The sequence below is a fragment of the Curtobacterium sp. MCPF17_002 genome, from assembly GCF_003234115.2.
In the GTDB taxonomy this organism is placed as follows: domain Bacteria; phylum Actinomycetota; class Actinomycetes; order Actinomycetales; family Microbacteriaceae; genus Curtobacterium.
The window spans coordinates 1,296,723-2,219,468 of the sequence record NZ_CP126251.1 but is presented as its reverse complement, the minus strand read 5'-3'; the positions used below and the strand labels follow the sequence as shown (position 1 = coordinate 2,219,468).

The window sequence follows — 922,746 nt, the reverse complement described above, 5'->3', positions numbered from 1 at the left end:
CCACGCGGCGACGGTGAAGATCCTCGAGACGGCGTCCGCGCCGTCGAGTTCGGTCCCGCTGGCGAGCGTGGTGCCCGCCGCGACGATCACCGAGATGGCCGCGATCGCCCGGACGGTGCACGTCGACCCGGTGATCGCCGACTACGTCGCGCGGCTGGTCGACGGCACGCGTTCGGCGAGCGAGGTCCGCCTCGGCGTCAGCGTCCGTGGCGCGATGGGTCTCATGCGCGCCTCGCGGGTGTACGCCGCCCTGAACAACCGTCACTACGTCACCCCCGACGACGTGAAGGCCCTGGCGGTGCCGATCCTCTCCCACCGCCTGGTGCTCGACGCCGAGGCGGAGTTCGACGGCGTCAGCGCCCCGAGCGTCATCGCGCAGCTGCTGGTCGAGACCCCGCCACCGGCGGACCGGTCCGCCTCGTGACCGATCGCCGGCCCGTCTCCACGCGGTCGCGCCGCCCGTCCTCGACGCGGTCGCGTCGCGGGACGACGGCGTACGAGCGCACGGGGACGGTCGCCGGCCTGACGAACGTCCGGACGCGCCTGGTCGGTGACCGCGAGGGCGTGGCAGCGGAAGCAGTCGTCGGTCTCGCCAGGGCCTGGGCCACGGCCTGGAGGCTCGTCAAGCGCGGGTGGGCAGAGGTCTCGTCCGTGGTCACCGGCCTGGGTTGGACTGTTGCCGCGCTCACGCTCGTCGCGTTCGTCCTGGGGTACCGCTTCGGACTGCGCGAGGTCGTCGTCGTCGGCTTCGCGGGCGCGGTGCTCGTGGTCGTGGCCGCGATCGCGCTGATCGGGCGCTCGCGACTCCTCATCCGCATGCGGCTTCCCCAGCACCGCGTCGCCGTCGGCGACGCCGCGGGCGTGGTGGTCACCGCCGAGAACCCGGCGCGGCTGCCGTCGGTCCCGACGACGGTGGAGGTGCCGGTCGGCTCGGGTCTGGTCGACGTCGCGATCCCGTCGATCGGCCCGCACGGCACGTTCGAGCGCGAGGTGCCGGTCCCGACCGTGCGCCGCGGGGTGCTCGACGTCGGGCCGGTGACGGGCGTCCGCGCGGACCCGGTCGGCCTCGTCCGCCGTGAGGTCGTCTGGACCGCCCGCGAGCAGGTCATCGTGCACCCGCGGACGATCGCGATCCCGTCGACGAGCACCGGTCTCGTGCGCGATCTCGAGGGGCAGGCGACGACCGACCTGTCGCCGTCGGACATCGCCTTCCACGCCATCCGCGAGTACATGCCGGGCGACGACCCCCGCACGATCCACTGGAAGTCGACGGCGAAGTCCGGCGCGCTGATGGTCCGGCAGTTCGAGGACACCCGCCGGTCCCACCTCGTGATCGCGCTCGGGATATCCCGTGCCGAGTTCGCCGACGACGAGGAGTTCGAGCTCGCTGTGAGCGCTGCGGCATCGCTCGGCACGCGGGCGATCCGCGACGGCCGCGAGGTCACCGTCGTCGTGTCCGAGCGAACGCCGGAGTTCGCCAAGCGCGCCGTGTACGCCGTGCACCCGCTGCCGACGGTCACCCCGACGCGGTTGCTCGACGACTTCGCGTCGGTCGGGCTCGCGGACGCCTGCCTGCCGATCGCCGAGGTCTCGAGCATCGTCGGCAACGACACCGTCGGGATCTCGGTCGCGTTCCTCGTCGTCGGGTCCACCGTCGAGCTGCCGGCACTGCGGCTGGCCGCGACCAGGTTCCCCGTCGGGGTCGAGGTCGTCGCCGTGATCTGCGAGCCGTCGGCCCAGCCGCGGTTCCTCCGCGTCGCGGGACTCACCGTGATGACCATCGGCTACCTCGACGACCTCCGCCACGCGCTGCACCGATCGGCGACGGCAGCGTGAGCGTCGCAGCGGACCCGGCCACCCGGGCGAGGAAGACCGTGCGTCGGGACGCCCGCCGCGAGGCCCGTCGTCTCACGCCGACCCGGCTCGTCGGCGGCACCCTCGCGGTGTGGCTCCTCCTCGCGGTCGCCAGCACGGCCTGGTGGCCCGTCTACCGCGACGACGCGATGATCGTCGCCGCGGTGACCGCCGTGGTCTTCGGCACACTCGTCGCCCTCCTCGGCGCGGTGTTCCGGCTGCCGACGGCGGTGATCGCGGTCGCGACGATCGCGGCGTTCGCACTCACCGGCGTCCCCGCGGCCGTGCCGGGCCAGGCCAACGGCATCCTGCCGACCGGGCAGGGACTCGTCGACCTGTTCGCCGGCGTCGCCCTCGGCTGGAAGCGGCTGGTGACCATCAGCCTGCCGGTCGGGTCCTACGAATCGCTCCTCGTGCCGTACTTCGTGACGCTCCTCATCGCGACGGTGACGGCCGTGAGCGTGGCGACCCGCGCCTCCAGGCAGGAACTCGCCAGCATCCCGGCGCTCGTGCTCTTCGCAGCCGGTGTCGTGATCGGGCCGAGCCGTCTCGACACGTCGATCGCGACCGCCGTCACGCTCACCGGGATCGCGCTCGTCTGGGCGCTCACCGTGCGGCACGCGCGACGCGCGACCGCGGTGGCGACCACCATCGGGTCCCGCGTGCCGATCGCGCGCTCGGTCCTGCGACCGGCGCTCGTCGGCACCGGGACCATCGTCGCGGCCGCCGTCGTCGCGACCGGACTCGGACTCGTCGCACCGCCCACGGTGGGCCGGACCGTCGCGCGCACCGACGTCGTGAAGCCGTTCGACCCGCGGGACTACGTCAGCCCGCTGAGCGGCTTCCGCGCCTACGAGGAGCAGACCGAGGCCGACACCGCACAGCTGCGGGTCACCGGTCTGCCCGCGGACGGGTTCGTGCGGATCGCGACGCTCGACACCTACGACGGCGTGGTCTACCGCGTCGGCGGGTCGGACGGATCGACGGCGTCCGGCACCTTCGAGCGGGTGCCGACCTCGGTCGACGTCCGCGGTGTCCGCGGCACCACCGTCCGGGTCGGTGTGACCGTGCAGGGCTACAGCGGGGTGTGGCTGCCGACGGTCGGAGACCTCGAGCGGGTCGAGTTCACCGGTTCGGGCGCGGACCAGGAGCGCGGAGCGTTCTTCTACAACGGCTCGACCGGCACCGGCGCGGTCCTCGGCGGCGTCGCCGACGGGACCCGGTACGACCTGACGGCGGTGCTGCCGGACCAGCCGACCGACGACGAGCTGGCGTCCGCACGTCCGGGCAGCGCCTCCGTCCCGACGCCCCGTTCCGTGCCGGACGCCGTCCGCGACACGGTCGACGCGTACAGCGGCAACGCCGAGACCGACGGCGCCAAGCTCGTCGCGATGGTGCAGGAGCTCAAGCGGAACGGCTACGTGAGCCACGGGGTCGGCGACGACCGGGCGAGCCGATCCGGGCACGGTGCCGACCGCATCCAGGAGCTCCTGACGTCCCCGATCATGATCGGGGACCAGGAGCAGTACGCGGCGGCCGTCGCGCTCATGGCGAACCAGCTCGGGTTCCCGGCGCGCGTGGTGATGGGGTTCTCGGCCGGCGGTGACGCCGGGGGAGACTCCGGCGCGGGCTCGACCACGGGCGGGACCACGACCTTCCGGGGTTCCGACGTGACCGCCCGCGTCGAGGTCGACACCGCCCAGTGGGGGTGGGTCATGATCGACCCGAACCCGACCGTGCGCGAGATCCCCGACGAGCAGCAGCAGACGCCGCAGCCCGTCACCCGGCCGGAGACCGTCGTGCCGCCGCCCCCCGCCGAGCAGCAGGACCAGTCGCAGCAGGCACCGCCGCAGAGCGACCGGGACACCCCGCCCGTGCAACCGCTCTGGTTGCAGATCCTGCTCGCGGCGCTGCCGTGGGTGCTCGCGACGCTCGGCTTCGTCGCGCTCGTCCTGCTGCCGTTCGGCGTCATCGTGCTGCTCAAGCGGATCCGGCGACGACGGCGACGACGCGCTCCGACGCCGCGGGGCCGCATCGTGGGCGCCTGGGACGAGTACCGCGACGCGCTCGTCGACCGCGGGCACGACGTGGACCGCTCGGCGACCCGTCGCGAGACCGTCGTCGGTGCCCCCGGCGAGGGCGGCAGCGGTCTCGCCGCGCTCGCGGACCGGTCCGTGTTCGGGCCGAACGACGCCGACGTCACGACCGCGGACCGGATGTGGTCCGCCGCGGACGACGCCATCTCGAGCCTCCGCTCCGGACGCACCCGCAAGGAGCGGGTGCGCGCGGCGGTCTCCCTCCGGTCGCTGCGCATCGCCGACACGTCGCGGACGGCAGGCGCCTCGGTGGCCGCCGTGGTGGGTGGCAGGGGGCGTCGACCGTCCCGCGGCCAGGGACCGGCCGGTGCTCGTGACTACGATGGCTTGCAGGCCGGCGAGCGTCGTGGACGGCCGAGTGAGGACAGAGGACACCCGTGATCAGATGCGAACACTGCGGATCGACGCTCCCGGACGGAGCGATCTTCTGCGGTGAGTGCGGGCGTGCGGTGACCGCTGGGGCGAACCGTCGACCGGTCGCGCGGACGCCCGTCGAGCAGGCTCCGCCGCCGCCGCTCCAGCAGCCGGACCTGCACGGTCGCCGACTCGACCCCGCCGCCGACGCGTGGCTGCCCGAGGCGACCCTCGACCCGGCGACGCGTGCCTGGCTCACAGGAGCCGACCGTCGCGACGACCAGCCGCCCGCACCGGTGCCGGTACAGCGTCCCGACGACCACGCGCCGCGATCCGCGCCCACCCACGTGCACGGTGCCGGTTCCGGCCTGCGGGACTGGACCGGGCAGCAGTCGGCCCCTGTCGCTCCCGCCGGTCCGGATGCGCGCTCTGACGACGAGGACCCGTCGGCGCCCGCCAAACGGCCGCTCGACGCCGACGCCTACCCGTCCGAAGCCGAGGACCCGTCAGTGGCCCGCCTCGTCGAGCAGTCGACGGAGCCCGGGGCAGCTGACGCTGCACCGAGTGCTCAGCAGGGCGACGCCGATCCGGACCAGGCGTCGCCGGACGCAGAACCGAGCACGGCCGTACTCGGCGCGGACGTGCCGGACTCGGACGTGCCGGACAAGACCCTGCCGGTCTGGAGTCCGCCGCAGGAGCAGGCGCCCCCGGCTGCGCCCGCCGGGCCGTCGTGGTGGGTCGGACGTCCGAACACCGCCGGCACGAACGGCACCGACGACTCCGGCCGAGACGCCTCGACCGCATCGAACGATGCCCCGGGTGTCGTCTCCCCGCCGCAACCAGGTGACACCGCCGTGGTCGAGCCCCTCGTCGATCGGCGTCCGCCTCGGCCGATGCCGCTCGTGACGCCGGGGTCGCAGGCGTCCATCTGCCACGTGTGCGGTCACCGCCTCGAGCCCGACGACATCTTCTGCGGTGAGTGCGGCGCGGTCCGGCCCGCCGTCACCGCGGCGTTCACCGGGCAGATCGTGCCGCTGCCGATGGACCGACCCGACTGGGCTGCCGACGATTCCGTCCCGGCTGAAGCTGAAGCTGAAGCTGAGGCTGACGCTGAAGCGGAGATCGACGAGGTGGACGAGGCCGACGAGGTCGACGAGGCCGACGAAGCGGACGACACGGACGCCGCCGCCGCTCCCCGCGAGGACGACCCTGCGGTCGACGACGACACCCCACGCGTGCCGCTGCGTCCCCGTGGCGTGCACGCTGCGCCGGTGGACGACGTCCTCCCGCTCGACGCGCCGCAGACGCCGCACACGCCGGCCTCTGCGACCCTGCCGTCCTCTGCCCCGACCGCCGAGGACACCGCCGCCGTCAGCATCCCGTCGGCCGCGCCGCTCCCACCGGTCCCGGGCGTCAGCGGTCCGGCGCAGCCCTCCGGTGCTGCGGACGGGTCGCCGACCAGCGCCGACGGTGACCTCGAGGACGACGTCGAGGAGACCCGGATCGTCTCGCAGACCCCGACGCACGCCCCCTTCGTGCTGCACTTCAGCACCGGTGAGCGGTTCGGCGTCCACGGCACCGGACTCGTCGGGCGGCTCCCGCGCCCGCAGCCCGGCGAACGCTTCGACGACCTGCTCACCGTCCACGACCCGGGCAAGTCGGTGTCGAAGACCCACATCGAGCTCGGCCGCGACGGGGACGACCTCTGGGTCTCCGACCGGTTCTCGGGCAACGGCACGGTGGTGCGGCACATCGACGGGTCGATCCGTCGGTGTGAGCCCGGCCGTCGGTACCGCGTCGAGCGCGGTGCCCGGGTGGACATCGGGGAGCAGTTCTTCCTCGTGCAGTGAGCACGGCCCGGTGCGCCGGTTCCTCCACAGGAGCCGGCGCACCGCTGTTCGTCCCCAGCTCGCCGGGTGATTCCTGGCAACGGTGACGATCGATGGTGGGCTGTCGGTCATGAGCCCGTTCGTCGCCCGCTGCCTCCTCGTCGGAGCCGCGATGGTGCTCGCGGTGGTCGGTGTCGTGGTGCCGTTGAGCGGTGTCCCGCGCGCGACCGTCCTCGTCGCCGCAGCATGGTGTGCGGCGCTCGACGTCGTGCTCGTCCGATCCTCCCGCGGTGCAGGCTCCGCGGGTTCTGCGGGCGACGCGGTCGTCCTCGGCCCACCCGCCCCGTCACCCGGCGCCCACGGGTCGACCACGGCGCAACGGTCGCCGCCGGTGCCGCTCGTCCGGCGCTCGGTGACGCTGGGGACCGGCCGGGACGGTCGCACCGTGGACGTGGTGATCGACGGCCGTCCCATGCACCTCGTCGTCGTCGGTGTCGGGGTGCTCGCCCACGCGGTGTTCCGAGCCCTCGCCGTGCAGGTGTCCGAGGTCTCGGCCGATGCCGATGCCGATGCCGGTGTCGTTGCCCGATGTGCCGCGGCGCTGGACCTCCGTGACCTCGTCACCTGGCACCCCTCGGGTGCGGAGCCCGTCCGCTGCCCGCGTCTGCCGGACGACACCGCCGCCCTCGTGGTGGACCCGGCTGGCCGGGCCCCGCTGACGCTCGTCCTGGTGCCCGGCCTCCGGCAGCTGCCACGCCGATGGGACGTGGCGGTCGAGGTCACCCGGTACGGGTGCACGACCCGTCGACACCACGAGTCCCGCGGCACCGCGATCGCGCCGGCGCTCCCGCAGCTCGAGCCGCCGGCGACAGCGCCGGCGACAGCGACAGCGACAGCGCCAGCGCCAGCTCCAGCGACAGCGACAGCGACAGCGCCGTCGACCCTCCTGGCATGACCTCAGCGAAGCCCGTCACCCACGCGCAGGGCACCCACCGGGACACCCCCGCCGAGGACCTTCTCGCCCGTCGCCTCCATGACGTCCGCGACGCCCGCCGCGTCGACGAGACCGTTCCGCTCGAGCAGCGTCAGCGCCGCGAGGGTGCCCGCGCGCTGAGCCCCGTCCAGGGTCTTCACCGCGACGGCGGCACCGCCGGGCAGTCCCATCACCATGACGCCCTCGGCACCGAGCTTGGCGAGCACCCGGAGCCGCTCGATCGTGACCGTGTTCGCCCGGCCGATGCCGTCGAGCGCCCACGGGTGGTCGAGCACCGCGTCGGTCAGAGCCGCGGTGTCGGCCTCGGCGCGGGCGACGACCCCCGCGAATCCCCGTGCGAGACCGGCCAGGGTCAGCGGGAAGACCGGGGCGCCGCACCCGTCGGTGCCGACGACGTCGACCGTCTCGTGGGTGAACTCCTCGACGGTCGACCGGATGCGCTGCTGCAGCGGGTGCGTGATGTCGAGGTAGGTGGCCTCGTCCCAGCCGTTCACGCGGCAGGCGGCGAGCATGCCGGCGTGCTTGCCGGAGCAGTTCATCGCCAGGCGGCGCGGTCCGTCCATCGTGCGTGCGGTGGCCCGGTCGAAGGGCAGGTCCGGCGGGCACCCGAGGTCGGCCTCGACGTGGTCGAACGACTCGAGCATGTGCCGTGCGATCGCCTGGTGCGCGATCGTGCCGGCGTGGCTGGCGGTGCTGAGGACGAGCTCCTCGTCGGAGAACACCGCCCCGGCGCGGCGGATGCCGAGCGCCTGGAACGGCTTCATCGTCGAGCGGGGGTAGACGCTCGCGTGCACGTCGCCGACCGCGTCGAGCACGGTGCCGTCGGCGGAGACGACCACCCCGGCGCCGATGTGCCGACTCTCGTCGAAGCCGTTGCGGTCGAGGACCGCCAGTTCGACCGACCCGTCGGCGGTGAGAGGATGGCGATCAGTGCGGACATCGGAGCTCACCGTCATGCCGCCATCGTACCGAGGCGGCACCGGCCGCCGAACCCCGCACCCCGCACCCCACCGAAGGGCCCCACCGTTACCGATCACTCCTACGAGGTCTCCGTCCGCTGGACCGGCGACCGCGGCACCGGCACGAGCGGCTACCGCGACTACGGCCGCGACCACGACGTCACGGCCGCGGGCAAGCACGACATCGCGGGCTCGGCCGACCCCACCTTCCGTGGTGACCGCGACCGCTGGAACCCGGAGGAGATGGTCCTGGCCTCGCTCGCTCAGTGCCACATGCTGAGCTACCTCCACGTCGCGGTGACGCAGGGGTTCACCGTGGTGGACTACGAGGACCGGGCCACCGCGAGCCTCAACCTCAACCGCGACGGCTCCGGCGAGCTGACGGAGGCGACGCTGCACCCCGTCGTCACGATCCTCGAGGCGGACCGCGTCGCCGACGCCGAAGCGGCCCACGCGACGGCGAACAGCCTGTGCTTCATCGCTCGCTCGGTGGCCTTTCCTGTGCACCACGCCCCGCACACCAAGGTCCGTGCGGCACACTAGGTCCTCGTGAAGCGTCTGCGTCTCCTCCCGATCGCCCTCGTCCCCGCCGTCGTGCTGGGACTCGCCGCATGCTCCGGCTCCGGATCGGGCGGCGCGTCGGCCAGCCCGACACCGTCCGGCAGCGCGACCGCCGCGGCGATCACGTCCTGCCCGAAGCCGGGCACGTCGTCGAAGGCGATCACCGTCTCCGGCGCGTTCGGCGGCAAGACCGCCCCGACGGTGAAGTTCGACAAGGGTCTCTCGGCGTCGAAGCCGCAGGCGACCACGGTCGTCCAGGGCAAGGGTTCCGCGCTGAAGGACGGCCAGTACGCGCAGGTCTCGTACAGCGTCTACCAGGCGTCGGACGCCAAGAAGCTCGGCACGGTCGGGTTCGACCAGGGCAACCCGCAGGTCCTCTCGGTCGGCGGCTCCGGCTTCGGCGCGCTGCTGGCCTGCGCGAACGTGGGGGACCGCGTCGCGGCGGTCGGCCAGTCGTCGGCGCTCGGCTTCAACACCGGCGGCGAGATCGTCGTGGTCGCCGACGTCGTCGCGCAGACCCCGACCAAGTCCACCGGCACGCCGCAGACGCAGGACCCGAAGCTCCCCACCGTGAAGGACAAGGCGGACGGCGAGCCGGAGATCACCGTCCCGAAGGGCGTCGCCGCGCCGACGAAGACCACGCCCGAGGTCATCAAGCAGGGCAAGGGCGACACGATCGCCGACGGTGACACCGCCCTCGTGCAGTACAAGGGCGTCGTCTACGACACCGGCAAGGAGTTCGACTCCTCGTGGTCGAAGGGCGCCCCGACGACCTTCACGATCTCCGAGGGTTCGCTCATCAAGGGCTTCGTGACGGGGCTCGTGGGCCAGAAGGTCGGCTCGCAGGTCCTCATCGTCGTCACCCCGGAGGACGGCTACGGCGCGACCCCGCAGGAGGGCTCGGGCATCCCGAAGAACGCGACCCTCGTGTTCGTCGTCGACATCCTCGCCAAGGGCTGAGCATGACGGCGACGGGCACGGCCCGGGCCGGGGACACCGGCGTCCCGGCGAAGCGCCGCATCGTCATCCTCGGCAGCACCGGGTCGATCGGCACGCAGGCCCTCGACGTCGTCGCCCGGAACCCGGACCGCTTCGAGGTGGTCGGCCTCACCGCCGGCAGCAACCGCGCCCTCGTCGCCGAGCAGGCCGCCCGCTTCGGCGTCCGTGACACGGCGTTCGGCGCGGCCGACGCCGAACGGCTGGTCCGCACGGTCGAGGCGGACGTCGTCCTGAACGGCATCACCGGTTCGGTGGGACTCGGCCCGACCCTCGCGGCGCTCGAGTCCGGCGCGACGCTGGCCCTCGCGAACAAGGAGAGCCTCATCGTCGGCGGCTCCCTCGTGCAGGCCGCCGCGGCACCGGGGCAGATCGTGCCGGTCGACAGCGAGCACTCCGCGATCGCGCAGGCGCTCCGCTCGGGCACGGCGGACGAGGTCCGTCGGCTCGTGCTCACGGCCAGCGGTGGTCCGTTCCGCGGCCGGTCCCGCGCCGAGCTGCGCGACGTGACCCCGGCGCAGGCGCTCGCCCACCCGACGTGGGACATGGGTCTCGTGGTGACGACGAACTCGGCGACGCTCGTCAACAAGGGACTCGAGGTCATCGAGGCCCACCTGCTCTTCGGCGTCCCCTACGACCACATCGACGTGACCGTGCACGCGCAGTCGATCGTGCACTCGATGGTCGAGTTCACGGACGGGTCGACGATCGCGCAGGCGTCGCCGCCGGACATGCGGCTGCCGATCGCGCTCGGGCTGGCGTGGCCGGACCGCGTCCCGCACGTCGGGGTGCCCCTCGACTGGACGACGGCGAGCACGTGGACGTTCGAGCCCCTCGACGACGCCGCGTTCGGCGCGGTCGCGCTCGCGAAGCGGGTCGGGCAGCTCGGCGGGACGTTCCCCGCGGTCTTCAACGCGGCGAACGAGCAGGCCGTCGCCGCCTTCCACGCGGGGGCGATCGGGTTCCTCGACATCGTCGACACGGTCGAGCGCGTCGTCGAGGAGCACACCGCGGGGGAGCCCTCGCTCGAGGGCGTCCTGGCAGCGGAGCGCTGGGCGCGCATCGCGGCGGACCGCACGCTGTCCCGCTGACGCGGGTCGCGCCTCCAGGCCGGTACGACCGCGGCAGTCCGCCGGACGGAACGGACAGGACTGCCTGGAGGCGCGGCGCACCTCCCAGACGGCGCTCGGCTCCGTCATGGGAACCGTCCCGTACCCTTTCCCGGTGACCGTCGAATCCGTCCTGCTCTTCATCCTCGGCGTGGTCGTCTTCATCATCGGCCTGCTGGTCTCGATCGGACTCCACGAGCTGGGACACCTGTCCTTCGCGAAGCTCTTCAACGTCAAGGTGACGCAGTACTCGCTGGGCTTCGGCAAGGCGATGTGGTCGTTCCGGCGCGGTGAGACCGAGTACGGCATCCGCCCGATCCTGCTCGGCGGCTACATCTCGATGGTCGGCATGCTCCGGCCACGTGCGTCGGGCCGGCCGGCCGCGATCACGAACACCGGGATGTACGGCGCGTTCGTGCAGGACGCCCGGCAGGCGAGTGCCGAGCAGATCGCGGACTCGGGCGGTGACGACGCGCGGGCGTTCTACCGGTTGACGCCGTGGAAGCGGATCATCGTGATGGTCGCCGGTCCGGCCATGAACCTCGTGATCGGCATCTTCCTGTTCGGGGTGCTCCTCGTCGGGTTCGGGGCGCCCACCACGACGTTCACCTCGAGTGTCGACTGCGTGCTGCCGACGAGCCAGGCGACGACGTGCACCTCCGGCGACGCGGTGTCCCCGGCGAAGCAGGCGGGCATCCGCTCGGGCGACGTCGTGCTGTCGGTCGGGGGGAAGCAGGACCCGACCATCACCGAGGTGTCCGAGGTCTTCCAGCGCTCCGCGGGTGAGGACGTCACCGTGGTCGTCGAGCGGGACGGCGCCGAGAAGACGCTGCACATCACGCCGACGACCGCGACCCGTGACGTGTACACGGCCGACGGCACCGTCGCGAAGAACGACGACGGCTCGACGAAGACGCAGCAGGTCGGCGTGGTCGGGGTGAGCATCGGGCAGTCGCTCGTCCGGCAGTCGCCCGCCACCGTCCTGCCCGCGACGGGCGCCCAGATCGCGGCCTCCGCGCACCTCATCATCGACCTGCCGCAGCGACTCGTCGCGGTGTGGAACGCGGCGTTCGGTGCCCAGGAGCGGTCGCAGGACAGCCCGGTGTCGGTCGTCGGTGTCGGACGTGCCATCGGTGAGGTGTCGTCGATGAGCGGTGTCCCCGTCGTCGACAAGGCGTACACGATCCTCGGGCTGCTGGCCTCGCTGAACATCGGCCTGTTCGTGCTGAACATGGTGCCGCTGCTGCCGCTCGACGGCGGACACATCGCGGGTGCGCTCTGGGAGGCGATCAAGCGACGGTCGTTCAAGCTCGTCGGCAAGGCGGACCCGGGGCCGATCGACCTGGCGAAGACGATGCCGCTGACGATGGTGGTCGTGGTCCTGCTCGCGGGCATGAGCGCGTTGCTCATCTACGCGGACATCGTGCGACCCGTGAACCTGTTCGGGTAGACGCCGCGACGCTACGCTCAGCGGATGAGCACAGCGCCCACGAACCCTCCCGAGGTTCGCACCGTCGAGCGCCAGGGCCTCGACGTCATCGCCGAGTCCGACCGGAAGGGCACGCCCAGGGGCTTGTTCTGGCCGTGGTTCGCGGCGAACATCTCCGTCCTCGGCATCGCCTACGGTTCGTTCGTCGTCGGCTTCGGCATCTCGTTCTGGCAGGCCACGGTCGTCTCGGTGATCGGGGTGGCGTTCTCGTTCCTACTCTGCGGCATCGTCGCGATCGCGGGCAAGCGCGGGTCGGCCCCGACGATGGTGCTGAGCCGTGCGGCCTTCGGCGTGCGCGGCAACCGGGTGCCCTCGTTCCTGAGCTGGATCCTCACCGTCGGGTGGGAGACGGCCCTCGCCGCGTTGGCGGTCCTGGCGACGTCGACGGTGTTCGAGGAACTCGGCTGGGACGGCGGGGTCCTGACGAAGGTCGTCGCGCTCGTGGTCGTCGCCGCGCTCGTGGTCGGGGCGGGCATCGCGGGCTTCGACGTGATCATGCGCCTGCAGACCTGGATCACGGTGGTCACGGGTGTGCTCACGATCGTCTACGTGGTGCTCGCGGCGCCGTCCATCGACCTGGGGGCGATCGCTGCGATGCCCTCCGGCAGCGCCCAGCAGGTCATCGGGGCGCTCGTGCTCGTGATGACCGGCTTCGGTCTCGGCTGGGTCAACGCCGCCGCCGACTACTCGCGGTACCTGCCGCGGTCCGCCTCGACCGGCGGTGTGGTCTGGTGGACGACCTTCGGTGGGGCGCTGGCACCGGCGGTCCTGGTGGTCTTCGGCGTGCTGCTCGCCGGTTCGTCGCCGGACCTCAGCGCGGCGATCGTTGCCGACCCGATCGGTGCCTTGACGACGATCCTGCCGGTGTGGTTCCTCATCCCGTTCGCGCTCGTCGCGATCCTCGGGCTGGTCGGCGGTGCGGTGCTCGACATCTACTCGTCGGGGCTGGCGCTCCTCAGCGTCGGCGTGAAGATCCCCCGGCCGGTCGCCGCCGGGGTCGACGGGGTGTTCATGGTCGCCGGTGCGGTCTACATCGCCTTCTTCGCGAAGGACTTCATCGGACCGTTCCAGGCCTTCCTCATCACCCTCGGTGTCCCGATCGCAGCCTGGGCCGGCGTCTTCGTGGCCGACGTGGTGCTCCGACGCACGGCGTACGCCGAGGACGAGCTCGACGATCGTCGCGGCCGCTACGGCGACGTCCGGTGGGGAGCCATCGCACTCGTCGCCCTCGGTACCGCGCTCGGCTGGGGACTGGTGACGCTGGCGTCGCCGGCCTGGCTGTCCTGGCAGGGCTACCTGCTGGAGCCGTTCGGCCTCGGGGGCCGTGACGGCGCGTGGGCGTACGCGAACCTCGGCGTCCTGGTGGCGCTCGTCGTCGGCTTCGCCGGCACGCTGCTGACCGGGCGCGGGTCGGTCCGCCGCCAGGAGGCGCTCCGGTGAGCACTGCCGTCACCGGCACCGGCACCACCGTCGTGCTGTCGGAGGACGCCTGGCTCGTCGTCATCGACATGCAGCAGGTGTTCACGGGGGAGAGCCCGTGGGCGACGCCGCGCTACGACCACGCCACCGCCGGGATCGAACGGCTGCTGCCCCGCTTCACCGGACGCACGGTCTTCACCCGCTTCGTCGCTCCCGAACGCCCGGTCGGTTCCTGGGTGCCGTACTACCGCGAGTGGTCCTTCGCCCGGCGCCCCGCGCACGACCCGATCTGGGACCTCACCGAACCCTTCGCGTCGGCGGCGGCGGACCGACGTGACCCCGTCGTCACGGCACCGCGCTTCGGCAAGTGGGGGACGAGCCTCCAGGAGATCGTCGGCAGCCTTCCGCACCTCGTCCTGGCGGGCGTCTCGACCGACTGCTGCGTGCTGTCGACGGCGCTGGCGGCGGCGGACGCCGGCGCGACGGTGACGGTCGTCGCCGAGGCCTGCGCCGGAGCGAGCGACGAGGACCACGAGCGTGCCCTCGCGGCGATGCGTCTGTACGCCCCGCTCATCACCGTCGTCGACTCGGTCGCGGACCTGTCAGCACGCACGGAGCCGGCCGACCCGAGCGCGTAGAGTGCACCTCGTGCCTGCAGTGAACCTCGGTCTGCCGAAAGTCCCCGAAACCCTCGCCCCGCGCCGCAAGTCCCGGCAGATCCGGGTCGGCAAGGTCCTCGTGGGCGGCGACGCGCCGGTGTCCGTCCAGTCGATGACCACGACCCCGACGACGAACATCAACGCCACGCTGCAGCAGATCGCCGAGCTGACCGCTTCGGGCTGCGACATCGTCCGGGTCGCCGTGCCGACGCAGGACGACGCCGACGCACTGGCGATCATCGCGAAGAAGTCGCAGATCCCGGTCATCGCCGACATCCACTTCCAGCCGAAGTACGTCTTCCAGGCGATCGACGCCGGGTGCGCCGCGGTCCGCGTGAACCCGGGCAACATCCGCAAGTTCGACGACCAGGTCGGCGCGATCGCCCGTGCCGCGAAGGACGCCGGTGTCTCGCTGCGCATCGGGGTCAATGCCGGGTCGCTCGAGCCGAGCCTGCTGCAGAAGTACGGCAAGGCCACGCCCGAGGCGCTCGTCGAGTCCGCGGTGTGGGAAGCCTCCCTCTTCGAGGAGCACGACTTCCACGACTTCAAGATCTCGGTCAAGCACAACGACCCGATCATCATGGTGAAGGCCTACCGCCAGCTCGCTGCCGCCGGCGACTGGCCGCTGCACCTCGGTGTGACCGAGGCCGGCCCGGAGTTCCAGGGCACGATCAAGAGCGCCACGGCGTTCGGCATCCTGCTGGCCGAGGGCATCGGCGACACCATCCGCGTCTCCCTCTCCGCCCCGCCCGCGCAGGAGGTGAAGGTCGGCCTGCAGATCCTGCAGTCGCTCAACCTGCGGGAGCGGAAGCTCGAGATCGTCTCCTGCCCGAGCTGCGGTCGCGCCCAGGTGGACGTCTACCAGCTCGCCAACGACGTCACGAAGGGGCTCGAGGGCATGACCGTCCCGCTCCGCGTCGCCGTCATGGGCTGCGTCGTGAACGGTCCGGGCGAGGCGCGGGAGGCCGACCTCGGCGTCGCCTCGGGCAACGGCAAGGGCCAGATCTTCGTCAAGGGCAAGGTCGTCAAGACCGTGCCGGAGGCCGAGATCGTGCAGACCCTGATCACCGAGGCGAACCGCATCGCCGACGAGATGGGCCCGGCGGCCGCGACCGGCAAGCCCGAGGTCGTCACGACGGTCTAGTCGTCGTCACGGCCCAGCACGCCGCTAGGCTTGGCCCGTGGTCACACGGCTTTCGCATCTGTTCCTCCGTACGCTCCGCGACGACCCCTCCGACGCCGAGGTGACGAGCGCGAAGCTGCTCGTCCGCGCCGGGTACGTCCGTCGCCAGGCCCCGGGCATCTTCGCCTGGCTGCCGCTCGGACTCCGCGTCCGTTCCAAGATCGAGGCCATCATCCGCGAGGAGATGGTGGCGGCCGGTGCGCAGGAGGTCCTGCTGCCGGCGCTCCTGCCGCGCGACCCGTACGAGGCGACGAACCGGTGGACCGAGTACGGCGACGGCATGTTCCGCCTGCAGGACCGCAAGGGCGCCGACTACCTGCTCGCACCCACGCACGAGGAGATGTTCGCGCTCCTCGTGAAGGACCTGTACTCGTCGTACAAGGACCTCCCGGTCACGCTCTTCCAGATCCAGGACAAGTACCGCGACGAGGCCCGCCCCCGCGCCGGACTCCTGCGCGGCCGCGAGTTCACCATGAAGGACGCGTACTCCTTCGACCTCACCGACGAGGGCCTCGACCGCAGCTACCAGGTCATGCGCGACGCGTACGAGCAGGTCTTCGCGCGCCTCGGCCTCGAGTACGTCATCGTGAAGGCCGACGCCGGCGCGATGGGCGGCTCGAAGTCGGAAGAGTTCCTGCACCCGATCGGCGTCGGTGAGGACACCTTCGTCGGGAGCGCCGGCGGGTACGCGGCCAACGTCGAGGCGTACGTCACGCCGGTGCCCGACGCGCTGCCGATCGACGGCCAGCCCGAGCCGGTGCTCCTGCCCGCGTCCGACACCCCGACGATCGACACGCTCGTCACCCACGCGAACGCGGTCGCCCCGCGTGACGGCGCGCCGTGGACCGCTGCCGACACGCTGAAGAACGTCGTGCTCGCCCTGACCCACCTCGACGGCACCCGCGAGGTCGTCGTCGTCGGGCTCCCCGGCGACCGCGACGTCGACCTCAAGCGCGCCGAGGTGGCCTTCGGCCCCGCCGAGGTCGAAGCCGCCGGTGACGACGACTTCCGGAAGCACAAGGGCCTGGTGAAGGGCTACATCGGCCCGCAGGTCCTCGGTGCTGACAGCGCGACCGGCATCCGCTACTTCGTCGACCCGCGCGTGGTCGACGGCACCGCCTGGATCACCGGCGCGAACGAGCGCGGCGTGCACGTGTCCGGCCTCGTCGCCGGGCGCGACTTCGTGGCCGACGGCGTCGCCGAGGTCTCCGACGTCCGCGCCGGCGACCCGGCCCCGGACGGCTCCGGGCCGCTCGAGACCGCCCGCGGCATGGAGATCGGCCACGTGTTCCAGCTCGGCCGCAAGTACGCCGAGGCCCTGGGCCTCAAGGTGCAGGACGAGAACGGCAAGCTCGTCACCGTCACGATGGGCTCGTACGGCATCGGCGTGACGCGCATCCTCGCGATCCTCGCCGAGGCGCACAACGACGAGAAGGGCCTGGCCTGGCCGAAGAACGTCGCACCGTTCGACGTGCACGTCGTCGCGACCGGCCGGGACGAACTCGCCTACGACCTGGCGACGGACGTCGTCGCGCAGCTCGAGGGCGAGCGGTTCGAGGTCCTCTACGACGACCGTCCGAAGGTCTCGCCCGGGGTGAAGCTCCGCGACGCCGAACTGCTCGGCATGCCGATCGTCGTCGTCGCGGGCCGCGGAGCGGCCGACGGCGTCGTCGAGCTGTGGAACCGCGCGAGCGGCGAGCGTCGCGACCTGCCGGTCGCCGACCTGCTCGACGCGGTGCGCGCGATCTAGACGCACCACCTCTGGCGACCGGAGGCCCGTGGCGACCCCGCCACGGGCCTCCAGTCCGTTGCACCGCCGGGTCCGCGAGCCGCAGTGCGGTAGTCTGGTCGCCGACTTCCGCGCAGTTCCATCCGCGGGAGCGACTCATCTGAATACGGAGGCCCTCGGTGAAGATCGATCTCGCAGTCCTGCGACTCATGGAGCGTGAGCGGGAGATCCCGTTCGACGAACTCGTCCAGATCATCGAACAGGCCATCCTCACGGCGTACCAGAAGCACCGCACCGAGAACGAGGAGCCCGTCGACGCGCAGGTGCGCGTCGAACTCGACCGCAAGTCGGGCGAGGTCTCGGTCTTCGTGCCCGAGCGTGACGAAGAGGGCACCGTCGTCGGCGAGGCCGTCGACCAGCCGAACGACTTCGGCCGCATCGCTGCGTTCGCCGCGAAGCAGGTCATCAACCAGCGTCTGCGCGACATCGGCGACGACAAGATCCTCGGCGAGTTCCGCGGCAAGGAAGGCGACATCGTCGCGGGCGTGGTCCAGCAGGGCCCGAACCCGAAGATGGTGCACGTCGACCTCGGCACGGTCGAGGCGATCCTGCCGCCGGAAGAGCAGGTGCCGGGCGAGGAGTACAAGCACGGCTCCCGTCTGCGCGTCTACGTGACGAGCGTCGGCCGCGGTGCCAAGGGCCCGCAGATCACCGTGTCGCGCACGCACCCGGGCCTGGTCCGGAAGCTGTTCGCGCTCGAGGTGCCGGAGATCGCGTCCGGCGTCGTCGAGATCACCTCGCTCGCCCGCGAAGCCGGTCACCGCACGAAGATCGCGGTGAAGGCGAACGAGCCTGGCGTGAACGCGAAGGGTGCCTGCATCGGCGAACTCGGAGCCCGCGTGCGCGCGGTGACGACGGAGCTCGGCGCCGAGAAGATCGACATCGTCGACTACTCGTCCGACCTGGCGTCGTTCGTCGCGAGCGCCCTGTCGCCGGCGAAGGTGACGAGCGCGTTCGTGCTCGACGCCTCGACCAAGGCCGTCCGCGCCCTCGTGCCGGACTACCAGCTGTCCCTCGCGATCGGCAAGGAAGGGCAGAACGCCCGTCTCGCCGCGAAGCTCACGGGCGCCCGGATCGACATCCAGCCGGACTCGATCCTGGACGGCGAGGACTGAGGACACCGTGACGCGGACCGCGTCGGCGCGGCCGGTTTCGCTCGTGGCATGTCCGGTCCGGGCGTGCCGGATCGCGGTCGTCGGAGCGGAGGAGTAAGGTGGTTCCCGTCAGAACATGCATCGGCAGTCGCCGTCGTGCTCCCCGGTCCTCTCTTCTCCGTGTCGTCGCCCTGAGCGACGGCCGCGTCGTGGCGGACCCGAAGGCAGTCATGCCGGGTCGGGGAGCGTGGCTCACACCGACCGTCGAAGCACATGATCAGGCCGCCAAGCGCAGGGCTTTCCGCCGGGCGCTGCGGCTGGACCATGAACCGGACACGTCCGCGGTGCGTGACTACCTCGAAGCGCTCCAGCGCTCCGGGCAGGCGCGTCACCAGGACATGACAGAACAGGCTGAACGGCTTATGGACAACTGATGAGCGGCTCGAAATGAGACCCGTCATCCATTGAGTCCTGCCCCTTCACGGGGTGGGACCCGTGAAGGAGAACAGTGGCAAAACCACGCGTACACGAGATCGCATCCGAACTCGGTGTCGACAGCAAGACCGCAATGGAGAAGCTCAAGGAACTCGGCGAATTCGTCAAGGGCCCGAGCTCCAGCGTCGAACCCCCCGTCGCACGGAAGCTCCGTGCCGCGCTGCAGGCTGATGGCGTCCCGACGTCGAAGCCCGCCGCAGCACCCGCGTCCGGTTCCGCGTCGCCGAAGCCCGCTGGCGCGGGTACCGGCGGTGCGGGCAGTGCAGGTACCGGCAGTGCCGGTTCCGGCAGTGCAGCGTCCGGCAAGGCCGCTTCCGGCAGTGCGGCTCCGGCCGGTGCTGCTGCAGGCGCGCCGAAGCCCGGCGGCATGAAGCCCGGCCCCGCCCGTCCCGCGCCCGCTCCGGCGGCGCCCGAGGCAGCGCCGGCCGACGAGACCCCGGCCGACCCGAACGCAGCCGTCCCGGCCGCGCCGAAGTCGGTCGCACAGCGTCAGGCCGAGGCCGAGGCAGCTCAGAAGGCCGCCGCAGCCGAGAAGGCCGCAGCTGCGGCCGACAAGGCCGCCGGCAAGCAGCCCGAGCCGAAGGACGACGCCGTCAAGCCCGGCGGCGCCGCGAAGCCGGGCTCCGCAGCCGGCCCCAAGCCGGGTGGCCCGAAGCCGGGCGCACGTCCCGGCAACAACCCGTACGCGTCGAGCCAGGGCATGGGCTCGCGCCCGCCGCGTCCGGGCAACAACCCGTACTCCTCGAACCAGGGCATGGGGCAGCGCCCCGCCGGCGGCGCCGGTGGCGGCAACGGCATCCCCCGTCCCGCTCCGCCGCGTCCGGGCGTCCCGCGTCCGGGTGCTCCGCGACCCGGTGGTCCCGGTCAGGGCAACCGTCCGAACGGCTTCGGGCAGCGCCCGGGCCAGGGTGGCGGCGGTCGTGGCGGCCCCGGTGGTCGTCCCGGTGGTGCCGGTGCAGGTGCCGGTGGCGGCTTCCCGCGTCCGGCCTTCAGCGGCCCGCGTCCCGCCGGTGGCGGTGGCCGCGGTCGTGGCCCCGGCGGCGGTACCGCTGGTGCGTTCGGTCGCGGTGGCGGCAAGAGCCGTGCCCGCAAGTCGAAGCGGACGAAGCGCGCCGAGTACGAGATGCGGCAGGCCCCGTCGCTCGGCGGTGTGCAGGTCCCTCGTGGCGACGGCAACACGGTCGTCCGTCTGCGTCGCGGTGCGAGCATCTCGGACTTCGCGGACAAGATCGACGCGAGCCCCGGCAACCTGGTGACGGTGCTGTTCCACCTCGGTGAGATGGCGACCGCGACCGAGTCGCTGGACGAGGCCACGTTCGAGGTCCTCGGTGAGGAACTGGGCTACAAGATCCAGATCGTCTCGCCCGAGGACGAGGACAAGGAGCTCCTCGAGGGCTTCGACATCGACCTCGAGGCAGAGCTCGACGACGAGGACGACTCGGTGCTGCAGCAGCGGCCCCCGGTGGTCACCGTCATGGGTCACGTCGACCACGGCAAGACCCGCCTGCTCGACGCCATCCGCAACTCGAAGGTCGTGGAGGGCGAAGCCGGCGGCATCACCCAGCACATCGGTGCGTACCAGATCGTCGCGCAGCACGAGGGCATCGACCGTCCGATCACGTTCATCGACACCCCGGGTCACGAGGCCTTCACCGCCATGCGTGCCCGTGGTGCGCAGGTGACGGACATCGCGATCCTGGTGGTCGCGGCGGACGACGGCATCATGCCCCAGACGATCGAGGCCTTGAACCACGCGCAGTCGGCGAACGTGCCGATCGTCGTGGCGGTCAACAAGATCGACAAGGAGGGTGCGAACCCGGCAAAGGTCCGGCAGCAGCTCACCGAGTACAACCTGGTGGCCGAGGAGTACGGCGGCGACGTCATGTTCGTCGACGTCTCCGCGCGGCAGAACATCGGTATCCAGGACCTCCTGGACGCCGTGCTGCTCACCGCGGACGCCGGTCTCGACCTGCGTGCGAACCCCGACAAGGACGCACGTGGTGTGGCGATCGAAGCGCGTCTGGACAAGGGCCGCGGTGCAGTCGCCACGGTGCTCATCCAGTCGGGCACGCTGCACGTCGGTGACGCGATCGTGGCGGGGACGGCCTACGGCCGCGTCCGTGCGATGGCGGACGAGGACGGCAACCCGGTGACCGCCGCGACGCCCAGCCGTCCGGTCCAGGTGCAGGGTCTGTCCTCGGTGCCCCGCGCCGGTGACACGTTCCTCGTCACCGAAGAGGACCGCACGGCACGTCAGATCGCTGAGAAGCGTGAAGCCGCCGAGCGCAACGCCCAGCTGGCCAAGGCCCGCAAGCGCATCTCGCTCGAGGACTTCACCCGTGCTCTCGAAGAGGGCAAGGTCGACTCGCTCAACCTCATCATCAAGGGTGACGTCTCCGGTGCCGTCGAGGCACTCGAGCAGTCGCTCCTGGACATCGAGGTCGACGACAGCGTCCAGCTCCGCATCCTGCACCGCGGTGTGGGTGCGATCACGGAGTCGGACATCGACCTGGCCACGATCGACAACGCGATCGTCATCGGCTTCAACGTCCGTCCGGACGTCAAGGCCCGTGAGCGTGCAGCGCGCGAGGGCATCGACGTGCGCTTCTACTCGGTCATCTACAACGCACTCGAGGACATCGAGCAGTCCCTCAAGGGCATGCTCAAGCCCGAGTACGAAGAGGTCCAGTCGGGCGTCGCCGAGATCCGCGAGGTGTTCCGTTCCTCCAAGTTCGGCAACATCGCGGGTGTCATCGTCCGCTCCGGCACGATCACGCGCAACGCCAAGGCGCGCGTCATCCGAGACGGCGTGGTGCTCGCCGATGGCCTGGCCATCGAGTCGCTCCGTCGCTTCAAGGACGACGTCACCGAGGTCCGCACGGACTTCGAAGCCGGTATCGGTCTGGGCAAGTACAACGACATCCAGATCGGCGACGAGATCGAGACCACCGAGCTCGTCGAGAAGCCGCGCGACTAGTCGCGTGAGTACCCTGGGCCCCGGTCTCCCCACGTGGGAGGCCGGGGCCCGACCCCGTTCCATCAGGACCACCGGCGGGAAGCGTCCCGCCACTGCCTCAGGAGGCACCCATGGCCGATCCGCAGCGCGCACGCAAGATGGCGGACCGCATCAAGGAAGTCGTTGCACGTCGACTCGACAAGGGCCTCCGGGACCCGCGACTCGGGTTCGTCACGATCACCGACGTCCGCGTGACCGGTGACCTGCAGCACGCGTCGATCTTCTACACGGTGTACGGCACCGACGAGGAGCGCGCCGACTCCGGCGCAGCGCTCAAGGCCGCCACCGGTCTGCTCCGCACCGAGGTCGGGAAGAACATCACGGCACGGCTCACGCCGTCGCTCGAGTTCATCGCCGACGCCCTGCCCGACACCTCCGCGCACCTCGAGGACCTCCTCGTGCAGGCGCAGGTGCGGGACGAGCAGGTCCGAGCGGCCGCCGTCGGCGCGACCTACGCCGGCGATGCCGACCCGTACAAGCGCGACGAGGACGACGAAGCCGAGACCGACGAGGGCGACGAGGGCGAGACCCGGGCCTAGCCCGCGGTCACGCCGCGTCAGTCTTCGTTCACGCCTCGGGCAGCCGGTAGCCGCTCGCGTCGTCCCCGACGGCCAGTCCGTCACGGAGGAGCGACGCGAGCGCCCGGTCGCGCTGCTCGGCGTCCGGCCACACCGGCTCGATCTCGTCGCGCGTCACCGGGACGTCGCTGGCCCGCAGCTCGGCCATGATGAGCCCGCGCACCTGCCGGTCGCTGCCGGCGAACTTCGACTGCTTCGGCGCACGGGGTCCGTCGTGCTCCGGGTACCCCGCCGCCCGCCAGGCGCACCGGTCCGCGATCGGGCAGGCGTCGCACGCGGGGGAGCGGGCCACGCAGACGAGCGCCCCGAGCTCCATCACGGCGGCGTTGGTGGCGGCCGCGTCGTCGCGGTCGGCCGGCAGCACGGACTCCATCAGCGGGAGGTCCTGCTTCGCCTTCGCCGGACCGGGCTCGCCCTGGCCGAGCACCGCCCGCGCGAGGACCCGGCGGACGTTCACGTCCACCACCGGGTGACGGTCGCCGTAGGCGAAGACCGCGACGGCGCGCGCGGTGTAGTCGCCGATCCCGGGCAGTGCCAAGAGCGCGTCCACGTCGCGCGGCACCACGTTGTCGTGTTGTTCGGCGATGGCCGTGGCCGCCGCGTGCAGCGCGAGCGCGCGTCTCGGGTAGCCGAGCCGGTCCCAGGCGCGCACCGCGTCCGCCGGGGGCGAGGCCGCGAGGTCCGCAGGTGTCGGCCACCGGGTGAGCCATGCCTCCAGGCGGGGGATGACGCGCGCGACCTGCGTCTGTTGCAGCATGATCTCGCTGACCAGCGTGCCCCAGGCCGGGAAGCCGGGGCGGCGCCAGGGCAGGTCGCGGGCGTCCTGTCGGAACCAGGCGACGAGCGGGGTCGCGATGTCGGGTCGTCCGGGTGTGGCCGAGTCCTCCACACCGTCTCGCGTCGTCGGGTTGTCCACATTCTCCCTGGAGGCCCGACTCGCGTTCACCACGACAGCCTACGGTGGGTGCATGGCACGTTGGGCACCCCAGGAGATCGACACGATGGCCGCGATCGCGACCGAGGTGATCGCGCAGGTCGGCACGAACCGCACCGTCATCGGCGTGGACGGACAGGACGGCACGGACCTCGAGCGGGTCGCCGCCGGACTCGTCGCCGGCTTCGAACAGCACGGGGTCTCGGCGATGGCCGCGGCGGCACCGTCGAGTGACGTCGATGCGCTGCGCTCGGACCTCGTCGCACCGTTCCGGTCGACCGGGGCGGGGGACGGCGTCCTCGTCGTGCACGGTCACGGGGTGCTCGGTCACGGCGCCCGTGGACTCTGGCGCTGGTCGCTCTGGGTGGAGCAGGAGGACGGGCGTCTCGAGCGTCGTGCGGACGTGAAGATCGCCGCCTCCGCGGTGCTCGACGTGACCGATCCGGAGCACCCTCGTCGTGAGTGGAACGATGCCTGCTGAGGCTCGCCGCCGCTGGTAATCTCCTACGGTGCTCGAAACCGCGCCCGATGGCATCCTCCTCGTCGACAAGCCGCAGGGGATCTCCAGTCACCGGGTCGTCTCGATCGCCCGTCGGCGACTGGACCTGAAGAAGGTCGGCCACGCCGGCACCCTCGACCCGATGGCGACCGGCCTGCTGCTCCTCGGCATCGGTCCCTCCACACGGCTCCTGACCCACCTGGTCGGCCTCGACAAGACGTACACGGCGACGATCCGCCTCGGTGTCTCGACCGACTCCGACGACGCCGACGGTTCTCCCACGGCTGCCGTCGGCACCGGGTCGGCCGACGTGTCCGACGCCGCGATCGAGGCTGCGGTGGCCGTGCAGCGCGGCGAGATCTCGCAGGTCCCGTCGACCGTCAGCGCGATCAAGGTGGACGGCCGCCGCGCCTACGACCTCGCCCGGAAGGGCGAGGAGGTCGTGCTCAAGTCGCGAACCGTCACGGTGTCGCGCTTCGACGTGACCGGCCGGAACGAGCGGGTCGTCACGGTGGACGGCACGGACGTCCACGTGGTGGACCTCGACGTCGTCGTCAGCTGCTCGTCGGGCACCTACGTCCGCGCGCTCGCCCGTGACGTCGGTGCTGCGCTCGGCACCGGGGCGCACCTCACCGCCCTCCGCCGCACGCGGATCGGACCGTTCGACGTCGAGGACGCCATCGACCTCGAGGACGACGACGTCGACGTCCGTGCCGCACTGCAGCGACCGGCCGACGTCGCCAGACGGCTGTTCCCGGCCGTCCCGCTGGACGCCGCGGCCGCGAAGGACCTCGGTGACGGCAAGCGCGTCGCCGCAGACCACCCGGACACCGACGGACCCGTCGCAGCCGTCGCCACCGACGGGGACCGGCTCGTCGGCCTCGTCTCGGTCCGGCGAGGACTGCTCCGGGTCATCACCAACTTCCCGACGGCGGCCCGGCCGACGTCGGCCGGACGAGGAGCGAACGCGTGATCGAGTGGTTCATGTGGGTCCAGCTCGTCATCGCCGTCGTCGCGGGGCTGTTCGCGGTGGTCGTCGGGTTCATCGGGTGGAAGCCGAACGACTACACGGTCGGCTCGCTCGTCCTCGTCGAGCTGCTCCTCGTCGCGCAGGGCGTGATCGCGATCGTGCTCCCCGTCGTCGGCAGCCCGCCGGAGGGCAACGCACTGGAGTTCGGCGTGTACGCGGTGTCCGTGCTGCTCGTCCCGCCGGCCACCATCGTGTGGGCCCTCATCGACCGGACGAAGTGGAGCACCGTCGTCCTCGGTGCCGGCGCGTTCACCGTCGCCGTGATGGTCTACCGGATGTACCAGATCTGGTTCGCGCTGAACTGACGCGCGGCGTGGTCCGCACTGACGCGCTGCGTCATCGTGCACCCGCTCCGTCGGTAGACTCGGTCCAATGGCGACCAGATCCTCTCTCGCGACCGGCATCGGCCGAGTCCTCATCGCCGTCTACGGCGTCCTCGCGTTGGCGGCGACCGGTCGGAGCGTCGTCCAGATCATCGAGAAGTTCGACTTCGCGCCGTTCGCCTACACGCTGAGCGCCGTCGCGGCGGTCGTCTACATCGTCGCGATCATCGCCCTCATCGCACCGGGCCGGTTCTGGTACCGCGTGGCCTGCGTCACGATCGGCTTCGAGATGACCGGCGTGCTCGTCGTCGGCACGCTCTCGCTCTTCGACCGCGCGCTCTTCCCCGACGACACCATCTGGTCGTACTACGGCCTGGGGTACGCGTTCGCCCCGCTCGTGCTGCCCGTCGCGGGTCTCTGGTGGCTCCGCAAGCACCACCGCACGGCGGTCGGCACCGATCCCGCTGCGTCCACCGCCGTACCGGCCGGCGAGTAGGGGAGTGACGGTGCAGTACTACGACGACATCGCCGACGTGGCCCAGGGCTTCGGTCCGAGTGCGGTCACGATCGGCAAGTTCGACGGGGTCCACGTCGGCCACCGTGCCGTGATCGCCCACCTCGAGCGTGCGGCACAGGAACACGGCCTGGTGTCCACCGTCGTCACGTTCGACCGGCACCCGCTCAACGTCATCGACCCGGTGAAGGTCCCGCCGGCGCTGACGAGCACGGCGCAGCGACGGGAGCTCCTCGACCAGGTCGGGGTCGACGCGACGCTGCTCCTCCGGTTCGACCACGACCTGCAGTCGAAGTCGCCCGAGGCGTTCGTGTCCGAGATCCTCGTGGACACCCTGCACGCCCGCCTGGTCTTCGTCGGCAGTGACTTCCGCTTCGGCGCGAAGGGCGCCGGCGACGTCACGCTCCTCCGCACCCTCGGCGAGCGGCACGGGTTCACCGTCGAGCTCATCGACGACGTCGACCTGGTGGACGACGTCCGCCCGGACGGCGAACGACGGGTGTCCTCGACGTGGATCCGCGAGCTGCTGGGCGACGGTCGCGTGGCCGAGGCCGCACGGCTGCTCGGCCGCGAGCACGCCGTCCGCAGCGTCGTCGTCCACGGGAACCAGCGCGGCCGCGCCATGGGCTACCCGACGGCGAACCTCGACCCTGCCTGCGAGGGGTTCGTCCCCGCCGACGGCGTCTACGCGGCTCGGGTCCTGCACGACGGCACCGTGTACCCCGCGGCGGTCTCGGTCGGGAACAACCCGACGTTCGAGGGCGTCCCCGCGAAGCAGATCGAGGCGCACCTGCTCGACGTCGACATCGACCTCTACGGCGAGACGATCTCGGTGCTGTTCGTCTCGTACGTCCGCGGCATGGTGAAGTTCTCGTCGATGGACGAGCTCGCCGAGCAGATGCGCCAGGACGACCGCGACATCCGATTGCTGCTGGGGCTGCCCGCGCCCGTGTGACGGGTGCGCGGCGGGTGCACGCTTCCCCGTCGCGTGTGGTGCGAGGTTCCGTCCTCCGTGCGGGACCCGCACGGTCCCACGGAGGACGCAACCTCGCACCAAGCCGTCGCACGAGCGCCCGGCGCCCCACGCCGTCGCACGAGCGCCCGGCGCCCGGCGCCCGGCGCCGCACACGACGGAGCCCCCGCGACCTCAGGGTCGCGGGGGCTCCGTCGTGTGGTGGGAGGTGTCAGCCGCCGAGTGCGTCGAGCCAGATCTTGCGGGCGTCGAGCGCTTCCTGGGCGTCCTTGATCTTGCGTGCGTTGCCGGAGGCCTGCGCGTCGGCGAGCTCGGCCTCGAGCTTGCCGATGGCGTCCTCGAGCTGGCTCGCCAGGCCGGTCTGACGGGCCTTGCGCTCCGGGTCGGACGACTTCCAGTGCTGGTCCTCGAGGCTCCGCACGTGGTCCTCGATCGCACGGAGTCGGTCCTCGACGCGGCGGACGTCCGCGCGGGGGACCTTGCCGACCTCGTCCCAGCGGCGCTGGATGCCGGTGAGGGTCCGGCGTGCAGACACGCGGTCGGTCGCGGTGAGGAGCGGCTCGGCCTCGGTGAGGAGCGCCTGCTTCGCCACGAGGTTCTCCGAGTACTCCTCGTTCTCAGCGGCGCTCTCGGCGTGTCGCTGCTCGAACAGCACGTCGCCGGCGGCCTTGAAGCGAGCCCAGAGCGCGTCGTCGTGCCGCTTGCCGGCACGGCCCGCGGCCTTCCAGTCGTCGAGCAGTTCGCGGTACGCCGAGATCGCGTCGGAGCCGCGCGGTGCGAGGGCCTCGGCCTGCTGCACGAGCTCCTGCTTGCGGTTGCGGGCGTCGCGGTGCTGCGAGTCGAGCTCCGAGTAGAAGGCACGACGGTGCTGGTCCACGGTCGAACGCGCCGCGCGGAACCGCTTCCAGAGCTCGTTCGCCTCGTTCTTGGGGATGCGCGGGCCGTCGTGCTGGTGCTGCTGCCACCGCGCGAAGACGTCGTCGAGCTGCGCGGTGATCTGCTTCCACTGCGCTCGGGCGGGATCGACGGCGGCCAGCGCCTCGGCTTCCTCGACCAGTGCGGTGCGGTGTGCCAGCGCATCGGCGAGGGCCTGCTGGGCCTGCTCCGCCTGCTCCTTGGTGAGCGAGCCGAGCTGCTCGGTCAGTGCGCCGACGCGGGTCTCGAGCGCCTTGAGGTCACCGACGACGCGGGCCTCGGCCACCAGGGCCTGCAGGTGCTCCACGGTGCGGGCGACGTCGTTCGCCGAGGCTCCGCGCTGGACGCGCTGCTCGGCGATCTTCACCTGCCCCTCGAGGTCGGCGTACTTCCGCGCGAAGTAGGCGAGGGCCTCGTCCGGGGTCGCGTCGGGGTACTCACCGACCGCCTTCTCGGTGTCGTCGTACCGGACGTAGACCGTCCCGTTCTCGTCGACCCGGCCCCAGGTCGTTGCTTCGTCAGATCCCACAGGTCTCGCCTCGATCGTGGTCGTGCATCACCGACGTCGCCGTCGGCACGGTCAGGTCGTCAGCCTATTGCACGGACGGCGTCTGCGACCCGCCCGGTCGGCGCGCCTGTGGACTACTTCTCCCGCGCGATCGTCGCGCCGGTGATCTTGGTCGTGACCTTGGGCTCGCCGGTGCCGTCGTCACCGGCCGACGAGATCCCCTTCGAGGTGATGTCCGACTCGAGGTCGTCGAGGCCGCTCGTGACCTTCCCGACGACGGTGTAGCCGCCGGTCGAGCCGTCGAGCGTGGTGTCGCCGTAGACGATGAAGAACTGCGTCGTCTGCGAGTACGCCGACGAGCCACGGGCGATCGCGATCGTGCCCTTCTCGTAGACGCCGTCGCTCGGCACGTTCTCGAGCGGGCCGTACTCGAAGCCGGCGTCGCCGGTGCCGTCCCCGTTCGCGGAGCCGCACTGCAGGAACTGGAAGCCCTTGCTGTCGGCGAGCCGGTGACAGGTCGTGCCGTTGTAGAACTGGTCCTGGATGAGCTTGATCTCGACGCTCGCGGCCTGCGGGGCCTTTCCCCCGTCGAGCTCGATGCCGAGCTCGACGTCCTTGTTGATCGTGAGCGACCCGGTCCAGGTGGAGTCCTTCGCGATCGACTTGGCCGGCACGTCGCCGGTGTTCGCGGCGGTCGCACTGGCCGACGGGGTCGGGGTGGCCGTGGCGGTCGCGCTGGCGCTGGCGTCGGCCTGCTTCCCGGAGTCCTGCGAGCCGGCGAACGCGAGCTGTGACCCGGTCGCGAGCGCCGCGACGAGCACCAGGACGCCCGCACCGACGAGGTTGTCGCGCAGCCGACGGCGTCGCTGCCGGTCGTGGAGGCCCTGTCGCGCCTTGTAGAGGCGGAGGCGCTCGCGCGCCTCGCGGTTGTCACGCGCCTGGTTCTTCGGTGCCACGGTGCTCTTCTGACCTCTCGTCGAGTGTGCGACGAGCGTAGCGGAACCGGCCATCAGGACCGACTGGAGGCGCGCCCCTGTCGGTGGGGCGGCTTACCATTGGGAGCATGGCAGCGGACCGTTCGGGCATGCGTGCGCCCACGACGGGCGGTCACGCCGGGCTCGCGCAGGGTTCCGTCCCGCTGGCGGTCCGGATGCGCCCCACCAGCCTCGCGGAAGTCGCCGGCCAGCAGCACCTGCTCGGCCGCGGCAGTCCGCTCGTGCAGCTCGCCACCGGCACGCGCGAGAACCCGGGGGGCGTCTCCGTGATCCTCTGGGGTCCGCCCGGCACCGGCAAGACGACCCTGGCGCAGGCGATCGCCCGGCAGTCCGGCCGCGAGTTCGTCGAGCTCTCCGCGGTCACCGCCGGCGTGAAGGACGTGCGCGAGGTGATGGAGAAGGCACTCACGCACCGTGACCTCTACGGCGCCACGACGGTGCTGTTTCTCGACGAGATCCACCGCTTCAGCAAGGCGCAGCAGGACGCCCTGCTGCCGGGGGTCGAGAACGGCTGGGTCATCCTCATCGCCGCGACCACCGAGAACCCGTCGTTCTCGGTCATCTCCCCGCTGCTGTCACGCTCCCTGCTCCTCACGCTGAAGCCCCTCACCGACGAAGACCTCGGCACGCTCGTCGACCGTGCGGTGGAGGACCCGCGCGGGCTCGGCGGCTCGGTCGTCCTCGGTGACGAGGCCCGCAGCGCCATCGTCCGGCTGTCCTCCGGGGACGCCCGTCGTGCGCTCACCGCGCTCGAGGCCGCCGCGGCCTCGGCGGTGGCCGCACAGGCCGACGACGCCGACGAAGCGCTCGACGGTGTCGACACGGTCCCGGTGGTCGACGCGGACACCGTCGCTGCGGCCGTCGACCGTGCACTGCTGCGGTACGACCGGCAGGGCGACGAGCACTACGACGTCATCAGCGCGTTCATCAAGTCGGTGCGGGGGAGCGACGTCGACGCGGCGCTCCACTACCTCGCGCGCATGATCGAGGCGGGCGAGGACCCCCGGTTCATCGCACGGCGGATCATCATCTCCGCGTCCGAGGACATCGGCATGGCGGACCCGCAGGCGCTGCCGATCGCCGTCGCCGCCGCGCAGGCCGTGCAGCTCATCGGCATGCCGGAGGGCCGCATCCCGTTGGCCGAGGCCGTCGTCTACCTGGCGACCGCGCCGAAGTCGAACGCCGCGTACAACGGGGTGAACGCCGCCGCTGCGGACGTCAAGGCCGGTCGTCTCGGGGTCGTCCCGATGCACCTCCGCGACGCGCACTACCCGGGGGCGAAGCGGCTCGGGCACGGCAAGGGGTACGTCTACTCCCACGACGCCGAGCACGGGGTCGCGGAGCAGCAGTACCTGCCGGATGCGCTCGAGGGCACCGAGTACTACACGCCGACCGCCAACGGCTACGAGCGCGAGGTCGGCCCGCGGCTCGAACGGCTCCGGAAGATCACCCGCGGCGAGTAGCCCGGCGTCCACGAGCCGTCCGTCGTCGGTACCGGTGCTTCACCCCGGGTCCGGATGCTGCTATCGTTGACGGGCCTACGTCCTGGTCCTCGCGTGCGGCTGCGCCGAGGACAGAGTGCCGTCAGGAACGAGAACCGGTCAGACCGGACCTCGATCCCGACGCCACGGGGGCAGAGGTTCGGACTGTAGCCGTCCGATCCCACAGGCTCATCCCTCTGGATCCCTCCGTCGGGTTCGATCACACGTGCGCGTGCGGTGGCCGACGGTCAGTTCAGTTCAGTACAGAGAAAAGGACCCTGTGTCTACCAAGTCACGCACCCGCAGCAAGACCCGCCTCTCGCGCGCGCTCGGCATCCCGCTGACGCCGAAGGCGGCCCGTTACCTCGAGAAGCGCCCCTACGGCCCCGGTGAGCACGGCCGCACCCGCCGTCGTGCGGACAGCGACTACGCCGTCCGCCTCCGTGAGAAGCAGCGTCTGCGCGCCCAGTACGGCATCCGCGAGAAGCAGCTCCGCATCGTCTTCGAAGAGGCCCGCAAGACGAAGGGCCTGACCGGTGAGAACCTGGTCGAGCTCCTCGAGCAGCGCCTCGACGCCCTCGTGCTCCGTGCCGGCTTCGCCCGCACGACCGCACAGGCCCGTCAGCTGATCGTGCACCGCCACATCCTCGTGGACGGCAAGCTCGTCGACCGCCCCTCCTTCCGCGTCAAGGAGGGCCAGCTCATCCACGTGAAGCAGCGCTCCGAGTCGCTCGAGCCGCTCCAGGTCGCCGCCGCCGGTGGGCACCAGGAAGTCCTGCCGAAGGTCCCGGGCTACCTCGAGGTCGAGATCGAGAAGCTCCACGCTCGCCTGGTCCGTCGTCCGAAGCGCGCCGAGGTCCCCGTGACCTGTGAAGTGCAGCTCGTCGTCGAGTACTACGCAGCTCGCTGATCTCCTGATCACACCCGAACGGCGGGTCGTCCTCTCCAGAGGTCGGCCCGCCGTTCGGCGTTCCCGCCCGGCACCTTCAGTAAGATCGTCTGGGCACGCACCGCTCGCGTGTGGAAGAGGGAGAGGCACCGTGAAGCAGCTGTTCTTCGTCGCCGTCGGCGTCGTCATCGGGTTCGCCGTCGCGCACAAGGTCGCGAACACTCCCGCTGGCGCACGGTTCTTCGCCGATGTGAACGACCGCACGAAGGCCTTCACGGGTGCCGTCGCCGACGGCTACCGCTCCCGCGAGGCCGAGCTCCGCACCGACGTCTGAGGTCCTCCTCGCCGTTCCCTCCCGCCGAACCTGAATCAGGAAGCACCATGCAGACCGCAGAGATCCGCCGCCGTTGGCTCCAGTTCTTCGGTGACCGCGGCCACACCGTCGTCCCGTCCGCCTCACTCGTCTCGGACGATCCCTCGCTCCTCTTCACGGTCGCTGGCATGGTCCCCTTCATCCCGTACCTGACGGGGTTGGTCCCGGCGCCGTACCCGCGCGCCACCAGCGTGCAGAAGTGCATCCGCACGAACGACATCGAAGAGGTCGGCAAGACCCCGCGGCACGGCACGTTCTTCCAGATGAACGGCAACTTCTCCTTCGGCGACTACTTCAAGGAGCAGGCGATCCAGTACGCCTGGGAGTTCCTGACCCAGCCGGAGAGCGACGGCGGCCTCGGCTTCTCGCCCGACGACCTGTGGGTGACCGTCTACGAAGAGGACGACGAGGCGATCGCGTTCTGGAAGCAGCACTCGTCCCTGCCCGAGGAGCGCATCCAGCGGCTCGGCAAGGACACCAACTACTGGTCGACCGGTCAGCCCGGCCCAGCGGGCCCGTGCTCGGAGATCTTCTTCGACCGCGGCCCCGCGTACGGCATCGACGGCGGTCCCGCGACCGACGACGACCGCTACGTCGAGATCTGGAACCTCGTCTTCATGCAGTACCAGATCGCCGACGTCCGGTCGAAGTACGACTTCGAGATCACCGGCGAGCTGCCGAACAAGAACATCGACACCGGCATGGGCCTCGAGCGCGTCGCCTTCATCAAGCAGGGCGTCGACAACATGTACGAGATCGACCAGGTCCGCCCGGTCCTCGACAAGGCCGCCGAGATCTCCGGCCGACGCTACGGCGCCGTGCACGAGGACGACGTCCGCATGCGCGTCATCGCGGACCACGTCCGGTCGGCGCTCATGCTCATCACCGACGGCGTCAGCCCGTCGAACGAGGGGCGCGGCTACATCCTCCGGCGTCTGCTCCGCCGGACGGTTCGTGCCATGCGCCTGCTCGGCGTCGAGGGTGCGACCTTCCCGGACCTCTTCCCGGCGTCGCGCGACGCCATGCAGGACGCCTACCCCGAGGTCGGCTCCGACTTCGACCGCATCGCACGCATCGCCTACGCGGAAGAGGAGACCTTCCTCCGCACCCTCGCGCAGGGCACGACGATCCTCGACGTCGCGGTCGAGCGCGCCAAGCAGGACGGCGCACCGTCGATCGGCGGCGACACGGCGTTCCTGCTCCACGACACCTTCGGCTTCCCGATCGACCTGACGATGGAGATGGCCGAGGAAGCCGGCGTGCACGTCGACCGCTCGGCCTTCGAGACCCTGATGTCCGAGCAGCGGGCGCGGGCCAAGGCGGACGCGAAGAGCAAGAAGACCGCCCTCGCCGACCTCAGCGTCTACAGTGCGTTCCGCGCCAAGGGCGAGACGGTCTTCCTCGGCTACGACGCGCTCGAGGCGGAGACGAACGTCCTCGGGATCATCGTCGGCGGCGTCAGCGTCGACCGTGCCGTCGCAGGCGACATCGCCGAGGTCATCCTCGGCGAGACCTCGCTCTACGCCGAGTCCGGCGGGCAGGACGCCGACCAGGGCTCGATCGTCGGCAACGGCTTCGACCTCGAGGTGCTCGACGTGCAGCGCCCGGTGGCGGGTCTCTGGAGCCACACCGTGCAGGTCCGCTCCGGCGAGGTCGGGGTCGGTGCGCCGGCGACGACGGTCGTCGACTCCGAGTACCGCCGCGGCGCCACCCAGGCCCACTCCGCGACGCACCTCGTGAACGCGGCGCTCCGTGACATCCTCGGCCCGGAGGCACTGCAGGCCGGTTCGTACAACAAGTCCGGCTACATGCGCCTCGACTTCTCGTGGTCGCAGCCGGTGTCGTTCGAGACCCGCTCCGAGATCGAGGAGGTCGTGAACACCGCGATCCGCTCCGACCTCGAGGTCTCCACGCGCGTGCTCCCGATCGACGAGGCGAAGTCGCTCGGCGCGCAGGCGCTCTTCGGTGAGAAGTACGGTTCCGAGGTCCGCATGGTCGACATCGGTGGCCCGTGGTCCCGTGAGCTCTGCGGTGGCACCCACGTGGCGTCGAGCGCCCAGGTCGGCCTCGTCAACCTGGTGGGGGAGTCGAGCGTCGGTTCGACCAACCGTCGTGTCGAGGCGCTCGTCGGGCTCGAGGGCTTCCGCGACCTCGCGGTCGAGCGCACGATCGTCTCCCAGCTGTCGAGTGCGCTGAAGGCTCCGCGCGAGGACCTCCCGACCCGCGTGCAGTCCCTCATGGAGGACCTGCGCACCGCCCAGAAGCGGGTCGCCGAGTTCGAGTCGGCGAACCTGCAGCAGCGTGTGCCGTCGCTCGCACGGCAGGCGACGACCGTCGGTGCGACGACCGTCGTGGCCGAGTCCGTCGACGGCCTGCAGTCCGGGGACGACCTCCGCGCCCTCGCGACCGGGGTCCGCGCACAGCTCGGGGACGGCGCGGCCGTCGTCGTGCTCGGCGCCGTCGTGGGCGGCAAGCCCGTGGTCATCGTCGCCACCAACGACGCAGCGCGCGCCGCCGGCGTCCAGGCGGGTCCGCTCGCCAAGGAAGCCGCCGGTGTGCTCGGTGGCGGTGGTGGCGGCAAGCCGGACCTGGCGCAGGGCGGTGGCACGGACGCGTCCGCGCTCCCGGCAGCGCTGCGTGCGGTGACCCAGCGGCTCACGGCCTGATCGTGGCGATCCGTTCCGGGCGGCGACTCGGCATCGACGTCGGTCGCGCCCGGATCGGGGTGGCCGTGTGCGACCGTGACGGGCTCCTCGCGACGCCGGTGGAGACGGTCAAGCGCCACGACGCGACGGACGTCCGCCGGATCGCCGAGATCGCGGACGAGTACGACGTGCTCGAGATCGTCGTCGGGCTGCCGCTGTCGATGTCGGGCGGGGACACCGCGTCGACCACCGACGCCCGCGAGTTCGCCGCCCGGCTCGCCGAGCACCGGCCGGTGCGACTCGTGGACGAACGCCTGTCGACGGTGACCGCCCAGCGCGGGCTCCACCAGGCCGGCAAGAACACGAAGAAGTCGCGTGCCGTGATCGACCAAGCGGCCGCTGTTATCATTCTGCAACACGCGCTCGACCACGAGCGTGCGTCCAGTGCCCCACCGGGGGCCACGCTCCCCTGAACCGGGCTCCCTGCCGTCGACCGAGACGACGATGCCCAGGCGGAGTTCCCGACCGAGAGACCGAGGACCGTTGGCAGACGACCTGGACTGGAACGCGATCATCGCGCCCGGCAACGACGCCGAGCGGCGGAAGACCACTTCCGACCGTGCGGCCACCACCGATGCGCGTGACGGCGTCGTCGAACCCACCCCCGGTACCCCGGCGCCCACCCGGCACCTCTCGCGACGCGAGGCCCGCGCAGCGGAGGCAGCTCGCGCAGCCGAGGCGGAGCGCGCAGCAGCCGATCGCTCGGCAGCGGGTCAGCGCCCGGCAGCCGCCGAGCCCGAGGCGCCCGCCGCGCCCGCTCGACGGTCGACCTACCGCGACCACCCGGTGTCCCCGGCCGATGCGCCCGTAGCACGACGCGCGGCGGACCTGCACCCCGAGGTCCACGCACTCCTCACCGGCGAGGTGCACGTGGGCGACGCGGACCGGCCAGCCGACCGTGCCGCAGGCGACCGTGCTCTGGCCGACGACGCCGCATCCCCCGACAGGGGAACGGACGCGGGCGCGACAGCGTCCGGCGCGAGCGGTCCTGCCCAGGGCGACGACGGCTCTGGAGGCGCGGGAGACGACGGACGCGGCGGTCGCGGTGGACGCGGGGGAGCCTCCAGGGCGCCACGCGAGCCGCGTGGGCCGCACCGCAGGCGACGTCGCGGACCGCTGATCGCGGGGATCGTCATCGTGGCGGTCGTCCTCGCCGGCGGGGTGTCGGCGTACGCGTTCGCCGCTCCGAAGATCCAGCAGGTCGTCGCGGCGCTCAGCGGCAACAAGGAGCCCGACGACTACACCGGCGACGGCACCACCAAGGTGACCATCACCATCAAGCAGGGCGACATCGGTGAGGACGTCGCGAAGACGCTGCAGCGCAGCGGCGTCGTGAAGGACTCGAAGGTCTTCTACAAGCTGCTGCTCGCGTCGCCTGACGTCCAGTTCCAGCCCGGGTCGTACTCGCTCAAGAAGGAGATGAGCTCGAAGACGGCCCTCGCGGCGCTGCAGGACACGAAGAACCGGGTGCAGGCGTCGATCGTCATCCCCGAGGGCACCGCGCTGCAGGACATCGAGGCCGGCATGGTCTCGAAGGCGGGGCTCTCCCAGGCCGAGGTCTCCGCTGCGGCGAAGGACCTCGCGGCGTACGGTCTGCCGGCGAACGTCACCACGCTCGAGGGCTGGCTGTTCCCGGCCACGTACCCGATCAACCCCGGGTGGACGGCCACGCAGTACTTCAAGTCGATGGTCGACACGATGAAGGAGCACCTCGCCGCGGCGGGTGTCGCCGAGGCCGACCAGGAGCACGTGATCGTCTTCGCGTCGCTCGTGCAGAAGGAAGCCGGCCTCGCCGCCGACTACCCGAAGGTCGCGCGGGTCTTCCAGAACCGCCTCGACCAGGGCATGAAGCTGCAGTCCGACGCAACGGTCGCGTACGGCACGGGCAACACGCACACGGTGACCACGACCGACGCCGAGCGCGCCGACGCGGGGAACGAGTACAACACCTACGTGCACGACGGCCTGCCGCCTGCGCCGATCTCGAACCCGGGCGACATCGCCATCAAGGCGGTCACGCAGGAAGCGTCGGGCAACTGGTTGTACTTCGTGACGGTGAACCTCGAGACGGGGGAGACGGTGTTCTCGGACACCTACGACCAGCACCTCGTCGCCGTGAAGCAGTTCCAGGCCTGGCTGCGCGCGCACCCCGACTACCAGTAGGCGGGGTGCGCGACCCCGACTCCTGGTAGTCGGGGTCGCGTCGCACGGGTGTGCGCTGTGGGAAGATGGGCACCATGCTTCGTTGGTTGACCGCTGGTGAGTCCCACGGACCCGAACTGATCGCGATGCTCGAGGGCCTGCCCGCGGGTGTCCCGGTCTCGTTCGAGTCCATCCGTACCGACCTCGCGCGACGCAAGCTCGGCTACGGCCGCGGCTCCCGCATGAAGTTCGAGCAGGACGAACTGCACGTGTCCGGTGGTGTCCGGCACGGGTACTCCCTCGGCAGCCCGATCGCGATCCGGATCGGCAACACCGAGTGGCCGAAGTGGGTCGAGGTCATGAACCCCGAACCCGTCGAGCAGACCGAGCTCTCCCGTGGCCGCAGCGCCCCGTTGACGCGACCGCGTCCGGGTCACGCCGACCTGGTCGGCATGCAGAAGTACGGCTTCGACGAGGCCCGACCGATCCTCGAGCGCGCCTCGGCCCGCGAGACCGCGGCCCGGGTGGCGCTCGGCGCCGTCGCGAAGTCCTTCCTGGCCGAGCTCGGCATCCGTTCGGTCGCGCACACGCTGCAGGTCGGCACGGTCCGCGTGCCCGACGGCACCGCACTGCCGCTCCCCGACGACGTCGACCGTCTCGACGAGGACCAGCTGCGCTGCTTCGACGCCGAGACCTCCGCCCGGATGGTCACCGAGGTCGAGGCGGCGAAGAAGGACGGCGACACCCTCGGCGGTGTCGTCGAGGTGCTGTTCTACGGCGTCCCGCCGGGGCTCGGCTCGCACGTGCAGTGGGACCGCCGGCTCGACGCCCGGCTGGCCGCGGCGATCATGGGCATCCAGGCGATCAAGGGCGTCGAGGTCGGCGACGGCTTCGCCACCGCTGCGCGCCGCGGTTCCGAGGCGCACGACGAGCTGTACCGCGAGGACGGCGAGATCATCCGCACCACCGACCGCGCCGGCGGCACCGAGGGCGGCATGTCCACCGGCACCGTGTTGCGCGTCCGCGCCGGCATGAAGCCGATCGCGACCGTCCCGCACGCCCTGCACACCATCGACGTCACCACGGGTGAGGACGCCTCGGCGCACCACCAGCGCTCCGACGTCTGCGCCGTGCCGGCCGCGGGTGTCGTGGCCGAGGCCATGGTCGCGCTCGTCCTCGCCGACGCCGTACTCGAGAAGTTCGGCGGCGACAACGTCGTCGAGACGAAGCGGAACCTCGACGCCTACCTGGCATCGATCCCGGAGACCCTCCGCAGCCGACGCACCGAGGCCGCCGAGCACTCCACCGCCTGGTGAGCACGCCCGCACCCGCGGCCCCCGTCGTCGTCATCGGCCCGATGGGCGCTGGGAAGTCGAGCGTCGGCAAGCGCGTCGCGAAGGCGCTCGGCGTCCCCTTCACCGACACCGACCGGGCGATCGTGCGTGAGCACGGGCCGATCCCGGGGATCTTCGCGGACCGCGGCGAATCGGCCTTCCGCGAGCTCGAGGCGGCTGCGGTTCGTGACGCCGTGGCCACCGGCGGCGTGATCGCCGTCGGGGGCGGCGCAGTCACGCACGCGGCGACACGCGAGGCCCTGGCGGGTGCCCGCGTGGTCCTGCTCACCGTCTCACCGGAGGCCGTCGCCGATCGGATCGCCGGCAGTGACCGACCGCTGCTGGCCGACGGCGGGATCGACGCCTGGCAGACCATCATGGACGCGCGGGCGGCGACCTACGCCGAGCTCGCCCACGCTGTGTTCGACACCTCCCGTCGGCCGATGTCGCACGTCGTCGACGACGTCGTCGCATGGCTGCGGTCCGCCGACGGCAGCGCCACGGCCGACGGCAGCAGCACGATCGACGGCAGCGCCGCCGACGGCAGCGCCACCGACGGCACAGCCGGTGACGCACCCGGAACCACCAACGAAGGAGCACCGTGACCGACTCGGCCCAGATCCTGCCGGAGGGCACCACCGAGATCCGCGTGGGCGGCGACGACGGCTACGTCGTGGCCGTGGGGAACGACCTGCTCGGCTCGGTGCCGGCGCTCCTCGGACCGCGGGTCGCCAAGGTCCTCATCGTGCACGCACCGACGCTCGGTGCCCGGGCGAACGGCCTGCGCGACCTGCTCGCGGCCGCCGGACTCGAGGCCCTCATCGCCGAGGTGCCCGACGCCGAGGGCGCCAAACGCGTCGAGGTGGCCGCGTTCTGCTGGCAGATCCTGGGGCAGTCCGACTTCACCCGCACCGACGCGGTGATCGGCCTCGGCGGCGGCGCCGTGACCGACCTGGCCGGCTTCGTCGCCGCCACGTGGCTGCGCGGCGTGCCGTACATCGCGATCCCGACGAGCGTGCTCGGCATGGTGGACGCGAGCGTCGGCGGCAAGACCGGCATCAACACGAACGAGGGCAAGAACCTCGTCGGCGCGTTTTACCCGCCGCGCGCGGTCGTGGCGGACCTCGACCTGGTCCGGACCCTGCCGCGCAACGAGATCCTCACCGGCTTCGCCGAGATCGTGAAGGCCGGCTTCATCGCCGTGCCGGAGATCCTCGACATCGTCGAGGCCGACGTCGCGCGGGTCACCGACCCGACCACGCCCGAGTTCCGGCGGGTCGTCGAACTCGCGATCCAGCTCAAGGCCGAGGTCGTCTCGGACGACTTCACCGAGCAGGGCCGCCGGGAGGTCCTCAACTACGGCCACACCCTCGGGCACGCCATCGAGCACGCCGAGCGCTACCAGTGGCGCCACGGTGCGGCGGTGTCGGTCGGCATGGTCTTCGCGGCCGAGCTCGCCCGTCTGACCGGACACCTCGACGACGCCACGGTCGACCGGCACCGGGCGATCCTCGAGTCGCTCGAGCTCCCGACGACGTACGGAGCCGGTCGCTGGGAGGGCCTCCTCGCCACGATGCGCCGTGACAAGAAGGCCCGCGCCGGCATGCTCCGGTTCATCATCCTCGACGGGGTCGGCAAGCCGGTGACGCTCGAGGGACCCGAGGACCACCTGCTGTTCACCGCCTACCAAGAGGTGGGCGTCTAGGCGTACCGCCTGACGCCGAGGTGGTCGCGGAGGTGCCGGCCCGTGTACTCGGTCCGGTGCAGCCCGCGGCGCTGCAGCTCGGGAACGACCTTCCGGGTGAAGGCCTCGACCCCGGTCGGGAAGTGCGTCGGCACCGCGAGGAACCCGTCGCAGGCTCCGGCCTCGGACCACTCCTGCATGGTGTCGGCGATCGTCGCGGGTGACCCGATCACCTTCCGGTAGCTGCCCTCGGCGAAGTACCGGGCGGTCTCGATCGTCGAGAGTCCCTGGTCGCGCGACACCGACATGATCGCTTCGCGGTGGGACTTGCCCGCGTTCGACTCGGGCAGCTCGGGGACGGGCGCATCCGGGTCGAACTGCCGGAAGTCGACCCCGCCGGCGAGCGGCCCGAGGTTGGCCAACGCGAGGTCGTCGGGGATGAGCGCCATCATCTCGTCGGCGAGGTCGTGAGCGAGCTCGTCGGTGTCGCCCACGATCGGCGTCATCCCGACCAGCACCTTCACGTGCTCCGGGTCGCGCCCGAACCGTTCGGCGCGAGCACGGATGTCGTCGCGGAAGGCACGGCTCGCAGTCGGGTCGGACTGCAGCGTGAAGACGACGTCCGCCGTCCGTGCCGCGAGTTCGCGCCCGGGCTCGGACGCGCCCGCCTGGAACACCACCGGCCGCCCCTGTGGGCTCCGGCCGGTGGTGAGCGGTCCGCGGACCCGGAAGTGCTCGCCCTCGTGCTGCAGGAACCGCATCTTCTCGACGTCGAAGTAGGTGCCGGACTCCTTGTCGCGGACGATCGCGTCGGGGTCCCACCCGTCCCAGAGCCCGGTCACGACGTCGACGAACTCGCTCGCCCGTTCGTACCGGGCCGCGTGCTGCACGTGCGCGTCGAGCCCGAAGTTCTGCGCCTCGTCCTCGTTGAACGACGTCACGAGGTTCCACCCAGCTCGGCCGTTGCTGATGTGGTCGAGCGTCGAGAACCGCCGGGCCAGGTTGAACGGGTCGTTGAAGGTCGTGGTCGACGTCGCCGCGAGCCCGAGCCGCGAGGTCCGCATCGCGAGGGCGGGGAGCAGCATCGTCGGGTCGAAGTGGATCGACCGCGGGTTGGCGGCGCCGTACGTGTCGCCGGCGAGGATGTCGTTGCTCCGGCGGACGGCGGCCTGGTCCTCGAAGAACAGCGCGTCGAGCTTCGCCTCCTCGGCGAGCTCGGCGGCGCGGACGTAGTGCTCGATGCCGAGGTCCAGTTCGGGCACGGCGTCGGGCAGGCGCCACGCGCCGAGGTGGTAGCCGGGGAACAGGAACAGGGCGAGGTGGATCTGCTGCACGGTGGTGTCCTCTCAGGGGACGACGAACGGGGCGGCGCGCGTCCGACACGACGGACGGGAGGCGCGGCACGGCGGGTGGGTCGGCGCAGGTGACCGACGGGGGGACGTTGCGGCGGGGCCGACGCGTGGTGCGCCGGCCGGTCGGGTCCGGTCCGCTTCAGTGCCCGTGCGCGATCGCGCCACGCGGCCAGCGGCGCGGTGCGTACTCGGAGTCGTGTGCCGTCATCGCTGCCACCTCCTGCGTCCGGCCGGTCGTGCAGGACCGGTGCGAGCGACGCTACGGGCGAGGTGTTTCCGCCGCGTTTCGACCGGGAAACACCCTCGAAACCATCCGCGGCTAGCGTCCTCGCCATGTCCGGACCAGTTCTCGCCCCGTTCCCCACCGAGCTCCGTGTCGGCGTTCCCGACTGGCTGCGGGGCGCCCAGGCCGCGGCTCCCGCGCACCTGCCGACCCGGGCGGGTCGGTTCGCCCTCGTGACCGAGTTGGCCACCCGGAACGTCGAGGAGGGCACCGGCGGTCCGTTCGCGGCGGTGGTCGTCGACGAGGAGTCCGCCGAGGTGGTGTCGATCGGCACGAACCTCGTCCTGCACTCGAACGTCGCGTCGATGCACGCCGAGGTCGTCACCCTCGGTCTGGCGCACGCGAGGACCGGCGCCTGGAACCTCGGGCGTGACGTCGGGCGGCGCCGGACCCTCGTGGTGAACGCGCAGCCGTGCGTGATGTGCCTGGGTGCGCTCCTCTGGTCGGGGGTGTCCGCGGTGGAGTTCGGCGCCGACTGCGCCACGGTCGAGCGCATCACCGGGTTCGACGAGGGGCCCGTGCCCGGCGACTGGCAGGAGCAGCTCCGCGCACGGGGCATCGACGTCCACCAGGAGCACGACGTGGGTGCGGAGCACGCCCTGCACCGTTTCCGTGAGCTCGTCGAGGCCGGGACCACCGCGCGCTACAACGGCGACGGCGCCTGACGCGCGCGTCGCTCAGCGCAGGACACGGCGGGTCCGCCGCCACCACCACTTCACGTGCATGGACAGTGTCGTCACCCCGGTGCGCTCGGCCTCGAGCCATTCTTCGACCGTGGCGCCCTCGACCCACGCGATGATGACGGCGTCATCGTGGTCGTCGCCGTCGATCACGAACTGTGGTCGGTCCGGCAGCGGTGCGAACAGTGGCATCAGGCATCCTCGGGGTCGGGGTCGCGGTCGGGGTCGGGGTCGCGATCGGGCGGAGCGTGGCGGCGGAGCGCCCGGACCGCCAGGTTCTGGTCCGCTTTCGAGGCCCACCGTACGGTCATCATCCGCTCGAGCACAGTTCTCGAGATGTCGTATTCCGCTTGGGATCGGCGAGCACGTATCGCCCAGGTCAAGCGCTTCCACGCCTGATCACGATCGGCAGTCCGGCGGTTCTGGAAGGCGCCGAACCAGCTGACGACCGCGGCGGCGATCGCCGCGGCAGCGGCGATGAGGGCCGTGATCAGTGCTGTCTCCATCACCCCACCCTGACGCCGTGGACGCGGCCCGACGACGGCGTCGGCCGATCTGTGGACGGCGACCCGCGCCTCCAGGCTGGGGAGGAACCGACCACGCAGGACGGGGGAGCAGACTGGCACCGTGCCCAACCCGCCCCGCCTGAGCGACCTCGCCGGCTCCCCGGCCGTCGAGGCCGGAACCCTCCGATCGCGCGGCCGGCGCTTCGCCGAGCTCCTCGCGATCGCCCGCCGCCACGAGCTGCTGCCGTTCCGTCGGCTCGACTTCTCGCACGACCCGGAGCGGTCCGCACTCCGCACCCGGCAGGCGGACCACCTCCGACGGGCGCTCGAGGAGGCCGGCGGCGGGTTCGTGAAGATGGGCCAGTTGCTCTCGACCCGTGACGACCTGCTGCCCGAGGAGTGGACCGAGGGGCTCGCGCACCTGCAGCGGAGCGTCCGTCCGGCGCCGCCGGACGAGGTCGCAGCGCTCCTCGAGCGGGAGCTCGGCGCTCCTGTCGACGAGGTCTTCCGGACGTTCGACCCCGTGCCCGTGGCGGCCGCCTCGATCGCCCAGGTCCACCGCGCACGCCTGCAGGACGGCACCGAGGTGGCGGTGAAGGTGCAGCGCCCCGGCATCGACCAGGCGGTGCGCCGTGACGTCGACATCGCGCTCCGGGTGGTCCGGTTCATGGCGCGGTGGTCGGCCGAGGCACGGCAGGTCGGGGTGCAGGACGTCGCCGCGCAGTACGCGGCGGACCTCGTCCGCCAGGTGGACTTCAACTCGGAGATGCGGAACCTGGCGGCGCTCCGCGCGGCCCAGGCTCGGAGCGCCAGCCCGGACGAGGTCGTCTTCCCGACGCCGCACGAGGAGCTCTCCGGGCGCCGGGTCATGGTGATGGAGTTCCTCGAGGGCGACACCCTGAGCGCCCTGCGCGCCGAGCGGTCCGACCGCGACCTCGACGAGCCGATGCGGGCGATCCTGCGGACGTTCCTCCGCCAGGTGGTCTTCGACGGGATCTACCACGCCGACCTGCACCCGGGGAACGTGATCCTGCTGCCGGACGGCCGACCGGCGCTCATCGACTTCGGGTCCGTCGGCCGGCTCGACCCCGGGCTGCGGGACATCGTGCAGGAGCTCCTGGCGGCGTACCTGCAGGACGACACCGCGCGGATCGCCGACGCCGTGCTGCGGATGGCACCGGTGCGCGACCCGCAGGACGAACCGGACTTCCGCCGGGACATCGCACGGTTCGTCGCGGACGAGCTCGGGCCGGGCGCGCGCATCGGCGTCGAGACCGTGGACGATGCCGTCGAGGTCTTCGGGCGCTACCGGCTCAAGGCGCCGCCGGACTTCGTCGCCGCGGCCCGGGCCCTCGCGATCTTCGAGGGCACGCTCCGCACGCTCGCACCGTCCTTCGACCTGCTCGAGGAGTCCCGCGGACTCGCACGCGACCAGATCCGAGACCAGCTGCGTCCGGGGAAGATCCGGGACGTCGCGGTCCGTGAGCTCCTCGGCGTGGTGTCAGCGGCCCGGCGGCTCCCGCGGCGCGTCGACCGCATCGGCGAGGCGATCGAGACCGGCAGGCTGTCGGTGAACATCCGGCTCTTCGCCGACCGGCGGGACCGCCGCACGCTCGACGCGGTCATCCGCCGCGTGCTGCTGGTCCTGCTCGGCTCCGGGGCCGGCATCCTCTCGATCGTCTACCTGGCGCTGCCGGCCCGTCCCACCGCCGTCCTCTCCACCGGGGTCGCCGGGGCGCTCCTCGGGGGAGCGGCCGTCGTGCTGCTCGGGTGGGCGGCGATCGAAGCGGCACTCGCGCGGAGGCGTGGATGAGCGGTCCGCTACACTCGTCCGGGGCGTTCACGCCCGCAGACCTTCACAACACACGACCGAACGGGACACCGAAGACTCATGGCCAGTACCACTGACATCAAGAACGGCGCCGTTCTCATCATCGACGGGCAGCTCTGGTCGGTCGTCGAGTTCCAGCACGTCAAGCCGGGCAAGGGCGGCGCGTTCGTCCGCACCAAGCTCAAGAACGTCGTGTCGGGCAAGGTCGTCGACCGCACCTTCAACGCCGGTGCGAAGATCGAGACCGCGACCGTCGACCGCCGCGACTACCAGTACCTCTACGAGGACGGCGACTCGTACGTGTTCATGGACACCGACACCTACGACCAGATCCCGGTCCCCGCGACGGTCGTCGGCGACGCGAAGAACTTCCTCCTCGAGTCGGCGATGGTCACCATCGCGATCAACGAGGGCACGCCGCTCTACATCGAGCTCCCGACGTCGATCGTCACCGAGATCGAAACCGAGCCCGGCCTGCAGGGCGACCGCTCCTCGGGCGGCACCAAGCCCGCGACGATCAAGGCGACCGGTTACCAGATCCAGGTGCCGCTGTACCTCGAGACCGACACGCTGGTGAAGATCGACACGCGCGACGGCAACTTCCTCGGCCGCGTCAACTCCTAGGCGCTGACCGGATGAGTGCTCGTTCCAAGGCCCGCAAGCGCGCCCTCGACATGTTGTACGTGGCCGAGGTGCGGGAACTCCCGATCTCGGACGTCCTCGCCACCGAGACCGTCCGCCACCTGGACCAGCCGGAGCGCGCCTCCAGCTGGGACTACGCGCGGCAGATCGTGAACGGCGTCGACGAGGACCGTGCGGAGATCGACAAGGTCATCGTCGAGCACGCGCAGGGCTGGTCCATCGCCCGCATGCCCGTGCTCGACCGGTGCATCCTCCGCATGGGTGTCTGGGAACTGCGGTTCAACGCCGAGGTGCCGGACGCCGTCGCCATCGCCGAGGCCGTCGAGCTCGCGCAGTCGCTCTCGACCGAGGAATCGGCCGGGTTCGTCAACGGCGTGCTCGGTGCGGTCGCCGGCGGACGCGGCCCGGGCCAGAAGGCCGGCAGCGCCGACCGTGCCGGCAGCGCCGACCGGGCCGACAGCGCCGAACCGTCCGGTCGGACGGTCGCAGGGGACCAGGAGTCCCGGTAGGGTTGACCACGTCAGCATCCTTTAAGTCCGTCCGGTGAGGCGGGGAAGGAGGTCGGCGTGGGTACCAGAACGGTCCTGCAGCACTCCGACATCACGCGTGCTCTGACACGCATCGCGCACGAGATCCTCGAGGCCAACCACGGTTCCTCGGACCTCGTGCTCCTGGGCATCCCGACACGGGGTGCCGTCCTGGCCGAGCGGCTCGACCGCGTCCTGGCCGACATCGAGCCCGAGTGGACGACCGACGGCGCGCGGCGGGTCGGCACGCTCGACGTCACGATGCACCGCGACGACCTCGGTCACGGCATCGGCCGGGCACCGCAGCGGACGACGATCCCGGCGGGCGGCATCGACGGCAAGGTCGTCGTGCTCGTCGACGACGTCCTGTACTCCGGCCGCACCGTCCGGGCAGCGCTCGACGCGCTGCAGGGCATCGGCCGGCCGCGTGCGGTCCGCCTCGCGGTCCTCGTCGACCGGGGCCACCGCGAGCTCCCGATCCGCGCGGACCACGTCGGCAAGAACCTGCCGACGGCGTCCGACGAGCGGGTCACGCTGCGCCTGACCGAGACCGACGGCGTCGACGAGGTCGTCATCGAGCAGAGCGAGACGCAGGGGGTCGCGTCGTGAAGCACCTGCTCTCCACCGCCGACCTCTCCCGAGACGAGGCGATCCACATCCTCGACGTCGCGGAGGAGATGGCCGAGGTGAACACGCGAGAGGTCCGGAAGCTCCCGGCGCTCCGCGGCAAGACCGTCGTGAACCTCTTCTTCGAGGACTCCACCCGCACCCGGATCTCGTTCGAGGCCGCCGCGAAGCGCCTCTCGGCCGACGTCCTCAACTTCGCCGCGAAGGGCTCGAGCGTCTCCAAGGGCGAGTCCCTCAAGGACACCGTGCAGACCCTCGGCGCGATGGGCATCGACGGCATCGTGATGCGCCACGGCGCGTCGGGTGCCCCGCGGGTCCTCGCCGACGCGGACTGGATCGACGTGCCCGTGGTGAACGCGGGCGACGGCACGCACGAGCACCCCACGCAGGCGCTCCTCGACGCGTTCACGATGCGCCGGCGGCTGCACGGTGCGGGGAGCCGCGGGCAGGCGCTCGACGGCGTCCGCGTGCTCATCGTCGGCGACGTCCTGCACAGCCGCGTCGCACGCAGCAACGCCTGGCTCCTCCGGACCCTCGGCGCGAGCGTCACCTTCGCCGCCCCGCCGACGCTGCTGCCCGCCACGGCCTCGCCGTTCGGTGCCGCGGTGCACCACGACCTCGACGCCGCGCTGGCCGAGGACCCGGACGTCGTGATGACCCTCCGGATCCAGCAGGAGCGCATGAACGACGCGTTCTTCCCCAACCCCCGCGAGTACACCCGGCACTGGGGGCTCACCGCGAGCCGGTTCGCCCGGCTGTCGGAGCGGACGCTGATCATGCACCCCGGTCCGATGAACCGCGGGCTCGAGATCGCCGGCGTCGCCGCCGACGACCCCCGTTCGACGGTGGTCGAGCAGGTCGAGAACGGCGTCTCGGTCCGGATGGCGGTCCTCTACCTCGCCCTGACGGGCAGCGAGGCCACCCACCCACACGCAGCAGGAACAGCCGCAGCCGGCGCCGCCCCGGCGGCAGCCGCAGCAGCAGCACCGAAGGAGACCGTCGCATGACCGCCCACCTCATCCGCGGCGCGCAGCTGATCGACGGCACGCGTGCCGACATCCTCCTGGAGGGACGGCGCGTCTCCGCGGTCGGGTCCAGTCTCGACGCGGCCGGCGCCACGGTCGTCGACGCCGACGGACTCATCGCCCTCCCTGGCCTCGTGGACCTCCACACCCACCTGCGCGAGCCCGGTCACGAGGAGTCGGAGACCGTCCTCACCGGCTCGCGTGCCGCGGCCGCCGGCGGCTTCACCGCCGTGAACGCGATGGCGAACTCCAGCCCGGTCGCGGACACCGCGGGCGTCGTCGAGCAGGTGCAGGCGCTCGGCGACGACGCCGGCTACGTCACGGTGCGCCCGATCGGCGCGGTCTCGCAGGGGCTGCAGGGCACGCACCTGTCCGAGATCGGTGCGATGGCGACCTCGCGCGCGAAGGTCCGGGTGTTCTCGGACGACGGCTCGTGCGTGTCGGACCCGCTCCTCATGCGCCGGGCGCTCGAGTACATCAAGGGCTTCGGCGGGGTGCTCGCGCAGCACGCGCAGGAGCCCCGGCTGACGATCGGCGCGCAGATGAACGAGGGCCGGCTGTCGTCGGAACTCGGACTCGCGGGCTGGCCGGCCGTCGCCGAAGAGGCGATCATCGCCCGCGACGTCCTGCTCGCCGACCACGTCGGGGCCCGGCTGCACGTCTGCCACGTCTCGACCGCCGGCAGCGTCGAGGTGATCCGCTGGGCGAAGTCCCGCGGCATCGACGTCACGGCCGAGGTCACGCCGCACCACCTGATCCTCACCGAGGACCTCATCGCCGGTCACGAGGGCGCCGCGGGGTACGACGCCCGGTACAAGGTGAACCCGCCGCTCCGCTCCCGCGAGGACGTCGACGCGCTCCGCGGTGCGCTGGCCGACGGGACGATCGACATCGTCGCGACCGACCACGCCCCGCACACCGCCGAGGCGAAGTGCTGCGAGTGGCCCGCGGCCGCGAACGGCATGGTCGGCCTCGAGTCGGCGCTCAGCGTCGTGCAGGCCGCCGTGGTCGAGAGCGGGCAGCTCGACTGGGCCGACGTCGCCCGGGTGCTCTCCGAGGCGCCGGCGACGATCGGGCAGGTCGAGGGCCACGGCCAGCGGATCGCCGAGGGCGCACCGGCCGAGATCACCCTGTACGACCCGTCAGCGAGCCGTGAGTACGCGGTCACCGACCTCGCCGGGCAGTCGCAGAACTCGCCGTACCTCGGCATGCGGCTCCCCGGACGCGTCGTCGCGACGTTCCACCACGGGTACCCGACGCTCCTCGACGGACGGCTCGTCGATGCCGACGCCGTGGCGGCGCACGCCCGTGCGACCCGGATCGGGGCCACGGCATGAGCGGTGACGGGCTGCGCTGGCTCGAGGGCGGGATCATCCTCGCCCTCGTCGTCGCCCTGTTCGTCGCCATGGTGCGCACCTGGCGGACGCGGGCCGGCAAGCAGGCGGAAGCCGTGCCTCCAGTCAGTGTGCCGACCGACCTGTCACCGTCGGCCGGTTCCTGGGACGGGTTCACCGTCGCGACGACCCGCGCTGACCAGCCGCTCGAGCGGATCACGGCGGGCGGTCTCGGGTTCCGGGGCCGCGGCGGCGTGACCGTCCACGAGACCGGCGTGGTCCTGCACCACGCGGGGACCGCCGACCGGTGGATCGCCGCCGACGACGTCCGCGGCGCCGACCGCGCCACGTGGGCCATCGACCGTGTGGTCGAGCCCGGGGGACTGGTCCGACTGCGATGGACGGCGACCGGCGCCGCAGGAGCGACGGAACTCGACACCTACTTCCGGTTCCCGGAGGGCGACGCAGCAGCGCTCGTCGCCCTGCAGGGACTGTCGACGAAGCACGAACACCCGCACACCGCGGGCGAAGGGACGAACTGATGACACGCGAACGGGCCGTACTGGTCCTCGAGGACGGCACCCGGTACGACGGCTGGGCCTACGGCGCCCGCGGGCGCACGCTCGGCGAGGTGGTCTTCGCGACCGGCATGACCGGGTACCAGGAGACACTGACCGACCCGTCCTACGCCGGACAGATCGTGGTGCAGACCGCGCCGCACATCGGCAACACGGGTGTGAACGACGAGGACCCCGAGTCCCGTCGCATCTGGGTCGCCGGGTACGTCGTGCGCGACCCCAGCCGCGTGGTGTCGAACCACCGCGCGAACGCCTCGCTCGACGAGCACCTCGTCCGCGACGGCATCGTCGGCATCTCCGGCATCGACACCCGTGCGCTCACCCGCCGGATCCGCGACGCCGGTGCGATGAAGGGCGGCGTGTTCAGCGGCGCGGACGCCGCGCTCCCCGCCGAGTCGCAGCTGGACGCGGTCGTGTCGCAGGCGACGATGGCCGGCGCGAGCTTCTCGGCGGTCGTGTCCACCCCGGAGACCTACGTCGTCCCCGCCGTCGGCGAGCAGATCGGCACCCTGGCCGTGCTCGACCTCGGCGTGAAGGCCTCGACCACCCGGTACCTCGCCGCCCGCGGCTTCGAGGTGCACGTGGTGCCGCAGGACATCTCCGCCCCGGAGCTGGAAGCCCTCGCACCGGACGCCCTGTTCTACTCGAACGGCCCCGGCGACCCCGCCGCGTCGGACGCGCAGGTCGAACTGCTGCAGGACAGCCTGCGCACCGGCCGGCCGTTCTTCGGGATCTGCTTCGGCAACCAGCTGCTCGGTCGCGCGCTCGGCTTCGGCACCTACAAGCTGCCGTTCGGCCACCGCGGCATCAACCAGCCGGTGCTCGACACCACCACGGGCAAGGTCGAGATCACGAGCCAGAACCACGGCTTCGCGGTCGACGCGCCGCTCGGCGAGGTCCTCGAGTCCCCGGCCGGCTTCGGTCGCGTCGAGGTCTCGCACTACTCGCTCAACGACAACGTGGTGGAGGGCCTCCGCGCCCTCGACGTGCCCGCCTTCAGCGTGCAGTACCACCCCGAGGCCGCTGCGGGTCCGCACGACAGCATGTACCTCTTCGACCGGTTCGCGGACCTTGTGCGCGCGCGACGTGACGGGACGCCGCTCGACGCGGCCACCGCCGACGCCACCACCCCGGCAGCCGACATCACCAAGGAAGCGAACTGATGCCCAAGCGCGCAGACATCAACTCCGTCCTCGTCATCGGCTCCGGCCCGATCGTCATCGGGCAGGCCGCCGAGTTCGACTACTCCGGCACCCAGGCGTGCCGCGTCCTCCGTGCCGAGGGCGTCCGCGTGATCCTCGTCAACCCGAACCCGGCGACGATCATGACCGACCCGGACTTCGCCGACGCGACCTACATCGAGCCGATCACGAGCGCGTCGCTCGAGGAGATCATCAAGATCGAGCAGCCGGACGCCGTGCTGCCGACGCTCGGTGGCCAGACCGCGCTGAACGCCGCCATCAAGCTCGACGCCGAGGGGATCCTCGACAAGTACGGCGTGGAGCTCATCGGCGCGAAGGTCGACGCGATCCAGCGCGGCGAGGACCGCCAGCTCTTCAAGGAGCTCGTGCTCGAGTCCGGCGCCGACGTCGCGCGGAGCCACATCGCGCACACGCTGGAAGAGGCGAAGACGTACGCCGAGGACCTCGGCTACCCGCTCGTCGTCCGCCCGTCCTTCACCATGGGCGGTCTCGGCTCCGGCTTCGCGTACAACGAGGAAGAACTCATCCGCTTCGTCGGCGACGGGCTGCAGTCGAGCCCGACGACGGAGGTCCTGCTCGAGGAGTCGATCCTCGGCTGGAAGGAGTACGAGCTCGAGCTCATGCGGGACAACTACGACAACACCGTCGTGATCTGCTCCATCGAGAACGTCGACCCGGTCGGCGTGCACACCGGCGACTCGATCACGGTGGCACCCGCACTGACGCTGACCGACCGCGAGTACCAGAACATGCGGAACATCGGCATCGACATCATCCGTCGCGTCGGTGTCGACACCGGCGGCTGCAACATCCAGTTCGCCGTCGACCCGGCGAACGGCCGCCTCATCGTCATCGAGATGAACCCGCGGGTGTCCCGCTCGTCGGCCCTCGCGTCGAAGGCGACCGGCTTCCCGATCGCCAAGATCGCCGCGAAGCTCGCGATCGGCTACCGCCTCGACGAGATCGAGAACGACATCACCCGCGTCACCCCGGCGAGCTTCGAGCCGACGCTCGACTACGTCGTCGTGAAGACCCCGCGGTTCGCGTTCGAGAAGTTCCCCGCCGCGGACGCCACCCTCACCACCACCATGAAGAGCGTCGGTGAGGCGATGGCGATCGGCCGCAACTACGCCACCGCCCTGCAGAAGTCCCTGCGTTCGCTCGAGAAGCGCGGGTCGAGCTTCCACTGGGACGTCCCGGCGGACGAGCTCGACAAGGACGCCCTGCTCGCGAAGTCCGCGATCCCGACCGACGGCCGCATCGTCACCGTGCAGCAGGCGCTCGTCGCCGGCGCCACCGCTGCCGAGGTGTTCGAGGCCACGAAGATCGACCCGTGGTTCATCGACCAGATCGTCCTCATCAACGAGGTCGCGGCCGAGGTCCGCGCGGCGGAGACGCTCGACGCGGACACCCTGCGCTGGGCGAAGGAGCACGGCTTCAGCGACATCCAGATCGCCGCGCTGCGGGGGATCGGCGAGCAGGACGCCCGTGACGCCCGGCACGCGCTCGGCATCCGCCCGGTGTTCAAGACCGTCGACACCTGCGCCGGCGAGTTCCCGGCCCTGACGCCGTACCACTACTCGTCGTACGACGCCGAGACCGAGGTCGCCCCGAGCGACCGCAAGAAGGTCGTCATCCTCGGCTCCGGCCCGAACCGCATCGGGCAGGGCGTCGAGTTCGACTACTCCTGCGTGCACGCGTCCTTCGCGCTGAGCGACGCCGGGTTCGAGACGATCATGATCAACTGCAACCCCGAGACGGTCTCCACCGACTACGACACCTCGGACCGCCTGTACTTCGAGCCGCTCACCACCGAGGACGTCCTCGAGGTCATCGAGGCCGAAGCGGCGTCCGGCGAGCTCGTCGGCGTCGTCGTGCAGCTCGGCGGCCAGACCGCCCTCGGGCTCGCGAAGCCGCTCGAGGCCGCGGGCATCCCGATCCTCGGCACCTCGCCGGCAGCGATCGACTCGGCCGAGGAGCGCGGGCAGTTCTCCGCCATCCTCGACCAGGCCGGGCTGCTCGCGCCCCGGAACGGCACCGCGCACGACCTCGCCAGCGCGACCGCCGTCGCCGAGGAGATCGGCTACCCGGTCCTCGTCCGCCCGTCGTTCGTGCTCGGCGGCCGCGGCATGGAGATCGTCTACGACACCGCGACGCTCGTCGACTACTTCGACCGGATGGCCGACCAGGCGATCATCGGCCCGGAGCTCCCGCTGCTGGTCGACCGCTTCCTCGACGACGCGGTGGAGATCGACGTCGACGCGCTCTTCGACGGCGAGCGGCTCTACATCGGCGGCATCATGGAGCACTTGGAAGAGGCGGGCATCCACTCCGGCGACTCGGCCTGCACCCTGCCGCCGGTCGGTCTCGGCCGCGCCGAGATCCAGGGCGTCGTCGACGCGACCGAGAAGATCGCCCGCGGCATCGGCGTGCGCGGCCTGCTCAACGTGCAGTTCGCCATCGGCGCCGGTGTGCTCTACGTCCTCGAGGCGAACCCGCGCGCCAGCCGCACGGTCCCGTTCGTCTCGAAGGCGCTCGGCATCCCGCTCGCGAAGGCCGCGTCCCGCATCATGACCGGCACCACCGTCGACGCACTCGTCGCCGAGGGGCTCCTGCCGGCCCGCGACGGCGCGTTCGTCCCGATGCAGTCGCCCATCGCCGTGAAGGAAGCGGTCCTGCCCTTCCGCCGGTTCCGCACCCGCGAGGGCCAGGTGGTCGACTCGGTGCTCAGCCCCGAGATGCGCTCCACCGGCGAGGTCATGGGCATCGACCGCGACTTCCCCCGCGCGTTCCTCAAGTCTCAGGAGGCCGCGTACGGCGGCCTGCCGACGAGCGGCACCGTGTTCGTGAGCGTCGCCGACACCGACAAGCGCGCCATCGTGCTGCCGGTGCACCGCCTGCAGCAGCTCGGCTTCACGATCACCGCGACCGAGGGCACCGCCGAGGTGCTCCGCCGCAACGGCATCGACGTCACGCTCGTCGGGAAGTACAGCGAGGGTGGCGAGAGCGTCGTCGACCTGCTGACGCGCAACGAGGTCGACATCGTCATCAACACGCCGTCGGGCGCCGCCGGTCGTGCGGACGGGTACGAGATCCGTGCGGCCACGGTCGCGGCGGACAAGCCGCTCTTCACGACCATCGCGCAGCTCGGGGCAGCGGTCGCGGCGATCGAGACGATCGGTTCGCCGCGCAGCGTCCGGAGCCTGCAGGACTACGCGTTGGAGCGTGCGACCTGGTGACGGCCGCTGACGTGCAGACGGTCCGGACTGGAGGCACGGCCTCCTTCGGCGTCCGGCTCGCATCCGCCATCGGGTCGCGTTCCGCCCTCTGCGTCGGCATCGACCCCCACGCCGCCACCCTGGCGGCGTGGGGGCTCGGCCGCGACGAGGCCGGCCTGACGGCCTTCGGAGCGACTCTGGTGGACGCGGCCGCGGGCCGCGCCGCGATCGTGAAGCCGCAGGTCGCCTTCTTCGAGGCCGCGGGGGTCGCGGGCTACCGTGCACTCGACGCGACCATCCGTCGGGCACGTGATGCGGGCCTCCTGGTCGTCGCCGACGTCAAGCGGGGCGACATCGGGACGACGGGGGACGACTACGCGCTCGCGTGGCTGGACCGTGACGGGCCGTTCGCGGCCGACGCGATGACGGTCTCGCCGTACCTCGGGTACGGGTCGCTCGCCGGGACGGTCGCGCTCGCGCGCCGGAATGGTGCCGGTGTCTTCGTGCTGGCAGCGACGAGCAACCCGGAGGCCCGCGTGCTGCAGACCGCGGTCCTCGCCGAGGGCCCGTGGGCCGGACGGTCCGTGGCTGCCGGTATCGTCTTGGACGTGGCAGACGACAACCGGGACCAGTCCCTCGGGGACGTCGGGCTCGTGCTCGGCGCGACCCTCGACCTCGCCGACTTCGGCATCGACGCGGACACGATCGGCTCGGCGCCGGTCCTCGCCCCGGGCTTCGGTGCCCAGGGTGCCCGCATCGAGGACCTCCGTGCGCTGTACGGCGCCCGCGCCGAGCAGGTGCTCGTGAGCGAGTCGCGGGGCCTCCTCGCCGACGGACCCGACGGTGTCGCGGCGCTCGTCGCCGACCGTGCCGAGCGGATCCGGGCCGCGCTGGGGGCCGCCGCGTGAGCGACGACCGCGACGCCCTGCCCGCACACCGCAACCCGCCCGAGGTCGACCGGGTCGCCGCGGCACAGGCCGCCGTGGCAGCACGTCGTGCCCGCGCAGCGGTCAAGGCCGCCGTCGCGTCGGGGGAGCGGTCCGCGCTCGAGGTCGCCCGCACCGCGTGGTCGGACGACGACGCCCCCGCCGAGAAGTCGCTGCGCGTGCGGGACCTGCTCACGAGCCTGCCCGGCATCGGCCCGGCCCGCGCCGAGAGCATCATGGGAGACCTGCGCATCGCACCGTCCAAGCGCCTCGGCGGCCTCGGCACCCGACAGCGCTCGGAGCTCGCCGACTGGCTCGCCGCCAGGGGCCGCAAGCGCGGCACCTCGAAGCTCGTCGTCCTCGCCGGACCCACGGCCGTCGGCAAGGGCACCGTGAGCGCCCACATCCGCGAGCAGTACCCGGACGTCAACCTCAGCGTCTCGGCGACGACCCGGAAGCCCCGCCCCGGCGAGGTCGACGGCGTGCACTACTACTTCGTCGACGACGCCGAGTTCGACCGGATGATCCGTGACCGCGAGCTCCTCGAGTGGGCGACCGTGCACAACTCGTACCGGTACGGCACCCCGCGCCCCCCGATCGACCGCGCGCTCGACGCCGGCGACAAGGTGATGCTCGAGATCGACCTGCAGGGTGCTCGGCAGGTCCGCGACGCGATGCCCGAGGCCGTCCTGGTGTTCCTGCTGCCGCCCTCGTGGGAGGAACTCGTCCGCCGGCTGATCGGCCGCGGCACCGAGTCCGCCGAGGAACAGGCCCGCCGACTCGACACCGCGAAGGTCGAACTCGCCGCCCAGGACGAGTTCGACGTGCGCATCGTGAACTCAGATGTCGGCACGGCGGCACGCGAGGTCGTAGACTTGTTCACTGCGCCCTGACGGGTGCACTGACTTCGAGGAGACACCATGGCCAACCCCCAGGGCATCATCGACCCGCCCATCGACGACCTGCTCAGCAAGGTCGAGTCGAAGTACGCGCTCGTCATCTTCGCGTCGAAGCGTGCGCGCCAGATCAACGACTACTACGCCGACCTGCACGAGGGCTCGCTCTTCGACAACGTCGGTCCGCTCGTCGACTCGACGATCGACGACAAGCCGCTCTCCGTGGCTCTGCACGAGATCAACGAGGACAAGCTCACCGTCACCAAGCAGCAGCAGCCCGCCGACTGACCGCGGTGACTGCAGCTGCTCTGCGCCTCTTCACGTCCGAGTCGGTGACGGAGGGGCACCCCGACAAGATCTGTGACCAGATCTCGGACACGATCCTCGACGCGCTGCTCACGGTCGACCCGCACGCGCGCGTCGCCGTCGAGACGATGGTCACCACGGGGCTCGTCCACGTCGCCGGCGAGGTCACCACCTCCGGCTACGTCGAGATCCCGAAGCTCGTCCGTGACGTCATCACCGGCATCGGCTACAACTCGTCCGAGGTCTCCTTCGACGGCCACACCTGCGGCGTCGAGGTCTCCATCGGCGCGCAGTCGCCCGACATCGCCCAGGGCGTCGACGAGTCCCTCGACGCGCGCTCCGGTGCCGGCGTCGACCCGCTCGACCGTCAGGGTGCGGGCGACCAGGGCATCATGTTCGGCTTCGCGACGAACGAGACCCCCGAGTACATGCCGGTCGCGATCTGGCTGGCGCACCGCCTCGCCGAGCGCCTGGCCGAGGTCCGCAAGACCGGCCTGCTGACGTTCCTCCGTCCCGACGGCAAGACCCAGGTCACCGTCGGGTACGACGGCGTCGTGCCGAAGACCGTCGAGACCGTCGTCCTCTCCACGCAGCACTCACCGTCCGTGACGCTCGACGAGCTCACCGCGGCGATCACCGAGCACGTGATCCGTCCGGTGCTCGACCTGGTCGACCTCGACTCGTCGCACGTCGACGTCATCGTGAACCCGACCGGCCGCTTCGAGATCGGCGGCCCGCAGGGCGACGCCGGCCTCACCGGTCGCAAGGTCATCGTCGACACCTACGGCGGGGCCTCCCGTCACGGTGGCGGCGCGTTCAGCGGCAAGGACCCGTCGAAGGTGGACCGTTCGGCCGCCTACGCGCTCCGCTGGGTCGCGAAGAACGCCGTCGCGGCCGGGCTCGCCGACCGGCTCGAGGTGCAGGTCGCGTACGCGATCGGCCGTGCGAAGCCGGTGGGGCTGTACGTGGAGACGTTCGGCACCGGCCACGTCGACGACGCCGTGATCGAGTCCGCGATCCGCCAGGTGTTCGACCTGCGGCCGGCCGCGATCATCCGCGACCTCGACCTGCTCCGCCCGATCTACGCCAAGACCGCGACGTACGGGCACTTCGGCCGCGAGCTCCCCGGGTTCACCTGGGAGCAGCTCGACCGTGTCGAGGAACTCCGCGCTGCCGCAGGGCTCGTCACCGCAGCCGTCTGAGGCCACGGCGTGACCACCGTCGCGCGCGTCGTCCTCGACTCGCCGCTCCCGCAGTTGGACCGTCTGTTCGACTACCGGGTGCCGGCCGGGCTCGAGGACGACTGCGTGCCCGGGGTCCGCGTGAAGGTCCCGCTCCGCACGGGTGCACGGATGTCCGACGCGTACGTCGTCGAGATCGTCACCGAAGGAACGTACCCGGGGGAGCTCAGCCAGATCGAGACCGTGCTGTCGCCGGTGCCGGTCCTCGCGCCGGAGATCTGGACGCTCGCGCGCGCGGTCGCCGACCGAGCGGCGGGGGTCGCGTCCGACGTGCTGCGCCTGGCGGTGCCCACCCGGCAGGTCCGCGCCGAGAAGGCCTGGTTGGCCCGTGACACGGCGTGGTCGCCTCCCGCGGTCACCGCTCCGCCCGTCACCGGCTTCGCCGACGGCGTCCTGGAGGCACTGGTCGCCGACCACGGTCGGGCTGCGGTCGCCGCCGTCCCCCACCCCGTCGACCTGGGTGACGACGACGCGCCCGTGTGGGTTCCGGGGTGGGCCGCGACGCTCGCGCAGGCGGCAGCGCGGACCGTCGCCGCCGAGCAGTCTGCGGTGGTCGCCGTGCCCGACTTCCGCGACGTCATGGACCTCGAGCGGGCACTCCTCGCCCTGCTGCCGCCGGAACGGGTCGTCCGCTTCGACGCCAAGCAGACGAACGGGCAGCGGGCGAAGGCACTCCTGCAGGCTCGGACCCACCCGGTCGTCGCGATCGGGAACCGCACGGCGATGTACGCACCCGCGACCGAGCTCGGGCTCATCGCGATGTGGGACGACGGGGATGCCTCGTTCATCGAGCCCCGCGCCCCGTACGTGCACACCCGCGACGTGGCCCTGGTCCGGGCTGCGCAGTCCGGCGCCGCCCTGCTCTTCGTCTCGCACGCGCGGAGCACCGACGTGCAGCGACTCGTCGAGCTGCACTGGCTGCGGGAGGTCACCCCGTACCGGGCGAAGACCCCGAAGGTCATCCCGACGATCCAGCAGACCGGCGCCGAGGGCTACGCCGCGCAGGCCCGGATCCCGAGCTCGGCGTGGCGGGCTGCCCGTGAAGCAAGTCAGCACGGCGCCGTCCTGGTGCAGGTCGCGAGCCCGGGCTTCGGCACCGGGTTGGTCTGCGCCGAGTGCGGCGAGCGGGCGCACTGCCGGATCTGCGGCGGCCCGCTCGGCAGTCCGCACCGAGGCGCGACCCCGCAGTGCCGGTTCTGCGGCGCCCTCGCGGTCGGGTTCCGCTGCCCGACGTGCGGCAACGGCACCGTGAAGCCGGTCGGGCAGGGTGCGCAACGCACCGCAGACGAACTCGGTCGGGCCTTCCCTGGCACCCGGATCGTCGTCGCCGACGGCTCCCGGCCGCTCGACGAAGTGCCGGCGCGACCGTCCGTCGTCGTCGCCACCCGTAGTGCCGAGCCGTCGGTCCCGGGCGGGTACGCCTGCGTGCTGCTCCTCGACGGGGAGCGCATGCTCGCCCGCGAGGGACTCCGCGTGCAGGAGGACGTCCTCCGCTTCTGGACGAACGCCGCCGCGAAGGGTGCGCCGGGCGCGGAGACCTACCTCGTCGGCATCGGCGGGAAGCTGGCGACGGCGATGGCACTGTGGCGGCTCGACGGCCCCGCGCACGACGAACTCGCGGACCGGCGCGAGCTGCACTTCCCGCCGGCGGTGCGGGTGGCGACGCTCACCGGCACCGACGAAGCGGTGACCGCGGCGGTCGAGGCCCTCGAGGGTGCGACGGCAGGTCCCGTGCTCGGACCCGTGCCTGCCCTGGACGACGCGCTCCCGGGGACGGTCCGCGCCATCGTGCGTTTCCCCTACGCGCACGGGGCCGAGGTCGCAGCGACGCTCAAGGCCGAGGTGATCCGGCGGTCCTCGACCCGGCGCGTGCTCCCCGGCGGCAACCGGCGTCGGGCGGCGCCGTCGCTCCGGGTGCGCCTCGACGACGCCGAGCCTTTCAGCGAGGTCTGACCAGCGCGCTCGTCCCCGCGTACCTCGCACCGTGCGAGGTGTGGCCGTGCGGCGTCGGGCCCCGCACGGTGCGAGGTGCCGTGCGAGGTGCCCTGCGCACCGGACGCACCCCGCGCCTCCAGGCTGGGTGTCGGCGTGCGCATGTTCCGACGATCCACGCGTCGTTCGTCACGTGTGATGTCGCAACATGCGCGCGCACCCTCTGCTTGCGCATGTTCCGACGATCCACGCGTCGATCGTCGCGTGTGATGTCGCAACATGCGCGACTCCGCGCGACAACCGGCCGCGCGGGCCGCGTGCGGTCAGGCGACCGGGCCCACCGGGCGGCGGCGCTCCCGCGGCAGCACGACGCCGAGGGCGACCATGCCGACGGCCAGCACGAGGTGCAGCCAGTTGTCCGCGTTGTTGAGCGGCACGAAGTTCGCGCCGGAGCTGTGGCCCGCGGTGAACAGGCCGTAGATCCAGAGCACGAAGTAGACGATCCCGCCGATCACGAGGAACATCCGCGATCCCGTGGCACGTCGCGCCGCGAGCAGCCCGACGACGCCGAACAGCAGGTGCACGATGTTGTGCAGCACCGAGACCTGGAAGACCCCGAGCAGCATGGCCATCGACTCGTGCCCGGCGCCGGCGAGGTCGCCGGTCGTCAGGCCCGGGATGAACCCGGCGATCCCGACGAGCAGGAACACGATGCCCACGACCAGGGTGACCTTCTGGATCGCGGATCCCGCGTAGCGGTTGGTGGAGGTGGTGACGTCGCTCATGGTGTCTCCTGTGGTTCAGCGGCGCGGTTGCGCGGGGTTGGTGGGCACGCCCTGCGAGGGCGGGTTGATCTTCGGTCCGGCGGTCGCGGGCGAGACCTCGGCGGGAGCCGGGGTGCCGCCGGACACCTCGGGCAGGTCGGCGGGCACGGAGCCCTTGGGTTCCGCACCGGCGTCGAGTGCCTCGATCCGGTGCCGGAGGAGCTCCAGCACGGGGAGACGACCGCCGTGCGCCGTCTCGTGCTCGAGCAGGACGCCGAGCTGGTCGCGGTCGAGCGGGACCAGGTGCTCCGCCAGGTTGCCGAGCGGGACGTGGTCGAAGTCCGGGATGGGGAGTTCTCGGTCGGTCATGGTGCTCCTTCCGTCGGTGTCGCCAGACGCTACGCAGGCCGCTCTCCGGAGTTGCACAGGGAACGGGCACGCCCGCGCGCTCGGGACAGCCGGCGGCACGACCGACCGGCACGACCGCCCGGCACGACCGGCGGGCGCGGACGTGGGAGGATCGAACCCATGCGTCTCGTCGTCGCCGGCAGCCCCGCTGCGGCCGTCCCCACCCTCCGCCGGCTGGCGGCGTCCGAGCACGAGATCGCCGCGGTGCTCACCCGTCCGGCGACCCCGCAGGGCCGCAAGCGCGTGCTCACGCCCACCCCGGTCGCGCAGGTCGCCGCGGAACTCGGGATCCCCGTCATCGAGGCGTCCCGGGTCGACGACGAGGTCACCGCGCGCATCGCGGAGTTCGACGTCGACCTCGGCGTCATCGTCGCCTACGGCGCGCTCCTCCGCCGTGCGGCGCTCGACACGCCCCGCCACGGCTGGATCAACCTGCACTTCTCCGACCTGCCCGCGTACCGCGGCGCCGCTCCGGTGCAGCGTGCCGTGATGGCCGGCGACACCCGCACCGCCGCGACGGTGTTCCAGCTCGTCGCCGCGCTCGACGCCGGCCCCGTCTACGCGAGCGAGCCGTTCGACATCGACCCCGAGGCGACCGCCGGCGAGGTCCTCGCCGCGATGGCCGAGGTCGGTTCGGACGTGGTCGCGCGGGTCGTCGACGACATCGCCGCCGGGACGGCCGTCGCCACCGAGCAGTCCGGTGAGCCCACGCTCGCCCCGAAGCTGACGATCGAGGACGGCCGGATCGACTTCGCCGCGCCCGCGGCCGTCGTGCACGCCCGCCTCCGCGGGGTGACCCCCGAGCCCGGCGCGTACGCCCACCTCGGCGAGACCCGCGTGAAGCTGCTCCGCAGCACGAGCGGGACTGGAGGCACCCCCGCCCCCGCCCCGTCCCTCGCCCCGGGTGCACTGGCACTCGCCGACGGCCGTCTCCTGGTGGGCACCGCCGACGTGCCGCTCACGCTGGTCGAGGTGCAGCCGGCCGGCAAGAAGGCGATGGACGCCGCCGCCTGGGCCCGTGGTCTCGGCGAACTCGACGGGAAGGTCCTCGCATGAGCAGCTCCAACACCGCGCAGCGCCGGAACCACGGGCCGCGCCAGACGAGCGCACGCCGGGTCGCCTTCGACGTGCTCCGCGCCGTGCAGGTCGACGACGCCTACGCGAACCTGCTGCTGCCGACGCGGATCCGGCGTGCCGGGCTCACCGCCCGCGACGCCGCCTTCGCGACGGAGCTGACCTACGGCACGATCCGGATGCTCGGCCGCTACGACGCCATCGTGGCCCTCGCCTCGGGCCGCCGCATCGACAACATCGAGTCCGACGTGCTCGACGTCATGCGGCTCGGCGCGCACCAGCTCCTCGGCATGCGCACCCCGGTCCACGCCGCCGTGTCCGCCACCGTCGAGCTCGCCCGCGAGGTCGGCGCCCACCGTGCCACCGGGTTCGTCAACGCGGTCCTCCGCAAGGTCGGCGCCCGCACCGACGACGAGTGGGACGCGCTCATCACCGAGGGCCGCGGCGGGGACGCCCTGCTCGCCGCGCGCTGGTCGCACCCGGTCTGGGTCGTGTCCGCGCTCCGGGACGCCCTCGCCGCCGAGCGCTCCCGGGACGAACTCGCCGCGCTGCTCGCCGCCGACAACGTCGCGCCGCGCGTGCAGCTCGCGGCGCTCCCGGGCATCGCGACCGCCGAGGACATCGAGGCCGCGGCCGCTCGTGCCGCCGCTCCCGACGACGCGTCCTCGTCCGACGACGACTCCTCGTCCCCCGTCGTGGACCTGACCGATGTCGTGGACGGGCCGACCGCCGAGCCGGCGCCGACCGACCCGGGAGCCGAGACCGACGTCGACACGGAGGCCGCGCCTCCCGTCCGAGGGGGCGACCACGTCCCGGACCCGCCCGTCTCGCCCGTCGGGATCCGCGGCATCACCGGCGACCCGGCACGGGTGCCGGGTGTCGCGGCCGGACGGCTGCGTGTGCAGGACGAGGGGTCGCAGCTGGCGGCACTCGCGCTGAGCCGTTCGTCCGAGGTCCGCGCGGGGGAGCGGTGGCTCGACCTCTGCGCCGGACCCGGTGGCAAGGCCGCGCTCCTCGCCGCCGAGGCCGCGCGGTCCGGCGCCACCCTCGTCGCGAACGAACTCGTGCACGCGCGGGTCGGCCTCGTCCGGAAGGCCCTCGCCGGCTTCGACGACACGGTGACCGTGGTCGAGGGCGACGGGCGCCGGTACGGCCGTGACGGCTCCGGTGTCACGTTCGACCGCGTCCTCCTCGACGCCCCGTGCACCGGGCTCGGCGCGCTCCGTCGTCGTCCCGAGGCCCGCTGGCGGAAGCAGCCCGAGGACATCCCCGAGCTCGTCGCGCTGCAGGCCGAGCTGCTCGACGCCGCGGTGCGCGTGCTCGCGCCGGGCGGGACGCTCGCGTACGTGACGTGCTCGCCGCACCTCGCGGAGACGCGGGGGCAGGTCGACGCGTTGATGGCGCGGCACGGCGGGGTGCTCGAGCAGGTCGACACCGCGTCGGTGGTGCGCTCGGTCGCCGCCCGCGACCCGCAGGTGGCGGACGGCAACACCGCGCAGCTCTGGCCGCACCGGGTCGGGACGGACGCGATGTTCATCGCGCTGTTCCGTCGTGTCGCCTGACGGGTCGGTCTGGTCCGGCCTGGTCCGGTGCGGTGCGGTGCGGTGCGGTGCGGTGCGGCCTGGTCCGGTGCGGTGCGAGGTTCCGGACTCGGTGCGGGCGACCGAGACCTGCACGGTGAACGCAACCCCGCACCACGCGTTGGCCGAGGTGCGCGCCGGTAGGCTTGTGCGGTGACGATCCGTATCTCGCCGAGCATCCTGTCCGCCGACTTCGCGAACCTCGAGCGCGAGCTCCACCGCATCGAGACCGCCGACCTGGTGCACGTCGACGTGATGGACAACCACTTCGTGCCGAACCTCACGCTCGGGCTCCCGATCGTGCAGCGCCTGCAGCAGGTGTCGCCGGTGCCGCTCGACGTCCACCTGATGATCACGGACGCCGACACCGAGGCCCCGAAGTACGCCGAGACCGGTGCGTCGAGCGTCACCTTCCACTTCGAGGCGGCGGTGGACCCGGTGGCGACGGCCGCGGCGATCCGGTCGAACGGTGCCCGCGCGGCCGTGGCCGTGAAGCCCGGCACCCCGATCACGCAGGTCCTGCACCACCTCGACGCGTACGACATGATCCTGCTCATGACGGTGGAGCCCGGGTTCGGCGGCCAGTCCTTCATGCCGTCGGTGATGCCGAAGCTCGCCGACGCCCGCGCGGCCGTGGACGCCTCGGGCCTCGACGTGTGGCTCGAGGTCGACGGCGGCATCGCGGTGGACACGGTGCCCGAGGCCGTGCGGAGCGGCGCTGACACCCTCGTGGCGGGGTCGGCCGTGTACGGCGGTGAGCCGGCGGCCCGGATCGCGGACCTCCGCGAGGCGGCGGCAGCGGCCGCGCGGTCGTGACGGACGATGCGGTCGACGTGACCGGCGTCGCGGAGGCGAGCCGCGCCTCCCGTCCGGACGGTACGTCGGCGGAGTCGGCCGGTGACGGTAGCCTGGTCGGCGTGAAGACGTTCGACGACCTGTTCCAGGAGCTCACCGAGAAGGCGCGCACGCGCCCCGAGGGCTCCGGCACCGTCGCCGAACTGGACGCCGGCGTGCACCAGATCGGCAAGAAGATCGTCGAAGAGGCAGCCGAGGTCTGGATGGCGGCCGAGTACGAGGGCGACGAGCGCACCTCCGAGGAGATCTCGCAGCTCGTGTACCACCTGCAGGTCCTCATGATCGCGAAGGGCCTGACCCCGGCGGACGTCTGGCGACATCTGTAGGACGGCGCGTCCCGCGCCGGCCCCGACCGTCCCGGACCTCTCCCACAGAAAGCAGACCCCCTGATGCTCCGCATCGCCGTGCCCAACAAGGGCTCCCTCTCCGAGACCGCTTCCGAGATGCTGCGTGAGGCCGGGTACGCCGGTCGTCGCGACCCGAAGGCCCTCCACCTCCTCGACGAGCGCAACGGGGTGGAGTTCTTCTTCCTCCGGCCGCGCGACATCGCCACGTACGTCGGCTCCGGCGCGCTCGACGTCGGCATCACCGGCCGCGACCTGCTCCTCGACTCCGGGTCGGCGGCGCACGAGGTCGACGCGCTCGGGTTCGCCGACTCGACGTTCCGGTTCGCCGGTACCCCCGGGCGCTACAGCTCGCTGCAGGACCTCGACGGGGTGCGGGTGGCGACGAGCTACCCGGGGCTCGTCGGTGCCTTCCTCGCGGACCACGGCGTGACCGCGACGCTCGTCAAGCTCGACGGCGCGGTGGAGAGCGCCGTGCGACTCGGCGTCGCCGACGCCGTCGCCGACGTCGTCTCGACGGGCAGCACCCTCCGTGCCGCCGGGCTCGAGATCTTCGGCCCGGTGATCCTCGAGTCGACCGCGCTCCTCATCTCGACCGACGAGTCGATCCCGGGCATCGACGTCCTCCGTCGCCGGCTGCAGGGCGTCCTCGTGGCGCGCGGCTACGTGATGCTCGACTACGACATCCCGACGGCGCTCCTCGAACAGGCCACCGCGGTCGCGTCGGGCATCGAGTCGCCGACGGTGTCGCCGTTGCACGGCCGCGACTGGTCCGCGGTGCGCGTGATGATCCCGCGCGACGACGCCAACCTCATCATGGACGCGCTGTACGACCTCGGCGCCCGCGCCATCCTCGTCAGCCCGATCCACGCCGCACGTCTGTGACGACGCCCGTGACCAACGACGGCGTCGCGGTCCGGGTCATCCCGTGCCTCGACGTGCAGGGCGGCCGGGTCGTGAAGGGCGTGAACTTCCTCGACCTGCAGGACGCCGGTGACCCGGTGGAGCTCGCGGCGCGCTACTACGAGCAGGGCGCGGACGAGCTGACGTTCCTCGACGTCGGCGCCACGGTCGAGAACCGCTCGACGATGTACGACACCGTGACCCGCACCGCCGAGCAGGTCTTCATCCCGCTCACCGTGGGTGGTGGGGTCCGGAGCGTCGACGACGTCTCCCGGCTGCAGCAGTGCGGCGCGGACAAGATCGGCGTGAACAGCGCCGCGATCGCCCGCCCCGACCTGGTCGGCGAGATCGCGGACCGGTTCGGTGCGCAGGCCGTCGTGCTGTCCCTCGACATCAAGCGCTCGGAACGGATGCCGTCCGGCTTCGTGGTGACGACGCACGGCGGTCGGACCGAGTCCGACCTCGACGCCGTCGCGTGGGCACGCGAGGCCGTCGAGCGCGGGGCGGGGGAGCTGCTGGTCAACTCCATCGACGCGGACGGCACGAAGAACGGGTTCGACCTCGAGCTCGTCGCCGCCGTCCGTGCGGTGTCCTCGGTGCCGGTCATCGCGTCCGGAGGCGCGGGTCGGCTCGAGCACTTCGCCCCCGCCGTCGAGGCGGGCGCGGATGCGGTCCTCGCCGCGAGCGTCTTCCACCGGGGCGAGCTGACGATCGGCGACGTGAAGACCGCGCTCCGCGCGGCCGGCCAGCCCGTACGCTAGGAGTCTCATGACCGACAGCACCAGTACCAGCACGGACGCGGTCCTCGACCGCGCGCGGTTCGGTGCGGACGGGCTGCTCCCCGCGATCGTGCAGGAGGAATCGTCGAAGGACGTCCTCATGCTCGGCTACATGGACCGGGAAGCCCTCCGCCGCACCCTCACCGAGGGGCGCGTGACCTTCTGGTCCCGCTCACGGAACGAGTACTGGCGGAAGGGCGACACCTCGGGTCACGCCCAGTACGTCCGGGGCGCCGCGCTGGACTGCGACGCGGACACGCTCCTCGTCACCGTGCACCAGGTCGGTGCGGCCTGCCACACCGGTGCACACCGGTGCTTCGACGTCGACCCCCTCGATCCCGTGACCGCGTCTGCCCCGGCCGGTGTGGCAGTGGAGCCGACCCGATGACCACCGCGACGCTCTCGGACCAGCCGCACACCACCTCCAGGCCGGAGTTCGACAGCCTGCTCGGCGACCACCGCGTCGTGCCGGTGGTGCGCGCCCTCTACGCGGACAGCGAGACGCCGGTCGGTGTCTACCGGAAGCTCGCGGACGGCCGTCCCGGTTCGTTCCTGCTCGAGTCGGCGGGGCAGGGCGGCCTCTGGTCGCGCTGGTCGTTCGTCGGCGTGCGGAGCTTCGGCGTGCTCACCCAGGACGGCGACCGCGCCGCGTGGATCGACACCGGCATCCCCGCGTCGCGCGCCGTGGACTCGCTCGACGGCGAGCCGCTCGAGGTCCTCGCGCGCCTGCACGAGCGCTGGGCGACCCCGCGGATCCCCGGCACCCCGCCGCTCGTCGGCGGCACCGTCGGGTTCATCGGATGGGAAGCAGTGCGCCAGCTCGAGCACCTGCCGAACGTGCCCCCGGCGGACTTCGACGTCCCCGGGCAGTCGCTCGCGTTCGTGTCCGAGATGGCCGCGCTCGACCACCGCACGGGGCTCGTGCTCCTCGTCGCGAGCGTCCTCAACGACGGCACCGACGACGCCGAGGTGCTCTGGGCGGATGCGCAGGCCCGGCTCGACCGGATGCAGGGCGACCTCGTCGTGCCGAGCATCGCGACCGTGGCCGAGGCGTTCGACATCGCCGAGCCGACGCCGACGCACCGCTCCACCCCGGCCGAGTACATGGCCGCCGTGGAACGCTCGAAGGGCTTCATCCGCGACGGCGACGTCTTCCAGGTCGTCATCTCGCAGCGGTTCGACCACGAGGTGACCGCCGAACCGCTCGACGTCTACCGGGTGCTCCGGACGCTCAACCCGAGCCCGTACATGTACTTCCTGTCGCTGGCCGACACCGCCGACGAGCGCTTCTGGATCGTCGGCGCCTCGCCCGAGGCCCTCGTGAAGGTGCAGGCCGGCCGGGCCATCACGCACCCGATCGCCGGGTCACGTCCGCGTGGGGCGACCCCGGAGGAGGACGTCCGCTTCGGCGAGGACCTCCTCGAGGACCCGAAGGAGCGCGCCGAGCACCTCATGCTCGTCGACCTCGCCCGCAACGACCTGCAGAAGGTGTGCGAGCCGGGCACCGTCGCCGTGACCGAGTTCATGACGGTGGAGCGGTTCAGCCACATCATGCACCTCGTGTCGAGCGTCGAGGGTGCGATCCGACCGGACGCGTCGGCGATCGACGTGTTCCGGGCGACGTTCCCCGCGGGGACCCTGTCCGGTGCGCCGAAGCCCCGCGCGCTCGAGATCATCGACGAGCTGGAGCCCGCCAAGCGTGGTGCGTACGCCGGTGTCGTCGGCTACTTCGACTTCGCCGGTGACGCCGACCTCGCGATCGCGATCCGGACCGCCCTCATCAAGGACGGCGTCGCCCGCGTGCAGGCCGGGGCCGGACTCGTCGCTGACTCCGACCCGGAGACCGAGCACGTCGAAGCCGTGAACAAGGCCGCAGCGCCGCTCCGTGCCGTGGCGACCGCCAACCGGATGCGCGAGGTGCGCTCGTGAACGCCCGTCGCTCCCGCCCGCTCGTCGTCGTCGCGGGGCTCGCCGTCGCGGGCATCATCATGCTCGCGTGGACGCAGACCTGGTTCACGGTGCACCTGCACGCCGGTGCCGCCGTGACCGCACGGGTCGACGCCGACGGGGCGGCGGTCGTGCCGCAGTACACCGCCCTGGCCATCGCCAGCCTGGCCCTGTTCCTCGCGATGACCATCGCCGGACGGGTCGTCCGGATCGTGCTCGCGAGCGTCGAGGTCCTGCTCGGCCTGGGCGTCGTCGTGTCGGGCATCTCGGCGCTTCGCGACCCGATCGCGGCCGCGAAGGGTGCCGTCGGCGAGGTCGCCGGCGTGAGTGACCTGACCGCGGTCCGCCGGGTCGTCGACACCGTCGACGTGTCCGCGTGGCCCGCGGTGGGCATCGCCGGGGGCGTGCTCGCCGTGCTCCTGGGCGTCGTCGTGCTCGTCGTGCAACGCTCGTGGCCGGGGCCGAGCCGGAAGTACGGCGCGGCCACCGGCGGCGCCGCCGCCCAGGCCCGCGCCGCGGCACCCGTCGAGCGGGATGCCGTCGTCGACTGGGACGACCTCAGCGCCGGGGTCGACCCCACCGAGCGCGCTGCGGTGGACGCCGGGGACGGGGTCGAACCCGTCGTCGAGGACGAGGCCGCGAACGGCGGCGAGGCCGCCGTGGCACCCGGGGAGGACCCGGTAGGATCGAAGGGGCGCCGGTCGAACGACGGCGCCGAAGCAGAACGAGGAGCACCGTGAGCAACACTGAGCCCGCAGAACTCGGCGAAGGCCACTCGCCGGCAGCCTGGACCGCCGTCGTGATCATGTTGATCGGATTCGCGGCCGGCACGCTGTTCTTCTGGTTCGACCAGCCGTGGGGCGTCTGGGTCTCCGCCGGCGTGGTGCTCATCGGCCTCATCGCCGGTGCCGTCATGAAGAAGGCGGGCTACGGCGTCGACGGTCCGAAGTTCGTCCCCAAGCACCACTCCGAGTAGGTCCGGCATGCCGAACGTGCTCGAGACCCTCGTCGCGGGCGCGCTCGAGGACGCCGCGGCCCGCAAGATCGACCGTCCGTACTCGGACGTCGAACGCGACCTCGACCGTGTGTCGTCCCCGCTCGACGCCCTGGCGTTCCTCGCGCCGGGCGAACGGGTGAAGATCCTCGCCGAGGTCAAGCGTGCGAGCCCGTCCCGCGGGCCGCTGGCGACCATCGCGGACCCCGCGTCCCTCGCCGCCGACTACGAGCGCGGTGGGGCATCGACGATCAGCGTGCTCACCGAGGGGCGCAAGTTCCTCGGCAGTCTCGCCGACCTCGAAGCCGTGAAGGCACGGGTCGGGGTACCCGTCCTCCGCAAGGACTTCATCGCCGACCCGTACCAGGTGATCGAGGCACGGGCGTCGGGAGCCGACCTCGTGCTCCTCATCGTGGCCGCGCTCGAGCAGCAGCAGCTCGTCGAACTCCACACCCTGGCCGAGGAGCTCGGCATGCGGGTGCTGGTGGAGGCGCACTCCGCCGACGAGGTGACGCGCGGGCTCGACGCCGGCGCGCGCATCCTCGGTGTGAACGCCCGCGACCTCACCGACTTCTCGCTCGACCGTGACCTGTTCGGATCGCTCGCTGACCGCATCCCCGACGGGGTCGTCCGTGTCGCCGAGTCCGCCGTCGCCGTCCCCGCCGACGTCGCGTACTACCGCTCCGCGGGCGCCGACGTCGTCCTGGTGGGGGAGGCGCTCGTCACGGGCGACGACCCCGCCGCCACACTCGCGTCCTTCATCGCAGCCGCCGACCGCGGCTGAGCCAGAGGCCCGTTCCAGTCGACGCCCATCCCAGCCGACGCCCATTCCAGCCGACGCCCATCCCAGCCCGGTCCGCCGGGCTCGTCCCGGGAGACCCATCGTGACCTCACTCCGTGACCTGCACGGGCCGTACTTCGGCGACTTCGGCGGACGCTTCGTCCCCGAGTCGCTCGTCCTCGCGCTCGACGAACTCGAAGCCGCCTTCCGCGAAGCGTGGGCCGACCCGGCGTTCCGCGAAGAACTCGACACGCTCCAGCGCGACTACACCGGGCGTCCGTCGATCATCACCGAGGCGCCGCGGTTCGCCAAGCACGCCGGCGGTGCGCGGATCATCCTCAAGCGCGAGGACCTCAACCACACCGGCTCGCACAAGATCAACAACGTGCTCGGTCAGGCGCTGGTGGCGCGGCGGCTCGGCAAGACCCGTCTCATCGCCGAGACCGGTGCCGGTCAGCACGGCGTCGCCACGGCGACCGCTGCGGCGCTGTTCGGCATGGACTGCGTCGTGTACATGGGCGCCGTCGACACCGAACGCCAGGCCCTCAACGTCGCGCGGATGCGGCTGCTCGGCGCCGAGGTGATCCCGGTGGAGACCGGGTCGCGCACCCTCAAGGACGCCATCAACGACGCGCTCCGCGACTGGGTCGCGAACGTCGACTCGACGCACTACCTGCTCGGCACGGTGGCGGGTCCGCACCCGTTCCCCGAGATGGTGCGCGAGTTCCACAAGGTCATCGGTGAAGAGGCCCGTCAGCAGGTCCTCGACAAGGTCGGCCGGCTGCCGGACGCGGTCGCCGCCTGCGTCGGTGGGGGCTCGAACGCGATGGGCATCTTCGAGGCGTTCCTCGACGACGAGTCGGTTGCGCTGCACGGCTTCGAGGCCGGGGGCGACGGTGTCGAGACCGGCCGTCACGCCGCGAGCATCACGCTCGGGCGCGAGGGCGTGCTGCAGGGCACCAAGTCCTACCTGATGCAGGACGAGGACGGCCAGACGATCGAGAGCCACAGCATCTCCGCTGGGCTCGACTACCCGAGCGTCGGGCCGGAGCACGCCTACCTCGCGTCGATCGGCCGTGCGAAGTACGAGCCGATCACCGACAGCGAGGCGATGGAGGCGTTCCGCCTGCTCAGCCGCACCGAGGGGATCCTGCCGGCCATCGAGTCGTCGCACGCCCTCGCCGGCGCGATGAAGCTCGGCAAGCAGCTCGGCCCCGAGGGCGTCATCCTCGTGTCCCTGTCCGGCCGGGGCGACAAGGACGTCGCGTCCGCCAGTCGCTACTTCGGCATCCTCGACGAGAACGCGGTGCAACTGTGAGCACGGACAAGACGAGCACGGACAAGACGAGCACGGACAAGACGAGCGCGAGCCGGACCGTCGCGAGCGCCATCGACACCGCCAACGCCGAGCGCGCGGGCGCCGTCGTCGGCTACCTGCCCGCCGGCTACCCGGACGTGCAGACGAGCATCGACGCCGCGGTGGCACTCGCCGAGAACGGCGTGGACGTCATCGAACTCGGCCTGCCGTACTCCGACCCCGTGATGGACGGCCCCGTCATCCAGCGTGCGGCGGAGGAGAGCCTGGCGAACGGCTTCCGGGTCGCGCAGGTGTTCGACGCCGTGCACCAGATCACCGAGCGGGCGAACGTCCCCGTGCTGGTGATGACGTACTGGAACCCGGTGCTCCGCTACGGCGTGGAGCGGTTCGCCGACGACCTCGTCGCCGCCGGCGCCGCCGGGCTCATCACGCCGGACCTCGTGCCCGACGAGGGCGCGGAGTGGATCGCCGCCTCCGAGCGAACCGGCCTCGACCGGGTCTTCCTCGCGGCTCCGTCGTCGACCGATGCGCGGATGCGCCAGGCGGTGCAGTCGAGCCGCGGGTTCGTCTACGCAGTGTCGACGATGGGCGTGACCGGTGCCCGTGTGGGCGTCGACGTCGCAGCGAAGACCGTCGTGTCCCGTCTGCGTGACGCGGGTGTCGACCGCACCTGTGTCGGACTCGGCATCTCGACGGCCGAACAGGTCGGCGAGGTCCTCGCCTACGCGGACGGCGCGATCGTCGGCTCCGCGTTCGTGCGTGCGCTGGCCGACCTCGGCGTCCAGGGCGTCGCCGACCGGGCGGCCGACCTCACCACCGGCGCCCAGCGCCGCTGACCCGTCGGCCGACGCTCGGCGCCGCTCGGCCGTCGGCCGACGCCCAGCGCCGCTCGGCCGTCGGTCACAGTTTCCACAGGACCGGTCCCTCGGTTCCAGACCAGGTCGTGTCCCGCGCTACAGTGAGCGGGTCCGACGACACGTCGGCACGCCCAGCCAGCACCGAAAGGCGACAGCACCTCCATGCCCCTCCTGAGCATCCCGAGCCCGAGCACGGCCTGGCAGTACTTCGACCTCACGGCCTGGCTGCGCGACGTGTTCGGCTGGTCGCTGCCGCTCGACTTCCGCATCCACGCCTACGCGATCTGCATCCTCCTCGGGATCGTCGCCGCCGTCGTCCTCGCGAACCGCCGCCTCAACGCGCGCGGTGTCGAGCGCTGGATCATCATCGACATCGCGATCTGGGCGGTGCCCGCCGGCATCATCGGCGGTCGGCTGTTCCACGTGTTCACGCACGTCAGCGACTACTTCGGCCCCGGCCGTGACCCGCTGTCCTTCCTCTACATCTGGGAAGGCGGGCTCGCGATCTTCGGCGCCCTCATCCTGGGTTCGGTCGGCGCCTGGATCGGCTGCCGCCAGGTGGGTCTGCGGTTCAGCGCGTTCATCGACGCGGTCGCCCCGGGTGTCCTGCTCGCGCAGGCCTTCGGCCGTCTCGGCAACTACTTCAACCACGAGCTCTTCGGCATGCCGACCAGCCTGCCCTGGGGTCTGCAGATCGAGTCCTCGAACGCGGCGTACCCGAAGGGCCTGCCCGAGGGCACGCTGTTCCACCCGACGTTCCTCTACGAGATCATCTGGAACGTCCTCGGCGTCGTCGTGATCCTGCTGCTCGACCGCAAGTTCCGGCTGCAGTGGGGCCGCGTGATGGCGCTGTACCTCGTCTGGTACGGCACCGGCCGTGCGTTCCTCGAGTCGATCCGCGTGGACACGAGCGAGACGTTCTTCGGCATCCGGACGAACGTCTGGGTCGCCTTCGCCGCGATCCTGCTCGGGATCATCATCTTCCTCGTGCAGTCGAAGCGGCACCTCGGCAAGGAGCCGAGTCCGTACCTGCCCGGTCGCGAGCCGCGCTCGAAGTCCGATGTAGACTCGGACGACACCTGGTCGGAGAACGACGACGACGCTCCGGCGGCCGTCACCGACTCCGATCCGGTCACCACGACCGCGACCGGCCGCGTCTAGGAAGCACCCCTCCCGCGGCAGCAGCACCTCCTCTGGACCCGCCACAAGCGAGTCCGACACCTCGCACGCCGCCAGGCCAACGCACTGACGGCGGGCACGGGCACCAGTCCCGCCCGTTCGGGCGGAACGCACCACCGGGCCACCGCTGTCCCTGTTCCACTTCCTCGTGAGGACGGTTCCCCATGGCGCTCCAGCCACCCCAGTCCGCAGCTCTCGTGCCGCCGCACCGGCGGTTCTCCGCGATCCCGGACGCCGCCGGCATGTACGACCCGGCGAACGAGAAGGACGCGTGCGGCCTCGCCATGGTCGCGACGCTCCGCGGCACGGCGGGTCACGACATCGTCGACGCCGCGCTCGGCGCCCTGCGCAACCTCGAGCACCGCGGTGCCGTCGGTTCGGACGCGGGCACCGGTGACGGTGCCGGCATCCTCTGTCAGGTGCCGGACGAGTTCTTCCGGTCCGAGGTCGCGTTCGACCTGCCGGCCGCGGGGGAGTACGCCGTCGGCACGGCCTACCTGCCCGTCGACGAAGACGACCGGCACGCGGTGAAGGGCGCCGTCGAGCGGCTCGCCCACGAAGAGGGCCTGCGGGTCCTCGGCTGGCGTGAGGTCCCGGTCCGTCCCGAGGTGCTGGGCACGCTCGCGCGCGCGGCGATGCCGGCGTTCGAGCAGCTGTTCGTCGCCTCCACCCGGCACGACGTGCACGGCGCCTCGTGGAGCGGCATCGCCCTCGACCGTCAGGCCTTCCGCCTCCGCAAGCGTGCCGAGCACGACAGCGAGGTCTACTTCATGTCGCTGTCGAGCCGGACCATGGTCTACAAGGGCATGGTCACGACGCTGCAGCTCGAGCCGTTCTACCCGGACCTCAGCGACGAGCGGTTCGCGTCGAAGCTCGCGATCGTGCACTCCCGCTACTCCACGAACACCTTCCCGTCGTGGCCGCTCGCCCAGCCGTTCCGCACGCTGGCCCACAACGGCGAGATCAACACCGTCCGTGGCAACCGCAACTGGATGCGCGCGCGGCAGTCGCAGCTGCAGAGCGAACTGCTCGGCGACATGGCGCCGCTGCTGCCGATCGTCAGCCCGGGCGCGAGTGACTCCGCGTCCTTCGACGAGGTCCTCGAGCTCCTCACCCTGACCGGCCGGTCGTTGCCGCACGCGGTGTCGATGATGGTGCCGGAGGCGTGGGAGAACCAGGTCGGGATGGACCCCGAGCTCCGGGCGTTCTACGAGTACCACTCGATGCTCATGGAGCCGTGGGACGGTCCCGCCGCGATCACCTTCACCGACGGTTCCGTCGTCGGTGCGACGCTCGACCGCAACGGTCTCCGTCCCGGCCGCTTCCTCGTCACCGACGACGGGCTCATCGTGATGGGGTCCGAGACGGGCGTCATCGACGTGCCGGCGGGCAAGGTCGTCCGCAAGGGGCGTCTCCGCCCGGGCCGGATGTTCCTGGTCGACACCGAGGCCGGCCGCATCATCGAGGACGACGAGGTCAAGCGCGAGCTGTCCGCGTCGGGCCCGTGGGGCGAATGGCTCGAGCAGGGCCGCATCAACCTCGGCGACCTGCCCGACCGTGAGCACATCGTGCACACCCCCGCCTCCGTCACCCGCCGCCAGCGTGCCTTCGGCTACACCGAGGAAGAAGTCCGCATCCTGCTGCGTCCGATGGCGCAGACCGGTGCGGAACCGCTCGGGGCGATGGGGTCGGACACCCCGATCGCCGTGCTGTCCCAGCGACCGCGGTTGCTGTTCGACTACTTCACGCAGCAGTTCGCCCAGGTGACGAACCCGCCGCTCGACTCGATCCGCGAGCAGGTCATCACGTCGATGGGGATGGGTCTCGGCCCGGAGCGCAACCTGCTCGTCGCCGGCCCGGAGCACGCGAAGCAGATCACGCTCGACTTCCCGGTGATCGACAACGACGAGCTCGCGAAGATCCAGCACTTCGAGACGGAGTCCGGCCGCAACCTCACGGTCACGATCAAGGGCCTGTACCGCGTCGACGCCGGCAAGAAGGCGATGCAGAAGCGCATCGCTGCCGTCTGCGACGAGGTCGACGCCGCGATCGAGTCCGGCAAGCAGTTCATCGTCCTGTCCGACCGCGACGGCAACGCCGAGCAGGCTCCCGTCCCGAGCCTCCTGCTGCTCGCGGCGGTGCACCACCACCTGATCCGCACCGAGCAGCGCATGAAGGTCGGCCTGATCGTCGAGGCTGGCGACGTGCGCGAGGTCCACCACGTGGCGACCCTCATCGGGTACGGCGCGTCGGCGATCAACCCGTACCTCGCCATGGAGACGTGCGAGATCCTCGTGCGCCAGGGCATGATCTCGGGCATCACGCCGGAGCAGGCCGTCAAGAACGTGATCAAGGCGCTCGGCAAGGGCGTCCTCAAGATCATGTCGAAGATGGGCATCTCCACGGTGTCGAGCTACGCGGGCGCGCAGGCGTTCGAGGCCGTCGGGCTCAACCAGGAGTTCGTCGACCGCTACTTCACCGGCACGTCGTCGATCCTCGGCGGTGTCGGCATCGAGGTGATCGCGAAGGAGAACGCCGAGCGGCACGCCCAGGCGTACCCGCAGGACGGCGCGGTGCTCTCGCACGAGCGTCTGCAGACCGGCGGCGAGTACCAGTGGCGCCGCGAGGGACCGCCGCACCTGTTCAACCCGGACACCGTGTTCCGGCTGCAGCACGCGACCCGCTCGCGCCGGTACGACATCTTCCGCGAGTACTCGAAGGCGGTCGACGACCAGTCCGAGCAGCTCATGACGCTCCGCGGGCTGTTCCGCTTCAAGAGCGACGCCCGGAAGCCGGTCCCGCTCGACGAGGTCGAGCCGATCGAGTCCATCGTCAAGCGGTTCAACACCGGCGCGATGTCCTACGGGTCCATCTCGAAGGAAGCGCACGAGACGCTCGCGATCGCGATGAACCGTCTCGGTGGCCGCTCGAACACGGGTGAGGGCGGGGAGGACGTCGACCGTCTCCTCGACCCGGAGCGTCGCAGCGCGATCAAGCAGGTCGCGTCCGGACGCTTCGGCGTGACGAGCATGTACCTGACCCACGCGACGGACATCCAGCTGAAGATGGCGCAGGGCGCGAAGCCGGGCGAGGGTGGCCAGCTGCCCCCGACGAAGGTGTACCCCTGGATCGCCCGTACCCGTCACGCGACGGCTGGTGTCGGCCTCATCTCGCCGCCCCCGCACCACGACATCTACTCGATCGAGGACCTCAAGCAGCTCATCTTCGACGTGAAGCGGGCGAACCCGTCTGCTCGCGTGCACGTGAAGCTCGTGAGCCAGTCGGGCATCGGGGCCGTGGCCGCCGGTGTGACGAAGGCCCTCGCCGACGTGGTGCTCGTCTCCGGGCACGACGGCGGGACGGGTGCGTCGCCGCTGAACTCGCTCAAGCACGCGGGCACCCCGTGGGAGATCGGCCTCGCCGAGACGCAGCAGACCCTCATGCTCAACGGCATGCGCGACCGCGTGGTCGTCCAGGTCGACGGGCAGATGAAGACCGGCCGTGACGTCGTCGTGGCCGCGTTGCTCGGCGCCGAGGAGTACGGGTTCGCGACCGCACCGTTGGTGGTCGAGGGCTGCATCCTCATGCGCGTCTGCCACCTGGACACCTGCCCGGTGGGCGTCGCGACGCAGAACCCGGAGCTCCGCAAGCGCTTCACGGGCAAGCCCGAGTTCGTCGTGAACTTCTTCGAGTTCATCGCGCAGGAGGTCCGCGAGCTCCTCGCCGAGCTCGGCTTCCGCACCCTGGAAGAGGCGATCGGTCAGGCGGACACCCTCGACGTCGACCGTGCCGTCCAGCACTGGAAGGCGTCGGGGCTCGACCTCGAGCCGGTGCTGAACGGTCCGCGCTTCGAGGCCGACGAGCCGCGTCGGCACCACCGCGACCAGGACCACGAGCTCGAGCAGCACTTCGACGTGCAGCTCATTCAGCAGACCGCGGACGTGCTCGAGCACGGCGGGACGATCGCGCTCGACCTGCCGATCCGGAACACGGAGCGCGCGGTCGGCACGATGCTCGGGCACGAGGTGACCCTCCGCCACGGCGAACACGGGCTGCCGTCGGGCTCGATCGACGTGACCCTCCGCGGTTCGGCCGGGCAGTCGCTCGGCGCGTTCCTGCCGGCGGGCATCACGCTGCGCCTCATCGGTGACAGCAACGACTACGTCGGCAAGGGCCTCTCCGGCGGCGAGATCATCGTGCGTCCGGACGCCGGGTCCGGGTTCGACCCGGCGGAGAACGTCATCGCCGGCAACGTGATCGGCTACGGCGCGACCCAGGGGAGCATGTTCATCCGCGGGATCGTGGGCGAGCGGTTCCTGGTGCGCAACTCCGGCGCCACCGCGGTCGTCGAGGGTGTCGGCGACCACGCGCTCGAGTACATGACCGGTGGTCTCGCGCTCATCCTCGGCGAGACGGGCCGCAACCTCGGCGCCGGCATGTCCGGTGGCACGGCGTACGTCCGCGGGCTGCGTGAGGAACACGTGAACACCGACTCGCTGGCGTCCGGCGAACTGCGGCTCGAGGCGCTCGACAGCGCCGACGTCGAGATCGTCACCGACCTGCTCGCCCGTCACGCGGCGGAGACCGGGTCGGCGCTCGCGACCGAACTGCTCGAGTCCGGTGACCTGAGCGACTTCGTCAAGGTGCTGCCGCGTGACTACGCGGCGGTGCTCGAGACACGACAGCGGGCCGTCGACGAGGGCCTCGACCCGGACGGCGACGTCGTCTGGAACCGCATCCTGGAGGTGACCGGTGGCTGACCCCTCGAGCCTGGAACCGGCAGTGCGCATCGACATCCCCTCGGGCCGGGAACCGGCAGTACGCATCAACATCGCGGAGGTAACTGGTGGCTGACCCCAAGGGCTTCTTGAAGGTGCAGGAGCGCGAGCTCCCGCCCCGCCGACCCGTTCCCGTGCGGCTCATGGACTGGAAAGAGGTCTACGAGCAGCAGGAGTCCGGCGCGCTCAAGCGGCAGGCCGGCCGCTGCATGGACTGCGGCGTCCCGTTCTGCCACCAGGGCTGCCCGCTCGGGAACCTCATCCCGGAGTGGAACGACCTGATGTGGCGCGGCGAGGGCCGCCAGGCGATCGAGCGACTGCACGCGACGAACAACTTCCCGGAGTTCACGGGGCGGCTCTGCCCGGCACCGTGCGAGTCGTCGTGCGTGCTCGGCATCAACCAGCCCCCGGTGACGATCAAGCAGGTCGAGGTCTCGATCATCGACGAGGCGTTCCAGAACGGGTGGGTCACCCCGCACCCGCCCGAGCGTCTGACCGGCAAGACCGTCGCCGTGGTCGGTTCCGGCCCGGCCGGCCTCGCCGCCGCCCAGCAGCTCACCCGTGCCGGCCACACCGTCGCGGTCTACGAGCGCGACGACCGCATCGGCGGTCTGCTCCGCTACGGCATCCCGGACTTCAAGATGGAGAAGCGCCAGATCGACGCGCGTCTCGCGCAGATGCAGGCCGAGGGCACCCGCTTCCGTGCGGGCGTCGAGATCGGTCGCGACATCACCTGGGACGACCTGAAGTCGCGGTACGACGCGGTCGTCGTCGCGACCGGTGCCACGGTGCCCCGCGACCTGCCGATCCCGGGGCGCGACCTCGAGGGCGTGCACTTCGCGATGGACTACCTCGTCCAGCAGAACAAGGCGAACGCCGGCACGAAGGTCGACAACCAGGTCACGGCCGAGGGCAAGCACGTCATCGTCATCGGCGGCGGCGACACCGGTGCGGACTGCATCGGCACCGCGCACCGGCAGGGCGCGCTCAGCGTGACGAACCTGGCGATCGGCAAGCAGCCGCCGCTGGAGCGTCCGTCCGAGCAGCCGTGGCCGATGTTCCCGACCGTGTTCGAGGTCACGAGCGCCCACGAGGAGGGCGGCGAGCGGCACTACCTGGCGTCGACCGTCGAGTTCCTCGGGAACGCCGCCGGCGAGGTCCGGGCACTCCGCGTCGCGGAGACCGAGTACCTCGACGGCCGTCGTGTCCCGAAGGCCGGCACCGAGCGCGAGATCCCCGCGGACCTCATCCTCATCGCGATGGGCTTCACCGGGCCGGAGACCGACACGCTCGAGCCGCAGCTCGGCCTGCCGTCCACCGTCTCGGGTGCCGTGTCCCGTCAGGCCGACTACACGACCAACGAGCCGGGCGTGTTCGTCGCCGGTGATGCCGGCCGTGGGCAGTCGCTCATCGTCTGGGCGATCGCCGAGGGCCGTGCCGCTGCCGCGAAGGTCGACGAGTACCTCGAGGGCTCGACGATCCTGCCCGCGCCGGTCAAGGCGACCGACCACGCCATCTCGATCTGATGACCGATCGTCACCACCAGATGCTCACCGTCCCGTGAGTGCGAGGCCACCAGCACTCGATAGGGTGCTGGTGGCCTCGTTCCGTTCCGCGCGGCCCCACAGCGCGGAAACCCCAGCACCATCCACCACCACGAAGGAATCCATTGAGACGCGCAAAGATCGTTTCGACGCTCGGACCGGCAACGTCGGAGTACGAGACCGTCAAGGAGATCATCGAGGCAGGCGTCGACGTCGCCCGCCTCAACCTCAGCCACGGCGACTACAGCGTCCACGAGGCCAACTACCGCAACGTCCGTCGCGCCGCCGAGGAGCTCGGCAAGCCCGTCGCGATCCTCGTCGACCTGCAGGGTCCGAAGATCCGCCTCGCGAAGTTCGCCGACGGCCCGCACGAGCTCGCGGTCGGTGACGTCTTCACGATCACCACCGAGGACGTCCCCGGCTCGAAGGAGATCTGCGGCACGACGTTCAAGGGCCTCCCGCAGGACGTCAAGCCGGGCGACCCGCTGCTCATCGACGACGGCCGTGTCCGGCTCCGCGTGCTCGACACCGACGGCGTCCGCGTCCGCACCGAGGTCGTCGTCGGCGGCACCGTCTCGAACAACAAGGGCATCAACCTGCCCGGCGTCGCCGTGAACGTCCCCGCGCTGAGCGAGAAGGACGAGGCGGACCTCCGCTGGGGGATCCGCATCGGCGCGGACCTCATCGCGCTGTCGTTCGTCCGGAACGCCTCGGACGTCGTGCGGGCCCACGAGATCATGGACGAGGAAGGCAAGCGCCTCCCGGTCATCGCGAAGGTCGAGAAGCCGCAGGCGGTCGACGCGCTCGAGGAGATCATCGACGCCTTCGACAGCATCATGGTCGCCCGTGGTGACCTCGGCGTGGAGCTCCCGCTCGAAGCCGTCCCGATCGTGCAGAAGCGTGCGGTCGAGCTCGCTCGCCGGATGGCCAAGCCGGTCATCGTCGCGACGCAGATGCTCGAGTCGATGATCTCGTCGCCGATCCCGACCCGTGCCGAGACCTCCGACGTCGCGAACGCCGTCCTCGACGGCGCCGACGCCGTCATGCTCTCGGGTGAGACGAGCGTCGGTGAGTACCCGGTGCAGACCGTCCGCACGATGGCCCGCATCGTCGAGTCCACCGAGGACCACGGCCTCGAGCGCATCGCCCCGCTCGGCACCAAGCCGCGCACCCTCGGCGGAGCCATCACGCTCGCCGCCGTCGAGATCGCGGAGTTCACCGAGGCCTCGTACCTCTGCGTGTTCACCGAGTCCGGCGACTCCGCCCGCCGCATGTCCCGGCTCCGTCACGGCCTGCCGATCATCGCGTTCACCCCGAACGAGGCGACCCGTCGCCGGATGGCGCTCACGTGGGGTGTCCGCTCGTTCCTCGTGGAGCGGAAGACCCACACCGACGAGCTGTTCTCGCAGGTCGACGACGTCCTGCTGGGCAACGGCCTCGCCGCTCCCGGCGACCGCGTGATCGTGACGGCCGGGTCCCCTCCCGGCATCGAGGGATCGACGAACGACCTCCGCGTGCACCGCGTCGGTGACGCCCACGCCGAGGCCGCGCCGGCCTACGTGCGCGACTGACCGCAGCGTCCGACGTCCGACAGGGCGCGGACTGGAGGCACGGCGCGCCACGCGCACGTCGCCTCCGGTCCGCGCCCTGTCGCGTTCTCCCTCCACAGGTCGCGACCCGACGTCGGTGGTCCACAGGCGGCTCCGGCGGTGACCCGCTGTCGTCCGGAGACGGCAGGATGGGTGCTGTGAGCCTCCAGACCGGATCCCCGACCCGACGCGCCGACGTGCGCCGATGGCGGCGGTACCTCGCCGACGAACGCGCCGAGGCCGCCGTCTACCGGAACCTCGCCGCCCGACGCGACGGCGAGGAGCGCGAGATCCTCTCCGCCCTGGCCGACGCCGAGGGGCGGCACGAACAGCACTGGCTCGAACTGCTGGGCGACGATGCCGGGCGTCCGCAGCGGGGCAGCCTCCGCACCCGTGTGCTCGCCGTCCTGGCGAAGCGGTTCGGGTCGGTGTTCGTGCTCGCGCTCATGCAGCGTGCCGAGGACCGCTCGCCGTACGCCGACGACGAGGACGCGACCGCGCGGATGGCGGCCGACGAGCGGATCCACGGCGAGGTGGTCCGCGGCCTCGCGAACCGCGGCCGGATGCGGCTGTCCGGCACGTTCCGCGCGGCGGTGTTCGGCGCGAACGACGGGCTCGTGTCGAACCTCGCGCTCATCATCGGCATCAGCGCATCGGGCGCGGACCGGCACTTCGTCCTGCTGAGCGGCATCGCCGGGCTCCTGGCCGGTGCGCTGTCGATGGGGGCGGGGGAGTACGTGTCGGTGCGGTCGCAGCGCGAGCTCCTGACCGCCTCGGCGCCGCACCCGGAAGCCGGCAGCGCCGTGGCCGACCTCGACGTCGACGCCAACGAGCTCGCACTGGTCTACCGGGCGCGGGGCATGAGCGAGTGGGAGGCGCAGGCGCACGCGGCCGAGGTCCTCGGCGGCACCGTGACGACGAGCACGGCACCGGTCGACGAGCACGAGGCGATCGGCAACGGCATGAGCGCGGCGATCTCGAGCTTCTGCTTCTTCGCCTCCGGGGCGATCATCCCGGTGCTGCCGTACCTGTTGGGGCTCGAGGGCTGGCCCGCGATCACGGTCGCGGCGGTCCTCGTCGGGATCGCGCTCCTCGGCACCGGCGCCGTGGTCGGGGTGCTCAGCGGCGCCTCGCCGCTCCGCCGTGCGCTCCGGCAGCTCGCGATCGGGTTCGGTGCGGCCGCGGTCACCTACGGGCTCGGGCTGCTGTTCGGGACGGGGAACGCCTAGCGGCGGACCGCTGCCCGGGGCGGCAGGAGCAGGAGCGCCGCGGCTCCGACGACGATGAGCGCGATGCCCGAGAACACCATGAAGACCGTCAGCGCGAGACCCGGCGCGACGAGGACGACCACCCCGCCGAGGATCGACAGCACGCCGCTCACGACCGTCGGGATGCGCGACGAACCCGGGTGTCCGACGAACCCGCCGACGAGCGACGCGATGCCCTCGACGATGAAGCCGATGCCGGCGAGGACGGCGTAGAACACGAGCGGCACGGCCGGGTCCAGCAGGGTCACGAGTCCGGCCACCCCGACGAGGGCTCCGACCACGCCGGAGGTCCATCGCCAGGCCGGCGGCGTGCCGTGCCCGCGGACGGCGGCGAACACGCGCAGGGCACCGGCGACGACGAGGTAGACGCCGAAGAGCAGCGCGACGACGACGAGCGACGGGCGCGGCCAGCAGATGGCGACGACTCCGAGGGCGATGGCCACGACGGCGGTGACGACGACGAACACCCGGAAGGTCCGGACGGCACGAGAATCCACGAGCACCCCTCCCTGTCGGAACTGCTCGTCTCGACGGTACCGCGCAACCGGATGCAACGTCCGCCGACGTAGCGTGCGGGCAGGCGCGGATCCAGCGCCCCGACAGAGTCGTCGAAAGGTGTCCACCATGACCATCGCACCGTCGCCCACCAGCTACGCCGCACCCGGCGAGGAGGGCTCGCTCGTCTCGTTCCGATCGCGGTACGACCACTTCATCGGCGGCGAGTACGTCCCGCCGACCGGTGGCCAGTACTTCGAGAACCCGACGCCCGTCACCGGCAAGACCTTCACCGAGGTCGCCCGTGGTGACTCCACCGACGTCGACCGTGCGGTCGCGGCGGCGTGGAAGGCGTTCCCGGCCTGGGGCCGGACGAGCGTCGCCGAACGAGCCGGCATCCTCAACAAGATCGCCGACCGGATGGAGGCGAACCTCGAGATGCTCGCCGTCGCCGAGACGTGGGAGAACGGCAAGCCGATCCGCGAGACGATCGGCGCGGACATCCCGCTCGCGATCGACCACTTCCGCTACTTCGCCGGCGCGATCCGCGCGCAGGAGGGCTCGACGGGGGAGATCGACCACGACACCGTGGCGTACCACTTCCACGAGCCGCTCGGCGTCGTCGCGCAGATCATCCCGTGGAACTTCCCGATCCTGATGGCGGTGTGGAAGCTCGCACCGGCCCTGGCCGCCGGCAACTGCGTCGTCCTGAAGCCGGCCGAGCAGACGCCCGCGTCGATCCACGTCCTCATCGAGCTCATCCAGGACCTCATCCCGGCCGGCGTGCTCAACGTCGTGAACGGGTTCGGGTTCGAGGTCGGAGCGCCCCTCGCGCAGCACCCCGAGGTCCGGAAGGTCGCGTTCACCGGCGAGACCACCACGGGCCGGCTCATCATGCAGTACGCGTCGCAGAACCTCATCCCGGTGACGCTCGAACTCGGCGGCAAGAGCCCGAACCTGTTCTTCGCCGACGTGGCGCAGGAGAAGGACGCCTTCTACGACAAGGCGCTCGAGGGGTTCGCGTTCTTCAACCTCAACCAGGGCGAGGTGTGCACGTGCCCGTCGCGGGCGCTCGTCGCGAAGGAGATCTACGACGGGTTCGTCGCGGACGGCCTCGACCGCGTGCGCGCGGTGAAGCAGGGGCACCCGCTCGACCTGTCGACGATGATCGGGGCGCAGGCGTCGAACGACCAGCTCGAGAAGATCCTGAGCTACATCGACATCGGGAAGCAGGAGGGCGCGAAGCTCCTCACCGGCGGTGAGCGGGCCGACCTCGGCGGCGACCTGTCCGGCGGGTACTACGTCACCCCGACGGTGTTCGAGGGCGACAACTCGATGCGGATCTTCCAGGAGGAGATCTTCGGGCCCGTCCTCGCGCTGACGTCCTTCAGCGGCTACGACGACGCGATATCGATCGCGAACGACACGCTCTACGGCCTCGGTGCCGGGGTGTGGAGCCGGGAGGCCACCACGCTCTACCGCGCCGGTCGGGACATCCAGGCCGGTCGCGTGTGGGAGAACACCTACCACCAGTACCCGGCGGGTGCGGCGTTCGGCGGGTACAAGCAGTCCGGCGTCGGGCGCGAGAACCACAAGATGATGCTCGACCACTACCAGCAGACGAAGAACCTCCTCGTGTCCTACGCCGAGGGCCCGATGGGTTTCTTCTGATGACGACCGACCGGGTCACCGTCACGCCGGCGGCGGGGGAGCTCCTGCGCTCCCTCGCCGCACGGCACGGGCCGTTGATGTTCCACCAATCGGGCGGCTGCTGCGACGGCTCGAGTCCGATGTGCTACCCCGTCGGGATGTTCCTGACCGGCCCCGGCGACGTGCTCCTCGGGGCGCTCGAGGTCGACGGGATCGCCCCCGTCGAGGTCTACATGTCGAAGTCGCAGTTCGAGTACTGGAAGTACACGGCGCTGACGATCGACGTCGTCGACGGTCGCGGCGGCGGCTTCTCGCTCGAGGTCCCGGAGGGCAAGCGGTTCCTCACCCGCTCGCGGATGTTCGACGACGCCGAGCTCGCCGATCTCGGTCTGGTCCCGGCCGTGCGCCGGACGTAGGCTGACCGCGACGACCGCGACGACGCGGCCGACCACCCCGACGCGACGGTGCGGCGGGCGACGCGGACGGAGGACGCATGCGCGCTCCCGGGTCGCTCCGTCCGCTCGTCGCCGCGTCCTGGGAACGGTCGGCCCGCGTCGACCCGGACGGTGTCCCGACGCTCGCACTCGACCACGACCAGCTCGACGCCGCACGGCGCGATGGTCCGCTCGCGGTGCTGCTGCCCGTCGTCAGCCGGCTCCTCCTCGACGAGACCCGGTCGGCGGACTGCGTCGTGGCCGTCGGTGACGCCGGTGGCCGGCTCGTCTGGGTCGACGGCGCCCGCGGAGCGCGTCGTGCCGCCGAGGACATGGGCTTCGTGCCGGGGGCCGACTGGGCCGAGGAGCACGTCGGCACGAGCGCCCCGGGCACCGCGCTCCGGATCGACCGCCCGGTGCAGATCCGGTCGGAGGAGCACTACGCGAACGCGGTGAAGCGCTGGTCCTGCAGCGCCGTCCCCGTGCACGACCGAGCCGGCACGGTGGTCGGAGTGCTCGACGTCACCGGCGACGACCGCGCGGTGGACCGGCACACCCTGCCGCTCCTCACCGCCACGGTCGCCGCGGCCGAGGCGGAGATCGCCCTCGCCGCGCTCCGTCCGCCCGGGGCGCACCCGCACGCGGGCCAGCGGCTGGACAACGCGGTCGCCGAGCTGCGACTGCTCGGCACCGACGTCGCCACCCTCCGCACCGAGTACCGGACCGTCCAGCTCTCGGCCCGCCACTCGGAGGTCCTCGCGGTCCTCGCGGCGCACCCGGACGGCCTCGCCGCCGAGGACCTCGCCCTCGCGGTCTGGGGCGACCCCGGTGCGCTGGTCACGCTCCGCGCGGAGGTCGTCCGCCTGCGTCGGGTCCTCGCCGCGGCCGCGCCGGGCGTGACCCTGACCTCGCGCCCGTACCGGGTGTCCGGTCTCCGCACCGACGTCGACGGCGTGCTGTCCGCGCTCGACCGCGGGGCGCGCCTCCAGGCCGTCGACCGGTACGCCGGTCCGGTGCTGCCGGGGTCGGCGGCACCGGGAGTGGACGCACTCCGCGACCGGGTGCGCGGCCGGTTCCGCGAGGCCGTCGTCGCCGACGGCGGCGTCGACGCGCTCCTGGCGTGGTCCCGGACGGCGGACGGCTCCACGGATGCGCGCGTGCTGCGCGCGCTGCTGGCGGCGTTGCCGCGGCGGTCGCCGCGACGGGCCGGTCTCGTGGCGGCGATCGAGGTGCTCGAAGGTCGCTGAGCGGGTCGGTGACGGCCTGGAGGCGCGGGTCGGGCTGGTACTGTTGGCCTCCTCGCGAGTGTGGTGGAATCGGCAGACACGGGGCACTCAAAATGCTCTGCCTCACGGCGTGCGGGTTCAAGTCCCGCCACTCGTACAACAGATGCTCACGGCGTTCGGGGCAGTACCGGCACCCGCCGTCCCGCCACTCGTACAACAGATGCTCACGGAACATCGCAAGCCAGTCCCGTTCAGGACAAACGGCTGTCGTCTAGTAGGCTGCATCCTGTGAGTGACACAGAAGCAACTGCAACAGCACCCCGTCGCGTCGTCGTCGCCGAGGACGAGTCGCTCATCCGCCTCGACATCGTGGAGATCCTCCGCGACAACGGGTTCGACGTGGTCGGCGAAGCGGGTGACGGCGAGACCGCCGTGCAGCTCGCGACCGACCTCCGTCCCGACCTCGTCGTGATGGACGTCAAGATGCCCCAGCTCGACGGCATCTCCGCAGCCGAGAAGCTGTCGAAGAACCACATCGCTCCGGTGGTCCTCCTCACGGCCTTCAGCCAGAAGGACCTCGTCGAGCGCGCGACCGAGGCCGGCGCCCTCGCCTACGTCGTCAAGCCGTTCACGCCGAACGACCTGCTCCCCGCGATCGAGATCGCCCTCTCGCGGCACCAGCAGATCATCACGCTCGAGGCCGAGGTCGCCGACCTCGTCGAGCGCTTCGAGACCCGCAAGCTCGTCGACCGGGCCAAGGGCCTGCTCAACGAGAAGATGGGCCTCACCGAGCCCGAGGCGTTCCGCTGGATCCAGAAGGCCTCGATGGACCGCCGCCTCACCATGCACGACGTCGCCAAGGCGATCATCGAGCAGCTCAGCGCCAAGAAGTAGTCGCTCACCGACGCTCCGCCGAACGCCGTCTTCCCTCGGGGAGGCGGCGTTCGTCGCTGCCAGACCGACAGTCCAGCGCGTGCATCGACCGACACTGCACGCGTCGATCGACAGGTGCGATGTCGAAGCATGCGCACGCATCTCATGCGGGCGCATCAGCCGACGACTCACGCGTCGATCGACTGGTGGGACGTCGCACGAAGCGCTCGACCGGGCTGACCAGGCCGGCCGTCTGGCAGGCTGACGGCATGGACGATGTGGTGATCCGTGCCTCCAGGCCGGACGACATGCCCGCGGTGGCCGACCTGCGGTGGCGGTGGAGCGTCGACGAGGGCGGCGCGACGCCGGGGGCGACGCAGGACGCCTACCGCGACGCGATGACGGCCTTCGCCGCGGCGCACCCCGAGACCCACCGGTGCGTCGTCGCCGAACGCGACGGGCGGGTGCTCGGGGTGGCGTGGCTCGGGCTGGTCCCGCGGCCGCCGACGCCGGACCGGCCGCGGGGGCGGCTGACGGCCGACGTGCAGACCGTCTACGTGCACCCCGAACTGCGCGGCCGTGGGGTCGCGAAGCGGCTCGTCACCGCACTGCTCGACGTCGCCGACGAGCTCGGCGTCGAGCGGACGTCGGTGCACTCGAGCAGCGAGGGCGAGACGCTCTACCGGCGGCTCGGGTTCGGCGATGTGCGCCTGCTCCTCCAGCGACCGCCGGAGGACTGAGCCGGCGCTTCAGCCGCGCTTCGGGAGCTCTTGCAGTGTCCAGGCGTTCTGGTCCGGATCCGTGAAGAAGACGAACCGGCCCCACGCCAGCTCGTCCACACCGACCGCGTCGACGCCGAGGCCCTGCAGGTGCGCGAGTGCCTCGTCGGCGTCCGGCACGACGACCTGGACGGACTTCAGGGAACCCGGTACGACGTCCGGGGACATGATCCCCTCGCCGAACGCGATCGAGCAGGCGGACCCGGGCGGGGTCGCCTGGACGAACCGGAGCTCGTCGGAGACGCGCTGGTCGTGGTCGATCGAGAAGCCGATGCGCTCGTAGAAGTCGCGGGCTCGGTCGACGTCGCTGACCGGCACCATGATGAGCTCGATCTTCCAGTCGCTGATGGGCATGGTCACTCCTTCGTGACGGCCCGGTGCGCAGTGGCTCGGTGGAGCGCTCGCGTCAGCGGGCTTCGCGGATCATGTTGGTGATGCGCACGGTGGAGCAGCGCCGCCCCTGGTCGTCGGTGAGGACGATCTCGTGCGTGGTGAGCGTGTTGCCGAGGTGGAGTGCCGTGCAGGTACCGGTCACCAGGCCGCTCGTGGCGCTCCGTGAGTGGGAGGCGTTCAGTTCGATGCCGACCGCGTACCGGCCGGGACCGGCGTGGACCGTGGCCGCCATCGACCCCAGGCTCTCGGCGAGGACGACGAACGCGCCGCCGTGCAGGAGGCCGACCGGCTGGCGGTTGCCCTCGACGGGGATGGTGCCGACCGCCCGCTCGGCGGACAGCTCGGTGATGACCATGCCCATCTTCTCGGCGAGTTCGCCCATGCCGCGTTCGGCGAGCTTCGCGACGCCCTCGGGGGAGCCGGTCAGGGTCTGCTCGTCGGTCACTGCGTGGGCCCTTCGCTGGGTGCGCGGCCCTGTCGGGGGCGCTCGGTAGGCTGTCCGGGTGTCGGACTCCGCAAAGCCTACCCTCATGGTCATCGACGGCCACTCGCTCGCCTTCCGGGCCTTCTACGCGCTGCCGGTCGACAGTTTCGTGAACCGTGACGGGCAGCACACGAACGCCATCCACGGCTTCATCTCGATGCTGCTCATGCTCCTCCAGCGCGAGAAGCCGACCCACCTGGCGGTCGCGTTCGACATCTCCCGGTTCTCGTTCCGCACCCGTGAGTACGAGGACTACAAGGGCACCCGCTCCGAGACCCCGGCCGAGTTCAAGGGCCAGATCCCGCTCCTCCAGCAGGCGCTCGAGGCGATGGGCATCACCACCGTCACGAAAGAGGACTACGAGGCCGACGACATCCTCGCCACCTTCGCGCGGCAGGGCTCCGAGCAGGGTTACCAGGTGTACGTCGTCTCGGGCGACCGCGACGCCATCCAGCTCGTGAACGACGACGTCACGCTGCTCTACCCGTCGGTCCGCGGCGTCTCCGAGCTCACCCGCTACGACCGCGACAAGGTCTACGAGCGGTACGGCATCGAACCGCACCAGTACCCCGACATCGCGGCACTCGTCGGCGAGACCAGCGACAACCTCATCGGCATCGACAAGGTCGGCGAGAAGACCGCGGTGAAGTGGGTCACGGCGTACGGCTCGCTCGACGCCGTGCTCGAGCACGCCGACGAGATCAAGGGCGTCGTCGGCAACAACCTGCGCGAGCAGAAGGACCGGGCGATCCGGAACCGCAAGCTGAACCGACTCGTCAACGACGTCGAGCTGCCGGTCGGCCCCGCCGACGTGGCGCTCCGTCCCCTCGACGAAGACGCCGTGCGCGAGCTCTTCGCGAAGCTGCAGTTCCGCACGCTGCTCGACCGCGTCTTCAAGGTCGCCGGCACCGGCGAGCCGTCCGAGGCGTCCGCGGTCGAGGGCACGGTCGACAACGGTGCGCCGACCCCGCCGCCCGTCAAGACCCTCATCGACGAAGAGCTCGGCTACTGGCTCGAGCGTCGCAACGCGTCCGACGCGGCGAACGGCTACGGCGTCGCGGTCGAGGTCATCGACGGGCGGCTCAGCGCCATCGGCATCGCCACCCACGACGACGCCGTGATGGTGCCGGGCGGAAGCGGCGCGAAGGACTACGAGCAGCTGGCGGCGTGGTTCGCCTCCGATGCCCCGAAGCACTTCCACGACGCCAAGGCCGCGATCAAGGCGCTGGCGACGGTCGGCCTGCAGGTGAACGGCGTCGCCGGCGACGCGCGGATCATGGGCTGGCTCGCGCAGCCCGGCAAGCAGGGCCAGCCGCTCGCCGACCTCGTCTACCAGGAGCTCAGCGAAGAGCTGCCCACCGGCGACCCGAACCAGCTCGTCCCCGAGACCGACCCGGTGAACGTCGGCGTGCACGCCTGGTTCGTGCTCCGCGTCACGACGGCCCTGCGGGCGCGGATGGACGAGTCGTCGCTCACCGTCCTCGACGACATCGAGCTGCCGCTCGTGCCGGTCCTCGCGGGCATGGAGACGATCGGCGTCGGCATCGACCGGCCCGTGCTCACCGGGCTCTCGCACGACCTGGGAGAGCGCGCCGCCGAGCTGGCACAGCAGGCCTTCGCCGAGATCGGGCACGAGGTGAACCTCGGCTCCCCGAAGCAGCTGCAGGAAGTCCTCTTCACCGAACTCGCGATGCCGAAGACCCGCAAGACGAAGACCGGGTTCTCGACCGACGCCGCGAGCCTCGCCGACCTGCAGGACCAGCACCCGCACCCGTTCCTCGGCCTGCTCCTGCAGCACCGCGACGCCACGAAGCTCCGCCAGATCGTCGACACCCTCGACGCCGCGGTCGTCGACGGACGCATCCACACGCGGTACGAGCAGACCGGCACGAGCACCGGCCGCGTCTCGTCGACCGACCCGAACCTGCAGAACATCCCGGTGAAGACCGCCGTCGGGCGTCGGATCCGGTCGGCGTTCGCCGTGGCCGAGCCGTACACCACCCTCGTGACCGCCGACTACTCGCAGATCGAGATGCGGATCATGGCGCACCTGTCCGGCGACCCGGGGCTCATCCAGGCCTTCAACGAGGGCGAGGACCTGCACCGTTTCGTCGGCGCCCGGGTGTTCTCGGTCGAGCCGGCCGAGGTCACGCCGGAGATGCGCACCAAGGTCAAGGCGATGTCGTACGGCCTGGCGTACGGCCTCAGCCCGTTCGGCCTGTCGAAGCAGCTCCGGATCGAGCAGTCCGAGGCGCGCACCCTGATGAACGAGTACTTCGCGCGGTTCGGCGCGGTCCGCGACTACCTCCGCGGCGTCGTCGAGCAGGCGCGCGAGGACGGCTACACCGAGACGATCTTCGGTCGTCGTCGCCCGTTCCCGGACCTCAAGAGCCCGAACCGGGTCCTGCGCGAGAACGCCGAGCGTGCCGCGCTCAACGCGCCCATCCAGGGCTCCGCCGCGGACATCATGAAGATCGCGATGCTCGGCGTCGCCGAGGACCTGCGCGAGGGCGACCTCGCGTCGCACCTGCTGCTGCAGGTCCACGACGAGCTCATCCTCGAGGTCGCGCCCGGCGAGCAGGACCGGGTCGAGGACATCCTCCGCACCAGGATGGGCGCCGCAGCCGAGCTGAGCGTCCCGCTGGACGTGTCCGTCGGCGTCGGCCCGAACTGGGAAGTCGCGGCGCACTGAGCGCACGGTGGCTCGGTAGGGTCGAGAGCATGACCGAAGACCGTCCTGTCCGCCAGCCCTCCGCCGTCGACCGGGTCGCCGAGGACTGGGTGACCACCCTCGTCGACCTCGACCCCACCGTCGCCACGTACATCGGCGTGCCGGGACGAACGGGGGAGTACGGCGACACCTCGCCGGCCGGTGCCGCCGCGACGGCAGACGCCGCCCGTGCCGCGAAGCGCGCGCTCGACGCCGCCGAGCCGCTGGACGCCGTCGACCGTGTCACGAAGACCGACCTCGGTGCCGAGCTCGACCTCGTGCAGGAGTCGTACGACCGGAAGCTCCACCTGCGTGACCTCAACGTGATCGCGAGCCCCGCGCAGGCCGTCCGCGAGGTCCTCGACCTCATGCCGACGGGGAACGAGTCTGACTGGCACGACATCGCCAGCCGCCTCAACGCCCTGCCGGACGCGCTCGAGGGGATCCGCGAGACCCTGCTCGAGGGCACCCGCGAGGACGTCACCCCGGCGAAGCGCCAGGTCGCCCTCATCGCCGAGCAGGCCGCGCGCAACGGCGCTGAGGACGGCGTGTTCCGGCAGCTCGTCGACGCTGCCGCGTTCGACGACGGCGGGCAGGTGCCGGACGCGCTCCGCGCCGAGCTCGCCCGCGGGGCCGAGGTCGCGGCCGCGGCGTACCGGTCGTTCGGCCAGTTCCTGGAGCACGAGCTGCTCCCGCTCGCCACCCCGGTCGACGCCGTCGGCCGCGAGGCGTACGAGCTGCACTCCCGCCGGTTCCTCGGCGCCGTCGTCGACCTCGACGAGACGTACGCGTGGGGCATCGAGGAGCTCGCCCGGATGCGCGACGAGCAGGAGCGCATCGCCGACCGGATCGAGTCCGGTGCGAGCGTCGCCCGCGCCATCGAGGTGCTCGACACCGACCCGGCGCGGGTGCTGCACGGCACCGACGCCCTCCAGCGGTGGATGCAGGAGACGAGCGACGAGTCGATCCGCGAGATGGACGGCAAGTACTTCGACATCGCCGACCCGATCAAGCGCCTCGAGTGCCGGATCGCCCCCACGCAGGAGGGTGGCATCTACTACACGGGTCCGTCCGACGACTTCTCGCGTGCCGGCCGGATGTGGTGGTCCGTGCCGCAGGGCGTCACCGAGTTCGGCACCTGGCGCGAGAAGACGACGGTCTACCACGAGGGCGTCCCGGGACACCACCTGCAGATCAGCCAGGGCGTCTACAACCGCGGCGAGCTGAACACCTGGCGGCGCCAGCTGTCCGGGTCCTCCGGACACGTCGAGGGCTGGGCGCTCTACGCCGAGCGCCTCATGGAGCAGCTCGGGTTCCTGGACGACGACGGCGACCGCCTCGGCATGCTCGACGGGCAGCGGATGCGTGCCGCCCGCGTGGTGCTCGACATCGGCGTGCACCTGCAGAAGACCAACCCCGACGGCGGCGCGTGGACGTGGGAGTACGCGCTCGACTTCATGCGGCAGAACGTCAACATGTCCGACGCGTTCGTGCAGTTCGAGGTGGCCCGCTACTTCGGGTGGCCGGGACAGGCGCCGTCGTACAAGGTCGGCCAGCGCGTCTGGGAGTCGATCCGCGACGAGGTCGCCGCACGCGAGGGCTCGTCGTTCGACCTCAAGGCGTTCCACCACCGTGCGCTCGCGCTCGGCAGCATCGGGCTCGACACGCTGCGGAGCGCCCTCCTCGACTGAGCGCGACACGCCCGACGCACCCGGTTGTGGGCCCTCGCTCACTCCGGTTAGACTTGTGCGGCGCAATCCGCGCCACCCAATCAATCGCCACGGCGGCGATCCCCGGGGCTCGAACCCCTTGCCGCCACGGCCCGACTCATGTCCGTTCGGAGCAATCTCTACATGACAACCACTACGACCAAGGCTCCTAAGCAGGTCGCCATCAACGACATCGGTTCGGCTGATGACTTCCTGGCCGAGGTCGAGAAGACCCTGAAGTTCTTCAACGACGGTGATCTCATCTCCGGCACCGTCGTGAAGATCGACCGCGACGAGGTCCTCCTCGACGTCGGTTACAAGACCGAGGGTGTCATCCCCTCGCGCGAGCTCTCGATCAAGCACGACGTCGACCCCAACGAGGTCGTCGAGGTCGGCGACGAGGTCGAGGCCCTGGTTCTCCAGAAGGAGGACAAGGAAGGCCGCCTCATCCTGTCGAAGAAGCGCGCGCAGTACGAGCGTGCGTGGGGCGACGTCGAGAAGATCAAGGAGTCCGACGGCGTCGTGACCGGCACGGTCATCGAGGTCGTCAAGGGCGGTCTGATCGTCGACATCGGCCTCCGTGGCTTCCTCCCGGCTTCGCTCATCGAGCTGCGCCGCGTCCGCGACCTCACGCCGTACCTCGGCCAGGAGCTCGAGGCGAAGATCCTGGAGCTCGACAAGAACCGCAACAACGTGGTCCTCTCGCGCCGCGCCCTGCTCGAGCAGACGCAGTCCGAGTCGCGCACCACCTTCCTCAACAACCTCCACAAGGGCCAGGTCCGCAAGGGCATCGTGTCGTCGATCGTCAACTTCGGTGCGTTCGTCGACCTGGGTGGCGTCGACGGTCTCGTCCACGTCTCCGAGCTCAGCTGGAAGCACATCGAGCACGCCAGCGAGGTCGTCGAGGTCGGTCAGGAAGTCACCGTCGAGATCCTCGAGGTGGACCTGGACCGCGAGCGCGTGTCGCTCTCGCTCAAGGCCACGCAGGAAGACCCGTGGCAGGTCTTCGCCCGCACCCACGCGATCGGCCAGATCGCACCGGGCAAGGTCACGAAGCTCGTGCCGTTCGGTGCGTTCGTCCGTGTCGCCGACGGCATCGAGGGCCTCGTGCACATCTCGGAGCTCTCGAACAAGCACGTCGAGCTCGCTGAGCAGGTCGTCTCGGTCAACGACGAGGTCTTCGTCAAGATCATCGACATCGACCTCGACCGTCGCCGCATCTCGCTCAGCCTCAAGCAGGCGAACGAGGGCGTCGACCCGGAGAGCACCGAGTTCGACCCGGCGCTCTACGGCATGCCGACCGAGTACGACGACAAGGGTGACTACAAGTACCCCGAGGGCTTCGACCCGGAGACGAACGAGTGGCTCGAGGGCTACGACACCCAGCGCACCGAGTGGGAGGGCCAGTACGCGGCCGCCCAGGGTCGTTGGGAAGCCCACAAGGCGCAGGTCGCGAAGACCATCGCCGACGAGGCGCAGGGTGGCTTCGACCTCCCGGCCAGCGCTTCGACGTCGCCGTCGTTCCAGAGCGAGGCGAACGGCCCGGGCACCCTGGCCGACGACGCGTCGCTCGCGGCGCTCCGCGAGAAGCTCAGCTCGACCAACTGATCGAGCGGCTCGTCCGTTCCGGAAGCCCGGCATCCCTGAGAAGGGGTGCCGGGCTTCCGGCCGTTCGGGCAGGTGCGCTCGCTACGCTGGACGCCGTGCGCATCATCGGTCTCACGGGCGGCATCGCCGCGGGCAAGTCGACGGTCTCCGCTCGATGGGCAGAGCACGGCGCCGTCGTGGTGGACGCCGACCGGCTCGCCCGCGACGCCGTCGCCCCCGGCAGCCCCGGTCTCGCACAGGTGGCGGAGCGGTTCGGCCCCGGCGTGATCGCGGCCGACGGATCGCTCGACCGGCCGGCCCTCGGCACGATCGTGTTCGCCGACCCGGCCGCACGCAAGGACCTCGAAGCCATCACCCACCCCGAGGTCTGGCGACTCGCCCAGCTGGCGTTCGACGCCGCCTCGGCAGCCGACCCCGAGGCCGTCGTCGTGTACGACGTCCCGCTCCTCGCCGAGGCACGGGGGAGCCGGCCGCTCCGTTTCGACTCGGTCGTCGTGGTGGACGCCCCCGCCGCGCAGCGGATCGAGCGGCTCGTGGAACACCGCGGCATGGCCCGCGACGAGGCCGAACGCCGGGTGTCGTCCCAGGCGAGCGACGCCGAACGGCTCGCGCTGGCCGACCACGTCGTCGACGCCACCGGCAGTCTCGAGGAGACGATCCGTTCGGCCGACGCCGTCTGGCAGCGCATCACTCGATGAAGCACCGGGTCCTTCTCGTCCTCGCCGCCGTCCTGCTGGTCGCGATCGGTGCAGCGACCCTCGTCGCGGCGAACGTGCTCGGTGGACAGCGCGTCGAGCAGCACGGTCGGGTGGCCGCCGCCGACCGTCCACACGGCGATCAGCACGGACCCGAGGGCGAGTTCCACCGGTTCCGACTCGGCACGATCAACGGCCAGCGGCTCGAACCCAACCGTGACGACTTCGCCGCGCGGACCGACGCCGAGGGACCGCTGCTGCTCTTCCTGCCGGCCACCCGCGCGCGGCCGGCCGACTACCAGCTGTTCCTCAACACGGCGCTGCAGGACGGGTACCACGTGCTCGGCCTCGACTACTGGAACCTCGGCAAGACCCTCTCGGGCACCTGCGAAGCCGACCCGCACTGCTACGGCCAGGTCCAGCGGAACCGTTTCGACGGCAGCCGACCGTCGGCGTTCAGCTCGGTGCGGCCGTCCGGGTCGATCGTGTCCCGCTTCCGCGACAGCATCGGCTACCTCGAGGACCACGACCCCGACGGCGGCTGGGGGCGGTTCGTCCGGGACGACCAGGACATCGCCTGGAGCGACATCGTCGTCGCCGGGCACTCCCAGGGCGGCGGGGAAGCGGCGTACATCGCGCACATCCGGTCGGTGCACGGAGCGCTGATGTTCTCCTCGCCGGTGGAGTCCCTCGGTGCCGAGCACGCGGCGTGGATGGACAAGCCCGGCCGGACCCCGGTCGACCGCATGTACGCGATCGACGACGTCCGTGACGTGTTCGGCCCGCGGATCCGGGGGTCGTGGCGGGTGCTCGGACTCGACGGCGAGAACGGTCCCTTCCGCACGGACACCGCGCCACCGGGCACCGAGGGCGATCCGCACGCCATCCTCACCGACATCCGGGTCGGGACGCCAGCGGAGTCGCACTCACGGATCATCAAGGACTCGACGCCGCTCGGCCCGGACGGCACGCCCCGGATGCTCCCGCTCTGGCAGTGGCTGCTCCACCGGTTCCCCTCCGAACGGACATAGGAAAGCGCAATACCCTGAGTTCGTGCAGCAAGCAGGCGAAGCAGGAACCGACCTGCGCTCGATCATCAGCGCCCGGGCGGCGCAGGACGACGGGCGTGGCTACCTCGAGGACGCGCGCAGTGGCCGCGTCCTCACCTACCGTGCGCTCGACGACGCGGTGACCGCGTGGGCGGCCACGTTCGACGCGATCGGCGTCGCCCCGTCCGGTGCGGTCCTCGTCGACCTCGGCGACCCGCTCTCGTTCGCCGTCGTGCACCTCGCCGCGATCGCGTCCGGTCGACGAGCCGTCCCCGTCGACACCGGACAGCCGACCACCGAGCCGGGCCGGCTCGCCGACCTGCTCGGCGGTGCCTCCATCGTGGTGTCGGACCGTGCCGTGGACGCGACCATCCCCGGAGCGCCCGCGAGCGGGATCGACGCGGCCACGTTCCTCCCGGCCGGCGTCCGTGACGGTGACCTGCCGTCGGAGAGCCCGGACGCACCGGGCGAAGGGTCCGTGGTGCTCTTCACCTCCGGGTCGACCGGCACGCCGAAGGGCGTCGAGCTGCCGGAGTCGCAGCTGCTCTTCGTCGCCCGTGCCGTCGCGCGGCACAACGCCCTGACGCCGGAGGACCGCGGCTTCAACTCGCTGCCGCTCTTCCACGTGAACGCCGAGGTCGTCGGACTGCTGGCGACCCTCGTCGCCGGCGCGACCCTCGTGCTCGACCGCCGCTTCAGCCGGACCGGGTTCTGGGAGCTGCTGGCCGAACGCCGCATCACCTGGCTGAACGCCGTGCCCGCGATCCTGGCCGTCCTCGCGAAGACCGGTCCGCTCGACTTCCCGCCGGGGCTCCGGTTCGTCCGGAGTGCCTCGGCGCCGCTGCCCGACCCGGTCCGCGCCGCGCTCGGCGACGTGCCGCTCGTGGTGAGCTGGGGGATGACCGAGGGTGCCTCGCAGATCACCGCGACGCCGCTCGGTGCGCCCGCACGCGTCGGCACGGTCGGTGTCCCCGTCGGCTCCGAGGTGCAGGTCCGCGGTGAGGACGGCTCCGTCCTGCCCGCCGGCGAGGTCGGCGCACTGTGGGTGCGCGGCGACGGCATCGTGCACAGCTACCTCTTCGGCCGCGCCTCCGAACGCTTCGACGCCGACGGCTGGCTCAGCACCGGCGACGTCGGTTCCGTGTCCGAGGACGGCTGGGTGTCGCTCGCCGGCCGCTCCGACGACGTCATCAACCGTGGCGGCGAGAAGGTCTACCCGTCCGAGGTCGAGGACGTCCTGCTCGGCGACGACCGGGTGCTCGAAGCCGTCGTGGTCGGCCGCCCGCACGACGTCCTCGGCGCCGTGCCGATCGCGTACGTCATCGCGCAGCCGACCGAACCGGGCGAGACGATCGACGCCGACGCACTCGTCTCCGACCTCACTGCGCGCGCCGAGGCCCGGCTCACCCGCTTCCGCCGACCGGTCGAGATCGTCGTCGTCCCCGACCTGCCCCGCGCGCCCACCGGGAAGGTCCAGCGGGCGAAGGTGCGCACCATGGCGGAGCACGCGTGAGCACGAGCACGGCCGCCGGCGAGCAGACGCCGACCCGCACGGCTGCCGGGAAGCCCCGGCACCTGTACGAGGTCGACGTCCTCCGCATCCTCACGTTCGCGTGCGTCATCGGCGTGCACACCACGAGCCACACCGTCGCCACGGACGACGTCCCGCTCAACGCGCTGCTCGGGCTGCTGCACTTCACGCGCCTGGTGTTCTTCTCACTGACCGCGTTCGTCCTCGTCTACAGCTACACGCTCCGGCCCCGCCCGATGGCGCAGTTCTGGCCGAAGCGCTTCCTGCTCGTCGGGGTGCCGTACCTGGCGTGGTCCTTCGTCTACGTCCTGTCGTCGTGGCTCCTCGACAGCACCCGCCGCGGTGACGTGCCCGACCTCGTCCGCACCTTCGCCGAAGGCGTCGTCACCGGGACCTCGTGGTACCACCTCTACTTCCTGCTCGTCACGATGCAGGTGTACCTGCTGCTGCCGGTCATCACGTGGCTCGTCCGGAAGACGCGTCGGCACCACGTGACGCTCCTGGTCGTGACGCTCGTCGTGCAGCTCGTGGTGTTCGCCGGCTACAAGTACTACCCCGCGAGCGACGCGTGGCTGCAGGGGTACCAGAAGCAGTTCTTCTTCTCGTACGTGTTCTTCATCGTGTCCGGAGCGGTCGCGGCCGACCACGCGGACGGGTTCCTCCGCTTCATCCGGGTGCACCGCGCCGCCGTCCTGTGGGGCTTCGCCGGCGTCGGCGTGCTCACCCTCGGCGTGTGGGCACTGCAGGTCGGCCTCGGCCAGTCGCTGTACGCCGCCGGCACGCCCCTGCAACCCGACCAGGTGATCTGGAGCAGCGCGGTCTTCGTCGGCTTCCTCGCTATCGGGGCCCGGTGGGCGGACCGTCGTCGCCCGGGGAGCCCCCTCGCCCGCTTCATCGACTACGGCTCGGACCGCTCGTTCGGCATCTTCCTGAGCCACCCGTTCATGATCTGGATCCTGCTGTACGGCGACAGCTGGCTCGAGCAGGTCGTGCCGAAGCCGTGGCTCACGCTCGTGACGTACGTGCTCGTGCTCGGCCTGTCCGTCGCGGCGACGGAGCTCTTCCGCTGGACCCCGCTGAGCGTGCCGCTCACCGGTCGGCCGTCGCTCGCCTCGCGCGGGCAGCGTGAGGCGCGTGCGCGGAAGCGTGCGTCTGCCGCGCCGGTGCCGCAGCGGTCGCCGGAACCGGTGGAGCCGGACGACGCGCTGGTCGGCGAGACGGACGACGTGGGGCGGCGCGCCGGGCGTTGAGGCCGTGTGCGCACGGTGCGAGGGGCGCACGGTGCGTGGGCCGCCGTCCGGTGCGAGGTTCCGTTGGTGGTGCGGGGGTGGTGGCCGCGCACGGAGCACGCAACCTCGCACCAGGTGGCGGGGTGCGCACGGTGCGCGTGCCGGGTCGCGGGTTCTGGACGGCTGGGGTGGCGGACGGGAGGCGCGGGGCGGTCTGGCACCGTGCCTCCAGTCCGCACGGTGCGTGCCTCGCACCGTGCGAGGGGCGTCGTGCGGTGCGAGGTTCCGTTCGTGGTGCGGGGGTTGTGGCCGCGCACGGAGCACGCAACCTCGCACCAGGTGGCGGGGTGCGCACGGTGCGCGCGCCGGGTCACGCGTTCTGGACGGCCGGGGTGGCGGACGGGAGGCGCGGGGCGGCCTGGCACCGTGCCTTCAGTCCGCCCGGTGCGTGCCTCGCACGGTGCGAGGGGCGTCGTCCGGTGCGGGGTTCCGTTCGTGGTGCGGGGGGTGTGGCCGCGCACGGAGCACGCAACCTCGCACCAGGTGACGGCGTGCGCACGGTGCGCGCGCCGGGCCACGCGCACGAACGGCCCGCCCCAGGAGGGGCGGGCCGTTCGCAGTCGGACCGCTCAGGCGGGCTGCTGCTCCGCCTTCGGCGTGCCGATCTCGAGGACGCCGTTCGTCATCGTGAGCCGTTTCGGCTTCATGAACCACGCGACCACCGCGGCGGCGCCGAGCAGGACGCAGGAGAGCGCGAACGGGATCTGCCAGCCGGTCGTGTCGATCAGGACACCGAAGACGATCGGCGAGACGACCCCGGCGATGCCGAACCCGGTGTTCATGAAGCCGGACGCGGTGCCGGACCACTGCGGGGCGACGTCCATCGGGATCGCCCAGAGGTTGGCGTTGCAGAGCTCCAGGAAGAAGAACGACAGCGCGAGCGAGATCGTCGCGACGACGAGTCCCTGGCCGATGACGAGGGGGATGAGGCACACGAGCGAGCCGCCGAGACCGATGACGAGGATGATCCGCCGGGCGTTGCGGGTGTTCCCGCCGCGGTGGATGAGCCGGTCGCTGAGCATGCCGCCCACGGTGTCGCCGACGACGCCTGCGAGCAGGACCAGCGTCGTGAAGAGCGCGAACTGGCTGATCGGCAGGCCGTAGGTCGAGCTGAGGAAGGTCGGGATCCAGGTGAGGAACACCCACAGGACCCAGCCGTAGCCGAAGTCGACGAACGTGACCGGCAGGATCTGGCGCGCGAGCGTGCGCCAGGGCACGGGCGGGCGCGTCGCACGGGTCTCGACCGGCGGGAGCTCGGCGAGCTCGACCTGCTTGATGCCGGCGGTGTCCTCGGGCTTGTCGCGGAACCAGACGAACCAGACGATCGCCCACGCGATGGAGAGCACGGCGGTCGCGAAGAACGCCCAGCGCCAGCTGCCGGTCGCGCCGATGACCCACGCGACCAGGAGCGGTGCGAGGGCGTTGCCGAGGCGTGCCGCCGAGTGCACGACGCCCTGGGCGAAGCCGTTCCGGTCCCGCGGGATCCAGCGGCTCATCGCCTGCGTGGCCGCCGGGAACGCCGCCGCCTCGCTGAGGCCGAGGAGCGCCCGCGCCGCGAACAGGGTCCAGAAGCCGACCGAGAACCCCGTCCAGAGGGTGGCCACGCCCCAGACGACCGTGATGACGAACAACGCCTTCCGCGGACCGAACTTCTCCGCGATGGTGCCGCCGAAGACCTGGAGCAGGGCGTACGGGAGCGCGAAGGCCGAGACGATGAGTCCCGCCGTGGTCTCGTTGAAGCCGAAGTCCTCGGTGATGTGCGGGAGCGCGGTGGAGATGTTGGTGCGGTCGATGTACGAGATCGCGTACATGAAGCACAGCAGGATGAGCACCCGGCCGCGGATGCGTCCGCGGATCGGGGTGCCCTTCGTGGGTGCGGCGGGGGTCGCCGTCGTCATGGGGCCTCTTCGGGGAGTGAGAACGATTCGGTTTGCTGAACGGATCGGAGGCTATTCCGGGTCGCTATCAGGCGACTTGGAAGCAGCTTGCCGTGGACGATACGCCGAGGGCGAGCAGAGGGCTGCTGTGTCAGGGGTCCCGGCTACCGTTGAGGACATGGCAGTGTCAATCGAGCCCACCCGGGCTGTCCGGCCGTTCGAGGTCATCAGCGAGTACTCGCCGAGCGGTGACCAGCCCGCGGCGATCGCCGAACTCGCGGGCCGGATCAACGCCGGTGAGACCGACGTCGTGCTGCTCGGTGCCACCGGTACGGGCAAGTCGGCGACCACGGCATGGCTCATCGAGCAGGTGCAGCGCCCGACGCTCGTGCTCGCGCACAACAAGACCCTCGCGGCGCAGCTCGCGAACGAGTTCCGCAGTCTGCTGCCGGAGAACGCCGTCGAGTACTTCGTCTCCTACTACGACTACTACCAGCCCGAGGCGTACGTCCCGCAGACGGACACCTTCATCGAGAAGGACTCCTCGGTCAACGCCGAGGTCGAGCGGCTCCGGCACTCCACGACGAACTCGCTGCTCAGTCGGCGCGACGTCGTCGTCGTCTCGACGGTGTCCTGCATCTACGGCCTCGGGACGCCGGAGCAGTACATGAACGCTTCGGTGGCGCTGCACGTCGGGCAGACGATCACCCGCGACCAGCTCGTCCGCAAGTTCGTCGCGATGCAGTACCAGCGCAACGACGTCGACTTCGCACGTGGCACCTTCCGGGTCCGTGGCGACACCCTCGAGATCATCCCGATGTACGAGGAGCACGCGATCCGCATCGAGATGTTCGGTGACGAGGTCGAGGCGCTGTCGTCACTGCACCCGCTGACCGGCAACGTCATCGAGGACCTGCCCGCGGTGTCGATCTTCCCCGCCTCGCACTACGTCGCCGACACCGACGTCATGCACCGCGCCATCGGGACGATCAAGGAAGAGCTCGCCGAGCGCCTCGCCGAGCTCGAGGGCCAGGGCAAGCTGCTCGAGGCCCAGCGCCTCCGCATGCGCACCACGTTCGACATCGAGATGATGGAGCAGATCGGCTTCTGCTCGGGCATCGAGAACTACTCGCGGCACATGGACGGTCGTGTCGCGGGCGAGGCGCCGCACTGCCTCATCGACTACTTCCCGGACGACTTCCTCATCGTCATCGACGAGTCGCACGTCACGGTGCCGCAGATCGGTGCGATGTACGAGGGTGACGCGTCGCGCAAGCGCACCCTGGTCGAGCACGGCTTCCGCCTGCCGAGCGCGCTCGACAACCGCCCGCTGACGTTCGCGGAGTTCCTCGACCGCGTCGGGCAGAAGGTCTACCTGTCGGCGACCCCCGGCCGGTACGAGCTCGGTGTCACGGACAGCGTCGTCGAGCAGATCATCCGTCCGACCGGCCTCGTCGACCCGGAGATCGTCGTGAAGCCGAGCGACGGCCAGATCGACGACCTGCTCGAGGAGATCAAGCAGCGCGTCGACAAGAACGAACGCGTGCTCGTGACGACCCTGACGAAGCGCATGGCTGAGGAGCTCACCGACTTCCTCGGCAACGCCGGCGTGCGGGTGCGCTACCTGCACTCCGACGTCGACACCCTCAAGCGGGTCGAACTGCTCACGGAGCTCCGCCAGGGCGTCTACGACGTGCTGGTCGGCATCAACCTGCTGCGCGAGGGCCTCGACCTGCCGGAGGTCTCGCTCGTCGCGATCCTCGACGCCGACAAGGAGGGCTTCCTCCGTTCGTCGACGTCGCTCATCCAGACGATCGGTCGTGCCGCCCGCAACGTGTCGGGCCAGGTGCTCATGTACGCCGACAAGATGACCGACTCGATGAAGACCGCGATCGAGGAGACCGACCGTCGTCGCGAGAAGCAGGTCGCGTACAACACCGAGCGCGGCATCGACCCGCAGCCGCTCCGCAAGAAGATCGCCGACATCACGGAGATCCTCGCGCGGGAGAGCGACGACACGAAGGCGCTCCTCGAGGGACGCCCCGGGGCCGACGGCCGTCGCTCGCCGACGCCGAACCTCAAGCGCGGCGGCATCGCGGGCGAGGGAGCGACCCAGCTCGAGGCCACCATCGGGGACCTCAACGACCAGATGCTGCAGGCCGCAGCGGAGCTGAAGTTCGAGCTCGCGGCCCGGCTGCGCGACGAGGTGCAGGACCTCAAGAAGGCGCTCCGGCAGATGGAGTCCGCCGGGCATGTCCGCTGACGCCGGGGCCGGGGCCGGGGCCGAGGGCGGTGCCGGTGTCCGTCGGACCGTCGTCCTCACGGGGGCGAGTGCTGGTCTCGGGTACCACGCGGCCGAGCAGCTCGCGGCGGCCGGCCACCGCGTCGTGCTCGCCACGCGTGACACCACCCGGGCCGCGGCGGCCGAGCGCAGCATCCGCCGGTCCGTGCACGACGCCGACCTTGCCTTCCTGCACCTCGACCTGGCCGACCTCGACAGCGTGCGGACGGCGGCGGACGAACTCGCGCAGCTCGAACCCGACGGTGTCGACGCGATCGTCAACAACGCCGGTGTGGTGGGGGCGGCTGAGCAGCGGACAACCCGCCAGGGGACCGAGCTGCAGATCGGCACGAACCACCTCGGCCACTTCGCGTGGACCGCGCTGACCCTGCCCGTGCTCGAACAGCGGGCCGGACGGGTCGTGCACCTCGGGTCGATCGCGCACCGGTGGGCACGGCTGGACCGGAGCGACCCCCTCGGTGCGGGGCGCTACTCCAGCCACCGGCAGTACGGCCGGAGCAAGCTCGCCGTGATGCTCTTCGGCTTCGAGCTCGCCGAACGCCTCGCCGATGCCGGGTCGCCGGTGTCGAGCGTCGTCGCGCACCCCGGTCTCTCGCTCGACATGCTCGGACCCGAGCGGCCGGACATCGCCCCCTCGCGCTCCGAGCCCGCCTGGACCCGAGCAGGGCAGCGGCTGTACGCCCAGGGGAAGGACGCCGGTGCCGAGCCGCTCGTGCACGCCGCGGTCGCCCCCGGTGTCCGGTCGGGGGAGTACTGGGGCCCGTCGGGGTGGATGCAGCTGCGGGGCCGCGCGGCGGTCGTCCGTGCTGAGCCGAGGGCGCACGACCGGACCGAGGCCGCCCGGCTCTGGACCGCCAGCGAGCGGGCCTCCGGGGTCGCGTTCGCTCTCGACGCACTCGTCTGACCGTCCATCGCAGGCGAATGTCGGTGCCGCTTCGTAGAATCGACGACGATGACCATCACCTCTGACCGCGGAACCTCGACGTCGGGCCGGAACGCCTTCGGTGAGCCCGCAGACCTCCACATCCCCGGCGGCACGGCACCGCACAGCACCTCCACGCTCAGCGTGCGCGGCGCCCGTGTGCACAACCTCCGGGACGTCGATCTCGAGATCCCGCGCGACTCGCTCGTCGTGTTCACCGGCCTGTCCGGCTCGGGCAAGTCCTCGCTGGCGTTCGACACGATCTTCGCCGAGGGGCAGCGCCGCTACGTCGAGTCGCTCTCCGCGTACGCGCGCCAGTTCCTCGGGCAGGTCGACCGTCCGGACGTCGACTTCATCGAGGGGCTGTCGCCCGCGGTGTCGATCGACCAGAAGTCGACGAACCGGAACCCGCGCTCGACCGTCGGCACCATCACCGAGGTCTACGACTACATGCGCCTGCTCTGGGCGCGCATCGGTGTGCCGCACTGCCCCGTCTGCGGCGAGGTGATCAGCAAGCAGAGCGTGCAGCAGATCGCGGACCAGCTCATGGAGTTCGAGTCGGGCACGCGCTTCCAGGTGCTCGCGCCGGTGATCTCGAAGAAGAAGGGCGAGTTCGTCGACCTCTTCCAGGAACTCGCGGCGTCCGGCTACGCCCGCGCGATCGTCGACGGGGAGCGCATCCAGCTCAGCGACCCGCCGAAGCTGAAGAAGCAGGTCAAGCACGACATCTCGGTGATCGTGGACCGCCTGGTGGCGAACGACGACATCCTCGGCCGCCTCACCGACTCGCTCGAGACGGCACTGCGCCTGACCGACGGCACGGTCGCGATCGACCTCGTCGACGCCGAGGGCCCCGGCGCCGTCCGGGTCTACTCCGAGAACCTCTCCTGCCCGAACAACCACCCGCTGGCGCTGACCGAGATCGAGCCCCGCACGTTCTCGTTCAACGCGCCGTTCGGTGCCTGCCCGGAGTGCTCGGGTCTCGGCACACGCATGTCCGTCGACCCGGACCTCGTGCTCGGTGACCCCGAGGCGTCCCTCCGCAACGGCGTGCTGCTGCCGTGGACGGGCACGAGCGGCCTGTACTCGTACTTCGAGAAGCTGCTGGCCGGGCTCGGGAAGGACCTCGGGTTCGACCTGGACACCCCGTGGAGCCGGCTCGACCCGTCGGTGCAGGCGGCGATCCTCACCGGCAAGGACTTCCAGGTGTCGGTGTCCTGGCGCAACCGGTTCGGCCGTGAGATGCGGTACACGAGCGGGTTCGAGGGCGTCATGCCCTACATCGAGCGCAAGTTCGCCGAGGCCGAGTCGGACTCGCAGCGGCAGCGCTTCCAGGGCTACCTGCGCGAGGTCCCGTGCCCGGTGTGCGACGGCACGCGTCTGAAGCCCGAGGTCCTCGGGGTCACGGTCGCCGACCGCAGCATCGCCGATGTCACGAACCTCTCGCTCGACGACGCCTACGCCTTCATGGACACCCTCTCCTTGACGGACCGCGAAGCGCACATCGCCGCGGCCGTCCTGCGCGAGATCCGGGCGCGTCTCGAGTTCCTGCTCGAGGTCGGCCTCAACTACCTGACGCTCGCGCGCGGTGCTGGCGGCCTCTCCGGTGGCGAGGCGCAGCGCATCCGCCTGGCGACCCAGATCGGTTCCGGGCTGACCGGCGTGCTGTACGTCCTCGACGAGCCGAGCATCGGCCTGCACCAGCGCGACAACCGCCGGCTCATCGACACCCTGGTGAAGCTCAAGGACCTCGGCAACACGCTCATCGTCGTCGAGCACGACGAGGACACGATCCGCACGGCGGACTGGGTGGTCGACATCGGCCCCGGTGCCGGTGTCAACGGCGGCAACGTCGTGCACTCCGGTTCGTACGAGGGCATCATCGAGAACCGTGCATCGATCACCGGCGACTACCTCGCGGGCCGTCGGGCGATCGAGGTCCCCGCCGAGCGCCGGAAGGTGAACCTCAAGCGCACGATCAGCGTGCAGGGCGCCCGCGCGAACAACCTCAAGTCGATCGACGCGGACTTCCCGCTCGGTGTCTTCACGGCGGTCACCGGCGTGAGCGGATCGGGCAAGTCGACGCTCGTCAACGACATCCTCTACAAGGTGCTCGCCAACCAGCTCAACGGTGCGCGGCACATTGCCGGCAAGCACACCCGCGTCAAGGGGCTCGACCAGCTCGACAAGGTCGTGCACGTCGACCAGGCGCCGATCGGCCGCACGCCGCGGTCGAACCCGGCGACCTACACGGGCGTGTTCGACCGCATCCGTCAGCTCTTCGCCGAGACCACCGAGGCGAAGGCCCGTGGCTACCAGCCCGGCCGCTTCAGCTTCAACGTCAAGGGCGGCCGGTGCGAGAACTGCTCGGGTGACGGCACGATCAAGATCGAGATGAACTTCCTCCCCGACGTCTACGTCGCGTGCGAGGTCTGTGGCGGTGCGCGGTACAACCGCGAGACGCTGCAGGTGCACTACAAGGGCAAGAACATCTCCGAGGTCCTCGACATGCCGATCAGCGAAGCGGCCGAGTTCTTCGAGCCGATCTCCGCGATCCACCGGTACATGGCGACCCTGGTCGACGTGGGCCTCGGCTACGTCCGGCTCGGACAGAGCGCGACGACCCTCTCCGGCGGCGAGGCGCAGCGCGTCAAGCTCGCGACCGAGCTGCAGCGTCGGTCGAACGGCCGCACCGTGTACGTGCTCGACGAGCCGACGACGGGGCTCCACTTCGAGGACGTCCGCAAGCTGCTCCTCGTGCTGCAGAGCCTCGTCGACAAGGGCAACACGGTCATCACGATCGAGCACAACCTCGACGTCATCAAGTCGGCCGACTGGCTCATCGACATGGGACCGGAGGGCGGTTCCGGCGGCGGCACGATCCTCGCGACGGGCACCCCGGAGCACGTGGCGAACGTCCCCGAGAGCCACACGGGTGTCTTCCTCAAGGAGATCTTCGACGCGCAGGACGCCCGGGTCGGCAAGGAGCAGGCCGTCGGTGCCCGCAAGGTGACGTCCGGCAAGCAGGCGAAGCAGTCGACCGGCAAGCAGAAGGCGGGTGCTCGGTAGGTGGCGGACACCGTCTCGTGGCGACCGAAGGCGGGGGAGATCCCGACCGACCCCGGCGTCTACCGGTGGCGTGACGAGGCCGGGCGGGTGCTCTACGTCGGCAAGGCGAAGAACCTCCGCGCACGGCTGAGCAACTACTTCGCCCCGCTGCCGACGCTGCACGAGCGCACCCGGCGGATGGTCCTGACGGCACGAAGCGTCGAGTGGACCACCGTCGGCTCGGAGATCGAGGCGCTGCAGCTCGAGTACACGTGGATCAAGGAGTTCGATCCGCCGTTCAACGTCAAGTTCCGCGACGACAAGTCGTACCCGTACATGGCGATCACCCTGGGCGAGGAATCCCCCCGGGTGATGGTCACGCGGAACCGGAAGATCAAGGGAGCGAAGTACTTCGGTCCGTACCCGAAGATCTGGGCGGTGCACGACACCATCGACCTGATGATCAAGGTGTTCCCGATCCGCACCTGTTCCGACTCGTCGTACAAGAAGGCGATGCAGACGGGCAAGCCGTGCTTCCCGGGGCAGATCGGCAAGTGCGGTGGCCCGTGCTCGCAGAAGGTCACGATCGCCGAGCACCGTGCCCTGGTCGAGGAGTTCGTCCGGTTCATGGCGAGCTACGACCGCCGGGTGATCACACAGCTCAAGCAGCGGATGGCGGCCTCCGCCGACGCGATGCAGTACGAGCGGGCGGCGAAGTACCGCGACCAGGTCGGCGCGCTCGAAGCGGTGCTGGAGAAGTCCGCCGTGGTGCTCCGCGACTCCGTCGACCTCGACCTGTTCGGCATCGCCGAGGACGAGCTCGCCGCCGCCGTGCAGCTGTTCTCCGTGCGCGGCGGTCGCATCCGCGGTGTCCGCGGTTGGGTGGTCGACAAGGAGCTCGACATCTCGACGGGCGACCTCGTCGAGCAGATCGTCCAGGGCCAGTACGCGACGACGGAGGAACCCCCGCGCGAGGTCGTCGTGCCGGAACTCCCCGAGGACGCCGAGGCGCTGCAGCAGTGGCTCAGCGAGCGTCGGGGCGGCCGCGGCACGAAGCTCAGCACCGCGCAGCGCGGGGACCGGGCCGGGCTCGCCCGCACCGCCGCGCAGAACGCGGCGCAGGCGCTGATGCTCTACAAGACGAAGCGCTCGGCCGACTACACCACCCGCTCGGCAGCACTGGCCGACATCCAGGACGCCCTCGGCATGACCGAGGCTCCGTTGCGGATGGAGTGCTACGACATCTCGCACCTGCAGGGCACGAACGTCGTCGCGTCGATGGTCGTCTTCGAGGACGGCCTGCCCCGCAAGGACCAGTACCGCCGGTACACGATCGCCGAGACCACCGACGACACCGACAGCATGTACCAGGTGCTCTCGCGGCGCCTGGCGCGCCTCGACGAGGACGCCACGGCTCCGGACGTCCCCGACGTCACGAGCGACGAGGTCGTCGAGGGCTCGAAGCCGACGAAGCGCTTCGCGTACCGCCCACAGCTGCTCATCGTCGACGGTGGGCAGCCCCAGGTGCAGGCGGCGAAGCGTGCGATGGACGAGGCCGGGGTGCACGACATCGCGCTCGTCGGCATCGCCAAGCGGCTCGAGGAGCTCTGGCTGCCGGACGACGACTTCCCGGTGATCCTGCCCCGCAACTCCGAGGCGCTGTTCCTCATCCAGCGGATCCGCGACGAGGCGCACCGGTTCGCCATCACGCACCAGCGGACCCGTCGGAAGCGCGACGTGCGCTCCCAGCTGTCCGAGATCCCCGGACTCGGCCCGACGCGGGTGAGCGCGCTGCTCAAGCACTTCGGGTCGGTCGCACGGTTGCGCGAGGCGACGGCGGAGGCCATCGGCGAGGTGCCCGGCGTCGGGCCCGCGACCGCGGCCGCGGTGGTCACGAAACTCGCCCAGACGCCCCTGAGCGCACCCGCAGGGCCGACTCCGGCCAGCCCGCAGGACCAGCCCGACGACGCGCCGCAGGACCAGCCCGACGACGCCCCGCAGGACCAGCCCGACGCCCTTCAGGACACCACCCTGCAGGACACCACCCTGCTGGACACCACCCTGCAGGACACCGCCCTGCAGGGTGCCGGGGCGATCCCTGGAGGCGCGGTGCGGCTCCCACAGGTGACCCCGGACGGGCCGCAGCTCCCGTCGTGACGGAACCCGTGCCTCCCGTCCGCCCCTGGGCGATACCCTTGTCCCGCAACCGAGACTGTCCCGCAGCCGAGACCTCCCCCGGGCGACGCGCCCGGGCCGCCACGACGGAGCCCACTCCCAGATGACCGACGGTGCCCGATGAACGACAGCCCGATGGACGACGGCCCGATGAACGACGGCCCGAAGAACGATCGCGACCAGGCATCGACCCGATCGCCGCAGCAGCACGACATCCTCATCGTCACCGGCATGTCCGGCGCCGGACGCTCGACCGTCGGCAAGGCGCTGGAGGACCTCGGGTGGTACGTCGTCGACAACCTGCCGACCCAGATGCTCGCGCCGCTCACCGAGCTCGCCGACCGCGCGGGGGAGAAGATCCCGAAGATCGCGACCGTCGTCGACGTCCGCGGTGGCCGGTTCTTCACGAACCCGGAGCAGGCGGTCGAGCAGGTCCGCTCGACGACGTCGGCCCGGGTCCGCGTGCTCTTCCTCGAGGCGACCGACGCCGTCCTCGTCCGACGGTTCGAACAGGTCCGCCGACCGCACCCGCTGCAGGGCGAGGACACGCTGCTCGACGGCATCGCCCGAGAGCGTGCCCGGCTGTCCGCGCTCCGCGAGGCCTCGGACCTCGTGATCGACACCTCGGACCTCAACATCCACCAGCTCGCGAACGCCGTCACCGAGCGCTTCGCCGACGACCACTTCGTGGGGGTCCAGGTGACGCTGATGAGCTTCGGGTTCAAGTACGGGCTGCCCGCCGATGCCGACATGGTGGCGGATGTCCGGTTCCTCCCGAACCCGTACTGGGTGCCGGAACTCCGCCCGCACACGGGGCTCGACCGGCCCGTCTCGGACTACGTTCTCGCACAGCCGGGGGCCCGTCCGTTCGTGGACCGCTACGCCTCCGTGCTCGAGCCGGTGTTCGAGGGGTACCAGCGCGAGAACAAAAGACACGCTACGATCGCCATCGGCTGTACCGGCGGGAAGCACCGCTCGGTCGCCATCGTCGCCGAGTTGGCGAACATCCTCCGCGGGATGCCAGGCGTCGCCGTGCGTGTGAAGAACCGAGATCTCGGCCGGGAGTGACCGTCCCTCCGGCCGCTCCACACGCCGTGCGCCGGGCACGCGGACCCCACCAGAAGAAACGTTAGGAATGATGCTGTGCCGTTGACTGCCGAGGTCAAGGACGAACTGGCCCGGGTCGTCGTGAACCGCAACACGGTCCGCGCCGCCGAACTCGCGACCATCCTGCGGTTCGCTGGCGGCCTGCACGTCATCTCGGGCCGGATCGCGGTCGAGGTCGAACTCGACACCCGGATCATCGTGCACCGTGTGCGCAAGGACCTCGCCGAGCTGTACGGCGTGCGGAGCGAGGCGTCGGTGGGGTCGTCCGCGTCCGCCCGTCGTGGCACCCGGTACCTGGTGCGTGTGCTCGAGGCGGGGGAGACCCTCGCCCGGCAGACCGGCCTCATGGACGCCCGTCGCCGTCCGGTCCGCGGGCTGCCGAACCGCCTCACCACGGGCAACCGCGAGGACCTCGCTGCGATCTGGCGCGGTGCGTTCCTCGCCTCCGGCACGCTGACCGATCCCGGTCGTGCCGCCGCGCTCGAGGTCACCTGCCCCGGCAACGAGGCCGCGATGGCGCTCGTCGGTGCCGCGTCGCGTCTCGGCGTCGCCGCGAAGGGCCGCGAGGTCCGTGGGGTGCACCGGGTCGTCATCCGCGACGGCGAGGCCATCGGCCAGATGCTCACCGTGATGGGTGCCGCCCGCACCACCGCCGACTGGGAGGAGATGCGCCAGCGCCGCGAGGTCCGTGCCACCGCCAACCGCTTGGTGAACTTCGACGACGCGAACCTCCGTCGCTCCGCGCAGGCCGCGGTCGCCGCGTGCGCGCGGGTCGAGCGTGCGCTCGAGATCCTCGGCGACGAGGTCCCCGACCACCTGCAGTACGCCGGCTCGCTCCGGCTGCAGCACCGTGATGCGTCGCTCGACGAGCTCGGCCAGCACGCCGAGCCGCCGATGACGAAGGACGCCATCGCCGGCCGCATCCGCCGCCTGCTCGCGATGGCGGACAAGCGCGCGTCGGACCTCGGGATCCCGGGCACCGAGGCGAGCGTCCCCGAGGAACTCGAGGGCGTCTGATCGCGGTCGGTCGACCCTTCTGACGGGAGGCGCGGTGCCAGCTGGCACCGCGCCTCCCGTCCGTCTGCGGTCGCGTCCAGAGCCGCGACGCGCGTCGCGACGGGGCGTCCAGCGGGACCGTCCGGACGGACCGTCATCCGCGCCGGTCACGCAGTGTCCGACTGCTAGGGTCGTTACGGCGACGTTACGGGGCGTATCGTCCACCACACGCGGGCCCGCAGGGCCTGCGACTCCGAAAGCAGCGCCCCCGGGCGCTCCACACCCACCAGGAGATCCATTGACCGTCAAGATCGGTATCAACGGCTTCGGCCGCATCGGCCGTAACTTCTTCCGGGCCGCTCTGGCCAAGGGCAGCGACCTCGAGATCGTGGCGGTGAACGACCTCACCGACAACGCGTCGCTCGCGAACCTGCTGAAGTTCGACTCCATCACCGGCAAGCTCCCGGCAACGGTCGAGCTCGACGGCGACAACATCGTCGTCGACGGCAAGCCGATCAAGGTCCTCGCGGAGCGCGACCCCGCCAACCTCCCCTGGGGCGAGCTGGGCGTCGACATCGTCATCGAGTCGACCGGGTTCTTCACCAAGGCAGCCGACGCGCAGAAGCACATCGACGCCGGCGCCAAGAAGGTCATCATCTCCGCCCCGGCCTCGGGTGACGACGTCACCATCGTGCTCGGCGTGAACGAGGGTCAGTACGACCCCGCGAACCACCACATCATCTCGAACGCGTCCTGCACCACGAACAGCCTCGCGCCGCTCGCCAAGGTGTTCCACGACAAGTTCGGCATCGAGCGCGGTCTCATGACGACGGTGCACGCGTACACCGCCGACCAGAACCTGCAGGACGGCCCGCACAAGGACCCGCGTCGTGCCCGCGCCGCCGCACTCAACATCGTGCCGACCTCCACCGGTGCGGCGAAGGCCATCGGCCTCGTCCTCCCGGAGCTCGCCGGCAAGCTCGACGGCTTCGCGCTCCGCGTGCCGGTCCCGACCGGGTCGATCACCGACCTCACGCTCGAGACCAAGTCCGAGGTCACGGTCGACGAGATCAACGCCGCCTACAAGGAAGCCGCAGAAGGCCCCCTCAAGGGCATCCTGCTCTACAGCGAGGACCCGCTGGTGTCGACCGACATCACCACGGACCCGCACTCCTCGATCTACGACTCCGGCCTGACCAAGGTCATCGGCGGTCTCGTCAAGATCACCTCGTGGTACGACAACGAGTGGGGCTACTCGAACCGCCTCGTCGACCTCACCGAGTACGTCGGCGAGCGTCTGTAACACATGGCCCTCCGAACGCTTGGCGACCTCGGCGACCTCGCCGGCAAGCGCGTCGTCGTCCGCTGTGACCTGAACGTCCCGCTCAAGGACGGCCAGATCACGGACGACGGCCGCGTCCGCGCGTCGCTGACCACCCTGAACACCCTCATCAACGCCGGCGCGCGCGTCATCGTGATCTCCCACCTGGGCCGCCCCGACGGCGAGCCCAAGCCGGAGTTCTCGCTCGCACCGGTCGCGCAGCGGCTCTCCGAGCTGCTGGGGAAAGAGGTCACGTTCGTCGGTGAGACCGTCGGCGACGAGGCCACCGAGGCCGCCAGCGCTCTCGGCGACGGCGACGTCCTGCTGCTCGAGAACCTCCGCTTCAACCCGGAGGAGACCTCGAAGGACGCCGCCGTGCGCGGTGACTTCGCGAGCCGCATCGCGGCCCTCGGTGACGCGTTCGTCTCCGACGGGTTCGGTGTCGTGCACCGCAAGCAGGCCTCGGTGTACGAACTCGCCTCGGCCCTGCCGAGCGCAGCCGGTTCGCTCATCGAGACCGAACTCCGCGTGCTCGAGCGACTGACGAAGGAACCGGCGCGCCCCTACACGGTGGTGCTCGGCGGCTCGAAGGTCAGCGACAAGCTCGGCGTCATCGACCACCTGCTCCCGCAGGTGGACACGCTGTGCATCGGCGGCGGCATGCTCTTCACGTTCCTCGCGGCCCAGGGCCACGGCGTCGCGAAGTCGCTGCTCGAGGCGGACCAGCTCGACGTCGTCCGCGAGTACCTCTCGCGGGCGAAGGAGCTCGGCGTCACCATCGACCTGCCGACCGACGTCGTCGTGGCGTCCGGCTTCGCGGCCGACGCCGACCACGAGACGGTCCTGGCCGAGGCGATCGAGTCGTCCTCGTTCGGCACCGACGGCATCGGCCTCGACATCGGCCCGGAGACGGCGGCGCGGTTCGCGTCGGCGGTGTCCGGCTCGAAGACGGTCTTCTGGAACGGCCCGATGGGCGTGTTCGAGTTCCCCGCCTTCGCCGCGGGCACGAAGACGGTCGCCCAGGCGCTCACCGAGGTCGACGGCCTCGGGGTCGTCGGCGGTGGCGACTCCGCGGCGGCGGTCCGTTCGCTCGGCTTCTCGGACGACCAGTTCGGGCACATCTCGACCGGTGGCGGTGCGAGCCTCGAGTTCCTCGAGGGCAAGTCGCTCCCCGGTCTCGAAGCACTCGGTTGGTCCGCATGAGCCGCACGCCGTTCATCGCCGGTAACTGGAAGATGAACCTGGACCACCTCCAGGCCATCGCCACGGTGCAGAAGCTCGCCTGGACGCTGAAGGACGCGCGCCACGACTTCGACGACGTCGAGGTCGCGGTGTTCCCGCCCTTCACCGACCTCCGGAGCGTGCAGACGCTCATCTCGGCGGACAAGCTGCCGATCCGGTTCGGCGCGCAGGACCTGTCCCAGTACGACTCCGGTGCCTACACCGGCGACGTGTCCGGGGCGTTCCTGGCCGCACTCGACGCGCAGTACGTCATCGTCGGCCACTCCGAGCGGCGCACGCTGCACGGTGAGACCGACGAGGTCGTGGCCGCGAAGACCGCCGCGGCCGTCGGGCACGGTCTCGTGCCGGTGGTCTGCGTCGGCGAGACCGGTGCGCAGCGCGAGGAGCGCGGCGCCGGCGTCGTGCCCGTCGAGCAGCTGCGCGTCGTCCTCGACGCCGTGAAGCCGTCCGAGATCGTCGTGGCGTACGAGCCGGTCTGGGCCATCGGCTCGGGTCAGGCCGCCACCGCGGAGCAGGCCCAGGAGGACTGCGCCGCCCTGCGTCGCGGGATCGCTGCGGCCTGGGGCGACGAAGCGGCAGTCGCGACACGTGTGCTCTACGGCGGCTCGGTGAAGTCCGGCAACATCGCCGGGTTCCTCCGCGAGCCCGACATCGACGGCGCGCTCGTCGGTGGCGCCTCGCTCGACGTGCAGGAGTTCGCGGCCATCGCGCGCTTCCGGCAGCACGTCGGACTCTGATCCACCGGTCACAGGCCGGTCGCTCCGTGCGGCCGGCCTGTGCCACGCCCAGCCCGAGGACCTCGACCGACCACCTGGCCGGTATACTCGGATGGCTGACTGACATGAAAGGTACGTCGTGGCGATTCTCTCCGTCGTGCTGCAGGTCCTGCTCGCAATCACGAGCCTCCTGCTCACGCTCCTCATCCTGCTGCACAAGGGCCGCGGTGGCGGCCTCTCCGACATGTTCGGCGGCGGCGTGACGAGCAACCTCGGGGCGTCCGGCGTCGCCGAGCGAAATCTCAACCGCATCACGGTGATCCTCGGTCTGGTCTGGATCGTCTCGATCATCGTGCTCGGTCTCATCAACAAGTTCACGGCGGGGAGCTAGTCCATGGCAAGCGGAGGCAGTGCAATCCGGGGCTCGCGCGTCGGCGCGGGTCCGATGGGGGAGCAGGACCGCGGGGTCCAGGCCGAACGGGTGGCGATCTCCTACTGGGACGCCCACGGCAACGAGGTCGTGCGGTACTTCGCCGCCGGCCTTCCCGACGAAGAGATCCCGGAGACGGTGGACTCGCCGACGAGCGGCCTGCCGGCCGGTCGCGACAAGGAGAACCCTCCGCAGGTCGCGAAGACCGAGCCCTACAAGACGCACCTCGCGTACGTGAAGGAGCGCCGCACCGAGGAAGAGGCAGCGCAGCTCCTCGAGGACGCGCTGCAGCAGCTCCGGCAGCGACGCGGGACCGCGAAGTAGTCCTCCCGAGCATCACACGAAGGCCCCCGCACCGTCAGGTGTGGGGGCCTTCTTCGTGCGGGCGCGTGTTGTCGAGATCGCACTTCGTGCGCCGACTCGGCGGACCGTGGCAGCCGGAGTGCGATCTCGACGGCGGCGCGGCCTGAGGACGCGACCAACAGAAGGACGGGAGGCACGGTGCCAGCTGGCACCGTGCCTCCCGTCCGTGGCAGCCTCGTCTAGTAGGTCGAGGCGATGAGGTTCTCGGGGACGTCGCGCGCGGCGTCCTGGTCGACGAAGAACACGGTGCGCTTGCGGCCCTGGACGCCACCGACGGGGACCTCGTCGACGGCCGCACCCGCGAGGGCGAGCCCGAGGACGGAGGCCTTCTCGGCACCCGACAGGATGACCCAGACCCGCTGCGACGCGTTGATCACCGGGAAGGTGAGCGTGAGACGCTGCGGCGGCGGCTTGGGGGAGTCGTCGACGGACAGGACGGCTCGGTCGGTCACGGCGAGCTGCGGGAACTCGGGGAACAGCGAGGCGGTGTGCCCGTCGGGGCCGACGCCGAGCAGCGTGATGTCGAACCTCGGCGCGACCGCGTCACCGGGGGCGGCGGCGAGCAGTTCGCGCTCGTACTGCTCGGCGGCCTCGTCGATGGTGATCCCCGCGTCGGACGCGGCGATGGGGTGGATGTTCGACTCCGGGATGTCGACGTGGTCGAAGAAGTCGGTCTGCGTGCCGGTGATGTTGCGATCGGCGTCACCCGACGGCACCCAGCGCTCGTCGACCCACCACACGTGCACCTTCGACCAGTCGACGCTCTCACGCGCCTGGGACTGGCCGATCGCGGCGAGGACCAGCGACGACACCGAGCCACCGCTGATCGCGATGTCCGCGCGCTCCTGCTCGTCGAGCACGTCGATGATCTTCGTGATGAAGCGTGCGGCGACCGAAGCGCCGAGGGCCTGCTTGTCCGGGTGCACCAGCACCCGCCGTTCGTTGGTCACGTGACTCCCGTGTTCGTGGCGGTCGATCGGTGCACCGACCGCCGTCGGTCCGACCGACCGGCCGGTCCTGGTGCTCGGGCGAGCGGGACCGGCCGGTCGTGTGGGGCTCTGTCAGTCCGCGATCGACTCGCGCAGCTGTCGCACCCCGTGCTTGACGACGTCTCCGAAGAGGACGTCCGGGTCGAGTCTACGGAGTTCCTCGGCCAGGCAGTCGCGCAGGTTGCGGCGCGGCAGCGACAGGTCGTGCGTCGGCTGTCCGGGCATCGAGAGCGTCGCGACGTCCACCAGGGAACGCTCGAGCTCGATGACGCCCGACTCGCGGACGAGCTTGACGCCGTGGATGCCGCTGGACCCGGTCGCACGAGGTGAGGTGACGACGGACACCGGCACCTCGAGCTGCAGCTGCAGCCACGCGGCGAGGAGGATCGTTGACGGGCTGTCGTACGCGCCCGAGACCTCGACCGCGGTGACCGGCTCGTACGGCGGCTGGTCGAGCGCCGCGGCGAGCTGGTTCCGCCACAGGGTGAGCCGGGTCCACGCGAAGTCCGTGTCGCCCGGCACGTACGAGGCACCGAGGGCCTCGATCGCACCGTTCGGGTCCTTCTGCGCGGCGGCGTCGGTGATCCGGCGCTGGGCGATGCGGCCGAGCGCCGAGGCCGCGGGCTGCTCCGGCGCGGTCTGCGGCCACCAGGCCACGACGGGAGCGTCCGGCAGCAGGAGGCCCGTGACCAGGCTCTCCTCGTCCGTCGCGGTCTCGCCGTAGGCACGGAGGACGATGACCTCGCTCGCACCCGCGTCGCTGCCGACCCGGATCTGCGCGTCGAGGCGACCGGGGGACTTCGTGTCACCGCTGTTCTTCGACACGATGATGACCCGCATCGGGTGCTCGCGCGAGGCCTCGTTCGCCGCGTCGATCGCCTCTTCCTCGTGGCCGAGGGCCGTCGAGATGATGAGGGTCAGGACGCGACCCAGTGCGACGGCGCCGCCCTCCTCGCGGATGTGGACGAGCTTCTTCTGGATCTTCGAGACCGTGGTGTTCGGCATGTCGATCTTCATGGACGCCTCCAGGTCCGGCCGTCGCGGGCGAGCAGGGCGTCGGCGGACGCCGGACCCCACGTGCCGGGACGGTACTGCTCGGGCTGGCCCTGCGTGGCCCAGAACTCCTCGATCGGGTCGAGGATCTTCCAGGAGAGCTCGACCTCCTGGTGCCGGGGGAACAGGGGCGGGTCGCCGAGGAGCACGTCGAGGATGAGTCGCTCGTACGCCTCGGGCGAGGCCTCGGTGAACGCGTGGCCGTAGCCGAAGTCCATCGTCACGTCACGCACCTGGGTGCCGACGCCGGGGACCTTCGAGCCGAAGCGGAGCGTGACGCCCTCGTCCGGCTGGACGCGGATCACGAGTGCGTTCTGGCCGAGCGGGGACTGCGTGTTGCCGTAGACGTCCTCGGGGACGCGCTTGAACACGATCGCGATCTCGGTCACACGACGGCCGAGGCGCTTGCCCGCGCGCAGGTAGAACGGGACGCCCTGCCAGCGACGCGTCGCGATGTCGAGCTTGATCGCCGCGTACGTCTCGGTGCCGGACTCCGGGTTCATGCCCGCCTCGTCGAGGAAACCGAGCACCTTCTCGCCGCCCTGCCAGCCGCCGGCGTACTGCCCGCGGGCGGTGGCCGTCGACAGGTCGTCGGGCAGCCGCACGGCGGAGAGCACCTTCTCCTTCTCGGCGCGGAGGTCCGCGGCCTTGAACGAGACGGGCTCCTCCATCGCGGTGAGCGCGAGGAGCTGCAGCAGGTGGTTCTGGATGACGTCGCGCGCCGCACCGATACCGTCGTAGTACGCGGCACGTCCGGCGACGCCGATGTCCTCCGCCATCGTGATCTGCACGTGGTCGACGTAGTTCGAGTTCCAGATGGGTTCGTACATCTGGTTCGCGAACCGGAGCGTCAGGAGGTTCTGGACGGTCTCCTTGCCGAGGTAGTGGTCGATGCGGAACACGTCGTCGGGCGCGAAGACGCTCTCGACGATGGCGTTCAGCTCGCGCGCGGTGCGGAGGTCGGAGCCGAACGGCTTCTCGACGACCACGCGGCTCCACGAGCCCTCGCGCTTCTCGGTCAGGCCGGACAGCTTGAGCTGTTCGGTGACGACCGGGAACATCTTCGGCGGGATGGACAGGTAGAACGCGTGGTTGCCCAGCGTCCCGCGCTCGGCGTCGAGGTCGTCGACCGTGCGCTTGAGTTCGCGGAACGCCTCGGGGTCGTCGAACGAGCCCTGCACGAAGCGGATGCCCTGTTCGAGCTGACGCCAGACGTCCTCGTCGAACGGGGTGCGCGAGTGCTCCTTGACGGCGTCGTGCACGAGCTGGGAGAAGTCTTGGTCCTCCCAGTCGCGACGCGCGAACCCGACGAGCGCGAACCCCGGGGGCAGGAGCCCCCGGTTGGCCAGGTCGTAGACCGCGGGCATCAGCTTCTTGCGTGACAGGTCGCCCGTCACGCCGAAGATGATGAGCGTGCTCGGTCCCGCGATCCGGTTCAGTCGACGATCCGTCGGCAGCCGGAGCGGGTTGTGCTCCGGGGTGATTGCCACCGGTGACATGAGTCGGTGAACTCCTTACGAGTCAGTGGGAGACGGCGGACGTGATCGCCGCGGTGGCGGCGTGGACGTCCGACGTCGTGAGGGTGAGGACCGGTCGGCCGTGCTCGGCGAGGACACTCGCGTCGCCGGCTGCCTGAGCCTGGAGGAGCTGCCCGAACGTGAACGGCCGGCCCGGGATCGCCAGGTCGTCCGTTTCGTCCGCCACGATCTGCAGGAACACTCCCGTGGCGGGGCCGCCCTTGTGGTACTGGCCGGTCGAGTGCAGGAACCGCGGTCCGTACCCGAAGGTGACGGGGCGCTCCGTGCGCGCCGCGATCGCGTCGCGCAGCGACTCGAGGTCACCGTTCGCGGTGCGGTCGACGTACGCCTGGACCGACACGTAGCCGGTTGCGTCGAGTGCGGACAGGAGGCCCGACACGGCGCCGGCGAGTGTCGTCCCGACCGCGAGTCCAGGCGTCGCGCGGACGGCGACGCCGTCCTCGGTGAACGCCGGCTCGGCCGGAGCGGGGCGGTCGTCGAGCAGTGCCCGGGTCGCGACCTTGGCGGCCTCGACGTCCGGCTGGTCGAACGGGTTGATCCCGAGCAGCCGACCGGCGACCGCGACCGCGTACTCCCAGACCAGGATCTGTCCACCGAGCGTGCCGGTGATCTCGACCTCGCCCTCGGCGACGTGGCGCTCGTCCTCGCGCGAACCGACCAGGCGGATGACCTGGACGTCCGGCAGGGCGGCGGTGATCTCGGGGGAGTCCGTGTGCAGCACGACGGGCAGCAGACCGCGGCCGTCCTTGCCGGTGGACTCGGCGATCAGCTGCTCCACCCAGTCGCCGAAGCCGACGATGTGGGTGCCGTCCGGCACGATGGCGATCTTGTCGCGCAGCGGCTGGGTACCGGCGAGGACCGCGCCGAGCACGAGCCCGGGGTTCTCGTCCAGGTCGACGGAGAGCAGCGCGGAGATCGCGTCGGCCTCGTCGAGGAGCTCGGCGATGTCCGCACCCGCGAGGCCGGACGGCACGAGGCCGAAGGCGGTGAGTGCGGAGTACCGGCCGCCGACCGTCGGGTCAGCGGTGAAGACGCGGTAGCCGGCGTCCGTCGCGGCGGCCTCGAGCGCGGAGCCCGGGTCGGTGACGACGACGATGCGGCGGGCCGGGTCGATGCCGGCGTCGCGGAAGGCCTGCTCGTACACACGGCGCTGCGAGTCGGTCTCGAGGGTCGAGCCGGACTTTGACGACACGACGAGCACGGTGCGCTCGAGGTGGGTCGACACGGCGGCACGGACCTGCGCGGGGTCGGTCGAGTCGAGCACGGTGAGGGGCACGCCGGCGGTGCGCGTGATGACCTCGGGCGCGAGGGACGAGCCGCCCATGCCGGCGAGGACGACGTGGTCGACCCCTTCGGCACGGAGCGACTCGCGCAGCGCGGTCACCTCGGCGACGAGCGGGCGGGAGACCGAGACGGCCTCCACCCAGCCGAGGCGCTTCGACGCCTCGGCCTCGGCGCCGGGTCCCCACAGGTCGGCGTCCTGGGCGGTGATGCCCGAGGCCACCAGGTCAGCGACGAGCCGCGGGACCACCTGTTCGATGGCCCGCGCGGCGTCGCCGCTGGCTGCGATGGAAACCGTCACTACTTGGCGCCCTCGAGCGCTGCCTTGACGGTGTCGACGAGCTCGCCCCAGGAGACGTTGAACTTGTCCACGCCCTCCTTCTCGAGCAGCGCGACGACCTCGTCGTAGTCGACGCCCTGCGCGGCGAGCTGGTCGAGGACCTGCTGGGCCTGGTCGAACGTGCCGGCGATCGCGTCGCCGTGGATCTCACCGTGGTCGAACGTGGCGTCGAGCGTCTTGCCCGGCATCGTGTTGACCGTGTTCGGCGCGGCGAGCTCCGTCACGTAGAGCGTGTCGGGCAGCGACGGGTCCTTGACGCCGGTCGAGGCCCAGAGCGGACGCTGGGTGTTCGCACCGGACTCGAGCAGGCCGAGGGCGCGCTCGGAGGCGAACGCCTCGGTCCAGACCTGGTAGGCGAGCTGCGCGTTCGCGATGCCGGCCTTCGACTTGAGGGCCTTCGCCTCGTCCGTGCCGACGGAGTCGAGGCGCTTGTCGATCTCGGAGTCGACGCGCGACACGAAGAACGACGCGACCGAGTGGATCTTCGAGAGGTCGTGGCCGGCGGCCTTGGCCTTCTCGAGACCGCCGAGGTAGGCGTCGATGACGGCGCGGTAGCGCTCGAGCGAGAAGATCAGGGTGACGTTCACCGAGATGCCGGCGCCGATGACCTCGGTGATCGCCTCGAGGCCCTCGAGCGTCGCGGGGATCTTGATGAGGACGTTCTCGCGGCCGACCTTCTCGAACAGGAACTTCGCCTGCTCGATCGTCTTCGCGGTCTCGTGGGCGAGGCCCGGCTCGACCTCGATCGAGACACGGCCGTCGAAGCCCTTGGTCTCGTCGTAGATCGGCTTGAAGACGTCGGAGGCGTTCGCGACGTCCTGCGTGGTGATCTCGAAGATCGCGTCGGTGACCTCGGTGCCGGCGGCGGCCAGCTCCTTGACCTGCGCGTCGTAGCGCTCGCCCTTGGCGAGGGCCGAGGCGAAGATCGTCGGGTTCGTGGTGACGCCGACGACGTTCTTCTGCTCGATGAGCTCGGTGAGCTTGCCGGTCTCGAGGAGCTCGCGGGAGAGGTCGTCGAGCCAGATGCTCACGCCGACCGCGGAGAGGGCGGCGGTGGGGGTGTTCTCAGCCATGTGTGTCTCTTCTTCTTTCATCGACTGGCCGGTGTCGTGGATGCGACGGGGGCCGTGGAGTCGGGGTACGGGGGACCGGGAGGCGCGTGGCGGGGCCGAGCCGCGCCTCCCGGAAGAAGGGCCGGATCCGGCGAACCGGACCCGGCCCCTGCGGGTCAGGAAGCCGCGATCGATTCCTTCGCGGCGGCCACGACGTGCTCCGTCGTGAAGCCGAACTCCTTGAACAGCGTCTGGTAGTCGGCCGAGGCACCGAAGTGCTCGATCGAGACGCTGCGGCCCTTGTCGCCGACGATGTCGCGCCAGCTCATCGCGATGCCGGCCTCGACCGACACGCGAGCGGTGACGTTCTTCGGCAGGACCTGGTCGCGGTAGTTCTCCGACTGCTCGAAGAACCACTCGAGCGACGGGGCGCTCACGACGCGGGCGTTGATGCCCTCGGCCTTGAGCTGCTCACGTGCGTCGATCGCGATCTGCACCTCGGAGCCGGAGCCGATGAGGATGACGTCCGGGGTGCCGTTCGGCGCCTCGGCCAGGATGTACGCACCCTTGGCGACGTTCTTCGCCGAGGCGAAGACCTCGCCGGATGCCTCGCCCTCGCCGCGCTCGAACACGGGGAGGTTCTGGCGGCTCAGCGCGATGCCGGCCGGGCGGTCCTGGTGCTTGAGCATCTCGAGCCACGCGTACGCGACCTCGTTGGCGTCGGCCGGGCGGACGACGTCGAGACCCGGGATCGCACGCAGCGCGGTGAGCTGCTCGATCGGCTGGTGCGTCGGGCCGTCCTCGCCGAGGGCGATGGAGTCGTGCGTCCAGACGTAGATCGCCGGCGCCTTCATGAGCGCGGCGAGACGGACTGCCGGGCGCATGTAGTCGCTGAAGATGAGGAACGTGCCACCGAAGGGGCGGGTGTTCCCGTGCAGGACGATGCCGGAGAGGATCGAGCCCATGGCGTGCTCGCGGATGCCGAAGTGCAGCACGCGGCCGTAGGGGTCGGTCGACCACACCTTCGTCGAGGCCTCGGCCGGACCGAAGGACTTGGCGTCCTCGATCGTGGTGAGGTTCGACTCGGCCAGGTCGGCCGAGCCGCCCCAGAACTCGGGCATGAGCGGCGCGATGGCGTTGATGACCTTGCCGGAGGCGGCACGCGTCGAGACGTCCTTGCCGGTCGGGAAGACCGGGAGGGCGGCTTCGAGGTCCGCCGGGAGCTCCTTGGCCTGGACGCGGTCGAACAGCGCCTTCTTCTCCGGGTTGGCCGCGGCCCACGCGTCGAAGGTCTGCTGCCACTCGGCGTGCTGCGCCTGGCCCTTGGCGATCGCACCGCGGGTGTACTCGAGGACCTCGGGGTCGACGTGGAACGTCTGCTCCGGGTCGAAGCCGAGGATCTCCTTGAGGCCGGTGATCTCGTCCTTGCCGAGCGCCGAACCGTGGATCTTGCCGGTGTTCTGCTTGGTCGGCGACGGCCAGCCGATGATCGTCTTGAGGACGATGAGCGACGGCTTGTCGGTGACGGCCTTGGCGGCCTCGATCGCGGCGTGGAGGGACTCGGCGTCTTCGGAGTACTCGCCGGTCTTCTTCCAGTCGACGACCTGCACGTGCCAGCCGAGCGCCTCGTAGCGGTCGGGGACGCTCTCCGAGAAGGAGATGTCGGTGTCGTCCTCGATCGAGATCTGGTTCGAGTCGTAGAAGACGACCAGGCGACCGAGCTGCTGGCGGCCTGCGAGGCTCGCGGCCTCGTTCGTGACGCCTTCCTGCATGTCACCGTCTCCGGCGATCACGTAGGTGAAGTGGTCGAACGGCGACTCGCCGTCGGCGGTCTCCGGGTCGAAGAGGCCACGCTCGTAGCGCTGCGCGTAGCCGAAGCCCACGGCGGAGGCGAGGCCCTGGCCGAGCGGGCCGGTCGTGATCTCGACGCCGTCGGTGTGGCCGTACTCCGGGTGACCCGGCGTGCGCGAGCCCCACTTGCGGAGGTGCTCGAGGTCGTCGAGCTCGAGCCCGTAGCCGTGCAGGTAGAACTGCACGTACTGCAGGATCGACGCGTGGCCGGCGGAGAGGATGAAGCGGTCGCGACCGATCCAGGTGGAGTCGCTGGGGTCGCGACGCATCACCTTCTGGAAGAGGAGGTGCGCGAGCGGCGCGAGGCTCATCGCGGTGCCGGGGTGACCGTTGCCGGCGGCCTCGACCGAATCGGCGGCGAGTACGCGGGCCGTGTCGACGGCCTTCCTGTCGATGGCGTCCCAGGTGAATTCAGCCACTTGGATGTTGACCCTTCTTGATGCGACATGTGCGAGGGCTCGTGCCATCGCACGGACATGATCGCCATCCCGGGGCCTTCGTCGAGTCGCCGTCTCGCGGCCACCGACCGGCTCTTCGCGGCCGACGTCATCGGGGCACGCACTGCGGGAGGGCGACTCCAGCATAGTGACCGCGTACTCAGAAGGTGTTCAGGTGACGCGAGTTGTCCTCGCGGCTGCACGCCGGCCCGGTCCCGCCGGGCGTGTCGGTCGCGCCCGCCGGTGCTGGCGGTCGCGCCCGTCGGTGCTGTCGGTCGCGCCCGTCGGTGTCCACTTCGATCCGGATGGCGGGGCGGGCATCGTCGCGGCGCCTCGATCACGTAAACTGTCGGGGACCCGTGGTCATTCCGGGTCGACGCACGCCCCGACGACGACGAAGCCGACCACCGAGCGTGCGAGCTGACGCGAACAGACTGAGGTTCCCTTGCCGACTGCCACCGTGACCCGGCCCGACACCGATCGACCCCGATCGACGCTGTCCCGCAAGGTCCGAGCGTACGTCTCGCTGACGAAGCCGCGGGTGATGGAGCTGCTGCTCGTCACCACGGCCCCGACGATGTTCCTCGCCGAACGCGGTGTCCCCGACCTCTGGCTCGTGTTCTGGACGATGCTCGGCGGCGCGATGTCCGCCGGTTCGGCCTCGGCCTTCAACTGCTACATCGACCGCGACATCGACCGCCTCATGAAGCGGACCAGCACGCGGCCGCTCGTCACCGGTGAGCTCACCGACCGCCAGGCACTCGTGTTCTCGTGGATCCTCGGGGTCCTGTCGACCGCGGTGCTCGGCTTCCTCGTGAACTGGCTCGCCGCCGCCCTCAGCGTCATCGCGATCCTCATCTACGTGTTCGTCTACACGCTGTGGCTGAAGCGCCGCACCCCGCAGAACATCGTCTGGGGCGGCTCCGCGGGCTGCATGCCGGTGCTCATCGGCTGGGCGGGCGTCACCGGGTCGCTGACCTGGGCGCCGGTCATCCTCTTCATGGTGATCTTCCTCTGGACGCCGCCGCACTACTGGCCGCTGTCGATGAAGTACCGCGACGACTACGACGCCGCCGACGTGCCGATGCTCGCCGTCGTCCGGGGCCGCACTGTCGTCGGGCTGCAGGTCGTCCTGTACGCCTGGGCGACGCTGGTCTGCTCGCTCCTGCTCATCCCGGTCGCACACATGGGGCCGCTCTACACGGTCGTCGCGCTGGCCGGCGGCATCTGGTTCGTCGTCGAGTCGCACCGCCTCTACTCGCGGGCGATCCAGCACGTCGAGCACGTGCAGCCGATGCGGGTCTTCCACAGCTCGATCACGTACCTGACGCTGCTCTTCATCGCCGTGGGCATCGACCCGCTGCTGCCGCAGGTCTTCACCTTCTAGGGCGCGCGCGGCGCCGCCGTGGCGCCGCTGCCAACGCGAGACACCGCCTCCGTCACGAGACGCCGCCGGGAACGGCGGCGTCTCGTGCGTTGCGCGGTGTTTCGCGCGCTGCGTGTCGGACGCGCGTGGGGCGGTGGGCGTGCCCACAGCGGCCTGGAGGCGCGTGGCGGAGCTGGACCGCGCCTCCAGGCTGGCTGCTGGTCGCCTCCGCACCCCGGGGGATGCGTGTGGATGAGGCGACGTCCCGCGCACGGACCATCCGGGCACGACGCGCGACACCCCACGAGTCGAGCGATTCGCGGGATGTCGGAACGTGCGTGTGGACCGTGTCAGACGGTGGTGAGGGCCTCGCGGTCGGTGGGCTCGCGCACGGCGCCACGCCCGGCACTGCCCCGCGTGGAGAGGACCACGACGGTGACGGTGCCGACGAGCAGCCCGGCGAGGACCATGTGCGTGCCGACCAGGCCGACGGGCAGGTGCATGCGCGCCTGGGTCAGCCCGACGGCGATCTGCACGAACTCGACGACGAGCAGGACGAGCGCCCACCTGCTCGAGAGGCGCAGGCGGACGGCGCCGACGACGAGCACCAGCGTCAGCGCGAAGAGGGCGTACGCGGGGACCGCGTGCACGTGCTGCAGGATCGCCGGGTCGAAGCCGGTGCGGTGCAGACGGCCGCCGTCCACGGCCTCGGAGGCGCCCGCGTGCGGGCCGCTGCCCGTGGTGAGGATGCCGAGCAGGACGGTGACCGCGGCGGCCACGACCGTGCCGCGGACGACACCCGTGTACCAGCGGGGGACGAGGCGGAGGCCGGTCCGCGGGCCGTTCACCGAGCGGTAGACGAGCGTGGCGGTGATGCTCGTGAGGAGCGTCGACACGACGAAGTGCAGTCCGACGACGTACGGGTTGAGGTTGGTCAACACGCTGAGGCCACCGATGACGGCCTGCACCGGGATCGCTGCGCCCTGGGCGAACGCGAGCCAGAACAGTTCGGGGCGGGTGCGGCGCATCCGGACGACCAGCAGGAACATCGCGATGGCCACGACGACGAGCACGAAGGTGAGCAGGCGGTTGCCGAACTCGATGATGCCGTGCACGCCCATCTCCGGCGTGGACACCAGCGAATCCGCGGTGCACTTGGGCCAGGTGGGGCATCCGAGGCCCGACGCGGTGAGGCGGACGAGGCCGCCGGTGCCGATCAGGACGACCTCGACGATGAACGACGCCCAGGCGAGGACGACGACGCGTTGGTCGACCACGCGGGGGAGGGACCACCACCGTGCAGGGCGGACGTCCTGGTCGACGGGGGATCCGACGCGAGTCACGAGGGTGGTGCCTTCCTGTTGTTCCGTGCAGTGAACCTGTAGGATTGGAGGGTTCAGCAGCAGTCGATTCTAGGCAGGCGCCGGCTCCGAATGGGCCGAGATCGCCGCTGGAACCCAGTACTGCGTGGAACCATCGACGTTGCGAGGGAGCAACACCGTGTCCGCCGTGCACAGAACACCGTGTCGGCGGTCTGCGGTGGAATGGCGTCCAGACGCCACGGGTTCACCCCCACAGAAGCTGCCACGCGAGAAGGAAACGAGGAGACCATGTCCGACGTGCTCATCGACCGTCCCGAGCTCGAAGGGCTCGGCCAATACGAGTTCGGCTGGTCCGACTCCGACAAGGCCGGGGCCTCTGCCCGTCGTGGCATCTCGGAAGAGGTCGTCACCGACATCTCGAACCTCAAGAACGAGCCCGAGTGGATGCTCAAGAACCGTCTGAAGGGGCTGTCGCTCTTCGGGCGCAAGCCCATGCCGACGTGGGGTGCCGACCTGACGGGCATCGACTTCGACAACATCAAGTACTTCGTGCGCTCCACCGAGAAGCAGGCGCAGTCGTGGGAGGACCTCCCCGAGGACATCCGCTCGACCTACGAGAAGCTCGGCATTCCCGAGGCCGAGCGCCAGCGTCTCGTCGCCGGCGTCGCCGCGCAGTACGAGTCCGAGGTCGTGTACCACCAGATCCGCGAGGACCTGGAGCAGCAGGGTGTCATCTTCATGGACACCGACACCGCGCTCCGTGAGCACCCCGAGATCTTCGAGGAGTACTTCGGCACCGTGATCCCGGCCGGCGACAACAAGTTCGCCGCGCTCAACACGGCCGTCTGGTCCGGTGGATCGTTCGTCTACGTCCCGAAGGGCGTGCACGTCGAGATCCCGCTGCAGGCCTACTTCCGGATCAACACCGAGAACATGGGCCAGTTCGAGCGGACGCTGATCATCGCGGACGAGGACTCCTACGTCCACTACATCGAGGGCTGCACCGCCCCGATCTACAAGTCGGACTCGCTCCACTCGGCCGTCGTCGAGATCATCGTGAAGAAGAACGCCCGCGTTCGCTACACGACGATCCAGAACTGGTCGAACAACGTCTACAACCTCGTCACCAAGCGTGCGATCGCACACGAGGGCGCGACGATGGAGTGGATCGACGGCAACATCGGGTCCAAGGTCACGATGAAGTACCCGTCGATCTACCTCGCCGGTGAGCACGCCAAGGGCGAGACCCTGTCCGTCGCGTTCGCCGGCCCCGGCCAGCACCAGGACGCCGGCGCGAAGATGATCCACATGGCGCCGTACACGACCTCCTCGATCGTCTCGAAGTCGATCGCCCGTGGCGGTGGCCGTGCGGGCTACCGCGGCGAGGTCCGGGTCGACCCGAGCGCACACCACGCCGCGAACACGGTTCGTTGCGACGCCCTGCTCGTCGACACGATCTCGCGGTCGGACACGTACCCCGCGATCGACATCCGCGTCGACGACGTCCAGCTCGGGCACGAGGCAACGGTCTCCCGCGTGAGCGAGGAGCAGCTGTTCTACCTCATGTCGCGTGGCATGGCAGAGGACGAGGCGATGGCGATGATCGTCCGTGGCTTCATCGAGCCGATCGCCCGGGAGCTCCCGATGGAGTACGCACTCGAACTCAACAAGCTCATCGAGATGAGCATGGAAGGATCCGTCGGCTAGATGTCCAGCTCCACCCCTCCCCACATCGACCAGCCGATCGAGCCCGCGGCACCCGCCCAGGGTGCCGAACAGCACGGCGCCGGAGCCCACTCCGACGGCGGCTGGGACGCCCCGGACAAGAAGATCCCGGTCCAGACCCGTTCGGAGCGCCCGCAGTCGGGCGACATCGACGCGTTCCCGACGGTCACCGGGCGTGAGGTGAACTGGAAGTTCGCACCGCTCGCGAAGCTCCAGCCGCTGCTCGCCGGCGGTCTCGACGGATCCGCGTACCCCTTCCTCGCTCGGCAGTCCGACGGCGCCGACGTCGAGTGGGGTCGGAGCGACGATCCCCGCGTCGGGACCGCCGGCCTCCCCGAGGACCGTGCGGCCGCGGCGGCCTGGACCGCCCGCGATGCCGTGCTCGCGATCACCGTCAAGGCGACCGAGGCGCACGAGTTCATCACGCTGACCCGGTCCGACTTCGGCACGCAGCCCCGCGCCGCGCACACGGTCATCACGGCCGAGGCGCACGCCCAGGGCATCGTGGTGCTCGACAACCGCGGCAAGGCGCTCCTCAGCGAGAACGTCGAGATCGTCGCCCACCAGGGCTCCCGCCTGACCGTGGTCAGCCTGCAGGACTGGGACGACGACGCCGTGCACGTGTCGACCCACTTCGCCGAGGTCGGCCGAGACGCCTTCCTCAAGCACGTCGTGGTCTCGCTCGGCGGCGACGTCGTGCGGGTCAACCCGTCGACGCACCTCGGCGCCCAGGGTGCCGAGACCGAGATGTACGGCGTGTACTTCGCCGACGCCGGTCAGTACATCGAGCAGCAGGTCTACGTGAACCACGACGCGCCGAACACGCGCGGTCGGGTCAACTACAAGGGCGCGCTGCAGGGCCAGGGCGCGCACACGGTGTGGATCGGCGACGTGCTGATCGGTCGCGCCGGTGACGGCACCGACTCGTACGAGCAGAACCGCAACCTGGTGCTGACCGACGGCACGCGTGCGGACAGCATCCCGAACCTCGAGATCGAGACGGGCAACATCGAGGGCGCCGGCCACGCAAGTGCGACCGGTCGTTTCGACGACGAGCAGCTGTTCTACCTGCAGTCCCGCGGCATCCCCGAGGAAGAGGCACGTCGACTCGTCGTGCTCGGCTTCCTCGTCGAGGTCATCCAGAAGATCGGCGCGCCTGAGCTCGAGGAACGCCTCATCGCCGCGGTCGAGCAGGAGCTCGTCGAAGGGCGCACGGTCCTCGCCGCGCCCGAGACGGAAGCAGCCACGGCCTGATGTCGACGAAGGTCTGCGCCGAAGCGGACATCGCGGTGGACAGCCCGATGCGTGCCGTGGTCGACGGCACCGCGGTCGCCATCGTGAAGGACTCCGCGGGCTCGGTGCACGCCATCGGCGACACGTGCACCCACGGCGACATCTCCCTGGCGGAGGGGTTCGTCGAGGGCGACACGCTCGAGTGCTGGGCCCACGGGTCCCGGTTCTCGCTGGCGACCGGCAAGCCGCTGAACTTCCCGGCCTACGAGCCCGTCCCGGTGTTCCGGGTCGAGGTCCGTGACGGCGACGTCTACGTCGACGTACACGACCCGGTCCCGGTCGACTGACCGTCCCGACGGCGGTCGACCGACCGCCGTCGCCCCACACTTCCCGCGGCTGACGCCGCACCACAGCTGCAACCGAAGGAACGCAATGTCCACTCTGGAAATCCGCGACCTCCAGGTCTCGATCGACACCGATCAGGGCACCAAGGAGATCCTCAAGGGCGTCGACCTCACGATCAACGAGGGCGAGATCCACGCGATCATGGGGCCGAACGGCTCCGGCAAGTCCACGCTCGCCTACACGATCGCCGGTCACCCGCGCTACCACGTCGTGGGCGGCTCGATCACCCTCGACGGTGAGGACGTCCTCGCGATGAGCGTCGACCAGCGTGCCCGTGCCGGCATGTTCCTCGCGATGCAGTACCCGGTCGAGATCCCCGGCGTCACGGTGTCGAACTTCCTCCGCACCGCGAAGACCGCGATCGACGGCGAGGCGCCCGCGCTCCGCAGCTGGGTGAAGGACCTCCGCAAGTCGATGGCCGACCTCAAGATGGACTCGGCCTTCGCCGAGCGCAACGTCAACGAGGGCTTCTCCGGCGGCGAGAAGAAGCGTCACGAGATCATGCAGCTCGAGCTCCTCAAGCCGAAGTTCGCCGTGCTCGACGAGACCGACTCCGGCCTCGACGTCGACGCGCTGAAGATCGTCTCCGAGGGCGTCAACCGTGCCAAGGCGGCAACCGGCCTCGGTGTGCTGCTCATCACGCACTACACGCGCATCCTCCGCTACATCAAGCCGGACTTCGTGCACGTGTTCGTCGCCGGCCGTGTCGCCGAGCAGGGTGGCCCGGAGCTCGCCGAGCGCCTCGAGAACGAGGGCTACGACCGGTACGTGCAGGCCGCAGCGGCGGGCAACTGATGATCGCCGCACTCGCACCGGAGAAGTTCGACGAGGTCGTCGAGGGCCTCAAGGAGGTCCAGGACCCGGAACTCGGCGTGAACATCGTCGACCTCGGGCTCATCTACGACCTCGCCTGGGACGACGAGGCGACCGCGCTCGTGATCAGCATGACGCTGACCAGCGCGGGCTGCCCGCTGACGGACGTCATCGAGGGGGACACCGCGAACGCGCTCGACGGCATCGTCGACGCGTTCCGGATCAACTGGGTCTGGATGCCGCCGTGGGGTCCGGAGCGGATCACCGACGACGGGCGCGAGATGATGCGCGCGCTCGGGTTCTCGATCTAGTCGCGACCACCTCTGACGGGAGGCGCGGTGCCAGCTGGCACCGCGCCTCCCGTCCGTCTGTGCGGACGCCGCGCCGGTGGCGACGCGCGGGGACGTCGGTGCGCGTCTCGCCTCCGAGCGTGCGCGTGGGGACTCGCTGAGATCGCATTCCGGCGGTGTTGCACACGGTCCGCGGGCGCCGAAGTGCGATCTCGGCGGACAACGGGCGGCGGACGGCCAGACACCCGGACACGCCGACACGCAGCAGGGCCCCGCACCGGACGGTGCGGGGCCCTGCTGCGTGTGCCGTGCGTGTCAGCGGCGGCCGACGGCCTTCCACGCCAGCGGGACGATGCCCGCGGCGATGAGCGCCTTCGCGACGCCGCCCACGATGAACGGGTACAGGCCCGCCGCGAGGACCGACTGCAGGTCGTTCGGCGCGCCGAGCTGCCCGAGCACGACGGCCAGGTACGGCAGGCCGGTCACGAACGGGATCGCACTCGCGAGCGTGAACGCCACGGCGGCGCGCCCGACATGGCGGTCCCAGTTGCGACGGGCGAGCCAGCCGACGACGCCCGCGGCCGGGATGAAGCCGATGACGTAGCCGAAGCTCGGCACGGCGAGGGCCTGCAGGCCGCCGGTCATCTCGGCGAAGAACGGCGCACCCGCGAGTCCGGCGACGGCGTAGACGAGCAGCGAGAGCATGCCGCGGCGGGCACCCAGGGTCGCGCCGACGAGCACGACGGCCAGGGTCTGCCCCGTGATCGGCACCGGCCACATCGGGACCTGGACCTGCGCCATGACGGCGGTGAACAGTGCTCCGCCGGCGATCAGGGCGGCATCGGTGGCCAGGCCGTGGGTGCGCAGACGGTCGGCGAGGACTGCGCGGGGAGCGAACCCGGTGGCGTTCGTCATGGATTCTCCTAGAATGGACTGCTGGTCCCGTTTCGAGACCATCGGTCCCGTCAGCGTAGCGGTGCACCTCCCGCACACACCGTTGTGCACATCCACCAACTGATTGGACGTCCTCTGTGCTTGCCGTGCACGAACTCGAGATCCGCGTCGGAGCTCGCCTCCTCATGGAGGACGTGTCCTTCCGTGTCGAGAAGGGCGACAAGATCGGACTCGTCGGCCGCAACGGCGCGGGGAAGACGACGATGACGAAGGCCCTCGCGGGTGAGACCCAGCCGAACGGCGGGACGATCGACCGCGGTGGCGAGATCGGCTACCTGCCGCAGGACCCGCGCTCCGGCGACCCGGAGGAGACCGCGCGGAAGCGCATCCTCGACGCCCGCGGGCTGGGCGAACTCGTGGAGGGCATCCGCCTCGCGACGCTCGACATGGCCCACGAGGACCCGGCCGTCGCCGAGAAGGCGATGCGTCGCTACAGCCGGCTCGACGACCAGTTCAACGCGCTCGGCGGCTACGCGGCCGAGGCCGAGGCGGCGTCCATCGCGTCGAACCTCAAGCTGCCGGACCGCATCCTCGACCAGCAGCTCAAGACGCTCTCCGGTGGGCAGCGTCGACGCATCGAGCTCGCGCGCATCCTGTTCTCGGACGCCGAGACGATGATCCTCGACGAGCCGACGAACCACCTCGACGCCGACTCGGTCGTCTGGCTCCGCGAGCACCTGAAGACCTACCCGGGCGGCGTCATCATCATCTCCCACGACGTGGAGCTCGTCGACGAGGTCGTCAACCGCGTGTTCTACCTCGACGCGAACCGTCAGACCATCGACATCTACAACATGGGCTGGAAGCTGTACCAGCGGCAGCGCGTCGCCGACGAGGAGCGCCGCCGCAAGGAGCGGGCCGGCGCCGAGAAGAAGGCCGCCACGCTCAAGGACCAGGCCGCTCGGTTCGGTGCGAAGGCGTCGAAGGCGGCTGCGGCCCACCAGATGGTCGCGCGCGCCGACAAGCTGCTCGCGGGTCTCGAGGACGAACGCGTCGCCGACCGGGTCGCGAAGATCCGCTTCCCCACCCCGGCCCCGTGCGGCCGCACGCCGCTGATGGCCGAGGGGCTGTCGAAGTCCTACGGGTCGCTCGAGATCTTCGCCGGCGTCGACCTGGCGATCGACCGCGGCTCGCGCGTGGTCATCCTCGGCTTCAACGGTGCCGGCAAGACGACGCTGCTCCGCATCCTGGCGGGAGCCGACCAGCCCGACACCGGCGAGATCCAGCCCGGGCACGGACTGCGCATCGGGTACTACGCGCAGGAGCACGAGAACATCGACATCAACCGCACGGTGATCGAGAACATGGTGTCGGCGTCGACCGACCTCAACGAGACCGAGGCCCGCCGTGTCCTCGGGTCGTTCCTGTTCACCGGCGACGACGGCTACAAGAAGGCCGGCGTGCTCTCCGGCGGTGAGAAGACCCGGCTGTCACTCGCGATGATCGTCGTCTCGGGCGCCAACGTCCTGCTGCTCGACGAGCCGACGAACAACCTGGACCCGGCGTCGCGCGAGGAGATCCTGGGTGCCCTCGCCGGCTTCGAGGGCGCGGTCGTCCTGGTGTCCCACGACGCCGGTGCGGTCGAGGCGCTCAACCCCGAGCGGGTGCTGCTGCTGCCGGACGGCACCGAGGACCACTGGAACAAGGACTACGCGGAGCTCATCGAGCTCGCGTGACGCAGATGGTGCGGTGAGACGGACTGGAGGCACGTGGCGGGTCCGCCACGTGCCTCTAGTCGGTCAAGGGCGCAGCGTCATGGGTCCAGCGTCAGCGGCGCGCCTGGATGAGCTCGTCCTCGATCTCGGCGTCCGTCTTCGGCTTGGCGTCCTTGCGGCGCTGCCGCTCGAGGGCGCGTTCGCGTTCCTCCGGGTCGTCCTGGTTGAGGTTCCGGTACTCCTGCACCATCAGGTACGCGAGGAACCCGAACCCGCCGGCGGCGAACATGAACCACTGGATGAAGTAGCTGAGGTGCAGGCCGGTGTCCGCGGTCGGACGGTCCCAGCCGAGCGGACGCGCCTCGGCCGGCGCCGGCGACTCGGACGCGAGCTGGCCGTAGCCGCCGGTCCAGATCGGCGTGTCGACCTTCTTCGCGACGTCGGACAGCGTGACCGACTGCACCTGGTCGGTGTGGGCGGGGTCGGTACGGCCCGGGATGCGCGGCTCGCTCTGCTGCAGGCGGACGATCGCGGTGACCTCGCCGGACGGCGGCGCGGGCACGTGGTCAGGGGCGTCCTGCGCGTTGCCGGTGGGCACCCAGCCGCGGTCGACGACGAACGCCCGGCCGTCGGCGGTGACGAGCGGCGTGAGGACCTCGAACCCGGGCTGGCCGTTGTGCACGCGGTTGCGGACGAGCAGCTGGTCGTCGACGTCGTAGCGGCCGGTGACCTCGACGCGGAGCCACGTGAGCGACTCGTCCCAGCTCGCGGCCCGGGGGAGCGCCCGGTCGAGCGGGACCGGGGTGTGTTCGTAGTTCAGCGCGACCTGGTCGTTCTGCCGGACGGCCTCGTTCCGGCGGTCCCACTGCCACATGCCGAACAGGGTGCACACGATGGCGAAGGCGACCGCGATGGCGAAGTAGCCGAGCCAGCGCCGGCTCTGCACGAACCGCCAGCCGACGAACGGTTCGTCCGGGTCACGCTCGGGTACACCGGGGTCGTCGGCGGTGCCGCGGGTCCGCGCGCGGTCGGCCGAGGCTGCCCGCTCGAGCTTCTGCGCGTGCCGCCGGCCGTACCGGGAGCCGGGGTCGAACGGGTCCGTCACCGACGCTCACCGGCCGCACGCGCACCGACGTCGTTCTTCGGGGCGTCGGCCGGGTCGCGCTCGTCGTCGAGACGGTCCACGTCCTCGTGCATGCCGGTCACCCGGACGGGGAAGGAGCGGGAGCGCAGGTAGTCGGCGAGGAAGTCGCGGTGCTCTTCGCACGCGGCCCAGATCTTCACGCGGTCGATGGCGTGGATCCGCGGGTTGCGCCAGTTCACGCGCCAGGCCGCCGCCTCGACGCAGCCGGCGCGCGAGCACACGGGAGCGGTGCCCGGCTCGGTGAAGAGGTCGAAGGTGGCGCCCATCAGCGACGACCCCACACCCGGGACCGGTCGCCGTTCCGCTGCCACTCTTCCTGCGCGTGCTGCGCGGCTTCGCGGAGGCGGTCCTGCTCGGCGCGGTAGGCCTCGGCGCGGGCGTCCTCCTGCTGTTCGCGGAGGCGCGGGTCGACGGCGTCGTAGAGCTCGATGGCACCGGCGGGGGAGACGATGTCGCTCTCGGTGTGGTTGCCGGCGTTCGCGATGACCACGGCGACCCAGGGGATCACACCGGCCAGGACGATCGGGATCACGGCGAGCCAGGTGTGCCACACGGACCACACCAACACGGCACCGACGAAACAGATCACACGGAATGCCATCTGCCAGACGTAGCGGGACAGGCGGTGCGCCCGATCCTGCTCCGGTGAGTCCGGGAGGGACGTGATGCTGTTCGTCGTCTTCATCCGATGTTCTTTCCTCTGCCCTGCTCCAGCCTAAGCCCGACCACTGACAGTTGTGGGCAGCACGCGGGGGACAGGTGCGGGTATCGGCTCGGGTACGCTCGTCCGGGCGTGTCCGACCGGCTCCCGGTCCGGCGCGCCGAGCACCCCCACCCCCGAACGGAGCGACCATGAGCACCCCCCGTACCGTCCTCGTCACCGGCGGCAACCGCGGCATCGGCCACGCCCTCGCCGCGCGGTTCGTCGCCGCCGGACACCGCGTCGCCGTGACGTCCCGGAGCGGCCAGGGCGGCCCCGAGGGTGCGCTCACGGTGCAGGCCGACATCACCGACACCGCCTCGGTCGACGCCGCGTTCACGCAGGTCGAGGCGGCGCTCGGCCCGATCGAGGTCCTCGTCGCCAACGCCGGGATCACGAACGACCAGCTCCTGCTCCGGATGTCCGAGGACGACTTCACGAGCGTCATCGACACGAACCTCACCGGCACCTTCCGCGTCGTCAAGCGCGTCACGAAGGGCATGATGAAGGCGAAGTTCGGACGCATCGTGCTCATGTCGAGCGTCGTCGGCGCCTACGGCCAGGTCGGCCAGGTGAACTACGCTTCGTCGAAGGCCGCCCTCGTCGGCATGGCCCGCTCGATCACCCGCGAGCTCGGGTCGCGCGGCATCACCGCCAACGTCGTCGCGCCCGGGTTCATCCAGACCGACATGACGGCGGCCCTGCCCGAGGAGCTCCAGGCGGAGTTCAAGAAGCAGATCCCCGCGGCGCGCTACGGCTCGGTCGACGACGTCGCCGACGCCACGCTGTTCCTCGCCGGGGACGGCGCCGGGTACATCTCGGGTGCGGTCATCCCGGTCGACGGCGGCCTCGGCATGGGTCACTGACCCTGCTGGATCGCTCGCCGCGCGGGCGGCCGGCGCGGCTGGATCGCTCGCCGCGCCGGCGGCCGGCGCGGCTGGATCGCTAGCCGCGGAGGCCGAGCGTCGCGAGCACGCTCGACAGGTCGCGGTCCACGACCGCCACGTCGGCCTGCTCGCGCACCCGCGGCTTTGCGTCGAACGCCACCGACAGCGCCGCGACGCGCATCATCTCGAGGTCGTTCGCCCCGTCGCCGATCGCGACGGTCCTGGTGGTGTCCACGCCGTCCTCGGCGGCCCACTCCCGCAGGGCGACCGCCTTCGCGTGCGCGTCCACCACGTCCCCGAGGACGCGTCCGGTGAGCACGCCGTCGGTCACCTCGAGCCGGTTCGCCCGGCAGTGGTCGAGGCCGAGGCGCGCGGCGAACGGGTCGAGGACCTCGTGGAAGCCCCCCGAGACCACACCCACGGTGCCGCCGGCGGCGTGCACGCCGCGGACGAGTTCGTCAGCGCCGCGCGTCACACGGACCGCGTCCTGTGCACGACGGAAGACGTCGGCCTGGAGGCCCGCCAGGGTTCCGACACGCTCCCGGAGGCTCGCCGCGAAGTCGATCTCCCCGCGCATTGCGCGCTCCGTGATCGCGGCGACCTGTGGCCGGGTCCCGGCGGTGTCCGCCAGCAGTTCGATGACCTCGTCCTCGAGGAGCGTGGAATCGGCATCGAGGACGACGAGGAAGCGGGGCACGGACCAACGGTACCGACTGACGGAGGCGCGGCGCGTCGTGTGACGTGCGCCGCGCCTCCAGGCAGACCTGGTGGTCCGCGTCTCGTCTACGCGTCGACGCGGACGCCCTTGCCGACCACGGTGATGCCGGACTCGGTGACGGTGAAACCGCGTGCCTCGTCCGCCTCGCGGTCGACGCCCACCTGCGCGCCGGGGGCGATGACGACGTCCTTGTCGAGGATCGCGCGGTTCACGATCGCACCGGCGCCGATCGACGCCCGTTCGAACACGATCGAGTCGAGCACCTTCGCGCCCGAGTCGATGCCGCACCACGGCCCGATCATGCTGCGCTCGACCTGCGCACCGGAGACGAGGCAGCCGAGCGACACGAGGGAGTCGACGGTCGACCCGGTGTTGCCGTTGGCGTCCCGCACGAACTTCGCCGGGGGCAGGTTCGTCTGCTGGTTGAAGATCGGCCAGTCCCGGTTGTACAGGTTGAAGACCGGCACGGGGGCGATGAGGTCCATGTGGGCGTCGTAGAACGAGTCGATCGTCCCCACGTCGCGCCAGTAGTACCGGTCGCGCTCGTTCGAGCCGGGCACGTCGTTGCGCTTGAGGTCGTACACGCCGGCGTCGCCGCGGTTCACGAAGTCCGGGACGATGTCGCCGCCCATGTCGTGGTCCGACGTCTCGATCTGACCGTCGCGGAGCACCGCGTCGACGAGGGCGTCGGCGTTGAAGACGTAGTTGCCCATCGAGGCGAGGATCTCGCCGGGGGAGTCGGCCAGCCCGACGGCGTCCTTCGGCTTCTCGAGGAAGGCCTCGATCTTCGTCGGGTCGTCGGCGGCCACCTGGATGACGCCGAACTGGTCGGCGAGTCCGATCGGCTGACGGATCGCTGCGACCGTGGCACTGCGACCGGACGCGATGTGCGCCTCGACCATCTGGTGGAAGTCCATCCGGTACACGTGGTCCGCGCCGACCACGACGACGATGTCGGGTCGTTCGTCACGGAGCAGGTTGAGCGACTGCAGGATCGCGTCGGCCGAGCCGGCGAACCAGCGCTTGCCGAGTCGCTGCTGCGCCGGCACCGATGCGACGTACGAGCCGAGGAGGCCCTCCATGCGCCAGGTCTCCGCGACGTGGCGGTCCAGGCTGTGCGACTTGTACTGCGTCAGGACGACGATCTTCTGCAGCCCGGAGTTCACCAGGTTCGAGAGCGCGAAGTCGATGAGTCGGAAGTTCCCGCCGAACGGGACTGCGGGCTTCGCGCGGTCGGCCGTGAGCGGCATGAGCCGTTTTCCCTCGCCTCCGGCGAGCACGATGCCGAATACCTTCTTTGGTGCCATGCCGCTCACAGTAGGCGTCAGCACTGGGAACCGGTTACGTTGAACGCGTGCGAGTCGATCTGCTGACCAGGGAGTATCCGCCGGAGGTCTACGGCGGTGCGGGTGTCCACGTGGCCGAACTGACCGCGGCGCTGCGGTCCGGAACGGACACCGAAGTACGTGTCCGCGCCTTCGGGGCGTTCCGCGACGAGGCCGACGTGTGGGCCTACCGCACGCCCGACGGCCTCGAGCAGGCGAACGGCGCACTGCAGGCGCTCGGCACCGACGTCGCGATCGCCGCGGACGTCGAGGGCGCCGACGTCGTGCACTCGCACACCTGGTACGCGAACTCCGCGGGCCGGATCGCGCAGCTGACCTACGGCATCCCGCACGTCGTCACCGCCCACAGCCTCGAGCCGCTCCGCCCGTGGAAGGCCGAGCAGCTCGGCGGCGGGTACCGCCTGTCGAGCTGGATGGAGCGCGAGGCGTTCGAGCAGGCCGACGGCGTCATCGCGGTGTCGAAGGCCATGCGTGCCGACATCCTCCGCTCGTACCCGTCGATCGACCCCGCGAAGGTCCACGTCGTCTACAACGGCATCGACATCGAGGAGTGGAAGCCGACCGTCGACGAGGACGCCGTGCGCGCGCTCGGGATCGACCCGTCGAAGCGCTCCGTCGTGTTCGTCGGCCGCATCACCCGGCAGAAGGGCCTGCCCTACCTGCTCCGTGCCGTGGCGTCGCTCCCCGAGGACGTCCAGATCGTGCTCTGCGCCGGTGCCCCGGACACACCGGAGATCATGGCCGAGGTCACCGGCCTCGTCGAGTCGCTCCGCGAACAGCGCGAGGGCGTCGTCTGGATCGACCGGATGCTCTCCCACCAGGAGATCGTGAACGTGCTGTCGTCGGGCACCGTGTTCGTGTGCCCCTCGATCTACGAGCCGCTCGGCATCGTCAACCTCGAGGCCATGGCATGTGGCATCCCCGTGGTCGGCACCGGCACCGGCGGCATCCCCGAGGTCGTCGCCGACGGGCTCACCGGCCGCATCGTCCCGATCGACCAGGCGCAGGACGGCACCGGCACGCCGACCGACCCCGACCGCTACGTGGCCGACCTCGCCGCGACCCTCGAGGAGGTCCTCGCCGACGAGGGGCTCGCGAAGCTCATGGGCCGCGCCGGGCGCCTCCGCGTCGAGACCGAGTTCACCTGGGACGCGATCGCCCAGCGGACACGGCAGGTCTACGACGAGGTGCTCGGCCGGAACCCGTAGGCTTGACGCATGCCCTCGGTCGTGCGCTTGTCAGACGTCTCCGTGGTCCGCAACGGGGCCACCATCCTCGACGAGATCTCGTGGGAGGTGCAGGACGACGAACGCTGGGTCGTGCTCGGGGCCAACGGTGCCGGCAAGACCACGCTGCTGCAGGTCGCCGGTGCGCAGACCTTCCCCACCTCGGGTGAGGTCGAGGTCCTCGGCACCGAGCTCGGCGGCGCCGACCTGTTCGAGCTCCGGCCCCGGATCGGCTTCGCGTCGACCGCGCTCGCCCGCCGGATCCCGGTGACCGAGAAGGTCATCGACGTCGTGCTCACCGCGGCGTACTCGGTGACCGGCCGCTGGAACGAGGAGTACGAGGAGCTCGACGTCCGTCGTGCCCAGCGTGTGCTCGACGAGTGGGGCCTCGGCGCCTTCACGGACCGCACCTTCGGCGAGCTGAGCGACGGCGAGCAGAAGCGCGTCCAGATCGCCCGCGCCGTGATGACCGACCCGGAGATCCTGTTCCTCGACGAACCGGCCGCGTCGCTCGACCTCGGCGCACGCGAGAGCCTCGTCCGGACCCTCAGCGGCTACGCGCAGAGCGAGGACTCGCCGGCGATCGTCATCGTCACCCACCACGTCGAGGAGATCCCCGCGGGGTTCACCCACGCGCTGGTGCTCGCCGAGGGGCACGTGCAGGCCGCCGGCCCGATCGACGAGGTCCTCACCGCCGAGACGCTCACCACCGCGTTCGGCGTCGAACTGACCGTGACGAAGGACGCCGGCCGGTACACCGCGCGCGCGGCCTGACCCGCACGCGCTCCCCTTCCCGTGTCGGCTCCCGCGGGGGCCTGCCGTCTGGTAACGTAGACGGCTGGCGCAAGCCGACGACTTCCGGCGCAATCGCGCCTTCCATCACCGCTATCCGAGGAATCTCCATGAAGACCGACACCCACCCCGAGTACCGCGCCATCGTCTTCCGCGACCTGGCTTCCGGTGAGACGTTCCTGACGCGTTCGACCGCGAACAGCGACAAGACCATCGAGCTCGACGGTGCGACCTACCCGGTCATCGACGTCGAGATCTCCTCCGCGTCGCACCCGTTCTACACGGGCAAGCAGCGCATCCTCGACTCGGCCGGTCGCGTCGAGAAGTTCAACCAGCGCTTCAAGAGCTTCGGCAAGTAAGCAGCCGACACTCCGCGTTCCGCCGAGACGGGCGGTCCTCCTCCGGGAGGGCCGCCCGTTTCGTCGTGCCGCGGTCCCGTCAGGGCGTCGGCGAGGCGCTTCGCGCAACCGAAGTGCGTCCGAACCACGGCGACGCACGGTTCGGGAGGACTTCGGTTGTGCGCGGTGCGCGGTGCGCGGTGCGCGGTGCGCGGTGCGCGGTGGCGGGCGCGGTGCGCGGCGGCGGGGCGGCTGCGGGGCGGCTGCGGGCAGCGGCCGGCGGGGCGAGGGCGCGCTGGGGGCGCGTCAGCGATGGCACCCTCGTGCGGACGTTGCACCCCGGTGTGACGGGGCGCGATGTTCGTGCGGGGGTGCGACCTGGCGTCGACACGCCGGCGCGGGGCGCGGGCAGGCGCGGGCGCGGGCGCGGGCACCCGTCCGGGCGCGGGCGGCGCGGGCGCGGGCGGGCGCGCACGACCGGCACACGGCGGGGGCGCGGGCGGCGCGGGCGCGGGCTCGGGTAGGCGTGGGCGCGGGCAGGCAGGCGTGGGCGTGGGTGCGACCTGGCGCGGGCGGGCGCGGGTGCGGGCGCGCGGCGCGTCAGCCGTCGTTGCGGTGGGGCCAGCGACCGTCGGCGGTGAAGGACGGGTCGCGCTGCTTCCGCATGTAGTCCTGGAACGAGACGGCCTGGTCGGCGCACCAGCCGACCTGCTTGCGGTGGAGCTCCTCGGCGGAGACACCGAGTTCTTCGGGGTACTTCACCGCGATGGCCTGCGCGACACGCCCGGCAGCGATGGCGTCGGCCGCAGCGTCGTGCGCGTCCGACAGGGTCACGCCGTAGGTCTCCGACGCTGCCTCGAGCGTGCGCTTGCCTTTGCGGTAGGTGTCGAGCGCCTTGTCGATCACGAGCGGGTCGACGACGTTGCCGATGACCGGGGAGGCGATGCCGTGTCGCTTCGCCTCGCGGTCGAGGACCGTCAGGTCGTACGGGGCGTTGTAGATCACGAGCGGGATGCCCCGGGCGAACACCGCTTCGACCGCGGCGATGATCTCGGCGACGACCTCGCCCGCGGGACGACCGTCGGCGCGGGCACGCTCGGTGGTGATGCCGTGGACGGCGGCGGCGCCCTCGGGGATCTCCACGCCGGGGTCGGCCAGCCAGGCCCCCTCGACGATGGAACGCCCTGTCATGTCGATGAGGCCGACGTGCGCCGTGACGATCCGTGCGGTCTCGACGTCGACACCGGTGGTCTCGAGGTCGAACACGCCGAGCGCGTGCCACCAGGGGCGTCCGGCGAGGTCCTGCGCCGGCGTGGGCGTGTCGAGCTGTGCTGTCGGGTCCAGCTGCGCTGTGGAGAACGTCACGCGGTCAGGCTAACGGGACGCACCGACATGACCGGCGCGACCCGCCTGCCGGGGTCGAGCCGCGCCTCCAGGCCGTCAGACGCACCGACACCACCGACGTGACCCGACCTGCGGGGTCGGGCCGCGCCTCCAGGCCGCGCCGCCCAGTCGTCAGCCGACCGGAGCGCCCACGTGCAGCCAGTAGAACGACTGCGTGCCCATGGTGAGCGTCACGTTGCCCTCGTCGTCGAACGACGGGAAGGACCCGCCGCCGAACAGGTCGTACAGCGGCCGCCCGGCGAACTCCGGCGCCGAGACGGTGACCGACGTCGGGTTCGTGGCGAACGAGAAGACGCAGAGGACGTCCTCGGCGGAGGGGCCGAACTGCTGCCCGGAACCCTCCCACGAGCGGACGAACGCCAGGACCGAGTCGTTCGTGGTCTCCTGCACCTGCAGCGTCCCGAGGCCGAACACCGGGTGGGCCTTCCGCACGTGGATGACGTTCCGGACCCAGTGCAGCAGGGACCGCGACTGGGCGAGCTGCGCCTCGACGTTGACCTGCGCGTAGTTGTACACGAGGGACTGCACGACGGGCAGGTACAGCTTCCCCGGGTCGGCGGTGGAGAAGCCGGCGTTCCGGTCCGGCGTCCACTGCATCGGCGTGCGGGAGGAGTCGCGGTCCGGGAGCCAGATGTTGTCGCCCATCCCGATCTCGTCCCCGTAGTAGAGGAACGGCGAACCGGGCAGCGAGAACAGCAGCGCGTGGATGAGCTCGAGCTCGGCGCGCGAGTTGTCGAGCAGGGGTGCGAGGCGACGGCGGATACCGATGTTCGAGCGCATCCGCGGGTCGTACCCGTACCAGCCGTACATGGCCTGCCGGTACTCCTCGCTGACCATCTCGAGCGTGAGCTCGTCGTGATTCCGGAGGAAGACGCCCCACGCCGCGCTGGCGGGCACGTCGAGGGTCTCGGAGAGGATCGCCTTCAGCTCGGCGGCGTGCTGGGCCCGGAGCGAGTAGAAGATGCGGGGCATCACCGGGAAGTCGAACGCCATGTGGCACTCGGGCTCCTCGTCGGTGCCGAAGAACGCGGCGGTCTCGCGCGGCCACTGGTTCGCCTCGGCGAGGAGGACGCGCCCGGGGTACTCGTCGTCGACCATCGCGCGCATCTTCTTGATGAACTCATGCGTCTCCGGCTCGCCCTCACCGTTGCCGTCCTCGGACTCGAACAGGTACGGGATCGCGTCGAGCCGGAGGCCGTCCACGCCGAGGTCGAGCCAGTGCCGGACGACGTCGTACACGGCCTCGACCACGGCCGGGTTCTCGAAGTTGAGGTCGGGCTGGTGCGAGAAGAAGCGGTGGAAGAAGAACTGCCGACGGACCGGGTCGAAGGTCCAGTTCGACTCCTCGGTGTCGACGAAGATGATGCGGATGTTCGGGTAGTCCTCGTCGGTGTCCCGCCACACGTAGAAGTCGCCGTACGGGCCGTCCGGGTCCTCGCGGGACTGCTGGAACCACTCGTGCTGGTCGCTCGTGTGGTTGATCACCATGTCGATCACGATGCGCATGTTGCGCTCGTGCGACTTCGTCACGAGTTCGCGGAAGTCGTCGAGCGTGCCGAACTCCGGCAGGATCGCGCGGTAGTCGGCGATGTCGTACCCGCCGTCGCGCATCGGCGACTTGAAGAACGGCGGCAGCCAGAGTGCGTCGACGCCGAGCCACTGCAGGTAGTCGAGCTTCCCGATGACGCCCTGCAGGTCACCGATCCCGTCGCCGTTGGAGTCCACGAACGAGCGGATCATGCACTCGTAGAAGACCGAGCGCTTGTACCACTGCGGGTCCAGTGTCAGGCCTGGGAGCTGGATCGGGGCGGTGAACGTCACCCTGGACACGCTAGGCCGCCGCGGGTCCGGTTGTCCGCAGAAAGACCGGACAGGACGACGGACTGGAGGCGCGGCTCGCCCTCCACAGGCGGGTCACCGCTGGGAGTCATCCACGATTCGCCGTGGGGCGACGCGGACACGTCCGCCTGCGTTCGTAGACTGACCGGGATGCAACCGCCCGTGCTCTCCCCGTACCAGTCGCTGATGGCCGCCACCCCGGTCGTGCACCGCTCCGTGCAGGTCGACGGCCGCACGACCCACTACTGGGTCTACGGCCCGGAAGACGCCGACCGCACCGTGCTCGCCGTGCACGGGTTCCGCGGTGACCACCACGGCCTCGAGACGATCGCCGCGCACCTGCAGGGCGTCCGGGTGATCGTGCCCGACCTGCCCGGCTTCGGCGTGTCGGATCCGCTTCCGGTGTCCGACATCGACCCGTACGTCGGGTGGCTGACCGGTTTCCACGCGGCGCTCGGACTCGGGCGCGACACCGTCGTCCTCGGCCACTCGTTCGGCTCGATCGTCGTCGCCGCCACCGTCGCAGCAGGCCTCGACACGCGGCTGCTCGTCCTGGTGAACCCGATCGCCGCCCCCGCGCTGCAGGGCCCCCGTGCCGTCGGGACCGGCATCGCGATCGGCTACTACCGCGCCGGGGCCGTGCTGCCGAAGCCGGTCGGGCTCGGGCTGCTCCGGAACCCCGCGATCGTCCGGGTGATGAGCATCGCGATGCTCAAGTCGCACGACCGTGACCTCCGGCGCTGGGTGCACGACCAGCACGACCGGTACTTCTCGGCGTTCGCGAACCGGAACAGCGTGCTCGAGGCGTTCCGCACCTCGGTCTCGCACGACGTGTCCGAGTACGCCGACCGGATCACGGTGCCGGTGCTCATGATCGCCGCCGAACACGACGACATCACCGCGGTCCCCGAGCAGCAGGCGCTGGCCGCGCGGCTGCGCGACGCCGAACTCGTCGTGATCCCGCGGGTGGGGCACCTCGTGCACTACGAGACACCGGACGTGGCGGCCGAGGCGGTGCTGCGCCGGATGTCGGACGCGACCGGGCGCCCGAAGCAGGACAAGCGGGCCAAGGCGAGCCGCGCCTCCAGGCAGTCGACGGCGACCACCGACGGAGCCGGGTCGTGACGCGCCTGCGCATCGGCATCGACTGCCGCTACGTCCGCATCGGACGCCACGACGGCATCAGCCGGTTCACCGCAGGTGTCGTCGCGCACCTGCCGGACCGGCACGACTACACGCTGCTCGTGCACGACGAACGGCAGCTCGAGTCGCTGCCCGCGGGGCTGCCGTGGGAGCGCATCCCCGCACCGACCGAGGCGGGGGAGCCGCTCGTCGCGCGGAAGGTGAACCGGCTCGGGCTCGACGCCGTGTTCTCGCCGATGCAGACGATGGGGTCACGCGGCCGTGACTACGCCCTCGTGCTCACCCTGCACGACCTCATCTACTACCGGAACCGGACGCCTCCGCGGGAGTTCTCGTGGCCGATCCGGCTCGGCTGGCGCGCGTTCCACCTCAGCTGGGCGCCGCAGCGGCTGCTGTTGAACGGTGCCGACGGCATCGTGACCGTGTCCGAGACGACCGCGGGGCTGATCGCGGCGCACCGGCTCACGAAGCGGCCGGTGACGGTCGCGTACAACGCCGCCGATCCGGCCTCGCCCCGGGCGGTCGGTGGTGGGCGGGAGAAGACCCTCGTGTACATGGGGTCGTTCATGCCGTACAAGAACGTGGAGACGCTGGCGGCGGCGCTCCCGCTGCTCGGTGCCGACTGGACGCTGCACTGCATGTCGCGGGTCTCGGACGCGGACCGCGCGCGACTGAACGCGCTCGCGCCGGCCGGTTCGATCGTGTTCCACGACGGCGCCACCGACGACGAGTACCTGTCGGTGCTGCGATCCGCCACGGCGCTCGCCACCGCCTCCCACGACGAGGGCTTCGGCATCCCCCTGGTCGAGGCGATGGGCGTCGGCACGCCGGTCGTCGTCAGCGACATCCCGATCTTCCGCGAGATCGGCGGCGCGGCCGCCGAGTACTTCGACCCGTCGTCACCGTCCGCCGTCGCTGCCGCGGTGCGCCGCCTGGAGGCGCGGTGGGACGCCGCCTCGGAGGCCTCGGTCGCGCGGGCGGCCCGGTTCCGGTGGGACGACTCGGCCGAGCAGGTCGTGCGTGCGGTCGAGCGGGCGGTCGCGGGGCGCGTGACGCGCTGACGCGCGTGCGGCGCGCTGTGGTCGGGCGGCCGAGTCTCGGCTGGGCGGACATTTCGCGCCCCGTTCAGTCGCAAAAGTGTCCGCGGGGCCGAGTCTCGGGGCGCGCCGGTGCCAGCGGCGGGGCGGCGGCGCGTGGCGGCGTTCCGGAGTTTTGCGCGGAGCGACACTTCGCGGGCGGCGCGCCGCGTGAGGTGTCGGTGAGCGCGAAACGGCGGCGGGGCCCGCCGGCTGGGCGCGGCGCGGGGCCCCGCGGGGCGCGGGCGGCCGAGTCTCGGCTGGGCGGACATTACGCGCCCCGTTTAGTCGCGAAAGTGTCCGCGGGGCCGAGTCTCGGGGCGCCGGCGGCGGTGCGTGGCGGGCGTCCCGGAGTTTTTCGCTGGGCGACACTTCGCGGGCGGCGCGCCGCGTGAGGTGTCGGTGAGCGCGAAACGTTGGCGCGGCGGGGGCGGCGCCGCGGGCGCGGGCGGCCGAGTCTCGGCTGGGCGGACATTACGCGCCCCGTTCGGTCGCGAAAGTGTCCGCGGGGCCGAGTCTCGGGGCGCGCCGGTGCCGGCGGCGGGGCTGCGGTGCGGGGCGGGCGTTCCGGAGTCTTGCGCTGAGCGACACTTCGCGGGCGGGGCGCCGCGTGAGGTGTCGGTGGGCGCGAAACGGTGGTCGGGCGGCGCGGCGCGGCGGGGCGGCGGGCGCGCCCGCGCGTCAGGACGCCGGCTCGGCGGACTCCACCGTCGCGCCGGGGAACACGGCGTGGGCCTCCTGCGTGGCCTTCGCCACGATGGCGCCGAGGGCGTTCCCGGTGCCGCGCGTCTCGACGGTGATCGTCTGCGCCGCCGGGTCGTCCGAGGGTGCGTCATCGCTCCAGGAGCAGCGCACGCCCGACACCCCGCCGATCGCATCGAGCTGCCGTGCGAGCGCCAGGCGCTTGCCGGTGGCTTCACCGTCGCCGGAGACGCCGACCTCGAGCGCGCCGAGGTCCGCGACCGCGAACACCCGCACCCCGTTGCCGCTGGCGTCGTCCGCGGCGTCGCTGAGGGCGTCCACGACGGCGGTACGCTCGGCCTCGGACAGGGTGGGCGACACCGCGACGGTGGACTCGACGTCGTAGCTCGCGAACGAGGTCTTCGTGGGCTCGCCGTCCCGCACGCGTTGGACGCCCTCGACGGCGCCCGCGACGGAACTGAACCGTTCGGCCGCGGCCTGCGGGCGGGGGAACACCCCGCCGACGCCGTTCTGCACGCTGCCGATGATGGTGACGAGCACAACGGCGATGACCCCGACGGTCACGATGACCCCGACGCCGATCACGGCGCTACGGCCGACGCGCTGTCGCGTCGTCCGGGCGGTGACCGAGGCGGTGTCGGGCCCGAACGCACGGTCGAGGTCGTCCGCCTCGGTGGACTGTGTCCAGCCTTGCCGGGCCCCACCGGAGCCGGGTTCGTCGACGGTCATGTCAGCCCCCTCACGCGCACGGGTCTGCGAGTGCCTCGGAGCCTAGTACGACGGGTCCGACAACGGTGCGACGCCGGCCGCGCCGCGACCACGGCGCGCTAGCTGCGACGCTCGAGCGGGTTCTGGTACTCGAAGGCGTACCGGCCCGGGCCGTCGGAGACGTCGTCGATGGGGTCGTCGAACCGGACGAGCTCGGCGTGGAAGCGTTCGGGGTCCCAGCGGAACGAGTGCACGGACCCGTTCCGGATCGGGGTGTGCTGTCGGTCGGCGGTGCCCGGTGCCGCGGCGTTCACGATGCTGCGGATCACGGCTCCGTGCGTGGCGACGACCACGGACCCGGCGTCGTAGCGCACCGCGATCTCACCGAGGGTCTCGGTCACCCGGGCGAGCAGCGCGCTCCGGGACTCGCGCCCCGGGATGTCGTCGTGCGGGTACCGCTCGAGGACCTCGTCGTTGGTGAGCCCCTCGGCGTCGCCGTACGAGCGCTCCGCGAGCCCCGCGTACGTCGCAGGGGCACCGAGTCCGAGGTGGGCGGCGATGATCGACCCCGTCTCGAACGCCCTGGACAGGGGCGAGGCCACGACCGCGTCGAAGCGCCGGCGTTCCAGCAGCACCGCCGTGGACGCAGCCTGTCGGCGGCCGGTGTCGTTGAGCGGGATGTCCGTCGAGCCCTGGATGCGTCGCTGCGCGTTCCAGTCGGTCTCGCCGTGCCGGACCAGGTAGAGGAGCGTCGTCACCGCTCGATCATCGCAGACGGGTCGAGCCTGGCTGCCAGGGCCTCGAGCGTCTCGGTCGTACCGGCGTCGAGCTTCACCGCCGCACGACGGTCGCTCCGGGTCTCGCCGCGGTTCACGATGACGACGGGGTGCTTGCGCCGGGTGGCGTGGTCGACCAGCCGGACGCCGGAGTTCACGGTGAGCGAGGAGCCGACGACGAGGAGCGCCTCGGCCTCGGCGACGATGGAGACGGCCTCGCGGAACTTCTCGGCCGGCACGAACTCGCCGAAGAACACCACGTCGGGCTTCAGCACACCGCCGCACACCGAGCAGTCCGGCACCCGGAAGCGTTCGACGTCGGTGATCTCGACGTCGCCGTCGGGCTGGAGCTGCACGGAACCGGGTTCGTCGATCCAGGGGTTCTCGCGGTCGAGCACCGTCGCGAGGTCGGCGCGGGAGAACACCTGCCCGCAGGTGAGGCACACCGCGCGGTCCATCGAGCCGTGGACCTCGACGACCCGCCGAGAACCGGCGCGGAGGTGCAGTCCGTCGACGTTCTGCGTGATGACCCCGGTGACGATGCCGTCACGTTCGAGTCCGGCGAGCGCACGGTGGCCGGCGTTCGGTCGGGCGGAGGCGAAGGTGCGCCAGCCGAGGTGCGAGCCGGCCCAGTACCGCTGGCGCTTCGCCGGATCGGCGCGGAACTCCTGGAACGTCATCGGTTTCCGGACCACCCGGCCGGCGCCGCGGTAGTCGGGGATGCCGGAGTCGGTGCTGAGGCCGGCGCCGGAGAGCACGGCGATCCGCTTGCCGGCGAGCAGCTCGACCGCACGGTCCAGGTCGGCAGCGGCCGATGCGGCCGATCCCGCCGACGCGGCCGCGGCCGACGCGGCCGACGCAGACGCGGCCGCGGCCGACGCGACCGATCCGGCGGCGTCCGCGGTGCTGGGCTGTTCGCTCGTGGCCATCGTGTTCACGGTACCCTCAACAGCCGACCGACCCAGTCACTTCCCAGCACGCACCACACCGAAACGAGCCCCGTGCACGCCGTCCGCATCGACTCCCTCGACGACCCCCGCCTCGACGACTTCGCCCGGCTGACGGACGTCGCACTCCGTCGGGTGAGCGAGCCCGAGGGCGGCCTGTACATCGCGGAGTCGAACACCGTCATCGAGCGGGCGATCCGGGCCGGGCACACCCCGCGGAGCGTGCTCGTGCAGGAGAAGTGGCTCGACAGCGTCCTGCCGCTCGTCGCCGAGCACGACGGCCCGGTGTTCGTCGGTCCCGACGCCCTGCTCGAGGAGCTCACCGGCTTCCGCATGCACCGCGGTGCGCTGGCGGCGGTGCAGCGTCCGGAGCTGCCGGACGTGGCCGACGTGGTGCGGGACGCGAAGCTCGTCGTCGTGCTCGAGGACATCGTCGACCACACGAACGTCGGCGCGGTGTTCCGGAGCGTCGCCGGGCTCGGTGCGGACGCCGTCCTGGTGAGTCCGCGCTGCGCGGACCCGCTCTACCGCCGCAGCGTCCGGGTCAGCATGGGCACCGTCCTGCAGGTCCCGTGGACGCGCATCGGCGACTGGCCGGCCGCCGGCGAGGAACTCCGCGCGCAGGGCTTCCACCTCGCGGCGATGGCGCTCACCGACCGCTCGATCGACCTCGAGACGTTCGTCGCGGACGTCCCGGAGAAGGTCGCGCTGGTGATGGGCACCGAGGGGCAGGGACTCACCGACGCGGCCGTGGCCGCCGCGGACACGACGGTCCGCATCCCGATGGCGCACGGCGTCGACTCGCTCAACGTGGCCGCGGCGAGCGCCGTGGGTCTGTGGGCGGTCGCCCACGCGCAGCGCTCGCGTTAGTCCGCTGCGGCTGCCGGGAGGCGCGGCTCGGCTCCGTCGCGCAGCGCTCGTCCCGCGGTGCGCACGATGGTGCGGTCCGTTCCCGGTGACCCGACGAGGCAGATGCCGACGGGGGCGCCGTCGACGGTGAGGACGGGAGCGCTGACGGCGGGGAGGCCTCCGACGCTCGCGAGGCTCGTCATCGCCGTGGTCGCGGTGCGGGTGCGTTCGAGCGTGGCGGTGTCGGCACGCAGTGACGGTGCCGGTCCCGGCGCGGTCGGGAACAGCAGGACGCGGCCCCGGACGGCGTTCCGGATCGCGGCGCGCAGGGCACCGAGTCGGGCGACGGCCTCCGCGACCTGCTCGGGTGGGTTCGCGGCCGCGGCGGCGAACCGGTCGCCGACGACGGCGCTGAGCGCTCCCGGGTGCGCGGCGATCCACGGGCCGTGGGCGGCGGTCGCCTCGGCGGCCTGCACGAGGCGCATCGTCTCGCGGAGTTCCTCGAGCGGCGGGATGCCGAGCTCGGCGAGCGTGACCTCGTCGACGCCGACCTCGCCGATGCTGTCTCCGATGCGGTCGCGGAACGCGCGCTGCACGGCCGGTTCGGCGGCGTCCACCAGGTCCGTGACGATGGTGAGCACTCCCGGGTCGGGGGTCCCCGTCGTCGCCAGGCCGGGCAGCGAGGCGTCGAGCGCGAGCAGGAGGAGCTCGGGGTCGCGCGTGAGCCAGCCGACGGTGTCGAACGAGGGCGCGAGCGGCAGCAGGCCCTCGCGGGACACCGCACCGTGCGTTGTCCGGAGGCCCCAGAGCCCCTGGTACGAGGCGGGGATCCGCACCGATCCCGCGGTGTCCGTGCCGAGTCCGATGTCGGCCATCCCGAGGCAGACGGCCGATGCGGAGCCGCTGGACGAGCCTCCAGGCAGTGCCGTCGGGACCATCCCGTTGGGCGGGGTGCCGTGGTGGTCGTTCCGTCCTGTCAGGTTGTAGGCGAACTCGTCGGTGCGCGCGATCCCGCGGACCGACGCGCCCTGGTCGAGGAGCGCGGCGACGGCCGCGGCCGGGGCTGACTGCGGGGCGGACTCGAGCAGGTACGTGGGGTTGCCGGCGCCGACGGGGTGGCCGGGGACGGCGTAGAGGTCCTTCACCGCGACGGTCCTGCCGTCGAGCGTGCCGCTGCCGGTCGCGGCGACCAGCGGGTCGCCGACCGCACGCCAGATCGTGGTGTCGAACGCCTTCGGACGGCCGGTGACCTGGGCCGCCTCGATGCGCCACGTGTCGTCGGTGCGGCGCCAGAGCTGGGTCTGCAGCCCGTTCCCGCCCGCGGCGAAGGCGGACACCGAGACGACGAGGGCGAGGTCGTCGGTGAGGGGCCGGACCTCGACCCGCGTGCGGCGACGGGCGGGGACGCCGCCGCGGGCGCCGCGGAAGGCGCTGATCGCGTCGTGGCCGACGAGCAGGCCGCGATCGTCGCCGCGCATCGTGTCCGGGGACCTGACGAAGGCGTCGTCGAGGGTGTCGAGGTCGTTCGCCATCAGGGCTGCCTCGTAGGCGTCGAGGGCGGCGAGGAGCCCGTCGGGTGCGTGCTCGCCAGTCGGTTCGGCGGTCATCGTGCTCCCTCGAAGTCGGCCTTGCGGATGCGGGCGTGGGCGCCGGTCACGAGGTCGACCACCTGCGAGATGTTGAAGTCGGTGGCGGCGCTGAGGTAGGCGTACGCCAGGTGCGGTTCCATGCCGTAGCGCGCGCCGAGGATCGCGACGGCGTGCCGGACGCAGGCGCGGACGGCCTCGTCGAGGTCCGGGTCGAGGCCGGTCGGCACGAGGAAGTCGTGCGTCTCGACGAGTGGCCAGACGAGGTCCCCGAAACGGTCGGCCGCGTCGGTCGCCGTGGTGAGGTCGAACCGGATGGTCGCGCGGAGCGACGCCTCCATCGCGGTGAGCGCCACCTCGCCGTCGCCCTGCGCGAAGTGCGGGTCACCGACGGTCGCGAGGGCTCCCGGCACGAGGACCGGCAGGTGCAGCTGCGCGCCGACCTGCAGGAGGTTCACGTCGAGGTTGCCACCGTGGCGTCCGGGCGGGACCGAGTGCAGGCGTTCGCCCGGGGTCGCGACGCCCATGATCCCGAGGAACGGGGTGAGCGGGAAGCGGGCGAACCGGCGCCGGGCCGCGGTGAGGGGGATCCGGCCCCACTCGCCGTCGTCGTCGGTGACCACGTCGGCGAAGACGCTCACGGTGCGGCCGTCGACGGGGTACTCGCCGTGCAGGGCGCCGCGGCCGTGACGGTTCGACACCACGCCGTATGGCACCCGGGGGAGCGTCTCCACCACGGTCATGGTGAGGACGTCGCCCGGCTCGGCACCCTCGACGGCGATCGGACCGGAGACGACGTGCGGGCCGTCGTGCTCGGGGTCGCGGCGGCCGGACCGGGCGATCGCGACGGCGTCCTCGAGGACGGACTCGGGGGCGACGCCGTGCCGCGCGAAGAACGTCAGCGGGTCGCTGCCCTGGTCGGGGAGGATGCCCTCGTGGCTGACGGTGTCGATCGTCACCTCGGTGCCCGCCGGCACGGTGAGCGCCGGTCGGTCGTCACCGTTCGGGAGCCGGCCCCACGCGACCCGTTCGGCGTCGACGGGCAGGTAGTGGGCGGCGCGGATGGGTCCGACGCCGGGTTGCAGGATCTCGCTCACGGGTGCTGTTTCCTTCCGTCCGGGTGGTGCTTGTCCTCGACGAGGTGACGGTTGCTCTCGACCAGGTGTGCCACGTCGGCCAGGTGGTCGGCCATCGCGCGGCGGGCGTCCGCTTCGTCGTGGCGACCGATCGCGTCGTGGATCCGTCGGTGCCACTCGAACGACGAACGGCGCCCCTCGCTCGTGCAGTGCGACTCCGCCCGGACGTCCCGCACCCAGCCGCTGCTGACCTCGCACAGCGACACGAACAGCGGGTTGCCGGAAGCGCGGGCCACCTGCACGTGGAAGGCGACGTCCTGCTCGAGCGACTCGGCGGGGCTGAGGCCCGCATGCGTCGACGCGAGGACGCGCTCGAGCTGTACGAGGTCCGACTCGTCGGCACGGAGCGCGGCGAGCCCGGCGATCTGCGGTTCGACGAGCGCGCGGAACTCCGACACGTGCTCGGTCTCGATCGTGGTCTCGATCGGGTCGTGTGCGAACCGGTCGAGCATCTCGGCGGCCTCGGCCGAGCGGGGCAGCACGACGGTGCCGCGGCCGGGGGTGCGCGAGACGAGCCGGCGGCGTTCGAGCTCCTGCAGGGCCTCGCGGATGGTCGTCCGTGAGACGGCGAGGTCCTCGGCGAGCGTGCGCTCGGGCGGCAGCTTGTCGCCGGGTGCCAGGTCCTCGAGCACCAGGCGTGCGAGGTGTGCGGCGGTCGTCGCGCCCAGGGTGCGCCCCCGGTGGAGGCTCTGTCCGCGTTCCATGAGCAGAACGATAGGGGGCGTTGGTCCGTTTGGTTCATTGGTACGACCATCTTTTACACGGCCGTCACATGGCGGGTGCGGGGCGGGCGTCGGTGGTGGCGGTGGCGGTGGCGGTGGCGTCGGTGGCGCTGGCGCCGCGCCGAGCCCGAACGACAAGGCCGACGTCGTACGACAACGACGAAGTCGCTCCTTGCACACGCAACGATCGACACCGCACCGGTCGATCGACGAGTGGAACGTCGGAACATGCGCGGACCGCGCACCGCGTACCGCGTGCCGCATGCCCGGTCCACACGCGGACGGCCCTCGCGACCCGCGGGTCCTCGCAGCCTCACCAGCCCCGGCCCCGCTACGCTCGGTTCCCGTGTCACGAGTCGTCCGCCGCCCCCGCTCCGCCGTCCGGAGGCCGGTGACGATCACGATCCTGGCGGTGCTCGTGCTGGCGGTCGGGTACCTCGTCGCAGCCGCGGTCGTGCCGTTCGCCCCGGCGAGCGCCTCGACCACCACCTACTCGGCACCGACCTCATCGGTGCCCGACCTGAGCTTCCCCGGCTACGGCGCGACCGCGGTCGAGGCCACCGACTTCCCGGAGAGCCTGCGGACCAGCGGGGACGCGAAGCCCCGGTCGATCGCGAGCATCTCGAAGGTCGTCACGGCGCTCGTCGTGCTCGATGCGAAGCCGCTGCAGCCGGGTGAATCCGGGCCGTCGATCGCGTTCAACGCCGAGATGCAGGGGCTCTACGCCAAGTACCTCGCGGTGAACGGTGAGGTCGCGCCGATGCCGTCGGGCCTCAAGCTCTCCGAGTACCAGACGCTCCAGGTCATGCTCATGAAGTCGGCGAACAACTATGCGGGGTCGCTCGCGATCTGGGCGTTCGGCTCCCTGGACGCGTACGACCACGCAGCGGACTCGTGGCTCGACCAGCAGGGACTCGACGACACGACGATCGACGAACCGACGGGACTCGATGCGGACAACGAGTCGACTGCGACCGACCTCGTGCGGCTCGGCCAGCTCGCACTCGCGAACCCCGTCATCAAGGAGGTCGTCGGCACCAAGAAGGTGACCGTGCCCGGTGCGGGCGAGATCGAGAACTCGAACAAGCTCCTCGGGCTCGACGGCGTCGAGGGCATCAAGACCGGCACGCTCGACGAGGCCGGCGCCTGCCTCTTGTTCGCCGCGACGTACGAGCGCGGCGGCAAGGAGGTCACGGTGGTCGGCGCGATGCTCGGCGGCGTCGACCACGACTCGCTCGACGTCGACGTGCAGCGGCTGCTCCGGTCCGTGGCGGACAACTTCCACGTCGTCACCCTGACGCACGCGGGGCAGACGTTCGGCACGTTCTCCACCCCGTGGCAGGACGAGGCTGATGCCGTGTCGAAGACGGCGTCCGAGGTGCTGGTCTGGGGAAAGACGACGGTGTCGGCCAAGGCCCACCTCGACCGGATCACGCTCGGGACGAAGGGGGAGCGCGTGGGGAAGGTGCGCTTCACGGTCTCGGACCACGACCCCGTGACGGTGCCGCTCGTGCTCGAGCGGTCGATCGACGACCCGGGCGTGTGGTGGCGGTGGACGAACCCCTTCCGGGCAGCGTGACCCCCGCGCCCGACGCGTCGGTCCCGCGGCCACCGGACGGGTCGGTCCCGCGACCAACCGACGCGCACCTCCGCCCCTGGGCGGCGGCGGATGTGCCGGCGCTCCGGGCAGCCTCCACGGACCCGGAACTCGCACGGCAGCTCGCCGGATCGCCCTTCGACGACGACGCTGCGGTTGCGGCGTTCATCGCCACGCGGTACCGGCACGACGGCCACGCCCGCAACTGGGCCGTCGTCGACGGGTCGGGCGCCGTCGTGGGCAACGTCGGCGCCACCGCCCTCGAGTACGTCCACGGCACGGCGTGGATCTCCTACTGGCTCGTCCCCGCGGCCCGCGGCACGGGGCTGGCGACCCGGGCCCTGCTCGCCGCGGCCGACGACGCCTTCGCGCTCGGCCTGCACCGTCTCGAGCTCGGACACCGCACGGACAACCCGGCGTCGGGGCGGGTCGCCGCCCGCGCGGGCTTCATCCCCGAAGGCATCGAACGGGAGCGGCTCCGGTACGGCGGCGAGCGGTTCGACGTCGAGACCCACGCCCGGCTCGCCACCGATCCCGTCCCCGACATCCGGCCCCTGCCGATCCGCGATCCGGCTCCCGACGTCGACACCCTGCCGGTCGAGCGCCCGCCGTCGTAGTCTCGGACACGTGACGACGACGTTCCCCCGCACTGCCCCGTCCACCCTCGGCATCGACGCACGCGGCATCGCGGCGTTCCTCGACGCCCTCGAGTCCACTCCGGGCGTCGAACCGCACGGTCTCGTGCTGCTCCGCCACGGCCAGGTCGCCGCGGAGGGCTGGTGGGCCCCGTACGGCAGGGACCGCGTCCACCTGCTCTACTCGCTGAGCAAGAGCTTCACCGCCGCCGCCGTCGGGATCGCCGTCCGCGAGGGCCTGATCGACCTGGACGCCACCGCGCTCTCGTACTTCCCCGAACTCGACGCCGAGGTCACCGACGAGCGCAGCCGCCGCATCCGCGTGCGGCACCTCCTCGCGATGGCGAGCGGTCACCGTGAGGAGACCATCGACCGTGCGCACGCGATCGACCCGGAGAACACCGTCCGCGGCTTCCTGCTCCTGCCGCCCGACGAGGAGCCCGGCACCGTCTTCGCCTACAACCAGCCCTGCACGTACACCCTCGGCGCGATCGTCCGCCGGGTGAGCGGGGTGTCGCTCGTGGAGTACCTGCGGCCGCGCCTCCTCGACCCGCTCGGCATCGAGGACCTCGCCTGGCGCCGCGACGACTCCGGTGCCGAACTCGGGTACAGCGGCTGCTACGCCACCACGGAGTCGGTCGCGAAGCTCGGCCAGCTGTACCTGCAGCGGGGCGTGTGGGCCGGCGAACGGATCCTCGACGAGGACTGGGTCGCCGCCGCGACGAGCACGCAGGTCGAGAACCCCGCCGAGGAGAACCCGGACTGGCGGCAGGGCTACGGCTTCCAGTTCTGGATGGCGCGCCACGGCTTCCGCGGCGACGGGGCCTACGGCCAGTTCAGCGTCGTCCTGCCGGACCAGGACGTCGTCCTCGCGATCACCGGCCAGAGCCTCGACATGCAGGCGGTCCTCGACGCGGCCTGGCAACACCTCCTGCCCGCCGTCGACGCTGCGGGCGCCGACACGGACGGGGACACCGGCCTGGAGGCGCGACTCGCCTCACTGGGGCTGCCCCCGCTCACGGGTGGCCGGCTTCCCGACCTCGCTGCCGCCGGCTCGTTCCGGGGAGACGGGCTGGACGGCCTCGTGTTCACGCCGGACGGCGACGGCTGGCGGGTGTCGATCGACGTCGACGGCGACACGCTCTCCGTGCCGGTCGGCCAGGGGGAGTGGGCGGTCGACGGGGCCCTGGCCGCGAGCGGCGCGCTCGAGCCGGACGGCACGGTGCTCGTCGACGTCCGTTTCGTCGAGACCCCGCACCTCCTGCACCTGCGGGTCGATCCCGACGCGCAGACGGTCACGGCGTCGTGGGAGACGGAGCCGCTCCACGACGGGCCGCTGACGCTGCACCGTCCCGCCGACTGACCGAGCGCCGACCCGGATCGCACCCCGTCGCGGACGTTGCACCCCCGCACACCGGGGCGCGATGTCCGTGGCGGGGTGCGGGGTGCGGGCCCCCCGGCCGGGGTCAGGGGCTCGCGGAGAGCGGGAGCTCGACGTCGACGTCCGGCGTGTCGTCGAACCGGAGCGAGACGACGACGGGGCCCTCGCCGCGGAACCGGCCCGGCAGGTCGAGCGCGTAGGAGGCCGGACCGAGGTCCGCTGTGCATGCGTTGCCCCCGGTCCTCGACATCGTCACGATCGGACCCCGGACACCGGTCTCGACAGCCGTCGGTGCGGTCGGGCAGCTCGACGACCCGTACGTCGTGACGAAGAAGCGTTCGCCCACCGTCACCCAGCCGGCGGCAGGGCCGGTGTCGGCGCTGTGGGTGGCGAGCACCCCGGGACCGGCCCCGTCGTAGGGCTCGCCGATGACCTCCGGGCCGCTGCACCCGGTCGCGGCGAGCGCCAGCACGGACGCCAGCAGCACACTGCCGACCCCGGTGGTCACGCTCCTGCGCCGACGTCCCACGGCATCACGGGGTGTCGGACTTGTGCTCGACGACGTCCTGCAGCTCCGGACGTTTCGGGACCACGCCGTCGCCGGAGGACGTGTGCTTGATGCGCCGGACGACCCACGGCACCAGGTACTCGCGTGCCCAGCCGAGGTCCTCCGCCCGGGCCTCGCGCCAGGGCCGGGCCTCGAGGGGCTCGGGGTTGAACGGAGCGAGCCCGTGCTCGACGCCGAGCGCGTCCAGGACGGCGGCGGCGACGGTCGCGTGCCCCATCGGGGAATGGTGCAGCCGGTCGGGTGCCCACATCCGCGGGTCGCGGAGGACCCGGAGCGCCCACATGTTCGCGACGAGGGCACCGTGCTTCAGGGCGATGGCGTGCAGGTTCTCGTTGTACATCGCCGTCTTGCCCCGCACCATGCCGAGCACCGGGGTCATCCCGACGTCCGGACCGGTGAAGAGGACGACCGTGGCGCCGTCGCTGCGGAGTCGCTCGACCATCCGGTCCACCCGTTCGGCGAGTTCGTCGGGGTCGGAGCCCGGCCGGATGATGTCGTTGCCGCCGGCGGACACCGTCACGAGGTCGGGGCGGAGCGCCAGGGCCGGTTCGACCTGCTCGTCGATGATCTGCCCGAGCAGACGACCGCGGATCGCCAGGTTGGCGTACGCGAAGTCCTCGGTCTGGTTCGCCAGCACCTCGGCCACGCGGTCGGCCCAGCCGCGGTTGCCCCCGGGGACAGTGGGGTCGGGGTCACCGATCCCCTCGGTGAACGAGTCACCGATCGCGACGTACCTGGACCACGGATGACGATCTGACACGACTCGGACCATAGTCTCGTGCCATGACGAAGGCCAACACGGGAACGCCCGGCTGGACCGTGCCGGAGGACCTGCTCGCCCGGATCGCCGAGCGGGCACCCCGCTACGACGCCGAGAACGCGTTCTGCGCCGAGGACCTCGACGAGCTCCGCGCAGCGGGCTACCTGCGGCTCGGCGTGCCGGTCCCGCAGGGGGGATCCGGCTTCGGCCTCGCCGCGACGAGCGACGTCCAGCGGCAGCTCGCCCAGGCCGCACCGGCGACGGCGCTCGGTCTCGGCATGCACCAGGTGTGGGTGCAGGCGGCGCGAGCGGTGACCGCGCGAGGTGAGTCGTTCCTCCAGGCCGTCACCGAGCACGCGGCGGACGACCAGCTGCTCGCGTTCGGCGTGAGCGAGCCGGGCAACGACGCCGTCCTCTTCGACTCGTCGGCGACGGCGGAGCCGGACGGCGACGGCGGCTACCGCTTCACCGGGACGAAGGTCTTCACCTCCCTCGCACCGGCGTGGGACGTGCTGAGCGTGTTCGGCAAGGACGGGACGGGCCCGGAGCCGCGGCTCGTGCACGGGTTCGTGCTGCGGTCCGACGGCGACGTCGAGCACCTCGACGACTGGGACACGCTCGGGATGCGGGCGACGCAGAGCCGTACGACGAAACTGCACGGCGTGCACGTGCCGGCGGACCGGATCGTGCGGTCCCTGCCCGTGGGGCCGAACCAGGACCCGCTCGTGTTCGGTGTCTTCGCGTCGTTCGAGCTGCTGATCGCCTCGGTGTACGTCGGGGTCGCTGAGCGCGCGCTGTCCCTCGCCGCCGCGGCGATCGGCGAGCGGAAGTCGCTCGACGGGACGCCGCGGTCCGAGGACCCCGACGTGCGTCGGGCCGTCGCGGACATGCGCGGCGCCGTCGACGCGATCGAGCTGCAGGTGTCGTCGCTCGCGCGGTCGGTGGACGAGCTGGACGACCTCGGGGCGCGGTGGTTCCCGCTCCTCGTGGGGACGAAGGCGCGGGCGGTCGACACGGCGCAGCACGTCGTGGACGAGGCGATGCGCGTCGTGGGCGGCAGTGCGTACCGGGCGGGCGGCGAGCTGGCGCGGCTGGCGCGGGACGTGCGGGCGGGGCAGTACCACCCGTCGTCGCGGGACTCTGCGGCGCGGACGATCGCGGCGTCGGTGCTCGGGCCGCTCGGCTGAGCCACTCCGCGCCTGCCGCCGCGCCTGCCGCCGCGCCTGCCTCCGCGCCCGCCCCCTCGCCGGCCAACTAGTTTGCCTGCGGTACTATTGCCTCCCGAGCGCACAGGAGGCGGCTGGAGCGTGCCGAGGACCGAGACCACGAACAGGACCGCCCCGCGACGACGGACCCGCACCCGTCGACTGACCGACCGTGCCCTCGCGCTCGACCCCGGCCTCGTGAAGACCGACGGGGCACTCCGGACCCTCGTCGCCGTCCCAGCGGGCATGGCCGTCGGGTACGCCGTCGCGGCGGTGTTCGGCCTGCCGGCGATCCTCGGCGTGATGATCGGCGCGATGCCGGCCTTCATCACCTGCCTGGTCATCGTCGACCCGAGCACCGGCCGGACCGCGGCGCGCACCGGGGCGACCCTCGTACCCTTCGTCGTCGCCCTGGCGGGGAGCATCGCCCTGCAGCCGTTCCGGCTCCTCGAACTCGTCCTGATCGTGGTGCTGCTGTTCCTGCAGTTCGCGGCTGCGTCATGGGGAGCGTGGGCGGCGGACGCGGCCGTCGTCGGGTTCGCCGGGTACCTGTGCGGCCTCCTGCTGCCGCTGCCCGAGACGAGCGTCGTCCCGATCGGGCTCGTCGTCGCGGCGTCCCTCGCGGCGACGATCGTGGTCCGGCTCCTGCTCCGGCCGAACCCGCACCGTGCGCTGCTCCGGACCCGTCGCGGGTTCGTCGCCCGCGGGTCGGACGTCCTCGAGGCCTCCGCAGCGGTCCTGGCCGCGACAGCCGCTGCGGACGTCCCGCGCGCCCGTCGCCGTGCCCTCCGCCGGCTCCGACGAGCCCGTGATCGGTACCACGAGATCGCGCTGACCGTGGACGGCATGCTCGCCGCGAGCGGGGTCGACGCCGACGCCGCCACCGAGGAGCTGCACCGCCTGGTGTTCGACACGCACTTCGCGATCGACGAGCTCGCGCGCGGGGCCGGCGCTCTCGTCGAGCAGGACGCGCCGTCGGACACCCGGCATGCTGCGCTCCGGGCCTTCACGGTCGTCCTCCGGCACGGTGGAAGCCACGGTCAGGATGCGGCGCAGATCCTGCTCGACCGCTCCGGCACAGGGGCATCGGCGGCCGACGAGGGGACCGGGACGACGGCGATCGTGCGGCGCCTTGCCGCCGAGTTCTCCGACCTGCGGTCCGCCGGACTCCGCTGGCGCGAGCTCCGCGACGAGCTGCCCCGACGGGGTGCCGGCGTGCCGTTCGCCACGCCCGTCGTCCTGGTCGGCGGGCGACCGGCCGGAGCCGTCCCGGTCGTCGCGGACGCCGTCGCCGAGGGACCGTGGCGACGCTGGCACCTGACGGCGTCGCTCCGGACCGCCGCGCACGCCGCCATCGCCGTCGCGATCGTCGAGCCGCTGGCCCTGATGCTCGACGGCAGCCGGTTCTACTGGGGCGTCATCGGCGTGATGATCGTCCTCGCCGGCACGAACACCACGCACGAGCGGATCCGGAAGGCGCTCCACCGCGCTGTCGGGACGGTCATCGGGGGAGCGGTCGGGATCGCCCTCGTGCACCTGCTCGGCACCACGCACCCGTGGGTGACGATCGTGCTCGTCTGCGTCCTCCTCGCCGTCGGCACGTACGGGTTCGGCGGCGTGTACTCGGTCTGGGCCGCGTGCCTCGTGGTCGTGCTCTGCCAGGTGTACGCGTTCTCCGGCACCCTCACCGGCGCCCTCATCCCGATGCGCCTCGCCGAGAACCTGCTCGGCGCCGCGGTCGCGGTGCTCGTCAGCGCGGTCGTCTTCCCGATCGCCACCCGCGCCGTCATCCGGCGGGCGGTGCGGCGGCAGCTGGTCACGGTCCGCGCGTTCGTACTCGCGCTCGTGGGGCTCGATGCCGAGGCGGAGGCGGAGGCGGGCGACACGGCGGAGGCGGACCGTGCCTCCAGTCCGACCGACGACGGCCCGGTGACCGGCCTGCGTTCCCGGTCTCGTGCCGTGGACGCCGCCACGTACCAGCTGGACGCGGTCCTGCGACCGATGGTCCGGTTCCCGACCGGTGGGCCGGCGCGCGCCGACGCCAGGACGCGCGCCTCGCTGCAGGCGGCTGCGGCCTTCGCGCGTGAGGCGGCCGGGAGGCTCGGCGCGGCTCCGCAGGACCCGCCCGCCGCCCTGCGCGGTGCAGCCGAGAGCCTCGCCTCCTCGATCTCGCAGCTCGCCGACGGCATCGTGGCCGGGCCCCGGTCCGCGACGCCGGCTTCGGTGTGGGTGCGGGTGGGCGACCAGCTCGACGAGGCGGTGGCCGCAGCGTCCGGACGGCCGGACGAGCGGGCGATCGAGACGGCCGTGCACGCGCTCGGCCGGATCGACGAGGCGCTCGCGTTGCTCGCGGACCGGCACCACGCCACGGTCGTCGCGGCGATGTCGGCGGGGGCTGGCATCATCTCCGTGTGAGCAAGCAGGACGGACGCAACCGGCTGGTCTCCGACGCGCCCGTCGACGACCTGACCGCCAGCGTGCTCCACGTCGACATGGACGCCTTCTTCGCCTCGGTGGAACTCCTCGACCGCCCGGATCTCGTCGGGCTGCCGGTCATCGTCGGGCACGACTCGGACCGGTCCGTCGTCACCGCCGCCACGTACGAGGCCCGGAAGTACGGGGTGAACTCCGCGATGCCGATGGCCGTCGCGAAGCGCCGCTGCCCGGCCGCGATCATCGTCGAGCCGCACTTCGAGAAGTACCGCGCGAAGTCCGCCGCCGTGATGGCCGTCTTCGACCGCTTCACACCGCGGGTCGAGCAGCTCGGCATCGACGAGGCCTTCCTCGACGTCGCCGGGGCCATGCGGCTCTACGGCACCCCGTGGGAGATCGGCCGGGCGATCCGTGCGGCCGTGTTCGAGGAGACGGGCCTGCACTGCTCCGTCGGCGCCGCGTCGACCAAGTTCGTCGCGAAGCTCGCGTCCAGTCGCTCGAAGCCGGACGGTCTCCTCGTGGTGCCCGCGGCCGACACCGTGGCGTTCCTGCACCCGCAACCCGTCTCCGCGCTCTGGGGCGTCGGCGGCAAGACGCAGGAGACCCTCGAACGCCGGGGGATCCGGACCGTCGGTGACCTCGCGACGACGCCGCTCGGGTCCCTCGTCTCCGCACTCGGCCCCGCCGGCGGCCAACGGCTGCACGACCTCTCGTGGGGGCGGGACCCCCGCACGGTCGAGAGCGGTGTCGGGGAGAAGTCGATCGGGCACGAGGTCACCTTCGGCCACGACCTCACCGAACGCGACGACGTCGCACGCGAACTCCTCCGGCTGGCCGACAAGGTCGCCGTCCGGCTCCGCCGCGCCGAGGTGCAGGCCCGCACGGTGGCGCTCAAGGTCCGCTACACCGACTTCACCACCCTCACCCGCTCCCGGACCCTCGCCGAACCCACCGACGTCGCGAAGCGCCTGCACCGCGAAGCCGTCGAGCTGTACGACGTGCTGCACCAGCCCGGCAACCTGATCCGGCTCATCGGTGTCCGCGCCGAGAACCTCGTGCCGGCCGCCGCGAGCAACGCGCTCTGGGACGACGACGCGCCGTGGCGTGAGACCGAGACCACGGTCGACGCCGTCGCCGCGCGCTTCGGCGCCGGCGTGCTGCGACCGGCATCGCTCGTCCGCGGCACGCCCGAGGGGCACGTCCCGCACGCTCGGCAGGACCGAGGGTGACGGTAGAATCTCCAGCAGTGAGCGCAGCCGAGTACACCGATCAGCCAGGGGCCGACAACGAGTCCGCGGCGCTGTGGGACGACTCCCCGGCGGCCGCGCACGACAGCACCCCGGCGGCCGCACACCAGGACGCCGCGGCCGCGGCCGAAGCCGCCGGCAACTCGGCCGTCCAGCACCTCTCTCCGGCGTTCCCCGACCGCGCTGCCTGGGGCACCGCGTCGAAGCTGCGCGCCTGGCAGGTCGAGGCGCTGACGAAGTACTTCGAGAAGGAACCGCGCGACTTCCTCGCCGCGGCGACACCCGGCGCCGGCAAGACCACCTTCGCCCTCCGCCTCGCGACCGAGCTCCTCGCCCGCGGCACCGTCGACCGGATCGTGGTCGTCGCCCCGACCGAGCACCTCAAGCGGCAGTGGGCGGACTCGGCGGACCGCGTCGGCATCCGCCTCGACCCGATGTTCAAGAACGGTGACGGCATGTTCGGCCGGCACTACCAGGGCGTGGCGATCACGTACGCCCAGGTCGGCATGAACCCCGAGGTCCACCAGAAGATCACCGAGGGCGGGCGCACCCTGGTCGTCCTCGACGAGGTCCACCACGGTGGCGACGCCCTGACGTGGGGCGACGGCATCAGGGAGGCCTTCTCGAAGGCCACACGACGGCTCTCGCTCTCGGGCACCCCGTTCCGTTCGGACACCGCACCGATCCCGTTCGTGCAGTACGCCCCCGACGAGCAGGGCATCCGCACCTCGATCTCGGACTACAACTACGGGTACGGCCGGGCGCTGAAGGACGGCGTCGTCCGTCCCGTGCTGTTCATGGCCTACGCCGGGCAGATGCGCTGGAAGACGCGCATGGGCGACGAGATGTCGGCGTCGCTCGGCGAGCCGGTGACGAAGGACATCACCGCCCAGGCATGGCGTACTGCCCTCTCGCCGGAGGGCGAGTGGATGCCCGCGGTCCTCTCCGCCGCCGACAAGCGCCTGACCGAGGTCCGGCGCGGCGTCCCGGACGCCGGTGGCCTCGTCATCGCCACGGACACCACCACGGCCCGTGCCTACGCCCGGATCCTGCAGCAGATCACCGGCGAACGACCCACCGTCGTGCTCTCCGACGAGGTCGCGGCGTCGAGCCGGATCCAGGCGTTCGGTGAGGACACGTCCCGCTGGATGGTCGCCGTCCGCATGGTGTCCGAGGGCGTCGACGTCCCGCGCCTCTGCGTCGGCGTCTACGCCACGAGCGCCAGCACCCCGCTGTTCTTCGCCCAGGTCATCGGTCGCTTCGTGCGCGCCCGCCGTCGTGGTGAGACCGCGTCGGTGTTCCTGCCGAGCGTGCCCGGCCTGATGGCGCTGGCCGCGTCGCTCGAGCTCGAACGCGACCACGCGCTGGACCGCCCGAAGGACGCCGACGACGGGATGTACAACCCCGAGGACGCGATGGTCGCCGAGGCCAACAAGGAGGACCGCGCGTCCGAGAGCCTGCTCGAGGTGCAGCCGTTCGAGGCGCTCGACTCGCAGGCCTCGTTCGACCGGGTGCTCTACGACGGCGGCGAGTTCGGCACCGGGGGAGAGGTCGGCTCACTCGAAGAGCTCGACTTCATCGGCATCCCGGGGCTCCTCGAACCCGACCAGGTGCGCGACCTGCTCCGCGCTCGGCAGGCGACGCAGGCCAAGCGCGCCAAGGGTCGCCTGCCCAAGGACGGCATGCCCACGGCGAAGGAACCCGAGAACCGGCCGATGTACCAGACGATCAAGGAGCAGCGGTCCGAGCTGCACCGTCTCGTCTCCATCTGGTCGCGGCACTCGAACGAGCCGCACGGCGCGATCCACGCCGAACTCCGGCGGATCAGCGGCGGCCCGGCCGTGGCGCAGGCGAGCATCGAGCAGATCCAGAAGCGCATCGACCTGCTGCGGTCCCGGATCGGCGGCCGCCGGTGACCGCGGCGTGATCGAGCCGGTCGACGACCGCACCTGGTACGTCAAGCGCGACGCCGAATCGTCCCCCGAAGCGATCATCGACCGCTTCGGCGGTGGCTACCGGCTCCGTCGGTTCTCGTTGACCGAGTCCCGACGCACCCCGCACGGCGTCTACACAGGCCTCGAACTCGCCGAAACGGCGTGGTGGCGCGTGCGGGATCACCGCCGCGGCGGCGCGGCCTCATGACACACCAAGGCATTCTCGGGGTTGGATCCGCCGAGTACCGGGGTGACGACGGCGCGGCCTCATGACACACCAAGGCATTCTCCGGTAGACCGGGGGAATGGCAGACTCGATCCCTCACGTCCTCGTCCTCGGCGGCGGCTCCGCTGGCTACACCACCGTCAAGCAGCTGCAGAAGCACGCTGCGACCGTGCCGATGCGCATCACGCTGGTGGACCAGAACACGTACTACACGTACCTGCCCTTCCTGCCGGAGGTCGCCGGCGGCCACATCGCCCCGAAGGACGTCACGGTGGAGCTCCGTCGTGCGCTCCGGAAGACCCGTGTGATCCAGGGCAAGGTCACCGGCATCACGTCGGCCGACAAGACCGTCACGATCGCCACGGCCGGCGGCGACGACCGCACGCTCGGCTACGACCAGCTGGTCGTCGCGCTCGGCTCGGTCACCCGCACGTTCCCGACGCCCGGTCTCGAGGAGTACGGCATCGGCTTCAAGAGCGTCGAGGAGGCCGCCTACGTCCGCGCGAAGCTCCTCGACAACATCGCGAAGGCCGCTGCCACCCGCGACGAGGACGAGCGTCGCCGTCTGCTCACGAGCATCTTCGTCGGCGGTGGCTACACCGGCGTCGAGGCGATCGGTGAGCTCTTCGACGTGTCGCAGGCCGCCATCAAGACGTACCCGTCGCTCGCCGGCGAGCACCCGCGCTGGGTCCTCATCGACGCACTCGACCGTGTCGCGCCCGAGGTCGGCCCGGAACTGTCGAAGTGGACGCTCGAGTCGCTTCGCGCCCGCGGCATCGACGTCCGTCTGAAGACCACGATGCCCAGCTGTGAGGGCGGCGTGGTGAAGCTCTCCGACGGTGACGAGTTCGCCACCGGGCTCCTCGTCTGGACGGCCGGCGTGAAGCCGAACCCGCTCCTCGACGCGTCCGACCTGCCGCGCGGGCCGAAGGGCCACCTCGCGGCGAACGCGAAGCTGCAGGTCGAGGCAGAGGACACCCACGAGGTCGTCCCGGGCGTCTGGGGCCTCGGCGACGTCGCGCAGGTGCCCGACCTGACGGCCGACAAGCAGCCGGCGTACTACCCGCCGAACGCGCAGAACGCCGTCCGTCAGGCCGTCGTGGCCGCGGACAACGTGGTGGCGACGATCACCGGCAAGCCCCTCGAGGAGTACCGCCACCCGTCGATCGGCACGGTCGCCTCGTACGGCGTCGCCAAGGGCGCGGCGAACATCAAGGGCATCAAGATGACCAACCTGCTGGCGTGGCTCGCGCACCGCGCGTACCACGTGTACGCGATGCCGACCCTCAACCGGAAGGCCCGCATCGTCATCGGCTGGGTCACCGGTGCCGTGTCGGGTCGCGATGCGACCTCCCTCATCAAGGAGACCGACCCGCGCCGCACGTTCGTCGAGGCGTCGAAGAGCTAGACGCACCCACAGATCGGACGGGAGGCGCGGTGCCAGCTGGCACCGCGCCTCCCGTCCGTCTGTGCGGACGCCCACCGCCTGTCCGCCATCTGCGGTCCTGTGTCCGTTCCAACGTGGCGCGCGCCAGCGTGGACGGACGAGTGAGAGGAGCGTCCATGCGCGCCATGACGTACCGCGGCCCCTACCGGGTCCGCGTCGAGGAGAAGCCGGACCCGCGGATCGAACACCCGAACGACGCCGTGGTCCGCGTCGAGCGGGCGGCGATCTGCGGCTCGGACCTGCACCTGTACCACGGCATGATGCCCGACACCCGGGTCGGGCACACGTTCGGCCACGAGTTCATCGGGGTCGTCGAGCAGGTCGGTTCGTCCGTCGAGACCCTGTCGGTCGGGGACCGCGTGATGGTCCCCTTCAACATCTTCTGCGGGACGTGCTGGTTCTGTGCCCGCGGACTCTTCGCGAACTGCCACAACGTGAACCCGAACGCGACCGCGGTCGGCGGGATCTACGGGTACTCGCACACCACCGGCGGGTACGACGGCGGGCAGGCGGAGCGCGTGCGGGTGCCGTTCGCCGACGTCGGACCGCAGGTGATCCCGGACTGGCTCGACGACGACGACGCCCTGATGATGACGGACGCACTGAGCACCGGGTACTTCGGGGCACAGCTGGCGTCGATCCGCGAGGGCGACACCGTCGTGGTGCTCGGTGCCGGGCCGGTCGGGCTCTACGCCGCCAGGTCGGCGTGGTTCATGGGAGCCGGCCGGGTGATCGTCGTCGACCAGCTCGAGTACCGGCTCGAGAAGGCCCGGAGCTTCGCGCACGCCGAGACGATCAACTTCGCCGAGGTCGACGACGTCGTGCTCGAGATGAAGAAGCAGACCGACTTCCTGGGGGCGGACAGCGTGATCGACGCTGTCGGAGCCGAGGCGGACGGCAACTTCACCCAGCAGGTCACCGCCTCGAAGCTGAAGCTGCAGGGCGGGTCCCCGACGGCGCTCAACTGGGCGATCGACGGCGTCCGCAAGGGCGGCACGGTCTCGGCGGTCGGTGCGTACGGGCCGATCCCGAGCGCGGTGAAGTTCGGGGACGCGATGAACAAGGGCGTCACGATCCACACGAACCAGGCGCACGTGAAGCGCCAGTGGCCGCGGTTGCTCGAGCACATCCAGGCCGGGCACTTCAAGCCCAGCGACATCATCACGCACCGCATCCCCCTCGAGCACATCGCCGAGGGCTACCACCTGTTCTCGTCCAAGCTCGACGGTTGCATCAAGACCGTCGTCGTGCCGTGAGGAGGCCCGACATGTCCGACCACACCCCGTACATCGCCGATCCACCCCGACGGGTGCCGTCCGCCGAGGAGCTCCGTGCCCGCATCCCCGGGTGGGGGAGCGACCTCGACCCGGCGGACCGCCCCTCGGTCCCGAAGCTGTCACGCGCGGCAGGCGCCGCGACCGGTGCGCACTGGGACGTGCCGCCGCAGCAGGACGGAGCCTCCGGACGGGAGCGGTCGATCGAGCACGCGCACGTCACGCCGGTGTTCGGCACGGCGCAGCCGTTGCACGGACTCGCCGGAGCGGTCCGGCGGTACGCCTACCGCCGCTTCAGCGAGGGGCGGCTGGCGCACTGGATGCTCCTCGTCGTGGGCGACCGCATCGACGTCGCCACGCACCGGGTGACGGACGCGTTGCACGGGCGGCCGGACCGGGTGATCCGTGAGACCGGTGTGCGCGTCGAGGCCGGAACCCATCCGGTGGCGTCGCGGCTCGGGTCGTCGCGTCGGGACTGGAGGCACGGCCTCCTCGACCCGCTGGTGGCGAACTGGGGATGGCTGGCCGCGCTCGGCGGGGTCGTCCTGCTCGTGCGGCGCCTGCGTCGCGTGCGGCGTCACTGACCACGGCCTGGAGGCGCGGGGCGGCGCGCGCATGTTCCGACGTCCCACACGTCGTTCGACGAGTGGGATGTCGCTCCATGCGCGCGCAACCGTTGCGTGTGCATGTTGCGACATCCCACGTGTCGCTCGACTCGTGCAGTGTCGCTCCATGCGCCCGCACCCACCTCGCCGGGAAGCACAAACACGAAATGCCCCCGGCCGACGGGCCAGGGGCATTCCATTTCGTGTGTCCGAAGGGGGACTTGAACCCCCACGCCCTAATACGGGCACTAGCACCTCAAGCTAGCGCGTCTACCAATTCCGCCATCCGGACTGGATGTGTGGCGATCGAACCGGGTTTTCCCCGGCGTTCCTGCCGAGAGAAGACACTAGCACGGGTCCGAACGGTCGATGAACACGGCTGCGTATCCCGGGCGCGTCCCGTGGGGTCACGGGATGCGGCGGGGTCGGCGGTGACCGATACCGTGGGGGCATGACGAACCCGGAGGCGACGCTGACCGACCTCGAGGCCACGGCGGCGATCGCGCGTGACCTCATCCGCATCGACACGACGAACTGGGGCGAGGGCAAGTCCCGCGGCGAGACCGAGGCGGCGCACTACGTCGAGGCGAAGCTCCGCGGGCTCGGGCTGGAACCGCAGCTGTTCGAGTCGGAGCCGGACCGGGTGAGCGTCGTCGCACGGGTCCCCGGACGGAACCGCGACAAGCCCGCGCTGGTCGTGCACGGGCACCTCGACGTCGTGCCGGCCGACCCGGCGAACTGGTCGGTCGACCCGTTCGGCGGCGAGGTGAAGGACGGCATGCTCTGGGGCCGCGGCGCGGTCGACATGAAGAACATGGACGCCATGATGCTGACGTCCCTCGCCGACGTCATCGAGCGCCAGGGTGCTCCCGAGCGGGATCTCGTGATCGCCTACTTCGCCGACGAAGAGGCCGGCGGCGTGCTCGGCTCCCACCACGTGGTGGAGAACCACCCGGAGGTCTTCGCCGGGGCGAGCGCGGCGATCAGCGAGGTCGGCGGCTACTCGATCACGCTCGGCGACCGGCGCGCGTACCTGCTGCAGACGGGTGAGAAGGCCCTGATGTGGATCAAGCTCGTCGCGACGGGCACCGCGGCCCACGGTTCGCACGTGATCCGCGACAACGCCGTCACGAAGCTCGCGGCCGCGGTCGCACGCATCGGCAGCGAGGAGTGGCCCGTCCGGCTGTCGGCGACGACGGACGCGATGGTGGCCGAGGTGGCTCGGTTCCTCGGGGTGGACCCGGCGGTGACCGGCCCGGACGAGGTCGCACTGGCGACGGGGTCGGCGTCGCGGTTCATCCACGCGGCGCTCCACACGACGACGAACCCGACCGTGCTGACCGCCGGGTACAAGCACAACGTGATCCCGGACCACGCCGAGGCGCTCATCGACATCCGGTGCCTCCCCGGCGACGAGGAAACGGTGCTCGAGCGCGTGCGGGAGCTCGCCGGTGACGACGTCGAGGTCGTGATGTCGTTCCGCGACATCGGGCTGGAGCAGGACTTCGGCGGCCCGCTGGTCGACGCCGTGCGCGACGTCCTCGGCCGCCACGACCCGGGCGCCCCGGTGCTGCCGTACCTGCTCTCCGGCGGGACGGACAACAAGGCGCTCTCGACGCTCGGCATCGCCGGCTACGGCTTCGTGCCGCTGCAGCTGCCGGCCGGCATCGACTTCCCCGCGATGTTCCACGGCGTCGACGAGCGGGTGCCGCTCGACTCGCTGGCGTTCGGTCGGCGCGTCCTCGGCGACCTCCTCGGAACGTACTGATATTGTTGATGGTCGCCTTCGTGGCGGTGTCCTGACCGACTGTGTCCTGACCGACCTCCCGAAAGGCCAGCCCGATGCACATCCTCGAGGCGATCTTCCTCGGCTTCGTCCAGGGGCTCACCGAGTTCCTGCCCGTCTCGTCGAGCGCCCACCTCCGCATCGTCGGGCTGTTCCTGCCCGACGCGAAGGACCCCGGCGCGGCCTTCACCGCGGTGACGCAGCTCGGCACCGAGACCGCCGTGCTCATCTACTTCTGGCGGGACATCACCCGGATCATCGGGCGCTGGTTCCGGTCGCTCTCGGGGAAGACGGTGCCGCGGAACGACCCGGACGCCCGACTCGGCTGGCTCGTGATCCTCGGCACGATCCCGATCGGCATCGCGGGGCTCCTGCTGAAGGACTCGATCGAGACGACGTTCCGGTCGCTGTGGATCGTCGCGATCGTCCTCGTGGCGTTCGGCATCGTGCTCGGCGTGGTCGACGTCCTCGGGCGCAAGGTCCGGCGCATCGAGCACATGACGTTCGGCGGCGGCATCCTCATCGGTCTCGCGCAGGTGCTGGCCCTCGTGCCCGGTGTCTCGCGGTCCGGGGCGACGGTGTCGATGGGCCTCGCGCTCGGGTACACCCGTCCGGCCGCCGCGCGGTTCGCGTTCCTGCTCGCCGTGCCCGCGGTGTTCCTGTCCGGGCTGTACGAGGCCGCGACGAGTCTCGGCGACTCCGGGGCGCCGTTCGGTCTCGCCGACACGCTCATCGCGACGGTGGTGGCCTTCCTCGTCGGCTTCGTGGTCATCGCGGCGTTCATGAACTACATCAGCAAGCGCAGCTTCATGCCCTTCGTGGTCTACCGGATCGCACTCGGTATCGTTCTCCTCGTGTTGTTGTCGCTCGGAGTGATCCAGCCGTGAGGGCCTGGCAGGTCCCGTCCGTCCCCGAAGTCCCCGGTTCCGCCCCACGCCCCGTCGTGCACGACACGGCGAGCGGGAAGCCCGTCGACCCCACCGGTGGTGAGGAGCGAGCCGCGCTGTACGTGTGCGGCATCACCCCGTACGACGCAACCCACCTCGGCCACGCGGCCACCTACCTGGCGTTCGACACGCTCGGACGGGTCTGGCGTGATGCCGGGCTCGAGGTCGAGTACGCGCAGAACACAACCGACGTCGACGACCCGCTGCTCGAGCGCGCTGCTCGGGACGGTGTCGACTGGCGTGAGCTCGCCGCCTCGCAGATCGAGCTCTTCCGCCGTGACATGGAGGCGCTCCGCGTCCTCCCGCCGGACGACTTCGTGGCGGTCACCGACGAGGTCGAGCGGATCGCCGAAGCGGTCGCGTTCCTGCAGGAGACCGGGTACGCCTACGCGGTCCCGACGCCCGAGTCCGACGGCGACGACCTGTACTTCGACGTGAACCGTCCGACCGAGGCCTGGGCGCTCGGCGACGAGAGCGGCCTGGACCGCGAGACGATGCTCGCGCTGTCGGCCGAGCGCGGCGGGGACCCCGACCGTGCCGGCAAGCGCGACCCCCTCGACCCGCTGCTCTGGCGTGCGGCCCGTACGGGGGAGCCGGCCTGGGAGAGCGCGGTCGGCCCCGGCCGCCCCGGCTGGCACATCGAGTGCAGCGTCATCGCCGGCGACCGACTCGGTCTGCCGATCAGCGTCCAGGGCGGTGGCAGCGACCTGGTCTTCCCGCACCACGAGATGAGCGCCGGGCACGCCGCCGCGCTCGCGCACCAGCCCCTCGCGGCCGCGTTCGTGCACACCGGGATGATCGCCTACCAGGGCGAGAAGATCTCGAAGTCGCTCGGCAACCTCGTCACGGTGCGAGGGCTGCTCGACGACGGCGCCGACCCCCGGGCGATCCGGCTCGCGCTGCTGTCGCACAAGTACTCCGACGACTGGGAGTGGTTCGACGCCGAGCTCACGAGCGCCACGACGCGGCTCGCGACCTGGGATGCGTGGGCATCCGGGGCCGACGCCGGTCACGTCGACGACGCGGCCGAGGTCGCGACGCGCATCCGTGCCCGGGTGTCGGACGACCTCGACACGCCCGGTGCCGTCGCCGCGGTCGACACGGCCGTCGCCGGCGGGACCGCGGTCACGCCGGAGCTCGTCGACCTCGTCGACGCCCTGCTCGGCATCCGACTCGCCTGACGCGCCGGTCGCAGACTCCGCGACCATGCGGGGCGCCCTGCGCCCGACGTGACCCACCAACGGACTGGAGGCGCGGTGCCAGCCGGCACCGCGCCTCCAGTCCGTCGACCTGTCGCGTCTACTGCGGTGGCTGCGGGGGCCGCCACGGCCCCTCACCGCCGGCGGACCCGCCGGCTGCGCCGCCGTCCTTGCCGTCCTTGCGCTCCCGACGGCGGAGGTACTGCTCGAACTCCTGCGCGATCGCGTCACCCGAGGCCTCGGGCGAGTCGACCGTGTCCCGGGCCTGCTCGAGCTGCCCGATGTAGGACGCCATGTCCTCGTCGTCGGCCGCGAGGGCGTCGATCCCGTCCTCCCACTCGGTCGCGTCGTCGAGCAGGGTGCCCCGCGGGACGGTCACGTCCGTGAGCTCCTCGATCTTGTCGAGCAGCGAGAGTGTGGCCTTCGGGGACGGCGAGTTGTGCACGTAGTGCGGCACCGAGGCCCAGAGGGACAGCGTGGTGAGACCGGCCTTGTCCATCGCGTCGGCGAGGACCCCGAGGATGCCGGTCGGCCCTTCGTAGGTCGAACGGTCGACGTCGAACGCGGCGCGTACCCCGGCGTTCTCGCTCGAGACGAAGACCGAGATCGGGCGGGTGTGCGGCACGTCGGCGAGCATCGCCCCGACGAACACGACCGCGTCGATCGAGTACACGTCGGCGAGGTCGATGATCTCGGCGCAGAAGCCGCGCCAGGTGCGGGAGGGCTCGGGGCCGACGAGCACGAACACGTCGCGCTCGGTGGGGGAGCCGGTGGCGCCGATCACGGGACGGCCCTCGGCACCGGGGCCGTACAGGACGATGCGCGGCCACTGCACGCCGCGGGCGCCGCTCTCGTCGGAGCCGACGTTCGGGCGGTTGAACTGGTAGTCGACGTACCGCTCACCGTCGAGCTCGCGGAGCTCGTCGAGTTCGAGCGACTCGACGATGCGCCTGGCGAGACCGCTCGCCGCTTCTCCGGCGTCGTTCCAGCCCTCGAACGCGACGACGAGCAGTCGTCCGTCGCTGAAGGGGGAGTGCTGTGGCACGGACGGGACCTCCTGGTGGTGGAGCGGGGCGGGAGCGGCGGAGGCCGCGCACGGCCGGACACGATTCAGGCAACAAGGATAGGGCCGGGAGGAGTCCGCGCGACCGCCCGTCCGCGGTGAGCGGAACCGCCCCGGTAGACTCGTCGCCCGTGACCGCGCATCCCTCCGCCCTCGTCCCGCCCGCAGCCGTGCTGTGGGACATGGACGGCACGATCATCGACACCGAGCCGATCTGGCAGCAGTCCCAGGTCGAACTGACGGAGCGCTACGGCGTCGTCTGGACGCACGAGGACGGTCTGGCGCTCGTCGGCAGCGGCCTCGAGCGGTCGGGGGAGATCCTCCGCGACAAGGGCGTCGACATGGAGGTCGAGGAGATCATCCAGTGGATGACCGAGTACGTCATGGTGCGACTCCGTGACGCCGAGCTGCCCTGGCGTCCGGGTGCGCGTGAACTCATCGAGGAACTGCACGCCCGCGGCATCCCCACCGCCCTCGTGACGATGTCCCGGCGCAAGATGGCGCTCGTCGCCGCCGAGGCCCTGGGCGAGCGCGGCTTCCGGACCGTGGTCGCCGGTGACGACGTCGAGCGCCCGAAGCCGTTCCCCGACGCCTACCTCGCCGCGGCCGCGCAGCTCGGGGTCGAGGCGACCGCGTGCGTCGCGATCGAGGACTCCGCGACCGGGGTGGCCTCCGCCGTCGCCTCCGGTGCCGTCACGGTCGCCGTCGAGCACATCGTGCCGCTGTCGGACATCACGGGCGGCGACGTGCACCTGACCACCCTCGCCGACGTCGACGTCGACCGTCTCATCGAGCTGACCGGCCCGGCCCTCGCGGCCCGCACCCAGGAGGTCGCACGATGACCGACGCCCTGTCCGACCCCACCGACGCCCTGCCGCACACCGTCGGTGGCGCCCCGCACACGCCGCCGCGGGGGCCGTTCCGAGCGGGCGACCGCGTGCAGCTGACCGGCCCGAAGGGCAAGCTGACCACCCTGTCGCTCGAGGTCTCCGGCGAGTACCACACCCACCGCGGCGTGCTCCGGCACGACGACGTGATCGGCCAGCCGGACGGCTCCGTGATCCGGGCGAGCACCGGCGACGAGTACCTCGCGCTCCGCCCGCTCCTCAACGACTACGTCATGTCGATGCCCCGCGGCGCCGCCATCGTCTACCCGAAGGACGCGGCCCAGATCGTCGCCTTCGCGGACGTCTTCCCCGGAGCCCGCGTGGTCGAAGCCGGTGTCGGCTCGGGTGCGCTCTCGCTGTTCCTGCTCCGTGCGATCGGCCCGACCGGCCGCCTGCAGTCGTTCGAGCGCCGCGAGGAGTTCGCCGCCATCGCGCGCGGCAACGTCGGCACCTTCCTCGGCGCCGTCCCGGACAACTGGTCCGTGACGGTCGGCGACCTCGTCGAGGAACTGCCGGACGCCACCAAGCCGCAGAGCGTCGACCGCGTCGTACTCGACATGCTCGCCCCGTGGGAGTGCGTCGACGCCGCGGCGGACGCCCTCGTGCCGGGCGGGCTCATCGTCTGCTACGTCGCGACGGTCACGCAGCTGTCCCGCACGGCCGAGGCGCTCCGGGACACCGGCCGCTTCACCGACCCGCACTCGAGCGAGACCCTGGTGCGGACCTGGCACGTCGAGGGGCTCGCGGTCCGCCCTGACCACCGGATGGTCGGGCACACCGGGTTCCTCGTCACGGCACGCCGGCTCGCCGACGGCGTCGTGCTCCCCAACCTGAAGCGTCGCGCAGGCAAGGCGGAGTTCTCCGACGAGGACGTCGAGGCATGGACCCCCGGCGCCGTCGGTGAGCGTTCCGCCAGTGACAAGAAGCTCCGCAAGGTCGCGCGCCAGGCGGCCGCGCAGGCCCGGAAGGTCGCCGCCGCCGAGGCGTCGGGGACGGACGCCGCGGTGGAGCCGGACGGTCCCGTCGCCGCGGACGGGACTGCTGACCGTGACCGCTAGGCTACGCACCGTGCCCGTCCTGCATCGAACGGAAAGAGGGTCCGTGCGCACCATCCCCGCACTCCTGGTCACCATCGGCCTCGCCGCAGCACTCACCGGGTGCGCGGCCAGCGGGGCCGGCACCACGCCGTCGAGCTGCGCCGCTCCCGGTGCCGCCTCCCAGGCCGTGACCGCCACCGGCGCGTTCGGCAAGGAGCCGAAGGTCTCCGTCCCGAGCGGCCTCACCACGAAGGGCACGCAGGTCTCCGTCCTGACGAAGGGCGACGGGCGCGCGGTCGAGGACGGCACCCCCGTCCTCATCGAGTACACGCTGGTCGACGGTGCCACCGGCGAGGTCGCACAGACGAGCGGCTACTCGGGTGCGACCGCCCCGATCACCGCCGGTGCGAGCAACTACGGCGCCCTCGGTGCCGCGGTCGAGTGCGCGCACGTCGGCGACCGCCTGGCCGTCGCGCTGCCGAAGAGCGCGCTCAGCTCCTCCGCCACGGGCGACACCGGGACCACGTCGAAGAAGACCGAGGACGCCGTCGTCGCCGTGATCGACGTCAAGCGCGCCTTCGACTCCCGTGCGACCGGCACGCCCCAGCTCGCCGGCGACAAGATGCCCGCCGTGGTCCTGGCGCCCTCCGGTGCTCCCGGCATCACCATCCCGTCCTGGAACGCCCCGTCCTCCGACGAGATGCACCTGCTCCGCAAGGGCTCCGGCGCGGCACTCACCGCGAAGGACACCGCGGTCATCAAGTACACCGCCGTCACCTGGGGCACCGAGGGTTCCGACGCCTCCGTCGCGGGTTCCAGCTGGACCGACGGGTCGGGCGCGCAGACCGTGCCGCTCGCCAAGGGTCAGGTGCAGGAGGGCGTCCGGAACGCCATCCTCGGACACCGCGTCGGTGACCAGGTCCTCGCGATCGTGCACCAGCAGGGCACCGCGTACGCGTACGTGATCGACGTCCTCGGCAAGGTCGCGAGCTGACCTCGTCCGACCGTCCACGGACCGCGGCGCGGGTGCACTCCGGTGCACCCGCGCTGCCGTAGGATCGGCTCGTGCCAGCGACCCGTGTGCCCCGTGTGCCTGCCGAGGAACGGCTGTTCAGCCTGGTCCTCGCGCTGCTCTCCACGGAGTCCGGGCTGACCAAGTCCGAGATCCTCGCGAACGTGCAGGGCTACCGCCAGCGGTTCAGCACCGGCGGTGACAACGCCTCGCTCGAGCGGCAGTTCGAGCGCGACAAGGACGACGTCCGCGAACTCGGCATCCCGCTCGAGACGATCGAGACGCCCGGTGCCGCCGGCAACAACCAGACGCTCCGGTACCGGATCCCGAAGGGCGAGTACGACCTGCCCGACGACGTCCGGTTCACGCCGGACGAGTCCGCGCTGCTGTCGCTCGCGGCGATGGCCTGGCGTGAGGGCGCACTGTCCGCCGACTCCCGCCGCGGTCTGCTCAAGGTCCGCTCGGCCGGCTCCGAAGACGACGACGGCGAGGGTGCCGGTGGTGGTGCCGGCGCGATCGGCGCCTACGCCCCGCGACTCCGTGCCCGCGACGTCGCCTTCGAGCCGCTGCGCTCGGCACTCGACCGTGGTGCAGCCGTCCGGTTCGACTACATCACGCCCGGCCAGCACGACGCCCGTCGGCGCGAGGTCGCCCCGGTCGCGCTCGTGCAGCACGGCGGCCGGTGGATGCTCGCCGCCCACGAGTTCTCGACCGGCGGCACGAAGAACTACCTGCTGTCCCGGATCGTCGGGCCCGTCGCCCAGTACGAGGTCGGGCAGCACCCGGCCCCCGCGGGCGCCGGGGAGCGCGCGCTCGCCGAGCTCGACCGGATCTGGGCCGCCCGCACCGCACGGATCCGGGTCGCACCAGGATCCGACGCCGAACGGCGGCTCGCCCGACGCCGCGACACCGAGACGGACGAAGCCGGCGTGCTCGTCCTGCACCACGTCGACCCGCAGATCCTCGCCGAGGAACTCGCCGCGTTCGGGCCGGAGGTGCAGGTCCTCGAGCCCGCGGACCTCCGCGACCGCGTGACCGCGCGCCTCCGTGCGCTTGTCGCCGACCACAGCGACGACGGGGACCAGCGTGGCTGAGCAGCAACCGCTCCAGGCGCAGGACAAGCTCGCGTTCCTGCTCGCCCTCGTGCCCTACCTCATCGACCGCGAACGTGTCTCCGTGGCCGAGGCCGCCCGGCACTTCGGCGTGCCCGAGGCCCGGATCCGCCGCGCCGTCGAGCTCATCGCGGTGTCGGGCGTACCCGGCGAGACCATGCAGTACCAGCACGGCGACCTGTTCGACATCGCCTGGGACGACTTCGACCAGAACGACATGATCGTCCTGACGAACCTCGTCGCGATCGACGACTCCCCGCGGCTCTCCGCCCGCGAGGCCTCGGCGCTCATCGCCGGCCTGCAGTACCTGTCGGCGCTGCCCGAGGCCGCTGACCGCGACGCCATCCGCGCGCTCATGGCGAAGCTGTCCCGCGGAGCCGGGGGAGCGGCAGCGAACGTCGCCGTCGGCCAGGACCTCCACGACGTCGCCCTCGCGACGATCCGCCGGGCCATGTCCGACGGGCGGGGTCTCGCGTTCGAGTACGCCGGCCCCCGGACCCAGGGCGGTCCGCGCCGTGTCGACCCGCTCCGCGTGGAGTCGATCGACACCGACTGGTACCTGCGCGCCTGGGACCTCGACCGCCAGGCGCTCCGCACGTTCCGGCTCGACCGGATGTCCGGCGTCCGGGTCGACGACCGCCCGGTGGAGAAGTCCATCGACGACGTCGTGATCCCGGACACCCTGTTCCAGCAGGCCGCGTCGGACGTCATCGTCACGGTCGAGCTCGACTCGTCCTCGTTGCCCCTCGTCGCCGACTTCCTGGCGGACACCGCCGACGCGCCCGACGGGGTCGGCCGCGTGCGCATCCGGCTCGCGGCGTCGAACGGGTTCGACGGTGTCGTGCGGCTCGTCGCCGGCCTGCCGGGGCGCGCCGTCGTGATCGACCCGCCGGCCGCGCGTGCCGCGGTCCGCGACTTCGCCGCCGCTGCCCTCGCCGCCGGCTGACGCTCGGCGCGCGCGGGTCCGCGCGGCGCACGGTGCGCGTCGCGCTCGCGAGGCGTCGCACGGTGCGCACGCGAGGCGTCGCGCGGCGCGCTCACGAGGCGTCGCACCCCCGCACGAACACCGCGCCCCGGTGTGACGGGGCGCAACGTCCGCACCGGGGCGCGACCCACAGGGGTGGACCCGACCACAGCAGGCCTGGAGGCGCGTGGCGGCCCCGCCCCGCGCCTCCAGGCCGTCCCGCACCCGCCACCACAAGCGGGCAGATCCGCGCGTGGGAGGCAGATCCGCGCGTGGGTGGCGGAATCGCGCGTGGGAGGCGGAATCGCTCGTAGGGTGCAGGAATTTCCGACCTCCTACGAGCGATTCGACACCCTACGCGCGGTTCGGCCCCCGGCCGGCGACGTGCGGAAGGCGAGCGAATCAGCACCCGACGCGCGGTTCTGCCCACAGGCGGCAGACTGTCGGCCCCGGTCCCGTAGGATCGGGGCATGGCTTCGACGACCGCGCGCGGGCGAGCGAGGCGGACCGGCAGTCCGACGACGGACACCGAGGGCCGCATGTCGCTCGGGCAGCACCTCATCGAGCTGCGCAACCGCCTGTTCCGGGCCGTCATCGCGGTGGCGATCTGCGCGGTCGGCGGGTGGTTCATCACCCCGTTCGTGCTCGATTCGCTGCGATCCCCGGTGGCCGAACTCGCGAAGGTCGGCGGGCACACGGCCGAACTGAACTTCCCGATGATCACGGGGGCGTTCGACCTCAAGCTGCAGATCGCGATCACGATCGGCGTCATCATCTCGAGCCCGGTGTGGCTGTACCAGATCTGGGCGTTCATCGTGCCGGCGCTGGTGCGGCGCGAGAAGCAGTACGTGTTCGGGTTCCTCGGCACCGCGATCCCGCTGTTCTTCGCCGGCTGCTACTTCGGCTGGTACATCCTGCCGCACGTGGTCGGCATCCTCGGCAGCTTCGTGTCGAGTCAGGACACCTCGATCGTCGATGCGAAGGCGTACTACGACTTCGTCATCAAGCTCATCGTCGCGGTCGGCATCGCGTTCGTGCTGCCGGTGTTCCTCGTGCTGCTCAACTTCGTCGGCGTGCTGTCGGCGTCGTCGATCATCAAGTCGTGGCGCATCGCGATCCTCTGCATCCTGGTGTTCTGCGCGATCGTCACGCCGAGCGCCGACGTCATCTCGATGTTCCTGCTCGCCGTGCCGATGATCGTGCTCTACATCGCCGCGTGTGCAGTGACGTGGCTGCACGACCGGCGGCTGGCGAAGCGCCAGGCGAAACTCGACGAAGAGTACGGCCTGTGACCTCAGTACCCAGCCCTGCCGAGCGGTTCGCCGCGGCGAAGGCGCGCAACCGTTCCCGCAACCTCGAGTTGTTCCGGACGGACCTGCGCTTCGACCTCGACCCGTTCCAGCTCGCCGCGTGCGACTCGCTCGACCAGGGGCGCAGCGTGCTCGTCGCCGCCCCGACCGGTGCCGGCAAGACGATCGTGGCGGAGTTCGCGATCTGGCTGGCGATGCGGCAGCCGACGGCGAAGGTGTTCTACACGACGCCGATGAAGGCCCTGAGCAACCAGAAGTACTCCGAGCTCGTGAGCGTCTACGGCGAGTCCGAGGTCGGCCTGCTCACGGGCGACACGAACGTGAACCCGCGGGCCCGGGTGGTCGTGATGACCACCGAGGTGCTCCGCAACATGATCTACGCGGACTCCGACCTGCTCGACGACCTCGCGTGGGTGGTCCTCGACGAGGTCCACTACCTCGCCGACCGGTTCCGCGGGGCGGTGTGGGAAGAGGTGATCCTGCACCTCCCGACCGAGGTCCGTCTGGTGTCCCTGAGTGCCACGGTGTCGAACGCCGAGGAGTTCGGCGACTGGCTGCAGACGGTCCGCGGCGACACCGACGTCATCGTCTCCGAGGACCGTCCGGTGCCGCTCGAGCAGCACGTGCTCGTCGGCTCGAAGATGGTCGACCTCTTCGACTCCAGTGGTGCGGCGGCGACGAACCGTGTGAACCCGGAGCTGCTGCGGCTCGTCGGTGGTGCCTCGCGCAGCGAACGGAACGGCGGCGGACACCGCGGCAGCCGGGGTCGCGGCGGGTACCACGACCGTCGCGGACCCCGCACCGAGAAGCTGCACCGCGAGCGGATCGCGCACATGCTCGACGAGCGGATGCTGCTGCCGGCCATCTTCTTCGTGTTCAGCCGCAACGGCTGCGACCAGGGCGTCCGCAACGTGCTCCGCTCCGGCCTGTCGCTGACGACCGTGCAGGAGCGCAACGAGATCCGCGAGACGGCGGAGTACCACTGCCGCACCCTCCTCGACGAGGACCTCGCCGTCCTCGGGTACTGGGAGTGGCTCGAAGGACTCGAACGGGGCGTCGCCGCGCACCACGCCGGTCTGCTGCCCGCCTTCAAGGAAGTCGTCGAGGACCTCTTCCAGCGCAAGCTCCTCAAGGTCGTGTTCGCGACGGAGACCCTGGCGCTCGGCGTGAACATGCCGGCGCGCACGGTGGTGCTCGAGAAGCTGGAGAAGTTCAACGGCGAGGCCCGCGTGCCGATCACGCCGGGGGAGTACACGCAGCTCACCGGTCGTGCCGGCCGTCGCGGCATCGACATCGAGGGCCACTCGGTGATCCAGTGGTCGGACGGGCTCGACCCGCAGGCGGTGGCGTCGCTCGCCAGTCGTCGCACCTACCCGCTGAACTCCTCGTTCAAGCCGACCTACAACATGGCCGTGAACCTCATCGACCAGTTCGGGCGGCAGCGGACGCGCGAAGTCCTCGAGACCTCGTTCGCGCAGTTCCAGGCAGACCGTTCCGTCGTCGACCTCGCGCGGAAGGTCCGGTCGCAGCAGGAGTCCCTCGACGGCTACCAGCAGGCGATGCAGTGCCACCTCGGCGACTTCACCGAGTACGCCGCGCTCCGCCGTGAGCTCTCCGACCTCGAACGGACGAGCGTCCCCGGTGGTCGCGAGGCCTCGCACGGTGCCCGCGCCGAACGGCAGGCGGCCATCACCGAGGTCCGGCGCCAGATGCAGCGCCACCCCTGCCACGCCTGCCCCGACCGTGAAGCGCACGCGCGCTGGTCGGAGCGCTGGTACAAGCTCAAGCGCGCCAACGACAAGCTCGTGCAGCAGATCCGCTCCCGCACGGGTGCCGTCGCGACGACCTTCGACCGGGTCACGGACGTGCTGCTCCAGCTCGGCTACCTCGTGGACACCGGCAACGGCGAAGCGACGGTCGCCGCGGGTGGTCGACGCCTGCAGCGCATCTACGGCGAGCGGGACCTGCTCGTCGCCGAGTGCCTCGAGGCCGGCGTCTGGAAGGACCTCACACCCGCGCAGCTCGCGGCGATGGCCGCCACGATCGTGTACCAGCCCCGACGCGAGGACGCTCCGGGGACCGAGCACGCCCTGCCCCGCGGCGCCTTCCGGCCCGCGCTCGACGAGACCCTGAACATCTGGTCCCGCCTCGACGACATCGAGCGCGAGGCGCGGCTCGCCGGCTCGCAGCCGCCCACCCCGGCGGCCGCGGTGGGCATGTTCCGGTGGGCGTCCGGCTCCGCGCTCGACGACGTCCTCCGGACGCTCGACCTGCCCGCTGGCGACTTCGTGCGCTGGTCGAAGCAGGTCATCGACCTGCTCGACCAGCTCCGGAACGCCGGCGACGACGACCTCGCCCAGACCGCCCGCCGGGCAACGGACGCGGTTCGCCGCGGCATCGTCGCCTACGCGGCGGTCTGACGGGAGGCACGGTGCGCGTCCCCGAGACCGACGTGCGTCCGCGTGACGCCGGCTCCACCCCGAGACGCCTCCTCCCCGACGAGACGCCGCCGATCCGCGCGGTGTCCCGCCCGCCGGGCGGTGTCTCGCGGCCGGGACGGAACCCGTTCGCCGCCCTCCCGCTCGCGCAGGCCTTCCCGCTCGCGGTGATCGGCGGCGTGCTGTTCGCCCTGTCGTTCCCGTCGCCTGGTTGGTGGTTCCTCGCCTACCCCGCGCTCGCCTGCATGCTGCTCGCGGCGATGGGGCAGCGCGTGCGGCGCGCAGCGTGGCTCGGGTACGTCGCCGGTGCGGCGTTCTACATCCCGGCGATCTCCTGGGCCGGTCGCTACCTCGGGCCGGTCCCGTGGTTCGCCCTCGCGCTCTTCGAAGCCGTGTTCTTCGCACTCGGCAGCGTCGCGATCGCGCTCGCGTACCGATGGGTGACGCGGGTGCTGCCCTCGACGGCCGGACGCGTGTGGGGCCTCCCGGCGGTCGTGGCCGCACTGTGGACCGGACGCGAGTGGTTCTCCGGCAGTTGGCCCTACGGCGGGTTCGCCTGGGGTCGGGTCGGGCTGTCGCAGTCCGAGAGTCCGTTCGCGCACCTCGCCGCGTACGTCGGTGTCCTCGGGGTGACCTTCGTCGTCGTGTACTGCACCGCGGTCGTGCTGTCCCTCGCGCTCGTCGTGCCCCGCGGCCCCGGGGTCGTCCTCCGGCTGCCGATGCGGGTCGCGACCGCCGGGCTCCTCGTCGCCGCGGTGCTCGCCGTGCCCGCGTGGCCGACCGCCACCGACGGCTCGATCCGCATCGAGTCGGTGCAGGGCAACGGCCCGGCCGGGTACTTCGACCGGGCGACGCCGGGCGAGGTGCTGAACGCCCAGGTCGCCGCGACCGACGTCGACGCGAAGGGTGTCGACCTGGTGGTGTGGCCCGAGGGCTCGGCGGAGTTCGACCCCCGTCAGCAGCCCGTCATCGCGTCGGCCCTGGACTCGGTCGTCGACGCCGTCGGAGCCCCCATCGTCGCCGGCGCCATCACGCAGACCCCGTCGGGCGTGCTCCACAACACGTCGTTCGTCTGGACGGCGAACGGATGGCAGTCGTCCTACGACAAGAAGCGTCCCGTGCCGTTCGGCGAGTACGTGCCGGACCGCTGGTTCTTCTCGAAGATCGCACCGTCGCTCATCGGACTGCTCCAGCGCGACTACACGCCCGGCACCAAACCGAACGTGTTGTCCGTCGCCGGGGTGAAGGCCGGCATCGCGATCTGCTTCGACATCGTCGACGACGGGTTGACCAGGGACATGGCCCGTGGGGGAGCGCAGGTGATCCTCGCGCAGACGAACAACGCCGACTTCTCCGGCACCGACGAGAACCTGCAGCAGCTCGAGATCGCCCGGATGCGCGCGATCGAGACCGGGCGCTCCCTCGTGAACATCTCGACCGTCGGGGCCTCGCAGGTCATCGACCCGAGCGGTCGCACCATCGACCGGGTGCCGGAGTACACCGCGACCTCGATGATCACCGACGTCCCGCTCGGGACGAGCACCACGCCGGCCACGGTCGCGTCCGGCCTGGTCGCGCTCCTGCTCTCGCTCGGCGGGCTGCTCACCCTGCTCGCCTGCGCACCGTGGTCCCGCTCGGCGCGAACCGCTCGGGCTTCCTCTCTCAGTAGCGCCCGTTCCTGACCGCCGGTCCCCGCCACTGGGAACGGACTGTGAATGCGCCGGGCCGGGATTGATCGTCCGTGGGACAGTGTTGGGGAGGACAGGCGAGCGAGAGGAGCACACACATGGCTGATCGGAGTCTCCGCGGCATGCGGCTCGGGAGTCAGAGTCTCCAGAGCGAGGAGGGCGTCGAGCTCTCCGACCGCAAGCGCGCGGTCTACCAGACCGAATCGGGGGAGACGTTCGACATCGTCTTCTCCGCTGATGCAGACGTCCCCCAGACCTGGTCGGAGCCCCGCTCCGGTCGTGAAGGTCGCCTGCTCGGCGACGACGGCATCCCCGTCGAGGTCGCCGCAGAGGACGTGAAGGCACCCAGGACCCACTGGGACATGTTGCTCGAACGGCGCTCACGTGAAGAGCTCGAGGAACTCCTGCAGGAACGCCTGCAGTTCCTGCGAGCCCGCCGCGGCGCCTGACGAACGGCGCCCGAAGCAGAACCGCACACGACGACGCCCGCCCCGGTGCAACCGGGGCGGGCGTCGTCGTGTGCGGTGCGGTGTCCGCTACCGGCGACCGGAGCCGTCGGTGAACCGGTGGCCAGATGCGTCGTCGGGCTTCGTGGCGTCCTCGGCCTTCGTCGCGTCGGGCGTCGCCGATGCGCCGCCACCGAGCTGCTGCTCGGTCTCGTCGTCGGCCGCCGCGAGGTGCGCGTCGACGCTGCGGTTCGACTCGGCCAGACGCTGGTCGAGCTCGGACTCGGGGACGATGTCCGCCGCGGTGGCGTCGGCACGCGGGGCCGAAGCCGCGGCCGCATCCGCTGAAACGGTGTTCGCCAGGCTCTCGTTCGCGAGCTTCGAGATCTTCGAGAGGAAGTCGCCACCGGTCCCGCCGCCGACGGGTCCGCTGCCGGTCCGTCCGCCCGAGAAGCCCTTCGCGATGCCGGAGAGCGCTTCGGTGAACTCGCTCGGGATCATCCAGAGCTTGTTCGCGCTGCCCTCGGCGATCTTCGGGAGCATCTGCAGGTACTGGTACGAGAGCAGCTTGCTGTCCGGGTCGCCGGTGTGGATCGCCTCGAACACGGTCGCGATGGCGGAGGCTTCACCCTCGGCCCGGAGGACCTGGGCCTTCGCATCGCCCTCGGCCGCGAGGATGGCGGCCTGCCGCTGTCCCTCGGCCTCGAGGATCTGGGACTGCTTCGTGCCCTCGGCCTGCAGGATCGCGGCACGACGGCTCCGCTCGGCACGGAGCTGCTGCTCCATGGCGTCCTGGATGGACACGGGCGGCTCGATCGCCTTGAGCTCGACACGACCGACGCGGATGCCCCACTTGCCGGTCGCCTCGTCGAGCACCACGCGGAGCTGGCCGTTGATGTTGTCGCGGCTGGTCAGGGCCTCTTCGAGGTTGAGGCCACCGACGACGTTGCGGAGCGTGGTCGTGGTGAGCTGCTCGACGGCACCGAGGTAGTTCGCGATCTCGTAGGTCGCGGCGCGGGCGTCGGTGACCTGGAAGTACACGACCGTGTCGATGGACACCACGAGGTTGTCCTCGGTGATCACCGGCTGCGGCGGGAACGAGACGACCTGCTCGCGCATGTCGAGGAGGGGGCGGAGTCGGTCGATGAACGGGACCAGAAGATTCAACCCAGGGTTGAGGGTCTTGTGGTACTTCCCGAGTCGTTCGACGATGCCCGCGGTCGCCTGCGGCACGATGCGGATCGCGCGGGACAAGACGACGATCACGAAGATCACGACGATCAGGATGAGGACGAGCAGAGCGATCGTCCCGGCTGAGATGGTCACGAGGTGGCCCTTTCTCCGAGGCGGACGACGGCTGTCGACCCCTCGATGGACTCGACGACCACGGGGGTGCCGAGCGGCGGTGTTCGGTCTGTGGAGTCGGATGCGATGCGGGCGCTCCAGGTCTCGCCGTTCGCCAGGCGCACCTGCCCGGGCGCGGACGACGTGAACGCCACGGCGACGGTGCCGCGGAGCCCGATCAGCCCTTCGACGTTGGTGCGGTGCGGGTCGGCGTTCCGTCCGAGCGCCGTGATGAGGCGCGGACGGACGAGCGACAACAGCACCAGGGCGAGGGCGGCGGCGATGACGGCGGAGAGCCACCACGGAGCACCGAGGAGCCCGGCGATCAGCCCACCGGCGGCGCCTGCCGCGAGCATGATGAAGATGAAGTCGAGGGTGAAGATCTCCACCACCCCGAGCACGAGCACCAGTCCGATCCAGACGACGGTCTGGATCCAATCGATCGAGTTCACGCGATCTCCCTCCCTCGGTCGCGCGCGGCGGGTCGCTGCGTCGCGACGGCCGGTCCAACTCCGTTCAACATATCAGCAACGAGTGTCGGTCGCCCAGGCGATTGGTAGGCTCGACGGCGGCCGAACCGCCGGAACGAACCTGGAGAACACGACTGTGAGCAACCCCCTCGCCCCCGGATCCCTCGCCGACACGCGCGCCCTCGTCACGGGGTCCTCCCGCGGCATCGGTGCGGACACCGTCGGGTACCTGGCCGAGGCCGGTGCCAAGGTCGTCGTGAACTACCGCAACAAGGCCAAGCGCGCCGAGCAGATCGCCGAGAAGATCGTCGCCGCGGGCGGCTCGGCGCTGGCCGTCGGTGCCGACCTGACCGAGCACGACTCGGTGCAGGCCATGGTGGACGCCGTCGTCGCTGAGTGGGGCGGCATCGACCTGCTCGTCCTCAACGCCTCGGGCGGCATGGAGTCCGGCCTCGGCGAGGACTACGCCCTCCGCCTCAACCGCGACGCCCAGGTCGACATGCTCCAGACTGCCGTGCCGCACATGCCGGCCGGTTCCCGCGTCGTGTTCGTCACGAGCCACCAGGCCCACTTCGTCGAGACCGCCGAGACGATGGACGAGTACGTCCCCGTCGCGAAGAGCAAGCGCGCCGGGGAGCTCGCCCTCCGCGAGCTCGTCCCGCAGCTCGAGGCCGCGGGCATCGGGTTCGTCGTGGTCTCCGGCGACATGATCGAGGGCACGATCACCGCCACGCTCCTCAACCGACTCAACCCGGGCGCGATCGAGGGACGTCGACAGGAGGTCGGCAAGCTCTACAGCGTGTCCGAGTTCGCGGCCGAGATCGCCCTCGCGGCCGTGGAGCCGATCCCGGCGGACCACACGAAGCTCGTCGGGGACGTCAGCGGCTTCGTCGGCTAGCGTCGATCGGGTGACTGCGAAGCCCGGCCTCCGACTGACCTCCCGGATCATCCTGCTCGACCCCGACGGACGCGTGTTCCTGATGGACACGAAGTCGCCGTCGTCGGACGGCGCCCACCGCTGGATCACCCCCGGCGGCGGTGTCGACCCGGGGGAGGACCACCGCGACGCCGCGATCCGTGAACTCCGCGAGGAGACCGGCATCGTCATCGACGAACCGGGCGAGTCGGTCTGGTCGTGGGACTTCGACGTCGAGTGGGACCTCGCCGACCACGACCGCGGCCACGCCGAGTTCTACGTCGTCCGCACCCCCGGGTTCGTGCTGTCGGACGCCGGCTGGACCGACGACGAACAGGTCGACATCCTGCAGTCGCGGTGGTGGACGGCCGACGAGCTCGACGCGACCGACGAGGTCTTCGAACCGACCGAGCTCCCCGAACTCGTCCGGCGGCACGCACAGCCGTGACGCGGCCGGGGCCGTTCCACGCCGGAACCGTCCTGTAGAACGTCACACGCCACCGGTAGGCTGATCGGTATGGAACCCAGCGCCGACCACGCCGCCGACCGTCACGACCGCATCCGGGTCCGTGGCGCGCGCGAGAACAACCTGCGCGACGTCGACGTCGACCTCCCGAAGCGCCGCCTGACGGTCTTCACCGGGGTGTCCGGCTCGGGCAAGAGCTCGCTGGTGTTCGCGACCGTCGCCGCCGAGTCGCAGCGGATGATCAACGAGACGTACAGCGCCTTCGTGCAGGGCTTCATGCCGTCGCTCGCACGCCCCGACGTCGACGTCCTCGACGGGCTGACCACCGCGATCGTGGTCGACCAGGAACGCATCGGCGCGGACCCACGATCGACCGTGGGCACCGTGACGGACGCGAACGCGATGCTCCGGGTGCTCTTCAGCCGACTGGGCACCCCGCACGTCGGGGGACCGAACGCCTTCTCCTTCAACCTCGCAACGGTCACGGCGGGTGGGGCCATCACGGTGCAGAAGGGCAAGGACGCCAAGGCCGAGAAGGTCTCGTTCTCGCGGCTCGGCGGGATGTGCGCCGACTGCGAGGGCAGGGGCTCGGTGACCGACATCGACCTCACGCAGCTGTTCGACGACACGAAGTCGCTGGCGGACGGCGCCATCACCATCCCGGGCTACGGCACCGACGGGTGGAACGTCCGGATGTTCGCCGAGTCCGGGTACGTCGACAAGGACAAGCCGATCCGCGACTTCACGGCGCAGGAGCGCGAGGACTTCCTCCACCGCGAGCCGACGAAGCAGAAGATCGCCGGGATCAACATGACGTACGAGGGCCTGGTCCTCCGGGTCCGCCGCTCGTTCCTGCAGAAGGACCGAGACGCGATGCAGCCGCACATCCGGGCCTTCGTCGACCGGGCGGTGACCTTCACCACGTGCCCCGCGTGCGCCGGCACGCGACTGAACGACATCGCGCGGTCGTCGAAGATCGCCGGCAAGAGCATCGCCGACGTCTGCGCGATGCAGATCACCGACCTCGCGGCGTGGTTGCACGGACTCGACGAGCCGAGCGTCGGGCCGCTCCTCGACGGACTCCGTGACGCCGTCGACTCCTTCGTCGAGATCGGCCTCGGGTACCTGTCGCTGGACCGGCCGACGGGGACGTTGTCCGGGGGAGAGGGACAGCGCGTGAAGATGGTGAAGCACCTGGGATCGTCCCTCAGCGACGTCACCTACGTCTTCGACGAGCCGAGCACAGGGCTGCACCCGCACGACATCGAGCGGATGAACCAGCTGCTGCTCCGACTGCGCGACAAGGGCAACACGGTGCTGGTCGTCGAGCACAAGCCGGAGGTCATCGCGATCGCGGACCACGTGGTCGACCTCGGTCCGGGGGCCGGCACGTACGGCGGGACCCTCTGCTACGAGGGGCCGGTCAACGGTCTGCGGGGGAGCGGCACCGTGACGGGCAAGCACCTCGACGACCGGGTGACGCTCAGGCCCGAGGTCCGGCAGCGCACCGGCGTCATCGAGATCCGCGGGGCCGACGCCCACAACCTCCAGGGGGTCGACGTCGACGTCCCGACGGGCGTCCTCACCGTCGTCACCGGCGTGGCCGGTTCCGGCAAGAGCACGCTCATCCACGGCTCGCTGTCGCCGCGTGACGACGTCGTCGCGATCGACCAGGGCGCCATCCGTGGCTCCCGGCGCAGCAACCCGGCGACCTACACCGGGCTGCTCGAACCGATCCGGAAAGCGTTCGCGAAGGCCAACGGCGTGAAGCCCGCGCTCTTCAGCGCGAACTCCGAGGGCGCCTGCCCGGCGTGCAACGGCGCCGGGGTGATCTACACCGACCTCGGCATGATGGCGGGCATCGCGACCCCGTGCTCCGAGTGCGGCGGCAAGCGGTTCGACCAGTCCGTGCTCGAGTACCGGCTCGGCGGCAAGGTGCTCGCGATGCCCGTCGCCGAGGCCGAGCAGTTCTTCGCCACCGGCGAGGCGACGATCCCGGCGGCCCACGCGATCCTCGCCCGGCTCGTGGACGTCGGACTCGGTTACCTGACGATCGGGCAGCCGCTCACGACGCTCTCCGGCGGGGAACGCCAGCGACTGAAGCTCGCGACGCACCTCGGTGACGCCGGCGGCATCGTCGTGCTCGACGAACCGACCACCGGTCTGCACCTGGCGGACGTCGATCAGTTGCTCGGGCTGCTCGACCGCCTGGTGGACTCGGGGAAGACCGTCGTCGTGATCGAGCACCACCAGGCCGCGATGGCGCATGCCGACTGGCTCATCGACCTCGGTCCGGGTGCCGGGCACGACGGCGGACGGGTGGTGTTCGAGGGGACACCGGCGGAACTCGTGCGGGACCGGTCGACACTGACGGGGGAGCACCTGGCGGCGTACGTCGGCGCCTGAGGGCGGGCCCCTGCAGTCGGCGCCTGAGCCGAAGGACAGATGCCGGCCGCCGACCTGAACACGAGCCGTACGTTCGGGCTACGGTTTCGAGTGACGCTCACGCATGGCTACCCGGCCTGCGGCTGCCCGGCCGCTCGGCGAGCGTCCGGACCGAAGGAGCCCCCATGTCCAACCAGCCCGGTGGACCGAACTACCCCGCAGCAGGCAACCCCGGCACCGCGCCCACGAGCTCGAGCAACGGCATGGCGATCGCCAGCCTCGTGCTCGGGATCATCGGTACCGTCGTCGGACTCTTCATCCCGATCGTCGGTGTCATCGCCGGTGTCGTCGGCCTCATCCTCGGGATCCTCGCCCGCCGTCGCAGCCTGAGCCGCGGCATCGTCCTCGGCGGGATCATCCTGTCCGTGATCGCCATCGTCGTGGGGATCATCGGCTTCATCATCAACGCGATCGCGCTCGCCAACCTCGTGAACTGAGGCTCGAGACGCACGACCGGAGGCGCGTGGCGGCATCGCCACGCGCCTCCAGTCCGTCTCCGGTGCGTCCCACCGGGCCGCCGGATGCCCGCCCAGGTCCCACGCGTAGCGTCCCCGGCATGAGCTACAGCCAGCCGGACCCCGCCGAAGAGACCACCCAGGCCGAAGCGCCCGAGCAGCCCGACACGGACCGCGAGGACCTCGAGGAGCGCGACGACGAACAGGCCGCGCTCGAGATCGACGCGGACGACGTGCCGACCGACGGCGAAGACCCCGCGGGCGACCAGCAGTCCTGAGCGGCGCACCCCTGACAGTCGGGACGAAGGCGAGGCGCAGCCTCAGGGCGTGAGCGTGACCGCCGCGTCGAGGAGCTCTCGGACGAGCGCGACGTAGGGGAGCCCGACCGCCGCGAACATCTGCGGCACCTGCGACTGCTTGGTGAAGCCCGGGCAGGTGTTCACCTCGTTGAGCACCACGCCGTCCGCGGTCACGAAGAAGTCGAACCGGGCCACGCCGGCGCACCCGAGGGTGTCGTAGAGCGTCCGCGCGGCGCGTTCGACGGCGGCGTGCTCGTCATCCGTCAGTCGTGCGGGCAGCACGAACTCCGCGGTCCCGTCGTACTTCTGCTCCCGGCCGAACAGTGCACCGTCCGCCACCCCGATCTCGAGCGTCGAGCCCGTCCGCAGCGCTCCGGAACGGTCGCGGAAGACGGCGATGTCGATCTCCCTCCCGGTGACGAACGACTCGACCAGGACCTCGGGACCGGCGGCCCGCGCGGAGGCGATCGCGGCGGGGTACTCGCCGGTGTGCCGCACGACCGAGACGCCGTTGCTCGAGCCGCCCGTGGTCGGCTTCACGACGAGGGGCGGCGCGAACGGCAGGGCACCCGCAGTGGCTCCGGCGCGGATGAGCGCGGCCGGCGCCGTGCTGATCCCCAGGGACTCGGCGATCGTCTTCGTCACCCACTTGTCCATCCCGAGTGCACCGGCGCGGACGGGGGAGCCGACGACGGGCACCCCGATCAGGTCGAGGAACCCGGCGACGGTGCCGTCCTCGCCGTGGACGCCGTGCAGCGCCGGGAACGCGGCGTCGCAGGTGGTCAGGAGTGCCACGGCCTCCGCGGGGCACAACGCCGCGCCGTCGGTGTGCCGCCAGGAGCCGTCCCGGTCGATCGTGAGCGGGACCACGTCGAGACCGAGTTCGTGGACGGCCCGGGCGACGGCGGCGGCGGAGGCCAGCGAGACCTCGTGCTCGTCGTTCACACCGCCGCCGATGACGGCGACGCGGCGCAGATCAGTGTGGCGGAGCTCAGCACCGCCCAGGTCAGCGCGGGGCAGCTCAGCGCGGCCCAGGTCGGGGGAGTCGTGGTCAGGCATGCGCGGCCTCCAGGGTGTCGGTGCTGCGGTGGACCCGGGCGACACGGGAGCCGATCCGGGTGACGATCTCGTGCTCGATGGTGTCGGCCCACCGCGCCCAGTCGGCGACCGTGGGATCGCCGTCGGTGCCGCGGCCGAAGAGCGTCACCGTCTCGCCGAGGTGCAGCCGGTCGTCGCCGGTGTCCACGACCACCATGTCCATCGAGAACCGCCCGACGAGCGGACGACGACGTCCGCGGACGTGCACCTCGGCGCGTTCGGAGGCGCTCCGGGGGAGTCCGTCGCCGTAGCCGAGGGGGAGCAGCGCCAGGTTCGTCCGACCCGCCGCCACGTGGTCGAGCCCGTACCCGATGCCGACGCCGGCCCCGATCTCGCGGGTCCCCACCACCGGGGCGGTCAGGGACAGCGTCGGTCGGAGGTCCGTCGAGGTCGCCGACGGGTCGATGCCGAACAAGCCGGCGCCGATCCGGTGCACGTCGTGGGTGCCGCCGGCGCCGGTGATCGTCGCGGCGGTGGCGGCGAGGTGCGTGACGAAGCCCGCGAGACCACGGCGTCGCGCGGTCCGGACGGCGTTCGCGAACAGGAGTCGTTCGCGGTCGTTCTGCGGGTCCTCGGGGCGGTCGGCGCAGGACATGTGTCCCATCACGCCGACGACCCGGACCGTGCCGAGCAGCTGGAGTTCGCGCGCCGCGGTGCAGAGCGCCGACCAGGTCTCCGGAGCGGCACCGTCGCGGGACATGCCGACGTCGACGTGCAGGTGGACACGAGCGCGACGCCGGGTCCGGAGCGCCGCCCGGCTCACGGCGCTGAGGAGTTCGACGCCGGACACCGCGATGTCGACGTCGGCGAGGAGCGCCGCCTCGAAGTCCGCGTCGACGGGGTTCAGCCAGCTGAGCACGGGAACGTCGGCACCGTCGCGACGGATCGCGAGCGCTTCGTCGATCGTCGTCACGCCGATGGAGGTCGCGCCGGCGTCGATGACGGAGCGGGCGATGGCGCCGTGGCCGAAGCCGTCGGCCTTGAGCACGGCCATCAGCCGGCCGTCGGTACGGTCGGCGAACCGGGACGTGTTCGCGCGGATGGCGTCGTCGTGGACGACGAGCTGCGGGGCCGACGTCGTCATCCGGACCTCGTCGGCTCGCCGGTGCTGGTGCTGGTGGTCATGTTCCGATGGTCCCGTCGGCGGAGGTCGCGGCCATCGGCCGCGCGGATGACGCGGCGCCGCCGCTCGACCGAAGTCGGTCACGTCGGCCGGATGACGACCGTCCGTCGGATGGGCGGCGCCGGCCTGGAGGCGCGGATCACCCGAGCCGGTCTGCTCACCTGGTCCGCGCCTCCAGGCCGCAACCCAGGGGATGTTTGACTTTCGTCAAACAAGTGGGATCATTGATCTTGGTCAAGTAAACGGGTGCAGCGTGGCACGCCGGTCGTCCCCACGAGGAGCACAGATGTCAGAACCCAGGTCCGAGGTCGCACACGAGCGATCAGCAGACGCACCCGCCATGTCGCAGCGTCAGGTGCTCGAGGCGCTCTCGGGACTGCTGCTCGGCATGTTCGTGGCGATCCTCGCGTCCACCGTGGTCAGCACGTCGCTCCCACGGATCATCGGGGACCTCGGCGGCGGCGAGAGCGCCTACACCTGGGTCGTGACGTCGACGCTCCTGGCGACGACGGTCTCCACGCCGGTCTGGGGCAAGCTCGCCGACCTCTTCAACCGGAAGCTCCTCATCCAGCTCTCCCTGGTGATCTTCGTGCTCGGTTCGGCGCTGGCCGGGTTCTCGCAGAACCCCGGCACGCTGATCACGTTCCGCGTGGTGCAGGGCCTCGGCGCCGGCGGTCTGACCGCCCTCAGCCAGATCATCCTGGCCGACATCATCAGCCCGCGTGAGCGCGGGCGCTACGGCGGGTACTTCGGCGCCGTCATGGCCGTCGGTACCGTCGGTGGGCCGCTGTTCGGCGGGCTCCTCACGGACAGCCTCGGCTGGCGCTGGAACTTCTTCGTCGGCGTCCCGTTCGCCGTCGCCGCGATCATCCTGCTGCAGGTCACGCTGAAGCTCCGGACCATGCCGAAGCGGAAGGTCTCGATCGACTACCTCGGCATCGCGACCATCGCCGGCGGCGTCTCGCTCCTGCTCATCTGGGTCACCCTGGCCGGCAAGAACTTCGACTGGGTCTCGCCGACCTCGTTCGTGATGGTGATCGGTGCGGTCGTCCTGCTCGTCGCCACGGTGTTCGTCGAGCTCCGCGCGAAGGAACCCGTCATCCCGATGTCGCTGTTCAAGAACCGGACGTTCTCGATGGCCGTCATCGGCTCCATCGCCGTCGGCATCGCGATGTTCGGCGCGACGGTGTACCTGGCGCAGTACATGCAGCTCGCCCGTGGCGCCACCCCGACCCAGTCCGGTCTGCTGACCATCCCGATGATCGGCGGCCTGCTGATCGCGTCGACCGTCGGCGGCATGCTCGTCACCAAGACGGGCAAGTGGAAGCCGATCATGCTCATCGGCTCGATCGCGCTCGTCGTCGGTCTCGCCCTGATGGGCACGATCCAGTACGACACCCCGTACATCGTCGTCGCGGTCTACATGTTCATCATGGGATCCGGCGTCGGCTCGGTCATGCAGAACCTCGTGCTCGTGGTGCAGAACACCACCGAGCCGCGGAACATCGGTGCCGCCTCCGCCGGTGTCGCGTTCTTCCGGTCGCTGGGCGGCGCGCTCGGCGTCTCCGTCCTCGGCACCGTCCTCGGCACCCGCGTCTCCGATCTGCTCGGCGACAAGCAGGTGGCGATCGGCAAGGCCATCGCCGCGCTCGGCGAGAAGGGCGCTGCCGTGGCGAAGGAGCTCGCCTCCGGCAGCATCCCGGCCGTCAGCCAGCTGCCCGACGGTGTCCGTCAGATCATCGAGTCCGCCTACGGTCAGGCCGTCGCGAACATCTTCCTCATCGCGGCTCCGATCTCGGTCCTGCTCGTGCTGGCGATCATCTTCATGCCGAACAAGCCCCTCACCACCAAGACCGTCGCCGAGCGCTCCACCGACGCGGGGCCGCTCGCCGGTGCCGCCGAGGACTTCGCCGGCGTCGGGACCGTGACGGGCTCGAACCCTGTCGTCACGGACAGTGGTTCCCAGGCGGGCGACAAGGCGCATGGCCGACACTCGTGAGATGACGTCGCCCGAGACCCCGACCGCCGCAGAACCCAGCGCGGTCGGGGGAGGCGTGGAGAGCCGGATCGACGCGCTCGAGCGGCAGTTCGCGATGCTGTTCAGCGCGTACCGCACACGGCTTCGGCAGCAGGCGACCGACGTCGATCCGGCGCTCAAGCCCTCGGGGTTCCGCGCGCTGCAGGAACTCGTCGCCGGTGGGCCGATGGGGGCAGGAGTCCTGGCGGAGTCGCTGGGGTTCGACAAGAGCGTCCTCAGCAGGTTGTTGCACGAGCTCGAGTCGCTCGGCCTCGTGTCACGCGGTCAGGACCCTGCCGACCGGCGCGCGGTCATCATCAGCCCGACCGACCGTGCCGTCGAGCGGATGGAAGCGATCCGGAACGGCGCGCGGGACGAGTTCCGCAGCAACCTCGCGGAGTGGCCGGATCACGACCTCGACGAACTCGCGCGGTTGCTGGTGAACCTGTGGCCGCGGTGAGGCGTCGCGGCGGCCGCCGGGGCGTGCGCCGATAATGCATATTATGTCAACTCAGGTCGACCGCACCCCACGTCTGGTGCTCCGTTCCGCTCCCCTCTAGCATCGCGATCATGCGGAAGCTCGTCCTGAAGATGTCGATGTCCCTCGACGGGTTCGTCGCCGGGACCCGTGCGGACTCCGACTGGATGTTCCGCGCCGCCGGCCCGGACTCGGCCGCCTGGGTGCTCGACACCCTCGCCGGCGCCGGCGTCCACGCCTTCGGTCGCACGACCTTCGAGTCGATCGCGGGGTTCTGGGCGAACGCGACGACGCCGATGGCCGCGCCGATGAACAGCATCCCGAAGGTGGTCTTCACCCGTCGGTCCGACTTCGACCCGGCGCTGGTGGCGGGAACCGCGGGTGACTCCCCCGCAGCGGCCTCGTGGGCCGGTGCCCGAGTGGCGAGCGGTGACCTGGCGGCCGAGGTGGACCGGTTGCGCAGCGAGGACGGCGGGTACGTCCTCGCGCAGGGCGGCACGGACTTCTGCCGCAGCCTGGTGCGCGCCGGCCTCGTCGACGAGTACCGCCTGGCGATCCTCCCCGTCGTGCTCGGCTCGGGTGCCGGCGTCTTCGACGGACTGCCGGACGAGCTGGACCTCGAACTCGTCAGCTCGACGGTGTTCGACGGCGGGGCGAAGGGCGATGTCTACCGACCGAGCGGAACCGCGCCACGATGACCGAGCCCACGACGACCGAGCCCACGTCAACCACGGTCCCCACGATCCTGTTCGTTTGCGTCCACAACGCCGGCCGGTCCCAGATGGCAGCGGGCTACGCGCAGGCGTTCGGCGGCGACCGCGTCGAGGTCCGCAGCGCCGGTTCCGAACCGAAGGACGAGATCAACCCCGTCGCGATCCAGGCGATGGCCGAGGACGGCATCGACATCGCGTCGAACCAGCCGAAGGTCCTCACCACCGAGCAGGTGCGCGACTCCGACGCCGTCATCACGATGGGGTGCGGCGACGCCTGCCCCGTGTTCCCGGGCAAGCGCTACGAGGACTGGGAGCTGACGGACCCCGCGGGCAAGGGCATCGAGGACGTGCGACCGATCCGCGACGAGATCAGGCAGCGGGTGCAGGTGCTGCTCGCATCGCTGCTCCCCACCGCGGCATGACGTCGGGCCAGCCGGTGGCGACGGGGCCGCGGACTGCGACGGTGCGGCGGCGGATCGTGGTCGGGTCGCTCGTGCTCGCGGCCGTGGTGTCCCTCACCGGCTGCGTGAGCGGCAGTGCGTCCGGCTCCTGCGCCGGGCCGGAACTCGAACTCGGGGACTCGTCACTCCAGCCGGGCGGCGTCGTCCGGCTCAGCGTCGACTGGATGTGGCAGACCTGCGAGGACACCGGTGGAACGCCCCGCGCCGCGGATGACGTCGACGTGACGATCACCCCCTCGGTCACCGGCGAGGCGGTCGTCCTCGGACACCCGGAGCCGACCGGCGAACGGTTCACCGTGAGCGGGTCGTTCGCGCTGCCCGACGACCTGCCGAGCGGCGATGCGGTCCTCGCGGTCACCTCGCACGGTGGCGACCAGACGCGTGCTGCGCTGCCGGTGTCCGTCGAACCGGCACCCGGCGGCTGAGACGCGGGTCAGAACACCGCGACGGTCATGCCGGCCGATCCGGCGGGGCCGTCCATCGCCACGAGCGCGTCGGGCAGGTCGTCGAAGCCGATCGTCCGACCGAGGGACTCCGCCGGACGGAGCCTCCCCGCGACGATGTCGTCGAGCATCGCGGCGTACTCCCCAACGGCGATCCCGTGGCTGCCGAGCAGCTCGAGCTCCTCGGCGATCACGCGCCCCATCGCGATCGCGGGCGCGGCGTCGTCGTCGAGCAGCAGCCCGACCTGCACGTGCCGCCCGCGCGGGCGCAGGGACGCCACGGCGGCGACCGAGGTGGCCCGGCTGCCGAACGCGTCGACCGAGACCTGCGCTCCGCCGTCCGTGATCGACCGGACGGTGCCGACGACGCCGTCGTCCATCGGGACGGGCACGGCCCCGAGCGCCTCGGCCCGCGCGAGCGCGGCCGGCGACACGTCGACCGCGACGACCCGTGCCCCGGCTGCGACCGCGACGATCACGGTCGACAGGCCCACGCCGCCGCAGCCGTACACCGCGACCCACTCCCCCTCCGCCACCCGGCCTCGGGCGTGCAGGGCGTGGTAGGCGGTCCCGAAGCGGCAACCGAGCCCGGCGGCCTCGGCGAACCCCACGGCATCGGGCAGCGCGACGAGGTTGACGTCGGCGTGCGGCACCACCACGGACTCGGCGTAGGACCCCGGCAGCGTGAAGCCGGGCTGCTGCTGCCGCGTGCAGACCTGGGTGGCGCCGGCGAGGCACTCGCCACACGAACCGCACGCGAACACGAACGGCGCCGTCACCCGCTCCCCCACGGCGAAGCGCGTCACCGCCGACCCGACGGACGCCACGACGCCGGCGAACTCGTGCCCGGGCACGTGCGGCAGGCGGACCGAGTCGTCGTGCCCCTTCCATGCATGCCAGTCGCTCCGGCAGACCCCGGTGGCGGCGACCCGGACGACGACGCCGTCCTCCGGGGCCACCGGCTCCGGCAGGTCGACGATCGAGGGGACGGAGCCGAACCGGTCGTACTGCACTGCGCGCATCCGGCCATCCTGACAGACGTGCCCACGGCCGTGACGGGCGACCACGACGCGGACGGGCGGTGGCCCTGCGGGCGCACCACGGGCCTCCAGGCCGCACTGCGGTGACGGCGCCCGACCGACAGCCGTCGCTTTGTCCCCGGAGCGCGGGTCCTGTCCAGCACACGCGAAGCCCGGTAGAAGAAGAAGCAGGGGTCGCGCCCAACGGCGGGTGCGGGGATGGAGGAACGGTGTCCGGACGCAGCAGGACGACGAGGGCCACCGGACTCGGTTCCCTCGTGGTGATCGGCCTCGTCCTCTCCGGGTGCGCCTCCGGCATCCAACCCCGCGACGACCGCCACGTCGACTACTCGCTGGACGCCCACCTGTCCGGCACCCTCGACGTGATGGGCTTCGGCCTCGGGGACGACGTCGCGACGGTCCGCGACGGCGTGGCCCGGAAGGCCCTCGGCCCGGACGTCCGCGTCTCGATGGCCGAAGGTGCCCTGGACACCCAGACGTTCCTGTCCGCGGTGGCCGCGGGCGATCCCCCCGACCTCGTGTACGCGTCCCGCGACGACATCGGGTCCCTCGCCACGCAGGGTGCGCTGCTCCCCCTCGACCGCTGCCTCGCCGGGTCGGACACGAAGACCTCCGGGTTCCGCGACACCGCGGTGGCGCAGGTGTCGCACGGCGGCCACGTGTACGGGGTGCCGGAGTTCAACCAGCTGCAGATCGCGATGGCCTCGACGGACCTGCTCGATCGCTCGGATCTGACGATGGCCGACGTGAACGGTTCGGACTGGGCCGCGATGACGGCGGCGAACGAGGCGATGACGCGGACGAGCGGCAAACGGCTCGACGTGATGGGCGTCGACGCGAAGCTGCCGGACTTCTTCTGGCTCTGGAGCCTGGCCAACGGTGCTCGGCCCATCTCGGAGGACGGCCGTACGGCGCAGCTCGACGACCCGGCGGTGGTCGAGGCGCTGCGGTACGCCGTGTCGCTGACCGGACCCGAGGGCGGGTTCGACCGGGTGAAGGCGGTGCGCGACGCGGCCGACCTGTTCGGCGAGGACAACCCGTTCGCGTCGGGCGGTCTCGGTGCGGAGCCGATGGACAACTGGTACGTCAACGTGCTCGAGGACGTCAGCCCCGACGTGCGCCTGCAGTTCGACGCGTTCCGCGACCGGCAGGGCGACCCGATCGCGTTCGCCGGCGGCAGCGCGTGGGGTGTGCCGGTGAACGCACGGGACCCGCAGCTCGCCTGCCGGTACGCCGTGACGATGACCGGTGTCGACGCGTGGATCGCGGCCGCGAAGGCCCGCATCAGCGCGGGGACCAAGACCCACAAGCAGTTCACCGGGCTCCTCACCGCGAACCGTGCGGCGGACGCGCGGATCGAACGCATGGCGCTCGACCAGGCGGCGGAGCAGGGCCGGTCGTCGGACGACCAGTGGGTGCAGGCGGTCCGTGCGATCTACACGGCGAACGACCACGCCGTGTCGGCACCGGCGAACCCCGCAGCCGCCGAGTTCGCGAAGGCGTGGCAGGACGGGGTGAACAGCGTGCTCAACGGGCAGGCCACGCCGGAGCAGGCGATGGCACGCGCGCAGGAGGTGGCCCAGCAGGCGCTCGACGCGGCCTGGGCCGAGGAAGGACGACGATGACGACCATCCGGACCGGCGTGCGCCGCCGCCGACGCCGCGAAGCGACGAGCGCACTCCTCTTCATCAGCCCGTGGATCATCGGGTTCCTGGTGTTCACCCTGTGGCCGATCCTGCAGAGCGCCTGGCTGTCGATGACCGACTACGACGTCCTGCACGCGGCCCGCTGGGTCGGCTGGGACAACTACGTCCAGCTCTTCCAGGACCCGAAGGTCGCGCTCTCGCTCGGCAACACAGTGCTCTTCACGGTCCTCGAGGTCCCCGCCCACGTCCTCGTGTCCCTCGCGCTCGCCCTGCTGCTGGCACGGGCCGGCCGGGCGTCCGGGTTCTTCCGCACGGTGTTCTTCCTGCCCAAGATGACACCGGCGGTGGCGGTGGGCGCCCTGTTCCTGCTCGTGTTCAACGGGCAGGACGGCCTGGTGAACCGCGCGCTGGCGCTCGTCGGCATCGACGGGCCGGCGTGGACGACGGACCCCGCGTGGGTGAAGCCGGGCCTCGTCATCATGAGCCTCTGGACCGTCGGCGCGAGCGTGGTGATCTTCCTCGCCGCGCTCCGCGCCGTGCCGACCGACCTCCTCGAGGCCGCCACGCTCGACGGCGCCGGCCCCTGGCAGCGGACGCTCCGGGTGACACTCCCCCTCATCAGTCCGACCGTCTTCTTCGTCACGGTGGTCACCACGATCGCGTCGTTCCAGACGTTCACGGAGTCGTACACCGCGTTCTTCGGGGCGTCGAGTTCCGCCTACGGCAACGACGCGGCCCTGTTCTACGTGATCTACCTCTTCCAGCAGGGCTTCGAGTACCTCCACATGGGCTTCGCGTCGGCGATGGCCTGGGTGCTCTTCGTCATCATCCTCGCCGTCACGATCGTCCAGATCCGTGTCTCGCGACGGCTCGTCCACTACGAAGGGGGCGACGCATGAGCGCCGAGACGCTGCCTGGAGGCACGACCTCCCCCGACACGACGGCCGCCGTCGGTCCGGGGCCGGTCCCACCCCGCTCGGTGCGGGCCGGTGCCACCGGTGCGGTCCGCCCGGAACACGGGTCAGGGCGCGGCTGGCGCCGCGGCCTGACGATCGCGGCGCTCGTCGTCTGCGCCGTGGTGTTCCTGTACCCGTTCCTCTGGTTGGTGAGCGCCTCGTTCAAGCCCCGCAGCCAGGTGTTCGACAACGCGCTCATCCCGCGCACCTTCACCCTCGACAACTACGTCACGATCTGGCAGTCGGCGCCGATGGCCCTGTGGATCGGGAACACCCTCGTCGTCACCCTGCTCGCGACGGTCGCGGTGACGTTCACGTCGGCGATGGTCGCCTGGGGGTTCGCGTACTTCCGGTTCCGCGGCCGGAACCTGCTGTTCGGGCTGGTGCTCGCGACGATGATGCTGCCCGGCGCGGTCACGATGATCCCCACGTTCATGATCTGGAACACGCTGGGGCAGTCGGGCACGCTCACACCGCTCTGGGCCGGGAACCTGTTCGGCTCGGCGTTCTACGTGTTCCTGCTCCGGCAGTTCTTCCTCGGACTCCCCCGCGACACGTTCGACGCGGCGACGGTCGACGGCGCCGGGAACTTCCGGGTGTTCTGGTCGGTGGCGCTGCCGCTCTGCAAGCCGGCGCTCGTCGTCACGGCCCTGTTCGAGGCGCAGGCGAGCTGGACCGACCTGATGAAGCCGCTCATCTACCTGCGGGACTCGGCGACGTTCACCGTGCCGCGCGGGCTCAAGGCGATGGTCGACCAGTTCGGGTTCGGCGGCGAGTTCCACTGGGAGCTCATCGTGACGGCTTCGGTGATCACCACGGTGCCGATGATCATCCTGTTCTTCATCGGGCAGCGGCAGTTCGTCGAGGGGATCGCCACGACCGGCGCGAAGGGGTAGGGCGCGCCGCCCCGTGCCGCGCCGCGCCGGTGCCGGGCCGTCCCGACCCGCCCCGTGCGAGGTTCCGTACTCGGTGCCACTCATCGAGCGGCGCACGGAGTACGGAACCTCGCACCGGAGTCCGTCGCGGGCGTGCGGGCGGGCGGGCCTCAGTACTCGACGCGGCCCTCGCGGTCGTGGAACTCGCCGGTCGGGCCGTAGGTCCCGAGCGTCGCCAGCGCCACCGTGGCGTCGGTCCCCTCGCTCACGGTCTGGTGGCCACCGAACCCGTTGAACTCCGTCGCCGTGTACCCGGGGTCGCTCGCGTTCACCCGGAAGGTCGGCAGGTTCTTGGCGTACTGCACCGTCAGCGCGATGAGGGCCGCCTTCGACGCGGCGTACGGGATCGCCGGCACCGGGAACTCGTCCCGCCCGGGCGTCGACAGCCACCGCGGGAACCCGACGCCGGACGCCACGTTCACGATGACCGGGTTCGCCGACTCACGGAGGAGCGGGAGCGCCGCCTGGGTGACCCGCACCACCCCGGTGACGTTCGTGTCGAGCACGGCGGCGATGGCCGCGGCGTCGAGGTCGTCCACGCCGAACGAGGTGCCGAGCACCCCGGCGTTGTTCACGAGCACGTCGAGCTCGGGGATCGTCGCGACCGCCCGCTCGATGCTCTGCTGGTCGGTCACGTCGAGCTGGACGACGTGGGCGCCGAGCGCACGGGCGTCGTCACCGCGGGACGGGTCGCGCATGCCGGCGTACACGGTGTGCCCGGCCTCGACGAGGCGGCGGACGGTCTCGAGGCCCAGGCTGCGGTTGGCTCCGGTGATGAGTGTCGTTGTCATGCCACCGATCCTCGGCCCGCTCGGACGGATCCCCCAGGCACCGGACGACGGTGGGACCACCAGTACCAGGGAGGACGCCGTGCCCGGGGCGATGATGGACCCATGAGCGAGTTCGCGAACGTCCTGCGGTCCTGGCGCGACCGGGTCCGCCCGGAGGAGGTCGGCCTGCCCGCCGGTGCCGGTCGACGGACATCCGGGCTCCGCCGCGAGGAGCTCGCGGCGCTCGCCGGGGTGAGCGTCGACTACGTCGTCCGCCTCGAGCAGGGCCGTGCGACGAACCCGTCGCCGCAGATGCTCGGTGCGCTCGCCACGGCGCTCCGCCTCACGACCGACGAGCGCGACCACCTGTTCCGCGTCGCCGGGGCCGCGGCGCCGTCGCGTCAGGTGGTCCCCCGCCACGTGACCCCGGGCGTCCAGCGGATCGTCGACCGGCTCGGCGACGTGCCGCTCGCGGTGTTCACGGCCGCCCACGACATCGTGCTCTGGAACGACCTCTGGGCCGCGCTGTCCGGCGACCCGACCCGCTACACCGGCATCGAGCGGAACCTGGTCTGGCGGCACTTCATGCACGGCCACGACGGCGTCGCGTGGGACGACACCCACCAGGAGGACTTCTCGAGCGACCTCGCCGCCGACCTCCGTGCCGCCGTCGGACGCTACCCGGCCGACCGTGACCTCGCCGAACTCGTCGCCCGGCTCCGCCGCGGGTCGCCCGAGTTCGAGCGGCGCTGGGACACCGGCCGGATCGCCGAGCACCGTGCCAGCCGGAAGACCGTCGAGACCCCGGTCGGTCCGATCGAGATCGACTGCGACGTGCTCAGCGTGCCCGCCGGCGACCTGCGGATCGTCGTCTACACCGCGGTCCCGGGCACCGAGGACGCCGCCAAGCTCGACCTGCTCCGGGTCACCGGCCTGCAGGAGCTCACGCCGCGGTGAACACCAGCGACGCGTTCTGACCGCCGAACCCGAACGAGTTGTTGAGCGCCGTCCGGAGCGGTGCGCGGCGCGCGACCCCGGCCACCACGTCGAGCTCGACCGCCGGGTCCAGGTGCTCCAGGTTCAGCGTCGGCGGCACGAGTCCGGTCTCGATCGCCCGCACGGCGAGGATCGACTCGACCGCGCCCGCCGCACCGAACATGTGCCCGATCGCGCTCTTCGGCGCAGTCACGAGCGCACCGGTGCCGACCGCCCGCGTGATCGCTGCGGCCTCACCGACGTCGCCGACGGGCGTGCCGGTCGCGTGCGCGTTGACGTGGTCGATCTCCGCGCCGGTGAGTCCGGCCATCCGGATCGCCGCCGTCATCGCGCGCTCCTGCTCGCTGCCGTCGGCGAGCGGCGCGGTGATGTGGAAGGCGTCCGAGGTGATGCCCCACCCGGCGAGCGTGCCGTGCGACCGCTGCGCCCGGGCCACGGCGTGCGACGCGCGCTCGAGGACGACGAACCCGGCGCCCTCGCCCAGGACGAACCCGCGGCGGTCGGCGTCGAACGGGCGCGAGAGCATGGTCGGGTCGTCGTCGAGGGGCTTCGCGAGCGCCTGGGACTGGGCGAAGGACGCCATCGTGACCGGGGTGACCGCGGCCTCGGTCCCGCCGGCGACCACGACGTCGGCCTCGCCCGTGACGATCAGCCGCGCGGCCATCGCGATCGCCTCGGCCCCGGAGGCGCAGGCGGACACCGTCGTGTAGGCCCCCGCGCGGGCGCCGAACGCGATGCTGATCTGCGCGGCCGCGCCGTTGGCCATGAGCATCGGCACCGTGCGCGGGGACACGCGCCGTGCTCCGGACTCGCCGAGCACGTCGTGGGCGTCGAGGAGCGTCTCCACTCCCCCGATGCCCGTGCCGACCACCACGGCGAGTCGGTCGCCCTCCACCGTCGGCGCCCCGGCGTCCGCCCAGGCCTCCTCGGCGGCGACGAGGGCGAGCTGTTGGCTCCGGTCGAGGCGGTTCGCCCGGACCCGTCCGAGCGCGCCGTCGGCGTCGAGCGCCGCGTCGGCCCCGACCCGGATCGGCAGTCGGTCCCACAGCGCGCCGGACCGGTCGAGGACGCGCACGCCGGACCGGCCGGCGACGAGCGCGTCCCAGAGTGCGTCGACGCCGTGGCCGAACGGGGAGACCGCGCCGTAGCCGGTGATCGAGATGTCCACTGGAGACTCCTTCTTGTACGTTGAACAAGTTGAGTTGTACCACGTACAATTCCGGAATGGCAACCACGACCGACGGACCCGGCACCTCCCGCGGCGCAGCGACCCGCGCGCGGATCCTCGCGGCGACCGCCGGACTGCTCAGCACCAGCGGCAGCGGCAGCGTCGGCGGCAGCGGCAGCAGCGGCGGCGGCGGCGGCGCCCGGCGCTCGGTCACGGTCAGCGAGATCGCCCGTGCGGCCGGCGTGTACCCGAACCAGATCACGCACCACTACGGGTCGAAGGACCGCCTCGTCCTCGACGCCGCGTTCGCGCTGTTCCTCCGCGACACCACGCGGCTGCAGGCGGCGGGGCGGCGGGCATCCTCGGCCGAGGCGTTCCGGCACGTGCTCGCCCGGACCGCCCTCGCGATGCCCTCGACCCCGCTCGTCGTCCGGGCCCTCGCGGCAGCCGGTGACGACGCCGGACAGCGCGAACGGGTCCGGCTGCTGCTGGCGGTGCTGTTCCGCCAGTCCGAGCGCTACCTCGAGCGGGTCGTCGCCGAGCACGGGTGGACGAGCGGCAGCGGCGTCGGTCGCGATGCCCGGACCTTCTGGAGCGCGGTGTTCGGCGCGACGCTCCTGGCCGACGCCGGGGTCACCGGCGGCCCATCGGACCTCGACCTCGCCGGCACGGTCTCGATCCGCTGACGACGCCGGGAAGCGGCCCGGTGGCGATTCGGGGGCGGCCGGAACGGCGCGGTCTACTCGCCGAAGCCGGACCGCACGAGTGCGACGAGCGCCGCGACGGCGTCCTGTGCGTCCGGCCCGGTGCCCTCGATGGTGACCGCCGCCCCCTTCGGGAGCGCCAGCGCCATGATCGCGAGCAGGCTCTTCGCGTCCACACCGTTCACCCGGACCGTCGCCTCGTACTTCGCGGCGGTCTTCACGAACTCCGCCGCGGGGCGGGCGTGCAGCCCGGTCTCGTTGACGAGCGCGACGGTCTCGGACACGGCCACGTCGTCGACGGAACCGGTCCCGGAGACCGTCTCCGCGCCTCCAGGCTGGTGACCGGACGGACTGGAGGCGCGACCCGCGTCCGTCTCGGAGGCTGCGGCGGACGCGGCGGCGGCCAGGACGGCGTCGACGTCCCCGCCCGTCTGCGCGGCGACGGCCGCTGCGACCGCGCCCTCCACCAGCGGTGCCTGCGAGACGTGCACCCGCGCACGGGCGTCGTCGTCGAGGAAGTCGAGCGCCGTGTCGGTGGTGAGGTAGGCCGAGCCGAGGTCGCACAGGACGACCACGGCGTCCGCGTCGGCGAGCTCCTCGATGCCGGCCGTGATCGCGTCGAACGAGGTGCCGATCCCGCCGTCGTCGGTGCCGCCGGCGGCCACGAGCGGGACGTCGGCGGCCATCTGCCGGGCGAGTTCGACGGTGCCCGTCGCGATCGCCGCGCTGTGCGAGACGATCAGGATGCCGACGGTCACGCTGCGCTCCGGACGGCGTCGACCGCGGCACGGAGGATGTACACCGTCGACTGGGCACCCGGGTCCCGGTGTCCGACGGCGCGCTCCCCGAGGTAGCTCGCGCGGCCCTTGTGGGCGACGAGCGCGTCGGTCGACTCGGCACCGGTGACGGCGGCGTCCGCGGCGGCCGCGAGCACCTGCTCGGGGCTGTCGCCCGCGGTCGCGGCGGTCGCGGCGGCGTCGACGGCGGGCGACCAGGCGTCCACCATCGTCTTGTCGCCGACCGCGGCCTTGCCGCGCGAGACGATGCCGTCGCGCGCCGCGGTCAGCACGGCGACGAGGCCGTCCGGGTCGAGCTCGGTGGCGTCGCCGGCTGCCTGGGCCGCCTTGAGGTACGCGGTCCCGAAGAGCGGGCCGGCAGCGCCGCCGACCGTCGAGATGAGCTTCGTCGCGACGACCTTGAGCACGGCTCCCGGGGTGTCGAACGAACCGGTGTCGACGGCCTCGAGCACGGCACGGAAGCCCCGGTCGAGGTTCTCACCGTGGTCGCCGTCGCCGATCTCCCGGTCGAGCGTGACGAGCTCGGCCCGGTGCTCGTCGATCGTCGCGGCGGTGCGTCGGACCCATTCGATGGCCCATGCGGTGTCGAGCGCCAATTCGTGTTCCTTCCTGGAGGGTGGACGGTGGTTCAGCGTCCCCAGCGCAGTGCCGGGGTCTCCACCGGTGCGTCCCAGAGGGCGGTGAGGTCGTCGTCGAGCACCGTCACGGTGAGCGAGAACCCCTGCATCTCGAGGGATGTCACGTAGTCGCCGACCAGGCTACGCGCGACCTCGTACCCGCGGTCGGTGAGGACCTCGGCGGCGCGTCGGTAGACGATGTAGAGCTCCGAGAGCGGGGTCCCGCCCATGCCGTTCACGAGCAGCAGGAGCTGCGAACCGGCCGGGGCGGACAGGTCGGTGAGGATCGGCTCGAGGACCCGGTCGACGAGCTCGTCCGCCGGGGCCATGGCGATGCGCTCACGGCCGGGCTCGCCGTGGATGCCGATGCCGAGTTCGACCTCGTCGTCGGCCAGGGTGAACGACGGTTCGCCGGCGTGCGGGACGGTCCCGGAGGACAGCGCCAGGCCCATCGACCGGGTGACGTCGTTGACGTGCCGGGCGACGGCGGCGACGGCGTCGAGGTCGTCCCCGCGCTCGGCGGCGGCACCGGCGCACTTCTCGACGACGACGGTGCCGGCGACTCCGCGTCGGCCCGCCGTGTAGAGCGAGTCCTGCACGGCCACGTCGTCGTCGACCACGATCGCCTCGACACGGATGTCCTCCATGCCGGCGAGCTCGGCGGCCGTCTCGAAGTTGAGGACGTCGCCGGTGTAGTTCTTCACGATGTGGAGCACGCCCGCTCCCCCGTCGACGGCCTTCGTGGCGGCGACGATCGGGTCGGGCGTGGGGCTCGTGAACACCGGACCGGGGACCGCGGCGTCGAGCATCCCGTAGCCGACGAACCCGGCGTGGAGGGGCTCGTGCCCGCTGCCGCCACCGCTGACGATCCCGACCTTGCCGGTCACCGGAGCGTCCGCGCGGTGCAGGTGGATCGGGTCCTCGACCAGGACGACGTGTCCGGCGTGGGCACGGGCGAACCCGCGGACGGTCTCGTCGACCACGGCCTGCGGATCGTTGATGAGCTTCTTCATGCTGACCTCCACGGGTGAGGGGGTCGCGAGGGCAGCACACCGCCGTCGTCGACCGGAGTTGCCTCAATGTACATCGTCGTGGCGCTCACCCGTTCGGGTCCGGTGCACGTTCGTGCACAGCCGGTTCGGCAACGGCGGGGCCGCGGACGCTCCTGCGCACACCCGCCCTGCACGTTCGTGCACTTTTCCGCAGTTCCCTCACGAACTCATCGCCCGGCGGGAAGCAGCGTCACTATGCTCGGCCTCAATCACTCAACGGGGAGTGCCGGCGCAGCACCACCGGTCCCCCACCCTCACGCACTGGAGGCCACCGATGGACGGCATCGGCGTCAATTTCCTGTCTGAGCTCGTCGGTACGGCGATGCTCATCATCCTCGGTGGTGGCGTCGTCGCCGCCGTCTCCCTGACGAAGTCGAAGGGCTTCGGCGCCGGGTTCCTCATGGTCACGATCGGCTGGGGCTTCGCGGTCTTCGCCGGTGTCACCGTGGCGTACAAGTCCGGCGGCCAGCTCAACCCGGCGGTGAGCCTCGCGCAGGCCATCCTCGGCAACATCACCGTCGGCGAGATGTTCCTCTACTGGCTCGCCCAGCTGATCGGCGCGATCATCGGTGCCGTCATCGTCTGGCTCGCCTACAAGCAGCACTTCGACGAGGAGCCCGACGCGGCCGCCAAGCTCGGCGTCTTCTCGACCGGCCCGGCGATCCGCTCGTACGGCTGGAACCTCGTCACCGAGATCATCGGCACCTTCGTGCTCGTGTTCGTCGTCATCGCGTTCACCAACGGCAAGACCCCGGCCGAGCTCGGCGCCATCCCCGTCGCCTTCCTCGTGATCGCGATCGGTGTCAGCCTCGGTGGCCCGACCGGCTACGCCATCAACCCGGCACGTGACCTCGGTCCGCGCATCGCGCACGCCTTCCTGCCGATCGCGGGCAAGGGCTCGAGCGACTGGGCCTACGCCTGGGTGCCGGTCGTCGGCCCCCTCGTCGGCGGTGCCCTCGCGGCCGGCCTGTCCTACGCTCTCCTCCCCCTCGCCTGACCCACCGAACGAACCCGTAAGGAGCACCAATGGCCGACTACATCGTCGCCATCGACCAGGGAACGACCAGCACGCGAGCGATCGTCTTCGACCACTCCGGCTCGATCATCTCCGTCGGACAAAAGGAACACGAGCAGATCTTCCCGCGTGCCGGGTGGGTCGAGCACGACCCGTCGGAGATCTGGGACAACACCCGTGAGGTCATCGGCCAGGCACTGTCCCGCGCCGACATCACCCGCCACGACGTCGCGGCGGTCGGCATCACGAACCAGCGCGAGACCGCGGTGGTCTGGGACAAGACCACCGGCAAGCCCGTCTACAACGCCATCGTCTGGCAGGACACCCGCACGCAGGCGATCGTCGACAAGCTCGCCGACGGGGACACCGACCGCTACAAGGCGATCGTCGGCCTGCCGCTCGCGACCTACTTCGCCGGCACCAAGATCATGTGGATCCTCGAGAACGTCGAGGGTGCACGTGAGAAGGCCGAGGCCGGCGACCTGCTGTTCGGCACCACCGACACCTGGGTCCTCTGGAACCTGACCGGTGGCGTCGACGGCGGCGTGCACAAGACCGACGTCACGAACGCGTCCCGCACCCTGTTCATGGACCTCGAGACGCTCCAGTGGCGCGACGACATCCTCGCCGACTTCGGTGTGCCGAAGGCGATGCTCCCCGAGATCGTCAGCTCCTCCGAGGTCTACGGCCACGTCGAGTCGTCGAACCTGCTCCGCGAGGTGCCCATCGCGGGCATCCTCGGCGACCAGCAGGCCGCGACGTTCGGCCAGGCGGCGTTCGACCAGGGCGAGTCGAAGAACACCTACGGCACCGGCAACTTCCTGATCTTCAACACGGGCACGGACATCGTCCGCTCGGAGAACGGGCTGCTCACCACCGTCGGCTACAAGCTCGGCGACCAGGAGACGCACTACGCGCTGGAGGGATCGATCGCCGTCACCGGTTCGCTCATCCAGTGGCTCCGCGACAACCTCGGTCTCATCGGCAGCGCCCCGGAGGTCGAGGCCCTCGCCAAGACCGTCGAGGACAACGGCGGCGTGTACTTCGTGCCGGCGTTCTCGGGGCTCTTCGCGCCGTACTGGCGTCCCGATGCCCGTGGTGCGATCGTCGGCCTCACCCGCTACGTCAACAAGGGTCACATCGCCCGTGCCGCCCTCGAGGCGACGGCGCTGCAGACCCGCGAGGTCCTCGACGCCGTCAACGCCGACTCCGGCGTGGACCTGACGGAGCTCAAGGTCGACGGCGGCATGACCGCCAACAACGAGCTCATGCAGTTCCAGGCCGACATCCTCAACGTGCCGGTGGTCCGTCCGGTCGTCGCCGAGACGACGGCGCTCGGCGCCGCCTACGCGGCCGGCCTCGCGGTCGGCTTCTGGGCGAACCTCGACGAGCTCCGTGCCAACTGGCAGGAGGACCAGCGCTGGGAGCCGCAGCTCGACGCCGCGGAGCGCGACCGCACGCTCCGTCTCTGGAAGAAGGCCGTCACGAAGACCTTCGACTGGGTCGACGAGGACGTGCAGTAGTCCTGCCCTGAGCTGACGCTCTGCACAGCGCAACGCACTGGAGGCCCGGTGCCGGTCCCATGGACCGGCACCGGGCCTCCAGTGCGTACGTCCAGTGCGTCTTGTCCAGTGCGTCTTGTCCAGTGCGTCTTGTCCGGTGCGTCTTGTCCGGTGCGTCGCGTCGCGTCGCCTCTGGTGAGGGGGCTGGCGGCTACGCGGCGGGGGCCGCGCCGACCCAATCAGCCAGTTTGCGCGCTGCGGCACCGGAGTCGATCGCCTCGGCCGCGACGAGCATCTGCTCGCGGAAGCGCTGCAGGATCGGGCGGTCGACCTCGGCCGGGTCCTGCGCGAGCCGGAACGCGACCAGGCCGGCGGCGGCGTTGAGCAGGACGATGTCGCGGACCGCGCCGACCGCTCCCGCGAGGAGCCGGTGCACCACGGCGGCGTTGTGCTCCGGGTCGCCGCCGAGCAGGTCCTCGACGCGGGCGCGTGCGATCCCGAGGTCCCGCGGGTCGATGTCGTGCTCGGTCACCCGGCCGCCGGTGACCTCCCAGATGTGGCTGTGCCCGGTGGTGGTGAGCTCGTCGAGGCCGTCGTCGCCACGGAACACGAGTGCCGTCGCCCCGCGCGTCTGGAACACGCCCGTGATGATCGGCACGAGCTCGAGCTGCGCGACCCCGACCGCGTTGGCCTCGCACCGTGCGGGGTTGACGAGTGGTCCGAGGAAGTTGAAGACCGTCGGGACGCCGATCTCCCGGCGCACCTTGCCCGCGTGGGCGAATCCGGGGTGGAAGGCACTGGCGAACGCGAAGGTCAGTCCGACACGCCGGAACGTGTCCGCGACACGCGCGGCGTCCATCGTCAGGTCGAGGCCGAGTGCGGCGAGCACGTCGCTCGAGCCGGACTTCGAGGAGCTGGCACGGTTGCCGTGCTTGACGACCGGCACCCCCGCTGCGGCGATGACGATGGCGGACATGGTCGACACGTTCACCGTCCCGACGACGTCGCCGCCGGTGCCGACGATGTCGAGCGCCATCGGGTCGACGTCGAGCGGGACCGCGGCTTCGAGGATCGCGTCGCGGAAGCCGACGACCTCGTCGACGGTCTCGCCCTTGGCGCGGAGGGCGACGACGAAGGCCGCGATCTGCGCCTCGGTCGCCCGCCCCTGCACGATCTCCTGCATGGCCCATGTGGACTGGCTGATCGTGAGGTCCTCGCGCGCCATGAGCGCGCTGATCACCGAAGGCCATGTGAGGAGGTCGAACATGTCTCGATCGTAGTGAATTTGAGAGACCCGCCAGTCTCCTGCGAAAACACTGTCGGTGTCTTCGGCCATAATGGAGGACGTGACTAGCACCCCTCTCTCCAGATCCGCCAGCGGTCCGGTCCTGAACAGGCCGAACGCCGTTGCCGTGGGGACGATCGTGTGGCTGGGCAGCGAGGTCATGTTCTTCGCCGGCCTGTTCGCGATCTACTTCACGCTGCGCAGCACTTCGCCCGAGCTCTGGGCGACCGAGACCTCCAAGCTCGAGGTCCCGTTCGCTTCGGTGAACACGATCATCCTGGTGCTGTCCAGCTTCGCGTGTCAGTTCGCGGTCTTCGCCGCCGAGCGGTTCCAGGTGCACCGCACCAGCTGGAACCCGAAGGACTGGGGCATGACGGAGTGGTTCTTCGTCACGTACTGCATGGGCGCGGTCTTCGTCTGCGGCCAGATCTTCGAGTACGCGAACCTGTGGCACGAGGGCATCACGCTCTCGTCGAGCGCCTACGGCTCCGCGTTCTACATGACCACCGGCTTCCACGGCCTCCACGTCACCGGTGGCCTCATCGCCTTCCTGCTGACGCTCGGTCGCGGCTTCGCCGCCAAGAACTTCGGTCACAAGGAAGCGACCACCGCGATCGTCGTGTCGTACTACTGGCACTTCGTCGACGTCGTCTGGATCGGCCTCTTCGCCGTCATCTACCTTCTCAAGTAGGAACTGGATAGCCCCCACCGCATGTTCAACAGAACCAAGTCCAAGAAGGGCCGCCGTTCACCGATGGCGACCGTGTCGCTCATCGTCGTCGGTCTCATGACCACCGGCGGTGCGTACGCGCTGTTCAGCTCCTCGGCGAACGCCGACGACAGCACGAGCACCGTGGCGGCCTCGAGCCAGTCGCAGGTGAACGAGGGCCAGAAGCTCTTCGCCTCCAACTGCGCCACCTGCCACGGCCTCTCCGCGCAGGGCACCAGCGAGGGTCCGTCCCTCATCGGTGTCGGCGCCGCGTCGGTCGACTTCCAGGTCGGCACCGGCCGCATGCCGATGGCAGCGCAGGGTCCGCAGGCGGAAGAGAAGCCCGCGCAGTTCACGGACGAGCAGGTCGACGCCCTCGCCCAGTACGTCGCGTCGCTCGGCCCGGGCCCGTCGGTCCCCTCCACCGAACTCACCAACGGTGAGAAGGGCGACGCCGCAGAAGGCGCCGAGCTCTTCCGCATCAACTGCGCCATGTGCCACAACGTGGCCGGCGCCGGTGGTGCGCTGACCGAGGGCAAGTACGCGCCGAACCTGCAGTCGGTGTCGGGCAAGCACATCTACGAGGCCATGGTCACGGGCCCGCAGAACATGCCGGTCTTCAACGACCTCAACCTGACGCCCCAGCAGAAGGCCGACATCATCACGTACCTCAAGTACGTGCAGGACAACAAGTCCCCCGGCGGGTTCGCCCTCGGCTCCCTCGGCCCGGTGGCAGAGGGTCTGTTCATCTGGATCTTCGGACTCGGTGCGGTCGTCGCGATGACGGTCTGGCTGACCGCGAAGTCCAACTGATCGTCCGTGTCGAACGACACTGAAGGGAACACCATGGCAGAGCACGACGACGAGGCACTGAACTCGTCCTCGGCTGTCGAGAAGCACGGCGCGACCACGTCGTCGCCCGGAATCGCGGTCCTCCCCGCGGATCCGTTCGAGAACCCGGGCGAGCCGCCGCACCGCGCGCGCCGCACCGACGTCGACCCGAAGAAGCAGCGTCTCGCCGAGCGTCAGGTCGCCACGTACTTCTACCTGTCGATCGTGGGCAGCGTCCTCTCGATCGCGGCCTACGTCGCCTTCCCGATCGACTCGGACGACTTCGGCACGGTCCGCACCGCGAACCTCTTCCTCGGTCTGTCGATCGCCCTGGCCCTGCTCGCGCTCGGTCTCGGTGCCGTGTACTGGTCGAAGTCGCTCGTCGTCGACCGCGAGATCTCGGAGCTCCGCCACACCACCCGTGGCACGGACGCGACCCGCGCGAAGGCCGTCGAGGCCTTCCAGCTCGCCGACAAGGAGTCCGGCTTCAGCCGTCGCAAGCTGATCCGCAACTCGATGATCGGTGCCCTCGCGGCGTTCCCGCTCCCCGGCATCGTCCTCGTCCGCGACCTCGCGCCGGCGGCCGACCCGAACGAGCTGCTCCGTCACACGTTCTGGAAGTCGGGCATGCGCCTGACGAAGGACCCGACGGGTCTGCCGATCAAGGCGTCCGACATCACGATCGGCTCCGTCTTCCACGTGATCCCGGACGGCATGCTCGACTCGGACCACATGCTCGAGGAGAAGGCCAAGGCGGCCGTCCTCCTCATGCGCCTCGACCCGAAGGACCTGAACCCCGCCAAGGGACGCGAGAACTGGGGCTACGACGGCATCGTCGCGTACTCCAAGATCTGCACCCACGTCGGGTGCCCGGTCGCGCTCTACGAGCAGCAGACGCACCACCTGCTGTGCCCGTGCCACCAGTCCACGTTCGACGTGTCGAACAACTGCGACGTCATCTTCGGCCCGGCCGCACGCCCTCTCCCCCAACTTCCTATCGCGATCGACGACGACGGCTACCTGGTTGCCCAGAGCGACTTCCACGAGCCCGTCGGACCGTCCTTCTGGGAGCGTGAACGCTGATGAGCACCACCACCACCAAGGCACCCGTGTCCGGCACCAAGCCGACGCCGGAGCGTGGATCCCGCATCATCGGCGGGGTGTCCAACTACATCGACGAGCGCACGAGCATCTCGGGCCTCGTGAAGGAGGTCGGGCGCAAGATCTTCCCCGACCACTGGAGCTTCATGCTCGGCGAGGTGGCGCTGTACAGCTTCGTCGTCGTCCTGCTCTCCGGCACCTTCCTGACGTTCTTCTTCCAGGCGTCGATGGCCGAGGTCGTCTACAACGGCACCTACGTCCCGCTCAAGGGCGTCGAGATGTCGACCGCGCTGCAGTCGACGCTCAACATCTCGTTCGAGATCCGTGGCGGGCTCTTCGTCCGGCAGATCCACCACTGGGCGGCCCTGCTGTTCGTGGCCTCGATCATGCTGCACATGGCCCGCGTGTTCTTCACCGGTGCGTTCCGCAAGCCGCGTGAGCTCAACTGGGTGTTCGGCTTCCTGCTCTGGGTGCTCGCCATGGCCGAGGGCTTCACGGGCTACTCGCTCCCCGACGACCTGCTCTCCGGCAACGGTCTGCGCATCATCGTCGGCATGATCGAGGGCGTCCCGGTGATCGGCGTCTGGATCGCCTACCTGCTGTTCGGCGGCGAGTTCCCGGGCACCGACATCGTCGGCCGCCTCTACACGCTGCACATCCTGCTGCTGCCGGCGATCCTCGTCGCGGTGCTCGGTGTCCACCTCGTGCTGGTCGTCATCAACAAGCACACGCAGTTCGCGGGCCCCGGCAAGACGAACGAGAACGTGGTCGGCGTGCCGATCCTCCCCGCGTTCGCCGCCAAGGCCGGTGGGTTCTTCTTCATCGTCGCCGGCATCCTCGCCCTCATCGCGTCGCTGTTCACGATCAACCCGATCTGGAACTACGGCCCGTACGACCCCTCCCCCGTGTCCGCCGGTACCCAGCCCGACTGGTACATCGGCTTCGCGGACGGCGCGCTCCGTCTGGTGCCGCCGCACTGGGAGGTCGTGTGGTTCGGCTACACGGTGTCGTTCAACATCCTCGCGCCGATCGCGGTGCTGGTCGTGCTCATCCTCGCGATCCTGCTCTACCCCTTCATCGAGGGCTGGATCACCGGTGACAAGCGCGAGCACCACATCCTCGACCGTCCGCGCAACGCCCCGACCCGCACGGCGTTCGGTGCCGCCGGTATCACGCTCTACGCGAGCCTCTGGGCCGCAGCGTCGTCGGACATCATCGCGACCCACTTCCTGGTGTCGATCGAACACGTGATCCACGTGATCCAGGCCACGACGGTCCTCGGCCCGTTCGTCGCCTTCTGGATCACGAAGCGTGTCTGCCTCGCGCTGCAGAAGAAGGACCGCGAGATCGTGCTCCACGGGTACGAGTCCGGTCGCATCGTCCGGCTCCCCCACGGCGAGTACATCGAGGTGCACGAGCAGCTCGACGAGTACGAGCGGTGGAAGCTCCTGCAGTTCAACGAGTACAAGCCGCTCATGATCCGCCCGAACGCCAAGGGCAAGATCTCCAGCGTGCAGAAGCTCCGTGCCGGTGTCTCCCGCTTCTTCTTCGAGGACCGCATCACGCCGGTCTCGAAGGCCGAGCTCGAGGCCGCACACGCTGCGCACCACGGTCCGGAGCTGGAAGGCGGCGACCACCCGGCTGCCGCAGTCGGCGCCGGCAACCACTGAGTTTCTCGGCAAGAACGCGAGAACCCCTCGTCCACTTCGTGGTCGGGGGGTTTTCGCGTTCGCGGGGTGTTCGCGTTCGCCTCACGGACACGCCGCATCCGGTTCACGTCCAGTACACCGAGACGTGCTGGACTCGTCCAGGACGGTGTGGCACTGTGTTGCACCACGCACCCGCCAACGGAATGAGACCCCGATGGACAGCCGGACGGCCGAACACCCCAGGCCGAACCACTTCCTCCTCCACCTCAGCGACACCCACCTCGTGGCGGGAGACGGTGACCTCTACGGCGACGTGGACTCCGCCGCGCGCCTGACCGAGATCGTCGCCGACATCGAAGCGTCGGGCACCCGCCCCGAAGCGATCGTCGTCACCGGCGACGTGGCCGACAAGGGCGAGCCGGGGGCCTACGCCCGCATCCGCGACATCGTGGAGCCCGCCGCCGAGCGCATCGGCGCCCAGGTCATCTGGGCGATGGGCAACCACGACGAGCGCGGGGCGTTCCGTCAGGAGCTCTTCGGTCTGCAACCGACCGACCGCCCCGTCGACTTCGTCTACGACGTGAACGGCCTGCGCGTTATCACGCTCGACACCAGCGTCCCCGGCAAGCACCACGGCGAGGTCTCCCCCGAGCAGCTCGACTGGCTCGCCGAGGTCCTCTCCGAAGCTGCCCCGCACGGAACCATCCTCGCGATGCACCACCCGCCGGTGCCGAGCGTGCAGGACCTCGCCGTGCTCGTGGAGCTCCGCGACCAGGACGCCCTCGCCGAGGTGGTCGAGGGCAGCGACGTCATCGCGATCATCGCCGGGCACCTGCACTACTCGACGAGCGCCGTCTTCGCGGGCATCCCCGTCTCGGTCGCCAGTGCCACGTGCTACACGCAGGACCTCACGGAGTTCCAGGGCGGCACCCGCGGCCGGGACGGCGCGCAGTCGTTCAACCTCGTGCACGTGTACGGCCACAACGTCGTGCACTCGGTCGTGCCGATCGGGCACTACTCGACCGTCGGGCAGCCCGTCACGGCCGTCGAGACCGAGGCACGCCTCGCCGCCGCCGGGGTCGCGATCCCCGCCGCGGTCGAGCCGGCTCCCGTCACGTCGAGCATCCCCGTGTTCACGCTCGACTCGGTGCCCGTCTCCCCCGTCCACCGCTGAGATCGCAGTTCGGCGCGCTGCCCGGGGTGGCGTGCGCGCGGAAGTGCGATCTCACCGCCTCGGGGTGGTCGCGACTGCCCACGGCCTGGAGGCGCGGTACTGGCCCGCCACGCGCCTCCCGACGGTGGGTGAGGCGCCTCCTGCCGGCGCTGAGATCGCACTTCGGCGCGCGGCCCGGGGTGGCGTGCGCGCGGAAGTGCGATCTCACCACGTCGGGGTGGTCGCGACCGCCCATGGCCTGGAGGCGCGGCGCCGGCCCGCCACGCGCCTCCCGACGGTGGGTGTGACGCCCACGGCCGGTGCTGAAATCGCACTTCGGCGCGCGGCCCGGCGCCTTGTGCGCGCGGAAGTGCGATCTCACCAGGTCGGGGTGGTCGCGGCCGCCCACGGCCTGGAGGCGCGGCGCCGGCCCGCCACGCGCCTCCCGACGGTGGGTGTGACGCGAATGCCCGCGCTGAGATCGCAGTTCGGCGCGCTGCCCGGTGCGGTGTGCGCGCGGAAGTGCGATCTCACCACGCGAAGCGATGGGCGGGACCGCGTTCTACGCGCTGGGCCGCTCCCACGGCGCGGGGAACGGGAAGTACTTCTCGAGGAAGTCCGTGACGCGCTGCGTCCGCTCCTCGTCGCTGACCTCCGGGAAGCTGCCGTCGTTGAGGCAGAAGAAGTCGACGTTCCGCTTCTTGAGCAGGTCCTCGAGCGCCCGCAGGCCGGACAGCATCGTGGTGTCGATGTACCGCACCGGAGCGTTCTCCTGCACGATCGCCCGACCCGTGAGCAGCGAGTAGTAGTGGTACAGCGAATTCGTCACCGAGATGTTGTCGGCAGCACGGAACCGGGAGCCCGCGGTCGAGGCGAACTCGTCCGCGAACTCGTGCTCCATCTCGGTCATGATCGACTTCCGGAGGGGCGTCGGGGCGTGCTCGAGGTGCCGCGTGGTGACGGCACCGAAGCGCTGCTGCAGCAGGCGGCGGTTGACCCGCGCGGAGTTCTCGAACCCGCTGCGTGCCGCGTTGTTCGAGCCGAGGCCGATCCGGGTCGTCGCGAGGATGAACTTCGTCACCGAGCCCGGGCTGAAGAACACCGACGGGTCGACCATGCGCCCGAAGAACATGTCGTCGTTCGAGTAGATGAAGTGCTCGCTGATGCCCGGGATGTGGTGCAGCTGCGACTCGACGGCCTGCGAGTTGTGCGTCGGCAGGACCGACGGGTCGGCGAAGAACTCCTCGCTCCGCACGATCCGGACCTTCGGGTGGTCGGCGAGCCAGGCCGGCGCCGGGGAGTCGGTGGCGATGTAGATCTGCCGGATCCAGGGTGCGAACGTGTGCACCGACCGGAGGGCGTACTTCAGCTCGTCGATCTGACGGAAGCGGGCGGGGGCGTCGTCGCCCTCGCCGAGCACGGCACCGGACTGCGCGGCCTGGCGGGCGCGCTGGTACTCGATGGCGTTGCCGTCGACCCACGAGAACACGATGTCGATCGGGAAGCGGATGTCCGAGACGTGGTCGTCGAACATGTGCTCGACGGTGCGCCACGTCCGGCCGTACCGTTCGATGTCGACGAGGACGAACTCGTCGATCGGCAGGCTGCGGCGCATCAGGGCGTTCTCGACGGGTGCGAGGACCTCGATGTCGGTGACGCGCCAGAACTCGACCTGCACGCTCGTCTCGGCGCCGTAGCGGAGCCGTCCGAGCGGCTCGACGCGGGGGCGGAACACGCGGAGGACGGGTTCGTCGACGGAGCCGAGGCCGTCGTCGATGACGAGCACGGCGGGCTGTCCCGGGGGCTTGGCGTAGAACGGCTCGTTCGCGGCGGCGGCCATCACAGCACTCTCCGCACGCTGCCGGTCGCGCTCGTCGAGGGCGATCACCGGCCGCTGGTCGTTGCCGCGGATGAGCAGGTGGTCGACGTCACCGGCGGTGAGTGCGTCGTCGAGGAACAGGAGGTCCTCGATCATCGACTGCTGCGGGGTGAGGTGTCCGTTGACGAGGGTGAGACGGCCCTTGCGGACGACGACGTCGGGCCGGTCGAGACCGCCGGAGGACGGTCGAGGGTTCAGCAGAGGACTCTCGGTCACCGGCTCGGTCTCGCTGCTCATCCATGCCCTTCGGGTCGATCGGCCGGGTCCTGCACCCGGCCATTGCGATCCTACCGTCCGCGCGGACGCTCGGCCCGCGAGCGTTCGTTCAGGGCCTGGAGGCGCGGGTCGTCTCCGTCTCGCGCGGCACCTTCACGACGATGCCGACCACGATGAACAGCGCCGCCGCGACGAGCTGGAGCGCCGCCCAGAGCTCCCCGGGGATCGACACGACCGCGAGCGGGTTCCAGCAGACCGCGACGGCGGCCATGAGCACGGTGACCCACCAGGTCCGGCCGCGGACGGCGAAGACGAGCACGATGAGCGCGAGGACGGTCACGCCCCAGCGGGCGAACACGAACGCGGACGAGTCCACGATCGCGACGCAGGCGAGCAGGACGATCGCCGCGATGAGCGACGGGGCGAGGGCCGGCCGGGTGAACGGGGGCAGCTCGCCCTTCGCGCGGGCACCCGAGCGGCTGCCTGACCCGCCCCTCGCGGCCTGGCGCCCAGCGGCCGAACGCGCCGAGGTCGTGCGCGCAGGGGTCGTGCGCGCAGGGACCCCGGGCACGCCGTCCTGGGACGACCCCACCGGGGGCCGTCCCTTCCGAGCGGCCATCAGGCCGAGGCGCCGTCGAGGTCGATCGCCTGGATCGAGCGGGACATCGGCGGGAGCTCACGGACCCGCTCGAGTGCCGGTACGAGCTCCGCGACGTACGCCCGGTAGCCCTCCTCGGTCAGGTGCAGACCGTCGTCGGTGAAGCGGTCGTCGAGGTGGTCGCCGTCGGCGAGGGCGGGCCAGGCGTCGAGGTACTGCGCGTGGCACGTTGCGACGAACTGCCGGAGGTGCCGGTTCGCCTCCTCGATCTTGGTCGAGAAGTCGGCCTGACGCGGCAGGATCGACACGAGCAGGAGCCGGACGCCCGGGAGCTCGCGGCGGAGGGTGACGAGCACGGACTCCACCCCGCGGACCACGTGCTCGACGCTCGCCCGGTGGTTGCCGAAGTCGTTCGTGCCGACGAGCAGCACGATGACCTCCGGCTGCTGGGCGATCACGTCGTCCAGACGGGCGAGCACCCCGTCGGTGGTGTCGCCGCCGACACCCTGGTTCACGGTGCGCTCGTCGGGCAGCCAGGTGTCCCACGACCCCTGCGCCGTGATGCTGTCGCCGAGGAACAGGACGGCGCCGTGGTCCTCGGTGCTCGCTGCGTCGTCGGGCTGGACTGCGTCCGCGGTCATGCTGCCTCCTCGTGTTCCGGTGCCGGATCCGGACCCGATGTGGGATCCCCATCCGGCCCTGGTGCCGGATCTGGAACCGGTGCCGGCTTCCCATTCTGCTGGGTCCAGTTCCGTCCCGTCGACTCGGTGTGCTCGGACTCCCGTTCGGCGGCTGCGGTGATGCGCTCCACCATGCCGGGGAAGATCACGCCGTGGAACGGCAGGATCGAGTACCAGTACAGCCGTCCGGAGAGCCCCTGGGGGAAGTAGATCGCCCGCTGGCGGTAGTCGCTGCCGCCGTCCGCGGCCGGGGTGACCGTCATCTCGAGCCAGGCTCGGCCCGGTGACTTGAACTCGGCGCGGAGGCGCAGGTACCGCCCGCGGTCGAGACGTTCCACACGCCACCAGTCGAGCGCGTCGCCCTGCTCGAGGCGCTTCGGGTCGCGGCGGCCCCGGCTGAGCCCGACTCCCCCGGCGATCTTGTCCATCCAGCCGCGGGCGACCCAGGCGAGGGGGAACGAGTACCAGCCGTTCTCGCCGCCGATCGACTCGACGACGCGCCACACGTCCTCGGCGGAGGCGGACGAGTGCCGCTTCCGGTCGTCGACGTACACGGTGTGGCCGGCCCAGTCGGGGTCGCTCGGCAGCGGGTCGGCCGGGGTCGCGGAGAGCGTGGCGTTCCGCCAGCTCGTCTCGACCTCGCCGGTGCGCATCCGGCTGAGTGCGAGTCGTACGGCACGGCGGTAGGTCGTCAGGCCGCCGGCCGGACGCGGCACGACGTCGTCGATGTCGTGCTCGCGCTGGACGCACTCGAACTGGAGCGACTCGATGATCGGCGTCGCGAGCTTCCGCGGGATCGGCGTGACCACGTTGAACCAGTGCGCGGCGAGGCGCGGGGTGAGGACGGGCAGCACCGAGATCGGGCGCTGCGGCAGCTTCGCCTCGACCGCGTATCCGTTGAGCATCTGGCCGTAGCGGAGCACGTCCGGCCCACCGATGTCGAACGTGCGGTTGACGTCGGCGGGGATCTCGAGCGCCTGCACGAGGTAGTAGAGGACGTCGCGGACGGCGATCGGCTGGATCCGGTTCCGCACCCAGCGCGGCGCCGGCATCCACGGCAGCACGTCGGTCACGTGGCGGATCATCTCGAACGAGGTGCTCCCGGACCCGATGACGACGCCCGCCTGGTAGGCGACGGTCGGCACGCCGGACCGCAGCAGGAGGTCCCCGACCTCCTTCCGGCTGCGGAGGTGCTTCGACAGCTCGCCGTCGGGGTGCAAGCCGCCCAGGTACACGAACCGGCGGACGCCGGCGGCCTTCGCCTCGTGCGCCATGGTCTCGGCGGCCTGCCGCTCGGCGTGTTCGAAGTCGCCCTCCGCGCCCATCGCGTGGGCGAGGTAGTAGACGGCCCCGATCCCCTCGACGGCGGCGCGCACCGCGGTGGCGTCCTGGAGGTCGCCCTCGACGATCTCGACGTCGTCGTGCCAGGGGACGTCCTGGAGCTTCCGAGGGGTGCGGACGAAGACGCGGACGCTGTGGCCGGCTTCGAGGAGACGTGGGACGAGGCGACCGCCGATGTACCCGGTGGCCCCGGTGACGAGGACGTGCATGCGGGGCACGGTACGCGGCCCGGCTCCGGGTAGGCTTGCCGGGTGGACAATGCAGCGTTCTCCGTCGATCCCGAACAGATCAGTGCCGATGTCGTCCGTGGTCTCATCGACCACGCGATCCTGAAGCCCGAACTGACCCGTGCGGACGTCGACGCGCAGCTCGACGAAGCCGCCGCGTACCGCGTGTTCAGCGTGTGCGTCCGCCCGAGCGACGTCGCCCACGCGGTCGAGCGTCTCCAGGGCACCGGGGTCGGCGTCGGGACGGTCATCGGCTTCCCGCACGGCACCACGTCCACCGGGGCCAAGGTCGCCGAGTCGCTGCAGGCCCTCGCCGACGGGGCGTTCGAGCTCGACATGGTGCAGAACATCGGCGCGGCGAAGTCCGGCGACTGGGAGCGCGTCGAGGCCGACGTCCGCGCCGTGGTCGACGCCGCGGGCAGCACCGTCGTGAAGGTCATCCTCGAGACCGCGTTCCTCACCGACGACGAGATCGTCGCCGCCTCCCGCGCCGCGCAGTCCGCCGGGGCCGCCTTCGTGAAGACCTCCACCGGGTTCGCCGGCGGCGGTGCGACCGCCGAGCACATCCGCCTCATGCGCCAGACCGTCGGGGCCGACACGGGCGTCAAGGCGTCCGGCGGCGTCCGCGGCCTCGACACCCTGCTCGAGATGGTCACGGCGGGCGCCGACCGCATCGGCACGAGCGCCTCCGCACGCATCCTCGACGAGGTCGCGCACCGTGCCGAGAGCGGCACCGCGTCGGCGCTCGGCGACGACACCTCCTCCTACTGACCCGGACCACCCCACCAGAGCCGGTGCCCACCGGACGCGACGCCGCGTCCCGGAGCCGCACCGTGCCTCCAGACCGCCGCATCGGAGCGAGCATGTCCACCACAGCACCGCAGACCACCCCGCTCGCCCTCGCCGTCGACCTCGGCGGCACCAAGGTCGAGGCGGCGCTCGTCACCGACGAGGGCGTCATCCTGCCGGCCACCCGCTTCCGCAGCCCCACCGGGCCGCAGCGCACGTCCGAGGAACTGCAGGCGGCCGTCGACGAGGTCGTCACCGCCGCGATCGCCGCGCTGCCCGCCGACGCCACGCTGATCGGCGTCGGCATCGGGTCCGCCGGGCCCGTCGACGAGGAGCACGGCCTCGTGTCCCCGCTCAACATGCCGGTCTGGCGCGGCTACCCGCTGCGCGACCGTGTCGCCGCGCACGTCCCCGACGGCGTCCCGGTCACGCTCCGCATGGACGGCCTGGCGATCACGCTCGCCGAGCACTGGATCGGTGCCGCACAGGGCCACGACCACGTGATGGGCATGATCGTCTCGACCGGCGTCGGCGGCGGCCTGATCCTGCACGGCCGCACCGTGAGCGGCCCGACCGGCAACGCGGGGCACATCGGCCACGTCGAGTGCGGTGGCTTCGACGACCACTGCGCCTGCGGCGGCACCGGCTGCCTCGAGGCGATCGCCAGCGGCCCGAAGACCGTCGCCTGGGCGCAGCGGCAGGGCTTCACCGGCACCACCGGTGAGGAACTGTCGGCGGCCTACGCAGCCGGCGACGAGATCGCGGTCGCGGCCGTCCAGCGGAGCGGTCGCGCGCTCGGGCAGGCGATCGCCGCCGCGACGAGCCTCGTCGACCTCGAGGTCGTGGCCATCGGCGGCGGCTTCTCGCACGTCACGCCCGACCTGTTCGAGTACGCGCGGCAGGCGGTCGCCGAGCGCGTCGAGTTCGGGTTCGTCACCAAGGTGCGCATCGTGCCGACGGGGCTCTCGCAGGACGGCCCGCTCATCGGCGCCGCTGCGCTCGTGCACCGCGCCGACGTCCTGCGCTGACGTTCCGCGCTGCGCGCGCTGCGCGCTCGGCCGGCCGAGTCTCGCCTGGGCGGACAGTTCGCGGGTCCGGCGACGCGCGTTTCGTCCGCATGGCCGAGTCTCGGACGCGGCCGGCGGCGGTGGACGTGACCACTGACGGCCTGGAGGCGCGGTGCGGGCCCGCACCGCGCCTCCAGGCCCGTCGGTCGGTACCGTCCACCGGACCGCGCCACGCGCTCTCCACAGGCGGTGCGGTGCGCGGAGGAGCGTGGGGCAGGATGTGCGGGTGGCCCGCTCGCGACTCCTGACCAGCGACGACTGGCCGGAGTCCGAACTGCGGAGCGCGGTGCTCGCCGGCGAGCTCGTGGCCGTCGGGCCGTGCTGGGCCTCGCCCGCAGAGCCGCAGACGCCCGAGCTGCGGGCCGCCGCGGCGGCCTGGGTCCTGCGGGACGCTCGGCTCATCGCGAGCACACTGACGGCGGCGTGGATCTGGGGCGCCGCCTCACGCCTCCCGGCACCGGTCGAAGCGTGCATCCCGCTGCAGGTGCGCGTGCACGTCGAGGCCGACGTCCGACTGCGCGCGGTCCGGATCGACGACGACGACATCGCCCGCCTCGGAGCGCTCCGCGTGACGGTCCCGGCGCGGACCGCCGTCGACCTGCTGCGGTCCCCCGGCGCGACGGCGGGGGCCTTCGGCGGCGCCGAGGCATCCGCGGTGCACGGGCTCCTGGCCATCGGCGCGGTCAGCAGCGCAGAGATCGTGGAGCGCCTCAGGAGCCTCGGGACGGTGCCGATGGTCCGGCAGGCCGAGCGGCGGCTGCGCGCCCTGCAGCAACCCGCTCGGGCCGCGGCGGTGCCCGCTCCGGTCAGCCGGCGCTGACGCGGTACACGTCGTACACCGCGTCGATGCGACGGACGGCGTTCAGCACGCGGTCGAGGTGCGTGGTGTCGCCCATCTCGAACACGAAGCGGCTGAGCGCCAGACGGTCGGACGACGTCGACACCGTCGCCGACAGGATGTTCACGTGGTGGTCGGTGAGGACCCGTGTGACGTCGCTGAGGAGGCCCGACCGATCGAGCGCCTCGATCTGGATCTGGACCAGGAACACCGACTTCGACGACGGGGCCCACTCGACCTCGATCATCCGGTCGGGCTCGTTCATGAGCGACTTCACGTTCGTGCAGGACGCCTGGTGCACCGAGACGCCCTGGCCGCGGGTGATGAACCCGACGATCTGGTCGCCCGGCACCGGCGTGCAGCACTTCGCGAGCTTGACGAGGATGTCCGGAGCGCCACGGACCAGCACGCCGCTGTCGCTGTTGCGCAGCTGCCGGCTGGTGACCTGCCGCGGGAACGCGAGCTCGGGTTCGTCCGTCTCGGTGTCGGTCTGGACGTTGCCGAGGACCTTCTCGATCACGGACTGGGTCGACACGTGGCCCTCGCCGATGGCGGCGTACAGGGCGGACACGTCGTCGTACCGCATCGAGGACGCCACTTCGGAGATGGAGTCCTGGCTCATGATGCGCTGGAGCGGCAGGTTCTGCTTGCGCATCGCCCGGGCGATGGCGTCGCGGCCCTGCTCGATCGCCTCTTCGCGGCGCTCCTTGGTGAACCACTGCTTGATCTTGTTGCGGGCCCGGGGGCTGCGGACGAAGGTCAGCCAGTCCTGGCTGGGGCCGGAGTCGGGGTTCTTCGACGTGAAGATCTCGACGACGTCACCGCTCGACAGCGCGCTCTCGAGCGGGACCAGTCGACCGTTGACCTTGGCGCCCATCGTGCGGTGCCCGATCTCGGTGTGCACGGCGTACGCGAAGTCGACCGGGGTCGCACCGGAGGGCAGGCCGATGACCTTGCCCTGCGGCGTGAAGACGTAGGTCTCCTTCGCGCCGATCTCGTACCGCAGGGAGTCGAGGAACTCGCCCGGGTCGCTCGTCTCCGCCTGCCAGTCCGTGATGTGCGCGAGCCACGCCATGTCCTGGTCGGTCGCCGAGGAAGCGTCGACGTCGCGTCCGGCCGCGCGCTGCTTGTACTTCCAGTGCGCGGCGACACCGAACTCGGCACGCTGGTGCATCTCGTGCGTGCGGATCTGGATCTCGACGGCACGCCCCTGCGGCCCGAGGACCGTGGTGTGCAGCGACTGGTACAGGTTGAACTTCGGGGTCGCGATGTAGTCCTTGAAGCGACCCGGCAGCGGGGTCCACCGCGCGTGCACCGAACCGAGCATCGCGTAGCAGTCGCGCACGGTCGGCACGAGGACGCGGATGCCGACGAGGTCGTAGATCTCGTCGAACTCGCGGCCGCGGACGATCATCTTCTGGTAGATCGAGTAGTACTGCTTCGGCCGGCCCATCACGTCGCCGCGGACCTTCGCTGCCTTGAGGTCCTTCTTGAGGGTGCCGATGACGTTCTGCACGAACTGCTCGCGCTTCGGCTGCCGTTCCTTGACGAGGCTGTCGATCTCGACGTAGAGCTTCGGGTGGAGCACCGCGAACGAGAGGTCCTCGAGCTCCAGCTTGATCATCTGGATGCCGAGACGGTGCGCGAGCGGCGCGTAGATCTCGAGCGTCTCCTTCGCCTTCCGCGTCGCGGAGGTGGACTCGACGAAGCCCCACGTGCGGGCGTTGTGCAGTCGGTCGGCCAGCTTGATGACGAGCACCCGGATGTCCTTCGACATCGCGATGACCATCTTGCGGACGGTCTCCGCCTGCGCGCTGTCGCCGTACTTGACCTTGTCGAGCTTGGTGACGCCGTCGACGAGCATGGCGATCTCGTCGCCGAAGTCCGCGCGCAGCTGGTCGAGCTGGTAGTCGGTGTCCTCCACCGTGTCGTGCAGCAGGGCCGCGGCGATCGTGATCGTGCCGATGCCGAGGTCGGCGAGGATCTGCGCGACCGCGACCGGGTGCGTGATGTACGGCTCGCCGGACTTCCGCTTCTGCCCGTCGTGGGCACGCTCGGCGACCGAGTAGGCACGCTCGATGAGGGTGACGTCGGCCTTCGGGTGGTGCGAACGGACCGTGCGGATCAGGGTGTCGACGGCACCGGCTGGCTGGGCACGCGAGAAGAGCCGGGGCAGCAGCGACCGGAGGGAACCGAGGTTGCCGGTGGTGTTCGGGCCGAGGGGGCTGGAGGGCCGCGGCGCGGAACCCGGGCGGCTCGCGACCTGGTCGGACCGGGAGGCGGCCGCGTCGCGCGCGGAGTCCTGGGGCGTGGATTCACGGGTGTCCGTCATGATGCGCCTCCCAGGGACTCGGTCCGGCCTCGATCCGACAAGACTACGCGCGCCGGGTCAGTGCTCGTGACGGGGTTCGCCGTGGGCGTCGGCACCGGCATCGGCGTGGGCGTCGGCGCCGGGCCGGACCACCGGTGCGCCCGTCTGCTCCCACGCGACCATGCCGCCGGCGAGGTTGACCGCCGGCACCCCCGACTGCTCGAGGGCGGCCACGACGCGGGCCGAACGAGCGCCGGAGTGGCAGACGATGATCGCCGGCTCGTCCCCGCCGTCGATCTCCTTCCACCGGGCGACCAGCTCGGACATCGGCACGAGGGTGGCCTGGGGAGCGTGGACCTCGTCCCACTCCCCCGGCTCGCGCACGTCGAACAGGCGCGAACCGGACTCGAGACGGCGGAGCGCCTCGGCGACGTCGATCTCGTCGATCTGGATCGGCATCAGACCTCCGCCGTCGCGTCGACCTCGCGCCGGCGCTTCGCCGCGGCCTGCTGCTTCTTGGCGTCAGCCTGCTTGACCTTCGGCTCGTTCTCGCGCAGGTGGGCGTACATCGGCGACGCGATGAAGATCGTCGAGTAGGTGCCGACGATGATGCCGATGAAGAGCGCGAGCGAGATGTCGCGGAGCGTGCCGGCGCCGAGGATGTACGACCCGATGAAGAGGATCGCCGCGACCGGAAGCAGGGCCACGACCGAGGTGTTGATCGACCGGACGAGGGTCTGGTTGACCGCGAGGTTCACCGACTGCACGAAGGTGCGGTGCGATTCCTGACTCGTGTTCTCGCGCACCTTGTCGAACACCACCACGGTGTCGTACAGCGAGTACCCGAGGATCGTGAGGAAGCCGATCACCGCCGCCGGGGTGACCTCGAGCCCCACGATGCCGTACACGCCGGCGGTGATGAGGAGGTCGTGGAGGAGCGCCACCATCGCGGAGACCGACATCTTCCACGTGCGGAAGTAGACGGCCATGAACACGGCGGCCAGGGCGAGGAAGATCACGAGGCCGCGGATGGCCTGGTTGAGCACGTCGGCACCCCAGGTCGCACCGATGAACGTCGCCGCGACCCGGTCCTCGGGGACGTCGTACGCCTTCGCGAGGGCGTCCTGCACCTCGGTCGTCTCACGGTCGGTGAGCTGCCCGGTCTGCACGCGGATGCCGTGCTGGCCGAGCTGCGAGACGCGCGGGACACCGTCGGGGACGATCGACTCGACGGTCTCGGTCGCGAGGTTCTGGTCGAGGGTCTTCACGTCGGAGAGGGTGAACTCCGACCCGCCGGTGAACTCGATGCCGAGCTGGTACCCGCCGCGGAGCCACGGCACCGCGAGCGCGATCACGATGGCGATGACCGCGATGAGGTACCAGGTCTTGCGCCGGCCGACGATGTCGTACGAACGCTTCCCCGTGTAGAGGTCGCTGCCGAACTGGCTGAAGCTGGCCATCAGTCGTCCTTCCCGTCCGGCGTGGTGCCGTTGTCGACGGAGCCCTGCTGGGCCTTCCGCTCCGCGATCGTCTGTCGACGCTGGGCCTCACCGGCACTGCGCTGGCGCTTGCCGTCGACCACGGGGGCGCGGAACTGCGCTCTCCCCCGGTAGACGGCGCCGAGTGCTGCCGGATCGAGCCCGCTGAACTTGTGCCCCTCGCCGAAGAAGCGGCTGCGGGCGATGATCTGCATCATCGGGTGCGTGAACATCACGACCACGACGACGTCGATGAGGGTCGTGAGGAGCAGCGTGAACGCGAAGCCCTTCACGTCGCTCACCGCGAGGATGTACAGCACGATGGCGGCGAGGAAGTTGATCGAGTCGGACGCCAGGATCGTGCGGAGTGCGCGCTTCCACCCGGACTCCACGGCGCTCTCGAGGCCACGGCCGTCCCGCAGTTCGTCGCGGATGCGCTCGAAGTAGACGATGAACGAGTCCGCCGTGATGCCGATCGCCACGATCAACCCCGCGACCCCGGCGAGCGAGAGGCGGTAGTCGACGCGCCAGGACATGATCGCGATCACCAGGTACGTGAGCACACCGGCGACCCCGAGCGAGAGCACCGTGACGAACGCGAGTGCCCGGTACTGGATCACCGAGTAGATGATGACCAGGATGAGGCCGATCAGTCCGGCGACGAGACCGCCGACGAGCTGGGCGGTGCCGAGCGTCGCGGAGATGTTCTCGTTCGACTGCACCTGGAAGTTGATCGGCAGGGCGCCGTACTTCAGCTGGTCGGCGAGGGTCTTCGCGGAGTCGGCGGTGAAGCTGCCGGTGATCTGCGCCTTGCCGTTGGTGATCGCCGAGTTCGTCGACGGTGCGGTGATCACGGACCCGTCGAGGACGATCGCGAACTGGTTCTGCGGAGCCGCCAGCGAGACGAGACGGTTGGTGACCTCGCGGAAGTCCTTCGTGCCGTCGCCGTTGAAGCTCAGGTTGACGGCCCACTGGCCCGTCGACGTGCCCTGCGAGTCGGTGGCGAGACCGGACGTGGCGTTGCTGATGTTCGACCCGGAGACCTCGACCGGACCGAGGATGTACTTCGCGGCACCGTCCTGGTCGCAGGTGACGAGGGGCTCGTCATCGGGTGCCGTCGTGACGTCGTCCGGCGCCTTGCAGTCGTAGTTCGTGTACAGGTCCTGCAGCTTCGGCGTGACCCAGTTCAGGTCGCTCGCGTTCGACGGCTTCGCGCTCGGCGTCGCGGCGAGCGACGCGGGCGGCGAGTACGGCGTCGGGGACGCGGAGGAGCTGCTGTCGCCGCCGACCGAGGAGCTCGTCGCTGCCTCGGTGTAGAGCACCGGGCGGAACGTCAGCTTCGCGGCGGCCTCGATGCGGTCGATCGTCGCCTTGTCGGGCTTGCCCGGGATGGAGACGACGATGTTGTTCGTCCCCTGGGTGTTGATCTGCGACTCGGAGACACCCGTGGCGTTGATGCGCTGCCGGATGATGTTCACGGCCTGGTCGAGCTGCTGGTTCGTCACCGAGCCGCCCTCGGTGTTCTGGGCCGCGAGGGTCAGCTGCGTACCGCCCTGCAGGTCGAGGGCGAGTTCCGGGACCCAGCTGGCCCCTTCGAACCACTTGCCGCTGTCGTCCTTCGTGGACCCGGCGAGGATCGACGCGGCGGTGTTCAACCCAGCGAGGACCGCCATCAGGATCACCAACCAGGTGAGCGAGCGGATCGCCTTCTTGACGGGTGTCGATCGTGCCACCGGTCGTCTCGTCTTTCTGTCAGGACCGACGGGGGTGACCGGCGGCAGGTGTCGCCGCCGGATCGGTGGACCCGGCGGCCGAGGGGTCAGTCTTCGGTCTTGCGCTTCGCCGCGTCGGCGTCGGTCTCGGTCGGGTCGATGCGCTCACCGTAGACCGGCTCGCCGTTCAGCTCGGCGACGGGCTTCGGCTCGTCCTCCGGCGTGGCGGTGGTCTCGATGTCCGACGCGCTGTCGTCGACGACGCGCGACAGGGTCTGACGGTGGACGGTGACGACCGTGCCCGGAGCGATCTCGACGTCGGCGGTGACCTTCTCGTCGTCGACCGACAGGAGCGTGCCGTACAGGCCGAAGGACAGCATGACCCGGGCACCCGGCACCATCTTGGTGGCGAGCTCGCCCTGCTGCTTCTTGCGCTTGCGGCTGTTGTAGAACATGAAGGCCGCGAACGCCACGACGATGACGATGAGGATGACTTCTTGACCCATGATGCGATGCCTTCTCTGGTTGCTCGGTTTCGGGCCGTAGCAGTCTAGGGCACACGTCTGTGCGTGCGATGCCGCCCGGGCTGCTCGGTCCGGTCAGTCGGTGTCGTCGTCGTACAGGCCGGGTTGGGCGGTCGTCGCCTGCCCCGGCGTCATGCCGAAGTGCCGCCACGCCTGCGGGGTCGCGATCCGGCCGCGCGGGCTCCGGGTGACCAGGCCGACCCGGACGAGGAACGGCTCGACGACCGACTCGATGGTCTCGGATTCCTCGCCGACGGAGACCGCCAGCGTGTTGAGCCCGACCGGTCCCCCGTCGAAGCGGGTCAGCATCGTCTCGACGACGGCGCGGTCGAGCCGGTCGAGCCCGAGCTCGTCGACGTCGTAGAGGTCGAGGGCACCCTGCACGGCCGCCATGCCGTCGGTGGTGCGGTGCACGAGCGCGTAGTCGCGCACACGGCGCAGCAGACGGTTCGCGATGCGGGGCGTGCCGCGCGACCGACCGGCGATCTCACGGAGCGCCGACCGGTCGATGTCGAGCTCGAGCAGGTGCGCCGCACGGATGAGGACCTGTTCGAGCTCGTCCTTCTCGTAGAACTCGAGGTGGGCGGTGAACCCGAAGCGGTCGCGGAGCGGGTTCGGCAGCAGGCCCGCGCGGGTGGTCGCACCGACGAGGGTGAACGGCGCGAGGTCGAGCGGGATGCTCGTCGCGCCGGCGCCCTTGCCGACCATCACGTCGATGCGGAAGTCCTCCATCGCCAGGTAGAGCATCTCCTCCGCCGAGCGCGCCATGCGGTGGATCTCGTCGATGAAGAGGACCTCGCCGGGGACGAGGGACGAGAGCACCGCGGCGAGGTCGCCCGCGTGCTGGATCGCCGGTCCGCTCGACATCCGCAGGGGCCGGGCGGACTCGTACGCCACGATCATCGCGAGCGTGGTCTTGCCGAGTCCGGGTGGGCCCGCCATCAGGATGTGGTCGGGTGTGCGCTCCTGCATCGCGGCGGCCTTGAGGAGCAGGTCGAGCTGCCCGCGGACCTTGCGCTGTCCCACGAACTCGTCGAGGGACTTCGGGCGGAGCGCGCCCTCGAACGCGAGTTCCTCCTGCGACTCGGCGCTGGCGGCGGTGATGCCGCTCACCGGCCGGCCCCGGCGGGACGCAGGGCACCGAGCGCCGCGCGGAGCAGCGACTGCGTGCCCATCGTGGCCGCACCGGGCTCGGTCGCGATGGTGTCGTCGACGGCGCGCTGAGCGGCGTCCTCACGCCAGCCCAGACCGATGAGGGCCGCGACGACGTCGACCGCGGCCGGGTGGGCCGCGGCACCACGTCGGGCGGCGACGACCGGGGCCTGCTCGAACGCGGCGAGCTTGCCGGAGAGCGCGACGATGATGAGCTTGGCCGTCTTCGGCCCGATGCCCGACACCTTGCGGAACGCGCCGTCGTCGTCGTTCGCGACGGCGTTCGCGACCTGTGCGGGCTCCATGTGGGCGAGGACGCCCATCGCCGACTTGGGGCCGACGCCGGAGACGCTCCGCAGCAGGTCGAACACCTGGAGCGCGTCGGTGGACGCGAAGCCGAAGAGGAGGTGCTCGTCCTCGCGCACGATCATCGCCGTGCGGAGGAAGACCTCGGAGCCGTGTCGCATCGTCAGGGCGTGGGCGGGCGTGACCGTCACGGCGTACCCGACTCCCCCGACCTCGACCACGACGGCCGATCCGGCGACGTCGATGCAGGTGCCCCGGAGACTCGCGATCATGCCCCGAGCCTACGGCCGCCCACCGACGATGCCGACCTGCCACGCTGCGGCCGTGCCGCAGCGGCGGCCGCCCGCGCGAGCGGCGAGTCCACGGTGCCGCCCTGCGCGTCCCGCCAGGCACGCTGTGCCGGGGTGAGGTTCGACGGACGTGAGCCGGCGGCGTCAGGTGCTCCGAGCCTCCAGGCATGGCACACGGCCAACGCGAGCGCGTCGGCGGCGTCGGCCGGTTTCGGGGCCTCGTCGAGTCCGAGGACCCGGGCGATCATCGTCTGGACCTGTCGCTTGTCGGCGTTGCCGTACCCGGTCACCGCCGCCTTCACCTCGGACGGGGTGTGCAGGCCCACCGGCAACCCGCGGGCCGCGGCCGCGTGCAGCGCGAGGCCGGCGGCCTGGGCGGTGCCCATCACGGTGCGGACGTTCGCCTGCGCGAACACCCGCTCCACCGCGACGGCGTCCGGGCGGTGCTCGTCGATCTCGGCGGCGATGCCGTCGGCGATGAGCAGGAGGCGCTGTTCGAGCGCCATGTCCGCCGGCGTGCGCACGACCGTCACGTGGACGAGCCGGGCACGCCGGTTCGGTGCGACCTCGACCACGCCGACGCCGCACCGCGTGAGCCCGGGGTCGACCCCGAGCACGCGCAGCATCGGCTAGTCCTCGTCCTCGTCGAGCTCGGCCTGGACGTCGGCGGGGATGTCGAAGTTCGAGTAGACGTTCTGCACGTCGTCGCTGTCCTCGAGCGCGTCGATGAGGCGGAACACCTTGCGGGCCGTCTCGGCGTCCACCGGGACCTTGAGGCCGGGGACGAACTCGGCGTCGGCCGAGTCGTAGTCGATGCCGGCCTCTTGCAGCGCGGTGCGGGCCGCGACGAGGTCGCTCGCCTCGGTGATGACCTCGAAGCCGCCGCCCTGGTCGATGACGTCCTCGGCGCCGGCGTCGAGCACGGCGCTCATCACGGTGTCCTCGTCGAGGCCGTCCGTCTTCGTCACCGAGATGACGCCCTTGCGCGAGAAGTTGTACGCCACGCTGCCGGGGTCGGCCATGGTGCCGCCGTTCCGCGACATCGTCGTGCGGACCTCGGCCGCGGCGCGGTTCTTGTTGTCGGTCAGACACTCGATGAGCATCGCGACGCCGTTCGGGCCGTAGCCCTCGTACATGATCGTCGTGTACTCGATCGTCTCGCCGGTCAGACCGGCACCGCGCTTGACGGCGCGGTCGATGTTGTCGTTCGGCACCGAGGTCTTCTTGGCCTTCTGCACGGCGTCGACGAGCGTCGGGTTGCCCGACATGTCGGCCCCGCCCATCTTCGCGGCGACCTCGATGTTCTTGATGAGCTTCGCGAAGGACTTCGCACGGCGACCGTCGATGACGGCCTTCTTGTGCTTGGTCGTCGCCCACTTGGAATGCCCGGACACGGTTGCTCCTTGCGTCTTGCGGAAAATCTGCCTCATCTTACCGGCCTGGAGGCGCGGCTCGCCTCCGCCGCGCTGGCTCGCTACCGCAAAACGCAACGTGGGCGACAGCCCGCAGCGGCACAACGCTGCGCGCAACCGCCACGGTTGCGTGTTGCGAGGGCGGGGCGGGACGCTAGGCGGTGCGGACGAGGTCGAGGAACCGGCGGTGGAAGCGGTCTTCGCCCGCCACCTCGGGGTGGAAGGCGCTCGCGATGACGTTGCCCTGCTGCACCGCCACGGCCTGGCCGTCCGGCAGGGTGCCGAGGACCTCGACGCCCGCGCCGTGCTGCTCCACCACGGGTGCTCGGATGAACACCGCGTGGACCGGGGCGGCTCCGAGCGCCGGCATCGGGATGTCGATCTCGAACGAGTCGTTCTGGTTGCCGAACGCGTTGCGGCGCACCGTCGTGTCGAGGACGTCGAGGGTGTGCTGCCCCGCGATGCCGTCGGTGATCCGGGAGGACAGCATGATCATGCCCGCGCAGGTGCCGTACGTCGGCAGCCCGGACCGGATCGCCGCCCCGAGGGGCTCGGCGAGGCCGAACGCGCGGGACAGCTTGTCCATCACGCTCGACTCGCCACCCGGGATCACGACGCCGTCGAGGGCGTCGATCTCCTCCGGGCGACGGAGCGGCACCACGTCGGCGCCGAGCTCCGTCAGCGAGGCGATGTGCTCACGGAAGTCACCCTGCAGCGCGAGGACCCCGATGCGGGGCCGCGCGCTGCCCGACGTGCTACCAGCCACGCTCGGCGAGGCGGTGCGGTGCGGGGACGTCGGCGACGTTGATGCCGACCATCGCCTCACCCAGGCCGCGGGAGGCCTCGGCGATGACCTTGGGGTCGTCGTGGAAGGTGGTGGCCTTGACGATCGCGGCGGCGCGCTTGGCCGGGTCGCCGGACTTGAAGATGCCCGAGCCGACGAACACGCCGTCGGCACCGAGCTGCATCATCATCGCGGCGTCAGCCGGGGTGGCGACGCCACCGGCGGTGAAGAGCACGACGGGCAGCGTGCCGGTCTGGGCCACTTCCTTGACGATGTCGAACGGCGCCTGCAGTTCCTTCGCGGCGACGTAGAGCTCGTCTTCCTTGAGGTGACGCAGCGCCGCGATCTCCTTGTTGATCGTCCGGATGTGCTTGGTCGCCTCGGACACGTCGCCCGTGCCGGCTTCGCCCTTGGAACGGATCATCGCCGCGCCCTCGGTGATGCGACGGAGTGCCTCGCCGAGGTTGGTGGCACCGCAGACGAACGGGGTGGTGAAGTTCCACTTGTCGATGTGGTTCACGTAGTCGGCGGGCGAGAGGACCTCGGACTCGTCGATGTAGTCGACGCCGAGCTCCTGCAGGATCTGCGCCTCGACGAAGTGGCCGATGCGGGCCTTCGCCATGACCGGGATCGACACCGCCGCGATGATCTCCTCGATCATCGACGGGTCGGACATGCGGGCGACGCCGCCCTGTGCGCGGATGTCGGCGGGGACGCGCTCGAGGGCCATGACGGCCGTGGCGCCGGCCTCTTCCGCGATGCGGGCCTGCTCGGCGTCGACGACGTCCATGATCACGCCGCCCTTGAGCATCTCGGCGAGGCCGCGCTTGACGCGGTCGGAGCCGGTGATCGAGGTGCCAGGGGTGCCGGAGGTGCTGGTGCTGTCGCTCATGATGCCGACCAGTCTAGTGCGCCGCAGGCCATCCCTCGGCGACCAGTCGACGGGTCTCACCGAGCAGCTGGGACATCGACTTCGTCCGCGCGATGATCGGGAAGAAGTTCGCGTCCGACTGCCACCGCGGCACAATGTGCTGGTGCAGGTGGCCCGCGACCCCGGCACCGGCGACCTCGCCCTGGTTCATGCCGATGTTGAAGCCGTCGCAGTGCGACACCGATCGCAGCACCCGCATCGCGGTCTGGGTCAGCTCGCTGATCTCGCGGACCTCGTCCGGCGTGGCCTCGTCGTAGAGCGGCACGTGCCGGTAGGGGCACACGAGCAGGTGCCCGTTGTTGTACGGGAACAGGTTGAGCAGGACGTACGCGTGCTCGCCCCTGGCGACGATGAGGGCGTCCTCGTCGGACTTCCGCGGTGCCTCGCAGAACGGGCAGTCGTCGTCGTGCCCGCGGCCCCGGCCGTCACGCCCGGCGTCGATGTACGCCATCCGGTGCGGGTTCCAGAGCCGCTGGAACGCGTCCGGCACGGCAGCGCCGGTCGCGGCGTCCCGGATGACCAGCGGGTCCCCGTCGGCCGTGGGACCGGCCACGTCGTCGACGTGACCGGTCCCCGGGCCGTGATCCGTGCCTCCTGGCTGGGTCATCAGACCTGCGCGCGCTCGCGGATCGCGGTGAGGATGCGCTCCACGGCCTCGTCGACCGGCACCGCGTTGTCCTGTCGGCCGTCGCGGAAGCGGAAGCTGACCGCACCGGCGTCGCGGTCGTCGCCGCCCGCGATGAGCTGGAACGGCACCTTCTGCTTCGTGTGGTTGCGGATCTTCTTCTGCATCCGGTCGTCGGAGTGGTCCACCTCGGCGCGGACGCCGTGGCTGCGGAGCTTCGCGACGACCTCGTCGAGGTAGTCGCCGTACTCCGCCGCGACCGGGATGCCGACGACCTGCACGGGGGCGAGCCAGGCCGGGAACGCTCCCGCGTAGTGCTCGGTGAGGACGCCGAAGAAGCGCTCGATGGAGCCGAACAGCGCGCGGTGGATCATCACCGGACGCTGCCGGGTGCCGTCCGCCGCCGCGTACTCGAGCTCGAAGCGCTCCGGCAGGTTGAAGTCGAGCTGGACGGTCGACATCTGCCAGGTGCGACCGATGGCGTCACGGGCCTGCACCGAGATCTTCGGGCCGTAGAACGCTGCACCGGCGGGGTCGGGCACGAGTTCGAGACCCGATTCCTCGGCGACCTCGCGCAGGGTGTTCGTCGCCTCGTCCCAGGTGTCGTCGTCGCCGACGTACTTCTCCGGGTCCTTCGTCGAGAGCTCGAGGTAGAAGTCGTCGAGACCGTAGTCACGGAGGAGCGAGAGCACGAACTGGAGGGTCGTGGTGAGCTCCTCCTTCATGCGCTCCTTCGTGGTGAAGATGTGCGCGTCGTCCTGGGTCATGCCCCGGACGCGGGTGAGCCCGTGGATGACGCCGGACTTCTCGTTGCGGTAGACCGTGCCGAACTCGAACATCCGGAGCGGGAGGTCGCGGTAGGACCGTGCCTGCGACCGGTACGCGAGGATGTGCATCGGGCAGTTCATCGGCTTGAGGTAGTAGTCCGCCCCCTGCCGCGTGACGTTGCCGTCCTCGTCGCGGGCCTCGTCCATGTGCATGGGCGGGAACATGCCGTCCTTGTACCAGCCGAGGTGCCCGGACTGCTCGAACAGGTCGCCCTTGGTGATGTGCGGCGTGTAGACGAAGGAGTAGCCCTCTTGCTCGTGCCGGCGGCGCGAGTAGTCCTCCATCTCGCGGCGGATGATGCCGCCCTTCGGGTGGAAGATCGCCAGGCCGGACCCGATCTCGTCCGGGAACGAGAACAGGTCGAGTTCGGCACCGAGCTTGCGGTGGTCGCGCTTGGCCGCTTCCTCGAGGCGGACGAGGTACGCCTTGAGCTGGTCCTTGTCGGGCCACGCGGTGCCGTAGATGCGCTGCAGCTGCGGGTTCTTCTCCGAGCCGCGCCAGTACGCCGCGGCGACCCGCATGAGCTTCGACGCGTTGCCGATGATGCGGGTGTGCGGCAGGTGCGGGCCGCGGCAGAGGTCCTGCCAGACGACCTCGCCGGTCTTCGGGTCGACGTTCTCGTAGACCGTCAGCTCGCCGGCACCGACCTCGACGCTCTCGCCCGAGTCACCGGCGTCGGCGGCACCCTTGAGGCCGATGAGCTCCTGCTTGTAGGGCTCCCCCGCCATGCGCGCACGGGCCTCGTCGTCGGTGACGACGACGCGGCGGAAGCGCTGGGCCTGACGGATGATCCGGTCCATGTTCTTCTCGATGGCCTTGAGCGCTTCGGGCGTGAAGGGCTCGGCGACGTCGAAGTCGTAGTAGTAGCCGTCGGTGACGGGCGGACCGATCCCGAGCTTGGCGTCGGGGTTGATCTGCTGCACGGCCTGCGCGAGCACGTGCGCGGCCGAGTGCCGGAGGATGTCCAGGCCGTCCTGCTCGTCGAGCGTCACCGGCTCGGCGGTCTCCCCCGCCTGCACGTCGGCGGCGAGGTCCCTGAGGACCCCGGCTACGCGGATCGCGATGACACCGCGGACGCCGTCGAACAGCTCGGTGCCGGTCGTGCTCGTCGTCGCGGTGCGGGGCTCGGGTGCCTGGGGAAGGTCTGCGGGCTCGGCGTTCTCCGCCGGAGCGGCGACTGACTCGGTCACGATGGTGCGACTCCTCGGTTCGGTGGGGTGGATCAAGACTAGTGCGCGCGGGCCCCGCGGCGGCTCACGCCGGGACGCTGCCGAGGGTCTCGACGGGCAGGCGCGGTTCGAGGCGTTCGCGACCGTTCAGACCGTCGAGTTCGAGCAGCGCGGCGAAGCCGATCGCCTCGTACCCGGCGCGCTCGAGCAGGGTGATGGTCGCGGCGCCGGTGCCGCCGGTCGCGAGGACGTCGTCGACGACGAGCACCCGGGTTCCGGCCGGCAGCTGACCCGGGCGCAGCTCGAGCTCGGCCTCGCCGTACTCGAGCGCGTACTGCTCGCTGAGGACCTCGCCGGGGAGCTTGCCCGCCTTCCGCACCGTGAGGACGCCGACCTGGTGCTGCGCGGCGATCCCGCCGGCCAGGGCGAACCCGCGCGCCTCGATGCCGGCGACCGCGGCGAACCCCTGCCCGATCGCGAACGGCGCGGCGAGTGCCTCGCACACGCGGCCGAACGCCACCGGGTCGGAGAACACCGGCGTGACGTCGCGGAACAGGACCCCGGGCTTGGGGAAGTCCGGGACGATGGCGGTCAGGCGTTCGACGAGTGCAGCTGCGGTTTCGGTCACCCGACAACGGTACGGGAGGCGCGGGGTGCGTCGTGCGCGGGGGCCTCGCACCGTGCGAGGCGCGCGGAACCTCGCACGGTGCGAGGCGCGCGGAACCTCGCACGGTGCGAGGCGCGCGGCGTGGTGCGAGGTTCCGTGCCCGGTGCGAGGCGCTGGGCCGGGCACGGAGTACGCAACCTCGCACGGGAAGGAACACCCGCGACGGCACGGCACGCGACGGGACCTCGCACGGTGCGAGGGGCGCGACGTGGTGCGAGGTTCCGTACCCGGTGCGAGGCGCAGGGCCGGGCACGGAGTAGGGAACCTCGCACGGGACGGCCGCGACGGGACCTCGCACGGTGCGAGGCGCGCGGAACGCGGACGTCGCACGGTGCGAGGCGCGCGCGTCAGTGCCAGAGGTGCATCGACGCGCTGCGCAGGAGCCACTCGGCCTCGCGCTGCTGACGCTCCCGCTCGAGGCGGTTCCGCGTCGCGATGTCGACCGACGGACGCACGTGGTGGGTGCGCCGGCTCCAGATGATGAGCGACATCCCGATGCGGAGTGCGATGCGGTCGGAGAGCGAGACCCGACGGCGCACCGCGCGGGTGTCGGGAGGGCGGATGGTGGTGGTCTTCGTTGACACGGTGGTGTCCCCTTCAGGGCATGACGGAACTGCCCGGCACACGGGCAGGAGGAGGAAGGCGCACGCACGGACGCGCGCGGCGCTGAATGCGCACATCCGAGTGGATGAATGCGCGCGAATGCATTCCGTGGCACGTCCGGCAAATGCGGTCGGACGTGCTCGTGCATTGCTACCGATACGGAGAAGCGTCGCACCCGCCACCGACATTCACGACGGCTCGGCCGCGCATTCGGAATGCAGCTCCGGCGCACACGTGAACCGTGCGCAGCGGTGCCGAACCGAGTCCGGCCGACACTCGTCTCAGACGAATGCGTCGGTCATCGCAGGTCATCCGGCGAGACGTGCTCTCGAGCGAGAGCCTCGGCGTGGACGAGCCTGGACACAGGTGTCGCGTGGTGCGGGACGCTCCGAGTCAGCGGACCCGGATCGGGGTGCCGCCGGACGTACGGATGCCGTGGAACGGAGTCGTTGCGGTGATCATCATGGTCAGGCCCCCTTTCGGTCTCGTGCTGACGCAGCTCTGATTGCTCGTGAACACTATCTACACCCGCATTCCCCGCGCAAGCCCTTTCGGCGATTCGTCCAGAATTGCATTCCTGAACACACAGAACGACCCCGGCGCCCTGTGGGCACCGGGGTCGAATCCGTCTGACGAGACGCTGACTACACCGCGGCGGGAACCGCCACGGTCGCCGTCAGCACACCGTCGACCGCGTCGATCCGGACGGTGTCGCCGCCGGCCACGGCCTGGTCCACGACGAGGTTCGCGATCCGGTCGTCGACCTCGCGCTGGATGAGACGACGGAGCGGACGGGCGCCGTACTCCGGCTCGTAGCCGTGCTCGGCGAGCCAGTCCACCGCGGCCTCGGACACGGACAGCGCCATGCCCTGCGCGAGCAGTCGGAGCGAGGTGTCCTGCAGCAGCAGTCCGACGATCGAGCGCAGCTGCTCCTGGTCGAGCTTGCGGAACAGCACGATCTCGTCGATGCGGTTGATGAACTCCGGCCGCATGGACTCGCGGAGCTTGCCCATCACCCGCGCTCGCAGGTCCTCCTCCGAGTAGCCACCGTCCGCCGAGGCGGAGAACCCGAGCGCACCGGAGCGCGACGCGAGGAACTCGGACCCGATGTTCGACGTCATGATGACCACCGTGTTCCGGAAGTCCACCGTGCGGCCCTGGCCGTCCGTCAGCCGACCGTCGTCCAGCACCTGCAGCAGCAGGTTGAACACGTCGGGGTGCGCCTTCTCGACCTCGTCGAGCAGGATCACCGAGTACGGGTTGCGGCGGACGCGCTCGGTGAGCTGCCCGGCCTCGTCGTAGCCGACGTACCCGGGAGGGGCGCCGACCAGGCGCGACACGGTGTGCCGCTCGCCGAACTCGCTCATGTCGAAGCGGAGCATCGCCGACTCGTCCCCGAACAGCGATCCGGCCAGCGCCTTGGCCAGCTCGGTCTTGCCGACACCGGTGGGGCCGAGGAACAGGAAGCTGCCGACCGGACGACGGGGGTCGCCCATCCCGGTCCGGCTGCGCCGAACCGCGGTCGCGATGGCGCGCACGGCGTCGTCCTGGCCGACGACACGCTCGTGGAGTTCGTCCTCGAGCGCGGCGAGCCGGGTCCGGTCGCCCTGCGTGAGCCGGGTTGCGGGGATGCCGGTGGCGCGGGACACGACGGCTGCGATGTCGGCCTCCGTGATCGAGGTGCCCATGGTCTCGAGACTGGAGGCCCGTCCAGCGTCCGCCGACGAGGCGGCGGTGATCCGCGCCTCCAGGCCCTCGATCTCGTCGCGCAGGCGCGACGCCTCTTCGTAGCGTTCCTCGGTGACCGCGCGGTCCTTGTCGGCGAGCAGCTCGGCGACCTGGTCGCGGAGTGCCTCGACGTCGACGTCGCCCGATCGGGCGAGGCGACGGCGTGCGCCGGCCTGGTCGATGAGGTCGATCGCCTTGTCCGGCAGGTGCCGGTCGGTGACGTACCGGTGCGACAGCTCGACCGCGGCGCGCAGGGCGTCGTCGGTGTAGGTCACGTCGTGGTGCGCGGCGTAGCGGGGTGCGAGGCCGGTGAGGATCGCGACGGCGTCCTCGACGCTCGGCTCCCCCACCGTGACCGGCTGGAAGCGGCGCTCGAGCGCGGCGTCCTTCTCGATCCGGCGGTACTCGTTCAGCGTGGTCGCGCCGACCATGTGCAGGTCGCCGCGCGCCAGACGGGGCTTCAGGATGTTGCCCGCGTCCATCGAACCGCCCTCGCCACCGCCACCGGCGCCGACGACGGTGTGGAGCTCGTCGACGAACACGATGAGCTCGTCGGCGTGCGCCGAGATCTCGTCCATCGCCTTGGTCAGTCGCTCCTCGAAGTCGCCGCGGTACCGGGTGCCGGCCAGCATGCCGGGCAGGTCGAGCGACACGACGCGCTTGCCCTGGAGCAGCACGGGGACGTCGCCGTCCGCGATGCGCTGGGCGAGGCCCTCGACGATCGCGGTCTTCCCGACGCCGGGTTCGCCGATGAGGACGGGGTTGTTCTTGGTGCGACGGAGCAGGATCTCGACGGTCTGCTCGATCTCGTCGGCGCGGCCGATCACCGGGTCGATGCGTCCGTCACGGGCGCGCTCGGTGAGGTCGGTGCCGAACTGGTCGAGGGTCGGGGTGTCGGAGTCCGACTGGGTGGTGTCGGTGGTGGCATCGGTTCCGGGCACGGGGCGCCCCTCTCGTGCTGCTGCCGCGGCCTGCTGGGCGTAGTCCTGCATGACCTGCGGGGTGACACCGGCGCTCGCGAGCAGCTGCCCGGTGACGGTGTCCTGGTCCATGACGAGCGCGAAGAAGACGTGCTCGGGGTCGGTGTACGTGCTGCCGAAGCCGCGGGCGGCCTGGGTGGCCTCGAGGAGGATGCGCTGGGCGGTGCCGGTCAGTGCCGGGCGTCCTTCGTCCTCGCGGGGCTCGCGCGCCATCGGGAGCCGCTGCTCGACCTCATCGGCCAGCTGGTCGGGGTCGACCCCGGCCTGGCGGATCACCGCGGTGAAGGGGTCGGTGCGGACGAGCACGTGCAGGATGTGCAGTGCGTCGACCTCGTGCTGGCCCTGTTCGACGGCGTACTCCGCCGTGCGCTGGAGCATCTCGTGGGTGCGACGGCTGAGCAGCCGCGTGATGTCGACCGGGCGTCCCAGCGGTACGGATCGCTGGGCGCCGGAGTTCTGTGCCGCGAGCAGACGTGCGAGGAACTCGTCGAACGAGTCGTTGCCGCCGGTCGGACCGAACGTTGCTGGCAAAGGGACCTCCTGGGAACTTGAGTGCCTTCGACTCAATGCAACGCAGGGGCCCCGGTGTCATTCCCGGTGCGGGAAAAAAGTTGCGGCGACCTGACTCAGGTCCGTGCGATCGCCGCCGAGGTGGCCTCGGTGACGCGGACGAGGTCCGCGGGTGCCACCTCGATGTCGAAACCGCGCCGGCCACCGGACACGAAGATGCTCGGGTACGTCAGGGCCGACTCGTCGACGACGGTGCGGAGCTGCGTCTTCTGCCCCACCGGGCTGATCCCGCCGACGACGTAGCCGGTGCGCTTCTCGGCGATGGTCGGATCGGCGAGGACCGCCTTCTTCCCGCCGACCGCCGCCGCGATCGCCTTGAGGTCGAGCCGGTTCGCCACCGGGACGATCGCCACCGCCAGACTGCCGTCGACGGAGACCACGAGGGTCTTGAAGACCTGCTCCTCACGGAGTCCGAGGGCGGCCGCAGCCTCTTCCCCGAAGTTCGTGGCGGTCTCGTGGTGCTCGTACACGTGTGGCGTGTACGGGATCCCGGCCCGCTCGAGGGCCACGGTCGCTGGGGTGCTCGGCGAACCTGCGGTCATGGCTCGATCCTGCCCTGACCAGCCACTTCCCCGTGGACGGCGCGCGGGCGTTAGCCTGAACGGACCATGACCGTCGTCGAACTGTTCCTGCGCGTCACCGCCGCGCTGGTCCTCGGCGACCCCGCGGTCGGGGTGTTCCCGCTCCTCGCGGTCGCGGCGCTCGGACTGACCGCCGTCGCGGTCGCCGTCGTGGTCGCGCAGGTGCTCGCGCTCGTGCTCGGCGTCGACACCGGCCGTGGGGCGGCGTCGACGCGTGCTCCGGCGGACCTCGTCACGCGGATCGCGTGGAGTCACCCCGACGCCGACGGGCACGCCCGACCGCGTGCTCCGGGAGCCGCCACCCCGGCCTGACCACCGACCGGTGGCCGGGCCGCACACGCGACCCCTCCCGCCGAACCGATCGGAACGTCATGGACATCACCACCCTGCCCGTCGTCGGGCCGCTGCTGCACAGCGGCGCCGACCTCCTCGCCGCGACCACCGCGGCCCTCTCCCCCGTCGCCGGCGGGCTCGCCGCGGCGATCGCCGTCGTGCTGCTCACCCTGGCCGTCCGCGCCGTGCTCGTCCCGCTCGCGGTGCTGCAGGTCCGGGCCGAGCGGGACCGTCGACGGCTCGCACCCCGCGTCGCCGCGCTCGGGAAGCGCTACGGCACGGACTCCGAGCGACTGCGACGCGCACTGCAGGAGCTCTACACGAACGAGAAGGTCTCACCGCTCGCCGGGTGCCTGCCGGTGCTGGCGCAGGCCCCGGTGCTCTCGCTCGTCTACACGCTCTTCACGCACGGCTCCATCGGCGGGGTGACGAACACCCTGCTCGAGGCGACGCTCGCGGGCGTCCCGCTCGGCCACTCCCTCATCGTCACCGTCACGTCGCCTCTCTGGGTGCACGCGTGGGTCGTCGTCGTGCTGCTCGCGGTGCTGGTGGTGGTCGTCGAGGCCTCCCGGCGGGCGAACCTGCGGTGGAGCCCGGTGGCCGCGTCCGACACCGGAACGCCCGTCCCCGGTGCTGCGGCCACGGCCGCCATCGGTCGGTACGCCCCGTTCATCACCGTCGTGTTCGCCGCGATCGCACCGCTCGCCGCCGCGCTGTACGTCGTCACGAGTGCGGCGTGGACGCTCGGCGAACGAGCCGTCCTCCGCCGCGTGCTCGCCTAGCTGTACTGCCCAGGGACGTTGGTCAATCGTGTGATGGGTGACCGGTTCCCGATGGCGGTGTGGGGCCGGTGGTGATTGTAGTGATGCAGCCATCCCGGGAGCGCGTTCCTGCGTGCAGCTTCGGTCGGGTAGTGGCGTGAGAATGCCCATCCGTCGGCGAGTGTGCGGTGGAATCGCTCGATCTTGCCGTTCGTTTGTGGCCGGTATGGGCGGGTCTTTTTCGGAGTGATCCCGAGCTCGGTGCAAGCATCACGCCAGGCGTGGGATTTGTAAGCCGACCCGTTGTCGGAGAGAACGCGTTCGACTCGGACGCCGCGAGCTGCGAACCACGACACCGCGCGGCGGAGCACCCCGATCGCGGTGACCGCTTTCTCGTCTTCGTGGATCTCGGCGTAGGCGACGCGGGAGTGGTCGTCGATGACGGTGTGCACGAACGCAGTTCCGACGAGGACTCCGCGGTACTTGCTGCGGCCTGTCCCTGGAGTCGCTGCTCGGTTCTTCCCGCCCTGGGCTCGGCCGACGAAGCGCCATCCGCCGCCGTCAGGGATGTTGCCGAGCTTCTTCACGTCGACGTGGATCATCGAGCCGGGATACTCGTGCTCGTATCGGCGCACCTGCTCCCCGGTCCGGACGTCGATGTGGTGCAGCCGGTTGACCCGGCACCGTGTCAGCACGGCATGCACCGTGGACGCCGGCATGCCCAGGCGTCCGCCGATAGCGACAGGCCCCAGCCGTTTGCGCCAGCGGAGTCCGACGATCTGTTTCACGAGCGCTTGTTGGGTGCGGTTCGGCGATCGGTGTGGTCGAGAGGACCGGTCCTGCATGCCGGCCTCGCCCATTGCCGCGTACCGATCGGCCCACCGCTTCGCCGTCGGCCAGGACACGTGGAAGAACACGGCTGCGTGTCGGATGGGCCAGCCATCCTCGACGATGAGGCGCGCGAGCCGGAGACGCGCGCGCGGTGTCAGCGCAGCGTTAGCGTGGGACATGAGGACCTCCTGCGGAGAGTGCGTGAACTAAGCAGCTCCACTCCACCGCAGGAGGTCCTTCTCACGCTGCTATGACAACCGCGAGTCCCCGCAGATCAACCAACGTCCCTGGGCAGTACACCTAGCCGCCCTGCCCCTCCTGCTGCGGACCCTGGTCGACCGGGTCGTACTCGGTCCCACGCCCCTGCTCCTCCTCGGGCAGCGGGACGTGCCGTTCGGTGCCGGCACCGTTCGGACTCGTCGCGACGTAGTCGGCCTCGCCGGACTGCGTGTCGTGGCTCAGCGGCTCGAGGGTCTCGGGGTCGGGATCGCGCTTGTCGGTCATCGCCCCCGTCTACGCCCCCGAACTGGGCGAACACGCACGGGAGGCCGGTGGGACGATGAGCGCATGGCCGACGACGACGTGGCAGCGGAACGAGCACGGCTCGAGACGCTCGCATGGGGCGGGGCAGCCCCGGAGGACGAGGCTGCCGCGGCCCGCCTCGCGCTGCAGGAGCTGGGCCGTCGTCCGCGGCGGTCGCCTTCCGCCGCGGCGCACCGGCCTGGAGGCACGCCACCCGTCACCCCGCAGGCCGCGTCCACGACACGGTCGGCTCCCACCCCGCGCCCCGCGGGTTCCGAGTCTGCCGCTGTCGGGTCTGTCGCAGTCGGGTCTCCCGCAGCCGGGTCTGTCACGGCCGGGGCTGTCACTGCCGGTTCTGCGGCGCGCGCCGGGTCTGCCGCACCCTGGCCGGCTGGACCCGACGAGTTCGACGACGACGGCGGGGCGGACCCCGCCCGGACCGACCACGTCGACGACGGGACGGTGTCCGACGGGGACGACCCGCGCCTCCAGGCCGGTGCTCCGTCGTGGCGGACGCGGGCCGCACGGATCCTGTGGACCACCCGGCCGCGCGTGTGGATCGCGCTCGGCGCGGCGGCCGCGGTCGGCGTCGCGTTCGCGGCCGGCACGGTGGTGGGGACCGCGCACCAGGAGAGCGCGTCGGCGCCGAGCGTGACGCCGACGGCGGGGGCGGTGACGCTCGAGGAGCTCCTCGACAAGCCGCAGACGTACGCGGACCAGCTGCCCGGACCGGTCGAGGCGTCGGTCAGCCTGCACACCACCCGGCTCATCTTCACGAACCGGGCGCTCGACGGCGGCTCGTTCCGGACGCCGTGGGGCGTCTGGGCGGCGGTCGGCACCGACCGCTCGACGATCTGCCTCGTGGCGACGGCGAACCGCATCGAGTCGACGTCCGCCTGCTACCCCCGGGAGGACGCGCTGCACGGATCGGTCTCGCTGTCCGCGCAGTCGATGAGCGGCACCCTGACGCTGACCCTGCGGGGCGGTGCCGTGCAGGGCACGGTGACGAACGAGCAGTGATCGGGAATGCCCAGGGGCGCCCCGCGTTGACGCCCTGACAGGAGCGTGTTGGAGCGCTCCGAGGGGATTCACGGCGGAGGCTCTCGCATCACGCCGACACCCCGTGCAACACTGGTTGAGCGCACTCGCCGTGGAGTCGTACCCACATCATCCACAGCACCCACACCAGCGAGCGCGCATCGCCGACCGGCCCCGTCCGGTCTCCGTCGTCGTGACGTCGACACCGACGCGTGCTCCGCCGTTCCCCGGAGGAGGTCAGCAGCGTGTCCACCAACACCACCACCACCTCGGCCGTGTCGACGAACACGCGGCCGATCACCGTCACCAGCCAGTCCGTCGTCGGCATCGCCGTGCTCGGACTCGCCACGTTCTTCGCCATCACGACCGAGCTCATGCCGGTCGGGCTGCTCGGCACCATGAGCGCCGACCTCGGTGTCACCGAGTCGACCATGGGCATCGTCATCACCGTGTACGCGGCGGCGGTCGCGATCCTCGCCCTGCCGCTCACGTCGTTCACCGCCCGGCTCCCCCGGAAGACCGTGCTCGTCGCGACCCTCGTCGGCTACACCGTGTCGAACGTGATGATCGCGCTCGCCCCGTCGTTCGCCGTCGTCTGCGCCGGCCGGGTCGTCGGCGGGATCGCGCACGCCCTGTTCTTCTCGGTCGCCTCGGCGTACGCCACCCGGATCGTGCCGCCGCGCCTCGCCGGCCGTGCGATCGCGTTCGTGTACTCGGGCAGCTCGCTCGGCTTCGTGATCGGCGTGCCCGTGGCGACCTGGGTCGGGCAGTCGATCGGGTGGCGCCCCGCGGTCGGTGCCGTCGCCGTCGCGGCCGCCGTCCTCGCGGTCGTCGCGCTACTGTTCCTGCCGAGCGTCCGCGGCAGTTCGTCGCCGCACATCGGCTCGCCCAAGGCGTGGGCCCGCACCGGGCTGCTGTCCGTCGTGATCGCCGACCTGCTGCTCTTCGCCGGGCACTACGTCGTCTACACGTACATCGGGCCGTACGCGATCGACGCCGGACTCGACACGCACATGGTCAGCGGGGCGCTGCTCGTCCTCGGCGGCACCGGCGTCGTCGGGCTCTGGCTCGCCGGCATGTTCGTCGACAAGGCGCCCCGGCAGACCCTCGTCGTGTCCGTCGCCGTGATGGCCGCAGCGTTCGCCGCGCTGCCGTTCGTGCACGGCTCGCTGATCGGCACCATGGTCGTCGCCGGCGTCTGGATGGCGGCGAACGGCACCACCGGCACGCTCTTCATGGCTGCCGCGATCCGCACCGGCGGAGTCTCCCCCGACATCGCGGGGGCGCTCATCAACGGGGCGTCGAACATCGGCATCGCGGGCGGCGCGGCGATCGGTGGGCAAGCGCTCGGTGTCGTCGGGCTGCAGTTCATGCCGTTCGCCGGAGCCGTGATCCTCGTCGGGTCGCTCGGCGTGGTGCTGGCTGCGCGTCGGGGCTTCCCGGTGCACTCGCACACGCAGGAGCACCTGTCGACGTCGTCGATCGAGGCGATCACGTCGTCGTTGGCGGTCGTCACGACCTCCATCCCCGTCGTCAGTCGGGCGATCCAGACCCTGACCGGGTCGGTGGCCGTGGCCACGGGTTCGGTGCCGACGCGCCGGCGGGGCTGAGCGCGGGCGGCGGGCGCGTCGCGGGCGTCGTTCGGTGAGATCGCAGTTCGGCGCGGTTGTCTTTCGGTGAGATCGCAGTTCGGCGCGGTTCCGCGCGCGACGAGGCCGCCGAAGTGCGATCTCGGCGGCGTGGTGCGCGCACGCCGGCGCGCTGACGGTGGCTCGTGACGCATCGGTCTCGCGAGCGTGTGGCGGGCGGCGTCTTTCGGTGAGATCGCAGTTCGGCGCGGTTCCGCCGGGAGCGAGGCCGCCGAAGTGCGATCTCGGCGGGGGTCGTCGGCGGGCGCGGACGACGAGAGGGGCGGGACCGGCAGCGCCGATCCCGCCCCTCTCGTCGTGGGTCAGTCCTGCAGGTGGGTCGTTCGGCGTCGGTTGCGCACGGCGCGGAACGTCAGCAGGCCGGCGCCGAGGAGCACGAGGACACCCGCGGCGATGAGGCCCGGCGTGAGGTCGGCACCGGTGTAGGCGAGGTCGCCGCCCGTGGAGGAGCCGCCGTCCGACGACACCGGGGTGATCCCACCGCCGCCGGGCGACGGGGAGGGCGTCGGCGTGGGGGTGGGTGTCGGCGTGGGGGTCGGGGTCGGCGGGACCACGACGGCCGGGACCGTGATGGCGAGGGCCGGCGCAGCACCCGTCTCGGGCGTGGTGATCGTCACCGGGTCCGCGCCGTCGACCACGATCGTGTACTCGGTGGTCGGGGCGAGGCCGGGGAGCGTGAAGGACCCGTCGGTGCCCGTGGTGGTGGTCACCGGATCGCCCGCGTCGGGGTCGGTCGGGGTCGCCACGACCTGGACGCCGGCGACCGGGTCACCGTTCGTGTCGGTCACGGTGCCGGGCTGCTCGGTGGTGATCACGGCAGGGGCAGCTGGTGTGGCGAAGCGCAGGTTGGACTCGACGCTCTCGCCCGCGAGGGCTGCGATGCCCGTGTTGACGGTCGCACCCGTCGCTCCCGGGACCGGCGTGGTGGTCCGCACGCTGTACGTGCCGGGGACCGTCACGAAGGTGTACTGGCCGTCAGCGCCCGTCGTGGTCGATCCGACGACGGCGCCGTTCCCGTCGAGGAGCTCGACGGTCTGTCCCGCCGGCACGGCTGCGCCGTCGAGGGTGACCTGCCCGGTGACCGTGGCGATGAGCGCCGCCGGGACGACCGAGTTCGGTGCGAGGGGTGGGGCGTCCGGGAGACCGGTGTGGATCGTGACCGGGTCCTGGTCGGCGATCGAGACGGCGAGGTCGGTGTCGGCGGGCAGGTCGGACCCCGTGTAGACGCCGTCGCTGTTCGTGGTGGTGTCCACGAGGGTGGTGCCGTCGGCCGGGTCGATGATGACGACGGGGACGTTCGCGACGGGGTTGTCGTCCGCATCGACCACGGTGCCGATCACCGCGGTCGTGCCCGTCGGTGATTCGAACGCGAAGTCGACGTCGTTGCGGTCGTTGCCCGCGAGCGTCGTGTTGAGCGACACCCCGGTCACCGTGGGCGATCCCGTGGCGCCGTCCGGCGCGGTGATCCGGGCGACGTAGTCGTTGATCTGCGGCAGCGCGGGGAACGTGTAGCGGCCGTCGGCGTCGGTCGTCGTGGTGTAGTCCACGCCGCGCGGTGCGGTCACGGTGACGGTGGCCCCGGGGATCGCGACGCCGTCGAGGGTCGCGACGCCGCTGATCTGCGCGGTCTTCACCGCGAACCAGGTCTGGTAGACGGGGAACCCGCTGCGCTGCTGGTAGCTGATCGTGAGGGTCTTCAGCGCCACGGTCGGGCTGAACCACGCCGACGCACCCGCCGTGTCCGACGCCGAGGCGTTCCCGACGAGCGTGCCACCGGTCGCGCTCGGGGTCCAGATCGGCTTGTCGGTGCCCGGCGTCGGGTCGTCGGCGGTCCCGCGACCGCAGGACCAGCCACCGGCGGAGGCCGTCGAGCAGGAGTTGTACGCACCGGTCGCCGGGTCCGGTCCGCCGAAGCCGAGGTCGGCGCCGGAGACCGGGTTGCCGCCCGCGTCGGTCGCGCTGATCGTCGCCTGGTCGGCGTCGATGTCGCCGAGCACGAAGGCCCAGGACTGTCCTCCCGGTGCCAGGTCGGCGAAGGTGTAGGTCGTGGTCGACGGCGAGGTCGCGTTGTCCGCGTTCGGCCGCTGGTTCATGTACGTCTGGTTGCGGCTCGTGCCGAAGCCGGCGAGGCCGACCGGGGTGTTCTCGGACTGCCAGGTCGAGGCACCGCTGATGACGGTCGACTGCCGCGAGTTCGAGGTGAACGTCGTCGCGGGGAAGCCGTCCATGGTCACGGTGCCGGTGTAGGCCTTGCTCGACCCGCTGACCGTGAAGGTCCCCCAGCTGCTCGCCGGCGCAGCGGATGCGCTCGTCGCGCCCCCGATCGCCAGCCCAGCCCCGAGGACGAGCCCCGTCAGTCCTGCCGTGACCGCGCGCCAACGCCGCATGTACCGCTCCCCTGTTCGGCATCGCCGAGCGCGACGCTCGGTCAGGCTATCCACGTACCGCGGAGCCCGTCCAGACCGAGATGCGTTCGTGACTCGGGCACGGCCGGCACCGGGTCATCGCGACAGGTGCTGCAGCAGGGCGTCGAGCGCGGTGACCTGCCCTGCGACGAGGAGCTCGCGGGCCTCGTCGAGCGGGACCCAGCGGGCATCGTCGACCTCCGGGACCTCGACGAACCGACCGGAGCCGCGCGGGAGTTCGAGCTGCACCGTGTTCGAGCGGACGGCGTCGACGGTGAAGTCGGACGCCTCGAGCGCGAACACCCGGACGCGCTTGCCCGATGCCTGCCGGTGCTCCCCCAGGTCGGTCGTCGGGCCGGACGGGGCCGGGACGCCGATCTCCTCGGCGAACTCGCGGCGCGCCGTCGCGAGCGGGTCCTCGTCGTGCTCGACGAGTCCCTTCGGGATCGACCAGGCCCGCGGCCGTCGCTTCCAGAACGGGCCGCCCATGTGCGCGATCCAGACATGCACGGAGACGTCGTCGACCCGGTACAGCAGGAGTCCCGCGCTCAGCACCACACGGCGAGGCTACCCACCACGCGCGCGGCGGCACCAACGGCGACGCCCACGTCCGCACCCATGTGTCCGCCGGCACGTCGGGGAGCGCCGCAGCGGAGTAGTTTTCGGCGCAAGGAGCGCCATGGCGACGCCCCCGGAGGACCTGGGACGAGGAGGTCGATCGGGATGGACGAACGATGGACGACGGTCACGCTGGCAGCCGACGCCGCGAAGCCGCACGACGAGGCACTGCAGTGGGTCGCGGCCCGGGCGGGTGCCGGCATCCAACGCATCCGGGTGATCGGCGTCGACCCGGCGATCGAGGCACGGCTCGGACCGGACGGCAAGCGCGTCGCGGACGCCATCGCCGATGCCGCACGAGCGGCGTTGCCGGACGCCGAGGTCGTGATCCGACGGCACGCCGGCCCGTTCGCCGCCGCGCTCGTCGACGAGTCCGACGACGGTGACCTCCTGGTGATCGGCACCTTCCGGAACCGCCGCGGGTCCACGGCCGGCGGCGATCCCGCTCGCGTCGCCTCGCGGGCCGCCGTCCCGACGGTCGTCGTACCGGAGGGGCCGCACCCGATCGCCGGTGACGTCGTGCTGGCGGTCGAGGAGCCGATCGACGAACGAGCAGTCGCGATCGCCTGTGACGAAGCACACCGGTTGAACCGCCGGGTGACGCTGCTGCGGGCCTGGGAGATGCCGGTGCTGACCCGTACCGGACTCACCGACTTCGCCGAGGAGCCACTGCGCTGGCGCACCCGGAACGCCGAGCTCCTGCAGCGTGTGACGGCCGAGCTCACCGCGCGGCACCCCGACGTCCGCTTCCACCCGCTGCTGGTCGAGGGACACCCCGGCCAAGCGATCGCCTCGCACACCCGGAGGGCGTCACTCGTGGTGCTCGGACTGGGGCACGTGCGTGCCCTGTCCGGGTCGGTACTGCACGACGTCCTGCGGGAGACGGTGTCGCCGGTGTGCGTGGTCCCCGCTGCCGCCCACAGCGAGCCGGTCGGCGTCAGCGCCTGACGACCGACGCGACGACCGACGCGACGACCGACGACCTGACAAGCGACGCGATGACCGACGACCTGTCGAGCGGCGCGACGGGCGAAGCAGCGGTCAGCCGGCCAGCGAACGGGTCGCCGCGGCCACGCGCTTCGTGAGGTACGCCACACCGCGGAGGTTCGGGTGCAGCGCTCCCGGCTCGAGGTCGATGCGTCGGAGGTCCCCCGTGCCGCCGAGGGTCACACCGGACACGTAGGGCTTCGCCGTCGCGCACGCCGAGTGCGCCTGCGTGGTCGAGAACACGTCGACGAAGCGGACGGCGGCGGCGCGTGCCGCGGTCGCCGACACGTCGTTCAGGCGCTCCTGCACGCTGTGCAGGTACCGGACGTCCGTGTTGGTGAACGGGTAGGAGTTCGACGGGAACGACCCGGTCAGGGTGCCGAGGTCGAGCGCGGACCGGAAGCAGCCGCCCTTCGGGGTGTGGTCGGCGTCCGGGAAGATCGCGGGGTACCCGAGGAAGACGATCACCGCGTTCGGTGCTGCGGCCTTCACCGCGGCGAGGGTGTCCGCGATGCCGAGGGCGACGCGCGACTCGATCTTCACACCGAGCTGGTCCTCGCCGTCCTGCACCAGGCTGCTCCGGCACGACGGGGCGTCGCGACCGGAGAACACCGGGCCCTTCGCGGAGATCGCGAGGCACGACGCGGCGGTGCCGAACAGGTCGGCGTCGTTCCCGCCGATGGTCAGGGTCACGAGCCGGGTGCGCGCGGACAGCGAGCGGATCTGCGGCGGGACGCCCCTGAACTGGAAGCCGGTCGTGACGTCCTTGCTCGTGGCGCCGCCGCAGGTCACGTCGGTGAGGGCGAGTCCGAACCGCGCCGCGATCCGGTGCGGGTAGTCCTGGCCGGACTGCCCGCACGCACCGGTCGGCAGCCGGGTCGGGTCGGAGAGCCCGTACCCGGCGGAGTACGAGTCGCCGAGCGCCACGTACTCGCTGCCGACCGGGATCCCGGCGAGGGACTCCTCCGGCACGCTCGTCGACGGGTACGGCGCCGGGACGGGCCACATCGGTGCGGCCACAGCAGCCCCGCCTCCAGCGAACCCGGCAGCGCCGCCGAGGGATCCGGCGAGCACGACGAACGTCGTGACTGCGGCGAGCAGCGTCGAGCGGACGGAGCGGAGCAGGTTCGGCCTCCAGGAACGGGTCGGACCAACCAGGCTAACGCCTCGAACCGAGCGAGGACTGCCGGCACTCAGCGTCGACCAAGCCGACGCTCTCCGCCGCTGCCGGTCCGGTACTCGATGCCGTAGTGCTGGAAGACGCCGGGCTCGAGCGAGGCGTCGAGCTCCCCGTCGGTGGGGATGGTCGGCGCGTCCTTCACGAGCTTCTTCGGGTACGCCACCCGGAGGTGCTTCGGCGCCACGACGGCACCGGCCAAGGGCACGAACAGGAGCTTCTGGAACCCGACCATCCCGGTCGTCACCGCACCGAAGGCCGGATCCGAGGTGGCCGTGTCGTAGTAGATGCTCTCGAGCGTGCCGACCTTGTCGTCGGCCTCGTCGACGACCGGCAGGCCGATCCAGTCCCGGATGTTCGCGGCTTCGAACACGTGTGCCTCCTCGTGGGCTCCCGGCAGATCCGGGCCACCCGGACCCGACGCTACCGAACGACGATGACCGCGGTCACACCGCGGCGGCACCCCGGGGCCCGACCCGGTGCCGGCACCCCCGGCGCCCGCGCCCGCCCCCGCCCCGACGCCGAGCCCGTCCACCGCAGCGAGGACGTCGTCCGGCCCGATCGCCAGGAGCGCCGGGTCCGGGTCCTCCGCGAAGACGTCGCCACGGCGGACCGACGCGTCCGTCAGCACCACGTGCGGACCGGACGCCGGCGGACCCCAGGCCTCCGGCGGTGCCGGACCGAACACGACGACCGACGGGATCCCGTAGGCGGAGGCCAGGTGCGCGGCGCCGGTGTCGACCGTGACCACGAGCCGCGCGGCCGCGATGACGCCCGCGAATGCCTGCAGGTCCAGGGTGCCCGCGAGGACCGCCCCCGGCGGCAGGCCGGCCGCCTCGGCGACGGCGGCTGCGCGGACGACGTCGTCCGCGCCTCCCGTCAGGACCACGTCCAGGCCGCGCTCGCGGAGTCCGCGCACCACCTCGGAGAACCGGTCCGTCGGCCAGTGCCGCGCACCGTGGAACGCGCCGACGTGCACGACGGCCGCACCGTCGACGGCCGGCGGCGTCGCCGGCCGGGCGATGCCGACGTCGTCCGGGTCGGCGGGGATGCCGTGCCACACGAGCAGTCGTGCCCACCGCTCCCGCTCGTGCACGTCGTCCGGCCACGTGGGGCCGTCGTACCCGTGTGCGGGGTCGGCGTGACCGATCACGCGTTGGGCACCGAGGGCCGCGACGAGGTCGGACGACTCCGGCCCGACGCCGTGCAGGTTCACGGCGACGTCCACGACGCCGGCCGGGGCGCCGATCGAGTGGTCGAGGCCGTGCTGGGCGAGGTGCACGTCCACCTCCGGCAGCAGCTCGACGACCGGGGCGAGCCACGCCGTGGTCGCCAGGGAGATGCGGTGGTCGGGGAAGGCCCGTCGCAGCGCGTGCAGGGCCGGCACGGCGACGAGGAGGTCGCCGAGCTTGATGGCGCGGAGCACGAGCAGCTCGGGCCGCCCGTCGGACGGGGGCAGGGTGTCGACGGCGGTCACCGCGCCGAGGGTAGGCGTGGCGGGCCGACCCGGCTCGGAGGAACGCGCTCCACGACGCGTTCCGCGGCTCTTCCTGAGGCTGCGCGCGGGGACGGACCGGTAGTCGAGGAGCATGGCTCTCGCTCCCGACCGCACCGTCCGCGGTCTCCTCTTCGACCGTGACGACACCCTCGTCATCGACGTCCCGTACAACGCCGACCCGCACCGCGTGGTGCCGGTCCCCGGGGCGCACCGTGCGGTCGAACGGGCGCGGGCGGCGGGACTCCTCCTCGGCGTGGTGACGAACCAGTCCGTCATCGGGAAGGGCATGGCGACCCGCGAACAGGTCGACGCCACGAACGCGCGGGTCGACGAGCTCGTCGGTCCGTTCGACGTCTGGTGCGTCTGCCCGCACGACGCCGACGACGGCTGCGACTGCCGGAAGCCCCGGCCCGGCATGGTGCTCGAGGCGGCGGAGCGGCTCGGGCTGTCCCCGGAGGAGCTCGTCGTGATCGGGGACATCGGGACCGACGTCGATGCTGCGCTCGCCGCGGGCGCGCAGGGGGTCCTCGTGCCGACCCCGCGCACCCGACCCGAGGAGGTCGAGGCCGCCCCGACGGTCGCCGGGTCGCTCGACGAGGCGGTCGGGCTCGTGCTGGAGCACACCGCCGCGGTGCGGTCGTGACGGCGGCACCCGCGGGCGCTGACGGCCCCGGCGTCGGCGCGGCGCCGGGTGCCGCTGCGGCACCCGCGGCGCCCGGTGCCGCTGCGGCACCCGCGGCGCCCGCCCGCCCCCGCGTCCTCGTCGTCCGGCTCGACTCGTTCGGCGACGTCCTCGTCACCGGCCCCGCCGTCCGCGCGGTCGCCGCCGGCGCCTCGCACGTCACGATGCTGTGCGGGCCGCAGGGCTCCCCCGCCGCCGACCTCCTGCCCGGCGTCGACCGCGTCCGGGTCTGGGCCGCGCCGTGGGTCACGGAGACCGCCCGACCCGTCGACGACGCCCTGCTCGCCGAGTTCCGGGCGCTCGTCGCCGAGGAGCGCCCCGACGAGGCCGTCGTGCTCACCTCGTTCCACCAGTCACCGCTGCCGGTCGCGCTGCTCCTGCGCCTCGCCGGCGTCGCCCGGGTGTCCGGTGCGAGCGTCGACCACCCGGGCTCCCTGCTCGACGTCCGGTTGCGCCCCGGCGAGGACCTGCCGGAGGACATCCCCGAACCCGAGCGCGCGCTGCGGATCGTCGAGGCGGCCGGGTTCCGGCTGCCGCCGGAGGATGCCGGGAGGCTCGTGGTGCGTCACGACGCCGTCCTGCCTCCGGCCGTGGCCGCCCTCACCGCCCCGAACGGTCCGGGCGGGGCTGCCGGTCCGGGCGGGACAGCCGGCCGGTACGTGGTCGTGCACCCCGGCGCGAGCGTCCCGGCACGGTCCTGGCCGGAGTCGCACCACCGCGCGCTGGTCGCCGCCTACGCCGAGCGCGGGATCCCGGTGGTCGTCACCGGCTCGCCCGGCGAAGCGGCGCTGACGGCGGCGGTCGCGGGCAACACCGGCATCGACCTCGGCGGACGCACCACACCCGCCGAGCTCGCCGCCGTGCTGGCGGGCGCCGAGGTGGTCGTGGTCGGCAACACCGGTCCGGCGCACCTCGCGGCCGCGGTGGGTGCGTCGATCGTCAGCCTGTTCTCCCCCGTCGTCCCCGCCGTGAAGTGGGCGCCGTACGCCCCGGACCCGGAGCGGCCGCCGCTCGTCGAGGTGCTCGGCGACCAGTGGGCCCCGTGCCGGTCGAGCCGTGCCCGCGAGTGCCCGGTGCCTGGGCACCCGTGCCTGTCCACCGTGCGCGTCGAGGACGTCCTCGCGGCCCACGAACGGCTGCTCGACCGCGCATCCCGGATGGAACGGAGAAGTCTGCGGAGCACCCCAGAAGGCGCTGCGTAGCGTGCGCCACTGCTTCTCCTTCTCCTGCTCCTCCTGCTTCTCCTCCTGCTCCACCTCCCCCTGACCGATCGACCGAAGGGCACTGCATGCGGATCCTCGTGTGGCACGTGCACGGCGGCTGGATGGACGCCTTCGTCCGCGGCCCGCACGAGTACCTCATCCCGACGACCCCGGCGCGCGACGCCTGGGGGCTCGGCCGCGGCGGCCGGGCCTGGCCGGACACGGCGATCGAGATCGCCCCGGCCGACGTGGCCGACGCCGAGGTCGATGTCGTCGTGCTCCAGCGCACCGAGGAACTCGAGGAGGCCCGCCGTCTGCTCGGCGGTCGCGACGTCCCGATGGTCTTCGTCGAGCACAACGCGCCGCGGGTCGACGTGCCGAACAGCCTGCACCCGCTCCGCGACCGCGACGACCTGCTGATCGCGCACGTCACGCACTGGAACGCCCTGATGTGGGACTGCGGCTCCACCCGGACCACGGTGGTCGAGCACGGCGTGGTCGATCCCGGTCCGCTGTACACGGGAACGCTCGAGCGCCTCGGTGTGGTGATCAACGAGCCCGTCCGCCGGAACCGCGTCGTCGGGACGGACCTGCTCCCCCGCTTCGCCGAGGTCGCACCCGTCGACGTCTGGGGCATGGGCACCGAGCACCTGCCGGAGCTCGGCTTCGGCGACCGGGTCGCCGCCCTCGGTGACGTCCCCGCGGACCCGATGCACGCCGCACTCGCCGAACGGCGGGCGTACGTGCACCCGAACCGGTGGACCTCGCTCGGCCTCTCGCTCATCGAGGCGATGCACATGGCGATGCCGGTGCTCGTCCTCGCGACGACCGACGCCGCCCGCACCGTGCCGGACGGTGCCGGCGCGATCGCGACGGACGTCGAGGACCTGATCCGCGCCTCCAGGACGCTGCTGGAGGACCCCGAGGAGGCGAGACGACGGGGTGCCGTGGCCCGGGAGGCCGCGCTCGCGCGGCACGCGCTCGGTCGGTTCACGGCCGACTGGGACGACCTGCTCGACGACGCCGTCTCGCGTGGTGCGCGAGCGAACCGTGCGGCGACAGCCGCACTGGAAGGGAGCCTGCGATGAGGATCGCGATGGTCTCAGAACACGCGAGCCCGCTCGCCGTCCTGGGTGGAGTGGACGCCGGCGGACAGAACGTGCACGTGGCGGAGCTGTCCGGTGCGCTCGCGGACCGCGGCCACCAGGTCACGGTGTACACGCGGCGTGACGACGCGGCGCAGCCGGTCCGTGTGCTGCTCCGACCGGGCGTCGAGGTCGTGCACGTGGACGCCGGACCGGCCCGTGCGGTGCCGAAGGACGAACTGTTCCCGTACATGGGGACGTTCGCGTCGGTGCTCGCGGCGGAGTGGTTCGTCGATCGTCCCGACGTCGTGCACGCGCACTTCTGGATGTCGGGTCACGCCGCCCTCGAGGCCGTGGCGCAGGTCCAGGCCCGCACCGGCGGCGTCCGGATCCCGGTCGTGCAGACCTTCCACGCGCTCGGCGTCGTGAAGCGCCGACACCAGGGCGCGGCCGACACCAGCCCCGCCGAACGCGAGTGGGTCGAGCCCGCCGTGGGGCGGAGCGTCGACCAGGTCGTCGCGACCTGCTCCGACGAGGCGTTCGAGCTGAAGGCCCTCGGTGTGCCGCTGCACCGCATCTCGGTGGTGCCCTGCGGCGTCGACGTGTCGCTGTTCCAGCCGGCCGGTGACGGCCGTCCGGTCGAGGAGCGCGGGCGCTCCGCGCGGATCCTCACCGCGTCGCGCCTGGTGCGCCGGAAGGGTGTCGGCACCACGATCGCTGCCCTCGCCGCACTCGTCCACGAGGGACGCGACGTGGAGCTCGTCGTCGTGGGCGGAGCCGGCGTCGCCGGGGCCGACCTGGCGGACGACCCGGAGTACCAGCGGCTCGACGAGCTCGCCCGGTCGCTCGGCGTCCGGGACCACGTGACCTTCCGCGGGCAGCTCGGCCAGCACGACATGCCCGCCGTCTACCGCAGCGCCGACGTCGTCGTCTGCGCCCCCTGGTACGAGCCGTTCGGCATCGTCCCGCTCGAGGCCATGGCCTGCGGGCGTCCCGTCGTCGCGTCGAGCGTCGGTGGGCTCATCGACACGGTCGTGGAGGACTCCACCGGCCTGCACGTGACCCCGCGCGACGAGGAGGCCGTCGCGGCCGCCGTCGCCGCGCTGCTCGACGACCCGGAGCGCCGCGAAGCCTACGGCCGGGCCGGTCGGAAGCGGGCCGAGCGCCGCTACACGTGGCAGAAGGTCGCCGCCGACAGCGAGCGCGTGTACGAGCGGCTCATCGCGGGCAGCGCCGGGAGCGGGCACGGGGGTGGGCTCGGAACCGGTCTCGGTCTCGCGGCCAACGGCGCCGGCACCGCTGACGGCCGCGCCCGGACCACCCGATCGGGACGGACCGTCCGTTCCGCCCACTCGACGGAGAGGACCGCACGATGACCATCGAGCAGCAGACCGGCACCGTCGGCGACCACACCACGACCGAGAGCGCGCGGGTCGTGCTCGACCACGTCGCGGCCTCCGTCCCGGTCATCGCGTCCCTCGTCGACCACAAGGACCACATCGGGGACTGGGCGGACGACATCGCCGCACGGCTCGTCGCCGGCCGACGCCTGCTCGCCGCGGGCAACGGCGGGTCGGCAGCCGAGGCCCAGCACCTCACGTCGGAGCTCACCGGCCGCTTCGACGGTGACCGCCCCGCGTACTCGGCCATCTCGTTGCACGCCGAGTCCTCCGCGGTCACGGCGATCGGGAACGACTACGGCTACGAGGAGGTCTTCGCCCGCCAGGTGTCGGCCCACGCCCGCGCCGGGGACGTGGTCGTCCTGCTCAGCACGAGCGGGAAGAGCCCGAACCTGCTCCGCGCGGCCCAAGCCGCACGTGCCGTCGGTGCCCGGGCCATCGCGATGACCGGACCGCGACCGAACCCCCTGGCCGAGGCGGTCGACGACGCGATCTGCATCGAGGGTCCGTCCGCGAACGTGCAGGAGGCGCAGCTCGTCCTCGTGCACGCGCTCTGTCGGGCGATGGAGCCGGCGCTCCGCCGAGGGGGTCGCCGATGACGCGCGACAGCACCCGCACCGGCGCCGCTGGCAGCGCCAGCGGTGCCCGCGACAGCACCCGCACCGGCGCCGCTGGCAGCGCCAGCGGTGCCCGAGACAGCACCCGTCGTCTTCGCATCGCCGTCGTCGGCGACACCCTGCTCGACATCGACGTCTCCGGCACGAGCGAGCGGCTCAGCCCGGACGCCCCCGTGCCCGTCGTCGACGTCCGCACCGACGACCGCCGTGCCGGTGGTGCCGGCCTCGTCGCCACCATGCTCACCCGCGACGGGCACGACGTGACCCTCGTGACGGTGCTCGGCGACGACGCCCGTTCCGCGGAGATCCGCGACCTGCTGCCCGGGGTCACCGTCGTGGCCGGCCCGTCCGGGGCACCGACGCCCGTGAAGACCCGGGTCCGCGTCGCCGACCACGCCCTCGTCCGGATCGACGAGGGGTGCGGCACGCCGCCCGTGCCTGATGTCACCGACGCCATGCTCGCCGCGCTCGAGGACGTCGACGCGGTCGTCGTCGCCGACTACGGCCGCGGCGTCGCCGCCGCCGACGCGCTCCGGGACGCCCTCGGGCAGGCGTCCCGCCGGGTGCCCGTCGTCTGGGACCCGCACCCGAAGGGCGCCGTGCCCGTGCGCGGCACGACCGTCGCCACGCCGAACTCGGCCGAGGCGCGTCGCTTCACGGACCTGCCCGGCGACGGCGTGCCCTTCGCGACCGAGGCCGCCGCAGCACTCGTCGAGACCTGGGGTGTCGACGCCGTCGCCGTGACGCTCGGCGACCGCGGTGCCCTCGTCGCGAGCGCCACGGAGGGCAACCGCTTCGTGCCGGCGCCGTCCGTGACCGCCGGCGACCCGTGTGGTGCCGGTGACCGGCTCGCCGCCGGGGTCGCCGTCGCCCTCGCGCGCGGCGCCGACGTCGCCGAGGCCGTGACCGCCGGGGTGAGCGCCGCGTCGGAGTACCTCGCCGCCGGTGGCGTCACCGCGCTCTTCGCCGACGACGGTCCCGCTCCGGTGCGGGTCCCCGGTGCCGATCGTGACGCGATGCGCGTCGTGCACGACGTCCGGAGCGCCGGCGGCACGGTCGTCGCGACCGGCGGGTGCTTCGACCTGCTGCACGCCGGGCACGCCCGCACCCTGTCGGCCGCGCGGGCACTCGGTGACTGCCTGGTCGTGTGTCTCAACTCCGACGACTCGGTCCGCGCGCTGAAGGGCCCGGACCGGCCGATCATGAGCCAGGACGACCGCGTCGAGCTGCTCCTCGCGCTCGACTGCGTCGACGCCGTCGTGGTGTTCGACGAGCACACGCCTGACGAGGCCCTCCGCCGCTTCCGCCCGGACGTCTGGGCGAAGGGCGGCGACTACACCGCGAGCGAGCTGCCCGAGACCGCGACCCTCGCGGAGTGGGGCGGCCGTGTCGTCACGGTCCCGTTCCACCCGGGCCGGTCCACGACCCGCCTGGCTGCGGCGCTTGAGCACGTCGGCTGACCGAGCGACGGCGGACCGGCTGCGACCGGTCCGCCCGCGCCCGTCCACATCTGTCCCCTACGGAAGGAAGTCCATGCCCGTCCCCACCACCCCCATCGGCCGCGTCCTCGTCACCGGCGGCGCCTCCGGACTCGGAGCCGCGGTCGTCGCGGCCGTGACCGAGGCCGGCGGCACCCCGATCGTCCTCGACCTCCGGGTCGACGCGGTCCCCGACGGGTGCGACGCCGTCGCGGTCGACGTGACCGACACCGCGGCGACGGAGCAGGCGGTCCGCGAGGCGGCCGAACGGCACGGCGGCCTCGACGCCGTCGTCACCGCGGCGGGGATCGACAAGCCGGCACCGATCGGCGGGATCTCCTCGGGCGACTGGGAACGGATCGTGAGCGTCAACCTGCTCGGCACCGCCGCCGTGGTCCGCGCCGCGCTGCCCGCACTCGAGGCCACCCACGGGCGCGTCGTGACGATCTCCTCGTCGCTGGCACTGCGCGGCGTCGGCGACGGCACCGCGTACTCGGCGTCGAAGTTCGGCGTCCGCGGCTTCTCGCAGGCCCTCGCCGCCGAGACCGGTGGGCGCGTCGGCGTCACGAACGTCATCCCGGCGGGCATGCGGACGAACTTCTTCGCCGACCGCACGGAGCAGTACAAGCCGGGGCCGGACGCACAGCTCATCGAGCCGGAGTACGTCGCGAACGCGATCCTGTTCGCGCTGTCGCAGCCGGCAGGCTGCGAGATCCGCGAACTCTCGATCATGCCGGCGACGGAACCCAGCTGGCCGTAGACGCGACCCGTCGACGGACTGGAGGCGCGGTGCCAGCCGGCAGCGCGCCTCCAGTCCGTCGCGGGTCGCGCCCACCTCGCACGGTGCGAGGTGGGCGCCCGTCTCGCCGAACGGTGCGAGGTTCCACACTCCGTGCGGGAGGCCGCGCCCTGCACCACGTCCGCAACCTCGCACCGGTCGCGGGCCTCGCACGGTGCGAGCCTCGCACGGTGCGCGGACCTCGCACCGATCGTGACCCTCGCACCGTTGGCGCCCCTCGCACGGTGCGAACCTCGCACCGTGCGAGGGCGGGAGCGAACTCAGGTGGTGCGGAGCAGGTCCGCGACGTCGTCGATGACCGCCTCGGCCGTCACCTGGTCGACGTAGGAGGGGTCGTGTGCGCAGCGCTCGGCGGACCAGCCGACCTGCGTGACGTCGATCCCGCAGACCGGGCAGTGCGTCACGAACGACAGGTGCACGCGGTGCCGGCCACGGTCGAACGGGCCGGCGTTGACGACGTTCCCGAACCAGAAGACGCCCACCGTCGGCGTCCCGACCGCGACGGCGAGGTGCCGCGGACCGGAGTCGTCGCCGACCATGACGTCCGCGGCGGCGAGGGCCGCGGGGAGTTCAGCGAGCGTGAGCGCGTCGGTGCGGTCGTGCAGGCGGTCCCGGAGCTGCTCCGGCACCGAGGCGACGATCGCGGCGGCAGCGGGGACGTCCGTCGCGTCGCCGACGAGCAGCACGTCGTCGCCGGCCTCGAGGCGTGCACGGGCCACGGCGGCGAACCGCTCCGGGCTCCAGCGTCGACGCGGGTCCGTCGCCCCGGGGTGCATCGCGACGAGCCGGGCGCTCACGGGCCGTCCGCCGACACCGAGCCGCTCTCGCATCGCGGCCCGTTCACCGTCGTCGACGTGCACGCGCGGGTCGAGGGTGACCGGGGCGGCGCCGGCGAGCGAGACGACCTCGAGCGCGCGGACGACCTCGTGCTGGTAGTAGACGTAGCGGACCCAGCGCTCCAGCACCTCGGCGTCCTCGGTCGCGGTGCCGACGGTGTGCCGCGCGCCGAGGCGGAGCAGGAACGGGTTCGAGTTCCGGCCGCCGCCGTGCAGCTGCACGGCGAGGTCGAAGCGTCCGTGCAGGCGGTCCACGAAGTCGTCGAGGGACGGCGCGTCGTCGCCCGCGTCCCGCACGCCCGGCGTGACCGGGAGCTCCTCGAACGCGTGGACGGCCTCGGTCCGGCCCTGCAGGATCGCTGGCGCGAGGGGGATGCCGAGGAGGGTGATCCGCGCCTCGGGGTACGCGGCGGCCATGGCCTCGATCGCCGGGACCGCGAAGAGCAGGTCCCCCAGCCCACCACCGCGGAGCACCGCGATCTCCCGGACGTCGTCGAAGCGTTCTCCACCGTTGCCGATCAGTTGCACTCCTCTCGTCTACCGGTCCGAGCCCGCCGGGGTGTCCAGCAGTGGCGTCCGATGGACGAGAAGCGCGAGTCCGAGTCCGTACCCAGGGTCGCCGGAGAAGCGTTCGACTCCCGCCTGCATGGAAGGACCCCATGACGATCGCACCCCCCTCCACCGACGCCGCACGCTCGGACGCCGACACCCTGGTCGTGACCGATCCGGTGAACGGATCGACCGCGTCGACGGTGCCGCGCGCGACCGAGGACGACGTCCGGAACGCGGTCGCCCGCGCGCGCGCCGCGGCGGGTGCCTGGGGGCGCACTGCCCCGGCGGAGCGCGGTGCCCTGCTGCACCGCGCCGCGGAGCACGTCCGCGCGCACGCCGAGGAACTGGCCGCCCTGAACACCCGCGAGACCGGCAAGGTCCCGGGCGACGCTCTCGGTGGCGTCGAGGCCGGGGTCGGCACGCTCGTGCAGTACGCCGAGCTCGGGCCGCTGCACCGCGGCGAGGCGCTCCGCGGCCAGTTCGGGGCCGCCGACTGGTCGGTCCCGCACCCCCGCGGTGTCGTCCTCGCGCTGACGCCGTGGAACGACCCCGTCGCCGTCGCCTGCGGGATCCTCGGCGCCGCGATCGTCAGCGGCAACACCGTGGTGCACAAGGGCAGCGAGCGGTGCCCGGCCACGATCGCCCGACTGAACGCGCTCCTCGCCGAGGTCCTGCCGGACGGTGTCCTCGTCGGCGTCGACGGCGACGCGACGACCGGTGAGCTGCTGCTCGAGCAGGACGGCATCGACGTCTACGCCCACGTCGGCTCCACGGCGACGGGCGACCGGCTGACCGAGGTCGCCGCACGCACCCGCGCGCACGTCATCCGCGAGAACGGCGGGAACGACCCCGTCATCGTGGACGCGGACGTCGACCCGGCGTGGGCCGCGTCGCAGGTGGCCCTCGGGGCCTTCGCGAACACCGGCCAGATCTGCACGAGCGTCGAGCGCGTGTACGTGCACCGCGCAGTCGCCGAGCCCTTCGTCGCCGCGCTCGTGGCCGAGGCCGAGCGCCGCACGGCCTCCCCGGCCGCCGAGTTCGGACCGCTGGTCGACGACCGACTCCGGCGCACCGTGCAGGCGCACGTCGACGACGCCCTGCAGCGTGGGGCGTCGGCGCGGACCGGCGGTGTGACCCCCGGGGGCCTCGGCGCGTTCTACCCCGCCACCGTCCTCACCGGGTGCACCGACGACATGCTCGTGATGACCGAGGAGACCTTCGGACCGATCGCTCCGGTGCGGATCGTCGAGGACTTCGACGAGGCACTCCGACTCGCCGCCGACGACCGGTACGGCCTCGCCGCGACGGTGCTGACGAACGACACGGGACACGCGCTCCGCGCCGCGGCCGAGCTGCCGGTCGGGACCGTGAAGGTGAACGCCGTCTTCGGCGGAGCACCCGGCGGGAGCGCCGAGCCCCGCGGTGCGTCCGGAGCCGGGTTCGGGTACGGGCCACACCTGCTGGACGAGATGACGACGACGACCGTGGTGCACCTCGAACCGGCACCCACGGCCGGTGCCGCCGGCACGACCGACACGACCGACACGACCCACACGACCGGCACCACCGCGAACGCCGGCAGCGCAGACACCACCGGGGGCACCCCGTGACCGCCGACGTCCGGCTCGTCCGGGACCTCGTCGCCACCGTCGACGACCGCGAGCCGCTCGTCGTCGTGATCGGCGACTGCATCCTCGACCGCTGGACCGTCGGCGAGGCGGAGCGGGTCTCCCGCGAGGCCCCCGCCCCGGTCGTCCGCGTCACCGAGACCGTCGCCGTCCCCGGTGGCGCCGCGAACACCGCGGTGAACGCCCGTGCGCTCGGCGCCCGGGTCCGCATGGTCGGACTCATCGGGGACGACGAGGCCGGCCGTGTCCTCCGCGAGCGTCTCGACGCCGCCGGCGTGGACACGACCCACCTCGTCGAGATCGCCGGAGCGCGCACGACCACGAAGTCCCGCGTCGTCGGCGGTGACCGGGTCGTCGTCCGCGTCGACGAACTCGCCGCGACCCCCACCGCCGAGCACGGCGTCCGTCTCGCCGAGGCCGTCGCCCGCGCGATCCGATGCGCCGACGCCGCGGTGGTCTGCGACTACGGCCTCGGCGTGCAGGCCTCGGACGTCGTCCCGATGCTCGACCGTGACCGGCCCGGTGCCGTCGTGGTCGACGCGCACGACCTCACCCGGTGGGCCGCGCTCGCTCCGGACCTCGTCACGCCGAACGCCGGCGAGGCCGCCGCGCTCCTCGGCCGCGAACTCGGTGTGGGCGCCGAACGGGCCGCCGCCGTCGTCGAGGCCCGCCGCGACGTGCTCGACCGGACCCGCGCCCGCGCGGCCGTCGTGACGCTCGACCGCGACGGCACCGTCCTGCTGGTGCGGGACGCCGAGCGGGACGCCGAGCAGGACGCCGACCAGCGCGCCGATCAGGACGCCGAGCGAGACGCCCGACCGGGCGCCGAGCAGGACGCCGACCAGGGCTTCCGCACCCGGGCCACCCCGGCGTCCGAGCAGCAGGCCTCCGGCGCAGGCGACACCTTCTGCGCCGCCGCGACGGTCGCGCTCGCCGTGCGCGCTCCGCTCCGGGACGCCGTCTCCGTCGCGCAGGCCGCCGCCGACGTCGTCGTCCGCGAGGCCGGCACCTCCGTCTGCACCGCGGCCGCGCTCCTCGACTCGGTGACCGCACCGGCCGCAGCCGTCGTCGACCACGACGAGCTCGCCGACGCGGTGCACCGGGCTCGGCAGGCCGGGCGCCGGGTCGTGTTCACGAACGGCTGCTTCGACGTCGTCCACCGCGGGCACACCACCTACCTGCGGCAGGCGCGGGACCTCGGTGACCTGCTCGTGGTCGCGCTCAACGACGACGACTCGGTGCGCCGGCTGAAGGGTCCGGAGCGGCCGATCAACCCCGCCGAGGACCGTGCCGGCGTGCTGGCCGCACTCGCCTGCGTCGACCTGGTCACGGTCTTCGCGACGGACACCCCGATCCCCCTCATCGAGCGGCTCCGCCCCGAGGTCTACGTCAAGGGCGGCGACTACTCGCCGGAGATGCTCCGCGAGACCGAGGTGGTGCGCGGCTACGGCGGCGAGGTCGTGATGGTCGACTACGTGCCGGAGCACTCCACGACGGCCGTCGTCCGGCGTATCCGCGAAGCCGCGCAGCGCCCCGAGCCCGACCCGGCCCCTTGACGGCCCGCTGGTCCGGATCCTGGGGAACGGCCCCCGAACCGGCGGACTCCCCCGACACCGTGCAGGTCGACGTCCTCATCCCGACGGTCGGCCGTCCGGCGGAGCTCGCGACCACCCTCGCGGGTCTCGCCGCCCAGACCGACGTCGACTTCCGGCTCGTGCTCAGCGACCAGTCCGCGAGCGGGGACGCCGCCACCGCGCCGGCGGTCGCCGCGATGGTCCGCGTCCTGGAGGCGCAGGGCCGGCCCGTCACGCTCGTCACGCACCCGGAACGGCGTGGCCTGGCCGAGCACCGGCAGTTCCTGCTCGAGCACGCCACGGCACCAGCGGTCCTCTTCCTCGACGACGACGTCTGGCTCGAACCGGGCACGGTCACCCGCATGGCCGACGCGCTCCGCTCCCTGCACTGCGGGTTCGTGGGCAGTCCCGTGCAGGGGCTGTCGTACCTGGGCGACCGACGGCCGCACGAGACGTCGGTGTTCGAGCGGTGGGACGGACCCGTCGTCCCCGAGGTGGTCCGCCGCGGCACCCCGGCCTTCGACCGGTGGTCGCTCCACAACGCCGCGAACCCGACGCACCTCGCCGCGGACCTCGACGTCGAGCCCGGCGGGTGGGTGCCGTACCGCGTCGCCTGGGTCGGTGCGTGCGTGCTCTACGACCGCGAGGCGCTCCTCGCCGTCGGTGGCTTCGGGTTCTGGGACGCGCTGCCGCCCGAGCACGCCGGCGAGGACGTGGTGGCGCAGTGGCGGGTGATGGAGCGCTTCGGCGGCGTCGGGATCCTGCCGTCGGGCGCTGTCCACCTGGAGGCTCCGACGACCGTGACCGACCGCCGGGTGGACGCCCCGGACGTGCTGTTCGGTCAGGGAGAAGTCATACCGCGGTAGGGGGTGGTCGAGACCCCGGCGGGATGGCACCGACCGGGCGCTTCCGTAGCGTCGTCACCGTCGACGAGGTCCGTCGGCGGAGGGAGCCACCCGTGTTCGACCAGATCACCCCGCTCGTCGTCGAGCTGGCCGCGAGCCCGCTCGTCTTCCTCGTCCTCTTCGCCCTGTGCTTCGTCGACGGGTTCTTCCCGCCGGTCCCGAGCGAGTCCGCCCTGGTGGCCATCGCCGCGATCGCCGCGACGTCCGGTCAGCCGGTGCTCGCCGGTGTCCTCGTCGCCGCCGCCCTCGGCGCGATCGCGGGCGACTCGGTCGCGTACTGGATCGGACGCCGGTTCGGTCTCACCCGGCTGGCGCACTCGAAGCGGCCCCGGATCGCCGCGGCGTTCGCGTTCGCCGAACGGCAGATGCGCCGCCGGTCCGCGAGCCTCATCCTCATCGGCCGGTACATCCCGGTCGGCCGCGTCGCGGTGAACATGACGGCCGGTGCGACCCGCCTGCCCTACCGGCGGTTCCTCGCGATCAGCACGATCGCCGGGCTGGCCTGGTCGGCGACGTCGATCGGCATCGCCCTCGCCGCGTCGAGCGTGTTGCACGAGCCGATCGTCGCCGCGCTCGTGTCGATGGTGGTCGCGGCCGGGCTCGGGATCGCGGTCGACCGGGTCCTGGGTAGCATCACCAGGAGGCGGGACGCGCGCGCGGCCGCCGCAGCAGCCGAAGCGGTTGCCGCGCCTGCCCCGGCCGACACGCTGCCGGAACCGGCCCTCGCCGCCGCCGGCCCCGCACCCCGCACCACCCGCACCGGAGAGATCGCCCGACCGTGACCACAGCGCCGAAGCAGCCCCGGCGATCGTGGCGACCCCGGCTCCCCCGGGGACCGCGAGCACTGCGGCAGCGCCGAGCACCGCGGCCACCGCGGCCACCCCGGCCCTCCTGGGTGCTCCTCGCCGTCCGGATCGGGCTCGTCGCCGTCGCGGTGTCGCTCTTCGCCGTCGCGGCCCCCGTCACCGCCGTGTTCTACGGGGTCCCGGTGCCGCTCGCCATGCTCGTGTCCGCGGTGCTCGCCCTGAGCGTCGGGCTCGCCCCGCTCGTCCCGCGGACCGCCGCCGTCGCCCACCTCGCCGGGCTCGCCGCCCTCGGGCTGCTCACGGCGCCGAGCACGGTCGGTACCTGGCCCGTCCCCGTCACGGAGATCATCGGCCTGAGCGTGCTGCTCGTCGTCCTCGGCGTCCGCACCACCTGGCGACTCACCGCGACGGTCTGGGCGGCGGCCGCCGTCATCGTCCTCGCCCTGGTCGCCGTGACGCCGGATCGATGGGCGCCGGCGGAGGTCTGGGCGACGAGCTTCGTGGTCACCGCCGGCAACACCCTCGTCCTCGCCGCCGCCGCGATCGTCATCGGGCAGCGCCGCTCCATCCGCGAGGAACTCACCGCCGCCCGCCGCGACGCCGAACTCGAGCAGGCCCGTCGCCGCACCGTGGAGGAACGCTCCCGGATCGCCCGCGAGCTCCACGACGTCGTCGCCCACAGCATGTCCGTCGTGCACATGCAGGCCGAGTCCGCGCCGTACCGGGTCACCGACCTGCCGCCGGCGGCCCGTGCCGAGTTCGCCGCGATCGCCGAGACGTCGCGCACCGCGCTCCGCGAGATGCGCCAGCTGCTCGGGACCCTCCGCGGCGACGCCGGCGCGGAGCGGGCACCGCAGCCGCACCTCGCCGACCTCCCCGCCCTGGTGCAGGCCACGCGCGCCGCCGGGATCCCGGTCGAACTCCGCCTCGGGGTCGACGTGGGCACCGACGACCACAGCACGGACGACGGCGTCGACCGGCTCACGCAGCTCACCGTCTACCGGGTCGTCCAGGAAGCGCTCGGCAACGTCGCCCGGCACGCGCCCGGCGCGTCCACCGTCGTGACGGTCGGGAGGCACGGCTCGGCGCTCCGGGTCGAGGTCACCAACCACGCACCCTCCGCCGGCACCGTGCCTGCCGCTCCCCCGGACGACGGTGGGTTCGGCCTCGCGGGGATGCGCGAGCGGGTGACCGCCCTCGGCGGCACGATCGACCACGGACCGGACCCGGACGGCGGCTTCCACGTCGACGTCCACCTGCCCACCCACCCGGCCGGACCCACCCGGCCGACCACGGCCACCCGCGGACCGGCGGCCGACGGAGGAACTCGATGACGCGTGTGATGGTGGTCGACGACCAGCAGATGTTCCGCATGGGACTGCGGGCGATCCTCCAGGCCCAGGACGACGTCGAGGTCGTGGGTGAGGCCGTGAACGGAGCCGACGCGGTCGCCATGGCGATCCGTCTGCAGCCGGACGTGATCCTGATGGACGTGCGGATGCCGGAGCTCGACGGGATCGAGGCGACCCGACGGATCACCGCAGCACCCGCGGAACGGCCCGTGCGCGTCGTGATGCTGACGACCTTCGACATCGACGACTACGTGTTCGACGCGCTGCGGGCCGGGGCGAGCGGGTTCCTGCTCAAGGACGCCAGCGCGGCGGAACTCGTGCAGGCCGTCCGGACCGTCGCGGAGGGCGACTCGCTGCTCGCGCCGCGGGTGACCCGGCACCTCGTCGAGGCGTTCGTGGCCGGACCGCCGCCCGCCGCCCCGCGCACCGAGGTCATCGACGTGCTCACCGACCGGGAGCGCGACGTGTTCCTGCTCATGGCGCGGGGGCGGTCGAACGGCGAGATCGCCGCGGAGCTCTTCATCGCGGAGCAGACCGTGAAGACGCACGTCGGGCGGGTCCTCGCGAAGTTGCAGCTGCGGGACCGCGTGCACGCCGTGGTGCTGGCGTACGAGACCGGCCTGGTCACCCCCTCCTGAGGCGGGGCGACCAGGCCGGTGCGAGCGGTCGGGACTAGCGGACCCGGACCTGCTTCGCCGCCTGCTTGCCGGACTGCACACCCGTGAAGGTCACCGTGGCCTTGCCGGCGACGGCCTTCCACCGCACCGATGCCGTGCCGTCGATGACGTCCACCGTGCCGAGGTCGGTCGAACCCACCGTGACCCGGACCTGACGGTCACCGGCGAACTCCGACCCGGTCAGGGTCACCCGCTGCCCCGGACGCGGGGCCCCGACCGACAGGTCGACGCGGGCGCCGCGGCTCAGCGCGGCGAGGTCGCCGCCGAGGCGCAGTGCCTCGGACATCGTGGAGAAGGTGTCCGTCTGGTCGGTCAGGCCGACGACGTTCGCGGCGCCGGGACCGTACCCGGCGATCCGCACCTGGGTGCCGGTGTGCTGCTGCGAGGCGCCGGCGGCGGCGGTGCCGTACGAGACCTTCATCGTGGTGCCGTCGGCCGTGAGGAGTGCCGTGGAGAGCGAGGCCGGCGGCGTGTTGTCGACGATCTGGCTCGAGTGGGCGTGGTCGGCGGTCGCGATGACGAGCGTGTTGCCGTCCTGCTTCGCGAACGCGAGTGCGGACTGCACGGCCTCGTCGAAGTCGATCGTCTCACCGATCTGCCCGCAGGCGTCGGCGGCGTGGTCCTGCTTGTCGATGCTCGCGCCCTCGACCTGGAGGAAGAAGCCCTTGCCGTTCTTCCCGTTCTTGCTGTTCCCGCCGTTCTTGCTGTTCTCGCCGTTCTTGCCGTTCTTGCCGCGGTCGAGCAGGTTGATCGACTTGTTCGTCAGCGAGGCCAGCGAGAGCCCGGTGTCGAGCCGCGCCGGGTTCGGCGTGCAGGTCACGGGTGCCTGGTCGGCTCCGCCCACGGTCGCGGTGGTGGGCGCGTACCGGGTCGGGAAGTTCCCCGGCGTGAAGAGCCCGAGGAGCGGCTGCCGCTGGTCGGCCTTGCGGACGTCCTCGAGGCCGGCCGCGTCGGACACGACCTGGTACCCGCGCTGCGAGGCCTGGTCGAAGAGCGTGTCGCCCTGCCACTGGCCGGCCTTGGCGGTCTGCTGGAAGCTCGCCGAGCCGCCGCCGAGGGTGACGTCCGGTCGGGCGTCGAGCAGCTGCTCGCTGATCGAGCCGAGACCGCCGTTCTGCAGCGCGTCGGTGCCGCACGCGGCGGTGTCCGGGCCGTAGCAGGAGCGGGAGCCGACGTGCGCGACCTGCACAGCCGGGGTGGCGTCCTGGATCTCGGCCGTCGAGACGTCGCCGGTGCGGAGGCCGTTCGCCTTCGCCAGCTCGAGGAGCGTCTGCTGGGGCTTGCCGTCGATGTCGACCGAGATCGCGCCGTCGTACGTCTTCGTGCCGGTCGCCCAGGCGCTGCCCGATGCCGCGGAGTCGGTGACGAAGTCCGGCTTGCCCTTGTTCGTGCCGTCCTTGTAGAGCGAGTACGTCGTGTACGAGCCGGTCAGCGGCAGGGCGTCGAGGCCCGGCAGCCGTCCCTCGGCCCCGTACTGGTAGTTCCGCGCGATGGTGATCTCGGAGTCGCCCATCCCGTCGCCGATGAGCAGGATGACGTTCTTCGCGTTGGCGTTCTTGATCGCCTTGCGGACGGCCTGCGTCTGGTCGCCGGCCGCACGCTGCGCGCCGCCGTGCTGGTGCAGCGCGAGCTGCCCGACGGCCGCGGCGGCTCCCGGCAGTGCGATGGCGCCGGCGATGAGCGCGGCGCCGAGTGCGAGCGCTGCACGGCGGCGCTTGGGAGTGTGCTGCATTACGTGGTTCCCCTCGTCTGTGCCCCCGAACGGGTGCCATCCGAGGATGGCTGTGCGGGGGTACAGGCTGGTGAACCGGTGGCGTCGGTCAGGTGAACGTGGTGCGAGCGGGCGTCAGCGGGGCTGTCGCGCGATGCACACGCATCAGGTGCGTGCGCATGCTCCGACGATCCACGGGTCGATCGACGAGTGCGGTGTCGCAAGATGCACACGCATCACGTGCGTGCGCATGCTCCGACGATCCACGCGTCGATCGACGAGTGCGGTGTCGCAAGATGCGTGTCCATGTTTCGACCGCGGACGGACGGACGGACGGCCGGCAGACAGACGGGAGGCGCGGTGCCGGCTGGCACCGCGCCTCCCGTCGAGGTGTGGTCGCGTCTCAGGCGGCGAGGTGCGCCTGCAGGAACCAGCGGTCCTTGGTGAGACCGCGCTCGATCTCGATGACGACGTCCTGACTGTTGAGGTCGACCTCGTCGAGACCCTCGACGGCGCGTCGGACCTGCAGGAGCGCGGCGTCGATCTCGGCGATCACCTCGGTGATGGTGACGTCGGAGTTCTGGAAGCCCTCGGACAGCGGCGGGATGGTGGTGTTCGCCGCGACGGTGGCGACGCGCGAGTCGACCGGCAGGCCGAGGGCGACGATGCGCTCCGCGGCGAGGTCGGCCCAGTCCTGGGCGTGCTCGACGATGGTGTCGAGGAGTTCGTGCACGCCGACGAAGTTGCGGCCGCGGACGTGCCAGTGCGCCTGCTTGCCGTTGACGACGAGCGCCTCGAGGTCGATGACGACGGGGGCGAGGAACTGCGCCACCCCGGCCGCGAGCTCCGGCGTCGTCGAGAACGGCGACGTGGTGGTCGTGGTGCCGGACTGCGTCGAGCCCTGCGTGGTGGTGCCCTCGGTGGTGGTGCCCTGGGTGGTGGTGCTCTGCGTGGTCATGTGCTTCCTCCTACCTCGTGGCTACACCGATCCGCCTGACCTGTCCTGGCCTGCGGAGTGCAACCGATGGTGACAACAGTGCCCGGTTCTTTTGTATGCCGCAAGGAAGCAGAGGCTGACCTTACCCAGCCCAGCGCGTCCGGAGTTCAGCCGACGAGGGTGTCGAAGCCCGCGCCCGAGAGCTCGATCTGCACGATGGACCGCGCACGCTCGACCCAGGGGTTCTCGGCGAGCCCGATCCACACGGTCGTGCGCGGCTCACAGTCGGCGACGCACCACTCGGAGGCCCAGCCGGTGACGGCGGCGGCGAGTGCTTCACCGTGGTCGGCGAAGACCAGCGGCGCGACGACTGATGCACGAGCGCTGCGGACGAGCCAGCTGACGGTCACTCGCGGTGGTGCGGGCAGCGAACGGACCTGCTCCTGCAGGGCGACCTCGACGAAGACCTGGCCGTACGCGTTCGCGGGGAGGTCCTCGAGCATGCGGGAGATCTCCGGCAGGTCGTCGACGCCGCCGGCGAGGAGGATGCGTTCGCTGGGCTGTCGCCGGGTCCGTGCCATACGGCAACGGTAAGGGAAGCCTTACCTCATCACAAGGGGTCGGGGCCCGTTCCCCCGATACGCGCAGCCGGCACACCGAGTTCGTGCGCGAGGAACGTCCACATCCAGGTCAGCGCGACGGTGTTCGTCAGCGCGGGCACACCCTGCGCGATCTGCGTCGCCACACCGTCGCTGTACGCCGCGAGCTTGAGCGCCACGACCTCGGGGGGCTCCGCCGGCGTGAACTCGCCGGATGCCGTGCCGCGCCGGACCACCCGGACGAGGCAGGCCTCCCAGACTCGGATCCGCTCGGCGTACTCGGCGGCGACCTCCGGCCGTCGCACCACCGCGGTCCAGTAGTCCGACCAGATCCGCCAGTGCTGCCGGACCTGTTCGGTGTCGCCGAAGAGCGGGGCGACGAGCATCCGGAGCGCCGCGACGGGGTCGGGCTCGGCGTCGACGGTGGCGACGATCGCCCCGTAGAAGCGTTCGGTCTCGAGGACCACGACCTCGTTGAGGATCTCCGCGACGCTGCCGAAGTGGTACGTCACCGTGCCGACGGAGACGTCCGCCGCCGCGGCGATGTCCCGGAGGCCGGTCGCCCCGACGCCCTGCCGGACGATGACGGCACGGGCGGCGTCGACGATCATCGCGCGCCGGACCTCCGGACGCTGCCGGACACGGCTCGCACCGGCCGTCGGCCCGGCCCCGGCTGCGCCGCGACCGCTCACGCCGAGGTCCTCGGCACGTCGTCGACGAAGGTGTGCTCGGCGACGAGGGTCTCCGGCGTCTCCGGTCCGCCGTCGCGTGCCCAGGCACGCACGGTGTTCACGAGGTGGAAGGTCTCGGCGTCGGCGGTGACCTCGGACTCGGTCTCGACCCGGGCACGCCACGAGGGCTGCTCGAGGCCGATCGACCAGCGCGACGACGCCCGCGCGGAGGTCGGGTCGTCCTGCCGGATGCGGTAGGTCTCGCGGGCGTCCTCGGTGAACACGAGCCCGTCCGGGTACACCCGTCCGCCGCCGTACCCGGGGTCGACGTCGAGCGTCCACTCCCCCGTCTCGACGTCGTGCGTGACGGTCCGCTGCGGGAGCACCTCGGCCGGGGCCACGCGCTCGACGGCCAGCGGCGTGGACCGTTCCGGCTCGTCGAAGCGCACGCCGTCGTCGGTGTCACGGGTCCACACGGGTAGGGAGACCGACGACGCGGCAGGGTCGATCGTCACCGTCGCCGCGGTGCCGTGCGGCCAGACCCACGGCCAGTACGACGACGACACGGCGATGCGCAGCCGGTGTCCGGCGGCGAACCGGTGACCGGTCGAGACGAGCCGGACCGACAGCACGGTGGGGACCCCGGGCTCGAGCGGGTCGTTCCGGTCCATCCCGTCGCGCTTCGCGGCGTTCAGCACACCCCGGGTGACGAGGGTCGAGGACCCGTCGGGTGCGACGTCGCAGAGCCGCACGGTGACGGTGGCCCGGGGCTGGTCGCTCGTCACGGCGAGCCGCACGAGCACGTTGCCGAGCACGTCCAGCGCCCCGTCGACCGGCAGGTCGAAGCACACCGACCGCCCGTCCTCCGCCCGCTGGTCCGGCGGCAGGTCGGTGGCGTTGCCGAACGGGAAGAAGCGTCCGGCGTCGGCACCGGTGTGCTGCGGCGACCGGACGACGACGTTCCCGTCCGCCCCACCCCGGAGCGTGTCCAGTGCGAGCGTGCGATCGGCGGTGGCGGTCGACGGCCACGCCTCGGCACCGACCCACCGACCCCGGCGCGACTCGTAGTGGGTGGCGGGCGGCTCGCCCTCGTTGATCCAGGCCCGGAGCGCCGGTTCACGCTCCACGCCGGTGTCCTCGCCGCGCAGCCACCGGTCCCACCACCGCAGCGTCTCCTGCAGGAACCCGATCGACGGCCCCGGGGCGAGCCCGCGGTCCGGGTACTGGTGCGACCACGGCCCGACGATGCCCTTGACGGGTGCCGGCACGTTGGAGACGAGCCGGAGCACGGCGTCGCGGTAGGGGTCGGCCCACCCGCCGACGGCGAGCACCGCCGCGCTGATGTTCTCGGAGTCCTCGGCGGCGCTGCCGTGCCGCCAGTAGTCGTCGCGCTCCTGGTGCGACAGCCACACGGGGGTCATCGGGCGGTTCGACTCCAGGCGGGAGCGCCACTGCGACACCCACGCCGGCCCGACGACCTCGGGCCGCGGTGGCCGCGAGTTGAACGCGAACATCGTCGCGCCCCACGCCGCCATGTCGATCCCGAGGACCGCGCCGCCGACGTAGTGCACGTCGTTGTCGTACCGGTCGTCGGTGGAGCACACCGTGACGATGGCCTTGAGTGCCGCCGGGGCCCGCGCCGCGAGCTGCAGCGCGTTGAAGCCGCCCCACGAGATGCCGAACATCCCGACGTTCCCGGTCGACCACTCCTGCGCCGCCAGCCAGGCGATCACGGCCTCGCCGTCGCGGAGTTCCTGCTCGCTGTACTCGTCGTCGAAGGACCCGTCCGAGGACCCGGTCCCGCGGATGTCCACCCGGACCGAGGCGTACCCGTGCGCGGCGTACCAGGGATGCCGTTCGGAGTCGCGTGGCGCCGTCCAGTCGTCGAGCCGGTACGGCAGGTACTCGAGCAGGACGGGGACGGGCGCGGTCGGGGACGCCGTCACGGGCGACCAGATCCGGGTGTGCAGCCGGACGCCGTCGGGCATCGGGATCCACTCGTCGCGGACGTGCACACCGGCAGGCAGCGAATCGGTGGGTCCGATCCCCGTCAGGCGGTCCGAACTCATGCGTCCTCCCAGTTCCGGGTGTGGTGTCCGTCGCCGCGGTCGGTCCAGCCCTCGGCGTGCCGCCAGCGCGGGACGCCGTCGCCGACGTCGGGCAGCACGGTGCTGCCGGGTTCGAGCGTCGCGGCGAGCAGCGTCGACGTGTACGGGTGGTTCGGCCCGCCGAAGACGCGTTCCGTCGGGCCGATCTCGACGATCCGCCCGCCGGTCATCACGGCGACGCGGTCGGCGACGCCACGGACCACGGCGAGGTCGTGGCTGATGAACAGGCAGCTCAGCCCGCGCTCCCGCTGCAGCGAGGCGAGGAGCGACAGGATGCCGGCCTGCACCTGCACGTCGAGCGCCGTGGTGATCTCGTCGGCGACGACCAGGCGGGGCTCCGCGGCCAGGGCCCGGGCGATGCCGACGCGCTGCCGCTGCCCGCCGGAGAGCTGTGCCGGCAGCCGACCCGCGAACTCCGGGCCGAGGCCGACCTGGGTGAGGAGCTCGTCGACGCGCTCGCGCGACGTGCTGCCGGTGAAGAGCTTGAGCGGCCGCGCGATCGCCGCACCGACCGTGCGGCGTGGGTTCAGCGACGTGTCCGCGTTCTGGAACACCAGCTGCACCGCACGACGGAGGTCGGGCGAACGCGCCCCGATCGGCTCGCGCAGGTCGCCGCTCGTGGTGCCGTCGTCGAACGTGAACGTGCCCGACTCCGCCGTCACCAGGCCGGCCAGGGCCGTCGCGAGCGTCGACTTGCCGCTGCCCGACTCGCCGACGACGGCGAGCGTCTCGCGCGGCGCGATCGTGAAGGAGACGCCGTCGACGGCGGCCGGCAGCCCGCGTCCGTAGCGGATCACCAGGTCCTGGGCGGTCACCACGGGACGGAGGTGCGGGACGGGAGGCGCGGTGCCGGTCGATCTGGAGGCGAGCGTCTCGGAGACGGTCACCGTCTCGGACCGGTGATCCGGGCCTCCATGCCGTCGTCCGTCCGGCACCGCGGCCAGCAGCGCACGCGTGTACTCGTGCTGCGGGGCGGCGAAGAGCGCCGCCGTGGCGGCGTGCTCGACGACCGCGCCGTCGCGCATGACCGCGATCTCGTCGGCCATCGCGGACACCACGCCGAGGTCGTGGCTGACGAGGAGCACGGCCATCTCGAGCTCGCGGCCGAGGTCGGCGATGAGGTCGAGGACGGCCGCCTGCGTGACGACGTCGAGCGCGGTGGTGGGCTCGTCGAGGACGAGCACGCGCGGGCGTGCAGCCACGGCCATCGCGATCGCGATGCGCTGCTGCTGTCCGCCGGAGAGCTGGTGCGGGTACCGGCGCACGATCGCCTCGGGGTCGGGCAGCCGGACGAGCCGGACGAGTTCGGCCACCCGGTCGGGTCCGTCGGGTTCACCGTGGGCGCGGAGGGCCTCGCGGATCTGCTCGCCGACCCGCATCGAGGGCGTCAGCGCCTGCCCGGCGTTCTGCGCGACCACGGAGGCGGTGCCCCCGCGGAGGGCGCGGCGACCGGCCGGCGAGAGCGCGAAGACGTCGGTGCCGTCGACGCGGACCGAGCCGCGTTCGATGGTGGAGCCGGCGCGCAGGTGCGCGAGGAGCGTGCGGGCCACGGTGGACTTGCCGCTGCCGGACTCCCCGACGAGGCCGAGGGTCCGGCCGGCGTCGATGGCGAAGGACACGCCGCGGACGACGGGGACCGAGCGGCGACCGGCGGCGTACGAGATGGCGAGGTCGTCGACCTGGACGGTGCTCATGCGGAGACTCCCTGCTTGGCCCGGTCGACGCCGAGCGACTTGGACAGGCCGTCCGCGGCCAGGTTGAGACCGACGACGAGGGTCGCGAGCGCCACGATCGGCGCGAGCGTCCCGAGCGGCACGACGGTCAGGGCGGTGCGGTTCTCCTGCACCATCAGGCCCCAGTCCGGCGTCGGCGGGTTCGCGCCGAAGCCGAGGAACGACAGCGAGGCGACGAGCAGCACGATCCACGACGCCCGCATCGCGTACTCGACGAGGACGACGTCGAGCACGTTCGGCAGGATCTCGCGGAACACGATCGACAGGCCGCGCTCGCCCCGGGCACGCGCCGCGGTGACGTAGTCCTGGGTGATCACGCTCCGGGCGGCACCGCGGAAGACCCGGGTCACCGCGGGGGCGTAGACGATCGTGACGGCGAGGACGATCACCCAGAGGCCGGCGTCGAACACGGTCACGACGACGAGCAGGGCGAGGATCGACGGTACGCTGAGCAGGGCGTCGACGACGCGCATGACGACCTCGTCGAACCAGTTGTCGGCGTACGCCGTGATGCACCCGAGGACCGTTCCGACGGCGACCGCGATGGTGGTCGCGAGGAAGGTCACGAGCAGGGCGTACCGGCCGCCGTTGAGGGTCCGGGACAGGATGTCGCGGCCGTACTGGTCGGTGCCGAGCCAGTGCGTCCACGTCGGTCCGGCGAGGACGTCGGTGGCGTTCGTCGCGACGGGGTCGTGGCCGGCGATCACCGGGGCGAGCACCGCGAGGACCAGGTGCAGGGCGATGAGGCCGAGCCCGATGCTCAGGGCGGTGGAGCTCCGGAGCGGTGCGACGGCGGCGCCGACGACGTTCCGTGAGCGTGGGGCGACGGCGGTCATGCGCGGGCCTTCCGGGTCGGGGCGGTCGCGGTCCCGGCGGCGCGGGTGCGCGGTGTGCGTCCCGGGGCCCGCGTGCGACGCTGCCGGGTGCGGAGCTTCGGGTCGAGCGCGAGCGCGACGAGGTCGGCCGCCAGGTTGCACACGACGTAGACGACGGCACTGAGGAGCGCGATGGCCTCGATGGTGGGGAGGTCGCGGTTGAAGACCGACTCGAGCATGAGCTTGCCCATCCCCGGGTAGTTGAAGACGTTCTCGACGACGACCACGCCGCCGAGCAGCCAGGCGACGTTGAGCGCGACGACGTTGAGCGTCGGCAGCAGGGCGCTCGGCACCGCGTGCTTCCACACCACCCGGCGCATCGTCAGGCCCTTCAGCTCCGCGGTGGTGACGAACTCCGACGCCATCACGTCGATCGTCGAGGACCGTGCGGTGCGGACGATGTAGGCGGCCATGGCGAGCGTCAGCACGATGATGGGCAGCCAGATCGTCGGCAGGAGCTCCGCGACGGTGGCGTCGCTCCCCCGCAGGACGACGGCGGGGAACAGCGGCAGGCCGATCGCGAAGAGCAGCACGAGCACGGTCGCGACCATGAACTCCGGCACGCTCATCACGACGAGGCTGACGATCGAGATCACCCGGTCGGACGCACGGCCGCGGCGGACGCCGGCGATGACGCCGAGGGTGAGCGACACCGTCACGCCGACGACCATCGCGGGGACGGCGATGAGCATGCTGTTCCGGAACGCGGTGAAGAGCGTCGGGCCGACCGGCTCCCCGCTGACGAGCGAGGTGCCGAAGTCGCCGTGCACGGCGCCGCCGAGCCACTGCAGGTAGCGGAGCCACACGTTCTGGTCGAGCCCGAGCGACTCCCGGAGCTGCTTCACGGCGTCGGGCGTGGCGTTCTGGCCGAGGAGCTGCTGCGCGACGTCGCCGGGCAGGGCCTGCACGGCGAGGAACACGAACAGCGAGGCGAGCACCACCGTGAGGACGGCGATGCCGACGCGGCGGAGGACGGGGACGAGGACGTTCATCGGCGGAGTCCGATCCGGAGGTAGTCGAACTCGAAGCCGAACTCCGAGTAGTTCACGACGTCGCGGGAGAGCCCGACGAGCCGGTCCCCGAACATCGGGGTCATGTCGGCGCCGTCCTCGACGATGAGCCGCTGCGCGTCCTGGTACAGCGTCAGGCGTTTCGCGCCGTCCATCTCGGCCCGTGCGTCGTCGAGCAGCCCGTCGAAGGTCTCGTTCGACCAGGCGCTCTCGTTGTACGACGAGCCGGATCGGAAGATCTGGTTGAGGAGCTGATCGATGGGACGGCCGGTGAACCAGTAGCTCACCATGAGCGGCTTCTGCATCCAGATCTGCGTGTAGTACGAGTCGGAGCTCGCGTTCTTCACCGTCAGCCGGATCCCCGCGTCGGCGACGGCGTCGCGGTAGGCGACGGCCATCGGGGTGAACACCGACTCGTACGACGACGTGTAGATCGCGGTGCGGAAGTCCTCGCGCCCGGCGGCCTTGAGGAGCGCCTTCGCCTTGTCCGGGTCGTGTTCGCGGCGGTCGTCGACGAAGGCCGCGAGCTGCGGCGGCACGGGGTTGTCCCACCCGGCCGACCCGGTCCCCTGCAGGGCGGTGTCGACGATCGTCCGTGGGTCGTACGCCAGCTTCATGGCCTGCCGGACGCGGGGGTCGCGGAACTCCTCCGACGTCGCGAGCATCGGGATCGTGTACCACTGCGCGTTCTTCGAGCGGGCGATGGTGGCGCGGTCCGACGCCGCGACGACCCGCGCCGTGGCGAAGTCGAGGTTCGTCTGCGAGATGAGGTCGATCTGCCCGGCGAGCAGGGCGTTCACGCGGGCCGTGGTGTCCTGGACCGAGTAGAAGTCGATGCCGTCGAGCACGGGGCGACCGGCGAAGTGGTCGTCGAACGCCTCAACGCTGCCGGCCCCGGCGGGGGTGAAGGACGAGAGCTTGAACGGGCCGGTGCCGATGCCGGTCCGGCCGATGTCGGCGATCGCCCCGGCGGGCACGATGTAGCACTGGTACGCGGTGAGGAGCGACGGGAACTCGGCGTTCGGCTTCGTCAGGGCGAACCGCAGCGTGTACGGATCCGCCGCGGTCATCGACTGCGCGTCCATGACCTCGCCGAGGACGCCGGCCTGGGGGCTGCCGGTCTTCTCGTCGAGGATGTGCCGGATGCTCGCGATCGCGTCGTCGGCCGTGAACCGGGAGCCGTCGTGGAACCGCACCCCACGACGGAGGTGGAACGTCCACTCGGTGCCGTCGTCGTTCGCGGACCACTCCTCGGCCAGATCGGGGACCGTCTTCCCCTGCTCGTCGAGCTTCACGAGCCGGTTGTAGAGCGCGCCGAGGTACTCGTAGGCGGACAGCGAGCTGGCGGAGTCGAGCGTCTCGGCAGCCGAGGCAGCCGGTCGAGCGATGCGGAGCCGACCGCCGCGGCGGGCCACGCCGGTGGCCGCCGCCTCGGGCAGGGACGTGGTGCCGGCGGACGCGCCGGAGCTGCACCCGGTCAGGGTGAGCAGGCCGAGGCCGGCGAGTCCGGCGGCGCCGGTGAGGAGCGCTCGGCGGCTCGGGCCGCGGGCGTTCCGGGGTTCGGGGACGATGGGTTGCATTCGGGGTGACCCCTCCTGTAATCGTTCCGGTGAACGATAGAGGGCTTCTGCTCCGGTCCCAAGTCCGGTGACGGACCTCACGCACCCGTCAGGGCAGGCCGATCCGCGGCCCGCTCCCGATCCGTCGGCTCCGGCGACCCGCGCCAACGTTTACCAACCCGTTACATCGCGAGCGCTCGAGGCACCGGGCGGGCACGGCATGATCGGACCACGGCCCGGGCACCCCGCCCGGCACCGCGGCCCGGGCACCCCGCCCGAAGCCGCGGCCCGGGCACCCCGCCCGGCGTCACGGCCGGCACCAGTCCGGCCGCCCGGCCCGAAGGAGCACCGATGGCCACGTTCACCCGAGGGTTCGGCGGCCGCCGCGACGACCGCGACGACGCCCGCATCCCACCGGGGCAGACGCTCGTGCGCGACTGGCCGGTGCTGTCCGCCGGTGCGACGCCCGAGATCGAGCCCACCGACTGGGCGTTCTCGATCCGCACCGAGTCGGGGCTCCACCAGTGGACGTGGGACGAGGTGCACGCCCTCGGGGTCGAGGACGTCACCGTCGACATCCACTGCGTCACCCACTGGACGAAGCTCGACATGCCGTGGCGCGGCGTCCCCCTGGACCGCCTGTTCGAGGACGTCGAGACCTCGCTCGACTACTGCATGGTGCACAGCTACGGCGGCTACACGACGAACGTGCCCCTCGACGAGCTGCTCGACGGGAAGTCCTGGATCGCGTTCGAGGCCGACGGCGAACCCCTCACCCCCGAGCACGGCGGCCCGGCCCGGCTGCTGGTCCCCCACCTGTACTTCTGGAAGAGCGCCAAGTGGGTGCGCGGCATCGTCATGCAGTCCGACGACGAGCCCGGCTTCTGGGAGAACGCGGGCTACAACCTGCACGGCGACCCGTGGAAGGAAGAGCGGTACTGGTGAGCCTCCCCCACACCGGCCTGGAGGCACGGATCACCCCGTCCGCACCGGCTCCGTCCCGCAGGCGGCCGGCCTGGCACGCCGCGACGGTCGCCTCCGTCGCGCCGGAGACCCCGGAGGCGCGCCGGATCGTCCTCGACGTCCCGACCTGGCCGGGCAACGACCCCGGGCAGCACCTCGACCTGCGGCTCACGGCCGAGGACGGCTACCAGGCGTCGCGGTCGTACTCGATCGCCTCGTCCGGCGACGGCACCTCGGTCCTGCTCGCCGTCGATCGCGCGGTGGGTGGTGAGGTCTCACCGTTCCTCGTCGACGCGGTCGAGGTCGGCGACGCCCTCGAGGTGCACGGACCCCTCGGCGGCTGGTTCGTCTGGCACCCCGGCGCCGCCGAGCGTCCGGTGCAGCTCATCGCCGGTGGATCGGGCATCGTGCCGCTCGCCGCGATCGCCGGCGCGCACGCCGAAGCCGGTGACGCCACCCCGTTCCGCCTGCTCTACGCCGTCCGCACCCCTGCGGACGTCTTCTTCCGCCCGGAGCTCGCCCGCGCCGAGGCCGCCGGGGTCGAGGTCACGCACGTGTACAGCCGGACCGCTCCGGCCGGATCGTCGGTGCCGGCGGGACGCCTCACCCGGGAGACGCTCGCCGCCGCGGTGTTCCCGCCGGACGCCGGGGCCCTGGTGTACGTGTGCGGGTCGACGCCGTTCGTCGAACAGGTCCTGCGGTGGCTCGGCGAGCTCGGGCACGACACCACCGACGTCCGCGCCGAACGCTTCGGAGGCAGCTGATGTCCGTGCTCGACGGGAACGCCCTGGCCGGTCCGCTCACCGAGGTCCTCGGCCCGGACCCGACCCTGGCGGTCCTGCGCTGCTCGGGCTGCGGGTCGCTCGGTGTCCTTGCCGTGACCCGGGTGTACTCGACCCCGATGGGGGCGGTCGCCCGGTGCCGTGACTGCGACACCGTGCTCGTGACCCTGGTCGACACCCCGGACCGCCGGTGGATCGGGATGCCCGGCGCACGCGCCGTGGCCGCACCACCGGCCTGACCCGCACCCACCTGGCGCCTGCAGATCTCCGGCCCGGCCGCAACGGTCGGAGGAGATCATGCGGGAAGTCTGCGGTTTCCCGCACGCGACCAGATCGGACCCGTCCGATCCCCCCGTGGCTCCGGATGGTCATCCGGGGATCACGTCGGGCCACCCACCCGGCGCCCCGAGTGGGCACGGCCGCCCGCGCGCTCGGTGGGCGCGGGTACCCGAAGCCTGCGCCCGCCGGGCCTCCACGACCTCGCGCACCGCGAACGACGAAGGCCCCGGTCGCGTGACCGGGGCCTTCTGTCCGTACGTACTGCCGAACCGTACGGACCACCTGAGCGGATGACGAGATTCGAACTCGCGACCCTCACCTTGGCAAGGTGATGCGCTACCACTGCGCCACATCCGCGTACGTGGACACTCTACCCGCAACCGCACGCCCGAGCGTGATCCGGCCGGAACCGGGCGTGTCCCCGATCGTCGGAGTTCGATCGGACCATGAGCTACGTGCACGACAACCCCGGCGGAACCGAAGCGCACGGCGTGGACCTGGTCGACGGCGACGACCCGGCGGTCCGCATCCTCGTGCACGGCGACCTGCCGACGACGATCGAGCACGAGGGCCGGACCTGGCTGGCGAGCGGCGAGAGCCACGACGACGGTGACGACCAGGCGCCCCCGATCGCCGTCTACCGACCGGTGGACACGCCGTGAACGCGGTCGAGGACGTCGCTGGCCTCCTGGAGTACGCGTCCACGCGCCTCCAGGACCGCATGGCTGGACTCACCGATGCGGAGTGGGCCTGGCAACCGGTCGCCGGTGACGCACTCGTGACCATCTGCTGGCGGCTCGACCACATCGCCGAGGCACTCGGCGAGGGCCGCAACTGGGAGTGGCTCGGTGCGGACCCGTCGGACGCTCCGACGCTCGCCCCGGCGGCGTCCGCGGACGCGGCGGTGGCCACCGTCGCGGACGCCACGGCGCGGTTCGCCGCGCTGGCGCGCGGGCTCGGGGCCGACTCGGCCGAGCCGCTCGGTGCCGTCGCCGGACCGTACGGCGAGGACTCCCGGCTGTCGTTCGTCCTGCACGTGGTCGACGAAGTCGTCCACCACGCCGCCGAGGCCGCGCTCATCCGGGACCTGTACGCCGCGGACCCTCGGAACGGGTTCGACGCCTAAGGTGGGCGGACCATGGCAGCGACACGGGAACGCCGACTCATCGAGACGTTCGTCGCGCTGACGGACACCCTCGTCGACGACTACGACGTCGTCGAGGTCCTGCAGCACCTCGTGGACAGCATGGTCGAGCTCTTCGACGCCGCGGCTGCGGGCATCCTGCTCGTGAACGCCGACCAGGAGCTCGAGGTGCTCGCGTCGACCAGCGAGCGGTCGGAGCTCCTGGGGCTCCTGCAGCTGAACGCCGGCGAGGGGCCGTGCGTGACGTGCGTGACCACCGGCCGGACCGTGTCCGTCCGCGATCCCGACGAGATGGCCCGGCGGTGGCCCGCGTTCGCGGCGGCTTCGGCGGCCTCCGGGTACGCGTCGGTGCACGCGATCCCGATGCGGCTGCGTGACACGACCCTCGGGTCGCTCAACCTGTTCCGCGAGACCGAGGGCGCGCTCAACCGGCAGGACGCGGTGGCGGCGCAGGCGCTCACGGACGTGGCGACGATCAGCATCCTGCAGCAGCGCACGCTCGAGCACGCGACGACGACGCAGCTGCAGCTCCAGCGGGCGCTCGACAGCCGTGTCGTGATCGAGCAGGCGAAGGGCTTCGTCGCCCACACCCACCAGGTCGACACCGACGAGGCGTTCGGCATGCTCCGACGCCACGCGCGCGCGAACCGGCTGCTCCTCGCGGACGTCGCCCGCGGTGTCATCGCGCGTCGGATCACCATTTCCTGAACGACGCCGCCTCGCACGGGTAACGTGCAACCATGAGCGACGACGTCATCGTGCCGACCGGCTACCGGAAGACCGCACCGCGTTCCGGCCGGAGTGACACGACCTCGACCTACTCGGCCCTGATGGTGCAGGTCCGTGACGCCGGGCTCCTCCGGCCCCGCACCGGCTGGTACTGGGGACTCATCGCCGTCCTGTTCGCCCTGCTCGCGCTCACGGTCGGCGCGTTCACGGTGCTCGGCGGCTCGTGGTGGCAACTGGTGGTCGCCGGGGTGCTCGGCATGATCTTCACGCAGTTCGCCTTCCTCGCGCACGAGGCCGCCCACCGGCAGGTGTTCTCGTCCCACCACTGGAACGACCGCGCCGCGCGCTACGTCGGCACCTTCCTGACCGGCGTCAGCTACGCCTGGTGGACGAACAAGCACACCCGGCACCACGCGAACCCGAACACCGTCGGCAAGGACCCGGACATCTCGTTCGACGCGATCTCGTTCCGCCCCGAGGACGCCGCGAGCCGCACCGGGTTCCTGCGCGTGCTCGTCCGGGTGCAGGGCTACGCCTTCTTCCCGCTGCTCCTCGTCGAGGGGGTGAACCTGCACTGGCAGTCGATCCGCACGTACACGAGCCGCGGCACGGTGAAGCGCCGCTGGGCCGAGGGGTCGGTGTTCGCCGCCCGGTTCGTGCTGTACCTGGGCGTCGTGTTCTGGTTCCTGCCCGTGGGGATGGCGTTCGCGTTCCTCGGCGTGCAGCTCGCGGTGTTCGGCTTCTGCATGGGCATCGCCTTCGCGCCGAACCACAAGGGCATGCCGATCATCGAACCCGGACAACGGGTCGACTTCTTCTCGCGGCAGGTGCTGACCTCCCGTGACATCAGTGGCGGCCGCTGGGTGGAGTTCTTCATGGGCGGCCTCAACCACCAGGTCGAGCACCACCTGTTCCCGAGCATGGCACGACCGAACCTCCGGGCTGCACGCGCGATGGTCCGGCGGTACTGCGAGGCGCAGGGCGTCCCGTACACGGAGACGACCATGGTGCGCTCGTACGCGATCGTCGTGCGCTACCTCAACGAGGTCGGGCTCGCGGCGCGGGATCCGTTCGCGTGCCCGATGGTCGAGCGGTACCGCTGACGGCTGCCGGCGCGGCTCCGGCCGCCGGCGGTGAGCACGGCCAGCACACTCGCGGTGAGGACCGACCGGTCCCCGCCGGCGGCCCACTCGGTGCCGTCCGCGCCGCGGTACTCGACGAGGGTCAGCGCGCCGCTGCCGCTGCCCGCGGTGCGTGAGGCCTGGTGCAGTGAGACGACGTCGACGGTGATCCCCTGGTCGCCGAGGAGTTCGGTCACCGCCTCGACCGGTCCGACACCGCGGAAGGTCCCGGACCGTTCGGTGCCGTCCACCCGGATCGTCAGCCGCGTGGTGTCCTGGCCGTCGTGGCGCTCCACGGCGAGGTCCACGAGCTCGGGCGTCGCGTCCGCGGGTGCCAGGTAGCACCGTTCGAACAGGGCGAGCAGCTCCTGGCCACCGATCTCGGTGCCGGAGCCGTCGGTGTGCTGCTGGACCCGCCGGGCGAAGTCGATCTGGAGTCGTCGCGGCAGCTCGATCCCGGACGCTGCTTCCAGCAGGTGGGCGATGCCGCCCTTGCCGGACTGGGAGTTGACGCGGATGACGGCGTCGTAGCTCCGGCCGAGGTCCGCCGGGTCGACGGGCAGGTAGGGCACGCGCCAGGCGGTCTCGCGCTCCGGACGCCCCTCGGCGGCAGCCCGGTCGCGGTGCTCGGCGAAGCCCTTCCGGATGGCGTCCTGGTGCGTCCCGCTGAAGGCCGTGTGCACGAGGTCGCCGACGTAGGGGTGGCGCGGGTGCAGTTCGATGCGGGTGGCGTCCTCGACGGTCCGCCGGATCGCGTCGATGTCCGAGAAGTCGATCATCGGGTCGACGCCCTGCGCGTGCAGGTTGAGGGCCAGGGTCGCGATGTCGACGTTGCCGGTCCGTTCGCCGTTGCCGAAGATGCACCCCTCGACGCGCTGCGCCCCGGCGAGCACCGCGAGTTCCGCGCAGGCGATGCCGGTCCCCCGGTCGTTGTGCGGGTGCACGGACAGGATCACCGCGTCGCGCCGCGCGAGGTTGCGGTGCATGTACTCGATCTGGTCGGCGTAGACGTTCGGCGTCGCGATCTCGACCGTGGCCGGGAGGTTGAGGACCACGGGCCGTTCCGGTGTGGCGTCCCACAGCTCCGTCACGGCGTTGCACAGGTCGAGCACGAAGTCCGGCTCGGTCAGGTTGAACACCTCCGGCGAGAACTCGAACCGGACGTTCTCCATCGCCCCGGCGAGTTCGAGGACGTCACGCGCGCCGCTGAGGACCATCTCCCGGAGTCCGTCGCGGTCCTTGCCGAGCACGACCTCCCGCCAGACCGGCGCGGTCGCCGCGTACATGTGGATGACGACGGGGTTCCGGATGCCCGCGATCGACGCGACGGTCCGTTCGATGAGGTCGCGCCGCGCCGGGGTGAAGACGACGATCGTGACGTCGTCGGGGGCGAGGTCGGACTCCGCGATCAGGCGGACGAACGCGTGGTCGGTCTCCGACGCAGACGGGTAGCCCACCTCGATCTCCTTGTAGCCCATCCGCACCATCAGCTCGAAGAACCGTCGCTTGCGGGCGGGGTCCATCGGCTCCGCGAGCGCCTGGTTGCCGTCGCGCAGGTCGACCGGCACCCAGAGCGGGGCGCTGGAGAGGTGTCGGTCCGGCCAGGTGCGGTCGGTGAGCGGGACATCGACCCGCGCGGTCACGTCGCGGTACCGGTGCGACGGCATCTGCGACCGCCGCTGTCGGTTCCAGTGGGGTGCGTGGTCGGGAACGGGACCAGCGGGCGTGGCGATGCCGTCGTTGCTCATGAGCGAGGACGCTAGCACAACTCCTCAGACAAGTAGCGGACCCGTGGCGCGCGTCCCGGCCGGTGCGGCATGATGGCCGCATGACCCCCGTCCGTCGCGAGCCCCTCGCCGAGCAGGCCGCTGCCGCGCTCCTCGACCGCATCCGTGCCGGCGAGTGGGCGCTCGGCGCTCGGCTCCCGGGCGAGACCACCCTCGCGCCGCAGCTCGGGGTCGGTCGGTCGACCATCCGTGAGGCGGTCAGCCAGCTCGCCGGCCGCGGCGTGCTCACCTCGCGGCAGGGCGCCGGCGTCTTCGTCACCGCGCTCGACGTCACCGACGACTGGGACCAGGTCCTCCGGCGTGCGGACATCACGGCGGTGGTCGAGGCGCGCATCGCCATCGAGGTGGAGGCCTCGTCGCTCGCCGCCACCCGACGGACGCCGGCCGAACTCCGGGCGCTCCGCCGTGCGGTCGAGCACCGGGCCGGACGCCGGGCGACGGTCGAGGAGCACGTCGACGCGGACACCGCCCTGCACCGGGCGATCGTGAGCGCCGCGCACAACCCGATCCTCACCGAACTGTTCGACGGCTTCACGCCGCGGAGTCGTCAGGCGATGGTCGAACTGCTCCGCATCGGCGGGGCGTACGGTTCCGACGCCGACCAGGACGTGCACGCCCGCATCGTCGACGCGATCGCCGACCGCGACGCCGCCACCGCAGCGGCCCGGACACGCGATCACCTCGGCACCCTCACCGCCCGGCTGGGCACGACCGCCTGAGCGGGCGCACGTCGCGACCTGGGCGGGTGAGCGCGACCAGCTGGGCGGATGGGCGCGACCAGCTGGGCGGGTGAACGCGACCAGCTGGGCGGGTGGGCCGGTCCGGCGGGCGTGCGCCGCGCCTCCAGGCGGTCACCCACACGGCGGCCTGGAGGCGCGACCCGCCACCGCGACCACCCTGCGGACCGCGACGGGTCACCAGGGCAGCGTGCCCTCCTCGTCCGTGAACGTGCCGGTCGGTCCGTCCGGACCGGTCGTCGCCAGCGCGACGACGACCCGTGCGCTCTCCGCGACGGAACGGCCGATGCCGAACGCCGCCGTCATGTCCGTCGCGGTCGGACCCGGCTCGACGGCGTTGAAGCGGATCCCCGGGTGGGCCTTCGCGTACTGCACGGTGAGCATCGTCGCGGCCGCCTTCGACGCGGCGTAGAGGGCGAGCGGCAACTGCGACTCGGGACGGTCGGGGTTCGTGACCGCCCAGAAGGACCCCGCGCTGCTCGACACCGTGACGACGTTCGCCGAGCCCGACGCCCGCAGCAGCGGGAGGGCCGCCTCGGTGACGCGGACGATCCCGACGGCGTTCGTGTCGAACGAGCGGAGCGCCGCCGGACCGTCGAGGTCCGTCGTGAGCACGCCGGCGTTGTGGACGAGGACGTCGAGTCCCGTCCCGGCAGCGGCGATCGTCGCGAGTGCCGCACGCACCGAGTCGTCGTCGGTGACGTCGAGCTGCATCGCACGCGCGCCGATGGTCGCGGCGGCGACCTCGCCGCGGGAGCGGTCGCGGGAGCCGATCCAGACCTCGTGGCCGACCGCGACGAGCTGGCGGGCGGTCTCGAGGCCGATGCCCTTGTTGGCGCCGGTGATGAGCGAGACGGTCATGGGGGTTCCTCCGGGACGGATGCGAAATGGACGGGGCGATCACCCCGTTCGAGACCGTATGCACGATCTCGTCGCTGACCCAGAGCCCCCTCGTGACCAGGTCCTGGCAGGACCCCCGCAGCGGGCCGCCCGCTCGCGCAACGAACCCGGCGCCTACCTGCGGGCACGGCGCGCCCTCGTGTCGCCCGAGCAGGCCGGGGTGGCGGTGACCGATCGTCGTCGCGTCGCCGGGCTCCGTCGCGAGGAGGTCGCCATGCTCGCCGGGATCAGCGCCGACTACTACCTCCGCCTCGAGCGCGGTCGGGACCGGAACCCGTCCGTGCAGGTGCTCGAGGCGCTGGGGCGGGTGCTGCGGCTCGACGACGAACACCTCGACCACATGCGGGCGATCGTCGAGCAGCCGCGACGTCGGGCCGGTGCCCGGTCTGCCCGGTCTGCCGGGTCCGCCGGGTCTGCTGGGTCCGCTGGGTCCGCGGGGTCTCCTGGGCCTTCTTGGTCTCCTGGGTCCGCGGGGCTCGCCGTCTCGGCTCCGGTGGTCCCGGCGGGTGCGCTCCGGCTGCTCGACGGCCTCGTCCAGCCGGCGTTCATCGAGACGACCGCGTTCGACGTGCTCGCCGCGAACGCCGGTGCGCGACGCCTCTCCCCCAGGCTCGTGCCGGGGCGCAACCAGTTGCGCGACCTGCTCACCGACGCCGACGACCGGGCGCTGTACCCGGACCACGACCAGATGACGCAGTGCCTGGTGGGGAACCTCCGTCGCACCGCCGCGGCGAGCGACGACGGGCGACCGTCCGACCTCGCGGACGAACTCAGCCGTGTGAGCGACCGGTTCCGGATGCTGTGGGACCGCCACGACGTGCAGGGCCAGTACGGCGGAACCGTCCGGCTGCACCACCCGGAGGTCGGCCCGCTGACCCTCGAGCGTGAGCGTCTCGCGCTCGACGGCGTGGACGGTATCCGGCTCGTGGTGCTGCACGCGGCCCCCGGGTCGGCAGCGGCCGGGAAGCTCGCGCGGCTCGGGATCTGACGGGGGTCGTGGCGGTGGTGTCCGTACCCAGCCGGACCGGACTAGCGTCTGCGACAGGTGACCCCAGCCCCCGGCCGCCGGAACGATCTCATCGTCCGAAGCCGACCGGAAGTCCCCATGACATCCCTCCCCAGTACGTCTCCGCCCGAGACCGCGCTGCGGTGGGTCGAGGTGGATCCGTGGACCTGGCAGGCGCTCGCCGGCTCGTCGGTGATGGGGAGTGTGACGTACGAGTCCCGGTACTTGCTCCGCTTCGGCCAGGGCGCCGTCGCCGGTGTCCACACGAGCCTGGAGAGTGCGAAGTCCCAGCTCGACGCGTGGATCCGGTGGGAGGTCGAACAGGCGCGCGACGACTGACCGTTCCGGTCGCCGCCCTTCCGGTCACCGCCCTTCCGCTCGCCGCCCTTCCGCTCGCGGCCCTTCCGGTCCCGCCCTTCCGCTCGCGGCGGGATGAGAGGAACATGACCGGCGAAGACGGGCACCGCGAGGGGCTCGTACGGTCGACGCCAACCCGACGTGGCCCGCCCCTCTGCCCGCGCGAGGAGTGTGCACCATGATCGACACCCAGAACGCCTTCAGCGGGTTCTCCGTCCGCGACGTCGCCGAGGCGCGCCGGTTCTACGAGGACGTCCTCGGACTCGAGACGTCCGAGGACCACGGCATGCTCGAGCTGCACGTCGGCGGCGGGCGCCCCGTGCTCGTGTACCCGAAGGGCGACGCCCACGAAGCGGCCTCGTTCACCGTGCTCAACCTCCCGGTCGCCGACGTCGAGGCCGCGGTCGACGAGCTCGCCGGACGCGGGGTCGCCTTCGAGCACTACGAGGGGATGACGGACGAGCGCGGCATCAACCGGCAGGGCGGGCCGCTCATCGCCTGGTTCAAGGACCCCTCGGGGAACGTGCTCAGCATCATCAGCGGTCTGGAGGAGGCGCGGACCGCGTAGCCTCCGTCGGGCCGCGGGGGCCCGCCGTGCACCGCGGGCCGTCGGCGGTCGACCATGATGGACCCGTGTCGAGTGATCAGGTCGGGCTGCCGTGGTTCGACGACGTCCTGCGGTCGGTCGGTGCCTCGGCATCCCGTGCGGAGCCGCTCCCGGGCGGTGCGGTCAACCACACCTACCGTGCGTCGCGAGACGACGCCGGTACCGGTGCCGTCGTCCTGCGCTTCCCCGTCGACCCGCTCCGGGAGGACGAGTTCCCCGTCGAGGCCTGGGCCGCCCGCCAGGCAGGACGCGCCGCCGGGATCCCGGTGGCGACGCCCCTCGTGCACGGCGTCGAGCGCGGCGTGCCGTTCTCGGTGTCGGAGTACGTGCCGCACGATCCGCGACCCGTCGAGCACCCGTGGACCTGGCTCGGTACCGTCGCCCGCACCGTCGGCACGGTCCCCCTCGACGAGGCCCCGTCGTCGCTGTTCTCCCGGTTCGGGACAGACCTCGCCCAGGCGTGGTCCGCACACGTGGCCTACAACGCCGCGGCGCTCGGACCGGGCGATCGACTCCGCCGCGACGGGGCGTACGGAGCGGACGGGTCGGCCGAGGCGATCCGCGGTCTCCTCGACGGGCTGGCGGCCCAGCGGTTCGACTTCGGGCTGGCGCACGGCGACCTCGCACCCCGGAACCTCGTCTCACGAGGACCGGACCGCCCGCCGGTGCTCATCGACTGGGGAGCGGCCGAGACCGGTCCGACGCCCTGGACGGACGCACGGCGGGTGTTCGAGTGGGCGTTCGTCGACGGGTCGATCACCCGCCAGGAGTACGACGAGTTCGCCGTCGCTGCGGGCCTCGCATCGGACGCCGATCGCCGGACACTGGCGTCCATGACGACGCTGCACCTGCTCGATGTCACCCGGTGGGCGCTCGCCAACCGACCGGATCTGTACGACGAGTACGTCGAGCGCTGTCGGGCCGGACTGGAGCGCCTCCGGGGGCGGTGATCACCGTGTGGTGATCACCGCTCCGCCGGGTCGGTGCTCGGCCGGGTCGTGCTCGGTCCTGTCAGTGCTCGGCCGGGTCAGTGCTCGGCCGTGTCAGCGCGTGCGGCCGGCGAGGCGCCGGCGTCGTGCGATGACCGTGAGCGCGATCCCGGCCGCCAGCAGGCCACCCGCGATGCCGAGCGGGACCGTCGGGTCGGAGCCCGTGAACGCCAGTTCACCGGTGGGCCGGTCCGCCGACCCCACGGCCACGGTGGTCGGCGACCCGTTCGGAGCCGTCGGGTTCGTCGTGGGCGCGGTCGGCGTCGGGCTCGCAGTGGCTGCGGCCGGACGGACCGTGATGGTCACCGTCGTCGTCGCGTTCGGTGCGGTGCCGTTCGACGCGGTGATCGTCACCGTGGACGACCCCGGCGTGGTCGGGGTCCCGGTGATCGCGCCGGTGGCGCCGTTCAGGGTCAGGCCCGCGGGCAGCCCGGTCGCGGTGTAGGTCGGCTTCGGTGTGCCGCTCGCGGTCACCGTGTACGAGTACGGCTGCCCGGCGGTCGCCGTCGTCGGTGCACCCGAGGTGATCGTCGGGGCGGTCGTCTCGGACGGTGTCCCCGGGGTCGGGCAGTCCGACGACGCCGTGATCGTGTTCGTGTCGAGCGTGACCGCGCCGGTGCGGGCGAGGAGTCGTCCGACCACCGTCGCGCTCGTCGTCGCGGTCACCGAGTCCTGCGCGAGGACGGTGCCCCGGAACTGTGCGCCCGTGCCGATCGTGGCCGAGCTCCCGACCTGCCAGAACACGTTGCACGAGCTCGCGCCACCGGTGATCGTGATCCTGGTGCCGGACCCGATGGTCAGGGTCGATGCGGCCTGGAACACCCAGACCGAGTCCGCGCTGCCGGCGAGGGTCAGCGCACCGGTGTTCGCGAGCGACAGCGCCCCGCCCGAGTACACCCCGGGTGAGAGCGACAGCCCGTTCAGCTCGGTGAGGCCGGTACGGGTCGGGGTGAGCGACGCCGCGACGCCGTAGGCAGTGGTGGTGTCCCGCTGTGCCTGAGCCGCGGCGGCGTCGGTCTGGTGCACCCTGCCGTTCACGACACCGTCCGGTGCCTCGCCGAACCCGGTGATCGACGTCCCGGGCGAAAGGCCGAGGTCACCGTTCACCACCGTCGGTCCGGTGTTCGTGACGGTGCTCGCCCCGAGGACGCCGTACGTCGCCGCGGTACCGAGGTTCACCGGCCCGTCGATCACGGTCGCTGCGGAGGCGCCCGAGGTGGAGAGGAGCACCAGTGACGCGGCGAGGCCGAGCCCGGCACATCCCGTCATCACCGTGCGGAGGAAGGGGGACGTGGCCATGGCGGCACCTGTCTGAGTGGGAGAGGCACAACGCATGCGTCGACGACGCCGACATGATCTCCGGTCTCCGCAGTATGCGCCCTCGGGGACGTCAGCGAGGGAAACGGCGCAGATCGCCGCGAACTGGGGGTCCCGGCTCGTTCCGCGCTCGGATCACGGAGCAGTCGGCACGATGACGGAACCAGGGTCTGCCGCTGCCTGCGGCGCGACGGGAGCCCGGAACGACGGGAGCCCGGAACGACGAGAGCCCCGGCCGGACCTGGTGCTGGTTCGCAGGGCAGCGTCACCGCGAGAGTCGGCCGCCGGCCCGAGCGCAGCCGCAGCCGCAGCAGCCCGAGAGAACAGACCCAACTCGTCATCCGACGTCGGCCTCCCCGTCTCCCGGCAACAGCCTGCCACCGTGACCACAGCGTCGCGGCGAGCAACGACTCACGGAGGTGCCGCCCACGAAGCATGCGGGGCGTTCTTCACACCCCCCCGGACCACGTCCGGGAGATGCTCGTCGCCAGTGATGACGAACGGCGCCGACGGGATACGTTCCGGATCCCAAAGCAGCACCGACGATGTCTGGTACCCCTGATTCGTCACCGCACCACCCGTGGCTTGAACTCCCGCAGCCGGTCAAGCTGCTTGAGCATGTCCGACGGGTTGTAGACGGCGAACTTCCACATCTCGCCCAACGCGTGGACGAACACCGCATTCTGTCCATCGTCACCGACTTCCTCACCCCAGTGCAATGCGCGAAGGTGCCGTGGTCATCCGCTTTCTCCAGGGCGATGTTTCCCGTCGAAGTGAACCGACGATCCGACTTCACCTCCACGTACTGGCCCACAAACGGGTATCGGTCCGCATAAGCCTTCCGACAATGGAAACAGGACGATGCAGAAGCACTACCCCAAGAACAACGACGTCAGGACTCAGCGCCCGCGTCGTCACCACCGACGGCACTGCCTACACCCGCTTCGCATCCCGCGGTGAAGCCGATTTGATCACCCCGAGCGGCGGGCAGTACCAGCACCTCCCCGTGGCCGACTACAAGTCCGGCTTACCGGACACTGACCGGGCAGAAGCGGAAGCCTACTGGAACGACATGGAGCAAGCTTTCGTCAACGTCGGCCCGGGCGAGTACCTCGGGAACACTCCCGAGTGGTAGCGCTTCAGCGCTGAGCCGGGCCGCTACTCGTCGCCTCGGCTGGTCACCCACCCGTAGAACGGCTTCGCCACGGTGCGCCCGTCGTGGGCGTGTTCGAGTCCGCCCAGCAGTTCTTGCCCTTCCTGGCCGGCGCGGTGTCCGTCCGCTGCGCGGTGGGCGTCGATGAGGAATCCGGGAACGGCGTCGGGGCCGGCGATGGTGAGGTAGAAGAGGATCTGCCGCCATGCGTATGCGGCGTTCTTCCGGTGGCGGAGGCTGCGGGGCTGCTGCGCGGCGTATAGCTCGGGGAGCACGGTGCGACGCCAAGCGGCGATGGCTGCTGCTTCCCAGTCGATGGTGGAGCCGGCGTGGACGACCGCGGCGAGGTTGTGGGTGGTGAGCACCTGGCCTTGTTCGATGATGCTGCCAGCGACCGCGACGGATCCCCACCGGGTGAACGCGGTGACACCAGCGCGACGGTGCGCTTCGTCGTTGAACTGGTCCTGCGTCTTCGGTGTTTCACCGAGGCTGTAGTACCGGCCGTAGAGACCTGTTTCGACGTACTCGCCGGCGATGCGTCCGGCTTCGACGAATGCGGCGGAGAACCCGCCCATGAAGATGTCGGCGGCGAGTTCGTAGGTGACGGGGATGGGCAGGTCCGCCTGCTTGTACAGCTCGGCGAGGACGCGGAGGAACGAGTTCGGCAGGACGGTGCCTGGGAAGTGCTGCAGCGCCAGTTCGGTGAGGTGCGCAGCTTGCTCGGCGGACGGGGCACGGCCGGTTCGAGTTCCGCACCCTTCCAACGCGGTGAACCACGGCAGCGCGGACACGTCCACCTGCTTCTGGTAGTTCAAGAGCAGCACGGAGCGTCGGTTCCGGAACGCTTGGAACACCCGGCCGGCGAGAGCACCTGCGGTGTCATCGTCGAACCGGTCGGCGATTGTGTCGGCTGCGAGTTGTGGGGCGAGGTCCGCGAGCCCTTCCGCGGAGGTGACGTAGCCACGGCGCAGCAGTACCGGGAGGGGCGCGTGCGTGGCCTGCTCGACCACGCGGCGGACGTACTCGAGGTGCTCCCCCGGCAGGCCGGTGAGCAGCCGTTCCGGGTTGTCCGTGTACGTGTCTGCGTACGGTTTCAACGCGTCGGCGGTGTCCTTAGCGAGGGCTGCGTGTGACGGACGGGCGGCGTCTTCCTGCTGGGCGCGGCGGAGGATCCGGAGGCGTTCCGAGTCGGGGGCGCCGCGTTTCGCGACGACGTCGTTGACGACTTCCCGTGCCCGGCTGACGTGGTTCCGGTTCCCGACGATGGTGTTCCGGGTCGCATCGAGAAGAATCTGGATGGTGGAGCCGGGCCGGGCATGCTTCTTCGTCAGCGTGTGCTCTTCGGCGAGCACCGGGTACACGTCGACGAGGGCGCGTGCACGGGGGAACCAGTCGTCGGTGAACACGCGGCCGATGGTGCCGGCGTCGTCGCGGGTCTCCCACCACAGTTCGACGAGCGTGTCAGTGAACGGGGCCCAGATGGTGTTCGACTTCCGCTGCGCTTCCACCTGCGGGGAGAGCTTCTTCTCCTCAAGGCGGCGGAGGGCGTCACGCATCGTGGTGACATGCACGCCGGCGGGCTCCGGCTCATCAAGCGGGACTGGCAGGTACCGGAGACGGTCCGCCCACGGCCACACCTCGTCGATGAGCGTGGCGGCGGCGTCACTGCGGTCGGTGCGGAGGAGGTACGCGACGGTGAGAAGCACCCCGTGTTCCGGGAGGTCTAGCCGGTACGCCTTCGAGTCGAGGAGCTTCCCGAGCCACGTGAGCCCGGCGTCGGAGAGCGCCCAAGCGAACAGGCGTGCACGGGTCGGGATGACGTTCCGCTCCGCAGCGAGAGCAACTTCATCGTCGTCGAGCGGTCCGGATGCTGCCGCCATGCCGGTGGCGAACCCGCCATGGACAACCTCCGGGGTCACCCATGCCGGCATGCCCTTCGTCGGGACAGGTTCCCCGACGGTGACGCCGCCGCCGTCGATTGCGGCGATCGCCTGCAGCACCTTCGCGATGCGACGGTCGGACCCGGCAGTGAACGCACGGGACAGCTGCCCCCACAGGTAGCTCGGTGCCGACAACGCCGTTCCCCCTTCGGTGATGCTTGGCCGACGCGGCAGGTGCTGCCCCTGCGCCCTCTGGATCCAAGTCCGGTGCTCTGCTGCTGAGCTACACGCCGGTGGTGTTCATCGTGCCAGACGCGTTGCCTGACGCAACCTCTATGCGCGGGCGAGCGTCACCGTCGCCGGGCCCCGACGCTGGCCGCCTACTTGCCGCAGAGGGAGATGCCGGTGTCACCATCTGCTCACAGCGCTTGAGCGCCGACAGTCAGCGGCGTCGACCGAGGCTGGGGAGGCCGGCGTTCACTGCCCAGACGCTGCCTCGTCCCTTCGCCTTCGGCTTCCCCTCGCAGGTTCCGCTTCTGTGGGCGCGCGTCCGGCGGGGCACCATCCCCGTCGAGACGGACGGTCCGCTTCGGCCCGTCGGCGACGCGCCCACGCTGCGGCGCGCTGCCCGTCGGGCGCCGCCGTCTACCTGGCGGTGGAGGACGGCGTCACCGGCGGTCTGCGTGTGTCCGCGAACCCAGTGAATGACGGTCTCCGCGGTGCGGGCGCGGGCGGCCGCGACCCCCGGTCCGCGGGTCGTGCCGGTCGAGTGTTACGGCGCCGGACACCTACGGCCGCCATCCGCAGTCGTTCGAGCGACGCCTGCGAGTCGGTGACGATGTGAAAGGGCACGTCAGCCGGTGCTGCTTCGACGACGGTGGCGAGTGTCTCCGACTCCGGGACCGTGATGTTCTCCGACGGCGGCCACGCACATGCGGTTCGCCACGAGCGGTGGTGTCGCTCACGCGAACCCGGCGACACCAGTCGTCGCGTTCAACGACCCGTCGGTCGCAGCGAGGATGAGAGTGCCGGGCATGGTGGGTCTATGCGCGGGAGGAACCTGTCGATGGGGGCCGGTTACCGCGTCACACGGTGGGCGGTCGCTGCGGTAACGATGAGGCCCCGTCCGGTGGCCCATCTGGCGTCGATGCGCACTCCTGCTGGACCCGGTGTGGTCTGTATTGTGCCGTCTGCATCTACCTCGGTGATCTCGATGCGGGGTGTTGGTCCGAGCTGGGTCTGCAGCTTGAAGATGGCTTCTTTAGCGCTGAAGAGCAGTCGATCCCAGTTGGCGCCGGCCGGCAGTCCACGGGTTGCTGCGGTCTCCCCTGCAGTGAAGGTTGCTTCTGCGATGCCGGGTGGGAGGGGTGCGTCGGGTTCAGCGTCCACGCCGACGGCGAGCACGTGTTCGCCCTTTGCGACTACCGCGGCCCGGTACCCGACGCAGTGGGTGATGCTTCCGACGATTCCTGCCGGCCAGACGGGTGCGCGGTCTGCGCCGACGGGGATGCTGGTCTTGGGTTCGCCGAGTATCCGGAGGGCTTCCCGGGCGCAGGACCGTGCTGTGCGGAACTCCGCGAGGCGATCCGGCGCTGCCTGCGCGAGCGTCATCTCTTCCTGTTCGAAGAGTTCGAGGTCAGTTCGGTCGCCGAAGGATTCGTCGGTGACGGTGTGGCTTCCGAAGACGGTGGCGAAAAGGGAGCCTGGCCCGTTCACGCTTGCCGACGCTCCTGGCCGTTACATGGAGTAGCCCGGTTTGCGGACGAGATCTTCGTGGCGTGGCACGATCTCGACGTCGAACACGGTGGCTTTCCAGGCGTCCCCCGGCACGGCGATTCCCTCGACGGACACCGCGCTCGGCGAAGTTCCGAGGATGTCCACCGCGACGGTTTCGAGGGCTGCTGCAAGACGCAGCCGTTGGTCATCGGTGAGCTCTGGGGCGAAGTGCCAGATCTTAAAGTGGGGCATCAGCCCTCCTGCAATTGTCGTTCGCCGAGCAGTTCGACGATGGTCGCTGCCGTTGGGTCGCGGAGGATCGTGTAGTGGTCGACGGGGACGTGGCAGAGCCGGCCAGCGTCTTCGAGGGTCGTCTCCGCTGCTCGGAGGAACGACGGGCTGTCCCCGCTAGCGGTGAACACTTCCATGCTGTCCAGCAGCCCCGCGACGTCCGGAGCGGGCGCTGCCCGGAACTGGAACGTGGTCGATGCGACGCGGAGGATCCTCGTTGCGAGTTCGGTGTCGAGGCCGGGCCGCCATGCCTTCAACTCGGTAAGGAAGTCGCCCTCATCGGTGACTGTGTCCAGGCGTGCTGACGCGTCAGCGTTGGGGAGCCGGCCGAGGAACACGGAGTACGCCATCCTGAGGAAGTACGGGTCAGTGAACCGGTCGCCGGGGGTGACTTGAAGGCCCGGAACGAACGGTGAGCCCGGAGCGACGAGAATGAGCCGACAGACGGTGCGTTCTTCCCGCTGCAAGCCAGCGGCAACGGAGGTCGCGACTCGAGCGCCGAACGAGTAGCCGGCGAGGGTCAGCTCCTGGTCGGGGAACGCTATGCGCAAGAGCGCAACGTCCCGGTCCACCATCTCCTGCAGCGTCGGGTACGGGATCTCTCCGACGTTCAACCCATGGGTTTGGACAGCGTAGACGGTGAACTCCGAAGACAGGTGGTTCGCCAGCGTGCGGAGGTTCATCGGGTAGCCGCCGAGGCCCGGCCAGATGATGCAAGGCTGCCCTGGGCCGTCGGCGAGTTTGACCAGCCTTGACGTGGGCGAGTCTGCGCTCAGAGCAGCGGCAAGGGCGCGGACGGTGGGCTGTTCGAAGACGGTCTGCACCGGGAGTGCCCCTCCGAGTTCCCGGTTGATGCGGTTGATCAGTTGCACCGCGTCGAGGGAGTTCCCGCCGACATCGAAGAAGTCCGCTGTGACGGACTGCTGCTCTGCGCGGAGTACCTCGTTCCAGAGGGTGAGGATGCGCCCCTCGACGTCGTTTGCTGGTGGCACCCTTTCCGCTGCGGGTGCAACGGTCGTTTCCATCGTGGTGATGAGCGCGGACCGGTCGTGTTTTCCGCTGTTGGACACGGGGATGCTGTCGGTGACGGTGACCCGTGACGGCACCATGTAGTACGGGAGGGTCTTCCGGAGGTCGTCGCGGAGAATCTCCTCTGGACCGCGCGTGTGGACCGAGTCCTCGCGCATGCCGACCGACTCGATCTGCTCGTCGGATACCGCCCCGGCGACAGCGAAGTACATGAGGGGGTCACCTCCGACGATGCTCCGGTAGCGGACAGCGGATGGCAGGTCACGTCCCGTCAGCGATGAGTACCCGGCCGACATCAGTCCGATGTTGGACGAGTTCATCTGCAGCCGTTGGAGGGTTCGACCAAGTTCCACGAAACCGCGCCAGCGTGCTCCCGCAGGCACTGACATCGCCACTCCGAAGCTGGACCGGTCGTACGTCTCCTGGTTGATGGCAATGACATGCCGTCGCTCGATGACGTCTGCGCTGACACGTTCCAGGCCGTTCGGCCCGACGTAGTAGGTTCCGGCGCGGCCGTCGGTGACGTTGCTGTGGAGCTGCACCATCGTCCGCACCGGGAAGTCGTCCGGAGCCGGCCGGTCTGTGTGCAGGTCGATGACGGCGGTGCAGACCCGGTGGGTATCGGAGATCCGCGGATCCTGCGCCGGGGTGCGGTGGTGGGTGAAGTAGCCGACCTCGGCGGAGGCGTGGTCGAGGAGGCCAGCGATGTGCCCTGCTTCGAAATGAAGCACTTCGTCGACGTTCGTGGCGTACACCGCTTCGATTGCGTCGCGGTCACCGACGAGGTGCACGCGGACGAATCCCGATGCGGTCTCGGCGGGCGCCGTTCCGACCTGCTGGAGCGCGTGCGTGTCGGGGCGGTACTCGTGGAGTCCGTCGTCGATGCCGTCGACGCCGGCGACCTCGAGGTAGATGGTGGTGGCGTTGAGGGCGCCGGGGGAGGCGTACGCGTACTTGGGAAGGAGCCGTTCACTGCTGCTGAACGGCCCGAACCAGCGGAGCACGTGCCCGATGCGTTCGACGTTCATCGGCGCGGGCGGCACGGCCGGTTCCGGTTGCCGGGCGTCGGAGATGAACGCGGTGATGTCGTCCTTGGTCAGGTCGCCGCCGTCGTAAAAGCGGTACGTCTTCCGGGCGAACGCCGTCTTCCACTGCTCGGGGGTACCGTCCGCGTTGGGAAGGGCGGTTTCGTCCGATGGTGATCGGGCGCTGTCGCGCTTGAGCGCAGCAAGTTGCGCCCGGACTTGCTCGTGACCCTTCTTCGACCGGTGATGCTGTCCAGCACGGTCGGCGTCCATGACCGCGGCCTCTTCTGGGTCGAGCTCCACGAACGCGGCAAGGCGCGCGAGGCCGTCGCGTGGGTCAGTCCAGGGGACGACCGCGGCGGAACGCACCCAGTGGTGCTGTTCGATGGCGAGGCGGACTTCTTCGGTCTCCACACGGTGGCCGTTGATTTTCACCTGGTCGTCCACTCGGCCGTGGAAGTGCAGGTCTCCGTTCGGGTGCTGAGAGACGAGGTCCCCGGTGACGTACACGCGTGCAGGTACCCCGTCGACGTCAACGTGCATGAACCGTTCCGCTGTTCGCTCCGGGTCGTTCTTGTACCCGGATGCGACCTGGGGGCCTCCGATGGCAAGCTCGCCGACGTCTCCGGTGGCGACGGGTCGGCGTGCGTCGTCCAGGATGTGGATGGTGCAGCCCGGTACCGGCTGTCCGATGGTGATCACCGTCTGGACGTCGTCGACGTCGTCTGCGCTCACCCGGTGGAAGGTGGCGTTGATGGTCGTCTCAGTCGGGCCGTAGAGGTTGATGAGCGCCGCGCGCGGCACCGCGTCCATGATTTCTCGCGCGTCGGTGGTCGTCAACGCCTCGCCGCCGCTGAACACGTGGGTGAGTGTGTCGTTGGTGGTGAACGACGGCTCTCGGACGAGTGCACGCCACAGAGTGGGAACGCATTGCAGATGCGTGACCCGCTGCGAGTGAACGAACTGCGCGATCCGCGCCGGGTCCCTGTGGATGCCGACAGGACCGACGATGATGGTTCCGCCGGCGGCGTTGGCGAGGAGTTCCCACTGCGCGGCGTCGAAACTCGTCGGCGTTTTGAGGAGCATGCGGGAGCTGCTGAGGGCCATTTCCCGGGCAAGCCACCGCATCTGGTGGCTGATTGCCCGATGCGGGACCACGACACCCTTCGGCTTCCCGGTTGAGCCGGAGGTGAAAATGACGTACGCGGGTCCGGCAGGATTCGAGATGTGCTGGTCTGCCGTCCGATTGGCGGGTGACTCAGCGTGATCACCCGCCTGATGCACCCGCACGGTGTCCGGCGTCAGCTGCCGGACGAACGCGCCGGACCGCTCATCGGTGATGATGCTCTCGAGCTTCGAGTGGTTGATCATGTAACGGATGCGTTCAGCCGGGTAGTCCACGGCCAACGGCACGTACGCGGCGCCGGCGAGGAGGACACCCCAGACTGCGCTGATGAGTTCGGCCCCGGGCTCCAGGAAGAGCCCTACGGCGTCGCCGGGCCGGACACCGGAGTTCGTGAGATGCGCCGCCTGTGCGTGCGCATGTGTCCACAGGTCCGCGAATGTGACGGTGGTGTCACCGTCGATGACTGCAGCCTTCCGAGGGTTCTCCTCGACTGCGGCTCGCAACAGTGCGGACAGTGTCGCCGCGTCCCCAGATGCAGCGACCGATGTGAGTTGTGCCATCAGATTCCCCTTCCTGACGGTGATGCTTACGAGATGGCTTGGCGCAGAGCGGCGCGCGACCTGTATGCCGGTGTCAGCTGCCCGCCGAGCGAGCCGCCGAGCGCGACCACGAACCCGATGATCTGCACGAGTGTGAGTGCCTGCCCGAGGACGACCCAGCCGAGAACCGCCGCAGTGACCGGGCTGAGGACACCGAGAAGTGCGATGCCGGTGGGAGCGAGTGTGCGTGCGCCTTGGAACCACAGGCTGTACGCGAGAGCCCCGCCGATGAAGGTCAGCCAGGCGTATCCCGCGAGGCCGCCTGCTGTTGGGTCCCACGGCCCCCGATCGAAGACAGGGATGAGCGGGACAATGGCGGCCCCACCGACGATGAGCTGCCACGCGGTCGAGTTCAGCGGGTGCGTGTTCGGTGGGGTGCCCCACCGGCGGGTGAGGAGGATCCCGGACGCCATCGACACGGTACCGAGAACGGACGCGCCGAACCCGAGCAGGTCGAAGGACGCTCCCCCGGTCACGGACACCAGCGATACTCCGATGAGGGCGACGATGCCCCACAGCAGGTGCGCCAGCGACGGTCTCCCCCATCGAAGCATCAGCGTCAACGCGATGATGATGAGGGGCTGCAGTGCGCCGACGACTGACGCGAGTCCGCCGGGAAGTCGGTACGCGGCGATGAACAGCAGCGGGAAGAAGCAGCCGATGTTCAACATTCCGAGCACCGCGGTCCGGAGACGCCATCCCCGAGGAGGGATCCCGGGCCGCATTGCCAGCAGCAGCAGACCCGCCGGCAGGGCGCGGAGGACACTGGCGGTCATCGGGTGGGCGGCGGGCAGCAGCTGGGTGGTCACGACGTAGGTTGTCCCCCAGACGATGGGGGCCACTGCGGCTGCTGCGGTGATACCAGCGACGCCGACGGCCGGCATGTTCGCGGGCGCGGTCATCGGTACGTTCCGTAGTACCTGTCCCCGAAATCACCGATGCCGGGGTGCATGAACGCCTGTTCGGTGAGTCCCTCGTCGATGAAGCTCGTGACGACGCGGATCTCCGGGTACTCATCGAAGAGCTTCTCGAGCGCTTCGGGGCAGGTGAGGAAGTTGACGAGGACGATGTCCGCTGGTCGAACGCCAGCGCCGGCGAGGATGCTGACTGCCATTTTCACTGTGCCCGCGGTCGCCATCATCGGGTCGAGGAGGAGCACCTCTTTGCCGGCGAGGCCGTCGGGCAGCTTGCTCCAGTGGAAGACAGGGACCTTCCGGACGGGGTCCCGCTGGATGAGGATCTTCCCCAGCCGTGCATCCTGGACAATCGCCCGCAGCTCCGCTTCGAGGGCGTCGCCTGCGCGTGGCACGGACACGGCGAACGTTTCCTGCTGAACGCGGCGGCGTCCGGGGAACGTAGCGCCGATGGGAGTAGTCGGGGTGCTGTCCTTGTGTTGCAGCCTGCCGAGTGCGTCCTCGAGGAGGAGCCGCATGATGCGTTGCGTTGCGAGGACGAACTCCAGTTGGGTGGCGTCGGCGCTCCGCGCTGCCGCGTGCAGGGCCAAGAGGGCGTCAGTGCGGGCGAGTTCGTGGACCTGACGGACAGCTTCCGTCGGCCGGTCGAGCGTTTCGGTGCTGTGGTTGCTCACGAGTGGACCGCATCCTTCGCAGTGGAGTCGATGGCGAGCGCGGATGCGACCGCCGGGAAGTTGTTCGCGATGAAGGTGGGCTGCAGGGCTGCCATCGCTGCTGCGCTGGTCGCCCCGTAGGTCACCCCGATGGACCGCATGGGGACCGCGTCGGCCATGTGGATGTCGTCCGCGCTGTCCCCCACCATCACTGCTGATGCCGGCGCCGCGGCGAGCAGCTGCAAGGCGTGGTGGCCAGCGTCGGCTGCGGGTTTCGGGGTTCCGACGTCGTCAGCGCCGACGATCACGTCGAAGAACGGCAGGAGGCCGGCCGAGCCGAGGATCAGTTCCGCGGCATGGTGGTTCTTGCTGGTGACGATGGCGAGCTGCTTCCCGTCCGCTGCGAGGGCGGCGACGCCGGCGGCAACGTCGGGGAACAGCAGATTCTTCGCGTTCGGGACGATGTCCCTCCGGTAGTGGTCCTGGTACGCGGCGGTGACAGCGGTCGTCACCGGGTCGTCTTCGTCCCGGTTGACGAGCTCCCCGCACAACACCGGCAACGGTCTGCCGATGAGCGGGATGATGCTCGCCAGGTTCAGTTCCTCACCGGTCGTGTCGGCGACCGCCGCGCGAAGCGCGACCGCGATGGCAGGAGGGGTGTTGATGAGGGTGCCGTCCAGGTCGAACAGAACCGCTTCGACGCCGTTCACGACCGCGTCTCCCGCGTTGCTTCGGCGTATGCGACCGCGGTCTCCGCGCCGATCACGGTGGTGCTGATGAGGACGGCCGCGTTCGCTGCGCTCGCCCGCCCCTGTGTCGCCTCGTTCACCGCGTCGAGGAGGTACCGGGTGACGCGTTGCCCGCTGATGTGTCCCGATGCCACTCGGAGGAGCGCATCGTCGATGGCTGCGTCGACCTCGGCGGATGGGAGTGCGTGCGCTTCGGGGATTGGGTGGGTGACGAGGACAGCTCCGCTGTCCCGCATCGACCAGTGGCTGAGCGCTGTTCGCACGATCTCTGACATGTCGTCGGCTCGATGCGGCACCGGCAGTCCGCTGGAAACGCAGTAGAACGCTGGGAAGTCATCTGACCGGTAGCCGACGACGGGGACGCCTGCTGTTTCGAGGTACTCCAACGTGGCCGGCAGGTCGAGGATCTTCTTCGCTCCGGCGGACACGACGATGACTTTGGAGCGCACGAGTTGTGGGAGGTCGGCGGAGATGTCGAAGCTCTCGCTCGCGCCGCGATGCACGCCGCCGAGCCCGGCAGATGAGACGACGGCGATGCCGGCGAGATCCGCGATGGCCATGGTCGCAGCTATTGTCGTCACTCCGGTGCCGCCGTTAGCCAGGCACGCGCCGACGTCTCGGGTGGAGAGTTTCGGCAGTGTCGGTGACGACGCGATCCGTTCGAGTTCCTCCTCGGTGAGGCCGACGTGGAGGACACCGTCGAGAACCGCAGTAGTCGCTGGGACGGCGCCGGCGTTCCGCGCGGTTTCCTCCACCTGCAGCGCGGTGTCGAGGTTCCTCGGGTACGGCAGCCCCTGGGCGACGACGTTCGATTCGAGCGCCAGCACGGCAGCGCCCTCAGTGAGTGCGTCGGCGACCTGGTCGCCGAGTAGCAGCTCTATCGCGCCTCGCGTGATGCCTCTCGCGTGGTTGCTCATCCCGCCAGTCCCCCCAAATATCGCTTAACGTCATACTGTTGAACGTTAACAAGTGTAGGGGGCGTAGGGTCGATGTCAAACAGTTCAACGTGAAGGAGTGTGGATGACCGACGCCGTCGACCGCGTGCTCGCACAGTGGGCGAAGGAACGTCCGGAACTCGATGTGAGCCCGATGGCTTTGATCGGACGCATAAGCCGCGCGGAAGCGATCCTTGACAGGCGCATCGCCGCGGTCCTCGCCGAACACGAACTCCTGCCGGGTGAGTTCGACCTTCTCGCAGCGCTCCGTCGCGCCGGCGCACCGCACCGGCTGACCGTCGGAGAGATGCTCGCCAGCACGATGGTCACCTCCGGCGCCATCACGAACCGCCTCAACCGGCTGGTCGCGAAAGGGTTCGTCACCCGAGAGACCGACCCCGAGAACCGCCGCAGCGTCATCGTGACCCTCACAGCACAAGGGCTGGCAACCGTCAATGTTGCGCTCGTCAGGCACGTTGAGAACGAGCGGACTCTCCTCGCAGCGCTCAATGACGACGAGCAGTCGCAGATGATTGGCCTCCTCAGAAAGTTCCTCGAGGGCCTCGGCGACGGCGGCGACCGCCAGCCGGGCTGAGCTCGCGCGGCGCTGCCGATTCGAACGCCTGCGCGGGATGGCCTAGCCCGGTCGGTCGACGGTGCGCTCGGGGTGAGTAGAGCAGTTCGTCGGGGTCGTTGACGGTGCCGGCGGAGCCCATCACGCCGTCGATGAGCTGGACGGGGACGAGGATGGCGGGGCGTTGTCGTATCGACCGGTGAGTTGGTTGTTGGTGGCTGCGAGTTGCGGGTTTCCGCACCGCTAGTTCCAGAGCGGTACAGCAGGAGTACCGTCTGCGACGTCGTCCCGGGGTGGGACTGACGCGGGGACCAGAACGGACGGCACATGCAGCGCTTCACACGCGCGGCAGCGATGACAGCTGCCACGTTCCTCACCGCCAGCGCGCTCGGATTCACCGGGCTCGAAGCAGCATCCGCCGCAACGCCGACACCGACCGGCGGCGTGCTGCAGATACTCTCCCCGCTCTACTCCGAGCGTGGCCTGCCACAGTTCGCCGACGGAGCGAACGTGCAGCGGTACATCGCAGACACCACACGCGGCATCGACGCCCGAATGACGGTATCGAGCACCAGCAGTGCGACGTTCACCCTGACCCCGCCGGACGGGAAGCCGTTGACGACCGGCACCTACCGCCTCGTCGGGACGCAGGCCTACGGGGCGAAGGTGCCGACGTTGCAGCTCAACGGTGAGTACATCTACGGCGACTTCCACATCCTTGACCTCGCATCCGACCCCACCAACGGCGTCATCACCCGCTTCGACGCGGTCGTGCCCGGCATCGGAGAGTTCCGGTTCGGGGAGGACGCCTCCGGCTCCGTCGTTCTCGGCTCTCGGAACATCGTGTTCGCGAAGACGTTCATCGGACTGCCGAAGACCATGCAGGTGGAGACGCTCCACAACACCGGGACGGCCGCGGTCGCCCTCGGAGCTCCATCGGTCGCTGGTGTGAACGCGACGTCGTTCTCCGTCAGCAACAGCACCTGCAAGGCGACCCTCGCCGCCGGCGCCACCTGTACGTTCAACGTCGGCTTCGCACCGAAGACTGCCGGGCCCGTGTCCGCAGCCCTGAACATGAAGGTCGGCACGGCAACCAAGACGATTCCGCTCGCCGGGTCCGCGTACCTCGGCACGACCGGCATCACCTCATCCGGGAAAGACATCGTCGACAAGGGCGTCACGACGAAGGTGTCCAGCGCGAACACGGCGATGACCGTCGGATCAGGTGCCGGAGGTTGGACGTTCAACGCCGACAACCTCGACGGCAGCGGAAGCGTCCTCAGAGTGTTCGTCGAGGGGCCCGGCGATGGTGCCATCCCCGTCGGTACGCGGAAGACCTACATCAGCGGGCAGGGGAACGGGTATTCCCTGCTCACAACAGTGCGCTCCTCGGGCTGTGACACCACCGGCACAGAGACCGTGAAGCAGTTCACCCTCGACCCGGCCACCGGCCTCCCCGACACCGTGGACTTGTCGTTCACCCAGTACTGCATCGACAAGAACGCGCAGACCGGCACGCTGCAGTGGCAAGCCCGCGCCGACCTGACCGCACCGGCAGCGCCGACCGCCGTCACCGTGTCGGCGACCTCCCCGCGGAAGGTCACCTGGAAGGCGTCCACCTCGAAGGACGCACAGTCCGTCGTCGCACGGCTCGTGCAAGGCACCGGCGCCGGCGCAACACCGCAGAGCGGAACACCGCTCATCGTGTCCGGCACCTCGGCGACGGTGCCAGCCGTTCCGTCCGGTCAGCAGTACACGGTGGCGCTTTTCGCGGTGGACGCCACCGGAAACGTGAGCAAGCCGGCAGCCGCTCGGTTCGGCACTCCCCCGGTGACCGTGACAGCTCCCGGGCGACCGACCATCACCAGCACGACCAGCGGCACCGGGTCTGTGACGGTCTCGTTCACCGCGCCGGCGAACGATGGCGGGCTGCCCATCACCAGCTACGTCCTGTCCACCCTGTACGGCTCCCGCCAGGTCACTGGACCGTCGAGTCCGCTCACCCTCACGGGCCTACCCGCCGGGAACAACATGGTTCGCGTCATCCCGGTCAACGCGGCCGGGCAGGGGCAAGTGTCCTACGCCGTCACCGTCACCGTCAGCTGACCGCGGGGTACTCGAACACCCCGCCCACTTCGCGTGTTCGGGGTGTTCGAGTAGTGCAGGTGGCTCACGCGGCTCTGCTGTCGCAGTTCTACCGGAACGTGAACTTCCCGGAGGCCGGTCTCGCTGATCCAGGAGTTGCGACTTCCCGGGCGCTTCTTCAGTTGGACGTTCCTGCCTGCGCCCCGAGCGGTTTCCTTGACCTGGTAGCGGGACTGTGAGGGTTCGCGTCGCCACATCTGCCCGACCTCTGTGGGCCGCTTCTCCACCGTGGTTCCTATGCGCGGACGGCGTTACGAAGTCGCCGCGGCTCCGAATAGGGGACGGCTTCGTTGCGCCACATCGCGCCGAGGTGGAGGGTCTCATCCCAGGAGGGTTCCCCCGCTTTGGTGTGTTCCCGGACGGCCTGGGAGGCGGCGACCTTCACCTCGACGCCGCGGGTCGGCTGGTAGGGGGTGCGCAGCTCGACAGCCTCGGCGGCGGGCGTGTTCGCGGTGACAGCGTACTGCCGCCGTTGCAGGGGACGCCGTCGTCCTTGTCGCGGGTGGGGTTGCTCAAGGCTGTCGTGCGCGCGGCGGCCGGCCCTCGAACCAGGCGATGGCGAGCAGTGTTGCGCCGACGAGGGCGAACGGTGCTCCGCCGAACACCATGAATGCTGCGCCGAACGGGAAGCTGCCACCCACGGCGGCGGAGATGGTGAGGATGAGGTAGCCGGAGCCGGAGAGGGCACCGCCGAACGCAGCGAAGATGCCGCCGACGAGGGCGAGTGTCCGGTTGGTGGTCAAAGGATCTCTTCCGTCACAGGCGTCGATGCAGATGCTGGGGTGTCTTCCGTCCGGAGGCCGACGTGTTTCGCGGACGCGTGGACGATGACGGCCACCCAACCGATGACGGAGAGCAGCATCGTGATGCCGGTCCACGGGATGTCAGCCTGCCATGCCGGGCGGATGCTCGTCATCCCCGTGTCCGTGAACGCTTGCAGCGCCGGCGCGGCGACCAGCGGCACGGTCAGCGCGACAACGGTGGTGGCGAGGATGAACCCAGAATGCGTCAGCAGCGACCAAAGAACCGCACAGAGCCCGAACCTCGCCGACAAGTCGGCACGCCCGACCGCAGACACGACCGTCGAGGCGATCGCAGAACTCGAGAAGGATGCGGCCCGGGCGGAGGACCAGCAAGAGTCCGATTCGACGGGCTAGCAGAACGTGCCAGATCCGTGCCAAGCGTCCTGTGTCAACTCCGGGACGTGGCCGCAGAAACACGAAAACCCCCGGATTTCCGGGGGTTTTCGTTTCGTGGTGGGCGATACTGGGATCGAACCAGTGACCTCTTCCGTGTCAGGGAAGCGCGCTACCGCTGCGCCAATCGCCCAGAGCGTCCCTGCCCGGACCGAAGTCCTTGCAGAGTCTTGAGGTGGGGACGGGATTCGAACCCGCGTGGACGGCTTTGCAGGCCGCTGCCTAGCCTCTCGGCCACCCCACCATCGAGGATCACGTCTCCGTGAGTACCCGAACGGTGGGATACCCTCTGGTGAGTCGTGGAGCTCCGAGGAGACCCACACTCGAGCGGATGACGAGATTCGAACTCGCGACCCTCACCTTGGCAAGGTGATGCGCTACCACTGCGCCACATCCGCAAGACATGATCGAGACCATGTCCGTTCGTCGCCCCGCTCTCGCGGCGACGTCGTAAACTCTATACGAACCGCTGCCGTTCCACCAAAACCGATCCCGTTCACCGGGCGTGTCCCCCGTGTTCATGCGGATCGGGCCACATCGTGCGGGTCGCGAACCCGGCGTTCCGTGCGAGGTTGCGTTCCCGGTGCAAGGGCGAACGGGTCGCACCGACACCGGAACCTCGCACCGAACCCCCGAATGCCGAACGCCGGGCGCCCACGCCCGAGCCCGCCGGCGCGCGCCACACCCGGGCGCACCGCCGTGTTCAGCACAGCGCCCCACATCCGCTAGTATCGACTGGCACCCACAGTGCAGGGGGCGATTGGCGCAGTTGGTAGCGCGCTTCGTTCACACCGAAGAGGTCATCAGTTCGAGTCTGGTATCGCCCACGTGCCCATTCAGGGCCTGAAGAACAAACAGAGCCCCATACAGGGCCTGAAGAACAACCAGAAGAGCCCGACGCAGCAGCGTCGGGCTCTTCTCATCTCACGATCAGACACCGACCCGACCGGACGAAGGGGCCCATGACCGACGTCGACCTCGAGTTCGCCCGGGTCCGAGCGGTCCTCGACCGTCCGACCCTGCGGCTGATGTCCCGCCCGACGAGCGCCACGGTCCTCGCGGTGTTCCGCACGGTGTTCGACCGCGACGTCCAGTACGTCCCCGCGGACCGCATGCACCTGCAGGTCGAGGAGCACGTCGCGCGTCTGCAGGCGACGGGCGCCCGTGTCCCCGCGAGCGAGCACGTCGACACCGCAGCGACCGACGGTGCGACCGATCCGACGACCCGCCCCAACGGCCGCGCCCTCAGCCGTGAGTGGGTCGCCGCGCAGTGGCTCGTCCGCTCCAACTCCCCCGACGGCGACGAGCAGTACTCCCTGACGAGCCACGCCCTCGAGGCCCTGAGCCTCGTCGACGCCCTGTCCTCCGACCGTGCGCTCATCAGCGAGAGCCGCCTCGCGATGATCGTCGACGCGGTGCACCAGTGGGCCGCCCGCGCCGAACCCGACCCGGACGTGCAGGTCCGTCGCATCGACGCGCAGATCGCCGAGCTGCAGGCGGAGCGGGAACGGCTCGAGCGCGGTGACGTCGCCACGGTCGACGACGCCCGGATGCGCGACGGCTACACGAACATCTCCGACCTGATCCGCCAGCTGCCGAGCGACTTCAAGCGCGTCGAGGAAGCGGTGGCGACGATGCACCGCTCGATCGTCGAGGACTTCCGGCAAGAGGTCCGACCGATCGGCGAGATCCTCGATGACTACCTCGCCCGCACGGACACCCTCATGGAGGCGACGCCCGAGGGTCGCGCGTTCGAGGGGGCGTTCGAGCTCCTCCGCGACGACGCGCTCCTGCTGCGCCTCCGCGAGGACATCGCGACGATCCTCGCGCACCCCTTCGCCGACTCCCTCGGAGCGGCGGAGCGTCGGGCGTTCCGGAACACGGTGGGCATCCTCCGCCAGGGCATCGAGGACGTCCTCGCCCAGCGCCGGCAGCTCACCGCGACGCTCCGCGACCAGATCGTCGCGCACGACGTCGTCCGCGACCGTGAGCTCGACGCGGTGCTCCGCTCGGTCAACCGCGGCCTGGCACGGTGGATGGACCAGGGGTCCGCACGCGACCGGGTGCCGATCGGGCTGCTCCCCGCGACGGCCGAGGTGGGGACGCTCCGCGAGCGCTTCTACGACCCGGACGCCGAGTCGGTCCCGCCGCCCATCGAGGCGCCGGACGACGACGTCTTCGAGGACCTCGACGTCGAGATGCTCCGCCGACACGGCGGTCCGCTCCTCACCGAGCTCCGCGCGGCGCTCCGGTTCGCAGAGGCGGACACGAGCGTGGACGCGTTCCACGGTCTGCCACCCGAGCAGCGCCGGCCCGTCGAGCTCTTCGGGCTGGCGCACCTGCTGACCGGGCACGAGGACTTCGAGTCCGCCGCGCACGTCGCCCTGCACCGCACGGTGCGGCCGGACGGCAGCCCGGTCGCCTTCACCATGCCGACGGCCGCGCTCGACGACGACCGAGCAGGCCAGAACAAGCAGAACAACCAGAACCACCAGAACGGACAGGAGGCACGGTGAGCGACACGACGCCGGCACCGGTGGACGAGACCGTCCCCTTCGACGACCCCACGAGCGTCCTGCAGGACGACGAACGCGACGAACGCGACGAGACGAGCTTCGCCCTCTTCGAGGGCGACGAGGGCCGCCTCGACGACCGCCAGCGCCGCGCGCTCGTCGCGCTGCTCCGCAACTCGTACGTGAGCGCCCGCACGCACGCCGACGAGTGGCGCGCCGTGCTCGACGCCGAGCACCAGTTGCGCTCGCGCCTCAACGACCTGTTCCTCGAGCTGCACGTCGACCGCGACCGCGAGGTCGCCTGGAAGCGCCAGGCCCGCTCGGAGAGCCAGCGTCAGGCGTTCCCGACCCTGCTCCGCGACCTGCCGTACACCCGCGAGGAGACGATCGTCCTCGTCTACCTGCGGATGCGTTTGCGTGCCGACACCCGTCCGGGTCCGGACCAGGTCGTCGTCGACCGCTCCGAGATCCTCGGGCACGTCGCCGGCTTCCGTCCCGCGACCGCGACCGACCGCACCCGTGACGAGGGGCGCGTCGCGAAGGCCGTCGAGCGGCTCGTGACGGCGCGCATCCTCCTCCGGACCACCGACCCGGACCGCTTTCGGGTGGCGAGCGTGGTCGAGGTGCTGCTCCCGCTGGAGCGACTGCTCGAACTCGACCGGTGGGTGCAGTCCACCGAGGCGAGCACCGTCCCCGGGAACCCGGCGGAGTCCGAGAACCCGGCGGGTTCCGATAACCCGGCGGGGTCCGAGGACGCGACCACCCCTGATGGTGCGCCGACCGACGGGGGCGAGCCGCGCCTCCAGGCCGACGAACTCGACGAAGAAGGCGAGACCGGAGCATGACGGACACCGCGACGGATGCCTTCGGCCAGAGCGCGTACGGGATCCCGGCGCTGTTCGACACGGTCGCGCAGTGGCGCGCCGAATCGATGCAGGTCGTCAACTGGGGCGGCTTCCACGGCCACCGCCAGGTCGAGCTGTCCGGCACCGCGACGCTCATCTCCGGCGCGTCCGGAACGGGCAAGTCGACGCTGATGGACGCCTACCTGGCCGTGATGATGCCGTCCGACGTGCCGTTCAACGGCGCCTCGAACGACGCCACGACCGGGCGCGCCCGCAGTGCCGACCAGCGCAACCTGCTGACGTACCTGCGCGGCAAGGTGGACACCCGCCGTGACCCGGAGACCGGCAGTCTCCGCGACGTGAACCTGCGCGGCGACGACCAGACGACGTGGGGCGCCGCCGCGGTGACGTTCCGGAACGACGACGAGCGTCGCTTCACGGTGCTCCGCGCGTACATCGTGCCGAAGCGTGCACGTGGCGTCGGCGACATCCAGATGACCATGGCCACGGTCGACGACACCTTCGACCTGCGACGGCTCGAGGAGTTCGTGCCGAGCCGCTTCCACCACCTCGAGCTGACCGGCCGCGTGCCGGGGCTCGTCATCCGCGACACCTACCAGGAGCTCGCGTACACGCTGCAGACGCGGCTCGGCATCGGCGACTCCGGCGGCGGCAACCGGGCGATGCGCCTGCTCGCCCGCATCCAGGCCGGCCAGCACCTGCCGACCGTCGACGCCCTGTACAAGTCGCTCGTGCTGGAGACCCCCGGCACGTACGAGGCCGCCGACCGTGCCCTCGCCCACTTCTCCGCCCTCGACGAGGCGTACGAGGCGATGGACACCGAGGAGCGCAAGGTCCGCATCCTCTCCCCCATCGTCGAGCTGCACGAGGAGATCTCGCGAGCGACCGCCGCAGCCCAGGCGCTGGACGGCATCGCCACCGGTGCCGAGGTGTCGCCGTTCGCGCACTGGACCGCGTCGCGGAAGCGTGAACTGCTCGACGCCGAGGTCTCGCGCAACGCTCGCGAGCGGACGGCCGCACGGGCCGAGGTCGCTGCGGCCGAGGCTCGGCACGCCGCCGTCGAGATCGAACTACGGGACGCCGAGGCCCGGCTCCGCGACCAGGGCGGCAACGCGCTCGCCCAGCTCGAGGACCGCATCGAACGGCTGACCCGGGAGCGCGACGCGGTCGTCCGCACCCGGACCGTCTTCGAGGAGCGCACCGCGGTCCTCGGGTCGCCCGTCTCCTCGGAGCAGTCGTTCACCGCGATCCAACGCGCCGCGCACGAGTTCCTCGGGACCTACGCCGCTTCGCGTTCGGACCTGGACGACCGACGCGACGCCCTGACGCGCGAGGAGTACCCGCTCCTCGACCGCGAACGCTCCCTCCGCCAGGAACGGCAGTCGCTCGAACACCGGCAGGGCGCCATGCCGCTGCCGATGCACGAGGCCCGCGTCCAGATGGCCCGCGCCGCCGGCATCGATCCCGCCGACCTGCCGTTCGCCGCCGAGCTCCTCGACGTGCTGCCCGGCGAGGAGCGCTGGCGCACCGCGATCGAGTCCGTCCTCGCGCCCGTCGCCCGCACGCTCCTGGTCGACCAGGACAAGCTGACGTCGTTCAGCGCGGCGATCGACGCGCTCCGGCTGCCGGTCCGCGTCCAGTTCGAAGGCGTGCCGACCGGTCCGCACCTCGACCTCGAGGGCGACCCCTCGATGGTCTCCGGCAAGCTCGCGATCAAGGCGTCCCCGTTCAGCACCTGGGTGCGGGAGCGCATCGAGTCCGACCGCACCGACGCCCGGTGCGTGTCGTCCGCGTCCGAGCTCGGTGGCGGCGGCCGTCGGGTCACCGAGTCCGGGCAGCTCCGCGACGGCCGTCGTGGTGCCCACGGTGACCGTCGGCAGGCGAACGTCATCGGCTTCACGAACGAGGCCCGCGTGGCGTCGGTCGAGCAGGAGCTGGCGTCGATCGCCGAGGACCTCGCCACGCTCGAGGCACGGCGCACCGACGTCGCACAGGACCTCACCGCGCTCGACACGCTGCGTGCCGCGCACCAGCACGTGGTCGACGTCACCTGGCAGGCGATCGACGTGCTCGGGGTGGAGGACTCGCTCGCCCGGCTCGACGAACAGCGGCACGCGCTCCTCGCCGCCGACGACGGCCTCCGCACGCTGCGCGAGTCCGTCGCACGGCTGCGGAAGGCGCTCGACGAGGCCGCCGACCGTCGCTCCGCCGCGCGGCTGTCCGTCACCCGGCTCGAGGAGCGCCACGCGGTGCTCGTCGACGGCCAGGACGCCGCGGCCGAGATCCTGTCGCGCTTCGACGACACCCCGGCATCGCTGCCGGACGCTGCGCAGGAGCAGCTGCTCGCCGAGACCTTCGAGGAGGTCGGCGCCCCGGACGGCATCGACGGCTTCGACGACGCCGCGCGACGGCTCCGACGACGGCTCGAGGAGCGGCTCTCGCAGGCGCTCGACGGTGCCGCGTCCGCGTCGACCGCGCTGACTCTGACCTTCCAGCGGTACCAGGACGCCTGGCCGGACCCGAACCTCGGCACCGGCGTCGCCTCGTACCCGGATTACTTTCGCGTCCTCGACCAGATCGTGGCGACCGGCCTGCACGCCCGCCGCACCGAATGGCGCCGACGGCTGTCGCAGTGGAGCGGCGAGGACCTCGTCCCCCTCGCCGGGGCGTTCGACCGCGCCGTCGTCGAGATCGAGGAGCGACTCGAACCCGTCAACGAGATCCTCCGCGAACTGCCATTCGGCGCGAACCGCGACCGGCTGAAGATCCAGATCCGCCGGGTCACCCGCGAGGACGTCACCCAGTTCCGTCGGGAGCTCCGCGCCCTGTCCGCCTCGACCTCGACCGAGCTGACCGACGACGTGCTCGAGACCCGGTTCCGCCGGCTCCGTCGCTTCATGGCCGTCATCCGCCCGGACACCGACTCGCCGCGCGGCCGGACCACGCAGCGCGACGCCGTGCTCGACGTCCGCCGGCACATGGAGATCACCGCCGTCCGGTACGACACCGACGGCAACGACCTCGGCGTGTACTCGTCGCTCGGCGACAAGTCCGGCGGTGAGACGCAGGAGCTCGTCGCGTTCATCGTCGGTGCCGCGCTCCGCTACCAGCTCGGCGACGAGACCCGGCCCCGGCCGCGGTTCGCGCCGGTGTTCCTCGACGAGGCGTTCATCAAGGCGGACTCCGAGTTCGCCGGGCGTGCGGTGACCGCGTGGCTCCGGCTCGGCTTCCAGCTCGTGGTGAGTGCGCCGCTCGACAAGGTCACCGCGCTCGAGCCGTCGATGGAGCGCCTGCTGTCGATGCGGAAGCACCCGGAGACCGGGTACTCGTCGATCACCGAGATCGCGCGCGTCGCCGACTGAGGGGGCGCGGGGCGGCGGGCGCGGGGGCCGCGGGGGCTCTTGGCGCCGAGATCGCACTTCGCGCGGTCTGGCGCCGCCGCCGGCGCCACTTTCTGCGATCTCGGCGGCGCGCACGCGGCGCGTCGTGTGATCTGGACGTGGCCGACCGACGGCCTGGAGGCACGGTGCGAGGCCGCCCCGCGCCTCCAGTCCGGTCGTGGTCAGGTCTGACCTCCGCGCCGGCCGGGCAAGCCGGTGAGATCGCACTTCGTGCGCCCGGGCGCCGCCCTCGGCGTCACGAAGTGCGATCTCGGCGGCGTGCACGCGGCGTAACTGTGGTGGCCTGCGGCCGCCCGGCAGGTGAGATCGCACTTCGTGCGGCCCGGCGCCGCCGCCGGCGCCACTTTCTGCGATCTCGGCGAAACACACGCGGCGCGTCCTGCGATCTGGACGTGACCGACCGACGGCCTGGAGGCACGGTGCCAGGCCGCCCCGCGCCTCCAGTCCGGATGTGGTCGGGTTTGACCCCCGCCGCCCGCCCGGCCAGTGAGATCGCACTTCGTGCGGCCGGGCGCCGCCCTCGGCGTCACGAAGTGCGATCTCGGCGAAACACACGCGGCACGAAGTGCGATCTCGGCGAAACGTACGCGGCGCACGCGGCGCGCACCGCGACCTCAGTGGCGGGCACGCTACGGTGAGGGCGTGTTCGGACGCCGCCGCTCCCCCAGCTCCCAGCCCGACGACCGACCGGGTCTCGGCATCGGGGCCCTCGTGCAGGTCATCGACACCGAGCGCGGCGGCGAACGCTGGGCCGGTGAACCGATCGGCGTGATCGTGGCTCCCGGCGGGAACCAGCTCGTCGGGTACCCCGGCGTCGGCGAACCGCTGTCGTGGACGGTCGCGTTCGAGGACCCCGTGTACACGAAGGACGGCCGCGGCCCCTTCGAGCGCGCGACCGTCCTGAGTCGTCAGTTGGTGCCGGTCGAACCGACGACGGCCGAGTAGCGACCGTGCAGCGGCGAACGGCGGCCTAGTACTCCTCGGAGCCGCTCTTCATCATGGCGGCGACGGCCATGCACATGCCGACACCACCGAGCACGCCGATACCGATGATGACGGCTGCGATGAGTTCGAGCATTGGTGACTCCTTGGTTGCGGGGCCGGTGTGGCTGCCCTCAGGCTACCGGATGCCGCGCATGAGCTTCAGCACCGGCTTGACGAGCGCGAGCAGGACGACACCCACGGCCACGGCGACGAGGCCGAGCACCGCGAAGTAGGGCGCCTCGTTCGCCGGGTCGTAGTACCGCGACAGCACGCCGGTCACCGCGGTGCCGAGCGACACCGACAGGAAGAACAGGGCGACCATCTGCGTCTGGAACTTCGGCGGGGCGAGCTTCGTGGCGACGGACTGGCCGACGGGAGAGAGCAGGAGCTCCGCGATGGTGAAGACGAGCAGGATCCCGACCAGGGCGAGGAGCGGTGTGCCGTTCTTGCCCGAGCCGACGAACGGCAGGAACAGCAGGAACGCGATGCCCATGATCCCGGTGCCGAAGGCGAACTTCGTCGGGGTGGACGGCTGGCGCGTCCCGAGCTTGGTCCAGATCGCGGCGAAGACACCGGACAGCACGATGATGAAGACCGGGTTGATCGACTGCACCCACGAGACCGGCATGTCCCAGCCGAACAGGGACCGGTTGAGGCGCTCGTCGGAGTAGACGGTCACGACGGTGAACTGCTGCTGGTAGAGGGACCAGAAGACGGCGCTGCCGATGAAGAGCGGGATGAACGCGAGCACCCGGGAGCGTTCCTGTGCCGTGATGCCGCTCGTCAGGATCACCACGAAGTAGCCGATGGTCGCGAGGATCACGATCGAGACCACCACGGTCGGCAGGTTGCCCACGTTGAGGAGCCCGGTCAGCACGGCGACGAGGATGACCACGAGGGCGACCACGACGAGCACGCCGATGAGGGGCAGGCGACGACGGTCGATCGGGTTCGCGACGTGGCGCACCGACTCCGGGAGCTTGCGGCGGCGGATCGCGTACTGCACGAGGCCGGCGGCCATGCCCACGGCGGCGAGGCCGAACCCGTAGTGGAAGCCGAGCGAGGTCTGCAGGAGTCCGGTGAGGAGGGGGCCGAAGAACGCGCCGAGGTTCACGCCGAGGTAGTACAGCGAGAAGCCGGCGTCGCGACGCGGGTCGTCGCGGCTGTAGAGACCGCCGACGATCGTGGTGGCGGTCGCCTTGAGCCCGCCGGAGCCGAGCGCGATGAGGACCAGGCCGACGCCGACGCCGGCGACGCCCGGGATGAGCGCGAGCGCGATGTGCCCGAGCATCACGACGACCGCGCTGCCGAACAGGGTGCGGTCGGCACCGATCAGCCGGTCGGCGATCCACGCACCGATGATCGTGAAGAGGTACACCGCGCCGCCGTACGCGCCCATGATGCCGCTGGCGATGCCCTTGTCGATCCCCAGGCCGCCCTGGGAGAGCGTGTAGTACATGTAGATGAGGACGATGCCCTGCATCCCGTAGAACGAGAACCGCTCCCAGAGTTCGACCGCGAACGGCGTGGACAGTTCGAACGGCTGCCCGAAGAAGGTGCGCTTGCGTTCCGGTGGTGCGGTGGTGCCTGACATGCCCGACAGTCTGCCCCTCGACGGAGAGCCCCGCCCAATCGCTGATGTTGCCTCATGAACGTTCGGCGGGCGCCTTTGGAGGGTTCCCACCACCTGGCGAGGCAGGAGACCCCGGCACGTTGTGCGGGCCGGACGGCGTTCGGGCGGCTCGCGGCTGACGTCAATAGCGTGGCTTCTGCAACACCGGACACCGCAGTTCAGGAAGGCTCCGACCATGGTCGACACCGCACCCGTCCCCAGCACGAACACCCCGAAGGCCGACGCCGCGGGCGACCCTGCCGCCGGCACGCCGACGGGCGGCACGGACACCGACGTCCGCATCGACGTCGACCTGCTCGGGGAACTGCTGCTCGGACGCTGGGCCGAGGACCGTCGCATCTCGCGCCGCCTCGCGCTCGACCCCGCGCTCCACAAGATCGAGGGCCAGCCCGTCCCCGAGCACCGTGCGCGCGCCCTCGACCAGCTCCGGATCCTCGTCGACGCCGGTGCGATCCAACGCCCGTACCCGGCGGAGTTCGGCGGCCAGAGCAACCACGGCGGCAACCTCGCCGCGTTCGAGGAGCTCGTCACCGCCGACCCCTCCATGCAGATCAAGGCCGGCGTGCAGTGGGGACTCTTCGGGTCCGCGGTGCACCACCTCGGCACGGAGCGGAACCACCGCGAGTTCCTGCCGGGCATCGTCTCGTTCGACGTCCCCGGCTGCTTCGCGATGACCGAGACCGGGCACGGCTCCGACGTGCAGAGCATCGCGACCACGGCGACGTACGACCCGTCCTCGCAGGAGTTCGTCGTGCACACCCCGTTCCGTGGCGCGTGGAAGGACTACATCGGCAACGCGGCCCTGCACGGCAAGGCGGCCGTCGTGTTCGCGAAGCTCGTCACCGCGGGTGTCGACCACGGCGTGCACGCCTTCTACGTGCCGCTCCGCGACGCCGAGGGCGCCTTCCTGCCCGGGGTCAGCGGCGAGGACGACGGGGTCAAGGGCGGCCTGAACGGCATCGACAACGGCCGGCTGTCCTTCGACCACGTCCGGGTCCCCCGCACGAACCTGCTCAACCGCTACGGCGACGTCGCCGAGGACGGCACGTACTCCTCGCCGATCGCGTCCCCCGGGCGACGCTTCTTCACGATGCTCGGCACCCTCGTGCAGGGCCGCGTCTCGCTCGACGGCGCGGCGGTCGTGGCGCAGAAGATCGGGCTGCAGATCGCCCTCACCTACGCCGCGCAGCGCCGCCAGTTCCCGACCGGGGACGGCACCGAGGGGGTCCTGCTCGACTACGGCCGTCACCAGCGCCGGCTCATCCCCCGGCTCGCCACCGTGTTCGCGCAGTCGTTCGCGCACGAGAAGCTCCTCCGCACCTTCGACGACGTGTTCAGCGGGCGCGAGGACACCCCGCAGCGCCGCGAGGACCTCGAGACCCAGGCCGCGGCGTTCAAGTCGATGTCGACCTGGTCGGCGCTCGACACCCTGCAGGAGGCACGCGAGGCCTGCGGAGGCGCGGGCTTCCTCGCCGAGAACCGGCTCACCGGGCTCCGCGCCGACCTCGACGTCTACGTGACGTTCGAGGGCGACAACACGGTCCTGCTCCAGCTCGTCGGCAAGCGCCTGCTCACGGACTTCCGTGCGAAGGCGCCGAAGGACCCGGCGTCGACGGCGAAGTTCGTGGCGGCGCAGGCGGCCACCCGGCTCGCCGACGCGACCGGCCTCCGACGCATCGGGCAGACCGTCGCGGACCGCGGGTCGCTCGCGGCGTCCGTGACGGACCTGCAGGACGCCCGCACCCAGCGCGACCTGCTCGCCGGCCGGGTGGACACGATGGTGACCGAGATCGGCATGCGCCTCGCCGCGGCGGGCAAGGACCGTGCACGCGGTGCACTGCTGCTCAACCGGTCACAGCACGAACTCATCGAGGCCGCCAAGGCGCACGCCGAGCTCATGCAGTGGGACGCGTTCACCGAGGCGATCGAGGAGGTCCCCGAGGGCGACACCCGACGCGTGCTCGTCTGGCTCCGCGACCTCTTCGCGCTCGGCCTGCTCGAGCAGCACCTCGACTGGTACCTCATGCACGGCCGCATCACGGCGCAGCGCGGCCGGGCGGTGTCCGCCTACATCGACCGCCTCGTCGCCCGGGTGCGGCCGGTCATCCCACAGCTGCTCGATTCGTTCGGCTACGAGCCCGGGCACGTCCGCGCGCCGATCGCCCTCGGTGCGGAGCAGGCGCGGCAGGACGAGGCGCGCGCGTGGTTCGCCGCCGAAGCAGCGGCGGGTCGGCTCCCCGAGCAGGAGAAGAAGCCCCGCCCCTGATCGACCCCAGGGGTCACACCGCACCCCCGTACGGACATCGCGCCCCTGCACACCGGGGCGCGGTGCTCCTGCGGGGGTGCGACAGCGAGACCTGGGCTCAGGCGTCCCGCGGCGGCTCGGTCCCGAGCTCTCCGAGGGTCCCGAGCTCCCCGAGCGCCTTGCGCAGCCGCGCCTCGGCATCGTCGGCGGAACCGCCGGAACCGCCGGAATCGCCAGGACCGCCAGGACCGCCAGACCCGCCGGAACCACCAGCCGACGCGGCAGCAGCCGCCTCGGCGTTCGCCGCGATGACCGCCTGCACGACCTCTTCGCGCTGGATCTTCACCCCGCGCGGGGCGTCGATGCCGATGCGGACGCCGTCCCCGCGGCTGTCGAGCACCGTGATGACGATGTCGTCACCGACGAGGATCCGCTCGCCGACCTTCCGCGTGAGTACCAGCACCCGTTCAGCCTAGCGACAGGACGGGCACCCCCAGCAGGTGGACGGACTCCGGCGTGGCGGTCTCCCCCGCACCGATCGCCACGACCCCGGCGACGACGGCCCGCCCGGCGACCGCGGACAGCATGGCCGCAGAGTCCGACGGCTTCCGTCCGACGTCGACGACGACCCACACCTGGTCGGGTGCGAGGCCCGAGACGGTCGCCGCGTCGTCCCACGCGGCGACGGTGAGCAGGGCGTACCCGTCGCGGACCCCTTCGGCTCGGGCGAGGATGCCGCTCCGCCGGTCGGCCGCGTCGGTGGGCCGGAGGACGTACCGCGCCGCGAAGATGCCCGCGGCCGCGTCGACGTCGTTGGGTCGTCCGACGAGCAGCACGAGGTCGCCGTCGGCGGACCGCACCGACGGCACGACGGGACGGGATGCGGGAAGCGCCGCCACGCGCGCGTGGGGACGGACGTCGACGAGGCGATCCGCGCCTCCAGGCAGGAGAGTGTCCGCAGACCGCGGCGCGTCCGCAGACCGCAGCGCGTCTGCAGACCGCAGCGCGTCTGCAGACCGCAGCGCGTCAGCAGGCAACAGTGCGTCCGGGAGGCGCGACCCGGCCTCCACGGACCCGCCCACCTCGGCGACGGGTCCGGTCGGGCGCGGGGCGCTCCCCGTGATCCCGTCCGCGACGAACCCGTCCAGGACCGACGCGAACGCGTCGGCTCGCGTGGCGGAGGTGCCGTCGCCGGCGGCGATGCGCGCCTCGGCGGCGTCGGCGTCGGCGAGGAGCGCCGCGATGCCCACCCGCTTGACGACGCCGTCCGCGATCGCGACGCGGGCCGTCGGGACCTCGTCGGGTGCGGGGACCTCGACGGTCGCCTCGACGTGCGCCTTCCGGAACAGACCACCGATGCCGGGCGTGGTGACGCGTTCGGCGGCGACGATCCGGGCGCCCGCGCCGAACTCGGCCCGGACGGCGTCCCGGACCTCGTCGAGGGTGGCGCCGTTACGCTGCAATCGGGTCGGCGGCACGGACCACTCCCACGGTCTCGATGGTGGAGCCCGCGGCGGTGGCCTCCTGGTAGGAGAGCACGGGCAGGCCGTTCGACTGCGCGGAGACCATGCGGTGCACGGCCGGCCGGAGCTGCGGTGCGCAGACGAGGACGGCGGAGATGCCCTGGTCCTCGACGGCACGCACGGCGTCGCGCAGGGACCCGAGGACCTGCTCGATGCGGTGCGCGTCGAGCACGATCTGGCTGCCCTGCTCGGAGGGCCGGAGCCCCTCGAGCATCGACTGCTCGAGCAGCGGGTCGATCATGATGACCCGGAGCACGCCGTTGTCGAGGTGACGGGCGGGCAGCGCGGGGCCGAGCGCGGCGCGGGCGGCCTCGACGAGCCCCTCGGGGTCGGTGGAGACCTTCGCGCGGAGGGTGAGCGCCTCGCAGATCCGGCCGAGGTCGTTGATCGGCACCCGCTCGACGAGGAGCCCCTGCAGCACGCGCTGGAGCTCGGCGAGGGAGAGCATGCCGGGGACGAGCTCCTCGACCGCGGCGGGGTTGACCTGCTTGACGCCCTCGGTGAGGACCTTGACGTCCTCGCGGGTGAGGAGGCGCGCGGCGTTGTCGCCGATGATCGCCTGCAGGTGGGTGACGAGCACGGAGACGCGGTCGATGACGGTGGCGCCGGTCATCTCGGCGGCGTGCCGGAGCTCGGCGGGCACCCACTTGCCGGCGAGGCCGAACACCGGCTCGACGGTCGTCTCCCCCGGCAGGCCCTCGAGGTGGTCGCCGAGCGCGAGGACGCTGCGCGACGGCGCGGTGCCGCGGCCCGCCTCGACGCCGGCGATCCGGATGGCGTAGGTCGACGGCGGCAGCTCGATGCTGTCCCGGGTGCGGACCGGGGGCACCACGACGCCCATGTCGATCGCGATCTTGCGGCGGAGGGCACGGACGCGGCCGAGCAGGTCGTCGGAGGAGCCGGAGACCATGTCGACGAGGTCGGGCGCGAGCAGGATCTCGAGCGCGTGCACCCGCATCTGCTCGATGAGGTCCTCGGGGGTGTCGGCGCTCGGCGCGGCTGCGGCCAGTGCGTCCTGCTCGGCTGCGGTCTTCTCGGCGCGGGCGGCGTTCTGCCCGATGCGCCAGCCGGTGAACAGCAGCGTGGCGCCGACGAGCAGGAACGGCAGGATCGGCATGCCGGGGATGAATCCCATCGCGATCGCGGCGACACCGGCGATGGTGAGGGCGTTCCGGGACTGCCCGAGCTGGTTGGCCGCCGACGAGCCCATCTCGGACTCGGCGCCCGAGCGGGTCACGATCATGCCCGTGGACACCGCCATGAGGAGCGCCGGGATCTGCGTGACGAGGCCGTCGCCGATCGTCAGGATGCCGTACTTCGACAGCGCGTCCGTGACCGAGAGGCCGTTCTGCAGCATCCCGATAGCGATGCCGCCGATGAGGTTGATGACGATGATGAGGATGCCCGCGATCGCGTCGCCCTTGACGAACTTCGACGCGCCGTCCATCGCACCGTAGAAGTCGGCCTCGGCGGAGACGGACGCACGGCGTTCCTTCGCCTGCTCGTCGGTGATGAGCCCGGCGTTGAGGTCCGCGTCGATGGCCATCTGCTTGCCGGGCATCGCGTCGAGGGTGAAGCGCGCACCGACCTCGGCGACGCGCTCGGCGCCCTTCGTCACGACGACGAACTGGATGACGATGAGGATGAGGAAGATCACCGCGCCGATGATGATCGAGCCCGAGACGGCGACGTGGCCGAACGCCTGGATGACGTCCCCGGCGAAGCCCTCGCCGAGCACCAGGCGGGTCGACGCGACGTTGAGGCCGAGGCGGAACAGCGTCGCGACGAGGAGCAGCGACGGGAACACCGAGAAGTCGAGCGGCTTCTTCACGAACAGCGTCGTGAGGAGGATCACGAGCGCCAGCAGGATGTTGCAGATGATGAGGAAGTCGAGCAGGAACGACGGCACCGGCAGGATCAGCAGCAGGATGATGCCGACGATGAAGACCGGGACGACGAGCTTCGGCAGGTCCTTGCGGTTCATGCGGGCACCCCTTCAGGAGACGTGGTCGGGCGGAGCTTGCGAGGTCGGAGGTCGCCGGTGAGCGTCGCCGGGTCGATGACCGCGGCCACCTCGTCCGGCGTGGTGGGCCGGGGCGGTCTGTGCGTGCCGGCGGCGGCGCCGCGGGTCTTGAGCGCCATCACGAACGACAGCACCCGGGCGACGGGCGTGTAGAGGTCGACGGGGACCTCCTGCCCGAGCTCGCACGCCGCGTGCAGTGCTCGGGTGAGCGGGACGTCCTGCACGATCGGCACGCGTTCCTGCTCGGCTCGTTCGCGGATCATCGTCGCGACCGGACCGGCGCCCTTCGCGACGACCTTCGGTGCGGACTTGCCCGGCTCGTAGCGGAGCGCGACCGCGTAGTGGGTCGGGTTCGTCATGACGACGTCGGCGGTCCCGATCGCCTGGACCATGCGGTTCCGGCTCATCGCGATCTGCCGGGACCGGCGCTGCGACTTCACGAGGGGGTCGCCCTCGCTGTGCTTGTTCTCGTCCTTGACCTCGCGCTTGGTCATCATCGTGCGCTTGCGGTTCCGCCGGATGACGACGAACACGTCGAGCGCGGCGAGGACGAGCCCGGCGGCGATCGCGGCCCGCATCAGCGTGCCGGTGCCGGCGGCCGCGGCGTCGAGCACGGCGGACAGCGGCAACGACCCACTGGTCATGAGGACGGGGACGAGCGCCTGCACCGCGAACCAGAGGACGAGTCCGACGACCCCGGTCTTGAGGAGTGCCTTGAGGCCGTTCCACATCGCCTGGGTACCGAACACGCGCTTGAGGCCAGCGATCGGATCGAAGTGGTCCGGCTGCGGCGTGAGCTTCCGGAAGTGCACGCCGCCCTGCGCCACCGCGGCGGCGACGACGGCGACGAGGACGACGCCGAGCATCGGGCCGAGGGTGGCACCGACGGACCCGAGGGCGTCGTGGAACACCCCGTTCATCGTGCCGATCGAGGGATCGGCGATGACCCGCTGCACGGCGCGCAGCTGGTCGGAACCGGCCGCGGCGGCGTTTCCGATCGCAGCGGGCATCATGACCGCGGCCGCGCCGATGCCGATCCACGCCCCGAGGTCCTGCGAACGACCGATCTGGCCCTTCTGGTGGACCTCGCGCATCCGCTTCTGTGTGGCCTGTTCGGACCGTTCTCCGCTGTCGGACACTCAGATCACCCCTGTCCCGTGATCGCGGCCACCGCGTCGCCGGTGAGGGACGACACGACGGACGGCAGGGCCATGAAGAGCGCGCCCGCGAAGACGACGGTGAGCCCGATCTTGATCGGGAAGCCCATCTGGAACGCGTTGAGGGCGGGCGCGACACGCGTGAGGAGCCCGAGACCGACGTCGGCGAGGAAGAGGACGACGACGAGCGGCCCGGCGATCTGCAGCGTCGCGAGGAACATCTGGGACAGCGCGGTGACGAGGAGCGACGCCATCCCGCCGAGTTCGAAGGTCCCGGTGAGCGGGACGGCGTCGAACGACCGGACGAGACCGCCGACGATGAGCTGGTACCCGCCCGAGGCGAAGAGCAGCGCGAGCGACGCCATCTGGAACAACCGCGTGAACTGGGCGCCGTTCACCTGCGACTGCGGGTCGAACGCCTGCGCCAGGGTGAACCCGCCGAACAGGTCGATGAGGGCGCCGGCGGACTGCACGGCGGCGAACACCAGGTACACGAGGAACCCGAGGGCGAGCCCCACGACGAGCTGCGTGACGAGGGCGAGCAGGAACGGGCCGGTGTCGAGCGAGTGGTACCCCTCGGCGACCTTCGGGGCGACGCCGATCGCCAGACCGATGCCGAGGATGACCTTCACGGTGCCCGGGAACGCGCGGTACGAGAACGGCGGCGCGATGACGAAGAACGCGACGAGCCGGACGCCGGCGAGCATCGTCGCCTCGAGGCGGTCGCCGTTGATCACGAGCTCCATCAGCCGGCCCCGAGCAGTTTCGGGATCATGTCGAACGCGACGTGGGTGAACCCGACCATCTCCGAGATCATCCAGTTGCCGCAGACGACCAGCGCGATCGCGACCGCGACGGCCTTCGGGACGAACGAGAGCGTGACCTCCTGGATCTGCGTGACCGACTGGAAGAGCGAGATCGCGAAGCCCACGACGAGCGAGGTCACCAGGACGGGGGCCGCGAGCTTGCCGGCGACGAGGAGCGCCTGCAGCACGAGGTCGATGACGGCCTGCTGGTTCATGCGTGCCCCCCTGACGAAACGGCGCTAGACAACGTGGTAGCTCTCGATGAGCGACTTGATGATGAGTCCCCAGCCGTCCACGAGGACGAACAGCAGGATCTTGAACGGCAGCGAGATCATGACCGGCGGCAGCATCATCATGCCCATCGACATGAGCGCGGCGGAGACGACGAGGTCGATGACGAGGAACGGGATGAAGATGACGAACCCGATGATGAACGCGCTCCGCAGCTCGGAGATCACGAACGCCGGGATCACGGTCGTCATCGGGACGTCGGCCATCGACTTCGGGTTGTCCTGCCCGGCGGCACGCGTGATGAGGGCGACGTCCTCCTCGCGGGTCTGGTGCAGCATGAAGGTCCGGAGCGGCTTGGTGCCGACCTCGACCGCCTTCGCGAAGTCGATGTGCCCGGCGAGGTAGGGCTGCAGGGCGTCGTCGTTGATGTGCCCGAGGACCGGGGCCATCACGAACAGCGACAGGAACAGCGCGAGGCCGGCGATGACCTGGTTCGGCGGGATGGACTGCAGGCCGAGCGCGTTCCGCGTCATCGCGAGCACCACGAAGATCTTCGTGAACGACGTCATCATGAGCAGCAGCGCGGGCGCGACGCTGAGGAGCGTGATGCCGATGAGCGTCACGACGGCGGACGACGGCGTGCCGTCCGGCCCGTTCACGCTGACGCTGAAGTCGCCGTTCGCCGGTGCCGTCGGCGTGGCCGGCGCGGTCGGCTGGACCACGCCCGCGGCGTGGGCGCCGGTCGCGGTGAGCATGAGGAACCCGGCGACGACCGCGAGTCCGAGGACGACGAGGGCGACGACGCGCCCGCTCAGGGCCAGACGGTGACCCCGGACCGCGGTCACCCGGCCCGCCGGTTCCGGAGCGCTGCGGCGGCCTGGCGCCAGGTGTCCGCGGACAGGATCGAACCCTGCAGCTGCGCGGGGGTCGGCACGACGGTGCGCTGCGAGCGGCGGTTCCGGGGGCGCATCGGGAGCGGTTCCGCCACGGTGGACGGCTCCGACACGGCGGACGGCTCCGTCACGGCAGCCGGCTCGGCCTGGAGGCGCGGCTCGGCCGCCGTCTGCTGCGCGAGTTCCCGACGGAACTGCTCGGCCGACGGGGTCGGACGCACGGGCAGCTGGACGGGACCCGTCACGATGGTCAGTTCGGGCGCGGGCGCCTGCCCGCTGGTGAGCAGGGCCACGCCGTGCTCGGTGACGCCGAGCACGAGGCGCTCGCCCTCGACGTCGACCACGACCACGCTCGCCTTGCCGCCGATGCCCTGACGGGCGACGACCTCGACCGAGGCCGAACGACGGCCCTTGGCCTTGCCCGCGCCGAACGGGCCCTTCGCCATGCGTCGGTGCAGCACCCACATGAGGGCGAGCACGACGCCGAGCGAGAGCGCGACGCGGAGGGCGATGACGAGCGTGTCCACGGCGGGGCTCAGACGGATTCGGCGACGTCGAGGATCTTCGTGATCCGGACGGCGTAGTCCTGGTCGACGACCACGACCTCGCCGTGCGCGATGAGCCGCCCGTTGAGCAGGACGTCCGCGGGGGCGCCGGCGCTGCGGTCGAGTTCGACGACCGCTCCGGGCTCCATGCCGAGCACGTCGCGGACGGACATCCGGGTGCGGCCGATCTCGACCGTGAGGGTCATCTCGACGTTGTTGATGCGGCCGAGGTTGCCGGACGGGATCGTCGTCGCGGGGGCCGCCGGCGCGGACACGGTGCCGTTCTCGCGCACCCGCAGCGCGAACCAGCCACCGGGGACGCCACCGGCCGTGAGCTCGAACACCACGGCGTCCGGGTCGGCCAGGAGCGCGGACGCCGACTCGCGCCGGGCGTCACCGAGGACCCCGACGCCGAGCACGGACGCGGCGGCCTCGAGCGACGGACGGAGGACGTCCGTGACGTCGACGATCCCGTGCTCGGTCCCGCCGGCTGCCGCGACGGCCTCCAGGTCGGTGAGCACGAGCACGACGTCGGCCGACAGGCCGCCGACGAACGACGCGACCACGGCGTCACGGGCCGCTTCGAGGGCGACGGGTGTCGCGCCTCCAGGCTGGAGCACCGCTGCCAGCGGGGCCGCCGTCGGGAGCTGCGCGACGAGGGCGTCGGCAGCCTGCGTGTGGAGGGTCGTGGTGGTCATGCGGGCTGCTCCGTGCTCGTTGCGGCGGGTGTGGTGGTGACGACGATGCCGGCGAGGCGCGAGCCGTTCGCGCCGACCGCGGCGGTGCCGACGGGCTCGCCGTCGACCGTGATGGTGAGGGGGCGGTGCTGCGGGTGCGGCAGCGGCAGGACGTCTCCGACGGCGAGCCGGAGCACCTGGGAGGGCAGGACCGTCGCCGGGGCGAAGCGCAGGCTGACGCCGACCGGCACGCCCGCGAGTTGCGCGTCGAGCAGGGCGCGGGCGTCGGCCGGCGACACGTGCGCGGCGGCCTCGCCGAGCTGCGGCAGGACGGCGTCCGCCGGGAGCGCGAGCGTCCCCGGGGCGACACGGTCGCCGACGCGGATCGTGAACGAGGCGACGATCATGAGGTCGCCCTTCTGGGCGGCCTGGGCGAACTGCGAGTTGAACTGGAACCCGCCGGCCGTGACGTCGTGCGCGAGGAGTCCGCCGAACGAGTAGCGGAGGTCGTCGAGGGCGTCCTCGACGATCCGGCGGACCAGGGCCTGCTCGATCGGCGTGAAGGTGCGGTCCGGGGTCGGCAGCGGCTTCGAGGCGCCGAGCGCGTGCGAGACCCACGTCAGCGCGGCGTCGAGCGGGACCTGCAGCACGCCCTTCGGGACGACGTCCGCGATCGGCAGCAGGACCATCCCGGTGAGCGCGGGCAGCGAGGCGGCGTACTCGTCGTACGTCGTCATCTCCACCTGCTCGCAGGTGACCTGGCTCACCGCGCGGACCTTCGCGGTCAGCTGGGTGCCCCACTGGCGCGCGAAGGTCTCGAAGGCGAGCTCGAGGACCCGTGCGTGCTCACGGGCGAGCGTCGACGGGCGCGCGAAGTCGTACACCTCGGGCGCTGGCAGGGTCTTGGTCACGGGTGCGTCTATCGGTCCGCCGTGCGGCACCCGTCAGTGCTGTCCCCCGGCTGTGCCCACTTCTGGGGCCGGGGCGCCGTGCGACCGTCGCGTCGGCGTCATGGCTGGTGTCGGCCCCGGCTGGTGTCGGCCCCGGTCGGCTGGGTCAGCCCTGGTGCGCTCCGTCCTGTGCCTTCGCCAGGGCGGGCATGAGCGCGCTGACGTCCTGGTCCTGGTTCGACAGCACCACGATGTCGACCCGCCGGTTCAGGGTGAGGTCGGCATCGGTGCCGCCCTTCGCGAGCGGCCGGCTCGACCCGAACCCGACGCTCTGGATGTGCTCCGCCGGCATGCCGCCCCGCTCCACGAGGTCCCGCAGCACCCCGGTCGCGCGCGAGGCGCTGAGCTCCCAGTTCGTCGCGTACGGCGCCGTCGAGTTCCGCTGGTCGGCGTGACCCTCGACGCTGACGTCGTGATCCGCGGTCTTCAGCACCGGCGAGATCGCGTCCATGATCCGCCGTGCCTGGTCGGACAGGTCGGCGCTGTTCGTCGTGAAGTACGTCTCGCTGCCGACGAGCCGCACGGTCAACCCGCGGGCGTCCACCGTGAACTGCACGTTCGACGTCTGACCGGCCTTGTCGAGGTTGCCCTTGATGGCCGCCTCGATCGCCTTGAGGTCGTCGAGCTCCTTCTGGGCCGCGGCGACGTCGGCCTTCGTCGCCGTGGTCGGCACGACGGTGGACGCGGGGTCGACGTTCGTGTCCTTCGCGCCGGACGAGGCGGTGGAGTGGTCCGCCTGCGACTTGTCCTCGGAGTAGCCGGAGCCGTCCTTCACCTGGTCCTTCGTGACGACGGTGCCGGAGGCGGTGTCGATCTTCTGCGACTTCACCTCGCCGAAGCCCGTCGCGAGCGAGTTCTTCAGCTGGATGTACTTCTGCTGGTCGACCGTCGACATCGCGAAGAGCACGAGGAACATGCACATCAGCACCGTGATCATGTCCATGTAGGACGCCATCCAGCGCTCGTCGGGGTGCTCGGCGTCGTCGTGGCCGCCCTTCTTCCGGCCGCCGCGACCGCGCCCGTGCCCACGGGGGTTCGCGCTCATCGTCAGGCCGCCAGCTGCTGGTCGTCGGCGCCTGCGTCGCCGCCCTTGCCCTTGCCCGCCTTGCCCTTGCCACCGGCCGCGTCGTTGCGGGCGGCGGGCGGGACCATGGCCTTGAGGCGCTCACCGAGCAGCCGGGGCTGGCTGCCGGCCTGCACGGCGAGGAGGCCCTCCATCAGCAGGGTCTGCCGGTCGGACTCCAGCTGCGCGAGCTTCCGGAGCTTGCCGCCGATGGGCAGCCAGAGGAAGTTCGCGGTGAGGAGGCCCCACAGCGTCGCGACGAACGCGCTCGCGATGAGCGGGCCGAGCTCGTCCGGCTTGCCGAGGTTGGCCAGCACGTGCGTCAGCGAGACCACGGTGCCGATGATGCCGACCGTCGGGGCGAACCCGCCGAGGCCCATGAAGAACGCGCTCGCGCTCCGCACCGGGGCGGCGTTCGACTCGATCTCGTCCTCGAGCAGGATCCGCAGCTCGTCGCCGTCGGTGCCGTCCGCGATGTTCTGCAGCGCCTTCTTCATGAACGGGTCGTCGTGCTTGTCGGCCTCCTGCTCGAGCGCGAGCAGACCGTTCGACCGTGCCGTCTCGGCGAGCCCGACCACGTCCTCGATGACCGAGGCCGGCGGGGTGACCTTGCCGGTGAACGCCTTCGGGACCGACTTGAAGCTGGCGATCGCGTCCTTCAGCGTGGTGCTCGCGATGCCGCAGCCGATGGTGGCGCCGAACACGAGGAGCATCGGGGCGGGGAGGAACAGCCCGGCGAGCTCGACGTGTTCCATCTCGACCATGCCGAAGAGCGCACCGAAGGCGAGGAGGATGCCGACGATCGTCGCGATGTCCATCAGCGGCCCCCGTCCTGCGTGCGAGGTGCGCGGTCGGTCCCGGCGCCGTGGATCGGGGCCACGGCCGCGAGCGTCGGCTGCGGGCCGGTGGCGTTCCGCGCTTCCGTGCCGTACGCCATGGTGACGATCCGGGCGCGGTACGCGGCGATCCGGTCGATGACCTCGGCCATGGACTCGCGCACGATGTACTTCGCGCCGTCGACCATGATGAGCGTCGTGTCCGGCGTCTCCTGGATGCGCTCCACGAGGTCGGGGTTGACAGCGAATCCGCTGCCGTTGAGTCGTGTGACGACGATCATGGCCCGTCCTGGTTCTCGATCGTCCCGCCGCCGTCCGTGGGGCGGGATGCGGGCCCGTCCGTGGGCCTGCACGGAGGTCTATCGGCGGCCACCGTCGGCGCGTTAGCCCGTGTCGGCAACACGGGGGACGAACTCGTCGGCCGGTGGTGCATCCGATCGGGGGTCCCGGCCGGTAGTGGGAGTACGACGTCGACGATGACGTCGTCCGCACCGGCCCGGACGTGCCCGAAGGAGACCTCCATGCGCAAGACACTCGCCACCGGCCTGAGCGCCGGTGTCCTGCTCGCCGCCGCCGCTGCCGTCATGCCCGCGACCGCGGCGACCGCAGCCACCGGCGACGCCACGCTCTCCGTCCTCCACGCCGTGCCGGCCGTCACCGTCGACGTCTACCTCGACGGCAAGCGCGCGCTGGACGACTTCAAGCCGGGCACCCTCGCCGGACCGATGATGGTCCCCGCCGGCGCGCACCAGATCGCGATCACCGCTTCGGACGCCGCCGACGCGTCCAAGCCGATCATCGGGCCGGTCGACGTCACCCTCGCCGCCGGCTCGAACTCCACCGCGGTCGCCCACGACAAGACGGACGGCTCCCCCACGGCGACGCTCTTCACGAACGACACCTCCGCGGTCGCGGCCGGGCAGGGACGGCTCATCGTCCGGCACGTCGCGGCAGCACCGGCCGTGGACGTCCTGGCGGGCGGCAAGGCCGTCGTCTCGAACCTCGCCAACCCGGACGAGCAGGCGCTCGAGCTGCCGGCCGGCACCGTCTCGGCGTCCGTCGCCGCGACCGGGACGACCGACCCGGTGATCGGCCCGGCCGACGTCGCGGTGACGGCGGGTTCGGACACGATCGTGTACGCCTGGGGCAGCCTGGACGACAAGAACCTGGCGCTCGCGACGCAGACGATCGCCGACCTCGGCGGCACGCCGAACGGTGTCCCCGCCGGCAACGCCGGCCTGGTCGCCACCAACGCCCCGGACGTCGCACCGCTCGTGGGTGGTGCCGCTGCGATCGCGGCCGCGGTGGCCATCGGTGCCGTCGTGCTCCGTCGTCGCCACCTGGCCGTGGCCACGAAGCGACCGGACTCGGGACGCTGAACACCCTCCGTACCGTGCGGTCCGCCGCGACGACGCTCGTCGTCGCCGCGGCGGCCCTCACCGTCATGACCGGGTGCTCGCCGGCCGAGGCTCCCACCCCCGGCGGGCACCCTTCATCCGCCCCGACGGCGACGCCCACGCCGGTGCCGTCGGCGTTCTCGGCCGCGGTCCCGCAGTCCGCGGCGACGCTCCCTCCGGTCCGGCAGGCCGTGGCGCCGACCAGGATCGACGTCGACTGGGCCGGCGTCACCGCGACCGTCCGGCCCGAGGGCGTCGACGACCAGGGAGCGATGGCCCTGCCGCCCGATCCCAGCGTCGCCGGGTGGTACCGGTTCGGCGCGGCGCCGTCCTCCTCCGAGGGCGCCGTGGTCATCGCGGCGCACGTGGACGCGGTCGGCTACGGCGTCGGACCGTTCGCCCACCTTCGGGACGTCCCCGCCGGCACGACCGTCTCCGTCACCGACGCCGCCGGTGCCGAGACCCGGTGGCGGATCGCTTCCGTCGACATGCTGGAGAAGCAGGGACTGCCGTGGGGCTCCGTCTTCCGCGTCGACGGGCCGCGGCAGCTGGTCCTCGTCACCTGCGGCGGCGCGTTCGACACCACCACCCACCACTACGAGAGCAACCTCGTGATCACCGCGGACCCGGCGTAGGACACCGGGACGACCATGGGCGAGATGCCGGACCGGGCCGTACGATCAGGACGTGGTCGACGAGGACCGCAGCAGCGACAGGACGACGTGACGACCACCCTCCCGGACGACGGCGAACTCTCCGACGCGTTCAGCGCCGGGAGCGAGCACGCCCTGCGAGCGGTCTACGACCGGTGGTCGTCGCTGGTCTACTCGCTCGCCCTCCGGGCCCTGTCCGACCCGAGCGCGGCCGAGGACGTCACCCAGCAGGTCTTCGTGAAGGCCTGGCAGCGGAGCGCGTCGTACGACCCGACCCGCGCTCCCCTCGGCGCCTGGCTCGTCGGGATCACCCGGAACTGCATCGCCGACGCCCTCACCGATCGGCGTCGACACGCGAGCGCCGCCGACCCGGACGTCGTCGAGGAGACCACCGCCGCCCCGGAACCGGCCTTCGACCTGGCCGAGCGTGCACTCGTCGCCGGCGAACTCGACCGGCTCGGCGAGGTCCCGCGGCGCGTCATGCGACTGGCGTTCTACGACGACCTCAGCCATCGTGAGATCGCCGAACGGCTCGACCTGCCCCTGGGGACGGTGAAGAGCCACATCCACCGAAGTCTGGCTCGGCTCCGAACACGTCTGGAGGTGATCGAATGAAGCACGTCGACGACGAGACCCTGGCGATGCTCGCGGTCTCCGACGAAGTGGCGGACAACGAGGTCGCCGCGCACCTGGCGTCCTGCCAGCGCTGCCGTGACGAGGTCGCGGCGTTGCAGCGCGTCGCCGCGGTCACCCGGTCCACGGCGGACATCGGTCTGACCGCGCCGCCGGAGCGGGTCTGGGACCGGATCGCCGCCGAGATCGCCGACGCCGAAGGCGCGACGACGCCGCCGTCGCCGTCGCCGTCGACGCCGACGTCGACGCCGACGTCGACGTCGACGCCGAGGTCACCGCTGGAACCGACGCAGGAGCCAGGACCCGCGCCCACACCCGCGACGACACCGGGGCCGACACCGGCACCGGGGCGCACCGACTCGCACACCGCCGACCGCCGTCGCCGCCCTCGTCCTGTCGGGCGTCGGCGTCCTCGCCGTCCTGGCCGGCATCGGGGTGGTGACGGGGGTGGTGCCCGGACTCCCCCGCGGCGCTTCCGAGACGGTCCTCGCGAGCGCCGCCCTCGACCCCCTGCCCGCGTGGAAGGGATCGCGCGGCACCGCCGAACTCGAACGCGACCGTGACGGCAGACTGACCCTCGTCGTCGACCTCCGCGGCGCGAGCGACGACGCCGACGCCGGCGCCGACCCCGACGCTGACGCCGGGGCCAGCGCCGACGACGAGCCCGCCGGTGGCCTCCGCGAGGTCTGGATGATGCGCTCGGACCTCAAGGGCCTGGTGAGCGTCGGCTTCCTCGACGGCGATCGTGGTCGCTTCACCGTCCCGGCGGCGATGGACACCTCGGAGTTCCCGGTGGTCGACGTGTCGGCGGAGGCGGACGACGGCGACCCGACGCACTCCGGCGACTCGATCGTGCGCGGCACGCTGGCGCCGTCCTGACACGAGCGTGATGGCCGTGGCGTCCCCCGAATTCTCAGATACGACGTCACCAGCCTGAAGAACACGTGAATCGGGGTGTCAACACCCCTGCTTTATCTCACGACCGTGTTAGCGTGACGCCATGTCCGACACCACCACCGTCGAAACGCCGGCCACCACCGCCACGCCGGCACCCCTCCGCGAGGTCGGCGCCCTCATCCGTGGGGCCCGCAAGGGCCGCAGCATGACGCAGGCGCAGCTCGCCGAACGCGTCGGCACCAGCCAGAGCGCGATCAACCGCATCGAGCAGGGCGGGCAGAACCTGTCCCTCGAGATGCTCACCCGCATCAGCGACGCCCTCGACCAGCAGATCGTCTCGATCGGCGGCGCTCCCCAGCGCGCACACCTCCGCGTGCAGGGCGGCCGGAAGCTCAGCGGCTCGATCGCCGTGAACTCGAGCAAGAACGCCGCCGTGGCGCTCCTCTGCGCCTCACTGCTCAACCGCGGCGTCACCCGGCTGCACCGGGTCGCGCGCATCGTCGAGGTCGACCGCATCATCGACGTGCTCCGCAGCCTGGGCGCGACCGTCACCTGGTCCGCCGACGGCGAGACCCTCGAGATCGTCGCCCCGTCCGACCTCCGCCTCGACGCGATCGACGCCGACGCCGCCCGCCGCACCCGCAGCGTCCTCATGTTCCTCGGCCCGCTCAGCGGCCGGTACGAGTCCTTCCGCCTGCCCTACGCCGGCGGCTGCGACCTCGGCACCCGCACGGTCGAACCGCACCTCATCGCGCTCCGCCCCTTCGGCGTCGACGTCGAGGCGACCTCCGGCTGGTACGAGGTCGGCGTGGCGAACACCGCCGTCCCGACGAAGTCCGTCGTCCTCACCGAGCGCGGCGACACCGTCACCGAGAACGCGATCCTCGCCGCGGCCGCCCGCGACGGCGAGACCGTGATCCGGAACGCCAGCCCCAACTACATGGTGCAGGACCTCTGCTTCTTCCTCGAGCTGCTCGGGGTGGAGATCGAGGGCATCGGCACGACCACGCTCCGCATCACCGGCAAGAGCCGCATCGACGAGGTCGTGGACTACTGGCCGAGCGAGGACCCGGTCGAGGCGATGAGCCTCCTCACCGCCGGCATCGTCACCGCCTCGACCCTCACGGTGACCCGCGCGCCGATCGAGTTCCTCGAGATCGAGCTCGCCACCCTCGCCGAGATGGGCCTGCGGTTCGACGTCTCCGACGAGTACGCCGCCGCGAACGGCCGTACCCGGCTGGTCGACATCACGGTGCACCCGTCCGAGCTGCACGCGCCGATCGACAAGATCCACGCGATGCCGTTCCCGGGCCTCAACATCGACAACCTGCCGTTCTTCGTCGTCATCGCCGCGATGGCCGAGGGCACCACGCTCGTCCACGACTGGGTGTACGAGGGCCGCGCGATCCACCTGCTCGACCTCACCCGGCTCGGCGCGAGCGTGACCCTGCGCGACCCGCACCGTCTCGACGTGACCGGCCCGACGCACTTCTCCGGTGCCGAGGTCAGCTGCCCGCCGGCGCTCCGTCCCGCGGTCGTCATCCTGCTCGCGATGCTCGCGGCGAAGGGCGAGAGCGTCCTCCGCAACGTGGGCATCATCGCCCGCGGCTACGAGCAGCTGCAGGAGCGTCTCAACTCGCTCGGCGCGTCCATCGAGACCTTCCACGACTGAGTCGCCCCTCCCCGCGATCCGCGGGGTGCGTCCCTGACGGCCTGGAGGCGCGTGGCGGCACCGCCACGCGCCTCCAGGCCGTCGTCACGCCGTCGAGAGCCGCCCCGTCAGCCCGGCACGTCGTCGCAGGTCGAACGCCGCCTCGACGAGTGCCCGCGTGCGCGGGTGGGTCCCGTCGTCGAAGACCCGCTCGGCAGGGGCGAGGTCCACGATGCGGCCGGCCTCGAACACCGCGATCCGGTCGGCCACCCGGCGGACCACCGCCAGGTCGTGGGAGATGAACACGCACGTCGTGCCGGTGGTGCGCTGCAGGTCGAGCACGAGGTCGAGGATCCGCGCCTGGACCGACACGTCGAGCGCGGACGTCGGCTCGTCGCACACCACGAGCGGGACCGGTCCCGCGAAGGCCCGCGCGATGGCGACGCGTTGCTTCTGCCCGCCGGAGAGCTGCGCGGGCCGGCGGTCGAGGACGTCGGCGGCCAGCCCGACCCGCGCTGCGAGCTCCTCGGCGGAGCCCTCACCGTGGAGCAGGCGGATCGCGCGGCCGAGCACCTGCCGGACCGTGCGGCGCGGGTTGAGGGAGGCGTCCGCGTTCTGGAAGACCACCTGGACCGGCGGGGTCCGCCGCGGGTTGCGGCCGACCCGGTCGCCGTGGTCGCCGTGGCCGTCGCCGTCGCCGGCCAGGTCGATCGAGCCGTCGTACCCGACGAGCCCTGCGAGCGCGCGGCCGAACGTCGTCTTCCCGGACCCGGACTCGCCGACGACGCCGAGGACCTCGCCGCGGTGCAGGTCGAGGTCGACGCCGTCCAGGGCTGCCTGACCCTCGTACTCCTTGCGCAGGCCACGCACCGTGACGAGGACGTCCGGGGCTCGCTGTGCGGCGGGTTCGTCAGCGGCGGGTTCGTCAGCGGCCGGTTCGTCAGCGGCTGGCCGGGCAGCCGGCTTGCCGGCGGTGATGTCCGGAAGCGCCTCGACGAGCTGCACCGTGTACGGATCGCTCGGAGCGAGGAGCACCCGGGTCGCGGAGCCCTCCTCGACGAGGACACCCCGCCGGAGGACACCGACGCGGTCGCAGTGCGCCGCGACGAGCGGCAGGTTGTGGCTGATGAGGAGGGTGGCGAACCCGAGCTCGGTCCGGAGCTCGTCGATGAGCGCCATGATCCCCGCCTCGACCGTGCTGTCGAGCCCCGTGGTCGGTTCGTCGAGGACGAGCAGGCGGGGTCGGGCGACGAGCGCCATCGCGATGGCGACGCGCTGCTGCTGCCCACCGGACAGCTCGTGCGGGTACCGGACGCCCACGATCTCCGGTGCCGGCAGCCCCACCCGGGTGAACGCCTGCACGGTGGCGGCCTCGGCGTCGGCGCGTCCGGAACCGCGGGCGCGGAGGACCTCGGCGACCTGCCGTCCCACCGTCATCGTCGGGTTGAGCGCGAGACCGGGTTCCTGGTGCACGACCGCGACGACGTCCCGCCGGAAGCGCCGGAGACCCTCGCGGCGGAGCGCGACGACGTCCGACCCGTCCACCGTGATCGTCGTCGCCGAGACGGTGGCATCCGGGTCGAGCGACGCCGTCAGCGTCCCGGCGACCGTGCTCTTGCCGGAGCCGGACTCGCCGACGAGGCCGTACGAGCCGCCGGGTTCGATCGTGAACGAGACGTCGTCGACGACGCGTACGCCGCGGTACGCGACGGTGAGCCCCTCGACCCGGACCAGTGGCTCGGTCATCCGGTGACCTCCTTGAGGTTGTCCGCGATGAGGTTCGCGGAGACGACGATCGAGGCGACGGCCACGCCGGGGAACACGACGGTCCACCAGGCGGCCTGCAGGTACGCGCGGTTCGCGTTGATGTCGAGGCCCCAGTCGGCGGCCGGTGGTTGCGATCCGAGTCCGAGGAACGAGAGCGACGCGGTGATGAAGATCGCGGCACCGAGGCTCAGGACGGCCTGGATGACGAACACCCCGACCACGTTCGGCAGGAGTTCGGTCAGCATCGCCCGGAACGCGCTCTCCCCCTGCAGCCGGGCCGCCTGCACGTACGACTTCCCCATCTCGACGAGCACCGCCGCACGGACGATGCGGGCGATGCCGGGCGCGAACAGCACCCCGACGATGAGGATCAGCGCCGGCGTCGACACCCCGAAGGCCCCGACGAGGACGACCAGGAAGATGAGGCTCGGCAGGGCGAGGAGGACGTCGAAGAACCGCATGAGCGCGGTGTCCACCCAGCCGCGGTGGTAGCCGGCCAGCAGGCCGAGCGTGCCGCCGAGCACGGTGGCGAGGGCGGCCCCGAACGGACCGATCAGGAGCGCCGGCCGCGCACCGGCCGCGACCCGGGCGAACACGTCGCGTCCGAGCGAGTCGGTGCCGAACCAGTGCGCACCGCTCGGTGCCTGGAGGAGTCCGCCGGTCTTCGCGAACGGCTGCAGGCCGAACGCGTGCCAGCCGACCGCGAGGGCGACCCACCACAGCAGGATCGCGACCGAGACGAGGAAGGTCGGGCGCCGGAGGAGCGCGCGCCCACCGCGACGAGCGGCGCGGACGGTGGGCGCCCCGACGGCGTCCGGGGCGAGGCGGGTGTCGGTGTCGGTGCCCACGGCACCGGGGACGACTGCGGTCATGCGGTGGCCCTCCGTTCGAAGCGGATCCGCGGGTCGACGACGACGAACAGCAGGTCGGTGAGCAGCAGCGCGCCGAGCGACATCGCGCCGGCGAGCATCACGCCGCTCTCCAGCAGCAGGGCGTCCTTGCGCTCGGCGGCGGACACGAGCAGCGCACCGAGCCCCGGGTACGAGAACAGGGTCTCGACGATGACGCTGCCGCCGAGGAGCGTGCCGAGGTAGATGCCGAGCACCGAGAACGTCGGGATCAGCGCGTTCCGGATCACGTGGCGCCGGACGATCTGCCCGTTCGTGAGTCCCTTCAGCACGGCGGTCCGGTGGAACTGCGAGCGGATGGTGTCGATCGTGCCGGCGCGCACCATCCGGGTGAGCACCGCGAGGTACGCCAGCGCGAGGACCACGGCGGGCAACGTGAGGACGCGGAGCCGTTCCCCGAACCCGGCGTCGAGCGCCCCGGAGGCCTGCACGGGCACGACCCGCAGCCAGACGGCGAACACGAGGAGCAGCACGATCCCGACGACGAACTCGGGGACCGCGGACACGGTGAGGAGTCCCACCGTGATGGCGCGGTCGGACCGACGCCCCTGCCGGTAGGCCTGGACGGCGCCGAGCGCGATCGCCACCGGCACCATGATCACGAACGCGTAGGCACCGAGCAGGAGCGAGTTGCCGAGCCGCCCGAGCACGAGGTCCCGGACCGGCTCGGAGTACACGAAGCTGGTGCCCCAGTCGCCCGTCACGAAGCCGCCGATCCAGTGCAGGTAGCGCGAGACGAGCGACCCGTCGAGTCCGTGCTGGACGTTCCAGGCGTGCACCTGCGCCGCCGTCGCGTACTGACCCAGGGCGTTCCGACCGGGGTCGCCGGGCACGACCTGGACGAGCCAGAACGTCAGCACGGAGACCACGACGAGGACGAGCGGGATCTGGACGACCCGACGCCCGACGAGGGCCAGCAGACGACGGCGGCGCGCGGTGCTCATGACGAGCTGACCCCGATCCCGCGGAAGTCGAAGCCGCCGGGGAAGTCCTGGCCGGACCGGAACGTCCCGGTGACGTGCTGCTGCAGGACGATCTTGCTCGACGCGAACGCGGGGACGATGACCGGCAGGTCCGTCCACTCGATCTCGGCGATCTGGTCGGCGAGGTCCTGGCGCTCGGATGCGGAGGTGGTGGACTCGTACTCGTCGGTGAGCGTCTCGAGCGTCGTGTTCGAGTACTTCGAGGCGTTCCAGGCCGCGCCCGAGCGGTAGATGAGGTCGACGTACTGGGCCGGCAGTCGCTGCGCCCAGTTGGTGATCGTCACCGGGGCGTTGAGCCACGGGGTGTCGTCACCGTCGGCGTAGTACTGCGCGCTCGTGAGCACCTTGAGGGTGACGTCGAACCCGCCGACCGCTTCGAGCTGCTGCTGGACGACCTGCGCGAGGGTCTTCTCGGAGTCGAGGGTCGTGATCGCGAACGAGACCGTCTTCCCACCGAGGAGCTGCTTGACCTTCGCGGTGTCCTGCTCCCGCTGGTCGAGGCCCTTCGGCTGGATCGCCGAGCCCGGGAAGAAGGTGGTGTCGTTGCCGACGGACGCGTCGCCGCCGTAGACCGTCTTGACGATCTCCTTGCGGTCGAGGGCCAACGCGAACGCCTCGCGCACCTTCGGGTCGTCGAACGGCGCCTTCGTGACGTCGAGGAAGATGCCGTCGAACTTGTTGTAGTAGGGCTCGGTCTCCTTGTGGTCGGAGCCCTTCAGCGTCGAGGTCACCGTGGGGCTCGACGCGATCTGGTCGATCTCGCCGCTCTGGAACGCGAGGAGCTGCGCCTGGTCGTCGGCGTAGAACTTCACGTCGAGCTCGGACAGGTCGACGTCCTTCGCATCCCAGTACTTCGGGTTCTTCGTGAACGTCACGCCCTGGCCGGCGGAGTACTTCGACAGCACGAACTGGCCGGCGCCGACCGGCTTCTTGGCCCAGTTGGTCGACGCGGAGAAGCCGGCGGGCTGGATCGTCGTGTTCGAGCCGGTGAGCAGGTACGGGAAGTCGGCGTAGGGCTTCGCCAGCGCGAAGGTCACCGCGGAGTCGCCGTCGGCGGTGACCGACGCCAGGATGCCGTCGAAGCTCGACTTGCCGGGCGACTGGCTGTCCCCGCCGATGATCGAGTCGAACGTCGACACGACGTCCTTGCTCGTCAGCGCGGAGCCGTCGGAGAACTCCAGCCCGTCGCGGAGCGTCACGGTCCAGGTGCGGCCGTCGGACGAGGCTTTCCACGACTTCGCGAGACGCCCCTCGAGCTTCCCCTTCGCGTCCTGGCTGAGCAGCCCCTCGGACGCCAGCCCGACCAGGAACATCGCGTTGTAGTCGGACGTGGTGAGCGGGTTGATGGTGCTGTCGGGCTCCTGCAGTCCGAGCTTGTAGACGCCGACGTCGGACGAGGTGCCGGAACCGCCGGCGGCGGCGCCCCCGGACGAGCAGGCCGCCAGTGTGAGGGCGAGTGCGGATGCTGCGGCGGCGAGGGCGAGGCGCTTGAGGCGCCGCCGTCGCGACGTGAGGTCGACGGTCACGATGGACTCCTGTGGGTTCGGGTGGTTCGAGGTGGTGTGCGGTCAGCGGTGCGCGCGGTCCGGCACACGGGGGTGTCCGAACCGTTCGCGCAGGGTGAGGTCGTCGTACGTCGTGGCGGTCCGGCCACGGCGCTGCAGTTCCGGGACGACGTGGTCGACGAAGCGGTCGATGCCACCGGGCAGGTACGGGAACTGCACGATGAAGCCGTCCGCGCCGCCGTCGTCGCTGAGTTCCTCGAGCCGGTCGGCGATCTCCGGTCCGGTCCCGGTCAGCAGCTGGCGGCGGTAGGACCACGAGTAGACGTCCCGCGGTGTGGCGGGGCCGTCCGCGATGAGGCGCTCGACCGCGGGCTTCGGCGATCGGGTCTCGTTCGAGGTGTCGAACTCCGCCGCGTAGTCGAAGGGTGCGTCGACGTCGCGGCCGGAGAGGTCCTGCCCGATCTGGTGCGACACGTCCTCGAGGATGAGGGCGTCCGGCGTGAGGGCCAGGATCGCGTCCGCTTCGGCACGGGCGTCGGCAGCGGTCTCCCCCACGACCGGCATCACCGACGGCATGACCTTCACCGCGTCGGCGGCCCGGCCGTGCCGGACCGCTCGGGCGCGGAGGTCGTCGACGAACCGGCGCACCTCGCTCGCGGATCCCCCGCGGGTGAACACCGCGTCGGCGGTGTCCGCCGCGAGTTCGAGTCCGGACTCCGAGCCGCCGGCCTGGAACAGCAGCGGGTGGCCCTGGGGCGGTCGGGCGATGTTGAGCGGCCCGCGCACGCGGAAGAACTCGCCGTCGTGGTCGAGCCGGTGCAGCTTGTCGCGGTCGGCGAAGACCCCGGACGCTGCGTCGGCACGGATGGCGTCGTCGTCCCAGCTGTCCAGCAGCCCGTGCACGACGTCGACGAACTCGCGGCCCCGCTCGTACCGGCGGGAGTGGTCGATGTGGGTGTCGCCGCCGAAGTTGCGCGCCTCTTCGTCGTAGCGGCTCGTCACGAGGTTCCACGCGGCCCGGCCCCGGCTGAGGTGGTCGAGCGAGGCGATCGTGCGGGCGACGTGGTACGGCTCGTTGTACGTGGTCGAGACGGTGGCGGCGAGGCCGATCCGCGACGTGACCTGCGAGAGCGCGGCGAGCAGCGTGAACGGTTCCGGACGGAGCGCGCCGTAGTGGTCGACGCCGGACGGGTAGCGGTCCCAGAAGTACAGGCCGTCGGCGAGGAACAGCGTGTCGAAGAACCCGCGCTCGGCGGTCTGCGCGATGTGCCGGTGGTGCCCGATGGTGAGGTGCTCGGCGGGACGGGACGACGGGTGCCGCCAGCCCGTGACGTGCGCGCCGCCGGGGTGGAAGGCGAAGGCGCCGAGCAGGATGCGGTCACTCATGCGGACACCTCCGTCGCCGCGGTGTCGGCGAACCGGCTCGCCGGACGGTCCAGCCCGAGGTGCTCACGGAGCGTCGTGCCCCGGTACGCGCGGTCGTACACGCCGCGACGCTCGAGCTCCGGCACGACCTGGTCGACGAACCGGTCGACGCTCACCGGGATCGACGAGAACGCCAGCATGAAGCCGTCGGCGGCGTCCTGCTCGTACCGTTCCGTCAGGTGGTCCGCGATCTGCTCAGGCGTGCCCGGCAGGAACCGTCGACGGAGGATCGTCCGGTAGACCTCGCGGAGCGTCGTGGCCTCCGACGCGATCCGGCGGATGGACTCGTACACCGACTTCGACTGGGTGACCGACGACTCGTCGAACGCGTGCTCGAACGGTGCGTCGAGCGGTCGGTCGGACAGGTCGGTCTGCAGGTAGTGGGACAGCAGGTCGAGCGAGACGCGGTCCGGGGTGAGCTCCTCGATCTCGTCGAGCTGGCGGAGCGCATCGGCCTCGGTGTCGCCGATCACCGGCGAGACCGCGGGCAGGACGAGGATCGACGACGGGTCGCGACCGTGCTCGGCGGCCCGGCGCTTGTAGTCCGCGTAGAGCGTCTGCGCCTCGGCGAGGCCGTCCTGCCAGAGGGTGAAGACGCCCTCGGCGGCGGCACCGGCGAGGGCCCGACCCGCCTCGGACGCGCCGGCCTGGAACAGCACGGGGTGCGCCTGCGGCGGTCGGGCGATGTTGAGGGGACCACGGACCCGGAAGAACTCGCCCTCGTGGTCGAGCACGTGCAGACCCTCGCGCTTCGCGAAGTACCCGGACGACTGGTCGTACAGGAACGCGTCGTCGTCCCAGCTGTCCCAGAGTCCCTGCACGACGTCGACGAACTCGGCGCCCCGGCGGTAGCGGACGGCGTGGTCGAGGTTCGCGTCGCGGCCGAAGTTCCAGGCTTCCTCGTCGGAGGCGCTCGTGACGAGGTTCCACGCCGCGCGGCCCTCGCTGAGGTGGTCGAGCGAGGCCAGCTTCCGGGCGACGTGGTAGGGCTCGTTGTAGGTCGTCGAGATCGTCGCGGCGAGTCCGATGTGCTCGGTCCGCTGCGACAGGGCACCGAGCAGGGTGAACGGCTCCGTCCGGATGTTGACGACGTGGTCGATGCCGGACTCGAACCGGTCCCACACGTACAGCTCGTCGGCGATGAAGAGCGTGGCGAACCCGCCGCGCTCGAGCGTCTGGGCGAACCGGGCGTAGTACTCGATGTCGAGGTAGGCGTCGGGCTCGCTGCCGGGCAGACGCCAGCTCGTGACGTGCTCGCCGCCGGGGTAGAAGACCATGCCACCGAGGACGAGGCCACCGTCGCGGGTCATGCGGACACCGCCGACAGCCCGGACACCGAGGACCCGACGGTCGCCCCGATCAGCGGTGCCACGTCCTCGGCGAACAGCGCCAACGCCTCGCGCCGTCGCCCGTAGTCCGGGTAGCCGTGCTCGACCTGCACGTTGAGCTGCGTCGCGAACCGGGTCGACGGTGCCGCCGCGATCGACGCGGCGATGTCCTCGGCGGTGCCGTAGTGCAACTGCAGCGAGGCGGCCTTCTCGGCGAGCGTCGTCGCGGGCGGCAGGAAGGACTCCCCCCACGCGTACTTCGCCTCGATGCCGTCGCGTGCTTCACGCAGAGCGGTGTCCCGGTCCCGCGCCGGGTAGATCGCGGTGGACAGCGCCACCCGGGGCGTCGCACCGTCCGGCAGTGCTTCGTGGTACGCCGCCGCCGTGACCTCGGCCGGCACGGTCTGCGTGGTGCCGACGAGCACACCGTGCCCGCGGGCCGCGGCGATCGCGGCGCTCTCCGCGGTGAGCGTGGCGTCCCAGATGCGGTCGAGCAGTGCACTGCCGTCCGGGTTGAGCCGTGCGGTTCCGGTGCCGAGTGTCTCGCCGCGGAGCGCCCCGAGCAGTCGTGCGAGCTGCTCGTCGAACGCCGAGCGACGCGTGTCGTGGTCGGCCCCGACGAGTGCCGGCGCGAAGACGTCGAGGGTCTCCGGACCGCCACCGTTCGCGACGCCGAGTTCGACCCGTCCGTCGCTCAGCGCGTCGAGCACGGCGGCGTCCTCGGCGACGCGGACCGGGTCCTCGTGCGGCAGGGTCACCGCGCCGAGCCCGAGGCGGAGGGTGGACGTCCGTTCGGCGAGGGCCGCGAAGAACACGAACGGTGCCGGCAGTCCCCCGCGCCGCGGGTCGTCGTCGTGCCGGAAGTGGAACTGGCGCACCCAGGCGCCGTCGTAGCCGAGGCGTTCCGCGGCGACGAACAGCTCGAGCTCGTCGCGGTACGCACGGCCGGCGGGCGGTGCTTCCGTGCCGTGCGAGAACACCGCGATCCGCAGCGGCACCGAGGCCGCGCGGGCGATCCGGTCGACGTGTGTCATGGAGCACTCCCTCGTCAGTGGAGTGATCGAAACACGCACCGCCGACAGCGCACGAGTGTCCGTGTAACGCGACGCCGCGGTTCGTCACGGAACGTCAAGAACGGCACGATCGCCGTCCGGGGAGCATCATCACCCCCGTGTCGCACCCCGTCGAATCAGCCACGCTCCGTCGCCGCCACCCACCCCTGCCCGACCACGTCACCTGGGAACCGAGCAGCCGCCGGGTCCGCGCGGTCACCGACGAGGTCACGGTCGTGGACACCGTCGCCCCGATCCTCGTGTGGGAGGCGGCGCAGAAGGTCCCGGAGTACGGGATCCCCGTCGCCGACGTCCGCACCGACCTGCTCCGCGTCGCCGAGGACGCTCCGGCACCCGGCCGGTCGTGGCGACCGGTCCGTCCGGCCCGCCGGTGGTACGACCTCGTGCTGCCGGGTCGCGTCGTCCGTCACGTCGCGTGGGCCTGGGACGACGACGGACTCGACGGGTACCTCGGCGTCACCTGGACCCCGGGCGTCCTCGACGCCTGGTACGAGGAGGACGAGCCGGTCATCACGCACCCCCGCGACCCGCACAACCGGGTGGACGCCCTGCGGAGCAGCCGCCACGTCGTCGTCCGCGACGGTGACCGGGTGCTCGCCGACACGACGGCCCCGGTCGCCGTGTACGAGACCGGCCTGCCGACCCGCTGGTACGTGCCGCGCGCCGACGTCCGGTTCGACACGCTCGTCGCGACCGACACCGTCAGCGAGTGCCCGTACAAGGGACACGCCACGGAGTACTGGGCCGTCCGCCGCGCCGACGGCTCCGTCGAGGACGTCGCCTGGTCGTACCCCGCGCCGTTCGCGGCGGTCGCCGCGGTGCGCGGCCTCGTCGCGTTCTGGGGTGAGCGCGTCGCCGTCGAGGTCGACGGTGTCGCGGAGGTCGCGGTCGCCGACCTGCGGGTCTGACCGGGCCACCCCGCCGCCCCGCGGCCCGACGTGGGCACGACATCGGACTGGAGGCGCGGTGCGGCGCCGCACCGCGCCTCCAGTCCGTCGTCGTCACCGTCCTCGGGCCGTCGCCGGTCTCCGCGGTCGGCCGACGCCGGTCCGCTGGGCGCGTCCGGACGGGCGCGCACAGCGCGCAGCGCGTTGACTGGAGCGTCGGTCGAACGAGGAGTGCGTGTGCTGGGACCTGAACTGGTGGTCGTGCTCGGCCTCGCCATCGCCGTGACGGCCGGTGTCGCCGACCGGATCCGGGTCGCGCCACCGGTGCTGCTGCTCGTGTTCGGGGCCGGCCTCGCCCTCGTCCCGCAGTTCTCGGAGGTGCAGCTGCCGGCGGACGCCGTCCTGCTGCTGTTCCTGCCCGCGCTCCTCTACTGGGAGAGCCTCACGACGTCGCTGCGCGAGATCCGGAAGAACCTGCGCGGCATCGTCCTGATGGGCACCCTGCTCGTCGTGGTCACCGCCGGTGCCGTCGCGGTGCTGCTCCACCTGCTCGGCATGCCGTGGGGTCCGGCCTGGGTGCTCGGCGCCGCGGTGGCACCCACCGACGCGACCGCGGTCGGCGTCCTCACGAAGATGCTCCCGCGCCGGAACGTCACCGTGCTCCGCGCCGAGAGCCTCGTCAACGACGGCACGACGCTCGTCGTCTACGGGATCGCCGTCGCGGTCACCGTCGGCACGCAGGAACTCACGTTCTGGAGCGTCTCCGGGATGCTCGTCCTGTCCTACCTCGGCGGCGTCGCGGCCGGTCTCGCGGCCGCCTGGGTCGGCACGCTCGTCCTCCGGCGGGTCGACACCGTGGTGCTCGAGAACCTCGTGACGTTGCTCGTGCCGTTCGCCGCGTTCCTCGCGGCCGAGGCGATCGGGGCGTCCGGGGTGCTCGCGGTCGTCGCTGCCGGCATCGTGGTGAGCCAGGTGGGACCGAAGCTCGACCGCGCCGAGACCCGGCAGCAGGTGCGCGCGTTCTGGTCCTTCCTGACGTTCCTGCTCAACGGCGCACTGTTCGTGCTCGTCGGCATCGAGGCGATGGTGGCGGCGCGCGCACTCGACCCGTCCGAACTCCTCCGCGCGACCGGGATCATCGCCGCCGTGGCGGTCACGCTCGTGCTCGTCCGGTTCGCGTTCCTCAACGCCGCAGGCGGCACGATCTGGGTCGTCACCCGGCGGACCGGCGGGGCACCGCGCGAGGGGCACCGGGACCGCCTGGTGAGCGGGTTCGCCGGGTTCCGGGGCGCCGTGTCGCTCGCGATGGCGGTCGCTGTGCCGCGCGCGCTCGAGTCCGGTGCGGCGTTCCCCGACCGCGACCTCATCGTCTTCGTCACCGCCGGGGTCGTCGTCGTCACGATCGTCGGTCAGGCCCTCGTGCTGCCGGCCGTGCTCCGACGTGCAGCACTGCCCGAGGACGAGTCCGTCGGCGAGGAACGGCGGTACGCCGAGCGCACCGCGATCCAGGAGGCGCTCGACGCCCTCCCCCGGCTCGCCCGGTCGACCGGTGCCGACCGCGCCACCGTCGAGCGCGTGCGGAAGGACTACGAGGCGCACCTCGACGTGATCCAGGCGCGCGCGGAGGAGGACGACGACCACCCGGCGCTGCAGCGGCACGACAGCGCCGTCGCCCTCGAACTCGCGCTCGTGCAGCACAAGGCCGCGACGCTGCTGCGGCTCCGGGACGCCGACGAGATCGACGACCTGGTGCTGCGGCAGGTGCGGGCGGGCTACGACGCCGAAGAAGCACGGTTGGACGGGTCGACGCCGGTGTGAGCAGGGGCGTGCGGCTCGCGCTCAGAGTCCTGCTGGGTCCTCGTCGGGGTCTGCGCCGTCGAGCGGGTCTGCCTCGTCGCGCGGGTCTGCTTCGTCGAGCGGGACCGGCCGGTCGTCGTCCGGCACCAGCTCGTCGTCGCCGCCGTCGGCCACGGGCAGGTCGTCGGGATCGTGGACCGTGGGGTCCGGTGTGTAGTCGGTGTCCTGGGCCTCGCGGAAGTCGCCGAGGTCGTCGTCGTCTCTCGGATCGCTCATGGCCGTGACGGTACGCCCGGTGCCGGGGCGTGTCCGGGCGGTCCGGTTCACCCGACCGGGGTGACGCGCACCGAGTCCGGCAGCGGTGCACTGTGCACATGACGATCGAACTGCCGCCGCGCGGGACGCTCCCCGAGGTCTTCGACGAACTCGACCACCAGCTCGCCTGCATCGCCTACCTGTGGGCGCTGCCGATCGTGTCCTACGCGCAGTGGCGGACCCAGCACGCGCAGGTGTTCGGCGCCACCGACCACGACCTCGTGCACTACGTCTCCTACCGTGACCGACTCGGCTTGATCACCGCGAACGCGACGACGCCGTACATCCTCAACTTCTTCGACCTGCGCAGCACGGGGCCGATCGTGATCGAACTCCCGCCCGGGCCCACCGCCGGGGGCGTCTCGGACTTCTGGCAGCGCGAGGTCGGTGTGCTCGGCGAGATGGGGGCGGACGCCGGTCGCGGTGGGACGACCCTCGTCGTCGGACCGGGCCAGGAGGTCCCCGAGCACGACCCCGCCTGGTCGGTCCTGCAGTCGACCGGGATGAACATCATGTTCGGGTTCCGAACCCTCGACCCCGACCCGGCTGCGAGTCTCGCCCTCGCCGAGGGGGTGCGGGTCCACCCGTTCGCGCTGCACGACGACCCACCCGCCACCCGCCTGGTCTCGCCCGACGGTCGACCGTGGACCGGTGACCAGCCGTCCGGGATCGCGTACTGGTCGCTGCTGCACGGGATCTACCAGAACGAGGTCGTCGACGAGCGCGACCGGTTCTTCCTCGCGATGCTCCGCCAGCTCGGCATCGAGCCGGGTCGGCCGTTCCAGCCGGACGCGCGGCTCACACGGATCCTCGAGCGGGCGTCCGAGCAGGGCGAGCGGATGGCGCAGGCGAACTCGTTCGCGAAGCGGTTCCCCGGCGTCCGGTACTGGCCGGACCGTCGGTGGGACCTGACGGTCGTCCTGTCCGAGTCGTCGCAGCGGGGCCCGTGGTACGACGAGTTCCTCGAGCGTGCCTCGTGGTTCTACGAGGCGGTCAGCTTCTCCGAGGCCATGAAGAGCCAGGTCCCCGGCAAGGGCCAGGCGTACCTCAGCGCCACGGTCGATGCCGACGACGAGTGGCTCGACGGCGGTGCGTCGTACACGCTCGTCGTCCCGCCGGACGTGCCGGCCGCCCTCTTCTGGTCGGTGACCGTGTACGACGCCGCGACACGGTGCCTCGTCGACAACGACCAGCAGCGCGGCGACCGCGGGAGCCGCTCCGCGGACCTCCGGTACGAGGACGACGGGTCGGTGGTCCTCCGGTTCGGTCCGACGGCGCCGACCGAGGGCGACACGAACTGGGTCCAGACGATCCCGGGTCGGCACTGGTTCTCGTACATGCGGTTCTACGGTCCGCTCGAGCCGTACTTCGACCGCACGTGGAAGGCCGGCGACTTCACGCGGGACGGGTCCTGAGCCGGGAGCCGAGGGCCGAGGGCCGAGGGGCGTTCTCGCAGAACCCGTTCCGGCAACCCCTCGCGCCGTCCGGCGGCGCCGGGTTCGATGGCACCATGACCGAGCCCAAGACCTTCTTCATCACCGGGACCAGCCGCGGCATGGGCGTCGAGTTCGCCCGTGCCGCGCTCGACGCCGGGCACACCGTCGTCGCCACCGGACGGAACCCCGACCGTGTCCTCGCGGCCGTCGGCGACCACGACGCCCTGCTCGCCCTCGCACTCGACGTCACCGACGAGGGCGCCGCCCAGGCCGCGGTCGACGCCGCGGTCGACCGCTTCGGACGGATCGACGTCCTCGTCAACAACGCCGGCAGCTTCCACGCCGGGTTCTTCGAGCAGCTCTCCTCGTCGCAGTTCCGCGCGCAGTTCGAGACCAACTTCTTCGGGGCGCTCGCCGTCACGCGCGCCGTCCTGCCGGTGATGCGGCGCCAGCGCTCCGGCCACGTCATCAGCATCAGCTCGACCGCCGGCATCGTCGGGTCGGCGGGCGGCAGCGCCTACGCGGCGTCGAAGTTCGCGCTCGAGGGGTGGATGGAGTCGCTGCACGGCGAGATCGCTCCGCTCGGCCTGCACGCCACCGTGGTCGAGCCCGGGTTCTTCCGGACGGACCTGCTCGCCGAGGGCGACTCGACCTTCTGGGGCGACGTCGAGGTCCCCGACTACACCGCTGCCGCCGCCGAGACGCGGACGTTCTTCGAGGGCATGGAGGGCCAGCAGGTGGGCGACCCGGCGAAGCTCGCGCGGGTGCTCCTCACCCTCACCGAGTTGCGCGAGCCGCCGCTGCGGTTCGTCGCCGGTGCCGACAGCGTCGAGGGCGTGGTCCGCAAGGCCGAGCAGCTCGTCGAGCAGGCGCGTGCGTACCCGGAGCTCTCCGACCACCTCGACCTCGACGAGCGGGAGGGCTGAGCCCCGCCGCTCGTGCTCGTGCTCGTGTTCGTGCTCGTCACCGTGGTGCGACCGGTTCGAAGGGCTGCTCGTCGACCCCGCTGCCGGCCGACATCCGCAGCACCGAGCCGGCGGGGACCTCGCGCCAGACCCCGGGCAGGGCGACCAACGGCTCGGAGAGGACGACGCGCGCGTTCTCGGGCAGGTGCGCGAGGCGCTCGATCTCCGGGTAGAGCTGCCGAACGGCCCCGACGTCGGAGCTGACGAACAGCGAGTTCGCGGTCCCCGCGCTCGCGTACCGCACGGCGATCAGGTCGTGTCCGTCGCTGAGCCCGATCGTCATCTGCAGGGCGTCGTGGATGCCGGCCTCCGCGGCGACCGACTCGACGAACCCGGCCATCCGTCGGAGGCCGCCGACCGGGTCCTCCTCGAGCCCGAAGGTCAGCGCGAGGAAGAACATCAGCTCCGAGTCGGTGGACCCGAGGATGCAGGGGAACAGCTCCTCGCGGACCGCCGTGAGGAGCTGCCGCCGGAGCCTGCTGTAGCCCGAGATGAACCCGTTGTGCGCGAACAACCATTTCCCGTACCGGAACGGGTGGCTGTTCGTCTCCTGGACGGGCGTGCCGGTCGCAGCGCGGACGTGTGCCAGGAAGAGCCCGCTCGCCACCTCGGAAGCGAGCTCGCGGAAGTTCTCGTCACCCCACGCCGGCGTCGTGCTGCGGTACCGAGCGGGCCGCTCGTGTCGCCCGTACCAGCCGAGACCGGTGCCGTCGCCGTTCGGGGCCGGCGACTCGGCCGAGTGGAAGCGGCTCTGCTCGATCAGCGAGCGCTCCGTGTCGTAGAGGAGCTCCCGTGGCTCGATCGGATCCCCGACGTACCCCAACCAACGACACATGAGCTTCTCCCTGCTGATCAACCGTGGACGTGCGCGAAGGGTTCGAGGACGAACATCGCCGGCGGCATCGCTTCGTCGAGCACCGGCGAGAGCGTGAGCCCGTCCATCGAGATGTCCCACCGGACCCGGAACGTCCTGCTCCCGGAGCGGATCGTCAGGGTCGACCCGTTGACGGCGAACGCCATCTGCTCGCCGGTGGACCGGCTGGAGCCGTGACCGGCGACCACGGTGAGGCGGAGGCGGTGGAAGACGAGCATGCGCCACTCCGGTCCCTCGCTGAGGCCACTCGTGTTGGGCGTCGGGCCGCCCGACGGGGCGAACCCGAGATCCTGGCGGGAGAAGTCGGCGCGCCACACGCCCTCGAGCGCCCCGGCTCGGTGCCCCGGGTCAGGATCGTGTCGGTGTGCAGGGGCCCGCGACCCGGGTGATGCTGCCGGTGGCACCGGACGATCGGTCTGCTGCGGCATCGACGGCTCGTGGGTCGGCATCGTGCACCCCGAGCCGACGGACGCCACGGTGAGGGCGAGCGCGGTCGCGCCGAACAGGTGCGATGTGGTGGACAGGTGGTGCATGGCGGGTCCTTGGGTCGTGCAGGACGCCCGGACGGAACGGAGGGGGTGTCGGTCGGGAACGAGCAGGGGCGCCCGCAGAGCGGCACCACCGGGAGAGAGCCGGCCAGTCCTGACGAGAGCGAGGTCCGGGCCGTTGCGGCTGAGGGTACGCCGTGACCGCGGACGCCGCCCGGTGCGCCCGGCGCACCGCCGTTGCCGCTGGACGGGTCGGTTCCGTCAGCGCCGGATGAGGAGCGACCGCTCCCCGTCGACGGCGGCACGGACTGCGGTGACCGTCTCCGACGGCGCCTGTGCGGTCGTGTCGATCACGTTGCCCTCGAGCTCGCCCAGGTCGGCGAACTGGTCCCACATCGAGAGGATCGGCTCTCGGTCGACGAGGGCACCGGACGCACTCCTGCCCTGCGCCCGGCGGAGCGCTTCGTCGCGAGACGGGCGGAGGACCACGTAGTGCAGGTGCGGCAGGCCCCGGTCCTGTTCGGGGTCGCGGAAGTGCTGCAGCATCCACGGCCCGATGATCCCGTCGACCACGACCACGAAACCGCCCGCGGCGTACGTGGATGCCGCGCCGCGGATGACCTTCATGACCGTCTGGTTCTGCTCGTCGGACTCCGGCGAGTACGGCGGGATCGCACCCGACACGATGGCGTGCCAGAAGTCGTCCGTGTGCAGGTGCACCGACCGCGGGAAGGAAGCCGCGAGGGCTCGAGCCGTCGTCGTCTTGCCTGCACCGGGTGGACCGGTGACGATGACGACCGCAGCAGCGTCCATGCCCTCGGAGGGTAGCCCTCGGTGCCGACGACGGTGATCGAGGGCCGGGACTGCGCCGCAACGGGTGTGCGGGGAACCGCACGGATCGGACGAATGCGGCTCGGCTCGGGCCATGATGGGGCAGCTCAGACGACACGAAGGAGTATCGATGCGAGTGCTGATGTACGTGCTGATGATCGTGGTGGCGACGGTGCTCTCCCTGGGTGCCGGGCTGCTCGTCGGCATCGCGTTCCAGGACGCGGCGAACGGCCTCCTCATCGCGACGGCCTGCACGTCGCCGTTCCTCGTCATGGGTCCGGTCGTGATCGGGACGATCGCGGGGTACTGGGACCACCGGTCATCGGCGGAGAGCCGTCGCTTCCTGGGCTGGTGGTTCATCGGCGTGGCCGCGATCGACGTGGTCGCCGCCGTGTTCGTCGTGCTGGCGACGCTGTCGGCACGGGCCCCGGTCTGGGTGCCCGTGGTGCTCCTCCTCGGCGCAGCGGTCCTCCTCGCCGTCGCACGGCCCCTCGGTGCCGTGTTCCGTCGAACCGAGCCGCCGATCTCGGAGCACCCGGACGGCTCCGTACCCGACGCACGTGCCATCCGCAGCAAGGTCCGGACCATCGCCGTCACCTTCGTCGTCTCGGCGGCCCTCGCGAGCGTCGGGGCCGCCCTCCTGACCACCCTCGGCCGAGATGACGGCGAGGACGTCGTCGTGTTCGCGCTCCTCGCCGGCCAGCTGACGTTCACCGCGACCGCGATGGCGACCGTCATCGTCTCGCTCCCCTTGAGCCGAGCCCTCCGGGACGCAGGCGGCCGCGACATCGCGCGACTCCGCCGCTTCGCGAAGGTCGTGCTGCGCCGCAAGGAGCTTCCGCTCGACGATGCCGACGAGCGCGGCGCCGTCCGGTACGCCCGCCTCGTCCCGCTCGCCCTGCAGTTCCAGATCGCCTTCGTCGGCCTCCTCTACGTCGCACTCGCCTTCCAGTTCGTGTCACAGGCGATCGAAGGCGATCTCGGCGTCATGCCGGAGTACTTCCTGGCCGCGCTGGTCGTCGTCCTGATCGTCGTCGTTCCGTTGACGGCACGGAGGATCCGCCGCGCACGCTCGTACGTCGACGACCACGCGCAGGCGGCCGACGACCCGTCCTCCCCGTCGACTGCGGGAACCCTCCGGTGATCGATTCCCCCCGCGAACAACGGGCCCGCACCTTCGTCGTCGCCGAAGACAGCAGCGGCGAGACCTCCCCTGGAGCGGCGCGGTCGACGCACATCACGTTCACACGGGCCACGAGCGCTGCCGAGTGGGACCCGCTCGTCGCCGCGAGCCCAGGGGCCACCGGCTTCCACGACTGGTCGTGGCTCCGGCTGATGGCAGACGTCTTCGGGTGGACGTTCCACCCACTCGTCGTCCACGAGAACGGTCGGTCGGTCGGCGTCTTCCCGGTGCTGATGCGGCCCTCGCTCCTGCCGCGACCGGCGGAACCCCCGTTCCCGTACGTGGGCCCGCTCGTCCCCGATGCGCTCCTCGGCGCCACGATCGGAGCGTTCCGGAGGTGGCAGATCCGGCACGGGCGCCCCTTCGTGCGCTTCGAGTTCGGCCCCGGTTCCGCCGAGGCCGCGCGGAGGACGTTCACCGGCACACGCGCCGATTGGAAGCCAGACCGCACGATCATCGTGGACCTCGCCGGCTGCACGCCGGAGACACTGACCGCCGGCATGAAGAAGGGCGCCCGCCACGCACTCCGGACGGCCGAGCGGAACGACGTGCGGATCAGGCCGTCCCTCCCCGGGGAACTCACGGAGCTCCTGCCGGACGTGCTCGGCGAGGCCTACACGAGTCGCGGCGTCCCCTCGCCGTACCCCGACGACATCGGCGCACGGATCGAGGCATGGGCCGTCGGCCGTGACGACGTCTACATCGCCACCGCCATCGTCGGCGACGAATCCGTCGGCGCACTCGTCGCCCTGGCAGGCCATCCCGTCGTCACCGGATGGGCCGGTGGATCACTCCGCGCACACCGGGCGGCCAATCCGAGCACCGCCCTCTACCACGACATGCTGCAGTGGGCACTGCGCCGAGGCCACACCTCCGTGGACCTCGTCGGGTACGTCGACGAGGGCATCAGCCGGTTCAAGAAGTCCTTCGGCGGCGTCGAACAGCCATACCTCACCGTGATCTCGTCCCTCGTCCCGGATGCTGTCCTGTCGGCCGGCGCGACCGTGCGGCGGTCGACCCGATCCGGTTAGGGTCGCGTCTGTGACCTTCACCGAAGTGCGTGTGCGCAGCGGCGTGCTCGACGTCTCGATCGCGACCGCGGGTCCGGACGATGGCTGGCCGGTGGTGCTGTTGCACGGGTTCCCGTACGACCCTCGCTGCTTCCGCGACGTCGCGCAGGGGCTCGCTGCCGCCGGCGCCCGTGTCCTCGCTCCGTACCTCCGTGGGTTCGGCGGGACGCGGTTCCTCTCCGACGAGACTCCTCGGGTGGGTCAGCAAGCCGCCATCGGCCGCGACGTGCTCGACCTGATCGACGCTGCCGGGTTGCAGGGGCCGATCCTGGTCGGCTTCGACTGGGGTGGCCGGGCCGCCTGTGTCGCCGCAGCGCTCCGGCGGTCGGCGGTCGGCGGGCTGGTCGCGCTCGGCGGCTACTCCGTCCAGGACATCGCGGCTGCCGCAGAGCCGACCGATCCGCTCGACGAGAGCCGGGACTGGTACCAGTACTACTTCCACGGGGAACGCGGCCGCAGGGGGTTGACCCGACACCGCCGGGAGATCGCCGAGCAGCTCTGGCGGGAATGGTCGCCGACACGACCGGTCGACGAGCGAGCCTTCGCACTGACTGCGCCGTCCTTCGAGAACCCGGACTTCGTCGAGGTCGTGATCCACTCCTACCGACACCGCTTCGGTCTCGCGCCGGGCGCGGCGGTGTACGAGGCGGACGAGCGGCTCCTCGCGGGGCTCCCCGCTGTCGACGTCCCGACGATCGTGCTCGACCCGACCGAGGACCCGGCCCTGCACCCGCGGACGCGACAGCGCCACGAGCAGCACTTCACGCAGCTCCTGGACCACCGACTCGTCGCGAGCGGGCACAACCAACCAGCGGATGCCCCCGCCGAGGTCGTCCGCGCTGTGCGGGACGTGCACGCGCGCCTCGTCGGGTGACCTCCGGGGTCTCTCGCCGAGCGATCCCCGATGGAGACGTCGTCGGGGTCGACTCCGTGGCCCGTCGCAGGCAGGATGCAGGTGTGAGTTCGGCACGGATCGCATGTCTGGTCGGCGGCATCCTGCTCGCCGTGGGCGGGCTCCTTTGCGGGGGCGCGTTCGTCGCCGAGGTGACGGCCGATCCGGAGGGTAACGCGAACATCGGTGCCGGCGCCCTGCTGTTCCTCGGACGACCCGTTGCGTACGTCGGCGTCGTACTGCTCTTCGTCAGCCTGGCGCTGTACGCCCGGTCGACTCGCCCGGGAAGCTGACCACGAGGGACCGGCGGATCGCCGCTCGCTCCGTCAGCATCGCGGACCAGGGACCGGGGACCGGCCGGCACTCTGACAGGATGCCTCCATGGGGCAACGACGGACGACGGTGTCGATGGCCGGGGCGCTCGTTGCGCTGACCCTGCTGACGGGCTGCGCGACGGAGCACAGCGGAGCGTCGGCCGGCCCGTCGTCGGGGAGCACGCAGGTCGGCACCGCGCCTGGAGCGCCCACAGGCGCCGTGACGGACGCGGCCTCCGGCGACGGCGCCGGTGCCGGACCGGACGGTGACAGCCCTCCGCAGTACGGACTCAACAAGCGGCACCACGAACGAACCGAGCTGACTGCTGCTGCGGCGGCGGAACTCGACGCCGCACGCGCCGAGGTGGAACGGGAGATCGCCGAGCTGCCGACCCCGGTCCTCGAGCCGGCCGTCGCCACGGTGCTCGACGGTGTCGGCGCGCCGTCGCCCTGGATCGTCACGACGGTGACGGGCGAGAAGGTGCTGTTCGAGGCACAGGTCGAGATGACCGGATGCCTGATCGGCGAGGTGCAGCAGGACGGGACCGCCGCGGTCGCGGCCGCCGGGTGGGTCCTCGACGGCGGGTGCCACGCACTCGACGGGCACTGAACGGCGTCCGACCTCCGAGACGCGCCGGACTAGGGTCGTTCGTCGACGAGGGCGACGAAGCGGCTGCCCACGCCCTCGACCTCGCGCCGGGTGAGCCCCGCGGTGGGTTCTGGCGCCTGGTAGGGCGCGTGGTAGTCGCACATCAGGTAGTCCCAGTCGGGCCACCACTTCTTGGGGCGCGCTTCTTCGGAGAAGCCGCAGACCACGCACTCGAGGTGCGCCCAGACCTTCTTCGTCCCTGTGCGGTTGGCCCGGGACTGCGCGAGCCAGGCAGGCGGATCCTGCTCGATCGCCTCGAGCTCGGCTTCGCTCAGGCGCGAGGGGATCCCGTGGTGGGTCGCCATCTCGAGGGGGATGTCGAGCCGAACGGCGGCGTCTCGTCGGGAAAGCATCCGACCAGGGTAGGTCCTGCAGCTGCAGGCAGTCGCCCGAACGCATCGTCTGCCCTCACTGCAGTGCGGACGTGAGGCGAGCGAGGTTGTCGAGCATCCGGACTGCCACCGGTCGACGGGACCACGCGTCGAGCGTGAGTTCGTCACTCGCGGCCCGGTACCCGTCCTCGACGATCCGCATCCGGTCGACGAGCGTCCGGCCGTGCAGCAGGACCGACACCTCCATGTTGAGGGTGAAGGAGCGGATGTCGAGGTTGCTGGACCCGATCACGGTGACGTCGTCGTCGACGCTGAAGTGCTTCGCGTGCAGGATGGTCGGCGCTCGGTGGAGCCAGATGCGCACGCCGGCACGCAGGAGCGGTTCGTAGTAGGACCGCTGGGCGTGGTGGATGAGGAACTGGTCGGACTGCGCCGACACGAAGAGCTCCACGTCGACGCCCCGGGACGCTGCCGTGACGAGGGCGAGCATCACTGATTCGTCGGGGACGAAGTACGGACTGGTGATGCTGATCCGGTGCTCCGCGTGGTGCAGCAGGAACGTGAAGAGCTTGAGGTTGTTGTCGTTCTCGAAACTCGGTCCGCTCGGCACGACCTGCGCGTCGACGGTCGACGGTCGCGCGGACAACTCGACCGGGCTGACGTCGAGCGGCAGGAACTCGTCGGTCTCGCCGTACCAGTCGGTGACGAACACGGCGTCGAGCTCCCGGACCGCCGGCCCGTCCAGACGGATCATCACCTCGCGCCACCGCCGACCGAGCTCCTGGTTCCGGCGTTTCAGGTACGAGGCGTCGATGAGGTTCTGCGAACCGGTGAAACCCACCACGCCGTCGATCGTCACGAGCTTGCGGTGGTTCCGGAGGTCCGGCCGCTGCCAGTGTCCTCGCCAGGGACGGAGCGGCAGCATCGGGTGCCACTCGGCACCGATCGCGTGGAGTCGTTCCCGGGTCGGTCGAGCGCGCGGTGCGAGGACGCTGCCGAGGTGGTCGGACAGGACCCGCACCGCGACGCCGCGCTGCACGGCTCGCGCGAGGGCGTCGAAGAAGCCCTCGGTCGACGGGTCGAGGACGAGGATGTAGAACTCGACGTGCACCGACGCACGCGCGGCGTCGACGGCCGAGGTCATCGCCGCGAAGGACTCCTCGTACCCGTCGATCACCTCGACCTCGTTCCCGCCCACCATCGGGAGGGACCCGAGGTTCCGGGAGAGCTCGACCGCGCTCGGCAACCACGACGGCCACTCCGCTCGGTGCGACACCCGGTCCAGACCCGGGACACGGGCCGAGACCGCGGCGTTCACCTCCCGCTGCTGCTCCCGTCGGCGGCGGGGCAACCGACCGCTGCCGATGACGAGGAACGCGAGGATGCCCAGCGCCGGCACGATCACGATGGCGAGGATCCACGCGATCGCGGACGACGGGTGCCGGTTCCGGGGCACGACGACGGCTGCGACGAGGACGACGACGACGTGGAGTGCCACCCCGAGCGTCGCGACGAGCTCGTCACCCGTCATGACCACCACTCCTCGGCTGCGGTTCGTCGATGACTTCAGTCGGGGAGGTCGGTCGGGTCGGTCACCGGACGGAGCGATCCGTCGCCGTTCGCGGCGCTCTCCGGGATCGTGCCCGGGAGCAGCTTCGGCAACCGGTTCGTGGGGAGGATCGCGACGGCGCTGAGTGCGGCGAGGACGAGGAACCCGATCCGGAGTGTGCGGAGCCGGGCGTCCGTGTTCACCTGGACCGCCGCGTCGACCTGTGCCGGGGTCGCGTCGGTCTTCGCCAGTGCTGCACGGAGGTCGTCGTTGCTGACGAAGTTGATGCTGTCCAGGTCGACCTGCGACTGCAGTTCCGGGGTGAGCGCATCGCTGCGGGCGATCGCCTGGTTCACGCCGGTGCTGAGCAGGGTGACCAGGATCACGCCGATCAGTGCCGTCCCGACCGCGGACGCCAGGTTCTGCGCGGTCCCGCGGATCGAGCCGACGTCACCGGCCAGTTCCTTCGGCGACGAGGTGACGAGGACGTTGAACAGGACGGTGACGAGTGCGCCCTGGCCGACACCGAACACGATCAGGCCGATGATCGTGGGAACGGTCTCCCAGTCGTTCGTGACGACGAACGCGAGCCAGAGCAGGGCCACGGTGGTCAGGATGAAGCCCGTGCGGGCGATCGTCCTGGCGCTGAACCGCGAGTAGAACCGCACCACCACGAGCGCTGAGACGAACACCGTGAGGTTGAACGGCAGCATCGCGAGGGACGTGTCGAGCGGCGTGCGGCCCTGCACGATCTGGATGTAGAGGGGAACGCTGAAGTTCACCGCCGCCTCGGTCGCGACGATCACGAACAGGGCCGCGATCGCGGAGCGTTCCCGCGGGGATCCGATCACGGACAGGTTGATCAGCGGCACCTTGCCGGCACGGCCACGCCGCCGGGTCCAGACGAAGAACGCCTGCCCGAGGACGACACCGAGCACCACCACCAGCGGCGCGGGCGAGACCCCGACGACGTCGAACGGGGCGCCGGCCTCGGCGCGGAAGAACCCCCACCCGTTCATGTTGTTGAACCCGAGCGTGATGCACACCACCGCAGCGCCGATGAGCACGGCACCGACGAGGTCGATCTTCACGCGCGGGTTCCCGGCGTCGGACCGCAGCCGGAAGCTCAGGACGAACACGACGACGGCGAGGGCGATGAGGATCGCGAACACCGGTCGCCAGCCGATGAACGTCCCGAGCAGACCGCCGATCACGAACGCGCTCACCCCGGACGCGGCGCGTGCGGAGCCGAGGGAACCGACCGCCGTCGCCTGCTGGTCTCCCTCGTAGTTCTCGGCGATGAGCGCGACGAGGCTCGGCACGATGATCGCCGCCGACGCGCCCGCGAGTGCCTGCGCCGTGATCATCACGCCGACGTTCGGCGCGATCGTCATGAGCACCATGGCGAGGAGGAAGACGCCGATCACCGCCCGGAACACGAGCACCCACCCGAAGCGTTGTCCGAGCTTGGCGCCGGTCATCACGAGTGCCGCCACGACGAGGCCGTACGTGACGATCCCGGTGCTCACCGTGGTCGGCGGTACTCCGAAGTCCTGCACCATGCCCCCGAGCGAGACCGGCAGGGCGGCGACGTTGAACGACATCAGGACCTGGGCGAGGGCCAGCGCCACCATCGGGGCCCAGGAAGCACGGGGTGGAGCAGCGGTCGTGCCCGGCGTGGTGGCGGTCATGGTGTCTCCGTTCGGTGGACGTCCGCGGACGCGAACAGGTTGAGGCCGAGGGTGCGGGACAGCCAGGTCGTGGCGAGGACGCCGCGCACGCTGTTGCCGGCGGGATCGAGCGGTGGGGAGAACGTCGCCAGGCCGCCCTTGCCGGGGGCGATGGTGAGGATCCCGCCGCTGACTCCGCTCTTCCCGGGCAGACCGATGTCGTAGAGCCACTCGCCGGACCGTTCGTAGAGCCCGGACGCCGCCATCGCCGCGAGGACGTGCTGGCAGACCTCGGCGTCGACGACCCGGACCCCGGTGACCGGGTTCACTCCCCCGTCGGCGAGGGTGGCTCCCATCACCGCGAGGTCCTCCGTCGTCACGTTCAGCGAACACTGCTTCGTGTAGACGTCGGTCGTCTGCAGCGGATCGAACGCGAGCCGACCGTAGCTCTCGAGGAGTCGCGCGATGCTCTTGTTCCGCAGGTTCGTCGCCGCCTCGGACTCGTACACGGCGATGTCGAGTTCCAGCCGTCGGCCGGCGAACGCCGACAGGCCGTCCTGCACGGCGTTCCACTTCGCACCCGGTGTGGCCCCTGGCATCAACGCCGTCGTGGCGAGGGCGCCCGCGTTCACCATCGGGTTCATCGGATGGCCGTCGTTGAGTTCGATCGCGGTCACCGAGTTGAACGGCAACCCAGTGTTGTTCACCCCGACGAGTTCCGCCGCGCGACGGTGCCCGATCTGCTGACAGACGAGTGCGAACACGAACGCCTTCGAGATCGACTGGATCGAGAACTCCACGAGCGCGTCCCCGACCGAGTGCCTGGCACCGTTCGCCTCGGCGACACTCAGTGCGGACCACGTGGGATCGGCCGCCGCGAGTGCCGGGATGTAGTCCGCGACGATCCCGGACGTCTCCCCGGCGAAGAGGCCGTGGGCCTCCGCGAGCAGCGCGTCGATGCGGCGCCCGTCCGGCAGCCGCCCCGTGGACACGAGCTGCGCGGTGTCACGGACGGCGGCCGACCGGTTGCCGGTCATGCGCCGACCGCCGGATGCGTGGCGGCGACGGCCACTGCCTCCCGGCCGATGTCCTGGGCATCCTGCTCCGGCGACCATCCGTCGCCCGTCGTCGCGGGGTGCGATCCGGTGTCCATGACGAGCCCTTCCTGCTGGATCAGTTCCCGGAGACCGCGCGGAGCGTGACACGAACGTCGTCCGGCTCGCCGTCCCGGAGGTACGTGAGCTGCACGCGGTGGCCCGACGGTTCCGTGGCCTCGAGGTGCGAGATCGTGTCCGGGTGCAGCGTGTCCACACCGTCGATCGCGACGACCACGTCACCGGCGCGGAGACCGGCAGCGCCTGCGGGTCCCCCGTCGGTGACCGCGGTCAGTTGCAGCCCGATCGAGAGCGCTCCGGACGAGTCACGGACGGACACGGGGTTGGTCTGCGCGCCGAAGGTGGGGTGATTCACCGATCCGTCGGCGCGGAGCGCTGCGGCGACCGGCCGGGCGACGGCGGCCGGCACCGCGAAACCGATCCCGACACTTCCGCTGCTCGCCGTGCCGTCCGAACCGGGGACCGTCGCGATCGCGGTGTTGATGCCGACGAGGCGACCGGCGCAGTCCACCAGGGCGCCGCCCGAGTTCCCGGGGTTGATCGAGGCGTCGGTCTGGACCGCGCCGGTGAGGATCGTGCTGCCGGTCTCCGTCGGCACCGGCACGTTGCGGCCGAGGGCGCTGACGACGCCGGTCGTGACGGTCCCGGACAGCCCGAGTGGTGCACCGAGGGCCACGACCGGCTGCCCGACGGACAGGTCGTCGGAGTCGCCCCACCCGAGCGCGGGCAACCGCCGGTCGCTGTCCGCGCGGAGGACCGCGAGGTCCGTCCTTGGGTCGCGGCCGGACACCGTGGCGTCGATCGTCGTCCCGTCGTCGAGCTGCACGGTCACCGTGCCGCCGTCACCGGCCGCGGCGATGACGTGGTCGTTCGTCAGGATGATCCCGCTCGGGTCGATGACCTCACCGCTGCCGGTCCCGCCCCCGTCGCTCGCGGCCACTGCGATGGTGACGACGCTCGGGAGCACCGAACGCGCCACCTCCTCGGCGTCGCACGTCCCGGCGGAGCCGTCGGCCGTTGCCGGTGCGCCAGAGGACGCGGCCCGGCTCGAGATGAGCCCTGCTGCCGCTCCCGCGACGACGACGGCGACGACGCACGCCACGAAGGCGACGGACGTCCGGGCGGTCCACCGGCCACCGCTCGTCGGGCCGCCGGCGTCCGCTCCGTTCCCCGACATGATCCCCCCGTTCCTGGCGTTCAGGCCTCGGACGGCCGCGCAGCAGCACGCCCGGCGTCGATCGCGAGGACGATCTGCGCGATGCCGAAGACGATGAGCACGGCCGCGACCGCCGCCACCGTGAGCACGGCACCGAGGTACGGCAGGTTGATGACGAGGATGCCGCTGAGGATGCTGAGGATCGCCGAGGTGATCGTGAGGCCGCGGTTGCCCGTCGTCGGCGCGTAGAGCAGCGTGACCCCCTCGAGGAGCCACGCGAAGCCGATGAACAGCGCGATCCACCGAACGCCCACGGGCGGGTGGACGATCGCGACGATCCCGCCGGCGAACACCAGGACGCCGAGGACCACCATGCCGATCCGCCGAGCGACCCCGTGGTGTTCGGTGAACGCCCGGACGACCATGACCAGACCAGACACGAGCAGGTAGACGCCGAACACCCACGCGACCGCGAACAGGGTCGCGTGGGGCACGACGAGCGCCACCACCCCGGTGAGGATCGCCACGACGCCGATGATCGTCAGCGGGGTCCGGAGGCGTCGGTCGGTGTGCTCCGGGGAGGCAGCCACGGTGTCGTCAACCATCGTCTTCCGACCTTCCTGACAAGAATTCGGAGTGATTGGTGCGGTCTGGGGATAGTGAACACCCCGATTCAGCTTCTGTCCAGGAACGCATCCGGAAAAACTCCGACGCGGAAGGGTTGCGAAAGGAGTAGACCTCGGGGAACGGCCGGCTCAGCTCCACCAGACCGATCAGGAGGTCGCACCATGGACGACGAGGTCGCTCCGAACTCCCGGACCAGGCGCCCCCGCCCTGCTCCACGTCGAGCACAGCAGGCCACCAGCCTGCTCATCACGGGTGCCGTCGGGTTCGTCGTCGCGATCGTCATCCTCACCCGGCCACCCGCAGCCCTGGACGCCGAGGTCCACCTGCTCGGGTCGTACCTGATCCTGTCGGGCCTCCTCCGGCTCGGTCGCGCAGGGATCGGCGACGGCATGGCGCTGACCAGACGGATCGTCCACGGCGCCCTCGGGACGCTCGTGCTCGTCGCCGGAGTGATCTCGGTGGTCCACCCGCCCGGAGAACTCAGCGCCTGGGTCGCCGTCATCGCGATCGCCTGGGTACTCGAGGCCGCGGTGATCCTCACCGGGTCGATGTTCTCGACCGTCCGGCCACTGACCCTGATCGCGGTCGTCCTCTGCCTCTGCATCGCGGTGGCGCTCGTGCTCTACCCCGTGATCGGCGTCCGGGCCGCGACCGCGGCCAGTGCGGTCTTCCTGGTCCTGTTCTCCGCCGCCCAGCTGTTCGAGGGCGTCCTGGTCTGGGTACCGCCGCGGTACGAGACCATCACGACGGATGTGCCCCACCGCACGACACACGGATGACGGCACCGAACGAGGGAAGTGGCTGCCGTGAAGGACAGGCACATGGTCGTCTCGGCCCTGGCGGTCGCCTGCACGGTCGGGGTCCTCGCCGGGTGCACGCTCGTCCGTCCGACCCAGGACGACGCCCGGAAGGAGGAGGTCACCGGGACGTGGGTCCTCGACCAGCAGTTCGACACCCCCGAGGTGCCCTTCGTCTCGTTCGGGAGGTCCAACGTCTTCAGCGCGTCCGACGGGTGTGACCGGATCTCCGGGACCTGGCGCATCACCGCTGCCCGGGACCTCACCGTCGTCGTCGGCCCGCACGCCGAGTCGACGTGCGCGGGGAAGGCGCTCCCGATCGCGGCGATGCAGGCCGACACCGCACGTGTCCAACACGGCGACCTTCGGCTGCGGGGGCCTGACGGAACGACCACGTTGGCGAGGACGACCGCCGACGGCGTGGGGAAGCAGGCCCGACCGATCGGGTACTGGGTGCAGGACCACTCCAGCGACTCCGCGTACCTCTCGCTGCGCGCGGACGACTCGTACCGCCTCTACGACGGGTGCGTCACCCGCGAGGGCACGTGGCGGTTCTCGCACACGGAACACGTTCGGCTCACGCCCGGGGACGCGGTCGTCGGGACCTGCCCCGACGGCGCGGAGGACCTCTCCGCCAGCACCCGGGCCCGGGTGGCCGACGACGTGATGACCCTCTCGACGACGGGCGGCAACAGGACGGGCGAGCTCCACCGGTACCGACTGTGATCCGGGCCGTGCTCCTCGGCTCGCTGCCGATCGGGTGCGCGGGTGCGCGGGTGCGCGGGTGCGCGCTCAGCCTCGGATCGTGTCGCGGACCGCTTCGGCGATCGGGGTCTCCCCCGCGGTGACCTCGAGGATCCGCCTGGCGATGCTGCGCTCGTGCAGCAGCTCGGCGAGGGTGCTGGCGACGTCCCGTGCCAGTGTTTTTCTGCTGCACGGCCGAACGGGGTACGCGACGGCGAACACCACCGTCGGGATCACCGGGTCGCCGGCACGGTCAGGCGCATCACGGTCTTGCTCTTCCCGATGTGGCGTTCGAACGTGAAGCCCGCCTGCGCGAACATCGCCCGGGTGCAGTTGTGGAGGAACGACGACGACGTCCGCTTCCCCGGGGTGAGCTCGTTCGGGAACGAGACGACCTCGCCGCCGCCGGCTGCTGCGATCAGCGCGAGCGCGCCATCCAGCGCCTCTCGAGCGACTCCGGAGCGCCGGTGGTCGCGGTCGACGAAGAAGCACGTGATCCGCCAGGGCGACGGCGTGGGTTCGCCGGCGTCGTACTGCTTGCGGTGGTAGATGTTCGGCAGTTCGACCGGGCTGCCGTACTGGCACCAGGCGATCGCATCGTCGCCGTCGAACACGAGCGCGGCGTGTGCGACTCCTTCGCCGACGAGCCGCTCCTTGAACGTCACCCGGTCGTGTTCGCTCTTCACGGTCTGGTCGGTGTCGCCGTGGAAGTACGAGCAGTAGCACCCGCCCCACACCCCGTTGTGCTTCGCTGCGAGCGCCTTCCACGCGGGGAAGGTCTCCGCCGTGAGGGGCTTGATCACGTGTGAGGTCGCCATGCGCCGTGATCATGCCACCTGCACCGGCCGAAGTCACGCGCCTGGGACCACGTGCCACCGGACGGTGTCAGGGTGACGCTGTCCCCCGGCGGCGCGTCGTACACCGGCTGAGCACCTCGGCTCAGGGCGCCGGGCGCCGGGCGCCGTGGTCGGTGACCCGACCTGGTCGCGGGTCCACTCATCTCACGGTTCCGCGCGGACCTGACCGACGACCGGATGGTCACCACCTGACTGCCGGGAGGCGCGGTGCGGGCCGGCACCGCGCCTCCCGTCCGCCCTGTGGCCGGCTCGGGCACCGTCGGTCGGGCGAGCCGAGCGCGGCGCCGACCCGACGGACCTCGCGCGTTCCGCGGAGGTCTTGCGGCTCGTGACAGGGGAAACGTGACTAGTCGAGCAGTTTTGCCAGCAGTCGTTGCAGTTCTGCTTGCTCGTCCGTGTCGAGGCGCACGAGCCATTCGTCGAACTTCGCGGAGAGGATCCCGAGCGCCTCGTCGAGGGTCTGCGCGCCTTCTGGGGTGACAGCCAGGCGGTGTCGTCGAAGGTCGGCGGGATCGATCTCCCGGCGGACGAAGCCCTTGGCTTCGAGGTGCTTCAGGTACACGGTCACGCTCGGTTTGGGCAGGACGAGACGAGCAGCCAGCTCCGCGGGGTACGGGCAGTCGTCGACTTCTCCGAGCACGAAGAACTCCTTCGCCTCCAGCCCGAGAGCCTCGATGTCCGGGGCGCAGTCGTTCATGACGCGGGTGAGCACCTGGTGGTTGAGCGACCAGATCCGCGCGGCGTTCGACGTGAGCAAAGCGGCTTCCTTCCCGAAGTGGTACAGTTTCGTACTAGTTCCGATCGGAACAAACTTGCTTGCTGTACTTACTAGGTCTGGAACAAGCCTAGTGGCACACCGCGTTCCTCCTGGAAGGGCCCCATCACCGTGTCATCAACGCACGACGTGACGTTCACCAACGACACCTTCGACCTCGCCGGCCAGTTGCACCTCCCGGATGGCTTCCGCGAGGACCGCGCACATCCCGCGGTCGTCATCTCCACCCCGGGCAGCAGCGTCAAGGAGCAGATCGGTGCCAACTACGGCCGAGCCCTCGCTGACCGCGGCTACGTGGTGCTCGCCTTCGATCCGGGTTTCCAGGGCCAGAGCGGTGGCCACCCGCGCGACCTCGAGAACCCGGCCGCACGGGTCGACGACATCCGGTTCGCCGTCGACTACCTCACGACGCTCCCGTCCGTCGACAACTCCCGGATCGGAGCCCTCGGCATCTGTGCCGGTGGTGGCTACGCGGTCAGCGCGACCATGACCGACCATCGGATCAAGGCGCTCGGAACGGTCGTGCCCGTCAACGTCGGGCGAGCATTCCGCCAGGCCGACACCTCCTCGAAGGCCTCGGCGATCGCGATGCTCGACGCCGTGGGCGCCAAGCGCACCGCGGCAGCCGCCGGTGAGGACGTCGACCGCAACATGTGGATCCCCGACACCGAGGACCAGGCGGCGGCCTTCGGCATCACCGACGTCGACACGCTCCAGGCGGTGCGGTTCTACCGGACCCCGCGCGGCCACAACGAGAACTCCACCAACCGCCGCCACTTCACGAGCGACGCGATGATGCTCGGCTACGACGCCTTCAACCTGGTCGACGAACTCCTCACCCAGCCACTCCAAGTCATCGTCGGCGGTCGGCTCGGCACCACCTTCTCCTACTCCGACGGGCTCGCACTCTGGGAGAAGGCGCCCAACGCCAAGGGCTTCCACGTCGTCGAGGGCGCCGGCCACTACGAGATGTACGACGAGCCGGAGTACGTCGGCGAAGCAGTCGAGACCCTGGACGCCTTCTACCGGGAGCACCTCGCCGGCTGAACCGCTCGACCGCGTCTGCTGCGGACGTCGAGGGACACCGCCACTGGGAGCGGTGTCCCCTACCGCCACCGAACGGAAGCCAGCGCGTGCGCCGGCACGCGGATGGTGACCGTCCGAGCGCCGACGCGCAGGACGAGCCGATGGGGCTGGTCGTCGTGGTTCCACGCCACGACGACGCCGCTGCCGTTCGGGTTCCGGAACGCGACGGGCAGGATCGGACCGCCGGGTGGCGCGTCTGCAGCGACCTCGACCGCGCCACGCTGGAGGTACCGGCCGGCATGAGCGAGGAGGTAGTACTCGGCGTTCCGCGTGATCGCCCCGTCGCTGCCGATCGTGACGACACCCGTGCAGGTGTCGCAACCGCCGACGTGCGGTCCCCCGTCCGGATCGAGGGCGAGGTTGAACGTGAGGACCGTGGTCGCGCGGTTGCGGAGCGCGGGGATGAGCAGGTTCGTGGCCTGCCAGGTGAGCGTGTCGGAGAACACCGTCGCGGCGTCGGCGTCCGGGCTGTGCGACCCGGAGCACTCCGTGACCCAGATGCTCCGGGTGGGGAACCGGACGGCGAGGTACGTCTGCGCCGACGCGTCACCGTTGTAGCAGTGGAAGGCGGTTCCTGAGATCCAGGGTGCAGCGGCAGTGCCGAGCAGGTCGGAGGGGTACTCCCGCTCCGCGTCACGGCCGCTCGGGGTGGTCGCGGCGTCTCCCGGCGCGAGGGTCCAGTTGTGGTCGTAGCCCAGGATGTCGGTGTCGAGCTCCGCCTTCCGTAGCGCCGGTCCGAGGGTCTCGATGAGCCGTGCCTCCTGCGCCACGGGCATGTCGGTCCCGGGGTACCCGTCCGGGGTGCGGAGCTGGGGTTCGTTCTGGACCGTGACGGCCGTGATCGGGATGCCTGCCTCCTGGTAATCACGGATGAAGCGGGTGAAGTAGTCGGCGTACGTGTCGTACGCGCGTTGCTCATCGAGCAGCTGCCCGCCTTCCAGGGACCCGGAGGTCTTGAGCCAGGCCGGTGGGCTCCACGGCGACGCGATCACGACCAGGTGCGGGTTCACCGCCAGTGCTTGCCGCAGCAGGGGTTGCAGCGTCTTCCGGTCGGGAGCGGTACTGAAGTGGTCGAGGTTCCAGTCGGTGACTCCCGGGGGACGGTCGTCCAGGGTGAACGCGCGGTCGGGGACGAAGTCGGACGCTCCGATCGGGATCCGCAGGACGGACAGGCGGACCGGTCCGGTCGGGTCGAACAGTTCGCGCATGAGTGATCCGCGACGCCCAGCAGGGAGCGTGTCGAGGACGGCAGCGGATGCATGCGTGAGGGCGGCGCCGAAGCCGGTGATGCGCTGCCCGGGTCTCGACGGTGCCACCCGGATCAGGACGTCGTCGGTCTGGTTCGTGCTCGCCGGGCTCGTCGCAGCCCCGACGGAGACGGGCAGGTCCGCGAGGCGTGCCGTTCCGTCAGCCGTCGTCACGACCGCTGCGGGCTGCGGCGCGGCGGTCGATTCGGTCCCGCTCGGTGCAGGCTCGCCGCCACCGGTGCATCCGGTGAGGGCGACGAGGACAGCGACGATGAACACGGCGACCACCCCGGCGCCGGCGGGGTGCCGGTGCACGGGGCGGGCCCTTGGTCGTCGGCTCACGTCGAGGTCATTGCCGTTCGAGGCGGAACTGCTGGGCGGTGCTCGTGCGGTCACAGGTCTGCTGCACGACGCGGGCGCCGTTGGCCGATGATCCCCCGGCAACGCCGAGACACTTGCCGCTGTGCAGGGCGACGAACTGGTAGGCACCGTCGCCGACGCGGATCGGACGGAACTGCTGGTTCTCACCCCCGCCGTACCGGTACAGCTGGACCGCAGCTCCGTCTGCGGTGGATCCACCGGAGACATCGAGGACCTGACGTCGTGCTTCCTGGGACGCGATCCGGTAGTAGCCGCCGCTCGTGGCGGTGAACCGCCACTGCTGGTTCGTCCCGGGGGCGGGGCAGTCGTACGACTGCACCGGGGTGCCGTTCGTGGTCACACGTCCAGTCGCGTCGATGCAGTTCGACGACGCGACGTTGGAGATGCTGTACCGGGCCGACGGCGTGATGGCGCCGCCGCCCTCGGTGTCGTTCGACCGGACCTGGACCGACTTCGCGAGCGGGAGGTCGAGCGAGGAGCTGCCCGCGAGGACCCGCAGGGACCCGGACGGCATGATCCACTTCCCCGCGTAGGAATCCCAGTACGACATCGACTGGCGGTTGAGCGTCATGGACACCACCCGGCTCTGTCCCGGTCGGAGCGTCACGCGATCCCAACCCGCCAGCTGCCGCGCCGGTGTGTCCGCCACACGGGTCGGGAGCTGCCCGACGTACACCTGCGGGACGACGGAACCGGCGCGGTCTCCGGTGTTCGTCACCCGGACGGATGCTCGGACCTGCCCGCCGTTGCCGGTGGCGACGTTCAGGTCGCTGTACCGGAACGACGTGTAGGAGAGCCCGTACCCGAACGGGTACTGCGGAGCTGCGGTGCCGCGTGCGTACCCGCGGTACCCGACGTTGACACCTTCGCTGAACACCTCCGTCCCCACGTCCGGGGTCGGTACCTGAGCCTCACTGGTGGGAACCGTCGCGGGCAGCTTGCCCGACGGGTTCACGTCACCGAAGAGGACGTCGGCGATCGCGCTGCCCTGCTCCTGGCCGGGGTACCAGGCCTGCACGATGCCGGCGACACGTCGCTGCCACGGAGCGGTGACCGTCGGGGCACCGGTCTCGATCACCACGACGGTCCGGGGATTGACCGCGGCGACCTGACGGATCAGCTGCTCCTGTTCGTTGGGGAGACCCAGGTCCGGTCGGTCCGCTCCCTCGGTCTCGTAGTCACGGACGACCACCACGGCCTGGTCCGCGGACCGTGCCCGGTCCACTGCCTCCCGCATGGTGGGGCTGAGCACGTTCTCGGGGTGCTGCCAGAACATGCGCACCTGCCCGCCCTGGTACTGGTTCGGCGCAGCGGCGCTGTAGCTCACGGTGACCTGGTGTGGTTCCCCCGCGGTGAGCTGGATGGTGCGGCTCACCGGGGACAGGTCACCGGAGTGGGTGACGAACGGCTGACCGTCGATCGTCATGGCGGCATCGCCACGAGCGGTCAGACCCAGTTCGTACGAGCCGGTCGTCGGCGCGGTGAGGGTTCCGGACCATCGCGCCGACAAGTCGCCGAGCAACCCGAAGTCCTGGATCGTCGGCGCCTTCGGTGAGGCGGTGTTGAACCCGGGGTAGTTCTGGAAGCCCAGGTCCACGTTGACGTTCAGGTCGGTCTGACTCAGTTGCGGTTCCCCGGAGAACGAGTCGTTCGACCAGTACTGCGCCGCGAGACCGTGGGCTCCTGGTGCTCCACCGGTCGGCGTGAGCACGGACGAGGGGATCGGCTCCGGACCGGGCAGCAACGCACCCTCCGTGACCGGATCGACACCCGGCGAGTAGGACACGTCCGTGCCGTTCCCGGCGCGCGCCCGGATGCCCTCGAGTGGACTGACACCGGCCGTGGGCTTCGTCACCGCGGAGGACCCGCCGCCCTGCGCCGAGGTGTTGTCCGCGTCGGGACCGATCACGGCGATCGAACCCGCTGCCGCCGGTGCAGTCGGCGTCGGTGTCGGCGTCGGAGTCGGTGTCGGTGTGGCCGTCGCCGACGGAGACGCGGTGGCAGACGGAGACGCGGTCGCTGACGGAGACGCGGTCGCTGACGGAGACGCGGTCGCTGACGGAGACGCCGTCGCTGACGGAGACGCCGTCGCCGACGGAGACGCGGTCGGTGCTGGAGTGGGAGACGCCGTCGGGGCGCTTTCCCCGGCGGTGTTCAGCGGGAGCACGCCGTTCCGGTTCTCGAGCAGGACCATGCCGTCTGCGGCGACTTGACGGGCCAGGGCGCGGCCCTTGGCGATGTCGAGCGCGCGGACGACGGGCTGCGTGTCGAGCATCCCGAGTCCGATCATCGGCCTGAGGATCCGGAGTGCCATGTCGTCGACCCGCGATTGGGGCACCTGACCGGCGCGGACCGCGGCGACGAGCCGGTCACCGAAGTTCGCCGATCCCGGGCCCTGATCGCCGGGCTGTTCCTGGTCGAGTCCGGACAGGGCCGCGTTCACCGTGTCCGGCGTCGCGTTGTAGTCGCTCATCACCCAGCCGCGGAAGTGGTCGATGTCCTTCAGCATCGTGGTCATGAGCCGGCTCGCGCAGGCGGGCTCCCCGTTCACACGGTTGAACGAACACATCGCGGCGGCCGGCTTGCCGATCTGGACCCCGAGCTGGAAGGACCGGTTGTAGATCTCGTGCAGGGCGCGGTCGCTGACGACGGCGTTCACGGTGAATCGATCGGTCTCCTGGTTGTAGGCGACGAAGTGCTTGATCGTCGCGCCGACGCCGGGATTGCTCTGCACGCCGCGGATGTACGTCCCGCTCAACGTGCCGTTGAGGAGCGGGTCTTCGCCGAAGCCCTCGAACGCGCGACCCCACAGCGGCGTCCGCGCGATGTCCGCGCTCGGGGCGAGCGACATGTTGTTGCCGGTTCGGGACGCCTCATCCCCGATGAGTGCGCCGTACTGCTGGGCAAGGCCCTCGTCGAACGTCGCTGCCAGCGACGTGGCTGAGGGCAGCTGTGTGGTGCGGCCGCCGTTCGTCGCGTTCGGGTTGGCGCTGCGGACACCGACCGGCCCGTCCGCCATCGTCTGAGCCGGTATCCCGAGCTCGGGGATGGGGTCGTTGTAGAAGCCGAAGAAGTTGTTGAGTTCGCCGGCGGCGAGGTCGGCCTTCTGCTCCAGCGTCATCCGGGACAGGAGCTGTCTCGCCTGCGCGTCGACAGCCGGGGACGTGTCCCAGGTCAGTTGCGTTGCCGGCGCGGCTGTTGCGGTGACGGGGCCGACGATGGCCATCGAGATGGCGGCCACCCCAGCGACGACGGTGGTGGCGATACGGGATCCGAAACGGATCGGGGCGTTCGGCATGACGTGCTCCCTTGCACGGCGGGACGATGAGCGGGCGGAGCCCGCGGTGGAACCAGGTGCTCGATCGCCCTGGTTCGCGCCCCATGGTCGGCGAGGCGCACGGAGGAACTGCGGATTCGCTCATAGCGACTGCACAGGCGCCTCATGTGTGCGGCACAGCCTCGCACCCGGGCGGAGAGGCGTCAAGACGATGCGTCCCACCCGCGTACGGGGGACACCTCCGGACATCCCAGAGGGGCCCACGCACACGCCAGACACAACGACACAACGACACAACGACACAACGACACAACGACACAACGACACCACCGCACACCCCACAGACAAGGGCGCCCCCGCACGGATGCGAGAGCGCCCCAGAACCGCAGACAGCCTTCCTAGCGCTTGAGGTTCGTCAGCTCCTGCAGCACCTCGTCCGAGGTCGTGATGATGCGCGCGTTCGCCTGGAACCCGCGCTGCGCCACGATGAGGTTCGTGAACTCCTGCGACAGGTCGACGTTCGACATCTCGAGCGTGCCCGAGGCGAGCTGTCCGACGCCGGGCGACCCGGGGGCGCCGACGGTCGCGTTGCCGGAGTTCGCGGTGATGCGGTAGCCGGACGCACCGGTCTTCTCGAGGCCCGCCGGGTTCGCGAAGGTCGCGAGTGCGATCCGGCCGATGGCGAGCGACGCCCCGTTCGAGAAGGTACCGACGACGGTGCCGTCCTTCGAGATCGAGTAGCCCTGCAGCGACCCGGCCTGCGAGCCGTTCTGCGACGCGATCGACGCGGTGTTGAGCGACGCGAAGCCGGTGAGCTCCGTCATGTCGACGGTGATGCCGCCGACCGCGATCGTCCCGCCGGCCGTGAGGGCGCCGTTCGCGCCGAACGTGAGCGTCGACGTGGCCTTCGTGCCCTGCCCGTCGGACGCCTCGACGTCCCAGCCCGCGGCGGTGCGCGTGTAGGCGAGCGACATGGTGTGCTTCGCGCCGGACGCGTCGTAGACGGTGGCGTCGCGGGTGATCACGGCGCCGACGGCGGTCTCGGACGGCAGGTTGCCGGTGACGCCCGCGGTGGTGGTGCGGACGGCGGGGGCCGCGGCGTCGAGCGGCAGGACGATGTCGCCGAGCTGCCCGTTCTCGTTGACGGTGCCGTTCGTGGCCGGGTAGCCCTGCACGATCTTGCCGTCGGCGCTGACGAGGCGGCCGTCGGCGTCGAAGTCGAACGCACCCGCACGGGTGTACACGGTGTCGTTGCCGAGGCGGGTGACGAAGAAGCCGTCGCCCGAGATCATCAGGTCGGTGGCCTTGCCGGTGGCCTGGGCGGACCCCTGCGCGAAGTTCGTCGAGACGCCGGCGACCTGCACGCCGAGGCCGATCTGCGCCGGGTTCGTGCCGCCGATGCCGGTCTGCGGTCCACCGGCGCCCTGGGTCATCTGCGACAGGGTGTCCTGGAAGACCGTCGACGACGACTTGAAGCCGACCGTGTTGACGTTGGCGATGTTGTTGCCGGTGACGTCGAGCATCTGCTGGTGCGAGCGGAGGCCGGAGATCCCGGAGTAGAGCGAGCGGAGCATGGTGCGTCCTTTCGAGAGAACGGAGCGGAGGAGAAGGAGGAGGGGGGAACCGATCAGGAGGTGGTCTTGATGCCGGAGATCACGTCGAGAGCGACCTCCTTCCCGTTCACGGTGACCGTGGGGACGCTGTTCGCGTACGACACGGCCGAGGCGGTGCCGGTGACGGCGGTCCCGCTGACGGCGTCGGTGTAGCTGACCTGCTTGCCGACGAGGTTCGCTGCGGCGATCCGCATCTGCAGCGAGAAGTTCTCGTTGCCCGTCGTGGTCTGGTTGGTGATCTGCTCCATCATCGCGAGCTGCGTCTGCTGGCTGATCATCTGGTTGGTGTCCATCGGGGAGGACGGGTCCTGGTTCTGCAGCTGCGTGACGAGCAGCTTCATGAAGACCTCGGAGTCCATCGTCTGCGAGGGGCTCTTGGTCTGGTTCGCAGCGAGGGCCGCGGCCTGTGCGGCCTGGTCCACGGAGCCGGTGATGCCGTCGATCGGCATGGTCGTTCCCTTCGGTGATCGCCTGTGCGAGGTGTCGTCGCTCAGGCGAGGACGTCGAGTCCGACGGTGCGGACGGTGGGCGTGTGGGCGGTGCCGGGTGCACGCGGGGTGAGCCGCGCCTCCAGGCCGGGGTCGACGCGTGGGACCGCCGGAGCGGGCCGGTCGTCGGGACCGGAGCGGGTGTCCGGCTGGTTCTGCGAGGACAGGTCGAGGGTGGTCGACAGGCCCGTGCCGGCCGCGTCGCGGCGGAGGTCCGGCAGCACCTGCCGGACCGCGTCCCGCCCGGCGTCGGATGCTGCGAACAGCTCGACGTGCATCCCGTGCGCGGTGACGTGCGCACGCACGGTGACGGGTCCGAGCGCGTCCGGCGCGAGCTGGACGGTGACGACGTGCTCCCCCGGGCCGGCCTGCGCGAGCGTGAACACGGGGCGGCTCAGCTGCTGCGCGAGGGGGGCGGGGGCGTTCGCGGTGACCGCGCCCGAGGCGGGTGCGGTCGCGGTCGTCGCGGATGTGGTCGGGACCGCGAACGGCGTCTCGCCGCCACGGGGTGCGCTGACGGCCTGGAGGCCCGGATCACCCTGCCCGGATCGGCCGCCGTCGGTGCCGTGGCCGGTCTGGGCGCTGCTCCCCCGGGCCGCGCCCGCCCCGTCGGTCGCCCCGCCCACGGTCGCGGTGGCGGCCGTGGCCGTCGTGGTCGTCGTGGTGGTCGTCGTCGCGTCGGCGGCCGTCGCGGTGGTTCGGTTCGTCGCCGGGGCTGCGGCCGATGCGGTGACGACGACGGGTGCCGTGGCGGTGGCCGCCGCGGCCGTCGTCGTCGCGGTGACCGTCGTGGCGGTGGCGGTGGCGGTGGCGGTGGCGGCTGTGGCCGAGGTTGCGGTTGCGGCTGCGGCTGCGGTTGCGGCGCTCGGGGCGAGCGTGCTGCCGGCCGCGGCCCTGCCGGTGGTGGCGGTCGCCGACGTCGACACCGCGTCGAGCGAGGCCGTCGCGAGCGTCGCGTTCGGTGCGGTCTGCGCGGGGACCGACCCCGCCGGACTCGCGCCATCTGTCCGCGAGGTTCCCGGGGTCGTCGAGCGTGCCGGAGCCGCGCCGGTCCCACCGGGCAGATCGGCGCCGACTCGGGCCGGCTCCGGAGCGGTGGTCGGCGTGGGGTCCGCGGGTCCGGCGGTCGTCGTCACCGGCGTCGCTTCGAGCGCGGCGGACAGCGACGCGTTGCCGACGCCCGCGCCGATCGCGGGCGTGGTCGTGGTCGCGGTGGCGGAATCGGTGGTCGCGGCCGTCGCTGTGGCGGCACCCGGTGTCTCGTCCGCTCCCGGAGCGGTGGCCCCGGGCAGGACCGACACCGTGACCGGAGCCGACGGCGTCACCGGCAGGAGTTCGGCGGCGACGGGCGTCGGCGCTCCCCCGTCCTCCGACGCGGCGGCGTCCGCGGTGGTGTCGGCATCCCCGGCACCTCGGTGAGATCGCACTTCGGCGGCCCGGCCCCGGCCCGTTCCGGCACCGATTGCGATCTCGGCGGCCCGGCCCCGGCCCGTTCCGGCACCGACTGCGATCTCGGCGGCCCGGCGGTCGTCGGCGGCAGCCCGGCGGTCGTCGGCGGCAGGCCGGCGCGCCGTGTCCGGGGCCCCGGCGGCGGCCATCGCGGCGCCGAACGAGTCCCCGGAGCCGGAGCCGGTGCCGGAACCCCGCGCAGCCGATCCGCTCGCGGCCTTCTGCACGAGGGACGCCGGCGTCGGCGTCGGCGTCGGAGTGGCGATCGTCACGCTCATGCGGCGCTCCCGGAGTTCATCAGCGACATGAGTGCCGCGGTCTGCAGGTCGGTGGAGCCGGCGGCGGTCGCAGCCGTCGCGGCAGTGGGCGCTGCCTGCGCCGGGACGATGCGCCGGATGGTGGCGATGTCCGAGTCCTTGTACCAGTTGTCGACGATCCGGACGTCCTTGCCCGGCCGGGGCGCGTGCAGCACCTTGCCGTCGCCGACGTAGATGACGACGTGCCCCTCGCCCTTGGGGATGATGAGGTCGCCCGGCTGCGCGTCCTTCAGCGAGCCGACCTCGACGCCCATCTTCGCCTGGTCCGGGACGACCCGGGGCATGGTCACGCCGAGGTCCTTGAACACGGTCTGCACGAGTCCGGAGCAGTCCATCCCCGAGGTCGTGGTGCCGCCGAACACGTACGGCACACCGAGGTACTTCTTCGCGTCCGCGACGACGTCCGAGCCGGTCGCGCCGCTGCCCGTCGCGATGGTGCCGGCACCGGCGTCGACCGAGGTCGCCGTCGACACGGCGCTGCCAGCCGTGGTCGTCCCGGCGGTGTTCCCGGTGGCGGTCGCCAGCGCGTCGGCGAACGCGCTCGAGGTGGCGCTTCCGGCGGCGGCGGCCGACGCCGTGGCCGTGGTGGTCGTCCCGGTGCGCAGGGAGTCGATCTGGGTCCGGATCTCGGAGATCCGCGAGAACACGGCGTCCACGCTCATCGGGCACCACCTTCCGCGCGGCGTCGGGCCGCGATCTCGTCGAGGGCGTTCTGTTCGGTGCGGAGGTCCTCGGCGGTCTGCTGCTCCACGTGCTGCACCTCGAGCTTCTCGAGGCCGAGGGCGGAGCGGCGCGCGCCGTTGTACTCGTCCTGCGCCTGGTCGGCGTCGGAGCGGCGGGAGCGGACCACGGCGTCGAGTTCCTCGAGCATGCCGCGGGTGGCGGCCCGGGCCGCGGCGACGGCGCTGAGGGTCGCGGCGTCCTGGATCGGCTGCGCGCCGTCGGCGTCGGCGAGGCTGCGACGGGCGGCGATCCGCGCGTCGGCGGCGTCGCGGACCCGCTCGTTCGCGGTCGCGAGGGCGGCGGCGGCACGGTCCTGTTCGGCGTGCCGCAGACGGAGGAGCCCGGCGAGCGGGAACCGGCGGGCCATCAGGCAGCACCTCCGAGAGTCGTCACGAGGGACTCGAGCGCACGCCACGAGGCCGGCGCGGTCGCCCGCTCGTCCATGCCCTGGCGGAGGAAGCGGTCGATCGCGTCCTGGTGGTCGACGGCGGCGTCGACGAGCGGGTTCGTGCCGCGCTGGTAGGCGCCGACGTCGAGCAGGTCCTGCGCAGCCTTCCGTGCGGCCATCACCTTCCGCAGGGTCGTCGCGGCACCGCGCTGCCCGTGGGTGGTGACCTTCGACGCGACGCGGGAGATCGACCCGAGGGCGTCGACGGACGGGAAGTGCCCGGTGATCGCGAGCTTCCGGTCGAGCACGACGTGGCCGTCCAGGATGCTGCGGGCGGCGTCGGCGATCGGTTCGTTGTGGTCGTCACCGTCGACGAGCACCGTGTAGAGGCCCGTGGTGCTGCCGACACGATCGGTCCCGGCGCGCTCGAGCAGGCCGGCGAGCACCGAGAACGTCGACGGCGGGTAGCCCCGGGTGGCCGGCGGCTCACCGACGGACAGCCCGATCTCCCGCTGTGCCATCGCGACGCGGGTGAGGGAGTCCATCATGAGCACGACGTCCTGGCCGGCGTCGCGGAACGACTCGGCGATGCGGGTCGCGACGAACGCGGCGCGCAGGCGCATCAGGGCCGGCTCGTCCGAGGTGGACACGACGACGATCGAGCGGGCGAGCCCCTCGGGTCCGAGGTCGTCCTCGAGGAACTCCCGGACCTCGCGGCCGCGCTCGCCGACCAGGGCGATGACGTTCACGGCGGCGTCGCTCCCCCGCGCGATCATCGACAGCAGCGAGGACTTGCCGACGCCGGAGCCCGCGAACAGGCCCATGCGCTGCCCCCGGCCGACGGTGGTCAGGGTGTCGAGCACCCGGACGCCGAGCTGCATCGGGGTGTCGATGCGGGTCCGCGCCATCGCGTTCGGCGTCGCGTGGTCGAGCGGCACCCAGTGGTCGGCGTCGAGCGGGCCCCGGTCGTCGATCGGCCGTCCGAGCCCGTCCAGCACCCGCCCGAAGAGTCCGGTGCCGGTCGGGACGAGCACGGGCCGTCCGGTCGGCCGTGCGGGGGTGCCGGCGGTCACCCCGGTGAGGCGGCCGAGCGGCATGCAGCGGACACCGGTGGCGTCGGTCGCGACGACCTCGACGGCGGTCTGCGGTCCGCCCTCGTCGCCGACGGTGACGACCTCGCCGACACGCGCGTCGAGGCCGGCGATGGTGAGGCCGAGGCCGACGGCGCTCGTCACGACGCCGACGCGCTGCGGAGCGGCCTGTCGGAGCGCCTCGTCGAGACCACGCGGCCGGAGCAGGGTGGCCGGCCGGAGCACGGTGGCAGGCCGGACCAGGGTGGCAGGCCCGAGCACGGTGGTCGTCACGAGGCGACCCCCAGCGCGGTGCGGGCACGGTCGAGCGCGGTCGCGATGCGTGCGTCGAGCAGGCCGTCCGGCAGGTCGACGACGGCGTCGCCGTCCGACAGCGTCGGGTCCGCGACCACCGGGACGGGCAGGTCGAGACCGGACACACGGGCCGCGTCGCCGACGCTCAGCCGGACCGCGACGGGGACCACACGATCGATGGAGGCGAGCGCCCGCAGGACGGTGGCCTCCGCGCCGGACGCGTCACGCGCCTCCAGGCCCGCCGATGCGTCCGACGGATCCGCTGCCGCCGTTCCGGACTGCCTGGAGGAACGGATCGCGTACCCGACGACGGCTTCGGCCAGGTCGACGGCGGCAGCCGCGACGGACTGCTCCGCGGCTTCCAGGACCGGCGTCACCTGCGACAGCATCGCGGTCGTGGCCGCGTCGAGCACCGCGATGCGACGCGCGGTGTCCGCCTGCATCGACGCGAGGCGGGCGGCGTGCTCGGCCGCGAGCTGGACGCGCAGGGCGTCGGTCTCGGCCTGCGCGGCGCGGAGGCCGGCGGCGTACCCGGCCGCGTGCCCGCGGACGTCGGCGCTGGCGGCACGCTCGCGCCCGGCCGCGTCCCCGAGCACGGGGAACGCGACGCGCTGCACGGTGCCGGCGGCGAGGGTGGTGTCAGTCAACGAGCTCGTCCTCCTCGGCGCGGTGGACCGTGATGACGCCCTGCGCCTCGAGCTCGCGCACGGAGCGGACGACCTCGGCGCGGGCCTCCTCGACCTGCGAGACCCGGACCGGGCCCATGGCCTGCAGCTCGTCGTCGAGGAGCTCGCGGTTCCGCTCGGAGACGTTCGCGCGGATGGTCTCGACGACCGGGCCGGCCGCGCCCTTCATAGCGGTCGCGAGGAGCTTCGAGTCGATGCCGCGGAGGACCTGCTGGATGTCGCGGGCCTCGAGCTTGACGATGTCCTCGAAGGTGAGCATCCGTGAGCGGATGTCCTCGGCGAGCTCGGGGTCGCGCGCCTCGAGACCGTCGAGGACGGCCTTCTCGGTGGCGACGTCCGAGCGGTTGATGATCTCGACCAGGGGTGCGATGCCGCCGACGACCTCGAGGCTCTCGCGCGGGGACACCACCGCGCCGGCCCGCTGCCGGAGCACGCCGGCGACGATCCCGACCGCCTCCGGGGTCGCGCTGCCCATCGTGGCGAACGCCTGCGCGACGTCGGTCCGGACGCGCTCGTCGACGCCCGCGAGCACGGCGCTGGCCTGTGCCGGCCCCAGGTGCGCGAGGACGAGCGCGATGGTCTGTGGCAGCTCCCCCTCGAGCAGGGTGATGACCTGGCCGGGCTCGGCGTCGTCGAGGAAGTCGAACGACTGCCCGGCGAGGTTCGACGCGAGACGGTCCATCACGCCCGCGGCACGCTCGGCGCCGAACGACGCCTCGAGCAGGCCGAGCGCGGTCTCCTTGCCGCCGCGCTTCTGCAGGCGGCCGCTCAGGGTCATCCGGTGGAACTCGGTGAGGGTGCGGTCGACGACGGTGTCCTCGACGCGGCGCATCCGGACGATCTCGGCGGAGATCTCCTCGGCCTCGAGCTCGGTGAACTGCTTCATCACCTCGGCGGCGCGCTCGGTCTCCATCTGCATGAGGATGAGTGCGACCTTCTGGGCGCCGCTCAGCGCACGGTCGGGGGCGCCCCCGCGGTTGCTGCCCGTGCTGCCGGAGCTGCCGGATCCGGCCGCCGCGTGGCCGATGCCGTTGGGCTCGGCCGTGCCGCCGGGCCCGCTCGTCAGCGCGCTCACACCGGTGCCCGGTCGTCGAGGAGCCCGCGGAGGAGCTCGGCCGTGCGCTTCGGGTCACGCTCGGCCAGGGCGGAAATGTCCTGGCGTCGGCGCTCGGCCGTGATCTCCTCGGTGGTGAGGATCTCGGTGGGCGCGTCGTCGTGCGGGATGGCCGGCAGCGCCACGGTCGGGGCGTCCCCGGCGCGGAGCGCGCTCCGGTCGTCGGCGCCGTCGACGGCGAGCGGCAGCTGGAACGTCTCGCCGCCGAAGGCGTCGAGCTCGCCGAGGTCGACGGCCTCCCGCTCCTGCTTGCGGCTGCGGCGGACCAGGAAGACCATGATCGCGATGAGCGCCAGCAGGCTGCCGAGGACGATGCCCGCGGTGCGGATCGCCGACCACAGCGACTGCTGCTGGTCGGCCTTCTGCTGTTCCTCGAGCGCCTTCGTCGCACGGTCGGCGGCGCTCGTGTCGAAGTCCATCATCGCGACGCGGACCTGGTCGCCGCGGGCGGTGTCGACACCGGCAGCCGCTGCCACCAGGTCGTTGATGCTCTGCAGGTTCGCGTTCTGCACAGCACCTGCCTTGGAGTTGAGGGCGACGGAGATCGTCTGCCGGTCGAGACCACCGGCCGGCAGCTGCGTCGTCTCGGTGGTGTGGTCGACCGCGTTGTTCTTCGTCGCGGACTCGTTCGTGTAGCCGTCGTCGCCGGAGGCGCTGCCGCTCGCGGTCCCGTTCGGCACCGCGATGTTGTCCGGGCCGAGCACGCCGGTCGCACCCGAGCCCGCGGCGCCGGAACCCGAGCCGTACTGCTCCGTCGACGACGACTCGTTGAGCGCCACCGGGCCGGTCGTCGGGGTCGTGTACGACTCCGACGTGCGCGTGCCCGAGTTCTGGTTCATCGTGCCGGACACCACGACCGTGGCGTTCCCGACGCCGAGCGTGGTGTCGAGGAGGTCCTGCACCTTCTTGCTCGTCGCGGCGTCGTAGTCGGCAGCCTGGTCGGCGCCGCTGCCGGTCGCGCCGGTGCCGACGGCGGAGAGCGTCTGGCCCTTCGAGTCGACCACGGAGACGTCGGTGGGCTGCATGCCCTCGACCGCCGCGCTCGTGAGGTGCACGATCGCCTGGACCTGGTCGGTGCTCAGCTCGGAGCCGTTCTTCGTCGCGATGAAGACCGACGCGGTCGGGTCCTTCTCCTTCGACACGAACACGGTCTTCTCCGGGATCGCGAGCTGCACGGTGGCGGTCTGCACGCCGTCCATCGCGCCGATGGTCTTGGCGAGCTCGCCCTCCATCGCCCGCTTGTACGTGACGTCCTGCTGGAACTCGGAGCTCGTCACGCCCATCTTGTCGAGCAGCGAGTAGCCGCCCTCGTTCGACGACGGCAGGCCGTTCGACGCGGCCTTGAGACGCTCCGAGTACACCTGCGCCTGCGGTACGAGGATCGTCGCGCCGCCGTCGGTGAGCTGGAAGGGCACACCGTCGGTCTGCAGCTGGTCGGTGATGGAGCTCGCGTCCGTGGCGGCCAGGCCGGTGAACAGCGGCGCGTACGACGCCTTGCCGAGCCAGCTCGCGAGGGCGATGCCGCCGAGCACGAGCGCGGCGATGACGAGGATCGCGATGGTCCGCTGGGCGGCGCTGAAGCCCTTGACGTAGGCGGCGAGACGACCGAAGAGGTCCTTGACGGCGACGGGCATCAGGCCTGCATCCTCATGATCTCGTTGAAGGCGTCGACGCCCTTGTTGCGGACGGCGGCGACGAGCTCGAGGGTGACCTGCGCACGGGTGGAGGCGATGGTCGCGTCGTGGATGTCGTCGAGGTTGCCGGTGACGGCCTTGAGCGCGAGGGTCTTCGAGTCGCTCTGCAGCTGCTGCAGCCCGTCGACGGCGTTGCCGAGGGAGGCGGCGAACCCGCTGCCGTCCGTGGCGCTCGTCGCGCTCGTCCCGCTCGTGCCGACGTCGCTCGACGTGCCGGACACGTTCGTGAGCGCGTTCGTCATCGCGTTGGTGGTCACACCGTTGACGGCGTCGATGGGCATCAGTTCTTCCCGATCTGCAGTGCCGCCTCGTAGGCGGTCTTCGCACGGTCCACCACGGCGGCGTTCGCCTGGTAGCCGCGCTGGGCCATGATGAGGTCCGCCATCTGCGTGCCGAGGTCGATGTCCGGCATGCGGACGTACCCTTCCTCGTTCGCGAGCGGGTTGTCCGGGTCGTAGGTCACCCGGCCGGCGGCGCTGCCGAACGCGGCGCCCTTGACGTAGGCGCCGGAGACGCCGTTGCCCTCCTGGACCTCGACGTAGCGGGCCTGGAAGGCGGTGTCGTCCATCGACTTCACCGTGTTGACGTTCGCGATGTTGTCCGACACCGCGTCGAGCCACTTGCGGTGCACGGTCATGCCGGTGCTCGCGATGCCGATCGCGTCGAAGGTCGTCACGAGTTCGTCCGCATCGCCGCACGGACGCTGGTGAGCTCGGAGTTCATCGCCTGCGTCGCGAACTGGTAGCGGAGCACGGTGTCGACGTTGGAGAGCGTCTCCTCGTCGAGGTTGACGTTGTTCCCGTTCGTGTTCGTCGGCTCGAGGCTCCGTGCGACGGTCGGCGTGGTGCTGCCGCTGCCGTCGACGATCGACTTCGCGAGGGCGTCCTCGAACTGGACCTTCTCGGCGTGGTAGTTCGGCGTGTTGATGTTCGCGACGTTGTTCGCGATCACGCGCTGGCGCATGGAGAGCCCGTCGAGCGCACTCTGCAGTGCTGCTGACGTCACGGAATCGAACACGGCGGACCGTCCCCTCGGTGTGCGACATCCCCTGTCGATGTCGCCGATTGGCGGTGGCCGATCCGTGGCCGAACTGGTGAGCGATCCGTGCTCGTGGGGCGCTGTCGGCCGGGCCGTGGGGGTCGTTAGCGCTCGCCCCGAACGGGGGGGCGGTGCGTCGTGCCACTCCGCTCGCTGCGTGCGCCGGGGCGTCGTCGTGGGGCGCGCGGGCGTCGTCGTGCGGCTCCGCTCGCTGCGTGCGCATGTTCCGACATCCCACCCGTCGATCACCGAGTGGAACGTCGAAACATGCACATGCATCGCGTGCGTGCGCATCGAGCGACGAAACACCCGTCGATCACCAGGTGCTGTGTCGCCTCATGCGTGTGCATGTTGCGACCGGGGCGGCGGCAGCGCCCGCGCGTCAGGCCGACGCGTCGAGGTACACGGACCCGCGCGGCTCCCGAGTCGCGTCCACCGCCCGGAGCGCACCCATGTGGCCGGCCGCCACACGACGGCCCGTCTCCAGGTCCGCGATCCGGTCCCGCTGCGCGGCGAGCAGCCTGGAGGCACGCCCCACCAGCTCGCGCGGCATCGGCCCCAGCCCGGTCGGCTCCGACCACTCCGAACCCGTCACGGGACCGGCCGTCGGTGCGGCGTCGCGCTCCAACTGGTCGAGCACCGCCACCCAGCCAGTGTCGTCCGTGTCGTTCGACGCGGAGGTCTCAGGCGACACCGAGCGCACCGCCAGCCGGACGCTGCGTCGACGTGACCGCCGGCAGCGACGCCGCGGCCTCGTGCCACGACTGACGGAGCGGCTCGAGGATCCGGATGCAGTCCCGGGTGGCCTGCACGTCGCGGTGCACGTTCGCGGTGATGAGCGACGTCGAGGCGTAGTTGTAGATCGCCATGAGGCCCTCGCCGCCGTCCCACGCGTCGATGCGCAGGGTGGAGGACAGCTCGCCGACGATCGCCTGGGCGTGCAGGAGCTGCTCGCGGGCGGCCTCCCAGTCGGCGGTGTTCTGGGCGGCCTCGGCGCGGTGCAGGTCGAGCAGCAACCGGTCGTAGAGCATCGTGACGAGCTGCGCCGGCGTCGCGGAGAGCACGGCCTCGTTGGTGTACTGGGCGCGCCGCTGGTCGGTGACGCTGCGGGGCTGCGCGGCCTGCCGGAAGGCGGCGGCCTGGAAGTCGAAGGCGTTCACGGTCGTTCCCGTCAGCTCGTGGTGGTCGCGAGCTGGCTGGCGAGCCAGCTCGACTGGGACTGGAGTTTGCTGAGGCTCGTCTCGAGCGACGCGTAGAGCGTCTGCAGGGACGCGCGACGAGCGGTGAGCCGGTCGGTCCAGCTGTCGATCTGGGTGTTGAGGTCCTTCGCGACGGACTGCTGCCCGGTGATCGACGTCGTGATCGAGCCGTCGTACTTGTCGGACGCCGCGGTGGCGGTGGCGCCGACGTTGGCGGCGACGCCTGCGAGCATGGCCTGGGTCCCCTGCGGGTCGGTCGCGAGGGCCTTCTGGAACACGTCGGCGTCGAAGGTGAAGTCGCCGTCCTTCGTGATGACGATGCCGATGCTCGACGGCGACTTGCCGCCCACCGGTGCGGACATCGTGCTGGAGAGGCGTTGGACGACGTCGCGGGTGGTCCCGTCGCCCATGAGCACACCGGCGGTCGTGGTGGTGGTGCCGCTCGTCGCACTCGTCGTGCTCGTCACCGCGGTGTTCGTCTTGTAGTAGGCGCTGATCGCGTTCATCGCGTCGACCAGTCCGGACGCCACGGCCTGGGCCTTGGTGGTGTCCTGTGCGACCCCGACGGTCACCGCGTCGGCGGATGCCTTCGACACCGTGACGCTGAGTCCCGGCACGAGGTCGGTGAACGTGTTCGTGGTGCTCGTCACGGTCTGTTCGGCGGCGGTGCCGGCCCAGAGGGTGACGCTGGCGTCCTTCGCCTGTGCGACCGTGGCCGCGCCGATCTCGGTGAGGACGTTCGTCGCCGTGCCCGCGGTGACCTGGTCGGCGGTGCCCCGGTAGACCTCGAAGGCGCCCGCTGCTCCGGTCTTCGCCGAGGTGAGCTGCAGGCGGTAGAGCTTCGTGCCGTCGGTGTCGGTGCCGGCGGCGACCTTCGTCGCGGTGACGCCGGCGCCGGACTTGTTGATCGCGGACACCGTGTCATCGAGCGAGCCGGACGCGGGTGTGACGGTCGTCTTGGTGCCGTCGGCTCCGACGAGCGTGATCGGCTGCGCGTCGGCGGCCCATGTGGCCATCGCGGCGGTGACGCCGACCTGTGCCGAGGCGGTGGAGCCGACCGTGAAGGTGATCGACCCGGCGCTGGCGTTCGCCCCGGTGACGGCGGTGACGCCGGACGACGAGCTGGTGGGGGTGAACACGTCGAGCGAGGTCGCCTTCGCGGCGTCCTTCGCCTTCGAGGCGAGGGTCTGCACCAGGCTGTTGATCGTCTGCAGTGACGAGATGAACGAGTTGGTGCTCGTGAGCTTGTTCTTGAGCAGCGTCTGCGGCACGCCCTCGACGCTCATCAGCGAGTTGATGAGGTCGGTGGTCTTGAGACCGCTGACGAGGCCGTCGATCGCGAGGCTGCTGGCCGATGACACGGACGACATCGAGGGCTCCCTGCCGTCGGTGGTGGAGGTCGGATGCGGACGACGCCGCTGCCCGGGGTACCTGAACGATCCCGGACAGCGGCGTCAGGACTGCTAGCGCAGGAGCGAGAGCACGCCCTGCGTGCTCTGGTTCGCCTGCGCGAGCATCGACGTGCCGGCCTGGCTGAGGATGTTGTCGCGCGTGTACTTGACCATCTCCTCCGCCATGTCGACGTCGGTGATCCGCGAACCGGCAGCGGTGAGGTTCTCCTTGGCCACGTTCGTCACGTTGATGGCGTGGTCGAAGCGGTTCTGGACAGCACCGATGTTCGAACGAGCGGTCGAGACGTTCTTGATCTGCGCGTCGATCGCGGTGATCGCGGCCTGCGCGTCCGTGGCGTTGTCGAAGGTCAGCGCGCTGACAGCCGTCGCCACGGTCGCGACGTTCGCGCCCGAGAGGTCCACGTCGATCTGGCTCGAGGCACCCGCGTTCGCGCCGACCTGGAACACCAGCTTGCCGTCGCCCGCTGCGCCGGCGGAGCCGTCGAGCAGGTTGATGCCGTTGAAGTTCGTGGACTGCGAGATGCGGGTGAGCTCCTTGGAGAGCTCGCCGACCTCGGTGGTGATCGCGGTACGCGAGTCGGCGTTGTTCGAGTCGTTACCGGCCTGGACGGCCAGGTCGCGCATGCGCTGGAGGATCGAGTGGGTCTCGGTGAGGCCACCTTCAGCGGTCTGCACGACGGAGATGCCGTCCTGTGCGTTGCGGGCGGCGACCGTGAGGCCACCGACCTGGGACTTCAGCCCCTCGGAGATCGACAGACCGGCCGCGTCGTCGGCAGCACGGTTGATGCGGAGACCCGACGAGAGCTTCTCGAGGGACTTCGACAGGTCGTTCTGCGTCGAGTTGAGGTTCCGGTACGTGTTGAGTGCCGAGAGGTTGGTGTTGATGGACATACCCATGGTGGTTTCCTCCGTGAAATCTGGGTCTTGCGTCGGCCCGTCCGTGGGCTGACATGGGTGACTCTCGACCGGTTGGCCGGAGCCGTTAGGGGTTCGACGAAAAATCTTCGCCGCGGCTCAGCTCGCCGCGACCACGGGGGTGGCGACGTCGTGCACGGCCCGCGCGACGCCGGCTGCGGCGTTCGCGGCGACCCGTGCGAGGTAGGCGCTCCGTCGTGCTGCGGTGGTGCGCGATGCGGGTTCGACGGCCACGCCCTCGTCGCCGTAGTGCGCTGCGAGTCCGTCGCGGAGCAGGCGCATCGCCTCGGAGCGCTGCTGCGACACCGCGGAGTGCGTGATCCCGAGTTCGGCGGCGACCTCGGTCACGGACCGGTCACCGAAGTAGACGTTCTCGACGATGAACCGCATCCGGTCCGGCAGCGCGTGCACGGCGGCGCGCAGGTACCGGCGCTTTTCCGCCTCGAGCAGGTCCTCGCCCGGCAGGGGCATGTCGGCGGCGAGCGTGTCGTGCACGGTCTCGTCGATGGGGCTGACGGTGCGGGCGGCGTCGCTCATCGCACCGGCGGCGGTCTGTCGGTCGACGCCCATCGCGTCGGCGATCTCCTCGACGCGGACGCTGCGGCCGAGTCGGGCGGACAGCGCCTCCTGCGTGGCGAGGGTCTCGCGGATCCGCTTCCGGGTCCCGCGGGAGGCCCAGTCGGCCGAGCGCATGTCGTCGGCGATGGCTCCGTTGATCCGGGTGCGGGCGTAGGCGCCGAACGGGACGCCGAGGTCGGGGTCGAACGCGTCCGCCGCGGCGACGAGTGCGAGGGACCCGACGGCGGCGAGGTCGTCGCGGTCGAGGTGCGTGGCGCGTGCTCGGACGTCGGCGACGATGTACCCCACGAGCGGCAGGTGCTCGACGATCATCGCGTTGCGTTCGTTGCGGTCCATGTTGTTCCCCTGGTCATCCCGACATGACTGACCCGTCCGTGGGCACGGCTGACGCCGGCCTCGGATGGCCGGTGTGTACGCCGAAGAACCACCCGGGTCCCTCCGGATGGTGCGTTCCGCGCCCCTGTGACGCGGTTGCGGGGCCGGTCGTGACCAGTCCCGCGGTGCGCTTCGAATGTATCGGCTGGCAAAGCCCTGAACGGGTGTACATCCGTCCCCAGTGCGGGGGTGCAGGGGCGCTTTCCCGGTCGTCATTTTGGGGGACACCGGGAGGGGAACGAGCGTTCTTGACCCCCGTCCTGGAGGCGCGGCTCGTCCCCGTCCCGTCGGTCCGGCGTCTGCGTGCTTACGGCCGGTGGTGACCTACCGATAGGTCCCGGTGTCCACAGGATGACCGACACACCCCCACGGGAGGAGCTGATGAGCGTGAACGAACTGTCCGCCGTGCTCTGGCGCGAACGCGAACTGCTCGAGCTGCTCACCTTCAAGCTCGAGGAGGAGCAGCTGCTGCTCGCCGCGGGCCGCTCCCGCTGGGTCTCGCACGCCAGCCGCGAGGTCGAGCAGGTCCTCGAGCGCCTCCGCAGCGCCGGCCTCGAGCGCGCCGCGTCGAGCGCCGAGGTCGCCGAGGAGTGGGGCGTCCCCGCCGACGCTCCCCTGCGCGAGGTCGTCGCCGCCGCACCCAACGGCCCCTGGGGCGAGATCCTCGCCGCGCACCTCACCGCCATGGTCGAGCTGACCACGCAGATCGGCTCGCTCCGCGACGAGAACGACCGCTTCCTCCGCACCGCCGCGCAGGCGACCGAGGAGACCCTCGCGGGTTCGGTCACGAACGCCTCCACCTACGACGCCACCGGCAGCTCCGGCTCCGGCTCGGACGGCGCCCGACTCTTCGAGGGGACCCTGTAACCGTGGTCAGCACCTTCGGCTCCCTCGCCACCGCGTACTCCGGTCTCGCCGCAGCCCGCGCCGGCATCGAGGTCACCGGCCAGAACATCGCCAACGCCGGAACCGCCGGGTACACCCGGCAGCGCGTGACGCAGTCGTCGATCCCGGCGGCGCAGACCGGCTTCATGCGCGGCACCGCGGCCCTCGCCGGCCAGGGTGTCTCGGTCGACGGGATCGCCCGTCTCGGTTCCCTCACCCTCGACGCCGGCGTCCGAGTGGCCTCCGGGTCCTCGTCGTACGCCGATGCCCGTGCCGCGGCGCTCTCCGCGCTCGAGACCGGTCTCAACGAGCCCGGTGACGACGGCCTCTCCGCGAAGCTCGACGCGTTCTGGTCGTCGTGGAGCGAACTGTCCACGCACCCCGACGACCCGGGAGCCGCGAGCGCGGTGATCGGTGCCGCGAAGACCGTCGCCGGTGCACTCGCGAGCGGCTCGAAGGCGGTCGATGCGCAGTGGTCCTCGGTCCACGCGACCGTGCAGGGTCAGGTGCAGCAGCTCAACGCCGCCGCCACGCAGGTCGCCGACCTCAACGGCCGGATCCGCACCGCGCTGGCGTCCGGCGGGAACGCGAACGAGCTCGTCGACCAGCGGGACCAGCTCACCGAGCAGATCGCCTCGCTCGCCGGCGGCACGGTCCGCGCGAACACCGACGGCACGGTCGACGTCCTCATCGGCGGCAACGCCATCGTGCAGGGCTCCGACGCGCGTTCCGTCGCGCTCGGTGGCGGCGCGCGGCTCGCCGACGGCGCGCCCGTCACGCTGAAGTGGACCTCCGGGACCGCCGGCGCGGTGTCGATGTCCGGCGGGTCGATCGGCGGCAACCTGTCGCTCCTGGCACCGGCGACCGCGAACGGCACCGGCGGCGCACTCGCCGAGGCCTCGGTCTCCTACGACCAGGTCGCGACGAAGCTCGCGACCGCGGTCAACGCGGTGCACGCCACCGGCACCACCCCCTCCGGCACCACGGGGAACCCGTTCTTCGCACTCACCGCCGGCGTCCCGGCGGCGCAGGCGCTGACGGTCGTCCCGACGGACGGCAGCGGTCTGGCGACGCGGAACGCGTCGGGCCAGCTCGACGACTCGTTCACGGACGCGCTCTCGCGACTCGGCACGGCGTCCGACGGTGCCGACCGGTCCTGGGCGACGTTCGTGGCGGGGGTGGGCACTGCCTCCAGGTCCGCTGCGTCGGAATCGACGCTCACCGGACTCGCCCTGACCAACGCGCGGTCGCAGCAGCAGTCCAGTGCCGGGGTCGACCTCGACGAGGAGAACGTGAACCTGCTGAGCTACCAGCACGCGTACCAGGGCGCGGCGCGCGTCCTGACCGCGGTCGACGAGATGCTCGACACACTCATCAACCGCGTCGGACTCGTCGGGAGGGGCTGACCGTGATCACCCGTGTGACCACCCAGATGTCGATGACAGCCGCCACGGCGCGGCTGCAGGCCGGCGCCGCGAAGCTCGCCCAGCTCACCGAGCAGGCCACCACGCTCAAGAACATCCAGCGCCCCTCCGACGACCCCGTCGGCACGGTGTCGTCGATGCAGGTCCGCAAGGAGCAGGCGGCCGCCGCGCAGTACACGCGGAACGCGAACGACGCCGTCGGCTGGCTCGCCACGACCGACAGCGCCCTGTCGAGCGTGTACTCGGTGCTCGGCAGCGTGCGCGACCTCGCCGTCCAGGCCGCGAACACCGGCACGATGAGCGACACCGACCGTGACGCGTTCATCACGCAGTTCCAGGCGCTGAAGACCGACCTCGAGTCTCGCGCGAACAGCACCTACGGCACCCGCTCGGTGTTCGCCGGTTCCTCGACCTCGGCCACCCCCTACGACCCGGCGACCGGCTGGGCACCGTCGGGCACGGACGTCACCCGCCGCATCGGCGACGGCACCACCGTCCGGGTGGACACCTCCGGCGCCGACGTCTTCGGCTCGGGCGGCTCGTCGGTCTTCTCGATGATCGACTCCATCGTCAGCGACCTGCAGAACGGGGTGAACGTGAACGCCAAGATCACCGACGTCGACGCCGCGATCGACACCGTCCGCGGCGCCCAGGCCGACGTCGGCGTCCGCCACGCGACCGCCCTGGCCGCCCAGGACTCGCTGAAGACCGCCACCGTCTCGCTCGAGAACCGACGCGCCGGCATCGAGGACAAGGACCTCGCGAAGGCCGTCCTCGACCTGCAGGTGCAGCAGACCAACTACCAGGCAGCCCTCGCCGTCACCGCGAAGGTCCTGCAGCCGACCCTGATGGACTACCTCCGATGAGCATCGACCTGACCTTCGCCGTCCCGCCCTTCGGCCTCTCCCCCGCCCCCGTCTTCACACTGACCCCGGTCGACGGTGCCGACGGCCTGTTCACGCTGGTCGGCGACGACGCACGGCTGTACGTGCTCGACGCGTCGGTGCACCTGCCCTCGTACGCGCCCGAGCTGACCGACGAGCAGGCCGCCGGACTGGCGCTGACCGACCCCGCGGACGCGATGCTCCTCGTCGTCGCCAACCCCGGGGCGTCCGGCACGACGGTGAACCTGCTCGCGCCGATCGTCGTGAACGCCCGGACCGCCGTCGGTGCCCAGCTCATCCTGGAGGACCAGGACCTGCCGCTGCGCGCGGAGCTCGCCCGGCGCTGAGCGCGCGCCGGGCGGCCGCGGTCGACGCGGTCGACGCGGCGTGCGCGGCGGGGCGATGTCGCCGGTCGCGCCGGCGGTCCCCGTCCCTGCCGCCCGTCCCCGCCCGTGCCGCCCGTCGAAACTTGCACACGCATACTTCGACGTCCCACGCGTCGTTCGACGGGTGGAACGTCGAACCATGCACACGCAGAAGTTCCACGGACATCGATCGACATCCCACCTGACGTTCGACGGGTGCTTTGTCGCAAGTGGCACGTGCATCGAGCGACACGCTTCCTCCACAGGACAGACGCCGACGCGAGTTGTGCACTGATCAGCTGTCGGAGCGTCGCCAACGAGTCCGCTCCACGACGCTGAGGCCGTGACCAGAGCAGAAGACATCCGTCTCATCCGAACAACGGGACTCCCCGGTGCCGAGCGGCGAGCACTCGAGCGCGCGGCCCGTCGTGGTCAGCTCGAACGGATCCGGCCCGGCGTACTCGTCGAACCCGGGTCGTTGGACGGTCTCCACCCGAACGAGCGCCATGCCGTTCTCGTCCGAGCGTCGGCAACCCGGATGCGCCCTCAAGACGTCCTCTGTCACGAGTCCGCGTGTGCGGTGCTCGGGCTGCCCTTCGTCGGGACCTGGCCGTCGAAGGTGCACGTCGCCGATCCGACGACCACGCACACGAGGGTCACCGCGTGGTTCGTCCGTCACGGAGTCGGAAATCGACCACCGACCGCCGTACTCCGCCATCGAGGGACCGCAACCACGACCCCTGGCCGGACCGTCGTCGACGTCGCAGCGAGTCGGCCGCTGCTCGGTGCGCTGCCCGTGGTCGACGACGTCCTCCGAGCGGGGTCGGCCACGGTGCGAGAGCTCGAACTCGAGACCGGGCGTCTCGACAAGGGACGGGCGAAGGCCGCGCTGGCGATCGGGATGGGGTCGGCGTCGTCCGGGTCGCCGGCGGAGTCGGTGTGCCGGGTGCGCTTCCGGCAGATCGGGGCGCCGGAACCCGAACAGCAGCACGTCTTCGCCCGGCCCGGGGAACGCACTGCCACCGTGGACTTCTGGTTCCCGGAGCACGGCGTCGTGGTCGAGGTCGACGGCCGCGCGAAGTACAGCGAGGCCACGATGCTCGACGGCCGCTCCACCGCGGATGCGCACTGGCAGGAGAAGCGACGAGAGGACTTCATCCGCTCGTTCCCCGATGTCCGCTTCGTCGTCCGCCTGAGCTGGGCCGACCTGATGGACCCGGATCGTGTCCGGGCAGCGCTCGTGCGCGCGGGTGTGCCGTGCCGGTGAGCGACGCGGAAGATCGCTGGGGGACGCGACCCGACGGCACTCCCATGCTGGCGGCGTACCGTCGACCGCATGGCCCGAGAGCAGAAGGACCAGGCGATCGTGCCCTTGCCGGTCTCACCTGTCACGTCCCGATCCGACGACTCCGACGCACGAGTCCCCGTCCCCGAGCGGTCCGCCGGCTGGGTGAAGATGCTCGACCGCGTGCTCAGCGTGCAGCGCCCGGTCGTGGTCGCGCACGTCCGCAGTCTCCGGCGACGGCACCCCGATTCGTCCCCGGCGGAGATCATCCAGATCCTCGAGCGGCAGTACCTCACCGCCGTGACGACGGGTGGTGCCGCGGTCGGGGCGAGTGCCGTGATCCCCGGTGTCGGGATGGCAGCGGCGCTCGGACTCAGCGGCGCGGAGACCGTCGGGTTCCTCGAGACGACCGCGCTCTTCGCGCAGTCGGTGACCGAGGTGCACGGCATCGCGCTGGAGGACCCGGAGCGCGCCCGCATGCTCGTCATGGCGATGATCCTCGGGACGCCGGGAACGCAGCTCATCAACCAGCTCGCCGGTCAGGTCGCCGGCGGTCAGGTACGGACGGCCTTCTGGGGCGAGATGGTGACGTCCTCGCTGCCGAAGCAGGTGGTCACCGGCATCGGCGGCCAGGTCCGCGACCAGTTCATCAAGCGCTTCGCCGCCCGGCAGGGCACGACGATCGTGGGGCGTGCCCTCCCGTTCGGCATCGGTGCGGCGGTCGGTGGCCTCGGCAACCACGCGCTCGGTCGGAAGGTGATCCAGGCCTCGCGGACCGGGTTCGGGCTGCCCCCGGTCCAGTTCCCGATCGTCCTCGAGCCGAAGCAGCCGAAGCAGCCGAAGGAACTCAAGCCGTCCAAGCAGCCCAAGGAACCCAAGCAGTCTGGGGAGCGTCGCGCGCTCCCCTGGCGGAAGAGCGGTCGCGAAGACCTCTGGACCCAGACGGACCAGACGGATCAGACGGATCAGACCGACAAGACCGACCAGACCGACCGGCCCGGCACGACGGACCAGACCGACCACTGACGGACTGGAGGCGCGGTGCCAGCCCGCCCCGCGCCTCCAGTCAGACAGCCGATCGCGTCAGCGAGCCCGCACCGGCGTCGTCACCACCTGCCCGGCATGGGCGAACCCTCCGCCGAAGCCGAACAGCAGCGCCGGGACTCCTTCGGGCAGGTCGCCGCGCGCCCAGGCCTTCGACAACCCGAGCGGCACGCTCGCCGCCGAGGTGTTCCCGGACTCGACGACGTCGCGCACGACGTACTTCGACTCGCCTCCGAGCGCGGTGACGAGCGGCTCGATGATCCGCAGGTTCGCCTGGTGGAACGCGAACACCTGGATGTCGTCGAGGGTCAGGCCCGCGGCGGCGACGGCTGCCCGGGCATGGTCGGCGGCTTCGGTGATGGCCCAGCGGTAGATGGAGCGACCCTCCTGGCTGAAGCGCTCGGGGTCCCCGGAGACGAGGACGGCTTCTTCCAGGTGCGGCACGCTCCCCCACGAGACCGGCCCGATCATCGCGGTGTCGGAGACACCGAGGACGGCGGCGCCCGCACCGTCACCGACGAGCACACACGTCGACCGGTCCGACCAGTCGACGATGCCGGAGAGGATCTCGGAACCGATCACGAGCGCGACGTCGGTCGACCCGACCCGGATCGCCTGGTCGGCCAGGGCGACGCCGTACTCGAACCCGCTGCACGCGGTGTTGATGTCGATGGGAGCGGCGGACGGTGAGAAGCCGAGGGCGGCGGCGACCCTCCCGGCGGTGTACGGCGCACGGTCCCGGTGCGTGGTCGACGCCACGATGACGAGACCGACCTCGGACGGCGCCACACCGGCGTCGGCGAGGGCGTTCCGTGCCGCTTCGATCGCCATCGACGTGACCGTGTCGTCGGGTCCGGCGATGTGGCGGGTCTCGATCCCGGTTCGGGTGCGGATCCACTCGTCGGTCGTGTCGACCATGGTCGAGAGTTCGTCGTTGGTGAGGACCTTGGCGGGCTGGTGGTGCCCGAACCCGAGGATCCGGCTGCCTCGGAGTGCTGCGGTGTTCATCCTCGGCACGCTACTCCGCCTCGCAACGCTGTCATGCGCGGCGCGGAATACATCACCCGCGGGCAGCCGCCGTCGACCGGTCGTTCGCCTTCTTGATCGCGTCGACCAACTCGCCCTTGTTCATCTTCGACCGGCCGCTGACGTCGAGCCGCTTCGCGACGTCCATGAGGTGCGCCTTCGATGCGTTCGCGTCGACCCCGCCTTCGGTCTTCCCGGAGCCGCGCGACCCCGCCGCGCCGGAGTCCGACGGCCCGGAGGACTCCTTCTCCTCCCAGTGGTCGCCGACCTTCTCGTACTCGTGCTTCACGGCAGCGAACGCCGTGCGGTGCGCACGCTCACCGGGGCCGTACGACTCGTTCGCCGAGTCGAGCGCCTTCTCGAAGATCTCCTGCGCGTGCGCCGGAGACCGCTGCAGGGTGCTGGGGATCTCGTCCTTCGCGGGCATGGCTCGTTCCTCTCGTTCGACCCAACCTGACTACTCCCCTCTCCCCGACCGGTACTCCCAGTGCCTGCCACGCACGACCCCGATCGCGTAGACCAGACCCATGGAATACACACACCTCGGTCGTACTGGGCTGTCGGTCTCGCGCGCAGTGCTCGGCACGATGAACTTCGGACCGGAGACCAGCGAGGACGACTCGCACGCGATCATGGACCGGGCGCACGAGCTCGGCGTGAACTTCTTCGACACCGCCAACGGCTACGGCGGCTCGGTGGGCAAGGGTGCCACCGAGGAGATCATCGGGCGCTGGTTCGCCAAGGGTGGCGGGCGTCGCGAGAAGACGGTCCTCGCGACGAAGGTCTACGGCGACATGATCGACTGGCCGAACGGCGGCAAGCTCAGCGCCTTCAACATCCGCCAGGCGCTCGACGCCAGCCTGCAGCGTCTGCAGACGGACCACATCGACCTGTACCAGTTCCACCACGTCGACCGTGCGACGCCTTGGGACGAGATCTGGCAGGCCATCGACGTCGCCGTGCAGCAGGGCAAGGTGCTCTACGTCGGTTCGTCGAACTTCGCCGGCTGGCACATCGCGCAGGCCCAGGAGGCCGCCAAGCGCCGCCACACCCTCGGCCTCGTCAGCGAGCAGTCGATCTACAACCTCGTCGTCCGCGACATCGAGCGCGAAGTCCTGCCCGCCGCCCGCGAGTACGGTCTCGGCGTGATCCCGTGGTCGCCGCTGCAGGGTGGCCTCCTCGGCGGCGTCATCGAGAAGACCGAGAACGGCTCGCGTCGTCTCTCGGGCCGCAGCGCCGAGTACGTCGACTCGCACCGTGACCAGCTCACCGCCTACGAGTCCTTCGCGAAGGAGCTCGGCCACACCCCCGGCGAGCTCGCCCTCGCGTGGCTGCTGCACCAGCCCGGCGTCACCGCGCCGATCACCGGCCCGCGCACGATGGAGCAGTGGGAGTCCGCGGTCCGCGCCGTCGACATCCGCCTCGACCAGCGTGCGCTGGACCGGCTCGACGAGATCTTCCCGGGGCACAAGACCTCGCCGGAGGACTACGCCTGGTGACGTCCCCGACGGAACCAGCGGGTCGCTGACGCGACCATCTGCCTGGAGGCGCGGTGCGGGTCGGACCCGCACCGCGCCTCCAGTCCGTGGTCACGTCCAGAACGCGACCAGCGTCGCGATCAGAGGCGCGCGATCTCGTCGTCCTGCAGGCCGATCGCGCGCAGGTACGCGTCGACCGAGCCCCAGCGGCGCTCGACGTGGTCGATGACCGTCGTCATGATCTCCGGCACGCACCGTTGCGCGATCGCGGTGGCCTCGGGGTCGACGCTGGCCGCGCGTTCCCGTGCGAAGCGGTCGACGAGACCGACAGCACTCGCGGCGTAGTCCTCGCCGACCGCGTCGATGCTGTCGCCCCAGTGCCGTGCGAGCAGCGCGCTGACGATCCCCGTGCGGTCCTTCCCGGCCGAGCAGCACACCAGCACGTCGCCGTCGGTGGCCGCGACGGCGCGGAGCGCTTCGGCGATCCCGCTGCGGTGCCGGTCGAGCCAGTCGATGTACTGGTCCTCGAGGGCGATCGCCCCGGCGGCCGACTCGAGGCCCGATGACGGATCGAACATCGGGACACCTCGGTAGCCGGGGGTCGTGGCGAGGGGATGCGGCACGGCGGCGGTCTCGTCGACCCGGCGGAGGTCGATCACCGCGGCGAGACCGGGCGGGTACGCCTCGGGTCCGACGAGCTGGGTGTTCGCCCGGTACACCGTGCGGGGCCGGCCGGCCTGCAGATCGTCGCCGCCGACGGGGCGGAGGTTGGTGAGGGCGCTCGACACCATCCAGTCGAAGACCTTTGGAACCGCGCCGTCGGCGAGCTCCTCTACTCGCTTGCCAACCTCGCACAACAACGCCCGACCTGACCCGGAACCAAGGCGGTAGTTCGCGTTCATCCGACGAAGAAATGCGTCTACCTCCCGGTCCTCGGCGCCATCAGCACCCAACGAGACGAACTCCTTCGACATTCCAGCAAGCTCTTCGCGGCTGAACCCGTCGATGTAGAAGTCGACGTAGTCGCCAACGGACGAGTAGTCATCCCACCAGTATTGGTAGAGGTTCTCCAGGAAGCCCCCGAGGAGAGGAATAGGCTCGGAGTAGTTCTCGTACCCGATCTCGGCCAATCCAGTCATGTCACCCTCCGAGCCGGGTCGGGTACGCGGTCCGGACCACGAAACCGCCTGGACTGTTCTTGTCCCACAACAACTGCATCCACATCTGCTTCCGTCTGTGAGGACCCCATCACTGAACCGCCGTCCGATCACCCGATCGAACGTCGCGGTGATCGTGAAGATCCTGGGTTTGGGCTTGCGCTCCGTGTTCAACCAGTTCGAGATCTCGTCGGCTCGGCTGTCCAGGGTGCGGCGATCGATCATCGCTTCACAACGACCCGGGCGGCACCGTCTCCTTCAGTCGAACTCGACGCGGAGATCCGAGGCATCCCAGATGTCCTTGATCCTCAAGCCAAGGTCTCGGAACCGTTCGTCCGCGGGGGTCGGCAGATCGATTTCTACCGCCTCACCGAAGCGGCGAGCACGAAAGTCCACAACGAACTCGTTCGGTTTGTTGATGATGGTCTGGAACGCCGCACCAGCCGTGACCGATGCATGCAGCATTGACCCACCAGGAATCGCTGAAGCCAATGAAAGCGTGAATCCCCGAGCCGGTTCCGCGACGCCCTCGACTTTGTACGGCGACGAAGCGACGAGTCCCGACCACGACCTCTCATCTGCACTGTCGACGTTCCGATCGTGGACCGTCCATATTCCATCGAACACAGGCAGCGCAACTTTGATCGCGGCGGAAGTCTCAACCAGACGCGCAGCGATCACGTCCGCAGACTCGGGCCTTGCATCCCAGTCTGCCACGAGGTACCAGTCGGTGACATTGGTCTGCACGCTTACCATCCCTTGAAATCGCGAGGCATCTCGATGTATTCTACCGATACATTCCTCAGTCGTCGAATCGCGTGGGCGAATTCTGCTGCGATATCCGGGTCCCGTGTGAATACCCATCGCAACTGCACGTTTGGGTCCTCAAGCGCGTTGAGTTTTGCCATGGCCGACTTGGCCCATCCCTCGATCATCTCTGCCTTCCGGGCCGGCGACAGGCTTTGCAACCAGCCGTAGTTGCCCTTCACCTCGGTGACAGTCGGGCGCCCATCGACAATGCTGAAGTCATCGAGCTTCAGCGGGTGAGTCGGATGTGCTTGATTCGGCACCTCGTACTCGGGGATCCGGCCGTCGGGCAGCGATTTGATCCCCGTCACCCACTCCTGGTCGAGCATCCCCTTGCCACCCTCGATGCGCTCGCTTGCGATCCAATGTCCAACGTGGCCATGCTCGGCCGCTCCGATGGTGGGCTGCAGGTCCCGTGCGGTGTCCGGCGGACGGAAACCAGTTCGAGATTCCATCTGTGCGTGCTCGAGTTCCCGCGGAGAGTCAGCGACGTGTCCGCGCACCCCATCTGACGGATCAAGGGCACCGGCACCATCGCCGTGAGCGCTTCCGGGAGACGCAGCGGGGTCGACCCCTGATTCCGTCCCAGCGTGAGGCATCGATTCCTGGCCTACCGCCGGACGCGGGGTCGTCCCACCCTCCACCCGATCCGCCACCGAGTGCAACCAGTGCGACCCCGGCTCCGGATGCCCCACCTCGATGTGCGGCCGCCCGACCCCGACGCCGAAGCCGTCCGGCGTCGCCTGGGCGTGCTCGACGCTGACCTTCACGGTGGGGATCTTGTCCCCGAGCCCTCGGAGCGCATCCGCGAACCCGCCACGCCCCCGCGCCAACAGGTCCGAAACCCCCGACAACGCCTTGCCCGGCAGGCTCGACAGCGCATCCCCGACCCGCACGATCGTGGTGCCGGCGGCCGCGACCTTCGACCCGATGACCGCGAGCTTGCTGCCGTCCGCACCGAGCACCGCGAGCCGCGACCCGAGCGCCGCGACCTTCGCGCCCGCGCCGATCTCGCCCGCGCCGGGGATGAACAGCGTGCCGATGTTGAACGTGGCACCACCGGCCGCGTGGGCGGGGTCGTCCCGCCAGTCCTCCGGCGACCCGACGAAGCCCTCGACGAGGGTCTTCTGCTGGTCCATGATGCTGCGGGCGGTGTCACCGACGACGTCGGGCAGGACGCCCTTCGGCAGCGCCGCGGCGATGAGGAGCGGCGGGCTGCCCATCAGGACGATCAGCCCGAGGGACTCCGCGAAGCCCTTCCACGACTGCGCCGCCCAGTCGCCGTCGCCCCACTCGCCGGTCTGCGAGTTGTAGCCGACGAGGCCGCCGAGTCCGTCGATGGTGCCGGTCAGGGCGTCGTCCATGCCGGAGTTGAACGACTCCGAGCAGGACTGGTCACCGCGGCCGGTGCTCCCCCACGGCATCGGTTCGTTCGCCTTGACGGCAGCGTTGTAGTCGACGGCCTGCACCTGGGGCAGACACATGTCGGTGCGCAATCCGTTGATCGCGTTGACGCACTCGGCGGAGGCGGCGGAGAGCTTCGTCTCCTGCGCGGCGACCTTGGTGAGCAGCTCGTTGTTCTCGTCGACGTACGGCGTGTACTGGTCCCACGGCAGGTGCACGTCGTCGAACTGCTGGCCGAAGTTCTCGACGAGCCCGACGATGCCCTGGTTCGCGGGGTGCTCCGGGTCCCACGGGCCGACGGTCTTGCCCTTGAGGGCCTTCTCGACGAACGTCGCGGCCTCGGCCTTCAGCTCGACGAGCCGCTTCGCGATCGGTGCGACGGCGGTCGCGTAGTCGCCGATGGACTTCGACGCCTTCTGCAGGGTCGCGGCGAGTGCGGCGGTGTCGGTCTCGACGCCGTCCATCACGGCGAGCAGGTCGGCCGAGTCCGGCGTCGTGTAGCTGCTGCCGAGCTTCGCCCACGCCGTCTTCACCTCGCCGCCGCGGGTCTCGACGTCGGTGGCGGAGGTCGAGAACGCCGTGCCCGCCGTGTCGACCTTCGCAGCGTCGATGTTGGCGCCGGGGATCGAGTCCGGATCGATGAGCCCGTCGGCGCGGCACTGGCTGGTCACTGGTCACCATCCAGGTCGAAGGCCGAGAAATCACCGTCACGGGAGGCACGGATCGCGTTGGTCTGCGCCGTCGCGGCCATCTCATCGTCACCGTGGTAGTAGGCGAGGGTCGCCGTGGCAGCACCGGCGAGACCGGCCGTGATGTGGTTGCCGACGCGCTCGAGCAACGTCGAGTGCGACTCGATGAGCGCGGCGACCGCACCCGCGACCGCCTGGTCATCGCCGACGGCGGTCGTGAGCGCGGCGTGGGCATCGGCGAGACCGTCGAACGCGGTCGAGAGGTTGGTCGCCGCGGTCTCGGTGTCGGTGAGCGTCGTCTGCACGCCCGCGGGCTCGATCTGCCAGCCGTTCCCCATGACTCCCCCTGGTCGTCGTCCCGTTCGGTCAGTGTGATCGCGTCGTCACTGCACGGTTCGGGACTCCGCCGTTCCCCCGGCGGCGTCCGCGATGCTGCGCACGATCCGCTCGGCCGTCCCCCGGAACGGGGGTTGCGCGGCCGCGTGGACCTCGGTCCACCATAGCCGATCACCCGCCACCGACAACGGTCTGGTGAGCAGCCGCTCCGCGTCCGTGACGCTGTCGAGCCGGCGCGACTGGAAGAGCGTGAGGAGCACCACGCCACCGTCCGAGACGAGCTGCAGCGCATCGCCCGCCCAGAGTTGGCGGATGCCGATCCCCGGGTCGACCGCGGCGGCCCCGGCCAGCACGGCAGCAGCGTCGACGTGGTCGGTGGTCAGGATGGTCCACTCGACGCTCATCGGTCCGCCCCGAATCCCAGGAGCTCGACGGCACGCGGGCCGAGCGCGGTCCCGAGCTCGGCGAGCCGTCGCCAGCGGGCCTCCACCTCGGCGCCGCCGGTCAACCCGACGGTCGACGGCGAGAAGTCGAGCAGCAGCGACGGCACCCGCGGCGGCCCGACCGGGCTGGCACCGATCGGCAACGCACCGGCGTCCACGCCGAGGTCCCGCACGGCCGCGGCGCCCACGACCGCTCCGAGGGGGACGGGCATGCCACGCTGCCGAGCGGCGAGGGTCGCGTCCGGGTGCCCGCCGGACCGCCACGCGGTGCCGAGCAGCACCCGTTGCCGCCGTGCGAGGCCGGCCAGGACGTCGACGACCGGACCGTCCACCGGAGGCGACGTGTCCCCGGGGGCCGGCACCGTGCCTCCCGGCCGTGGCAGTGCCAACCGTGTCTCCTCGGTGACGCCCGTCGCGGACCGTTCGATGCGGAGTTGCACCGCGGCGACGCCGCCGTCGATCGGGGCGACGGCGACCAGCCGGGTCGGACGGGGCGCGCGGCCACGCGCGAAGTCGGTGACGGCGCCGACGCTCCACGCGAGCGTGGCGGGTTCCACCGTTCCCCAGCCGGACGGGGCTGTGCCGGCGAGTCCCCCGAGCAGGAGCTCGGCGGTGCGGCCGATGCCCGCCTGCTCCGTGGCGGGGTGGTGGACGGAGACGATCAGCTCGACCCACGGGACCTCGTCGGCACCGAGCCGGGTGGTCCGCGGCGACGCCTGCGGGGCGAGCATCGCGGTCGCGACGTCGTCGGCGACCTCGGAGGAGCCGGCGGCGCGGTAGCGGTCGCCCTCGCGGACGACCCACGCGCTGCCCGTGCGCCGGAGCATCGCGGCCATCGCCGGCGTGAGGCGGCTGGTGGGCGGCGTGAGCAGCACGAACGCGAGGTCGGCGGCCCGTGTCTCGAGCACCAGGCCCATGCGGGCGGAGGAGAGCGACACGATCGCGGCGTCGGTCTCGGAGACGACGAAGCCGGGCCCGACGGCGTCGACGAGCGGGTGCGCGAGGGTGACGTCGTCCACGCGCCCACCCTAGCCAGCACGAGCGGGACCCAGCACGACCCGACCCGGCACGACGACGGGCCCCGCGCTGCTGTGTGCGCGGGGCCCGTCGGACGGGTGGTGCTGGTGACTAGCGGACGGAGACCGGGGTCTCGTCGCGGTCCTCGTAGAGGACGTAGCCCTCTTCACCGTGGACGGCGGTGTCGATCCCGGCGACCTCGTCCTCGGTCTTGACGCGGAAGCCCATGGTCTTCTCGATGATCCAGCCGATGAGGAAGGCGAGGATGAACGAGTAGGCACCGACGGCACCGGCAGCAGCGGCCTGCTTGCCGAGCTGGGCGAACGAACCGGAGTAGATCAGGCCGGTGTCGTTGGCGAAGAAGCCGAGGTACAGCGTGCCGACGATGCCGCCGACCAGGTGGACGCCGACGACGTCGAGCGAGTCGTCGAAGCCGAGGCGGTACTTCCAGTCGATCGCGAAGCAGCAGATGATGCCCGCGAGGAAGCCGAGCAGGATGCCCCAGCCCGGGGTGAGCGCGGCGCACGCCGGGGTGATCGCGACGAGGCCGGTGACGGCACCCGAAGCGGCACCGATCGAGGTGGCCTTGCCGTCCTTGAGCTTCTCGACGAGCAGCCAGCCGAGGATCGCGGCGGCCGGGGCGGCGAGCGTGTTCACCCAGGCGATCGAGGCGATGCCGTCAGCAGCACCCTCGGAGCCGGCGTTGAAGCCGAACCAGCCGAACCAGAGGATCGCCGCACCGAGGAGGACGAAGGGCGGGTTGTGCGGCTTGTGCGCACCCTTGGCGAAGCCGACGCGCTTGCCGAGGACGATCGCCAGGGCGAGACCCGCGGCACCGGCGTTGATGTGCACCGCGGTGCCACCGGCGAAGTCGATGACGCCCCACGTCGCGGCCCAGCCGGAGGTGAGGTTGAACACCCACGAGGCGACCGGGAAGTAGACGACCGTGACCCAGATGCCGGCGAAGACCATCCACGCGCCGAACTTGGCGCGGTCGGCGATGGCACCGGAGATGAGCGCGACCGTGATGATCGCGAAGGTGGCCTGGAAGCCGACGAACGCCATCTGCGGGTAGGCGACGTCGTTGGCGCTGGAGCGCGCCGCCTCGAACGCCTGACCGAGACCGATCTGGTTCCAGTCGATGCTGAAGAACCCGACGGCACCGGAGACCGCCGTGCCGTCGCCGTGGTTGGCGAACGCGATCGCGTAGCCGTAGAGCACCCAGAGGACCGCCACCAGGGCGATCGCTCCGAAGGACATCATCATCATGCTGATGACGGACTTGGCCTTCACCAGACCGCCGTAGAAGAACGCCAGGCCTGGCGTCATGAACAGCACGAGTGCCGCCATGATCAGCAGGAAGCCTGTCTGGCCCTGATCAAGCATCATTCACCTCTCGATTGCACCAACGGCTCTTGGACCGCTTCGGGTGTGACGAGTCTGGCGACGTGAGGTTTCACGGGGGAGCACGAAGTGTTTCGCGGGTGTAACGCGACGGCGCTCTGTGTAAACGTCGTGTTTCGTGCCACGGGCAGTCCCCTGAACGAGGGACCTGCGGGCGATCAGACGAGGGACCTCGGGCGATGAGGCGCGGATCAGGCGCGGCTGAGCGCGACCACGCGGCTCGCGGCGCGGAGGTACTTCTTCCGGTACCCGCCGCCCAGCATCGTCTCCGGGTACACCTGGTCGAGCGGGGTGCCGGACGCGACGATCTTGACCTGCGCGTCGTAGAGCCGGTCGACGAGCGCCACCCAGCGGAGCGCGTCGGTCTGGTCGGTGAAGGGCTGCACGTCGGTGAGCCCGACGGCGTCGAGCCCCTCGACGATGGCGACGTACCGCGACGGGTGCACGGAACCGAGGTGCTCGACGACGGCGCGGAAGTCGTCGAGCGTGACCTCGCCGTCCGGCAGCGAGCCCGGCACGTCGGCGACGACGCGTGCGGACTCGTCGACCGCGCGGCGGCGGTAGTCGAGACCGTCGATGCGGAGGGTGTCGAAGCGGTCGGACATCGCCTGGATCTCGCGGAGGAAGTCCTGCGCGGCGAACCGGCCCTCGCCGAGCGCACCCGGCGGGGTGTTCGACGTCGCCGCGAACCGGGTGCCGGACTCGGAGAGCTCCTTGATGAGCCGGGTCATCACCATCGTGTCGCCCGGGTCGTCGAGCTCGAACTCGTCGATGCAGACGAGCGCGGTGCCGCGGAGCAGGTCGACGGTGCCCTGGAACCCGAGGGCCCCGACGAGCGCCGTGTACTCGATGAAGGTGCCGAACGTCTTGCGCCCGTCGGCCGCGTGGTACGCCGCGGCGAGCAGGTGGGTCTTGCCGACGCCGAACCCGCCGTCGAGGTACACGCCGGTCTTCGCCGCCTGCTCGGGCTCGCGGCGACGCCGACCGAACAGTCCGCGACGGGGTGCCTCCGGCTGCGCGGCGACGAACGACTCGACGGCGTCCCGCACCGAGGCCTGGGACGGGTAGTCGGCATCCGGCCGGTACGAGGCGAACGACGCGTCCGTGAACTGGGGCGGCGGGACCAGCGACGCCGCCATCTGCTGCGGGGTGACCTGCGGGTCACGGTCGACGAGGTGTGCGGGCGCGGTGTTCGCGGACAATCGAGGGGGCCCTTTCGGGAAGCATGTCGTGCGGTGTCACGTTGCAGGAGGCGACGGCACCTCCGCGTACCGTTGCCCGGGGCACCGACGACCGATCCTAGTCCGGTGCCCGCACGACGAGCCGTCGCCGGACGGACCCGTCGCCAGGACACAACCGCACAGCACCCGCCAGCACCCCCCCAGCACCAGGAGGAACCCCGATGACCGCACCGGTCGACCCGTCCGAGAAGTTCGCCGCCTACGCGCACCCCGAGCGCCTCGTCTCCACCGAGTGGCTGCAGGAACAGCTGGACGCGGGCGCCGGTTCCCCGGACCTCGTGGTGGTCGAGTCCGACGAGGACGTCCTCCTCTACGAGACCGGACACGTCCCCGGCTCGGTGAAGATCGACTGGCACACGGACCTCAACGACCCGGTGCAGCGCGACTACATCGACGGCGAGGCCTTCGCCGCACTGGTCGGCGGCAAGGGCATCGGCCGTGACACCACCGTCGTCATCCACGGCGACAAGAACAACTGGTGGGCCGCGTACGCCCTCTGGGTGTTCACGCTCTTCGGCCACGAGGACGTCCGCCTGCTCGACGGCGGCCGCGCGAAGTGGATCGCCGAGGACCGCGCGCTCACCACCGACCGCACCGACGTGACCCCCGTCGAGTACCCCGTCGTCGAGCGCAGCGACGCTCCGGTCCGCGCCTTCAAGGAGGACGTCCTCGCCCACCTCGGCAAGCCCCTCATCGACGTCCGCAGCGCACCGGAGTACTCCGGCGAGCGGACCACCGCGCCGGACTACCCGGAGGAGGGCGCCCTCCGAGCCGGCCACGTCCCGACCGCCGTGAACATCCCGTGGGCGACCGCCGCCGCACCCGACGGCACCTTCAAGTCCCGCGAGGAGCTCGACGCGATCTACCGCGAGGGCGCCGGCATCGGCGACGCGGACGAGGTCATCGCCTACTGCCGCATCGGCGAGCGGTCGAGCCACACCTGGTTCGTCCTGCAGCACCTGCTCGGCTACGAGAACGTCCGCAACTACGACGGTTCGTGGACGGAGTGGGGCAGCGCGGTCCGCGTCCCGATCGCGCTGGGAGCGGAGCCGGGTACAGTCCCGAACCGATGAGCGACACCACCACGACGAACGACGACATGACCGACGCACTCCCCCGGGCACTCGCCGAGATCCGCGAGGACTTCCTCGAGCTGTCCCAGCAGGACCGCCTGCAGCTGCTCCTCGAGTTCTCGAACGAGCTCCCGGCGCTGCCCGCGCGGCTGCAGGGCCACGAGGACGAGCTCGAGCGCGTCGAGGAGTGCCAGTCCCCCGTCTTCATCACGGTGACGGTGGGCGAGGACGGCGACGCCCCCGGCATCGTCCGCATGCACGCCACCGCACCGCGTGAGGCGCCGACGACGCGCGGTTTCGCGTCGATCCTGGCGCAGGGTCTCTCCGGGCTCACGGTCGAGCAGGTGCTCGCCGTGCCGGCCGACTACCCGCTGACGCTCGGGCTGTCCGAGGCGGTCAGCCCACTGCGGATCCGCGGCATGGTGGGGATGCTCGGCCGGGTGCAGCGGCAGGTGCGGGCCGCGGCCTCGTAGACGCGACCCGATGACGGCCTGGAGGCGCGGTGCCAGCTGGCACCGCGCCTCCAGGCCGCGTCGGTCGCCTCTACCGCGCGCTGGTCGCGTCGTCCCGCTGGACCACCTCGGTGAGCCACGCGAGGATGCGGGCGTCGAACCAGTCGGCGTCGTAGTTCCAGAGCTTCGTGTGCCGCGCGGTCGTCTGGACCTCGAGCCGGACGATGTCCGGCCGGGCCGCGGCCAACCGGTGCGACGCCGAGGACGGGACGAACCCGTCGTCGTCGCTGTGCAGCAGCAGGATCGGCACCGTGAGTTCGTCGGCCCGGGCGACCATGTCGAGCTCGCGGAGGTCGACGGGGTGGTGCAGGCCGGTCGCACGGTGCAGGACCGGCGTGCGGAGCAACCGCTGGGCGACCTTGCGGACCGGCCGGGGCAGGCGGAGGAGCTGGCTCTGCGACTTGAGGACCGCGTGCCAGTCGACGACGGGCGACTCGAGGACGATGCCGTCGACGAGGTGTGCGAAGCGGGAGCGGAGGAGCGTCTGCAACACGACGGCTCCGCCCATCGACCACCCCATCAGCACGACGCTCGTCGCACCGCGGCCGGCGACCCAGCGGAGGACGGCGTCGACGTCCTCCCACTCGGTGCTGCCGAGACCGTAGCGGCCGTCGACGCTGCGCGGGGCCACACCGTCGTTCCGCCACGAGGCGAGGACGACCGAGTAGCCGGCGGCGCGGAAGACCGGGAGGGCGCGGATCGTCTCGGCACGCGTCACGCCGCGGCCGTGCACGAGGACGGCCCACGGCGCGTCCGGGTCGTCGGCGCGGACCACCCACGCCGGAGCGGGGCCGTTCGGGGTCGGGACGTCGACGTCCTCCACCGGCACGTCCAGCTCGCCGGGGGTGAGGTAGAACCAGCCACCCCAGCGACCGCGGCGCGCGGCGGTCGGGTCGCCGGCGTCGACCGCGATGATCCGCCGGGTGACGGTGGTCTCCGTCGTGCCGAGGACCTCGCCGACCCGCATGTGGCCGGTGCCGCCGCCGAACCAGAGGCTGTACCGCCCCTGCAGCTCGGTGTCCGCCGTGCGCTCGATCGTGACCGTCTTCCGGACCGGGTCGACGGCGTGGATCGGTACCCGTTCGGTGCGCTTCCGGTCCGGCGTGACGACCGCACGGGCGACCGCTGCGACGAAGCCGCCGATGACGGCGGTGGTGACCGCGGCTGCCGCGACCCCCGCTCCGAGGGCGATCAACCCGGCCGATCGTGCGGACCCCTGGACGACGTCCTCGGCGGGTCGCGCTGATCGGGACATGGTCCGGAGCCTAGTCTGCATTCGTGTCCGAAACCCGAGAGCCCGACGCCTTCGCGCGGCTCCGTGCGTTCGTGGCGTCGGGCGGCACCCGCGCCGAGACGACGATCACCGAGATCCCCTCGCCGTCCCGCATCGCCCCCTTCTCGATCGCCCTCGCGGCGGACGTGTCGGGCGCCGTGCACGGCATCGACTCCGACCTCGGGACGGGCCGCTTCATCGCGCTGCACGACCCGTCGGAACCGGAGGGGTGGGGCGGGGCCTACCGCATCGTGACCTTCGCCCAGGCACCCCTGGAACCGGAGATCGGCGTCGACGAGTTCGTCGCCGACGTCACCTGGAGCTGGCTCGTGGACGCCCTCGCGGCGCACGGGGCCGCGTACGACCACGCCTCCGGCACGGCGACCAAGATCATCTCCCGCGGCTACGGGGACCTCTCTGCGCAGGGTGACGGCGCGCAGCTCGAACTGCGTGCATCGTGGACTCCGCGGGGGGACGACCTCACCGCACACGTCGCAGCGTGGGAGGAGATCGTGGCGATGCTCGCCGGTCTGCCGCCCGCGTCGGACGGCGTGACCCTGTTGGCCCCGAGGAGGCTTGCACGTGACTGACCCCGCTGCTCCGGCTGCGTCCCCCGCTGCTTCGGCTGCGTCGCCGGCCGCTTCGGCTGCGTCGCCGGCCGCTTCGGCTGCGTCGCCGGCCTTCGAGGCGTCGCACGAGGCCGTCAAGGTCATCGAGACCCGCGAGGACTACCTCGAGGCCGTCGCGGCGATCGCCGCCGGCCACGGACCGGTCGCGGTCGACGCCGAACGCGCCAGCGGCTACCGGTACTCGCAGCGCGCCTACCTCATCCAGGTGTTCCGACGCGGCGCCGGCGCCTTCCTGTTCGACCCGATCCCGATCGGCGACTTCGCCGAGCTGCAGGACGCCATCGTCGACGAGGAGTGGTTGTTCCACGCCGCCTCGCAGGACCTGCCGTGCCTGCAGGAGGTCGGCCTCGTCCCGACCCGCATCTTCGACACCGAGCTCGGTGCCCGCATCGCCGGGTTCCCGCGCGTCGGCCTCGGTGCGGTCGTCGAGCAGCTGCTCGGCATCACGCTCGCCAAGGCCCACTCGGCTGCCGACTGGTCGACCCGCCCACTGCCGCAGTCCTGGCTCGTGTACGCCTCGCTCGACGTCGAGCTGCTCCCCGACCTGCGCGACGCCCTCGCCGCGCAGCTCGAGACCGCCGGCAAGACCCGGATCGCCGAGGAGGAGTTCGCCGCGGTGCTCGGCCGCGCGCCGAAGCCCCCGCGTGCGGAACCCTGGCGTCGGCTGTCCGGCATGCACGCGCTCCGCGGCGCCCGTGCCCTCGCGATCGCTCGAGCACTCTGGACCGCTCGTGACGAGTACGCCCGGCAGGCCGACATCGCCCCCGGCCGGACGATCCCCGACTCCGCCATCGTCGCCGCGGCCGCCGCCAACCCGACGACCAAGGGCGAACTCAGCGGCGTCAAGGCCTTCACCGGCCGCGCCAGCCGCTCCGAGCTCGACCGGTGGTGGGCCGCCGTCGAGGAGGGCCGGACCACCGAGGACCTGCCGAAGCTCCGCGGGACCGGCGACGCGACACTCCCACCGCCCCGCGCCTGGGCGGACCGGAACCCCGCCGCCGACCGGCGGTACAAGGCCGCGCGCGCCGCGGTCATCGCCCGCGCCGAGGAGCTCGACCTGCCCGTCGAGAACCTCCTCACGCCGGAGACCCTCCGCCTCGTGTCGTGGGAGCCGCCGTCGCCGGTCGCGACCGAGACCGTCGGTGCCGTGCTCGCCTCGCACGACGCCCGGCCGTGGCAGGTCGAGGAGACCGCGTCGATCATCGCGCACGCCTTTGTCGCTGCTGCACAGGCGCCTGCTGCCGAGAGCAACACCGAGTCGTAGGAACGCCCCAACGGGCATGCGTCCGCCCAGCCTCTGGGCATAGCGTCGACCCTGCATGCCGGGTGTGACCCGGCCGGTCGGGGCGGAACGTGCCCCGGCGTGATCGATGAGGATCTGGAGGCCCAGATTGCCAAAGGCAGCAGAAGTCGTCTTCGTGGACGGCGTTCGGACACCGTTCGGACGAGCCGGGGAGAAGGGGGTGTTCTGGAAGACCCGTGCCGACGACCTCGCGGTGCACGCCATGCGCGGGCTCCTCGACCGGAACGCCTCGCTGGACGGCGCGGCCGTCGACGACGTCGCCGTCGCGGCCACCACGCAGCAGGGCGACCAGGGGCTGACGCTCGGCCGGACCGTGGGGATGCTCGCAGGGCTCCCGAAGACCGTCCCGGGCTACGCGATCGACCGGATGTGCGCCGGTGCCATGACGAGCGTCACGACGCTCGCCGGCGCCATCGCCTTCGGCGCCGCCGACGTCGCGATCGCCGGTGGTGTCGAGCACATGGGCCGGCACCCGATGGGCTTCAACGCCGACCCGAACCCGCGCTTCGTCGCGGAGCGCCTGGTGAACGGCGACGCGCTCGTGATGGGCAAGACCGCGGAGCGGCTGCACGACCGCTTCCCCGCGATCACGAAGGACCGCACGGACGCCTACGCCGTCCAGTCGCAGCAGCGCTACGCCGCCGCGTGGGCCGCGGGCAAGCTGCAGCCGGACCTGGTGCCGGTCGAGGTCAACAAGGGTGACGGCTGGGACATCGTGTCCAGCGACGAGCCGCCCCGGCCCGAGACCACCCTGGAGGCGCTGGCCGCCCTGAAGACGCCGTTCCGGTCCCACGGACGGATCACCGCCGGCAACGCGGCCGGCCTGAACGACGGCGCGACGATGAGCCTCCTGGCGTCCTCCGACGCCGCGAAGCAGCACGGACTGCCGACCAAGATGCGGATGGTCTCGTTCGCGTTCGCGGGCGTCGACCCCGAGGTGATGGGCATCGGTCCCGTCCCCGCGACCGACAAGGCACTGGCCAAGGCCGGGCTGACGATCGACGACATCGGTCTGTTCGAGATCAACGAGGCGTTCGCCGTCCAGGTGCTCGCCTTCCTCGACAACTACGGCATCGCCCAGGACTCCCCCGACGTCAACGGCTGGGGCGGCGCCATCGCCGTCGGGCACCCGCTCGCCTCGAGCGGCGTCCGCCTGATGACGCAGCTCGCCGCGCAGTTCGCCGAGCGTCCCGACGTCAAGTACGGCATCACCACGATGTGCATCGGCCTCGGTCAGGGCGGCACCGTGATCTGGGAGAACCCCTCGTTCAGCCGGTCCGCGGCGCGAAAGGCGGCATGAGCATGACCATCGTCGACAACGACAAGCTCCTCGAACTCAGCGAGGACGAGGTCGTCACGCACTCGTACGTCAAGCACGTCGCGCTCCCCTCGGGTGGCACGCTCGCGCTCATCACGCTCGACAACGGCAAGGACTACAAGCGGCCGAGCACCCTCGGACCGCGCACCCTGCACGAGCTCTCCGGGGTGCTCGACACGCTCCGCACCGAGGCGTCGGCCGGCACGGTCCAGGCCGTGGCCATCACCGGCAAGGAGTACTGCTTCGCCGCCGGTGCCGACCTGTCGCAGGCGGCCTCGGTCCCCTCCCGGGACGTCGCACACGACCTGGCCGCACTCGGCCACGCCACGCTCCGGAAGCTCTCGGACCTCGGCGTTCCCTCGTTCGCGTTCATCAACGGCATCGCGCTCGGCGGCGGGCTGGAGATCGGCCTGCACTGCACCTACCGCGTGTTCTCGTCGGCGGCGCAGGGCATCGGCCTGCCCGAGGTCTTCCTCGGCATCATCCCCGGCTGGGGCGGCGCGACGCTGCTCCCCCGCCTGATCGGCCCCGAGAAGGCGCTCCGCGTCATCGTCGAGAACCCGCTCAAGAACAACCGTCTGCTCGACGGCCCGGCGGCGGTCGAGCTCGGCATCGGCGACGCGCTCATCCCGTCGGTCACGTTCCTGCCCTCCGCCGTGGCGTGGGTCGACGGCGTGGTCAGCGGCCGCACCAAGGTCGTCCGGAAGAACGAGCCCGGCATCATCGAGAAGGCGGCGTGGGGCACCGTCGTCAAGGTCGCCCGCGGGCAGGTCGCCGCGAAGATCGGCACCGTTCCGAAGTCGCCGTTCCGCGCGCTCGACCTCGTCGCCGCCGCTCGCGGTGGATCGTTGGACGAGCGGTTCGCCGATGAGGACGACGCCCTCGCCGACCTCATCTCGGGTGACCAGTTCGCCGCGTCGATGTACGCGTTCGACCTCGTGCAGAAGCGTGCCAAGCGTCCCGTCGGTGCCCCCGAGGGCGTCGAGCCGAAGAAGATCACGAAGGTCGGTGTCCTCGGTGCCGGGCTCATGGCGTCGCAGTTCGCGCTGCTGTTCGCCCGACGCCTGGGCGTCCCCGTCGTCATCACCGACGTCGACCAGTCCCGCGTGGACGCCGGCGTCGAACGGATCCGCGGCGAGGTCGCGAAGCTGCTCGAGAAGGGCCGGGTCTCCCCCGACGACGCGAACCGCATCACGGCGCTCGTCAGCGGGTCGGTGTCCTACGACGCCTTCGCAGACGCCGACTGGGTGATCGAGGCCGTCTTCGAGGAGATGTCGGTCAAGCAGGAGGTCCTCCGGAAGATCGAGCAGGTCATCGCGCCGGACGCCATCCTCGCGACGAACACCTCGTCGCTGTCGGTGTCGGAGATGGGATCGGTCCTGTCCGACCCGTCCCGCCTCGTCGGCTTCCACTTCTTCAACCCGGTGGCCGTGATGCCGCTGCTCGAGGTCGTCCGGACGGCCCAGACCTCGGACGAGACGCTCGTCACGGCGCTCGCGGTGGCGAAGACGCTCAAGAAGACGGCCATCATCACGGCCGACCAGCCGGGCTTCGTCGTGAACCGGGTGCTCGCGCGGGTGCTTGGCGAGGCGATGCGCGGCGTCGAGGGCGGCACGTCGTTCGACGTCGTCGCCCAGGGTGCCGCTCCGCTCGGCCTGCCGATGTCCCCGTTCGAGCTCCTCGAACTCGTCGGGCTGCCGGTCGGCGCGCACGTGCTCGACTCGCACCACGCCGCATGGCCGGAGCGCTTCTACCCCGGCGACGGGCTGAAGAAGATCGCCGAGTACGGCCACATCCTGACCCGCGACAAGAAGGGCAACGCGACCGGGTACGACCCCGCCGCCGTGAAGCTCGTCGCGCCGTCGAAGCAGGAGGCCGCGCCCGTCGACGCTGCCGAGATGCAGCGACGCTTCGAGGACGCCCTCGCCGACGAGCTGCACCGCATGCTCGCCGACGGCGTCGTCCAGCACGTCGAGGAGATCGACCTCGGGCTCATCCTCGGCGCCGGCTACCCGTTCCAGGCCGGTGGGATCAGCCCCTACCTCGACCGCTCCGGTGCGTCCGAGCGGGTCTTCGGCGGCACGTTCCACGATCCCGCGATCGTCGGCCCCGCCTCCCGCTAGGCAGCCCGCGCGCTCCGGCGCCCCGTCGCACAACCAAAGTCACCCCGAGCCCCGCCGTCGCGCGGTTCGGGGTGACTTTCGTTGTGCGCAGCGCGCACCGTGCCCGATCGCACCCCGCCACGAACATCGCGCCCCCGCACACCGGGGCGCGATGTTCGTCAGGGGGTGCGACGACCGGCGCGAGCGGCGCGACCGGCGCGACCGGCGCGGCCGGCGCGAGCGGCGCGGCCGGCGCGTCAGCGCTCGGCGGCCCCGGCCCCGGAGCGCGACCGCGCCGGCTTCGCCTGCGGCAGCTTCGTCCCGACGACCTGGTCGATGACGTCGCGGGCGATCGCCTGCGCCGTGAGCCCGACGTCGGCGAGGATCTGCGACCGCGACGCGTGGTCGATGAACGCGTCCGGCAGCCCGAGCTCGTTCACGCCGGTGTCGACGCCGGCGGCCCGGAGGTCCTGGCGCAGCCGCGTCCCGACGCCGCCGACCCGCACGCCGTCCTCGATCGTGATGACGAGGCGGTGGTCGCGGGACAGGTCGATGAGCGAAGACGGGATCGGCACGACCCACCGCGGGTCCACGACGGTGACGCCGATCCCCTGCGCCTCGAGCAACGATGCGGCTTCGAGCGCGACCGGGACCATCGAGCCGACCGCCACGAACAGCACGTCCTCTTCCGCACCCGACTCGGGCGCGTGCAGCACGTCGACGCCGTCGGGCAGTCGCCGGACCGCGGGGATGTCGGGTCCGACCTGCCCCTTCGACCAGCGCAGCACCGTGGGTGCGTCGTCGACGGCGACGGCCTCGCGGAACTCCTCGCGCAGCGTCACGGCGTCGCGGGGCGCAGCGATCCGGATGCCGGGCACGACCTGCAGCAGCGCGAGGTCCCACATGCCGTGGTGCGAGGGCCCGTCCGGCCCGGTGATGCCCGCACGGTCGAGGACGAACGTCACGCCGGCCTTGTGCAGGGCGACGTCCATGAGCACCTGGTCGAACGCCCGGTTGAGGAACGTCGCGTACAGGGCGACCACCGGGTGCAGACCGCCGTACGCCAGCCCGGCTGCGGTGGTCACGGCGTGCTGCTCGGCGATGCCGACGTCGTACACGCGGTCCGGGTGCCGCTGCTGGAACAGGTGCAACCCCGTCGGGCGGAGCATCGCCGCCGTGATCGCGACGAGACGCGGGTCGTCGTCGCCGGCGGACGCCAGCTCGGTCGCGAACACCGAGGTCCACGACGGGCCCGACGAGACGTCGAGCGACTCGCCCGTCTCGGGGTCGATGTGCCCGACGGCGTGGAACTGGTCGGCCTGGTCGCGGAGCGCCGGTTCGAAGCCGTGGCCCTTCTCGGTGATGACGTGCACGATCGTCGGCGCGCCGTACTCCTTGGCCTGCCGGAGCGCTGCCTCCATCGCCCGCTGGTCGTGGCCGTTGACCGGTCCGATGTACTTGATGTCGAGGTTCGAGTAGAGCGCCTCGTTGTTGGTGAACCGCGACAGGAAGCCGTGCAGCCCGCCGCGCATACCGCGGTAGATCGCCCGCCCGGGAGCGCCGAACCGGTTCGCGACCGCACGGGACGTCTCGTACAGCGCGCGGTACTCGCGGCGCGTCCGCACCGAGCTGAGGAAGCGGGCCATGCCGCCGATCGTCGGCGCGTACGAGCGCCCGTTGTCGTTCACGACGATCACGAGCCGGCGGTCGTTGCCGTCCGAGATGTTGTTGAGCGCCTCCCAGGTCATGCCACCGGTGAGGGCTCCGTCGCCGACGACCGCCACCACCGTGCGGTCCGCCTGGCCCGTCTGCACGAACGCGCGGGAGATCCCGTCCGCCCACGAGAGCGACGAGGACGCGTGCGAGGACTCGACGATGTCGTGCTCCGACTCGCTCCGCTGCGGGTAGCCGGCGAGACCGCCGCGCTCGCGCAGCCGCGAGAAGTCCTGCCGCCCCGTGACGAGCTTGTGCACGTACGACTGGTGCCCGGTGTCGAACACGAACGGGTCGTGCGGCGAGTCGAACACCCGGTGCATCGCGAGCGTCAGCTCGACCACGCCGAGGTTCGGACCGAGGTGCCCACCGGTCTTCGCCACCTCGGCGACGAGGAAGCGCCGGATCTCCGCGGCGAGATCGGTCATCTGCGCGTCCGACAGACGCTTCAGGTCGCGCGGGGACGTGATGCTGGGGAGCAGACTCACGGGCGCTCCTTTCGTGGGGCTGGTCCCCCACCATATCCGCGTGACCGGCGGACGGACTGGAGGCCCGTGGCGGTGTCGCCACGGGCCTCCAGTCCGTCGTGTGGTCGCGTCAGCGACCCGTGCTCACGCTGGTCAGACCAGCGAACGGAGCACGTACTGCAGGATGCCGCCGTTGCGGTAGTAGTCCGCCTCGCCGGGGGTGTCGATGCGGACGACCGCGTCGAACTCGATCGTCTGCTTGCCCGCGGGCGAGTGCTCGCTCGGCTCGGCCGTGACGTGCACGGTCTTCGGGGTGCGGCCCTCGTTGAGCTCGGTCAGGCCCGAGATCGAGACGACCTCGGTGCCGTCGAGCCCGAGGGTCTCGATCGACTCGCCCACCGGGAACTGCAGCGGGACGACGCCCATGCCGATGAGGTTCGAGCGGTGGATCCGCTCGAAGCTCTCGGTGATGACGGCCTTCACGCCGAGCAGGTTCGTTCCCTTCGCCGCCCAGTCGCGGGACGACCCGGAGCCGTACTCCTTGCCGCCGAAGATGACGAGCGGGATCTCCTGCTCCTGGTAGTGCTGCGAGGCGTCGTAGATGAACGACTGCGCACCGTCCGGCGTCGTGAAGTCGCGGGTGTACCCGCCCTCCACGCCGTCGAGGAGCTGGTTCCGGAGGCGGATGTTCGCGAACGTGCCGCGGATCATGACCTCGTGGTTGCCGCGACGCGAGCCGTAGGAGTTGAAGTCCTTGCGGTCGACGCCGTGCTCGGCGAGGTACTGGCCCGCCGGGCTGTCCGCCTTGATCGAACCGGCCGGCGAGATGTGGTCGGTGGTGACCGAGTCGCCGAGCTTCGCGAGCACCCGGGCGCCGGAGATGTCCGACACCGCGTCGGGCTGCATCGTCATGCCCTCGAAGTACGGGGGCTTCCGGACGTAGGTGGACTGCTGGTCCCACTCGAAGGTGTCGCCCGTCGGGGTCGGCAGGTTCTTCCAGCGGTCGTCGCCCTCGAACACGGAGCCGTACTCGTGGGTGAACATCTCGGTGTCGATCGACGCGTCGATGACCTGCTGGACCTCGACCGCGTCGGGCCAGATGTCCTGCAGGAAGACGTCGTTGCCGTCCTGGTCCTTGCCGAGGGAGTCCTTGTCGAAGTCGAAGTGCATCGACCCGGCGAGGGCGTACGCGATGACGAGCGGCGGGGACGCCAGGTAGTTCATCTTCACGTCGGGGTTGATGCGACCCTCGAAGTTGCGGTTGCCCGAGAGCACCGCGGTCACGGCGAGGTCGTTGTCCTGCACGGCCTGCGAGATCTCCTCGGGCAGCGGGCCCGAGTTGCCGATGCAGGTGGTGCAGCCGTAGCCGACCGTGTAGAAGCCGAGGTCCTCGAGGTAGGTGGTGAGACCGGCCTTCTCGTAGTAGTCGGTGACGACCTTCGACCCCGGCGCGAGCGTGGTCTTGACCCACGGCTTCGCCTTGAGGCCCTTCTGCGCGGCGTTCCGGGCGAGGATGCCGGCGGCCATCATGACCGAGGGGTTCGACGTGTTCGTGCACGAGGTGATCGCCGCGATCGCGACGGCGCCGTGGTCGATCGTGAACGGGTCGGCCCCGTCCATGTTGACCTTCGTCGGGGCCGAGGCCGTCGACGGTGCGCTCGACACGAAGTCGTGGTGGTGCGTGGTGACGTCGCCCGTGGTCGAACCGGCGGCGATCGGGTCGGAGGCGGGGAACGTCTCCTCCACCGCGTCGTCGAGGTCGGTCTGCCCGGCCGGCTCGGTGTAGTTGGCGAGGTCGACCTCGAACTGGGTCTTCGCCTTCGAGAGCTCGATGCGGTCCTGCGGACGCTTCGGGCCGGAGATCGACGGCACGACCGTGGAGAGGTCGAGCTCCATGTACTCGGAGAAGGCCGGCTCGACGGACGGGTCGTGCCAGAGACCCTGGGTCTTGGCGTAGGCCTCGACGAGGGCGATCTGGGCGTCGTCACGGCCGGTCAGGCGCAGGTAGTCGAGCGTGACGTCGTCGACCGGGAACATCGCCGCGGTGGAGCCGAACTCCGGCGACATGTTGCCGATGGTCGCGCGGTTCGCGAGCGGGACCTCGCCGACGCCCTCGCCGTAGAACTCGACGAACTTGCCGACGACACCGTGCTTGCGGAGCTCCTGCGTGATGGTGAGCACCACGTCGGTCGCGGTCACACCGGCCGGGATCGACCCGGAGAGCTTGAAGCCGACGACCTTCGGGATGAGCATCGACACCGGCTGGCCGAGCATCGCTGCCTCGGCCTCGATGCCGCCGACGCCCCAGCCGAGGACGCCGAGACCGTTCACCATCGTGGTGTGTGAGTCGGTGCCGACGAGGGTGTCCGGGTAGGCGTAGGTCTCGCCGTCGAAGTCACGCGTGTAGGTGACCTTCGCCAGGTACTCGATGTTGACCTGGTGCACGATGCCGGTGCCCGGCGGGACGACCTTGAAGTCCTCGAACGCGGTCTGGCCCCAGCGGAGGAACTGGTAGCGCTCGCCGTTCCGCTCGTACTCGAGGTCGGTGTTGCGCTGGAGGGCGTCCTCGCGACCGAAGAGGTCGGCGATGACGGAGTGGTCGATGACCATCTCTGCCGGCGACAGCGGGTTGATCTTGTTCGGGTCGCCGCCGATCTCGGCCATCGCCTCGCGCATGGTGGCGAGGTCGACGATGCACGGCACACCGGTGAAGTCCTGCATGACGACGCGCGCCGGGGAGAACTGGATCTCGGTGTCCGGCTCGGCGTCGGGACGCCACGAGCCGAGCGCACGGATCTGGTCCGCGGTGACGTTCTTGCCGTCCTCGGTGCGGAGGAGGTTCTCGAGCAGCACCTTCAGGCTGTACGGGAGCTTCTCGTGCCCTGGCACGGCGTCGATCCGGTGGATCGCGTAGTCGACACCCCCAACCGAGAGTGTGTCCTTCGAGCCGAAGCTGTTGACTGCAGCCACTGTGCCGCCTCCCTACTGATCGGAATGCCCACATCCTGCCGGGGCGCGGAACGTCCCACCAGCAAGGCAAACCTAATCCCGTGGACGGCGGAGCGCCCGCGAGAAACTGTCTCGATGTCGAGACAACTCTACACCGCGGCGGCGTCGCCCTCGCGCCGGAACACGGTGCGGACCAACAACCACGTCACCCAGAGCAGCGCCGCGTAGAGCGGGACGCCGGTGATGAGCTTGATGCCGGCGAGCAGTTCCACCTGCGCGGTCAGGTACAGCGGGATCTCGATCACGAGGCGGAGCGCGAAGAGCCCGACCCACAGCCAGGTCGCGACGGTGAGCACACGCCGCTTCGCCGGGTCCGCACGCCAGTCCTGGTGACTGCCGTCCTCGTTCGGCGGCAGCAGGAAACCGACGATCAGTCCGATGAGGGGCTGCCGGATCGCCAGGGTCACGAGGAGCCCGATGAGCCAGACGATGTTGATGACGATCCCGGGGATGAAGTTGCTCTCCGCGCGGCCCGTGATGAGCGCGAGGCCCGCCGAGATCGCCACGCCGAGGATCCCGGCGAGGGACATCACGAGCGACTGCCGCTGCAGCAGGCGGAGCACCACGAACACGGCGCCGATCACCACCGGGATGACGACGCTCGGGACGAGTTCCTTCGTGATCGCGTAGACGACGAGGAACGCCAGACCCGGGAGCACCGACTCGGCGAGGCCGCGCACGCCACCGATCGCCGCGACGAGGGCCTGCCCGGAGGGCGCCTCGCCCGGGGCGACCTTGCCGAAGCCGGTGTTCTGCACGGCCGCACGGAACTGCTCGTTGAACGACGGCAGCGCCTCGTCGTCGCCGGCCGCGCCCGGTTGGACGCTGCCTGCCGGGGCGTTGCCTGCCGGGCCGGCCGGGTCGGGTCGGGAACCAGCCCCGTCGGGACGGGTGGTGTCGTCGTGTTCCGGCACCGTGCCTCCAGGCCTGTTCTGGTCGGTCAGATCGTAGTGCCGGTCAGATCGCGGTCTGCGTCGACTTCGGCATGTGGAGCCGGATGAGGTCGCGCGGCGGCATCGGGGTGGTCCCGCGGACCACGACGACACTGCGGAACAGGTCCTCGATGTCGGCGGCGTCGTCGGGCTGCTCGGCGGCCTTGCCGGCGATCACGCCGCGCAGGAACCAGCGCGGGCCGTCGACGCCGATGAAGCGGGCCGGACGTGCGCCGTCGGTGACGCCGGAGCCGTCGGAGACGACCGGCACCTGCGCGCGGAGCTCCGGGCCGAACGGGCCGTCGACCTCGGTCACGACACCGCCCTGGCGCTCGATCTGCTCGGCGATCTGTGCGCGGATCTCGTGCCAGAGCCCGGTGGAACGGGGCGCGGCGAACGGCTGGACCTGCAGCGTGGACTCGTCGTAGTCGAGACCGACGGCGACGACGCGCTGCGAGCCCTCCTCGACCTCGAGTCGCAGGTGCAGGCCTTCACGCGGGAGGACCTTCACGCCGCCGAGGTCGACGTACGGGCGGACCAGGTTCGCCTCGGTCTCGTCGTGCGGGCCGTTGTCGGACCGGTCCTCGGGGGCGGACTTGTCCGTCGGTGCGACGGCGTCCACCTCGTCGAGGTCCGCATCCGCATCGGTCGCGATGTCGACCTCGGGGGTCGTCTCGGCGACCTCGACACCGTCGACGACGGCTTCCGCCACCTCGACCTCGTCACGCTTGCGTCGACCGAACTTCATGCGCGCGTTCCTTCCTGAACGTTGTCGGCGGTGTCGCTGGGGACGCCGCTCCGGTCACCGTAGCCCGACGAGCCGAAGCCGCCCTGGCCGCGGACGCTGTCGGGCAGCTCGTCGACGCGGGTGAACGACACGCGCGGGACCGGCATGACGATCAGCTGGGCGATGCGATCGCCGACGTGGACCTCGTAGGGCTCGGCCTCGTCGGTGTTGAGCAGGGAGACCTTGATCTCGCCCCGGTACCCCGAGTCGACGGTGCCGGGCGAGTTCACGATCGTGATCCCGTGCTTCGCGGCGAGACCGCTGCGCGGCACGACGAACGCGGCGAACCCCTCGGGGAGGGCGATCCGGAGCCCCGTGCCGACCAGGCGCCGCTCGCCCGGGCGGAGCACGAACGCCTCGGTGGAGACGAGATCGGCACCGGCGTCACCGGGATGGGCGTAGCCGGGAGCGTTCTCCCCGGTCCAGAGCACGTCGACTGGTTCGGTCACGTGTCGAGGGTAGTGCAGACCGTGACCGTTCCGTGACCTGGTCCGACTCGTGGTCGAATGGACCCGTGACCGTGTACCGCGAACGACTGTGGGCCCCGCCCGTCCTCTACCTGGCGACCGCCCTCGTCATCCCCGCCAGCCTCCTCGTGTTCCTGCCGATCAGCGTGCTCACGGGGGTGCTCGTCGCCATCGGGATGTACCTCGGGGTGCTCGTGCTGCTCTGGGCCCTCGCTCCGACGATCGAGGTCACGGACACCGAGTTCCGCGCTGGCCGTGCACACCTCCCCCGCACGCTCGTCGGCGACGTCCAGGGGTTCGAGGGCGCCGAGGCCACGACACAGCGCGGGCCGAAGCTCGACGCCCGCGCGTGGACGCTCTTCCGTGGGTACGTGCGCGGCGTGGTCCGTGTCGAGGTGCTCGACCCCGCCGACCCGACGCCGTACTGGCTCGTGAGTGTGCGGAACCCGTCGGCCGTCGTGGCCGCGCTCCGGAAGCCCGGTACGGGTATCTGATACATGACATGATGGCGCCGTGAGAGCCAGCACCGCGCCGTCGACCGTCCGCCTCGATGTCGAGGTCCTCCGCGGGGTGGCGGTCGCCCTGGTGATCGCCGACCACGCGTTCGGCCTGCCGTCAGGCGGGTACCTCGGAGTCGACGTCTTCTTCGTCCTCTCCGGCTTCGTGATCACCCGCAGCCTCCTCGCGGAGCACCGCCGTGCCGGCCGGATCGACCTCGTCGCCTTCGCGGCCCGTCGGGTGCGACGGCTCCTGCCGGCGGCGTTGCTCGTGGTGCTCGTGACCGCGGCGGTCTCCGCTGCGCTCTGGTACCGGCCGCGGACGCTCTCGGTGCTCGGGGACGCGGTCGCCGCCGTGCTCGGCACCACCAACTGGCACCTCGCGCGCGCCGGTACCGACTACTTCGGCGAGACCGCTCCGTCGCCGTTCCGGCACTTCTGGTCCCTGGCGGTCGAGGAGCAGTTCTACGCGTTGTGGCCCGTCGTCCTCTGGGTCCTGCTCGCCGTCGTCCGACACCGCATCGGCATCCTGCTCGTGGTCAGCGCCCTGGTGGCGACCGGAGCCGTGGCCGCGGTGGTGCACGGTCCGCTCGCGGGTGCCGACTACTTCAACACCATCCTCCGCTCGTGGGAGCTCCTCATCGGGGCCGTGGTGGCCCTGGCCCCGCGACTCCCGCTCGGGTCACGGGCCGCGATCGCGACCCGCACCATCGCCGTGGCCGCGGTCGGTGCCGGCGTGCTCGTCGCGGACCCGCGGTGGGCGGCGACGGTCCCGGTCGTGGTCGGCACGGCGCTCCTCGTCGCGAGCGGTGACCTCCGCTCGGCCGTCGCGGTCCGACTCGCCAGGCCGCTGATCGCTCTCGGCCGTGTCTCGTACTCGGCCTACCTGTGGCACTGGCCGGCACTGGTCGTCGCCGCGGTCGTGGCTCCAGGACCCCTCGGCGCCGGGTGCGCCGTCGTCGTCGCGCTCGTGCTGGCGGCGCTGTCCACCCGGTTCGTCGAGGAGCCGCTCCGCACGGCCGGCCGCTCCGCCCGTCGTGGTCGGCGGCGGCGCGGGCCCGGGTCGAGCCGTGCACGTCTGGTGGCGGTCGCCGCCCCCGTCACGGTGCTCGTCATGTCGGTCTCGACGGTCGTCGCCGTGGACCCGGCGTCCGTGGCGGCGGCACTCGACCGTCCGGTCGCGCCGCCGGGACCGACCGCGCCCTTCCGGGACGCCGACGCCCTCGCCGACGCCGTGTCACGCGCAGCCGACGCTCGGTCGTCCGACGACCGGGCCCCCGACGCCCGGTCGTCCGACGACCGGGCCGACGCGTGGTCGTCCGACGCCCGGTTGGCCGACGCCGCCCAGCAGACGTCCCTGCCCCGGTCCATGCAGGACGGTGGGTGCCTGGTCACGCCGGGTGCACCGCTCCGGACCTGTGGCGACCCGGGAACGGTGGACGTGCTCGTCCTGGGCGACTCCACCACCGTGGCGTGGTCACCCGCCGTCATCGGCGCCCTGCCGGACGGTGCCACGCACGCCGTCGTCGGCGTCTCCAGCTGCAGCGCGGTGCTGCCGACCGCAAAGGTCGCACACCGGTGGGATCGCGCCTGCCGGGCCTCGAAGCGCGCGATGCTCCGTGCCGTCGAGGAGAAGGACCCGTCGATCGTCGTCATCAGTGCGGTCGCCGGTGACTTCCGGGAACACCTCCTCGACATCGCGCCGGACGGAGCTGAGGAACTCTGGCGGCGGTCGATGGCCGAGACGATCGCTGCCCTCGCCGTCGACGGGCGGAAGGTGGTCGTCCTCAGCGCGCCCCAGTACGGCCCGGACGTCCGGTCATGCCCGGACCGGCTGCACGGCTTCGCAGCATGCGCGGCGTCCGTCACGCCCGACGCGGCCGCGAAACGGACAGCCGAGGCAGCGGCGGTCGCATCGAGTCCCTCCCGAGCGGTCTGGCTCGACGCAGGTTCCTGGCTCTGCACGCCCACGTCGCACTCGTGCCCGCCTGTCATCGACGGGACCCTCGTACGTGTCGACGAGGTGCACCTCACGGAGGCGTTCAGTCGCCGCCTGGTCCCGCTCGTGCGCGACGCCGTGGACTGGGACGGCCTGCTCCGTCGCTGACGAGCATCACGCACGGTGCGAGGGGGCCGAATCGCTCGTAGGAGGTCGATCCGCGCGTAGGAAGTCAGAAGTTCCTGCTCCCTATGCGCGATTCGGCCTCCCTCGCGCGGAACGGCCCCCTACGCGCGATTCAGCCTCCCTCGCGCGGAACGGCTCACCACGAGCGATTCAGCCCCCCACGCGCGATTCGGCCCACCACGCGCGGAACGGCCCACCGCTCCGGAGAGCCGTGGGCCGTTCGTTCGTGTGCGTTCCCTAGAGCGCTGCGCACTCCGCGCAGACCGGACCGAGCTTCGACTCGTGGTCGAGCTGCGAGCGGTGCTTCACCAGGAAGCACTCGACGCAGGTGAACTCGTCGACCTGGGGCGGGAGCACGACGACATCGAGGTCGACGTCGCTGAGGTCCTGCCCGGCGAGCTCGAAGCTGCCGGGGTTGTCGGAATCATCATCGACGACCCCCGACATCTTGTCGGGAACGCGCTCCTTGAGGGCCTCGATCGACTCCGAGTCAGAGTTGTCGTCGGTCTTCCGGGGGGCGTCGTAATCGGTGGCCATGCCCATCCATTTCTCGTATCGAGAGGTCGTCGCCGGTGATCGGCGGCGACAGTTTGCACCACGGCTCGCCAGAGCGCAAACCGAGATCTCCGGCGGGTCGTTCTGGCGCTGCAACCCGACACCCGTCGTGGCTATTCCCGGCGTCCGGAAACGTGGTGACGAGAGTCCGCGGCACGCCCGTGCGCCTCCGCGGGATCGGCCCACGGCGGCTGCATACTCCTGGGGTACGACGCACGACCGTACGCGACGCTCGGAAGGCGGAACCATGCAAGACGTGAGAGTCATCGGTGTGGAGTCCGGGGCGATCCTCCTCGCGACCGACGGCGGGACCGAGTTCCGGTTGCCCGTGACCTCGTCGCTCCCGGGTCAGGTCCGGCAGGCGAACCCCGATGCGGGACCGCAGAAGCGCGTGTCCCCGAAGGACGTGCAGGCCCGCATCCGCAGCGGTTCCGACGCCGCCGAGGTCGCACTGGCGCTCGACGTCGACGTCGAGTACGTCCGGCGCTTCGAGGGTCCGGTGCTCGCCGAGCGTGCGTTCATCCTCGACGCCGCGCACCGCGTCCCGGTGACCCCGGTCGACGACGAGGCCCCCGACACGTTCGGCGAGGCCATCACGACGAAGCTCGAGGCCGGCGAGGCCACCGCGGTCTCCTGGGCCTCGTGGAAGAACGTCGACAGCGGCTGGCAGGTGCGCGTGCACTACACGGCCGGCGAGGTCGAGCACGACGCACAGTGGCTCTTCGACCCGAAGACGTCGACGCTGACGCCCGACAACGGCGACGCGCACCGGCTCTCGCACTCGGACGACGAGGGAATCGCGCCCCGCCTCCGTGCCGTCGAGACCGATCACCACGACACCGACGGCACCCGGTTCGACTCGGGCGCGTTCCGCGTCGACGAGCCGGACGAGGACGTCACGAACCCCGACGTGCAGGACCGCCCGCTCCGCGCGCCGCTCCCCCGCATCGGCGTCGCGGCGGTCGAGGAACGCGCACCGGGCAACGAGACCGCCGACCTGCTCGAGGCCCTCCGCCGTCGCCGTGGTGAGCGCGAGTCCGCCGCGTTCGGCGAGCAGCAGGACGAGCCCCGCGGTACCTCGATCAGTGTCGTGGACATCCCCCTGCAGGGCTTCGAGGACGAGCCGACGAACGCCCAGCAGGACGCCCGTCCGGCTTCCGCCCCCGAGGCCGAGGGTGGTCGTCAGGAGCGCAAGAAGCGGAACCGCCGCTCGATGCCGAGCTGGGACGAGATCGTCTTCGGCACGCGTCCGGACGACGACCCCGCCTGATCACCGGGTCGCCGTCGCCCCGACCGGGCCGGCGGCGCTACTGCGCGAACGCGCCGGCCAGTCGGAGCGGGACGATGACCTCGTCGTCGGTCATCGCACCGTGCTGGCCGATCATCCGCTTCGGCTCCTCACCGTCGCGCAGCTGCCGGTCGTCGTTGAAGGCCCACGACCCGCGCGCCACGACGATGACGTCGCCGATCCGGTCGACGACCTCGTCCGACACCGCACCGAACCAGCCGGCGGCGATCGCCTCGTCACGGCTCGCGACGTACGCCTTCTTGCCGTAGCGCGCCCGGAAGGACCCGACGAGTCCGCGGACGTCCGTCCCGGGCGCGACGGTCAGCTGCCGGCAGCGCGGATCGCCGGCCACCCCGACGACGTCCGTCAGCAGGAGCGGGTCGATGGCGATGTTCGCGTGGTCGGGCACGTCGAGCACCCCGTGGTCCGCCGTCACGACGATCCCCACGTCGGCACCCACGCGGGCGTCGAGCCGGGCGAGTTCCGCGTCGAGCAGCTCGAGGGACGCCGTCCAGCGGTCCGACTGCCAGCCGTGCTTGTGCCCGATGGAGTCGAGCTCCGGCACGTAGAGGTACACGAGGGACCGACCGGACGCCGTCTCGGCCAGGGCCGCGTCGACGCGCTGCGCGATCGTGTCCGCGGAGACGTACCGCGCCCCGCCGAGCACGTTGGCCGTCATGCCCGAGGAACGGTAGCGGCCAGGGCCGACCACCACCGGGTCCACGTCGAGCCCCTGCGCCTCGGTGAAGAGCGTCGGCGTGCGCAACCAGCCGGCGGGCACCTCGTCGTCCCAGCCGCTCAGCAGGTTCATCACCGCGCCGGTGTCCGGGTTCCAGCCGCTGTACCCCACCACGCCGTGCGTGCCGGGCGACCGGCCGGTCGTGAGGGTGCTCAGCGCCGCGGCGGTGGTCGTCGGGAAGCCGCTCCGCAGCCGCTTCGCGGTGCCGGTGCCCTTGGCACCGGCGAGCCAGCGTGCGTGGCCCGCCCGGGCGGCCAGTGCGCCGGCCCCCAGGCCGTCGACCAGCACGACGATCGCGGAACGGGCGGGACGGAGGGTGATCCGTGCCTCCAGTCCGGTGGTGCGCAACCACGCGTCGTCCGCAACCCCGAGTGCCACGAGGCAACTCGGGAAGACGTCGGCGAGGTTCGCGGTGGCGTCGGGGGCCGTCGGTACGCTTGTTCCCATCTCCCCCAGTGTCCCAGAAAGGTGCCATGGCACGCACGGAAGCAGTCGGCCTGCCCGACGGTGAACGCATCGAGGACGTCGACGTCTCCGAGGAGATGCAGGGCTCCTTCCTCGAGTACGCGTACTCCGTCATCTACTCACGGGCGCTCCCCGACGCACGCGACGGCCTCAAGCCGGTGCAACGGCGCATCCTCTACCAGATGTCCGAGATGGGCCTGCGGCCCGACCGCGGGCACGTCAAGAGCGCCCGCGTCACCGGCGAGGTGATGGGCAAGCTGCACCCGCACGGCGACGGCGCGATCTACGACGCGCTGGTGCGGATGGCGCAGCCGTTCACCATGCGCGTGCCGCTCGTCGACGGGCACGGCAACTTCGGGTCGCTCGACGACGGTCCCGCCGCGGCGCGGTACACCGAAGCACGACTGGCCGAACCGTCGATGGCGATGACGGAGGGCCTCGGCGAGGACGTGGTCGACTTCGTCCCGAACTACGACAACCAGATCATGCAGCCCGGGGTGCTGCCGGCGGCGTTCCCGAACCTGCTCGTCAACGGCGCGTCGGGCATCGCGGTCGGCATGGCCACGAACATGGCGCCGCACAACCTCGGCGAGGTCGTCGAGGCCGCGAAGCACCTGCTCATGAACCCTGGCGCCTCCCTCGAGGAGCTCATGGAGTTCGTGCCGGGGCCCGACCTGCCCTCCGGTGGCACCATCGTCGGCCTGTCCGGGGTGCGCGACGCCTACGCCAGTGGCCGTGGCTCGTTCCGCACGCGGGCGAAGGTGTCCGTCGAGAACCTCACGCCCCGGAAGGCCGGCCTCGTCGTCACCGAGCTGCCGTACCTGGTCGGCCCCGAGCGCGTCATCGAGAAGATCAAGGACGGCGTCCAGGCGAAGAAGCTCGTCGGCATCTCCGACGTCAACGACCTGACCGACCGCAACCACGGGCTCCGGCTCGTGATCGGCATCAAGTCCGGCTTCAACCCGACCGCGGTGCTCGAGCAGCTCTACAAGCACACCCCGCTCGAGGACGGCTTCGGCATCAACAACGTCGCGCTCGTCGGCGGGTCGCCGCGCACGCTCGGCCTCCGCGAACTGCTCGACGTCTACGTCCAGCACCGGCTGTCCGTCGTCACGCGGCGATCGCAGTACCGGCTGGCACGCCGGAAGGAGCGACTGCACCTCGTCGAGGGGCTGCTCGTCGCGATCCTCGACATCGACGAGGTCATCGAGGTCATCCGCTCGTCGGACGACTCCGAGGCCGCACGCTCAAAGCTGCAGGACGTCTTCGACCTGTCCGAGGTGCAGGCCGAGTACATCCTCGAGCTCCGACTCCGTCGCCTGACGAAGTTCTCCCGCCTCGAACTCGAGGGCGAGCGTGACCAGCTCCTCAAGGAGATCGCCGCGCTCGAGGAACTCCTGGCCTCCGACGAGCGGCTCCGTGCCCAGGTGGCGCTCGAGCTCACCGAGGTGTCGGACAAGTTCGCCACGCCGCGGCGGACGCTCCTCACCGAGGCCGACGCTCCGGTCCGCGGCGGTCGCAAGGCCGCCGTCGACCCGGAGTCGCTCCAGATCGCCGACGCCCCGTGCCGCGTGCTGCTCTCCACCACGGGCCGACTGGTGCGGGTCGACATCCCCACCTCGGACCTCGGGATCGTCCGGGTGCCGAAGCGGTCGAAGCACGACGCGGTCCGGTCCTCCGTGGTCTCGACGGTGCGCGGGCAGGTCGGCGCGCTCACCTCGACCGGGCGGGTGCTCCGGTTCTCGCCGGTCGACGTCCCCGCCGTGCCACCCGCCTCGGTCCGGCTCGACGCCGGGGTCCGGGTGACGGAGTACCTCGGCACGCCCCGTACGGAGACGGTCGTCGCCCTCGTCGACCTGTCGCCCGGAGCCCCCGACTCGCTCGCGATCGGCACCGCGCAGGGCATCGTGAAGCGCGTCACGGCTGGTGCCTGGCAGGACAAGGACGAAGTCGTCGCGATCGGGCTGAAGCCCGGTGACTCGGTCGTCGGCGGCACACAGGCGCCGGAGTCCGACGACCTGGTGTTCATCACCTCGAACGCGCAGCTCCTGCGGTTCCCCGCCTCGGCCGTCCGGCCGCAGGGGCTCCCCGCGGGTGGTGTCGCCGGCGTGGCACTGGCCTCGGACGCATCCGTGGTCTGGTTCGGGTCCGTGGCTCGCTCCGACGACGCCGTGGTCGCCACCGTGTCGACCTCCTCGTCCGCGCTCCCCGGCACCGACACCGGCCGTGCGAAGGTGTCGGCGCTCACGGAGTTCCCGGCGAAGGGCCGCGCGACGCAGGGCGTCCGGGCGCACGCGTTCCTGAAGGGCGAGGACGGCATCACCGTGGCGTGGGCGGGCATCGCTCCCCCGCACGCCGTCGGGACGGACGGCGCCGCTCGCACCCTGCCGGACTGGTTGTCGAAGCGCGACGGGTCGGGTGCGCCGCTCGACGCGGTCATCGGCACGATCGGCGGGAGTGCGGCGGCGCTCGACGGGACAGCGGGCGACGCGTAGCGGTCGCGCTGCGCGCTGCGCGCTGGTGCGCTGAGGCGCTCCTGCGGCGGTGTCTCGCTCCGGCGAGGCACCGCCATCGTCGTGTGGCCGTCGAGCAGCGGACTGGAGGCGCGGGGCGGACCCGTCGCGTGCCTCCCGTCCGCCGTGCGAACGCGTCAGACGACCGCGTTCGGTCGGCCGCGATCGCTCGCCTGCACGAGATGGACGGCGCCGGTTCACGGCAGTCGGGCGCATTTCGCGCGCAGCGACAGTTCACGCGGCAACGCGCCCGTGAACTGTCGCTCAGCGCGAAACCAGGACTGCCGACGGCGCGCCGCGACCGGCCGACCGACCGCCCCGCCCCGCCCCGCCCTGCCCCTACGCGTCGATACGGTCGCGGTCGAGACCCTCGCCCGCGAGGATGAACTCCTTGCGGGGAGCCACGTCGTTGCCCATCAACAGCTCGAACACCTTCGCAGCACCCTCGGCATCGGTGATCTTCACCCGCCGCAGCGTGCGGTGCGTCCGGTCCATCGTCGTCTCGGCCAGCTGGTCGGCGTCCATCTCACCGAGGCCCTTGTACCGCTGGATCGGCTCCTGGTACTTCTTGCCCGACTTCTCGAGCTTCTTCAGCACCGCCTGCAGTTCCTGCTCGGAGTAGGTGTACAGCGTGTCGTTCGGCTTGCCGCGGTTCACCACGACGACCCGGTGCAGCGGCGGGACGGCGGCGAACACCCGTCCCTGCTCGATCATCGGCCGCATGTACCGGAAGAACAGCGTCAGCAGCAGGGTGCGGATGTGGGCACCGTCGACGTCGGCGTCGGACATGATGATGACCTTGCCGTAGCGGGCCTGGTCGATCTCGAACGTGCGGCCGGAGCCGGCGCCGATCACCTGGATGATCGAGGCACACTCGGCGTTGGAGAGCATGTCCGACACGGACGCCTTCTGCACGTTGAGGATCTTGCCGCGGATCGGCAGCAAGGCCTGGTACTCACTGTTGCGCGCGAGCTTCGCGGTGCCGAGGGCGGAGTCGCCCTCGACGATGAAGAGCTCGGTGCCCTCGGTGTCCTGGGAGCGGCAGTCGGCGAGCTTCGTCGGCAGCGAGGAGTTCTCGAGCGCGTTCTTCCGGCGCTGGGTCTCCTTGTGGGCCCGCGCGGAGATGCGGGTCTTCATCTCGGCGACGACCTTCTCGAGCAGGGTCGCCGCGTGGGCCTTCTCGGTGCGCTGCGTCGAGGTGAGGATCTCGGTGAGCCGCGTCGACACGACCTGGTCGACGATCTTCCGGACCGCGGGCGTGCCGAGGACCTCCTTCGTCTGCCCTTCGAACTGCGGCTCGGGCAGCCGGACGGTCAGCACGGCGGTGAGGCCGGCGAGCACGTCGTCCTTCTCGAGCTTGTCCTGCCCGACCTTGAGCTTGCGGGCGTTCGCCTCGACCTGGGCGCGGACGGCCTTGACCACGCCGGACTCGAAGCCGGCCTGGTGGGTGCCGCCCTTCGGCGTCGCGATGATGTTCACGAAGCTGCGGAACACCGTCTCGTAGCCGGTGCCCCAGCGGAGCGCGAGGTCCACCTCGCACTCGCGGTCGACCGACGTGGACACCATGTGCCCCTTGTCGTCGAGCATCGGCACGGTCTCGGTGAAGGTACCGATGCCCTGGATGCGCCAGACGTCGGTGACGGCGGTGTCGACGGCGAGGTGCTCGACGAACTCGCCGATCCCGCCCTCGTACCGGAAGCGCTCGACCACGGGGCCGGCGGCGACCGCGGTGCCCGTCGCCTCGGCACGGGCGGCTGCCGACGCGATCGACTCCGGCCGCGAATCGGTGATGGTGATGCCGAGGCCCGGGACGAGGAAGGCCGTCTGCCGCGCGCGGCTGACGAGGTCGCTGGTGCTGAACTTCGCGTCGGCGGTGAAGATCTGCCGGTCGGCCCAGTAGCGGATGCGTGAGCCGGTCACGCCCTTCTTCACCTTGCCGATGACGCGCAGTTCGCTGCCGGAGGTGAACGGCGAGAACGGTGCGTCCGGGCCGATGCCCTTCGTGTCGTCGAAGATGCCCGGCTCGCCGCGGTGGAACGACATCGCGTAGGTCTTGCCGCCACGGTCCACCTCGACGTCGAGGCGCTCCGACAGCGCGTTCACGACGGAGGCACCGACACCGTGCAGCCCGCCGGAGGCGGCGTACGACCCGGAGCCGAACTTGCCGCCGGCGTGCAGCTTGGTGAACACCACCTCGACCCCGGTGAGACCCGTCTTCGGCTCGACGTCGACGGGGATGCCGCGCGCGGTGTCGCGGACCTCGACCGAACCGTCGGCGTGGAGCACGACACCGATCTCGTCGCCGTGCCCGGCGAGGGCTTCGTCGACGGAGTTGTCGATGATCTCCCACACGCAGTGCATGAGGCCGCGGGAGTCCGTCGAGCCGATGTACATGCCCGGTCGCTTCCGGACCGCCTCGAGCCCTTCGAGGACGGAGAGATGGCGTGCGGAGTAGTCGGAGCTCACCTTCCGATGCTAGCGAGGAGCACCGACACCACCCGCCGGACACTCGGACTGGGGCCAGTCGATCCGCGGTGAGCGAAATGGGACCATCACAATGCATGACTCTCAGGCATCACGTGTTGAAATAGGTGGACCAACCCGCACCACCTGCGATCCGTGAGGAGCACAGCAATGACCCAGACCGTGCAGGACCTCTCCATCGACCAACTCGGCAGCAACCAGCTCACCGCTGCTGACCGCTGCGACAGCTGCGGGGCGCAGGCCTACATCCGGGCCACCATGGCCAGCGGCGAGCTGTTCTTCTGCGCGCACCACGGCGCAGAGTTCAAGGACAAGCTCGCGGCGACCGCCATCGAGTGGCACGACGAGAGCAGCCGACTCTACGAGTCGAAGTAGGCGCGACCAGAAGCGCTCGACCAACAGCAGACGGGAGGCGCGGTGCCAGCTGGCACCGCGCCTCCCGTCTCTGCGTGATCCGGTCTGACCACCGGCCGATCCGGTCTGACCACCGCGGTCCGGACAGACAGCGTCAAGCGATCCGCTTGAACGCCTTGTCGACGTAGCGGTCCACGGTGGCGCGCGCCTCGCGCGCGTACCGGTCGATCGTCGCGGTGCGTTCCGCGTCCGGCGCGTACTCGCGCCCGAGCCGTGCCGTGGCCGCCGCGAGGACGCCGTCGGTCAGCTGCGGGTTGAGCGGCAGGATCGGACCCTGCGTGTGCGTGCCGAACGCGTTCCCGGCGATCGCTCCCTCGACCGGCGCACCGGCCTGGTTGCCCCCGCCAGAGACGACGTCGGCGAACGGCTGGACGCCGGCGCCGAGCTCGATCGTGGTGGCGTGGTCCTCGAAGCCCGCGAGGCGCGTCGGGGCGCCGGGCAGCAGCGGGTACCGCGTGTCGAGGACGAAGTAGTTCACGCGGCGCTCGGCGCCACGGACGGCACGGGCGTCGAACACACCGAAACCGGTGACGACCGAGCCGTCGGTGGGGACGACCTCGTTCGTGGCGAGGTCGAAACCGCCGCCGACCGCGACGACGGGCACGCCTGCGGCGGCGAACTCGCGGAGGGGCGCGCCGATCCGGGCGATGTCGTCACCGAGCGAACGCATCGCGCTGAGCGGTCCGTTGCCGATCACGACGACGTCGGCCGCGGCGGGCAGCGCATCGCCCGGGGCGTACTCGAGCACCTCGGTCTCGATGTCCGCTGCAGCCGCACGACGCACGAGCGCCATCACGTTGCCGCGGTCGCCCGAGACGCCCATCTGCCGGGGGTAGACGTGCAGGATGGTCAGCCGTTCGGCCGTCATGCGGTCTTCTCCATGTCCGGGTGGCCGAGGGCCTTGCGGGCGATCATCATGATCTCGTAGTTGACGATGAAGTTCTTCGTGCCACTGGTCGTGGCGCCGAGCTGCTCCATGCGCTTGATCGCCGTCTCGACGTCGGGCTCGACGAGGCCGATGCGGACGCCGGCGTGCTCGAGGGCGATCGCGATCTGCCACGCCTTGTCGCCCGAGACGACGTCCACGTGGTCGAGCTTCGAGAAGTCGATGTCGTAGATCCACGAGATGTCCGGCGTGCCCTCGTCGATCGCCATGAGGACCTGTTCGGGGTGGTCCGGCAGCGCGTCGAGGTTGAGCTGGAGGCTCGCGGCGTTCTTGAACATCGTGAACTCGGCGGACTCGCCCGCGATCGGCAGGCGCTCCCCGCGGCCGTACGCCGGCTTCATGGTGCCGAAGGCGCGCGTGACGGCCTCGGCGCGGAACTGCGTGCCGAGCGCGGCACTGGCCGTCGCCGTGGCCGCAGCCGCGTCGACCGCGTAGTGCAGGCCGCGTGCCGGCAGGCGGACCGGGATCTCGGCGCCGTCGAAGCGGATCGTCGCACCGTCACCGGTGTGGGCGATCACCTCGGCATCGGCGGCGGTCTGTGCACGCTCACCGGCGTCGAACGAGTCGGCGTTCTGCAGACCGTTCGGTGCCGCGGCCACGATCTCGTCGCTCGCACCGAAGCGGAGCACGCGCTGCCCGGGGGCGCCGGTGTACGCGTCGAGGAACTGGTCGTCGTGGTTCGTGATGACGTTCGCCGTCGATAGGGCCGCCGTGTCGAGCATCATCGTCGCCACGCGCTCGGTCTCGAAGAAGCGGTAGAGCTGGTCGACCTGCACGTTGAGCATCGTCACCGTGGACGGGGACAGGATGCCGGCGAGCTCGACCGCGAAGGCCTCGTCGACCTCCAAGATGCCGATGTCCGCCTTGAGGCGACCGGTCAGCGACACCTCGGAGAGGAGCGCGGACGCGATGCCCTGTGGCAGGTTCGCGCCGGACGGGTTCGTGAACACCCGAAGCCCGTGCGCGCGCACGATGTCGGAGATCATGTGCGTCGTCGTCGACTTGCCGTTCGAGCCGAGCACGAACACGACGCCGTTCGGGAACTGCTTCGTGACGTGCTGGAGGAAGTCCGGCACGAGCTTCAGGACGATGTACCCCGGGTAGGCGGATCCCCCACCGCGGGCCCTGGCGAGGGCACGGAGGATCCGCCCGACGAGGATCGGGATGAAGAAGCGCATCGGCCTACTCGAGGTAGTCGCGCAGCGACTGCGACCGCGACGGGTGGCGGAGCTTCGCCATCGTCTTGGACTCGATCTGACGGATGCGCTCACGCGTCACGCCGAACGTGTCACCGATCTGGTCGAGGGTCTTCGGCTGGCCGTCGCCCAGGCCGAAGCGCATGCGGATGACGCCCGCCTCGCGCTCGGACAGGGAGTCGAGCAGGCTCTCGAGCTGCTTCTGCAGCATCGTGAACCCGACCGCGTCGGCCGGCACGACCGCTTCGGTGTCCTCGATCAGGTCGCCGAACTCCGAGTCGCCGTCCTCGCCCAGCGGGGTGTGGAGCGAGATCGGCTCGCGACCGTACTTCTGCACCTCGACGACCTTCTCCGGGGTCATGTCGAGCTCGCGGGCGAGCTCTTCCGGAGTGGGCTCGCGACCGAGGTCCTGCAGCATCTGGCGCTGCACGCGGGCGAGCTTGTTGATGACCTCGACCATGTGCACCGGGATGCGGATGGTGCGGGCCTGGTCGGCCATGGCGCGGGTGATGGCCTGACGGATCCACCACGTCGCGTACGTCGAGAACTTGAAGCCCTTGGTGTAGTCGAACTTCTCGACCGCACGGATGAGACCGAGGTTGCCCTCCTGGATGAGGTCCAGGAACTGCATGCCGCGACCGGTGTAGCGCTTCGCGAGCGACACGACCAGTCGGAGGTTCGCGCCGAGCAGGTGCGACTTCGCACGCTGTCCGTCGCGGGCCACCCAGCGGAGCTCGCGCTCCTGGGGCTTCGACAGGCCGGTCGAGTGCTGGAGCTTGTCCTCGGCGAACAGGCCGGCCTCGATGCGCATCGCGAGCTCGACCTCCTGCTCGGCGTTGAGGAGGGCGACCTTGCCGATCTGCTTGAGGTAGTCCTTCACCGGGTCGGCGGTCGCACCCGTGATGGTGGTCGAGTAGACCGGTGCCTCGTCGTCGTCGGACTGGGAGATGACGAGCGCCCCGGCAGCCACCGCGGCGGCGGCGTCCGGCTTGACGGCGTCCTTCTCGTCGGTGTCGCCCTCGGTGTCGTCCGTCGCCTCGGCGACGGGGGTCTCCTCGTCGAGGTCCTCGTCGTCGGCCTTCTTCTTCGCCTTCGGGGCCGCCTTCTTGGCGGGGGCCTTCTTGGCGGGGGCCTTCTTCGCGGTGGTCGATGCGGCGCGCTTCTTCGGCGCGTCGGTCCCCTCGGTCACTGCGGCGTCTGCAGCCGTGGTGCCCTCGGGCGCGTCCGTCGTGGGCGCGGTGTCCTTGGTGGGATCGATCGTCGTGCTCCGGGCAGCCATGCGATCACCTCTCTCGTCGTGCCACGTTCGTGGGGTCGTGGCCTCCCTCGCCGCCCAGGGCCTCCGCCGCGGTCTCCCGTGTCGTCAGGTCCTACCTTTCCGGGCAGCACTAGGACCCATGTCAAGTCCCCCGGTTCCTGCGGCGCACTGGAGTGCTCCGAGGTACTGGAGGCCCGAACGGGTCCGCGATCATTATTGCACGCTCCGCTTCCGTAGGCGCGCAACCAGTGCAACCCAGAGCGGCCCCACCCGTATTCCGTCCTGGTCGTGCAGCACACGGCGTGTCCGGCGACGTGCGTGCAGCAGCATCACCACGCCGATCCCGACCACCACGTACTGCACGGTGAGGGCCAGCCGGAAGTTCGCCCACGCGAACACGGTCTGCCCGGTGGCGCCGGACGCGATGTCGAGGATCGTGCCGATGAGGAACATCATCACGAAGGCCGCGAGGAAGCCGCCGACGTTCACCACGCCGTTCGCCGACCCGAGCGAGCCGAGCGGGTTGAACGACCGGGCGAAGTCGAACCCGATGAGGGAACCGGGGCCGCCGATGCCCATCACGACGACGAGCACGACGAGCAGCCAGGTCGGCGGGTGGTCCGGCCAGAGCAGGATCGCCGTCCACACCACGGCCAGGGCGAGCACGATCCCGAGCACGATGTTCGACCGACGCAGCGGGAACCGTGCGCAGAGCACGCCGAGGACCGGCCCGACCACGAAGCCGGTGACCACGATCACGGTGAGGAAGCCCGCCGCCTCGGACGGCGAGTAACCGAGCCCCCGCAGCATCGGGACGCCCCAGAGCAGGGAGAACACGGTGCCGGAGGACTGGGTCACGTAGTGCGACCAGAAGCCCAGCTGCGTGCCGGGGCGACGGAGCGCGTGCCCGAAGGTGTGGAAGGCGCCACGCCACGTGTGCGGCAGCGGGATCGTGTCCGTGCGCACCGGCACCGGCCCGTTGTGCACGAAGACGAACGCGAGCACGAGTCCGACGGCGCTGGCGGCCGCGGCGACCCCGAACGCCGGGGTCCAGCCCGCGCTGTGCAGCAGGACCGCGAACGGGAACGCCGACAGGATCTGGCCGACCTGCCCGAGGTTGCCGGTCCACTGCGAGATCTGGGGCAGGATCCGGCCGCTGAACCACATCGGCACGAGCCGGATCACCGAGATGAAGGTCATCGCGTCGCCCGCGCCGACAAGCACCCGTCCCGCGATCGCCGGACCGATCGTCGGCGACACCGCGACGACTGCCTGCCCGACCACGAGCAGCACGGCACCGAGCAGCACGAGTCTGCGGGGTCCGACCCGGTCGAGTGCGATGCCCACCGGGATCTGCAGGCCCGCGTAGACGGCGATCTGCACCACCGCGAGCGTCGACAGGACGGCGGCCGAGACCGCGAAGCGGTCCTGTGCGTCGACACCCGAGACGCCCAGCGACGAGCGCTGGACGACCGCCAGGACGTACGCGAGCACCGCGATGCCCCAGACGAGGAAGGCACGCCGCGAGTTCACCCGACAAGGCTAGCGGGGACGGCCCCGCCGCCGGATCAGGCTGTGGAGAACGCGACGGGCGCGCACAGGCGGGTCGCGCCTCCAGGCTGTCGACCCGGACTGGAGGCGCGACTCGCGTCCGCCTCGTCCGCTGCGGTCAGTCCGTGCTCGCGTCACCGTCGGACCGGCGGTCCGCCAGGAACCGCTCGAGTTCCGCGGCGATCGAGTCCGCTGTCGGGACCTGCCCGTCCACGCCCGTCAGGGGCGAGGCGATCGGGTTGCCCTCCATGTAGGTGTCGTGCCGCTCCTCGAGCATCCCGACGAGCCGCTGCAGTTCCTCGTTGCCGGCGACCTGCTCGTCCACGCGCGTGCGGAACTCGCGCCCTTCCTCGCGGAGCGCGTCCGACGGGAAGATGAGGCCCGTGGCCGAGGAGATGCCCGAGAACGCCGCGACGGCGGCGTCCGGGAACTCCGTGTCGGACAGGTAGTGCGGGACGAGCAGGACGAGCCCGGTGACCTGCTTGCCGAGTTCCGACAGCCGGTGCTCGACGAGGTGCAGCACGTTCGCCGGAGCCTGCGTCTCGGGCTTCCAGACGCTCATCTGCTCGACGAGGTCGGCGCGTGTCCCGGACACGGTGAGGCTGATCGGACGCGTGTGCGGCACCGGCATCGGGATCGACTGCACCCACGTGGTGTCCACGACCCCGAGCTGCGCGGCGAGGTCCGTGACGGCGGCGACGAACCGGTTCCACTGGAAGTCCGGCTCGTAGCCGGACAGGAAGAGGAAGGGCTGCCCGAGCTCGTCGCGCACCAGGTGCAGCGCGAGCCGGGGCGGTTCGACGGCGGCGATGTGGTCGTGCTCGAACGTGATCACGGGACGGCGGGCACGCCAGTCGAGCAGCACGTCCGGGTCGAACTCCGCGACGAGCTCGCTGTCGAGGTCCTCGAGCACGGCCGACGTCACCTGCGCGACCGCCGATCCGGCGTCGGCGAATCCGGTCAGACCGGCGACCAGGTGCAGCCCCGTGGGTACGGCCGGCGCGTCCTCGGCGAAGGTGTAGAGCTCCTCGGGGTGGTTCACCGTCCCCATGCTAGGCGGGGCGCCACGATCCCCCGTGCGCGGTGACGACGCCGACAGCGAACACCTGCTGGATAGGGTTGGCGCATGGTCCGACCGACGCTCTCCACCGACTCCTCCGCCCCCTCCTCGATCGCTGCCGACGTCCTCGTGCTCGGTGTCCGGCCGGGCACGGACGGCGGGCCCGCGACCATCGCCACACCCGCCACGACACCGTTCTCCGCGCTCGACGACCTCGACCTCGCGTCGATCGGGGCGACCGGCGCGAAGGACCAGCTCGTGCGTCTGCCCGGCACGGGGGTCGCCGCGACCGGCATCGCGCTCATCGGCCTCGGCAGCGCCACCGGTGTCACCGCGATCCGCTCCGCCGCGGGCAGCGCCGTTCGCCAGCTGCCCAACGCGACCTCGATTGCCCTCGCGCTGCCGACCGACTCGACCGAACTCGTCGACGCCGCGCTCGAGGGCGCCGCACTCGGTGCCTACTCGTTCACCCGGCACAAGGGCACCGGCACCACCGGCCCGACCCGTGGCGACCAGGCCGTCTCGGTGATCGCGCCCGCCGACGTCGCCGCCGACGTGACCGTCCGCCCGGCGATCGTCGCCGACGCCGCCACCCTCGTGCGGGACCTCGTGAACACCGCAGCGGGCGACCTCGGCCCGGCCGACGTCGCAACCGTCGCGTCGTCGTTCGCCGACGACCTGCCGCTCACCGTCGAGGTCCTCGACGAGACCGCGCTCGAGGAGCAGGGCTTCGGGGGCATCCTCGGGGTCGGCCGCGGGTCCGAGCGTCCGCCGCGGCTCGTCGTCGTGCGCTACGCACCGGAGTCCGCGACGAAGCACCTCGCGCTCGTGGGCAAGGGCATCACGTTCGACTCGGGCGGCCTCTCGCTGAAGCCCGCCGGCTCGATGCTCGGCATGAAGACCGACATGACGGGCGCCGCCACGGTCCTCGCCGCGACGGTCGCCGCGGCACGGCTCGGCCTCGACGTCCGGGTGACCGCGTGGTTGTGCCTCGCCGAGAACATGCCGTCCGGTTCCGCCACGCGTCCCGGCGACGTGCTCACCCTGAAGAACGGCAAGACCGTCGAGGTCACCAACACCGACGCCGAGGGCCGGCTGGTGCTCGGCGACGGGATGGCCGCCGCCTCGCTCGAACAGCCCGACGCGATCGTCGACGTCGCCACGCTCACCGGAGCGCAGGTCGTCGCACTCGGCGACCGCACCACCGGCCTGATGGGGAGCGACGACCTCGTCGCACAGGTCCGCGCCGTCGCCGAGTCGGTCGCGGAGCCGATCTGGCCGATGCCCCTCCCCGAGGAGCTCGACGCCCGGCTCGCCAGCGAGATCGCCGACATGGTGAACGCCACGGTCGGCAACCCGGCGGGCGGCATGCTGCTGGCGGGCAAGTTCCTCGAGCGCTTCGTCGGCGAGGGCATCCCGTGGGCGCACCTCGACATCGCGGGCCCGTCCGAGAACAAGGGCGGCGGCTACGGCTGGCTCGGCAAGGGCGCCACCGGCGTCATGGTCCGGACGCTCATCTCGCTCGCAGAAGAGCTCCAGGCCAAGTAGTAGGTTTGGTACCGGTGGGGCAGCGCGCCATGCGTGCCCCCACCGGAACCAGCGGGACGGGACCGGAACCATGCGGTCCGACCGTCGGACGCCGCCGCTCGCGGTGTCCACAGGGGCCCGATCGGCCCCGACACGCACGAGGGAGTTGCACCAGGTGACGGAACAGACTTACGACGTCGTGGTCCTCGGTGGCGGCAGTGGTGGCTACGCCGCTGCGCTCCGGGCCGCCGAGCTCGGGATGAGCGTCGCGCTCATCGAGGGAGACAAGCTCGGGGGGACGTGCCTGCACCGCGGCTGCATCCCGACGAAGGCGCTCCTGCACGCGGCCGAGATCGCTGACGGCACCCGTGACGCCGAGAAGTACGGCGTCATCGCCGAGTTCGCCGGTGTCGACGTCCCGAAGGTCATCGAGTACCAGCAGGGCGTCATCAACTCCAAGTACAAGGGCCTGCAGGGGCTCATCAAGGCCCGCGGCATCACCGTCGTCCAGGGCTGGGGCCGCCTCACCTCGCCGAACACCGTGCAGGTGGGCGACCAGACCGTGACCGGCAAGAACGTCGTCCTCGCCACCGGTTCCTACTCGAAGTCCCTCCCCGGGCTCGAGATCGGTGGCCGCGTGATCACCTCCGAGACCGCCCTGCGCATGGACTACGTGCCGAACAAGGTCGTCATCCTCGGCGGCGGCGTCATCGGCGTCGAGTTCGCCAGCGTGTGGAAGTCCTTCGGTGCCGAGGTCACGATCGTCGAGGCGCTCCCCCACCTCGTCCCCGCCGAGGACGAGTCGATGTCGAAGCAGCTCGAGCGCGCGTTCCGCAAGCGCGGCATCGAGTTCTCGCTCGGTGTCCGGTTCCAGGGCGTCGAGCAGCACGAGAACGGCGTCGTCGTGACGCTCGAGGACGGCAAGACCTTCGACGGCGACATCCTCCTCGTCGCGGTCGGCCGCGGCCCCGTCACCCAGAACGTCGGCTTCGACGAGGTCGGCGTCGCGATGGACCGCGGGTTCGTCACCACGACCGAGCGCCTCGCCACGAACGTCCCGAACGTGTACGCCGTCGGCGACATCGTCCCCGGCCTGCAGCTCGCCCACCGCGGCTTCCAGCAGGGCATCTTCGTCGCCGAGGAGATCGCCGGCCTGAACCCGGTGGTCATCGAGGACAAGAACATCCCCAAGATCACGTACTCCGATCCCGAGGTCGCGTCCGTCGGGCTCTCCCAGTCCAAGGCCGAAGAGCAGTACGGCGCCGACAAGGTGGACTCGTACGAGTACAACCTCGCCGGCAACGGCAAGAGCCACATCATCGGCACCGCCGGTTCGGTCAAGGTCGTCCGCGTGGTCGACGGCCCCGTCGTCGGCGTCAGCATGATCGGCGCGCGTGTCGGCGAGCTCATCGGCGAAGCACAGCTCGCCGTGAACTGGGAGGCGTACCCGGAGGACATCGCTCCGCTCATCCACGCGCACCCGACGCAGAACGAGGCACTCGGCGAGGCCTTCCTGCACCTCGCCGGCAAGCCGCTGCACGCCCTGTGAACACCATGACCACCACCACGAACCACCCCTGCGAAGAGGAGTCCACCCGATGAGCGAATCCGTCAACCTCCCGGCGCTCGGCGAGAGCGTCACCGAGGGCACGGTGACCCGATGGCTGAAGAACGTCGGTGACCGGGTCGAGGTCGACGAGCCGCTGCTCGAGGTCTCGACCGACAAGGTCGACACCGAGATCCCGTCGCCGATCGCCGGTGTCGTGGAGGAGATCCTCGTGCAGGAGGACGAGACCGTCGAGGTCGGCACCGCCCTCGTGAAGATCGGTGACGGCTCGTCCGACGGCGGTTCGGCGGACTCGTCGGACTCGCAGTCGTCGGAGTCCTCGAACGAGGCCGCCGCCGACGCCGAGGAGCCCGAGGCCGCGCCGAGCACCGAGCAGGAGTCCGAGACCCCCGCGCCGGAGCCCACCGAGCCCGAGCCCGCCCCCGCCGGCCAGACCCAGCCCGCCGCGCCGCAGGCCCCTGCAGCACCGCCGGCCGCCGCTCCGGTCCCCCAGGCCGCACCGGTCCCGCCGCCCGCCGCAGCACCGCCGGCAGCCGTCCCGGCCCCCGCACCGGCTGCAGCACCGGCCGCAGCACCCGCCGCCGCCTCGGCACCGAGCGCAGCCGCTTCGGTACCGAACCCGACGCAGGACGCCTCGGCCTCCGGCTACGTCACCCCGCTCGTGCGCAAGCTCGCGAACGAGCAGGGCGTCGACCTGTCGACCGTCACCGGCTCCGGTGTCGGCGGACGCATCCGCAAGGAAGACGTCCTCGCCGCCGCCGAGGCAGCAGCGAAGGCCCCGGCCGCCGGTGGTTCCGCCCCCGCAGCAGCCCCGGCCGGACCGTTCGTCGCCGAGGTCTCGCCCCTCCGTGGCACCCGCGAGAAGATGACCCGCCTCCGCAAGGTCGTCGCCGAGCGGGCCGTGCAGTCGATGACCTCGACCGCGCAGCTCACCAGTGTCGTCGAGGTCGACGTGACGAAGGTCGCGCAGTTCCGTGACGCCCACAAGGCGGAGTTCCTCGAGAAGACCGGCGCGAAGCTCTCCTTCATGCCGTTCTTCGCCCTCGCGGCGTCCGAGGCGCTCAAGGCCCACCCGAAGATCAACTCGACGGTGGAGGGCGAGGAGATCGTCTACCCGGAGACCGAGAACGTCTCGATCGCGGTCGACACCGAGCGCGGCCTGCTCACCCCGGTGATCAAGGACGCGGCGTCGCTCGACCTGGCGCAGTTCTCGAAGTCCATCGCGGACCTCGCGGACCGCACCCGCAACAACCAGCTGAAGCCCGACGAGCTCGCGGGCGGCACGTTCACGCTGACCAACACCGGTTCGCGTGGCGCGCTGTTCGACACCCCCGTGGTGTTCCTGCCGCAGTCGGCGATCCTCGGCACGGGCATCGTGACGAAGCGTCCGGCGGTCGTGAAGGTCGACGGACAGGAAGCCATCGCGATCCGTTCGTTCGTCTACCTCGCGCTGTCGTACGACCACCGGATCATCGACGGTGCCGACGCGTCGCGCTACCTCGTCGCGGTGAAGAACCGCCTCGAGGAGGGCAACTTCGGCCCGAACCTCGGGTACTGATCGTCGTACCCGCTGCACGCTGAACGGCCCCGGTCCCCTGTGGACCGGGGCCGTTCGGCGTCCGGCGTCCGGCTCATGCGGCGTCGGGCGGCGTTCGGGTGTTCACTGCAACGCCAAGACCGCGGCGGCCGCGCACCCCGTCGCGACCACGGCGCCGACCAGGGCACGGCGGAGCGGGAGCCGTCGACCGCCGCCGAGCGGCACGCCGTGCTCGACGACGTCCTGCACCGTGTCGAGGAGGGTGTGCGTGCCGGACGCCGCCGGAGCGGGATCGCCGTAGAGCAGGTCGAGTGGCAGCGGCTCCCAGCGGACCGGCCGGGGCGCCGCGGCCGCGCGGATGCACGAGAGCGCGGTCCGGACGGCCTCGACGTCGCCGTCGATCGCTTCGGCGAGGGCGGCGTCGACCTCGGGACGTGCGGGGTCGCGCTCGTCCGTGCGTTCCCACACCACTCGCGCCGCGAGGAGCAGGACGCGGGATCCGTCCTGGTCGGAGCGTCGGTGCCCCGTCGGTGTCGTCGCTGCTGCTCCGTTGTGCAGCGCCGCCGCGGTTCCGTTCGGCAGCGCCGCCGCGGTTCCGTTGGGCAGTGCCGCCGATGTTCTGTTCGGCGGCGCTGCCGCGGTTCCGTTGGGCAGCGCCGCCGCGGTTCCGTTGGGCAGCGCCGCCGTGGTTCCGTTGGGCGGCGCCGCCGTCGCTCCGGGTGGCCGGTCGCAGAGCAGCACCGCGCCGGCGTCGTCGACGAGGACGTCGTCCAGCCCGGCTGTGCCGATGCGCACGGCACCGGATCGCTCGGCGGCCGCGAGCTCGAGGAGCGGCACGGTGAGCGTCACCGCCACACCGGTCGTCGGCGTGCCCATCGCGTCGAGGGCGACTGCCAGCGGGGTGCCCGACGGCCGGAGGACCTCGACCACGAGACGGCCGTCGGGGTGCCTGCCGACCGCCGCGATCGGCGCGAGGTGCCGACCGGCCGCGCTCGCGCGGTCGGCCGTCCACGCGAGGAGCGACCGTTCGTCGTCGGCCGCGCACCAGCGGATCCGTTCGGTCTCCATCTGCATGCCGGACAGCGTCTCGTGGGGTGGGGCGCGCCTCCAGGCCGGTGCAGTGGACTGTGGAGAACGCTGTTCGCCCACAGCCTGATCGGGGCGGGTTCGACGTCGTCGGCTCAGGCCGTATCCTGGGTGCATGGCACGCAGCAGTTCACAAGGTACGACGGCGAAGGAGCCGGGTCGTCTCAAGCAGATGTACCAGGTCTTCACCATGACCCGGCGCGCGGACCCGAGCTCCGTCTGGTGGTTCGCGTTGGCGTTCGTGGTCCCCGTGGCCCTCGGCGTGCTCCTCGCGCTGCTGCTCCCGGGGCAGAACTGGCTCGCGGTGATCCTCTGGATCGTCGCCGGTGTCCTGCTCGGCGTGCTGCTGTTCCTGATCGTCCTCGGGCGACTCGCTGAACGCGCCGCCTACTCACAGATCGAGGGCCAGCCCGGTGCCGTCGGCGCCGTGCTGTCGAACTCGCTCCGTCGTCAGTGGCGCTCGAGCGAGATGCCCGTCGCCGTCCACGGCCGTTCGCAGGCTGCTGTGTACCGTGCGGTCGGCACCCCTGGCGTCGTCCTCATCACCGAGGGGCAGCGTGGCAACCTCAACCGTCAGGTAGACGAAGAGCGCCGCAAGGTGCAGCGCATCGTCCCGAACGTGCCGGTGCACGTGGTGCACGTCGCCTCCGACAAGGACAGCGACGGCGTGACGCTCCACAAGCTCCCCCGTGCCATGAACAAGTTCAAGAAGGCGCTCAACCGCAACGAGGTCCTGGCGGTCGCGAACCGCCTCGACTCGCTGACGCAGAGCCCGGCCGCGTCAATCCCGAAGGGGATGGACCCGATGCGGGCGCGCGCGGGCCGTCCGCGCTGACGCCTCGACGCAGGATCTCGAACGCCCCCGACCGTGCCAGGTCGGGGGCGTTCTGCGTGCGGGGGGGGGGGGGGGGGCTGGCTCGCACCGTGCGAGGTTGCGTAGCTCCCGGGCGGGCGGGGTCGGCCGGGCTCGGGCCGGGCTCGCACCGTGCGAGGTTGCGTAGCTCCGGCGCGGGCGGGGGCGCATCGTGCGAGGTTCCGTATCCCGTGCGAGGCGGGGCGCGTGGCACGGAGTACGGAACCTCGCACCACGCGCGGCGCGACGCGACGCAGCGCGGCGCCGTGCCCTGCCGTGCCGCGCCCCGCACCACGCGCGGCGCGCCCGCCTCAGCGCCGGACGAGCACCGTTCCGGCGATCCGGTCGTGCGCCCCGCGGCTGTCCCGGTCGATGATGAGGGCCGGAACGATCAGGCACAGCAGGACCGTGCGGACCACCGGGCGCCAGATGCCGACGTAGCCACCCCGCATCGGCACGACACGGAGTCCGACGCAGATGTGCCCGAACGACCCGGACAGCAGGCAGATGAAGAGGATCTGCAGCGCAGCGAAGATCGCGATCTGGATCCACGAGTGGGCGATGTCCCCGGAACCGTTCACGGGCGACCACACCCCGGTGACGTAGGCCACGAGGTCCGCCAGCGCCCCATCGATGAGCAGCGCGACGATCCGGCGACCGATCCGTGCGACGCTGCGCGGTCCCTCCTCCGGGAGCCCGAGGTCCTTGCCGGGCCAGCCGTCCGGGTGGGCGGAGGACGCGGGGGACGGAGTGGTGCTGCGGGCCATGCACCAAGCGTAGGCGAGACCGGCGACGGTCCCACACGCCACCGGCGACCGTTCCACGCGAGACCGGCGACGGTCCCACACGCCACCGGCGACCGTTCCACGCGAGACCACTGACGGCACCGGCCAGGCCCGACGTAACACGCACGAAACAAAGCAGTCACGTCCGGGAAACCCGGTGTCAATAGCCTCGTCGGAGGGTGCACCCCGCGGCACCTCCACATCACCCAACCCCCAGGAGATCGACACACATGTTCAGCGATTCCTCCGAGGTCCTGGCCTTCATCAAGGACACGGACGTCAAGTTCCTCGACATCCGATTCACCGACCTGCCCGGTGTGCAGCAGCACTTCAACATCCCGGCATCCACGGTCGACGAGGACTTCTTCTCGGTCGGTCAGCTCTTCGACGGCTCCTCGATCCGCGGTTTCGCGTCGATCCACGAGTCGGACATGCAGCTCATCCCTGACGTGACGACGGCGTACATCGACCAGTTCCGCGCCGAGCGCACGCTGATCATGATCTTCGACATCTACAACCCGCGGAACGGCGAGATCTACGGCCGCGACCCGCGCCAGGTCGCCAAGAAGGCGGAGAAGTACCTCGCATCGACGGGCATCGCGGACACCGCGTTCTTCGCCCCCGAGGCCGAGTTCTACATCTTCGACGACGTCCGCTACTCGGTCACCCAGAACCAGTCGTTCTACTCGGTCGACTCCGAAGAGGGCGCCTGGAACACCGGCCGCGAGGAAGAGGGCGGCAACCTCGCCAACAAGACCCCGTACAAGGGCGGCTACTTCCCCGTGTCGCCGGTCGACAAGACGGCTGACCTCCGCGATGACATCACCCTCAAGCTGATCGAGGCCGGCTTCGAGCTCGAGCGCTCGCACCACGAGGTGGGCACCGGCGGCCAGCAGGAGATCAACTACAAGTTCGACACGATGGTCCACGCCGCGGACGACATCCTCAAGTTCAAGTACATCGTCAAGAACACGGCGGACCAGTGGGGCAAGGTCGCCACGTTCATGCCGAAGCCGCTCTTCGGTGACAACGGGTCGGGCATGCACACCCACCAGTCGCTCTGGTCGGACGGCAAGCCGCTCTTCTACGACGAGAACGGCTACGGCGGCCTGTCGGACCTCGCCCGCTGGTACATCGGCGGGATCCTCAAGCACGCGTCGGCGCTGCTCGCCTTCACGAACCCGTCGATCAACTCGTACCACCGCCTGGTGAAGGGCTTCGAGGCCCCGGTCAACCTGGTCTACTCGGCCGGCAACCGTTCGGCCGCGATCCGCATCCCGATCACGGGCACCAACCCCAAGGCCAAGCGCATCGAGTTCCGCGCGCCGGACGCCTCGGGGAACCCGTACCTCGCGTTCGCCGCGCAGCTGATGGCGGGCCTCGACGGCATCCAGAACCGCATCGAGCCGCACGAGCCGGTCGACAAGGACCTCTACGAGCTCCCCCCGGAGGAGGCCAAGGGCATCCCCCAGGTCCCGGGATCGCTCGACGAGGCGCTCGACGCGCTCGAGGCGGACCACGAGTTCCTCACGAAGGGCAACGTCTTCACCGAGGACCTCATCCAGACCTGGATCGACTACAAGCGCGAGAACGAGATTCTGCCGCTGGCCCAGCGCCCGCACCCGTTCGAGTACGAACTGTACTTCGGGGTCTGAGTCCGCTCGCTCCTCGAAGGGCCCCGCACCGGTTTCCGGTGCGGGGCCCTTCCGCGTGTGCGGTCGCGACCCGGCCTGCGAACGGCGGTCGACGGAGTGGACGTGACTGCCTGGAGGCGCGGTGCCGGTCCGACGGGGACGCGCCGCGCCTCCAGGCGGTCACCGCGCACGTTCCTGCCCATCGCGCCCGCAATGGAAGGCAGAATCGCGCGTGGGAGGCAGGAACTTCCTGCTCCCCATGCGCGATTCCGCTTCCGACGAGCGGAACGGCACCCTACGCGCGGAACGGCACGGTGCACGTGACTGCCTGGAGGCGCGGTGCCGGTCCGACGGGGACGCGCCGCGCCTCCAGGCGGTCACCGCGCACGTTCCTGCCCATCGCACCCGCAATGGAAGGCGGAATCGCGCGTAGGAGGCAGGAACTTCCTGCTCCCCATGCGCGATTCCGCTTCCGACGAGCGAAACGGCACCCTACGAGCGGAACGGCACCCTACGCGCGGAACGGCACGGCAGGCAGGGCAGGGCGGCGGGCGCGAGAAAGCGGGGTCCGCACCGCCCCCGGCACGGACCCCGCATCGCGGACGGCGACTACCGCGCGGTGGCCACCGCGTCGTTCGTCCCCGCGGCGACGCTCACGGGTGCACCCGTGACCGGAGTGGGCCGTCCCAGGGAACGGACGTTCCAACCCGACTTGACCCAGTTCTGCACCGGGAGGCAGTTGCGCGCGTCGATCACGACGCGCCGGCCGACGAGCTCGCCGAGCGCGGTGGGGTCGGCCTCGACGATGTCGTCCCACTCGGTGAGGACGAGCACCACGTCGGCACCCTCGATCGCGTTCTCCATCGACGACGCGTAGGTGAGCGTCGGGAAGGAGCGGCGGGCGGTCTCCATCGCCTCCGGGTCCCAGAGGGTGACCTGGGCGCCGCGGAGGTGCAGCGCGGCGGCGACGTTGAGCGCCGGGGAGTCGCGGACGTCGTCGGTGAGGGGCTTGAACGCCGCCCCGACCACGGCCACACGGCGGTTCAGCACGGAGCCGTCGAGCGCGTCGATCGTCATGTCGATGACGCGTTCGCGCTGCCCCATGTTGATCTCGTCGACCTGCTGCATGAGTCCGACGACGCGGCCGGCGCCGAGCTCGTTCGCACGGTGCATGAGCGCCCGGATGTCCTTCGGCAGGCAACCGCCGCCGAAGCCGAGACCGGCGTTGAGGAACTTCCGGCCGATGCGGGCGTCGTGCCCGAGGGCGTCCGCCAGGGTCGACACGTCGGCACCGGTGATGGCGCACATCTCGGAGATCGCGTTGATGAACGAGATCTTCGTCGCGAGGAACGCGTTCGCGCTGACCTTCACGAGCTCAGCGGTGGCGAGGTCGGTCGTGATGACCGGGGTGCCCTCGCTGATCGGTGCGGCGTAGACCTCGCGGATGACGGCATCGGCGGCAGCGGACGCTCCGCCCCAGACCAGGCGGTCCGGGTGCAGCGTGTCGTCGACGGCCTTGCCCTCGCGGAGGAACTCCGGGTTCCAGATGAGCTCGGCGTCGATCCCGGCCGGCGTGAACTCGCGGACGATGCCGCGGAGCCGTGCGGCGGTGCCGACCGGGACGGTCGACTTGCCGACGATGAGACCCGGATGGGTCAGGTTCTCGGCGACGCCGCGGGTGGCGCTCTCGACGTACGTCAGGTTCGCGGCGTGCGACCCGGCGCGCTGCGGGGTGCCGACGCAGACGAAGTGGACGTCGGCGGCGGCGACGGCCTCGGCGATGTCCGCGGTGAAGCGGAGCTTGCCGCTCGCCACGTGCTTCGTGATGAGCTCGGGCAGCCCGGGCTCGTAGAACGGGACCTCGCCGGCGGACAGCGCGGCGAGCTTCGCCGGGTCGACGTCCACGCCGATGGTCTCGAAGCCCATCTCGGCCATGGCGGCCGCGTGGGTGGCGCCGAGGTAGCCGGTGCCGATGACGCTGATGACGGGAGCGGGACGGGTGTCCGCGGTCTTCTTCTGAGCGGTCATTGCTTGACCTCCTGCAGGTCGTAGTCGATGTCGGTGCGCTGCATGCCGTCGACGAACGCCTGGAGGCTGTCCGCGCGGGAATCGAGGCGCCAGTCGTTGGTGGTGCGTGTGCCGTCGACGATCGTGGTCGCGGTCTCGCTGAAGTACGCGAAGCCGATGATGTCCGAGTTGGCGGGGTCCGCGAGGGCGTCGAACAGCGAGTTGATCCACTGCGACTTCTGCGGGTTCGAGACGCTGCCCCCGGTCTCGGTGGCCCCGATCTCGTTGAGGACGATGCCCTTGCCGGGTGCGACCTGCCGGATCTGCGCGAGCGTCGCGCCGAAGGTGTTCTCGAACGTCGGCGCCTCGGTGGCGTCACGGTAGTAGCCGCTCATGCCGACCCAGTCCACGTACTGCGAGCCCGGGTAGTAGTTCTGCATGTAGTCGAGCGTCTGGTACTTCGTGTTGCCGAGCTTGTCGATGCGCGACGGCGACCAGTCCCAGATGGCGTACTGGTTCGCGCCGTTGTCCTGGAAGACCTGCCAGACGTGCTTCCACATCGCCGTGTAGGAGCCCGCGGCGTTCTCCTGCTTCGAGGCTTCGGACCAGTTGTACCACTGGCCGTTCATCTCGTGGTCGAAGCGGATGACGAGCGGCATCCCGTTCGCCTTGAGCGCCTGGGCGTACTTCGTGAGGTATGCGTCGAACTTGCCGGAGATGACGTCCTGGTTCGTGTAGCCCTCGACGTACGGCTGGTCGTTCCCGGTCTGCGCGGGGACGGACTCCCACGTCATCATCGGCAGTCGGCCGTTCGCCCACGAGCGCTGGACGGCGTTCTGGTTGAAGTCCTGGTCGAAGCCCTGGAAGAAGCCGACCATGTTCGTGGCCTTGCCGACCTCCTGGGAGACCTGGTCGTACTCGGACCAGTTGAAGGGCGACTGCGCCGTGTAGAGCCCGTACCAGCGGGACTGCTGCGCGAGGATCTGCGCCTTCGTCGGGGTGCTGATCGGGTCGGTGCCGACGGGGTCCTTCGACGGGCCCGTGTTCGGGTTCGTCACCGAGCCGCCGGAGCCGCCGTTGCCGGACCCCGATCCCGAGCCCGAGCCGTTGCCGGACCCGTTGCCCGAACCGTTGCCCGAGCCGGACCCGTTGCCGGAACCGGAGCCCTTGGAGCCGGCCGCGTTCACACCGGAACCCGATCCGTCGGAGGAGGCCGCGCCTCCCGACCCGCCCGATGCTGCACCGAGCTGGGACTGGAGCGACGCGATCTGCGCCTTGAGCTGCGTGATCTGGTCGCCACGCGACCCGGCCTGGGCGGACGAGGAGTCGAGCTTGCCCTCGAGCGACCAGATCTCCTTCTGGGCGGCCGTGAGCTTCGCCTGGAGCTCGGCGGCCGAGATCTTCTTCTTCGGCGGGGTGACGCCGAGGGCCTGGTGGACCGCGGTCGACACGGACCCCGACGGGGAGACCCAGACGTTCCAGGTGATGAGCCCGAGGACGAGCACGATCGCGGTGGTGCCGATCGCGGTGAGTCGGGCGTGCCGGCTGGACTGGGCCCACCAGGCACCTGAGGAGCGGATGAGGTCAGACAATGAGGAAGGCCTCCAGGACGAAGATCGCGATGCCGATGCAGTACGGGATCGCTGCGTACGGGTTGTACCGGCGGACGCGGGCGGGGGCGGACGACTGCTGCGGGCCCGCCGACGCGGCGGTGACCGGCGCTGCCTGCGCCGCGGACCGGCGGGTCGCGAGCACCGTGGCGGTGGAGTTGGTGGTGGCGTCCGGGCCGAAGAGCTCGTCGAACGCGCGGTCGACGGAGCGCTGGTCACCGGACGCACCGACCGGAGCCGTGCCGACGTGACCCGTCGGCGCTGCGTCGATGGGGCCCGTCGGCGCTGCGTCGATGGGGCTCACCGGCGTCCGGGTGCCGAAGGCCGCCGGCTGGACGGCGTCGGACGGGTCCTCCTCCATCGGCCCGCCGGCGTAGGCACCGGCACGGGTCCCCCAGCCGGACGCGTGCGCCAGGCGGAAGAAGCCGAGGAGACGGATCGGCATGAGGAAGAACGTCGACACGATGATGAACATCGGCAACCGGAAGAAGTCGCTCGGCTTCTCGGCGAGGTGACGCATCTGACGGATCGCCATGCTGAGCACCGACGAGACCACCATGAGCGCGGCCACGTAGATGAAGCCGGTCGAGAAGCCGTACTGCTGCAGGATCCCCTCGTAGAGGTTCTCGCCCTGCCCGGTGAGGCCGCGGTAGATCCATCCCGCGATCACGCCGAAGAGCATGAACGGCAGGATGATGTCGGTGAGGAAGAACAGCGCCAGGATCGGCGCGTGGCCGATCATCCACGGGAGCATGCGGAGCGTGTTGTACTGCGATCCACGGGCCCAGCGGAGCTGCTGCTTGAAGAGCTTCTTCACCTGGAGCGGAGCGTCCGTGTAGACCAGCGACGTGTACTGGTAGACGGTGCGGTACCCCTCCTTGAGCGTGAGGTTCGTGAGCGTCCGGTCGTCGGACACCTCGAGGAACACGCCCATGAACTTCTCGTGCATGAAGCGGTCCATGACCCGCACGAGGATGTCGCGGCGGAAGGCGATCGTGCGCCCGGGCAGGCAGCCGATCTGACCGAGGACGCTCTGCGCGGGCATCGAGTAGAGCGCGCGGGAGTTCTCCAGCCAGTCCGCCCAGCGGGTGATCCAGCTGCGCTCGGGCTCGAGGATGCGCTGACGGGTGGTGACACCACCGACGGAGGCGTCGGCGAACGGCTTGAGGAGCTCCTCGAGCGCGCCGGGCGTCCACACCGTGTCGGAGTCGACGAGCACGGTGATGTCCCCGTTGGACATCTCGGTGCCGACCTTGACGGCGTTGCGCTTGCCCGGGATGGGCGTGTGGGTCCAGCGGACGAGGGGGGCGAACTCGTCACAGACCTTCTCGAGCGCGGCGTTCTTCGCGCCGTTGATGACGACGATGATCTCGCCGGGACCCTGCTCGACCATGCGGCCGATCACGTCGCGGAAGAGGTCGATCGGTTCGTCCACGACGGGGACGACGACGCTCGTGGTCCCGGTGTAGGTGCCGGTGTAGGGGCGGTAGCGGGCGGACAGGACGACCTTGAGCAACCAGAGCAACCAGATGACCGCGGAGTACACGGCGAAGAGGTAGAACTCGGGGTGCCCGTCGACCATCTGCCTGATCTGCAGAATGAAGGTGAACACTGATCCCTGCTTCAACGTTCGAGGTGGAGATTCCGCTTCATCGGGGAACCAGGGGCGTTCGGGTGAGGCCATTGAGACAGAAACGTGATGCCCCGCGCAACATGGCCCCCGTGCGGGGGCGTTACGGGCACGTTACGGGGTACATCGCGGTCCCCCTCTCGGGGCGGCCTGCTTGTCCGCACTGCTGCTGACAGCACTCCGGTGGACCGGATGGACCGCTCCGTCGCGCACGTGGAGGGTTCGGGAAGGCCTGGAGGCGCGGCTCGGCTCGACTCGAAAGCCCTGTTCAGGGCGCTGCCGTCGGGCGTGGCGCGGGTCCGCAGGGGCGCTCGGTCCGGTAGGGCGGACGCGGTCGGTCACGCTCCGGTAACGACCGTGTTCGCGACACTTGTCGGGGTACACCGGTTTCGGAACGGGGGACGGGATCCGTCACGGGGAATTCACCCGCGGGGACGTGTCCACGACGCGCGAGACACGTCGTCCCGGGCGTGTCGCGGGGCTGGCGGCGGCACCGATCGGGGGCCAGTCGGCGCGCCGGTCGGGCGCAGGTCCGCCCTGCTGCGGCGCCGGTCAGGCGCCGTAGAACTCGCGCTCGAACACTTGGCGGGCGCGGCGCGTGACGCCGAGGTAGTCGTCCTCGAGCTCCGACGCGGACCCCGGCGGGTACTCCATCAACCGTGCGATCCCTTCCAGCTGGACGCGGTCCACCGGGAGCACGTCGGTGGTCTTGCCCGACCACAGCACGAGCGCGCTCCGCGTCCGGGAGGCGAACCGCCACGCCGCCCCGAGCCGCTCGGCGTCCTCGGCGCCGACGAGGCCGGCCTCCGTCGCCGCGTCGAGCGCCTCGAGCGTCGAGGTCGTCCGGAGCCCCGGGATCGTCAGCGCGTGCTGGAGCTGCAGGAGCTGCACGAACCACTCCACGTCACTGAGGGACCCGCGGCCGAGCTTGAGGTGCCGCGCCGGATCGGCCCCGCGGGGCAGCCGCTCCGACTCGACCCGGGCCTTGATCCGTCGGACCTCGCGCACCTGCAGGTCGTCGATCTGCTCCGGGTACCTGGTGCGGTCGGCGAGGTGCTCGAAGTCACGGAGGAGCTGCTGGTCCCCCACGGCGCCACGGGCCCGGAGGAGCGCCTGGGCCTCCCACGTCAGCGACCAGCGCGCGTAGTACGCCCCGTACGAGTCGAGGGTGCGGACCACCGGGCCGTTCTTCCCCTCGGGCCGGAGGTCGATGTCGAGGTCGAGCGGGTGGATCGTGTCGTCGGTCAACCGGGTCAGTTCGCGCACGATGGTCTGTGCCGCTCGCGAGGCGTCCTCGGAGGGGATGTCGCCCCCGGCGCGGTAGACGTAGAGGACGTCGGCGTCGGAACCGAAACCGAGCTCGCGCCCGCCGTAACGTCCCATCGCGATGACGCCGAACTCCAGGCCGGCCGGGGCGTCCCGTCGTGCGAGGGCCAGCACGCCGGTGAGCGTCGCCTCGGTGACGTCGCTCAGCGCCGGGCCCAGCGCGTCGACGTCGAGGTTCCCGAGGACCGCGGCCATGCCGAGCCGGAGCGTCTCACGGCGCCGGGCGGACCGGACGAGCGCAGCCGCCCCGGCGACGTCGTCCCCGTGCCGACCGGTGACGGCCGTGACCTCGGCGAGCAGGGACTCGATCGGGCGTGGGCGGAGCAGGGTCTCGGGCTCGTCGAGCCACGCCACTGCCTCGGGGAAGCGCTCGAGCAGCCCGGACAGGAACGCCGACTCGGACAGCACCGTGGTGAGCGAGTGCGCCGCCCCCGACGAGTCGCGGAGCATCCGGAGGAACCAGCTCGACTCCCCCAGGGTGTCGCTCAGCCGGCGGAAGGCGAGGAGTGCGCGGTCCGGTGCGGGTCCCTCGGCCATCCAGCGCAGCAGCACCGGCAGCAGGTTCCGCTGGATCGCCGCACGACGACTCGTGCCCTGGGTCAGCGCGCGGATGTGGCTCAGCGCGCCGGCCGGGTCCGCGAAGCCGATGGCCCCGAGGCGGTCGACGGCCTGGTCGCTGGTGAGGACGATCTCGCCGTCGCTCGCGGCCACCGCGGACAGCAGCGGCCGGTAGAAGAGGCGCTCGTGCAGGCCCCGGACCTCGAGCTTCACGGCGCGCCAGCGGGTCTCCAGGGCCGCCGCCGACTTCGCGAGACCGCTCGAGCGCGCGAGCACCCGCAGCTCTTCCTCGTCGGAGGGCATGCGGTGCGTGCGCTGCAGCCGGCGGAGCTGGATACGGTGCTCCAACACCCGGAGGAGCGCGTAGTCGGGGCCGAAGCGTGCGGCCTCGGGTCGGCCGACGTACCCGGCGTCCGTCAGGGCGTCCATCGCCTCGAGCGTCGACCGCACCCGCACCGACTCGTCGTCGCGGCCGTGCACGAGCTGGAGCAGCTGGACGGTGAACTCGACGTCCCGCAGACCACCGGGGCCGAGCTTCAGCTGCCGGTCGACCTCGCCGTCGGGGATGTGCTCGGTCACCCGCTCGCGCATCCGCTGCACGGACTCGACGAACCCCGGACGCGTCGCCGAGTTCCAGACGAACGGAGCGACCGCGGCCGCGTAGCGCTCCCCCAGGTCGGCCGAGCCCGCGATCGGACGGGCCTTGAGGAGGGCCTGGAACTCCCACGCCTTCGCCCAGCGCTCGTAGTACGCGACGTGCGAGTCGAGCGTCCGGACGAGCGCACCGTCCTTGCCCTCCGGTCGGAGGGCCGCGTCGACCTCCCACAGCGCGGGTTCGGCGGCGAGGTCGGTGATGGCGTGCGTCGCCGCGATCGCCAGACGGGTCGAGATGAGCACGGCACGGTCGGTGCCGACGTCCGCCGTCGGTTCGGTCACGAAGATGACGTCGACGTCGCTGACGTAGTTGAGCTCCCGCGCGCCCGCCTTGCCCATCGCGATGACGGCGAGCGGTGTCGCGGCGACGTCGGCCGCCGGGAAGGGGACCTCGCGTCGGGCGACGTCGACGGCCGCCTCGAGCGCCGCCCCGGCGAGATCGGCGAGGCCGGCGGCGACGGCCGGGAAGGCCTCGGTCGGCGAGACGCCGAGCACGTCGAACAGGGCGATCTGCGCGAGGTGTCGCCGGTACCGGACCCGCAGTCGGAGCCGCGCGTCCTCGCCCGTGGCGCCGTCGATCGCGGCGAGCAGGGACTCGGTGTACCGGTCCTGCGACCACGGCTCGGTGACCGGTTCGAGGAGCAGCGCGATCTCGGCCGGCCGTCGGTGCAGGAACTCGCCCAACCCGACGGACGCGCCGAGCAGGCGCACCAGACGCTCGGTGGCGGCGCCGTCCGCGAGCACCGGACGGAGCTCGTCCGGCGCGCGCTCGAGCAGCCGCTCGAGCGCGCGGAGTGCGCCGTCGGGATCGGCCGTGGACTCCCACAAGGCCGGGAGATCGCTGACCGGCACCCGCAGGTCGGGGCCGAACCGCGCCTCCAGGTCGGCGATCCGTTGCAGGCTCTCCGACAGCTCCGCGAAGCCCAACCGGGCCAACTCGGAACGCGACGTCGTCGTCCTGCTCGTCATGCCGTGGTGCTCGCCGTGGGACCTACAGGGCGCCGAGGTTCGTGTCGAGCTCGAACGGCGTGACCTGGTCGCGGTACCGCTTCCACTCCTGGCGCTTGTTGAGCAGCACGAAGTTGAAGACCTGTTCGCCGAGCGTCTCCGCCACGAGCTCCGAGTCCTCCATCAGGCTCAGGGCGTGGTCGAGGCTCGCCGGCAGCTGGCTGTACCCCAGGGCGCGACGTTCGGCGTCCGTGAGGCTCCAGACGTTGTCCTCGGCCTCGGGCGGGAGCTCGTAGCCCTCCTCGATGCCCTTCAGCCCAGCGGCGAGGAGCAACGAGTACGCCAGGTACGGGTTCGCCGCCGAGTCGATGCCGCGGTACTCGATGCGCGAGGACTGGCCCTTGTTCGGCTTGTACAGCGGCACGCGGACGAGTGCCGAGCGGTTGTTGTGGCCCCACGTCACGAAGGACGGGGCCTCGTCGCCACCCCAGAGACGCTTGTACGAGTTCACGAACTGGTTCGTGACCGCCGTGATCTCCGGAGCGTGCTTGAGGACGCCCGCGATGAAGTGCTTCGCGGTGTCGGAGAGCTGGTACTGGCCGCCGGCCTCGTAGAAGGCGTTCTGGTCGCCCTCGAACAGCGACACGTGCGTGTGCATGCCGGAGCCCGGCTGGCCGGAGATCGGCTTCGGCATGAACGTCGCGTAGACGCCCTGCTCGATCGCGACTTCCTTCACGACCGTGCGGAAGGTCATGATGTTGTCCGCCATCGTCAGCGCGTCGGCGTAGCGGAGGTCGATCTCGTTCTGGCCGGGACCTGCCTCGTGGTGGCTGAACTCCACCGAGATGCCGAGGTCCTCGAGCATGCGGACCGACCGGCGACGGAAGTCGTGCGCGCTGCCGCCGGGGACGTTGTCGAAGTAGCCGGCACGGTCGACGGGCTGCGGGCCGCCGTCCTTCCAGTCACGGCTCTTCAGCAGGTAGAACTCGATCTCGGGGTGCGTGTAGAACGTGAAGCCGCGCTCGCTCGCCCGGGCCAGCGTGCGCTTCAGCACGTTCCGCGGGTCGGCGACGGCGGGCTGGCCGTCCGGGGTCGTGATGTCGCAGAACATCCGCGCGGTGGGGTCGATCTCCCCACGCCACGGCAGGATCTGGAACGTCGAGGGGTCCGGGTGCGCCAGGACGTCCGCCTCGTACGAGCGGGTGAGTCCCTCGATCGCGGAGCCGTCGAACCCGATGCCCTCGGCGAAGGCACCCTCGACCTCGGCCGGGGCGATCGCCACCGACTTCAGTGTCCCGATGACGTCCGTGAACCAGAGTCGGATGAACTTGATGCCCCGCTCCTCGATGGTGCGGAGCACGAAGTCCGTCTGCTTGTCCATGCACGCCCTTTCCGTGTGCTTCCGGCCGGTCGACGGCCGTCCGTACAGCCTATTGGTCCTCGCCGTCCCAACGCTCGTTGTTCGCCTTGATCCGGTCCAGGGCGTGTTGCGCGTCCTCGCGGGTGTCGAACGGGCCGATGCGGTCGCGCTGCGGGGACTGCGGGCCCTGCTCGACGGCCTGGGTCTTCTCGTTGAACCACCACTGGGACTCGATGCGTTCGTCGCTCATGCCGCCAAACGTACCCGTGGGGGCGGACGGGGTCCGGTGGCGTGCGGCGGGGTGGCCACCGCCGCGTCCGCTCGTGCCTGCTCTCCTGACTAGAGTGGTCCGCATGCCCCGGGACGAACACGGACACCTGACCGCCGGCCGCATCTCCCCGCAGCGCACCGTCCCGAAGGACATCGAGCGTCCGGAGTACGTCGGTCGGGCCGAGCCGGACGAACTCGGCCACGGCGACACGTACACCCCGGACGAGGTCGAGCGGATCCGGACGTCGGGCCGCATCGCCTCGCAGGCCATCGACGCCGTCGGCGAGGCCATCCGGCCGGGCGTCACCACCGACGAGCTCGACCGCATCGGCCACGAGTTCATCGTCTCGCACGGCGCCTACCCCTCGACGCTCGGCTACCGCGGCTACCCCAAGTCGCTCTGCTCCAGCCTCAACGAGGTCATCTGCCACGGCATCCCCGACGACACCGTCCTGCAGGCGGGCGACCTCGTCAACATCGACATCACCGCCTACAAGGACGGGATGCACGGGGACACGAACCGCACGTTCATCGTCGGCCAGGCGTCCCCCGAGGTCGCCGACCTGGTGACGCGGACCGAAGAAGCGCTGCGCCGCGGCATCCGCGCCGTCGCCCCCGGCCGCCAGGTGAACGTCATCGGCCGGGCCATCGAGGCGTACGCGAAGCGCTTCGGCTACGGGGTCGTCCGCGACTACACCGGGCACGGCGTCGGCCGCGCGTTCCACTCCGGGCTGATCATCCCGCACTACGACGCGCCACGCTTCGACGACGTCATCGAGCCCGGGATGGTGTTCACCATCGAGCCGATGCTGACCCTCGGTGGGATCGAGGCCGACATCTGGTCCGACGACTGGACCGTGTCCACCCGCGACAAGTCCTGGACCGCGCAGTTCGAACACACCCTCGTCGTCACCGAGCGCGGCGCGGAACTCCTCACCGTCTCCTGATCCCACCCCCGAAAGGCACACACATGACCTCCCTCGCAGTCGGCGTCGACATCGGCGGTACGGGCATCAAGGGCGCGATCGTCGACGTCACCACCGGTGAACTCACGACCGACCGGATCAAGAAGGCCACCCCGGAGGGCGGGAAGCCGCAGGACATCGTGGCCGTGACCGCGTCCATCCTCGAGGAGCTCGCCCCCGCGGCGGACGTCCCCGTCGGCGTGTGCTTCCCCGCCATCGTCCGTGACGGCAAGACCATGTCCGCGGCGAACGTGTCGAAGAAGTGGATCGGCTTCGAGGCCGAGGCGCTGTTCGAGAAGGAGCTCGGCCGCTCCATCCACTTCGTCAACGACGCCGACGCCGCCGGGTTCGCCGAGCAGCAGTTCGGCGCGGCGAAGGGCAAGGACGGGCTGGTCATCGTCACCACCCTGGGCACCGGGATCGGCACCGCGCTCATCAACGACGGTGTGCTCATCGTCAACTCCGAGCTCGGGCACCTCGAGATCGAGGGCCACGACGCCGAGTCCCGCGCCTCGTTCGCCGCGAAGGAGCGTGACGACCTGTCGTGGAAGCACTGGGCGAAGCGGCTGCAGAAGTACTACTCCACGCTCGAGGCGCTGCTCTCCCCCGAGCTCTTCGTCGTCGGCGGCGGCGTGTCGAAGCAGTACGAGGAGTTCCTTCCCCTGCTCGACCTCCAGGCGGGCATCATTCCGGCGACGCTCCGCAACAACGCGGGCATCATCGGCGCCGCGGTCTTGGCCGCGCGCAGCGCCTGACGCAGGTCGCCGGCGCCGACCGGCCCGGCCCGGCCCGGCCCGGTTTCCGCCGAGATCGCACTTCGGCGCGTTCCGCCGGCACGCTCGACCGCGCAAGTGCGATCTCGGCGGCGTCCTGGACCCATCGACGACGCGCACGACCCGCCCGCCGCGCACGACGCGCACGACCCGCCCGCCGCGCACACCGCTAGACTCGGGGACGCGAATGGGTCGGTGAGACGGTCGCGTCACTCCCCCGGGAGTGCCGAGGAACGTCCGGGCTCCACAGAGCAGGGCGGTGGGTAACACCCACCCGGAGCAATCCGCGAGACAGTGCCACAGAAAGCAGACCGCCGGCGGCAACGTCGGTAAGGGTGAAACGGTGGTGTAAGAGACCACCAGGGGTCCGGGTGACCGGATCCGCTCGGTAAACCTCGCCCGGAGCAAGGTCAGACAGAGGACGTCGAGGCTGCTCGCCGAGTCCTCGGGTAGACCGCTGGAGGCCGACGGCAACGTCGGTCCGAGAGAGATGGCCGTCACCGCCGCGCAAGTGGCGGGACAGAACCCGGCGTACGGCCGGCCCATTCGCACACACGCCCGACGCGGCGCCGCGCGTCCGGCACCCGCGTCGCCGCGTTCCCGTGCGAGGTTCCGTACTCGGTGCGGCGGCACGCACCTCGCACCGGACACGGAACCTCGCACCAGAGGGTCGCTCCGCCGGGTTGCGTCAGAGCGTCGCGCCGCCGAGTCGCGCCGCCGGGTCGCGCCCCGCGCGCAGGCGCGACCACAGACGGCCTGGAGGCGCGGTGCCAGCTGGCACCGCGCCTCCAGGCCGTGTGGTGGTGCGTCTAGAGCCCGGACTCCGCCGTGCGCACCAGGATCGCGTCGCTGTCGGGGCAGAGCACGACGTCGTCCGGCGCTGCGCGCCGGATGGTCTGCAGGTCCGAGTTGGTGAGGGTCACACCGGACGCGGTGGACACCCCGCCCTGCAGGAGCGACGCCCCGAAGCCGTACCGGGCACGCTGCCGGTCGTAGAGGTCGAGGAGGTCCGCGGGCACCTTCGCCGCGACGCTCGCTCGGCTCTGCACCGCCGACTCGCGGTCGGCCTCGAGGCGTGCGATCTCGGCGTCCCGCTCGGCGACTAGCCCGGAGCGGGCGGCTTCGACGTCGGCGAGCTGGGCCTCGATGTCGCCGACCCGTGCGCGGAAGACGTCGAGCTGCTCCATCACCTCGAGCTCGCCGGTCTCGAGGTCCCCGATGCGGCGCTGCAGCGACTCGAGCTCGCTCTGGAGGCCCGCCGCGTCCTTGGCGCTCGAGACGTGCTGGAGCATCGTGGTGTCCCGCTCGACGCGTGCCTGTGCGGTCGAGGTGTCGGATTCGAGCCGTGCGAGCTCGCGCTCGGCGTCCTCGACGTTGCCGGTCGCCGCCGCGAGCGAGGCGCGCAGTCCGGCGGCCTTCGTGCTCAGCTCGGTGAGCCGGTCGCCCTTCTGCAGGGACGTGATCCGGTGGGCAATCCGGGTGACGTCGTTGTCGAGTCGCTGGACGTCGAGGAGGATGACCTGGTCCTCGGGTGCTGCCTTCATGGTCAGGCTCCTTCAGTGGTGGTGGGGACGGCGTCGTCGGACGCGGCGTCGGGATCGGATTCGGCGGCGTCGGGTTCGGCCGCGTGGGGTTCGGCGTCGGGTTCTGCCGAGCGGGGTGCGGCGGAATGGGGTTCGGCTGCCGGCAGGACGGCGAAGTCCCACGGGTCGGTCCGGAGGTCGCTGACGGTCACGCGCACCCCGGTCGTCCGGCGCAACTGCTCGGCGGCGACGTCGAGCCAGAGCCACTCGGTCGCCCAGTGCGACGTGTCGATGAGGGCCGGGCCGCCGCCGAGGAGCGCCTGCTCGCGGAACTCCGACGCCGGGTGGTGGCGGAGGTCGCTCGTGACGTAGACGTCGGCGCTCAGGACGGCCGGGTGCCGGAGGTACGCGTCGCCGGCGCCGGCGCAGAGCGCGACGGTCCGGATCGGCTGGTCGAAGTCGCCCGACACGCGGACACCTGTGGCGGTGCCCGGCAGCAGGTCGACGAGTGCGCGGGCGAGGGCGCCGAGGGTCGTCGGCTCGGCGAGGGTGCCGACCCGCCCGATGCCGGTCGACGGGTCGGCGCCGGGCTCGATCGGCTGCTGGTCGGTGAGGCCGAGCCGGTCGGCGAGCACTGCCGAGGTGCCGGTCGTCACGACGTCGGCGTTGGTGTGCGCCGCGACGAGCGCGGTCCCGCCGCGGACGAGCGTGGTGAGCACGCTGCCCTTGTACGTCGACTCGGCGATGGTCGTGACGCCGCGGAGGAGCAGCGGGTGGTGCGTCAGGAGCAGGTCCGCGCCGAGGTCGACGGCTTCGCGGGCGGTCGAGGGGACGGCGTCGACGGCGAGGTGCATGTGCTCGACGGCCTGGTCGGGATCGCCGGCGACGAGCCCGACGGCGTCCCACGACTCGGCCCCGGCAGCGGGCCACAGGTCTTCGATCACGGCCTGGATTTCGCGGAGCGTCGGCATCCCGTCAGTCTACCGAGACCACTGCGGCCCGAGCGGCCCCTGTGGACGGAACCGCGCCGGACACGAGCCTGTGGAGAGCGATCAGCGACGACCGAACGCCTGCAGCATGCGGGCGATGAACCGCGACCACCAGCCGGCAGTGGGCTGCTCGGCGGGCTCGACCGGCTCGGTAGCGACGGTGCCGTCGTCCGTCCGGTCCGACGTGCTCGCAGCCGCGGGGACCGACACGGCCTCGGGCAGGACCACGGGGGTGCTCGCGGTGGCACCGTCGTGCGCGGTGAGCGCCGCGGCGAACGCGGCACGGTCGATGACCGTCGGTCCGGTGGCGGGCTGGATGAGCGGGGTGGGTCGCGTGTTCGCGGACACCGGTGAGACGACCGGGAGGGACAGCACCGGACGGACGGGCACGTCACGCTCCGGCGTGGTCGCCGTTCCGGGCGCGTCGCTCGCGTCGACGAGGTCGGTCACCTCGACCACGGTGGGCTCCACGAGGACCGGTGCGGCAGGCGTGGGCTGGACGACGGGGGTGGCAGCGGGGCGGACGATCGAGTCGGCAGCGGGCGGGAGGACGACGGCGACGCTCCCGGTGGCGGCACGGCGAGCAGCGGCCCGCTCGCGTCGATCGGCCTCGAGGGCGGCGTCGGCGAGCAGGTCGGCGAAGACGGTGTGGGCGAAACCGCGGGCGGCCTCGAGCTCGGGGTCGCTGATGCCGGCGACGGTGGCCTCCCACGCGGCGAGGCGTGCGAGGTCCTCGTCGCGGCGACGCACCTCGTCCTCGAGCAGCACGATGCGCTCGATGGTGGTGCGGCCGGTGGATGCTGAGACCTCGACGGCGAGGTCCTCGAGACGGAGGGCGATGCGCTCCGGCGGTTCCGGGAACGAGGGCGCGCAGACGGCGGCGTGCCGGGCGCGGTCGCGGGGTCGACGGAACGCTGACTCGTCGGACGGAGTGGAGGTGGGCGCGGTGACGGCGGCGACGACGCTCGGCTCGGCGACGGAGGGCTCGGCGACTGCCGTGGCGCTCTCGACTGCGGCGTCCGACGCTGCGGCGTCCGACGCTGCGTCCGGTCGCTGCACGGGGCCGGTGACCGGCGGGACCACGAGGTCCGCCAAGTACGGAGCGCGCGTCGCCGGGGCGTCCCGGAGCCACTCCTCGACCTCGCGACCGAACGGGTCGACGAGGGGTGTGCGTGCACCGGACTGCGTTTCCATGTCCGAAGGATAAATATCGCAACGCTCATCTCCGCGGACATCCGCGGTGTGTCGCAGCAGTCGCTGGTGTATCGCCCCGAACGTGAACGGCGTGTCGAGCCCGGTGCGCCCCGGTCAGAGCCCGCGCTCGAACTCCTCGAGCAGCGCCCGTCCCGCGGCCCACGCTCCGACGCCGCTGTCGACGTTGACGTGCCCGAGCGCACCGACGCGCAGGACGCTCGATCCGAGCGTCCGGGCGAACCCGATCGCGCGGTCCGCCGAGCAGTACGGGTCGTCGTCGCTGACGACCATCCGTGTGGGGAGGCTCGTGCGGGTGTCCGGTGCGGCGAAGCCCGCGGCAGCCGCCGGGAACCCGGGCCCGGCGGGGTCCGGTGGGGCGACGAGGAAGGCGCCGGCGGCCGACGGCCCAACGGTGGTTTCACCCTCGACTGACGGGTGCGCAGCCTCCCGGAGCCAGCTGGCGACCGCCAGGACCCCGAGGCTGTGCGCGACGAGCACCGGGGGTTCGTCGCAGGAGGCCACCGCGCGGGAGATCGCCGCGCTCCAGTCCGCGGGGTCCGGGTCGCTCCACGACGCCGGGCCGATCCGGACGACCTGGTCGGTGCCCGCGGTTTCCCGCTCGGCCTGCCAACGGGACTGCCAGTGGTCGGGGCCGGAGTTCCAGATCCCGGGGACGATCACCCACGGTCGAGGTCTGCGCACGATCGAAGCGTAGCGGGGCGCTTGCACGGTGCGCCGCGGCGTCAGCTGTCGCCGCGCACGCAACTTGTCTCCTTTTCGTCGAAATTGTCGCCGGCTATCACGAGCTTGGGGCGCGTCGGTCCGCCACTCAACGCGAACGTCGGTCAACTCGTGGGACGCGTCCGCATGACGTGCCCCGGATTCAATTGATCGACGCAACACCTTCCTCCGAGGTGTTCCGCGTGCACCTGTCCCTGTCGTCACCACAAGCTGTCCGGTTCCTCGCCCTGATCCGGGAGGGACGAGGTCTCAAACCCTCCGCCGAATCGCCGGTCTCAGTAAGGAGACCGGGTATCGGTTCCTGCGCGAGCGGTATCTGCAGCTCCGCCGTTCCGGTTCCGACCCTGCGGCGGCGCTGGAGATCATCGGTGTGAGCAGCAGTCGTGTGGCCTCCTGGGAAGCACGCCTGAACCTCACCAATCGACACCATCTGCGTGTCGAGCGGAGCGTCGAGGACCGGTTCTGGTCGGCGTTCCACGCGGGCGCATCCGTCGAAGGTGCCGCGGTGGAATCCGGGCTGGGCCGCGCGACCGGCTACCGGCTCCTGCGGCTTCGATTCGACGAGCTCCGGGAGGGAAGCTCCGTCGCGTCTGTCGCCGTCACGCGTCGGCTGAGCGTCAAGCGTGCTGACCTGCTCGAACGGGAACGGCAGAGCCGGATCCGCCCTGACCACAGCGCTGCCACGGCGGCGCTGCGGAAGGCGCTGGCAGCGTCGGCGCGGGTTGCTGACCTCGCCCTGACGACGACGCGGCGAGGCCGGAAGGTCCGTGACGTTGAGGACGAGTACTGGCAGCTGATGCGTCAGGGCATGAGCAATACCGACGCCTGCAAACTGCTTCGCAGGACCCGACGCTCCGGCACCCGGATACGACAACGAGCCGGCTACCGCATCCCATCGCTCACACCGACCGCAACGGCAGCGGTCGGACGCTACCTCGAGCTGCGGGAACGACTCCAGATCGCCGACCTCCACCGACTGGGACTCTCGATCCGCCAGATCAGCGTCCGTCTGGGCCGGCACCCGTCAACGATCAGCCGCGAGCTCCGACGGCACCGGACGGGAAGCGGGGACTACTTGCCGCATCTTGCTGACGACGACACCAAGCGCCAACGCGCCCGACGGCAGCGCGGGGCCAGCTGAGACGCCTTCCCCGAAGGAGGAGAACCAACTGGACGACGAAGACGACGACACCGACAGCAAAAGCGACGGGCAGGGCCGGAACCTCGCCGAACGGGTTGGGAGACATCCGTTGGAGCCTAGCGACGACGAGGAGCTCCCCAGGACCGGAAGCAACGCGAGATGCCTCGACAGCCGATCCGTTTTCGGACGGGCTGACCGCCTCTAGCGGTAGACCCCATGGCTCGGAGTCGCCGGTACCGCACGGGCTTGGTCAGCGGCCCATGCCGAGCGCGGACTCGATCCGGCTGATCGTCCGGCGCATCGCGTACTCGTCCTGCGCCGGCTGGTCGTCGGCCACCCACAGGTGGACCGCTCCGGGACCCAACGTCCTGGGTGCGAGGCGGACCACGATCCCCCATCGATATGCGACACCGCGCGGCGTGGGCTCCCTGAACACGTCGAAGCCGAGTACCTCTGAACGGAGGGCGATCGGTGTTCCCTGCCCGTCGTTGCGCGTCGACCAGCTCGTGATGCCCGTCCGGTCGAAGCCGAGGTCGCACGGGAACCAGACGCGCAGTCTGGGGCACCAGGCCGTGAGGTCGGCGGCCGTCGATTCTGTCGCGTGTGCGGTGACGAACACGGTGCCGGGATGGGTCTCGGCCTTCTGCTGTAAGCGCGCCCGCCGGCGGTGGTTGACCTCGGTGGTGACGCAGGCGACGCCGAACCCGAACGTGATGAGAATGCCGAGACGGAGCTCGGTGGACAGGGCCCGTCCCTCGTCGGTGCCGATCAAGACCGCGAGGACGATCGTCGCGGCGCCGAAGACGACTGTGATGGCGGCGAGGAGGATCGTCGACGGGCGCACGGCTCGACAATGCCAGAACCCGAGGTGCGGTGGAATGCTCGCACCGTCACAGTTCGCACTGCGTCAGCGGACTGCGAACCGTCCGGTAGCCGATCGTTTACCGGACGGGAGTAGCGGTTCTGCTCTGACCCGTGAGGCAGACTGATCGCATGAGGATGCAGGGTGTGACGGCGGGCTGGCGAGCATCGGATGGTAGGGCTGCCCGAACCGGGCTCCGAACTGCAGGGGGAGGGCACCGTGATTTACTCGCGCATAGTTGAAGCGAAGGTTCGGTCGGTCTTCGACCAAATCAACGCCGGCGACTATATGGAGATGGTAAACGGGCTGGGCGACCCTTTTATTTATCACTTCCACGGCGAGCACGCTCTCGGTGGACGGCGAACGTCTCGGGACGCGATGGTCCGGTGGTGGGAGAGGCTGGGTGATCTGCTTCCGGGAGCCCAGTTCACCATCCACGAGGTGATCGTGCATGGCGGCCCATGGCGCACGCGCATAGCGGTGCGCTCGGGCGTTCGCGGCCCACTCCCCGGCGGCGAGGTCTACAGCAATACGGTCTTCCAGTTCATGACACTGAAGTGGGGCAAGGTGACCGACGTTGAAACGATCGAGGATCTTCAGGTACTCACTCACGCACTCGACATCGTCGCTGCCAGTGGGAAGTTCGAGGCGTCGGCCGCCCCGATCACGGATTAGATGTGCTGGTTCGACGGTGTAGGCGCCGAGATCGCGCTCTCCCCCACCTCGCCTCGTCCCTCCGCGGCTGTCCGGTAGCCCATCCCTCAACGGGCGTGAGCGAGTTAGCTCGTGGTTATGAGCGACACGCAGCGACGAGCCGGACGAAGTACTCGCATCGCGCTGGTTGCTGCACTCGTCGCGGGCATCGCCTGCTTAGTCGTCGGGTTCGCCGAAATCCTGTCGCCGACCGGTTCGACTTGGCTTGCCGTTCTGATGTTCGTCCTGGCAGCTTCGGCTGGATGGCGCGTGACGATCTACTTGCGGCTGCTCAGGCGGTCTCAGTAGGGGATCGTCAAGCGAGACGGCGACGGGTTCCCTGACCGCGTCCGCCGGCCTCTTGTAAGGCGGTCGGTGACCGACCCCTCAGCGCATCGGCTTCGCTCCTCGAACGAGTCCCAGAACCGATCCGATCACCATCAACGCTCCGCCCAAGATCATGACAACGCCAACTATCACGAGGGCTAGTGTTTGGGTCACTAGGGCGACGAGACCTAGGGCAAGAGCCGCGATGCCGACGAACAACGCGCGTACTCGCCATCGCCGCTGGTCTGCTGATGGATCGGACATGGGCGGGACGATACTCGAGGAAGCCTTCTTCTGCGAGTGCTTGGTTGTCCCGGTAGCCGAGCCTTCACCGAGAGAGCTGCAGGATAGCGGCGCCCATCACCATTGCTAACACTGCGAGTCCGACGATGGTCAGGCGTTGATTAGGGCTCGGCGCGGGGCGGGTTCGGGCCCGCTTGACGACCGCGGGCACACATGCCAGCCCACCAACGACCATGACAAGGCCGAGGATGAGAGGGATGTCGGCTGCACGCACTCCTGCAGCCTAAGCCTGCTGAATGCTGTCACGGTCGTCCCAAGGTGTCCGGATGGCGCCCGCGGACCGTTCCCCACCCCTTGCCCCGGAGGGCTGCTGGGCTGATCTGGGCGCTGCAGCTCGAATCTTCCTGGATGCTCACCATTGCTCCGTCGACGAAACCCTGGATCCCCCAGCCAAGTGTCGCAGTAGCCGATCGGTGATCGGACGACTGCGCTGATCACGGCGCCTAGGCTCTGCCCGTGGAGCAAACGGAGACACCGGTCCTGCGCAGCCGCGTGACGTTGGCGTGGATCCTGCCGACCCTCGCTCTTGTCCTCCTGGCCGCACAGATGCTCGCGTGCGTCCTTACCTACGTCCACACCGCCCCGATTGATGGTGCGTACGACGTCGGCGCTGAGCGTGGCCGGGGCCTCCTCCACGCTCGTTCCGCCGACGTCACCGCAGCCGGGTTGAGTCTCGGCCTCACATGGATCGCCACGGTCCCCGTGGCGCTGGCAGCGACACTGCTGGCAGCATCAGCCATCGACCGCTTCCGTGCGGAGGGGAAAGTTCGCGTGTACGCGCAGTCGGTGACGCTGGTCGGGATCCTCGGGTGCATCGCCGGCGTCGTTCTCGCCGTACTTGGCGTCCTCGAGCTCCTGCGGGGCTGATGGCTGACATCTCCGGCACGAGCCGCCGTCGTTCGTTCCGGGGCGCTGCGTTGCCCGTTTGACGATCGGGAATCGAGACGCGCAGGACGGCTGGTCTGCAGAGCTCCACCGGCGACAGGCGGAAGCACGCACCCGGTCCGCAGACGGCACCGATCTGCAAAGCACGCAGAACAGCGCTGCGAGCCGGCTGGCGACGAAGGCCAGCTAGATCCGGTCCAGACCTGCCACCGCGACGACTGTTGGCCACTCCTCACCCTCGAACTGCACGAACCGCAGCCCTGGCGGGAGAGCTTGCCCGTCGTCAGACGCGACGACGACACCCTCCAGCCCGACGAGATACCCGGAACCGCGGCAGTAGTGCACACAATCGCCGACGATGGGCATGATGATGGTGTCTGCCGCCTGCTCCTCTGAGGCCGGTTCGGCAACGGTAGGCCGGGACGTCGTAAGCACCCAGGCGGCCTGCCTCTTGGACCCGCCGCGCTCGTCGAGCTCTGGGTCGCGGACGTCACGATTGCCCAACCTCACGGCCGTCATGGATTGCGGGCCGATCGTGCGCGCGACTTCGCAGCCGATCCGGACTCCCCAGCCAGCAAGGGACAGCACCATGCTCGCCATCCCGATCTTGACCAGGACTGGCTCAGCACCGACTTGCCCGGGTCCGCCGTTCACTATCGAGCCGCCAGCGACGTGCGCGCGCTTGGCACTCGCCTCCGCCGCGCCGTGGAGCTGTGCGATCGGGGTGCTGGTGCCAGACCGTCCCCGGCTCGATTCCGCCGACGTCGCTTCTTGCGCACCGAGGCACGCAGCGGCGGGAGCGTCGCGGTTCGGGCAGAACTCGGACAGCGGCGCTGCCTGGGTCGGCCTGGTCGGCCAGGAAGAAGCGCTGAACTGTTTCTTGAACGCGGAGTCGCGACGCCGTCGCTTGTCGTAGTTGTCCATGGAGTCACCTTCGGGTCGGCTTCTCGCAGCCTCGAGTCAGGCTGTTCCCGGACCGTACTGCCGGACAGTCACCGGACACGATGGTTCCTCAGTGACTTTGCGGTAATCAGCAACGCCGATTCCTTGTTCGCGCCGGCACTGCCGACGTCGGCTCGCGCCGAACGAACTCGCGCCCGGCCGGCGCCGCCAGTGTGGGTTGCGCGGTACCGCCTCTGCTCTGAGAAAGTCGATTTGATGCGCCCACTGGGTCGTACGCTCGACGCGTGAGCGACCCGAGAGAATCTCTCCTCCCCGAGGGGCAATCCAATGTGCATTGGGTCGCTGCCACGCAGCAGGCCAGGGTACTTGTAGAACGAGGGCCGATCGTTGTCCGTGCGTCAGTGCAGGCCGCACTGACCGGACTGACCCTCGTCTTCTTCGCGCTCGGCACGACCCTGGCCGCGCTCGAGCCGTCGCCGTGGAAGGCAATCGTCAGCGGTGCTGGGTTCACCGTCGCGCTGTTCGGGTGGCTGTGGGCACGTCGGCACGACGGCTTGGAGCCCTTCCTCGCTAGCGGCGAACAAACCCCCATCTCACTCCTCGATCGCGATCAACGGCGGGCCCTCCGGTCTCAAATGCGCGGGAAGACGCCGCCCACTCCATCCTCGGAGGAACTCGTCGACCTCCTCACACGTCGGCAGCAAGCATCGGCGCGGAACATCTGGCCGACGCTCATCGGGTTCGGAGTCGCCTTCGTCGGCGTGAACCTCACGTCAGGGATCCTTTTGCTCGGCTTCCTGGCGGTCAGCGTCTTCATCGCAGTCGCCAGCTGGATCGAACGGCGTCGGTGGCAGCGAGTGCGTGCACTCATCGCTGGCCATCAACGTCAGTAGTTGAGATCTTGATGTTCCTGGTCCACCCGAGGGATTGCGCCTACGACGAGCAACCTCGCGCCCTCACGACAACTGGCTGCAACCGACGCAACGGACTTCGACGCCGACGACGGGCGGTAGCCCATCGGCTCCCGAGACCGCCGTCGAGCCGTCGAAACCACGACAAGATGTTCGGTCAGATCGAGAGAAATGGGCGGTGTCGCCGAGACTCGTGAGCCGAGTTGGCGACAGGTAGTGAGTCCGTCGACATCAGCGCTGCAGCGTGTCCCGCGGGTACTCGCCGAACCGCATCGCGTACGCGCCCGAGAACCGCCCGAGGTGCGCGAAGCCCCAACGCACCGCCACCGCGGCGACGGTGAGCTGCCCCGGCGCCGCCCGCTGGAGTTCCTCGTGCACGCGGTCGAGCCGGATGCCACGCAGCATCGCGTTCGGAGCCGAACCGACCTGCCGCTGGAACGCCTGCTGGAGCCCCCGGATGCTCAACCCCACGCGCTCGGCGACGTCGGTGGTCGAGATCGCGGTGTGCGCGTAGGCGTGCATGTACTCGACGGCCTCACGGACCCGGCCCGTCGCCCCCTGCGGCAGCGTGACGTCCGGTCCGAGGACGGTGTGCGGGAACGTCCGGAGCAGCGCACGGGCGGTCTCCTGGGCGGCCTCAGCGAGCACGAGCGGTGACACCGGGGCGTTCCCGAGCACCGTCGTCGCGGCCCGCTGCACCTGGGCGTTCCACCGGCGGAGGTCGTCCGGCCGCGGCGCCTGCGTGTGGTCGAACACGAGGGGCGCGGGAGCGGAGCCGTGCTCTTCGGCCGCGATGCCCTCGAGGTACGTCCGTTCGAACTGCACCAGGCTCTGCCGCACGTCGTGCAGGTCGAAGGCGAAGGGGCGCCCGGTCGGGAACATCACGGGGGTGCCGGGGGCGATGGGGACCTCGTCCCGGCCGACGTCCACCGTCCCACCGCCGTCGGCGAGCCACATCACGACGTACTCGTCGCGGGTCTCGACCTCGCCCTCCATGCGGGCGTCGAAGCGCGTGGACCGGAAGGACATCGTGTCGTCGCCGACGACGCGGAACCGGTAGCTGAAGGGGCGTTCGGTCGCGCTCGCGCGGAACCCGGCGCCCTCGTAGGCGTCCTGGTACATGTGGATCGCCGCCTCGAGGTCGACCCCGGACGTCTCGAAGCGGATCCTGGGGTCGGGCTCGACGTTCATCGACTGGATCGTCACACGGTGGTACGGAAACCCCGGCCTCGCACCGGTTGCCTTGCGGGTAACGGCTCGGTCACTGCGGGATGCGGATGACCAGGACGACCCAGATGACCCGGATGACCCGGATGACCCGGACGACCGATGACCTGGACGACCGATGACCAGGACGACCCGGACGACGCCGATGACCCGGAGGACTACCGCCGTCCTCGCCGCACCGTCCACCGGTTGTGGTCGTCGACCCGCTCGTAGCGGAGGTCGTCCACGACCATCTGCACGAGCGCCAGCCCGCGCCCGCTCTCAGCGAGGGCGTCGGGCAGCCGTGCGGCCGAGGGGTCGACCGGCACCGGGACCCCGTCGTCCGTCAGGTGTGCCTCGACGGCGTCCTGCCCGACGTCGATCCGGAGCGAGCACGCGACCCCGGACGGACGCGCGGCGTGCTCGATGACGTTCGAGGCGAGTTCGACGAGCGCGAGTTCGAGCGCCATCCGGTCCTCGTCGGACAGGGACGGCTCGGTCGCCCACACGGACGCGAGGAACGTGTGCACCGCCGTGACGTCGTCCGGCGGACACGCCAGGTCGATGCTGTGCCCGCTCACCGCGGTGCTCATCCCCAGTCGGTGACCGCGGCGTCCCCGTCCGGGTACGTGCGGAGGATCTTGTCCATGTTGGAGAGCTTGAGCACCATCTCGACCTGGTCCGACGGTGCTGCGATGCGCAGGTCGCCGCCGGCCTGCCGGGCGGTCTTCAGGCAACCGACGAGTGCGCCGAGCCCGGACGAGTCCATGAACTCGACGCGCGAGAGCTCGACGACGACGCGGGGACGGCCACCGTTGACGATCTGGGCCACGGTCTCGCGGAAGGTGGGTGCGGAGACCATGTTGAGCCGGCCGCTGCACTCCAGCACCGCGGCGTCGGGGTCCGCCTCGTGTACGACGATGTCCATGTCGGTGCCTCCTGGGGTCGGTGCGGGTGCACCAAGCAACCTACCGGGTCCGGGTCAGGAGCGTGTCCCACCCCGCCGCGTCGCGACGAGCTGCACCACGACCGCGGCCGCCATGAGCACCGCCATCACCGACCCCATCGCCGTCGCCGTGCCACCGAGCGCACCCGCCAACGGGGTGCCCAGGCCGCCGAGCCCGAAGGTCAGACCGCCCTGCAGCGCCGCGGCCGTCCCCGGGTGCGCAGCGCCGACGTGCTGCGTCCGGGTCATGGCTGCCGGCAGCACGAAGCCCCACGCGGCGGTGACGACGGCGAGCGAGCACCAGACCGGCACGGCACCGAGTCCGAGGAGCGCGGAACCGAGCACCCCGACCGCGCCGAGGGTCCCGACGGTGAGGCCGAACGAGAGCAGCGCGTCCTCGGAGAACCGTCCGACCACCCGCCGGAACACGAGCGTCGTGACGATCATCATCGAGGCGTTCGTGGCGAACACGATCGTGTACATCCCCTCGGAGAACCCGAACTCGGACTGGAACACGAACGAGCTGGTGGCGATGTAGGCGAAGAACCCGATCGTCGAGAGCACGCCGGTGAGCACGTACGCGCGGAACCGCCCGATCGCCATGAGCTGCCGGATGCGGCCCCAGTTCGCCCCGAAGCCGACCCCGCCGCGGCGCTCCCGGGGCAGGGTCTCGTGGAACCGCACCACGACGGCCGCGAAGAACACGGCGCCGAGCACGGCGAGCACCACGAACATGAGACGCCACGTGCCGATCGTCAGCACCGCTCCCCCGGCCAGCGGCGCGACGACCGGTCCGATCGCGTTGATGGCGGCGAGCGTGCCGAACACCTTGGCCATCCGTGGGCCGGTGATCACGTCGGACACCATCGCGCGCCCGGCGACCGCCCCGGCGGCACCGGCGAGGCCCTGGAACACCCGGGCCACGATGAGCGTCACGACGTCCGGTGCGAGGGCGCACCCGACCGACGCCAGCGCGAACACGGCGGTGCCGACGAGCATGAGCGGCCGACGTCCGATGCCGTCGCTGACCGGGCCGGCCAGGAGCTGCCCGACGGCGAACGCGACGAGGAAGGCGGTCAACGACAGCTGGACGACGCTCGGTGCGGTGCCGAGGTCGCGGGCGATCGCCGGCAGCGCCGGGATGTACATGTCCGTCGCGAACGGGGAGACCCCGACGATGAGCGCGAGCGGCACGATCGGGGGCAGCATGCCCGCGGTCGTCGAGTTCCTGGTGCGCTCCGTCGTCACGTCCGCAACGCTACGCCCGCCCGAATCGATTCGACAAGGTCGCGAACGCGACCGCGGACGGACTGGAGGCGCGGTGCGGGCCCGCACCGCGCCTCCGGTCAGAGGGACCGTGGGCCGGTCGACGGCCCTGGACGGTCCCGATGGATCAGCCCGTGTTCTGCAGGCCGGCCGCGATCCCGTTGACGGTGAGGAGCAGCAGACGGTGGTCGCCGTCCGCCGGGTCCGTGCTGCCCGACGTGCGGATCGCGCGGAGCGCGCGCAGCTGCAGGTGCGACAACGCGTCGACGTACGGGCTGCGGAGACGGACCGCGCGGGCGAGGACCGGCCGGTCCTCGAGCACGTCGCTGCCGCCGGAGACCCGCAGGACCCAGTCGCGGGTGCGGAGCATCTCGTCGAGCACCTTCGCGGCGAGGTCGTCACGGTCGGCGAGCTCGAGGTAGCGACGGGCGATGTGCTCGTCGGTCTTCGCGAGCGACATCTCGACGTTCTTGATCATCGCGCCGAAGAGCGGCCACTCGGCGTACGCGGTGCGGAGGAGCTCCACGTCGCCCACGGCCTCGAGGGCCGAGCCGAGGCCGTACCAGCCGGCGAGGTTGATGCGCGCCTGGGTCCAGGAGAACACCCACGGGATCGCTCGGAGGTCCTCGAGGGACTCCACGGAGAGACCACGACGTGCCGGGCGGGAACCGAGCGGGAGGAGACCGATCTCCTCCATCGGGGTGACCCGGGCGAACCACGGCGCGAAGCCGTCGGCCTTCACGAGGTCGTAGAACGCCTGACGGGACTCGTCGTCGAGCTGCTGCGCGAGGTCGGCGAACCGGGCTGCGGCGACGGCCGTGCGCTCCTCGTTCGAGGGCGACGAGGCGAACAGCGTGGCCGAGGCCATCTGCTCGAGGTGGCGCGCGGCGATGTCCTTGTCGCCGTACTGGGCGAAGATGACCTCGCCCTGCTCGGTGAGCTTGAGGCGTCCGTCGATCGAGCCCCGGGGCTGCGCGAGGACGGCTTCGTTCGCCGGTCCCCCGCCACGGCCGAGCGAGCCGCCACGCCCGTGAAACAGGGTGAGCTCGACGTCGTGCGCCTTCGCCCAGTCGGCGATGCGCGCCTGCGCGTCGTACAGCGCGAGGTTCGCCGACACCGGGCCGACGTCCTTCGACGAGTCCGAGTAGCCGAGCATGACCTCGAGCCGACGGCCGGTCGCGGCGAGACGGCGCTGGAAGGGCTCGGTGCGGACGGCCTCGTCGAGGATGTCGACGCTGGCGTGCAGGTCGGCGAAGGTCTCGAACAGCGGGATGACGTCGAGCACCGGCGCGGCCTCGACGGATCCGAGGGCGGCGACGGCGAGCTCGTGGACGTTCGCCAGGTCGGCGGCGGACTGGGTGAACGAGACGATGTACCGGCTGGCCGAGCGCACGCCGTAGCGGGCCTGCAGCGCGGCGATGGTCCGGAAGACCGACAGGACCTCTTCCGTCATCTCGCTGCGGGCACCGCCGGCGCGGATCTCCGCGAGGGCGTTCCGGTGCACCTGCGAGTGCTGCCGGACCTCGAGCTCGGCGAGGTGGAACCCGAAGGTCTCGACCTGCCAGATGAGGTTCTGCAGCTCGCCGTTGGCGGGACGCGTGGCACCGGCCGCGACGAGCGAGGTCTGGATGGTGCGGAGGTCCGTCAGGAGTTCTTCGGGGTTGCCGTACGCGAGTGCGGACCGGCCATCCCTTGCGGTGTCGGCGCTTGCGGCGTCGGCGCTGGCGGTGCCGGCGCTGGCGGTGCCGGTGCTCGTGGCTCCGGTGCGGGTCGCGTCGATGCGGGCTGCGACGAACATCAGCGCACGTCGGTGCGTCTCGTTCGGCGCACGGACGCCGATGCGCTCGGCGATGCCGGCGTCGAGGGCCTCCTGCGTGGCGACGAGCGCGGTGAGGCCGGCGTCCGCCGGGGTCTCGCTCGCGTCGAGCGTCAGGGTGCTGCCGATCCGGGTCGCCGCGCGGGAGAGCCCGAGCAGGATGTGCTCCGCCGCGATCTCGGCGGCCTGCCGGGTGACGTCGGCGGTCACGTGCGGGTTGCCGTCGCGGTCGCCACCGATCCAGGTGCCGAAGCGCACGAACGCGGGGGCCGTGACCGAGGCGCGTCCGGCGTCGTCACCGAGCAGCCGGTCGTCGAGCAGGCGGTAGACCTGCGGCACGATCTCGAACAGCGTCTGGTCGAACACGCTCATCGCCGTGCGGACCTCGTCGAGCGGGGTCGGCCGGGTCGTACGGAGCGGCGAGGTGCGGAGGAGGGTGGTGATCTCCTCGAGCAGCCGGCGCTCGTTCTCGGCACGGGCGGTGGTGTTCGTCGTCCGGTCGCGCTCGTCGATGAGGTCGGTGATGCGACGCACCGCCGTGGTCACCGCGCGACGGCGGGCCTCGGTCGGGTGCGCGGTGAGGACCGGGTGGAACCGCAGCTCACGGAGTCGGGCGGCGGCTTCGTCCTCGCCGACCTGCTCGACGAGCGAGGCGTAGGTCGCCGGGAACGAGTCGCCCGCGACACCGCCGTCGTCGCCGCGGAACCGCAGCACGCGCACGCGGTGGTGCTCCTCGGCGAGGTTCGTCAGGTGGAAGTACGTCGTGAACGCCTGCGCGACGGCCTCGGCGCGCTCGGCCGACATTGCCGCCACGATCGCCTCGGCGCGGGCGGCGCCCTCGGCCTCGCCGCCCTCGAACGCGTCGATGACCGCGGCACGGAGGCTCTCCACGTCGTGCAGCAGGTCCTCGCCGCCGGTCTCTCGCAGCACCCGCCCGAGCAGGTTGCCGAGGTACCGGACGTCCGAGCGCAGGTCGCTGTCGACCGCTCCGCTGACGTCGTCCCGCGCGCGTCCGTGGCGCGTGTGACCGTCGATCGTCATGAGGTCCTTTCCGGGTCGTCCGGGAGGCTCGTCCCGGTCCCCAGCAGCGTATCGGCCCGCCGAGACGGGTGACGACAACCGTCCGGACGGACCGCCCTCCGGCGTCATCGCCCCCGGGTCACCGTCGCCCGGGTTCCCGTCCCACCCGGGTTCCCATCGCACCCGGGCGGACTTCGGTGCACGTTCGTACACTCCAGCCAGGGGTGCGCAGCGCCCGGGTGGAGGGACCGCATGAGCGAGACGGCTGAACCAGCTGTGCCCACGTCGAACCGCAGCGCGGCACCAGACCGGCAGCCGCCGGTGGAGCGCTGGGTGTTCTGGCCGGCGGCCGGCCTGGTCCTGGCGTTCGTGGCGGTCGCGCTCATCGCCCCGCGCGCCACAGAGGACGCCTTCGCCACCGTGCAGGGAGCGATCGTCCGCGACTTCGGCTGGTACTACGTCATCGTCGCCGCCGCCTTCGTCGTCTTCGCCGTGTGGATCGGGTTCAGCCGGTTCGGCGACATCGTGCTCGGGCAGGACGACGAACGGCCGGAGTTCTCGACGACGTCCTGGCTCGCGCTGCTGTTCGCGGCCGGCATGGGCATCGGGCTCGTCTTCTACGGTGTCGCCGAACCGCTCAGCCACTTCGCGTCACCGCGGCCCGGGGTCACCGGCGACGACGACGAGCTCGCGCAGCAGGCACTGACCCAGACGTTCCTGCACTGGGGCCTGCACGCCTGGGCGATCTACGTCGTGGTCGGGCTCGCGCTCGCCTACGCGATCCACCGGCGCTCCCGTCCGGTGTCGATCCGGTGGGCGCTCGAACCGCTCCTCGGCAAGCGGGTGGTCGGCGGGTGGGGCAACCTCATCGACGTCCTCGCCCTGATCGGCACGCTGTTCGGCGTCGCCACCTCGCTCGGGCTCGGCGTCCTGCAGATCGGGTCCGGCCTCGAGTACACCGGCATCGCGGACAACACCCGAGGCCTGCAGATCGGGCTCATCATCGTCGTCACCCTCATCGCGATCGGCTCGCTGCTGAGCGGCGTCGGCAAGGGCATGAAGATCCTGTCGAACATCAACCTCGCGCTCGCCGCGGTGCTGCTGGTGTTCGTGCTCTTCGTCGGGCCGACGCAGTTCCTGCTCGGCGAGTTCGTGCAGTCGATCGGGCAGTACGTGCAGGGCTTCGTCGGGCTCGCCTTCGACACGAGCGCGTTCGCCGGCCGGGCCGGGCAGGAGTGGCAGGGCGCGTGGACGACCTTCTACTGGGGCTGGTGGATGTCGTGGGCACCGTTCGTCGGCATCTTCATCGCACGGATCTCACGCGGACGCACCGTGCGGCAGTTCGTGCTCGGCGTCCTCTTCGTGCCGACGCTCCTCACCTTCCTCTGGTTCGCGATCATGGGCGGCACGGCGCTGTACGACCAGCTGCACGGTCACGGCGACCTCATCGGGGCGGACGGCGGCGTCGCGGTCGAACAGGTCCTCTTCCAGCTGCTCGGGGGCATGCCGGCCGGGTCGGTGCTCGTCGTCGGGGCGATCATCCTCATCGGGGTGTTCTTCGTGACCTCGGCGGACTCCGGCGCGCTGGTGATGGGCATGATCGCGACGGGCGGCCAGCTCGAGCCGAAGAACTGGATCCGGGTGTTCTTCGCCGGGGTCACGGCGCTCGTCGCGGTCGCACTGCTGCTCGCCGGCGGCCTGAACGCGCTGAAGACGGCGGCGATCACGACGGCGCTGCCGTTCAGCGTCGTGATGGTGCTGATGTGCTGGTCGACGGTCATCGCCTTCACGCGGGAGCGGCGGGCGTACGCACGGGCGGAGCGACGGGCGCTGATGGTGGACCTGGCGGAGGCCTACCAGCAAGAGGTCGTCGAGCCGGCCGAGCGGGCGCCGGGGACCGGCCCGATCAAGAGGCTCACCCGCCGGATGCGCCACTGACGGACGGCGCAACCGCGCTTCCCCAGGCGCGGGGCGCGCGGCACACCCGAGCGCGCTCGCGTCAGCTCCGGTCGGCCAGACGCGCCTGGGCAGCAGCGTGCGCCTCGACGATCCGCACGCGGTCCGACCGACGATCGGTCAGCGGCGCGGTCCACGGCACGATGACCTGCTCCTCGCCGCCGTCGTCGAGCTGGGCGATCCACACCCCGGCGATCGCGTCGATCTCGGTCATGGTCGCCGCCACCGCGGTCGCGGCACCGTTCGCCCGGACGATGACGAGGTTGTCGCCGCCGTGGTCGCCGTTCATGTGCCGGAGGACGGCACGTCGGGCCTCGTCGTCGAACGGCGTCGTCACGCGGTCACCGCCGACGTCCCGCTGCCGCCACGCCGGGCGTCGAGACCCTCGAGCAGGCCGCTGTTGAGCTCGTACGCGAGGTCCACCTCGGCGATGACCCGCTCCTGCTCCTCGGCCGACCACGGTGCGGCGTCGAGCTGCGCACGGTAGGTGTCGCGGAAGGCGCTCGGGTCGGCGACCTGGTCGAAGATGTAGAAGAGGATGCCGTTCGTCTCGAAACCGAACTGCTCACCGACCAGTCGGCCGATCGCCTGCCCGCCGGACAGGTCGCCGAGGTACCGCGTGTAGTGGTGCGCGACGAACCCGCCGGGCCACGTGGCGGCGACCTCGTTGAGGCGTCGCACGTACGCCGTCGTCGCCGGCAACGGGCAGACGAGCTCCGACCAGTCCGGCCCGACGAGGTACTCGAGGTCGGCGCGGATCGCCGGCATCCGGGTGAGCTGCGAGGTCACGAACGGGGCGGCGACGGGGTGGTCGGCCATCCGCTCGGCGGCGCGCTCGAGGGCGTCGTACACGAACGAGTACTGTCCGAGCAGGGCCGCGTAGTCGGCGACGTCGCACTCGCCGGCGAGCAGGTCGTGCATGAAGCCGGTCCCCGCCGAGGAGCCGTGCGAGCGCCGCGTCCGCTTCCGCAGCAGCTCGGAGAACGGGATGACCGTCGTGTCCATGAGGTAAGGCTAACCTTAGTGACCGATCCGTCAAGCACAGCGGGTCCAGAAGTCGAGAGAGGAAGCTCGCCCCCGATGAGCTCGAAACCCAAACGCCCCCAGCACGTCTTCGTCGTCCACCACACGGAGCACCTCTCCCCCCACATGGTCCGGGTGCACCTCGGCGGTCCCGCCTTCGACGACTTCGTCGCCGCAGCCGACCACGAGCGGCTGCAGGCCACGGACAAGTACGTGAAGCTCCTGCTCGCGAAGCCGTCGCTCGGCCTGACGCCCCCGTACGACCTCGAGGCACTCCGCGACACCCTGCCGAAGGACGACCGGCCCGCCCGACGCACGTACACGGTGCGCGCCGTCGACCACACCGCGAAGACCATCGCCGTCGACTTCGTCGTGCACGGCGACGAGGGCCTCGCCGGCCCGTGGGCATCCGCCGCGCAGCCCGGCGACCTCCTCGCGCTCTCCGGCCCCGGCGGCGGCTACACGCCGTCGACCGATCCCGCCGTCACGCACGTGCTGCTCGGCGACGACAGCGCCCTGCCCGCGATCTCCTCCGCCCTGGAGGCACTGCCCGACTCCGCCACGGGCGTCGCCCTGGTCGAGGTGGCCGGCGCCGCCGACGAACAGCCGATCGCCCACCCGGCGGGGGTCGACCTGCGGTGGCTGCACCGCGACGCCACCGGCGCCGAGCCGGGCACGCTCCTGCTGGAGACGACCCGGGCACTGGAGCGCGCCTCCCGGCCCGTCCAGGTCTTCGCGCACGGCGAGCGGACCGCGATGAAGGCGATCCGTCGGCTGCTGCAGGACGACTGGGGACTCGAGAAGTCCGAGATGTCACTGTCGGCCTACTGGGCGCTCGGGCGCGCCGAGGACCGCTTCCAGGAGGAGAAGCGCGAACCGATCGGCGTCATCTTCACCGAGTGAGCGCGGCTCGCGTGACCGGTCGGACGTGGCTCGCGTGATCGGCCGGACGCTGGGCGGGCCGGGAGGCGCGGTCCGCGTCGGTGGGTCGGGCTAGCGTTCCGGGCATGGTCGCCCTCTCGTGCTGCGTGCCCGGTTGCGACACCGCCTCCGTCGACGGGGCGCCGCTGCCGCTGTGCGCGGGGCACGTCGCGCTGGTCGCGGAGTTCGGCGCGGAACACGTCGGCGTCGAGGACGCGCTTCCGGGGCCGTGCCCGGTGTGTGGGTCGCGGATCGGTGTCCGGTACCCGTCCGCGGCCGTGTGCGCGACCTGCGAGTGGCGGTACGGCGAGGTCCCCGACGGCGACCTCGCTCCCCCGCGCGTCGACGTCGTCTACTACCTGCGGATGCGGGACGACTTCGGCGACCGGATCAAGATCGGGACGACGACGAACCCGCGGCAGCGACTCGCGGCGATCCCGCACCAGGACCTGCTCGGGTTCGAGCGCGGCGACCGGAGGCTCGAGCGGCGGCGGCACGCGCAGTTCGCGGCGACGCGCTACCCGGGGACGGAATGGTTCCGGGTGACGCCGGAGTTGCTCGAGCACGTCGCCGTCGTGGCTCGGGGCGTGAGCGACCCGTGGGAGTTGCACGCGCGGTGGACGAGCGAGGCGCTGGCGCTCCGCGGGTGACGCGGCGGCGGGCGCGGGCCGGCGGGCGCGTTGTCCGTTCGGTGCGAGGTTCCGTACTCGGTGCCACGTCGCGGGGGTCGCACGCAGAACGGAACCTCGCACGGGCCGGCGGCGACCTCGCACGGTGCGAGGTCTCGGTCAGCGAGCGTAGGCGTCGACGAACAGGGCGCCGCGGATCTCGCGCAGGGTGTCGGTCAGGCGCTCGATCGTCCGGCCGGAGATCCCGGAGACCTCGAGGTCGTACGGGCCGAGCGCCGGCAGCCGCCCGGTGCGGATGCGGACGACTTCCCACCCGACACCCCGCACGGCCCGGTCCTTCCGGCGGTCCGTCTCCTGCCGGGGCCCGACGTGCTCGAGCCCGTGCCGACCGGTGGAGTCGTACTCGATCGCGACGCGGAGCTCGGGCAGGATGATGTCAGGCCAGGCCTCGACGTGGTCGAAGAACGGCCGGTCGAGGCGGATCGCGGAGTGGTCGAACGTGAACTCGAACCGCTCGGACAGGGCGGCGCGGAGCTCGGCCTCGACCGCCGAGGCCGTCGCCGGGGCGCACACGCTCGTGAACGACTCACCCGAGGGCAGCCGCGGCGTCTTCGCGCAGATCGTCCGCGGCACGGGCTGCGTCGGACGTCGGGGCGCTCCGGCGTCGGGCCGTCGGGATCGCGCGCGCGATGACGCGACCGCTCCCGCCGGGACCCCACGGGCCGGCGCTGCGGGCAGGGTCTGCCGACCCGCGACCCGCACGACCCGCTGCGGGACCGGCACACCCTCGGGCCAGTCCTCGGGCAGGACGGGCCAGCGCTGTGGCTGCGCCTGCACCGCGCACTCGGGGCACCAGACCGATCGGCGACGCTCGCGGCCGGGGCGGGAGCGCTGCTCGGCCGGCGTCGCGACGAAGACGTGGCCGACGTCGCACTCCCACGTGAGGAGGACCTCGGCGACGGGCGGCACCTGGGTCAGCACGACCCCGTGGTTCCACTCCGGGTGGTACTGCCGGATGAGCACGGGGTACGAGGCCCAGTCGGCGCGGAACTCCCCCACGGCGTACGGCACCGCGACGCCGCGCGACCACTGCCGGCGGCGCCACCACGCATCGACGGGTTCAGCCACGATCTCACGCTAGGCACGACCACCGACAAGCCCGAGCAGGACCACCGACAAGCCCGAACAGGACCACCGACGACCCGGGCTGGCGTGCCCGCGTCAGTCCGCCGGCGGCGTGGCGAACGTGAAGCGCTCCGGCCCGGCGTCGGAGCCGTCGTCGAGCACCCGGATCCCGGACTCGCGGCACGCGGTCACACCGTCGCGGTGGACACGCTCGGGCCGCGGGCGCTTCGGCACCCCGGCCGCGCCGAACACCGCCCACGCGTTCGCCGCCGCGGCACTCGTGAACCGGGTGCTGTACCGGACCCCGGCGAACCCCGCGGCGTCGAAGGCACGTGCCCATGACTGCGGCACGCGGTAGTCGCCCATCGTCTGGAGCTCGGCGCCGACCCCGGACCGCACGGCTGCGGGGTGCGTGACGTCGGCGAACCGGCGCCCGCGGGAGGCCCGGGCCGCGACGACGACCATCTCCCGCGCGCGGGACGTGAACACCGTGTTCGTCGTGAGGACGTGCGCCGCCAGCCGCTCCCGCACGGCGACCTCGACCGCGTCGGCCCAGTAGCAGGTGCCCCGCGGGAGCGCGAGGTCGAACCGGCCGCCGTCCACACCGTCGGCGTCCGGCTCGGTGCTGGCGAACCACCACGCGCCGCGATCGTGCCGCTTCGCCCGGTAGAAGGTGGTGCCGCGGGATTCCTCGACGGGGAAGTCCGTGAGGTCGAGCTCGTCCCGTGGCGGACGCTGGGCGACCTCGTTCCGGCTGGGGGTCACGCGTCCGCTGCCCACGCGTGGGCGGCACGGCGTGCGGCGGCGAGGACCTGCTCGTCGCGGCCGTCCCGGAGGGCCTGGGCCGCGGTGGTGCCGCCGAACTCGTCCGCCTCGGTGTTGAGCCAGAGCGCGCTGCCCCACGGGTCGATGCGGTCGGGGTCGATGAGCGCGAGCACCTGGCGCAGGTTCGGGAGCGGCGTGCCGGAGACGCCGAACTGGAACGACGGGAACACCAGGCTGCCGTCGCCGATCTTCAGACCGATGAGGTCGCGCTTCGCGGTCGCTTTGCTGAGCGCCTGCCGGGTCACCCCGCGCCATGCCGCCAGGGTCGGGGTGTCGTAGAACGGACCGATGAGGGCGTCCGCCTCGTGCTTGACGGTGGGCAGCGCGGCCACCATGCGGTCGGCGAGCAGCTCGACGTCGGCGCCGTGTTCGAGCGCCCCGTCGGCACGCCCGCCGAGGATCCGCCCGCGCAGTGCCTCGAGCAGGGCCTGCTCGGTGCGACTGAGGTCGGTGCGGCTGAGGTCCGTGCGGCTGCGCGCCGTGCGGCCGTGGCCGGCGCCGCTCCGGTCCCCCGCGCCATGCTCGGCACGAACTCGCTCCGTCGTCGCCATGTTCGGCCTCCTGTCAACCGTGTCAACCCATTCTCGCGCAGGGGTGACAACCGTGTCAACCGATCAGGAAGCCAGGGCGTTCCGCACGTAGGCCACCAGTGCGTTCGCGTGGCCGTGCCCGAGACCGTGCTCGGACTTCAGCCAGCCGACGACCTCCATGTGCTGGTGGCCGTCCAGGCGCTCCGCAACGAGGTCGAGCCACTCCTGCACCGGGCGCCCGTACGTCTTCTCGATGCTCGGGAAGTACGAGGCCGGCCCCTTCGGCTTCGTGCCGTCGGCGGGCGGCTCCGGTGCGGTCACGCGATGAGCGGTCATGCGCGTCACGATAGCGCTCCGCGGGCGTCACGGAACGTCATCCCCGGCGGGCGCGTGACGTCGTGTTCCGCCCCGTGCAGGAGTGTTGCGCACGGCGTTGTCGGCAGCGCCGCCCCCTCCTACGGTCGCGACATGACCGAGATCACCGAGGCACGCGGACGCAGCGCGACCAGCGTCGGAACCCGAGCGGACGCGGACGACGCGCACCGCGCCTCCAGGCCGGAGGACGCGACCATCGACGCGGCCGGACGCGCCGCGCTCACCCGCCCCGTCGTCCCGCTGCGCCACCCGCTGCGGTGGATCGCCGCGGCGATCGTGCTGGTCGTCCTGCTGAACTTCGTCGAAACGCTCTTCACGAACGAGCAGTGGGGCTGGCCCGCCGTCGGGAAGTGGCTGTTCAGCCCGGCGATCCTCACCGGGCTGCAGCTGACGCTCGTCGCGACCGCGCTGAGCGCCGTGATCAGCTTCGCCGGCGGCATCGTCGTCGCGATCGCCCGGCTCTCGCGGAACCCCGTGCTGTCCGGACTCGCGTGGGGGTACGTGTGGCTGTTCCGCTCGGTGCCGCTCATCCTCGTGCTCGTCTTCCTCTACAACCTCGGGTCGCTGTACCCGACCATCGGCGTCGGCATCCCGTTCGGCCCGCAGGTGGAGGTGCCGACCGCGAACGTGCTCGGTGACCTGGCGATCGGCGTGATCGGGCTGAGCCTCAGCGAGATCGCCTACGCCTCCGAGATCGTCCGGGCCGGCGTCCTCGCCGTCGACCACGGGCAGCACGAGGCCGCGCAGGCGCTCGGTCTCCCCCGCCGCCGCCAGTTCCTGCGGGTGATCCTGCCGCAGGCGCTCCGGTCGATCGTGCCCGCGTTCGTCAACCAGATCGTCGGGCTGCTCAAGGCGTCCTCGCTGCTCTTCTACGTCTCGCTGCTCGACCTGTTCGGCGTGGTGCAGAACCTGTCCAGCACCTACCCGACGGACATCATCCCGCTGCTCGTCGTCGCGACGATCTGGTACCTCGCGCTCACCAGTGCGGTGTCCGTCGCCCAGTACTACGTGGAGCGGTGGACGGCGCGGGGCTCCGTGCGGTCACTTCCGCCGACGCCGTGGCAGCGGGTACGGGCCGCGGTGCGGCGGGGCGGGCCTGGAGGCGCGGGTCGTCTCCCCGGGGCAGGCTCGGCACCCCGGGCAGTCCCCTCGAAGGGAGACCTCCGATGAGCGCCGCAATCGGCATCCACGGCGCGGTGAAGGCGTTCGGAGCGAACACCGTCATCGACGGCATCGACCTGTCGCTCGCGGCCGGGAGCGTCACCGCGATCCTCGGCCCGTCCGGGTCCGGCAAGTCCACCCTGCTCCGAGCGATCAACCACCTCGAGCCCCTCGACCGCGGCGTCGTGACCGTCGGCGGCGAGACCATCGGCGTCCGTGTCCGCACCGGCCGCGACGGCGTCCCCCGCTACAAGGAACTGCCCGAGCGGCTCATCCTGCGGCAGCGCTCCCGGATCGGGTTCGTGTTCCAGCACTTCAACCTGTTCCCGCACCTCACCGCGCTGGAGAACGTCGCCGAGGGTCCCATCGCCGCCGGCGTCGACCGGGCCGCTGCGCGTGAGCGTGCCCGGGAGCTGCTCGACCGCGTCGGGCTCGGCGACCGCGCCGACACCCGACCCCGGCAGCTTTCCGGCGGCCAGCAGCAGCGCGTGGCGATCGCCCGGGCGCTGGCGCTCGAGCCGTCGGTGGTGCTGCTCGACGAGCCGACCTCGGCGCTCGACCCCGAACTCGTCGGCGAGGTGCTCGGGGTCATCCGGTCGCTCGCCGACTCCGGCACGACCCTCGTCATCGTCACCCACGAGGTGGCCTTCGCCCGCGAGGTCGCCGACCACGTCGTGTTCCTCGACCACGGCCGCGTCGTCGAGCAGGGCCCACCCGCGCAGCTCATCGACGACCCGCAGCACCCCCGCACGCGCGACTTCCTGTCCCGCGTCCGCTGATCTCCCCACCCCGCACAGCACCCGACCCCTGGAGAACCATGCCCACGACCACTTCCCCGCGCGCTCGTCGCCGCGCCGGAGCCCTCGTCCCCGCCGCCGGCATCGCCGTCGCCCTGAGCCTGGCCCTGGCCGGGTGCGCCACGTCGGCGACGGCCGGCTCCGGCTCCGGCTCCGGCTCGTCCGACGGCTCCGTCACGATCGGCGCGGCGTCGAACGGTGCCGCCACCGAGACGAAGGTCACCGTCAAGGAGGATTCGAAGCTCCACGACGAGCTCCCCGCCGACGTCAAGCAGTCCGGCAAGCTCGTCATCGGGATCGGCGCGCTGCCCTCCGGCTACCCGCCGCTGGCCTTCACCGGCGACGACCAGAAGACCCTCACCGGCTCGGAGCCCGACCTCGGCCGTCTCGTCGCCGCGAAGCTCGGCCTCGAGCCGCAGGTGAAGAACGCCACGTGGGACAACCTGTTCGTCGGCATCGACGGCGGCTCGACCGACGTCGGCCTTTCCAACATCACCGTGACCGAGCAGCGCAAGGAGAAGTACGACTTCGCCTCCTACCGCCAGGACAACCTCGCGCTGCAGGTGAAGAAGGGCAGCACGTTGCGGTTCGACGGCGACCCCTCGGTGCTCGCGGGCAAGACGATCGCGACCGACTCCGGCACGAACCAGGAGAAGATCCTGCTCGGCTGGAAGTCCGATCTCGAGAAGAAGGGGAAGACGATCACCGTGAAGTACTACCCGGATGCCAACTCGAAGCTCCTCGCCGTGCAGTCCGGGAAGGTCGACGGCTACCTCGGCCCGAACCCGACCATCGCGTACCAGAACAAGCAGAACGCGGGCACGGCCAAGGCGACCGAGACCGCCGGCACGTACTCCGGTGCGGGTGGGACGCTGCAGGGGCTCATCGCGGCCACGACGAAGAAGGGCAACGGGCTCGCCGAACCCGTGCAGGCCGCGATCAACGAGCTCATCGACGACGGCACCTACGCCACGTGGCTGAAGGCGTACAACCTGTCGAACGAGGCCGTGACGAAGTCGGAGCTCAACCCGGAGGGCCTGCCGCTCGACGCCAGCTGACGCCGGGCTCCCTGTCGACACCCCCGTGGCCGTTCCGGTCGCGGGGGTGTCGCGCGTGCGGGGGCGGGCGTTGTTTGCGCGCGCGGACTCTTGCCGACGCCCGGCAGCGACACCGCGACGTCGTACGACAACGGGCGTGTCGCACCTTGCACGCGCAACGAACGACACCGCACGAGTCGATCGACGGGTGGGACGTCGCAACATGCACACGCACCTGATGCGTGCGCAACGAACGACACCGCACCGGTCGATCGACGGGTGGGACGTCGCAACATGCACACGCAACCGATGCGTGCGCAACGAACGACACCGCACCAGTCGATCGACGGGTGGGACGTCGCAACATGCACACGCACCGGCCCGGTCCGGGACGACAACACCGATGTCGTACGACAACGGACAAGACGCATCCGCGCGCGGACTGTTGCGGACGCGCAGCAGCGACACCGTCGATGTCGCACGACAACGGGCACGTCGCACCTTGCGCGCGCAACGAACGACACCGCACCAGTCGATCGACGGGTGGGACGTCGCAACATGCACACACACCGGATGCGTGCGCAACGAGCGACACCGCACGAGTCGATCAACCGGTGGGACGTCGCAACATGCACACGCACCGAACCGACCTCGCACGACGACGCCCACGTCGTACGACAACGGGCTTGTCGCAGCGCGTCGGCACCAACGCGGGGACCGGCGACGACGAGAGGCACGGTGCGAGGGTCGCACCGTGCCTCCTGGCCGCAGCCGCAGCCGCAACCGCAACCGTCAGACGGCGGCGGCCACCTCCGCGACCGGCGATCCGGCGCGCGCCGCCCACTCCGCGGCGAGCAACTCGTAGGAACGCACCCGCGCCTCGTGGTCGTGCGTGATCGTGGTGACGAGCAGCTCGTCGGCACCGGTCACCCGCCGCAGGGTCTCGAGCCGGTCGGCCCCGTGCACGGCGTCCCCGACGAACCGTGTCGCGAGCCGGTCGGCGACCGCGGCGGCAGCGTCGTCGTCGAGCGGGTGTTCGCGCGCCCAGGCCGGCGTCGGGTACTCGATCGCGCCCGCTCCCGAGCGGATCGAGTGCACCCACTGCCCGTACCCGAGCGCGAGTTCGTCGGCCTCCGAGGCGCTGCGCCCGACGACCACGTCCGCGGAGACGATCACGTGCGGGGCGTCGAGGACTCCGGGGCGGAAGGCCTCGCGGTACGCCTGCACCGACGCCAGCACGGTGCCGGGCGACGTGTGGTAGTTCGCGCCGTAGGGCAGCCCGAGTGCTCCGGCGGCCCGGGCACTCGCGCCCCCGGTGGAGCCGTGGATCCACAGCTCGACGGACGCCCCGGCGGCGGGGGTCGCGTCGACGACGGATCCGTCCCGCGCCCAGGTGCCGGCGAAGAACGCGCGGATGAGTTCGAGATCGCCGTCGAAGCGCTCGACGTCGCCGGGCACCCGACCGAGGAGCTCCCCCTGCAGGGCGAACCGGCTGCCGGGTGCGACGCGGAAGTCGAACGGCGCCGGGACGAGCAGGCCGTCGACGACCTCGTCCTCACGCGGAGCGAGCGACGCCGCCTTCGGTGCACCAGGCGCGGGCGCCCCGGACCGGCCGAGCCCGAGGTCGATGCGCGGTCCGTACAGGGCGGCCAGCGTGCCGAAGGCCTCGGCGATCTGCAGCCCCCGGACGTTCCCGACGAGGGTCGCCGCGCTCCCGACCCGGATGGTCGAGGTGGCGGCGGCCACGGCACCGATCACGATGTTCGGCGCGCTGCCGGCGACGCCGGGATTGAGGTGGTGCTCGGCCAGCCAGTACCGGGCGTAGCCGGCACGCTCGACGCGCTGCGCGAGGTCGACGGTGTTGTGCAGCGCCTCCGCGGCGGTGGAGCCTGCCGAGACGGGCACGAGGTCGAGGACCGAGAGCGGAGCGATCGTCATGCCTTGTCCTTCCACGCGCCGGTGAGCTGGTCGAGCCGGGTGTCGGCACCGAACGCGATGCCGTGCACGTCCTTCGCGGCGGCGATGATGCTCGTCAGCTCGTGGACGGGGACGAAGTCGACCTGGGACGCGATGCGCTGCTGGATCGCGGCGAAGGTGGCCGAGCGCTCCGAGACGGACGACTGCGACAGCTCCTTCGTGAAGAGCCCGTCGAGGGTGCTGTCGGCGGCGCCGATGGACTGCGCGCCGTCGCTGGAGAACTTCGAGCGGAGGACGTCACCGTCGGCACGCGAGCTGTTGTCCCACGCCAGGTCCCAGTCGCCGCTGGTGGTGTTCGCGAGGTACTGCGGCACGGTCCCGCTCTCGAGGGTGAGGCCGACGCCGACCTTCTTGAGCTCCTGCTGGATGAGTTCGAGCGAGGTCTGGTTCGGTCCGAAGTTCGTGATCCAGATGAGCTTGAGCTGCAGCTCCTCGCCGTCCTTCGTGCGGATGCCGTCGGCGCCCTTCTTCCACCCGGCGTCCTGCAGCGCCGCAGCCGCGGCCGTCGGGTCGTACGAGATCGCGGAGGACGTGTCCGTGTACCCGGGCGTGGTCGAGCCGAGCACCGAGGTCCCGACCTTGAACAGGTCGTTCAGCGAGGTGTCCCGCACCGTCTTCGGGTCGACGGCCTGGGCGATCGCCTTCCGCACGACGAGGTCGGACACGAGCGGCCGCTTCTGGTTGAACGTCAGTCCGAACACCTGTCCGGGGTTGGCCCGGGTGACGAGGTCGTACTGCGCCTGCAGGGTGTCGACGTCGCTCGGCTGCACGCTGCTGATCGCGTCGAGCTGCCCGGACTGCAGGCTGCCGGTGCGGACGCTGGCCTCGGGCACCACCTGGAAGGTCACCTTCGACAGGTGCGCCGCGCCCGAGCCGCCCCGGGCTGCCGGTCCCCAGTCGTAGCCCTTCCGCTTCGTCAGGACGGTCGAGGTGTTCTTCGTGTACGAGGAGAGCGTGAAGGGTCCGGTGCCGATGACGGCCTTCCCGTCCGCGCGGTCCTCGAACGGTGTCTCGGTGGTCTTCGGCGCGAGGATGCCGAGCGCGACGGAGGCGGTGGCGTTCGGGAACGCGGCGTTCGGGGTGGTGAAGTCGACCTCGACGGTGTCCTCGTCGACGACCTTCGTCTCGCGGTAGCCGGAGAAGTACGCGGCGGCGGTGCTCGAGGCTCCGGCCTTCGCGATGTCGTCGAAGGTGTCCTTGACGGCGGTCGCGTCGAACTCCGTGCCGTCGGAGAACGTCACCCCGGAGCGCAGGTCGAACGTGAACGCGGTGGCGTCGGCGTTGGCGGTGTACTTCGTCGCGAGCCAGGGCTTGAGCGACCCGTCGGTGGGGTCCTGCCAGAGCAGCGAGTCGACGAGCTGGCGCGTGATCGCCAGGGTGTCGTTGCCCGCGCCGGTGCCCGTCGGGTTGAGGGTGATCGGGTCGTTCGCGATCGCGTAGGTCAGCGATCCGCCGTCGACGGGCTTCGAGGACGCCGACGACGACGCGGTGCTGCCCGACGAGCAGCCGGCCATCACCAGGGCAACCGCGGCGCCGGCCGCGATCGCGGCCACCAGACGGTACGGGGTGCGGTGGACGGTCATGATGCTCCTTCAGGGGCGATGAGGGGTGAAACGGCGGGTGAACCGACGGGTGAAACGGCGGGTGAACCGACGGGTGAACCGACGGGTGAGCCGAGCGGTACAGAAAGGGGTGCACGGGATGCAGGGGATGCAGCAGCGAGCCCGCCGCGCCGGGACCGCCCCGGGATCGCGTCGAGCAGCGCCCGCGTGTACTCGTGCTGCGGGTCGTGCAGGACCTGGGCGACGTCCCCGTGCTCCACGACGCGCCCGCCCCGGAGGACGGACACCTCGTGCGCGATGCGCCGCACCACGGCCAGGTCGTGCGAGATGAACAGGTAGGAGACCCCGAGCGTCGACTGCAGCGACGCGAGCAGGTCGAGGATCTGCGCCTGCACGGACACGTCGAGCGCCGACACCGGCTCGTCGAGCACGACGAACGACGGGTCGAGGGCGAGCGCCCGCGCGATCGCGACGCGCTGCCGCTGCCCGCCGGAGAGCTCCGCGGGACGACGTCCCAGTGCCGACGCGGGCAACGCGACGAGGTCGAGGAGCTCTGCGGCCCGGGCGGCCCGTGACCGCCGGGTGCCGATGCCGAACGCCGCGAGCGGGTCGGCGATGATCGACCCGACCGACAGCCGCGGGTGCAGCGCCGCGTACGGGTTCTGCTGCACGATCTGCGCGCGCCGCCGGTAGGCCCGCAGCGCCGCCCCGCGGGCACCCGCCACGTCGACACCGTCGAACCGCACGGCGCCCTCGTCGGGTCGCTCCAGTCCGAGGACGAGCCGAGCGGTCGTCGACTTCCCGGACCCGGACTCCCCCACGAGCGCGAGCGTGCGGCCGCGCGGGACGGTCACGTCGACCCCGTCGACGGCGGTCACGCGGTCGAAGGACTTGCGCAGTCCGGTCGCGACGACGAGGGGGTCACCGGTGACTGCCGGGAGGCGCGTGGCGGCTCCCACGGACCCGGTCACGTCGTCGAGACTGGGCGCCGCTCGGATGAGCGCGCGGGTGTACGGCTCACGGGGTGCGTCGAGCACCTCGGCGGGGGTGCCCTGCTCGACGATCCGACCCTCGGACATCACGACGATCCGGTCGGCCCGGTCCGCGGCGACGCCGAGGTCGTGCGTGATGAAGAGGACGCTCGTGCCCCGTTCGGCGACGAGCCGGTCGAGGTGGTCGAGGATCGTCCGCTGCACCGTGACGTCGAGCGCGCTGGTCGGTTCGTCCGCGACGAGGAGCTCCGGGTCACCGATGAGCGCGATGGCGATGAGGACCCGCTGGCGCATGCCGCCGGAGAGCTCGTGCGGGTACTGCCGCGCGCGGAGCTCGGGGCGGTCGATGCCGGCGCGTCGGAGTTCCTCGACGGCGCGGTCGTGCGCCTCGGGACCCGTCGCGAGTCCGTGGATCCGGAGCACCTCGGCCACCTGCGCCCCGATGCGGGTCACCGGGTTGAGCGAGACGGTGGGGTCCTGCGGCACGAAGCCGATCCGCAGCCCACGGACGGAACGCACCTCGGCGTCGGAGGCGGTGACCAGGTCGAGGTCTGCGGAACCGGCGGCGGTTCCGGAGAGCCGCACCGTGCCTCCAGTCAGGGCCGCCGCTGCGGGCAGGAGCCGGAGGACCGCGTGCGCCGTCGTGGACTTGCCCGAACCGGACTCGCCCACGATGGCGACGCGCTCCCCGCGACCGACGTCGAGGGAGACACCGTGCAGGGCGGTGCGCGCAGCGCGGCCGCGACCGTAGGCGACGGTGAGGTCGCGGATGCTGAGGAGGCTCATCGGACGGCCCGCCGTTCGGTGTCGAGGGCCCGGGCGACGCGGTTGCCGGCGAGGACCGTCACCGCGATGACGAGACCCGGGATGGTGGTGAGCCACCACGAGGTGGCGATGAAGTCGCGGCCGGTCGACACGAGCGAGCCCCACTCCGGCTGCGGCGGCTGGGCGCCGTAGCCGAGGAAGCTCAGGCTCGAGACGGCGAGGATCGCGGTGCCGAACTCGAGCGCGGCGAGGACGAGGACGGGGCCGGCGGCGTTCGGCAGGACGTGCACGAGCAGCACGCGCCACCAGCGGTTCCCGTTCGCGGCGGCCGCCTCGACGTACGCGGCGGTGCGGACGCGGACGACCTCGGAGCGCATGATCCGGGCGACGGTGGCGATGCTCGCGACGCCGACGGCCACCGCGACGTTCACGGTGCCGAAGCCGAGCACGGTGACGATCGTCAGGCTGAGCAGCAGGCTCGGGATGGCGAGGAGGACGTCGGCGACGCGCATGAGCACGGCGTCGACGGCGCCTCCGACGAAGCCGGCGACCAGGCCGACGAGCGATCCGCCGACGAGTCCGATGAGGATCGCGAGCACCGCGGCCTGCAGGGTGAGGGCGGTGCCGTGCACGACACGGGCGTACAGGTCGCGGCCGAGCTGGTCGGTGCCGAACCAGTGTGCGGCGTCCGGGGCGGTGAGCTTCGCGGCGGGGTCGGCGGCGAGCGGGTCGTGGTGGGTGAGGACTGCCGGCACGAGGGCGGCGACGAGCACCAGGGCGAGCCAGACCACGGCGACGGTGAGGGTGGGGCGGGCGACGAGGGCACGGAGTGCGGTGGTGGCGCCGCCGCGGCCGCCCGGGACGGCGTGCACGCCGTCGGCGCCGAGCGCTGTGGGGCGGCCGATGGCGAGCTGGGTCTCGGTCATGCGGGGACCACTTTCGAGTCGGTGCGGATGGTGTCCGACGCCGTGTCCGCGCCGTCCGGCGTGGCGCCGGGGCCCGCGCCGTCCTGCTCGCGGAGCTTGCGGCGGCTGCCGGCCAGGACGACGCGCGGGTCGAACAGCGGGTACACCAGGTCGACGACGAGGTTCGCGACGACGAAGACCACCGCGGCGACGAGCACGATGCCCTGCACGACGGGGATGTCCTGCCCCTGCACGGCCGTCGCGGTCACGCGGCCGAGGCCCGGGCGCGAGAACACGGTCTCGGTCACGACGGTGCCGGAGAAGAGCTGCCCGACGATGAGCCCCGTCACGGTGAGCGCCGGCAGTGCCGCGTTCCGCAGCGCGTGCCGCAGCTGCACGCGCCAGCGCCCGGCGCCCTTCGCGTACGCCGTGTCGATGTACGGCTCGCGGAGCGTCGCGACGAGCGACTTCGAGAGCAGCTGCGCGATCGTCGCACCGGTCGGCAGCGCGAGCGTGATCGCCGGCAGGACGACGGAGGCGGGACCCTCGCCGCCGAACGCCGGGAAGACGTGCAGACCGAACGAGAACCACTGCACCAGCAGCAACGCGAACCAGAAGCCCGGCACGGCGACGCCGACCGGGGGCAGCTGGAGCAGGAACTGGCCGAGCGCGCGGTTCCTGGTCCAGGTCGCGAGGACCGCCAGCCCGCCGCCGAAGACGATCGCGAGCAGCAGACCGGCCACAGCGATCTGCGCGGTCGGGCCGACGGCCTCGCCGATGACCTCGGTGACGGGTCGGCCGATGCCGATCGAGCGGCCGAGGTCCCCGCTGAGGAGGGCGCCGAGGTGCTGGACGTACTGCACGAGCACCGGCTGGTCGAGGCCGTACTGGTGGCGGAGCGCGTCGAGCTGCGCCTGGGTGACGTCGGTGGCGTCCGGGCCGAGCATGATCCGGGCGGGGTCGCTCGGCAGCACGTAGAGGACGAAGAACGAGATCGTCCACGCCGCCCAGAGCACGAGCACCGCCTGCCCGATGCGCGAGAGCACGTAGCGGGTCATGCTGCGACCACCGCCGGTGTCGCCGTCGTCGCGGGCGTGGCCGTCGTCGCGGGCGCGCCTGCTGTCCACCCGAGCGCCGGCGCGACCTTCGCCACCACGTCGGACACGATCTGCTCGTACTCGTCACCGGCGAACTCGTAGGGCAGCTCGACACGGAACTCGTCGACCTCGGCGAGCGTGGGGTCCTGCAGGAGCTGCTCGACGATCTGGTCAGCCGGACCGACGAGGTCCGCCGAGAACAGCGTGCGGCGCGGACCCTGCGGCGCGGTCTGGCGTGCGAGCCGCGACTCGTACCAGGCCCGGTACCGCTCGGTGGAGACCCGGTCGGCCGAGTCGGTCGGCACCAGGCAGCGGCCCCACGCGACGCGCGGCCGACGCCCCGAGGGCAGTGCGGCACGGTACGCGGCGAGCTGGTTCCGCTGCGCGGTGCCGTAGTCGTCGGTGCCCTCGCCCGAGGTGAGGTTGCCGATGAGCAGGTTGAGCCCGGCGGACCCGGCGAAGGCCGCCGAGCGGAGCGATCCCCCGCCGTACCAGACCCGGTCGACCAGACCGGGGGCGTACGGCTGCAGGCGCGGTCGCTGCACGTTGCCCGGGCTCTGGATCACGGTGTCCTCCGCGCCGAGGAAGTGACCGCGCAGGTTCTCGACGAACCGGGACACCCGGCCGTACCCGCGGTCGAACGAGCGCCAGTCGCCGTCGAACACCAGGTCGCCGAGGACGTCCTCGTGCGGGGAGCTCGTCGACAGCCCGACCTGGATGCGGCCGTGCGACAGGACGTCGGCGAGCGAGAAGTCCTCGGCGAGGCGGAACGGGCTCTCCCACCCGATCGGCACGACCGCGACGCCGAGCTCGATCGCGCTCGTCCGTTGCGAGGCCGCGGCGAGGAACACCGCGGCGGACCCGATGCCGTGCTCGAGGTGGCGGTGCCGGACCCAGGCGCCGTCGACGCCGAGGCGTTCGGCGGTCGCGAAGAGGTCGAGCGTCGCCTCGAGCCCGACGGCGGGTGCGTCGTCGTCGAAGTTCCCCGGCACGAGGATCGCCAGGCTGCTGATCGTCACGCGAGCACCCCGGCACGTGCGGCGGTGCGGATCGTCCCGGGCAGGTCGAGCGTCTCGCGGAGGGTCGCGCCCTCGACGTAGGACTCCCGGTAGACGCCGCGCTCCTGCAGCAGGGGCACGACCGTGTCGACGAACTCGTCGAGCCCGTACGGGTTGGTGTGCGGGACGACCACGAACCCGTCCGTCGCCCGCTCCTGCACGTACCGGTCGATCTCGGCGGCGATGTGCGACGGCGTGCCGACGAACCCGCCACGCGTCGAGACCTTGATCACGAGGTCGCGGATCGACAGGTGTTCGGCTGCGGCCAGGTCGCGCCAGGACTGCACGAGCGCCGGCACGTCCCGCGTGTGCCGGGCACGGCCACGGGTGATCGCGGCGCCGTCGAGGTCCGGTTCGATCGTGGGCAGCGGACCGTCCACGTCGTACCCGGACAGGTCGCGGTTCCACACCTGCTCGAGGAACGCGATCGCGGTCGCCGGGCTGACCTGGGCACGCTGGATCGCGCGGGCCTTCTCGGCGGCGTCGTCCGGGGTGTCGCCGAGCACGAAGGTCGACGCGGGCAGGATGTGCAGCTCGTCCTTCGACCGGCCGAACCGCTCGAGCCGAGCGGTGATGTCGTCGTAGTAGGCCTTGGCGTCCTCGAACTCGGTGTGCAGCGAGAAGATCACCTCGGCGTGCGCGGCGGCGAGGTCGCGGCCCTCGTCGGAGTCGCCGGCCTGCACCACGACCGGGTGGCCCTGCGGGCTCCTCGGGACCGGGAACGTGCCGGTGACGTCGAACTGCGGACCGTGGTGGTCGACGTCGTGGATGCGGGACCGGTCCGCGAAGACCCCGGACGCGACGACTGCGTCCTCCTCCCACGAGTCCCACAGCTCCCGCGCGAGCTCGATGAACTCGGCGGCGCGCGAGTACCGGTCGGCGTGCTCGAGGAAGCCCCCTCGCCGGAAGTTCGCGCCGTGGAACGCGTCCGAGCTCGTCACCACGTTCCACCCGGCGCGACCGTCGGTGAGGTGGTCGAGCGTGGCGAGCTGCTTCGCGAGCTCGACCGGTTCGTTGAAGGTCGTCTGCAGCGTGCCGACGAGCCCGATGTGGTCGGTGACACCGGCGAGTGCGGCGAGGATCGCGAGCGTGTTCGGACGACCCACGACGTCGAGGTCGTGCACCCGCCCCTTCTGCTCACGCAGCCGCAGCCCCTCGGCGAGGAAGAGGTAGTCGAACAGGCCGCGCTCGGCGTTCCGGGCGAAGTGCTCGAACGACGAGAACGCGATCTGGCTCTCGGCCCGGTCGTCGCTCCACACGGTGGTGTTGTTGACGCCGGGGAAGTGCGCGGCGAGGTGGACCTGACGCTTCGTGCTCATGCTGGGACTCCCTGGGTGGACGGTGCGTACCGGCTCACGGCCGGGGCGATGCCGAGCCGCGTGCGCAGGTCGGCGGTCGGGCGGGACGCCACGTCGGCCCGGAGCCCCGCCGTGACAAGCGCGGGGACGAGCTGCCGGGCGATGGCGGTCGAGTCGACCGGGATCCGCAGCGGTCGGAGCCGGACACCGGCGTACCCGAGGTCACGGAGCGCCGCGATCCGGTCGACGAGCTCCGGCACGGTCGTCGCGAGGACGGCCGTGTCCGAGCCGGAACCGACCGCGTACGGCGTGCCGGCGGCGGTGTCGAGCGCGGCGAGCTCGTCGGCGGCGGCAGCCGACGACGACCCGATGAGCACCGCGAGGTCCGCGAGGACCGGACGACGGACGTCAGACCCGGCCACCTCCTCGAGGTGACGGATCTCCGTCAGCAGGTCCCGTGCCTCCCGGCCCGCGTACCCGGGCGTGACGAGCACCACGTCGGCCGCGTCCACCGCGAACCGGGCCGCGTCGGACCGGTGCGCCAACGCGAAGACGGGTGGCCGGCCCTGCGGCGACCGCGGCACGATGGAGGCGCCGTGCACGGAGACGAAGCGGCCCTCGAAGGCGGCGTTGTGGATCCGGTCGCGGTCGATGAAGCGACCGCTCGCGACGTCGCGGATGATCGCGTCGTCGTCCCAGCTGTCCCAGAGACGCGAGACGACCTCGGCGACCTCGCGCGCCTCGTCGAAGAACGGCGCGGTGGCCGCGGCGTCCGGCACGCCGGTCCAGGCCGGCACCTCGCGGCGGCCGAAGAGGGCCGCCTCGCGGGCCGTCGGACTCACCTGGATCCGCCACCCGGCCCGCCCGAGCGAGACGTGGTCGAGGGTCTGGAGGCCCGTGGCCACGTGGAACGGTTCGGTGTGCGTGACCGAGACGGTCGGCACCAGACCGATCGCGCGGGTCGCGGGGGCGACCGCGTTCGCGACGAGGAGGGCGTCCAGGCGGCCGACGACGGTGCGGGTGTCGAGGTCACCGGTGGCGTCGACGGGGCCGGCGGTGAAGGAGTCCTCCAGGGTGACGGCGTCGACGCCGAGGCGGTCCTGCTCGACGACGACGTCGCGCCAGTGCCGGAGGCTCGTGAGGCGCGTGGCGGCCGGGCCGGCGGTACGCCAGGCGGCGGGGTGCCAGCCGGCGCCCTGCAGGGCGGTGACGAGGGTGATGCGGTCGGGCACGGGGCTCCTCCTAGTGCGTGTGCGCTGCAGGCGCGGCGGCGGGGGTGGGGGCGGTTGCTGCTGCGTCGGCGGCTGCGGGGGCGGCTGCTGCGGGCGCGGGGGGCGCGGCGTCGGCCGGCGCGGGTGCTGCGTCGGCGCCGAACTTGAAGCCGAGGCGTCCGTGGGCGAACCCACCGCCGGCGCGGATGGCCGTCGCGACCCAGGCGGCCTCCGCGAGCTCGGCCTCGTCCGCGCCGGCCTTGACCGCGCGCTGGCTGTGCCCGTCGATGCAGTAGACGCACTGCGTGGTGATGCCGACCGCGAGGGCGATGAGCTCCCGGTACTTCAGCGGGATCGCGCGGCCCTCGGCCTGGAACACCGACTCGTCGAACTGCACGAAGGCCTTGAGGATGTCCGGGGTCTGCTGCTTGTAGACCTTCGTGAAGGTCTTGTCGTGCTCGCGGTCGAGGTAGTCGGTCATGAGGGCGACGCTATGACCGGACGCCCCCTCCGGCGACGGGTGTTGCGGACCGTGAACCGCGGTTGCCTCGTGTGACGGCGGGTGCCGGCCGGCGCCGTCACACGGCGTCACGCGCACGGTGCGAGGGGGCGCCGCGCGCTCCCTCGCACCGTGCGAGGCGCGGGCCGTGGCGCGCGCGTGGTGCGAGGTTCCGTACTCGGTGGGAGCCCGCGCGACTCGCACCGGGACCGGAACGCCGCACCGTTCGGACGGGAGGCGTGTGGCGGGGCCGCGCCGTGCCTCCAGTCCGACCGTTCGTGCCGCGGAGGCCCCGCGCGGGCCACGCTGCGCGTGGTGCGAGGTTCCGTACTCGGTGGCAGCCCGCGCGACTCGCACCGGGACCGGAACGCCGCACCATTCGGGCCGCGGCTCGCACGGTGCGAGGCTCGCACGGTGCGAAGCTCGCACGGTGCGAGGGGGCGCGCCTACCCCGCGCGCCGCCGCGCGGCCAACCGCCCACGCAGCGTGACGTCCTCGTAGGAGCGGTGGAACACCCCGCGCCGCTGCAGCACCGGCACGAGCTCGTCGACCACCGTCTCGAGGCCCCGCGGGAACTCGTCGATCATGAGGTTGAAGCCGTCCGCCGCACCCGTCCGGTACCACTCCTCGATGGTGTCGGCGGCCTGCTCCGGCGTGCCGACGACGATCCGTGCCCCGTACCCGCCGAAGCCGCGGAGCACCTGCCGGAGCGAGGTGTTGTTCGCCCGCACCCATCGGACGACGGTCTCGTGGTAGCCGAGGGAGGGGCCGTAGGTGACGGGGTCGACCTCGCGGTCGAGGATCGCCGCCGGGATCGGTGCCGACGGGTCGAGCCCGGTCAGGTCGGCGTCGAGGTGGGTCCCGAGCGCCCGCAGCGAGTACCCGTCGGGCGCGAGGGACTCGAGCTCGTCGAAGCGTCGCTGCGCCTCCTCCTCGGTGCTGCCGAGCACGAGCGACAGCCCGGGGACGATCGCCACGTCGGCAGGGTCTCGGCCGTACGTCGCCGCGGCTTGTTTCACGGCGCGGTAGTGCTCGCGGGCGGGCTCCGGCGTGAGCTCGACGGCGAAGACGCCCTCGGCGACCCGTGCCGCGAGGTCACGGCCGTGCGGCGACCCGCCCGCCTGGAACACCACCGGGTGCCCCTGCGCCGACGGCGGCACCGCGATCGCGCCCTCGTACGAGACGAACTCGCCGTGGTGGACCACCGGCACGCCCGTCGCCGCGGAGCGCCACAGCGCCTGCACGAGGTCGACGAAGTCACCGGCTCGCGCGTACCGTTCCGGCCGGTCGGGGTTCGTCGCGACGCCGAAGTTCGCGGACACCGAGCGGTCGTAGGTCGTCACGGCGTTCCAGGCGAGCCGGCCGCCGGCCACCGTGTCGAGGGACAGCAGCCGTTCCGCGAGGTCGACCGGGTCGTTGTACGTCGTCGACGCCGTCCCGACCAGCCCGAGGTGCGACGTCGCGTCCGCGATCACCCCGAGGGCGACGAACGGTTCGAGCAGCCCGTTCGCCCGGTCGTTCGGGTCGCCGTACGCCGGGTGGTCGGCGAGGAACACCATGTCGAGCAGGCCTCGCTCCGCGGTCCGTCCGAGGTCGGCCCAGAAGCCCGCGGTGAGCAGGTCGGTCGGTTCGACGTCCTGCGTCCGCCACGCGGCCGGCCGCTGGCCGAAGCCCTGCAGGTTCACGCCGAGGATGAGTCCGGTATCGGGGTCGGCGCTGCTCGTCATGCGTGCACCGGCGCGGGGACGGGCAGACCGAGCAGGTCGCGCAGCGTCGGACGTCCGCCGGTGGTCCCGTCGGTCGGCCTGGAGGCGCGGCTCGGCTCCGGCACGTCGGCCGCGGCGGGCAGCGGGGCCAGCGGGTGCGCGTCACCGCCGAGCACGAGGTCGGTTGCGTCCGCCCAGGCGGCTGGGTCCGCGGCGCTGCGGCCGCCGGCTCTGCCGGGGTGGACCACGTCGTGCCAGACCGCGAGGACGGGTTCGCCCTGCCGACTCGACGGCGTGGTGAGCGGTCCGCGCACGCGGTACCCGTCCGGCCCGCCGTCGTGGTCGAGCGTCCGGATCCGGTCGGTGTCCGCGAACCGGCCGGTCTCGCGGTCGCCCACGATGCTGTCGAGCGGCCACGTCCGCCAGAGCCCGCGGACGACCTGGGCGAACTCGGCCGGGTCGTGCTGCTCCCCCGTCGCCGGGAGCCCGTGGTCGTGTGCGCCGACGACGAGGCCGACGCGGGCGTCGAGCACGTGGTCGAGCGAGAGCACCCGCCGGGCGACGTTGTACGGGTGTTCCCGTGTCGGGGCGGCGGCCACGAGCAGCCCGTGCGAGGGCAGTGCCCGCCCGAGCGCGAGCGCCGCGGTCGTCGGGTCGAGCCGGTGTCCCCGTCCGCGTTCCGGGTCGAAGCGGTCGGTGCCGATCGCGACGACGGTGGCGCCGGAGGCCACGATCCGTGCCGCGAGGCCGGCGATGCCCCTCGGTCGCGCGACGGCCTCGGCGAGTTCGGCGTCGGGCACGGCCACGATCGTCGAACGGGGTGTGCTGGTCACGGCGGTCCCTCCCGGAGCGCCTGCTCCGTACGTGCATGAGCGGCCCGCCACCATCGCCTCCCCTGCGTCCGTGGCGGGCCGTTGCGACGACCGTACGGGTCCTCGCGGCGCCGACGGGCTGAGGTGTCTCCGGGTTGCGCCTCGTGACGGCCGGTTACGCGCGGTGGAGCGGACTGGTGCCGTTCACGAGCAGGTCGCCGACCATGCGGCGCTTGTGCACGCGGGGGTTGTGCGACGACAGGGTCCGGGCGTTCCGCCAGTGCCGGTCGAGGCCGAGGGACCGGAACGTGCCGGAGGAACCGAGGGCGTCGAACACCAGGGTCGTCGCGTCGAGCACGCCGTCAGTGACGATCGTCTGCGCCTGCGCGACCGCGATCCAGCTCCGCTCGAGGGCGGCGTGGAGTGCGGCGTCCCCGGACGGATCGACGCCGGCAGCCCGGAGCTCGGCGTGCCGGTCCACGGCGGCGTCGACCAGTGCGAGGCTCGCCACGAACGCGGCATCGGCGGCGTGGACCCGTGCGGCGACCGTGCCGATCGTGCCGAGCAGCTCCGGGTCCCGCGTGGGATCCGCCGTCGTGCCGTTGTGGTGCCCACGGGCCCGTGCCCGGAGGGCCTCGACGCCTTCGCGGAGCGCCCCACGGCCGATGCCGACGAGGATCGCGTGCATCACGGACTGGTAGTACTGCTCCTGGTACGGGTACCGGGTGGCGTACGGCAGCACCCGCTCGTCGGGCACGGCCACGTCGGTGTACGTCACGCTCCCGCTGCCGGTCACCCGCTGTCCGAAGCCGTCCCAGTCGTCCCCGACCAGCACCCCGGGGTCGCGGGCGTCGACGAGCGCGACGAACCGGTCGCCGGTGTCGTCGAGCGCCAGCACCGTGATCCACCGCGCGTAGACGCTGCCCGTCGAGTAGAACTTCCGTCCGGTGACCCGCCACACTCCGTCCCGGTCGCGGGTGATCCGCGTCGTGATGTCCGCGCCGGAGACGTTCGGCGACTCGCTCCACCCGCCGCCGACGAACTCACCGTTGCCGAGTCGGCCGACGATCTCGCGGTCGAACGCGCTGCCCTCGGCGTGCACGCGGTCCTCGACGAACGAGAAGTGGTTCCGCCAGACGTGCGCCAGGTTCGGGTCGACCTCGGCGATCTCGGCGATCGCTCGGAGGACGTCCGACAGTCGGGCACCGACGCCGCCCCACGCGACCGGGGTCCGCCAGCGCGCGAAGCCGGCCTCGACGAGCCAGCCGAGCTGCTCGGTGGCGAGTCGCTCGTCGCGCTCACGCTCCCGGGCGTCGACGGCGATCCGCTCGATGACGGGGCGGAGCGGCGCGATCAGGTCGTCGTAGCGGTCGTCGGCCGGGATCTCGCTCGGGCACATGTCCGCACGCTACCGGCGCCGTCGGACCCCGGCGAGGGCGGACGCAACCCCGCGTCACACGCACCGTGCGAGGGGGCGCCGCGCGTGGTGCGTGGTGCACCTCGCACGGTGCGAGGGGGCCGCGCGTGGCGCACCTCGCACCGTGCGAGGGGGGCACGGTGCACCTCGCACGGTGCGAGGGGGGCGTGGTGCGAGGATGCGGACCCGGTGGCAGTCTGCGCGACCCGCACGGGGACCGGAACGCCGCACCGTTCAGGACGGGAGGCGCGTGGCGGGGTCGCACCGTGCCTCCAGGCCGGCCGTGCGCACCACGGGACGGAGCGCCACCGACGTCACCAGGCGATGCGCGCGAACTCCTCCCGCAGCCGCCTCGCCCGCCCCGGGTGCACCTGCTCGACCCAGCCGATCCGTCCGAGCAGGTGCGCCCGGAAGTCCGGGTGACCGGCGTGGTTCTGCGACGCCGGTCCGTGCTCGGCAGCGTTGTGCAGGACGGCGTGGAGCCGGTCGACCTCGCGTCTGCCGGATGCCGTGCGCTCGTTGACGACCACGCCCGTGACCGACTGCCGGACGCCGCGCCGGCGGACCCGCGTCTTGCCGGGGTTGAGCCGGTACCCCTGGTCGGCGACGATGCGGTCGACTCCGCGCAGGAAGGCCTCAGCCCGGCCCGCGAGCCGGTCGCCGCCGCTGAACGTCAGGTCGTCGGCGTAGCGCGTGTAGACCGCGTCGGCGGAGTCGGCCCACCCGGCGAGCCTCGCGTCGAGGTGCCGGAGCGCCGTGTTCGCCAGCGCCGGCGAGGTCGGCGCACCCTGCGGCAGGTGGGCGTCCGCCAGGGCTCGGCGGAGTGCCGCGCGTTCCTCGGGCCTCCCGCCGGCGGGCATCGCGGTGAGCACGTGCGGCGGGACCCGGTGCGTGCAGATCCCGGTGAGGACGTGGGCGAGCGGCTCGGCGAACCCGGCGGACCGGAACACGCCGTAGACCGTCGGCGCGGTGACGTTCGCGAAGAACGAGGTCAGGTCGGCGGACAGCACGACCTGCTGCCCGGTGTGCACGGCGGCACCGGTGACCACACTGCGGCCGGCGACGAACCCGTGCGCGGCATCGTGCACCGGCAGCACCGTCAGGAGCTCGTCGAGGATCGTCCGCTGCGTCCGCCGGAGCATGTCCATCGGCTTCTCGAGCAGCCGCGGCGTCCGACCGGGGCGGCGCACCCACTCGTGGCGGTGGTGGTGCAGCGGGCTCGACGGTCCGGGTCGGCGGTTCCACGCGCGGGTGTCCGCCAGCCAGAGCAGCCGACCGACCGTGAGGTCGAGTCCGCGGGCGAGCTCCGGCAGCGTGTCGACGAGGAGACGGCTCGCGGTCTCGGGGCGGGAACGGACGGCGGTGGCCCGGCGCGCGAGGACCCGGACCGGGCGACGGTCCTCGCGGGAACGGTGCAGTGCCACGAGCCGCGGCGCGGAGGCGAGGACCGCCGCGAGCTGTCGGGGCGCGTCGATCGGTGGCCTCGGGTACGTCTCGAGCGCGGTGGCGACGGCGAGTCCGACGTACGCCCGCTCGACCCCGAGCACCACGTACCCGGCCGCCGTCAGGTCGTCCGCCGACCAGTGCTCGGCCGTCAGGAACGCGTCGGCGAGGGCTCCCGCGACGACGGCGAGTGGCGTGGGGTTCCCGGAGGACCTGTCGGTGCCTCCGTGCGGCGTCGCGCGCGGAGCGCGCCGTCCCGCTCGGGGCGTGTCGTCCTGCTGGTACTGCGTGCCCCGGGGTGACCCCGGGGAGGTCGGCGCGTCTCGCGCGCCGTCCGCCTCCCCCGGGAACTCCACGGGCTCACCCTACGGTGGACCGCCGACCTCCGCCCCTCGGGCCCTCGGGCCGGCGGGCCGGCGGTCTGACAGGATCGCCAGATGGTCTCGTTCTTCCTGACCCACGCCGAGGTCGTCGTGGCGCCCACCGAACCGATCGAGTCGTGGGGCCTGTCGGTCGACGGCCGAGCCCGGGCAGCGCAGGCCGTCGACGTCGCCTGGCATCCGGGAGTCCGGCGGATCGTGTCGAGCACGGAGCGGAAGGCGATCGACACCGCCGAGGTCCTGGCGTCGGCGGTCGGCATCGCACCGGAGACCGACGAGGCCCTCGGGGAGATCGACCGCAGCGCGACGGGCTACCTGCCGCTCGACGAGTTCGAGGGGGTCGTCGACGCGTTCTTCGCCGCACCCGAGACGTCGGTGCGCGGGTGGGAGCGGGCCGTCGACGCGCGGGATCGCATCGTCCGTGCGGTGCGGCGGCTCACCGCGGGCGGCGACGTGACGATCGTGTCGCACGGGGCGGTCGGTGCGCTCCTGCTCGCTGACCTGCGCGGCGAGGCGGTCTCGCGGACGCTCGACCAGCCGGGCATGGGCAGCGTGTTCACCTTCGACGCGGTGGCGTGGTGCGCCACGAGCGGCTGGGTGCGGGTGCCCGCGCTCTGACCGGGCCGGTTGCGGCACGGCGAGGGCGTGCGACATCGGCGTTGTCGTTCCGAGTCGGTAGAGCCCCGCAGCCCGTTCCGAGTTGGAGGAGCCGGCGAGCCCCCACCCACCTCAGCCCGGCAGCCGCTCCCCCGCCTCGACCGCCACCTCGAGCCGGTTCTCCGCCGGCGGCAGCGGGCACGTCGCGTGCTCGGTGTACGCGCACGGCAGGTTCGTCGCCCGGTTGAAGTCGATCGTCGTCGCACCGGAGGCGTCCGGCGCCGCGATGTCGAGGCTCCGGTTCGCCGCGTACGTCGTCACCCCGCTCGTCCGGTCGGTGAACAGCACGTGCAGCCCGTCGCCGTGCCCGTTGAACGCCAGCAGCGACCGCGGCCCGTCGAGGTCGAAGGTCAGCACGCCCGGCGCCGCGTACACGTGCTGGAGCCCGTCGACGACGGAGCCCACGGTCACCTCGCGCGGGGTGTCGAACGGCTCGAAGTGGGCGTCGACGACGAACGCCGGGTCCGGCGCGTACGACGGCGTGCCGGTGTAGGACGTCCGCGTCGGGTTCGAGGGGTGCCGCGGCCGGATGACGTCGCTGCCGCCGCGTCGGGCGACCTCGACGACGACGGACTCGTCCCCGTCCTGCCACAGGACCGCGGTGCTCGACCGCTCCGGCAGCGGCCCGAAGCGGTGCGTACCGGTGACGCGCAGGCCGTCGACCTCGATCGACTCCCCCTCGTCGAGCTGCACGACGGGGCCGTCCTCGGAGGTCGACCACGCCCCGGGAACGTCGTCGAACCGCTCGGACGTGCCGGTCAACCACCGGATGCTCGTGATCGCGAGGAAGCCGTGCTCACTCGCCCGGGCCCGCTCGTGCGCGTCGTGCCACGCGGTCCAGTCGGCTTCGAAGGACGGTGCGGTCGGCGTCGTCGTGCTCATGTGACGACGGTACGTCGTCGGGCGGCGCCGCCGCGACGGTCACCGTCTCGGGACGTCACGCGACAGGGCGGACGCGACCGTGTCCCGTCGAGGCGCGTCCCGCGACACGGGCGGACGCGACCGGGTCCCGTCGCCGCGCGTCACGGGGTGGACCGGACCCCGGCCTGGAGGCGCGGTGCGGGTCGGACGCGCACCGCGCCTCCAGGCCGGTGTCGGACCACTGCGTCACTCACCACGGGTGGGCGATGCTGCGGGCACGCGGGCTGCGTCCCGCGACCGCGCGGACGGGTTCCGGGCGCGACGCCGGCGCCGCGTCGAGGGCGGACGCGAGGACGGCGCAGGCGGCCCCTCGGGCCACGGCGGCCTCGCCGTACGCCGTCCCGCTGACAGCGGTGCGCGACGGTCCCGGGAGCCGATCGGCGAGGCCGGCCCGGACCGCGTCGAGGAACACCGCGCCGCCGGCGATCGCCGAACTGCCGCCGACGACGACGTCCGTGACGTCGAGGAGTTCGACGACGTGGGCGAGCGCCGAACCGAGGGCGGTGCCGCCGGCCTCGACGAGCGGCGCTCCCTCGGGCATGGCGCAGAGGGCCTCGTAGGCCGTCCGGACGTCAGCGGGGCAACCGGTGGGGGTGGCGGCCGGCAGGACGCCCGCGGCGATCGCCCGCTCGACCTGCTGCAGGGGCTGGCACGCCTCCCACACGGCGGTCCAGCGGCCGTGCGCCTGCACCGGCATCCCGCCGAACTCGCCCGCGTTGCCGGTGGCACCGCGGACCACCCGCCCCTCGGCGATGACCGCCGCGCTGATGCCGTGTCCGAGCGTGACCGTGATGATGCCGGTCGTGTTCGTGGTCGTCCACGCCTCGCCGAGGCCGGCCGCGACGCCGTCCTTCTCGAGCACGACGGCGAGGCCCGTGCGTCGGCCGAGCTCGTCCGCGACGGGCATCCCCGCCCACCCCGGCAGCTGCACGGGGGCGGCGAGCACCGCGTGCGCGGGGTCGAGCGGCCCGGGGGCGGCGACCCCGATGCCGAGGAGCCGGTCGCGCACCTCCGCCGGACGCGCCGCGAGGAGCCGTTCGGTCATCGCGGCCATGGCATCGAGGACCTCGTCCGGACCCTGCAGTGCACCGGCGTCGAGCGACTCCGACGCGAGGACCGTCCCGGCCAGGTCGACGAGCACGGCGACGACGCGAGCGGGGTCGAGGTGGAGGCCCACCGCGTACCGCGCGTCCGGGGCGATGCCGAGGAGCCGTTGCGGTTCGTGCGCGGGTCCGCGGGCTTCGCGGAGCAGCCCCTCCTGCAGCAACCGCGCCGCGATGTTGGAGACCGTCTGCGCGGTGAGCCCGGTGGTGGTGGCGATGGTGGTCCGGGCGACCGGGCCGTGCCGTCGGACGACGTCGAGGACGAGCGCGCGGTTGAGCGTCCCGACCCGTGCGCTGTTCGTTCCGCGCTGCGGGCTGGCCGTTCCGCGGTGCAACACGGGGTGCGCTGGTGGTTGACGCGACTCGTCCATGCTCCTTAGCATCGCACCACCTCGGTTTTCATCAATCAATTTGATTGAATCGATCTCGGCCACATCGGGGTGGCCACGACCCGAAGGGACGCTCGTGACGACGACGACACGATCCGGAACCGCAGCAGCACCGACCGTCCACGAGCACGGAGCGACGCTCCCCGCACGGAGACGCCGCCCACGCGAGAAGCATCCGTGGACCATCGCCGAGAAGCGCCGGCTGCGGGTCGGCCTCGCGTTCATCTCGCCCTGGATCATCGGCGCGCTCGTCTTCATCGGGTACCCGCTCGTGTACTCGTTCGCGATCAGCCTCACCCGCTACTCCGGGATGAACGCGGCCACCTGGGTCGGCCTCGGCAACTACGTCGCCGCGTTCATCGACCCGCTCGTGCACACCGCGGTCGGCAACACGCTGTTCTTCGCGGCGATCGCCGTGCCGGTCGGGATCGTCGTCGCCATCGTCATCGCCATCGCGATGAACCAGGACGTCCGTGAGATCGGCTGGTACCGGACGGCGCTGTACATCCCGTCGCTCATCCCGACGTTCGCCCTCGCGTTCATCTTCGTGGTGCTCGTCAACCCCCAGACCGGCATCGTGAACCAGGTCATGAAGCTCGTCGGCATCCCGGCGACGAACCTGCTCGGCGACCCGACCACGGCGAAGCTCGTCATCGTCGCGCTGGCGCAGATGGGTGCGGGCAACGCGGCGCTGATCTTCCTCGCCGGACTGCGCGGGATCCCGAAGACCCTGTACGAAGCCGCCCGCGTCGACGGGGCCGGGCCGGTCCGGCAGTTCTTCGCCCTGACCCTCCCGCTGCTGTCCCCGGTGATCCTGTTCAACCTCATCACCGGCATCAGCAACGGCCTGCAGGTCTTCACCGAGGCGTACGTCATCTCGTCCGGCACCGGCGGCCTCGGCAGCCCGGACAACGGGACGTTGTTCTACATGCTCTACCTCTACAAGAACGCCTTCAGCTACGCCCAACTGGGGTTCGCGAGCGCGATGGCGGTGCTGCTGTTCCTCGCCGGCATGCTCCTCTCGGGGCTCGTGTACTGGCTGTCCAAGCGGTTCGTGAACTACGACGTGACCGGAGAGTGACCCGATGAGCCTGCACACGAAGTCCGCCCCCACCGTCACCGCCTCCGTCGAGACCGTCCGGCCGAGCCGTCGTCGCGACCGACGCGGCGAGCGCTCCCGCAACGCCGACGGGTCCATCCGTTCGCCGTGGTCGTCCGTGATCGCCCGCGTGGTGCTCATCGCGATGTGCCTGCTGTTCCTCGTGCCCATCTACTGGATGGTCATCTCGGCGCTGAAGGGCAACTCGGAGCTCGGCGCCTTCCCGCCCACGTGGTTCCCGCACTGGCTGGACTGGTCGAACTTCGGCCAGGCGGTGAACGCGATGCCGTTCTTCACGTTCTTCCGGAACACGCTGATCATCACCGTCTGCGTGACCGTGTTCTCGATGGTGTCGAACCTCGTCATCGCGTACGGGTTCGCGTGCCTCGAGTGGCGCGGGCGGGATCGCCTGTTCTACGTGGTCCTGGCGACGCTGTTCATCCCGTTCCCGGTGACCCTCATCCCGATGTTCGACCTGTACGCGCGCCTCGGGTGGATCAACACGTTCCTGCCCCTCATCGTCCCGAGCCTGTTCGGGTCGGCGTTCTACGTGTTCCTGTTGCGGCAGTTCCTGTTGCAGGTCCCGAAGGACCTGCTCAACGCGGCGCGGATGGACGGTGCGTCCGAGTGGGGGATCCTCTGGCGGATCGTGTTCCCGCAGGCGCGGGCGGCACTCGTCACGGTGGGGATCTTCGCGGCGGTGGGCGCGTGGAACGACTTCCTGGGGCCCCTCATCTACCTGCAGGACCAGAACGTGCAGACGCTGTCGATCGGTCTGCAGGTGTTCCGCCTCAGCAACTCGCAGGACTTCCAGTTCAACCAGCTGATGGCGGCGTCGGTGCTCATCATCCTGCCGCTGGTCGTCCTGTTCTTCGTGTTCCAGCGGACGTTCATCAAGGGCGTCCAGATCGGGAGCTTCAAATGAGCAGCGCATTCGACCGTCGCACGTTCCTCCGCGGTGCCGCGGCGACCGGTGGGGCGGGAGCGCTCGCGTTGCTCGCGGCCTCCTGCGCCTCGGGTTCCCGTGCCGGCGGCGGTGACCCGAACCAGGTCACGCTGTGGGGCGTCACGGGGACGTTCGTGCCCTTCCAGACGAAGGTGATCAAGCAGTTCACGGCGCTCCACCCGGACATCGACGTGAAGGTGAACGTGGTGCCGTCGCAGGGTACGGGCGACGCGACGAGCATCATCACGGCGGTGCGGGGTGGCACGGCTCCAGACCTCTGGCTCCTCGACCGGTTCAGTGCCGCCCAGTACGCGGCCATCGGGCTGATCGAGCCGATCGACGACCTCATCGAGGAGTTCGAGGACCAGTCGAAGGAGGAGTTCCTCGCGCAGTGGCTCGGCTTCACGATCGGTGAGGTCACCTACGAGGGGAAGACGTACGGGCTCCCCCACGACACCGACGCCCGCGGCATGTTCGTGAACCGGAAGATGCTGCAGGGTGCCGGGGTAGACCCGGACGAGTTCGACTGGGAGCACAACGGGCCGGCGACCTTCGACCGGGTGTGGGAGGTCAGCGAGCGCATCACGAAGAAGTCCGGCGGGGACTACACGCACATGGGGCTCCTGCCCTGGTACGGCGAGGGGTGGCCGTTCACCTGGGGCCTCGGGCTCGGGGCGTCGTACTTCGACCAGCAGGACTCCCGGATGACGATGGACTCGAAGAGCGTCCGCAGCGTCTTCGAGTTCTACGAGGACTGGGCGGGCCGGTACGGCTACAAGGCGGCGGACACGTTCATCGCGACGTACGAGCCGACGGGACACCCGCCGGGGCAGACCGCGTTCATGGCGGACCGGATGGCGTTCATGGTGAGCGTGCCGTCGACCATCCAGACGTTCGACAACTTCGGACCGAAGGACCTCGACTGGGGCACCGCGTACCTGCCGACGCAGCACGAGGGCGACGACAAGTACACGTGGTCGGGTGGCTTCGCGCTGTGCATGCCGAAGGGTTCGAAGAAGAACCGTGCGGTGTGGGAGGTCATGAAGTACTTCACGAGCAAGCGCGGCCAGGAGACCTACATGGTGCCGGCGACCAGCGTGCCGTCGAACATCTCCGCCCTGAAGGACCCGAAGGGGTCCGCGAAGTCGATCCGCTTCTTCGTCGAGTCAATGGCGGCGTCGACCTGCCGTCCGCCGCTGCCGGTCGGTGGCGCGTGGTGGGACTCCCTCGCCGATGCACGGTCCAGCGTGCTGCTCGGGACCGCGAGCCCGCAGGAGGCGGTCGAGCGGGCGCAGAACCGCGTCGACCCGATGATGCAGACGTACTCCCGTTCAAGCTGCCGAAGGACTACGACAAGGTCCAGATCTGACCGGCAGGCCTGCTGACCGGCAGGCCTGCTGACCAGCCGGCCTGCTGACCAGTCGGCCGTCGCCCGCCCACACTCCGTCCCCCACCAGGAAGGTCCCCATGTCCACCACCCCCCTCCGCGTCGCGGTCCTCGGCTTCTGGCACGTCCACGCCGGCGACTACGCGCAGCAGACCGTCGACCACCCGGGCACCGAGCTCGTGGCGGTCTGGGACGACGACGAGCAGCGCGGCCGCGAGGGCGCCGAGCGCTTCGGCGTCCCGTACACCGACGACCTCGACGCCCTGCTCGCCCGTGACGACGTCGACGCGGTGACGATCACCACCTCGACCGACGTGCACCGCGACGTCATCGTCCGTGCGGCGAAGGCCGGCAAGCACGTGTTCACCGAGAAGCTCCTCGCCCCCACGGTCGAGGAGTGCGACGAGGTCATCGCGGCCTGCGACGCAGCGGGTGTCGCGCTGATCGTCTCGCTCCCCCGGCTCTACCACGGGTACACCGCCGCGATCCGGCGCGAGCTCGACGCCGGACGGCTCGGCGACGTCACGTACTCCCGTGTCCGGCTGTCGCACGACGGCGCCGTCGCACCGTGGCTGCCGGAGCGGTTCTTCGACCCGGAGACCGCGATCGGCGGCGCACTCACCGACCTCGGTTGCCACCCCGTCTACCTGACCCAGTTGTTCCTCGGCGCCCACCCCGACACCGTCGGGGCCGTGTACCGCTCGCTCACCGGGCGCGCGGTCGAGGACCACGCGGTCGTCACCGTCGGCTACCCCTCGCAGGCCATCGGGGTCATCGAGGCCGGGTTCGTCGCGGGGACCCCCTTCACGATCGACATCGCCGGGACCGGCGGATGGCTCGCCTACTCCGACCTGGAGGCGCGGCTCACCGCCGGCGGACCGGCCTACGGCGACGAGACGGTCGAGCTGCAGGTCCCGGAGGACTCCCAGGACGCGTTCGGTCAGTGGGTGGACCACATCACCGCCGGCACGCGCGCCGACGACAACCTCGCCCGGGCCGTCGAGCTCACCCGACTCGTGGTCGCCGCGAACGACGCGGCACGCGAGCCCGTCCGGGCCTGAACACCACAGACACACGACCATCCGCAGGACCACACCAGCAGGAGTACGCACCATGCCCACTGACACCATCCGCGTCGGCCTCATCGGCGGCGGCGGGATCGCGACCGTCCACATCGCCGGCTACGCGCAGCACGCCGACCTCATCCGCATCAGCGCCGTGGCCGACGCCGTCCCGGCGACCGCCGAGGCCCGCGGCGCCGAGCTCGGCGTGCCGTCATTCACGGACTACCGCGAGCTGCTCGAGCGCGACGACGTCGACGCCGTCGACATCTGCCTACCGCACCACCTGCACCGGGACGCGATCGTCGCGGCGGCCCGCGCCGGCAAGCACGTCCTGTGCGAGAAGCCGCTCTGCCTGAGCCCGGACGAGGCCCGCGACGTCCAGGCCGCCGTCGCCGAGGCCGGCATCACCCTGATGTGCGCCCACAACCAGCTGTTCATGCCGGCGGTCGCGAAGGCGAAGGAGCTCATCGACTCCGGAGCGCTCGGCACCGTGTACGAGGTCCGCACGACGGACAGCTTCCGGAACGAGTTCGACCCGTCGAACATGGGGTGGCGCGCACACGCGTCGCAGAGCGGCGGCGGGGAGCTCATCGACACCGGCTACCACCCGAGCTACCTCCTCATGCACCTCGCCGGCGGGGTCCCGGTGCAGGCGACGGCGATGCTGTCCACCCACCGACTGCACTTCATGGAGGGCGAGGACTCGGCGCAGGCCCTCTTCCGGTTCGACAACGGTGCCGTGGGGCAGCTCGTCACCAGCTGGGCGTACGAGCCCGCGGCCGGGACGGAGCGGTTCAGCGCGGTCGGCGAGCTCGGTGCACTGACGAGCGACGGCACGACGCTCCGGTGGGACCTCCGGGACGGCACCAGCGAGACCGTCACCTTCGCCGAGGTGGACACGTTCGCCGCCGAGATCGAGGCGTTCGGCGTGTGCCTCCGCGACGGCACGCGCCCGATCCACACCGAGCGGGAGGGCATCGCCGTGCTCGGCATGATCCTGGCGGCGTACGAGGGTGCCCGCACGGGCACCATCGCCCCGGTGCTCCGGGTCGACGAGACGGTGTCGGCGGCGTAGACGGCTGCGGCTGCGCGCCGCTGCCGCTGACCCCGAACGACATCCCCGTCGTCGTCCGACGACGGGGATGTCGTTCTGCGTCGAGGATCCCCGCCCCGTGGCAGCATGGCGATGGTGGCGGTCCGCCCCGCCTCCCGACGGCCCCGAGGAAAGGCAGCCGCATGTCCTTCGAGAACACCGACCGCGTCCAGGCCACCACGGCCGGGTCGCTCCCCCGAACCCCCGAGCTCATCGCCGCGAACGCCGCGCGCCGCGTCGCCGCGGACGGCTTCACGCTCGAGACCACCGACGAGGTCCGTGCCCGCACGAGCACGGCGGTCGACGACGTCGTCGCCCGCCAGACCGCCCTCGGCATCACACAGCCCGGCGACGGCGAGTTCGGCAAGGCGATGTCGAACTCGGTCGACTACGGCGCGTGGTGGGGCTACTCGTTCCAGCGCGTCAGCGGCCTCAGCCTGACCGACGAGGACATCTTCTCGCAGGAGCCGGTCCGCTCGAGCCCCGGCAACGTGCAGCTCACGAGCTTCCCGGACCGCCGCGACTGGACCACCTTCCGCGACGCGTACACCGACCCGGAGTCCGGCATCGGCACCGGCAAGAACGCCACCGCCTTCCCGACCACCACCGGTCCGATCGTCTACACCGGCCACGACGCCGCCGTCACCGATGCCGCCAACCTCAAGCACGCGGTCGAGGCCGCCGGCGCCGACAACGGCTTCATCACGGCGCTCTCCCCCGGTTCCGCCGCCCGCATCGCGAACGAGTACTACGCGAGCGACGAGGAGCACATCTGGGCGTGGGCCGACGCCCTCCGTGAGGAGTACCGCACCATCCTCGACGCCGGCCTCGTGCTGCAGATCGACGACCCCTCGATCGCCGAGAACTGGGACCAGATCAACCCCGAGCCGAGCATCGAGGACTACCGAGCCTTCACGCGGATCCGTGTCGAGGCCCTGAACCACGCGCTCGAGGGCCTCGACACCAGCCGCGTCCGCTTCCACCTCTGCTGGGGATCGTGGCACGGTCCGCACACCACCGACATCGAGCTCCGCCACATCGTCGACCTCATGCTCGACATCGACGCCGGCGCGTACTCGTTCGAGGCCGCGAACGCCCGCCACGAGCACGAGTGGACGGTCTGGCAGGACGTCGCGCTCCCCGACGGCAAGGTCATCGTGCCCGGCGTCGTCGGCCACGCCACGAACGTGGTCGAGCACCCCGACCTCGTCGCCCAGCGCATCGAACGGTTCGCCTCGGTCGTCGGCCGGGAGCGCGTCATCGCCGGCACGGACTGCGGCCTCGGCGGGCGCATCCACCCGCACATCGCCGCGGCGAAGCTCGAGTCGCTCGGCGAGGGCGCGCGGCGAGCGAGCGCGAAGCTCTTCTGAGCCCGCTCAGCGGCGTCGGTTCAGGACGACGGCCGCGACCGCGGCGAGGGCACCGGCCCACACCAGGGGCCGCGTGACGCGCCGTCGCTTCGCGACCCAGCCGCCGTTCGTGGCGTTCGCAGCGTCCGCCGGAGCGTAGAGGTTCCCGTCGTTCGGCGCCTGCTTCCCCCGCAGGGCGAACGTCTCCACCATCGGCTTCGTGATCTTGTGGAACAGGCCGGGGAACACGTACTGCAGCGGCACGAGGGACGCCTGGATGCGTCCGACGAACCGGTAGCGCTTCGGGTGCAGCGCGGCCTGCACGACCGCTCGACCGGCACGCTCGACCGACACCGTCGGCGGCAGCGGGTGCGAGCCCTTGCCGGTGTAGTTGGCGCCGTTCTGGTAGATCGGGGTGTCGATCGTCGACGGCAGCAGGGCGGTGAAGCGGATGCCGGTGCCGGCGAACTCGTCGCCGAGGACGTCGACCAGGCCGAGGGCGGCGTGCTTGCTCGTCACGTACGCCGACTGGTACGGCGCCGAGAGCAGGGACTGGATCGAGCCGACGAGCACGTAGGTGCCCGTCCCGCGCTGCTTCCAGTGCGGCAGCAGGTGCGTGATCGCGTTGAGGTGCCCGTACAGGTTGGTGTCGACGACGCGCTTGAACGCCTCGGTGGGGGTCTGCTCGAACAACCCGTAGACGAAGAGGGCGGCGTTCCCGACGAAGACGTCGATGCGGCCGAAGCGGCTCGTCGTGGTGGCGATGAGGTCCTTCACCTGGTGCTCGTCGGAGACGTCCGTGGGGATCGCGATCGCCTCGGCGCCGAGCTTCCGGCACTCGGCGGCGGCGGCCTCGAGGCTGTCGTGACTGCGTGCGGCCAGCACGAGCGTCGCGCCCTGTCGGGCGAACTCGTGCGCGGCGGCCCTCCCGATGCCGCTCGATGCTCCGGTGACGACGACGATCTTCCCGCGGAACCGATGTGCCATGTCCTCATCGGTACGCGCTGCGCCTCCGTCGCCGTCCAGGTCGGCGTACCCCGCAGGACCTGTCCGCGCCGGGCTCCGCGTGGGAGCATGGGTGCATGCGCAAGGACGACCTCACCGTGGACGAGGCAACGGTCATCGCCGAGCACGCCCGGGCCGGGGTGCTCGAGCTCGACGACCCCGAGGTCCGGAAGGTCGTCGAGCAGGCGAACCGCGTGCTCGTGCGGGCGCAGATGTGGGGCGAGGAGCGGAGCCCGAAGCTCCGTCGCCGCCGGCGCATCATCGCGGCCGGGGCGCTCCTCATGGTGCTCGTCTGGGTGGCGGGACTGCTCGTGCCGCTCGCCGTCCGGTTCGCCGAGTAGCGACTTCCGCGCGACGACGCGCGACGACGCGCGACGACGCGCGATCACTCGCGATCACTCGCGACGACTCGCGACCCGGAGTTGCCCTGGCACCGCTGACCCGGTTGACTCAACCTGATGACGAGCGCCGCCGGCCAGACCACGAGGACCGCGTCCTGGACGGTGAGCGTCCGGGACGACACCGGACCCATCGTGCTCGCCCGGCTCCGGACCTCGTGGGCACCGCTCGCGAAGCAGTCGGTGGTGGCCGCGCTGGTCGTCGCGGCGGCACTGTGCAGCACCCTGCTCCCCTGGCTCGTCGTCAGCGACCCCGTCGCCATGTGGACCGGTGTCGGACTGGCCGTCGCCGGACTCCTCGTCGCCGCCGTGATGGCACGGTGGCCCGCGGTGGCCCGCGCCGAGCTGCTCGTCCCCGCGGTCGACTTCCTGGCCGTCGGTCTGCTCCGGTTCGGCACCGGCGACGAGCGCTCGGTCTTCCTGGCGATCGTCGTGCTGCCGGTCATCTGGATCGCCGCGTGGCCTGGGCGACGGCACATCGTGTACCCGCTCATCGGCACGTGCGCCACCCTGCTCCTCCCGTACGTCCTCGCGCCCACCGAGCCCCGTCCGACCGAACTGATCCGGCTGGCCTTCGCGGTGACCGTGTACGCCGCGACCGCCGCCGTCACCAACGAGCTCGCGCGACAGGCCGGACTCCGTCTCGACGACGCGCAACGACGGCGCCGGGTCGCCGAAGGTGAGATCGACCGTGCCGTCCTCGTGCAGCAGTCGCTCCTCCCGACGACCACCGCCGGGCTCCCCGACGAGCTCCGCGCGCTCGGCGTGTGCATCCCGGCACGTGCCGTCGGTGGCGACTTCTACGACTGGTTCCCGACTCCCGGCGGGGCGGCCTTCACCCTCGGCGACGTGATGGGCAAGGGCGTCGGCGCCGGGATGATCGCCGCGGCCGTCCGGTCCGTCATCCGCAGCACCGTGGACGAACCGGACCCCGCCGTCGCGATCCGACGTGCCGCGGCCGGGCTGGCGACCGGGTCGTCCGACCTCACGAGCGGCCAGTTCACGACGTGCTTCCACGTCCGGGTGGACGCCGACGGGCATGCCCGGTGGGTGGACGCCGGCCACGGCCTCACCCTCCTGCGGACCGCGGACGGATCGGTCCGTTCGCTGCGCTCCGGTCACCTGCCGATCGGGGTCGGGTCGAGCTGGACGAGCGAGACCACCGACCTGGCGCCCGGCGACGTCATCGTCAGTGTGAGCGACGGGGTGCTCGACCTGTTCGGTGGCGACCTCGACTCCCTCGACCGCTTCGAGGCGTGGGTCGCGGCCCGGACCGACCCACATCAGCTCGTCGACGGCATCGCCGAACTCGCCGGGCGGGGCGAGCACCCGGACGACGTGACGGTGCTCTGCATCGCGTACCGACCCTGACGACGCAGAAGCCGGTCGAGCGAGCGAGCCGCGACCGCGCGGCGGCCGGTCAGGACCTGCCGCGGCCGGTGCGGTTGACGAGCCAGAGGTAGGTGCTGTGCCCGACGAGCGCGAGCCCGAAGAACACGGCGGCGACGGCGTAGACGCGGTCGAGCTTGCCCTGCCCGATCACGAGCATCACGATGCAGAACCCGACGGCGACGGCGAGGACGCCCACCTGCACGGTGGACCAGATCCGTCGGAAGCGCGGCATGCCCGTTTCGTTCACGGACCCATTCTGCCCGACCCGGTCAGTGCTTCTCCGGGTCGTGCCCCCAGTTCATGAGGGACCACCGCCACGGGGTGTCGTGCACGTCCCCCTTCGGCCGCTGCTTCGAGTGCCGCGCGACGTACCCGACGACCTTCCGCATGTGCGCGTAGTCGGCGTCGGTGTGATCGCCCTGCTTCTCCTCGAGGATCCGGATGATGTGCCGGCCGCTCTCGTGTCCGGTCGACTCCCCGCCGCCGGACGGCTTCTGCCCGACCTCCTTCGACTCGTCCGTGTCGAGCCAGTGCCGGAGCTCCGAGGCGGTCATGTTCACCGCGTCGGCGAAGTCGTCGCGGGTCTGCTTCTCGTCGTCGCTCATGCCCACGAGCGAACTACCGGCACCTGGACGAGGGCGCAGGGCGCGTCGGCGGGACGCTGACGTCGTGATCCGCCGCGCCGTGTGGGAATGGAACGGGCCCGCTCGGTGTCGAACTGTGCACCGAATGCGAAGGAGCACACCATGAGCCTCGACCTCCACAAGAGCGCCGGCATCGACGACGACCGCACCTGCCTGCCGGCACCGGTCCTCACGAGCCTGCACGACGACGTCACACCGTCCTTCGGACGCTGGCTGGGCCAGATCAACAGTCACTAGTCGATCTGGACGTTCCCTTCTTCACTGCCTGGAGGCGCGGTGCCAGCTGGCACCGCGCCTCCAGGCATGCAGGGGGTCGCGTCACGCACTGCTAGCGTGCACGCGTGTCCTGGGGTCGGCTCTCCTTCGCGGTGCAGGCCCTCGGCGGAGCGGCCTGGTGGGTCGCGGTGTTCACGGTCCCGGGGGTGCGGACCGCGACCCTCGGGTCGCTGGACGCCGTCCTGGTCGCCGCGTTCGACGTGCCGCTGTTCGTGCTCGCGTCCGCCCTCGCCGCCGCCGGTCTGCGGAGCGCAGCCGTGGTGACGACGGTCTGGACCGCACTCGTCATGACGGGCCTGGCCGTCTGGGCGACCGTCACGACCGAAGCCGGCGCCGGGGTCCTCGTGATGATCGGCGCGGCCGTGGGGTCGTCACTCGCGCTGGCGCTCGTGCTGCTCGGAAGGCTGCCGACCGAGTGGGTGACGTCGGGTCCGCTGCGGTTCCGGACCGCCGATCCGTCCGCGACCCGACGACGGCACGTGCGCGCCACCGTCGTGCAGATCGTCGTCTTCTGGGGGCTGCTGCTCGGCGTGGTCCCGCTCGTCATCGCGTTCGCCGAACACCGGTGGGAGCTGCACCCGCCGTGGCCCAAGGCCGTCGTGCTCGCCGCCGTCATCGTCGGGGCGGTCGTCCTCGTCACGGCGAGCGCCCTCGGGATCGCGGCCGCGGCGACCATGTCGACACAGGGCGCCGGCACACCGCTGCCGTCGGCGATGACGAACCGGCTCGTCGTCGCCGGCCCCTACCGTTCCGTGCGGAACCCGATGGCCCTCGCCGGGATCGCGCAGGGCGTGGCGGTCGGACTCCTGTTCTCGTCGTGGATGGTGGTCGTCTACGCGCTCGCCGGTTCGATCGTCTGGAACTGCGTCGTGCGCCCACTCGAGGAGGCCGACCTGGAACACCGGTTCGGCGACGACTTCCGCCGGTACGCCGCCCGGGTCCGGTGCTGGGTGCCGCGGTGGCCCGTGCCGGCGAGTGCGCCGGTGGACGCGATCAGCCCGCCGCGCCGCTGACGTCGCCGGTGACGTTGCCACTGGCGTCGCCCGTGACGTCACCACTGGTGTCACCGGTGATGTTCACCAGCCAGGTGACGCCGAGCCGGTCGGTGAGCATGCCGAAGGTGTCGCCCCACGGCGCCTTCGTCAGGGGTTCGATGATCGATGCCCCCTCGGCGAGGCCGTTCCAGTAGCGGGTGAGCGCGTCCTCGTCGTCCCCGCTCAGGGAGATCGAGATGTTGCTCACCTCGGGCGACTCCATGCCGGTGGGGGCGTCCGACACCATCAGCAGCAGCCCGTTCTCGCCCTCGAGCTGACCGTGCATGACCTTCTCGGCGTCGACGGGGTCCTGCGCCATGCCGGCCTCACCGAAGGTGCTGAGGGTGACCTCGCCGTGGAAGACCGACTGGTAGAAGCCGAGGGCTTCGCGGGCCCGGTCACGGAAACCGATGTAGGGGTTGAGGCGGACGGACATGGTGGTCTCCTCGCGGTGGTGCACGGGCGCCGTCGTCCGTGTCGCGCCCATCGTCCCAGACCCGCGCGGTGACGGGAAGTGCTCGGTGCGTCGCGGTCGGACGAGCAGGATGGATGCATGGAACCCGAGGACGCGTTCGACGAGCACCTGACGGCGGAGATGCCGTGGACGGCGGTCCTGGCCACCCTCGAACGTCTGGGCTGGACGCCGTGCGGCACCGGCGACTGGGCCTCGGCGCTGCGCTCCCCCTCGGGCACCGTCGCGGCTCGGATCAGTCCGTTCGACCCTGCCGGCCCGTACTCGGCGACGCTCTACCGCGAGGCCGCGCACACACGCCAGGTCCCGGCACTCATCGACCACCGTGTGCTGGCGGGCGGGGCGGACCTCACGGTGATGGAGTTCCTCTCCCCCGTCTCCGAGGAGGAGGGCATCGCGTTCCAACGATCGATCCGCCGACGGGATCCGTCGGTCGCCGAACTCGCGGACCACATCGCGGTGGTGCACGCGCGCGGCGCCCGGGAACAACCGTGGTGGGGACCCCTCGACGACAACCCGGCGAACGTCATGCGGGGGTCCGACGGGCGGCTCGTCGTCGCCGATCTCTTCTACGCCGACGGGCCCGCGCTCTACGCCGCGGTGAAGAGCGATCCGGACCGGATCGTCCACGACTACCCGGAGCACCTCCGCCGGCACATGACCGAGTTGCCGCTCGCCAGTTCGGGAGGCTGGTCGGAGGGCGAGGCGGCACGGATGCGTGCGGGTCTCGCGGCGGCGGACGCGAGGCGAGCCGCGGGCTGATCTCCGTGATCGACCACCGGGGGTACCACAATTGTTCACCAACGCGTATTATTGTGGTACGCGGAAGGAACGAGAACACATGAGCGAGATGAGCACCGCCGAGTACGCCGCGAAACACGGCATCTCGCAGCGTCGCGTGCAAGCCGCAGCCGTGGCCGGATCGATCCCCGCACGACGCGTCGGTGGGCGTTGGCTCGTGATCGAGTCATCCGTCTCCCGACGTCGACCCGGCCGCCCGCTCTCCCCTCGTTCCGTCCGAGCGGTCGAATGCGTCCTCTCCGGCGCTCACGACTGGGACGCGGGACTCTCACGGAGTGAACGAGCACGGGCGCAGCGTCGGCTCGCCGAGCTCCGGGCCGACCCTGTCCCGTGGAGCACGGTGGCGTACTGGACCCGTGCGGAGTACCGAGAGCCCGTCTGCTACCGGGCAGCAGATGCCGATCTCGAAGACCTCCGAGACGATGGCCGACTCGTCCCGAGCGGTGTGAGCGATCATCGGTCGGGGCTGAGCGACGCCGGGTTCCTCGAAGGGCACGTGGCGGGCACCGACCTCGACGCGCTCGAAGCAGAGTTCCTGCTGGTGCGCACTGATGACCGCCCGAACGTGCTCCTCCACGTTGATGACGCGCGATCTGGCGGCCCCGTCCCGCTCGGACGCTTGATCATCGAACTCGCGCATCACGACGGCGCGCGGGAGCGAACTGCGGTCTCCGAGCTCGTTCGTCGAGCCGGCTGATGTTCGCCGCACCCCCGCTCAGGCCGGCGCAGGCCGACGCATGGCACGCACTGTTCGATCTGCACGAGCGATTGCCGGACGGATGGGCACTCGTCGGCGGTCAGATGGTGCAATCGCTCTGCTGGGAACGAGGAGCAACACCCAACCGCCCGACGACAGACGCTGACACCGCCCTCGACGTCCGCGCCCGTCCGAGGATGCTGCTGACCTTCACCAGGGCCCTCCGCGACATGGGCTTCCTTCCGGACGGTGAGAGCTTCGAAGGACATCAGCACCGTTGGATCCGAGGCGAAGCGCAGATCGACGTCCTCATTCCACGCTTCCTCGGCGAGCGTGCAGAACGCCGACGTGGCGCGACCGGCGGAACGACCATCGCGGCTCCGGGCACGCAAGGAGCACTCCGACGAGCCGAACCCGTAACGGTCGAGGTCAACGGTCGGAGGGGAACTGTCCTCCGCCCCACCCTCAAAGGTGCTCTGCTGTCGAAAGCTGCTGCGGTCGAGATCGTCGGGGCTGATCCGACACGGCACCTGATGGACATCGCAACACTCGCTGCACTCGTCACTCGGCGTGATCGGATCGCTGACGCCATCACACCGACCGAGCGTCGGCGCGTCATGGCGGCGACGGCGATGCTGGAACGCAGTCCTTCGATCGCCCGCGCCGCACGCGTCGATGAGACGGCCGTCAAGCGACTCAGGCTGGCGATGGCTGGAGCTCCCTCGGAAGCGGGCTCCGGGGTGAGGGCTCGCTAACCTGCACCCCATGGGCATCACACTGGAGAACGTCGGCATCGCCGTCCGAGACCTCGACGCGACGATCGCGTTCTTCACGGACCTCGGACTCACCCTCGTGGGGCGCGACACGGTCAGTGGCGAGTGGGCGGACACCGCAGTCGGCCTGGACGGCAACCACGCGAAGATCGCGATGCTCCAGACTCCGGACGGGCACGGGCGCCTCGAGCTGTTCGAGTACATCCACCCCGACGCGATCGAGACGGAACCGACCCTGCCGAACGAGATCGGGATGCACCGCGTCGCGTTCTCGGTGGACGACCTCGACGACGCCCTGGCGATCGCCGAGCGACACGGCTGCCGCCCGCTCCGTGGAGTGGCGACGTACGGGGACGTCTACCGACTGACCTACCTCCGCGGCCCGAGCGGCATCCTCGTGATGCTGGCCCAGGACCTCCGGAAGTCCCGGGCCGACAGCGCGCAGGCGGAAGCGTCCGGTCCCGCCTGACACTCGCGGCTCGTGAGAGTCAGCCCGTGAACTCCGGACGTGCCGTGCTCGCCGTGTCGACCGCCCTCGCGATCGTGGCCGGAGCGGGGGTCGCGGTCGTCTCGTGGCCGTCGGTGCCGCTCCGCTTGGTGGACCTCGCCGGTGGTGCTTGCGCCGGCTACCAGCCACCGGACCGGACGAAGTCGATGAGTGTCTCGCTGCCGGTCCGGAACGACTCCGGCGAGGACGTCACCGTCCTCGGCGCTCATCCGTTCGGCACCGTCCACGCCGAGCGGGTCCGCCTGCGCGTCCTCCCCGGACACGACGAGCACCCGAACTCGTTCGGGCCGTTCTCCTCGCTGGTGGACGGGCGACCGGTGGAACCGCTCATCGGAGCAGTGCTCCCGGCCCACCGGACGTCCACCGTGATCGTCACGATCACCCGGCAGGACGACGCGGCGTTCGCCGCCATCGACGGTGTCACGATCGCGCAGCGTGGCACCTTCGGCACGGTCCGGACGACGTCGTTGCCGGCATGGCTCGGCGTCGCAGCGGCCGGGCGCATCGACGAGTGCCGGGGCGACGCACCGGAGGAGAACCGGACCTGACAGCAGGCGCACTGGTCGCGACCACCACCGGACTGGAGGCGCGTGGCGGGCCCGCACCGTGCCTCCCGTCCGATGGTGCGGACGCGACGACCGTCGACTGGCAGTCGACCGACTGTCACTTTTCATCCGTTCGGAGGATGCGACCCGTCGACGGCAGGAGCATCGTGGTCTGCGTGCGGGGAGTCCGGTCGTTCGCGGCCGCGGTCGTGGGGGCCGCGGTCGCGACGAGCCGCCCTGAACCGGAGCGGCCCACCCGCCAGCGGTCGTGGCCACTTCGGCGGTGCCGCCGTCCATCGGCGCGAACACCGTCGCGCCTGCCTGCTGCCTCCAGGACGACGTGTCGTAGTCGATCGGCGGTGCTTCGACACCGAGGTGGTCGGCGTACCAACGCGACAACGCTCCCGGGTCACGGGCGGCGAAGAAGAACCCGCCGACACCGGTGACCCGCTCCATGACGGCATGGTGCCACGACGAGGCGCCCGGCAACAGGTGCGACGGAAACGTTCGGGCGGAGGCGCTCAGCCGCCCGGCCTAGCATCGTGAGGATGCCCTCCTCCGCGCAGCACTCGCCGACCACGACCACCACCGGCACCGAGCGCGACGGCTTCATCAGCGTCCGGGGTGCACGCGAGAACAACCTGCGCGGGGTCGACGTGGACGTCCCCCGCGACCGCATCGTCGCGTTCACCGGGGTCTCCGGGTCGGGCAAGACCTCGCTCGCGTTCGGCACCGTGTTCGCCGAGGCACAGCGCCGCTTCCTCGAGTCCGTCGCGCCGTACGCCCGACGGCTCATCGCGCAGGGCTCCACCCCGCACGTCGACTCGATCACGGGTCTGCCGCCCGCGGTCGCGCTCCAGCAACGACGCGGTGCGTCCAGCACCCGCTCGACCGTCGGCACGCTGACGACCCTGTCGAACTCGATGCGCATGCTGTTCTCCCGCGCCGGCACCTACCCGGATGGAGCCGACCGGCTGGAGTCCGACTCGTTCTCCCCGAACACCGCTGCCGGGGCGTGCCCCCGCTGCCACGGACTCGGCACGGCGCACGAAGTCACCGAAGCCTCCGCGGTGCACGACGACTCGCTGAGCATCCGGGACGGCGCGATCACCGCGTGGCCGGGCGCGTGGCAGGGGAAGAACCTCCGCGACGTGACGGCGGTGCTCGGGTACGACATCGAGCGCCCGTGGCGCGAGCTCTCCCGCGAGGACCGCGACTGGCTCCTCTTCACGGAGGAACAGCCGGTCGTCGAGGTGCACCCGAAACGCGACCGCGTGGCGAAGCCGTACAAGGGGCGGTTCTGGAGCGCGCGGCAGTTCGTGCTGCACACGCTCGCCGATTCCCAGAGCGAGACCCAGCGCACGAAGGCACTCCGCTTCGTCGAGTCCGGCCCCTGCGGACTCTGCGGTGGGACCGGGTTGACCCGGGCGGCGCTCGCCGTGACGGTCGGCGGGCACTCGATCGCCGCGCTGAACGGACTCGCGCTGACGGCGCTCGCCGACGTCCTCCGCCCGATCGCGACGATGACCGACGCCGGCCCCGCGACCTCGCGCGCATCGTCGGGCGAACACACCGAGGTCGCCGTCGCGATCTCCCGCGACCTGCTCACCCGCGTCGAGGTCCTCTCCGGCCTCGGGCTCGGGTACCTCTCCCTCGACCGGGCGACCCCGACGCTCTCCCCCGGCGAGACGCAACGGCTGCGCATCGCGACGCAGCTCCGTTCCGGGCTGTTCGGCGTCGTCTACGTCCTCGACGAACCGAGCGCCGGCCTGCACCCGGCGGACGCCGAGTCGCTGATGGAGGTCCTGCAGGACCTCCGCGCCGGCGGGAACAGCGTGTTCGTCGTCGAGCACGACATGCGCATCGTGCGTCGGGCGGACTGGATCGTCGACGTCGGCCCCGGAGCAGGCGCGGGTGGTGGCACCGTCCTCTACAGCGGTCCCGTCGACGGCCTCGCCGACGTCGAGGAGTCGGTCACCCGCCGGTTCCTCGACCCCGGCACACGTCCCGTCGAGGCACGCCGGGGTCGGGTGCCGGTCGGGACGCTGGAGCTCCGCGACGTGACCCGGCACAACCTCCGCGGACTCGACGTCGACGTGCCGCTCGGTGTCCTCACCGCGGTGACCGGGGTGAGCGGGTCGGGAAAGTCCTCCCTGGTCGGCGGTGTCCTGCCCGCCGTGGCGTCCGAGCACCCGCTCGTCGACCGCGTCGTGCAGGTCGACCAGAAGCCGATCGGTCGGACGCCCCGCTCGAACCTCGCCACGTACACCGGGCTCTTCGACGCCGTCCGGGCAGCGTTCGCGGCGACCGACGAGGCGAAGGCCCGAGGCTGGACGGCGGGACGGTTCTCGTTCAACGTCGCCGGCGGTCGGTGCGAGGTCTGCCAGGGCGAGGGGTCCGTCTCGGTCGAACTCCTGTTCCTGCCGGGGAGCTGGGCCGCGTGCCCGGAGTGCCACGGGACCCGCTACACGGCGGAGACGCTCGAGGTCCGCTGGAACGGCGCGACGATCGCCGACGTCCTCGGGATGACCGTCGACCAGGCGGCACCGTTCCTCGCCGCGGTCCCGTCAGCAGCCCGCGCGCTCGAGGTCCTGCGCCAGGTCGGCCTCGGGTACCTCCGGCTCGGTCAGCCCGCACCGGAGCTCTCCGGCGGCGAAGCACAGCGCATCAAGCTCGCGACCGAGCTGCAGCGGGCACGCTCCGGCCACACGCTCTACCTGCTCGACGAGCCGACGACCGGCCTGCACCCCGCCGACGTCGAGCTCCTCACCGAACAGCTCGCGCGCCTGACCGACGCCGGCAACACCGTCGTCGTCGTCGAGCACGCGATGGACGTCGTCGCGAAGGCCGACCACGTCATCGACATGGGTCCGGGCGGCGGCGATGCCGGCGGCCAGGTCGTCGCCGCCGGCACGCCCGACGACGTGGCTGCGTCGACGGCGAGCCGGACCGCGCCGTTCCTGCGCGACGAGTTGGGCCGGACCGCGCTCCAGCGCTGAACGGCACTCGCTGAGCGACGCCCACCTGAGCGGCGACGACCCGACCGCGACCAGCTGAGCGCAGACGCGACCACCTGCAGGAGGATGGCGACGGCGACGACGCACACCGCGCCTCCCGTCCGCTCGTGACCTGAAGGAACACCCATGCACTCCACGCCCCTGACCGGATCCGTCGCCCTGGTGACCGCTGCCTCCCGCGGCATCGGGCGGGCGATCGCCCTCGACCTGGCCGACCACGGCGCCGACATCGCGCTCGGGGTGCGCGACCCGGAGGGCGCATCGGCGCTCGCCGACGAGATCCGCGCACGAGGACGCCGGGTGACCGCGGTCCGGATGGACGCGACGGACCTGGCGGGCTGCCGGCAGGCGATCGACGCCGTCGTCGAGGAGCTCGGGACCATCGGCGTCCTCGTGAACAACGCCGGCGGCGGCATCGTCGAGGACGCGATCGACGTGACGGAGGAGCACTTCGACGCGGTCTGGGCGCTCAACACGAAGTCGACGTTCTTCATCTCGCAGCACGTCGCGAAGCACATGCGCACCGCGGGCGGCGGGTCGATCGTGAACATCGCGTCGCAGGCCGGTCTCGTCGCCCTGCCGGGCGAGTCGTCGTACTGCACGAGCAAGGCAGCCGTGATCCACCTCACCAAGTGCCTCGCGGTCGAGTGGGGGCAGTACGGGATCCGGGTGAACGCCGTCGCACCGACCTTCATCGAGACGGACGGCACCGAGCCGGCGCTCTCGGACGAGGCCTTCCGCGCCGACACGGTGGAGCGGATCGCGGCCCTGCACCGCATCGGGCAGCCGCAGGAGGTCGCCGCCGCCGTGACGTTCCTGGCTGGCGAGGGCGCCTCGCTCATCACGGGGACGGCACTGCCGATCGACGGCGGGTGGACGGCGCGCTGACGCCACGCGGCCCAGTCGACGTCGAGACTCCCAGGACGCACGCGGCCGTCCCCCTGTCGGGTCGCATCGCCGAACAGCGCCGGGACGTACGATCGAGGAGACCTCACTCGTCACTGGAGACGGAGACCGGCATGACCCGCACCACCCCCACCGCAGGCGACGAAGCCAGCGCTGCTCGCACGACCCGGGCCACCGCGTCCGTCGCCGCGATCCTGGCCGAGTCCGCTGCGCGGTACCCGGACGACGTCGCCGTCATCGTCGGCGACCAGCGCACCACCTACGCCGAACTCTGGGCCGAGACCCTCGCCTACGCCGGCGCACTCCGCGAGAAGGGCATCACCGTCGGGTCCCGCGTGGCGATGCTCGTGCCGAACGTCGCCGACTTCCCGCGCGTCTACTACGCCGTCCTCGCACTCGGCGGGGTCGCCGTCCCCGTGCACGCGCTCCTCAAACGGCGCGAGATCGAGTACGTCCTCCGGGACAGCGGCGCCGCGCTCCTCGTCTGCGCGGCCCCGCTCCTCGCCGAGGGTGCCGCCGGCGCGGCACTCGCCGACGTCGAGGCCGTGACCGTCCTCGCACCGCCGACGTCCGTCGACCACGACCGGCTCGAGGCGCTCGCCGAGTCGGCCGAACCCCTCGACACCTACGTGCCGCGTGATCCGTTCGACACCGCGACGATCCTCTACACGAGCGGCACCACGGGCCAGCCCAAGGGCGCCGAAGGGTCCCACTTCGCCCTGCTCGAACAGGCGAACACGAACCTCATGTCCACCTTCGACATGCGACGCGGGGACGTCCTGCTCGGCGCACTCCCCTTGTTCCACACCTTCGGGCAGACCTGCACGATGAACACCGGCTTCCGGGCCGGCGCGACCATCGTGATGCTGCCGAAGTTCGACGGCGACGCGGCCCTCGCCGCGATGGTCGAGCACGGCTGCGGGATCTTCATGGGCGTCCCCACGATGTACATGGGGCTCCTCGACGCCGCCACCCGCACCGACGTCCGCCCGACCCTGCGCTACGCGATCTCCGGCGGAGCCTCGTTGCCCCTGGCCGTGCTGGAGCGGTTCCAGACCGTGTTCGACGCTCCCATCCACGAGGGCTACGGCCTGACCGAGACCTCACCCGTGGCGACCTTCAACCACGTCGGACGGCCGCCGCACCCCGGCACGATCGGCACGCCGATCTGGGGCGTCGACGTCGAGATCGCCGACTCGTCGGTGCACGACTCGATCGAGCTGCTGCCGCACGGCGAGATCGGCGAGCTCGTGATCCGCGGCCACAACCTCATGAACGGGTACCTCGACCGACCCGAGGACACCGCGGCCGCGATCGTCGACGGGTGGTTCCGGACGGGCGACCTCGGCACGAAGGACGACGACGGCTACCTCACGATCGTCGACCGCACGAAGGACATGATCATCCGCAACGGCTACAACGTGTACCCGCGGCAGGTCGAAGAGGTCCTCGCGACCCATCCCGACGTGGCCATGGCCGCCGTCTTCGGGGTCCCCCACGAGGTGCACGGCCAGGAGATCGAGGCGGCGGTCGTCCTGCACGCCGGGGCCACCGTCACCGCGCAGGAGCTGGTCACGTACGTGTCGGACGAGATCGCCGCGTACAAGTACCCGCGGGTCGTGCACCTGCTCGACGCCCTGCCGCTGGGGCCGAGCGGCAAGGTGCTGAAGCGGGACCTCGTCGAGCGGTTCAGCGTGCCCGAGGTGCCCGCGGTGCCGGCTACTGCTTCGTGACGGGCGGTTGCTGCTGCACGCACCGCGGCGGCTCCTGATCGACGGGGCTGCGTTCGCCAGGCACACACGCCACGAGCGCAGCGCCGACGGTGATCGTCACGGCACCCACCACTCCCCACACGCCCGCGCCGCTCGACGTTCCGGCGGTGACGCTCGCGACGCCGACGATCCCGACCCCGGCGAAGGTCGCCGCGGCGAGCCGTGCAGGGAGGGGTGCCGTCAACCAGGTCCGCCCGGGGCGGATCGCCCTCGGCACGGACACGATGACGAGGAGGGCGACGACGAACCCGAGGCCCATCACGGGGCCGACGAGCGCCTCGATGGCCGGGAGCGCTGTCGACGCGGCCAGGACGGCGAACCCGGCGCAGCTGAGCAGGAGCCCCGCACGGGTGCGGGGTGCGTACCGGTTCTGTCGCGCACCGGGCATCGCCTTCCTCGTCGTCACGGGCGCCCACTCTGCACCTGGAATACCACACACTGCAAGCCCTGCGGCCCCTCGGGCGTGGCGAGATGCAACCCTCGGGTGCTCCTGATCTGAAAGAGCCTTGCAGGTCCGCCCCGAGCGCTCCTATGATCTGAAAACGCCTTTCAGATCCAGGAGCCCTCGTGCAGGAACGCCGCGTCACCCTCACCGACCCCGCCGTCGTCGATGCCCTCGCGCACCCGGTGCGTCTCGACGTCCTCGGGTACCTGATGTCGTCCGGCCCCGCCACCGCCTCGCAGTGCGCCCGCGCGGTCGGTGACACCCCGTCGAACTGCAGCTACCACCTGCGGGTCCTCGCCGCACTCGGCCTGGTCGAGCCCGACGACTCCGGCGACGGGCGCTCCCGGCCGTGGCGCGCGACGATCACCGGGTTCACGGTGGAGTCCGACGGCCCCGGCGAGGTCCCCGGCACCGCCGAGATGCTGGCGGCCTCGGTGGAACTCGACCACCACCTCGTCCGCGAGTACCTCCGCGGCCGCGAGTCGGTGCCCGACGAGTGGCGCCGAGCGGACATGCACGGCACGTACGGCCTCGCACTCTCCCCCGCCGAGCTCATCGAGGTCGAACGGCAGCTCGACGCCGTGCTGCGCCCCTACCTCCGCCCGACCCGCACGGACGCACCGGACGACGCGGAGTACGTGCACGTCTCGATCAACGCCTTCCCCCGCGCCGAGTTCTCGGGCCCGCGATGAGCACGCCGACGACGGCACCACCACGGGTCCCGGTGCGGAGCGCCCTGACCGTCCCGGCGTTCCGTCGGCTCTGGGTGGCCGGGATCGTCTCGGACGCCGGCGACTGGCTGATGTTCATCGCGCTGCCGCTCGTGGTGCTGCAGCTGTCCGGCTCCGCGCTCGGCACGTCGCTGGCGTTCCTGCTCGAGCTCATCCCACCCGTCGTGCTGTCACCCCTGATCGCCCGCGTCGTCGACCGGCTCCCGCGCAAGCACGTGATGGCCGTGGCGATGGCCGCCCAGGCGGTGGCGCTCCTGCCGCTGCTCGCCGTCCGCGACGGGTCGGACGTCCACCTCGTCTACGCGGTCATCGTCGCCCACGCGACGTGCGCGGCGTTCTTCGAGCCGGCGAAGAACTCGCTCCTCCCGACGCTCGTCGCGCCGGAGCAGGTGACGTCCGCGAACGCGCTGGTCGGTCTGAACAACGACCTCGGACGACTCATCGGCGGCCCGATCGGCGGCGTCCTGCTCGCCGTCAGCGGGATCGGCGTCGTCGCGCTCGTCGACATCGGGACCTACGTCGTCGCCGTCGCGCTCGTCCTGACGCTGCCCGCACCACCGAAGCGCCAGCACACACGCAGGAACCGTCGCGACACGCGGCACGCCACGCGACGCGGCATCGCGTCCGCCCTCGCCGACCCTGCGATCCGTGGCCCGGTCGTCGTGGTCCTCGCCGCCGCCGTCGCGCAGGGTCTCTTCGTCGTGCTGTTCGTCTTCTTCGTCACCGACGTCGTCCGCGGCAGCTCGACGGACGTCGGTCTCCTGCGCGGGGTCCAGGCGATCGGGGCGATCCTCGCCGGCACCGTGCTCGGCGTCCTCGGCGCTCGGCTCGACGTCCTGCGGTTGACCCTGGTCGGCGCCGTCACGTTCACCGTGCTCACCGCCGTGACCTGGAACCTCGCCTTCGTCACCCACGCGGTGCCGGTGTACGCGGTGCTCTTCGCGGCGATGGGAGCACCGGCCGTCCTCATGGGCGCCGGGCTCACGAGCCTGCTGCAGCGCGCCGCCCGCGACGACACCCGTGGCAGCGCCTTCGCGGCGCTCGGGTTGGCGCAGGCCGTCGGGCAGGCGATCGGCCTCGTCGCGGCCGGGCTGCTGCAGGACCACGTCGGGACACTGCCGCTCCTGGAGGTCCAGGCGGGCGCCTACGCGCTGGCGGCCGTGCTCGCCGTCGTCATCCTGCCGAGGTGGTCGCGCCCCGCTCTCCCGCGGTGAGCACCCCGAGCAACTGCATCAGCTCATCCCGCTGCCCCTCGTCCAGCGGCGCGAAGAGGTCCTGGAGGACCCGGGCCGCCACGTCCTGACCCTCCGCCAGCGCAGCACGGCCGGCGTCGGTCAGGGCGTGCTCGATCCGGCGCCCCCGGCCGGCGGACCGCTCGATGAGCCCGCGCTCGACGAGCCGCGTCGCGAGCGTCCCGAACGACTGGTCGCTCTGGAAGGTGGCCGTTGCGAGGTCGTGCCCCGAAGCCCCCGGCGTGCGGTCGATCGCGCGCAGGGCGTCCCACTGCACGAGGGTCACCCCGGCATCCCGCAGTGCGGCGTCCATCGTCCGGTGGTTCCGGTACTGCGCCCGCTTGATCGCCTGCCCCAGTGCTTCGAGATCCGTCGTCATGGTGCTACCGTATCAACACCCGTATATAAACATGTTGAGAAAGAGTGGCCATGAACTCCCTCCTCCCCCACGACCTCCCCGTCATCCAGGCCGGCGACCCCGGTACGCGACCGGCACTCGTCCTGCACGGCGGTGGCGGACCCCGCACCGTCGCGCCGATCGTCGGTCACCTCGCCCCCTCGATGTTCGCCACGGCACCGACCCACCCGGGCTGGGACGGCACGGACCGTCCGGAGTCGATCGCCTCCGTCGCCGACCTCGCGCACGCCTACCTCGAGGGCCTCGTCGAGCACGACGAGCGGGACGTGGTCGTCGTCGGCTCGTCGATCGGCGGCTGGATCGCGCTCGAGATGGCCGTCCAGGCCGCGGCCGACGACCGGTACGCGGCCCGGATCGGTGCCGTCGTCGTCGTCGACGGGGTCGGCGCCGTCGTCGAGGGTGAGCCGATCACGGACTTCTTCTCCCTCGACGCCCGCGGGCTCGCCGAGGCCGCCTGGCACGACCCGGAGCGCGGGTACCAGGACCCGGCCGGCTTCACCGACGAGCAGCGCGCCGTCCAGCAGTCGAACGGCCGGACCATGGCCGCCGTCGCCGGCACCATGAGCGACCCGACCCTCCTCGGTCGCCTCGGCACCGTCCAGGTCCCGACCCTCCTGGTCTGGGGTGCGAGCGACCACATCGTCACCCCCGCCTACGGGCGCGCCGTCGCCGCAGCCGTGCCCGGTGCGGAGTTCGCCGAGGTCGCCGCCGCCGGACACCTCCCGCACCTCGAAGCGCCCGACGCGACCTGGGCGGCGATCGACCCGTTCCTCGCGCGGCACTGAGCCGGAACGGCTGGGCACGGGGCCGAGCGCCGTAGGCTCACCGGATGGGAACCGCCGCATGGGTCTGCTCCGCCATCACCATCGTGAGCGCGCTCGTGAGCCTCGGCTTCAGCGTTGCCGGTCTGCGCGCAGCCGCGGCTGCGGGCCGCGTCGCGTCGGAGTACGCGCTCGCGAGGAGCATCGCCCTGGCCCTCGTCGCGGTCATCGCGCCGATCACCGGCGACACCGGCTTCATCGCCGCGGCCGCGGTGGCCATGATCGCCGTCCAGGGGCTCGACGCCGTCGTGGGCGCCAGGGTGGCCGACCGGGTCAGGACGTTCGGGCCCGTCGTCACGGCGGCGGTCAACGCCGTCGCGCTCGTCTGGCTCGTGAGCGCCGCGTAGGTCCCGCATCGGGACCGGCCCCGGCCCGACGCGCGCCGCCTTCCTGACCGGACGGACCGACGTGACCCCATGACGGACTGGAGGCGCGGTGCCAGCTGGCACCGCGCCTCCAGTCCGTCATGGTGTGCGGTTCAGAACTGTCCGGCCGCCACGTCCGCGCGGTGCGTGTACGCACCGGACTCGGGCCCGAAGCGCCAGGACTCGGCCAGGGAACCGGCGTCGACCGGGTCGAACCCGAGCGCGTGATCGACCGGAGGGATACCGCTGACCTCCTGGCGTGGTGACGGCCGGTACGGTCGTGGAACGAGCTTCCACGCATCGGTGGCGGCCAGGACGGACGGGAGCGGGAGCGCGATGGGTGCGGCGACGAAGGTGGGTGTCGTTGGTGTCGGGGCGATGGGCTCGGAAGTCGTCCGCGGCCTCACCGCCGCGGGCTTCGAGGTCACCTGTCACGACCGGGACCCGGGGCGGGCTGAGGTCGCGACCGCGGCAGGCGCGCGGTGGGCAGGCGAACTCGAGGACTGCATCGATGGGGCCGACGTCCTCGTGACCGTGCTGCCGAACGCGGCCGCGACCGCGTCGGTGTGCTCCGCCGCGCTGGAGCACATGCCGGCCGGGACGTGTTGGCTCGATCTCGGATCAGGGGATCCGCGGGTCACTGCCGACTTGGCTGCTTCGGCCGCCGAGCGCGGGATCGGATCAGTGGCGGCCCCGATGGGCGGGTCGGTCCCCGAAGCACACCAGCGGACGCTCCACTTCTTCGTGGGCGGAAGTGCGGCCGATGTCGAACGGGTGCTCCCCCTGCTCGCTGCCCTCGGAGAGCAGCGTGGCGTGCAGCATGCCGGCACTTCCCCCTCGGATGCGCAGGTGGCGAAGTTGCTCGCGAACGCGCTCTGGTTCGCGCATGCGGCTGCGGGCACCGAAGCGCTCCTCCTGGGTCAGGCCCTCGGCCTGGCCCCCGATGCGCTCCGCCAGCTCCTCAGCGACAGTGCCGGTGGGAGCTCGTTCATGGAACGGCACGTTGGCCGGCTGCTCGACGGCGACTACCTCGAGGAGTTCCCGATCGACCGCGTCGTCGAGGAGCTGCGAACGGTGCACTCGCTCGCCGCGGACGCTGGAACACCGACACCGGTCCTCAGCGCATCCGCGGACCTGCACGAGCAGTCCCTGGAGCGCTTCGGCCCGGCCATGGGCGAACTGCTCGGTGCCCGGTTGCTCGAGGAGCGCGCGGGGACGACACTCCGGCGGCGCGCCCAGCCCTCGGGTCCGCAGGACTGACAGTGAAGCGGTTCGTCGGTCGATTCGCCTGACCCATCTGAGGAGTGATTTCGCTAGCTAGGCTAGTGAATTCCGGAGGCCTCACATGGTGGAGAAGGGTCATGGCAATCGATCGCGACCGTCCTGCGCACCACGATCCCACCGGTCGCTGTACGAGCAGCCTCAGCATCTGGCGGTGTGAGCAGCCTCCACGCCACCCCGGATTGCACGAGTCGCGGACACGCGGCGGTGTCGCCAAGTGGAACGACGCCGGCGCATCGCTCGCGGCGCCAGGAGCGGGGTGCCGCACATCCGTCGCCGCACCGACCGCGGAAGTTGCATGAAGCGATCACACGGCGCCTCGCACTTCAGTCGGCGGGAGACGCCTCCACCGCAGCGAGTTCTGCGCGAAGGGCGTCGGCGAGACGGGATGCGAACACTCGCACCGCTGTGGCTTCTTCGGCGCTGAGCGCGTCGATGGTGGCGATCAACGGCGCACGAACGTGTCCGTAGGCCCGTGCGAGGTCCGCTTCCGCGGTCTGCGCTGGAAGCAGCACGATGCCGCGGCGGTCCTTCGGGTTCGGGTGCCGTTCCGCCCGGCCGTCACGCACGAGCCGGTCGACGAGCTTCGTGATGCCGGCGGTGGAGAGGCGAAGGGCTCGCGCGAGTTGCGTGGCGTTGACCGTTCGACCGTCTCGGTGCTCCTGCACGAGATGCCGGAGCGCGAGTGCGTCGATGGGGAGCATCCGCAACGCCCGCAAGGCCTGCTCGTCCGCGTCGTGGACGCTGTCGCTGAGCGCCTGCAGACTCGCGATCGCAGCAGCCCCCTCACCGGTTCGCGGCTGCTGTTCGACGAAGTCGGACGCGCCGGGAGGCATGTCTTCGGTGCTCATACGCCCGCTCCTGTCGCTTCCTGGACAAAACCATTGTCGTCGATGGCCCTGGGAAGTCCAACTGGGAAAGTAATCAGCCGAGCGAGACAAACGTCATCGTCAGGACGCCATCGAACTCCGGTGGCGGAGATCAGAAGGAGTGGCCATGTCGAACACGGCAGGAAGTCCCGCACGGCACGACTCAGTCGTCCGTCACACCTGGAACGAGACGAAGTCCGCGCTGAAGACCACGGAGTTCTACGTCTGGCTGGTGGTGTCGATCGCGATCCTCATCGCTGCCGCGGTGACGGATGACGGTGACGACGGACAGCGGTTCGGTGCGGACCACGCCTGGCTGTACGTGGCGATCGTGACCGGCGCCTACATCGTCAGTCGTGGCATCGCGAAGGCCGGCGTGCGCAAGCCCGAGCACGACGAGGACCACCGCGACGCCAACGGACGCTCGGTCTGACACCCGGTTTCGCCAGCACGGCAGTGGGCCGTTCCGTTCGCACGGAACGGCCCACTGCCGTTCCGTGGATCACCAGGGGACGGTGCCACCGCGGTCGTCGGGCGGTCGGTCACGTCCCGGGCACCGACACCCGCACCGCGCTGATCCGACCGTCATGGGTCCGGGCGGTGGTGGCCGGGTCGTAGCTGTCCGCAGTCGCGAGGTAGAGGGTCCGCCCGTCCGCGCCGCCGAGGGCACAGTCGATCGCGCAGCGGCCAGGAGCATCGATGCGGTCCGTCACCGTTCCGCCCTCGAGGACCCGGAGGAACTCGCCTGAGTCGACCGAGCACACCCAGATCGCGCCCTCGCTGTCGACGGTGCTGCCGTCCGGCGTCACGCCTTCCGGCAGCGCTGCCCATTCGCGCCGTCCGGTCAGCGAGCCGTCCGCTTCGATGTCGAACGCGGTCAACCGTCCGCCCCAGGTCTCGCTGACGACCAGGGTCCGCGTCCCGGGCAGCACGTTGGCGCTGTTCGGGAACACGAGGCCGTCGGCAGCGAGACGGAAGGAGCCGTCCGGCTCGATGACGTAGAGCGGCCCGGGCCGCAGCTCCTCGCCGCCGTACAGGTCGTACCCGAACGCGCCGACGTACGTCCGACCGGACACGGCGTCGACGACCAGGTCGTTGAGGAGCGACGACTCGACCGTCGACAGATCGGCGAAGACCCCTGACGTGCCGTCCGCATCGACCGACACGAGCGTGCGCGACTCCATCGCGCTGATGATCAGCCGACCGTCCTCCAGCCAGCCGAGTCCCGACGACTGCCCGGGGACCGTGGCCTCGAGACGGGGTGCGCCGTTCGAGTCCGGGTCGATCGAGAAGACCTCGCCCGTGTGCATGTCCGAGTACCAGAGTCGTCCGCCGTACCAGCGGTTGCCCTCGGGGAAGCGGATGCCGCTGACGACGTCGGTCGAGGAGTCCAGGGTTGTGTGCACGGACCCAGACTGCCAGCAGACCGGTCAAGGAGCCCCGAGGCGTCGATCAGAAGGCGAACTCCTCTTGGTGCAGGTGACGTTTCGGCAGCCCTGCGGCGAGGAGCCCGGCACGTACTGCCGCTGACAGGCCGGGAGCTGCGCAGACGTACACGTCGCGGAACCGGAGGTCGGGGACCAGACGGGTGAGGTTCTCGGCGGTCATCGCGTTCCGCGGATCCGATGACCGACCGACCATGTAGACGATGCGGGCGCGCCGGCTGGCGGCGATCGCCTCGAGTTCCTCTCGGAACAGCAGGTCGGCGGGCGTCGACGCCCGGTAGATCAGCGTCACCGCGACCTCGCCCTCTCCGAGTGTCTCGAAGAGGGTGCGCATCGGGGTGATCCCGACGCCGCCGGCGATCAACAGGACCCCGTGCCTGCTGCGCCGACGCTCGGTCATCGCACCGTACGGGCCTCCGGCGAGCACGACGGTCCCCGGGCGGAGCTGCTGCACCAGGCGGGTGCCGTCGCCGACCGCCTTCACCGTGAGCCGGAGGTGCTCGTCGGACGGCGGCGCGGAGAGCGAGAACGGGTGTGACGACCGCCACGTCGACCTGGCGACGAACCGCCAGCGGAAGAACTGGCCGGGGGCCGCCCGGAGCTCGTCGAGGTGCCGCCCGCGGACGATGACACTGACGGTGTCAGGTCCCTCGGGGAACACCCACTGCACCCGCAGACGGTGCCGGAAGGCCTGGAGGACCGGGGCGATGAGCCGGTAACGGACCACCAGGCCGATGACGACGGTGTAGAGGACGCTCCAGGTGACCTGGACCGCGGGGCGACCGGCGAGGTCCGGGCCGGCGAGTTCGTGGGAGAACGACAACGCGATCGCCAGGTAGGTCAGCAGGTGGATCGCATGCCAGGTCTCGTACCGGAGACGGCGTCGGGCAGCGCGAGCGGAGAGCGCCCCGATGGCGACGAACAAGACCGTTGCAACGGTCGCCGCGACGAGCCCGGGCATGTCGAGGACACCCTCGGTCGCGGCGATGACGGAGAGGCCCTGCGCCGCGGCCCAACTGAGGGTCGCGGCCACGCCGTGGACGACGATCAGGATGAGGGTGGCGCGGCCCACTCGTCCGTGCCACCGGGCCGTCCGGTCAGCACCGACGCCGCGTTCGAGCGCCGGCGCCCGTGACATCAAGAGCAGCAGGACGGTGACCGCGTACCCGGCCAGCAAGCCTGCCGCATGCGCGACGAGCGGGAGGTCCACCCGGATCGGTCGTGGAGCGTCGATGACGGCGAGTGTCGTGACTGCGACCGCCCCGGAGGCCACGAGCACGAGTGCGACCGACGCGGGAACAGCGGCACCGACGGGGGCGATCCATCGACGACGATCGTCAGCGCCCACGTCCGCCACCGTCTACGTCGTCCCGGCTCCGCTGGCCCGCCCCGAACTGCTCGTCCGTTCCCCGGCCCTGGCCGGTCCCGTCGGCAGCCGTTCCGTCGGTGGTCGCTGTCGTGTCGCTCCCGGCAGCTGGCGCCGGTTGCACGGGGGACGTCGCCGGACCGCTCGTGCCCATCTGGACACCGATGACCACGGCTGCTCCGAGGACCACCGCGGTGATCGAACCGGAAAGGAACCTCCAGCCGCGCCCTGATCGGGCTGGCGAGGCGGCAGAACGAGGTGGCGGTGTCCGCCGCGACGGAGGTGGGCCGGCGATGCCGGTGTCGGACGGTCGAGTCCGGTGGAGGGTGCTGGTCACGGTGTCGCTTTCGGATCGAGCGGGTGTGCGGGTCGACCAGCATCGATCGCGGAACGGGAAGCGGTCTGTCCGTGGCCGATGAGTTCGGTAAGGCACGAGCGCGAGCTCGTCAGGACGTGGCCGTGACCGGGCTCGCTTCGACGAGGTCGCCGGTGTCGGTGACGGCGATGACGTCCACCTGCCACCGGTCCACGGCCTGGTGCAGGACGTCGCGGCCACCGGCGAGGACGGCGGTGGCGAGCACGTCGGCGGTGATGATGTCGGTTCCGACCACGGTGACCTGCCGGTACTCGCCCGCAGTGTCGGTCCGCCAGACGTGTTCGCCACGTTGACTGGTTCCCGAAGTGGCAACGGCTCGACGATCACCGAGGAGCGCGACGGTGCTGAGGAGCCGTCCGGCGTCCTCCGGATGACTGATGCCGACGGTCCACGGTGTCCCCGGAGCGCCGCCACCGGTGAGGACGTCCCCGCCGGCGTTGCAGCACCACCGTGCGATGCCGGCTCCTTCCAGCGCGGAACCGGCAGCCTGGATCGCTGCGGCCTTGATGATCCCGGCGAGGTCCACCGTCCCGTCCCGGCGGTGCGGATCGAACGCGCCACCCGTCGCGTTGCGCCATCCGACCGCCTCGGCGTACCAGCGCTTGTGCTCGTCGGACGCGCCGGTCAGGGACAGCCTTCCGTCTGCGATGCGGGCTGCCGGGGAGTCGGGGCGGTACCGGCTGAACTCACGGTCGAACGCCGCGAACCGCGCCTCCACGTCCGCGAGCAGGCCGGCATCGACGCCGGGGTCGTCGATGCGCAGCGACACGACCGTGCCCATGGTGGAGAAGACGTGCTGCACGGCGTCACTGCGCCTGGTCGAGCGCGGACTGGAGCGATTGGATGTACCCCTCGGAGGTGTACGTCGCCCCGGAGACCGTGTCGATCGTGGCGGACTGCGCGGTCAACGCCTCCTGCTGGAGGAGCGGCGCGGCCTGCGCGCTGATCTGCACGGATCGGCCGTCCTGGTCGGTGAGTTGCAGTGCGGTGACGTCGGTGATCTTCCCGCCCGCGATGGTCACCTGCACCTGCACGTTCCCGAACCTGGTGACCGCCGTCGTCCCGGTGTAGGTGCCGTCCTTGAGGCTGGTGCTCGTCGAGCCTGAGCCCGTACCGGTCGAGGGCGTGGTCGCGGTTCCACCCGACGATGTCCCTGCGCTTCCTGAGGTTCCGGCGTCGGAGGTGCCAGCGTCGGACGTGCTCGTTCCGCCCGCGGCGGTGAGTGCCTGTTGTTGGACGATGGTGGACTCGACACCGGCGCTGAGGATGCCGATCGAGACCAGTACGCCGCCGATGATGATGCGTGTCCTCACCAGTCGAACCTCTCTCGGTGGAGCTGTGCCACGGGGAGTCCGGCCCGGAGCGCGTCCTGTTCGACCAGGTCGCTCCATCGGCCGGGTCCGCAGATGTAGAAGTCGGAACGGGACAGGTCGGGGAACACCGACGCCGCCGACGCCCCGCGGGCAGTGTCCGCGACGGAGAGCCAGCCGCTGACGCCGTTCCCCCGGGATCCGATGCTCGTGAACACGCGGTGCCCGTGCTGGTGCGCCCAGTCGATCACCTCCTGCCACAGGAACGCGTCGCGCGGCGACCGTCCGCGCAGCAGGATGGTGACCGCGCCGGCGGGAGCATCGAGCCGCTCGAGGAATGCCCGGACCGGAGTGATCCCGATCCCGGAAGCGGCCACGGCGACACGGGTCGAGGTCCTGGCCTGGTCGGTGAACACCCCGTAGGGACCGGCGAACGACACCGGCGTCCCCGGGCGCAGCGACCCGAGCTGGGCGGTGCCGCGACCGAGAGCGCGGACCGTGATCCGCATGCCCTCGTCGGTCGGTACGGCCGAGAGCGAGATGGGGTGCGCATGCCACCAGGTCGTGCGCGTCCAGAACCGCCACATGAAGAACTGACCGCCTCGTGCGTTCAGACGCGTCAGGGCACGGCCGCGCAGGTGCACCGACACCACGTCCGCAGCGATCTGCTCGACGCGGTCAACGACGACGCGGTGCCGGAGCGACCGGACCATCGGCACCGCGAACCGGAACACGGCGATCGATCCGAGGGCCACGACGTACAGCGCCACCCAGTACACGCGCTCCCAGCTCCCCTGTGCGAGGACCTGTCCCTCGGAGAGTTGATGCGGGATCGCGATGCCCACCGCGACGTAGGAGAGCAGGTGGATGCCGTGCCAGACCTCGTACGGGAGCACCTTCCGGACGGCGACGATCGATGTCCACACGACGGCGACGAGGGCGAACAGGCCGAGGAACGACAGCAGCACGTCCGCCGTGTTCCACAGTGCGACGGTCTCAGCGATGAGGTTCGCGTTCGATTCGGCTGCGTACCCGCCGATGAGCAGGGCGGCGTGGGCGAGGAGCAGGTACAGGGCCGGCTTGCCGAGCTTGCCGTGCTGCACCATCGCGGCGTCGTGTCCGACCAGGTGGTCGATGAACGGGATCCGCGCGGCCAGGACGAGCATGACGAGGATCAGGTCGGTCCCGATCATCCCCGCGACGATGCCCGCAGCGACGAGGACCTGCCCGAACCCGGAGAGGTCGACCGGTCCGGAGCACAGCCAGAGCGTGACCGCCGCCGCTGCGGACGCCCAGGCCACCACGCCGAGCAGGTCGACGGCACCGCGCCGACGCCGTGCTCGGCCGCGGAGGTCGGAGTCGGTGCGTCGCCGCTCCGGCGGACGGGCTGTCGGCGCGCCGGGCGGAGCGACCACCGGGTGTCTGTTCGTCGTCATGCTCATCGGTCAGTCCTGAAGGAGTGCGGCGGGGCCGGCCGTCGGGTCACACACGTCCTGTGACGCTCCTATTGACCGGCCTGGATCTATGCGCCGACTGTGGTTTACCGATGCGCTGGCCGTTCTCGTACTGAACCCTCAGCTGGGTCGTCAAGTCACGCCGGAGCCGGTCGTCTGTTGCGATCGCGTGCAAAGGTGAGGCATGCCCTCCCCCCAATCCCTGAGCGAGAACGACCGCCGTGTCGTCGCCGCCTGGGCAGCCGACTGCACGGAACGCGTTCTCGCCCTGTTCGAGGCAGAAGCGCCCGGCGACGATCGCGTGCGGGACGCGGTCGAGCGCGCCCGCTCCTTCGCCCGCGGAGAACTCGACGCCGCGGGCCAGATCCGTCTCCGCTTCGTTGCCGGTCGCGCCGCTCAGGCCGCCACCTCCCGCGCCGGGAGAGCGGCGGCACGATCAGCCGCCCAGGCGGCAGCCGTCGCGCACATGGGTGCGCACGCCCTGGGTGCCGCTGCCTACGCGACGCAGGCCGCCGAGTCGGCTGATCCTGGCCGTGGAGGTGGAGCCGAGCTCGCGTGGCAGGTGGCGAGCATGAGCGAGCCGGTGAAGACCGCGCTCCGGCGGTTGCCGATGCTCGGGGAGGATCCGTCAGGACCACTCGGCGCGGGGCTCCTCGCCTCGGGTGCTCTCGGAGCGAACATCCGAGCCCTTCAGTCAGCACTCGACGCGACTGCTGATGTGCCGAGCGGTCGGTCCGACACCCGATCGTCTACCGATCCGCCCTGAGCAGCCGCTCGCTCACGTCCCAGAGGCGTCGTGCATCGTCGGGGTCGGTCATGCCGGAGTTGGCGTCCGAGGGAAGACTGTCAGCAGTCATGGGGCGTTCCTCATCGTCGAGTACTGCGACGTCGCTGTCCTTGAGGTAGACGCCCCCGACGCCGTCGAGGAGGGGGCTGGCCGCCCCGAAGACGATCGTGGCGGCACCCTGTTCGACGGTCTTCTTCCCTGCCGCCGGATCGATCACCGTGGCACCGGTTGCGTCGACGAGACCCTGTGCTCGGTACGACGGAAGCCGCCCGGGAGCAAACGGGCCAGGACCGATGACGACGCCGGGATGGGCCGCGGTCGCCCTGATGCCCTCGGCGCCGTAGCGCCGGTCCAGCTCGGCCGTGAAGAGGGTGTTGGCTCGCTTGGACTGCGCGTACGCGGCGGCCGACTGGTACCCGGTCCCGAACGCCAAGTCGTCCCAACGGATGTGGCCGAAGCGGGCTGCTCCTGATGTGACGTTGACCACCCTTGCACCGTTCGCGGCCCGGAGCGCCGGGATGAGCGCGAGCGTGAGTTGGAAGTGGCCGAGGTGCGACGTCGAGAATGCGAGTTCGTTCCCTCGGGCATCGAGTCGCAGCTCCGGCCCGAACAAGACCGCGGCGTTGTTGACGAGCATGTCCAGGGACTTCCCGGTGGCGATCCACCTCTCGGCGAAGGCGTCGACGGAATCCGGGTCCGTGAGGTCCAGCTGCTCGACCCGGATCCCGGGGATGCCGTCGACGGTCGCCCTGGCGCGGGCGACGTCCCGAGAAGCAACGGTGACCGTCGCTCCCGCTTCGGCGAGGGCCCGGGACACCTCTCGACCGAGCCGGCTGTGACCACCGGTGACGACTGCCGCCTTCCCCCTGAGATCAACACCCTCGAGGACGTCTGAAGCCGTGGAAGCAGGTGTGAACGGCGTGCCCAGTGGACCTTGTTCTGAAGTCATGCGTCCAGCGTGGTCCGGATGCGACGTACTCGGAATCACCATCCGTCCGTTTTTCATGTGCCAGAGTACGGACATGTCTGAACCTGTTCGAGGCGACGCCTTGTCCGACGTGTTCGAGCAGGTCGAGGTCCAGGGCCTCATGACGGGCGGATTCGCCGTTCGCGGACCGTGGGTCTCGAGCGCTGCCGTTTCCCGGCCGTTCAAACTGGTGGCGTTGGTCGCCGGCGCGACCACGCTCACCGTGGACGGGCCTGGTGGGCAGGAAGGACCGTTCGAGCTGAGCCCGGGCGACGTCGTGCTGCTCAACCACCGGACGCACCTGGATGCCCGAGGTCGGCACCCTCAACAACCTCCGCGAGAACTCATGCCGGACACCAGTTTCGACTCGATAGCGCTGTCCGCGGCCGATCTGGCAATCGATGACGTGCTCGTCGGCGGGTGGATCCAGGCGAGTCCGGCCGGAGCAGCACTCCTCAGAGCAGCGCTCCCGGGCGTCGTGCACGTCAGAGCAGCGTCCCCGTCAGCATCACGTCTGGCACGTCTGGTCACGCAGCTGTTCGAGGAGGCATCCGGCGGGAGGCTCGGGTCGGCATTCGCCATCCGCCAGACAGGTCAGCTGATCCTCCTCGAAGTGCTGCGCGCCTACCTGGAGCAGGAACGACCGCCCGTCGGATGGCTTCGGCTCCTCGCAGACGAGCAACTTGCGCCGGCACTCCGGCTTCTCCACGACGAACCGGGCAGGACGTGGCAGCTCGTCGAACTCGCCCGAGCAGCCGGGATGTCACGCACGACCTTCGCCGAGCGGTTCCGGGCGGTCGCCGGCACCTCGCCGCTCGCGTACCTGTCGCGCTGGCGAATGCTGCTGGCACAACACGCCCTCCGGGACCCGGAGGTCCGCGTCGGCAGTCTTGCCGCTGAACTCGGCTACAGCTCGGAGAGTGCCTTCAGTACCGCCTTCAAGCGTGAGGTCGGCGAAGCCCCCCTGCACTACCGGCTCCGGCTCCGCGAAGCGATGGACGGATAGGCGTCCCGAGCGGGCGTCCACCCGCCGACCGGAGCATCTCGAGCACCCCTTCGGGGAACACCGGAACGAGAGTGTCCAGAGGAGCCCACCGCACCGGGCTCCCCTCGTCCAGCACGACGAGCTCGGCGTCGAGCGGAACGTCGTCCAGTTCGTCCGAGTGCACCGCGAAGACGTGCGCGTACTCGTGACCGGGCTGCCCCTCGAACTCGAAGATGTTCTCGATCACGCCGAGGAGCTCGACGTGGTCGAGTGCGACGTCCAGTTCCTCTCGGAACTCCCGTCGCAGCGCTTCGTCGGCGCGCTCGCCGAACTCGATGCCCCCACCGACCGCCCGGTAGAAGTCCAGATCCCGCTGACGGTCGGACGATGCGGACACCAGGACGTGACCGTCCTTGACGGGCAGCCCGATCGCGATGTTCCTGATGCTCGGCATCGCTCCACCCTGCCACCACCTGGCGGGGCGTCGCGGTGCAGCGGCTGCTGGGAACCCCGACACAGGCCGTCGCTTACCGTGACGGCATGCGAGGCGACGTGGAGACCTACCACCAGGACGGTTCCTGGCACAACAAGATCGAGGGCACTGACGAGGTCTTCGGCGAGGCCGCGACGAAGGCGGAAGCACAGTCGCTCGGCCGGGCGCGTGCGGTGGCCGACAAGGTCGAGCACTTCATCCGCAACGAGAACGGTCGGATCTCGGAGCGCAGCACCTACGGTCACGACCCGCGCAACATCCGCGGCTGACGGGACGCAACCGTCCCTGACCGCAGACGCGGGCGACGCAGCCGTTGCGCGCAGCTCCTGCACGTGCCCGGAGGTGCCGGTCCGCACCCTGGAGACATGTCGGGTCACGCTGCCGTTCGTCGCGTCACCTGGGAGAACGCGCGGGCGGCCCTGTGGTTCTGGCCCAGCGTGTGGGCGTCGACCGCGCTCGTCGTGACCGCGCTGCTGCTGGCCGTTCATCCCGGATCCGGCGGGTGGCGGTGGCCGGGTGGGGCCACGTCTGCGGCCGTGCTGTTGCAGGTGGTGGCGTCCAGCGTGATGGCCGCAGCGACGGTGACGTTCTCGTTGACCGTCGTCGCGTTGCAGCTCTCGTCGCAGCAGTTCTCCCCGCGGTTGCTCCGCGAGTTCGCGCGCGACCGGGTCACCCAGGCCGTGCTCGCGGTCCTGCTGGCCACTTTCGTGTCGGCTGTGACCTGCGTCCTCGGGATCGGTGACACGCCGCTCCCGCTGTTCGCCCTCGCCCTGGTCTTCGCCCTCGGGCTCGCGTCGGCGGGGGCGATCATCGCGTTCGTGGGGCACATCGTCCGATCCCTGCGGGTCGACTCGCTCATGCGGTCCGTCCACACCGAGACCGTGGCGATGATCGGCTCCATCTACGGGACTGCGCCAGCCGTGGACGAGCCGCTCGACGACGACGCCCGATCGCTGATGCTGCCGGATCGGCCACCGGACATCGACGTCCGGGCGACGCGGAGCGGCTTCGTCCGCCGGGTCCACATCGACGCGTTCGTCCGACATGCCCAGCGCCACGACGTCGTCGTCGAACTCCGGGTGATGCCCGGCGACCACGTCACGATGGGCACGCCGATCGCCCGGGCCTGGACCGGAGGGCGCACAGCAGGCCCGCCAGACCTGGTCGAGCGGGCGATCGAGGTCGGTTACGAGCGCACCATGGAGCAGGACATCGCGTACGGGTTCCGTCAGCTCACCGACATCGCCGTGAAGGCCGTGTCCCCGGCCATCAACGACCCGGTCACCGCCGTGCACGCGATCGGGTACTGCGGGGACCTCCTCGTGCGGTTGGAACAGGTCGACGTACGGCCGTGTGGAGTGCGCGACCGGACCGGTGCCGTGCGCGTCGTGGTCCCGGACCGGGATCTCCGCTACTGGCTCGACCTGGTCTGCGGTCCGGTCCGGCGGTACGGGGCATCGGAACCGATCGTCCTGGGCGGGCTCCTCCGCATGCTGCGGGACTGCGCAGCAGCGCCGGTGTCACCCCATCAAGGTGCGGAGCTCCTCCGACAGGCCGACCTCGTGCTCGAACAGGCGACGCTGGGGAGTGTCGATCTCGAGGAGGTGCGGGATCGGCACGCGCGGGTCGGCGCCGCGGTGCGGGGCGATCTGGACGCCGCGTTCGACGACCGGGCCGGCGAGACGAGATCGGTGTGAGCAACACAAGCTGAGCGCAGTCCCGGGTCATCGCGACGAGCGTTGAGCTGCACACCGACCCGGGAGGTCCCCATGGACACTGGACAGTTCGTCGATCTCGTCGCACAACGCGCGGACATCACGCACGTGCGGACCCGCGCACGTCCGATCACGGACGCGACGCTCCGCACGCTGGCCGAGCGTCTCAGCGGCGGCGAGGCCCAGGCCGTCGCCGCGGAGCTGCCGGATGACCTGCGCACTTCCCTGACGGAGACGCGCGAGGAACCGGAGTCGTTCGCCGCCGACGAGTTCGTCCGACGGGTCGCCGAGCGTGCCGACGTCGACGAGCCCACCGCCCGCGAAGGGGCACGCGCCGTGTTCGCGGTGGTACACGAAGCCGTGCCGAAGGGGACGTGGGAGAACCTGACGACGCAGCTGCCGAACGACCACCTGACGACGTTCGGCCTCCCGACCTGAGAGGCCCGAGCTGAGGGACCCGACCTGAGGGGCCCGACCTGAGTGAGACACACGAAGGCGCGGTCGCAGGCGACGACAGCACGCCCGCGACCTCCCGGCCGAGGGTCGCTGGCCGGGTGCGTCGGATCGGGCGATTCCGCTTGTCAGTAGGACGGGCGGAGCCAATCCGTGAGCGGCTCGAACGTCGCTCGGGCCAAGACCTCGTCCACCGCCACAGGTCGCGCCCGAGTCACGAATGTCACCTCGCCGAGCTCCATTCGACGTCGCGCGATTCCGTCGTACTCGTCCACCACGAGTGTCGTGCGGAACGCCGGGTCCTCTCGGTGCTCGAACGTCACGAGGATCGAGCGCGCTCCGACATGCTGCACGAGCACGGGGGAAAGGCTCTCCGAGCCGCGGCCCCACCAGAGCAGTTGGGTCGGTGACGCCATGCGAACGACTCCGCCAGCCGCCGTGCTGTGTTCGAACGACTCGTCGAAGTCGCCGTCTCCGTCGTGCAGCACACCGTCGCTGTACGAGCTGACCGACCCGTCCGAGAGTTCGAGCGTCCAGGCTTGCCGAACGTCGTCGATGTCAAGGCGAAATTGCCAGTGTTCGCGCACCGACACCTGGTGCACTCCATCGAGCACGTAACGGCCAGGAGTGCGGAACGAGGCGAGTTCCTCGGCGATCGCTGGGCCGTCGGACCGGGAGAGAACCTCGTCGAAGCGCATCCCACCATCCTGCACGGCGAAGTGGCCCGTGAACGTCCCGAAGCCGGTCCTCGAGCGAGACGGGCCGCGTGGTTCCACTCGGCTCAGCCCGGTAGCAGGTCGATCACCGGACGATCGTCGTCGGCTTCCCAGCGAGACATTCCCCTACCGGCCCAGGACATCAGCGTCGGTTGCAAGAACGTCGAGGGAGGCACCCGGTCGCTGAGGCTGCGCCAACCGGCCGAGCCAGCGGTCAGAACAGGTGGCCGCTGGAAGCGACGTGCGTCACGAACTCGGCTGCGACGAACGCCCCCAGGACGCTGCCGAGCGTGGCCAGGCCGACGAACCACGTTGGTCGATGTCTCCGGCGACGGACGGCAGACCAGCACGTCCCGATGACGGCGACGGTGGCCGTGACGATCGGATGCCCGATGACGACCACAGTGCCCACGTCGAAGCTGCAACGCACGATCCGGCCAGAGCAGCCGTCGAAGGCCATCTGGCTGAGCACGACCCAGAACCAGGCAACGGGAGCGGCGACGTAGGCCGCAGCCAACGAGACGCTCGTGACCACGAGGTCGACCACGCCCGGCGTCCTCGACCTGCGCGATCCCCGAGGCTGCACCCTCGCCGGGTACGGTTCCGCGTCGTCACCAGGACCACGCCACCAGTCGAGCTGCTCCCCCACGCGATCACGATAGAGGATCACCGAGGATCGTCGTCCACCCGGCAACGACGGCTTTCCACCCGAGCCGGGGAGCAGCACGTTCAGACCTCAGCGCGGTGCCGTCGCCGGCGTGGTCAGCGAGGAGCGGTACCGATCCCGTCGAGGTCTCGCAGGTCGCGCTCGTCGAGCACGACCGCAGCCCCTGCCAGGTTCTCGCGCAGGTGGTCCACCGATGACGTCCCTGCGATCACCAGCACGTTCGGCGATCGGTGGAGCAGCCAGGCCAACGCCACTGCGGTGGCGCCGACCCCGAGCCGGGTCGCGACCGACGTGACCGTCTGGGACTGCGCGGCGTTGAAACCGCCGAGCGGGAAGAACGGCACGTACGCGATCCCGTCGGCGGCAAGGCTGTCGATGAGCGCGTCATCAGAGCGGTGCGCCAGGTTGTACCCGTTCTGCACGCAGACGATCGGGGCGATCGTCCGCGCCGCAGCGATCTGGTCGGCCGTCGCGTTGCTGACGCCGAGGTGGCGGATGAGCCCCTGCTGCTGGAGGTCGGCGAGCGTCTGGAACGCATCGTCGATCCGCTCGGGCGCCGGACCGAACGCGTTGCCGAGACGGAGGTTGACCAGGTCGAGCGTGTCGACTCCGAGCGTGCGGAGGTTCTCGTCGACCTGCCGCCGGAGCTGGTCAGGAGTCCGGGCAGGGGGCCACCCGCCCTCGGGGGTGCGTTCCGCGCCGACCTTCGTCGCCACGTGCACGGCGGACGGGAACGGCGACAGGGTGTCGCGGATGAGTTCGTTCACCAGCTCGGGGCCGTAGGTCAGCGCCGTGTCGATGTGGGTGATGCCCGACGCGATCGCTTCGTGGAGCACCGCGACCGCGGCGGTCGGGTCGACGGGAGGACCCATCACGCCCGGCCCCGCGAGCTGCATCGCGCCGTAGCCGAAGCGCGAGACGGTGAGGTCGCCGAGCTGCCAGGTGCCGCCGGGGAGTGTGGGTGCAGGAGTGTTCACGAGGAGCCTTTCGAGGAGATCGCCGCTTGTGCGGATGGCTTCCACGATGGACGATGGGACTACCCGGGCGGAAGGAGTTACCCACGAGTGCGTAGGTACCCGTCAGGTGGTGCGGAGGACGACGACTGATGGCCACGATGACCGCTGCGGCGAAGCGTGCGGCCGAGAAGGTGCGCTACGACGCGTTCCTGGCGGTGTGCCCGAGTCAACGACTGCTCGACCGGATCGCTGACAAGTGGGTGACCCTGGTCCTGACCGCACTCGGCAGCGGTCCGGACTGCCACGGCGAACCTCGGGCGATGCGGTACAGCGAACTCGCGCGGGTCCTCGCCGGGGTGAGTCCGAAGATGCTCTCGCAGACACTCCGCGCGCTCGAACGCGACGGCCTGCTCACGCGGACCGCCATGGCGACCGTTCCCGTGACCGTCTCCTACGAGCTCACGCCGCTCGGGTTGTCGCTGCAGCAGACAGTGCGACACCTCAAGCTCTGGGCGGAAGCGCACATGGACGAGGTGTCCGAGCACCGTGAGCGGTACGACGACGTTGCCGAGGACCGTGCGGCGGGAGTCACCTCAGGCTGACCGCGGCCGGGCCGGCGCCCCTAGGCTCGACTGATGCTCGAGAATCGTCGCCTCCCGCTGTGGGCGGGGCGCACGGCCGCGCTGCTGGGCATCCTGCTCGTGGCGTTCACCCTCCGACAGGCGGTCGCGGCGATCTCGCCGATCATCGATGCCGTCCGGATCGACATCCCCGTCTCGGACCTCGACGTCGGGCTCCTCGGAACGTTGCCCCCACTGCTGTTCGCGGTGTCCGGGTTCACGGCGCCGCGCGTCGCACGACACCTCGGGATCGAGGGCGGGATCGTCCTCGCGCTGGTCCTGATGACGGCCGGGCACCTCGTCCGTGCCGTCGCTCCGGGCATCACGGTGCTGCTCGTGGGCAGCGTCCTCGCGTTCGCGGGCACCGGGATCGGCAACGTCTTGCTGCCCTCCGTCGTTCGGCGGTACTTCCCGGACAGGGTCGCCCTGCTGACCGCGGTGTACGCCTGCATCGTCGGGGTGAGCACCGCGGTGCCCGCCGCCCTCGCCGCGCCGATCGCGGAGCACTCCGGGTGGCGTGCCTCGCTCGCCGTCTGGGCCGTGACCTCGGCGGCAGCGCTCGTTCCGTGGCTGATCGTCCTCGCGCAGCATCGCCGGTCCCGGCTCTCGGGTCCCGAGCCCGTCGAACCGCAGCCAGCCGCCACCGCCACGAAGCTGTGGCGATCAGGGGTTGCGCTGTCGGTCACCGCGCTCTTCTCGTCGAGTGCGATCTGCACCTACGCGGCCTTCGCCTGGCTGCCGGAGATCCTGCAGGACGTCGCCGGCGCGACGCCGACCGAAGCGGGGGCGCTCCTCGCGGTCACCGGGCTGGTCAGCGTGCCCGGGTCACTCCTCGCGCCCTTGCTCGTGCCTCGGCTGCGCAACGTCGGCTGGCTCATCGCCGCCGGTGTCGTGGCCTTCGCAGTCGGGTACCTCGGCCTGCTGCTCGCACCGGCGGGACTGACCCTGGTGTGGGTGCTCCTGATCGGTTGCGGATCGATCCTGTTCCCGGTGTGTCTCGTGCTCATCAACGTCCGCACGCGGACAGCCGGCGGGACGGTCGCGCTGAGCGGCTTCGCGCAGGGCACCGCGTACGCCCTGGGTGCGCTCGGTCCCCTGCTGGTCGGGCTGCTCCACGACGTGAGTGGCGGCTGGACCCTGCCGCTGCTCTTCCTCCTCGGGGTCGCGCTCTCGGCAGCGATCCCGGCTCTCACGCTCGGACGGCCGACGTTCGTCGAGGACGAACTCGAACGCTAGCGGGCCACCGGGCTCCCACGTGGGCCCTGCCGGGATCGAACCGACGACATCCACGGTGTAAACGTGGCGCTCTACCAGCTGAGCTAAAGGCCCTCTGCCGCGATCCTACGGGGTCCGAACGCCCTGGACCGGACCGACACCGGACTGGAGGCGCGTGGCGGCCCCGCACCGCGCCTCCAGTCCGACGTCCACGCACCACCCACCCCACGCGGGTAGCGTCCTGCAGGTGAACGGTCCGCGAGCGTGAACGGTGTCGGCGTCATCGACGAGGCCGGTCGGCTGCGCCTCCTCGGCAACGGCGCGGCCGGCGCCGCCTTCGGCGTCGTCCTCGTGGTGCTCGTGGCCTCGTCGTGGACGGAGGCGACCCCGGCCGTCCTGGTGACGGCGGGCGTCCCGTCCGCTGCCGTGGGGGCCGCGATCGCCGTCGTGCTGCAGCTCCGGTCGTGGCGGACCGAGGGCGGCTACGCGGAGTCGGTGGTCGTCCGCGACTGGATCGTGGACGGGCAGGTCCCGCCGGAGGTCCCCGCCGAACGGTGGATCCCGCTCGTGCAGGCGCAGGCCGAGCGCGAGGGGGCGGGCTGGGGGAAGATCGTCCTCAGCACGCTCTGGATCGCGATGACCTGGTCGATGCGGGACCAGCACGGGCCGGTCATCACGACGATGCTCATCCTGCTGTGGCTCGGGCTCGGGCTGTGGAGCGCCTGCTGGGTGATCCCCCGGGCGCGGGCGGCGCGTGCGGTCCTCCGGCGCGGGGTGTCGACGCCGGGCTGAGGACGGAACGCAGCGCGCGATGGGTACGCTCGCCACATGCAGAGTCGCACCCTCGGCCGTACCGGCCGCCCCGTGTCCGTCGTCGGTCTCGGTACCTGGCAGTTCGGCGGTGACTGGGGTCCCGTCTCCGAAGCCGACGCGAACGCCGTCATGGACGCCTCGGTCGAGTCCGGCGTCACCCTCTTCGACACCGCCGACGTGTACGGCGACGGCCGCAGCGAGCAGCTCATCGGCTCCTGGCGCGCCGCGAACCCCGACGTCCCCCTGACGATCACCACGAAGATGGGTCGCCGCGCCGAGCAGGTCCCGTCGAGCTACGTCGCCGCGAACTTCCGCGAGTGGGTCGACCGGTCGCGCCGCAACCTCGGCCAGGACACCCTCGACCTGGTGCAGCTGCACTGCCCGCCGACCCCGGTCTACGAGGACGACGCGGTCTACGACGCCCTCGACGCGCTGGTCGCCGACGGCTCCGTCGCCGCCTACGGCGTCAGCGTCGAGACCACCGACCAGGCGCTCACCGCGATCGCCCGGCCCGGCGTCGCGACCGTCCAGATCATCCTCAACGCGTTCCGCCTCAAACCGCTCGACCGCGTGCTGCCGGCGGCCCTGGAGGCAGAGGTCGGCATCCTCGCGCGCGTCCCGTTGGCATCGGGGTTGCTGTCCGGCAAGTACCGTCCGGACACCGTGTTCGCGCCGGAGGACCACCGCAGCTACAACCGGCACGGCGAGGCCTTCGACCAGGGCGAGACGTTCAGCGGCGTCGACTTCGAGGACGGCGTCCAGGCGGCGCAGACGTTCGCCGCGTCCCTGCCGGACGCGGTCTCGGTCCCGCAGGCGGCGATCGCCTGGATCGTCGCGCAGGAGGGTGTGACCGCGGCGATCCCGGGCGCCCGCAACCCCGAGCAGGCGCGGTCGAACGCCGGCGCCGGCGACCTGCCGGAGGTGCCGGGCCTCGACGAGACGGTCCGCGAGCTCTACGACGAGTGGTTCCGGGCGAGCGTGCACGACAAGTGGTGAGGTCGTCCGTCGTCGGGCTGGCGTTGGCGGTGCTGACCGTCCTGGCGCTCCTCGTCGGCGGTACGGCTCCGGCCGAAGGCAGGACGGCAGCCGCGGGCAGCACGGCAGGGATCGGCGCGCCGGCGGACGGCCGCTCGGCGCGGTCCGCGGTGTCCTGGCCCGCCCCGACCGCACTGTCCGAGCGAGCCGACGCGGCCGCGCTCCGGAACGTCTGGGGCGAACGCCTCGCGGAGCACGTGCACACCCACCTGACGGTCCTCGACGGCGCGACACCGGTGACGGTGCCGGCGAACGTCGGCCACTCGGACCGACTGCGGTTCGCCGCGCAGCTCCACACGCACGACACCTCCGGGATCCTGCACGTCGAGTCACCGACGCGCAGGGCCTTCACGCTCGGGCAGTTCTTCGACGAGTGGGGTGTGCCGCTCAGCGCCTGGCGGGTGGGCGGGCTGCGCGGCGAGTTGACGGTCTGGGTCGACGGGCACCGGTTCATCGGGAACCCGCGGACGATCGAGCTGACGAACCGTCGGGAGATCGTGCTCGCGGTGACGTCGATCGGCGAGGTCCCGCGCCTGCCCCCGGCGTTCGACTGGCCGCCGCAGTACCGCTGAGCGCACGGCGCACGCCGCTGACCGTCCCGCGCGGCGCGGACCCGCCGTAGCCTGCTCCCATGACCACCATCCGGACCGGCACCGACCTCGCCGCCGTCGAGGACGTCATCGCCGGCATCGACACCCACGGCGACCGGTACCTGACCCGGGTGTTCACCGCGCAGGAGCGTGCTGACACCGGTGACGACCCGGAGCGTCTGGCCGCCCGGTTCGCCGGGAAGGAAGCGGTGGTGAAGCTCCTCCGCCCCGAGCGGTCGGACGCGATCCCGCTGACCGACGTCGCGATCCTGCTCGACGCGGCCGGTGCCCCGATCGTCGAGCTGCACGGCCGGGCCGCGGCACTCGCGGAGTCGATCGGGTGCGACGCGATCGCCGTCTCGCTGTCCCATGAGCGCGGTCTGGCGGTCGCGACCGCGGTGGCGTTGACCGCGCGCTGACCCGCTCCGGGGCCGTGTCGGCACCGTCGAGGCCAGTCCCCGTCCGGGTCCTGCGAGCGTTGCTGCGGGGCCGCTCAGCAACTGCGAACCGTGTGCGGTTTCGCGCACCCGCACGGCGGTTTTCCGGGCCGCCGTGCTCCTTATCGTTGCGGGCATGGACCAGGACCCGACCACAGCAGCGACCTCCGTCGCACTCGCAACCCCGACGGCGGAACTCGCCGTCCGACGGGCACTCGCCGACCACGGGCGCCTCAGCGTCGACGCCATGGACGTGGCGTCGATCGCCGATCTCTACGCGCTCGGTCTCACCTCGCACGCGACCGTGAACGTCATGCTCGCCGTGGAGAACGAACTCGACGTGGAGTTCCCCGACGCCGTGCTCAACCGCTCGACCTTCGCCACCATCGAGTCGATCACCGCTGCGGCGGAGCTGAGCTCGTGATCTCGCCGGTCCTCGACCGGGCGACACAGGACACCACGCACGAGACCGCGTCCGAGGCCCAGGCCCAGGCCGAGGCCCAGGCTCCGGCTCCGGCAGCGTCGCCGGACCGTTTCGCCGCCCGGACCGCCCTCGTCGCCGACATCGCCGCGCACTTCGCCGACGAGGTCGACCGCGACGCCCGGCCCCCGCGTGAGGCGATCGCCGCGATGAAGGAACACGGGCTCCTCGCCGCAGCGGTGCCGGTGGCCCTCGGCGGTGAGGGCGCGACCCTCGCCGAACTCTCCGTGATCGCGACCGAGCTCGGCCGGGCCTGCGGTGCCACGGCGATGGTCTTCGCGATGCACCAGGGCCAGGCGATGGCGCTCTGGCGGCACGGCGGCCGGTCCGCCGGTGTGGCGACGATGATCCGTGCGGTCGCCTCCGGCGCGCTGCTGGCGTCCTCGACGACGGAGAAGGGCATCGGCGGCGACACCCGTCGGAGCACCTGCGCGATCGAGGTCGACGCCGCGGGACGGATCCGGCTCCGCAAGGACGCCCCGGTGATCTCCTACGCGACCGAGGCGGACGCGATCCTCGTCACCGCCCGCCGCGACCTCGACGCCGCGGCCTCCGATCAGCGCCTCGTCGTCTGCCTGCCGTCCGAGACGACCCTGACGCAGACCTCGACGTGGGACACGCTCGGACTCCGCGGCACCTGCAGCAACGGCTGGGTGCTCGACACCGAGACCCACGAGGACCGCGTCCTCCGCGACGACTACGCCACGATCTCGGCCCGCACGGTCCTGCCGGTGTCGCACGTCCTCTGGGCATCGGTGTGGCTGGGCTTCGCCGCCGAGGCCGCCGACCGTGCCCGTCGAGCCGTCCGCGGGCGGGCCCGTGCCACCGTGGGGCAGACCCCGCCCGGGGCGCTCCGGCTCGCCGAGGTCCTCGTCGACCTACAGGCGCTCGCGGACACGGTCCGGCACGCAGCCGACCGCTTCGACGCCGTCGAGGGCGACCCGGCCGTACTCGAGTCGACGGCGTACGTCCTCGCCGCGAACGCGCTGAAGGTCAACGCGTCCGAGCGGGTGACCGAGATCGTCACCCGGGCCATGCGCATCGTCGGCATCGCCGGCTTCGCCGCCACCGGGCCGCTCAGCACGGCCCGACTCCTCCGAGACGCCCACGGTGCCGCCGTCATGGTGAGCAACGACCGTCTCCTCCAGAACGACGCCAGCCTGGCACTCATGAGCGGAGCAATCCTGTGACCACGACAGCACCCACCCCCATCACCACCACCGCACCGACCAGCACAGCAACGACCAGCACCGCCGCCGCTGCGGCGCGCGCGACGCACCCGGCCGACATCGACGTCGCCCGTGCCGAGCTCCGCGCGCGCCTCCTGGACGACGGCGTCCTCATCGACCTCGGCTCCCCCGGACTGTACGGCCGCTCCGGCGTCTTCGAGCGGGTCTACCAGGCCGTCGACGCCGCCGTGGTGCGGAACCAGGCGGACCTGGACGCCGACGTCCTCCGCTTCCCGCCCGTCGAGCCGCTCGCCGCGTTCGAGCGCACCGACTACATCGCGTCGTTCCCGGACCTCGCCGCGTCCGTCTCGGCCTTCACCGGCGACGACCGCACCCACCGCGCCCTGCTCGCGGCCCGGGAGCGCGGCGAACGCTGGGAGTCCTTCCTCGAGCCCGCCGACCTCATGCTCACACCCGCCGTGTGCCACCCGGTCTACGGCCTCGTCTCGGGGACGCTGCCGGAGCGCGGCCGGATGTTCGACATCGTGGGCGACTCGTTCCGCCGTGAGCCGTCGCTCGACCCGATGCGGCTGCAGGCGTTCCACATGCACGAGTTCGTGCACATCGGCACCCCGGAGACCGCGAAGGAACACCGCGACGGGCGGATCGCGGTGATGCGCACCCTGCTCGAGTCGTTCGGCCTCGAGATCGACGTCGTCCCCGCGAACGACCCGTTCTTCGGCCGGGTCGGGCAGATGCTCGCCCGGAACCAGGTGGAGCAGTCGCTCAAGTTCGAGTTCGTCACCCCGGTGTACGGCCAGGACCACCCCTGGACGGCGATCAGCTCGGCGAACCTGCACGAGGACCACTTCGGCACCTCGTTCGACATCCGCACCGCCGACGGCGAGGTCGCGCACAGCGCCTGCATCGCCTTCGGTCTCGAACGCATCACCATCGCCCTGTTCGCCGCCCACGGCACGGACCCCGAGACCTGGCCGGCGGAGGTCCGCACGGCCCTCGCGCTGTGAGCACCCACCACGGCTGGTCGGGTCACCCCGCGCTCCGGGTGGCCCTCCAGCTGCCACCGGCGGCGCGCGCCGGCGTCGTGATCTGCCCGCCGCTCGGGCAGGAGGGCGTCATCGCGTACCGCACGCTCCGTCTGCTGGCCGACGGCCTGGAGGCGCGTGGCGTGGCCTCGGTGCGCTACGACCCGTCCGGACGTGGCGACGCCGCGCCCGACGGTGCTCCGGACGCACAGGTCAGGTCCGCCCGGCACGCCGCAGCGCTGCTGCGGTCCAGCGGTGTGGACCAGATCACCTTCGTCGGGCTCGCGTCGGCAGCGCTCGTCGCCGCCGCGGCCGCCGACGACAGCGACGGCCTGGTCGTCTGGGACGCCCCCGCCTCGGGTCGTGCCTGGCTGCGCGGGCAGCGTGCCCTCGCCGCGATCACGATCGGTGCCGACCGGGTCGTCGACGGCGTGGAGAGCCTCGTCGGGATCGACGTCGAACCGGCCGAGGCCGCGGTCCTCGCCGCGCTGACCTTCGTTCCCCGGTCGGGCCCGACCCACGCACTCGTCCGACCCGGGACCACCGCGCCCCGGGGCCTCGGAACCGTCCCGACGACCGAGGTCGCCGGGAGCGCCGAACTCCTCGACGGCACGAGCATCGTCGCGGTGATCCCGGGCTCCGCGGTCGACGCCGTCGTCGACCGGGTGGACTCGTGGGCTCCCGAGGCATCGGTGCCGACGGTGCTCCCGGCCCTCACCGAGGTGCTCGACGTCGACGCCCGGGTGTCGGAACGCATCCTCGCGCTCGGTCCCGAGGGGCTGTTCGCCATCGAGACCGTGGCGTCCGGGCAGTCCGAGCACGCGCCCGTCGTGGTGCTGCACAGCGGCGGCGCAGAGCACCGCGTCGGCGCGTCCGACTACCAGGTCACCCTCGCCCGTTCCCTCGCCAGGGACGGCGCCCGTGTGGTGCGGGTCGACCGGCGTGGGACCGGTGAGAGCACCCCGGTCCGCGGCGACGAGCGCTCGTTCTTCTACACGCAGGAGTGGCTCGACGACCAGGCCGCCGTCCTGGCGTCCCTCGCGGTGCCGTCCGAACGGCTCGTCCTCGTCGGCATGTGCGCCGGCGCGTGGCTCGCCGGCCGTGCGACCGAGGAGTCCCCGCGCCTCGTCGTGGAGATCAGCCCGAACGACTACCGGCGGCACCTGACCACCGCCGGTGCCTTCGCGGACGCCGCGCGGACCGTCGCCCAGCCGTCGCCCGCACGGCTCCGGATCCGGGGCTGGTGGAACGCCGTGGTGCCGAAGGCCGTCCGCGACCGCGTGGCTCGCCGCGACCGGATGGGCGGTGTCGCCGGGCACGTGCGCCCCCTCGTGGAGCACGGCACCGAGGTCCTCCTCATCACCGCCCCCGAGGACGCCGAGCTGTTCGACCGGCTCGGCGGACAGCGGGCGGAGCGACGGTGGCCCGGACGGCTGGAGGTCGTCCGGGTGACCGGCGGCGACCACGCGCTGTTCTCCCCGGTCATGCGCGAGGCCGTCCTCACCGAGGTCCGCACACACGTCGCCGCGGCGTTCCCCGTGCACACCTGAGCGATCAGGCGAGGCCGAGCACCCGGGCGACGGCGTCCGGGTGCTCGACGTGTGCGAAGTGCCCGCAGTCGTCGAGCAGCACGGTGCGCACCCGGGGCAGGAGCGCACCGAGGGCGTCGAGGTCCGAGACACGTGCGAACACGTCGTCGCGCCCCGCGATCGCGGTGACCGGGCAGGTGACGGCGCCCCAGCCGTCGAGGTCGTAGCGCGCCGCCGACCGCGCGGCGCCGGTGAAGCCGGTCGGCCGGAGCTCGTCGACGAAGGCGTCGAGGACGCTCGGGTGGAGCCGTCGCACGTGCGTGAAGACCGGCGACGCCACCAGTGGCAGGAGTCCGACCCGGGCGATCCCCCGCAGCACCGGGCGTGCGGCCTCGCCCACGATCGCGAGCCCGGCGCGCAGCAGCGTGAACGCCGGCAGCGTCCGGAGGCCGCGCAGCGGGTGCCGAGCGGCGTCCGCGGTGGCGACGGTGGTGCCGGAGACGAGGGCGACGGAGCGCACCCGGGCCGGCTCCGTCACGGCCAGGTGCATCGCGACGAAGGCGCCCATCGAGTGCCCCACCACGTCGACGGAGACGATCCCGAGACCGTCGAGGACGGCGGTGAGCACGCGTGCCGAGGCGTCGACGTCGAGCGGTGCGGGCGGCGCAGCGGACGATCCCCACCCGGGCAGGTCGACGAGCACCAGTCCGCGGTCGGCGACGCCGTCGGCGGCGCGCAGCAGCGGCGTCCAGGTCGTCCACGACCCGGCGACACCGTGCAGCAGCAGGAGCGGGTCGGGGCCCGGGCGGTGGTGCACGACCGCGGCACCGTCCGAGGTCGACACGACGGCGTGCGTGAGGCCCCACGCGCCGGGGTCGGCGGTCACCGGGAACGGCGCGTACGGATCGGCGTGCGCAGCGGGGTTCGAGCCGACCACCTGCTCACGGGGAGCCGAGTCGATGGCGTGCACCCTCCTCCTTCGCAAGCTCAGTCGGCGCGCCCCGCGCAACGCTTCGCGTTGCCGCTGAGCGATGCGCGCCAATCCGACGCGACAGCGTCTTCCTGGGGATTCGGAACGCTAGCCGACGGCGACGGGTGTGCTGCAGGCGGCGAGGCGGTCGAGGGCCGCCTTGTACTCCGTGACGTCGCGGGCGACGCCGGGCTCGGAGATGATCGAGGCCTTGATGCGGCCCTGCACGTCGATCACGAAGGTCGCGCGGTTCGCGAAGCCCTTCTGCTCGAGGAAGACGCCGTACTCCTTCGAGACGGCACCGTGCGGCCAGAAGTCCGCGAGGAGTTCGAAGTCGTAGCCGTTCGACTCGGCGAACGAGCGGAGCGTGGCCTTCGAGTCGACCGAGATGCCGACGAGCTCGACACGCTGGTCCTGGAACATCGCGATGTTGTCCTGCAGGGCGCAGAGCTCGTTCGTGCACGTGGACGAGAACGCGAGCGGGAAGAAGACGAGTGCGACCGGGCGGACACCGCGGAAGTCGCTGAGGCGGACGTGCTCCCCGAACTGGTTGGGGAGTTCGAAGTCCGGCGCGAGTGAGCCGATCTCCAGAGCCATCAGTGCGTTGCTTCTTCCTCGGGCGTGGGGTGTGCCCGGTGTCGTCGTGCACGCAGGATCGCGGGTGCACGATCGGCAATCGTACGCCGACCGCACCCGAATGCAAGCACCTGTCCACGTGCACGTCACCATCAGGCTGCGCGTCGGCGGTGGGGCCTAGAGTGGACGAGGCCCCACCGCCGGTCGCGACCCGATCGATCGGTGGACCACCTATGTCCACCACCACGAGAACGAACGAGGTCAAGGGTGACGGTGAACGACCAGGACCCGTACAGCCACGGCAGCAGCGACCAGGACCCGGAGGAGACCGCCGAGTGGCGTGAGTCCCTCGACGGGCTGGTGCAGACCCACGGCCACCAGCGTGGCCGCGAGATCATGCTGAGCCTGCTCAAGCGGTCCAAGGAACTGCACCTCGGTGTGCCGATGGTCCCGACCACGGACTACGTGAACACCATCGCGCCGGAGAACGAACCGGAGTTCCCGGGCGACGAGGAGCTCGAGCGCCGGTACCGCCGGTGGATCCGGTGGAACGCCGCGATCACCGTGCACCGTGCGCAGCGCCCCGGCATCGCCGTCGGCGGCCACATCTCGACCTACGCGTCGAGCGCCGCCATGTACGAGGTCGGCTACAACCACTTCTTCCGTGCGCAGGACCACCCGTCCGGCGGCGACCAGGTCTTCTTCCAGGGCCACGCCTCCCCCGGCATGTACGCCCGCGCGTACATGGAAGGGCGTCTCGGCGAGGACCAGCTCGACGGCTTCCGCCAAGAGAAGTCGCACGCCGGTGGCGGTCTCTCGTCGTACCCGCACCCGCGCCTCATGCCGCACTTCTGGCAGTTCCCGACCGTGTCGATGGGCATCGGCCCGATCAACGCGATCTACCAGGCGCAGCAGGCCAAGTACCTCACCAACCGCGGCATCAAGGACGCCTCCGACCAGCAGGTCTGGGCGTTCCTCGGCGACGGCGAGATGGACGAGGTCGAGTCGCGCGGTCAGCTGCAGGTCGCCGCGAACGACGGCCTCGACAACCTGAACTTCGTGATCAACTGCAACCTGCAGCGGCTCGACGGTCCGGTGCGCGGCAACGGCAAGATCATCCAGGAGCTCGAGGCGTTCTTCCGCGGTGCGGGCTGGAACGTCATCAAGGTCGTCTGGGGCCGCGAGTGGGACGACCTGCTCGCCCGCGACACCGAGGGCGCGCTCCTCAACCTGATGAACCAGACGCCCGACGGCGACTACCAGACGTACAAGGCCGAGAACGGCGCGTACGTCCGCGAGAACTTCTTCGGGCGCGACCCGAAGGCGCTCGAGCTGGTCAAGGACTACACCGACGACCAGATCTGGAACCTCAAGCGCGGTGGCCACGACTACCGCAAGGTCTACGCCGCGTTCAAGGCCGCGACCGAGCACAAGGGCCAGCCGACCGTCATCCTCGCGAAGACGGTCAAGGGCTACGGCCTCGGCCCCAGCTTCGAGGGCCGCAACGCGACCCACCAGATGAAGAAGCTCACGCTCGACAACCTCAAGCAGTTCCGCGACGAGATGCGCATCCCGATCTCCGACGCGCAGCTCGAGGAGAACCCGTACACGCCGCCGTACTACCACCCCGGTCACGACGACGAGGCGATCCAGTACATGCACGAGCGTCGGCGCGAGCTCGGCGGGTACGTGCCGGAGCGTCGGACGAAGTACACGTCGATCACCCTCCCCGAGGACGCGAAGTACCAGGTCGTGAAGAAGGGCTCCGGCAAGCAGGAGATCGCCACCACCATGGCCTTCGCCCGTCTGCTGAAGGACCTGCTCCGCTCCCCCGACTTCGGCGACCGCGTGGTGCCGATCATCCCGGACGAGGCACGCACGTTCGGCATGGACGCGTACTTCCCGACGGCGAAGATCTACAACCCGAACGGCCAGCACTACACGTCGGTCGACCGTGAGCTCCTCCTGGCCTACAAGGAGAGCCCGCAGGGCCAGATCATCCACGTCGGCATCAACGAGGCGGGCGCCCTCGCGGCGTTCACCGCGGTCGGCACCTCGTACTCGACGCAGGGCGAGCCGCTCATCCCGGTCTACGTCTTCTACTCGATGTTCGGGTTCCAGCGCACCGGCGACGCCATCTGGGCCGCCGGCGACCAGATGACCCGTGGCTTCATGATCGGCGCAACGGCCGGTCGCACCACGCTGACCGGCGAAGGCCTGCAGCACGCCGACGGTCACTCGCCGCTCCTCGCGACGACGAACCCGGCCGTGGTGGCCTACGACCCCGCCTACGGGTACGAGATCGGTCACATCGTCCAGGCCGGCCTCGACCGGATGTACGGCACGAACGAGGACGGCTCGCCGAAGCACGCCGACCCGAACGTCATGTTCTACCTGACGGTCTACAACGAGCCGATCGTCCAGCCGGCCGAGCCCGAGGGCATCGACGTCGAGGGCATCGTCAAGGGCATGTACCTGCTCAAGCCGAGCGAGCATGACGGTCCGAAGGCCCAGCTGCTCGCGTCCGGTGTCGCCGTGCCGTGGATCCTCGAGGCGCAGCAGCTCCTCGCCGAGGACTGGGGCGTCGCCGCCGACGTCTGGAGCGTCACGAGCTGGGGTGAGCTGTACCGCGACGGTCTCGACGCGGAGCAGCACGCGTTCCTCAACCCGAACGAGGCCCCGCGCACGCCGTACGTCACCGAGCGCCTGCTCGGCACCGAGGGGCCCGTCGTCGCCGTGAGCGACTTCATGCACCAGGTGCAGGAGCAGATCCGCCCGTTCGTCCCGACCGACTACGCCACGCTCGGCGCCGACGGCTTCGGCTTCTCGGACACCCGTCCGGCCGCGCGCCGCTTCTTCCACATCGACGGCCCCTCGGTCGTCGTGCGGACGCTGCAGCAGCTCGCGCGCCAGGGCAAGGTGGACGGCGCGCTGGTCCAGCAGGCGATCGACAAGTACCGCCTGCACGACGTGACCGCCGGCACCACCGGCAGCGCGGGTGGCGAGAGCTGATCAGCGAGTGACGACGGTCCGACCGGACTCCGAGAGCCAGGAGAGCGCGCGCGAGCGGGCGCTCTCCTGGCTCCGTCAGGTGTCCGGGGAACTCTCCACCGCCACCATCAAGCGCCTCGAGGACACGCTCCCCTGGTACAGCGAGATGCCCCCGGGCCGACGCTCCGCCGTGGGGCTCGTGGCGCAGGCCGGCATCACGTCGTTCATCAGCTGGCTCGAGGGCACCGCGTCGACGCCGTGGATCGCCGCGGCCGACGTCTTCGGTTCCGCACCCCGCGAGCTCCTCCGCTCGGTGAGCCTGCAGCAGACGCTCCAGCTCATCCGGGTGGTCGTCACCGTGGTCGAGGAACGCGCCAAGGACGACGAGATGCTGCAGGAGGCGATCCTCAAGTACTCGCGGGACATCGCCTTCGCGGCGGCCGACGTCTACGCCCGTGCGGCCGAGGCCCGCGGGCTCTGGGACGCCCGGCTCGAAGCACTCGTGGTCGACTCGATCCTCTCCGGCGAGTACGACGACGAACTCCCCTCCCGCATCGCCGCGCTCGGCTGGCACGGCCACGGCGAGGTCTCCGTGCTCGTGGGCAACGCCCCGAAGCAGCTCGAGGTCGACCAGATCCGCCGCACGGCCCGGCACATGGACGCGGACGTGCTCATCGGGGTGCAGGGGTCCCGGCTCGTCGTGGTGATCGGCCGCGCCACCCCGCGCGACGACGTCCCCGAGGGCGAAGAGCCGGTGTCCTTCACGGCCATCGCGCAGGCCCTCGAACCGTCCTTCGGCGAAGGACACCTGGTGCTCGGCAACGAGGTCCTCGGAGTCGTCGACGCGTCGACCAGCGCGAAGGGCGCCCTCGCGGGGTTCGCCGTCGCACGGGCATGGCGCGGCGCTCCCCGTCCGGCCCTCGCCGACGACCTGCTGCCCGAGCGCGCACTGGCGGGCGATCCCCTCGCCCGTTCGGCCCTCGTGCAGCGCATCTACGTGCCGCTGAAGGACCAGTCCACCGAACTCCTGCAGACGCTCTGGTGCTACCTCGACACCGGCCGGTCGCTCGAGGCCACGGCGCGCGAGCTCTTCGTGCACCCGAACACCGTCCGCTACCGGCTCCGACGCGTCGCGGACATCATCGGGTGGGACGCCACGCACGCCCGCGACGCCCTCATCGTGCAGTCGGCACTCATCCTCGGGGCGATGTCGGAGTCGACCGTCGGGCGCCGCCGTCTCCCCCGTCGTCGGTGAACGCGGCCGTGCGCGCCACTCCCGGCGCTAGGACATACACAATGTTCTGTCGCGTTTCGTGTGGGAAGCCCACACGGGGCGCGTTGGTCCCGACGTGCAGGATTGACCGGTGATCGTCGTCGTCGCGCCCGGACAGGGCTCCCAGACCCCCGGCTTCCTCGCCCCCTGGCTCGAGGACGCCGCCGTCCGTGACCGTGTCGGGGCGTGGTCCGAGGCCATCGGCGTCGACCTGGCCGTGCACGGCACCGAGTCGGACGCGGACACGATCAAGGACACCGCGCTCGCGCAGCCGCTCATCGTCGCCGCCGGCCTCATCACGGCCGACGCGCTCCTCGCCGACGGCCGCCGTGCCCTCGTCGGCGGCGTCGCCGGACACTCCGTCGGTGAGTTCACCGCTGCCGGCGTCGCGGGGATCCTCGAGCCGACGGACGCCGTCGCCCTCGTCGCCGAGCGCGGCCGGGCCATGGCCGACGCCGCCGCCCTCGAGCCGACCTCGATGGCCGCCGTCCTCGGTGGCGACGCCGACGAGGTCGCCGCAGCACTCGCAGCCCACGGACTCGTCCCCGCGAACCACAACGGGGGCGGCCAGACGGTCGTCGCCGGTGCCGCCGACGCCATCGCGGCGCTCGTCGCCGAGCCGCCGGCGAAGGCGCGGGTCATCCCGCTCGCCGTGGCCGGTGCGTTCCACACGCGGTACATGGCCCCGGCCGTCGAGCGCGTCGCGCCGGTGGCCGCCGCCGCCGCGGTGCAGGACCCCACGCTCCCGATCTGGACGAACGCCGACGGCTCCCGCGTCGACGACGGCCGCCACTTCGTCGACCTCATGGTGCAGCAGATCGCGAGCCCCGTGCACTGGGACGCCGTGATGGAGTCCTTCGCTGGCGCCGGGGTCACGGGCATCATCGAGCTCGCACCCGCCGGTGCCCTCGTCGGTCTGGCGAAGCGCGGCCTCCGCGGCACGCCGACCGTCGCGATCAAGACCCCCGACGACCTGCCCGCAGCGATCGACCTGCTGCAGAGCGCGGGCCAGGAAGCAGACGCAACCGCATGACCGGCAACGACACGACCGCGCGCCCCATCCTCGCGCAGCGACGCGGCCACGAGTTCACCCGCATCCTCGCCTTCGGCGCCGCCCGTGGTGAGCACGTCGTGCCGAACGACGACCTGGTCGGTCCGATCGACTCGTCCGACGAGTGGATCCGCCAGCGCACCGGGATCATCACCCGCAAGCGCGCCGGCAAGGACGTCGAAGCCGTCGACCTCGCCGAGGCCGCAGCGCGCGAAGCGATCGCCAAGGCCGGGATCGAGCCCTCGCAGATCGGTGTCGTCCTCGTCAGCACCGTCACGCACACCGTCGCCACACCGTCGATGGCCTCGCTGCTCGCCGAGCGGATCGGTGCGACCCCGGCCGCCGCGTACGACATCAGCGCCGCCTGCGCCGGGTACGCCTACGGCATCGCCCAGGCCGACTCGTTCATCAAGTCCGGCCTCGCCGACCACGTGCTCGTCGTCGGAGCCGAGAAGCTCAGCGACGTCGTCGACCCGACGGACCGTTCGATCTCGTTCCTGCTCGGTGACGGCGCCGGCGCTGCCGTCGTCGGCCCGAGCGACTTCCCCGGCATCGCCCCGACCATCTGGGGCTCGGACGGGTCGAAGTGGGACGCCATCGGCATGACCGCGACCTACAACGAGTGGGCCGACGGCGCGCCGCGTCCGACCATGCGGCAGGCCGGTCAGACCGTGTTCCGCTGGGCCGTCTGGGAGATGGTCAAGGTCGCCCGCGAAGCGCTCGAGACCGCCGGCGTCGCCCCGTCGGACCTGGCCGCGTTCGTCCCGCACCAGGCGAACATCCGCATCATCGACGAGTTCGCCAAGCAGCTCGGCCTCCCCGAGTCCGTGGTGATCGCCCGCGACATCACCACCACCGGCAACACCTCCGCCGCGAGCATCCCGCTCGCCACGCACCGCCTGCTCGACGAGCACCCCGAACTGTCGGGCGGCCTCGCCCTGCAGATCGGGTTCGGCGCCGGACTCGTGTTCGGCGCGCAGGTGGTCGTCCTCCCCTAGCCCATCCCGATCGCGCTCCGGCACGATCACCCGACGAGCCTCCGGGCACGCGCACCGCTCGTGCCCTAGGCTGGTCCACGGTCAAACGACACCCCCCTCAAGGAGAATCCCCATGGCCCTGTCCAACGAAGAAGTCCTCGCCGGCCTGGCCGAGCTGATCAACGACGAGACCGGCATCGCGACCGACACCGTCGCCGCCGACAAGTCGTTCACCGACGACCTCGACATCGACTCCATCTCGATGATGACGATCGTCGTGAACGCCGAAGAGAAGTTCGACGTCAAGATCCCCGACGAAGAGGTCAAGAACCTCAAGACCGTGGGCGACGCCGTCGACTACATCGTCAAGGCGCAGGCCTGACGCGAGCTTTCCTGAGCGCCGCGGCCCCGGCGAATCGCGGGCCGCGGCGCTCTTCTCGTTCCACCCACACGAAAGAACACGTCGTTCCATGACCAACAAGACCGTCGTCGTCACCGGGATCGGTGCCATCACGCCCCTCGCCGCGACCGCCCCGGAGACGTGGGAGGCGCTGCTCGCCGGCAAGTCCGGCATCACCCGCATCGAGGACCCGCGCTACGCCGAGCTGGAGCTCCCCGTCGAGTTCGCCGGCCAGGCGCGCCGGTTCCTCACCGACCAGCTCACCCGCCCGGAGACGAAGCGCCTCGACCCGTCGTCGCAGCTGTCGCTCGTCGCGGCGCGCGAGGCCTGGGCCGACGCCGGCATCGACGCCGAGTCCGTCGTCCCCGAGCGCCTCATCGTCGACTGGGCGACCGGCATCGGCGGCGTCAACACGCTGCTCGACGCCTGGGACACCCTGCGCGAGAAGGGTCCCCGTCGCGTCATGCCGATGACGGTCCCGATGCTCATGGCGAACGGCCCGGCCGCCGCCATCGAGATGGAGTTCGGTGCCCGCGGCGGTGCCCGCACCTACCTGTCGGCGTGCGCGTCCTCCACCGAGTCCCTCGCCGAGGCCTACCGGCACGTCGCGACCGGCGAGGCGGACATCGTCATCACCGGTGGTGCCGAGGCCGCCCTGCACCCGCTGCCCCTCGCGGCCTTCGCGGCGATGCAGGCGCTCTCCCGCCGGAACGACTCCCCCGAGACCGCCTCGCGTCCGTACGACGTCACGCGCGACGGCTTCGTGCTCGGTGACGGCGCCGCGGCGCTCATCCTCGAGACCAAGGAGCACGCCGAGGCCCGCGGCGCGCGGATCTACGCCGAGGTGGCCGGTGCCGGCATCACCTCGGACGCCTTCCACATCACCGCTCCGGACCCCGAGGGCAGCGCCGCCGCCCGCGCGGTCCTGCAGGCGCTCGAGCACGCTGGCGCTTCGCGTGAGGACGTCGTCCACGTCAACGCGCACGCCACCTCGACGCCGGTGGGCGACATCGCCGAGTACCACGCCATGCGCCGGGTCTTCGGCGACCACCTCGACTCCATCGTGGTCTCCGCCACCAAGGCGTCGACCGGGCACCTCCTCGGTGGTGCCGGTGCGATCGAGGCCGCCTTCACGGCTCTCGCGCTGCACAACCGGGTCGCGCCGCCGACGATCAACCTCACGCAGCAGGACCCGGAGATCGTGATGGACGTCGCGACGGCGCCGCGCGAGCTGCCGCAGGGCGACCTGCTCGCGGTGAGCAACTCGTTCGGCTTCGGCGGCCACAACGCGGTCGTCGCCTTCCGCAGCGTCTGACCCGCGTCGGCGCGTTCCCCGAGACTCGGCCCCGCGGACAGAACTCGGGTCGCGGGAGCGCGAAAGTGTCCGCCCAGCCGAGTCTCGGGTGCCGGGACGGGGACGGGCGCCGCGGCGCGGCTCAGCCGACGCGGTGCAGCCAGACCACGGGGTTGCCCTCGGCGGCGTGCCGGAAGGGCTCGAGCTCGTCGTCCCAGGCCTGCCCGAGCGCGAGACGGAGTTCGCGGTGGAGCTCGAGGGCGTTACTGCCCGCGACCTCCATCGCGTAGCGCACCCGGTCCTCGGGCACGACCATGTTGCCCGTGACGTCGGTCTGCGCGTAGAAGACGCCGAGGTCCGGCGTGTGCATCCAGCGGCCGCCGTCCGAGGCGTCGGTGGGCCCTTCGGTGACCTCGTAGCGGAGGTGCTCCCAGCCACGCAGGGCAGAGGCGATCGCTGCACCGGTGCCGACCGCGCCGGTCCAGGTGAACTCGGTCCGTCGTGCGCCGTCCTGCGCCGGCTGGTCGAGCCACGAGAAGTTCACGGCACGGCTCATGGCGCGACCGGCTGCCCACTCGATGTGCGGGCAGAGCGCGCGTGGCGCGGAGTGCACGTAGAGCACCCCGGTGGTCGTTCCGTTCACGGTTCCTCCGATTCGTCAGGTGCGACTTCCCCATCGACCTGAACTGGAGGCTCTCGTTCGGAACCATCGATATGCGATTGTGATGTCCTCGCGGACACGCCCATTATGCAGGCTGCAGCCCGGGAATGCCACACACCGCGGCGATCGGGCCGCGAACCGGTTCCGCGCACGGGCTCCGCACACGCCTTCCGGTCAGTGCAGGACGGCACCCGTGGTGTCGACGGGGTGGCGCTCCCCCGCGGTGATCGGCACCGGGATGCGGTTGTCCTCCGGTGGGATCGGGCAGGCGAACTGGTACGAGAACGCGCACGGCGGCAGGACCGCCAGGTTCCAGTCGAGCTCGACGTCGGCGGCTTCGCCGGGGTCGTCGAGGTACAGGAACCGGCCCATCGAGTACGTGCTGCCGGGATCGTCCTCAGGCAGGGCGGCCGTGGCGTCCTGGACGATGAGCTGCAGCCGCGCCGAACCCCGGAACACCGCGGACCGCACGGCGACGAGCCGCACCGTCGTGCTGCCGAAGGCCGTCTCGATGTGCCCGGCGACCTCGAGCGGATCGCCGGCGGCGTCGACGACGTCCGCACGCGCCTCCAGGCCCGCGACGGGTGTGTACCTGCCGGACGTGACCCAGGCGTCGGACCGGTCGAAGCGCGCGATCCGGGCGAAGCGGGCGATCGGCTCGGACGCCGGGTCCCACACCCGCAGGGTGCCGCGGGAGACCGTGCCGGCGAACCCGTCCGGGAAGGCGACGGTCGAGGGAACCACGGCGTCGTCGCCGGCGACGAGCACCGTCCCGTCGACCGGGACGCCGTCGACGACGACGCCGTCGTCGGCCGCGGCGGTGACCGTGAGGCCGCCGACGGCCGGGGCCCAGCGCCCGGGAACCGGCCACACCGGCTGCTCGTGGTCGACGCGCTGCGCGTTCACGAGCGCCAGCGGACCACGGGGACTCGTCGCCCAGCGGTCACGGTCGGCGACGTGGTCCTGGTGGCCGGTCATGCCTGCTCTTGCCGCGGGTAGATGACCTTCTGGACGATGATGATCACCGACGCGGCGACCGGCAGCGCGACCAGGGCGCCGAGGACCCCGCCGATCGTGCCACCCGCGACGGCCGCGATGACGACGAGGGCGCCGGGCACCGAGACCGCCCGCGACATGATGCGCGGCGAGATGACGTAGGCCTCGACCTGCATGTACACGAGGTAGTAGACCGCGGCCGCGAGGGCGGTCGCCGGCGAGGCGAAGAGGCACAGCAGCGAGATGACGATCGCGGCTGCCAGGGTGCCGACGAGCGGGATGAGCGACCCGAGGAAGGCGAACGACGCCAGCAGCACCGGCAGGGGCGCGCCGATGATGAGCAGGAACACCAGGCTGAGGATGCCGTTGATGAGCGCCTGCGAGATCTGCCCCACCACGTAGCGCCCCACCGCCTGGGTGATCTGCTCACTCACGTCGATGAAGTTCTGCCGCCGCGACGCCGGGACGAAGCGGTAGGTCATCGACTTCATGCCGCGCATCGAGGCGAGGAAGTACAGCATCAGGATGATGACGATGACGGCGCCGGTGAGCCCGGACAGGATCCCGCTGCCCACCGCCAGGATGCCGCCGCCGAGGCTCAGCAGGTTGCCGGGGTTCTCGACGAAGGTCTGCAGCGACTGCAGCGCGTGGTCGATGTCGAACGAGCCGTTGAACTGCTTCGACAGGTCCTGCACCCACTGCTGCCCCGAGATGTCCTGCACGACGTCCGGGAAGTTCTGGATGAGGTTCGTCGCCTGTTGCACGAGGATCGGGACGACCGCGAACACCACGCCCGCGAACGCCGCGAGCACGCCGACGACGACGACCGTGATCGCCACCCACCGCGGCACGAGCCGCTCGAGGAACGACACGAGCGGGTCGACGCCGAGCGCGAGGAACAGGGCGACTCCGATGTAGACGAGGACGGTGCTCAGCTGCTGGATGATCGACCCGGCGACCAGCGCGACGAGCACCCCGATCGCGCCCATGAACCCGATGCGGAACGCGTTGACGCGCACGCCCGTGCCGCCCCTGGTCACCTCGAACGTCACGTTCGGTGTGGGGCTGTGGTCTTCCTGCTGCGGGTCGCGCTTCTTGGGCAAGTGCACGTAGGGCGGGCGGGACTTGAACCCGCGAATCGTTCGGTTATGAGCCGACTGCCTTGACCAGCTTGGCTACCGCCCCTCGCCGGGGACCGTCAGGCCACCGGCTCCCCACGATACAGCGCCTCGAACGTCGCGAGCGTGCGGTTGATGTCGTGTGCCTCGATCATGGTCAGACTGCGTTCCCGCATGGCCACGTAGTCGTCGTCGGACGCCGTGAGCACCGCCGTGAGCTTCGCCGCCAGGTCGTCCACGTCGCCCGGCACGAACAGGTACCCGTTGCCGTCGATCAGGTGCGGGAGCGCCATCGAGTCGGCCGCGACGACCGGCAGCCCGGAGGCCATCCCCTCGAGCGACGAGATGCTCTGCAGCTCGGCCGTCGACGGCATCGCGAACACCGTGGCGTTCGTGAGCGCCTGCTGCTTGACCTCGTCGGACACGAACCCGAGGAAGCGGACACGGTCCTCGAGCCCGAGTTCCTTCGCCTCCGCCTGCAGCTTCGGGATCATCTCGCCGTCGCCGACGATGGTCAGCGTCGCGTTCAGCTCGGCGGGCAGGATCGCCAGCGCCCGCACGAGGACGTCGAGGTTCTTCTCCGGCGCGACCCGGCCGACGAACACGATGTCGTTGTTCGCGGGACGGCCCGCACGGGCGACGTACCGCGAGGCGTCGATGCCGCACGAGATCGCCAGGACGCGCTGCCCCGCGATCGCGCGACGGAGGTAGTCCGCGGCCAGGTTCGTCGGCGTCGTGATCGCGTCGGCGAGCCGGTAGGTCTTCGCGGCGTCGTTCCACGCGATCTTCAGCGCGATGGGCAGCGTCCACTTGCCGAACGGGGTGTACTCGAGGAGGTTCTCCGGCATGAAGTGGTTCGTCGCGATCACCCGGATGCCGCGGGCGTTCGCCTCGTGCACGATGCCCCGGCCGATCACCACGTGCGACTGGATGTGCAGGACGTCGGGCTTGACCGCGTCGAGGATCGGGGCGGTCCACTTGCGGACGCTCCACGGCCACACGAAGCGCAGCCACGGGTGCAGCGGCCACTTGTACGACTTGAGGCGGTGCACGACGAGCGTGACGCCGTGCAGTTCCTCGTCGAAGGTGCCGTAGTGGCGGCTCGACGCGGGGGCGACGACGTGGACCTCGTGTCCACGCTCGGTGAGTCCGACGGCGAGCTGCTCGGCGAAGGTGGCGGCCCCGTTGACGTCGGGGGCGAAGGTGTCCGCGGCGATCAGCACGCGCAGCGGTCGGTGACCGGCCGTCGCACCCGTCGGCTCGGCGGTGGCGGTGGTGGCGTCCTCTGACACGGCTGGCGTCGTCCTCTCGTGGGCGAATGCGGGTCGGTCTGCGACGCTACCGCACCGGCCGCGGGGTGCGCCTCCGCCTCGCGGCGGACCCTGTCATACCCCGGTGTGACACGGGGCACGGGACGGCACGGGAGGGCACGGATCCGCTCGGCGTCAGCTCCGCGTCGGCTCCGCGTCCGCTCCCCGTCAGCTCCGCGTCTGCGGGTGGTACTTGGCCAACATGAACACACCGGTGATCGCGATCCCCGCGGCCACCACGAACCCGGCGACCGCGATCCAGGGAGCGCCCGACGCCTCGCCGAGGACGATCACGCCGATGCCGACGGCCACGATCGGGTCGATCACGGTCAGGCCGGCGATGACGAGGTCGGCCGAACCGCTCGAGTACGCGTTCTGCACGAAGTACCCGCCGAGCGACGCGGCGACGACGACCCCGATGATCGCGAGGACGGTCAGCCAGTCGAAGGTGTGGTTGACGAAGCGGTTGAGCGTCACCTTCGCGAGCGTCGCCACGAAGCCGTAGAGGATGCCCGCGCCGACGATGTAGTAGAGCGCGCTCTTGTGCTTCGCCACGAGGCGGAACGAGATGAGCACGAGCACGAGGACGACCGCCAGGATCACGAGCACGGTGACGAGCTGCTGGCGGGTGATGGCGCTCTCGTGCCCGACGAACGCCGCGATCCCGACGAAGATGCCGACGCCGACGATGCACGTCCACACCGCCCGACGCGCACGGCGGCCGAGGGGCACACCGGACGACCGCGACGAGAACCACGTCGTGATGACCAGCGCCACGGCGCCGAGCGGCTGCACCACGATGAGCGGCGCGAAGGTGATGCTGATGAGCTGCAGGACGACGGCGATGCCGAGCATGAGCGTGCCGAGCACCCAGTAGCCGCTCGAGACCAGGCCGACGACGTGCCGGACACTGAGTCCCGTCGACTGCCGACCGAGCCGTGCCTCGACCCGCTGGACGCCCCGGCTCTGGAACTGCGCGCCGAGCGACAGGAAGACCGCACCGACGAGCGCGACGGGGATCATCAGCGCCTGGAACGGCGTGAGGTTGCTCACCGCATCCGGCAGCTGCAGGTCCGTCGTCACGCGTCGAGGCTATCGGTCTCCGCCGGATAACCTGGGTGAATGGCCGTTCTCCCGATCCGCATCACCGGCGAACCCGTCCTGCACGAGCGTGCAGCCGAGGTCACCGAGTTCGATGACGACCTCCGTTCGCTCGTCGCCGACATGTTCGAGACCATGGACCTGGCGCCCGGGGTCGGTCTCGCCGGCCCCCAGGTGGGTGTCGGCAAGCGGCTCTTCGTGTTCTCGTTCACCGATGATGACGGACTCGTGCACCGCGGCGCGGCCGTGAACCCCGTCCTGTGGACCACTCCCCCGGTACCCGAGGCTGTGGAGGAACTCGACGACGACGAGGAGTCCGAGGGCTGCCTCTCGGTGCCGGGCGAACGCTTCCCGCTCCGTCGCTCCGAGGCCGCGCTGCTCCGCGCCCAGGACGAACACGGCGAACCGTTCGAGGTCGAGGCGCACGGCTGGCTCGCCCGGATCTTCCAGCACGAGTACGACCACCTCGACGGCCTCCTCTACGCCGACCGTCTCGGGCACCCCTACGGCAAGCAGGTCGCGAAGGCGATCCGCAAGAACAGCTGGGGCGGCCCCGGCAAGTCCTGGCTGCCCGGTCGCGACCACCCCGAGGGCTGACGACGGGTCGCGTTCCGGCGGCCTGGAGGCGCGGCTCAGCTCCGCCAGGCAGCGACCGCGTCGCGCAGGTGGTCGGTCTCCGGGTGTCCGGGGCAGTACTCGAGGAGCCCTGCGGCCACGTGCGCCTCGGTCACCGAGCCGACGGCGCGGGTCCACGGCCCGGTCCGGCGGACGGCACACCCCGCGGCGAGTTCCTCGAGCGTCGCGTCACCCGCGGCCGCCTGCACTGCGGCGCGCTGCTGTGAGGACATCTCGGTGCCGGTGATCCGCTGCGCCTGGCAGTCGGTGCGCTCGTCCTCCCACACCGCCGAGTAGGTGGTGTACGTCTCGGTGTCGTCCGAGGAGCCGACGGCGCAGACGAACGCGAACACGATCGGCGCGGTGCCGGAGGCCGAGACGCCCGCCGTGGCCGAGGTGTCGATCGAGTCCTCGGGATCGGACTCCGCCTCGGCCGTGCAGCCCACGAGACCGATCGCCACGGCGACGAGGGCGCCCGCGGCGAGGGCTCGGCGCACGGTGTTCACCTGTGAACTCTAACAGCTTCCGCCCATGCGCCGACTGCGAGCGCACACCACGGGCCGTTTCGCGCTCACCGACAGATTTCGCGCCTGCGAGTCCGTGAGGTGTCGCTCAGCGCGAAACGCCGCACACCGGAACCCGCACCCAGCGCGAACCGCCGCGCACGCAAAAGGCCCCCACCCGAAGGTGAGGGCCGTCCGCTCCCCGAGTTGGACTCGAACCAACAACCTGCCGGTTAACAGCCGGCTGCTCTGCCAATTGAGCTATCGAGGATCACTGTCCGCTGGCGAATGACGTGCGAACAACGGGTAACAGCATAGCAGCACCCTGGAGCGACCCCGCGCATCGGCGTCGCATCCCGGGCGCGCCGCGCTCAGTACCCCGCGACCGGGTCGACGACGCCGACGAACCCGTCCCCGGAACCACCGAGGAACGCCGTGGTGTTCAGCCGCACGCGCTCGGCGAGGAGCGGCGCCACCATCTCCGGCGTGTCCGCCTGGTGCGGCGTGATGACGGCTCCGGGCTCGTCCCACAGCGGGTGCCCGTCGGGCAGCGGCTCGGGGTCGGTGACGTCGAGCCCCGCGGCCGCGATCGCACCGGACCGCAGGGCGTCCACGAGGGCGTCGGTGTCGACGAGGCCGCCGCGGGCGATGTTCACGAGCCGCGCCGAGGGCTTCATGAGGCCGAACTGACGCGCGCCGAACAGCTTCGCGGTGCCGGAGGTCATCGCCGCGGCGATCATCACCACGTCCGCGTCCGGCAGGACCTCGTCGAGCTGGTCCGTCGTCACGGTGCGGTCGGCGCCGTCCACGGGCGACGACGAGCGGCGCACCACGGTGACGGAGACCTCGAACGGGGCGAGCAACCGGATGTACTCGAGCGCGATGCCGCCGGCGCCGATGACGACCACGTTCCGGCCGTACAGCGAGACACCCTCGGGCTCGGTCGCCCACGAACGGGCACGCGCCCGCTTCTGCAGCACGCGCAACGTGCCGAGCGTCAGCGCGAGCGCGTGCTCGGCGACGGGCTCGGCGTAGGCGCCCTTCGCAGAGGTGAACAGCACGCGGTCACCGTGCTCGGCGATGAGGTGCGAGAACGCGTCGACACCGGCGAACGGCAGCTGCACCCAGCCCACGCCGGGAGCGGCGTCGAGCGCCGTGGCCAGGCCCTCCGGGTCGCGCGGGTCGAGCCAGACGAGCCCGCGGGTGTCGCCGTCGAGCGCGGCGACGGTGCCACCGGCCTCGGTGACCGCGGCCACGTGCAGGTCGGTCGGCTTCGGCAGGATCGCGACCGGTCCGGCCGCCGGCGGGGCGATCGGCAGCGCCGCCCCCGCATCGGTCACGACCGCGCGGTGCCCACGCACGCCCGACGAGGTCGGCCCGGCACCAGCGCCAGCAGGAGACGATGAAGAGGACAGAGCAGAGGTGGTCACGCGTTCTCCTGGCGTTCCGATCGGGGGCCGGTCCCGGCGGACACCGGGCGGCGGGGCGCCGACGAGCGGCGCGGAGCGGCGGCGGTCGCCGGGCGGCGCTTCACCGGACGTGCCGCGGTCGCGGCGAGCGTCTTCACGTAGGGGTCGACGGGGTTGTCGAGGACCTCGTCGAAGGTGCCGAGACCGACGAGGCGGCTCTCGGCCATGATCGCCACGCGGTCGGCCAGGGCCCGGGCCTCGCGCAGGTCGCTCGACACGACGACGGCGGAGAACTGGCGGTTCCGCTGCAGGGTCGCGAGCGCCTCGAGCACCGACTGGCGGACGAGCACGTCGACGCCGCGCGCCGGTTCGTCGGCGACGAGCAGCTGCGGCTCGAGCACGAGTGCACGAGCGAGGGCGACCCGCTGCCGCTGGCCGCTGGAGAGTTCCCACGTGTTGAGCCGCATCACCCCGAGCGGCAGGTGCACCGCGTCGACCAGGCGCGCGACGATGAGGCCCGCTTCCTTCCGGTCGAACCGGCGGTCACGCATGTAGATCGGTTCGGCGATGGCCTCGCCGACGGTGAGGTCGGGACTGAGCCGGTCGGCACCGTCCTGCGGCAGGTACCCGATCCGCCCGCTGAGGCGCTCGGCCTTCCGCGACGTCGTGCGCAGCCCGCGGGTCTTCTGTCCGAGCACGGTGAGCTCGCCGCCGACGATGTGCCGTCGGTGGGCGCCCTCGCCCTCGCCGGTCGCGCCGAGCTGTCCCGCGATGGCGGCGGCGAAGGTCGACTTGCCGGACCCGGACTCGCCGAGCACGGCGAGGATCTCCCCCTGGCGGACCGTCAGGCTCACGCCGTCGACGGCGCGGATCGCGTCCGTCCCCCGTCCGCTCCGGTACTCGATCGACACGTCGTCTGCGACGACCGCCGGTCCGTTCACCGCGATCATGGGTCCCCTTCCACGCCGCCCCCTGGCGGCGGTTCGCGACGGGCCGGAGCGCACCGGCCGTCGTGCGTGGTGCGGTGGAGGCGACACCCTGGAGGCGCGGCGTGCGTCGACGACGCCAGCCGCGCCTCCAGGGTGGTCACGTCGGGTCAGGACCCGGCGTTCTCCAGTGCCACAAGCGTACGCCGTCGCTCCGCCTGTTCCGCCGGGTCCGGGACCGGGAGGGACGCGAGGAGACGCTGCGTGTAGGGGTGCTGCGGTGCGCCGAGGACCTCGGCGGTCGTGCCCGTCTCCACCAGGTCACCGCGGTAGAGCACGGCGATCCGGTCGGACAGCGCACCCACCACGGCGAGGTCGTGGCTGATGAACAGCGCCGCGAACCCGAGGTCCTGCTGCAGCTCGAGGAACAGCTCGAGCACCCGCGCCTGCACGGAGACGTCGAGCGCGCTCGTCGGCTCGTCCGCGATGAGGAGCTTCGGCCGGAGCGCGAGCGACCGCGCCAGCGAGGCGCGCTGGCGCTGCCCGCCGGAGAGCTCGTGCGGGTACCGGTCGCCGTACGCGGCCGGCAGCTGCACGGCTTCGAGGAGCTCGGCGACCTGCTTCCGCGCGGCCCGCGGACTCGAGGCCGCACCGTGCACGACGAGGGGCTCGGCGACGCACTCGGCGATGGTGAGCAGCGGGTTGAACGAGGTCGCCGGGTCCTGGAAGACGAACCCGATGTCCTTGCGGTGCCGCTTGAAGTCACGCTCCCGGTAGCCGAGCATCTCGGTGCCGAGCACGTTGAGCGATCCCCCGGTGATCTTCGTCAGCCCGGCGATCGCGCGGCCGATGGTGGTCTTGCCGGAGCCGGACTCCCCCACCAGGCCGAGGACCTCGCCCGGACGGATCGCCAGGTCGACGCCCTTCACGGCCTTGAACGCGTGCGATCCGAGGCGACCGGGGTACTCGATCTCGAGCCCCTTCGCCTCGACGAGGGGCGCGACGTCCTCGGTGATCGCGGCGCGCCGGGCGACGCCCGTGGAGGCCTCGAGCCGGGGCACCGCGGCGAGCAGGCGCTTCGTGTAGTCGGCCTGCGGCGACGCGAAGAGCTGGTCGACCGGGGCTTCTTCGACGACCTCGCCCTGGTACATCACGGCGACGCGGTCGGCCAGGTCGGCGACGACGCCCATGTTGTGCGTGATGATCACGATCGCGGTGCCGAACTCGTCGCGGCACCGACGGAGCAGGTCGAGGATCTCCGCCTGCACCGTCACGTCGAGCGCGGTCGTCGGCTCGTCGGCGATGATGACGCTCGGTTCGAGCGACAGCGCACTCGCGATGACGACGCGCTGCTTCTGCCCGCCCGAGAACTGGTGCGGGTAGTGGTCGACGCGGGTCTCGGGGTCGGGGATGCCGACACGGCGGAGGTAGTCGATGGCCTTCGCCCTCGCCTCCTTCTTGGAGACCCCGCCGTGCGCCCGCAGGCCCTCGGCGATCTGCCACCCGACCGTGAAGACCGGGTTGAGGGCCGTCGACGGCTCCTGGAAGACCATCGCGCCCGCCGTCCCGCGGAGCCCGCGGAGCTTCTGCGCGCCGACGCTCACCACGTCGGTGCCGTCGAGGTACACGGCGCCGCCGAGCGTCGCCGTCTCCGGCATCAGCCGGAGGATGCTCCGCGCGGTCACGGACTTGCCGGAACCGGACTCGCCGACGAGGGCGAGGACCTCACCCGGCCGGACGTCGAGACTGACGCCCTTCACGGCGTCGACGGCGCCGCCGTCGGTCGCGAAGGTGACGGTCAGGTCGTCGACGACGACGACGGGTTCCGTGGTGGTGTCGCCTGCCTGGAGGCGCGTGGTGGCGCCCGGCTGGCCGGTTGCGTCCGTCATGCGGTCGCCCCTTCCGTGCTGCTGGCCTGCTTGCGGGACACCAGCTGCTTGAGCCGTCGGCGCGCACGCAGACGAGGATCGGAGATGTCGTTGAGGCTCTCGCCGATGAACGTGACGCCGAGGACGAGCACCACGATCGCGACACCCGGGAAGACACCGGTCCACCAGACGCCCGACGCCACGTCGGACAGCGCACGGCTGAGGTCGTAGCCCCACTCCGCGCCGCTCGTCGGGCCGATGCCGAACCCGAGGAAGCCGAGGCCCGCCAGGGTCAGGATCGCGTCGCTCGCGTTGAGCGTCAGGATCAGCGGCAGGGAGCGCGTCGAGTTCCGGAGCACGTGCCGCGTCATGATGCGCCACGGGTTCGTGCCGAGCACCCGCGCGGACTCGACGAACGCCTCGTTCTTCAGGCGCACCGCCTCGGCGCGGACGACCCGGAAGTACTGCGGGACGTACACGACGGTGATCGAGATGGCCGCGGCGATGATGCCACCCGAGTAGCTCGAGTTGCCGCCCGAGACGACGATCGAGACGACGATCGCGAGCAGCAGCGACGGGAAGGCGTAGATCGCGTCCGCGACCACGACGAGGACCCGGTCGAGCCAGCCGCCGAGGTACCCGGAGACCATGCCGAGCAGGACGCCGATGATGATCGACACGACGACGGCCACGACGACCACGAGGACCGCGGTACGCGCGCCGTAGACGACACGGCTGAACACGTCGAACCCACCGACGGTCGTGCCCCAGATGTGCGTGGCGCTCGGCTCGCCGGTGCGCGGGAAACTGACGCCGTCCGCACCCTGCAGCTGGCCGAAGCCGTACGGGGCGATGAGCGGCGCGGCGACTGCGACGATGATGTACAGGGCGCAGATGACCACGCCCGTGATGAGCATGGCGCGCTGCCAGCCGGTGCTCCGGCGGAGTTGGACCACCACGGGGAGACGCTTCCAGAGCGGCTCGTGGCGGTCGACGAGGGAGGTGTCAGCCATCTCTAGAACCTCACTCTCGGGTCGATGAGCGCGGCGACGACGTCGACGACGAAGTTCGTCACCGCGACGATGACCGCGAGGATCGCGACGATGCCCTGGACCGCGACGAAGTCGCGGGCCGACAGGTACTGGTTGAGTTCGAAACCGAGCCCGCGCCACCCGAAGGTGGTCTCGGTGAGCACCGACCCACCCAGCAGCATGGCGATCTGCAGGCCCATCACGGTGATGATCGGGACCAGCGCCGGACGGAACGCGTGCGTCCGGACGAGCCGCGCCTCCCGGACGCCGCGCGAGCGTGCCGCGTCGACGTACTCGGAACCGAGCGAACCGATCATGTTGGCGCGCACCAGCCGCAGGAAGATGCCGGCGGTGAGCAGACCGAGCGTCAGCGCGGGCAGGACCGCGTGCGACAGCACGTCGCCGATGATCTGCGCGTTGCCGGTCCGGAGCGCGTCGATGATGTAGATCCCGGTCGGGTTCTCGATCCGGTCGAGGATCAGCTGGGCGCGCGTCGAGGCCCGGTCGCCGAGCGGGAGCCACCCGAGCCAGACCGAGAAGACGAGCTTGAGCAGCAGACCGCCGAAGAACACCGGGGTGGCGTACGTCAGGATCGCGAGCGCACGGAGCAGGACGTCCGGCCACTTGTCGCGCATGTACGCGGCGAGCATGCCGAGCGGGATGCCGAGCACCAGGGCCACGACGAGCGCGTAGAACACGAGCTCCGCGGTGGCGCCGCCGTACTGCAGGATGATCTCGGTCACCGGACGGTTGTCGGTCACCGACGATCCGAAGTCACCGCGGACGATCTGTCCGAGGTACTCGATGTACTGCACGATGACGGGACGGTCGTAGCCCGCCGCGTGCAGGCGTTCCTGCAGCTGGGACGGGGTGAGACGACCGCCGACCGAGGCGGTGATCGGGTTCCCGATGACGCGCATCAGGAAGAACACGAGCGTCACCAGGATGAAGATCGTCGGGAAGATGAGGAGGAAGCGGACGAGGACGTACCGACCGAGTCCGCCGCCGCCGCTGGCACGTCGCTGTGCCTGCGGCTTCGTGGGCTCCGTGTCGATCGCCTCGGGGTTCGTGAGGGTCACGGGGTGGGGTGCCTTTCGCGTGACGCGGACAAGGGGCGCCCCTCGTGGGAGCGCCCCCTGTCGTGCGACTGGTTACTTGCTGATCGTCCCGTAGCGGAACTTGAACGAAGCGTCGAGCTCGACGCCCTTGACGTCCTTGCCGGCCACCGCGACCGACTTGCCCTGCAGGAGCGGCAGGGTCGAGATCTGCTCGGCCTGACGCTGCTGGGCCTGCTCGATGAGGTCGGCGCGCTTGGACTCGTCGGACTCTTCCTGCTCGTCGGCGATCAGACCCTGCAGGGTCGGGTCGTCGTAGTGGTTCTGCACGAAGTTGTCCTTCGTGAAGAACGGCGAGAGGTAGTTGTCGGCGTCCGAGAAGTCCGGGAACCAGCCGAGCTGGTACTCCGGGTACGCGTCCTTCGTGCGGTCCACGGCGTAGGTCGTGTAGACCGTCGACTGGATGTTGACGGTGAACAGGCCCGACGACTCGAGCTGCGACTTCAGCAGTGCGTACTCGTCGTCCGAGGCCGAACCGTAGTGGTCCGGCGAGTACTGGATGTTCAGCTCGATCTTGCCGCTGACTCCCGCGTCCGACAGGGTCTTCTTCGCCTTGTCGAGGTCCGGGGCACCCTGGCCGTCGCCGTAGAGCGACTTGAACGGCGTCGCCGCACCGGTCAGTCCGTCCGGCACCATCGAGTAGACCGGCGTGTAGGTGTCGTTGTAGACCTCCTTCGCCAGGGCGGCACGGTCGACGACGTCGGCCACCGCCTTGCGGACCGCGAGGGCCTTCGACGCGTCGGCGCCGCTCTGGCCGGTGCCGAAGGGCTGGGTCTTGAAGTTGAAGACCACGTAGCGGATCTCGCCGCCGGGGCCGTCGATGACCTGGAGGTCCTTGTCCTTGCGGAGCGAGGTGATGTCCGTCGGCGTCAGGGAGCGGTACGCCACGTCGACGTCGCCCTTCTGGACGGCGAGCTTGAGGTCGGTTTCCTTGGTGAAGTACTGGGCGGTGACGTCCTTGGTCTTCGCCTTGTCGAGCACGCCGTCGTACTTGGGGTTCGCCTCGTACGCGATGAGGTCGTTCTCCTTGTAGGACTTGATCGTGTACTGGCCCGCGAACGCGTTGCCCTTCACGATGTCCGCGGCGCTCGTCAGCTTGGTCGCCGAGAAGACGTCCTCGTCGACGATCGGGCCGGCGGGGCTCGAGAGCACCTGCGGCCAGGTCTGGTCGGCGTGGTCGAGGTGGAAGACGACGGTGGTGGCGTCCGGGGTGTCGATGCTCTTGAGGTTCGCGAGCAGCGACCACGGGCCGTTGTCGTTCTTGATCTTCAGGTCGCGGTCGAACGAGAACTTCACGTCGCTCGAGGTGAGCTTGTTGCCGTTCGCGAACTCGAGACCCTTCTTGAGGGTGACCGTGTACGTCGTCGGGTCGGTGAACTCCGCCTTCGTGGCGATGTCCGGCTTGACGTCCGGGCTGCCCGTCGGGGTGTTCAGCAGGAAGGGGAAGACCTGGTTCTGCACGGCGAAGGAGCCGTTGTCGTAGGAGCCCGCCGGGTCGAGCGACGTGATCTTGTCGGTCGTGCCGATGATCAGGCCGTTCAGGTCGTCGGAGCCGCCGCTGCCGCCGCCCGCGCAGCCGGTCAGCACCAGCGCCGTTGCTGCTGCGCCGGCGCCGAGCGCGATGGTGCGCTTGCCCCACTTGGCTGTGCGCTTCTTGAACACGGATGCCATGTCCGATGCCTCTCTTGGTGATGAATGCAAGGGCCCCGGCCGGCGGGTGGTACGTCTGTGTGCCCGGCCAGGAACGCTCATTGCTATCACCCTGTCACGGAATGCAACGAACTCAGAGCGATTTGTTTACACCGCTGTAATGCAGGAGTGCGTCGCGTGGCGCACAATCCGTGCGGTGGTGAGCGGCGCGTCGCGCACGAATGTTGCGTCGTGCAACCTGTGCGTTCGGTGGCGCGAGATCGCACTTTCGCGCGCACGGCCGGTGCCGAGATCGCACTTTCGCGCGCATCGACGTCGGCCGAGGCCGCCGAAGTGCGATCTCGGCGGAACGGGCGCGGGCGCAGGCGCGGGCACGTCGTGCGGCCTCGTCGCAATCGACCAGCGCGGCACGGCCGGTGCCGAGATCGCACTTTCGCGGGCATCGACTTCGGCCGAGGCCGCCGAAGTGCGATCTCAGCGGCGCTTGCGCGGGCGCGGGCGGGTGCGAGGGCACGTGCACGCGGCCGCGGGCGGGTGCGCGGGAGCGCGCACGTGGGCACGGAACGGGCTAGGAGGCCTCGGTGTCGGCGCGCAGCCGCATCCGCTGGGCGTCGATCTCGACGAGCTGCCGTTGGATCTCGGCCCGCCGGTCGGCCTGGTCGTTCGGGTCCGCGCGCTGCAACTGCCCGAGGAGCGACGCCTTCCGCGCGAGCAGGTCCCGCTCCACCAGCGCGACGACGATGCTCCGCGCGTAGAGCGCGAGGGCTTCGTCGGTGCGGGCCGGGATCGGTGCGAGTGCGAGTTCCTGCACGAGGCCGCGGAACGGAGCCGGCACGTCCTGCAGCAGCCGGTCGAGCCAGTCCACCGAACCGACGGCATCGACGTTCGCCACGACGGCGTCCCGCACGACCGAGAGCATCGGCGCCGAGAACGTCGCCGATGCGGCGAGTCCGAGCAACGGCGCTCCGACGTGCCCGGGCTGCTGCACCATCGCCATCACGGCGTCGCGTTCCATCCGCGTGATGGGGTCGTTCGGCAGGAGACGGAGTCCGGCGATCGGTTCGTCCGGCAGAGCCGCCGTGTCGCCGCCGGAGCCGGAGCCGGAGCCGGACGCGGCGTGCGCGGTCCGGTGGTCGTCCTGCCGTGGCCCGGCGGCGCCCGCGCGCTGCCGGGCGTTCTCGACGGCACGACGGACCTCGGGGATGTCCATGCCGAGCCACTTCGCGGTCTCTCGCGTGTACGCCGTCGCCAGCGTGCGGTCACGGATCCCGGCGACGACGGGAGCAGCATCGCGGAGCCCGGCGACGCGTCCCTCGGCCGTCTCGATGTCGTGCGTGGCCAACCGGCGCCGGATCATGAACTCGAACATCGGGCGCTTCGTCTCGATCAGACGCGTGACGGCGGAGTCACCGCGGGCCAGCCGGAGGTCGCACGGGTCGAGTCCCTCGGGTGCGACGGCGACGTAGGTCTGGGACGCGAACCGGCTCTCCTCGGCGAAGGCGCGGGAGGCGGCGCGCTGTCCGGCCTCGTCCGGGTCGAACGTGAAGACGATGTTCCCGAGCTGCGAGAGGTGGGCGCCGGCCGAGTCGCCGAGCATCGGGCGCAGCACCTTGATGTGGTCGACGCCGAACGACGTGCCGCACGTGGCCACGGCGGTGGTGATGCCGGCGAGGTGGCACGCCATCACGTCGGTGTAGCCCTCGACGATCACGACCTGCTTCTGCTTCGAGATGTCGCGTCGGGCGAGGTCGAGCCCGTAGAGCACCTGGCTCTTGTGGTAGATCGGGGTCTCCGGCGTGTTGAGGTACTTCGGGCCCTTGTCGTCGTCGAGCAGCCGGCGCGCGCCGAACCCGATCGTCGCCCCGGTCACGTCGCGGATCGGCCACATCAGGCGGCCGCGGAACCGGTCGTACGGCGAGCGGTCGCCCTGGCTGACGAGGCCGGCCGAGATGATCTCCTCGATCGTGAAGCCGCGCCCCCGCAGGTGGTCCTTCAGCGCGTCGTACGACTTCGGGGCGAACCCGACGCCGAAGTGCTGCGCCGCCGAGGGGTCGAAGCCGCGCTCCCCCAGGAAGTGGCGGGCCGGCTCGGCTGCGGCCGTGGTGAGCTGCGCGACGTAGAACTGCTGCGCCGCCTCGTTCGCGGCGATGAGACGCGCACGCGTGTTGTAGTCGGTGCGGGGACCGTCGCCCTCGTCGTAGTGGAGCGTGAAGCCGATCTTGGCGGCCATCCGCTCGACGGCTTCCTGGAAGGTGGTGTGGTCCTGCTTGATGACGAACTCGAAGACGTCGCCGTCCTCGCCGCAGCCGAAGCAGTGGTACCGACCGACCTGTGGACGCACGTGGAACGACGGTGATCGCTCGTCGTGGAAGGGGCAGAGGCCCTTGAGCGAACCGACCCCGGCGGACTTCAGGGTGACGTAGTCGCCGACGACGTCAGCGATGTTGACGCGCGCGCGGACCTCGTCGATGTCGTTCCGCGCGATCCTGCCAGCCACGTCTCGATCCTAGTTCGTGCGAGTGACACCCCCCGACCGAGCGGCGTGGGTGCGCCCGGTCAGACGGGGATGTGGACGGCCTCGTGCTCGCCGACGACGAGCCGCTTGTGCCAGGCGAGCGCCCCCTGGTCGGTGAGGCTCGCGACCTGGTCCACCACGGCACGCAGCCGACCGTCGTCATCGCTCGCGGCACGCCAGTCAGCGGCGAACCCCGGCTCGAGGTCGGCGCTGCCGCTCGCCGCGAGTGCGTCGAGCAGTTCGGTCAGGATCCGACGTTGTTCCTCGTACACGGGCTGCCGGTCGCCGTGCGTCATGACGAACGCCGCGACGATCCCCTTGAGCACGGCGATCTCCCCGATGATCTCCGGCGGCGTCACGACCGAGGCCGCGAACCGGACGAGGGACCCGGACGCGTAAGACTCGCGCGTCGCGGTGGTCGCCGTGCGCGCGAAGCGCCCGATGAGCTGCGAGGTGAGGTTCTTCAGCCGTGCCGCGTCCTGCCGGGAGCCGTCGTAGGACGTCATCCACAGCGGCAGCGACCGCAGCCGGTCGAACGCCTCGAGCAGTTCGTCACGACTGAGGTCCGACCCGACCCAGGCGTGCATCGCCGACACGATGTCGTTCTCGCCGACACGATCACCCAGCGCCGCGACGTCGATGAAGCCCGCGACGACGGCGTCCTCGAAGTCGTGCACGGAGTACGCGATGTCGTCGGAGAGGTCCATCACCTGCGCTTCGATGCAGCGCTGGCGACGGGGAGCACCCGCGCGCAGCCACTCGAAGGCGTCGTGGTCGTCGTCGTAGAAGCCGAACTTGGTGCGGCCGGACGATGCCTCGGACACGCCCTGCGCGGCCGGCCACGGGTACTTGCAGCTGGCGTCCAACGATGCTCGGGTCAGGTTGAGCCCGTACGGACGGTCGCCGGTCGCGCCGGAGCGCGGCCCGTAGACCTTCGGCTCGAGCCGGGTGAGGAGCCGGAGCGTCTGCGCGTTCCCCTCGAACCCGCCGATGCCCGTGGCCCAGGCGTTCACGGCCGTCTCGCCGTTGTGCCCGAACGGCGGGTGCCCGATGTCGTGCGCGAGGCAGGCGGTGTCCACCACGTCGGGGTCGAGCCCGAGCTGGTCGGCGAGCTCACGGCCGACCTGCGCGACCTCGAGCGAGTGCGTCAGACGGTTCCGCGCGAAGTCGAGCCCCGTCGTCGGGCTGAGGACCTGGGTCTTCGCGGCGAGGCGTCGGAGTGCGCTGGAGTGCAGCAGCCGGGCGCGGTCGCGCGCGAAGTCGGACCGGCGGTTGCCGTGCGTCTCGGGCAGCCAGCGCTCGGCGTCGGCGGGCCCGTACGAGGACGTGGCGCTCATCCGCCGCTGTGGTGCAGCTCGGCGGCGGCGAGGACCTGGCGGAAGGCAGCGTCGACGTCGCGCGACTCGAGCCAGCGGTCGGGCAGGGCGGTGCGCTTCGGGTGACCGGCACGACCGCGCGGCCCCTCGGCGTCGGCGCCCGGGTACGGTGCGTCGTGGTCGAGCTGCGCGAGCAGGTCGTCGATCTCCTGCAGGCTCGACACCATCGCGAGCCCGGACCGGACGTCGCTGCCGATCGGGTACCCCTTGAAGTACCAGGCCACGTGCTTCCGGATGTCGCGGCAGCCGTGCTCTTCCGAACCGAAGAACTCGACGAGCAGTTCGGCGTGCCGGCGGAACCCGTCGGCCACTTCGCCGAGGGACGGCATGTACCGGAGGCCCTCGCCGCGGAACGCCGCCGCGAGGTCGCCGAACAGCCACGGCCGGCCGAGGCACCCGCGCCCGACGACGACGCCGTCGGCTCCGGTCTCGTCGACCATGCGGAGGGCGTCGGCCGCGGACCAGATGTCGCCGTTGCCGAGGATCGGGATGTCGGTGACGGTCTCCTTGAGGGTGGCGATCGCCGACCAGTCGGCGTGCCCGGAGTAGTGCTCGTTCGCGGTGCGGGCGTGCAGCGAGACGGCCGCGACGCCGGCGTCACGCGCGATGCGGGCGGCGTCGAGGTAGGTCAGGTGGTCGCTGTCGATGCCCTTGCGCATCTTCACCGTGACGGGGACGTCCCCGGCGGCGCGCACGGTCTTCGTGACGAGTTCGCGGAAGAGCTCGAGCTTCCACGGCAGTGCCGCTCCGCCGCCCTTCCGCGTGACCTTCGGCACCGGGCACCCGAAGTTGAGGTCGATGTGGTCCGCGCGGTCCTCGCCGACCAGGATCGACGCTGCCTCGGCGACGGTGTTCGGCTCGACCCCGTACAGCTGGATCGACCGCGGGGTCTCGGACTCGTGGTGCTGGATGAGCTGCATCGACACGGGGGTCCGCTCGACGAGCGCACGCGAGGTGATCATCTCGCACACGTACAGCCCGGCGCCGTACTCGCGGCAGAGCCGGCGGTACGCCATGTTCGTGATGCCCGCCATCGGCGCGAGCACGACCGGCACGTCGACCTCGATGGGGCCGATGCGCAAGGGCTTCCGGGGGGCTTGTGTGATCGTCATACCTGTCCCATTCTCCCACGTCGGTGCTCGCCGGTAGCGTTCTCCCCATGACGACCGACGCCACCACCAGGTTCGACGCCGACGCGACCGCCCGCGGCCTCCGGGTCGAGGTCACCGAGCGGCCCGCGGCGGACTCCCTGCACGAGGCCGCTGCCCTGCTCGGGATCGAACCGGGCGACATCGTCAAGACCCTGGTCGTCAAGCGCCACGACGGCGGCTTCCTGCTCGCCCTGGTGCCCGGCGGTCGCGCCATCGCGTGGAAGAAGCTCCGCACCGTCGTCGGCGTGAACAAGCTGTCGATGCCCGACGCCGCCACGGCGCTCGAGGCCTCCGGCTACGAGCGCGGCACGATCACGCCGATCGGCGCGACGGGCGACCTGCCGGTCTACGCCGACGAGCGCATCACCGGTCGCCGTGTCGCGCTCGGTGCCGGTCGACACGGCGCGAGCGCCTTCGTCGACGCCGATGACCTCATCACGGCGTACGGCGCGACGGTCGCCGACATCACCGACGAAGAACCGCAGCGCGCCTGATCGGCGGGTCAGTCCGGCACCTCGGCCCAGGCGCCCTCGGCGCCGGGGACGAAGCACGAGTCGCCTTCACAGACCGGCGCACCGCCGGACGTGACGAGTGTGAGCAAGGCGGGGCGCGCCTCCAGGCCGGTTCCTGCGTTCTGGCCCGACAGTGCGTCCTGGCCCGACAGCGCGTCCTGGCCCGACAGCGCGTTCTGGCCCGACAGCGTGTCCAGACCGGTCAGGGCGTCCGGTACCGACGGGACCCACGAGACGGACTGGAGGCGCGCAGCACCCTGGTCGGAGATCGTCAGGTCCGTCATCGGGTCGTCTCCCGCAACGCGACCACCTGGGTGAGCACCTGCTCGAACGCGGACGGGTCCTGCGCGCCGGAGACGCCGTACTTGCCGTCGATGACGAAGAACGGGACGCCGTTGATGCCGAACGCCTGCGCCTGCTCCTGGTCGGCGCGCACCGCCGCGAGCTGCGAGTCGTCGCGGAGGGTGGCGAGGACCTCGTCGGGGTCGAGTCCGACCTCGGCGGCGAGGGACGCGAGCGACGCGTCGTGCCCGACGTGCTCACCGCGCTCGAAGTAGGCGGCGAAGAGCCGCTCGACCATCTCGAGCTGCTTGCCCTGCTGCTTGGCGAGGTGGATGACCTGGTGCGCCTTCACCGTGTTGGTGTGGTGCATCGCCTCGAAGTCGTAGGCGAGGCCGACCGAGGCGGCGATGCCCGTGACCTGGTCGAGCATCTGCTGCGCCTGGTCGACGGGCATGCCCTTGTGGCGGGAGAGGAACTCGGCCTCGGTGCCCTCGAAGTCGAGGGGGGTGTCGGGGCTCAGCTCGAAGGAGTGGTACTCGACCTCGACGGGACGGGCATCGGGCGAGGACGCGAAGGCGGCGACGCCGGCCTCGAACTTCCGCTTGCCGATGTAGCACCAGGGGCAGGCGATGTCGGACCAGACATCGACCTTCACGGAGTCGTTCACGCTCGAGTCGTTCATGCTGGTTCCAACGCGGGGGTGCCGGGGCCATTCCCGGCGGGGGTACCGGGGCCGTTCCCGGCGCAACCGGGGTCGGTCCCGGCGCACAACCAAGGACGTCCCCGCGCCTACGCGCCGAGCAGTCGTGCCGCCAGGTACCCCTGCAGCTGGTCGAGCGCCACACGCTCCTGCGACATCGTGTCGCGCTCGCGCACCGTGACGGCCTTGTCCTCGAGCGTGTCGAAGTCGACCGTGATGCAGAACGGCGTGCCGATCTCGTCGTGGCGACGGTAGCGGCGACCGATCGCACCGGCGTCGTCGAAGTCGACGTTCCAGTACTTGCGGAGGTCGTCGGCGAGGCCGCGGGCGACCGGCGAGAGCTGCTCGTTCCGGGACAGCGGCAGGACCGCGGCCTTGACCGGCGCCAGACGCGGGTCGAGCCGGAGGACCGTGCGCTTGTCGACGCCGCCCTTCGCGTTCGGGGCCTCGTCCTCGTGGTAGGCGTCGAGCAGGAACGCCATGAGCGCACGCGTGAGACCGAACGACGGCTCGATGACGTACGGCACGTACTTCTCGTTGGCGGCCTGGTCGAAGTAGCGGAGGTCCTTGCCGGACGACTCGATGTGGTTGTTGAGGTCGAAGTCGGTGCGGTTCGCGACCCCCATGAGCTCGCCCCACTCGGTGCCCGCGAAGCCGAAGCGGTACTCGATGTCGGCCGTGGCGTCGGAGTAGTGCGCGCGCTCCCCGTCCGGCACGTCGAAGCGACGGAGGTTCTCCGGGTCGATGCCGAGGTCGGTGAAGAACACGACCGAGTCGGCGATCCACTGCTCGTAGTGCTCCTCGGCGGAAGCCGGCGGCACGAAGTACTCGATCTCCATCTGCTCGAACTCGCGCGTCCGGAAGATGAAGTTCCCCGGTGTGATCTCGTTCCGGAACGCCTTGCCGACCTGGCCGATGCCGAACGGGGGCTTCATGCGGCTGGTCGTGACGACCTGCGCGAAGTCGACGAAGATGCCCTGCGCGGTCTCGGGGCGGAGGAAGTTCAGGCCCTCCTCGGACTCCACCGGGCCGAGGTAGGTCTTGAGCATGCCGGAGAACTCACGCGGCTCGGTCCACTGGCCGCGGGTCCCGCAGTTCGGGCACGCGATCTCGGCCATGCCGCCCTCGGGAGCGCGGTTCTTCTTCGCCTCGAACGCCTCGATGAGGTGGTCCTCGCGGAAGCGGTGGTGGCAGTGCAGGCACTCGACGAGCGGGTCGGTGAACGTCGCGACGTGCCCGGAGGCCTCCCACACCTTGCGGGGCAGGATGACGGCCGAGTCGAGGCCGACCATGTCGCCGCGACCGCGGACGAACCGCTGCCACCACTGGCGCTTGATGTTCTCCTTCAGCTCGACGCCGAGGGGCCCGTAGTCCCATGCGGAGCGCGATCCGCCGTAGATCTCCCCCGACTGGAAGACGAACCCTCGGCCTTTCGCGAGGGCGATGACCGAGTCGAGACGGGAGGGCTGAGCCAAGGAGAACTCCATCAGTGTCGCCGAGCTGGGTGCCCGGTGCGGAAACGTACCCGGCAAGACTAACGGGCCTCGGCCTGGAGGCGCGGCTCGGCTCCGCCCGTCGGCCCGCCTCAGGCGGTGGGCGTGTCGACCGCGCCACCGAAGCGCCGGTCGCGCCGCGCGTACTGCTCCACCGCGCCCCAGAGGTCGCTCCGCCGGAAGTCCGGCCAGAGCCGGTCGAGGAACACCATCTCGGCGTAGGCGGACTGCCACAACAGGAAGTTGCTCGTGCGCTGCTCCCCCGAACTCCGGAGGAAGAGGTCGACGTCGGGCATCTCCGGCACGTACAGCCGCTTCGCGAGGGCCTTCTCGGTGACCTGACTCGGCTTGAGCCGCCCCGCAGCGACGTCCTCGGCCAGGGACCGCACGGCGTCGGCGATCTCGTTCCGGCCGCCGTAGTTGACGCACATCGTCAGCGTCAGCACGTCGTTGCCCGCCGTCATCTGCTCCGCGGTCTCGAGCTCGTCGATCACGCTCCGCCAGAGTCGCGGACGCCGTCCGGCCCACCGCACCCGCACGCCCCACTCGTTCAGCTGGTCGCGGCGACGGCGGATCACATCGCGGTTGAAGCCCATCAGGAAGCGGACCTCCTCCGGGGAGCGCTTCCAGTTCTCGGTCGAGAACGCGTACGCCGAGATGTGCTTGACGCCGATCTGGATCCCGCCGGCGACGACGTCGAGGAGCGAGGCCTCGCCCGCCTTGTGCCCCTCGATCCGGGTGAGCCCGCGGCCGTTCGCCCAGCGGCCGTTGCCGTCCATCACGATCGCCACGTGCCGGGGGACGAACCGCTGCGGGATCGCGGGCGGGGTCTCCCCGGTCCAGTCGATCGGCCGGAAGGGTTCGGCGGCGTCGGATCGGCGGGGGCTCATGCGGTGGGGGTTCCTTCGGTGGCGTGTCGGTGGTCGGCAGCAGCGAGGTGTCCGTCGTCCGCCGGGTCGTCGGGGTGGGGCACGGCCGGAGCCGGGGTCGCCGCGACCGCCTTGGCCGTCGCCGCGACGCTGTCGTGCGCGGGTCCGTCGTGGGCCGGGACCTGGGCGGGGTGCTCGCTGCGGTCCACGTGCGGCAGGGACTTGAGGGATCGTTCCAGGTGCCACTGGGCGTAGGCGGCGACCACGCCGGAGGCCCGTGACCTCGACCGTTCGTCGGCGTCGTCGACGGTCCTCCAGTCGCCGGCGAGCAGGGAACCGAGGAGCGACAGGGTCGTCGGGTCGAGTCGCGGCGATCCGGGAGGCGCCGCACCGTCCGCCACGACACCGCCGAGCTGGACGACGAAGGCCGAGTGCGGACCGGGGGCTCCGGTGACGGCGCAGTCCGAGAACGAGGGCGCCCACCCCGCGATGCTCATCGCCCGGAGCAGGTACGAGTCCAGCGTGGCGCTGGCCACGTGCTCACCGCGGGAGAGCGAACGCAGTGCACCGACGAGCAGCAGGTACTGCTGGAGTCCGGCGTCCGCTTCGCTGAGGCGGTCGGCGGTCTCGACCATGGCGCTCGCAGCGGTGTACGCGCCGTAGTCGGCCACGATCTGCGCCCCGTAGGACCCGAGCGACTCGGCCTGCGTGACGATGTCGAGCGAACGGCCCTCGTAGAACTGGGCGTCCACGACCATGAACGGCTCGAGCCGGCTGCCGAACTTCGATGCGGTCCGCCGGACGCCCTTCGCGACGGCACGGATCTTGCCGTGCTGCCGGCTGAGCATGGTGACGATGCGGTCCGCCTCGCCGAGCTTGTGGGTGCGGAGCACGACGCACTCGTCCCGGTACAGCGGCATGCCCCCAGTATCCCCCGCTCCCCCGACACCGCGCACCGCGCGCGCCGGGCCTGCCGGCCGCGTACGGAGGGGTCCCCCTCCGGCCAGCGCCGAGATCGCACTTCGTGCGGCCCGTACGGCACGGAACCGGCGCGGATCGCGACCTCACGGGGTGGGAACGCGACCACGGCACCGCTCGCCACCCGGGGCCGGCAACCGCGTCGCACCCCGGGACGAACATCGCGCCCCGCAGTGGCGGGGCGCGATGTTCGCAGGAGGGTGCGATCCGAGCCGCGCAGGAGGGTGCGATCCGAGGCGCGCGGGACGCCGCGCGGGACGCCGCGGGACGACCCCCGGCACGAGCCCTACGCGGAGACGAGCTCCGCCGCACCGGACGCGGCGCCGGCACGGACCGCGCGGTTCACCGCGGACACGATCGCCTTGAGCGACGCGGTCGAGATGTCCGCGTCGATCCCGACGCCCCAGAGACGCACCCCGTCGACGTCGAGCTCGACGTAGGACGCCGCCTTCGCGTCACCCGAGGCGCTCATCGTGTGCTCCGAGTAGTCGTACAGCGTGACGTCGACGCCCTGGTCGCGCATCACCGACAGGAACGCGTCGATCGGCCCGGTGCCCACGGCGTCCGAGCTCACCGAGCCCTCGTCGACGCGCATCGCGACCGACAGCTTGGTCGTGCCGTCGAAGTCGCTCGACGTCGCCGTCTTCGTGATCTCGTAGCGGCCCCACTTGTCCTCGTCGACGGGCGCCGGCAGGTACTCGTCGCGGAACAGGTCCCAGATCTTGTCGGAGCTGAACTCGCCGCCCTCGGTGTCGGTGCGCTGCTGCACGACGCCGGAGAACTCGATCTGCAGCTTGCGGGGCAGGTCGATGGCGTGGTCGGTCTTGAGCAGGTACGCGACGCCGCCCTTGCCGGACTGCGAGTTGACGCGGATGACGGCCTCGTACGAGCGGCCGATGTCCTTCGGGTCGACGGGCAGGTACGGCACGGCCCACTCGACCTCGTCGATGGTCTTGCCCGCAGCCTCGGCCTTGGCCTTCATCGCGTCGAAGCCCTTGTTGATGGCGTCCTGGTGCGAACCGCTGAACGCCGTGTAGACGAGGTCACCGGCCCACGGCTGGCGCTCCGGGACGGGCAGCTGGTTGCAGTACTCGACGGTGCGCTTGATCTGGTCGATGTCGGCGAAGCTGATCTCGGGGTCGATGCCCTGGGTGAACAGGTTCATGCCGAGGGCGACGAGGTCGACGTTGCCGGTGCGCTCCCCGTTGCCGAACAGGCAGCCCTCGATGCGGTCGGCGCCGGCCATGTACCCGAGCTCGGCGGCCGCGACGGCGGTGCCGCGGTCGTTGTGCGGGTGCAGCGACAGGATGACGTCCTCACGGTGGGCGAGGTTGCGGGACATCCACTCGATCGAGTCGGCGTAGACGTTCGGCGTCGCCATCTCGACCGTGGCGGGCAGGTTGATGATGACCTTGCGGTCCGGGGTCGGCTCGAAGACCTCGAGCACGGCGTTGCAGATCTCGAGCGCGACCTCGAGCTCGGTGCCCGTGTAGGACTCCGGCGAGTACTCGTAGTAGACCGTCGTGTCGTGCTGCAGCGTTGCCTCGGCGGCCTTGCAGAGCTTCGCGCCGGAGACCGCGATGTCGACGACGCCCTGCACGTCGGTGCGGAAGACGACCTCGCGCTGGACGATCGACGTGGAGTTGTACAGGTGCACGATGGCCTGCTTGGCGCCGTCGATCGCCTCGTAGGTGCGCTGGATGAGGTGCTCGCGCGCCTGCGTCAGCACCTGGATGGTGACGTCGTCGGGGATGGCGCCCTCGTCGATGAGGCTGCGGACGAAGTCGAAGTCGGTCTGCGAGGCGCTCGGGAACCCGACCTCGATCTCCTTGTAGCCCATCCGGACGAGGAGGTCGAACATGGCGCGCTTGCGCTCGGCGTCCATCGGGTCGATGAGCGCCTGGTTGCCGTCACGCAGGTCGACGGCGCACCAGCGCGGGGCCTTGTCGATGCGCTTCGTCGGCCAGGTGCGGTCGGGCAGCTCGACGGTGATCTGCTCGTGGAAGGGGACGTACTTGTGGATCGGCATCCCGGAGGGGCGCTGCGTGTTCTGCATGGTGTCGCACTTTCGTCGTGTGGTGGAGTGTGCGGCCACGACGGACTCCGCGACGAGGTGGGCCGTTGTGTCAGGCCTCGTCGCGGCAGCGAAGGAGGAGGAGCGCCGAGTACATCGCTGCCCACGGTAGCACTGGCCGGGTCGCATGTGACGACCCGACCGCGCACACCGGCGTCAGTCGACGGCCAGCGCCTCCGTCGGCGGGACCCGCATCGCTCGTCGTACCGGGGCGACGGTCGCGGTGACCGCCAGCACGAGCGCCCCGACCACCACGATCGCGATCGTCATCGTCGGCAGCACCGGTGCCCCGGGCGAGCCGAGCGACCCGAGGAGCGTCTGCCCGCCGACCCACCCGTAGAAGGTCCCGAGCACGAGCCCGGTGAGGACCGCGGCCACGACCATCTGCACGGCCTCGGTGACGATCATCCGGCGGACCTGCGCGCCGGTGAGGCCGAGCACCCGCAGGAGCCCGAGCTCGCGACGGCGCTGCAGCACCCCGAGGGCCAACGCGTTGACGACCCCCACGGCGGCGATCACGGCGGAGAACCCGACGATGACGCTGACGACGGCGTTGACCTGCACGAAGAAGTCCTGCATCCCCTGCAGCTGTTCGGGGCTGCCGCCCTGGAGCTGCCCACGGAGCTGCGCTTCGAGCACGCGCTGCATCATCCCGAGCGCCACCGCGAAGGTGACCAGCAGGGTGACCCCGATGACGAGCCCGATCGTGGCCCGCGAGGACCGCCCCGGCGCCCGCATCGCGTTCCGCCCGGCGAGCAGCACGACCGGGTCCTTCGCCCCGATCCGCCCGATCAGCGACAGCACCGGGGGCATCACGATCGTGGCGCCGACGGCGATCCCGGCGAAGGACACGAAGCCGCCGAGGGCCGCCGGCAGGACCGCCACGGGTGACACGGCGCTGCCGAGCAGCCCGACGACCATGAGCACCGCCCCACCGCCGATGAGCACGATCGCCCAGACCCTGCGGGCCGTGCCGGAACGGACGTCGTCGTGGCTCGGCTCGATGCTCGACGACAGTGCCTCGAGCGGCGTGACCGTGAGGACCCGGCGTGACCCGACACCGAACGCACCCCAGGTGGCGAGGACGACGGCGACGACCGGCAGGACGAGCTGCCACGGGACGAGCGTGTACGTGGTGTCGGGCAGGAAGCCGTTGCCACGGAGGACGACGACGAACAGCGCCGAGAGGGCCGTCCCCGCGACCGCGCCGACGAGTCCGCCGAGCAGGCCGACGACCAGGCCGGTCCGGGTGATGCGGGCGCGGAGCGTCGCCCCGGTGGCCCCGACGAGCCGCTGGAGCGCGATGATCCGCGTCTGACCGGCGATGAGCGTCGCGCAGGTGTTCGCCGTGACGATGGCGCCGACGTACAGCGCGATGCCGAGGAACAGCCACCCGACGACGTCGAGGATGGCCTTCACCGGGGCGAGGTCGGCGAAGCCCGCGGCCCCGAGCGCCTCGGTCACGATGCCGGGAGCGATCACGAGCGCGGACCCGAAGGTGGTGCCGAGCGCCGCGACGAGGACGGTGGGCGAGAAGTCGCGGACGCCGTTCACGCTGCCGCCTCCATCCCGAGCATCGTGGTGGAGATCGCAGCGGCGTCCATCGCGGGACGGTCCCCCACGACGCGGCCGTCGGCGAGGAACAGGATCCGGTCGGCGTTCGCGGCGGCGACCGGGTCGTGCGTCACCATGACGACGCTCTGGCCCCACTCGGTCACGGCCCCGCGCAGGATCTGCAGCACGTCGCGCCCGGTCCGCGAGTCGAGCGCCCCGGTCGGCTCGTCCGCCACGACGACGGCCGGCCGCGAGGCGAGCGCGCGGGCGATGGCGACCCGCTGCTGCTGTCCGCCGGAGAGCTGGTGCGGCCGGTGGGTCAGGCGGTTCCCCAGCCCGAGCATCTCGACGAGTCGGTCGATCCACGCGGATTCCTCGCGCGAGGGCTTGTGGCCGCCGAGCAGGAACGGCAGCCGGATGTTCTCGCTGACGTCCAGCGTCGGCACGAGGTTGAACGACTGGAACACGAAGCCGAGGCGACGACGACGCAGCTCCGTCAGGTCCTTGTCACCGAGCCCGGTGATGTCGACGCCGTCGATCTGGATCCGGCCGGCCGACACGGCGTCCAGCCCGGCGGCGACGTGCATGAGCGTCGACTTGCCCGAGCCGGACGGCCCCATCACCGCGGTGAACTCCCCCGCGCCGATGTCGACGCTGACGTCGTCGAGCGCCGTCACCCGCCGTGCGGCGTCCCCGTAGTGCTTGGACACGTGGTCGAGTCGGATGATCGGAGCGTGGCTGGTGGTCATGTACCCACCTTGACCGCCTGGAGGCACGCCCCGCGTCGGTCCGTCGGCTCCTGTGGATGGTCCGCTCGGTTGGCATCCCTGTGGGGAAGTCATCCGAGCGGATGAGGGTCAGTCTGCCTTCGTGACGAGGCCGTGCTGGTGGGCGAACACGACGAGCCGCACCCGGTCGCGCAGTTCGAGCTTCGTGAGCACACGGGAGATGTGGGTCTTCACGGTCGCTTCGCTGACGTACTCGTGCTGCGCGATCTCGCTGTTGCTGAACCCGCGCGCGGCGAGGTCGAAGATCTCGCGCTCCCGCGGGGTGAGGTCCGCGAAGGCCGCCGGCACGTTCGCCGCCTGCACGCTGGCGTCCTCGTAGCGCCGGAGGAGCTCCCGCGTGGCCGAGGCCGCGAACACCGCGGTGCCGGCGTGCACGGTCCGGATCGCGGCGAGCAGGAACTCCGGGTCCGCGTCCTTGAGGACGAAGCCGCTCGCCCCGGCCCGGATGGCCTTCGCCGCGGCCTCGTCGAAGTCGAACGTGGTGAGGACGAGCACCTTCGCGCCGTCCGTCCCGCTGTCCTCGACGATGCGCTCCGTCGCGGTGATGCCGTCCATCACCGGCATCCGGACGTCCATGAGCACGACGTCGGGGCGACCGCGACGGACGAGCTCCACCCCTTCGGCCCCGTTGCCGGCCTCGCCCACGAACTGCAGGTCGGCCTGGGAGTCGATGAGCATCCGGATGCCGGTACGGAAGAGTGCCTGGTCGTCGACGAGCGCGACGCGGATCGGGGTGTCGTTCATCGGCCGGTGCGCTCCTGGGAGGTCGAGGTGGGGTTCGTGACGGGCGTCGAGCGGCTGCCCCCGGCGGGGGCCGTCGTGGTTGGGCCCGTCGTGGCGGGGCCCGTCGTGGCGGGGCCCGTCGTGGCGGGGCCCGTCGTGGCTGGGCCCGTCGTGGCTGGGTTCGTCGTGGTGGACAGCAACCCGCGGGGCATCTGGCCGCTGGCGGGCACGGCGGGCATCCGGACGGCGACCGCGAAGTCGTCGCCGCGCACGCCGGCCGTCATCGTCCCGCCGGTCATCGCCGCACGCTCACGCATCCCGACCAGGCCGTGTCCGGTACCGGGACCCCGTGTGCCGTCGTCGGCGCGGCGGTTCACCACGCTGATCTCGACGGTGTCCGGCCGGTAGGTGACGACGGCGTGCACGGGCGTTCCGGGCTCGCCGTGCTTCCACGCGTTCGTCAGGCTCTCCTGCACGATCCGGTAGACCGCGAGCTGCGTCGTCGTCGGGAGTCCGTCCGGGTCGCCGTCCCGCTCGACGCGCACGTCGAGGCCGACCTCGCGCATCTCGTGCACGAGCCGGTCGATGTCGTCGATCTCCGGCGTCGGCGCGGAGCCCTGCTCGTGGCGGAGGGCGCCGAGGAGTTCCCGGACGTCGCCGAGGGCACGGCGTGCGGTGGTCGAGATGGTGCCGAGCGCCTCGTCCGCGATGGCCGGGTCAGCCTTCAGCGCGTACCGGGCGCCGTCGGCCTGGGCGATCACGACCGCGAGCGAGTGCGCGACGATGTCGTGCATGTCGCGGGCGATCCGCACGCGTTCCTGTTCAACCGCGACGGCGCGGTCGGCCCGGGCGGCGTCGCGTTCGGCGAGGAGCTGGGCCTCCCGGCTCATGCTCGCCGAGCGCCGGGTGCGGGCGACCAGCCCGGCGAGCCACGGCAGGAGGAGGAGGAGCAACACCATCGCGAAGTACGCGATCGCGACCTTCAGCGACTCCTGCGCCGGCGTGGTCGCGGTGACGATGCCCTCACGCTGCCGGAGGTCGTCGAACCCGAGGTAGAGGGCCGCGGTGACGGGACCGACGATCGCCGACACGAGCCCGGCGATCCGGACCCGTCGGCTGCCGTACCGGCTGGTCGTGTAGACGACGCCGGCGATGAAGAGGTTCGACAGGTCCGGCACCTGGCTGGTGACCATCTCGAAGACGGCGACCACCCACGCGGTGGCGAGTGCGAGACCCGGCGAGAGCCGACGGAGCGCCAGGGCCGCGGTCATCCCCACCACGGTCACGTAGGAGAGCGGCGAGTCGATCCCCCGGGCGGTCGCGACGAGCACGAGTCCACCGAGCACGACGGCGATGACGACGTCGGTGATGACCTGCGCGCGCAGCATGGGACGGAACACCACACCACGGTACGGCGCAGAGCCGGTGCGCGCGTCCGTCCCGCGGATGACCCGCGTCAGGAGCGGCCGGCCCGGATCAGGACCAGCCGGCCCTGCTCAGAAGCCCAGACGCCCGAGCTGCTTCGGGTCGCGCTGCCACTCCTTCGCGACCTTCACCCGGATGTTGAGGAACACGTGCCGCCCACCCAGCAGCGACTCGATCTCGACGCGGGACCGCGATCCGACGTCCTTGAGGCGTTCACCGCCGCGGCCGATGACGATCGCCTTCTGGCTGTCGCGCTCGACGAACAGGTTCGCGAAGATCCGCAGGGGACCGTCGGGGTCGTCCTCGTCGTCGGGCTCGACGATGTCCTCGATGACGACCGCGAGCGAGTGCGGGAGTTCGTCGCGCACGCCCTCGAGCGCGGCTTCGCGGATGAGTTCCCCGATGCGCTCCTCGTCCGTCTCCTCGGTGACCGTCGAGGAGTCGTACAGCTGCGGCGACTCGGGCAGGAGCTTGGTGATCTCCTCGAGCAGGACCTCGAGCTGGAGCCCCTTCGTGCCCGACGTCGGGATGATCGAGTCCCACTCGCGGAGCCGCGAGACCGCCAGGAGCTGCTCGCCGACGGCGTCCTTCGCGGTGCGGTCGATCTTCGTCACGATCGCGATCTTCTTCGCGCGCGGGTACTGGTCGAGCGTGTCGTTGATGTACTTGTCGCCCGGCCCGATCGGTTCGTTCGCGGGCACGCAGAAGCCGATGACGTCGACGTCGCCGAGCGTCGACTGCACGAGGTCGTTGAGCCGTTCGCCGAGCAGCGTCCGCGGCCGGTGCACACCGGGGGTGTCGACGATGATGACCTGACCGTTCGGCCGGTGCACGATGCCGCGGATGGCCCGCCGCGTGGTCTGCGGCTTCGACGAGGTGATGGCGACCTTCTCACCGACGAGGGCGTTCGTCAGCGTGGACTTCCCGACGTTCGGACGGCCGACGAAGGAGACGAACCCGGCGCGGTACGGCTCGCCGGAGGTGGGGGTGGTGTCGGTCATGGGTGCGTGGTTCCCGTCGTGGTGGGTGTCGCGTCGTCGAAGGCGTCCTCGACGCCGGCGAGTTCCGGGGTGCGCTCGGCGAGCACGGTGATGAGGTGGCGTCGCTTGCCCTCGACGCGGTCGGCGGTGAGCACGAGCCCGGAGACGGTGACGGTGTCGCCGCTGATGGCGAGGTGGCCGAGCTCCTTGGTGAGGAGGCCCCCGGCGGTGTCCACGTCGTCGTCGTCGAGCTCGATGCCGAACAGGTCGCCGAGCTCGTCGATCGGCAGTCGGGCCGAGATCCGCCAGGTGCCGGGTTCGATCTCGACCCGGTCGACCACGGCGCGGTCGTACTCGTCGGAGATGTCGCCAACGAGCTCCTCGATGAGGTCCTCCATCGTGACCAGCCCGGCGACGCCGCCGTACTCGTCGACGACGAGCACGAGGTGGTTCTTGGCGACCTGCATGTGCCGGAGGGTGTCGTCGGCGGCCTTCGACTCCGGCACGAACTCGGCCGGACGGAGGATCGTCGTGACGCGCTGCGAACCGGACCCGGGCCGCTCGTAGAGGGCACGGGAGACGTCGCGGAGGTACAGGACGCCGAGCACGTCGTCGCTGTCCTTCCCCGTGACCGGCATGCGCGAGACGCCGGAAGCGAGGAACTGCTCCATACCGGCGGCGAGGGTGTCCGAGCCGTCCACGGTGAGCATGTCGGTGCGCGGGACCATCACCTCGCGGATCAGGGTGTCGCTGAACTCGAACACCGAGTGGATGAGTTCACGGTCGTCCTGTTCGAGGACGTTGCTCTCGGTCGCCTCGTCGACGAGCGAGAGCAGCTGTTCCTCGCTCGACACCGTCGAGGCACTCCGACCGCGGCCCGGTGTGACGCGGTCGCCGATCGTCACGAGGAGCCCGGCGAGCGGCCCGAGCACGATGCGGATGCCGTGCACGATGCCACCCGTCGACCCGATCAGCCGCTCGGCGTGCGCTCGCCCGACGCTGCGGGGACTGGACCCGACCAGCACGAACGAGACCGCGGTCATGATCGCCGCGGCCACGATCAGCGCGACCCACCAGGTGTCGAACACCATGACGAGCGCGATGGTGACGAGCACGGCGGCAGCGGTCTCCGCCAGCACCCGGAAGAAGTTGAGGGCGTTGACGTGGGCGCCGACGTCGTCGCCGATCGCCTCGATCGCGCGCCGGTGCCCGCTCCCCCGAGCGATGTCGTCGAGGTCGGCGCGGGACACCACGGAGAGAGCGGCGTCGGAGGCGGCGAGCAGGCCGCCGAGGACGACGAGCGCGAGCGCCACCGCGAGCAGGCCGGTGACGAGCAGCATCAGGTCACCGTCCTCGGCGCTGCGCGGCGAAGGCGGTGAGGATCTCGCCCTGCAGCCCGAACATCTCGGCCTTCTCGTCCGGCTCGGCGTGGTCGAACCCGAGCAGGTGCAGGATGCCGTGGCAGGTGAGGAGGAGCATCTCGTCGGTGCTGGAGTGGCCGGCGGTCTTCGCCTGCTCCTCGGCCACCTGCGGGCAGAGCACGATGTCGCCGAGCAGGCCGGCGGGCGTGGGGTCGTCCTCGGTGCCCGGACGGAGTTCGTCCATCGGGAAGCTCAGCACGTCGGTGGGGCCGGGCTCGTCCATCCACCGGACGTGCAGCTGCTCCATCGCCCCTTCGTCCACGAGCACGATCGCGAGCTCCGCGTCGGCGTGGACGTGCAGCGCGTCGAGTGCGAAGGCGGCGAGGCGCTGGATGGCTGCCTCGTCGACCTCGACGCCGGACTCGTTGTTGAGCTCGATGCTCACCGGTTGCCTCCTCGGGCATCGTTCTGGGGGGACGGGGACCCCTGGCGGTGCCCGGACTGCTCGGCGAGGCGTTCCTCGTCGTAGACGGTGTAGGCGTCGACGATCCGGCCGACGAGCGTGTGCCGCACGACGTCCTCGCTGCCGAGGCGCGAGAAGTGGATGTCGTCGACCTGGTCGAGGATCCGGGTGACGAGGCGGAGGCCGGAGAGGTTGCCGGGCAGGTCGACCTGGGTGATGTCGCCCGTGACGACCATCTTCGAGCCGAATCCGAGTCGGGTCAGGAACATCTTCATCTGCTCGGGCGTGGTGTTCTGCGCCTCGTCGAGGATGACGAACGAGTCGTTGAGCGTCCGGCCGCGCATGTACGCGAGCGGTGCCACCTCGACCGTGCCGGCGGCCAGGAGCTTCGGGACCAGCTCGGGGTCCATCATCTCGTTGAGCGCGTCGTACAGCGGGCGCAGGTACGGGTCGATCTTGTCGGTCAGCGTGCCGGGCAGGAACCCGAGGCGCTCACCGGCCTCGACCGCGGGGCGGGTGAGGATGATGCGGCTGACCTCGCGACGCTGCAGCGCCTGCACGGCCTTCGCCATCGCCAGGTACGTCTTGCCGGTACCGGCCGGGCCGATGCCGAACGTGATGGTGTGCTCGTCGATCGCGTCGACGTACGCGCGCTGCCCGTCCGTCTTCGGACGGACCGACTTGCCGCGGCTCGACACGATCGGCGTGCCGAAGGTGTCGGACGGCTTGCGGTCCTCGTCGAGGAGCCGTGCGGAGACCGGGATGTCCGACGCGCCGATGTCCTGGCCGCGCTTCACCATGCCGACGAGTTCGTCGACGAGCGCCTGGGCACGGGTGACGTCCCGCTCGGGCCCGGTCAGCGAGACCTCGTTGCCACGGACGAGCACCCGCACGCCGGGGTACTGCCGTTCGACGGTCTTGAGCAGTCGGTCCTGGGGACCGAGCAGCTGGACCATCGCGATGCCGTCGACCTGGATCGAGACGGAGACGTCCGACGGGTCGGTCGGGGAGGATGCTGGTTCGTTAGCCGGCAAGGGTGCCTTCCTGCAGTTCACCTGCGAGTACGTGCGCGTGCACGTGGAACACGGTCTGACCGGCGGCTTCGCCGGTGTTGAAGACGAGACGGAACTGGCCGCCGGCGCGCTCGTCGGCGATGCGCTGCGCGGTGGCGACCACGTGGGCGAGGAGGTCCGGGTCGCCGGTGGCGAGCTCGGAGACGTTCGCGTACTCCTCGGTCTTGGGGATGACGAGCACGTGGACGGGGGCCTTCGGGGCGATGTCCTCGATCGCGATCACACGGTCGTCCTCGGCGACGACGGTGGCCGGGATCTCGCGCGCGATGATCTTCGAGAAGACGCTGGGCGTGCTGCTGCTCATGACTCCATCGTAGAACGCAGGGCTGACGCCCCGCCTTCCCGATCCGGCTACCAGCGTCCGAGCCGCGTCTGGAGGACTGCGAGTGCAGCGGGCCCGGCGGTGGACGTCCGGAGCACGGTGTCGCCGAGTCGCACCCGGACGGCCCCGGCAGCGACCAGCCGGTCGAACTCGGATCCGTCGATCCCGCCCTCCGGCCCGACGACGAGCACGATGTCCTCGACGTCCGCCGGCCGCTCCCACGCGGACAGCGGCACGTCCCCGACCGGGTCCAGCACGAGCACCGCGCGGAGACCTCCGACGAGCGCCGCCAGCTGCGCTGTGGTGACCGGAGCGTCGACCTCCGGCACCCGCGGGCGGATCGCCTGCTTCGACGCCTCGTGCACGATGGCAGCCCAGCGCGCACGGCCCTTCTCGACCTTCGCGCCCTCCCACCGGGAGACGCTGCGCGCCGCCGACCACGGCACGATCCGGTCGACGCCGATCTCGGTCGCCGCCTGCACCGCCATCTCGTCGCGCCCGCCCTTCGCGAGGGCCTGCACGAGCGTCAACGACGGAACGGGGGCCGGCGAGACGGCGCGGTCCGACACGGACAGCTCGAGCGCGTCGCGGCCGACGGACGTCACGGATCCGGTCACCACGGTGCCGCGGCCGTCACCGATCCGCAGGGTCTCCCCCACCCGGACCCGCGCCACCGAGACCGCGTGTCGTCCCTCTGCCCCGTCGAGCGGGACCGTGCCGCCCACGGCGACGCCGTCGAGCGACTCGACGAGGTAGAGCGACGCCATCAGAAGTTGAAGAAGCGGTCGCGGAGCTTGCCGAACATGCCCTGCTGGAACCGGGCGAGTTGCGGCTGCGCGGCCTTGTGCGACTTCGCGAGCTGCTCGACGAGCTGCCGCTCCTTGTGCGAGAGCTTCGTCGGGGTCACGACCTGCACGCCGACCCGCAGGTCGCCGCGCCCGTTGCCGCGGAGCTTCGTGATGCCGCGGTCCTTGATGACGAGCACGTCGGCGCTCTGCACGCCGGGGCGGACCTCGAGCTGGACGGGGCCGTCGAGGCCGTCGATCGTCGTCGTGGTGCCGAGGATCGCGTCGGTCATCTGGACCTCGAGCGTGGCGAGGAGGTCGTCGCCGTCGCGGCTGAAGACGTCGTGGTGCCGCACCCGGATCTCGAGGTAGAGGTCGCCGGAGGGACCGCCGGCCGGACCGACCTCGCCCTGGCCGGGCATCTGCAGCCGCAGGCCGGAGTCGACGCCCGCGGGGACGTCGACCGGCACGGTGCGACGGGCGCGGACGCGGCCCTGGCCCTGGCACGTGGGGCACGGGTTCGGGATGACGGTGCCGTAGCCGCGGCAGGTGCCGCAGGGAGCGCTCGTCACGACGTTGCCGAGGAGCGAGCGGACCTGGCGCTGGATGTGGCCGGTGCCGCCGCAGATGTCGCAGGTCTGCGGGTGCGTGCCGGGAGCCGCGCACGAACCGCCGCAGGTCTCGCAGAGCACGGCCGTGTCGACCTCGACGTCCTTGTGGGTGCCGAAGACGACCTCGTCGAGGTCGACCTCGATGCGCAGCAGGGCGTCCTGCCCGCGCTCGGCGCGGCTGCGCGGTCCGTTGCCCCGGCCGCCACCGCCACCGCCGCCGAAGAACGCGTCGAAGATGTCGCTGAACCCGCCGGCGCCGCCGCCGAAGGGGCTGTCGGCCTGTGGCCCGGCGTCGTAGCGGCGCCGCTGCTCCGGGTCGCTCAGCACGTCGTACGCGTGCGTCACGTCCTTGAAGCGCTCGGATGCTTCCGGGCTCGGGTTCACGTCCGGGTGCAGTTCGCGCGCCAGTCGGCGGTACGCCTTCTTGATGTCGGCATCGGAGGCGTCCGGCTGGACGCCGAGGACGTCGTAGTGGTCTGCCACGTATCCCTCAGTCGGTTCGGTTCGGTGCGGCGGTCGCCGCTGGTCTGGTGGGCACTGCGCTGGTGGGCGCTGGTCTGGTGGACGCTGGTTCGGTTGACGCCGGTGGGCCTGGAGGCGCGGATCGCCTCGACCGGTCGGCCCGGGTCAGTCGCGTGCGGGCCTGGTCAATGTTCGCCCAGGAGTTTGGACAGGTACCGTGCGACGGCGCGGACCGCGGACATGTTCGTGCCGTAGTCCATCCGGGTGGGTCCGAGCACGCCGAGCCGGGCGACCTCGCCGCGGGCCAGGTACCCGCCGGCGACGATGCTCGTCGCGTCGAGCCCGTACTCGGCGTTCTCCACGCCGATCCGGGCCGCGACGGCGACGTCGTCGATCCGCATCTCGCCGAACAGCCGGAGCAGGGTGACCTGTTCCTCGATCGCCTCGAGCACGGGGAAGAGGCCGCCGGAGAAGTCCTGTTCGCTCTTGGCGAGGTTCGCCGCGCCGGCCATCACCAGACGGTCCTGCCGGTTCGCGGCGACCTGTTCGATGAGGGTGGCGACGACGACGCCCGCGAGCGGCTGGGCATCCGGCCGGATCTGCTGCGGGACCGCGCGGAGCGCCGTCGCGACGTCCTGCAGCAGGAGCCCGACGGTGGCGCCGTTCACGACCGCGCGGAGTTCGGTGAGCCCGGTCTCGTCGAGCATGACGTCCGTCTCCACGACGCGCTGCTCGACCCGGGCAGTGTCGGTGATGAGGACGACCATGAGCCTGTCGTCGCCGAGGCGGACGAGCTCGATGTGCTGCACCCGCGCGCGCACCATCGACGGGTACTGCACGAGGGCGACCTGGTTGGTGAGCTGACTGAGGAGCCGGACGGTGCGGCCGAGGACCTCGTCGAGGTCGTTCGGCGCCCCGAGGAAGGTCTCGATCGCGTGGCGCTGCGCACTCGACAGCGGACGGGCACCGGCGAGGTGGTCGACGAACACCCGGTAGCCCTTGTCGGTGGGGACACGGCCGGAGGAGGTGTGCGGTGCGGCGATGAGCTGCTCGTCCTCGAGCTGGGCCATGTCGTTCCGGATCGTGGCGGCGCTGACCCCGAAGGCGTGCCGCTCGACGATCGTCTTCGAGCCGACCGGCTCACGGGATGCCACGTAGTCCCGCACGATGGCCTTGAGGACCTCGAGACTGCGTTCGCTGACCACCCGGACCCCTTTCCACTCGTTCTGGCACTCGGAGGTGTCGACTGCTGATCCTACGCCCGACCACCGACGGATCGGGACTTCTCCACAGCCTGCCGATACGCTTCCGGCATGAGCTACGGACAGCAGCCCGGCGGCCCCTCCGGCCAGCAACCAGGCGGACCCTACGGACAGCAGCCCGGCCAGCCCGGCGGACCCGGGTGGAACGGCCCGCAGGGTCCCGGCGGCCCGCAGGGTCCCGGCGGCCCGCAGTACCCGGGCGGCTACACGCCCCCGCAGCCGATGTCACCGGAGGACCAGCGCCTCTGGGCGACCCTCACCCACATCGGCGGCATCTTCTTCAACTTCATCGCGCCGCTCATCGCCTACCTCGTGCTGCGCGACCGCGGCGGGTTCATCCGCGAGCACACCCGCGTCGCGCTGAACTTCCACATCACGATGGCGATCGCCTACGTCGCCGGGACGATCCTGTCGATCATCGTGATCGGCGCGTTCGTGATCATGGCAGCGGCGATCGTGTCGATCATCTTCGGCATCATGGCCGCCGTCGCCGCGAACCGTGGCGAGTACTACCGCTACCCGCTCTCGATCGAGTTCATCAAGCAGTAGCAGGACCCCGCCCCGCTCAGTCGAGCAGCTCGCGGACCACCGCGTCCGCGAGCAGGCGACCCCGCAGGGTCAGGTCGATGCGTCCCCGCACCGCGGCCGACCCGTCCACGAGACCACGTGCGATGAGTCCCGCGACCCGGCCACGGGCCTCCTGGCCCAGTTCCGACGTCGCGAGCTCACCGCGGACCCGCGCCGCGAGCAGGACGCGCTCGACGTACCGGGTCTCGTCGTCGAGGGTCTCGCGCCCGGCGGCGGGCGACTCCCCCGACAGCACCCGGTTCGCGTACGCGGCCGGGTGCTTCACGTTCCACCAGCGCGTGCCGGCGACCGCGGAGTGCGCGCCCGGCCCGACGCCCCACCAGTCGTGACCCTTCCAGTAGGACAGGTTGTGCCGACTGGCGTGCTGCTCGGTGCCACCCTGTGCGTCGGTGCGGGCCCAGTTCGAGACCTCGTACCAGGAGTAGCCGGCGTCGCCGAGCACCTGGTCGGCCAGCTCGTACATGTCCGCCGCGAGGTCGTCGTCGGGCGCCGGGAGCTCCCCGCGCGCGACCATCCGCCCCATCGCGGTGCCGTCCTCGACGATGAGCGAGTACGCCGACACGTGGTCCGGCTCGCACGCCAGGGCGGCGTCGAGGGAGGTGCGCCAGTCGTCGAGGGACTCCCCCGGCGTCGAGTAGATGAGGTCGAGCGAGACGTCGAGTCCCTGCTGCTTCGCGAGGTCCACGACGATCGGCACCCGCAGCGGGTCGTGCGTCCGGTCCAGCGTCGCCAGCACCTGCGGCACCGCCGACTGCATGCCGTAGCTGATGCGGTTGAACCCGCCGGCGCGCAGCACCGCGAGCGACTCGGCGTCGACGGAGTCCGGGTTCGCCTCGGTCGTGACCTCGGCACCGGGGAGGATCCCCCAGGTGTCGTCGATCGCGCGGAGGATCATCGCCAGGTCGGACGCCGGCAGCATCGTCGGGGTACCGCCGCCGAAGAACACCGTCGACACCGAACGCCGCGGCACGCCCGACCGGTCGAGCACCTGCGCGGCCCACTCGATCTCGCGGACGGCGTGGCCGGCGTAGTCGTCACGACGGACCCCGCGCAGCTCGGACGCCGTGTAGGTGTTGAAGTCGCAGTAGCCGCAGCGCACCCGGCAGAACGGCACGTGCACGTACACGCCGAAGGGGACGTCACCGGCTCCGGACGCCGGGGTGATCAAGCCGTCCGCGGGGGCGGGGTCGGCGATCGGGAGAGCACTCGGCATGGACTCCATTGTCCGTCATGATGGAGGCATGGAGCACCACCCCGTCCCCACCACGGTGCTGTGGGACATCGACGGCACCCTCGTGTTGAACGCCTCGTCGCCGGGCAACCTCTACCACCTCGCGCTCGAGCGGGCGGTGGGCCGCGACCTCGTCCTCCGCGTCGGACACCAGCACGGCCGGACCGACGCGGGCCTCATCGCCGAGCACGTCCGCGCGCACGACCTCGACGACGACCTCATCCCCACCGTCAGCGGGCACCTGCACGACCTCACCGAGGAGCGGCACCGCTCCGGCGACCACCGCAACCCGGCACCCGGTGCCCGCGCCCTGGTGGCACGGTTCGCCGAGCTCGGCTGGCGGAACGGGCTGCTCACCGGCAACTCCGCCTACCGAGCCCGCGTCAAGCTCGAGGGCGCCGGGTTCGACGTCGACGCCTTCGACTGGGAGCACTCGTACTTCGGGGACGCCGAGGTCGAGCGCAGCGGGGTCACCGCACGGGCCGCCGAGGCCCTGGCCGGCACCCGGGCCGTGATCGTCGGGGACACCCCGCGGGACGGCGAAGCGGCGGACGCCGTCGGCATCCCGTTCCTCGCGGTGGCGACCGGGGTCTTCGACGTCGAGGCCCTCCGCGCGACCGGCGCCGTGACCATCGCGCGGAACTGCGTGGACGACGCCCAGCTCATCGAGGACGCCATCGCCGCGCTGCCACCGCTGCGCCCGGTCGGCTAGTCGCCGCTGTCGGCCAGGCCCTGCTGTCGGCTAGTCGCCGCGGAGCGCCGCCAGGTACTTCTCCGCCATCACCTTCTGCTGACGACGCAGGAACGGCGCGACGAACTGCCACTTCGCGCTCGACGGCTGCGAGAACTGGCGGATCTGCAGCCACACCGAACCATCGGGCGTGCGCTCGACGACGAACGACTCCTCGCCCGACAGCGGATGCCCCTCGAGGGTGCCGTACGCGAAGCCCTTCCGGTCGTGCTCGTCGATGATCGACACGACCCGCACCGGCGCCTGCACGGTCCGTCCGAACGCGTGCATCGTCAGCGTGGCGCTCGTCCCCGCCGTCACGAGCGGCGTGCCGTCCGGCGCGAACTTCTCGACCCGAGGCGTCCCGATCGAGGCCGGCGCGATCGGCACGCCGTCGTCGTCGAACGTCACCGGGTTGTAGCGGACCTCGTCGTCGTCGGGCTGTTCCTCGACGTGCACGCGGATGCCGCTGCGCTCCTGGACCTGCCACGTCAGCGCCTGGATCACCGCGGTCTCGAACCGCTGGTCGCCGTGGCCGATCCGCGCGCGGGACTCGGAGGGGGTGAACCCGTCCGGCGGGTACGTCATGAGGTCCGGGGCCTGGGTCGCGCCCACGGCTCCGTACGTCAGGGCGGTCCGGTAGCTCCCGCGGGTACTCATGCCGACAATCGTACCGGGGCGGTGCAGCGCGAGACGAACCAGCTCTCGCGGGTACTCATGGCGACGAACGTACCGGGGCGGTGCAGCGCGAGACGAACCACAGACGGAGCGTGCGGCGTTCGGATACGCGACGCGCCGTCCGCTTTCCGCTCGCCCCGAACTGGAGGCCCGTCACCCGCCCGCCACGCCCCTATCGTTGGTCCGTGCCCCGCTCCACCCCCGCCCGCCTCCGGTCCGTCGACCGCACGACGGCCTCGTTCGCCGTCCTGACGCTCGCGGCGTTCGGACTCGCCACGACGGCCCGGGCAGCGGTCGAGTGGGCGACGGCGGGACTCGGGTCCCCGGCCCGCTACGTGTCCGCGCCGCCGAGCGACTGGGGCGCCCCCGACGCCGCGAACGCCATCGCCGCGTTCGGCGCGTGCAGTGCCGGAGCGGGCGTGATCCTGTTCGGGGTGACCCTCGTGCTCGCGGTGCGCCGGCACGACGCACGACGGCTGCCGTACGTGCTGGGGTTCTGCACGCTGGCGATGGTGATCGGCGCCGTGGTCGCCGGGTTCGCCGCGGCGGAGCAGACGGACTACGGCGCGGCTGTCGGACTGGTCATCCTGCGGACCGCACTGGCGGGACTGGCCGCCGCGAGCCTCCCGGCGCTCGTCCTGGCCGCCCTGCGGACCCACGCCCGCCCCGCGCTCTGACGCCGGCCTACTTCTTCTTCTCCTCCACGTCGCCCGACAGCGCGGCGATGAAGGCTTCCTGCGGCACCTCGACGCGACCCACCATCTTCATGCGCTTCTTGCCCTCCTTCTGCTTCTCGAGGAGCTTGCGCTTGCGGGTGATGTCACCGCCGTAGCACTTCGCGAGGACGTCCTTGCGCATCGCCCGGATGCTCTCACGGGCGATGATGCGGGCGCCGATGGCGGCCTGGATCGGCACCTCGAACTGCTGGCGCGGGATGAGCTTCCGGAGCCGCTCGGTCATCAGCGTGCCGTACGCGTACGCCTTGTCGCGGTGCACGATCGCACTGAACGCGTCGACCTGCTCGCCCTGCAGCAGGATGTCGACCTTCACGAGGTCCGCCGCCTGGTCGCCGGTGGGCTCGTAGTCGAGCGAGGCGTAGCCCTGCGTCTTGCTCTTCAGCTGGTCGAAGAAGTCGAAGACGATCTCGCCGAGGGGCATCTCGTACCGGATCTCGACGCGGTCCTCGCCGAGGTACTCCATGCCGAGCAGCGAGCCGCGCCGCGACTGGCAGAGCTCCATGATCGCGCCGACGTAGTCCTTCGGCGCGAGGATCGCTGCGCGCACCATGGGTTCGCGGACCTCGACGATACGGCCGCCCGGGAACTCGGAGGGATTCGTGACCTCGGTGACGGTGTTGTCCTCGTTCGTGACCTCGTAGATCACGCTCGGAGCGGTGGTGATGAGGTCGAGGCCGAACTCGCGGCTGAGGCGCTCGGTGATGATCTCGAGGTGCAGCAGGCCGAGGAAGCCGCAGCGGAAGCCGAAGCCGAGCGCGACGGAGGTCTCCGGCTCGTACACCAGTGCGGCGTCCGAGAGCTTGAGCTTGTCGAGTGCCTCGCGCAGGTCCGGGTAGTCCGAGCCGTCGATCGGGTACAGGCCCGAGAACACCATCGGCTTCGGGTCCGTGTAGCCGGCAAGCGCCTGGGTCGCCGGCTTCGCCGCCGTCGTGACGGTGTCGCCGACCTTGGACTGGCGGACGTCCTTGACGCCCGTGATGAGGTAGCCGACCTCACCGACCGACAGCCCCTTCGTGGGCGTCGGCTCCGGCGACGACACACCGATCTCGAGGATCTCGTGCGTCGACTTGGTCGACATCATCTGGACCTTCTCGCGCGGGTGGATCGTGCCGTCGATCATGCGCACGTACGTCACCACACCGCGGTAGCTGTCGTAGACCGAGTCGAAGATCATCGCGCGGGGTGACGCGTCGACGTCACCGACCGGGCTCGGCACGGTGCGGACGACGCGGTCCAGGAGCTCGGCCACGCCGACGCCGGTCTTGCCGGAGACGCGGAGGACGTCCTCCGGCTTGCCACCGATGAGCTGCGCGAGCTCGGCGGCGTACTTGTCCGGCTCGGCCGCCGGCAGGTCGATCTTGTTGAGCACCGGGATGATCTCGAGGTCGTTCTCGAGCGCCAGGTAGAGGTTCGCGAGGGTCTGCGCCTCGATGCCCTGCGCCGCGTCGACGAGCAGGATCGCGCCCTCGCACGCGGCGAGCGAGCGGGACACCTCGTACGAGAAGTCGACGTGCCCGGGCGTGTCGATCATGTTGAGCGCGAAGGTCTGCCCGTCGAGCTCCCACGGCATGCGGACCGCCTGCGACTTGATCGTGATGCCGCGCTCGCGCTCGATGTCCATGCGGTCGAGGTACTGCGCACGCATCGCGCGGTCCTCGACGATGCCGGTGATCGACAGCATGCGGTCGGCCAGCGTCGACTTGCCGTGGTCGATGTGCGCGATGATGCAGAAGTTGCGGATCGCTTCGGCCGGAGTCGCTGCGGGCTCGAGCGGAGTGGCTGCTTGTGGGCTCACGGTTCCTCGGGGTGGGTCGGACGGTCGGACGATTCTCCCACGCTTGTGGGCCGGCCGCGCGCAGCGCAGGTCGCACGGTGCGAGGTGCTCTCGCGCGGTGCTCTCGCGCGGTGCTCTCGCGCGGTGCGGGGTTCCGTACTCCGTGCGATGGGTGCGGCCTCGCACCGAATGCGGAACATCGCACCATGCCCGGGTGCACGCGCCGGCCGCCCTCGCACGGTGCGGGGCGGGACGGAGCCGCACCGCGCCTCCAGGCCGGGTGCGACGCGACCTTCTCCTCAGACGACGGCGTGGGCGGGGGCCGGCAGCGCACCCAGACCGCGGCGGAGGTCCGCCGGGGTCGCCGCGAGGCAGACCCGGATCCAGCCCTCGCCGGTGCGGCCGAAGGCGCTCCCCGGCGCCACCGCGACCCGCTCGCGCTGCAGGAACGCGAGCGCCCACTCGGCCACGTCGCCCTGGGACACATGCGAGACGTCGATCCAGAGGTAGAACGCACCACGCGGATCCAGGTACCGGATGCCCGCGGCGTCGAGGACCTCCTTCGCGACCGCGAGGTTGGCGCGGTAGTGCTCACGGGCGTCCTGCACGGCGGAGTGGTCCCCCACGATCGCCGCCAGGGCCGCCCACTGGTCCGGTTCGGCGACGCAGCTGATCATGGCCTCCTGGACGGTGCGCATCGTCGGCCCGAGGCCCTTCGGCGTCACCAGGTAGCCGACACGCACCCCGGTCATCGCGTACGTCTTGCTCAACGAGAAAGCGGTGAAGACGCGGTCGTCCTCGTCGAGGCTCGCCAGGCTGACGTGGCGGGTGCCGTACGTGAAGTACTCGTAGACCTCGTCGCTGATCACCCACAGGTCGTGCCGCTTCGCGAGGGCGAGCAGGCCGCGGAGGGTCTCCTCGCCGAACACCGAGCCGAGCGGGTTCGACGGCGAGTTCACGATGAGGGCTCGGGTCCGCTCGGTGATGCTCGCCTCGAGCGCCTCGAGATCGGGCTCGAAACCGTGCTGCGGTTCCAGCCGGTACGGCACCGGGGTCGCCCCGAGGATGTGCGCGTTCATCGTGAACGTCGTGTACCCGGGGTCCGGCACGAGGACCTCGTCGCCCGGGGAGAGCACGAGCGTCATCGCCTGGAACAGTGCCTGCGTCGCGCCGATCGTCAGCCAGACCTGCTCGACGTCGACCTCCATGCGGTTCTCGCGGCGGAGCTTCTCGCGGATCGCTTCCCGCAGCGGGGCGATGCCGCCGTTCGGGGTGTAGTCCGTGCGGTCCTCGGACCAGGCGCGCCGGGCGGCCTCGCCGATGTGCGGGGCGACGGGGACGTCGGGTTCGCCGATGACGAGCATGGCGACGTCGGGGTTGCCCGCGCTCGCGGCCGTCTCACGGAGCAGCGCTGCCTGCTCGAAGACCCGACGGATGCCGGAAGCGGGCACGGTTTCGATCCGCGGTGCGAGGGATGGCATGCTCGTCACGGTAGCGAACCCGTGTTGCGGTGCGGTTTCGGCGTTTCGGTGCGTTGGCATCGGGGGTTCGTCCTGGTAACGTAGATGGCTGGACTTCCGCGTTCCGTCGCCCACGGGTGGAACGCGATGCGACCAAGGGCCCCTCTACCCAGCGGTCGCGACCACCCGTCAGAGACAACAGGAGCAACACATGGCGAACATCAAGTCGCAGATGAAGCGCATCAAGACCAACCTCAAGGCCCAGGAGCGCAACAAGGCGTACCGGTCCGAGCTCAAGACGGTCATCCGTCACACGAACGAGGCCGTCCTCTCGGGCGACAAGGACAAGGCCGCTGCGGCCCTGACCCTCGCCTCGAAGAAGCTCGACAAGGCCGTGAGCAAGGGCGTCATCCACAAGAACCAGGCCGCGAACCGCAAGTCGGCCATCGCGAAGAAGGTCTCGGCGCTCTGACGCACTGACCTCCGCTCGAAGGCTCCGCACCGTTGGTGCGGGGCCTTCGTCGTTGTGTGGGGGCGACGCGGCGAGGGGCGGCGGCGGGTTCGCCGCCGAGATCGCACTTCGTGCCGTATGGGTCCGGCGCGAGATGCACGAAGTGCGATCTCGGCGGACGGGCGCGGCGCGTCGTGCGACCTCGGGCGCGCCCGGCGCGGGCGGGCGTGCGAGCCGGGTCGGGTCGGGTCGGGTCCCGAGATCGCACTTCGTGCCGCACACGTCCCACGCGAGATGCACCAAGTGCGATCTCGGCGGACCGGACCGGCGCGTCGTGCGACGTCGGGCGCGCCCGGCGCGGGCGGGCGTGCGAGCCGGGTCGGGTCGGGTCGGGTCCCGAGATCGCACTTCGTGCCGTATAGGTCCGACGTGAGATGCACGAAGTGCGATCTCGGCGAACGTGAGCGGCGCGTCGTGCGACCTCGGGCTGGCCCGACGTGAGCGGGCGCGAGTGAGCGGCGCGTCGTGCGACCTCGGGCTGGCCCGACGTGAGCGGGCGCGAGTGAGCGGCGCGTCGTGCGACCTCGAGCGGGGGGGGGGGGGGGGCGGGCCCGACAGGAGCGACGAGCGCGTCGCGGGCGCGGGCGCGCAGGTCGGCCCGGCACGCGGGCGCGACGGGAGGCTCGGGTCAGCTCAGCGGGACTCGCCGCGTCGGGCGATGGTGCGGACCATGACCTCGAGCGCGTAGTGCGCGTCGCGGGAGCCACCCTTCACGGCGGTGTCGGCTTCGGCGATGCTGATGATCGCGTTGGCGAGCCCGACCTCTGTCCACGAGGCCACGTCGCGCTGCGCCCGTTGCACCTGCCACGGCGCCATGCCGAGCGCCGACGCCGCCTGCCCGCTCGGGCCGCGGAACGCGCTCACCTTCGCCATCGTGCGGATCTTGCTCGCGAACGCCGCGACGATCGGCACCGGGGCCTCGCCCGTGGAGAGGGCGTGCCGCAGTTCGACGATCGCCGGGGCGGAGCGGCCGGCCAGCGCGATGTCGGCGACCTTGAAGGCGTTCGTCTCGACGCGTCCGCCGTAGTACTTGTCGACGACCTTGTCGGTGATCTCCTGTGCCTCGTCGGCGAGGAGCTGCCGGCACGCCGCGGCGAGCTCGGCCAGGTCGTCCGCGAACGCCGCGACGAGGGTCCGGACCGCCGACGGCGCGATCTTCCGGCGCGCGGCTCGGAACTCGGCCTGGACGAAGTCGATCCGGTCGGTCTCGCGCTTGAGCTCGTCGCACTGCACCTCGATCCCACCGCCGACACCGCTGCGGATCGTGTCGAGCAGCTTCTTGCCGCGCACACCGCCGCCGTGCCGGAGCACGAGCGTGACGTCGTCCGCCGGGGCACCGAGGTACGAGATCGTCTCGGTGATGAATGCGTCGGTGCACTTCTCGACGTTGGTGACCCGGACCAGCCGGGGCTCGCCGAACAGGGACGGGCTCGCGAGGGTCGCGAGGAGACCCGGCGCGTACTGGTCGGCTTCGAGGTCGTGGACCTCGAGCGCGGGGTCCTCGCCGACGAGCAGGTCGCGGAGGACGCTGCTGGCACGCTCGGCCAGGAACGTCTCGGGGCCGGTGACGAGCACCACGGGCGCCGGACGGATCCCCGACCACGGCACCTGGTCGATCTTCGCCGCGGCGCGGACGGGCTTCTTGGCGGCCATGCCTCGATCCTACGGGCGACCACCGACCCCGAATGCTCCGTCCACACCCGGAGCCGGTCGGGTCCGTCGCGGCCGACGACGACCGTGCCGTGCAGGTCGGTTCGGGAGGCCGTGGTCCCCGCGGCCTCGAGCATCGACAGTGCCGACCGGGTCGGGTGCCCGTACGTGTTGTCCGCGCCGACGCCGATCAGCCCCACCACCGCGGCCGTCTGCCGGTACACGAGCGGGTCCTGGTCCGCGGAGCCGTGGTGCGCGACCTTCACGACCTCGGCCGGGTCGATCCCCCCGGCACGGAGTCGTCGCTGCGCGGTCTCCCCCAGGTCGCCGAGGAACAGCCCCGAGACGCACGTCGAGCACCCCGGGCCCGGGTCGGTCCGGAGCACGAGGCTCGCGTCGTTGCCCGCGTCCCGTGAACCGGCCCGCGGCCACAGCACCCGCCACCCGAGTGCGCCGAGCGTGCCCGCCGTGGTGTCGTCGGCCTGGAGCACCGCGACCCCGGCGCGCTGCAGGGACCGCACGACCCGCTCGTCGGCGGGCCGTCCGACCGGTCCGACGAGGGCGGTCGTCACACGGTCCGCCACGGCGTCGACGGCTCCGACGTGGTCGCGGTCGAAGTGGGTCAGGACGAGCAGGTCGATCCGGTCGATGCCGAGCAGGTCGAGACACGCCTCGAGCCGACCGGCATCGTCGCCCGTGTCCACCAACGCGACTCCGGGCGCAGCAGAGGAGCCGTCGGTGGCGCCGCCACGGACGAGGACAGCGTCCCCCTGGCCCACGTCGCACGCCGCCGTCGACCAGTCCGGCGGCAGGCCCGCCCGCACGACGAGCCGAGGCACGGCGACGGCCGTCATCCCGATGACCACGACCACCCCGGCGAGCAGGAGCAGGCGGAACCGCACGGCCCGCGGGACGAGGACGGCGACCGCGACACTCGCACTCACGACGCCCGCGGCGACGACCCCACCGATCCCGCCCGGCCACGGCGCCGACGCGTGCGGGAGTGCCGCAGCGCCGTGTGCGATGCCCCCGATGGCACTCGCCGGCGTCCAGGCGACCGCGGCGAGGACCGACCCGCCCGACGGCCACACCGCGGCCGCCAGACAGGCGGCGAGCCCCACCACGGTGACGATCGGCGCGAGCGGTTCGGCGAGGAGGTTCGCCGGTACGGCGTACGTGGGGAACGCCGCGGAGAGCGGGATCGTCACCGGCCAGCACGCGAGCTGCGCGGCCACCGGGACAGCCGTGGCGGCGGCGACGGGAGTCCAGATCCGCCGGGCGAGGAGGACGGTCAGCGGCGGTCCCAGCACGACGATCCCGGTGGTGGCGAGCACCGAGAGGGTGAAGGCGAACGACCGCGCGTACCAGGGGTCGGCGACGAGCGTGCCGATCACGGCGAGGGCGATGAGCGGCACGCCGCGCACCGGTCGTCCCGTCAGGTGGACCACGAGCACGACGATCGCCATCACCGTCGCCCGCACGATCGACGGATCCGGCCGGACGAGCACGACGAACGCCAGCAGGACCGCGACCGCCACCGCCGCTCGAGCGTGCCGCGGCAGGCCGACCACGCGGCCGAGGACCACCACCAGCCCGACGAGCACGGCGCAGTTCGCTCCCGAGACGGCGGTGAGGTGGGTCAGCGCCGACGTCTCCATCGCCGCCTCGGTCGCAGGGTCGAGACCGCTCCGATCGCCGATCGCGAGTCCGCGGAGGAGCGCGCCGCCCGGTTCGGGCAGCGGTTCCGTGACGGCGACGAACGCCTGGCGCGCCCGGTCGGTTGCCGCGAGGAGACCGGTCGGTGGATCGGCCTCCGCCGGACCCCTGAGGAACGCGACGAACGACGTCGTGCCGCCCGGTCCGTCGGCTTCGAGGGTGGCCGCCACCCGGAGGCGGGTGCCGGCGGCGAGCGGTCCGGTCTCCACGAGGTCGTCGTCGCGCGACGGGACCACCCGCACGGGGACCCGCAGCCCCTCGTGGTCGTCGACCCGCTCGAGCGTGGCGACGACGGACCGTGCGCCCATCGCGAGGTCGCGGTCCAGGACGACCTCGATCTCGGCGCCCCTCGAACCGACGTCATCGAGGGTCGACGGACTCCGGCGTCCGTCACCGACCAGCACGGCCACGGCGAGGAGCGCGGAGAGCAGTGCCGTCGTCAGCGACATGGCGACCACGACCGAGGTCCGACGGGCGAGGAGGAGCCCCACGCACACCCCGGCAGCCACGGCACCGCCGAGCAGCACCCAGCCCGCGGCCCCCGGCACACCGACGAGCAGCGCGGCCCCGATCCACACGACCACGACCGGTCCCGCGACCCGCAGGTCGGCCACCCGAGGCGTGAGGTCCACGGCCACGGTGATCAGACCCGGACGCGGTCGCGCAGGTCGGCGAACCGGCCGTCCCCGATGCCGCTGACGTCGAGCAGGTCCTCGACGGCCGTGAACCGTCCGTGCTCGTCACGCCAGGCGAGGATGCGCGCCGCGAGCCCGGGCCCGATGCCGGGCAGCGTCTCGAGCGCGGCCTGGTCTGCTGCGTTGAGGTCGATGACCGCGTCGCCCGCGGCACCGGGAGCACCCGTCGGGACACCCGGACCACCGGACGACCCGTCCAGCGTCTCGGGGATGTCCGTCTCCCCCACCCGCGGCACGTACAGCCGCTCCCCGTCGTCCAGCACCCGTGCGAGGTTCAGCCGTGCGAGGTCCGCCTCGCCGGTCGCTCCGCCGGCCCGTTCGATCGCGACGGACACCCGGCTCCCGGCGCCGAGCGACACGACCCCCGGACGTTCCACCGCCCCCACCACGTGCACGACCACGACCCCCACCGACGGCGAGACGGACGGCCCAGCGTGCCCAGGAGCAGCGGCACCACCAGCACCAGCACCAGCACCAGCACCACCACTACCACCACCAGCAGACGGCGCACCCGTCACCGTCAACGCCCCGCCACCCCGGTCCGCGTCCGCGCCGGACACCCCCGATCGGGACCCGAGCAGCACCACCACCACGGCAGCCACGACGACCACCGCCGCCAGGACCACCGCCGCCCGCGGCGACAAGGCCCAGCCCGCCCAACGACCAGCCGCCCAACGACCGCTCGCCCCACGGCCACCGGCCCGACCACCACCCGGAGAAGACATGCCCGAACGCTACGGAGCCCGGCCACCCGGCCGGGCTTCGTACGTCGCTGCGGTGGACAACCACCACGACAGCCGTCCTGTGGAGGAAGCGCTACCCCTTGATCGCGATGTTCACGAGCTTCGGCGCCCGCACGATGACCTTCACGATCTCGCGGTCCCCGATGTACCGCTGGACCGACTTCGACGCTCGTGCCATGGCCTCGAGCTCCGCCGGGTCGATCGACTTCGACACCTCGAAGGAGTCCCGCACCTTCCCGTTGACCTGCACGACCGCGGTCAGGGTCTCCTGCACGAGCAGCGTCGGGTCGGCCTTCCGCCAGCCGTACGTGGCGACGGTGGCCTGGTAGCCCAGCTTCTCCCACATCTCCTCGCCGGTGTACGGCGCGAAGACGCTCAGCCCGAGGGTGATGGTCTCGACGGCCTCGCGCACGGCGGGGTCGGCTGCGCCGGGCCCGCTGTCGATCGCCTTGCGGGTGACGTTGACGAGGTCCATGAGCCGCGCGATCACGACGTTGAACTTGAACGACTCCATCATCCCCGGCGCGTCGGCGAGGAACCGGTGGGTGACCTGCCGGAGCGCACGGTCGCCGTCGGCCCACGCCACTTCCGGGGCGGAGGTGACGTCGAGCGCCAGGCGGTACGCCCGGGCCAGGAACCGGGCGGAGGCGGACGGCGAGACGTCCTCCCAGTTGATGTCGTCTTCCGGGGGGCCGGCGAAGCCCATCACGAGGCGGATCGCGTCGACGCCGTTCGCGTCGAGTTCGTCGCCGAGCGAGACGCCGCCCTTCGACTTCGACATCTTCGAGCCGCCGGACAGCACCATGCCCTGGTTGAGCAGGGCCGAGAACGGCTCGGTGAAGTCGAGGTAGCCGAGGTCGAAGAGCACCTTGGTGACGAAGCGGGCGTACAGCAGGTGCAGGATCGCGTGCTCGATGCCGCCGATGTACTGGTCGACGGGAGCCCACTTGCGGGCCGTGGCCGGGTCGAACGCTTGGGTGTCGTCGGTCGCGGACAGGAACCGCAGGAAGTACCACGACGAGTCGACGAAGGTGTCCATCGTGTCGGTGTCGCGGAGCGCGGGGGTGCCGTCGACCGGGTTGGGGACGTTCACCCAGTCGGTCGCGCCGCCGAGGGGCGAGGTGCCCTTCGGCTTGAGGTCGAGGCCCTCGGTGTCCGGCAGGCGCACGGGGAGCTGGTCGAGCGGCACGGGGTGCTCGGTGCCGTCGGCGCCGTGGATGATCGGGATCGGGGTGCCCCAGAACCGCTGGCGGGAGATGAGCCAGTCGCGCAGTCGGTAGGTCTTGGCGGCGCGTCCGGTGCCGCGTTCCTCGAGGAGCTTGATCGCGGCGGTGATGGCGTGCTGCTTCGACATGCCGTCGAGCGGCCCGGAGTTGATCATCCGGCCCTGGCCGGTCAGCGCCTCACCGGTGGCGACCGGATCGAGGGTGGGGACGTCGAAGTCCTCGAGCGTCGCGCCGGCCGGGATCACGGGGATCGCCCCGGTCACGGTCGCGTTGGTGTCGACGACGACCTTCACCGGCAGCTTGAACGTCCGGGCGAAGTCGAGGTCGCGCTGGTCGTGGGCGGGCACGGCCATGACGGCGCCGTGGCCGTAGTCGGCGAGGACGTAGTCGGCGGCCCAGATCGGCAGGCGTTCCCCGGTCAGCGGGTGGATCGCGAAGCGGCCGAGCGGCACACCGGTCTTCGGCCGGTCGGCGTTCTGCCGGTCGATCTCGGAGGTCTTCTGGGTGGCCGTCAGGTAGTCGGTGAACGCCGCGCGCACGTCGGACGGGACCGAGTCGGCAGCGACGAGCGAAGCCGCCAGGTCGGAGTCCGGTGCCACGACGAGGAACGTCACCCCGTGGATCGTGTCCGGACGCGTGGTGAAGACCGTGACGGGCTCGTCGCGGCCCTCGATCACGAAGTCGACGTCGGCACCGACCGAGCGTCCGATCCAGTTGCGCTGCTGCGCGATGACCTTCGCCGGCCAGCGCCCCTCGAGCTGGTTGAGGTCGTCGAGCAGCCGGTCCGCGTACTCGGTGATCTTGAAGTACCACTGCGTGAGCTTCTTCTTGACGACGACGGCGCCGGAGCGGTCCGAGGTGCCGTCGGGCAGGACCTGCTCGTTGGCGAGCACGGTCTGGTCCACCGGGTCCCAGTTGACCCAGCTGTCCTTCCGGTACGCCAGTCCCTTCTCGTACATCTTGAGGAACAGCCACTGGTTCCACTTGTAGTACTCGGGGTCCGAGGTGTGGATCTCGGTGGTCCAGTCGAACGACGGCGCGTAGCGCTTGAAGGACGCCTTCTGCTGCTCGATGTTCGCGTAGGTCCACTCCTTCGGGTCCACCCCGCGCTTGATCGCCGCGTTCTCGGCGGGCAGGCCGAAGGAGTCCCAGCCGATCGGGTGCAGCACGTTGAACCCCTGCTGCCGCCAGTACCGCGCCACGAAGTCGCCGAGCGCCCAGTTCTCGGCGTGCCCCATGTGCAGGTCGCCGGACGGGTACGGGAACATCTCGAGGATGTACTTCCGCGGACGCGTGTCGTCGAGGTCGGTGGTGAAGAGACCGAGCTCCTCCCAGCGGGGCTGCCACTTCTCCTGCAGACGACGGAAGTCGTAGGCGTTCGGGTCCTCGGGGTGCTGCTCGGTGGTCACGGAACTCTCAATCGGTGTGGGAGGCACGGATCACGCCCGTCGGACGTGCTCCGGTCATCAAGGATATAAGGCCTGGAGGCGCGGATCACCGCATCGGGACGGCCCGCCTCCGCAGGGTGGCCGGGTACGCGGACGACGGACACGGCCCCGAGACCGGCCCGGGCCGTTCAGACCCCCAGGAGTCGCCCGTCGCGCATCCGCAGGGTCCGGTCGACGAGGTCTGCGGCGACCGGGACGTGCGAGACGATGACGACCGTGCGGCCGGCGGCCCGCGCCGCGCCGACGAGGTCCCGCAGCACCGCGTCGCCGAGGTCCGGGTCGATGTCGGCGGTGGGTTCGTCGAGCACGAGCACCGGGAAGGCGTGCAGGAGCGCCCGTGCGAGGGCGAGCCGGTGCGCCTGCCCGCCGGAGACGAGTGCGCCGCGCTCCCCCACGCCCGCGTCGAGTCCGCCGCGACGCGCGACCCACGATGCCAGCCCGACCCGGTCGAGCACGGCGAGCAGGTCATCGTCGGTCGCGGTGTCGCGGGCGAACAGCAGGTTCTGCCGGACCGACTGGTCGAACACGAACGGGTCCTGCTCGATGAGGCCGACGCGGGCACGGACGGCGTCGGGGTGCATGTCCTTCGCCTCGACACCGTCGAGCGTGTACGAGCCGCGGTGGTCCACGAACCGGACGAGGGCGTCCACGAGGGTCGACTTGCCCGCGCCGCTCGGACCCTCGAGCACGACGACCTCGCCGGGGCGGAGGTCGAGCGACACCCGGTCCACCGCGTCGGTCTCGGCTCCGGGCCACCGGACGGACAGGTCGCGGAGGGACACGGCGACGGGACCGTCGACGACGAGCGACGCCGGGTCGGCCTCGGTGTCCGGCTCGGGCACGATGCCGGCGGGGACCTCGGCGGGCACGACCTGCTCGACGCGGTCGGCGGCGGCCCGCACCCGTCGGAGCGTCAGGACGGCGAGCGGGAACCCGCCGACGACCTCGAACAGGGCGAGGGGCACGAACACCGCCAGCGCCCACAGCGGCCCGTCGAGCGCTCCGGCGACGACCGCGGGCGCACCGACCGCCAGGATCCCGATGACCGCGCCGCCACCGACGAGGCCGACGAGGGCGCCGACGAGCGACTCCACGGTGCCGCGACGCCGGACGGCCGCGGTCACCCGGGCGTCGAGGCGGGCGATGTGGGCGAGCCGTTCGTCGAGGGTGCCGTAGGCCGTGAACACGTCGAGCGTCCGCACCGTGTCGAGCACGAGGTCGGCCACCCGTCCGCGCTCGGCCGCGGTCTGCTCGTCGGAGCGCCGGGCGATCGAGCGCGTGACGACCGACCCGAGCAGCGCGGCCACGGCGAGGGCGACGAGCAGCACGAGCGCCGCGGGCACCGACACCAGCGCGACCGCGACGAGCGACAGGACGGCCACGGTGCCGGCGGACACGAGCGGCCCGACGACCCGGATCGGCAGGTCCTGCAGTCGGTCGGTGTCGGTGACGAGCCGGGTCAGCAGGTCGCCGCGTCCGGTGGAGCCGAGCCCCGCCGGCGCGACGGAGGACAGCCGCCGGTACATCTCCGTCCGCACGACCGCGAGCTGTCGGAACGACGCGTCGTGCCCGGCGAGCCGGTCGACGTACCGCAGCGCCGCACGTCCGAGCGCGAACGCCCGCACGCCGACCATCACGAGCGTGAGGTACAGGATCGGCGGGTGCTCCGCGGCACGCGTGATGAGGTAGCCGCTCGCGGCGAGGAGCGCGACGGCGCAGACCGCACTGAGCGCACCGGCCGTCACCGCCTTCGCCCAACCCGACCCGTGCGGCATGGCGAGCCGCAGGACGGAGCCGCCACGGGCCTCCAGACGGCTCATGCCCGCACCCCGTCCACCCGGGTGACGTCGACGGATCCGCCGGCGCCGACGTCGACGCGGACGTCGGCGGCGGCGATCACGACCGGTCGGTGACTCGCGACGACGACCACGGCGCCGTCGGCGGCGAGCCGGTGGACCGCGTCGACGACGTGTGCCTCGGCCTCGGCGTCGAGGGCCGAGGTCGGCTCGTCGAGCAGCACGAGCGGTGTCGCGACGCGACGTGCTCGGTACAGGGCGCGCGCGACGGCGACGCGCTGCGCCTGTCCGCCGGAGAGACCGGCTCCGCCGGAACCGACCTGGAGGCCCGGGTCGAGTCCCAGGCCCGCCTCGCCCAGGGCGGTCCGCACGGCGCTGTCGTCGGGGGTCGCGCTGAGCGCGACGTTCTCGGCGATCGTGCCGCGGACGAGTCGCGGGCGCTGGTCGGCCCACGTGGTGCGCTCGGTGCGCGTGGCACCGGCGGCACCGGGCAGCGCGACGGTGCCGTCGTGCGGCAGGACGCCACGGATCGCGGCGATGAGGCTCGACTTGCCGGAGCCGCTGGGGCCGGCGAGCACGACGACGGTGCCCGCGGGCGCGCGGAGGTGCACCGGTCCGATCACGACGTCGGGCCGACGGACGGTCAGGCCGTCGAGCACCAGCTCGCGCGCGGCCGGCGTGTCAGCGGATCGGTCGGCGGCGGGTCGGGCGGGCGGCGCGGTGTCGTCGTCGAGGACGTCGAGCACGGCGGCCGATGCCTCGACGCCGTCCTGCGCGGCGTGGAAGTCCGCGCCGACCTGCCGGATCGGGGCGAAGGCCTCGGGTGCGAGGACGAGCACGAACATCGCGGCGCCGAGGCCGAGCGACCCGTCGACGAGCCGCACGCCGATGGACACGGCGACGAGGGCCACCGACAGGCTCGCGGCGAGCTCGAGGGCGAAGCCGCTGACGAACGACAGGCGGAGCACGCCGAGGGTCCCCCGGCGGTACTCGTCGGTCACCGTGCCGATGCGCCCGACCTGGCGTCGGGCACGACCGAAGACCTTGAGCGTCGCGAGGCCCTCGACCGCCTCGGTGAACGCGCTGCCGAGCCGGGCGAGCGCGTCGGACTGCGCCCGCTGCAGCGCCTGGGTCGCGAGCCCGATGAGGATCATGAAGACCGGGATCACCGGGAGCGCGCAGAGGACGATGAGCCCGCTGGTGAGGTCGCCGAGCCCGATCGCGACGAGCAGCATCGGCGTCGCGATCGCCGTGAGCGCCAGCTGCGGCAGGTACCGGCCGAAGTAGGCGTCGAGCGCGTCGAGCCCCGGACCGAGCGTGGTGGCGAACCCGGCGCTCGAGCGCTCGGCGAGCCACGACGGCCCGCGCTCGGCCGCACGGGCGAGCACGGTCGCGCGCAGCTCGCTCTTCACCGTCGCGGCCGCGCGGGCGGCGAGGTCGTCGGTCGCCCACGCCGCGACGGCACGGAGGACGAACGCCCCGCCGAGGAGTGCGAGCGTCGGCACCCACGCCGACGGGACGACGCCCTTCCCGACGGCGTCCACCCCGAGCGTGACGGCGGCGGCGATCCCCCACGCGATCGCGATGGTCGCGAGCGTGCGGAGGGCACCCGTCCCGGCGGCGGCCACGATGAAGCCGCGCGCCGTACGGGACAGGCGGAGGAGTCGCGGATCGAGCGGCTTCATCGTCGGCGCCTAGTGCGCGGCCTGCAGGACCTGGGCCCGCGAGACACGCTTGCGGAACACCCAGTAGGTCCAGGCCTGGTACGCGAACACGAGGGGCACGAAGACCAGCGCGACCCAGCTCATCACCGTCAGCGTGTACGAACCGCTCGAGGCGTTGTACACGGTGAGGCTGTTGGCCGGGTTCACCGAGTCGGGCATCACGTTCGGGAAGATCGCCGTGAACATCGCCAGGACGATCGCGGCGATCGTCACGGCCATGAGCGTGAACGCACGGCCTTCCCTGCCCCAGGCGTTGCAGAGCACCGCGAGGACGAGCGCCAGCGCGGCCACGACCGAGAGCACGAGCGACGCCGGGGTCGCCCGGACGAACGCCATCGACACCAGGAACGCCGCCCCGACGACGATCGTCAGGATGCCGGCCCGGGTCGCCAGGCGCTTCGCCCGCTCGCGGATCTCGCCCTCGGTCTTCAGCGCCACGAACACGACGCCGTGGGTGAAGAACACGAGCAGGGTCGCGGCGCCGGCGAGCAGGGCGAACGGGTTGAGCAGGTCGAACAGCGTGCCGGTGAAGTTGTGGCCGGCGTCCATCGGGATCCCGCGGACGACGTTGCCGAACGCGACGCCCCAGAGGAACGACGGCACCGCGCTGCCCACGATGATCATGAGGTCGAAGCGGCGCTTCCACGAGGCGTGCTTGTTCTGGTGCCGGTACTCGAACGAGACACCGCGCAGGATGAGCGCCGCGAGGATGAGCAGCAGCGCCAGGTAGAACCCGGAGAACATCGTGGCGTACCACTCCGGGAACGCCGCGAACAGGCAGGCGCCGGCGACGATGACCCACGTCTCGTTGAGGTCCCAGACGGGGCCGATCGTGTTGATCAGGACACGGCGGTCGGTGTCGTCCTTGCCGAGGAAGGGCAGGGACATGCCGACGCCGAAGTCGAACCCGTCGAGGACGAAGTAGCCGACGAAGAAGACGCCGACGATCGCGAACCAGAGAACCGGGAGATCCATCGCTAGACCGTTTCCATTGCTAGTAGACCGTCACTTCGTGCTTGACCTCGCCGGTCGCCTCGTCGACCTCCGCCGGATCGGCGGGGCCCTCCTGCGCGACCTTCTTGATGAGTCGGAACTCGACCACCGCCAGCGAGCCGTAGATGAGCGTGAACACGACCAGGGAGATGAGGACCTCGAGCCCGGTCACGTTCGGGGAGACCCCGTCGGCGGTCTTCAGCAACCCGAACACGAGCCACGGCTGGCGGCCCATCTCGGTGAAGATCCAGCCCATGATCATCGCGGCCATCGGCAACGGGGCGGCCCAGGTCGCGATCCGCCACACCCAGCGCTGCTGCGGGAACCGTCCCTTGCGGGTCAGCCAGAGGCCGACCAGGGACACGGCCACCGCGCCGACGCCGAGCGCGATCATCCAGCGGAACGACCAGTAGGTCACCCAGATGATCGGCTTGTAGTCGCCCGCACCGTAGACCTGCGAGTACTGGGCCTGCAGGTCGTTGATGCCCTCGACCGTGCCGTTGAAGGTGTGGGTCGACAGGAACGAGAGCAGGTACGGCACCCGGATCGAGAACAGCTCGTGCACGCCGTCCGGTGTGCCGAGCGTGAAGATCGAGAACGACGCGTCCTTGCCGGTGGCGGTGTTGTACAACGCCTCGGCCGCGGCCATCTTCATCGGCTGCGTGTCCACCATGGTGAGGCCGAGCTGGTCACCGGTGAGCACCGTGAGGGCGCCGGCGGCGAGCATCGTCCACATGCCGAACTTCAGCGCCGGCATCATCGTCTCGAGGTTCTGGTTGCGCGCCAGGTGGTACGCCGCGACCGAGATGATGATCGCCGCGGCGACCATGAAGCACGCGAACAGGGTGTGCGGGAACGCGGCCAGGGCGACCTTGTTCGTCAGGACGGCCCAGATGTCCGTGAGCTCCGCGCGGCCCTTCGCCTCGTTGATCGTGTAGCCGACCGGGTGCTGCATGAACGCGTTCGCGGCGAGGATGAAGTACGCCGACATGATCGTGCCCGCGCTGACGCACCAGATCGTGGCGAGGTGGACCCCCTTGGGCAGGCGGTCCCAGCCGAAGATCCACAACCCGATGAACGCCGCCTCGAAGAAGAACGCGAGGATGCCCTCGAGCGCGAGCGGCGCGCCGAACACGTCGCCGACGAAGCGGGAGTAGTTCGACCAGTTCATGCCGAACTGGAACTCCTGCACGATCCCGGTCACGACGCCCATCGCGAAGTTGATGAGGAAGATGCGCCCGAAGAACCGGGTCAGCTGGAGGTAGTGCGCCCGCCCCGTCCGGTACCAGGCCGTCTGGAACACGGCCACGACGACGGCCATGCCGATCGTCAGCGGGACGAAGAGGAAGTGGTAGATCGTCGTCAGACCGAACTGCCACCGCGACAGGATGAGCGGATCGAGGATGTCGTTCATGCGGCGCGTCCTTGCCGGGTCGCCGCGCGCTGTTGGTGCACGTCAGTTGCTTCCTGTGGAAGGGGGAACTTCTGGTGTCACAGCCGTTGGGACACCCCAACGCTACCGCGCGGACACCTTCTTCGACAAGTTGTAGAACTCTCGACTGCACGAACGTGCAGGAGCAGTGCACGGCACAACCGTGCGGAACGGACGTGCTGGACGCCCGCTTCACGAACGACGACAGGTGCCGGGCAATTGCCCGACACCTGTCGTTTTACTGCGGTTGATCGCGGCAGTGCGCCGCCGTGCTCGCTACAGCAGGTCGTTGTCCTGCAGGAACGACTTGGCGACCGAGGCCGCCGACTTCTCGTCGACCGAGTTCTGACGGTTGAGCTCGATGAGCACGTCGGTCGTGAGGAGCTTGTTCACCTTCTCGATGGCGTCCGCCGCCTTCGAGTCGAGGCCCTTCGACACGATCGGCGTGACGTTGTTCGCCGGCACCAGGTGCTCCGGGTCCTCGAGGGTGACGAGCTTGTCGGTCTTGATCGAGGCGCTGGCCGAGTAGATGTCCGCGACCTGCGAGTCACCGTCCTGGATGGCCTTGATCGTCAGCGGACCGCCCGAGTCGTTCTGCTGGTTGACCTCGCCGGTGATGCCGTACTTCTCCTTGAGGCCCTTGGGACCGTAGGCGGCCGTCGCGAACTCCGGGTTGGCGGCGATCGAGATCGTGCCACCGATCTTCGACAGGTCGGCGATCGACTTGAGGTCGTACTTGTCGGCCGTGGCCTGGGTCACCGTGTAGGTGTCGGCGTCGGACGCGTCCGCCGAGGGGAGCGCCTTGACGCCGGACGGCAGGGTGTCCTTGAGGGCGGAGTTGATGCCCGCCGTCGTGGTCTCCGTGGTGGTGTCCTTGCCGTCCGCCTGGAGCAGGTAGTTGAGCAGGTTGCCGTTGTACTCGGGGAAGACGTTGATGCTCCCCTTCGAGACCTCGGGCCAGTAGGCCTTGCGCTGGCCGATGTTGAGCTGCTTCTTGACGGTGAAGCCCGCGTGCTGGAGTTCCTGGGCGTAGAGCTCGGCGATGATCTCGTTCGACGGGTACGCCTGCGAACCCACCACGATGGTCTTCGAGTCACCGCTGCCGGAGCCGGAGGAGAGCGGGTCGCTCGAGGAGCAGCCCGCCAGGGCGATGGCGGCAGCGGACGCGACGGCGATCGTCGCGGCGAGGCGCCGGGTGGTTGCTGTGATCACGAGTGGGTTCCTTCCACAGGGGTTGATGCTCGGGGTGCTGAGCTGCTGGTGCTCCGTCGCGACTGGCGCGCCGAGCCGGCGGAGACACCCGCGGGGACGGCGAGCCGCTGCAGTGCGGCGAAGACGATCTCGAACGCGATGGCGAGGGCGATCACCACGATGGAACCGCCGAGCACCTCCGCGTAGTCCTGATTGGCGATGCCGGAGAAGGCGTAGCCGCCGAGCCCTCCGGCGTTGATGTAGGCGACGAGGGTCGCGGTGGCCACGACCTGCAGGACCGCGGCACGGATGCCACCGACGATGAGCGGCAGGGCGAGCGGGATCTCGACCTTGACGAGGATCTGCCACGGCGTCATGCCCTGCGCCTTCGCGGCGTCGATGATCACCCGGTCGATGGCCTCGACGCCGGAGTACGCCCCGGCGAGGACCGAGGGGATCGCGAGGACGACGAGCGCGATGAGCGGTGCGCCGAGCCCGAGGCCGAGCGCCAGCGCGAGCAGGGTCAGCACGCCGAGTGTCGGCAGGGCGCGGATCCCGCCGGAGACGCCGACCGCGATCGACCGCCCCTTGCCGGTGTGCCCGATGAGGAGCCCCAGCGGCACCGCGATGACCACCGCGATCGCGACGGCGAGGAGCGTGATCCAGACGTGCTCCCACAGCCGGACGCCGATGGCGTTGCTGCCGACGTTGTTCGCGGGGTCGAAGATCCAGGCGATGCCCTGTGCGAAGAGGTTCATGCGGACACCTCCGCGGTGCGGACGTCGTCGGCTGCGGACCGCCGGAAGCGACGAGCGGTGCGCCCGCTCCCCCGGGTCCAGGGCATCACGAGGCGGCCGATGGCGACCAGGAGCAGGTCGAACACGAGCGCGAGCACGATCGTCAGGACGATGCCGGTGAGGATCTCGGCGCTGATGCCGCGCTTGAGGCCGTCGGTCAGCAGGAAGCCGAGGTTCGGGATGCCGATGAGGGCCCCCACCGTGACGAGGCTGACCGTCGACACCGACACGACCCGGATGCCGGCGAGCAGCACCGGGCCGGCGAGCGGGAACTCCACGCGGGCGAACCGCTGCGCCGGCGAGTAGCCGAGAGCCTCGGACGCGCTCACGACGTCGGCGTCCACCGCGTCGATGGCGTCCGCGGACGAGCGCGCCATCAGCGCGACACCGAAGATCGTCATGGCGATGACGACGTTCACCGGGTCGAGGTAGCTGGTGCCGAGGATCGCGGGCAGGACGAGGAAGAGGGGCAGCGCCGGGACCGTGTACAGCAGGCTCGCGACCACGACGATCGTCGAACCCGTCGCCCGCGCGGCCCCGCGACGCTTCCGGAGGCGGGACACGAGCAGGCCGATCGGGACGGAGAGCACGAAGCTGATCACGATCGGCGGGATCGACAGCCAGACGTGCGCGATCAGGTTCGAGGTGATCGTGTCGAGGTTCCCGAGGACCCAGTTCACGCGTTGCCCACCTGCTGCTGCGGCACGGCCTCGGCCGCGTCGACCACCTGGACGGGCCCGGTGAGCACCCCGGCGGCGCGGCCCTCGCCGTCGACGACGATCGGACCGGTGGGGGTCTGCTCGACCCGGAGGGCGCGACGACCACGGCCGGCGCCGATGAAGTTCGCGACGAAGTCGTCGGCGGGCTCGGCGAGGATCTCCGCCGGCGTGCCGAGCTGGGCGATCTCGCCGCCCTTCTTGAGGATGACGACCTGGTCGCCGAGCTTGAAGGCCTCGTCGATGTCGTGCGTCACGAAGACGACCGTCTTGCCGAGCTCGCGCTGGAGCCGGATGAGCTCGTCCTGCAGGTCGTTGCGCACGAGCGGGTCGACGGCGCCGAACGGCTCGTCCATGAGGAGGATGTTCGGGTCCACCGCGAGACCGCGGGCGACACCGACACGCTGCTGCTGGCCGCCGGAGAGCTGCGAGGGGTACCGGTCCGCGAAGGCACGGTCGAGGCCCACGGTGTCCATCAGCTCGAGCGCGCGCACACGGGCCTCGGACTTGGAGACCCCGGTCAGCAGCGGCACGGTCGCGATGTTGTCGGCGACCTTGCGGTGCGGGAGCAACCCGGCGTTCTGCATCACGTAGCCGATCCTGCGGCGGAGCTGCACCGGGTCGACGCCGGAGACGTCTTCGCCGTCGATCTCGACGGCGCCCGCGCTCGGGTCGACCATCCGGTTGATCATGCGGAGCAACGTGGTCTTGCCGCAGCCGCTCGACCCGACGAAGACCGTCGTGGTCCGCGACGGGATGACGAGACTGAAGTCGTCGACCGCGTTGGTGCCGTCCGGGTAGGTCTTGCGTACCGAGCGGAACTCGATCATGGGTGCCCTTCTGTTCGGAGGTAGCCCGACTCCGAGTGAGAGTACCCGTCGGGTGCGACATCGGTGGGACATCGGTCGGGCCGTGACGATCCGTGACGTGTCCCGGGATGCCGTTCGGGGCAGTGGAGCCGCCACGCGCCGGCCGCGGCGCGCACGGACGACGACGCCCGCGCCTCCAGTTCGGAGGGCGGGCGTCGACGGATTGGTCCTGCTGCTGCGGCAGCGGGTCAGGAGGCGGCGATCACCGCTTCGAGGTGGGTCCGGCTCATCGTCCGGTACTCCTCGACCAGGGCGGTGTCCGGATGCGACGGGTCGCGGTGGGCGCGGGCGAGGACGGCGTGCGCGGACTCGGCGAGGACGACCCAGGTCCGGGCCATCCGCTCACCGGCCGGCAGGCCGAACCGTTCGTGCAGGATCTGCGCGACCGTGCCCCCGAGCGCGGCCATGCGGTCCTCGGAGTCGCCGGTGCCGGTGTCCGCCGCGTCGCCGAAGCGGATCGCGCGGAAGCCCGGCTCGGTGCGGTACATCTCCGCGGTGACGTCGATCAGCGCGTCGCAGGCGTCCTGCCAGGTCGCCGCGTCGCTCTCCGCCAGGGTGCTGACGAACCGCTCGGCGAGACGCTGGGTGCTGCGGATCGCGAGTGCTTCGACGACGGCGATGCGGTCCGGGAAGTAGCGGTAGACGGTGCCGATGGAGGCCACGGCCCGCTCGGCGACCATCGCGGTGGTCAGGCGCTCGAACCCGATCTCGTCGATCACCGCGGCGGCGGCGTCCAGGAGGCCCGAGAGGCGCGCCGAACTACGGGCTTGGACCGGCTCGTTCCTGAGCAGTGATGATCCCCCCGGTAGTGCGTTCGGTACCTCGGTGACGAGCACGTGTTCTCCTCTTGCGCCGTCGGCGCGGTCTCGTGGGTGGGCGACGGACCAACTGTCGCAGAGACCGGCTGGAATATCGCTGCGACTCTCCCAACGCACCTGCGAGGTCGTAGGTGTCCCGGGGCCGACCGTGGAATGATGAGCAGATGCCCGACCCGACGCCCCATGAACCGTCGTTGGCCGAGCCGATCCTCCACCGTGCCGCACGCATCGAGGACGCCGTCCAGGAGTTCCGTGAACAGCGGGCCCGACGCCGCGGACTCGTGCCGACCGTGATCCCGTACACCGGGTACGGCGCTCCCGGGTGGATCCGCGTCCTCTGCCGCGTCCTGCTCACCCGGCGCGGCCTGGCGTCGGACGCCTCGTTCTACGGCGTGCGCGGGTGGAAGAGCTTCACGAGCGTCGCCGTCGACGACGCCGAGGTCACGATCACGGCCGGCGGCACCACCCACGTGGTGCAGTCCGACCGGGGCGGCGTGGTCGACACCATCGTCCCGATCGACCTCGAGCCCGGCTGGCAGACCATCAAGCTCTCCGCCGGGGGCATGCGCGACGTCGAGGCGGACGTCTTCATCGTGCACCCGGACACCCGCTTCGGCCTGCTGTCCGACATCGACGACACCGTGATGGTGACCTCGCTCCCCCGCCCGATGCTCGCCGCGTGGAACTCGTTCGTCCTCACCGAGCACGGCCGTCGTCCCGTCCCCGGCATGTCGGTGCTCTACGAACGCGTGCTCGCCCAGCACCCCGGCGCGCCGACGGTGTACCTCTCCACCGGCGCCTGGAACGTCGCACCGACCCTGCAGCGCTTCCTCAGCCGGAACCTCTACCCGTCCGGCACCCTGCTCCTCACCGACTGGGGTCCCACGCACGACCGGTTCTTCCGCAGCGGGCAGCTCCACAAACAGGAGAACCTCGAGCGGCTCGCGAAGGACTTCCCGGACGTGCAGTGGCTGCTCGTCGGCGACGACGGGCAGCACGACGAGTCGCTGTACGGCGACTTCGCGCGGGCGCACCCCGAGAACGTCGCCGGCGTCGCCATCCGGCAGCTCTCCACGAGCGAGGCCGTCCTGGCCGGTGGCCGCTCGCGCGCGCAGGAACGCTCCCGCGAGTCGTCCGCGCCGTGGGTCTACGCCCCGGACGGTGCCGGCATCTGGTCCGAGCTCACCCGCGTCGGGCTGGCCCAGGCCGACCCCGCCGACCCGCACTGAGCCGTCCGTCCCGCTCGCGGCGACTCCCTGCCGGCACTGAGCCGTCCCTCAGACTCGCGCCGCCGACGCCGACGGACGCGCGGGTGACGGTGGTTGGATCAGCCCATGAGCGAGGCCACCGCACCGACCAACCGCATCGAGGACCACGCGCTGATCGGTGACACCTACACCGCAGCGCTCGTCGGGCGGGACGGCACCATCGACTGGGCGTGCCTCCCCCGGTTCGACAGCCCCTCGACCTTCGCGTCGATCCTCGGCACCGAGGACCACGGCCACTGGACGCTCCGGCCCACCGACCCCGACGCGACGGCCACCCGCCGGTACGACCACGACACGCTCGTGCTCTCCACGGTGTGGACGACGAGCACCGGCATCGTCGAGGTCACCGAGTTCATGCCGATCGGCGCGCACCGGGCGACGATCGTCCGGCGCGTCCGGGGGCTCCGCGGCTCCGTCGAGCTCCGGCAGGTCCTGCGCATCCGGTTCGACTACGCGCTCGCCCTGCCGTGGGTCCGGCAGATCGGCGGCGACGAGGACCCGGCGCTCCTCGCCACCGCGGGCCCGGCGTCGGTCATCGTCCGCGGCGTCCAGTTCCGTGCCGACGACCACCGGCACGTCGCGACGAGCACGATCCGCGACGGTGACGTCCTCGACACCGTCCTCACCTGGTACCCGTCGCACCGTGAACCGCCGGTGCCGCTCGACGTCGACGCCGCTCTCGACCGGACCCTCGCCTGGTGGCGGAAGTGGATGGCGCCAATCCGCACCGAGGGCCGCTACACCGAAGCCACGCGCCAGTCGCTGATGTTCCTCCGCGCGATGACGCACGCCGAGACCGGCGGTGTCGTCGCCGCCGCGACCACGAGCCTGCCCGAGGACCCGGGCGGGGAGCGCAACTGGGACTACCGCTACGTCTGGCTCCGCGACGCCTCGCTCGCCCTCGCCTCCCTCATCGCGCACGGGTACCGCGACGAGGCGGCGCACTGGCGCGGTTGGCTGCTCCGCGCCATCGCCGGCGACCCCGCCGACGTGCAGATCATGTACGGCATCGCCGGTGAGCGGGAACTCCCCGAACGCGAGCTGCCGAACCTGCCCGGGTACGCCGGGTCCACCCCGGTCCGGATCGGCAACGGCGCCTACACGCAGTACCAGGGCGACGTGTTCGGCGAGGTCCTCGCCGCGCTCCACGACGCCCGGGAGCTCGGCGTCGAGGAGAACGCCGACTCGTGGGCACTGCAGCGCGCCCTGCTCGGCTACGTCGAGGAGCACTGGCAGGAGCCGGACAACGGCATCTGGGAGATGCGCGGTCCGCGTCGGCACTTCACGCACTCGCGGGCGATGATCTGGGCGGCGTTCGACCGCGGGGTCGCCGCCGTCGAGGAGTTCGGACTCGAGGGCCCCGTCGACCGCTGGCGGACCCTGCGCGCCGCCGTCCGCACCGAGATCGAGGAGCACGGCTGGAACGCCGAGCGGGGCAGCTACCGACAGCACTACGACACCGACGAGGTCGACGCGAGCCTGCTCGTCCTGCCGCAGATCGGGTACCTCAAGCCCGACGACCACCGCATGACCGGGACCGTCGCCGCGATCGAGGAGGACCTCCGCACCGGCTCGGACGGGCTCGTCCTGCGCTACCGGACCTCGTCCGGCTTCGACGGGCTCTCCGGCACCGAGCACCCGTTCCTGGCGTGCTCGTTCTGGCTCGTCGAGCAGTACGCCGCCTCGGGGCGGGTCGACGACGCCGAGCGGCTCATGGACGTGCTCACCGGCTACGCCAACGAGGTCGGCATGCTCTCCGAGGAGATCGACGTCGCGACAGGGCACCACATCGGCAACACGCCGCAGGCGCTCTCGCACCTCACGCTCGTGTCGGCCGCCGACGCCATCGCACGTGCACGCGGCGCCGCCGCCGGGCACCGCACCCGCCTGCCCGTGCACGACGGCGGCACCCGCTCGTGGACCGGCGAGGGCGAGCGGGCCGGCACCCCCGCCTGACGGCCCGCGCGCGTGATGCGTCGTTCCGCGCGTGGTGCGTCGTTCCGCGCGTAGGAAGAAGAATCGCGCGTAGGAGGTCGTTCTTTCCGACCCCCTATGCGCGATTCGGCTTCCTAGGTCGGGTGCGATGGGTCAGAACGCACCCACAGACGGACGGGAGGCGCGGTGCCAGCTGGCACCGCGCCTCCAGTCCGTCACCTGGTGACGTGACGTGCGTCAGGAATTCAGGACGAGGACTCCCAGTCCGCCGGACCGCGTGAACCGGCGCGGTACTCCTCGAGCGGGACCTCGTCGGCCTTCCAGGCCTTGACGACCGGCTCGACGATCTCCCAGCAACGCTCGGCCACGTCGCCGCGGATCGAGAGCAGCGGGTCGTCGTGGAAGATGCCGTTGAGGACCTCGCCGTAGGGCGTGAGCTCACCGTCGGCGAACGAGGACGACAGGGTGACCTGCCCCATCTCGAACGGGTTGCCGCCGCCGTTGGCCGACACGGTCAGCTCGATCTCGTCCGGGTTGAGGACGATCCGCAGCGTGTCCGTCTTCGGACGACCGGTCAGGCCGGAGGGCAGACGCGTCACCGGCTTGAAGGTGATGAGGACCTCTTTCCGGCTCGCGCCGAGGGCCTTGCCCGAACGGAGCGTGAAGGGCACGCCCTTCCAGCGGGCGGTGTCCACCTCGACCGAGATCTCGGCGAGCGTCTCCGTCTTGCGCGACGGGTCGACGCCGTCCTCCTCCTGGTAGGAGGGGAGGTCCTTGCCGTCGATCGCGCCGGCCGTGTAGACCGCACGACGCGAGGCGACCGTGGCGTCGTCGCCCTTGAGGCGGGTCGACCGGAGCACCCGGGCGAGGGACGAGCGGAACTCGACCGCGTCGATCGCCGACGGGGCGTCCATCGTGACCAGGCCGAGGATCTGCAGCAGGTGCGACTGGATCATGTCGACCATCGCGCCGGCCTCGTCGTAGTACTGCGCGCGGTTCTCGAGACCGAGGGTCTCGTCGTAGAAGACATCGACCTTCTCGATGTTGTCCGCGTTCCAGATCGGCTCGAACAGACGGTTCGCGAAGCGCAGACCGATGATGTTGAGGACCGTGGTGCGACCGAGGAAGTGGTCGGTGCGGTGCACGCGCTCCTCGGGGACCAGCTTGAGGACGGTCTCGTTGAGGGCCTCGGCGCTGGCGACGTCGGTGCCGAACGGCTTCTCGAACGCGAGCGTCGTGCCGGCGGGGAGCTCGACCTGCTGCAGCGCCTCGCAGATGTCGGAGGCGATCTGCGGCGGCAGCGCGAAGTACAGCACCGGCTCGGCGTCGGCCGCGGCCAGCAGCGCCTTGAGGTGCTCGGGGTCGGTCGGGTCACCCTGGATGAACTCGGTCGACGCGATGGTGCCGTCGACCTCCGGGCCCTTCACGTCCTGCGACGCGAAGGACTTCGTGACGATGTCCTTCCACTGCTCCTCGCTGCGGGCGCTGCGGCCCGTGCCGATCAGCTGGACGGGAACCGCTCGACCGCTCTGCAGGAACGTGCCGAGGCCCGGCAGCAGCAGGCGGGAGGCGAGGTCGCCCGTCGCGCCGAAGATGATGAGAGTGCGCTTGTCGGTCACCGGAGGTGACTCCTTTCGCTGGTGGTGGGAGTCCGCTTGCGACGGCGGGCCGGTCGGGCCTGGTGGTCCGTATGTGGCCAAGTCGCTCGTGGGCCGGATGATTCCCGGTTCGGGCCGGGGTGCTCTGGGGTGGATCGGTTGCTGCAGGTCGTTGGTGGTCTGGCCTGCGGGTCGTTCGTGGTCTGGCCTGCGGGTCGTTCGTGGGCTGGCCCGCAGGCGTTCGTGGTCTGGCCTGCAGGTCGTTCCTACTGCCCGTCGCCTGGACGCACTTCGGGCGGCACCGAGTTGGTGCCGCCCGAATGTGTCAGGTGCGCTGCAGCGTCAGGTCAGTGACCGAAGTTGCCGCGGTAGTACTCGTAGACCCAGCCGACGAGCGTGATCGCCACGAGGGCGAGTCCGATCGGCACGATCCAGAGGCCGGCAGCGACGCCGAGGAAGACGACCGCGACGGCACCCGCCATGAGGATGGGCCACCACGACCACGGGCTGAAGTGCCCGAGCTCGGCGTCGCCGTCCTCGATGTTGGCGTCCGGACGGTCCTCGGGCAGCACGCCGCCCTGCGAGGACATGACCTTGCCGAGGTAGAACGCAATGAACGCGGACATGATCCCGGTGAGGCCGATGGCCACGGTGCCGACCCACTCCGGCTCGCCGTAGTAGATCAGCGACCAGATGGTGTACGCGGCGTCCGCGAGGATGAAGAACCCGAAGAGGATCCAGAACAGGTTGGTGTTGGCGCGCATCGCCTACTTCACCTCGCCCTTCGCGGCGTCGTAGGTCGGAGCGTCGGGAGCGTCCTTCGCAGGACCGACGCCGATCGGCACACCCGCTTCCGGGTGGTTCAGGTCGAACGCCGGCGACTCCGAACGGATACGCGGGATCGACGTGAAGTTGTGGCGCGGCGGCGGGCAGCTGGTCGCCCACTCGAGCGAACGGCCGTAGCCCCACGGGTCGTTCACGGCGACCTTCGGTGCGTTCCGGGCAGTCACGTAGACGTTGAAGATGAACGGCAGGAACGAGACCGCGAGGATCATCGAGCCGATCGTCGACAGCTGGTTCATCCAGGTGAAGCCGTCGTTCGGCAGGTACGTCGCGTACCGACGCGGCATGCCGATGACGCCCAGCCAGTGCTGGATGAGGAACGTCGTGTGGAAGCCGATGAACAGGAGCCAGAAGTGGATCTTGCCGAGACGCTCGTTGAGCATCTTGCCGGTCCACTTCGGCCACCAGAAGTAGAACCCGGAGAACATCGCGAAGACGACGGTGCCGAAGACCACGTAGTGGAAGTGCGCGACGACGAAGTACGAGTCGGACACGTGGAAGTCGAGCGGCGGCGACGCCAGGATCACACCGGTGAGACCACCGAACGTGAACGTGATGAGGAAGCCGACGGCCCAGAGGATCGGGGTCTCGAAGGTGACCGAACCGCGCCACATCGTGCCGACCCAGTTGAAGATCTTCACGCCGGTCGGGACCGCGATGAGCATCGTCATGAGCGAGAACCACGGCAGCAGGACACCGCCGGTGACGTACATGTGGTGCGCCCACACCGTGACCGAGAGGGCCGCGATGGAGATGGTCGCGTAGACGAGGGTCTTGTACCCGAAGATCGGCTTGCGGCTGAAGACCGGGAAGACCTCGGAGACGATGCCGAAGAACGGCAGCGCGATGATGTACACCTCGGGGTGCCCGAAGAACCAGAACAGGTGCTGCCAGAGCAGGGCACCGCCGTTGGCCGGGTTGAAGATCTGCGCGTCGAACACGCGGTCGAGCCCGAGCCCGAACAGCGCCGCGGCGAGGACCGGGAAGGCCATCAGCACGAGGAGCGCCGTCACGAGGGTGTTCCACGTGAAGATCGACATGCGGAACATCGTCATGCCCGGTGCGCGCATCGTGATGATCGTCGTGATGAAGTTCACCGCACCGAGGATCGTCGAGAAGCCGGTCATGCCGAGTCCGAAGACCCAGAGTGTGCCGCCCAACCCTGGTGTGAACGTCGTGTCACTCAGTGGCGCGTAGGCGAACCACCCGAACGACGCGGCGCCCTGCGGGGTGAGGAAGCCACCGACGGCGATGAGCGAGCCGAACAGGTAGAGCCAGAAGGCGAACCCGTTCAGACGCGGGAACGCGACGTCCGGCGCACCGATCTGCAGCGGCATGATCGCGTTCGCGAAGCCCGAGAACAGCGGCGTCGCGAACATCAGCAGCATGATCGTGCCGTGCATCGTGAAGAGCTGGTTGTACTGCTCCTTCGTCGCGACCACGTGCAGGCCCGGTTCGAAGAGCTGGGCACGGATCACGAGCGCCATCACACCTGCGAGCAGGAAGAAGATGAACGACGCGATCAGGTACATGTACCCGATGGTCTTGTGGTCCGTGGAGGTGATCCACCGGACGATGATGTTGCCCTTCCGACCGACCTTCGACGCCTGGAAGTCCGGCGTCGAGGGCCTGGTCGGCTGGCCGACGAGTGACGTTGTCATCTGACGAGCCCCTACTTGTTCTCGCTGGACGCCGTGACGGGCGCCTTGTCGTTCGGTTCGTTCGTGTTGGTGTTGTACTCGTTGCCGAGCAGACCGACCTTGCCCTGGTCCTTGAGGTCGTCGAGGTAGTTCTGGTACTGGGTCGGCGTGACGACCTTCACCTGGAAGAGCATGAGCGAGTGGTACTCACCGCAGAGCTCGGCGCACTTGCCCTGGTACGTGCCGAGCTTCTCCGGGATGAAGTACTCGTAGTTCGTCTTCCCGGGGAGCATGTCCTTCTTGTACAGGAAGTCGATGACCCAGAAGGAGTGGTCGACGTCGCGCGAGGAGAGCTCGATCTTGACCTTCTTGCCCTGCGGCAGGTAGAGGGTCGGCAGCTGCGACTCGTCGATGGCCCCGTCGCCGTTCTCTTCTTCCTGGGCCTGGATGCCCTGGTAGTAGACGCTCTCGTCGGGGTTCTTCTGGTCGATGTAGTTGAAGTCCCACGCCCAGCGCTTGCCGTACACGTGCACCGTGGCGTCCGGGCTGGTGAACGGCTTCTCGATCGCGGCCTGGTCCTTCGCGGTGAAGGCGAAGAAGCCGAGCACGAGGATGAGCGGCACGATCGTGTAGAAGATCTCGAGCGGCATGTTGTACCGCATCTGCACCGGCAGGCCGGTCTGGCCCTTGCGGCGGCGGTAGACGATCGCGGCCCAGATGATGAGGCCCCAGACGATCAGACCGACCGCGAGCAGGACGACCCAGCTGGTGGTCCACAGGCCGACGATGCGGCTCGTGTGGTTGGTGACGTCCTTCGTCTCCTCCGTGCCGGGGAGCCATCCGTTCAGCTGCTGCTGCGTGCAGCCAGCCAGTGCGATGACCAGACCGACGGCCACCGGGACGGCCGCCCAACGTATACGGCGATTCGAACGCACTGTTACCTCTCGGAAGACGTGAAAGCGGAACAGCCTGCGACGCGAAGGTCGCTCATGGCTGACTTCCAGCTTGGTTGGAACACTCCTAGCTTACTCGCAGCTCGACCCCGCTCGCGCACAAGCGACACGCCTCGAGCCACGATCCGCACCCCTCCGCGCCGCGTTTTCCCTGGTCGTGGCGGGAGCTGCGCCGGGGCACGCCCGGAGAACACACGAGCGGGGAGCGACCGTGTCGGTCGCTCCCCGCTCGTGTATCGGATCAGCCTCGCTCAGTGGAAGCTGTCACCGCACGCGCAGCTGCCCTGCGCGTTCGGGTTGTCGATGGTGAACCCCTGCTTCTGGATGGTGTCCTCGAAGTCGATCGAGGCGCCGTCCAGGTACGGGACGCTCATCTTGTCGACGACGACCTCGACGCCGTCGCCGAACGCGACGGCAGCGTCACCGTCGAGCAGGCGCTCGTCGAAGTAGAGCTGGTAGATCAGGCCCGAGCAGCCGCCGGGCTGCACGGCGAGACGCAGGCGGAGGTCGTCGCGGCCCTCCTGCTCGAGGAGGCTCGCCACCTTCGCCGCGGCCGCGTCGCTGAGCAGGACGCCGTGCGACGGCGCCTCGGTCGTCGGTGCGTTGTCGGTGATGGTGTCGCTCATCCGCGCGTCTCCCTCCGGGCGGTGTGGTTCACCGCGCCTGCGTCGATTGTAAGCACCGTCAGCCGCGAGTCGCGAGACGCGCCAGCAGGATCGCCTCGGATGCGATCGCGCGGTGCAGGACACCGAGGTGCTGGGACTCGTTCGGGCTGTGCGCGCGGGTGTCCGGGTCCTCGACGCCGGTCACGAGGATCTGCGCCTCGGGGAACTCGGCGGCCAGGTCGGAGACGAACGGGATCGACCCGCCGATGCCCTGCTCGACGGCTTCGTTGCCCCAGCCCTCGCGCATCGCGGTGCGGGCCTCCTGCACGGCCCAACCGGCGGTGTCGACGAGGAACCCGTCGCCGGCGTCGGGCTCGGAGATCTCGAGCCGCGCGCCGAACGGCACGTGGGCGCGGAGGTGACGCTCGACCGCAGCGGCGGCCTCGGTCGCGGGCTGCCCGGGGGCGACCCGGACGGAGACGCGCGCGGACACCGTCGGCAGGAGCGTGTTCGACGCGTTCGCGACACTCGGCACGTCCATGCCCGTCACGGTGATGGACGGCTGGAACCACATCCGGGACAGCACGGGGCCGGTGCCGACCGGCTGCACGCCCTCGAGCAGTGCTGCGTCCTTCGCCAGCTCGGCGTCGGTGCGGTCCGGGACGTCGGCCTCGTACGAGGTCAGTCCCTCGACCGCGACGGAGCCACGGTCGTCGTGCAGCGACGACAGCAGCTTCACCATCGGGATCATCGCGTCGGGGGCCGCTCCCCCGAACATCCCGCTGTGGCTCGCGTGCTCGAGGGTCGTCAGGGTGAGCTTGAAGGTCACGTTGCCGCGGAGGGACACCGTGATCGACGGCACCTCGGCGGACCAATTGTCACTGTCGGCCACCACGATGACGTCCGCCGCGAGGTGTTCCTTCTGCTCGCGCAGGAAGGTGCGGAACGACCGGGAGCCGAACTCCTCCTCGCCCTCGACGAACAGCACGATGCCGAGGTCGAGGTCGTCGCCGAACTGCGCGTGGACCGCCCGGAGCGAGGCGATGTGCGTCATCACGCCGGCCTTGTCGTCCGAGGCACCGCGGCCGTACAGCCGGTCACCGCGGAGCGTCGGCTCGAACGGCGGCGTCTCCCACAGCGCGTCGTCGCCCTGCGGCTGGACGTCGTGGTGGGCGTACAGCATCACGGTCGGCTTGCCGTTGCGGGCCGGTCGGACGGCGAGCACCGCCGGCTGGCCGAGCTGCGTGGCCGCGTCCGCGTCGCTGACGTCGGCGGTCGCGCCCTCGATCGCGGACCGCACGATCCGCACGTCGTCGGCGCCGAACACGCCGGTCGAGCGCGCGAGGTCCGCCACGGCCTCGGCGCTGGCACGCACGTTCGCCGGGTCGAAGGCCGACCAGGACACCGACGGCAGCCGCACCAGCGCGGACAGATCGGCGATCGTCGTGGGCAGTGCACCCTGCACGTGTTCGCGCAGGGCGTCGAGGAGCGCGGGGTCGGTCTCGGGGCTGTGCTGTTCGGTGTCGGTCATGCCCGGTAATCTAGAGGACGATCCAGCACGCACACCGCCGTTAGGAACGCACCGTGGCGAAGGCAGCCCCCAAGACCAACACGACCGTGAACCCCACCGAGGAAGAACTCCTCGAGCAGGGCAAGGGCCGTCCGACGCCGACCCGTCGGGAGCGAGAGGCCGCCAACCGCCGTCCGATCGTCGGTGGCTCGGCCGAGGACAAGAAGGCCGCCCGCTCGCGCCTCACGAACGAGCGCGAGAAGGCCCGCGTGGGCATGGCCAACGGCGAGGAGCGCTACCTCCCCGCGAAGGACAAGGGCGAGCAGCGCAAGTTCGTCCGCGACTGGATCGACGCCCGCTGGAACGTCGGCGAGATCATGATGCCGGTGCTGGTGCTGTTCCTGATCGTCGGGTTCGCCGCCTCGCAGACCGTCATCGCCTCGTACGCGCTCCTGCTCGTCTGGGCGTTCGTGGCCCTCTTCGTGCTCGACTGCATCGTGCTCTGGCTGTCGTTCCGCAAGAAGCTCACCGCCAAGTTCGGCTCGATGCAGCGCGGTACGTTCTTCTACATCCTCACGCGCGCCTGGCAGCTGCGCTTCCTGCGCCTGCCGAAGCCGCAGGTCAAGCGCGGTCAGTACCCGACCCGCTGACCCACTCCGAAGCGCCGTCCGGCTTGCCGGGCGGCGCTTCGTCGCGTCCGGAGGCGCGTGGCCGGGGCCGGCGCGGGCGGGCGCGCGGGCGGGTGCCGGCGGGCCGGCGGGCCGGCGGGCGTGAGATCGCACAATGTGCCGCTTTTTGCCTGCGTGGGCGGCACGAAGTGCGATCTCGGCAACCGCGGCGCGACCCACCGACGGCCGGGAGGCACGGTGCGAGGCCGCCACGCACCTCCAGTCCGTCGCCGGTCACCACGCGCCGGGGGCGACCCCACCGGCTCACGAGATCGCACAATGTGCCGCTCCGCGGCACCCCAGACCCACGAAAGTGCGATCTCGGCAACCGCCACCCGGCACGAAGTGCGATCTCGGCGACCGCGCGACCGCCGCGCGACCAGGACGGCCGGGAGGCACGGTGCGAGGCCGCCACGCGCCTCCAGTCCGTCACCGGTCACCACGCGCCGCCGGCGACCCCACCCGCTCACGAGATCGCACAATGTGCCGCTCCGCGGCACCCCAGACCCCCGAAAGTGCGATCTCGGCAACCGCCACCCGGCACCAAGTGCGATCTCGGCGACCGCGGCGCGACCCACCGACGGCCGGGAGGCACGGTGCGAGGCCGCCACGCGCCTCCACTCCGTCGCCGGTCACCACGCGCCGGGGGCGACCCCACCCGCTCACGAGATCGCACAAGGTGCCGCTCCGCGGCACCCCAGACCCGCGAAAGTGCGATCTCGTCAACCGCCACCCGGCACGAAGTGCGATCTCGGCACCGCGCGACCGCGCAACCGCGCGGCGCGAGCGCGCGGCGCTAGCGCGCGGCGCGCCGCAACCGCCGCCGCCGCAGCCGGTTGATGCGCGTCGCCCAGGTCGGCCCCTCGTAGAGGAACGCCGTGTACCCCTGCACGAGCGTGGCACCGGCGTCGATCCGGTCCTGCACGTCCTGCTCGCTCGTGACTCCCCCGACCGCGATGACGCAGAAGTCCGCGGGGACAGCGGCCCGGACGCGACGGAGCACCTCGAGTGAGCGCGCGGCGAGCGGCGCGCCGGAGAGTCCACCGGCGCCCATCGCCGACACGTCGGCCTCCGGCACCGTCAGCCCCGCGCGCGAGATCGTGGTGTTGTTCGCGATGACGCCGTCGAGTCCGAGCTCCACGGCGAGTCCGGCGATGGCGTCGATCTGTTCGTCGTCGAGGTCGGGCGCGATCTTCACGAGCACGGGCGCACGGCCGGCGGCATCACGCACGGCGGTCAGCAGCGGGCGGAGCTGGTCGAGCTCCTGCAGTCCGCGGAGCCCGGGCGTGTTCGGCGAGCTGACGTTGACCGCGAGGTAGTCGGCGAAGGGTGCGAGCCGGCGGGTGGACTCGAGGTAGTCGTCGATGGCGTCGGCGACGTCGACCACGCGGCTCTTGCCGATGTTCACGCCGATGACGGGGCGGCCGGGGTTCCTCCTGGCGCGTTCGAGCTTCCGGGCGGCGGCGGCGGCTCCGTGGTTGTTGAAGCCCATCCGGTTGATGAGAGCGCGGTCCGGGATGAGCCGGAAGAGGCGGGGTCGCTCGTTGCCGGGCTGCGCCTTCGCGGTGATGGTGCCGACCTCGACGTGGCCGAAGCCGAGGACGCCGAGGCCGGCGATCCCGCGGGCGTCCTTGTCGAACCCGGCGGCGAGGCCGAACCGGGACGGGAAGTGGATGCCCATCGTGGTCACGCCGTCGAGGGCGGACGGCCGCGAGTACCGCTCGACCAACCCGCGCACGATCGGCACGTGCGGCAGGACCTTGATGACGGCGAACGCGATGTGGTGGGCGCGCTCGGGGTCCATGTTGGCGAACACGGAGCGGAAGACGACGGCGTAGCCGCCGCGGACGAGTCGTTCGGCGATGCCGCTCATGCGCCCGCACCGGCGGACGCCGAGGCGCCCGCGGCACCGGCCGGACCGGCACCCGCACCGTGGCCGACCCCATGGTGGTCGATCCGGAGCTGGGTGATGGCGTCCTCGAAGTCGTCGAGCGAGTCGAACGCCTGGTAGACGCTGGCGAACCGGAGGTAGGCGACCTCGTCGAGCTCACGGAGGGGCTCGAGGATCGCGAGTCCGATGTCGTTCGCGTCGATCTGGCTGGAGCCCGACGCACGCACGGTCTCCTCGACGCGCTGCGCGAGGACGGCGAGGTCCCCGTCGGTCACCGGTCGACCCTGGCACGCCTTGCGCACGCCGGACACGATCTTGTCGCGGCTGAACGCCTCGGTCACCCCGTTGCGCTTCACCACGTTGAGCGAGGCGGTCTCGGTGGTCGAGAAGCGGCGCCCGCAGTTGGGGCACTGGCGACGGCGACGGATGGAGGTTCCGTCGTCGCTCGTCCGGGAGTCGACGACGCGGGAGTCCGGGTGGCGGCAGAAGGGGCAGAACATGGGGTCCCCAGGCTATCGGTTCGTGCGTTCCGTCACGGCGGCGCCGTGCGCGGGGAGCTGTTCCTCGGTGGCGAGGGCGACGATGTGCGATCCGACCTCGGCGAGGGCGTCCGCGGTGTAGCGGATCACCTGCTGCGGGCGGAGGAACGTCGACGCGGACAGTCCTGAGCCGAAGCGCGCCTGCCCGCCGGTCGGCAGGACGTGGTTCGACCCGGCGAGGTAGTCGCCGAGGCTGACGGGGGTGCTCGGTCCGACGAACACCGCGCCGGCGGCGTCGATGTCGGCGAGCACGGCGTCGTCGTCGGCGGTCTGGATCTCGAGGTGCTCCGGCCCGTACGCGTTGCTGACGGTCGCGGCGTCGGCGAGCGAGTCCACCAGGACGACGGCGGACTGCGGTCCGTCCAGGGCGGTCTGGAGGCGCGCAGCCGTCCCCAGGGACGCCACCCGTGACGGGATGGCGGCTTCCACCGCATCGGCGAACGCCGCCGACGTCGTCACGAGCACACTGCCGGCCTGCTCGTCGTGTTCGGCCTGGCTGATGAGGTCGGCGGCCACGTACCCGGGGTCCGCCGTGTCGTCGGCGATCACGAGGATCTCGGTGGCACCGGCCTCGGCGTCGATGCCGACGACCCCGCGCACGAGGCGCTTCGCGGCCGCGACGTAGTTGTTGCCCGGCCCGGTGACGAGGTCGACGGGTTCGAGGCCGATCGACGGCACGCCGTACGCGAGCGCGCCGATCGCGCCGGCGCCGCCGATCGCGTAGACCTCGTCGATGCCGAGGAGTCCGGCGGCGGCGAGGATCGTCGGGTGCACCGCTCCCCCGTGATCGCGCTGCGGCGGCGACACGAGGGCGATCGACCGGACGCCGGCGACCTGGGCGGGGACGACGTTCATGACGACGCTGGAGGGGTAGACGGCCTTGCCACCGGGGACGTAGAGCCCGACGCGGCGCATCGGCTGCCAGCGCTGGTGCACCTCGGCACCGTCGGCCAGGGTCGTCACGGACCCGGCGGGCACCTGGGCGGCGCTCGCTGCCCGGACGCGGCGGATGGCTTCGTCGAGGGCCTCGCGGAGCGCCGGCGTCAGACCGGCGACCGCTGCGGCGATCTCGGCGGCGGGGACCCGGACGTGCGCGGGGGCTCCGCCGTCGAACCGTTCGGCCTGCTCGTGCAGCGCGTCCGCCCCGTGCTGCCGGACCGCCTCCACCAGCTCGCGTGCTGCGTCGACGGCGTGCGAGACGTCGCCCGCGGCGCGCGGCATGAGTCGGAGGAGTTCGGCGCGGGCGGGCAGGCCGCCACGGAGGTCGATTCGCTGCATCATCAGGGCGCCAAGCCTACCGACCGGACGCGCGCGGCCCAGTAACGTGAGTGTCGATGAACTTCGAGAAGGCACGGCGCCTCGTGGGCGACCTGGTGCGCGTGAACGAGCGGTACGCGCGCGACGGCCACTACCGGAACGACGTCCGCGAACGACTCGGGCGGACGGTGTCGCGCGTCGACGTCGGGGTCGCCCGGCGTGAGCGCGACCGGGCACCGCTGACCGCACGGCCCTTCGAGGGGCTGGTCGAGACGAGCCTGGCGATCGCCGGCATCCGGACCGTCGACCGTGCGCCCGAAGTGGTGCTGGTCGTCGACGAGCTCCGCGAGGGTGCCGCGTTCGCCGGGGTGCAGACCGCCCTCGCCGTCGCGCTGGCACTCGGCGAACGGCTCGGCCGCCGGGTGCGCGTCGTGATGGTGCGCTGGACGACGCCGGGCAACAGCGCCGCGGCCGCCGAGGCCCTCGTCGCCGACCGCTTCCCGGAGTCCCGTGTGAATGGTCGCCCCGGTGTCCGGGTCGTCCGGCGCGAGGACGTGCTCGGCACCGAGTTCGGCCGCGACGACGTGTGGATCGCCACGCACTGGAAGACCGCGCACCCGATCGACGTCGCCGTCACCGCCGGCGTGATCCCCCGCGACCGGGTCGTGTACCTCGTGCAGGACTACGAGCCCGGCTTCAGCCCGTGGTCGACGGAGTACGCCGTCGCCGCCTCCACCTACCGCGCCGGCTTCCGGATGCTCGTGAACTCGGAGCCGCTCCGGAAGTACCTGTCCGACGTCGAAGGGCTCGACGTGCCCACGGAGCGGACCTTCGCGCCGCACCTCGACCTCGAGCTGCTCGAACGCGTCGCCGGCGCCCGGACCCACGAGACGAGCGTGCGGGTCCTCTTCTACGGCCGGCCGAGCAAGCACCGGAACCTGTTCCGGCTCGGCGTCGCAGCCCTCCGCGTGGCGGTGCAGGAGCTCGCGGCGGACGGCATCCGGGTCGAGTTCCACTCTGCCGGCGAGCAGCACGGCGACGTCGAGCTCGACGGCGGCCGGGGCGACGTCAAGCTCGTGAGCCACGGCACGATGCCGTGGGACGACTACTTCCGGTTCATCACGTCGACGAACGTCGTGCTGTCGCTGCAGCACAGCCCGCACCCGAGCCACCCGCCGTTCGACGGCGCGATCTCCGGCGCCCGCGTGGTGACGAACGAGTTCCGCGACACCCGGGGGCACCTGCACCCGAACCTCGCGGCGGTCCCGGCAGACGCCCGCTCGCTCGGGCTGGCCGTCGCCGACGCCGTCCGGCAGGCCGCCGCCCAGGGGCCGACCGGCTACGTCCCGCTCGCCGACGGTGCGCTCGGCGGACCGCTCGACACCGCCATCGACGCGGTCGCCACGGCGCTCGAAGCCAGCGCGAGCACCAGCACCGACACCGGTCAGACAGAGGAGTCCACCCGATGACCCGCTCCACCCTCGTCGTCGTGCCGGTGTACGGCGACCTCGAGTCCCTGCTGCGCTGCGCCGACGGGCTCCTCGAGCACCTCGACACCGACCGGCACCGGGCACTCTTCGTGAACGACTGCGGCCCGGAGGCCGACACGATCGAGCGCGCGCTGCTCGACCGCATCGGCGACCGTCCCGGCTTCCGGTACGAGCGCAACGACCACAACCTCGGCTTCGTCGGCACGTGCAACCGCGCGGTGACCGAGCTCGACCGTGGCACGGGCAGCGACGACGCCGAGGCCGTCCTGCTCCTCAACAGCGACGCCGTGCCGACCGCGGGGTTCCTCGACGCCATGCTCGAGGTCCTCGACGAGGAGCGCACCGGCGTCGTGACGGCCCGCAGCGACAACGCCACGATCGCGAGCATCCCGTACCGCCTGACGAACCGGGGTGCCGCCCGCACCGAGGCCCGCACGCGCGCGGTCTGGGGTGCGATCGCACCGCTCCTGCCCGTCTCGCAGGTCCTGCCGGTCGCGATGGGCTTCTGCTTCCTCACCCGCCGCGAGCTCATCACCGAGCACGGCCTGTTCGACGACGCGTTCGCGCCCGGCTACGGCGAGGAGAACGACTACTGCCTCCGCATCGCCAGGCACGGCTGGCTCGCGAAGATCGCGAACCGCGCGCTGGTCCTGCACGCCGGCGGCAAGAGCTTCTCCGGCAACCGGAACGCCCTGCGCGCCGCGCACCAGCGCGAGCTGGAGCGCCGCTACCCGTTCCTCCCCGACGCCGTGGCCGCGTACCAGCGGCACGGCACGACGGCGACGGAACGCTTCGCCGACGCGCTGGTCCCCGCCGGTCCGGCACCGCGGCTCGCCGTCGACCTGCGGCACGCCCAGGACGCAGACGCGCTGGTCCGCGAGATCGACGCGGCCTTCGGGGACGGGTTCGGCCTGGAGGCGCGGCTCCCCGCCGGCACGACGGCCCCGGCCCGGTGGACGGTCGCCTCCGACACCCCGAACCCGGACGACCTCGTCACGGTCGCTGTGCTCGTGGACCCGACGCCCGCCGAGGTCGTCACGGCGAACCGACGGGCGCTGCAGCTCGTGGTCGTCCGCTCCGCTCCCCCGTCGGTCCCGTGGTCGTCGCGGACGCACCGGACCGGTGCCGACACCGTCGCGGGCATCGTGGACCGATTCGCCGAGGTCGTCGCCCCCGGCACGCTCGCCTCAGCACGTGCGCGCATCGACGCCTCGCTGGCGGCTCCGCTCGAGGACCGGGCGCAGGCGCTCGAGGCACGGTGGGCCGCGGTCCTCCCGCTCGACCTCACCGCGGCCGAGGTCGCCTCCGCGAACGCCGCCGACGAGGTCACCCGCCTGCGCCGCGAGCTCGACGACCTGCGCGCCAGCCGGTCGTTCCGCACCGGTCAGGCCATCGCCAAGGTCGCCTCGCGTCTGCCGGGGCGCCGCTGATGGCCGACCGTGGGGGCATCGGTCGGGTCGCACGCCGGCTCGCCCGCCCGTTCCGTGGCAACGAGAAGCCGCTGACCGTCACCGACCGCCTCGACCGCTGGGCCCGGCGCATCGCCGAGTTCGGTGTGCTCGACCGCGCGTACCTCGAGGCCCAGACCGGCCGGACGTTCGACACGGACGACGAGGCGATCGCCTTCTACGTGCACAACGACGGGCAGCGTGGCCTGTCGCTCAGCCCGCTCGTGGAGCACGAGTGGATGCGCGAGCACCAGCCCGTGCCAGCGATGTCCTGGTACGACGCACTCCACCAGGAAGGGCCCGAGCTCTTCCAGACCGGCCCGCTCTTCGACGCCGGCGTGTACGCGGCCTCGTTGCCGGCGGCCGACCGTCCGGCGTCCACGCTCGATGCGCTCCGTCACTTCCTGCGGAACGCGACGGACGCGACCGCGCTCCCCGCGCCTCCAGGCCGTCGTGGGCACGCACCCACGTGGGGCGCCGCGCGTGCGGCGGCCCTGCTGACGGCTCGCGCCTTCGCCGACGCGCAGCACCGGACCCGGCGTCGCTACCGGGCCGCGTGGGACGGCCCGGAGACGGCCGAGGCGCTCGCCCGGTACCCGCGCGGAGCCGCGCGCCGCGACACCGAACAGCCGCTCGTCTCCGTCGTGATGCCGGTGTACCGGCGCGCCGACGTGGTCGGTGCCGCGATCGCGTCGGTGCGCGCGCAGCAGCACGCGAACTGGGAGCTCGTCGTCGTCGATGACGGATCCGGCGACGACACCGTCGACGTCGTGCGGCGCATCGCCGCCGACGAGCCGCGCATCCGCCTGATCGAGCGGGAGAACGGTGGTGCGGGCGCCGCCCGGAACACCGGGCTCACGGCGGTCCGGGGTGACTTCGTCGCGTTCCTCGACGCCGACAACACCTGGCGGCCCGAACACCTGTCCGCCGCCCTCGCGGCGCTGCTCGAGACCGACGGCGCCGGCGTGCACACCGGCGTCCGGATGATCGGCGCGAACAACGCGGACGACTCCACCGCGCCGGTGGAGACGTACCGCGGCGAGGACGGCTCGCTCGAGGACCTGCTCGCCGGCAACTTCATCGACCTCAACGCGCTCGTCGTCCGGCGGGACGTCGCCGCCGGCGTCGGTCCGTTCGACGAGACCCTCCGCCGCTGGATCGACTGGGAGTGGCTGCTCCGCATCGGGGAGCGGTTCGGGGTGCCCGCGTACGTGCCGGTCATCGGCGTCGACTACGACAACGTGCGCGACCCGCGACGGGTGTCGTCGGCCCAGCCGGCCTCGTGGCAAGAGGTCGCCCTCGCCCGGCACCGCATCGACTGGGACGCCCTGGCGGCCGCCGCGCCGACCCGCGACGCGGCGCTCGTGTCGGTCGTCGTGCCCGTCTACCGCGACTGGACGATGACCCGCCGTGCCGTGGACGCCGTGCTCGGCGCCGCGGACCACGACGGCGACCGCGTCGAGGTCGTCCTCGTCGACAACGGGTCGCCGCGCTCCGTCTCCGCGATCCTCGGCGCCTGGTTCCGTGACGAGCCGCGCGTGCTGCTGCAGCGCGAGGACCGGAACCGGAACTTCGCGCTCGGCAGCGACCTCGGGCTCGCCCGTTCCAGCGGCGGGACCGTCGTCATGCTCAACAACGACACCGAGGTGACCACCGGCTGGCTCCGGCCCCTGGTCGCGGCGCTGCGCGACCGTGCCGTCCTCGGCGCGCAGCCGCTCCTCGTCTACCCGGACGGTGTCGTGCAGGCCGCCGGCACCGTGTTCGGCGGGGACAAGGTGCTGCCCTGGCACTTCCTCGGCGACCACCCGCGGCACGATGCCGAGCGGGCCTTCGGGGGCGTCGGGTCCGGGTCCGGCTCCTCTCGGCCCGGCTCCGCTGGGTCCGGTTCCGGATCTGGGCCCGGCTCCGCTCCGGCTCGGTTCTCCGCGATCACGGCTGCTGCTGCCGCATTCCGGGCCGCCGACCTCATCCGCTGGCACGGGTTCGACCCCGTGTACGCGAACGGCCTGGAGGACGTCGACCTGTGCCTCCGCGCGCTCGGGTCGTCACCGGTCGGCTCGACGTTCGTCGTCGTGCCGTCGTCCGTCGTCGTGCACCACGAGAGCCGGACACCCGGCCGTGACGACGCCCGCGTCGACAACCGGCGCATCTTCGACGAGCGGTGGCGTGGGCGCTACCCGTCAGCCGACGCGGTCGACCGCTACGACGCCGCCGGCCTGCGGTACCTCGGCGTCGAGCCGGGGCTGCCGAAGGGGCACGCCGTGATGGTTCGGTCCTCGCGGCCCGTCGTCGTCCGGGAAGAGGGCGCCGTGGGGTTCCGCGTCGCGGTGAAGCACGACGGCACCAGGGTCGCGGACGTGACCGCGCTCGTCGCCGCGCTCGAAGGTGCTGGGCACGTGGTGCAGGTCGACATGCCGACGTCCTGGTACCGGGGGTCGAGCGGGCTCGACGAGGTGACGGTGCTGGTCGTCAGCGCGGGTGCGTCGCCGTTCGTACCGCAGCCAGGGGCGCGGAACATCGTGTGGGCCGTGGAGGGGCAGCGTGTGGTGGACGGGGACTTCGCGGTGGTGGTGCCGGCGGTCGACGGCGTCGAGGGGGTCGTGCGGGCGCTGTGAGGCCCGCGGGCGGCCGTATCCGCCCTCCGTCAGGGTAGAGCCCGAAGCGAGCGTTCGTCGTCTCTGAGGCCGATTCTTCGGGCACGTTCACCGTCCTCAGAGCCAAACGCGGCTCGCCGTTAACCTTGGCGGAGCAGGATCTCTCGTATGTCGCTCCTCTCTGATGCAATGCGGTCGACCTTCACGACCAAGTGCGCAGTGTGCGGCGCAGTCATCCGGAAGCGGGATGCACTCGACCACGAAGGCCTGGCGTTCTGTTCAGTCCTGCACGAGGCCGAGTACATCGTGTCCACGCTCGACTGACGTCGCACCGTAGGATCGGGCGGTGCCCGATCGCTCCCTCGCGGTGTTCCCCGCCTACCGGGACAACCCGTACCTGAACCTGATGCTGCTCGCCCCTCGTGCCCGAGGGTGGAACGTCCTCGAGAGCCTCCGTCTCGAGCAGCTCGAGCAACACCTCGGGCACCTCGGCACCGGTGACGTGTTCCACATGCACTGGACTGCCCCGATCGTGCAGCGCGCCGACGACGACCTCTCCGAGGCACGTGCTCGACTCGACCGCTTCCGCGCGGCCGTCGACGCAGCCCGAACACGAGGCACCCGCCTCGTGTGGACGATCCACAACGTCCTGCCACACGACGCCCGGCACCTCGAGCTCGAACTCGAGCTGAACCGGTACCTGGCGGCGACCGCCGACGCCGTGCACGTGATGAACGTGGACACCACCGCGGCCGTCGCGCCCTACTACGAGCTCGACCCCGACCGCGTCGTGCACATCCCCCACTTCAGCTACCAGGGCGTGTACCCGGCCACGATCACGCGCGCGGAAGCCCGGGGGTCGTTCGGCCTCGGCGACGCGGATCACGCCGTCCTGGCGTTCGGGCAGATGCGTCCGTACAAGGGACTCGACGTCCTCGTCGAAGCGGTGCGGCGTCTCGAGCCCGCGGCGCGGCCGGTGCTGTTGCTCGCCGGCCGGACGTCGGACCACGACCGCGTCGAGATCGATCGGCTCCTCGGCGACGACCTCCGAGCCGTCCGCGAGCACGTGCACGTCGACGACGTCGACGTGCAGCGGTGGTTCCGGGCGGCGGACACCGCGGTGTTCCCCTACCGGCGGGTGCTCAACTCCGGCAGCCTGCACCTGGCGGCGTCGTTCGGGGTGCCGTCCGTCCTGCCCGACGAGGCACACCTGCGGGCGGAGTTCGGGGACGAACGGTGGATCCGGTGGTTCGACACGAGCGACGCTGCGAGTTCGCTCGCGGCACTGCTGCGCGGGCCCGACGGCGGCGCCGAGTCGGCGGAGGAGTTCAGCCGGCGGCTGGCGCCGTTCGCGCGGTCGAGGCGGTACGCGGAGTTGCTGGACGAGGTCCGTCGCTAGAAGAGGATCCGCTTCGCTGGTGTCAGGCGCAGAACCAGCGCCACCAGGAGCGGCGCGAAGTAGGCGATGAGGAAGGTCCACTTCGACGACGGGTAGCCGAGCCGCTCAGTGATGGCCAGCGAGAGCGTGTGCAGGAGGATCATCGGGATCGCGCACGCAGCGACCGTGAAGATCACCGATCGGCCCCAACGCGGGATGAAGTGTTCCAGGCTCTCGGCGACAAGCAGCATCCCGCAGGAGATCGCGCATGCCATCAGCACACTCAACAACGGCGTGCCGAGGTTGCCACCTTTCACGTTCAACGTCTCGAGAGCCCCCGACCAGCCGAGCCACCACGCCGGTACCAGGAGCACTAGACCGACTGCGAGCGGGCGGTCGATGGTGTCGCGAGCCCGCCGGAGCATCATGCCCGCCAACAGGAATGCCAGGGCGGGCATCGCGGTGCCAGCCGATTCCGGAATGTGCGAGATCGGGTAGCGGTCGACGATGCACCAGGCGATCCCCACGCCCGCGACGAACCAGGGCATGAACGGGTGCAGCCGCTCGAGCCAGCGCATGAGCACAGCAGCGACGAAGAGGCAGGTGACGAACCAGAAGGCCGAGTACGGGCGCGAGATCCAGTCGCCACCGAGCGGGAGGAGCGCGAGCGTCCGTGTGTCGAGATCGTCGCCCATCAGCGCGCGGAACGTGGTCCAGACCAGCGTCACGAGGACGAGCCAGCTCAGGTACGGCACGAGCAACGTACGCGAACGGCGTCCCAGCTCATCTCGGGTAGAGCGGCCTGCCTTCCAGAGGTATCCCGTGAGGACGAAGAACACCGGGACGTGCCACGTGTACAGGCCCGCCTGTGCGAAGTGCCGCTGGTCCCAGGTGTGACCGGCGACGATCGCGACGACACCGATGACGCGCACCAGGTCGACTGCAACTGAACGGTCCACCCGACGACTGCGCGTCTCGAGCTGATCCGGGACGGTCGACGTCGAGAGCATGCCTCATGGTATCGATTCCGAAAGGACTGCCCGATCGTCGGGCCTGGCCCTCACGCCGTCGTGGCCGACCCCACTGCGAGGATGATGTTGTGGAAGGCCTCACCGAGGCGACGGTACTCGGCGGCGTCGGCCGGGTGAGTACCGTCCGTCGTCACGCCAGGAGCCCAAGAAGAACCGGACCGCGCGAAAACCCAGGGATCTGCCCAGCGCCAGCCTTGATCGTTCACGAACCGCTGCAGCGCCCGACCGTACTCCTGGGCGGCGAACGGCTTCCACCGGTAGGGCGGGAGGTCGGAGACGATGACCTCGCGGGCGCCGACTGTAGTCACGATCTTCTCGTAGGCCGCGCGCTCCTCTTCGAACGTCTCGCCGGTGCGCACCGCGTTCGTGCCGGCGAGGATCACGAGCACGTCAACGTCACGGATCGGCGTCACCGCCGCGGCCATCTCATCGGGTGTTGCCCCTGCGCGGGCCCACCCACCAGCAAAGTCGATGCCGTCGCCCTTCGCGTACGTCATCCAGCTCTCGTCGTCGAGGCCGTTGCCGAGGAAGCCGGATCGACCCGCGCTGAGCGAGTCGCCGACCACGGCAACGCGCAGATCATGCTCGGGCTCGATTCCGGCGGCCTGCGGCGCAGTGGGTTCCACTGCGAAGACCGGCACGGCGAACGCAGTGACGACCACGGCAAGACTGACGACGAGGAAACGGGGACGACGCACAAGAGCTATTCTCACTCACGAATCGTTCCGCCAGCGTCCGTCAGTGGACGACGCTCAGGGGTTTCGTGTGCGCAAGAGCAGTTGCCAGCCACGGGCCGAGGGACGCGCTGTACGTGTTCGACAGGTGAGAGCCGTCGAAGTACACCGACACACCTCCGATCGCGGAGTAGCACCGCCCGTCATGACAGAACTGCGACTCCACCGGGACCCATCGAACCGTGTCGCCGTACCCCTTGTCGACCAGGAGTCGCTGCGGCAGGGACGTCGACGAGGGGAGCGCGTGGGCGACGTCGTTCGTGCACGCCCGTCCGGTTGCGAGACACGACGGGCCGATCACCTTGTCTTCGAGTGTCTGACCCGTGAGTGGCACGTGCTGCAGCATCGTGACGGTCTTGTCAGCGCTCCGGACCCGGTCCACGAGGGAGGCGTAGCCGTCCGCTTGAGCCGACGCGGCGCCGGCGAACCGGTAGTTCGCCCAGAGGTCCGCGAGGACGACCCGATCCGCGTGCGGGACGAGTGTGGACATGACCCAGTCGTTGCGGGCGTCGCACCACGCGCGCTGCTGGGTCGGGATCACGTCGCCGTAGGTGGTCCCGACCGGAGCGTCCATGCTCGAGGGGCACCGATTCCGCGCAGCCACGATGACCTTCACATGGTCCAGCTTGCCCGCGACATCAAAGGCGCTCGACCACGCGCCGGCATGCGAATCACCCCAAAGCAGGAGGGTGTCGGATGCGGCGGCGTCGCCGTAGGTGCAGTACTTCTCGGTGTTCTCGGTGATGTCGTCGATGCAGTCGTCTTTCCAGACGAGCGGCTTGTCCGACAACGGGGCTGGCACGTCCGCCTTGTCGATCTGACCCCAGGGGTCGGCACAGGACGCATCATCGACCGCTGCCGCACCGAAGCACGCCTTCCCCCCGGCGACCTGGGCAAGCAGGCGGTCGTCGGCGGCCTGCATCTTCGCATTCGCGACGCTGACGGTCCCGAAGCACCCAGCGACGAGGACCGCGAGGGTCGCTGCACCGGCGATGAAACTCCGCCGACGGCGCTTGGTGAGGATCGGGCTCGTGCGGACGGGGGTCTCGACCCAGCGGTAGGACGCCGACGCGAGGACGACCGTCGCAGCCAGGACGACGACCTTCAGCCGGAGGTCGAGTTCCACGCCGAGCGCCTGGGGTAGCAGGATGATCAACGGCCAGTGCCAGAGGTACGCCGAGTACGAGACGTCGCCGAGCCACCGGACCGGCCCGAACGACGCGAGGAACCCGAACGACCAAGGCGCTTCGGCCGGGGCCCGACCAGCGATCATCGCCGCCGCGCCCAGGGTCGGCAACAGCGCCGCGACCCCGGGGAACGGGGTCGACTCGGTGAAGGCCACGGCGGCGACCGCGATGGCTCCGAGCCCCACCCACGGCAACCACAGGCGTGCGGCGCGACCGAGCCCGGGGATGAACGCGACGAGGGCCCCGACCGCGAACTGCCACGCCCTCGCACTCGTGTCGAAGAAGGCAACGTCCGGATTGGTGTGGGTGTGCACGACACCCCAGGCGAAGCTCAGCACGCCGACGGCTGCGATGACGGCGATCAACCACGTGCCGCGCCGTCGAGCGATCACGGCGATCGCCGCGAGGAGGATCAACGGCCAGACGATGTAGAACTGCTCCTCGACCGACAGGGACCAGAAGTGCTGGAGCGCCGACGGCGTGGCGCTCGCGTCGAGGTAGCTGACCGACTGCGCGGCGAGGTACCAGTTTTCGGAGAACAACGACGCGGCGAGGACGTTGGATCCGGTCGCCCCCCAGGACGAGGCCGGCAGCAGCAGCAGCGTGAACGCCAGGACGAACGCGAGCACGACCACCGCGGCCGGGGCGAGGCGACGGATGCGACGAGCGTAGAACCCGATGAGCATCGGAACGGGTCGTTCCCGTTCCGCGGCCTTGAGGATGTGTCCCGTGATGAGGAACCCGGAGATCACGAAGAAGACGTCCACGCCGACGTAGCCTCCGGACAGGCGACTGGGCCAGAGGTGGTACAGGATCACCAGCGCGATCGCGACGGCACGCAGTCCCTGGATGTCGGCACGGAAGCCCCGCTGGGGCCGTTCCGTCCCTCTCCTTGGTCGATGCACCCGCCGATGCTACCGGAGCGGCACTCAGCTCCGGGGGCGGCGGATTCGACCAACGATGGATCGCGCGCGTTCCAGCGCTCCTCGCCTCGCTCGCCGATCGATGAGGAACCGCCACCCGTTGCGTCGATCGCTGAGCGGCTGGAGCAGGAACTCGTCCCTCAGCGGCGGTAGGGGCATCCGCGCCGTCACGACCGGGACGGTGACGTCGACCGTGGAGAGTCGGAAGGTCGCGCTGACCGACCATCGACCGGGGTCGAGTCCCTCTGCCGTGATCGAGCCGCTCCACCGGCCGCTCGATGTCGTCGCGACGGTCGTCGAAGAAGAGGAACCATCGTTCAGGGTCAGGCGCATGCTCCCTGCCAGGGACTCACCGAGCGCCGGGCCGTGAACGACGAGCGAATCTACATCGGGGACCACATCGTCGACGACGACCGGTGCGTGCGCGCGGAGCTCGGAGACGAGATGGACCGCGTCGGCATCCGCGGAGACGAGCGCTCGGTACATCGCTTCGAGGAGCTCGGAGCGGTGTGGCATCGCGCCCGTCGAGGACTCGACGACCCTGACAGCGTCGCCGACCAAGGGCTCGAGCGCGTCGGGACCGATCCGTTCCGCCTGCTGGAGGAACGCGGTCACCACCCCCTCCTGGACGAGCGCCGCCGGATCCAACTCCGGCAGGGCCGACGACTCAACCAGCACCTGGACGGCTCCGAGCCAACCGCCGAGGAAGGCCGCAGGATCGGCTTCGCGGTTCCGCACAGCGGCGGCGAAGGTCGCCGCGGCGACGTAGTCGCCGGTCCACAACAGGGCGAAGAGGCAGCGACGCGCGGCGGCGACGTCGTTGATCGTCGTCGGGTCGAGCTCCCGCAGCAGCGCGGACACCGCGCTCCGGACGGTCTCCGGCACGACGGCCCCGTTCGGGAGCTGCGCGAAGTACCGGTCGACATGCACCCACCCGTCGGCGTCGAGGACCAGCAACGCCTGCTGACGGGCGAGTTCCGGCGTCGTCGCACCCACCAAGCGCGCGCATGCGAGTTCTTCGCGGAGGTAGTCGAGGAGTGCTGCCTCGTCCGTCCGGTTCGACATCGAGTCAGCGGCCCCTCCGAGGCGCTCGCGGTACAGGTAAACGCACTGCGGAACGACGTCGATGGCGGAAGCCCGGACGACAGCTCGCGTCATGGGCATGATGTCGTCGGCGTGTCCGACCTCCGGGAAGTGGATCTCCTCGCCCACCCAGAACGATCGACGGAACACACGGTTCCAGCAGGCCCGACCGGTGAGGAGCGCGGGCGTCTCACGGAGGGTCGTGCCGTGCAGGGCGGCTTCGAACGAGTACCAGCGCTTCGTCGGGCTCCACGTCCGGTTCGGCGAGAACTTCAGGTGATCGCCGATTGCCAGGTCGGACCCTGATCGGACGAGCGACTCGACCATGGCTCGGTACGCCCCGCTCGGGACCACGTCGTCAGCGTCCGCGAAGACCAGGTACTCCCCACGCGCGACGGCAACGCCGGTGTTCCGGGCCGCCGCGCCCCCAGGCGCTCGCGACGGGACCCGCCGGACCCGCTCGTCAGCGGCTGCGACGGCGTCTACGAGGGGACCCGTACGGTCCGCAGACCGGTCATCGACGACGATGACCTCCATCGCTTCGACGTCCTGCTCGAGAACGCTCTCGAGCAGCTCACCGATCCACGGTTCCGCGTCGTGCGCCGGGATCACGACCGAGAGCAGGGGCGTTCTCACGTTCTCGAGCTCCTCGTCATCCGTCCCCCATTCGGCGGCTACCGACAGGAGCCGAGACAGTCTAGCGTCGAGGGAAGATCAGATCAGGGGGTCGACATGTCACGTCGTTGGATCACTCGTGTCGCTGTCATCGGCGCACTCGCCATCGCATCAGCCACGGTGGCCGTACCAGCCGTCGCCGCAACCAAACCGGCGCAGGTGACCGGTGTGAGCAAGGCGACACAGGACTGGGCCGGGAAGAGCGTCAAGGTGAAGTGGAACGCCGTTTCGAACGCCACGAGCTACGTCCTCAAGTGGTCGACCCGGTCAGACCTCGGCAGCCCGACGTACCGGGATTCCTCCGTCGTCGGCGCGTGGATGACGAAGCTGCAGCCGGGCGCGACCTACTACGTGACGGTCGCAGCGAAGAACGGCACGACAGCGGGTGCATGGGCGAAGACCGTCACGACGAAGCTGCAGCCCAATGCCGTCGAGACCTTCGGCACGATCACGGCGAAGCCCGCTTCCAATGGTGTGACAGTCTCGATCCCTGAGGTCGCGAACGCGAGCGACTACCAGATCCGGTGGTCCGCGGGACCGAACGAGAACCGGACTCCTGATCGGTGGACTGCGCATTACACGCCGTGGTCGTCAGCGTTCGATCCGGCAACGAGGACGTGGACCCTTCCGGGTTCGGGCAGCGATCTCACCTCCGTCGCGTACGGGAACCCGATCTACGTCCGAGCGATGGCACGCAACACCTACTTCAACCCGACCTACGTCAGGAAGTCGGCGCAGGTGAGCGCGTGGCCGACGCCGACGAAGCCGGTCGCCTCGGACCTCGCCGTGCACGTCGCGAGCTATAACGTCCTCTGCTCCGGATGCGAGACGAACGGTGCCCCGGGCTGGTCCACCCGGGCGCCGGCGATCGCGAGCACGATCAACGCCAAGGACCCAGACGTCCTCACGGTCCTCGAGGCAAGCGGCCTGTCCAACGGCAGCGGTTCGACGCAGGCCTACCTCGACCTCGACCGACGTCTGCCGAACCTGCAGCTCGTCGATTCGTCGCCCATGACGGTCAGCAAGTCCCACCAGGGGAACCGAATCCTCTACAACCCGGCCAAGTACTCGGTGCTCGACCACGGCGTTCTCGCCGGCATCAAGGACTACGAGGTCTATCCGGCGTCGGCTGCCCCGGACACGAACACCCCTTGGGCGAAGCTCCAGGCCAAGGACGGCAGTGGAACCACGTTCTACGTCGTCGCCGCGCACTACGGAATCCCCTCGAGCTCCTACAGTCAGCCCCGCAAGACGCTGCTCGGTCAGAACTCGACGCAGCTCCTCGCCGCGCTCAATCGGATCAACACCCCGAACGCGTCCGGCAAGCGTCTCCCGGTCGTTCTCGGTGGCGACCTCAACGACAGCCGCTACCCGGAGGACGCGATCGACGGAGCACAGCCAACGCTCATCCGCGGTGGCTTCTACGACGCCTCGGCATCACAGCACCGGTACGGCACCGCCAAGACGACCTACAACAACTACCAGCCACCCTCGAAACAGGCCGATGACCCGAACAAGGACGGCCAGCGCATCGACTACATCCTGACGCAGGGCATCCAGGGCAGCGACGAGTTCGTCAACAACTGGAACCCGGGCACGTCAGTGATTCCGTCGGACCACAACATGCTCGAGGCGCGTCTCCACCTCCCGGACGTCAACTGAGTCGCGGCGCAGCTGTCGTCTTCGGTTCGTCCTTCTCCATCGAGAGCCGTGGCGCGCCGTCGATCGCGAGCATCGCCTTGAACACGCGCTCGCAGTTGCGCTCGTCACGAGTCACGAAGGCTTCCTTCGTTCGTCCGAGGTAGACAGGAGCCGACTGCCAGCCCCCCGCAGCGACCTGCACAACAGCTTCCTCCACCGACTCGACGTCGAGCGCAACCGGCCCGAATCCGTCGCGTTCGTAGTCGAAGTACCCACGCCGGCCCACATGGGTTCCGTCGAAGAAGGACGCAGCATCGAACTGGAAGTACACGAGCGGCACGTCCAGGAAGGCTGCTTCGAACCCCAGGGAGGAGTAGTCGGTCACGACCAGAGCTGCGCGCGCGATGACGTCCTGCACGTTCCGGGTTTCGAAGTCCCACACTTCGACCCACGCCGGGATCTCAAAGTCGGAGAGGTACGGCTGCATGTTCGGATGCGGCATGAAAACCACCCGCTTCCCCGAGCGCCGCGCCTCTTCGCGAAGGCGCGGTGAACCGATGAGGCTGTTGAACGCGCGCGCGTAGACGCTGTTCATGAAGTCGGGGTTCTTGACGCGCTCATTGCTACCGGCAACCTGCTTCCCGGCGAGCTTCTTGCGCCAAGTGGGCATGATCAGCAGGAGGTCGCGCTCGACATCGGGAACGGCGTCTCGTTTCCTGAGGAGTTCATCGTGGCGCGGGAAACCAGTGAGCACGACCTCCCGATCGCTGAAGAAGTACGGGCCTGTTCCAGCGATGGCCTCGCGTTCTTGCGGCGTTACCGTGACGAACACCTCGACGGGCTTCGGGTTGACCCATCGAGAGATGTCGTAGTTCGTGACTCCGTGCTGGAGCCAGGTGAAGCGGAATGGCAGCCTTCCGTAGCGCCGCTGGTCGAGCGGGTCGACGACGTACTGGTCGATGTGGGAGGACGCCAGATGGATCGCGTGGAGCAGGAGCGCCTTCCATCGAGGGCTGCCGTACGCGACCAAACGGAAGCCTTCACGTTCCAGCCTCGCCCAATCGCGAGATTCTCTCCGGAGAACGAACCAAGCGTTGATCTCCGGATGGTTGCCATTCACCCAGCGGTACAGGTGCTCGGCGTTGTCGTTAGCATTCGTGTCTCGGTCCATGAACACCCACGCGTTCGAGAACTCCGAGCGATACCGTCTCGACCGCGCGCGGAGACCGATCATTGTGTCAGCGGCCCGCCGTCCTACCGCACCTGATCGCGCTTCTCGGAGCGCGTTGCCCACTACCCGACGGGCCTTGCGCGTGAACGAGACGTCGAGATCATTCCATCTTGGTGCTGACGCTTCTCGTTGCTTCATGATCAGCGGATGCAATTGGTGTCGGTTCAGCGTCGTTTCCAGCCCGAGGGTCTCCTCGGTCGCGATCGGCATGGTTGTTCCGTCGAGCGCCGCGGTGGTGAGCTTTCCGCGCCGGAGCCAGACGTGGCGCTGCTTCATCACGGCACGACCGTAGAAAACGTACTCCTGCACCGTGTCGAACACCGGTGTGGCCTTCTCTCCGTCGACCCGGAACTCTTCGGCCGGAAGGTTCCCGCTGAACCAGTAGCTCAGCTTGACGTGCTGCGGTCCCTCATCGACGCGAGCCAATCGCACGTAGTTCGGTCGGTGGGAGGAAATCCCGTACCCGTCGAGCAGCGTCTTCCTGACTGCGAACTCCACACCCATGATGTCGAACGCGATGATGGCGTCGGCACTCAGTCGGGAGCGGACCTTCGCCACCAGGGAATGGAAGGTGTCAAAGACTTCGCTGGGCGCGAGCGCCGACGGGGAGTTGAGCGCCCGCTCGTTCTTGAAATACCAGAACAGGTCGTAGAGGACCATGTACTCGAGCCATCTCGGGACGGCTCCTCGGGCGTGCTGAGCGCGCCCGAGAAGGTCGAGCATCCCGTATTCCAGGACGCTGGTGTACTTGGTCGGCTTGTCGAAGTGCGACTCCATCAACGAGGTTCCGTCACCGCGGACTCGGTAGTGGTACTTCGCAGATGCCAGGATCCCGACCCGCGCGGTCTCGAGCGTGAGCAGGTACTGACCGATGAAGTGGGCGTCCTCGAACACCGGACGAACGCGGTCGTCGAAAGCGACTCCGGCCGATGCGATCTGGTCTACTCGGAAGAACGCCGAGTTGACAGCGAGCTGGATGATCGGGTCATCCGCGAGGTCGACGATGCGCGAGCCGCGCGAGAACTTGGTGCGCAGTGGGTGCGTGTTCGCGAGTTCGCGTTGCTCATTCAGGCGCATCTGGTGCGTTACGAGCATGCCGACAGAGTCGTCACCGTGGAGCTCAATGAACTTCTCGACCTCCGCGAAGTAGTTGACGTCGAAAACGTCGTCCGGGTCGGCGAAAGTCACCCACTGCGCTCGAAGGTGTCGGATGCCGGCGTTACGTGCGGCTGCAACCCACTGGTTGTCCTGGTCCACGACGGTGACATGCGACGCGCGGTCACGTGCCCAGTACTCGAGGACTTCCAGGCTCTCATCCGTGGAGCCGTCGTTGACGAAGATCACTTGGACCTGCTCGACTGGAAGGGTCTGCGCTTCGAGAGAAGCGAGGAACTCGGGCAGGTACCTCGCGACGTTGTAGACCGCGATCACGGCCGCCATCTTGAAGTCGTAGCGTTCAGCGTTGACCGCGGTTGTCACGATGAATCCGTCCTCTCGAGTCACCTGCACGCCCGTTTCCCCGGCGATGAGCAGCTGTCAGTCGCTCCGGGAGCCTAGCGGACCGCAGTCTCGACCTAGACTCATCTGTTGGGGCACTCGCTGATCCGAGCGCGCTACCGAGACCAGCAGCCAGCGACCGAGAAAGTTCCATGCACGAGAAGACGTTGTCGAACGAAGCGCCCACGATCTCTGCAGTGATCCCGACGTACAACGTCGAGCGGTGGCTGCCGGACTTCCTGAGTTCGCTCGAGCTCCAGAACGCTCCAGCCGCGGATGTCGAGTACATCTTCGTCGATGACGGCGCGACAGACGCAAGCGCGTCGCTCATCGAGAGATGGATTTCCGCCCATCCGGGCCACCACGCACGACTCATCCGCCAGGAGAACGGTGGCGCTGCTGCTGCGCGCAACACGGGGCTGGTGCACGCTCGAGGACAGTGGTTGACCTTCCCTGACCCTGATGATGTGCTGCATCCCGACTACTTCGCCCAAGCGTTGAAGTTCATCCGACTTCACGGGTCGAAGGACATCGCGCTGCTCTCGGCTCATCTCATCTACCTCGACAATGAGGGCACCGAGTTGAACGACCAGCATCCGTTGCGGGGCAAGTTCGCTCAGGGGACGCGCATTGCACACCTGACGGCCGAGCCGATGATCCAGCTCAGTGCAGCCTCTGCCTTCCTCCGAACCGAGCGAGTGATCGAAGCAGGGCTGACGTTCGACGAACGCGTCAAGCCGAACTTCGAGGACGCCCACTTCATCGCGCGGTATCTCCTGCTCCAGACCCATCCCAAAGTGGGCCTGCTCGCGTCGGCGAAGTACCACTACCGGAGGCGAGGCGACCAGTCCTCTTTGATCCAGACGAGTTACTCGATGCGCGAGAAGTACGACGACGTCATCGAGTTCGGCTACCTCGACATCCTCCGCATCGCGCAGGAGCAGGGTGCAGTACCGCGGTGGCTCGAGAACACTGTCCTCTACGACCTCTTCTGGTACTTCAAGAACGAACGCGCCATGCACTCGCCGAGCGCTGGCGCTCCGGTCGAGGCGTTCCCCCGCTTCCATGGGCTCGTCGGTGACATGCTCGCGGGTCTGAGCAAGGACTCGATCAAGTCCTTCGATGTGATGGGCGTGGAGTTCGCAGTCCGATTCGCTCTCCTGGTCGGGTACGAGGCGTCCGTGTACCGTCCGGTCGAAGCGCGTCTGATCGAAGTCGACGAGCGTGCGCAGTTGAGCCACCTCAGCTTCTGGTTCACCGGAAACCTTCCCGATACACACATCGTCGTCGACGGCGTGGAGGTCGCTCCGGCTCACGCGACGACTGAGGTCCTCAGTTTCTACGGCCGCGAACTCCTCAAGCGTCGCCATCTGTGGGTCCCGAACGGGCATCGCATCGAGGTTCATGTCGAAGGCCGTCGCCTCTTGGCTTCGACCCGCGAAGTCTCGCTTGTCTCCGAGAGTTTCTCTCGCGCGCAGCTCGAACCCACCATCGTTCGACAGCGTCGCGCCGTCTACCGTCGCTTCACTCAGGACGGCCAGAAGTCCGCGCAGTGGATCGCCGGGGACGTTCGGAATGAACTCCGACAACTTCGCTCGAGATTCTCTCGGACTTCCCTTGCGGAACGCAGGATGTCTGCCCAGCTCCGGTCGGAGCGGGTTCGGCGGCGTTTCGCCGATGCCTGGGTGTTCATGGACAAGATCCACGCGGCGAACGACAACGCGGAACACCTCTACCGCTACGTTCGCGAGAATCACCCACGAGTCAACTCCTGGTTCGTGCTGCATCCGGGGTCCGGGGACTGGAACCGTCTGCAGGCCGAGGGGTTCCGCCTCGTGGCGCACGGTTCCAGAGACTGGGAACTCTTGATGATGTCGGCAGTCCACTACGCGTCGTCCCACGCGGACCAGCCGGTTGTGCAGCCCCTGCCCACCCGACGGTTCGGCAGACAGCGCTACCACTTCACCTTCCTCCAACACGGCGTGATCAACTACGACCTGTCGCGATGGCTGAACAACAAGCCGTTCAGGTTGTTCGTCACGACCACAGTCGACGAGCAAGCATCGATCGCTGGCGATGGCCATTACACGTTCACAGATCGCGAGGTGGTACTCACGGGCATGCCTCGCCATGACAAGCTGCTTGCGAAACGGCTGGCGGTCCCCATCGCTGATCGGAATCTGATCGTCATCATGCCGACCTGGCGGCACTACCTTCTCGGCGCGGTGGATCCGACAACCGGCCTACGGTCCCGGTCGGAGTCGTTCTCCTCGAGCGACTACGCCCGCGAATACAGCGATCTGCTCTCCTCGAGTGAACTCGTCGCCGCGGCGGAAGAGCAGGGATGCGAGGTCGTGTTCATGCCGCACCCGAACATGAAGCCCTATCTCTCTGACTTCGCCATGCACCCTGGTGTGCGTGTCACCGATTTCGAGAGCGAAAACATCCAAGACGTGCTGGCACGCGCTCGAACCGTTGTGACCGATTACTCTTCTCTGGGCTTCGAGGCGGCCCTACTCGACATCCCGTTGGTGTACTTGCACTTCGACATCGATCGGTTCTTCGGCGGAAGCCACATCGGCAGGCGCGGGTACTTTGATTACCATCGCGACGGATTCGGTCCGGTGACCACGTCAGCGTCTGATGCGGTGATTGAACTCCTTCGGCTGGCCGAGAACAGCTTCACGCAACCAGACGAGTTTGCGAAGCGCACCCGCTCTGCCTTCCCTCTTCGGGATGGGAAGAGCAGCGAGCGGGTGTTCCGCGCGATGCAGGCCTTCACGCCCGGGAGCTGAGGGGTCCGCCAGACCGCCGCAAGGCGTCTCCGGCAGGAAGCGCGCCGGCATCGGTTGACCACTTCCGCTGACCGCTGACTTCTCGTCCTTGAGCCGTCCGCGGATTCAAGGCGATGAGCGCGTCCCTGCACAACTTTTGCCCGAACCGGCAGCCATCGTCCGGCGTTCCGTCCGTTTGCCCCTGATGAAAGCACCAACGGGACCACGAGCGAGGTTGCGAGAACTACCTACGCGTCGACAACTCACGGAGGGACTTCTCGACGACCGTTCTCACACGCGGCGCGAAAGGCCTCTCCACGAAGAAGTAGACGAGCGCAGCGAACGCTCCAACGAACGCGAAAGTGATGGCGAGCACCAAGGAATTCGGCAGTTTCCCCGAGAGGAGGTGGATCATCCACCAACCCCACCACTCGTGCACGAGGTACAGGGGGTAGGTCAGGAGGCCGAGCCCAGTCAACCATCCGATGTGGACGCGAGCGAGCGGGGTCAGGGTGACGACTGCAACGGCGCCGAAGCAGCACAGGATGACCAACGCGGTGGTGTGACCGGAAAAGGACACCCCTGTGGAACTGGCGAGGGTGGCTTGGCTTTCCTGGCCGGGCACTGCGACGGCCAGCAACGCGGACATCGCGAGCACCAGCCAGGCGGCGACGTCGCGGTGGTGACGCGTCAGCAAGTAGATCGCCATGCCTCCGGCAAACAGAGCGGCATAATCGGCGTTCAGGGCCTCAGCGAGCCACTGTTGGTTGGTGGTGCGAGCTAGGGCGGCGGCAACCGGCCAGACCGCGGCAAATGCGAGGACCCTCTGCCTGGTGATGCCGACGAGCATGAAGAGCGCAATCAGCACATAGAAGCGCAGCTCAACCCAGAGGGTCCAGTAGACGCCGTCGATGTGATCCACGCCGAATGCGCCCTGCATCATGGTCAGGTTCACCGCGACCTGATAGATGGTGATGTGCTTCTGCTCGAGCCAGATCACCCCCAGCAAGACCGCGGCCGTCGGGACAGCGACGAGATACGCGGGGTACAGGCGGCTGATCCTCGATGCGACGAAGGAGGGAATGTCTTTTCCCCAAGCAGTCATGAGGATGACGAACCCGGAGATGACAAAGAACAAGTGCACGCCGTAGTACCCCAGTGACGTGAAAGTGTGCAAGTGCGGGAAGACCTCGGGGACTGGTCTCCCCCATGCCTGGTGCTGCTTCGCGGTGAAGTGGAAGAACGCAACCCCGAGCGCAGCAGCGAAGCGGAGTCCATCGAGCATGGAGAACCGTAGTCGCTGCTTCCGCGGGAGCGTGCGGACGTCTTGCGTCAGGGGTGCGGAAGTCACTTGAGCATCTTAGTAGCGAGGCAGACCGCGCCAGTGAATCGAAGTCGCGTCCGGACTCGAAACGCCACGGCCGGCCCCCAGGGCGTTCCGGTTCAGACTACTGCGGTCCGGCAGCACAAGATCAAAAACGGCGCCTGGCCCCCGATGCGCGAGAGTCGCAATGGTGGATGAGTCCCGTAAATCGATCGTCAAGGGGTCGTCTTGCTGCGGACAAACCACTTCGAGCGAGACGGTCGTTATCGCTCTCAAACAGTTTCGTTGTACGCCTTGACGACGTCGTTCGTCTTGCCGATCATCTTCAATTCGCCCTCGTTGAGCCAAGCGACGTCGTCGCACATGTCCTTGACCGTGCTCATGGAGTGCGAGACGAGGATGACCGTGCGGCCCTCCTCCTTCATCTCCTTGAACTTGGTGCGGCAGCGCTTCTGGAAGGTCGCGTCACCCACGGCGAGGACCTCGTCGACGACGAGCACATCGGGGGTCACGGCGACGGCGACGGAGAACCCGAGGCGCACGTACATACCCGACGAGTAGTTCTTCACGGGCTGGTCGATGAAGTGCCCGACGCCGGAGAAGGACACGATCTCGTCGAACTTCCGGGTGACCTCCTTGCGGCTCATCCCGAGGATGGACCCGTTGAGGAAGACGTTCTCACGACCGGACAGCTCGGGGTGGAACCCGGAGCCGACCTCGAGCAGCGAGGCCTGCTTGCCGCGAGCGGTGATCGAGCCCTCTTCCGGCCAGAGGATCTTGGCGAGGCACTTCAGCAGTGTCGACTTGCCGGATCCGTTCTTGCCGATCAGGCCGAACGTGGTGCCCTGCGGCACCTCGAAGGAGACGTCCTTGAGCGCCCAGAAGTCCTCGTGCACGGACTTCTTCCCACGCATGACCATGCTCTTCAGCGAGTCGTTCCGCTCCTTGTACATGCGGAATCGCTTCGAGACGTGGTCGACGGTCACGGCGGCATCGGTCACAGCAGTTCAGCCAGCTTCTTCTCGTTGCGGGAGAACACGAAGTAGCCGAGTGCGAGCGAAGCGAATCCTGCGATGGCGCACGCGACCAGGTCGGTCCAGTTCGGGAGTCGGTTGTCGTACATGAGGTTCCGGAAGACCTCGGAGAACCGCTCGATGGGGTTGAGCTTGTAGACGTGGATGATCCACGGGTGCCCGGCCTTGTTCGCGGCGTCCTCGACGAGCGACAGCGGGTAGATGATCGGCGACAGGTACATCCACATCTGCAGGCCGATGCCCACCAGGTGCTGCATGTCGCGGAAGTGCACGTTGATGATGGAGAGCATCAGCCCGAGGCCGGCGGCGAACATGGCGAGGAACACCATGGTCAGCGCGATGACGGGCAGGTAGAGGTACCACTTCGATCCGGCGATGGCGAGGACGATGAGCAGAACGCCCATCTCGACCAGCCAGGTGAACCCGAACGAACCGACCGCGGCGAGCGGCAGCGTCATGCGCGGGAAGTAGACCTTCTTGATGAGCGACCCGTTGGCGACGATCGACGTCATGCCCGAGTTGATGACGTTGCGGGCGAAGATCCACGGCAGCAGACCGCACATCAGCCAGAGCGGGTAGATGTTCAGCCCGCTGGGATTGCCGACCTCGAGTCGCGCCCGGAAGATGAACGAGTACACGATCGTGTAGATCAGCATCGTCGCGAGCGGGTTGATGAGGGACCACAACTGCCCGAAGACCGTGCGGCGGTACTTGCCCTTGACTTCTCGCGCTGTGAGGTTCGCCAGCAACTCGCGCGACGACATGAGCTCGTTCAGGTACGTCATGCTTCGGGTGCTGGCTCCTCCGGGGCGCAACGTGGCGCTCCTCACAGGGATTCGGGGACGAGACATTCTCGCACACACGTTGCAACATGCACGTCCGACGCGGTGACACTCACACCAGAAGGTGCCGAGATGACGAACACTCGTCGAAACCTTTGTAGGGTTACAAGGTGATCGTCAGTTTCGCCAACCACTCCACCGCGCCGGTGAACCTCGGCGGGGCTGAGCGGTCTCTCCTCCGCTTCGTGGAGGACTGGCAGGAACAGGACCCGACGATGACGCCGACCTTCATCACGAAGGCGCCTCGGGGCAAGTTCATCGAGGCACTCGACGAGCGCGGTTGGGCGTACGACGCCCTGCGTTTCCGCGGGTGGGCGCTGCCGAGTCCGCAACCCGCACCGGCTTCCGAGCGCGCAGCCTTCGCCACGGTCGACTACGCCGCGGTGAACGCGATCATCCGGAAGTACGAGCGTGAACGCCCGGACCTCGTCGTGACGAACACCCTCGTCGCTCCGTGGGCCTCATTCGCGGCCGCCGTCCTCGGCATCCCGCAGGCCTGGTTCGTCCGTGAGTACGGCGACCTCGACCACGGCTTGCAGTTCCAGACCGGCCGCGCCGGCGTCCTCGGCGACATCGGCCTGATGTCGGGTGCCGTGGTCACGAACTCCGAGGCGATGCGCGAGCACCTCGCGCAGTACATCCCCGCCGACAAGGTGTCGGTCGCCTACCCGACGGTCGACACCGCGCGGCTCCTCGCCACCAAGGACGAGGCCCCTGCCGTCACGCCCTTCCCCCAGACCGATCCCGGCCTCCGGATCACGGTCCTCGGCCGGGTCGAGGAGTCGAAGGGTCAACACCGCGTCGTCGACGCCCTCGGGGCGCTCCGCGAGCGCGGCATCACCGCGAGCGTCTGCTTCGTCGGCAGCTGGAAGCACCCGGGCGAGGACCAGCGCCTCACCGACCGGGCCCGTGCCCTCGGCGTCGCCGAGCACGTCGTCTTCGCCGGCGAGCAGCACACGCCCGCTCCCTTCATCGAGGCGGCGGACGTCTGCATCACCCCGTCCACGATCGAGGCGTTCGGCCGCACCACGGCCGAGTACATGACGCTGGGCAAGGCCGTCGTCGCGACCCGTCAGGGCGGCAGCGCCGAACTCATCGAGCCCGGGGTCACGGGTGCGCTGGTGGACGCCGACGACACGTCGGCCCTCGCCGACGCCCTCGCCGCCTACGCGGCTGACCCGGACACGGCCAGGAGGCACGGGTCGGCTGCTCCGGACCGGCTCGCCGCCGTGATGGGTGCCGGCCACGACAACGCCGCGGCCATCGCACGTCTGGTCGCGTTGGTCGGCACGGAGGGCTACCGGCTCCCCCAGGCGGCGCGGTACTGGTTCGAGCTGCCCGGGGCGTACGCATCGCTCGGCGCCACGAGCGCCCGTGCGGCCGTCGGCCTGCTGGCGAACCGGGTCCGCTCGCGCTCCGGCGCCGTCGGCCGGCTCCTCGCCCGCCCCGGGGTCGTGGTCCGGAAGATGGCCCGCCGGTGACCCGCGACCGCCGTCCGGTCACGATCGTCGTGCCCATCTACGACGACCTCCCCGGGCTCGAACGGTGCATCGAGGCGCTGCTCGAGACGGTCGACTTCTCCGTCGACCGGGTCCTGCTGGCGAACGACGTCGGCCCGCGCGTCGACGTCATCGAGGCACGCGTGCTCGAACTCGTGGGCGACCACGAGGGCTTCGAGTACACCCGCAACCGGAAGAACCTCGGCTTCGTCGGCAACTGCAACCGTGCCGTCCTCGAGCTCGACCGCACCGGCAACGACGTCCTGCTGCTCAACAGCGACACCGTGCCGATGCCCGGCTTCCTCGACGAGATGACCGCGGTCCTCGCTTCCGACGACTCGATCGGCGTGGTCTGCGCACGGAGCGACAACGCCACGATCGCGTCCTTCCCCTACGCCCGGCGGAACCCGCGGGCGACCCTCGCACCCCGTCGCACCCGCGAGCTGCACGGCCGGACGAAGTACCTGCTCCCCCGGCACACCGTCTCGCCGGTCGCAATGGGCTTCTGCTTCCTCATCCGCCGCGAGATGGTCGACCGCTTCGGCCTCTTCGACGACGTCTTCTCCCCCGGGTACGGCGAGGAGAACGACTTCTGCCTGCGGATCAACGAGCAGGGATTCACCTCGGTGCTCGCGAACCGTGCACTCGTCCTGCACACCGGGTCGACGAGCTTCAGCGGTGACCGCGGCCCGTCCCTCCGTCTCGAGCACGAGCGCATCCTGCTCGAGCGGTACCCGTTCTACGGCGGAGCGATCGCGCTCTTCCTCGCCCGCTACCGTGACGCCGTGGACGTCTTCGCCGACGCCTTCCTGCCCGACGACGACGTGGTCCGTGTGGCCCTGCACGTCCCGGCGGAGCTGACGAACGAGGTCGTCGAACGCGTCCGGAGCACCCTGGCCGCCGCGCCCGAGGACGTCGTCGTCACGGTGATCGTCGCGAAGTCGCAGATCCGCGCTGCGCGCGTGGCCTTCCCGGGCGCCGCCATCGCGGTGGGCGGTCGCCCCCGACAGATCTTCGACGTGGCCGTGGCCCTCGGCGCACTGACGACGTTCGCACAGCTCTCCGCCCTCAACGCCAACGCTCCCCGCTGGATCCTCGTCGATCCGGTCTCGCACGACGTCCGCTGGTCGCACGCCGTCGCCAACCACCGTGCCTCGGCGATCGACCGGATCCTCCGCCGCTTCGAGAACCAGAGCACCTCCTGGCACGACGGCGCGGACCTCGTCCGTCTCGTCCGGATGGCCGCGGACACGGCGATCGACCCGGCTTCCCTGCGCGCTCGCTGGCACGCCGTGTCGGACATCGCCGAGGCCACCGGCCTGCTCGTGCACCGCGCCACGGTGTCGGTGCGCCGCCTCACGGCCCTCACCTTCGGCGCACGCAACCCACGGATCGTCGCGCGCATCCGCGCGATCACCGGCCGCGGCGCCTGAGACCGGACCCACTGACGGCCTGGAGGCACGTGGCGACCCCGCCCCGCGCCTCCAGGCCGTCGGTCGGTTGCGTTCAGACCAGCGCGTCGATGACGGGACGGTGCAGCTCCGCTGCAGCCGCATCCCACACGCCCAGCTGGTGCAGCGTCGCGACGCGGAACGCGAGCGCCCGCACCAGGAGCTGACGCCACTCGGCGACGCCGTCGCCGAGGCCCTCGAGCCGGACGAGCGGCACGGCGTGCCAGCAGACCGCATCGACCGCGGCGATCGCCGCGCCGAGCCCGGCTGGTCGCCAGTACGGCGGCCAGTCGATGACGGCGGGTGGCCGCCCGTCGGCGAAGAGCACGTTGCCGAGCAGGTCACCGTGGACGAGTTGCGACGGTGCCTGCACCGGGCGGAACGCGGCGACGAGCCGGTCGAGCGACGGATCGCGCGGCATCGGCCGTTCGCCCCAGGCCATCCGGTCGGCACGGCTCCAGGCGTTGCCGTCGCGGTCACCGGTTCTGTCGCTGTCGTCGCTCGTGCCGGGACCGCCGAGGAAGCCGGGCCGCGCGAGCCCGGCGACCGCGCGGTGGAAGGCGTCACCGGCACGGATGACGTCCTCGACGCGCGTCTCGTCGGCGTGGGCGCCGGGCAGCCACTCCCACGCCTCCCAGCGGTCGGCGCGCCACGAGCCCTCGCGCGTGGCGACCGGCCGCGGCGTGCGGAACTCCCTGGTGTGCGCGAGCGCGGTGAGGACACCGGAACGCCAGTCCGTCTCCGCTGCGCCGTCGTGCGGGCGCAGGACGACCGCACCGGCCCGCCAGGTCAGGCCCCGCCCGCCGGGGAGCGGTTCCGGCGTGGACTCCCCCACGCCGAAGGCGCGCAGCACCTCGGGCGACGGAGCAGCCCGGTCGGCGTCGATCACGCGGTGCGGAGGACCTTCTCCATCGGACGGCCCTTCGCGACCTCGTCGACGAGCTTGTCGAGGTACCGGATCTGCCGCATGAGCGGGTCGTCGAGCTCCTCGATCCGGACACCGCAGATCGTGCCCCTGATGAGGGGCGCGTTCGGGTGGAGGTGCGCGGCGGCGAAGAAGTCCTCGAAGGAGGTCTCGTCGGTCAGGTGCTGCGCGAGCGCCCGGTCGTCGAAGCCCGTCAGCCACTCGATGACGGTGTCGAGCTCCGCCTTCGTGTGGCCCTTCCGCTCCACCTTCGCGAGGTAGTGCGGGTAGACCGCCGCGACGGGCGTCCCGAAGATCCGGTGTCCGGTCATGTGTCCTGTCCTACACCAGGCAGCGCGGGCCAAGCAGGCTCTTCAGCTCGCCGAACAGGTCCGGGGTGAGGTTCACCGGGAACGGCAGCTCGAACGTTCTGGCGACGTCGTCCTTGAGCAGGCGGAGCCGCACCTCGGTCGCGCCGCTGTGCCGACTGAGCACCGCGGCCAGTTCCGTCACCGTCGTCGTCGTCGCCTGCCGCTCGGGCACGCTCAGCGTCAGCGGGCCGGAGCCCATCGCGTCGCCGACGTTCGGCTGGAACATGCTCACCGCGTGCAGCGCCTTGCCGTCGTCGCGGACGTTGACCCGGCCGCGCAGCACCACGATCGAGTCCGCCACCAGCGACGGTCCGAACTCCTGGTAGGTCTTGCCGAGGAACATGACGCCGATCTCGCCGCCGAAGTCCTCGATCTGCACGATGCCGTACGGGTTGCCGCTCGTCTTCGCGACCCGGTGCTGGACGCTCGTCAGCAGGCCGGCGACCGTGACGGTCTCGCCCTCGATCGAGTCGTCGGCGGTGAGCAGGTCGGCGATGGTGATCGACTGGTGCTTCGCGAGTTCGATCTCGAGTCCGGCGAGCGGGTGGTCGGACACGTAGAGGCCGAGCATGTCCCGCTCGAACGCCAGCTTGTCGCGCTTCGACCACTCCGGCCGGTCCGGCACCTGCGAGACGACCGCCATCGAGGGTTCTTCCTCGGCGACCTCGGCGAAGAGCGAGTCGAAGTCGAACCCGACGTTGCCGTGGACCTCGTCACGCTTGACCTTCACCGCACCTTCGACCGCACCCTCGTGGATCTCGACGAGGGCCCGGCGGCTGTCGCCGAACTCGTCGAAGGCGCCGGCCTTGATGAGCGACTCCACCGTGCGCTTGTTCGCCGACGAGATCGGGATCTTCCGGAGGAAGTCGTGGAACGACTCGAACGCGCCCTTCTCGGTGCGGGCCTGCACGATGTCGTCGACGACGTTGAAGCCGACGTTGCGGATCGCGCCCATGCCGAAGCGGATGTCGTCGCCGACGGCCGCGAAGAACCCGATCGACTCGTTCACGTCCGGCGGCATCACCTTGATGCCCATGCGGCGGCACTCGTTGAGGTACAGCGCGAGCTTGTCGCGGGCATCGCCGACGGAGGTCAGCAGCGCGGCCATGTACTCGGCCGGGTAGTGGGCCTTGAGGTAGGCGGTCCAGAACGACACCACGCCGTACGCGGCGGAGTGCGCCTTGTTGAACGCGTAGTCGGAGAACGGCAGCAGGATGTCCCACAGCATCTTGATCGCCGCGGCCGAGTAGCCGTTGTCCTGCATGCCCTTCTCGAAGCCGGCGTACTGCTTGTCCAGCTCCGACTTCTTCTTCTTGCCCATCGCGCGGCGGAGGATGTCCGCTTGGCCGAGGGAGAACCCGGCGACCTTCTGCGCGATGGCCATGACCTGCTCTTGGTAGATGATCAGGCCGTACGTGCCGCCGAGGATCTCCGCCAGGGGTTCTTCGAGCTCGGGGTGGATCGGCGTGATCGCCTGCTCGCCGTTCTTGCGGAGCGCGTAGTTCGTGTGCGAGTTCGCACCCATGGGCCCCGGACGGTACAGGGCGATGAGCGCGGAGATGTCCTCGAAGTTGTCCGGCTTCATCAGGCGGAGCAGCCCGCGCATCGGGCCACCGTCGAGCTGGAAGACGCCCAGGGTGTCGCCGCGCTGCAGGAGCGCGTACGCCTCGGGGTCCTCGAGCCCCATCGTCTCGAGGTCGAGGTCGGTCCCCCGGTTCGTCTTGATGTTGTCGAGGGCGTCACTGATGATCGTGAGGTTCCGGAGCCCCAGGAAGTCCATCTTGATCAGGCCGAGCGACTCCGCTGCCGGGTAGTCGAACTGCGTGACGATCTGGCCGTCCTGCTCCCGCTTCATGATCGGGATGATGTCGATCAGTGGATCGCTCGACATGATGACGCCGGCCGCGTGCACGCCCCACTGGCGCTTCAGCCCCTCGAGCCCGAGCGCGGTGTCGAACACCGTCTTCGCCTCGGGGTCGGTCTCGACGACGGTGCGGACGTCGACGGCTTCCTTGTAGCGGGGGTGGTCCTTGTCGAAGATCCCGGTGAGCGGGATGTCCTTGCCCATCACGGGCGGCGGCATCGCCTTGGTGAGCTTCTCGCCCATGCCGAACGGGAAGCCGAGAACCCGCGAGGAGTCCTTGAGCGCCTGCTTCGCCTTGATCGTGCCGTACGTGACGATCTGCGCCACGCGTTCGGACCCGTACTTCTCGGTGACGTACTTGATCGCCTCACCGCGGCGCCGGTCGTCGAAGTCGACGTCGAAGTCGGGCATGGAGACGCGGTCCGGGTTGAGGAACCGCTCGAAGATCAGGCCGTGCCGGATCGGGTCGAGGTCGGTGATGCGCATCGCGTACGCCACCATCGAGCCGGCTCCGGAACCACGGCCCGGGCCGACGCGGATGCCGTTGTCCTTCGACCAGTTGATGAAGTCCGCGACCACGAGGAAGTACCCCGGGAAGTTCATCTGGTTGATGATGCCGACCTCGTAGTCGGCGCGCTCCTGGACCTCTTGCGTGATGCCGCCCGGGTACCGGTACTGCAGGCCCTTCGCCACCTCTTTCTCGAACCAGGTGTGCTCGGTCTCGCCCTCGGGCACCGGGAACTTCGGCATGTAGTTCGCCGAGGTGTCGAACTCGACGTCGCACCGCTCGGCGATCAGGAGCGTGTTGTCGCAGGCTTCGAGGTTGTCGCGGAAGATGTGCCGCATCTGCGACGGGGTCTTCAGGTAGAACTCGTCGGCGTCGAACTTGAACCGGTTCGGGTCGTTCAGCGTCGAGCCGGACTGCACGCAGAGGAGCGCCGCGTGCGACTTGGCGTCGTGCGCGTGCGTGTAGTGCAGGTCGTTCGTGCCGACCAGCGGGATGTCGAGGTCCTTCGCCAGCCGGATCAGGTCGGTCATGATCCGGCGCTCGATCTCGAGCCCGTGGTCCATGATCTCGGCGAAGTAGTTCTCCTTGCCGAAGATGTCGCGGTAGTCCGCCGCGGCCTGCACGGCTTCGTCGTACTGCCCGAGGCGCAGGCGCGTCTGGATCTCACCCGAGGGGCAGCCCGTCGTGGCGATGATGCCCTCGTGGTACTCCTGCAGGAGCTCGATGTCCATGCGGGGCTTGAAGTAGTAGCCCTCGAGCGAGGCCTTCGACGACAGCCGGAACAGGTTGTGCATGCCCGTCGTGTTCTCGGCGAACATCGTCATGTGCGTGTACGAACCGGCGCCGGACACGTCGTCTCCGCCGCCGTCGCCCCAGCGGACACGGGTCTTGTCGGAGCGGTGGGTGCGCGGCGTGATGTACGCCTCGGTCCCGATGATCGGTTTCACGCCGCCGGCCTTGGCGGCCTTCCAGAACTCGAACGCGCCGAACATGTTGCCGTGGTCGGTCACCGCCACGGCGGGCATGCCCTGGGCGGCGGTCTCCGCCACGAGGTCTGAGAGCCTGGCGGCACCGTCGAGCATCGAGTACTCGCTGTGCACGTGCAGGTGGACGAAGGAGTCGGAATCCGACACGGAACCTCCGGTTCGAAGGAGCTGCTGCGGGGCGTGAACAGCCTAACCGTGACCGCGGACAACCCCGGGCGTGTCAGGCGAGTCGGTCGGCGCACATGAGCGCCTACGCGGCGCGGATGCGGTCGAGCGCGAGCTGCAGGTCCTCGGGGTACGAGGCCTCGTACTGCACCCACTGCCCCGTCCGCGGGTGCTCGAACCCGAGCCGGACGGCGTCGAGCCACTGGCGTGTCAGCCCGAGCTCGTTCGCCAGTACCGGGTCGGCGCCGTACATCGTGTCGCCGACGAGCGGGTGCCGCGTCGCCGCCATGTGCACCCGGATCTGGTGCGTCCGGCCGGTCTCGAGGTGGACCTCGAGCAGCGTCGCGGACCGGAACGCCTCGAGCGTGGCGTAGTGCGTGACGCTCGGCTTGCCGTCCGCGGTGACCGCGAACTTCCAGTCACTCGACGGGTGTCGGCCGATCGGGGCGTCGACCGTGCCCGAGGTCGGGTCGGGGTGCCCCTGCGCGAGTGCGTGGTAGACCTTCTCGACCGTGCGCTCCTTGAAGGCGCGCTTGAGGTGTGTGTACGCGAGCTCGGTCTTCGCGACGACCATCAGGCCCGAGGTGCCGACGTCGAGGCGGTGCACGATGCCCGCGCGCTCGGCGGCACCAGAGGTCGCGATGGTGAACCCGGCAGCGGCCAGCCCGCCGGGCACGGTGGGGCCGTCCCAGCCGGGCGAGGGGTGTGCTGCGACGCCGATCGGCTTGTCGACCACGATGATGTCGTCGTCGTCGTGCACGACCGTCATGCCGGGCACCTCGACCGGGATGATCCGCGGGGCTTCCTTCGGGGTCCACTCGACCTCGAGCCACGAGTCGACGTGCAGCCGGTCGGACTTGTCGACGACGGCACCGTCGACGCGGACGCCACCGGCAGCGACGACGTCGGAGGCGAAGGAGCGGCTGAACCCGAGGAGCTTGGCGATGGCGGCGTCGACACGCTCGCCGGCGAGCCCGTCGGGGACGGGCAGACTGCGCTGCTCGCTCACGTCGCGTCGTGTCCGAGCGCGTCGCGCGAGTCGCGCGGTTCGTCGGCGGGCCTGGAGGCGCGGGGTTCGTCCGCCACGGACGCCGCGGCCCGGCCGTCGGTCGCCGCCTCGTCCTCGCCGCGGAAGGACGCGACGCCCCCGGTGCGGTCCGCAGCCGCCGCGTCGGCAGCGCGCTGCTGCTTCGCGGACAGGGCGCGGGAACCGTCGAGGTTCACGCCGAGGATGACGAGCAGCACGAAGATCACCATGCTGATGCAGATGAACGAGTCGGCGATGTTGTAGATCGCCGGCATCATCCACGGCGTCGAGATGAAGTCCACGACGTGGCCGCGGCCGAAGCCGGGCTCACGGAAGAGCCGGTCGAGCAGGTTGCCGAGCGCGCCGCCGAGGAGCATGCCCAGCACGAGGGCCCACCACATCGAGCGGATGCGCCGGGCGAACACGACGATCGCGACGACGACTGCCGTCGAGACGATCGAGAAGATCCACGTCATGTTGACCGCGAACGAGAACGCGGCGCCCGGGTTCCGGACGTAGAGGAACTGCAGTGCGTTCCCGAGGACGGGGACGACGGTGCCGTACGGCAGGTTGGCGACGACGAGCGCCTTCACGCCCTGGTCGAGCGCCACCACGACGACAGCGGCGAAGGCCAGTGCCGCGATTGCGCGGACACTGACCTTCGCTCGTGATGCTGGTCGCGACAACGTCAGTTGCCGAAGCCCTGCGCCGATGCCGGCGCGGGGGTGAGACCGGACTGCTCGGGGCCCGAGCCGTCCAGCTCCGCGAGCTGCCCCTGGATGTAGCTCTTGAGCTGCGCACGGTAGTCGCGCTCGAAGGTGCGGAGCTCGTCGATCTTGCCCTCGAGCTGACGCTGCTCCTGCTCGAGCACCGCGACACGCTGACGGTTGGTGTTCTCGGTGTCGGCGATGATCTGGCGCTGCTTGGCCTCGGCCTCGGAGACGAGGCGGGCGGCCTGTGCGGTGCCCTCGGCGATGAGCGCGTCGCGCTTCTCGACGCCTTCACGCACGTGCTCCTCGTGGAGACGACGAGCGAGCGTGAGGAGGTTCGTGGTGCCCTCGGTGTCCTCGTCGGCGCTGACCGTCGAGACCGGCGCTGCGGCGGCGACCGGAGCGGGCTCCGGCGCGGCGGCCACGGGGGCGGGCTCCGGCTCGGGCTCGGGGGTCGGAGCCGACTGCTCGTCCTGCGCCGGCTTCGGAGCCGATTCGGCTGCCTGCAGGCGCTGACGGAGCTCGTCGTTCTCGGCCGTCAGGCGGCGCAGCTCGACCACGACCTCGTCGAGGAAGTCATCGACCTCGTCCTGGTCGTAGCCCTCGCGGAACTTCGTCGGCTGGAACCGCTTGTTGACTACGTCTTCCGGCGTCAAAGCCATTGCCGTCACCTCAATAGAACTGCTGAACGTGTGGAACCGCTACGGGTGCGACCGAATGTACCAGTCGCATCCTGCGGTGCGGATGCTTCGCCGGAGCGAGCATCGATCCCGACCACCGTACACCGACGGTGCCCGTGAACCGTGCCCATGTCCTGGCGTGGCGCGTGTCGCGGCCCGTCCCGCTCAGATGAGCGCGCGGGCGATCGTCATCGCGATGATGACGACGAGCATGACGATCGTCCACCCGAAGTCGAGCGCCACCGGTCCCATCCGCAGCGGCGGGAGCGCCTTGCGAACGGTGCGGATCGGCGGATCGGTCAGGGTGTAGACGACCTCGGAGAGCACGAGGAGTCCCCCGCGGGGACGCCAGGAGCGGTTGTACGCCTGCACGATGTCGAGCGCGAACCGTCCCCACATCACGAAGAAGTAGAGCAGGAGGAGGAAGTACAGGATCGTGAAGATCGCGGACACGATGGGGCTCGCTCGGCTCGGGTGGGCGTCGTCACGTGACGTCGCTCACGGGGCGGGTGGGCCTGATGGGCTCTGGCCTGAGGAGACTCAGGCCCGAGGGGCTCAGGACTGGGCGAAGAAGGACGCCTCGATGTCGGACTCTACCTCAGGCGCCTCGCCACTCACTGCGACGTGGGCGGGCGAGAGGAGGAAGACCTTGTTCGTGACGCGCTCGATCTTGCCGTAGAGGCCGAGCGACAGGCCGGAGGCGAAGTCGATCATGCGGCGCGCGTCGGACTCGGTCATCTGCGAGAGGTTGATGATGACGGGGATGCCGTCGCGGAAGCTCTCGGCGATGGACTGGGCGTCCTTGTACTCGCGCGGGTGGACGGTGAGGATCTCGTTCATTTCCTGGACCGGTGCTGCCTTCTGTGCGGTCGCGTGCGAGCGACGGAGCGGGGTGACCTGGGCGCCGCGCTGGTGGGTGTGCGCCTTGGCCTCGGGAGCGACGGGCGCCACCGGGGCCGCGGCGGGTGCTGGGGCCTCCTGCGCGACCGGAGCGGCCGCGGGGGCCTGCGCCGGTGCGGCCTGCTGACGGGTCGACTGCTGGCGCGCAGGTTCCTGCGGCTGCTCGTCCTCGTACTCGAGTTCCTCGTCGGCGAGGCCGAGGTAGACCATCGTCTTCTTCAGCGGGTTGGCCATGGTTCCTCCGGAGTTCGTGCTCGTGGATGCCCTTGGGACGAGGCTAGGGCGCGACCGGCCGGTTTCCCGTGATTGCGGTCCCGATCCGCAGGTGTGTCGCGCCCTCGAGCACGGCGTCGGCGTAGTCGCCGCTCATGCCCGCCGAGATGTCCGTCGCGTCCGGCGCGAGGGAGACCACGAGCGCCGAGATCGACCGCAGCCGGGCGAACGCGGCGCGGGGTTCCTCGTCGAGCGGCGCGACGGCCATCACACCCCGCAGGCGGATCGTCCCCGTGGCCAGGGCGCGTTCGGCCATGGCCTCGACGGCGTCGGGCTGCACGCCCCCGCGACCGGGGTCGTCGGTGAGGTTGACCTGCACGAAGCCGTCGATCACCGGCGGCTCCGGCTCGGCCTCCGTCGGCGCGAACGCATCGACGACGGACTCGCGGTCGAGCGACTGCACGACGTGCGCGTACCGGCGCACCTGCCGGGCCTTCTTCGACTGCAGCTGCCCGACGAAGTGCCACGTCAGCGCCAGGTCGGCGAGTTCCGCGGCCTTCGCCTGCGCCTCCTGGTGACGGTTCTCCCCCACGTCGGTGACGCCGAGCGCGGCGAGTTCCCGCACCAGCGCGGCCGGGTGGTACTTCGTCACGACGACGAGCGTCAGCTCGTCGACCGACCGCCCTGCGGCTCGCGCCGCGTCGGAGATGCCGGACCTGACGGACGCGAGACGCGCCTCCAGTCCGCCGTCTGGTGACGGATCGGACGGGAGGCGCGGATCACCTGCCACAGGAACGGTTACTTCAGGAAGTCGGGGACGTCGAGCTCGTCGTCATCGTCGTCGAAGGCCGGGTCGGCGGCGCGCTGCGCCGGCGCCGCGTGCTCCTGCGACGCCCACGACGGGGCGGACGAGGAGGAGTCCTCGATCGCGCCCGTGCCGCCGGCGCTCGAGACCGGGACGGTCGCCCCGGCGTCGGGGTCGACGTAGCTCGAGCGACGCTCCTTCTGCTGCTGCTGCGGCTCGCCGCCGTCGAACCCGGCGGCGATGACGGTCACGCGGACCTCGTCGCCGAGGGTGTCGTCGATGACCGCACCGAAGATGATGTTCGCCTCGGGGTGGACGGCTTCCTGCACGAGCCGGGCGGCGTCGTTGATCTCGAAGATGCCGAGGTTCGACCCACCCTGGATCGAGAGCAGCACGCCGTGCGCACCGTCGATCGAGGCCTCGAGCAGCGGGGACGCGACGGCGAGCTCGGCCGCCTTGATCGCGCGGTCGGCACCCCGCGAGGAGCCGATGCCCATGAGCGCCGAACCGGCGCCCTGCATGACCGACTTGACGTCGGCGAAGTCGAGGTTGATGAGACCCGGGGTCGTGATGAGGTCGGTGATGCCCTGCACGCCGGCGAGGAGGACCTGGTCGGCGGTCGCGAAGGCCTCGACCATGGAGATGCCGCGGTCGCTGATCTCGAGGAGGCGGTCGTTCGGCACGACGATGAGCGTGTCGACCTCGTCCTTGAGCCCGGCGACGCCGTTCTCGGCCTGGGACTGGCGGCGCTTGCCCTCGAAGCTGAACGGCTTCGTGACGACGCCGATGGTGAGCGCACCGATCGACTTCGCGATCCGGGCGACCACGGGAGCACCACCCGTACCGGTCCCACCGCCCTCACCCGCGGTGACGAAGACCATGTCGGCGCCCGCGAGCGCTTCCTCGATCTCCTCCGCGTGGTCCTCGGCGGCACGACGGCCGACCTCGGGGTCCGCGCCGGCGCCGAGACCACGGGTGATCTCACGGCCCACGTCGAGCTTGACGTCGGCGTCGCTCAGCAGCAGTGCCTGTGCGTCGGTGTTGATGGCGATGAACTCGACGCCGCGGAGGCCGAGCTCGATCATGCGGTTCACGGCGTTCACGCCGCCGCCGCCGACACCGACGACCTTGATGACGGCGAGGTAGTTGTGGTTCGTGGTCACGTCAGTCGGGCCTCCGGTCGAACCCTCAACCTCTACTTGAAGTTCAGGGGTAATGCTGGTAAGTGTGGTGCTCGCATCGACGCTACGGGTGCCGTCCGTGCACTGTCGCCCCGCCACGCCGCGTGTCGCGCGATTCCCCCGTCACGCGGGGACGACGTCACTTCGTGGCGCGGATGATGCCGTTGTCGGGAGCGCTGACGTCGTACTCGACGACGACGCCCGGGTTCCGGGCCGAGTGGTCCTTCACGAGGGCCGCCAGGAGCGCCGCCTTCGCGTCCGAGTCGTCCGGGTTCCCCCACACGACCGTGGACTTGTCCTTCAGGGTGAGCGTGACGTCGTCCGCGGTGGACGCCTTCACGCTCGTCACCTGCGCCCGCACGGTCGACGGCAGCGCGAGCACGACCTCGGTCATGGTGCGGAACACCGGCGACCCGAGCTGCGCGCTGCCGATGTCGGCGACCGGCATGTTCGCGGGCTGCGTCGGCGACGACTGAACGACGATGCCGGCCGGGTCGACGAGGTCGAACGACTTGCCCGACCGCACCGCCACCACCGGGGTCCGCTCGGTCACGGTCACGACGAGGGTGTGCGGCGGCGCCTCTTCCGTCACGTAGCTCTCGATGAGCGGGAAGCCGGCGATGTCCTGCTTGATCTCCTCGAAGTCGAGGCGTGCCAACGGCGTGCCGATCTGCTCCGAGAGCGCCTGCCGGAGCTGGGCCTCGTCGACGCGGTTCGTGCCCTTGACCTCGATCGTCTGCAGCGCCATCAGCGGCGAGAACACCGCGACGAGGATCGAGACGCCGAACACCAGCACGATGGTCGCCGCGGTGATCCACGCCGCGCGGCGGTGCCGGCTGCGACGGGTGAAGCGGCGCACCTCGGCGCGCTCGAGCAGTCGACGGCGGCGCTTCGCCACCCGGGCGTCGCGGGCCGTCTCGGCAGCGCGGACACCGGCTCCGATCGGCGTGGCGTGCTCGTCGTCGCCACCGGGGTGCAGGTCGGTCAGCGCGGCGAGCCGTTCGGCGTCCTGCCGTTCGGTCTCGCGGCGGGCGGCTTCACGGCGCTCGGCCTCGGGGTCGTGGTGGTCCTCGTCCGGCGTGTACTCGCGCAGCCGTCCGGCCACGGTCGACAGCCCGGCGCCGAGCCGGCGGCCGGCGGCGCCGGCGAAGGCCCCCGCGCGGTCGCGAGCGGTCCCGACGGACGCGTCCGCGGTGGTGGAGGTCTCCGTCTCGTCGACGGGGTCCGGCGTGGCGGGGTCGGGCTGTGCCTCCAGGCTGTCCGGCGACGACGCACGCGACGGTCGCCGCGGGAACGACGGGGCACGGCGCTGCCGGGGCGCCGGGGCCCCCTCGGCGGACCCGTCCGGCTTCGCCGGCCGGTCGTCGAACCCCTCGGGACGCTTCACCGGGACAGCACCCCGTCGTCGTGGCGGGCGCTGTCGTCCTGGAGCGCGCTGAGCACCTGCGGGATGATGCGGTACACGTCGCCGCAGCTCAGGGTCATGATGATGTCGCCGTCGCGCGCCTCGGCGGCGGCGCGGGCGGAGGCCTCGTCCCAGTCGGGCAGGAACTCGACGCGCGACTGGTCCGCGAACCGCTCCTGCACCAGCGCGCCGGTGACACCGGGCTCCGGGTCCTCGCGGGCGCCGTACACGTCGAGGACGACGGTGTGGTCGGCGAGTTCCTCGTAGACCTTCGCGAAGTCGCCGGCCATCAGGCGGGTGCGGGAGTACAGGTGCGGCTGGTGGATCGCGATGATCCGGCCGTCGCCGACGACGTTCCGCGCGGCCCGGAGCGCCGCGGCGACCTCGGTCGGGTGGTGGGCGTAGTCGTCGTACACGGACACGCCGCGCTCGACGCCGTGCAGTTCGAAGCGGCGCTGGGTGCCGCCGAACGCCTCGATGCCGCGGATGGCGTCCGCCGGGGCGACACCGAGACCGGTGAGGACCGCGAAGGCCCCGACGGCGTTGATCGCGTTGTGCCGGCCGGGCACGCGGAGGGTCAGGTGGTACGCCTCGCCGCCTGCGCGGAAGTCGACCTCGACGCCGGCGGACTCGATGACGCCCTCGATCCGGACGTCCGCGTCGACGGCCTCGCCGAAGGTGACGATCTCGGGAGCGTCCGGGCGCTGCCGGAGGCCGGCCGTGACCGCCTTCGCGCCGGCGTCGTCGCTCGAGATCACGACGCGCTCGGAGGCCTTCGCGGCGAACTCGACGAAGGCCTCGGTGAAGGCCTCCTCGCTGCCGTAGTGGTCCAGGTGGTCGGCGTCGACGTTCGTGACGAGCGCCACCGCGACGTCGTACAGCAGGAACGAGCCGTCGGACTCGTCGGCCTCGACCACGAACAGGTCGCTCGTCCCCGGTGCCGAACTCGTGCCGAGCGACTGGATCACACCGCCGTTGACGAAGCTCGGGTCGAGACCGAGCTCGACCATCGCGGTGACGATCATGCCGGTCGACGTGGTCTTGCCGTGCGCACCGGCGACCGCGACCAGGCGGTGCTCGGCGATGAGGGCGGCGAGGGCCTGCGACCGGTGCAGCACCGGCAGGCCGCGGCGCTCGGCCTCGACGAGTTCGGGGTTGTCCGGCCAGAGGGCGCTCGTCACGACGATGGTGTCGGCGTCGCCGACGTTCGCGGCGTCGTGGCCGATGTGCACCTCGGCGCCGAGCTCGCGCATCGTGCCGGTCGTCGCGGTCTCGCGGGAGTCGCTGCCCGTGACGCTGTGGCCGGCGGCGAGGAAGAGCCGGGCGATGCCGCTCATGCCGGAGCCGCCGATGCCGACGAAGTGCACCGTGCCGAGGTCGTCCGGGATCGGCTTGGTGAGGTCCGGCTTGATGGTCATGGTTCCTCCGTGGTGCTGTTCCCCGTGCTGTTCGCTGTGCTGTTCTTCGCGGCGTCGAGCACGAGGTCCGTCATCCGGTCGGCACCGTCGCGGTGCCCGACGCTGCCGGCGCGGACCGTCATGTCGGCGATGCGCGCGCGGTCCTGCAGGATGCTCAGGAGTTGGAACGTCACCCAGTCCTGGTCGAATTCCTCGTCCGCGACGAGGACCGCTCCCCCGGCACCGACGACGTCCTTCGCGTTGTGCCGCTGCTCGCCGTTGCCGACAGGGTACGGCACCAGGACGCTCGGCAACCCGACCGCCGTGAGCTCGCAGACCATGCCCGCGCCGGCACGCGAGACCACGAAGTCGCTCGCCGCGTAGGCGAGGTCCATCCGGTCGCAGTACGGCAGCACGTGGTACCCGTCGAGGTCGCTCGGGCCGATGTCCGACTTCGCGCCGACGACGTGCAGGACCTGCCAGCCGGCGCCGACGATCGTCGCGGCCGACTTGTTCACGGTCCGGTTGATGCTCCGCGCGCCGGAGGACCCGCCCGTGACGAGCAGCACCGGACGGCTCGGGTCGAGACCGAACTCGGCCAGTCCCTCGGCGCGGCTCGCGCGGCGGTCGAGCGACTCGATCTCGCGGCGGAGCGGCATGCCGACGACGCGGCCGTGGCGCAGGCGCGTGTTCGAGAACGTGACGCCGACGTGGTCGGTGAGGAACGCGGCGAGGCGGTTCGCGAGCCCGGGCTTGGCGTTCTGCTCGTGCACGACGATCGGCGTCCGGGTGCGACGGGCGGCGATGTACGCCGGGGCGGCCGCGTAGCCGCCGACGCCGAGGACCACCTCGATGTCGTGCTCGCGGATGAGCTCCTCGGTGCGCTTGACGGCACGCCAGAACGCGCCGGGGAAGCGCAGGGCGGCCGCGTTCGGCTTCCGCGGGAACGGCAGGCGCGGGATCGTGAGCAGCTCGTAGCCGCGCATCGGGACGAGACGAGACTCGAGGCCCTCCGCGGTGCCGAGCACGAGGACCCGGGCGTCCGGCTCGCGCTCGGTCAGCCGGTCGGCGACCGCGAGCAGCGGGTTGACGTGTCCGGCGGTGCCGCCGCCGGCGAAGAGGTACTTGCTCACCGGAGGGATCCGTTCGTGGAGGTCGCCCTGGGCAGCGGGGCGGTCGTGGGGGCGTTCTTGCCGGGGAGTTCGCGTGCGAAGGACAGCACGACGCCGATCGCGACGAGCGTCATGATGAGCGCCGACCCACCGGCCGAGATGAGTGGGAGGGGGACGCCGAGGACCGGCAGCAGACCGAGGACCACGGCGATGTTGACGAGCGCCTGACCGATGATCCACGCCAGGACACCGCCGGTGACGGTCTTCACGAAGGGGTCGTTCGACTGCCGGATGATCTTGATCATGCCGATCGCCAGCACCACGAAGAGGGCCAGCACGACGACGGCGCCGACCAGGCCGAGCTCCTCGCCGATGATCGCGAAGATGTAGTCGTTGTCCGCCTCGGGCAGCCAGGACCACTTCGCCTTGGAGTTGCCGAGCCCGACGCCGAACACGCCACCGGACGCCAGCGCCCACATGCCGTGGACCGGCTGCCAGCAGAGGTCCTGGTACTGGCTCGTGTCGGTGCAGCCGGAGAGCCAGGCGCTGATGCGGCTCTGCCGGGAGCTCGACGCCATCGTGACGAACGGCAGCATCACCGCCAGGAAGGCCACCCCGACGAGCAGGTGCCGCGCACGGGCGCCGCCGACGTAGAGCGCGCCGAACACCAGGATGAGCATGATCATCGCGGTGCCCTGGTCACCGCCGAGGAGCACGAGGCCGATCGACCCGAGGCTCGCGATCCCGATCGGGATGAAGACCTCTTTCCAGTCGTCGAGCTTGTCCCGCTTGACGTACATGATCGCGCCGATGCCGAGCACCAGGGCGAGCTTGAGGATCTCGGACGGCTGCGCGGTGAACGAGCCGAGCTTGATCCAGTTCCGGTTGCCCTGGATCGAGTAGCCGAGCGGGGTCAGGACGACGAGCGCCTGCACCACGAGGCCGATGCCGACGATCCACATCGCCCACTTCCGCCAGAACCGGGCGGGCAGGCGGCTCGCGATGAGCATGAGCGGCACACCGAGGACGGCGTAGAGACCCTGGCGGGACGCGGCGCCGAAGAAGTCGTGCGTCGCGGCGTACTGCTCGACGCTCGACGACGAGAGCACCATGACGACGCCGAAGACGACGAGGAAGAGCGTGACGCCGAGGATCGTGTAGAAGGTGCTCGACTCGGCGACGAAGACGTTCTTGACGGCGACGACGGCGCCGTTCGTGCGGCGGGTGCCGGGCCGCTGCTCGTGCGACGCGGTCGGTGTCGCCGGCCCGGGGCGCGTCGTTTCCGACCCGCTACGACCGTTCGGAAGATCCGTCGTCGCCATCGGCGTTTCCTCCCAGGTGCTCGTGGACCGCCGCCGCGAATCGACGCCCCCGGTCCGCGTAGGAGCCGAACTGGTCGAACGACGCTGCAGCCGGGGCGAGGAGGACCGTGTCGCCGGGTCTCGCGACCGAAGCGGCATGCCGGACCGCCTCGGGCATGACCTGATCAGTGTCCGCTGCTTCGACCTGCAGGACGGGCACCGCGGGCGCGTGTCGCGCGAATGCCTCGAGCACGGGGCCGCGGTCGGTGCCGATCACGACGACGCCGCGGACGTCCGGGCCGAAGCGCTCGACGAGCCCGTCGACGTCGACGCCCTTGAACAGGCCCCCGACGATCCAGACGACCTTGTCGAACGACCCGAGCGACGCGGTCGCCGCGTGCGGGTTCGTCGCCTTCGAGTCGTCGACCCAGGTGATGCCGTCGGCGGCCGCGACGAGCTCGGTGCGGTGGTGGTCGGCGCGGAAGCCCTGCACCGCGGAGCGGATCGCGCCGGGCTCGACCCCGGCGGCACGGGCGAGGGCCGCGGCGGCGAGGACGTTCATCGTCATGTGCGGGCTGGCGAGCCCGGCGGACTCGAGGTCGGCGACGGTCGCGAGCTCGAGCGCGCTGCTCTGCCGGTTCTCGGCGAACGCGCGGTCGCACAGCACGTCCTCGACGATCCCGACGTCCCCGGGCGCGGGGATGCCCGGCCCGAAGCCGACGGCACGGCAGCCCTCGACGACGTCGGCCTCCTCGACCATGTGCCGGGTGGCGTCGTCGGTCGTGTTGTAGACGCACGCCATCACGGTGCGCTCGTAGACCTTGGCCTTCGCGGCGCGGTAGGCCTCTGCGGAACCGTGCCACTCGAGGTGGTCGTCGGCGATGTTGAGGCAGGTGCTCGCGAGCGGCACCACGGCGCCGTCGCCCACCGTGGGCATGTAGTGGAGCTGGTGACTGGACAGCTCGACCACGAGGACGTCGAAGCCGTCCGGGTCGCGGACGACGTCGAGCACGGGCACGCCGATGTTGCCGCACGCGACCGCTCGCAGGCCGGCGGCCTCGAACATCGCGGTCGTCAGCTGCGTGGTGGTGGTCTTGCCGTTGGTGCCGGTGATGGTCACCCAGGGCGCGGCAACCGGGCCGCGCACGACCTTGTCGCGCACCCGCCAGGCGAGCTCGATGTCGCCCCAGACGGTGCTGTTGGCGACGGACCAGGCGACGGTGGCGTTGTGCGGCGGCAGGCCGGGCGACACGATGACGACGTCCGGCGCCTGCTCCACGAGGGCGGCGGGCACCGCGTCGAGCGGCGTCTGCACGAACCGCGCCCCGATCACGTCGAGGAGCTCGACGCTGTCGGCGGGCGCGTCGGTCGAGTACACCGTGACGGCGCTGCCGAGTTCGACCAGGGTGTCGGCGACCGAGAACCCGGTCGCGCCGAGACCGAGGACGGCGACGTTCAGCCCCTTCCACGCCTCGGCGTACCAGCTGTCGAGGGCGGCGAGACGGTCAACCGACACGTGCGATCCACTCCAGGTAGAAGAGCCCGACGCCGGCCGCGACGCAGAGTCCCGCGATGATCCAGAACCGGACGACGACGGTCACCTCGGCCCACCCCTTCAGTTCGAAGTGGTGGTGCAGCGGACTCATCCGGAAGATGCGCTTGCCGTGCGTGATCTTGAAGTACGCCCGCTGCAGGATGACCGAGCCGGTGACGATGAAGAACAGGCCGCCGATGAGGACGAGCAGGAGCTCCGTGCGGCTGAGGATCGCGAGGCCGGCCAGGGCACCGCCGAGGCCGAGCGACCCGGTGTCGCCGAGGAAGATCTGCGCCGGCGACGTGTTGTACCAGAGGAAACCGATCAGGCCACCGCAGACCGCGGCCGCGACGACCGCGAGGTCGAGCGGGTTCGTCACGGTGTAGCAGGCGTGCGCGGTGCTCGCGTCGAGCCGGGCTCCGCCGCAGATCTGGTTCGACTGCCAGAAGCCGATGATGACGTACGAACCGATCGCCAGGATGCTCGACCCCGTGGCCAGGCCGTCGAGGCCGTCCGCCACGTTCACGCCGTTCGACGTGGAGACCGTCAGCAGGACGATCCACGCGAGGAACAGGACGGTGCCGATCACGGTGCCGAGCGCCATGAAGTCGAGCCACGGGATGTCCCGGATCGCCGACACCATGGTGGACGCCGGCGGCTTGCCGTTCGCGGTCGGGACGACGAGGGCGATCGTCGCGAAGACGACACCGACGATGACCTGGCCGAGCACCTTGGCCCAGCCGCCGAGCCCGAGGCTCCGCTGTCGCCGCACCTTGAGGAAGTCGTCGATGAAGCCGACGAACCCGAGTCCCACCATGAGGAACAGCACGAGCAGCCCGGACAGCGTGATCGAGTCACGGCCGACCAGGTGTCCGACGAAGTAGCCGAGCACCGCGCCGATGATGAGGACGATGCCGCCCATCGTCGCCGTGCCGCGCTTGGTGTGGTGCGACTGCGGGCCGTCGTCGCGGATGAACTGTCCCCAGCCGAGGCGGTGGAACAGCTTGATGAAGAACGGCGTGAGCAGCAGTGTGAACACCAGCGACACGGCGCCGGCGATCAGGAGGGCGATCATTCGGTGACACCTCCGAGGCGGTCGCCGAGGAATCGCAGTTCGGCGGACTTCGAGGACTTGACGAGGACGACGTCGCCGGGGCGGAGCATCTCCTGCAGTGAGTGGACGGCGTCGTCGACGTCCTCGATGAACACGGACTCGCCGTCCCACGATCCCTCGAGGGTGGCGGCCTGGTGGATCGGCATCGCGGCGCGGCCGACGACCACGAGCTGTCCGATGCCGAGACGGACGACGAGCCGGCCGATGCGGTCGTGCTCCTCCGTCGAGAACTCCCCGAGCTCGGCCATCTCGCCGAGCACGGCGACGGTCCGCTCCCCCGGACGCACGATCTGCGCCAGGGTCCGCAGCGCCGCCGCGGTGGAGTCGGGGGACGCGTTGTACGCGTCGTTGATGACGGTGACGCCCTCCGGACCCCCCGGGAGGAGCTCCATGCGCCAGCGCTCGGCGCGCGTCATCGACGCGAGCGCCTCGGCGCCGATGGCGAGCGGGACACCCCACAGGTGGGCCACCGTGAGCGCGGCGGCCGCGTTCATGGCGTGGTGCTCACCCAGGATCGCGAGGCGGACGTCGGCGGTCTCGGGGAGGCGATCCGTTCCTCCAGGCTGTCCTGGAGGCGCGGCGAGCGTGAAGCGGGTGCCGTTGCGGTCCGTCTCGATGCCGGTGATGCGGTAGTCGGCATCCGCCGACGTGCCGAAGCCGACGACGCGCGCGGCGGTCAGGTCGCGCATCGACGCGACCCGGTCGTCGTCGACGTTGAGGAGGGCCGTCGCGGTGGCGGGGAGGTCGGTGACCATCTCCGACTTCGCGCGCTGCGTCGCCTCGATCCCGCCGAACTCGCCGGCGTGCGCGAGGCCCACCTTGAGGACGACACCGACGTCGGGTTCGGCGATGGAGACGAGCTTCGCGATGTGGCCGACGCCGCTCGCGCCCATCTCGACGACGAGGTAGCGGGTGTCGTCCGTGACGCGGAGCATCGAGATCGGCGCGCCGACGTGGTTGTTGAACGAGCCCTCCGGCGCGACGGTCTCGCCGTGCGCGGACAGGATCGTGCGGAGCATGTTCTTGGTGCTCGTCTTGCCGTTCGAGCCGGTGATGCCGACCACCCGGAGGGGTGCCGGGCGACCGTCGGCGTCGACGCGGTCGGCGGTGCTCATCCGGACGCGCGTGACGACCTCGTGCGCGAGCGCGGCGAGGGCCTCGTAGCCGTCGGCCACGACGATCTGCGGCGCCGCGGTGTCCACGCGCTCGGGCGTGATGACCAGGGCGGCACCGGCGTCGACCGCGGCGGGCACGAACCGGCGGCCGTCGGTGACCTCGCCGGGGAGCGCGAAGAACACGCTGCCCGGACGCACCAGTCGCGAGTCCGTCTCGACCGATCCCTCGACGACGAGGTCGCCGGGTGCCATCACGTCCGTCGCCTGGGCACCGGCGACGAGCTCGCCGCCGACCGCGGTGGCGATCTCGGCGAGGGTCAGGGCGATCATCGGCGTTCCTCGGCGGGACCGGAGTTCGGTTCCCACCCGGCCTCACGGAGGGCCTGTCGGGCTTCGTCACGTGCCGAGTACGGGGTGCGGACGCCCGCGATGTCGCGGTAGTCCTGGTGGCCGGGGCCGGCCCAGAGGATCGAGTCGCCCTCGCCGAGCAGGCTCACGGCCTTGCGGATCGCGGCCTCGGGCGGGCTGATCTCGTAGAGCTCGTGGTCCGGGTAGGCGGCACGAGCGGCGTCGACGAGGGTCTTCCGGATCGAGGCGGCGTCCTCGAAGCGGGGGTGGTGGTCGGTCACCACGAGGATGTCCGAGCCCGCTGCGGCCACGCGGGCCATGTCGCCGCGCTTCGTCGTGTCGCGGTCACCGTCGGCGCCGAACAGCATGAGGACCCGGCCCGGGGTGAACTGGCGCACCGCGGCGAGGGTGTTCTCGAAGGCGTCGGCGCTGTGGCCGAAGTCGACGTAGACGCTCGGGCCGTGGTCGCCGGAGACGCGCTCGGTGCGGCCCGGCAGGTAGCACTCGATGGCGCTCGTCGGGGTGTCGCGCTCGTCTTCGTCGGCGTAGCGGCGGTGGTTGCTCTGGAGCGCGTGCGCGATCGCGCCGAGCTCGAAGCCGCCCTCCACCAGCATCACGATCGCCAGCGCGGCGTTCGCGGCCATGTGCCAGCCGATGAGCGGCACACGGGTGGTGAGCTCGCGGTCCTCGGGGCCGGTCAGGCGGAACTCGGTGTACGCGGCGTGCGACGCGACGATGTCGACGTGCCACTCGGCCTCGACGTCCGGGTGCACCGTGATCGTGGTCACCGGGATGCGGGAGTCCTGCACGACGCGGTGGCCCCAGTCGGTGTCGAGCGAGACCACACCACGGCGGGCGTGCTCGGGCTCGAACAGCGGGAGCTTCGCGCGGTAGTACTCCTCCATGTCGGCGTAGTCGTCGAGGTGGTCGTGGGACAGGTTCGTGAACGCCGCGACGTCGAAGACGATGCCGTCGACCCGGTGGCGGCTGAGGGCCTGCGCGCTCACCTCGACGGCGACCGCACGGACCTCGCTCTCGCGCATCCGGGCGAGGAGCGCGTGCATCTCGCTGGCCTCGGGCGTGGTGAGCCGGCTCGTGACGCTGAGCGAGCCGATGTGGCGCTCCGCGGTCGAGCTGAGGCCCGTGACGAGCCCGAGCTGCTTGAGGATCCCCTCGAGGATGTACGACGTGCTCGTCTTGCCGTTCGTGCCGGTGACGGCGAACAGCTGCGGCAGGTCGGTGGCCTCGTCCGGGTGGGTGCGGTAGACCCACGCCGAGACGTCGCCCAGCGCGGCACGGGGGTCGTCGACCACGAGCACCGGCAGACCGGACGGCTCGGCGAGGGCGACCCCGTCGGCGTCGGTCAGCACCGCGACGGCACCGCGCTCGGCGGCCTCGGTCGCGAACTGCGCGCCGTGCCGGTTCGCACCGTGCACACCGACGAAGAGGTCACCCGGCTGCACCTCGGCGGCGCTCAGCGTGACGCCGGTCGTCTCGACACCGTCGAGCGACCCGACGACACGCAGACCGAACGCGTTCGCGAGTTCGGCCGCGGCCCTCGGGGTCGGGTGTTCTGGTCGGAGGACCGGGGGGATCCGTGCGGACAAGTGCTCCTTCTTCCTCACCACGTGGACGGGTTGGCCTACCAGGTGGACGGGTAGGTCCGTGCCTGCGTCGTGGAGGGGGCTACTCGGTACTTCTCGAGCACCTGGGACATGAGAGTGCGGAACGCCGGAGCCGCTCCACTCGACCACTTGTTGGTCTGCGGCTTCGTGAACGTCACCGTGACAACATACTGGGGGTCCTCGGCGGGTGCCATTCCGGCCACCGAGGTGATGCGCTGCGAGCCGTAGCCCTTCGACCCCTCGGCCACCTCGGCCGTACCCGTCTTCGCGGCGATGTTGTAGCCGGAGATGGGCTTCATGCCCACCAGCGTGCCGCCCGTGACCACGCTCTGCAGCATGTCGGTGACCTGGGTCGCGGCGTTCGCGGACACGACGCGCGTCCCCTGCACGTCGGGCGCGTCGATCGTCTTGCCGTCAGCGGTCTCGCAGCCCTTCACGAAGTGCAGCGGGATCCGGACACCGTCGTTGGCCAGGGTCTGGAACACGCTCGCGACCTGGATCGCGGTCGTCGAGATGCCCTGTCCGAACATCGAGTTGATGTTCGTCTGCTGGTCCCAGTTCGGGCTCGTGCCGTAGTCCATCGACGGCTGGCCCGGGTAGTCGATCGCCGACTCCGGCTGGAACAGCCCGAACTTCTGCATGTAGTCGTACCGCTGCTGCGCGGTCAGGCGGGAGCCGAGCTCCGTGATGCCGACGTTCGACGAGTCACGCAGGATGCCCGTCAGCGTCAGGTTCTCGGTGGGGTGGAACTCCGAGTCGTGGATCGTGCCGCCCCAGGGGAACGAGCGCGAGTACGGCACGACGGCCTGGTCGGTCGGGCTCGACTTGCCCTGGTCGATCAGGGCGGCGGCGATCGCGGCCTTGATGGTCGACCCCGGCTCGTAGGACGCCGTCAGCGCCCGTGAACCGTACGCACCCTTGTCGGTGGTCGCGTCGACGTCGTTCGGGTCCACCGTGGGGTAGTCCGCCACGGCGAGGAGCTCACCCGTCTTGACGTTCGTCACCGTCGCGGTCGCCGACTCGGCCTGCAGGTCCTTCGCCGCGGACGCGATCGTCTGCTCCGCCATGTACTGCAGGTCACTGTCGATCGTGGTCTCGAGCGTGCCGCCGTCCTTGGCCTTCTTCGTGGTCACCGTGCTGCCCGGGAGCTGCACGCCGTCCTCGCCGCGCTCGTAGGTCTCGGAGCCGTTCGACCCCGCCAGGCACTTGTCGTACGCGAGCTCGAGGCCGGCCTGGGCGCCGTCGGTCCCCATGAAGCCGGTGAGGTTGCCCGTCGTCGCCGCCGTCGGGTACACCCGCGAGGCCTGCTGCTCCTTGTAGACCCACGGGATCCCGAGCGCCGTCACCGCCTCGTAGTGCTTCACGTCGAGGCCCTTGACCAAGTACGCGAAGTCGGACTTCGGGTTCGCGGCGATGTTCTTCCGCATCGTCGGGACGTCGCCGCCGGAGGCCTCGGCCAGCGCCTTGAGCGCCGTGTCGACGGTGACCTCCTTCACACGGGTGCCGCCGAGCTTGCCCTCGAACTCCTTCACCAGGCGCGGAGCCGTCGTGATGTTGTACCGGGTCACGCTGTCGGCGAGCTCGGTGCCGTTGCGGTCCACGATCGAGCCGCGGGTCCCGTAGATCGTGACCGGGATGCTCCGCTTCGCCTTCGACTGCTCGTTGAGGTCGGCTGCCTGCACGACCTGGATGTCGACCAGTCGGATCACGAAGACCGCCACGAGGGCGATCACGGCGATGATCACGACGCTGTAGCGGAGTCGTCGGCTGCGGATCGTCTTCGTCACGCGGTGCGGTCCTTCCGGGCGGTGCGGTGGTGCGGCGAGGGAGCCCTCGGTCAGGGCTTCCCGGGAGACCCTCGGTCAGGGCTGCCCGCGCCCGCAGGTCACCGGGTGGAGGGTGCCTGGAGCTGGTTCGGGTCGGACTCTACGTCGGCCGTCGAGGATGCCCCGCCCGACGCGCTGGCGCCTGCGGTCTTCTCAGCGTCGGTCGTCGCGGCCCCGTCGGTCGCCGCGGCCTTGTCGGTCGTCGCGGCCTTGTCGGTCGTCGCCGACGTGCTGTCGCTGCCGGTCGTCGCCGTCGTGCTGTCGCTGCCGGTCGTCGAGCCGCTCTCCTTGCTCGTCGACGTGTCGCCCTGCTGCGCGGCGAGGGGCACGTCCTTCAGGAGCGAGTTCGGCACCTGGTTCGAGGTCGCTGCGGTGGCCTGGTCGGCGACGGCCGGGGTCGGCGTGCCGTAGACACGACCGGTCCGCGGGTCGAGGTACACCGGCGTGGAGTTCGCGATCATCCCGAGCGCCTGGGCGTTCCGCGCCAGGTTCTGCGGGGAGTCGAGGACGCGGAGTTCCTCGGACAGCGACTGCTGCGTGCGGGACAGGTTCGTCTGCTCCGTGCTCAGCGAGTTGAGCGTGTACGCGCCCTGGCTGAGCACCATGCTGATGCCGAGCTGCGCCAGGAGCAGGATGCCGAGCGCCGCCACCGCCACCACCGCGTAGGCGATCCGGGGACGAGCGCGGCGCTGGGCCCTGGTCGGCGTGACCTCGACGAGCTCCGGTCGGTCGTGCCGCGTGGGCCGCGGGGCGCGGGACGGGACGACGGCGGGGTCGACGAGTGCGAGGTTCGTGCTCATGTCACTTCCGGATCCGCTCGGCCGCGCGCAGGCGCACGGGTGTTGCTCGTGGGTTGGCGGCGCGTTCGGCCTCGTCGGCCAGCTCGGCGCCCTTGACGACCAGGGAGTAGGTGGGCGCGTGCTCGGGGAGCTCCACCGGCAGGTCGGCCGGGGCGCTCGACTTCGTCCGGGCGATGAGGGCCCGCTTGACGATGCGGTCCTCGAGCGACTGGTACGACTCGACGACGATCCGGCCGCCGACCGCGATCGCGTCGAGCGCCGCCGGGATGGCTCGCTCGAGGACGCTCAGTTCGGCGTTGACCTCGATGCGGAGCGCCTGGAAGACGCGCTTGGCGGGGTGACCCTGGCGCTGGATCGCCACCGGGGTCGCGTCGTGCAGCACCTGCACGAGATCGCCGGACATCTCGAACGGCGTGTTCGCCCGCCGTTCGACGATCGCTCGGGCGTAGCGGCCGGCGAGCTTCTCCTCGCCGTAGCGCTGGAAGATCCGGCGCAGTTCGCCCTCGTCGTAGGTGGCCAGGACGTCGGCGGCGGTCTGCCCCTCGGTCCGGTCCATCCGCATGTCGAGCGGGGCGTCCTGGCTGTACGCGAAGCCGCGTTCGGCCCGGTCGAGCTGCAGTGACGAGACGCCGAGGTCGAACAGGACCCCGTCGACCTCGGTGAAGCCCTCGTCCTCGATCGCCTCGGCGATGCCGTCGTAGACCGTGTGCACGAGGCGGACGCGGTCGCCGAACCGGGCGAGGCGCTCCCCCGCGATGCCGAGCGCGTCGGTGTCGCGGTCGAGGCCGATGAGCGTCAGCTCCGGGAACCGCTCGAGCAGCCCCTCGGAGTGTCCGCCCATGCCGAGCGTGGCGTCGACGACGACCTTGCCCGGCCCGTCGAGGGTCGGCGTGAAGAGGTCGACGATGCGCTCGAGCATCACCGGCGTGTGCGGGAACCGCGGTGCGCCTGCAGGTTCGTCGTGTTCTGCCATGTGCAGCCCCTCGTCTCCTGGGCCGCGGGTCCGGATCCCCATCCATGCGACCTGACACCGGGGAAGGGGTGTCAGGGCGGACGGCTGGGAGTCCCGATCCACGGATCAGAAGATCCCCGGGATCACCTCCTCGTCGTTGTCGGCGAAGCCCTCTTCGACCTCGGCGTAGTAGGCCTCCCACGCGGTGGTCGACCAGATCTCGGCACGGTCACCGCTGCCGATGACCGTCAGGTCCCGCTCGAGCCCCGCGTACTCACGGAGGTTCTGCGGGATGGTGACGCGGTTCTGCTTGTCGGGCGTCTCTGCGCTCGCCCCCGAGAGGAAGAGGCGCATGTAGTCCCTGGTGCGCTTCGAGGTCATCGGAGCGGTGCGGATGCGCTCGTGCAGTTGCTCGAACGTGTCCGCGCCGAAGACGACGACGCAGCGTTCCTGGCCACGGGTCATCACGAGCCCACCGGACAGTTCGTCCCGGAACTTGGCGGGGAGGATCACGCGACCCTTCTCGTCGAGCTTCGGGGCATGGGTACCGAGCAGCACGCCGGGCCTCCCCTCCGCTCCACCGGACCGTTGTGTGCACCACTTTACTCCACTCCCCTCCCCAAGCCCAGGAAATCGCTCCCCGAATCGCCTTCGTGCCCCGTTCTGGGGCGGTCCGGGAGTTCGTACGGCGTCGCCGAGGCCCGGACTCTCGCGGATCCGCGGTCAGGTGGAGCGGAGTGGAGCGCGTGGAGGGAAGTGGAGGACTTTCGCAGCCCCGAGGCCGCTCCGACGGCGCGGCGTCGGCCTGAGCCCGCGCCGGGTCCCGCCGAGATCGCACTTCCGCGGCCACGCCGGGGGCCGGAAGCGCACGAAGTGCGATCTCACGCCAAACCCCACCGGCGCCGGGCGCGCGAAAACGGGGCCGGTCCCGAAGGACCGACCCCGTGGAGGAGTGTGGAGAGCCGGCGGCCTGCCTAGCTCTGGTCGTTCCGCTTGTCCCAGCGGTCGTTCATGCGGTCCATGAAAGACCCGCCGTTGCTGCCGCCGGCAGTCGGACGCGATGCACCGCCGGACGAGGGGGCACCGGCTCGAGGCGCCTTCGCCTTCGGAGCACGCATGCCGGGTCGCAGTGCGAAGAGGACGCCGGCGAGCATCACGACGAAGCCGAGGATGCCGATGAGCGGCTGGCGGAGGACCAACCCGACGATGACGATCGCGACACCCGCGAGGGCACCGAGCACCCCGAGCGTGATCGACGTGTAGGTCGGACGACCCTGGCGGCGTGTGACGCGCGCCACGAAGTCGGAGTCATTCTGGTAGAGGCTCCGCTCCATCTCTTCGAGGAGTCGCTGCTCTTGCTCCGAGAGTGGCATCTGTGTTCCCTCTGTTCCTGGGATCGACGCGTGGTTGAGGTGGGTCGAGTCTACGACTCGACCACTCCACTAGGGTAGGGAGTGTGGCTGAGAGTACGCGATTAGTGGACCTCGTGTCGGCGCGCATCGATCGGGCGCTGGACGACCAACGTGAACGACTCGCCGCCATCAGTCCGGACCTCGCTCCGTTCGACGAGTACGCGCGGGATCTGCTGTCCGGGGGCAAGCGCTTCCGGGCACTGTTCTGCTACTGGGGATGGCAGTCCGTCGCGGGCCGATCGGGCTCGTTCGACCCCCTCGCCGAGGGCTCCCGGCAGACCACGGCCGAGGCGATCGTCACGGTCGCGGCCGCGCTCGAGATCTTCCACGCCGCGGCCCTCGTCCACGACGACATCATGGACCGCTCGGACACCCGTCGCGGGCGTCCGGCAGCGCACCGCCGGTTCGAGTCCCTGCACGAGCAGTCGGGCTGGGTCGGCGACCGCGGTCTGTACGGCACGAACTCGGCACTGCTGCTCGGGGACCTCCTGCTGTCACTGAGCGACGCGGTGTTCGACGAGGGGCTCGCGCTCCTCGACCCGGCGCGCGGCCGCATCGTCCGCCAGGAGTTCCACACCATGCGGCTCGACGTCACCGCCGGGCAGTACCTCGACGTGCACGAGGAGACGGCCTGGCCGACCATCGACGAGGCCGAGCACCTCGTCCGCGCCCAGCGCGTCATCGTCTTCAAGTCGGCGAAGTACTCGGTCGAGGCACCCCTCGTGATCGGGGCCCTCGTCGCGGGCGCCACGGATGCGCAGCTCGAGGGGCTCCGCGCGTTCGGACTCCCCCTCGGCGTCGCCTACCAGCTCCGCGACGACCTGCTCGGCGTGTTCGGTGACCCGAGCGTCACCGGCAAGCCCGCCGGCGACGACCTGCGGGAGGGCAAGCGCACCGTCCTCATCGCCTCGGCGCGGAAGACCCTCGCGAACGGCCCCCGGCAGCTCCTCGACGAGCTCCTCGGCGACCCGGACCTCGACGAGGGGCAGGTGCAGATGCTCCGCGCGACCCTCACCGAGTCCGGCGCCGTGGCAGCGGTCGAGCGGTCGATCGACCGCCACGTGCAGCGCGCGAAGGCAGCGATCGAGGCGGCTCCACTGACGCCGTCGGCGCGGGAGCAGCTCGTCTCGCTGGCCGACACGGTCAGCCGCCGCGTCGCGTAGACGCACCCGTCAGGCCGACTGGAGGCGCGGTGCCAGCTGGCACCGCGCCTCCAGTCCGTCCGGGGGTCGCGTCTCGGGCGGCGACCGCTCGAGCAGTGGACGTGTCGTCTAGAGCAGCGACTGCGCCACGCGACGCACCTCGGCCTTGCGGCCGGCGCGCAGCGCGGCGATCGGCGAGGTGCCGAGCACGTCGTCGGTGGAGAGCATCCACCGGACGGCCTCGTCGTCGGTGAACCCGTTGTCGCTGAGCACCGTGAGGGTGCCGCGCAGCTCGGGCATGGGCTCACGCTCCTCGAGGAACTCGATCGGCACCCGGAGCACACCGCCGACGCGAGCGGCGAGCAGGGTCTTCTCCTCGAACAGACGGTGGATCCGGCCGGGGCTGGTGCTGAACAGGTCCACCAGCTCGGGGACGGTCAGCCATCGCTCGGAAAGGGTCGTGTCATCGACGGGTGCTGCGCTCACAGTCCCCATGGTGCCAGAGTGCCGGGCGAGGTCGCACCGTCTCGTTCGTCACACTCGTCACACACGCAACATCTGACTCTCTGGTTGACTTGGGAATCGCGCCATGCCAGCGTTGCAGCACCTGTGAGTGCGCATGCGCGCGCACGGCTCACCGCAAGGGAACAGGAGACACCCGTGGACCACGCTGCAGACGAAGACGCCCGGCGCGCACGATCCGCCCGGTTCGCCACCATGCCCATCGTCCTCGCGGGGACGATCGCGGTGACCGCGGGCCTCACCGGACCGGTCGCCCACGCCGAGACGCACCACGAGGACGACAGCAAGCACAAGCGGCACGTCGACCAGGACCGCAACGTCGGGGACCGTCCCGTGTTCGGCACCGCCGTCGCCCGTCCGTCGCAGACCACGGTGACCACCGTCGTCGCGACCTCGAAGGCCCCCACCACGTACACCGTGCGCCAGGGCGACACCGTGTCGGGCATCGCCGCCCGCTTCGGACTGTCCGCGCAGGAGGTCCTGGTCCGCAACGGCCTCGGCTGGAACACGATCATCCACCCCGGCCAGACGCTCCACCTCGCGTCGACGCCGGCCGTCCGCACCGCGTCGACGGCCTCGACGTCGAGCACGGGCAGCTACCACGTGAAGCAGGGCGACACCGTGTCGGGCATCGCGTCTCGTGTCGGCGTGTCGACGACGGCGCTCCTCAGCGCGAACACGCTCTCGTCCCGCTCGGTGATCTACCCCGGGCAGACCCTGCGCGTGCCGACGGCGGGGTCGTCCGCCGCGGCCGCGCCGGTGGCCGGGTCGTCGGCGGGTGCGTCGTCGTCGGGTGCGTCGTCAACGGCCCGCGCCGCCAGCGTGAAGATCGGCACCGGTGACACCATCGCCTCCATCGCGGCGGCGCACGGCGTCTCGGTGTCGTCGCTCCTGTCGGCGAACGGCCTCAGCTACACGAGCACGATCTACGCGGGCAAGACGCTCGTGATGCCCTCGGCAGGCGGGTCCGGCTCCGGGTCCGGGGCCTCGTCCGGGACCTCGCTCTCCGCCGAGCAGCGGGGCAACGCCGCCACGATCATCTCCGTCGGACGATCCCTCGGGGTGCCCGACCGCGGCATCGTCATCGCGCTGGCCGCGGCGATGCAGGAGTCGAGCCTCCGGAACCTCCCGCACGGCGACCGCGACTCGGTCGGGCTCTTCCAGCAGCGCCCGAGCCAGGGGTGGGGTTCCGCGGCGGCGCTGCAGGACCCGGCGACCGCGACGAAGCTGTTCTTCACGGGCAACGCGGGCACGACCCGCGGCCTGCTCGACGTCCCCGGGTGGTCGTCGATGAGCGTCACCGCCGCGGCCCAGGCCGTGCAGGTGTCCGCGTACCCGAAGGCGTACGCCCAGTGGGAGTCGACGGCGAAGCGCCTGCTGACGTCGCTCTGAGCCTGGCCGCCCGACGAAGCCGAGTCATCCGCAAGATCGAGATTCGGTCACGACCGGAGCGTCAGTGCCGGTCCGTGCAGTCCCGATTCGTAGAATGCCGCCGATGACCACCAACGCCGCCACGGACCCGATGATCGGTCGCATGATCGATCACCGGTACCGCGTACGCTCCCGCATCGCCCGCGGGGGCATGGCGACGGTGTACCTCGCGACCGACGTCCGGCTCGAGCGACGGGTCGCGATCAAGATCATGCACGGGCACCTGGCGGACGACCAGGCGTTCCGGGAGCGCTTCATCCAGGAGGCCCGCTCCGCCGCCCGGCTCTCCCACCCGAACCTCGTCGGCGTGTACGACCAGGGCGCTGAGGACGACACCGCGTACATCGTCATGGAGTACATCCCGGGCATCACGCTCCGGGACCTCCTGCAGGAGCACCACGCCCTGACGCCCGAGCAGGCGACGGACATCCTCCGCGCCGTCCTCGCGGGGCTCGCCTCCGCGCACCGCGCCGGCATCGTGCACCGCGACCTCAAGCCCGAGAACGTCCTGCTCGCCGACGACGGCCGCATCAAGCTCGGCGACTTCGGGTTGGCACGGGCCACGACCGCGAACACCGCCACGGGGGCGGCCCTGCTCGGCACGATCGCGTACCTCTCCCCCGAGCTCGTCACGCGTGGCGCCGCCGATTCCCGCAGCGACATCTACGCGCTCGGCATCATGCTCTACGAGATGCTCACCGGCGAGCAGCCGTACAAGGGCGAGCAGCCGATGCAGATCGCCTACCAGCACGCGAACGACTCCGTCCCGGCCCCGAGTGCCGCGGTGTCCGGCGTGCCGTCCGAGCTCGACGACCTCGTCGCCTGGGCCACCGCACGGAACCCCGACGACCGACCCAGCGACGCCCGCGAGATGCTCGACCACATGGCGGGCAACCAGCAGCGCGCCACGGGGCAGTACCGCACCGCCGTGCTGCGGCCGGAGAACGCGACCGCGGTCCTCCCGGCGAGCGGCGGACTCGGCGACGGCCGCGGTGGCCGCGCCGGCCCCGGCGGCGGCACCGGCGGCGGCGCGACCTCGGACTCCGGGGACGCGACCACGATCCTCGAACCGGCCGCGCAGCCCTCGCCTGCCCGGACGAACCGCAACGCCCCGGGGCCCCGACGGACGGGTTCGCAGCCCGGGGTGCTCTCCCCCGCCGGACAGCGCCTCGCCGACAAGTCCGCGAAGCGCCGGAAGCGCGGGTGGATCGTCCTGGCGATCGTCGTGTTCCTCGCGATCGTCGGCGGCACCCTCGGGTGGGCGCTCGGCCCCGGCCCGTGGGGCAACGTCCGCATCCCCGAGGTCGCCGGCAAGTCGGTCTCGCAGGCACGCCAGCTCCTCGAGGCGCAGGGACTGCAGACCGCGAAGGCCACCGGTGCCCGCTTCGACGCCGTCGTCGCGAAGGGCCAGGTCTCGACCACGAAGCCGGCCGCGAAGCGCGAGGTCCGGAAGGGCACCTCGATACAGATCGTCGTGTCGAACGGGCCGAAGATGATCGCCCTGCCCGCGATCGTCGGGCAGCCGATCTCCACCGTCACCGCCGCCCTCGACGACGACTTCCAGCTGCAGGAGGACCAGTACCGGTTCTCCCCCGACGCCGCGAAGGACACCGTCATCGCGGCGACCGGGCTCGGGACCGGCGGCGAGACCGTCGACCTCAGCAAGGTCACCGAGTACGGCGAACGCGGCCCGGTGACGCTCACGGTGTCGCTCGGTCCCGTCCCCGACGTCGTCGGCAAGACCGTCGACGAGGCCACGAAGGCCTTCGACGCCGTCGGCCTGACGATCGGCGCGCAGGACGGGCAGTTCAGCGAGGACGCTCCCGAGGGGCAGATCCTCTCCGCGAAGCCGCAGGACGACCCCGCGGTCAAGGGCACAGCGATCGACCTCGTCGTGTCGAAGGGTCCCGCGCCGATCTCGCTGCCGGACGTGCACGGCAAGACGATCAACGAGGCGACCTCGACCCTCGAGAACCTCGGCCTGAAGGTCGACGTGCCGGACTGCACGAACATCCTGTGCGGCTTCTACGACTGGAAGTCGTCCCTGCCGGTGTCCTCGACGGACCCGGTGGCGGGCACCACGGTGCACCGCGGCGACACGATCACGCTGGCCTACGAGCAGTAGGCGCTGCGCAGGAGGCGCGCGCCGACCGTGACCGTGACCACGTGACGGACTGGAGGCGCGGTGCCAGCCGGCACCGCGCCTCCAGTCCGGTGGTGCGCAGCCACGTTCCGGGCCCGGCGACACCTCACGCACGTCTGCTCGCGTGAGGTGTCGCTGCGCGGGATGCGCCGAGGCGCGCGGCCGCGCGAGCGCGGCCTACGCGCGCACGTACGGGTGCGCGCCGAGCTCCTCGGCGACGAGGAACGCCAGCTCGAGCGACTGCATGTGGTTGAGGCGCGGGTCGCACAGGGACTCGTAGCGGGTCGCGAGGGTGGCCTCGTCGATCTGCTCCGAACCGCCCAGGCACTCCGTGACGTCGTCGCCGGTGAGCTCGACGTGCATGCCGCCCGGGTACGTGCCGACCTCGCGGTGGGCCTCGAAGAAGCCGAGGACCTCGTCCACGACGTCGTCGAAGCGGCGCGTCTTGTAGCCGGTCGGGGTGGTCAGGCCGTTGCCGTGCATCGGGTCCGTCACCCACAGCGGGTTGGCGTCCATGCCCTTGATCGCCTCGAGCAGCTTGGGCAGCTCGCCGCGGATCTTGCCCGCACCCATGCGGGTGATGAACGTCAGGCGGCCGGGCTCGCGGTTCGGGTCGAGCTTGTCGACCAGGGCCTTCATGTCGTCGACGCTGGTGGTCGGGCCGAGCTTCACGCCGATCGGGTTCCGCACGCGGGACAGGAAGTCCACGTGGGCGCCGTCGAGGTCGCGGGTGCGCTCACCGATCCAGATGAAGTGCCCCGACGTGTCGTACGCCTGGCCGGAGCGGGAGTCGATGCGGGTCATCGGCCGCTCGTAGTCCATGAGCAGCCCCTCGTGGGAGGCGTAGAACTCGACGTGCTTCAGCTCGTCGAAGTCGGCACCGCAGGCGTCCATGAAGCGGATCGCGCGGTCGATCTCCTGCGCGAGGTGCTCGTACCGGGCGTTCGCCGGGTTCGACGCGAAGCCCTTGTTCCACGAGTGCACCTGGCGGAGGTCGGCGAAGCCGCCCTGCGTGAAGGCACGGACGAGGTTGAGGGTCGACGCGGCCGTGTGGTAGCCCTGCACGAGGCGACGGGGGTCGGCCTGGCGGGACTCCGGCGTGAAGTCGTAGCCGTTCACGATGTCGCCACGGTAGGCGGGCAGCGTGACGTCGCCGCGGGTCTCGAAGTCGCTCGAGCGCGGCTTCGCGAACTGCCCCGCCATGCGGCCCATCTTGATGACGGGCATCGACGCGCCGTACGTCAGCACGACGGCCATCTGCAGGATCGTCTTCACGCGGTCGCGGATCGAGTCGGCGGTGGCACCGGCGAAGGTCTCGGCGCAGTCACCGCCCTGCAGCAGGAAGGCCTTGCCCTGCGCGGCGGCGGCGAGCCGGTCGCGGAGCTTGTCGACCTCGCCCGCGAACACGAGCGGCGGCAGCGTGGCGATCTCGGCCGAGGCGGCCTCGGCCGCGGCCGCGTCCGGCCACGTGGGCTGCTGCTTGATCGGGAGCGTCCGCCAGTAGTCGAGGCCCTCGATGACGTCCGGATCCTGCAGGGCGACGAAGTCTGTCGACTCGAACAAGGGCGTTACCTCGGTGTTCTGGTGGAGAGGGCCACGAGGGCCGTGCCGGCGGATGCCGGGACCTTCGAATCCTAACGTGCGGACGTGCCGCGCCCATTCCTCGTGACCTTGCCCCGCATGACCTGCTCGCGCGCGGTGCTCGCCCGCTCCTTGACGCTCGTCGCGTAGACGTCCAGGTACTCCTGGCGGCTCAGTCCGGCGAGGGCGTGCATGACCTCGTCCGTGACGCTCCGGAGGATGAAGCGGTCCGTCTCGAAGCCCTCGAAGCGGGAGAAGTCGAGCGGCTTGCCGAACACGACGCCGACGCGCTTGAACTTCGGGATGCGCTGCCCGATCTGCTGGACCTCGCGGGTGCCGACCATCGCGACCGGGATCACGGTGACGCGGCCCTCGAGGATCATCCGGGCGATGCCGGTCCGGCCGCGGTAGAGCTTGCCGTCCGGGCTGCGCGTGCCCTCGGGGTAGATGCCGAGCTGCTCACCGCGGGCCAGGACCTGCAGGCCCGCACGGAGCGACGCCTCGGATGCCTTGCCGCCGGAGCGGTCGATCGGCAACTGGCCGATGGCGTTGAAGAAGGTCTTCGTCAGCCAGCCCTTGAGCCCCCGGCCGGTGAAGTAGTCGCTCTTCGCCAGGAAGGACACGCGGCGGTCGAGCACCGCGGGCAGGACCACCGAGTCGATGAACGAGATGTGGTTGGACGCGAAGATCACCGGCCCCTTGGCGGGGACGTACTCGCGGCCGACCACCCACGGCCGGAACAGGGTGAGGATGAGCGGACCGAGCAGGAAGTTCTTCAGCAGCCAGTAGGTCATCGACGACTCCTCGACGGTGGGTGACGTTGACGGTGGTGACGGTGGGCGTCGTCGACGGTGGGTGTCGGTGACGGTGGGTGTCGGACGCTACGCCGTGCGGGCGTGGATGCGGGCGAGGTCGGCCGCGCCGACCACCCCGGCGTCGTTCACGAGTTCGGCGATCACGAAGTCCGGCTCGGGGTGGTACCCGCGGGCCGGCAGGTTGCTGAGGTACGCCTGCTTGATCGGGTCGAGCAGCCGGTCCCCCGCGCTCGCGACACCGCCGCCGAAGACGAACAGCTGCGGGTCGAGCACGGCGGAGAGCGAGGCGCAGGCCTCGCCGAGGTGCCGGCCGAGGCGACGGAGCGCCGCGAGGGCACCCGGGTCGTCGGCGAGGATGAGGTCGCCGACGATGTGTCCGTCGAGCTCACCGCCGTTCGCCGCGCGGGCATCCGCGAGCGCCTGGCCGATGCCGCCGGCGTCCGCGACGTCGTTCGCCATCCGCTGCAGGGCCCGGCCGGAGCCGTACTGCTCGATGCAGCCACGGGCGCCGCAGCCGCAGGGCAGGCCGTTCGGGACGATCCGGAGGTGGCCGATCTCGCCGCCGGTGCCGAAGCCACCACGGAAGAGGCGGTCCTCGGTGACGATCGCGCCGCCGACCCCGGTGCCGATCGTGAGCATGGTCATGTCGGACACGAGCCGTCCGGCACCGAAGCGGAACTCCGCCCAGCCCGCCGCGTTGGCGTCGTTGTCGACCGTGATGTGCAGGTCGCCGATGCGCTGCTGGAGCTTCTGGCGCAGCGGCTCGTTCCGCCACCGGATGTTCGGCGTGTAGTAGACGATCGACTGCGAGGCGTCGATGAAGCCGGGCGCGGCCACCCCGACCGCACTCACGTCGTGAGCGGCGCGCAGTCGCGAAACCATCGCGACCACGTCGTCCAGCATGGCGTCCGGGTCCGCAGCGTTGGTGGCCACCCGGTCCTCGGCGAGGATCTCGCCCAGTTCCGTGACGACCGCCCCAGCGATCTTGGTGCCCCCGATGTCGATTCCGATGGCGTGCACGAAGAAGGAGCCTACCGGTTGTCCTCGCGCTCACGGAACGCACGGTGATGCGCCCTATGCTGGCGGTGTCGCCTCGACGATGAGGCGTCCTCGAATCGAACCGGCCGACAAGGGAGTCACCGTGAACGATCAGCGGCACCCAACACCGATCACCGCCCCCGACCACGGCTCAGCCGCGCGACTGCTCTCGGAGCGGGCCCGGCAGACACCGGACCGGCCGATCCTGGCTGAGCGTCACGGCGACACCTGGACCACGATCAGCGCCGCCGACGTCGAGCGCCGTGTCCGCGGCATCGCGAAGGGCTTCGTCGCCGCCGGCCTCGAGCCCGGTGCGCACGTCGCGATCCTGTCCCGCACCCGCCTGGAGTGGACGCTCGTCGACTTCGCCGTGTGGACCGCCGGCCTCGTGTCCATCCCCGTGTACGAGACGAGCTCCCCGGACCAGGTGCGCTGGATCCTGTCCGACTCCGAGGCCGTCGCGATCGTCGTCGAACAAGAGGAGCACGCGCGCCGTGTCGCCTCGATCGCGCCGGACCTGCCCCACCTCGGCCAGCACTGGACGATCGACGGCGGTGGTCTCGACGACCTCACCCGCCTCGGCGAGGACGTCACCGACGCCGAGCTCGACGCCCGCACCGCCGACGTGCACGGGCACGACGACGCGACGATCATCTACACGTCGGGCACCACCGGCCGGCCGAAGGGGTGCGTGCTCCGGCACGACAACTTCACCGCGACGGTCGAGGGTGCGTCCGAGGCGATGCCCGAGGTGGTCGCCGACGGCGCCTCCACGCTCCTGTTCATCCCGATGGCCCACGTGTTCGCCCGCTTCATCGCGGCGATGAGCGTCTCCGCCGGGGTCCTCGTCGGCCACGAGCCTGACACGAAGGACCTCATGCGGGCGGTGTCGACGTTCAAGCCGTCCTTCCTGTTGGCCGTCCCGCGCGTGTTCGAGAAGATCTACAACTCCGCCGAGCAGAAGGCGGACCTCGGCGGCAAGGGCCGGATCTTCCGCGCCGCCGCCGCCACCGCCGTCGCGCACTCCGAGGCACTCGCGGCGGGCAGGGTGCCGCTGGGGCTCGCGCTCCGCTTCCGGCTCTTCGACAAGCTCGTGTACGCGAAGCTCCGCGACGCGCTCGGCGGGAGCGTCCGGTACGCGATCAGCGGTTCCGCACCGCTCTCCCCCCGCCTGTCGCACTTCTTCCGCTCGATCGGCGTCCTCATCCTCGAGGGCTACGGGCTCACCGAGACGACCGCCCCCGCGACCGTGAACCGCGCGGGCGAGCTCCGGATCGGCAGCGTCGGCCGGGCACTCCCGGGCATCGAGATCCGGATCGCCGACGACGGCGAGATCCTCATCCGCGGCGTCGACGTCTTCGACCGGTACTGGCGGAACGACGAGGCGACCGCGAAGGCCCTCGTCGACGGGTGGTTCCGCACCGGCGACCTCGGGCGGCTCGACGACGACGGGATCCTCACCGTCACCGGCCGCGCGAAGGAGCTCATCGTCACCGCGAGCGGCAAGAACGTCGCCCCGGCACCGCTCGAGGACGGCATCCGCGAGCACCCGGTCATCGGCCAGGTGGTCGTCGTCGGCGAGGGCAAGCCGTTCATCGCCGCGCTCGTCACCCTCGACCGCGACATGCTCCCCGGCTGGTGCGAGGCACGCGGCATCACGCCGGCGCTGTCCGCGCACGAGGCCGCCTACGACGAGCGTGTGCACCACGCCGTCCAGGAGGCCATCGACGCCGCCAACCAGCGTGTCTCCCGCGCGGAGTCGGTGCGGTCGTTCACGATCCTCGACACCGAGCTCACCGAGGCGTCCGGGCACCTCACGCCGAAGCTGACGATCAAGCGGCCGGTGATCATGAAGGACTTCGCGGCCGACATCGAGCACATCTTCTCGGGCTCGAAGGTGCAGACCACCGCGACCCCCGTGGTCGAGACCCGGCGGCGCAACCGCGCGTAGGGGGCCGTTCCGCGCGTGGTGGGCCGTTCCGCGCGTAGGGAGTCGTTCCGCTCGTAGGGAGTCGTTTCGCGCGTAGGAGGCAGGTTTTTCCGACCCCCTATGCGCGATCCTGCCTCCGATTGCGCGCGCGATGGGTCAGAACGCAACCGCCTGGAGGCCCGGACCACGTCCCTGGGACGTGATCCGGGCCTCCAGGCGGTCGTGTCTGCGCGCGGGGCGCGACCCGCTGTCGGGTCAGCACCGCGGCGTCCGCAGCGCGGGTCCGCACCGCGGCGTCAGCAGCGTGGAGTCAGCAGCGCAGCGTCCGCGGCGCGCTCAGCGCTCGGCCGACGCCTCCGCAGCGGGGGCGTCGAGGACGGCGATCGAGGCGGTCGTGACCGGGGTCTCGGCGGGGCGACGGTTGGTGCGTGTGCGGTGCGAGCTGAGCTCGTCGTTCTGACTGGTCATGCGGATGTCCTGGGGGGGGTGGGAAGCGGTGTCGGTGGGAGGCCGACAGCAGCACGGTACCTCCTGGTCAGGACAAAGCGACAATCCCACGAAGGGGTGTCACGGGAAGTTCACGAATCGCGAACGACGTTGACGCGGAGGGGGGTTCCGTGGCCTCGCCGCCGTGGTGCGCGCCGACCTCGTCGCCGCGCCGCGTTCTAGTGGAACCAGTCCTGCTCGCGGATGTCGCGGAGGGCCCGTCGACGGACCTCCGGCTCGAGCGTCATGACGTACACGGTGCCGTCGAGGTGGTCGACCTCGTGCTGCAGTGCCTCGGCCATCAGGCCGGTGCCCTCGACCACCACCTCGGCGCCGTCCACGTCCACGCCGCGGACCTTCGCGTACGGGTGCCGGCGGGTCGGGTACGCGAGCCCGGGGACGGAGAGGCAGCCCTCGTCCATGAGCTCCGGCTCCCCCGAGACCTCGACGACCTCGGGGTTGAGGACGTAGCCGACCTCGCCGTCGACGTTGTACGAGAACGCGCGGAGGCCGACGCCGATCTGGGGCGCGGCCACGCCGGCGCGGCCGGGCTCCTTGACGGTGTCGACGAGGTCCTGCACGAGGTCGCGGACACCGCTCGACCCGAGTGCTCCGGGTGCGATCGGGTCGGCCGGCGAGCGGAGGACGGGGTCGCCGAAGAGGCGGATGGGACGGACGGTCACGTTACTGCAGCACCACCAGGAGGTCGCCGGCGTCCACCTGCTGGGTCACCGGGATCGCGAGACGGCCGACGGTGCCCGCCACGGGCGCCGTGATGGCCGCTTCCATCTTCATCGCCTCGATGCTCGCCACGGCCTGCCCGGTCGAGACGACGTCACCGACGGCGACCTTGAGCGTCACGACACCGGAGAACGGTGCCGGGACGTGCTTCGGGTCGGACTTGTCCGCCTTCTCGGCGGCCTTCGACTCGACCTCGACCGAACGGTCACGGACGGAGACCGGACGGAGCTGCCCGTTCATCGTCGCCATGACGGTGCGGATGCCCTTCTCGTCGACCTCACCGATGGCCTCGAGCCCGACGAACAGGTTGACACCCTTGCCGAGCGGCACGGTGTGCTCCTGGCCGGGGCGGAGGCCGTAGAGGTAGTCGACGGTCGGGACCACGGAGAGGTCGCCGTACTGCTCGCGGACGGCCTCGAACTGCTGCGTCGGCTGCGGGAACAGCAGACGGTTGAGGGCTCGTCGCCGTTCCGGACCCGGCGTGCCCAGGTGCTCGCGCTCGGCGTCGGGCACCGGCGTGATCTCGAGCCGGACGTCGCGCCCCTCGAGGACCTTCGACCGGAACGGCTCCGGCCACCCCCCGGGCAGGTCGCCGAGCTCGCCGGCCATGAAGCCGACGACGGAGTCCGGGATGTCGTACTTCTGCGGGTTCTGCTCGAAGTCCACCGGGTCGGCGTCGACCGCGGCGAGCTGCAGCGCGAGGTCGCCGACGACCTTCGACGACGGCGTGACCTTCGTCGGGCGCCCGAGGATCCGGTTCGCCGCGGCGTACCAGTCCTCGACCTGCTCGAAGCGGTCGCCGAGGCCGAGCGAGATCGCCTGCTGCCGGAGGTTCGACAGCTGACCGCCCGGGATCTCGTGCTTGTACACGCGGCCGGTCGGGCCGGGCAGACCGGACTCGAACGGTGCGTACGCGCGACGGACGGCCTCCCAGTACGGCTCGAGGTCGCCGACGGCGTCGAGGGAGAGACCGGTGTCGCGCTCGGTGTGGGCCAGGGCCGCGACGAGCGCGGACATGCTCGGCTGGCTCGTCGTGCCGGCCATCGGCGCGGAGGCGACGTCCACCGCGTCGGCACCGGCACGGGCCGCGGCCAGGAGCGTCGCGAGCTGCCCACCGGCGGTGTCGTGCGTGTGCACGTGCACGGGCTGGTCGAAGCGCTCGCGCAGCGCGGTGACGAGTTTCTCGGCCGCACCGGCGCGGAGGAGCCCGGCCATGTCCTTGATGCCGATGACGTGCGCGCCGGCCTCGACCATCTGCTCCGCCAGGCGGAGGTAGTAGTCGAGCGTGTAGAGCTTCTCTGCCGGGTCGAGCAGGTCCGCGGTGTAGCAGAGCGCCGCCTCGGCGACGGCGGTGTCGGTGGCGAGCACGGCCTCGAGCGCCGGGCGCAGCTGGCTGACGTCGTTGAGGGCGTCGAACACGCGGAACACGTCGACACCGGTCGCGGCGGCCTCGGCGACGAAGGCATCCGTCACCTCGGTCGGGTACGGGGTGTATCCGACGGTGTTCCGGCCGCGCAGGAGCATCTGGATCGGGATGTTCGGCATCGCCTCGCGCAGGGACGCCAGGCGCTCCCACGGGTCCTCGCCGAGGAAGCGGAGCGCGACGTCGTACGTGGCGCCGCCCCAGGCCTCCATGCTGAGGAGCTGCGGGGTGAGCCGGGCCACGTGTGGGGCGACCGCGACGAGGTCCTTCGTGCGGACCCGGGTGGCGAGGAGCGACTGGTGTGCGTCGCGCATCGTCGTCTCGGTGACGGCCAGCGCGGTCTGCGCACGGAGGGCCTTCGCCCACTCGGCCGGACCGACCTCGCGCAGCAGGTCGCGCTGCCCGGCCGGCACCGGAGCGCTCAGGTCGAGGGACGGCAGCTTCTCGCTCGGCTCCACCGTCTGCGGACGACGCTCGCCGTTCGGCTTGTTCACCGTCACGTCGGCCAGCCAGTTGAGCACCTTGGTGCCGCGGTCCTTCGAGACGTGTCCGCTGAACAGCTGCGGACGCTCCTCGATGAACTTCGTCGAGATGTCGCCGCGGCCGAAGTCAGGGTCCTCGAGCACGGCCTGCAGGAACGGGATGTTCGTCGACACGCCCCGGATGCGGAACTCGGCGAGGGCGCGCTTCGCACGGGCCACCGCGGCCGGGAAGTCCCGCCCACGACAGGTCATCTTCGCGAGCATCGAGTCGAAGTGCGGGCTGATCTGCGCGCCGGTGGCGACCGTGCCACCGTCGAGGCGGACGCCCGCGCCGCCGGGACTGCGGTACGTCGTGATGCGACCGGTGTCCGGACGGAAGCCCTGCGTCGGGTCCTCGGTCGTGATGCGGGTCTGCAGCGCGGCGCCGTGCACCTGCACGGAGTCCTGCGTCAGGCCGAGGTCGGCGAGCGTCTGCCCGGCGGCGATGCGCATCTGCGACTGCACGAGGTCGACGTCCGTCACTTCTTCGGTGACGGTGTGCTCGACTTGGATGCGCGGGTTCATCTCGATGAAGACGTGCTGGCCGCTCTTCTCGCCCTCCGTGTCGAGCAGGAACTCGACCGTGCCGGCGTTGACGTAGCCGATGGAGCGGGCGAAGGCGACGGCGTCGCGGTGCAACGCCCGGGCGACGGCTGGATCGAGGTTCGGAGCCGGCGCGATCTCGACGACCTTCTGGTTGCGCCGCTGCACGGAGCAGTCCCGCTCGAAGAGGTGGATCGTGCCCGCCTCGGTACCGGTCGCGTCGGCGAGGATCTGCACCTCGATGTGGCGCGGGCGGATCACGGCCTGCTCGAGGAACATCGTCGGGTCGCCGAACGCACTGTCGGCCTCGCGCATCGCCTCTTCCAACGCGGCGCGCAGCTCGGGCTTCGTCTCCACCCGGCGCATGCCACGCCCGCCACCGCCGGCGACGGCCTTCGCGAAGACGGGGAACCCGATCGCGTCCGCGCCGGCGATGAGCTCGTCGATGTCGCGGCTCGCCGGGGTGCTCGCGAGGACCGGCACGCCGGCCGCGATCGCGTGCTCCTTCGCGGTGACCTTGTTGCCCGCCATCTCGAGGACGTGCTCGCCCGGGCCGATGAAGGTGATGCCGGCCGCAGCCGCAGCAGCGGCGAGCTCCGGGTTCTCGGACAGGAAGCCGTACCCCGGGTAGATCGCGTCGGCACCCGACTCCTGCGCCACGCGGACGATCTCGGAGACGTCCAGGTACGCCCGCACGGGGTGCCCCCGCTCCCCGATCAGGTACGCCTCGTCCGCCTTGAGGCGGTGCAGCGAGTTGCGGTCCTCGTACGGGTAGACGGCGACGGTCCGCGCCCCCAGCTCGTACGCGGCACGGAATGCACGGATGGCGATCTCGCCACGATTGGCGACCAGGATCTTGCTGAACACGAGGTGCCTTTCAGCCCGGGTTGAGGTGAGACAACCCTAGTGGCGGTAACGTTGCTGACCGTGCATGTACTCAGCGTGAGCTCCCTCAAGGGTGGTGTCGGCAAGACGACGGTGACGCTCGGCCTGACTTCGGCCGCGTTCGCCAAGGGACTGCGCACGCTGGTGGTGGATCTCGACCCGCAGTCGGACGTCTCGACCGGGCTCGACATCAACATCTCCGGACACCTCAACGTCGCCGACGTCCTCGAGAACCCGAAGGAGAAGATCGTCCGCCAGGCGATCGCCCCCTCCGGCTGGACGAAGGGCTCCCAGGGCAAGATCGACGTCATGGTCGGGTCCCCCTCGGCCATCAACTTCGACGGACCCCACCCGTCGATCCGCGACATCTGGAAGCTCGAAGAGGCCCTCGCCAACGTCGAGCAGGACTACGAGCTCGTCCTCATCGACTGCGCGCCGTCGCTCAACGCCCTCACCCGTACCGCCTGGGCCGCGTCCGACCGCGTGACCGTCGTGACCGAGCCGGGGCTGTTCTCCGTGGCTGCCGCCGACCGTGCCCTCCGCGCGATCGAGGAGATCCGCCGCGGCCTCTCCCCCCGCCTGCAGCCGCTCGGCATCATCGTGAACCGTGCCCGCGTGCAGTCGCTCGAGCACCAGTTCCGCATCAAGGAGCTCCGGGACATGTTCGGCCCGCTCGTGCTCTCCCCGCAGTTGCCCGAGCGCACGTCGCTGCAGCAGGCGCAGGGTGCGGCGAAGCCCCTGCACGTGTGGCCCGGCGAGTCCGCGCAGGAGATGGCGCGGAACTTCGACCAGCTGCTCGAGCGCATCATGCGGACGGGCAAGATCGGCCCGTACGCCGACGGCAGCGCCGCGTAGGGCGCGCCGGCCGGGCGCCGGGTCGCGCCGCGCGCTGCCGCACGGTGCCGCTCGCTTGCGCTCGCTCGTTCGCTGAGATCGCATTTCCGCGGGCTCGCTGAGGCGGCCGACGCGCCGAAGTGCGATCTCGCGGGGCCCGCCCGCTGCCGGCGGTCGCTCAACACGCCGCCCGCGTTCGCCGAGATCGCGTTTTCGCGCGCGGGCTCAGGCCGCTGACGCGCGGACGTGCGATCTCACGGCCGCCGTGTGTCGACTGCCCGAGCCACGGCCTGGAGGCGCGGTGCACCCCCGCCCCGCCGGCCCCGCTGGCACCACGGGTCGCGACACCCCGCTCACGTAGCGGACCGGTCACCGGCAGTCGCGTGGATCGGCCGAGTCCGACCGCTCCTCACCGCGCACGGACGGCACGCGGACGGACGGCCCGGCTGGCTGGCTGGCTGGCGCCGAGATCGCACTTTCGCGGGGACGCTCATGTGGGAGGCGCGCGGAAGTGCGATCTCGCGGACCGGGAACGCGCGGGAGGCGCGCGGAAGTGCGATCTCGCGCGGCGCGCGGCGCGCGGGACGCGGGCGAGAACGCGCGCGGGACTAGGACGCGCGAGTGGCGCGGCGCGCGGCGAGCTCGTCGTCGGGGTCCGCCGCCGGGGTGGCGTCGAGCTCGACGAGGGACGACTCGACCTCACGCAGGACCTTGCCCACCGCGATGCCGAACACGCCCTGGCCGCGCGACACGAGGTCGATGACCTCGTCGTCGGAGGTGCACAGGTAGACCGAGGCACCGTCGGACATCAGCGTCGTCTGGGCGAGGTCGGACACGCCCGACTCGCGCAGCTGGTTCACGGCGGTACGGATCTGCTGCAGCGAGATGCCGGTGTCGAGCAGACGCTTCACGAGCTTGAGCACGAGGATGTCGCGGAAGCCGTAGAGGCGCTGCGACCCGGAGCCGGCGGCCCCGCGGATCGTCGGCTCGACGAGTTCGGTGCGTGCCCAGTAGTCGAGCTGGCGGTAGGAGATCCCTGCGGCCTTGGCGGCGACGGTGCCGCGGTAGCCGTTCTGCTCGTCGTGCTCGGGCAGACCGTCGGTGAAGAGCAACCCGAGGTCGTACCGCGTCATGTCTGACGGGGTACCGGGGGTTTCGTTCCCACTCATTGGACTGCCTTCCAGGACGATCGAGCCCTCACCCGAAGCTTCAACGACGGGTTGAGAGTTGTGCCGAGGTCCACGGTAGCGACTTCGACGCCCCCGACGCGGGACATCCGACTCGGCGCGTCCGGCGTGTCGAGGATACGCCCGAGGACCGACAGCCCACCAGCCCGCAGGAGGACGGAGATCATGCGTCGAGGCGCCCGATCGCCGTCCGGATGAGGTTTGACCGGATCACCTCGAGGTGGCCCGAGATCTCACGCGCGAGCTCCGTCGCCTTCGCCCGCGAGGTGGCGTCGCCGCGGCGAGAGACCGGCATGAGCGCCGACTCGATGAGCCCGACCTCACGCTCGGCGACGCTCCGCATCGTGCGGAGGTGCCGCGGCTCGATGCCGGTGCGCTGCAGCTCGACGAGGGCCTTGAGCACCCCGACACCATCGTCGCCGTAGGTGTCGGCGGCGGGCAGCAGCGATGCGGACACCGCATCGGCGAGGAGCATCGGCGTGGCGCCGGCAGCCCGGACGGTCTCGTCGCGGGTGTACCGCCGCTCACGCCCGAGGATCGACGGCTTCGGGGCGTCCCCACCGCCGGGCAGGACAGGATCGCGTCCGGCGTCGAGGTCGGCGAGGTAGTCCTTGATGACCTTGAGCGGCAGGTAGTGGTCGCGCTGCAACCCGAGGATCACGCGCAACCGATCGAGGTCGGCTGCCGAGAACTTCCGGTAGCCGCTGGCCGTGCGGATCGGGGTGACGAGCTCGCGCTCCTCGAGGAAACGCAGCTTCGAGCCCGACAGGTCCGGGAACTCGGGTTTCAGGCGAGCGAGGACCTGCCCGATCGTGAGCAGGTCCGGGACCGCGGACCCCGCCCGGGCCGCGGCGGACCGTGCGGCCACTACGCGTTCGCCAGGCGCGCCAGGTCGACCCGGGAGGCGTAGAAGGTCAGGCGGAACTTGCCGACCTGCACCTCTGACCCGTCCGTGAGCAGTGCTTCGTCGATGCGGACACCGTCGAAGTACGTGCCGTTGAGCGACCCGTTGTCCTTCACGGTGAAGCTCGTGCCGTGGCGGAGGAACTGCGCGTGCTTGCGCGACACCGTGACGTCGTCGAGGAAGATGTCGGCGTCGGGGTGACGCCCCGCTGTCGTGACGTCCGAGTCGAGCAGGAAACGAGCACCGACGTTCGGGCCACGACGGACCACGAGCAACGCGGAACCGGAGGGCAGGGCGTTGACCGCCTCGCGCTCTTCCGCGGAGACACCGGACTCGGCGGTGAGCGCCGCCCCCATGTCCATGCTGAAGGTCAGTGTGGTGTCGACCAGCCGCTGCTCAGGGGTCTTCTGACCGTCCGGCTGCGGAACCAATGGTTCTGGCATCGTGGACCTCCTCCTCTTGGCGCACCAGCGTATCGGAAACGAGCGACTCCGCGGGAGCCCAGAACGGGGCTGGGGACAACTCGGGGGCACGCGCACAGCGAACGTACCGGGAACACGTGGCTCACGGACGGGAGGCGCGGTGCCAGCTGGCACCGCGCCTCCAGTCAGGAACACCCGCAGGTCAGGACGACGGAGTCGCGTCAGCCGTCGGTGCGGACCCGCCGGAGGCGAGGTCCTCGAGGATCTGCTTGATCGCGGAGTCCTTGAGCTTCACCCAGGGCGAGCCGTCCGGATCGCTCGTGGAGGCCTCCGGGCTGTCGCCCGTGTTCCACCACTTCGACTGGTACGGGACGCCGTCGAAGAGGACCCGGTCGCCCGTGTCGTACTGCTTCGTGCCGGACCAGGCGTCGTACGTGCCGCTCGGCAGGGTGACCTGCTCGACCGGCTTCTCGCCCTTCAGGACCGGGCCGACCAGCTGCCACGGCGTCTCGTACGCGCTGAGCACCGGGTCGTCGGGCAGGTCGCCGGACGTCCACCACTTCGACTCGTAGACGTTCTGGTGCCAGACGACCTTCGTGCCCTCGAGGTACGACGCGTCCGCGTTCCACACCGGGTACGGGCTGGTGGAGGGGTCGTCCGTCGGCTGCACGGTGGCGGAGGGTTCCGCCGTCGTGACGTCCGACGCGGCGGCGACGATCCCGCCGGTGAAGCCCTTGCCGAGGACTTCCGCGAACAGCACGCCGTCCTGGTCGACGCCCGAGCAGGAGTTCGACACCGTCGACAGGTTGACGTAGTTCGACCCGCACGTGGTGTCGCGGTTGAGGGACCACATCGACATCCGGCCGAGTCCGCGCTCCCGTGCCCAGGCGTTCAGCTTCTTCGCGTCGGCGAGGGTGAAGACCTCGTCCTGGATGTCGTTCTGGCCGATCATCGGGGTCGCCCCGACCTTGTGCCACAGCGACGCGTCACCGAGCGGGGTACCGGCCCGCTTGTACAGGACGCCGAGCTGGCGGTGGACCTCCTGCAGGGTCTGGACCGAGGCCGAGTACATGCTCTGGCTCGCACCCTTGCCCTGCCCGTAGTCCATCGTCATCGCGTTCACACCGGCGAGGTCCACCCCGGCCTTGAGGAACTGCGCCACCGCGGTGGTGCCGTCGCTCGTCAGCCCGGACGGTGCGGCCGGCAGCGTCAGCCACACGGCGAGCGGGTGCCCGGCGGCACGACGCTCCTCCTGGAGCTTCGCGACGGCCTTCGCGCGGCGCTCCCCCGCGGCGTGGTTCGTGAGGTCGTCACCCTCGACGTCGAAGTCGACGGTGGAGACGTCGTAGCGTTTCACGACCGTGTCGTACGCGCTCACCAGATCTGAGGCGTTCGTGCACGTCGTGGCGAGCTCGTCGTTCGCGAGGCCGCCGAACGAGACGCCGACCTCGCCCTTCTGCTGCTGCAGGCGGGCGATGCGACGGTCGAGGTCGAGCTGGTCCGACGCACCCTGCAGCGAGTAGAACGAGCCCCACGTCGGGGTGCAGGCGTCGTCGTGGTCCGCGACGACGAAGGACAGCATGACGTCGCGGCCCTTGGCGGACTTGACGTCCTCGAACGCGAACGTCGGGGTGGCGGTCACGTCGGTGTACGCGGCGAACCAGGACTTCTGGGTCTCGGCAGCCTGTGCCGACTGCCAGCGGTCGAAGCCGGCGTACGCGGCGACGGCGACGGCGGCGGTCAGCACGACGGCGATGCCGACGCGGATCGGGGACAGGCGTCTGGTGGTGGACATCAGGCGGCGCTCCGCTCGTCGGTCGTGGTCGTGGTCGTGGTGCCGGCCATGCCGGCCGTGTCGGCGGCCACGGCTGTGCCGCTGGTCACCGGCGCTGCCGTCACCGACACCGCTCCGACCACGTCGGCGTGGTGCCGCACCGGCATCGTCTTCCCGCGGTGCCCGAAGTAGAGGACGGCCTTCCAGTCCTCGGTCACGAGCTCCGGCTCGGGCAGCAGGCCCTTCCGCGCACGCCCCCGATCGGCACGTGCCGCACGGCGGTCGTCACGGTTGGCAGCGCGGGCCGCCGGGCTGTAGTACATCCACTTGGTGGCCCAGAGCCACACGTCGACGACCGAGTTCCAGATGCCGATGTAGGCGACGATGGCGTACATCGCGAGCACGGCGTTGAAGGCCGCGAACACCGCGTTGCCCCAGTTCTGCGCCTGGTAGTCACGGGCGAAGGTGAACACCGAGAAGACGACCATGGCGTACGGCGCGAGGACGTAGAGCGCCGGCGAGGCGGTGCGGTCCCGGACCTTCGGCGTGCGGGCGAACGGGATCTTCTTCGCCGTGAGCGCCTGCTGGATGCTCTTCAGGACACCGGCGACGTTCACCGGCATGAGGATGAGGTTGAAGCCGTAGATGCGGAACACGTCGGTGCGCTTGTAGCCGCAGTACTTCAAGTCGCTGCTGAGGAGCCAGAAGTACGGCAGTGCGGCGAGGAGCACCATCGGGCTGAGGAGGCGCGAGTCGTACGGGTACGCCAGCAGGAAGATGAGGCCGAACGACGCCCACGCGATGGACGCCATGTAGTTGACGCGGAGGGACATCTCGACGATGCCGACCCGCTCTCCACGGGCACGACGCTCGCGCACCTGGCGGATGTACTTCGGCAGGATGAGCAGCCCGCCGTTCGCCCAGCGGCGACGCTGCACGATGAGCGAGCCGAAGTCCGGCGGGGTGGCGCTGTAGGACAGGCGCTCCGGGTAGTTCACGAGGGTCCAGCCGTGCATGCCGAGGTCGACGCTCGACTCGGTGTCCTCGATGACCGTGCGGTCCTGCACGTAGCGCTTCACCTCGAAGCCGCCGACGGTCTCGACCTCCTCGATGTCGCGGAGCGCACGGGTGCGGATGACGGCGTTCGCGCCGACCCAGAACGTCGCGTTGTGACGGGACATGCCCTGGTGGAGGATGTGCTGGATGTCCGTGGTGGCACCGGCGAGCCGCTCGATGCGGGTGGCCGCGCCGCGGAAGGACGAGTACGGCGTCTGCGTGACGGCGACGCGGGCGTTCTCCGGCTGCTCGAGGAAGTAGACCAGGCGCAGGCAGTAGTCGCGGAGGAGCACCGAGTCGGCGTCGAGCGTGAGGATGTAGTCCGACGCGGGGACGACCAGGTCGGCCAGGGTCGGGTCGGCGACGGTCCGGAGGATGGTCCCCGAGGCGGTCTCCTCGAACGCGTACGAGCCGCCGAGCAGCCCGATGTACGCGTTGAGGTTCATCGCCTTGTTCGCCTCGTCGGAGAGGTTCGCGTATCGCTTCCGCTCGAAGGTCGTGATCTCGGCCGTGAACGTCCACGCCAGGCGGCGCTGCAGCTCGAGGGCGCGGGCGGAGGTGATCTCGCTGAAGGAGTGACCGGCGTCGACCGCGTCGACGATGGCGGCTTCGAGCGCCTCGGAGGTCAGGCGGAACTCGTCGGCGAGCCCGATCAGGACCTGGTCGTGGAAGAAGTGGTCGACGTGGTCGAGGACCTCGTGCTCGCGAGCGTGACGGCGGAGCCACGCGTCGGCCCAGCGGTGGTGCTCGACGAGGTTCCGGAGTCCGTCGACGCTCGCGAACGGAGCGGCTTCGGCCTCGACCTCGGCGGAGAGCAGCGCCTCCTGGAACCGCTGCGAGGGCGCCGCGAGCTGGTTCTGGATCGTCGCCGCGACGGCACGGGTGCGCTCGAGCTTGTCGAGGGTCTCCGGGTCGGTCGGGAACGGGGCGTCGTCGACGAGCAGCACGATGCGGAGGGACGGGTACTCCTGCAGCGCGGCGGACCACAGCGTGGTGGCGACGACGTCGGGCTCCTCGGCGTAGCTCGGCACGAGGACGGTCATCGGCGACTCGTGGCCCTCGGCGAAGTGCCGGTCGAGCTCGGCGCGCGGGACGCGGACGTGGGTGGCGAAGCGCTCCATCGCACCCTGGCGGGCGACCAGGTGCATGAGGGCGGAGAAGGTGAGGAAGGTGACGACCACCAGGTACGAGATCGCCTCGGTGGTGAAGCGGAAGCTCTCGGCGCCGGAGTCCAGGAACTGGCGGATCACGGTGTAGACGACGTACGACAGCCAGAAGGCGATCGTCAGGATGATCGCGACCCGGCCGGAGACGAGCTTCCGGTCGGAGGGGCGTTCGTGCAGGGTGTCGAGCGGGTGGGTACGCCGCTCGGAACCCCACTGGCGACGGCGCGCGGGAGCGCCGTCATGCAGATCGGGCATGACAGTCCTTCGTTCCGCTGGACCAGCGCACCATCGGGTCGGGCGCTGTCGGGGAGTCCGTGCGGTCGACACTGAACGTATGGGGACAGACCGAACGGTGCAGACACCCGGAAGGGGGGTTTTGGGGGTGCCGTGCGGGAAACCGCACGATGTTGCGTGGTGCACCTTTCGTGCGTGTCGCTGCCGGTCGCGCGGGTGCGCTGGAGACACGCCGCTCAGGTTGCCGGGAACGGCGTGCGCTGGTCACGTCTCCTCGGCCTGGAGGCACGGGTCGCCCCCGCCCCGCGGGCGCCGAGATCGCATTCTGGCGCGGTCCGGCGGCGGCCTGCCGGCGGTCTGGCGGCGGCCTGCCGCGGTGTCGGCGGGCTGCCGGCGGTCTGTCGCCGCCGAGATCGCAGTTCGGCGCGGACGAGCGGCGGAGTAGGCCGCCGAAGTGCGATCTCAGCGAGGGGGTGTCGGCGGTCTGCCGGCGCCGAGATCGCAGTTCGGCGCGGACGAGTGGCGAGGTAGGGCGCGGAAGTGCGATCTCGGCGAGGGGGGTAGGGCGCGGAAGTGCGGGCGGGGCGCGGGGTCAGCGGCCGCGGGCGAGGAGCCAGAGCAGGTACGGGGCGCCGATGACCCCCGTCACGACACCGACGGGCAGCGCGTTGCCCGGGATCGCGAACTGGGCGATGAGGTCGCTCGCGAGCGTGATCGCCGCCCCGACGGCCGCGGTCGGACCGAGGGCGACGCGGCCTCCCCCGACGAGCCGGCGTGCGATCGGCGCCGCCATGAGCGCCACGAACGACACCGGCCCCGCCGTCGCCACGGCCGCCGCGGTCAGACCCACCGCCGTCAGGAGCAGCAGGACCTTCGCCCGGTTCGGCCGGAGCCCGAGCGCCGAGGCCACCTCGTCGCCGAGCGTCAGCACGGTCAGGCGCGGGGACTGCACGAGCGCGAGCGCCATGAGCACGACGAACGCGATCGCGAGCACCCCGACGAGGTTCCGGTCGACGGCGTTGAGACTGCCGGACAGCCAGAGCAGGGCGGTGCCGGCCTGCTGCACGCTCCCGCTCGTGAGCATCCACCCGGTGATGCTCAGGCAGATCGCCGCGACGCCGATGCCGACGAGGACGACCCGGTTGCCGGTGATCCCGCGGCGCCACGCGAGCCCGGCGATGAGCAGCGACACCACGACCGCGCCGACGAGCACGACGGAGAACAGGGTCCCGCCGCTCGCGCCGAACAGGACGATCGCGGTGAGGCCGGAGGCGCTCGCCCCCGAGGTGATGCCGATGACGTCCGGGCTGGCGATCGGGTTCCGGACGACGCTCTGCACGATGCCCCCGGCGACACCGAGCGACGCTCCGACGAGGATCGCGCCGGCCACCCGGGGACCGCGCAGCTGCCCGATCACGAAGTCCGAGACGGTGTCGCCGTGCCCGACGAGCGCGCCGGCGACCTGCACGGGCGACAGCGGGATCTCGCCGACGCCGAGTCCGACGAGCACGAGCGCGACCAGGAGCACGACGACGATGCCGAGGACGACGAACTCGCGGCGGGCGGGCGCGCCGCGCGTGCGAGCCCCGGGCGTGCGAGCCCCGGGCACGCGGGCCCCGCGCACCTCGGTCACAGGCCCGCCACCGCTCGCGAGCGCACGAGCCAGATGAACACGGGGGCGCCGATCAGCGCCGTGACGATGCCGACCTGCATCTCCCCCGGGTACGCGACGACGCGGCCGATGACGTCGGCGACGAGCAGCAGCGCCGGAGCGACGATCGCGGAGAGCAGGATCGTCCACCGGTGGTCCGGTCCGCTCAGGCGGCGGACGGCGTGCGGGACGGCGAGGCCGATGAACGCGATGGGACCGGCCGCGGCGACGGCCGACCCGGCGAGCAGCACGGTGACGAGGCCCCCGACCGCGCGGACCAGCACGACCCGCTGTCCGAGCGAGGCGGCGAGCTCGTCGCCGAGCGCCAGGGTGTTGAGGGACCGGCCGAGGCCGAACGCGATGACGAGGCCGACGAGCACCGGCACGGTGATGACCCCGGCGGTCCCGAGGTCCTTCCCGGCGAGCGCCCCGACCTGCCAGAAGCGCAGCTGGTCGAGCAGGCTCTGGCTCGTGACGAGGACCGCGGTGGTGATCGACGACAGTGCGGCGGCGACGACGGCCCCGGCGAGCGCGAGCCCCACTGGTGAGAGTCCACGCCGGGCGACGGCGGCGATGCCGTACACGAGGAGCGCGGCGAGCGCGGCGCCGAGGAACGCGAAGGGCAGGTAGGCGGCGGTCCCGCTGACGCCGAACAGCGCGATCCCGGCGACGACCGCGAGCGCTGCCCCGGAGTTGATGCCGAGGACGCTCGGGTCGGCGAGGGGGTTCCGCGTGACCCCCTGCATGACGGCGCCGGCGACGCCGAGGGCCGATCCGGCGAGCAGCCCGACGATCGTGCGGGGTACCCGGTTGCCGAGGACGATGAGCCCGACCTCGTCGTTCCGTCCCGGGTGCAGGACGGTGTCGAGCACGGTGCCGAGCGGGATCGGGCGGGAGCCGAAGGCCACGGAGAGTGCGACCGCCACGGCGAGGACGACCACCGCGAGCACGGTCGCCCCGACGAGCCGGGAGACGGAGCTGCGCGCGGGTGCGACGTGCTGCGACGGCACGTGGACCGGGGGCGTTGGCGTGGACGACGGGGAAGGCATGGGAAGTAAGGCAACCCTAACGCTTCGCCTCGTTCGGTGATCCCCGAGCAAGCCGTGAGCGGGCGCAGGGTCCGTTCATAGCTCCGTCATGGGAACCGGGCTTGTACTCGTACCCATCGACGCCCGACCGGGTCGTCGAGGACGACCGGAGAGCACCGATGAACGAGACCCCGAACCCCGCGGCCGGAGCCGGACACGCAGCCGAGCACGGCGCCGCCCACGTCGACCCCTCGACGCTGCGCTCCGCGTACGCGTTCGACGGCAGCGGCCCCTACCTCTACGGCCCGGACGGCTCCGGTCCCTACGCGTACTCCCCCGACGGGCGCGGCCCGTTCCGCATCGGCAGCCCGGAGCTCCCGGGCGTCCAGGCAGCGAACGCCCCGCAGTACGGCTGGGCGCACAGCGCGGCGACGGCGGACCACGGACGGAAGCGTCCGCGTCGCCTCGGGCTGATGATCGGCTCCGGCATCGCCGCCCTCGCGATCGTCGGCGCCGCCGGCGGCACCGCGCTCGGGCTCTCCTCGCAGAGCACCACGACGACCTCGAGCCAGTCGCAGGGCACCACCACCCTGCCGGACACCGGTTCGGGCACGGACGGCAGCGGCACCAACGGCTTCACCGTTCCCGGTGACGGCACCGGGAGCAGCGACGGCAGCAGCGGCACGAGCACGGAGTCCGCGGCCACCGCGGCGACGACCGCCCAGAAGAAGGGCGTCGTGACGATCAACACCGTGCTCAACTACGACGAGTCGTCGCAGGCGGCCGGCACCGGCATGATCCTCACGTCCGACGGCACGATCCTCACGAACAACCACGTCATCCAGGGCGCGACGAGCATCACCGTCACCGACGAGACCACCGGCAAGGAGTACAAGGCCGAGGTGGTCGGCTCGGACGCCACGAACGACGTCGCCGTGCTGAAGCTCGAGGGCGCGTCCGGTCTGTCCACCGTGACGCTCGACGACGACGGCGAGCCGAGCACCGGTGACACCGTCACCGACGTCGGCAACGCGGAGGGCACCGGCAACCTCGTCGCCGCGAAGGGCTCGGTCACCGCGACCGACCAGGACATCCAGGTGCAGAGCGAGTCCGGCACCGGCACCGAGTCGCTGACCGGCCTCATCGAGATCGCCGCGAACGTCGTGTCGGGCGACTCCGGCGGTCCGGTCCTCGACAGCGAGGGCGAGGTCGTCGGCATGGCGACCGCAGCGTCCTCCGGTTCCGCGGACGTCACCGGGTACGCGATCCCGATCACGACGGCGAAGAGCATCGCGGAGAAGATCCTCGCGGGTGAGACCTCGTCGACGATCACCCTCGGCCTGCCGGCGTTCCTCGGGGTCGAGGTGAGCGGGACGGCGACGACGGGCGGCGTCGCGGTCGCCGGAACGGTCGAGGGTTCTGGTGCCGCGAGCGCCGGTCTCGCCGCGGGCGACACGATCACGAGCATCGACGGCACGGCCGTGGCGAGCTCGGACGCGCTGACCTCGGCGATCCAGTCGCACTCGGTCGGCGACAAGGTGACGGTCGGCTACACCGACAGCACCGGTGCGGCGAAGACGGTCACGGTGACGCTGACCGCCGGCCCCGCCTCCTAGCGAGGAGCGCAGCGGCGTGGCCGTGCAACAGCGTGGCCACGCAGCCACGCAGCCTGACCGTCAGGCCAGGAGCGCCCGCACCAACGACCGGTAGACATTGGCCGGGGAGTCCGTCGAGAAGGCGGTCTCCCCGGCCTCCGTGCGTCCGACCCGGGCGAAGCCCTGGCCCTCGGCATGCACGATCACGATCGGGGCCGGCTTGCCGGGCCGCTGCAGCGTCGACACCGTCCACGGGGCAGCCCAGAACCGGGCGAGCCGCGGGTCGGCCTCCGCGAGCGCGGCCGGCAGGTCCGGTGCGCTGTCCCCTCCGCCGGTCCTCCGCCCGAGCAGGTCTGCCCGGAGCGACCGTGTGCGGAACGGGAAGGTCCATGCCGGACCGATGCCGAGCCTCCCGGCCATCACCGCGACCACGCGCTCGGCCGACAGCCCGGTGACCACCGCGCCCGTCTCGTCCGTCCCGTCAGGACCGTCGACGACGGTCTCCGACCAGGCCTGGAGGCGCGTGGTGCGCCCGTCGGGCAGCCGCTGCTCCAGCGTGATCGGCTGGGCATCGCCCTCCCAGGGGCCGAGGAGGGTCTGGGTGGACTCGGGCAGCGTGCCGAGGCGGCCGACGAGGCCGACGTCGATGAGCTCACGGCCGGCGGCGGTGCGGAGCAGGGTCGGGTTCCAGCGGCGGCCGGCGAGGCTGCGGAGGGTGCCGAGCGCCTCGGTGCCGATGCGGTGGCCGTCGACCTCGGGGGCGGGTGCCGGGTCCGGCAGGGCCTCGAGGTCCCGCTGCACCCGCGACGGTGCCGGCTCGGTGGCGCGGACGGTGTCCAGGACGGCGAACACGAGTTCGTCGGTCGCGAGCATGTCCGCGAGGGGCCGCTCGATGGTGAGGTCGACGCGGTGGCGGCCGGTGACGAACAGCAGGTGCGCTCCCGCGACGTCGCCGCCCTCGTCCGGTCGGACGTACTCGACCAAGCGTGCCGGCGCTCCGGTGGCCGTCCAGGGGTCGGACCCGATGAGCCGGAGTCCGTCCACCGAGCCGGGCAGCCGTTCGAGCAGGCTCGTGTGCTCCTCGGCGATCGTCCGGTCACTCGGACGGGAGCGGACGGTGAGCACGACGTCGTCGCCGGTGACGCGCAGGTCCGCCTGTGCCGAGTCCTCGCGACGCCAGGCGTCGGGGCGGCGGAGGGTGAGGCGGGCGGTGCGGTCCTCGGTGCCGAGCGGAGCGGGGACGGCCATGGCACGAGGCTACGACGGGCCTCGCGTGGGAGCGGTTGCGGCTCGCCGGGTGGGCGTGGGTTCGGCTCCCTCGCACGGTGCGAGGTCCGCGGGCGGTGCGTGCCGTGGGGTCCGTCCCGTGCGAGGTTCCGGCCCGTGCCGACCTCGCACGGTGCGAGGTCCACGGGAGGTCCGTGCCGTGGGGTCCGTCCCGTGCGAGGTTGCGTACTCCGTGGCACCCGGCGCCACTCGCACCGAGTACGGAACCTCGCACCAGCCGCGGGTGAGGTCGCACGGTGCGAGGTACGAGGTGCGCGGTGCGAGGCGTCAGGGGCGCCGGGAGCGCGGAGCGGGCGGCGGCGGGACCGGCTTCGCGGCGACGACGTCGGCGAGGCGCACCTCGACGGGACCCCGGCGGGTGTCGATCGTCACGGCCCCGGCGGAGCGGGCGACGAGGACCCCGAGCGCGTCCCGGGCTCCGTCCCCGTGGTGCGCCCGGACGACGAGGCGGTCCCCGATCGCGGCGTCCCGCAGCACCCCGAGGGCGTGCGCCCGGGCGATCGCGTCCTGCCCGCTGTCCGTCACGGCTCCAGCGTAGGAGCACGGCTCCCCACGTGGCGGCACGCCTAGAGTGAGGGGATGGCGAAGGCACGCGTGGACAGCTGGATCTGGGCGGTGCGGATCACGAAGACCCGCTCCGCTGCGACCGCCGCGTGCAAGGCCGGGCACGTCCGGGTGAACGGCGAGCGTGCGAAGCCCGCCCAGCCGATCGGCCCCGGGGACGAAGTGCGCGTCCGGCAGAACGGCTTCGACCGGATCGTCGTCGTGACCGGGATCATCCTCAAGCGGACGAGCGCCCCCGAGGCGGCGAAGCACTTCGAGGAACGGACGCCGCCACGCTTGCCCAAGGAAGAGGCCGGCTTCGTCCCGATGCGGGAGCGGGGCGCCGGACGTCCGAGCAAGCGGGAGCGCCGCGACCTCGAGAAGCTCCGCGGCTACTGAACCGCAGGGCGCCCGACGAGCGCGGGCATCAGACGAAGCGGACGGTCTGCTGCAGGCGGTCGCGGACCTCGAACACGTCGACCGACCCTTCGGGCGACCACACACCGCCCAGCACCTGACCGAGCGCGCTCCGCCGCACCACGAGCGCCGTGGGCTTCCGGGGCGAGCCGATGAGCTGCACGTCCTCGTCGACGGCGGAGTCCGGCACCACCAGCAGCCGACCGGTGAACCGCACGCGGGTCTGCTTCTGGACCGCACGGGCGGCGCGGACGAGTTCCTTCACGGGGCGCTCCCCCGGTGCGAGGGTCTCCCCGACGATCTCGCCGTGCTCCACGCGGACCGCGGCTCCCCAGTCGATCGACTCGACCGCCCACAGCCCGCTCGGGGTGAGGACGGCGTGGTCGAGCTTGCCCTCGGCTCCGGCGTCGAGGTCGTGCCAGACGGTGACGCCGATGCCCATCTCGGAGACGATCGACGCCGTCGCTTCCTCGGCGAGGGCCTCCGCCAGCAGCCGTCGGATGTGCCGCGGCGCCGAGCGGATGAGCGTGGGGTCGTAGGGGTCGTCGATCGGGTCGCCCAGGCCGACCCACTCGCGTTCCGCCTGCAGGAAGACCTCGCGCGACCGACCGCCGGGATGTCCGTGGGACCGGGCCCGGGGCCGTGCATCGCGACGCGCCGCCGGAGGTGCGTAGGCGTCGCGACCGGAGTCGGGCCTCCAGGCAGAGCCGCCGGACGGACCGGACGCGCCCTGCCCGGACGAGCCGCGGGATCCCGCGTCGTAGGCGCGGCGCGCGGCCGGCGTACCGACGCGCTCCCACGCGATCTGCACGAGGCGGAAGCGGCGGGCGTCGCCGCCGAGGTCCGGGTGGGACTCGCGGGCGGCCCGGCGGTACGCGCGGCGGAGCTCGTCGTCGTCAGCGGTCGCGGGGACGCCGAGGACTTCGTACGGGGTGGCGTCGGCCGGGCTGTCGGTCATGGCCCTGCGACATTACCCGAGGGAGCGTCGGAGTCCGCCGCGTGGTGGCTGGGTGCTGCCTGGAGGCGCGGGGCGGCTCGGGTGGGCCGGCTCACGAACGCGAGACACCGCGTCACGACCGAGACGCCGCGGTTTCCGGCGGTGCCTCGGTGCGGAGACGGTGTCTCGGCGCACGCGCCGGCGCGCGCCGGCGCGCGCGTGGCGGCGCCGGGTCAGTGCAGCTCGAAGGCGACGGGCGACCCCAGGAACGCGCCGAAGCGGGCTGCGGCGGCCTCGAGCGCCCGGACGGCCGCGGGGTCGAGCGGTTCGAACGGCGTCACCGTCACGCGGACGTCCCGCGAGCGCTCCGAGCGGGTCCAGGTGCCGACGACCCGCCCGCGGACCACGGCCATCGGCAGGAACATCCCGTTGCTGCCCGGCACCACGCGGTCGGCGTACCGGGGCTCGAGCTGCGCCGAACGGTCGGCGTACCCGAGCAGGTACTCGTCGAACCCGGGCAGGAGGTGCCCCGTCGGCACGCCACCGGTCGGCGGCCGGTCCGCGAGGGCGAGGAGCCCGTCACCGAGGTCCTCCACCGCGTCGCCGGCAGCCGCCCGCGCACGACGGAGGTCGCCGAGCGGCAGCTTCGTCCACGATGCGGCGTCGGCCTCGGTCGCAGGGCCCCGACCGCGGAGGTACCCGACGAGCACCCGGCGCAGCGCCTCGTCGCGATCCGGCACCGGCGACACGGCCGGCGCCCACTCGTCGAGCAGGACGAGCCCCTGCCCGACGCGTGCCGTGGGACCCCACGCCACCAGGGACTCCTGCGAGAGCCGCAGCAGCAGGTGGTACCCGCGGCCTGCTGCGGGGTCGATGCCGGCGGCGCGGAACACGTCGAAGAGTTCGTCGCGGACGAGGGACCGCCCGCCCGACAGCGCGGCGATCGTCGTGTCCCGCGCACGCCCGAGCAGGACGTCGTCGATGCCGAGCTCGGCCTCGCGCCGGGCGAGCGCCCGGACGGTCCGCTCGGCCGTGAGGGACAGCATGAGCCGGAGGTCGTCGGGTCGCATGGCGTGCAGGGTCCCGCGCATCGGCCACGAGCGGACGAGCTCGCCGCGGTCGAACGCGGCGCGGACGTCGTCGCGCGTGGCACCGGGAACGCGGACCCCGATCGCCCAGAGCACCTGCCCGATGTCCTGCCCCTGCACGGCGGTCATCCGCTCCACCGCCGCAGCCGGGTCGAGCCCGGGCACGGCGATGCCCTGCGCGCCGAGGCGCATCGTGCGGAGCTGCGCCGGGGTGGTCATGACCCCAGCATGCCGGGCACCACCGTCAGGCGACCGCGGCCGTGATCTCCTCGGCGTGCTCCTCGATGTACGCCACGTCGGCTCGGTACAGGTCGGCGTGCCCGTGTTCGAGGTCGCTGACGAACTTCGGGTTGCCCGCGGAGGCCTCGGTCTCGATCGTGGTCACGAGCGCCACGAGCGACCCGGTGATCGTCTCGGCGAGGACCGCGCGCGACCTGGCGTCGAGCTCGTACGCGCGGCAGAACTCCGCCGCGCGGTCGAGCCGTTCGTCGAGCGACGGGGCGGTCGAGCCCTCGACGACCCCGGTCGTGAACGGCGCGAACCGGTACACGGCGCTCGCGACGTCCCACACCCGCGGCCCGGGGTGGGCGGTGTCGAAGTCGATGAGTCCGACCGCGGCGATGCCGTCGTAGACGCAGTTGTACGGCGCGAAGTCCCCGTGCACGATCGTCTCGACGGGCAACCGGTCGGCCTGCGACCACACGTCACGCGAGCCGTCCCGCGGGAACGTGGCGGCGGCGTCGTGGTAGTGCCGGAGCAGTCGGGCGGTGGTGACGAGCGCGGCCTCGCTCGCGACGTCGGCGGTCCACGGGTACTCCCCCGCGGTGCCCGGCACGAACGACACGGTCTCGAGGGTGTCCCCGTGCTCGATCGGTTCCGGAGCCGCGACGAACCCCCGTTCGTGCAGGTGCGCGAGGAGCCGGTGCACGGTCGGTGTCCACGGCCCTGCGGGGCGGTGCACACGATCGTCGGCCCTGGTGATCCGCTCCATCGGAACCTCCTGTCGTCACGTCTCCGTTGACGTGGTGGCCCAGCGTATCGGTGGCCTCCTGCCGATGTCGCGACTTCCACGGGTTGCGCTCAGCAACAGCGCGTTCTGCATCCGCATGCACCGTTGCATGCAAGGCGTAGGATCGGTGTCCGTGAGCACTCCCATCACCAGTCAGGCCGCGTCCGACCGGGCGTACGAGCACGTCAAGCGAGCGATCATCCGCGGCGACCTGCCGGGCGGCACCGCGATCAGCGAGAACGCCCTGAGCCAGGAGATCGGCGTTTCCCGGACACCCGTGCACGAGGCGTTCCTCCGTCTGGCCGCCGAGGACCTGCTCACCCTCGAGTCCCGGAAGGGCGCCGTCGTCCGGCCGATGTCCCCGAACGAGGCGACCGACGTGCTCGAGATGCGGGAGGCCATCGAGTCGACCGCGGCGACCCGCGTCGTGACCGACGGCCGCGTGGCAGACGTCACCCCGAGCCTCCAGGCCATGCTCGTGGAGCAGGAACAGGCGGTCGCGACCGGTGACGTCGACCGGTTCATCGAGGTGGACGCCGAGTTCCACGGGGCGGTCATCGGGGCGTCGCGGAACGCGATCGCCGTGATGTTCGCGCGCACCCTGCGGGACCGGCAGCAGCGACTCCGACACCACCTCATGCGCCTGCAGCCGTCACAGCTCGAGGCGTCGCTGCAGGACCACCGCGCCCTCGCCGCCGCACTCGAGGCCGGCGACGCCGCGCGCTACGCCGAGGTGCTCAGCGCGCACGTCGCCTCGCACCGGGGCACGCTGTGAGCGCGAGCACGGGGAGCATCCCCACCACCGGGTCGCTGGCCGTCCCGACCGCACGGGTCATGCCGTGGGTCGCGGTGTGGGGAGCGGTGTTCGTCTGCTCGTGGGGCGGCAACCAGTTCTCGCCGCTGCTCCTCATGTACGAGGAGCGCGCGCACTAGTCGTCGCTGCTCGTCAACGTCTTCCTCGGCGTCTACGTGCTCGGCCTCGCGCCGGCGCTCCTCGTCGCCGGCTCCCTGTCCGACCGGCACGGACGCCGGCCGGTCATGCTCGTCGGCATCGCCTCGGCCGTCGTCGGCAGCGGACTGCTCGCGTTCGGGCCGCTCGGTGCCGGGTTCCTGATGGCCGGACGGCTGTTCTCCGGCATCACCGTCGGCATCGCGATGGCGGTCGGCAACAGCTGGGTGAAGGAGCTCTCGCAGGGCCGCTTCGACCCGTCCGCCGACGTCGGGTCCGGTGCACGCCGGGCCTCGCTCGCGTTCACCCTCGGGTCGGCGTCCGGAGCCCTCGTCGCCGGGCTCATCGCGCAGTGGGGGCCGATCCCCGAGGTGCTGCCGTTCCTCGTGCACATCGGCGTCGCGATCCCCTTCGCCGTGGTCGTCTGGCGCACCCCCGAGACGAACCGGACCGGTGGGCTGCCCGGACCGTGGTGGAAGCAGCTCGCCGTGCCGAGCGCCGGGCACCGTCGCTTCACCCGCGTGGTGCTCGTCGCGGCGCCGTGGATCTTCGGCTCGGCCGCGATCGGGTACGGGTACCTGCCGACGAAGCTCGCCGGGGCGACCGGCACGTGGGGGCTCGTCTTCGCCACCGCTGCGACGGTCGTCGCCCTCGGGGTGTCGAGCGCCGTGCAGCCGCTCGCCGCGCGCATCACGTCCCTGGTGTCGGCCCGCGGACTCCTCACCGCGGTGGCGCTCATGACCGTCGGCATCGCCGTGGTCGTCGTCGCGATCGAGCTGCAGTCCGTGGCGATCGGGCTCGTCGCGAACGTGGTGATCGGCCTCGGCATCGGGCTCGCGCTCGTGTCGTCGCTGCTCGAGGTGCAGCGGATCGCCGGGGCGCGCGACCTGGCCGGGCTGACCGGGGTGTTCTACGCCACGGCGTACGCCGGGTTCCTGGCGCCGGCCGTGATCGCGGCGGTCGCGAACGTCGTCGCGGTGCCGATCATCCTGTGGGTCGTCGTCGGGCTCGGGGTGCTGTCGTGGGTGGCGATCCTAATGTCGTCGCGGAAGCACATCCCGGCGTAGGGGGGCCTCGCACGGTGCGAGGGGTGGGGCGCGTCGCACCGTGCGAGGGGTCGGGTGGTGCGCGGTGTGGTGCGAGGTTGCGTACTCGGTGCGAGAGGCACGACGGCGCACCGGGTACGGAACCTCGCACCGGGCGAACGCCCTCGCACCGTGCGAGGGTGCCGGGGCGTCAGCGGCCTCGCACCGTGCGAGGGTGCCGCGACGCGAACGCCCTCGCACCGTGCGAGGGTGCCGGCGCGAACGGCCTCGCACCGTGCGAGGGGTCCGGCGTCAGGGGCGCAGCGCCGAGAGCTGGTCGCGCAACCAGCTCGGGCCGCGCACCGCAGCGCCGAACGCCTCGACCCGTGCACGGAGCTCGCGATCGGCCGTCACGACGACGACCGGCCCGTCCCCGGCGTCGACCGCGGCGCGTGCGGCATCGACGATCGCGTCGTCGCCCGACCCCGGCGCCCGCACGACCTCGACCCGTCCGGACAAAGCAGCAGCAGCAGAAGCAGCAGCAGCAGACGGCGCCGCCGGCGAAGCCCCGCGCGCATCCCCCTCGAGCACCACGGTCCACCGCGGCCACCACCGGTCGAACGGCAGCTCCAGCTCGTCGGCGAGCACCCCCACCCCGGCGAGCGCCGACACCTCGGCGAGCAGCCGTGCGGCCGCGCCCTCCCGGTCCTTCCACCATCCGTCGGGCACGCTGCCGACGACGTTCGCGGCGTCCACCACGACGTGCGGCGTGACCTCGATCTGCGCACGCAGGGCCGGCCAGGACGCCCCGAACCCGGGGTGCAGCGGCAGGTCGTCGACCTCGTCGACGGGCACCCAGGCGAGTTCGAGGCTCTCGCGGTCCGCGATCACCGGTTCGAACGGCCTGGAGGCGCGCCCCACCACCGTCGTGTACGTCCAGAACCCGAGGTCGAGCACGGCAGTGTGGCGCAGGTCGATGCCGTCGTCCGGCACGCCCGCTTCTTCTTCGGACTCGCGGAGCGCGCCCGTCACGGCGTCCTCGCCCTGGTGTCGGGCTCCGCCCGGGATGCCCCAGGTGCCGCCGTGGTGGCTCCACTCGACGCGGTGCTGCAGGAGCACGCGGCCGGTGCCGTCGTCGACGAGGAGTCCGGCTGCGCCGAAGCGTCCCCACGCCTTGGTGCCGTCGGGACCGACCGCCCAGGCGTCGCCGGGGTCGCGGGGGCCCGCTGGCGGCCCGGGAGGCGTGGTGTCTGGCACACCGCAAGCTTTCCACACGGCGCTCGGGATGTGACCGGAGACGTCGCAGCGGCTCGTGTACGGTGTCGATCGAGACACGGGGTGCCGCAACCGGCGGCTGAGATCACACCCGTCGAACCTGCTCGAGCTCGTACTCGCGAAGGGATCGTCCATGCGCACTGCTGCGCCCGTACCCACTGCACCCGCCGGAGCACCGGACCCTGCACCCGGCCCGAGGCCCGACCCTGACTGGGCGGACCGCACGGCCACGCTCCTCGAGGCCGTCCGCACCCGGGGTCCCCTGGTGCACTGCATCACGAACACCGTGGTGCAGAACGTCACCGCGAACGTGCTGCTCGCCCTCGGTGCCTCGGCCGCGATGGTCGACGTCGTCACCGAGGCGGGACCGTTCGCCCGCGTCGCCGATGCCCTGCTGGTGAACACCGGCACACCGCACGCCGAACCCCGTGCCGCGTCGCTCGAAGCCGCCGAGGCCGCGGTGGACGCGGGCACGCCGTGGGTCGTCGACCCGGTGGCGGTCGGTTCGCTGCCGGTCCGGACGGCGCTCGCCCGGGACCTGCTCTCGCTCCGGCCGACGGTCCTGCGCGGCAACGCCTCCGAGGTGCTCGCCGTGCTCGGCGCGTCCGCCGGTGGTCGCGGGGTCGACAGCACCGCGGGCACCGAGGACGCCCGGGAGGCTGCGGTCGCCGCCGTGTCCGGTTCCGACCCGGCCGGGAGGCGCGTGGCCGCGGTGGCCGTGTCGGGTCCCGTCGACCTGCTGGTCGCCCCCGGCATCGGGACGGTGCGGGTCGCGAACGGCACCGAACTGCTGACCCGGATCACCGGGGGCGGCTGCGCGCTCGGCGCGGTCGTCGCCGCGTTCACGGCGGTGTCGCCGGAGGACGCGGGGGCCGCTGCCGTCGCCGCGACGGCCGTGCACACGATCGCCGCGGAGCTCGCCGCCCGCGAGGCCGGCGGCCCGGGCACGTTCCAGCCGCTGTTCCTCGACCGGCTCGCGTCGCTCACCCCCGAGGACGTCGTCCGCGAGGCCCGCATCTCCGTCGAGCACGCCCCGCAGGCGGCCGGGACGAGCGCCGGGGTGACCGCATGACCGCGCCGACCGACTCCGGCGTGTACCTCGTCACCGACGGCGCGCTCTGCGACCGGCACGGCATCGGCGTCCTGGGCGTCGTCCGTGCCGCGGTGCACGCCGGGGTCCGCATCGTGCAGGTGCGCGACAAGGAGGCCTCGGCGCGGGACCTGCTGGCGCTGACCGCCGCGGTCGCCGACGCCGTGGGCGACCGGGCACTCGTCGTGGTCGACGACCGGCTCGACGTCGCCCTCGCCGCACGGCACGCCGGGCACCGGGTCGCCGGGGTCCACCTCGGGCAGTCGGACGTGCCGGTCGGGGCCGCGCGGGCACTGCTCGGACCGGACGCGCACGTGGGGCTCACCGCGAACACGCCGGAGCACCTCGCGGCCGTCGCCCGGCTCCCCCGCGGCACGGTCGACCTGCTCGGTGTCGGGGTCGTGCACCCCACCACGACGAAGGCCGACCACCCGCCGGCGCTCGGTCACGACGGCTTCGCCCGGCTCGCGCGCGACACCACGGTGCCGTGCGTGGCGATCGGCGGGGTGGGTCTCGACGACGTCGTCCCGCTCCGCGCCGCGGGAGCCGCGGGCGTCGCCGTGGTCTCCGGCATCTGCGCCGCCGCCGACCCCGGTTCCGCGGCCGCGGCGTACGTCGCCGCGTGGACCGGTGGCCGCGCATGACCGGGGCGCAGATCCCCCGCGTCCTGAGCATCGCCGGCACCGACCCGACGGGCGGCGCCGGACTGCAAGCGGACCTCAAGGCCATCGCCGCGCAGGACGGGTACGGGATGGGCGTCGTGACGGCCCTCGTCGCGCAGAACACCCGCGGCGTGCGGTCGGTGCACGTGCCCGACGTGGCGTTCCTGCGGGAGCAGCTCGACGCGGTGTCGGACGACGTGACGATCGACGCGGTGAAGGTCGGGATGCTCGGCACCGCCGAGGTCGTCCGGACCGTCACCGCGTGGCTCCGGGAGCACCGGCCGCCCGTGGTGGTCGTCGACCCCGTGATGGTGGCGACGAGCGGGGACCGGTTGCTCGACGAGGACGCCTCGGCGGCGATGGCGGAGCTGTTCGGGCTCGCCGACCTCGTGACGCCGAACCGCGCTGAGCTGGTGGTGCTCGCCGGGCTGGCAGGACCGGCCGCAGACGCAGGCAGAGGCTCAGACACCGGCACCGGCACCGGCCCGGCGACCGCCCATGCCGACACCGTCGCCGCTGCCACCCTCGTCGCCCGCACCTGGGACGTCCTCGTGCTGGCCAAGGGCGGGCACGACGACGGGGACACCTCGGACGACGTGCTCGTGTCCCCCGCCGGGCACGTCCGGACCTTCTCGGCGCGGCGGGTCGCGACGACGAACACCCACGGCACCGGCTGCTCGTTGTCGAGTGCGATCGCGACGCGCATGGCGCGCGACGGCGACTGGGAGCTCGCGGTCGGCGGGGCGAAGGCGTGGCTGACCCGCGCGCTCGAGGGTGCCGACGCCCTCGGGGTGGGCGGCGGCAACGGACCGATCGACCACGGAGCCGTCACCCGTGACGCGCTGCCCGCGTCCTCGTGGACGGACCGGTGGTGGGACGACGTCGCCGAGGTGCTGCAGGAGACGATCGACTGCACCTTCCTGGTCGGCCTTCGCGACGGCACGCTCGACACCGCGGTGTTCGAGTCCTACCTCGCGCAGGACGTGCACTACCTCCGCGCGTACGAGCGGCACCTGTCGACCCTCGCCTCGTGGTCCACCGGTGACGCCGCCGCGTTCTGGGCAGCATCGGCGGCGGGCTGCGCGGACGAGGCGCGCGACCTGCACCACCGCCGCCTGGCCGGCGCGCACGCCGACGACCCGGTGCACCCGACGTGCGCCGGGTACCTCGCGCACCTGCAGGAGGCGGCGGACTCCGGTTCGGCGGCGGTCCTCGCGGCGGCGGTGCTGCCCTGCTTCCGGGTCTACGCCTGGGTCGGGACGCAGCTCGGGGTCACGCCGCCGGGACACCCCTTCGCCGACTGGATCGGCGCGTACGGGGACCCCGGCTTCGCGGCGGCCTCGGCGACCGCGACGACCCGGGTCGACCGGCTCGCGGCCGCGGCGACGCCCGCGGAGCGCGGCCGGATGGCGCGGGCGTTCCGCCGCTCGGCGGCGTGGGAACTGGCGTTCTTCCGGATGCCGACGGAGGCCGGCTGACGCCCGGAAGGCGAGCGATGACGGACTGGAGGCGCGGTGCGGGCCGGCACCGCGCCTCCAGGCCGGTGGGTGGGCGCGTCAGCGATCATCTCCCCCCCCCTCGCGTCAGCCATCCCCCCTCCCGTCAGCGGGACGGCGGGGACAGGCGGACCAGTTCGACGGACAGCGAGGTGCCGTCGACTGCGCCGCGCATCCACGTGTGATCCGGCTGGCGGCGGCGATCGGTCGGCGAACCGGGGTTGAGCAGCCGCAGCCCCGACGGTGTCACGGTGTCCCAGGGGATGTGCGAGTGGCCGAAGACGAGCACGTCGGTGTCCGGGTACTCCGCGGTCGTGCGACGTTCCCGGCCGGTCGCGGCCCCGGTCTCGTGCACGAGCGCGAAGCGGAGGCCCTCGACGGTGAAGCGTGCGACGAGGCGCAACCGGTCGTCGAACTCGGGGCCGTCGTTGTTGCCGCGGACCCCCTCGAAGCGGCGCGCTCGGGCCTCGATCGCGTCGAGCGTGGCGAGGTCCACCCAGTCGCCGGCGTGCACCACGAGGTCGGCGGCGTCGATGTCCTCCCACAGGGCCGCGGGAAGGTCCTTCGCCCGCTTCGGCAGGTGGGTGTCGGACAGCAGGACGAACGAGGTGGTCACGGTTCGGTGCGGCCGGGGACCGGGAGGCCCGCCTCGTCCGCGGCGCCGAGGCGTTCCAGGAGCCCGGCGAGCAGCGCGATGTCGTCGTCCGACCAGCTGGCGAGCCGCTCGTCGAGGGCGTCACGGTGCAGCTGCACGGACCGGTCCAGCGCGGCACGGCCGTCGTCGGTGGCCTCGAGCGGCTTCGCGTTGCCGGAGCCACCGTCGGTCGTCCGGATGAGCCCGGCGGCGAGCAGTCCGGACAGCTGCCGCGAGATCGTGGAGCGGTTGAGCCGCAGGTACCGGGCGATGTCGATGGCCATGCAGCCCCGGTGCTGCACGACGAAGTCGACGAGGGACTGGTCGACGACGCTCAGGATCGACTCCGAACCACGCGCCCGGATGCTCGCACGTCGGGTGATGCGGGCCAGTTCCGTGTACGCACGCCCGATGTCGCTGTTGCGGACATCGAGCCTCGGCTCGCTCATCGGGTGACTCCAGCCTGTCTGTGCCGGCACCGGCCGGCGGTGATCGGTCCGGCAACCATACCGGCGGGTAGGGTTCGGGCCGGTTCAGCGACCCGCCGCTGCGGCCTGCAGCGCGGGGATGTCGAGCTTGGTCATCTGCATCATGGCCTGGAAGACGCGGGCGTTCGCCTCGGGGTCGCCGGAGCCGGTCATCAGCTCGCCCATCATCGACGGGGTCACCTGCCACGCCACGCCCCAGCGGTCGAACAGCCACCCGCACATGCTCTCCCGGCCGCCGTCGGCGAGGAGGGCGTCCCAGATGCGGTCGAGTTCCTCCTGCGTGTCGACGTCGACCTGGAACGACACCGCGTCGGTGTGCTCGTGGCCCGGGCCGCCGTTCATCGCACGGTAGGGCTGACCCAGGAGCGTGAACTCCACGACGAGGGCCTTCCCGTCCGGCGTCTTCGCCACGCTGTCGATCCGGCTGTCGGGGAACAGCGCGACGTAGAACTCGGCGGCCGTCTCGGCCTGGTCGTCGTACCAGAGGAACGGGGTGATCGACGGCATGGGTGGGGCCTTCCGGTCGGGCTCAGTCCGCAGCGCCGCGGCTGAGCAGGTCTGCCTTGTCAGGGTGTTCATCGAACCACTTGCCGACGAACCAGCACATCGGGACGACGCGCTTCGTGGAGTTCGCCTCCACGTCGGCGACCGCGAAGTCGACGAGCTCGGCCGCGTAGCCGTGCCCGCGGTGCTTCGGGACCGTGTACGTGTGCGGGAACGCGATCGCGTCGCCGTTCTCGCGGTAGTCGAGGACGCTGACGAGTTCTCCGCCGACGTACATCGCGTAGCGGTCCTGCTCTGCCTCGTCGCGGAACTCGTGGTCCATGCGGCCATCATGCACCGCGCGGACGCCGAGCGCCGCTCGGGAATGCGTTCTGCACCATCGCGTTGCAGCCGAGCATGACGACCATCGGCATCATCGGCGCAGGCAACATCGGATCCCAGCTCGCACGGCTCGCAGTGCGGCACGGTCACCACGTGGTGATCGCGAACTCACGCGGGCCGGAGACCCTGACCGCGTTGGCGGAGGAGCTCAACGGTCTCGGCGCTGCCGACGGCTCTGCTGGCGGCTCGGCTCGTGCGGCAACGCGGGACGAGGCGGCGGCCGCCGGGGAGATCGTCGTCGTGACGACCCCGCTCGCCGCGATCGAGACGATCCCCGTCGAACCCCTCGTCGGCAAGGTCGTCATCGACACGAACAACTACTACCCCCAGCGCGACGGCCACATCGCCGCGCTCGACGACGAGACCACCACGACGGCCGAGCTGCTGCAGGACCACCTGCCCGGAGCCCGGGTCGTCAAGGCGTTCAACCACATCGGGGCAGCCGACCTCACCGGCCACGCGACCCCGGCCGGTACCCCCGGTCGTCGCGCGCTCGTCGTGGCGGGCGACGACGCCGAGGCGAAGCAGGTCGCCACGGACCTCATCGACCAGTTCGGGTTCGACGTCGTCGACGCCGGGCCCCTCGCGGAGGGCTGGCGCATCCAGCGGGACACCCCCGGCTACGGGCCGCGCCTGACGGCCGACGAGCTGCGCGCCGCCCTCGCCGAGGCCGAGCGCGTCCGCGCGTAGCCGCAGGGGCGGCCGGCGCTGCCGCGGCCCCGCCGAGATTTCGCACTCAGCGACAGTTCACGCGCGCCAGACGCCGTGAACTGTCGCTGAACGAGAAACAACGCCGCGCGGCCGCCCCCGCGCACGCGCTCACGCGCCGTCGAAGATCACCGTCATCTCGGCGATGTCGTCCTCGGACGGCGCCCAGGCCGTGCCCGCCTCGGCGTTCTGCACGATCTGCTCCGGCTTCGTCGCCCCGGCGATGACGCTCGAGAGCCCCGGCTGCGCGAGCAACCACGCGAAGGTGGCCTGCAGCATCGTGACCTCGCGCTCGTCGCAGAAGCGCTGGAACTCCTCGACGACGGCCCACGGCGCGTCCGCGAGGACCTGCGGCTTCGCCTTCGTGAGGCGGCCGTCGGCGGGCCCGCCGGACTTCGTGTACTTGCCGGTGAGCAGGCCGTTGTAGAGCGGGAAGTACGGCAGGAACCCGAGGGCGTAGGCGCGCACGGCGGGCAGGACCTCGTCCTCGACGCCGCGTGCGAGCGGGCTGTACTCGTTCTGCGCGGACACGAACGCGGTGGTGCCGGCGATCGAGGCGGTGAGCTCCGCCTCGGCGATCTGCCACCCGGCGAAGTTCGAGTGCCCGATGTAGCGGATCTTGCCCTCGCGGACGAGGTCGTCGAGCACGGAGAGGGTCTCCTCGATCGAGGTCACGTCGTCCGGCGCGTGCATCTGGTAGAGGTCGATCCAGTCGGTCCCGAGGCGCTTCAGCGACGACTCGACGGCGAGCCGCACGTACCGCCGGGAGCCACGAACGCCCCAGTCCGGCCCGTTCGCGCCCCGCATGTCCATGCCGAACTTCGTCGCCAGGACGATCTCGTCACGGCGGCCGGCGATGGACTTGCCGAGCATCTCCTCGGACAGGCCGGGTGTGCCGCCGTAGACGTCGGCGGTGTCGAAGAGGGTGACGCCGGCGTCGAGGGCAGCGTTGACGACGGCGTCCGTCCCCTCCTGCGACTCGGTCAGCGTGCCGGGTCGGCCGAAGTTGTTGCAGCCGATGCCGACGGTGGAGACGACGAGCCCCGAGGGGCCGAGCGGGCGGTGTTCGATTCCGGTCATGCTCCGACCGTACCGGCGACCCCGGAACTGGGGCTGCGCCATCGGCACCGGTTGCCGTTAGAACTGACGATGGATCAGCCTACGGAGGGAGTGCCGGAGTGGCATCGCATCGCCTACCTGACGAGGAACGACCGCGTCGCGCGGTCCCCGCCTGGGTCACGGCTCCCCCTGAGGGTGCGTCCGGCGCGCCTGCTGCGGACCGCGTGTCGGACCCCGGCCTGGAGGCGCGCCCCACCTCCGCCACGTCGGCCCCCGTCTCCGGCGCGGTCGGCTCCGAGCGCACGTTCCCGGCTCCGCAGTCCGCGCCCGCACTCCTCGCGGAGGACGTCGTCGTCCCGGACTACCCGCCGCAGGAGGACCTCCTGCCGCCGGCTCCGACCTCGCCGGCCGTCCACACGGTGCCGTTCGACCGGGCACTGGCCGCTCCGGCGCCGGTCTCGCCGATCGACGCCGCGCCCCGGGCACCGCTCACGCCCGCGGTCCCCGTCGTCGGACAGCCCCGCTTCTCCGTGCCCGGCCTCGAGCACGTCGTCGTCGAGGGCACCGAACCCGAACCCGTCGGGCCGATCGGCTACCGCACCCCCGCCCGCTTCGCGCACCAGCGCCCCGCCGCGGGCACGCTCGCATCGAGTGCGCCCGTCTCCGGTGCGCCGGTGTCCAGTGCGCCGGCCCCGACCTCGGTGCCGACCCGCTCGTTCGACGCGGTGATCGCGCCGCCGGCCCCTGCGACGACCGCCGCACCGACCTCAGCACCGACCTCGGCACCCGCTCCCGGGCACGTGACCAACCCGGCGACGACACAGAACACCGCCGGCCGGGCCACGGCGACCGTGACCGCACCGCCCACCGGGGCGAGCGGACCCGCCGGGGCCGAGCCGCGCCTCCAGGCCGGACCGGACACGACCGACACCGCTGCACCGGACGCGACCGACGGACCCGCGCGTCGGCCGGCCGTCGGCGCGACCCCCGGCGCTCTGCTCGGCGCGGTCGCCGGACTGGCCACGCTCGGACTCGCGGCGTGGTGGTTCACCGCTCCCGCGACCGTGCACGGCGTCGGCCTGGCGCTCGGCGTGATCGCGCTCCTGCTCTCGATCGTGACGCTGCGGAACGCCGCGACCACCTGGCAGCGGCCGATCGCGCTGCTCGGTGCGGTGCTCGGCGGTGTCGGCATGCTCGGGCTCCTCTGGGCGGTCGCCGCGGCGCTGCTGCCGATGGCGGGCGTGACGCTCCCCGACCTCACGGGCACGGGCACGACGCCGACGCTCGCCCCGTAGCGCGCGGCCCCGCGGCCCCGCGGCCCCGCGGACCCGCGCGCCTGCGCGTCGAGCGCTCAGACCGCGCGGACGACCCCGCGCGACAGGATCGCGTTCGTCAGGGCGTCGATCGGTTCCCGCTGCACCGTCGGGTTCGCGATGAGGACGTAGTCGACGGCGGGCAGGTCCGGCAGCGCGAGCCGCTGCGACACCTTCACGAGGTCGGCCGGGATGAGCGAGTGCGGGAACACCGCGACGCCGATCCCGGCCCGCACGGCGGCGAGCACCCCGTTGACGTCCCGCGTGTTGCAGGTGATCCGCCACGTGCGGCCGGCGGCCTCGAGCGCGTCGATCGCCATCTGCCGACTGATGCTCGGCGCCTGGTACGCGATGAGCGGCACGGGTTCGCCGGGCTCGAGCGCGATGCCGTCCTGCGCCATCCACACCATCTGGTCGGTGGCGACGCGGGTGCCCTCGGCGGACACCCCCGCGGTCTGCTTGATGAACACGAGGTCGAGCTGCCCGGCGTGCACGCGGCGGAGGAGCGGCGACGACTGGTTCACCGTGAGCTCGAGGTTCACCTGCGGGTGGAGGCGCCGGAAGTCCCGGAGGATCCGCGGCAACTGGGTGATCGCGAGGTCGTCCGCCGCCCCGAAGCGCAGCCGGCCGCGGGTCGCGGCGCCCGAGAAGTAGGCGTCGGCGGTGGCGTGCGCCGCGAGGATCGTCCGCGCGAACCCGGCCATCGCGTCCCCGTTGTCGGTGAGTGCCACACCGCGGGTGTCCCGCGCGACGAGGGTGCGCGACACCGCGGTCTCGAGCCGCCGCACGTGCTGGGACACCGTCGGCTGGCTGATCCCGAGGCGCGCCCCGGCCTGGGTGAAGCTGCCGGTCTCGGCGACCGCGAGGAAGGTCTGCAGCAGGACGGGGTCGAGCACGGTGCGCTCCGCTCGTTCGGGCCGGGCGGTGGTTCGTTCCGGCCTTGTCATTCGACTTCGCAATGGACTGATAGCCACCATAGGGGTATCGAATGACCCGCCGTCACGTAGTTTCGATGGGGTACCACTTTCCGCAGCCGACGTCCGGAGATCCCCCACCGTGAGCGCGTCATCGACGACCCTCCCCCCGCCCACCGAACCGCTCCCGATCCAGGCCACCCGACCGCCGTGGCGCCACACCCTCATCGCGCTGTCGGTGCCGAACTTCCGGCTCTTCACCGCCACCAACCTCGTCGCGATGACCGCCGGCTGGATGCAGCGCATCGCGCAGGACTGGCTCGTCCTGCAGCTCACCGGGTCCGTCGCACAGGTCGGCATCACGGTCGCGTGCCAGTTCGCGCCGATGCTGCTGTTCGGGCTCTTCGGCGGCGTGATCGTCGACCGGTTCTCCAAGCGCGCGCTGATGATGATCACGCAGGGGTCGTTCGCGATCCTCTCGGCGCTCCTCGCCGTGCTCACCCTGGCCGGGGTGGTGCAGGCGTGGCACATCTGGGCGATCGCCTTCGTGGTCGGCATGGTCACCGTCATCGACAACCCCGCGCGACAGGTGTTCGTCACCGAGATCGTCGGCCACGAGCACCTCCGGAACGCGATCAGCGTCAACTCGTCGGTGTTCCAGCTCGGCGGCATGATCGGCCCGGCACTGTCCGGGGCCCTGCTCGTCGCCGTCGGGGCCGGGTGGTCGTTCGGGGTGAACGCGATCGCCTGCGTCGCCGTCGTCGTCACACTCGGGTTCCTGAAGGTCTCGGAGCTGCACCGCACACCACCGGCCCCGCGTGGCAAGGGGCAGCTCGTCGAGGGCCTCCGCTACGCCGTGGGGAAACCGACCATCATCGTGCCGGTCATCCTCGTCGCGTTCTTCTCGGTGTTCGCGCTGACGATGCCCGTGCTCCTCTCGGCCTTCGCGTCCCAGGTCTACGACGTCGGCGCGGGCGGCTACGGCGTGTTCAACTCCGCCGTCGCCATCGGCGCCCTGGTCGGCGCGCTGCTCTCCACCCGCCGTGCCACGGTGCGGCTCCGCACGATCGTCGGCGGGGTGTTCTGGACGGGGATCCTGCTCGTCGTCTCCGGCTCGATCCCGGTCATCGCACCGTTCACCGTCGCGCTCGTCGCCGTCGGGATGTCGCAGCTGCTGTTCCAGACCGCGTCGAACTCACTCGTGCAGCTGTCGTCGAACGTCGCGATCCGCGGCCGGGTGATGTCGCTCTACGTGCTGGTGCTCCTCGGCGGCCAGGCCATCGGCGGACCGCTCATGGGCCAGATCGTGGACCACTTCGGTGCCCACGTCGGCATGGTCGTCGCGGGCGGCGTGCCGGCCGCGGCCGCGGCCGTCGTCGGCCTGGTGCTCGCCCGCCGGGGCGGACTGCACCTCGCGGTGCGGATGCGGTACCACGTGCCGGTGCCGTCCATCGTCGGTCACCACTGACGGCGCCGGCGCGCGTGGCGCGGGTTGGACGCGCGTGGCGCGGGGTGGACGCGCGTGGCGCGGGCCTGGAGGCGCGTGGCGGGCCCGCACCGCGCCTCCAGTCCGGTCGTCGGTCGCGTCGGACGCGCGCCGCACAACCGAAGTCACCCGGAACCGCGCCGTTGCGCAGTTCCGGGTGACTTGTGTTGTGCGGCGGTCGCGGCCGGTGGCTCAGTACGCGACGCCGAAGCGCGCCTGGTGGTGCGCCGGGGTGACGATCTCGTCGACGAAGGCGAGGGCGAAGTCCTCGCCGGAGATGTCCGAGTTGCCGTCGGCGTCGGTGAGGAGGACCTCGTCCGTGGTGCGGTAGGTGCCACGACGCTCGCCGGGGTTGTAGCTGCCGAAGGCCGCGGCCGGGCTCACGTAGAACCAGTCGACCTCGGTGCCGCTGACGAGGAGCGCGTCGAGGATCTGCGCGTGGCTCTTCGCCTCGCCCTTGAACGCGTCCGGGAAGCCCTCGGAGTCGAACAGGCGCGGGCCGCCCTCGGCGACGAGCAGCGATCCCGCCCCGCCGACGATGCCGAGCCGTGCGCCGGCCGCGGCTGCCGCGTCGACGAAGTGCTGGAAGCGGTCCTTGAGCTCGCTGCCGTCGGCCTGCACCGCGTGCAGGGCCACGACGATGACGTCGGCGCCCTTCGTGACCTCGGCGACGAAGTCGGTGTCGAAGGCGTCGCCCTGCGCGAGGGTGAGCCCCTCGGCGGCGTCGACCTTCGACGTGTCGCGAGCGACGGCGGTGACGGCGATGCCGCGGGACAGGGCCTCGCGGGTGATGGCGGAGCCGGCGTAGCCGGTGCCACCGAAGACGACGATGCTGGTCATGGGTGTTCCTCTCGTTGGCGGGGCGACGCAGGGACGTCGCGGGCGTTGACACTCACCGTACAAGCGTTACTCTCTTTCAGTAAGTAGGCACCTCACGGTGCGTGAGGGAGGACCCCATGTCAGCGCTCGAGTACAGCCCCTACGCCGCCGAGTGCCCCTCGCGTCAGCTGCTCGACCGCATCGGCGACCGGTGGAGCGTCCTGACGATCGGCACGCTCGCCGCCGGTCCGGCGCGGTACTCGGTGATCGCGACGCGGGTGCAGGGCGTGTCGCAGAAGATGCTCACGCAGACCCTCCGGGCGCTCGAGCGCGACGGACTCGTGACGCGCACGGTCTTCCCCGAGATCCCGCCGCACGTCGAGTACGAGCTCACCGATCGTGGTCGGTCACTCCGGGCGGTGCTCGAGCCGCTCGAGGACTGGGCGACGTCGCACATGGACGAGGTCGCGGTGTCGCGCGGCGAGTACGACGCGCGCTGAGCGGGCGGGCGGGCGGGCGGGCGCGGGCGCGCGCTTCGTGCCGCGCGCCGCGCCGCGCGGGCTTCGTGCCGCGCGCCGCGCGCCGCGCTTGGTGAGCAGAAATCGTCGGGTCACCCACCCGCACTCGACCGTTGCTGCTCACCATCGCGCACCGAGGCGTCGCGTGGTTGCCTGGAGCCATGCGATCAGTCGTCTACACAACGCCCGGTGACTCGTCCGTCCTCGAACTCGTCGACCGCGAGGTGCCAGAGCCCGCCCCGGGCGAAGTCCGTGTCCGCGTTGTCGTCTCCGGTGTGAACCCCACCGACTGGAAGGCCCGGGCGGGCGGCACGTACGGCGACGCACTGCCGTTCCCGGAGATCACGCCGAACCAGGACGGCGCCGGGGTGCTCGACGCCGTCGGCGAAGGCGTCGAAGGACTGTCGGTCGGCGACCGCGTCTGGCTCTACATGTCCGCCGCCGGCCGCCCCACCGGCACCGCTCAGGAGTACACCGTCGTGCCGGCCGAGCGGGTCGTGCCGCTCCAGGTCGGCACCTCGTTCGACGTCGGCGCCTCGCTCGGGGTCCCGGCGATCACCGCGCACCGAGCGCTCACGACGCACGAGCACGGCCCCGCCCGGCTGTCCCCCGGCACCCTCGACGGCAAGCACGTCCTGGTCGCGGGCGGCGCCGGAGCCGTCGGGCACGCGGCGATCCAGCTGGCACGCTGGGCGGGAGCCACCGTCATCACGACGATCAGCTCCGACGGGAAGGCCGCCCTCGCCACGGCGGCGGGCGCGCACCACACGGTGAACTACCGGTCGGAGGACGCAGCGGCGCGGATCCGCGAGATCGCCCCGGACGGCGTGGACATCGTCGTCGAGGTGTCGATCCCGCACAACGCCGGGCTGGTCGCGGAGGTCCTGGCGAACCACGGCGTCGTGTCGATCTACGCGAACAACGGCGGCGACGAGGCGACGCTGCCGATCCGACCGAACATGAGCGTCAACGCCCGCTACCAGTTCCTGCTGCTCTACACGATCGGCGACGAGGCGCTCTCCGCCGCCGCGGAGGACATCACCGCCGCACTGCGCGACGGCGTCCTGGCGGTCGGCGAGGACGCTGGCCTGCCGCTCGTGCGGTTCAGCCTGGAGGACACCGCGGCCGCCCAGGACGCGGTCGAGGGTGACACCGTCGGCAAGGTCCTCATCGACGTCGCTCCCGCCGAGCAGCGCGAGCACCACTGACAGCGGCGCCGCTGGCCGAGGCCCGGTCAGCGACGCTGCCGGGCCGCGATCCGTTCGGCCACGCGCACCCGGGCCTCAACGAGTTCTCGCTCGAGGTTGGCGGCGATGACATCGAGGTCTTCGTAGTCGGCGTCGGTGGTGTCGACGTTCCAGTTCGGCGAGGTCAGCCGGGCACGCCCGAACGCCTTCGGAGCAGGGTTCACGGTCGTCATGGGGGAAGCGTACGTCGAGCATCCGACAGAACGAGTCAGCATCACGGGCCTTTCCGAGATCGTCGGTCCCGCTCGGGGAACGAGTAGGTGAGGGAGAACGCGACCGCCAGGAACGAGGCCATCATCGCGACGTTCTTCGTGTCGAGTTCGGTGAAGGCGTCCGGGGCGGGCGAGTCCACGGTGAGCATGCCGAACGAGTACTCGTCCGACCGGATGACGACGGACACGTACGAGGTGTACCGGGGCTCGAAGTCGGGCAGGTCCTGGTCGGCGTCGACGTCGGCGGTGCGGTCCCCGACGACCCGCGGGGCACCGCCGATGAGCACCCACTCGAGGTTCCGGTCGCCGTACGGGGTGCCGGCACGGAACACCCCGGCGGTGTCCCCCGCTCCCCCGTGCCCGATCGGCTCGAGCGCCGCGAGGTCCGACGACAGCTGGTACACGTTCGCGCGCACGTCGGGGACGCCGGGCAGCAGGTAGAACGCGAGCGCCACGGCGACCCGGTCCGCGAAGCCCGGGAGCTCCGACCGCCGGTCCCGATGCGGCAGCTCGGTGAAGCGGACGAGCCGTGAGGCGATCTGGGTGAAGGCGTACCGGACCGCCGTCGACTGTTCCCGCTCGACGTGCGCCGCGGATTCCTCGGCGGCCAGCCGGCCCGCTTCGCTCCGCCGAGCGCGCACGACCTGCACGAGCACCGCCGCCACGAGGACGACGAGCCCGAAGACCACGAGCGCGATCCGCACGGCCGTCGTGGCGAAGAGGTTCGGCAGTTGGAACGCAGCGGTGGGCGCAGCTGCCACGACGATCGGCCACGCCACCGCGCCGACCCGTCCGGCGCGCGTCCCGCGCCGCTCCTGCTGTTGCCCCATGACCTCGACGCTAGGCGACACCACCGACGAGAACGGAGTTGTCCACAGGCCGACTTCCGGGTGACGGTGTTGTCCTCAGCAACGCCGACTTGACCCCCGAACGGGGCACGCGGAGCATCATGGCATGCAGCAGCGAACGAAGCTCAAGGCCCTCGCGTTCAGCGCGACAGCGGCCCTCGCCCTCCTCGGCGGATCGCTCGGCGCCACCGCCGCGAACGCCACCACCGCCACATCCGCCTCGCCGCAGGTCATCGGCGGCGAGCAGTCACCGAGCACCCCGTGGGAGGTGCAGCTCGTCTTCCAGCAGGGCGGCACCGGCACCTACGGGTGCACCGGCGAACAGCTCAACGCGTCGTGGGTGCTCACCGCCGAACACTGCGTCGACGGCACCACCGCGATGAACGTCTACCACTCGAACAGCACGACGAACCGGGGCGCGGCGACCGCGGCCGATCGGCTCTACTCCGCGCCGGCGGGTGACATCGCGCTCGTGCACCTCCGCACCCCGAAGACCCTGACCTCGTACGCGCAACTGGACCTCGGCTACAGCCCGCGGAGCACCGGAACCGGCACGATCATGGGGTACGGCAACCGTGCGAACGGCGTCCCGACGACCGGCCTGTACCAGGCGAGCGTGAACCTCACGGGCCGCTCGACCGACGCCTACGGGGGCGTCGCCCAGCACGTCACGGGGGTGTCCGGCGCCTCGAACCACGGCGACTCCGGCGGCCCCCTGCTGGTCGGCGGCAAGGTGGTCGGAGTCTGCTCGACCGGCGACGTCGCGGACCCGGGTGCGAACACGCACGCCGGCTCGAACTACGCCGTCCTCACCCAGAGCGCGAGCTGGATCCGCTCCACCGCCGGCGTCTGACCCGGCCCTCCCGCGTGACGCCGTTCCGCGCGGAGGAAGCCGTTCCGCTCGTAGGAAGCCGTTCCGCTCGTAGGAGGCAGGAAATCCCGACCTCCTACGAGCGATTCGGCATCCCATTTCGGGCGGTGTGGGACGTTCCGACCATCGGACTGGAGGCGCGTGGCGGCGCCGCCCCGCGCCTCCAGTCCGTCACCGGTCGCCACCACGGCGTCACCGCAGCCTGGTAAGCAGGACCCATGACCGACGTCTCGACGCCCGCGCCCGGAACCAGAGCACTCGTCCTCGGAGGCGGCGGCATCGCCGGCATCGCGTGGGAACTCGGAGTGCTGTCCGCGCTCCAGGAGGCAGGGGTCGACCTCGACGCCGCCGACCTCGTGGTCGGCACCAGCGCCGGCAGTGTCGTCGGCACGTTCGTCCGCCACGGCGGCGTGCAGCAGGCGTTCGAGCAGCAGCACGCACCGGTCCCGACGACGTACGAGGAGCCCATCGCCATCGACGGCGAGGACTTCCAGCAGCGCATCGGTGCGGTGCTCGAGGGCGCGACGTCGGAGCAGGACGCACGCGCACGCCTGGGACGCCTCGCGCAGCAGACCACCTCCGGGCAGACCGACGACGAGCGCGTCGCGACCTTCACCGAGACGCTGCCGTCGTCGGAGTGGCCGACGAAGCCGCTCGCGTTGACCACGATCGACGCGACCGACGGGACGTTCCGGCTCCTCACCGCCGCGGACGGCATCCCGCTCGCCCGCGCCGTGGCCGCGAGCTGCTCGGTGCCGCTCGTGTGGTCGCCCGTCGGGCTCGAGGGACGTCCGTACTACGACGGTGGCCTCCGGTCGGGCACGAACTCCGACGTCGCTGCCGGGTACGAGCGCGTCCTCGTCATCGCCTGCGGTCCGGAGGGGCCGTCGCCGCTCGGGCCGTGGCTCGACGTCGCGGTCGAGGGGCTCCGCGCCGGCGGTAGCTCGGTCGAGGTCGTCGTGGCGGACAGCGCGGCGCAGCAGGCGTTCGGCGCGAACTCGCTGTCACTCGCCACGCAGGCGCCGGCCGCCGAGGCAGGGTACGTGCAGGGCAGTGCCGTCGCGGAGGGGATCGCGGCGTTCTGGGCGTGAGTGCCCGTGCTCCAGCAGGCGCTCCGGCGTCCGCTCCTGTGGACGCTGCGCACGGCGTGGGAGTTCTCCACAGGTCCTGACGAGACCCCTGTGCGGTCCGTGGGCGCCGATAGCGTGGGGGCATGACGACGCCGTTCTCCGATCTGGACCAGTTCACCGCCCTCCCCCGAGTCGACGGCATCGCCGTGAGCCCCGACGGCTCGCGCGTCGCCCTGACCGTCAGCGTCCTCGACGCCGACGGCACCGGGTACCGCCGGTCGATCTGGGCCGTGCCCGGTTCGGACCCCGGTACTGCCGTTGCGGACGGGGCGGCAGCCGCGCCCGTCCGTCTCACCCGCTCGGTCAAGGGCGAGGGCGGGGTGTCCTTCACGCGCACCGGCGACCTGCTCTTCGTGTCCGGTCGCCCGGACGGCGAGGGCGACACGGACAGCGACGCCCCGCAGCTCTGGGTCCTGCCGGCGGCCGGCGGCGAAGCCCGCCCCCTCACCCGGTTCGCGGGCGGCATCGGCGGCGTGCTCGGCTCTGCCTCCGCAGCGGACACCGTCGCCGTCACGGCCGGCCTCCTGCCCGGTGCCGGCAGCGACCGCACCGGTGTGGTCACCGCCGATGCGGAGCTCCGCGGCCGCCGGAAGGACCGGAAGGTGCAGGCGATCCTGCACGAGACCTACCCCGTCCGCTTCTGGGACCACGACCTCGGCCCCGACGAGACGCACGTCCTGACGCTCGACCTCGGCACCTTGCGCGAGGCCGACACCACCCCCGCCCTGTCCGACGACGGTCCGGACGGCGACATGAAGCCCGCCTACCCGGCGCACCTCCCGGCCCCCGTCGACCTCACGCCCGCGCCGGCACGCTCCCTCGAACACGTCTCCGGGGTGGTCACCCCGGACGGGTCGGTGGTCGTCGCCACCGTCGCCGTCCAGGAATCGCGTGGTTCGCGTTCGACGCTCGTCGCCTTCGACGTCGCGAGCGGCCGGAGCACCGTGCTGTTCGACGAGGACACCGTCGACCACGAGACGCCCACCATCAGCCACGACGGGCGGACGCTCGCCTGGGTGCGGACGCCCCGCTTCACACCGCAGGGTGCCACGCAGCAGGAGATCTGGGTGGCCGACCTCGACGGCTCCGCGGTGTCCGGGGCCCGACGCATCGCAACCGACTGGGACCGCTGGCCGAACGAGCTCGTCTTCGCGCACGGCGACGGTGCGCTCCTGGCGACGGCGGACCAGGACGGCCGCGCGCCGGTCTTCAGCATCCCCGTCGACGGCGGCGCCGTCGAGCAGGTGACCCACGACGACTGGGCGTACTCGAGCCTGCGCGTGGCGGAGGAGACGGGCGTCGTCGTGGCGCTCCGTGCCTCCTGGCAGGCCCCGCTGCACCCCGTGCGGATCGCAGCCGACGGCACGGTGACCCCGCTGGCGACGCCGGCCGCGCTGCCGGAAGTCCCCGGTCGCCTGGAAGAGGTGTCGACGACGGCGCCGGACGGTTCGCGCGTGCGCGGTTGGTTGGTGCTCCCGCCCGCGTCGGCGGGCGACGGGCCGCACCCGCTGCTCCTTTGGATCCACGGCGGACCGCTCAACTCGTGGAACCAGTGGTCGTGGCGGTGGAACCCGCAGCTCGCCGCTGCACGGGGCTACGCGGTACTGCTGCCGGATCCCGCGCTCTCCACCGGGTACGGGCTCGACTTCATCAACCGCGGGTGGAACGCGTGGGGGCAGGCGCCGTACACCGACCTCATGGCGATCACCGACGAGGCCATCGCACGCGAGGACATCGACGAGACCCGGACGGCCGCGATGGGCGGGTCGTTCGGCGGCTACATGTCGAACTGGGTGGCCGGGCACACCGACCGCTTCCGGGCGATCGTCACGCACGCCAGCCTCTGGGCGCTCGACCAGTTCAACGGCACGACGGACATGTCGCAGTACTGGCAGTCGATCTTCGACGAGGCCGGGCTGCACGAGAACGACCCGCACCGGTTCGTCGCCGACATCACGTCACCGATGCTCGTCATCCACGGCGACAAGGACTACCGGGTGCCGATCGGCGAAGGGCTGCGGCTCTGGTCCGAGCTGGCCGAACACCACGCGGCGGCCGACGGGTCTATGCCGCACCGGTTCCTCTACTTCCCGGACGAGAACCACTGGATTCTCAAGCCGCAGCACGCGGTGGTCTGGTACGAGACGGTGTTCGCGTTCCTCGGGCAGCACGTGCTCGGCGAGGACTGGAAGCGGCCCGAGTTGCTCGGCTGAGCGGGGCGGGGCGCGGGGGCGCGGCTGCTGGCTGCTGGGCTGCTGGGCTGCTGGGCTGCTGGGCTGCTGGGCTGGCGGCATATCCGACCCGGAACGACGATGTCGATGTCGTACGACATCGGTGTCGTCGTTCCGGGTCGGCCTTCCGTCGCCTGCCCGCCCGCTCGCCGGTTGTCGCGCCGGCCCGGCGCTCAGACGAAGGCGGCCTGGCCGGTGATCGCCCGCCCGACGATGAGCGTGTTCACCTCGCGCGTGCCCTCGTACGAGTAGATCGCCTCGGCGTCCGCGAAGAACCGCGCGACGCCCTTGTCGAGGACGATGCCGTTGCCGCCCTGCACCTCACGGCACCACGCCACCGTCTCCCGCATCTTCGCCGTCGCGAACGCCTTCGCCATCGCGGAGTGCTCGTCGCCACCGGTGCCGGCGTCCTGCATCGCCGAAGCCTGCGTGCACAGGGCGATCGACGCGGTGATGTTCGCGAGCGACTGCACGAGCCGGTCCTGCACGAGCTGGTGCGCCGCGATCGGCTTGCCGAACTGCACCCGGTTGCGGGCGTAGTCGAGCGCCGCCTCGTAGGCGCCGACCGCGATGCCGATCGCCTGCCACGCCACCTCGGTGCGGGTGAGGCGCAGCACCTCGGCCGTCGAACGGAACGAGGAAGCGTTCTGCAGTCGACGCGACTCGGGCACCCGGACGCCCTGCATGACGATGTCGGCGTTCTGCACGCCGCGGAGGGCGATCTTGTCCTCGATCTTGGTCGCCGTGAAGCCCGGAGTGTCCGTCGTGACGAGGAACCCCTTCACCTGGTCATCGGCGACGTCCTTCGCCCAGATGACGACCACGTCGGCGAAGGTCGCGTTCCCGATCCAGCGCTTCTCGCCGTCGAGCACCCACTCCCCGCCCTCACGCCGGGCGGTGGTTCGCAGTCCCCGGGCCGAGTCGCTGCCGGAGAGCGGTTCAGTGAGCCCGAACGCTCCGATGAGCTCGCCGCTCGCCATCCTGGGCAGCCACTCCTGCTGCTGCTCCTCGCTGCCCGCCACCGCGATGGAGTTCATGGCGAGGCCGGACTGCACGCCGATGAAGGTCGCGACGCTCGCGTCGACCCGTCCGAGTTCGAGGGCCGCCCATCCGCGGTAGACGGCCGAGTTCTCGAACTGTCGCACGAGCGGGACGCCGGGCCCGTACATGCCGAGCTCGGCGAGCGGCTTGATGACCTGCATCGGGAACTCGGCTCGCGCCCAGTACTCGTCCGCGATCGGGCGCACCTCGGACTCGAGGTACGTGCGCAGCCGTCCGAGTGACTCTCGCTCCTGCTCGGTCAGGCCTTCTTGGAACCGGTAGAAGTCGGACTCGAGCAGCGGGGTCGTGGACGTCGTCGTTGACATGAGGTCCACGATGCATCATTCTCGGAAACGTTGCAAGGGAGGGTCGCGTGTACACATCGGATTCTGCGTTGCGCGCGTTCCGGGAGGCACGCCACACCTTCATCGCCGGGTCCAGGATCGACATGGGCGGCTTGGCCACCTCGCTCGGCGTGGACCGCACATCGCTCTTCCGGTGGGTGGGCAACCGTGACCGGTTGCTGTCCGAGATCCTGTGGTCCCTCGCCGTGCCGACCCTCGACCGGGCTTCCCGCGCTGCCGACGACACCGGGTCGACCGGGGCCGCACGCATCGTCGACGTCCTCGACCGCTTCACCGCAGACCTCATCGAAGCGCCCTACTTCCGGGCGTTCCTCACCCGGGAACCCGCGCGGGCGCTGCGTCTCCTGACCACGACCGAGAGCGACGTGCAGAGCCGGTTCGTCGGGCGGGTGACCACGCTCATCGAGCACGAACAGTCCTCCGGTACGTTCGATCCCGGCCCGTTGTCAGCAGAGGAGCTCGCGCGGCTGCTCGTCCGGATCTCGGAGTCGTTCACCTACGCCGAGTTCATCTCGGGTGAGACGCCGAACCCCGACCGGGCCCGCGCCGCGTTCGAGTACGTCCTGCGGCCCGACGCGGCGCACGCTGATCCGACACGAACCTCCACCACCCCCTCCCCCTCACCGATCGGAGACCGATGACCATCGACGAGTACCCGTTCCGCCGGACCTACCCCACCAGGTGGAACGACAACGACATGTTCGGGCACGTCAACAACACGATCTACTACAGCGCGATGGACAACGCGTCGACGTACTGGTTCCGCGAGGAGTCCGGTCTCGACCCGTTCACGTCGGAGTGGATCGCCGTGTTGGTGTCGTCGAGCTGCCGGTTCGTCGAGTCCGCCGTGTGGCCGGACGTCATCGAGGTCGGGATGCGTTCGAAGCACCTCGGGAACACGAGTCTGTCGTGGGAGTTCGGCCTGTTCCGGCAGTCCGACGGGGCGCTCCTCGCGACGGGCGAGTTCGTGCACGTCATCATCGACCGCGAGGGTTCCCGCCGCCCCGTGCCGCTGCCGGAGTCCCTGCGTGAACTCGTGACGTCGACGATGACCGCGCCGGCCTCGGTCTCGGCCGGCTTGGCCGACTGACCCGCGCGCCGCGCTGGCGCCCCGCACAACGAAAGTCACCCCGAGCCGCGTCTTCCCGCGATTCGGGGTGACTTTCGTTGTGCGCCGACACCTCGCACCGTGCGAGGTGGGTCGACCGCACCGCCCGTACCTCGCACCGTGCGAGGCCGGCCGGCCCGGAACCTCGCACCGTGCGAGGCCGACCGGCCCCGGCGCCCGCGACCGCCGGCGCCCGCGCCTGGCGCGCCGGTCGCACCCCCGCACGAACGTCGCGCCCCGCAATGACGGGGCGCGACGTTCGTGAAGGGGTGCGATCCACGCAAGCAAGCAAGCACGCACGCACGCACGCACGCACGCGACCAAGCACGCACGCACGCACGCGACCACGCACGCACGCACGCACCACCGCACGCACCAGCCACCCGGCCACACGCGTCAGGGGCGGTAGTCCTCGCGCCGAGGGTTGTTCAGCCGGACCGCGGCGTCGTCACCCGCGGGCTTCGCGCCGTTCCAGGTTCCGATGACCTTGGCGACGACGGTCAGCACGAAGCCGATCCCCCGGCCGAACACACTGATGACCCGCATGCGCCGACCCTACCGAGCGTGCGCGGACGTGCCTAGATCAGGTCGTCGGTGAGGTGGTTCGGCGTCCCGAAGCGATGCGCCGTGATCGACACCGCCTGCTCGCGGAGGAACGGCAGCAGCTCGATCCGGCCAGCCTCGGTGACGGGCTCCCCGTACACGGCGACATCCGGACGCCCACCCATCGCGGTGTACAGCGCGGACAGGTCCCCGCAGATGAGCCGCACGCGGGTCGACGGACCAGAAGCGATCGAAGTGGCGAACGCGTCGTCCGACTGCGAGGAACGCAGCGACCGCACGTTCGGCAGCGCCTGCACGGCGGACGCGACCGAGGCCGGCAGCGACGACGCGGTCGAGACGTCGACAGGAGTACCCGCCCGGACCGATGCTGCGACGACCCGAACGAGATCGGCAATCGACTCGTCGACAACCGACACGGCCGACCCCAGCCGCACGTGCACCCCCGGGTACGGCAGGTACCGCGCGATGTTCCGTTCAGCGCTCAGCGCCGACACGTCGGTGGCGGTGCCGAACAGGGTCGACCACGCGTGCTCATCGGACGCGAGGGCCCGGTCGAGCTCCGCCGAGGCAACACCGGTGGCACGGACGAACGACTGCACGGGGGCGGACACCGCGGACCCGACGGAAGCGGTGTCCGGCGACCACGAGCCGAGCCCGAGCAGGTAGTTCAGCCCACCGGCCTTGGTGCCGGCGCCGACGGCCGACTTCTTCCACCCACCGAACGGCTGACGGCGGACGATCGCGCCGGTGATGCCACGGTTGACGTAGAGGTTGCCCGCCTCGATCGTCGAGAGCCACGTGCCGATCTCGGCGGGGTCGAGCGAGTGCAGGCCCGAGGTCAGGCCGTAGTCGACCTCGTTCACGATGGCGATCGCCTCGTCGAGGGTTGCCGCGGTCATGATGCCGAGGATCGGGCCGAAGTACTCGGTGCGGTGGAAGGCCGAGCCGCGCCGGACACCGTCGCGGACACCCGGGCTCCAGAGCTTGCCGGAGTCGTCGAGCTTCGCCGGCTTCACCGCCCAGGTCTCCCCCGTGCCGAGCTTCGTCAGCCCCTCGAGGAGCTTGCCGGATGCGGGCTCGATCACGGGCCCCATCTGCGTGGTGGGGTCGGTCGGGTACCCGACGGTCAGCGACGACACCGCGTCGATGAGCTGCGACCGGAAGCGCCGCGACGTGGCGACGGACCCGACGAGCACGACGAGCGACGCTGCGGAGCACTTCTGTCCGGCGTGCCCGAACGCCGAGGCGACGACGTCCTTCACGGCGAGGTCGAGGTCGGCGGACGGGGTCACGATGACGGCGTTCTTGCCGGAGGTCTCGGCGAGCAGCGGCAGGTCGGGCCGGAACGAGCGGAACAGCTCGGCGGTCTCGTACGCACCGGTGAGGATCACACGGTCGACCATCGGCGACGCGATGAGCTGCTGCCCGAGGTCGTTCTCGGAGACCTGCACGAAGGCGAGGACGTCCGCGGGGACACCGTGCGCGTCGAGGGCCGTCTCGATGATCGACGCCAGGACGGCACCGGAGCGCTCCGCGGGCGGTGCCGGCTTGAGGACGACGGCGGACCCGGCAGCCAGCGCGGCGAGCGTCGACCCGGCGGGGATCGCGACCGGGAAGTTCCACGGCGGCGCGACGAGGGTCAGCGCGGCGGGCGTGAACGTGGCACCGTCGACGTCGTCGAGCGAGGCCGCGAGCGACCCGTAGAAGTGGGCGAAGTCGATCGCCTCGGACACCTCGGGGTCGGCCTGGTCGATGGTCTTGCCGGTCTCGGACGCCATGACCTCGACGAGGGCTGCGCGGTTCGCCTCGAGCGCGTCACCGACGGCGTGCAGCACTGTGGCGCGAGCCGATCCCGGCCAGGCGCCCCATGCGGCGCCCGCGGCGCGGACCCGGCCGAGGACGGTGTCGAGCTGCGTGGCGGAGGTGAGTCGTGCCTCCTGGACGGCCTTCGTGCCCAGCGTCGACGACGCGATCCGGCCGGTGATGGCGTCGCCCCAGGAACGGAACGCCGCGACCGACGGGTCGGTGTCCGGGGTGTTCTCGAAGTGCCCGATGCCGGGGCGCTCGACGGCCGCGTACCGGTCGGCGACCCGGTGGGACGCCGGAGCAGCGAGACCCTCCGGTGTTGCGAGCGGTGCCAACGACGAACGGAACCGCTCTTCCTCGCGCGCGAACAGCGTCGGCGAGGAGACGAGGGAGAAGACCGCGGACATGAAGTTCTCCTGCGACGCGCCTTCTTCGAGGCGGCGGATCAGGTACGCGATCGCGACGTCGAACTCACCGGGGTGCACGACCGGCGTGTAGAGGAGCAGCGAACCGACGGTCTTCCGGACCGCTTCGGCCTGCCCCTGCGCCATGCCGAGGAGCATCTCGAACTCGATGCCGTCCCGGACGCCGCGCTCACCGGCCAGGAGCCATGCGTGTGCGACGTCGAACAGGTTGTGTCCGGCGACGCCGACGCGCACGTTCTCGATGCGGGACGGCGTGAGCGCCCAGTCGAGCACGCGCTTGTAGTTGGTGTCCGAGTCCTGCTTCGTGTGCCAGGTGGCGAGCGGCCAGCCGTGCACGGAGGCCTCGACCTGCTCCATGGGCAGGTTCGCGCCCTTCACCAGGCGCACCTTGATGCCGGCGCCACCGCGGGCCCGGCGGGCGGCGGACCAGTCCTGCAGCTGCTCCATCGCGGCGAGCGCGTCGGGCAGGTACGCCTGGAGCACGATGCCGGCCTCGAGATGCAGGAACTCGGGCTCGTCGAGGAGCTTCGTGAAGACCGCGATGGTGAGGTCGAGGTCCTTGTACTCCTCCATGTCGAGGTTGATGAACTTCGCCGGGGTGGCCGCGGCGGCGCGACGGAAGAGCGGTCGGAGCTTCTCGATGATGTCCTCGACCGCGTGGTCGAAGGCCCACGGGGAGTGCGGGTGGACCGTCGAGGAGACCTTGATCGAGACGTAGTCGACGTCGTCGCGGGCGAGGAGCTTGTGGGTGCCCTCGAGCCGGCGTGCGGCTTCGCCCTCGCCGAGCACGGCCTCGCCGAGCAGGTTGACGTTGAGCCGGACCCCGTCGCGCTTGATCTTCGCTATGGCCGGACCGAGCTTGGCGTCGGTCGCGTCGACGATGAGGTGACCGACCATGGTGCGGAGCACGCGCCGTGCGATGGGCACGACGACGCCGGGCAGGGCCGGGGCCATCCCCCCGCCGAGCCGGACGAGCCCGCGGAGCGCCGCAGGCAGGAACCCGGGCGCGTCCGGAGCGATCTGTCGGAGCTTGCGTGCTGCGACGCCGAGGTCTTCCGGGCGGACGACGCCGTCCACGAAGCCGACCGCGAAGTCCAGCCCGGCAGGGTCGGCGAGCACCCCGGCCAGCTGTTTCGCCGAGCCGTCGACCGGGTAGGTCTCGGCATCGGTCAGCCACTGCCGGACGAGTGCCACGGACTGGTCCGCCAGGGAACGAGGGCCCGTCGCGTCGGCATCGGTGGCGGAGTGCTCGTGCAGCGTCGTCATGGGTTCAGTGTGGAGCGCCCGATGCTTCAGCGGAAGCAACTCTTCGTGACGGATACCATTCAGTTCACCTGATGAATCGAGGAACCCGACATGCTCGACGTCCGCCGCCTGGTCCTGCTCCGTGAGCTGTCGATCCGCGGCACGATCGCGGCCGTCGCCGAGGCGATGAACTTCACCCCGTCGGCCGTCTCGCAGCAGCTCTCCGCCCTCGAACGCGAGGCCGGCGTGCCCCTCCTCCGCAAGGCCGGCCGGCGCCTGCAGCTCACCCCGCAGGCCGAGGTGCTGGTGCAGGCGGCGGGGCACGTCCTCGACGTCCTCGACCAGGCGCAGGCCCAGGTCGAGTCGACGATGCCGACGGTGCAGGGCCGCGTGCGTGTGGCGGTGTTCCAGTCCGCCGCCCTCGCGCTCATGCCGAGCGCGCTGCACGCCATGGCGACCCAGCATCCCGACGTCCGCATCGAGATGGTGCAGCGGGAGCCCGAGACCGCGCTCCACGAGACCTGGGCCCGCGACTTCGACATGGTCATCGCGGAGCAGTACCCCGCGCACGCGGCGGCGCACCTGCCCGGGCTCGACCGAGCTGACCTCACGACCGACGCCGTCCGGCTCGCGCTCCCCCCGATCGACACCGCGCTCGCGCCGGTCTCCTCCATCGAGGACGCCGAGGCCCTGCCCTGGGTGATGGAGCCCCGCGGCACCGCGTCCCGGCACTTCGCCGAGCAGGTCTGCCGACGCTGGGGCTTCGAGCCGGACGTCCGGTACGAGACCGCCGACCTGCAGACCCAGATCCGCCTCGTCGAGTCCGGCAACGCCGTCAGTCTCATGCCCGACCTCATGTGGACGGGACGGACCACGACGTGCCGGCTCGTCGACCTGCCGGAGCGTCCGCGCCGGACGATCTTCACGGTGGTCCGCGCGGCCGCGTCGTCCTCACCCGCGGTCCGCGCACTCCGCGACGCCCTCGAACGCGCAGCGGCCACCGTCGGTGACTGACCCCACGATCCGGCCTGGAGGCGCGGCGCGGCCCCGCCACACGGCTCGCCTCGGCCTCGGCGCGGGTCGGGCGGGTCGGCGCGGGTCGGGCCGTGTCGGTGCGGGTCCGAGTCGTGACCGATCCGTGACCTCCTGTCCCGTCAGGAACCGTCCCCCCGGGACATTGCCAGTTGAGGGCGCCGATCGGCTGCCCACGGCATCCGAGGGGGATCCCATGAAGCAGTCCTGCACATCCACGTTCCGGCGCAGCGCCGCGGTCGGCGCAGCGGTCGCCATCGTCACGGCATCGTCGGCGTTCGGCCTCGGAGCCACCGCGGCAGTCGCCGACACACCCACCAGTGCCACGACCGAAGCGACGTCGCAGCCCTCCACGGCGCCCGACTCCGACGCACCGGGTGCGGCCGCCGGCTCGACGGCGCCGGATGCCCAACCGGCTCCGGCACCGGCACCGGCACCGGGCTCGGACTCGAACTCGAACTCAGAACCGGATGCCGCGGGGACGACGGACCCGACCCCCTCGGTGACACCCACCCCGGACCCGAGCCCCGCCGCCGTGCCCGCGGACACCGCGACGACGCCGACGCCGGGCGGAGTGGCATCCGTCGACGCGGCGTCCGTCCCGGTGACGTGGTCCGAAGCATCGAGCCCGGAGGACCGGATCGTCCTGCAGGCGACCGCCGGTGAACCGTTCTCACACACGTTCGTCGCGAACGGCGGCGACGGCCCGCTCGAGTACCTGTTCAACCCGCACACCGCGCCGGACGGCCTGCACTGGGACGAGAAGACGGGTGTCCTGAGCGGGACGCTCAACGCGCCCGACTGGATCGACGTCGACGTCGCCGCCACCGACCAGCACCAGAGCGCGACGCAGTGGGTCCGGGTCGAGGTCCAGCCCGGCGCCGCCACGCACATCGGCGCCCAGGTGTACTCGAACGCCGAGGGCCACGACCCCGCATGGTCGGTCGCCGGCGGTCCCGACGGCGGCATCGCCCCGATCGGCGGCGGCGGACTCATCGACGCGGTCCCGGTCGAACCCGGCGGGTCGCTCTGGCTCAGCGCGGTGGTCACCGACCGGCTCGGCAACCCGCTGAACGGCCCGGAGATGCCGACGGAGTCGACCCTGACGAGCAGCGACTCCGGCGACGTCCTCACCTGGAACGCCGAGACGAACACGTGGAAGGTGACGTTCGGCGACGCGGCGTCGAGGAGCCTCACCATGAACTCCGAGGGCCTCGCGCTGACGATCCCGGTCGCCGTCGCCGACCGGCCCCTCGCCTTCACCGGCTCGGGTGCGACCCAGACCTTCCGCACGACCGCGGGCGAGTCCTTCTCCCAGACCTTCACGGCGACCGGCAGCACCAAGCCGGTCCGGTACGTCCTGCAGTACGACGACGACGAGTACGTGGACCCGGAGCACTCCGACGCCCGCATCCCCGACCACCTGCCGATCGACCGCGACACCGGCGTGCTGAGCGGCACCCCGACGGTCGCCGGCGAGTACCGGTTCCGGGTCGTCGCGACAGACGGCTCGGAGATCGCCCGTCAGGAGGTCCAGTTCACCGTCGCCCCGGGGGTGACGAAGAACATCCTGACGTTCATCTCGACCGGCGAGGACGGGAAGGGCACCGTGTGGGGCTCCGGACCGGGGAAGCAGCTCACCCGGATCGACGGCCTCGGGGAAGCGGCGACGTACACCCCCGTCGACACGATCCCCGTCGACCAGGGCAAAGCGCTCTTCGTCAAGTCGACGCCGGTCGACGCGTGGGGCAACACCTCCGTCCCGCTGGAAGCGCAGAACGGAGACCCGCACCCCGTGGTCACGAGCAGTGTCGCGACGGACCGCATCGACTTCTCGCAGCGGACGTGGAGCAACCGCGTGACGTTCACGCACGCGTCCCTGCACCGGATCTCGGTGACGTTCGACGGCGTGTCGGACTCCTTCGACGTCGCGGTCTCCCCGGCAGCCGGGGGCGCGGGTACTGGCGGCACCCTCGCCTACACCGGCGCCGACGAGACCGGCCCCCTCGCCTGGGCACTCGGTCTGCTGGCCGCCGGCGGCGGCCTGCTGGTCCACCGTCTGCGTCGCCGTCGCAGCTGACGCGAGGTCGCGCGTCCGGAGGCAGCAGGGTAGGCGGGGTCGGCGGCGCCGCCGCGCCACATCGTGAGCAGAAATGGTCGGGTCCGATACGGGAACCCGACCATTTCTGCTCACCGAGTACGGCGTCGAGGCCCGGCCTCGCGCCCACCCCCAACCCGGGTCACATTCCGCCGTGCGGCCTCGGATGCGCGCGCGTGTACCCGTACGATCCGAGCACGACCGAGAACTCTCGGCGGATTCTTACGATCCGGCACCCGTCCGGACCTGAACACCTGGGGGAAGACGTGCGCCGCAGCACCTCGACCGCCCGACGCGCCTGCGCCGTCGGCACGACCATCGCACTCATCGGTCTGACCACCGGTCTCGGCATCATGACGGCGACCTCCGCGTCCGCCCTCGAGCCCGACCCGACGGTCTCCACCTCGACGACATCGACGCCCGAGGCAGCACCTGTCGAGCCGACCTCGGCCCCCTCGACGGATCCGGCCGCACCGCAGACTCCGGCCCAGGAGCCGATCGTCTCCGCCCCGTCCGCCCCGTCCGCCTCCGAGCCGCCGGTCGAGCCGCCCGTGCCGACCTCGAACGAGCCCGCATCGCCGTCGACGACCGCGCCGTCGACGCCCCGCACGCCCAGCCGCATGGCCGCCGCGACCGGAACCGTCAGCATCGACGGCAACGCTTCGGTGGGGTCGACCCTCACGGCGGAGCCCACCGGCTTCACGGCACCGACGTCGTTGTCCTTCGAGTGGTCCGTCGGCGGGGTCGCCGTCAGCCAGGCGCAGACCTACGTCGTGAAGGCCGCCGACGGCGGCAAGGTCGTCTCGGTCACGGTCACGAACACGCAGGGCGGCCTGGCCGTCGAGTCGGAGTCCGCAGAGACCGCCGCGATCACGCAGGCGCCGGCCTTCGTCGACGAGAACGGCAAGCCGATCACCGCCGGCACGACCGACGACGGTGACGACCTCGTCATCGACGCGACCGCCGGCGATGCGTTCTCGTACACGTTCCGGACGGTCGGGTACCCGAAGCCGACCCTCGCACTCGCGTTCTACTACACCGACGACGAGGACGACAACGAGGGCGCGACCCCCGCTGACTACCTGCCCGAGGGTGTCTCCTTCGACCCGTCGACGGGCGTGCTGAGCGGATCGACCGAGGAGGCGTCGGACTACTTCTTCGCCGTGACGGCCACGAGCGGCACCACGACCATCACGCAGACGGTCGACCTGACGGTGGGCGCGACGGCTCCGGTGGGCATCGAGGCCATGGCGGTCGACCGACAGCAGTTCATCGACTTCGCGAAGAGCGGGTTCCCCGTCGGCTGGTTCGGTGACGACGCGAAGCACTCCGGGGCCTTCACCGACTGGATCATCAAGGCGGACGGCTCGATCGTCACGGAGAAGCACCAGTACGACTCCGACGCGGACGGCGGCACGGACTTCTCCGAGCAGACCGACGGCGGCACCCCGACCGTGCCCCAGGGCGGTACCCTCCTGCTCTCCGGGAACCTCGTCGACCAGTTCGGCAACTACGTCGACAACGACGATCCCGAGGACTGGACGACGGACATCGACGTGCGCTCGAACGTCGCGTCCGACGTGGTCGCCTCCGACTCGGTTCTCGGGTCCGCGGGCTTCGTCGGGGTCACCTTCCCGCACGCCTCGGTGCACCGCCTCACCGTCAGCGCCGAGGACTTCAGCACGTCGTTCGACGTCCAGGTGACGCCGGCCGTCCTCCCGACCGTGCCGAGCACCGATCCCGCGATCGGCGTCGTCCAGCACGGGACGATCCCTGTCGCGCAGACGACCCACGGCCGCCTCGCCTACACCGGCACCGACTCGACGAGCGCCCTCCCCTGGGCCCTCGGTCTCGTCCTCGCCGGCATCGGCCTCATCGGCGCACGCACGCTGCGCCGCCGTCGCGCCCAGCGCTGACCCCCTGACGCCTCCCGTTCGTCGCGTACCCGCGTGACGGACGGGAGGCCCACCTCGGCCCCGCCTCGCCCCGCACCGGATCACCGGTCACGGCGCGGCGGGGCCGTTCCCGTCCTCCGGCAGCCCGGGATCGGTAGCGTTGGGTGCATGCCCACCCTGCTGCACATCGACTCCTCGGCCGACCTCGCACACTCCCGCTCCCGCGCCCTCACCGCGGCCTTCGCCGACGCATGGCGCGCTCGCGGCCCGGAGTACACGGTGGTGCGGCGCGACCTGCACGTCGACCAGCTCCCGCACCTCGAGACGTCGGCGCTGCACTGGGCCGCGGCGGACCGCACGGACGACGAAGCCGTCGCACCCGAGGCGGAGGCGCTCCGGCAGGAGGTCATCGACGAGCTCCTCGCCGCGGACGTCGTCGTGGTCGGTGCGCCGCTCTACAACTACACGGTGCCGTCCACACTGAAGGCCTGGATCGACCGCATCCACGTCCCCGGCATCCTGACCGGCGGCGTGCAGCCCCTCGCCGGACGTCCGGTGGTCACGGTCGTCAGCCGCGGCGCCACGTACGACGCGGGCACCCCGACGGAGGACTGGGACCACGGCTCGCCGGTCCTGCACCTCATCCTCGGCACGGCGCTCGGCATGAAGCTCTACCCGATCACGGTGAGCGCGACCCTCGCCGACCGCCTGCCGGACCTCGCGCCGCTCGCCGAGCACGCCCACGCCGAGTTCGCCGATGCGAAGACCACGCTGGAGCGCCTCGCGGCCACCCTCGGCTGACACCCGGGCCGACTCGCGTCAGGACGCCTTCGTGAGCTGGTGGATGCGCTGCGCGGAGAGCCCGAGCACCGAAGCCACCTCGGCGTAGGTGTACCCGTCCGCCCGCATCCGTGCCACCACGTTCCGTGCGAGCCGAGCTGCCTCGGCCGCGTCCTGGCGGGCATGCTCCGCGAGCTGGCGTGATGTCTCCCACTCGGCCCTCGCATCGTCGGGGAGCGCGAACTCGACGTCGATCAACACGTCGGTTTCCGGAACGTCGAGCGTCAGCGCGACGCACTCGCGCGCCATCCACTCGATGTCCGCGACCCGTCGAGCCTGCGTGACCGCGTCGGCATCAGGGATCTCGATCGACCACCAGCGGCCCTCACGGTGCGCCGTCGCCCGGTACCTCGTGGTCATCGTTCCTCCGTTCATCGCCAACCGTCCGGAGCGTCCGGGAACACCCGGAGCAGTTGTCGCACGACACCGGGGCTGACTTCTCGGTGCCGCGGGAGGACCAGCCTGCCGCCATCTGGCCCGCGCCAGACCTCGTGACTGCCCCGCACCCGGTCGAGCCACCATCCTCGGTGATGGAGGAAGGCGATCACGGTTCGGTGGGGAACGGCTCGCACCATCGTATCAAGCCCTCCTTGTCGGCTCCATCAAGGGTCGCTTGAGTTCGCGCCCTCAGAACGATGATGACAAGGAGCGACCGGCTCGGAGAGCGACGAGCCCTACCTGTGCATCGACGACTCCGGGTCGGCGCCTGTGGAGGAACGGTCAGGCGGGACGGACCTCGTCGGAACGCCCGAGCAGCGCCACGTGGTACGCCGTCTGCGTCAGGGCACTCGCGAGCAGGAACCCCGTCATCGTCTCGATCCCGCCGCTGAACGGCACGCGCGCCGCGACCTCGAACAGCGTCGGCTCGTGCAGGCTGTCGAGCGCCTCGGCGACGTGCCGCGACCGTTCCTCGCGGTGCCGCGCCAGGGCCCGCGCACGCCCGACCACGCCCCGGAAGCGGTACTCGTGCCCGGGGCAGACCTCGAGGTCGTCGTACCGGTCGAGCCGCCCGAGCGACGCCAGGTAGTCGCCGAGCGGGTTCGTCGGGGTTCGCCCGCCGAGCCCGATGCCGGAGTTGATCCGCGGCAGCACGTGGTCGCCGGTGAAGAGCAGCCCGTCGGGCTCGTCGACGAAGCAGACGTGCCCGGTGGTGTGCCCCGGGGTCCAGAGCGCCCGGATCGACCGCCCGGCGACGGGCAGCTCGTCACCGTCCTCGAGCAACAGGTCAGCGGCGGGACGACCGACCCGACCGAGGCCGATGCGCCGGCCGCTCCCCCAGGCCTCGACCACGCCGGCACGCAGGTCCTCCGGGACGCCCCACGTCGCGATGTCGGCGTCGTTCGCCACGGCGTCGTCCCGCTCGCGGTCGAGCGCCTCGACCTCCAGCCGGTGCATCGCGATCCGGGCACCCGTGGCGCTCCGGACGGCAGCAGCAGCCCCGAGGTGGTCGGCGTGCAGGTGCGTCACGGCCACGAGCGACACGTCCTCGAGCCGTCGGCCGATCGACGTCAGCCCGTCGCGGAGTTCGTCGAGCGAGCCGTCGGCACTCCAGCCGGGATCGATCAGGGCGAGTGCACCGTCAGACCCCTCGAGGACGTACACGAGGGTCGCGTCGGGCACCCCGAAACGGAAGGGCACGGCGAGGGTCCAGACACCGGGCCGGACCTGCTCGACGGGCGGCAGGACGCCGTCGCGGAGCGCAGCGGCCTGCACGGGACTGATCGGTTCCGGTGCCGGCGCTGCCGGCGGGGGCACGGTCGTCACGCGTTCCACCCTAGTGACGGGACCCGTCCCGGGCAGGCGAGCCGCGCCTCCAGGCCGACCCATCGGGACACGCGCGGACGCGACCGACAGCGCGGGCCACGGACGCGACCCACAGGGTCGGCCGACCGCCCGAGTAGACAGGTCGCATGGAGATCGCACCGATGCTCGCCAAGGCCGTGCCCGACGTCCCGGACCCCGACAGCGTCACCGGCGGCCTGCGGTACGAACCGAAGTGGGACGGCTTCCGCGGCATCGTGACCATCGACGGCGACGACGTCGAGATCGGCAGCCGGGGCGCGAAGCCGCTCACCCGCTACTTCCCCGAGCTGGTCGACGCGTTCCGGGCGCAGTTCGGCGGACGCGACCACCCGGTGGTGCTCGACGGCGAGGTGATCCTCCGTTCCGGCGAACCCGGTGCGGAACGGCTCGACTGGGAGGCGTTGTCGCAGCGGATCCACCCGGCGGCCTCGCGGATCGCGAAGCTCAGCGCCGAGACGCCCGCACAGTTCGTCGCGTTCGACCTGCTCGAGATCGACGGCTCCGAACTCGTGGACGTGCCGTTCGACGAGCGCCGAGCACGGTTGGAGGAGCTCGCCGCCGAGATGGCCGATCCCTTGTTCGTGACCCGCACGACGCTCGACGTCGACCTCGCCCGCGAGTGGCTCACCACCTTCGAGGGCGCCGGTCTCGACGGGGTCGTCGCGAAGCGCCGCGCGAAGCCGTACGAGCCGGGCAAGCGCTCGATGCTCAAGATCAAGCACCACCGGACGGCCGATGTCGTCGCGATCGGCTACCGCATCCACAAGAGCGGCACCGGGGTCGGCTCGCTGCTGGTCGGGTTGTACGGCGACGACGGCGAGCTGCGGCAGGTGGGCGGCGTGTCCGCCTTCTCCGACAAGCGACGGGTGGCGTTGGTCGAGGAGCTCGAGCTGTTGGTCCTCCGGGATGCGGACGGGAGGCCCGTCACCGGTGACGGGGAACGCTCGCGTTTCTCGTCGGGTCGCGACACGTCGTTCGTCCGGCTGGCGCCGGAACGCGTGCTCGAGGTGCGGTACGACCAGATGGAGGGCGACCGCTTCCGGCACACGGTGCAGTTCGAGCGGTGGCGTCCGGACCGTGAGGCACGCTCGTGCGGCTTCGACCAGCTCGAGGTCCCGACCGCCTACGATCTGCGAGATGTCCTCGACTGAGCACTTGTCCTGTCCGATCAGCGCTCAGTAGGATGAAAGTAGTTAGGCGAACTAGTAACTTCGTCCTCGCGGCCCGGGGCGGCCGCCAGGGGTGAGAACGGAGCGGAACATGATCATCGACGGCATCAGCGACGCACACCGCGGGACCTGGTCGCGACTGACGAGGCTGCACACGGCGAGCGTGACGCTGCCGACGCAGACCACGCGGGTCGTGCAGCCCAAGTTGGTCGGCGACGAGACCAGCGCCGCGTAGCGGTCCGGCCGTTCGGCGGCGTCTTCTTCGCTCAGGCCTTCTTGGCTCGGGACGGTTGCACGCGGGGCGGTTCGCCCGGCATCTTCGGGAAGTCCGGCGGGAACGGCAGCTCCCCTTCGCCGTTCGCCAGGTCGCGGTCCCACCACTCCAGCAGCGGTGCGATCGACCCCGGCTCCTCCCCCATCGACTCCCACGGGTCGCCCGTGCTCGCGAGCCGATCCGGCACCGTGCGGATCGTGAAGGCCTTCGGGTCGGCGGTGTCGAGCTCCTCCCACGCGATCGGGGTCGACACCGCGGCGTGCGGCAGTGCGCGCGGGCTGTAGGCACCCGCCATCGTGCGGTCGCGGTTCGCCTGGTTGAAGTCCACGAAGACGCGCTGCCCGCGCTCCTCCTTCCACCACGCCGTCGTCACCCGGTCCGGCATCCGCCGCTCGAGCTCCCGCGCCGCCGCGATCACCGCGTGCCGGACGTCGAGGAACTCGTGCTCCGGACGGATCGGCGCGAACACGTGCAGGCCGCGATTGCCGCTCGTCTTGATCCACGCCGTCAAGCCCGCCGCCGCCAGGACCTTCCGGAGCTCGTGCGCGATCGGCACCGTGTCGTGGAAGTCGGTGCCCGGCTGCGGATCGAGGTCGATGCGGAGCTGGTCCGGGTGGTCGGAGTCCTCGGCCCGTGACGCCCACGGATGGAACACCACCGTGTTCATCTGCGCCGCCCACACCGCCACCGCCGGCTCGTCGATCACCAGCTGTGGGTGGCTCCGGGCGCTCGGGTAGGTGACCGTCACGGCGCGGACGTACTCGGGCGCACCCTTCGGTGGGTTCTTCGAGAAGAACTGCTCGCCGTCGACGCCGCCCGGGAAGCGCTGCAGGGAGATCGGGCGGTCCCCGTTCGCGCGGAGGAAGGCGTCACCCACGGTGACGAGGTACTCGGCGAGGTCGAGCTTCGTGATCCCGGGCTCCGGCCAGAGCACGCGGGACGGGCTGCTGATCCGGACCTCGCGGTCGCCGTCGGGGCCGGGCACCGTCAGCACCGTCGCTTCGCTCGCCATGCTGGGGAAGCTACACGGGGACGAACACCGGTGTTCCGCGGCGGTCGCGTGCACGATGGGAGCGTGACGGCGTACATCGGAGTAGACCTTGCGTGGGGCCTCGGGTCCGACCGGAAGCCGGCGAACGAGACCGGCCTCGTGGCGATGTCAGCCAACGGGACGATCACCGACGCCGGCTGGGCACGCGGAGTCGACGCCGTGACGGACTGGATCACCGCCCACGTCGGACCGCGCTCCCTCATCGCCGTGGACGCCTCGCTCGTCGTGACGAACCCCACCGGCATCCGCGAGGCCGAACGGCAGGTCGGGCAGCGCTACGGCCGGTGGAAGGTCGCCGCGAACCCGACGAACCTCGCCTCGGCGGCGAGCGCCGGCGCCCGGCTGCTCGAACGCCTGAGCGCGCACGGCATCGGGTACGTTTCGGACACCGGGGCGATGCACGCTCGGACCGGGCCCGTGGCGTTCGAGTGCTACCCCTACACGACGCTCGTCGGCGTCGAGGAGCTCGGCTACGACGTCGAGCGGCCGCGCTACAAGCGGCTCGACCTGCGGGTCCCGGCAGCGGTCGCCCGGGCACGGCGGGCCGAGGCGTTCGACGAACTCGTCCGGCGGCTGCGGCAGACGCCGCTCGACCCACCGCTGCTGCTCGACTCGCACCCGCTGACCGCCGGGCTCGCCGATCCCTCCGGGATCCACGGTCCGACGCACAAGCACCGGGAGGACCTGCTCGACGGCGCCCTCTGCGCCTGGACCGCTGCGCTCTGGGACCGGCACGGCGACGAACGGGTGCAGATCCTGGGAGGTGATCCGTTCCTCCCGGCAGACCCGTTGGACGAGGCGGGGCGGAAGCCCGTCGTGGTGGCGCCTGCGCGCCCGTCGCAGCGGAGGCCGGCAGGCCAGCTTCCTGCCGGACGGCATCCGAGACGATGAGCCTGGGGCGTGTCAGTGGCTGACGGGCGGGTCGTCCGACTCGATCACCTTCGCCAGCAACGCACGCAACGGTCGGAGATTCCCGAGCATCGAACGGCGCGCGGCGTCGTGGTTCTCGGCCGTCGTGGCCTTCTGCCAGTCCAGTGAGATGCCGTACTGAGCGGCGTACTCGCGCCAGAACTCCCGCTGCGTGCGACCGTTGCCCTCCATGAACGGGTGGATGTGGTTGAGAACCGCGAACTGCTGGGTGAGGAAGTCCAGCGGCTGCGTGAGCATGTCGGTATCGTCGCCGACCTCGTCATCAAACCTGGACATTCGGACCGAGATGAGCTCAGGAGCGAGGAACGGCTCCTCGGGGTTCTTCGCAATCCCGTCGAGGCGGTACTCACCAGCCCACTCGTAGACGTCCTGGAACAGGTGAGCGTGGATGCGACAGACTCTCTGCGAGGGAGCGAGGCTCTCGAGTCCCTCGACATCGCCCAAGAGCAGGTCCAGTTCGCGGTCCTGAACTTCGGGCACTTCCAGCGCGGCGAGCTCGTCGCGACTGGTGGCACCGAACTTGTTCCGCAGAACGTAGTTCTCGTCGTGGTAGCCGCCCTCGGGGCGAGCACTCACCGGCGGTGGGCGACGGCCCGGAGTTCCTCGCGGCTGATCTCGCCCTTGGCGAAGCGGTCCATCTGCCGGATCCACTCCGGGTTGTCCTTGAAGCCCTCGAGCCGACCAGAGTGGATGACCGCGGCCACGGCGCGGGATCGCTTCACACGCTCCGCCCCGGTGACGGTTCGAACAACTCGCTTGGCCATGTCCCAATCGTACGCGGCGACGCCCTCCTCCTCCAGAGGACGCGGAAGGTGCGTTTTCCCCCGTTGGCCCGATCCGATGCCAGCGGAGGCCGCGCGGCTAGTCTTGACCGGTGAGCACCACCACCGAACCCCTGCGCATCGGGTTGGTGTCGCTGCACACCTCTCCCGGCGACGAACCCGGCTCCGGCGAGGTCGGCGGCATGAACGTCGTCGTCCGCCACCAGGCCGAAGCCCTGGCCGACCGCGGCCACCACGTCGACATCATCACCCGCCGCTCGGCGCCGACCCAGCCGGACTCGGTGTCGCTCGTGCCCGGCGTCTGCCTGCGGTTCCTGTCCGCCGGACCCGCCGAGCCGGTGCCGAAGGGCGAGCACGACGCCTTCATCGAACCGTTCCGGCACGGGCTCGAGCAGCTCGGACCCTTCGACGTGCTGCACTCGCACCACTGGTTCTCCGGTGCAGCGGCACTGCCCGTCGCCCGCGAGCGCGGCATCCCGCACGTGCAGTCCTTCCACTCGATCGCCGCCGACAGCGACACCCCGCTGTCCGAGGGCGAGCGGCCCGAATCCGCCGGCCGGATGACCGGGGAGCGGATGCTCGCCCGCGAGTCGGACGCCGTCGTGGTCGTCTCCGAGGCCGAGGCCGCAACGGTCCGCGAGCGCCTCGACGGCGACGACGCCCGCATCTGGATCGTGCCGCCGGGCGTCGACGGCTCCGTCTTCCGCCCCGCCGCGAGCGGCGCGCGCAGGCCCGACGTCCCCTACGTCGTCGCCGCGGCACGCGTCCAGCCGTTGAAGGGCCTGGACCTCGCGATCGAGGCGGTCGCCGGCATCAGCCTGGAGGCACGCCCCACCCTCGTCATCGCCGGAGACGCCTCGAGCGAGGCGGGCGACTACGTGGACGAACTGCGTCGGCTCGCCTCCGCGCACGGCATCGCCGACCGCGTGACGTTCATCGGTCCGCAGTCACGGGCCGACCTGGCGTTCCTGTTCCGCGGCGCGGCAGCCGTTCTGGTGCCGTCGCACTCGGAGACGTACGGGCTCGTGGCGCTCGAGGGCTCCGCTTCCGGCGTGCCCGTCGTCGCCGCCGCTGCCGGAGGCCTGCGTGAGGCCGTGGTCGACGGCGAGACCGGGGTCGTGCTCGAGTCGAGGGACCCCACGGTGTGGGCAGCGGAGATCGAACGGATCCTGACGGACTCGGGCTACGCCGCGGGGCTCGCCGCGGCCGGTCGGGAGCACGCGGAGCGGCTCAGCTGGGAGCGGTCGGCGGGCGGGCTCGAGGACGTGTACCGCCGGGTGCTCGGGCGCGCGTGAGTGGGGTGGGCGCCGCGGGCGCTCGGTGCGAGGAAACGTTCTCGGTGCGAGGCCGCGCGGGTCGCACCGAGTACGGAACCCGTCACCACAGTGGCGCCGGGAGCGACACCTCGCACGGTGCGAGGGTGTCGTGATCGACCTCGCCGGGTTCTGGGCAGCGCTCGACGCGGTGCCGGTCGCGGACGACGCCGAGGCGCTGTACGGCGTGTCCACCGAGGACGGCCGGCTGCGGCGCGAGAACCTCACGCGCTACTTGTCGCTCGTCGGTGACCAGGCGGACATGCTGCTCGTCGCGGAGGCCCCGGGCTGGCGCGGCATGACGAACACCGGCGTCCCGTTCACGAGCATGCGGGAGCTCGGGTCCGCGTACCTCGTCCCGCCGGAGCCCACCGCGCCGTGGGAGGCGTCCTCGCGAGTGGTCCAGGCTGCCCTCGCCGACTGGAACGGTCCGCTCCCCGTGGCATGGGCGATCTTCCCGCACCACCCGTTCGCGGCTCCCGACCGGCTGACGAACCGGACGCCACGGCCGTCCGAGGTCCGGGACGGGGCACCGGTCGCGCTCGCGCTGCTCGAGGCTCTCGGCGCTTCGGACGTGCGGGTGGTCGCGGTGGGGCGGAAGGCGCAGGGAGCGCTCGCGCTGGCGGGCATCGACGCGATCGCGGTGCGGCATCCGGCACAGGGCGGCGCGAAGCAGTTCACCGAGCAGCTGCTGGCACTGAACGCCTGACGACCGAGCAGCCGGACGGGCGGGTGCTCAGGCGGAACGGACCTCGACGCCCTTCGCGCTGAGCCGCTCGATCACGTGCGCCGGCAGCGGTGCCGCGGCGTACACCGTGGTGAGTGCCGGCAGGTCGAGCACGTCGTCCCAGTTCTGCGGGTCGTACCGGTCGTCGGAGCCGTCCCACCCGGGGTGCACGTCCTGCAGGACCTCGAGGTCGGTGTCGACCGTCAGCTCCGTCACGAGCGACAGGTGCGACGGCAGCAGGTCGAGGTCGTCGTAGTACTGGCGCGCCCGGTCGTCCTGCCCCTCGACGTCGAGGTCCTCGTCGCGCTGGTCCTCGTCGTCCTCGCCGTCGTACGGTTCGAGCACGTCGAGGTCGTAGCAGAGCACGTCGAGCACGAGGAGCTTCGCGTTGAAGTCGGCGAACTCGATGGGCTCTTCGGTGGTGTTCGACTCGTCGTACATGGCTCGGAGCGTAGCGGCCGGACCCCGTGGGCGTCCGGTGCGGGCGTGTCCCCCAGGACACAGGCGTGTTGCGATCAGCGGGGAGCTTCCTGTGAAGGCGGACAGAATGGTGTCCCCCGGAAGAGGCTGGCGCATGGCCACCACCAACACAGATCGCCCGAAGCAGGAGCAGACAGAGCTCCGGCGGGTCATCGGTCCCAAACTCCTCCTCCTGTTCATCGTCGGGGACATCCTCGGCACGGGCGTCTACGCGCTCACGGGTCAGGTCGCGGCGGAGGTCGGCGGAGCAGCGTGGCTCCCCTTCCTCATCGCCTTCGCCGTGGCCCTGTTGACGGCGTTCTCGTACCTCGAACTCGTCACGAAGTACCCGCAGACCGCCGGTGCCGCGTTGTACGTGCACAAGGCGTTCGGCATCCACTTCGTCACGTTCATCGTCACCTTCATCGTCATGTGTTCGGGGATCACCTCGGCGTCGACGGCGTCGCGTGCCTTCGCGGCGAACCTCGGTGCGGGCTTCGGGATCGAGCTGCCGAACGGGGTCGTGATGCTCATCGCGATGGCCTTCATGCTCATGGTGATGGCGATCAACTTCCGCGGCGTGAGCGAGAGCGTGAAGACGAACGTGGTGCTCACGCTCGTCGAGCTGAGCGGTCTCGTGATGGTCATCCTCATCGGCTTCTGGGCGATCGCGGGCGGCAACGCGGACTTCTCGCGCGTGGTGATGTTCGACACGCCGGAGGACAAGTCGCTCCTGCTCTCGGTGTCGACCGCGACGTCGCTGGCGTTCTTCGCCATGGTCGGGTTCGAGGACTCGGTGAACATGGCCGAGGAGACGAAGGACCCCTCCCGCATCTTCCCGAAGGTCATGCTCACGGGGCTCGGCATCACCGCCGTGATCTACGTGCTCGTGTCCATCTGCGCCGTCGCCGTCGTGCCGATCGGTGAGCTGGCCGGCAACGAGACGCCGCTCGTCACCGTCGTGCAGACGGCCGCACCGGACTTCCCGATCGCCGACCTGCTGCCGTTCATCTCGATGTTCGCCGTGGCAAACACCGCCCTGATCAACATGATGATGGCGTCGCGACTGCTGTACGGCATGAGCAAGCAGGGCGTTCTGCCCGGGTTCCTCGCACGGGTCTCGCCGACCCGCCGCACCCCGTCCACCGCGATCGTCTTCACGACCCTCATCTCCCTGCTGCTCATCGGCTGGGTCTCGCTCGACCCCGACTCCCCCATCGTCGTGGTCCTCGGTGGGACGACGTCGCTGCTGCTGCTCTCGGTGTTCGCCGTCGTGAACCTGTCCGTCCTGGTGCTCCGCCGCGACAAGGTCGACCACAAGCACTTCCGTGCCGGTGTCGTCGTGCCGATCATCGGCGTGGTGACCTGCCTCTGGCTCGTCCTGCCGTTCTCGTCCGGACGTGACCCGCAGCAGTACGAGATCGCCGGCGCCCTGCTCGCGCTCGGCATCCTGCTCTGGATCGTGACGTGGTTCACCCACGGCCGGAAGCAGACCGAGAAGGCGCCCACGGGTCTCGTCACCGAACCGACCAAGGTCCAGCGCTCGTCGCACGACCACGAGCACGAGCACCGGGACGTCTGACCGGCAGAGCGAGCCCTCCGCCACCCCCGATCGGGCGGGTGCGGTTCCCAGGCGGCGCACGTAGCCTCTTCGTGCTCCGCCTGCCCCGCCCCGCCCGAGAGGACCCGCCATGCGCCGCGTCGGCATCACCCTCGCCTCGGTGTTCGGCGCGGGGGTCGTCGCGATCGGCATCGGCGTGATCGTGGTCATCGTCATCGCGGTGAACTCGCTGTCGGGCGCCGCCAAGTCCGCCACCGCCGACGCCACGCCCACCTGTCCGGACGTCGCCACGAAGACGATCGGCGGGATCGTCGTGCCGGCCGGACCGGTCGCCGGCTTCTGTCAGGACCGCCTCGTGAACGCTGCGTCCGTCATCCAGGCCGCCCAGGCGCTCGGCATCGGACCCCACACGCAGGCCGTCGGCGTGATGACGGCGATCGGCGAGTCGAGCCTGGTGAACCTCGACCACGGGGACGCCGCCGGGCCGGACAGCCGCGGGCTGTTCCAGCAGCGGGACAACGGCGCCTGGGGCACGTACGAGCAGCGGATGGACCCGTACACGGCGGCGTCGATGTTCTACGCCAAGCTGGTCAAGGTGCCGGGCTGGAAGACGATGACGCCGACGCAGGTGGCGCACGCCGTGCAGATCAACTCGGACCCGGACCACTACGCGAAGTTCTGGCCCGAGGCCAAGGCCGTGGTCGAAGGCCTGACGGGCGAGACGGTGCCGGACACCACCCCGCAGGGCTGACCCGACCGTCACGACGCCAGGGCGACCGGCCCACCGGGCGCCTCGTCCGCATCGTCGAGTGACACGATCGCGGTCCCACCGGTGTGCACGGCGACCTGCGCACGGATGCGGACGTTCTGCTCGCGGAGCGCGCACTCGCAGGCGTCCACCCACTCCCAGTCGACGGGGACCAGCCGGGACTCGCCCGGTCGTTCCCAGACGAGCACGACCTCGGCCGCGGCGAGCTGGTGGACGACGTCCGCGGCGAGCGCCGCGAAGTCCTCGACGTGTTCGTCGGGTTGCCACGGCAGGTCCGAGATGGGCATCACGAACGAGATCGGGACGGCGCGTTCGTCGAGGAACAGCACCCAGCACTGTCGTGTGATCGGTCGTTCGAGGAGCGCGGTCACGAGGTCCACCACGTCGTCGTCGGTGCGGACTGCGGTGTGGATGAGGCGGTCGAGCATGTCGTTGTCTGGCATGTCCCCAGCGTCGCGGCAGCACACCCTCTGACGGGGAGCCGACCGCCGATCTGTGGACAGTTCCGCAGCCTGCGCCGCCTGTGGAGGAACGGCCTCAGATGCCGTGGGTGATCGCGCTGTCCACCAGGAGGATCGCACCGAAGAACACCGCGACGACCGCAGCGATCCCGACCAGGGCGAACGGCCACGTCAGCAGTCGCCGCACGAGCCGGAGCACGCACACGACCAGCGTGGCGACGAGCACGAGCGCGACGAGCACCGGACCGACGGAGACGACCGCTCCGCCGAACGCCTCGTCGCAGGTGTTGCCCGGTGCCGCACACGAACCGAACGCGAGCGACAGGAACACGATCCCGCCCCCGGCGACGACCGACTCGGCGGCCAACAGGACGAGGAGTGCAGTGGTGGCGACCAGGTCGACGACGCGACGGCGACCTGCCAGGGGGTGTCGCGCCTCCCGTCCGAACGCCGCCGGACCGGACCCGAGCGGATCCGCACCGACCACCGGGGTCTCCATCACACTCGCCGCCCTCGGGTGGACCAGAGCGACGCGGCGACGAGCAGCGGCTGCCCGAAGAGGCGGCCGAGGCGCTTCACGTCCGAGTCGAGACCGAACGCGTCGCGACGGTTCAGCCACTGCGAGAGGTTGCCCGGGAACACCGCCACGAAGAACAGGGCTGCGACGTTCCCGACGATCCGACGGCTCCGACGCGGCGCGAGCACGAGCGCGGCGCCGAGGCCGATCTCCGCGACTCCCGACGCGAGCACGGTGGTGTCCTCGTCGATGGGGACGAACTCGGGGACCTGTGCGCGGAAGTCCTCGCGGGCGAACGTGAGGTGGCTCGTCCCGGCGAAGACCAGGGCGAGACCGAGCAGGACGCGGAGGAAGGAGCGCATGCCCCCATCGTGCCCGTCCGACACGGTCACCGGCCGCCGCTGCCCAGATCGGACACCGGCCCCTCCGGCTCGCTAGATTCGACCGCATGGGAGCAGCCTCGCGGGACCACGAGCCACCCGCCGCCCCCGCGACCTTCGCCGTGCTGCTCGGACCGGTCGCGTTCTACATGGGCATCATCGTGCCGGCTGCGTCGATGCGGCGGCACCTGCTGCTCGGGTTGGCGTTCGGCCTGGTGTGCGTCATCAGCGGGTGGCGTGCGATCGCGATCGCGGGCCGCCGCCGGGCCGTGCGGGTCTGGGCCTGGATCGGGATCGTGATCGGGGCGCTCGGGCTCGTGATGCTCGTGTGGCAGATGCTCGTCATCGTCACCGGAGGCGCGTTCCCGCCACCGTTCTGGTCACCGTACGCACACCGCTGAGCCGCAGGCCGCCCGCGCGCCCGCTCGCCCGTGCCCGCGCGCCCGCCAGTGCCCGCGCGCCCGCGCGCCCGCCTCACCACCCGAGCGTGCCCGGCGCCCCCTTGAACGGTCCGACCACCTTCGAGGTGATCCACCCGCCGTAGAAGTCACCCTCCTGCGCCTGCACCACCTCGCCGCCGACCTCGCACGAGTCCATCGCCGACGGGTAGATCGCCACGCGGTCTCGGAGCGACTCGTACCCCGGCTCCGGGTTCGGGTAGTTCCAGCCCGCCCGCGAGGCCACCACCTCCCCGCCCACCACGTCGAAGTACCGCGCGCGCCCCTTGAACTCGCACATGCTCGAGCCGTTCGCCGGCCGGAGGTCCAGGTCGGCCATCGGCAGGTAGTACACCGGCGGGTGCGAGGTCTCCAGGACCCGCACCGCGTCCGTCGTGTCGGCGATCACGCCCCCGCCGAGCCGGACCACCACGCGCTCGTGCACGGGCTCGACGGCGGGAGGTCGCGGGTAGTCCCAGACGGATTCCTGTCCGGGGCCGGGCTCGTCACGGGTGGGTCGTCGCATGGGTCCCGTCTACCCCTCGAGCCTGCCGGTTCCCCCGTGGCGCGGCGCGGTTGCTGGCGCTGCCGCCGTCGCCGTCGCCGTCGCTGCCACTGCCGCTGGCGCCGACTTCACGGGCCCAGCGACAGTTCACGGGCTCGCCACCGCGTGAACTGTCGCTCACCGCGAAACCCCGCCCGCCCCGCCTCACCTCGCCCCGCGCCGCCCCGCCCGCCCAGCGCCGCCCCGCCCCGCCCCGCCCCGGCCTGGAGGCGCACCACCCGCCCGCCACGCCGCCCGCCCCGGCCGCGGCGCACGCCGGGCGCGGTGCGCACCCCGTGGTCGCCGCCCGAGACTCGGACCCGCGGACAGTTCGCGGCCCGCTCACGCCCGAAAGTGTCCGCCCGCCCGAGACTCGGCACGCACGAACCGCGCCAGGCCGCTGCCGGCGCCGCCGCCGCCGCCGACCGCGCGGCCCGCACCAGCCCAGCCCGCGCGCAACCCCCGCGCAGGGTGCAGAGTGGTCGCGTGACGACGACGACACGCACCCTGTTCCGACGGAAGCCGATCGAGACGATCGACGACGAGACCGGCGCCGAGGACGGCCTGAAACGGCACCTCGGCCTCTGGCAGCTCACCGCGATCGGCATCGGCGGCATCATCGGCGCGGGCATCTTCACCCTCGCCGGCACCGTGGCGAACGGCGTCGCCGGCCCCGCGGTCCTCATCAGCTTCCTCGTCGCCGGTGTCGCGAGCGCCGCCGCCGCCCTGTCGTACGCGGAGTTCGCCGGCCTCATCCCGAAGGCCGGCAGCGCCTACACGTACGGTTACGCGGTGCTCGGCGAGATCGTCGGGTGGTTCATCGGCTGGGACCTGCTGCTCGAGTACACCGCGATCGTGGCGGTGGTCGCGATCGGGATCTCCGGCTACGTCGGCTTCCTGGCCGGTCAGCTCGGCATCGACCTGCCGGCGTGGATGCTCGGCGCGCCGGGCACGGGCGACGGGCACGTGATCGACGTGTTCGCGATCGTGCTCTGCCTGCTCACCGCGTTCGTCCTCACCCGCGGCATCCGGAGTGCCGCACGGTTCGAGTTCGTGGCGGTCGGCATCAAGGTGGCGCTCGTCGTCCTCATCGTGGTGCTCGGCGTGTTCCACATCAACAGCGCCAACTACTCCCCGTACTTCCCGTTCGGCTTCGGTGGCGTCATGACCGGTGCCGCGACGGTGTTCTTCGCCGTGTTCGGCTACGACGCGATGTCCACGGCCGCCGAGGAGTCCACCGACGCCCGGAAGCACATGCCGAAGGCCATCCTGCTGTCCCTCGGGATCTCGATGGTCCTGTACGTCCTGGCGACGCTGGTCCTCACGGGCATGCAGAAGTACACCGACATCGACCCCGCCTCGGGCTTCTCGTCGGCGTTCGCCTCGGTCGGCCTCGGCGGCGTGGCGAACGTCATCGCGATCGGCGCCATCGTCGGCATCGTCACGGTCCTCGTGACCTTCATGCTCGGCGCGAGCCGCGTCTGGTTCTCGATGAGTCGCGACGGCCTCATGCCGAAGTGGTTCGCGAAGACCGACCCGAAGCGCCACGTCCCGACCCGGGTCACGTGGATCCTCGGCATCGCGTCGGCGATCCTGGCGGGCGTGCTGCCGATCGGCGTCGTGGCGGAGCTGACGAACATCGGCATCCTGCTCGCGTTCGTCGTCGTGTGCTCCGCGGTGGTCGTGCTCCGGTACCGCCAGCCCGACCTCGACCGGCAGTTCCGGCTGCCGTTCATGCCGGTCATCCCGATCATCGGCGTCATCGCGTCGCTGTGGCTCGTCACGTTCCTGCAGTGGGAGACCTGGGTGCGGTTCGCGGTGTGGTTCGCGATCGGCCTCGGCGTGTACTTCGGGTACTCGCGGAAGCACAGCAAGCTGGCGACGGGCGAGACGACGGGCAAGCCCATCGGCGGCTGAGGGACTACCCCTCGCGCCGGTGCTTCCCCTTCGCCGCCGTGGGGTCGGCCATCGGGTGGTTCCGGAACCACCGGAGGAGCTCGCGCGCCCGGCTCGTGTCCGCGCTGCGGTCGCCGGCTTCGAGGAACCCGCTGAAGCCCTCGGGCACCTCGACCCCGTCGGACTCGCGGTCGTACGCCATCGACCACTCCGGGAAGCGCCGCGTGTGGATGGACTCCTCGACGAGCAGGCGCACCTCTTCGTGCCGGGGGTCCTCGACGATCCGGGCGTAGGTCGCGATCACCGCGTCGTACGGTCCCTCGAGCAGCTGCATGAATCGGCCGGCCCGGTGCACGAGCAGCCCGCTGAGGCCGTCGGCGGTGTTCCGCTCACGCGCGTGATCGAGGACCGCCTCGAGGGCGTCCTCGTCGAACGGCGCGGACGCCGAACTCATGTAGACCAGTGACTGCAGCATGGGACTCCCTCCGGACGGACCGTGATCGATCCTGCCCGTCCGCGGCCCGTTCCGACGCCCCCAGAACGGGCCGGTGCGTGTTCCGCGGTGTCGGTCGGGACTGGCACGATGGGGTCGTGCCCGCCGCCCCGATGATCGACGCGGTCGACGTCATCCGTTTCGTCGGCCCGCAGGCCTTCGGTCGCGCACGCGACATCGTCCGCGCCGGCCTGGTGGACGATGCGGTCTGGCACGACGACGACGGCACGGTCACCGCGACGGTGTCCGGCTCCGCCGACGACCCGTACGAGGTCCGCATCGAGACCACTCCGGCGCGCGGCGAGTTCGTCCGCCCGGTGCGCAGCACGTGCACGTGCCCCCTCCGCGGCGAGTGCAAGCACGTCGCCGCCGCGCTCCTCACCGTCAACGCCCGCGCCCTCGCGTCGGCAGCCGGCCCACGTCCGGACGCACCGGCTCCGCCGCCACCCCCTGACTGGAGGCACGACCTCGCCCGCCTCGCCGGTGACGACGAGCAGGTGGTCGCCCCGCAGGGCACCCCGATGGGTCTGCAGTTCGAGTTGCGTGACGCGGTGTCGTCGCGCCTCGCGTCCCGCGCGCGAGCAGCGGGCCGAGCGCTGCCGACGGCCTCGCGGTCGGTGCGGCTCGGCGTCCGGCCGGTGACCCGCAGCGACGCCGGCAACTGGGTGCGGGGGCAGCTGACGTGGGGCACGCTCCCGTACTCGATGAACCGGTTCGGCCTCTCCCCCGAGCAGCACGGCTGGTTCCTGCAGTTCGCCGCGCTGCACCGTGCGGGGCAGCTCGCGGGGCTGCCGGGCGAGGCCGACTGGATCACGCTCGACGACTTCGGCAGTCCGCTCCTCTGGCCGTTGCTCGCGCAGGCCCCGGCGCTCGGGATCGCGTTCGTCACCGGCAAGCGCGAGGGCGGCGCGGTCCTCGGCACCGAGGCCCGGGTGCTCCTCGACGCCTCCCGGAACGCCGATGCCGCCCGCCACGACGACGGGCTCGTGATCGGCGCGAGCGCGGTCCTCGACGGCCGGCCCGTGGTCGAGGGCGCGGCGCGGATGATCGGCGACCACGGCCTCTACGTCTTCCGCGAGAGCCCCGAGTTCCACGTCGTGGTCGCCCCGACACCCGCCCCGGTGCCAGAGGACCAGCGCCGCATGCTCGTCGACGGCGCCCAGATCGCGGTGCCGGCGGCCGAGGTGGACGAGTTCCTGGCGGACTGGTCGCCGAAGCTCCGCGGGGCCCTCGGACTCGTCAGCTCCGACGGGTCCGTCGAGCTGCCCGAACGCACCCCGCCGGAGCTCGTGCTCACCGCGACGTTCGAGCCGGCACGGGCTCCGCGGACGGACGACCGCGTCCACCTGCAGTGGCGCTGGCACGTCGACGGCCGGAAGGACCCGGTCGCGCTGCACGGACCGCTGCCGGACCTCAGCGGCCTGCGGGCGGCGGACGACGTGGCCCCTGCCGAACCGGCTGCCGTGGAGCCGGCCGCCCCGGCAGCCGGGGCCGACGACGCGAGCCGAGCCGCGCCTCCAGGCGGTCTGCCCGAGCACGCGCCCGCGGGACCCGGCGGTGGACTGGACTGGTTCGAGGACGGCACCGTCGAGGGCGCCGACGTCGCGGTCTTCGCGAACGAGCTGCTGCAGGAGCTGCCCGGCCTCGGCGTCCGCACCGTGGTGCAGGGCGAGCGCGTCGACTACGAGCGGCTGACCGGGCGGCCGAACATCCGCGTCACGACGATGCCGTCGGAGAAGCACGACTGGTTCGACCTCGGCATCTTCGTCACCGTCAACGGCAAGCAGGTGCCGTTCACGCCGCTGCTCCGCGCACTCGCGAAGCGGGACCGCCGGATGAAGCTCGTCGACAACTCGTACCTGTCGCTCGGCGACCCGGCGTTCGACCGGCTCAAGGAGCTCATCGAGGAAGCGCGCGACCTCGACGAGTGGGAGCCCGACCAGCCGATGACGGTGACGCCGCTGCAGGCCGGGCTGTGGTCCGAGTTCGACCAGCTCGCCGACGAGACCGAGCACGACGAGCGGTGGCAGGCGATCGCGTCCGGGCTGCTCGGCGCGACCGCGCCGGCCGACGTCGCGGTACCCCGGTCCGTGCACGCGGAGCTCCGGCCGTACCAGCACGCCGGGTACGCGTGGCTGTCGTTCCTGCGCTCGCACGGCATCGGCGGCGTGCTCGCCGACGACATGGGCCTCGGCAAGACGCTGCAGGTGCTGGCGATGATCGCGGCCGCGCGGGAAGCGTCGCCGGACGGTCCGCCGTTCCTCGTGGTCGCGCCGACCTCCGTCGTGGGCAACTGGGCGTCCGAGGCGGCGAAGTTCACGCCGTCGCTCCGGGTGACCACGGTGACCGCGACCTCGGTGAAGGACCCGGCGCTCGTGGCCCGAGCGGCAGCGACGTCGGACGTGCTCGTGACCTCGTACGCGCTCCTCCGCCTCGACGCCCGCGCGTACACCGACCTGCCGTGGTCGGCGCTGCTCCTCGACGAGGCGCAGTTCGTGAAGAACCCGCAGTCGCAGACGCACCGAGCGGCCGTCGAGCTCCGTGCGCCGGTGAAGTTCGCGATCACGGGGACCCCGCTCGAGAACGGGCTGACCGACCTCTGGGCGCTGTTCCACGTGGTCGCGCCGGGGCTGCTGTCGTCGTGGTCGCGGTTCGGCGACGACTACGTGAAGCCGCTCGCCTCGCCCGACCTCCGCGGTGCCGCACGCTCGGAGCTCACCGCGCGGTTGCGGCGACGGATCCGGCCGCTCATGCTCCGCCGGACGAAGGAGAGCGTCGCCGCCGACCTGCCGCCGAAGCAGGAGCAGGTCGTCCGGGTGACGCTCGACCCCGCGCACCGGGCGCTGTACGAGCGGACGCTGAACCGGGAGCGCCTCAAGGTGCTCGACCTCATCGACGACCTCGCCCGGAACCGGATGATCGTGTTCCGGTCGCTGACGCTGCTCCGGATGCTGGCGTTGTCGCCGGCGTTGGTGGACGGGTCGTCTGGTCCGGACGATCCGCCGGTGCCGTCCGCGAAGCTCGAACTCCTGCTCGACGAACTCGAACAGCTCGCCGCCGAGGGCCGCCGCGCCCTGGTGTTCAGCCAGTTCACGTCGTTCCTCCGCATGGTCGCCGCCGCACTCGACGAACGGGCCATCGGGTACGAGTACCTCGACGGCTCCACCCGACGACGGCCCGAGGTCATCGACCGCTTCCGGAACGGCACCGCTCCGGCGTTCCTCATCTCGTTGAAGGCCGGCGGGTTCGGGCTGACCCTGACCGAGGCCGACACCGTGTTCGTGCTCGACCCGTGGTGGAACCCCGCCGCCGAGAACCAGGCGGTCGACCGCACGCACCGCATCGGGCAGACGCGATCGGTGAACGTGCAGCGGTTCATCGCGGAGGACACCATCGAGGAGAAGGTCCTCGCGCTCGCGGCGAAGAAGGCCGAGCTGTTCGCCACGATGATCGACGACGACGCGCTGTTCGCCGACGACCTGACGGCCGACGACATCCGCTCGCTGCTGGAGTGATGCCGCCGGCCGGTTGCCGCCGTGGAACTGGTGGGCCGATCGCCGCCGTGGAAGTAGTGGGCCGATTGCCGCCGCACTGCGAAAGTCACGCCGAACCGCGCGATTGCACGGTTCGGCGTGACTTTCGTTGTGCAGAGGGTCGGGCCCGCGGGGACGTGCCCGCCGGGGTCAGTGCCCGAGGGCGTCGATCCGTGCGACCTCGTCGGCGCTCAGCTCGATGCGGGCACCCGCGGCGTTCGACGCGATCCGCTCCGGGTTCGACGACTTCGGGATGACGACGAACTCGTGCGCGACGTGCCACGCGACGATCACCTGGGCCGCGTCGGCGTCGTGGGCCTCGGCGATCGAGACCAGCGTCGGGTCCTGCAGGTTGCTCGCCTTGAAGGGGCTGTAGCCCTCGAGGACGACCCCACGCTCCGACAGCCCGGAGGCGATCGCGGCGTCGAACTCGACCGGGCTCCACTTGATCTGGTTCACGGCCGGGGTGGTGCCGGTCGCGGAGACGAGCTCGTCGATCTGCGCGAGGGAGTAGTTGCTCACGCCGACCGCACGGGTCAGTCCGTCGGCCTGCGCCTGCACGACCTGCTCCCAGACGTCCGGGCGGGCCTCGCCGTTCGGCGGCCAGTGCACGAGCCAGAGGTCGAGGTGGTCGAGCCCGAGCTGGTCGAGGCTCTCCTCGATGGTCTCGCGCACACGGTCGGCGTTGTCCGGCGGCAGCTTGGTCGTGACGAACACGTCGTCGCGCGCCAGGCCGGACGAGGCGATCGCCTTGCCCACCCCGCGCTGGTTGCTGTAGCCGGTGGCGGTGTCGATGTGGCGGTACCCCGCCTCGAGCGCCGAGCCCACCGCTGCGGGGGCGTCGGCGTCCGGGATCTGCCAGGTGCCGAAGCCCAGCAGCGGCATCGACCCCCCGGTGACGGACACGGACGGATTGGCGTAATCGGTCATGCGACTTGTCTACGCCGTCGCCGCCGCCGGGCTCAGAGTGAGGCGGTCCACTCCGCGGTGGTGCGGACGTCGGCCTGTCGCGGGAACACCTTCTCCATGAGGACCCGGTGGACCTCCGGATCGCCGTCGACACAAGCGTCCGAGAGCACCGTGAGGCCGAAGTCGAGGTCGGCCGCCTGCCGGAGGGTGGAGAGCACGACGCCGCTCGTCGCGATGCCCGCCAGGACGAGCTCCCGGACCTCCAGCCCGCGCAGGAGCACCTCGAGGTCGGAGCCGGCGAAGGCACTCACCCGCAGCTTCGTCACGACGATGTCGTCGTCGCCGACGCCGAACGCGGCGTGGATGTCCGTCGCTCCCGCCGGCTGGGAGGCGATGCGCTCCCGCATGCCGCCGAACATCCTGTTCGTGGGGGCGGCCTCGGGAGCACCGGGGCGGAACGCCACGCGGACGAAGACCACGGGGATGCCGCGCTCGCGTGCGGCCGCGACGGCTGCGGTGGCGGCCCCGAGGCCCTCCTCGGTGCCGAGTCGCTCGACGATGCTGTTCTGGTAGTCCATGACGAGGAGTGCGCTGCTCACACGGTGGACGCTACCCGGCGTCGTCGAACCTCCGCCGCGGTCGTCCGCGATGTCCGCGGTCTCCGCCATGATCGGGTGGCGGTCCCCGGCCCGCACCGCAGCACCGGCATCACCCGCAGCACCCGCAGCACCCGCACCATCGCCCCACAGGAGTCCCACCCCGCATGACGTCCCGCCGACGCCGTACCCGCACCACCCTCACGTCCGTGCTCGTCGCCCTGGCCCTCGCGGTCGGCGCCTACGCACTGCACACCACCGGCGTGCTCGCCCCCGATGCCGAAGCCGCTCCGGCGGCGACCGCACCCGCGGCGACGGACGCCCCCACCATCTCGACGGAACCCGGCACGCCGGGGACGAGCCGCGCCTCCAGTCCAGCCGCCGCCAGTCCAACCGCCGGCAGTCCAACCGCCGCCAGTCCAACCGCTGCCGCCGCCGCCCGAGCCGCCCTCGCAGCGCTGCCCGTCAAGGGCAAGGCCCCCGCGACCGGCTACGACCGCGAGGGCGACTTCGGCACCGCCTGGCTCGACGTCGACCGGAACGGCTGCGACACCCGGAACGACGTGCTCGCGCGCGACCTGACCGGCATCACGCGGCAGGGCCCGTGCAAGGTCCTGACCGGCACCCTGGTGTCGCCGTACACCGGCGCGACGGTCGACTTCGTGCGCGGCAACACGACGTCGACCCTCGTGCAGATCGACCACGTCGTCGCGCTCGAGAACGCCTGGAGGACCGGCGCGCAGCAGCTCCCCCAGGCCGATCGGGAGGCGCTCGCGAACGACCCGGAGAACCTCTTCGCCGTCGACGGGCACTCGAACGCGCAGAAGCGCTCGGGCGACGCCGCGACCTGGCTGCCGGCGGACAGTTCGTTCCGCTGCACCTACATCGAGCACCAGGTCACGGTGAAGACGAAGTACCGACTGTGGGTCGCTCCGGCGGAGCACGACGCGATGGCACGCATCCTGAGCAGCTGCTGACCGCTGCGGCTCCTGACGGTCGATTCTGGGCAACAGGTGTAGCCTAAGTCCGTCGATGCGAACGCATCGGCCCGGACTCGCTGCCCCAGCGCGGACCCCTCGCGCTCCGCGCGGACCCCGAGCCCTTCACCGTCGAAGACCTCAGGAGGCCTCCCCCATGACCGGAACCAGCACGACCACCACCCGCTTCACCGACCGCGTCGTCCTCATCACCGGCGGCGGCTCCGGCCTCGGCCGCGCCACCGCCGTCCGACTGGCGACCGAGGGCGCCGCGCTCTCCCTCGTCGACGTCTCCGCCGACGGCCTCGAGGCCTCGAAGGCCGCCGTGCTCGACGCCGCCCCCGACGCGCAGGTCCTCACCACCGTCGCCGACGTGTCCGACGAGGCCCAGGTCGACGCGTACGTCGCCGCGACCACCGAGCGCTTCGGTCGCATCGACGGCTTCTTCAACAACGCCGGCATCGAGGGCAAGCAGAACCCCACCGAGTCCTTCACCGCCGCCGAGTTCGACCGCGTGGTGTCCATCAACCTCCGCGGGGTGTTCCTCGGCCTCGAGAAGGTCCTCGCCGTGATGCGCGAGCAGGGCTCCGGCATGGTCGTCAACACGGCGAGCGTCGGCGGCATCCGCGGCATCGGCAACCAGTCCGGCTACGCGGCCGCCAAGCACGGCGTCGTCGGCCTCACCCGCAACTCCGCCGTCGAGTACGGCCAGTACGGCATCCGCATCAACGCCATCGCACCGGGAGCCATCTGGACGCCGATGGTCGAGAACTCGATGAAGCAGCTCGACCCGGTGAACCCGCGAAAGGCCGCCGAGGAGTTCATCCAGGTCAACCCCGCGAAGCGCTACGGCGAGGCCCCCGAGATCGCCGCGGTCGTCGCGTTCCTGCTCTCCGACGACGCGAGCTACGTCAACGCCACGGTCGTCCCGATCGACGGCGGGCAGTCCGCCAAGTACTGATCGTGCCGGCTCCGACGTGCGGCGCACCTCACGGAGTCCTGCGCGTCGGCCTGGAGGCGCGGCGCACCTCCGCCCCGCGTGGCAGCATGCGGACATGGCTGAGTCGCTGACCATCCCCCAGGCCTTCGCGCTGCTCCAGATCGCACCCGACGGGCGCCGCAGCACCGACGCCCAGCGCCTCGACCTCGGGCTCGCCGGGGCCGTCCTGGCCGATCTCGCGCTCCGGGGCTCGATCACCCTGCAGCGCGGTCTCGTCGCGACCGCATCGGGCAGGGTGACGGGCGACGCGACGCTCGACGAGGTCCTCGGGTCGATCGCCGCGTGCGGCGCCCCGCGCAAGGCGAAGTGGTGGGTGCAGCGCCTCGGGAAGCGCCCGCTGCGGGAGGCGGTCCTCGCCGGCCTCGTGCAGCGCGGTGTCATCTCGGAGGAGCAGCGCACCACGCTCGTGCTCTTCACGACGACCCGTCACCCCGAGCTCGACGCCGGTCCCGAGTCCCTCGTGCGATCGGGCATCGCCGACGTCCTCGCGCAGCGCGCCGAGCCCAGCGCGTTCCTCGCGGCGCTGATCGGCCTGCTCGACGCGACGAACACCCTGCGGAACCAGTTCGGCCGCGTGGACAAGGGCCTCGTCCGGTCGATCGCCGAGGGCGAGTGGGCCTCGCCGGCCGTCCGCGCGGTGCTCTCCGAGATCCAGAGCGCAGCGGTGGTGGCCGGTGTGATCGCTGCGACGACGGCTGCGACCACGGCGTCGAGCTGACGGCGCTCGCGCGGGCGAGGGCAGACAACTTTTCGTTCGTGTCGGATCCGGACCACGATCCCCGGGGAACGCCGCCCGGATCCGACATCGGTCAGGCGCCGAGGGCGATAGAAGCCGTCGCCCACCAGTAGCCGAGCAGGGCCCCTGCCGGTACGGCCAGGGCCGCGACGACCCGTCCCTTGCCGAGCAGCGTCCGTCGCCGCCGAGCCTCCTCGATCTCACGCTCGAGTCGTTCGAACCGCTGCACGTGGCGCAGCGTGTCGTTGAGCACCACCGCGTCGACGTGCCATGTGCCGCGTTCCTCGGCGAGCATGGCGAGGTACCGCACCGCTTCTCCCGAGTGCACCCGGGGCAGTCCGGCGATCCAGCCGCCGACCTGGTCGGGCTCCACCGTGACGACCGCGGGGCGCTTGTCGCCGAACCGCAGCGTCGCGGCAGCGATCACGAGCACCGGCTGGACGAGGATCGGCCCGCCGGCCGCCGCCGACAGCAGCGCGGTCGCCCGCTCGCCCTCGGCGACCGCCCGGTGCACGTGCGGCGTCCGCTGCCCGTTCACGGTGAGCGTCCGACCGCCGACCCAGACGCTGTGACCGGAGTGGTTCTTCGTGTTGATCGAGAAGACCCCCGTCGGCCCGACGACGATGTGGTCGATGTCGGTCGAGCGTTTCCCGACCGGCACCGCGTGCAGCACCGTGAACTCCGGTCCGAGGGTGTCGAGTGCCCGTGCGACGTCGCGTTCGCCGATCGCTCCCTTGAACCAGGAGCGGGCACCCTCGTGGAGCGGATCGTGTCCCCAGAACCGCTGCCAGCTCGTCCGTGCCGGTGCGGCGGCCTGGATCGCGAGGCACTCCTGCATCACCGCGTACCCGGGCTTCCGCGCCCGGAGTGTCAGCGGTGCCCCGCCCGTCGCTTCCCCCATGCCTCCACCGTCCCAGGACGACGGATGGTGGACCAGCCCTCGTTCTGGCGTCAGTCGCCCCGCGGTGTGCGGATCGCGGGTCAGACCTCGAAGGTGAGGTCCGGGACGTCGGTCATCTCCTCGGGCCACTCCGGGCGGGTGGGCTGCAGGCGACGGGTCTGCGCCTCGAGCTTCTCGATCACCTCGGCGTCGAACGGCTCGTCGGGACTGTCCGGCACCGGCGTGGAGAAGATCTGACTGGCCGGGCCGATCAAGAAGTGCGCGTACGCCTTGCTGCCCCCCTCGGTGATGACGGGGATCTCGACGACGTCGGACAGGTTCGCGACCGCGAGCGCCCGCGCGTACCGGAGCAACGCCTTGCAGGTCCGGTCCCCGGTCAGGACGTGACTGTCGACGTAGTGGATGCGACGCATCGTCCCAGCCTGACCGGCCACACCTGGGCGGCTCGCTAGGTTGACGGAACGACCTCATCGAACACCGAACGAGTTCACGGGAGGAGCGGTGCATGGGCAAGCTCATCTACGACTCGACGTTCACCGCCGAGTTCGACGACCGGCTCCTGACGCACCTGCAGATCGTCATCGCGACGAAGCTGCGGCGCGGGGAGTCCTTCATGTTCTCGTGGAAGGACGACCAGGACGTCGGTGACGGCCGCACCTCGATCTGGATCGACCGGTCGCTGCCCATGGTGTTCCGGTACTCCGGCGGGCGGGTGCCGGCGATCAACCGCGCGTGGGTGGAAGCCCTCAACCTGACGACCGTGTCCTCGGCCGGACTGCGGATCGTCCCCGAGCCACCAGAACCGGGAGCCTCGACGTGAAACGCACCCTCATCACCTACGGGGGGTCCCAGTACACGATCCCCGACGAGGACACCGAACAGGTGCGCGACCGCATCACCCGCGGCCTGCAGTCCGAACCGTTCATCTGGCTCGAGGTCAACCACGGCGAAGGACGGGCGACGCCGGCCCTGCTGCTGATCTCGCCGTCGACACCCGTCGCCATCATCACCGAGCGGGACGCCGACGAGGACACCGCCCACCCCGACGCCGCCCGGTACGTCCTCGACCCCGGCCATTCGCTGCCGGGCTCGCCCGAGAACCACGACCCGGAACTCTGACGACGACCAGTGCTCAGCGCACCGTCTGGATCCTCAGCGACGGGGCTCGACGAGCTCGATGAACCGGGACAGCAACGAAAGCCCGGCGATCGACGGCGGCAGCCCGGTCGCGAGCGCCGGCGAGTGCACGAGGAACGCCGCCCACTTCGCCCGGGACAGCGCCACGTTGAGCCGGTTCGGCATGAGCAGGAAGTCGAGGCCGCGCGGGATGTCCGCCGCGCTCGAGGCCGCCAGCGACACGATCGACACGACGGCCTCGCGCCCCTGGAACAGGTCGACCGTGCCGACCTGCGTCCCGCGGAGCCCGGCCCGGTCGAGCTCGTGCCGGATCACCGCCCCCTGCGCGTTGTAGGGCGCGACGACGATGACGTCCTCGTCGGTCAGGGTCCGCGTGGCGTCGCCGTCGACCCACCGGCGCCCGACGACGTCCTGTGCGAGCTGCACCACGCGCAGAGCCTCCTCGAGGGACGACGTCGTGTTGCCGGCGTGCACCACGGGCACCGCGTGGACGCCCGCGTCGATGCCGTCGAGGTGCCGACCCGAGACCATCGACGCCAACTGTCCGTCGTAGGACAGGGCCGACACGGACGCGGTCAGCGCGGGCTCCATCCGGCGGGTACGGGCGAGGAAGTACCCGAACCCGGACGGCAGCACGTGCTCGCCGTCGGTCAGCCACCCGAGCGCCGACTGGTCGACGGGCTCCGGGTGCGACCCCTGCGACACCTGCGGCAGCTGCTGCGGGTCGCCGAGCAGGAGCAGCCGCGTCGCCGCGATCGACGACGCGATGGTCGGCGCGAGCGAGAACTGGCCCGCCTCGTCGACCACGAGCAGGTCGAGGGAACGCCGGGCGATCGTCGTCTCGTTCGCGAAGGTCCACGCCGTGCCGCCCACGACTCCCCCGGTGCCCGACGCCTCGCTCGACGACAGGAACGCCGCGACGGCCGCGTTGTTCTTCACCGGCGTCCACCGCGCGGCCTCGAGCTCGTCCTCCGAGGCACCGGTCTTCGGCACCTTCACGACACGATCGGCGCGCACCCCGGCGGCGATGACCGCGTCGAGGAAGTTCTCCGACGTCGCGTGCGACTGCCCGACGACGCCCACACGCCAGCCGTGCTCGCGGACGAGCCGGGCGACGACGTTCGACCCGACGTACGTCTTGCCGGTGCCGGGAGGGCCCTGGATCGCCAGGTACGACCGGTCGATGTCGAGCAGCGTCGCGACCACGGCGGACACCGTGTCGTCACCCTGCACCGGAACGATCGCACCGCGCGGCGGGACGCGGCGGAGCAGGTCGAGCGCCGGGTCGGGCAGCATCTCCGGCAGCGCGTCGAGTACCGACTGCCCCCACTCGGCGATCGCCTCGGGCTGGGGCTTCGCCCGCGGCGGCGCCGACGGGGCGAGGGCGACCGGGAAGTCGTGGTGCGGCTCGCCGCCCACCGGGAGTCGCTCGACGAGCAGCACCTCGGTCGCCTCCCCGTCGTCTCGGACGTCCACGATGACGGCGCGATCCGACGCGCCCTTCGACCCGGGGCCCGGAGAGCCGACCGATGGCGGGAGCGGGTCGTCGTAGACGAGGTGGGGCGTGCCTCCAGGCCGGAGCCGCGAACCGGGCGCGAGCGTCCCCGACAACCGGAGTTCTCGTGACTGCGAGCGGGCACGCGGCAGCGTGTCCCAGTCCCGCTCGACGGACGCACGCTCGACGACGAGGACGTCGCGGGTGTCCGCCCAGTCGTCGACCGGGTTCCGCAGGCGGTCGAAGTGGTCCTGCCAGAAGGTCTTGGCCTCGCGGCGGTGGTAGTCGATCGCGGCTGCGGCGAGCGCCAACGCGGTCTGGTCGGGCGTGCGGTCGAGGGCGCTGACGTCAGTGAGGTGCGACGCGAGCGCGACGTACACCGGGTTCGGCTCGCGTTCGACCGGGATCAACGGGACGGCTTCGTCCGCCTCCGGTGACGGCGGCTCGGCCGAGGGGCGCCGCAGCGACAGCAGCCAGTCGCGGAGGCGCAGCGTCGAGCGGCAGTCGTACGCGTTGTAGTCGGCGACCTCGTCGAGCATGTGCTGGCCGGCGGCCGGGTCGCCGTTCCGGAGCTCCTCGACGGCGTCGACGTAGGCGGTGATGCTGTCGGCGGCGTTCGTGACGTCGCTCTCGCGCAGGTCCTCGCCCATGTACAGCGGTTCGAGCTTCTTGATCGAGTAGCTGTGGCTGCCGACGACCACGGCCTTCCGCACGATCGGGTACAGGTCCACCAGGACGCCGGCGCGCAGCAGGTCGTCGACGGTGTCCTCCCCGACGCCGTGCCGGGCCGCGAGGGAGAGCAGGTGCGTCCGCTCGTACGCCGCGTAGTGGTAGATGTGCATGCCGGGGTCCCGCGCGCGGCGTTCCTCGACGAAGGCGAGGAAGTCCACCAGCGCCTGCCGCTCGTCGCGGATCGTGTGCGCCCAGAACGCCGTGAAGTCCGCGCGGTCGTCGACGAGCCCGAACAGGTAGTCGAGCCCCCAGTGCACGCCGTCCTCGGTGTGCAGCGGGTCCCCCTCGAAGTCGAAGAACACGTCGCCCGGGTCCGGGGTGGGGATCGCGTCGAGCGCGCGCGGGTCGAGGACCTCGAACAGCGGCTTGCGTCCGGCATCGTGCGGGCTGTCGACCTGGAGGCGCGCCTGACGCACCAGCCGATCCTGCGTTCCGCGCGACAAGCCCGCCACGGCCGTGGTGCGGTCCGCCAGGTCGTCGATCGTCCGCACCCCCTGCCGGAGGAGCTTCGCCCGCTGGTCGAGGCGCATGCCGGCGACGAGGACGAGGTCGCGGTGCTGCTCCACCTGGGTCGTGCACACGGAGCAGCGGCCGCAGCTGGAGTACCTCGGGTCGCCCCACGCCAGCGGACCGTCAGCCGCGATGCGCTCGGCGATCACCCGCTCGAGCTCCGCCCGCTGCGTCCGGTACACCGGGGCGATGTCGGCGAGGTCGTGCGTGGTCGTGGTGCGGTCGCCGAGCACGAGGTGGACCTCGGCGCCGGTGGGGATGTCGTGCGCCTGCATCCGCTCGGCGTAGGCGGCGAGCTGCAGGAGCGCGCTGATCTTGGCGTGGCGGGCGAGCTTCGTGTCGTAGACCTCGTACTCGTCGCGGTCGTTCAGGATGATGAAGTCCGCGAAACCGATGAAGCCGGTGCCCTCTGCGGACGCGGGCACGTGGAACGTCGGTTGGTACAGGACGTCGGCGCCGTTCCGCATGGCGTCCAGCGCCGCCTGCGCCGCTTCGGCGTACTGCGGCGGTGCCGGGCGCTCGAACTCGACGACGTCGCGGGTCTGCCTGAGGATCTCGAGGTAGTCCAGCTCGTGCTGGTCCCCGAGCCGGGCGGTGCGTTCGAGCATGTCGTCGTGCACGTCCGGCAGGGGTTCGCCGCGACCGAGCTTCACGTCGAGCCGGCGGAGGAACGCCCACTCGCAGGCGGCCCACGTGCTCAGGTCGCTCGGGCTGAGCAGCACGTGCCCGTCGTCGCCGATCTGCATGCGCTCCCCCTTGTTCGTCGGTGCGCTGGAAGCCTAGGGGTGGCCGCCGACAGCAGGGTGTTCACGACGCGCTCCGCAAGCCAGAGTTTGACATGTCAATGCTGCGCTGCCACCATCGGCCCGTGCAGATCACGCGAGGTGCGGTCGAGCCGATGGTCGCGCTCTCCGTACAGGGCATCACGTCCCGATCGACCCTCCCGAACGGCCGACGGATCGTCACCGAGGCCAGCTTTCAGGCCGCCCCAGGACAGCTCACCGCGGTGGTGGGCCCATCCGGCGCGGGGAAGTCGACCCTGCTCGACGTGATCACCGGGATCGCGGTTCCCGCCTCGGGCTCCGTCCTGCTCGGCACGACGCCGATGCACCCCGCGAACAGCCGTCGTCGGTCGCACCTCAGAGCACGGGTCTTCGCCTCCGCTCGACAGGACGGCGACCTCATCGACGCCCTCTCCGTGGACGAGAACGTCCTGCTCGGACAACGCCTCTCCCGCGTTCCCGACCGCCGCCTGGCAGAAGACGTGCTCGCCGCTCTCGGGCTCGGTCGGGAGACCCGACGAACGGCCGTCCAGACGCTCTCCGGCGGGCAACGGCGCCGCGTCGCCCTCGCGCGCGCACTCGCGAGCGGCACACGAATGGTGGCCTGCGACGAACCGACGACGGCACTGGACCAGGTCAGCGGCGATCTCGTCCGCGGCCTCCTCTGCGATGCTGTGCAGGGCGGTCGAACGGTCCTCGTGGTCACGCACGATCCAGAGTTGGTCGCACGGGCGGATCGGGTCGTCCAGCTGGCCGGAGGGCGGACGACCGCCGTGGTCGATCGTCCGGACCGCCAGACGGTGCGTCAGCTCATGCGCTCGTCCTCGTGATCTCGATCGTCGCCCTCGCCCGGACGGTCGCCTCGGATCCGAGGCCCGCAGCTGGCTTCCTCATCGTCGTCGTCGTCACCACGCTCGTGCTCGACATCGTGGTCGGCGGCGGGCTCGCGTTCAGCGACGCCGAGGCGGGCGCAGCACTCGAGTCGGTCGTGCAGCTCACCGGGCTCAGTGCAGCGGTCGCATCCTTCGGGGCGAGCCGCGCGCTCGCGGTCTCACTCGAGCCCGAGATCCGACGCCTCCGAGCACTGGGAGCAGCGCGAGCACCGATTGCAGTGTTCGGGATGCTGGCGATCGCGGCTGCGGCTGTTCTCGCCCTGCTGGTCGGGTTCGTGGGCGGCGACGCACTCGCGAGATCGTGGGTCGTCAGCCTGGCTCGCGTCCTCGACGCCGAGGAGCCGAAGCACCATGGTGGTCCGCTGCTCGTGGTCGTCGGCGCAGTCGCGATCGTGTGCTGCGCCGGCTGGTGGAGCGGACTCCACGCCAGCCCCTCACGTGGCCAGCGTTCCGGCTGCTCGAGCCGGGCCATCATCGCGGCGGTCGTTGTGTCGCTCTTCCTGGTTCCCACTGTCCTCGCCGTCGCACTTGCGCCCCACCTGATCGGCGTGGTCCGCGAGACCGGTGAGGTCGGCGCCGCAGATCGTCTGCGCGTCCTCGGGTCCGCCGACAGCCCGCTCATCGTGATGGCGGCAGCGTCCTACGGCTTCGTCGGAGCCGCGATCGTGCTGGCGCCCGACATCGCCCGGATCGTGACCGGCACCGCGCGGAGGACGCTGCGTCGGGGAACGCCCACGGTGTTCGTCGGGCTGCGTCTCGCGGAGGCGCGCATCGTCCAGTTCGGTTCGCTGGTGACGCTCTGCGGTGGCGCCGTCGGTCTCGCGGTGACCAGGGCGCTGACCGCGACGGTCGCCGAGAGCCTCGACAGCAGCCGATCGGGAGCGGGTGTCCACGAGCTCGGACTCACGATCGGTCCGTCCCTTGTCATCGCGGCCGCAGGCGCGATCTGCTCGGGGCTCGCCCAGAGTCGGGGAACCGGCGCGGACCTCGATCGCCTCGAGCGCATCGGGTTCAGCCGCGTCGGGGTCAGCGTCGTCCTGGTGGTGGCCGCCGTCGCCATCGGTTGGAGCGGCACGGTCGTCGGCATCGTCGCGGCCGGCGCAGTCGGTGTCGTGGCCGTCCTCAGCGGGATCGACGTCGGCGCGTTCGTCCAGATGGACCCGACCGTGCCGATGGCAGCCGCGATCACTGCCACGTTCGGGTTCGCCCTGCTCTTCGTCGGCAGCGAGATCGCCGGATCCGTCCTGCGCCGTCGTGCCGGGGCACGGACCACCGCGCTCGACGCTTCCGAGGGCAGCGCCGACGCCAGCGCCGCCCGTCAGGCCACGCGGACCGGCACGAACCGCGGCCCGTCGTAGCCGTCGCGCGTCACGTGCGCCGTGAAGTCCGCGAGCGATCGCACCCAGTGCCCCCGCTCGCCGTACAGCGCTTGGTACACGACCACCGGCTCCTCGGTCTCGACGTCCTTCGCGAGGAGCACCACCTCGTACTCGCCACCCTTGAAGTGTCGGTATCGGCCCGGAGTCACGTCGAAGCTCACCCTCCCGATGCTAGAGGCCGCCTCGTAGGGTGAGGCGCATGGAGGAACTCGAAGCGCGAGCACGACGCGCTCGACGGCGCACCGTGGTCATCGTCCTCGGTGGGCTCGTCGCCGGCGCGGTCCTCGGCTGGGGACTCCCCCACACGGAGGCTTCGATCCGCGGTCTTCAGGCCGTCGGGTGGGCGCTTGCCGTCGCGGGTCTCGGCGGCACGTTCTCGCTCGTGGTCACGACCACGGGACTGGCGTCGCACCTCCGAGTCCCGCTGCAGTCGCTTCGTCCCAGGGACAGTCGTTTCCTCCGCAGGTCGGTGGACAGCGTTCAGTTGATCGCGCCCGCCGACTCCGAGATGGCGCAGCGCGCGTTCGACTACGCCCGCATCACGCTCGTGTACCAGCCGCTCGCGCTCGCGCAGTTCTTGCTGCTCTACGCCGGTCTTCTGGGTCCGCAGCTCGCGGACCTCTTCGACCACGACGGGTTCGACCTCACGTTCAGCCGGGTCTTCTGCAGCACGATCGTCATCGTCGCGGTGATCTTCGCCGTCGTCTGGACGCGCAAGATCCGGGGTGCACGGGGGTACGTCCGAGCCATCGAGCGCCAGCGGACAACCGTCTGACACCGACCGCCGGATCCTTCTGGACACTCGACGCCGCGCGCCCCGCCATACACTCGCCCCATGACCGAGCAGGCACGAACCGACCGCGGACTCGACCGCCTCGTGAACTTCTCGGACGCGACCGTCGCCATCGCGATCACGATCCTGATCCTCCCGCTGGTCGACATCGCGGGTGAGCTCACCGGGGGCGAGACCGCCGGCCACCTCCTCCGGGAGCACTGGCCCGCCCTCCTGGAGTTCCTCGTCACCTTCTGGGTGATCGCACGCTTCTGGACGCTGCACCACCAGCTCTTCGAGCACGTCCGTTCCTACAACTCGCTCATCATGCGGCTGAACTTCGTGTGGCTCATCGGCATCGTGTTCCTGCCCTTCGCCGCGAACCTGCTCAACACCGGCGGCGACGACGACCGGGTGTCGCACGGCCTCTACATCGGCACGATGGTCGTGACGAGCTTGGCGCTGACCGGGATCGAGTCCGAGCTCCGCCGCTCGCCGGAGCTCCTGTCGACACCGCTGCACGACGCATCCCGGGGCCTGGTCGCCGTCGGCCTGATGGTCCTCGCGCTGGTCTTGGCGCTGCTGGTCCCGACGGTCGGCCTGTACTGGGTCCTGCTCCTGCTGCTCCAGGGCCCGATCGGCCAGCTGATGCGCCGCCGTACCACTCGCGCCTGACCGGCGCACGGCGACGACGGTTGCTGCTGAGCGCATCCGGGTCCCTTGAAACGTATGCCTATTGCAGGCAACGCTCCTGTGTTCTGCACCGCCACGAGCCGCCGCGACCCGACACGAGCCGCCCGAGCCGCCCGAGCCGCCCGAGCCGACACGAGCCGCCGCGACCCGCCACGACCCGCCACAACCTCCCACCGTCACGTTCGGTCACGTTGGCCTCCGACGACGGAGAACGCCGTAGCGTCACCGCATGACCGTGATCGCGTCCGTCGCCGCACTCGTGGGAGTCCTCGCACTCGCCACGGTCCTCGGCGTCCTCCTCCGCGCGACGACCGGCCGGGCAAAGTCGGTGCCAACACGTGCGACGAGCGAAACCACGACGACGCCCACCGCCGACCTCGCCCCCACAGCCGCCTTCGGCACCCGCGCCACCCTCGTGCAGTTCTCCACGCCCACGTGCGCCCGCTGCCCGGCGACCCGCCGCCAGCTCGACGCCGTCGCCGCCGCACACGACGGCGTCACACGCCTCGAGTTCGACCTGGTCGATCGCCCCGACCTCGCCCGCCGCTTCGACGTCATGCAGACCCCCACGGTCCTGCTCCTCGACGACGAGCGGACCGTCCGCACCCGCTTCGGAGGCCCTCCCCGCCCGCCGGAGCTCGCCGCAGCACTCGACACCCTCCTCACCGCAGGCCACCAGGAGTCCCGATGACCACCACGAACGACCCCGCCCGCGGCATCGATCCGCGCTCCCCACGCTTCGGCGCCGCCATCACGGCCGTGCTCCTCGCGGTGACGATCGTCCTCACGCTCATCCCCGCGACGTGGGCGGTCGGCATCGTCCTGCTGGCGATCATCGTCGTGCTCTTCGCGATCGGGGGCATCGCCGGCATCCGCCGCCACCCGTACGGCGTGCTCTTCCGCCGGTTCGTCCGCCCGCGGCTCGCTCCGCCCGCCGAACTGGAGGCCCCCGAGCCCCCGACCTTCGCCCAACAGGTCGGTCTCGTGATCACGGCGCTCGCGCTCGTCCTCGCGCTGGTCGGCGTCCCGTACGCCGCACCCGTCGGTGCGGCGATCGCGCTGGTCGCCGCGTTCCTCAACGCCGTCTTCGACGTCTGCATCGGCTGCCTGCTCTACGTGTGGCTGGTGCGCGCAGGCGTGTTCCGTCCGCGACAGACCGCCTGACCCCGGCCTGGAGGCGCGACTCGCCTCCGCAGGCCGCCTCCGTCCGCCAGGCGGTCGCCTTCCACCGCCCCACCCGCCGCGCGCACGCCCGCGCCCGCGCGCGCGCCGCCACCGCCACCCCGACGAAACACGAAAGTAACTTGCAGCCCTAGCGCCGATCCGTGCAATGCGCTTTCATGGAGCGCATGACGATCACCGATCGCTCCGACCGCGCCGACGCGTTCGCCCTCGTCCGCACCCAGTCGCGGACGATGCCGACGAGCATGCGCGCCATCGCTAACGCCGTCCTCGAGGCCCCCGCCACCGCAGCCACCACGAGCGCCGCGGAGCTCGCGGGCCGCGCCGGCGTCTCCCCCGCCACGGTCTCCCGCTTCGCCCAGCACCTCGGCTACGCGAACTTCGCGGACCTCCAGCGCAGCATGACGCGCGCCGTCGAACGCGGCATCCACGAGCGGCGCGAGACCGAGATCCACGCCGGCGTCAGCGTCGACGACGACGTGGCGACCGTGATCGCGAAGGTCACCGAGGACGTCCGGGCCGTGATGAGCGACACCCTCGCGACCCTCGACCCGCGTGCGCTCGACACCGCAGCGGGGGCGATCAGCGAGGCCCGCCGCGTGGTCCTCTACGGCGTCGGCGCGAGCGGCATCGTCGCCCGTGACCTGCACCTCAAGCTCGAACGGATCGGCATCGCGAGCTCGATCGCCGACGACCCGCACAACGCGCTGACCCTCGCGAGCGTCCTCGGCCCGGACGACGTCCTCGTGATCACGAGCCACTCGGGCACGACGACCGAGGCGCTCGAGGTCGCGACCGAGGCGAAGATGCACGAGGCCACCGTCGTCGCGATCACCGGCCATGCGAACTCGCCCCTCACCGACCACGCGGACCACGTGCTGCTCGGGGTCGCCGGTGCCGAGAGCGACCTGCGCCCCGCGGCGATGGGCAGCCGGATGAGCCAGCTCGCCATCGTCGACGCCCTGTTCATCGTCGTCGCCCAGCGCACCGACGAACGTTCCCGCCCGCTCCTCGCACGCAGCCGCCACGCGGTCCGCACGCACCACCGTTCCTGAATCGAGCACCATGCACCACAACCAGCTGCACGACGACCACCTGCGCGACGACGACCTGCACCACGACCACCTCCGCGACGAACTCAAGGGCCTCACGACCGAGGCGACCGACTCGACGCTGGACGACATCGACCTCGTCTCCACCCTCGAAGCTGCCCAGCGGATGAACGCCAGCGACCGCAGCGTGCCTGCGGCACTTGAGCCGTGCCTCCCGGCCATCGCACTGGCGGCAGACTCGATCGCCGCAGCCTTCGCGAAGGGCGGGCGACTCGTCTACGTCGGCGCAGGCACGCCGGGCCGGCTGGGCGTCCTCGACGCCAGCGAGTGCCCACCCACCTTCGGGACCGACCCGTCGCAGGTCGTCGGCCTCATCGCCGGCGGTCCGGTGGCGCTCACCACCGCCGTCGAGGGAGCGGAGGACGACGAGGAAGCGGCCGTCCGCGACCTCGACGCGCTCCGCCTGACGTCCGACGACGTGGTCGTCGGGATCAGTGCGTCCGGCAGGACGCCCTACGTGATCGCAGCCATCCTGGAGGCACGGCGCAGGTCCGCCCTGTCGGTCTCCGTCGCGTGCAACGCGGACTCGGCCGCGGGGCGGGAGGCGGACATCGCCATCGACGTCGTCGTCGGTCCCGAGTTCATCGCCGGATCGACCCGTCTGAAGGCGGGGACCGCGCAGAAGCTCGTGCTCAACATGCTCACCACGCTCGCGATGGTGCGCTGCCACAAGACGTACGGCAACCGCATGGTCGACGTGCGTGCCACGAACGCGAAGCTCGTCGCGCGGGCGTTCTCGCTCGTGCAGGACGTGACCGGCGCCGCTTCCGCCGATGTCCGCGCCGCCCTCGATGCTGCGGACGGCGAGGTGAAGACCGCCATCGCGGTGATCCTCACCGGGCTGCCCGCCGCTGCCGCGCGCTCCCGACTCTCCGACGCCGACGGTTCCCTCCGAGCCGTGCTCACTCCCGAACGCTGAATTCCCCTCCTGAGGAGCACATCAATGCCCGATGCACAGCAACTCGCACAGCAGATCCTCGACGCCGTCGGTGGGTCCTCGAACATCTCGGACGTCGAGAACTGCATGACCCGGCTGCGGGTCGAGGTGGCATCGACGGACGCCGTCTCGCTCGACAAACTGAAGTCCACCGACGGGGTGATCGCCGCGATCGCCGCCGGGTCGAACCTGCAGATCGTGCTCGGGCCGGGGCTCGTCGACCGGGTGGCCGACTCACTCGATTCGTTGCGGTCTGCGCCTGCTCCCGGGGGTGCGTCTCCTGAAGAGCTCGCGGCTCGCGGCGCAGAGATCAAGGCGACTGCACGGGCCCGCTCCGACGGCCGCACCATGCGCGCCATCCGCCGCATCTCCGCGATCTTCATCCCGCTCATCCCCGCGCTCATCGCCTGCGGTCTCATCGCCGGGATCAACGGCATCCTCACGAACCTCGGGTGGCTGCCGGGCGTGACGCCGTTCCTCGGTGTGCTGTCGTCCGGGTTCCTGTCCCTGCTCGCCGTCTTCGTCGGCATGAACGCCGCGAAGGAGTTCGGCGGCACGCCGATCCTCGGCGGTGCCGTGGGTGCGATCGTCGTCGCGGCCGGGGTCGCCAACGTGACCGTGTTCGGGCAGACGCTCGCTCCCGGGCAGGGCGGTGTGCTCGGCGCGATGGCCGGCGGCATCCTCGCCGCCCTGGTCGAGCGCTTCATGCGCCGGCACACGCCGGACGTCATCGCGCTCATCGTCGTGCCGACCGTCACCGTGCTCGTGGCCGGGTCAATCACCCTCGGCATCCTGATGTCCGTCGCCGGAGTCGTCTCCGTCGCGATCGGCACCGCGGCCACCTGGCTCCTCGCGAACGGCGGCGCCTCCGCCGGGTTCGTCCTCGGCGGGTTCTTCCTGCCGCTCGTGATGACCGGCATGCACCAGGCGCTCACGCCGATCCACACCACGCTCATCGACCAGACCGGCTGGACCGTGCTGCTGCCCGTGCTGGCGATGGGTGGTGCAGGGCAGATCGGTGCCGCGATCGCCCTGTGGATGCGCTTCCGTCGCAACGAGGCGCTCTCGCGGACGATCCGTGGCGCGCTGCCGGCCGGGCTCCTCGGTGTCGGCGAGCCCCTCATCTACGGTGTGACGCTCCCCCTCGGTCGGCCGTTCATCACCGCCTGCATCGGTGGCGCGTTCGGTGGCGGTGTCGTCGGGCTGTTCGACCAGCTCGGGCACTCAGTCGGGGCGATCGCCATCGGGGCCTCGGACCTGTCGCTCATCCCGCTGCTCGACGGTTCGTCCGGGTACGGGTGGGCGCTGCTCGGGTACGGGTCGGGGCTCGTGGTGGCGTACGTCGTGGGTTTCGTGGCGACGTTGTTGTTCGGTGTGTCCGCGTCTGTGCGGGCTGACCTCGAGGCGCAGTCGTCAGTGCCGTCCGGCGACCCTGTAGCTCCGGATGCGCCGCTGGACGTGTCGGTCACGTCGGTCGAAGCGAACATGGCCGCCTCGCGCTGATAAGCCGCTCTCCCACATCGCAGTCCACCGTCGATCCGTCCACAGATCACCGCTCGGATCCTCAACTCATCGAATACTTGGTAAGGATCCGAGCTTGGACAAGTGGGAAGCAGACGACGCTCGTCGGCGGCACATGGCCAGCTTCGGTCGACGGGACACCGCGCCCGAGCTCGCGCTGCGCCGTGAACTGCACCGCCGAGGGCGACGGTTCTTCGTCGATCGGCGCGTGAGCAGTCACTGCCGCGTTCGACCCGACCTCGTGTTTCCACGTGCACGGATCGCGGTCTTCGTCGACGGGTGCTTCTGGCACTACTGCGAGGAGCACGCCCACTTACCGAAGGCGAACGCCGAGCTGTGGCGTCGGAAGTTGCTCGCCAACCGGCAGCGGGACGCACAGAACCAGGCGATCTTGGTGATGGAAGGTTGGCGGGTGCTGCGGTTCTGGGAGCACGAACGTCCCGAGGATGCAGCCGCCTGCGTCGAGCACGCCCTGGATCAGTGGAGTGCAATCGCTCGTACCGCGCTGAGCTTCTCAGGCAGTATGGAACGCATGATCGAGGTCGTCGCCGGCGTACTCACTCAGCCCGACGGTCGCGTACTCGCATGTCGAAGGGCACCTGGTCGACAGGCGGCGGGCCAATGGGAGTTCCCCGGAGGGAAGGTCGAGCCAGGAGAGCCCGCTGCGGAAGCCCTGCGACGCGAGCTCCACGAAGAGCTCGGTCTGAACGTCGTCGTTGGCGAACCGATCGACCGCTCCATCACGAGTGTCGGCAACGTCGACATCGACCTCGCCACCTACCGAGTCGCCTGGACCGCGGACGGACCGACGTCGAGCACTGACCACGACGAGTTGCGCTGGGTGCTCCCCGTCGAACTCGGCTCGCTCGGTTGGGCCAAGCCAGATCTGCCCACAGTGAAGATCCTGACCAGCGCCGCGGCTACGGCCTGACCTCCTGGAAGTCACCGCTCGAGATCGGCCACCACACGGTGATCCCGACCGAGGTGCACAGCTCCATCATCGAGGGTTGGGGCTCGGACGGCAGGAGGACCGCCGGAGTCACCGTAAGACCACTACGTCGCGCGACCGCCGCGTAGTCGAGCGCCTGCCCGATCGCGGTGCGGACGTAGGCCCGCGCGGTCGACTTCTTGGCCTCGACGACATGGCCGATCGTCGGGTCGTAGAGGTCGGGCACGATCGTCACACCGCCCTCAGTGAGACGCAGCACCTGCACATCATCACCCCGAGCGCGAAGCCATTCGCCGAACCGGGTCTGCAGCTCGAACTCGCGGCGGGAGACGGATCGCATCGACTCGCCTTCGTCGACCCGCCGCACCTGGTACTCGCTGAAGTCGAGCGATTGCCAGGCGGACGTGGCTGAAGAGGCACCGATCGCTGACGCGCGGCCGGAAGGGTCGCCGGCCTCGTCGACGAGGGCGGGCAAGAGCGACGTGTCCGCGTCGACGGCGACGAGGTTGAACACCAGTCCGTCCCGCTTAGGAGACGACCCGGTCCCGGGGAAGCGCTCCCAGGTGTAGGGCGGATCAGCGAGCGCGAAGCTCCCGACGTAGGTCACGGTGCCCTGACCCCGGAACACGCGGATGGGGCGACCGATTGCCTCGGAATCCGCCAGCGCCTTGTTGTTGCCGGTCAGCTTCTGGTCGCCGTTCTGTCCTTGCCCGCTGTAGCGGAAGACGCCATCACCGCGGAGGCCCTCGTGCACGCGGTAGCCGTGTTCCTCGCCGCCGTCGTTCGTGAACACGAGCATCTCGTTCGTCTTCACGACACGCGTGATGCCGTCCTGCCAGCTACCACCGCCGAGACGGCTGTGCAGCTCACGCCGTCCGATACTTGTGCCGATCGGGATGTCCCAGACCATTTCCATTCCCCTCGTTATGGAAACGCTAGGCGACGACCGACGAGCTGCTCGAACGCTGAGCAGCCCCCAGAACGGGGAGCTCCCTTGACGGTTGCTCACGAGAGAGGATGTCGCAGTACCGGAGCATTCGAGGGGGACGCCGGTGTGATCAGGACACTCCTCGGGGAGCACCACCATGACCATCGCCGCAACCTCTGCAGGGGCAGAAACGTGACGACTCCGCAGCCGCGCCGACGAACACCCGCGGCAGGCGGACGAAGCTGAACAGCAGGCGGGATGCTACGAGATCGCCGAGCGCACCGAGGCCGAGACCGCTCGACACCCCTGAGTCGATGAGCGAAGCCGAGCGGGAGCGCCGGGAACTCGAGCGGCGGCAGTCGTACGTGGGTATGACGCGGGCGCGCGACGGGCTCTGGGTGGCGACGCACGCTTACTGACGATGACAACTTCGGCACATCTAGTGCTGCCGCTGATTCTCCTCCCTCACAACACACTTCGACTCACTCAGCATGAGCACCAAACAAGGAACAGAAATGCCTTTCGCTCTAGACGACATGTTGGTCGTCGGTGTCGCCTCGAGCGCACTGTTCGACCTGTCCGATTCGGACAAGATCTTCCGCGAGTACGGGGAGGACGAGTACCGGAAGCACCAGGAAGAGCACCTCGACGACACACTTCTCCCGGGCGTCGCATTCCCGTTCATCCGCCGCTTGCTGTCTCTCAACGACCTGCGCCCGGACGGTGGACAGTTGGTCGAAGTGATCATCCTCTCCCGGAACGACCCGGAGTCGGGACTACGAGTGATGCGGTCTCTCGAAGCGCACGACCTCGCGATCTCGCGGGCGATCTTTATGCAGGGCCGGTCGTCGCACGAATACATGGAGGCGCTCAACATGTCGTTGTTCCTCTCCGCCAATGACGACGACGTCCGAGCTGCGATCGACCGCGGCCTGCCTGCCGGTCGCGTTGTCGGCACACCGGCAGAAGATCCAACCGGCACTGACTTACGCATCGCGTTCGACTTTGACGGTGTCCTGACGGACGACTCCTCCGAGCGCATCATGCAGGCCTCCGATCTCGCGGCCTTCCATGAGAACGAGGCTTCTCACACCGACGAAGCGATGCCGGAAGGGTTGATGGCACGGTTCTTGCGCGGGATCAATCGCATCCAGGACATCGAAGAGGATTTGGTTGGGACCGATCCGACCTACAACCGTCGCGTGCACGTCGCGATCGTGACCGCGAGGAATGCGCCGGCACACGAACGAGTCGTTCGGACTCTGCAGGGTTGGGGCCTCCGGGTGAACGATGCGTTCTTCCTCGGTGGTGTCGAGAAGGCCCGCATCCTGCGAGTCCTCCGTCCGCACATCTTCTTCGACGACCAAGTGGATCACCTGCGCGGGGCAGCCAACGAAGTGCCGAGTGTTCACGTCCCCTTCGGGATCGTCAACGCGGCGAAGGGGACGCCATCCAACGTGGCGGCTGACACGGAAGAGCCGGTGAACCGCGAGCCGCAGGACCAGCCAGACGATCTCGCCAGCTAGTCTCGATCTCGCTCCGACCTGGCCTCCGTGCCAGCCGCACCTCAAGGGGAACCGCATCATGGCGATGTCCATCCACGATCTGCTCGACGTCTACGCGACTATCGCTCCGGACAAGCGCACCAAGGGCCGCCTCTTCGAACGGTTGACTCGTGCATACCTGACAACCGACCCGAAGTGGACGGCGCGCTTCGACGAGGTATGGCTCTGGCAAGACTGGCCTGACCGAAACGGGAAGACCGACACCGGGATCGATCTCGTTGCACGGGAGCGTCATGGTGGCGGGTTGTGCGCGATCCAGTGCAAGTTCCACGACCCGGAGAACACCATCCAGAAGAGTGACCTCGACTCGTTCTTCACGGCATCGGGGAAGGCAGCCTTCTCATCGCGTTTGATCGTCGCCACCGCTCCGCTCGGGAAGAACGCGCTCGAGGCCCTCGTCGATCAGCAGTTGCCGACCGCGCAGATCCCGATCGAGGAGTTCGAGCACAGTGGGATCGATTGGTCAGAGTACTCCTTCGACCACCCCGACTCGCTTGCTGCCCCCGTTCAGAAGTCGCTGCGCCCGCACCAGGTAGAAGCGCTGAACGCGGTGGAGGCTGGCCTGGAAAGCACCGACCGCGGCAAGCTGATCATGGCGTGCGGCACGGGCAAGACGTTCACCAGCCTTCGTATCGCGGAAGCTGTTGCCGGCCGCGGGGGAAAGGTACTCTTCCTGGTCCCCTCGATCGCGTTGCTGTCCCAGACACTCCGGGAGTGGTCACAGGAGCGAGCCATGCCGCTCCGGGCCTTCGCCGTGTGCTCGGACAGTAAGGTCGGACGAGTCAGCGAAGACTTCACGGTCGCTGATCTCGCCTACCCAGCCACCACGAACACGCAACAGCTCCTCAAGGAAGTTGCTAAGGCCGATGAGCCCGACGGCTTGACCGTCTTCTTCTCGACGTATCAGTCGATCGATGTCGTCGCCAAGGCGCAGGCTGAAGGGCTGGCGAACTTCGACCTCGTGATCTGTGACGAAGCGCACCGCACTGCTGGTTTCTCCCGGCAGGGCGTGGACGAATCGGCATTCCTGCGCGTGCACTCGGATGATGCGATTAAGACCACTGCCCGCGTCTACATGACTGCCACGCCAAAGATCTACGCTGAATCAGCGAAGAACCAGGCCGACGAGAACGCGGCCGTGATCTACTCGATGGACAACGAGAGCGTGTTCGGCCCGGTCTTCCACCGCCTGGGGTTCGGCGAAGCAGTGGAGCGAGACCTCCTCTCGGACTACCGGGTACTCGTTCTCACCATCGACGAGGACTCGATCGGCAGTGCGTTCCAAGAAACCTTCGCAGCTGACGGCGAGCTGAACATCCCCGACGCTGCCCGGATCGTCGGCATCTACAACGGGCTCGCCAAGCGCGGCGTGCAGGGCATCGACACCACGACCCCGAATGCACATCAACCGTTGCGACGAGCTGTCGCGTTCTCCCGCTCGATCAAGGACTCGAAAACCGTGCGAGGCTTTCTTGACGGCTACGGCGGAGTCGATGGAGCCCGCCCTGACAGCATCGCTGGGCGTCGTATCGATCTCTCGGACGACGGTGACGCCCAGACTTACCGGCTCGAGGCCCGGCACGTCGACGGAGGGATGAACATCCTCGAGCGCAACGAGCACCTCGATTGGCTCAAGGCCGACACCAGCGAGCAGAACGTGTGCCGGATCCTCACCAACGCGCGCTGCCTGTCTGAGGGCGTCGACGTTCCTGCACTCGACGCCGTCATCTTCCTCAACTCACGAGACAGTCAGGTCGACGTCGTGCAGTCGGTCGGTCGCGTCATGCGGAAGGCTCCGGGAAAGGACTACGGGTACATCGTCCTGCCCATCGCGGTGCCCGCCGGGCAGTCACCCGAGCAGGCCCTGAACGACAACACCAAGTTCAAGGTCGTCTGGGACGTTCTGCGCGCGCTGCGTGCTCATGACGAGCGGTTCGAAGCGAAAATCGAGCAGATCGACCTCAACGGTCGCATTGACACCGGCCCGGTCATCGCGACCAACTTCTCCGACGCCGACCTGCCCGAACCCGCTCCCGACTCCACGACCCTCGAAACGTCGCAAGTCCCGCTCGACATGAGCGTGCTCGGTGCAGATTGGCAGAACGCGATTTATGCGCGCATCGTCGACAAGGTCGGCGAACGCGACTACTGGGAGAACTGGGCTCAGGACGTTGCAGAGATCGCCGCCCGACAGATCGCCCGCATCACCAGCCTTGTCGACGGCTCGAACGCCGTGCTCCGCGCCGAGTTCACCCGTTTCGTGAAGGGCCTCCAGGACAATCTCAACCCCGGGGTCACCGAGCCGCAGGCAATCGAGATGCTCTCCCAGCACCTCATCACACAACCCGTCTTCGATGCCCTCTTCGCCGGCCACGCTTTCAGTGACCACAACCCGGTCTCGCAGGTCATGCAACGCATGGTCGACGCCCTTGAAGAGCAGAACCTCACCACCGAAACCAGCGACCTCGCCGACTTCTACGCCGGCGTACAACGCACCGTGGCCGGCATCACCGACGCTGCCGGCCGGCAGACGATCATCAAGCGGCTGTACGAGAAGTTCTTCACCGGCGCCTTCCGGGGCACCTCCGAACGGCTCGGCATCGTGTACACACCCAACGAGATCGTCGACTTCATCCTCAGAAGCGCCGACCGGCTCTCCCGCGACCACTTCGGTGCGGGGCTCACCGACCACGGCGTCCACGTCCTCGACCCGTTCACCGGTACCGGCACCTTCATCGTTCGCCTCCTGCAGTCCGGCCTCATCACCCCTGGTGACCTCGCGCACAAATACCGTCACGAGCTCCACGCGAACGAGATTGTGCTGCTCGCGTACTACGTCGCCGCGGTGAATATCGAGGCCACCTACAACGGCCTCCAGGGCGGTGAATACGTGCCGTTCCCCGGAGTGGTCCTCACCGACACGTTCCAGACCGCCGAGGACGACGACACCTACGACGACCAAGGCGTGTTTGGCGACAACAACGAACGCGTGAAGCAGCAGAACGCCCTCGACATCCGAATCATCGTCGGCAACCCGCCCTACTCATCTGGGCAGGACTCAGCCAACGACAACAACCAGAACCTGAAGTACCCGTACCTCGACAAGCGCATCGCTGCCACCTACGCTGCTCTCTCGACGGGGCAGAACAAGAACAGTCTGTATGACTCCTACATCCGCGCCATCCGCTGGGCCTCGGACCGGATCAAAGACCATGGCATCGTCGCTTACGTGACCAACGGTGGCTTCCTCGACAGCAACTCCGCCGCCGGGCTGCGTCTCACCTTGCAAGAAGAGTTCACCGAGCTTTACATTCTCAACCTCCGCGGTAATCAGCGCACTGCGGGTGAGGAATCTAGACGAGAAGGCGGAAAAGTGTTCGGCTCGGGCAGTCGCGCCTCCGTCGCGATCTCGCTGCTCGTGAAAAACCCGAGTCGGGCGTCTTCCGGCGCGATTCACTACCGGGACATCGGCGATTACCTCACCCGCGAGGACAAGCTCGGCCTCCTAGAGCAGTACCACGACTCGGACGGCGTCCCGTGGCAGCAGATCGTAGCGAACGACCACGGGGACTGGATCAATCAACGAAACGACGTCTTCGAAACGTTCACGCCTATCGGCGACAAGACCGACAACCAAGCAGGCATCTTCGCTTTATACTCGCGGGGCCTGGCGACGGCTCGTGACGCTTGGGCATATAAGACTTCCGAAGAAGCGCTGCGGTCTAACATGAGCCAGATGATCGACTTTTACAATAAGGAAGTCGAACGTTTAGCCTCTACGGCGGTGGCCTCGAAGGACGTAGACCAGAAGATCAACTTCGACGCCACCAAGATGAGTTGGAATCGTGCGGACAAGGTGCGCCTCACTCGCGGCGTCAAATACGAGTTCGACGACTCTAAGATCGTTCAATCGCTGTACCGACCTTTCAACAAGCAGATGGTCTATTTTGACCGGCAACTTAACGACATGGTCTATCAACTCGACCGCATTTTCCCGCAAAACGAACGCAACCTGGGCTTTTACTTAACATCACCGTCTACGCACTTCCCCACCTTCGCAGTGCTCGCTACCGACGTTGTACCTGACCTCCATACGCTGGATACCGGTCAGTTCTTCCCGCGATACGTGTACGACCTCGATGCGGAGGAAGGCACGTTCGCGATGTTCGACGGACCAGAGCGTCGCGACAACATCACCGATACCGCCCTCGCCCGCTACCGGGAACTGTATGGGCAGGACGTCAGTGCGGACGACGTGTTCTTCGCGGTCTACGGAGTCCTGCACTCCCAGGACTACCGGCACCAGTTCGCCGCGGACCTCAAGAAGATGCTGCCTCGCATCCCCGAGCTGACCGACCCGACCGACTTTCGGGCGTTCGCTGCCGCCGGTCGGGCACTGTCGGATCTGCACATCGGGTACGAAAACGTAAGCCTTTACCCGGTGACTCTTAGTAGCCCGGTTCCTGCCGAGCTGCATGTGACGAAGATGCGGTACGGTGGCAAAGCGGGCAGCTGGGACCGCACCGTCATTCACGTTGCGTCCGGGCTCACCATCAGCGATATCCCGCCCGAGGCGCACGAGTACAAGCTCGGCTCCCGATCAGCCCTCGACTGGATTCTCGAGCGGTACCAGGTCAAGACCGACAAGGCATCCGGCATCATCAACGACCCCAACGACTGGGGCGCCGAACACGGCAACTCGGCCTACATCGTCGAGCTCATCCAACGCATCGTGACAGTCAGCGTCGAGACGGTGCGCATCGTGGCAGGCCTCCCCGCTCTGAAGTACCGCAAGAAACCGACTTCCTAATCGCGTGGGACCCGGTCGGCAGCCTCAGGACGTTGGCCGGGTCTTCTCGTAACAGCGCCCGCCAATGGCAAGGGCAGTGAGTTCGGACAACGCTCGTCGCGGGTCCGCGTCGAACTCACCGAGGTCCACTGGACTGCGAGTGAGCTTCAGACCCTCGGCCAGCTCCATTGATGCTCCCCGATCCCCAGTGCCCGCGTACACGAGCCATCCCTCCCCCAACCCGAACCGCCGGCAGTACGCCGCCATCTGGTACAGATCAGCGTTCGGGTACTGCCCGTGCTTCTCGACCTTGTACTTCACGTCGATGCAGGCCCGTACCTCCCCGTCGACGACCCACACCAGGTCCGGCGCGATCTTCACGGTCCCCTCAACGTCGAGCGTCGACGCGTACTGAGACACGAGCACTCCCCCGTACGGCTTGAACTCCTCGCGCAGGGCAGCCGACACGAAGTCCTCGAACACGGACCACATATCGACGAGGAAGCCCGATGCGACGACCGACCCGGCCCGTTGCTCGACCGACGACCCCGACAGGACGAGCGACGCCAAGGCCAGCGCGGACGAGTACCGCCCGTTGCGCCGATCCGGCTGGACCACGGGCACCGGAGCCCCGACCGGGATCACCGACACCCCATCGAGTACTCGCGCTAGCCGCCGCAGCGCACTGAGCACATCCACCGGCACGCCCGGCAGCCGCAACAACCGCGTTACAGCAGTCAGCAGCACCTGGTTCTCTGCGATGTCTTCCACGTAGTCGTCGAACGACACCTCGACCGGTAGCGGCTGCCCGCCCCGCCGCGTCAGCTGGTCACCGATCCGCCACCGACCGCGCACGAGCGGCAGCGCGTCCTCGCGCGTGACGTATCCACGAAGCGGTCCTCCGGCCAACGCCCGCGCGGCCTGCCGCACGAACGCGTGCGCCAACGCCGGCACGAGGTCATCGTCCTCCTCGAACCCGAAGTCGTCTTCTGTCCAGATCGCACTCCCGGCACGGGCGTACCCGAGCATCGCGAACAGCCGCCGCACCGGCGCCTTCGGCTTGAGCCACACCGTGTACCCGGCGATCCGCACGACCCCGACCTTCCGGACACCGCTCACGCGGTATTCATCGTCGCCGAGCGTCGGCGCGACCGTCGCGATGTTCGCCGACGCGAGCCCGACGGCGACCGCCCGCGGCAGCCGGTGCACCACCGGCTGGTCCGCCTCCCGCAGCTCAATCGTCGTCGGAAGCACCCTCGGCCCCGTCCGCCGGCGTGGGCGTCGTCCGGCGACGCAGCATTGCCAGGCCGTACCGGGCCTCCAGGTCGACGCCTTCGCCGTAGTGGTGCTCCGCCAGGAGCGGCAGGATCTCGTACCGCCACACGTCCTGCAGACCGGTCCCGGCGAGGTCGCGCATCAGGAACGACGGCCCGACCTTGGCATCGTGGTCCTGGATTTGCGCGTTGAGTCGCGTCAGCAGGTCGGCACGGTCGTCCCGGAGGCCCTTGGTCGCCGCCCAACGCGACAACACGTTCTGCACGGGCTCGCGTTCCGGGTGCAGCTCGATGAACGCGAAGCGTCGCCGCATCGCGGCGTCCAGCATCGCGATCGATCGGTCGGCGGTGTTCATCGTGCCGATGACGAAGATGTTGCTCGGCAGGGTGAAGGGCTCGTCGCTGTAGAGGAGGGAGATCTCGCTGTCGCGGTACTCGAGCAGGAAGTACAGCTCGCCGAACACTTTCGCGATGTTGCCGCGGTTGATCTCGTCGATGACCAGGAAGTAGTTCGCCTCGGGGTTGGCGGCTGCGGCGTCAGCGAGGCGGCGGAGCGGTCCCTTTCGGAGCGTGAAGGCCAGGTTGCCGCTGTCGTCGTTGGCAACGGGGCGGAAGCCCTCGAAGAAGTCCTCGTACGAGTACGTCGGGTGGAACTGGACGATGGTGGTCTCGCCGTCTGTGCCGTCCGTCACGTGCTTCGAGAGCGCCTGGGCGAGGAAGGTCTTCCCGGTGCCCGGAGGGCCGTAGAGGATCACCTGCTTGCGGCGCTCGATGAGGTCGACGGTGTCCTGGAGCCAGCGTTCGGGCATGTGCAAGCCCGATGCGAGGCTGCTCGTGACCGCCGGAAAGCTGGTCCGGTCTCCGGTAGAGGGCCGATCGGTGATCGGTGACAGCTGCTCATCGGCTGATTCAACCCGTGTTGCTGGTGCGGTCGCCCATCGGGATCGGAGCGGTTCGCGGTAGTAGACGGCAGGACCGTTCTCTTTCGTCTGCAGTGCGAGCGTGATGTCGAGGAACTCACGATCAGGGTCATCGACGACCTCGATCGCCTCGGTGCCGCCCGCGACCTCGCCACGGAATACTGTTCGGATGCGCTCGCGGTCGACGGCGGAGATCACCTCACCGAACGACTCGGGGTGGACGAGGTACATCAGTTCGTTGCGCTGGGTCGGGAACGCTGTTCCGGGCACTGCGGCGACGAAGTCCCTCCAGGCCCACGGGTCTTCGAGCAGTGAGTCGCGCTCGTCGTCAGCGAGCCCGACCCATCGGTCGACGAGCCGGATCACGATGGAGAGCGCGTTGTGGATCCCCTGTGCCATGCCCTGACCCGGATTGAAGGACCAAGACCGGAAGGCTTGGTCGACCTCGGCCGGGATGAGGACTGGTTCGCGCATGAGGTCGAGCAGCGCCTGCACTCGTTCGCGCTTCTTCCGCTCGCCCGGGCTCTGCAGCGGAAGGAGCTGCCACGCGACGAGTTCGGCCATCAGGAGACGCGCATCGTCACTCGCGTCCGCGAACTGCTCGCGGAGCTTGTCGAGGAAGCTGTCTCCCGCGACCTCTTCCTGCTCGGCGAAACATCGGACGAGCTCTGCCGAGACGTCCGGCCTCCAGACCGACCGGTGCTCGGCGAACACCGAGGACAGCTGCCGCAGACCACGCTCCCGGAAACGCAGGGAGGCATCCCTGATCCGCTCTGCGCCGGCGTCGGGCGGGAGGATCACCACGCTCAATCGAGCCGTGCGGTCGGCCCTCAGCGCTTTGGTGACCTCGCGTGCCGCCCGCGTGGCCTCCTTCCGGAACTCCGTCGGATCGGGGTCATCGGCGAGGACTCGTCGTCCCACATCCGTGATCGACCAAAGCCCGTCGCCTGATTTCTGCAGAAGCCCTGCTCGGCCGAGTGTTGACGTGCCGAACCAGAACGCGTTCCGGCCACGGGGTTCTGGCCGGGACGGCACGAAGGTCGACTCCGTTGCGCTCATTGGGACCTGGGACAGCGCGGCATCCCAGACTTCCTTGCGGGGCGCCGGCTCTGACCGCGCTGCGAGAAAACGAAGGCCAGCCAGAAGCCGCTCGTCTTGTCGTTGTTGATCTGACACGAGCTGCTCCTGATCTTTGGGCTTTCGGGAGGGGCCCTCAGCTTCCAGATCCTACGGTGACAGCCGTTCGGATGGTCCCCCGACTGCGATTCACGTGCACGCTGCATGCGCGGGCCGACGGCTGAGCGGATCGACACGGCAGCTGCAGGCTGATCCGGGTCAGCTCGTGATGTGGTCCGCAACAGCCGTGCGCGATGCCGCACCCCTCGTTCTGGGCTGCTGTGCGTGCGCACAGCGGGACGTAGCCTTCGACGTGGCCAGGGGCGAGCCGGTTCGTCGCGCCCTGCAGTGAGGAACGACGAGGAGCGCCATGACTGACGAGATCGAGATTATCCGCGACGAAGACGGCGTCGCGATTATCGGCGACCCGAACGCAGTCGAGCGCTTTCTGTCATCGACCGGTCTCACGTCCCGAGAACTCGCGGTGCCCGGGCTGAGCCAGGCCGCCAGCACCGGGTCGATGGCTGCTCAGGCGGGCGCTGGACTGGCCGCTTCAGGGCGATGGGTGAAGCTCACGCGGGAGTCGGCGAAGGCCCTGAAAGACTTCCCGGCGATGAAGGGGTCGAACCCGACCGTGAGTCGCGCGATGGTGACGGACGGCGGGAAGATCAAGGGCATCCTGCAGTTCGTGAAGACACCCGGCTCCGTGCTCACGAACCCTGCCATCCTCACGGGCGCTGCGGGCGTGATGGCCCAGCTCGCGATGCAGCAGGCGATGGACGAAATCACTGACTACCTGGCCAAGATCGACGCAAAACTCGACGACGTCCTCCGCGCTCAGAAGGACCAGGTATTCGCCGAGATGATCGGCGTCGACCTGCTCCTGAGCGAAGCGCTCACGATCCGAGAGCACGTGGGCGGTGTCAACGACGTCACCTGGTCGAAGGTCCAAGGCGCGAGCCAGACCCTTCTGACCGTGCAGTCGTACGCCCTCCGTGCGCTGGACGCGCTGGCGTCGAAGCTCGAGAAGACCACGAAGGTCGGAGACCTCGCCGACCTGACTTCGGGGGCCGAGACGACCGCCAGCGAGTGGTTGGCGGTCCTCGCGCGCTGCTTCCAACTGCAGGACGGTCTCGCGGTGCTCGAGCTCGATCGGCTCCTCCGTACGACGCCCGACGAACTGGACCGCCATCGTGCCGGGCTCCAGGTTGCACGCAAGCAACGACGGGCTGCGATCGCGGCGACGACGAAGCGCCTCATCGAGCGGATGGATGCGGCAGCGGGTGTCGGCGATATGAAGGTGCTGTTCAGCCCACTCGATTCCCGGCGAGTCGTCGAGTCCACCAACCGAGTCGCGGCCGGTCTGGTCGAATTCCATGACCACCTCGGCATTGAACACGAGCGGTCGGAACTCGCGTCCAAGAAGTGGCGGGATGCCGTTGACGACGTCGCAACCGACGCAAAGGGCCGGGCACTCGACGTTGGCGCGGACGGCGTGGAGGTTGCAAAGCGCCTGAGCGGTGACGCTATCGGTCAGGCTGCGACCGCGGCGGGCGCTTTGTCGAGCCGGCTGGCGGGGCTGCAGACTCGCATGCGTCGAAACCGTGGAGACGTTGCCGAAGACTGAGCACCCCACAACGGGTACTCCCGCGGCCCCCGATCGACCGCGAAGATGGTTCAACACCGCTCGTCGCGGGGACAACGAGCGGCAACCAGGACCAGGACTCCCCCGAGGGGCAACACGATGACGATGGCCGGGGAATCCGCAGGCGTCGAGGCGCGCCGCCAGCGCAGTCGCGCACACGAACTCCGACGCCAGGCGCACGACGCCGAGCAGCGAGCGGCACGCTTCGAGATCGCCCACCGCACCGAGAGTGACACCGCGCGGATCCTCGCCCCACTCGCCGGCATCGGCTACCACCTCCTCGCCGACCGTCGTTGGCCAGGGAGCCGCACGGCTCAGGTCGACATGGTCGTCGTCGGCCGCGCGGGGGTCTTCATCGTCGACACGAAGGCGTGGCGCGAGGTCGCAGTCCACGACGACCGCATCATGCGCGGCCAGGAGGACGTCACCGACGACATCGCCCGCCTCGCCGACCTGGCATACAGCACCGAGGCAGCACTCGCGGACGTCGGACTCGCTCCCGGTGAGGTCCACGCCGTTGCAGCGCTGGCCGGGCAGAAGCGGATGCACGCGCGCGTCGCCTCCGTTGACGTGATCGGCACCCACGACCTCATCGGGCACATCACCACGCGCGGCGCGCGCCTGACGGCGTCGCGCGTCGACGAGGTCCTCGCCGCGATGCTGACCCATTTCCCAGTGATCGGCGACGACGCAGCGGGAGCGCCGCAGGTCGTCGTCCCAGCGGCGGTACTCCCCCGTGAGCCGGCTCCGACGATCACCACCATGGACGAGGAGCTGACGGACCAGCTCCTCGACGGCGTGCTCGAAGCGCCCATCGAGGACTGGATGGCCTTCCTCGACCCCGCGCAGGCGAAGCTCGTGCGCCGGAGTTTCAACGGCCCAGCCCGCATCCGAGGCGCCGCCGGCACGGGCAAGACCGTGGTCGGCCTGCACCGCGCCGCCTACCTCGCGAGAGCGACCGGCGGTCGCGTCCTCTTCACCACCTACATCCGGACGCTCCCCGCAGTGCTGAAGTCGCTGTTGGAGCGTCTCGCACCAGACATGGTGGACCGCGTTGACTTCGTCAACGTGCACGCGTTCGCGAGTCGCCTCCTGAAGGAGCGCGGCGTCGCGTTCCGGATCGACAGCCTGGAGGCGCGACTCGCGTTCTCCGACGCATGGAACGTGACCAGCGCCTCCAGTCCGTTGAAGGCCCCGCGTTTCACGCGGCGCTACTGGGAGGAGGAGATCGCTCACGTCATCAAGGGACGTGGGCTGACGCACTTCGACGAGTACGCGGACCTGGCGCGGGTCGGTCGGAAGCACGCGCTGCCGGTCGAGGTCCGGCAAGCGGTGTGGGACCTGTACGAGGGGTACTCGACGAACCTTCGCGACCGTCGCGTCTGCGACTTCGAGGACGTGGTGCTGCTCGCCCGGGACGCCGTCCGGGAGGTCCCGGTCGACCACTACGACGCTGTCATCGTCGACGAAGCCCAGGACCTGTCGTGCGCGATGGTCTCGCTCCTCCATGCCCTCGTCGGGGACCGTCCCGACGGACTCACACTCATCGGTGACGGCCAGCAGACGATCTACCCGGGCGGGTACACGCTCGGTGAGGTGGGCATCAGCCTCGCCGGCCGGGGCGTCGTCCTCGACGTGAACCACCGGAACACGGCGGAGATCCTCGAGTTCGCCAAGGCGATCGTCGCCGATGACCAGTTCGTGGACATCGAAGGTGTCGACGGCGCCGGCGACGCGGTCTCCGCCGTCTCGCGCTCCGGCCCGCAGCCGGGCATCCACCACTTCACGAACCGGGCCGACCACGACGCCGCGCTGCTGGCACGCGTCGAGGCAGTTCTCCGCTTGGTCGGCACCGGACGTGGCGACGTCGGCATCCTCACGGCGACGAACCCGCAGGCCGACAAGGTGATGGCCGTGCTCGATGATGCCGGCGTGCCTTCCGTGTCGCTGAAGAACTACGCGGGCAAGAGCTCCGACCAGATCCGCGTCGGCACGATCAAGCGGGCGAAGGGCCTCGAGTTCAAGCAGGTGCTGCTGCCGCACGTGCCGGCGAAGCTCCTCGCCGACACCCCCGACACCGAGTCCGTCGCGGACCGCGAGCGCCGCGAACTCGACCGACGGGAGCTCTACGTCGGCATGACCCGCGCGCGCGACGGGCTCTGGGTCGGCGCGCTCGGTACGAACCGCCGGAGGGACTGAGATGACCGACAAGGCTGCACGCAATCGGATCGACAGGGTCCGGCAGGCGGCGGCGGGCGTGCTCGCTCATCGCATCGCCGTCCGGGCAGCTGCGGAGACCGCCCTCGCCGCGCTCCGTCAGCGGAGAACGACGGTCGACCTGGACGGGGAACGAGGGACGATCGTCCCAGTCGGGCCGCCGGACACAGCGCTCGCGAGCGATCTCGTTCGGGCCGCCACCCTGCCGCCGACGACACCTCAGACCGACTCGTTGATCCGCATATTGTCCGAGGACGTCCCGAAGGCCCTCGAGGATGTCCGCCGCGGGTCCGGGCTCACCGCGATCTTCGCCGGACGCGAGCGTCGCGAGGCGGCAACGCGCGCCGATGCTTTCCTGGACCAGACGCTCGAGTGGATCGATCGAACCGGAGCGGTGGAACGCCTCCGAGCCGTTGACGATCGAGAGGCACCGCGGCCCGTCGTTGCGCTGGACGTTCTGGTTGCCCCAGGCGGTCCCGTCGCATCCGCAGCGCCGGACCTGAGTGGCGCGGCGCCGCTCTTCCTCGACGCCTTCGGCGACTTCCCCTCCGTCATCGCCGGGCTGGCTGACGCAGTGGCGCGTGAGCGCGCGGCACACGCCGCCGTCGTCGAGGCGGGACGGACGCAGCGTGAAGCCGGCGCCGTGAACGCGCTCGAGGGGATGGACATCGATCGTCTCCGGGAGGCGACCGGGGACCGGCTCCGCCTCACAGCGCTCCGCGACGCCGGAGTCCGCACAGTCGGGGCTGTCCTCCGGCACCCGGTGTTCCCGGGGCAGTTCTCCGGAGTCGGCGAGGCGACGGCGGCGCGCATCAACGGGGCGGCGCGTGCATTGCAGTCGGCTGCTCGCGAGGACGCCGTCGTTCGCATCGATGCCGAGCACCGCGACGACCAGACCCTGGGACTGGTCGCAGCGCTGCAGACATGGGAGTCCGCGAAAGCGTTGGTCGGTCCGCGTGAGCAGGAGCTGATCGATGCGCTACAGCCACTCGCGACGATGGTTGCCCGTGGTGCGTCGATGGCGCTCGTCGTGGCCGGCCAGAGTGGTCGCGACGCCGGTGAGCTCGTGCAACGGATCCTCACGCTGGCTGAGGACGCATGGCGGCGGAGACAGCGGATCGACGCGAGCACCGTCGAGCTGCACGCGGATCCGTGGCAGGACTTCCTGCAGCGACCTGCTGCCTTCTTCGCATTGCTCGACGAAGCCGGCCTGACCAAGCCGGCAGGAGCATCGACGCGCGGAGACCTCGGAGACGACCTCATCGCGCAGGTGGAAGCGTTCACGCTCGACACCTCCCGGCTCTCCGCGTCGCTCCGCGGATACCAGCGGTTCGCTGCGGCCTTCGCGCTCGTGCAGCAGCGGGTCGTCATCGGCGACGAGATGGGACTGGGCAAGACCGTCGAGGCGCTCGCGGCCGTCGCTCACATCGCCGGCACCACGCCGGGTCGAGCGCCGTACTTCCTGGTGATCTGTCCGGCCGCAGTCGTCGCGAACTGGGTGCGAGAGGCCGAGCGTCACACCAGCGTCCGAGCGTTCCGGTTGCACGGCCCGGCTCGCCTGCTCGGGTTCCAGCGATGGATCGACGAGGGCGGGATCGGAGTGACCACCTACGAGACCCTCGAGTGGCTCCGGACGCGGACGCCGGACGACCTCCGGCTCGCTTCGGTCATCGTCGACGAGGCGCACTACGTGAAGAACCCCGACGCGAAGCGGACCATGAACACCAGGGCGCTCCTGCGTCGAGCTGACCGCGCGATCCTGATGTCCGGCACTCCCCTCGAGAACCGGGTCGACGAGTTCCGCGTGCTGATCGACCACATCCGACCGGACCTCTCCGTCGACCAGTCCGACGACAGTCCGCTGCGGTTCCGGAAGCAGATCGCTCCGGTGTACCTGCGCCGGCGGCAGGAGGACGTCCTCACTGAACTGCCCGCACTCGTCGAGGTCGAGGAATGGACCGACCTGACCGATGCGGAAGCACGTGCGCATGCCGTTGCCGTCGAAGCTGGCGACTTCCACGCCATGCGGCAGCTCGCGATGACCGGCGGGCCCAGGTCGAGCAAGGTCGAGTCGCTGGTCGAGATCATCAAAGAGGCCCGGGCGAATGACCGGAAAGTCCTCGTGTTCTCGTACTACCGTGCGGTGCTCGACGCTGCGAAGCGCGCGGTGGGCGGGATCGTCTTCGGTCCCCTGACCGGAAGCACACCGGCATCGGCCCGACAAGACCTGGTCGACGAGTTCGCTGGGGCTCCTGCCGGCGCGGTCCTGGTAGCGCAGATCGAAGCGGGTGGCGTCGGCCTCAACATCCAAGCGGCGTCCGTCGTCGTCATCTGCGAACCGCAGCTCAAGCCGACAACGGAGTGGCAAGCGATCGCACGCTCTCGACGGATGGGCCAGCTGCAGTCCGTGCAGGTCCACCGGCTGCTCTCGGAGGACGGCGTCGACGCGGCACTCGTCCGGATGCTGGCTCGCAAGGCGAAGACCTTCGAGGACTTCGCGGCGGTGAGCGAGACGGCGTCCGCGTCTGCTCAGGCGGTGGACGTGTCCGACTCGAAACTCATCGCTCAGGTGCTGTCCGAGGAGCGACAGCGGCTCGGGGCGGCGGTGAATCGTCCCACCATGGCTCTGAGTGACATCCCTGCGCCGCTTTGAGGCCTGGTCGGACTCGCACGCGCCCTTCGCCATCCATTCTTTCTCGCTCCGAAACTCAGTGGGAGATGTGCCGCGAATTGGGGGTCGACGTTGACGCGCGCCTTGATACGCACTCAGGTAGGGCCGAACGATTTGCCTGAAGCGCGGTCATGCAATAACTTCTGAATCGATTGCCAACAATGCAACCAGGGGGCTGTAAACGATGAGTAGCGAAGCACTTGCAGCGTGGGTCGGTGTCGCACTGACGCTGGCGATCTCCATCTGGAGCCTCACCATAGCCAAGCGGGCGGAGCGTGCCGCCAGGGATGATCGAGACGAGCGGGAAGCGGCACGCGTCAGCGGCTGGGTCTCATTCGTCTACTCGAAAGAGGACGAATCGGACAAGCGTAAGTGGAAGAACGTGCTCGTCATCCGGAACGGCGCCGAGGCAGCAATTCATCAAGTCGAAGCAACAGCGACGATGAACGGCAACCAAGAAGTGACGTTCAATGCAAAAGTCTGCCTGCCGGGCGAATCCTACGCGGAATGGGTGCCTTCATTCAAGCGTCAGCACAAGAACCGAGCATGGACCCTGCTCTCGAGCTGCGAGGAGCTCCTGCAATCCGGTCACTTCTTCCGCCCGTACACCGTCGCGGACAAGTGGACCTTGGTCTCGCTCGCGTTCACGGACGCACTGGGAAAGCGGTGGCGGTTCACGCCGGGCAGTGGCATATCGGCTGTCTGACCGGGTGTATTGAGACGGGCTGGAGGCGAGGTGCAAATGGGCTCGCGCCTCCAATCCGCTCGTGATCGCGATCGCGACCTACCACCTCAACACGAACCGCCCCCGCGTCCCCCCAGCCTCCAACCGCTCATGCGCCTCCGCAGCCCGCGCGGCCGGCAACACCTCCGCCACCCTCGGCGTCACCGTCCCGCTCTCCACCGCATGCCGCAACTGCTCGAGCTTGTCGAACGACCGGTACTCCTCGAACACCATGATCTTGTCGAACCGGATGCCACGAGCGCCGTTGCCCTCCCAGCCCCGCACGCTGAAGAACGCTCCCCCGTCCTTCACGGCATCCACCACCTCGTCCTTCTGCACGGACGCATCGGCGAGCGCATCGACCCCGCCCGGCACGAGCGCACGCACCGCCGCAGCGAACCCCGCCCCACGAGGCACGATGTGGTCCGGCCCGAGCGACCGCACGAGCGCCTCGTCAGCAGGAGCAGCATCGGCGATCACGGTGACGCCCGCGGCACGGGCCAGCTGCACGACGTAGTTCCCGAGCAGCCCGGCAGCTCCGGTCACGGCGAGTGTCTGCCCAGGAGTGAGCGCAGCACGAGACAGGATCTGCAGCGCGGTCAGCCCGTTCATCGGCACCGTCGAAGCAGCGGGAAGCGACACCCCGCGCGGCACCCGCGTGAACGACCCGACCGGCGCGACGAGCTCCTGCACGTACGCCCCACCGTGGGTGCTGAGCGGGAGCGCGATGGCCATCACCTCGTCGCCGACCGCCCACCCGGACACGTCCGGCCCGACCTCGTCGACGACCCCGGCGGCGTCCATCCCGGGTACGTACGGCGGCGAGGCCTGCGACGAATCACGCTCCCCCGCGCGCACCCCGGTGTCGGTCGGGTTCACGGCGAACGCCTGCACCCGGATGCGGACCGAGCCCGAGCCGGCGTGCGGCTCCGGGACTTCGTGGACGGCGAGGGCCCCGGGCCCTCCGAACGCTTCGACTCCGACGACCTGCATCGTTCCGGTCTACCCGGACGTTGCTCCGTGCAACCTCACGGCAGCCATCAGGCCGCGGTTCGAGACGTGACCACTGACGGCCGGGAGGCACGGCACCAGCCCGCCCCGCGCCTCCAGTCCGACTCGTCCCGTCTCCACGGCTACACCGCCGTCGCCAACGCGAGTTGCGCCCGCGCCGCGACGGCGTCCGCCGCCGGCGGACGCCCGTACGCCTCCCGGTAGTCCCGCGAGAAGTGCGACGCACTGCGGAAGCCGACGGCCGAGGCCGCGCGAGCGGCGGTGTCGCCGTGCACGATCATCATCCGGCGTGCCTCGCCGAGCCGCGTCCGCTTGAGGTACTGCGCGGGTGTCATGCCGGTCGCCTCCTTGAAGCGGGCGAACAGGGTGGACTCGCTGACCCGGAGCGATCGGGCGAGGCGGTCCATCGACCACGGCTCGGCCATGCGTCCGGTGAGCAGGGCGGTCGCGGCGGCGACGACCGAGGTGCCGGAGCCGTCGAGCGCCGCGGTGATGCGCGGCGCCTGCTCGGTCTGCAGCAGGCGGAGGACGACCTCGCGGGCGACGAGGGGGAAGAGCACCGGGACGTCCTCGGGAGCGTCGAGCAGGGCGAGCAGTCGAGCGAACGCATCGGCGAGCGGGGCGGTCCACGTGCCGAGCCGGGGCACCTCGCCCCGAGGCGGGGCCGACGGCGCGGACATCGACGACACGACCTCGCCGACGACCGCCGGGTCGAGACGCCAGACGGCGGAGACGAAGCCGTCGCTCCCGGCGGTGTCGACGACCCCGGCGACGACGGGCAGGTCGACCGGGGTGATGATGAAGCGCTCGCGACCCCAGACCTGGTCGTCGTCACCGACGATCGAGCGTTTCCGGCCACGGAGGACGACGGACAGGGACGGCACGTACCGGCGGTCGAACAGTCCGGTCGGCTCGGTCACCCGCGAGACGGTGAGGCCGAGGGCATCGGCACGGTGCGCGGACCCCGCGCGTGCGGTTGCCTCCGGGTGGTCGGACCCGAGGACGGCGGCGTGCGCGGACGCGATCGCCGCGGCCCGGTCGAGGTGCTGCCCAGTGAGGTGGTCCACGTCTGCCAACCTACCCAGGCGGACCGACGGTGCAGGCCGCGTGTTCGTGCGCGGCGGGCGCGTGGCGGGCGTGCGGCGGGCGCGCTGCGGGATCGGGCAAGGTCCTCGTGGGTCCCTGCAATCCCGGAGACCCTCGCCTGCCCGAGCATCGGAACATGACCACCACAACGAACGACACCCAGCGGACCGCCCTCGTGACCGGGGCCTCGAGCGGCATCGGCGAGGCCATCGCCCGCGAGCTCGCCGCAGCCGGCATGACCGTCGCCGTCGCGGGCCGCGACGGAGCCCGCACCCGCGCAGTCGCGTCCGACATCGAACGGCAGGGCGGCCGTGCCGTCCCGCTGGTCGCCGACCTGTCGGGCAGTGCCGACGAGGTCCGCGCACTCGCCACCGCCGCGATCGAGCAGCTCGGCGGACACGTCGACGTGCTCGTGAACAACGCCGGTGTGTACCCGGCCGGTCCGACCGAATCGCTGTCGGACGACACCGTCGACGCGCTCCTGGCGACGAACATCCGCGCCCCGCACGTCCTGGTCGCTGCCCTCGCCCCGGCGATGGCCTCGCAGGGCGCCGGGAACATCGTGAACATCGGCTCGTGGATGGCACGGGTCGGTGTGCCGTTCATGGCGCTCTACCCGGCGACGAAGGCGGCGGTCGAGCAGCTGACGCGCGCCTGGGCCGCCGAGTACGGGCACCGCGGCATCCGCGTCGTGACCGTGTCCCCGGGCGCGACGGCGACACCGGGCAACGCGGACTCGGCGGACGTCCTGGCGGCCATGACGGAGGGCACCCCGGCGGGCCGACCGGTGCAGCCGGTGGACATCGCGCGCGCGGTGCGGTGGGTCGTGTCGGACGAGGCGGCCTTCGTGAACGGCGGCACGATCGACGTCGACGGCGGGATCGCGTCCACGCGGATGCGCTGACCCGCGCCCCGGGCAGCTCCACGGCCCGGCACGATCGCCCCACACGTTGTCCGATCCGGTCCGCGAATCCCGGGGTTCGCGGACCGGATCGGACAAACGACGAAAAGAAACGTGCATCCCCCGATCGGAGGATGGACCACCACCGACCCCGCCGATCCACCCGGCGCCACAACCGAGCACGCTGGACGCATGCCCGACACCCCCGCCATCGCGGTCCGCAACCTCGCGAAGCAGTACCCCACCGGCAAGCGCGCCGTCGACGACGTGAGCTTCGACATCCACCGCGGCGAGACCTTCGCCCTCCTCGGCCCGAACGGCGCGGGCAAGACCACCACGGTCGAGATCCTCGAGGGCTACCGCACCCGCACCGGCGGCGAAGCACGGGTGCTCGGCCACGACCCGGCCCGCACGAGCCGCAGCCACAACGCCCGCATCGGCATCGTCCTGCAGACCAGCGCGGAGTCCCCCAACGTCACCGTCGCCGAACAGCTCCGCCACTTCACGACGCTCTACCCGCGGCACCGCAGCGTCGAGGAGCTCCTCGACAAGACCGGCCTGGCCGAGCAGCGCAACACCCGGATCGCACGGCTGAGCGGCGGGCAGCGCCGACGCGTCGACGTCGCGCTCGGCATCATCGGCCGGCCGGAGGTCCTGTTCCTCGACGAACCCACGACGGGCTTCGACCCCGAGGCCCGTCGCCGCTTCTGGGACCTCATCGACGAGGTCAAGCGCGAGGGCACCACGATCCTGCTGACCACGCACTACCTCGACGAGGCCGCACACCTCGCCGACCGGGCCGCGGTGATCGCCGACGGGAAGCTGCTCGACATCGCCCCGATCGACGAGATCGGCGGCACCGAAGCGCGCACACCACGGGTGACCTGGCGCGACGACACCGGCGAACGACACGAACAGCGCACGAGCGACCCCACCGCGCTGATCCGGGGCAACCCGGAACCGATGCACGACCTCGAAGTCATCCGCCCGTCCCTCGAGGACGTCTACCTCGGAATGGTCGGCCAACGATGAGCACCACCAACCCCGCCACCATCGGCGCCCATCGCATCGGCTACGAACTCCGCTCGTACTTCCGGGCTCCCGATGCCGTCTTCTTCACCTTCCTCTTCCCCATCGTCATGCTGGCGCTGTTCTCGGTCGCGTTCAGCAGCGCCCCCGACATCCAGGCGGGACCGAACGTCAGCGTCGACTACGCCACCTACTACCTGCCCGGCCTGGTCGCGACGGGCATCCTGCTCTCCGGTACGCAGTCCCTCGGCGTGGACATCGCCGGCGAGCGCAGCGACGGCACGCTCAAGCGTCTCGGCGGCACCCCGCTGCCGGTGCTGAGCTACTTCATCGGCAAGATCGGCATGGTCCTCGTCACGACGATCGTGCAGACCGCCCTGCTCCTGGCGATCGCGAGCCTGGTCTTCGGCGTCGGCCTGCCGACCGACGGCGGCGCGTGGGCACGCTTCGCCGGCATCATGTTCCTCGGCGTCGCCACGAGCTGCGTCCTCGGCATCGCGATCTCCGCACTCCCCCGCGAGGGTCGCCGTGCCACCGCCACGATCGTCCCGATCGTCCTGGTCCTGCAGTTCATCTCCGGTGTCTACCTGCCCTTCACGCAGCTGCCCGACTGGCTGCAGAACGTCGCGTCCGTCTTCCCCCTCCGCTGGATGGCGTCCGGCATGCGGTCGGTCTTCCTCCCTGACGCGTTCGCGTCCGCCGAGCCTGGAGGCGCGTGGCACCTCGGTCTCGGCATGCTCGTCCTGGCAGCATGGCTGGTCGTGGGCGCGGTGGCCTGCCTGCTGACGTTCCGGTGGAACCGCAAGGACGCGTGATCATGCCTGTGGAGAACCGTCGGCAGTCGCCGGCTGGATGGGATGCTGGGCGCATGAGCGGCGAGACGTGGGTGCGCAACCGGTGGTTGCACGTCTTCTTCGCGGGCACGATGGTCCTCACCGCCGTGATCACCGCGTTCGGGTGGTCACCGTGGGCGACCCGGTGGCCCGCGTACACCGCGATCGTGGTGCTCGTCGTGGCCTACGCCGCATTCGGCCACCGCGGCTACGACGACGCCCGCGCCGCTACCGCGTTCCTGCCCCTCGTCGTCGCCGCAGCGCTCGTCCTGCCGGCGGTCGTCCCGAGCACCGCGTTCGTGCAGTGCATCGTCTTCCCCCTGGTCTGGGTGCAGTCCGAGCGCATCCGCACCGCGATCCTGCTGTCCGTCGCGGTCGGAGTGGCGAGCGGCATCGGCCTGCAGGTCTCGAGCGGCCCGGACGCCCTGGTCAGCACCATCCTCATCGAGGGCATCAGCGTGATCGGCGCGTGCGCGATGGGCGTGTGGATCTCGAGCGTCGCCGATCTGTCCGAGGAGCGCCGACAGCTCGTCGAAGAGCTGCGCGCCACGCAGGACTCCCTCGCCGAGGCCCACCGTCACGCGGGCGTCACGTCCGAGCGCGAACGCTTGGCCCGCGAGCTCCACGACACCGTCGCGCAGAACCTCGCCGGCATCGTCATGCTCACCGAACGCGCCCGGGGCGACCTCGCCGCGGACCGCGTCGACCGCCTGGACGAACGGCTCACCATCCTCGAAGAGTCTGCGCGCGCGGCCCTCGAGGAATCCCGCACCCTCGTCGCCGCCGGCGCTGCCGGGGTCGCCGGCGACGGCCTCGGCGCCGCCCTGCACCGACTCGGCGAACGCTTCACCCGCGAGACCGGCATCGCCGTCTCGGTCGACGCCCCCGACTGCGTGCTCGACCGCGACACCCAGGTGGTCCTGCTGCGCGCCGGGCAAGAGGCCCTGGCCAACGTCCGCGCACACGCCCGCGCCGCCTCGGCGCACGTCGCACTGCACGTGGCAGCCGAGCAGGTCGGGCTCCGGGTCGCGGACGACGGGGTCGGATTCGACCCGTCCGTCCCGACCGCGGGCCACGGCCTGCGCGGACTGCGCGAGCGGCTCGCCCTCGCGGGCGGGACCTGCACGATCACGAGCGATGTCGGACGTGGCACCGTCGTCGAGGTGTCGCTGCCCACCGGGGCCGAGCCGCGCCTCCAGGCGGTCACCGTCCCCGTGACGGCGGCGAGACGGTGATCCGTGTCGTCGTCGCGGACGACCACCCGATCGTCCGCGCCGGGATCGTCGCGTTGCTGCAGGACGCCGACGACGTCGAGGTGGTCGGGCAGGCGAGCGACGGCGAATCAGCCGTGGCGATCACCCTCGCCGAGCGGCCGGACGTCGTCCTGATGGACCTCCGCATGCCGGGGCTGAACGGCGACGCGGCGACCGCACGGATCCTGGCCCGCGAGCCGTCGATCCGCGTGCTCATCCTGACCACCTACGAGTCCGACGACCAGATCCTCGCCGCGATCGAGGCCGGCGCTGCCGGGTACCTGCTGAAGGCCGCGCCGGAGTCCGAGATCCTGGCGGGGCTCCGTGCCACGGCCCGGGGCGAGACGGCGCTCGCTCCCTCGGCGGCCGCGGCGCTCGTCCGCCGCACCACGGGCAGGCCTGCTGCCGGTCCGGCCCTGTCGCCGCGCGAGCTCGAGGTCCTGCAGCTCGTCGCGCAGGGCAACTCGAACCCGGCGATCGGCCGCACGCTCTTCCTCAGCGAGACGACGGTGAAGACGCACCTCGGGCACGTGTTCGAGAAGCTCGGCGTGAACGACCGGACGCGGGCGGTGACCCGCGCGATGGAGCTCGGCCTGCTCCGCTGATCAGCGCTGCGACTGCGCCCCGCTGGTCACCGCGACGAAGGCGTTGACGCCCTCGATCGCCGAGCGGACGATCACCGCAGTGTCTTCGGGGCGGAGCGTGATCGTGTCCTCACCGCGTTCCCACGTCAGCGCACCGACGCCCGGCACGATCATCCCGTGCACGCCCTTCCCCGCCTGGTGACTCCAACCGTTGACCAACTGCCACCGCGGTGCGGCCCAGGCGCGCTGGAACCACTCGACGTCGCTCGGGCACGGACCGGAGCGGTCCTCGTACTGCGCCGTCGTGATCGTCACCGGCTCGCCGACACCGACCGAGTCGACGGGGTCGATGTCGAGCCACTGGAGCAGGTGCGCCACGAGCGAGCCCGGCCGCACGATCCCGAGGGCCTCCGAGCCGTCGTCCTGCGACGCCCGCACGACGCACTTCTGGCCCTGCAGCCAGCACGCCCAGCGCTGTGGCGGGGTGTCGCTCGCGGGGTCGCTCGACTCGACGACGAGCAGTGCGTCGTGGTCGACCACCGGACCGACGAGTTCGTCACCCTTTTCCGTGACCCCTCCGAAGCGGCCGACGAACCCGAGTTCGCGCGCGGCGACTCCTGCCTCGGATCGCCGCGCAGATGCCGGCACCAAGCCGCGGTCCCGGAACCGTACGAGGTGGTCGAGCACCCCGTCGGGCGTACGCCACGGCAGGGTCGGGCCAGGGGCTGCCGCTGCGGCGACCCTTCGGTTCCTGGTCGTCGGCTCGTCGGGGGCCTGGCGCCACCGCGAGTCGAGCATCCCGTCGACGACCACGGCGGCATCCGGCCAGTCACGGGCCGAGCACTCCACGGTGACCTCGACCCGCACGTCGCGCAGGGTCCGGAGGTCACGGATGACGACGTCGTCCGCCTCGGGCAGGGCGACGAGGACGCGGTCGGCGGTGGCTTCGAGCACCAGGGCGTCCGGTCGGTCCTCGACTCGGCGGATGATCTCGGCAGCCGGGTCGCCGGAGAGTCGCCGCACGTCGATGGACAGCGCGTCGTCTTCTCGGTCGAGCCGGACGCCGGATCCGACTTCGCTGACCGTCCAGCCCTCGGGCACCTCGAGCACGAGACCGCCGACGACGGCAAGCGCATCCCAGCGCACGTCGGGCCAGGGGTCCCACGGCACGTGCCGGCTCATCGGCGAGCCGCCCGTCGTGACCACCGCGGTGTGGCCCACCGTGCACCATCGAACAGCAACCACATCCCGAGCACACCGCACAGCACGAACGCCAGCATCAAGACGAGGGCGAGCGCCACGGGCCCGTTGAAGAAGAACGCCGCGACCCCTTCGCAAGCGAGCGCCAGGCCGATCCAGAACAGGCCGAAGGGCATCGACGGTGTACTCCGTCGCATCCACGACCGCCAGAGTCCTGCGTACGCGAGTCCGCCGAGGACGACGAACACGCCTCCGATCACGATCAGCCAGACCGCTGCGCCCACGTTCTGCTCCCCTGTTTTGCACCCGTAGCACCCCCATCGTATGGTCGTGAGGCACAGTCATCGAACCGGGGGAGAACATGACGAGCTGGCAGATCGAACCGGGCCAGGCCCGCGCGATCATCACGCAGGCGGAGTCCGACGCCGAAGGGATCGCCACGGCGACGCGGACGATGGAGTCCGCGATCGGACAGGCGATCGGCGCGGTCCGCGGCGGGACGCAGAGCGCTGCGGCGCTGGCGGACCTGGCGATCGATCCGCTCGGCGTCGACATCGTGGCGGCGAAGCAGCAGGTGAGCACCGCGATCGCTGCGACCCGCTCCGCCATCGCCGCCTACGAGCGTGGCGACGAGGAGATGGCGACGAACGCGAACCGGCACGTGGCCGATGTCGAGTGGGGTGGGGACGAATGACGACGATCGGGACGCCGGCGATGCTCCCGGACGCGGCCGCGGTCAGTGAGGCCTCGGCGGCGTTCGCCGCGATCGCGACGCAGACCACTGAAGCGACCGACGCGGTCGCGACGGGCTGGGCAGGGTTGTCGGCACCCGGGGTCTACCAGGCACCGGAGGCCGGCAGGGTGCACGTGGCGATGGATGCACCCAAGGCCGTCGCGGCGATCGTCGCGGGTGACGTCCAGCAGGTCCAGCGCGTGCTCGACGCGTACGCCACGGTCCTGGCCGACCTCGCCACACGCCGGGCGACCCTCGTGTCGGACATCAGCTCGCACGACACCGCGGTGCGCGACGCCGCCGACGCCCCAGCTGACTCGGACCCCGACGGGACGCAGGCCGACGCTCTCGCGAGCGCCACGACCGACCTCGCTGGACGCGTCCGGACGTTCAACGCCGATGTCGAAGCAGCGGACGCCGACTGCGCCAGCGGACTCCGTTCGCTCGCCAAGTACGCCGGTGTCACGCAGATCCGGAACGTGGTCGACGCAGCGGCTGGCGAACCGTCGGGAACGGCGATCGGTCTCGCCGAGGAAGCCACGAACCGTGTCCGTCGGCTCGAGATCGCCGTGGAGACCCGGTCGCTCGACACCATCAAGGTCCAGCCGGTCCTGGAGTGGAAGGGAACGTCGTTCGCCACACGTCCGGGGAGCACCTTCTTGCTCCCGGAGCACACGGCGCAGTCGTTCATCACGCAGCCGGAACCCGACGTGACGACGAAGAACCACTTCTCGATGGTGTGGGACGACGGCGCGACGAAGTCCGCGCTGCCCAAGGTCGCCGAGGTCGGCGGGCGGGCACTCGGTGTCGCGGGGACGGTGCTCACCATCGGCTCCGCGTACGCCGACCAGTACCAGGAGGACTCGCAGACCCACCCCGAGTGGACCGAGGGCGAGAAGCAGGCGAGCGCGACGGAGAACGCCGTCATCGTCGGCGGCTCGTCTGCGGCCGGCGCGTGGGGCGGCGCGATCGTCGGTGCAGAGATCGGCGCCACCATCGGCAGCGTGTTCCCCGGTCCGGGCACGGCGATCGGAGGCATCGTGGGCGGCATCGTCGGCGGTATCGTCGGGAGCGGGGTCGGCGAGGAGATCGGCGAAGCGGCCAAGGGACTATGGGACAAGATCACGGGATGAGCGGCGCAGATCAGGGTGTGAGCGCAGATCTGGGTATGAGCGCAGACATCGTCGGCTGGCGTGTTCGCGAGACCTCCATCGGTGGGCTGCACGTGCCGGCGGACTGGATCGACGACGACCGCACCGGTGCGCTCGCCGTGGTCCGACCGGGACCGTCCGCCGATCCAGACGTCGCATTCCGCGAGAACGCTGTGCTCTCGGTGGTCGAGTCCGCCGGGGACATCGTCGCCGACTCGTCGAACGCGATCGCCGAGGCCCGCGCGATGATGCCCTGGTCGCACGTCGTCTCCGTGACGCCCTGGCCCCAGGGCCCGTTCGACCGCCGGATGCAGTTCCTCTACGAGTACGACGGCGTGACGGTCGCCGTGACGAAGTTCACCGGGACGAAGGGCGGGAGCCGCATCGACCTCACGTGCAGCGCCGGCCTCGACGCCTACGCGGCACTGGTCGGAACGTTCGACTCGATCGCCGTCCTCAGCACCCTGGAGGTCCTCGCGTGAACCACCTCCTCGACTCGTTCGCCACGCAGTACGCCGGTCAGCCCCTCGAGCGCCTCGACCAGGCACAGGGGCAACCGCTCCCCGAACCGGCGTTCACGCTGCCGTCCGGTGCCCTCCAGGCGCTGTTCGACCTCCGCGGACGCGGACTCGTCTCCGCGGCGAAGCGCAACACCCCGGCCGCCACGGCACTGCGCGAGGCCGGCCTGCTCGGCCGGTTCGGCGGCGCGAGCGACACCGCGACGACCATCGCCGGCATCGTCGAGCGGGCGGGTCGCACCCTCGCGGCCGAACGCGTCGACCGTTCCGGGACGACGACGTGGTCGTGCTGGGCGAGCGGCCCCGACGCTGTCGTCCGCACGGTGCACGACGACAACGAGACGATCGACCTCCTCCCGTTCACCGCAGCCGTGGCGCGACTGGTCGCCTGGTCGGGCATCGAGCCGTTCTGGCCGGTGGCCGACCCGGACGACGACGAGTCGCGGGTGGTGTCGGACGACGTGGTCGACGCGATGGTCGCGGGCCGCGAGGTCGATCCCCCCGCCGACGCCGGCCCCGTCCTCGCTGCACGCTGGCGCGAGCCGTGGTCGACGGTGTCGATCGCGGTGCCGGGGTCCGACGACGGACTCCCCCTCGTCTTCATGGGCTCGGCGTCGCACCTGCGGATCCGCGTGGACGGCGGGTCACGACTGCAGCTCGTGCCGTCCTACTGGGTGTTCGAGGCGCTCCCGCAACTGCTCGACCGAAGCTGGAGCGCCCTGTGATCTGGATCATCGGCGCCGTGTGCATGCTCATCGGCCTGCTCGGCTACACCGGCCTCTGGCGCGCCTGGGCGAAGGGCGGCCTGTCGTACTGGGTCTTCGGCCTGTTCTGGTTCGGCCTCGGCATCGTCCTGGTGAGCATCGTGCTCGCGATGCCCGACCGACCGGACTGGCTCTTCTGGGTCCCCGCGACGATCGCACTCCTCGGAGCGTGTTCGACGTGGTACCTGCCGCCGGCGCTCACCCCGCCCTGGTTCCGGGCGCTCCGCCGCAGCTGGCGCTGACGACGCACCGCACCACCCACCGGCCAGGAGGCGCGGCACCTGCCCGCACCGCGCCTCCCGTCCCACGCACACGCACCGGCTGCCATCCGACACGCGCCCGCTCAGCACCCCCGCTCAGGCCCCCTCCGGCCGGATCCGGAGCACCCGCGCCGTCGGGGTCGCACCGCCGTTCGCGACGTGGAGCACCCCCGCGGCAGCATCCCACGTGACGTCCCACGCCCCGAGCGATGTCGGGAACACGGCCGACACCGAGACCGACCGCCCGACGAGGTCAGGCAGCGGCAACGACACCGCCGACCCGGCCCCGGGCAACGCCCACACCGACAGGAAGAGCTCCCCGGAAGGAGCCCGCAGCCCGAGCGCCACCCAGGGGTCCTCCCACCCGGGCAGCCCGAGCGGCCACACCGGCACGGCGGCGGAGATGACGTCCAAGACGGCACGGTGCGCCTCGATCGCCGACGCCACAACCGCCCGCTGCGCAGCCGACATCTCGTTGAGGTACCCCGACAGGTACATCCGCCCGAGCACCCCGTTCACGAGCGCGAACTCGAACAGGTCCGACGACATCGACGGCGCCGGGTACGCCCAGTTCCCCGCCTGCTCGGGCAGCATCGCGGCGGGCGCAGCGGCCGCGATCGACGCGTACAGCACCGGGTCCTGCTGGTCCGAGGTCGACTGCATGTGCAGCCGCGAGAGCATCGCGAAGTCCGCCCGCATCGCCCCCGAGGCGCAGTTCTCGATGAGCAACGCCGGGTACCGCTCCTGCACGTCGTCGAGCCAGTCGAGCAGCGCACGCGAGTGTTCGAGGGACCCCGACCACGGCCTGGTCATCGTGTTGTAGTCCATCTTGAAGAACGTCACCCCGAGCGTCCCGACCAGCCGGTCGACGACCGCGTCCAGGTGTGCCCGGGCCTCCGGCGAGCGCAGGTCGAGCAGGTGCCGCCCGTGTTCGGCGACCCGCACACCGTGGTGGTGCACGAAGGCGGACGACGGCAACGACGACGCGAGCGGCGAGTGGATCCCGATCACCTCGGGCTCGAGCCAGAGCCCGGCCTGCATCCCGCGCGAACGGATGTGGTCGAGCACGAGGGACAGCCCGCCCGGGAACCGCGACGTGGCCTCTTCCCACGCGCCGACGGTGTCCCACCAGTGCCCCTCGGCGTACCAGCCGGCGTCGATGCAGAACAGGTCCGCTCCGGCGTCGGCGGCCGCGTCGATGAGCGGCAGCAGTTTCTCCGTGGTCGGGTCGCCCATGAGCGTGTTCATGTAGTCGTTGAACACGAGCGGCAACGCGAGGTCCGCTGGCCGCTCCGCGCGGAACGCCCGCCGCTGCGACGTCAGCACGGCGAACGCCGACGACACCGAGGTCGCGATCCCCACCGACACCGGCACCGAGACGAACGGCTGCCCGGGCGCGACGACCGTGGTCCACTGGTGCTCCTGGTCGGTCGGCCCGCTGCACAGCACGTACGCGTGCCGCCGGGTCTCCCCCAGCTCGTACAGCCACGGCCCGTTGTGCTCGACCTGCCACACGAGCGAGTACGACGGCGACCCGGCCGACGCCGGCACAGCCGCGGGCGACGCGGCGGACAGCACCCCGATCGGCAGCGCCTCCCCGGTCGACCACGACCCGCGGTTCTGCACGACGGCACGGCTGCGGGGCGGGTGGTGCTGGGCCTCGCGGTCGATGCGCGCGAGCCCGATGTCCCGCACGGCGTCGGTCCGCCACCGGCTCTCCGCCGCCCAGTCGTTGTCGGCGTGCGTGAGCGCGAACTCGTCGACACCGACGCCCGCGTCCGTCAGGAACGCCCCGGTCGCGAACGAGGACACGAAGTCCACGACGTGCTCGCCCCGCTCAGTGGACACCTCGGTCCACGTCCGGAACGCCGCGACGCCGGCTCGCGCCCGGAACACCGACTCGGCCTGGAGGCCCGTGGCCGCGTCCGCCTGCACGATCCGGAACCACAGGTCGGTCCCGTCTGCGGACCCCGAATGCGACACGGGTCGCAGTCGCGCCCCGATCGTGGAGTCGACGTGCCGGAACCCACCCGGGAACCGGCCGTGCCCGACGGTCGTCAGCTCGACGAGCGGCTGCGGGTCGTCGGGGCCGTCGGCGAGCACCCCGCCGGCCGCCACGAACGACACGAGCGCGACGGGCTGGTGGGGGTCGATCCGGAACCGGACGGCGAACCCGTCCGTGACCCAGTCGGTGAACACCGTGCTCATCGCGCCCCGACCGGTGCCGGGACGCTCGACACCCAGTCGCCGACGGCGTGGTCGTAGCAGACGGTGTTGTCGATGGTCGAGCGGTCGAGCGCCGGCCCCGCGGTGACGCGACGGTCGCCTCGCTCCGGGTCCGGTGCGGCCTCGGCGAGCAGACGCGTGTAGTCGTGGTGCGGGTCGAGGATGACGGCGTCCGAGGGCCCGCGCTCGACGACCCGGCCGCGGTAGAGCACCAGGATCTCGTCGGAGAAGTGCCGCGCGGTCGCGAGGTCGTGCGTGATGTACAGGACGGCGAGCCGGTCCTCCCGCTGCAGGCGTCCGAGCAGGTTGAGCACGCTCAACCGGATCGACACGTCGAGCATCGACACCGGTTCGTCGGCGACGAGCACCTGCGCGCCCGGTGCCAGTGCCCGGGCGATCGCGACGCGCTGCCGCTGGCCGCCGGAGAGTTCGTGCGGTCGGCGGGTGGCGAAGTCCTCGTCGAGGTTCACCCGGCCGAGGAGCTCGCGGACGCGCGCGGCGGTCTCGTCGGCCCCGTGCGTGCGGTGGTGCAGCTGCAGCGGCCGGGCGATGTGGTGCTCGATCGAGTGGAACGGGTTGAGCGACGCGAACGGGTCCTGGAACACCATCTGCACGTTCCGCCGGTACAGGCTGCCGACGACCGGTGTGCCGTCGTCGAGCCGGACGTCGATCGAGCCGCGCGTGGTGGACTCGAGCTTCGCGAGCATCCGGGCGATGGTGGACTTCCCCGAGCCGGACTCCCCGACGAGGGCGACGGTGCGGCCGGGCTGCAGCTCGAACGACACGTCGTCGACGGCGCGCAGGGTCTGGCGGCGGAGGCCCTTCCGGGTGTGGAAGTCCTTGCCGAGGTGGCTGACGGTCACACTGGTCATGACGCGATCTCCTCTTCGATCCCCGAGTCGACGCCGGTCCGGATGAACGCGCCGCGCTCCCCCGACAGGCTCGGGAACGACTGCAGCAGCCGCTTCGTGTACGGGTGCTTGGGCTCGTGCTGGATGGCCGAGGCGCGGTCGAACTCGACGACCTCGCCGCGGAGCATGATCGCGATCCGGTCGCTGATCTCGAGGAGCAGCGGCAGGTCGTGCGTGATGAACACGACCGCGAAGCCGAGTTCGTCACGGAGCCGGACGATCTCGCGCAGGATCTCCCGCTGCACCACGACGTCGAGGGCCGTGGTCGGTTCGTCCATGATCATGATCTGTGGTTCGAGCAGCATCGCCATCGCGATCATGACGCGCTGCCGCATGCCGCCGGAGAGTTCGTGCGGGTAGGCGGTGATGCGGGAGGGGTCGACGCCGACGCGGCTGAGGGCGTCCTCGGCGATGGCGCGGCGTTCCTTCCGGGACAGCCCGCGGCGGTGCTCCTTGAGCGCGTCGTCGAGCTGCGCCCGGATCGTGGTGACCGGGTTGAGCGCGTTCATCGCCCCCTGGAACACCATGGACAGCTTCGACCAGCGCACGGCCCGCAGCTGCTCGTGCGGCAGGCCGAGCAGGTCGACGTCGGTGCCGTCGCGGTCGTGGAAGGTGATGCTCCCCGAGGTGACCTTCGCCGGCGGGCGGTGCAGCCGGGTGATGGCGTAGGCCAGGGTCGTCTTGCCGCAGCCGGACTCCCCCGCCAGCCCGAGGATCTCGCCGGGCGCGAGCGTCAGCGAGACGTCCTTCACGGCGTGCACGGGGTGCTCGGTCTCGTAGACGACGTCGAGGTGCTCGATCGTGAGCACGGCGTCGCGGCGGCCCGCGGCGGTGGCGACGACCGGTCCGGCGGTCGAGGTCTCGGTGGCGGTCATCGGCCGGCCCCCTTCGTGTCGTGATGCGCACTGTCGTGATGCGCGCTGTCGTGACCGGCGGCGGCGACGCGGGCCGCGCCTCCAGTCCGGGTGGAACGCGCCGCGCGACGGAGGCGACGTTCGCGGCGGCGCTGTGCCCGCACGTTGGCGAGGCGCGGGTTGATGACCTCGTCGATCGAGAAGTTCACGAGCGACAGGCCCATGCCGAGCAGTGCGATCAGCAGGCCAGGCGGCACGAACCACCACCACGCACCGTTGGCGAGCGCGAAGCCGTTCTGGGCGTAGAAGAGCATCGTGCCGAGCGTCGACGAGTTCGATGCTCCGAGCCCCAGGAAGGACAGACCGGCCTCCCCGAGGATCGCCGCGATCACGGCGAAGACGAACTGCGACGCCAGGACGGGCAGCAGGTTCGGCAGGATCTCGACCGCGATCACCCGCCACGGCCGCTCTCCGGCGACCCGTGCGGCGGACACGTAGTCGCGGTTCCGGATCGACATCGTCTGCGCACGGAGCACCCGGGCGGACCCCGCCCACGACGTGATCGCGAGGACGACGGCGATGGTCCAGAGCCCGCGCGCCTCACGCGGCACGAGGCCGGAGATGACGATGACGAGCGGCAGACCCGGGATCACGAGGAAGACGTTCGAGAAGAGCGAGAACGCCTCGTCCATGATCCCGCCGAGGTACGCCCCGAGGATGCCGAAGAACGCCGACAGCACGGTGGCGAGGAGCCCGACGATCAGCCCGATCTGCAGGCTGCCGCGGGTCGCGAAGGCGAGCTGCGCGAGGACGTCCTGGCCGGTCTGGGTGGTGCCGAGGAGGTTCGCCGCGCTCGGCCCCTGCAGGCCGGAGTCGCGGATCGTGGTCGGGTCGCCGACGAGCAGCGGCCCGAGGACCCCGAACAGCGTCACGCCGAGGATGAGCACGATGCCGGTGATCAGCCACGGGGTGAGGGTCGGGAGGAAGCGACGGAAGCCGCCCTTCGTCGCCCGGCGGGTGGCGATCGACGTGGTGGTGTCGGCCTCCTCCGCCAGTGCGCCGATGGTGGGCTCGGTCTCCTGCTGGATGTTGGTCACGGTCGTCCCCTCCCTATGCCCGAGCCCGCGTGCGCGGGTCGATGATCCCGTAGAGCAGGTCGACGACGAGGTTCGCGCCGAGCACCGCCAGGGTGATGAACAGGAAGATCCCCTGCATGAGCGCGTAGTCGTTGTTCGTCACCGCGGAGAGGAGCTTCGACCCGATGCCCGGGTAGGAGAACACCTGCTCGGTGACGACGGAGCCGGACACGATGAACCCGAGGGAGATCGCGAAGCCGGCGACGGAGGGCAGGACGGCGTTCCGGGCGGCGTAGTTCCGCAGGATCTTGCCGTCGGACAGGCCCTTCGCCTGCGCGGTGGTGATGTAGTCCTCGGACAGCGTCGAGACCATCATGTTGCGCATCCCGAGCAGCCAGCCGCCGAGGGACGCGAGCACGATCGTCACCGCCGGCAGCACTCCGTACTTGATCGCCGACCCGATGAAGTCCCCGTTGAACCCCGGGTTGAGCACGACGTCGTAGCCGCCCTGCGCCGGGAAGAGGTGCAGCCCGGTGGCGAAGAAGTACACCAGGATCAGCGCGAGCCAGAAGTACGGCACCGCGGCGAGCAGGGTGGTGGCCGGCACGAACGAGTCGAGCCAGGTGCCGGGACGCCACCCGACGAAGGCGCCGAGGCCGACGCCGATGATCGCGGCGAGGATCGTGGCGATCCCGACCAGGGCGATGGTCCACGGCAGCGAGCTCGCGATGACCTCGGTGACGGGGGCCGGGAAGTAGCTGACGGACACCCCGAGGTCACCGCGGAACACGTTGACGATGTAGTGGCCGTACTGGGAGATGAGCGGCTCCGAGGAATCGCCACCGAGGAGCAGCTCGTACGCCTGCCGTGTCGCCGGGGTCACCTGTCCGCCGCGCTGCTGGAGCTTGGCGAGCAGGATGTCCACGGGGTTCCCGGGCAGGAGCCTGGGGATGATGAAGTTCAGCGTCAGTGCCGCCCAGAGTGCGACGACGTAGAAGCCGATCTTGCGCAGGAAGTAGGTCATCGTCGAGTGCTCCTCGGTCGCGATCCCATCGTGATCAGCCCTTCGCCGGCTTCAGCGCCTTGAAGACCTCGGCGTTGTCCGGGCTCGCCCAGACGGCCGGGAAGGCGTAGAGGTCCTTCTTGGTGGGCCAGCCGGTGAACTTCGACGAGTGGAACTCGCTCGTCGTGCCGCCGGTCATCACGGGGATGTAGGGCAGGTCCTCGACGATGTGCTGCTGGATCACGTCGAACTCGGGCTGCGTCGCCGCGGTGTCCTCCGGGTTGATCGTGGCGAGCTTCGCGAGGGCGGCGTCGACGTCGGGGTTGCTGTACCGCGAGATGTTCATCGGGGCCGCCTCACCGACCTTCGCGGTGTTCGCCGTCGTGAAGTAGTTGTTGTAGAGGTAGTACGGGTTCGACGCCGGACCCTGACCGAGCGAGTCGATCGCGAGCTCGAAGTCGCCCTTCGTCTTCTTGTCGGTCCACTCGTTCCACGACGACTGCTGCGCCTTGAGCTCGATGCCCGCGGCCTTGAGCTGCTGCGTCATCGTGTCGATCGCGGTGAATGTAGTCGGTCCACCCGGTGACGACCTCGACCGTCAGCGAGAGCTTCTTGCCGTCCTTGGCGTAGATGCCGTCGGCGCCCTTCTTCCACCCGGCGCCCTCGAGGGAGTCCGCGGCCGCGGCCTTGTCGGCGCCGCTCGGCATGACCGCCGGCGACACGTCCTTCGAGATGGTGTCGGACTGCGTCGTGGTGAGCGCGAAGGTCGGCGAGATCTCGCTCGCGGTGTTCTCGAACGCGAGCGAGTTCAGCTGCTTGCGGTTGATCGCGTCGGCGATGGCGTGCCGGACGGCCGGGTCGGTCTGCGGACCGGTGCACCCGAGCGCGGTGTTCGCGCAGGTGAGGAGCGCCATCTGGTTCTGCGGGATGGTGATGCCGTCGTACCCGGGGTACTTCGCGGCGATGTCGGACATCCCGGGGACCGGGCCGGTCTGCCAGTCGATGGACCCCTGCGACAGGGCGTCGGCGCCGGCCGTGTTGCCGGACAGCGACAGGTAGCGGATCGTCTTCACCGCGGGGGCGCCGTCCCAGTACTGCTTGTTGGCCTCGAGCGTGAACGCCTGCGCCTTGAAGGTGCCGAGCGTGTACGGCCCGGTGCCGACCGGCTTCCGCATCACGTCGGTGGTGGGGTCGATGTCCTTCCACAGGTGCTCGGGCACGATCCAGGTCTTGCCGAGCAGGTTCGGGCCGAGCACGAACGACGGCTTGGCGAAGGTCACGACGACCTTGTCGTCGCCGTCGGCCTTCGCGGTGCCGTCGTAGCCGATCGAGTTGAGGGCCTTCTGCTTCTTGAGCATGTCGAGCGTGAACACGACGTCCTTCGAGGTGAAGGGCTTCCCGTCGCTCCACTTCGCCCCGTCGCGGAGGGTGATCGTCAGCTGCGTGCCGTCGCCGTTCCACTCGTACGACTTGCCGAGGAGCGGCTTCGGGTCGTTGTTGTTGACGTTCGTGATGAAGAACAGCGACTCGTAGATCGTGCCGACGCCGCCGATGTTCGACGGCGACCACGGGTTGAAGTTGATCTGGTAGTCGCCGGACTGGCCGGTGTACGCGATCAGGGTCGAGGCGGCGGCGTCGTTGCTGGTGCTGGCGCTGCCGCTCGAGCTGCAGCCGGTGAGCGCGAGGCCTCCGGCGAGGAGAACGGCCGCGCCGATGGCGAGCCGTGAACGGGTTGGGTTGAACATCGTTGTCCTCTCGGTCTGCGTCGTCGCAGGGTCCACGTTGTGAGCGTGATTGTTACACGCCTAAACTAAGTCGGTCAAGGGGTCGCAACGAGGTGGTCCCGCAACGATCAGGAGACGCGATGGAGCGGACGACACTGGACGGCACGTGGACGGTCGAGGCGGTGCGCGGCCCGGCGGCTGCAGACGCCTTCACCACGGCGATCGAGGCGGTGGTCCCCGGCTGCGTGCACACCGACCTGCTGCGGGCGGGACGGATCCCCCACCCGTTCGACGGCGACAACGAGGCCGCGACGCAGTGGATCGGCGACACGGTGTGGCGGTACCGGCGGACGTTCGAGTGGGCAGCGCCGGACCAGACCCGCCACGACCTCGTCGCCGAGGGCCTCGACACGCTCGCCACCGTCGAGCTCAACGGCATCGTCGTCGGCACCACCCGGAACCAGCACCGCTCGTACCGGTTCCCGGTCGGGCACCTCCTCCAGCCCGGCACGAACGAGCTCGTCATCACCTTCGACGCGCCCGTGCCCGCCGCGGAACGACTGTCCGAGCAGCACGGCGGGGAGCTCCCCCATGTCAACCACCACCCGTACAACGCCCTCCGCAAGAACGCGTCGAACTTCGGGTGGGACTGGGGCGTCGACGTCGCCACGAGCGGCATCTGGAAGTCGATCGGCATCGAGTCGTGGAGCGGCGTGCGCATCGCCGCGGTCCGCCCCCTCGTCGACCTCGACGGCCCCACCGGCATCCTGACCGCCCACGTGGACGTCGAGTCGGCCGGGTCCTCGGGTCGGTTCTCGCAGGCCATCGGCAACGCACCGGTCGCGTCTGCGGACGGTGCCGGAACGGCCGGACTGGAGGCGCGGATCACCGTGGCCCCGCACCCTGCGTCCGCAGCGTCGCCGGGTCCCGACACCGCGCCTCCAGGCCCGGTCGTCGTCTCGCGTCCGGTGGTCGTCTCGCGGCCGGTGGTCGCCGGGTCGGTGACCGTCCGTCTCGAGGTGCCGGACGTCGCCGTCTGGTGGCCGCGCGGCGAGGGCGACCAGCCGCTCTACGACGTCCGCGTCGAGGTCGGCGACGACGTCTGGACCGGCCGGGTCGGCTTCCGCACCGTCACCCTCGACACCGCGGCCGACGCCGGCGGGGCCCCGTTCCTGCTCCGTGTCAACGACCGCCCGGTGATCGTCCGCGGCGCGAACTGGATCCCGGACCACGCGTTCCTCACCGAGATGACCCCGGAGCGGTACCACCAGCGGATCGACGACGCGGTCGAGGCGAACGTGAACCTCCTGCGGATCTGGGGCGGCGGGATCTACGAGTCCGACGACCTGTACGACCGGTGCGACGAACTCGGCGTGCTCGTCTGGCAGGACTTCCTGTTCGCGTGCGCCGCCTACGCCGAGGAGCCCTGGCTCGCCGACGAGGTCGAGCCCGAGGTCCGCGAGGCCGTCACCCGCCTCAGTCCGCACCCCTCGCTCGTGGTGTGGAACGGCAACAACGAGAACCTCGTGGCCTACGCCGAGTGGGGTTGGCGGCCCTCGCTCGTCGGCCGGACCTGGGGCGACGGGTACTACCGCTCGCTGTTCCCGGCGATCGTGGCCGAGCTCGACCCCACGCGCCCGTACACGCCGGGCAGCCCGTTCTCGTTCGACGAGTACCTGACGCCGAACGACGAGCGGAACGGCAGCGTGCACATCTGGGACGTCTGGAACCGGCTGGACTACACGGCCTACCGCGACTGGAACCCCCGCTTCGTCGCCGAGTTCGGCTTCCAGGGGCCGCCCGCGTGGTCCACCCTGACCGACGTCGTGCACGACGAGCCGCTCGACCCGGACGGCCACGAGATGCTCGTGCACCAGAAGGCCGACCAGGGCAACCGGAAGCTCGCCGACGGCATGCGCGGGCACCTGCCGGTGCCGGCGCCCACCGAGGACTGGCGCATCGAGGACTGGCACTGGGCGGCGCAGCTCAACCAGGCGCACGCGATCCGGTTCGGCATGGAGTGGTTCCGCTCGCGGACGCCCGACAACACGGGCATGATCGTCTGGCAGCTCAACGACGACTGGCCCGTGGTGTCGTGGGCGCTCGTCGACCACGCCGGCATCCGGAAGCCGGTCTGGTACGCGGTGCGACAGGCGTACCAGCCGGTGCTCCTCACGGTGCAGCCGTCCGGAGACTCCCTCGAGGTCGTCCTCGTCAACGCGTCCGGTGCGCCGGTCTCGGACGAGGTGAGGGTCTCCCGGGTCGCGTTCGACGGCACCGTCCTCGAGTCCGCCTCGTTCCCGCTCGCCGCCGACCCGGCCGACGCCGACCGTGTCGTCCTGCCGCCGTCGCTCGCGGTCCCGGAGGACGCGGCCGCCGAGGTGCTCGTCGTCACCGGTGCCGGCACCCGCACGGTGTTCGACTTCGCCGAGGTCGTCGACCAGGTGCTCGCGCCGGAACCGCTGACCGCGACCGTGCAGGCGACCCCGGACGGCGCGCGGGTGCACGTCACGGCGACGTCGTACGCGCGGGACGTCTCGCTGTTCCCGGACCGGGTCGACCGAGCGGCACGGGTGGACGACGGGCTCGTGTCCCTGCTCGCCGGCGAGTCGGTGACGTTCACCGTGAGGGGCGCGCCCGGCATCGACACGGAGGCGCTGCTCTCCCCGCTCGTCCTCCGGCACGCGGGGTCCCTCCGCCCGTAGCCGAACGGGCGGAATGCCCGGGTCCGCGCTCAGCGCACCCGGGCATTCCGCCCGCTCGACCGTCCGCGCGCCCGCCCGCCCGCCCGCCCGCTCGACCGCCCGCGCGGCCCGGCGCCTTCTGTCGAGCGTGCCGACGGTCGCCGCGTGGTCAGTCGACGGCGTCGAGCCCGAGCACGATCGCGGTCCCCGGCGCGAGCATCGGCAGCCGGGCGCCGACGTCCTCGAACACCGCCCCGCTCAGCTCGACGTACCCACGACCGATCCACGGCGGCGGCACCGGGTCGAGCCCGTGCGGCACCGTCAGTCCCGTCACCGGAGCAAGCCGGTAGCGACGCTCCCGGTCGAGTCCGCGCACCCGCAGCGGCACCGCGAGGGACCGCGGCCCGGTGACGGTCCGTGCGACCCGGACGAGCGCCCGCGAGCGGTCCCGGGCGACGACCGCGGTCGCCTCGAGCCCGGGGTCCCCGAGGTCGAGGTGCCGGAGCCGTCCGCTGTGCAGCAGCCCCCGCTCCCGCCGGTACAACGCCGTCCACGCCCGGAGCCGGTCGAGCTCGTCGGTCGGCAGCCGCGTGATGTCCGTCTCGATGCCCGCGGAGCCGAACAGCGACACGGCCATCCGGAAGTCGAGGTCGAGGTGCCGCCGGGTGGTGTGCGAGACCTCCGGCCCGACGTGCGAGCCGATCAGCTCGAGCGGCAGCAACAGCTCGGTCCACCGCTGGATCGGCAGGCGTTCCATGGCGTCGTTCGAGTCCGATGCCCACACGCGGTCGGTCCGTTCGAGCACACCGAGGTCGACCCGGGCGCCACCGCTCGCGCACGCCTCGATCTCCAGCCACGGGTGCCGCAGCCGCAGCTCGTCCATGAGCGCGTAGACCCCGCGGGTGTGCGCGTCGATGCCGGCGCGTCCCGCGTGCACGGCGTGCACGACGTCTCGGTTCTGGTCCCACTTCACGAAGTCGACGTGGTGCTCGCCGATGATCGTCGACATCGCCTCGAGCACGTGCGCACGGGCGAGCGGGTTCGCCATGTCGAGGACGTACTGGTTCCGCCACGTCCGGACGTCGTCGTCGGGTCGCTGGAGCATCCACTCGGGGTGCGCCGCCGCCAGTTCGGACACCGGACTGACCATCTCGGGTTCGAACCAGAGCCCGAACTCCATGCCGAGCCGCCGTACGTGACCGACGAGCGGCGCGAGGCCGTCCGGCCAGACCGTGGGGTCGACGCGCCAGTCACCGAGCGCCGTGCTGTCGGACCGCCGCCCGAGGAACCACCCGTCGTCGAGCACGAACCGCTCCACGCCGACGTCGGCGGCGGTCTCGGCGAGGGCCACGAGTGGTTTGAGCTCCTGCCGGAAGTAGACGGCCTCCCACGTGTTGAGCACCACCGGGCGCGGGTGGACCGGGTGCCCGGGCCGCGCGCGGAGGGAGTCGTGCAGCCGGTCGGACAGCCCGTCGAGGCCGGCGTCGCTCCAGACGAACACGGCGTCCGGGCTGGTGAAGGTCTCCCCGGCGGCGAGCACGACCTCGCCTGCCCGCAGGAGTTCCCCCGCGCCGAGCACCGGACGGGCCTCGGCGAGGGCGTCGTACCGGTACACGGCGTCGGCGCTCCACGCCAGGTGCACCGCCCACAGCTCTCCGGTGTCGTCGGAGAACCCGCGCGTCCCGAGCACGAGCAGCGTCGGGGAGTCGTGCCCGGTGCGGCCCCGGCGGCTCTCCCGCGCGTGGCTCCCGTGCGTCAGGGCACGCCGCTGCGGGGTCCGCTCCCGGGTCCACCGACCGGCGAGGTCGAACACCTCGGCCACCCGTTCGCCGATCGGCAGGGTCGCCTCGAGCGCCTGCACGTGCACGGGCGGGTGCCCGGCGTTCGTCACGGCGTGCCGGACGCGGAGCACACCGGCGTCGTCGAGCGTGAACGTGCTCGTGAGCGTCAGCACGTCCGAGGTCGCGGTGACGAGCACCGTGCGGTCCTCGGCGACGACGACGACGTCGTGCCACCGGGGCACGAGCGGTTCGCCGTCGACGTGCCCGGCGACGGCGGGACGCCCCTCCCACCCGTCGCGTTCGGTCGGCAGCACGGTGAGCGGCCACGGCACGTCGAACCCGCTCGGGGTGACCGGCCGACCGACTGCGAGCAGCAGGCCCTCGGCGTCGGAGTCCGCCACCGGCCCGACGTCACGCCCCCAGTGCAGCACCTCGGGTAGTCCGTCGAGCGCCGTCGCGAGCACGAGGGACACCCCGCCGCCCCGCAGGACGTGCAGGTGTCGCACCGGCTGCGTGGACTCGGCGGGCACCGGTTCGCGGTCGAGCACGGTCACGAGGTCCGCTCCTCGCGGAGGACGCGGACGCGGCCCGCGGGTACGACCGTCTCGGGTCCGTGCACGGACCCGTCGAGCAGGTCGGTCCCGGCGGCCGACAGGACGACGTCGTCGTCGCCGTGGTTCAGCAGGAACAGGAAGGCCGAGCCGTCGTCGCGGACGCGACGCACTGCCTCCAGGCCTGGAGGCGCGGTGACCGTCCTCGGGATCGCGCGCTCCGCGATGATCTGGTCCACCACCCGCTGGGTGCTCTGGTCGGGCAGTCTCGCGGAGACGTACCAGGCGTCGCCGACGCCGCCGGCGGCGGCTTCCGCTTCGCTGGCAGCGCTGCGGCCGGCCGCGGCGCGGCGCGTCACGGCGGCGCGGCCTGCCAGGGGCCCGTCCGTGTACCGGACCACGACCTCGGCGTCCTCGACGACCACGGCTTCGGCCCAGTCGGTGACGACGCCGCCGTCGTCGAGCGTCCGTGTCTCGTCCTGCTGCAGCGGCGTGAACTCCTCGCTCCAGGCCCCGAGCACGTCGCGGAAGGCGCCCGGGTAGCCCCCCGTCCGGATGCGGGCGGTCTCGTCGGCGACGCCGGAGAGGTAGGTGACGACCAGCGTGGCGCCGCGGTCCACCACGGCCGAGAGCCGGGCCGCCGACGCGTCGTCGACGATGAGCAGCGTCGGCAGCACGATCACGTCGTAGCCGTCCAGGTCGGCGTCGAGCGGCACGACGTCGGTCAGCACCTGCCGGTCGTGGAACGCACGGTGCCAGGCGCGGATCTCGGTCGAGTAGCGGAGGGCGCGGTGCGGCTTGAGGCCGGACTGCAGTGCCCAGCCGGACGCCTCGTCGACGACGATCGCCACGCGGGCGGGTTCGACGCGGCTGCCCTGCACGGACTCGAGCGCGCGCAGGGCCCGGCCGAGCGCGCGCACCTCCCGCCACACCCGGGTCTCGGTGCCGGCGTGCGGGAGCATCGCGGAGTGGAACTGCTCGGCGCCCGCGGTCGAGGCGCGCCACTGGAAGAACAGTGCGCCGTCGGACCCACGGGCCACGTGGGCGAGCGAGTTCCGGACGAGCTCCCCCGGGTCCTTCGCCCGGTTCCGCTGCTGCCAGCTGGGGCCGCCGGTCGAGTGCTCCATGAGCAGCCACGGGCCGCGGCCGCGGGTCATCCCGCGCATCCGGTCGCCGGCCACGGCGAGGTCCTGCTCCCTGCGTGGGTCGTCGACGAGCGTGTAGTGGTCGTTCGCCGGGATCGCGACGTGGCGTGCCCACTCGGCGTAGTCGACGACCTGCGACCCGGCACCGACCATGAAGTTCGTCGTCACGGGAGCGCTGGAGTGCTGCTCGATGACGGCGCGTTCAGCGTCGAAGTGCCGGAGCAACGCGTCCGACGAGTACCGCTCGAAGTCCAGCGCGAGCCCGGGGTTCGGAGCGCCGCCGACCCCGCGCGGGGGCGAGACCTCGTCGAACGTCGTGTACGTGTGCCCCCAGAAGGCCGTGCCCCAGGCGGCGTTGGCGGTGTCGACGTCGCCGTACCGGTCGGCGAGCCAGACGCGGAAGTCCGCTGCCGACTCCTCGCAGTAGCAGCGGCCGTTCCCGCCGCCGAGCTCGTTGCTCACGTGCCAGAGCCGGACGGCGGGGTGGCTGCCGTAGCGCGCGGCGAGGGCACCCGTGATGCGGAGCGCGTGCTCCCGGAACACCGCCGAGGCGGCGCACCACCCGAGGCGTCCGCCCGGGCGCTCCCGGCGTTCCGTGGCGTCCACCGGCAGCACCTCGGGGTGCGCGGTGAGCAGCCAGTTCGGCGGTGCGGCGGTCGGCGTCGCGAGGTCGACCGCGATCCCGTTCTCGTGCAGCAGGTCGAGCACCTCGTCGAGCCAGTCGAAGGTGTACTCCCCCGGCGACCGCTCGAGCAACGCCCACGCGAAGACCCCGACCGTGACGAGGTTCACCCCCGCCTCGCGCATCAGCCGGACGTCCTCGTGCCAGGTCTCGCGGGACCACTGTTCGGGGCTGTAGTCACCGCCGAACGACAGACCGTCGGTGGGCCAGGGGACGGTGGGGGCAGCGGGCACGACATCTCCTTCGATGAGTGGACCGCACCAGCCTCCCGGGTCTCCGGGCCTTTGTCAACGTGTGTAACTAAGCCCGTCGACTGCCGTCATTCGCCGAGGAGCCGCCGGATCGCGAGCACCGCTCCCGCGCGGGCCCACTCGGAGAACTCGAACGGCTGCACCTCGATCGTCACGGGCTCGGTGTACGGCGCCAATGCACCGCGGAGCGCGTCGTCCACGGCAGGCCGCGCGAGGTCGTACACGGGCAGCCCGTCGCCCGTGAGGACGATCGCGGACGGGTCGGCGATGAGCACCGCACTCGCCAGGACGACACCGAGCGCACGCCCCGCGTCCTCGAACGCCGCGAGGGCCCGGGCATCCCCGGACCGGGCGAGCTCCACGACCTCGTCGTACGTCGAGCCCTCCTGGCCGGCGTTCCGGACGATCACCGGACTCGGCAGGTAGCTCGAGGCGCAACCCGCGTGCCCGATGCCGCAGTCGGGACCGCCCCCGAGCACCGCCAGGTGTCCGATGCGCCCCAGGCGACCGTGGTCCCCCGTGGAGACCTGCCCGTTCGCGATGAGCCCCAGCCCGACGCCCTCACCGACCGTCACGAGCACCATCGACCGGCGACCGGCACCCGCGCCGAGCCAGTGCTCCTTCGCCGTGAGCGCGTGCACGTCGTTCGCGGTGAACACCGTCATCGCCGCACGTTCCTCGAGCATCGCGGCGAACGGGACGTCCCGCCAGCCGAGGAACTGCGACGCCACGACGATGGAGACACCGTCGCGGAGCACGACGTCACCCGGCAGCGAGACCCCCATCGCGCAGACCGCGGGGTGGACCGCACGGAGCCGATCGGCCACCGAGGCCACCTGGTCGGCGAGGTCGGCCGGCGCCGGTGACACGATCGCTTCCTCGTGCACGGCGAGCACACGTCCGCCGAGGTCCGTCACCGCGGCGTAGACCCGGTCCTTCGTGAGCTTGACCCCGAGGAACTCCCACACCCCCGTGCTCGTCTGCAGGAGCTCCGAGGGGCGACCTGTGGCACCACGGACATCCGTTCCCACCTCGACCACCATCCGGTGCGCCACGAGGGTCCGCATCGCCCGCGTGAGACTCGCACGCGACAGGCCGAGCGACCGAGCGATCTCCGCCCGTGAGAGCACGCCGTGGATGAGGATCTCCCGCAATGCCAAGCGGGAGCCCTCGGGCATCGCCGGCCAGGCCTCGGTCATCATTCCTCCGTCGGCTGATCCTATGGCCTCACTGCACGTCATTCGGGCTCGCCGTGCTGTGGGAAGTCAGCCGTGCCCGGAACGCAGAAAACCCCTGACCACGAATGGTCAGGGGTTTCCTGGTGTTGCAACGTTGAGTCCGGCGGCGTCCTACTCTCCCACAAGGTCCCCCTTGCAGTACCATCGGCGCTGAGAGGCTTAGCTTCCGGGTTCGGAATGTGACCGGGCGTTTCCCTCTCGCTATGACCACCGGAACACCTTCGACCCAGTACGAGGATCAGAAAAGCTGTCCCGGCTGACACCCATACGGGTGCAGCGCGGTATTCAGTTTCATGTTCCCGATCGTCTGTCGGGAACCACAAAGTGGACGCGAGCCCCAACCCGAAGGTTGGGAAATAGTTGGTGTCAAGTCTTCGGCTTATTAGTACCGGTCAGCTCCACGGGTCGTTAGTCCCCGCTTCCACATCCGGCCTATCAACCCAGTAGTCTGCTGGGAGCCTCTCACACTCAAGGTGCATGGAAATCTCATCTCGAAGACGGCTTCCCGCTTAGATGCTTTCAGCGGTTATCCGGTCCGAACGTAGCTAATCAGCGGTGCCCTTGGCAGAACAACTGACACACCAGAGGTTCGTCCATCCCGGTCCTCTCGTACTAGGGATAGATCTTCTCAAATTTCCAACGCGCGCAGCGGATAGGGACCGAACTGTCTCACGACGTTCTAAACCCAGCTCGCGTACCGCTTTAATGGGCGAACAGCCCAACCCTTGGGACCTACTCCAGCCCCAGGATGCGACGAGCCGACATCGAGGTGCCAAACCATGCCGTCGATATGGACTCTTGGGCAAGATCAGCCTGTTATCCCCGAGGTACCTTTTATCCGTTGAGCGACAGCGCTTCCACAAGCCACTGCCGGATCACTAGTCCCGACTTTCGTCCCTGCTCGACCTGTCAGTCTCACAGTCAAGCTCCCTTGTGCACTTACACTCGCCACCTGATTGCCAACCAGGTTGAGGGAACCTTTGGGCGCCTCCGTTACTCTTTGGGAGGCAACCGCCCCAGTTAAACTACCCATCAGGCACTGTCCATGAACCCGATCAGGGTCCTACGTTAGACATCCAAAGTGACCAGAGTGGTATTTCAACAATGACTCCACGAACACTAGCGTGCCCGCTTCACAGTCTCCCACCTATCCTACACAAGCCACTCCGAACACCAATACCAAACTGTAGTAAAGGTCACGGGGTCTTTCCGTCCTGCTGCGCGTAACGAGCATCTTTACTCGTAGTGCAATTTCGCCGAGTTCGCGGTTGAGACAGCTGGGAAGTCGTTACGCCATTCGTGCAGGTCGGAACTTACCCGACAAGGAATTTCGCTACCTTAGGATGGTTATAGTTACCACCGCCGTTTACTGGGGCTTAAATTCAGAGCTTCGCCCAAAGGCTAACCCCTCCTCTTAACCTTCCAGCACCGGGCAGGCGTCAGTCCGTATACATCGTCTTGCGACTTCGCACGGACCTGTGTTTTTAGTAAACAGTCGCTTCCCACTGGTCTCTGCGGCCTTCAACGCTCACGGAGTAAATCCGGTCACGTGTCCGGCCCCCTTCTCCCGAAGTTACGGGGGCATTTTGCCGAGTTCCTTAACCACGATTATCTCGATCTCCTTGGTATTCTCTACCTGACCACCTGAGTCGGTTTCGGGTACGGGCGGCTGCAACCTCGCGTCGATGCTTTTCTCGGCAGCATAGGATCACTGATTTCCCCTTACGGGTACGCGTCGGATCTCAGGCATACAGACGACGGATTTGCCTATCGTCAGCCCTACATCCTTACACCAGGTTCACCTTACGGATACCATCGCCTGGCTCAGCTACCTTCCTGCGTCACACCTGTTCATACGCTAACCGCACCAGCATGGGTTCGAGCGTTAGACCGGACCGCATCACCCCGAAGGGATCCGCTGGAACCGGGTTAGGACTCTTAGCACCACTGGATTAGCTTGGGCGGTTGTTCGCCGGTACGGGAATATCAACCCGTTGTCCATCGACTACGCCTGTCGGCCTCGCCTTAGGTCCCGACTTACCCAGGGCGGATTAACCTGGCCCTGGAACCCTTGGTCTTTCGGAGGACGGGTTTCTCACCCGTCTTTCGCTACTCATGCCTGCATTCTCACTCGTGTAGCGTCCACGGCTGGATCACTCCGCCGCTTCACTCGCCACACGACGCTCTCCTACCACTCCGCACGACTGAACCACGAAGGCTTATCGAGTGTGCGAAATCTACAACTTCGGTGGTGTGCTTGAGCCCCGTTACATTGTCGGCGCGGAATCACTTGACCAGTGAGCTATTACGCACTCTTTCAAGGGTGGCTGCTTCTAAGCCAACCTCCTGGTTGTCTATGCAACTCCACATCCTTTCCCACTTAGCACACGCTTAGGGACCTTAGTTGGTAGTCTGGGTTGTTTCCCTCTCGACGATGAAGCTTATCCCCCACCGTCTCACTGCTGCGCTCTCACTCACCGGCATTCGGAGTTTGGCTGACGTCAGTAACCTGTTGAGGCCCATCGGCCATCCAGTAGCTCTACCTCCGGCGAGAAACACGCAACGCTGCACCTAAATGCATTTCGGAGAGAACCAGCTATCACGAAGTTTGATTGGCCTTTCACCCCTATCCACAGCTCATCCCCTCCATTTTCAACTGAAGTGGGTTCGGTCCTCCACGACGTCTTACCGTCGCTTCAACCTGGCCATGGATAGATCACTTCGCTTCGGGTCTAGGACATGCGACTGAATCGCCCTATTCAGACTCGCTTTCGCTACGGCTGCCCCTCACGGGTTAACCTCGCCACATATCACTAACTCGCAGGCTCATTCTTCAAAAGGCACGCCGTCACCCCTACTAAGGAGGCTCCGACGGTTTGTAAGCAAACGGTTTCAGGTACTATTTCACTCCCCTCCCGGGGTACTTTTCACCTTTCCCTCACGGTACTTGTCCGCTATCGGTCATCTGGGAGTATTTAGGCTTATCAGGTGGTCCTGACAGATTCACACGGGATTTCTCGGGCCCCGTGCTACTTGGGATACACATCCGGCCATAACACCATTTCGTCTACGGGGCTATCACCCACTACGGCCCGGCTTTCCAACCAGTTCGACTATGATGCGCTGTAACCGTCCCAGTCCGGCAGAACTGAGTGACGTGTCCCACAACCCCGACCATGCAACGCCCGCCGGCTATCACACATGATCGGTTTAGCCTCATCCGCTTTCGCTCGCCACTACTCACGGAATCACATGTTGTTTTCTCTTCCTGTGGGTACTGAGATGTTTCACTTCCCCACGTTCCCTCTACCCGCCCTATATATTCAGGCGGGAGTCACCAGGTCGCAAAAGCGCCCAGCGGGGTTTCCCCATTCGGAAATCCTCGGCTCACAGCTCGATTATCAGCTCCCCGAGGCTTATCGCAGATTTCTACGTCCTTCTTCGGCTCCAGATGCCAAGGCATCCACCGTTTGCTCTTAGAAACTTGACCACAAAGATTAAAATTGCGATCGACTCGTCAACAAGACCACCCCGAAAGGTGATCATCATTGCGAGTGATCTAAAAGATGCTCGCGTCCACTGTGTAGTTCTCAACATACGATCGGCACCACACTCCCCCGAAGCAAACGCTCCAGCTTCATGCAGCCCACCGAAGGACACCCACAAGTCTCACAACCTGTGCGGCCCAACCCCCACCACCCACACCCATCAGGGCATGACCAGCAGGAAGCCTGGTCCCTCAGGACCCAACAACGTGCACCAGCCAGCAGCTCCACCCCGACCCGTTCCAACCAGACAAAGCCCGGTGTACTAAAAATCGGAAGCATCACTCCCAACTGCACTGTCAATGTTCCACCCATGAGCTACCGGCAACCACGTTCGGGTTACTCGGCGCCTGGATCCCATCACCACCCCAAAGGGGCAGCCACAGAACCAGATGCTCCTTAGAAAGGAGGTGATCCAGCCGCACCTTCCGGTACGGCTACCTTGTTACGACTTAGTCCTAATCACCGATCCCACCTTCGACGGCTCCTTCCACAAGGGTTAGGCCACCGGCTTCGGGTGTTACCGACTTTCATGACTTGACGGGCGGTGTGTACAAGGCCCGGGAACGTATTCACCGCAGCGTTGCTGATCTGCGATTACTAGCGACTCCGACTTCATGAGGTCGAGTTGCAGACCTCAATCCGAACTGAGACCGGCTTTTTGGGATTCGCTCCACCTTACGGTATCGCAGCCCTTTGTACCGGCCATTGTAGCATGCGTGAAGCCCAAGACATAAGGGGCATGATGATTTGACGTCATCCCCACCTTCCTCCGAGTTGACCCCGGCAGTCTCCTATGAGTCCCCGCCATAACGCGCTGGCAACATAGAACGAGGGTTGCGCTCGTTGCGGGACTTAACCCAACATCTCACGACACGAGCTGACGACAACCATGCACCACCTGTACACCGACCACAAGGGGGCGACCATCTCTGGCCGTTTCCGGTGTATGTCAAGCCTTGGTAAGGTTCTTCGCGTTGCATCGAATTAATCCGCATGCTCCGCCGCTTGTGCGGGCCCCCGTCAATTCCTTTGAGTTTTAGCCTTGCGGCCGTACTCCCCAGGCGGGGCGCTTAATGCGTTAGCTACGACACAGAAACCGTGGATAGGTCCCTACATCTAGCGCCCAACGTTTACGGCATGGACTACCAGGGTATCTAATCCTGTTCGCTCCCCATGCTTTCGCTCCTCAGCGTCAGTTACGGCCCAGAGATCTGCCTTCGCCATCGGTGTTCCTCCTGATATCTGCGCATTCCACCGCTACACCAGGAATTCCAATCTCCCCTACCGCACTCTAGTCTGCCCGTACCCACTGCAAGCCCGAGGTTGAGCCTCGGGATTTCACAGCAGACGCGACAAACCGCCTACGAGCTCTTTACGCCCAATAATTCCGGACAACGCTTGCACCCTACGTATTACCGCGGCTGCTGGCACGTAGTTAGCCGGTGCTTTTTCTGCAGGTACCGTCACTTTCGCTTCTTCCCTACTAAAAGAGGTTTACAACCCGAAGGCCGTCATCCCTCACGCGGCGTTGCTGCATCAGGCTTTCGCCCATTGTGCAATATTCCCCACTGCTGCCTCCCGTAGGAGTCTGGGCCGTGTCTCAGTCCCAGTGTGGCCGGTCACCCTCTCAGGCCGGCTACCCGTCGTCGCCTTGGTGAGCCATTACCTCACCAACAAGCTGATAGGCCGCGAGTCCATCCCCAACCAAAAAATCTTTCCACCACCAGACCATGCGGCCGGCAGTCATATCCAGTATTAGACGTCGTTTCCAACGCTTATCCCAGAGTCAGGGGCAGGTTACTCACGTGTTACTCACCCGTTCGCCACTAATCCACCCAGCAAGCTGGGCATCATCGTTCGACTTGCATGTGTTAAGCACGCCGCCAGCGTTCGTCCTGAGCCAGGATCAAACTCTCCGTAAAAAATTACAACCAACACCGAAGTGTCAGCGAGTTGATTCTGACTGTTGACTGTCTACTGACAATCTTCAATCCAAAAGGAATTGCTTCATGACCCGGTCAGCAAGCCGACCAGGCACGAGGTCAATCAATAAATTGGCATTGACAATGTGCACGCTGTTGAGTTCTCAAGGACCAGACGCACTCCCCGCTCGGCACCGTGATGGTGCTCCGCCAGAGAGGCTTTGGCTTTCGTTGCCCGGGGAAGAACCGTGGTGGACATGATCTCCGAGTCTGTGACCCGGTGACCGTCTCGGCCGTTCCGTTCTCCGCCTCAGCGGCAACGAGTGATTACTTTACGCAGAGGTGAACGGGAGCGCCAACCTGCCCCACATCCCGGGCGTGTCGATCCTCCGAGGCCCGGAACCACGCGGGTCGCGGCAACTCGGTGCGAGGTTCCGCACTCGGTGCGACCCCGTCGAGGCCGCACCGAGTGCGCAACCTCGCACCACACGGACCTCCCGCGCACCACGCGGACCTCCCTCGCACCACACGGACCTCCGCCGGCGCCCGGGAACGACGAGAGGCACGGTGCGGACCTCACACCGTGCCTCTGCACGAACCTGAACCTGACCGGACCGATCGACCAACGACGACAGAGCGAGCGGGGGCAGCGCCTACTCGGCCGCGGCCAACTGGCCGCACGCCCCGTCGATCTCCTTGCCGCGGGTGTCGCGGAGGGTCGTCGGGATGCCGGCGGCGTTGAGTCGGCGGACGAACTCGTCCTGCACGTGCACCTCGGACGAGGTCCACACCGAGCCGGGCGTCGGATTGAGCGGGATCGGGTTGACGTGCACCCAGCCCTTGCCGCGCTTGTTGAGCTTCTCCGCCAGCAGGTCGGCACGCCAGGCGTGGTCGTTCATGTCCTTGATGAGCGCGTACTCGATCGAAACACGACGGCCGGTCTTCACGAAGTAGTTGTGGGCCGCGTCGATCGCTTCGTCGGCCTTCCACTTCGAGTTCACCGGGATGAGCTCGTCGCGGAGTTCGTCGTCGGGCGCGTGCAGCGAGAGCGCGAAGGTGACGGGGATGTCCTCGTCGGCGAGCTTGTTGATCGCGGGGACCAGCCCCACGGTCGAGATCGTGATGCCCCGAGCGCTCATGCCGAGGCCGTCCGGCTGCGGCGCGACCATGATCCGCACGGCGTCCATCACCCGCTTGTAGTTCGCGAGCGGCTCCCCCATGCCCATGAACACGATGTTCGTGACGCGTTCGGCATCGACGCGGTCGGCTCCGCCCTTGCGCGGGTCACCGCCGAGCTCCCCGGCGGCGATCGCGGCGTTGGCCCGGACGATCTGCTCGATGATCTCGGCGGTCGACATGTTCCGGGTGAGCCCGGCCTGCCCGGTGGCACAGAACGGACAGTTCATGCCGCACCCCGCCTGCGACGACACGCACAACGTGATGCGGCCGGGGTAGCGCATGAGCACCGACTCGACCAGGGCGCCGTCGTGCAGCTTCCAGAGGAACTTGATCGTGTCGCCCTTGTCCGTCGCGAGACGCCGGGTCTCGGTGAGGAGCGGCGGCAGCATCCCGGCGACGAGTTCGTCGCGCTGGGCGGCCGGCAGGTCGGTCATCTTCGCCGGGTCGGACGTGTAGTGCGTGAAGTAGTGCGTGGACAGCTGCTTGGCCCGGAAGCCCGGCAGGCCGAGTTCCTTGACGCGGGCGACGCGTTCCTCGGCCGTCAGGTCGGCGAGGTGCACCGGCGGCTTGCCCCGCTTCGGGGACGCGAACTGCAGGAGCGGTCGGCCGTCGGTGTCGGTCGCCTGTTTCCAGCCCTCGGTGCGCGGACGCACCTGCGGCCGAGCAGACTGCTGCTGTTCGAACGGGGTGCGGGTGTCGGAGGCCATCACTCCAGGATACGTGATCCCGTCAGCTGCCCGCCGGCAGCACCCGCGCGAAGTGGTGCGCCGCCGAGTACATCGGCACGATGTCGACCGGGTCGCCGGGGTGCGGCGCCTGCAGCACGAGTCCGTCGCCGAGGAAGATGCCGACGTGGTCCTCGTCGTCGTACACGACGAGGTCGCCGGGCTGACCCTCGGACTCCGGGATCGTCGTCGCGGCGGCGTCCTGGGTCGGGACGTAGTGCACGAGCGGGATGCCGACGGCGGCGTACGCCACCATCGTGAGCCCGGAGCAGTCGATGCCCTCGTGGCTCGCGCCGCCCTCGACGTACGGGTCGCCCATGTACTGCAACGCGGTGGACACGATCGTCGCCCGGTCGCCGCCGGCGGAGAGGACCTTCGAGATGGCGTCCTCGGCCTGCTGCGTGCTCACGCCGAACTTCGTCACGATGGTCGGGTAGGACACGATCGTCGTCGTGGTGGTCATGCCGTCGGTGGAGACCACGGGGACCTGGACGTCCCGGGCGACGGTGTACGTCTGCGCCTGCTCGGAGGTGGTGACGCCGTGGTGCGCCTCGGTGGACGGGGTGGCGGCGTTCGCCGGGAGCGCGAGGGTCAGGCTCGAGGTGACGGCCAGGGCCGGTGCGAGGAGGACGGCGGCGCGCTTCGCGTTGGCGGCGCGGCGGACGTGCCGGGGATCGACGGCCCGCTCGGCGCGGAGTGTGGCCGTCCGGCTCAGCACGGCGGTACCGGCGACGGCGGTCGAGGCCACGGGTCGGGCCTGGGAGAGCGAGACGGTCCGGGCCGGTTTGGTGTGCTCCACGAAGGTGGACCGTGCGACGGCGGGACCGAACGCGGATCGACGACCACGCGGACGGCGCAGCTCGGCCGGAGCAACAGGAGCCGGAGCAACAGGAGCAGGTGCAAGAGCGGCAGGCGCAACAGGAGCGGGTGCAACAGCGGCCGGAGCAACAGCAGCCGGAACAACGGGGGTGGGAGCAGGAGCGACGACGGCGTCGGGTACTGCGGGGAGTGCGTGGCGTCCCATGGTTCCTTCCGGGTCGGACGAGCTGACCCGAGCAGGTGATCAGGCGACTCGGAAAGATAACGTATTGGTCACGAACCTGTTCCCGGCTGGGCGATGCCCCCCGGTTCCTGCGGTTCGTCACAGGGAGCGGCTCTCCTCGCAGCCCGCCCGCAGCCCTGGACCCGGCCGTCAGGCGGGCGTCGGCCGCATGACGGCGGCGATCCGCGCCTCCCGGCCGCCCGCCAGTTCGTCGAGGCGAGCCGCGAGCGCACGCACCGAGGCATCGACCGGCGCGTCCCCCGAGACGTCCCCCGCGATCGGTGCCCCGGCCCGGACCGCGAGCGGCAGGACGCCCGCCCAGACGCCGTGGTCCTCACCGTCGTCGATGCCCTCGCCGACGCCCGCCGCACGGATCTTCACGCTGGCACGGTCGAGCGGGAGCTGCAGGACCTGGGTGGCGCGGACCTCCTTCGCGGTCATCTCCCGCACCTCGTCGCGGCGGCCGGGCATGAGGTGGTCGGCGATCTGCCACAGCGCCTCCGTGCGGAGCTCCTCGGGGACGACGGCCGCTCGACCGACCACCATCGCGCTCCGGTAGTTCGCCGAGCTGTCGAACGTCGAGCGCGCGAACACGAGACCGTCGACGTGGGTGACGGTCGCGGACACCGGGATCCCGTCCGCGCCGGCGTCGAGGAACAGTCCCCCACCGGTGGAGCCGTGCAGCAGCAGGACCGGACCGGCACCGAGGTCGCCGACGCCGCAGAGGAAGGGCAGGACGATCGGGTGGCCTCCGCGGACGAAGCCGACGTGGGCGACGATCGCCTCGGCGAGGACCGCGGACAGGTCCGCGGGGTCGTGGGACTGCCGGTCGCGCAGGCGACGGACGGTGAGCGACGGGTCGGACGGGAGGCTCGTGGTGCGCATGCGGGCAACGCTAGGCTCGCGAGTGGTCCGGTTGGTGGACCAGATCAGCGGAGGCCCGGTGGACCAGTCGAGCGAGACCGAGGGCCACGTGCACGCTACGGGCAAGACCGCGGGGGTGGTCGCGCGGGTGCGCGCGATGGTGCAGGACGGCACGCTCGCGGCCGGGGAAGCACTGCCCTCCACCCGGGCGCTGGCCGCCGAGCTCGGGGTCGCCCGCGGCACGGTCGTCGCGGCGTACGAGCAGCTCGACGGCGAGGGGTGGATCCGGACGCGGCACGGGGCGGTGGCGCGCGTGGCCGAGGGGGTGCCAGGCGTGCCCGTGACGGGCGACCGGGCGGGCACCGTGGGCGGCCCGGCGCGGGACGGGGCGGTGGACCCCCACGCGCACGCGCACTCCCCCGCGCACCCGCACTCCCCCGCGCACGCGCACTCCCCCGCCCTGCTCTACTGCCGACCGGGCATCCCCGCCGTGACCGCGATCGCCCAGCGGGACTGGCGGGCCGCCTGGCGCGCGGCAGCCGACGCCCCGCTGCAGAACACCCTGTCCGACCCCCTCGGGATGCCGGAGCTCCGCGCCCGGATCGCCGCGCAGGCCGGACTGAGCCGTGGCTTCGCGCCCGACGTCGCGCGCGTCGTCGTAACGGCCGGGGCCGCCGAGGCGCTGTCCCTCGTCGTCGAGGGGCTCCGCACGCACCTCGGGCGGACGCCGCGGATCGTCGTCGAGGACCCCGGCTACCGGTCCGGCCGACGGGCGATGACGAGCGCCGGCGCCGAGCTCGTCGGGGTCCGGGTGGACGACGACGGCCTCGACCTCGACGCACTGCGGGCGGTCGGCCCGGTGGACGCCGTCGTCGTCACCCCCACGCACCAGTACCCGCTCGGCTCGGTGATGCCGGTGGCCCAGCGCCTCCGGCTGCTCGAGTGGGCCGCGCGGTCCGGCAGTCTGGTGGTCGAGGACGACTACGACTCGGAGTTCCGGCACCGCGGGACCCCGGTGCCGGCCCTCGCGGCGCTCGACACGGGCGGTGTCGTCCTGCACCTCGGCACCTTCTCGAAGACGCTCGACCCGCGGCTCCGGGTGGCGTTCCTGGCCCTGCCGCCCGGCGCCGCGCCGGACGCCGTCGCGACCGCCAGGAGGGCACGCGGCCCGGTCGTCGCGGAGTCCGTCCAGGTCGCCCTCGCGCACCTGCTGCGGACGGGCGCGCTCCGTCGTCACCTCGGCCGGGTCCGGCGCGACTACACGCACCGCCGTGAGCAGATCGCGGCACGTCTCGACGGGGTCGCGGGCCTGGAGGCACGTGCCCTGAACGGCGGTCTGCACGCGGTGGTGACGTGGTCGGCTCCGGTGACCGCGCGGGCCGTGGTCACGCGGATGGTCGCGGCCGGGGTCCTCGTCAGTGCGCTCGACGAGTACGAGGTCGCGCCGGGGAGCGCGCCGGACGGCGTCGTCCTCGGGTACGGCGCGCTGACGACCCCGCAGCTCGACCGGGCGCTCGACGCGCTGCTCGGGGCGCTCGGGGTCGGGGTGGGTTCGGCGAGCTGAGGCTCGGTGTGCGGGCGGGCCGGCGTGCGGGCGGCCCGGCGTGCGGGCGGCCCGGCGTGCGGGCGGCCCGGCGTGCGGGCGGCCCCGTCAGGCCTGGCCGGACCGCAGGTGCGCTCGGACACGCTCCTGCACGGCCGCGGCGTCGCGGTGCGCCCACAGTGCGAAGTGGGTCCCGCCGGGCAGCGTGACGAGTTCGGCACCGGGGACCTCCGCCGCGGCCCGTGCACTGTGCGACGGGTCGACGTCGGTGTCGGCGGCGCCGTGCACGAGCAGGGTCGGGGTGCGGACGTCGCGGAGGCCGAGGTCGAGCGCCGCGCCGAGGTTCCGCACGTCGTTGTCCCACCCGGGACGGTGCCGCCCGGACGTGTTGCCGGTCGTCGCGAGGTCGAGCACGAACGCACGTCGCAGCGGGTCGGCGAGGACGCCCCGCACGTGCTCGCGGAGTGCCGCACCGCGGAGGGAGCTCACCCCGGCCTCGGCGAAGCGGACGACCGCGGCCGGGGCCAGCCGTGCCGCCGCGCGGGCGAGGGCGGCCCCGGCGACGGTGTGCGTCACGATCCACTCGAGCGGGCCGGGGTGCGGCGGGACCCAGGGTCCGGAGAGGCCGGCTGCGACGACGAGCGACCGGATGCGGTCGGGGTGGCGGACCGCGAAGCGGTACGCGGCGGGACCACCGCCCGACCACGCGAGCACGGCGGCCCGGTCGATCCCGAGGTCGTCGAGCACGGCGGCGAACCGGTCCGCCTCGTCGTCGAGCGAGGACCGGTCGGGGTCGAGCGGCGTGCCGAGGTAGCCCGGACGGGACACCGTGACGACCCGGAATCCGTCGGAGGGCAGGAACCGCGCCATGATCTCGGCACCGTCGATCCCGCCGGGAGTGCCGTGCACGACGAGGACGGGTGCACCGTGCCCGCGGACGGCGACCTCGACCCGGGCACCGGGACCGGCACCGGGACTGGCACTGGCACTGGCGCTCGCACCGGCACCGGCCGGGTGCCTCTCGGACTGCATCACCCGACGGTACCCACGCGAGCACGGGGCGGGCTGGGCGGACGGGGCGGAACCGCGCCGCGCCTCCCGTCCGCCCTGATGGTCGGTTCAGGACCGACGGTCAGGTCAGGACCGACGGTCAGGCCGGGCCCGACGGTCAGGTCAGGACCGTCTCGGCCCGCTCGGGCTCGACCGTGCGCGCGGCGACGGCGATGAGCCGGCGCTGCCCGCGCAGCGTGTCCCCCGGGTACTCGCCGTACCGGCGGTAGTACGCACCCGAGAACCGCCCCATGTGCCGGAACCCGCAGGACTGCGCGACCGCTGCGACCGACGTCTCCCGGACGTCGGCGAGCTGCAGGCCGAGCCGGGCCTTCTCGAGGCGGAGGTCACGGAGCCACGCCGTCGGGGTGCTGCACTCGTAGCGCTGGAAGGCCTCCTGCAGGGTGCGCACGCTGACCTCCGCGGCGGCGGCGATGTCCGTCGCGGCGAGCGAACGGTCGAAGTGCGCGTACATGAAGGCCTTCGCCCGCTCGACCGTGGTGATCGGGGTGTTCCGGGCGGCAGCCTCGTCGACGGGACGGAATGCCTCCACCGCCGCCTCGGCGAGCCGGAGGTCGAGCACGGCGCGGTCCCCGTCGACCACGAGGGGATCGAGCATCGTCGGTGCGATCTCGCGGAGGACCGACACGAGGGGCCCGAGGCGCTCCGGCGGTACCTGGACCGGGAAGGCCAGGGGCGTCGGCGGCGCATCGGTGCCGACGACGGCGACGGCCTCGAGGAAGTCCGCGTCGAAGTGCACGAGGTGCTGGGTCCCCGGCGGGGCCGATGCGTGGAACGGGCGACCGGCCGGGTACATCACCGGGACGCCGGGCCGGAGGACCACCGCGTCCTCGCGGTCGTCGTCGAGGACGATGCCCCCCTCGACCGACCACGCCAGGATGTACTGGCGGTCGGGCGCGAGCACGCCGGAGCGCTGCGCGGACACCGACGACGTGCGGAGGCTCACACGGCCGTCGCCGGTCGCGCGGTACCGGAAGCCGAACGGCATCGGGCCCGGCGCGAAGGCGAGGTCGCGGCCGTCGTAGACCTCCTGGTAGAAGGACAGCGCCTCCTCCGGGTCGGTCCCGCGCCGGACGAACTCGCCGACGTGCGTCCGGCGGAGTTCGGTGTCGGCGGGGCTGGGCGTGACAGTGGTCACCGGGGGGCTCATCTGCGTCCCCGTCCACGACCGTCCTGGATCCGCACGAGGTCACCGAGCGACGGCTCGGAGTCAGTGGGCAACGGCCACCCGCGCTTGGTGGCCTTCCGGACGTGGCGGTACGTGGTCACACGGACCGGCTGGACGTCGTCGTTCGATTCGTACTTCGTCATTTCGTGCTCCCTGATCACGTTGCTCCCCGCGCGTGACCGGACCAGATCCTCAGGACAGTCCGCGTCACGACGGGACGCAAAACGAATGCCGTTGCACGGGAACGTACGCGGACGTGTCCCACCCCGCGCGGTCCGGACTGCAGAACTGCGCATGATGGACGGACCGCGCGCCGTGGCCTGCCGAGACTCGGGCCGGCGGACAGTTTCGGGCTCCTGGAGGGCGCGAAACGTCCGCCGAGCCGAGACTCGGGGCGCGGGGCTACAGGGTCGTCATGCCGCCGTCGACGCGGAACTCGGCGCCGGTGGCGTACGCCGACTCGTCGCTCGCCAGGTAGACCATGATCCCGGTGACGTCGTCCGGGGTGCCGGGGCGGCCGAGCGGGATCCGGGACACGATCGCCGCGCGTGACGCCGGGTCGCCCGAGATCGACGACACGAGCGACGTCTCGGTGTAGCCCGGCACGACGGTGTTCACCCGGATGCCGTCGCGTGCGTACGCCATCGCGGTCGCGCGGACGAGGGCGTGGATGCCGCCCTTCGTGGACGAGTACGCGGCGAAGTCGGCCCCCTCCCCGTTGAGGCCCGTCGGGGAACCGGTCGCGATGATCGATCCTCCGCCGGCCGGGAGCATCGCCCGCACCGCGTGCTTCACCGTGAGGAAGGTGCCGGTGAGGTTGACCGCGAGCGTCCGGCTCCAGGTCTCGAGCGAGACGTCGGCGACCTTCGCGTCGTGGCCGAACAGCTGCACGCCGGCGTTGGCGACGACCACGTCCGGCGTCGCTCCCCGGGCGGCGAGGGCGGCGTACCCGGCTTCGACGCTGGCCTCGTCGGCGATGTCCATCGTCAACGAGACGGCGTGCTCGCCTGCCGCTGACGCTGCCGCTGCTGCAACGGCGGCGGCGGTGTCGCGGTCGGCGTAGACCACACGTGCCCCCTCGTCGACGAAGCGGTCGGCGATCGCGCGGCCGATGCCGGACCCGGCTCCCGTCACCAGTGCGGTCCTGCCGGTCAGTCGTGCGGTCATGCGGGCACTCCGTCCTCGGAGCGCCGTCGCTCCACGAACCCATCATTGCGCAACCGGTTGACCGACTGGTAGCAAGAGACCGTGACCGACGACGAAGTGCCCGACGACGACGTGTGGGACCGGCCGACCGATGTCAACGCCGACGCCGACGCCGACGAGGTCGTCACCGTCGGGCCGTGGCGGCTGACCCTCCGCGGAGCCGAGGTCGCGGACGTGCAGCACCGCGGCGTCACGGTCCTGCGGGCGATCCGGTTCGTCACCCGCGACCACAACTGGCGCACCGCCGACGACACGGTCCGACGTCGCACGGTCGAGGTGCACGACGACTCGAGCGCGCACGTCCGGATCGAGGCGACGAGCACGTACGACGCCGTTCCGGTCCTCGACGTCGTGCTCGACGTGTCCGTCGCGGGCGGCACCGTGGTGGTCGACGCCGTCGGCACGACGACCAGGGCGTTCCGCCGCAACCGCATCGGACTCGTCGTCCTGCACCCGCCGACCCTGGCGGGCACACCGTTCACGGTCCGGCACCCGTTCAGCGGCCCGACCGACCACGTGTTCCCGACCTGGATCGCACCGCACCAGCCCGCCACCGACGTGGTCGGGTACACGTGGACGACCGGCGGCGTGGACGTCGACGTCTCCCTCCTCGGCGACGGCTTCGAGATGGAGGACCAGCGCAACTGGACCGACGCCTCGTACAAGACCTACTCGACGCCGCTGTCCGAGCCGTTCCCGGTCGCGCTCGAGGCGGGCACCACGATCCACCAGTCCGTCGCGCTGGACTGCGGTCCGGCAGGTGCGTTCCCGCCGGGAGGCGCGGCCTCCCCCGCCCCGGCCCTCGCCCTGCTGGACGGGCCGGCTCCCACCACCGTGGTCACCCCGCCACCGACGCTCCAGCTCCTCGCGGGCTCCGCACCGACTGCAGCGCGTCCGGACGACGCCGCGCTGCTCCGCGACGTGCCGATCCTGGTCGAGCCGGTGCTCGGCGACCCGAACGTCGCCGCGGTGCTGGCCTCGGCCCGTCGGGACGCCGGCGGGGCACCGCTCGACGTCCGGTTCGTGACCGACGACCCGGCGCTGCTGCGGGCCGCGATCGACGCGGTCCTCGCCGACGGGCCGGTCGCCCGGGTCGGTGCGTACGACCCCGTGTCGCACGTGACCACGCCCGCACTGCAGGACGCGCTGCGGGCAGCGGCGGGCGCACACGGTGGCCTCGCGGCCGTCGCCGGTACCCGCGCCCACTTCACCGAGCTGAACCGTTCGATCGACGTCTTCGGCGGGTGGGACGGCCCGCTCACGTTCGCTCTCACGCCGCAGATGCACGACCGGTCCCGTGCCCAGGTGACCGAGTCGGTGCGGATGCAGCGCTGGGTGGTGAGCAGCGCCTCCAGGCTGGCCGCCGGCAGGCAGCTCCACATCGGACCGGTGACGCTGCGGCCACGGTTCAACGCGGTCGCGACGGCGCCCGGTCGGGTGGTGACGGACCCGTCGACGGTGGACGGGTACGGACCGCAGGACGTGCCGGACGCGACCGACCCGGGGCAGCACTCGCGGGCCGCCGATGACTGGTTCGCGGCGTCGGTGGCAGCGCTCACGGTGTCCGGCGTCGCGTCGATCACGCTCGCCGAGGCCTGGGGGCCGCGGGGCGTGGTCACCTCGGACGGGACCCGCTCCCCCGCTGCCCGGGTGTTCCGACGGCCTTGACTGCGCCTTGGGCAAGGGGAACGCCCCGCCGGAAGGGGGTCGGCGGGGCGTTCCGGTCTGTCAGCGCGGGTCAGCGCGGGTCAGCGCTTGACGGCGTCGATCTTGAGCATCTTGGCGATGACGGAGTCGAGCTCGCTGTCGTCGAAGACCTGCTTCCAGTCCTCCTTGATGAGCTTCTCGCGGCCGTAGCCCATCGCGATGTGGCAGGCGTCCGAGAACGGGTTCGAGCCGCGGAGGCCGTTCGTCAGCGCGATCCAGGTGTGGCCGTAGAGCATGGCGCGCGCGGCCTCGCGGGGCACCCCGACACCGGTCACGGTCTCCTCGAGCGCGTCGTTGAGGAAGTCGCCGATCATGCAGGCGATGGTCTCGACGAGGGTCGGCTCGAGCACGGCGAGCTGCTTCACGGTGACCCAGTGCACCCGGATGACCGGCGCGTACATCGTCGTGATGACGGCCTCGGCGATCGCCTTCGCGCGCTCGCCCTCGTCGCCGAGGGACTCGGACGCGTCGAAGGCCGCGATGACCTCCTGCGGGGCGGCGATGCCACCGAAGGTGTCGTCCCACTCCTCCTTCGAGGTGCGCTCGAGGAACACCGACGGGTGGCACGGGTGCGCCACGGCGTAGTGGATGTCCTCACGCTTGGCGAGGAGCCCCGCGTAGGCGGCGGCCGGGTCGAGCGTCAGGATCGACGCGCCGGGCTTCATCACGGGGACGAGCTGCTCGGAGACCTTGCCGAGGACGACGTCCGGCACGGCGAGGATGACGACGTCGGCGACCTTCGCGGCCTCGACGCTGTCGGTGAGCTCGCGCCCGAGCTCCTGGATGCGCTCCTGGCCGGCGGGCGAGGCCTCGCTGTAGAGCGTCGTGTACTCGCTCTTCGCGAAGTTGTTCGAGACGCGGGTGCCCATCTTGCCGCCGGCGCCGATCACGGCGACGGTGACGTCGGCGGTGCCCGAGCCGGCAGCGACGGTGTGGGTGGTGATGGCGGTGTCGGTCATGATTCCCTGCTCCTGATGTACTCGATGGTGTGTTCGGTCCACTCCGCCTCGATGCGGGTGGTGGTCTCGGCGGGCGTCTCGCCCGGTCGCGGTTCGGCGCCCGCGTGCTCGTCCTGCCACGGCAGCCAGAACTCGACGACGCGGTTGATGCCACGGGTTTCGGGGTCGATCGCGGCGCGGACGGCGTCGTGGTCGAGGAGCCCGGTGCCGGTGCGGACGCCGGTGTACTGGAACCCGACCCAGCCCGGGGACCGGGTGAACGCCGAGTCCTTGACGTGCCAGTTGACGACGAACGGGGCGGTCATCGCCACGACGTCCCCCGGGTGTTCGAGCCGGGCGACGGTGTTGGCTGGGTCGAGGCAGATGCCGAGGCTGTCGGAGCCGATCGTCTTGACGACGGCGACGAGGTCGGCGGTGGCGACGACCTCGTAGGTCTCCAGCGCGAGGGTCACGCCCGCGCGCTCGTAGGCGGGGAGCGCCTGCCGCAGGCGTCGTTCGGTCTCGGCCGCGTCGGGCTGGTCGTCGCCGCTCGTCCACATGCTGCGCACGAGCGTCGCGCCGAGCTGCTGCGCGACGTGCAGGTACCGGGCGAGGTGCTCGGGCCGGGTGCCGCGGGTTCCGACCTCGAGTGTGAGACCGAGGTCGGCGGCCAGGGACCGGATCGAGGCCAGGCGCTCGTCGGTCGCGGTGTCGAGCGGCAGGTGGTCGCAGATCTGGAAGAGGTCGACGCCGTCGTGGGAGGCAGCGTCGCGGAGCGCGTCGTCGAGGGACATCGGCGACGGGACGCGGTCGGACATGCGCCAGAAGTAGGCGTAGGTGGAGAGGCCGAGGAGGGAGGTCATGCTCGTGCTCCCAGCTGCTCGGCTTCGTCGAGGATCGTGCGGATCGCCTCGGGGTCGTGCGCGAACCGTCCGAGGAACAGACCGCCGATGCGTCCCGCTCCCCGGGTGAGGAGGCCCGGACCGGCACTGCCCCCGTAGATCACGACGGAGCCGGCGAGCTCCGGCCGGGTCGCCAGGTGCTGCTCGATCCCCGCGAGGACCGCGACGATGTGCGCGTCCGGGGCGGGCTGCGGGGCACCGATCGCCCAGACCGGCTCGTAGGCGACGATGACCGGACCGGCGATGCGGTCCGCGACGGCCGTGGACACGAACCGGTCGAGCTGCGCGGTGACCTCGGCGACGGCGGCGGTCGTGCCCCCGTCGGCCGCCTGCTCTGTCTCGCCGACGCAGATCAGCGGCCGCAGGTGGTTGCGGAAGGCCGCGTGGACCTTGCCGGCGACCTCGTCGTCGGTCTCGTGGAAGAGGGAGCGACGCTCGGCGTGCGCGATCTCGACGAGGTCGACACCGATCTCACGGAGCTCGGTGCCGGAGACCTCGCCGGTGAACGCGCCCTCGTCGGCCCAGGCCAGGTCCTGCGCGCCGAGGAGCACGGGCGTGCCCTCGAGCACGGCGCCGACCGGCACGAGCGACGGGAAGGTCGGGATGACGAAGAGCTCGACCGCTCCGGACTGCACCGCCGGGTGGTTCCGGGCGATGTCGGCCACGGCGGCCGCCCACTCGAGCGTCCGGGCGTGCGAGAAGTACATCTTGAGCGACACCCCGATCGTCAGTGGGGCGGTCGCCGTGGCGGCGCTCATGCGTCGGCGCCGACCGGTGCGGAGCCGTCGGCAGTGCTTGTTTCGTAGGCGCAGATGGCGTTGACCTTCTCGGCGCTGGCGGACGACGGGTCGAAGGTGTAGCCGAGCCACTCCTTCGCCATCCGGCGGGCGACCTCGACACCGACGACGCGCTGGCCCATGCAGAGGACCTGGGCGTCGTTCGACAGGATCGAGCGCTCGACGGAGAACGAGTCGTGCGCAGTCACGGCACGGATGCCGGGGACCTTGTTCGCCGCGATCGCGACGCCGAGCCCGGTGCCGCAGACGAGGATCGCGCGGTCGGCCTCACCGGCTGCGACGAGCTCCGCCGCGTCGACGGCCACGTGCGGGTACGCGGTGTGTCCGTCGGCGTCGACACCGACGTCGACCACGGACGCGACCCGGGGGTCCTTCGCCAGGTCGGCCTTGATGATCTCCTTGTAGTCGAACCCGGCGTCGTCCGAGCCGACGACGATGCGGAACTGCTGCTCACTCATGCGGATTGCCCTTCGTGGTGTGGATCGGACTTCAGGCCGGGACGGCGATCGTGGAGAGGACCGCGGCGGTGATGAGCGCGAACGAGACCGCGCCGGCGTCGGGGGTGCCGACGGCGTCCTCGCCGTGGGTACGGGCGCGCCCCATCCGCGGCAGCAGGGCGGCCGTGGCGTCGGCCGCGGTGCTCGCGGCGGCGGAAGCGGCCGCCCACGCGGTGACGAGGTCGTCGCCCGCGCCGACGCGTGCGGTCAGGACCTCGTCGAACGGGACGAGCGCATCGACCATCGTCTTGTCGCCGGGCACCGCACCGAAGGCGAGGACCGCGTCGGCGGCGGCGTGCACCGCGCTCTGGACGGTGGCAGCCGTCGGACGGGAGTCGTCGCCGAGGACGCGACCCAGTGCCTCCAGGGCGGCACCCCAGATCGCGCCGGACGTGCCACCGGCCTTGTCGGACCAGGCGTCGCCCGCGATGGCGAGCACGCTGCCGGCACCGGCACCGCGGTCGGCGGCGTCGCCGGCGGCCGCGTCGGCGGCGGTGGAACCGCGCTGCATGCCGATGCCGTGGTCGCCGTCGCCGGCGACCGCGTCGATCCGGCCGAGCTCGTCGGCGTGCTGGTCGATCGTCGTCCGGATGGCGGTGATCGCGGCGGCGACGACGCGCGCGGACTCCTGGGACTCCGGGGTGCCCGGGGTGACCGGGGCCTGGACGTCGGCGGTGAGGACGTGCTCGGGGAGGCGCTCCTGCGGGACCGCACCGCCCTTGCGGAAGGCGGGGCTGTCGGCGGGAGCGGCCCAGAGCTGCTCGAGTTCGTCGTCGAGCCAGAACAGGGTCAGCGAGACGCCCGCCATGTCGAAGCTCGTGACGAGTTCGCCGACCTCGGGTTCGACGATGACGACCCCCGCGTCGGCGAGCTTCCGCTGCACGGCGTTGAAGACGACGAAGAGCTCCTCGTACTTCACCGAGCCGAGACCGTTGAGGATCGGGACGACGCGGGCGCCGTCGGTCGTGACGCCGTCCGGCACCTCGGTGAGGAGCTTGTCGACCAGCAGGTCGGCCAGGCCGTCCGCGGTGGGGACGTCCGCCTCGTCGATGCCCCGCTCGCCGTGGATGCCCATGCCGATGGCCATGCGGCCCTCGGGGACGGTGAAGAGCGGCTCGTCGGCACCGGGCAACGAGCAGCCGGAGAAGGCGACGCCGAAGCTGCGGGTGCGGTCGTTGGCACGCTCGGCGACGGCGGTGACATCGTCCAGGGTCCGGCCCTGCTCGGCGGCGGCGCCGGCGACCTTGAAGACGCAGAGGTCGCCCGCGATGCCACGGCGCTTGTGCGCCTCGGCGGCCGGTGCTGATGCGACGTCGTCGGTCACGCGGACCGTGCGGACCGCGATGCCGGCCTCGGTCAGCGCACGGGCCGCGGCGTCGAAGTTGAGGACGTCGCCGGCGTAGTTGCCGTAGGAGAGGAGGACGCCCGCGCCGTGCTCGGACGCCTTCGCGACCGCGGTGACCTGCTGGGCGCTGGGGCTCGCGAAGAGGTTCCCCATCGCGGCACCGGCGGCGAGTCCGTGTCCGACGAGTCCACCGAAGGCCGGGTAGTGGCCGGAGCCGCCCCCGACGACGAGTGCGACGGTGCCCTCCGGGCTCGTCGTGGCGCGGGCCACCCCGCCGTGGACCTTCCGGACCCACGCCCGGTTGGCGGCGACGAAGCCGTCGACCATCTCGTCCGCGAAGTCCGCGGGGTCGTTGAACAGGCGGGTCATGCGGTCTCCTGCACGGTCGTCGCGGCGCCGGTCGCTGCTGCGTCCTGCTGGTCGCGCTTCTTGGTGTTCCGGCCGAGGACGAACATCAGGACGCTGGAGAGCACCATGAAGAAGCCGACGATGAACATCGGCACCTGGTAGCCGCCGGTCCACTCGCTGACCGCACCCGTGATGTACGGGGCCGCGAAGCCGCCGAGGTTGCCGATGGTGTTGATGAGTGCGACGCCGGCGGCCGCAGCGGCACCGGTCAGGAACTGCGTCGGCACCGTCCAGAAGTTCGGCAGCGCCGCGAAGATGGCGGAGGCCGTGATCGCGATGACGGCGACGGTGGCCGCCGGGCTGTTCATGTAGAGGGCGACGGGGATGCTCAGACCGCCCACGAGGGCCGGGACGGCGATGTGCCACACCCGGACACCGCGGCGGAAGGCGTCACGCGACCAGAAGTAGAGGACGACCGCGGCGGGCACGTACGGGATCGCCGTGATGAGGCCCTTCTGGAAGAGGTCGAACGTCGTGCCGAACTGCTCCTGGAAGCCGTCGATGATCGTCGGCAGGAAGAAGCTCAGCGCGTAGAGGCCGTAGATGAAGCCGAAGTACACCGCGGCGAGCATCCAGACACGCCCGGAGCCGAAGGCCGCGCGGAGGCCGCCCTTGGCGTGGCCGTTCCCGCTCTTCGCGGCGTTCTCCTTCGCGAGCGCACCCTCGAGCCAGGTCTTCTCGTCCTCGTCGAGCCACTTCGCCTGCGACGGCTTGTCCTTGAGCACGAACAGGCACAGGATGCCGACGATGATCGCCGGGATCGAGACGCAGAGGAACATGAAGCGCCAGCCGGCCAGTCCCCCGAGCAGGCCCTCGTGCGTCATCAGCCAGCCGGCGAGCGGCGACCCGATCACGCTGGTGAGTGGCTGCGCCAGGTAGAACAGCGCGAGCATCTTGCCGCGGTGCCGTGCCGGGACCCAGGTCGACAGGAACAGGATCGCGCCGGGGAAGAAGCCGGCCTCGGCGATGCCGAGCAGGAAGCGCAGGCCGACGAGCTGCGGGTAGTTCTGCACCCACGTGAACAGCAGCGAGACGAGGCCCCACGTGATCATGATGCGGGCGAGCCAGATCCGGGCGCCGAACTTGTGGAGCGCCAGGTTGGACGGCACCTCGAGCACGAGGTAGCCGACGAAGAACACACCCGATGCGAACCCGAACTGGGCGGCGGTCAGACCGAGGTCCGCCTCCATGCCGTTCGGGGCGGCGAAGGAGATCGCGGTGCGGTCGAGGAAGTTGATGAAGAACATCAGTGCGACGAACGGCACGATGCGGATCGCGATCTTGCGGATGGCCGTCTTCTCGACGACCGAGGTGGGGATGCCTCGCGTGGCGGGGATGTCCACGATGACTCCTGCTCGGTGGGGATGGTTCGACTCCTGGCACGGGCTGCTGCGCCCGGCACGGAGTGGGCGCATCGGTGCGCCGGAGACCAGTGTGCGCGGTCCCCTTCAACTTGTCAACCGGTTGACCATTCGGCGCGATCCGACGTCCCCGGTAACCGGTTGACCGACCGGTACGCTCACTGCATGCCCGCGTTCAGCGAGAACGACCCCCTCAACATCCGGCTCGAACTCGAGTCCGTCCCGGCCGGGTCCCCTGCGTCCGAGGTCGCCCGACAGCTGGTCTCCCTGCTGACCGCCGGGGACCTCGCACCGGGGTCGCGGCTGCCGTCCGAGCGGGTCCTCGCCGAGCGGCTCGGGGTCGGCCGGTCCGCCGTGCGCGAGGCCCTCGCCGCCCTCGAGATCCTCGGCATCGTGCAGATCCGCCCCGGTTCCGGCACGTACCTGCGCGGCGGGATGTCGGACCTGCTCCCGACGACGCTGTCGTGGGGGCTCATGCTCGCCTCGAACCGCACGCGCGAACTGCTCGAGATCCGGTCGTCGCTCGAACGGACCGCCGCGATCCTCGCCGCCCAGCGCGCGACCCCGGCGCAGCTCGACGAACTGCAGACCTACCTCGACCGCCAGGAGACCGCGCTCGACGACCCCGACGCGTTCATCGACGCCGACGTGCGGTTCCACGTTCTGCTCGCCCGCGCCGCCGGGAACGACGTGCTCGCCGACCTGCTGCAGAGCCTCCGGTCGATGCTCAGCGTGTGGGTCGGACGCCGGGTCCGGACGCGCCAGGCGACCGAGGCGGCGTACGACGAGCACCGTGCGATCTTCGAGGCGCTCCGGGCGGGCGACGTGCTCGCCGTGCAGCGGGCGATGGACGAGCACATGGCCACGGCGAGCGCCCGCATCGAGAACGCCGAGCCGGTCCCCGAGGACGAGTCCGTCGCCTGAGCCGTCGGGCGCGCGGCGCGCGGCCGCGGCGCGCGGCGCCCGTGCCCGACGCCCGGCGCGCGACATCACGCGCTGAGCGACACTTCACGCCGTGATGCACGCGTGAAGTGTCGCTCAACGCGAATACGCGCGCGCCGCCGCGCCGCGCCCTACGACGTCCGCAGCAGCGGCGCCACGAGCGGCTCGAGCCACCGGCTGTACGCCGTCGACATGTGCGTCTGGTCGCGGTACACGAGCTTGTCCTGCACCACCACCGGGCACCCGTCGTCCGTGCAGAACCAGTCGCGCGGCTCCACGGTCGGCACGCCCGCGGCACGCACGGTCTCGGCGACGTCCTCGTGGCGGCCGGACACCGCGTACGCCTGCTTCTCCGACTGGTTGCACTCCCCCACGGTGTCGAGGTGCTCGGCCACGCACGACACGGCGTCGCCGTTCGGCACCGGCGTGTCGAGCATGTACACGGTCTTCACGCCCGAGGCCCGCATCGTCGCCGCGGTCTCGGCGGTGCCGTCGGCCCACGTCGTGTTCGACACCTGCTTGCCCGGCACGTTGTCCGACTGCGCCATCACGACGAGGTCCGGGTCGAGCGCCTCGATCCGCTTCATCGACGCGTCGCGCCAGGTCGGGCACTCCGTGTAGGTCCGCTTCAGCGACGAGTTGAACAGCTCGACGTCCTGCGCGACCGGGCACGCGGCCTTGGTCCACGCGACGACCTTCCAGCCCTCGGACTTGCCGGCGGCGTCGAACGCGGGCAGCCACTGCTGTGCGTGCGAGTCGCCCCAGAGCACGACGGTGCGGGAACCGGTCGGGTCGCCGTACACGCACGCCTTCTGCTGGATCTGCAGGTAGCCGGCGTGGCAGCCGTTGTCGGTGGAGTCCGGCTGGTCGTCGGCGGCGTCGGTGAGCCCCGGGGTGAGGTTCGCCGGCACGTCCGAGGTCTTCAGCGCCGACTGGATCGACGACTGGATCTCCTTCGTGTTGCCCTGGTCGAGCGTCGCCGCCTGCACCGTGCCACCGCTGCCGACGAGCGCCGGCACCGAGAACACGACCACCACCGCGGTCGCCGTCGTCACCGCAGCCGCTGCCGCGCCGACCGCGGCCCAGCGGATCCGCTTCCACCTGGCCCGGGCCGAGGGCGACTCGATGAGGTGGTAGGTGATCGTGGCGACCCAGAGTGCGACCGCCATCACCTCGAGCTTCTCGAGCCAACCGAGGTCGCGGTTCACCATCACGGGGACGAGCACGACCATCGGCCAGTGCCAGAGGTACCAGCCGTAGGACACCTTGCCGATCGCCTGGAAGGGCTTCAGCTGCAGCACGGTCTCGACCGAACCCCGGCGGTACACGCCGCCGCCGGCGATCACCGCGCAGGCGCCCAGGACCGGCAGGAGCGCGGCGGTCCCCGGGAACGGCGTCTCGTCCGAGTACACGAACGCGCTCGCCAGCACCGCTCCGAGACCGAGCCAGGTCAGCGCGACCTGCAGCATCGCGGGGATGCGGTTCAGCCATCGGGCGCCGATCGCCAGGAACGCCCCGGCGGCGAGCTCCCACGCACGGGTCTGCATCGAGAAGTACGCCAACGGCGAGTCGTGCGCGGTGATCGTGACGGAGGCCCACATCGAGCCGGCGAACACGAGCGTCACGACGGCGGCCATCGCGAGCCGGCGGTGCCGCTTCCACAGCACGATCGCCAGCGTCAGCACGAGCGGCCAGAGCAGGTAGAACTGCTCCTCGACGCCGAGCGACCAGAAGTGCTCGAGCGGCGAGGCCGGACCGTCCGCGGCCTGGTAGTCGACCCCCTGCGCGGCGAGCCGGTAGTTGAGGGCGAAGAACGTCGCCGCGACACCGTCCCACGCCACGTTCGAGGCGCGCAGGATCGAGTCGAACACGCGGGTCGCCACCACGGTCACGGCGATGACGAGGAGCGCGGTCGGCAGCAGCCGCCGGATGCGCCCGGCGTAGAAGGCGCCGAAGTCGATCCGGCCCTTGCGGTCGACCTCACGGAGCAGCTGCCCCGTGATGAGGAACCCGGAGATCGCGAAGAACACGTCCACCCCGACGTAGCCGCCACTCAGGACCGGCGCACCCGTGTGGTAGATGACGACGAGGAGCACCGCGATCGCGCGGAGCCCCTGGATGTCCGGCCGGAACACGCGCGGTCCGACCGCCTGCGGACGCTCGGCCTGGACCGGCACCTCGACGGGGGCGGCAGCAGCCGGCAGCGCGACCGGGTCGAGTCGCTCACCGAACGCAGGACGGTCCTGCCGGGAGGCGCGGCTCGGCTCCGGCACGGAACCGACGGGGGACGACGGGCTCACCGCCGGCGAGAGCGGCGGTGCCGGCAGGGCGGCATCGGTCGCGTCCGCCGCCGTGACGGAGGCGAGTGCGGGGGTGGAAGCCGACGCCCCGACGGGGCGGGCCGGCCTGCGGGCGGCGAGTCGCGCCTCCCGGCGGTCCGCCCGAGCCGCCTTCCGGACCGCGCGCCCCGGTGCCGACGGGACCGACAGGAAGAGCATCGGGACCTGCACGTAGGCGTGGATCGCGGCGAGGATCCACATCGCCCAGAGCACGTCGAAGCCGAACCGGACCGTCGCCCACGCGAGCCCCGTCCACGTGACGAGCAGGGACGACGTGACCGTGATCCGCATCACCCGGGCGATCTGCGTGCCGAGCGGCGTCGTGACCTTCTTCGCGGCGCCGGTGGGCACCCACTCCTTCGTCTTGCCGGTGAGGACGTGCACGATCGCGACGGCGTGGGCGAACGAGTACAGCGACTGGATCCGCAGGACGTCGATGCGCCAGCGGGACTTGTACATGATCGGGACGACCACGAGCCACATGAACATCGCGCCGAGCAGCCAGACCGAGTTCTGCGGCATGATCCACTGCGGCAGCCCGAAGAGCATCACGAGGCCCGGGAGCGGCGACAGGAACACGTTGACCGCGGTCGAGATGTAGTAGAGGAAGCCCGACCAGAAGCACATCCGCTGCCGCAGGCTGATGTGCGGGTTCTCGTGGAAGCTCGTGTCGGCGAGGAGCGACATCGACCCCGTGCACCAGCGGTACTGCTGGTTGAGGAACGATGCCAGGTCGTCCGGGCACATGCCCTTCGACACCAGGATCGGCACGTACCGGACCAGGAACCCGACGCGCATGAGGTTCACCCCGGTGTGGACGTCCTCGGAGTGGCCGATCTGGGCGAAGCCGCCCGCCTGCTCCAGTGCGGCACGACGGTAGATCGCGCACGTGCCGACGCAGATGGCCGCGTTCGACCGGTCGCGGGCCGGCTGGATCCAGCGGTAGAAGAGCTCCTGCGTCGCACCGGCGGTGCGCTGCAGCCAGTGCATCCCCTTGCGGGCGTCGAAGAACTGCGGCGACTGCACGATGCCGAGGCCTTGGTCGTCGAAGTACGGCACCAGCTCGTGCAGGTAGTCGGCGCGCGGCACGAAGTCGGCGTCGAACACCGCGATGAGGTCGCCCTCCGACTGCTCGTAGCCGTGCCGCAGGTTGCCGGCCTTCTTGAGGTGGCCGCGGTTCGGGCGCACCTCGTACCGGTAGCCGTAGCGGCGCGCGAGGTCGGCGACCTCGGGGCGGTCCCCGTCGTCGAGCACGTACACGGTCAGGGTCGTCGGCCACCGGAGCTTCGACACCCAGTAGTAGGTGTTCTCGAGGATCGCGATCGGCTCCCCCGCGGTCGGCAGGAACACGTCCACCGTCGGGTACCGGTCCGGCGCCCACGTGCGGATCCGCTCGACGTGGTCGCGCTTCCGGAACCGCTTGCTCCGGGAACTCGTCGTGAGCGAGATCACCAGGGTCAGGCAGTACAGCGTCGTCGGGATGAGGAACAGCAACAGTCCCGGAGCCGATGTGGAGAAGCGCCAGATGCTCGACGCGATGAGCGCGAACGCGGCGGCCTGGGCGAACAGCATCCAGCGGTGCTGTCGGCCCATGTACCAGTACTTCTCGCGGTCCGTCGGCGGCGCCGGGAGGTACTGCGGGTCCTCCGTGCCGCTCTGTGGCGGCCGGTGTTCCTGATCGGTGGTGGTCGTGGTCGTGGTGGTCGTGCTCGTGGTCGATGCGTCGTGGCGCGCGTCGGCCACCGTGTCCGTGGACGTCATGTCGGGCCTTCCCCTGGTTCAGGCGTGACGAATGGCGTTGCAGTGGTGCGGGTACGGTGCGGGTGCGGTGCGGGTGCGTGTTCGCAGGCGTGTCGCGTGTTCGCGTGCGTGCTGCGGGTGTTCGCGTGCTGCGTGCGTGCTGCGTGTTCGGGTGCTGCGCTTGCTTCGCTTGCTGCGTTGACTGCGGGTGCCGCGGGTACTGCGGGTACTGCGGGTGCTTCGCGATCGCGTGCTGCGTGGTCGCGTCCGTGCTGCGTGGTTCGATGGTGATCGTTCCTCGGCCATGGTGCGTGACCAGAGGGTTACGTCGACCTGGCAGTATGCCCCTCGACCGGGGGACAGTTCGCTCGTCCTGACCGGGCGTCACGGAGGGGTTCGGCAGCGCGATGCCGATCGGACGCTGTCCCCCTCGTGCGCCCGCCCGTGGACTTCGTCGCCTGGATCAGCCCGATCCGTTGCCGGTCCGGCAACGGATCTTGTCCGGCGGACGCGGGGTGCGGTGGACTGCGCGGATGCACACTGGCTCCGCTGTTCCCGCGTCCGCTGCTCCTGCTTCCGGTGTTCCCGCTTCCGGTGTTCCCGCTTCCGGTGTTCCCGCTTCCGGTGTTCCCGCGCCGGCTGCGGCCTCGGCCCGGGACTGGTGGGAGGCGCGGTACTCCGAACGTGACGGCATCTGGTCGGGTCGGGTGAACGCCGTGCTCGCCTCGGTGGCGGACACGCTGCGGCCCGGGCGAGCGCTCGACCTCGGGTGCGGTGAGGGCGGCGACGTCGTCTGGCTCGCCGGGCAGGGGTGGGACGCGACGGGCATCGACCTGTCCGTCACCGCCCTCGAGCGTGGATCACGGGCCGCCGTCGCCTCGGGGCTGGAGGAGCGGACGGCGTTCGTCGCGGCCGATCTCGCGCGGTGGACGACGGCGGCGCTGTTCGACCTCGTCACGGCGTCGTTCCTGCAGTCGTGGCCGGTGGCGATCCCCCGCGAGGCCGTCCTGCGGCGGGCGACCGACTTCGTCGCGCCGGGAGGACACCTGCTCGTCACCGCGCATGCCGCACCGCCGCACGGGGACCTGCCCGAGGAGCTGCGGGCGTACCGGTTCCCGACGCCGGCGGAGGACCTCGCGGCGCTCGGGCTCGACGCCACCTGGGAGGTGCTCGCCGCCGAGCTCCGGCCGCGCACGGCGAGCACACCCGAGGGCGAGCCGCACGAGGTCGTCGACAGCGTGGTGCTCGTCCGGCGGCGCTGAGGCGCGGGCGGACCTCGCACGGTGCGAGGTCGCGGCGCGCGTCGGCGTCCGGTGCGAGGTCCCGGACTCCGTGCGAGGCGCCCGGGGTCCCACCGAGTGCGGAACCTCGCACCGTCGGAGCCCCACCTCGCACGGTGCGAGGGGGGCGGAGCCGGGCGGCCTCGCACGGTGCGAGGGAGGGCCGGGTCAGGCGGGCAGGGGCACCTCGGACGCGAAGGCCCGCACGACCCGCTCCACGACCGACGCCGCGGGCGTGTCCCACACCGCCTGGTTGAAGATCTCCACCTCGACGTCACCCGAGTAGCCCGTGGCCGAGACCGCTGCGGTCACCGGCCCGAAGTCGATGTGCCCGTCGCCCATCACACCCCGGGACAGCAGCGGGTCGGCGGCGATCGGCGTGAGCCAGTCGCACACCTGGAACGACGCGATCCGGCCGGCGGCTCCGGCGCGGGCCACGGACGCGGCGAGCGCCGGGTCCCACCACACGTGGAACGTGTCCACGACGACACCGACGGCAGCGGCCGGGAACGGCGCTGCGAGGTCGAGCGCCTGCGCCAGGGTCGACACCACGGCCCGGTCGGCGGCGTACATCGGGTGCAGGGGCTCCACGGCGAGCTGCACGCCGGCGTCGAGCGCGTGCGGCACGAGGTCGGCGAGGGCATCGGCCACGCGGCCTCGCGCCCCGGCGAGGTCCCGCGACCCGTCGGGCAGTCCCCCGGCGACGAGCACGAGGACCGCTGCCGATCCCCCGGCGCCGGCTGCGGCGAGGGCACGGGTCTCGTCGATCGCCCGACGGTTGTCGTCGAGCGCGCGCTGGCGGTCGGCCCCCGGGGGCAGGGTGAAGAACCCGCCCCGGCAGTGCGACGAGACCCGGAGCCCGGAGTCGGCGACCATGCGGACGGCCTCGTCGAGCCCGACCTCGGCGACGGGCTCCCGCCACGTGCCGATCGCCCCGACCCCGGCGGCCCGCACGGTGTCGAGCGCGTCGGACAGCGCGGCGTACTTGATCGTCGCCTGGTTGATCGAGAGGCGTGGGTGCGGTGCGACCGCACCCGGCCGCACGGGGACCACCGCGCCTGCTGCGGTGCTCACGCGACCACCTCGGCGACGGCGGGTTCGGCGGCGGGTGATCCGGGCCTCCAGGCCGTCACCGGCACACCGGCCGACGTGAGCAGGTCGTGCCAGCGCGAGGCGGCGAGCGACGGGTCCTCGAGGGCGCCGCAGGCGTTCGCGAGCCGCACCGTCTCGGACAGGTGCGGCAGGGACCGGCCCGCGTGCTGGCCGCCCACCATGGCGAACGCGGGCTGGTGGCCGTTCAGCCAGGCGAGGAAGGCGATGCCGGTCTTGTAGTGCCAGGTGGGGGCGCTGAAGACGTGGCGTGAGAGGGCTTCGGTGGGACCGAGGAGGGCGCGGTAGCAGGCCTCGTCGGGCAGGGCGCGCACGGCGGCGGACGCGATGGGGCCGACGGCGGCGAAGGCGCCGAGGAGGGCGTCGCTCCCGCTGGCGATGAGGTCCACGTAGTGGAAGTCGTCGCCGGTGAACATGCGGGCGGTCTCCGGGAGCCGGTCGCGCAGGGCGACCTCGGCGCTCGCGTCGAGCAGGCTCATCTTGATGCCCGAGACCCGGGATCCAGCGTCGCGCATGATCGCGAGGACGGTGTCCGGCCCGTCCGCGCCGCCGAAGTACCCGGCGAGCGCGGGGTCGAACGCCTCCCCCAGCCAGTGCAGCACCACGGGCGCACTCGCCCGCTCGATGACCCGGGCGTACACGCGGCGGTAGTCCGCGGCGGAGGTCGCGAACCGGGCGAGGTGCCGGCTGGCCATGAGCACCACCCCGGCGCCGGCGTCCTCGGCGTGGTGGAGCTGCCGGACGTACGCGTCAACGATCTGCTGTTCGCTCGCCGTCTCGTCGAGCAGGTCGTCCGTGTTGACGCCGACGACGATGCGGCCTCCGACGGACTGCGCTTCGTGCGCACTGCGGGTGACGAGCTCGCGGGTGGCGGCGGGGTCGAGGCCCATGTTCCGCTGCGCGGTGTCCATCGCGTCGGCGACGCCGAGCCCCCACGACCAGAGGTGGTGCCGGAACGCGAGGGTGGCGTCCCAGTCGAGGTCGGCCGGGGCTCCCGGCGTGTTGTCGGCGGCGACCCGTGGGACGACGTGTGCGGCTGCGTAGACGACCCGTTCGGTGAGCGGACCGGTCGGCTTCGCCGCCGCGGTCACGGCCGGCTCGCGTGCGGCTTCCGTCCGCGTCGTGCCGTCCGCGGCGAGGAGGGTGAAGGAGTCGGTCACGCGCGGGCTCCGACGGTCTCCGTGCGCTGGGCGACCTCCGGCGTCTCTGCCTGGAGGCGCGGCTCGGCCCCGGTGGACAGGCGCCGCTCCGGCAGGTCCGCCTCCGGCAGGTCGAGCTCCGGCAGGTCGAGCTCCGGCAGGTCGACTCGTCGACCCTCGGCGCTCGAGCGCAGACCGGCCTCGGCCAGTGCGACGCCGCGGGCACCGGAGAGCAGGTCGTAGGGGTGCGGGCGCCCGGCCAGGAGGTCGCGGAGGAAGTCCTCCCACTGCGCACGGAAGCCGTTGCCGAACTCCTCGTTGTCGGGGACCTCGAGCCACTGCCCGCGGTAGTCCCGCTCGTCCTTGAGGTCGGGGTTCCACACCGGCTTCGGCGTGGCGGTCCGCGGCTGGATCCGGCACCCGAACAGGCCCGCCACCGCGCTGCCGTCCGTGCCGTCGACCTGGAACTCCACGAGCTCGTCGCGGTCGACGCGGACCGCCCAGCTCGAGTTGATCTGCGCGGTGACACCACCCGCGAGGTCGAACACCCCGTAGGCGGCGTCGTCCGCCGTCGCCGGGTACTCGTGGCCCTGCTCGTCGGTGCGGTGCTCGATGTGCGTCACCGCGCGGGCGTACACCGACTCGACGCGGCCGAAGAGCTGCTCGAGCACGTAGTTCCAGTGCGGGAACATGTCGACGACGATGCCGCCGCCGTCCTCGCGGCGGTAGTTCCAGCTCGGACGCTGCGCGCTCTGCCAGTCCCCCTCGAACACCCAGTAGCCGAACTCCCCGCGGACGCTGAGGACCCGGCCGAAGAACCCGGAGTCGATCAGACGGCGGAGCTTCCGGAGGCCCGGCAGGTAGAGCTTGTCGTGCACGACGCCGTTCGGGACCCCGGCGTCGGCGGCCAGCTGCGCGAGTTCGAGCGCCTCGGCGGAGGTCTCGGCCGTCGGCTTCTCGGTGTAGATCGCCTTGCCGGCGGCGATCGCCTTGCGGAGGGCGTCGGCGCGGGCGCTCGTCACGGCGAAGTCGGCGAAGACGTCCCAGCGGGGGTCGGCGAGCGCGGTGTCGAGGTCGGTCGTCCAGTGCTCGAGGCCGTGCCGGTTCGCGATCTCCTCGAGCTTCGCGGCGTTCCGGCCGACCAGGAGGGGTTCGAGCTGCACGCGGGTGCCGTCGGGGAGCAGGAGTCCGCCGTCGTCCCGGATGGCGAGGATCGACCGGACGAGGTGCTGCCGGTAGCCCATGCGTCCGGTGACGCCGTTCATGATGATGCCGATGGTTCGCGTGGTCAACGCGTGCTCCCTTGCTCGCTGTGGCCGGCTTCCCGACGGGCTGGAAAGCGCTTGCCGGGAACCGTACACCACGTGTCGCGTTCCGCGCACCTGGTTGCACCCGTTGCCGCGTCGGGGCTGGGGGCGGTCGGGACGGGTCGGGCCGGGCGGGGTCGGGTCGGGCTGGGTGGGCGGGTCAGGCTCGCCGAGGTCGCACGACGCGCCGCTCAGGTCCGCCGAGATCGCACTTCGTGCAGGAAGCGGCGACGCCAACCGGCACGAAGTGCGATCTCAGCGCGCGGCAGCCGCCAGCAGGCTCAGGCCCGCCGAAGTCACACGACGCGCCGCTCAGGTCCGCCGAGATCGCACTTCGTGCAGGAAGCGGCGACGCCAACCGGCACGAAGTGCGATCTCAGCGCGCGGCGGCCGGCGGCGGAGTCAGGCCCGCCGAAGTCACACGACGCGCCGCCCGCCGCGGCGCTACCGCGCGGTACTCGCGCGCAGCACGACCTCGCCGTCGATCGCGCCGTCGGCCTCGAGCCCGAGCGCCCGCCGCACCGCCAGCGCGCCGATCTCCTCGAGCGGGAGCCGCACGGTACTGAGCGCCGGCACGACGTCGGCGAGCATCCGCACGTCGTCGAACCCCGCCACGCCGACGTCCACGCCGGGGACCAGCCCGCGCTCCCGGATCGCCGCCACCGCGCCGACCGCCATGAGGTCCGTCACCGCGAACACGCACCGCGGCAGCGCCGCGAGCCCGGCGGCCGCGCGGTCGAGGAGCACGGACATCGCCCGGTGGCCGCCGTCGCGGGAGAACTCGGACGTGACGATCGACGCGTCCGGCAGGCGGAGCCCGTGCGCAGCGAGTCCCGCCACGAACCCCTCGACCCGGGCGTGCGCCGTCACGAGGTCGGGGTCGCCGGCGAGCACGGCGAACGAGTCGTGCCCCTGCTCGACGAGCGCCCCGGCGAGGGACGCCGCCCCGCTGAGGTTGCGGATGACGAGCGGCTGCACGCCCCGGACCCCGGCGACCGCGCCGTCGAGGTCGGACACGAGCGCGGACACACCGGCCCCGGCCGCGATGAGCCCGGAGACGGCGGCGCCGAGGTCTGCGTCGCCCCCGAGGTGCCGGCTGACCGCCAGCACGACGGCCCGCGGGCGCAGGCCGGCGACGACGCCGAGCACGTCGGCCTCGCGTGCGGGGTCACCGCCGGTCGAGGTGATCGTGACGACCAGCCCCGCCTCGTCCGCCGCACGGATGGCGCCGGCCGCGATGGCCGCGAAGTAGGGGTCGGCGATGTCGCCGACGACGAGCGCCAGGGTCGTGGTCGTCCCGCGGGCCACTGCCTGCGCCTGCACGTTGGCGGTGTACCGGAGCTCTTGCGCGGCGGCGTGGACGCGGTCGACCGACTCCTGTCGGACCTTCCGCGTGCTGCCGTTGAGTGCCCGCGAGGCGGTCGCGAGCGACACGCCTGCCCGCTCAGCCACGTCGGCCAGGGTGACGGTGCCTCGCTCGGGCATGTCGTGCCTCCAGTCCGATCCGCGCAGCGCGCGGTCTGTGGTGAGGATAGCGATTTCCAGGAGGCGCGGGGCGGCTCCGCCCTGTTGCTGACGGACCGGAGACGGGGACGCCACCATGTCGGGACATTCGTCAGGAAAGCGCTTGCCAGACGGGCCGTCCTCGTGTAGACCTTGTGTCCTCGGCCGAGACACCCCGAACGCTCGCCCGCGGCAGCAGCCCGTGGCCCCGAACGAAAGCAGTGACGATGAAGTCATCCAAGAGAATGCTGGCACTCGCCAGCGGGATCGCCGCACTCGCGCTCCTCAGCGGTTGTGCGTCCGGCAGCTCCGGCGACAGCGGCAAGGTGGACAGCCTGACGTTCTGGCTGTCGACCTCGACGGCGCAGGAGAAGGGCTACCAGGACCTCGCGACGGACTACGAGAAGAAGACCGGCGTCGCGGTGAAGATCGTGAACCTGCCGTACGACGGCCTGCAGACGAAGCTCCGCGAATCCGCGCAGGCGAAGTCGCTGCCCGACGTCGTCCGCGCCGCGGGCATCGACCCGATCTGGACCGGCAAGACCGTCGACCTGTCCTCGATCGTCGACGACAAGGCCAACAAGATCGACACCGACATCATCGCGAAGGACGACGACGGCAAGGTCACCTCGATCCCGTCCGACGTCACCGCAGCGGGTCTGTTCGTGAACAAGTCGCTGTTCGAGAAGGCCGGCGTGGCCTACCCGACCGACCCGGCGAAGGCGTGGAGCTGGGACGAGTTCCTCAAGGCCGCCGACCAGGTGAAGGCGAAGACCGGCGCGAAGTACGACCTCGTGTTCGACTCGTCGCCCTCGCGACTGCGCGCCTACATGTTCACCAAGGGCACCGACTTCATGCAGCAGAAGAAGGACGGCTCGTTCCCGAACGACGCGAAGACCGTCGCCGCGCTGCAGGACTTCGCCGACATGAACGACGACTCGACCATGCCGAAGTCGGTGTGGACGAGCGGGCAGGACCCGAACGCCCTGTTCAAGAGCGGCCAGGTCGTGGCGTACTTCTCCGGCGTCTGGCAGTCCTCGGACTTCGCGTCGAACATCACCGACTTCGACTGGGCGAGCGCTGCGACCCCGGCCGACCCGACGCACGCGACCGAGATCAACTACGGCGGCAACATCGTCGGCTTCGAGAACTCGGACGCCCGCGGGAAGGCAGCGAAGAAGTTCATCGACTTCATGTACGACCCGACGAACTACGCGAAGCTCGTGACGACGAACGGCTTCCTGCCGGTCGAGACCGGGCTGGACATCTCCTACCCGTTCGAGTCGCAGGCCGCGAAGGACTCGTTCGCGCTGTACCAGAAGGAGATCGACGCAGCCGATCCCATCTCGAGCTCCTACGCCAAGGAGAGCGCCAAGTGGGCCGTCGAGGGCAAGGAACTCGGCACCGACCCGACCACGGCCGAGGTCGGCAAGCTCATCAACGGTCAGCAGTCCGCCAAGGAGACCCTGTCGACGATCACGAAGTACTACGAGGACCACGTCGGGTGACGTGCGCGTGGCCGGGTGTGGCAGCACCCGGCCGCGCTGCTCGGTCCTGACAGCCGAACCACCGCACGACGAACGAAGAGGATCATCGTGAGCATCCCCACCGCAGCCGGCGACGTGCAGACCGCCGTGCCCACCCCGGTCCCGCCCGGCAGGCCCGGCGCCGCTCGGACGACGAAGCGCCGCCGCTCCGGCGTCAGCCGACCCGTCCTCGCCCCGATCCTGTTCGTGAGCGTCAACGCCGTCCTGTTCGTGGTGTTCTTCGTCTGGCCCGCCGTCATCGGCCTCGGCTACTCGTTCACCGACTACAACGGTGTCGTCGACCCGAAGTTCATCGGCCTCGAGAACTACTTCGAGCTCTTCGCCGACAACACCTTCTACGCGGCGCTGCTCCGCACGTTCGTCTACGCCATCGTCGCGGTGCCGCTCGGCTTCGTCCTGGCGCTGTCGATGGCCCTCATGCTCACGAGCCCCGCGGCGAAGGGCAGGAGCGTCGCCCGCATCGTGTTCTTCGTGCCGTGGCTCATCTCCCCCATCGTCACCGGTGTGATCTGGCGGTGGATGTTCGGCGAGAACTTCGGCCTGGCGAACTTCGTCATCGAGTCCTTCGGCGGCAAGGCGGTGCCGTGGCAGTCGAACGCGGACCTGTCGCTGCTCGTCGTGGTGTTCGCCACCGCGTGGGCCGGGGCGGCGTTCAACATGCTGCTGTTCGTCGCCGCGATCCGGAACGTGCCGCCGTCGTACTACGAGGCCGCGTCGCTCGACGGTGCCGGCGCCTGGCACCAGTTCCGCTACATCACGTTGCCGAGCATCGCGCCGACGTCCTTCATCGTGATCCTGCTGTCGTCGCTCGGCGCCTTCAAGGAGTTCGCCACGATCCAGGCGCTCAACGGCGGCGGCCCCGGTACCGACAACAACCTGCTCGTGCAGTACATCTACACGAACGGGTTCCAGAACGCCCACATCGGCTACGCGAGTGCGGCGTCGATGGTCCTCATGCTCATCCTCATGGCCATCGCGCTCATCCAGCTGGCCGTGAACCGTCGGACGGAGGCCCGTCGATGACCGCCACCATGCCCGCACCCGGCACCCCGGGCACCCCCGGCACCCCGGGCACCCCCGGCACCCCGGGCACCCCCGGCACCCGGGGCACAGCGACCCGAGGCACGACGGCCACGGCGCGCACGAACTCCAAGCGCGCCCGCAAGCAGGCCCACCAGGGCCCGCCCCGCCCCAAGGCCATCGCGGCGACCGCCCTCCTCTGGGTCTTCATCATCGCGTTCGGTTTCCCGGTCCTCTGGTTCGTCCTGAGCGCCTTCAAGCCCGGCGGCGAACTGTTCTCGTACCCGCTCACCCTGCTCCCGAAGACGTGGTCGATCAGCGGCTTCGTCGAGGCCTGGTCGAGCTACGACTTCGCCCGGTACTTCGGCAACACGATCATCGTCGCCCTCGTCACCACGGTCCTGACCGTCCTGGCGAGCGCCGCCACCGGGTACGCCCTGGCGAAGTACGACAACAAGTGGCTCAAGGTGTTCTTCGTCTGCATCCTCGCGACGACGATGCTCCCCACGGAGGTCATCCTCGCGCCGACGTTCATCGTGATCCGCGACCTCGGCATGTACGACTCGCTGGCCGGCATCATCGTGCCGTCGGTCATCACCGCGACCGGCATCTTCATGTTCCGGCAGTTCTTCATCACGGTGCCGGACGACCTCGTCGAGGCCGCCCGCATCGACGGTGCAAGCGAGTTCGGGATCTTCTGGCGCATCATGCTGCCGATCTCCCGGCCGATCATGCTGACGCTCGCGATCTTCTCGTTCCAGTGGCGCTGGAACGACTACATCTGGCCGCTGCTGGTCCTCAACGACCCGCACCAGTTCACGATCCAGATCGCCTTGCAGAGCATCGTCGGGGCCGAGAACGTCAACTGGACGGTCCTGCTCGGCGCCTCGGTGATCTCGATCATCCCGCTGCTGCTCCTGTACCTGGTGTTCCAGAAGTACGTGAACGGCGCGGACCTCAACGCGGGTCTCAAGGACTGATGGGCTTCCTCGACGCCGTCGGCCCGGCCGCCGACGCGGAGGCCGCCCGCCTCCGGCTCGCCGACGACGACCCAGCGACGCTCCAACACCGTGAACTGATGGCACGCGCGCTCACCTTGGTCGGTGCGTGGGTCCGGAGCGGGCCTGGAGGAACGGATCACCACGACCCGGACCTCGCCACCGCGCACGGCTGGGTCCGGCACCTCGCGGCCCGGCAGTCACCGGGCGGCACGTTCGTCGGCGGTGACAACGTGCTCTCGCCGCCGGACTCGGCGTTCACCGTCAACGACGTCTGCGACGCCCTCCAGCTGCTGGCCCCCTACCGGGACTCCGTCCCGGCAGCGGCGGAACTCGCTGACGACCTCGACGCGATCGTCCGGCGAGCGGCCCCGGCGCTCCTGACCGGCGGCGTGCACACGCCGAACCACCGGTGGGAGATCGCGGCCGCACTCGCCAGGATCCACCGACTCCACCCGGACGCCGCGCTCGTCGCCCGGATCGACGAGTGGCTCGCCGAGGGGCCCGACATCGACGCGGACGGCCTCTGGTCGGAGCGGAGCCCGAACTACGCGGCGGCGGTGTCGTGCCCGTCGTTCCTCGTGCTCGCGGAGGTGCTCGAACGCCCGGCCCTGCTCGATCCGGTCCGCCGGTCCCTCGACGCCACGCTCGCGCTCCTCCTGCCCGACGACACCGTCGAGACCGTGCAGTCCCGCCGGCAGGACCAGTCGAAGCCGTTCGGCATCGGCGCCTTCGCTCCGCTGCTGTGGCACGTCGCCGTCCTCGACGGGCGTGCTGACCTGGCCGCGGTCGCCGCCCGGGCCGCGGTCGCCGAGATGTGGCAGCCGGGAGCCGTCGCCGCCCGCGCCATGACCGACCCGATCCTCGCCCGTCCACTCCCCGAGGCGGCTCCGCTCCCCCTCGGGACCGCGCACTTCGCCGCTGCCCGAGTCGTGCACGTCCGCGAGGCCGACCGGAGCGTCGTGCTGTTCGCCGGGTCGGACGTCCCCGCCACCGGTCACGTCCGCTCCGGCCTCGCCAACAGCCCGACGTTCCTCCGCGTCCTCGCGGGCGACGTCGTGCTGTCGGACGTCCGGCTGTCGCGGGAGTTCTTCGGCCTCGGCCCCTTCCGGCCGACCGTGCTGGACGACCTGGGGGACGGGCGCTTCCGCCTCACCGAGACGGTGTCCGCCGGCTACCACCAGCCGCTGCCGACCGCTGCCCGGCGGAGCGACGGCGCGTACGAGCTCGGCGACGAGGGACGGTTCTCGGCGTCGATGGCCTTCGACGCACGAGACCAGGACCGGGTCTCGCTCACCACGACGGTCGAGGTCGCCGTCACGCCCGACGCGGTCGTGCTCGACGTCGTGACCGAGGGCGCCGACGTGCCGTGGTCGTTGCAACTCACCTTCCGCGCCGGGGGTACCTTCTCGGGTGTGAGCACCGACGCCGCGACCCGGGAGCGCGTCCTCGTCGCGGGCGACGGGCGCTACCGCGCTGGCTCCTCGTCGATCACGTTCGGGCCGGGCAACGGCAGCGGTCCGGAGCAGCCGGCGTTCTACGCGCCGGGGCAGGACTACGCGTTCCTCGGCGGCACGGACCGACCCGACGGCGAGCACGTCCAGGTCACCGGTCGCTCCCCCGGCCGGACCCGCATCAGGATCGGCACCGGTCGATGACCCTGCCGGGCGTGGTGCTCGTCGGGGCGCGCGGGTACGGCCTGCACCACCGCGCGAACATCGACCGACTGGTCGCCTCGGGCGTGTGCACGCTGACCGCCGTCGTCGACCCCACGCTCGGCGCCGCGACGGACGGTGGCAGCCCCGTCGCGACCGACGTCGTCGCCGCCCGCGAGCACGGTCCCGTCGACGTCGTCGTGATCGCGGCCCCGATCGGCGCGCACCTGCCCCTCGCCGTCGCCGCGCTCGAGTCCGGCGCGGACGTCCTCCTCGAGAAGCCGCCGGTGACCACCCGTGAGGCCCTCGCCAGCCTGCTCGACGCCGAGCGCCGGACCGGCCGTGTCGTCCAGGTCGGGTTCCAGAGTCTCGGCTCCGATGCGCTCCCCGCCTTCCGCGACGGGTCGCTCGTCGGCACGGTCCGCTCCGCCGCCGCCGTCGGCACCTGGACGCGGAGCCGTGCGTACTGGGACCGCTCCGGGTGGGCCGGACGGCGCCGGGTCGGCGGGGTCGACGTGCTCGACGGCGTCGTCACGAACCCCCTCGCGCACGCCGTCGCGACCGCCCTGGCGTTGGTCGGCTGCCGTCGCGCGGCCGACGTCGCGCGGGTCGAGGTCGAGCTGTACCGGGCGAACGCGATCGACGGTGACGACACCTCGGCTGTCCGGGTCACCTCGGCCGCCGGGCTCGAGGCGACCGCCGCCCTCACGCTCTGCGGGCCGAGCGAGGTACTCCCCACCGTGCGGGTCCGCGGCACGACCGGCAGCGCGGTCCTGCACTACACGTCGGACGAGGTCACGGTGGACGGCGTCACCGAGGCCGTGGGCCGGACCGACCTGCTCGAGAACCTCCTCGCGCACCGGTCGTCCGGCGACGAGCTGCTCGTGCCGCTCGTCTCCACGGGGGCGTTCGTCGAGGTCCTCGAGGCCGTCCGCGCCACCGAACCCGTCCAGATCGACCACCCCTGGGTGACGTGGGAGGGCGAGGGCCCCGACCGACGACCGCTGGTGACCGACATCGAGGCGATCGTCGACCGCGCGGCGGACGAACGCGCGCTGTTCTCCGAGGTCGGCGCCCCCTGGGCCCACACCGCCACGGACGAGGTGCTGCAGGTCCTGCGCGTCGACGGGGCGGAGGTCGCCACCGAACGTGACGGCGCCGGCACCATCGCCACGTCCTCCCCCCGTCCGTACCTGCACCCCGTCCGGACGCTCGGCGGCTCCGTCGTCACGGCGCACCACCCCGCCGACCACGACTGGCACTGCGGTGTCGGGTTCGCCGTCCCCGACGTGGAGGGCGTCAACTGCTGGGGTGGTCGGACGTACGTGCACGGCCAGGGCTACGTCTGGCGGGATGACCACGGCAGCGTCGAGGTCGTGCACGCCGAGCAGCACGGTGGGCAGCACGGTGGGACGACCACGCAGGAGCTCGTCTGGCGCGGGCCGGACCGCGCGGTGGTCCTCCACGAGGACCGCCTCCTCGCGTGGCGAACGGTCGACAGCGGCTGGGAGCTGACCTGGTCGTCGTCGTTCCGCTCCCCCGGCCCGCACGTGGTCCACCTCGGCGGCCCGGGCAGCAACGGCCGGGTCGGCGCGGGCTACGGCGGGTTCTTCTGGCGGTTCGCCGCCTGCGACGACATCACCGTCCGCACCGCCAACGCGGAGGGCGAGGACGCCGTGCACGGGTCGGTCGCACCCTGGGTCGAGTGGTCAGCGGTCTTCGACGGCAGCCCGGCCTCGATCCGGCTCGAAGCGCTCGACCACCACGACCCGTGGTTCGTCCGCGCCGCCGAGTACCCCGCCGTCGGCTCCGCGCTCGCCTGGCAGCAGCCGGCCCTCGTCCGCCCGGACATCCCCCTCGTGCGGTCCTTCCGCGCGACGGTCGCCGACGGCCTCCTCCCCCAGCGCTGACCGCCGCGCGCAACCAGCGTCGAAGCCGCAGTCGTACGACAACCGCGACGTCGCAAGGCCGCGCGCGCAACGACCACGCCGGCCCCGCCGTCCGCGCCACTACCCTGGTCCGCATGACCGAGACGCACGACGCGACCACCACCGGACGGGAGGCGCGTGGCGGAGATGTGACGCGCCTCCAGGCCGGTGATTGGGAGCACCAGATCGCCGCTCTCTGGAGTGACGAGACCGTCGACGACGCGGCGCGCACCGCGCGCATGCGCGACCTGGCGGCGCGTGCACCGCACCCCGCGCTCGGTGCGTTCGAACTGGGCGGGGCGCTCGACTCCGCGGGGCACGAGGCCGAGGCGGACGTGCACTACACGGCCGCGACGGCCGCCGGTCTGGCGGACGTCGACCCGGTGCGCGCCGCGCAGCTCGTCGTGCAGCACGCATCGACCCTGAGGAACCTCGGTCGTGTCGAGGAAGCGATCGCGATGCTCCGAGACGCCCCCGAGCACCCGGCGACCGGTGCCGCGCCGCGGGTGTTCCTCGCGCTCGCGCTGCACAGCGCCGGGCGGCACGACGAAGCCCTCCGCGTGGCGATCGAGGCTGTCGAGCCGACGCTGCCGCGCTACAACCGGTCGGTCCGTGCCTACGCGGCGGCGCTCACCGAGGGCTGACGGCTAGTTGCCGGTCCGCTGCCCGAGCGGGATGGACTCGCTCGTGGTGCGGAGCGACTCCTGCCGGAGCTCGAGCTGCGTGACGGCCAGCGCGGCCAGGTCACGGAGGTTCTCGAGGTCCGCCTCGGTCGCCTGGCGAGCACGGGTGTCGAGCACGGCGAGGGTGCCGATCGCGGTCCCGTCGTGCTTGACCAGCGGCACGCTGACGTAGAACCGGATGCCGAGCGGACCGGTGACGAGCGGGCTGTGCTGCATCTCCGGGTGCGTGGAGCCGTCCGGGATGACGACCGGGATCGGCACGGGTGCGAAGCCGTTCCGGAAGCTGATGCTCCGTGCGGACTCGTCGACACCTTCGGCGATGTAGGACTGCGACCACTCGCGGTCCTCGTCGAGCACCTCGACCAGGGCGATCGGAGCGTCGAAGAGCCGGGCAGCCATCGCCGTCGTGCGCTGCAGGGACTCGTTGGGTAGGGAGTCGAGCGTGGCGGGGCGGGCCGCGTCGGGGTCGGTGCCGGTGCGGGTCCCGGTGCCGGTGCCGGTGCCGGTGCTGCCGGCGTCGGTGCCGGGCCGGGGCTCGGCGGGCATCGGCGCGGTGTCGACCGTGGGGTCGACGACGTGGTCGCTGCCGGAGGTCTCGGCGATGACGACGTCCCGCAGCAGCGTGACGAGTTCGGCACCGAGTGGGCGCGCGGCCGGGTCCTGCGCGGTCATCGCGCGGAGCAGCTGCTTCCAGTGCTCGGGCAGGGGCTCGGGGACGACGGGGTCGCGGGAGAGCCGTGCGACGGCGGACTCGACCAGTGAGCCGGGGAACTCCCGGCGCCGGGTGAAGCACTGCAACAGGACGAGGCCGAGCGAGTACACGTCGCTCGCCGGCCCGACGTCGCCACCGCGCGCCTGCTCCGGGCTGAGGTAGGCGGCCGTGCCCGTCGTCACGCCGTCGGCCGTCAGCCGCTCGACCCCTGCGGCGAGCGCGATGCCGAAGTCCGTCAGCCGGGCACGGGCACGGTCGGAGTCGTTGCCGTAGTCGACGAGCAGGATGTTCGACGGCTTGATGTCGCGGTGCACGACACCGTGGGCGTGGATGTAGTGGAGCGCCTCGGCCATGTCGTAGCCGATCTCGGCGATGTGCCGCGACGCGAGCGGGCCGACGGACAGTCGGGCCTCGAGGTCCTGGCCGACGACGAGCGCCATCACGATGAAGCGCTGCTGCGTGCCGTCCTGGCCGGTGACGATGCCGGCGTCGAGCAGGCTGACGAGGTTGTGGTGCTCGAGGGAGGCGAGGACGCCGAGCTCGGCCTCCTGCCGGGCGATGTCGACGATGCCGGCGTGGAAGACCTTGATCGCGACCGGGCGGTGGAGGCTCTCGTCCACCCCGCGGTACACGACGGACATCCCGCCCTGCCCGATCGCCGCTTCGAGGCGGTACCGCCCGTCGAGGAGCGGTGATCGCCCCTCGTGTCCTTCACTCGGACCCATCACACCCTCGTTCTCGGCAGCAGCACGCAACGATGCATCATCGCATCGCGGCGGAGCGGGGGCCGACCGGACTTCGTTCTCCGGCTCAACGGGGGCGAGGACGCCGCCTCGGGGCGGGTTTCTGACGCGTGAGATCGCACTTTCGCGGCCGACGGGGCCGGCGAGGGCCGCGAAAGTGCGATCTCACCGCGCAGAGTCCGCCGTCCGCACCGTGCTCACCCGCAGGTCGTCGAACGTGCTCGTGAACCCCGCCCCACCGAGCGAGATCAGCCCGACCCGCGGGCTCGACCCGAGGTCCGCGGTCCAGGTCCCACCCCGGACGAAGTGCCGACCGTCGACGCTGGTGTACGCGGTGTACCGGTCGTCCCCGCCGACGACACGGTGCACGATCCGCAGCGTCGTCCGGTCCCCCACCGGCCCGACGACCATGTTCCCGTAGTTCGGCGCTCCCGCGGGTTGCGGCGAGACCTCCTTCCCGAACTCCGTCTGCCGCGTGTTGAAGATCGAGTTCGAGGTCAGGCGGACGTAATTGCCGTCGTCCCCGTACACGATGAGCCCGCCCTGCACGTAGTTCACCCCGTCGCCGGTGGCCGGGGTGTCGACGGCGACGGTCGTCTGGAGGACGTAGTCGCCGCGCGGCGCCGGTTCGGTGAGCACCGAGGCGAGCGGCGTCGCCGGCGGGTGGATGTCGGCGGCCTGCGTCTGCCAGCGGAACGCACCGCCGCTGACGGTCCAGGTCGACGCGGCGGGTTCGCGGGTCCAGGTGAGCGCGGGTGGCAGCGCGGAGCCGTCGAACGACGTCGAGGCCGAGCGGATCAACCGCCCCGGCACGTCCACTGTGGCGATCGACGCGCGGTACGTCGCCCGCTGCCCCGGCTGCGCCACGGGGCCCGGTTGCACGGTGTCGGAGGGTCCGGCGCCTCCGCGGACCACCGGCCAGCCCCGTACCCAGTCGAGCGGGTCGATGAGCACCGGACGCTTCGTGTAGGTCGCCTGCCCCGCGTAGTACGGGTCCTTCCGGTCGACCGCGTGGTAGACGATCCAGTCCTGCCCGGCGAAGTCGGTGACGACGGTGTTGTGCCCGGTCCCGACCCAGCGGTTCCCGTTCTGCGCGAGCATCGGTGTGCCGCCGACCCGGGTGCTGGTGATGGCGACCCCGTCCTGGTCGGTGAACGGGCCGAGCGGGCTGCGGGATCGGGCGACGAAGACGCCGTACCCGGTGAGGGCGCCGTTGCAGCAGTTCGTGGCGGATCCCATGAAGTACCACCACCCGTCGTGGTGCATCAGGTACGCGCCCTCGTACCGGTTGTCGATCGCGATCTGCCGCTCCGTCGACGGGTCGGAGCGCAGGCCGTCGGCAGTCAGACGCCGGACGTTCACGCCGCCGAAGTAGCTGCCGAAGTACACGTAGGTGCTCCCCCCGTCGGTGATGACCTCCGGGTCGAACTCCCAACGCCCTCCCGGAGCGACCACGGGTCCGCCGGAGTCGGTCCACGGCCCGGTCGGGCTGGAGCTCGTCGCCACGCCCACTGCCGATCCACCGCCGGTGGGGGCCGTCGCGGTCGGGGTGTCCGACGCGGCGTAGTAGAGGTACCAGGTCCCGGCGCTGCCGTGACTGCCGGCGCGGTACACGACGTCGGGGGCCCAGATGCCGTTGGCGTTCCCCACCCATGCGGGCTTCGTCGGGAAGGCGTCGTTCACGTACGTCCAGTGGGTGAGGTCGGTGGACCGGTAGGTCGGCACGCCGTGCTGCACGAGGGAACCGTCCGGGTTCTGCTCGCTCGCGGTCAGCGCGTCGGTCGTGCAGTACAGGTACCAGTTCCGGTCGCGCCCGGCGCCGCGGATGACGGTCGGGTCCGCGCAGCTCGCCGCCGTCTGCCCGTCGGGCAGCGCGAGCGCCATCGGGTTCTGGTGCGTGGGTGCCGCGCCGCCCTGGTGGGTCAGGGCCCCGCCAGGTGCGGACGTCGTGCCCGCGGCGAGCGCTGGTACCGCGTCGGCACCGGCCTGGAGGAACGTGGTCGCGAGACCGGCGACCGTCACGATCGCGAGGAGTGCCTTGGTTGATCGGCGCACGGTGGACCTGCTCTCGTCGTCGAGGAGCGTGCTGACGAGCGCGAGCGTACGCCCGCCGCGGAGATCGGGGACCGGTTCGTCCCCGCACCGCGCCGTCCCCGCACCGCACCGCACCGCACCGTCCGAAACCACGCCGTCCGAAACCGTGCTGTCCCTCACCGCGCGGTCGCGTCGACCGCGCGGCGCACCGCCTCGATCGCGAACCGCACGTCGTCGTCGTCCGTCGACCAGTTGCTGACGGAGATGCGGAGGACGTCGAGCCCGCGCCACCGCGAGCCGGACATCCACACCGCTCCCTCCTCGATGAGCCGGGCGGTGACGGCCCTGGTGCGCTCGTCGGAGCCGAACGTCACGCACACCTGGGTGAACACGACGTCGTTGACGACCTGCGCGCCGGGGAGCGCCCGGAGTCCGTCGGCCAGGGCTCGGGCGTTCGCGACGAGGCCGTCGACGAGGTCGACGACGCCGCTCCGTCCGAGCTGGCGGAGTGCCGCCCACACCGGGACGCCCCGGGCCCGCCGGGACATCTCGGGCACGAGGTCGAACGGTTCGGAGACGTCCGCCGGGTCGCGGATGAGGTACGCCGTGCTCGTCCCGAGTGCGGCTCGGGTGACGGACGGCCGGGAGACGATCGCGACCCCGCAGTCGTAGGGCACGTTGAGGGTCTTGTGCGCGTCGGTCGCCCACGAGTCCGCCGTCTCGATCCCGTCCAGGCCGGAACCGGCACCGCCGTCGGAACCCTCGCCGTCGCCGGAACCGGGACCGGAACCGGAACCGCCTCCGACCGCCGCTCGGAACGCCGGACTCGCGGCCGCCCACAACCCGAACGCGCCGTCGACGTGCACCCACGCACCGTGCTCGTGGGCGAGCGCGATCGCGGCGCGCATCGGGTCGAACGCCCCGGAGTGCAGGTTGCCCGCCTGCAGGCAGGCGATCACCGGCCCGTCGACCCGGTCGAGGTGTGCCCGGAGGTCGTCGACGAGGATCCGTCCCTGGTCGTCCGCGTCGACGAGCGTCGGCGTCCCGAACCCCAGGTAGCGGAGTGCGAGGTCGAGGGAGGTGTGCCGTTCCGCGCCGGCGAGGACGGTCACCTGCGGCGCACCGGTGAGCCCGGCGGTGTTGACGTCCCACCCGACGCCGTCGAGCACCCAGGCGCGAGCCGCCGCGAGCCCGGTCCAGTTGGCCATCGTCGCGCCGGTCGTGAAGCCGACGTCGGACTCCGGTGGCAGCCCGAGCACGTCGAGCAGCCACGTGCCCGCGACCTGTTCGAGCGCGGCGGTGGCCGGCGTCGGGTAGCGCATGGCTGCGTTCTGGTCCCAGGCGCTCACCAGCCAGTCAGCACCCATCGCGGCGGGCAGCGTCCCGCCGATCACCCACCCGAAGAACCGCCCGGACGGCATCGCCATGAGCCCGGGTCCGGCGAGCGCCGCGAGCTCGTCGACGACCCCGGCCGGGTCGGACGGCCCGGCCGGGAGCGGACGGTCGAGGGCAGCGAGCACGCCCTCGACGTCCAGTTCCGGTCGGACCGTCCGGTCGGGCAGGCTGGTGATCCAGTCGAGCGCGTGCACCGCCGCACGGTCCAGCGTGCGGCGGTACTCGCTCGGATCGATCTCCACGACGTCAGTTCCCGTCGTCCGCCCGGTCCCTCACTGCCAGCCGCGCGCCCCGTCGTCACCCCAGCGGGAGTGGTTGTGGCTGTCGCTGATGCTCCAGCGGACCACCTTCCCGATGGGCTGCGGGTTGCCGGTCTCGTCCGGCACGAACGCGTCGGTGGTGGCGTACACGGCGCCGTTCCGGAGTTCGATCGCGGCGGGCGAGCTCACCGCGAAGGTCTGCACCGTGCGACCCGACCACGGCGAGACGACCGAGATCTGACCGGTACCGGCTGCGCCGCCGAACAGCTCGGTGACGAGCACTGCGCCGGACCGCTGGTCGACCGCGAGGTTCGTCGCGCCGACGAACCCGGTCGCGACGCGCTGCACGGCGCCGTTCCACGGGTTCACCTTGTAGACGCTCCCGCGTGCTCCGAGGGAGGCACTCTCCGGGCCACCCGGCAGGGTCGACACGTAGAGCCAGCCGTCGGGGCCGCGCTCGACGTCGGTCGGGACCGGCTCGAAGGCGTACCCGTAGCCGACCACGCACGCGGGGAACCCGAATTCAGCGGCCGTGGCAGCGTCGACGCGGATCGGCGGCTGGGGCGGCAGCACGGCGACGGTCGAGACGCGACCGTCGTAGCCCACCCGGAGGACGTCGTTCCCACCGGCGTCGGCGACGTACACGCCCTCACGCTGGGCGAGGGACGCGTACGGGTGCGAGTCGACCACCCCGCGGTACCGCGCGGGCCCGGCCGGACCCGTCGGGTCGACCTGCGCCGCGCAGGCCGACGGCAGTCCGCGGAAGCCGTAGCCGTTGACGCGGTCCGGGTTCACCCGGGCCTCGTACGCGCCGAGGTCAGCGAGCTGCCGTGCCGCCCCGCGCGGCGGCAGCACCATGAGGCGTGCGACGCCGTTCGGCTGGTCGTTCTGGGCGTAGTAGACCGAGTCGGCGCGCGAGGACACCGCGCCGATCTCCAGCCCGGTGGGAGCGGTCGCGAGGGTCGTCCGGGTCGCGCCGGGACCGACCCGGGTCAGCTGACCGGCGAAGTTCTGCGCGACGTCGACCCGACCGCGCTGGTCGACCTCGAGGCTGAGCGGCGAGACGAGTCCGGTCGCGAGGGTGGTGGCGGTGCCGAGCCGGAGGCCGGGCAACCGGTGGTCGCTGCCGCCCGCTTGGGCGGGGGCGCCGACGGCCACGGTCGCGAGTGCGAGCGCGGCGACGGCGCCGACGAGGATGGTGCGTTTCATGGTGATGCGCTCCTTGGTGGAGGATCCGGGTACGAAGACGCGCGACCGCACAACGAGGCGGTCGGGGAGTCTGGAGGCGGCTGCGGCGAGAAGAGCGCCGGCCGTCGCGTCGGGCACCACGGGTGGGCGGGCACGACGTCGTGGCCGCTCGCGGGTTCCGTGGGCGTCGGCGGGTTCAGGGCCGACACGGGGCACCCTATGACTTCCCTGAGACGTTGTCACGCTTGGTTCCGGTACCGAACGATCCTGTCGTCCGGCCCCGGGCGGGCGTAGCCTCGCTGCCACTGGCCGGTTCGACGAAGGAGTCCGACGTGCCCGCTCGATTCGTGTACTGGATGAACGTCTCGCTCGACGGGTTCATCGAGGGCCGTCCCGGAACGGCGGGCGAGCTCGGGGAGCCCGAGTGGATCCGCATCGACGAGCCGCTGCACCGCTTCTTCAACGAGCGGGCGGCGGCGATGACGATGGGCGTCGAGGGCCGCGTGATCCACGACATGATGGACCCGTTCTGGCCGGATGCCCGGACGGACGAGTCGCTGCCCGACTACCTCCGCGAGTACGGCGAGATCTGGACGGCGATGCCGAAGGTGCTCGTGTCCCGCTCGCGGACGGCGGCCGACCACAACACGACGATCTTCGGCGAGGGCGCCATCGCCCGGCTCGCGACGCTCCGCGACGAGTCCGAGGGCGACATCGGCGTCGGTGGTGCGGACATCGCGACGCAGCTGCTCGCCGCGGGGCTGCTCGACGAGCTCATGATCTTCACGCACCCCGCCCTGCTGGGCGCGGGGCGCCCGCTCTTCGACTCCCCTGCCGACGCGATCCAGCAGCCGCTGCTGCTGGACCTGCTGGAGCACCGGACGTTCGACAACGGCGTGACGCTCCACCGGTACGAGATCCTGCGGAGATGACGGACGGGAGCGCGCCCCGCTGAGCGCTGACGCGCCAGCGTCACGCGGGGCGCGCCGACCGAGCCTGCGAGGGAGGAGTGCCAGCTGGCACCGCGCCTCCAGTCCGGATCGTGGTCGCGTCAGACGTCGCGTCGACGTGCGACCGTGAGCGCGACCGCGCCCACGACGACCACCTCGGCCAGGAGGACGGCGAACCCGCCCCACCCGTCGAGGACGACGCCGGGCTGCTGCGGCGCGCCCGCGCCGGACGAGTACGCGAACAGGTGCCCGCCGGCCTGGGCCGGCAGGAACTCGACCACGTCCATCAGCCACTGCGCGTTGATCGCGCCCGCCGCCAGGGAGAGCACACCGGGCAGCACCAGGAGGAGCCCGAGGGTGATCGCGATGCCACCCGCGCTCGACCGGGCGAGCAGCCCGAAGCCGTAGGCGAGCAGGGCGAGGAGCGTGACGTACACCGACGCACCGAGGAGCGGCATGAACACCGACGGGTCGGCGAGGTCCACGTGCACGCCCTTGCCGGCCTGCAGCGCCGCGGAGGCGATGACGCCGATCCAGATCGAGACCGCGCTGACCACGAAGGTCGAGACCGCGAGGACCGCGGCCTTCGCCAGGATCACGCCGGTGCGACCCGGGTCGGCGGTGAAGGTGGACCGGATCTGCCCGGTGCCGTACTCGCCCGTGATGATGAGCACGCCGAGGACCGCGACGACGAGCGCCGTCAACGCGACGCTCGCGGTGTTGATCGTGACGAGGGTCTCGTTCGCGTCGTCCGTCGCGAGCGGGCCGTTCGGTTCGAGCGCGCTCCCGAGGAGCAGCGCCATCGCGATCGTCACGACGACGAGGATCGCGTAGCACCAGAGCGTGGACCGGATGCTGCGGAGCTTGATCCACTCGCTCCGGACGAGGCGGCCGAAGCCGAGGCGGACGGTGTCCGGCAGGGTGGTGGTGGCGGTCATCGGGTCTCCTCCGATCGGTACTCGACGTCGTCCCGGGTGAGGGCCATGTAGGCCTCCTCGAGGCTCGCGCCGCTCGGGGTGAGCTCGTGCAGCGGGACGCCGACCTGCGCGGCGATGTTCCCCACCGTCGTGGCGTCCGGCCCGACCACGAGGAACGAGCCGTCGTCGCGCGGGGTCACCGTCGCGTTCGGCCCGATCGCCTGGAACAGCTGGTCCGGGGCGGGCGTGCGGACGACCACCCGTGAGCCGCCGCCGTTCGCTTCGCCCGCGGCGAGGAACTCGGCGATCGGGGCGTCCGCCAGCACCTTGCCGCGGCCGAGGACGACGACGCGGTCGGCCGTCTGGGCCATCTCGCTCATGAGGTGGCTGGACAGGAACACGGTCCGGCCGTCGGCGGCCATCCGCCGGGCGAGCTGCCGCACCCAGACCACGCCGTCCGGGTCGAGACCGTTGACCGGCTCGTCGAGGATGAGGGTCTTCGGGTCGCCGAGGAGCGCCGCCGCGATGCCGAGCCGCTGGCCCATGCCGAGGGAGAACCCACCGACCCGCTTCTTCGCGACCGAGTCCAGCCCGGTCAGGTCGATGACCTCGTGCACGCGGGACTTCGGGATGCCGTGCGTCGCCGCGAGCGAGAGGAGGTGGTTGTACGCGCTCCGGCCCTGGTGGACGGCCTTCGCCTCGAGGAGGGCGCCGACCTGCCGCAGCGGGTCACGGAAGCTCTGGTACGGCTGGCCGTTGACCGTCGCCCGTCCCGCGGTGGGGCGGTCGAGCCCCATGATCATGCGCATCGTGGTGGACTTCCCGGCGCCGTTCGGGCCCAGGAAGCCGGTCACACTACCCGGCCGGACGACGAACGAGACGTCGTCGACGGCGGTCTTGGGACCGTACTGTTTGGTGAGGTGCTCAACTTCGATCACGGCGGCAACGCTATGGGAGGGGGCCCGCCGCCCGCGTCCACCGCAGGGCGGAGATGCCCTGCGCCGGACGGCGGACCCGTCGGGTCACCCCACGTAGTCGTACGTGCTGACCCAGTCGATGAAGAGGTGTCCGGTCGCGCCCCAGTTGCCCACCTGGAACATGTACCGGTGCGCGGTCTTCGGGACGTCCTTCGTGACCTTCTGGACGACCTTGCCGTCGACCAGGTAGGTCACCGACTTCCCGGGGATCCACTCGACGGAGTAGGTGTGCCAGCTGCGCCAGGACACCCCCGTCGATGCGCTGGTCGCGCTGGCCTCGTTCCCGGGCGTCATCGAGTGGTGGAACGCCATCGGCGTGGACTCGAAGTTGCCCTCCGGGAAGTCGATCTCCCCGTCGGACCACTTGTCGGAGGTCGGCCACAGCATGAAGGCCGCGCCGTTCCCGGTCCCGCCCGTCGCCTTGGCACGGACCGAGAACTTCCCGCCGACGTGCGTCCATGCGTCGGTCGGGGTCCCGAAGGTGCCCGCCGTACCGTTCTTGCCGTCGAGCACGACGTCCATGAGGCCGTCGTGCGAGCTGACCTGGGTGCCGGCGGAGTACATGCCTCCGCTGCCGTCCGGGTACGGCTGCCAGGACTTCGCGTAGGTCTTCGCGAACTGCCCCTTCGCCGACGCGGTGGTGCTGAAGTTCTCGACGAACTGCTGCTGGAAGGATCCGACGTTCCCGCGCGGTGCCGACGTCCCTGCGAAGGCGGCGCTTCCCTGTCCCAGCGGCACGGCGATGAGCGCGGCGCTGAGGAGCACGGCGGCGAGCGTGGCTCGCTTGGTGGTGCGTTTGTGCATGAGCTGTCACTCCCTGACGTGACTCGTGGCGTCTGGTCCGGACGCCAGGACGACCGCATCTCGGTCGCCCGTCGAGGGAGCGTAGTTGTTATTTGCAACGCCTATTGGGGGTTGACATCGCCGGGGAGCACGTGCTCGCAGGCTCGGGGGTGCAGGCACCGGTCCGACGACGCCGGCCTGCTCTGACGGCACCGGCTTGCTCTGACGGCACCGGCCCGCGCGCACGGCGCTACCCTGGCGCCGTGAGCGACGCACTCGACGACGGCCCCTTCTTCCACGGCACCAAGGCGGACCTGCCGGTCGGCGGCCTGCTGACCGCCGGGTTCCGGTCCAACTACCGGCCCGAGGTCGTGATGAACCACGTGTACTTCACGGCGGTGCAGGACGGTGCCGGCCTCGCCGCCGAGCTCGCCGCGGGCGACGGACTCCCCCGCGTGTACGAGGTCGAGCCGACCGGCGCCTTCGAGGACGACCCGAACGTCACCGATCGGAAGTTCCCCGGCAACCCGACGCGCTCCTACCGCAGCACCGACCCGATCCGCGTCGTCCGCGAGGTCACCGACTGGCCCCGGCTGTCCCCCGAGGCCCTGCAGGCGTGGCGGGACCGGCTCGCCGTGCTGGCCGCCGACGAGCGCGGCGCGATCATCAACTGACGACGGCCACCGCGCGGCGGGTCACTTCACGTAGTCGTACGTGGTGAACCAGTCGATGTAGAGGTGCCCCGTCTTGCCCCAGTTCCCGACCTGGAACATGTAGCGGTGCCCGGTCTTCGGCACGTCACGGGTGATCGTCTTGATGACCTTGCCGTCGAGTTGGTAGCTCACCGACTTCCCGGGGATCCACTCGATCGAGTACGTGTGCCAGCTCCGCCAGGAGGCACCCGTCCAGTGCTCGGTGGCGTTCATCTCGCTGCCGGGGACCATCGAGTGCTGGAAGACCATCGGCGACGTCTCGAAGTTCCCCTCGGGGTAGTCGATCTCGCCGTCCGCCCAGCGGTTCGAGTTCGGCCAGAGCATGAAGGCCGCACCGTTCCCGTCGCCGCCGGTCGCCCGGGCACGGACGGTGAACTTCCCGCCCACGTGGGTCCAGGCGTCCGCCGCCGTGCCGAACGTGCCGGCGGCACCCTTCTTCCCGTCGAGCAGGACGTCCATCACCCCGTCGTGGCCGCTGATCTGCGAGCCGGAGAAGTACATCCCCCCGGTGCCGTCCGGGTACGGCTGCCAGTTCTTGGCGTAGGTCTTCGTGAACTTCCCCTTCGCCGCGACCGCCGGCGTCGTGAAGTTCTCGACGACACGCTGCTTGAACTTGCCGATGTTCCCGATCGGCGCTCCGGCTGCCGCCTCGGCCGTCGAGCCCTGGCCGAGCGGCACGGCGACGAGCGTGGCGGTGAGGAGCACGGCCGCGACCGTGACCCGGAACGATGAGCGTTTCTGCATGCGCTGCCACTCCCTCAGTGACCTGCGGCGTCCGTCCCCTGGACGCCGGAACGGCCGGGCGTCGACCGTTCGCCGTGAACGCTAGTTGGCGTGCGGGGCCAGATCCGGGCTGCTCCGTCCCCAGTCTGAGGGGGCGCCGGTCCCCATTCCGAGGGTGTGCGGCCCGGTCTGTCCTCCGCCCGCCCGAGGCCGTTCCGGGCCGTTCCGCTCGTAGGGGGCCGTTCCGCTCGTTGGGGCAGTTCCGCTCGTAGGAGGTCGTTCCGCTCGTAGGAGGCCGTTCCGCGCGTAGGCAGTCAGAACTTCCTGCCTCCTACGAGCGATTCAGCCCCCTACGCGCGATTCCGCCCCCGCTCCCGTCCGGACGCTGGGCAGGAAGGTCACGGCGAGACCGTGCGACGGCCTGGAGGCGCGACACCAGCTGGCACCGCGCCTCCAGGCCGCCCGCTGGTCACGCCGGGCCGGTGGCCGCCGCGTGGCGCCGACCCGAGACTCGGCCAGGCGGACAAACTGCGGCTCGCGCAGCGCACAAACTGTCCGCCCTGCCGAGACTCGGCACACCGCGCAGCCGCGCGCCGCGCGCGCCCGCAGCGCGCGCAACGCGCGCCCACAGCGCAGCGCGCGCCCGCAGCGCGCGCCCGCACCGCGCGTCCGCCCCGTCAGACCCCGCGCAGCGCGACGGCCGCCACGCGGGCGGGCTCCGGCAGCCGGGCGTTCGTGTCCGCCTCGCGGAACGAGTCGAGCGCCAGCGCGGCGAACCGTCGAGCCGCGATCAACCGCTCCCCCGCATCGTCGCCGCGGAGGCCCCGCGCGGCCAACAGCACGAGCAGCAGGTCGTCGACGACGAAGTCCTGCCGGAGCGTCCCGTCGGCCTTGGCGCGGAGCGACAGTTCGGCGAGCGCCCGGAGCAGTTCGGCGCGGTGCCGGGCGAGCCGCTCGGAGACCTGCCCCTCGGCGACGAGGGCGTCGACGAAGCCCTGGTTCCGCGCGTTGAGCTCGACGATCCGCTCGACGACGGCCCGGAAACCGGTCCACGGGTCGTGCTCCTGCGCACCCTCGAACACGATCGACCGGCACAGCTCGAGTTCGTCCTCGAAGGCCGCGTCGACGAGGTGCTGCCGCGTCGGGAAGCGCCGGTAGAGGGTGGCGGGGCCGACGTCGGCGTGCCGGGCGACGTCGCGCATCGTGACCTCGAGGCCGCGCTGGCCGAAGAGGTCCCGCGCGGCCTGCAGCACGCGGTCGCGGTTCTCGCGGGCGTCGGCGCGGAGGTGAGGCATCTCGTCGGTCACCCGTCCCACTTTACGCAAGTGGACGCGGGCGTCCGTTAGCGTCGGCACCGCCCGGACCGACCGGGCACGCCCGGTGCGACCGGGCACCGAAGGAGTCGCCATGCACGGTGTGACCATCCAGACGTTCGGCCCACCGGACGGCCTCGTCCCGACCGACCTTCCGGAACCCTCCGCGGGCCCCGGCCAGGTCGTCATCGCGACCGAGGCGATCGGCGTCGGCGGAGTGGACGCCGTCATCCGCCGGGGCACGCTCGGCCGCCCCGGCATCGCCCCCGGGTACGTGCCCGGCAGCGAGGCCGCGGGCACCGTCGTCGCGGTCGGCGACGGAGTCGACCGGGCATGGCTCGGCCGACGGGTCTGGGCCTTCACGGGCGTCGGCGGCGCGTACGCCGAACAGGTCGTCGCACGGATCGGTGACCTCACACCGCTCGGCGACGAGCTCAGCTCGGTCGACGCGGTCGCGCTGGGCTCCGCGGCTCCGGTCGCCCGGTTCACGCTGGCGCACGCGCACCTCGCCGCGGGCGAGCGGGTCCTGGTGCGCGGTGCCGCGGGCAGCATCGGGATCGCGGCCGTCGAGCTGGCAGTCCGGACCGGAGCGTCGGCCGTCGCCGTGACGACCGGCTCGGCGGAACGTGGCGCGCGGCTCCGGTCCCTCGGCGCCACGCACGTCCTCGACCGGCAGGGCCGGAGGCCGGAGCCGGAGCAGGAACCGGAGCAGGAACCGGGGCACGAGCCGGAGCAGGGGCACGAGCCGGAGCAGGGCGACACCCCGGAGGCGTTCGACGTCGTCGTCGACATCGTCGGCGGCCCCGCGATGCCCGACTTCCTCGACCGGCTCGCCCCGAACGGCCGGCTCGTCCTGGTCGGCGCCGTCGCCGGCATGCCACCCGCCGACTTCGGCGGACGCCTGCTCGCGGCCTTCCAGCAGTCGCGGTCGTTCGCGACGTTCAGTCTCGACACCGTCCCGCGCGACACGCTCGCGACGGCTCGGCAAGAGCTGTTCCGCGATGCGGTCGCCGGCCGGCTGACACCCATCGTCGACGATGTCCTCCCTCTCGCGCAGGCTGCGGAGGCCCACCGCCGGATGGACGCAGGTGACGTGTTCGGACGGATCGTGCTGACGCCCTGAGCAGGGCCGGTGACGGACTGGAGGCGCGGTACCGGCTGGTACCGCGCCTCCAGGCCGTCGGCTGGTCGCGCCGGGCCGGCGGCCGCCGTGGTGATCAGGCGGTGACGGTCGCGGCGTCCGCGGTGAAGCGCTCGGCGAGCGCTGCTGCCAGCTCCTCGACGTGCGGCTCGCGCAGCACCGAGTTGTGCTCGCAGTGCAGGCGCACCTCGTCGACCGTGCCCGGCAGGAACGGCTTCCACCGCTCGACGCCCATCTCGTTGCCGTCGGCGACGACGATGGTCACCGGGCCGTCGAACGTCGGCGGGCGGTACCCGCGTGAGACGACGAGGGCGTGGTCGAAGAACGCCCGGAACTGGCGCTGCCCGTCCCAACGGAACATCCCGGCACCGTACGCACGCGCGTGCCGGCCGACCTGCCCGAACGGGCCGACGACCCGGCTCCGGAAGGCACTCGTCCGCTCGAGGACCGCACGGCCGACACCGCCGCGTGCGGACCGGCCGGAGGAACCGAGGTCGAGCTCGCCGAACTCGACGGAGTCCGCCTGCTCGGCAGCGTGCTCGGGCAGGTACGTGTCGAGGAGGACGACACGGCGGACCTCGTGCCCGGCAGCGGTGAGCAGCGCGGCCATCTCGACGGCGACGAGGCCACCGAACGAGTGCCCGACGAGCGTGTAGGGACCGCTCGGCTGGGCGATGCGCATGAGCTCGATGTACCGGCGGGCCATCGCGGGGATGCTCCAGTCCGGGACGGAGCGCCGCTCGATGCCGTGCTGCTGGAACGCGTACACCGGGCGGTCGCCGAGCCGACGGGTGAGCGGGACGTACGTGAGCGCGAGGGCACCGGCACCGGCGACGCAGAAGATCGCCTCGCCCGTCCCCTCGGACCGCTGCGCGAGCGTCACGATGTCCGGGTGGCTCGGGCTCGCTGCCGAACCCTGACGGATCCGGGCGGCGAACAGCCGGAGGGTGGGGTGCTCGAGGAGCTCCGACGACGGCAGGTCGACGCCGAGGCGGTCGCTGACGGCGGCGAGCAGTTCCTCCGCGGAGAGCGAGTCGCCGCCGAGCGCGGAGAAGTCGTTGTCGAGCCCGACGGCCGGCAGCCGGAGGGGCCCGACCGTGGGCAGCCCGAGCACGTCGGCCCAGATCTGGCCGACGGCGAGCTCCCACTGGTCGTAGGTGTCCTCGGCGAGCGCCTGACCGTCCTCGCCGATCGTCGTGCCGAGCGCCGGTGCCTCGGGGAGCGCCGCACGGTCGACCTTGCCGCGCTCGTTCCGGGGCAGGGCGGGCATCGGCACGATGTTCGTCGGCACCATGTAGTCGGGCAGCAGGTCGCGGAGGGCCTTGCGGATCGCCGCGGGCGACGGCGAGCGACGGCCCTTGCTCGTGACGACGTACGCGACGAGCCGGGTCGGGGCGGGCGGCGCCTTCACGGCGATGACGACGGCTTCGTGCACGGCGTCGACGGTGCGGAGCGCTGCCTCGACCTCGCTCGGCTCGACGAGGTACCCGCGGACCTTCACGGCGTCGTCGGCGCGGCCGAGGAGGGTCAGCCGACCGGCCTCGTCGAAGCGTCCGAGGTCGCCGATCGCCCACGTCGGGGTGCCGTCCGGGGCGGTGCCGGCACGGGTCGCGGTCTGCTCGGGCGCACCCCAGTAGCCGCTCGTCATGGCGTCCGAGACGCAGACGACCTCGCCGGCCTCGCCGACGTCGGCCAGGGAACCGTCGGGGCGACGCACCTCGATGCGCTTGCCGACGACGATGCGACCGGACGGGATGCTCCGCTCGGGGATCGGGTCCCCCGCGGCGATCTCGTTGACCGCGTAGACGCAGGTCTCACTGGAACCGGTCCAGTTGAAGAACGACGCCGTCGACCCGAGCAGCGGGCGGAGGGCGGCCACGTCGGTGCCGGTGATGGCCTCGCCGACGGTGGCGACGAGGCGCAGGCCGCGCAGCCGGACGTCGGTCGGTTCGAGGGCACCGACGAGCGAGCGCACCAGGTGCGGCGTCGTGTGGAGCGTCGTGAGTGCCGAGCGCTCGATCCACGTCGCGAGCCGGTCGATGCCGGTTCGGCGCGGGTCCGCGACGTGCACGGAGGCGCCGGCGAGCAGCGTGGCGAACACGAGCATCATGCCCGCTGCGAACCCGTGCGGGAGCACCGACGCGATGCGGTCCTCCGGCACGAGGCGGAACGACGACCGCTGGGCGATCGTGTCGGCCACGACCTGACGGTGCGTCACCACGACGCCCTTCGGTGCCCCGGTCGAACCGGACGTGAAGATGATGTCGAGCGCATCGCGGCCGCCGCGCGACTCGGCGGCCGGGACCGTCGGGATCGCCGCGTCGCCACCGGCGAGCTCGCGGGCCTCGGCGAGCACCTCGGCCAGCGGGACGACGGTGCTCGGGTCGGTGACCAACGCGGCGGCTCGCTCGGCGTGCTCGGCGTCCGCGACCACGTCGACGATGCCGGCGAGGGACATCACGTGGTGGAGTCGGGCCTCCGGCAGGAACGGGTCGAGCGCGACCACGATGCGGCCGGCGTGGACGAGTCCGAGGATCGCGACGACCGAGTCCGTCCCGTGCGCCACCATGACGCCGACCGGCACGGAGTCCCCGCCGGGAGTGACCCCGACGCCGCGACCGGAGTGGTCGTCCGGCGTGAGCCGACCGTCGAGGACGATGCCGAGGGCCTTCGTGACCCGGTGCAGTTCGCGGTGGTTCATCGCGGTGCGCTCGTCGGTGACGGCCAGGGCGTCGGGCACCCGGTCAGCGACCTCGGCCAGCGCGTGCAGGAGCGAGGTCTCAGGGGTGCTGCCCTCGGAGTCGGACCGGGGAAGAGCGGACGTCGTCGACGCCGTGGAAGGCTGGGTATCGGTCGAGATGAGCACGTGGTCCCCTCACCATGCTGCAGTTCGGACGGGTGGTTCGTCCGAACGTAACCCGGGCCCCACGACGCCCGGGACCCCACTCGGGGCCGTGTGCGGGAAGCCGCTGAACGCTGCGACATACCGCAGCCGGGGCCCTCGCTGCGCCTTCTGGCTCAGCGGGGACCCCGGCTGTGGTGCGGTTGCTGCTCTGTCTCAGCGGATGATCGAGATGTTGGCCGCCTCGGGCCCCTTCTTGCCGGGGCCGACGTCGAACCGGACGCGGTCGCGCTCCTCGAGTGAGCGGTAGCCCGTCGTCACCACGATGCTGGAGAAGTGGGCGAACAGGTCTTCTGACCCGTCGTCGGGCGTGATGAACCCGAAGCCCTTGTTGTGGTCGAACCACTTCACGGTGCCGGTGGGCATGGTCGTCAGCACGGCGTCAGTGGATGCGCAGCTGCGCGACCATCGGGCAGGCGAACGGGTCACGAGCGGCGAGGCCGACCCGGTTGAGGTAGCGGACGACGATGCCGTACGAGCGCAGCAGCGTGGTCTCCGTGTAGGGCACGTCGAGCGTGTCGCAGTGGTCGCGGACGAGCAGGCGGGCCTGCTTGAGCGCCGGACGCGGCATCGACGGGAAGAGGTGGTGCTCGACCTGGTAGTTCAGGCCGCCCATGAGGAACGACACCCACCATCCACCGCGGATGTTGCGGGAGGTGCGGACCTGGCGGGAGAAGAAGTCGACCTTCGCGTCGTGCGCGATCGTCGGCATGCCCTTGTGGTTCGGGGCGAACGAGGCACCCATCATCACGCCGAAGACGGCGAGCTGCACGCCGAGGAAGGCGCACGCCATGCCGAACGGCAGGAACCAGAACACGATGGTGAGGTAGATCGCGAAGCGGGCGACGAGCAGCGCGCCCTCGATCAGGCGGTGCTTGACGTCGGCCTTGGTGCCGTTGCCGGTGACGATCGACATCACGGCGTAGCGGTGCAGGTTGAGGCCCTCGAGCGTCAGCAGGGGGAAGAACAGCCAGCCCTGGAAGCGCATGAACGTCGTCATGAGCGGGCCCTTCACGGCGGCGGCGTCCTCCGGCAGGAACCGGATGCCGTCCGGCGCGATGTCCGGGTCCTTGCCGACGGTGTTCGGGTTGCCGTGGTGGCGCGTGTGCTTGTTCATCCACCACGAGTAGCTGAGGCCGACGAGGAACGTGCCGATGTAGCGGCCGGCGTGGTCGTTCCACCGCTGCGATGCGAAGACCTGACGGTGCGCGGCCTCGTGCGAGAGGAACGCGAACTGCGTGAAGAGCACGCCGAGCGCGCCCGCCACGATGAGCTGGAACCAGGAGTCGCCGAGGAACGCGAACGCGACCCAGGCGAGGGCGAGCGTGCCGGCCAGGGAGCCGAACAGTGCCCAGTAGAAACCGGTGCGACGGCGGAGGAGGCCGTTCTCCTTCACCTGCGCCAGGAGCGAGGAGTAGGTCGAGGTGCCGTTGCGGCTCCCCGTCCCGGGACGAGTGCGGGTGTAACCCGGTGCGAGCGGAGTGGTGGTCATGAGGACCGCCTTCCGGTACGGATCGGTCCTTCAACCAATGCGAGTGAGTTCACGCTGTTGCGCTTGGCATGACCCTAGGTGCCGAAGATGCGTGTTGGCCTGTGAGTCCGGATTGCGCTGGTCGGCACTTCGCCGGACCCGGTCGCGCCGGACGCGACCACCTGACGGACTGGAGGCACGGTGCGGGCCCGCCCCGCGCCTCCAGTCCGCCATCTCGTGCGTCCGGGTCCTCCGGCCCTCCTCGTCTGGGACGATCGGAGCATGCCCCTCGACGGAACTCCCCTGGAACGGCTCGGCTTCCTGACCATCGGGTCGTTCGACCCGGCCCGGCCGTCACGGGGCCACGAGGACACGATCCGGGTCATCGAGCGCGCCGAGGCACTCGGCTTCGACAGCGCCTGGCTCCGGCACCGACACCTGCAGCACGGCATCTCCTCTCCGGTGGCGCTGATCGCCGCCGCCTCGCAGCGGACCGCGCGGATCGACCTCGGCACAGCCGTCACGCCGATCGGCGCGGAGAACCCCTTCCGGCTCGCCGAGGACCTCAGCACCGTCGACGTCCTCCTGGGCGGACGACTGAACCCCGGGTTCTCCGTCGGCACCCCGATGCACTACGACCTGTACCGCGAGGCGCTCTACCCCGACACCGCGGACCAGGAAGACCTCGGGAACGACCGGCTCCTGCGGTTCCGCGACCTCGTGCGCGGCGACCCGGTCACCGACACCGTCGAGCGGCGTGGCATCGAGGAGTTCGCGCAGACCGTGCAGCCGCACAGCGCCGGCCTGGTCGACCGCATCTGGTACGGGACCGGCAGCACCAAGTCGGCGGTGTGGGCCGGCGAGAACGGTTTCCACCTGCTGACCTCGAGCGTCACGCGCAGCGAGAACGGCACCGACTTCGCCACGAACCAACGGGCGCAGATCGACGCCTACCTCGAGGCCCACCCCGACCGCACCAGGGCACGCGTCTCGCAGGGCCTGGTGGTCATCCCGACCGACACCGCGACGCGCGAGCAGGAGGCCCGCTACCGCGCCTACGCCGAGGCGCGCTCGGGTCGCGTCGGCGTGCCGATGGGCCCAGCGGGCATGCTCTTCGCCGCCGACCTCGTCGGCTCCTCCGCTGAGATCGCGGACCGGCTGCTCGCCGACGCCGGCTACCAGGCGGTCACCGAGGTCGCCTTCGCACTGCCCTTCTCATTCGAGCCCGACGACTACGCCCAGATCATCACGGACATCGCGGAGCGTCTCGGCCCGGAACTCGGCTGGGCGCCGAAGCCGGCGGTCTGAGATCGGTGCCGGATGGTCGGACGCCAGCGGGCTGGTTCACCCTGCTTCCGCCGGGACCTGCGCGAGCAGCGCGCGGGTCTCGGCGATGTAGCGGCCGCTGAAGGCGGGGTCGGAGACCTGCTTCGACGCCTGCATCGGCCTGCCGTTCTCGTCGGAGTAGACGCCGGTCCCAGTCGACGGCGTGGTCAACTTCTCCGCGATGAGCTTCCCTGCCCGCCGGGGCGTGCTCCAGTACTTGATCATCGGCGCCAAGGGCTGCATGATGCGCTTGGCGACGAACTGCATGACCGGGCTGGCGTCACGGGAGAGCCCGGTGCCCGGGTTGAAGCCCGGCTCGAGGGCCATGAACCGCAACCGCGGCACTTCGCGTGCGAGCGTGAAGACCGTCGCGAGGTTGCCCTGCTTGGAGGTGGCGTAGGCGTCGAACCCGACGTTCTTCGAGCCGCCCTCCTTCCACTCTCCGCGGGCGCTGGCCTCGGCGGAGATGTAGCGGCCCCCGCGGAAGCCCGACGCAGTCGCGGGCTTCCGTTCGGGGTCTTCCACCCCGGACACGGTGAACAGGACCGGCGTGCCGTCCGCGAGGTACGGCAGCAGGGCCTCGGTGAAGGCGAAGGGGCCGAGGTGGTTCGTCGCGAAGGCGATGTCCCACCCCTGTGCGCTGCTGCCGCCCTTGGTCTGCATGCCGCCGGCGTTGTTGGCGACACCACCGATCGTCAGGCCGAGCGCGCCGATCTCGTCAGCGGCGCGGCGGGCACTGCGGACGTCGGCGAAGTCAGCGACGACCGACACGGCGTTGCCGTTCGGAAGCGCCGTGATCTCCCGCTCCACCTCGCGGAGACGGCCGAGATCACGGCCGACGAGCACGACAGTGCCGTGCTCGGCCAATTGCAGGGCCGCTTCTCTGCCGATGCCCGACGTGGGGCCGGTGATGACCCACGCCTTCGTCGGCTTGCTGGTGTTGTTCGGCACGGTGGTTCCTTTTCCTGGGTCGAGGTTCTGTGGGGTCAGCCCGCGAGGACGCGCCAGACGGCGTCGAACGCTGCGTCTGCACGTTCCTCGCCGCCTGCGGGGTCACGGATGAGGGCGTCCATGGTGGTGTCGGCGATCGCGCTCGTCAGTGCCATCACGAACGACAGCGGTGTCGCCGCGAGGGGGCCGTCAGCCCGAGCCTGTTCGACCAGGTCCGCCATCACGCGTTGTGTCGGATCCACCCAGAGGTGACTCTCCGGTGAGATCTCCTCTGCGACCTCCAACTGCGCGAGCGCGCGACGCTTGTCCGGGTGCGCGACCGCCCACGCCAACCACTGCGTCCACATCAGGTGGATCTGGGCACGGACCGGTTCTTGCGTCGGCAGCGTGGCGGCCGCGGCTGCACCCATCTCGGACCTGAGCGCGACGTACAGCGCGTTCAGGAGCACGGTCTTCGACTCGAAGTAGACGAAGAGCGACCCGGTCGACACTCCTGCGTCCTTCGCGATCGCCGACGTGGCCGCAGACGCCAAGCCCTGCCTGCTGATGACACGTGCGGCGGACTCGAGGAGCGCAGTGCGCTTCTCATCGCTTCTCTGTCGGGGCATGACGCCACTCTATACCTGACTGATCAGTCAGTCACGTACGGATCTTCCCCCCTCACGCCGCGCGAGGCGGGATCATCCGTCAGCAGCGGGAGGGCGTCCTGCCCGGAGCCGGTCTGCGGCGGCTGTCGCGGCCTCGACCATCCGCCGGAGAAAGACGGTGGACGAAGCGAGGTCCGAGGGCGCGGTCTCATGGAGGGCAGCAGCCATCTCCGTGACGGAGGTCTCCGTGAACGCACGAGCCCGCTCCTGCGCGGCCGCCGTCGGACGGAGCGTGACGCGTCGTCGGTCCGTGTGCTCGCGGCTGCGCTCGAGCAGGCCAGCCGCCTCGAGCCGGTTGACGAGGACGGTCACCGAACCCGACGTCATCCCGATGCGCTGACCGAGCCGCGCCGGCGACAGCGGATCGCCGTCGGACGCGGCCCAGAGCACCTGCCCGAGCGCCTGCGCGTCCGTGGTCGGCAGATCCATCCACGACGCCATGTGCTGGTTCAGCTCGGCGAAGGCCACGGCCCAGCCGCGCAGCGCCTCCATCACCTCGATCTCGGGAGCCCGCCAGGAGGTCTCGAACACGTCGGTCATCATTCTCCTTCAATGTGCAGTAGCTTCAATATAAAGCTCAACCGGACCGAGGAGAACCATGAAGAACCGCACTGCCGTCATCTCAGGAGCCAGCATCGCAGGCTTGTCCACGGCGTGGTGGCTGCACCGGACGGGGTGGGACGTCACCGTGATCGAGCGGGCCCCGGCCTTCCGCGACGGCGGCCAGAACGTCGACGTTCGAGGAGTGGCACGCGACGTCCTCCGTGAGATGGGGCTGTTCGACGCCGTGGCAGCGCGCAACACCACGGAGACCGGCACCGTCCTGGTCGACGCACGAGGCGCCGTCACTGCCGAACTGCCCTCCGACGGGTCCGGTGGAGCGACGGCCGAGCTCGAGATCCTCCGGGGCGACCTCGCGCGCACGCTCTTCGACGACCTCCCGGACGGCGTCGAGTTCGTCTACGGCGACACGATCGCCAGCGTCGACGACGAGCTCGACGGCGTCACGGTCACGACCGCGGGCGGTCAGCACCTGCACGCCGACCTGCTCGTCATCGCAGAAGGCGTCCGGTCGAGGACCAGGGCCTTCGTCTTCGACGACGGCGAGGTCGAGGAGCGAGATCTGGACGTGACGATGGTGTTCGGCACCATCCCGCGCCTCGACCGGGACGACGACCGGTGGCGTTGGCACACCGCCGTCCGAGGCCGACAGATCCACCTCCGCCCCGACCCCTACGGCACCATCCGGGCGATCCTGGCCTACTCCCCCGGCGACGACGTCCTCGGCACGACCCGCGACGAGACGCTCGCGCTGGTCCGGGCGCGGTACGCCGACGTCGGATGGGAGGCTCCCCGGATACTGGACGCCCTCGCGACGTCGCCGGACGTCTACGTCGACCAGCTCCAGCAGGTCCGCATGACGACCTGGCACCGTGGGCACGTCGTGATGGCCGGTGACGCGGCGTGGTGCGTCACGCCCATGGGAGGAGGCGGCGCCTCCCTCGCCCTCACTGCCGGGCGCGTCCTCACTGCCGAGCTCGCGAACACCGACGATCACGACGCGGCCCTCGCCGCCTACGACGCCTGGATGCGACCGCTCGTCGACGACGTCCAGGATCTGCCTCGCGGCCTCAAGGCGTTCGCGTACCCCCAGACCCGCGCCGGCCTCGCGCTCCGGAGAGTCGTCGACAAGGTCATGACGTCACGAGCATTCCGGCCGTTGACGGCGAAGCTCACCCAAGTCGCTGAGACTGACCGCGCCCTGCCGCCCCTCACCACCCCCTGACCCGGGCCGTCCCGGCGCCGATCGCAGGTCGAGTCAGTCCGCGCCCGCCGACGGCATCCGTCACCGGGCGCGTTCGGCAGCGATACCGTGCAGGGGTGTCGAGTACTCGCGTCGTCGAGCCGCGGGCGCCCGTGAGCGCTGCGCTCATCGTGGCTGCGCTGATGGCCTGGGTCGCTCCTGCGTCCGTGGTCGCGCTCCGCCTGGCGTGGACGGATCCTCCCGCTCGTGTGCCCGTGCACTGGACGGGAGCAGGCCCGGATCAGTGGGCCTCGGCGGACGCTGCCTTGTGGTCGTGCATCGTGCCGGGCATCGTCGAGCACTCGTGTGCAGTCTGCTCGTGGTCCCGTTGTCATCGGACACTTCGCGATGGGGCGCCGAAATCACGTTCGGGACGATCAGCACGGGAACAGGCATCATCGCGTTCTTCTGGCTCGCGATGATGCTCGCCGCCGAAGGAGCGGCTGCGCCGTTCTTGGTCATACTCGTCCCGCTCGGCTTGGGAGTGCTCGTATTCGGCCTCTCCTTGCTCGTCCGGACGAAGGCCGCCCGGTAGACGATCGCCGACCAGACACGGCGCTCCGGAGGTCCATTTGCTCTCAGGTCGCGAGGAGGGCTTGCGGTCGCAACGGACGCGCACCTGGGATCTGCGACTGCCTGCGGGCGGACAGTGCATTGGATCAGTCGTTCGGGAGTTCCAGTTTCGAGCCGCGAGGGTCACGGTTGTGCTGCGGTGGCGATTCCAGCAGTGCGGTTGCAGGAAGCCTCAGCGCGCGACTCCGCGCAGCATCCGCACGGCCGGCCGCGGTCACGGCCGCGACGAATGCCGCGGATTGCAGCAGGGCGAACACCGGCGGGATCACCAACAGCGTCAGCTGATCCGCCGTCGCAAATCCGGACACCAGAAGGGCTACCCACGCGAGGACCCAGCCGACCGGAATCCAGACGAACCGTGTGGCTGCGACTACCGACAGTCCAACCGAGCGCTCTGCGCGAGCGATCACCTCGTCGCGATCCTCCGCCAGCATCGCCGGCGGCCGCGCGGCGAATTGGCGGTCGATACGTTCGCTCCTCCGCCAGTCACCGAGCTGCCGCCCGGGCGACGCAGATACGGAACGCCCGGTCACCCGCAGGAAAGCCGCGCCGAAACACCCCACCGCAGCGGAGAAGAGCACTACAGCGACAGCCTGCTGCAACAGCGAGCCGTCGAACAGACCCCAGAAGCGATCCGCGATGACAAGAAACACGCCGACTCCAACGGCGACGAGCCCGCACACCACGGTTCGCCGCCGCACCTGCCCCGGGTCGCGGAACTCTGAACGGCGGGCTCTGACGACCTTCCACCCATGGATGAAGCCACCATTGCTCATGCGTTGATATTGCTCCCTCCAGACCCTGGTCGGGCAGCTGCAGCGGTCACCTCTGCGAGCACCACGAACTGCGGCAGGCTCGCTTGCTGGTCGATCGGACACGGGAACGCCGACGTTGTCTCTGACCACGACGCTCGGCTGACTCGTCGACACACCGGGACCGCACCGCCGAAGTGAGATTGGCAACCCTGGGGGTTCTCTTCGCAGCGGACCCCGCGCGTGATGAAGGATCGGCTACCGAACGGGTTTCCAACGTCTGTGCGATCCTTCCGATGTGCACTACCGGTTGATGAACGAGTACAGCGTCGATTGGCCGCTGTGGGATGAAGAGGGGCTGTGCCCCGAGGGCACACCGTCCTTCTCACCCCGACTTGCGAGTGAGATCCTGGCCTGGGCCCGTGACTTCACCGAGAACTACTCCATCGAAGCGGGCTGGCCGACGGAGGCCGCTGCCCGCTCCCACGAACGTCAAGCACGTCGCTTGCTGCTTCTCGTTGAACGGGAGCTACCGGCGGAAGATGACGTCGTACTCGGCTACTTGGAGACGAACAGGCGCAAGGGACTGTAGGTCCGAGCGCTGTCCGGTGGAACATCGGCTGTCGAGGCATCTCGCGCTGATCCCGGTCCTGGGGAAATCCTCGTCGTCGCTAGGCTCCAACGGATGTCTTTCAACCCGCCCGGCGAGGTTCCTGCCCTGCCCGTCGCCCTTGCTGTCGGTGTCGTCGCCTTCGTCGTCCAGCTGGTTCTCCTCCTTTGGGGAGGGCGCTTCAGCTGGTCCCGCGCTGCCGTCGCTGCAGGGATCGCCGTGTACGCCGCGGGGATCGTCGCGAACACGGTGTTCCCGATCTTCCTCAGCCCGGCTCAGAGCGAGGAGCCATGGTCACCGGCGCTGGCACTCATCCCGTTCCACGACTATGAGGTCGCAGATGCCCTCGCCAATGTGCTGGTGTTCGTGCCGCTGGGCGTCCTGATCCCGCTTCTGATGCGGCGTCCATCCCGCTGGAAGGTGCTGGTCACCGCCGCCGCGGTGAGCCTGACGATCGAACTCCTGCAACTCGCCGCTCAGAGGCTGTTCTCTGGCGGTCACGTCGCGGACGTGAACGACTTCATGTGGAACACCTTCGGCGGGGCCGTCGGCTACGCGGCCTTCGTTCTGCTGTCGCGTGTCCCGGTCCTGTCCACGATCCTGAATCGCTTCCGCTGGCATTCGACCACGGCGACACCGCACACCGTCTGAGCGGCGCAGCCGCGTCCGCTTGTCGATCGGTTATAGGACGTGGCCTCCTGACCTGATCCGAAGGCGCTGTTCGATGAACAGGGTTGCCCGGTCGATTGCCTCGTCGGCTTCGTCGATCAGTCCGACGAACGCGGGGAACACGTGGGGCACGCCGGCGACGACGTCGAGGATGACGTCCGTTTCGGCGGCGCGTGCCAGGTCGGCGAGTCGGACGGCGTCGTCGAGGAGGAGCTCGTTCGTCCCGACTTGCAGGAGCATCGGCGGGAACCCCCTGAGGTCGGCGTGCACCGCTGGAGCGAGCAGCGGCTGCTCCGGGTCTTGACCGTCGAGGTACAGGGCGCCGGTGCGCTCCATCCCGGCGCGGGTGAAGAGCGGGTCGATGCCCTCCTTCGACGTCATCGACGCACCGGTACGCGTGTGGTCCAGTCCGGGTGAGAACGCGACGATCCCCGCAGGGACGGGGAGCCCGGCATCCCGGGCGGCGAGGGTCGTTGTCACCGCGAGGCCCCCTCCTGCGGAATCGCCCGCGAACACGATGCTCGCCGGGACGACGTCGTGATCGAGCAGGTCGCGGTACGCGGACAGGCAGTCGTTGATGGCCGCCGGGAACGGGTGCTCCGGAGCAAGCCGGTAGTCGACCGAGACCGCAGGCACGCCTGTGCGTTCCACGAGGTGCGCGGTCAACGCCATCGCGGTCTCGGGGGAACCGAGCGAGAACGATCCACCGTGGAAGTACAGGATGATGCCGGGACGGGCGTCAGCGCTCGGTTCGACGCGGACAGCGTCTCGTCCGCCGAGTTCGATCGGCGTTCGCGTGACGCCCTCGGGGACCGGGAACTGGCTCATGAAGCGCGCGAACCCCTGCCGCATTTGTTCGACGGGCACCGGCCCGCCGGCCTGCGGCGCTGCCCGAAGCGTGTCGTTGAGTGCCTGTCGTTGTTCTCGGCTCATGGTGCTCCTCCCGCCGGGCGGTTTGGTTGCCGCGGCATGCAACGGTAGACTGTATGCCGTGGCAACCAAAACGGCAAGCGATGATCTCGTGCAGCTCTTCGACGACCTGGTTCGCGTCGAGACGCGTCTCTACAACGCAGTGAGTGACACCCTGCGTCGCGAGCACGGCATCGTGGCGACGCAGTACGAGTTCCTCCTCTACTTCCAGGATCACCCGGAGTCGCGGATCGCAGACGTCGCCACGAACTTCGCTGCCGGAGTCGGGGCGATCAGCAAGGGGGTGGATCGACTCGCCGCGCGCGGCTGGGTCGATCGTCGACCGAATCCCGCAGACGGACGATCGACTCTTGTGTCCTTGACTGACACGGGTGCCGCGCTCGTCGCTGCGGCGGACGTGACCTTCCGTCGCCGCCTTGCCGAACTCGTGGCCCGGAGCGTCGACGACGATCAGGTGGAGGCCGTCGGCGCACTCCTTCACACGCTCCGAGCCGGTCTGGAGCGTGACCGGCTCGGCCTGCCGGTTGGATGATGCAAGTCACCAGCCCCCCGCCACCGGGTCTCGGGTGGCGTCCGACAGCCCTGCTCAGCCGCTGGGTACGCTCTGCGCATTCGTGCTCGGAGGCGTGATCGCTGCAGTGACACTGGTCGTCGAGCTCCTCAGACGCTGACGGCCCGGAGACCGCGCACGAAGGACCGCCCTGACGGGTACGCAGCCCGGTGGCTCGGAAGCCCGCTTCGGGCATGGTTCCAGGTCGAGTTACCATCGCGTCGTGGCTGAAGCAGGTCTTCTCGCGGCGAGCGTCGCGATCTTGGTCGGCACCGCCGCACTCCTCGTGTGGCGTGTGCGGAACCCGACCTGGGTCCGTGACGCACAACTCACCCAGAACGCCAGCCCCGTGATCAGCCTGCTCATGCTCGCACTCGGCGCACTCCTGGTCGCGCTCGCCTTCACCTTCGGAATCTCCTTGGTGGCGACAAGGCACAGCATCCTCGGGTGGGCGATGATCTGCCTTGCTGCGACCGGACTCACTCACGTGTGGGTCAACGTCTGGATCCGACGACGACCACTTACGTAAGCACCCCCAGCACCGAGTGTGCGTACGAGGATCGGCCATCGAAACGCGGGCTTCGTGCCGCTCGTCTCATCCTGCGACGAGAGGAGGCGCTGCGTCGTGGAACGTTGCGTGGAGGCGAATTCGCAACAGTCACGGTGAGCGGCACCAGGCGTAGGGTCTGCCGCATGAGCGGGGCTGCACATTTCGATGGGCGCGCTGCAGACTATGCGCGAGCGCGTCCGCCATATCCACCGGCCCTGTGGAAGCGAGTGCAGGAGACGGGACTGCTCGAACCTGGTCGCCGTGCGGTTGACCTCGGCGCTGGCACCGGCCAAGCAACCGGCCCGTTGCTCACCGCCGGGCTGGACGTCGTCGCCGTCGAACCCGGTCCCAACCTGGCCGCCCTGCTGCAGCAGTCCTCCCCGCAGGCGAGGGTCGTGGTCGCGACCGCGGAGGACGTCCCGCTCGAGGCTGACTCGTTCGATCTGGCCGTCGTCGCCACCGCCGTGCATTGGATGGACCTGAGCATCGTCCTCCCGAAGGTGCACCGAGCCCTCAGAGAAGACGGCCGACTCTTGGTCTGGCGGAATGTGTTCGGCGACCCCGCTGCCCCGACGACGCCGTTCCGAGAGCGTGTGGCGGAGATCGTGCGCCGTCGGCCAACACCTCCGCGGCCCGGTGATGCCGAGGACGCACCTGCGACGGCGCGGAGCCTCACCCGCTCCGGCTTGTTCAGGGTCGAGGACATGAGCGGCTTCCGCTGGGATGTGCAACTCGACGACGACCAGGTACGTCTGCTGTTCAGTACGTTCAGCGACTGGTCCCCCGCCGAGGTCAACGAAGCCGCCGCTGCAGTTCGTGAACTCGGCGGTTCAGTCGTGGAGCACTACTCCTCGTGGCTCATCATCGCCGAACCGCATCGGAGCGCAGCTGCGGGAACCGCGATGTATCAGAGCGGTGTTGCGTCGATCGAGTGCATCCGGGGAACCCCAAGCGAACGGCCCCACGGCCCAAAGGAAGAAGCCCCTCGAGATCCTCGGAGGGCTTCCGTCGTGGGTGTCCAGCACCCCTTCGGTTCGGTCGGGCTGACAGGATTTGAACCTGCGACCCCTTGACCCCCAGTCAAGTGCGCTACCAAGCTGCGCCACAGCCCGCGAGTCCCGGAGGACTCAGGATCCCGGAGGATCCTCGCCCGCGTCCGACCGGAGCGCGAGCGACCGGTCCAGCATAGCGGACGCCCTGCCCCCTCCGTGACACCCGGATCACGTCGGCCGCACCACCGTCCGTCGCGCCGCCAACCACGGCAGCCCGAACCCGGCGAGCAGCCCGCCGACACCGTCCGCCGCCAGGTCCCCGATGGTGTCGTCGTACCCGACGTAGATCGCCGAGTCGACGAAGTTGTGCCCGAGCCACTCCCCCATCTCCCACGCCGCCCCGACCGCGAGCCCCGCGCAGACTGCGAGCAGCGCGACGACGACCCGGCGCTCCTCGGACGGCGCCGGCACGGCGCGGAGGTCGGCTCCGATGACGTACAGCACCGCCGCGAGCAGCCCGGTCAGCACGACGTGGATCAGCTTGTCCCAGAGGAACAGCGACGTGTACCACTCGAGCACGCTCGACCACCCGGCGACGAGCACGAGCACGCACACGAGCACGTCGAACGCGGGCCGCAGCCCGAGCATCCGCGGCACGACGACCCCGAGGAGCGACAGCGCCATCACGGGGAACGCGGTCCCGCCCCACCCGATCGTCGCGACGACGAGGCTCACGAGCGTCAGGGCTCGCACCACGTCGGCGACGAGGAACGTCGGCCGCAGGAACGTCGGCCCGAGCGTGGCGATCACGACGCCCGCTCCCGAGACGTCCACTCGACCACGGCTTGGACGGCGGCGTGGTCGGAGGGCCACACGCCCCCGGGCCGTCGGACGTTCACCGCGACCCGGTCGACGGCCCCGTCCGCGGTGACGAGGACCCCGTCGATGCGCCGGCCGCCGACGCGCGGCGTCGCGTAGTGCGGGTACGTCCCGACGTGGTCGCCGATCTGCCTGGAGGCGCGGCTGGAGCTGTCGACGACGCCCGCCTCCGCGAGTGCTCGCCAGGGTGCGGAGCCGGCGGGACTGTTCCAGTCCGCGAGCACGACGGCGGGCAGGCCGCGTTCCCGGACGATGCGTCCGAGGAGCTCCGCGGACCGCAGTCGGGCCCACGGGGAGAGGACGTCGAGGTGTGTCGCGAGCGCCGTGAACCGGACGCCGGTGGCGCGGTCGCGGAGGACGGCCCCGACGACGTGCCGGGGGAACGCGGTGCCCCACGACCGCGACCCCGCACGGTGCGGGGTGCGGGACAGCGCCCACGACCGGCGTTCCAGGACCTCGAGGCGCTGACGGTCCAGGAACAGCCCGACCTGCTCGCCGCCGCCGTCGGCATCGCGACCGACGAGCACGGGGTCCCAGCGCGACCCGAGGGCGGCGGTGAGGTCGTCCGCCTGGGTGGGCAGCGCCTCCTGGACGGCGAGGACGGTGGGTGCTTCGGAGGTGACGAGCGCGACCACGGCGTCCCGTCGGCGCTCCCACGCATCGGGGTGGCCCGACGGCCGCGGGACACGGCGCCGGACGTTGAGCGTCATGCAGTGCAGCTCGGGCGGCTGCACCGATCCGATGAGCGGGCGGTCGTCGTCGGGCATGCCTCCCTTCTACGAGACGACACCCGTCGGATTCCCAGGGACCTCCCCGGAGGGCTCGTAGGGTGGCCCGATGCGTTCCGGTCCCACCTCCCGTGTCCTCCTCGCACTCGCGGCCACCGGGCTGCTGTTCGGAGCCGTCGGGTGCACGTCCGGGCACTCGGCGGACGCCCGCGCCACGCTCGCGGGGGCGTCCGCCGACACCGTGACCGTCGCCGATGAGCGGGGCCCGGCCGAGCGGTCCCTCCGGGCGAGCCGTGCGCTCTTCGCAACCGCTCCCGGAGCGGTCGTCGCTCCGGCGGGCGACGCCTCCGCGATCCGGACCGCGGCGAGCGCCGCCGCCGCGGCCCACGTCCCGCTGCTGCTGACGGGCACGACCGGCACGACCGGCACCGGCACCGGCACGAGCAGCACGGGCACGAGCAGCACCGGTGTCGCTCGTGAGCTGCACCGGCTCGGAGCGGACTGGTACCAGACCGAGGGTGACGTCCGGATCGACACCGACGTCACCGAGCGGGACGCGCCGGACGGTGGCGACGCACCGGAGGCGGGTCGCGCCTCCAGGCCGGCCACGGTGGTCGTGGCGGACGCGACCGCGGATGCTGCCGTCGTGGCGACCGCGCGGGCCGCCGGTGCGCGTGTGGTGACCATGCCGGAGGGCGTGACGGACCCGGCGGCGTCGTCCGGGGTGGTGCGCGCCCTGCACGAGGAGCGGGACCACCCGACGGTCCTGGTCGGGTCGGCGTTCGCGGCGCTCCGTGATCCTGCGTGGACGGTCCGCGCGGCCGAGGGCGGATGGCAGCTGCCGCACGGCGGGCAGCGGCCGTTCGACGGGCACCGGTACGTCGCGCTGTACGGGGCACCGGGTGCACCGGCGCTCGGCGTGCTCGGCGAGCAGGACCCGCAGGCGACCGTGCGGCGGGCGCGGTCCGTGGCCGCGGAGTACGACGGCCTCCGGGCGACACCGGTCACGCCCGCGATGGAGGTCATCGCGACCGTGGCGGCCGGTGACGCCGGAGCGGACGGGGACTACTCGACCGAGTTGCCGGTGTCGACGCTCGAGCCGTACGTCGACGCCGCGCACGACGCCGGCATGCCCGTGATCCTCGACCTGCAGCCCGGCCGCTCGGACTTCCTGTCGCAGGCGAAGCGGTACGAGAAGCTCCTGTCGAAGCCCGGCGTGTGGCTCGCGCTCGACCCGGAGTGGCGGTTGACGGCGGACCAGGTGCCGCTCGAGCAGATCGGGAGCGTGCAGGCGTCAGAAGTGAACGAGGTCTCCTCGTGGTTGGCGTCGCTGGTGGAGTCGAAGGGCCTGCCGCCGAAGGCCCTCGTGCTGCACCAGTTCCGGCTGTCGATGATCCAGGACCGTGCGTCGCTCGATCCGCATCCTGAGCTCGATCTCCTCATCCACGCGGACGGGCAGGGGTCACAGCCCGACAAGCAGGCGACGTGGAAGGCACTGCACGCCGATGCGCCGGCCGGGGTGCACTGGGGCTGGAAGAACTTCTTCGACGAGGACCAGCCGATGCTGACGCCGCAGCAGACCATGGCGGACGTGTCGCCGACGCCGGCGCTGATCACGTACCAGTAGCGGGTCGCCCGGGGCGGGTGGTCGCGTTCGTCCGGCTTGTCCGGCTTGTCCGGCTTGTCCGGCTTGTCCGGCTTGTCCACAGCCTGGAGGCTCGTGGCGCGTTTCGTCGGTCGGTCCTGACAGCATGGGGGCATGTCCCGACCCGTGTCACCTCCTCCCGCCGTCTCGCCGTCCGCCGAGATCGCCGCCGAGGCACAGCAGGCGCTCGCTGCGCTCACGGGCCGGCCCGACGCGGTGTTCCACCCGGGGCAGCTCGAGGCCATCTCGGCCCTCGTCGAGCACCGGCAGCGCGCCCTCGTCGTGCAGCGCACCGGATGGGGCAAGTCCGCCGTGTACTTCCTGGCGACCCTGCTGCTGCGCCGACGCGGTGGCGGACCGACAGTGCTCGTGTCGCCGCTCCTGGCGCTCATGCGCGACCAGGTCGCCGCTGCCGCCCGGGCCGGCGTCCGCGCCGTGTCGATCAACTCCGCGAACGCGCACGAGTGGGCCGACACGCAGGCCGCGCTCGCCCGTGACGAGGTGGACGTGCTCCTGGTCTCCCCCGAACGGCTCAACAACCCGAAGTTCCGCGACGAGCAGATGCCGAAGCTCATCGCCCGGATGGGGATGCTCGTCGTCGACGAAGCGCACTGCATCTCCGACTGGGGCCACGACTTCCGCCCCGACTACCGCCGCCTCGCCGAGCTCATCCGGTCGCTCCCGCACGGCGTGCCCGTCCTCGCCACCACCGCGACGGCGAACGAGCGCGTGGTCGAGGACGTCGCCGAACAGCTCACCGCCGGCCCGGCCGACCCGGTGTTCACGATCCGCGGGTCGCTGGCGCGGGCATCGCTCCGCCTCGGGGTGCTGACGCTCCCCGACGCCCGGCAGCGGCTCGGGTGGCTGCTCGCCCACCTCGGCGACCTGCCCGGCAGCGGGATCATCTACACGCTCACCGTCTCCGCGGCCGAGGACATCGCACGACTCCTGCGCGAGAACGGGCACGCCGTCCGCGCCTACACGGGCCGGACCGACAACGACGAGCGCGAACAGCTCGAGCAGCAGCTCAAGGGCAACGAGCTGAAGGCGCTCGTCGCCACGAGCGCGCTCGGCATGGGGTTCGACAAGCCCGACCTCGGGTTCGTCGTGCACGTCGGCGCTCCGTCG

Annotated in this window: 820 protein-coding genes, 12 tRNA genes, 3 rRNA genes, 1 other RNA gene, 6 pseudogenes and 1 riboswitch (2 of these 843 running past the window's edge); of the genes and pseudogenes, 399 read left to right on the top strand and 443 right to left on the bottom strand. The window is 71.0% G+C overall.

Going from position 1 to position 922,746, the window contains the following annotated elements:
* From DEJ28_RS10385 to DEJ28_RS10365, 6 genes and pseudogenes are all read left to right on the top strand, one after another.
* Positions 1-424, top strand: the 3' portion of a protein-coding gene (locus tag DEJ28_RS10385) for an AAA family ATPase (protein WP_111114714.1). Its footprint begins 548 nt before the window's first position; only the last 424 of its 972 coding nucleotides appear in the window; the start codon falls outside the window, past its left edge; its stop codon occupies positions 422-424.
* Complete coding sequence (locus tag DEJ28_RS10380) at positions 421-1,836, top strand: DUF58 domain-containing protein (protein WP_111114713.1); 1,416 nt, start codon at positions 421-423, stop codon at positions 1,834-1,836. The genes DEJ28_RS10385 and DEJ28_RS10380 overlap by 4 nt, the downstream gene beginning before the upstream one ends.
* Positions 1,833-4,331, top strand: coding sequence for a transglutaminase TgpA family protein (locus tag DEJ28_RS10375; RefSeq protein ID WP_111114712.1), 2,499 nt, complete (start codon positions 1,833-1,835; stop codon positions 4,329-4,331). The genes DEJ28_RS10380 and DEJ28_RS10375 overlap by 4 nt, the downstream gene beginning before the upstream one ends.
* Positions 4,328-4,396 (top strand): annotated as a pseudogene (locus tag DEJ28_RS18070) (zinc-ribbon domain-containing protein); the annotation flags it as partial. The gene DEJ28_RS10375 and the pseudogene DEJ28_RS18070, both read left to right, overlap by 4 nt.
* Before the next feature lie 3 nt (positions 4,397-4,399).
* Positions 4,400-6,154, top strand: a complete 1,755-nt coding sequence (locus tag DEJ28_RS10370; protein WP_220034594.1) for an FHA domain-containing protein — start codon at positions 4,400-4,402, stop codon at positions 6,152-6,154.
* A gap of 82 nt (positions 6,155-6,236) precedes the next feature.
* The gene (locus DEJ28_RS10365; protein ID WP_111114710.1) at positions 6,237-7,088 is read left to right on the top strand and encodes a hypothetical protein; all 852 of its coding nucleotides are present in this window, start codon (positions 6,237-6,239) and stop codon (positions 7,086-7,088) included.
* A gap of 2 nt (positions 7,089-7,090) precedes the next feature.
* Here the strand turns inward: DEJ28_RS10365 and DEJ28_RS10360 are convergent, their stop codons facing one another.
* A complete protein-coding gene (locus DEJ28_RS10360) occupies positions 7,091-8,083 on the bottom strand; it encodes an asparaginase (RefSeq protein WP_111114709.1) in 993 nt (330 codons plus the stop codon).
* On the opposite strand from DEJ28_RS10360, the gene DEJ28_RS10355 reads away from it, so the two are divergent.
* The 12 genes from DEJ28_RS10355 to rbfA all read left to right on the top strand — a co-directional run bounded on the left by DEJ28_RS10355 (position 8,048) and on the right by rbfA (position 22,435).
* Positions 8,048-8,629 (top strand): OsmC family protein, encoded by a 582-nt coding sequence (locus DEJ28_RS10355; RefSeq protein ID WP_111114771.1) that lies wholly within the window; start codon positions 8,048-8,050, stop codon positions 8,627-8,629. The two genes, DEJ28_RS10360 and DEJ28_RS10355, sit on opposite strands and share 36 nt — an antisense overlap.
* 6 nt (positions 8,630-8,635) lie before the next feature.
* Positions 8,636-9,607: an FKBP-type peptidyl-prolyl cis-trans isomerase gene (locus DEJ28_RS10350; protein ID WP_111114708.1), complete on the top strand. Its 972-nt coding sequence runs from the start codon at positions 8,636-8,638 to the stop codon at positions 9,605-9,607.
* A 2-nt stretch (positions 9,608-9,609) separates the two neighbouring features.
* The gene (gene dxr, locus DEJ28_RS10345) at positions 9,610-10,734 is read left to right on the top strand and encodes a 1-deoxy-D-xylulose-5-phosphate reductoisomerase (protein ID WP_111114707.1); all 1,125 of its coding nucleotides are present in this window, start codon (positions 9,610-9,612) and stop codon (positions 10,732-10,734) included.
* Positions 10,735-10,867: 133 nt separating this feature from the next.
* On the top strand, positions 10,868-12,202 hold the full coding sequence (locus tag DEJ28_RS10340; RefSeq protein WP_181433630.1) for a M50 family metallopeptidase: 1,335 nt from the start codon (positions 10,868-10,870) through the stop codon (positions 12,200-12,202).
* A gap of 24 nt (positions 12,203-12,226) precedes the next feature.
* A complete protein-coding gene (locus DEJ28_RS10335; RefSeq protein ID WP_111114705.1) occupies positions 12,227-13,681 on the top strand; it encodes a purine-cytosine permease family protein in 1,455 nt (484 codons plus the stop codon).
* Positions 13,678-14,298, top strand: a complete 621-nt coding sequence (locus DEJ28_RS10330) for a cysteine hydrolase family protein (RefSeq protein WP_258367948.1) — start codon at positions 13,678-13,680, stop codon at positions 14,296-14,298. Before DEJ28_RS10335 ends, DEJ28_RS10330 begins: the two co-directional genes overlap by 4 nt.
* Before the next feature lie 31 nt (positions 14,299-14,329).
* Positions 14,330-15,463 (top strand): flavodoxin-dependent (E)-4-hydroxy-3-methylbut-2-enyl-diphosphate synthase, encoded by a 1,134-nt coding sequence (ispG, locus tag DEJ28_RS10325; RefSeq protein WP_111114769.1) that lies wholly within the window; start codon positions 14,330-14,332, stop codon positions 15,461-15,463.
* Between the two features lie 37 nt (positions 15,464-15,500).
* On the top strand, positions 15,501-17,252 hold the full coding sequence (locus DEJ28_RS10320; RefSeq protein WP_111114704.1) for a proline--tRNA ligase: 1,752 nt from the start codon (positions 15,501-15,503) through the stop codon (positions 17,250-17,252).
* A 158-nt stretch (positions 17,253-17,410) separates the two neighbouring features.
* Entirely contained in the window at positions 17,411-18,406 is a 996-nt protein-coding gene (gene nusA, locus DEJ28_RS10315) for a transcription termination factor NusA (RefSeq protein WP_111114703.1), read from the top strand.
* Between the two features lie 98 nt (positions 18,407-18,504).
* Positions 18,505-18,819, top strand: a complete 315-nt coding sequence (locus DEJ28_RS10310) for a YlxR family protein (RefSeq protein ID WP_111114702.1) — start codon at positions 18,505-18,507, stop codon at positions 18,817-18,819.
* Between the two features lie 74 nt (positions 18,820-18,893).
* A complete protein-coding gene (gene infB, locus DEJ28_RS10305; RefSeq protein WP_111114701.1) occupies positions 18,894-21,857 on the top strand; it encodes a translation initiation factor IF-2 in 2,964 nt (987 codons plus the stop codon).
* Positions 21,858-21,967: 110 nt separating this feature from the next.
* Positions 21,968-22,435 carry a 30S ribosome-binding factor RbfA gene (gene rbfA, locus DEJ28_RS10300; RefSeq protein ID WP_111114700.1) on the top strand — a complete coding sequence of 156 codons (468 nt, stop codon included), beginning with the start codon at positions 21,968-21,970 and terminating at the stop codon, positions 22,433-22,435.
* A 28-nt stretch (positions 22,436-22,463) separates the two neighbouring features.
* Here rbfA and DEJ28_RS10295 read toward each other — a convergent pair whose 3' ends face one another.
* On the bottom strand, positions 22,464-23,363 hold the full coding sequence (locus tag DEJ28_RS10295) for an iron-sulfur binding domain-containing protein (protein WP_111114699.1): 900 nt from the start codon (positions 23,361-23,363) through the stop codon (positions 22,464-22,466).
* A gap of 79 nt (positions 23,364-23,442) precedes the next feature.
* Here DEJ28_RS10295 and DEJ28_RS10290 point away from each other — a divergent pair, with 79 nt between their 5' ends.
* The 5 genes from DEJ28_RS10290 to DEJ28_RS10270 all read left to right on the top strand — a co-directional run bounded on the left by DEJ28_RS10290 (position 23,443) and on the right by DEJ28_RS10270 (position 26,729).
* The gene (locus tag DEJ28_RS10290) at positions 23,443-23,889 is read left to right on the top strand and encodes a hypothetical protein (protein WP_111114698.1); all 447 of its coding nucleotides are present in this window, start codon (positions 23,443-23,445) and stop codon (positions 23,887-23,889) included.
* A gap of 28 nt (positions 23,890-23,917) precedes the next feature.
* The gene (truB, locus tag DEJ28_RS10285; protein WP_111114697.1) at positions 23,918-24,880 is read left to right on the top strand and encodes a tRNA pseudouridine(55) synthase TruB; all 963 of its coding nucleotides are present in this window, start codon (positions 23,918-23,920) and stop codon (positions 24,878-24,880) included.
* A complete protein-coding gene (locus DEJ28_RS10280; RefSeq protein WP_111114696.1) occupies positions 24,877-25,242 on the top strand; it encodes a hypothetical protein in 366 nt (121 codons plus the stop codon). Before truB ends, DEJ28_RS10280 begins: the two co-directional genes overlap by 4 nt.
* A 67-nt stretch (positions 25,243-25,309) precedes the next feature.
* Positions 25,310-25,756 (top strand): hypothetical protein, encoded by a 447-nt coding sequence (locus DEJ28_RS10275; protein WP_111114695.1) that lies wholly within the window; start codon positions 25,310-25,312, stop codon positions 25,754-25,756.
* A 10-nt stretch (positions 25,757-25,766) separates the two neighbouring features.
* Entirely contained in the window at positions 25,767-26,729 is a 963-nt protein-coding gene (locus DEJ28_RS10270; protein ID WP_111114768.1) for a bifunctional riboflavin kinase/FAD synthetase, read from the top strand.
* Between the two features lie 229 nt (positions 26,730-26,958).
* Here the strand turns inward: DEJ28_RS10270 and DEJ28_RS10265 are convergent, their stop codons facing one another.
* On the bottom strand, positions 26,959-28,191 hold the full coding sequence (locus tag DEJ28_RS10265) for a DUF349 domain-containing protein (RefSeq protein WP_111114694.1): 1,233 nt from the start codon (positions 28,189-28,191) through the stop codon (positions 26,959-26,961).
* Positions 28,192-28,304: 113 nt separating this feature from the next.
* Complete coding sequence (locus tag DEJ28_RS10260; RefSeq protein WP_181433629.1) at positions 28,305-29,126, bottom strand: peptidylprolyl isomerase; 822 nt, start codon at positions 29,124-29,126, stop codon at positions 28,305-28,307.
* Between the two features lie 128 nt (positions 29,127-29,254).
* Between DEJ28_RS10260 and DEJ28_RS10255 the strand changes: the two genes are divergently transcribed.
* From DEJ28_RS10255 to aroB, 9 genes are all read left to right on the top strand, one after another.
* Positions 29,255-30,628 carry a replication-associated recombination protein A gene (locus tag DEJ28_RS10255; RefSeq protein ID WP_111114692.1) on the top strand — a complete coding sequence of 458 codons (1,374 nt, stop codon included), beginning with the start codon at positions 29,255-29,257 and terminating at the stop codon, positions 30,626-30,628.
* 298 nt (positions 30,629-30,926) lie between these two features.
* The gene (gene rpsD / locus DEJ28_RS10250; protein WP_111114691.1) at positions 30,927-31,556 is read left to right on the top strand and encodes a 30S ribosomal protein S4; all 630 of its coding nucleotides are present in this window, start codon (positions 30,927-30,929) and stop codon (positions 31,554-31,556) included.
* A gap of 130 nt (positions 31,557-31,686) precedes the next feature.
* The gene (locus DEJ28_RS10245; RefSeq protein WP_111114690.1) at positions 31,687-31,869 is read left to right on the top strand and encodes a hypothetical protein; all 183 of its coding nucleotides are present in this window, start codon (positions 31,687-31,689) and stop codon (positions 31,867-31,869) included.
* A 47-nt stretch (positions 31,870-31,916) separates the two neighbouring features.
* Positions 31,917-34,574: an alanine--tRNA ligase gene (gene alaS, locus DEJ28_RS10240; protein ID WP_111114689.1), complete on the top strand. Its 2,658-nt coding sequence runs from the start codon at positions 31,917-31,919 to the stop codon at positions 34,572-34,574.
* Entirely contained in the window at positions 34,574-35,026 is a 453-nt protein-coding gene (gene ruvX, locus DEJ28_RS10235) for a Holliday junction resolvase RuvX (RefSeq protein ID WP_111114688.1), read from the top strand. Before alaS ends, ruvX begins: the two co-directional genes overlap by 1 nt.
* Before the next feature lie 70 nt (positions 35,027-35,096).
* Positions 35,097-36,776: an endolytic transglycosylase MltG gene (gene mltG / locus DEJ28_RS10230; RefSeq protein WP_258367945.1), complete on the top strand. Its 1,680-nt coding sequence runs from the start codon at positions 35,097-35,099 to the stop codon at positions 36,774-36,776.
* Between the two features lie 74 nt (positions 36,777-36,850).
* Complete coding sequence (gene aroC, locus DEJ28_RS10225) at positions 36,851-38,071, top strand: chorismate synthase (RefSeq protein ID WP_111114766.1); 1,221 nt, start codon at positions 36,851-36,853, stop codon at positions 38,069-38,071.
* Positions 38,068-38,694 (top strand): shikimate kinase, encoded by a 627-nt coding sequence (locus tag DEJ28_RS10220; RefSeq protein WP_181433628.1) that lies wholly within the window; start codon positions 38,068-38,070, stop codon positions 38,692-38,694. Before aroC ends, DEJ28_RS10220 begins: the two co-directional genes overlap by 4 nt.
* Positions 38,695-38,711: 17 nt before the next feature.
* Positions 38,712-39,794, top strand: a complete 1,083-nt coding sequence (aroB, locus tag DEJ28_RS10215; protein WP_111114764.1) for a 3-dehydroquinate synthase — start codon at positions 38,712-38,714, stop codon at positions 39,792-39,794.
* Here aroB and DEJ28_RS10210 read toward each other — a convergent pair.
* Positions 39,791-41,107 carry an LLM class flavin-dependent oxidoreductase gene (locus DEJ28_RS10210; protein WP_111114687.1) on the bottom strand — a complete coding sequence of 439 codons (1,317 nt, stop codon included), beginning with the start codon at positions 41,105-41,107 and terminating at the stop codon, positions 39,791-39,793. The genes aroB and DEJ28_RS10210 overlap by 4 nt on opposite strands.
* Positions 41,108-41,458: 351 nt before the next feature.
* Here DEJ28_RS10210 and DEJ28_RS10205 point away from each other — a divergent pair, with 351 nt between their 5' ends.
* A complete protein-coding gene (locus tag DEJ28_RS10205) occupies positions 41,459-42,073 on the top strand; it encodes a deaminase (protein WP_111114686.1) in 615 nt (204 codons plus the stop codon).
* A gap of 12 nt (positions 42,074-42,085) precedes the next feature.
* Here the strand turns inward: DEJ28_RS10205 and DEJ28_RS10200 are convergent, their stop codons facing one another.
* Positions 42,086-42,280, bottom strand: coding sequence for a hypothetical protein (locus tag DEJ28_RS10200; RefSeq protein WP_111114685.1), 195 nt, complete (start codon positions 42,278-42,280; stop codon positions 42,086-42,088).
* Positions 42,280-42,594 carry a hypothetical protein gene (locus tag DEJ28_RS10195; RefSeq protein ID WP_146248804.1) on the bottom strand — a complete coding sequence of 105 codons (315 nt, stop codon included), beginning with the start codon at positions 42,592-42,594 and terminating at the stop codon, positions 42,280-42,282. Before DEJ28_RS10195 ends, DEJ28_RS10200 begins: the two co-directional genes overlap by 1 nt.
* A gap of 121 nt (positions 42,595-42,715) precedes the next feature.
* On the opposite strand from DEJ28_RS10195, the gene DEJ28_RS10190 reads away from it, so the two are divergent.
* The 14 genes from DEJ28_RS10190 (at position 42,716) to DEJ28_RS10125 (ending at position 58,900) form a co-directional block, all read left to right on the top strand.
* A complete protein-coding gene (locus DEJ28_RS10190; protein WP_111114683.1) occupies positions 42,716-44,407 on the top strand; it encodes an ABC1 kinase family protein in 1,692 nt (563 codons plus the stop codon).
* A gap of 78 nt (positions 44,408-44,485) precedes the next feature.
* Entirely contained in the window at positions 44,486-45,049 is a 564-nt protein-coding gene (efp, locus tag DEJ28_RS10185) for an elongation factor P (RefSeq protein WP_111114682.1), read from the top strand.
* 11 nt (positions 45,050-45,060) lie between these two features.
* Positions 45,061-45,576, top strand: coding sequence for a transcription antitermination factor NusB (gene nusB / locus DEJ28_RS10180; RefSeq protein ID WP_502866925.1), 516 nt, complete (start codon positions 45,061-45,063; stop codon positions 45,574-45,576).
* Positions 45,577-45,633: 57 nt separating this feature from the next.
* Entirely contained in the window at positions 45,634-46,203 is a 570-nt protein-coding gene (gene pyrR, locus DEJ28_RS10175; protein ID WP_111114681.1) for a bifunctional pyr operon transcriptional regulator/uracil phosphoribosyltransferase PyrR, read from the top strand.
* On the top strand, positions 46,200-47,228 hold the full coding sequence (locus tag DEJ28_RS10170) for an aspartate carbamoyltransferase catalytic subunit (RefSeq protein WP_111114680.1): 1,029 nt from the start codon (positions 46,200-46,202) through the stop codon (positions 47,226-47,228). The genes pyrR and DEJ28_RS10170 overlap by 4 nt, the downstream gene beginning before the upstream one ends.
* Positions 47,225-48,583, top strand: coding sequence for a dihydroorotase (locus tag DEJ28_RS10165; protein ID WP_111114679.1), 1,359 nt, complete (start codon positions 47,225-47,227; stop codon positions 48,581-48,583). Before DEJ28_RS10170 ends, DEJ28_RS10165 begins: the two co-directional genes overlap by 4 nt.
* The gene (locus tag DEJ28_RS10160) at positions 48,580-49,122 is read left to right on the top strand and encodes a PH-like domain-containing protein (protein WP_111114678.1); all 543 of its coding nucleotides are present in this window, start codon (positions 48,580-48,582) and stop codon (positions 49,120-49,122) included. The genes DEJ28_RS10165 and DEJ28_RS10160 overlap by 4 nt, the downstream gene beginning before the upstream one ends.
* On the top strand, positions 49,122-50,321 hold the full coding sequence (gene carA / locus DEJ28_RS10155; RefSeq protein ID WP_111114677.1) for a glutamine-hydrolyzing carbamoyl-phosphate synthase small subunit: 1,200 nt from the start codon (positions 49,122-49,124) through the stop codon (positions 50,319-50,321). Before DEJ28_RS10160 ends, carA begins: the two co-directional genes overlap by 1 nt.
* Complete coding sequence (gene carB / locus DEJ28_RS10150; RefSeq protein WP_111114676.1) at positions 50,321-53,599, top strand: carbamoyl-phosphate synthase large subunit; 3,279 nt, start codon at positions 50,321-50,323, stop codon at positions 53,597-53,599. Before carA ends, carB begins: the two co-directional genes overlap by 1 nt.
* The gene (gene pyrF, locus DEJ28_RS10145; protein ID WP_111114675.1) at positions 53,596-54,486 is read left to right on the top strand and encodes an orotidine-5'-phosphate decarboxylase; all 891 of its coding nucleotides are present in this window, start codon (positions 53,596-53,598) and stop codon (positions 54,484-54,486) included. The genes carB and pyrF overlap by 4 nt, the downstream gene beginning before the upstream one ends.
* Positions 54,483-55,397, top strand: a complete 915-nt coding sequence (gmk, locus tag DEJ28_RS10140; protein WP_258367944.1) for a guanylate kinase — start codon at positions 54,483-54,485, stop codon at positions 55,395-55,397. The genes pyrF and gmk overlap by 4 nt, the downstream gene beginning before the upstream one ends.
* A gap of 27 nt (positions 55,398-55,424) precedes the next feature.
* Positions 55,425-55,688, top strand: a complete 264-nt coding sequence (gene rpoZ / locus DEJ28_RS10135) for a DNA-directed RNA polymerase subunit omega (RefSeq protein WP_111114674.1) — start codon at positions 55,425-55,427, stop codon at positions 55,686-55,688.
* Between the two features lie 5 nt (positions 55,689-55,693).
* Positions 55,694-56,908: a methionine adenosyltransferase gene (gene metK, locus DEJ28_RS10130; protein WP_111114673.1), complete on the top strand. Its 1,215-nt coding sequence runs from the start codon at positions 55,694-55,696 to the stop codon at positions 56,906-56,908.
* Between the two features lie 9 nt (positions 56,909-56,917).
* On the top strand, positions 56,918-58,900 hold the full coding sequence (locus tag DEJ28_RS10125) for a primosomal protein N' family DNA-binding protein (RefSeq protein ID WP_111114672.1): 1,983 nt from the start codon (positions 56,918-56,920) through the stop codon (positions 58,898-58,900).
* Positions 58,901-59,202: 302 nt separating this feature from the next.
* On the opposite strand, the gene DEJ28_RS10120 is transcribed toward DEJ28_RS10125, so the two are convergent.
* Both DEJ28_RS10120 and DEJ28_RS10115 read right to left on the bottom strand, forming a co-directional pair.
* Positions 59,203-59,664 (bottom strand): DUF4383 domain-containing protein, encoded by a 462-nt coding sequence (locus DEJ28_RS10120; RefSeq protein WP_181433627.1) that lies wholly within the window; start codon positions 59,662-59,664, stop codon positions 59,203-59,205.
* Between the two features lie 15 nt (positions 59,665-59,679).
* Positions 59,680-60,012: a DUF8129 domain-containing protein gene (locus DEJ28_RS10115; protein ID WP_111114671.1), complete on the bottom strand. Its 333-nt coding sequence runs from the start codon at positions 60,010-60,012 to the stop codon at positions 59,680-59,682.
* Between the two features lie 159 nt (positions 60,013-60,171).
* Between DEJ28_RS10115 and fmt the strand changes: the two genes are divergently transcribed.
* The 18 genes from fmt to DEJ28_RS10025 all read left to right on the top strand — a co-directional run bounded on the left by fmt (position 60,172) and on the right by DEJ28_RS10025 (position 81,802).
* Complete coding sequence (gene fmt / locus DEJ28_RS10110) at positions 60,172-61,107, top strand: methionyl-tRNA formyltransferase (protein WP_111114670.1); 936 nt, start codon at positions 60,172-60,174, stop codon at positions 61,105-61,107.
* Positions 61,104-62,687: an RsmB/NOP family class I SAM-dependent RNA methyltransferase gene (locus tag DEJ28_RS10105; RefSeq protein ID WP_111114669.1), complete on the top strand. Its 1,584-nt coding sequence runs from the start codon at positions 61,104-61,106 to the stop codon at positions 62,685-62,687. Before fmt ends, DEJ28_RS10105 begins: the two co-directional genes overlap by 4 nt.
* Before the next feature lie 171 nt (positions 62,688-62,858).
* On the top strand, positions 62,859-63,521 hold the full coding sequence (rpe, locus tag DEJ28_RS10100; protein ID WP_111114668.1) for a ribulose-phosphate 3-epimerase: 663 nt from the start codon (positions 62,859-62,861) through the stop codon (positions 63,519-63,521).
* Positions 63,522-63,622: 101 nt separating this feature from the next.
* A complete protein-coding gene (locus DEJ28_RS10095) occupies positions 63,623-63,886 on the top strand; it encodes a phosphoribosyl-ATP diphosphatase (protein ID WP_079238914.1) in 264 nt (87 codons plus the stop codon).
* Positions 63,887-63,949: 63 nt separating this feature from the next.
* Positions 63,950-64,789, top strand: coding sequence for an ATP phosphoribosyltransferase (gene hisG, locus DEJ28_RS10090; protein WP_111114667.1), 840 nt, complete (start codon positions 63,950-63,952; stop codon positions 64,787-64,789).
* 8 nt (positions 64,790-64,797) lie between these two features.
* The gene (gene hisF / locus DEJ28_RS10085; RefSeq protein WP_111114761.1) at positions 64,798-65,568 is read left to right on the top strand and encodes an imidazole glycerol phosphate synthase subunit HisF; all 771 of its coding nucleotides are present in this window, start codon (positions 64,798-64,800) and stop codon (positions 65,566-65,568) included.
* A 7-nt stretch (positions 65,569-65,575) separates the two neighbouring features.
* Positions 65,576-65,974: a phosphoribosyl-AMP cyclohydrolase gene (hisI, locus tag DEJ28_RS10080; protein WP_111114666.1), complete on the top strand. Its 399-nt coding sequence runs from the start codon at positions 65,576-65,578 to the stop codon at positions 65,972-65,974.
* Entirely contained in the window at positions 65,971-67,515 is a 1,545-nt protein-coding gene (locus DEJ28_RS10075) for an anthranilate synthase component I (RefSeq protein ID WP_111114665.1), read from the top strand. The genes hisI and DEJ28_RS10075 overlap by 4 nt, the downstream gene beginning before the upstream one ends.
* A complete protein-coding gene (locus tag DEJ28_RS10070; protein WP_111114664.1) occupies positions 67,512-68,273 on the top strand; it encodes a Trp biosynthesis-associated membrane protein in 762 nt (253 codons plus the stop codon). Before DEJ28_RS10075 ends, DEJ28_RS10070 begins: the two co-directional genes overlap by 4 nt.
* Positions 68,270-68,509: an HGxxPAAW family protein gene (locus tag DEJ28_RS10065; protein ID WP_181433626.1), complete on the top strand. Its 240-nt coding sequence runs from the start codon at positions 68,270-68,272 to the stop codon at positions 68,507-68,509. The genes DEJ28_RS10070 and DEJ28_RS10065 overlap by 4 nt, the downstream gene beginning before the upstream one ends.
* 16 nt (positions 68,510-68,525) lie before the next feature.
* The gene (gene trpC / locus DEJ28_RS10060) at positions 68,526-69,311 is read left to right on the top strand and encodes an indole-3-glycerol phosphate synthase TrpC (RefSeq protein ID WP_111114760.1); all 786 of its coding nucleotides are present in this window, start codon (positions 68,526-68,528) and stop codon (positions 69,309-69,311) included.
* A gap of 100 nt (positions 69,312-69,411) precedes the next feature.
* Positions 69,412-70,626 (top strand): tryptophan synthase subunit beta, encoded by a 1,215-nt coding sequence (gene trpB, locus DEJ28_RS10055; protein ID WP_111114663.1) that lies wholly within the window; start codon positions 69,412-69,414, stop codon positions 70,624-70,626.
* A 71-nt stretch (positions 70,627-70,697) separates the two neighbouring features.
* Entirely contained in the window at positions 70,698-71,462 is a 765-nt protein-coding gene (gene trpA, locus DEJ28_RS10050) for a tryptophan synthase subunit alpha (protein WP_220034595.1), read from the top strand.
* A 183-nt stretch (positions 71,463-71,645) separates the two neighbouring features.
* A complete protein-coding gene (lgt, locus tag DEJ28_RS10045; RefSeq protein ID WP_111114661.1) occupies positions 71,646-72,644 on the top strand; it encodes a prolipoprotein diacylglyceryl transferase in 999 nt (332 codons plus the stop codon).
* Between the two features lie 182 nt (positions 72,645-72,826).
* Positions 72,827-77,422 (top strand): glutamate synthase large subunit, encoded by a 4,596-nt coding sequence (gltB, locus tag DEJ28_RS10040; RefSeq protein WP_502866924.1) that lies wholly within the window; start codon positions 72,827-72,829, stop codon positions 77,420-77,422.
* Positions 77,423-77,508: 86 nt separating this feature from the next.
* Positions 77,509-78,966 carry a glutamate synthase subunit beta gene (locus DEJ28_RS10035; protein WP_111114660.1) on the top strand — a complete coding sequence of 486 codons (1,458 nt, stop codon included), beginning with the start codon at positions 77,509-77,511 and terminating at the stop codon, positions 78,964-78,966.
* Positions 78,967-79,109: 143 nt separating this feature from the next.
* Positions 79,110-80,555, top strand: coding sequence for a pyruvate kinase (pyk, locus tag DEJ28_RS10030; protein WP_111114659.1), 1,446 nt, complete (start codon positions 79,110-79,112; stop codon positions 80,553-80,555).
* 167 nt (positions 80,556-80,722) lie between these two features.
* Positions 80,723-81,802: a VIT1/CCC1 transporter family protein gene (locus tag DEJ28_RS10025; RefSeq protein WP_111114658.1), complete on the top strand. Its 1,080-nt coding sequence runs from the start codon at positions 80,723-80,725 to the stop codon at positions 81,800-81,802.
* Here the strand turns inward: DEJ28_RS10025 and DEJ28_RS10020 are convergent.
* Positions 81,799-82,338 carry an HdeD family acid-resistance protein gene (locus DEJ28_RS10020; protein WP_181433625.1) on the bottom strand — a complete coding sequence of 180 codons (540 nt, stop codon included), beginning with the start codon at positions 82,336-82,338 and terminating at the stop codon, positions 81,799-81,801. The two genes, DEJ28_RS10025 and DEJ28_RS10020, sit on opposite strands and share 4 nt — an antisense overlap.
* Positions 82,339-82,465: 127 nt before the next feature.
* Here DEJ28_RS10020 and exaC point away from each other — a divergent pair, with 127 nt between their 5' ends.
* The 6 genes from exaC to DEJ28_RS09990 all read left to right on the top strand — a co-directional run bounded on the left by exaC (position 82,466) and on the right by DEJ28_RS09990 (position 87,259).
* Positions 82,466-84,007 carry an acetaldehyde dehydrogenase ExaC gene (exaC, locus tag DEJ28_RS10015; RefSeq protein WP_111114656.1) on the top strand — a complete coding sequence of 514 codons (1,542 nt, stop codon included), beginning with the start codon at positions 82,466-82,468 and terminating at the stop codon, positions 84,005-84,007.
* A complete protein-coding gene (locus tag DEJ28_RS10010; RefSeq protein WP_111114655.1) occupies positions 84,007-84,402 on the top strand; it encodes a DUF779 domain-containing protein in 396 nt (131 codons plus the stop codon). The genes exaC and DEJ28_RS10010 overlap by 1 nt, the downstream gene beginning before the upstream one ends.
* A 77-nt stretch (positions 84,403-84,479) precedes the next feature.
* Complete coding sequence (locus tag DEJ28_RS10005) at positions 84,480-85,667, top strand: GAF domain-containing protein (protein ID WP_111114654.1); 1,188 nt, start codon at positions 84,480-84,482, stop codon at positions 85,665-85,667.
* Between the two features lie 54 nt (positions 85,668-85,721).
* A tRNA-Leu gene (locus tag DEJ28_RS10000) sits at positions 85,722-85,803 on the top strand.
* Between the two features lie 131 nt (positions 85,804-85,934).
* The gene (locus DEJ28_RS09995; protein ID WP_022905562.1) at positions 85,935-86,540 is read left to right on the top strand and encodes an ANTAR domain-containing response regulator; all 606 of its coding nucleotides are present in this window, start codon (positions 85,935-85,937) and stop codon (positions 86,538-86,540) included.
* A 248-nt stretch (positions 86,541-86,788) separates the two neighbouring features.
* Positions 86,789-87,259: a GNAT family N-acetyltransferase gene (locus DEJ28_RS09990; RefSeq protein WP_181433624.1), complete on the top strand. Its 471-nt coding sequence runs from the start codon at positions 86,789-86,791 to the stop codon at positions 87,257-87,259.
* 9 nt (positions 87,260-87,268) lie between these two features.
* Here the strand turns inward: DEJ28_RS09990 and DEJ28_RS09985 are convergent, their stop codons facing one another.
* On the bottom strand, positions 87,269-87,652 hold the full coding sequence (locus DEJ28_RS09985) for a VOC family protein (protein WP_111114652.1): 384 nt from the start codon (positions 87,650-87,652) through the stop codon (positions 87,269-87,271).
* Between the two features lie 52 nt (positions 87,653-87,704).
* Positions 87,705-88,073, bottom strand: a complete 369-nt coding sequence (locus DEJ28_RS09980; RefSeq protein ID WP_111114758.1) for a hotdog fold thioesterase — start codon at positions 88,071-88,073, stop codon at positions 87,705-87,707.
* Positions 88,074-88,194: 121 nt separating this feature from the next.
* On the opposite strand from DEJ28_RS09980, the gene polA reads away from it, so the two are divergent.
* The 7 genes from polA to DEJ28_RS09945 all read left to right on the top strand — a co-directional run bounded on the left by polA (position 88,195) and on the right by DEJ28_RS09945 (position 98,727).
* Positions 88,195-90,867, top strand: a complete 2,673-nt coding sequence (polA, locus tag DEJ28_RS09975; RefSeq protein WP_111114651.1) for a DNA polymerase I — start codon at positions 88,195-88,197, stop codon at positions 90,865-90,867.
* 29 nt (positions 90,868-90,896) lie between these two features.
* Positions 90,897-92,576 (top strand): DUF885 domain-containing protein, encoded by a 1,680-nt coding sequence (locus tag DEJ28_RS09970; RefSeq protein WP_111114650.1) that lies wholly within the window; start codon positions 90,897-90,899, stop codon positions 92,574-92,576.
* A 162-nt stretch (positions 92,577-92,738) separates the two neighbouring features.
* Positions 92,739-94,202, top strand: a complete 1,464-nt coding sequence (gene rpsA / locus DEJ28_RS09965) for a 30S ribosomal protein S1 (RefSeq protein WP_111114649.1) — start codon at positions 92,739-92,741, stop codon at positions 94,200-94,202.
* 95 nt (positions 94,203-94,297) lie between these two features.
* Entirely contained in the window at positions 94,298-94,900 is a 603-nt protein-coding gene (gene coaE, locus DEJ28_RS09960) for a dephospho-CoA kinase (RefSeq protein ID WP_111114648.1), read from the top strand.
* Positions 94,897-95,928, top strand: coding sequence for a BPSS1187 family protein (locus DEJ28_RS09955; protein ID WP_181433623.1), 1,032 nt, complete (start codon positions 94,897-94,899; stop codon positions 95,926-95,928). Before coaE ends, DEJ28_RS09955 begins: the two co-directional genes overlap by 4 nt.
* Positions 95,929-95,950: 22 nt before the next feature.
* Complete coding sequence (locus DEJ28_RS09950) at positions 95,951-97,459, top strand: class I adenylate-forming enzyme family protein (protein WP_181433622.1); 1,509 nt, start codon at positions 95,951-95,953, stop codon at positions 97,457-97,459.
* A complete protein-coding gene (locus tag DEJ28_RS09945; protein ID WP_111114646.1) occupies positions 97,456-98,727 on the top strand; it encodes an acyltransferase in 1,272 nt (423 codons plus the stop codon). The genes DEJ28_RS09950 and DEJ28_RS09945 overlap by 4 nt, the downstream gene beginning before the upstream one ends.
* Before the next feature lie 608 nt (positions 98,728-99,335).
* Here the strand turns inward: DEJ28_RS09945 and DEJ28_RS09940 are convergent.
* A complete protein-coding gene (locus DEJ28_RS09940; protein ID WP_111114645.1) occupies positions 99,336-100,664 on the bottom strand; it encodes an MFS transporter in 1,329 nt (442 codons plus the stop codon).
* A 169-nt stretch (positions 100,665-100,833) separates the two neighbouring features.
* Between DEJ28_RS09940 and uvrB the strand changes: the two genes are divergently transcribed.
* The 11 genes from uvrB to DEJ28_RS09885 all read left to right on the top strand — a co-directional run bounded on the left by uvrB (position 100,834) and on the right by DEJ28_RS09885 (position 115,226).
* Complete coding sequence (uvrB, locus tag DEJ28_RS09935; protein WP_111114757.1) at positions 100,834-102,906, top strand: excinuclease ABC subunit UvrB; 2,073 nt, start codon at positions 100,834-100,836, stop codon at positions 102,904-102,906.
* The gene (locus DEJ28_RS09930; RefSeq protein ID WP_111114644.1) at positions 102,896-103,849 is read left to right on the top strand and encodes an SDR family NAD(P)-dependent oxidoreductase; all 954 of its coding nucleotides are present in this window, start codon (positions 102,896-102,898) and stop codon (positions 103,847-103,849) included. The genes uvrB and DEJ28_RS09930 overlap by 11 nt, the downstream gene beginning before the upstream one ends.
* Positions 103,850-103,897: 48 nt before the next feature.
* Complete coding sequence (uvrA, locus tag DEJ28_RS09925; RefSeq protein ID WP_220034592.1) at positions 103,898-106,936, top strand: excinuclease ABC subunit UvrA; 3,039 nt, start codon at positions 103,898-103,900, stop codon at positions 106,934-106,936.
* Complete coding sequence (gene uvrC / locus DEJ28_RS09920; protein ID WP_111114643.1) at positions 106,937-109,072, top strand: excinuclease ABC subunit UvrC; 2,136 nt, start codon at positions 106,937-106,939, stop codon at positions 109,070-109,072. It begins immediately after the preceding gene.
* Positions 109,073-109,240: 168 nt separating this feature from the next.
* Entirely contained in the window at positions 109,241-110,158 is a 918-nt protein-coding gene (gene rapZ, locus DEJ28_RS09915; RefSeq protein WP_111114755.1) for an RNase adapter RapZ, read from the top strand.
* A 75-nt stretch (positions 110,159-110,233) separates the two neighbouring features.
* A complete protein-coding gene (whiA, locus tag DEJ28_RS09910) occupies positions 110,234-111,214 on the top strand; it encodes a DNA-binding protein WhiA (RefSeq protein ID WP_111114642.1) in 981 nt (326 codons plus the stop codon).
* A gap of 277 nt (positions 111,215-111,491) precedes the next feature.
* Positions 111,492-112,496: a type I glyceraldehyde-3-phosphate dehydrogenase gene (gap, locus tag DEJ28_RS09905; RefSeq protein ID WP_111114641.1), complete on the top strand. Its 1,005-nt coding sequence runs from the start codon at positions 111,492-111,494 to the stop codon at positions 112,494-112,496.
* Between the two features lie 3 nt (positions 112,497-112,499).
* On the top strand, positions 112,500-113,717 hold the full coding sequence (locus DEJ28_RS09900; protein WP_111114640.1) for a phosphoglycerate kinase: 1,218 nt from the start codon (positions 112,500-112,502) through the stop codon (positions 113,715-113,717).
* Entirely contained in the window at positions 113,714-114,493 is a 780-nt protein-coding gene (gene tpiA / locus DEJ28_RS09895) for a triose-phosphate isomerase (RefSeq protein WP_111114639.1), read from the top strand. The genes DEJ28_RS09900 and tpiA overlap by 4 nt, the downstream gene beginning before the upstream one ends.
* 118 nt (positions 114,494-114,611) lie before the next feature.
* Positions 114,612-114,863 carry a preprotein translocase subunit SecG gene (gene secG / locus DEJ28_RS09890; protein WP_058727797.1) on the top strand — a complete coding sequence of 84 codons (252 nt, stop codon included), beginning with the start codon at positions 114,612-114,614 and terminating at the stop codon, positions 114,861-114,863.
* Positions 114,864-114,866: 3 nt separating this feature from the next.
* Entirely contained in the window at positions 114,867-115,226 is a 360-nt protein-coding gene (locus tag DEJ28_RS09885; RefSeq protein ID WP_111114638.1) for an RNA polymerase-binding protein RbpA, read from the top strand.
* A gap of 218 nt (positions 115,227-115,444) precedes the next feature.
* Here DEJ28_RS09885 and pgl read toward each other — a convergent pair whose 3' ends face one another.
* The 6 genes from pgl to tkt form a co-directional block, all read right to left on the bottom strand.
* Entirely contained in the window at positions 115,445-116,215 is a 771-nt protein-coding gene (gene pgl, locus DEJ28_RS09880) for a 6-phosphogluconolactonase (RefSeq protein ID WP_111114637.1), read from the bottom strand.
* Between the two features lie 111 nt (positions 116,216-116,326).
* A complete protein-coding gene (locus tag DEJ28_RS09875) occupies positions 116,327-117,271 on the bottom strand; it encodes a glucose-6-phosphate dehydrogenase assembly protein OpcA (RefSeq protein ID WP_111114636.1) in 945 nt (314 codons plus the stop codon).
* Positions 117,268-118,806 carry a glucose-6-phosphate dehydrogenase gene (zwf, locus tag DEJ28_RS09870; protein WP_111114635.1) on the bottom strand — a complete coding sequence of 513 codons (1,539 nt, stop codon included), beginning with the start codon at positions 118,804-118,806 and terminating at the stop codon, positions 117,268-117,270. The genes DEJ28_RS09875 and zwf overlap by 4 nt, the downstream gene beginning before the upstream one ends.
* Before the next feature lie 22 nt (positions 118,807-118,828).
* The gene (locus tag DEJ28_RS09865) at positions 118,829-120,427 is read right to left on the bottom strand and encodes a phosphoglucose isomerase-related protein (protein ID WP_111114634.1); all 1,599 of its coding nucleotides are present in this window, start codon (positions 120,425-120,427) and stop codon (positions 118,829-118,831) included.
* Positions 120,427-121,539 (bottom strand): transaldolase, encoded by a 1,113-nt coding sequence (tal, locus tag DEJ28_RS09860; protein WP_111114633.1) that lies wholly within the window; start codon positions 121,537-121,539, stop codon positions 120,427-120,429. The genes DEJ28_RS09865 and tal overlap by 1 nt, the downstream gene beginning before the upstream one ends.
* Before the next feature lie 155 nt (positions 121,540-121,694).
* Complete coding sequence (gene tkt, locus DEJ28_RS09855; protein ID WP_111114632.1) at positions 121,695-123,788, bottom strand: transketolase; 2,094 nt, start codon at positions 123,786-123,788, stop codon at positions 121,695-121,697.
* Between the two features lie 478 nt (positions 123,789-124,266).
* Here tkt and DEJ28_RS09850 point away from each other — a divergent pair, with 478 nt between their 5' ends.
* Positions 124,267-125,193, top strand: a complete 927-nt coding sequence (locus DEJ28_RS09850) for a heme o synthase (RefSeq protein ID WP_111114631.1) — start codon at positions 124,267-124,269, stop codon at positions 125,191-125,193.
* 329 nt (positions 125,194-125,522) lie between these two features.
* On the opposite strand, the gene DEJ28_RS09845 is transcribed toward DEJ28_RS09850, so the two are convergent.
* Positions 125,523-126,515 (bottom strand): COX15/CtaA family protein, encoded by a 993-nt coding sequence (locus DEJ28_RS09845; protein ID WP_111114630.1) that lies wholly within the window; start codon positions 126,513-126,515, stop codon positions 125,523-125,525.
* A gap of 267 nt (positions 126,516-126,782) precedes the next feature.
* On the opposite strand from DEJ28_RS09845, the gene sufB reads away from it, so the two are divergent.
* The 5 genes from sufB (at position 126,783) to DEJ28_RS09820 (ending at position 130,981) form a co-directional block, all read left to right on the top strand.
* Positions 126,783-128,201 carry a Fe-S cluster assembly protein SufB gene (sufB, locus tag DEJ28_RS09840; RefSeq protein WP_111114629.1) on the top strand — a complete coding sequence of 473 codons (1,419 nt, stop codon included), beginning with the start codon at positions 126,783-126,785 and terminating at the stop codon, positions 128,199-128,201.
* Complete coding sequence (gene sufD / locus DEJ28_RS09835; RefSeq protein WP_111114628.1) at positions 128,202-129,473, top strand: Fe-S cluster assembly protein SufD; 1,272 nt, start codon at positions 128,202-128,204, stop codon at positions 129,471-129,473.
* A complete protein-coding gene (locus tag DEJ28_RS09830; protein WP_111114627.1) occupies positions 129,473-129,799 on the top strand; it encodes a non-heme iron oxygenase ferredoxin subunit in 327 nt (108 codons plus the stop codon). Before sufD ends, DEJ28_RS09830 begins: the two co-directional genes overlap by 1 nt.
* Positions 129,800-129,884: 85 nt before the next feature.
* Positions 129,885-130,652 (top strand): Fe-S cluster assembly ATPase SufC, encoded by a 768-nt coding sequence (sufC, locus tag DEJ28_RS09825; protein WP_111114626.1) that lies wholly within the window; start codon positions 129,885-129,887, stop codon positions 130,650-130,652.
* Positions 130,652-130,981, top strand: a complete 330-nt coding sequence (locus DEJ28_RS09820) for a metal-sulfur cluster assembly factor (protein WP_111114625.1) — start codon at positions 130,652-130,654, stop codon at positions 130,979-130,981. Before sufC ends, DEJ28_RS09820 begins: the two co-directional genes overlap by 1 nt.
* A 294-nt stretch (positions 130,982-131,275) precedes the next feature.
* On the opposite strand, the gene DEJ28_RS09815 is transcribed toward DEJ28_RS09820, so the two are convergent.
* Positions 131,276-131,875 carry a biotin transporter BioY gene (locus tag DEJ28_RS09815; RefSeq protein WP_111114624.1) on the bottom strand — a complete coding sequence of 200 codons (600 nt, stop codon included), beginning with the start codon at positions 131,873-131,875 and terminating at the stop codon, positions 131,276-131,278.
* A gap of 116 nt (positions 131,876-131,991) precedes the next feature.
* Here DEJ28_RS09815 and DEJ28_RS09810 point away from each other — a divergent pair, with 116 nt between their 5' ends.
* Positions 131,992-133,590, top strand: a complete 1,599-nt coding sequence (locus tag DEJ28_RS09810; RefSeq protein ID WP_111114623.1) for an ABC-F family ATP-binding cassette domain-containing protein — start codon at positions 131,992-131,994, stop codon at positions 133,588-133,590.
* Between the two features lie 91 nt (positions 133,591-133,681).
* Here DEJ28_RS09810 and DEJ28_RS09805 read toward each other — a convergent pair whose 3' ends face one another.
* The 3 genes from DEJ28_RS09805 to DEJ28_RS09795 are packed head-to-tail and all read right to left on the bottom strand — an operon-like array spanning position 133,682 to position 135,398.
* Positions 133,682-134,674 carry an SURF1 family cytochrome oxidase biogenesis protein gene (locus DEJ28_RS09805; RefSeq protein WP_111114622.1) on the bottom strand — a complete coding sequence of 331 codons (993 nt, stop codon included), beginning with the start codon at positions 134,672-134,674 and terminating at the stop codon, positions 133,682-133,684.
* On the bottom strand, positions 134,671-134,979 hold the full coding sequence (locus DEJ28_RS09800) for a hypothetical protein (protein ID WP_502866923.1): 309 nt from the start codon (positions 134,977-134,979) through the stop codon (positions 134,671-134,673). The genes DEJ28_RS09805 and DEJ28_RS09800 overlap by 4 nt, the downstream gene beginning before the upstream one ends.
* Entirely contained in the window at positions 134,979-135,398 is a 420-nt protein-coding gene (locus DEJ28_RS09795; protein WP_111114621.1) for a DUF3099 domain-containing protein, read from the bottom strand. Before DEJ28_RS09795 ends, DEJ28_RS09800 begins: the two co-directional genes overlap by 1 nt.
* A gap of 167 nt (positions 135,399-135,565) precedes the next feature.
* Between DEJ28_RS09795 and fabG the strand changes: the two genes are divergently transcribed.
* Positions 135,566-136,279 carry a 3-oxoacyl-ACP reductase FabG gene (gene fabG / locus DEJ28_RS09790; protein WP_111114620.1) on the top strand — a complete coding sequence of 238 codons (714 nt, stop codon included), beginning with the start codon at positions 135,566-135,568 and terminating at the stop codon, positions 136,277-136,279.
* Positions 136,280-136,358: 79 nt separating this feature from the next.
* Here the strand turns inward: fabG and serB are convergent, their stop codons facing one another.
* Both serB and DEJ28_RS09780 read right to left on the bottom strand, forming a co-directional pair.
* Positions 136,359-136,997: a phosphoserine phosphatase SerB gene (gene serB / locus DEJ28_RS09785; protein ID WP_111114619.1), complete on the bottom strand. Its 639-nt coding sequence runs from the start codon at positions 136,995-136,997 to the stop codon at positions 136,359-136,361.
* A gap of 86 nt (positions 136,998-137,083) precedes the next feature.
* Complete coding sequence (locus DEJ28_RS09780) at positions 137,084-138,325, bottom strand: glucose-1-phosphate adenylyltransferase (RefSeq protein ID WP_111114618.1); 1,242 nt, start codon at positions 138,323-138,325, stop codon at positions 137,084-137,086.
* Between the two features lie 47 nt (positions 138,326-138,372).
* On the opposite strand from DEJ28_RS09780, the gene glgA reads away from it, so the two are divergent.
* From glgA to DEJ28_RS09765, 3 genes are all read left to right on the top strand, one after another.
* Positions 138,373-139,572, top strand: coding sequence for a glycogen synthase (gene glgA, locus DEJ28_RS09775; protein ID WP_111114617.1), 1,200 nt, complete (start codon positions 138,373-138,375; stop codon positions 139,570-139,572).
* Between the two features lie 9 nt (positions 139,573-139,581).
* Positions 139,582-140,364 (top strand): ABC transporter ATP-binding protein, encoded by a 783-nt coding sequence (locus DEJ28_RS09770; RefSeq protein ID WP_111114616.1) that lies wholly within the window; start codon positions 139,582-139,584, stop codon positions 140,362-140,364.
* Between the two features lie 128 nt (positions 140,365-140,492).
* Positions 140,493-140,741, top strand: coding sequence for a type B 50S ribosomal protein L31 (locus tag DEJ28_RS09765; RefSeq protein WP_111114615.1), 249 nt, complete (start codon positions 140,493-140,495; stop codon positions 140,739-140,741).
* A gap of 579 nt (positions 140,742-141,320) precedes the next feature.
* Here DEJ28_RS09765 and DEJ28_RS09760 read toward each other — a convergent pair.
* Positions 141,321-142,064 carry a 3'-5' exonuclease gene (locus DEJ28_RS09760; protein ID WP_111116502.1) on the bottom strand — a complete coding sequence of 248 codons (744 nt, stop codon included), beginning with the start codon at positions 142,062-142,064 and terminating at the stop codon, positions 141,321-141,323.
* Positions 142,065-142,235: 171 nt separating this feature from the next.
* A complete protein-coding gene (treS, locus tag DEJ28_RS09755; RefSeq protein ID WP_111116425.1) occupies positions 142,236-143,945 on the bottom strand; it encodes a maltose alpha-D-glucosyltransferase in 1,710 nt (569 codons plus the stop codon).
* A 168-nt stretch (positions 143,946-144,113) separates the two neighbouring features.
* Between treS and DEJ28_RS09750 the strand changes: the two genes are divergently transcribed.
* The gene (locus DEJ28_RS09750) at positions 144,114-145,088 is read left to right on the top strand and encodes an alpha/beta fold hydrolase (protein WP_111116426.1); all 975 of its coding nucleotides are present in this window, start codon (positions 144,114-144,116) and stop codon (positions 145,086-145,088) included.
* Positions 145,089-145,093: 5 nt separating this feature from the next.
* Positions 145,094-146,167 carry a glycosyltransferase family 4 protein gene (locus tag DEJ28_RS09745; RefSeq protein WP_111116503.1) on the top strand — a complete coding sequence of 358 codons (1,074 nt, stop codon included), beginning with the start codon at positions 145,094-145,096 and terminating at the stop codon, positions 146,165-146,167.
* 696 nt (positions 146,168-146,863) lie between these two features.
* Here the strand turns inward: DEJ28_RS09745 and DEJ28_RS09740 are convergent.
* The 3 genes from DEJ28_RS09740 to DEJ28_RS09730 all read right to left on the bottom strand — a co-directional run bounded on the left by DEJ28_RS09740 (position 146,864) and on the right by DEJ28_RS09730 (position 149,297).
* Positions 146,864-147,613 carry a hypothetical protein gene (locus tag DEJ28_RS09740; protein WP_111116427.1) on the bottom strand — a complete coding sequence of 250 codons (750 nt, stop codon included), beginning with the start codon at positions 147,611-147,613 and terminating at the stop codon, positions 146,864-146,866.
* 98 nt (positions 147,614-147,711) lie between these two features.
* A complete protein-coding gene (locus DEJ28_RS09735; RefSeq protein WP_111116428.1) occupies positions 147,712-148,350 on the bottom strand; it encodes a histidine phosphatase family protein in 639 nt (212 codons plus the stop codon).
* The gene (locus DEJ28_RS09730) at positions 148,347-149,297 is read right to left on the bottom strand and encodes a Sir2 family NAD-dependent protein deacetylase (RefSeq protein WP_111116429.1); all 951 of its coding nucleotides are present in this window, start codon (positions 149,295-149,297) and stop codon (positions 148,347-148,349) included. The genes DEJ28_RS09735 and DEJ28_RS09730 overlap by 4 nt, the downstream gene beginning before the upstream one ends.
* A gap of 72 nt (positions 149,298-149,369) precedes the next feature.
* Here DEJ28_RS09730 and DEJ28_RS09725 point away from each other — a divergent pair, with 72 nt between their 5' ends.
* A complete protein-coding gene (locus DEJ28_RS09725; protein ID WP_111116430.1) occupies positions 149,370-150,185 on the top strand; it encodes a TrmH family RNA methyltransferase in 816 nt (271 codons plus the stop codon).
* Here the strand turns inward: DEJ28_RS09725 and DEJ28_RS09720 are convergent.
* Genes DEJ28_RS09720 through DEJ28_RS09710 form a run of 3 tightly spaced genes read right to left on the bottom strand, consistent with a single transcriptional unit; the run spans position 150,182 to position 153,590 of the window.
* Positions 150,182-151,771 (bottom strand): AtzH-like domain-containing protein, encoded by a 1,590-nt coding sequence (locus tag DEJ28_RS09720; RefSeq protein WP_111116431.1) that lies wholly within the window; start codon positions 151,769-151,771, stop codon positions 150,182-150,184. The two genes, DEJ28_RS09725 and DEJ28_RS09720, sit on opposite strands and share 4 nt — an antisense overlap.
* On the bottom strand, positions 151,768-152,847 hold the full coding sequence (locus DEJ28_RS09715; protein ID WP_111116432.1) for an acetamidase/formamidase family protein: 1,080 nt from the start codon (positions 152,845-152,847) through the stop codon (positions 151,768-151,770). The genes DEJ28_RS09720 and DEJ28_RS09715 overlap by 4 nt, the downstream gene beginning before the upstream one ends.
* Positions 152,844-153,590: a FadR/GntR family transcriptional regulator gene (locus tag DEJ28_RS09710; protein WP_111116433.1), complete on the bottom strand. Its 747-nt coding sequence runs from the start codon at positions 153,588-153,590 to the stop codon at positions 152,844-152,846. Before DEJ28_RS09710 ends, DEJ28_RS09715 begins: the two co-directional genes overlap by 4 nt.
* A gap of 364 nt (positions 153,591-153,954) precedes the next feature.
* Here DEJ28_RS09710 and DEJ28_RS09705 point away from each other — a divergent pair, with 364 nt between their 5' ends.
* The 3 genes from DEJ28_RS09705 to DEJ28_RS09695 are packed head-to-tail and all read left to right on the top strand — an operon-like array spanning position 153,955 to position 157,203.
* Positions 153,955-155,187, top strand: coding sequence for a D-alanyl-D-alanine carboxypeptidase family protein (locus tag DEJ28_RS09705; protein WP_181433773.1), 1,233 nt, complete (start codon positions 153,955-153,957; stop codon positions 155,185-155,187).
* On the top strand, positions 155,184-155,822 hold the full coding sequence (locus tag DEJ28_RS09700; RefSeq protein ID WP_111116504.1) for a GNAT family N-acetyltransferase: 639 nt from the start codon (positions 155,184-155,186) through the stop codon (positions 155,820-155,822). The genes DEJ28_RS09705 and DEJ28_RS09700 overlap by 4 nt, the downstream gene beginning before the upstream one ends.
* A 10-nt stretch (positions 155,823-155,832) precedes the next feature.
* Positions 155,833-157,203 (top strand): serine hydrolase domain-containing protein, encoded by a 1,371-nt coding sequence (locus DEJ28_RS09695; protein ID WP_111116435.1) that lies wholly within the window; start codon positions 155,833-155,835, stop codon positions 157,201-157,203.
* Positions 157,204-157,306: 103 nt separating this feature from the next.
* On the opposite strand, the gene DEJ28_RS09690 is transcribed toward DEJ28_RS09695, so the two are convergent.
* A complete protein-coding gene (locus tag DEJ28_RS09690) occupies positions 157,307-157,729 on the bottom strand; it encodes a hypothetical protein (RefSeq protein ID WP_111116436.1) in 423 nt (140 codons plus the stop codon).
* Positions 157,730-157,754: 25 nt separating this feature from the next.
* Entirely contained in the window at positions 157,755-158,549 is a 795-nt protein-coding gene (locus DEJ28_RS09685; RefSeq protein ID WP_111116505.1) for an SGNH/GDSL hydrolase family protein, read from the bottom strand.
* 23 nt (positions 158,550-158,572) lie between these two features.
* Between DEJ28_RS09685 and DEJ28_RS09680 the strand changes: the two genes are divergently transcribed.
* The 8 genes from DEJ28_RS09680 (at position 158,573) to DEJ28_RS09645 (ending at position 168,899) form a co-directional block, all read left to right on the top strand.
* Positions 158,573-159,736, top strand: a complete 1,164-nt coding sequence (locus DEJ28_RS09680) for an acyl-CoA dehydrogenase family protein (RefSeq protein ID WP_111116437.1) — start codon at positions 158,573-158,575, stop codon at positions 159,734-159,736.
* Positions 159,737-159,856: 120 nt separating this feature from the next.
* Positions 159,857-162,169, top strand: coding sequence for an FUSC family protein (locus DEJ28_RS09675; protein WP_111116438.1), 2,313 nt, complete (start codon positions 159,857-159,859; stop codon positions 162,167-162,169).
* A complete protein-coding gene (gene dinB / locus DEJ28_RS09670) occupies positions 162,166-163,416 on the top strand; it encodes a DNA polymerase IV (protein WP_111116439.1) in 1,251 nt (416 codons plus the stop codon). Before DEJ28_RS09675 ends, dinB begins: the two co-directional genes overlap by 4 nt.
* A 17-nt stretch (positions 163,417-163,433) precedes the next feature.
* Complete coding sequence (locus DEJ28_RS09665) at positions 163,434-165,350, top strand: DEAD/DEAH box helicase (protein ID WP_258368138.1); 1,917 nt, start codon at positions 163,434-163,436, stop codon at positions 165,348-165,350.
* Positions 165,351-165,357: 7 nt separating this feature from the next.
* On the top strand, positions 165,358-165,576 hold the full coding sequence (locus DEJ28_RS09660) for a hypothetical protein (protein WP_111116440.1): 219 nt from the start codon (positions 165,358-165,360) through the stop codon (positions 165,574-165,576).
* 97 nt (positions 165,577-165,673) lie between these two features.
* Positions 165,674-167,002, top strand: coding sequence for an NAD(P)/FAD-dependent oxidoreductase (locus tag DEJ28_RS09655; RefSeq protein WP_111116441.1), 1,329 nt, complete (start codon positions 165,674-165,676; stop codon positions 167,000-167,002).
* A gap of 155 nt (positions 167,003-167,157) precedes the next feature.
* Positions 167,158-168,297 carry a zinc-dependent alcohol dehydrogenase gene (locus DEJ28_RS09650; protein ID WP_111056438.1) on the top strand — a complete coding sequence of 380 codons (1,140 nt, stop codon included), beginning with the start codon at positions 167,158-167,160 and terminating at the stop codon, positions 168,295-168,297.
* Between the two features lie 11 nt (positions 168,298-168,308).
* Positions 168,309-168,899, top strand: a complete 591-nt coding sequence (locus DEJ28_RS09645; protein ID WP_111116442.1) for a hypothetical protein — start codon at positions 168,309-168,311, stop codon at positions 168,897-168,899.
* A gap of 227 nt (positions 168,900-169,126) precedes the next feature.
* Here the strand turns inward: DEJ28_RS09645 and DEJ28_RS09640 are convergent.
* Positions 169,127-169,212: transfer RNA gene (locus DEJ28_RS09640), tRNA-Leu, on the bottom strand.
* A 159-nt stretch (positions 169,213-169,371) separates the two neighbouring features.
* Between DEJ28_RS09640 and DEJ28_RS09635 the strand changes: the two genes are divergently transcribed.
* The 3 genes from DEJ28_RS09635 to mshC all read left to right on the top strand — a co-directional run bounded on the left by DEJ28_RS09635 (position 169,372) and on the right by mshC (position 172,834).
* Positions 169,372-170,688 carry a M20/M25/M40 family metallo-hydrolase gene (locus DEJ28_RS09635; protein ID WP_111116443.1) on the top strand — a complete coding sequence of 439 codons (1,317 nt, stop codon included), beginning with the start codon at positions 169,372-169,374 and terminating at the stop codon, positions 170,686-170,688.
* Positions 170,689-170,762: 74 nt separating this feature from the next.
* Positions 170,763-171,593, top strand: a complete 831-nt coding sequence (locus DEJ28_RS09630) for an undecaprenyl-diphosphate phosphatase (protein ID WP_111116444.1) — start codon at positions 170,763-170,765, stop codon at positions 171,591-171,593.
* A complete protein-coding gene (gene mshC, locus DEJ28_RS09625; protein WP_111116445.1) occupies positions 171,590-172,834 on the top strand; it encodes a cysteine--1-D-myo-inosityl 2-amino-2-deoxy-alpha-D-glucopyranoside ligase in 1,245 nt (414 codons plus the stop codon). The genes DEJ28_RS09630 and mshC overlap by 4 nt, the downstream gene beginning before the upstream one ends.
* Positions 172,835-172,952: 118 nt before the next feature.
* Here mshC and DEJ28_RS09620 read toward each other — a convergent pair whose 3' ends face one another.
* Positions 172,953-173,897, bottom strand: a complete 945-nt coding sequence (locus DEJ28_RS09620) for a proteasome assembly chaperone family protein (RefSeq protein ID WP_111116446.1) — start codon at positions 173,895-173,897, stop codon at positions 172,953-172,955.
* A gap of 149 nt (positions 173,898-174,046) precedes the next feature.
* On the opposite strand from DEJ28_RS09620, the gene DEJ28_RS09615 reads away from it, so the two are divergent.
* From DEJ28_RS09615 to DEJ28_RS09575, 9 genes are all read left to right on the top strand, one after another.
* Positions 174,047-174,757 carry an HAD family hydrolase gene (locus DEJ28_RS09615; RefSeq protein ID WP_258368140.1) on the top strand — a complete coding sequence of 237 codons (711 nt, stop codon included), beginning with the start codon at positions 174,047-174,049 and terminating at the stop codon, positions 174,755-174,757.
* Positions 174,754-175,860 (top strand): tRNA (adenine-N1)-methyltransferase, encoded by a 1,107-nt coding sequence (locus tag DEJ28_RS09610; RefSeq protein ID WP_258368141.1) that lies wholly within the window; start codon positions 174,754-174,756, stop codon positions 175,858-175,860. The genes DEJ28_RS09615 and DEJ28_RS09610 overlap by 4 nt, the downstream gene beginning before the upstream one ends.
* A gap of 43 nt (positions 175,861-175,903) precedes the next feature.
* Entirely contained in the window at positions 175,904-176,833 is a 930-nt protein-coding gene (locus tag DEJ28_RS09605; RefSeq protein WP_111116447.1) for an FKBP-type peptidyl-prolyl cis-trans isomerase, read from the top strand.
* A 71-nt stretch (positions 176,834-176,904) separates the two neighbouring features.
* A complete protein-coding gene (locus DEJ28_RS09600) occupies positions 176,905-177,945 on the top strand; it encodes a helix-turn-helix transcriptional regulator (protein ID WP_111116448.1) in 1,041 nt (346 codons plus the stop codon).
* Entirely contained in the window at positions 177,938-178,909 is a 972-nt protein-coding gene (locus DEJ28_RS09595; RefSeq protein WP_111116449.1) for a helix-turn-helix transcriptional regulator, read from the top strand. The genes DEJ28_RS09600 and DEJ28_RS09595 overlap by 8 nt, the downstream gene beginning before the upstream one ends.
* 557 nt (positions 178,910-179,466) lie before the next feature.
* A complete protein-coding gene (gene tatC, locus DEJ28_RS09590; protein ID WP_111116508.1) occupies positions 179,467-180,219 on the top strand; it encodes a twin-arginine translocase subunit TatC in 753 nt (250 codons plus the stop codon).
* Entirely contained in the window at positions 180,216-182,657 is a 2,442-nt protein-coding gene (locus DEJ28_RS09585; RefSeq protein ID WP_111116450.1) for a DEAD/DEAH box helicase, read from the top strand. The genes tatC and DEJ28_RS09585 overlap by 4 nt, the downstream gene beginning before the upstream one ends.
* Positions 182,658-182,668: 11 nt before the next feature.
* Positions 182,669-184,357 carry an apolipoprotein N-acyltransferase gene (gene lnt, locus DEJ28_RS09580; protein ID WP_258368143.1) on the top strand — a complete coding sequence of 563 codons (1,689 nt, stop codon included), beginning with the start codon at positions 182,669-182,671 and terminating at the stop codon, positions 184,355-184,357.
* Positions 184,358-184,461: 104 nt separating this feature from the next.
* Positions 184,462-184,812, top strand: a complete 351-nt coding sequence (locus DEJ28_RS09575; RefSeq protein ID WP_111116451.1) for an RNA polymerase-binding protein RbpA — start codon at positions 184,462-184,464, stop codon at positions 184,810-184,812.
* A gap of 87 nt (positions 184,813-184,899) precedes the next feature.
* Here the strand turns inward: DEJ28_RS09575 and DEJ28_RS09570 are convergent, their stop codons facing one another.
* Entirely contained in the window at positions 184,900-186,135 is a 1,236-nt protein-coding gene (locus DEJ28_RS09570; protein ID WP_111116452.1) for an SPFH domain-containing protein, read from the bottom strand.
* Complete coding sequence (locus DEJ28_RS09565; RefSeq protein ID WP_258368144.1) at positions 186,132-186,605, bottom strand: NfeD family protein; 474 nt, start codon at positions 186,603-186,605, stop codon at positions 186,132-186,134. Before DEJ28_RS09565 ends, DEJ28_RS09570 begins: the two co-directional genes overlap by 4 nt.
* Before the next feature lie 154 nt (positions 186,606-186,759).
* Between DEJ28_RS09565 and DEJ28_RS09560 the strand changes: the two genes are divergently transcribed.
* The 5 genes from DEJ28_RS09560 (at position 186,760) to DEJ28_RS09540 (ending at position 191,183) form a co-directional block, all read left to right on the top strand.
* Positions 186,760-187,521, top strand: a complete 762-nt coding sequence (locus tag DEJ28_RS09560; protein ID WP_111116453.1) for an SDR family oxidoreductase — start codon at positions 186,760-186,762, stop codon at positions 187,519-187,521.
* Positions 187,522-187,531: 10 nt separating this feature from the next.
* Positions 187,532-187,987: an NUDIX hydrolase gene (locus DEJ28_RS09555; RefSeq protein WP_111116454.1), complete on the top strand. Its 456-nt coding sequence runs from the start codon at positions 187,532-187,534 to the stop codon at positions 187,985-187,987.
* A 69-nt stretch (positions 187,988-188,056) separates the two neighbouring features.
* Positions 188,057-190,411, top strand: coding sequence for an ATP-binding cassette domain-containing protein (locus DEJ28_RS09550; RefSeq protein WP_111116455.1), 2,355 nt, complete (start codon positions 188,057-188,059; stop codon positions 190,409-190,411).
* Positions 190,412-190,575: 164 nt separating this feature from the next.
* On the top strand, positions 190,576-190,887 hold the full coding sequence (locus tag DEJ28_RS09545) for a DUF4190 domain-containing protein (protein WP_111116456.1): 312 nt from the start codon (positions 190,576-190,578) through the stop codon (positions 190,885-190,887).
* 119 nt (positions 190,888-191,006) lie between these two features.
* Positions 191,007-191,183 (top strand): hypothetical protein, encoded by a 177-nt coding sequence (locus tag DEJ28_RS09540; RefSeq protein WP_181433774.1) that lies wholly within the window; start codon positions 191,007-191,009, stop codon positions 191,181-191,183.
* 42 nt (positions 191,184-191,225) lie between these two features.
* Here DEJ28_RS09540 and DEJ28_RS09535 read toward each other — a convergent pair whose 3' ends face one another.
* Both DEJ28_RS09535 and alr read right to left on the bottom strand, forming a co-directional pair.
* Complete coding sequence (locus tag DEJ28_RS09535) at positions 191,226-192,263, bottom strand: D-alanine--D-alanine ligase family protein (protein WP_111116457.1); 1,038 nt, start codon at positions 192,261-192,263, stop codon at positions 191,226-191,228.
* Positions 192,256-193,386 carry an alanine racemase gene (gene alr / locus DEJ28_RS09530; protein WP_111116458.1) on the bottom strand — a complete coding sequence of 377 codons (1,131 nt, stop codon included), beginning with the start codon at positions 193,384-193,386 and terminating at the stop codon, positions 192,256-192,258. The genes DEJ28_RS09535 and alr overlap by 8 nt, the downstream gene beginning before the upstream one ends.
* A 325-nt stretch (positions 193,387-193,711) precedes the next feature.
* Here alr and DEJ28_RS09525 point away from each other — a divergent pair, with 325 nt between their 5' ends.
* The 5 genes from DEJ28_RS09525 (at position 193,712) to DEJ28_RS09505 (ending at position 197,519) form a co-directional block, all read left to right on the top strand.
* A complete protein-coding gene (locus DEJ28_RS09525; RefSeq protein ID WP_502866922.1) occupies positions 193,712-195,424 on the top strand; it encodes an MDR family MFS transporter in 1,713 nt (570 codons plus the stop codon).
* Positions 195,408-195,902 carry a MarR family winged helix-turn-helix transcriptional regulator gene (locus DEJ28_RS09520; protein WP_111116460.1) on the top strand — a complete coding sequence of 165 codons (495 nt, stop codon included), beginning with the start codon at positions 195,408-195,410 and terminating at the stop codon, positions 195,900-195,902. The genes DEJ28_RS09525 and DEJ28_RS09520 overlap by 17 nt, the downstream gene beginning before the upstream one ends.
* A 110-nt stretch (positions 195,903-196,012) precedes the next feature.
* The gene (locus tag DEJ28_RS09515) at positions 196,013-196,618 is read left to right on the top strand and encodes a dihydrofolate reductase family protein (protein WP_111116461.1); all 606 of its coding nucleotides are present in this window, start codon (positions 196,013-196,015) and stop codon (positions 196,616-196,618) included.
* Positions 196,615-197,055 carry an arsenate reductase ArsC gene (locus DEJ28_RS09510; RefSeq protein ID WP_111116462.1) on the top strand — a complete coding sequence of 147 codons (441 nt, stop codon included), beginning with the start codon at positions 196,615-196,617 and terminating at the stop codon, positions 197,053-197,055. Before DEJ28_RS09515 ends, DEJ28_RS09510 begins: the two co-directional genes overlap by 4 nt.
* Positions 197,052-197,519 (top strand): hypothetical protein, encoded by a 468-nt coding sequence (locus tag DEJ28_RS09505; protein WP_111116463.1) that lies wholly within the window; start codon positions 197,052-197,054, stop codon positions 197,517-197,519. Before DEJ28_RS09510 ends, DEJ28_RS09505 begins: the two co-directional genes overlap by 4 nt.
* An 8-nt stretch (positions 197,520-197,527) precedes the next feature.
* Here DEJ28_RS09505 and DEJ28_RS09500 read toward each other — a convergent pair whose 3' ends face one another.
* Positions 197,528-198,559, bottom strand: coding sequence for an alcohol dehydrogenase catalytic domain-containing protein (locus DEJ28_RS09500; RefSeq protein ID WP_111116464.1), 1,032 nt, complete (start codon positions 198,557-198,559; stop codon positions 197,528-197,530).
* Between the two features lie 227 nt (positions 198,560-198,786).
* On the opposite strand from DEJ28_RS09500, the gene DEJ28_RS09495 reads away from it, so the two are divergent.
* The 3 genes from DEJ28_RS09495 to DEJ28_RS09485 are packed head-to-tail and all read left to right on the top strand — an operon-like array spanning position 198,787 to position 202,075.
* Positions 198,787-200,202, top strand: a complete 1,416-nt coding sequence (locus DEJ28_RS09495) for an extracellular solute-binding protein (RefSeq protein WP_111116465.1) — start codon at positions 198,787-198,789, stop codon at positions 200,200-200,202.
* Entirely contained in the window at positions 200,199-201,122 is a 924-nt protein-coding gene (locus DEJ28_RS09490; protein ID WP_111116466.1) for a carbohydrate ABC transporter permease, read from the top strand. Before DEJ28_RS09495 ends, DEJ28_RS09490 begins: the two co-directional genes overlap by 4 nt.
* Positions 201,119-202,075: a carbohydrate ABC transporter permease gene (locus DEJ28_RS09485; protein ID WP_111116467.1), complete on the top strand. Its 957-nt coding sequence runs from the start codon at positions 201,119-201,121 to the stop codon at positions 202,073-202,075. Before DEJ28_RS09490 ends, DEJ28_RS09485 begins: the two co-directional genes overlap by 4 nt.
* Before the next feature lie 149 nt (positions 202,076-202,224).
* Here the strand turns inward: DEJ28_RS09485 and DEJ28_RS09480 are convergent, their stop codons facing one another.
* Positions 202,225-202,905 (bottom strand): SDR family NAD(P)-dependent oxidoreductase, encoded by a 681-nt coding sequence (locus DEJ28_RS09480; RefSeq protein WP_111116468.1) that lies wholly within the window; start codon positions 202,903-202,905, stop codon positions 202,225-202,227.
* A 102-nt stretch (positions 202,906-203,007) separates the two neighbouring features.
* On the opposite strand from DEJ28_RS09480, the gene DEJ28_RS09475 reads away from it, so the two are divergent.
* Positions 203,008-203,841, top strand: coding sequence for a helix-turn-helix domain-containing protein (locus DEJ28_RS09475; protein WP_111116469.1), 834 nt, complete (start codon positions 203,008-203,010; stop codon positions 203,839-203,841).
* Here DEJ28_RS09475 and DEJ28_RS09470 read toward each other — a convergent pair.
* Complete coding sequence (locus DEJ28_RS09470) at positions 203,828-205,048, bottom strand: beta-ketoacyl-[acyl-carrier-protein] synthase family protein (protein ID WP_111116470.1); 1,221 nt, start codon at positions 205,046-205,048, stop codon at positions 203,828-203,830. The genes DEJ28_RS09475 and DEJ28_RS09470 overlap by 14 nt on opposite strands.
* Positions 205,049-205,104: 56 nt before the next feature.
* Between DEJ28_RS09470 and DEJ28_RS09465 the strand changes: the two genes are divergently transcribed.
* Positions 205,105-205,734 carry a TetR/AcrR family transcriptional regulator gene (locus DEJ28_RS09465; RefSeq protein WP_111116471.1) on the top strand — a complete coding sequence of 210 codons (630 nt, stop codon included), beginning with the start codon at positions 205,105-205,107 and terminating at the stop codon, positions 205,732-205,734.
* 53 nt (positions 205,735-205,787) lie between these two features.
* On the opposite strand, the gene dhaM is transcribed toward DEJ28_RS09465, so the two are convergent.
* The 3 genes from dhaM to dhaK are packed head-to-tail and all read right to left on the bottom strand — an operon-like array spanning position 205,788 to position 208,179.
* Complete coding sequence (gene dhaM / locus DEJ28_RS09460; protein WP_111116472.1) at positions 205,788-206,510, bottom strand: dihydroxyacetone kinase phosphoryl donor subunit DhaM; 723 nt, start codon at positions 206,508-206,510, stop codon at positions 205,788-205,790.
* Positions 206,507-207,145 (bottom strand): dihydroxyacetone kinase subunit DhaL, encoded by a 639-nt coding sequence (gene dhaL / locus DEJ28_RS09455; protein ID WP_111116473.1) that lies wholly within the window; start codon positions 207,143-207,145, stop codon positions 206,507-206,509. Before dhaL ends, dhaM begins: the two co-directional genes overlap by 4 nt.
* A gap of 32 nt (positions 207,146-207,177) precedes the next feature.
* Positions 207,178-208,179 carry a dihydroxyacetone kinase subunit DhaK gene (gene dhaK, locus DEJ28_RS09450; RefSeq protein WP_111116511.1) on the bottom strand — a complete coding sequence of 334 codons (1,002 nt, stop codon included), beginning with the start codon at positions 208,177-208,179 and terminating at the stop codon, positions 207,178-207,180.
* 313 nt (positions 208,180-208,492) lie between these two features.
* On the opposite strand from dhaK, the gene DEJ28_RS09445 reads away from it, so the two are divergent.
* Both DEJ28_RS09445 and glpK read left to right on the top strand, forming a co-directional pair.
* Complete coding sequence (locus tag DEJ28_RS09445; RefSeq protein WP_111116474.1) at positions 208,493-209,215, top strand: MIP/aquaporin family protein; 723 nt, start codon at positions 208,493-208,495, stop codon at positions 209,213-209,215.
* Between the two features lie 29 nt (positions 209,216-209,244).
* Positions 209,245-210,756 (top strand): glycerol kinase GlpK, encoded by a 1,512-nt coding sequence (glpK, locus tag DEJ28_RS09440; protein ID WP_111116475.1) that lies wholly within the window; start codon positions 209,245-209,247, stop codon positions 210,754-210,756.
* Between the two features lie 190 nt (positions 210,757-210,946).
* Here the strand turns inward: glpK and trpD are convergent, their stop codons facing one another.
* Complete coding sequence (trpD, locus tag DEJ28_RS09435) at positions 210,947-212,002, bottom strand: anthranilate phosphoribosyltransferase (protein WP_111116476.1); 1,056 nt, start codon at positions 212,000-212,002, stop codon at positions 210,947-210,949.
* 70 nt (positions 212,003-212,072) lie between these two features.
* On the opposite strand from trpD, the gene ctaE reads away from it, so the two are divergent.
* The 5 genes from ctaE (at position 212,073) to DEJ28_RS09410 (ending at position 217,484) form a co-directional block, all read left to right on the top strand.
* Complete coding sequence (ctaE, locus tag DEJ28_RS09430; RefSeq protein ID WP_111116477.1) at positions 212,073-212,711, top strand: aa3-type cytochrome oxidase subunit III; 639 nt, start codon at positions 212,073-212,075, stop codon at positions 212,709-212,711.
* 21 nt (positions 212,712-212,732) lie between these two features.
* Entirely contained in the window at positions 212,733-213,542 is an 810-nt protein-coding gene (qcrC, locus tag DEJ28_RS09425) for a cytochrome bc1 complex diheme cytochrome c subunit (RefSeq protein WP_111116478.1), read from the top strand.
* A gap of 33 nt (positions 213,543-213,575) precedes the next feature.
* Positions 213,576-214,643, top strand: a complete 1,068-nt coding sequence (gene qcrA, locus DEJ28_RS09420; protein ID WP_181433775.1) for a cytochrome bc1 complex Rieske iron-sulfur subunit — start codon at positions 213,576-213,578, stop codon at positions 214,641-214,643.
* A complete protein-coding gene (gene qcrB / locus DEJ28_RS09415; RefSeq protein ID WP_111116479.1) occupies positions 214,643-216,331 on the top strand; it encodes a cytochrome bc1 complex cytochrome b subunit in 1,689 nt (562 codons plus the stop codon). Before qcrA ends, qcrB begins: the two co-directional genes overlap by 1 nt.
* 193 nt (positions 216,332-216,524) lie before the next feature.
* On the top strand, positions 216,525-217,484 hold the full coding sequence (locus DEJ28_RS09410; protein WP_111116480.1) for a phosphodiesterase: 960 nt from the start codon (positions 216,525-216,527) through the stop codon (positions 217,482-217,484).
* 541 nt (positions 217,485-218,025) lie between these two features.
* On the opposite strand, the gene DEJ28_RS09405 is transcribed toward DEJ28_RS09410, so the two are convergent.
* The 4 genes from DEJ28_RS09405 to DEJ28_RS09390 form a co-directional block, all read right to left on the bottom strand.
* On the bottom strand, positions 218,026-219,579 hold the full coding sequence (locus DEJ28_RS09405; RefSeq protein WP_111116481.1) for a stealth family protein: 1,554 nt from the start codon (positions 219,577-219,579) through the stop codon (positions 218,026-218,028).
* An 88-nt stretch (positions 219,580-219,667) separates the two neighbouring features.
* Positions 219,668-220,150 (bottom strand): DUF6804 family protein, encoded by a 483-nt coding sequence (locus DEJ28_RS09400; protein ID WP_258368148.1) that lies wholly within the window; start codon positions 220,148-220,150, stop codon positions 219,668-219,670.
* 26 nt (positions 220,151-220,176) lie between these two features.
* A complete protein-coding gene (locus tag DEJ28_RS09395) occupies positions 220,177-220,797 on the bottom strand; it encodes a GDSL-type esterase/lipase family protein (protein ID WP_111116482.1) in 621 nt (206 codons plus the stop codon).
* Positions 220,794-222,386 carry an SDR family oxidoreductase gene (locus DEJ28_RS09390; protein ID WP_111116483.1) on the bottom strand — a complete coding sequence of 531 codons (1,593 nt, stop codon included), beginning with the start codon at positions 222,384-222,386 and terminating at the stop codon, positions 220,794-220,796. Before DEJ28_RS09390 ends, DEJ28_RS09395 begins: the two co-directional genes overlap by 4 nt.
* A gap of 42 nt (positions 222,387-222,428) precedes the next feature.
* On the opposite strand from DEJ28_RS09390, the gene deoC reads away from it, so the two are divergent.
* The 3 genes from deoC to DEJ28_RS09375 all read left to right on the top strand — a co-directional run bounded on the left by deoC (position 222,429) and on the right by DEJ28_RS09375 (position 225,080).
* A complete protein-coding gene (gene deoC / locus DEJ28_RS09385; RefSeq protein ID WP_284180738.1) occupies positions 222,429-223,175 on the top strand; it encodes a deoxyribose-phosphate aldolase in 747 nt (248 codons plus the stop codon).
* Between the two features lie 92 nt (positions 223,176-223,267).
* A complete protein-coding gene (locus DEJ28_RS09380) occupies positions 223,268-224,221 on the top strand; it encodes an ROK family protein (protein ID WP_111116515.1) in 954 nt (317 codons plus the stop codon).
* A 265-nt stretch (positions 224,222-224,486) separates the two neighbouring features.
* A complete protein-coding gene (locus DEJ28_RS09375) occupies positions 224,487-225,080 on the top strand; it encodes a type IV toxin-antitoxin system AbiEi family antitoxin (RefSeq protein WP_181433777.1) in 594 nt (197 codons plus the stop codon).
* Here DEJ28_RS09375 and DEJ28_RS09370 read toward each other — a convergent pair.
* From DEJ28_RS09370 to ybaK, 17 genes are all read right to left on the bottom strand, one after another.
* On the bottom strand, positions 225,067-227,430 hold the full coding sequence (locus tag DEJ28_RS09370; protein ID WP_258368149.1) for a RelA/SpoT family protein: 2,364 nt from the start codon (positions 227,428-227,430) through the stop codon (positions 225,067-225,069). The two genes, DEJ28_RS09375 and DEJ28_RS09370, sit on opposite strands and share 14 nt — an antisense overlap.
* Positions 227,431-227,487: 57 nt before the next feature.
* A complete protein-coding gene (locus DEJ28_RS09365) occupies positions 227,488-227,868 on the bottom strand; it encodes a rhodanese-like domain-containing protein (RefSeq protein WP_111116485.1) in 381 nt (126 codons plus the stop codon).
* The gene (gene secF, locus DEJ28_RS09360; protein WP_111116486.1) at positions 227,868-228,869 is read right to left on the bottom strand and encodes a protein translocase subunit SecF; all 1,002 of its coding nucleotides are present in this window, start codon (positions 228,867-228,869) and stop codon (positions 227,868-227,870) included. The genes DEJ28_RS09365 and secF overlap by 1 nt, the downstream gene beginning before the upstream one ends.
* A complete protein-coding gene (gene secD / locus DEJ28_RS09355; protein ID WP_111116487.1) occupies positions 228,869-230,620 on the bottom strand; it encodes a protein translocase subunit SecD in 1,752 nt (583 codons plus the stop codon). The genes secF and secD overlap by 1 nt, the downstream gene beginning before the upstream one ends.
* A gap of 86 nt (positions 230,621-230,706) precedes the next feature.
* Positions 230,707-231,105, bottom strand: a complete 399-nt coding sequence (locus DEJ28_RS09350) for a preprotein translocase subunit YajC (protein WP_111116488.1) — start codon at positions 231,103-231,105, stop codon at positions 230,707-230,709.
* Between the two features lie 93 nt (positions 231,106-231,198).
* Positions 231,199-232,236, bottom strand: a complete 1,038-nt coding sequence (ruvB, locus tag DEJ28_RS09345; protein ID WP_111116489.1) for a Holliday junction branch migration DNA helicase RuvB — start codon at positions 232,234-232,236, stop codon at positions 231,199-231,201.
* Complete coding sequence (ruvA, locus tag DEJ28_RS09340) at positions 232,233-232,853, bottom strand: Holliday junction branch migration protein RuvA (RefSeq protein WP_111116490.1); 621 nt, start codon at positions 232,851-232,853, stop codon at positions 232,233-232,235. The genes ruvB and ruvA overlap by 4 nt, the downstream gene beginning before the upstream one ends.
* Entirely contained in the window at positions 232,850-233,494 is a 645-nt protein-coding gene (ruvC, locus tag DEJ28_RS09335) for a crossover junction endodeoxyribonuclease RuvC (protein ID WP_258368155.1), read from the bottom strand. The genes ruvA and ruvC overlap by 4 nt, the downstream gene beginning before the upstream one ends.
* Before the next feature lie 6 nt (positions 233,495-233,500).
* The gene (locus tag DEJ28_RS09330) at positions 233,501-234,265 is read right to left on the bottom strand and encodes a YebC/PmpR family DNA-binding transcriptional regulator (protein ID WP_111116492.1); all 765 of its coding nucleotides are present in this window, start codon (positions 234,263-234,265) and stop codon (positions 233,501-233,503) included.
* Positions 234,266-234,437: 172 nt separating this feature from the next.
* Positions 234,438-235,049 carry a pyridoxal 5'-phosphate synthase glutaminase subunit PdxT gene (pdxT, locus tag DEJ28_RS09325; protein ID WP_111116493.1) on the bottom strand — a complete coding sequence of 204 codons (612 nt, stop codon included), beginning with the start codon at positions 235,047-235,049 and terminating at the stop codon, positions 234,438-234,440.
* Positions 235,039-235,959, bottom strand: coding sequence for a pyridoxal 5'-phosphate synthase lyase subunit PdxS (gene pdxS / locus DEJ28_RS09320; RefSeq protein ID WP_111116494.1), 921 nt, complete (start codon positions 235,957-235,959; stop codon positions 235,039-235,041). Before pdxS ends, pdxT begins: the two co-directional genes overlap by 11 nt.
* A gap of 13 nt (positions 235,960-235,972) precedes the next feature.
* Positions 235,973-236,605 carry an HIT family protein gene (locus DEJ28_RS09315; RefSeq protein ID WP_258368152.1) on the bottom strand — a complete coding sequence of 211 codons (633 nt, stop codon included), beginning with the start codon at positions 236,603-236,605 and terminating at the stop codon, positions 235,973-235,975.
* On the bottom strand, positions 236,605-238,641 hold the full coding sequence (thrS, locus tag DEJ28_RS09310; RefSeq protein WP_181433778.1) for a threonine--tRNA ligase: 2,037 nt from the start codon (positions 238,639-238,641) through the stop codon (positions 236,605-236,607). Before thrS ends, DEJ28_RS09315 begins: the two co-directional genes overlap by 1 nt.
* Before the next feature lie 64 nt (positions 238,642-238,705).
* On the bottom strand, positions 238,706-239,248 hold the full coding sequence (locus tag DEJ28_RS09305; protein WP_111116495.1) for an adenine phosphoribosyltransferase: 543 nt from the start codon (positions 239,246-239,248) through the stop codon (positions 238,706-238,708).
* 386 nt (positions 239,249-239,634) lie between these two features.
* Entirely contained in the window at positions 239,635-239,871 is a 237-nt protein-coding gene (locus tag DEJ28_RS09300) for a hypothetical protein (RefSeq protein ID WP_146248880.1), read from the bottom strand.
* Positions 239,872-240,534: 663 nt separating this feature from the next.
* Positions 240,535-243,129, bottom strand: a complete 2,595-nt coding sequence (locus DEJ28_RS09295; RefSeq protein WP_111116498.1) for an ATP-dependent Clp protease ATP-binding subunit — start codon at positions 243,127-243,129, stop codon at positions 240,535-240,537.
* A gap of 95 nt (positions 243,130-243,224) precedes the next feature.
* A complete protein-coding gene (ybaK, locus tag DEJ28_RS09290; protein WP_111116499.1) occupies positions 243,225-243,710 on the bottom strand; it encodes a Cys-tRNA(Pro) deacylase in 486 nt (161 codons plus the stop codon).
* Between the two features lie 66 nt (positions 243,711-243,776).
* On the opposite strand from ybaK, the gene DEJ28_RS09285 reads away from it, so the two are divergent.
* Both DEJ28_RS09285 and DEJ28_RS09280 read left to right on the top strand, forming a co-directional pair.
* Positions 243,777-244,061, top strand: a complete 285-nt coding sequence (locus DEJ28_RS09285) for a hypothetical protein (protein ID WP_111116500.1) — start codon at positions 243,777-243,779, stop codon at positions 244,059-244,061.
* Between the two features lie 59 nt (positions 244,062-244,120).
* Positions 244,121-244,864: a YidC/Oxa1 family membrane protein insertase gene (locus DEJ28_RS09280; protein ID WP_111116501.1), complete on the top strand. Its 744-nt coding sequence runs from the start codon at positions 244,121-244,123 to the stop codon at positions 244,862-244,864.
* Here the strand turns inward: DEJ28_RS09280 and DEJ28_RS09275 are convergent.
* On the bottom strand, positions 244,861-245,853 hold the full coding sequence (locus DEJ28_RS09275; RefSeq protein ID WP_284180737.1) for an IS481 family transposase: 993 nt from the start codon (positions 245,851-245,853) through the stop codon (positions 244,861-244,863). The two genes, DEJ28_RS09280 and DEJ28_RS09275, sit on opposite strands and share 4 nt — an antisense overlap.
* A 121-nt stretch (positions 245,854-245,974) precedes the next feature.
* Positions 245,975-246,178: a hypothetical protein gene (locus DEJ28_RS09270; protein WP_111117557.1), complete on the bottom strand. Its 204-nt coding sequence runs from the start codon at positions 246,176-246,178 to the stop codon at positions 245,975-245,977.
* A 63-nt stretch (positions 246,179-246,241) separates the two neighbouring features.
* Here DEJ28_RS09270 and DEJ28_RS09265 point away from each other — a divergent pair, with 63 nt between their 5' ends.
* Together DEJ28_RS09265 and DEJ28_RS09260 are read left to right on the top strand one after the other, a co-directional pair.
* Positions 246,242-247,216, top strand: a complete 975-nt coding sequence (locus DEJ28_RS09265) for a hypothetical protein (RefSeq protein ID WP_111117558.1) — start codon at positions 246,242-246,244, stop codon at positions 247,214-247,216.
* 263 nt (positions 247,217-247,479) lie between these two features.
* On the top strand, positions 247,480-248,844 hold the full coding sequence (locus DEJ28_RS09260) for an MFS transporter (protein WP_146248952.1): 1,365 nt from the start codon (positions 247,480-247,482) through the stop codon (positions 248,842-248,844).
* Between the two features lie 341 nt (positions 248,845-249,185).
* On the opposite strand, the gene DEJ28_RS09255 is transcribed toward DEJ28_RS09260, so the two are convergent.
* Both DEJ28_RS09255 and DEJ28_RS09250 read right to left on the bottom strand, forming a co-directional pair.
* On the bottom strand, positions 249,186-251,270 hold the full coding sequence (locus DEJ28_RS09255; RefSeq protein ID WP_284180736.1) for an MSCRAMM family protein: 2,085 nt from the start codon (positions 251,268-251,270) through the stop codon (positions 249,186-249,188).
* A gap of 114 nt (positions 251,271-251,384) precedes the next feature.
* Positions 251,385-251,846, bottom strand: a complete 462-nt coding sequence (locus DEJ28_RS09250) for an NUDIX hydrolase (protein ID WP_111117550.1) — start codon at positions 251,844-251,846, stop codon at positions 251,385-251,387.
* Between the two features lie 165 nt (positions 251,847-252,011).
* On the opposite strand from DEJ28_RS09250, the gene DEJ28_RS09245 reads away from it, so the two are divergent.
* Positions 252,012-252,854 carry a universal stress protein gene (locus DEJ28_RS09245; protein WP_181433892.1) on the top strand — a complete coding sequence of 281 codons (843 nt, stop codon included), beginning with the start codon at positions 252,012-252,014 and terminating at the stop codon, positions 252,852-252,854.
* 93 nt (positions 252,855-252,947) lie between these two features.
* Here the strand turns inward: DEJ28_RS09245 and DEJ28_RS09240 are convergent, their stop codons facing one another.
* Together DEJ28_RS09240 and DEJ28_RS09230 are read right to left on the bottom strand one after the other, a co-directional pair.
* Positions 252,948-253,967: an SGNH/GDSL hydrolase family protein gene (locus tag DEJ28_RS09240; RefSeq protein WP_146248951.1), complete on the bottom strand. Its 1,020-nt coding sequence runs from the start codon at positions 253,965-253,967 to the stop codon at positions 252,948-252,950.
* Positions 253,968-254,086: 119 nt separating this feature from the next.
* Positions 254,087-255,547 carry a glycosyltransferase family 9 protein gene (locus tag DEJ28_RS09230; RefSeq protein WP_349774926.1) on the bottom strand — a complete coding sequence of 487 codons (1,461 nt, stop codon included), beginning with the start codon at positions 255,545-255,547 and terminating at the stop codon, positions 254,087-254,089.
* Positions 255,548-255,659: 112 nt separating this feature from the next.
* Between DEJ28_RS09230 and DEJ28_RS09225 the strand changes: the two genes are divergently transcribed.
* The 7 genes from DEJ28_RS09225 to DEJ28_RS09195 all read left to right on the top strand — a co-directional run bounded on the left by DEJ28_RS09225 (position 255,660) and on the right by DEJ28_RS09195 (position 262,792).
* Positions 255,660-256,211 (top strand): D-glycero-alpha-D-manno-heptose-1,7-bisphosphate 7-phosphatase, encoded by a 552-nt coding sequence (locus DEJ28_RS09225; protein ID WP_111117168.1) that lies wholly within the window; start codon positions 255,660-255,662, stop codon positions 256,209-256,211.
* Positions 256,208-257,452, top strand: a complete 1,245-nt coding sequence (locus DEJ28_RS09220) for a glycosyltransferase family 9 protein (RefSeq protein ID WP_111117169.1) — start codon at positions 256,208-256,210, stop codon at positions 257,450-257,452. The genes DEJ28_RS09225 and DEJ28_RS09220 overlap by 4 nt, the downstream gene beginning before the upstream one ends.
* 86 nt (positions 257,453-257,538) lie before the next feature.
* On the top strand, positions 257,539-258,540 hold the full coding sequence (locus DEJ28_RS09215) for a glycosyltransferase (RefSeq protein WP_111117170.1): 1,002 nt from the start codon (positions 257,539-257,541) through the stop codon (positions 258,538-258,540).
* Complete coding sequence (locus DEJ28_RS09210) at positions 258,537-259,913, top strand: glycosyltransferase (RefSeq protein ID WP_111117171.1); 1,377 nt, start codon at positions 258,537-258,539, stop codon at positions 259,911-259,913. Before DEJ28_RS09215 ends, DEJ28_RS09210 begins: the two co-directional genes overlap by 4 nt.
* Positions 259,910-260,536 carry a D-sedoheptulose-7-phosphate isomerase gene (locus DEJ28_RS09205; RefSeq protein ID WP_111117172.1) on the top strand — a complete coding sequence of 209 codons (627 nt, stop codon included), beginning with the start codon at positions 259,910-259,912 and terminating at the stop codon, positions 260,534-260,536. Before DEJ28_RS09210 ends, DEJ28_RS09205 begins: the two co-directional genes overlap by 4 nt.
* Positions 260,533-262,014 (top strand): PfkB family carbohydrate kinase, encoded by a 1,482-nt coding sequence (locus DEJ28_RS09200; RefSeq protein ID WP_111117173.1) that lies wholly within the window; start codon positions 260,533-260,535, stop codon positions 262,012-262,014. The genes DEJ28_RS09205 and DEJ28_RS09200 overlap by 4 nt, the downstream gene beginning before the upstream one ends.
* A gap of 73 nt (positions 262,015-262,087) precedes the next feature.
* Positions 262,088-262,792 (top strand): SDR family oxidoreductase, encoded by a 705-nt coding sequence (locus tag DEJ28_RS09195; protein ID WP_111117174.1) that lies wholly within the window; start codon positions 262,088-262,090, stop codon positions 262,790-262,792.
* A gap of 299 nt (positions 262,793-263,091) precedes the next feature.
* On the opposite strand, the gene DEJ28_RS09190 is transcribed toward DEJ28_RS09195, so the two are convergent.
* Positions 263,092-264,195, bottom strand: a complete 1,104-nt coding sequence (locus DEJ28_RS09190; protein ID WP_111117175.1) for a glycosyltransferase family 9 protein — start codon at positions 264,193-264,195, stop codon at positions 263,092-263,094.
* 131 nt (positions 264,196-264,326) lie between these two features.
* Between DEJ28_RS09190 and DEJ28_RS09185 the strand changes: the two genes are divergently transcribed.
* The 6 genes from DEJ28_RS09185 (at position 264,327) to DEJ28_RS09160 (ending at position 271,122) form a co-directional block, all read left to right on the top strand.
* Positions 264,327-265,829: an aldehyde dehydrogenase family protein gene (locus DEJ28_RS09185; RefSeq protein ID WP_258368258.1), complete on the top strand. Its 1,503-nt coding sequence runs from the start codon at positions 264,327-264,329 to the stop codon at positions 265,827-265,829.
* Positions 265,826-267,403, top strand: coding sequence for a D-glycero-beta-D-manno-heptose 1-phosphate adenylyltransferase (rfaE2, locus tag DEJ28_RS09180; protein ID WP_111117176.1), 1,578 nt, complete (start codon positions 265,826-265,828; stop codon positions 267,401-267,403). The genes DEJ28_RS09185 and rfaE2 overlap by 4 nt, the downstream gene beginning before the upstream one ends.
* Positions 267,404-267,462: 59 nt before the next feature.
* Complete coding sequence (locus DEJ28_RS09175; protein ID WP_258368259.1) at positions 267,463-268,287, top strand: glycosyltransferase family 2 protein; 825 nt, start codon at positions 267,463-267,465, stop codon at positions 268,285-268,287.
* A 92-nt stretch (positions 268,288-268,379) separates the two neighbouring features.
* Positions 268,380-269,108 (top strand): DedA family protein, encoded by a 729-nt coding sequence (locus tag DEJ28_RS09170; RefSeq protein WP_181433849.1) that lies wholly within the window; start codon positions 268,380-268,382, stop codon positions 269,106-269,108.
* 113 nt (positions 269,109-269,221) lie between these two features.
* Positions 269,222-270,466, top strand: coding sequence for a sensor histidine kinase (locus tag DEJ28_RS09165; protein ID WP_111117179.1), 1,245 nt, complete (start codon positions 269,222-269,224; stop codon positions 270,464-270,466).
* On the top strand, positions 270,463-271,122 hold the full coding sequence (locus DEJ28_RS09160) for a response regulator (RefSeq protein WP_111117180.1): 660 nt from the start codon (positions 270,463-270,465) through the stop codon (positions 271,120-271,122). Before DEJ28_RS09165 ends, DEJ28_RS09160 begins: the two co-directional genes overlap by 4 nt.
* Before the next feature lie 34 nt (positions 271,123-271,156).
* Here the strand turns inward: DEJ28_RS09160 and phoA are convergent, their stop codons facing one another.
* The 9 genes from phoA to DEJ28_RS09115 form a co-directional block, all read right to left on the bottom strand.
* Complete coding sequence (gene phoA, locus DEJ28_RS09155) at positions 271,157-272,893, bottom strand: alkaline phosphatase (protein ID WP_111117181.1); 1,737 nt, start codon at positions 272,891-272,893, stop codon at positions 271,157-271,159.
* Between the two features lie 382 nt (positions 272,894-273,275).
* A complete protein-coding gene (locus DEJ28_RS09150) occupies positions 273,276-273,830 on the bottom strand; it encodes a Dps family protein (protein WP_258368260.1) in 555 nt (184 codons plus the stop codon).
* A gap of 146 nt (positions 273,831-273,976) precedes the next feature.
* Positions 273,977-274,390, bottom strand: a complete 414-nt coding sequence (locus DEJ28_RS09145; RefSeq protein WP_111117182.1) for an SIP domain-containing protein — start codon at positions 274,388-274,390, stop codon at positions 273,977-273,979.
* Positions 274,391-274,419: 29 nt separating this feature from the next.
* Complete coding sequence (locus tag DEJ28_RS09140) at positions 274,420-275,100, bottom strand: TetR/AcrR family transcriptional regulator (RefSeq protein ID WP_258368262.1); 681 nt, start codon at positions 275,098-275,100, stop codon at positions 274,420-274,422.
* Positions 275,097-277,148: a CocE/NonD family hydrolase gene (locus tag DEJ28_RS09135; protein WP_111117183.1), complete on the bottom strand. Its 2,052-nt coding sequence runs from the start codon at positions 277,146-277,148 to the stop codon at positions 275,097-275,099. Before DEJ28_RS09135 ends, DEJ28_RS09140 begins: the two co-directional genes overlap by 4 nt.
* On the bottom strand, positions 277,145-278,881 hold the full coding sequence (locus tag DEJ28_RS09130; protein WP_111117184.1) for a dipeptide ABC transporter ATP-binding protein: 1,737 nt from the start codon (positions 278,879-278,881) through the stop codon (positions 277,145-277,147). The genes DEJ28_RS09135 and DEJ28_RS09130 overlap by 4 nt, the downstream gene beginning before the upstream one ends.
* Complete coding sequence (locus DEJ28_RS09125) at positions 278,878-279,756, bottom strand: ABC transporter permease (protein ID WP_111117185.1); 879 nt, start codon at positions 279,754-279,756, stop codon at positions 278,878-278,880. The genes DEJ28_RS09130 and DEJ28_RS09125 overlap by 4 nt, the downstream gene beginning before the upstream one ends.
* Positions 279,753-280,787, bottom strand: a complete 1,035-nt coding sequence (locus DEJ28_RS09120; RefSeq protein WP_111117186.1) for an ABC transporter permease — start codon at positions 280,785-280,787, stop codon at positions 279,753-279,755. Before DEJ28_RS09120 ends, DEJ28_RS09125 begins: the two co-directional genes overlap by 4 nt.
* Complete coding sequence (locus tag DEJ28_RS09115) at positions 280,784-282,385, bottom strand: ABC transporter substrate-binding protein (protein ID WP_111117187.1); 1,602 nt, start codon at positions 282,383-282,385, stop codon at positions 280,784-280,786. Before DEJ28_RS09115 ends, DEJ28_RS09120 begins: the two co-directional genes overlap by 4 nt.
* Before the next feature lie 330 nt (positions 282,386-282,715).
* Between DEJ28_RS09115 and DEJ28_RS09110 the strand changes: the two genes are divergently transcribed.
* The 3 genes from DEJ28_RS09110 to DEJ28_RS09100 are packed head-to-tail and all read left to right on the top strand — an operon-like array spanning position 282,716 to position 284,348.
* On the top strand, positions 282,716-283,309 hold the full coding sequence (locus DEJ28_RS09110; RefSeq protein ID WP_111117188.1) for a molybdopterin-dependent oxidoreductase: 594 nt from the start codon (positions 282,716-282,718) through the stop codon (positions 283,307-283,309).
* Positions 283,306-284,091, top strand: a complete 786-nt coding sequence (locus DEJ28_RS09105; protein WP_111117189.1) for an FAD-binding oxidoreductase — start codon at positions 283,306-283,308, stop codon at positions 284,089-284,091. Before DEJ28_RS09110 ends, DEJ28_RS09105 begins: the two co-directional genes overlap by 4 nt.
* Entirely contained in the window at positions 284,091-284,348 is a 258-nt protein-coding gene (locus tag DEJ28_RS09100) for a DUF6510 family protein (protein ID WP_111117190.1), read from the top strand. Before DEJ28_RS09105 ends, DEJ28_RS09100 begins: the two co-directional genes overlap by 1 nt.
* A gap of 325 nt (positions 284,349-284,673) precedes the next feature.
* Here the strand turns inward: DEJ28_RS09100 and DEJ28_RS09095 are convergent.
* Positions 284,674-284,745, bottom strand: a tRNA-Gly gene (locus tag DEJ28_RS09095).
* Positions 284,746-284,834: 89 nt separating this feature from the next.
* On the opposite strand from DEJ28_RS09095, the gene DEJ28_RS09090 reads away from it, so the two are divergent.
* The 4 genes from DEJ28_RS09090 to DEJ28_RS09075 are packed head-to-tail and all read left to right on the top strand — an operon-like array spanning position 284,835 to position 287,364.
* The gene (locus DEJ28_RS09090) at positions 284,835-285,050 is read left to right on the top strand and encodes a hypothetical protein (protein ID WP_111117191.1); all 216 of its coding nucleotides are present in this window, start codon (positions 284,835-284,837) and stop codon (positions 285,048-285,050) included.
* Entirely contained in the window at positions 285,047-285,514 is a 468-nt protein-coding gene (locus DEJ28_RS09085; RefSeq protein WP_111117192.1) for a DinB family protein, read from the top strand. Before DEJ28_RS09090 ends, DEJ28_RS09085 begins: the two co-directional genes overlap by 4 nt.
* A gap of 12 nt (positions 285,515-285,526) precedes the next feature.
* Positions 285,527-286,240: a GAF and ANTAR domain-containing protein gene (locus DEJ28_RS09080; protein ID WP_111117193.1), complete on the top strand. Its 714-nt coding sequence runs from the start codon at positions 285,527-285,529 to the stop codon at positions 286,238-286,240.
* Positions 286,241-286,272: 32 nt separating this feature from the next.
* Positions 286,273-287,364 carry a fatty acid desaturase family protein gene (locus DEJ28_RS09075; RefSeq protein ID WP_111117194.1) on the top strand — a complete coding sequence of 364 codons (1,092 nt, stop codon included), beginning with the start codon at positions 286,273-286,275 and terminating at the stop codon, positions 287,362-287,364.
* Here DEJ28_RS09075 and DEJ28_RS09070 read toward each other — a convergent pair.
* Complete coding sequence (locus tag DEJ28_RS09070) at positions 287,295-289,130, bottom strand: 2-isopropylmalate synthase (RefSeq protein WP_220034675.1); 1,836 nt, start codon at positions 289,128-289,130, stop codon at positions 287,295-287,297. The genes DEJ28_RS09075 and DEJ28_RS09070 overlap by 70 nt on opposite strands.
* An 80-nt stretch (positions 289,131-289,210) precedes the next feature.
* Between DEJ28_RS09070 and DEJ28_RS09065 the strand changes: the two genes are divergently transcribed.
* Positions 289,211-289,888 (top strand): FadR/GntR family transcriptional regulator, encoded by a 678-nt coding sequence (locus tag DEJ28_RS09065; RefSeq protein ID WP_111117195.1) that lies wholly within the window; start codon positions 289,211-289,213, stop codon positions 289,886-289,888.
* A gap of 195 nt (positions 289,889-290,083) precedes the next feature.
* Here DEJ28_RS09065 and DEJ28_RS09060 read toward each other — a convergent pair whose 3' ends face one another.
* A complete protein-coding gene (locus tag DEJ28_RS09060) occupies positions 290,084-290,767 on the bottom strand; it encodes an SDR family NAD(P)-dependent oxidoreductase (RefSeq protein ID WP_111117196.1) in 684 nt (227 codons plus the stop codon).
* Between the two features lie 58 nt (positions 290,768-290,825).
* Here DEJ28_RS09060 and DEJ28_RS09055 point away from each other — a divergent pair, with 58 nt between their 5' ends.
* The 4 genes from DEJ28_RS09055 to DEJ28_RS09040 all read left to right on the top strand — a co-directional run bounded on the left by DEJ28_RS09055 (position 290,826) and on the right by DEJ28_RS09040 (position 293,726).
* A complete protein-coding gene (locus tag DEJ28_RS09055) occupies positions 290,826-291,794 on the top strand; it encodes a helix-turn-helix domain-containing protein (RefSeq protein WP_111117197.1) in 969 nt (322 codons plus the stop codon).
* 117 nt (positions 291,795-291,911) lie between these two features.
* Positions 291,912-292,151 carry a hypothetical protein gene (locus DEJ28_RS09050; protein WP_181433850.1) on the top strand — a complete coding sequence of 80 codons (240 nt, stop codon included), beginning with the start codon at positions 291,912-291,914 and terminating at the stop codon, positions 292,149-292,151.
* A 196-nt stretch (positions 292,152-292,347) separates the two neighbouring features.
* On the top strand, positions 292,348-292,737 hold the full coding sequence (locus tag DEJ28_RS09045) for a VOC family protein (RefSeq protein WP_111117199.1): 390 nt from the start codon (positions 292,348-292,350) through the stop codon (positions 292,735-292,737).
* A 65-nt stretch (positions 292,738-292,802) separates the two neighbouring features.
* On the top strand, positions 292,803-293,726 hold the full coding sequence (locus tag DEJ28_RS09040) for a phosphotransferase (RefSeq protein WP_111117200.1): 924 nt from the start codon (positions 292,803-292,805) through the stop codon (positions 293,724-293,726).
* Between the two features lie 93 nt (positions 293,727-293,819).
* On the opposite strand, the gene DEJ28_RS09035 is transcribed toward DEJ28_RS09040, so the two are convergent.
* The 11 genes from DEJ28_RS09035 to DEJ28_RS08985 all read right to left on the bottom strand — a co-directional run bounded on the left by DEJ28_RS09035 (position 293,820) and on the right by DEJ28_RS08985 (position 307,134).
* Positions 293,820-295,064, bottom strand: coding sequence for an ice-binding family protein (locus DEJ28_RS09035; protein WP_181433851.1), 1,245 nt, complete (start codon positions 295,062-295,064; stop codon positions 293,820-293,822).
* A 584-nt stretch (positions 295,065-295,648) separates the two neighbouring features.
* Positions 295,649-295,801 carry a hypothetical protein gene (locus DEJ28_RS09030; protein WP_181433852.1) on the bottom strand — a complete coding sequence of 51 codons (153 nt, stop codon included), beginning with the start codon at positions 295,799-295,801 and terminating at the stop codon, positions 295,649-295,651.
* 439 nt (positions 295,802-296,240) lie between these two features.
* Positions 296,241-298,310, bottom strand: coding sequence for a hypothetical protein (locus DEJ28_RS09025; RefSeq protein ID WP_111117202.1), 2,070 nt, complete (start codon positions 298,308-298,310; stop codon positions 296,241-296,243).
* A gap of 24 nt (positions 298,311-298,334) precedes the next feature.
* Positions 298,335-298,408 (bottom strand) — tRNA-Pro (locus DEJ28_RS09020).
* Between the two features lie 784 nt (positions 298,409-299,192).
* Positions 299,193-299,831, bottom strand: coding sequence for a 4'-phosphopantetheinyl transferase family protein (locus tag DEJ28_RS09015; RefSeq protein ID WP_111117203.1), 639 nt, complete (start codon positions 299,829-299,831; stop codon positions 299,193-299,195).
* 21 nt (positions 299,832-299,852) lie between these two features.
* Positions 299,853-300,083 carry a tautomerase family protein gene (locus DEJ28_RS09010; protein WP_111117204.1) on the bottom strand — a complete coding sequence of 77 codons (231 nt, stop codon included), beginning with the start codon at positions 300,081-300,083 and terminating at the stop codon, positions 299,853-299,855.
* On the bottom strand, positions 300,083-303,862 hold the full coding sequence (locus DEJ28_RS09005; protein WP_111117205.1) for an amino acid adenylation domain-containing protein: 3,780 nt from the start codon (positions 303,860-303,862) through the stop codon (positions 300,083-300,085). The genes DEJ28_RS09010 and DEJ28_RS09005 overlap by 1 nt, the downstream gene beginning before the upstream one ends.
* Before the next feature lie 26 nt (positions 303,863-303,888).
* A complete protein-coding gene (locus tag DEJ28_RS09000; protein WP_111117206.1) occupies positions 303,889-304,803 on the bottom strand; it encodes an EamA family transporter in 915 nt (304 codons plus the stop codon).
* Positions 304,800-305,489: a uracil phosphoribosyltransferase gene (gene upp / locus DEJ28_RS08995; protein ID WP_181433853.1), complete on the bottom strand. Its 690-nt coding sequence runs from the start codon at positions 305,487-305,489 to the stop codon at positions 304,800-304,802. The genes DEJ28_RS09000 and upp overlap by 4 nt, the downstream gene beginning before the upstream one ends.
* Complete coding sequence (locus tag DEJ28_RS08990) at positions 305,486-306,178, bottom strand: HAD family hydrolase (protein ID WP_181433854.1); 693 nt, start codon at positions 306,176-306,178, stop codon at positions 305,486-305,488. Before DEJ28_RS08990 ends, upp begins: the two co-directional genes overlap by 4 nt.
* On the bottom strand, positions 306,175-307,134 hold the full coding sequence (locus tag DEJ28_RS08985; RefSeq protein WP_111117209.1) for a pseudouridine-5'-phosphate glycosidase: 960 nt from the start codon (positions 307,132-307,134) through the stop codon (positions 306,175-306,177). Before DEJ28_RS08985 ends, DEJ28_RS08990 begins: the two co-directional genes overlap by 4 nt.
* Before the next feature lie 103 nt (positions 307,135-307,237).
* Here DEJ28_RS08985 and DEJ28_RS08980 point away from each other — a divergent pair, with 103 nt between their 5' ends.
* Positions 307,238-307,747, top strand: a complete 510-nt coding sequence (locus tag DEJ28_RS08980) for a MarR family winged helix-turn-helix transcriptional regulator (RefSeq protein ID WP_111117210.1) — start codon at positions 307,238-307,240, stop codon at positions 307,745-307,747.
* Positions 307,748-308,053: 306 nt separating this feature from the next.
* On the top strand, positions 308,054-309,832 hold the full coding sequence (locus DEJ28_RS08975; RefSeq protein ID WP_111117211.1) for a choice-of-anchor D domain-containing protein: 1,779 nt from the start codon (positions 308,054-308,056) through the stop codon (positions 309,830-309,832).
* A 551-nt stretch (positions 309,833-310,383) separates the two neighbouring features.
* Here DEJ28_RS08975 and DEJ28_RS08970 read toward each other — a convergent pair.
* The 5 genes from DEJ28_RS08970 to DEJ28_RS08950 form a co-directional block, all read right to left on the bottom strand.
* A complete protein-coding gene (locus tag DEJ28_RS08970) occupies positions 310,384-310,614 on the bottom strand; it encodes a hypothetical protein (protein WP_111117213.1) in 231 nt (76 codons plus the stop codon).
* Positions 310,611-310,949 carry a hypothetical protein gene (locus tag DEJ28_RS08965; RefSeq protein WP_111117214.1) on the bottom strand — a complete coding sequence of 113 codons (339 nt, stop codon included), beginning with the start codon at positions 310,947-310,949 and terminating at the stop codon, positions 310,611-310,613. Before DEJ28_RS08965 ends, DEJ28_RS08970 begins: the two co-directional genes overlap by 4 nt.
* Positions 310,950-311,125: 176 nt before the next feature.
* A tRNA-Val gene (locus tag DEJ28_RS08960) sits at positions 311,126-311,200 on the bottom strand.
* Between the two features lie 40 nt (positions 311,201-311,240).
* Positions 311,241-311,311, bottom strand: a tRNA-Cys gene (locus DEJ28_RS08955).
* A gap of 82 nt (positions 311,312-311,393) precedes the next feature.
* Positions 311,394-311,465, bottom strand: a tRNA-Gly gene (locus DEJ28_RS08950).
* 356 nt (positions 311,466-311,821) lie between these two features.
* On the opposite strand from DEJ28_RS08950, the gene DEJ28_RS08945 reads away from it, so the two are divergent.
* From DEJ28_RS08945 to DEJ28_RS08925, 5 genes are all read left to right on the top strand, one after another.
* Positions 311,822-311,894 (top strand) — tRNA-Val (locus DEJ28_RS08945).
* 135 nt (positions 311,895-312,029) lie between these two features.
* Positions 312,030-313,583: a DUF3375 family protein gene (locus tag DEJ28_RS08940; RefSeq protein WP_111117215.1), complete on the top strand. Its 1,554-nt coding sequence runs from the start codon at positions 312,030-312,032 to the stop codon at positions 313,581-313,583.
* Complete coding sequence (locus tag DEJ28_RS08935; protein ID WP_111117216.1) at positions 313,580-314,425, top strand: DUF4194 domain-containing protein; 846 nt, start codon at positions 313,580-313,582, stop codon at positions 314,423-314,425. Before DEJ28_RS08940 ends, DEJ28_RS08935 begins: the two co-directional genes overlap by 4 nt.
* Positions 314,422-317,808, top strand: a complete 3,387-nt coding sequence (locus DEJ28_RS08930) for an ATP-binding protein (protein WP_111117217.1) — start codon at positions 314,422-314,424, stop codon at positions 317,806-317,808. The genes DEJ28_RS08935 and DEJ28_RS08930 overlap by 4 nt, the downstream gene beginning before the upstream one ends.
* A 681-nt stretch (positions 317,809-318,489) precedes the next feature.
* On the top strand, positions 318,490-318,792 hold the full coding sequence (locus DEJ28_RS08925) for a hypothetical protein (RefSeq protein WP_111115477.1): 303 nt from the start codon (positions 318,490-318,492) through the stop codon (positions 318,790-318,792).
* Between the two features lie 175 nt (positions 318,793-318,967).
* Here DEJ28_RS08925 and DEJ28_RS08920 read toward each other — a convergent pair whose 3' ends face one another.
* A complete protein-coding gene (locus tag DEJ28_RS08920; protein ID WP_111115478.1) occupies positions 318,968-320,425 on the bottom strand; it encodes a peptide MFS transporter in 1,458 nt (485 codons plus the stop codon).
* 214 nt (positions 320,426-320,639) lie between these two features.
* Here DEJ28_RS08920 and DEJ28_RS08915 point away from each other — a divergent pair, with 214 nt between their 5' ends.
* Positions 320,640-322,730, top strand: coding sequence for an acyl-CoA dehydrogenase family protein (locus DEJ28_RS08915; protein WP_111115479.1), 2,091 nt, complete (start codon positions 320,640-320,642; stop codon positions 322,728-322,730).
* Between the two features lie 97 nt (positions 322,731-322,827).
* On the opposite strand, the gene csrA is transcribed toward DEJ28_RS08915, so the two are convergent.
* From csrA to DEJ28_RS08850, 13 genes are all read right to left on the bottom strand, one after another.
* On the bottom strand, positions 322,828-323,172 hold the full coding sequence (csrA, locus tag DEJ28_RS08910) for a carbon storage regulator CsrA (protein WP_258368042.1): 345 nt from the start codon (positions 323,170-323,172) through the stop codon (positions 322,828-322,830).
* A gap of 4 nt (positions 323,173-323,176) precedes the next feature.
* Positions 323,177-324,172, bottom strand: a complete 996-nt coding sequence (locus DEJ28_RS08905) for a hypothetical protein (RefSeq protein WP_111115480.1) — start codon at positions 324,170-324,172, stop codon at positions 323,177-323,179.
* The gene (locus tag DEJ28_RS08900) at positions 324,162-326,216 is read right to left on the bottom strand and encodes a flagellar biosynthesis protein FlhA (RefSeq protein ID WP_111115481.1); all 2,055 of its coding nucleotides are present in this window, start codon (positions 326,214-326,216) and stop codon (positions 324,162-324,164) included. Before DEJ28_RS08900 ends, DEJ28_RS08905 begins: the two co-directional genes overlap by 11 nt.
* Entirely contained in the window at positions 326,213-327,394 is a 1,182-nt protein-coding gene (locus DEJ28_RS08895; RefSeq protein WP_111115482.1) for an EscU/YscU/HrcU family type III secretion system export apparatus switch protein, read from the bottom strand. The genes DEJ28_RS08900 and DEJ28_RS08895 overlap by 4 nt, the downstream gene beginning before the upstream one ends.
* A gap of 5 nt (positions 327,395-327,399) precedes the next feature.
* Positions 327,400-328,158, bottom strand: coding sequence for a flagellar biosynthetic protein FliR (locus DEJ28_RS08890; protein ID WP_111115483.1), 759 nt, complete (start codon positions 328,156-328,158; stop codon positions 327,400-327,402).
* Positions 328,158-328,433 carry a flagellar biosynthesis protein FliQ gene (fliQ, locus tag DEJ28_RS08885; protein WP_111115484.1) on the bottom strand — a complete coding sequence of 92 codons (276 nt, stop codon included), beginning with the start codon at positions 328,431-328,433 and terminating at the stop codon, positions 328,158-328,160. Before fliQ ends, DEJ28_RS08890 begins: the two co-directional genes overlap by 1 nt.
* A 24-nt stretch (positions 328,434-328,457) precedes the next feature.
* Complete coding sequence (gene fliP / locus DEJ28_RS08880) at positions 328,458-329,294, bottom strand: flagellar type III secretion system pore protein FliP (protein WP_111115485.1); 837 nt, start codon at positions 329,292-329,294, stop codon at positions 328,458-328,460.
* A complete protein-coding gene (locus DEJ28_RS08875) occupies positions 329,291-329,869 on the bottom strand; it encodes a FliO/MopB family protein (protein WP_220034625.1) in 579 nt (192 codons plus the stop codon). The genes fliP and DEJ28_RS08875 overlap by 4 nt, the downstream gene beginning before the upstream one ends.
* Positions 329,870-329,877: 8 nt before the next feature.
* Positions 329,878-330,585, bottom strand: a complete 708-nt coding sequence (gene fliN / locus DEJ28_RS08870; RefSeq protein ID WP_111115486.1) for a flagellar motor switch protein FliN — start codon at positions 330,583-330,585, stop codon at positions 329,878-329,880.
* Entirely contained in the window at positions 330,582-331,475 is an 894-nt protein-coding gene (locus DEJ28_RS08865; RefSeq protein ID WP_111115487.1) for a flagellar motor switch protein FliM, read from the bottom strand. The genes fliN and DEJ28_RS08865 overlap by 4 nt, the downstream gene beginning before the upstream one ends.
* 145 nt (positions 331,476-331,620) lie before the next feature.
* Positions 331,621-332,559 carry an OmpA/MotB family protein gene (locus DEJ28_RS08860; RefSeq protein ID WP_111115488.1) on the bottom strand — a complete coding sequence of 313 codons (939 nt, stop codon included), beginning with the start codon at positions 332,557-332,559 and terminating at the stop codon, positions 331,621-331,623.
* A 2-nt stretch (positions 332,560-332,561) separates the two neighbouring features.
* Complete coding sequence (locus DEJ28_RS08855; protein WP_111115489.1) at positions 332,562-333,395, bottom strand: motility protein A; 834 nt, start codon at positions 333,393-333,395, stop codon at positions 332,562-332,564.
* The gene (locus DEJ28_RS08850) at positions 333,395-333,694 is read right to left on the bottom strand and encodes a flagellar FlbD family protein (protein WP_111115490.1); all 300 of its coding nucleotides are present in this window, start codon (positions 333,692-333,694) and stop codon (positions 333,395-333,397) included. The genes DEJ28_RS08855 and DEJ28_RS08850 overlap by 1 nt, the downstream gene beginning before the upstream one ends.
* Positions 333,695-333,934: 240 nt before the next feature.
* On the opposite strand from DEJ28_RS08850, the gene DEJ28_RS08845 reads away from it, so the two are divergent.
* The 5 genes from DEJ28_RS08845 (at position 333,935) to DEJ28_RS08825 (ending at position 338,665) form a co-directional block, all read left to right on the top strand.
* The gene (locus DEJ28_RS08845) at positions 333,935-334,792 is read left to right on the top strand and encodes a DUF4397 domain-containing protein (protein ID WP_111115576.1); all 858 of its coding nucleotides are present in this window, start codon (positions 333,935-333,937) and stop codon (positions 334,790-334,792) included.
* Between the two features lie 14 nt (positions 334,793-334,806).
* Positions 334,807-335,445: a class F sortase gene (locus DEJ28_RS08840; protein WP_111115491.1), complete on the top strand. Its 639-nt coding sequence runs from the start codon at positions 334,807-334,809 to the stop codon at positions 335,443-335,445.
* Between the two features lie 87 nt (positions 335,446-335,532).
* Positions 335,533-336,078: an RNA polymerase sigma factor gene (locus DEJ28_RS08835; protein ID WP_258368043.1), complete on the top strand. Its 546-nt coding sequence runs from the start codon at positions 335,533-335,535 to the stop codon at positions 336,076-336,078.
* Positions 336,079-336,546: 468 nt separating this feature from the next.
* Entirely contained in the window at positions 336,547-336,975 is a 429-nt protein-coding gene (locus tag DEJ28_RS18025) for an anti-sigma factor domain-containing protein (protein WP_349774950.1), read from the top strand.
* A 121-nt stretch (positions 336,976-337,096) separates the two neighbouring features.
* Positions 337,097-338,665 (top strand): helix-turn-helix domain-containing protein, encoded by a 1,569-nt coding sequence (locus DEJ28_RS08825; protein ID WP_181433698.1) that lies wholly within the window; start codon positions 337,097-337,099, stop codon positions 338,663-338,665.
* A gap of 84 nt (positions 338,666-338,749) precedes the next feature.
* Here the strand turns inward: DEJ28_RS08825 and DEJ28_RS08820 are convergent, their stop codons facing one another.
* Genes DEJ28_RS08820 through DEJ28_RS08790 form a run of 7 tightly spaced genes read right to left on the bottom strand, consistent with a single transcriptional unit; the run spans position 338,750 to position 347,594 of the window.
* Positions 338,750-340,390, bottom strand: coding sequence for an ATP-binding cassette domain-containing protein (locus DEJ28_RS08820; RefSeq protein WP_111115493.1), 1,641 nt, complete (start codon positions 340,388-340,390; stop codon positions 338,750-338,752).
* Entirely contained in the window at positions 340,387-341,283 is an 897-nt protein-coding gene (locus DEJ28_RS08815) for an ABC transporter permease (RefSeq protein ID WP_111115494.1), read from the bottom strand. The genes DEJ28_RS08820 and DEJ28_RS08815 overlap by 4 nt, the downstream gene beginning before the upstream one ends.
* The gene (locus tag DEJ28_RS08810) at positions 341,280-342,263 is read right to left on the bottom strand and encodes an ABC transporter permease (RefSeq protein WP_111115495.1); all 984 of its coding nucleotides are present in this window, start codon (positions 342,261-342,263) and stop codon (positions 341,280-341,282) included. The genes DEJ28_RS08815 and DEJ28_RS08810 overlap by 4 nt, the downstream gene beginning before the upstream one ends.
* On the bottom strand, positions 342,260-343,828 hold the full coding sequence (locus tag DEJ28_RS08805) for an ABC transporter substrate-binding protein (RefSeq protein ID WP_111115496.1): 1,569 nt from the start codon (positions 343,826-343,828) through the stop codon (positions 342,260-342,262). Before DEJ28_RS08805 ends, DEJ28_RS08810 begins: the two co-directional genes overlap by 4 nt.
* 42 nt (positions 343,829-343,870) lie before the next feature.
* Positions 343,871-345,193 carry an NtaA/DmoA family FMN-dependent monooxygenase gene (locus DEJ28_RS08800; RefSeq protein ID WP_111115497.1) on the bottom strand — a complete coding sequence of 441 codons (1,323 nt, stop codon included), beginning with the start codon at positions 345,191-345,193 and terminating at the stop codon, positions 343,871-343,873.
* Entirely contained in the window at positions 345,190-346,542 is a 1,353-nt protein-coding gene (locus DEJ28_RS08795; RefSeq protein ID WP_111115498.1) for an NtaA/DmoA family FMN-dependent monooxygenase, read from the bottom strand. Before DEJ28_RS08795 ends, DEJ28_RS08800 begins: the two co-directional genes overlap by 4 nt.
* Complete coding sequence (locus tag DEJ28_RS08790) at positions 346,539-347,594, bottom strand: LLM class flavin-dependent oxidoreductase (protein ID WP_111115499.1); 1,056 nt, start codon at positions 347,592-347,594, stop codon at positions 346,539-346,541. Before DEJ28_RS08790 ends, DEJ28_RS08795 begins: the two co-directional genes overlap by 4 nt.
* A 137-nt stretch (positions 347,595-347,731) precedes the next feature.
* On the opposite strand from DEJ28_RS08790, the gene DEJ28_RS08785 reads away from it, so the two are divergent.
* Both DEJ28_RS08785 and DEJ28_RS08780 read left to right on the top strand, forming a co-directional pair.
* Positions 347,732-348,541 (top strand): DUF427 domain-containing protein, encoded by an 810-nt coding sequence (locus tag DEJ28_RS08785; protein WP_220034626.1) that lies wholly within the window; start codon positions 347,732-347,734, stop codon positions 348,539-348,541.
* Positions 348,542-348,757: 216 nt separating this feature from the next.
* A complete protein-coding gene (locus tag DEJ28_RS08780) occupies positions 348,758-350,338 on the top strand; it encodes a Na+/H+ antiporter (RefSeq protein ID WP_111115579.1) in 1,581 nt (526 codons plus the stop codon).
* A gap of 21 nt (positions 350,339-350,359) precedes the next feature.
* Here the strand turns inward: DEJ28_RS08780 and DEJ28_RS08775 are convergent, their stop codons facing one another.
* Entirely contained in the window at positions 350,360-350,593 is a 234-nt protein-coding gene (locus tag DEJ28_RS08775; RefSeq protein WP_111115501.1) for a hypothetical protein, read from the bottom strand.
* A 98-nt stretch (positions 350,594-350,691) separates the two neighbouring features.
* On the opposite strand from DEJ28_RS08775, the gene DEJ28_RS08770 reads away from it, so the two are divergent.
* Positions 350,692-352,047 carry a DUF1254 domain-containing protein gene (locus DEJ28_RS08770; protein WP_111115502.1) on the top strand — a complete coding sequence of 452 codons (1,356 nt, stop codon included), beginning with the start codon at positions 350,692-350,694 and terminating at the stop codon, positions 352,045-352,047.
* 95 nt (positions 352,048-352,142) lie between these two features.
* The gene (locus DEJ28_RS08765) at positions 352,143-352,994 is read left to right on the top strand and encodes an SDR family NAD(P)-dependent oxidoreductase (RefSeq protein WP_111115503.1); all 852 of its coding nucleotides are present in this window, start codon (positions 352,143-352,145) and stop codon (positions 352,992-352,994) included.
* 37 nt (positions 352,995-353,031) lie between these two features.
* On the opposite strand, the gene DEJ28_RS08760 is transcribed toward DEJ28_RS08765, so the two are convergent.
* From DEJ28_RS08760 to DEJ28_RS08750, 3 genes are all read right to left on the bottom strand, one after another.
* Positions 353,032-353,868: a class II glutamine amidotransferase gene (locus DEJ28_RS08760; protein ID WP_111115580.1), complete on the bottom strand. Its 837-nt coding sequence runs from the start codon at positions 353,866-353,868 to the stop codon at positions 353,032-353,034.
* A gap of 17 nt (positions 353,869-353,885) precedes the next feature.
* Positions 353,886-354,440: a hypothetical protein gene (locus tag DEJ28_RS08755; protein WP_111115504.1), complete on the bottom strand. Its 555-nt coding sequence runs from the start codon at positions 354,438-354,440 to the stop codon at positions 353,886-353,888.
* 216 nt (positions 354,441-354,656) lie between these two features.
* Complete coding sequence (locus DEJ28_RS08750; RefSeq protein WP_111115505.1) at positions 354,657-355,208, bottom strand: AAA family ATPase; 552 nt, start codon at positions 355,206-355,208, stop codon at positions 354,657-354,659.
* 148 nt (positions 355,209-355,356) lie between these two features.
* On the opposite strand from DEJ28_RS08750, the gene DEJ28_RS08745 reads away from it, so the two are divergent.
* The 5 genes from DEJ28_RS08745 (at position 355,357) to DEJ28_RS08725 (ending at position 359,295) form a co-directional block, all read left to right on the top strand.
* Entirely contained in the window at positions 355,357-356,370 is a 1,014-nt protein-coding gene (locus tag DEJ28_RS08745) for a hypothetical protein (RefSeq protein ID WP_146248845.1), read from the top strand.
* Positions 356,367-357,440: a lipid II:glycine glycyltransferase FemX gene (locus tag DEJ28_RS08740; protein ID WP_111115507.1), complete on the top strand. Its 1,074-nt coding sequence runs from the start codon at positions 356,367-356,369 to the stop codon at positions 357,438-357,440. The genes DEJ28_RS08745 and DEJ28_RS08740 overlap by 4 nt, the downstream gene beginning before the upstream one ends.
* Before the next feature lie 10 nt (positions 357,441-357,450).
* Entirely contained in the window at positions 357,451-358,353 is a 903-nt protein-coding gene (locus DEJ28_RS08735) for an alpha/beta fold hydrolase (RefSeq protein ID WP_258368044.1), read from the top strand.
* Positions 358,354-358,436: 83 nt separating this feature from the next.
* A complete protein-coding gene (locus tag DEJ28_RS08730; RefSeq protein ID WP_111115509.1) occupies positions 358,437-358,664 on the top strand; it encodes a hypothetical protein in 228 nt (75 codons plus the stop codon).
* 88 nt (positions 358,665-358,752) lie between these two features.
* Positions 358,753-359,295, top strand: coding sequence for a hypothetical protein (locus DEJ28_RS08725; RefSeq protein ID WP_111115510.1), 543 nt, complete (start codon positions 358,753-358,755; stop codon positions 359,293-359,295).
* A gap of 29 nt (positions 359,296-359,324) precedes the next feature.
* On the opposite strand, the gene DEJ28_RS08720 is transcribed toward DEJ28_RS08725, so the two are convergent.
* The 6 genes from DEJ28_RS08720 to DEJ28_RS08695 form a co-directional block, all read right to left on the bottom strand.
* Positions 359,325-359,687 (bottom strand): hypothetical protein, encoded by a 363-nt coding sequence (locus DEJ28_RS08720; RefSeq protein WP_111115511.1) that lies wholly within the window; start codon positions 359,685-359,687, stop codon positions 359,325-359,327.
* Between the two features lie 55 nt (positions 359,688-359,742).
* Positions 359,743-361,197, bottom strand: coding sequence for a cardiolipin synthase (gene cls / locus DEJ28_RS08715; RefSeq protein ID WP_111115581.1), 1,455 nt, complete (start codon positions 361,195-361,197; stop codon positions 359,743-359,745).
* 35 nt (positions 361,198-361,232) lie between these two features.
* Positions 361,233-362,906: an MFS transporter gene (locus DEJ28_RS08710; protein WP_258368045.1), complete on the bottom strand. Its 1,674-nt coding sequence runs from the start codon at positions 362,904-362,906 to the stop codon at positions 361,233-361,235.
* A complete protein-coding gene (gene glsA / locus DEJ28_RS08705; protein ID WP_111115513.1) occupies positions 362,903-363,922 on the bottom strand; it encodes a glutaminase A in 1,020 nt (339 codons plus the stop codon). The genes DEJ28_RS08710 and glsA overlap by 4 nt, the downstream gene beginning before the upstream one ends.
* A gap of 136 nt (positions 363,923-364,058) precedes the next feature.
* The gene (locus tag DEJ28_RS08700) at positions 364,059-365,177 is read right to left on the bottom strand and encodes a S1C family serine protease (protein WP_111115514.1); all 1,119 of its coding nucleotides are present in this window, start codon (positions 365,175-365,177) and stop codon (positions 364,059-364,061) included.
* Between the two features lie 20 nt (positions 365,178-365,197).
* Positions 365,198-365,761 (bottom strand): HdeD family acid-resistance protein, encoded by a 564-nt coding sequence (locus DEJ28_RS08695; RefSeq protein ID WP_111115515.1) that lies wholly within the window; start codon positions 365,759-365,761, stop codon positions 365,198-365,200.
* 183 nt (positions 365,762-365,944) lie between these two features.
* Here DEJ28_RS08695 and DEJ28_RS08690 point away from each other — a divergent pair, with 183 nt between their 5' ends.
* Complete coding sequence (locus DEJ28_RS08690; protein WP_111115516.1) at positions 365,945-366,562, top strand: hypothetical protein; 618 nt, start codon at positions 365,945-365,947, stop codon at positions 366,560-366,562.
* Between the two features lie 42 nt (positions 366,563-366,604).
* Positions 366,605-367,306 carry an META domain-containing protein gene (locus DEJ28_RS08685; protein WP_111115517.1) on the top strand — a complete coding sequence of 234 codons (702 nt, stop codon included), beginning with the start codon at positions 366,605-366,607 and terminating at the stop codon, positions 367,304-367,306.
* Positions 367,307-367,372: 66 nt separating this feature from the next.
* Here DEJ28_RS08685 and DEJ28_RS08680 read toward each other — a convergent pair whose 3' ends face one another.
* The 3 genes from DEJ28_RS08680 to DEJ28_RS08670 all read right to left on the bottom strand — a co-directional run bounded on the left by DEJ28_RS08680 (position 367,373) and on the right by DEJ28_RS08670 (position 368,938).
* A complete protein-coding gene (locus DEJ28_RS08680; RefSeq protein ID WP_111115518.1) occupies positions 367,373-367,561 on the bottom strand; it encodes a hypothetical protein in 189 nt (62 codons plus the stop codon).
* Entirely contained in the window at positions 367,558-368,142 is a 585-nt protein-coding gene (locus tag DEJ28_RS08675) for a GNAT family N-acetyltransferase (RefSeq protein ID WP_111115519.1), read from the bottom strand. Before DEJ28_RS08675 ends, DEJ28_RS08680 begins: the two co-directional genes overlap by 4 nt.
* A gap of 385 nt (positions 368,143-368,527) precedes the next feature.
* Positions 368,528-368,938, bottom strand: coding sequence for a MarR family winged helix-turn-helix transcriptional regulator (locus DEJ28_RS08670; RefSeq protein ID WP_258368046.1), 411 nt, complete (start codon positions 368,936-368,938; stop codon positions 368,528-368,530).
* A 129-nt stretch (positions 368,939-369,067) separates the two neighbouring features.
* Here DEJ28_RS08670 and DEJ28_RS08665 point away from each other — a divergent pair, with 129 nt between their 5' ends.
* Positions 369,068-370,003 carry an alpha/beta hydrolase gene (locus tag DEJ28_RS08665; protein WP_220034627.1) on the top strand — a complete coding sequence of 312 codons (936 nt, stop codon included), beginning with the start codon at positions 369,068-369,070 and terminating at the stop codon, positions 370,001-370,003.
* 59 nt (positions 370,004-370,062) lie between these two features.
* Here DEJ28_RS08665 and DEJ28_RS08660 read toward each other — a convergent pair whose 3' ends face one another.
* The 19 genes from DEJ28_RS08660 to DEJ28_RS08570 form a co-directional block, all read right to left on the bottom strand.
* Positions 370,063-371,631 (bottom strand): glycoside hydrolase family 30 protein, encoded by a 1,569-nt coding sequence (locus tag DEJ28_RS08660; protein ID WP_181433700.1) that lies wholly within the window; start codon positions 371,629-371,631, stop codon positions 370,063-370,065.
* Positions 371,632-371,638: 7 nt separating this feature from the next.
* Complete coding sequence (locus DEJ28_RS08655; RefSeq protein WP_111115522.1) at positions 371,639-374,968, bottom strand: glycoside hydrolase family 3 C-terminal domain-containing protein; 3,330 nt, start codon at positions 374,966-374,968, stop codon at positions 371,639-371,641.
* Positions 374,969-375,345: 377 nt separating this feature from the next.
* Positions 375,346-376,521, bottom strand: a complete 1,176-nt coding sequence (locus DEJ28_RS08650; protein WP_111115523.1) for a flagellar hook protein FlgE — start codon at positions 376,519-376,521, stop codon at positions 375,346-375,348.
* A 53-nt stretch (positions 376,522-376,574) separates the two neighbouring features.
* Positions 376,575-377,009: a flagellar hook assembly protein FlgD gene (locus DEJ28_RS08645; RefSeq protein WP_111115524.1), complete on the bottom strand. Its 435-nt coding sequence runs from the start codon at positions 377,007-377,009 to the stop codon at positions 376,575-376,577.
* 41 nt (positions 377,010-377,050) lie between these two features.
* Complete coding sequence (locus tag DEJ28_RS08640; RefSeq protein WP_111115525.1) at positions 377,051-378,775, bottom strand: flagellar hook-length control protein FliK; 1,725 nt, start codon at positions 378,773-378,775, stop codon at positions 377,051-377,053.
* Entirely contained in the window at positions 378,772-379,476 is a 705-nt protein-coding gene (locus tag DEJ28_RS08635; protein WP_181433701.1) for a C40 family peptidase, read from the bottom strand. The genes DEJ28_RS08640 and DEJ28_RS08635 overlap by 4 nt, the downstream gene beginning before the upstream one ends.
* On the bottom strand, positions 379,473-379,904 hold the full coding sequence (locus DEJ28_RS08630; protein WP_111115527.1) for a flagellar FliJ family protein: 432 nt from the start codon (positions 379,902-379,904) through the stop codon (positions 379,473-379,475). The genes DEJ28_RS08635 and DEJ28_RS08630 overlap by 4 nt, the downstream gene beginning before the upstream one ends.
* Positions 379,904-381,241, bottom strand: a complete 1,338-nt coding sequence (locus DEJ28_RS08625) for a FliI/YscN family ATPase (RefSeq protein ID WP_111115583.1) — start codon at positions 381,239-381,241, stop codon at positions 379,904-379,906. The genes DEJ28_RS08630 and DEJ28_RS08625 overlap by 1 nt, the downstream gene beginning before the upstream one ends.
* Before the next feature lie 44 nt (positions 381,242-381,285).
* Positions 381,286-381,957, bottom strand: a complete 672-nt coding sequence (locus tag DEJ28_RS08620; protein ID WP_111115528.1) for a FliH/SctL family protein — start codon at positions 381,955-381,957, stop codon at positions 381,286-381,288.
* Complete coding sequence (gene fliG / locus DEJ28_RS08615) at positions 381,950-382,948, bottom strand: flagellar motor switch protein FliG (protein WP_111115584.1); 999 nt, start codon at positions 382,946-382,948, stop codon at positions 381,950-381,952. Before fliG ends, DEJ28_RS08620 begins: the two co-directional genes overlap by 8 nt.
* 119 nt (positions 382,949-383,067) lie before the next feature.
* Positions 383,068-384,744: a flagellar basal-body MS-ring/collar protein FliF gene (gene fliF, locus DEJ28_RS08610; RefSeq protein WP_111115529.1), complete on the bottom strand. Its 1,677-nt coding sequence runs from the start codon at positions 384,742-384,744 to the stop codon at positions 383,068-383,070.
* Positions 384,744-385,085 carry a flagellar hook-basal body complex protein FliE gene (gene fliE / locus DEJ28_RS08605; protein WP_181433702.1) on the bottom strand — a complete coding sequence of 114 codons (342 nt, stop codon included), beginning with the start codon at positions 385,083-385,085 and terminating at the stop codon, positions 384,744-384,746. The genes fliF and fliE overlap by 1 nt, the downstream gene beginning before the upstream one ends.
* Positions 385,085-385,480 (bottom strand): flagellar basal body rod protein FlgC, encoded by a 396-nt coding sequence (locus DEJ28_RS08600; protein ID WP_258368047.1) that lies wholly within the window; start codon positions 385,478-385,480, stop codon positions 385,085-385,087. The genes fliE and DEJ28_RS08600 overlap by 1 nt, the downstream gene beginning before the upstream one ends.
* A complete protein-coding gene (locus DEJ28_RS08595; RefSeq protein WP_111115530.1) occupies positions 385,477-385,821 on the bottom strand; it encodes a flagellar basal body rod protein FlgB in 345 nt (114 codons plus the stop codon). Before DEJ28_RS08595 ends, DEJ28_RS08600 begins: the two co-directional genes overlap by 4 nt.
* A 403-nt stretch (positions 385,822-386,224) precedes the next feature.
* A complete protein-coding gene (locus tag DEJ28_RS08590; protein ID WP_146248847.1) occupies positions 386,225-386,488 on the bottom strand; it encodes a hypothetical protein in 264 nt (87 codons plus the stop codon).
* A 37-nt stretch (positions 386,489-386,525) separates the two neighbouring features.
* Entirely contained in the window at positions 386,526-387,002 is a 477-nt protein-coding gene (gene fliS, locus DEJ28_RS08585; RefSeq protein WP_111115532.1) for a flagellar export chaperone FliS, read from the bottom strand.
* A gap of 11 nt (positions 387,003-387,013) precedes the next feature.
* Entirely contained in the window at positions 387,014-388,411 is a 1,398-nt protein-coding gene (gene fliD, locus DEJ28_RS08580; RefSeq protein ID WP_111115533.1) for a flagellar filament capping protein FliD, read from the bottom strand.
* Between the two features lie 93 nt (positions 388,412-388,504).
* A complete protein-coding gene (locus DEJ28_RS08575; protein ID WP_181433703.1) occupies positions 388,505-389,350 on the bottom strand; it encodes a flagellin N-terminal helical domain-containing protein in 846 nt (281 codons plus the stop codon).
* A 117-nt stretch (positions 389,351-389,467) separates the two neighbouring features.
* The gene (locus DEJ28_RS08570; RefSeq protein WP_111115535.1) at positions 389,468-390,283 is read right to left on the bottom strand and encodes a sigma-70 family RNA polymerase sigma factor; all 816 of its coding nucleotides are present in this window, start codon (positions 390,281-390,283) and stop codon (positions 389,468-389,470) included.
* 420 nt (positions 390,284-390,703) lie between these two features.
* Between DEJ28_RS08570 and DEJ28_RS08565 the strand changes: the two genes are divergently transcribed.
* The 7 genes and pseudogenes from DEJ28_RS08565 (at position 390,704) to DEJ28_RS08540 (ending at position 396,191) form a co-directional block, all read left to right on the top strand.
* Positions 390,704-391,189, top strand: a complete 486-nt coding sequence (locus DEJ28_RS08565; RefSeq protein ID WP_111115536.1) for a flagellar protein FlgN — start codon at positions 390,704-390,706, stop codon at positions 391,187-391,189.
* Positions 391,190-391,191: 2 nt separating this feature from the next.
* The gene (flgK, locus tag DEJ28_RS08560; protein ID WP_111115537.1) at positions 391,192-392,613 is read left to right on the top strand and encodes a flagellar hook-associated protein FlgK; all 1,422 of its coding nucleotides are present in this window, start codon (positions 391,192-391,194) and stop codon (positions 392,611-392,613) included.
* Between the two features lie 2 nt (positions 392,614-392,615).
* On the top strand, positions 392,616-393,497 hold the full coding sequence (gene flgL, locus DEJ28_RS08555; RefSeq protein ID WP_111115538.1) for a flagellar hook-associated protein FlgL: 882 nt from the start codon (positions 392,616-392,618) through the stop codon (positions 393,495-393,497).
* The gene (fliW, locus tag DEJ28_RS08550; protein WP_111115539.1) at positions 393,494-393,862 is read left to right on the top strand and encodes a flagellar assembly protein FliW; all 369 of its coding nucleotides are present in this window, start codon (positions 393,494-393,496) and stop codon (positions 393,860-393,862) included. The genes flgL and fliW overlap by 4 nt, the downstream gene beginning before the upstream one ends.
* A 637-nt stretch (positions 393,863-394,499) precedes the next feature.
* A pseudogene (locus DEJ28_RS18065) lies at positions 394,500-394,673 on the top strand (hypothetical protein); the annotation flags it as partial.
* A gap of 3 nt (positions 394,674-394,676) precedes the next feature.
* Positions 394,677-395,147: a putative endonuclease domain-containing protein gene (locus DEJ28_RS08545; protein WP_146248848.1), complete on the top strand. Its 471-nt coding sequence runs from the start codon at positions 394,677-394,679 to the stop codon at positions 395,145-395,147.
* Between the two features lie 69 nt (positions 395,148-395,216).
* Positions 395,217-396,191, top strand: coding sequence for a hypothetical protein (locus tag DEJ28_RS08540; protein WP_181433704.1), 975 nt, complete (start codon positions 395,217-395,219; stop codon positions 396,189-396,191).
* Positions 396,192-396,248: 57 nt separating this feature from the next.
* On the opposite strand, the gene DEJ28_RS08535 is transcribed toward DEJ28_RS08540, so the two are convergent.
* Positions 396,249-397,217, bottom strand: a complete 969-nt coding sequence (locus DEJ28_RS08535) for a beta-ketoacyl-ACP synthase 3 (RefSeq protein ID WP_111115542.1) — start codon at positions 397,215-397,217, stop codon at positions 396,249-396,251.
* Between the two features lie 52 nt (positions 397,218-397,269).
* Positions 397,270-397,662, bottom strand: a complete 393-nt coding sequence (locus tag DEJ28_RS08530; RefSeq protein WP_111115543.1) for a ChaB family protein — start codon at positions 397,660-397,662, stop codon at positions 397,270-397,272.
* Positions 397,663-397,762: 100 nt separating this feature from the next.
* Between DEJ28_RS08530 and DEJ28_RS08525 the strand changes: the two genes are divergently transcribed.
* Entirely contained in the window at positions 397,763-398,734 is a 972-nt protein-coding gene (locus DEJ28_RS08525) for an aldo/keto reductase (protein WP_111115544.1), read from the top strand.
* A 119-nt stretch (positions 398,735-398,853) separates the two neighbouring features.
* On the opposite strand, the gene DEJ28_RS08520 is transcribed toward DEJ28_RS08525, so the two are convergent.
* The 8 genes from DEJ28_RS08520 to zapE all read right to left on the bottom strand — a co-directional run bounded on the left by DEJ28_RS08520 (position 398,854) and on the right by zapE (position 407,172).
* Positions 398,854-399,852: a tyrosine-protein phosphatase gene (locus tag DEJ28_RS08520; RefSeq protein ID WP_181433705.1), complete on the bottom strand. Its 999-nt coding sequence runs from the start codon at positions 399,850-399,852 to the stop codon at positions 398,854-398,856.
* 276 nt (positions 399,853-400,128) lie between these two features.
* Entirely contained in the window at positions 400,129-400,617 is a 489-nt protein-coding gene (locus DEJ28_RS08515) for a hypothetical protein (RefSeq protein ID WP_146248849.1), read from the bottom strand.
* A gap of 2 nt (positions 400,618-400,619) precedes the next feature.
* Positions 400,620-402,752 (bottom strand): hypothetical protein, encoded by a 2,133-nt coding sequence (locus DEJ28_RS08510; protein ID WP_111115547.1) that lies wholly within the window; start codon positions 402,750-402,752, stop codon positions 400,620-400,622.
* On the bottom strand, positions 402,749-403,108 hold the full coding sequence (locus DEJ28_RS08505) for a DUF6507 family protein (RefSeq protein ID WP_111115548.1): 360 nt from the start codon (positions 403,106-403,108) through the stop codon (positions 402,749-402,751). Before DEJ28_RS08505 ends, DEJ28_RS08510 begins: the two co-directional genes overlap by 4 nt.
* A gap of 45 nt (positions 403,109-403,153) precedes the next feature.
* The gene (locus tag DEJ28_RS08500; protein WP_111115549.1) at positions 403,154-403,510 is read right to left on the bottom strand and encodes a hypothetical protein; all 357 of its coding nucleotides are present in this window, start codon (positions 403,508-403,510) and stop codon (positions 403,154-403,156) included.
* Positions 403,507-404,568 carry a DUF6177 family protein gene (locus DEJ28_RS08495; RefSeq protein WP_111115550.1) on the bottom strand — a complete coding sequence of 354 codons (1,062 nt, stop codon included), beginning with the start codon at positions 404,566-404,568 and terminating at the stop codon, positions 403,507-403,509. Before DEJ28_RS08495 ends, DEJ28_RS08500 begins: the two co-directional genes overlap by 4 nt.
* Before the next feature lie 109 nt (positions 404,569-404,677).
* Positions 404,678-405,955: an ammonium transporter gene (locus DEJ28_RS08490; RefSeq protein ID WP_258368049.1), complete on the bottom strand. Its 1,278-nt coding sequence runs from the start codon at positions 405,953-405,955 to the stop codon at positions 404,678-404,680.
* Positions 405,956-406,161: 206 nt separating this feature from the next.
* Positions 406,162-407,172 carry a cell division protein ZapE gene (zapE, locus tag DEJ28_RS08485; protein ID WP_258368050.1) on the bottom strand — a complete coding sequence of 337 codons (1,011 nt, stop codon included), beginning with the start codon at positions 407,170-407,172 and terminating at the stop codon, positions 406,162-406,164.
* A gap of 200 nt (positions 407,173-407,372) precedes the next feature.
* Between zapE and DEJ28_RS08480 the strand changes: the two genes are divergently transcribed.
* Together DEJ28_RS08480 and DEJ28_RS08475 are read left to right on the top strand one after the other, a co-directional pair.
* Positions 407,373-408,284 carry a sulfurtransferase gene (locus tag DEJ28_RS08480; protein WP_111115551.1) on the top strand — a complete coding sequence of 304 codons (912 nt, stop codon included), beginning with the start codon at positions 407,373-407,375 and terminating at the stop codon, positions 408,282-408,284.
* Positions 408,281-408,757, top strand: coding sequence for a SufE family protein (locus DEJ28_RS08475; protein WP_502866950.1), 477 nt, complete (start codon positions 408,281-408,283; stop codon positions 408,755-408,757). The genes DEJ28_RS08480 and DEJ28_RS08475 overlap by 4 nt, the downstream gene beginning before the upstream one ends.
* Before the next feature lie 70 nt (positions 408,758-408,827).
* Here DEJ28_RS08475 and DEJ28_RS08470 read toward each other — a convergent pair whose 3' ends face one another.
* Positions 408,828-410,051, bottom strand: a complete 1,224-nt coding sequence (locus DEJ28_RS08470; RefSeq protein ID WP_181433706.1) for an alpha/beta fold hydrolase — start codon at positions 410,049-410,051, stop codon at positions 408,828-408,830.
* 23 nt (positions 410,052-410,074) lie between these two features.
* Here DEJ28_RS08470 and DEJ28_RS08465 point away from each other — a divergent pair, with 23 nt between their 5' ends.
* The 4 genes from DEJ28_RS08465 (at position 410,075) to DEJ28_RS08450 (ending at position 415,442) form a co-directional block, all read left to right on the top strand.
* On the top strand, positions 410,075-410,659 hold the full coding sequence (locus DEJ28_RS08465) for a DUF3000 domain-containing protein (RefSeq protein WP_111115553.1): 585 nt from the start codon (positions 410,075-410,077) through the stop codon (positions 410,657-410,659).
* Positions 410,652-411,962 (top strand): HRDC domain-containing protein, encoded by a 1,311-nt coding sequence (locus tag DEJ28_RS08460; protein WP_111115554.1) that lies wholly within the window; start codon positions 410,652-410,654, stop codon positions 411,960-411,962. The genes DEJ28_RS08465 and DEJ28_RS08460 overlap by 8 nt, the downstream gene beginning before the upstream one ends.
* A gap of 106 nt (positions 411,963-412,068) precedes the next feature.
* Entirely contained in the window at positions 412,069-413,301 is a 1,233-nt protein-coding gene (locus tag DEJ28_RS08455) for a thiolase family protein (protein WP_181433707.1), read from the top strand.
* Positions 413,298-415,442: a 3-hydroxyacyl-CoA dehydrogenase NAD-binding domain-containing protein gene (locus DEJ28_RS08450; protein ID WP_111115556.1), complete on the top strand. Its 2,145-nt coding sequence runs from the start codon at positions 413,298-413,300 to the stop codon at positions 415,440-415,442. The genes DEJ28_RS08455 and DEJ28_RS08450 overlap by 4 nt, the downstream gene beginning before the upstream one ends.
* A gap of 236 nt (positions 415,443-415,678) precedes the next feature.
* On the opposite strand, the gene dxs is transcribed toward DEJ28_RS08450, so the two are convergent.
* The 5 genes from dxs to dut all read right to left on the bottom strand — a co-directional run bounded on the left by dxs (position 415,679) and on the right by dut (position 422,778).
* Positions 415,679-417,622, bottom strand: coding sequence for a 1-deoxy-D-xylulose-5-phosphate synthase (gene dxs / locus DEJ28_RS08445; protein ID WP_111115557.1), 1,944 nt, complete (start codon positions 417,620-417,622; stop codon positions 415,679-415,681).
* Between the two features lie 132 nt (positions 417,623-417,754).
* Positions 417,755-420,571 (bottom strand): aconitate hydratase AcnA, encoded by a 2,817-nt coding sequence (acnA, locus tag DEJ28_RS08440; RefSeq protein ID WP_111115558.1) that lies wholly within the window; start codon positions 420,569-420,571, stop codon positions 417,755-417,757.
* Between the two features lie 128 nt (positions 420,572-420,699).
* Positions 420,700-421,524: a DUF3159 domain-containing protein gene (locus DEJ28_RS08435; RefSeq protein ID WP_111115559.1), complete on the bottom strand. Its 825-nt coding sequence runs from the start codon at positions 421,522-421,524 to the stop codon at positions 420,700-420,702.
* A gap of 43 nt (positions 421,525-421,567) precedes the next feature.
* Entirely contained in the window at positions 421,568-422,290 is a 723-nt protein-coding gene (locus DEJ28_RS08430) for a DUF3710 domain-containing protein (protein ID WP_258368051.1), read from the bottom strand.
* Positions 422,287-422,778 (bottom strand): dUTP diphosphatase, encoded by a 492-nt coding sequence (dut, locus tag DEJ28_RS08425; RefSeq protein ID WP_111115560.1) that lies wholly within the window; start codon positions 422,776-422,778, stop codon positions 422,287-422,289. The genes DEJ28_RS08430 and dut overlap by 4 nt, the downstream gene beginning before the upstream one ends.
* Before the next feature lie 65 nt (positions 422,779-422,843).
* Between dut and DEJ28_RS08420 the strand changes: the two genes are divergently transcribed.
* Together DEJ28_RS08420 and DEJ28_RS08415 are read left to right on the top strand one after the other, a co-directional pair.
* Entirely contained in the window at positions 422,844-423,290 is a 447-nt protein-coding gene (locus DEJ28_RS08420) for a DUF3093 domain-containing protein (protein WP_111115561.1), read from the top strand.
* Between the two features lie 19 nt (positions 423,291-423,309).
* Entirely contained in the window at positions 423,310-425,400 is a 2,091-nt protein-coding gene (locus DEJ28_RS08415; RefSeq protein WP_111115562.1) for an acyltransferase family protein, read from the top strand.
* Positions 425,401-425,655: 255 nt separating this feature from the next.
* Here the strand turns inward: DEJ28_RS08415 and DEJ28_RS08410 are convergent, their stop codons facing one another.
* Positions 425,656-425,955, bottom strand: coding sequence for a DUF4193 domain-containing protein (locus tag DEJ28_RS08410; RefSeq protein WP_031263038.1), 300 nt, complete (start codon positions 425,953-425,955; stop codon positions 425,656-425,658).
* Positions 425,956-426,220: 265 nt separating this feature from the next.
* Between DEJ28_RS08410 and sepH the strand changes: the two genes are divergently transcribed.
* Positions 426,221-427,243, top strand: a complete 1,023-nt coding sequence (gene sepH, locus DEJ28_RS08405) for a septation protein SepH (RefSeq protein WP_181433708.1) — start codon at positions 426,221-426,223, stop codon at positions 427,241-427,243.
* Between the two features lie 37 nt (positions 427,244-427,280).
* Here the strand turns inward: sepH and DEJ28_RS08400 are convergent, their stop codons facing one another.
* Entirely contained in the window at positions 427,281-428,447 is a 1,167-nt protein-coding gene (locus DEJ28_RS08400; RefSeq protein ID WP_111115564.1) for an alkaline phosphatase family protein, read from the bottom strand.
* A gap of 26 nt (positions 428,448-428,473) precedes the next feature.
* On the opposite strand from DEJ28_RS08400, the gene DEJ28_RS08395 reads away from it, so the two are divergent.
* On the top strand, positions 428,474-430,960 hold the full coding sequence (locus DEJ28_RS08395; protein WP_111115565.1) for a DNA gyrase/topoisomerase IV subunit A: 2,487 nt from the start codon (positions 428,474-428,476) through the stop codon (positions 430,958-430,960).
* 357 nt (positions 430,961-431,317) lie between these two features.
* Here the strand turns inward: DEJ28_RS08395 and DEJ28_RS08390 are convergent, their stop codons facing one another.
* The gene (locus DEJ28_RS08390) at positions 431,318-433,444 is read right to left on the bottom strand and encodes a DNA gyrase/topoisomerase IV subunit B (RefSeq protein ID WP_111115566.1); all 2,127 of its coding nucleotides are present in this window, start codon (positions 433,442-433,444) and stop codon (positions 431,318-431,320) included.
* A gap of 168 nt (positions 433,445-433,612) precedes the next feature.
* On the opposite strand from DEJ28_RS08390, the gene DEJ28_RS08385 reads away from it, so the two are divergent.
* Entirely contained in the window at positions 433,613-433,837 is a 225-nt protein-coding gene (locus DEJ28_RS08385; RefSeq protein ID WP_111115567.1) for a DUF7455 domain-containing protein, read from the top strand.
* A 133-nt stretch (positions 433,838-433,970) separates the two neighbouring features.
* Here the strand turns inward: DEJ28_RS08385 and DEJ28_RS08380 are convergent, their stop codons facing one another.
* The 5 genes from DEJ28_RS08380 to DEJ28_RS08360 all read right to left on the bottom strand — a co-directional run bounded on the left by DEJ28_RS08380 (position 433,971) and on the right by DEJ28_RS08360 (position 439,878).
* Positions 433,971-434,744, bottom strand: coding sequence for a type 1 glutamine amidotransferase (locus DEJ28_RS08380; RefSeq protein WP_111115568.1), 774 nt, complete (start codon positions 434,742-434,744; stop codon positions 433,971-433,973).
* The gene (locus tag DEJ28_RS08375) at positions 434,741-436,000 is read right to left on the bottom strand and encodes a MurT ligase domain-containing protein (RefSeq protein ID WP_111115569.1); all 1,260 of its coding nucleotides are present in this window, start codon (positions 435,998-436,000) and stop codon (positions 434,741-434,743) included. Before DEJ28_RS08375 ends, DEJ28_RS08380 begins: the two co-directional genes overlap by 4 nt.
* 4 nt (positions 436,001-436,004) lie before the next feature.
* On the bottom strand, positions 436,005-437,297 hold the full coding sequence (locus tag DEJ28_RS08370) for an RNA polymerase sigma factor (RefSeq protein WP_111115570.1): 1,293 nt from the start codon (positions 437,295-437,297) through the stop codon (positions 436,005-436,007).
* 192 nt (positions 437,298-437,489) lie between these two features.
* Positions 437,490-438,809: an MFS transporter gene (locus tag DEJ28_RS08365; protein ID WP_111115571.1), complete on the bottom strand. Its 1,320-nt coding sequence runs from the start codon at positions 438,807-438,809 to the stop codon at positions 437,490-437,492.
* A gap of 136 nt (positions 438,810-438,945) precedes the next feature.
* Positions 438,946-439,878, bottom strand: a complete 933-nt coding sequence (locus DEJ28_RS08360) for a proteasome assembly chaperone family protein (RefSeq protein WP_111115572.1) — start codon at positions 439,876-439,878, stop codon at positions 438,946-438,948.
* Positions 439,879-439,953: 75 nt separating this feature from the next.
* Here DEJ28_RS08360 and DEJ28_RS08355 point away from each other — a divergent pair, with 75 nt between their 5' ends.
* From DEJ28_RS08355 to sucB, 3 genes are all read left to right on the top strand, one after another.
* Complete coding sequence (locus DEJ28_RS08355; RefSeq protein ID WP_111115573.1) at positions 439,954-441,435, top strand: leucyl aminopeptidase; 1,482 nt, start codon at positions 439,954-439,956, stop codon at positions 441,433-441,435.
* Between the two features lie 154 nt (positions 441,436-441,589).
* Positions 441,590-442,963: a dihydrolipoyl dehydrogenase gene (gene lpdA, locus DEJ28_RS08350; RefSeq protein ID WP_111115574.1), complete on the top strand. Its 1,374-nt coding sequence runs from the start codon at positions 441,590-441,592 to the stop codon at positions 442,961-442,963.
* 49 nt (positions 442,964-443,012) lie between these two features.
* Positions 443,013-444,539, top strand: coding sequence for a 2-oxoglutarate dehydrogenase, E2 component, dihydrolipoamide succinyltransferase (gene sucB, locus DEJ28_RS08345; protein ID WP_284180779.1), 1,527 nt, complete (start codon positions 443,013-443,015; stop codon positions 444,537-444,539).
* A gap of 102 nt (positions 444,540-444,641) precedes the next feature.
* Here the strand turns inward: sucB and DEJ28_RS08340 are convergent, their stop codons facing one another.
* Positions 444,642-445,592 carry a hypothetical protein gene (locus tag DEJ28_RS08340; RefSeq protein ID WP_111117317.1) on the bottom strand — a complete coding sequence of 317 codons (951 nt, stop codon included), beginning with the start codon at positions 445,590-445,592 and terminating at the stop codon, positions 444,642-444,644.
* A 127-nt stretch (positions 445,593-445,719) separates the two neighbouring features.
* Here DEJ28_RS08340 and DEJ28_RS08335 point away from each other — a divergent pair, with 127 nt between their 5' ends.
* Positions 445,720-446,439 carry a DUF4191 family protein gene (locus DEJ28_RS08335; protein WP_111117318.1) on the top strand — a complete coding sequence of 240 codons (720 nt, stop codon included), beginning with the start codon at positions 445,720-445,722 and terminating at the stop codon, positions 446,437-446,439.
* Between the two features lie 329 nt (positions 446,440-446,768).
* Here DEJ28_RS08335 and DEJ28_RS08330 read toward each other — a convergent pair whose 3' ends face one another.
* Positions 446,769-447,224, bottom strand: a complete 456-nt coding sequence (locus DEJ28_RS08330; protein WP_111117319.1) for an RDD family protein — start codon at positions 447,222-447,224, stop codon at positions 446,769-446,771.
* A 248-nt stretch (positions 447,225-447,472) separates the two neighbouring features.
* Between DEJ28_RS08330 and glnA (DEJ28_RS08325) the strand changes: the two genes are divergently transcribed.
* Positions 447,473-448,897 (top strand): type I glutamate--ammonia ligase, encoded by a 1,425-nt coding sequence (gene glnA / locus DEJ28_RS08325; protein ID WP_071291904.1) that lies wholly within the window; start codon positions 447,473-447,475, stop codon positions 448,895-448,897.
* 588 nt (positions 448,898-449,485) lie between these two features.
* On the opposite strand, the gene DEJ28_RS08320 is transcribed toward glnA (DEJ28_RS08325), so the two are convergent.
* The 6 genes from DEJ28_RS08320 to DEJ28_RS08295 all read right to left on the bottom strand — a co-directional run bounded on the left by DEJ28_RS08320 (position 449,486) and on the right by DEJ28_RS08295 (position 459,219).
* A complete protein-coding gene (locus DEJ28_RS08320) occupies positions 449,486-450,904 on the bottom strand; it encodes a UDP-glucose dehydrogenase family protein (protein WP_111117320.1) in 1,419 nt (472 codons plus the stop codon).
* A complete protein-coding gene (locus DEJ28_RS08315) occupies positions 450,901-452,475 on the bottom strand; it encodes a glycoside hydrolase family 26 protein (RefSeq protein WP_111117321.1) in 1,575 nt (524 codons plus the stop codon). Before DEJ28_RS08315 ends, DEJ28_RS08320 begins: the two co-directional genes overlap by 4 nt.
* Positions 452,468-454,105: a glycosyltransferase family 2 protein gene (locus tag DEJ28_RS08310; RefSeq protein WP_111117322.1), complete on the bottom strand. Its 1,638-nt coding sequence runs from the start codon at positions 454,103-454,105 to the stop codon at positions 452,468-452,470. Before DEJ28_RS08310 ends, DEJ28_RS08315 begins: the two co-directional genes overlap by 8 nt.
* 570 nt (positions 454,106-454,675) lie before the next feature.
* The gene (locus DEJ28_RS08305; protein ID WP_111117323.1) at positions 454,676-457,630 is read right to left on the bottom strand and encodes a bifunctional [glutamine synthetase] adenylyltransferase/[glutamine synthetase]-adenylyl-L-tyrosine phosphorylase; all 2,955 of its coding nucleotides are present in this window, start codon (positions 457,628-457,630) and stop codon (positions 454,676-454,678) included.
* Positions 457,631-457,652: 22 nt separating this feature from the next.
* On the bottom strand, positions 457,653-458,990 hold the full coding sequence (gene glnA / locus DEJ28_RS08300) for a type I glutamate--ammonia ligase (protein WP_111117324.1): 1,338 nt from the start codon (positions 458,988-458,990) through the stop codon (positions 457,653-457,655).
* Between the two features lie 49 nt (positions 458,991-459,039).
* The gene (locus DEJ28_RS08295; protein WP_111117325.1) at positions 459,040-459,219 is read right to left on the bottom strand and encodes an SPOR domain-containing protein; all 180 of its coding nucleotides are present in this window, start codon (positions 459,217-459,219) and stop codon (positions 459,040-459,042) included.
* A 103-nt stretch (positions 459,220-459,322) separates the two neighbouring features.
* Here DEJ28_RS08295 and map point away from each other — a divergent pair, with 103 nt between their 5' ends.
* The 3 genes from map to rnpB all read left to right on the top strand — a co-directional run bounded on the left by map (position 459,323) and on the right by rnpB (position 461,526).
* Positions 459,323-460,186 (top strand): type I methionyl aminopeptidase, encoded by an 864-nt coding sequence (gene map, locus DEJ28_RS08290; RefSeq protein WP_111117326.1) that lies wholly within the window; start codon positions 459,323-459,325, stop codon positions 460,184-460,186.
* A 23-nt stretch (positions 460,187-460,209) separates the two neighbouring features.
* Complete coding sequence (gene ppgK, locus DEJ28_RS08285; protein ID WP_111117327.1) at positions 460,210-460,959, top strand: polyphosphate--glucose phosphotransferase; 750 nt, start codon at positions 460,210-460,212, stop codon at positions 460,957-460,959.
* A gap of 206 nt (positions 460,960-461,165) precedes the next feature.
* Positions 461,166-461,526, top strand: an RNA gene (rnpB, locus tag DEJ28_RS08280) — RNase P RNA component class A.
* A gap of 260 nt (positions 461,527-461,786) precedes the next feature.
* Here rnpB and DEJ28_RS08275 read toward each other — a convergent pair.
* The 4 genes from DEJ28_RS08275 to DEJ28_RS08260 form a co-directional block, all read right to left on the bottom strand.
* Entirely contained in the window at positions 461,787-462,521 is a 735-nt protein-coding gene (locus DEJ28_RS08275; RefSeq protein WP_111117328.1) for a zinc ribbon domain-containing protein, read from the bottom strand.
* A 2-nt stretch (positions 462,522-462,523) separates the two neighbouring features.
* Positions 462,524-463,471, bottom strand: coding sequence for a Nif3-like dinuclear metal center hexameric protein (locus DEJ28_RS08270; RefSeq protein WP_111117329.1), 948 nt, complete (start codon positions 463,469-463,471; stop codon positions 462,524-462,526).
* 81 nt (positions 463,472-463,552) lie between these two features.
* Positions 463,553-464,683, bottom strand: coding sequence for a hypothetical protein (locus tag DEJ28_RS08265; RefSeq protein WP_111117330.1), 1,131 nt, complete (start codon positions 464,681-464,683; stop codon positions 463,553-463,555).
* Positions 464,684-464,797: 114 nt separating this feature from the next.
* Positions 464,798-465,385 carry an RBBP9/YdeN family alpha/beta hydrolase gene (locus DEJ28_RS08260; RefSeq protein WP_111117358.1) on the bottom strand — a complete coding sequence of 196 codons (588 nt, stop codon included), beginning with the start codon at positions 465,383-465,385 and terminating at the stop codon, positions 464,798-464,800.
* A gap of 424 nt (positions 465,386-465,809) precedes the next feature.
* Between DEJ28_RS08260 and DEJ28_RS08255 the strand changes: the two genes are divergently transcribed.
* Complete coding sequence (locus DEJ28_RS08255) at positions 465,810-466,565, top strand: helix-turn-helix domain-containing protein (protein WP_284180778.1); 756 nt, start codon at positions 465,810-465,812, stop codon at positions 466,563-466,565.
* Between the two features lie 250 nt (positions 466,566-466,815).
* Here DEJ28_RS08255 and DEJ28_RS08250 read toward each other — a convergent pair whose 3' ends face one another.
* Complete coding sequence (locus DEJ28_RS08250) at positions 466,816-467,409, bottom strand: hypothetical protein (protein ID WP_111117332.1); 594 nt, start codon at positions 467,407-467,409, stop codon at positions 466,816-466,818.
* Between the two features lie 237 nt (positions 467,410-467,646).
* Between DEJ28_RS08250 and DEJ28_RS08245 the strand changes: the two genes are divergently transcribed.
* Complete coding sequence (locus tag DEJ28_RS08245; RefSeq protein ID WP_258368281.1) at positions 467,647-468,102, top strand: nuclear transport factor 2 family protein; 456 nt, start codon at positions 467,647-467,649, stop codon at positions 468,100-468,102.
* 1,104 nt (positions 468,103-469,206) lie between these two features.
* Positions 469,207-469,617 (top strand): hypothetical protein, encoded by a 411-nt coding sequence (locus DEJ28_RS08240; protein ID WP_111117333.1) that lies wholly within the window; start codon positions 469,207-469,209, stop codon positions 469,615-469,617.
* 204 nt (positions 469,618-469,821) lie between these two features.
* On the opposite strand, the gene DEJ28_RS08235 is transcribed toward DEJ28_RS08240, so the two are convergent.
* Entirely contained in the window at positions 469,822-470,559 is a 738-nt protein-coding gene (locus tag DEJ28_RS08235) for a hypothetical protein (protein ID WP_111117334.1), read from the bottom strand.
* Positions 470,560-470,822: 263 nt separating this feature from the next.
* Between DEJ28_RS08235 and DEJ28_RS08230 the strand changes: the two genes are divergently transcribed.
* On the top strand, positions 470,823-471,431 hold the full coding sequence (locus DEJ28_RS08230) for a cytochrome d ubiquinol oxidase subunit II (RefSeq protein WP_146248942.1): 609 nt from the start codon (positions 470,823-470,825) through the stop codon (positions 471,429-471,431).
* A 249-nt stretch (positions 471,432-471,680) separates the two neighbouring features.
* On the opposite strand, the gene DEJ28_RS08225 is transcribed toward DEJ28_RS08230, so the two are convergent.
* From DEJ28_RS08225 to DEJ28_RS08205, 5 genes are all read right to left on the bottom strand, one after another.
* Positions 471,681-472,640, bottom strand: coding sequence for an AraC family transcriptional regulator (locus tag DEJ28_RS08225; protein ID WP_146248943.1), 960 nt, complete (start codon positions 472,638-472,640; stop codon positions 471,681-471,683).
* A gap of 194 nt (positions 472,641-472,834) precedes the next feature.
* The gene (locus DEJ28_RS08220) at positions 472,835-473,248 is read right to left on the bottom strand and encodes an ATP-binding protein (RefSeq protein WP_111117337.1); all 414 of its coding nucleotides are present in this window, start codon (positions 473,246-473,248) and stop codon (positions 472,835-472,837) included.
* Positions 473,245-473,583 (bottom strand): STAS domain-containing protein, encoded by a 339-nt coding sequence (locus tag DEJ28_RS08215; RefSeq protein WP_111117338.1) that lies wholly within the window; start codon positions 473,581-473,583, stop codon positions 473,245-473,247. The genes DEJ28_RS08220 and DEJ28_RS08215 overlap by 4 nt, the downstream gene beginning before the upstream one ends.
* A 54-nt stretch (positions 473,584-473,637) precedes the next feature.
* Positions 473,638-474,849 carry a multidrug effflux MFS transporter gene (locus tag DEJ28_RS08210; protein WP_258368282.1) on the bottom strand — a complete coding sequence of 404 codons (1,212 nt, stop codon included), beginning with the start codon at positions 474,847-474,849 and terminating at the stop codon, positions 473,638-473,640.
* Positions 474,850-474,994: 145 nt separating this feature from the next.
* A complete protein-coding gene (locus tag DEJ28_RS08205; protein WP_111117339.1) occupies positions 474,995-477,724 on the bottom strand; it encodes a phosphoenolpyruvate carboxylase in 2,730 nt (909 codons plus the stop codon).
* A 231-nt stretch (positions 477,725-477,955) separates the two neighbouring features.
* Between DEJ28_RS08205 and DEJ28_RS08200 the strand changes: the two genes are divergently transcribed.
* Complete coding sequence (locus DEJ28_RS08200; protein ID WP_111117340.1) at positions 477,956-479,641, top strand: BCCT family transporter; 1,686 nt, start codon at positions 477,956-477,958, stop codon at positions 479,639-479,641.
* A 61-nt stretch (positions 479,642-479,702) separates the two neighbouring features.
* On the opposite strand, the gene DEJ28_RS08195 is transcribed toward DEJ28_RS08200, so the two are convergent.
* Positions 479,703-479,996 carry a DUF2470 domain-containing protein gene (locus tag DEJ28_RS08195; RefSeq protein WP_258368283.1) on the bottom strand — a complete coding sequence of 98 codons (294 nt, stop codon included), beginning with the start codon at positions 479,994-479,996 and terminating at the stop codon, positions 479,703-479,705.
* On the bottom strand, positions 479,993-480,664 hold the full coding sequence (locus DEJ28_RS08190; RefSeq protein ID WP_111117341.1) for a biliverdin-producing heme oxygenase: 672 nt from the start codon (positions 480,662-480,664) through the stop codon (positions 479,993-479,995). Before DEJ28_RS08190 ends, DEJ28_RS08195 begins: the two co-directional genes overlap by 4 nt.
* 75 nt (positions 480,665-480,739) lie before the next feature.
* On the opposite strand from DEJ28_RS08190, the gene DEJ28_RS08185 reads away from it, so the two are divergent.
* Together DEJ28_RS08185 and DEJ28_RS08180 are read left to right on the top strand one after the other, a co-directional pair.
* Entirely contained in the window at positions 480,740-481,585 is an 846-nt protein-coding gene (locus tag DEJ28_RS08185; RefSeq protein ID WP_111117342.1) for a siderophore-interacting protein, read from the top strand.
* A 104-nt stretch (positions 481,586-481,689) separates the two neighbouring features.
* Positions 481,690-482,253 (top strand): GIY-YIG nuclease family protein, encoded by a 564-nt coding sequence (locus DEJ28_RS08180; protein WP_111117343.1) that lies wholly within the window; start codon positions 481,690-481,692, stop codon positions 482,251-482,253.
* Between the two features lie 138 nt (positions 482,254-482,391).
* On the opposite strand, the gene DEJ28_RS08175 is transcribed toward DEJ28_RS08180, so the two are convergent.
* The 4 genes from DEJ28_RS08175 to DEJ28_RS08160 all read right to left on the bottom strand — a co-directional run bounded on the left by DEJ28_RS08175 (position 482,392) and on the right by DEJ28_RS08160 (position 485,048).
* Positions 482,392-483,360 carry a putative endonuclease domain-containing protein gene (locus tag DEJ28_RS08175; protein ID WP_111117344.1) on the bottom strand — a complete coding sequence of 323 codons (969 nt, stop codon included), beginning with the start codon at positions 483,358-483,360 and terminating at the stop codon, positions 482,392-482,394.
* Positions 483,361-483,453: 93 nt separating this feature from the next.
* Complete coding sequence (locus DEJ28_RS08170; protein WP_146248944.1) at positions 483,454-484,122, bottom strand: RES domain-containing protein; 669 nt, start codon at positions 484,120-484,122, stop codon at positions 483,454-483,456.
* Entirely contained in the window at positions 484,119-484,733 is a 615-nt protein-coding gene (locus tag DEJ28_RS08165; protein ID WP_111117346.1) for a hypothetical protein, read from the bottom strand. The genes DEJ28_RS08170 and DEJ28_RS08165 overlap by 4 nt, the downstream gene beginning before the upstream one ends.
* Before the next feature lie 63 nt (positions 484,734-484,796).
* On the bottom strand, positions 484,797-485,048 hold the full coding sequence (locus DEJ28_RS08160; RefSeq protein ID WP_111117347.1) for a DUF4287 domain-containing protein: 252 nt from the start codon (positions 485,046-485,048) through the stop codon (positions 484,797-484,799).
* A gap of 132 nt (positions 485,049-485,180) precedes the next feature.
* Between DEJ28_RS08160 and DEJ28_RS08155 the strand changes: the two genes are divergently transcribed.
* Genes DEJ28_RS08155 through DEJ28_RS08145 form a run of 3 tightly spaced genes read left to right on the top strand, consistent with a single transcriptional unit; the run spans position 485,181 to position 488,103 of the window.
* On the top strand, positions 485,181-486,257 hold the full coding sequence (locus DEJ28_RS08155) for an amino acid ABC transporter permease (protein ID WP_111117348.1): 1,077 nt from the start codon (positions 485,181-485,183) through the stop codon (positions 486,255-486,257).
* Entirely contained in the window at positions 486,254-487,027 is a 774-nt protein-coding gene (locus DEJ28_RS08150) for an amino acid ABC transporter ATP-binding protein (RefSeq protein WP_111117349.1), read from the top strand. The genes DEJ28_RS08155 and DEJ28_RS08150 overlap by 4 nt, the downstream gene beginning before the upstream one ends.
* A gap of 38 nt (positions 487,028-487,065) precedes the next feature.
* The gene (locus DEJ28_RS08145) at positions 487,066-488,103 is read left to right on the top strand and encodes an ABC transporter substrate-binding protein (protein ID WP_111117350.1); all 1,038 of its coding nucleotides are present in this window, start codon (positions 487,066-487,068) and stop codon (positions 488,101-488,103) included.
* Between the two features lie 771 nt (positions 488,104-488,874).
* Here the strand turns inward: DEJ28_RS08145 and DEJ28_RS08140 are convergent.
* From DEJ28_RS08140 to DEJ28_RS08080, 13 genes are all read right to left on the bottom strand, one after another.
* Complete coding sequence (locus tag DEJ28_RS08140; RefSeq protein ID WP_111117351.1) at positions 488,875-490,020, bottom strand: LLM class flavin-dependent oxidoreductase; 1,146 nt, start codon at positions 490,018-490,020, stop codon at positions 488,875-488,877.
* Entirely contained in the window at positions 490,017-491,642 is a 1,626-nt protein-coding gene (locus tag DEJ28_RS08135; protein ID WP_111117352.1) for an ABC transporter substrate-binding protein, read from the bottom strand. The genes DEJ28_RS08140 and DEJ28_RS08135 overlap by 4 nt, the downstream gene beginning before the upstream one ends.
* A complete protein-coding gene (locus DEJ28_RS08130; RefSeq protein ID WP_111117353.1) occupies positions 491,639-493,399 on the bottom strand; it encodes a dipeptide ABC transporter ATP-binding protein in 1,761 nt (586 codons plus the stop codon). Before DEJ28_RS08130 ends, DEJ28_RS08135 begins: the two co-directional genes overlap by 4 nt.
* On the bottom strand, positions 493,396-494,304 hold the full coding sequence (locus DEJ28_RS08125) for an ABC transporter permease (RefSeq protein ID WP_111117354.1): 909 nt from the start codon (positions 494,302-494,304) through the stop codon (positions 493,396-493,398). Before DEJ28_RS08125 ends, DEJ28_RS08130 begins: the two co-directional genes overlap by 4 nt.
* Positions 494,301-495,410, bottom strand: coding sequence for an ABC transporter permease (locus DEJ28_RS08120; RefSeq protein WP_349774949.1), 1,110 nt, complete (start codon positions 495,408-495,410; stop codon positions 494,301-494,303). The genes DEJ28_RS08125 and DEJ28_RS08120 overlap by 4 nt, the downstream gene beginning before the upstream one ends.
* Complete coding sequence (locus tag DEJ28_RS08115; RefSeq protein WP_111117355.1) at positions 495,338-496,399, bottom strand: LLM class flavin-dependent oxidoreductase; 1,062 nt, start codon at positions 496,397-496,399, stop codon at positions 495,338-495,340. Before DEJ28_RS08115 ends, DEJ28_RS08120 begins: the two co-directional genes overlap by 73 nt.
* Positions 496,396-497,757, bottom strand: coding sequence for an NtaA/DmoA family FMN-dependent monooxygenase (locus DEJ28_RS08110; protein ID WP_111117356.1), 1,362 nt, complete (start codon positions 497,755-497,757; stop codon positions 496,396-496,398). Before DEJ28_RS08110 ends, DEJ28_RS08115 begins: the two co-directional genes overlap by 4 nt.
* Positions 497,754-498,968 (bottom strand): LLM class flavin-dependent oxidoreductase, encoded by a 1,215-nt coding sequence (locus DEJ28_RS08105; protein ID WP_111117357.1) that lies wholly within the window; start codon positions 498,966-498,968, stop codon positions 497,754-497,756. Before DEJ28_RS08105 ends, DEJ28_RS08110 begins: the two co-directional genes overlap by 4 nt.
* 10 nt (positions 498,969-498,978) lie before the next feature.
* Positions 498,979-499,428: a carboxymuconolactone decarboxylase family protein gene (locus DEJ28_RS08100; RefSeq protein WP_284180777.1), complete on the bottom strand. Its 450-nt coding sequence runs from the start codon at positions 499,426-499,428 to the stop codon at positions 498,979-498,981.
* Between the two features lie 464 nt (positions 499,429-499,892).
* Positions 499,893-501,173: an LLM class flavin-dependent oxidoreductase gene (locus tag DEJ28_RS08095; protein WP_111116131.1), complete on the bottom strand. Its 1,281-nt coding sequence runs from the start codon at positions 501,171-501,173 to the stop codon at positions 499,893-499,895.
* The gene (locus tag DEJ28_RS08090) at positions 501,170-501,985 is read right to left on the bottom strand and encodes an LLM class oxidoreductase (protein ID WP_181433757.1); all 816 of its coding nucleotides are present in this window, start codon (positions 501,983-501,985) and stop codon (positions 501,170-501,172) included. The genes DEJ28_RS08095 and DEJ28_RS08090 overlap by 4 nt, the downstream gene beginning before the upstream one ends.
* Before the next feature lie 154 nt (positions 501,986-502,139).
* A complete protein-coding gene (locus DEJ28_RS08085) occupies positions 502,140-503,363 on the bottom strand; it encodes an acyl-CoA dehydrogenase family protein (protein ID WP_111116135.1) in 1,224 nt (407 codons plus the stop codon).
* 332 nt (positions 503,364-503,695) lie between these two features.
* Positions 503,696-505,180 carry a reverse transcriptase family protein gene (locus DEJ28_RS08080; RefSeq protein WP_111116137.1) on the bottom strand — a complete coding sequence of 495 codons (1,485 nt, stop codon included), beginning with the start codon at positions 505,178-505,180 and terminating at the stop codon, positions 503,696-503,698.
* Positions 505,181-505,261: 81 nt separating this feature from the next.
* Here DEJ28_RS08080 and DEJ28_RS08075 point away from each other — a divergent pair, with 81 nt between their 5' ends.
* Positions 505,262-505,822: a histidine phosphatase family protein gene (locus tag DEJ28_RS08075; RefSeq protein WP_111116139.1), complete on the top strand. Its 561-nt coding sequence runs from the start codon at positions 505,262-505,264 to the stop codon at positions 505,820-505,822.
* A 111-nt stretch (positions 505,823-505,933) separates the two neighbouring features.
* On the opposite strand, the gene DEJ28_RS08070 is transcribed toward DEJ28_RS08075, so the two are convergent.
* Positions 505,934-506,743 (bottom strand): DUF1684 domain-containing protein, encoded by an 810-nt coding sequence (locus DEJ28_RS08070; RefSeq protein ID WP_111116141.1) that lies wholly within the window; start codon positions 506,741-506,743, stop codon positions 505,934-505,936.
* 229 nt (positions 506,744-506,972) lie between these two features.
* On the bottom strand, positions 506,973-508,256 hold the full coding sequence (locus DEJ28_RS08065) for an ROK family protein (RefSeq protein WP_181433758.1): 1,284 nt from the start codon (positions 508,254-508,256) through the stop codon (positions 506,973-506,975).
* A 94-nt stretch (positions 508,257-508,350) separates the two neighbouring features.
* Here DEJ28_RS08065 and DEJ28_RS08060 point away from each other — a divergent pair, with 94 nt between their 5' ends.
* From DEJ28_RS08060 to DEJ28_RS08035, 6 genes are all read left to right on the top strand, one after another.
* Positions 508,351-509,355: a carbohydrate ABC transporter permease gene (locus tag DEJ28_RS08060; protein WP_258368111.1), complete on the top strand. Its 1,005-nt coding sequence runs from the start codon at positions 508,351-508,353 to the stop codon at positions 509,353-509,355.
* Positions 509,356-509,359: 4 nt separating this feature from the next.
* The gene (locus DEJ28_RS08055) at positions 509,360-510,298 is read left to right on the top strand and encodes a carbohydrate ABC transporter permease (protein ID WP_111116145.1); all 939 of its coding nucleotides are present in this window, start codon (positions 509,360-509,362) and stop codon (positions 510,296-510,298) included.
* Positions 510,295-511,704: an ABC transporter substrate-binding protein gene (locus DEJ28_RS08050; RefSeq protein WP_111116147.1), complete on the top strand. Its 1,410-nt coding sequence runs from the start codon at positions 510,295-510,297 to the stop codon at positions 511,702-511,704. Before DEJ28_RS08055 ends, DEJ28_RS08050 begins: the two co-directional genes overlap by 4 nt.
* A gap of 82 nt (positions 511,705-511,786) precedes the next feature.
* Entirely contained in the window at positions 511,787-512,767 is a 981-nt protein-coding gene (locus tag DEJ28_RS08045) for a Gfo/Idh/MocA family protein (protein ID WP_111116149.1), read from the top strand.
* Positions 512,768-512,819: 52 nt separating this feature from the next.
* Complete coding sequence (locus DEJ28_RS08040) at positions 512,820-513,845, top strand: Gfo/Idh/MocA family protein (protein WP_111116151.1); 1,026 nt, start codon at positions 512,820-512,822, stop codon at positions 513,843-513,845.
* A 161-nt stretch (positions 513,846-514,006) separates the two neighbouring features.
* Positions 514,007-515,233: a cobalamin-independent methionine synthase II family protein gene (locus DEJ28_RS08035; RefSeq protein WP_111116153.1), complete on the top strand. Its 1,227-nt coding sequence runs from the start codon at positions 514,007-514,009 to the stop codon at positions 515,231-515,233.
* Between the two features lie 6 nt (positions 515,234-515,239).
* Here the strand turns inward: DEJ28_RS08035 and DEJ28_RS08030 are convergent, their stop codons facing one another.
* On the bottom strand, positions 515,240-516,199 hold the full coding sequence (locus DEJ28_RS08030; RefSeq protein WP_111116155.1) for an SDR family NAD(P)-dependent oxidoreductase: 960 nt from the start codon (positions 516,197-516,199) through the stop codon (positions 515,240-515,242).
* Between the two features lie 95 nt (positions 516,200-516,294).
* Between DEJ28_RS08030 and DEJ28_RS08025 the strand changes: the two genes are divergently transcribed.
* The gene (locus DEJ28_RS08025; protein ID WP_111116157.1) at positions 516,295-516,558 is read left to right on the top strand and encodes a hypothetical protein; all 264 of its coding nucleotides are present in this window, start codon (positions 516,295-516,297) and stop codon (positions 516,556-516,558) included.
* A 117-nt stretch (positions 516,559-516,675) separates the two neighbouring features.
* Positions 516,676-517,986 (top strand): PP2C family protein-serine/threonine phosphatase, encoded by a 1,311-nt coding sequence (locus DEJ28_RS08020; RefSeq protein WP_111116159.1) that lies wholly within the window; start codon positions 516,676-516,678, stop codon positions 517,984-517,986.
* 49 nt (positions 517,987-518,035) lie between these two features.
* On the opposite strand, the gene DEJ28_RS08015 is transcribed toward DEJ28_RS08020, so the two are convergent.
* Both DEJ28_RS08015 and DEJ28_RS08010 read right to left on the bottom strand, forming a co-directional pair.
* Entirely contained in the window at positions 518,036-518,254 is a 219-nt protein-coding gene (locus tag DEJ28_RS08015; protein ID WP_146248872.1) for a hypothetical protein, read from the bottom strand.
* Between the two features lie 22 nt (positions 518,255-518,276).
* Positions 518,277-518,612, bottom strand: a complete 336-nt coding sequence (locus DEJ28_RS08010) for a DUF3140 domain-containing protein (RefSeq protein ID WP_181433759.1) — start codon at positions 518,610-518,612, stop codon at positions 518,277-518,279.
* Between the two features lie 141 nt (positions 518,613-518,753).
* Here DEJ28_RS08010 and DEJ28_RS08005 point away from each other — a divergent pair, with 141 nt between their 5' ends.
* The gene (locus DEJ28_RS08005; protein WP_258368112.1) at positions 518,754-518,888 is read left to right on the top strand and encodes a hypothetical protein; all 135 of its coding nucleotides are present in this window, start codon (positions 518,754-518,756) and stop codon (positions 518,886-518,888) included.
* Between the two features lie 104 nt (positions 518,889-518,992).
* Positions 518,993-519,940 carry a methyltransferase family protein gene (locus DEJ28_RS08000; RefSeq protein WP_111116167.1) on the top strand — a complete coding sequence of 316 codons (948 nt, stop codon included), beginning with the start codon at positions 518,993-518,995 and terminating at the stop codon, positions 519,938-519,940.
* On the opposite strand, the gene DEJ28_RS07995 is transcribed toward DEJ28_RS08000, so the two are convergent.
* A complete protein-coding gene (locus tag DEJ28_RS07995; RefSeq protein WP_111116315.1) occupies positions 519,921-520,397 on the bottom strand; it encodes a VOC family protein in 477 nt (158 codons plus the stop codon). The two genes, DEJ28_RS08000 and DEJ28_RS07995, sit on opposite strands and share 20 nt — an antisense overlap.
* Positions 520,398-520,514: 117 nt before the next feature.
* Here DEJ28_RS07995 and DEJ28_RS07990 point away from each other — a divergent pair, with 117 nt between their 5' ends.
* From DEJ28_RS07990 to DEJ28_RS07955, 8 genes are all read left to right on the top strand, one after another.
* A complete protein-coding gene (locus DEJ28_RS07990) occupies positions 520,515-521,195 on the top strand; it encodes a hypothetical protein (RefSeq protein ID WP_111116169.1) in 681 nt (226 codons plus the stop codon).
* 79 nt (positions 521,196-521,274) lie between these two features.
* Positions 521,275-521,931, top strand: a complete 657-nt coding sequence (locus DEJ28_RS07985; protein ID WP_111116171.1) for a hypothetical protein — start codon at positions 521,275-521,277, stop codon at positions 521,929-521,931.
* Complete coding sequence (locus tag DEJ28_RS07980) at positions 521,931-522,686, top strand: hypothetical protein (protein WP_146248873.1); 756 nt, start codon at positions 521,931-521,933, stop codon at positions 522,684-522,686. Before DEJ28_RS07985 ends, DEJ28_RS07980 begins: the two co-directional genes overlap by 1 nt.
* 10 nt (positions 522,687-522,696) lie before the next feature.
* Positions 522,697-523,173, top strand: coding sequence for a VOC family protein (locus tag DEJ28_RS07975; protein ID WP_111116173.1), 477 nt, complete (start codon positions 522,697-522,699; stop codon positions 523,171-523,173).
* 26 nt (positions 523,174-523,199) lie between these two features.
* A complete protein-coding gene (locus tag DEJ28_RS07970; protein WP_111116175.1) occupies positions 523,200-523,760 on the top strand; it encodes a hypothetical protein in 561 nt (186 codons plus the stop codon).
* Between the two features lie 545 nt (positions 523,761-524,305).
* Entirely contained in the window at positions 524,306-526,756 is a 2,451-nt protein-coding gene (locus DEJ28_RS07965) for an excinuclease ABC subunit UvrA (protein ID WP_111116177.1), read from the top strand.
* Between the two features lie 144 nt (positions 526,757-526,900).
* A complete protein-coding gene (locus tag DEJ28_RS07960) occupies positions 526,901-527,662 on the top strand; it encodes an SDR family NAD(P)-dependent oxidoreductase (RefSeq protein ID WP_111116179.1) in 762 nt (253 codons plus the stop codon).
* Between the two features lie 131 nt (positions 527,663-527,793).
* Positions 527,794-529,413: a long-chain-fatty-acid--CoA ligase gene (locus tag DEJ28_RS07955; RefSeq protein WP_111116181.1), complete on the top strand. Its 1,620-nt coding sequence runs from the start codon at positions 527,794-527,796 to the stop codon at positions 529,411-529,413.
* Here the strand turns inward: DEJ28_RS07955 and DEJ28_RS07950 are convergent.
* Positions 529,400-529,858, bottom strand: coding sequence for a hypothetical protein (locus DEJ28_RS07950; RefSeq protein WP_146248874.1), 459 nt, complete (start codon positions 529,856-529,858; stop codon positions 529,400-529,402). The two genes, DEJ28_RS07955 and DEJ28_RS07950, sit on opposite strands and share 14 nt — an antisense overlap.
* Before the next feature lie 161 nt (positions 529,859-530,019).
* Between DEJ28_RS07950 and DEJ28_RS07945 the strand changes: the two genes are divergently transcribed.
* Positions 530,020-530,589, top strand: coding sequence for a winged helix-turn-helix domain-containing protein (locus DEJ28_RS07945; protein WP_111116185.1), 570 nt, complete (start codon positions 530,020-530,022; stop codon positions 530,587-530,589).
* Complete coding sequence (locus DEJ28_RS07940) at positions 530,586-531,842, top strand: MFS transporter (protein WP_111116187.1); 1,257 nt, start codon at positions 530,586-530,588, stop codon at positions 531,840-531,842. The genes DEJ28_RS07945 and DEJ28_RS07940 overlap by 4 nt, the downstream gene beginning before the upstream one ends.
* Here the strand turns inward: DEJ28_RS07940 and DEJ28_RS07935 are convergent.
* Positions 531,802-532,239 carry a MarR family winged helix-turn-helix transcriptional regulator gene (locus tag DEJ28_RS07935; RefSeq protein ID WP_111116189.1) on the bottom strand — a complete coding sequence of 146 codons (438 nt, stop codon included), beginning with the start codon at positions 532,237-532,239 and terminating at the stop codon, positions 531,802-531,804. The two genes, DEJ28_RS07940 and DEJ28_RS07935, sit on opposite strands and share 41 nt — an antisense overlap.
* A 50-nt stretch (positions 532,240-532,289) precedes the next feature.
* On the opposite strand from DEJ28_RS07935, the gene DEJ28_RS07930 reads away from it, so the two are divergent.
* The 3 genes and pseudogenes from DEJ28_RS07930 to DEJ28_RS18060 all read left to right on the top strand — a co-directional run.
* Complete coding sequence (locus DEJ28_RS07930; protein ID WP_111116191.1) at positions 532,290-533,063, top strand: alpha/beta fold hydrolase; 774 nt, start codon at positions 532,290-532,292, stop codon at positions 533,061-533,063.
* A gap of 44 nt (positions 533,064-533,107) precedes the next feature.
* Entirely contained in the window at positions 533,108-533,446 is a 339-nt protein-coding gene (locus DEJ28_RS07925) for a hypothetical protein (RefSeq protein ID WP_258368114.1), read from the top strand.
* A 354-nt stretch (positions 533,447-533,800) separates the two neighbouring features.
* Positions 533,801-534,208 (top strand): annotated as a pseudogene (locus tag DEJ28_RS18060) (NAD(P)-binding domain-containing protein); the annotation flags it as partial.
* On the opposite strand, the gene DEJ28_RS07920 reads toward DEJ28_RS18060, so the two are convergent.
* Positions 534,146-534,286 (bottom strand): hypothetical protein, encoded by a 141-nt coding sequence (locus DEJ28_RS07920; protein ID WP_284180776.1) that lies wholly within the window; start codon positions 534,284-534,286, stop codon positions 534,146-534,148. The pseudogene DEJ28_RS18060 and the gene DEJ28_RS07920 overlap by 63 nt on opposite strands.
* Before the next feature lie 27 nt (positions 534,287-534,313).
* Between DEJ28_RS07920 and DEJ28_RS07915 the strand changes: the two genes are divergently transcribed.
* The gene (locus DEJ28_RS07915; protein WP_284180775.1) at positions 534,314-534,724 is read left to right on the top strand and encodes an NAD-binding protein; all 411 of its coding nucleotides are present in this window, start codon (positions 534,314-534,316) and stop codon (positions 534,722-534,724) included.
* Positions 534,725-535,071: 347 nt separating this feature from the next.
* On the opposite strand, the gene DEJ28_RS07910 is transcribed toward DEJ28_RS07915, so the two are convergent.
* Positions 535,072-535,596, bottom strand: coding sequence for a MarR family winged helix-turn-helix transcriptional regulator (locus tag DEJ28_RS07910; protein WP_111116195.1), 525 nt, complete (start codon positions 535,594-535,596; stop codon positions 535,072-535,074).
* Between the two features lie 145 nt (positions 535,597-535,741).
* Here DEJ28_RS07910 and DEJ28_RS07905 point away from each other — a divergent pair, with 145 nt between their 5' ends.
* A complete protein-coding gene (locus DEJ28_RS07905; protein WP_111116197.1) occupies positions 535,742-536,047 on the top strand; it encodes a hypothetical protein in 306 nt (101 codons plus the stop codon).
* A gap of 109 nt (positions 536,048-536,156) precedes the next feature.
* Here DEJ28_RS07905 and DEJ28_RS07900 read toward each other — a convergent pair whose 3' ends face one another.
* The 5 genes from DEJ28_RS07900 to DEJ28_RS07880 all read right to left on the bottom strand — a co-directional run bounded on the left by DEJ28_RS07900 (position 536,157) and on the right by DEJ28_RS07880 (position 541,547).
* Entirely contained in the window at positions 536,157-537,020 is an 864-nt protein-coding gene (locus DEJ28_RS07900; protein WP_111116199.1) for an SMP-30/gluconolactonase/LRE family protein, read from the bottom strand.
* Positions 537,021-537,066: 46 nt separating this feature from the next.
* Positions 537,067-538,407 (bottom strand): ferredoxin reductase family protein, encoded by a 1,341-nt coding sequence (locus tag DEJ28_RS07895; protein WP_220034639.1) that lies wholly within the window; start codon positions 538,405-538,407, stop codon positions 537,067-537,069.
* A gap of 464 nt (positions 538,408-538,871) precedes the next feature.
* Entirely contained in the window at positions 538,872-539,603 is a 732-nt protein-coding gene (locus DEJ28_RS07890) for an FAD:protein FMN transferase (protein ID WP_258368115.1), read from the bottom strand.
* 4 nt (positions 539,604-539,607) lie between these two features.
* Entirely contained in the window at positions 539,608-540,114 is a 507-nt protein-coding gene (locus DEJ28_RS07885) for an FMN-binding protein (protein ID WP_258368116.1), read from the bottom strand.
* On the bottom strand, positions 540,111-541,547 hold the full coding sequence (locus DEJ28_RS07880; RefSeq protein WP_284180774.1) for a ferredoxin reductase family protein: 1,437 nt from the start codon (positions 541,545-541,547) through the stop codon (positions 540,111-540,113). The genes DEJ28_RS07885 and DEJ28_RS07880 overlap by 4 nt, the downstream gene beginning before the upstream one ends.
* Positions 541,548-541,749: 202 nt before the next feature.
* Here DEJ28_RS07880 and DEJ28_RS07875 point away from each other — a divergent pair, with 202 nt between their 5' ends.
* Positions 541,750-542,331: a putative immunity protein gene (locus DEJ28_RS07875; RefSeq protein ID WP_111116207.1), complete on the top strand. Its 582-nt coding sequence runs from the start codon at positions 541,750-541,752 to the stop codon at positions 542,329-542,331.
* Here the strand turns inward: DEJ28_RS07875 and DEJ28_RS07870 are convergent.
* Positions 542,315-543,376: an SDR family NAD(P)-dependent oxidoreductase gene (locus DEJ28_RS07870; protein ID WP_258368117.1), complete on the bottom strand. Its 1,062-nt coding sequence runs from the start codon at positions 543,374-543,376 to the stop codon at positions 542,315-542,317. The genes DEJ28_RS07875 and DEJ28_RS07870 overlap by 17 nt on opposite strands.
* Here DEJ28_RS07870 and DEJ28_RS07865 point away from each other — a divergent pair.
* Positions 543,375-544,325, top strand: coding sequence for a helix-turn-helix transcriptional regulator (locus DEJ28_RS07865; protein WP_111116319.1), 951 nt, complete (start codon positions 543,375-543,377; stop codon positions 544,323-544,325). The two genes, DEJ28_RS07870 and DEJ28_RS07865, sit on opposite strands and share 2 nt — an antisense overlap.
* On the opposite strand, the gene DEJ28_RS07860 is transcribed toward DEJ28_RS07865, so the two are convergent.
* On the bottom strand, positions 544,258-544,758 hold the full coding sequence (locus tag DEJ28_RS07860) for an NUDIX hydrolase (protein ID WP_111116211.1): 501 nt from the start codon (positions 544,756-544,758) through the stop codon (positions 544,258-544,260). The genes DEJ28_RS07865 and DEJ28_RS07860 overlap by 68 nt on opposite strands.
* An 86-nt stretch (positions 544,759-544,844) precedes the next feature.
* Here DEJ28_RS07860 and DEJ28_RS07855 point away from each other — a divergent pair, with 86 nt between their 5' ends.
* From DEJ28_RS07855 to DEJ28_RS07845, 3 genes are all read left to right on the top strand, one after another.
* Positions 544,845-545,066 carry a DUF2188 domain-containing protein gene (locus tag DEJ28_RS07855; protein WP_111116213.1) on the top strand — a complete coding sequence of 74 codons (222 nt, stop codon included), beginning with the start codon at positions 544,845-544,847 and terminating at the stop codon, positions 545,064-545,066.
* A gap of 96 nt (positions 545,067-545,162) precedes the next feature.
* Complete coding sequence (locus DEJ28_RS07850) at positions 545,163-546,494, top strand: DUF2254 domain-containing protein (protein ID WP_111116215.1); 1,332 nt, start codon at positions 545,163-545,165, stop codon at positions 546,492-546,494.
* 72 nt (positions 546,495-546,566) lie between these two features.
* Positions 546,567-546,950 (top strand): DUF2267 domain-containing protein, encoded by a 384-nt coding sequence (locus tag DEJ28_RS07845; protein ID WP_111116217.1) that lies wholly within the window; start codon positions 546,567-546,569, stop codon positions 546,948-546,950.
* Positions 546,951-547,093: 143 nt separating this feature from the next.
* On the opposite strand, the gene DEJ28_RS07840 is transcribed toward DEJ28_RS07845, so the two are convergent.
* From DEJ28_RS07840 to DEJ28_RS07830, 3 genes are all read right to left on the bottom strand, one after another.
* Positions 547,094-547,663 (bottom strand): hypothetical protein, encoded by a 570-nt coding sequence (locus tag DEJ28_RS07840; protein WP_111116219.1) that lies wholly within the window; start codon positions 547,661-547,663, stop codon positions 547,094-547,096.
* A 232-nt stretch (positions 547,664-547,895) separates the two neighbouring features.
* Positions 547,896-548,228: a hypothetical protein gene (locus DEJ28_RS07835; RefSeq protein WP_111116221.1), complete on the bottom strand. Its 333-nt coding sequence runs from the start codon at positions 548,226-548,228 to the stop codon at positions 547,896-547,898.
* A 215-nt stretch (positions 548,229-548,443) separates the two neighbouring features.
* Positions 548,444-549,325, bottom strand: a complete 882-nt coding sequence (locus DEJ28_RS07830; RefSeq protein ID WP_111116223.1) for an oxidoreductase — start codon at positions 549,323-549,325, stop codon at positions 548,444-548,446.
* 128 nt (positions 549,326-549,453) lie between these two features.
* On the opposite strand from DEJ28_RS07830, the gene DEJ28_RS07825 reads away from it, so the two are divergent.
* Both DEJ28_RS07825 and DEJ28_RS07820 read left to right on the top strand, forming a co-directional pair.
* Complete coding sequence (locus DEJ28_RS07825) at positions 549,454-549,906, top strand: winged helix-turn-helix transcriptional regulator (RefSeq protein ID WP_111116225.1); 453 nt, start codon at positions 549,454-549,456, stop codon at positions 549,904-549,906.
* A gap of 33 nt (positions 549,907-549,939) precedes the next feature.
* Positions 549,940-551,160 (top strand): MFS transporter, encoded by a 1,221-nt coding sequence (locus DEJ28_RS07820; RefSeq protein WP_111116227.1) that lies wholly within the window; start codon positions 549,940-549,942, stop codon positions 551,158-551,160.
* Positions 551,161-551,180: 20 nt separating this feature from the next.
* Here the strand turns inward: DEJ28_RS07820 and DEJ28_RS07815 are convergent.
* Positions 551,181-551,253 (bottom strand) — tRNA-Val (locus DEJ28_RS07815).
* A gap of 150 nt (positions 551,254-551,403) precedes the next feature.
* Here DEJ28_RS07815 and DEJ28_RS07810 point away from each other — a divergent pair.
* The 8 genes from DEJ28_RS07810 (at position 551,404) to DEJ28_RS07775 (ending at position 558,260) form a co-directional block, all read left to right on the top strand.
* Positions 551,404-551,931 (top strand): hypothetical protein, encoded by a 528-nt coding sequence (locus DEJ28_RS07810; RefSeq protein ID WP_111116229.1) that lies wholly within the window; start codon positions 551,404-551,406, stop codon positions 551,929-551,931.
* 36 nt (positions 551,932-551,967) lie between these two features.
* Positions 551,968-552,948 carry an aldo/keto reductase gene (locus DEJ28_RS07805; RefSeq protein WP_111116231.1) on the top strand — a complete coding sequence of 327 codons (981 nt, stop codon included), beginning with the start codon at positions 551,968-551,970 and terminating at the stop codon, positions 552,946-552,948.
* The gene (locus DEJ28_RS07800) at positions 552,945-553,559 is read left to right on the top strand and encodes a hypothetical protein (RefSeq protein WP_111116233.1); all 615 of its coding nucleotides are present in this window, start codon (positions 552,945-552,947) and stop codon (positions 553,557-553,559) included. Before DEJ28_RS07805 ends, DEJ28_RS07800 begins: the two co-directional genes overlap by 4 nt.
* 59 nt (positions 553,560-553,618) lie before the next feature.
* Positions 553,619-553,996: a holo-ACP synthase gene (locus DEJ28_RS07795; protein ID WP_111116235.1), complete on the top strand. Its 378-nt coding sequence runs from the start codon at positions 553,619-553,621 to the stop codon at positions 553,994-553,996.
* A 154-nt stretch (positions 553,997-554,150) separates the two neighbouring features.
* On the top strand, positions 554,151-554,438 hold the full coding sequence (locus DEJ28_RS07790; RefSeq protein ID WP_111116237.1) for an acyl carrier protein: 288 nt from the start codon (positions 554,151-554,153) through the stop codon (positions 554,436-554,438).
* Complete coding sequence (locus DEJ28_RS07785) at positions 554,435-555,685, top strand: acyl-CoA dehydrogenase family protein (protein ID WP_220034640.1); 1,251 nt, start codon at positions 554,435-554,437, stop codon at positions 555,683-555,685. The genes DEJ28_RS07790 and DEJ28_RS07785 overlap by 4 nt, the downstream gene beginning before the upstream one ends.
* Complete coding sequence (locus DEJ28_RS07780) at positions 555,682-556,692, top strand: amino acid--[acyl-carrier-protein] ligase (protein ID WP_258368118.1); 1,011 nt, start codon at positions 555,682-555,684, stop codon at positions 556,690-556,692. Before DEJ28_RS07785 ends, DEJ28_RS07780 begins: the two co-directional genes overlap by 4 nt.
* Positions 556,689-558,260: an alpha/beta hydrolase gene (locus DEJ28_RS07775; RefSeq protein WP_111116239.1), complete on the top strand. Its 1,572-nt coding sequence runs from the start codon at positions 556,689-556,691 to the stop codon at positions 558,258-558,260. Before DEJ28_RS07780 ends, DEJ28_RS07775 begins: the two co-directional genes overlap by 4 nt.
* Before the next feature lie 4 nt (positions 558,261-558,264).
* Here the strand turns inward: DEJ28_RS07775 and DEJ28_RS07770 are convergent, their stop codons facing one another.
* Entirely contained in the window at positions 558,265-559,209 is a 945-nt protein-coding gene (locus DEJ28_RS07770) for an alpha/beta fold hydrolase (protein WP_181433761.1), read from the bottom strand.
* Between the two features lie 108 nt (positions 559,210-559,317).
* Positions 559,318-559,806, bottom strand: a complete 489-nt coding sequence (locus DEJ28_RS07765) for a peroxiredoxin (RefSeq protein ID WP_111116243.1) — start codon at positions 559,804-559,806, stop codon at positions 559,318-559,320.
* 246 nt (positions 559,807-560,052) lie between these two features.
* Between DEJ28_RS07765 and aceE the strand changes: the two genes are divergently transcribed.
* The 6 genes from aceE to DEJ28_RS07735 all read left to right on the top strand — a co-directional run bounded on the left by aceE (position 560,053) and on the right by DEJ28_RS07735 (position 567,792).
* A complete protein-coding gene (gene aceE, locus DEJ28_RS07760; RefSeq protein ID WP_111116245.1) occupies positions 560,053-562,797 on the top strand; it encodes a pyruvate dehydrogenase (acetyl-transferring), homodimeric type in 2,745 nt (914 codons plus the stop codon).
* A 7-nt stretch (positions 562,798-562,804) separates the two neighbouring features.
* Positions 562,805-564,031 (top strand): PucR family transcriptional regulator, encoded by a 1,227-nt coding sequence (locus tag DEJ28_RS07755; protein ID WP_111116247.1) that lies wholly within the window; start codon positions 562,805-562,807, stop codon positions 564,029-564,031.
* Positions 564,032-564,140: 109 nt separating this feature from the next.
* Positions 564,141-565,082: an ACP S-malonyltransferase gene (locus tag DEJ28_RS07750; RefSeq protein WP_111116249.1), complete on the top strand. Its 942-nt coding sequence runs from the start codon at positions 564,141-564,143 to the stop codon at positions 565,080-565,082.
* A complete protein-coding gene (locus DEJ28_RS07745; RefSeq protein ID WP_111116251.1) occupies positions 565,079-566,098 on the top strand; it encodes a beta-ketoacyl-ACP synthase III in 1,020 nt (339 codons plus the stop codon). The genes DEJ28_RS07750 and DEJ28_RS07745 overlap by 4 nt, the downstream gene beginning before the upstream one ends.
* Positions 566,099-566,210: 112 nt before the next feature.
* A complete protein-coding gene (locus tag DEJ28_RS07740) occupies positions 566,211-566,459 on the top strand; it encodes an acyl carrier protein (RefSeq protein WP_022903951.1) in 249 nt (82 codons plus the stop codon).
* 88 nt (positions 566,460-566,547) lie between these two features.
* On the top strand, positions 566,548-567,792 hold the full coding sequence (locus DEJ28_RS07735; RefSeq protein WP_111116253.1) for a beta-ketoacyl-[acyl-carrier-protein] synthase family protein: 1,245 nt from the start codon (positions 566,548-566,550) through the stop codon (positions 567,790-567,792).
* 121 nt (positions 567,793-567,913) lie between these two features.
* On the opposite strand, the gene DEJ28_RS07730 is transcribed toward DEJ28_RS07735, so the two are convergent.
* The 6 genes from DEJ28_RS07730 to DEJ28_RS07705 form a co-directional block, all read right to left on the bottom strand.
* Positions 567,914-568,393: a DUF3145 domain-containing protein gene (locus DEJ28_RS07730; protein WP_111116322.1), complete on the bottom strand. Its 480-nt coding sequence runs from the start codon at positions 568,391-568,393 to the stop codon at positions 567,914-567,916.
* A gap of 213 nt (positions 568,394-568,606) precedes the next feature.
* A complete protein-coding gene (locus DEJ28_RS07725) occupies positions 568,607-569,410 on the bottom strand; it encodes a DUF1684 domain-containing protein (RefSeq protein ID WP_111116255.1) in 804 nt (267 codons plus the stop codon).
* A complete protein-coding gene (locus DEJ28_RS07720) occupies positions 569,407-570,537 on the bottom strand; it encodes an AI-2E family transporter (RefSeq protein ID WP_349774948.1) in 1,131 nt (376 codons plus the stop codon). The genes DEJ28_RS07725 and DEJ28_RS07720 overlap by 4 nt, the downstream gene beginning before the upstream one ends.
* 1 nt (position 570,538) lies before the next feature.
* Positions 570,539-570,613: transfer RNA gene (locus DEJ28_RS07715), tRNA-Ile, on the bottom strand.
* 13 nt (positions 570,614-570,626) lie between these two features.
* On the bottom strand, positions 570,627-571,838 hold the full coding sequence (locus tag DEJ28_RS07710; RefSeq protein ID WP_111116257.1) for a glycosyltransferase: 1,212 nt from the start codon (positions 571,836-571,838) through the stop codon (positions 570,627-570,629).
* A 186-nt stretch (positions 571,839-572,024) separates the two neighbouring features.
* Complete coding sequence (locus tag DEJ28_RS07705) at positions 572,025-572,939, bottom strand: DMT family protein (RefSeq protein WP_181433763.1); 915 nt, start codon at positions 572,937-572,939, stop codon at positions 572,025-572,027.
* A gap of 39 nt (positions 572,940-572,978) precedes the next feature.
* Between DEJ28_RS07705 and def the strand changes: the two genes are divergently transcribed.
* A complete protein-coding gene (gene def / locus DEJ28_RS07700) occupies positions 572,979-573,554 on the top strand; it encodes a peptide deformylase (protein WP_111116259.1) in 576 nt (191 codons plus the stop codon).
* Positions 573,555-573,589: 35 nt separating this feature from the next.
* Here def and DEJ28_RS07695 read toward each other — a convergent pair whose 3' ends face one another.
* The 11 genes from DEJ28_RS07695 to dusB all read right to left on the bottom strand — a co-directional run bounded on the left by DEJ28_RS07695 (position 573,590) and on the right by dusB (position 587,077).
* A complete protein-coding gene (locus DEJ28_RS07695; RefSeq protein ID WP_111116261.1) occupies positions 573,590-574,078 on the bottom strand; it encodes a hypothetical protein in 489 nt (162 codons plus the stop codon).
* 195 nt (positions 574,079-574,273) lie between these two features.
* Positions 574,274-574,346 (bottom strand) — tRNA-Asn (locus DEJ28_RS07690).
* Positions 574,347-574,446: 100 nt separating this feature from the next.
* Entirely contained in the window at positions 574,447-575,415 is a 969-nt protein-coding gene (locus DEJ28_RS07685) for a D-isomer specific 2-hydroxyacid dehydrogenase family protein (RefSeq protein WP_502866954.1), read from the bottom strand.
* An 86-nt stretch (positions 575,416-575,501) separates the two neighbouring features.
* Positions 575,502-576,434, bottom strand: coding sequence for an ATP-binding cassette domain-containing protein (locus DEJ28_RS07680; RefSeq protein ID WP_111116263.1), 933 nt, complete (start codon positions 576,432-576,434; stop codon positions 575,502-575,504).
* Positions 576,435-576,580: 146 nt separating this feature from the next.
* Positions 576,581-578,299, bottom strand: coding sequence for an ABC transporter ATP-binding protein (locus DEJ28_RS07675; protein WP_258368120.1), 1,719 nt, complete (start codon positions 578,297-578,299; stop codon positions 576,581-576,583).
* Positions 578,296-579,291, bottom strand: a complete 996-nt coding sequence (locus DEJ28_RS07670; RefSeq protein ID WP_111116265.1) for an ABC transporter permease — start codon at positions 579,289-579,291, stop codon at positions 578,296-578,298. The genes DEJ28_RS07675 and DEJ28_RS07670 overlap by 4 nt, the downstream gene beginning before the upstream one ends.
* Positions 579,292-579,293: 2 nt before the next feature.
* Positions 579,294-580,388, bottom strand: coding sequence for an ABC transporter permease (locus DEJ28_RS07665; protein WP_111116267.1), 1,095 nt, complete (start codon positions 580,386-580,388; stop codon positions 579,294-579,296).
* Between the two features lie 72 nt (positions 580,389-580,460).
* On the bottom strand, positions 580,461-582,095 hold the full coding sequence (locus DEJ28_RS07660; RefSeq protein ID WP_111116269.1) for an ABC transporter substrate-binding protein: 1,635 nt from the start codon (positions 582,093-582,095) through the stop codon (positions 580,461-580,463).
* Between the two features lie 547 nt (positions 582,096-582,642).
* A complete protein-coding gene (gene dnaG, locus DEJ28_RS07655; protein ID WP_111116271.1) occupies positions 582,643-584,571 on the bottom strand; it encodes a DNA primase in 1,929 nt (642 codons plus the stop codon).
* Between the two features lie 59 nt (positions 584,572-584,630).
* The gene (locus DEJ28_RS07650) at positions 584,631-585,926 is read right to left on the bottom strand and encodes a deoxyguanosinetriphosphate triphosphohydrolase (RefSeq protein ID WP_111116273.1); all 1,296 of its coding nucleotides are present in this window, start codon (positions 585,924-585,926) and stop codon (positions 584,631-584,633) included.
* Positions 585,923-587,077 carry a tRNA dihydrouridine synthase DusB gene (gene dusB, locus DEJ28_RS07645; protein WP_111116275.1) on the bottom strand — a complete coding sequence of 385 codons (1,155 nt, stop codon included), beginning with the start codon at positions 587,075-587,077 and terminating at the stop codon, positions 585,923-585,925. Before dusB ends, DEJ28_RS07650 begins: the two co-directional genes overlap by 4 nt.
* Positions 587,078-587,124: 47 nt before the next feature.
* Here dusB and DEJ28_RS07640 point away from each other — a divergent pair, with 47 nt between their 5' ends.
* Positions 587,125-587,610 carry an aminoacyl-tRNA deacylase gene (locus DEJ28_RS07640; protein WP_111116277.1) on the top strand — a complete coding sequence of 162 codons (486 nt, stop codon included), beginning with the start codon at positions 587,125-587,127 and terminating at the stop codon, positions 587,608-587,610.
* A gap of 8 nt (positions 587,611-587,618) precedes the next feature.
* On the opposite strand, the gene DEJ28_RS07635 is transcribed toward DEJ28_RS07640, so the two are convergent.
* The 18 genes and pseudogenes from DEJ28_RS07635 to hrcA all read right to left on the bottom strand — a co-directional run bounded on the left by DEJ28_RS07635 (position 587,619) and on the right by hrcA (position 605,776).
* Positions 587,619-587,912, bottom strand: a complete 294-nt coding sequence (locus DEJ28_RS07635; RefSeq protein WP_111116279.1) for a hypothetical protein — start codon at positions 587,910-587,912, stop codon at positions 587,619-587,621.
* The gene (locus DEJ28_RS07630) at positions 587,909-588,577 is read right to left on the bottom strand and encodes a DsbA family oxidoreductase (protein WP_111116327.1); all 669 of its coding nucleotides are present in this window, start codon (positions 588,575-588,577) and stop codon (positions 587,909-587,911) included. The genes DEJ28_RS07635 and DEJ28_RS07630 overlap by 4 nt, the downstream gene beginning before the upstream one ends.
* 122 nt (positions 588,578-588,699) lie before the next feature.
* Positions 588,700-590,085 (bottom strand): glycine--tRNA ligase, encoded by a 1,386-nt coding sequence (locus tag DEJ28_RS07625; protein ID WP_258368121.1) that lies wholly within the window; start codon positions 590,083-590,085, stop codon positions 588,700-588,702.
* 110 nt (positions 590,086-590,195) lie between these two features.
* Positions 590,196-590,993, bottom strand: a complete 798-nt coding sequence (locus tag DEJ28_RS07620) for an isoprenyl transferase (protein ID WP_111116283.1) — start codon at positions 590,991-590,993, stop codon at positions 590,196-590,198.
* 176 nt (positions 590,994-591,169) lie between these two features.
* A pseudogene (gene recO, locus DEJ28_RS07615) lies at positions 591,170-591,892 on the bottom strand (DNA repair protein RecO); the annotation flags it as partial.
* 344 nt (positions 591,893-592,236) lie between these two features.
* Positions 592,237-594,006 carry a 2-isopropylmalate synthase gene (gene leuA / locus DEJ28_RS07610; protein ID WP_111116285.1) on the bottom strand — a complete coding sequence of 590 codons (1,770 nt, stop codon included), beginning with the start codon at positions 594,004-594,006 and terminating at the stop codon, positions 592,237-592,239.
* 174 nt (positions 594,007-594,180) lie between these two features.
* On the bottom strand, positions 594,181-595,578 hold the full coding sequence (locus DEJ28_RS07605; protein WP_111116287.1) for an ABC transporter permease: 1,398 nt from the start codon (positions 595,576-595,578) through the stop codon (positions 594,181-594,183).
* On the bottom strand, positions 595,575-596,327 hold the full coding sequence (locus DEJ28_RS07600; RefSeq protein WP_111116289.1) for an ABC transporter ATP-binding protein: 753 nt from the start codon (positions 596,325-596,327) through the stop codon (positions 595,575-595,577). The genes DEJ28_RS07605 and DEJ28_RS07600 overlap by 4 nt, the downstream gene beginning before the upstream one ends.
* A 108-nt stretch (positions 596,328-596,435) precedes the next feature.
* Positions 596,436-597,110: a response regulator gene (locus DEJ28_RS07595; RefSeq protein WP_111116291.1), complete on the bottom strand. Its 675-nt coding sequence runs from the start codon at positions 597,108-597,110 to the stop codon at positions 596,436-596,438.
* Positions 597,107-598,489, bottom strand: coding sequence for a sensor histidine kinase (locus tag DEJ28_RS07590; protein ID WP_146248875.1), 1,383 nt, complete (start codon positions 598,487-598,489; stop codon positions 597,107-597,109). Before DEJ28_RS07590 ends, DEJ28_RS07595 begins: the two co-directional genes overlap by 4 nt.
* Before the next feature lie 96 nt (positions 598,490-598,585).
* Positions 598,586-599,515 (bottom strand): GTPase Era, encoded by a 930-nt coding sequence (era, locus tag DEJ28_RS07585; protein WP_111116295.1) that lies wholly within the window; start codon positions 599,513-599,515, stop codon positions 598,586-598,588.
* The gene (locus DEJ28_RS07580; protein ID WP_111116297.1) at positions 599,512-600,834 is read right to left on the bottom strand and encodes a hemolysin family protein; all 1,323 of its coding nucleotides are present in this window, start codon (positions 600,832-600,834) and stop codon (positions 599,512-599,514) included. The genes era and DEJ28_RS07580 overlap by 4 nt, the downstream gene beginning before the upstream one ends.
* Before the next feature lie 4 nt (positions 600,835-600,838).
* Positions 600,839-601,300: an rRNA maturation RNase YbeY gene (gene ybeY, locus DEJ28_RS07575; protein WP_070418693.1), complete on the bottom strand. Its 462-nt coding sequence runs from the start codon at positions 601,298-601,300 to the stop codon at positions 600,839-600,841.
* Positions 601,297-602,352: a PhoH family protein gene (locus tag DEJ28_RS07570; RefSeq protein ID WP_502866949.1), complete on the bottom strand. Its 1,056-nt coding sequence runs from the start codon at positions 602,350-602,352 to the stop codon at positions 601,297-601,299. Before DEJ28_RS07570 ends, ybeY begins: the two co-directional genes overlap by 4 nt.
* Positions 602,342-602,695, bottom strand: a complete 354-nt coding sequence (locus DEJ28_RS07565) for a histidine triad nucleotide-binding protein (protein WP_111116299.1) — start codon at positions 602,693-602,695, stop codon at positions 602,342-602,344. The genes DEJ28_RS07570 and DEJ28_RS07565 overlap by 11 nt, the downstream gene beginning before the upstream one ends.
* Positions 602,696-602,742: 47 nt before the next feature.
* On the bottom strand, positions 602,743-603,480 hold the full coding sequence (locus DEJ28_RS07560) for a 16S rRNA (uracil(1498)-N(3))-methyltransferase (protein WP_111116301.1): 738 nt from the start codon (positions 603,478-603,480) through the stop codon (positions 602,743-602,745).
* Positions 603,480-604,592, bottom strand: a complete 1,113-nt coding sequence (dnaJ, locus tag DEJ28_RS07555; RefSeq protein WP_111116303.1) for a molecular chaperone DnaJ — start codon at positions 604,590-604,592, stop codon at positions 603,480-603,482. The genes DEJ28_RS07560 and dnaJ overlap by 1 nt, the downstream gene beginning before the upstream one ends.
* A 164-nt stretch (positions 604,593-604,756) precedes the next feature.
* Positions 604,757-605,776, bottom strand: a complete 1,020-nt coding sequence (hrcA, locus tag DEJ28_RS07550; RefSeq protein ID WP_111116305.1) for a heat-inducible transcriptional repressor HrcA — start codon at positions 605,774-605,776, stop codon at positions 604,757-604,759.
* Between the two features lie 108 nt (positions 605,777-605,884).
* On the opposite strand from hrcA, the gene DEJ28_RS07545 reads away from it, so the two are divergent.
* The gene (locus tag DEJ28_RS07545; protein ID WP_258368123.1) at positions 605,885-606,382 is read left to right on the top strand and encodes a DUF4870 domain-containing protein; all 498 of its coding nucleotides are present in this window, start codon (positions 605,885-605,887) and stop codon (positions 606,380-606,382) included.
* A 16-nt stretch (positions 606,383-606,398) separates the two neighbouring features.
* Here the strand turns inward: DEJ28_RS07545 and hemW are convergent, their stop codons facing one another.
* Positions 606,399-607,634, bottom strand: a complete 1,236-nt coding sequence (hemW, locus tag DEJ28_RS07540; protein ID WP_111116307.1) for a radical SAM family heme chaperone HemW — start codon at positions 607,632-607,634, stop codon at positions 606,399-606,401.
* A gap of 28 nt (positions 607,635-607,662) precedes the next feature.
* Here hemW and DEJ28_RS07535 point away from each other — a divergent pair, with 28 nt between their 5' ends.
* The gene (locus DEJ28_RS07535; RefSeq protein ID WP_181433764.1) at positions 607,663-608,364 is read left to right on the top strand and encodes an HAD family hydrolase; all 702 of its coding nucleotides are present in this window, start codon (positions 607,663-607,665) and stop codon (positions 608,362-608,364) included.
* A 30-nt stretch (positions 608,365-608,394) separates the two neighbouring features.
* On the opposite strand, the gene DEJ28_RS07530 is transcribed toward DEJ28_RS07535, so the two are convergent.
* A complete protein-coding gene (locus DEJ28_RS07530) occupies positions 608,395-609,042 on the bottom strand; it encodes a DUF1990 domain-containing protein (protein ID WP_111116311.1) in 648 nt (215 codons plus the stop codon).
* A gap of 203 nt (positions 609,043-609,245) precedes the next feature.
* Here DEJ28_RS07530 and DEJ28_RS07525 point away from each other — a divergent pair, with 203 nt between their 5' ends.
* Positions 609,246-609,737: a hypothetical protein gene (locus DEJ28_RS07525; protein WP_111117556.1), complete on the top strand. Its 492-nt coding sequence runs from the start codon at positions 609,246-609,248 to the stop codon at positions 609,735-609,737.
* Positions 609,738-609,744: 7 nt separating this feature from the next.
* Here the strand turns inward: DEJ28_RS07525 and lepA are convergent, their stop codons facing one another.
* A complete protein-coding gene (lepA, locus tag DEJ28_RS07520) occupies positions 609,745-611,592 on the bottom strand; it encodes a translation elongation factor 4 (protein WP_111117555.1) in 1,848 nt (615 codons plus the stop codon).
* Between the two features lie 278 nt (positions 611,593-611,870).
* Positions 611,871-613,052, bottom strand: coding sequence for a pyridoxal phosphate-dependent aminotransferase (locus tag DEJ28_RS07515; RefSeq protein WP_111117554.1), 1,182 nt, complete (start codon positions 613,050-613,052; stop codon positions 611,871-611,873).
* A 190-nt stretch (positions 613,053-613,242) separates the two neighbouring features.
* On the opposite strand from DEJ28_RS07515, the gene rpsT reads away from it, so the two are divergent.
* On the top strand, positions 613,243-613,503 hold the full coding sequence (rpsT, locus tag DEJ28_RS07510) for a 30S ribosomal protein S20 (RefSeq protein WP_111117553.1): 261 nt from the start codon (positions 613,243-613,245) through the stop codon (positions 613,501-613,503).
* A 672-nt stretch (positions 613,504-614,175) separates the two neighbouring features.
* On the opposite strand, the gene holA is transcribed toward rpsT, so the two are convergent.
* The 13 genes and pseudogenes from holA to DEJ28_RS07450 all read right to left on the bottom strand — a co-directional run bounded on the left by holA (position 614,176) and on the right by DEJ28_RS07450 (position 631,374).
* Positions 614,176-615,195, bottom strand: coding sequence for a DNA polymerase III subunit delta (gene holA / locus DEJ28_RS07505; protein WP_111115062.1), 1,020 nt, complete (start codon positions 615,193-615,195; stop codon positions 614,176-614,178).
* Between the two features lie 566 nt (positions 615,196-615,761).
* Positions 615,762-617,216: pseudogene (locus tag DEJ28_RS18055) on the bottom strand (ComEC/Rec2 family competence protein); the annotation flags it as partial.
* 335 nt (positions 617,217-617,551) lie between these two features.
* The gene (locus tag DEJ28_RS07500; RefSeq protein ID WP_146248820.1) at positions 617,552-618,328 is read right to left on the bottom strand and encodes a helix-hairpin-helix domain-containing protein; all 777 of its coding nucleotides are present in this window, start codon (positions 618,326-618,328) and stop codon (positions 617,552-617,554) included.
* 91 nt (positions 618,329-618,419) lie between these two features.
* The gene (leuS, locus tag DEJ28_RS07495; protein ID WP_111115061.1) at positions 618,420-620,981 is read right to left on the bottom strand and encodes a leucine--tRNA ligase; all 2,562 of its coding nucleotides are present in this window, start codon (positions 620,979-620,981) and stop codon (positions 618,420-618,422) included.
* Between the two features lie 167 nt (positions 620,982-621,148).
* A complete protein-coding gene (gene cydC / locus DEJ28_RS07490) occupies positions 621,149-622,840 on the bottom strand; it encodes a thiol reductant ABC exporter subunit CydC (RefSeq protein ID WP_111115060.1) in 1,692 nt (563 codons plus the stop codon).
* Positions 622,837-624,501 (bottom strand): thiol reductant ABC exporter subunit CydD, encoded by a 1,665-nt coding sequence (gene cydD, locus DEJ28_RS07485; RefSeq protein WP_111115059.1) that lies wholly within the window; start codon positions 624,499-624,501, stop codon positions 622,837-622,839. The genes cydC and cydD overlap by 4 nt, the downstream gene beginning before the upstream one ends.
* Before the next feature lie 9 nt (positions 624,502-624,510).
* The gene (gene cydB / locus DEJ28_RS07480) at positions 624,511-625,515 is read right to left on the bottom strand and encodes a cytochrome d ubiquinol oxidase subunit II (protein WP_111115058.1); all 1,005 of its coding nucleotides are present in this window, start codon (positions 625,513-625,515) and stop codon (positions 624,511-624,513) included.
* Positions 625,516-625,534: 19 nt separating this feature from the next.
* A complete protein-coding gene (locus DEJ28_RS07475) occupies positions 625,535-626,947 on the bottom strand; it encodes a cytochrome ubiquinol oxidase subunit I (protein WP_111115057.1) in 1,413 nt (470 codons plus the stop codon).
* 294 nt (positions 626,948-627,241) lie between these two features.
* Positions 627,242-628,177 (bottom strand): ABC transporter substrate-binding protein, encoded by a 936-nt coding sequence (locus tag DEJ28_RS07470; RefSeq protein ID WP_258367998.1) that lies wholly within the window; start codon positions 628,175-628,177, stop codon positions 627,242-627,244.
* On the bottom strand, positions 628,174-628,914 hold the full coding sequence (locus tag DEJ28_RS07465) for an ABC transporter permease (protein ID WP_111115056.1): 741 nt from the start codon (positions 628,912-628,914) through the stop codon (positions 628,174-628,176). Before DEJ28_RS07465 ends, DEJ28_RS07470 begins: the two co-directional genes overlap by 4 nt.
* On the bottom strand, positions 628,911-629,633 hold the full coding sequence (locus tag DEJ28_RS07460; RefSeq protein WP_111115055.1) for an ABC transporter permease: 723 nt from the start codon (positions 629,631-629,633) through the stop codon (positions 628,911-628,913). Before DEJ28_RS07460 ends, DEJ28_RS07465 begins: the two co-directional genes overlap by 4 nt.
* The gene (locus DEJ28_RS07455; protein ID WP_111115054.1) at positions 629,630-630,499 is read right to left on the bottom strand and encodes an ABC transporter ATP-binding protein; all 870 of its coding nucleotides are present in this window, start codon (positions 630,497-630,499) and stop codon (positions 629,630-629,632) included. The genes DEJ28_RS07460 and DEJ28_RS07455 overlap by 4 nt, the downstream gene beginning before the upstream one ends.
* Before the next feature lie 227 nt (positions 630,500-630,726).
* Positions 630,727-631,374 (bottom strand): TetR/AcrR family transcriptional regulator, encoded by a 648-nt coding sequence (locus DEJ28_RS07450; RefSeq protein ID WP_258367997.1) that lies wholly within the window; start codon positions 631,372-631,374, stop codon positions 630,727-630,729.
* Positions 631,375-631,520: 146 nt separating this feature from the next.
* On the opposite strand from DEJ28_RS07450, the gene DEJ28_RS07445 reads away from it, so the two are divergent.
* Positions 631,521-632,585 (top strand): App1 family protein phosphatidate phosphatase, encoded by a 1,065-nt coding sequence (locus DEJ28_RS07445; protein ID WP_111115052.1) that lies wholly within the window; start codon positions 631,521-631,523, stop codon positions 632,583-632,585.
* A 105-nt stretch (positions 632,586-632,690) separates the two neighbouring features.
* Positions 632,691-634,580 (top strand): glycoside hydrolase family 15 protein, encoded by a 1,890-nt coding sequence (locus tag DEJ28_RS07440; RefSeq protein WP_111115051.1) that lies wholly within the window; start codon positions 632,691-632,693, stop codon positions 634,578-634,580.
* Positions 634,581-634,804: 224 nt separating this feature from the next.
* Here DEJ28_RS07440 and DEJ28_RS07435 read toward each other — a convergent pair whose 3' ends face one another.
* The 6 genes from DEJ28_RS07435 to DEJ28_RS07410 all read right to left on the bottom strand — a co-directional run bounded on the left by DEJ28_RS07435 (position 634,805) and on the right by DEJ28_RS07410 (position 641,729).
* Entirely contained in the window at positions 634,805-636,178 is a 1,374-nt protein-coding gene (locus DEJ28_RS07435) for a glucose-6-phosphate dehydrogenase (protein WP_111115050.1), read from the bottom strand.
* A gap of 326 nt (positions 636,179-636,504) precedes the next feature.
* The gene (locus tag DEJ28_RS07430; RefSeq protein WP_111115049.1) at positions 636,505-636,921 is read right to left on the bottom strand and encodes a cytochrome c oxidase subunit 4; all 417 of its coding nucleotides are present in this window, start codon (positions 636,919-636,921) and stop codon (positions 636,505-636,507) included.
* A 3-nt stretch (positions 636,922-636,924) separates the two neighbouring features.
* Positions 636,925-638,661 carry an aa3-type cytochrome oxidase subunit I gene (gene ctaD / locus DEJ28_RS07425; protein WP_181433661.1) on the bottom strand — a complete coding sequence of 579 codons (1,737 nt, stop codon included), beginning with the start codon at positions 638,659-638,661 and terminating at the stop codon, positions 636,925-636,927.
* Positions 638,662-638,672: 11 nt separating this feature from the next.
* Positions 638,673-639,575, bottom strand: a complete 903-nt coding sequence (ctaC, locus tag DEJ28_RS07420) for an aa3-type cytochrome oxidase subunit II (protein ID WP_111115048.1) — start codon at positions 639,573-639,575, stop codon at positions 638,673-638,675.
* 269 nt (positions 639,576-639,844) lie between these two features.
* Positions 639,845-640,219: a HesB/IscA family protein gene (locus tag DEJ28_RS07415; protein ID WP_111115047.1), complete on the bottom strand. Its 375-nt coding sequence runs from the start codon at positions 640,217-640,219 to the stop codon at positions 639,845-639,847.
* Positions 640,220-640,277: 58 nt separating this feature from the next.
* Positions 640,278-641,729, bottom strand: a complete 1,452-nt coding sequence (locus DEJ28_RS07410) for a dipeptidase (RefSeq protein ID WP_111115046.1) — start codon at positions 641,727-641,729, stop codon at positions 640,278-640,280.
* A 53-nt stretch (positions 641,730-641,782) separates the two neighbouring features.
* Here DEJ28_RS07410 and DEJ28_RS07405 point away from each other — a divergent pair, with 53 nt between their 5' ends.
* Positions 641,783-642,358 carry a DUF3043 domain-containing protein gene (locus DEJ28_RS07405; protein ID WP_111115045.1) on the top strand — a complete coding sequence of 192 codons (576 nt, stop codon included), beginning with the start codon at positions 641,783-641,785 and terminating at the stop codon, positions 642,356-642,358.
* Positions 642,359-643,172: 814 nt separating this feature from the next.
* Here DEJ28_RS07405 and DEJ28_RS07400 read toward each other — a convergent pair.
* Genes DEJ28_RS07400 through hisD form a run of 3 tightly spaced genes read right to left on the bottom strand, consistent with a single transcriptional unit; the run spans position 643,173 to position 646,087 of the window.
* On the bottom strand, positions 643,173-644,249 hold the full coding sequence (locus tag DEJ28_RS07400; protein WP_111115044.1) for a quinone-dependent dihydroorotate dehydrogenase: 1,077 nt from the start codon (positions 644,247-644,249) through the stop codon (positions 643,173-643,175).
* A complete protein-coding gene (nrdR, locus tag DEJ28_RS07395) occupies positions 644,246-644,767 on the bottom strand; it encodes a transcriptional regulator NrdR (RefSeq protein WP_111115043.1) in 522 nt (173 codons plus the stop codon). Before nrdR ends, DEJ28_RS07400 begins: the two co-directional genes overlap by 4 nt.
* A gap of 12 nt (positions 644,768-644,779) precedes the next feature.
* Positions 644,780-646,087 carry a histidinol dehydrogenase gene (hisD, locus tag DEJ28_RS07390; protein ID WP_111115042.1) on the bottom strand — a complete coding sequence of 436 codons (1,308 nt, stop codon included), beginning with the start codon at positions 646,085-646,087 and terminating at the stop codon, positions 644,780-644,782.
* Between the two features lie 53 nt (positions 646,088-646,140).
* Here hisD and DEJ28_RS07385 point away from each other — a divergent pair, with 53 nt between their 5' ends.
* The 5 genes from DEJ28_RS07385 to DEJ28_RS07365 all read left to right on the top strand — a co-directional run bounded on the left by DEJ28_RS07385 (position 646,141) and on the right by DEJ28_RS07365 (position 652,994).
* On the top strand, positions 646,141-647,532 hold the full coding sequence (locus DEJ28_RS07385) for a rhamnosyltransferase WsaF family glycosyltransferase (RefSeq protein WP_111115041.1): 1,392 nt from the start codon (positions 646,141-646,143) through the stop codon (positions 647,530-647,532).
* A complete protein-coding gene (locus DEJ28_RS07380) occupies positions 647,529-648,983 on the top strand; it encodes a glycosyltransferase family 2 protein (RefSeq protein WP_111115040.1) in 1,455 nt (484 codons plus the stop codon). Before DEJ28_RS07385 ends, DEJ28_RS07380 begins: the two co-directional genes overlap by 4 nt.
* Positions 648,983-651,616 carry a glycosyltransferase family 2 protein gene (locus DEJ28_RS07375; protein ID WP_111115039.1) on the top strand — a complete coding sequence of 878 codons (2,634 nt, stop codon included), beginning with the start codon at positions 648,983-648,985 and terminating at the stop codon, positions 651,614-651,616. Before DEJ28_RS07380 ends, DEJ28_RS07375 begins: the two co-directional genes overlap by 1 nt.
* 147 nt (positions 651,617-651,763) lie before the next feature.
* Complete coding sequence (locus DEJ28_RS07370) at positions 651,764-651,919, top strand: hypothetical protein (RefSeq protein ID WP_181433660.1); 156 nt, start codon at positions 651,764-651,766, stop codon at positions 651,917-651,919.
* 22 nt (positions 651,920-651,941) lie between these two features.
* Positions 651,942-652,994: a glycosyltransferase gene (locus tag DEJ28_RS07365; RefSeq protein WP_111115038.1), complete on the top strand. Its 1,053-nt coding sequence runs from the start codon at positions 651,942-651,944 to the stop codon at positions 652,992-652,994.
* On the opposite strand, the gene DEJ28_RS07360 is transcribed toward DEJ28_RS07365, so the two are convergent.
* Genes DEJ28_RS07360 through DEJ28_RS07345 form a run of 4 tightly spaced genes read right to left on the bottom strand, consistent with a single transcriptional unit; the run spans position 652,991 to position 658,567 of the window.
* Positions 652,991-653,983 carry an acyltransferase family protein gene (locus DEJ28_RS07360; RefSeq protein ID WP_111115037.1) on the bottom strand — a complete coding sequence of 331 codons (993 nt, stop codon included), beginning with the start codon at positions 653,981-653,983 and terminating at the stop codon, positions 652,991-652,993. The two genes, DEJ28_RS07365 and DEJ28_RS07360, sit on opposite strands and share 4 nt — an antisense overlap.
* 50 nt (positions 653,984-654,033) lie before the next feature.
* Complete coding sequence (locus DEJ28_RS07355; protein ID WP_181433659.1) at positions 654,034-654,702, bottom strand: SGNH/GDSL hydrolase family protein; 669 nt, start codon at positions 654,700-654,702, stop codon at positions 654,034-654,036.
* 40 nt (positions 654,703-654,742) lie between these two features.
* A complete protein-coding gene (locus tag DEJ28_RS07350) occupies positions 654,743-656,830 on the bottom strand; it encodes an acyltransferase family protein (RefSeq protein ID WP_111115035.1) in 2,088 nt (695 codons plus the stop codon).
* 24 nt (positions 656,831-656,854) lie between these two features.
* Complete coding sequence (locus DEJ28_RS07345) at positions 656,855-658,567, bottom strand: glycosyltransferase family 2 protein (protein WP_181433658.1); 1,713 nt, start codon at positions 658,565-658,567, stop codon at positions 656,855-656,857.
* A gap of 207 nt (positions 658,568-658,774) precedes the next feature.
* Here DEJ28_RS07345 and DEJ28_RS07340 point away from each other — a divergent pair, with 207 nt between their 5' ends.
* Positions 658,775-660,268, top strand: a complete 1,494-nt coding sequence (locus DEJ28_RS07340) for an endonuclease/exonuclease/phosphatase family protein (RefSeq protein WP_111115033.1) — start codon at positions 658,775-658,777, stop codon at positions 660,266-660,268.
* Here the strand turns inward: DEJ28_RS07340 and DEJ28_RS07335 are convergent.
* On the bottom strand, positions 660,261-662,957 hold the full coding sequence (locus DEJ28_RS07335; protein WP_146248818.1) for a CDP-glycerol glycerophosphotransferase family protein: 2,697 nt from the start codon (positions 662,955-662,957) through the stop codon (positions 660,261-660,263). The genes DEJ28_RS07340 and DEJ28_RS07335 overlap by 8 nt on opposite strands.
* Positions 662,958-663,127: 170 nt before the next feature.
* On the opposite strand from DEJ28_RS07335, the gene DEJ28_RS07330 reads away from it, so the two are divergent.
* Positions 663,128-665,770 (top strand): bifunctional glycosyltransferase/CDP-glycerol:glycerophosphate glycerophosphotransferase, encoded by a 2,643-nt coding sequence (locus DEJ28_RS07330; protein ID WP_111115031.1) that lies wholly within the window; start codon positions 663,128-663,130, stop codon positions 665,768-665,770.
* 223 nt (positions 665,771-665,993) lie between these two features.
* On the opposite strand, the gene DEJ28_RS07325 is transcribed toward DEJ28_RS07330, so the two are convergent.
* The 3 genes from DEJ28_RS07325 to DEJ28_RS07315 all read right to left on the bottom strand — a co-directional run bounded on the left by DEJ28_RS07325 (position 665,994) and on the right by DEJ28_RS07315 (position 668,892).
* Complete coding sequence (locus tag DEJ28_RS07325) at positions 665,994-667,034, bottom strand: acyltransferase family protein (protein ID WP_111115030.1); 1,041 nt, start codon at positions 667,032-667,034, stop codon at positions 665,994-665,996.
* Between the two features lie 311 nt (positions 667,035-667,345).
* Entirely contained in the window at positions 667,346-668,059 is a 714-nt protein-coding gene (locus DEJ28_RS07320) for an ABC transporter ATP-binding protein (protein WP_258367996.1), read from the bottom strand.
* Between the two features lie 11 nt (positions 668,060-668,070).
* Positions 668,071-668,892 (bottom strand): ABC transporter permease, encoded by an 822-nt coding sequence (locus DEJ28_RS07315; protein ID WP_111115029.1) that lies wholly within the window; start codon positions 668,890-668,892, stop codon positions 668,071-668,073.
* 167 nt (positions 668,893-669,059) lie between these two features.
* Here DEJ28_RS07315 and DEJ28_RS07310 point away from each other — a divergent pair, with 167 nt between their 5' ends.
* The gene (locus tag DEJ28_RS07310; RefSeq protein WP_111115028.1) at positions 669,060-670,430 is read left to right on the top strand and encodes a glycosyltransferase family 4 protein; all 1,371 of its coding nucleotides are present in this window, start codon (positions 669,060-669,062) and stop codon (positions 670,428-670,430) included.
* A complete protein-coding gene (locus DEJ28_RS07305; protein WP_181433657.1) occupies positions 670,427-671,881 on the top strand; it encodes a glycosyltransferase family 2 protein in 1,455 nt (484 codons plus the stop codon). The genes DEJ28_RS07310 and DEJ28_RS07305 overlap by 4 nt, the downstream gene beginning before the upstream one ends.
* 73 nt (positions 671,882-671,954) lie before the next feature.
* Here DEJ28_RS07305 and DEJ28_RS07300 read toward each other — a convergent pair whose 3' ends face one another.
* The 23 genes from DEJ28_RS07300 to DEJ28_RS07190 form a co-directional block, all read right to left on the bottom strand.
* A complete protein-coding gene (locus DEJ28_RS07300) occupies positions 671,955-672,788 on the bottom strand; it encodes a hypothetical protein (RefSeq protein ID WP_258367995.1) in 834 nt (277 codons plus the stop codon).
* A complete protein-coding gene (locus DEJ28_RS07295) occupies positions 672,785-673,135 on the bottom strand; it encodes a DUF2200 domain-containing protein (protein WP_111115026.1) in 351 nt (116 codons plus the stop codon). The genes DEJ28_RS07300 and DEJ28_RS07295 overlap by 4 nt, the downstream gene beginning before the upstream one ends.
* A 10-nt stretch (positions 673,136-673,145) precedes the next feature.
* Positions 673,146-676,628 carry a DNA polymerase III subunit alpha gene (dnaE, locus tag DEJ28_RS07290; RefSeq protein ID WP_502866953.1) on the bottom strand — a complete coding sequence of 1,161 codons (3,483 nt, stop codon included), beginning with the start codon at positions 676,626-676,628 and terminating at the stop codon, positions 673,146-673,148.
* A gap of 154 nt (positions 676,629-676,782) precedes the next feature.
* On the bottom strand, positions 676,783-677,706 hold the full coding sequence (locus DEJ28_RS07285) for an RluA family pseudouridine synthase (RefSeq protein ID WP_111115024.1): 924 nt from the start codon (positions 677,704-677,706) through the stop codon (positions 676,783-676,785).
* Complete coding sequence (gene lspA / locus DEJ28_RS07280; protein ID WP_258367994.1) at positions 677,703-678,410, bottom strand: signal peptidase II; 708 nt, start codon at positions 678,408-678,410, stop codon at positions 677,703-677,705. Before lspA ends, DEJ28_RS07285 begins: the two co-directional genes overlap by 4 nt.
* Before the next feature lie 2 nt (positions 678,411-678,412).
* The gene (locus DEJ28_RS07275; protein ID WP_181433656.1) at positions 678,413-679,096 is read right to left on the bottom strand and encodes a DivIVA domain-containing protein; all 684 of its coding nucleotides are present in this window, start codon (positions 679,094-679,096) and stop codon (positions 678,413-678,415) included.
* Between the two features lie 183 nt (positions 679,097-679,279).
* Positions 679,280-679,567, bottom strand: coding sequence for a YggT family protein (locus tag DEJ28_RS07270; RefSeq protein WP_502866948.1), 288 nt, complete (start codon positions 679,565-679,567; stop codon positions 679,280-679,282).
* Positions 679,568-679,669: 102 nt separating this feature from the next.
* Positions 679,670-680,248: a cell division protein SepF gene (locus DEJ28_RS07265; RefSeq protein WP_111115022.1), complete on the bottom strand. Its 579-nt coding sequence runs from the start codon at positions 680,246-680,248 to the stop codon at positions 679,670-679,672.
* A 43-nt stretch (positions 680,249-680,291) separates the two neighbouring features.
* The gene (locus DEJ28_RS07260; protein WP_258367993.1) at positions 680,292-681,017 is read right to left on the bottom strand and encodes a YggS family pyridoxal phosphate-dependent enzyme; all 726 of its coding nucleotides are present in this window, start codon (positions 681,015-681,017) and stop codon (positions 680,292-680,294) included.
* An 8-nt stretch (positions 681,018-681,025) separates the two neighbouring features.
* The gene (ftsZ, locus tag DEJ28_RS07255; RefSeq protein WP_111115021.1) at positions 681,026-682,195 is read right to left on the bottom strand and encodes a cell division protein FtsZ; all 1,170 of its coding nucleotides are present in this window, start codon (positions 682,193-682,195) and stop codon (positions 681,026-681,028) included.
* A 157-nt stretch (positions 682,196-682,352) separates the two neighbouring features.
* The gene (locus tag DEJ28_RS07250; protein ID WP_111115020.1) at positions 682,353-683,600 is read right to left on the bottom strand and encodes a cell division protein FtsQ/DivIB; all 1,248 of its coding nucleotides are present in this window, start codon (positions 683,598-683,600) and stop codon (positions 682,353-682,355) included.
* Positions 683,597-685,036 carry a UDP-N-acetylmuramate--L-alanine ligase gene (murC, locus tag DEJ28_RS07245; protein WP_111115019.1) on the bottom strand — a complete coding sequence of 480 codons (1,440 nt, stop codon included), beginning with the start codon at positions 685,034-685,036 and terminating at the stop codon, positions 683,597-683,599. The genes DEJ28_RS07250 and murC overlap by 4 nt, the downstream gene beginning before the upstream one ends.
* Complete coding sequence (gene murG, locus DEJ28_RS07240; RefSeq protein WP_111115018.1) at positions 685,033-686,148, bottom strand: undecaprenyldiphospho-muramoylpentapeptide beta-N-acetylglucosaminyltransferase; 1,116 nt, start codon at positions 686,146-686,148, stop codon at positions 685,033-685,035. Before murG ends, murC begins: the two co-directional genes overlap by 4 nt.
* Positions 686,145-687,449: a putative lipid II flippase FtsW gene (gene ftsW / locus DEJ28_RS07235; RefSeq protein WP_111115017.1), complete on the bottom strand. Its 1,305-nt coding sequence runs from the start codon at positions 687,447-687,449 to the stop codon at positions 686,145-686,147. Before ftsW ends, murG begins: the two co-directional genes overlap by 4 nt.
* Entirely contained in the window at positions 687,418-688,944 is a 1,527-nt protein-coding gene (murD, locus tag DEJ28_RS07230) for a UDP-N-acetylmuramoyl-L-alanine--D-glutamate ligase (RefSeq protein ID WP_111115016.1), read from the bottom strand. The genes ftsW and murD overlap by 32 nt, the downstream gene beginning before the upstream one ends.
* Positions 688,934-690,037 (bottom strand): phospho-N-acetylmuramoyl-pentapeptide-transferase, encoded by a 1,104-nt coding sequence (mraY, locus tag DEJ28_RS07225; RefSeq protein ID WP_111115015.1) that lies wholly within the window; start codon positions 690,035-690,037, stop codon positions 688,934-688,936. Before mraY ends, murD begins: the two co-directional genes overlap by 11 nt.
* Positions 690,034-691,521, bottom strand: coding sequence for a UDP-N-acetylmuramoyl-tripeptide--D-alanyl-D-alanine ligase (locus tag DEJ28_RS07220; RefSeq protein ID WP_111115014.1), 1,488 nt, complete (start codon positions 691,519-691,521; stop codon positions 690,034-690,036). The genes mraY and DEJ28_RS07220 overlap by 4 nt, the downstream gene beginning before the upstream one ends.
* Entirely contained in the window at positions 691,518-693,146 is a 1,629-nt protein-coding gene (locus DEJ28_RS07215; protein ID WP_111115075.1) for a Mur ligase family protein, read from the bottom strand. Before DEJ28_RS07215 ends, DEJ28_RS07220 begins: the two co-directional genes overlap by 4 nt.
* 35 nt (positions 693,147-693,181) lie before the next feature.
* The gene (locus tag DEJ28_RS07210) at positions 693,182-694,951 is read right to left on the bottom strand and encodes a peptidoglycan D,D-transpeptidase FtsI family protein (protein ID WP_111115013.1); all 1,770 of its coding nucleotides are present in this window, start codon (positions 694,949-694,951) and stop codon (positions 693,182-693,184) included.
* Positions 694,952-695,049: 98 nt separating this feature from the next.
* Positions 695,050-695,790, bottom strand: coding sequence for a cell division protein FtsL (ftsL, locus tag DEJ28_RS07205; protein ID WP_111115012.1), 741 nt, complete (start codon positions 695,788-695,790; stop codon positions 695,050-695,052).
* A gap of 1 nt (position 695,791) precedes the next feature.
* The gene (rsmH, locus tag DEJ28_RS07200; RefSeq protein ID WP_111115011.1) at positions 695,792-696,763 is read right to left on the bottom strand and encodes a 16S rRNA (cytosine(1402)-N(4))-methyltransferase RsmH; all 972 of its coding nucleotides are present in this window, start codon (positions 696,761-696,763) and stop codon (positions 695,792-695,794) included.
* Positions 696,764-696,868: 105 nt separating this feature from the next.
* Positions 696,869-697,300 carry a division/cell wall cluster transcriptional repressor MraZ gene (gene mraZ, locus DEJ28_RS07195; RefSeq protein WP_111115010.1) on the bottom strand — a complete coding sequence of 144 codons (432 nt, stop codon included), beginning with the start codon at positions 697,298-697,300 and terminating at the stop codon, positions 696,869-696,871.
* A gap of 416 nt (positions 697,301-697,716) precedes the next feature.
* On the bottom strand, positions 697,717-698,115 hold the full coding sequence (locus DEJ28_RS07190; protein ID WP_111115009.1) for an SCO2097 family morphological protein: 399 nt from the start codon (positions 698,113-698,115) through the stop codon (positions 697,717-697,719).
* Positions 698,116-698,198: 83 nt separating this feature from the next.
* Here DEJ28_RS07190 and DEJ28_RS07185 point away from each other — a divergent pair, with 83 nt between their 5' ends.
* Positions 698,199-699,317: a polyprenyl synthetase family protein gene (locus DEJ28_RS07185; protein WP_111115008.1), complete on the top strand. Its 1,119-nt coding sequence runs from the start codon at positions 698,199-698,201 to the stop codon at positions 699,315-699,317.
* A 108-nt stretch (positions 699,318-699,425) separates the two neighbouring features.
* Here DEJ28_RS07185 and DEJ28_RS07180 read toward each other — a convergent pair whose 3' ends face one another.
* Positions 699,426-699,791 carry an Rv2175c family DNA-binding protein gene (locus DEJ28_RS07180; RefSeq protein ID WP_111115007.1) on the bottom strand — a complete coding sequence of 122 codons (366 nt, stop codon included), beginning with the start codon at positions 699,789-699,791 and terminating at the stop codon, positions 699,426-699,428.
* A gap of 222 nt (positions 699,792-700,013) precedes the next feature.
* Here DEJ28_RS07180 and DEJ28_RS07175 point away from each other — a divergent pair, with 222 nt between their 5' ends.
* Entirely contained in the window at positions 700,014-701,210 is a 1,197-nt protein-coding gene (locus DEJ28_RS07175; RefSeq protein ID WP_111115074.1) for a LysM peptidoglycan-binding domain-containing protein, read from the top strand.
* 103 nt (positions 701,211-701,313) lie between these two features.
* Complete coding sequence (pknB, locus tag DEJ28_RS07170) at positions 701,314-703,374, top strand: Stk1 family PASTA domain-containing Ser/Thr kinase (protein WP_111115073.1); 2,061 nt, start codon at positions 701,314-701,316, stop codon at positions 703,372-703,374.
* 195 nt (positions 703,375-703,569) lie between these two features.
* Here the strand turns inward: pknB and DEJ28_RS07165 are convergent, their stop codons facing one another.
* From DEJ28_RS07165 to DEJ28_RS07155, 3 genes are all read right to left on the bottom strand, one after another.
* Positions 703,570-704,955, bottom strand: a complete 1,386-nt coding sequence (locus DEJ28_RS07165; RefSeq protein WP_111115006.1) for a class II 3-deoxy-7-phosphoheptulonate synthase — start codon at positions 704,953-704,955, stop codon at positions 703,570-703,572.
* A gap of 71 nt (positions 704,956-705,026) precedes the next feature.
* Positions 705,027-705,767: a lysophospholipid acyltransferase family protein gene (locus DEJ28_RS07160; RefSeq protein WP_111115005.1), complete on the bottom strand. Its 741-nt coding sequence runs from the start codon at positions 705,765-705,767 to the stop codon at positions 705,027-705,029.
* Positions 705,768-705,854: 87 nt separating this feature from the next.
* Positions 705,855-706,808 (bottom strand): ROK family glucokinase, encoded by a 954-nt coding sequence (locus tag DEJ28_RS07155; protein WP_111115004.1) that lies wholly within the window; start codon positions 706,806-706,808, stop codon positions 705,855-705,857.
* A 121-nt stretch (positions 706,809-706,929) separates the two neighbouring features.
* Here DEJ28_RS07155 and DEJ28_RS07150 point away from each other — a divergent pair, with 121 nt between their 5' ends.
* Complete coding sequence (locus DEJ28_RS07150; protein ID WP_111115003.1) at positions 706,930-708,777, top strand: AMP-dependent synthetase/ligase; 1,848 nt, start codon at positions 706,930-706,932, stop codon at positions 708,775-708,777.
* Positions 708,778-709,092: 315 nt separating this feature from the next.
* Here DEJ28_RS07150 and DEJ28_RS07145 read toward each other — a convergent pair whose 3' ends face one another.
* The 3 genes from DEJ28_RS07145 to DEJ28_RS07135 all read right to left on the bottom strand — a co-directional run bounded on the left by DEJ28_RS07145 (position 709,093) and on the right by DEJ28_RS07135 (position 713,337).
* Positions 709,093-709,224 carry a hypothetical protein gene (locus tag DEJ28_RS07145; protein ID WP_258367991.1) on the bottom strand — a complete coding sequence of 44 codons (132 nt, stop codon included), beginning with the start codon at positions 709,222-709,224 and terminating at the stop codon, positions 709,093-709,095.
* A 197-nt stretch (positions 709,225-709,421) separates the two neighbouring features.
* Entirely contained in the window at positions 709,422-709,925 is a 504-nt protein-coding gene (locus tag DEJ28_RS07140) for a peptide deformylase (RefSeq protein WP_111115002.1), read from the bottom strand.
* A gap of 1 nt (position 709,926) precedes the next feature.
* Entirely contained in the window at positions 709,927-713,337 is a 3,411-nt protein-coding gene (locus DEJ28_RS07135; RefSeq protein WP_111115001.1) for a pyruvate carboxylase, read from the bottom strand.
* Between the two features lie 60 nt (positions 713,338-713,397).
* Between DEJ28_RS07135 and DEJ28_RS07130 the strand changes: the two genes are divergently transcribed.
* The gene (locus DEJ28_RS07130; RefSeq protein ID WP_111115000.1) at positions 713,398-714,210 is read left to right on the top strand and encodes a ParA family protein; all 813 of its coding nucleotides are present in this window, start codon (positions 713,398-713,400) and stop codon (positions 714,208-714,210) included.
* A gap of 587 nt (positions 714,211-714,797) precedes the next feature.
* Here DEJ28_RS07130 and DEJ28_RS07125 read toward each other — a convergent pair.
* The 7 genes from DEJ28_RS07125 to DEJ28_RS07095 form a co-directional block, all read right to left on the bottom strand.
* Positions 714,798-715,322, bottom strand: a complete 525-nt coding sequence (locus DEJ28_RS07125; protein ID WP_502866947.1) for a MerR family transcriptional regulator — start codon at positions 715,320-715,322, stop codon at positions 714,798-714,800.
* 217 nt (positions 715,323-715,539) lie between these two features.
* The gene (ftsR, locus tag DEJ28_RS07120) at positions 715,540-716,244 is read right to left on the bottom strand and encodes a transcriptional regulator FtsR (protein ID WP_111114998.1); all 705 of its coding nucleotides are present in this window, start codon (positions 716,242-716,244) and stop codon (positions 715,540-715,542) included.
* On the bottom strand, positions 716,244-716,723 hold the full coding sequence (locus tag DEJ28_RS07115) for an FHA domain-containing protein (protein WP_111114997.1): 480 nt from the start codon (positions 716,721-716,723) through the stop codon (positions 716,244-716,246). The genes ftsR and DEJ28_RS07115 overlap by 1 nt, the downstream gene beginning before the upstream one ends.
* A 181-nt stretch (positions 716,724-716,904) precedes the next feature.
* A complete protein-coding gene (locus tag DEJ28_RS07110) occupies positions 716,905-718,497 on the bottom strand; it encodes a chitinase (RefSeq protein WP_111114996.1) in 1,593 nt (530 codons plus the stop codon).
* Entirely contained in the window at positions 718,497-720,953 is a 2,457-nt protein-coding gene (locus tag DEJ28_RS07105) for a glycosyltransferase family 2 protein (RefSeq protein WP_111114995.1), read from the bottom strand. The genes DEJ28_RS07110 and DEJ28_RS07105 overlap by 1 nt, the downstream gene beginning before the upstream one ends.
* A gap of 571 nt (positions 720,954-721,524) precedes the next feature.
* Positions 721,525-722,541: a FecCD family ABC transporter permease gene (locus DEJ28_RS07100; protein WP_111115072.1), complete on the bottom strand. Its 1,017-nt coding sequence runs from the start codon at positions 722,539-722,541 to the stop codon at positions 721,525-721,527.
* Between the two features lie 20 nt (positions 722,542-722,561).
* Positions 722,562-723,632, bottom strand: coding sequence for an iron chelate uptake ABC transporter family permease subunit (locus DEJ28_RS07095; RefSeq protein WP_181433655.1), 1,071 nt, complete (start codon positions 723,630-723,632; stop codon positions 722,562-722,564).
* A gap of 101 nt (positions 723,633-723,733) precedes the next feature.
* Between DEJ28_RS07095 and DEJ28_RS07090 the strand changes: the two genes are divergently transcribed.
* Entirely contained in the window at positions 723,734-725,227 is a 1,494-nt protein-coding gene (locus DEJ28_RS07090; protein ID WP_258367988.1) for a S1C family serine protease, read from the top strand.
* A 60-nt stretch (positions 725,228-725,287) separates the two neighbouring features.
* Here the strand turns inward: DEJ28_RS07090 and DEJ28_RS07085 are convergent, their stop codons facing one another.
* Both DEJ28_RS07085 and DEJ28_RS07080 read right to left on the bottom strand, forming a co-directional pair.
* Positions 725,288-726,454 carry a hypothetical protein gene (locus DEJ28_RS07085; RefSeq protein WP_111114994.1) on the bottom strand — a complete coding sequence of 389 codons (1,167 nt, stop codon included), beginning with the start codon at positions 726,452-726,454 and terminating at the stop codon, positions 725,288-725,290.
* Between the two features lie 306 nt (positions 726,455-726,760).
* Complete coding sequence (locus DEJ28_RS07080; protein ID WP_258367987.1) at positions 726,761-727,018, bottom strand: hypothetical protein; 258 nt, start codon at positions 727,016-727,018, stop codon at positions 726,761-726,763.
* Positions 727,019-727,072: 54 nt separating this feature from the next.
* Here DEJ28_RS07080 and DEJ28_RS07075 point away from each other — a divergent pair, with 54 nt between their 5' ends.
* On the top strand, positions 727,073-727,435 hold the full coding sequence (locus DEJ28_RS07075; RefSeq protein WP_111114993.1) for an RNA-binding S4 domain-containing protein: 363 nt from the start codon (positions 727,073-727,075) through the stop codon (positions 727,433-727,435).
* A gap of 28 nt (positions 727,436-727,463) precedes the next feature.
* Here the strand turns inward: DEJ28_RS07075 and DEJ28_RS07070 are convergent, their stop codons facing one another.
* From DEJ28_RS07070 to DEJ28_RS07060, 3 genes are all read right to left on the bottom strand, one after another.
* Positions 727,464-728,411, bottom strand: coding sequence for a J domain-containing protein (locus DEJ28_RS07070; RefSeq protein WP_111114992.1), 948 nt, complete (start codon positions 728,409-728,411; stop codon positions 727,464-727,466).
* A gap of 212 nt (positions 728,412-728,623) precedes the next feature.
* Positions 728,624-729,697: a winged helix DNA-binding domain-containing protein gene (locus DEJ28_RS07065; protein ID WP_111114991.1), complete on the bottom strand. Its 1,074-nt coding sequence runs from the start codon at positions 729,695-729,697 to the stop codon at positions 728,624-728,626.
* Positions 729,698-729,722: 25 nt separating this feature from the next.
* The gene (locus tag DEJ28_RS07060) at positions 729,723-730,469 is read right to left on the bottom strand and encodes a phosphotransferase enzyme family protein (protein ID WP_111114990.1); all 747 of its coding nucleotides are present in this window, start codon (positions 730,467-730,469) and stop codon (positions 729,723-729,725) included.
* 151 nt (positions 730,470-730,620) lie between these two features.
* Here DEJ28_RS07060 and DEJ28_RS07055 point away from each other — a divergent pair, with 151 nt between their 5' ends.
* The 3 genes from DEJ28_RS07055 to DEJ28_RS07045 are packed head-to-tail and all read left to right on the top strand — an operon-like array spanning position 730,621 to position 732,503.
* Positions 730,621-731,262 carry a GntR family transcriptional regulator gene (locus tag DEJ28_RS07055; protein WP_220034606.1) on the top strand — a complete coding sequence of 214 codons (642 nt, stop codon included), beginning with the start codon at positions 730,621-730,623 and terminating at the stop codon, positions 731,260-731,262.
* Entirely contained in the window at positions 731,259-731,420 is a 162-nt protein-coding gene (locus tag DEJ28_RS07050) for a hypothetical protein (protein WP_220034605.1), read from the top strand. Before DEJ28_RS07055 ends, DEJ28_RS07050 begins: the two co-directional genes overlap by 4 nt.
* 6 nt (positions 731,421-731,426) lie before the next feature.
* Positions 731,427-732,503: an MFS transporter gene (locus DEJ28_RS07045; protein ID WP_258367999.1), complete on the top strand. Its 1,077-nt coding sequence runs from the start codon at positions 731,427-731,429 to the stop codon at positions 732,501-732,503.
* A gap of 270 nt (positions 732,504-732,773) precedes the next feature.
* On the opposite strand, the gene DEJ28_RS07040 is transcribed toward DEJ28_RS07045, so the two are convergent.
* Positions 732,774-733,718 carry an NUDIX domain-containing protein gene (locus tag DEJ28_RS07040; RefSeq protein WP_111114988.1) on the bottom strand — a complete coding sequence of 315 codons (945 nt, stop codon included), beginning with the start codon at positions 733,716-733,718 and terminating at the stop codon, positions 732,774-732,776.
* 67 nt (positions 733,719-733,785) lie between these two features.
* Positions 733,786-733,881: riboswitch (TPP riboswitch) on the top strand.
* Between DEJ28_RS07040 and thiM the strand changes: the two genes are divergently transcribed.
* The 3 genes from thiM to DEJ28_RS07025 all read left to right on the top strand — a co-directional run bounded on the left by thiM (position 733,870) and on the right by DEJ28_RS07025 (position 736,966).
* On the top strand, positions 733,870-734,808 hold the full coding sequence (gene thiM / locus DEJ28_RS07035; RefSeq protein WP_111115068.1) for a hydroxyethylthiazole kinase: 939 nt from the start codon (positions 733,870-733,872) through the stop codon (positions 734,806-734,808). (Overlaps the previous riboswitch by 12 nt.)
* Entirely contained in the window at positions 734,805-735,470 is a 666-nt protein-coding gene (gene thiE, locus DEJ28_RS07030) for a thiamine phosphate synthase (protein WP_111114987.1), read from the top strand. Before thiM ends, thiE begins: the two co-directional genes overlap by 4 nt.
* Positions 735,467-736,966, top strand: a complete 1,500-nt coding sequence (locus DEJ28_RS07025) for a bifunctional hydroxymethylpyrimidine kinase/phosphomethylpyrimidine kinase (RefSeq protein ID WP_111115067.1) — start codon at positions 735,467-735,469, stop codon at positions 736,964-736,966. Before thiE ends, DEJ28_RS07025 begins: the two co-directional genes overlap by 4 nt.
* A 124-nt stretch (positions 736,967-737,090) precedes the next feature.
* Here DEJ28_RS07025 and DEJ28_RS07020 read toward each other — a convergent pair whose 3' ends face one another.
* The 4 genes from DEJ28_RS07020 to DEJ28_RS07005 all read right to left on the bottom strand — a co-directional run bounded on the left by DEJ28_RS07020 (position 737,091) and on the right by DEJ28_RS07005 (position 738,932).
* Entirely contained in the window at positions 737,091-737,600 is a 510-nt protein-coding gene (locus tag DEJ28_RS07020) for a metallophosphoesterase family protein (protein ID WP_111114986.1), read from the bottom strand.
* Positions 737,597-738,067 carry a MarR family winged helix-turn-helix transcriptional regulator gene (locus DEJ28_RS07015; protein ID WP_111114985.1) on the bottom strand — a complete coding sequence of 157 codons (471 nt, stop codon included), beginning with the start codon at positions 738,065-738,067 and terminating at the stop codon, positions 737,597-737,599. Before DEJ28_RS07015 ends, DEJ28_RS07020 begins: the two co-directional genes overlap by 4 nt.
* An 84-nt stretch (positions 738,068-738,151) precedes the next feature.
* Positions 738,152-738,613, bottom strand: a complete 462-nt coding sequence (locus tag DEJ28_RS07010; protein WP_111114984.1) for a VOC family protein — start codon at positions 738,611-738,613, stop codon at positions 738,152-738,154.
* 22 nt (positions 738,614-738,635) lie between these two features.
* The gene (locus DEJ28_RS07005; protein WP_111114983.1) at positions 738,636-738,932 is read right to left on the bottom strand and encodes a GNAT family N-acetyltransferase; all 297 of its coding nucleotides are present in this window, start codon (positions 738,930-738,932) and stop codon (positions 738,636-738,638) included.
* 74 nt (positions 738,933-739,006) lie between these two features.
* Here DEJ28_RS07005 and DEJ28_RS07000 point away from each other — a divergent pair, with 74 nt between their 5' ends.
* Positions 739,007-739,681 (top strand): NADPH-dependent F420 reductase, encoded by a 675-nt coding sequence (locus DEJ28_RS07000; RefSeq protein ID WP_111114982.1) that lies wholly within the window; start codon positions 739,007-739,009, stop codon positions 739,679-739,681.
* Between the two features lie 129 nt (positions 739,682-739,810).
* On the opposite strand, the gene DEJ28_RS06995 is transcribed toward DEJ28_RS07000, so the two are convergent.
* Positions 739,811-740,779 carry an aldo/keto reductase gene (locus DEJ28_RS06995; protein WP_111115066.1) on the bottom strand — a complete coding sequence of 323 codons (969 nt, stop codon included), beginning with the start codon at positions 740,777-740,779 and terminating at the stop codon, positions 739,811-739,813.
* A 203-nt stretch (positions 740,780-740,982) separates the two neighbouring features.
* Here DEJ28_RS06995 and DEJ28_RS06990 point away from each other — a divergent pair, with 203 nt between their 5' ends.
* Positions 740,983-742,053 (top strand): hypothetical protein, encoded by a 1,071-nt coding sequence (locus DEJ28_RS06990; RefSeq protein ID WP_111114981.1) that lies wholly within the window; start codon positions 740,983-740,985, stop codon positions 742,051-742,053.
* 56 nt (positions 742,054-742,109) lie between these two features.
* Here the strand turns inward: DEJ28_RS06990 and DEJ28_RS06985 are convergent, their stop codons facing one another.
* Positions 742,110-742,967: a LysR substrate-binding domain-containing protein gene (locus DEJ28_RS06985; protein ID WP_111114980.1), complete on the bottom strand. Its 858-nt coding sequence runs from the start codon at positions 742,965-742,967 to the stop codon at positions 742,110-742,112.
* 160 nt (positions 742,968-743,127) lie between these two features.
* Between DEJ28_RS06985 and DEJ28_RS06980 the strand changes: the two genes are divergently transcribed.
* A complete protein-coding gene (locus DEJ28_RS06980; protein WP_111114979.1) occupies positions 743,128-744,453 on the top strand; it encodes an MFS transporter in 1,326 nt (441 codons plus the stop codon).
* Positions 744,454-744,663: 210 nt separating this feature from the next.
* Here the strand turns inward: DEJ28_RS06980 and DEJ28_RS06975 are convergent, their stop codons facing one another.
* Positions 744,664-745,311: an NAD(P)-dependent oxidoreductase gene (locus DEJ28_RS06975; RefSeq protein ID WP_111114978.1), complete on the bottom strand. Its 648-nt coding sequence runs from the start codon at positions 745,309-745,311 to the stop codon at positions 744,664-744,666.
* Between the two features lie 116 nt (positions 745,312-745,427).
* Between DEJ28_RS06975 and DEJ28_RS06970 the strand changes: the two genes are divergently transcribed.
* Together DEJ28_RS06970 and DEJ28_RS06965 are read left to right on the top strand one after the other, a co-directional pair.
* Entirely contained in the window at positions 745,428-745,790 is a 363-nt protein-coding gene (locus tag DEJ28_RS06970; protein WP_111114977.1) for a winged helix-turn-helix transcriptional regulator, read from the top strand.
* A gap of 179 nt (positions 745,791-745,969) precedes the next feature.
* Positions 745,970-747,016, top strand: a complete 1,047-nt coding sequence (locus tag DEJ28_RS06965; protein ID WP_111114976.1) for an NADPH:quinone reductase — start codon at positions 745,970-745,972, stop codon at positions 747,014-747,016.
* A gap of 26 nt (positions 747,017-747,042) precedes the next feature.
* Here the strand turns inward: DEJ28_RS06965 and DEJ28_RS06960 are convergent, their stop codons facing one another.
* Together DEJ28_RS06960 and DEJ28_RS06955 are read right to left on the bottom strand one after the other, a co-directional pair.
* A complete protein-coding gene (locus DEJ28_RS06960; protein ID WP_111114975.1) occupies positions 747,043-747,228 on the bottom strand; it encodes a hypothetical protein in 186 nt (61 codons plus the stop codon).
* 41 nt (positions 747,229-747,269) lie between these two features.
* Positions 747,270-748,097 carry a GAF domain-containing protein gene (locus tag DEJ28_RS06955; protein WP_111114974.1) on the bottom strand — a complete coding sequence of 276 codons (828 nt, stop codon included), beginning with the start codon at positions 748,095-748,097 and terminating at the stop codon, positions 747,270-747,272.
* Positions 748,098-748,221: 124 nt separating this feature from the next.
* On the opposite strand from DEJ28_RS06955, the gene DEJ28_RS06950 reads away from it, so the two are divergent.
* From DEJ28_RS06950 to DEJ28_RS06940, 3 genes are all read left to right on the top strand, one after another.
* Positions 748,222-748,968 carry a S1 family peptidase gene (locus DEJ28_RS06950; protein ID WP_111114973.1) on the top strand — a complete coding sequence of 249 codons (747 nt, stop codon included), beginning with the start codon at positions 748,222-748,224 and terminating at the stop codon, positions 748,966-748,968.
* Positions 748,969-749,204: 236 nt separating this feature from the next.
* A complete protein-coding gene (locus tag DEJ28_RS06945; protein WP_111114972.1) occupies positions 749,205-750,077 on the top strand; it encodes a patatin-like phospholipase family protein in 873 nt (290 codons plus the stop codon).
* Between the two features lie 122 nt (positions 750,078-750,199).
* Positions 750,200-752,329, top strand: a complete 2,130-nt coding sequence (locus DEJ28_RS06940; RefSeq protein WP_111114971.1) for a S9 family peptidase — start codon at positions 750,200-750,202, stop codon at positions 752,327-752,329.
* A 191-nt stretch (positions 752,330-752,520) separates the two neighbouring features.
* On the opposite strand, the gene DEJ28_RS06935 is transcribed toward DEJ28_RS06940, so the two are convergent.
* Positions 752,521-753,714 (bottom strand): acyl-CoA dehydrogenase family protein, encoded by a 1,194-nt coding sequence (locus DEJ28_RS06935; protein ID WP_111115065.1) that lies wholly within the window; start codon positions 753,712-753,714, stop codon positions 752,521-752,523.
* A gap of 68 nt (positions 753,715-753,782) precedes the next feature.
* On the opposite strand from DEJ28_RS06935, the gene DEJ28_RS06930 reads away from it, so the two are divergent.
* Positions 753,783-754,394, top strand: a complete 612-nt coding sequence (locus tag DEJ28_RS06930) for a QsdR family transcriptional regulator (protein ID WP_258367986.1) — start codon at positions 753,783-753,785, stop codon at positions 754,392-754,394.
* Positions 754,391-754,843, top strand: a complete 453-nt coding sequence (locus DEJ28_RS06925; protein ID WP_111114969.1) for an acyl-CoA thioesterase — start codon at positions 754,391-754,393, stop codon at positions 754,841-754,843. The genes DEJ28_RS06930 and DEJ28_RS06925 overlap by 4 nt, the downstream gene beginning before the upstream one ends.
* A 414-nt stretch (positions 754,844-755,257) precedes the next feature.
* On the opposite strand, the gene DEJ28_RS06920 is transcribed toward DEJ28_RS06925, so the two are convergent.
* Positions 755,258-755,407: a hypothetical protein gene (locus tag DEJ28_RS06920; protein ID WP_181433654.1), complete on the bottom strand. Its 150-nt coding sequence runs from the start codon at positions 755,405-755,407 to the stop codon at positions 755,258-755,260.
* A gap of 32 nt (positions 755,408-755,439) precedes the next feature.
* Positions 755,440-758,922, bottom strand: coding sequence for a proline dehydrogenase family protein (locus tag DEJ28_RS06915; RefSeq protein WP_111114968.1), 3,483 nt, complete (start codon positions 758,920-758,922; stop codon positions 755,440-755,442).
* Positions 758,923-759,012: 90 nt separating this feature from the next.
* Between DEJ28_RS06915 and DEJ28_RS06910 the strand changes: the two genes are divergently transcribed.
* The 4 genes from DEJ28_RS06910 (at position 759,013) to DEJ28_RS06895 (ending at position 764,727) form a co-directional block, all read left to right on the top strand.
* Complete coding sequence (locus DEJ28_RS06910) at positions 759,013-759,915, top strand: LysR family transcriptional regulator (protein ID WP_111114967.1); 903 nt, start codon at positions 759,013-759,015, stop codon at positions 759,913-759,915.
* A 214-nt stretch (positions 759,916-760,129) separates the two neighbouring features.
* On the top strand, positions 760,130-762,013 hold the full coding sequence (locus tag DEJ28_RS06905) for a putative Ig domain-containing protein (protein ID WP_111114966.1): 1,884 nt from the start codon (positions 760,130-760,132) through the stop codon (positions 762,011-762,013).
* A gap of 284 nt (positions 762,014-762,297) precedes the next feature.
* Complete coding sequence (locus DEJ28_RS06900; protein ID WP_111114965.1) at positions 762,298-763,947, top strand: putative Ig domain-containing protein; 1,650 nt, start codon at positions 762,298-762,300, stop codon at positions 763,945-763,947.
* 147 nt (positions 763,948-764,094) lie between these two features.
* A complete protein-coding gene (locus DEJ28_RS06895; RefSeq protein ID WP_111114964.1) occupies positions 764,095-764,727 on the top strand; it encodes an FMN-dependent NADH-azoreductase in 633 nt (210 codons plus the stop codon).
* Positions 764,728-764,745: 18 nt separating this feature from the next.
* Here DEJ28_RS06895 and DEJ28_RS06890 read toward each other — a convergent pair whose 3' ends face one another.
* The 3 genes from DEJ28_RS06890 to DEJ28_RS06880 all read right to left on the bottom strand — a co-directional run bounded on the left by DEJ28_RS06890 (position 764,746) and on the right by DEJ28_RS06880 (position 766,530).
* Positions 764,746-765,126, bottom strand: a complete 381-nt coding sequence (locus tag DEJ28_RS06890) for a hypothetical protein (RefSeq protein WP_111114963.1) — start codon at positions 765,124-765,126, stop codon at positions 764,746-764,748.
* Between the two features lie 11 nt (positions 765,127-765,137).
* On the bottom strand, positions 765,138-765,341 hold the full coding sequence (locus DEJ28_RS06885) for a type II toxin-antitoxin system HicA family toxin (protein ID WP_111114962.1): 204 nt from the start codon (positions 765,339-765,341) through the stop codon (positions 765,138-765,140).
* Between the two features lie 145 nt (positions 765,342-765,486).
* Positions 765,487-766,530, bottom strand: a complete 1,044-nt coding sequence (locus DEJ28_RS06880; protein ID WP_181433653.1) for an MBL fold metallo-hydrolase — start codon at positions 766,528-766,530, stop codon at positions 765,487-765,489.
* 146 nt (positions 766,531-766,676) lie between these two features.
* Here DEJ28_RS06880 and DEJ28_RS06875 point away from each other — a divergent pair, with 146 nt between their 5' ends.
* Complete coding sequence (locus DEJ28_RS06875; protein WP_111114960.1) at positions 766,677-767,720, top strand: ATP-dependent DNA ligase; 1,044 nt, start codon at positions 766,677-766,679, stop codon at positions 767,718-767,720.
* 109 nt (positions 767,721-767,829) lie between these two features.
* Positions 767,830-767,973: a hypothetical protein gene (locus tag DEJ28_RS06870; RefSeq protein WP_181433652.1), complete on the top strand. Its 144-nt coding sequence runs from the start codon at positions 767,830-767,832 to the stop codon at positions 767,971-767,973.
* Between the two features lie 31 nt (positions 767,974-768,004).
* Here the strand turns inward: DEJ28_RS06870 and ligD are convergent, their stop codons facing one another.
* Positions 768,005-769,024 (bottom strand): non-homologous end-joining DNA ligase, encoded by a 1,020-nt coding sequence (gene ligD, locus DEJ28_RS06865; RefSeq protein WP_111114959.1) that lies wholly within the window; start codon positions 769,022-769,024, stop codon positions 768,005-768,007.
* A gap of 63 nt (positions 769,025-769,087) precedes the next feature.
* Here ligD and DEJ28_RS06860 point away from each other — a divergent pair, with 63 nt between their 5' ends.
* Entirely contained in the window at positions 769,088-769,954 is an 867-nt protein-coding gene (locus tag DEJ28_RS06860; protein ID WP_111115064.1) for a DUF429 domain-containing protein, read from the top strand.
* 12 nt (positions 769,955-769,966) lie between these two features.
* On the opposite strand, the gene DEJ28_RS06855 is transcribed toward DEJ28_RS06860, so the two are convergent.
* Together DEJ28_RS06855 and DEJ28_RS06850 are read right to left on the bottom strand one after the other, a co-directional pair.
* Positions 769,967-770,569 carry a Fic/DOC family protein gene (locus DEJ28_RS06855; protein WP_181433651.1) on the bottom strand — a complete coding sequence of 201 codons (603 nt, stop codon included), beginning with the start codon at positions 770,567-770,569 and terminating at the stop codon, positions 769,967-769,969.
* Positions 770,566-770,757, bottom strand: coding sequence for an antitoxin VbhA family protein (locus tag DEJ28_RS06850; RefSeq protein WP_181433650.1), 192 nt, complete (start codon positions 770,755-770,757; stop codon positions 770,566-770,568). The genes DEJ28_RS06855 and DEJ28_RS06850 overlap by 4 nt, the downstream gene beginning before the upstream one ends.
* Before the next feature lie 110 nt (positions 770,758-770,867).
* Here DEJ28_RS06850 and DEJ28_RS06845 point away from each other — a divergent pair, with 110 nt between their 5' ends.
* Both DEJ28_RS06845 and DEJ28_RS06840 read left to right on the top strand, forming a co-directional pair.
* Positions 770,868-772,070: a glycosyltransferase gene (locus DEJ28_RS06845; protein WP_111114957.1), complete on the top strand. Its 1,203-nt coding sequence runs from the start codon at positions 770,868-770,870 to the stop codon at positions 772,068-772,070.
* 130 nt (positions 772,071-772,200) lie between these two features.
* Positions 772,201-772,797, top strand: a complete 597-nt coding sequence (locus tag DEJ28_RS06840; RefSeq protein WP_258367985.1) for a uracil-DNA glycosylase — start codon at positions 772,201-772,203, stop codon at positions 772,795-772,797.
* 27 nt (positions 772,798-772,824) lie between these two features.
* On the opposite strand, the gene DEJ28_RS06835 is transcribed toward DEJ28_RS06840, so the two are convergent.
* Positions 772,825-773,256, bottom strand: a complete 432-nt coding sequence (locus DEJ28_RS06835) for a DUF6892 domain-containing protein (protein WP_111114956.1) — start codon at positions 773,254-773,256, stop codon at positions 772,825-772,827.
* Between the two features lie 133 nt (positions 773,257-773,389).
* Here DEJ28_RS06835 and DEJ28_RS06830 point away from each other — a divergent pair, with 133 nt between their 5' ends.
* Together DEJ28_RS06830 and DEJ28_RS06825 are read left to right on the top strand one after the other, a co-directional pair.
* Positions 773,390-774,856 (top strand): APC family permease, encoded by a 1,467-nt coding sequence (locus tag DEJ28_RS06830; protein ID WP_111114955.1) that lies wholly within the window; start codon positions 773,390-773,392, stop codon positions 774,854-774,856.
* Between the two features lie 109 nt (positions 774,857-774,965).
* Entirely contained in the window at positions 774,966-775,586 is a 621-nt protein-coding gene (locus tag DEJ28_RS06825; RefSeq protein WP_111114954.1) for a hypothetical protein, read from the top strand.
* An 8-nt stretch (positions 775,587-775,594) separates the two neighbouring features.
* On the opposite strand, the gene DEJ28_RS06820 is transcribed toward DEJ28_RS06825, so the two are convergent.
* The 3 genes from DEJ28_RS06820 to DEJ28_RS06810 form a co-directional block, all read right to left on the bottom strand.
* Positions 775,595-776,047 carry a hypothetical protein gene (locus DEJ28_RS06820; protein ID WP_146248817.1) on the bottom strand — a complete coding sequence of 151 codons (453 nt, stop codon included), beginning with the start codon at positions 776,045-776,047 and terminating at the stop codon, positions 775,595-775,597.
* A 94-nt stretch (positions 776,048-776,141) separates the two neighbouring features.
* On the bottom strand, positions 776,142-776,564 hold the full coding sequence (locus DEJ28_RS06815) for a hypothetical protein (RefSeq protein ID WP_111114952.1): 423 nt from the start codon (positions 776,562-776,564) through the stop codon (positions 776,142-776,144).
* Positions 776,564-776,944, bottom strand: coding sequence for a DoxX family protein (locus DEJ28_RS06810; RefSeq protein ID WP_111114951.1), 381 nt, complete (start codon positions 776,942-776,944; stop codon positions 776,564-776,566). Before DEJ28_RS06810 ends, DEJ28_RS06815 begins: the two co-directional genes overlap by 1 nt.
* Positions 776,945-777,030: 86 nt before the next feature.
* Here DEJ28_RS06810 and DEJ28_RS06805 point away from each other — a divergent pair, with 86 nt between their 5' ends.
* The gene (locus DEJ28_RS06805; RefSeq protein WP_111114950.1) at positions 777,031-777,363 is read left to right on the top strand and encodes a hypothetical protein; all 333 of its coding nucleotides are present in this window, start codon (positions 777,031-777,033) and stop codon (positions 777,361-777,363) included.
* Between the two features lie 73 nt (positions 777,364-777,436).
* Here DEJ28_RS06805 and DEJ28_RS06800 read toward each other — a convergent pair whose 3' ends face one another.
* Positions 777,437-777,925 carry a DUF427 domain-containing protein gene (locus DEJ28_RS06800; RefSeq protein WP_111114949.1) on the bottom strand — a complete coding sequence of 163 codons (489 nt, stop codon included), beginning with the start codon at positions 777,923-777,925 and terminating at the stop codon, positions 777,437-777,439.
* Between the two features lie 504 nt (positions 777,926-778,429).
* Here DEJ28_RS06800 and DEJ28_RS06795 point away from each other — a divergent pair.
* Entirely contained in the window at positions 778,430-779,860 is a 1,431-nt protein-coding gene (locus DEJ28_RS06795; RefSeq protein ID WP_111117158.1) for an amino acid permease, read from the top strand.
* Positions 779,861-779,864: 4 nt separating this feature from the next.
* Here the strand turns inward: DEJ28_RS06795 and DEJ28_RS06790 are convergent, their stop codons facing one another.
* On the bottom strand, positions 779,865-780,314 hold the full coding sequence (locus tag DEJ28_RS06790) for a BLUF domain-containing protein (protein WP_258368256.1): 450 nt from the start codon (positions 780,312-780,314) through the stop codon (positions 779,865-779,867).
* Positions 780,315-780,430: 116 nt separating this feature from the next.
* Between DEJ28_RS06790 and DEJ28_RS06785 the strand changes: the two genes are divergently transcribed.
* The gene (locus DEJ28_RS06785; RefSeq protein ID WP_146248922.1) at positions 780,431-783,847 is read left to right on the top strand and encodes a DEAD/DEAH box helicase; all 3,417 of its coding nucleotides are present in this window, start codon (positions 780,431-780,433) and stop codon (positions 783,845-783,847) included.
* Between the two features lie 168 nt (positions 783,848-784,015).
* On the opposite strand, the gene DEJ28_RS06780 is transcribed toward DEJ28_RS06785, so the two are convergent.
* Positions 784,016-784,795: an aldo/keto reductase gene (locus DEJ28_RS06780; protein WP_111117156.1), complete on the bottom strand. Its 780-nt coding sequence runs from the start codon at positions 784,793-784,795 to the stop codon at positions 784,016-784,018.
* 32 nt (positions 784,796-784,827) lie between these two features.
* A complete protein-coding gene (locus DEJ28_RS06775; protein WP_111117166.1) occupies positions 784,828-785,373 on the bottom strand; it encodes a cysteine hydrolase family protein in 546 nt (181 codons plus the stop codon).
* A gap of 164 nt (positions 785,374-785,537) precedes the next feature.
* On the opposite strand from DEJ28_RS06775, the gene DEJ28_RS06770 reads away from it, so the two are divergent.
* The 3 genes from DEJ28_RS06770 (at position 785,538) to DEJ28_RS06760 (ending at position 788,065) form a co-directional block, all read left to right on the top strand.
* The gene (locus DEJ28_RS06770) at positions 785,538-786,347 is read left to right on the top strand and encodes an HNH endonuclease family protein (RefSeq protein ID WP_111117155.1); all 810 of its coding nucleotides are present in this window, start codon (positions 785,538-785,540) and stop codon (positions 786,345-786,347) included.
* A gap of 157 nt (positions 786,348-786,504) precedes the next feature.
* On the top strand, positions 786,505-787,308 hold the full coding sequence (locus DEJ28_RS06765; RefSeq protein WP_111117154.1) for an SDR family oxidoreductase: 804 nt from the start codon (positions 786,505-786,507) through the stop codon (positions 787,306-787,308).
* A 94-nt stretch (positions 787,309-787,402) separates the two neighbouring features.
* A complete protein-coding gene (locus DEJ28_RS06760; RefSeq protein ID WP_111117153.1) occupies positions 787,403-788,065 on the top strand; it encodes a GOLPH3/VPS74 family protein in 663 nt (220 codons plus the stop codon).
* A 91-nt stretch (positions 788,066-788,156) separates the two neighbouring features.
* Here the strand turns inward: DEJ28_RS06760 and DEJ28_RS06755 are convergent, their stop codons facing one another.
* Together DEJ28_RS06755 and DEJ28_RS06750 are read right to left on the bottom strand one after the other, a co-directional pair.
* Positions 788,157-788,984 carry a nuclease-related domain-containing protein gene (locus DEJ28_RS06755; protein ID WP_181433845.1) on the bottom strand — a complete coding sequence of 276 codons (828 nt, stop codon included), beginning with the start codon at positions 788,982-788,984 and terminating at the stop codon, positions 788,157-788,159.
* A gap of 80 nt (positions 788,985-789,064) precedes the next feature.
* Complete coding sequence (locus DEJ28_RS06750) at positions 789,065-789,397, bottom strand: hypothetical protein (protein ID WP_181433844.1); 333 nt, start codon at positions 789,395-789,397, stop codon at positions 789,065-789,067.
* A gap of 92 nt (positions 789,398-789,489) precedes the next feature.
* Between DEJ28_RS06750 and DEJ28_RS06745 the strand changes: the two genes are divergently transcribed.
* A complete protein-coding gene (locus DEJ28_RS06745) occupies positions 789,490-789,804 on the top strand; it encodes a DUF7882 family protein (protein ID WP_111117152.1) in 315 nt (104 codons plus the stop codon).
* Positions 789,801-790,103, top strand: a complete 303-nt coding sequence (locus DEJ28_RS06740) for a hypothetical protein (RefSeq protein WP_111117151.1) — start codon at positions 789,801-789,803, stop codon at positions 790,101-790,103. Before DEJ28_RS06745 ends, DEJ28_RS06740 begins: the two co-directional genes overlap by 4 nt.
* A gap of 33 nt (positions 790,104-790,136) precedes the next feature.
* Here the strand turns inward: DEJ28_RS06740 and DEJ28_RS06735 are convergent, their stop codons facing one another.
* Positions 790,137-793,604, bottom strand: a complete 3,468-nt coding sequence (locus DEJ28_RS06735) for a TM0106 family RecB-like putative nuclease (protein ID WP_111117150.1) — start codon at positions 793,602-793,604, stop codon at positions 790,137-790,139.
* A 122-nt stretch (positions 793,605-793,726) separates the two neighbouring features.
* Between DEJ28_RS06735 and DEJ28_RS06730 the strand changes: the two genes are divergently transcribed.
* On the top strand, positions 793,727-794,470 hold the full coding sequence (locus DEJ28_RS06730) for an ABC transporter ATP-binding protein (protein WP_181433843.1): 744 nt from the start codon (positions 793,727-793,729) through the stop codon (positions 794,468-794,470).
* The gene (locus tag DEJ28_RS06725; protein WP_111117148.1) at positions 794,467-795,891 is read left to right on the top strand and encodes a hypothetical protein; all 1,425 of its coding nucleotides are present in this window, start codon (positions 794,467-794,469) and stop codon (positions 795,889-795,891) included. The genes DEJ28_RS06730 and DEJ28_RS06725 overlap by 4 nt, the downstream gene beginning before the upstream one ends.
* On the opposite strand, the gene DEJ28_RS06720 is transcribed toward DEJ28_RS06725, so the two are convergent.
* A complete protein-coding gene (locus tag DEJ28_RS06720; protein WP_258368252.1) occupies positions 795,852-796,073 on the bottom strand; it encodes a DUF1653 domain-containing protein in 222 nt (73 codons plus the stop codon). The genes DEJ28_RS06725 and DEJ28_RS06720 overlap by 40 nt on opposite strands.
* Before the next feature lie 38 nt (positions 796,074-796,111).
* On the opposite strand from DEJ28_RS06720, the gene DEJ28_RS06715 reads away from it, so the two are divergent.
* The 8 genes from DEJ28_RS06715 to vsr all read left to right on the top strand — a co-directional run bounded on the left by DEJ28_RS06715 (position 796,112) and on the right by vsr (position 803,060).
* The gene (locus DEJ28_RS06715) at positions 796,112-796,687 is read left to right on the top strand and encodes a hypothetical protein (protein WP_111117147.1); all 576 of its coding nucleotides are present in this window, start codon (positions 796,112-796,114) and stop codon (positions 796,685-796,687) included.
* Positions 796,688-796,747: 60 nt separating this feature from the next.
* Positions 796,748-797,359 carry a TMEM175 family protein gene (locus tag DEJ28_RS06710; protein ID WP_111117146.1) on the top strand — a complete coding sequence of 204 codons (612 nt, stop codon included), beginning with the start codon at positions 796,748-796,750 and terminating at the stop codon, positions 797,357-797,359.
* Between the two features lie 247 nt (positions 797,360-797,606).
* On the top strand, positions 797,607-798,068 hold the full coding sequence (locus DEJ28_RS06705) for a thioredoxin family protein (protein ID WP_111117145.1): 462 nt from the start codon (positions 797,607-797,609) through the stop codon (positions 798,066-798,068).
* A complete protein-coding gene (locus DEJ28_RS06700; RefSeq protein ID WP_111117144.1) occupies positions 798,065-798,541 on the top strand; it encodes a DUF4395 domain-containing protein in 477 nt (158 codons plus the stop codon). The genes DEJ28_RS06705 and DEJ28_RS06700 overlap by 4 nt, the downstream gene beginning before the upstream one ends.
* Positions 798,542-798,726: 185 nt before the next feature.
* Positions 798,727-799,614: a MurR/RpiR family transcriptional regulator gene (locus DEJ28_RS06695; RefSeq protein ID WP_181433842.1), complete on the top strand. Its 888-nt coding sequence runs from the start codon at positions 798,727-798,729 to the stop codon at positions 799,612-799,614.
* 10 nt (positions 799,615-799,624) lie between these two features.
* A complete protein-coding gene (gene murQ, locus DEJ28_RS06690) occupies positions 799,625-800,590 on the top strand; it encodes an N-acetylmuramic acid 6-phosphate etherase (protein WP_111117142.1) in 966 nt (321 codons plus the stop codon).
* A gap of 24 nt (positions 800,591-800,614) precedes the next feature.
* A complete protein-coding gene (locus DEJ28_RS06685; protein WP_111117141.1) occupies positions 800,615-802,111 on the top strand; it encodes a PTS transporter subunit EIIC in 1,497 nt (498 codons plus the stop codon).
* A gap of 94 nt (positions 802,112-802,205) precedes the next feature.
* Positions 802,206-803,060: a DNA mismatch endonuclease Vsr gene (gene vsr, locus DEJ28_RS06680; protein WP_258368251.1), complete on the top strand. Its 855-nt coding sequence runs from the start codon at positions 802,206-802,208 to the stop codon at positions 803,058-803,060.
* Here vsr and DEJ28_RS06675 read toward each other — a convergent pair.
* Positions 803,050-803,988, bottom strand: a complete 939-nt coding sequence (locus tag DEJ28_RS06675) for an SRA domain-containing endonuclease (protein WP_111117140.1) — start codon at positions 803,986-803,988, stop codon at positions 803,050-803,052. The two genes, vsr and DEJ28_RS06675, sit on opposite strands and share 11 nt — an antisense overlap.
* Before the next feature lie 509 nt (positions 803,989-804,497).
* Here DEJ28_RS06675 and DEJ28_RS06670 point away from each other — a divergent pair.
* Both DEJ28_RS06670 and DEJ28_RS06665 read left to right on the top strand, forming a co-directional pair.
* Positions 804,498-805,532: a 5'-nucleotidase gene (locus tag DEJ28_RS06670; protein ID WP_258368249.1), complete on the top strand. Its 1,035-nt coding sequence runs from the start codon at positions 804,498-804,500 to the stop codon at positions 805,530-805,532.
* Positions 805,533-805,590: 58 nt separating this feature from the next.
* The gene (locus tag DEJ28_RS06665; RefSeq protein ID WP_111117138.1) at positions 805,591-810,381 is read left to right on the top strand and encodes a DEAD/DEAH box helicase; all 4,791 of its coding nucleotides are present in this window, start codon (positions 805,591-805,593) and stop codon (positions 810,379-810,381) included.
* A gap of 24 nt (positions 810,382-810,405) precedes the next feature.
* Here DEJ28_RS06665 and DEJ28_RS06660 read toward each other — a convergent pair whose 3' ends face one another.
* Together DEJ28_RS06660 and DEJ28_RS06655 are read right to left on the bottom strand one after the other, a co-directional pair.
* Complete coding sequence (locus tag DEJ28_RS06660) at positions 810,406-811,452, bottom strand: McrC family protein (RefSeq protein ID WP_146248921.1); 1,047 nt, start codon at positions 811,450-811,452, stop codon at positions 810,406-810,408.
* Positions 811,453-811,594: 142 nt separating this feature from the next.
* The gene (locus DEJ28_RS06655; protein ID WP_111117136.1) at positions 811,595-813,730 is read right to left on the bottom strand and encodes an AAA family ATPase; all 2,136 of its coding nucleotides are present in this window, start codon (positions 813,728-813,730) and stop codon (positions 811,595-811,597) included.
* A gap of 310 nt (positions 813,731-814,040) precedes the next feature.
* Between DEJ28_RS06655 and DEJ28_RS06650 the strand changes: the two genes are divergently transcribed.
* The 4 genes from DEJ28_RS06650 (at position 814,041) to DEJ28_RS06635 (ending at position 820,909) form a co-directional block, all read left to right on the top strand.
* Positions 814,041-815,297: a hypothetical protein gene (locus DEJ28_RS06650; protein ID WP_111117135.1), complete on the top strand. Its 1,257-nt coding sequence runs from the start codon at positions 814,041-814,043 to the stop codon at positions 815,295-815,297.
* 117 nt (positions 815,298-815,414) lie between these two features.
* A complete protein-coding gene (locus DEJ28_RS06645) occupies positions 815,415-817,514 on the top strand; it encodes a nuclease-related domain-containing DEAD/DEAH box helicase (protein ID WP_220034672.1) in 2,100 nt (699 codons plus the stop codon).
* A gap of 58 nt (positions 817,515-817,572) precedes the next feature.
* Positions 817,573-820,185 (top strand): DEAD/DEAH box helicase, encoded by a 2,613-nt coding sequence (locus DEJ28_RS06640; protein WP_181433841.1) that lies wholly within the window; start codon positions 817,573-817,575, stop codon positions 820,183-820,185.
* 202 nt (positions 820,186-820,387) lie between these two features.
* A complete protein-coding gene (locus DEJ28_RS06635) occupies positions 820,388-820,909 on the top strand; it encodes a hypothetical protein (RefSeq protein WP_111117133.1) in 522 nt (173 codons plus the stop codon).
* Between the two features lie 78 nt (positions 820,910-820,987).
* Here the strand turns inward: DEJ28_RS06635 and DEJ28_RS06630 are convergent, their stop codons facing one another.
* Both DEJ28_RS06630 and DEJ28_RS06625 read right to left on the bottom strand, forming a co-directional pair.
* Positions 820,988-821,920, bottom strand: coding sequence for an NADP-dependent oxidoreductase (locus tag DEJ28_RS06630; protein ID WP_111117132.1), 933 nt, complete (start codon positions 821,918-821,920; stop codon positions 820,988-820,990).
* A 140-nt stretch (positions 821,921-822,060) separates the two neighbouring features.
* Positions 822,061-823,005 (bottom strand): AraC family transcriptional regulator, encoded by a 945-nt coding sequence (locus DEJ28_RS06625; protein WP_111117131.1) that lies wholly within the window; start codon positions 823,003-823,005, stop codon positions 822,061-822,063.
* A gap of 155 nt (positions 823,006-823,160) precedes the next feature.
* Here DEJ28_RS06625 and DEJ28_RS06620 point away from each other — a divergent pair, with 155 nt between their 5' ends.
* The 5 genes from DEJ28_RS06620 to DEJ28_RS06600 all read left to right on the top strand — a co-directional run bounded on the left by DEJ28_RS06620 (position 823,161) and on the right by DEJ28_RS06600 (position 827,645).
* Positions 823,161-823,928, top strand: a complete 768-nt coding sequence (locus DEJ28_RS06620; protein WP_111117130.1) for an SDR family NAD(P)-dependent oxidoreductase — start codon at positions 823,161-823,163, stop codon at positions 823,926-823,928.
* A 189-nt stretch (positions 823,929-824,117) separates the two neighbouring features.
* Positions 824,118-824,957: an ABC transporter ATP-binding protein gene (locus DEJ28_RS06615; RefSeq protein ID WP_111117129.1), complete on the top strand. Its 840-nt coding sequence runs from the start codon at positions 824,118-824,120 to the stop codon at positions 824,955-824,957.
* Positions 824,954-825,769 carry an ABC transporter permease gene (locus tag DEJ28_RS06610; RefSeq protein WP_111117128.1) on the top strand — a complete coding sequence of 272 codons (816 nt, stop codon included), beginning with the start codon at positions 824,954-824,956 and terminating at the stop codon, positions 825,767-825,769. Before DEJ28_RS06615 ends, DEJ28_RS06610 begins: the two co-directional genes overlap by 4 nt.
* A gap of 53 nt (positions 825,770-825,822) precedes the next feature.
* The gene (locus DEJ28_RS06605) at positions 825,823-827,022 is read left to right on the top strand and encodes a histidine kinase (RefSeq protein ID WP_181433840.1); all 1,200 of its coding nucleotides are present in this window, start codon (positions 825,823-825,825) and stop codon (positions 827,020-827,022) included.
* Positions 827,019-827,645, top strand: coding sequence for a response regulator transcription factor (locus DEJ28_RS06600; RefSeq protein WP_111117161.1), 627 nt, complete (start codon positions 827,019-827,021; stop codon positions 827,643-827,645). Before DEJ28_RS06605 ends, DEJ28_RS06600 begins: the two co-directional genes overlap by 4 nt.
* On the opposite strand, the gene DEJ28_RS06595 is transcribed toward DEJ28_RS06600, so the two are convergent.
* Positions 827,646-828,806, bottom strand: coding sequence for a hypothetical protein (locus DEJ28_RS06595; protein ID WP_146248920.1), 1,161 nt, complete (start codon positions 828,804-828,806; stop codon positions 827,646-827,648).
* Complete coding sequence (locus DEJ28_RS06590) at positions 828,803-829,108, bottom strand: hypothetical protein (protein ID WP_111117125.1); 306 nt, start codon at positions 829,106-829,108, stop codon at positions 828,803-828,805. The genes DEJ28_RS06595 and DEJ28_RS06590 overlap by 4 nt, the downstream gene beginning before the upstream one ends.
* A gap of 77 nt (positions 829,109-829,185) precedes the next feature.
* Here DEJ28_RS06590 and DEJ28_RS06585 point away from each other — a divergent pair, with 77 nt between their 5' ends.
* From DEJ28_RS06585 to DEJ28_RS06565, 5 genes are read left to right on the top strand one after another with little or no spacing between them, the layout of a single operon-like run.
* Positions 829,186-829,518 carry a DUF6507 family protein gene (locus tag DEJ28_RS06585; RefSeq protein WP_111117124.1) on the top strand — a complete coding sequence of 111 codons (333 nt, stop codon included), beginning with the start codon at positions 829,186-829,188 and terminating at the stop codon, positions 829,516-829,518.
* On the top strand, positions 829,515-830,690 hold the full coding sequence (locus DEJ28_RS06580; RefSeq protein ID WP_181433839.1) for a glycine zipper domain-containing protein: 1,176 nt from the start codon (positions 829,515-829,517) through the stop codon (positions 830,688-830,690). The genes DEJ28_RS06585 and DEJ28_RS06580 overlap by 4 nt, the downstream gene beginning before the upstream one ends.
* A 35-nt stretch (positions 830,691-830,725) precedes the next feature.
* Positions 830,726-831,190, top strand: a complete 465-nt coding sequence (locus tag DEJ28_RS06575; RefSeq protein WP_111117123.1) for a hypothetical protein — start codon at positions 830,726-830,728, stop codon at positions 831,188-831,190.
* Positions 831,187-831,951, top strand: coding sequence for a hypothetical protein (locus tag DEJ28_RS06570; protein ID WP_111117122.1), 765 nt, complete (start codon positions 831,187-831,189; stop codon positions 831,949-831,951). The genes DEJ28_RS06575 and DEJ28_RS06570 overlap by 4 nt, the downstream gene beginning before the upstream one ends.
* The gene (locus DEJ28_RS06565; RefSeq protein ID WP_111117121.1) at positions 831,948-832,232 is read left to right on the top strand and encodes a hypothetical protein; all 285 of its coding nucleotides are present in this window, start codon (positions 831,948-831,950) and stop codon (positions 832,230-832,232) included. Before DEJ28_RS06570 ends, DEJ28_RS06565 begins: the two co-directional genes overlap by 4 nt.
* A gap of 114 nt (positions 832,233-832,346) precedes the next feature.
* Here DEJ28_RS06565 and DEJ28_RS06560 read toward each other — a convergent pair whose 3' ends face one another.
* The 6 genes from DEJ28_RS06560 to DEJ28_RS06535 form a co-directional block, all read right to left on the bottom strand.
* Positions 832,347-834,458: a glycoside hydrolase family 36 protein gene (locus DEJ28_RS06560; protein ID WP_111117120.1), complete on the bottom strand. Its 2,112-nt coding sequence runs from the start codon at positions 834,456-834,458 to the stop codon at positions 832,347-832,349.
* Complete coding sequence (locus DEJ28_RS06555) at positions 834,455-835,348, bottom strand: ABC transporter ATP-binding protein (protein WP_111117119.1); 894 nt, start codon at positions 835,346-835,348, stop codon at positions 834,455-834,457. The genes DEJ28_RS06560 and DEJ28_RS06555 overlap by 4 nt, the downstream gene beginning before the upstream one ends.
* Entirely contained in the window at positions 835,345-836,262 is a 918-nt protein-coding gene (locus DEJ28_RS06550; protein WP_111117118.1) for an ABC transporter ATP-binding protein, read from the bottom strand. The genes DEJ28_RS06555 and DEJ28_RS06550 overlap by 4 nt, the downstream gene beginning before the upstream one ends.
* Positions 836,259-837,338, bottom strand: coding sequence for an ABC transporter permease (locus DEJ28_RS06545; RefSeq protein ID WP_258368245.1), 1,080 nt, complete (start codon positions 837,336-837,338; stop codon positions 836,259-836,261). Before DEJ28_RS06545 ends, DEJ28_RS06550 begins: the two co-directional genes overlap by 4 nt.
* Positions 837,339-837,351: 13 nt before the next feature.
* Positions 837,352-838,341, bottom strand: coding sequence for an ABC transporter permease (locus tag DEJ28_RS06540; RefSeq protein WP_111117117.1), 990 nt, complete (start codon positions 838,339-838,341; stop codon positions 837,352-837,354).
* A 335-nt stretch (positions 838,342-838,676) separates the two neighbouring features.
* Positions 838,677-840,065 carry an ABC transporter substrate-binding protein gene (locus DEJ28_RS06535; protein ID WP_220034671.1) on the bottom strand — a complete coding sequence of 463 codons (1,389 nt, stop codon included), beginning with the start codon at positions 840,063-840,065 and terminating at the stop codon, positions 838,677-838,679.
* A 119-nt stretch (positions 840,066-840,184) separates the two neighbouring features.
* On the opposite strand from DEJ28_RS06535, the gene DEJ28_RS06530 reads away from it, so the two are divergent.
* A complete protein-coding gene (locus DEJ28_RS06530; RefSeq protein ID WP_111117116.1) occupies positions 840,185-842,749 on the top strand; it encodes a glycoside hydrolase family 2 protein in 2,565 nt (854 codons plus the stop codon).
* 148 nt (positions 842,750-842,897) lie between these two features.
* Here the strand turns inward: DEJ28_RS06530 and DEJ28_RS06525 are convergent, their stop codons facing one another.
* From DEJ28_RS06525 to DEJ28_RS06485, 9 genes are all read right to left on the bottom strand, one after another.
* Positions 842,898-845,063, bottom strand: coding sequence for an alpha-galactosidase (locus DEJ28_RS06525; protein ID WP_258368301.1), 2,166 nt, complete (start codon positions 845,061-845,063; stop codon positions 842,898-842,900).
* Positions 845,060-847,120 carry a beta-galactosidase gene (locus DEJ28_RS06520; protein ID WP_111117545.1) on the bottom strand — a complete coding sequence of 687 codons (2,061 nt, stop codon included), beginning with the start codon at positions 847,118-847,120 and terminating at the stop codon, positions 845,060-845,062. Before DEJ28_RS06520 ends, DEJ28_RS06525 begins: the two co-directional genes overlap by 4 nt.
* Positions 847,121-847,206: 86 nt before the next feature.
* Positions 847,207-848,337, bottom strand: a complete 1,131-nt coding sequence (locus DEJ28_RS06515) for an ROK family transcriptional regulator (RefSeq protein ID WP_181433891.1) — start codon at positions 848,335-848,337, stop codon at positions 847,207-847,209.
* 137 nt (positions 848,338-848,474) lie between these two features.
* Positions 848,475-848,591: ribosomal RNA gene (gene rrf / locus DEJ28_RS06510) — 5S ribosomal RNA — on the bottom strand.
* 147 nt (positions 848,592-848,738) lie between these two features.
* Positions 848,739-851,866: ribosomal RNA gene (locus tag DEJ28_RS06505) — 23S ribosomal RNA — on the bottom strand.
* Positions 851,867-852,324: 458 nt separating this feature from the next.
* A 16S ribosomal RNA gene (locus DEJ28_RS06500) occupies positions 852,325-853,846 on the bottom strand.
* The 16S, 23S and 5S rRNA genes sit together here, the layout of an rRNA operon.
* 653 nt (positions 853,847-854,499) lie before the next feature.
* Positions 854,500-855,732, bottom strand: a complete 1,233-nt coding sequence (rlmN, locus tag DEJ28_RS06495) for a dual-specificity RNA methyltransferase RlmN (protein WP_111117512.1) — start codon at positions 855,730-855,732, stop codon at positions 854,500-854,502.
* A gap of 22 nt (positions 855,733-855,754) precedes the next feature.
* A complete protein-coding gene (locus DEJ28_RS06490; protein ID WP_111117513.1) occupies positions 855,755-856,549 on the bottom strand; it encodes a C40 family peptidase in 795 nt (264 codons plus the stop codon).
* 393 nt (positions 856,550-856,942) lie between these two features.
* Positions 856,943-857,677 (bottom strand): pyridoxamine 5'-phosphate oxidase family protein, encoded by a 735-nt coding sequence (locus DEJ28_RS06485; RefSeq protein WP_111117514.1) that lies wholly within the window; start codon positions 857,675-857,677, stop codon positions 856,943-856,945.
* A 22-nt stretch (positions 857,678-857,699) separates the two neighbouring features.
* Between DEJ28_RS06485 and pdxR the strand changes: the two genes are divergently transcribed.
* Positions 857,700-859,220, top strand: a complete 1,521-nt coding sequence (gene pdxR, locus DEJ28_RS06480; RefSeq protein ID WP_181433887.1) for a MocR-like pyridoxine biosynthesis transcription factor PdxR — start codon at positions 857,700-857,702, stop codon at positions 859,218-859,220.
* Between the two features lie 87 nt (positions 859,221-859,307).
* Here the strand turns inward: pdxR and DEJ28_RS06475 are convergent, their stop codons facing one another.
* From DEJ28_RS06475 to DEJ28_RS06460, 4 genes are all read right to left on the bottom strand, one after another.
* The gene (locus DEJ28_RS06475) at positions 859,308-860,231 is read right to left on the bottom strand and encodes an alpha/beta fold hydrolase (protein ID WP_111117516.1); all 924 of its coding nucleotides are present in this window, start codon (positions 860,229-860,231) and stop codon (positions 859,308-859,310) included.
* Positions 860,232-860,367: 136 nt separating this feature from the next.
* Positions 860,368-861,408: an AraC family transcriptional regulator gene (locus tag DEJ28_RS06470; RefSeq protein ID WP_111117517.1), complete on the bottom strand. Its 1,041-nt coding sequence runs from the start codon at positions 861,406-861,408 to the stop codon at positions 860,368-860,370.
* Positions 861,409-861,416: 8 nt separating this feature from the next.
* Positions 861,417-861,581, bottom strand: a complete 165-nt coding sequence (locus DEJ28_RS06465) for a hypothetical protein (protein WP_181433888.1) — start codon at positions 861,579-861,581, stop codon at positions 861,417-861,419.
* Between the two features lie 259 nt (positions 861,582-861,840).
* The gene (locus tag DEJ28_RS06460; protein ID WP_111117518.1) at positions 861,841-862,605 is read right to left on the bottom strand and encodes an SDR family NAD(P)-dependent oxidoreductase; all 765 of its coding nucleotides are present in this window, start codon (positions 862,603-862,605) and stop codon (positions 861,841-861,843) included.
* Positions 862,606-862,686: 81 nt separating this feature from the next.
* Here DEJ28_RS06460 and DEJ28_RS06455 point away from each other — a divergent pair, with 81 nt between their 5' ends.
* A complete protein-coding gene (locus tag DEJ28_RS06455) occupies positions 862,687-864,312 on the top strand; it encodes a D-apionate lactonase family protein (protein ID WP_111117519.1) in 1,626 nt (541 codons plus the stop codon).
* Positions 864,313-864,392: 80 nt separating this feature from the next.
* Here DEJ28_RS06455 and DEJ28_RS06450 read toward each other — a convergent pair whose 3' ends face one another.
* The 6 genes from DEJ28_RS06450 to DEJ28_RS06425 are packed head-to-tail and all read right to left on the bottom strand — an operon-like array spanning position 864,393 to position 870,581.
* Positions 864,393-865,310 carry a phosphogluconate dehydrogenase C-terminal domain-containing protein gene (locus tag DEJ28_RS06450; protein WP_111117520.1) on the bottom strand — a complete coding sequence of 306 codons (918 nt, stop codon included), beginning with the start codon at positions 865,308-865,310 and terminating at the stop codon, positions 864,393-864,395.
* The gene (locus DEJ28_RS06445; protein WP_111117521.1) at positions 865,307-866,152 is read right to left on the bottom strand and encodes a sugar phosphate isomerase/epimerase family protein; all 846 of its coding nucleotides are present in this window, start codon (positions 866,150-866,152) and stop codon (positions 865,307-865,309) included. Before DEJ28_RS06445 ends, DEJ28_RS06450 begins: the two co-directional genes overlap by 4 nt.
* Positions 866,149-866,949 carry a triose-phosphate isomerase family protein gene (locus tag DEJ28_RS06440; protein ID WP_111117522.1) on the bottom strand — a complete coding sequence of 267 codons (801 nt, stop codon included), beginning with the start codon at positions 866,947-866,949 and terminating at the stop codon, positions 866,149-866,151. The genes DEJ28_RS06445 and DEJ28_RS06440 overlap by 4 nt, the downstream gene beginning before the upstream one ends.
* Positions 866,946-867,446 carry a ribose-5-phosphate isomerase gene (locus tag DEJ28_RS06435; RefSeq protein ID WP_111117523.1) on the bottom strand — a complete coding sequence of 167 codons (501 nt, stop codon included), beginning with the start codon at positions 867,444-867,446 and terminating at the stop codon, positions 866,946-866,948. The genes DEJ28_RS06440 and DEJ28_RS06435 overlap by 4 nt, the downstream gene beginning before the upstream one ends.
* Positions 867,447-867,477: 31 nt before the next feature.
* Complete coding sequence (locus DEJ28_RS06430) at positions 867,478-869,199, bottom strand: dihydroxyacetone kinase family protein (protein ID WP_111117524.1); 1,722 nt, start codon at positions 869,197-869,199, stop codon at positions 867,478-867,480.
* Entirely contained in the window at positions 869,196-870,581 is a 1,386-nt protein-coding gene (locus DEJ28_RS06425; RefSeq protein ID WP_111117525.1) for an MFS transporter, read from the bottom strand. The genes DEJ28_RS06430 and DEJ28_RS06425 overlap by 4 nt, the downstream gene beginning before the upstream one ends.
* Positions 870,582-870,764: 183 nt before the next feature.
* On the opposite strand from DEJ28_RS06425, the gene DEJ28_RS06420 reads away from it, so the two are divergent.
* A complete protein-coding gene (locus DEJ28_RS06420; RefSeq protein ID WP_111117526.1) occupies positions 870,765-871,523 on the top strand; it encodes a FadR/GntR family transcriptional regulator in 759 nt (252 codons plus the stop codon).
* Between the two features lie 149 nt (positions 871,524-871,672).
* On the opposite strand, the gene DEJ28_RS06415 is transcribed toward DEJ28_RS06420, so the two are convergent.
* Positions 871,673-875,641: an SGNH hydrolase domain-containing protein gene (locus DEJ28_RS06415; RefSeq protein ID WP_111117527.1), complete on the bottom strand. Its 3,969-nt coding sequence runs from the start codon at positions 875,639-875,641 to the stop codon at positions 871,673-871,675.
* A gap of 302 nt (positions 875,642-875,943) precedes the next feature.
* Positions 875,944-876,240 (bottom strand): annotated as a pseudogene (locus DEJ28_RS18050) (pentapeptide repeat-containing protein); the annotation flags it as partial.
* Here DEJ28_RS18050 and DEJ28_RS06410 point away from each other — a divergent pair.
* Complete coding sequence (locus tag DEJ28_RS06410; protein ID WP_111117528.1) at positions 876,154-876,882, top strand: class I SAM-dependent methyltransferase; 729 nt, start codon at positions 876,154-876,156, stop codon at positions 876,880-876,882. The pseudogene DEJ28_RS18050 and the gene DEJ28_RS06410 overlap by 87 nt on opposite strands.
* 186 nt (positions 876,883-877,068) lie before the next feature.
* On the opposite strand, the gene DEJ28_RS06405 is transcribed toward DEJ28_RS06410, so the two are convergent.
* From DEJ28_RS06405 to DEJ28_RS06390, 4 genes are all read right to left on the bottom strand, one after another.
* Positions 877,069-877,974 (bottom strand): sugar phosphate isomerase/epimerase family protein, encoded by a 906-nt coding sequence (locus tag DEJ28_RS06405; RefSeq protein WP_258368299.1) that lies wholly within the window; start codon positions 877,972-877,974, stop codon positions 877,069-877,071.
* The gene (locus DEJ28_RS06400; protein ID WP_111117529.1) at positions 877,971-879,170 is read right to left on the bottom strand and encodes a DUF993 family protein; all 1,200 of its coding nucleotides are present in this window, start codon (positions 879,168-879,170) and stop codon (positions 877,971-877,973) included. The genes DEJ28_RS06405 and DEJ28_RS06400 overlap by 4 nt, the downstream gene beginning before the upstream one ends.
* Complete coding sequence (locus DEJ28_RS06395) at positions 879,167-880,414, bottom strand: Gfo/Idh/MocA family protein (protein WP_111117531.1); 1,248 nt, start codon at positions 880,412-880,414, stop codon at positions 879,167-879,169. The genes DEJ28_RS06400 and DEJ28_RS06395 overlap by 4 nt, the downstream gene beginning before the upstream one ends.
* A gap of 486 nt (positions 880,415-880,900) precedes the next feature.
* The gene (locus tag DEJ28_RS06390; RefSeq protein ID WP_258368054.1) at positions 880,901-881,908 is read right to left on the bottom strand and encodes a LacI family DNA-binding transcriptional regulator; all 1,008 of its coding nucleotides are present in this window, start codon (positions 881,906-881,908) and stop codon (positions 880,901-880,903) included.
* A gap of 278 nt (positions 881,909-882,186) precedes the next feature.
* Here DEJ28_RS06390 and DEJ28_RS06385 point away from each other — a divergent pair, with 278 nt between their 5' ends.
* From DEJ28_RS06385 to DEJ28_RS06360, 6 genes are all read left to right on the top strand, one after another.
* Positions 882,187-883,467 carry an ABC transporter substrate-binding protein gene (locus tag DEJ28_RS06385; protein ID WP_258368055.1) on the top strand — a complete coding sequence of 427 codons (1,281 nt, stop codon included), beginning with the start codon at positions 882,187-882,189 and terminating at the stop codon, positions 883,465-883,467.
* A gap of 87 nt (positions 883,468-883,554) precedes the next feature.
* Positions 883,555-884,529 (top strand): carbohydrate ABC transporter permease, encoded by a 975-nt coding sequence (locus DEJ28_RS06380; protein WP_220034628.1) that lies wholly within the window; start codon positions 883,555-883,557, stop codon positions 884,527-884,529.
* Complete coding sequence (locus DEJ28_RS06375) at positions 884,526-885,506, top strand: carbohydrate ABC transporter permease (protein WP_284180773.1); 981 nt, start codon at positions 884,526-884,528, stop codon at positions 885,504-885,506. The genes DEJ28_RS06380 and DEJ28_RS06375 overlap by 4 nt, the downstream gene beginning before the upstream one ends.
* Complete coding sequence (locus DEJ28_RS06370) at positions 885,506-887,182, top strand: hypothetical protein (RefSeq protein WP_111115593.1); 1,677 nt, start codon at positions 885,506-885,508, stop codon at positions 887,180-887,182. The genes DEJ28_RS06375 and DEJ28_RS06370 overlap by 1 nt, the downstream gene beginning before the upstream one ends.
* The gene (locus tag DEJ28_RS06365) at positions 887,179-889,089 is read left to right on the top strand and encodes a DUF6807 family protein (RefSeq protein WP_111115594.1); all 1,911 of its coding nucleotides are present in this window, start codon (positions 887,179-887,181) and stop codon (positions 889,087-889,089) included. Before DEJ28_RS06370 ends, DEJ28_RS06365 begins: the two co-directional genes overlap by 4 nt.
* A 113-nt stretch (positions 889,090-889,202) precedes the next feature.
* A complete protein-coding gene (locus DEJ28_RS06360; protein WP_146248850.1) occupies positions 889,203-889,751 on the top strand; it encodes a tetratricopeptide repeat protein in 549 nt (182 codons plus the stop codon).
* A 3-nt stretch (positions 889,752-889,754) separates the two neighbouring features.
* Here the strand turns inward: DEJ28_RS06360 and DEJ28_RS06355 are convergent, their stop codons facing one another.
* From DEJ28_RS06355 to DEJ28_RS06340, 4 genes are all read right to left on the bottom strand, one after another.
* Positions 889,755-891,227: a protein kinase domain-containing protein gene (locus DEJ28_RS06355; protein ID WP_111115595.1), complete on the bottom strand. Its 1,473-nt coding sequence runs from the start codon at positions 891,225-891,227 to the stop codon at positions 889,755-889,757.
* A 183-nt stretch (positions 891,228-891,410) separates the two neighbouring features.
* Positions 891,411-893,300: a glycoside hydrolase family 43 protein gene (locus DEJ28_RS06350; protein ID WP_146248851.1), complete on the bottom strand. Its 1,890-nt coding sequence runs from the start codon at positions 893,298-893,300 to the stop codon at positions 891,411-891,413.
* A gap of 155 nt (positions 893,301-893,455) precedes the next feature.
* The gene (locus DEJ28_RS06345; protein ID WP_111115597.1) at positions 893,456-894,916 is read right to left on the bottom strand and encodes a pyridoxal-dependent decarboxylase; all 1,461 of its coding nucleotides are present in this window, start codon (positions 894,914-894,916) and stop codon (positions 893,456-893,458) included.
* Positions 894,917-894,946: 30 nt separating this feature from the next.
* Entirely contained in the window at positions 894,947-896,143 is a 1,197-nt protein-coding gene (locus DEJ28_RS06340) for a ScyD/ScyE family protein (RefSeq protein WP_111115598.1), read from the bottom strand.
* Between the two features lie 311 nt (positions 896,144-896,454).
* Between DEJ28_RS06340 and DEJ28_RS06335 the strand changes: the two genes are divergently transcribed.
* Positions 896,455-897,054 (top strand): dihydrofolate reductase family protein, encoded by a 600-nt coding sequence (locus DEJ28_RS06335; RefSeq protein ID WP_111115599.1) that lies wholly within the window; start codon positions 896,455-896,457, stop codon positions 897,052-897,054.
* Between the two features lie 119 nt (positions 897,055-897,173).
* Here the strand turns inward: DEJ28_RS06335 and DEJ28_RS06330 are convergent, their stop codons facing one another.
* The 3 genes from DEJ28_RS06330 to DEJ28_RS06320 form a co-directional block, all read right to left on the bottom strand.
* Positions 897,174-898,010, bottom strand: coding sequence for an ABC transporter permease (locus DEJ28_RS06330; RefSeq protein ID WP_111115600.1), 837 nt, complete (start codon positions 898,008-898,010; stop codon positions 897,174-897,176).
* The gene (locus tag DEJ28_RS06325; RefSeq protein WP_111115601.1) at positions 898,007-898,927 is read right to left on the bottom strand and encodes an ABC transporter ATP-binding protein; all 921 of its coding nucleotides are present in this window, start codon (positions 898,925-898,927) and stop codon (positions 898,007-898,009) included. The genes DEJ28_RS06330 and DEJ28_RS06325 overlap by 4 nt, the downstream gene beginning before the upstream one ends.
* 84 nt (positions 898,928-899,011) lie before the next feature.
* Positions 899,012-899,770 (bottom strand): glycoside hydrolase family 16 protein, encoded by a 759-nt coding sequence (locus DEJ28_RS06320; RefSeq protein ID WP_111115602.1) that lies wholly within the window; start codon positions 899,768-899,770, stop codon positions 899,012-899,014.
* Between the two features lie 242 nt (positions 899,771-900,012).
* Between DEJ28_RS06320 and arr the strand changes: the two genes are divergently transcribed.
* Entirely contained in the window at positions 900,013-900,423 is a 411-nt protein-coding gene (gene arr / locus DEJ28_RS06315) for an NAD(+)--rifampin ADP-ribosyltransferase (RefSeq protein WP_111115603.1), read from the top strand.
* 21 nt (positions 900,424-900,444) lie between these two features.
* Here the strand turns inward: arr and DEJ28_RS06310 are convergent, their stop codons facing one another.
* Positions 900,445-901,206 carry a glycoside hydrolase family 16 protein gene (locus DEJ28_RS06310; RefSeq protein ID WP_111115604.1) on the bottom strand — a complete coding sequence of 254 codons (762 nt, stop codon included), beginning with the start codon at positions 901,204-901,206 and terminating at the stop codon, positions 900,445-900,447.
* 656 nt (positions 901,207-901,862) lie between these two features.
* A complete protein-coding gene (locus DEJ28_RS06305) occupies positions 901,863-902,492 on the bottom strand; it encodes a TetR/AcrR family transcriptional regulator (RefSeq protein WP_258368057.1) in 630 nt (209 codons plus the stop codon).
* Between the two features lie 100 nt (positions 902,493-902,592).
* Here DEJ28_RS06305 and DEJ28_RS06300 point away from each other — a divergent pair, with 100 nt between their 5' ends.
* The gene (locus DEJ28_RS06300) at positions 902,593-903,621 is read left to right on the top strand and encodes a zinc-binding dehydrogenase (RefSeq protein WP_111115605.1); all 1,029 of its coding nucleotides are present in this window, start codon (positions 902,593-902,595) and stop codon (positions 903,619-903,621) included.
* A 94-nt stretch (positions 903,622-903,715) separates the two neighbouring features.
* On the opposite strand, the gene DEJ28_RS06295 is transcribed toward DEJ28_RS06300, so the two are convergent.
* From DEJ28_RS06295 to DEJ28_RS06285, 3 genes are all read right to left on the bottom strand, one after another.
* Complete coding sequence (locus DEJ28_RS06295; RefSeq protein WP_111115606.1) at positions 903,716-906,505, bottom strand: AMP-binding protein; 2,790 nt, start codon at positions 906,503-906,505, stop codon at positions 903,716-903,718.
* A gap of 192 nt (positions 906,506-906,697) precedes the next feature.
* Positions 906,698-906,907, bottom strand: a complete 210-nt coding sequence (locus tag DEJ28_RS06290) for a cold-shock protein (RefSeq protein WP_111115691.1) — start codon at positions 906,905-906,907, stop codon at positions 906,698-906,700.
* Positions 906,908-906,923: 16 nt separating this feature from the next.
* The gene (locus DEJ28_RS06285) at positions 906,924-908,033 is read right to left on the bottom strand and encodes a fatty acid desaturase family protein (RefSeq protein WP_111115607.1); all 1,110 of its coding nucleotides are present in this window, start codon (positions 908,031-908,033) and stop codon (positions 906,924-906,926) included.
* A gap of 261 nt (positions 908,034-908,294) precedes the next feature.
* Here DEJ28_RS06285 and DEJ28_RS06280 point away from each other — a divergent pair, with 261 nt between their 5' ends.
* Entirely contained in the window at positions 908,295-909,320 is a 1,026-nt protein-coding gene (locus DEJ28_RS06280) for an LLM class flavin-dependent oxidoreductase (RefSeq protein WP_111115608.1), read from the top strand.
* Positions 909,321-909,356: 36 nt separating this feature from the next.
* Here DEJ28_RS06280 and DEJ28_RS06275 read toward each other — a convergent pair whose 3' ends face one another.
* The 3 genes from DEJ28_RS06275 to DEJ28_RS06265 all read right to left on the bottom strand — a co-directional run bounded on the left by DEJ28_RS06275 (position 909,357) and on the right by DEJ28_RS06265 (position 911,476).
* Positions 909,357-910,289, bottom strand: coding sequence for an SDR family NAD(P)-dependent oxidoreductase (locus DEJ28_RS06275; protein WP_111115609.1), 933 nt, complete (start codon positions 910,287-910,289; stop codon positions 909,357-909,359).
* A gap of 35 nt (positions 910,290-910,324) precedes the next feature.
* Positions 910,325-910,897: a TetR/AcrR family transcriptional regulator gene (locus tag DEJ28_RS06270; protein WP_111115610.1), complete on the bottom strand. Its 573-nt coding sequence runs from the start codon at positions 910,895-910,897 to the stop codon at positions 910,325-910,327.
* A 72-nt stretch (positions 910,898-910,969) separates the two neighbouring features.
* Positions 910,970-911,476 (bottom strand): MarR family winged helix-turn-helix transcriptional regulator, encoded by a 507-nt coding sequence (locus DEJ28_RS06265; RefSeq protein WP_111115611.1) that lies wholly within the window; start codon positions 911,474-911,476, stop codon positions 910,970-910,972.
* A 58-nt stretch (positions 911,477-911,534) separates the two neighbouring features.
* On the opposite strand from DEJ28_RS06265, the gene DEJ28_RS06260 reads away from it, so the two are divergent.
* The gene (locus DEJ28_RS06260; RefSeq protein ID WP_111115612.1) at positions 911,535-912,722 is read left to right on the top strand and encodes an FAD-dependent monooxygenase; all 1,188 of its coding nucleotides are present in this window, start codon (positions 911,535-911,537) and stop codon (positions 912,720-912,722) included.
* Positions 912,723-913,399: 677 nt separating this feature from the next.
* On the opposite strand, the gene DEJ28_RS06255 is transcribed toward DEJ28_RS06260, so the two are convergent.
* Positions 913,400-914,089: a hypothetical protein gene (locus DEJ28_RS06255; RefSeq protein WP_146248852.1), complete on the bottom strand. Its 690-nt coding sequence runs from the start codon at positions 914,087-914,089 to the stop codon at positions 913,400-913,402.
* 289 nt (positions 914,090-914,378) lie between these two features.
* On the opposite strand from DEJ28_RS06255, the gene DEJ28_RS06250 reads away from it, so the two are divergent.
* Both DEJ28_RS06250 and DEJ28_RS06245 read left to right on the top strand, forming a co-directional pair.
* Positions 914,379-914,657: an immunity protein CdiI family protein gene (locus tag DEJ28_RS06250; RefSeq protein ID WP_146248853.1), complete on the top strand. Its 279-nt coding sequence runs from the start codon at positions 914,379-914,381 to the stop codon at positions 914,655-914,657.
* Between the two features lie 93 nt (positions 914,658-914,750).
* Positions 914,751-915,326, top strand: a complete 576-nt coding sequence (locus DEJ28_RS06245) for a VanZ family protein (RefSeq protein ID WP_111115616.1) — start codon at positions 914,751-914,753, stop codon at positions 915,324-915,326.
* Between the two features lie 30 nt (positions 915,327-915,356).
* On the opposite strand, the gene DEJ28_RS06240 is transcribed toward DEJ28_RS06245, so the two are convergent.
* Positions 915,357-916,277 (bottom strand): alpha/beta hydrolase, encoded by a 921-nt coding sequence (locus tag DEJ28_RS06240; RefSeq protein ID WP_111115617.1) that lies wholly within the window; start codon positions 916,275-916,277, stop codon positions 915,357-915,359.
* On the opposite strand from DEJ28_RS06240, the gene DEJ28_RS06235 reads away from it, so the two are divergent.
* The 3 genes from DEJ28_RS06235 to DEJ28_RS06225 all read left to right on the top strand — a co-directional run bounded on the left by DEJ28_RS06235 (position 916,276) and on the right by DEJ28_RS06225 (position 918,447).
* Complete coding sequence (locus DEJ28_RS06235; protein WP_258368058.1) at positions 916,276-916,806, top strand: MarR family winged helix-turn-helix transcriptional regulator; 531 nt, start codon at positions 916,276-916,278, stop codon at positions 916,804-916,806. The genes DEJ28_RS06240 and DEJ28_RS06235 overlap by 2 nt on opposite strands.
* A gap of 241 nt (positions 916,807-917,047) precedes the next feature.
* Entirely contained in the window at positions 917,048-917,353 is a 306-nt protein-coding gene (locus DEJ28_RS06230) for a hypothetical protein (RefSeq protein ID WP_111115619.1), read from the top strand.
* A gap of 164 nt (positions 917,354-917,517) precedes the next feature.
* Positions 917,518-918,447, top strand: a complete 930-nt coding sequence (locus tag DEJ28_RS06225; RefSeq protein ID WP_111115620.1) for a class I SAM-dependent methyltransferase — start codon at positions 917,518-917,520, stop codon at positions 918,445-918,447.
* Here DEJ28_RS06225 and DEJ28_RS06220 read toward each other — a convergent pair.
* The 3 genes from DEJ28_RS06220 to DEJ28_RS06210 form a co-directional block, all read right to left on the bottom strand.
* Positions 918,413-918,486, bottom strand: a tRNA-Pro gene (locus tag DEJ28_RS06220). The genes DEJ28_RS06225 and DEJ28_RS06220 overlap by 35 nt on opposite strands.
* Positions 918,487-918,594: 108 nt before the next feature.
* Positions 918,595-919,176 (bottom strand): DUF2238 domain-containing protein, encoded by a 582-nt coding sequence (locus tag DEJ28_RS06215; RefSeq protein WP_181433710.1) that lies wholly within the window; start codon positions 919,174-919,176, stop codon positions 918,595-918,597.
* A complete protein-coding gene (locus tag DEJ28_RS06210; RefSeq protein WP_111115622.1) occupies positions 919,173-920,012 on the bottom strand; it encodes an endonuclease/exonuclease/phosphatase family protein in 840 nt (279 codons plus the stop codon). The genes DEJ28_RS06215 and DEJ28_RS06210 overlap by 4 nt, the downstream gene beginning before the upstream one ends.
* Positions 920,013-920,082: 70 nt before the next feature.
* Here DEJ28_RS06210 and DEJ28_RS06205 point away from each other — a divergent pair, with 70 nt between their 5' ends.
* A complete protein-coding gene (locus tag DEJ28_RS06205; RefSeq protein ID WP_111115623.1) occupies positions 920,083-921,600 on the top strand; it encodes a hypothetical protein in 1,518 nt (505 codons plus the stop codon).
* 132 nt (positions 921,601-921,732) lie between these two features.
* Positions 921,733-922,746, top strand: the 5' end (the start) of a protein-coding gene (locus tag DEJ28_RS06200) for a RecQ family ATP-dependent DNA helicase (protein ID WP_181433711.1). The gene runs 1,134 nt beyond the window's last position; only the first 1,014 of its 2,148 coding nucleotides appear in the window; its start codon is at positions 921,733-921,735; its stop codon lies beyond the right edge, outside the window.

What these genes read in the sequence shown, in the direction of transcription:
- DEJ28_RS09515 (WP_111116461.1), top strand. Translation starts at nt 196,013, where the DNA reads ATGCGGAAGCTCGTCCTGAAGATGTCGATGTCCCTCGACGGGTTCGTC.
- hisI (WP_111114666.1), top strand. Translation starts at nt 65,576, where the DNA reads ATGACCGACAGCACCAGTACCAGCACGGACGCGGTCCTCGACCGCGCG.
- DEJ28_RS07870 (WP_258368117.1), bottom strand. Translation starts at nt 543,376, where the DNA reads ATGTCCGTACTCTGGCACATGAAAAACGGACGGATGGTGATTCCGAGT.
- DEJ28_RS09445 (WP_111116474.1), top strand. Translation starts at nt 208,493, where the DNA reads ATGGACGGCATCGGCGTCAATTTCCTGTCTGAGCTCGTCGGTACGGCG.
- DEJ28_RS08430 (WP_258368051.1), bottom strand. Translation starts at nt 422,290, where the DNA reads ATGAAGTTCGGTCGACGCAAGCGTGACGAGGTCGAGGTGGCGGAAGCC.
- DEJ28_RS08795 (WP_111115498.1), bottom strand. Translation starts at nt 346,542, where the DNA reads ATGACCCGCGACGGTGGCCTCGTCCTCGGTGGCATGGTCTTCTACCCC.
- DEJ28_RS08765 (WP_111115503.1), top strand. Translation starts at nt 352,143, where the DNA reads ATGACCGAGCCCAAGACCTTCTTCATCACCGGGACCAGCCGCGGCATG.
- DEJ28_RS09550 (WP_111116455.1), top strand. Translation starts at nt 188,057, where the DNA reads ATGGAACCCAGCGCCGACCACGCCGCCGACCGTCACGACCGCATCCGG.
- DEJ28_RS09485 (WP_111116467.1), top strand. Translation starts at nt 201,119, where the DNA reads ATGAGCGCCGAGACGCTGCCTGGAGGCACGACCTCCCCCGACACGACG.
- DEJ28_RS09135 (WP_111117183.1), bottom strand. Translation starts at nt 277,148, where the DNA reads ATGAGTTCGGACCGCCTGACGGGGATCGGACCCACCGATTCGCTGCCT.
- DEJ28_RS07930 (WP_111116191.1), top strand. Translation starts at nt 532,290, where the DNA reads ATGAACTCCCTCCTCCCCCACGACCTCCCCGTCATCCAGGCCGGCGAC.
- DEJ28_RS06800 (WP_111114949.1), bottom strand. Translation starts at nt 777,925, where the DNA reads ATGCGACGACCCACCCGTGACGAGCCCGGCCCCGGACAGGAATCCGTC.
- DEJ28_RS06550 (WP_111117118.1), bottom strand. Translation starts at nt 836,262, where the DNA reads ATGACCGCCACCGAGACCTCGACCGCCGGACCGGTCGTCGCCACCGCC.
- DEJ28_RS08095 (WP_111116131.1), bottom strand. Translation starts at nt 501,173, where the DNA reads ATGACGAGCAGCGCCGACCCCGATACCGGACTCATCCTCGGCGTGAAC.
- DEJ28_RS06310 (WP_111115604.1), bottom strand. Translation starts at nt 901,206, where the DNA reads ATGCAGAAACGCTCATCGTTCCGGGTCACGGTCGCGGCCGTGCTCCTC.
- rbfA (WP_111114700.1), top strand. Translation starts at nt 21,968, where the DNA reads ATGGCCGATCCGCAGCGCGCACGCAAGATGGCGGACCGCATCAAGGAA.
- DEJ28_RS07370 (WP_181433660.1), top strand. Translation starts at nt 651,764, where the DNA reads ATGTCGCTCCTCTCTGATGCAATGCGGTCGACCTTCACGACCAAGTGC.
- DEJ28_RS08135 (WP_111117352.1), bottom strand. Translation starts at nt 491,642, where the DNA reads ATGACCGTCCACCGCACCCCGTACCGTCTGGTGGCCGCGATCGCGGCC.
- DEJ28_RS08985 (WP_111117209.1), bottom strand. Translation starts at nt 307,134, where the DNA reads ATGAGCAACCACGCGAGAGGCATCACGCGAGGCGCGATAGAGCTGCTA.
- DEJ28_RS10290 (WP_111114698.1), top strand. Translation starts at nt 23,443, where the DNA reads ATGGCACGTTGGGCACCCCAGGAGATCGACACGATGGCCGCGATCGCG.
- DEJ28_RS06780 (WP_111117156.1), bottom strand. Translation starts at nt 784,795, where the DNA reads ATGACCGATTACGCCAATCCGTCCGTGTCCGTCACCGGGGGGTCGATG.
- DEJ28_RS06950 (WP_111114973.1), top strand. Translation starts at nt 748,222, where the DNA reads ATGCAGCAGCGAACGAAGCTCAAGGCCCTCGCGTTCAGCGCGACAGCG.
- DEJ28_RS08375 (WP_111115569.1), bottom strand. Translation starts at nt 436,000, where the DNA reads ATGCGCTTCTTCATCCCGATCCTCGTCGGGCGGATCCTCCGTGCCCTC.
- fliQ (WP_111115484.1), bottom strand. Translation starts at nt 328,433, where the DNA reads ATGAACCAGCAGGCCGTCATCGACCTCGTGCTGCAGGCGCTCCTCGTC.
- DEJ28_RS07580 (WP_111116297.1), bottom strand. Translation starts at nt 600,834, where the DNA reads ATGCTGCTCGTCACCGGCCTGCTCGCGGTGGCGCTCGCGCTCGTCGTC.
- DEJ28_RS08335 (WP_111117318.1), top strand. Translation starts at nt 445,720, where the DNA reads ATGGCACGCAGCAGTTCACAAGGTACGACGGCGAAGGAGCCGGGTCGT.
- DEJ28_RS09055 (WP_111117197.1), top strand. Translation starts at nt 290,826, where the DNA reads ATGCACGATCTCGTCGCTGACCCAGAGCCCCCTCGTGACCAGGTCCTG.
- DEJ28_RS08340 (WP_111117317.1), bottom strand. Translation starts at nt 445,592, where the DNA reads ATGCAGATGGAGACCGAACGGATCCGCTGGTGCGCGGCCGACGACGAA.
- DEJ28_RS07640 (WP_111116277.1), top strand. Translation starts at nt 587,125, where the DNA reads ATGACGACCGACGCCACCACCAGGTTCGACGCCGACGCGACCGCCCGC.
- DEJ28_RS06755 (WP_181433845.1), bottom strand. Translation starts at nt 788,984, where the DNA reads ATGGGGGAAGCGACGGGCGGGGCACCGCTGACACTCCGGGCGCGGAAG.
- DEJ28_RS06575 (WP_111117123.1), top strand. Translation starts at nt 830,726, where the DNA reads ATGAGCGCAGACATCGTCGGCTGGCGTGTTCGCGAGACCTCCATCGGT.
- DEJ28_RS08140 (WP_111117351.1), bottom strand. Translation starts at nt 490,020, where the DNA reads ATGACGATCGCTCCGCTCTCGGTCCTCGACCTCGTGCCCGTCTCGGCA.
- DEJ28_RS07725 (WP_111116255.1), bottom strand. Translation starts at nt 569,410, where the DNA reads ATGACCGGCCACCAGGACCACGTCGCCGACCGTGACCGCTGGGCGACG.
- glsA (WP_111115513.1), bottom strand. Translation starts at nt 363,922, where the DNA reads ATGACCGGCAACCGGTCGGCCGCCGTCCGTGACACCGCGCAGCTCGTG.
- DEJ28_RS08975 (WP_111117211.1), top strand. Translation starts at nt 308,054, where the DNA reads ATGCAGCGCTTCACACGCGCGGCAGCGATGACAGCTGCCACGTTCCTC.
- DEJ28_RS07745 (WP_111116251.1), top strand. Translation starts at nt 565,079, where the DNA reads ATGACCGGCAACGACACGACCGCGCGCCCCATCCTCGCGCAGCGACGC.
- DEJ28_RS06810 (WP_111114951.1), bottom strand. Translation starts at nt 776,944, where the DNA reads ATGCGCTCCTTCCTCCGCGTCCTGCTCGGTCTCGCCCTGGTCTTCGCC.
- DEJ28_RS09075 (WP_111117194.1), top strand. Translation starts at nt 286,273, where the DNA reads ATGAGCGACGACGTCATCGTGCCGACCGGCTACCGGAAGACCGCACCG.
- leuA (WP_111116285.1), bottom strand. Translation starts at nt 594,006, where the DNA reads ATGCAGAACACGCAGCGCCCCTCCGGGATGCCGATCCACAAGTACGTC.
- DEJ28_RS06610 (WP_111117128.1), top strand. Translation starts at nt 824,954, where the DNA reads ATGAGCACCACCAACCCCGCCACCATCGGCGCCCATCGCATCGGCTAC.
- DEJ28_RS06560 (WP_111117120.1), bottom strand. Translation starts at nt 834,458, where the DNA reads ATGAGCACGGTGTTCACCGACTGGGTCACGGACGGGTTCGCCGTCCGG.
- tatC (WP_111116508.1), top strand. Translation starts at nt 179,467, where the DNA reads ATGTCGCTCGGGCAGCACCTCATCGAGCTGCGCAACCGCCTGTTCCGG.
- DEJ28_RS08235 (WP_111117334.1), bottom strand. Translation starts at nt 470,559, where the DNA reads ATGGACAACTACGACAAGCGACGGCGTCGCGACTCCGCGTTCAAGAAA.
- DEJ28_RS08130 (WP_111117353.1), bottom strand. Translation starts at nt 493,399, where the DNA reads ATGAGCCTCCTCAGCATCCGCGACCTCACCGTCGCCTACGGTCGCGGC.
- DEJ28_RS10200 (WP_111114685.1), bottom strand. Translation starts at nt 42,280, where the DNA reads ATGCCACTGTTCGCACCGCTGCCGGACCGACCACAGTTCGTGATCGAC.
- DEJ28_RS09970 (WP_111114650.1), top strand. Translation starts at nt 90,897, where the DNA reads ATGACCGAAGACCGTCCTGTCCGCCAGCCCTCCGCCGTCGACCGGGTC.
- DEJ28_RS09540 (WP_181433774.1), top strand. Translation starts at nt 191,007, where the DNA reads ATGAGCTACAGCCAGCCGGACCCCGCCGAAGAGACCACCCAGGCCGAA.
- DEJ28_RS09410 (WP_111116480.1), top strand. Translation starts at nt 216,525, where the DNA reads ATGGACAGCCGGACGGCCGAACACCCCAGGCCGAACCACTTCCTCCTC.
- DEJ28_RS08360 (WP_111115572.1), bottom strand. Translation starts at nt 439,878, where the DNA reads ATGGGGACGGTGAACCACCCCGAGGAGCTCTACACCTTCGCCGAGGAC.
- DEJ28_RS07965 (WP_111116177.1), top strand. Translation starts at nt 524,306, where the DNA reads ATGCCCTCCTCCGCGCAGCACTCGCCGACCACGACCACCACCGGCACC.
- DEJ28_RS09655 (WP_111116441.1), top strand. Translation starts at nt 165,674, where the DNA reads ATGGCAGACTCGATCCCTCACGTCCTCGTCCTCGGCGGCGGCTCCGCT.
- carA (WP_111114677.1), top strand. Translation starts at nt 49,122, where the DNA reads ATGACACGCGAACGGGCCGTACTGGTCCTCGAGGACGGCACCCGGTAC.
- DEJ28_RS08695 (WP_111115515.1), bottom strand. Translation starts at nt 365,761, where the DNA reads ATGGTTGACGACACCGTGGCTGCCTCCCCGGAGCACACCGACCGACGC.
- DEJ28_RS06360 (WP_146248850.1), top strand. Translation starts at nt 889,203, where the DNA reads ATGACCGAGACGCACGACGCGACCACCACCGGACGGGAGGCGCGTGGC.
- DEJ28_RS08930 (WP_111117217.1), top strand. Translation starts at nt 314,422, where the DNA reads ATGACGGACACCGCGACGGATGCCTTCGGCCAGAGCGCGTACGGGATC.
- DEJ28_RS09215 (WP_111117170.1), top strand. Translation starts at nt 257,539, where the DNA reads ATGCGGATCCTCGTGTGGCACGTGCACGGCGGCTGGATGGACGCCTTC.
- DEJ28_RS08110 (WP_111117356.1), bottom strand. Translation starts at nt 497,757, where the DNA reads ATGAGCACGAAGCGTCAGGTCCACCTCGCCGCGCACTTCCCCGGCGTC.
- ppgK (WP_111117327.1), top strand. Translation starts at nt 460,210, where the DNA reads ATGACCTCCCTCGCAGTCGGCGTCGACATCGGCGGTACGGGCATCAAG.
- DEJ28_RS09740 (WP_111116427.1), bottom strand. Translation starts at nt 147,613, where the DNA reads ATGACCGTCGACGAACCCGGCTCCGGTGGGGCCCGGCAAGGCTGGACA.
- DEJ28_RS06885 (WP_111114962.1), bottom strand. Translation starts at nt 765,341, where the DNA reads ATGGTGCGAGCCGTTCCCCACCGAACCGTGATCGCCTTCCTCCATCAC.
- DEJ28_RS07600 (WP_111116289.1), bottom strand. Translation starts at nt 596,327, where the DNA reads ATGACCACCAGCCACGCTCCGATCATCCGACTCGACCACGTGTCCAAG.
- DEJ28_RS08205 (WP_111117339.1), bottom strand. Translation starts at nt 477,724, where the DNA reads ATGACGATCGACGGTCACACGCGCCACGGACGCGCGCGGGACGACGTC.
- cydD (WP_111115059.1), bottom strand. Translation starts at nt 624,501, where the DNA reads ATGAAGCCGCTCGATCCGCGACTCCTCCGCCTGTCCCGTACGGCGCGC.
- DEJ28_RS09875 (WP_111114636.1), bottom strand. Translation starts at nt 117,271, where the DNA reads ATGAAGATCGACATGCCGAACACCACGGTCTCGAAGATCCAGAAGAAG.
- DEJ28_RS09000 (WP_111117206.1), bottom strand. Translation starts at nt 304,803, where the DNA reads ATGACCGCGCCCGCGAACATGCCGGCCGTCGGCGTCGCTGGTATCACC.
- DEJ28_RS07125 (WP_502866947.1), bottom strand. Translation starts at nt 715,322, where the DNA reads ATGACGCGGTACGACCTCGGGTTGCTCTTCACCGACGGTCTGCCCGAG.
- DEJ28_RS06555 (WP_111117119.1), bottom strand. Translation starts at nt 835,348, where the DNA reads ATGACCAGTGTGACCGTCAGCCACCTCGGCAAGGACTTCCACACCCGG.
- DEJ28_RS08915 (WP_111115479.1), top strand. Translation starts at nt 320,640, where the DNA reads ATGGTCGACACCGCACCCGTCCCCAGCACGAACACCCCGAAGGCCGAC.
- DEJ28_RS08450 (WP_111115556.1), top strand. Translation starts at nt 413,298, where the DNA reads ATGAGCATGACCATCGTCGACAACGACAAGCTCCTCGAACTCAGCGAG.
- DEJ28_RS07430 (WP_111115049.1), bottom strand. Translation starts at nt 636,921, where the DNA reads ATGCGCGCCAACACCAACCTGTTCTGGATCCTCTTCGGGTTCTTCATC.
- DEJ28_RS06940 (WP_111114971.1), top strand. Translation starts at nt 750,200, where the DNA reads ATGACGACGCCGTTCTCCGATCTGGACCAGTTCACCGCCCTCCCCCGA.
- DEJ28_RS07960 (WP_111116179.1), top strand. Translation starts at nt 526,901, where the DNA reads ATGCACTCCACGCCCCTGACCGGATCCGTCGCCCTGGTGACCGCTGCC.
- DEJ28_RS09200 (WP_111117173.1), top strand. Translation starts at nt 260,533, where the DNA reads ATGACGCGCGACAGCACCCGCACCGGCGCCGCTGGCAGCGCCAGCGGT.
- DEJ28_RS09980 (WP_111114758.1), bottom strand. Translation starts at nt 88,073, where the DNA reads ATGGGCGAACTCGCCGAGAAGATGGGCATGGTCATCACCGAGCTGTCC.
- DEJ28_RS06225 (WP_111115620.1), top strand. Translation starts at nt 917,518, where the DNA reads ATGAGCGGGGCTGCACATTTCGATGGGCGCGCTGCAGACTATGCGCGA.
- DEJ28_RS09475 (WP_111116469.1), top strand. Translation starts at nt 203,008, where the DNA reads ATGAGCGAGTTCGCGAACGTCCTGCGGTCCTGGCGCGACCGGGTCCGC.
- DEJ28_RS06445 (WP_111117521.1), bottom strand. Translation starts at nt 866,152, where the DNA reads ATGACCTCCCTCCTCGGCCTCTCCACCTACGCCTACTTCTGGCGCATG.
- DEJ28_RS10335 (WP_111114705.1), top strand. Translation starts at nt 12,227, where the DNA reads ATGAGCACAGCGCCCACGAACCCTCCCGAGGTTCGCACCGTCGAGCGC.
- DEJ28_RS08220 (WP_111117337.1), bottom strand. Translation starts at nt 473,248, where the DNA reads ATGAGCACCGCGGTGAGCGGGCACAGCATCGACCTGGCGTGTCCGCCG.
- DEJ28_RS09815 (WP_111114624.1), bottom strand. Translation starts at nt 131,875, where the DNA reads ATGACGAACGCCACCGGGTTCGCTCCCCGCGCAGTCCTCGCCGACCGT.
- DEJ28_RS09985 (WP_111114652.1), bottom strand. Translation starts at nt 87,652, where the DNA reads ATGCCCATCAGCGACTGGAAGATCGAGCTCATCATGGTGCCGGTCAGC.
- sufC (WP_111114626.1), top strand. Translation starts at nt 129,885, where the DNA reads ATGTCCACTCTGGAAATCCGCGACCTCCAGGTCTCGATCGACACCGAT.
- DEJ28_RS07565 (WP_111116299.1), bottom strand. Translation starts at nt 602,695, where the DNA reads ATGAGCAGCAGCACGCCCAGCGTCTTCTCGAAGATCATCGCGCGCGAG.
- DEJ28_RS09750 (WP_111116426.1), top strand. Translation starts at nt 144,114, where the DNA reads ATGCAACCGCCCGTGCTCTCCCCGTACCAGTCGCTGATGGCCGCCACC.
- zwf (WP_111114635.1), bottom strand. Translation starts at nt 118,806, where the DNA reads ATGTCACCGGTGGCAATCACCCCGGAGCACAACCCGCTCCGGCTGCCG.
- nrdR (WP_111115043.1), bottom strand. Translation starts at nt 644,767, where the DNA reads ATGTTCTGCCCCTTCTGCCGCCACCCGGACTCCCGCGTCGTCGACTCC.
- DEJ28_RS06735 (WP_111117150.1), bottom strand. Translation starts at nt 793,604, where the DNA reads ATGCAGATCGGCGACGACGGGCACGTGCTGCTCAGCCCGAGCGACCTG.
- phoA (WP_111117181.1), bottom strand. Translation starts at nt 272,893, where the DNA reads ATGCAGCACACTCCCAAGCGCCGCCGTGCAGCGCTCGCACTCGGCGCC.
- DEJ28_RS08675 (WP_111115519.1), bottom strand. Translation starts at nt 368,142, where the DNA reads ATGGCGACCTCACACGTGATCAAGCCCCTCACGGCGGAGACCTTCCCC.
- DEJ28_RS08400 (WP_111115564.1), bottom strand. Translation starts at nt 428,447, where the DNA reads ATGGGAACAAGCGTACCGACGGCCCCCGACGCCACCGCGAACCTCGCC.
- DEJ28_RS08065 (WP_181433758.1), bottom strand. Translation starts at nt 508,256, where the DNA reads ATGGACGAGTCGCGTCAACCACCAGCGCACCCCGTGTTGCACCGCGGA.
- DEJ28_RS10160 (WP_111114678.1), top strand. Translation starts at nt 48,580, where the DNA reads ATGAGCGGTGACGGGCTGCGCTGGCTCGAGGGCGGGATCATCCTCGCC.
- DEJ28_RS06820 (WP_146248817.1), bottom strand. Translation starts at nt 776,047, where the DNA reads ATGCCAGACAACGACATGCTCGACCGCCTCATCCACACCGCAGTCCGC.
- DEJ28_RS08215 (WP_111117338.1), bottom strand. Translation starts at nt 473,583, where the DNA reads ATGGACATCGTCGTACACGAGGCGGACCCCGACGCCGCGGTGCTGGAG.
- DEJ28_RS08225 (WP_146248943.1), bottom strand. Translation starts at nt 472,640, where the DNA reads ATGAACGTCGAGCCCGACCCCAGGATCCGCTTCGAGACGTCCGGGGTC.
- DEJ28_RS07325 (WP_111115030.1), bottom strand. Translation starts at nt 667,034, where the DNA reads ATGCTCGATGGACTCCGCTTCGCTGCTGCGCTCGGGGTTGCGTTCTTC.
- DEJ28_RS06760 (WP_111117153.1), top strand. Translation starts at nt 787,403, where the DNA reads ATGGCTGAGTCGCTGACCATCCCCCAGGCCTTCGCGCTGCTCCAGATC.
- DEJ28_RS07620 (WP_111116283.1), bottom strand. Translation starts at nt 590,993, where the DNA reads ATGAGCCCCCGCCGATCCGACGCCGCCGAACCCTTCCGGCCGATCGAC.
- qcrC (WP_111116478.1), top strand. Translation starts at nt 212,733, where the DNA reads ATGTTCAACAGAACCAAGTCCAAGAAGGGCCGCCGTTCACCGATGGCG.
- DEJ28_RS08025 (WP_111116157.1), top strand. Translation starts at nt 516,295, where the DNA reads ATGCGCAAGGACGACCTCACCGTGGACGAGGCAACGGTCATCGCCGAG.
- DEJ28_RS09730 (WP_111116429.1), bottom strand. Translation starts at nt 149,297, where the DNA reads ATGGCCACGAGCGAACAGCCCAGCACCGCGGACGCCGCCGGATCGGTC.
- pknB (WP_111115073.1), top strand. Translation starts at nt 701,314, where the DNA reads ATGACCACCAACGCCGCCACGGACCCGATGATCGGTCGCATGATCGAT.
- DEJ28_RS07880 (WP_284180774.1), bottom strand. Translation starts at nt 541,547, where the DNA reads ATGACGACGAACAGACACCCGGTGGTCGCTCCGCCCGGCGCGCCGACA.
- DEJ28_RS07855 (WP_111116213.1), top strand. Translation starts at nt 544,845, where the DNA reads ATGCGAGGCGACGTGGAGACCTACCACCAGGACGGTTCCTGGCACAAC.
- DEJ28_RS08020 (WP_111116159.1), top strand. Translation starts at nt 516,676, where the DNA reads ATGACGAGCGCCGCCGGCCAGACCACGAGGACCGCGTCCTGGACGGTG.
- DEJ28_RS07530 (WP_111116311.1), bottom strand. Translation starts at nt 609,042, where the DNA reads ATGAGTACCCGCGGGAGCTACCGGACCGCCCTGACGTACGGAGCCGTG.
- DEJ28_RS07910 (WP_111116195.1), bottom strand. Translation starts at nt 535,596, where the DNA reads ATGAGCACCGAAGACATGCCTCCCGGCGCGTCCGACTTCGTCGAACAG.
- DEJ28_RS09630 (WP_111116444.1), top strand. Translation starts at nt 170,763, where the DNA reads ATGCACATCCTCGAGGCGATCTTCCTCGGCTTCGTCCAGGGGCTCACC.
- DEJ28_RS06280 (WP_111115608.1), top strand. Translation starts at nt 908,295, where the DNA reads ATGCCCCTCGACGGAACTCCCCTGGAACGGCTCGGCTTCCTGACCATC.
- sucB (WP_284180779.1), top strand. Translation starts at nt 443,013, where the DNA reads ATGAGCGAATCCGTCAACCTCCCGGCGCTCGGCGAGAGCGTCACCGAG.
- DEJ28_RS08755 (WP_111115504.1), bottom strand. Translation starts at nt 354,440, where the DNA reads ATGCACCACCTGTCCACCACATCGCACCTGTTCGGCGCGACCGCGCTC.
- DEJ28_RS06270 (WP_111115610.1), bottom strand. Translation starts at nt 910,897, where the DNA reads ATGCCCCGACAGAGAAGCGATGAGAAGCGCACTGCGCTCCTCGAGTCC.
- uvrA (WP_220034592.1), top strand. Translation starts at nt 103,898, where the DNA reads ATGACCATCACCTCTGACCGCGGAACCTCGACGTCGGGCCGGAACGCC.
- DEJ28_RS08540 (WP_181433704.1), top strand. Translation starts at nt 395,217, where the DNA reads ATGGCCCGAGAGCAGAAGGACCAGGCGATCGTGCCCTTGCCGGTCTCA.
- DEJ28_RS10075 (WP_111114665.1), top strand. Translation starts at nt 65,971, where the DNA reads ATGACCACCGCGACGCTCTCGGACCAGCCGCACACCACCTCCAGGCCG.
- DEJ28_RS07000 (WP_111114982.1), top strand. Translation starts at nt 739,007, where the DNA reads ATGACGACCATCGGCATCATCGGCGCAGGCAACATCGGATCCCAGCTC.
- DEJ28_RS09270 (WP_111117557.1), bottom strand. Translation starts at nt 246,178, where the DNA reads ATGACCGACAAGCGCGATCCCGACCCCGAGACCCTCGAGCCGCTGAGC.
- DEJ28_RS10115 (WP_111114671.1), bottom strand. Translation starts at nt 60,012, where the DNA reads ATGACCGACCGAGAACTCCCCATCCCGGACTTCGACCACGTCCCGCTC.
- DEJ28_RS08790 (WP_111115499.1), bottom strand. Translation starts at nt 347,594, where the DNA reads ATGACACACGTCGACCGGATCGCCCGCGCGGCCTCGGTGCCGCTGCGG.
- DEJ28_RS06535 (WP_220034671.1), bottom strand. Translation starts at nt 840,065, where the DNA reads ATGTTCAACCCAACCCGTTCACGGCTCGCCATCGGCGCGGCCGTTCTC.
- DEJ28_RS06805 (WP_111114950.1), top strand. Translation starts at nt 777,031, where the DNA reads ATGGGAGCAGCCTCGCGGGACCACGAGCCACCCGCCGCCCCCGCGACC.
- DEJ28_RS09145 (WP_111117182.1), bottom strand. Translation starts at nt 274,390, where the DNA reads ATGGCACGGACCCGGCGACAGCCCAGCGAACGCATCCTCCTCGCCGGC.
- DEJ28_RS06995 (WP_111115066.1), bottom strand. Translation starts at nt 740,779, where the DNA reads ATGACCGGAATCGAACACCGCCCGCTCGGCCCCTCGGGGCTCGTCGTC.
- fliF (WP_111115529.1), bottom strand. Translation starts at nt 384,744, where the DNA reads ATGCCCGTCGCCGTCAAGGACCTCTTCGGTCGTCTCGCCGCCTACGTC.
- DEJ28_RS06540 (WP_111117117.1), bottom strand. Translation starts at nt 838,341, where the DNA reads ATGACCTACTTCCTGCGCAAGATCGGCTTCTACGTCGTCGCACTCTGG.
- DEJ28_RS09395 (WP_111116482.1), bottom strand. Translation starts at nt 220,797, where the DNA reads ATGACCGCGGACGCAGTCCAGCCCGACGACGCAGCGAGCACCGAGGAC.
- DEJ28_RS09275 (WP_284180737.1), bottom strand. Translation starts at nt 245,853, where the DNA reads ATGTCCCACGCTAACGCTGCGCTGACACCGCGCGCGCGTCTCCGGCTC.
- DEJ28_RS06460 (WP_111117518.1), bottom strand. Translation starts at nt 862,605, where the DNA reads ATGACCGCACGACTGACCGGCAGGACCGCACTGGTGACGGGAGCCGGG.
- fliW (WP_111115539.1), top strand. Translation starts at nt 393,494, where the DNA reads ATGAGCATCGACCTGACCTTCGCCGTCCCGCCCTTCGGCCTCTCCCCC.
- DEJ28_RS07075 (WP_111114993.1), top strand. Translation starts at nt 727,073, where the DNA reads ATGGCGAAGGCACGCGTGGACAGCTGGATCTGGGCGGTGCGGATCACG.
- DEJ28_RS08200 (WP_111117340.1), top strand. Translation starts at nt 477,956, where the DNA reads ATGAGCGAGACGGCTGAACCAGCTGTGCCCACGTCGAACCGCAGCGCG.
- aroC (WP_111114766.1), top strand. Translation starts at nt 36,851, where the DNA reads ATGCTTCGTTGGTTGACCGCTGGTGAGTCCCACGGACCCGAACTGATC.
- DEJ28_RS08370 (WP_111115570.1), bottom strand. Translation starts at nt 437,297, where the DNA reads ATGGCTGCCCGGAGCACGACGATCGATCCCACCAAGGACACCGCGCCC.
- DEJ28_RS08010 (WP_181433759.1), bottom strand. Translation starts at nt 518,612, where the DNA reads ATGAGCGACGACGAGAAGCAGACCCGCGACGACTTCGCCGACGCGGTG.
- DEJ28_RS06835 (WP_111114956.1), bottom strand. Translation starts at nt 773,256, where the DNA reads ATGTACGACGAGTCGAACACCACCGAAGAGCCCATCGAGTTCGCCGAC.
- DEJ28_RS07445 (WP_111115052.1), top strand. Translation starts at nt 631,521, where the DNA reads ATGCCCGACCCGACGCCCCATGAACCGTCGTTGGCCGAGCCGATCCTC.
- DEJ28_RS09635 (WP_111116443.1), top strand. Translation starts at nt 169,372, where the DNA reads ATGACGAACCCGGAGGCGACGCTGACCGACCTCGAGGCCACGGCGGCG.
- DEJ28_RS08570 (WP_111115535.1), bottom strand. Translation starts at nt 390,283, where the DNA reads ATGGACCGCAACGAACGCAACGCGATGATCGTCGAGCACCTGCCGCTC.
- DEJ28_RS09900 (WP_111114640.1), top strand. Translation starts at nt 112,500, where the DNA reads ATGGCCCTCCGAACGCTTGGCGACCTCGGCGACCTCGCCGGCAAGCGC.
- alr (WP_111116458.1), bottom strand. Translation starts at nt 193,386, where the DNA reads ATGACGACGTCGGCCCCGCAGCTCGTCGTCCACGACGACGCCATCCGC.
- DEJ28_RS07825 (WP_111116225.1), top strand. Translation starts at nt 549,454, where the DNA reads ATGGCCACGATGACCGCTGCGGCGAAGCGTGCGGCCGAGAAGGTGCGC.
- DEJ28_RS09050 (WP_181433850.1), top strand. Translation starts at nt 291,912, where the DNA reads ATGACATCCCTCCCCAGTACGTCTCCGCCCGAGACCGCGCTGCGGTGG.
- DEJ28_RS08710 (WP_258368045.1), bottom strand. Translation starts at nt 362,906, where the DNA reads ATGACCGCCACCACGCCGGGCACGACCGCTGCTCCACCCCGTGCTTCC.
- DEJ28_RS09405 (WP_111116481.1), bottom strand. Translation starts at nt 219,579, where the DNA reads ATGAGCAGCGAGACCGAGCCGGTGACCGAGAGTCCTCTGCTGAACCCT.
- DEJ28_RS09940 (WP_111114645.1), bottom strand. Translation starts at nt 100,664, where the DNA reads ATGACGACGGCGACCCCCGCCGCACCCACGAAGGGCACCCCGATCCGC.
- DEJ28_RS06580 (WP_181433839.1), top strand. Translation starts at nt 829,515, where the DNA reads ATGACGACGATCGGGACGCCGGCGATGCTCCCGGACGCGGCCGCGGTC.
- DEJ28_RS08845 (WP_111115576.1), top strand. Translation starts at nt 333,935, where the DNA reads ATGCGCAAGACACTCGCCACCGGCCTGAGCGCCGGTGTCCTGCTCGCC.
- DEJ28_RS06710 (WP_111117146.1), top strand. Translation starts at nt 796,748, where the DNA reads ATGACCGAGCAGGCACGAACCGACCGCGGACTCGACCGCCTCGTGAAC.
- DEJ28_RS07905 (WP_111116197.1), top strand. Translation starts at nt 535,742, where the DNA reads ATGTCGAACACGGCAGGAAGTCCCGCACGGCACGACTCAGTCGTCCGT.
- DEJ28_RS09210 (WP_111117171.1), top strand. Translation starts at nt 258,537, where the DNA reads ATGAGGATCGCGATGGTCTCAGAACACGCGAGCCCGCTCGCCGTCCTG.
- DEJ28_RS08320 (WP_111117320.1), bottom strand. Translation starts at nt 450,904, where the DNA reads ATGACCGCTCAGAAGAAGACCGCGGACACCCGTCCCGCTCCCGTCATC.
- DEJ28_RS07475 (WP_111115057.1), bottom strand. Translation starts at nt 626,947, where the DNA reads ATGAACGACATCCTCGATCCGCTCATCCTGTCGCGGTGGCAGTTCGGT.
- DEJ28_RS09770 (WP_111114616.1), top strand. Translation starts at nt 139,582, where the DNA reads ATGCCCTCGGTCGTGCGCTTGTCAGACGTCTCCGTGGTCCGCAACGGG.
- DEJ28_RS08655 (WP_111115522.1), bottom strand. Translation starts at nt 374,968, where the DNA reads ATGCCGAACGCCCCGATCCGTTTCGGATCCCGTATCGCCACCACCGTC.
- DEJ28_RS10010 (WP_111114655.1), top strand. Translation starts at nt 84,007, where the DNA reads ATGACGACCGACCGGGTCACCGTCACGCCGGCGGCGGGGGAGCTCCTG.
- murC (WP_111115019.1), bottom strand. Translation starts at nt 685,036, where the DNA reads ATGACCATCAAGCCGGACCTCACCAAGCCGATCCCGGACGACCTCGGC.
- DEJ28_RS08685 (WP_111115517.1), top strand. Translation starts at nt 366,605, where the DNA reads ATGGTCGTCTCGGCCCTGGCGGTCGCCTGCACGGTCGGGGTCCTCGCC.
- DEJ28_RS10275 (WP_111114695.1), top strand. Translation starts at nt 25,310, where the DNA reads ATGGCGACCAGATCCTCTCTCGCGACCGGCATCGGCCGAGTCCTCATC.
- DEJ28_RS06960 (WP_111114975.1), bottom strand. Translation starts at nt 747,228, where the DNA reads ATGACGACCGTGAACCCTGCTCCGAAGGCGTTCGGGCGTGCCCGGCTG.
- DEJ28_RS06530 (WP_111117116.1), top strand. Translation starts at nt 840,185, where the DNA reads ATGGAGCGGACGACACTGGACGGCACGTGGACGGTCGAGGCGGTGCGC.
- DEJ28_RS07500 (WP_146248820.1), bottom strand. Translation starts at nt 618,328, where the DNA reads ATGTCTTCTCCGGGTGGTGGTCGGGCCGGTGGCCGTGGGGCGAGCGGT.
- DEJ28_RS07330 (WP_111115031.1), top strand. Translation starts at nt 663,128, where the DNA reads ATGCACGAGAAGACGTTGTCGAACGAAGCGCCCACGATCTCTGCAGTG.
- qcrA (WP_181433775.1), top strand. Translation starts at nt 213,576, where the DNA reads ATGGCAGAGCACGACGACGAGGCACTGAACTCGTCCTCGGCTGTCGAG.
- DEJ28_RS07860 (WP_111116211.1), bottom strand. Translation starts at nt 544,758, where the DNA reads ATGCCGAGCATCAGGAACATCGCGATCGGGCTGCCCGTCAAGGACGGT.
- DEJ28_RS08820 (WP_111115493.1), bottom strand. Translation starts at nt 340,390, where the DNA reads ATGACCGAGCCACTGGTCCGGGTCGAGGGGCTCACCGTCGCGTACCGC.
- DEJ28_RS07650 (WP_111116273.1), bottom strand. Translation starts at nt 585,926, where the DNA reads ATGAGCGCCACGTCCTCGTACGGGCCCGCCGACGCCGAGCGCTGGCTG.
- DEJ28_RS07805 (WP_111116231.1), top strand. Translation starts at nt 551,968, where the DNA reads ATGCAGAGTCGCACCCTCGGCCGTACCGGCCGCCCCGTGTCCGTCGTC.
- DEJ28_RS06210 (WP_111115622.1), bottom strand. Translation starts at nt 920,012, where the DNA reads ATGCCCGACGACGACCGCCCGCTCATCGGATCGGTGCAGCCGCCCGAG.
- DEJ28_RS08295 (WP_111117325.1), bottom strand. Translation starts at nt 459,219, where the DNA reads ATGAGCGACGAACGCATCGAGTCCCAGTGGTGGTTCAACGAGAAGACC.
- DEJ28_RS07595 (WP_111116291.1), bottom strand. Translation starts at nt 597,110, where the DNA reads ATGAACGACACCCCGATCCGCGTCGCGCTCGTCGACGACCAGGCACTC.
- DEJ28_RS09490 (WP_111116466.1), top strand. Translation starts at nt 200,199, where the DNA reads ATGACGACCATCCGGACCGGCGTGCGCCGCCGCCGACGCCGCGAAGCG.
- DEJ28_RS07875 (WP_111116207.1), top strand. Translation starts at nt 541,750, where the DNA reads ATGCCCTCCCCCCAATCCCTGAGCGAGAACGACCGCCGTGTCGTCGCC.
- DEJ28_RS08800 (WP_111115497.1), bottom strand. Translation starts at nt 345,193, where the DNA reads ATGAGTGACCGCATCCTGCTCGGCGCCTTCGCCTTCCACCCCGGCGGC.
- DEJ28_RS07025 (WP_111115067.1), top strand. Translation starts at nt 735,467, where the DNA reads ATGACCGGGGCGCAGATCCCCCGCGTCCTGAGCATCGCCGGCACCGAC.
- ruvA (WP_111116490.1), bottom strand. Translation starts at nt 232,853, where the DNA reads ATGATCGCGAGTCTCCGGGGCACCTGCATCGACGTCGCCGGATCGGCC.
- DEJ28_RS08380 (WP_111115568.1), bottom strand. Translation starts at nt 434,744, where the DNA reads ATGACGGCCGAACGGCTGACCATCCTGCACGTCTACCCCCGGCAGATG.
- DEJ28_RS08745 (WP_146248845.1), top strand. Translation starts at nt 355,357, where the DNA reads ATGCGAGTGCTGATGTACGTGCTGATGATCGTGGTGGCGACGGTGCTC.
- DEJ28_RS08410 (WP_031263038.1), bottom strand. Translation starts at nt 425,955, where the DNA reads ATGGCCACCGATTACGACGCCCCCCGGAAGACCGACGACAACTCTGAC.
- DEJ28_RS06330 (WP_111115600.1), bottom strand. Translation starts at nt 898,010, where the DNA reads ATGACCGCCACCACCACCCTGCCGGACACCGTCCGCCTCGGCTTCGGC.
- DEJ28_RS10255 (WP_111114692.1), top strand. Translation starts at nt 29,255, where the DNA reads ATGCGTGCGCCCACGACGGGCGGTCACGCCGGGCTCGCGCAGGGTTCC.
- DEJ28_RS06260 (WP_111115612.1), top strand. Translation starts at nt 911,535, where the DNA reads ATGAAGAACCGCACTGCCGTCATCTCAGGAGCCAGCATCGCAGGCTTG.
- DEJ28_RS08035 (WP_111116153.1), top strand. Translation starts at nt 514,007, where the DNA reads ATGTCCTTCGAGAACACCGACCGCGTCCAGGCCACCACGGCCGGGTCG.
- DEJ28_RS06605 (WP_181433840.1), top strand. Translation starts at nt 825,823, where the DNA reads ATGAGCGGCGAGACGTGGGTGCGCAACCGGTGGTTGCACGTCTTCTTC.
- dnaE (WP_502866953.1), bottom strand. Translation starts at nt 676,628, where the DNA reads ATGCTCGACGGTGCCGCCAGGCTCTCAGACCTCGTGGCGGAGACCGCC.
- DEJ28_RS09820 (WP_111114625.1), top strand. Translation starts at nt 130,652, where the DNA reads ATGATCGCCGCACTCGCACCGGAGAAGTTCGACGAGGTCGTCGAGGGC.
- DEJ28_RS07920 (WP_284180776.1), bottom strand. Translation starts at nt 534,286, where the DNA reads ATGCTGCACGCCACGCTGCTCTCCGAGGGCAGCGAGCAGGGGGAGCAC.
- DEJ28_RS10120 (WP_181433627.1), bottom strand. Translation starts at nt 59,664, where the DNA reads ATGAGCGACGTCACCACCTCCACCAACCGCTACGCGGGATCCGCGATC.
- DEJ28_RS06465 (WP_181433888.1), bottom strand. Translation starts at nt 861,581, where the DNA reads ATGACGAAGTACGAATCGAACGACGACGTCCAGCCGGTCCGTGTGACC.
- DEJ28_RS08165 (WP_111117346.1), bottom strand. Translation starts at nt 484,733, where the DNA reads ATGGCGACGACGGAGCGAGTTCGTGCCGAGCATGGCGCGGGGGACCGG.
- mraY (WP_111115015.1), bottom strand. Translation starts at nt 690,037, where the DNA reads ATGATCGCCCTCCTGATCGCCGGCGCCGTGTCGCTGGTGTTCACACTG.
- DEJ28_RS06915 (WP_111114968.1), bottom strand. Translation starts at nt 758,922, where the DNA reads ATGACGACGCTGCACGAGCACTCCGCCACCGATGCCGACGCGACGGGC.
- fliE (WP_181433702.1), bottom strand. Translation starts at nt 385,085, where the DNA reads ATGCCCATCGACGCCGTCAACGGTGTGACCACCAACGCGATGACGAAC.
- DEJ28_RS09125 (WP_111117185.1), bottom strand. Translation starts at nt 279,756, where the DNA reads ATGACCGCCGTCGCCCCACGCTCACGGAACGTCGTCGGCGCCGCCGTC.
- cydC (WP_111115060.1), bottom strand. Translation starts at nt 622,840, where the DNA reads ATGAGCCGTCTGGAGGCCCGTGGCGGCTCCGTCCTGCGGCTCGCCATG.
- DEJ28_RS06935 (WP_111115065.1), bottom strand. Translation starts at nt 753,714, where the DNA reads ATGTCAACGACGACGTCCACGACCCCGCTGCTCGAGTCCGACTTCTAC.
- DEJ28_RS07740 (WP_022903951.1), top strand. Translation starts at nt 566,211, where the DNA reads ATGGCCCTGTCCAACGAAGAAGTCCTCGCCGGCCTGGCCGAGCTGATC.
- DEJ28_RS09885 (WP_111114638.1), top strand. Translation starts at nt 114,867, where the DNA reads ATGGCAAGCGGAGGCAGTGCAATCCGGGGCTCGCGCGTCGGCGCGGGT.
- ligD (WP_111114959.1), bottom strand. Translation starts at nt 769,024, where the DNA reads ATGGCGAGCGAAGCGACGGTGCTGACGGTGCCCGGCCCCGACGGCGAC.
- DEJ28_RS09005 (WP_111117205.1), bottom strand. Translation starts at nt 303,862, where the DNA reads ATGGCACAACTCACATCGGTCGCTGCATCTGGGGACGCGGCGACACTG.
- DEJ28_RS08565 (WP_111115536.1), top strand. Translation starts at nt 390,704, where the DNA reads ATGAGCGTGAACGAACTGTCCGCCGTGCTCTGGCGCGAACGCGAACTG.
- DEJ28_RS07115 (WP_111114997.1), bottom strand. Translation starts at nt 716,723, where the DNA reads ATGCCAGAACCATTGGTTCCGCAGCCGGACGGTCAGAAGACCCCTGAG.
- DEJ28_RS08920 (WP_111115478.1), bottom strand. Translation starts at nt 320,425, where the DNA reads ATGTCAGGCACCACCGCACCACCGGAACGCAAGCGCACCTTCTTCGGG.
- DEJ28_RS06385 (WP_258368055.1), top strand. Translation starts at nt 882,187, where the DNA reads ATGAAGTCATCCAAGAGAATGCTGGCACTCGCCAGCGGGATCGCCGCA.
- DEJ28_RS07820 (WP_111116227.1), top strand. Translation starts at nt 549,940, where the DNA reads ATGCTCGAGAATCGTCGCCTCCCGCTGTGGGCGGGGCGCACGGCCGCG.
- hemW (WP_111116307.1), bottom strand. Translation starts at nt 607,634, where the DNA reads ATGCCGAGTGCTCTCCCGATCGCCGACCCCGCCCCCGCGGACGGCTTG.
- dxr (WP_111114707.1), top strand. Translation starts at nt 9,610, where the DNA reads ATGACGGCGACGGGCACGGCCCGGGCCGGGGACACCGGCGTCCCGGCG.
- DEJ28_RS09500 (WP_111116464.1), bottom strand. Translation starts at nt 198,559, where the DNA reads ATGCGCGCAGTGCAGTACGACCGGTTCGGCTCCGTCCCCTCGATCGTC.
- DEJ28_RS09465 (WP_111116471.1), top strand. Translation starts at nt 205,105, where the DNA reads ATGGCAACCACGACCGACGGACCCGGCACCTCCCGCGGCGCAGCGACC.
- DEJ28_RS09545 (WP_111116456.1), top strand. Translation starts at nt 190,576, where the DNA reads ATGTCCAACCAGCCCGGTGGACCGAACTACCCCGCAGCAGGCAACCCC.
- fmt (WP_111114670.1), top strand. Translation starts at nt 60,172, where the DNA reads ATGCGTCTCGTCGTCGCCGGCAGCCCCGCTGCGGCCGTCCCCACCCTC.
- DEJ28_RS08775 (WP_111115501.1), bottom strand. Translation starts at nt 350,593, where the DNA reads ATGAGCGATCCGAGAGACGACGACGACCTCGGCGACTTCCGCGAGGCC.
- DEJ28_RS08145 (WP_111117350.1), top strand. Translation starts at nt 487,066, where the DNA reads ATGCCCACGACCACTTCCCCGCGCGCTCGTCGCCGCGCCGGAGCCCTC.
- DEJ28_RS07535 (WP_181433764.1), top strand. Translation starts at nt 607,663, where the DNA reads ATGGAGCACCACCCCGTCCCCACCACGGTGCTGTGGGACATCGACGGC.
- DEJ28_RS08005 (WP_258368112.1), top strand. Translation starts at nt 518,754, where the DNA reads ATGAGCCTCGACCTCCACAAGAGCGCCGGCATCGACGACGACCGCACC.
- DEJ28_RS09255 (WP_284180736.1), bottom strand. Translation starts at nt 251,270, where the DNA reads ATGCGGCGTTGGCGCGCGGTCACGGCAGGACTGACGGGGCTCGTCCTC.
- DEJ28_RS08630 (WP_111115527.1), bottom strand. Translation starts at nt 379,904, where the DNA reads ATGGCCCGCCGGTTCCCGCTCGCCGGGCTCCTCCGTCTGCGGCACGCC.
- DEJ28_RS09080 (WP_111117193.1), top strand. Translation starts at nt 285,527, where the DNA reads ATGGCAGCGACACGGGAACGCCGACTCATCGAGACGTTCGTCGCGCTG.
- DEJ28_RS06875 (WP_111114960.1), top strand. Translation starts at nt 766,677, where the DNA reads ATGGAGATCGCACCGATGCTCGCCAAGGCCGTGCCCGACGTCCCGGAC.
- tpiA (WP_111114639.1), top strand. Translation starts at nt 113,714, where the DNA reads ATGAGCCGCACGCCGTTCATCGCCGGTAACTGGAAGATGAACCTGGAC.
- DEJ28_RS06415 (WP_111117527.1), bottom strand. Translation starts at nt 875,641, where the DNA reads ATGACGTCCACGGACACGGTGGCCGACGCGCGCCACGACGCATCGACC.
- hisD (WP_111115042.1), bottom strand. Translation starts at nt 646,087, where the DNA reads ATGATGCAGCGAATCGACCTCCGTGGCGGCCTGCCCGCCCGCGCCGAA.
- DEJ28_RS06265 (WP_111115611.1), bottom strand. Translation starts at nt 911,476, where the DNA reads ATGACCGACGTGTTCGAGACCTCCTGGCGGGCTCCCGAGATCGAGGTG.
- DEJ28_RS06745 (WP_111117152.1), top strand. Translation starts at nt 789,490, where the DNA reads ATGGGCAAGCTCATCTACGACTCGACGTTCACCGCCGAGTTCGACGAC.
- DEJ28_RS07065 (WP_111114991.1), bottom strand. Translation starts at nt 729,697, where the DNA reads ATGACCACCCCGGCGCAGCTCCGCACGATGCGCCTCGGCGCGCAGGGC.
- DEJ28_RS06370 (WP_111115593.1), top strand. Translation starts at nt 885,506, where the DNA reads ATGGGCTTCCTCGACGCCGTCGGCCCGGCCGCCGACGCGGAGGCCGCC.
- DEJ28_RS09065 (WP_111117195.1), top strand. Translation starts at nt 289,211, where the DNA reads ATGACCCCCGTCCGTCGCGAGCCCCTCGCCGAGCAGGCCGCTGCCGCG.
- DEJ28_RS08185 (WP_111117342.1), top strand. Translation starts at nt 480,740, where the DNA reads ATGAGCTCGAAACCCAAACGCCCCCAGCACGTCTTCGTCGTCCACCAC.
- ftsW (WP_111115017.1), bottom strand. Translation starts at nt 687,449, where the DNA reads ATGGCGACGACGGATCTTCCGAACGGTCGTAGCGGGTCGGAAACGACG.
- DEJ28_RS07925 (WP_258368114.1), top strand. Translation starts at nt 533,108, where the DNA reads ATGGGAACCGCCGCATGGGTCTGCTCCGCCATCACCATCGTGAGCGCG.
- DEJ28_RS06870 (WP_181433652.1), top strand. Translation starts at nt 767,830, where the DNA reads ATGATCATCGACGGCATCAGCGACGCACACCGCGGGACCTGGTCGCGA.
- DEJ28_RS09160 (WP_111117180.1), top strand. Translation starts at nt 270,463, where the DNA reads ATGACGCGTGTGATGGTGGTCGACGACCAGCAGATGTTCCGCATGGGA.
- rpsT (WP_111117553.1), top strand. Translation starts at nt 613,243, where the DNA reads ATGGCGAACATCAAGTCGCAGATGAAGCGCATCAAGACCAACCTCAAG.
- DEJ28_RS07265 (WP_111115022.1), bottom strand. Translation starts at nt 680,248, where the DNA reads ATGGCCAACCCGCTGAAGAAGACGATGGTCTACCTCGGCCTCGCCGAC.
- DEJ28_RS09350 (WP_111116488.1), bottom strand. Translation starts at nt 231,105, where the DNA reads ATGGGTCAAGAAGTCATCCTCATCGTCATCGTCGTGGCGTTCGCGGCC.
- fliN (WP_111115486.1), bottom strand. Translation starts at nt 330,585, where the DNA reads ATGACCACCACGACCCTCCACACGCAGGCTGCCGACGCCCTCGTCGCG.
- DEJ28_RS07145 (WP_258367991.1), bottom strand. Translation starts at nt 709,224, where the DNA reads ATGACCAGTCAGAACGACGAGCTCAGCTCGCACCGCACACGCACCAAC.
- DEJ28_RS06925 (WP_111114969.1), top strand. Translation starts at nt 754,391, where the DNA reads ATGACCATCGACGAGTACCCGTTCCGCCGGACCTACCCCACCAGGTGG.
- DEJ28_RS06910 (WP_111114967.1), top strand. Translation starts at nt 759,013, where the DNA reads ATGCTCGACGTCCGCCGCCTGGTCCTGCTCCGTGAGCTGTCGATCCGC.
- DEJ28_RS08275 (WP_111117328.1), bottom strand. Translation starts at nt 462,521, where the DNA reads ATGAAGGCAGCACCCGAGGACCAGGTCATCCTCCTCGACGTCCAGCGA.
- DEJ28_RS06890 (WP_111114963.1), bottom strand. Translation starts at nt 765,126, where the DNA reads ATGACCACGAGGTACCGGGCGACGGCGCACCGTGAGGGCCGCTGGTGG.
- dusB (WP_111116275.1), bottom strand. Translation starts at nt 587,077, where the DNA reads ATGACGATCACACAAGCCCCCCGGAAGCCCTTGCGCATCGGCCCCATC.
- DEJ28_RS06685 (WP_111117141.1), top strand. Translation starts at nt 800,615, where the DNA reads ATGCCCGATGCACAGCAACTCGCACAGCAGATCCTCGACGCCGTCGGT.
- carB (WP_111114676.1), top strand. Translation starts at nt 50,321, where the DNA reads ATGCCCAAGCGCGCAGACATCAACTCCGTCCTCGTCATCGGCTCCGGC.
- DEJ28_RS09120 (WP_111117186.1), bottom strand. Translation starts at nt 280,787, where the DNA reads ATGAACGTCCTCGTCCCCGTCCTCCGCCGCGTCGGCATCGCCGTCCTC.
- DEJ28_RS09150 (WP_258368260.1), bottom strand. Translation starts at nt 273,830, where the DNA reads ATGACCACGCAGAGCACCACCACCCAGGGCACCACCACCGAGGGCACC.
- DEJ28_RS08815 (WP_111115494.1), bottom strand. Translation starts at nt 341,283, where the DNA reads ATGACCGCAGTCGTCCCCGGTGCCGTGGGCACCGACACCGACACCCGC.
- DEJ28_RS08125 (WP_111117354.1), bottom strand. Translation starts at nt 494,304, where the DNA reads ATGACCGAGACCCAGCTCGCCATCGGCCGCCCCACAGCGCTCGGCGCC.
- qcrB (WP_111116479.1), top strand. Translation starts at nt 214,643, where the DNA reads ATGAGCACCACCACCACCAAGGCACCCGTGTCCGGCACCAAGCCGACG.
- DEJ28_RS08900 (WP_111115481.1), bottom strand. Translation starts at nt 326,216, where the DNA reads ATGAACCGCAAGGACCTGCCGAAGCTCGTCGTCCCGGTCTTCATCGTC.
- DEJ28_RS09315 (WP_258368152.1), bottom strand. Translation starts at nt 236,605, where the DNA reads ATGACCCAGCCAGGAGGCACGGATCACGGCCCGGGGACCGGTCACGTC.
- DEJ28_RS06955 (WP_111114974.1), bottom strand. Translation starts at nt 748,097, where the DNA reads ATGGGGCAACAGCAGGAGCGGCGCGGGACGCGCGCCGGACGGGTCGGC.
- DEJ28_RS08470 (WP_181433706.1), bottom strand. Translation starts at nt 410,051, where the DNA reads ATGTCCCGATCAGCGCGACCCGCCGAGGACGTCGTCCAGGGGTCCGCA.
- DEJ28_RS07180 (WP_111115007.1), bottom strand. Translation starts at nt 699,791, where the DNA reads ATGGGGACTGTGAGCGCAGCACCCGTCGATGACACGACCCTTTCCGAG.
- DEJ28_RS08635 (WP_181433701.1), bottom strand. Translation starts at nt 379,476, where the DNA reads ATGAGCGTGGACGCCGTGTTCTCGCGGATCTCCGAGATCCGGACCCAG.
- DEJ28_RS07765 (WP_111116243.1), bottom strand. Translation starts at nt 559,806, where the DNA reads ATGGCTCTGGAGATCGGCTCACTCGCGCCGGACTTCGAACTCCCCAAC.
- DEJ28_RS10005 (WP_111114654.1), top strand. Translation starts at nt 84,480, where the DNA reads ATGCGCGCTCCCGGGTCGCTCCGTCCGCTCGTCGCCGCGTCCTGGGAA.
- DEJ28_RS06430 (WP_111117524.1), bottom strand. Translation starts at nt 869,199, where the DNA reads ATGACCCGCCTGTTCAACGACCCCGCGGACTTCGCGGACGAGATGGTC.
- DEJ28_RS09390 (WP_111116483.1), bottom strand. Translation starts at nt 222,386, where the DNA reads ATGCACGTCCTCGTCACCGGGGCCACCGGGTACATCGGCGGTCGCCTC.
- DEJ28_RS08575 (WP_181433703.1), bottom strand. Translation starts at nt 389,350, where the DNA reads ATGGGTATGTCCATCAACACCAACCTCTCGGCACTCAACACGTACCGG.
- sepH (WP_181433708.1), top strand. Translation starts at nt 426,221, where the DNA reads ATGCAAGACGTGAGAGTCATCGGTGTGGAGTCCGGGGCGATCCTCCTC.
- ctaD (WP_181433661.1), bottom strand. Translation starts at nt 638,661, where the DNA reads ATGACAACGTCACTCGTCGGCCAGCCGACCAGGCCCTCGACGCCGGAC.
- ctaE (WP_111116477.1), top strand. Translation starts at nt 212,073, where the DNA reads ATGGAGGACGTGACTAGCACCCCTCTCTCCAGATCCGCCAGCGGTCCG.
- DEJ28_RS06770 (WP_111117155.1), top strand. Translation starts at nt 785,538, where the DNA reads ATGACGTCCCGCCGACGCCGTACCCGCACCACCCTCACGTCCGTGCTC.
- DEJ28_RS09930 (WP_111114644.1), top strand. Translation starts at nt 102,896, where the DNA reads ATGTCCGCTGACGCCGGGGCCGGGGCCGGGGCCGAGGGCGGTGCCGGT.
- glnA (WP_111117324.1), bottom strand. Translation starts at nt 458,990, where the DNA reads ATGGACAAGCAGACGGACTTCGTGCTCCGCACCATCGAGGAGCGGGGC.
- DEJ28_RS06630 (WP_111117132.1), bottom strand. Translation starts at nt 821,920, where the DNA reads ATGCAGGTCGTCGGAGTCGAAGCGTTCGGAGGGCCCGGGGCCCTCGCC.
- DEJ28_RS09525 (WP_502866922.1), top strand. Translation starts at nt 193,712, where the DNA reads ATGTCAGAACCCAGGTCCGAGGTCGCACACGAGCGATCAGCAGACGCA.
- DEJ28_RS07955 (WP_111116181.1), top strand. Translation starts at nt 527,794, where the DNA reads ATGACCCGCACCACCCCCACCGCAGGCGACGAAGCCAGCGCTGCTCGC.
- DEJ28_RS08505 (WP_111115548.1), bottom strand. Translation starts at nt 403,108, where the DNA reads ATGGGGAACGGCTGGCAGATCGAGCCCGCGGGCGTGCAGACGACGCTC.
- DEJ28_RS06245 (WP_111115616.1), top strand. Translation starts at nt 914,751, where the DNA reads ATGTCTTTCAACCCGCCCGGCGAGGTTCCTGCCCTGCCCGTCGCCCTT.
- DEJ28_RS06705 (WP_111117145.1), top strand. Translation starts at nt 797,607, where the DNA reads ATGACCGTGATCGCGTCCGTCGCCGCACTCGTGGGAGTCCTCGCACTC.
- DEJ28_RS09480 (WP_111116468.1), bottom strand. Translation starts at nt 202,905, where the DNA reads ATGACAACGACACTCATCACCGGAGCCAACCGCAGCCTGGGCCTCGAG.
- DEJ28_RS06435 (WP_111117523.1), bottom strand. Translation starts at nt 867,446, where the DNA reads ATGAGTGAGCAGCAGTTCCGCATCGTCGTCGGCTCGGACGACGCCGGG.
- DEJ28_RS09955 (WP_181433623.1), top strand. Translation starts at nt 94,897, where the DNA reads ATGAAGCACCGGGTCCTTCTCGTCCTCGCCGCCGTCCTGCTGGTCGCG.
- gltB (WP_502866924.1), top strand. Translation starts at nt 72,827, where the DNA reads ATGGCGCTCCAGCCACCCCAGTCCGCAGCTCTCGTGCCGCCGCACCGG.
- DEJ28_RS07190 (WP_111115009.1), bottom strand. Translation starts at nt 698,115, where the DNA reads ATGCCACTCTCGGAGCAAGAGCAGCGACTCCTCGAAGAGATGGAGCGG.
- DEJ28_RS07515 (WP_111117554.1), bottom strand. Translation starts at nt 613,052, where the DNA reads ATGCCATCCCTCGCACCGCGGATCGAAACCGTGCCCGCTTCCGGCATC.
- rlmN (WP_111117512.1), bottom strand. Translation starts at nt 855,732, where the DNA reads ATGGCCTCCGACACCCGCACCCCGTTCGAACAGCAGCAGTCTGCTCGG.
- DEJ28_RS07110 (WP_111114996.1), bottom strand. Translation starts at nt 718,497, where the DNA reads ATGTCCACCACCAGACGCCTGTCCCCGATCCGCGTCGGCATCGCCGTC.
- DEJ28_RS09205 (WP_111117172.1), top strand. Translation starts at nt 259,910, where the DNA reads ATGACCATCGAGCAGCAGACCGGCACCGTCGGCGACCACACCACGACC.
- glpK (WP_111116475.1), top strand. Translation starts at nt 209,245, where the DNA reads ATGGCCGACTACATCGTCGCCATCGACCAGGGAACGACCAGCACGCGA.
- holA (WP_111115062.1), bottom strand. Translation starts at nt 615,195, where the DNA reads ATGGCCGCCAAGAAGCCCGTCCGCGCCGCGGCGAAGATCGACCAGGTG.
- exaC (WP_111114656.1), top strand. Translation starts at nt 82,466, where the DNA reads ATGACCATCGCACCGTCGCCCACCAGCTACGCCGCACCCGGCGAGGAG.
- DEJ28_RS09070 (WP_220034675.1), bottom strand. Translation starts at nt 289,130, where the DNA reads ATGAGCAACGACGGCATCGCCACGCCCGCTGGTCCCGTTCCCGACCAC.
- DEJ28_RS06715 (WP_111117147.1), top strand. Translation starts at nt 796,112, where the DNA reads ATGGAGGAACTCGAAGCGCGAGCACGACGCGCTCGACGGCGCACCGTG.
- DEJ28_RS08980 (WP_111117210.1), top strand. Translation starts at nt 307,238, where the DNA reads ATGACCGACGCCGTCGACCGCGTGCTCGCACAGTGGGCGAAGGAACGT.
- DEJ28_RS08100 (WP_284180777.1), bottom strand. Translation starts at nt 499,428, where the DNA reads ATGACCGACTACCTCGACCGCGAGCACGACAAGACCTTCACGAAGGTC.
- DEJ28_RS09100 (WP_111117190.1), top strand. Translation starts at nt 284,091, where the DNA reads ATGTCCGTGCTCGACGGGAACGCCCTGGCCGGTCCGCTCACCGAGGTC.
- DEJ28_RS08720 (WP_111115511.1), bottom strand. Translation starts at nt 359,687, where the DNA reads ATGCTTTCCCGACGAGACGCCGCCGTTCGGCTCGACATCCCCCTCGAG.
- DEJ28_RS08650 (WP_111115523.1), bottom strand. Translation starts at nt 376,521, where the DNA reads ATGCTCCGCTCGCTCTACTCCGGGATCTCCGGCCTCCGCTCGCACCAG.
- DEJ28_RS09505 (WP_111116463.1), top strand. Translation starts at nt 197,052, where the DNA reads ATGACGTCGGGCCAGCCGGTGGCGACGGGGCCGCGGACTGCGACGGTG.
- map (WP_111117326.1), top strand. Translation starts at nt 459,323, where the DNA reads ATGCCCCGGGACGAACACGGACACCTGACCGCCGGCCGCATCTCCCCG.
- DEJ28_RS10165 (WP_111114679.1), top strand. Translation starts at nt 47,225, where the DNA reads ATGACCGCCCACCTCATCCGCGGCGCGCAGCTGATCGACGGCACGCGT.
- DEJ28_RS08055 (WP_111116145.1), top strand. Translation starts at nt 509,360, where the DNA reads ATGAGCCTGCACACGAAGTCCGCCCCCACCGTCACCGCCTCCGTCGAG.
- DEJ28_RS07105 (WP_111114995.1), bottom strand. Translation starts at nt 720,953, where the DNA reads ATGCCCGATCTGCATGACGGCGCTCCCGCGCGCCGTCGCCAGTGGGGT.
- DEJ28_RS07940 (WP_111116187.1), top strand. Translation starts at nt 530,586, where the DNA reads ATGAGCACGCCGACGACGGCACCACCACGGGTCCCGGTGCGGAGCGCC.
- DEJ28_RS09645 (WP_111116442.1), top strand. Translation starts at nt 168,309, where the DNA reads ATGTCCGACCACACCCCGTACATCGCCGATCCACCCCGACGGGTGCCG.
- DEJ28_RS09285 (WP_111116500.1), top strand. Translation starts at nt 243,777, where the DNA reads ATGACCGTCGTCGAACTGTTCCTGCGCGTCACCGCCGCGCTGGTCCTC.
- DEJ28_RS06475 (WP_111117516.1), bottom strand. Translation starts at nt 860,231, where the DNA reads ATGCAGTCCGAGAGGCACCCGGCCGGTGCCGGTGCGAGCGCCAGTGCC.
- DEJ28_RS08525 (WP_111115544.1), top strand. Translation starts at nt 397,763, where the DNA reads ATGGAATACACACACCTCGGTCGTACTGGGCTGTCGGTCTCGCGCGCA.
- DEJ28_RS07560 (WP_111116301.1), bottom strand. Translation starts at nt 603,480, where the DNA reads ATGGCGTCGCTCTACCTCGTCGAGTCGCTCGACGGCGTCGCCGTGGGC.
- DEJ28_RS08150 (WP_111117349.1), top strand. Translation starts at nt 486,254, where the DNA reads ATGAGCGCCGCAATCGGCATCCACGGCGCGGTGAAGGCGTTCGGAGCG.
- DEJ28_RS06790 (WP_258368256.1), bottom strand. Translation starts at nt 780,314, where the DNA reads ATGCTGCAGTCACTGGTCTACATGAGTTCGGCGTCCGCGCCGTTCGAC.
- DEJ28_RS06695 (WP_181433842.1), top strand. Translation starts at nt 798,727, where the DNA reads ATGACGATCACCGATCGCTCCGACCGCGCCGACGCGTTCGCCCTCGTC.
- DEJ28_RS08750 (WP_111115505.1), bottom strand. Translation starts at nt 355,208, where the DNA reads ATGGACGCTGCTGCGGTCGTCATCGTCACCGGTCCACCCGGTGCAGGC.
- DEJ28_RS07220 (WP_111115014.1), bottom strand. Translation starts at nt 691,521, where the DNA reads ATGATCGCCCTGACCCTCGCCGAGATCGCCACCGCGGTCGGCGGCGAG.
- DEJ28_RS06205 (WP_111115623.1), top strand. Translation starts at nt 920,083, where the DNA reads ATGCGTTCCGGTCCCACCTCCCGTGTCCTCCTCGCACTCGCGGCCACC.
- rpsA (WP_111114649.1), top strand. Translation starts at nt 92,739, where the DNA reads ATGACAACCACTACGACCAAGGCTCCTAAGCAGGTCGCCATCAACGAC.
- rapZ (WP_111114755.1), top strand. Translation starts at nt 109,241, where the DNA reads ATGAACGACGGCCCGAAGAACGATCGCGACCAGGCATCGACCCGATCG.
- DEJ28_RS08810 (WP_111115495.1), bottom strand. Translation starts at nt 342,263, where the DNA reads ATGAGCACCGCGCGCCGCCGTCGTCTGCTGGCCCTCGTCGGGCGTCGG.
- DEJ28_RS08770 (WP_111115502.1), top strand. Translation starts at nt 350,692, where the DNA reads ATGACGATCGAACTGCCGCCGCGCGGGACGCTCCCCGAGGTCTTCGAC.
- DEJ28_RS07010 (WP_111114984.1), bottom strand. Translation starts at nt 738,613, where the DNA reads ATGCCGTCGATCACCCCGTTCCTCTGGTACGACGACCAGGCCGAGACG.
- DEJ28_RS09265 (WP_111117558.1), top strand. Translation starts at nt 246,242, where the DNA reads ATGGCCGACGACGACGTGGCAGCGGAACGAGCACGGCTCGAGACGCTC.
- alaS (WP_111114689.1), top strand. Translation starts at nt 31,917, where the DNA reads ATGCAGACCGCAGAGATCCGCCGCCGTTGGCTCCAGTTCTTCGGTGAC.
- DEJ28_RS09245 (WP_181433892.1), top strand. Translation starts at nt 252,012, where the DNA reads ATGGACGAACGATGGACGACGGTCACGCTGGCAGCCGACGCCGCGAAG.
- DEJ28_RS08890 (WP_111115483.1), bottom strand. Translation starts at nt 328,158, where the DNA reads ATGGAGCTCGTGATCAACGGCGACCGCCTCGAGGCGACGATGCTCGCC.
- DEJ28_RS06420 (WP_111117526.1), top strand. Translation starts at nt 870,765, where the DNA reads ATGCCCGCGTTCAGCGAGAACGACCCCCTCAACATCCGGCTCGAACTC.
- DEJ28_RS07850 (WP_111116215.1), top strand. Translation starts at nt 545,163, where the DNA reads ATGTCGGGTCACGCTGCCGTTCGTCGCGTCACCTGGGAGAACGCGCGG.
- DEJ28_RS06300 (WP_111115605.1), top strand. Translation starts at nt 902,593, where the DNA reads ATGCACGGTGTGACCATCCAGACGTTCGGCCCACCGGACGGCCTCGTC.
- DEJ28_RS08050 (WP_111116147.1), top strand. Translation starts at nt 510,295, where the DNA reads ATGAGCAGCGCATTCGACCGTCGCACGTTCCTCCGCGGTGCCGCGGCG.
- DEJ28_RS09110 (WP_111117188.1), top strand. Translation starts at nt 282,716, where the DNA reads ATGGCCACGTTCACCCGAGGGTTCGGCGGCCGCCGCGACGACCGCGAC.
- DEJ28_RS07315 (WP_111115029.1), bottom strand. Translation starts at nt 668,892, where the DNA reads ATGACGTACCTGAACGAGCTCATGTCGTCGCGCGAGTTGCTGGCGAAC.
- DEJ28_RS08535 (WP_111115542.1), bottom strand. Translation starts at nt 397,217, where the DNA reads ATGAACACCGCAGCACTCCGAGGCAGCCGGATCCTCGGGTTCGGGCAC.
- DEJ28_RS06750 (WP_181433844.1), bottom strand. Translation starts at nt 789,397, where the DNA reads ATGCGTCGCATCCACTACGTCGACAGTCACGTCCTGACCGGGGACCGG.
- DEJ28_RS07635 (WP_111116279.1), bottom strand. Translation starts at nt 587,912, where the DNA reads ATGACGGACCTGACGATCTCCGACCAGGGTGCTGCGCGCCTCCAGTCC.
- DEJ28_RS06395 (WP_111117531.1), bottom strand. Translation starts at nt 880,414, where the DNA reads ATGAACGGCGTCACCGGACGCATGGGCTACCGGCAGCACCTCGTCCGG.
- DEJ28_RS07085 (WP_111114994.1), bottom strand. Translation starts at nt 726,454, where the DNA reads ATGGCCGTCCCCGCTCCGCTCGGCACCGAGGACCGCACCGCCCGCCTC.
- DEJ28_RS08180 (WP_111117343.1), top strand. Translation starts at nt 481,690, where the DNA reads ATGGTCGCCCTCTCGTGCTGCGTGCCCGGTTGCGACACCGCCTCCGTC.
- DEJ28_RS08645 (WP_111115524.1), bottom strand. Translation starts at nt 377,009, where the DNA reads ATGCCGATCGACGGCATCACCGGCTCCGTGGACCAGGCCGCACAGGCC.
- sufB (WP_111114629.1), top strand. Translation starts at nt 126,783, where the DNA reads ATGTCCGACGTGCTCATCGACCGTCCCGAGCTCGAAGGGCTCGGCCAA.
- DEJ28_RS07675 (WP_258368120.1), bottom strand. Translation starts at nt 578,299, where the DNA reads ATGACGGACGCAACCGGCCAGCCGGGCGCCACCACGCGCCTCCAGGCA.
- DEJ28_RS07070 (WP_111114992.1), bottom strand. Translation starts at nt 728,411, where the DNA reads ATGACCGACAGCCCGGCCGACGCCACCCCGTACGAAGTCCTCGGCGTC.
- DEJ28_RS06700 (WP_111117144.1), top strand. Translation starts at nt 798,065, where the DNA reads ATGACCACCACGAACGACCCCGCCCGCGGCATCGATCCGCGCTCCCCA.
- DEJ28_RS10355 (WP_111114771.1), top strand. Translation starts at nt 8,048, where the DNA reads ATGGCGATCAGTGCGGACATCGGAGCTCACCGTCATGCCGCCATCGTA.
- DEJ28_RS09090 (WP_111117191.1), top strand. Translation starts at nt 284,835, where the DNA reads ATGAGCTACGTGCACGACAACCCCGGCGGAACCGAAGCGCACGGCGTG.
- DEJ28_RS09520 (WP_111116460.1), top strand. Translation starts at nt 195,408, where the DNA reads ATGGCCGACACTCGTGAGATGACGTCGCCCGAGACCCCGACCGCCGCA.
- DEJ28_RS09365 (WP_111116485.1), bottom strand. Translation starts at nt 227,868, where the DNA reads ATGCCGATCCAGATCGACGAGATCGACGTCGCCGAGGCGCTCCGCCGT.
- DEJ28_RS07060 (WP_111114990.1), bottom strand. Translation starts at nt 730,469, where the DNA reads ATGGAGCGGATCACCAGGGCCGACGATCGTGTGCACCGCCCCGCAGGG.
- hisG (WP_111114667.1), top strand. Translation starts at nt 63,950, where the DNA reads ATGCTCCGCATCGCCGTGCCCAACAAGGGCTCCCTCTCCGAGACCGCT.
- lgt (WP_111114661.1), top strand. Translation starts at nt 71,646, where the DNA reads ATGCCCCTCCTGAGCATCCCGAGCCCGAGCACGGCCTGGCAGTACTTC.
- era (WP_111116295.1), bottom strand. Translation starts at nt 599,515, where the DNA reads ATGACCGACACCACCCCCACCTCCGGCGAGCCGTACCGCGCCGGGTTC.
- DEJ28_RS07410 (WP_111115046.1), bottom strand. Translation starts at nt 641,729, where the DNA reads ATGACCGACACCGAACAGCACAGCCCCGAGACCGACCCCGCGCTCCTC.
- DEJ28_RS08265 (WP_111117330.1), bottom strand. Translation starts at nt 464,683, where the DNA reads ATGGAAACGCAGTCCGGTGCACGCACACCCCTCGTCGACCCGTTCGGT.
- DEJ28_RS07975 (WP_111116173.1), top strand. Translation starts at nt 522,697, where the DNA reads ATGGGCATCACACTGGAGAACGTCGGCATCGCCGTCCGAGACCTCGAC.
- DEJ28_RS08500 (WP_111115549.1), bottom strand. Translation starts at nt 403,510, where the DNA reads ATGAGCGTCGAGTGGACCATCCTGACCACCGACCACGTCGACGCTGCT.
- DEJ28_RS08490 (WP_258368049.1), bottom strand. Translation starts at nt 405,955, where the DNA reads ATGATGCTTGATCAGGGCCAGACAGGCTTCCTGCTGATCATGGCGGCA.
- DEJ28_RS09990 (WP_181433624.1), top strand. Translation starts at nt 86,789, where the DNA reads ATGGACGATGTGGTGATCCGTGCCTCCAGGCCGGACGACATGCCCGCG.
- DEJ28_RS06650 (WP_111117135.1), top strand. Translation starts at nt 814,041, where the DNA reads ATGACTGACGAGATCGAGATTATCCGCGACGAAGACGGCGTCGCGATT.
- DEJ28_RS07680 (WP_111116263.1), bottom strand. Translation starts at nt 576,434, where the DNA reads ATGATCGCGGTGAACGGACCGGCGGTCGTCGCAGACGACGTGTCGATC.
- DEJ28_RS06945 (WP_111114972.1), top strand. Translation starts at nt 749,205, where the DNA reads ATGACCGACGTCTCGACGCCCGCGCCCGGAACCAGAGCACTCGTCCTC.
- DEJ28_RS07415 (WP_111115047.1), bottom strand. Translation starts at nt 640,219, where the DNA reads ATGAGCGACACCATCACCGACAACGCACCGACGACCGAGGCGCCGTCG.
- rsmH (WP_111115011.1), bottom strand. Translation starts at nt 696,763, where the DNA reads ATGGCAGAACACGACGAACCTGCAGGCGCACCGCGGTTCCCGCACACG.
- DEJ28_RS06375 (WP_284180773.1), top strand. Translation starts at nt 884,526, where the DNA reads ATGACCGCCACCATGCCCGCACCCGGCACCCCGGGCACCCCCGGCACC.
- DEJ28_RS07660 (WP_111116269.1), bottom strand. Translation starts at nt 582,095, where the DNA reads ATGGCATCCGTGTTCAAGAAGCGCACAGCCAAGTGGGGCAAGCGCACC.
- DEJ28_RS08940 (WP_111117215.1), top strand. Translation starts at nt 312,030, where the DNA reads ATGACCGACGTCGACCTCGAGTTCGCCCGGGTCCGAGCGGTCCTCGAC.
- DEJ28_RS07845 (WP_111116217.1), top strand. Translation starts at nt 546,567, where the DNA reads ATGGACACTGGACAGTTCGTCGATCTCGTCGCACAACGCGCGGACATC.
- DEJ28_RS06365 (WP_111115594.1), top strand. Translation starts at nt 887,179, where the DNA reads ATGACCCTGCCGGGCGTGGTGCTCGTCGGGGCGCGCGGGTACGGCCTG.
- DEJ28_RS06905 (WP_111114966.1), top strand. Translation starts at nt 760,130, where the DNA reads ATGAAGCAGTCCTGCACATCCACGTTCCGGCGCAGCGCCGCGGTCGGC.
- cydB (WP_111115058.1), bottom strand. Translation starts at nt 625,515, where the DNA reads ATGGATCTCCCGGTTCTCTGGTTCGCGATCGTCGGCGTCTTCTTCGTC.
- DEJ28_RS10205 (WP_111114686.1), top strand. Translation starts at nt 41,459, where the DNA reads ATGTCCGGACCAGTTCTCGCCCCGTTCCCCACCGAGCTCCGTGTCGGC.
- DEJ28_RS07980 (WP_146248873.1), top strand. Translation starts at nt 521,931, where the DNA reads ATGTTCGCCGCACCCCCGCTCAGGCCGGCGCAGGCCGACGCATGGCAC.
- DEJ28_RS08330 (WP_111117319.1), bottom strand. Translation starts at nt 447,224, where the DNA reads ATGGCCCGCAGCACCACTCCGTCCCCCGCGTCCTCCGCCCACCCGGAC.
- DEJ28_RS06355 (WP_111115595.1), bottom strand. Translation starts at nt 891,227, where the DNA reads ATGGGTCCGAGTGAAGGACACGAGGGGCGATCACCGCTCCTCGACGGG.
- DEJ28_RS07995 (WP_111116315.1), bottom strand. Translation starts at nt 520,397, where the DNA reads ATGTCCGTCCGCCTCAACCCCTACATCGGTTTCCGTGACCGGGCCCGC.
- DEJ28_RS08850 (WP_111115490.1), bottom strand. Translation starts at nt 333,694, where the DNA reads ATGATCGTCGTCACACGACTCAACGGCAGCGGATTCGCTGTCAACCCC.
- DEJ28_RS07005 (WP_111114983.1), bottom strand. Translation starts at nt 738,932, where the DNA reads ATGGACCACGAGTTCCGCGACGAGGCAGAGCAGGACCGCTACGCGATG.
- thiE (WP_111114987.1), top strand. Translation starts at nt 734,805, where the DNA reads ATGACCGCGCCGACCGACTCCGGCGTGTACCTCGTCACCGACGGCGCG.
- DEJ28_RS07465 (WP_111115056.1), bottom strand. Translation starts at nt 628,914, where the DNA reads ATGAACCTCTTCGCACAGGGCATCGCCTGGATCTTCGACCCCGCGAAC.
- DEJ28_RS09650 (WP_111056438.1), top strand. Translation starts at nt 167,158, where the DNA reads ATGCGCGCCATGACGTACCGCGGCCCCTACCGGGTCCGCGTCGAGGAG.
- DEJ28_RS07015 (WP_111114985.1), bottom strand. Translation starts at nt 738,067, where the DNA reads ATGAGCGAGCCGAGGCTCGATGTCCGCAACAGCGACATCGGGCGTGCG.
- DEJ28_RS08760 (WP_111115580.1), bottom strand. Translation starts at nt 353,868, where the DNA reads ATGTGTCGTTGGTTGGGGTACGTCGGGGATCCGATCGAGCCACGGGAG.
- DEJ28_RS08075 (WP_111116139.1), top strand. Translation starts at nt 505,262, where the DNA reads ATGGTCTCGTTCTTCCTGACCCACGCCGAGGTCGTCGTGGCGCCCACC.
- DEJ28_RS07295 (WP_111115026.1), bottom strand. Translation starts at nt 673,135, where the DNA reads ATGACCGGACACCGGATCTTCGGGACGCCCGTCGCGGCGGTCTACCCG.
- ybaK (WP_111116499.1), bottom strand. Translation starts at nt 243,710, where the DNA reads ATGACCGCAGGTTCGCCGAGCACCCCAGCGACCGTGGCCCTCGAGCGG.
- DEJ28_RS06485 (WP_111117514.1), bottom strand. Translation starts at nt 857,677, where the DNA reads ATGCGCACCACGAGCCTCCCGTCCGACCCGTCGCTCACCGTCCGTCGC.
- DEJ28_RS06920 (WP_181433654.1), bottom strand. Translation starts at nt 755,407, where the DNA reads ATGCGGGTCATCAGTGTGTTCGGCCGGGGGATCGGCTTCGTGCTGACC.
- DEJ28_RS09060 (WP_111117196.1), bottom strand. Translation starts at nt 290,767, where the DNA reads ATGACCGTCTCGCTCATCACCGGCGCCAACAAGGGCATCGGCCTCGAG.
- DEJ28_RS08860 (WP_111115488.1), bottom strand. Translation starts at nt 332,559, where the DNA reads ATGAGCGCGAACCCCCGTGGGCACGGGCGCGGTCGCGGCGGCCGGAAG.
- DEJ28_RS06975 (WP_111114978.1), bottom strand. Translation starts at nt 745,311, where the DNA reads ATGACCAGCATCGTCGTCTTCGGTGGCACCGGCTACGCCGGCTCCGCC.
- DEJ28_RS07385 (WP_111115041.1), top strand. Translation starts at nt 646,141, where the DNA reads ATGAACTTCGAGAAGGCACGGCGCCTCGTGGGCGACCTGGTGCGCGTG.
- DEJ28_RS06825 (WP_111114954.1), top strand. Translation starts at nt 774,966, where the DNA reads ATGCGCCGCGTCGGCATCACCCTCGCCTCGGTGTTCGGCGCGGGGGTC.
- DEJ28_RS09370 (WP_258368149.1), bottom strand. Translation starts at nt 227,430, where the DNA reads ATGACGGACACCCGTGAATCCACGCCCCAGGACTCCGCGCGCGACGCG.
- DEJ28_RS09010 (WP_111117204.1), bottom strand. Translation starts at nt 300,083, where the DNA reads ATGCCCCACTTTAAGATCTGGCACTTCGCCCCAGAGCTCACCGATGAC.
- ftsL (WP_111115012.1), bottom strand. Translation starts at nt 695,790, where the DNA reads ATGAGCACGAACCTCGCACTCGTCGACCCCGCCGTCGTCCCGTCCCGC.
- DEJ28_RS07440 (WP_111115051.1), top strand. Translation starts at nt 632,691, where the DNA reads ATGAGCGAGGCCACCGCACCGACCAACCGCATCGAGGACCACGCGCTG.
- DEJ28_RS09780 (WP_111114618.1), bottom strand. Translation starts at nt 138,325, where the DNA reads ATGGCACCAAAGAAGGTATTCGGCATCGTGCTCGCCGGAGGCGAGGGA.
- DEJ28_RS06240 (WP_111115617.1), bottom strand. Translation starts at nt 916,277, where the DNA reads ATGAGCCGAGAACAACGACAGGCACTCAACGACACGCTTCGGGCAGCG.
- DEJ28_RS07795 (WP_111116235.1), top strand. Translation starts at nt 553,619, where the DNA reads ATGACCACCATCCGGACCGGCACCGACCTCGCCGCCGTCGAGGACGTC.
- def (WP_111116259.1), top strand. Translation starts at nt 572,979, where the DNA reads ATGGCCGTTCTCCCGATCCGCATCACCGGCGAACCCGTCCTGCACGAG.
- DEJ28_RS06515 (WP_181433891.1), bottom strand. Translation starts at nt 848,337, where the DNA reads ATGACCGAGGCCTGGCCGGCGATGCCCGAGGGCTCCCGCTTGGCATTG.
- DEJ28_RS07175 (WP_111115074.1), top strand. Translation starts at nt 700,014, where the DNA reads ATGCCCATCGTCCTCGCGGGGACGATCGCGGTGACCGCGGGCCTCACC.
- sufD (WP_111114628.1), top strand. Translation starts at nt 128,202, where the DNA reads ATGTCCAGCTCCACCCCTCCCCACATCGACCAGCCGATCGAGCCCGCG.
- tal (WP_111114633.1), bottom strand. Translation starts at nt 121,539, where the DNA reads ATGGCTGAGAACACCCCCACCGCCGCCCTCTCCGCGGTCGGCGTGAGC.
- DEJ28_RS08270 (WP_111117329.1), bottom strand. Translation starts at nt 463,471, where the DNA reads ATGCCGACGCTCCGCGAAATCCAGGCCGTGATCGAAGACCTGTGGCCC.
- DEJ28_RS08160 (WP_111117347.1), bottom strand. Translation starts at nt 485,048, where the DNA reads ATGACCGCTCATCGCGTGACCGCACCGGAGCCGCCCGCCGACGGCACG.
- DEJ28_RS08395 (WP_111115565.1), top strand. Translation starts at nt 428,474, where the DNA reads ATGGCACGCACGGAAGCAGTCGGCCTGCCCGACGGTGAACGCATCGAG.
- DEJ28_RS06585 (WP_111117124.1), top strand. Translation starts at nt 829,186, where the DNA reads ATGACGAGCTGGCAGATCGAACCGGGCCAGGCCCGCGCGATCATCACG.
- DEJ28_RS08040 (WP_111116151.1), top strand. Translation starts at nt 512,820, where the DNA reads ATGCCCACTGACACCATCCGCGTCGGCCTCATCGGCGGCGGCGGGATC.
- murQ (WP_111117142.1), top strand. Translation starts at nt 799,625, where the DNA reads ATGCACCACAACCAGCTGCACGACGACCACCTGCGCGACGACGACCTG.
- DEJ28_RS09765 (WP_111114615.1), top strand. Translation starts at nt 140,493, where the DNA reads ATGAAGACCGACACCCACCCCGAGTACCGCGCCATCGTCTTCCGCGAC.
- DEJ28_RS09045 (WP_111117199.1), top strand. Translation starts at nt 292,348, where the DNA reads ATGATCGACACCCAGAACGCCTTCAGCGGGTTCTCCGTCCGCGACGTC.
- DEJ28_RS06235 (WP_258368058.1), top strand. Translation starts at nt 916,276, where the DNA reads ATGGTGCTCCTCCCGCCGGGCGGTTTGGTTGCCGCGGCATGCAACGGT.
- DEJ28_RS08385 (WP_111115567.1), top strand. Translation starts at nt 433,613, where the DNA reads ATGACCCAGACCGTGCAGGACCTCTCCATCGACCAACTCGGCAGCAAC.
- DEJ28_RS06285 (WP_111115607.1), bottom strand. Translation starts at nt 908,033, where the DNA reads ATGACCACCACTCCGCTCGCACCGGGTTACACCCGCACTCGTCCCGGG.
- DEJ28_RS09380 (WP_111116515.1), top strand. Translation starts at nt 223,268, where the DNA reads ATGTCCACCACAGCACCGCAGACCACCCCGCTCGCCCTCGCCGTCGAC.
- DEJ28_RS08700 (WP_111115514.1), bottom strand. Translation starts at nt 365,177, where the DNA reads ATGTCGGGGAACGGAGCGGACGCCGGCGGCCCGACGAGCGGTGGCCGG.
- DEJ28_RS10195 (WP_146248804.1), bottom strand. Translation starts at nt 42,594, where the DNA reads ATGGAGACAGCACTGATCACGGCCCTCATCGCCGCTGCCGCGGCGATC.
- glnA (WP_071291904.1), top strand. Translation starts at nt 447,473, where the DNA reads ATGTTCAGCGATTCCTCCGAGGTCCTGGCCTTCATCAAGGACACGGAC.
- DEJ28_RS06850 (WP_181433650.1), bottom strand. Translation starts at nt 770,757, where the DNA reads ATGGCCAAGCGAGTTGTTCGAACCGTCACCGGGGCGGAGCGTGTGAAG.
- DEJ28_RS07380 (WP_111115040.1), top strand. Translation starts at nt 647,529, where the DNA reads ATGACCCGCTCCACCCTCGTCGTCGTGCCGGTGTACGGCGACCTCGAG.
- pdxS (WP_111116494.1), bottom strand. Translation starts at nt 235,959, where the DNA reads ATGAGCGACAGCACCAGCACCTCCGGCACCCCTGGCACCTCGATCACC.
- DEJ28_RS06815 (WP_111114952.1), bottom strand. Translation starts at nt 776,564, where the DNA reads ATGGAGACCCCGGTGGTCGGTGCGGATCCGCTCGGGTCCGGTCCGGCG.
- DEJ28_RS06620 (WP_111117130.1), top strand. Translation starts at nt 823,161, where the DNA reads ATGACCACCACAACGAACGACACCCAGCGGACCGCCCTCGTGACCGGG.
- DEJ28_RS09535 (WP_111116457.1), bottom strand. Translation starts at nt 192,263, where the DNA reads ATGCCTGACCACGACTCCCCCGACCTGGGCCGCGCTGAGCTGCCCCGC.
- DEJ28_RS09280 (WP_111116501.1), top strand. Translation starts at nt 244,121, where the DNA reads ATGGACATCACCACCCTGCCCGTCGTCGGGCCGCTGCTGCACAGCGGC.
- DEJ28_RS07735 (WP_111116253.1), top strand. Translation starts at nt 566,548, where the DNA reads ATGACCAACAAGACCGTCGTCGTCACCGGGATCGGTGCCATCACGCCC.
- secF (WP_111116486.1), bottom strand. Translation starts at nt 228,869, where the DNA reads ATGGCCAGCTTCAGCCAGTTCGGCAGCGACCTCTACACGGGGAAGCGT.
- DEJ28_RS08725 (WP_111115510.1), top strand. Translation starts at nt 358,753, where the DNA reads ATGGGGCAACGACGGACGACGGTGTCGATGGCCGGGGCGCTCGTTGCG.
- DEJ28_RS08070 (WP_111116141.1), bottom strand. Translation starts at nt 506,743, where the DNA reads ATGAGCACGACGACGCCGACCGCACCGTCCTTCGAAGCCGACTGGACC.
- DEJ28_RS06830 (WP_111114955.1), top strand. Translation starts at nt 773,390, where the DNA reads ATGGCCACCACCAACACAGATCGCCCGAAGCAGGAGCAGACAGAGCTC.
- DEJ28_RS09720 (WP_111116431.1), bottom strand. Translation starts at nt 151,771, where the DNA reads ATGACCGCCGAACCGACTGGCGAGCACGCACCCGACGGGCTCCTCGCC.
- DEJ28_RS08480 (WP_111115551.1), top strand. Translation starts at nt 407,373, where the DNA reads ATGACCGCACCGGTCGACCCGTCCGAGAAGTTCGCCGCCTACGCGCAC.
- DEJ28_RS06320 (WP_111115602.1), bottom strand. Translation starts at nt 899,770, where the DNA reads ATGCACAAACGCACCACCAAGCGAGCCACGCTCGCCGCCGTGCTCCTC.
- DEJ28_RS07790 (WP_111116237.1), top strand. Translation starts at nt 554,151, where the DNA reads ATGGACCAGGACCCGACCACAGCAGCGACCTCCGTCGCACTCGCAACC.
- DEJ28_RS06670 (WP_258368249.1), top strand. Translation starts at nt 804,498, where the DNA reads ATGAGCACCAAACAAGGAACAGAAATGCCTTTCGCTCTAGACGACATG.
- DEJ28_RS06965 (WP_111114976.1), top strand. Translation starts at nt 745,970, where the DNA reads ATGCGATCAGTCGTCTACACAACGCCCGGTGACTCGTCCGTCCTCGAA.
- DEJ28_RS07935 (WP_111116189.1), bottom strand. Translation starts at nt 532,239, where the DNA reads ATGACGACGGATCTCGAAGCACTGGGGCAGGCGATCAAGCGGGCGCAG.
- DEJ28_RS07400 (WP_111115044.1), bottom strand. Translation starts at nt 644,249, where the DNA reads ATGAGCGGCATCGCCGAACGACTCGTCCGCGGCGGCTACGCCGTCGTC.
- DEJ28_RS06970 (WP_111114977.1), top strand. Translation starts at nt 745,428, where the DNA reads ATGTCAGCGCTCGAGTACAGCCCCTACGCCGCCGAGTGCCCCTCGCGT.
- DEJ28_RS07840 (WP_111116219.1), bottom strand. Translation starts at nt 547,663, where the DNA reads ATGCGCTTCGACGAGGTTCTCTCCCGGTCCGACGGCCCAGCGATCGCC.
- DEJ28_RS09830 (WP_111114627.1), top strand. Translation starts at nt 129,473, where the DNA reads ATGTCGACGAAGGTCTGCGCCGAAGCGGACATCGCGGTGGACAGCCCG.
- trpD (WP_111116476.1), bottom strand. Translation starts at nt 212,002, where the DNA reads ATGTTCGACCTCCTCACATGGCCTTCGGTGATCAGCGCGCTCATGGCG.
- DEJ28_RS06645 (WP_220034672.1), top strand. Translation starts at nt 815,415, where the DNA reads ATGACGATGGCCGGGGAATCCGCAGGCGTCGAGGCGCGCCGCCAGCGC.
- DEJ28_RS07095 (WP_181433655.1), bottom strand. Translation starts at nt 723,632, where the DNA reads ATGCCTTCCCCGTCGTCCACGCCAACGCCCCCGGTCCACGTGCCGTCG.
- DEJ28_RS06595 (WP_146248920.1), bottom strand. Translation starts at nt 828,806, where the DNA reads ATGAGCCGGCACGTGCCGTGGGACCCCTGGCCCGACGTGCGCTGGGAT.
- DEJ28_RS09130 (WP_111117184.1), bottom strand. Translation starts at nt 278,881, where the DNA reads ATGAGCACCGTCCAGGTCGACGACCTCGCCATCTCGTACGCCGCCGGT.
- DEJ28_RS06665 (WP_111117138.1), top strand. Translation starts at nt 805,591, where the DNA reads ATGGCGATGTCCATCCACGATCTGCTCGACGTCTACGCGACTATCGCT.
- DEJ28_RS08825 (WP_181433698.1), top strand. Translation starts at nt 337,097, where the DNA reads ATGTCCGACACCACCACCGTCGAAACGCCGGCCACCACCGCCACGCCG.
- DEJ28_RS09575 (WP_111116451.1), top strand. Translation starts at nt 184,462, where the DNA reads ATGGCTGATCGGAGTCTCCGCGGCATGCGGCTCGGGAGTCAGAGTCTC.
- DEJ28_RS06290 (WP_111115691.1), bottom strand. Translation starts at nt 906,907, where the DNA reads ATGCCCACCGGCACCGTGAAGTGGTTCGACCACAACAAGGGCTTCGGG.
- DEJ28_RS07990 (WP_111116169.1), top strand. Translation starts at nt 520,515, where the DNA reads ATGGAACCCGAGGACGCGTTCGACGAGCACCTGACGGCGGAGATGCCG.
- DEJ28_RS08690 (WP_111115516.1), top strand. Translation starts at nt 365,945, where the DNA reads ATGGACGACGAGGTCGCTCCGAACTCCCGGACCAGGCGCCCCCGCCCT.
- DEJ28_RS09195 (WP_111117174.1), top strand. Translation starts at nt 262,088, where the DNA reads ATGCCCGTCCCCACCACCCCCATCGGCCGCGTCCTCGTCACCGGCGGC.
- DEJ28_RS06340 (WP_111115598.1), bottom strand. Translation starts at nt 896,143, where the DNA reads ATGAAACGCACCATCCTCGTCGGCGCCGTCGCCGCGCTCGCACTCGCG.
- DEJ28_RS07670 (WP_111116265.1), bottom strand. Translation starts at nt 579,291, where the DNA reads ATGGCTGACACCTCCCTCGTCGACCGCCACGAGCCGCTCTGGAAGCGT.
- DEJ28_RS07275 (WP_181433656.1), bottom strand. Translation starts at nt 679,096, where the DNA reads ATGGCTTTGACGCCGGAAGACGTAGTCAACAAGCGGTTCCAGCCGACG.
- DEJ28_RS09800 (WP_502866923.1), bottom strand. Translation starts at nt 134,979, where the DNA reads ATGGGCGCCACCTTCGACCTCTTCACCGAGCCGGGCACCGCTCCCGTG.
- DEJ28_RS08355 (WP_111115573.1), top strand. Translation starts at nt 439,954, where the DNA reads ATGGTCCGACCGACGCTCTCCACCGACTCCTCCGCCCCCTCCTCGATC.
- DEJ28_RS06255 (WP_146248852.1), bottom strand. Translation starts at nt 914,089, where the DNA reads ATGAGCAATGGTGGCTTCATCCATGGGTGGAAGGTCGTCAGAGCCCGC.
- thiM (WP_111115068.1), top strand. Translation starts at nt 733,870, where the DNA reads ATGCGCACTGCTGCGCCCGTACCCACTGCACCCGCCGGAGCACCGGAC.
- DEJ28_RS06765 (WP_111117154.1), top strand. Translation starts at nt 786,505, where the DNA reads ATGACCGGAACCAGCACGACCACCACCCGCTTCACCGACCGCGTCGTC.
- DEJ28_RS07455 (WP_111115054.1), bottom strand. Translation starts at nt 630,499, where the DNA reads ATGATCGAGTTCCGCTCGGTACGCAAGACCTACCCGGACGGCACCAAC.
- DEJ28_RS08045 (WP_111116149.1), top strand. Translation starts at nt 511,787, where the DNA reads ATGTCCACCACCCCCCTCCGCGTCGCGGTCCTCGGCTTCTGGCACGTC.
- DEJ28_RS06895 (WP_111114964.1), top strand. Translation starts at nt 764,095, where the DNA reads ATGCCCACCCTGCTGCACATCGACTCCTCGGCCGACCTCGCACACTCC.
- DEJ28_RS07360 (WP_111115037.1), bottom strand. Translation starts at nt 653,983, where the DNA reads ATGCTCTCGACGTCGACCGTCCCGGATCAGCTCGAGACGCGCAGTCGT.
- DEJ28_RS08030 (WP_111116155.1), bottom strand. Translation starts at nt 516,199, where the DNA reads ATGGCACATCGGTTCCGCGGGAAGATCGTCGTCGTCACCGGAGCATCG.
- rpoZ (WP_111114674.1), top strand. Translation starts at nt 55,425, where the DNA reads ATGGCCAACCCCCAGGGCATCATCGACCCGCCCATCGACGACCTGCTC.
- DEJ28_RS09225 (WP_111117168.1), top strand. Translation starts at nt 255,660, where the DNA reads ATGGCTCTCGCTCCCGACCGCACCGTCCGCGGTCTCCTCTTCGACCGT.
- DEJ28_RS09035 (WP_181433851.1), bottom strand. Translation starts at nt 295,064, where the DNA reads ATGGCCACGTCCCCCTTCCTCCGCACGGTGATGACGGGATGTGCCGGG.
- DEJ28_RS09185 (WP_258368258.1), top strand. Translation starts at nt 264,327, where the DNA reads ATGACGATCGCACCCCCCTCCACCGACGCCGCACGCTCGGACGCCGAC.
- DEJ28_RS06410 (WP_111117528.1), top strand. Translation starts at nt 876,154, where the DNA reads ATGCACACTGGCTCCGCTGTTCCCGCGTCCGCTGCTCCTGCTTCCGGT.
- DEJ28_RS08640 (WP_111115525.1), bottom strand. Translation starts at nt 378,775, where the DNA reads ATGAGCGTGACGATCGCCACTCCGACGCCGACGCCGACGCCGGCGTCC.
- DEJ28_RS09680 (WP_111116437.1), top strand. Translation starts at nt 158,573, where the DNA reads ATGACGAAGGCCAACACGGGAACGCCCGGCTGGACCGTGCCGGAGGAC.
- DEJ28_RS08530 (WP_111115543.1), bottom strand. Translation starts at nt 397,662, where the DNA reads ATGCCCGCGAAGGACGAGATCCCCAGCACCCTGCAGCGGTCTCCGGCG.
- cls (WP_111115581.1), bottom strand. Translation starts at nt 361,197, where the DNA reads ATGACGGGTGACGAGCTCGTCGCGACGCTCGGGGTGGCACTCCACGTC.
- DEJ28_RS06635 (WP_111117133.1), top strand. Translation starts at nt 820,388, where the DNA reads ATGAGTAGCGAAGCACTTGCAGCGTGGGTCGGTGTCGCACTGACGCTG.
- DEJ28_RS08520 (WP_181433705.1), bottom strand. Translation starts at nt 399,852, where the DNA reads ATGACTGGATTGGCCGAGATCGGGTACGAGAACTACTCCGAGCCTATT.
- DEJ28_RS07865 (WP_111116319.1), top strand. Translation starts at nt 543,375, where the DNA reads ATGTCTGAACCTGTTCGAGGCGACGCCTTGTCCGACGTGTTCGAGCAG.
- DEJ28_RS06440 (WP_111117522.1), bottom strand. Translation starts at nt 866,949, where the DNA reads ATGAGCGCCGCCACGGCGACCGCCCCACTGACGATCGGGGTGTCGCTC.
- DEJ28_RS09795 (WP_111114621.1), bottom strand. Translation starts at nt 135,398, where the DNA reads ATGAAGACGACGAACAGCATCACGTCCCTCCCGGACTCACCGGAGCAG.
- DEJ28_RS06450 (WP_111117520.1), bottom strand. Translation starts at nt 865,310, where the DNA reads ATGACCGACACCGCCATCACCACCCACACCGTCGCTGCCGGCTCGGGC.
- dhaK (WP_111116511.1), bottom strand. Translation starts at nt 208,179, where the DNA reads ATGAAGAAGCTCATCAACGATCCGCAGGCCGTGGTCGACGAGACCGTC.
- DEJ28_RS10105 (WP_111114669.1), top strand. Translation starts at nt 61,104, where the DNA reads ATGAGCAGCTCCAACACCGCGCAGCGCCGGAACCACGGGCCGCGCCAG.
- DEJ28_RS10025 (WP_111114658.1), top strand. Translation starts at nt 80,723, where the DNA reads ATGGGTGCTGTGAGCCTCCAGACCGGATCCCCGACCCGACGCGCCGAC.
- fliD (WP_111115533.1), bottom strand. Translation starts at nt 388,411, where the DNA reads ATGTCGTCCGTGTCATCGGCCAGCAGCCTCGCGATCGACGGCCTCGTC.
- DEJ28_RS07985 (WP_111116171.1), top strand. Translation starts at nt 521,275, where the DNA reads ATGAGCGAGATGAGCACCGCCGAGTACGCCGCGAAACACGGCATCTCG.
- DEJ28_RS08475 (WP_502866950.1), top strand. Translation starts at nt 408,281, where the DNA reads ATGAGCGACACCACCACGACGAACGACGACATGACCGACGCACTCCCC.
- DEJ28_RS08455 (WP_181433707.1), top strand. Translation starts at nt 412,069, where the DNA reads ATGAGGATCTGGAGGCCCAGATTGCCAAAGGCAGCAGAAGTCGTCTTC.
- DEJ28_RS09510 (WP_111116462.1), top strand. Translation starts at nt 196,615, where the DNA reads ATGACCGAGCCCACGACGACCGAGCCCACGTCAACCACGGTCCCCACG.
- DEJ28_RS06250 (WP_146248853.1), top strand. Translation starts at nt 914,379, where the DNA reads ATGAACGAGTACAGCGTCGATTGGCCGCTGTGGGATGAAGAGGGGCTG.
- DEJ28_RS10360 (WP_111114709.1), bottom strand. Translation starts at nt 8,083, where the DNA reads ATGACGGTGAGCTCCGATGTCCGCACTGATCGCCATCCTCTCACCGCC.
- DEJ28_RS09115 (WP_111117187.1), bottom strand. Translation starts at nt 282,385, where the DNA reads ATGCAACCCATCGTCCCCGAACCCCGGAACGCCCGCGGCCCGAGCCGC.
- DEJ28_RS07375 (WP_111115039.1), top strand. Translation starts at nt 648,983, where the DNA reads ATGGCCGACCGTGGGGGCATCGGTCGGGTCGCACGCCGGCTCGCCCGC.
- DEJ28_RS07545 (WP_258368123.1), top strand. Translation starts at nt 605,885, where the DNA reads ATGAGCTACGGACAGCAGCCCGGCGGCCCCTCCGGCCAGCAACCAGGC.
- nusB (WP_502866925.1), top strand. Translation starts at nt 45,061, where the DNA reads ATGAGTGCTCGTTCCAAGGCCCGCAAGCGCGCCCTCGACATGTTGTAC.
- DEJ28_RS06615 (WP_111117129.1), top strand. Translation starts at nt 824,118, where the DNA reads ATGCCCGACACCCCCGCCATCGCGGTCCGCAACCTCGCGAAGCAGTAC.
- DEJ28_RS06675 (WP_111117140.1), bottom strand. Translation starts at nt 803,988, where the DNA reads ATGGTCTGGGACATCCCGATCGGCACAAGTATCGGACGGCGTGAGCTG.
- DEJ28_RS08305 (WP_111117323.1), bottom strand. Translation starts at nt 457,630, where the DNA reads ATGACGAGCAGGACGACGACGTCGCGTTCCGAGTTGGCCCGGTTGGGC.
- DEJ28_RS08085 (WP_111116135.1), bottom strand. Translation starts at nt 503,363, where the DNA reads ATGTGCCCGAGCGAGATCCCGGCCGACGACCGCTACGACGACCTGATC.
- DEJ28_RS09710 (WP_111116433.1), bottom strand. Translation starts at nt 153,590, where the DNA reads ATGGAACGCGGACAGAGCCTCCACCGGGGGCGCACCCTGGGCGCGACG.
- DEJ28_RS09610 (WP_258368141.1), top strand. Translation starts at nt 174,754, where the DNA reads ATGACCGACGCCCTGTCCGACCCCACCGACGCCCTGCCGCACACCGTC.
- efp (WP_111114682.1), top strand. Translation starts at nt 44,486, where the DNA reads ATGGCCAGTACCACTGACATCAAGAACGGCGCCGTTCTCATCATCGAC.
- DEJ28_RS08855 (WP_111115489.1), bottom strand. Translation starts at nt 333,395, where the DNA reads ATGGACATCGCGACGATCGTCGGCATCCTCCTCGCCTTCGGTGCGCTC.
- DEJ28_RS08190 (WP_111117341.1), bottom strand. Translation starts at nt 480,664, where the DNA reads ATGGACACGACGGTCATCCCGTTCTCCGAGCTGCTGCGGAAGCGGACG.
- fabG (WP_111114620.1), top strand. Translation starts at nt 135,566, where the DNA reads ATGAGCACCCCCCGTACCGTCCTCGTCACCGGCGGCAACCGCGGCATC.
- DEJ28_RS07160 (WP_111115005.1), bottom strand. Translation starts at nt 705,767, where the DNA reads ATGACCTACTGGCTGCTGAAGAACTTCCTGCTCGGTCCGCTCATCCTC.
- DEJ28_RS08155 (WP_111117348.1), top strand. Translation starts at nt 485,181, where the DNA reads ATGACCGAGATCACCGAGGCACGCGGACGCAGCGCGACCAGCGTCGGA.